This window comes from Archangium lipolyticum (assembly GCF_024623785.1).
Classification (GTDB): Bacteria; Myxococcota; Myxococcia; order Myxococcales; family Myxococcaceae; genus Archangium; species Archangium lipolyticum.
The window spans coordinates 55,368-773,449 of record NZ_JANKBZ010000003.1 but is presented as its reverse complement, the minus strand read 5'-3'; the positions used below and the strand labels follow the sequence as shown (position 1 = coordinate 773,449).

Sequence of the window (718,082 nt, the reverse complement as noted above, 5' to 3'; positions counted from 1 at the left end):
AGCGCAGCGTGTGCACCAGGCCTTCGAGTTTCTCGTCCTCGGGCACCAGCACCACGGGCCTGCCTGCGGCCAGGGGAGCCAGGAGGCTGGTGACGGTGAGGTCGAAGGAGACGGAGGAGTGGACGGGGGAGCCGGTGCCACCCTCGACGGCATACGCCTCGAGAGCCCACGTCAGGTAGTTGAGGACGCCACGGTGCTCGACGAGGACGCCCTTGGGACGGCCGGTGGAGCCGGAGGTGTAGATGACGTAGGCCAGGTGGTCGGCCAGGACGCCGGAGTCGACGCGACCCGAGGGCAGGCGCGAGAGCGTCTCGGCCTGGGAGTCCAGGCAGACGGTGGAGGCGGAGTGTGAGAGGCGGCCAGCCAGGGAGGAGTGGGTGACGAGGGCCTTGGCGCGGCTGTCCTCGAGCATGAAGGACAGACGCTGGGCGGGGTAGGCGGGGTCGAGGGGGAGGTAGGCGGCGCCGGCCTTGAGGATGCCGAGCAGGCCCACGACGAGGTCGGCGTTGCGCTCGAGGAAGAGGCCGACGAGGCAGTCGGGGCCGACGCCCAGGGAGCGCAGGTGGAAGGCGAGCTGATTGGAGCGGCGCTCCAGCTCGGCGAAGGTGAGCTTCGCCTCCTGGGAGACGACGGCCAGGGCCTCGGGAGAGCGGGAGGCCTGGGCCTCGAGCAGGTGGTGGACGCACAACTCGCGAGGGAAGTCTGCGCGGGTGTCGTTCCACTGCACCAGCAACTGGTGGCGCTCGGAATCGGTGAGCAGGGGCAGCTCGCCCACGTGCTGGACCGTGTTGGAGGCGAGCCCCTCGAGTGCGATGCGCCAGTGCTCCAGCAACCGGGCGATGCCGGCCGCGTCGAAGCGCTCGGCGTCCCACGTCAGTCTCAGCTCGAGCGCCTCGCCAGGAACGGCGCAGGCGGTGAGCGCGTAGTTCGTCTGCTCCTGCGTGCGGGCCTCACGCACCTCCAGGCGTCCGACTCCCTGCTGGATGGAGGCGTCGATGGGGTAGTTCTCGAAGACGAACAGGCTCTCGAAGAGCGGCGTGCCGTGGGGCACTCCGCTCCAGGATTGCACCTGGACGAGAGGGCTGTGCTCGTGCTGGCGCAGCTCGAGCTGCCAGTCCTGGAGCTGTTGCAGCCAGGGCACCAGAGAGGCCTGGGGCGGCACCCGCACCCGCGCCGGGAGGGTGTTGATGAAGAGGCCCACCATGGACTCGATGCCGGGGAGCGTCGGGGGACGGCCGGAGACGGTGGTGCCGAAGACCACGTCCTGCTCGCCGCTGTAGCGCGAGAGGACGAAGGCCCAGGCGGCCTGAGTCAGGATGTTGAGGGTGAGCTGGTGCTTGCGGGCGAAGGCCTGAAGCGCCGAGGTGGCTTGCGCGGAGAGGTGGAGCGAGCGCTCGTCCACGCGCATGACGGTGGAGCCCACGCGGGCACCCGGCACCTGCGCGGGCAGGGGCGTGGGTGAGGAGAAGTCCTGGAGGGCACGGCGCCAGAAGGGCTCGACGTTGGCCACGTCCTGGCGCTGCAGCCAGGAGATGTAGTCGCGCCACGCGGGAGCGGGCTCCAGTTGGGCCGTCTGGCCCTGGAGCGCGGCGTCGTAAAGGGCGAAGAGCTCCTTGAGGAGCACCGCGACGCTCCAGCCATCCAGCAGCAGGTGGTGTTGGTTCCAGAGGATGCGGACGGAGTCATCCGAGGTGCGGATGATCACCAGGCGCATGAGCGGAGCCTGGGTGAAGTCGAAGCCGCGGGCGCGATCCTCTTTCAGCAGGGAATCGAAGTGGGCGCGCTGCTGCTCGGGGGAGAGCTGGCGCCAATCCAGCTCCTGCCAGGGCGTGGCCACATGGGAGCGGACGACCTGGAGAGGCTGGGACAGGCCCTCCCAGACGAAGGAGGTGCGCAACACGGCATGACGCTGGATCAACTGCTCCCAGGCGTGGCGCAGGGCGGCCAGGTCCAGCGACGAGTGGATGGACCAGGTGTGTTGCTCGACGTAGACGCCGGAGGAAGGCGCGAGCAGGGCATGGAAGAGCATGCCCTGCTGCACGTGCGAGAGCGGGAAGAGGTCCTCGATGTCCGGGTTGGCCTGGAGCAGGCGCTCGAGAGCGGAGTCGTCGAGGCGGGCCAGGGGGAAGTCGGCGGCGATGGGGCGCGAGGACTCGGGGGCATGGCGCGCGGCGATGAGGGTGCGCAGGGCCTCCAGGTGGCGGCGGGCGAGGGTCTCCACGGTGGAGCGCTCGTGGAGGTTGTCGCTGTAGATCCACTGCAGCTCCAGACGGCCACCGAGCACCATGCCCTCCACCTCCAACTGGTGGGGCCGAGGGTTGCGGGCGTCGCTCGCGGGGCCGCTGGACTCCGAGGAGGGAGCGAAGGCGGAGTCAGCCGGGGCGGTGGCATCGAACTGGCCGAGGTAGTTGAAGACCACCGGGGCCTGGGGCCGGGTGCGCAGTTGCCGCGAGAGCTCATCCCCGCGCAGGTAGCGCAGCAGGCCATAGCCAATGCCGCGCTGGGGAACCTGCCGGAGCGTGCGGCGCACCGAGCGCACCGCCTCGGAGGGGGAGGCGGACGCGGGTACCTCCAGCATCACCGGATAGAGCGCGGTGAACCAGCCCACGGTGCGCGAGAGGTCCACGCCCTGGAAGAGCTCCTCGCGGCCGTGGCCCTCGAGATCCACCAGAAGACGGGACTGTCCCGTCCACGGCGCGAGCGACTGGACGAGCGTGGCCAACAGCACGTCATTGATGTGAGCGCGGTAGGCCGTGGGCACCTGCTGCAACAGCAGCCGGGTCTCCTCGGCGTCGAGCGACACGGTGACGGTGCGCGTGGAGGCGGAAGTGTTCTCTCCCGAGGCCTTGTCCTGGGGCAGGGGCGTGGCCTGAATCGGTTGGCTCAGCCACCAGGAGGCCTCCTGGGTGAGGGTCTCGGAGCGGGCGTACTCCACCAGGCGCTCGGCCCAGGCCTTGAACGAGGTGGACTTGGAGGGCAGGGACACCGGCTGGCCACGACGCAGCTGGGCGTAGGCGGTGGCCAGGTCCTCGAGCAGCACACGCCAGGAGACGCCGTCCACCACCAGGTGGTGCACCACCAGCATCAGGCGGGCCGGGCGCTGGGCGCCGAGGTCGAAGAGGGAGGCGCGCAGCAGCGGGGGCCTGCCCAGGTCGAGGCTGGCCTGGACGCTGGTGGCCTCGGCCTCCAGGGCCGCGGGTAGCTCGGCGTCAGGTGTGGCGGAGAGGTCCACCCGCACGAGCGAGGCGGTGGGACCCAGGGGCAGGTTTTCCTGCAGCCATGCACCGGACTCGCCGCGCACGAGGCTCATGCGCAGCGCGTCGTGGTGCTCCACCACGTGCTGGAGCGCCTTCTCCAACGAGGAGACCTCCACGGTCTCGCGGGCCTGGAGCAGCACGGCCTGGTTGAAGTGACCGGGCCGGGGCAGCTCCATCTCCGTCATCCAGTGTTGGATGGGAGTGAGGGGCACGGGGCCGGAGACGGGACCCTGCTCGGCCTGTACTCCCTGTCCCACGGAGATGACACTGGCCAGCTCGGCCAGGGTGGGGCGCTCGAAGAGGTGCTTGGGGGTGAGATGGAAGCCCGCCTGGCGGGCACGCGCGACGATCTGCAGGCTGAGGATGGAGTCACCACCCAGAGCGAAGAAGTCATCGTGCAGGCTGACGCGGGGCAGGCCGAGCACCTGGGCCCAGATGCCGGCGAGGCGCTGCTCCACGGCGGTGCGAGGAGCCACGTACTCGGTGAGGGGTTGCACCACGTCGGGAACCGGCAGGGCGCGCCTGTCGAGCTTGCCGTTGGTGGTGATGGGCATCGCCTCCAGCGAGACGAAGGCCGAGGGCACCATGTACTCGGGCAGGCTGGCCTTGATCACGGTGCGCAAGGCCTCGGCATCCATCGTGTGCCCGGCGGTGGGGACGACATAGGCCACCAGGCGCTTGTTGCCGGGCGAGTCCTCGCGGGCGATCACCACCACCTGGCTCACCGAGGGGTGGCGGGCCAGGGTGGCTTCGATCTCCCCTGGCTCGATGCGGAAGCCGCGCAGCTTGAGCTGGAAGTCGGTGCGGCCCTGGTACTCGATGCTGCCATCGGGCAGGTAGCGAGCCAGGTCGCCCGTCTTGTAGAGGCGCGCGCCCGGGGTGTCGCCGAAGGGGTCGGGGATGAAACGGTCGGCCGTCAGCGAGGGCCGGCCCACGTAGCCGCGCGCCAGGGCGATGCCGCCGATGTGCAGCTCGCCGGTGACGCCCGGAGGCACCAACTCCAGGCGCTCATCGAGGATGCGCATGTACACGTTGGCGATGGGGTAGCCAATCGGCACGGTGGAACGCCGGTCTCCGCGCACGCACGTCCAGGCGGTGACCTCGACGGAGGCCTCGGTGGGGCCGTAGAGGTTGTGCAGCTCGGCGCCCAGGCGCTCCAGGCAGCGCACCTGCAACTCGGCGGGCAGGGCCTCGCCGCTGCAGACGACGCGCCGCACGCTGGTGCACTTCTCCAGCCCCTGCTCCTCCAGGAAGACACCCAGCATGGAGGGGACGAAGTGCACCGTGGTGAGCTGCTTCTCGACGATCAGCCGCACCAGGTAGGCGCTGTCCTGGTGACCGCCGGGCTTCGCCACCACCAGCCGCGCGCCCACCAACAGGGGGTTGAAGAACTCCCACACGGACACATCGAAGCTGTAGGGCGTCTTCTGCAGGAAGCGGTCGTCGGACGTCAGGCCGTACGTCTCCTGCATCCACTGCAGGCGGTTGCAGATGCCCTCGTGGCTGTTCATCGCGCCCTTGGGCTGACCGGTGGAGCCCGAGGTGTAGATGACGTAGGCCAGGTTGGCGCCGCCCACCTCGACGTTCGGGCGGGCCTGGCTGTGATGGCTGGTGAGTGCTTCCCAGTCCGTGTCCAGGCAGAGGACCTCGGCGTTCTCCCGGGGCAGCTTGTCGGCGTGCCGCTGCTGGGTGAGGACGATGCGTGCGCCGCAGTCCTCCATGAGGAAGCTCAAGCGCTGCGGAGGGAGCGTGGGGTCCAGGGGCACGTAGGCGCCGCCGGCCTTGAGCACGCCGACCAGGGCGACGACGAGCTCCACCGAGCGCTCCATGCAGAGGGCGACGCGGACCTCGGGACCCACGCCGCGCGAGCGCAGGGCATGGGCGAGCTGGTTGGCGCGCGTGTCGAGCTCCCGGTAGGTGAGGCACTGGCCCTCGAAGTCCACCGCGATGGAACCCGGGGTGCGATCCACCTGGGCTTCGATGAGGCGGTGGAGCGCCGGGTTTGGCTCTCGCTCCCGGCGGGTGTCGTTCCACTCGGCCAGGAGAAGGTTGCGGTCCTGCTCCGACAGCAGGGAGATGTCGCTCAGGCGCTGGTCGGCGTGGGCCACCAGTCCCTTGAGCGCGGTGTGCCAGTGCCCCATCAGCCGGGTGATGCCGCCCGCATCGAAACGTTCGGTGTCGAAGGCGAGCCGCAGTTGCAGCGATTCGCCGGGCACCAGCATGGCGGTGAGCGGGTAGTTCGTATGCTCCAGCGTTTGCGCGACGCGCACCTCCAGTTGGTGGGCGCCCTGCTGGACGGAGGCGTCGATGGGGTGGTTCTCGAAGACGAGCAGGCTCTCGAAGAGAGGCGTGCCGCGGGGCACCTCGCTCCACGCCTGCACCTGCACCAGCGGGCTGTACTCGTGCTGGCGCAGCTCGAGCTGCCGGGCCTGGAGCTGCCGCAGCCAGGGCATCACGTCGGCGTCGGGCCGCATCTGCACGCGTGCCGGCAGGGTGTTGATGAAGAGGCCCACCATGGACTCGATGCCGGAGAGCTCCGGGGGACGGCCGGAGACGGTGGTGCCGAAGACGACGTCCTGCTCACCCGTGTAGCGCCAGAGGAGGAGGGCCCAGGCGGCCTGTGAGAGGGTGTTGAGGGTGAGCTGGTGCTTGCGGGCGAAGGCCTGCAGCGCCGCGGTGTCGGACGGGGACAGCGAGAGCTGCCGCTCCTGCACCTGTTGCACGGCCGCCCCGAGCCGCTTGGGCGCGAGATCGGCCGGCAGCGGCGTGGGCGTGGTGAATCCCTCGAGGGTGCCGCGCCAGAAGGACTCGGAGCGCGAGGTGTCCTGGCGCTGCAGCCAGGCGATGTACTCGCTGTAGGCGGGGCTGGGCTCCAGACGCGCCGGCTGGCCGCTCAGCTCGGCCTCGTAGAGGCTGAACAGATCCCTGAAGAAGATGCCGATGGCCCAGCCATCCAACTGCAGGTGATGGGAGGTCCAGAGGAACTGGTGGGTGTTCTCCCCCAACTGGATGCAGGTGACCCGCATGAGCGGGGCGCGGGTGAGATCGAAGCCGCGGGTGCGATCCTCGCGCATCAGCGTTTCGAACCGGGCCTGCTGCTGTCCTTCCGGCAGGTCACGCCAGTCCAGCTCCTGCCAGGGCAGCTCCACGCGCGGGCGGACCACCTGCAGGGGCTGGGACAGACCCTCCCAGAAGAAGGCGGTACGCAGGCTGGAGTGGCGCTGCACGGCCTGCTCCCAGGCGCGGCGCATGGCGCCCAGGTCCAGCCGCGAGTGGATGGACCAGGCGAACTGTTCCACGTAGACGCCAGAGGTGGGGGCGAGTATCGCGTGGAAGAGCATGCCCTGCTGCACCAGGGTGAGCGGGTAGATGTCCTCGATGGCCGGATTGGTCCGCAGCAGGGACTCGAGCGTGGAGTCCTCGAGGCGGGCCAGGGGGAAGTCGGCGGCGATGGGGCGCGAGGCCTCGGGGGCGGAGCGGCCCGCGATGAGGGCTCGCAGGGCCTCGCGCATGGCCTGGGCGAGCCGCTCGATGGTGGCGCGCGCGTGGAGGTGGTCGCTGTAGGTCCACTTCAGCTCCAGGCGGCCCTCGCGCACGAGGCCGTCGATCTCCAGCAGGTGCGAGCGCGGGCCCTGCTCGTCGCGAGGGGCCCCGGTGGACTCGCGGGCCGGCTCGAAGGGCGAGTCCGAGGTGGCCGCCGCGTCGAGCTGACCGGAGGAGCTGAAGCGGACGGACGCCTGGGGCAGGGCGCGCAGACGCCGGGAGGTCTCATCCTCGCGCAGGTAGCGCAGCAGGCCGTAGCCGAGGCCGTGCCGGGGCACCTGCCGCAGAGCACGGCGCACGGCACGCACCGCCTCGGCGCCCGAGCCCTCCGTGGGGGACTCCAACAGCACCGGGTAGAGCGCGTTGATGCAGCCCACGGTGCGCGACAGCTTCACGTCGTTGAAGAGCTCCGCGTCGCGGCCATGGCCCTCGAGGTCCACGAGCAGGCGCGACTGGCCGCTCCACGGGGTGACGGCGCGCTGCAGGGCCGCCAGCAGCACGTCGTCGAGGCGGGCCCGGTAGGCCGCGGGCACCTGCTGGAGCAGCAGCCGGGTCTCCTCGGCGTCGAGCGACACGGTGACGCACCGCGCGGAGGCCACGGTGTTGGGCCCCGAGGCCTTGTCGGTGGGCAGGGGCGCCACGTCCTGGCGCGCCTCGGCGAGCCAGTAGGACTGCTCGGAGGCGAGGGCCTCGGAGCGGGCGTACTCCACCAGGCGCTCGGCCCAGGTCTTGAACGAGGTGGACTTGGGCGGCAGGCCCACGGGCTGGCCGAGGCGCAGCTGGGCATAGGCGGTGGCCAGGTCCTCGAGCAGCACGCGCCAGGAGACGCCGTCCATCACCAGGTGGTGCGCCACGAGCAGCAGCCGTGCCGGACGCTGGGCGCCGAGGTCGAAGAGGGCGGCGCACAGCAGCGGGGGCGTGCCCAGGTCGAAGCTGGCCTGGAGGCGGGTGGACTCGGTCTCGATGCGGGCAGGCAGCTCGGCATCGGGCGTGGCGGAGAGGTCCACTCGCACGAGCGAGGCGGTGGGTCCGAGCGGGAGGTTCTCCTGCAGCCACGCGCCGGACTCACCGCGCACGAAGCTCAGGCGCAGGGCGTCGTGGTGATCCACGACGTGCTGGAGCGCCTTCTGGAGGGACGCGGCATCCACGGCCTCGCGGGCCTGGAGGAGCACGGCCTGGTTGAAGTGGCCGGGCCGGGGCAGCTCCTGCTCCAACATCCAGCGCTGGATGGGGGTGAGGGGCACGGTGCCGGACACGGGGCCCTGCACGCCCTGCTCCTCGGAGACGGCGGTGGCCAGCTCGGCCAGCGTCTGGTGCTGGAAGAGGTGCTTGGGCGTGAGGTGCAGTCCGGCCCGGCGGGCGCGGGCGACGATCTGCAGGCTGAGGATGGAGTCGCCACCCAGGTCGAAGAAGCCGTCGTGCAGACCCACGCGCTCCACGCGCAGCACCTGCTGCCAGATGGCGGCGAGCTGCTTCTCCACGGGCGTGCGGGGCGCGACGTAGGTGTCCTCCGCGGCCGAGAGCTCCGGGGCGGGGAGGGCCTTGCGGTCCACCTTGCCGACGGAGGTGAGGGGCATGGCGTCCAGCACCATGACGACCGCGGGCACCATGTACTCGGGCAGGCGCTCGCGGATGAAGCGGCGCACCTCCTCGGTGTCCACCGTCTGCTCGGGTTTGGCCACGCCGTAGGCCACCAGGCGCTTGTGGCCCGGGGAGTCCTCGCGTGCCAGCACCACGGCCTGCTTGAGGGCGGGGTGCTGAACGAGCACGGATTCGATCTCACCCAGCTCGATGCGGAAGCCGCGCACCTTGACCTGATGGTCGATGCGGCCGAGGTACTCGATGTTGCCGTCGGCCAACCAGCGGACCAGGTCACCGGTGCGGTAGAGCCGGGCGCCGGGCTGGGAGGAGAAGGGGTCGGGGAGGAAGACCTCGGCGGTGCGAGCGGGGTCTCTCAGGTAGCCACGGCCGACGCCGAGGCCACCGATGCACAGCTCACCGGAGACGCCGGTGGGGACGGGCTGCAACGAGGCGTCGAGGACGTAGACGCTCAGGTTGTCCAGGGGCTTGCCGATGGGGACGTTGATGGAGGCGGGCGGCTGGCGCAGCACGCACAGGGTGACGTCGTCGGAGCACTCGGTGGGGCCGTAGGCGTTGAGCAGGGGGACGGAGGGATGGGACTCCAGCCAGTGACGGCACACCTCGGGAGGAAGGGCCTCGCCGGTGGGCACCATCCACCGCAGGGAGGACAGCGCCGGCCGCTGTGCGCCCAGCGAGTCACCCTCCTCCAACACCACGCGGATGAGCGAGGGCACGAGCTGGACGATGGAGAGCCGCTCGTCCTCGATGGCGCGCAGCAGGCGGGTGCCGTTCTGCACCAGCTCGGTGGGCAGCACGTGGACGCGGCCGCCGACGAGGGCGGCCGTCACCATCTGCCAGATGGAGATGTCGAAGGACTGGGAGGCGGTCTGGGCAACGGTGTCGCGCTCGGAGATGCCCATGGCGCGGATGAAGGCCCAGGAGTGGTTGAGCATGCCCCGGTGCTCGAGCATGGCGCCCTTGGGCAGGCCGGTGGAGCCGGAGGTGAAGAGCACGTAGGCCAGGTGCTCGGGGCCGGTGCGGCGGGGCGGATTGGAGTCGGGGCCGGAGGAGGCGAGCACCTGCTCCAGGACGAGCACGCGGGGGCGCTGTCCGGCGGGGAGCTTGTCCAGCGCCGCGGCCAGAGCGGGTTGCATGGCCTCGGCGACGAGGACGTGGCCCGCGCGGCTCTGCTCGAGCACCTGGGCCATGCGCTGCGCGGGGTGGTGCACGTCCAGGGGCATGTAGGCGCCGCCGGACTTGAAGGTGCCGAAGAGGGCGGAGAGGAAGTCCAGGCCGCGCTCGGCGAGCAGGGCCACCACGCCCTCGAGGGCGACGCCTTCGGAGAGCAGCCGGTGGGCGACGCGGTTGGAGCGCTGGTTGAGCTCACGGTAGGTGAGCGACTGGCCCTCGCACGAGGCGGCGATGGCGTCGGGGCGGCGTTCGGCCTGGGCCTCGAGGAGCTCGTGCACGCAGGCGTGCAGCGGAGAGTCGGGCGTGTGGGTGGCGTTCCACTCCACGAGCATGCGCTGGCGCTCGCCGGCCGTGAGCAGGGGGAGGGTGCCGATGCGCTGCTCGGGGTGGGCAACGGCGGCCTCGAGCAGGAGGCGGTAGTGGTCGGCCAGACGGGCGGCGGTGGAGGCGTCGAAGAGGTCGGTGCTGTATGAGAGCCAGCCGGTGAGCCCGTTCTCCTCCTCTATGAGGGAGAGGGACAGGTCGAACTGAGAGGTGCGGCTGTCGATCTGCATCCGCCGCAACGCCAGCCCCGGAAGGGAGATGGTGGGCAGGGGATTCTGCTGCAGGACGAACATCACCTGGAAGAGAGGCGAGTAGCTGAGGCTGCGAGCGGGCTTGAGCTCCTCGACGAGCTTCTCGAAGGGGACGTCCTGGTGGGCGTAGGCACCGATGGCCACCTCGCGCACACGGGCCAGCAGCTCGCGGAAGGTGAGGTGGGGCGGGAGCTGGGTACGCATGACCAGCGTGTTGACGAAGAAGCCGATGAGCTCCTCGAGCTCGGGGCGGGTGCGGCCGGCGATGGGGGTGCCCACGCTCAGGTCCTGCTGGCCCGAGTAGCGGCTGATCAGCAGCTGGAAGGTGGCCATCAGCACCATGAAGGGCGTGACGCCCTCGCCGAGGGCGAGTGCCCTCACGGCCCGGGTCAGCTCCTGCCCGAGCAACAGCGGGTGTTGGGCACCGCGGTAGGATTGCGTATGGGGGCGGGGCCTGTCGGTGGGCAGCTCCAGCAGTTCCGGTGCTCCGGCGAGCTGTTGGCGCCAGTAGCCGAGATGGGCCTGAAGCGTCTCTCCTCGCAGCCACTGGCGCTGCCAGGCGGCGAAGTCGGCGTATTGCACCGCCAGCTCTGGCAATGGCGAGGGCTTCTCCTGGGAGAATGCCGTGTAGAGGGCCGCCACCTCCCGCACGAGGACACCCAACGACCAGCCGTCGGAGACGGTGTGGTGCATGGTGACGAGCAGCACGTGCTCGGAGTCGGACAGGCGCAGCAGGACGCCGCGCAGCAGCGCGCCCTGTTTCAGATCGAAGAGGCGGCGGGACTCCTCCTCGGCCATGCGCAGCACCTGGGATTCACGCTCGGTGGTGGGCAGGTGGCTCAGGTCCACGAGGGACCACGGCATCGGCTCCGAGCCGGGCACGAGCTGGGGCGTGCTCTGCTCATCGGTGCGGAAGGTGATGCGCAGCACCTCGTGCCGGCGCCGCACCTCCAGGAGGCTCCGCTCCAGGGCCTTCACATCCAACGGGCCCGACAGCCGCAGGGCGGCGGGCACGTTGTAGAAGGGGCTGTCCGGCTCGAGCTGTTGGAGGAACCACAGGCGCTCCTGGCCGAAGGAGAGCGGCAATACCTCGCCCGTGCGTGGCAGGGCGCGCAGGGGCGGGGCCTGGAGACCGGGCTCACCGCGGATGGCCTCCACCCGGGCGGCCAGTTTGGCCACGGTGGAGTCCTCGAACAGGGTGCGCAGCGGCAGCTCCACCTGGAGCGCCGAGCGCAGGCGCGCGAACACCTGGGTGGCCAGCAGGGAGTGTCCGCCCAGCTCGAAGAAGCCGTCGTGGATGCCCACGCGCTCCACACCCAGCAGGCCGCTCCACATCTGCGCCAGCAGCTCCTCCACGGGCGTGCGAGGGGCCACGTAGGCCACCTCCAGCCTGGGGCGGGCCGCGTCGGGCTCGGGCAGGGCCTTCCTGTCCACCTTGCCGTTGGGGGTGAGGGGCAGGGCCTCTAGCACCATGAAGACCGAGGGCACCATGTACTCGGGCAGCCTGGCCTTGAGCGGAGCGCGCAGGGCCTCGGGCTCCAGCGAGTGCCCGGGCTTGGGGACGACGTAGGCGACCAGCCTCTTGTCGCCGGAGCCATCCTCGCGGGCCACCACCACGCCGGTCTGCACGGAGGGATGCTGGCCGAGCACCGCTTCGATTTCCCCCAGCTCGATGCGGAAGCCGCGCACCTTGACCTGGTGGTCCAGGCGTCCGAGGAACTCGACGGTGCCATCGGCGCGCCAGCGGGCCAGGTCGCCGGTGCGGTACATGCGGGCGCCGGGCTCGGGCCAGAAGGGGTCGGGGATGAAGCGCTCGGCGCTCAGCTCGGGGCGCTCGAGGTAGCCGCGCACCACGCCGGTGCCGCCGATGAAGAGCTCGCCCGCGACGCCCACGGGCTGGGGCTGTAGCCAGGCGTCCAGGACGTAGAGGGCGGTGTTGGCGATGGGCGTGCCGATGGGGACCGGACCGGGCTGGGCGCTCACCTGGTGGGTGGAGGACCAGATGGTGGTCTCGGTGGGGCCGTACATGTTCATCAGCCCGTGGGGCACGGCCCGGCGCAGTTGCGAGGCGAGACTCTCGGGCAGGGCCTCACCGCCCACCATGAGCCGCTGGAGGGTGGAGAGGGCCTCCAGGCCCTGGGGCTCGAGCGCGAGCGCCCGGGCGAAGGAGGGCGTGCACTGCAGGTGGGTGATGGACTGCTGGCGCAGCTGGGAGGGGACGTTCTCGCCCCGCAGCACGACGCGGAAGCCACGGCAGAGCGTCCAGAGCAACTCCAGCACGGAGATGTCGAAGGAGATGCTGGTGATGGCCAGCCAGGTGCCGGGCGTGGTGCCCAGGCGCTCGTCCATGCCGGTGAAGAAGTTGGCGACGGTGCGGTGGGGCACCATGACGCCCTTGGGGCGGCCCGTGGAGCCGGAGGTGTAGATGGTGTAGGCGACGTTGTCGGGGTGGGCGCCGCTGGCAGGAGGCGCCTCGGCGTGGGCCGCGGACGGCGGGAGCTCCTCGATGAAGATGGACCGGACACCCTGGGAGGGAATGCCGCCGGACAGGTGGCGCTGGGTGAGGAGCACGCGGGCGCGCGAGTCCTCGAGCATGTAGGCCAGGCGGTCCTGGGGATAGGAGGGATCGAGCGGGACGTAGGCGCCGCCGGCCTGGAGCACGCCGAGCAGGGCCACCACCATGTCGATGGAGCGCTCGACGCTGACGCCTACGCGCGAATCAGGGCCCACGCCCAATGAGCGCAGGTGCCAGGCGAGCTGACGCGAGCGCGCGGCGAGCTCGCGGTAGGTGAGGGACCGGTCCTCGAAGGTGAGGGCGACGGCGTCGGGAGTGCGCTGGACCTGGGCCTCGAACAGCTCGTGGACGCAGGCCTGGGCGTAGTCACGGCGGGTGTCGTTCCACTCGACGAGGAGCTGGCGGCGCTCCTCGGGGGTGAGCAGGGGCAGGGCGAAGGCGTGCTGTCCGGGGTGGACGGTGGCCGCTTCCAGCAGGGTGCGGTAGTGGCCCGCCAGGCGCGCGATGGAGGAGGCGTCGAAGAGGTCGGTGTTGTACTCGAACCAACCGGACAGGCCGTGCTCGTCCTCGCCCAGGGAGAGGGTGAGGTCGAACTGCGAGGCGCCGATGTCCATCTCCAGCGGGTGCAGGGACAGCCCCGGCAGGGAGACGCTGGAGAGCGGATCCAGGCGGAGGATGAACATCACCTGGAAGAGGGGCGAGTAGCTGAGGCTGCGGGTGGGCTGCAGCTCCTCGACGAGCTTCTCGAAGGGGACGTCCTGGTGGGCGTAGGCGCCGAGGGCGGCCTCGCGCACCTGGGCCAGCAGCTCACGGAAGGTGGCCTGGGGCGAGAGCTGGGTGCGGAGGACGAGATTGTTGGGGAAGAAGCCGATGAGGCCGTCGACCTCGGGACGGTTGCGGCCGGCGATGGGCGTGCCGACGCTCAGGTCGCGCTGGCCGGAGTGGCGGGCGAGCAGGAGCTTGAAGGTGGCCAGCAGCACCATGTAGGGCGTGACGCCCTCGGCGCGAGCCAGCGAGTGGACGGCGCGGGCGAGCTCCGGCCCGAGCGAGAGGGGGAACTGGGTGCCGCGGTGGGTCTGCTCGGGAGGGCGGGGCCTGTCGGTGGGCAGCTCGAGGAGAGCGGGGGCACCGGCGAGCTGCTTGCGCCAGTAGTCGAGCTGGGACCGGAGGGATTCGCCCTGGAGCCACTGACGCTGCCAGGCGGCGAAGTCCGTGTACTGCACCGGAAGAGGAGGCAGGGGCGAGGGCTGTCCCTGGCGGTAGGCCTCGTAGAGGGAGACCAGCTCCCGCACGAGCACACCCAATGACCAACCGTCGGAGACGGTGTGGTGCATGGTGAAGAGGAGCACGTGCTCGGAGTCGGACAGGCGCAGCAGGGTGCAGCGCACCAGCGGGCCCGTCGCGAGGGCGAAGGGAGCGCGGGCCGCCTCGGAGGCGAGCCGCAGGGCGCGCTGCTCACGCTCGGCGGGAGGCAGCGAGCCGAGGTCCACGTGGGCGAGTGGCACCACGTGAGAGGAGACGACGGGGTGGGGAGTGCCCTGGGCGTCGGTGCGGAAGGTGGTGCGCAGGGCCTCGTGCCGGAGCTGGATGTCCTGGAGGCCGCGCTCCAGGGCCCGCACGTCGAGCTGGCCCTTGAGCCGCAGGGCGGCGGGGATGTTGTGGAAGGAGGTGTCGGGGTCGAGCTGGTGGAGGAACCACAGCCGCTCCTGGCCGAAGGAGAGGACCCTCGGGGCCTCTGGGGGCTGGGGCACCAGCGGGGGCTGGGCGGAGGGCGGCGCGGAAGGGGTGGCCTGCTCGGGCTGGGGCTCGGGGAGGAGCGTCAACAGCCGGGCCAGGAGCTGCGAGACGCTGGGACCCTGCACCAGCTCGGTAAGGGGGAGGCTGAGCCCCAGGTGGGACTGCACCCGGTTGCGCAGCTCGATGGACATGATGGAGTCGAAGCCCAGGCTGTTGAGGGGCGCCTGGGAGGGCAGGGCCGAGGGGGCCATGCCCAGGACGGTGGCGGCCTGCGCGTGCAGCCACTCCTGCAGGTGTGCGCGGCGGGCCGCGGGCTCCAGCGGCAGTTGGACACGCGCGGAGGTGACGGGCGCGGAGGGGGCCGCGGGCGAGGCGGGGCGGGAGTCGGGAACGCGGGAGAGGAAGGGCTGCTCACCGCGAGTATCGAGCAGCGCCACGAGGGCGCGCAGGCGGGGCCAGTCCACGTCCATGACGGCGGCCTGGGGAAGGCCGGAGGAGAGCAGCGGGCCGATGGCGGCGAAGGCGCGCTCGGGGGACATGCCCCGCATGCCGTGCTGCTCCAGGCGCTCGCCCTGGCCGCGGGTGGCCATACCGGCCTCGGCGAAGGTGCCGTAGTCGAGGCTCAGGGCGGGCAGGCCGCGCGAGCGGCGGGCATGGGCCAGGGCATCGAGGAAGGCGTTGGCGGCGGAGTAGTGGCCCTGGCCGGGGTTGCCCAGGAGGGTGGAGGAGGAGGAGAAGCAGACGAAGAGCTCGAGGCTCTCCCCCAGCAGGCGGTGAAGAAGCCAGGCGCCGAGGGCCTTGGGGCGCAGGACGGAGTGAAGGGAGGAGGACTGGAGCTGAAGCAGGGGCTCGTTGTCGCTGCCGAGGACACCGGCGGCGTGCACGACGCCAACGAGGGAGGGGTGCTCCTCGTCACGGTACTGCTGGAGCCAGGAGGAGAAGGCGGCCTCGTCGGCCACGTCCACGAAGGCCAGGTGGACGGAGGCGCCGAGGGACTCCAACTCCCGCACGGCGCGCACCTGGCGGCCCTGGGGAGAGTCGGAAGGCAGGTGCTTCCACTGAGAGCGCGAAGGGAGGGGCGTGCGCCCCAGGAGCACCAGACGGCGGGCGCCCTGGGAGACGAGCCAACGCGCCATGCGCAGGCCCAGGCCGCCGAGACCGCCGGTGATGAGGTAGGCGCCGCCGGTGCGCAGCGAGAGCGCGGAAGGAGCGGAGGCCAGCTCGGGACGGGGCACGAGGCGGGCCACCAGGGGCTGGCCACGGCGCAGGGCGAGCTGGTCCTCGCGGCCGCCGAGGCGGAGGGCGGAGGCGAGCTGAGAGGCGGACTCAGCGGAGGGAACACCGGGCTCGAGGTCGACCATGCCGCCCCAGCGCTCGGGAAGCTCGGCGGCGAGGGTCCGGCCGAAGCCCCAGAGGGTGGACTGGGGCAGGGAGGCCTCGTGCACGGAAGCGCCAGCGGACTGAGCGCCGCGAGTCACCAGCCAGAGGCGGCCGGAGCCGCCCGAGCGGGAGAGGGCCTGGAGCAGGTGCAACACGGGCTCGGCGCACAGGGAGAGGGCGGTGTGCAGCTCGGCGGTGGAGGACTGGGACGACAGCTCGGCCTCGAGACTCCAGAGGTAGGCCACGTGGAGGGGCGAGTCGCCGAGGGGAGCACGGGCCTGTTGGAGCAGGCGCACCAGGGCCTCGGTGTCACCCGAGGGAACGGTGGAGCGGGAGGCGAGGGTGACGTGAGCACCCTGGGCGCGCAGTTGCCCTGCGAGTGCCTCACCCACGCCCTGGGAATCGGCGAGCACGAGCCAGCCGCCCGGAGGCTGCGAGGCGGAGGCGGAAGGAGCGGGCTCCCAGCGCACGTCGTACAGCCACTCGGCGGGCACCGTCTGGGAGGAGGCCGGCGGTTGCTCCTGGCGGGGCGCGGCGGGGCGTACCGGGTCGTCCACCCAGCAGCGCTCGCGCTGCCAGGCATAGGTGGGTAGGTCCACCGTGGACGCGGCGCCGTCGGGATGAAGTGCTCGCCACTCCACGGGCAGGCCCTGACAGTAGAGGGCCCCCAGCGAGGAGAGCAGCACGCCGTGATCGTCCTCCTTGCGGCGCAGCGACGGCAGCACCTGGGCCTCGCGCCCGCGGGCGCGCAGCACCTGCTGGATGTCCACCGAGAGCACCGGGTGTGGCCCCACCTCGACGAAGAGCGAGTGGCCGGTGTCGGCCAGCTGCTCGATCGCGGGGGCGAAGAGCACGGGCATGCGCATCTGCCCCGCCCAGTAGTCGGCTCCCAGCTCCAGGCCCGTCAACGGCCGGCCGAGCGCCGTGGACACCAGCGTCAGCGAGGCGCGCGCGGGTTGCAGCTCCTCCAGCTCATAGGCCAGGTCGGGCTGCAGCTCCTCCATCTGGGGGCTGTGGAAGGCGTAGTCCACGGGCAGCCGCCGCGTGGGCACCTGGCGCTGGGCGAGCTGCTCCAGCACCTGGTCCAGGGCGGCGGCCTCACCGGAGAGCACCGAGGACGCGGGGCCGTTGTGGGCGGCCAGCGACAGCCGGTCCTCGTAGCCGCGGAGCAGCGCGGAGGCCTCACGCGGCGGCAGCTCCACCAGCGCCATCTTCCCCTGGCCGGTGGCGCTCTGCATGAGGCGGCCGCGGTGGTACACGAGGTGGATGGCCTGGGGGAGCGTGAGGGCTCCGGCCACGTGGGCCGCGGCCACCTCGCCGATGCTGTGGCCGACGACGGCATCCGGCTCCACGCCCAGCGAGCGCCACAGCGCGGCCAGGCCCACCTGCAGGGCGAAGAGGGCGGGCTGGGCGTACTCGGTCTGCGTCAGGAGGGAGGTGCCCTCGTCCGCGTTCAACACCTCCAGCAGGGACCAGCCGGCCAGGGGCCGCAGCAGCTCGTCACACTGTTCCACCACCTGGCGGAAGACGGGCTCGTGGGCCAGCAGCCCGCGTCCCATGGCCCACCACTGGGGGCCCTGGCCGCTGAAGACGAAGGCCACCTTGGGCCGCGAGCCGGCGTGACCGGCATGCACTCCGGGCCGGGGCTGGTCCGCGAGGAATGCGCGCAGGCCCTCGGCGAGCTCCTCGGCGGTGCGCGCCCGCACGGCCAGGCGCTGCGCGTGGTGGGTGCGGTGCAGGGCGGCACTGGCGAAGAGCGCCTCCAGCCGCTCGGGGTTCGAGCCCTCGCGCTCCACGGTCTCCAGGTAGCGCGCGGCCAGGGCCTTGAGCGCGTCCGGGTTGCGCGCCGACACGGGCAGCAGTTGCGCCTTGTCCTTGCCACCACCGCCACCGCCACCACCCGGGCCGCCGCGGCGCTTCCCGCTCCACTTGGGAGCGCTCGCCAGCACCACGTGCGCGTTGGTGCCGCCGAAGCCGAAGCCGCTCACTCCGGCCACGGCGATGCCCATCTGCGCTTCCGGCCACGGCTCCAGCGCGCCGTGCACCACGCGCAGCGGCAGCTCGGAGAAGGGGATATGCGGGTTGGGCGCGCGGTAGTGCAGCGTGGGCGGGAGAGCGGCGCGGTGCAGGCTCAGCGCCGTCTTGATGATGCCGCCGATGCCCGCCGCCGCCTCCATGTGGCCGACGTTGCTCTTCAGCGAGCCGAGCGCGCACTTGCTGCCCGGTGCGCGCCCCTCGGCGAGCACCGTGCCCAGCGCCATGGCCTCGATGGGATCTCCCAGCGCGGTGCCGGTGCCGTGGGCCTCGGTGTAGCTCACCTGGGCGGGGGCCACGCCCGCGTCACGGTAGGCCTCGCGCAGCACGGCCTCCTGGGCCTGGCGGTTGGGGGCCGTCAGCCCGTTGGAGCGCCCGTCCTGGTTGACGGCGCTGCCGCGGATGACGGCGTAGATGCGGTTGCCGTCCGCCTTCGCCTGCGAGAGCGGCTTGAGCACGATCATGCCCACGCCCTCGCTGCGCACGTAGCCATTGGCGCTCGCGTCGAAGGGCTTGCACCGCCCGTCCGGGGCCATGAAGCCGGCCTTGCTGAAGTTGACGGTGAGCTCCGGCGACAGCAACACGTTGGCGCCGGCCACCAGCGCCACGGTGGACTCACCCGAGCGCAGGCTGCGGCAGGCCAGGTGCAGGGCCACCAACGAGGAGGAGCACGCGGTGTCCACCGCGAGGCTCGGGCCCTTCAAGTCCAGCAGGTACGAGAGCCGGTTGGCGGCGATGCTCAGGGCATTGCCCGTGCCGGCGTAGGCATCCGTCAGGTCCGTCTGGGCGAGCTGCTGGACGCCGTAGTCGCTGTGGGAGATGCCCACGAAGACGCCGGTGGGCGTGCGCGCCAGCTTCTCGGGCACGATGCCCGCGTTCTCCAGCGCCTCCCAGGCGACCTCCAGCAGCAGCCGCTGCTGGGGATCCATGCGCGCGGCCTCGCGAGGGGAGATGCCGAAGAAGGACCGGTCGAAGCGCTCCAGTCCCTCCAGGAAGCCGCCCCAGCGCGTGTTCATCTTCCCGGGCGTGGTGGGATCCGGATCGTAGTACGCGTCCACGTCCCAACGGTCGCGCGGCACCTCGCGGATGGCATCCACGCCCTCGGACAGCAGCTTCCAGAAGGCCTCCAGTCCGTCGGCGCCGGGGAAGCGGCAGCCCATGCCCACGATGGCGATGGGCTCGGCCTGGGAGGGCTGCTCCCGCGGGGTGGGTGCCGGGGCCGCGGCCTGGGGCTGGCCCTCGGCCAGGTGACGCGCGAGCGCCTCGATGTTGGGGTGCTCCCAGACGAGGGTCGCGGGCAGCTTGCGGCCCAGCCGCGACTCCAGCTCGCCGACCAGCCGCACGCTGGCCACCGAGTCCAACCCGTACTGGACGAAGGGCTGGTGCACGTCGATGTTCGCGGCCGGCTGGCTCACGGTCTCGGCCATCAACTCCACCAGCAGGGCCTGCATCTGGCGCTCGGTGGCCGAGGTGGCGGCGGGCTGTGCCGGGGGCTGGGGCGCGGGGGCCGGGGTGGGAGCCGGAGCGGGCTTGGGCGCCGCGGGCAGCTCGGAGGGGGCGGCGCGCCAGACGTGCACGGCCTCCAGGCTGTTGTCGAGCCAGGCCATCTTGCTCGCCCGGCGTTGGATCTTCCCGCTCGTCGTCTTGTGGATGCTGCCCGTGGCGATCAGGGACACGGCGTACACCTGCACGTCATGGCGCAGGGCCACCTCGCGGCGGATGGCGGCGATCGCCTCGTCGGGCTCGAAGGCCTGGCGCGCATCCACCTCCTGCACCACCACCAGGCGCTCCTCGCCCTCGGCCTCCACGGAGAAGCACGCGGTGCACCCGGGCCGCAGCGCCGGGTGGCTGCGCTCCACCGTCAGCTCCAGGTCCTGCGGGTAGTGGTTGCGCCCGCGCAGGATGATCAGATCCTTGATGCGGCTGGCGAGGAACAGCTCCCCATCGGCCATGAAGCCCAGGTCTCCGGTACGCAGGAAGGGGCCCTCGCCGGTGGTGGCCAGGCGGGCGTGGAGGGTGCGCTCGGACTCCTCGGGCCGGTTCCAGTAGCCCCGGGCCACGTTGGGGCCCTTCACCCAGACCTCGCCGATGCGGTGGGGAGGGCAGGGCACGCACGTGTCCGGATCGACGATGAGCACCTGCTGTCCGGTGGGCGCCAGACCCGAGCTCACCAGCTCCACGGCGCCGGGCTTGCCCGGCTCGGCCGGATGGACCTCCAGCCGCTCCAGGCGGGCCGCGTCCACCGTGCGCCGCACGGGCAGCTCGCCCTTGCGGTCGCCGGTGACGAGCAGCGTGGCCTCGGCCAGGCCGTAGCAGCCATAGAGTCCCCGCGGGTTGAACTTCGAGGGGGCGAAGGCCTGGATGAAGCGGTCCAGCGTCTCGGCGCGGATGTGCTCGGCGCCGCTGAAGGCCACCGTCCAGCAGCTCAGGTCCAACTCCTCGCGCTGCTCGGGAGTCGTCTTCCTCACGCACAGGTCGTAGGCGAAGTTGGGCGCTCCGCTCAGGGTGACGCGGAATCGGCTGATCGCCTCCAGCCACCGCACGGGATGCTTGAGGAAGGTCATGGGCGCCATCAGCACCGTGGCCTCCTCGCAGCCGGCGTTGAGCGGCGAGAGGATGCCGCCGATGAGGCCCATGTCATGGTAGGGCGGCAGCCAGAAGGCGCAGCGCGTCTTCGGGCTCTGCTCCATGCGCTCCTTGATGTGTTGCAGGTTGCTCAGCAGGTTGCCATGGCTGAGCATGACGCCCTTGGGCGTTCCGGTGGAGCCCGAGGTGTACTGGAGGAAGGCGAGTGAGTCGGCGCCCAGGCCGGGATCTCGCCAGGAGCTCTCCACTCCGGCCTCGAGCTCGTCGGTGGCCACCCACTTGAGGGCCTTCAATTCAGGAGCCTGCTCGCACAGGCCCTCGGCCATGCCGGCGATGAAGCCGGTGGTGAGCACCACCGAGGCCTGCGAATCGCGGATGATGGCCATCAGGCGCGGCAGGGTGCGCTCCAGCCGCGAGGGATCCGGCGGATAGGCGGGCACCGCCACCGCGCCGCCGTACAGGCACCCGAAGAAGCCGGCGATGTACTCCAACCCCGGCGGGTAGAGCAGCACCACGCGCTCCCCGGCCGCGCCCAATTCCTGCAACATGGCGCCGATCGCCCGCGACCGGCGATCCAACTCCCCGTAGGTCCACTGCGCTTCTTCTCCGGCTTCCAGGAAGATGTAGGCGCCTCGGTCCTTCGCCTCCCGCGTCCGGTGCTGAAGCAGTTCGATCAACGTACTCGGCTGCTGCGCGGACATACCGGTCGACATTCGCTCTCCTCGCGTCACGGGGCGCTCGTCTTCACGCCTGTTGCGTGGGGTGGGGTGCTCTCTGCTCCGCTTCCCTACTGGTGGTGTCAGTCGAGAAGTGAACTGAGAGTGTATCTCACGTGAAGGTCTGGATTGTGTAGTTTTGGCGGACGAGCGGGCCCGAGCCTTGACGAAAGAGGAGCTTGCAGGGGCTCGGGCGTTGGTTGGGCTTGAGAGGGGGAGGGGGGCTTGACACGCGCTCCCGTCTGGCCTGGATGTCTAGCGGAAGTGGGTAGAAGCAGCTGTCTGCTTCAGGTAGCGGACAGTTATGCTGGCCAACACTCCCAAGGGCGCGCTGTTCCTGCGCCCCGCCGGAAAGCCCCTCCTCTCCGCCGGATAGAGCCATGGCCACCATCATCATTTCGCCGCTCGCTCAACAGGGACATGTCAATCCCACGCTGAGGATCGCCAGGACCCTGCGTGCGCGCGGTCACCGGGTGGTCTACTGCGGGCTGCAGGACGTGGAGGACTTCCTCCGGGGTGAAGGCTTCGAGTTCATGCCCGTGCTCGAGGACCTGTGCCCCAGGGGCTTCCAGGATCGGATCCTCGCGCGCATGAAGGAGCTGAGCGGGCTGCGGCTCCTCCAGTTCTCGCTGGAGATGGATCGCGTCCAGAATCGCATCCATGCGGCGGTCCTGGAGGGGGCGCTGGACGTGCCCTTCACCCGGCTGAAGCCCGACCTGCTGCTGTGCGACGTGCAGTTGCCGGAGCCGCCGATGGTGGCCCATGGGCACGAGGTTCCGTGCCTGCTGCTCAATACGACGTTGTCCTTACGCCGGGAGGAGCGCCTGCCGCCGCTGAGTTCCCCTCTCGTGCCGGATGGGAGACTGACGACATCTCTTCTCATCCGTGCGGCCTGGCTGCGCGACACCTATCGTCATCGGCTCGGCGTGCTCTTCCGGACCCGCGATGTGAGTCACCTGCGGCGAGTGGCCCGGCGCTACGGCTTTCCTCCCGAGCGGCTCGACTTCTCGGGCAGCACCCTGTGCGCCCGGGCTCCGGAGCTGGTGCTCTGTCCGCGCGAGTTCGCCGACATGGGGGCCGCCTCGTCACGCGGGCAGTACCTCTACACCGGCCCCTCCGTGGACCTGGAGCGGCAGGAGTCGGACTTCCCCTGGGAGCGCCTGCGGGAGGAGCGTCCCCTCGTGCTGGTCTACCTGGGGACCCTGGCCTTCCGCACGGATTTGGATGTACGGCTCTTCCGGCAGGTGCTCGAGGTGGCCGCGCGGCGTCCGGACTGGCAGTTCGTGCTCTCCCTGGGCCGCAAGCTCGATGTGGCGGCCTTCGACGGGGTCGTCCCCAACGTCATCGCTGTCCGGCACGCGCCGCAGATCGCCATGTTGCGCCGGGCCATGGTGATGATCACCCACGGCGGGTTCAACAGCGTCAAGGAGTGCATCTCCATGGGGGTGCCCATGGTCGTCATTCCCTTCCTGTTCGATCAGCCCGGCGTCTCGGCGCGCGTGGTCCATCATGGACTCGGGGTCCGGGGCTTCGCGTCCCAACTGACCGCCGAGCGTCTGCTGGGTCTGCTGGACGAGGTGGTCCACAATCCCTCCTATCGGACCGCCGTTCGGACGTTCAGGGACGTCTTCCGCAAGGCCGAGCAGGACATGCCCGCAGCGGACGTCGTCGAGCGGTTCCTGCAGCGGGGTGCTCCCGCCGCCGCTCTCGGGTGATGCGTCTCCAGCCTTGCCCTCCACGCCCACATCAGGCCCGCGCCGTCTACACGCTGGCGATACGCACGCTCTTCCGCCGAGCGTGCGCTACGAGACGACTGGAAGTGAACAGTGGTATGGTAGGGCTTCACCGATGACGCTGGCGTGTCGCGCACCCACGTCGCCCGTCATGCACGAAGCATGGAGAAGGCAGGTTTCTACATGTACCTTGACCCGCGTGATTATCCGTTCACCGCCATGCTGGAGAAGAACTGGCGGGTGATTCGCCAGGAGCTGGAGAATCTGCACGCGCAGAACTTCATGGCGTGGCCGGAGCGGGATCTGTACGAGAAGGGTTGGGATGTCTTCGGGCTGTATGCCTTTGGCAACCGGCTGGAGGAGAACTGCCAGCGGTGCCCGCGCACGGCGGAGCTGGTGGCGCAGATTCCGGGCCTGACGACGGCGGGTTTCTCCAGCCTGCAGCCGGGCACTCACATCACGCCGCACGAGGGTTACACCAACGCGGTGCTTCGCTGCCACCTGGGGTTGGTGGTGCCGGAAGGCTGCTCGATGCGCGTGGGGACGGAGACGCGGAGCTGGGAGGAGGGCCGCTGCCTGGTGTTCGACGACACGATCGAGCACGAGGTCTGGCATCGCGGCACGAAGCCCCGGATCGTCCTGCTGCTGGATTTCAAGCGCAATCCGGAGGATCCGGACTCGGTCGTCGAGGTCCCGGACAGCGTGCGTGACGTCATCGATGCCGAGAATCAGCGCAAGCGGGCCTGAGCCCCGGTGAGCCTGACGCTGTCGTGGTTCGCGAGCGCGGAGCTGTCAGAAGACCGCTGCACGCGCACCCGGCCGTGAGGAGGGCCCTCGCCCGGTTCGGGGCGGAGGGCCTGGTCCGGGCGGTGCGCCATTACACGCGGGCACTCGTCACCTGGAGGGTGGGTCACCCCTCGGTGCCGGTGCCGCGGTCCGGTTCCTGATCCGACTTCATGGGTGCTCCTGCCCGTGATGCGGGCATTCCAGCGCTTCGCCTTCAGACACACAACCTCGCACAGATCCCCTGATTGTAGTCAAATCAGGATTCTCGGTTTTTCACGCCATGTGTGGACTTTCGATGAAAACAAAACTACTGTGGAGCAGTACAGGAAAAGTGCAGCGAAGCCATCTTGGCGAGGTCCCTGGCCATGCCCTCTCAAACTCCCCCCCTGTCTGAGCGACTCAATCAACTCCAGAAAAGCCTGCGGGAAACGCCCGTGGTGGAGTTGAACGAGGAGGGGATCAGGCTGTTCGCCAAGCTCGAGTACAACAACCCGTTTGGTAGCTTGAAGGATCGCCCCGCGTTCTGGATGCTGAAGATGGCGGTGGAGCGCGGTGAGGTGACACAGGACGCGACGCTGGTCGAGTCGTCCTCGGGGAACTTCGCCAACGCGATGGCGAGCTACTGCCGGTTGCTGGGGCTGAAGTTCATTCCGGTGATCGATCCGAACATCGCCGGAGCGAACGAGGCCTACCTGCGGCGGATGTGCGAGACGGTGGCGAAGGTGGAGGAGCGGGACGAGACGGGCGGCTTCCTGAAGACGCGGCTGAGGAAGGTGCAGGAGCTGCTCAGCTCGCTGCCGGTCTCGTACTGGCCCAACCAGTATGGCAACCCGCTGGTGGCGGAGGCGCACTACCGCTTCACGGGCGAGGAGATCTGCCGGGCCTTCAAACAGGTGGACTACGTCTTCGTGGGCGTGAGCACGGGCGGGACGATCGCCGGTGTGTCGACCCGGGTGAAGGAGCAGTTCCCCCACGCGAAGGTGATCGCCGTGGACGCGGAGGGCTCGGTCATCTTCGGAGGGGCGCCGAAGAAGCGCTACATCCCAGGGATCGGCGCGAGCGTGAGGGCGGAGCTGGTGGATCGGGCGCTCATCGACGACGTGGTGATGGTGCCGGAGATCGAGACGGTGCGGGCGTGCCGCGAGCTGCTGTTCCGGCACGGGCTGCTGGTCGGAGGCTCCTCGGGCTCGTGCTACGCGGCGGTGAAGCGCTACCTGCCGGCGATGCGGTCTATGTCTCCGCCCAACGTCGTCTTCCTGTGCGCGGACAAGGGCGGGGCCTATCTGGACACGGTCTTCAATGACTCGTGGTGCTCCCGGCTCGAGCAGTAGCGGGGGTGGAATGCCTTCCAGCGGGCGAGGGGACGAGAGCTCCTTTGACTCCGTGTCCCATCTTGTGGGAAGGGACGCCCACACCTCCCCCGTTGGAACCATGACGATGTTGCCCGAGTCCACCCAGCTCCCCGCCGATACCGCCCCCGTGCCCGCGCCGGCCCCCGCGCCCGCGAAGCTCGTGGAGGTCTCCAGCCTCACGCTGGAGGGCCTCACCCGTTTCCTCACCGAGGAGCTGGGCGAGCGCTCCTTCCGCGCCGGGCAGGTGTACCGGTGGATCCACCAGCGCGGCGCCACCTCCTTCGAGGAGATGACGGACCTCTCCAAGGCCCTGCGCGAGAAGCTCAAGGCGCGGGCGGAGATCGTCCCCCTGGTGAAGGACGCCGAGCAGCGCTCGGTGGATGGCACCATCAAGTACCGCTGGAAGACGCGTGACGGCCGCTACATCGAGTCCGTCTACATGCCCTCGGAGGACCGCAAGACGCTGTGCGTGTCCACGCAGGTGGGCTGCGCCATGGCGTGCAGCTTCTGCATGACGGGCACGCTGGGCCTCAAGCGCAACCTCACCCCGGGGGAGATCGTCGCCCAGGTGCACGCGGTCAACCGCGAGGTGCGCAAGCTGGAGAAGCTGGAGACGTTGCGCCCGCTCTCCAACCTGGTCTTCATGGGCATGGGCGAGCCCCTGCACAACTTCGAGAACCTGAAGACGGCGCTCTCCATCCTCCAGTCCGAGGACGGGCCCAACTTCAGCCACCGCCACATCACCGTCTCCACGGTGGGCCTGGTGCCGATGATCGAGCGCTTCGGCCAGGAGACGGACGTGAAGCTGGCCATCTCGCTCAACGCGAGCACCGACGAGCAGCGCTCCAAGACGATGCCCGTCAACCGCAAGTGGAACATCGCGGCGCTGCTGGACGCCTGCCGCAAGTTCCCCCTGCGCCAGGGCCGGCGCATCACCTTCGAGTACGTCCTGCTGCAGGGCTTCAACGACAGCGATGAGGATGCCTACCGCCTCATCGAGCTGTTGAAGGACATCCCCGCCAAGGTCAACCTGATTCCCTACAACGAGAACCCGGGGCTCGGCTTCAAGACCACCATGGACGAGCGGGCCGAGCGCTTCCGGGAGATCCTCTGTGAGGGCCACGTGGCGGCCTTCATCCGGCAGAACCGGGGCCGGGACATCGCCGGTGCCTGTGGCCAGCTGGCCAACCGGGGTGGGGAAAACGCGTCAGAAACGACGCAAGAGCCCGAGCTTCCTTGACAATCCGCTTGGCGCGGCGTTAAGAGCGCCCCCCTCCAAGCTGATCACCTTCGTTTCACCTTCAGTTTTCACCTGGAGCATCAGAAATGGCCGTTGTTCTCCGTCTTGCCCGCGCGGGCGCCAAGAAGAAGCCGTACTACCACGTGGTGGCCACCGACTCCCGGAACCCCCGGGACGGCAAGTTCATCGAGGCCGTGGGCGCCTACGACCCGAACCTCAACCCGGCCAAGGTGGAGTTCGACGCTGAGCGCCTCGAGTACTGGCTGAAGTCCGGCGCGACGCCCTCCGAGACGGTGTTCGAGCTCATCAAGCGTCACAAGCGCGCCGCCGCCGCCGCCACGCCCAAGGCCTAGTTCCCTCGCAGGGCTGAGCGGACAGCGTGGAGCAGCTCATCATCTATCTCGCGCGGGCCCTGGTCGATCGACCCGACCAGGTCAGCCTGCGTGCATCCGAGGCGGAAGGGGCCCGGCTCTTCGAGCTGAAGGTCGCCCCCGAGGATGTGGGCAAGGTCATCGGCCGTGATGGGCGCACCGTTGGCGCCCTCCGGACGCTGCTCGGTGCCGCGGCCCAGAAGCAGGGCCAGAAGGTCCGCCTGGAAATCCAGGATGACCGGCGCCAGACCCCCGCTCCCGCGTCCGCCGCCTCTCCTGAAGGCCAGTGACGCTCAAACCCCACCTCGAGCTGGGCTACGTGGCCCGCGCCCATGGTCTTCGGGGAGAGGTGGCCGTGCGCACCTTCGACCCGGAGTCCGAGACGCTCGATTTCGTCGAGCGGGTGCTCGTGCGTCCGCGCACCGGCCCCGAGCGCGTGCTGCGCATCGAGTCCGTGCGTCCCACCCCCAAGGAGATGCTCGTCGTCTTCGAGGAGGTGGAGGGCCGCAAGGACGCCGAGGCGCTGGTGGGTGCCACCGTGCTCGCGTTCCGGGAGGATCTCGAGCCCCCCGCCGAGGACGAGTACTTCCAGGGTGACCTGGTGGGACTGACCGCCGTGGACGAGGCGGGCAACGTGCTCGGCCGGGTGGAGGAGCTGTGGAGCACCGGCGAGGTGCCCAACCTCGTCATCCGCGCGGAGGGCAAGGAGGAGTTGGTGGTGCCCTTCGCCGACGACTTCGTCTCCACGGTGGACGTCCCGGGCGGACGGCTCGTGGTGAAGCCCCCGGAGTACCTGGAGGTCGGTGGGTCCGAGGGTGAAGGGGGCGAGGACTGATGTACCCCGTGGAGGTGCTGACCCTCTTTCCGGACAGCGTGTCCGGCTACCTGGGCGCGAGCATCCTCGGGAAGGCTCGCGAGAAGGGGCTGCTCTGCGTCACGGTCACCTACGTGCGGGACTTCGCCGAGGGCAAGCACCGCGTCACCGACGACACGCCCTATGGGGGCGGGGCGGGCATGGTGATGAAGCCCGAGCCGCTGGTGGCCGCCATCGAGGCCGCCCGGGCCCGTGCTCCCGGGGCCAGGGTGCTGCTGATGAGCCCGCGAGGCCCCATCTTCACCCAGGCGAAGGCGCGCGAGCTGGCGAAGGAGCCCGGGCTGATCCTCGTCTGCGGCCGGTACGAGGGCGTGGACGAGCGCGTCATGCCCTATCTGGACGGGGAGGTGTCCCTGGGGGACTTCATCCTCACCGGGGGCGAGGTGGCGGCCCTGGCGGTGGTGGACGCGGTGGCGCGGCTGCTACCGGGGGTGTTGGGCAACGAGACCTCCAGCGTCACCGAGAGCTTCGAGGAGGGGCTGCTGGAGCACCCGCACTACACCCGGCCGCCCGTCTTCCGTGGTGCCGAGGTGCCCGCCGTGCTGCAGTCGGGCGACCATGCGCGGATTGCCCGGTGGCGGCGCTGGAAGGCCCTGCAGCTGACCCGGGAGCGGCGTCCGGACCTGTTCGCCCGGCTGGAGCTCGGCAAGGCGGACATGAAGCTGCTGGCGAAGAAAGAGGAGGAGCTGTAGCCCCTCCGATGGTTTTTGGGCCTATGGTCGGTGTTCTGCGGGCTTGTCCGACCCCCGGCTCTCTGGTAGTACGGCCCGCTCTCAAGTTTCGTACCCCGAGTCCGAGCATCAGGGGATTACTGGAGTCAAGTCATGCGTCGCAGCGCTATCGAGTACGTGGAGGCCAAGAATCTCCGCCAGGACGTTACCCCGTTCCGCACGGGTGACTCCGTTCGCGTCCACTGGAAGATCAAGGAAGGCGACAAGGAGCGCGTGCAGGCCTTCGAGGGTGTCGTCATCCGCAAGACGAAGGGCAACAACCGCGCCACCTTCACCGTGCGCAAGGTCTCCTTCGGCGTCGGCGTGGAGCGCATCTTCCCGGTGCACAGCCCGCGCTACGAGAAGATCGAGGTCCTGAGCCGCGGCAACGTGAACCGCAACCGCCTCTTCTACCTCCGCGCCCTCAAGGGCAAGGCCTCCCGCGTGGAGACCCAGGAGGACGCGGAGATGCGCCGCGCCACCTCGTCTGGCAAGGCCGCCGAGCAGGCGAGGGCCTGAGCCCCTCCCGGCCCTCGTGGCCGGTTTCTCAAAAAGGGAGTGTCCCTTTACGAGGGCACTCCCTTTTTTCATGTGCATGCGGGCTAGAATGGGCGGCGCATGAACTTCGTCGAGGTCGCCGTCCAGAACGTCCGGGGTTTCTCTCCCACGGGCCGTTTCGCCTTCAAGTCCGGGTATCTGGTGCTCAAGCCGCCCGCGGAATCGAGCCCGCTGGCCGGACTCGCGCTCGCGCTGCTGTACGCGGACGGGAGGGGTGGAGATGCAGCCCTCGCGGCCTCTTCGCAGAAGCCGGGCAAGGCCGCGCTCTCCTTCGTGGGCCAGGACAACGTCACCTACCGCGTGCTGCGCGAGCTGGGTGGAGGTGGCTCGCTGCACCGGCTCAACCCCACCACGAAGCAGCCGGAGCTGGTGACGCAGGACACCACCGACGCGAACCAGTTCCTCCGCGGCCAGGCGGGGCTCCCGCCGCGCACCTCCTTCGAGCAGCTCTTCTGTCTCCAGGCGGTGCAGCTGCCCTCGCGCCGGCCTCGGGGCGCGGGCCGGGCGGCCTCCACGTCGGGCCTGCGCGCGATGTCGACTCCGGGCATGCCCGCCCTGCGCACGCAGTCGTCGCCGGGCATGCCGGGTCTCCACTCGCCCTCGTCGCCGGGCATGCCCGCGGTGATGCCCGCGTCGGACGTTCCCGCGGCCGAGGCGAAGCTGAAGGAGCTCGAGAGGGAGTACGTGCTCTGCAAGGAGGTGGACAACCTCCAGTTCGAGGTGGACGGGCTCAACTCGCAGGTCTTCGATCTCGAGTCGAAGCTGCGGAGCACCGAGGGGTTGAAGGAGAAGCTGCGTCAGGTGGAGGCGGCGTGGGCCGCCGAGCCCACGCCCGAGTCACTGGGGTTGCCGCAGGACATCGTGGCCCGGGCGGAGCGTTACCCGAAGCTCATCGCCCGGAAGGACGATGCGCTCGCGCGGCTCGAGTCCGAGCGCGAGGCGGCCGAGGAGGAGTCGCGGCGTCTGCCGGACGTGGAGCCCCTCACCCGCAACCGCAACTTCTGGATCGCCGTGGGAGCGGGGGTGGCGTGCTTCCTGGCGGGCCTCGCCCTGGAGGGCATGGGCCGGTACGTGGGGCTGCTGGACATTCCGGCCTTCGGCTTCGCCGCGGTGCTGGCGCTGCGCCACGTGGACGAGCTGCAGTACACCGACAAGGTGCGCCGCAAGGGCGAGATGTTCGCCGTGCGCGAGAAGAAGATCCTCGAGGAGTTCGAGGCGGATGCGGCGGCGGTGCGCAAGGCCATGGAGGTGTTCGACGTGGACACGCCGGCGGACATTCCTCCGCGGCTCCAGCGACGCGAGGAGCTCGGCGCCGAGGTGGCCCAGCTGCGCGCGCAGCTCGTGTCCATGGAGAGGCACCCGGAGTTCGTCGAGGCCGCGAACCAGCTGCCGGTGATCCGCCAGCAGATCGAGCTGCTCAACGCGCAGGTGACCGAGAAGGGCTCGTTCGTCCGGGACGTGCGCGAGGTGGAGCGCGAGATGGCGCGGCTCAAGGAGTCCATCGCGCTCGCGCGCAATCCGCAGATGCTGATGGGCGCGATCATGCCGGGCATGGAGATGTCGGGCCTGGAGCCGCTGGAGGATCCGGCGCCCATGTTGATCAGCCTGACGGCGGACATCCTGGCCACGGACATGCACGCGGTGATGGGGATGCTCCGGGAGCGGTGCGTGCAGTACTTTGGCGCGCTCACGGATCGCCGTTATGTCGGGGTGGAGTGGGACAAGGACGGGAGGACGGTGGTGGCGGGCGCCTCGGGCCGGCGGATGCCGCTGGGCGAGCTGCCTCCGCGCGAGGTGGACCTGTTCTTCCTGAGCCTGCGGCTGACGGTGGTGGAGAAGGTGAGCGCGCGGGTGAAGCTGCCGCTGCTGGTGGAGGACGCGCTGATCGGCGTGGACGAGGCGAAGCTGCCGCTGCTGGGGCGGATGCTCAAGCACCTGGGGACGATGACGCAGGTGCTGCACGTGACGGCGCACCCGGGCTTCACGCAGTTGGCGGACGGGACGGTCAATCTGTAGTGCGAGGGCCCCGGGATGGGGCCTCTGGGAGGGGTGGATGGGAAGGGGAGGGGCGGAGGTGGATCGGAAGGGGTATGGGGACGAGGGCGAGGAGGCGGCGGTGCGCTTCCTGGAGGGGCAGGGCTACCGGGTGAGGGCGCGCAACTATGCGTGCCGCCACGGGGAGCTGGACGTGGTGGCCGAGCACGGGGAGACGGTGTGCTTCGTGGAGGTGCGGATGCGCTCCACGGCGGTGTGGGGAGATCCGTCCCACACCGTGTCGTTCGCGAAGCAGCGCAGGGTGGTGAAGGCGGCGCTGCACTACCTGCAGACGCAGAGGCTGCGGGAGAAGATGATCCGCTTCGACGTCATCTCGGTGGTGGGCCGCGGCGAGCGCGCGACGGTGGAGCACCTGCCGGGCGCGTTCGACGCGGGCATGTGAGGCACGGATGGCAGGGACGCTCTATCTGGTGGCCACGCCCATCGGGAACCTGGGGGACATCTCCGCGCGCGCGCTGGAGACGTTGAAGCAGGTGTCCTTCGTGGCGTGCGAGGACACGCGGCGCTCGCGCGTGCTGTTGGACCACTTCGGAATCTCGGCGGACACGGTGAGCCTGCCGGCCTTCGCGGAGGGCCAGCGGGCCGGGCGCATCCTGGATCGGCTCGAGGCGGGGGAGGACTGCGCGCTGGTGACGGACGCGGGCAGCCCGGCGATCAGCGATCCCGGGGAGAAGCTGGTGGCGGAGGCGCTCGAGCGAGGGGTGAAGGTGGTGCCGGTACCGGGGCCCGCGGCGCTGATCGCGGCGCTGAGCGCCTCGGGGCTACCGACGGGCCGCTTCCACTTCCTGGGCTTCCTGCCGCGCAAGGGGCCGGAGCGCCAGAGCATGTTGGAGGAGGTGGCGCCGCTCTCGGCGACGCTGGCCCTGTACGAGTCCCCGCGGAGGCTGGCCGAGACGCTGGCGGACCTGAAGGAGGCGTTGGGGGAGCGGCGGGGGGTGGTGGCGCGGGAGCTGACGAAGGTGCACGAGGAATTCGTGCGAGGAACGCTGTCGGAGCTGGTGGGGCGCTACGCGAAGGAGGAGCCGCGGGGCGAGGTGGTGGTGCTGGTGGAGGGACGCACGGGAGAGCACCGCTGGTCCGAGGAGGAGCTGCGGCGTGCGTTGGAGGAGGGGCTGGGACGAGGGGAGAAGCTGAAGGGACTGAGCACGGAGCTGGCGAAGCGGGCCGGATGGCCGGGGCAGGACGTGTACCGGCTGGGGCTCGGGCTCAAGAAGAGGTGAAGACCCTCACCCCAGCCCTCTCCCAGGGGGAGAGGGGGCATACACGGTGAGGAACCAGGTTGGACCCTCTCCCTCTGGGAGAGGGACGGGGTGAGGGTCTACCGTCGCCCCGTCCTGCTCCGTGACGCCTAGAAACTGAAGGTAGCGCTCAGCTCCAGCCGGAAGTCCTTGCTCTCGGTGGCGTAGAAGCGGCGCGAGACGAAGTCCGTGCGGTAGTCGAAGTTGGGGTTGATCTCCGCGGGGTTGGTCGTGATGTCCACCGTTCCGCTCTTGTCGATATCCTTGCCGATCTGTTCGTCGGTCAGGACGTGGTCCGTGTTGTACAGGAGCATGGCGGAGCCGCGGAGGGTCAGCACGTCGTTGACGTGGGCCTTGAGGGCGAGCTGTCCACCCACCTGCATGTAATCGCCGGTGTAGAGCAGCTTGCGGAGGGCGCCGCTCAGCTCGTTGTAGTAGCGGCCCTCGGAGACGTAGTTGGTGATGGCGCGCAGGTCCAGCCACACCTTGCGGTTGGGCTGGTTGTAGACGTGGAACTCGGAGCCGAACGTGAGACCGCCGGTGTGGGGGGCCTGGATGCCCGTGGTCTTGCGATCCCACTCATCGATGCCGCAGTTCTGGGGGCGGCCGAGGTTCTGCGGATCCAGGTTCTTCTGGTCGCAGTTGGAGTAGAAGCCGGGGCCACGCACGGGGACGGTGTAGTGCATCCGGAAGTAGGGGTCGGCGATGCCGATCTTCCGGGAGAGCGCGGTGTACATCGTGTACTTGTGCACGCGGTCGCCGATGTTGCGCGCGTTTTCCGCCTCCGAATCCGTCGGCACGCTGGGATCCAGCTTGGCGGCGGTGGGGGCCTCGTAGTCGAGCCCCACGACCCACATGGGCTTGGTGTCGTCCTTGCGCTGGTTGAAGATGGCCCAGGCCAGACCGAAGCGCATGTTGCCCACGCCGCCGCGCAACGTCTCCAGGGGGACGTTGAAGAGCGGCTGAGCGCTCGGGAGCGTGCAGGGCTCACCATCCGCGCAGTTGTTGCCGATGGTGTTGTTGAGGATGGTGGAGTTGCTGTCCGAGACGAAGTCCCACTTCTCGGTGCGCACGAAGACGATGGGCACGCCGAAGGAGAGCTCGACATCTCGGGAGATGCCGATGGCCAGGTCGAAGTTCAGCCGTGGGTCGGCGCCCCTGTACCAGAGCGCGTTGGCGTACCGCTTCCCCTCGGCCGTGGTGGGGAGCGACTCGCGGACGATCTTCGTACGCCGTTGGGTGGTCTCGACGCCCACGTCGATGAACATCCCGAACGGATCATCGTCCTCGAAGGAGGAAGCGACGCGGGTGATATCCGCTGCGGTGGCGACGAACGGCGCACCCAGCGTCAGCGCGGCGACAACAGCGCGAAGCCTGGACATCCGACCTCCGGAACCACTCCCCGGGCGCCCAGCCCCACTCGCCTAACCCCCGGGAAATGTTGAGAAATTGTCCGGGGACGCTAGCCGTCACAAGCAGGGGTGTCAAGAAACGGATGGCTTCAGCCGCCGGCCACGGTGGTGCCGAACAGCCCATCCAGCCGGCGAATCTCGGCCTCGAGGGTGGGGCGCTGGGCGGCCGGCAGCGAGCGCCGGTAGGTGCGATGGGTCTCGTAGGGATCCAACACGCGATCCTCGCCGACCTCGAGCTGGTAGTGCAGGTGGGGTGCGAAGGAGCGGCCACTGTTGCCGCTGCGGCCCAGCACGGCGCCCGTGGCGAAGCGGTCGCCCACCTTCACCGTGCGGGGCAGCTCGTCCATGTGCAGGAAGATGGCGCGGCGGTGCTTGCCGCCCGTCTCCTCGAGCTCGAGGCAGTTGCCGTTGTAGCGGAAGCTCCAGTTCTTGCGGCGGATGACGCCGGTGAAGGGAGCCTTCACGGGGGTGCCCACGGGGGTCTTGAAGTCCACGCCCTTGTGGCGGCGGCCATCGCGCAGCAGGGACGTCACCTGCTCGTAGTCGTCCAGGGGCGAGTTCTCCAGGCGCAGCTCCAGCTCCTCGCCGCTGGGCAGGTAGTAGCGGGGGTTCTTGTCGCTCTCGGCCTGGAAGCGGTAGGTGCGGTGCGTCTGGCCCGTCTTGTTGCTGGTGAAGCGCACCGCGTGCACGAGGGGCTCCTCGTTGGGGCGCGTCTCGTAGAGGATGTCCAGGGTGTCACCGCGGCGCAGGTCGCCCGGCACATCCACCCACCACACCAGCGTGCGCGTCACCACCTGGGCGAGCGCGGGGCCGATCTCGGGGCCGGCGGCGACGACCATGGCCGTCTCCAGCGGGCCGTCGATGCGGACGGACGCATGGGAGATTCCAGTGGCCTTGGTCGAATCCGGGACCAGGGGAGCGGCCGCCGGAGCGGGGTTGGGGGAGGTGGGATTGGGAGCGGCGCCCGTGTCCCCGGGGCCCGTGGCCACGGGCGGGCTGAGGGGCTGCTCGGTCGCGGCGGTGGCCGGCTTCTCCGAGGTGAGTCGCTGCTTCCACCACCAGACGCCTCCGGCGCCCAGGCCGAGCAGCAAGGAGACGACCATCACCGGCCCCACAGGGCTCTTTTTCGGCTGTGGTCCGAGGGTGGGAAGAGGCGGCCGCATTCAGGCTCCCGAGAGAGGAAAGGGGTTTGCGCCGGGACCGAACCGATGGTTTCGCGGCGATATTTCGCCAGCGTGATTCAGTCGTCGATGCCTTCGTCCCGCCCGTCCTGGGCGGTGGTGTCACGCAGTCCGAACTCCTTCATCTTCGTCTGGAGCGACTTGCGGCTGATCTGCAGCAGCTTGGCGGCTCGCGTGACATTGCCGCCGGTCTCCTCGAGGGCCTTGGTGATGAGGTCCTTCTCGAGCTCGGCCGCCTTCATGCGGACGATGTCCTTGAGCCCTCCCTCGCCGGGAGGAGACTCGAGTGGAGCGGCCGAGGGAGCGGGCGCTGGGGTGCTGGAGCCCTGACGGATGGGGTCCGGCAGATCCTTCGCGGTGATGTGCGGCCCGTCGGCGAAGAGGAGCACGCGCTCGATGAGGTTCTCCAGCTCGCGGATGTTGCCGGGCCAGTTGTAGGCCCGCAGCAGGGCCATCGCGTCGTCGTCGATGGCCTCGATCTTCTTGTTGAGCTTGCGGTTGTACTTCTCCACGAAGTGCCCCGCGAGCATGGGGATGTCGCCGCGGCGCTCGCGCAGGGGCGGGAGCACGATGGGCACCACCGCCAGGCGGTAGTACAGGTCCTTGCGGAAGCGCCCGGCTTCGATCTCGGCCTGCAAGTCCCGGTTGGTGGCGGCGATGAGCCGCACGTCCACGCGGGTCGTCTTGATGCCGCCCACGCGCTCGAACTCGCCCTCCTGGAGGGCGCGCAGCAGCTTCACCTGCATCTCGACGGGGATTTCACCGATCTCGTCGAGGAAGAGAGTGCCACCGTCGGCCAGCTCGAAGCGGCCGGGCTTGGAGGTGACGGCGCCGGTGAAGGCGCCGCGCTCGTAGCCGAAGAGCTCGGACTCGAGGAGGTTGTGGGGGATGGCGGCGCAGTTGATCTTGATGAACGGCTTGTCGCGGCGGCTGGAGGCGCCGTGGAGGGCGGAGGCGATGAGCTCCTTGCCGGTGCCGCTCTCGCCGGTGATGAGGACGGTGGAGGGGGTGTCCGCCACCTTGTCGATGATCTTGAAGACGTCCTGGAGCTGGGTGGACTCGCCGATGATGGCGGCGCGGGCCTTGGCGTCGGCGCGCACGGAGCGCTGGGCGACGTCGTGCGCCTTGGAGGCCTTGGCGATGGCGGCGGACAGCTCGGCCTGGTCGAAGGGCTTGGTGACGTAGTCGAAGGCGCCGGCCTTGATGGCCTCGACGGCGGAGTCGACGGTGCCGTGCGCGGTGATGATGATGACGGGGACGTCGGGGTTGGCGGCGTTGACGGCGCGCAGCACCTCCATGCCGCCAGCCTTGGGCATGACGAGGTCGGTGACGACGATATCCGCGCCGTTTTTGTGGAATTCGGCGAGGCCCTGCTCGCCATCGGCGGCGACCGTGACGTCGAAGCCGTCACGGCGCAGCATGGCGGCGAGCACCTTGCGCAGGTTCGCCTCGTCGTCGATGACCAGAACTTTCGCCATGGGGGCTGGCGGAGGGGCGCGCCGGACTAACCGCGGACCGGCGAGGACTCGAGGGTGCAGATGGAGTCGGGGTGCTTGATGCGAAGGATGAGCGACTCGAGGACGCGGAAGGGGTGATTCATCCGGGAGGCGCCCAGGTAGGCGGCGACCATGTCCATGGCGACGGCGAGGTCCATGTTCTCGCGGCCGGTGGAGACGACGACGCCCGAGTCACCGCGCAGACGGTTGGACTGGAAGACGCCATCGGCGGCGAGCTGCCGGATGGTCTCGATCTCCAGCACGCCCGTCTTCTCGAAGATGCGGTGCAGCAGGGAGAAGAGGCGGGGGGAGAGGACGACGGCATAGGGGCCGTAGTGACCGGACTCGTTGAGCTTGCGGGTGGCCTCGACGATGGCGAGGTAGCCGGCGCCGGGCGTGGCCCAGTCGCCGAGCGGCACGGTGAGGCGGCCGGCGGCGTTCATCAGGCCCTCGTGGCCGAGCTTGGGGTCACCGTAGAAGATGAGCTCGTCTTCCTGCTGGGCGCACAGGGCGGCGGCACCGGCGGCGGCGGACACGTCCAGGGGCATGTTGTGGAGGCGGGCGGCCTCGATGTCGCGCCAGTGGAGCAGGAAGTCCTTGTAGATGATGGGGATCGTCTTGAACTTGCGCGCGTCGGTGAAGACGGAGGCCGTCTCCTGCTCGCCGACGATGTCCACGGCGCCGGGGCTGACGCCGGTGTACTCGTCATGGGGGACGGTCTGCACACCGGCACCCAGCGGACCGTAGATGTCCAGGATGCGACGGCCCACGAGGGAGCGCCGGGCGACCTGGATGACGGTCTCGTTGAGGCGCGCCCACTCGTCCTCGCGCAGCGGGTTCTCGGCATGTCCAAGGAAGTCAGGCATGGGGGAGCTCCAAGGAGGTACGTGCTCAGCGGCTGCGCCGCAGCGAGCCGACGGTCAGGGGTTGGGTGCCCGGGCTGGGCGGCGGTGCCGGCACGCCGTAGACGACGCGCTGGGGAGGAAGCAGGGAAGGAGGCGGCTCGGGGGCGGCGCCGCGCCCGTTGCGGGGCGGGGGAGCCGTGGGAGCCGGGGCGGGAGTGGCCGGGGCGGGAGCCTGGGGAGGCTGGCCCTGGATGGCGCCCTGGAAGTGGCCCTCGACGACGGGCCTGGTGAAGTGGGCCTCCTGGCCGGCGTCGAGGAGGCGAAGCATGTGGACGGCCTCGGCGACGTGCTCCTTCTCCTCGGCGGCGAGGTGCATGAAGAAGTCGCGGAGCTCCGGACTGGAGGAAGCACGAGCGAAGGCCTCGTACTCGTTGATGGTCTCCAGTTCGCGCGCCAACACACGGCGGACGAGCGCGACATCGGTCGAGAGGTCGTTGTCTGGGGGACCGGCCATGAGAGCGCTGACCATTGCGGCCCGCAGGGGGGACCGTCAAGGGAAACCATTGGGGAGGGAGTTCATGCTTCAAGCAGGTGAACGCTCCGCATAGAGTGCGAGCCCCTTGACCGTTTCGTCCGCGCGTTCCGAGACCCCCGCCGCCCCCGAGAAGCCTCCCGCGCCTCCGCGCACGCCCGCGAGGAGTGGAGGAGCGCTGTTCGTGGCGGCGGGCATCCTGGCCTCGAGGTTGATGGGGCTGGTGCGCGAGCGTGTCCTGGCGCACTACCTGGGCAACTCGGGGATGGCGGCCGTGTTCAAGGCGGCGCTGCGCATCCCCAACTTCCTGCAGAACCTCTTTGGGGAGGGGGTGCTCTCGGGGTCGTTCATCCCGGTGTACGCGGGGCTGTTGGGGAAGGGGGACTCGAAGGAAGCGGATCGGGTGGCGGGGGCGGTGTTCGGGCTGCTCGCGCTGGCCACGGGCGTGCTGGTGGCGGTGGGAATGTTGGCCACTCCGCTCTTCGTGGACACGGTGGCCCCGGGCTTCGAGGGCGAGGAGCGCGCGATAGCCATCCGGCTGGTGCGCATCCTCTTTCCGGGCACGGGGATGCTGGTGCTGTCCGCGTGGTGCCTGGGAGTGCTCAACAGCCACCGGAAGTTCTTCCTGTCGTACCTGGCGCCGGTGGTGTGGAACCTGGCGATCATCGCGGCGCTGCTGGTGGCGGGAGGGCGGGGGCTGGGCGAGGAGCGGCTGGTGGTGGTGCTCTCCTACGCGGTGGTGGTGGGCAGCGTCCTGCAGTTCCTGGTGCAGGTGCCGTCGGTGCTGAAGCTGCTGGGACACTTCCGGCCCAGCCTGTCGATGGCCAACGAGTCGGTGCGCCAGGTGCTGCGCAGCTTCGGGACGGTGGTGCTCGGGCGCGGGGTGGTGCAGATCAGCGCCTACATCGACACGTCCTACGCATCGCTCATCGCGACGAGGGCGCTGTCGACACTGACGTACGCGCAGACGATCTACCTCATCCCGGTGAGCCTCTTCGGCATGTCGATCTCCGCGGCGGAGCTGCCGGAGATGTCGCGCACGGCGGGGGCGGGGGAGGAGGTGGCGGGCAAGCTGCGAGCGCGCATCGAGGCGGGCTCACGCCGTATCGCCTTCTTCGTGGTGCCCTCGTCGGCGGCGCTGCTGTTCATCGGGGACGTGGTAGCGGGGGCGCTGCTGCAGACGGGCAAGTTCACCGGGGCGGACACGCGCTTCATCTGGTACGTGCTGATGGGAGCGTCGGTGGGCCTGGTGGCGGCGGCGCTGGGACGGCTGTACGCCTCGACCTTCTACGCGCTGAAGGACACGCGCACACCGCTGCGCTTCGCGGCGCTGAGGGTGGCGCTGGACGCGGCACTGGCCTGGTTCCTGGCGTTCAAGGTGCCAGGGCTGCTGGGACTGCCGGCGCACATGGGAACGGCCTTCTTCCCGCTGTCGGGCGGACTGATGGCCTGGTTCGAGTCGACGATGCTGCGGCGGATGCTCACCCGGCAGCTGGGGTCGGTAAAGCTGCCTCGAGGCATGTCGAAGCTCTGGGGAGCGGCGATCGCGGCGGGGCTGACGGGGCTGGGAATCAAGGTGGCGCTGACGAGGGTGCTGGGGCCGATGCCGGGGGTAGCGCAGGAATGGGGAGGACACCTCCTCCCGACGCCGGCGCTGCACCCCCTCCTCCTCTTCGTGGCGGTGGTCCTGCCTTTCGGGGCGATCTACTTCGGCCTCACGTGGGCGTTCGGGGTGCCCGAGTCGAAATCGGTCCTCCAAAAGGTCCTGGGCCGGAGATTCATCCGCCAATAACCCCAAGGGTAGGATCATGCGCTCCCTCCCTCTCCCGCCGGGAGAGGGTCGGGGTGAGGGTATCTCGCTCCCCGGGCCGACTCCGTGGCAAGCCCCCTCTCCCTCTGGGAGAGGGCTGGGGTGAGGGTCTTCCCTCCGGGAGGAACGTTGCCACTGTGAACGAGGGGCAGAACCTGGGGGGGCAGGCGGGCAGACCGGCTTGGTTCCAAGGGGGATGGCCCATCCGACGGGTCGCGTTATGGAGGGGTTGCGGGCGGAGCAGGCGGAAAGAAGACGACATGCGGCTTCCGTCCGAGCACGGCGCGTGTGTAGAGTGCGCCGCCTTTTTCCCCAGCCGGGGGCATGGTGTCCCAGGGGCTGGATTTCGTTCAGGAAGGTCCTGGCAGTGAGCGACGAGAAGAACGGTTCCGTGGGTTCTGGCGGCGGCGGCGGGGCGGGAGGCTTCGGTCCCAAGAAGCCGAAGGCCACTTTTGGCGACGTGATGCTGGGCATCCCGGCGGGCCGTGGCGGCGAGCGCGAGGAGCGCGGTAGCCGTGATCGGGACCGCCGCTCGGATCGCCCGCGCGGAGAAGGAGAGCGTGGAGGCGAGCGCGAGGCCCGTCCGGCGAAGCCGGAAGGCGAGGCGGGAGGCCAGCCACGAGCGGCTTCGGGCGAGGGAGCACCTCGCGGGGAGCGCCGTGAGCGCGGTGGAGACCGCGGCGGCCGGGGTGGCGAGCGTGGGGGAGGTGGCCGGGGTGGCGAGCGCCGGCCGCAGGGCCCGATGGTGGTGGTGAAGCGCGCCTCGGGCGCGGTGGAGACGCGGGGTCCGGTGACGCCGGCGCCGTCGTCGACCGCTCCGGCCGAGCCGGCGGCGACGACCGAGGCCCCTGTGGCCGCGGCGGAGACCGCTCCGGTCGCGTCGGCGGCGCCTGCGCCGAAGGCTCCGGTGGTTCCGACCCCGAGCAGCGCGCTCTACGAGGAGGTCCCCGAGTCGGAGTCCTTCGCGGAGATGTTCGCGGCGCAGCAGAAGGACGGCGGCATGCCGGGCCGGCGCGCGGTGCGCATCGGCGAGAAGGTGACGGGCACGATCTTCCAGCTCGGCGCGGACACGGCCTTCGTGACGCTGTCCAACGCCAAGAGCGAGGCGATGATCGAGCTGCGCGAGCTCAAGGACGACGAGGGCGTGCTGCGCTACGGCGTGGGTGACACCATCGAGGCGCACGTCATCGAGGCGGGTGCCCGGGGCATCCTGCTGAGCCGCGCGCTGGCCAAGGGCAGCGCCAACATGGCGATGCTGGTCGAGGCCCGCGCCTCGGGCATGCCGGTGGAGGGCATGGTCCTCTCGGTGAACAAGGGCGGGGTCGAGGTGGCGATTGGCGACGTGCGCGCCTTCTGCCCGATCAGCCAGCTGGACATCCGCTTCGTGGAGAAGCCGGACCAGTTCATCGGCGAGAAGCTCACGTTCCGCGTGACCGAGGTGAGGGATCGCAACGTGGTGCTGTCGCGCCGCTCGCTGCTCGAGGACGAGCAGAAGAAGCTGGCGGCCAAGACGCGCGAGTCTCTGGCCGAGGGCAAGGTGGTCAAGGGCAAGGTCACCGGCGTGCGTGACTTCGGCGCGTTCGTGGACCTGGGCGGAGTGGAGGGGATGATCCCCGTCTCCGAGATGTCCTACATGCGCGTGGCCCACCCGAGCGACGTGGTGAAGCAGGGCGACGAGGTGGAGGTGGAGATCCTCCGCATGGAGCCCGCGCAGCCGAACTCGCCGGACAAGGCGAAGCAGAAGGAGCGGATCACGCTCTCGATGCGCGCGCGCCAGGAGGATCCCTTCAAGACGGCGCTCGCGGAGATCAAGGAAGGCGACCGGCTGCAGGGCAAGGTGGTGCGGTTGCAGCCCTTCGGCGCGTTCGTGGAGCTGCGTCCGGGCGTGGACGGCCTGGTGCACATCTCCGCGCTGTCCGAGCGCCGCATCGCGCACCCGCGCGACGTGGTGCAGGTGGGCGAGAGCATCTGGGTGCAGGTGGAGAAGATCGACGCGAACGACAAGCGCATCGGTCTGCGCCGGATCACCGAGGAGGAGGCCCAGCGCCCCGCCGAGGAGCGTCCGGTGGCCGCCGCCGAGGAGAAGAAGCCGGCCGAGCCCGCGGCGCCTCGCCCGAAGGTGGGCCAGGTGGTGGTGGGCAAGGTGGATCGCATCGAGCCCTACGGCGTGTTCCTCGTGTTCCCGGGCGGCAAGGGGCTGATCCCCGCGTCCGAGACGGGCACGGAGCGCGGCACGGATCTGCGCAAGAAGTTCTCGCTGGGCCAGGAGCTGAAGGTGGCCCTGGTGGACATCGACGCGTCCGGGAAGATCCGGCTCTCCATCACCGCCGCCGAGCGGGCCGAGGAGCGCGCGGAGGTCGAGGCGTGGACGAAGAGCCAGCAGCCGGTCGGTGGTGGCAAGAAGGGACTGGGCACCCTGGCCGATCTGTTCAAGCAGAAGCTGGGTAAGTAGTGCGCGCACGGGAGGCGCGGGGAATGGAGAACGCGCCTCCCGGCGTTTGAGGAAAACAGTTGACGCTCCGGGGGGAGGGCGATACTAACCCCCCCACATCGCCGCGGGGTGGAGCAGCCTGGTAGCTCGTCGGGCTCATAACCCGAAGGTCGCAGGTTCAAATCCTGCCCCCGCAACTCAACAGGCCAGAGACCCTGCCTGGAAATGATAGACAGGGTCTCTGGTGTTTGACATAGAGCAGCAAACGGTATCGCGGGGTGGAGCAGCCTGGTAGCTCGTCGGGCTCATAACCCGAAGGTCGCAGGTTCAAATCCTGCCCCCGCAACTCGTGGATGAGGCCCTGCTGGTGAAGAGCCAGCGGGGCTTTATCGTTGCAAGGCTGGTTGTTGTGCTGGGTGTAGGAACGGTATCGCGGGGTGGAGCAGCCTGGTAGCTCGTCGGGCTCATAACCCGAAGGTCGCAGGTTCAAATCCTGCCCCCGCAACTCGCGAATGAAGCCCCGCTGACGATGAGTCAGCGGGGCTTTGTCGTTTCCGGGCTCGCCGCGTGTTCGCGAAGGAACGGACACCACTTGCTGGCGGCCTACGTCGCGGACGAGTACGGCCGCTTCGCGGAAGTGCCCGAGTTGCTGGTGGAGGCGGAACTGCCGGTGGACGTGAGGCGGGAGGTGGCAGCGGTGGCCGAGGCGCTCGCCAGCAAGGTGACACGGAGGGACAGCCACAAGTCACGCGAGCTGGGCTCGCTGGCGGCCCGGTTGCGGTAGGGGTCAGTGCACGGGCAGCTCGCGGATGTCGACTTCGTCCAGCTTCAGGCGCCGGACGGCGTCCACGAAGCGCTCGGTGCCGATGAAGATCGTCTCGAAGTCACTCAGCCGGAACAGGTCGGTATGCGTTGGGAGTGAAGCCGCGTCCAGGATGGGCTCGTCCGGGAAGGGGAAGTAGTCCCGGCTGCATCTGGGGCAGGGTGGAGGTCGCTCCGGCGTGCAATCTGGATGCAGTCGCCCATGGGCAAGGATTTCGAGCTGCAGCAGCTCCGGATGGTTTTTTTGTCGGAAGCGCAGTGCTGTCCGGTAGCCGTGCAAGCCTTGTACTCCCTCGGCCTGCAACTGCTCCAATGCCTCTCGGCGGATCAGGGGGCCACGTAACAATTGGAAGATGAGCGGGCTGAAGGTTCCGGTGGCAGTGCCCGTCAGTGGACCGAAAGCGGCCCCCGGAAGCAGTTGGCCCCCACGTGGCACGAGTGGCTGCACCCGTTCACGCAGCCGCGCGAACTCGTCGAACGACTCCGGTCTGGACTTCTCGTATTCGCCGTGCTCCGGCAGGGAAGACAGGTCCACGCCTGGGTACGCGGAGAAGCCCCCAGCCCAGGTGGTCTTGCACTCAGGACAGCGAAGTCCAGGGAGGGACCACCTGTGCTCGGCGTTGAGGTTGCCGGTGTACCGTGACTGTCTTGGCGCCCGGAGTTCGTAGAACTTCATCATCTCGTTACCTCGCTCTTCCTCCGCGGTGATACGGCACGATGGGCCCCGTCAGCTCGAAGCGAAAAATCAATGCCCCCGCATGGCGGTAGATTTCTTCTGGTGGCACATTGGGATGGGTCTTGATGAAGTCCCTCCACGCTTGGTTCCACAGGCCACCACTGGGCCCCCCACTGTGAATGCGGATGTGGACATGCTCGGGGATGAGGAGGGTGAACAGGTGGATGTCTGGCACTGGCACTCCCTGTCGATGGAACCACTCCTGGAGATCCCGCGCTTGGGGGAAGATGTGGTGCCGGACCCAGCGGCCGGGAGGAAGGGCGGGGACCGGAGGCTTGGGGTCGAAGTGATGGTTGAAGCGGAAGGTGAGTACGGGCTCGGTGTTTCGCGGCCATCCGCCGGAAGGGCCCCACCATCGGCGCGGGGTGGGTGATGCGCCTGGGAGGTAGATGGGTCCGCCTCCCCTGTACGCCAGCAGGACCCCGCGAGGCGCCACCTCCCGGCAGCGGAAGAAGCCGCACTCCTCGCCGTCCTCACGGCAGAGCAGGACGACGCTGCGCTCGTCTTCGCAACCCTCCTCCCAGGAGTCCACGAACTCCGGTGCCGCATTGTCTTCAGGGAGGGGAGGACTCGAGGTCGCGCACGCGGCCAGCAACCCGGCCAGCAACAACCAGAGCCTTGAGGAGATTCGCATGGCGCACGGAGTCTAGATTTCCGTGGAAGCTATCCGGTGAAGCCCTCCGAGCGCTTCGTACGGAACCACACACCGTGCCCGTTACGTGCCGCGCTCGCGGTGCTCCTCAAGATACGCCGCGAAACCGGCCTTGGACTGGATGCGGAACTCGGGCAGTCGCGCGAGCGCCTCGGGCTCGAACGCGTACTGCTCGCACACGAGGCTCGCTCGCAAGGCGCCTTCTCCGCCTCCCGTGAAGGGCTGTACCTCGTGCGTCAGGTCGCCTCGGAAGTGCACCACCAACCCCGGCTTCGGATGCACCTCGCCCAGCGGCTCACTGTCGCGCGAGAGCACCAGCGCGCCTCCCTTCGCGCCCTCGGGCACGTTCAGGTAGAGCACGCTCACGTGTTCGGGTGTCGCTCCCGGCACTCCACTCGGCTCCTGTAGCGTCGCGTCGATGTGCCGGCCCACGCCCCGCCCGGGCTCCACCAGCAGCAGGTTCAGGTAGAAGGCGTTCGGCCTCCGCCGCTCCTTTCGCGGGCCGAAGAGCCGCTCCCGCCAGGGCAGCAGTCCCCGCCAGCTCGCCGGGTCCATCACCAGCTCCAGGTAGTCCCGGATGAAAGGGAAGCGCTCCTCCAGCTTCGCCCGCCCCGTCTCCGTGAAGATGAACGCGAAGCCCCGGCTGCTCTGGAACGTCCCCATCAACGGGCTCCGCGCCACGAAGCGTGACGAGAGCAGGGCCTTGCGTAGGGACTCCAGGCCCGCTCCCGGCATGGCATTGCGGTGGGTGACGTACTCGCTCACGTGCCGGAGCTTAGCGGTTTCTGTCCGCGGCTCCTGGGCTCGCGTCACCCCCGCAACCGCCGCCTCCTCTTTCGGTATTCGAGGAGGGAGGTGGCCATATGTCTGGTGGAGCGTTGGATTCCCAGGGAGTGCGCCCGGGAGACGGGCAGGTGCGGTGGGATGTGGGCAAGTCGCTCTGGTTCACCCTCATGAGCCTGGGGGCGCTGGTGGGGGCGGTACCGACCTTCACGCCGTCGGCGTTCGTGCTCTTCGCGGTGACCACGTCGCTGACGCTGTGCGCGGGGCACTCGGTGGGAATCCACCGGTTGCTCATCCACAAGGCCTTCCGGGCACCGAGGTGGTTGGAGTACGCGCTCGTCTACCTGGGCGTGCTGGTGGGCCTGGGCGGGCCGCGCGGACTGGTGCGCATGCACCAGACCCGGGACTTCCATCAGAACGAGCCCTGGTGCCATGACTACTTCGCGCACCGGCAGCCCGCCTGGCGCGACTACTTCTGGAACCTGCACTGCCGCTTCGAGTTCGCCCAACCCTTCGAGCCCCAAGGGGACGCGCGAGTGGATGCGGACGCCTTCCATGGCTTCCTCGAGCGCACGTGGAGATGGCAGCAGCTTCCCTGGGCCCTGCTCCTGGTGGCGCTCGGAGGGTTGCCCTGGCTGGTATGGGGCGTCTTCGTGCGCGTGACCGTGAGCACCTTCGGTCATTGGTTCGTGGGCTACGTCGCACACCGGAGCGGCTACCGTGGCTGGCACAACGCGGGCGCGGCGGTGCAGGGCTTCAACAGCCTGCTGCTCGGTGCGGTGAGCATGGGGGAGGGCTGGCACAACAACCACCATGCCTTCCCACGCTCGGCGCGGCTGGGCATCCAGTGGTGGGAGCTCGACCTGGGATGGGGGTTCATCGCGCTGCTGCGCGCGGTGGGGCTGGCCACGGACATCCATCTGCCGGGCGAGCGCTCTCGCGCCCACCACGCACAACCGCTGCCGCATGGGTGAGGCCCCTACACCGCGGGCCTCTTTCCGTCTTCCAGCATCTCCAGCAGCGCCTTCTCCGCGCAGTGCAGGGCGGGCTTCTCGTGCTGGGCCAGCTCCGTCACCGACTCGAAGTAGCGCTCCACCACGCGCCCCTTCTCGAACATGGCCAGCACCGACGGGTAGATGTACGAGTCCCTCGCCACCGCTGGCGTGTTCCCCAGGTGCTCGGCCACCTCCTTCACCGCCGCCACCATCGTCTTCTTCGCCACCTTCGGCCCGTCCTTGGCGACCTCGCGGCGCACCCGCTCCCTGGCTCGTGCCAGCGCGCAGGCGCAGATGAGCGTCCCTCCCCACGTGCGGAAGTCCTTCGCGCTGTACCGCGCCCCCATCACCTCCTGGATGTACTCGTTGATGTGGCGCCGCCGCACGTCCACCACGAACCCGTCATCCAGCACGAACTTGAAGACGTCCCGCCCCGGGAGCTTCAGGCACTCGCGCACCACGCGCGCCACCTGCCGATCCTTCAACTCGTGATGCTGTTGCTTCCCGCTCTTGCCCGGGAAGTCGAAGATGACCGTGTCCCCCTTCACCTTCACGTGCCGGGCCCGCAGCGTGGCCAGCCCGAAGCTCTTGTTCTCGTCCGCGTACTGCTGGCTCCCGGGCCGGATGAAGCACGTGCCCAGGATCCGCAGCAGGCACGCCATCACCTTGTCCCGTCCCAGCCCCGGCTTGCGCAGATCCGCCGCCACCCGCCGCCGCAGCTTCGGCAAGGCCCTCGCGAAGTCCACGACCCGCTTGAACTTCTCCGTCTCCCGCTTCCGGGTGAAGGACTCGTGGTAGCGGTACTGCCACCGTCCCGCGCCATCCTTCCCCATGGCCTGGAGCTTCGAGGTCGCCGACGGGCTGATCAGCACGTCCGTCCACGCGGGCGGTATCTTCAGCGCTTCGATGCGCTCGCGCTCCTGCGCGGGCAGCGGCTTGCCGTTGGGCTGCTGGTAGCGGAAGCCACGCTTGGGACTGCCGGCCCGGCGGATTCCCTGCTGCCGCAGTGTCTCGATGTGCGTCATGCCCGTGCTCGGCTCCCGGTCGTGCGCGCCGCGCGCCCGCCATCTGGAATGCCTGTGCAGCCCCGCCCACCCCGTCAACTTGGCCCCACCTCGACCCCCTGGAGGGCAGGCGGGCGGGAAATCGTCCGGAGGGACTGTCATGGGACTGTGAGCCTGGAATAAACTCCGAGTCCTCGATCCACTTGCAGGGCCGATGACCGAATTCCTCGACGCCATCCTCGCCTTCCCGACCGTCCTCTTCACCATCCCCCTGGGCGTGGTGGTGGGCTACTGGCTCACCGTCATGGTGGGCGCCGTGGGGATCGATCTCCTGGATGGGGACCTCGGTGACATGGCCCTGGGTGCCCAGGACGGTGCGATCGAAGGGGGCGTCAAGGCGGCGGTGGAGGGCGGCGCGAAGGCGGCCCTCGAAGGAGGCGCCAAGGCCGCGGTGGAGGGGGGCGTCAAGGGCGGGGCCAGCTTCCTGGAGGTGCTCGGCTTCGGTGGCGTCCCGGTGACGGTGTCCGTCAGCTTCGTGGTGTTCCTCTCCTGGCTGCTGTCGCTGGCCTTCGCCCGGCCCCTGAAGGAGGCCCTGGGGGCGCTCCCCGGCGCGCTCGTCACCGGAGGGCTCGCCGCCCTGTGCCTCGCGGTGGGCCTGATGCTCGCGGGACTGGCGGTGCGGCCCCTGCGGCCCCTGTTCGCCGTCCAACAGGCGCCCCGCCGCTCCGAGCTGATGGGCCGTGTCTGCGTCATCGCCAGCGGACGGGTGGATGGCAGGTTCGGCCACGCCACCTTCGAGGACGGGGGCGCCGGCCTCCTGCTCAACGTGGTGTGTGACAAGGCCAACGAGCTCAAGCGCGGCGAGAAGGCGCTGATCCTCGGCTACGACGCCGCGCGAGATGCCTACGAGGTGGAGCCCGTCGACTGGCTGCTCCCCGAGGAGGTGCAACACCTGAAGGATCCGCTCTCCGCCGCGGCGCTCGCGCGAGACAGGGCGCGCACGCGGTAGACGGCTTCATTTGACTCTCAGTGCCGCGCCGGGGGCTGTTCGTGGGGGAGCCCTGGCGCGTGATAGAAAACAGCCCTCCGATTCACTCGCTCGGGAAACGACACCGACATGGAATTGCCAATCGTCGCCTCCGGAATCGTCGGCGGACTCTTCTTCCTCTTCTGTTCCGCGTTCATCGTCTCCAGGTTCTACCGGCAGGTGGATCAGGGACGCGCGCTGATCATCAACCCGTTCAAGGGCGAGCCGATCGTCACCTTCACCGGCGCCATCGTGTGGCCGATCATCAACCGGGCCGAGGTGATGGACATCGCCCTGAAGACGATCGAGATCGATCGCCGCGGCAAGGAAGGGCTGATCTGCCAGGACAACATCCGCGCGGACATCAAGGTCACCTTCTTCGTCCGGGTGAACAAGACGCGCGAGGACGTGCTCAAGGTGGCCCAGTCCATCGGCTGCGCCCGCGCGAGCGACCAGGAGACGCTGGAGCACCTCTTCGAGGCCAAGTTCTCCGAGGCCCTCAAGACGGTGGGCAAGAGCTTCGACTTCGAGGAGCTCTACACCAAGCGTGACGCCATCAAGGACCAGGTCATCCAGGTGATCGGCAAGGACCTCAACGGCTACATGCTCGAGGACTGCGCCATCGACTTCCTGGAGCAGACTCCGGTCGAGATGCTGGACAAGGACAACATCCTCGACGCGCAGGGCATCCGGAAGATCACCGAGCTCACCTCCGTCCAGAACATCCACACCAACGAGTTCCGCCAGAGCGAGCGCATGGCCATCACCAAGCGCAACGTCGAGGCGGACGAGGCCATCTTCGCCCTCGAGCGCCAGCGCGCCGAGGCGGCCGCCAGGCAGAAGCGCGAGATCGAGTCCATCCAGGCCCGTGAGACCGCGGAGGCCGAGCGCGTGAAGGCCGAGGAGAACGCCAAGCAGCAGCTGGCGCGCATCAAGGCCGAGGAAGAGATCCTCATCAACGATCAGAACAAGCACCGCCAGGTGGAAGTGGCGCAGAAGAACCGCGAGCGCGTGGTGGGTGTCGAGTCCGAGCGCGTGGAGAAGGATCGCGCGCTGGAGGCCATCAACCGCGAGCGCGAGGTGGAGCTGTCGCGCATCGGCAAGGAGAAGCAGCTGGAGGCCGAGAAGAAGGCCATCGCCGACGTGGTGCGCGCCCGCATCGCCGTGGAGAAGACGGTGGCGGAGGAGGAGGAGCGCATCAAGGATCTGCGCGTGAAGGCCGAGGCCACGCGCCGCAAGGACGCGCTGCTCATCACCGCCGAGGCCCAGGCGCAGGAGAAGCTGGTCAAGGACATCAAGGCCGCCGAGGCGAGCAACGAGGTGTCCAAGTACGCGGCGAAGGAGAAGCTCACGCTGGCCGAGGCCGAGCTGCAGGCGTCGGACATGACGGCCAAGGCGAAGATGCGGCTGTCGGAGGGCATCCAGGCCGAGGAGGCCGCGCACGGCCTGGCCGAGGTGCGCGTGAAGGAGGCGGACGCGCTGGCCATCGAGAAGCAGGGCATGGCCACGGTGCGCGTGAAGGAGGCCGAGGCCGCCGTCATCGAGAAGCAGGGCATGGCGCAGGCCACGGTGCTCAAGGAGAAGGGCCTGGCCGAGGCCGCCGCCGCCCGCGAGAAGCTGATCGCGGAGGCCGCCGGTGAGAAGGAGAAGGGGCTGGCGCGCGCGAGCATCGGCGAGGCCGAGGCCCTGGCGATCCAGAAGCGCGGCGAGGCCGAGGCCGTCGCCATCCGCGAGAAGCTGCTCGCCGAGGCCAAGGCCATCGAGGAGAAGCTGCTCGCCGAGGCCCGGGGTCTGGCCGAGAAGGCCGAGTCCATGAAGCTGCTCCAGGGCGCCACCCGCGAGCACGAGGAGTTCCGCCTGCGCCTTCAGAAGGAGCGCGACGTGGAGCTGGCCTCCATCCAGGTCCGCAAGGACATCGCCGAGTCTCAGTCCAAGGTGCTCGCCGAGACGATGGGGCACGCGAAGATCAACATCGTGGGCGGAGACGGCCAGTTCTTCGAGCGCTTCATCAGGGCCATTTCGGTGGGCCAGTCGGTGGACGGCGTGCTCGATCAGAGCGAGACGCTGCGCAAGGCCTTCAGCGGCTACCTGAACGGCGAGAAGGATCTGCCGGCGGACCTCAAGGAGATCCTCTCCAAGCCGGGCCTGACCAGCGACGCGCAGAACCTGGCGATGGCGGCGCTGCTGCACCGCATGGCGCCGAACCCGGCCGCGGCCGCGGCCTCGAACCTCAAGTCGCTCGTGGAGGCCGAGCCCGCGGTCCGGGCGTCGGCTCCCGAGAAGACCCAGGGCTGATCAGCGCGGCAGCGACACGGAGCTCCATACCCTCACCCTCACCCTCTCCCAGGGGGAGAGGGGATCCCGTGTTCGTCCCTCTCCCTCTGGGAGAGGGTCGGGGTGAGGGTATGCGCAACCCGGGTTCCCCCCTTGGTACCCCTCCTTTACCGGTGAACTGACGATGGCAACTGAAAGCACCCCTCCCGCGTCGGGCGAGGCCACGCTGGAGGGCGGTAGCTACGAGGTCATCCGTACGCGCCTGCTGTCCCAGGCGGAGGCTCTCGGCGCGAGGGCCGAGGACCTCAACGAGCGGCGCAAGAAGCTCTTCGGCGGAACCGAGCTCACCGTCATCGGGAACGAGCGCGTCCGCACGGAGAACAACTGCGTCCCGCGCGACATCGTCGGAGTCGGGAAGTACCTGCTCTTCGGCTACACCGTCTTCATCGGCCTGAAGAAGGAGACGTCGGTCGCGGACGTCTTCTCGCTGCACAAGTTCGAGCAGACGGCGGAGGGCTTCGACTTCACGCAGGTTCCGCCGTCCGAGGCGGGCGGGTTCCTGCAGGATCCGCGCTTCGTCAAGGACTTCGGCGAACTCTACAAGTACTACAAGGACACGAAGCTCCTCCAGCTGCGCCGCAGCGAGACGAAGCTGCTGGCCATCTTCCAGACGGGCCAGTCGGCGCGGGACATCAAGGTGTTCCGCTTCGCGTTGGATGTGGAGGGCAAGGCCACCTACATCGACAACCAGGGCGAGCGCGATCACGTCTTCCCGCCGTCGCACGACTTCGAGTGGATGGTGGCGAGGCGGGAAAACTACGTGCTGGGCCAGCACCCCCACGTCAACGTGCTCGACCAGGTGTTCGTGGAGACGGTGAAGGGCGACCTCACGGTCAAGGTGGAGAACAACACGGCGGACGGTCTGGGCATCTACCGCGAGCCGGTGGACGATCCGGACCAGTCGCTCGACGACGCCGAGGTCGCGTATGCGCAGGTGGGCGGCCTCATCCTGCTGCGCGTGCTGCCGTTCCGCGAGCAGGCATACCGCTACCTCGTCTTCAATACGCGCACCCAGCACGTGGTGCGCATCGACGCCATCGGGCAGGCCTGCGTGCGCCTGCCCGAGGAGCAGGGCATCGTCTTCCCCGGCGGCTACTACCTGCAGACGGGGGGCTTCAAGGTCTTCGAGGGCATTGGCGAGGGCCTCCAGTTCAAGCGCGCCATCCGCTCGCCCAACGGCGAGGACGTCCTCTACGTCTTCTTCCGCCGGGACGAGGGCGCGTACGTGCTCTTCCCGTACAACCTCGTGCGCAAGGAGGTGCAGAACCCGCTGCTGGGGCACGGCTTCAGCCTCTTCGCGGACGGGCGCATGGCGCTCTTCCGAGCCACCTCCAACGAGCCCACCCGCGTGCACCCCATGCAGGTGTGGCAGACGCCCTTCGTCTCCGCCGAGCACGCGGCGAAGATGCCGCCCGCGCCCGGCTACCTGGGCAAGGTGGGCAACGCCGAGCTGGTGCGAGGCATCTCCGACGCGCTGACGCTCGTGCGCATGGCTCGCACGGACAAGCCCTCCCGCCGCACCTACGAGGACCTGGCGGCCGCGGCCACGCGCATGCTCGATGCCTTCTATTGGCTCGGGCACCAGGAGACGGTGCTGCAGGAGGGCATCGAGGCCCTGCGGCGCACCTCCGAGCTCATCATCGACGAGTTCGAGAAGGTGCTCGCCCTGCGCAAGCGCGCGACGGACGCCCTCTCCGGGGCCCAGACGGCCCAGGAGCAGGTGCTGCTGCGCGTGCGTCCCGAGGAGCTCCAGAGCGCCGAGGGCTTCATGCATGCCCTCTCGGACCTGCGCAAGCAGCGCGGCCAGCTCATCACGCTCAAGGAGATCCGCTACATCGACGTGACGCGGCTCGAGGCCCTCGAGAAGCAGGTCATCGAGGAGACCGACCGCGTCAGCGCCGACGCCGTGCAGTTCCTCCAGCGAGGCGAGGCGCTTCATCCCCTGGCCGAGCGCCTGGACGTGCTGTTGCAGAAGCTGGAGCCCATCCAGACGACGATGGAGCTGGCCCCGCTCGGTGAGGACATCGAGCAGGTGGCCAAGGGGCTGGAGGTGCTGAGCGAGACGGTGGGCGGCCTGCAGGTGGGAGATCCACTGGCGCGCGCGAAGATCCTCGAGGGCATCTCCGAGCTGTTCTCCCGACTCAACCGCGTGCGCGCGGGCCTGAACGTCAAGCGCAAGGAGCTGGTGGGCCGCGAGAAGCGGGCCGAGTTCGGCGCCCAGTTCAAGCTGCTCGGGCAGGCGGTGGAGAGCGCGCTGTCCGTGGCGGACTCGCCGGAGAAGTGCGACGAGGGCCTGTCACGCCTCACCGTGCAACTGGAGGAGATGGAGGGGCGCTTCGGCGAGTTCGACGAGTTCCTCGGCCCGCTCACCCAGAAGCGCGAGGAGTTGCTCGAGGCCTTCGGGCAGAAGAAGCAGGCGCTGGTGGACGAGCGCCAGCGCCGGGCACAGAACCTCTTCGGCGCGGCCGAGCGCATCCTCACCGGCGTCAACCGCCGGGCGAAGTCCTTCAAGGACGAGGACGAGCTCAACACGTACTTCGCGTCCGACTCGATGGTGCAGAAGCTGCGGCAGCTCGCCGAGCAGCTCCTGGAGCTCCAGGACAGCGTGCGCTCGGACGAGGTGCTCAGCCGCGTGAAGACGGCGCGTCAGGACGCCCTGCGCGCGCTGCGGGACCGGAACGACCTCTACGAAGAGGGCTCGGGCGCGCCGGTCATCAAGTTCGGCAAGCACCGCTTCAACGTCAACACCCAGCCGTTGGACCTGACGCTGGTGCCGCGCGACGGCGCGCTCTACCTGCAGCTCACCGGCACGGACTACGCCCAGAAGCTGGAGGAGCCGGAGCTGGGGAAGTACCGCGAACTCTGGGATCAGCACCTCGTCTCCGAGACGCCCCAGGTGTACCGTGCTGAATTCCTCGCCGCGCAGGTGCTGCTGGACGCGGAGGAGGGGAAGGGGAGCGTGACGCTCGCGGCGCTACACCAGGCGTTGCTGGAGCCGAACGGGCTGCTGGAGAAGGTGCGCGCGTACTCGGCGGACAGGTACGACGAGGGCTACGAGCGCGGCATCCACGACGCGGACGCGGCGGCCATCCTGGAGAAGCTGCTCGCGATGCACACGGGGGCGGGGCTCCTGCGCTTCGCGCCCACGCCGCGCGCCTGGGCGGCCCTGTTCTGGGTCTTCGGAGGCGAGGGCGACGAGAAGTCGCTCTTCCACCGCCGCGCGCGCAGCCTGCACCGGCTCCGGACGGCCTTTGGCGAGTCGGCGGAGCTGGTGGTTCTCGGCAACGAGGCGGGTGAGCGCATTGGCGCCTTCCTGAAGTCGGTGGGCGTGGAGTGTGGCCCCGCGGAGGCCCGGCTCGCCGGACGCTACCTGGTGGAGGAGCTGGGCGTGGATCGGCCCCGCTTCACCACCAGCGGCGAGGCGGTGGCGCTCAAGGACGCGCTGTTGTCCCAGCTGGACAGGGCGGGGACACGCTCGGCGTTCGAGGATGACCTGCGTGGCCTGGAGAAGAACCTGCCCGAGCGCCTGCGCGTGGTACGAGCGTGGGTGGACGCTTATCTGGCGCGGCGCGAGGGAGGCCCGGGTGCGGCGGCCCATGTGGCGGTGGAGGCGGCGGTGCTGCTGCTCACTGATCGCAAGGTGGATCGCGAGGTGGCCGGAGCCCTCACCTCGGCCGAGGTAACGGGGATGCTGGGCCAGCACCCGCGCATCCATGACCGGAAGCTGGCGCTGCGGCTGGACGAGTTCCTCGCCCGGCTGAGCGACTTCCGGCAGGTGCGCGTACCGGCCTACCACGCCTACCGCGCCCTGCTGCGGGACATCCTGGATCGCGAGCGCCGCCGGCTGCGCCTGGAGGAGTTCACGCCGAAGGTACTGTCGTCGTTCGTGCGCAACAGGCTCATCGACGAGGTGTACCTGCCGCTCATCGGAGCCAACCTGGCCAAGCAGCTCGGCTCGGCGGGGGAGAACAAGCGCACGGACCGGATGGGCATGCTGCTGCTCATGTCTCCGCCGGGTTACGGCAAGACGACGCTGATGGAGTACGTGGCGAGCCGGCTCGGGCTCACCTTCGTGAAGGTGAACGGTCCGGCGCTGGGCCACTCGGTGAAGTCGTTGGATCCGGCCGAGGCGCCCAACGCCACGGCCCGCCAGGAGGTGGAGCGCATCAACCTGTCCTTCGAGATGGGCAACAACGTGATGCTCTACCTCGACGACATCCAGCATACGGATCCGGAGCTGCTGCAGAAGTTCATCTCGCTGTGCGACGGCCAGCGGCGCGTCGAGGGCGTGTGGAACGGGAAGACGCGCACGTACGATTTGCGCGGCAAGAAGTTCTGCGTGGTGATGGCGGGCAACCCGTACACGGAGACGGGCGATCGCTTCCGCATTCCGGACATGCTGGCCAACCGCGCGGACACCTACAACCTGGGCGACATCCTGGATGGCAAGGAGGAGCTGTTCGCGCTGAGCTACATCGAGAACGCGCTCACGTCGAACGGCGTGCTGGCGCCGCTGGCCACGCGCGAGCCGGGTGACATCCACAAGCTCATCCGCATGGCGAAGGGCGAGGAGGTGCCCAGCGGCGAGCTGTCGTATGGGTACGCGGCGGCGGAGCTGCAGGAGATCGTCGCGGTGTTGCAGCGGCTGTTCCGGGTGCAGCAGGTGCTATTGAAGGTGAACCTGGAATACATCGCCTCGGCGGCGCAGGACGAGCGCTTCCGGACGGAGCCGGCGTTCAAGCTGCAGGGCAGCTACCGCAACATGGGGAAGATCGCCGAGAAGGTGGTGTCGGCGATGACGGACGAAGAGCTGGAGCGGTTGCTGGACGACCACTACCAGGGCGAGTCGCAGACGCTCACCACGGCGGCGGAGCAGAACCTGCTCAAGCTGCAGGAGTTGCGTGGGAGGCTGAAGCCGGAACAGGCGAAGCGCTGGGAGGAGATCAAGCAGGGCTTCGCGCGGGTGAAGAGGATGGGGGGGAAGGAGGACGATCCGGTGGCCCGGGTGACGGGGCAGCTGAGCGCGATCGAGGAGCAGCTCGGCTCGGTGGCTGGGGCGGTGGTGAGGGCGGCGGACCTGGCGCGCCAGCCGTCGGGACCGAGCCCGGTGGCCGAGGTGCTGCCGCGGGTGGAGTCGCTGCGCGAGGCGCTGCTGGAGCTGGCGAGGAGGGAGGTGCCGGCGCCGGTGGTGCAGGTTGCGCCTGGGACGGACCTGACGCCGTACCTGCAGCACCTGGCGAAGGTGCTGAGGGCGCTGGCGGAGCGCTCGGTGGCGGCACCGGCGCAGACGGCGGACCTTGGGCCGGTGATGGAGCAACTGACGCAGGCGGTGAAGACGATGGCGGAGCGCCAGCCGGTGGCGGCGCCAGCGTCCGGGCCACCCGCGGACCTGGGGCGGTACATGGAGCAGATGTCCCAGGCGGTGAAGGTGATGGCGGAACGGGCGCCCGCGCAGTCACTGCAACGGGCGGCCTCGGCGCCGCTGCCCGCGGACGTGGGCCGGCAGCTCGCGCTGGTGGAGAGCGCGCTGGCGCCGCTGGAGCGGATGGCGAAGAGGACGCTGCAGGGGGGAGAAGAAAGCCTCAAGGCGATGCAGGTCTGGCAGGCCGTCACGGAGGCCCTGGAGCTGATCCAGGCGATGCAGCGCTGAGCGCCCTCTCCCTTTGGGAGAGGGCCGGGGTGAGGGTATCGGGGACCCCAGGTTGTGACGGGTCTCCCTTCTCGGGAGCTATTCGTCCAGCTCTTCCAACGAAGGCAAACGAACCAGCACGCGGAGCCCGCAGTCGCGCGAGTACCCAATGGAGTACCTCTGGCCCGCGATCCCCAACTGCGCACCGTGAGGTGGCCTGGGGTGGGCACTCAGCCAGGTATCGGCCTGCTCTCGCGTGGCGAAGGAGCGGAGGGGGAAGAAGGAAGCCTTCGAATCAAAACTCTCGACAAAGTGCTCGAAGGCGGCCAACTGCCCGCTCTCCACGATGAAATGGAGCGCGAGCAAGGTGGAGTCGATGCTCTCCATGTCCGTGGGAGCATGGGCATACTGACGTGCTTGGTGGAGAACGCCGATGGCCTCATTCATGAGTGGGTTTGAGACCTGCCTGGGTGTGTCCAACTCGGTCTTGTCAGGAACACGGACCAGAAACCGGGTACCGCGTTCGAGCGAATAACCGACGGAGTACAGGTGACCTGCGATGGCCACCTTGTGCGCATGGCGAGGATCCATGGGCTGCTGCAACCACGCCTCTGCCTGTTCCCGTGTGTCAAAGGATGGGGACAAGGTGGTAGATGCGCCCTCGCCGAGACAAGCGAGGTAGTCCTCGAAGTTGTGCAGGTGCCCGCTGCCCCAGATGAAATGGAGCGCGATCGCAGCGGTCCTGAGCGGCTCCGATCCTGAGGGGGAGCCCATGTTCTTCTGGAGCAGCCCCAGTATGGCCACGTGGCCGATACTCCGATTGGAGCGCCTGTACACACGGTCGCGTTCAACGGATGGTTTGCCCATCAACGCAGGTGGTCATGGGGCTTCCCTTCACACCAGTTAAAAAACCTACATGGCGGCATCACCGTCCGACTGCGGGGCAGTCCTTGTTCCATCGACAAGGGGGCGGATAAGACGGGGCCTCGGAGAGGGCAAGACGATGAACGTGCTCGTAACGGGGGCCACGGGCCTCATTGGGAACGCGATTGTCCGGCGGTTGAAGGAGCGGGGAGGCCGGGTGCGAGTGCTGGTGCGCGATCCGGAGCGGGCCGCGCGCGTCCTACCGGCGGGCGTGGAACCGGTACGCGGTGACGTGACGGTGCCGGACTCGCTGCCAGCGGCCATGAAGGACGTGGAGTGGCTGTTCCACGCCGCGGGCATGCCCGAGCAGTGGCAGCCGGATGCATCCATCTTCGACCGGGTGAACCGCCAGGGAACGGTGAACGTGCTCCGGGCCGCACTGGCGGCGCGGGTGAAGCGGGTGGTGTACACCTCGACGATGGACGTCTTCGCCGCGCCACGTGGGGGCACGCTGGTGGAGACGAACATCGACACCGAGCCGAAGCCCACCGCCTACGAGCGCTCCAAGCAGGACGCGGAGCGGGAGGCCGAGGCCATCCGGCGCGAGGGGCTCGAGCTCGTCTACGTCAATCCAGGCGCGGTCTACGGGCCGAGCCCCGTCCACGTGGGCCTCAACTCGTTCTTCATCCAGGTGCTCGACCGGAAGGTGCCGGCCCTGCCTCCCGGGGGGATGCCGGTGGCGTACGTGGACGGGGTGGCGGATGCGCACCTCGCGGCGGCCGAGCGCGGCATTCCGGGGGAGCGCTACCTCCTCGCCGATACCCATGTGAGCAACGCGGAGCTGGCGCGGGAGATCCTCCGCGTGGAGGGGGCGGGAGGGCGCGTGCCTCCCACCGCGCCCGAGGCGCTGATGAAGCTGCTCTCCGCGGTGTCCGCGCCCCTGGCGAGGACCTTCGGCTTCACGCCGCTCATCGCGCCGGGGCAGCTCTCGTTCCTGCTCTGGGACGCGCGCGTGGACGCGAGCAAGGCGCGGCGCGAGCTCGGCTTCACCCCCAGTCCGCTCGCCGAGGGCGTGGAGCGGACCGTGACCTTCCTGCGTGAGGAAGGGCTCGTCCGCTCCGTGCGCCAGTAGGCGCCCCCGCGCGCGAACTCCTTCCCCGGGCCACCAGCCCGGGGGTACGGTGCGTCCCCGAGCGCTCCCTGGCGGGCCCGCTCCTCGCGTCCCCCCATCCCGTTGTGCCCGCCCGTGCTTCCGAGGCCCCGTATGTCCCGCGCCACCCCTGACTTCGATCCCGCGTCCGTGGACGTGGAGGGCTTCCTGAACGATCTCCGCGCGCTGCGCGCCGAGATCGACGCCTCCGTCAGTGAGGCGGACCATGCGCACCTGCGGCGCATCGAGCGTTGGGGCCGCACGGCCACGGTGCTCGGACTGGCCACGTGCTGGCTGATGCCCAACCCGCTGAGCGCGGTGTCCCTGAGCCTCGGCCGCTCCACGCGCTGGCTGCTGATGCACCACGTGGGACACCGCGGCTACGACCGTGTCCCGGGCGCTCCCGTCGAGCGCACCAGCAAGGGCTTCGCCAAGGGAGGGCGCCGCTACCTCGACTGGCTCGACTGGATGCTCCCCGATGCCTGGGTGTTCGAGCACAACGTGCTCCACCACTCGCACACCGGAGAGGACGCGGATCCGGACCTGCTCGAGCGCAACGCCGAGGGCACCCTGCGCAACCCGGAGCGTCCCCTCGCGCTGCGCTACCTCCAACTCGGGCTGCTCGCGATCACCTGGCGGGCCAGCTACTACGCCCCGGAGACGCTGGCCTCGCTCCGGCGCAAGCGCCGTCCGGACGGCCCGCTCACCCGTGAGGAGTGGCGCGAGGTGTTGCTGCGCGGCTACGCGCCCTACATCGCCTGGAACTTCGTCCTGTTGCCCTCGCTCTTCCTGCCGCTGGGCGCCTGGGCCGGCTTCAGCGCCCTGTGCAACTCGCTCATGGCAGAGGCGCTCACCAACCTGCACACCTTCCTCGTGGTGGGGCCCAACCACACCGGCGAGGATCTGTACCGCTTCGACTCCGCGCCGGAGGGCCGCGGCGAGCGCTACCTCCAGCAGGTGCTCGGTAGCGCCAACTACCGCACCGGTGGCGACCTGAACGACTACCTCCACCTGTGGCTCAACTACCAGATCGAGCACCACCTCTTCCCGGACCTGTCGATGCTCCAGTACCAGCGCGTGCAGCCGAAGGTGCGCGCGCTGTGCGAGAAGTACGGCATCCCCTACGTGCAGGAGAGCGTCTGGACGCGCGCGCGGAAGATGGTGGACATCGTGGTGGGCAAGAGCTCCATGAAGCGGCTCGCGCGCCGTGAGGAAGCCTCGGCTCCCGGTCCGATTCCCGACGTGGCGTGATAGGGTGCGCTCCCGTGCACACCATCTTCGTCATGATCAAGTGTGAGCTGGGGCAGACCTACAAGACCGCGGCGATGATCGTCGACCAGGTCGACGAGGCCGCGGAGGTCTACTCCACCTCGGGCGGGTACGACCTGCTGGCCAAGTTCCACCTCGACAAGGAACAGGACATCGGCCGCTTCGTCACCGAGCGCATCCAGACGCTCCCCGGCATCAAGGACACCTACACCATCACCACGTTCAGCGCCTTCTGAACGGACGGGACAGCTGGGTAAGCCCGGTTCTCTGGGAACAATACGCAGTGTGTGAGAGTCTGCGGTTTCCAGTGAAACCGGAAAAGTGTGCAATAGAATAAAACTTGTGCTTTATAGTGGTCGCTATCGACTTGGAGTCGGCCCGGAGCTCTGGGAGGACGTCCAGGAGGACATGTGACCACATCTACCGCCCCCATCCGTTTCATGCTCTTCCCCTCGCTGGGGGAGGTGCGCGAGCACGTTCGGGTCGATCTGTTCGGACGTGCGCTGTCCGAGCGGTTGGGCCGCCCGGTGGTGGTGGAGCTGGCGCCCACGTACGAGGCGCTGGAGGCTGAGCTGGCGGCGGGCCGGGTGGACATGGCCTGGGGCACGTCGGAGCAGTGCACGGCCTTCGAGCCGCGGGCGCGGGCGGTGCTGCGCGCGGTGCGCTCGGGGAGCTGGCACTACCACTCGGCGCTGGTGTGCCGCGCGGACGCGCCCCTCACGCTGGAGACGCTCGAGGGCAAGCGCGCCGCGTGGGTGGCTCCGCGCTCGACGGGCGGACACCTGCTGCCCATGCGCTTCCTGGAGTCGCGGGGGCTGCGGCCGGAAGAGGTCCTCTCGGAGCAGCGCTTCCTGGGCACGTACCGCAAGGCGCTGCAGGCGGTGCTCTCCGGCGAGTCGGACGTGGCCGCCATCTTCTCCAACCACCCGGACGAGCATGCCATGCGGGCCACCCTGGCCTCCTACCTGGGGGCCGATGCGCCCAGGCTCGTCCCGTTCGTCTTCACCGAGGCCACGCTGTCCGACGGCATCATCCTCACCCGGCGCCTGTCCGAGGAGGACGCCGCCGCGCTGGTGTCCGTGCTCACGCGGATGAACACCGATGGCTCGGGCCTGGAGATGCTGATGGGGCCCTTCCGGGTGGAGGGCTTCGTGCTCCCGTCGTCGGAGGCCCGGGTGGGGACTCCGGCGCGGCGGGCGTCGCGGAGCGCGGAGTACGTGGCGGCGGAGCTGGATGGGGAGCTGCGGTGCCTGCGGCTGTTCTCGCCCTCGGGCAGGGTGTTTGGCCGGGACGTGAGGGGGGCCGAGGGCCGGACGCTGACGGAGGTACTTGGGGCGGAGGCGGCGGAGCCGCTGATGGCGCTGGTGCGCGCGGTGCGCCACGGAGGCGAGGGAGGCCGGCTGGAGTATTGCCTGGAGATCGAAGGCGAGACGCGCTGCTACGCGGCGGAGATCACCCCGTGCACGCCGGCTCCCGGAGATGCTGGGGAGCGCCTGGGCCTGCTGGTGCGAGACGTGTCGGGCATGCGCGCGCTGGAGGAGCCGCTGTACCGGCTGGCCTCCTTCCCGTTGCTGCACCCCGAGCCGCTGCTGGAGCTGGGCATGGACGGGGCGCTGCGCTATGCCAACCCGGCCTCGCACAAGGCCTTCCCGGATCTGGTGATGCGGGGCGCGGAGCACCCGTTGATGGAGGCGGCGCTGGCGTGGGCCTGGCGTGGCGCGGCCTCGGGCGAGCCCGCGCCCACGGTGCACCTCGATGGCCGGTACTGGGAGCTGACGGTGGCGCAGCTGTGGGATCCGCCGGGCCTGCGGGTATTCGCCAAGGACGTGACGCTGCGCAAGCAGATGGAGGCACGGCTCATCCAGGCGGATCGCCTGTCGGCACTGGGCTCGCTGGCTGCGGCGGTGGGGCACGAGATGAACAACCCGCTGGCCTTCATGCTGGCCAACCTGACCTTCGTACGCGAGGAGCTGGAGCGGCTGGGGGAGTTGCTGCGCGAGCGGGGCGATGCCCAGGCGAAGGAGCTGGATGATGTGCTGGAGGCCCTGGCCGAGACGTCGGAGGGGGCGAGCCGGCTGAAGCACATCGTGAGGGATCTGCGGACGCTCTCGCGCAAGCCGCCGGAGCACCAGGCGCGGGTGCAGGTGCAGCCGGTGCTGGAGAACGCGCTGAAGCTCATCCGCGGCGAGCTGCACCACCGGGCGCGGTTGGAGAAGGACTTCCACGACGTGCCGGCGGTGGACGGGGACGAGGCGCGGCTGAGCCAGCTCTTCCTCAATCTGCTGCTCAACGCGGTGCAGTCGATGGATGCGGGGGCGGCCGCGGACAACGTGCTGCGGGTGGCCGCCTACACGGGGCCGGACGGGGAGGTGGTGGTGGAGGTCCAGGACACGGGCAAGGGCCTGCGGCCCGAGTTGCTCTCACGCATCTTCGAGCCCTTCGTCACGGCGCGGCCGAGCAGCACGGGCCTGGGGCTGTCGGTGAGCCACGCCATCGTGACGAGCCTGGGCGGCACGCTTCGCGCGGAGAGCCGCGAGGGGCGGGGCACCCTGCTCACCGTCACGCTGCCTCCGGCGGCCGAGCTGGCCTCGCCGTACCCGGCCCCGGCCCTGCTCGCGGGGTAGGGTTTCCTACTCCCAGGCGAACTCCACCTCGTTATCCAGGGGCCCGACCTGACGGCCGCGCACCCAGGCGCCCTGGATCTTCAAGGTGCGGAACAGGCTCATCAACCCGGCCTCGTGGCTCACGTAGAGCAGGAAGTCGCGCTTCGTGGAGAGGACGCCGCTCTTCGGGCTCGTCCACCGCACCGTGCCCTCCCCGAAGGTCGTCACCGCCCGGAAGGCCATCGGTACGTGATCGATCAGTTGCTTCGGCCCCTGCCGGGTCAGCGCCAGGAACGCTCTGCCCACGACGGAGGACAGGAACTCCGGAGCCAGCCCCCGCCCGATGCGTCGCACCGCGGCATCGAAGCCGCCGTACTTCTCGCTCAGCATCCACGCCGTGGTGTACAGCACCCGGAGGTGGTTGCCGACGGGGTAGTAGAAGAAGCTGTGGATGCTCTTCTCCGCGATCTGCTGGAGGCAGTGCTTCACCGCCTCGTCACCCAGCTCCTGCCGCAGTGCCCCCAGCATGTTGTTGATGGCGAACCCGCGCACGGTGTCCGCGGGAGTCGCCAGCGACAGCCGCCGCTGCAACTCCTCTTTCGTGCCGAGGCCAGAGTCTTCGTCGCAGGAGGCTTGACCGCCGATCATCTGCTCACGTTCCCGTTAGAGACGGAAGACTGTAGCTTGTCTGGAATACCCGAACCATGCCCCCCCACGGCCAACGCCTGGAGAGGGAGCGGGCAGGTGGGAGCGGCCGTGGCTCAGCCCCGGAGGGCGTCGCGCACCTCGTCGAGATCGCCGAACACGAAGCGCTTGCGCCGCCCGTCATGACCCAGCCACCGCTGCAACAGCGCGATGTAGGCACGCCCACCTTGGGAAGCACGGCCGTGCCCACGTCGAGGCTCAGTGCCATGCGCTCCACCTGGCCGGCCACCCGGGCGAGCATGGCCTCCAGACCGCGGGCGGGAGGGGCTCTCCCCAGAGCAGTGCCAGGGACTCCCTCCAGGTGGTGCGAGTCCCGCTGGTCGTACTCGATGAAGAAGGAGGCATGCCGGGGCCGCCGGTGCTCGGTAATTCCTCTCACCGGCGACGATTGAGAATGTAAAAAGTGGCCCGAATGGGTGTCAAATCATTCGGAGCGATCGTCATGCGAGGGATGGATGTGATGGCTCCAGCGCGCCCCATCCGGACCGGTTCTCCTCCCGCCCGCGCCAGGGCCTCTCCCACATAGGCTGTCACCCATTGGGAGCTGATGACGTCCCGGTTCCCCACCACGAAGCGGAAGCGGAAATCCAGCCATCGTCCGTCTCTTGACGACAGGAAGCACGAGATCGCCGAGCTGCGGATCGGTTGAGGGGAGGGGACGGGAAAACAGCCTCATGGCGAAAAACCCGACAGACTGAAAATGTTTGATTGATCAAACAGATCAGATCATTTTCAGGGAATACTCGCACCCGGGGATGCCATGAAGAGAAGACTCTTGTCGGCGGTCCTGTTCACGATGTCGTTTCTTGTTTCACCCGGTTGCGCGGAGGACAGTGCTTCCGCGCCACAGGAACTGGAGCTGGACACTTCGGATTCGGGCACACCGGTCGGGAGCTCCACGGACGCGGAGACGGATGCGGGGTCGGATGCGGGCAGCACGCTGTCTCCCTTTGGCCTGGATGCCCGCCCCTCGAACACCACCTGCATCGCTCCGGCGCGTCCCGTGGAGAGCACGGGCGTCACCACGCAGCCCGCGTTCTCCAGGCTGACCTTCAACCAGCCGCTCTTCGTCCTGCAGGCACCCGGTGACGCGTCCCGCGTCTTCGTGGTGCAGCGCGGGGGCATCGTCCGGGTCTTCGCCAACAACGACACGGTGAGCACGGCTTCGACCTTCATCAACATCACCAGCCGGGTGAACTCCGGCGCGGGTGGCGAGGCCGGGCTGTTGGGCATGGCCTTCCATCCCCGGTTCGCCACCAACCGGGAGGTGTTCCTCTCGTATACGGGCTATGGCGGGACGACCAACCTGCGCTCCGTCATCTCCCGCTTCAAGAGCCTCGACAATGGCGCGACGCTGGATCCCAACAGTGAGCAGGTGCTCCTCACGGTCGAGCAGCCCTACAACAACCACAACGGCGGTGGCATCGCCTTCGGGCCGGATGGCTACCTCTACATCGGCCTGGGGGATGGGGGCTCCGGTGGCGACCCGCAGAACAACGCGCAGAACCTCAACAGCCTGCTCGGCAAGTTCCTGCGCATCGACGTGAACGGCGCCGCTCCTTACGCCATCCCTCCCACCAACCCCTTCAGCCGGGGCGGTGGCAAGCCGGAGATCTACGCCTGGGGTCTGCGCAATCCGTGGCGCTGGAGCTTCGACCGGGCCACCGGTGAGCTCTGGGTGGGAGACGTGGGGCAGAACGCTCTCGAGGAGGTGGACCGCGTCGTCCTCGGTGGCAACTACGGCTGGCGCATCATGGAGGCGGACCAGTGCTACAACCCGAAGCCGTGCAGCAGCGCCGGACTGATTGGTCCCATCGTCCAATACCCGCGCAGTGAGGGCGCTTCCATCACTGGCGGCTACGTCTACCGTGGCACCGCCATCCCCGCCCTGGTGGGGCGCTTCATCTACGGCGACTACGTCTCCGGCAGGATCTGGGCGGTGAAGAACGACCCCACCACCGGCACGGCCTCGCCGCAGCTCCTGGTGGACACCACCTTCGGCATCTCCTCCTTCGGGGAGCTGGCCAATGGAGAGGTGCTGCTGACGGACATCAACAGCGGCAAGCTCCACAAGCTGGTGCCGTCCGGCACGCTCCCTCCCGACACCTTCCCCAAGAAGCTGTCGGAGACGGGCTGCGTCAATCCGGCCAACCCCCAGCAGCCCGCCTCCGGGCTCATCCCGTATGATCTCAACTCCCCGCTCTGGTCGGATGGCGCGGACAAGCAGCGCTTCCTCGCCATCCCGGACGGGACGCGGATCCACGTGAACGCGGACGGGGACTTCGAGCTGCCGGTGGGGACCGTGTTGATGAAGACGTTCTCCCTGGGAGGCCGGCGCGTGGAGACGCGGCTCTTCATGCGCCACCCGGACGGGAGCTGGGGCGGCTACAGCTACGAGTGGAACGAAGCGCAGACGGACGCCACGCTGCTGCCCTCGAACAAGACGGTGCGGGTCGGCACCCAGGACTGGTACATCCCCAGCCGCGCCGAGTGCGTCCGGTGTCACACCAGCGCGGCGGGGTTCTCGCTGGGGCTCGAGCTGGGACAGCAGAACCGGGACTTCACCTATCCCTCCACGGGCCGCACCGCCAACCAGCTCGTGACGCTGGCGCACATCGGCATGTTCGATGCCGCGCTCCCGGGCGAGCCCTCGGCCCTGCCGCGCTACCCGCCTCCGAGCGGGAGCGATGCCGTGGAGAGCCGGGCCCGCTCCTATCTGCACGCCAACTGCTCGGGGTGTCACCGCCCGGGTGGGTCGGGCCGGGGCAACGCGGACCTGCGCTTCGGCACGCCGCTGGCCCAGGCTGGCCTGTGCAACGTGACGCCCGAGCAGGGCTCCCTGGGCATCACCAACGCGAAGCTGGTGGCTCCCGGTGATGCCTCGCGCTCCATCGTGTCGGTGCGGATGCACGCGCTGGATGCCTACCGGATGCCACCGCTGGCCAGCCGCGTGGTGGACACGGCGGGCACCGGCGTGATCGATGCCTGGATTGGCTCGCTCACCGGCTGTCCGTGAAGCGCGGCGAGGGCAGGTGTGACCGGGGCGTAGAGGGGGTTGACCCGAAGTGACCGGCTTTCCCCTCTACCCACCCGAATCCCGGAAGTCCTCGGAGCCCCATCGTGAAACGCCTCCCCGCTTCGCTGTCCTTCGTGTTGCCCTTGCTCTTCGCTACCCCCGTCCTGGCACAGAACGCGCCCGCGACCTGGACGGAGCACTGGTTCGAGCACAACCAGACCGTCACCCGCGTCTATCAGGACAATGACGTGGCCATCTATTTCGACTCGGCGGTGAACCCGTCCATCACGTGGCCCAACACCTTTGTCCGCGACGCGTGGAAGTACACCAAGAAGACCTACGGGCACTTCGGCACGAACCCGCAGCTCTACGCCATCTTCCACGCGGGCAAGTACGGCGGTGGGCACCCCTCCACGTACTTCGACGCGAGCCATGACTACCGCAACGTGATCGACGTGGGGCACGGCTCCGCCACGGCCTGGACGAGTGGCTCCGGCTGGGACCTGGATATCGTCGCCCACGAGATTTCCCACATCGTGGAATTGGGGAGCAAGGGCGTGCACGGCTCGCCCGCCTTTCCCCGGTGGGGCGACAGCAAGTGGGCGGAGATCTTCGTCTATGACCTCTACGTGGGGATGGGCCGCACCAGTGATGCGAATCGCGCGTACAACGAGAACATCAACAAGGTGGACAGCTTCCCTCGGGCCAACACCCGCTGGTTCAGGGATTGGTTCTATCCCATCTACTCGAATTACGGCGGCTCCTCGGTGCTCAACCGGTTCTTCGTCCTGCTCGCGCAGTACTTCCCGAAGAGCAACAACAACTATCCGCGGGACATGAACTGGGGCGAGTTCGTCCACTTCTGGAGCGGCGCGGCGGGTGTCAATCTCAAGACCCTGGCCACCTCCGCCTTCGGATGGCCCGCCGAGTGGGAGACGCAGTTCGTCCAGGCGCAGCGTGACTTCCCTTTCACCTACACCAACCCGGGCCCCACGGCCGTCTCCGTGTTCCAGGACCAGAACCACGGCGGTTATGGCGCGGCCCTGCCCGTGGGCCGCTACACCCTGTCGGCCCTGAATGCCTGGGGCGTGCGCAATGACGACATCACCTCCCTGAAGGTCGCCAGCGGCTACCAGGTCACCCTGTACGCCGATGACAACTTCGGCGGGGCCAGCCTCACCAAGACGGCGGACGATGCGTCGCTCGTCGATGACGGGTGGAACGACCTGGTGTCCTCGCTCGTGGTGAGCGCGTCGGGGACGTCGAACCCCGGAGTCCTCATCCAGGCGGAGGCCTACAGCGCGATGAGTGGAGTCAGCATCGAGGCCAACTCCGATTCGGATCGTGGCTCGAACGTGGGCTACATCGATACGGCCGATTGGATGGCGTACAACGGCATCCAGTTCCCGTCCTCTGGCGCGTACAAGGTCGAGTACCGCGTCGCCAGCCCGTCCGGTGGCAGCCTGTCGCTGGACCTGAACGCGGGCACCACGATCCTCGGGACGGTGAGCATTCCGGCGACGGGTGACTGGCAGAGCTGGACCACCGTCTCGCATACCGTCAACGTGACGGCCGGCACCTACAACGTCGGCATCTACGCCCAGGCGGGCGGCTGGAACTTCAACTGGTTCCGCATCACGAAGCTCTGAGTGCCTGACGGAGTCCGGGCTCGCCCTTCCATCGAGCCCGGATGTCCTCCCGGTCTATGATGCGAGGCGTGATGCGCTCCTCGCGAAGATGGTCTCTTCTCCCGGCTCCCTCCCGGCTTCGTGGGGGAGGGCTCTTGCTTCTGGTGTTCGTGCTGCTCGGAGCCGCACCCGGAGGAGCGGCTCCCGGCGAGGAAGTGTGCGCGACGGTCGAGGCCTGTGTCGCGAGGCTGGTGGAGCTCGGCTCCGCGCGGGGACCCCAGGGTGGCATCACGAATGAGGATGAAGCCCTGGGCCGGGCGTTGGCGAAGCTGGGGCCGGACGCATTGCCTCGGCTGACGGCGCTGCTCGAGCACCGCCATCCTCAGGTGCGTGAGAGCGCGGCATACGCGCTCGGCTTCTTCGACGAAGCCGCGAAGCCGGCGATCCCGGCGCTCACCCGGGCCGTGAAGAACAAGGTGCTCTGGGCGGCCTGGGCGCTGGGTCGCACGAAGGACGCATCGGTCATCCCCACGCTCAGGCAGATGTTGCTCCGAGGTGACATGGGGGTCGTCCAGTTACTGGAGGACTTCGGTGAAGCGGGCGTGGCCGTTCTCGTCGAGGCGCTCGAGGACAGGAAGACCTCCACCAAGGTGCTGCGAGTCATGCTGGACGAGCTCGACAGCCGCCGCGGGGCCCCACCTGTCACGGCTCCGGTGGTGCCCCGTCTGGCCGCCGTGCTCGCCGATGCCAGGCGTCCGCCATTGGCCAGGAGGGTGGCGATCCTCTGGCTGGCGCACATCGGTCCGGCGGCGAGCGAGGCCATTCCCGAGCTCCGGAAGGTACGCGATGCATCTGGCGACGAGCAGCTGCGTGACGCCGCGTCCGATGCGCTGACGGCGATGGGGGAGGGCGACGTGGTGGCCAACCTCATCCGCGCGCTGGACAACCCGGATGGAGTCGAGCGCGGGGGGGTGTTCGCCAACCTGGGGCGGCTGGGCCCGGCGGCGACGCCCGCGATCCCCCGGCTCTCCGAGCTGCTGCGAACCGCCAGGGATTGGGAGGCTCGGGAGCGGGCGGCTGAGGCGTTGGGGTGGACGCGCTCGCCCGATGCGGTGCCCGTGCTGCTCGAGGCCGCCCTGGGGGAGCTCTCCTGGCGTGTCCAATACGAGGCCGTGACGGCCTTGGGGCGTGTCGGCTCGGCGGAGGCACTCCCGATGCTCGCCGCCTTGCGGCGGGAGCACTGGTTCGGTCCGGTCCGCCGTGCCGCGGAGAGAGCCATGGAGGCCATCGAGCTCGCGAGCCGGGCTCCCCGTCCGATGCACCACTCCCAGGGGTTCTGGAAGGAGCGCTGGGCGGCGTGGGATGAGCGAAGGGCGTCTCCCGAGGAGCGGTGCTGGGACGAGGAAGCCAGGCAGTGGCGGGTTCGCAAGGGGGAGCGCTGGCTGACCCTGAAGCCGGTGGATCGGCCGCGGCGGCCCGACACGTTCCAGAACTTCCCATACCCCGAGCTGCGCAGTGCCCAGACGAGCTTCCACCGTGTGGAGGGAGGGTGGCTCATGGGGGTGGACAAGGGAGAGTTTGGCGGCGCGCTGTGGTTCCTCGCGGAGGACGGGAGCAAGACGCCCATCCTGGAGACGGAGGAGGAGTCCTTTCTGGGTTTCGCGGAGCTTCCCGGCAGACTCCTGGCGTTCACGGGGATGGCGCACATGGGGCTCAATGAGGGCTTTGCCCACACGCTCACCCGCGAGGGTGATGGCACCTGGACGCTCCACCATCTGGCACAACTGCCCGGGTTCCCGAAGGCCTGGCGGATCGACGCGGATATCACCCTGGTGGTGGCGACGGGGAGCGGGGTGGTGGAGCTCGCCTACACCGGGGTGCAGCGGATGCTGCCCTGCCCGTGAACGAGGGCGGCAACCCGTTCGGCCTCGACGGGTTGCCGCTCCCGCCTGTCAGTGGGGCCTACTCGGCGAGGATGCGGCGGCAGATACCGCCCGGTCCACCGTCACAGTAGTAACCCTTGGGGCACAGGCCCTCGGTCCAGGCGCATCATTCCCGAATGCGGTCACGCCCCGAGCCCGAGTCCGCCCGTAGCCTCGTGTCCGGCCTCCTTCTCGGAGGCGCATTGCTCCTGGGCCTGGCCTTCCTGGTGATGTGGCCGTTCAGCTACTGGCGCTACACCTCGTTTGGCGTCGACGTGGATCGTGCCGAGGGCGCCGCGATCCTTCAGACCCATTATCGCCTCCGGTGGCCGGGAAACGGCGCTTTCCTGATGGGGGCCGACGTGTTCCGGCGTCTCGGGCCGGGGCCTCTGGATCGTTTCGATCTTGGGGGCGCCTTCTTTCGAGCGCCCCGGAAGCCGCCGGAGCGGTCTGTCTGGAACCGGATGGGGTTCTGGCTCATCAGTGACGAGAGCCAGGGTGGAGCGGACACCGCCCGGGACGCGGTGAAGGTGCGGTCGTTCTGGGTGGGCGTCCCGAGCTGGGTGCCTCCGTTGCTGCTGGGGCTGCTGCCTGCTCGATGGTGGATTCGAAGGAGGCGGCACATGATGCCGCCACGCTCGACATGGCGAGGAATGACTACGCACACCGTCGTGGGCTTCTTGCGGATGAAATCCGGTCAATGATCTCCTGCTCGGGTTGATTTTACGACATCTCGAATCGCCGTGCATACATACGCAACAGACTGGCTGTTGAGTTCGTCTTCACCTCGAAGCAGTAGATGTCCGACAGGTCCACTCCCAATACGGCCCACTTCTGCTGCAACTCGCGCAACGCTGGCGAGTCCTCGATGCATTGGCCTTCGCGAATACTTTCAGGCGCCCGCACGCCAAAGTTCATCAAGGCCTCGAAAGCGTAGCAGTCCAGAAAGCGAACCGATTGAATCCGCCCATTCGGCCACTGAATGTGCAAGGCTACCTCGTCACAGTCGCCGGGGTTTCTCCTGTCGACGAAGACGTCCAACAGAACGGCATCGTGCCAGTCCAGTAAATCGAAAGACTCTTTCATGTCGATCTTCATGGATTGAAGCCTGGGTCCTTGTCACTTGATCTCGGGCTGTGATGCGTGCCTTTCCCGTTGAGATGATAGTGACTGTAGTTGGGTCCTTTTTTGCCGGGAGGCGTAGCCGGGTCGATCCGCAATCGCTCGGTGAACTTCCCATCAACGATCTCGCCATAGCTGCCGGAGCGGTGAGGATTTATGGGGCCTTTGGGAACAGCCATCCTTATGCGGGACCGAACTCGCCATCTCGTCCTCCTTATCGATTCACCGGCCAGTGCGCCGCTGGCGAGTCATAGGGAACCACATTGCCTTGAAGGTCGAGGCTACGGAAGGGTGTCTGACACCTCCGAACATGGGACAGGCCGAAAGTACATCCAGCAGTCTGCAGGCTGCTGCGCAGTCTGAGCACGCAATTGCTCGACGAACTCCAACCAAGACCTGACTACAGGCAGGTTACGATGGTCATCACCAGCCCAGCAGATGAAATCTACTCCCTTCTGAATTAACAATCTAGCAAATCGAGAAAACTCGATACCCTCGACATCTTCGCCCCTGCGCTGGGCATCCCAGGCAGCATTCATGAAGGATTCTGCGGCTCCTTCCAGATCCACGACAAGGCGGCAATTATCAGTCGAGCCAAAGTACTCCCGCGCAACACGAGACAAAAAATCCTCGCTGGTATCAATCTTACGGAGACGAATGCCTCTGGGACATGGAATTCCGTCAACCGCTCGAACCATCACAAACTGTGACATTCTACTACCCCCCTCGGTCGGAACGGTCAGTGCGTAGCCTGAGACTGCCGTCCTTCAGGCCTTTATCCAGTCGCCGCATGGTTTTCATCCTTCTGCGGGACCGAACTCGAATGCTTTGGCCTCGAACTTCACCTTCACCATGAAGGCATCCGGATCCGTTCCTCCGGTGAGATCGAGGTAGAACTCGATGTACTCGCGATCTGCACTGGCCACCGCTCCGAAATCCACTACGGTGGAGTTCAGCTGGTAGCGGCCGCCTTCGCAGGTGATCGACCGTACCCCTTGAAGGCGGAGCAGGGCCGGCGCGAACCTTGCTTCGGCATCGAAGATGCTGGCTCCCTCGGCCCTGAGCACCTTGCCTGCGTTGAACTTCAGCAGGCATTCTGCTTCGCCGATCTTCAGCTCTACCTGTTGAAGCAGCGAGTCGCCAAGGTACAGCGTATTGAAGCGGCTTATGATCTTGGTTCGCTCCATCGCGTCCTCCTTATCGATTCACCGGCCAGTGCGCCGCCGGCGAGTCATAGGGAACCACATTGCCTTGAAGGTCGAGGCTGGGTCCGCGTTCGTTCACACCAGGGCCGGGTTGGAACCCGTGACCGTGTGACTTTGAGTAGTTTCGATGTGGACCGTGGAGTTGTTGCGCGGGCGAGCCATTGGGAAACCGCGTCTCGACGAACGTTCCCGACGGATTGCCTACGGTCACCCCGCCGGCCGGCTCAATCATCGTATTGCCTTTCGGATCAACGATGAACCGACCCACTGGATGCCCCGTGTGGGAATCAACTGTGGGGCCCGGTGCGCTCTCTCTCCAACCAGTGGGGAGAAGCTCCGGTCCTGGATTCGTTATGTCCCTTACGGCATCACTGGCGGCGTCGCCCATTTTAGCAGCGTCGCTCGTTGCATCTATTGCCTTGTCGGCAGCACGGACGGCGTCGACCGTCTTGTCCGCCCCTCTGACGGCGTCCACGGTCTTGTCGATCGCGCGTACGCCCTTGATGGCCGCGCCGGCGCCGCCCGGAACGAAGGGCACCACCACCGCAGCGGTGTCCGCCACGACACCGACGACGTCCATTACCTTGGCGAAGGTCGAGGTGTTCTCATCCCACGTGGAGATGCTGTGGATGCCCATGGCCAGGCTGGCCACGTCCCACGCCGTTTCGACGACGGTGCCCGTCGGGTCGACGAAGGTGACGGGGTTGCCCACCGCGTATCCGTACAGGTTGCACTCCACCGGTCGGCCAACGCACAGCTTTGGTTGTTCGAGGAAGAGCGGGTCCGGCGTCATGAAGCGGTTGAGCCCGGAGTCGTAGTCGCGCACGCCCATGCGGATGAGGCCCAGGTCCGCGTCGTATCCCTTCTCCACGTAGTCGATGGCGGCGGCGTGCGATGGGTGGATGTCGCGATCACCGAAAGGGGATGCCAGGCGGGGGGTTCCATCCACATCCGCGATGACCGAGCCCCGGGTATCCGCTGCCAGCATCTCGAAGGAGCCGTTCTTCACCAGGCCCACCACGTGGCCGGCGAACTTGAACGGCTGCGTGAGCCCCGTCTCGTCGAGGTACATGCCCCCTTCGAGGTAGGCCGCCACCGGGGTGTTGCCGGCGAGCTTCATCAGCCGCTGGCCGGCCTCGTCATGGATGAATCGCCACTCGAGGACACCCTTGCGCGCGGTCTCGAGGTGGCCGTGGGGGCCGTAGGTGAAGGTGAGGTTGCCCCGGGTGATGGTCCGGCCGAGCGCGTCGAAGGTATAGGAGATGTCGCCCGCTGTGAGGGTGGAACCCTGCTGGTCGAGCGTGCGGGTCACCCCGTTGTGGGTGATGGACGTGGGCAGGCCGAAGGTGTCGAAGCCATACACATAGGCCGCATCCGCGTCCGTCGATTGTGTCAGGAATCCCTGGGGCGAGTACTGGTAGGCGCGTTGGAGCGGCCGGCCGTTGATGACGATGTCCTCGGTGTCGAGGAAGCCACGGCCGTTCAGCTTGATGCTGGTCGAGGCCGTCCAGCGATTCGAGCTCAGGAAGAGGCCGGTGCGCTTGCGGCTGAGGCCATCGTAGGTCAGCGTCGCCGTCTCACCCGTGGCGAAGGTGGCCTGCCTGGGCTGGCCATTCGCGTTGTAGGTGAACGTCGCCAGCGGCTGGCCGTCGAGGTGGAGGGTGTGCAGGCGGCCAAAGGTGTCCCAGCCTTGTTTCTGCGTGGAGACGGACAGGACGAGGCCGGCCGCGTCTCTCACCGTGGTGGTGGCCTGGGCGACGTCACCATTGTCGGCGTAGGTCCACGTCGTCTCCACCGTGCGCCAGCCGTTGAGCTGGACGGTGCGGTGCCACGTCTTTCCATCGGGGTAGTACGAGAACGTCTTGACGAAGCCTTCTCCCTCCACCGCCGTCAACAGGCCCACGTCCGTGCGACGCGTGGGGTCGGCTGGGGTGGCCCCGTCATGATGGAAGCGATAGGCCAGTGAGGTGCCCGTGGTCAGGTCGGTGTGGGTCTCCACCGTCCTGCGACCGATGCCGTCGTAGGCGTAGGCCTCCGCTCGCACGGGCTGGCCCGCCGGAGAGAGGAAGCGCTTGCCCTCCAATTGCCCCGTTCCGGGGGTGTAGGTGTACTCGACGGTGGCGATGTCCTCGCGCCAGATGCGCGAGACGCGGCCGTGCCCGTCATAGGAGGCCAGGTGTCGCTTCCCACCGGGCAGCAGCACGGTGCGCACGCGGCCCAGGGCGTCGTACCCGTAGGTGTAACGGGTGCCCACCTCGTCCTCGTAGGCCACCACGCGCTCGGCGGCATCCACGAAGTGCGTCCGTCGATGCATCCCGTTCTCCAGCACCTGGCGCTGGAGGAGCCCGTCCTGGAAGGTGACCGAGCCGGTCGTATGGCGCTCCACGTCGACATGCAGCCGTGAGAGTGCGTCCACCTCGTGGCCGAAGCCCGCCGTCCGCGACCGGTGCAGGAGCTGCCCTCCGCGCAGCAGGTCCGCGTATGTGACGGAGGTGGTGTCCAGGGTGGGTGGCTCGGTAGCGCGCTGATAGGTGCTCGTCTCGCGTTGGGTGCGGCTGCGCGTGGTGACGCCGTTGAAGGCCCAGCCCTCGGGGATCTTCTCCGCGGCCGCCACGTCCTCTCCGGCCGCCGTCAGCCACTCCACCGACTCGGAGTGGGCGCCGGACCCGGCGTCCACCAGCGAGGCCACACGGATGGAGCCGGGCCGCTGGGCCTGCGCGAACTCGTAGGCCAGCACCATGTTGGGGTCGGTCTCGGTGGCCCGGCCCGTGTTGTCCCACTGTTTCTTCAGCCGCTCCTGCTCGTCGTAGCGGAAGTGCTGCGCGTACGACTTGCCGCCTCGTTGCTTCACCAGCGTGAGCAGGTTGTCAGTAAGCGGATCCCTTTGCGCCACCTCCACCCAGGTGCCGTCCGGCGAGGTCACCTTGCTCAACAGCAGGGTGAGCGGATCCATGTCAAAGGTGGTCGTCCCCCGGCCTGGCTCGGAGACGCTCTGCACGGTGTGGTCGGCCCGGTAGCCCACCTCCTGCAGCACCAGCGTCTGGCCATCACCGACGCTCTCCACCCGCTCCACCAGGCCCACCACATTGCGCCTGAGGCGGCTTTCATGCCGGAAGTCCAGCGTGCTGTCGGCGTGGGTGCCAGACAGGATGATGCGATCCTCCAGACAGTGCAGGTGGTTGGCGAGGCCCGAGACCAGGGCGCGCCGCTTCTCCGTGGTAAGGGTGCCATGCCTCAGGTGCTGCACCACCGTGGCCGGGCACACGTCGGCCTCGTATACGGGGTACTCCGTCCACTCCTCCAGGCGCTCGCCCTGGGGACCGAGCCAGCCGGACCGTACCTCCTTCAGGCGCTTCCACGGGATACCCCGGAAGCTCGCGTCCTCGTACTGCCGGGAGGTGAAGCTGTGCAGGCCAGGGGTGCGTGCGTCTTTCTGGGAGGAGGATGCCGGCAGGCCGGCGTAGGTGTCTCCGTTGAGGAAGTCTTCTGTCTGGGTGACGGTGCCGTCCTGGCGCTCCACCGTGCCGTAGCCCACCAGGAACTTGCCCACCGAGTGGTGAACGGGGTGGGTGTACGCGTAGTCGTAGCGGAGGGCGTCATAACCGCTGGACTCCACCACGAGGGTGGACAGCACCGCCGGAAGTTGGTGCACCTCGGGGCCGGAGGGGCCGCGTCCGTACTGGAAGCGCAGCACGGTGCCTCGGCCGTCGTCGGCGGATGCCATCAGGCCCGTTTCGGGGCCGTCCAGCGCCACGCCATGGGTGATGCCGTAGGAGGCGAAGGCCACCTCGGTGTTGCCGCTGCCGCGGAAGTCCGCCACCACCGGCAGGGTGGAGACGTAGCCCAGGTAATAGAAGGAGGGGATGTCCAGCTCCTGGAAGGCCAGGCCCGTGTTCATGAAGAGGCGCACATCGCCCTGCGCCACCAGCAGCACGTCCGTGAGGCCGTCACGGTTGCCGTCCATGAAGTGGAAGGCGTACCCCGCCGGAGACACGTAGTAACCGTAGAGGTTGATGAGGGGGTACTCCTGCGCGATGGGCTCGAACTCGAATTGCCCCTTGGCCCACCACACCGCCAGCCCGCCCGAGTGGCGCACCACGAGGTCAGGCAGGCTGTCTCCATTCATGTCCTGCGCCCAGGTGGCCAGGGGCTGGTAGGAGTTGCCGCTCTGCGAGAGCAGGGCACCCTGTCGCGCCGGACCGAAGGCGAGCTGCCCGGAGGTGCTGTTGTTGGGTAGTACCTCGACGACTCCTGCGGCCACGCGCAGCAGCTCTGGCTTTCGGTCCCGGTTCAGGTCGACGAGGCGGGTGTTGGCATCCAGCTCCCACTGTCCCTCCAGAGCGGCGAAGTGCAGCAACCGGCCCTCGCGGTTGCACAACACCAGACCGGTGGTGCGGCGCGAGGCATCGAACTCGAGAGACACCACCTGATAGGCGCTGTCCTCGGGGAACATCTGCGCCAGGTGTCGCGGGAGGTTGTAGTACGAGGCCCCGGAGCGGCAGCCGTAGAAGGTATCGGCGGAGGGAGCCGGCAGGGGCTCGATGACGAAGCCGGTCGCGGTCTGCCGTATCAGCGCGCCATCATAGGCGTGCTCGAAGTCGATGCGGCCGTCGGAGTCAATATCGAGGAAGGTGGCTTTCTCCGGTTGGAAGACGTCCTCTCCCATGAGGGCCAGCGTCTGATCCATCCGGGGGTTGAAGAACCACTCTGGCTGTCGCAGGCGCTCGCGAGCGTGGTGATAGGTGTAGCGGGTGGGCGGAGGCTGCTCGCCGGAGGGGAAGCGCTGCGCCACCTGCTCCAGGTAGAAGGCGGGCCCCAAGCCATCGCTGGCGTGCGTCAGAACGTAGCGCCAGCGCTCGGCGTCGACGTCAGTGCCGGCTCCGCGCGCGTACACCGTCACGGTGGACACACGCCGGTCTAGCGCCAGGCCCACGCCGGAGCGGTAATCCACGAAGGGAATGACGACGGGCTGGTATCCCAGCTCGATGCGGTACTGGAAGTCCTCCCCCGAGCCACCATGGAAGGCACGCTGGAGGAAGAGGCGGCCCGAGGCATTGGGCTGCCACTCCAGGCGGGTGCGGCGGCCGAGCACCGTCACCACGTCAGTGAGGTACCAGGCGAAGGTGCCACGAGGGGTGTCGATGCGCGCCTGCCCGCCGAAATGCCAGGTGCTGCCGTCCGGCAGCCAGGCGGTGGCGCTCGTGCCGTTCATCCGCACGCGCACCGGCGTGGAAACTCCCTGCGGGTACCAGTCCCCATCACGGCCTTGCACCAGCCGGCCCCAGGGACTCGTCAGCTCGTCGGTGACGTAGTCGAGATCACCCTGGGTCCGCCAGCGCTCGAGGGACAGGGAATTGTTCCAGCCGACCCCCCATTCCGAAGCGCCCGAGTCCGGCGAGTACGTGGGGAAGAGGGGAGCCAGCAGAGCTCCCCGGTCCTCCGGCACGCTGAAGGGGGAAGGCAGGGAGAAGGCTCCCCGGCTGACGTCGGCGGGCCCGAAGGCGGTGTTGACGAGCTGCCCCGTCAGGCTTCCTCGCTGCGGCGCGGAGAGCTGGGGCGCCTGCATGAGCATGTCCCGCAGGGGGCCATCGAATGCCAGGGCCGGGGAGGCAGAGGCCAGGCACACCCATACCAGCACAGTGCTCACGACGAGAGGACGCTTCACGTTTCTTCACCCCCACCACACGCGGCACCGAGCCGCGATTACTGGAAAGAAAAGACTGTCAGTTGCACTGCCTTGTCCCCCGGGCGGACGTATCGAGGTGCGCCCTCCCGGGGGGCCGCGGAGGCTCAGAGGCTCGGAGCCTGGGCCTCCGTGAACGACGACGAGGTGGACGTCGACTTGCAGGACTCGATCCAGGGGAAGCGCGGAGGCTGCCCGGAGCGCGTCTCCACCTCGAACGCCACCACCATCTCCGTCACCAGGTGCAGCAGGTTGAGCGACTTGATCGAGCGCAGGTTGATGTCGAAGCGGGTGAAGGGTGACAGCCCGTTTGCCACCGAGGCGAGCTGCCCTGCGGGGGTGTTCCGCCAGTTGAGGTAGGTGGTCTCCGCCTCGTTGATGCGCCCGAACAGCGGACGCCCAAAGGACTGGTGGAGCCACTCAGCATTCTCCATGCGGTAGCGCTGCGGCCCGAGCACCATCGGGAACACCAGCTCTTCATTCACGCTGAGCGGCAGGTCTATCACCTGCTTGCGAGCATACTCCACGTCGGACACCTGCGGCAGAGTGAAGAAGACCATCATGTTGCGGATGATGGGCACGTCCTTCTTGCACGCCAGCCGTTTCTCCCCATCCGCGTGGAAGAAGTCCTTGGGGTCCACGGGGATGGAGGCAATGGAGGTCCGGTTGATTTTGTCCCACACAGCCTCGGACATAGAGGAATCCAGCTTGTAGTACACCGTGTCCGGCGGTTGGGGCGCGGGCGGCGGCGGAGGCTGCTGGAACCACTGCTCCCGTGGGCGCGGGATGCTCAGGTACATGTAACTGACGGTGGGGTTGCCCTTCTGGTCCAGCCCCATCAGGTTCGTCTTCGTCTCCACCTGAGAAGCCACGAGGGCCAGTCTGGGCGCCAGCGATGCGTAGGACTCGGTGAAGTCCGCGTTGATGAAGCTGTCGAGCGTCGTCATCGTCCCGGTCGTCCCCGTGCTCGCCCGCAGGTCCTGAAGGACCACCGTGCTCTGGGCGGTCCGGGCGCTGGGGCTCACGAAGGATGCATCGGTCCTCCCCACGCTCAGGCGGGTGTTGCTCCGAGGTGACATGGGGGTCGTCCAGGTCCTGGAGGACTTCGGTGAAGCGGGCGTGGCCGTTCTCGTCGAGGTGCTCGAGGACAGGAAGACCTCCACCAAGACGCTGAGGGCCATGCTGGACGAGCTCGACAGCCGCCGCGGGGCCCCACCTGTCACGGCTCCGGTGGTGCCCCGTCTGGCCGCCGTGCTCGCCGATGCCAGGCGTCCGCCATTGGCCAGGAGGGTGGCGATCCTCTGGCTGGCGCACATCGGTCCGGCGGCGAGCGAGGCCATTCCCGAGCTCCGGAAGGTACGCGATGCATCTGGCGACGAGCAGCTGCGTGACGCCGCGTCCGATGCGCTGACGGCGATGGGGGAGGGCGACGTGGTGGCCAACCTCATCCGCGCGCTGGACAACCCGGATGGAGTCGAGCGCGGGGGGGTGTTCGCCAACCTGGGGCGGCTGGGCCCGGCGGCGACGCCCGCGATCCCCCGGCTCTCCGAGCTGCTGCGAACCGCCAGGGATTGGGAGGCTCGGGAGCGGGCGGCTGAGGCGTTGGGGTGGACGCGCTCGCCCGATGCGGTGCCCGTGCTGCTCGAGGCCGCCCTGGGGGAGCTCTCCTGGCGTGTCCAATACGAGGCCGTGACGGCCTTGGGGCGTGTCGGCTCGGCGGAGGCACTCCCGATGCTCGCCGCCTTGCGGCGGGAGCACTGGTTCGGTCCGGTCCGCCGTGCCGCGGAGAGAGCCATGGAGGCCATCGAGCTCGCGAGCCGGGCTCCCCGTCCGATGCACCACTCCCAGGGGTTCTGGAAGGAGCGCTGGGCGGCGTGGGATGAGCGAAGGGCGTCTCCCGAGGAGCGGTGCTGGGACGAGGAAGCCAGGCAGTGGCGGGTTCGCAAGGGGGAGCGCTGGCTGACCCTGAAGCCGGTGGATCGGCCGCGGCGGCCCGACACGTTCCAGAACTTCCCATACCCCGAGCTGCGCAGTGCCCAGACGAGCTTCCACCGTGTGGAGGGAGGGTGGCTCATGGGGGTGGACAAGGGAGAGTTTGGCGGCGCGCTGTGGTTCCTCGCGGAGGACGGGAGCAAGACGCCCATCCTGGAGACGGAGGAGGAGTCCTTTCTGGGTTTCGCGGAGCTTCCCGGCAGACTCCTGGCGTTCACGGGGATGGCGCACATGGGGCTCAATGAGGGCTTTGCCCACACGCTCACCCGCGAGGGTGATGGCACCTGGACGCTCCACCATCTGGCACAACTGCCCGGGTTCCCGAAGGCCTGGCGGATCGACGCGGATATCACCCTGGTGGTGGCGACGGGGAGCGGGGTGGTGGAGCTCGCCTACACCGGGGTGCAGCGGATGCTGCCCTGCCCGTGAACGAGGGCGGCAACCCGTTCGGCCTCGACGGGTTGCCGCTCCCGCCTGTCAGTGGGGCCTACTCGGCGAGGATGCGGCGGCAGATACCGCCCGGTCCACCGTCACAGTAGTAACCCTTGGGGCACAGGCCCTCGGTGGTGCACTGATACGGCATCGCCTCGACGGCACCCCGGCGGCAGGCATTCCCGTCGCAGTAGTACCCGGAGGGGCATCGTCCGTCGTCGGTGCACGGATACAGCTGCGCCTCGGCGTTACCCTGCTCCTGTGCCGTCTCTTCCGGAGCCTCCTGCGTACCACCACAAGCGCTCACTGCCAGTGCCACCGCGAGGACCACCGCGCTCATCCACGAGTTCTTCATGTCCGGCTCCAGGGTTGGGTGAGACGCACGTCATTCTAGCGTCAGGGGTTTTGCTTTTCCGTTGCCGGACGGAAATCCACCGATGCTGGTTTTTTTCGGGCTCAGTCCGTGCGCGCGTCGTAGCGCTGCTGGGCGCGGGTGACGTGGGCGCCAGCGGCTGTGCGGTATACACGCAAGGGTGCCGATCGAGTCCATGCCCACCCGTCGCCTCGTGTCCGGCCTCCTCCTCGGAGGCTCGGGGCTCCTGAGCCTGGCCTTCCTGGTGATGTGGCCGTTCAGCTATTGGCGCTACACCTCGTTTGGCGTCGACGTGGATCGTGCCGAGGGCGCCGCGGTCCTTCAGACCCATTACCGCCTCCGGTGGCCGGGGAACGGTGCCTTCCTGATCGGCGCCGACGTGTTCCGGCGTCTCGAGTCGGGGCCCCTGGATCCTTTCGATCTCGGGGGCGCTTTCTTTCGAGCGCCACGGAAGCCGCCGGAGCGGTCTTTCTGGAACCGGATGGGGTTCTGGCTCATCAGCGACGAGCACCCGGGGGTGGCGGACACCGCCCGGGACACGGTGAAGGTGCGGTCTTTCTGGGTGGGCGTCCCGAGCTGGGTGCCTCCGTTGCTGCTGGGCCTTCTGCCTGTTCGATGGTGGATTCGAAGGAGGCGGCGGGGCGGGTCCGGCATCTGACGGGAACCGCGGGGTCTTCGCCCCGAGAGTGCTCGGGGCGAAGGCTGCTCCAACTAGGGAGGGGGAAGCTGTATGTTCAGCTCATTATTCGCATACGTTTGAGTGTTCCACCTCTGGAGCGCTCCTACTTGTTGTTTTGGGAGACCGTTCTTGCTGGCCAACGACGGACCAGTCAGCTCCAGATTTCCGTTGGCATCGACCTTGTAGCCCCACCTGATGGCGCCCAGGTACTGCCCGTGCTCCATGTCAAGCGCGACTGTCACGAACGTGCCCTGGGCCGCATGATTCATCCGCGCCTTCTCCCGTGGAGTATCAATGAGCATCGCGTGCGTGTTGTTGCCATTCTCACGGGCGCCGTACCCGGCGACGAAGCTCTCCAAGTTGAAGACATCCGCGTCCCTGATGGTGTCACTGAAGGGATTGGGATTGTCGTGTTCGTCCATACCGTAGACGGGATTTTTGCTGCTGTTGGACCTGTCGACAGACCAACCTTTGCCGTTGGCCGGGTAGCTACCCATGGCCGGGTCGATCCTCGCGCGGTCTGTCTCCTGCCAATCGATGGGGCTCTTGAACTGGACCAGCCCGATCTTGTTGCTTTTGCCTTGTGAGGCAAAGGTAATCTTGATGTTGGCTCCCACCATGTAGTGGGGCTCGTTTTGGCTTGGCTTGGCTGACTGGTAGGACTTAAAGACATGCACATTGAACGTGCCAGTAATGTTGCCAGCTTCGTTCTTGGTGTTGATTGACGTCACGAAAGTCTTTGCGAGCCCCGACTCATCGGAGAAGTTGATCGGATCGTGTCCGGCATAGGTGTAGAGATGGCACTCGAGTGGGCTCCCGACACAGAACTCCGGTTCCGAGAACACATAGGGATCTGGAGTGGTGAAGCTCGCGAGTCCCGGCGCGTACTCACGCGCCCCCATCTGGATGAGGCCGGTGTCGGGGTCCGTGAGCCGTCCGGTGAAGCTGAAGACGAGCTCGGTGCTCTCGAGCAGATCCTGGGCTCCCGACACGCTGGCCAGACCGAAAGGTGTGTATTCGGCCTGGAGCGGGAGTTGTCCGGACTCGTCCACCAGGGCCTGCACCACTCCGCGTGGGTCGTCCAGCAGGGTGAAGACTCGCTGCTCGTCAACGATGAGGGCCAATCGTCTGCCCCCGATGCGGACCAGGCTCTGCCGCTCCCTCCCGTTGTCGCGTGTGAAGCGCGTGGGATAGACGACGACCTCGGAGACCCTCTCCTGTGCTCCCTCCTTCACGCGCACCTGCCTGGAGACGCGATCACCAGACACCGAATAACCGTAGATGAGGGTCTTTCCGTCGAGCTCGACACGCCGGATGCGGCCGAACGGGTCATAGATGATCTCCCGCATCGCTCCGCCCGCCACCATACGGCCGAACACGTCGAGACGGAAGTTGCCGCCCTTGGGCAGGGGAATGGCGTTCGTGCCCGGCGCACGCTCGAAGAGGTGGTCCACTCCTTCGCTCAGCCTGCTCGGTTCTCCCGAGGGTCCATAGTCGTAGGAATGGGTTTGCTCTCCCTCCTGGGCCAGGAGCAACTCTCCGCGAGGGCTGTAGGTGTATGAGATGGTGCGTGAGCCGTCCTGGATGGCCGCGATGCGCCCATCCGCATGGTACGTGAGCACCTTGTCCTGGACGGGGACGCAGCCTGCCTCACGCGTGATGCATGCCTGGATGTGGACGAGACGCCCGGACGCGGTCTCATGACCATATTGGCGCTCGAGCCCCATCCGAGGCGCTGTATACGCGGTCAACTGTCCCCGTCCGTTGTATTGGATGCCCGCGATGAGCGGAGCCTCCGCGCGCCCTGGCGCCGACCAGTGGAGCGCGGCGAGTGCTCCCGAGCCATGCCGCTCGAACGTGAAGGTATTCCCGAACGGATCGTCATAGGATGCCAGCTTGCCGTCGAGCGCGTAGGCCCATGCTTCCTCGTAGGTGCGTTCCACGCCGCCGCCTGAATACGAAAGTACGTGGCGGGTCCTCTGTCCGCTCCGGTCGTAGGTGTAGTGCTCCGTCACGTGCTGCGCCGCGAGCAGGTCGTGCGCGCTGGCTTCGACAAGACGGCCCAGTGTCTCGGGCGTGGCGGGTTGTCCCTCCCGCTTGTCGTAGACGAATGACAGGTCATCGGTACCATCGGGGTACGCCGAAGAAGAGGCCCGCAGGTGCTTCAGCCGGTTGAGGGAGTCGTAGGTTCGTTCGACGCGCTCCCACGCCGACCCGCTGGCGCTCCATGTCATTCCCTCCGTCACGCGTCCTCGCTCATCGCGCGTCCAGAGTCGCGTCATGATTCCGGAGGCCTGACTGAGGACGAGGTCGCCATCGGCGTCGAAGAGCATTCGCCGGGGCGTCTCCTCTCCAGGCAGTTGGATTCTGTACAACATTCCACGCGCGTCCCGCGAGTAGCGATAGGTCTGACCCGTCTCATCGATCAGCGCGTACACCTTCCCGGAACGTTCGACGGAGGTTCTCGTGCGAACGACGGCACCGTCACTCCCCGTGAGGTGCTCCTCGAGCCGCATCCCCCAGGGCTCGTGCACCGTGCGCACGATGTACTTGCCCGAGGAATCCGTCTCCTCCACCGGACGCCCCAGTGCGTCGTAGGAGGTACATGTCCCCAGGCCGAGCCCGCAGCCGGGTGTGCTCGCGGGAGCCGGGAACCGCCCCTCCTCGAAGAGCGCAACCGGTCCCTGGGCCACCAGGTAGGGCACGGCCGAGAAGACGGGAGCGCCCGCCGCGTTGTAGGTTGCGTACGCCAGCGCCCGGGTTCCCGTGGATTCACTCTCGATGGCCTCGCCCAGGGTGCGACCATCGGCCCGGAAGGCGAACAGCCGCTCCGTCGTCATCCGGGGACCCGTGGCCGTGCGGCGCTCGGTCACGCGCACGAGCCGTGGCTGTGTGCCCTTCGCGTCACGGTAGGCGTAGGAAACCTCGCGTCCGTTCGAGTCCGTCACCCGCACCGGGCGGTGTAGGGCGTCGAACCTGGACACCGTGAGCTCTCCCTGTGGAGTCAGGACGTGGGTTCGGGTCAGGCTCCGTGCGGGGATTTCCTCGCCCGTACCGCCGAGCGTGCATTCCGCCGAGCCGTAGCAATACCGGGTCCGGTGCCCGAGTGAATTCCGAGACTCCACGATGCGCAGACCCGTCGGGTCGTAGATGAAGCGCTCCGTGATTCCCAGCCCGTCCCCGGCTTCGACGACGTTGCCGAAGTCGTCATGGGTCTGTGTGAGGGTGCGCGCGACGCTCTTCTGGATTGCCTGGGTGAACCGGATGTCGAGCCCCGAGAGCGCCTCCGGATCCATCTCGCCTTGAACCGTCACGCGCACCGGCAGGGGCCACTGTTCCGCATACACGGTGGTGGTCGTGGAGAGCACGGCGCCGGAAGGCAGTGTCTTCACGACCTCCCCGGCCATGGCCGTCAGGATTCCCCGCTCCTCCCAGACAGGGTCGTACGTGAAGGTGCGCTCGGAGGAACGCGAGGGGATCTGCAGGCCATCGGGGCCCACGATGGCGTTCTGGGTTTGCTGCTCACGCTCGAGGCGATTGAGCGCGTCGTACTCGAGCGTGCGGGTGCTCGTCGCGGGGGCCGCGCAGCCCGAGCTCTCGCCGCAGATTCGCGAACGGGTGCTCAGGAGGCGCATGAACACGGGGGGCGTGCGGGCCTCCGCTTCCGGAAGGGGCTCGACAGCCCAGTCGGACTCCTGCAGGGAGAGGACCGCCGCGGCCGTGAGTGGCTCCTCGCTCCAGGTCTCCGAGGTGAAGGACACCGCGCTTGCCGTCTCCAGCTGGCCGGGCACGGCGGGACGGACCGCGACCGGGGCGGGGCGGAAGATTTCCTCCAAGCGGGCCCTGCTCGCCAGGAAGCGGTCCGTGCGCGTTCCCTGCACGGCGTACGTCCGGCGGAGTCCCAGGTCCGGTTGGGTGCTGTCTCCCAGAAGGAGCGTGTCGCTCCGGGCGAAGCCGACGAAGCTTCGCGCTTCGCCCTCGAAGTGGGGCGCGTGGTACTGGAAGGCCGTGAGTTGAGGAGGCTCGCCCCCCACCAGGAGGGCGTGCCGCTTCACCACGGGGCGCGCGTAGGGAAGACCGCGCAGGCTTGCATCGTCCATGCCGAGCCGCCGGCGATCGCGCACGAGCTCATCGGTGGTGGTGCCATAGACGAACGCGTGCTGGAGCCCGCTCCCCTCGGACGTCCCGATGAGCAGATCCGGTCCAACGACGTTCTTCTGCCCCGTGCGATTGAAGTCGATGACGCGCAGCCGTCCTCCCTGGGGAGTGGGCTCGTAGACGAGGATTTCTCCGACACCATCCCCGTCGATATCGATGACGCGCGTGTTCCAGATGTTCTGCGGGTCGACACTCAACGTCGTGTTCAGCGGGAGGTTCTCCGCACGGGAGAATCCATCACGACCCTGCCCGAACCAGACCTTGAGTGCGTTCGCCGTCGTCGTGAGATGGGCGAGGTCGATGTTCCCATCCCCGTTGACGTCCGCGAGCCACATCGCGTTGAGGTTGACACCGGACTCGATGCCCTGGGCCGGGAGGAAGAAGCCCTGCTCGCAGACCGGGTCGCCCGCGTCGAAGCCGAACACCAGCGCGCCCGCCGCCATCCGCCCGCGCGGCACGTCTCGCCCCTGCGAGTCCGTCCCCAGGTCCGTATAGCTATAGGCCCACACCCCGCCCTGGTTCTCGTAGATGCACAGGCCCTTGTCGCCCGCGCCAGTCACTTTCAGCACGGCGAGGTCCTGGAGCCCGTCCCCACTGACGTCCAGGAAGCGGTACGCGGGATTGTCGAGCTCCCACCCCGCGCCGGCCGTGAAGGGGAAGCGGAGGTTGGAGAGGGTCTGGAAGGACAGGGCCCTGTCCTCCGGCGAGGTGACGTTCACATGAGCGGTCCACGTCGCCGTCACTCCGTCAGTGGTGGCGATGAGGATGTCGTCCTTCCCGTCCGCGTTGAGGTCGAGGACGCGGCTGCGCCCGTGCATGAGCTGACCGACATACGCATCGAGCATGCTGGAGCGCGTGGCGGCCACGAACGGCTTGCCGGGGACGCCCTGCTGTCCGCGGAAGAAGAAGAGCTCGGACTGACCGCCCGAGGCCGTGATGTGCACCACGTCCGTCAGGCCATCGCCGTTGAAGTCTCCCGTCCAGAACAGGCTGTCGGAACCAGGGCGCTCGTCGAAACGCAGCATCTCCGGCTGCTCGATGCCGCCCAGCACCTTCTGGAGCACCACCCCGTCGCGCTGCACGAATGGGTTCTGCCTGGCGAGATCTCCGAGGTTGTACGACGCGAAGCTCCGGTTGTCGGAGAGAGAGGCGCGCAGGACGTCCGCCAGGCCGTCGGCGTTCAGGTCCAGGAACTCCGAGCCCCCCTCGGGACCAAAGCCATGCACATCCGGGACCTCGATGTCATAGACGAGCGAGTGGTCACGAATGTCCGAGACCGTCCAACCCGAGTACTGGAATCGCACGAGCGGCTCCTGAGGCGTGTCGCGTGTCAGGGGCGCCGCACTCCGCCCGAAACGGTAGATACCCAGGAGCTTGTCCTGCCGGCTCAGAGACGCCGAGAGCTTCGTGAGCTCCGCGGCGAAGTCCTCTTGTGCGACGGTCTCGCAGTCCGGGTGGGTGAGGAGCTTCGCTCCATCCCGCGCGTACACACCGTAGACGAAGCACCACTGGTACATCGGCTCGCCGTCGAATTGCGCCGTCATCTTCGTGTAGAGGTGGCCCGCCTTCTGGGGGTACCCCATCATGTAATCCGTGGGGGCCCGCGGACGCTCCGCGCGCTCGAAGACGTAGGCCGACCGGCCACCCGCGAAGCTGACGGAGCTGAGGTACGAGCGTTGATCCGCCGTGGGCTTGTCGTACTGGTAGGAGACGACTTCGCCCGTGGGGCTCACGGCGGCCACCAGGGGCCAGCGCGTGGCGAAGAAGCGCTTGAGCATCAGCCCCTCGGCGACCTCTGGCGCTTCGCTGTAATACTCCTGCCGTCCATCCGGGTAGACGACGCGGAAGCCAGCGAGGGCGAGCGTGCCGCCCTGTCCGTCCGGCACGGCCATCTCCGCGCCGGGCATGTGGCGGAACACCCGGACGAGCGAATCCGCGCCATCGAGTCGGTACTCGATGATGCTCAGGGCGCCGTTCTCCTTCTCCGTCCGGATGCGCTCCAGGCGCGCGCCATTGAGCGCTAGCCGTGCGGTGAGGTCCCCGTTGGCGGTGACGTACCGGTACGGCACACCCCAGTCGTTGATGATACCCACCGAGGACGAGCCGAGGCTGAAGCCGATGCCGAAGCCGTCCCGGGCATCGGCGGGGGAGGAACTGTACGTGAGGGCCAGACCCGGTCCGAAGCCCGCGCGTGCGGGCAGGGCCGGGAGTGGGAGCATGACACTGGCTTCGCCACGGTTCTCCGTGACGCTCACGCCCATCGTGGGCCCTCGCAGCGCCCCCGCGGATGCGAGTGCGCCAGAACCCATGGCCTGGGGCATCTCCAACTCATCCGGCTTTTGGGCCGGTGTTTCGCTTTTCGTCTCTTCCGTCCGGGTGGGTCCACACGAAAGGGCTGGGAGCAGCCCCAGGACGGCCAGCGACAATCGCAGCCGATTCATCCACGCATCTCCTTGAAATGGCATTCCGCCTCCGGCGGAGGACATGGCTGTGCCGCCGCGCCGGAGGCGAGCCGGCGACACGTGCTGTGCGCAACGACCTGAGGGCGCGGGTTCGCCCTCTCAGTTCTGGACGGGGGTCGAGACGGCGGCGACCAGGGCGCGGGCGGCGCCCTCGGCGCTCAACCGCCCGGTGGCGAACTGTTCCCAGATGGGAGCCAGTGCGGCCTCCGCCGCGCGCACGCGCGCTTCGGGAACTTCCACTGCGTCCACGGAAGCCGCCGCCAGGGCGAGCTCTTCCGCCGACGCCGATGCGGCCACGGGCTGGAGCGCCGCCTTGCCGAGCGTCGCCATGAGACGCGAGGCGCTCTCCTTCTCGACGAAGCGCAGGAGCGCATCGGCGGCCTCCAGCTCACGCTTCGGGGCCTCACCCGCCCGGAAGAGCGCGTACACCCGCTGTACGGGCCTGACCCTGGCTCCGCTTCCGGGCAGGGCGGGAATCACCGTCAGTCCGAGCCTCCCTCCGAGTGCGCTCCGCAGCTCTGGCAGCCGCCATTCTCCAATCACCGCGAACGGCGCACGGCCCTCCTTGAAGACCTGGACCACGCACTCCGACAGGCAGGCGCCCGGCGTGAGGCCGTACTTGAACCGGAGATCGGAGAGCAGAGCGAACGCCTCACGCGTCGCGTCGCCCGGGCCCCCGGCCTGGAAGAGATCGCCGAAGAAGGGGAGGAGGCTGTGCATCTCCTCCGCGAGCACGATTCCATACGGGACCGTGCCCTTCTCCTTGAGGGTGTAGCCGTGGGCGATGATGTCGCGCCACGTCTTCGGTGCTTCGGGAACGAGCTCCCGGTTGTAGGCGAGGACGACGTAGTCCGAGGCGAACAAGGGAACGCCTCCGGGCGTGGCGGACCCGTTCGACACTCGCAGCGCCAGGTGGGGGCCACGGGCCGCGCCGTCGCTCCCCTCCCGGGCATGCGCGTCGTACCGCACCGACAGCCGCACCTCGGGGTGTTGCTCGAGGAAGGGGCGCAGGAGCTCCTCGAGAGGTCCGTTGAAGTCCGCGCCCACGCTCTGGACGATGCTGAGCTCGACCGGCGACGTTGAGGGAGGGGGCGGGGCCGGGTCGCGCCGGGACAGCCAGTACCCGAGCACGGTGGCAAGCACCACACAGCTCCCGACGACGGCGTATGCCCACCGGTTCTTTCGCCATCCCATGTCCATTCTCCTCACCTAGGGAGCCCCCAACCACGGCGCCTGGACCTGGCATGCCCCGGGACTGGCGGTCAGGTAACGGATGTCTGTCATGGGCTGGGGCACGACGAACTGCACCAGGGCCTGTTCCCCGGACGCCTGGGCCGGACACCGCACCACGTAGGCGAAGTTGCTGACGCTCGCGGCGTCGAACACGAGCCGGCCCGCGGTACGCACGCGCAGCATGGTGGCCTCGGTCCGGAAGAGGGTGGACGTCGAGGGCAGCCCCTTGGAGAACGTCGTCCGCTTGGACCACAGGGCGTCCTCTCCTCCGGGCCGCGGAATCCCGGACCACAGGATTCCCACGGGACCCTGGAGGGTCGCCCCTCCGATGAAGGCCTGGGCGCCCGGCTTGAGCGTCAGGGCCCGGAAGCGATCCACGGTTCCCGAGAGCGAACGTCCATCCAGGTCGATGAGGATGCCGGAGCTCGGGTTGGCGTGGGCGAGCGACACCAGCTTGAGCTGCCCCGTCTGCGGCCACGAGACGATGGACACCGTGCCTTGCTCGGCCTCCACGGCGCTCGTGAAGGCGAGGACGTCGGAGTTGTAGAGCACCAGGCTCCCTCCCGCGATGTCCACGCCCGCGTAGAACGGATATGCCCGCGTGACATCGCCGATATCGGCGTCACGAAGGCGGAGCATCAGCTTCTGTCCGGTTCCACCCCTTGCCCTGACAGCCACACGCGCGAGCGCCGGCCGGGACGCCACGGGGGTGGTGGGGGGGATCGGACGCATGTCCAGGTACCGGAGCTCCACTTCGAGATCTCCCTCGACCTGGATGGCGGGGACAGCCGCCGTGCAGGGGGTTGCTCCCGTTCCGCATCGTGGCTCACTGACGAGGAGCGCCGTCCGTGCACCTGCCTCTCCGCCGAGCCGGAGGGTCTTGAGGCTGGAGGGAAGGGTACTGGCGTCCACCCGGAACGGAGCATCACTCAGGATGGCCTCCGGTCCGAGGACGACCTCCAGGGCCTCGGGTCCACTCGCGCACTGGCGCGCGCGGATCGCGCGTTCCAGCTCGCGTGAGAGCTCGATCTCCGAGAGATCGATTCCATCGAGAATCACTTGGGACAGATCGATGCGGCACGTCTTCTGCTCCTGGAGACAGGGGAGCGCGAGCTGGGGAGTGGAAGGCGAGGAGGGTGTTCCGGTGCCGTACGCGGCTTTCAGCTGCCCCAGCCAGGAGGACGTGACGGCGGTGTCGTGCGTGAATCCGAGGTGCTTCTGCCAGGTCTCCGTGGCTCCGCCACAGGAGGGAAACACGAGCTCTCCGGTCGGGAGCTGCGCGCCCCGGCGAATCGTTCCATCGAGCTGCTGGCGCTCCTCATACGTAAAGGGAGTCGCGTAGGTGCAGGACTCCCCCGCGCCGAGCTCACCCTGCAGGCAGGAGATCGCACCATCGACGACCTTCTTGTGCGCGGGCTTGAAGTCCGCTCCACAGTGGTCCACGCAGAAGTCGAAGAGCGGCCGTCCCGCCACGTCCTGGTACTCCAGCTCTCCAGCCCAGCTACTGGGGACCGACTCCGGAATCATGAACAGCGCGCGCAGCCTGTCCTGCACCTCCGCGAGCTTCGCGTCGTCCCACTGGAGGTCCGTGACCGGCAGTCCATCCACCGCGTCCAGGAGGACGGTGCTCGCCCCTCGCGTCAGCACATAGACATACCGGCCACCCCAGCCGAGACTCCGCACGTAGGCGGTGTCGAGCTCCCAACCGGAGTACTCGACCGGCCGGTCCCTCTTGCAGGACAGGTAGATGCGCTCCCCGGTGGCCGGGGGCGGCTCCCGAGACGTCTCCTGCTGGGCCGCGCGCTGCGGAACCTGGAAGTGGAAGATCAGCTCTCCACACCGGTTGGGGATGACCAGGAACGACGAGGGCTGACCCGCATCCGTGCCCGAGCCCTGCAGGTACTCGAGGTAGGAGGAGCCCAGGGTGAGCGATTCGACGAAGACCCGCGCACCCGATGCGGTCGTATCCGGGCAGGACAGGACGAGTGTGCTCGGGTAGTCGAGCTGGTTTTTCCACGGACTCTCATCGAGCGGTGTGATGGGGTCCGCGTAGATGCGGAAGAGGCGGCGCGCGTTCGCCTCGGTGCACCCGTTCAGCCTCGCGAACCGGGATGCACGTCCTTCTCCCTGGGGGAGCTCCACGGCATACGCCGTGGCGCCGCTCGTCGTCTCGTAGGAGAAGAGACTGGGAACCAGTGGCGCTTGGGCGAGGGCTCGCGCCTCGCTGACCGTGGTATGGCTTTCAGCCTCTCCCTGGAGGCCACACCCCGCCAGGAGGAACGGGACGACTCCGTACATCCAAAAGCGTCTCATCGGTGGGTTCTCACTGATTCACGTAGAACGTGTTCATGCAGGTCAGGATGTCCTTGCGCCCATCCGCGATGTACGCACCGAGCCCGACGTTGCGGCACAGCGCGGCGGCGGTGGTCTGGCCATCTCCGGAGACGTAGGTCGTCTCCACATTGGAGGAGCAGAGCTTGTTGAGCTCGCTGCGAGGCTTCAACAGGATGGGATCGACCTGGGCACAGGTCTTCCGGAAGGTCTCCCGGTTCCCGCCGCGGATCTCGCAGAAGTACAGGCTGCAGAGCTTCCGCAAGACGGTGTCCTCGGCCTCCGCGCCTCGAGCGAGCACCGACATGTCCCGCTTGACGAGGCGGATCTTGTCGAGGAACGCCTCCTGGCCCTGGAGCGTCGCGAGTGTGTCGGTCAGGTCCGTCTTGCTCCTGGCCAGCTCCGTGCGGACGTCACGCCCGGCGCTGTCCTGGTAGAGACCGTTGACCCACCTGTCCACGAAGCCGAGCAGGTTCTGCACCTTCAGCGTCACCGCCTGGTACTTCGTGCTCATGGCCTGGACGCGCGAGGGAATCGGCCCATTGCACTCGCCGGTGGGCGAGCAATACAGCTCCGCCAGGCCCGTGTACGAACCCCGGAGCCGCTCGTTGCGCTGCTTCAATTCCGAGAAGAGCTGAGCAGAGCCCGCGACGGCCCCGTCGACCATCTCGAACTTCCTCGCGAGCATGGCCGTGAGGGGACCGACCCCGGTCGCCGTCGAGCTCGTCTGGTCCGTCACGTTCCCCAGGTAGCGCGAGAGCTCCGTGGTCCCCACCTGGGTCCCGATGCTCTTCACCTGCTCTTCCGGGAGCGACGTGACGATGCCACAGGTCGCATCGGTGCCAGCGCTCAGATGGCTGCTGTAGCACGCGCCCATGGACTCGATGTGCTTCCCGACGGAGAAGGCCGTCGAGTCCGGGTAGTCGAGCGCCATGTTCGCCCAGTTGACGCTCGTGAAGCTCGCCTTCGCCATCCCCCGGTGCACGCAGAAGAGCTCACGCGAGGTCAGCTTCGTCTCCACCTCCGGCGCGAGCTGCTTCATCCGCTCACAATGGAGCAGTCCCTCCATGAGCGCGGCCACGTGCCTCTGCGACCGCAGGAGCCCGGAGGTCTGTGCGCGCTGGAGCTCGTCGATGCCCCGGTCGAGCTGCTCCCGGGCCTTCTTGGAGTCCATGTAGCGCCGGTCCTGGTGGAACGCGCAGATCCCGTTCAGGAAGTTCACCTGCGCCCGCTTGCTCGTCACGAGCTGGCCGTTCTCCATGGGGAAGTACACGGCGCTGAGGTGCTTCCAGGTGCCAGTCAGGCACGCGCTGCTCCAGAGCTGCGCGCGAAGTGTCGTCTTCCGCTCCTGGAAGTCGCACGACGCGGCATTGCTGTTGCAGTCACTTTGCGCCGCCGCCGGCCCGCTCGCACAGAGTCCGGCGAGCAGGCACGCGACCCAGAGGGGTGCCTTTCTCTCGAGCACCAACCGATGCATGACGAAATCCCTTCTCATCCGAGACATGCGATTACTTGACGACGTAGATGAATCCGAGCTTCAGCTTGGACGTGCTGCTTCCGGAGAGGCATCCCACGAAGCTCGGTGTCGCGATGAGCTCATAGGTTCCAATCAGGGGCAGGCCCACGAGCGGGTACTCGAGCTTGCCGACCCGGTCGGACTGGAGCACGGTCTCGAGCCCCGCCGCCGTGAAGGAGCCGGAGCGGAATGTGTCGCTTCGCGCGGTCCACAGGCCCAGCTCCGCGTTCGTCCAGACGGGCAGCTCGAGGTCCGTGGGCTTGCGGACGACGAGGCTCGCCTGCGGAGCGGCGTTGTCACGCGACATGGGCGAGAACAGGGTGCCCGAGCCGAGGTGCCGGACAACCGCCTTGCTTCCACAGCTCGAACCGTCGGCGAGGGCCATGGCGTGGACGAGCAGCATCGGCGACTCGGTGTTCATCAGGTTCTCGTGCCAGAGCACGAGGTTGCCGAGCCGCTGGCTGTTCGCCAGGGACTGCCCGTAGGGGGAGATCTCGAAGCGTACGCGTCCTTCGGCCAGGAGCAGCTGGAGCAGGGTGCTCGTGTTCTCCAAGGTGAACTCCGCCACCGTGCCCGTCATGTTCTTGCTGTCCCACACGAGAGAGCGAGGCTTGCAGATCTCGTTGGTGTCCAGCCCGGAGCAATCCGCGAGGACCCTCTCGAGCTCCATCGCGTTGCTGATGAACGCGTACTCCTCGGAGATCGGAGCCACGTCGCCCGCGAACTGGGCGAGCACGTTGTAGCGGCTGCGGTAGAGGTTGTAGGTGAAGTTCGCGTTCTCGAGCAGCCTTCGCTTGTAGTCGAGCATGTCGCCGGCACCGCGCGACAGCTCCGCCGCCAGGTTCTCGAAGTCCCAGAACAGCGTGTTGGCGGTCTCCGACTGGCCGCCGCCCGCCTCGATGTTCTTCCGGACGATGGCGAGGATGTTCTTGTAGGAGCCCTCGACCTCCACGGCCAGCTTCTGCTCGAGGGCGTGGACCTGCGCGACCAGCTGGTCGGCATCATCGAGCTGCGCGAGCTTGCTCTTCAGGTCCGCGATCTCACTGAAGGCGACCTTGCCGGACTGCGCCAGGACCGCCGAGACGAACTCCCGCTCCTTCTGCTCGCGCAGGACGATGCTGTCCTTGAGCTTCTCGTTGATGGCCTTCAGCAGGGTCTTCGTGTCGGAGTATTCGCCCTGCAGGGACTTGACGCTGGCCTGGTAACCCCGGGCCATGGAGATCTGCCGGTCGATCGCCGCCTTCATGCCCGTGAGCTTCTGCTGGTCCAGGCGGACCTTCTCCTGCTGCCGGTTGTATTCGAGCATCTCGAGATTCAGCCGCTCGATCTCCGTCTGCGCCTGCGCCCGGCCGTTCTCCTGCTCGTGGATGTCGAACTGGACCAGCGCGGACTCATCCGCGTTCTGCTGCAGCTGCCCGACGAGGCCGGCACGCGACCTGAGGAGCTTCGCCTCCGTGGCCACTCGATTGGCCTTCTCTCCGTCGCACTCGATCCGCTGGACTTCCTGCTCGTTCTTCACATTGGCGTACTCACCGTCGAGCTCGGCGAGTCGGACGGAGATCTCCGCGAGCTCTCGCTCGTTGCTCCATTTCTCGACGTTGAGCTCGTGCTGGATCGCCTCGAGCTGGTTGGCGATGTCCAACAATTCCTGTTTGTTGAAGAGTTTCTCGGATTCGAGCTGATGATGGAACTGGGCCATCTGGTAGGCGAAGCTGGTCACGTTCGAGACCCCCTGGGCCGCGACTTGAGCTGCCTGCGCCGCGGACTCCGCGATCCTGAACGTCTTCACGGGGAAGATCCCGACCATTCCGGTTTCTCCGTCTGGAACGGCGGCGGCGATGGCGGCGGCGGCCCACGCCAGCTCGATCGAGCCCTTGATGGCCTCGATTCCGATCGCCGCGTTTTCCGCCTTGCGGAGCTCCGCCGTTTTCTCCGCGATGGCGCACGCCATCTTCCCCAGCGCGGCTTTCCGTTGGTTGATGACCGCCTGGTTCGCCGCGCTGAGATTCTTGACGGCATCGAAGACAGACTTCTCGGTCCCGGTCATGGTGCTGCAACTCTCGTTCCCGGTGGCGGTCCCGGTGTCGGGCACGGTGTCGGTCACGGTTACGGTGCCTGTCACGGTCCTGGCCCCGATCACGATCCCGTTGCCGCAATCCACGATTCCGGTGTCGGTGCCGGTCCCGGTGGCGGTCCCGGGACCGGTCCCGGCCTTGATGCAGGCGCGGATCTTCTTGATGTTGGCGAGCTGGTCCTTCTTCAGCAGATCGCGGGCCGCGCAGATCTTCTCCAGATTGAGCTCCTGGTTCGTGCCCGGAGTCGGGACCGTGCAGGAGTGTCCGGAGACGGGATCGCTGTAGCCGCTGTGCGCCTGGCTATTGCTGTAGAAGGCGAGCTCCGCATCGACGGCGCAGATCTGCTCGACGATGGGAATACGGGCCGACTTGAATGACGTCTCCTGCGCGGTCTTGTATTTGTTGATGACGAGCTCAGTGAGGGCGATCCGCCACTGCGCGGCCTCGATGCTCTTCTGGACCTGTCCCTTGCGTGCTTCGAGGATGTCGAGCTCCGCGTTGCCCGCCAGGTACTGCCGGTCGAGCTCCTCCTTCTGCGCGAGCAGGGCCTCGACCTGCATGGCGAAGTTGTATTCCGCCATGGTCATGTCGATGCTGAAGCGGAGATCATCCAGCCTGGAGTTGATGGCCTCCTTCTCCAGTCCGAGGAGATCCTGCTCCGTCTGTGTCTTGATGCGCTGGAGTTGGTGGGAGAGCTCCAGTTGCTCCCGGGCGAGCGTCGCCTCGATGGCCTTGATGCGTTGCTCGAGCTGGAACTTCGGCATGCTCCGGTCGATGAGCTCCACCTGGGCCCGGAGCTCCTGGGTGAGCCGGCCCGCGGTCGCCTGCATCTGCGCGAGCTTGTACACCTCGAGGTCCAGGACGCGCGAGTTCTGCTGATTGGCGAGATCCAACTGCTGATTGGTGTGGGTGGTGAACTTGGCCGCCCAGGTGTCCATCTGCTGGCGGAGCTCCCCCTCCTGGCGGCGGATGGCTTCCCGCTGGCCGACGAGCTGCCGGGACAGAGCGGCCAGGCTGTTGCCCGTGAGCTGTTCCGGATCGATGTTGAGGTACAGGTAGCCCTTGCGGACCGAGTCGAGCCGCGTGTTGACGTCGGACTCGAGCGAGGTGAGCGTGGAGAGCTCGGAGCCGAAGAGGTCCGCGTTCGCCGCGGGAAGGCTGCTCCTCGCCTCGAGGATGACCCAGAACGCCTGGTCGTAATACGTCGCCGCGTTGTAGTACTCGGTCCCCTTCTTCTTCGCGCGGTCATCCTCTCCCAGCGTCTCCGCCACCTGGTACTGAAGGTTGTCGAGGCGGGAGAACGAGGCCTTGCGATACCAGATGTCTCCCGCCGCCACGAAGAGCCGGGCCTTGAGCGAGTTGAGGCGCGCATGCGCCTTGAGGAAGCGGTTGAGCGGGAGGTCCATCGGATTGCTGGTGGAGCCTGCGGCCTGCTGCTGGCGTGCGAGGTTCTTCAGGGCCTGCTCGACCCGCTGGACACCCTGCATGGCCTGCGCCTCGTACGGATCGCGCACCTCCCCATTGCCACCGGGAGGATCGGACGGGAACCAGGCATTGCTCGTCTCCCGCATCAGGGGATAGCCGGTCGCGCGGAAGAGCTGGACGTTGGCGAGCTGGTAGGCGCACTCCGCGTCACACAGCAGGGGCGCCATGCTGGCGCAGCCCGTGCTCTGGAGGAGCCCATCGAGCTCCTTGAAGCTCTTCTCCATCAGGAGCACGTCCGCGCGGTAGTTGGCGATCCGAAGCGCGGAGACGAGCTGGGTGATGTGGCCCTTGAGCGCGACCTCGTTGCCCGGAGCGCACGAGGAGCCCTGAGCCCAGGCGGCGGAGGGGAGGAGTGCCAGCCACAGCACGAAAAGGCATGCAGAACGTTTCATTGATTGAACCCCGTCTCGCCGTTCACTGGCCGCGCGTGGCGATGTCGACATACGCGGACGACAGGTCATCCAACTTCTGGGCGAAATCGCCGTACCCCGGCCGTGTGCCGCTCTGTGCCTTGAGCTCCGTGTAGACCGTCGCGAGCTGCGCCAGACACGTGTTGAGCTGCGCGGCGAGGCTCTCGAGGTTCTGCGGCGTCACCTCCGCCGGAAGCGTCACGCAGACCTTGACCCGATCCCGGGCACTGGTGCTCAGCCCGGGGGTCACCGCCATCTCCCGGAGCAGGGTCACGGTGTCCGACAGGAACTGCGTGTGCGCGTCGCGTGTGGCGCGTGCGCTGGTGACTTCCGCGCTGAGCTCGGCGGCTCCCGTGGCGCTGATGATGGCGCTGATGCGTTTCTGTCTGTCCTCGAGGTCGGTCACCAGGGGTTGCTTCTGGCTTCCCTGTGGGACGCTGTAGAGCATCAGCTTGTCCTGCACGACGAAGTCGTGGACGGGCCGCGTGTCGCTGACGGACTTCTTCAGGGCGAAGATCTCGCGTGTGGGCACCTCCACGTGGGAAGTCTGACCGGCGCTCGCGTAGTCCTCCAACTTGCGCTCGGCGATCTTGAGGGCGGCATCCATCTCCTTGCCGACCTTCACCGCGATGGCCTGGTCCACCGCCCCCCTGACGGTCTTCTCTACCTCGCTCTTGCGGATGGCGCGCTGGAGCGAGCAGATGCCGTCGGGAATGTGGCGCACGAAGCTGTTGGAGAAGAAGCTGCTGGCCGCGGTGCGCAGGGACTCCCAACCGGTCGGCACCCGGGCCTGGACGGGGCCGCCCGTGGGGCTCTGCCGGGTCCATCCGAGGAAGCGGGCATGATCGGCCGCGCGCTCGTACGAGAGGCACTTCTGCTCGCGCGTCTGTCCCTCGAGGAACACGGAGGTGTTCGTGAGGAAGAGCTCGAGGTGCGCGGCGTTCGACCACGTCTCGATGGCGATGCTGCGATCCATCGGGTCCGCCTCCGCGCGGTAGCCCTGAACGGCGCCGAGCAGCAGGTCGAGCCGGGCGCTCCGCTCGTGGACGGTCCGTGCCAGGTTCGCCTCCAGGCTGACGATGGGCAGGATGGGACCCGTCGTCGTGGCGCTCGCGCGTGGCGCGGCTGCCGCGAAGTCGTATTCGATGCCACCCCCCCCACCGCCGCCTCCAGAGGAGGTCTGGCCCAGGTGGGTGGTCAGGACGGTGATGAGGCTCGCATCCAGGGGGCGTCCCCCGGTTGCCGCCTGCCACAGGCTCTCCACCTGGGGGAAGCCGTAGGTGGGGACCACGATCTCCTCCCCGGGCTGGGCGGCCCAGAGGGAGAGCGGGAACAGGGACGTCGTCAGGAAGAGCGTGACGGAAAGCGCCACGCGGCGCGGCGATGTCATGGATTGGTTCCCCCCGTGCAGTACCAGGCGGGATTCGAGGCGCTGCAGTGGACCTTCATCTTGGTGCGCCAATCGGTGTCGATCCGGGTGGCGTGCGTGAAGAGCATGGAGTTGCCCTCGGCCGCCGCCGCGGTCTTGAGCTTCGCGAACCCCTTCTCCTCGGAGGCCCAGAATCGGGTCCACAGATTCACGCCCAGCAGGAGCTCCGCCGAGAGCTTCTTCACCTGGAGGATGGTCTGCTCCTTCTTCTGGAGGTAGTCGTCCATCGATTGGGCCGCGAGGGCACCCAGGAGCTGGGTCTCCAGGGCCGTGACCCGGGTCTCGACCTGGAGGAGTCCCTGGTAGCGCGCATCCAGGCCCGTCAGGATGGCCTGCTTCTTGTTCTGGTCGTAGCGGAAGAGCGGGAAGGTGGTGTCACTGGAGTCATCGGTGATGACCGTTCCCGCGCCGAACTGCGCATTGATGTCGTCCCGGATGGAGAACAGTTGGGTCCGCCCGGCGTCGAGCTCGATCGATGCCGCGCGGTAGCGGGTTTCGACCTGGGACGCGGTGGTCACCAGGCTCTGCATCATCTGCTGGAAGGAACCCATCTTCTCCCGGAAGAGGGGCCCCAGGGCTCCATCCGTCTCGGTGTTGTAGACCAGCCCTTGAATGCGCTCGATGGCGTAGCGCCGGGCATAGCGCTCCAGGCTCGTCGCGGTGTGCGAGGACTCCTCGCAGCCGGTGATGCTCTTGAGCGCGTCCATCGTCTTGGTCGCGTGATAGACGTACCGCATCTCATCGGACGTCCCGAACGTCTGCTGCGTCTCGAACTTGTGGTTGCGCTCGGTGAGGAAGGCCTCGAGCAGATCCTTCGCGCGGAGGGTGTGGAAGCAGCGGAGGCTGTGGGCGGCCGTCCGATTGGACAGCCCGAAGTGCGCCCTGCCGAGGAAGTACTTCTCGATGGGCTCGTAGCCGATGACGTTCAGGCTGATCCGGTCGATGATGCCCTGGTAATCCCCATGGGCCGCGAGGGTCTCGTAGCAGATGCGCTTGTCATCCCCCTGACAGGCACTGTCCGAGCTGGCCGTGGGTTCCGCCGCGGCACCAGCCGCGGGACACACGAGGAGCGTGGCGAGCAGCAATCGCAGTCGCTTGTTCATGGCGTCGATGTCTCTGGCTGGAGGGCTACTGGCGGATGTAGGTGAAATTACAACCCGTCGTGGCCTTCGTCCGCACGTAGCACTCGATGGACGGATAGTTCGCCTTCAAGGTGCCCTTCTTGATGTGGCCGCGGATGGTGGTGGTCTTCGATTCGATGGTCGAGCTCGAGCACGTGAGGTTGTTGCGCTTACAGGCCCGCTCGACGATCTTCGGGATTTCATAGGCGCAAGCGCCGTCCGCGGGGGTGCACTCGTCCTGGAGGTAGAACTCGTGGCTCTCGCGCAGCATGGCGAGAGAGAAGTCCGGATTGGGGATCTGCGGGGAGTAGACCTCGGGCCGATAGAAAGACCCCGTCCACCAGGTGATGCCTTCATCCGCGGCGCACTCGGAGGCCTCGTCGTTCGTATGGACGCAGCCGAACACGTCGTCGTAGGACTGGACGAGGTCACGCCGCCAGGGGGCATGCGACTTCTGCACCAGGTCGTAGACCCACCGATAGATGCCTTTCTCGAAGGCAGCGGTCTTGTTGTTGGCGACGTCGGTCTTGAGGAAGGCCAGGTCATGCGACTTGGCCACGGAGTTGTCGAACTTGGGACGGAAGGTGTTGTCGCGCTTTCCGTCGCTCACCGCGTTGCCGAGGACCGTCGGGAGGATGATCGAATCCGCCCAGAGCTTCTCGCCGACCTTGCGCTGCAGCGCCAGGAAGGCCTGGGCGTCATCCGGGTTCTCCATGAGCCCCCGGTTGAAGCCCTTCTCCTTGCCTGCACCGGCCGTGCTCCCATAGGTCAGCAGGGCGTGCTCGCGCATGCGGACCGCGAGCCGCGGCGCACGCTCCTTGATGAAGTCCCGGATGAGCGTGAAGTTCGCACGCAGCGGAGCCCCGAATACGCCGCCCGTGACCTTCCCCTTCAGGTAGTCGGTGATGTGATGGCCGTCGCAGTCGCTTTCGATATTCGGTGCCGGGCTCGCGGCCGCCAGGGCGCGGTCCACGACGGCGGCCAGCTCGGAAGACCGTACCTTGGACTCGAACTCCGCGGTCATGGCCTCCTGGATCCGGGTGGTGTCCCCCTGGAGCTCGTTCCAGAAGTGAACATACGTTGCCTTGTAACCGGTGCGCTCTCCCTCCGTGATGGGACGGCCGAAGACAGCCGCGAACCAGGCATCAATCACAGCCAGGTTCGCCTCTGGCCCGCAGTTGATGTCGTAGAGATGGGTCTTCTCATCCGGCTGGTTGCGGTCGATCAGGAGGTACTCCACGGCCGAGCGCAGGACCATGAGGTTCTGGTAGGTTGTCCCGGGTGGGGTGCTGGTGGTGAAGTAGTTCCCAGCTGTCTCGCACGAGAAGCGGAAGAGTGCGTTCCTGCTCTTGTTGAACCGGTAGTAGGTGCTGGTCGGATACTCCAGGACCGAGAAGACCGTGAGGTCATCATTGCGGCAGTGGAGGACCGGCTGCTCGCCGGGGCGCGACGCGAGGAAACGCGGGTCATCCTGCGCGATGAGCTCGGGGGTGGTGCTCCCGAAGCCGAGCGCCTGCTGAATCTGCGCCCGATTGGAGCCACAGTCGATTGCATAGCCCCGGCCGCCGGAGATGAGATACAGCGGCCTGGACGTCCGGACTCCCTCGAAGGGGTAGTCGCTGACGAAGAGTTGGGGCTTATCGAATGGGATGGCGGGGCGAGGAAGGAGGGGGGGCGAGACCACCGCGGTGGGGAGAGGCTGTGCGGTGGCTGAATAGCAGTTGATGTCGATCTCCGTGAGCCCGTGGTCCGTCGGATCCAGCCAGAAGCTGCGAAGGGTGGTGAGGATGGGGATGCTGTCCCTCGCCAGGTCGAAATCAAAATCACTCGAGCTCTTCATGGCGAGCGCCGTGAAGAAATTCATGCAACTGGCGGAGAAGAGGTAGTCGGGCGCACCGCGGAGGCGCAGGTAGTATTGGGGCCGTCCCTGCGGCTGTGAGCCGATCACCCGGAAGACCTGTAGAACCTGCTGCCGGGTCTCCTCCTCGGTCTTCCCACAACGGAGCGTGATGATGGGAACGTCGACATCCCCGTTCGCCCGCTTCAGGTCGTCCGGAAGATTCGACAAATCTCCCCAGTGCTCCATCTCGCCGAGGGTGAGGTTCCTGCTGTACCCGAATGCCTCCAGCATCGTTCCATAGTTGCTGCCACAGCCGATGCGGAATGCGACCGTGGGCGTCTGCCCCGTGTAACTGACGACGACGGGAAGCTCGCTCGGAAGACCGTCCAGGAGGTCCGGGTTCGAGTATGCATAGGCCTGGATCTCCCAATCGGTGATGATCTCGGATGAGTGCTCGGAGGTTGGCTGGGCCTCGGCGTGTTCTCCGTCCTGGTTACACGCGGCGATGACACACAAGCAGCTGGCCCAAAGACACAAACGCATCCAATGCATGAGGAAACCCTCTGCATGCCGCCCTGAAGACCAGGGGCATGGCCGCAATTGAAATTCTGGCAGACGAGCTACGAACCCGGAGAAGGCTGCGCGTACAGCGAATTCTCGCTTTGCGCGAATGCCGTACTGCCAGGGGAATGCGGGCTGTACGGATTGTGAAGCTGTACACAATCCGTACTATGATTGCACGCGCAAAAAATTGCGGTTACCGAGAAGCTATTGACTACATCGGATTTAGTGGATTGCGAGAAATCGGAAGCCGGCGCTGAGCCTGCCCCGAGCTCGTGGACACACCCGATGAGTCCTCAACGCTTGAGGCGCTTCGTCCACTCGAGGCAGGGCGCCTCCACCCAGGTGTACAGCACGTGGGCGGCGGCGATGCTCGCGGCGTAGCAGACCCCGAGGAAGGCCAGGGACACCAGATCCGAGGGGGGGGCGATGCGCACCTTCACGGCCAGCAGCAGCATGCACAGGGGCACGTGCACGAGATAGATGCTGTACGAGATGCGACCCAGGTACTGCAGAGGACGTGCGGCGAGCCAGGTGTAGAGCCGGTGGCTCCGTCCGGCCGCATAGAGGATCGAGCTCGTGGCCGCCGTCACGAACACGCGGCTGTCGAGCTTCCACAGGAACAAGCCCCACAACCCGAGCACGAAGGCGTACCAGACCGCACGGGGCAGGCGGCCCTCGAGCGTCCACCACGTCAGCGCGCCCGCCAGGAAGATGAACACGTGGGAGGGCAGGTACATCATGTGCGGCTGGTGGGACCGCATCTCCACCAGGCCCATGGGCCAGGCCAGCGACACCACGAACAGGACCGAGAAGAACATCGTCAGTACGCCATCGCGGCCCGACCAGCGGGAGAGCGCCTGGGCGCACCCCAGCAGCACCGCGAACGCCAGGTAGAACTGGAACTCGATGCAGAGGGTCCAGAAGGCGATGTTGAGCTGCCCGTACCCCAGGACATCCTGCAGGTAGAGCAGGTGGGACAGCAGGTGAGGTGCCGAGGGCAGCTCCGCTGGCTTGCCCGTCATCGCCGCGCGCAGGAGCAGGTAACCACAGAACAGGCCGAGTGCCACCCAGTAGGGCGGATCCAGGCGCAGCGAGCGGCGGAGGATGAACTGGCCGATGCCCCGGGGGGACAGGCGAGTGTGGCGCAGCGAGAAGGCGATGACGAAGCCACTGAGCGCGAAGAACACCTCGACGCCCCGGTGTCCGAAGTCCGCCACGCGGACCATCCACTCGGACAACGCTCCCGAGCCGGCGAAGATGAAGAGGCCCACGGCGTGCGGCAGCACCACGGCCAGCGCGGCGAATCCGCGCAACCCATCCACCAGGGTCATCCGGCGAGCGATCGACCCCACCTCACGGGGAGAATTGGACGCCAGGCGGACGGACGAGGGCTCGGCGTCAACCGGGCGAGGCGCTTCGAGGAGCGGAATCGGCAGGGGGGAAGACATGCGGAGCGCGAACAATCGAGGAGGGCTCAGACATCCACTGTCGTCGCCACCGGAGGTAGGGAGCCCGCGGGGGAGAGCAGCTCTCCCATGCCGTGGGCGGTGAGGAGCTGCTCATGGACGTTCGCGGACACCTCGTTGAGGGTCTTCAGGGCGTCGCCCAGGTGGTGATCCACGATGGTGCGCAGGGGGCGTGAGCCCACGGGCGTCTCGATGAGGCGGGCGATGACGTCGGCCACCTCCTGCGGGTTGGGCGCGTCCGGCCCCCGCAGCGAGGCCGCGAGGCCGCCGAACATCTTTTGCGGCAGCTCCGCGAGCGGGCCGTAGGAGTCGACGCGGGCCGTGTCCTCGGGGGTGACGATCTTGGTGAAGAGCGCGGTGGGGTAGCCCCCCGGCTCCACGATGACCGAGTCGATGCCGAGCGGGGCGAGCTGGTAGCGGTAGGACTCGGCGAGCCCCTCCACCGCTCGCTTGCTGGCGCAGTAGATCCCCAGGAAGGGGAAGGTGATGCGCGCCATGTTGCTGGACACGGTGAGGAGCAGGCCCGAGCGGCGCTCGCGCATGTGCGGCAGGACGGCGCGGATGACGCGCTGGACGCCGAACACGTTGGTGTCGAACAGCGCCTGGAGCTGATCGTCCGTGAAGCCCTCGTCCAGGCCCGTGGCCATCATTCCCGCGTTGTTGACTGCGGCGTCCACCCGGCCCGCGGTCTCGAGCACGCGATCCACCGCGGTCCGCACGGAGGCATCATCCGTCACGTCCAGCTCCAGCACGTGCAGGCGGAGGTTCTCGCGGCGGGCCAGCTCGTTCAGCTCCCGGGCCGCGCTCTCGTTGCGTCGATGGATGCCGCGCATCCCGGCGAAGACGATGTGCCCCTTGCGCGCCAGTGTCTCGGCCGCCAGACGCCCGAAGCCAGTGCTCGAGCCCGTGATGAGGATGGACTGCTGCTGCATGGTGTGACCCCCTGGGGTGTGGCTCATCCGTTTCGGAGCGTAGACAGGATCCACACCCGGGGTCTGGCCAATTCGACGCGGGGCGCGCGCGTCACGGACGACGCGGCGCCCCTGTCCGTTCCCGCGTTCCTAGTAGCGGTAGTGGTCGTTCTTGTACGGGCCCTCGAGGGGCACGCCGATGTACTTGGCCTGATCCGGGGTGAGCTCGGTCAGCATCGCGCCCAGCTTGGTGAGCTGCAGGCGCGCCACCTTCTCATCCAGGTGCCGCGGCAGCATGTACACGCCCGGCTTGTACTTGCCCGGGTTGGTGAAGATCTCCACCTGCGCCAGCACCTGGTTGGCGAACGAGGAGCTCATCACGTAGCTGGGGTGGCCGGTGCCGCAGCCCAGGTTCACCAGACGCCCCTGGGCCAGCAGGATGATGCGCTTGTTGTCCGGGAAGATGATGTGGTCGACCTGCGGCTTGATGTTCTCCCACTTGTACTGCTTGAGGCTCGCCACATCGATCTCGTTGTCGAAGTGGCCGATGTTGCACACGATCGCGTTGTTCTTCATCCGCTTCATGTGCTCGTGGGTGATGACCTGGTAGTTGCCCGTCGCGGTCACGAAGATGTCGGCCTTGTCCGCCGCGTACTCCATGGTCACGACCCGGTAACCCTCCATCGCCGCCTGGAGCGCGCAGATGGGATCGATCTCGGTCACCCACACCTGGGCCTGCAGGCCGCGCAGCGCCTGCGCCGAGCCCTTGCCCACCTCACCGTAGCCGGCGACCACGGCCACCTTGCCGGCGATCATCACGTCCGTGGCGCGCTTGATGCCGTCCACCAGGGACTCGCGGCAGCCATAGATGTTGTCGAACTTGGACTTGGTCACCGAGTCGTTGACGTTGATGGCCGGGAACGCCAGCTTGCCCTCCTTGGCCATCTGGTACAGGCGGTGCACGCCCGTGGTGGTCTCCTCGGTGACGCCGCGGATGTTCGCGAGGATCTTCGAGTACCAGCCCGGCTTGGCCGCCAGCTGCTTCTTGATGGCGGCGAAGAGCACCGTCTCCTCCTCGCTGCCCGGGTTGGACAGGACGGAGAGGTCCTTCTCGGCGCGGGTGCCCAGGTGGATGAGCAGCGTGGCGTCGCCACCGTCATCGAGGATCATGTTGGGCGTGCCGCCGTCGGCCCACTCGAAGATGCGGTGGGTGTACTCCCAGTACTCCTCGAGCGTCTCGCCCTTGTAGGCGAACACGGGGGTCCCGCCCGCGGCGATGGCGGCCGCGGCGTGGTCCTGCGTGGAGAAGATGTTGCAGGACGCCCAGCGGACCTCCGCCCCGAGCGCCTCCAGGGTCTGGATGAGCACCGCGGTCTGGATCGTCATGTGGAGCGACCCGGCGATGCGAGCACCCTTGAGGGGCTGGCTCTTGGCGAACTCGTCGCGGATCGCCATGAGGCCCGGCATCTCGGTCTCGGCGATGGCGATTTCCTTGCGGCCCCAGTCGGCCAGCTTGATGTCGGCGACGCGGTAGTCGGTGAACTTGGTCAGATCGATTGCAGCCCGCATGCATTGCTCCTGATTGGCAGGGGGCTGGATGTGGCAGACGGTTGCTGCTCGCCTCCCGGGCATCCAGCCACGAGTCAGCGAGCGCCGTTGCACGAACCTGAGCCTGGCGAGGGGAAACCCCCCGTTGCAGCGCTCCTCAGGGTGCGCGGAACCTAACCCATGAGGGCCGCCCTTCGCAAAGAGAGAAGCAACGGACGGCCGGTCCCGGGCATGGAGGCCCACCGAGCCCTACCTCGCGGTACGGGAATGCACCGGAGGGAGGGGCGGTGGGCGAGGGTGGGCAGAGGCCAGGGGGCGGGCGGGGGTCCGGCCGCGTGGGGGCTCGTGGCCGGAAGTTCCGGACGTGGAGTTAGCGCAACGAAGTCTGGCCAACATGCCGCCGTGCGCATGGCTGATGCGTCGTGGGAAGAGTGCGTAACCTCGCTCGCTCACGACCCTCAGGAGAGATGAAGACATGACTCCCAACTCCTTGGAATCCACTGGGCCCGGCACGTTCTCCTGGTGGAGCTCAGCCCTCGCGGTGCTCCTGCTGCTGGGCGGATGCGACGACCCTCCCGAACCGACGCCCCGGAGCCGATGCGAGGGCTTCCGTGGACGGACCCTGGAAGGGGCAAGCATCACCGGTGCCGAGCTCGTCGCCGCGTCCGGCCAGTTGCCGGAATATTGCAAGGTCTCTGGAGCGCTTCCCCCTTCGCTCGAATTCGAGGTGCGTCTGCCCTCCTCGTGGAACGGAAAGACGGTTCATGCCGGTGGCGGCGGCTTCGACGGCTTCATTCCCAGTGGAGATGTCTATACACAGAAGGGGTACGCCTCCATTGCCTCGAATGGTGGGCATACGGGTGATGTCCTGGACGGCTCTTTCGCCCTGGATCCCCAGAAGCTCGATGACTTCGCCTATCTCTCCATCCACCGGGTGCAGCCCGTCGCGAAGGCGATCATCCAGGAGAGATACGGCACGAGCTCCACGAAGACCTATTTCGAGGGGTGCTCCAATGGAGGCCGGGAGGCGCTGATCGAAGCGCAGCGGTGGCCGGAGGACTTCGATGGAATCATCGCCCGGGCTCCCGCCTACAACTTCGTGGAGTTATTGCTTGCGTTCAACCGGAACACCCGGCAGCTGTCGAAGCCCGGCGCCAATCTCTCCTCCGCGAAGCTCGTGGCCCTGGGCAAGGCGGTGCTCGATGCGTGTGACGCGAAGGATGGTGTCGCCGACGGCATGATTTCCCTGCCCTCGGCCTGCCAGTTCGATCCCGCGGTGCTCCGGTGCCTCGGGGCCGAGCGGGATGATTGTCTGACGTCCGAGCAGGAGACGTCGGTCAGGACGATCTACTCTCCGTTCGTTCTCAATGGCGCGACCCTCAATCAGGGGTGGCCGCCGGGAGGGGAGGCGGACCCGGATGGCTGGGCCGCGTGGATCACGGGCAATGGGAACGCCACACTCTCGCTGAGCGGCCTCTTCGGGAGCGGTCTGATCAAGTTCTTCATCACCCGCGACCCTGACTTCGACCCGTTGACCTTCGAGCCCAACGACTGGCTCCCCCGGATCGACGAGGTGTCGGACCTGGTGTCTGCCAACAGCACGGACCTCACGCGGTTCCGGGCGCGTGGCGGCAAGTTGATTCTCTGGCACGGCGGCACCGATGCGGCCATCAGCCAGAAGGGGACGGATGTGTATTACGAGAACCTGGTCCAGGCCGCGGGCGGTCTGGCCGAGGCGGATACGTTCGTCGAGTACTTTCCCGCCCCAGGCGTCAACCACTGCGCTGGTGGAGCCGGAGCGGATTCCGTGGATCTGCTCACGGCGTTGGAGAACTGGGTCGAGAAGGGTGTTGCGCCTTCACAGGCGGGGCTGGTGGCGGCGAAGCTGAATCCGCAGACGGGCGAGACCGTTCTTTCCAGGCCCCTGTGCAAGTATCCGCAGTACCCCAGGTACAATGGTTCGGGGGACGTCAACTCGGCTGGGAGCTTTACCTGCGTCAACCCCTGATCGCTTCGAGGACAGAACCATGACCAGAAGATTGGAAGGCAAGGCGGCGCTCGTGACGGGCTCCGGTTCGGGCATCGGTCGTGCGGTGGCGATGGCGTTCGCTCGCGAGGGGGCGCGGGTCATCGTCTCCGACATCAACGTCGCTGGCGGAGAGGAGACCGTGGCGGCCATCCAGAAGCAGGGCGGAGAGACGCGCTTCATCCGCTGCGACATCTCGAGGTCCTCCGAGGTGGAGGCGCTCGTTCGCGGTACGGTGGAGGCCTTCGGGCGGCTGGACTGCGCCGTGAACAACGCCGGCATCGCCGGGCTCATGGCTCCCACGGGTGATTATCCCGAGGACGCCTGGGACCAGGTCATCGCCACCAATCTCAAGGGCGCGTGGCTGTGCATGAAGCAGGAGATCCAGCAGATGCTGAAGCAGGGGGGCGGCAGCATCGTCAGCACCGCCTCGGTGGCGGGGTTGGTAGGCGTCCAGATGGCGCCCGCGTACGTGGCCGCCAAGCACGGGCTCGTCGGTCTCACGAAGGCGGCCGCGCTGGATTACGCCAAGGCGAACATCCGCATCAACGCGGTGTGTCCGGGTGTCGTCCGCACGCCCATGGTCACGGTCTTCACCGACCAGAACAAGGAGCTGGAAGCCGCGGCGATAGCCTCGGAGCCGGTGGGCCGGATGGCGCTGCCGGAGGAGATCGCCGAGGCCGTGGTGTGGTTGTCCTCGGGCGCGGCGTCCTTCATCACGGGCGCGGCGATGCCCGTGGATGGCGGCTACGTCGCGCAGTAGGGACCCTCCCTACGAGAGGGGCAGCTCGAGGATGGCCGTGGCGCCCTTGCCCGGCCCTTCGCTCTCCAGGGAGAGGCTGCCGCCGAGCATCTTCGCCGCGAGCGCGCTGGAGTGCAGGCCCAGGCCATGTCCTCCCTCCCGGGTCGTGAAGCCCTGGGAGAAGAGCCGCTCGCGGAGCTCCGGAGCGATGCCCATGCCGTTGTCCACGACCCGGATCCGGGCCATGTTGTCCTCCGCCCCGAGCTGGACGTGCAGGTGGCGCTGGTCCGTGGGAAGGGCGAGCATGGCGTTCTTGGCGTTGCTGATGAGGTTGACGAGGATCTGCACCACCTTGTGCTTGTCGAGCCGCGTCCTGGGCAGGGGAGGGAGCTCCCGGGTGACGCTGATGCCGTGGCGCTCGAGGGAGGGCAGCTGGATGCTCAGCGCATCGTCGATGAGGAGCGGGAGATCGCACTCCTCGACGACGAGCGTGTTGCGCGCATAGGTCTGTTGGATCTGGACGATGGCGCGGATGTGCTCGATGTGCTTGCCCATGGCCCCCATGCTGTCCTGGAGCATCTTCTGCTCGCGGAGCAGCTCGTCCCCGAGCGCGGACAGGTAGACCGGCAGTTGAGTACCGCGTGGATCGCGGGTGAGGAAGTCCGCCAGCTCACCGTGGTGCGACTCGAGCAGGGTGCTGACCTGCTTGAGCCGGCCCACGCGCGAGGCATTCACCATCTCGGTCATGCTCTGGAGGTTGATGACGGCACTGGTGAGGACATTGCCGACGTTGTGCAGCACGTTGGCGGCCACTTCGGCCATGCCGGCCCCTCTCGCGGAGTCCACCAGGCGGGCCTGGGTCTGCTTGAGCTCGCGCGTGCGCTCCTCCACGCGCTTCTCCAGGTCGTCATTGGCGCTGCGCAGCGCGGCCTCCGCGCGCTGGACCTCGGCATACAGCTGGGCGTTCTCGATGGAGATGGCGGCCTGGCAGGCGAGGTGTCCGAGCAGGGAGAGGCGGGAGGGAGTGAAGGCGTTGGTGGTGAGGCCGTTCTCCAGGTACAGCACGCCGCGGAAATCCTCCTGGCGCAGAAGGGGAAGGCAGAGCACCGAGCGGGCGCGGCCCAGTGTGAGCCAGGCATCGGACGAGAAGGGGTGGGGCTGGGAGGCATCTCCAATCAGCACGTGCTCTCGGGTCCGCCTGACGTAGGAGATGAGGGTCCATGGCAGCCGGGACTCGTCCGGCGGGGTGGCGGAGTCCTCCGGCGAAGTGCCCACGACGGCGACCACCGGGAGCTTGTCGCCGCGAGGCAGTAGCAGGGCGCCGCGCTGGGCTCCGGCGTTCTCGATGGCGGCGCGGAGCAGCGTGGCCGCCAGCCGCTCGAGGACGATCTCCCCGGAGATGGCCTGCTGGGCCTTGACGACGGTGAGCGCGTCGATCTGCGTGGAGTCCGTATCGGTGGAGTCCTCCCCGGCCGCCATGGAGGAGACCAGGTGCGGCCACTCGGAGTCCAGGTGCTTCACCTTGCCCCGGGCGCCCCAGCGCAGCCAGGCCTCCCGGGCCTTGCGGGCGTAGGTGTCGGCGAGGGTCGGCACCTTCCGCTCGTACCAGAAGCGGGCGGCGAGCTCACTGGCCAGGGCGACGTGCTGGATGAAGCCGTGCTCACGGGCCGACTGGTGTGCTTCCTCGTAGGCGCGGAGGGCCTCGCCTTCCCGGTCCGTGAGGCGGGCCAGCTCCGCGGACACCATCCGCTCGGGGGCGCGGAAGGTCGCGGGCTGGTGGCTGGCCCACTCGGCGAGCTGTTGCTGGTGCTCGCGGAGGGCCGCCAGGGCCTGGGGCCGTTCCTCGGGTGCCATCGTCCCATGGCAGGCGGCCAGGGTCAGGGCTCGGAAGAGGTGGAAGTCCAGGAGCTGGATCTGTCCGAGCGAGGACCAGGCCAGCTCGGCGGCCCGGGCCCCCGCCTCGCGCGCCTCGGCGTAGGCGCCACTCAGGAAGCGCGCCTGCATCTTGAAGAGCCAATACCAGCACCGCATGGTGCTCATCCGGGCGGGGGTCAGCCCGGCCTCGAAGGACTGCTCGTCGAAGTCCTCCCCGTTCAGCGAGCCGAATGCCGGGGAGAGGCCGCGCAGCTGCTGCACGTAGCGCTGCATGTGGATGAGGACGGACTGCATGTCCGGGAAGCTCGTCTTGCGCAGGAAGGCCAGTCGTGCGACCGACTCCTGGTAGACCTCCTCCAGGTCGTGCCCCAGCGCGAGCTGGAGCGTGACGATGTGGCCGCAGCAGAAGCTGGCGATCTGGAGATCACTGGCCTGGAGCGAGTGGTGGAAGCCCCGGCGGACGAGCTCCAGGCCGCCTGGGAGCGGCTGGGTCCAGTTGTTGATGACCTCCTGGATGTAGAGGATCTTGCCGCGGATGGAGGAGAGGTCGTAGCGCTCGACGAGGGCCCAGGCGAGCTGGCCGAAGGCGTAGGCTTCCCGGTACCGCTTGAAGGAGGGGCCCAGCATCACGCCGTACCAGGCATACCCGTGCGCGGACGAGGCGGTGTTGCCGTGGCGGATGCTGAGGGAGACCATCCGGCACAGGACGACGATGAGCAGGTGGTGATTGGTGAAGTACGCTGGCGCGGTCAGGGCGCCGAGCACGTTCATCACCGCCTCCATGTCCGGATCCGTCATGCGAGGCAGGTCGACGAGCCTCTCGATGGGGCGATCGCCCAGCAGGGCCCACACCTCCTCGTTGGCGGCCACGACCTCCTCCCAGGAGGGGCGCAGGGACATGGGCAGGCCCATCTGGGCAAGGCACTCCACGAGGCTGGCGATGGCCGTCTGGATCTCACTGGCGGCGACGTGGATGTTGCTCTTCAAGCGGTAGACGGCCGCCGTGTCCGCGCGGGTGCTGGCCCGGGGCCGGAGCTCCTCCACCAGGCGGCGGGCCTCGGCGGCGTCTCCGCTCATGAACTCACAGGTGGCCCGGTCGAGCTGGATCTTGAAGGCCAGCTCGGGCTCGTTCTCCCAGGGGTCTCCCGGGAGCAACTGGAAGGCCGTGGTGAGATAGGCAACGGCGGAGCGGAACGCGGTGGAGGCCTTGGCCTTCCGTCCGGCCTCGGCGTTCAGGATCGCCACACGGAGCCGCTCCTCGGGGTGATCGATCAGCTCCGCTCCGGCGCTGAGATGGCTCACGACGTCGAAGAGCTTCTCCCGCACCGCTTCCGGCGACAGGCTCTCCAACAGCAACCGGCCGATGCGCAGGTGGACGGCCTTGCGCTCCGCCTCGGGGATGAGGGCGCGGGCCGCCTGCTGGATGCGGTCGTGGAGGAAGCGGTACTGCTCCGGACTGGCACGTACCAGCATGCCTTCCTGGAGCGCGGGCTCGAGGCCCTGCTCCACCTCGGAGGGCTCCGGCATGTGGGAGATGAGGCCGAGCATCTGGAGCGTGAACGCGTTGCCGACACAGGCCGCGAGCCGCAGCAGGTGCTGGGTACTCATGGGCAGCTGGCGCAGCTTGCCAGCCATGAAGTCGACGACGTTGTCGGAGTAGCCCCTGGCTCGGGTGGCTTCGGCGTCCCAGCTCCAGGCGCCCTCGGGCGTACGGCGCAAGAGCCTGTCCTGGTTGAGCGTGCGCAGGAACCGCAACAGGAAGAAGGGATTGCCTCCCGTCTTGTCGCGAGCCAGGGCCGCGAGGGGTTCGACGATCCCTGGCCCCGCTCCTGGCAGCGTGTCGGCGACGAGCTGCCTCACCTCGTCGAGGCTCAGCGGCTCGAGCTGGAGATCGGTCATCCGCGCGCCGGCCTTGCGCAGTCCCTCCAACGTATGCGCCAACGGGTGGGTGGGGCCGACCTCGTTGTCGCGATAGGCCCCGATGAGCAGGACCGGAGGTGTCTCCGGATGGGTGAGCAGGTGGTGGATGAACTGGAGGCTGGCGAGATCCGCCCACTGGAGGTCATCCAGGAAGACGACGAGGGGGTGCTCGGGAGTGGCGAAGACACCGAGGAGCTTGCGGAAGACGCGGTGGAAGCGGTGCTGGGCCTCGGTGGGAGGCAGCTCCTGGACCGGGGGCTGCTTGCCGGCGACGAGTCCGAGCTGGGGCACCACGTCCACGAGGACCTGACCCTGTCCCTCCCAGGCCTCGTTCAGATGCGCGCTCCAACGGGCCAGCTCCTCGTCGGTGCTGGCGAGCAGTTGTTGCGTCAGGTCGCGGATGGCCTGGGCCAGGGTGGCGTAGGGGATGTCCCGCTGGAACTGTTCGAACTTGCCGCCGAGGAAGAAGCCACGCTGGCGCACCACGGGCTTGTGCAGCTCGTTGACCACGGTGGATTTGCCGATGCCGGAGTACCCGTGGACCAGGATCAGCTCGGGCCGTCCGCTCTGCGCCACGCGCTCGAAGCCCTGGTGCAGGACCGCGGCCTCCGAGCCCCGCCCGTAGAGGCGCTGGGGGAGCTGGAAATGGGTGGGGGCGTCGTGCACTCCGAGGGGAAAGTCCTCGTGCACGCCCCGGAGCAGGTCGTTCCGGCACCGCTCGAGGTCCGCCTGGAGCCCGTCGGCGCTCTGGTAGCGCTCCTCGGCGACCTTGGCCAGCAGCTTGAGGACGATGGCGGAGAGGACGGGCGGCAGGCCCGGTACCCGCTCCAGCGGTGACTGGGGCGCCTGGGCCATGTGCGCATGGAACCACTCGAGTGCGTCACGCCCATGGAAGGGGCGGCTGCCGGTCAGGAGTTCATAGAGGGTGACACCCAGCGAGTACAGGTCGGTGCGGGAGTCCACCGGGCGGTTCATGCGCCCGGTCTGCTCGGGGGACATGTAGGCCAGGGTGCCCTCGATGAGGGCGGCGGGGGCCGCGTCCACGTGCTCGACGAGCTGAAGGGTGGCGGTGCCGAAGTCGATGAGCCGGGTGTCCCCCGAGGGGGTGACGATGATGTTGGAAGGTTTGAGGTCCTTGTGGATGACACCGTGGCGGTGGAGCTCGGCCAGGGTGGAGGCCAGGGAGAGGGCCAGGTCCAGGGCGCGGATCACCTCGAAGGGGCGGCCGGTGAGCTCGGACAGGGGCTCACCCTCCACTTCCTCCAACAGGAGCACCGGGCGCTCCTGGTGATGCTCGCAGGCATGGACGCGGGTGACGCCGCGCACGTCCTGGAGGCGCTGGAGGATGCCGAACTCACGGCGATAGCGCTCGAGCTCTCGTTGGTTCGGGAAGTGGGCCGCGGGCGTCTTGAGGATGAGGGGGAGGCCATCGGCATCACGCACCGCATGGAAGATGAGGTTGGTGCTGGTGGCCTTGATGGCCCCTCGGAGGGTGTAGCCAGGGAGGTGCAACATGCCGTGAGGGAACGACTCGGGACCGGGGGTGGGGGCGTCGGCCGGGGGGGGGACCGACCATCCGCCATCTTCGCCGCAAACGCGATCGAATGCAGGCCCGGAGTGTGCCCCCCGCCTCATTCTCCGCGTCGGCCGGGGAGCTGGCGGAAACTCACGGGGTCTCCTGGGCCGGAGCATGGGGGAGCTCCAGCGTGAAGGTGGCTCCATGCCCCGGGCCGTTGCTGTGGACGCTCAGTGAGCCTCCGAGCTCCTGGGCAGCCAGGGCGCTGGAATGCAGGCCGAAGCCATGCCCCTCCTCACGGGTGGTGAAGCCGTACTGGAAGATGCGGGTGAGCATCTCCGGCGCGATGCCCATGCCGTTGTCGTGCACCTGGATGCGGACGCGGTCGGTGCCGGCGCGCTCCATCTTCACGGACAGGAGTCGTTCGGCCGGGGGCAACCCATCCATGGCGTACTTGGCGTTGCTCACCAGGTTGACCAGGATCATCAGCGTCTTGTGCTTGTCGGTGAGCATCGGAGGCAGGGACGCCAGGTGGCGCACCACCTTCACCTGGTGGCGGGTGAGTCCGGCCGCGTTGATGCGCAGCGCGTCCTCCACCAGGTCGGCCAGTTGGACGGCTTCCTGGAGCCGGGGCGTGCGCGCGTAGTTCTGTTGCACCTTGACGATGTCGCCGATGTGCTCGGTGTAGCGCCCCACGTCATCGAGCAGCGCGAGGATCTCCTGGCGCTCGTCCAGCAGGTTCTGTCCCAGCTTGCCCAGGAAGGGCATCACGTTGCGTCCGCGCTCGTCCTGGGTGAGGAAGGTGCCGATGTCGGACTGGCGCTCCTGGAGCATTTGAGCGACGCGGCCCACGTGCTCCAGGCGCATGCCGGCTACCCGCTCCTTGGCGACCTGGGCGGAGGTGTAGACGCTGTTGAGCACGTTGCCCACGTTGTGCAGCACGTTGGTGGCGATCTCCGCCATGCCGGCGCGGCGGGCGGTCTGCACCAACTGCATGTGGACGTCCTTGAGCTCGCGGGTGCGCTCCTCGACGCGCTGCTCGAGTCCCTCGTTGGCGAGATGGAGCTCCTTCTCGCGCCGTTGCACCTGGTCGGCCATGAGCCGGAAGGCGCGAGCCAGGAGACCCAGCTCGTCGCCCCGTGAGGTGTCCAGCTCGACGTGGAACTCACCGGAGGCCACCCGGTCGGAGGCCTGGGTGAAGGCGAGCAGCGGACGGGTGATCTGCCGCTGGAGCACCCAGTACAGGATGGCCAGCTCGAGACAGAGCGAGAGCAGGCCGAGAATCAGCACGGTGCGGGCCGCACGGAAGGCGGGCCGGGTCACCACGCTCTCGGGCAGCACGGTGACGAGGTTCCATCCGGGGCCCTGGAGCCGGGCCGTGGCGAGGTACTCGTCGTACTGGGGGAGCGCCTGCATGGTTTCCCCGGGTGGACGGTTCTTCACCCGCTCGACGATGTCCCGCAGGTGGGCCGCCGGGTCCGTGGTGCCTTTCAGCTCGGGATGGGCGATGAGCTGTCCATCGTCGCGGAAGAGCACGTTGTACGCGCCAGGCAGGTGATCGTTGATGGTGCGGGCCATCAACTCCTCGAGGAGCACATCATGGCTGAGGGTGGCGACGTGGCGGCCCTGCTCGTCCAACGGTGTGGCGACCGAGGCCATCGGCTTGTTGCTGACCGGATCCTGGTAGACACCGGACCAGATCGTCTTCCGCTGGGGATCGTTCTGGGGGACGCTGATGGTGAAGTGCGTGAAGTCGGTGATCCGGAAGTCCGGCGGGATGTCCAGGCACCAGCTGGAGTTGTTGGGCCAGTAGAGGACGAAGGGCCCCTCGGGCAGCGTGACGGCGGTGTTGGTGAACCGGACGTAGAAGGCGGGTCCGAACCAGGAGATCACGTCGTACGAGGCGAGAATCCTCCGGCGCATCTCCGCGTCGACCTCCACGTTCCGGGGAATGAAGACGCACGGCGCCGTCGTGGTATCGATGTTCTCGGTACGGTTGCGGATGGTGCCATCGGGCAGATGGATGAAGAGGCGATTGAAACGGGTGCTCACCTCTTGCGGAGGGAGGGCCCGGATCCTCTCCTCCAGGGTCTTCTTGAGCAGGGCGTGGTTGTCCTCGGCCAGGACGAAGATGGCCTGCTCCCGTTGACCGCGCTCCGCCACATGCTGCTCCAACTGCGCGAGCGCTTCGGTGCGCAGCGTGCTGTACATGTGGAGGTAGCTGAAGAAGGTCGTCAGCGCGATGATGACCGCGATGCGCACACCCATGTGGAGGAGCGTCGAACGGGCCAGGGGCGCGCGGAGTCTGGTGGGCTGCGGCATGAGGTCGACCGTGAAGATTCCGACACGGAACCCACCTCGGCAATTTCCCGTTGGGACATGCGAGCGGGGGCTCGTCTGATGGGTCGGCCTCGAGGCGGTCCTCTCCTCGTGGTACGGCAACTCGCCGTGGCCCCTTACCTGCTTCTCGAGCTGAAAAGCAAGAATCGAGCGACGTTCCGTTGTCTCACAATGCCAGGCCTTCCTTGAGCAGGGCGAGACCGAACCACCAGTGGCCATCCGCCGTGCCAAGCTTCAGCGCTCCGGCCATCATCCGTTGATAGAACTCACCGAGCGAGGGGGTGGAGTCGAGCGTCTCCGCGCCGGTGGCCCCCGCGTGCTTCATCTGGCGGGCGAGGTACAGCTGCATCGTGCCGGCGAGCGTCGCCGCCAGGCGGCGGGTGTAGATGAAGCGGTTGGGGAGCTCGACGAACCGCCTGTCGTCGTAGGCCGAGAGCAGCCGCAGGGTGGTGCCCTCGTCCATGCGCAGGAAGACGGAGATCACCGCGAGATCGTAGAAGGCGTCCGTCGGCCCGGCGGTGGCCCAGTCGAGGATCTGGATCGCCTCGCCGTCGTAGACGAAGTTGGTGGGGTTGAGGTCGTTGTGGCCGAGGACCAGGGCGCGTTCGCTGGCCGGTGGATTCCCTGCGAGCACGCGCTGGACCGTGTCGCCGACGAAGACCGGGAGGGCGAAGCCGGTCAGGAAGCCGTTCCAGATCTGGGAGAGGAACTCGCGGGGATCGCGCATGCGCGCGTCGGCGGGGAGGGGGAGCGCGTGGATGCGGCGCACGGTGCGGCCGAGGAGGGTGAGCGCGGCTTCGTGGGTGCTCGGGTCCCGGTAGAAGGCCGCGAACGAACGGTCGGTGACGAAGGCGGTCAAGACCGCGCGCCGCGCCTCGTCGACGTGGACGATGCGAGGCGCGAGGCCCGCATCGGCGGCGAGCCGCTGGATGTGGAGCTCGCGGCGCCAGTCCGCGTCGTTCTCGGACTCGCCAGCGATCTTGAGCACGAACGGCTGGCCGGTGGCCTCGACACGGTAGACGCCGGCGCCCGAGAGCCCTGCGGCGATCCGGGTGATGGCGGTGGTGGGCCCTCTGAGGTCCGCGGGCAAGCAGTCTTCGACGGTCATGTTCGACTCCGGCGCAGGAAGGACGGTTCAGTAGCGAGGCGGAGTCTAGATCGGCGTCTCTGGCCTACAGGTAAAGGTACAAAGTAACATCCGGTCCTCCATGCATTGGGAACCGCTCGCAATGGCCGTCCTCCTTCTGGTGCTCTGCGTCTGGGTGGCCATGGCGCTCATCAGGCCGACGACCGGGCCGAGGCGGCGCGGAGGGCGCAGCGCCATCGCCGAGTTCACCTGGAAGAACTTCCCGACCCTGTACGCCGTCTACGAGAAGTCGCTGCTGCTCCTGGGCTGCATCGCGCTGCTCGCAGGCGCGGCCTACTGCGTGAAACTCGCTCTGACGCCTTAGAGAATGCGGCGGGACGCTGGCTGGAGTGGGCCCTTCTGAGCCGCAGTCGGTGTTCCGCGCTGGGGGCGGGGAGATAGGTCCCTCCTATGCGCCACTTGCGGCCATGCGGCGCAGGAAGGTGGGGGCGACGAGGAAGACGAAGAGGAGGCGCCCCACCTGCACGGCGAGCACCAGGGAGAGGCTGGCGCGGGTCTCGAGGGCGATGGCGAGCACGGAGTCGGCTCCACCCGGCGAGGTGGCGAAATAGGTGGTGAGCAGATCCACCCCGCTCACGGCCGACCAGCCCCAGGCGAGGAGGAGACAGCCCCCCACCATTGCCACCGCGGCCACGAGGGCGCCGAGGGCGACACGCTTCAGCTCATGCACGGCCGCTTCGTCGAAGTGGCTGCCCACGCGCACCCCGAGCGCCCACAGAGAGAGGGGCAGCACCCCCGGAGGCCAGGCCCCTATCGGAAGGCCCAGGGCCGAGAGGGGGATTCCCAGCACCAGGGGCCCGAGGAAGGCGCCGGCCGGAAGCTTCAGCCAGAGGCCCACCGCTCCACCGATGACGGCGACGAACGCCGTCACGCCCCACGCCAGCCAGGGAGACGGGTCCCCGGGTAGCGCCGCGACAGCGGCCACCCGCGAATCCGGAGCACCACCCGCCCACCTGCCCACCGCCGCCGCCACGAGGATGACGATGCCCAGACGCAGGTACTGGAAGAGCGTCACCAGCCGGGCGTCGGCGCCGAGCTCCTCGCTCAGGGCCACCATCGCCGAGGCGCCCCCCGGCATCAGGCCGAGGGTGGCGGTGCGGACATCCACGCCGCCCAGCCGGCTGAAGACGAGCGCCACCCCCAGGCCGATGGCCACCACCCCCACCACGTTGACGAGCGCGACGGGCCAGTGCTCCGCGAGCGCGCTCCACGCGGAGGGGTTGAAGGAGGAGCAGATGGCCGCGCCCAACACGGCCTGCGCCCCCAGCAGCAGAAGTCGCGGCACGGGGACGTGCACCGACAACGAGAGGGCCGCCACGAGCGACACCAGCATCGCGCCGAGGAGCGCGCCCGCGGGCACATGGAGCCACTCGCCCAGGGCGGCGCCCAGCAGGGTCGCCGCCATCACCGCCCATGAACGGGGGCGTACCCGCTCACCAGTCCCGGAGTCCTTCGACATGCGGCGCGCAAGGTAGCGCACGCGGTCACCTCCGGCGAGCACCGTGCAGGTGGCCCATCGGCCGGGACGTCGGCGCTTACGGGGTCGTGCAGGAGCGGTTGATGAGCGTGCCTGACTGGGTCTGCCAGAACGTCACGCGGTAGTATGCGTACGGCCCCCACAGCACCGGGCTGGTGTCGCCGTAGCAGGTCGTGATGTAGACCGACTGCTTCCAGGGCGCCGTGTTCGCCTGGTACAGCACGTTATCGACGTAGATTTGCGTGTCCGCGCCCTGGAACAACGCGAACAACGAGCCCCCCCAGGTCGTAGCCCGCGAGTACGGATCCGAGCACACCGCGCGATACTTCTGGTCACTGCAAAGGAAGTACTCAGTCACTTCGGCGGGACCGAAGCCGAACAGATCCTGCACCACCTTGCCGTCCACGAAGGTCACGGTGCGCTGTGTGCCCTGGTTGGCCGCGTCGTAGTTCTTGATCTCCTGGATCGAGGAGAACGGGCCGCTCCCCTGCATAATGGAGCTCACCCCTTCATCGGCCTCGGTTCCCGCCAGGGCGGCTCCCGCCAGCAAGGATGACAAGGAAATGCCTGCGATAATCATTGATCTCATCAGATTGATTCCTTCCAAGGGCCTTCTGTCAGGCGCTCTGTCTGGTTGTTCAGCGCTCAAGTTTGACTCTTGGAGTGTATGGGACTTCACCCGCAGAACAAAGACACAAGATGCGGGCTACGCAGGAAAATCCCGTCTTTCGGTCAAGGCGGAAGTTTGCGCATCGGGCGGATGTGAGCATCACTCGTCATCGTGGTCCTCCACGCCGCTCCAGTAGCCGGTCACGCTCATCCATGATGTCCCTTGCCGCGCCCCTGCTGGGAGGACGGCTTTGGGGGGGGATGCCTGTACTCGAGCCGGGTCTCCAACTTCCTGCACGACTCGCCCACGCAGTACTACCGCTCCCCGCGCGAGCTGATGCCGCACGGGATGGCGGGTGCATGGATGGCGAAGCTGTAGCAGGTGGGCTGCGAGGGTCCGGCCAAGGGCGAGGGTTATGGCCCCTCACCCTCGGGAAGAGGACCGGGATAAACCAGGGAACGCCTTGGCCTCACTCCCTTGTTCAAATTATACTTGCCGAGGCAATGCCCTGGTGGCTCTTCTCTCAAAATGCTTCAGACAGGGACGGTCCATGCCCACCTATACGGTCAAGAAGAACGACACCCTCAGCGGCATTGCGGCGAAGCATGGCGTGACGCTTTCTGCCTTATTGAAGGCGAACCCCAAGCTCAATAAAGCCAACCTCATCCGTATCGGACAGCAAATCAACATCCCTGCTGGCGGCAAGGTGGTGAAGCCCAAGGTGGTGGAGTCCTCTGGAGGCACGCAGAAGACGCCGGACCAGAAAGCGGCGTGGGTGAAGATGAAGTTCGATGGGAAGACCCTGTCGATTCTTTCCTACAAGACAGACAGACTCGTCCTGGCGGTGCCCTCCATCTCTGGCCTTCCCGCCCACTCGAAGCGCCTGCGCGACTTGATCACAAAGGAGAAGCGGACGGACCTGGATCTCAACAAGGACTACACTGGGCCGGACAGCCAGGACGTCAAGGACGCGGGACCGATCCCGGAAGACGACTACAGCCTGAAGCTGACCAAGACCATGAGCTTCCAGAAGACGTCTGCCGACGGGCAGGGGTGGGGCGTCGGCGGCTGGCGGCTGAACGAGGACCTGTCGGGGAGATGGGACAATCTCTTTGGCGGCCGCTCAGGCTTCTTCCTGCACCATGATGGTGGACAGCGGGGAACGAGCGGGTGCATCGGCGTGAAGTCCGGGACAGACATCGAGCGGATCAAGAAGCTCCTGATCGAGGCGCACAAGAATGGCCAGGAATCGGTGAATGTCGAGGTTGACTATGACTAAGGTCATCGCGGGCCTCGCTGCGGTGCTCCTCTATGTAGGTTGGTCCTCCTACAGGATCCATCAACTCAGCGGGGACCTGGAGAAGGAAAAGACGCGGTTCTACAAGCTGGCGGACGGGTTCGAGCTCCTCCAGTCCGTCAGCAAGAACGACTGCTCTTTTGATGTCAGTGCCTTGCCCAAGTCGAGACTCCTCTATGTGGAAGAAGTGAAGGAGCCGGAGTCACTCTCGGCCCTTCCGCGGGGGGCCCGGCTGTTCCTGTACTCGCTGACGCTGGACGACAAGAAGAAGGAGGAGTTCGACAAGAAGTACCGAGGAGAAGGCCTCCTGCGGTACGAGCCGAGCATCCTCGTGGACAAACAGGGAAGAGTGCTCTCCCTGGAGTGGAGCAAACCGTAGGATTCGTCCGTCACTCGGATTTGAGCTTCTGCAGCTGCTGGTTGAGGCTCTCCGCCCCGTCCTCCGTCGGGTACCAGAGCAGGAGTTCGCCCCTACGGTCGACGGCGAAGGCCACCTTGTCCCTCCTGGCAATGTCGATGAGCTTGCGCGCCTTGCTCAGGTACTCCGGCTCATTCCTCCAGTGGACTCCGCTCAAGCGGCCAGTCACCGGTCCCTGGTACGAGTCCAGCAAGACAATGCCGTCATCGCTGACCTCCACCAGCAGGGCGGGATTATCCTGGAAATCGATACTCTTGTTGCAGCCGAGGAGGACGGTGAGGGCGGCGCCAAGCCGCAAGAGCACGTTGCGCATGAGGGGGTTCAGCGGCTGTAGAGGACCTTGTCCGACTGGTTGTACCACTGCTTCCAACGGCTCAAGGTGAAGGTGCCGGTCGCGAACTTCCTGGCCAGATTCCGGGCCTTGGATTCCGAGACATCGAAGGCATTCTGCAGCTCGGAGCCACGAGTCCCCCAGGCCAGGTCCACCGAGTCATACCCCACGGACTGGATGCCCTGCACGCGCCTAGCCTGCCTCTTGGCCTCGTCGCCGACCTCAACGAAGAAGCTGGTGACGTCGGACAGGGTCTCCCCTACGTTGGTTGCCACCTGTGCACCCGCGAAGAAGTGCATGACGGCATCCATCCGCCCGTCAAACTTCTTGGTGACGTTGGTCGGGGTAGAGGCTCGCACGAGCCGGGTCCTATCCGGTCCCCCGTACTGCACGCTCTCCACCCAGTTTCTCACCTTCCGGAACCGCTTGGCATCTTCGGTCTCGGACGCGCTGCCGGGCGTCTGGCCCCGGAAGTTTTCGGCCAGGATGGAGCCGAAAGCGTCGAACAGCTCCTCCGTGTCATCCTGGCAGTCCCAGAAGAGGTCGTCTTCCGGGTCATTGGTGAAGTAGTATTGCACCGTCTGCTTGAACAGCTCATCCGGATCCAGGACGCCGCGATCGATCAGTGCCCGGATTTTGTTGAGGTACTGATTCTTGGAGAGCTCAGACATGGCCAGTGGTTCCGGTGGCTCAGAGGACTGTGTCACCAAGCGTAACCAGGTCCCTCCACCGCTGTCCAACCGCGACGCCACGAAGCGAGGCGCTACTTTCCTCTTCCCTACACCCGGCCCAGATGATGTCGGTTTAGCGGGAGCCCAGCTCGGCACTCATGCCCAGCCGTTTCAAGTGTCCGAGTACTTCCCCGCCTTCACCACCACCCAGCGCCGGGCCACGCTGCATGGAAGCGGCGGGAAGCGAACCCGCCGCCGCAGGTCGTTTCCCCGAGACTCAGCGGCCGTCGCGAGCCATGGCGTTGCCCATGAGGCCGCGCGTCTTCACCACCAGCTTCGCGAACTCCTCGCGGTCCGCCTGGCCCTCGGTGGCGCCCTCGGCGAGCTTCTGCACGGTGGCCAGGTTCCAACCCTGGGCGTTCGGGCTGCCGCGCAGCACGTCCGCGGTGGCCGCCACCGACAGCGCGAAGCGGAAGTCCGCCGAGGCCGTGTCCAGCGAGGCCCGCATCATCTTCTGCTCGAAGGGGAAGGCCTGCTCGGCGGCCTCGGTGCCGTTGGGCGCCTTGGCGCGGATGCGCACCGTGCCCAGCGGCGCCTTCTCGCCCGTCAGCTCCACCTCGTACATCGCCGTCACGCTGTGGCCCGCGCCAATCTCTCCCGCGTCCACCTTGTCGTTGCGGAAGTCCTTGTCGGCGATGTCCCGGTTCTCGTAGCCCACCAGCCGGTACCGGCTCACCACCTTGGGGTCGAACTCCACCTGGATCTTCACGTCCTTGGCGATGACCTCCAGCGTGCCCGTGAGCTGCTGCTCGAAGACCTTCTTCGCCTCCTTGTAGCTGTCGATGTAGAAGCAGTTGCCGTTGCCCTTGTCGGCCAGCTTCTCCATCAAGTCGTCACGGTAGTTGCCCATGCCGAAGCCGATGGCGGACAGGGTGACGCCCTCCTTCACGTAGCCCTGGATGCTGTTGAGCATGGCGTCCGCGGACAGGTTGGGGCCGATGTTGGCGTCACCGTCCGTGAGCACGACGACGCGCGACACCACGTTGCCCGACACCTTCTTCACCGCGTGCTTGTACGCCAGCTCCATGCCCGTGCCCATGGACGTGCCACCGCCGGACTCCAGCGAGTCGATGGCCTTGTAGATGCGCTCCAGGTCGGTGGCCGCGGTGGGCGAGAGCACGTCCCGGGTGCTCCCCGCGTAGGTGACGATGGCCACCGTGTCGTTCTCGTTGAGGTTCTTCACCGCGATCTTCATCGCCTCCTTGGCCAGCGGCAGCTTGTCCGGCTGGCTCATGGAGCCGCTGGTGTCCACCAGGAAGACCAGGTGCGCGGGCTTGCGCTGCGAGCGCGAGACGACCTTGCCCTGTACACCCACGCGCACGAAGTGGCGGTTGGCGTTGAACGGAGAGGGCGCGCCCTCCAGGTGCACCGTGAAGGCCCCCTGCTCGGGCGGGGCGTAGCGGTATTTGAAGTAGTTGACGAACTCCTCGACCCGGACGGCCGGACGCGGTGGCAGGGCTCCCTGGTTCAGGTAGCGGCGCGATACCGCGTACGACGCCGTGTCCACGTCCACCGCGAAGGTGGAGAAGCGATCCACGGCGGTCTCGGTGAAGGCGTTGGGGGCGTGCTCGGCGAAGGTGTTGCCCGGGGACGGCGGCTCCGGCTGTGAGAGGGGGCTCGCCGGCGGCACCCTCTTCGCCGCCGGAGGTGGAGGCGGCGGGGTGGGGGCACCGGCGGCTACCGCGCCTGACGGTCCGGCGCGAATCGCCATCTCCCGGGCCACCACGACGCCCCCAGCGGTGGACGGGGCCGGCATCGACTTCGCCGGAGCGGCCTCGGCCTTCCTCTTGGCGGCCCCGAACCGCTGTGCATCATCGGCATCCTGCTCCGGAGCGGCCTCGGGCGGCGCGGACGCGACGGCCTCGGCCACAACAGGGGCCTCGGCCTGCTCCTGGGGCGAGCTCGATTCGGACTGCCACTCCATGGACTGTGTGAGGCTTCCTCCGGTGGACCTGTGCTGGGACGTGCTGCAGCCGGGGACGAGGCCCAGGGCGAGGGCGGCACTTCCCCAGCGGGTCAGGCGGTTCAGCTTGGACGAGGGCATGGACGCTCCGGTGTGTTTCCGTGGGAACGGACGCTCGGAACGCACCAGCCTCGATTCGGGTCTAACGGGGCCTGGCGAATTTTTCCCCAACGCTCCCGGGGAGGTTCTCCAGCAGGAGGCGCACTCCCTGTCGCACGGCGTTCCGCACCCGGTCCAGCGCGAGGCACAGCCCGTACGTCAGGCAGATGAGCACCCCCGTCAGCAGCGCGTACCGCGCCCAGCCACTTTGGTTTCCCCACACCTTCTCGAAGCTGAAGCCGAAGATGCGGAAGTAGAGCAGCGCCTCGTGGAAGAAGTACGCGGACATGGACGAGGTGCCGAACGTCTCCACGAAGCGGCGCACGCGGGAGGGCGGGGCGCTCGAGGCCGTCCGCCACTCCAGCCCCACCAGCCCGAGCAGCACGATGCACACCCAGAGCCACCGTTCGGCCGCGTTGGAGGGGTTGGTGACGAAGAATTTGTGCGGCGGGTACAAGTCGCGCAGGGGCTCGGCCGCCAGCGAGCCCACGAGCCCGAGCCCGATGAGGAAGAGCAGCGCCCGGACGAGCCCGGCGCGGCCCCGCTCACCGGCCACCGCCCCGGCATACGCCCCGAGCCAGGTGAAGCCGAGCCATGGCAGGAGGGGGAACACGGCCCCGGTGGTCTTGTTGAGCAGGTAGGCCCACGGTCCTCGCGCGGCCTCGCCGAGCGGCGAGAGGAAGAAGGTGACGAGCGCCAGTGCGAGGGCCACACCCTGTAGCACCCGGGGCCGCGAGGCCAGCGCGGCGGCGATGGGCAGGACGATCAGCAGCGACAGCCCCACGCAGTGGAGGATGTCCATGCGCACGAGCCACCGGGGCTCGCGGAAGAGGGGGAACCACATCCAGTTGACGAGCGTGGCCACGCCGAGCACCTGGAGGGCTCGGCGGAAGTTTCGCCCGAGCCGCTCGCCGTGCTTGCCACTCGGTGCGCTGCGGACCAGCAGCAGCGCGAGCGCGAAGCCCGCCGAGAAGAGGAACGCCGGGGCGACCAGTCCGTCCATCTTGAGGAGGAACTTCGTCGTCCCGCTCTGGCGCAGATCCGGGCGCAGCAGCACCAGCGCGTGGCACTGGATCATGAACAGCACCGCGATGCCACGCAGCCAGTCGATGGCGCGGACGCGCTCGGTGGTGGGTAAGGGGTTCATGGGAGGCATGCCAGCCCGGCCTCGGGGGCCTCTTCGTCCTGGAGCTCCAGCAGGCATTGCAGGGCCTCCGGGTCCGGCGTGTCCGAAACCCAGGCCCGCCGCCACAGCAGGGCGGCCACACGCGTGGGGATGCGCGAGTCCGGGGCGACCAGGGCGCGGATGGCCCCGTTGCTTCCGACCCTGGCCTGCTGCCGGGCCGACTCCAGGGCGGCCACGATGTCGGGGCAGCCCTCGGGGCAGTTGTAGAGGAAGACCGCGTGCCCGTGCTCCAGGTTGTGCAGCCACAGGCACCGGCTCTGCTCCGTGTCGTGGACCCGGCAGCGCAGGGTGTCCGCGCAGTGGGGGCCACTGGTGGGCGGGTTCTGGCCGTCCCCGCACGCCGTGCTCGTGCAGGCGACGTGGCTCGTGGATGACGGGGGCGGCGAGAGGGGAATCTCGAAGCGGGAGCAGTCGGGCTTGCTCGGGCCGCAGGCGAGCAGGGGACTCAAGAGGAGGACGGGAAGGGTGCGTTGGAGCGGGGACATCGGTTGCTTTCTCTTATCGCATTCGTGGGTGGATACGTCAGCAGGTCGCCTACACTGCCCGTGAGATCCCATGTCCGACCTGCTTCGCCGCGCCTCCTCCGCCCTCTTCGAGCACACACCCGACGGCGTGCTGGTGCTCGATTCACAGCACCGGATCCTGGAGGCCAACGGTGCCGCGCAGCGGTTGCTTGGCGAGTCTCGCGACGCGCTCCTGGGCAGGCTCATCGCGGAGCTGTTGCCGGAGTGGACTCCTCCCGGGCCCCTGGCTCCGGAGGACACTCCCCGGGAGGGGGAGCTCGTCTGGTACGGGTCCGCGGGGTCGCCGCGTCAGGCGCGCGTGCTGCGCGTCCGGTGCGTGTCCCTTCCGGAAGGGTTGATGCTGCTGCTGCGCGACCTGACGGCACACGCGGAGATCGAGGCCTCGCTGCGCCAGCAGAAGGAGTATTACGAGTCGCTGGTCCTCAACAGCCCGGTGGCCATCATCACCATCAATCTCCGGTTCACCGTGGTGTCCTGGAACCCGGCGGCGGAGCGGTTGTTCGGCTACGCGCGGCAGGAGGCGGTCGGACGCAACCTCTTGAGGCTGGTGGCCGGAGAGGGGCCGATCCGGGAGGAGGCCGAGACCACCGCGCGCGAGGCCATCCAACAGGGCAAGGTCCACACCTTCACCCGGCGCCTGCGCAGGGATGGGACGCTGCTGGACGTCGAGCTCCTGGCGCTGCCGGTGACGGTGGAGGGGGAGCACGTGGGGTTCGTGGCCATCTACCACGACATCACCGAGCTCCGCCGGCTGCACGAGCAGGAGGTGGCGCACCTGCGCACCATCCAGCGCGAGCGCGAGCGGGTGGATCAGCTCCTGCTCAACATCCTGCCCAAGCCCGTGGCCGACCGGCTCAAGCAGGGCCAGCGGATCATCGTGGAGAACTTCCCGGACGTCACCGTGCTGTTCGCCGACCTGGTGGACTTCACCCATTTCTCCACCCAGCACACGCCGCCGGACGTGTTGCAGGTGCTGAACATGGTCTTCTCGGTGTTCGACCAGCTCACGGACGAGCTCGGGGTGGAGAAGGTGAAGACGATTGGCGACGCGTACATGGCGGTGGGCGGGCTGTCGCTGCCCCGGAGCGACCATGCCGAGGCCATGGCGAGCCTGGCGCTGGCCATGCGCGCCGAGCTCCTGAAGCTGGGCGCGCAGTTGCAGATCCCCCTGCATCTGCGCATCGGCATCCACTCGGGCCCGGTGATCGCCGGGGTCATCGGTGACAAGAAGTTCGCCTATGATCTCTGGGGAGACACGGTCAACACGGCGAGCCGGATGGAGTCCCACGGCGTGGTGGATGGCATCCATGTCACCGAGGCGGTCCACGAGCGGTTGAGAGGCCGCTACCGCTTCCAGGACCAGGGTGTGACGCACGTGAAGGGGAAGGGGCCCATGCGTACCTGGTTGCTGCTCGGCGCGGAGTGAGCGGGGACGAGGCTTCTCCGGCTGCCCTGGCTGGCCGCCCTCCCGTCGGGCTCAGCGGGCCTGTGCGACGTTCCTCCCAGGACGAATCCTAGGAGGGTGCGAGAAGGACTCTCTTCATATCGGCTCGGCTACGTCGCCAACTGTCTCTCGCTCGAGGTGGGGGCGAGCCATACGTGCCGGCTCGCGGGCGCCACTCCCGAGCGGCTCGAGGCGCTCATCGAGCAGAACCTCTCCGAGCTCGAGCAGATCCTCCTGTTCAACGAGGCGCGAGGCATCGAGCTGTTCCGCATCGGCTCCTCGCTCATCCCGTTCGGCTCACACCCCGTCAACACGTTGAAGTGGTGGCGCAAGTACGCCCGTGAGTTCGATCGCCTGGGGCACATCGCCCGGCGCTCGCGCCAGCGGCTCTCGATGCATCCCTCGCCGGCGGGGGCGTCGCTGACGTCCGTGCACCAGCGGGTGCGCGATGCGGCGATCGCCGAGCTGCGCTACAGCGCCCGCGTGTTGGACCTGCTCGGCCAGGGGCCCGAGGCGCGCGTGGTGCTCCACCTCGGGGGCGCGGCGCCGAGCCGGCCCGAGGCGCTGGACAACGCGCACCGCATGCTGGACGCCATGCCCGAGGAGTTGCGCAACCGGATCGTCATCGAGCACGACGACAAGGTCTGGTCGGCGCGCGAGGTGGCCCCGCTGGCCCGGGCACACGGGCTGCCCTGGCTGGCGGACAACCTGCACAACGCCATCAAACCCTCGGAGCCGGAGATGCCGCTGGCGGAGCTGCTGCGCGAGTCGGCGGCCTCATGGCGGGCGTTGGACCTGCGGCCCAAGTTCCACCTGGCGAGCCAGAAGCCGGACGGCAGACCGGGAGCGCACGCGGACCGGATCGATCCCCGGGACTTCCGGGCGGTGGTGGCGGCGCTGGATGGCCCGGCGGACCTGATGCTGGAGGCCAAGGACAAGGACCTGGCCCTCTTCGCACTGCGTCAAGAAGCGGAGTCGGTGCTCCAACCCGTCTCCGTGTAGGCCCCCTCTCCCTCTGGGAGAGGGCTGGGGTGAGGGTCTGCCTCCAACCGTGAACACCCCGTCACTTTAGAAGTGTGCTTCACGCGGGCGTTCTTCTAGGTTCCGCCCCGTCATGAAACACACCTCTCCCGTCAAGCAGCTCCTTCGCGCTGCCCTCGCGGTCGTCCCGCTCGTCGCCAACCCGGCCTGTACGCCCTCGGCGCACGGTCCCAACGCGGTCACGCCCGAGGGCGCGCGCGCCCCGATGCCGCCCGCGGAGGCGGCGCGGAGGTCCGCCGAGTCCCAGCCCGCGGCCACCGCCCCGGCCACCGCCGAGGGGGCGCGCCAGTTCACCCAGCGCGTGAACGAGGATCTCCGGCGTTTGTGGACGAGGCAGGCCACAGCCGAGTGGATCAAGTCCACGTACATCACCGACGACACCGAGCGGAACGCGGCCACGATCAACGAGGAGGTGATGGCCTACCTCAACCAGGCCATCAAGGAGGCGGCGCGCTTCAAGGACGTGCAGGGGCTGGACGCGGACAGCGCGCGCATGCTGCACCTGTTGCGCGTGTCCTCGGCGCTGCCGGCGCCGAGCGACGCGCAGAAGCGCGCGGAGCTGGCCTCCATCGCCGCGAAGCTCGAGGGCCTCTACGGCAAGGGCAAGTACTGCGGCAAGGACGGCAAGGGCCAGTGCAAGGATCTGGGTGAGCTGTCGGACGTGATGGCCAAGAGCCGCAAGTACGACGAGCTGCTCGAGGCCTGGGTGGGCTGGCACGCCATCTCGCGGGAGATGCGCCCGCTCTACCAGCGCCAGGTGGACATCTCCAACGAGGGGGCCCGGGAGATCGGCTTCGCGGACCTGGGCTCGCTCTGGCGCTCCAACTACGACATGCCGCCCGAGGCCTTCGAGCAGGAGGCCCAGCGGCTGTGGGGGCAGGTGAAGCCCCTCTATGACGAGCTGCACTGCTACGTGCGCGCCCGCCTCGCGAAGCAGTACGGCGAGGACAAGGTGCCCGCGGGCAAGGCCATTCCCGCGCACCTGCTCGGCAACATGTGGGCGCAGGAGTGGAACAACATCTACAACCTGGTGGAGCCCTACAAGGGGCAGCCCAGCCTGGACGTGGACGCCGAGCTGAAGCGGCAGAACTACGATGCCATCCGCATGGTGAAGACGGGCGAGGGCTTCTTCACCTCGCTGGGGCTGCAGCAGCTCCCGGAGACGTTCTGGCAGCGCTCGCAGTTCACCAAGCCGCGCGACCGCGACGTGGTGTGCCACGCCAGCGCCTGGGACGTCACCTACGACAACGACCTGCGCATCAAGATGTGCATCAAGCCCACCGAGGAGGATCTGGTCACCATCCACCACGAGCTGGGCCACAACTACTACTACACGAACTACTACAAGCTCCCGGTGCTCTATCAGCAGGGCGCGCATGACGGCTTCCACGAGGCCATCGGCGATGCGATCACCCTCTCCATCACCCCGGGCTACCTCAAGCAGATGGGCCTCTTGAAGGAGGTGCCGCAGGGCGACAAGGGCCTCATCAACCTGCAGATGAAGGACGCGATGGAGAAGGTGGCCTTCCTGCCCTTCGGCCTGCTGGTGGACCAGTGGCGCTGGGAGGTCTTCTCCGGGCGGGTGAAGCCGGAGGACTACAACAAGTCCTGGTGGGCGCTGCGCGAGAAGTACCAGGGCGTGCGCGCGCCGGTGGAGCGCACGGAGCAGGACTTCGATCCGGGCGCCAAGTACCACGTCCCCGCCAACGTCCCCTACACGCGCTACTTCCTGGCGCGCATCCTCCAGTTCCAGTTCCACCGCGCGCTCTGCCAGGCCGCCGGCCACCAGGGGGCACTCCACGAGTGCTCCATCTACGGCAACAAGGAGGCCGGGAAGCGGCTCCAGGCCATGCTGGCGATGGGCTCGAGCAAGCCCTGGCCGGATGCGCTCCAGGCCCTCACCGGCCAGCGCGAGATGGATGCCTCGGCCCTCCTCGAGTACTTCACCCCGCTGCGCCGTTGGCTGCAGGAGCAGAACAAGGGACAAAAGTGCGGTTGGTAGGGGTTCCCGGGTAGACAGGGCTCGAGAGCCCGCCTAGATTTCCCACCCGCGCCTGGTCGGGCTTCATCCGGCCAGGCTCGGGCGGCGGATTTTCGCGGTCCGTCTTGAAAGAAGAAGAGAGCAAATGGCGACTGGTATTGTGAAGTGGTTCAACGATGCGAAGGGGTTCGGATTCATCACGCAGGACGGCGGTGGCGAGGACGTGTTCTGCCACCACTCCGCCATCAACATGGATGGCTTCCGCACCCTGGCCGAGGGCCAGCGGGTCGAGTTCGAGGTGACCCGGGGTCCCAAGGGACTGCAGGCGCAGAACGTGCGTCCCGCCTAGTCCGGCTCTCTTCGTAAGGTTGTTCCAAAAAGGGTCCGGCCTTCGGTGGTCGGGCCCTTTTCCATGTCTGGAGTCCTCGAGTGCCCCTCCTCTCCAAGTTCCGCTTCCTCCTTCGCGGTGCCCCGGTGTTTCCCCTGCTGGCCGCGCTCGGCTGCGCGTCCGGTTCATCCCATGTCCAGGCGGGCGCTCCGTCCGCGGAGGTCCGTCCCATGAAGCCCGCGGAGCTCTCCGCCCTGAAGGCCGAGCTCGTCGCCCGACACGGCGAGGCCTCGCGCGCCCGAATCGAGCGCGGTGTGGACCAGGTGGCCACGTTGTGGCGCGGGGAGGACGGTGACCTGGCCGCCTTCGCGCGCGAGCACTTCGTCACCGACGAGAAACAGCTGGAGGCGACCCTGGCCCGGCTGGAGACGGCCTTCGAGCAGCTCGATGGGCACCTGAACGAGATCGGCCGGGAGCTGCGCCGTCCCACGGATCTGGATCTGGGGCCGCTGCTGCCGGTGGATCCGCTGCTGGCGGCGTTCGATCCGGGCGCGCATGCCACCGAGGATCTCTTCAAGGCGAAGGTGGGCTTCGTGGCGCTGCTCAACTTCCCGCTCACCACGCTGGCCGAGCGGATGGAGCAGGGCCCCCGGTATACCCGCCGCCAGTGGGCCGAGGCGCGGCTCACGGGCCGCTTCAACCGCCGCGTGCCCGGCGAGGTGCGGCAGGCGTTGACGCGGGCGACCTCGAGCGCGGACCTCTACATCGCCGAGTACAACGTCTGGATGCACCACCTGGTGGACGAGCAGGGGCGCCGGCCCTTCCCCAAGGGGATGAGGCTGATCAGCCACTGGAACCTGCGGGACGAGCTGAAGTCCCGGTACGCGGATCCGGAGGGGGTGGCGAAGCAGCGGATGATCGTCAAGCTGATGGAGCGCATCGTCACGCAGACGATTCCGGCGGCGGTCATCGACAACCCGCGCGTGGACTGGAATCCGTTCACCAACGAGGTGAAGGCGGCTCCAGCCGAGGAGGTGGAGGCGGACGCGCCCCAGCGCCCGGTGGTGGTGGACGGCAAGCGCGAGGACGACGTGCGTTACGCGAAGCTGCTGGCGGTGTTCCAGGCGGCGCGGCAGGAGGATCCGTACGTGCCGGTGGCGCCCACGGTGATCGCCCGGAGCTTCGAGCTGGGGCGTGAGCTGCCCGAGGCCCGGGTGAAGGCGCTGCTGGAGCAGGTGTTGACGTCACCGCTGGTGCCGAAGGTGGCCCAGGTCATCGAGCAGAGGCTGGGGCGCAAGCTGGAGCCGCAGGACCTGTGGTACGCGGGCTTCAAGGCGAACGCGAAGCTGTCGGAGGCGGAGCTGGACAAGCTGACGCGCCAGCGCTACCCGACGGCCGAGGCCTTCGCGAAGGACATGCCGCGCATCCTCCAGGGGCTGGGCTTCTCGAAGGAGAAGGCGGCCTTCCTGGCGGAGCACATCCGGGTGGATCCGGCGCGAGGGGCGGGGCACGCGCTGCAGGCGGCGCGGCGGGGAGACTTCCCTCGCCTGCGCACGCGGGTGGGCCCCAACGGCATGGACTACAAGGGCTACAACATCGCGGTGCACGAGCTGGGGCACAACGTGGAGCAGGTGTTCTCGCTCTACCGGGTGGACCACACGCTGCTGGCGGGAGTGCCCAACAACGCCTTCACCGAGGCGCTGGCCTTCGTCTTCCAGGCGAGGGACCTGGAGCTGTTGGGACAGGCGAAGCCGGACGCGGCCCGGGAGCGCGAGCGGGTGCTCAACGACTTCTGGCAGACGTGGGAGATCGCCGGGGTGGCGCTGGTGGACGTGGCGGTGTGGCACTGGATGTACGAGCACCCGGACGCCACGCCCGCGCAGCTGCGTGAGGCGGTGGTGCGGATTTCCCAGGAGACGTGGGACCGCTACTACGCGCCGGTACTGGGAGGGCAGGGGACGCCGCTGCTGGGCATCTACAGCCACATGATCTCCTACCCGCTGTACCTGGCGGACTATCCGCTGGGGCACCTGATCGCGTTCCAGATCGAGGAGCACCTGCACAAGGCGGGCAACCTGGGGGCGGAGTTCGAGCGGATGACGAGCCAGGGGGCGCTGACGCCGGACGTGTGGATGACGAACGCCACGGGAGCGCCGGTGAGCGCCGAGCCGTTGCTGCGGGCCACGGAAGCGGCGCTCGCTCGCTGAGCTCCCTCTCCCTCTGGGAGAGGGCCGGGGTGAGGGTCTACCGGCTGTCCGCCCCTCGCCCCGGCTCCAAACCGACTACTTCTTCGGCTGCGCGGGCTGGGCGCGCGGGACGTCCGCGCCCTGGCCGCCGATGCCGAGCAGCTCGACCTCGAACACGAGGGTGGCGCCGGGCGGGATGGTGGGAGGCTGGCCGCTCTCACCGTAGGCCGTCGAGGCGGGGCACACGAGCTGGGCCTTGCCGCCGACCTTCAGCTTCTGCACGCCCTCGGTCCAGCAGGGGATGACGCCGTTGAGGGGGAACTCGGCCGGCTCGCCGCGCTTGTAGGAGCTGTCGAACTCGCTGCCGTTGGTGAGCGTACCGCGGTAGTTCACCTTCACCGTGTCGGTGGCCTTGGGGCTCTGGCCGGTGCCGGCCTTCAGCTCCTTGTAGATGACGCCGGAGGGCAGCTTGGTGGCGCCCTTCTCCTTGGCGGCGGTCTCCAGGAACTTCTGGCCCGCCTTCTCCTGCCGCCCCTTGGCGAGCCCCTGCAGCTTGGGCCCGTACGTCTCCAGCTCCACCGCCGGCTTGGCGCCGGAGAGGGAGTCCGTCATGCCCTTCTTGACGAGCTCGAGCTCGGCCGGACTCAGATCGAAGAGCTTGATGCTCCGGCCGATCGACAGGCCGAGCGCGTAGACCGTCTTCTCATCCTCGGTCTTGAGCTGAACCTGGCTCTGTGCCTGAGGGGCAGGGGACTGGGCCTGGGCCTGCATCCCGGCGAAGCCGAGCAGTGCCGCCGCCATCATTGCGAATCGCATGTGTGTACAACCGCCTTTCTCTGAGACGGTGGAAGGATAGGGCGGACCGGGCCTTCCGGCTGGTCGTTTTCTTGCCACCTGTCCGGATGTCCCTACCCTCGCGACACCCTGCTCCAACGCGGGAGCAGCCTGTAGCACTCACGGCCATCGGGAGAGCGAGAGATGAGCGAGAAGCGGAAGAACACGCGGGTCCCCCTCGACATCTACCTGAACAAGTACATGGGGGGCGTGCCGTACATGGCGCGCGCCGCCGACATCAGCCAGGAGGGCGTGAGCCTGGCGCGGCTCATCGAGCCCGAGCACGACGCCCGGCGGGTGGGGCTCCAGTTCCAGCTCCCCGGCTCGGAAGAGGTCATCTACGCCGAGGGCGAGGTGGTGCGCGAGTGGGTGGAGGCCCATCCGCGCCGGCACGAGCGCTCGGGCGTGCGCTTCACGCTGCTGACCGAGCGGCACCGCCGGATGATTGATGACTACGTGACACGCAGCTCGGATGGGCACTGATCCGCGCCCCTTTGGAGGGCGGGCTTGCGGGCATGCCTTGACCCGGGTCGGAGCGGGCCGATTGAATCCGGTCATCCGATGAGAGTGGGGAGGATTCACTTGAGGCGTGCACTGTGGGCGCTCGTGCTGGCGGCTCCGTTGTCGGCGCTGGCGCAGGGCAACGGGGTGGATTGGCAGCGGCAGGTTCTCCGGGTGACGGGGGATGGTCCTCCGGATGTGAAGGCCTCCAATCCGTCCCAGGCGAGGTTGGGCGCGGAGCGCTCGGCGAAGGAGGATGCGCTCGCGGATCTGCTGGAGCAGGTGAAGGGTCTCCGCCTTCGCGCCGACCGGACGGTGGGTGAGGAGCTGGCCCGAGAGGAGACCCGCCGCAAGGTCGAGGACGTCCTCCGCGGCTACAAGGTCATCCAGAAGCGCTACTACTCCGACAGCGGCGTGCAACTGGACGTGGAGGTGCCACTCGGGGCGCTCACCGCGGTGCTGGTGACCGCCGCTCCCGCTCCCGTCGAGGCCGCGGCTCCCGCCGAGACGAAGCCCGCCGAGACCAAGCCGGCCGGGGCGAAGAAGGAGGCCAAGGCGAAGTTCACCGGGCTGGTGGTGGACGCGCGGAAGCTGGGCATGACGCCCGTGCTGGCGCCCCGGCTGCTCGATGACGCGGGCCAGCCGCTCTACGGCGAGGAGACGTTGTCTCCGGAGGCCCGGAAGCTCACGGGCGTGGCCGGATTCTTCAGGAGCCTCGAGCAGGCCCGGAAGTCGGAGCTGGTGGGCGCGCGGCCGCTGGTGCTCGAGGCGGCCCGGCTCCAGGGTTCGGATCTCCAGCTGGGGCCGGACGCGGCGAAGACGCTCGCCGGGTTCGACTCGCGTCTCCTGGCCGAGGGCCGGGTGGCGATCCTCATCAAGTAGAAGGGTGCACATGGCCTCGGTGATGACGGCACGGCGTGGGCGGCGGCTCGGGCGCCTGGGGGTGATGGGCCTCGCGGGGTTGTGGCTCGGCTGTGCCTCGGGCCCGGAGCAGGTGGACTCGCCCGCGGCGGAGCGGGCGCGCGAGATGATGCGCGCGGTGAAGTCCCGCCACGGCAACCTGTTGCTGAAGTGCGAGCCCTCGGACTCCGAGGTGTACCTGGACGGGGTGATTCAGGGGGTGTGCACCGACTTCGGTGGCGGTCCGAGAGGGCTCCAGGTGGGGGGAGGGCTGCACCGCATCGACGTGAAGAAGGACGGCTACTGGCCGTACACCACGTATTACGAACCCAGCAAGGCCCGGGCGGGGCTGACCATCCGGCTGAAGCCGATGGAGCCGGATCGCGGCGGCGCTCCCTGACCTGAGTCGAGGGACGCGCTTCCGGTATACCCTCGGGGCCGTACGGAGGTTGGTCATCGGACGCAACAAGAGAGGCAAGGCGGGCGCGGTGAAGGCACCAGTGGCGAAGGGGGCTCTGGTGCCGGAGGCGTCCCTGCACCTGGTCGGTCCTGGCGGGGCGTCGCAGCGGGCCCCCGAGCCCCAGGCGCGGTCCGTTCCGGCGGAGCCCGTGCTCTCGGAGGGAGAGCTCTCCGAGGCCGAGGCCCGGCGGGTGGACTTCGCCTGGTCGCTGGGCATGGTGGGCTCGTTGGCGCTGGTGTTCGCGCTGCTGTCGGTGTTCGGCGGCGTGGCGGTGCCGGTGCTGCTGGCGCTCGCGACCGCGTACGTGCTCAACCCGATCGTCACCGTGCTGGAGCGCCGGGGCCTCAACCGCACCCTGGGGACGGGCGTGGTGTTCACCGGGAGCGTGCTCCTGATGGTCGGAGCGGTGCTGTACCTCATCCCCGTGTTCCGGGAGGAGGCGGCCAAGCTGCCGGACTTCTTCGTCCGGGCGAGTGAGCAGGTGGTGCCGCAGGTGGAGACCCTGCTGGGGCGTCCGTTGCCGGACCTGCTGCGGCAGCGCATGGCGGAGCTGGGAGGGCGGGCCTCGGAGCTGCTACAGAGCGCGGGCCCCACGGCGGCGCGGCTGGTGGCGAGCTTCGCGGGCAACACCGCCCGCTTCGTGGCCACGCTGCTGGGCCTGATGGTGGTGCCGGTGCTGGCCTTCTTCTTCGTGCAGGACTACCCGCACCTGGTGGGGCTGGTGAAGGGGCTGGTGCCGCGCCGGGCGGTAGGGCTGGTCAGCCGCCGCTTCTCCGAGGTGGACGACGTCCTGTCCGCCTTCGTGCGGGGCCAGGTCACGGTGGGCGCCATCCTCTCGGTGCTCTACAGCACGGGCCTGGGGTTCGCGCGCATCGACATGGCGATCGTCATCGGCGTCATCGCCGGGTTCGGCAACATGGTGCCCTACCTGGGGACGGCCCTGGGCGTGGTGCTGGCGCTGCTGGGGCTGATGTTGTCCTGGCAGGGGGCGTGGCAGATCGCGGTGGTGGCCGGCACGTTCCTGGTGGCCCAGATGGCCGAGGGGCTCGTCATCACCCCCAAGGTGGTGGGGGACAAGGTGGGCCTCTCGTCGGTGTCCGTCATCATCGCCATCCTGGCCTTTGGCGAGCTGTTCGGCTTCACGGGCATCCTGCTCGCGGTGCCCACGACGGCCATCCTCAAGGTGGTGCTGCGCGTGGTGGTGGAGCGCTACCAGCGCACGGCGCTCTATACGGGCGAGGGACGCGGCCCCTGAGGCGTCGACAAGCCCCTGGCCGTCCAGCGGAGCGGACGGTGGCGCAGGGGCGGGGAGCGGCGCTAGGGAAGGGGCCGTGGCCAAGAGCAATGAAGTGGGAAAGGGCGCCGCGGAGCTCGCGCGCCTCCAGGAGGAGATCGTCACCTGCCGGGCCTGCCCCCGGCTGGTGGAGTGGCGGGAGCAGGTGGCCCGTGAGAAGCGCCGGGCCTTCCGCGACTGGACGTACTGGGGACGGCCGGTGCCCGGCTTCGGGGACCCGAGGGCGGAACTGGTCATCATCGGGCTGGCGCCGGCGGCGCATGGGGCTAACCGGACCGGACGCATGTTCACCGGGGATCGCTCGGGGGACTTCCTCTTCGCCGGGCTGCACCGGGCGGGTTTCGCCAACCAGCCCCGGAGCGAGCACCGGGAGGATGGTCTCGCGCTGACGGGGGCCTACATCGTCGCGCCGTGCAAGTGCGCCCCGCCGGACAACAAGCCCCTGCCGGAGGAGCTGGCCCGGTGCGCCCCCTTCCTGGACCGCGAGATGGCCCTGCTGCCCACCCGGGTGGTCCTGACGTTGGGGGCCATTGCCTGGAACGCGACGCTCGCCTGGCTGGAGAGGGCAGGGGGGTCCATCCCCACGCCCCGGCCCGCGTTCGGCCATGGGGCGGAGCTGGCCCTGCCCGGGGGACCGGTGCTCCTGGGCTGCTACCACGTGAGTCAGCAGAACACCCAGACGGGCAGGCTCACCCCGGCCATGTTCGATGCCGTGATGGCCCGGGCCCGGGTGCTGATCGAAAATCGTCAGGGAACATGAGTCACCGCTGTCGCTGTTTCCTTGACAGTCGCGGGGCGCCCGCTGTATTTCCCGCCCGCCTTCGACGACGGAAGTCCCGGCGGCGAACGGGTCGTTAGCTCAGCGGTAGAGCACTACCTTGACACGGTAGGGGTCAGTGGTTCGATCCCACTACGACCCACTTCAGCACAGCGGTTCACCAGCGGGCGGCAAGGCTGATCAGCCTGCCGCCCGCGTCTTTTTCCGAGGTCTCGCATGGCGGATCAGATCACGGTGACTCTCCCCGATGGCAGCCAGAAGCAGGCGCCTCGGGGGACGACCATCGCGGACTTCGTTCGCGAGAGCATCGGGGCGGGCCTGGCCAAGGCCGCGCTCTTCGCGCGCGTGAATGGCCAGGACATGGATCTGGCGCGTCCGCTCGACGAGGACGTGAAGCTGCAGATCTTCACCTCCAAGAGCCCCGAGGGCCTGGAGCTCATCCGGCACGACGCCGCCCACGTGGTGGCCAGCGCGGTGCAGCGCCTCTTCCCGGGCACCCAGGTGACCATCGGCCCGGCGACGGAGGAGGGCTTCTACTACGACTTCTTCCGCGAGAAGCCCTTCACGCCCGAGGACCTCGAGAAGATCGAGGAGGAGGCCAACAAGGAGATCGCCAAGAACCTCCCCTTCGTCCGGACCGAGGTGTCCATGGACGACGCCATCAAGCTCTTCGAGGAGAAGGGGGAGAAGTTCAAGGTCGAGATCGTCAAGGACATCGCGGCCAAGGGCGCCAAGACGCTGACGCTCTACACCCACGGCGAGTGGGTGGACTTCTGCCTGGGGCCCCATGCGCCCAGCACCGGGAAGATCGGCGTCATCAAGCTGCTGTCCACCAGCGGGGCCTACTGGCGCGGAGACCATCGCAACCCGATGCTCCAGCGCATCTACGGCACGGCCTTCTTCGACAAGAAGGCGCTCCAGGAGTACCTCACCCGGATGGAGGAGGCCCGCAAGCGCGATCACCGCAAGCTGGGCAAGGAGCTGGATCTCTTCCACTTCCACCAGTTCTCGCCGGGCGCCGCCTTCTGGACCCCCAAGGGCACCACGCTCTACAACACCCTGGCCACCTTCATGCGCCGGCTGACGAACGAGACCGGCTACGTGGAGATCAAGACCCCACTGCTCTTCAACAAGGGCCTGTGGGAGATCAGCGGCCACTGGGGCAAGTACAAGGAGAACATGTTCCTCGTGCTCGACAGCGAGTCCGGGGAGCATGACTTCTCGCTGAAGCCGATGAACTGCCCCAGTCATCACATCTACTACGGCTTCAAGAAGCACAGCTACCGCGACCTGCCCCTGCGCCTGCACACCCAGGACGTGCTCCACCGCAACGAGGCGGCGGGCTCGCTGGGCGGCCTCACCCGCGTGCGCCAGTTCTGCCAGGACGACGCGCACATCTACTGCATGGAGAGCCAGATCGCCGACGAGGTCCGGCGCTTCGTGCAGCTGCTGGATCGCGTCTACAGCGCGGTGGGCCTCAAGTACGCGGTGAAGCTGTCCACCCGTCCCGAGAACCGCCTGGGCACCGACGAGCAGTGGGACCGCGCCGAGGGCGGCCTCAAGAGCGCCCTGGAGAGCCTGGGCCTGCAGTACGAGCTCAAGCCGGGCGACGGCGCCTTCTACGGCCCGAAGATCGACTTCGACGTGTCCGACAGCATCGGCCGCAAGTGGCAGCTCGGCACCATGCAGCTGGACTACCAGGCCCCCGAGCGGTTCGACCTCACCTACGTGGGCGACGACAACGCCGAGCACCGCCCGGTGGTGCTGCACCGCGCCATCTACGGCTCCTTCGAGCGCTTCATCGCCATCCTCATCGAGCACTACGCCGGTGCCTTCCCGGCCTGGCTGGCCCCGGTGCAGGGCATGCTCGTCACCGTGGCGGACCGCCAGATGGACTACGCCCGCAAGGTGCGCGACCAGCTCCGGGCCAAGGGCTACCGGATCGAGCTGGATGAGCGCGGCCTCACACTCAACGCGAAGATCCGCGACGCCCAGATGCAGAAGATCCCCTTCACCCTCGTCATCGGGGACAACGAGGTGGAGGGTGGGGCGGTGTCCCCCCGGCGTTACGGCGGCGAGGACCTCAAGACCATGAAGCTCGAGGCCTTCGAGGCTCTCCTGGAGAAGGAAGCCGCCTGGCCGTCGTGATGTCACTGGGAGTCACGGACCTCTGAGGGCTCTTGACTCCCTGGGGCTGGCAAGTATCTTGCCCCTCTTCCGAGGGGGGTACCTACTCCCACTACTGGAGGGCTTTCACATCGCTCGCGACCAAAGAACGAATCGCCGTATCCGTGCTCGGGAGGTCCGTGTCGTAGGACCGGAAGGCGAGCAGCTCGGTGTCCTTTCGATCGAACAGGCTCTGGATCGTGCTCAGCAAGCGGGTATGGACCTCGTCGAGGTCAACCCGATGGCCAAGCCGCCGGTCTGCAAGATCATGGACTACGGCAAGTTCAAGTACGAGGAGAAGAAGCGGGCCTCGGAAGCCAAGAAGAAGCAGGTCGTCGTCCACCTGAAGGAAGTCAAGCTCCGCCCCAAGACGGAGGAGCACGACTACGAGTTCAAGGTCCGCAACGTGCGGCGCTTCCTCGAGGACGGGGACAAGGCGAAGATCACCATCATGTTCCGCGGCCGTGAGATCACGCACAAGGAACTGGGCTCCGCCATCCTGGACGACGTCATCAAGGATTTGAAGGACGTGGCGGTGGTGGAGCAGATGCCGCGCATGGAAGGGCGGCAGATGTTCATGATCATCGCCCCCAACCCGAAGGTGGCGCAGCGGGCGCGAGATCTGGCCCGGCAGCAGGCGGCGGCGGCGGAGGCGGCGGCGAAGGAGGGTGGCAAGAAGCCCGAGGGCAAGTCCGAGGCGAAGCCCGAGGGGGCTCCGGCTGCTGCCCGGCCCGAGGGGCAGGCGGCCACTCCTGCTCCGGCGGCTGCTCCCGCGACGGGCGCTCCGGCGGCACAGTCTGGCGGGACGAAATAGTTGGACCTGGCTGTCGGCTTCCAAGCCGTCGGCCCTTGACACACGCTGACGGCGATTCGCTGCGGCGGATTGGTAGTGAAGGAAGGAATCGGCACCATGCCCAAGTTGAAGACCCGTAGCGGCGCCAAGAAGCGCTTCCATGTGAAGAAGTCCGGCCAGGTGAAGTTCGCCAAGGCCTTCGGCAAGCACCTCTTCACCCATGCCAAGTCCCAGAAGCTCAAGCGGGAGCACCGCGGCACCGGGCACCTGAAGGACATGGATGCCAAGAAGGTGATCAAGGAGCTCTTCCCCTTCGGGGCGAACTAGCAGCACGCAGTAAAGAGGGCCCTGGCGGTGCGGCCATGTGCTAGTGCCGGGGGTTCGAACACCTCGCAGCAGTCAGGAGTCAGCAATGCGCGTCAAGAAGGGTTTCAAGGCTCGTCGCCGTCGTAATCGGATTCTGAAGCTGGCCAAGGGTTACCGTGGCCGCCGCAAGAACTGCTACAAGCGGGCCAACCAGGCCGTGGAGCGCGCGCTGGATTACGCCAGCCGTGACCGCGCCACGCGGAAGCGCAACTTCCGCTCCCTGTGGATCGTCCGCATCAACGCGGCCGCCCGCACCGTCGGTCTTTCCTACTCCCGGCTGATCGCCGGTCTGGCCAAGAACAAGGTCGCCCTGGATCGCAAGGTCCTCGCCGACATGGCCGTGGCCGATCCCGCCGGTTTTGCCGCCGTCGCCAACATCGCGAAGGCGGCCTGAGAATGAGGGCCGGCCCGAGGGGCCGGCTCCGAGAGCGAGCGGTCGCGGTCTCCCTGGGAGGCCGCTTCCGTTCGCGGGTTTGAAACGGGCTGCCCCTGAGGGCGGCCCTTTTTTTTGCCCCGGCCCGGCCGGGGAAGGGAGGCGAAGTCCCATGCGAGACCGCTTGCAGGCGCTCGCGGACGCGGCGCGGCGGGAGATCTCCGTCGCCTCGGATCCGTCCGCGGTGGAAGCACTCCGAATCCGCTACCTCGGCAAGAAGGGTGAGCTGTCCGGTGTCCTCGGGGGCATGGGCAAGCTGCCCCCCGACGAGCGCCGTGCCCTCGGCGAGGTGGCCAACCAGGTGAAGGCCGAGATCGAGAAGCTCCTGGCCGACGCCATCCAGCGCGTGGAGGAGGCGGCGCTCGAGGCCGAGCTGCGTGGCCCCAGGCTGGACGTGACGCTGCCCGGCCGCGCCGTTGCCCCCGGCAGCCGCCATCCGGTGTCCCGGACGATGGAGGAGATCGTCCGCACCTTCCAGCGGCTGGGCTTCGAGGTGGCCCACGGGCCGGAGATCGAGCTCGACTACTTCAACTTCGAGGCGCTCAACCTCCCGAAGGACCACCCCGCGCGCGACATGCAGGACACCTTCTACGTGGACGAGGCCTCGCTGGGCCACGCGAAGAAGGCGGACAGCCCGGTGCTGCTGCGCACGCACACGTCCCCGGTTCAGGTGCGCTTCATGCTCAACCGCAAGCCGCCGTTCCGCGCCGTCATGCCCGGCCGCGTCTACCGGCGCGACTCGGACATCACCCACACGCCCATGTTCCACCAGGTGGAGGGCCTGCTGGTGGACAAGGACGTCAGCTTCGCCGAGCTCAAGGGCACCCTGGACGCCTTCGTGAAGGCCTTCTTCGGCTCGGACACGCGCACGCGCTTCCGCCCGTCCTTCTTCCCCTTCACCGAGCCCTCGGCCGAGGTGGACATCTCCTGCACCTCGTGTGGCGGCAAGGGCTGCCGCGTGTGCAAGCAGACCGGCTGGCTGGAGGTGCTCGGCAGCGGCATGGTGCACCCCAACGTCTTCAAGTACAGCGGTTATGACCCCACCGAGGTCACCGGGTACGCGTTCGGCATGGGCGTGGAGCGCATCGCCATGCTGCGCTACCGCATCGACGACCTGCGGATGATGTTCGAGAACGACGCGCGCTTCCTGGAGCAGTTCTGATGAAGATCTCGGTCAAGTGGCTCGGAGACTACGTGGCGCTGCCGGCGTCCGTGGAGGAGCTGGCGCGCAAGCTGACCGCCGTGGGGCTGGAGATCGAAGGTCTCGAGCGTCCCGGCGAGGGTCTGCGCGGCGTGGTGGTGGCGCAGATCCAGGAGTCCGTCCAGCACCCCAACGCGGACAAGCTGTCCGTCACCAGGATTGACGCGGGCGGCCCGGAGCCGCTCCAGGTGGTGTGCGGCGCCAAGAACTACAAGGTCGGCGACAAGGTGCCGCTGGCCACCATCGGCACGAAGCTGCCCAACGGCGTGGAGATCAAGCAGGCGCCCCTGCGCGGCGTGGACAGCTTCGGCATGCTCTGCTCCGCCAAGGAGCTGGGCCTGTCCGAGGACGCCGCCGGCCTGCTCATCCTCCCGCCGGAGCTGAAGCCCGGGACGCCCATCGCCGAGGCGCTCGGGCTGGATGACGTGGTGCTGGAGGTGAACGTCACCCCCAACCGGCCGGATGCCCTGTCGCACCTGGGCGTGGCCCGGGAGGTGGCGGTGGCCACCGGGGGCACGCTGCGTCCGCCCCAGCCCAAGCTGGCCGAGTCCGGTGCGCCCACCTCCGAGAAGGTGAAGATCCGCATCGAGGATCCGGTGCGCTGCCCGCGCTACGCGGCCCGCGTCATCGAGAACGTGAAGATCGGTCCTTCGCCCCAGTGGCTGCAGGACCGGCTGAAGGCTTGTGGGGTGCGCCCCATCAGCAACGTGGTGGACGTCACCAACTTCGTCCTCCTCGAGTACGGCCAACCGCTGCACGCCTTCGACCTGGACCGGGTGGCGGGCCAGGAGATCATCGTCCGCGCCGCGAAGCCGGGCGAGAAGATGACCACGCTCGATGGCAAGGAGCGGGCGCTGGAGCCCGAGGACCTGCTCATCTGCGACCGGGACCGGGCCCAGGCCCTGGCCGGCGTGATGGGAGGCTCGGACAGTGAGGTGAGCGCGGGCACCACGCGCGTGCTGCTCGAGTCCGCCCACTTCCAGCCCTCGAGCATCCGCCGCACGTCCAAGCGCCACGGTCTGCACACCGAGGCCTCCCACCGCTTCGAGCGTGGGGTGGACATCGACGCCACCATCGCCGCCGCCGACCGGGCCGCGGCCCTCATCGCCGAGCTGGCCGGTGGCACGGTGGCTCCGGGCCGGGTGGACGTGTATCCGAAGCCCCAGCCGCCGCGCCGGGTGACGCTGCGCTACGCCCGCGTGGAGAAGGTGCTGGGCGTGGCCATCTCCGAGCCCGACTGCCGCCGCATCCTCGGCACCCTGGGCTTCCAGGCGGTGGAGGAGGGGAGTGGGCAGACCACCTTCGAGGTGCCCCGGGCCCGTGTGGACGTGGAGCGCGAGGAGGACCTGTTGGAGGAGCTCGCCCGCGTCCACGGCTACGACAACATCCCCGCCCGGCTGCCGCGGGGGCTCGCCGAGCTGGCTCCCGAGCCGGCCGCCTCCGAGGCCGAGCGCCGCACCCGCCAGGCCCTGTCCGGAGCCGGGCTGAGCGAGGTGGTGAACTACTCCTTCGTCGCGCCGCGCACCCTGGAGGTGCTGGGCGGGAAGGAGCAGCCGGTGGCGCTCCTCAACCCGCTGAGCGTGGAGCAGTCGGTGATGCGCACCAGCCTGCTGCCGGGCCTGCTGGAGAACCTCTCCCGCAGCGTGCGGCACCAGGTGGACAGGGTGGCCCTGTACGAGACGGGCCGGGCCTACTTCCGCGACCCCGAGGGCGGGCAGGGCCAGCGCCCGGCCACCCGCGAGGTGCACCGGCTCGCCGGCCTCGTGTGGGGCCTGCGCGGTGGGCGCACGTGGACGCAGAAGGACGCGCGGGCGGACTTCTATGACGCCAAGGGCGCGCTGGAGTCCGTGCTGCACGCGCTCCACGTGGAGGGGGTCCGCTTCGTCCCCGCCGAGGCCCCGGCCTTCCATCCCCGCGCCTGCGCCCGGGTGGAGCTGGCCGACGGCACGGTGCTGGGCCACGTGGGGGAGCTGCACCCCCGGGTGATCAAGGGCCTGGAGCTGCCTCGGGACGTCTTCGTCTTCGAGGTGGATACCGCGCCCCTGTACTCGGCGGCCCGGCTGGTGCCGGCCTGGGGAGGACTGCCCCGCTTCCCCGCCGTGCTCCGGGACCTGGCCGTGGTGGTGCCGGTGGAGCTCCAGAACGACGAGGTCCGCCGCGTCATCCTGGAGGTCGGTGGTGCCCTGGTGGAGGACGCCCTCATCTTCGACGTCTACACCGGCAAGCCCATCCCCGAGGGCCGGAAGAACCTGGCCTACGCCATCCGCTACCGCTCGCCCGAGCGCACCCTCACCGATGCCGAGGTGAGTGCCGCGCACCAGCGGATCATCACCGAGGTCAACCAGCGCCTGGGTGGCGCACTGCGCGCCTGAAGGTTGGGTGACTGCGGGAAAACCTGAGTGAAACCGGTGGGTTGACAGCTGTCGGGGAAGGCTGTCACAGTCCGCCGGGTTCACGGCACAGAGGGGCGCGAAGGTACTCGCATGACCAAGGCGGACATCATCGAAGGGGTCTACGAGAAGGTCGGCTTCTCCAAGAAGGAGTCGGCGGAGATCGTCGAGCTCGTCTTCGACACCTTCAAGGAGACGCTCGAGCGCGGGGACAAGATCAAGATCTCGGGTTTCGGGAACTTCCAGGTGCGTCAGAAGAAGGCGCGCGTGGGTCGCAATCCCCAGACCGGCAAGGAGATCGAGATCTCGGCCCGCCGGGTGCTGACCTTCCGGCCGAGCGCGGTGCTGAAGGCCGCCCTCAACGGCGAGCAGATTCCGGAGAACCACTCCGAGCTGGATGCCGCGGAGGACGCGGCGGCCGACGCGGCCGAGGCCGCCGGGCTGGATCCCGAGGATCTGGACGAGGCCCTGGAGGAGATGGAGGAGATCGAGCCCATGAAGGCCTCGGTGGGCGGAATGAAGGCGAAGGCCGAGTGAGTTTTTGAAGGGCCGCCCGATCTCGTACTTGACCTGAGAAACGGGTAGGGGCATAAGGCAGCCCATCTCGACGGCGCCGAACGGCACCGGCGGGAAGCAAATCTCGGGGCGTAGCGCAGCCTGGTAGCGCACTTGCTTGGGGTGCAAGTGGTCGCTGGTTCAAATCCAGTCGCCCCGACCATCGAAGGCCCTGGAGTTTCACTTCACGGTGGGCTCCAGGGCTTTCATCTTCTCCCGAGTGGGGAAGTGCTGTGGGGAGTTAGTTCAGTTGGTTAGAACGCCGGCCTGTCACGCCGGAGGCCACGGGTTCAAGTCCCGTACTCCTCGCCAAGAAGAAGGGCCTGGAATCCAGAGGGAAACCTCGAAGATTCCAGGCCCTTCGCCTTTTCTACCCACCTGTTCTTTCCCCGCGTCGTGGAGGGGCCCCCCGGCCCCCCCGGGAGACCTCAGCGTCCGAGCTGGATGTTCTCCAGGACTCCGAGCGCATCCGGGATGAGGACGGCCGCGGAGTAGTAGGTGCTCACGAGGTAGGAAGCGATGGCCTTCTCGTTCACGCCCATGTGGCGCACGGAGAGGCCCGGCTCCACCTCGTCCGGGATGCCGGTCTGGCGCAGGCCGACGACTCCCTGATCGTCCTTCCCGGTGCGCATCACGATGATGGAGGTGGTGTTCTCCCGGGTGATGGGGATCTTGTCGCACGGCAGGAGGGGGACGTTGCGCCAGCTCATGAACTTCCGGCCCTCCACCTCGACGGTGGACGGGTAGAGCCCGCGGCGGGTGCACTCCTGTCCGAACGCGGCGATGGTGCGCGGGTGGGCCAGGAAGAAGCGGTTCTTCTTGCGCCGGCTGAGCAGGTCGTCCAGGTCATCGGGCGTGGGCGGCCCGCTGCGCGCATGGAGGCGGTGTTTGAGGTCCGCGTTGTACAGCAGCCCAAAGTCGCGGTTGTTGATCATCTCGTTCTCCTGCGCCTCGCGCAGGGCCTCGATGACCAACCGCACCTGCTCCTGGACCTGATTCATCGGGCCGTTGAACACGTCCGCGACACGGGTGTGCACCCGGAGCAGGGTCTGCGCCAGGCTCAGCTCATACTCGCGGGGCTTGAGGTCGTAGTTGACGAAGGTCCCCGGCAACGCCGGCTCGCCATGATGGCCCGCGGCGAGCTGGATGGCTGCCTGCCCCGCCTTGTCCTGGGGCTTGCTCATCCGCTCCTTGAAGCGTTCGACGTGCGCGGCCAGCCCCGGGTTCTGCTGGATGATGTTCCCGAACACCCGCTCCGGCATCATCATCGCCGTGACGGGGGTGATGGCCTTGACCGTGAACTTCCACTGGTCGTTGGCCTCCACCACCGCCTGGTCCCCGAAGTGGTCGCCGTCGGCGAGCACATCGAGGATGACGTCGTCGCCGTACTGGCCCTTGCCCAGCTTGTTGGCCTTGCCGTGGGCGATGAGCACCACGTGCTCGGCGGGCTTGCCCGCCTCGACAATGAGCTCGCCCGCCTTGAACTCCCGCTGGATGAACTGGCCCGCCAGCGTGGACAGCACGGTGACGTCGGTGAAGCCGCGCAGCAGCGGCAGCTCGGTCAGCTCCTGGGGAATGATCTCCACCCGGGCCCCGACGTTGCTGAAGCTCAGGCGGCCGTCACCGGGAGTGTAGGTCAGGCGCCGGTTGACGCGGAACGTGCCACCCGGTACCTCGACCCACGGCAGCATGCGCAGCAGCCACCGGGGGGTGATTCCATGCATCTGCGGCCGCGACTTGGTCGTGGTCGCCAACTGACGGGCAGCGAGCGTGCTCAAGCTCAGCTGCTGCTTCTCGTTCTCTTCGCTGCCCGTCTTCATCGTATTGGCCATGAGGTGTGCCTCGGCTCCATCCGGACCGGTTCAGACCGCCCCGGTGCTAGGTGCGACCAATCTCCACGCTCTCGAGGATGCCGAGCGCGTCGGGGATGAGCACTGCCGCGGAGAAGTAGGTGCTGACGAGGTAGGAGATGACGGCCTGATCGTTGATGCCCATGTAGCGCACGTTCAGGCTGGGCTCGATCTCGTCGGGGATGCCCGCCTGGTGCAGGCCGATGACGCCCTGGTTCTCCGCGCCCGTGCGCATCAGGAGGATGGAGCTGGTGCGCGTGTCGCTGATGGGAATCTTGTTGCTGGGGAAGATGGGGATGCCGCGCCAGGCGGTGACCTGGTGGCCGCCCACGTCCACGCTGCCCGGATACACCCCGCGGCGGCTGCACTCCTGACCGAACGCGGCGATGGCGCGCGGGTGGGCCAGGAAGAAGGAGGGATCCTTCCACACCGTGGCCAGCAGCTCGTCCATGTCATCCGGCGTGGGAGGACCGCTGCGGGTGTGCAGGCGCTGCTTGAGATCCGCGTTGTGCAGCAGGCCAAACTCGCGGTTGTTGAGCAGCTCGTGCTCCTTGAGTTCCTTGAGCGCCTCGACGGTCAGACGCAGCTGCTCCTCGGTCTGGTTCATCGGATCATTGAAGAGGTCGGCCACGCGGGTGTGGATCCGCAGCACCGTCTGGGCCACGCTCAGCTCATACTCGCGGGGCGAGGTCTCGTAGTCCACGAAGGTGCCCGGCAGCACGGGCTCGCCATGGTGGCCCGCCGCCAGCTCGATGTCCGCCTGGCCCGACGTGTCCTGCTTCTTGCTGGCCAGCAACTTGAACTCGGCGATGTGCTTCTGCAGCGACGGGGACTGCTCGACCACCGTCTCGAAGTCGGACTGCTTGAGCATCAGCACCGTGACGGGGGTGATGGCCTTGACGGTGTACTGCCAGTAGTCCTGCGACTCGAGCAGGGCCTGGTAGCTGTAGTGGTCGCCGTCGGCGAGCACCTCGAGCACGGTGTCATCGCCGTACTTGCCCTTGCCAATCTTGTTCACCTTGCCATAGGCGATGAGATAGATGGCGTCGGCCTCCTGGCCGGCCTGGGTGATGACGTCTCCGGGCTTGAACTCCCGCTGCACGAAGCGGTCCGCCAGGGTGGTCAGCACGGTCACGTCGTCGAAGCCGCGGAGGATCGGCAGCTCGGTCAGCTCCTGGGGGATGACCTGCACCTTGGCGCCCGTGTTGTAGAAGGTCACCCGGCCGTCGCCAATGGCATACGTCAGGCGCCGGTTGAGGCGGAACACGCCGCCGTTGACCTGCACCCAGGGCAGCAGCTTGAGCAGCCACCGGGACGAAATGCCCTGCATCTGGGGCACCGACTTGGTCGTCGTCGCCAGCTGGCGTGCCGCGGCCGTCCCCAGGCTCATCTGCTGCTTGTTGGCTTCCTCGACCAGCTTCTGGATATTCGCCATGACCTACCTCTTTCCTTCCGTCTGAAGACCGTAACCCGCTGCATGACCCGTCGATGAGGGCCGGTGACCGCTGAAGAGTGACGCGAGACGCGCCGCCGAGGTGCCCCGTCCCAGGGGCCCCTTGAGGTGTCGCAGGTACCGCCCGGGCGTCCGGCTCTGGCGCAGCTCGGCTTCCTTGTAGCGGTCCACCGTCTGGTGCCAGATGAGCACGCCCGCCATCCACTGCTGGAGCTTCTCCACGTAGCCGTGGAGCTTCTTCTTCGCCTCCTCGCTCAGGCTCATGCCCTCGCAGAGCCTGGGCAGGTCGTTGGCGACGATGTGCTCGAACTGCTCCATGCGAGCCGTCATCAGGTTGTTGACGACCTCCACCGCCCCCGGCTTGTCGAGCTCGAGGAAGTGCTGGACGACGAGCACGATGTTGTGGAGCTCCCCCTCGTACTCGATCTCCTTCTGGTACGAGAAGACGTCGTTGGTGAAGCAGGCGTAGTCCGCGGCCGAGTTCTCGAGCGCGCGCATCGGCGTGGTCTTGAAGATGTCCGCCGGGAGCCCGTGGCCCTCGGCCAGCCGCGACAGGCTCATGGTGAGGTCCGAGCCGAACGTCTTGCGGCGCATCTCGACATAGTCGACCGGATCCGGGACGCGGTTCTGGATCTGGTTGGCCAGCTCCCACAACCAGCTCTCGGTCATGTCCAGGATGGCCTTGCGGAACTGGTTGCGCGCCTCGGGCTCCATGGGGCCAGCGGTGCGGGCCCAGATGTCCGCCAGGCCGGCCTCCACCGGGTTGGTGGGGAGGGTGGGGAGGGTGCCGGGCTCATCCGGCATGAACAGGAGCAGCCGGGCGTTGAAGACCTTGGCCCCCGCCATGTCGCGGCTGTATCCGTAGAGCGCCGGAAAGTAGTCGTCCGCGTAGGTTCCCCAGACGAGCCAGCAGGCCGTCAGGTCGAGCTCGGGGCCGGTCGCCGCCGGGTGGATGAGCGCACCGCACAGGGCCACGTCGGCGACATCGAAGATGTGGTCATTCCAGATGCAGACGCCCGGCAGGCCCGGCAGCGACTCCAACATCCCCATCCGGCGCGCCCAGTCCTTGGAGTGGCGCCGCGCGGCATCCAGGTGGGCGTTCTGCCGGGTCGAGTACGGCATGTAGAACGAGGGCAACTTGACCGGGCCCACGTGCTGGTAGGGCAGGTGGGTGTAGTTCTTGAACCGGGTCAGTCCCAGGGCGTCGGGGGACAGGCGGAAGCCCGAGGTGCCCAGGCCCGAGGGTCCCAGGGACAGGCCCCCGAAGAGCCCCCCCGAGGTCTCCGAACCCTTGTTCATGTAGCGGCTCGAGCGCATGTGCCACTCGTGGCCGCCAGACTGCCAGTCCTGGAGTCCCCGGATGTAGGTGAGGACGTTGGCCTGCTCGACCGGAGTGATGCCGTGCTCCTGGAAGAGCGAGGGGAGTTCGGTGAGGGCGGTGTTCTCAAACTGCTGCAGCCGCGACGTGAGCAGCTCATTGGTGAGATCCGCGGCGCGCTGCGTGTCGATGTTCAGGAAGCGCTCGAGCACCAGGACGCAGTTGGACAGCTCACCCTCCTCGAGGATCTCGCGCTCGTAGGAGAACAGGTCATTGCGCAGGTGCACGCCATCGGAGAAGGCGTCCTTGAGGACGCGCATGGGACGCGACTCGGCGATGCGGGCCGGGACCTCGGCGAAGACGGCATGCTCCACGAGGTTCGCCGACCAGGGCGCCCCACCCACCTTGCGGCGCATCTCGATGTACTCGATGGGGTTGGCGACCCGTTGCTCGCTGATATTGGCCAGCTCCCACATGGACTCGTCGAGCAGCGCCTGGGTGTTCGCGAAGAACCGGCGCCGCCAGTCCACGGACTTGGAAGGGACCGTGCGCATCCACAGGTCGATCAGCCCCCGCTCCACCGGATTGGTCGGCTTGGGCGGGGTGGCGGACAGCTCGATCGGCATGAATAACGGCAGCCGGTCGAGGTACTCCTTGGCTCCCTTCAGGTCCTTGGAGCGCTTGTAGAGCTCGAGGAAGTGATCGTCGAAGTAGAAGACCCAGACGTACCAATCGGTCACCAGGTCGAGCTCCGGACCGGGCGCCTCGGGATGGGTGTACGCGCACAGCAGCGCGTAATCCATGGCATCGAACTTCGCCTCACTCCAGACGTCCGGCGTCTTGTCTTCCTTGGGCGGGTCGAGGATCCCCATCTCCCGCGCCCACGCCTTGGAGTGCACCCGGGCGCCTTCGAGGTTCGGGTTCAGGCGTGCCGGCCAGGGGACGTAGAAATCTGGCAGTCGAAAAGGTTGTTTTCCTTGCGCCGCAGCCATTCATACACCTCGTCGAGTTCTCAACGCTTTTAGAGGTGGTGTCGCGGACCAACAAGTTTTTGCCCTCCGCCGAGAGCGGATTGCACGCTGTAGGTTCGAGCTTCGCGGCGATCAAGCCACCGCCCTCGAGAGGAGCCGGGCAGGAGCAGGAGAAGATTCTGTCGACCCTGCTCGGCATGAAGATTCGCAGAAATCGCGGTACGCAGACAGATGCCAAGAATTCGCTTGATTCACTTGGGGTGAAGAATTTACATTTTCAAGCTCAAGCGCGTCGAGGTGAGCGCCAAGGGGGCGAAGAGCCGACGTTACGAGGCAATCCCATCAGGAACCACAATGACGATCCAAAAGACCCAACCGACTCCCGCCGACGTCGGCCGCTACTACGACCAGATGGGGCCGTTCCTCGCGACGCTGCTCGGTGAAAACATCCACGTCGGTTACTGGTCCGGCCCGGAAGACCAGAGCTCGGGTGCCGAGGCGCAGGATCGGCTCACCGACATGATGATCCAGAGATCCCGGCTCGGTGCTGGCCAGCGGCTGCTCGACATCGGGTGCGGCACGGGCCGGCCCACGATTCGGCTGGCGCAAGCAACGGGGTGCTCGGTCACGGGGATCAGCGTCAGCGCCATGCAGATCGAACAGGCGAACGAGCGGGCGCGGAAGGAAGGGGTCTCCGACCGGGTGGGCTTCCAGGTCGCCGACGCCATGGAGCTGCCATTTCAGGATGCCTCCTTCGACGCCGTGTGGGCTTTCGAGTCGCTGCTTCACATGCCCGACCGGGCGCAGGTCCTCCGCCACGCGTTTCGTGTGCTTCGCCCCGGTGGCGTCCTGGTGTTGACGGATATGACAGAGCAGCACCCGCTGACCGATGACGAGCGGACGCTGGTGTACAGCGGGCTCATGCTCACCTCGCTGCTGCGGTTCCAGGAGTACCCACCGCTGGTCGAGGCCGCGGGGCTCTCCGTCACGGAGTCCCTCGACATCACTTCCAATACCCGCAAGGCGATGGTTGGGACCGACAAGCTCATCTCCAAGGAGCAGGACCAGCTCAGCGCGGCGTACGGAAAGGATTTCCAAGCGATGACGCTCGACCTCTGGCTGAAGATCGCGGCCATCTACACCGACAAGCTGGGTTATCTTCTGCTCGCGGCCGTCAAGCCGGCGTGACAGGTATCTCCAACAGGAGTCTCGAAATCCATGAACATGAAAGTTTTCAGCGGTCAGTTCGTCATCAGGGGCGTCGCAGTCCTCTTTCTCGGTGCCTGTGGTGGCACGGAGCCCATGTCGGCAGCGCTCTCCCAGGCCACCACGGCCGGACTCACCGAGGCACCCACCGTCACCACGCTCTCCTGTAGGCGCGACCGCCACATCACGGATACCTATTCTTGCCTGGCCAGTGGCAGTGGTGGCTCTGGCGCACTGACGCCGCTTTGGCAGTACTCGGTGACTGCTCCGGATGGCCGCGTGTGGACGGACAGCTGGCGCGAGGGGCCGTGGTTGGAGCTCTTCCCCTGCAACTACATCGCGAACGACGACACCACCTCACCGAGCGAAGTGGTGCGCATCGATTTCAAGGTCCGTGACAGCGCGGGCGTGGAATCAGGGGTCGAGAGCACCACGTTCCGTTGCTATCACTACCCCTGGTAGCTCGGGAGCCATCAGGCCCGCTGGGGATGAGGGGACGATGATGAAGAAGGCATGGGCCTTGGGGCCCTGGGTGCTGGCGGGACTCTGGCTCTCGCTGGCCACGAGCGCGGGGGCCGCGACCGAGCGCAGCACCGTGTTGCTCCTGGGCAACGTCGCGGGGCACCAGCAGGTGGAGTACCTCCCCGAAGGAGAGGTGAGGGTCCACTACGAGTTCAACGATCGCGGGCGGGGACCGGTGCTCGATTCGACGTTCCACGTGAGCGCGAATGGCACGCTGGTTTCCGCCGAGAGCCGTGGCGTCGACTATCTCAAGGCGCCCGTCGACGAGCGCTACTCCGCCACCGGCGCATCCCACCACTGGAAGAGTTCGGCCGGGGAGGTGCGGCGCGAGGTCTCCGGGCCCGTCTTCTACCTGAGCCTCGAGTCCCCGCCCGAGGAGGCCGTACTGCTCATCCGCGCGGCGCTCCGGGCGCCCGGGCAACGGATGGCCCTGCTGCCCTCGGGCGAGGCCCGGGTCGCCGCTGTCGGTTCCCTGACCGTCAAGGGCAAGGCCGGCAGCCGGCGCGTGCGGCTCTACTCCCTGAGCGGGCTGGACCTCACTCCGAGCTATGTGTGGCTCGATGAGCAGCAGCGTTTCTTCGCCAGCGTCTCGAGCTGGATGAAGGTCGTCCGCGAGGGCTTCGAGGATACCCTGGAGCAGCTGGATGGATACCAGGAGGCCGAGCAGCGCCGTCTCGCGCGGGCGCGGGCGCGCGCCCTCACGACGAAGCTCGACCGTCCGCTCGCCATCACGCATGCCCGCGTCTTCGACCCGGGAACGCTCACGGTGGCAGAGGACCAGACCGTGCTCGTCACCCAGGGCCGCATCTCGGCCGTGGGCCCCTCGGCGAAGCTGGTGGTGCCTCGCGACGCGCGGATCCTCGATGCTCAGGGCCGCTTCCTCATGCCGGGCCTCTGGGACATGCACGTTCACATCACGGAGGGGGCCGATGGTCCGCTCGCCCTCGCGGGGGGGGTGACCACGGTGCGCGATCTCGCCAACGAGGACCGCACTTTGACGGCGCTCATCCAGGAGATCGAGGCCGGTCACGACATCGGACCACGGGTGATCAAGGCCGGTTTCATGGATGGCCGTAGTCCGTACTCGGGGCCGACCCGGGTCTTCGTGGACAACGAGGAGGAGGCGCGCACCGCCATCGACAACTACGCGGCCGGGGGTTACGAGCAGATCAAGATCTACAGCTCCATCAAGCCGGAGCTCGTCCCGACGCTCGTGCGCCTGGCCCATGCGAAGGGCCTCCGGCTCAGTGGTCATGTGCCGGCCTTCATGACGGCGCGGCAGTTCGTCGAGGCTGGCGCCGATGAGATCCAGCACATCAACTTCCTGGCGCTCAACTTCCTGTTCGACCGGGTGCAGGATACGCGCACGCCCGCGCGTTTCATCGCCGTGGGAGAGCATGCCGCCACGTTGGATCTCGGCTCGCCCGAGGTGCGTGCCTTCCTCGCGCTGCTGCGCGAGCGGGGCGTGGTGGTGGACCCGACGGTGTCCATCTTCGATGACATGTTCCACGACCAGCCCGGCCACTGGAACGCGGGTCTGAGCCCGATTCTCGGCCGCCTGCCGCCCACCCTGCAGCGGCGGCTGGGCTCGGGCGGCGGCGGGCTCCCGGATGTGGCGAAGCAGCCCGAGCGCTACCGCGACTCCTTCCTTCGCCTCGTCGAGCTCGTGGGGCTCCTGCATCGAAGCGGCGTGCGCATCGTCTCGGGCACGGACAACCTCTCCGGCCTGTTCCTGCCGCGGGAACTCGAGCTCTACGTCGCCGCCGGCATTCCGCCCAGGGAGGTGCTGCGCATCGCCACGCTGGGCAATGCCGAGGTCGTGAAGCGCGACAAGGAGTACGGGCGCGTGCTGCCCGGCTATGTCGCCGACCTCATCCTGGTGGACGGCGACCCGACCCTGCTCATCAGCGACCTGCGCAAGGTGCGCCACGTCATCCGTGGCGATCGCCTGTACGAGAGCGCGGCCCTGTTCCGCTCGGTGGGCATCGCGCCCTGAGTGGAGGAGTCGCCTGGCTCAGTGGCGCGGGCCCATGGGCCCGCGCGCCACTCCGCGGGCGGGCGGAAGCCCCCGGCGCGTCCGCCAATGGCGTTTACTTCTTGAGCACATCCACGCGCAGATTGCAGGCATAGGAGTTGCTCATACCTTCGACCATGACGTAGGTCTTGCCCGCCACGGGGTTGATGATGGTGCAGACCGCCGGCAGCGTGGAACTGTCCCGTGTGCAGTCCACCGCGCTCGGCACCGCGGGCGCGTCACCCTGGCGCACGTAGAGCTTGAACTGGCCTGTCGGTCCGAACGGCTGGGTGGCCGTCACCTGCAGTCGGCCATAGCCGGCTGGCACGTCCACCTCGTACACCGTCCGCGACAGCTGGTTGCCCTGGATGGGCACCTGCGTCGCAAGCGCCAGCGGGTTGCTGTAGTAGGCGTGCAGCGTGACGTTGGAAAACGGCTCGTAGCCGTAGACAAGGACGTAGTAGGGCTGATCGCCCTCAACGTCGGTGGTGTACACGCAGTTCTCCGTGGTACCCGCCGCATCGCTCGAGCAGTCGTAGTCGGTGAACGTGGGCTCGGCGAACCGCTTCACGTAGAGGTCCGCGTCTCCGCTGCCACCGCGGAGCGTGAAGCTCAGCTTCGCCGCAGGCGCCGGATTCACCACGCGGAAGCTCTGCACCGAGCCCAGCCCGCCCGATACCGTCACCGCATAGCCGTTGTAGATTTCCGTGCTGAGCGCGCTCGACCGGGACAACAGTTCCGGAGCCACCTGCGGTGCCACCTTGCCCTCAGCCCCTGGAAGTGACTCGCCACAACCGATGCCGAACATCGAGACCAGGGCCACTGCCGAGACCGCGCGCGTGAGGTGCATGAGCGCTCCGTTTTGGATGAAGCGCGCAGGGTAGAGAGTGGCTGGTGCCGCGTGTATGCCAAATTTCTGCAACGCAATCATTCGTCACATATCTGTGACCCGCAGCCTCCGGAAGTCCTCGCCCGTTCCATCGCCTCATTCGTCGCGGTGGTGCGCGGGTCCCACAGACTGACATTCACCGCGAACATCCTGCACCAGCAGCTCGGCACCCCTCGCGGCCTCACAAATGGAGCAGGCAGGCTCTACCTTGATGCCCACTCGAGGGCACCAAAGGAGAAAGCCATGAGCAGCAAGGAAATGATCATCCGAGCCTGGAAGGATCCGCAGTACCGGGCGAGCTTGTCCACGGAGGCGCGTGCGACGATACCGGAGAACCCCGCGGGCCCGTCGTGGGCGGAGCTCGGAGATGCGGAGCTGGGCATGGCCACGGGAGGGAACATGCTCCTCCTCTTCTGGCTTTTGGAAAAATCCGCTCACTGAGGCCGCACCGCTCCGTGAGGCCACGACACCATCGACCACCCGGCCGCCCTGGCCGCGCTCCGTGCCTTGTTCCCTGTCCCGGACAAGTAGGGGCGTCGGTCTGGCGTGGGCGTTGCACCATGCTGGGGCCCATGACCCTTCCGACTTCCAGGTGGTGCGTGTCGCTGTTGCTGTGCATGGGGCTCGTGTTTCCCGGTGTGAGCCGGGCCGCCCAGGAGGAGTCCGCTTTCCCCATCGTGGCGGAGGAGCGCGAGCTTCCCGGGGCCCAGGATGATGCACCGCGACGCTTGATGACGGAGGAGGGGGACGAGGACGACTCGGGCGAGCCCGTGCGTTCGGGAGCCCCCCGGGGCGTGCGCATCCTCGCGGAGGTGGGTGGAGGACTGGTCACCTCGGCGGCCCTGGGGATCGCCGGTGGGCTCACGGGCGGTCTGCTCTGCGTAGGCTCCGCCAATGACGACATCGACAGGCTCGTCTGCCTCATTCCCGCCGGCCTGGGTGCCCTCTTGGGCGTGTCGATTGGCCTCCCCCTGGGCGTGTGGTGGGCGGGGGAGGTCGTGGGCGGCAATGGCTCTCTGCTCGCCACGTTCGCGGGCGGCCTGGTGGGAACGATCGCGGGCGGGGTGGTGCTGGGCGTCGCCGCGGCTCGGGCCTCGAATCAGGGAGGGGAGCTCTCACCTCTGGCCGTGGCCAGCCTGCCGATGTTGGGCATGGCGGGCTGCGTCGTCGGGTACGAGCTGTCCCAGCAGGAGCCGCGCCGGTGGGCGGCGCGCGGGGGAAGGCTCCAGCCGCTGCTGGCCGTCACTCCGAGCGGCGCGGTGCTGGGGCTGAGCGGCCTGTTCTGAGTGGCGCGGGTGTGCACGCCCTGGCGCATCGGTGTGCACGTTGCAGTTCACGCTGGTGCCGAAGGCACGGGGCGTCTCCTCCCGCCCGCCTATGCTTCGAGGTCGGCGAGCACGTCGGCCAACACCCGCACCCGGCCGAAGTAGCGCCCCATGTTCCGCAGGCTCATGGCGTGGGCGTCCGGGTCGGTGGAGGCGCAGAGCTCGGGGACGGTGACCATGTCGAAATCACGCATGAACCCATCCCGAACCGTCGTCTCGACACAGACCTGGGTGAGCACGCCTCCCACCAGGAGGGTCTGAACCCCCTGAGCCCGTAGGATCAGCTCCAGGCTCGTCTGGTAGAAGGCGCTGTACCGATGCTTGGTCACAAAGCGATCCTCGGGGGCTGGCGTGACTGCGTACAGCTCCGCTCCCCAGGTGCCCGCATGACAGTTCGGCGCCTTCCCCTTGCTGCGCGAGCGCCAGGCAAGGGAGTCCGTCCAAGGTCCATGCTCGGTCACGACCCACAGGACCGGTATCGCTGCCTTGCGGCAGGCCTCAGCCAGGCACTGGATTGCGTGAGCGGTCGCTTCCATTCCCACGGGTACACCGTGCCGCCGAACGCTGTCGCCCTCCGGGTGGCAGAAGTCGTTCTGCAGATCGACGATCACCAGGGCACTGTGCTGTGAGTGAATCGGGCCGTTCACGATGACGCCCCCTAGCAGGTGGGCAGGAACAGGCGCTGGTAGAGGGCCATCGCGGAGCGGTCGGTCATCCCCGAGATGTAGTCGGCGACGGCCTTGGGTGTCTCTTCGGCCAGGATGGCGCGTCCGAGGCCCGCCTCCAGGCCCGCACGGTCCTGGCAGAAGTGACGGTAGAGGCGGGCGACAACCTCCATCGCCTTGTCCTCCTCGACCCTGGCCCGCGAGCCCGTGTAGACGCGCTTGACCACGAAGGCTCGCAGCTCGAGGAAGGGCTCGTGGATCGCCTCGCTCATGCGGATGAACTCGTAATCCGCCGAGCTGGTCGTGACCAGGTCACGGATGATCGTGGCGATCCGGTCTCCCTTCTCCGGGCCGAAGACCCGGGAGATGAAGGGCGGCAGCTCGTCCTCGCGCAGGATGCCCGCCCGAACGGCGTCTTCGAGGTCGTGGTTGAGGCACGCGACGCTGTCGCAGATCTTCACGATCTGCCCCTCGAGCGTCGTTGGCGTGCCGCTGCTCGTGTGGTGGAAGATGCCGTCACGCACTTCCCAGGTGAGGTTCATGAGCTCGAGCGTCTGCGCGACGCGCAAGCTCTGCTCGTTGTGCCGGAAGCCGCCGGGCTGACACAGCTCGTCGAGCACGTGCTCGCCCGCATTCCCGAAAGGCGTGTGGCCAAGGTCGTGCCCGAGCCCGATCGCCTCCACCAGGTCCTCGTTCAGCCCCAGCGCGCGGGCCACGGTACGGGAGATCTGCGTGACTTCCAGCGTGTGGGTGAGCCGCGTGCGGTAGTGGTCGCCCTCGGGGGCGATGAAGACCTGGGTCTTGTGCTTGAGCCGGCGGAAGGCCTTGCTGTGCAGCATCCGGTCCCGGTCGCGCTGGAACTCCGTACGCACCGGACACGCGGGCTCGCTCTCATCCCGCCCCCGCGACTCGACCGACCGAGCAGCCCGCGGATGCAGGATTGCGGCCTCGATGGCCTCCTGGCGCTCGCGCATGGCTTGGGTCGGGGAAGTTCTGATCTCGATGCCGGGCATGGCTCTCCTGGGTGTCATGATTCGATGGATGCGGCGGCGCCGCTCTGCGGCGGCCCCGGGGTGATGGGCAGTTCGTTGGTCAAGAACCAGTCGGTGTACACCTTGCCTGAAGGGGTCAAGATCAGATCCAGCACCATGCGGTTGTGCTGATAGACCGAATCCAAGACATCCCGGATGGCGGTGTCGTCATTTTCCTTGAGCACCACGGTCGTCGGTCCGTTCTGCAGAATCCGGACAACATACCCAAAGCCAGTCATCTCGCGGATCTTGTGGTACCCCTGGCGGCACAGGTTGTGCTCAACGTCATCAAAGAAGCCATCATCGAGCCGGTGGGCCGTGGTGAATGCCTCCATCTCCGCCTGGTATTGTCCCTCGGGGAGCTTGTTCAGGTTCGCGAACATGAACTGCTGAATGCCCTGGTCGTTGAACGCCTGGATGAACTCCCACATGGACGACCACTGGTGGATGCCCTTGTCCGTATGACACGTGGTGTTCATCCGGATCTTCTGCTTCAGGGACGGGGGCAGCGCCCCGATGTCGGCCAGGGTGAGCAGCTTGCCGGTGCGAAAGATCTGCTCGTTGTGCGCATCGGCGACGGCATGGCGGCTGATGTTCACATGCTCGAACTCGCCCAGGAAGTCCAGGCTTGCCAGAAACGGTTGGCGCAGTCCGTTGGTGGTGATGATCTTCTTGCGGTTGGCCCGAAACACCTCGAACAGCTCTTTCAGACCGTTGTTGATGTACACCAGGGGTTCGCCGCCCACGAATTCCACGCTGTAGCAATACTCGCGGATGGCGGCGGAGCTCTCCAGCATCCGGGAGAGGTTGCGGATGCGGTGCGTCTGGTCCCGGGTCTTGGCGACGCAAAACCCGCAGTCCGCGTTACAGTGCGGTCCGATGTCGATGTACAGGTTCAGCCGCTTGTGAACCCGCCAATCATTGATGGGCACCAGTTCCCTGGCAATCCGCTTCAGTCCTTTGCGTGTCAGCTCATCCATGTCATCGCCCTTGCTCGAGGAGAGTGAGGGGGCTCGCAACGTTCTGCTGGCTCATCGGCTGCACCTCGGAAAGGTGTGGACCTACGTCGAAGTCCCAAGTAAGTTAATCTCACTTACTTTACAACGGAATTTGTTTCCTTTCAAGCTGGTGACACACAATGACCCGAAAGACGCGAACGCGTCCCTACCACCACGGAGACCTCAAGCGCGCACTCGTGGAGGCGAGCATCGAGCTCATCCAGGAGGAAGGCGTGGACGCGCTCACCGTGGCCGAGGTCGGCCGCCGCATCGGCGTGTCCTCCGCCGCTCCCTACAAACACTTCGCGGACCGGCAGGCGCTGTTGCGTGCGATCGCCGAGGAGGGGACACGGCGGCTCGTTGAGGCGCTCGTGGCGGTCGCGGGGAAGAGCGCCGACCCGCGCGAGGCGTTCCGTCGCTCGGGAGTGGCCTACATCTGCTGGGCGGCGGAGAATCCGGCCCTTCACCGCATCGCGACGGATCCCGCGTACATCAACTACACGTCGACGTCGTCGGATGCCGATGCACCGGAGGCGCTCAAGCGCTCGATGGAGACGTTCTGGCCGGATCTGGCGGCGCTGGTCCGCTCGGGCGAGGCGCTCCCCGCCTCACATCCGCTGATGGAGCAGCTGCGAGGCCGTGCCCTGGCGCAGGGCGTGGCCAGCCTCTTCGTCAGCGGCGTCTTCGCCTCGCTCGGCATCACCACCGCGGACGCGGAGCGGATTGCCCGGGCGGTGACGGGGGAGGACGTCCCGGCCATGTCGCGCCGGAGCAAATCCTCGCGCGCCGGCTGAGCCTGGGGCACGCGCTGGCCGGGTTGTGCCTGGGTGTCGCGGGGTGGGAGGCCGAGGCCTCCGTTTCCACGCATCTTCGGACTGAATATCGGCGTGGGTAACAATCCCGAGGTTTCGCGTCTTCTTCATGCGAACGCCAGAGGGGCTGCACGGCAAGCCCTCGCGGCGCTCGTGTTCCCACGAAACACCACACGAGGAGTTCGTCATGAAGAAGACTTGTATCACCTCGCTTCTGTCGGGAGTCGTCGCCCTCACCTTCACCGGTGCCACGTACGCGGCCCCCGTGAGCTCCGCCGCGCAGCCCCACATGAGCGGGAGCTGCCCGGCGGCCATCGCGGATGCGCACGATCATGACGGGGATGGCCTTGCCGATGCCTGCGATGTGACCGTGTTCCTGGTCAAGAACGATGAGCGGGGAGGCCTGTCCCTGGAGCTGGCGCCCGGGGCTCGCGTGGACTCCATGATGATCGCGGACATCTCCAACCAGACGTCGGAGTCTGTGCCCTGGTCGCTCGAGCTGGAGGGGCTGAAGGGGGTGACAGCCCGGCTGCAGGAGGGCTGGGTCACCCCGCATGAGAGCCAGTCGATCGCTCTCGACATCGACCTCTCCTCGGTGGAGCCCGGCGCGTTCCTCGACCAGGTCGTCACCCTGAAGGTGGACGGTGAGGTCCAGCAGATCCCGCTCACCATCGCCGTCAAGAACTCCGATGCCTCCGTGAGCACCCTCGCCGGCATGTGCACCTACAACATCTATCTCGTATCCATCAAGGTGGTGGCGGGCCAGGGTGGCACCGAGGGGGATCTCGAAGTCGAGCTCTTCACCAACCTGCAGACGTCTTCCGGCAACATCGTCAACGACTGGCCCACTTCAGGCGGGTACATGAGGATCGCCGTGGGCGAGACGAAGTACCCGAGCGTCTACATGTACTCGGCCTCCGTCCCGACCTCGTCGTACAACAGACTGCCAGCGTACTTCCAGGTTCGCGAGGATGACGACTCGAGCGCGGATGATTGGGGCTCCGCTTCCAATACCCTCTCGTTCTCTTGCAACTACGGGACAGGCACCACCGACATCGTGACGCGCATCCAGGACGACTCGGGCGGCAAGTACGACGTGACCCTGCGGAGCTCCTGGACGGGCAACTAGTCCTGCAAGGGCCGCCTCGCCCTGCATCGGTGCCGGGGCGAGTCATTTCGCGGTCCGGTGCGGGGGCCGCCCCCCTGTCTGATTGGATTTCCTGCATCCTATCCTCCTGGATTGTTGCACCTGGGGGCCGGAGTCTCGCGCCTATTGGTGGCTCGGCTGGGTGGATTGTGCCCTGCTGTTTTCTTCGGGTGCGCTTGCCCGAAAAAAAAGGGCCATGGGTCCAAGGGTGCAGAAACCCAGCACCCACCCTGGAGCGCAACCCATGCTGAAGAAGACGATGACGCTGTTCGCCTCGATGACCATGTTGGCCGGCTGCGGAGACGTGATGACCGGCACCATGGAGGAGCGGAACGTGGGCAGCGGCGACTCGCCTCGGCAGGAGGAGCCCCTCGGCAGCGAGCAGCAGGAGCTCAACAACGGCACCTATACGACGAGCCTCTTCCCCGAGGTCGTGCGCATCCTGACGTACTACGCGTCCACCGGGAACTACTACACCTGTACCGCCACGGCGATCTCCGACGACACGCTCCTCACCGCGTCGCACTGCGTGAAGGTGGGCAACGAGGTCGCGCAGTGGGTCAAGATCGACAACGCCGACGGTGACAACAACGGCACCGAAGGGTCGTACTCGAGCTACATCGTGATGTCGAAGGACCTGTACTCGAACGTCTACTACGGCACCTCCCAGGGCGAGAGCACGTACAAGCGGGATCTCGCGCTCGTGAAGTTCGGCGAGCGGACGTTCAGCAAGTACCTGCCGTTCGTCTACAAGACCGACCAGGCCACGGTCGGCACCACCGTGACGATGGTCGGGTTCGGCGGGGAGACGACGAAGGCGTACGGCACGCGCCCCATCAGCGCCACGACGAACACCAACAACGGCTCGGACTACGGGTACTTCAACATCATCTCCGACACCTCGACGCAGCCCTACACCGAGGGCGGCGACTCGGGCGGTCCACTGCTCATCCAACAAAACGGCCAGTACTACGTCATCGGCGTCTTGATGGGCGGTAGCACCTCGGGCTCGACGAAGTATCACGTCTATCCCGCGCTGACGCAGGCCGTTTACAACCACATGTCCACGTTCCTGACCCTGCGCGACAAGTACTGCATCGAGGCCTACCGGCACTCGTACACCACTGCTTGGGGCGGGAGCTGGGCCTTCTGTGTCAACGGCTCCATCAACGGCAATCTCGACGCCTCGGGCTTCTCGGATGCCTACAACCTCTACAACCACGGCAACGACTCGACCTGGAACGATGAGATCAGCGCGTTCACCATCCCCAACGTGATGGCGGGCACCTTCTACCAGCACAGCAACTTCGGCGGCAGCGCGGTCACGTTCGTCAACGTGTTCCCGTTCCTCGACAACTCGGTCGTCAGCAACCTGAAGGACTTCAGCTTCAACGACATGATCTCCTCGTGGGGCCTCCTGGCCACGTCGTCCGCCTCCATCGTGAAGGTCCAGCTCCAGAACGCGAAGACCGGCAAGTGCATCGACGTCGTCAACGGCAACCCGGCCAACGGCACGAACGCGCAGATCTGGGACTGCACGAGCGGGAACAACAACGAGTACTTCACCCTGCGGGAGACCTCGACGCCGAACGTCTACCTGGTGAAGAGCTCGCAGGCGGGGACGTGCCTCGACGTCGCGGGCGGTGGCACGACGAACGGCACCAACATCCAGCTCTGGGAGTGCGACGCGACGAACCCCAACCAGACCTTCCGCTTCGAGCAGTTTCCCGGGCAGAACAAGTTCCACATGATCAACACGCGCACCGGGAAGTGCATCGACGTCGCGGGTGGCGGCACGACGAACGGCACCAACATCCAGCAGTGGGAGTGCCTGGACTCGAGCAACGCGTCCGTCAACAACCAGGTGTTCTCGTTCAAGATGTACTGAGGAATCTGTCTCAAGCCGGCCTCCATTCGGGGGCCGGCACATTCCCGTGAGCCTCCCACCCGGCGCTACCGGACGTGAAGGACTGCCTTCAACTAGGCACCGGGCAGCACGAAGATCCGCACGCGCCCGTAGTTGTCGGTGTAGGGCTTGTCGACGAGGCGCACCTGCAGCGCGTTGCCGTCCCCCATCAGTTCATAGGTGTATTTGTGGTCCGTCGCGTTGAAGGACGCCGTGCTGGACGGGTGCTTCCACGTCTTCCCCCCGTCCAGGCTGACCTCGAGGGTGGTAGCTCTCAGGGGAGCAGGCTCCGGGCTCTTCTCCAAGCCGGAGCCCTTTGGCCACGCGAAGACGAACTCGGGGTCGATGCCCACCTGCTGGTTCGCTCCCTTCGGGCTCGGGAACATGGGCGTGGGCTCCGCCTTGCCTGACTTCGCGCCGGGGTTGGCCATGCCCCCCCACGCGCTATAGGTCCCCTGCATCGTGAGGCGATAGGGCTTGCCCCGCTCGAGCACCCTCTCGCCGCGGATGGGGGTGCTGCTCCGGGAGTCGAGCCACAGCTCCTCGGCGGGCAGCACGGAGATCTGCACGCGCCCGTAGTTATCGGCGTAGGGACTGTCGACGAGGCGTACCTGCAGCGCGTTGTCGTCTCCAGCCAGCTCGTAGTTGTACGCGTGGTCCGTCGCATTGAAGGACGCCGTGCTGGACGGGTGCTTCCACGTCTTCCCCCCGTCCAGGCTGACCTCGATGAGGCTCCCTCTCCGGGGCGCGGGCTCCGGGCTCTTCTCCAGGCTGGAGCCCTTTGGCCACGCGAAGACGAACTCGGGGTCAAGGCCCACCTGCTGGTTCGCTCCCTTCGGGCTGGGGAACATGGGCGCGGGATCCGCCTTGCCCGAATTCGCGCCAGGGTTGGCCATGCCCCCCCACGCGCTATAGGTCCCCTTCATCGTGACGAGATACGGCGTGCCCCGCTTGAGCACCATCTCGCTACGGATGGGGGTGCCGCTCTGGGAGTCGAGCCAGAGTTCTTCCTTCTGCGCCCACGCGGGGGCCGCCGCCAGCATCAGCATGCCGGTGCAAAGCGTGAGGGAAGCCGAAAAACGCCTCGTGTTCTTCATGGTCATCTCCATGGGTGTGGACGAGGGTTCAGCAACAACCATGCCTGCTCGCGGCAAGGTGCTTTTTCCTTCGTGGCCAGAGGGAAACACCCGTTCGGGCCATGGTCCCCATGGACGGCTTCGACGTGTCAGCCAGCACCGCTGACACGTCGGTCGAGCTTGTCGCGCCAGATCGTGGCTTCACCCTCGAGCAGGGGGCATTCCGCGCCCCAGGTCGATCATCAGGTCGATGAGCTCGGTGACGACGAAGGAGGGCACATGCTGCGCGTCTCGATCCACCGCAGGAACTTCGCCAGGTCCTCCACATGGAACGACGCAGCTGCCGCAGCCTGCTTCCGCCCCCGCAGGATTTGTACGGTCGGTATTCCCAGTTTGTTCCCGGCGTCTATCTCCGAATTGGGGTTGTCTCCCAGAACGACGACCTCCTCTGGTCTCAATTGATATGCTTCGAGGAGCTCGCGGAAAATCGTCTGCTTCCCTCTGCGCCCGGGTTCATCGAGGGCATCGACGATGATGCGGTCGAAGTAATGTGCAATCCCAAGACGCTCTATCTTGCTCTCTTGCAGGCGCCGGAATCCCGTCGTGACGAGGAAGCGCAACCCGGGAATCTGCCTGATGACTTGAATGTCAGGATAGGGCATCAGCTCGCAGTCCAAACGAAATCCCGCGAACACACCTCCGACCCTGATCTGGACTTCCGCTGAGAGACCATGGAGCCTGGCGATCTCGTCGAGCGGTCGCTCCCATACCATGTTCATGATATCGGCGATCTGCGCTGCCTTCAATTCACCGCTGTCCTCGAGAACTTCCCGCAGCGCGGCGAGCAGCGATCTGGCCGCTTCTTCGGGAACGCTCCGCGGCGGAAACAGCGTATCGTCGAGATCATAGATCACTGCTTTCAACATATCATCCCTTTGAGAATGCCTGAGGGGTGGGGTGGAGTGGACTGAGCGCGTCTCGGCCACGGCGGTTCTACCCCCCTCCGGACGAAGCTGGAAGTCGAGATGGCACAGAACTGTCCTCGGGCAGGATTCTAGAAAGACAGCACCGAAGTCGCAGTCGCGCAGGGTCGCAAAGCCGGCCCTCCTCGCGGGCGGCAACCCCCAGATTGCGAAGGCCGACGGCGACGCCCCTGTGCAGGCCTACATCGCGGCCATGCCGGGCTGGAAACGCGACGTCGGGCGCCGCTGGCGCGGCTGGAGGGCACCATCGCGCTCCAGCACCTGGTGCGGCGCTTCCCCCAGATGAAGCTCGCCGTGCCCGAGGAGCAGCTGCGCTGGCGTGGCTCCATCGGACTGCGGGTCCTCAAGGCCCTGCCGCTGCTCCTGTCGCCGTCCGGAGCCCGGGCTGCCGTGCGCAAGGCCGCCTGGCCGCATTCCCACCCTGGAGCGGTGTTCCTCGACAGCGTTGGAGTATCTTCCCGCCGTCGCGGCGCCGCGAGTCGGCCTGCGCGTGCGCCGCACCCGCCTCATGCTGCGCGAAGCGTTGCTCGCGCTGCTGCGGGAGAAGGACGTAGACACCCTCTCCGTGCAGAGCGGCGGGTTCGATTCCCGCCGCTTCCACCCCCCCCTCGGGAACGTCACCTTCCCGGTGAGCCAGCAGGCGGCGCCCTGAGCACGGCCACCGCGAGCCGTGCCGAGCCTCAACGGGTGGAGCGCCCGCCAATCTCCGGGAAGCGCTCGTAGGCCCGTTTGAGCGCGTCCAGGTGCGCGGGGTTGTCCAGGTCGAGCGGCGCATCGGTGAGCTGCACGACCCACCCACCCGTCGCGGTACGCAGTGAGCGTGGCAGCAGCTCAGCGTCGCGGGCAGGGTCCGGAAAGCCGATGGCTTCTGCGGCAGCGGGTGACCAGTAGTTCAGCCACCCAAGGAACCAGGGAATCTCAGGCGCGGGGAGCTTTTCTGGCAGGTTGAGCATGGGAAGCCCACGGGGTGAACACTCTGGTCCATGAGGCGAGCGGCGAAACTGCTGCGCGACTTCCGAGCCGTGACCATACGGCGACGCGTGCCCCCAGAACGAGCGCACCCCCACCGCCACACCCTCAAGCAAAGCCGCCGCTGCCGCGATCACGGGCTCGTCCAGTGGCAGTTCTGCATGCACTTCAGACAGGGACTGACCGCCTGGGCTGAGGAGTCCAGGTCTTCCCCTCCCGTTAACCGTCACGGGGTAACTCTCGTCCCCGTTGCACAGAAGAGGGAATCTCCCGTCCTGCGTCCTTTCCGCGAGCCACGCATCGCGCTGCGGCAATGCGATGGGGCGCCCGCCGTCTGAGAGCCGCCACTCCAGGCGCAAGCCGGGGAGCGCCTTTTCCATTCCATGGACGCTATCGAGCGCGCGGCGGTCGTTGCCCACAAGCGCAGGCGCGTAGACGATGAGGGTGAGGGCTTTACGCCTGGTCATCGTTTGCACCCCGTGACGACGACGTTAAGCGAGGAATCCGCTTCGAGCAGCGCGTCTTTGTGCGCTTGGGTGCTCACCCCAACGACGAAGTCGTATCCACATGCCGCCGCAGCAGTTCGCTCCCTTAGCATTTGCTCCAATTCCTTCTCAATTTCCCGCCTCCGGATAAAGTCAGGGTACGTGTCAAATTGATGGGTCTTGATTTCCCACAGCACACGCACGCCGACTTGCAGCGCATCGAAGCTCACGCCGCCCACTAGTACATCCATTCCGGGATAACGGTTGGGCGGAAACTGATCGGCGCACTTGTTATGCGCGTCATCCTTGCCCTCGTGCGGCACTGGGACGGGCTCGCACCTGGGGCGATCTCGCTCCGTGACTTCGGTTGGCCCCACGGGAGGGAAGTCCGGCCCTTTTGGCTCGGGCTTGGGCCTTTTTTTCGGCGAGGGTTTCTGCGGGGCGGGAGCTGTTTCAGGCACGGGCCTTACCTCGGGGCGGCCCATATCCAGCGCATACGCATCCAGGGCCTCTTTGATGGCGAATCCCACCACCACCACGCCCGCGACAATTACCGCTCCCACGACGATCTCCGGCCCCGCCAAGACACAGAGTCCGACGCCCACCGCCGCACCTGCGGAGGCGACGGCGCATCTGCCCGTGATGTCCCGAAACCGAACCCGGTCATGGTCGAGGACATAAAAGCACCGCTCCGCCAACACGGGCCAGGGCTCGGAAGCCTCCTGAACGGCACACCGCCCCCCATCCGTCCAGGGCAGTGTCGCCGCTCGCTGGAGGTTGGCGAGCCTCGGGTCCCGGGCCGCTGGCTCTTTCGGGCTGGGCGCTGACGTAGCGCAGGCTGAGACATAGAGCAGAAGTGCGATGCACGCTCGGAGACGAATAGCCGGGTCCTCCGTTGTGGATAGTACCTAATGGGTCCTGGTGAGGATTTTCGGAGTATGGCGGCGCGCCCCGACAGCCACGAACGAGCGCCGGGGCACGGCAGGGGGCCAGGGTGCAGCAGTCGCAGCTCGGGCCATGGTGAGCACCAACGCAGCGCGCAGCCCATGCTCGGACACGGTGCAGGCCCCAGGCGCGAGACGGGAGGTGGGCAGCCCCCGCCATGTTGCACGTATGTCGCCGGAGCGTGCGGAATGGGCTGGAACGGGGTGGGACAGGAGGGGACGCGGCGGGATATCGACTCCCAGGCATTCCGGGCGCTTGCGAGATAAGGGCGCGATTCTGCTGGGAGTTTCGCACCGCCCGGCGCGGGTTCGATTCCCGCCGCCTCCACTGGATGCTGCAAAACCCCGGGTGCCATCAGGCGAGCCGGGGTTTTCTTCTGGACCGGCCCGGGCCATGAGGTCCGGGGCCCTCTTCCGCCAGTTCTTCAGGGGAAGAGTGACGCCGCGAGCTTCGCGGTGCGCGCGCGCTGCGGGTGGTCACCGACGGGGATGCGGGCAACCTCCTGCTCGGTCTCGTAGGAGAGGACCGACACCGTGTCGTCGCCAGCCACCGAGACATAGCAGTAGTGTCCGTCGGCGCTGGTTGTCGCCCAGTAGGTCCGCGCGCCGAGCGGGTGGATGCGGTAGCGGAGCGTCTCGCGTGAGACGATCGCCGCGTAGTTGGACATCGTTCCCGCCACGCAGAGCTTCGTCCCATCGCCGCTCATCGCGAGTCCGTGGTGGGCGGAGTCGAGGATGTACTGGTCGCGGCGCAGCGCTTGAGCCTCCTCGGAGACCGGCAGGTGGGCAAGCCGCGTCACACGATCCTCCTGCAGGTCGTACTCCACGAAGCCGTGGAAGAACGACACCTGGAAGTAGAGGAACCGCTCGTCGGGGGACAGCGCCATCGGCCGGACCGCCGGGCTCATGTCGGGCATCCCGAGCTCGGCGAGCTTCTGGCGCATGTTCAGCCTCTTGAGGACCTGCAGCGTGTTCGCATCGACGATCTGGAAGATGCGATTACCCTTGGTGCCGTCCAGCTCCGGGGTATCGAACGGCGTGTAGACGAAGCCGATGCTGGCATTGAAGATCTTGCTGCCGTCGCGGGAGTAGTTGTTCTCGTGCGGGCTGTCCCCCGCGGAGAAGGAGCCGACGATGTTCCCAGTGGCGGTGTCGATGATGTTCACGCGATTCGCCGTCGAGGCCGAGACGGCGAGCCGGGTACCATCCGGCGAGATGGCCATGTGGTCGGCGCGCTGACCGTCGACCCGCGTCCGCCAGCGGATCTTCCCGGTGCTCAGATTGATGGCAACGACGTCCGCGAAGCTGGGTCGCGAGACGTAGATGACCTGCCCGTCCTTCGAGGCGAACATGTCATCCACGAACTGATCGTGGCCCTCGCCCACTTGCTCGCGGATGAGCAGGAAGTACGTCAGGCGCGCGGGATCGAGCATGATTTCCGTCATCCGCTCGCTGTGGTCCGGAATGACGTTGATGCGCTTCAGCCGCTGGTAGGTCCGCACGTCAATGACGTCGGCGGTCCCGTCCCAGTTGTTGCCGACCAGCAGGACGTCGCGCATCGGCGTCTGGGCGGCGGCACTGAACGAGACCCACATCGATACGGCGGCGAACAACGAAACGGATCGAGCGCACCATTGGCTCAGGCTCGCGCCCACTTGCAGGGTACCCATGGTTGGACCTCCTCAGGAGAAATCAGCGTTGCAGTCCGAACCGCAACGGACGGGAACTACCAAGCCACGCCGCGGCATCGCCCCCGCCGAAGGGAGGGGAAACGCCCCCAACCGGCCCGTCCGGGAGGGGGTCTCGGGGTGGAAGGGGCGCCCCGGTGGCCCCGAGGTCCCGGGCGGGATACCGCCTCAGCTCACCCGAGCCCAGCGCCACCCGGAGATGGAGTAGCGGCGGGCGGCGGGCTGGTCGCGTCACAGGGGAGTGAATCCGCTGTCTTCGCGGGGATGTGAGGAGGGGAACACGCCGGGTTCAGGATTCTGATATGGTCGCGCCCGATCATGCACGCAAATGCGACATCCGTGTCGCGGATCTCTGGTCCTGGATCGCACAGCTCGCCTCGTTCTCCCTCTGAAGGGCGTCGGCGCAACAGTTGCACGAGGCCGCCGACCTCATGATGAGCCGTGCTGTGAAATTCAGGCGCAATGCGAGTGACGCGGGCCGGGTGCTGCTGTTGGGCGCGCTGCTCTCCGGCTGCGTCACCGTCTACCAGCCGCTCAGCTCATTGCAGCGCCCGGCGATCGTCGATCCGCAGCTCGCGAACCTCGAGGGCATGCGCCTGCTCGTGCGCTGCGTCCCGGGGGACTACATCAAGGCGAGAGACGCCGAGCTCCTCTGCCGCAGGGTCGGCGCGCTGTTCCGAAACCAGGGCGCGAAGGTCGAAACCGACGTGCCTCGCAATGGCAGATCGTCGCGGAACCTCGAAGAGGGCACCCAGCCCGACCTGGTCGTCGATCTCTCGTCGCGGCTCCTCCACAAGGAGGGCAGCGGCCCTCTGTGGGCCCTCACGGCCCTCTCCCTCACGATCGTGCCGGCCTTCACGGAGTACAGCGTCGCGCAGGACGTGACCATTCGCGACGCGAGCGGGTTCCTGCTCGCATCCGACAGCCTGAAGGCGCGCTTCATCGAGTACTTCGGCGCCGGAATATGGGGCGTGAACTGGGTGCTCGACGCCCTCGTGCGCCCAACGGAGGAGGAGCTCACGGGCCAGGCGCCGGCGCGGGACTTTTCGCGCGACTTCTACGCACAGCTGAGCCAGCTCGCCTTCAACGCGCGGGTCCGATCCGACGTGCTGCGCTCGTTCGAGCCCCGTCCCCAGGCCGGGGGCGAACAGCGCCAGACGGGCACGGAGCCATAATGGAAACCCTGCTGGTTTTCCTCCTGGTGCAACTCTCGATGTCCTCGGGGCGCCCGTACGACCCCGCGCCCGGCATCTGGCACGACAAGTCAGAGGCGCGTAACCTCGACTGCTCGCGCGTGAGCCAGCAGCGGGCGCATGAGCTCCACCCGGGCGAGATCCCCGCGCCGCTCGCGCGCATGGCGAACCAGGAGTCCGAGGCGCTCATCTGCACCCGGCGCATCATGCGCAATGGAGAGCGGCCGGAGCGCGACGAAGTCATCCTCGCTTCGTTGCGCGAGTCGGTGGGAGAGATCGCCGAGGTCGCCAGCGCGCTGGGGCAGGGCGAGCTCAACTGGCACGTCGACGCCTTCTATCCCCAGCCCGAGGTGGCGGCGAAGATCTCGGTGGCGGCGCGCACCGAGCTCGCCGAGCAGGGACGCAGGGTCTCCGACAAGGTTCCGATCCTCGCCGCTGGCGACATCGCGGTGCTCGGCCGCATGGCGCCGAAGGATGCCTATCCGCTGGCGTGCAAGCGCTACTTCGCTCAACGCGCGCTCGGCGAGAACGACGCGTTCCTGGGGATCATGCTGATCGACGAACGGGAGACGCAGCTCCACGCCGGACTGTGTCTGAATGGAGAGTGGAGATGGCTGCGATGAGGCCGGCGCTTCTCGCACTCACGCTCGCGCTGGTCTCCTCGTCGTCGTGGGCGGCGGTGGCCCCGGAGATCGCCGAGGCGCAGCGGGCGCAGATGGAGAAGCTCCGCGCGGAGGTGGCAGGGCAGATCCAGCTGCAGGCGTACGACCTGCTCGACGAGCTCGTCTACGGCTGGACGCAGCAGCCGGTCTTCGAGCTGGAGACACCGGTGGTGCTCGCCGACGTCACCGTACCGGTGGGCTTCGGCAGTGGACTGGCGGCCCTGATCGAGAACCACTTCGCCAACCTGGTGGTGAAGAACCCGCGCACCCGGCTGACCCTGGCGCACTGCCCGCAGTGCACCGCAGTGGTGGTGCACTCGGGCGCGAAGGGGACGATCGTCTCCCGCGGCGTGGACCAGCCGGAAACGCTGGCCGCCGCGGGCGCGCTCTCCGGTGCGCGCCATGCGATCTTCCTCGACTTCGAGGCGGAGGGCAGCGCGCTGGTGCTGCGCGCCCGCATCACCTCGCTGGAGCCGGCGCTTCCGATCATCCACGCGCGGACCCTCACGACCTCCACGTCGTCGCCGGCGCTGCTGCGCTCGGGCGACCAGCTCAAGAGCGCGGCCGAGGCACGCAAGGAGTACCTCGACGCCCTCCAGGGCCGCGGCGTGTTCACCGTGCCGATGCGCATCGCGGTGCGGAGCTACGCCCCGCCATCCAACGGAACCGCGGTCGCGGCGATGCCCTTCATCTGGCTGCAGGTCGGGACCGAGGTGGCGCTCACCCAGGCGCGGGCCTGGACCGGCACCCTCTCGGCGGGCGTCACCTGGATGCCCCAGCTGCACACGGGCTTCATGGCGCAGGCGCGCATCTCCCGCCTGCTCACCGGCTCGGTCGCATCGCTCACCCGGCCGGATCTCTACGTCTTCGTGGGCGGCTCCGTGATCTCCATCCACGGGCAGGGCGCGCGGGTGTTCCAGAACCAGGTGCTGAACCTGGAGGATGTCCTCTCCAACATCCCGCAGCTGCTCGTCCAGCCCCACGCCACCTTCGCCGCGTTTCCGATCGGGCTCGAGCTGCGTGTCGGGAATCGCATCGGGGCTTCGGTGTTCCTCGAGTCCGCGCCGGCGCTCGACAATGCGCCCTCGGTCGGTGCCCACCTGAACCTGCTCGATCTCCTGAAGTTCCACACGGTGGGCGCGGAGGTGACGTTTTGCTTCTGAAGCACCTCGCACTCCTCGCCGTGTTGCTGCCGGCCGTGGCCCTCGCCCAGCGTGACACCTCGCGCGAGGCGCTCGCCCGGGTGGAGGAGACCCTCACACTGCGCCTGGAGCAGGGCGGGATCGCGTTGAAGGACGTGACTCCCGCCATCGTGGTGAGCGTCTCGCCGGCTTTCGAGGAGTCGAAAGCCTGGTACCCGACCGCCGCGTTGCAGTCCCTGGTTCGCGTGTTCGGCTCCGCCTCGCTCCGTTCCTGCGAGGCGTGCATGGCGTCGCGCCTGTTCGTGGAGGAGGGCCGGCTCGAGCAGTTCACGACCTCGCTGGGAACAGAGGAGATCATCCGGCTGGACGAGAACGCACGTGGAAGGGCCCCGTCGGCCCGGGTGGCGATCTGGCTCGACGAGACGCTGGAGGGCGTTTCGTTGCGCATCATCGATCTGCACAACAGCCGCATCGTGTTCGTGCAGAACTTCGACCCGGGGCTCACCGAGCTGGCCCGCACCCGCCGCAACTTCACCCTCACTGAAGAGCTGGAGCGGCGTGCGCGGGGAGACAGCCTCACCCACACGTTCCTCGACGTGACGATGTACCCCGGCCAGCACATCTCCCTGGATTGGGCGGAGCAGTGGGGCGACACCAACGCGAACCTCGCCGGCCTGTCCCTCTCCGCCTACGACCCGTTGATTGGGGTGGGCGGCGCCTACTACCGCGTCATCCCCAGCGCGCTGAACATCATGGTCGGCGCGAAGGTCCTGCTGAGCGTGCCCACGGCCGTCGCCAGCGGCATCAGCGGCGGGTCGGTCGAGGTCATCGACCCGCTGCTGACCGGTGTCTTCGTGGTGCGCATGCCGATCGCCAGCTCGAACTACGGCGTCACGTTCACCGCATCCACCAACGGGAGAATCGGCTTCGGGATCTCCCTCATGAACATCACCGCGCTGCCCTTCCTGCCATGAACCGAATCCTGCTCATCCTGCTGCCGCTCCTGGCCTCCGCCTGCGCGACGCGGAACTACACCTATTACCTGGTCGAGCCGGCGCCGAAGAAGCCCGAGGCGCTCAAGGAGGAGGGGACACTGGTGCGGCCCTTCGGCTTCGGATCGACCACGGTGATGAAGGTCCGCTGGAACGACGGCAACCTGATGACCGAGGTCGACGTGCCCATGCTGGCCACGGGTCAGCGCATCGTCATCGAGCACGGCGCGGGCAACGGCGACGTGAAGACCATCCCCGCCAGCCGGTTGGTGCCACCGCCGCCCTCCGCGGCGGACAAGGCGCTCATCGAGGCCTACCGGGCGCGCGGCCTGCGCATCGACGAAGAGGCGCCGGAGGTGAGCATCACCCGCGCGCGCACCTTGATGGAGCAGGCCACCCGCGAGGGCAACTACCACCTGGCCCTCGAGTGGTGTGAGACCGTGTTGGCACGCTACAAGTCGCACCCCGAGTTCCTTCGGGCCAAGGGCTCGCTGCTCCTGATGATGGGGGAGCGCGAGAAGGCCATCGAAATCTACGAGCAGGTCGAAGCCATCGAGAGTGAGCCTGGCGTCCGCAAGAAGCTCGAAGAGCTCCAGCGCCAGCAGTAACAGGAGAAGCATCTCGTGCAGATCATCGGGTTTGTGTTGTTGGGCTTCATCATCTGGTACGGGTTCAAGGATCGCAGCGACGCGGTCATCTCCGCGTTCGACGCCCACGCGCTGGTGATGGTGCTGGTCGGGTCGTGCTCGGCGGTGCTGGTGAGCTCCAGCCACACCACCGCGTGGCGCACCATCCTGTGCCTGCGTGAGCTGATCCCCGGCCTGGCGCTGTTCAGTCGGACCACCCGGGCGATGGAGGCCGAGCGCGATCAGCTGTCCGCACTGTGGCGCGATGGCAAGCGCAGCCAGGCGGTCGATCTGGCCGCGAACAGCCGCTTCCCCGCGGTGAAGCAGATGCTGGAGTTGATCCTGAACCGGGCGACCGAAGCCTCCAGCAACAAGACCTTCACCGAGCTGCGGCATGAGGAGATCAGCCGGTGGCAGCCGGCGATCCACAACTGGGAGATGCTCTCCAAGCTGGGGCCGGCGTTCGGCATGGTCGGCACCATCACCGGCATGATCCAGCTCTTCCGCAACATGAGCTCGGAGAACCTCAACATCGGCGCGGCGATGTCGCTGGCACTGCTCGCGACCCTGTACGGCGTGGCGTTCGGCGCCGGCGTGGCCGGGCCGATCGGGCACTACCTCAACGGGTTGCTCGACGACCGCCTGGGGTTGATCGAGCGGTGCGAGAAGAGCGTCAACGAGATCGTCTCCCGTGGCGAGCGGTGAAGGTGAGCCATGCAAAGACGGAAAGCGGGGCATGAGGAGAGCTGGCTACTCAGCTATGCCGATCTGATCACCAACCTGCTGCTGTTCTTCGTGGTGCTGTTGACCGCGGCGAACTTCAGCAAGCTGAAGATGCAGCAGATCGCCCAGAGCATCTCCGGCAAGCAGAGCCCGGAGAGCCTGGAGTCGATCCGCAAGGAGATCGAGGCGCAGATCGCCGCCAAGAACCTGCAGGATCTCGTGACCACCACGGTGACCGACGCGGGGCTGGAGGTGTCCCTCAACTCCGGGCTCGTGTTCGACTCGGGGAAGGCGAAGATCCGGCCGGAGTTCGAGGAGACCGTGGCGTCGATGCTGAAGGAGCTCTCGCCGTACTCGTCGAAGTACAACTTCGCGGTCGAGGGGCACACCGACTCGACACCGATCGTGAGTGGTGGACTGTTCGCGAGCAACTGGGAGCTCTCCAGCGCGCGCGCCATCATGGTGCGGCAGCGGCTGGAGGAGGTCGGGATCGACCGCTCGCGCATCCGCGTCGAGGGCTACGCCGAGACGAAGCCGCTCCCCGAGCAACTGCTGAAGGGCCTGAGCGAAGACGAGCGCCTGGCCCGGCACCGCCGTGTCGTCGTGAGGATCTACTGATGAGACGTTTCGCCGTCCTCGTCGCCTGGGTCGCGTTGAGCGCCGTGGCGGAGGCCCAGACCCAACCCCCGACCGGCACCAGCCTCCCTGACGCGCCGGCGCCGGTGCCGCAGAGCCATGTCCCCGCGCCCGTCCTCCTGGAGCTGCGCACGCTCGAGAGTCAGTTCGATCTCGCGCTGGCACAGGACTGCGCCCCCGAGCGCTGCTTCTCCAAGGGCTGTGTCTACCGCGACCACGTCACCGTCGACATGCCGCGCACCAGCTCCCTGCCCGGGCTCGGCCAGACCGAAGGCCCCGGCAGCGTGCCGTCGCAGGAGTACCTGACGCAGGCTCAGTGCGAGTTCACCCACGAGAAGTCGGTCCCCACCCAGGACGTCCAGGCCCTGGTCCGGCGCCTCGAGCAGCGGCTGTCGAAGGGGTGGCTCAAGGTGAAGGTCGGCCGGCAGATCCTCCAGCCGATCTCTCCGGGACTGCGCGAGTCTCCGCCTCCGCCCGAGCCCCCGAAGCCGCCAGCGCCGGTGGTCGAGGAGAAGCCGGTGGAGCCGCCGGCGCCGACGACGTGGGAAGCGAACGTCGCGCTGCGGGAGCTCTGGGTCAGCCTGCTTCCGCACTTCTCGTGGATGATCGCGCTGGTCATGTTGACGATGGCGGCGCTGACCGTCATCTGGGCCCTGCGTCGCCTTGGGCGAGAGACGCTCGAGGAGAAGGCGCTGGCGGCGCAGCTCGCGGCGGGTTCGTTCGACAAGGCGGCGGAGGCCAAGACGCCCCCGGACGCCGAGGAGCCGTCTCCAGACGGGGCGGACCCGGCGCCTTCAGAAGGGGATGCGGAGACCGCGTTCGTCACGGCCCAGCAGCAGTTGTGGAACGACCGGATCGCCCAGGCCGAGCTGGCCAAGGGCGACAGCATGGTGGTGGAGCTGCTGCGCGACTGGCTGAAGGCCGGCGAGTTCGAGCTGCTGGCCAAGGCCATCTTCGTCTTCGGCGATCGGCTGTCCCTGGCCTTCACCTCGGACGGTGAGCTCGCCGTGCGCAAGGTGGAGTTCGCCGGGTATCTGAAGACGGTGGACGAGAAGGCGCTGCTCTCGGATGCGGAGTTCTTCCGCTTGCTGAACCAGCACGCCATCTCCTCCACGCTGATGGCCCAGGCGGACGCCGAGGTGTACCGCAGCCTCCGCGAGGAGTTCGGCTCCAACGGCGTGGCGAACCTGATCGACAGCCTGTCGCCACGTCATGGGGCGCTGCTGTTCGGGCACGTGCCCACCGATTGCCAGCAGGACGTGGCGCGGATCATGTCGCCCGAGCTGCGGGTGCGGATCGCCAACGAGCTGCTCGCGTCCAACCGCATCTCGAAGGAGGAGACGGTCCACCTGTTCGAGGTGCTCGACGCCGCGCGCGCGGGGAAGCCGCTTCCCCCGGCTCCTCCGGCCCAGGGCATCCTGGACCGGGGTCGCCAGTTCGACGCCGCCGGCGCGCTCTCGGTGCTGTTGCCGCTGATCGAGTCCTCCGCGCGCGGTGAGCTGTTCGCGCGCGCGCTGGGGCGCTCCGGCGGGACGCTGCCGCTCTGGTACCAGGACATCCTCTACGGCGACATGCTGCTCAAGCTGCCCGACGAGCTCCAGAGGGACCTGCTGCTCGACGTCGACGTCCGGGGGCTCGCCGGCTGGTCCTCGGTGCAGCAGCCAGCGTGGCAGGAGAGCTTCATCGCGCGGCTCGCGCCGACGATGCAGAACGCCATCCGCGCCAACATGTCGTTCGTCTCGCGCGAGGAGCAGCTCAGGGCCGCGCGGCGCGGCCAGAACGAGTTGATCTCGGCCGTGAAGAAGCAGGTCGCGCGAGGGAAGGTCTCCTTCGCGGAGATCATCGCCTAGGTGAGGTGGACGGGATGGACCGCGCGCGCCTGCTGCTCATCGGGATCATCGCCATCGCGGTCGCCGCCTGCGAGAAGGTGCCGATCGTCGACATCAACGCGGGCTTCGCGCTCGCGGACGTGGCCTGGTTCGAGGAGGAGGACACGCTCTTCGTCTTCTACCAGGCCAACGCCGAGCAGGGGCTGGGGCCCGAGAGCCAGATCGAGCTCACGGTCCGCACCGATCACTTCGAGCTGCCCTGGACGCCGCTGTCACAGCTCCGCACGGTTCACACCCACGTTCCGGTCGACTGCGGCCCCAAGAGCGTGTGCGGCAGCACCAGCCTGGCGCTTGGCGAGCCGCCGCGCGACGTGAGGTTGCGGCTGCGCTACCACCGTGACGGCGAGATGGCGCTGAACGCGCGCGTGGTCCTCAACGTCATCGGCAGGGGGCCGGCGCACACGAACCGGAGCCTGCTGGTGTACGGCGTGTTCGACGAGACCAACACGCACGTGCAATGGCGCGCCCGGCACCAGTTCCCGACGCTGCGGAACCACGACGTGCAGAAGTACGGACTGCGGCGCCACTTCTCCATCTCCGACCGGCGGCACGGCGCCATCGCCGCGAACTTCGGCCAGAACCCGTACGGCTACGGTTCGGTTCCGGGCTGTCCGGGAGCGCTGCCGCCGCTGGACTTCGGACCGGTGGAGACCACCGATCGGGCCGTGTTCGACGTGGGCACGCTTCCGCTGTCGGCGTCCGAGTCCCCGGTCGTCTGTGCGCGCTCGACCGTCACCGATGCACAGGGGGGCACCTTCGAGGCGGTGACGCTGGCGCGAAAGAACCCGCAGGTCCGCCCGGCCTTCCCGGTCCTGCGCAGCCCGATCACCGAGAACATCCCGGTCAAGTTCATGTTGAGCCCGTGCCGACGGACGATCTCCTCGCCGCATTACAAGATGCAGGAGCAGCGCCTCTTTCTCGAGGACGCTCCGGAGATCTGCATCGACGACTGGAACGTTCGCGGGTTCGCCGACGAGCTCGCCTCCCAGTTCCGCACGCGGATCGATCAGGTGCGGATGCAGGGGCGGGACATGGTCCTCGTGCTGGGTCTCCATCACGACGACACGACGGGCCGGTTGGGCACCGTGCTCGAGGAGGCGCTCCAGAAAGTGCTGCCCTTCGAGCGGGACAAGAGCTCGCCGCGAGTCACCGGTGCCTTCGTCTACGACAGCGTGGTGCACGTCGTCGGGCGCCCGGAGCTCCGGCGACTGGTGTTGTGGTGCCCACCCAACCACCCGGTCGACGACCTCGGCGAGGTCCCAGCGGACGCGTCGAGCAATTGCCCCGCGGTGTCGGAGATCCCCGACCTCCAGCTCGGGCCGTTCCGCTTCAATCAGATCCCGATCCTGACGACCCGTGCGCAGTACCTCCGGTTCATCGGGAAGTACTCGGAGGCCCAGGCGGGGAGGATGACCTCGATGTCGTTCCGGGCTCCCGAGCACACGCCGCTCTCCGACAACGTACCGATCGGAGAGTTCGGGACCGCGACCTTCTACAACAACGAGCTCATCACGGCGGAGCCGGGCGATGCGTTCTCCTATTGCCCGGAGGCGGACAAGAGGAGGATTGTGTTCCGCACTCCGAGCACGCCGGAGCCGGTAGGGCTCGAGCTGCTTCCCGAACTGCACCAGTCGGCCCCGCAGCCCGCGTATGCGCTCGGGCTGTTCTGGGACTTCCCGTTCCTGTTGAAGGCGAAATACGAGAGCTATCTCGCCGGAGCCGCGACGGCCTACTCGTTCTCCGTGCCGTTCGGAATTGTCAGCTCCCGCGAGGAGACCTGGGCAAGCCAGACGTGGACGACGGGCGAGTTCCCCGTGGGCGACATCCTGGCGCAATGCACGCGCTTCTGCGCTCACCCGACGTTCGATACGAGCGTCACCTACAACGTACAGGCGCTGTTCCGGGACGCCTACCGCATGCAGTGCTATCGCCCGATGTTCCCGCGGCCGGGTGACGGAGGCTTCCCGCATGATCCGTAGCCTCCTCGTCCTCTTCGTCCTCCTGTCGTTGCCGCGCGCCGTGCTGGCCGCGGAAGCGCAGGCCCCGGAACCGCCCCCCGCCGACCCCGAGAAGGTCGACGACGCGCTGGAGGGCTTCCGCACGCCGATCGACGCGCTCACCGAGCGGATGATCGGCGCGGCCTCGAAGTCGGTGCGTTTCGACTGGCGGAAGTCCACCCTCGGGTTCGGGCTGATCGGCAGCGAGCTCCTCGAGCGGAACAACTTCGGCAGCACCCGCCTTGGACTCATGGCGCGCAAGCCGTTCGGGAGCTTCGTGGGGGAGGTGGCCATTACCCGCGCGTTCACGTGGGGAACCGACAGCACCGAGAAGCTGGCGCTCACGCCGTACCGCCAACACGGCCGCCCCAGCCGCTTCGAGCTCGACATCAACGTCGGGTACCCGTTGGCGGAGGGCGTGGTGACCGCGCTGCCCGGTTTCTTCCCCGCGACCCAGCTGGTGTTCTCGGCCAACGCTGGCTTCCGCTATCTCTTCTACCCGGGGTCGATGGGCGGCATGAAGTTCCAGCAGGTCGCCACCTCGATCCTCGCGCCGCGCCTCACCGACCATGAGCTGGGGCAGCTCGAGTCCTCGCGGCCGGGTGGCATGCAGATCGACCCTGCCCGGTATGGCCTCCTCGCGGGGCTCTCCGTGGACGTGTACTTCGGGTCCGGAGGCTTCCTTTCGCCGCGGGCGATGATGGCGGTGCCGCTGTTGGGCGGCGTCACCGGAACGGGCCTGGGGCTCTGGTGGGAGCTCTCGCTCGGCTTGGGCTGGACACTCTGATGCGCTGGGTCGTCGCCATCGTCGCTGGCCTCTTGTCGAGCGCCGTGGCCGCGGAGGCGACGGCGTCCAAGCAGACCGTGGTCTTCTACAACGCGCGCCTCGCGCTCCGGGACCATCGTCCGGAGGACGTGCTCAAGCTGTGGCTGCTTCGCAACAGCCTTCTCCAGCAGGGCGAGCGCCCGCGAGAGGATCCTGAATTCCGCTCCGTGGTGTGGGCCGCGCTCGGGAGCCTCGGGCTGTGCCAGGACGGGTTCGAGGATGACGAGCGGGAGGGCGCGGGCCTTTGGCCGCTGGGGCTGCACAACATGATCGTCCACGGGCTCAGCAGAGGCCCGCCGCCCTCGACGCCCGCTCCGTGGGACGTCTTCGAGGTCGGGCGCCAGCAGCGGTTCATCTCGCTGCAGGACGTGCTCTCGGCGGAGGAGCTGCGTTCCGTGACCTTCTTCCGTACCAACTGCCTGCTGCCGGCCACCACGGCGCTGCGGTTCGGACGGACCCCGTTCCTCGACCTCAAGGATCGACTGAACGCGGGCTGGCTCCTGCGCGATCTGCTGGTGAAGTCGCGCGCCACCCTGGTGCGGGAGAAGGTCCGGAACCTGTCGGTGGTGGAGGCGCGCATCTTCGATCTCGATCTGGTGATCGCGGACCTGGAGGCGCGCAAGGCGCGTCGCGACGCTCGGAATATCGCGCAGCAGGCCCGGGGGGTCGGCGTCTCCGCGGCCGGCGCGGCGGAGCTCCGGCGCAAGCTGGAGACCTTCCCCGAGGACTCGCCGCAGGCGGCGTTCCTTCGACGAAGCCTGACCTGGACCCCTCAGGAGTGGCTGGCGCTGAACCGGGAGCGGCGGCTGTTCCTGTTCGCTCGGGCGCAGCCGCTGTCGAAGGAGCCGGACGCGCTCCAGAAGCTCATGCTCGGGATCATCGACGAGCTGATCCGCCGCAAGGACGGGAAGGAGCTCGAGGCCTGGATCGGTTTCATGGGAGCGAGCGACTCGACGGAGCTGCGCGGCGCGCTGACCTCGGGCGAACGTGGCAAGCGCCTCCTCGAGCTCGATGAGAGCACCGGGTTCCGCGAGCGATCCGTCGTCGCGCTGCACCGGGGCGTGGGCTTCCTGGAAGTGGGAGAGCTGCAGGAGTCCCTGCGCTCCTTCGCGTACGCCATGCAGCAGGCCGAGACCTCGCGCGAGGCGGCCGTCACCCTGGGGCTCGCACGGCGATGGCTGTCATACGTGCTCTCCCGCTACGAGACCAACGACGAGGTCGTCGCCACGCTGAAGGCGCTGGTTCCGCGGCAGGAGTACAACCAGGTCATCGAGGATCTGGTCTGGCGCGCCGCGCTGCGCGCCGACGAGCGTTCCTTCGAGCGGATTACCCGGACCGCCCGGCGCGGTGGCTCCTTCGATGCGACGCTCGAGCGGCTCCGGCCGCTGTCGCAGGGAAAGCCGGGAGAGATGGCGACGCGGCTGCGCGACGCGCTCCCCGAGGAGCCCTCGTCGGTGCTGAGGTTCGTGCGACAGCTCCTCGAGAACATCGAAGCGGAGGATGCGGACGTCCGCCGGGCCAACGTTCCGACGCTCAAGCACGTGCTCGTGGTGCTCCGGCCCCTGACCGTCGAATCCACAACGGTGAAGTCGCAGAGCCGGACGGCCGAAGAGCTCATGGAGCGGACCCAGTCGATCCTCGACGGCCTGAGCCACCTCGATGACTCGGTGAGCGGGAACGCGCGGGCGCTGTCACCCACGCGCTCGACCTTTGCCGGGAGCATCCGCCTCGCGCCGGCCGATCCGCTGCCATGGCCCTTCAGGCCGCCCGAGCCCGAGGCGCCATCCGTATTCACGCCGATCGTGCTCGAGCCGGTGGAGTGGCGGGACGCGAAGGGCGCACTCGTTTTCGGGTGGAGGCTCACCGAATGACCCCCAGGGAGCTTCGGCAAGAGCTGCGCCGGCGCAAGAAGGAACTGCGCCGCTCGGCGGAGCTCATGAGGCGGGCGGCACGCGAGCGGGTGGAGCAGGTCCCATCCGTTCGACGCGAGAAGAGGCGGAGACGTATTCGTCGAGCGGTGACGATCGCCGCGCTGCTGCTCCTGGCGATGTTGGTGCGCTGTGAGTGCGCGCCGTCGCCGTCCGCGCCGCCACCGGAGCCGGTGGTGAACCCCGCGCCGGAGGTGAAGCCGAAGAAGCCCGCGCCGCCCGCGAGCAAGCCGAAGGCCTTCAGCGATCGGATGGAGCGTCAGCGGCGGGGGAGCTACCAGAACGAGGCGCAGATCTCGCCGAGCTGGCTGGACGACTTCCGCCTTCAGGTCGCGGCGCGCAGCCCGCGCCTGGCCCAGTGCTTCAGTGGGACCGATCGACCCGGCGCCTTGCGCTGGACGGCCGCGGTGAACGCCGCGAGCGGCTCCGTCTCCGACCATGCGCTCGAGCTCGTGGGAACGGGCGGCGATCTGAGCGGGAAGCAACGCGACTGCGTCCTGGGCGTCCTCTCCAGCCCGGGCTACCGGCTGAAGCCCGAGCAGAAGCAGGACCTGCCTGGCCGGGTCAGCATCGTCATCGAGTTCTGACGAGGGGCTCGAACCGCGCCGCCGGCTCCGTGCGTGGAGCCGGCGGTATGTATTACTTGGACAGACGTCTGCCTAGTGGCAGAGCCCGTCCCAGCGCACGTAGCCGAAGGTTCCGCCCTGGGTCGTGTACCCGCTTACCCAGTAATAACCATTGGCCGGGAAGGGGTCGCTGGTCGTATCGAAGTTGTTGCCGCTGCCGCTGTGCAGCGTGGTCAGGAGCGTGTAGTGGGTCCCCGGCCCCGCGTAAACGCCGAGCGCGGGCCAGCACACCGAACGGACAACCGCCGCCTTGCTGACGCCGAGCTGCTCCGCGGACTCCTCGCCACCCACCTGCTCGGGCCCGCCACATCCCGTGGTGAGCAGCATCGACATTCCCACCGCACCACAAAGCATCCGCACGTTCATCATGAGGGTGTCTCCTCTTGGGGTTGGACGGCTGGACGCTAATAAGCAGGAAACGGCTCAAACGCAAACATGCTTGAATATACGGTATTCGGGTGGCTGCGCTGTAATGTGTATCGGTTTCAATGTCTCGGGAGTGTGAAGTCGAATCGCAACGATTGATAAATTGAGTTGAGATGTGTTTTAAATCCAACGAGGGAGGACAGGATGCGTGCGATCAGGCTGAGGAAACCTGGCGGGCTCGAGCGGTTGGAGCTCGGAACGGCGGAGCTACCGCCAGTGGGCAAAGGCGAGATCAGGGTGCGGCTGCACGCCAGCTCACTCAACTACCACGACTACTTCGTCGTGACTGGCAGGGGTCCGACGCCCGACGGCCGCATTCCGATGTCAGACGGTGCCGGCGAGGTAGTCGAGGTGGGGGAGGGGGTCACCGGGTTCGCGCCCGGCGACCGCGTCGTCAGCACCTTCTTCCCGCGCTGGCTGGGCGGTGAGCCGACGCTCGAAAGTCTGTCCTCGGTGCCTGGCGACGCGGACGACGGCTATGCGCGCGAGGAGGTGGTGGCGCCCGCGACCGCCTTCACCCGCGCGCCAGCCGGCTACAGCCACGCCGAGGCCGCGACGCTCACCTGCGCCGGGCTCACCGCCTGGCGCGCACTGTTCGTGGAAGCAACGCTCATGCCCGGTGAGACAGTGCTCGTCCAAGGCACGGGCGGTGTGTCGATCTTCGCGCTGCAGTTCGCCAAGGCCGCTGGCGCGCGCGTCATCGCCACCTCGTCCTCCGACGAGAAGCTCGAGCGGCTGACCGCACTGGGTGCGGACCATGTCATCAACTACAAGCGAGACGAAGCCTGGGGTGCCACCGCGAGGCGGCTGACCGGCGGGCGCGGAGTCGATCATGTCGTCGAGATTGGCGGCGCCGGTACGCTCACGCAGTCGATCGCGGCCTGCCGCCTGCGGGGCCACATCGGGCTCATCGGCGTGTTGGCGGGCTTTGTCGGCGAGGTGCCGACGGCCGCCATCATGTCGGGCAACGTGCGGATCAGCGGACTGACCGTTGGCTCTCGCGAGCATCAGCTCGCGATGATCCGCGCCATCGAGGCGAACGGCATCAAACCGGTGATTGACTCGAGCTTCCCGCTCGAAGGCATCGCCGACGCCTTCCGCCGCCAGGAGTCGGGTCGCCACTTCGGCAAGATCTGCCTCGAGTGGTGAACGGACCCCTTCTCTCGCCGCCGCTCACTGCTTCGGAGCGATGGACACCTCGAGGCCGTCGCGCCAGACCTTGTGATTGTCCGCGTAGTACAGGTACGCGCGGCTCGCCGGACCCGTGTAGGTGCCCGGCACCGCCGCGATCAGCGACAAGGGCACCTCCAGCTTCTTGCGCGGCTCCATGCCCCGCCAGTAGAGGACGACGTCGCGGCCGATCACCTCGTAGGCATCCACCGTGTGCTTCTTCACCAGCTCCTTGAGCTGGTCATGCCGGACCTCGAGACCGCCCGGCACACCGAAGATCGCCACCGTGGTGGACAGCTTCTGGTCGCTCCGGTTCGTCACCCGGACGCGTGCCTCGGTCGGCTCGCCCTCGGTCAGGGCCGTCTTCGCCAGCGCCACTTCCAGGTCCACCCGGGTGTCTGGCGAGCTGGCCGGCACGAGGGCGTTGTAGGTGACCTCGATCGAGTAGGGCAGCTCCGAGCCGCCTTCCATCCGCAGCTCGATCTTCCGCTCGCCCACCGTGAGCAGCTCGGACACGTCCGGAAGCTTGAGCGCCTCCTGCGCCCCGCCATCGAACTTCACGGCGCCGCCCACGGGCCGGCCGTCGACGTAGACGCGGACCGAGCCTGGAGCCCGCTTCGCCGAGCGCGCCTGATCGTAGGCGACGATGGCTCGCAGCGCGAGCACCGTGCTCTGGGTCGAGCCGTAGCGGCCTCCCTCGCACGAGTCCGCCAGGAACCGCATCGAGCGCTCCACGTTCACCAGGTGGGAGGGCTCCCTCAGCCAGGCCAGCACCGCCAGCGCGGTGGTCTCGATCTGGAGCGTCCCGCCCGAGCTGCCGACGATCGACTGCGTGCCTCCCTCCACCACCCCTGTCTTCCCCTGCTTCGCGGCGAGCCGCTCCATGAGCTTGCGGGCCTCGGCCCCGTCCCCCGCGAGCGCCATCACGTTCGCGGCGAGTGCGAGCACGTAGCTGTTCTGGCTCTCGAGGGCGGCCGCCTTCAGCGCGCCCACCTCCTTGGACAGCTCACGGGCCTGCTCCGCCGGCTTGTCCGTGCTCTCCAGCAGGGCCCAGAGAATGTAGGCATTGGACGTGTCGGAGTCCTCGACCCAGGTGTGGAGCGCGCGCCGCTTCCGCTCGAAGCCTCCCTTTCCATCGCGCTGCTTGAGCAGCCAGGCCCGCGTGCGCTCGAGCATGGCGGCGTCCACGTCCCGCACCTGCTTCATGTCGCTGAAGTGCATCAACCCGAACGCCGTGAGGGCTTCGTGGCCCGGATTCTCACCGAACCACTCGTAGCCCTTCTCCGGGCACTCGAAGCCCACCAGCCGCTTGTAGCCCGTCTCCAGCTTCTCGCGCGCCGACGCCACCAGCTCGGGGCTCACTCCGCTGTGCGTCTGGAAGTACTGCTGCGCCATCGTCATCGGGTAGGTGGTCGAGCTCGTCTGTTCGAAGCAGCCGGAGGGCTCCTGGATGAGCCGGGCCAGCGACTCGGTCATGTTGGCCAGGGGCGAGGGGTACACCGCGATGGAGGTCTTCACGCTGCCGCGCACATGGTTGGCGGGCAGCGTCACCGGGTGCACCACCGGCTGCCGTGACGACAGCAGCCCGCCGAACGAGGCACGGAGGGGGAAGCCATTGGGCTTGATGCTCAGCGTGCGCTTCACCGTATCCACGTAGCTGCCCGCGGTCGCCGTGAGCGTCACGTCCACGGGTCTGGACTGGGAACCGACCTTCAGCTCCAGGATGCGCCGGGCCCGCTCGTTCGCGGCCAGGTTCATCCCGCTGAGGGAGGACGCCTTCACGTCACCGCTCAGGCCCACCTTCACCGCCGCTCCCTGGAGCGTCGTGGACGTGCCATTCACCAGCGCCAGCGGCAGTTGGATCACATCCCCGGACGTCACCTCGAGCGGCAGCTTGGGCTCGACATAGAAGGGCTGCACCGACTCGAGCGTGGCCACCGCCGAGCCGAGCGCGCCGTCATCCCCCACGGCCCCCGCGAACGCCTTGAAGCTGGTGACCGAGTCGTTCAGGCCAAACGAGACGCGGACCTCCCCCGTCTTCGGGTCGGTGCGCACGCCCACGTTCCAGAAGAGCGTCTCCGTGAAGTCCACGCGGTCCCCCGGCTTGCGCCCGGGCCGCACCGTGTGGGCGTACTCGCGGAAATAGACCACGGGCTCCACCTCCACCCCCGCCATCATCTTGTCCGCCAGTGGCCTCCGCGCGGCGATGCCCGGTTGCCGTGGGGCCTCCTTCTTGGCCCTGCGCTCCGCCTCCGCCATGCCCCTGGGCGCCACGGGCTTCTTGGCGGATGGGACTGGGGGGGCGGCGGGCGGCGCGGCCTGGGGGACCGGCACCTCCTGGGGGACATGCGCGGCCTGGGGAACCAGCGCCCCCGCGGAGGCGGGGACCCCGTCGAACCGCTCGTCCAGGAGCTGGATCCGCACGGCGAGCGCGCGCCGGGCGGGATCGCCATGCTGGGCCACGAACCGCTCGGTGTCCGCCAATGCGAACCGCCGCCAGCCCTGGGTGCCCAGCAACAGGTCCACCGCCAGCTTCGCCTTGGGGTTCTTCTCGTCGAAGTAGACCTGGGCGTCGGCCAGCTCCTTCACCTCGGGCTCGAGCAGCACCATCACCGGCAACTGGGGCGCCTGATCCCGCTTCTCGATGAGCTCCAGCACCGCGTCGTCCGTCACGGTGAGCATCACCAGCGCCGAGACCGGTTTGCCTCCGCGCGTCGTCCGGGCGGTGAGCTCCACCTGGTCGCCCGGCACATAGCGCGGCTTGTTCGCCTTCAGCTCGATGGACAGAGTCTTCGCGGGCTGGCGGAACACCAGCCGCTCCGCGAGCGGACGGCCGTCGGCGTCCCACACGGTGGCGATGAGCACTCCGTCCGCGTCCTTCGGGTCGAGGATGACCTTCTCGTTCGGGTCCACCCGCGACGAGTCGAGCTCCACCTCACGTTGGCTCAGGGTCAGCTTCGCCTGCTTCACCCCCGACAGCCCCACGGTGAGCACCACGGGCTGTCCGGCGGGGATGACGTCCTCGCTCGCGCGGAGGACCGCGCCCCGGGCCTTCACCTCGGGCAGTGGGAAGGGCTTGCGGATGCCCGAGGGCTCGTCGATGCGCAGCGCGTACTTCACACCGGCCTTCGGGGTCAGCTCGAAGCGGCCCCGGCCCTCGTGCTCCGAGCGCACCGGTGCCACCACCTGGCCCGTGGACAGATCGATCACCGCGCCGGACAGGTCCGCGGGCTTCTGCTCGGGCGTCAGCGCCTGGAAATAGACGCGCGAGGGCAGTCCCGCCACCAGGTCGCCGCCCTCCGGATACAGGGTGAGATCGAGGGTCTGCAGCAGGATGGGGATCGTCTTGGCCGCCGTCTCGACCACCCCACCGTCCTCGATGGCGAAGGCGAGAGAGCCCTCGCCCCGCTCGATCCGGGTGGGCAGCTTGAAGCTGACGGTGCACAACCCCCGCGCGTCGACCACGCCCGTCACCTGCGCCGCGGTGACACCATCCACGAGCGCGGTGGCGGTGACCCGGGCGCCCGAGGGAACACCGCCCTCGGCACGCTTCACGTCGAGCGTGGCGGTGACCGTGTCCCCCGGTCCGTAACCATCGCGGAGGAACTCGATCTGCGACTTGAGCCGGGGAGCGCGGTAGGCACGCACGTCGAACTTGCGCTCGGCGGGGGCATCACCCGTCCAGGACGAGGAGACGCGGAGCGTGTACTCGCCCCCGGGCATGTCCTGCGGAATGGTCCACGAGTAGCCCCAGACCGAGTGCTGGCTCACCACGCTCGCGGAGGTGACGACGTCTCCCTTGGGACCCCGGATCTCCACGGTGGCCCCCACCGCGTTCGCCAGGGGGGTATGGCCGCGGGCGTCGAGCAAGAGGCCTCTTGCCATCACCTGCTCACCGGGCCGGTAGAGGGGCTTGTCGGTGCTGATGAAGGTCAGAGAGCGGCCGGGCCCGCCGAGTGAGGCCGTGTCCGCCCGGGCAGCCAGTACCTGCTGATGGAGGGGCAGGGGAAGGACGAGGCCAACGGTGGCGAGCGCGAGGAGGACGCGCGGGACGACGTGTTCGAGCATGAAATTCCCTGGGACAGAGAATAGGTGCTTGAGAACGGATGGGTGTATCGAAAGGTCTGCCTGGATATTCTTCCTGATTTACGGGCGACTGCCGCCGTGCCCTGGAGTCTTCCCCATTCGCTTGGGTAGCTTGGGTGCCGCTCCGCACCAACGCGGGCCCCCAACAAACAGGTCTACTCCATGGAATTCAGACTACTCGGCGCTTCGGGCTTCAAGGTTCCCGTCCTCAGTCTCGGCACGGGGACATTCGGAGGCAGCAACGAGTTCTTCAAGGGCTTTGGCAGCAGCGACGTGAAGGAGGCCACCCGGCTCGTCGACATCTCCCTCGACTCCGGGCTGAACATGTTCGACTCGGCCGACGTGTACTCGGGCGGAATGGCCGAGGAGATCCTCGGCCAGGCGATCAAGGGCCGCCGTGAGCGGGTGATCATCTCCACCAAGGCCACCCTCCGCGCGGGCCCCGGTCCCAACGACGTGGGCTCGTCGCGCTACCACCTGAACCGCGCGGTCGAGGGAAGCCTGCGCCGCCTGGGCACCGACTACATCGATCTCTTCCAACTCCACGGCTTCGATCCCATCACCCCCGTCGAGGAGACACTCAACACGCTCGACGACCTCGTGCGCGCCGGGAAGATCCGCTACATCGGCTGCTCGAACTTCCCGGGCTGGCACCTCATGAAGTCGCTGGCCGTGTCGGAGCACCACAACCTCGCGCGCTACGTGGCCCACCAGGCGTACTACTCGCTCGTCGGGCGCGACTACGAGTGGGAGCTGATGCCTCTGGGGCTCGACCAGAAGGTCAGCGCGATCGCCTGGAGCCCGCTGGGTTGGGGCCGGTTGACGGGCAGGATCCGCCGCGGCCAGCCCCTACCCGAGGGCACCCGGCTCCAGAACTCCCAGACGGCCGCGGGCGGCCCCCAGATCCCCGAGGAGTACCTCTACCGGGTCGTGGATGCGCTCGACGAGGTGGCGGCGGAGACCGGCAAGACGGTGCCGCAGGTGGCCATCAACTGGCTGCTGCAGCGGCCGACGGTCGCCAACGTCATCATCGGCGCACGCAACGAGGAGCAACTGCGCCAGAACCTGGGCGCGATCGGCTGGAATCTCACCCCGAAGCAGGTGGCGAAGCTCGACGCGGCGAGCACCACGCCCCCCGCCTACCCCTACTGGCACCATCAGCGGTTCAGCGAGAACAATACCTTCCTGAATTCTTGAAGCGGGTCAGGCCCTTCTCATCTTCACCACCGGCCCCCCTTCGCCGGGGGTCCATGGAGACTGTCGGAGTGGTGGTCTAGCGTCGCTCCTCCCTACAAGGAGGATGATCTGCAGACGTACGACCTGTTCGCCCCTACCACGACTTCCGAGCGCAATGCCATGTTCGCCAAGATGCGGAGCGAGCCTGGGCTCTGCCGCGTCGAGCCCTTTGGCGCCTATGCGGCGTCTCGCTACGAGGACGTCCTCGCCGTCCAGAAGGACGCACAGCGCTTCTCCTCCGAGGCCCTCGCGGTGACCTCCGAGCCGTCCTGGCTCGGGAGCAACCCGGTTGCCCACTCGCTGCTGTCGCAGGATCCACCCCGCCATACCCAGCTGCGCGCGTTGGTGAGCCGCGCCTTCGGCCCCACGGGGCTGGCCCGGCTGGAGGCGGTGGTTCGCCGGGAGGCCGAGTCGCTCGCCGAGGCCGCCGTCCGCCAGCGCGAGGTGGATCTCGTGGACGCCTTCTCCTTCCTCCTGCCCCGCAACGTCATCGGCTACATGCTCGGTCTGGAGCCGAGCACCTTCTCGGAGTTCAAGCGGTGGTCGGTCTCCATGGGCCTCATCTCCTCCGCGGCCCCCGAGCATTACGAGGGCATCCGCTCCACGGTGAGGGAGATGAAGGAGTACCTGGGGGCCGTCATCGCCGAGCGCCGGCGCAAGCCAGGGGAGGACATGGTGAGCGATCTCGTCCGCGCGGAGGTGGAGGGACGGAAGCTCACCGATGACGAGATCCTGTCCTTCCTCTTCCTGCTGCTGCCCGCGGGAATGGAGACGACGACGCAGCTCATCGGCAACGCGGCCATCCTCCTCGCCCGCTTCCCGGAGCAGCTCGAGCGGGCGCGGGCGGACAAGGCGCACATCCCTCGTTTCCTCGAGGAGGTGCTGCGGTACGAGTCTCCCGTCCAGCTCACCTTCCGCATGAACCTGTCGGACGTGGAGCTGGCTGGCACGAAGATACCGGCGGGGAACCTGGTGCTGGGCCTCATCGTATCCGCCAACCGCGACGAGCGGGTGTTCGAGCAGCCGGAGCAGTTCCTCCCCGGCCGCGAGAAGGGCACCCAGCACCTCACCTTCGGGCAGGGCGGCCACTTCTGCCTGGGCGCGCAGCTGGCCCGGATGGAGGCGCGGCTCGCGCTGGAGGCGCTCGTTTCGAGGATCCGCGAGCTGAAGCTCCGCTCGCCAGAGGTTGAATGGCTCCCCGGCTACGCCATTCACGGGCCGCGGGTGCTGCCGGTGGAGCTCATCCCGGCCTGACCCGGCTACACTCCGCCCATGGCCAACGAACTTCGTGACTACTTGAGCCGGCAGTTCGAAACGGCGTGGGCGCTCACCAGCTACCACTTCAACGGACTCACCACCGAGGAGTGTTTGTGGCGTCCCGCCCAGAAGGGATTGCACGTGCATCGAATCCCCGATGGGCGGTGGCGCGCCGATTGGCCGGATCGCGAGGACTACGACATCGGCCCGTCGAGTATCGCGTGGCTGACGTGGCACCTCGGCTTCTGGTGGTCCATGGTGCTCGATCACTCATCCGGCGACGGGACGCTCTCCCGCGAGAGCGTTCCGTGGCCTGGCACCGCCGACGGCGTACGCGAGTGGATCGGCCAGCTCCAGACTCAGTGGCGAGCCGTGCTCGAGCAGGTCACCGACGATGACCTGCGATCGGCACAGCGGACGCGATGGCCCTTGCAGGACCGTCCGTTCGGCGATGTCGTCGCGTGGGTCAATATCGAGCTCACGAAGAACGCCGCCGAGATCGGCTACGCACGCTTCCTCTACGCCGTCCGCGCCTCGGGCAACTCGTCTACAGTGAGCGCGTGACGCACCCCTCCGAACAGAGTCCTCCCGCTGGAGCCCGCGCCCGGCTACATGAGGTCATCTTCGAGTCGCACACCCCGGCGGGGAAGGCGTTCGACGTGGCCCTGCTGTGTGCCATCCTCCTCAGCGTCCTGGCGGTGATGTTGGAGAGCGTGGCGCCCATCCGCGAGCGGTACGGGGAGGCCATCCGCTTCGTGGAGTGGGTCTTCACCATCCTCTTCACCGTGGAGTACGGGCTGCGGCTCCTGTCCGTGAGGCGCCCGCTGCTCTACGTGTCCAGCTTCTTCGGTCTGGTGGATCTGCTGGCCATCCTGCCCACCTACCTGAGCCTGCTGCTGCCCGGGGCCCAGTCGCTGCTGGTGGTCCGCGTGCTCCGCCTGTTGCGCGTCTTCCGCGTGCTCAAGCTGGTGAGCTTCCTCGGGCAGGCGGAGGTGCTCCTCACCGCCCTGCGCGCGAGCCGTCCGAAGATCACCGTCTTCCTCGGCGCGGTGCTGAGCACGGTCGTCATCATGGGCTCGGTGATGTACATGGTGGAGGGCGAGAAGAACGGCTTCGACAGCATCCCGCGCGGGATGTACTGGGCCATCGTCACCATGACGACGGTGGGTTTCGGCGACATCACTCCCAAGACCGTCCCCGGGCAATTCATCGCGTCGGTGCTGATGATCCTGGGCTACGGAGTCCTCGCGGTCCCCACGGGCATCGTGTCGGTGGAGCTCGCGGCGGCCAGCCGGAAGGGCCTCAACCCCGAGGCCTGTCCCGGTTGTGGCGCCGAGGGCCATGACGTGGACGCGGTGCACTGCAAGTACTGCGGCACCCGCCTCTGACGGATCATGGGTGGTCCGCGGCGAGGCGTCCCGCCTCGCGGAGGTGACTCCTTTTAGTCTTGGAAAACTGCTATAGCGGCTTTTCCAAAGACAAGGAGCCCCGCATGGTCCCACCCGTCCGTACCTGGCCCCCTCCGCGCTCGCTGTCGCGCTTCCTCGTGCCCCTGCTCGGGCTCGTCCTGTCCGCGACGGAGGCCGCCGCGGCGACGCGGCCCTCGCTGGTGAATACGCGCATCTCGACGCCCTTCGGCTCCAACGGCCACGCCTCGACCATTGATGGCCGGATCTTCATCGGCAACGTGGGGGAGGATCACGCGACGACGACCACCACCTGGAGGGCCCGGGTGTTCCGGCCCGAGGCGGTGACCTACGACGCCGAGGGGAAGCCGGGCTTCTCGAGCGCCTTCTCCCCCGGAAAGACCCTCCAGGTGAAGAACGGGGAGAACGCGCTGACCTTCTGCTTCACGAACCCGGCGCAGCCCTACACGCTCAGCAGCGGCGTCGCCGTCTACCAGCCCTTCATCTTCGACTCGATGATGTTCAACGGCCCGAACCGCTTCCGCCGCCGCACCGCGGATGTCCGGGTCAGCCAGCCCTTCACCGCCCAGGCGGAGATCGCCTCGTTCTCCACGGGGACGCTGGAAGAGCTGAAGACCGTCTCGGGTGCCCCCATCATGGGCATCGAGCCGACGATGACCTCCGACGGGCGGCTGTTCCTCTTCCAGGGCGGCCCCCGCAACGACGGCGCCATCGATCACCTGATGTACAGCTACAACCCCACCCCCTGCGCCGCCACGGGTTGGAGCGATCCCCGGCCCCTGTCCATGATGTTCAACGACCCCAACCCGGGCCTCAAGCGCTACCCGATGGCCTGGCAGCGGATGAAGGCGGCCACGGGCGAGGACTTCGGTGACACCGTGGCGGGCGGCAACCTGATCCGTGCCGCCTATCCCTGGGTGGACCACGAGGGCCGCAACGTCCTCTATGCCGCCGTCGGCTTCACCGGGGCCGCGGGCGGGCGTCGCGAGGCGATGAGCCTGATTGGCGCGGACACGGGGTGGATCGCCCATCACATCGACGGGAGCATCAACACCGACCGGCAGGACATCGCGCACCTCTTCTACTCGGGCCCCATGTGGAACTTCGAGCAGGAGCGCGCTCCCGCCCAGAACTTCCCGCCGGGCTCGAGCAACGAGACCCGCTTCCTCCCCGTCACCAAGACGCACGACGTGCTCGCGCTCTTCGGCAGCAACACGGCGGACTACAACGAGGTCGACCTGGGCGAGCTGCTCAATCCCTACCAGCTGCTCTTCCTGCCCATGAATGAGATGGTCACCCGGGGAGGAACGTATGACCTGACGCGCACGCCCGATGGCTCGGGCCGCTTCTACACGGGCTCGCTCGTGGGCGCGGCGCAGATCTCCGAGAAGAACGACGTGACGCAGCCGCCCTCGGGCTCCTTGTGGGAGCCGCACGGCAAGGGCAAGGCCCTGGTGCTCGCCGGCGGAGGCGCCGCCACCGTGAACCTGACCGACCCCTCCAGCACCGTTCCCGGTGTCGGGGCGCTCGTGCGGGGCTTCACCGTGCAACTCGCCATCCGCCCGGACGCCGCCATCAACCAGGGTTGCACGGGCAATCCCTACCGCTACCTCCTGGCGAAGCCCGGCGGTCTGGACCTCATCTACGAGGCGAACGGCGCGGTGCACATGTCGTTCGTGATCAACGGGCAGCGCGTCCGCCTGGGGTTCAGTCAGCCTCTTCCCAAGGGCGTGTGGACGCACCTGGCCTATACCTGGGATGGCGTCACCGGACAGTTCGGCGAGTACATCAACGGCAAGGCCACGGGGCGCGCGCTGCCCACCGCTCCCGGCTCCTTCCGGCTGGGCACGGGCTCCCTCTTCATCGGCGCGGGCTCGAACCTGGACACCCAGAGCTGCCCGGCGACAGGGGAGGGCTCGTTCAAGGGCGCCATCGACGAGGTGCGCTTCTTCACCAACGCGCGCTCCAACCGCAGCATCTGCCTGACGACGATGGGTGCGGACTGCAAGGAGGCCGCCATCCAGGAGGAGCCCACCGGAGGCCAGTTCGTCATGAATCAGCAGCACCCCGCGTGCAACAGTGTCTCGGCGCTGGGCTCGCAGGCATGCGCCGTGTCCATGCACCGCGTCTGCGCCCAGCGCGGAGCCGATGACGCGCTGAGCAGCGCCTCGAACTTCTACGAGACCCTCCAGCAGGTCATCGGCAACCGCCCGCCCATCTCCCTGCTGGGCGTTCCCGCCTCCGCCACCAGCACGGAGGTCAACGTGGCCTGCGCTCCCATCCAGCACCAGAGCCTGGGGGTGACCTTCGAGGAGCTGGCGCGCCGTCACTCGGGATGCACGGATGAGCGGTTCTCACAGTCCACCGACTGCTCCGCCGCCGCCCACCGGTGGTGCCAGGGCCTGGGTTGGACGACCGGGCAGATCTTCGAGATGACCTCCCGGCCCTGGGTGGGCTGCTTCAACTCGGGGCTCATGCAGGACGTTCCCCGGTCGGTGCTCGGGCCCGCCTCCAACGCGGGCAACCTCACCTCCGCGGAGTCGCGGCTGGAGGTCAGCAAGTGGTGCCAGTCGCGTGGCTACGGGGCGGGAGTCCTCCAGGAGGTGCCCAGCACCACCACCGTCCACGTCCACTGCTTCAAGCCCGCGGTGACCCAGACGTGGAAGTTCGTTCCCTGATTGCACCGGCTCCCTTGCCCCGCGCAGCGCGCATGTCCGGGGCAGGGGAGCCAGATGAGCCAGGTTGAGCTCAACAATGTGCCGGCCTCGGGCACCACGCCCGAGCAGGGGGTGGTCAAGACGGTCAAGATGAAGGTCACGGACTGTTCGCGCGCACAGACCGCGACCCTCGACTTCTGATTCTCAGCCGCCGAACGCCTCGCGCAGCCGCTCGCCCATCAGCCGTCGGGCGTCGTGCGCGGCGTCGATGAGACCGGCCAGCAGGACGAACGGATGGACCTGGCCCGCGAAGCACCGGTACTCGGCCGGGACGCCCGCTGCGCGCAGCGCCACCGCGTAGGCCTTCAGGAAATACTCGATGTGGCGGCGGGTCATGAGGTGACCCTCGCTGAACTCCGCGTAGCTGGGCGTCCGGCCCACGCGCGCATCGGTGAGGGGATAGATGAGCACCTGATGGACGAGTCCCGGGGACGTGCCCCGCAGGCCCTGGGCCACGGTCGCCGCGAGGTTGCCGCCCGCACTGTCACCCGCGACGGCGACCCGCGTCCGGTCCGTGCCGAGCCTCGCGCCGCCGTCCAGCAGGGCACGCGTGACGGCCAGTCAGTCCTCGTAGGCCGCCAGGAAGGGGTGTTCTGGGGAACGGCGGTAGTCGACCGACACCACCACCGCCCCCGAATGGCGGGCAATGTCCCGTCCCGGTCAACGGCGCGACCATTGCCAACTGCGCCCGGTTCTCCTCGACGGTGCGGGTATCGAGCGGGGCATGTCGGCGACCGTGGCGAGGAAGTTCCGGGCCTGCGGATCGAGTGGCATACGGAATGATTTTGGCGTGAATGGCAATGTCAAAGCCATGCAACTGTTCGTCAAAAAAGACGGAGCAGGCGCGACACAAGTGCTGTACCTGAAGTTCCAATCCGGTGAGAAAGAACAGCTCCGTGCCTGCGAGAAGAGTTGCGAGGATATGGGGTGGCTGGGAAGAAAATCACGCTACGAATGGAACATGGTTGCATCAGTTGACAGGCATATAATAGCTGCTTTAGAAATCCTTCTCGCTTAGCACCGGATTGTTGGACTCTTCCGAGATCAAAGTGTGCGGTAGCACGAAGAGCGCAACGGGTTGCTCGCGAGCGCTGGCTCGACGGTAGTGGTTGCCAGTGTCACGAGTGCGGTAGGGCGGCGCATCGTCGACGGACGCGCACTGGCACTCAACATCAGGAGCACCGACACATGCGAAAGTCGTCCACGTGGCCTGCAGGCAGAGTGCGCCCAATGGGGGCGCTGGTGGTGGGCTGTGCCCTTGTTGCCCCTCTGTCCGCCGTCGCGGGCCCGTCCGACGCGAAGAAGCCGCCCGCCTCCGTGCGCGGCGTCTCGCTGCCTCCGGCGGTGCTCGTCACGGGTTCGCGGGATGTCGCCGCGGGTGGCGCCAGGGGTTACTCGCTCGTTACACCGGCCGGGCTCGTGTTCCACCACACCGACAGGCCTGTCTTGGCGCTGCGCTCCCGCCAGGTTCCCGACACAGCCATCCAACTGCATACGTGGCAGGAATTGCAAACGAACGGGACACACCAGGCCTACACGGCCTATACGCGTGGCGGGACGGAGACGCTCGGCCGTGTCAGGGATACAAGCTACCTGGTACGTCTGGACGCGGCGCAGTTCGATCCGCTCCAGGGCTCGCAGCCGCTGGCCACCGGTCTCCTCGCCGCGGATCCAGATAACACGTTGCACCTGGTGCAGTTTCTCGGGACGCCGCTGCCGGAGTTTCGTGAGGCCATCCAGCGCCAGGGCGGCAAGGTGCTGCGCTTTCTCACGGACCACACCTTCGTGGTGGACATGGACGCGGACGCGCGGAAGCGCGTGGCGGAACTACCCTACGTGCGCTGGGTAGGGCCCTACCACCCCGAGTACCGGCTGGAGCGCGAGCTGCGGGACTCCCTGATGGGGCTGGCGCCGGAATTGGCACCGCAGCGCTACTCCATCATGCTGGGTGAGGGCGGCACCGGGCGGCAGGGGCAGGTGGCCGCCCTGGTTCGGCGGCTCGGTGGCACGGTGGACCTCGTCGAGCCGGGCGGCCTGCGCGTGGAGGCCACGCTCAACGCGGACCAGCTACGCCAGGTGGCTCGCTCCAACGCGGTGCAGTTCATCGACCGGTGGGGTGGCCCCGGTGGCGTGGACATGGACATCGTCCGCAACCTGGGCGGCGCCAACTACCTGGAGGGGCTCAAGGGCTGGACGGGGCAGGGCGTGCGCGGGGAAATCTTCGACACCGAGCTACTCACCACCCACCAGGAGTGGGCCACCGCACCCATCATCCACAGCGCTGGCACCACGAGCAGCAGCTATCACGGCACCAGTTGCTACAGTAACAACTTCGCCCGGGGCGTGAACCAGGCTGCGCGTGGCATGCTTCCCAGCGGTCAGGGCATCTTCTTCCGCTACAGCGAGTCCACTCAGTTCGGTGGCACCAGGTCCCGCTACGACATCAACAAGGAGCTCATCGATCCGGCCGGGCCCTACCGTGCCGTGTTCCAGACCTCCAGCGTGGGGAGCGCCCAGGGCACCGCCTACACCACCCTCTCCGCCGAGGTGGACGACTACCTCTTCAAGCATCCCATCCTCAGCACGCAGTCGCAGAGCAATCTGGGCAGCCGGAACTCACGCCCGCAGGCGTGGGCGAAGAACATCGTCTCCGTGGGCGCGTTCCAGCACCAGAACACCTCCAACCGCGCGGATGACCGCTGGGGCTACACCGGCAGCATCGGCCCCGCGGCGGACGGCCGCATCAAGCCGGACCTGTCCTACTTCTACGACTCCATCGAGTCGGCGACTGGCAGCGGCAACACCAACTACACCCAGTTCGGCGGTACCAGCTCCGCTACACCGCAAACGGCGGGCCACTTCGGCCTGCTCTTCCAGATGTGGCACGAGAGCGTCTGGAGTGGCTTCGGCGGCAAGGCGGACGTGTTCGCCAGCCGCCCGCAGATGGCCACCGCCAAGGCGCTGATGATCAACAACGCCTGGCGCTACAACTGGCTGGCCGGCGGCTCCAACTCGGACATCGACCGTTATAAACAGGGTTGGGGCACCGCCGACATCCGGCGCCTCTACGATCGCGCCCCGAAGACGAGCGTCATCGACGAGACGGACCTCCTCACTCCGCTGGGTGTCAAGACGTACGACGTCACCGTCCTGTCCGGTGAGACGGAACTGAACGTCACGCTCGTCTTCACCGACCCGATGGGCACCGTCGGCGCGGCCCAGGCGCGCATCAACGATCTGTCGCTCCGCGTGACGGCTCCCAACGGCACCGTCTACTGGGGCAACCACGGCCTGACGGCGGGCAACTTCTCCACCCAGGGGGGAACGTCCAACACCATCGACACGGTGGAGAACGTGTTCATCCAGAACCCCGTGGCCGGTAAGTGGAAGGTGGAGGTGCTGGGCGACGAAATCGTCCAGGACGCCCATGTGGAGACGGCCGCGCTGGATGCGGACTACGGCCTGGTGGTCAGCGGCGGCGTCATCGTGGTGGGCGATGTCGACGGTAACGGCTGCGTGAATACCGACGACATCAACCTCATCACCGCGGCCATGGGCCAGACGGTGCCCCCCGCCGCCCCCGCGCTCGACCTCAACGGCGACGCCGTCATCAACGTTTTCGACCGCAACATTGCCCTGCAGAACTACGGCAAGGGCTGCACCACCCCGCTGAAGTAGCCCCCACTGCTCCCACCGCCCAGACGGGCTCCTGTGGTGCCGGCACCGGAGTCCGGAAAGGTTCGTGTCATGTTGCCCCCAGGCTGGTCGCGAGTACCGGGTTGTCTCCTGGTCGCGATGCTCGTCGCGTGTGCCGGGGATGCGCCGGGCGTTCCGCCCAGTGACGCGTCCACCCAGGATGCGGGAGCGGTGGACGCCGGACAGCCCGATGCCGGGGAGCCGGACGGCGGTCCCTCGCAACCCGATGCCGGAGCGTGCCATGACGACGACCCGTGTACGGTGGAGCAGCTCGACGAGTCGGGCCACTGCGTCTACCCCGCCGCACCAGACGGCACCGGCTGTGATGACGGCGAGCAGTGCACGTCGGGGGATCGCTGCGTGGGCGGAGCGTGCCGGGGCGAGCCTCTCTCTCGTCCCGCGGCGACGTTCGGCACCCTGTGGAGCCACGGAGCGGCTCCGGTGGAGCAGGGCGGTCCACCGCTGGCGGGCCTGGCGGAGTCCGTGTCGGATGACCGCATCCTGTTCGGCGAGCGTCTGGGTGGAAGCGGATTGTCGGTGTCCCTGGTGCGCGTGAGCCCAGAAGGGCTGGTGCGGCTGGACCAGCGCACCCTGGACCTGTACGTCGAGCGCTTCCTCGGAAGCTGGGACTGGTCGGATCGCTTCACTACCTTCTTCGTCCCCCTGGGACCGGACCGCGTCGTCGTCGTGGGGACGCGGCAACGCCTGGAGTTGCTGGGGCTGGAGGGGGACCGCCTCACGACGCTGTCGCGGTACGCGCTCCCCTCCAACAGCGACAGCATCCTCTCCGGTGCCGGGCGGGGAGACCGCTTCTGGACATGTGCCGGTTACGTGGTGACGGCCTGGCGCGTCGGAGCGGATCACTCCCTGAGCCAGGACGCCGTCCACAACTTCCAGCTTCCCGGGGGTACCTGCCGCTCGCTGGCCCTCTCCCCGGACGGCAATACGCTGTGGGCCGCGACCTCGCTGGGACTCGTGCCGGTGGATGTGTCCTCGCCGTCGGGCCCGGTCGTCGGGACCGCCCTCTTCACGACCCAGGCCTTCTTCCACGTGCAGGCCCGGGGCGCGTTCGTCGTGGCGCACGAATTGCTCCGCTATGGGGAACTGGGCCGCATCTTCGTGTACCGCGCGGCGGACCTGGCCAGAACGGGGACGCCCTCACCCGTGAAGACCTTCGCGCCCATGGAGGGCGTCGGGCGCTGGGAGCGTCCCCTGGGCTTCGTGCTGCTGGACGGCGAGCTGCTGATCGAGTGGTTTCGTCTGGGGGGCTCCCTGCGCTCGTACACGGTGGAGCGGCACACCCTGACGGCGGAGGGCGTCTCCCCGGTGGTGGGCAGCATCCTCCTGCGGGAGGGCGAGGAGGTGGGGCTGCACCTGTCCCCGCTGGTGCTCACCGGCGCGGGACGGCACGCCGTGCTGCAGCCCTGGCGCCGCGTGCTCACGCTGGGGGACTCCGGCGCGATGCACTTCCAGACCGGCGTCCACCATGGCGCCCTGGTGCGCGTGCGCGCCGCCGCGGATGGCACCGTCCAAGCCGTGGGGCCCTTTGAATCCCACCGCGTAGACCTCTCGAACCCCGAGCAACCCCTGCTCGCCGCGGGTGGCATGCTACTGCCCGCGGACACTCGGCGGCTGCGGCTCGCGCCGCCCGTTTCGGGGCCGGGCCCCCTGGAGCTGGTGACGGTGCCCACGAGCGGCTCCAACGTGCACCAGGAAGAGGGAACCGCGGTGCTGAGCTGCCTGCGCTCCGGTGCTGGAGCGCTGCTGGAGACGGCCGGTCACGTGAGCGTCGTGGGAGGCCCGGCGGCCCTGGCCTCCGCGGAGGGGCAGCTCTTCCAGATGTCGCCCACGTCGCAGGGCGGCTACTGGCTGCGGCGCTTCACGCTGCCCGCGACCTGCACGGGAGCCGTGCTGGTACCCGCGGCCGAGCGTACCTTCACGTTGGACGGCGGCGCGGGCACGCGCACGGACTGGGCCTTCGCGGTGGATGGGAAGCGCTCGGAGGTGCTGATGGGCGAGGTCCGCTTCGAAGAGCCCGCGAAGCCCTCGCGGCTGGCCCTGCACTGGTCCTCCTGGACGGGAGGGGATGTGGCCACCGGAGTGCTGTCCGGGACGACGGACCGATTCACTGCCCTCGCGCTCGCGAAGGGGCTCGCCCTGATCATCGAGAACGGTCGCCAGGTCCACCTGCTGGAGCGCCAGGGCACGCGCATCGTCACCCGGAAGCACGTGGACCTGTCCCAGCTTCCGGTCCCGCTGGACGTGCGGAGCATCCTTGCCTTCGACGGCGCGGTGGCCTACCTCGCCCTCGCGGCACCTCCTTTCGGAGTCATCGCCCTGGGTACGGGCGACCTCTCCGTGCTCGCGCGCTATCCCACCCCCAGCGACGTGCGCTCACTCGTGTTCTCCGGCGAGTGGCTCGTGCTGGGCATGAACGACGCACTCACCGTGGCCACGCCGGTTTGTGGAGAGAATCGGTGGGCAGTGAACGAAGCGAAGTCGAAGCAGTGAATGAACATCCAACGCATGGGGGGTTCCACATGAAGACTGTGTTTCAGCGAGTATTTTCCCGGGTCACGATGGGTGTGGCCTGCGCGGCGGCATTGACCTCCGGTGTGGCGAGCGCGGACGAGCACGTGCTCGTCCTGCTCGACCGGACCGGTAGCATGTCGCTCCAGTCCGTGCCCGGGAAGACGCGCTTCCAGGTCGCCAAGGAGCGCATCAACGCCTTCCTGGACATCGTTCCGCCCCAGCCGACGAAGTATGCCTTCTGGACCTTCGAGGGCACGGGCTACGTCAAGGTTTTCAATTTCAGCCAGAACAAGACGGCGGCGGAGGTCAAGGCGGCGGTGAACGCGGCCACCCTGGGTGGTAACACCCCGCTGGCCTACTCCGTGTGCGCCGCGGTGGACGAGCTCATCAACTATCTGCCCAACGAGTTCCACGCCAAGCGCATCTACATGGCGACGGACGGTGAGGAGAACGCCACGCCGACCACGGACCAGTGCTATGGTCTCAGTAGCCCGACGGCCTACCCGACACTGGCGACGAACAGCTGGCAGTGGAAGGTGCGCAACAAGGCGTGCACGGGCAGCGCGACCGCCCCGGGCCCCTGCTCCGGTGGCATCCCTCCCATGGGCCTGACGCTCATCGTGGACATCGACCACCTCTATGATTTCGTCCCGTTCCAGGCCAACGCGTTCACCGAGGAACTGGAGGATCCCCGCGCCCGGAGTGGCTTCGCCGCGGCCATGGCAGCGAACAACGACGCCGCGTTCTTCGGCGGGCTGAGCGGCGAGACGAATGGCCGCTACGCGAGCATCACCCCGGCGACGCCGCCGGCCCAGGCCACCCCGGTGCCGGGTGATGCCACCGGCGACGGCTGTGTCAACGTCACGGACCGCACGGCCGTGCTCGCGCAGTATGGCCAGCAGGTGCCCGCGGGGACGCCGACGGACTTCAACCGCGACCTCATTGTGAACATCTACGACCACAACACGGTGCTCCAGAACTTCGGCCGCGGCTGCACGACGACCACGAAGTAGGCTGAAGTGTTGCACCGCGGCCCGGGCATGGCTGCCCTTGCCTGGGCCGCGGGTGTGCTCGCCTGAAGGGCGATTGGATCCATGAACATGTCCGACGTGGTGACGCCCGGGGGGTCATGGCGCCGAGTGCTCCTCCTGGGCATGTTGTCCTGCGTGTGCTTGGCGGGCGCGCCTCCTTCCACCAACGAAGCTCCACGGGCGCGGGGCATCGCCCGGCACGCGGGAGCGGCCGACGTGCCCGTCCCGGCGTCCTGGGCATCCGGCACCGTCCTCAGCTATGGGGCGGACCCCGCCGAGGGAGGACGCCCCCCGCTGGAAGGATTGGCGGAGCTCGTCTCGGACGACCGCATCCTCTTTGGCGAGCGGCTGGAGGGGGCCGGCATGTCCGTCTCCCTGGTCCGCGCGGGCCCGGACGGGCTGCGCACGCTGGACCAGCGGGTGCTGGACCTGTACGTGGAACGCTTCTTCGGGAGTTGGGACTGGTCGGACCGGTTCACCACCTTCTTCATTCCCCTGGGGGAGGAGCGCGCCGTCATCGTCGGAAGCCGGCAGCGGCTGGAGTTGCTGGGGCTGGGGGCGGACCGCCTCACGACGCTATCGCGGTACGCGCTGTCCCCCGTCAGCGACAGCATCCTTTCCGGTACTGGCCGGGGGGACCTCTTCTGGACGTGCTCCAGCTACTGGGTGACGGCCTGGCGCGTGGGGCCCGGCAACGAGCTGAGCACGGACACCTCGCGGAGCTTCGCGCTGCCGGCGGTGTGTCGCTCGCTGGCCCTCTCGCCGGACGGCACCCGGCTGCTCGTCGGCACCCAGCGGGGCTTCGTGTCGGTGGACGTGTCCCAGTCCCCGCCCGTCATGGGCCGCCAGCACTTCCCGCGGCAGCCGTTCTTCCAGGTGCGGGCCTACGGCACGCTCGTGCTGGCCCAGGAGTTGGTCCCCTATGGCGGCATGGGCCGCATCCACGTCTTCCGTGCGGCGGAGCTGAACGGCGCGGCGGACCCCGTGCCCGTGGCGACCTTCGCGCCGCGGAGCACGCTGGAGGTCTGGGAGAGCCCTGTGGGGTTCGTGGTGAACGACGCCGGGTTGCTGGTGGAGTGGTTCCGCGTGCGAGGCTCCACGCGTGCCTACGAGCTCGATTTCCATGAGCTGATGGATGCGGGCGTCTCGCCGGTGCGGAGCACGCGGCTGCTCCGGGAGAGCGATGAGGTGGGACTCCACGTCTCGCCGCTGGCAATGACGGGGCGCGGGCGCCACGCCGTCGTGCAGCCGTGGCGCCGCGTGCTGGGGGTGGAGCCATCCGGGGCGATGCACTTCCTCACGGGCGTGGGGCATGGCTCCCTGGATTGCCTGTGGGTGGGAGCGGGCGGGGGTGTCACCGCGCTGGGCCCCTTTTCCGTGCACCGCCTTGCCATCGAGCCCTCGGATGGGCCGGTGGTCGTCAGCGGGGGCATGGCGCTCGCGCCTGGGGCGCAGCGGCTCCGGTTGCTCCCCAGGTCCGGAGAGGACGACACGTGGGAACTGGCGACGGTGACCGTGGGAGAGCCAGGTGTGTCGCAGGAGCCGGGCACCGCGCGGCTGAGCTGCCTGCGGCCGGGCCTCACCGGCTTCCTGGAGGAACGCGGGAGCGTGCGCGTGGAGGATGGGCCGGCGGCGCTGGCCACCGCGCGGGGTCGGCTCTTCCAGGTGGCCCTGCTGCCCTCGGGCTCGTACCGCGTGCGGCGCTTCGAACTGCCCCGCGAGTGTGACGGGGCACTGCTGTCCCCGGAGCGCGAGGACCTCGTCCGGGGTGGACATCCGGACGGCGTGACGCCCTCGGGCTGGACGCTCGCGGCGGATGCCGACCGGGGCGACCTGCTGCTGGGCGAGGCCTTCTATGACCTCTCGGCGGGCGGCGCCCGGTTCATGCTCTCGTGGTTCTCCGGCGAGTCCATCGACTCCGTTGCCCGGGGCGAGCTACCCGGCACCACCGACCAGTTCACCGCGATGGCGCTCGCCCGGGACAGGGCCCTGGTCATCGAGAACGGCCGGCAGGTCTACGTGCTGGGACGCGAGGGGGAGCGCATCGTCATCCTCGCGCACAAGGACCTGTCGCGGAGCGCGGACCCGTTCGACGTCTCGCACATCCTCGCCTTCGACGGGAGCGTGGCCTGGTTGGCCCTCGACTCGCCCCCGGTCGGAGTCGCCGCCTTGAGTGCCGACGACCTGTCCATGCTCGCGCGCCACGAGACGCCCTCCACCGTACGCTCCATCGCCTTCATCGGTGGGCGGTGGGTGATGGGGATGAACAACGCCGTCACAGTTGCCACCGAGGTGCCTTCACTCCAACCCAGGAAATGAGGTGGCTTCCTGGGTGGACCGTATGTTCTTGAACACCTTCACCGGATGGTGTCAGGTTCCGCGCCGTCACGGGTGAGGGGGGATGTGATCGGGCCGGACAACCCTCGGAATCGCCATGGTGACGCGAGGCGCGAGGGACGTCATGAAGAAGGCCTGGTGCTTGATGGCGATGTTGGTGTTGGCGGCGTGCGAGCCGGGAGGCGGCTCGCCGGATGGCGGCGCGGGTGTTCCGGATGCTGGAACGAAGCCTGGAGAGCCCGACGCGGGTTCCGGGGATGGGGGACAGCATGAGGGGGAGGCAGACCACTGGCGCGCCCTGTCCATGGCGGGGGTGGGGACGCTGAACGCCGTGTGGGGGAGTGGGCCCAGGGATGTCTGGGCGGTGGGAGAGTCAGGCTCCATCGTCCACTGGGACGGCGAGCGGTGGGAGAAGGAGACGCGCGTGCCCCCCGGCTTCGCCTTCACGCTCCATGACATCTGGGGCAGCGGTGCTCGAGATGTGTGGGCGGTGGGAACGGCGGGCGTCATCCTCCACTTCGACGGTCAGGCCTGGCAGTACGCCGAGATTCCAGAGGCGCCGTTCTGTTCCCCAGACCCGATGCATCCGGGTGACCAGAGATGTATGGGCAACCTGAGCGCGTTGTGGGGCTCGAGCGCCACCGATGTGTGGGCGGTGGGCAGGTCCGACAACGCCAAGGGCGTGGTGTCGCACTGGGACGGGACGCGGTGGAGCCACACGGTGCTCGAGGACGTGAGCAGGTTCGAGAATGTCTGGGGAAGCAGCGCGAAGGATGTGTGGGCCAGCTCCCTTGGCAAGCTTCTGCACTGGGATGGTGCGGCATGGCGCGAGCATTCCACCGGCACATGGAGCTCCTCCGTGCCTGGCCGCATGTGGGGTCCTGCCGCCAATGACGTGTGGGGCGTGAACTTCGCGGGAGAGGTTGCCCACTGGGATGGAGTCCAGTGGGAGGTTGTTCTCGATGACGCGGACGTGGGGCCCCTTCGCGCCATCGCGGGGACGGGGGCCGGGCAGATGTGGGCCATCGGGGGAGTCAGCGGTTCCGCGCGCACCCTGCTGTACTGGGAGGGAAAGACGAGGCAGCTGGTGCGTCTGGATGCAGGACCCACGCCGATGGATCTCTGGGTCCTGCCGGATGGAGAGGCCTGGGCCGTGGGAGGACAGGGCAGCTTGCTGCACCGCCTCCCCTGAACAGTCATTCCCGTGGTGCGAATAAACGAGAATCCCTTGCAGAGGCTCTCGTCTCCTCGATTCCAAGATTCTGCAATTGAAACCCTCAACAGCATCCGCTTCTTCTTCTTCGATTACATTGCGTACACGTCGCGCGCGCTTCGCGTGTGACTTATCGAAAGGGGAAATTCATGTATCAAAGGGGGTTCATACCGCTACCCTGGCTGGCGGCGGCGTGGATGGTGATTGTCTCGGGTTGTGGGCCGCGGCATTCCGCCGACCCGGGTGGTTCGATTCAGTCGGGCGACGGGCGCGGCGAGGTGGTGGGTTCTTCCCTCCAATCCATCTCCGCGCCCTCCAACTCGTGGAGCGTCATCGGCGGGTTGAGCTGGGCCCGGGAGTCCCATACGGCGACGCTGCTGCCCTCGGGCAAGGTGCTCCTGATTGGCGGGACGCCCCGGCCTGGCGAGGGCAGTGCAACGGAGATCTTCGACCCGGAGACGAAGCTCTCCCTCCTCGGCGGTCCGCTGGTGGAGATGGTGGGGGATCGCGCGTTCCACACCGCCACGCTGCTGCCCTCGGGCAAGGTGTTGGTGGCGGGGGGCGCAACGGCCTCGGCGGAGCTGTATGACCCGGAGACGAGAACGTCGACCCGGACGGGCTCCATGGCCGAGGTCCGTTCCGCGCATACGGCGACGCTGCTGCCCTCGGGCAAGGTGCTGGTGGTGGGCGGTTACGGACTCGGAGGCGCGGGTTCGGCGACGGCGGAGCTGTACGACCCGGTGACGGGCACGTGGAGCCCGGCGGGCACCCTGGCCGCCCCGCACCGGGCCCACACGGCGACGCTGCTGCCCTCGGGCAAGGTGCTGGTGGCGGGGGGCGCGACGACGGCGGTGGAGCTGTACGAGCCCCAGACGGGAGCGTGGACCTCCACCTCGGCCCTGGACGTCGCCCGCTCCTGGCACGCGTCGGTGCTATTGCCTTCGGGCTCGGTGCTGGTGGTGGGAGGGGAGGTCGCCGGTGAGGCACTGGCGACGGCGCGGGTGTATGACCCGGCGGCGGGCACGTGGACCTCGACGGGGGCCATGGCCAGTCCTCGCGCTCACATCTCGGCCACGACGCTGGTGCTGCCCTCGGGGCTGGTGATGGTCGCCGGAGGACGCGATTACCGGTACACGGGTTCCGAAAGGGGAGAGCTGTACGACCCGGCGACGGGAACCTGGATGCTCAATGGCTCGGCCGCTAGCCGAGGCACGGCGACGCTGCTGCCCTCGAACAAGGTGCTGGTCGCCGGAGGCGAGGCCGACAGCTTCGGCGTGCGGATGTATGACCTGGCGACGGGGGAATGGAGCAGCTCCACCGTCGCCTGGACCAGCAGCCGCTACACCTATACGGCGACGCGACTGTCTTCGGGCCAGGTCCTGCTGGTCGGAGGCCTCGATGCCAGGGGGATGCTGTACGACCCCGTGACGAGGACCTGGATGTCCGCGGGTTACACGGTCGAGCGCCAGGGGCATACGTCGACGCTGTTGTCCTCGGGCAAGGTGCTGGTGGCGGGGGGTGAATCCTATTTCTACACCCCCCCGCAGCAGCTGTTCGATCCGGTAACGGGACGGTGGACCTACCTGGCCGGGATGACCATGGTTCGTTCCAGGCATACAGCGACGCTGCTGCCCTCGGGCAAGGTGTTGGTGGCCGGAGGTCTCACCGGGGACTATTTCGGGCAGGTGACGAACACGGCGGAGCTGTACGACCCGGAGACGAACACGTGGACCCCCACGGGCTCCATGGCCCTGGCCCGCTCCAGTCACTCGGCGACGCTGCTTCCCACGGGCAAGGTGCTGGTCACCGGAGATGGGCAGAACACGCCGGAGTTGTACGACCCGGAGACGGGGACATGGACCCCGACAGCCAACACGCTCGAGTCGTTCTTCATCTACGAGGCGACGGTGCTGCCCTCGGGCAAGGTCCTGGCCACCGGCTCACAGCATGCGGAGCTGTACGATCCAGAGACGGATACGTGGGCTCCGACAGGCTCCATGGTCGCATCCCACGGCGGCGCATACACGACGACGGTGCTGCCCTCGGGCAAGGTGCTGCTGGTGGGAGGCGGTTCATCCCTCGCCCATAGCGTGGAGTTGTATGACCCGGAGACGGGCACGTGGACTCCCGCTGCGAATGCGGGGTTCATCCACTCGCAGCACACCGCGACGCTGCTTCCCACCGGAGAGGTGCTGGTGGCGGGGAGCCTCGCCTCCTCGGTGGCCACGATCATGCTCTACACGCCCTGACATCACCTGAGCATCGGGACAGGGGGCGGCTGATGCGGTGTTTCCCACAGCGGAAAAAATGTCAGTAATTTTGTTGGTCAGGGTCTATAGGCCCCTACCCATCCAAGAGGGGAACCCAAAGTGATCCGCCGCCTGTTCTTGATGTTCGGCCTGACCGTGCTTGCCGGGTGCGCCGAAGAGACGCCCGAAACGCCCATCGAGCCCCCCATGGGGACTGCCCATTCGGCGCTGACAGCAACCTACAACTCGACGCTGCGAGTCCCGTGGTGCGGCTCGATCTCGAGCTCCTGTTCCTCTGGCTCGCTCCTCAACGGCCGGGGTTCGATTGGCCCGGAGCGCAACGCGCCGAACACGATCAACGGCTCCTGCATCGACGGCAACGCAGGCACCTACACGACCAGCGAGTCGTTGGAATCCCTGTCGGTCGGCACCCTCGACGGGACCCCAATGGCCACGAACAAACCGGTCCAGATCATCGCGGAATTCTACGTGTCGAGCGCCTACTGGGACAGCCTCGACCTGTACTACGCCACCAACGCGAACAGCCCGACCTGGACCTATCTCACCACGCTCTACGGTTCGCGCACGGGCTACCAGAGCGTGAGCACGATCTACACGCTGCCCGAGGGCTCGCTTCAGGCCATTCGTGGCCGGTTCTCCTACCGTTCCAGTGACCCGTCACCCTGTTCGGGCGGTTCGAGCTCATATACCGACCACGATGACCTCGTGTTCGCGGTGAGCTCCGCACCTTCCGATACCACCCCCCCTTCGGTCTCGCTCACGTCTCCAGTGGCGGGTGCCACCGTGCCGCAGGCCATCTCGATGACCGCGAACGCCACCGACGACATGGGCGTGGCCCGGGTCGAGTTCTTCGGAGACGGCGTGTGGGTCGGAACGGACGCGACGGCGCCGTACTCGTTCGTCTGGAACACGAGCCCCGGACCGCACACCTTGTACGCCAAGGCGTACGACACGGCGGAAAACGTCAGCACCTCGGCGTCGGTCTCCATCCAGTCGAACATCGCGCCTTCCGTCTGGTTCATCTCGCCCGAACCCAACGCGTTCTTCGTCGACACCTTCCACGTGGTCGCCGGCGCCAGCGATGACGCGGCGGTGACCCAGGTGCAGTTCCTCGTTGGCGGGGTGGTTCGCGCCACGGATACGACCGCACCGTACGAAGCGGACCTGTCCACCAATGGTGTCCACACCGTCACCGCGCGCGCGTTCGACGCCGTCGGCAACACCTCGGATGCGAACATCACCATCCGCAACGACACGGCGGCGCCGCAGGTGGCCATCACCCACCCGGTCTCCTCGCAGCTCGTTTCCAAGACCGTGAACATCACCGTGAACGCGATCGACGACGTGGAGACGCAGCGGGTGGAGTTCTTCGCCGACGAGGTGCCTCTTGGGACGGATTCGACCGCCCCGTACAGTCTCACGTGGGATACGCGGCCGCTGCAGAGTGGCCCCCATGCGCGGACGGTCAAGTTGAGGGCACGTGTGTATGATCTCGCCGGCCGGTTCGCCGACTCGGCCCTTTCCGTCAGCGTTCTCAACGACAACACCCCGCCCACGGTGAGTCTGACCGCACCGGTGGAGGGGCAGGTGGTCGCGGAGTCGGTGGCAATCTCGGCCACCGCTTTCGACGACATGAAACTGCAGTCAGTCCAGTTCTCGGTGGATGGCTCGGCCATCGCGCTCGACTCTTTTGCTCCGTACGGGGCCAGCTGGAATTCGCGTTCGATCGCCAATGGCGTGCATACGTTGACCGCGACCGCGACCGACAGCCAGGGCAACACCGCCACCCACAGCATTCAGATCGTGGTGGACAACGATGTGAGCCCTCCGGTCGTCGAGATCAGCGCTCCCGCCGCGGGCTCCCTCGTCGAGGGGACCGTCACCGTGACCGCCAACGCTTCCGACAACCGCGCAGTCACGAAGGTCGAGTTCCTGTTGAACGGGAAGCCTCTCGGGACGGACACGACCGAGCCGTGGAGCATCGCCTGGAACACGCGCTCGTCGGGTTCCAACGGTCCGATGAGCCTGAGCGCGCGGGCCCATGACGCGGCAGGGAACGTCACCACCTCCGCGCTGACGAACGTCACCGTCGACAACGACTGGTCGGCGCCGGTGCTCTCCCTGACCGCCCCGGCCGCGAACGCGATCGTCAGTGGGACGATCCAGGTCACCGCGACAGCCACGGACAATCGCGCGGTGACCCGGGTCGAGTTCTTCGTCAATAGCGTGCCGATCCTGACCCAGACCTCGGGGCCGTACGGATTCGCCTGGGATACCACCTTGTTCGAGGAGGGGACGAAACTGCTGGAGGCGCGGGCCTACGACGCGGCCGGGTACATTGCGTGGGCGTCGGTGGTGGTGACCGTCCGGAACGACTCGACTCCGCCGGAGGTCTCGCTGACCGGGCCGGCGGCAGGTGCGTCCCTCTCTGGGATTGTCTCCCTGAGCGCGACCGCCACCGACAATTTCAGGGTCTCCCGGGTCGAGTTCCTCGTGGATGGAGTCGTCGTCGGAAGCGACACCTCGAGCCCCTATTCGATCAATTGGAACTCCGCGAGCGTCGCGAATGGAACGCACTCCGTCATGGCCCGGGCCTGGGACGCAAGGCTCAGCAGTACGACGCCTGGGGTGAGCGTCGAGGTCTCCAACAGCGGTCCGGTGGGCGAGGCGAGCACGATGCGGTAATCGCCTGGGGATCGGGCGACTACCTCGCGCCAGCTTCCGCTCGTCTTCACCGTGGCGCCGTGATGGCGACGGCCTCGGGTCAGGGGCTGATTCCCTGGCCCGAGGCTGACACTTCATTCGGTTGTGGATTTCGACGGTGTCGACATCCGCGCTCCGGGTGACACCTCGCCCACGACAGCGACTGTCTCACCCGGGCGGACGGGCGGCGTCCCGAAGAGGACGAGGACGACACCCCCGTGTGGTGCCCGGTGCTCGGCGATGCGGTTGCCGAAGAAGTCGGTCACGTAGCCCAGGAGTGTGCCTGCTTTCACCCGTTGCCCGGCTTCGACGGTGGGGTAGAAGAGTCCTTCCACCTCGCTCTTCAGGTTCGCGCGTCGCTCAATGAAGATCGGATTCTTCGCCGGGGCTGGTGGGCCGTCGAGCATTCTCAGGTGCCTCAGCAGACCGAGGACGCCACGCTCGACGAGGGCGAGCTGCTCCGGGGTCGTCCGTCCGAGCCCGCCCACCTCCACGTCGAATGAGGGCTTGCCGAGCGCCACCGCCGCCGCGCCCGTGTAGAGGGCCTGGTCGATGTTCAGGTTCTCCATCGGAAACATCACGATGTGCTCCACTCCGAAGGCGATCGCCATCTGCCGCGAGCGGGCGATCACCTCGGGTGTCCCGTGTTTCGCGTAGTAGCCGGTCCAGGGGTGGAGCGCCTCGTTCGCGTCTCCGGCGTGCAGGTCCACCACGAAGTCGGCGCGGCGGAGGATCTGCTCCGTCAGCGCATGCGCGATGCGTTCGGTGATGGTGCCCTCCGGCTTCCCCGGGAAGCTCCGGTTCAGGTTCTTCCCGTCCACCGGGCCGATGTAGACGGTCCGCCCGAAGAACGCCGGGACATTGGCGGCGTGCACCAGGATGACCGTCCCCGCGAGCCGGCTGGGATCGATCCGGGGCCGTACGCGCTGGAGCGCCAGGATGGGCGTGTACTCGGAGCCATGCACACCCGCGATCAGCGCCAGCACGGGACCCGGCCGCGCGCCGTGGAGGAGGGTGATGGGAATGAAGGTTCCCGGGTCCACGCCATCCGGGATGGGCAGCTGGCCGGATGCCGCGGTGCCCGGCCTGGCCACGATGGGCCCGAGGGCGAAATCACCGCGAGGGGCCTGGGCGGAAGCGGCACCCGCCAGGGGCAGCATCATCATCAGTATCAGTCCATACCAGCGGGCCGCGTATGGCACCCATCCTCGAGGCGTTCGTCTCATGGCATCACTCCCGGCGTTGCTGTCCGGCCGGGAGGATAGGGGCGGTCCTCGTTCATTGCATATGAATTGTAGATGCAACTCGGAGAGGGGACACTTCTTCGAGCCCGCGCGCTTCGCTCAACCGTCAAGGAAGCGTCTTGAATACGTCGGCTGCGTACCTTCCCTTCATCTCGTAGACCGCATCCGAGGGATGGAGACCATCCGGACAGATGTCATAGGGGCTTCGACCGTTCAGGTAGTCGAGCAGGTATTGGTACTGGTCGATGACGGAGAGCTGTTGCTGTGCCGCGACCTCCTTCATCGCCGCCACATACGTCTCCAGTCCGCCGCCACTGTCACGCGTGGGATTAGGCGTCTCGAAGATCACCCTCTTCCCGCGGCTCTTCGCTCCCTGAGCCAGGCTCGTCAGGCACGACTTGTAGGTGGCGAGGCTGTAGGTCCACTGGTCATTGATGGCGTGGTTGATGATGACGGTCGTGGCATTGCTGTTGGACATCTGTGTGCTCCAGGCGGGATGGACGCCATCGGTGCCATTGAGCAATCCACAGGCGGTCGTGCCACTGACCCCTTCGTTGCGCACCTGTACCTGGGGCAGGGCTTCCGCGAACGCCGCGGGGGCCGGCTTCGAGACGCGGGTTCCCACGCCGGTCTTGTAGCCCCATACCGTCGAATCCCCGTAGTAATCGACGACCTCCGACGTGGACGTGACGGTGAGCGTCCCGACGATGTAGCGGCCCTCGCCATCCGCCGTGACACCGCTCCCGGGTGTCAGCGGGATGCGGTTGTTGGGGGCGGCCATGGAATAGAGCCCCACGCGGAGGGTGTACGTCCCTGACGTGAGCTGGATGGGGAGGGTCTTGCTGATGTTGTAGGCAATGGCACCGCTCCACTGGGAGGTGCCCACGGGCGGCAGGTGGTCGGCATTGAGCGTGGAGTGCTGCACGCCGTTCTGATCCACGAAGTGGACGAAGACATAGTAGTCCTCGGCCATCGGCACGGCGTTGAACCGCATGGCCAGCGTCACGGCCTGTCCGGGCCGCGAGGACAGGCTCGGGCTGCCCAAGCGCAGCACCGTGGAGGTGGTGGAAGGCTGGCTGCCCACGGTGAGCGTCCCCACGGTATAGCGGAGCTGATCGTCCACGGTGACGCCGGTTCCCCTCGTCAGCGCGGCGCGGCCCCACGGCGAGTGGTTCTGGAAGAGCCCGACCCGGATGGAGTAGGTGCCATGCGGCATGGAGGCCGGGAGCGTCACGGTGTGGTTGTACGCAACGGCGCCACTCCACCTCGAGGTGCCCACCGGCGGCAGGTGGTCGGCGTCAGGCCCGGAGTGGTTCGTCCCGTTCGAATCCACGAAGTGGACGAAGACGGAGTAGTCCTCGGCCATTGGCACGGCGTTGAACCGCATCGCCAGCGTCACGTTCTGCCCGGGCGAGGCGGACAGGCTCGGCGTTCCGAGCTGCAGCACGGTGGACGTCTGCTGAGCAGCGGCCGACAGCGGGAGCAGCACCAGGGACAGCAATGCGAGCAGCGACGCGTATCCCGCGTGCGGACGGTGTCTACCTGACCTCATGCAACCTCCTGGGGGGACGTAGGTGAAGCGGTGAGGGTGGCATGAACCTGGATTGTATGGAAGTGAAGAATATATGGTTTAAGATTGAAAACTTGGAGGTGCGGCGACGGCGGAGACTGCCCCTGACCGCGCCGGGGATTACCCGGCGCGACGCGCCCTCATGGCTCAACATCGCGATTTAGCGATACACCTCGATCTCCCACCAGGACACCCAGGAGGGGCTCATGGTGGTGAGCACGCGCAGGTAGCGGATGCCTCCGACGCCGCTGTTCAGCTCGATCCACTGGCCCGTTGAGGTCGTCCCACTCAGGGTGCCAAGCAGGGTAGTGGGGTTGGGCGAGGCGCCTCCGCGAATCTCATGCACGGTGTATCCGCTCGGCGTCTGATCGGGGAGCAGGCGGATCTTCCGGGCGGTGATGACCTGGCCCAGGTCCAACTCCACCCATCGCGCGGGGAAGCCTCCACCCTGCCAGAGGGTCTGGAGGTTCGCGTCCGCCAGATCGAGCAGGGTCAGGTTGTCATTGTGGGAGGCCGTTACGGGCAGGGCATACACCCGGGACGGCGGCACCGCGCGGTAGACCTCGATCTCCCGCCAGGACACCCACGACGGACTGTCCACCGTCACGATTCGCACGTAGCGGATGTCATGCAGTGTTCCCGTCAGCTCCAGCCATTGCAGTGCCTGGGTGGACTGTTGGAAGCGCCCGATCTCCGCCTGGGGATTGGGCGTGGGACCGCCATAGATGATGTGGTGGGTGGGTCCGGCGGGAGCCTGCTCGACCTGAAGCCGCAGCCGGGTCACCGTCGTGCGATCCCCGAGGTCCAGTTCGATCCACTGCCGCTGTCCTGCCCCGGAGTTGGCGCCCGCCCCCGCGTTCCAGACGGTATTGGAGTCCCCATCGACGACGTTCTCGGGCACCGAGCCCGCGTATGTCTGGGATGCGGACACCGCGCAGGGATGGGCGCGCAGGGGCGTGCCGGAACGGACGTGATTGCCAATGCGGGCATACTGGCGACGGACGAGCGGAAGGTGCTCCGGGCCAATCCAGTCCTCGCGGATGCCGCCACCGTAGTCGAGGTGCTGCGACTGGTAGGTGAACGGAAAGATGCCGATGAAGCGGGGATCCCCCAGGGCCATGGCGACTTCCTTCTCGATGCGGCACAGCAGGGTCGCCTGGGCGGCGAGGGCGGTGGGCTGCTGGTTCTGGGTCCCGAAGTACGCGGCCTGGGGCACGAGGATGAGCCGCTGCGAGGCCGTCATCTTCTGCTTGAGCCGATTCGTGTACCAGACGAGTGAGCGGCCACCGCACGACTCGAATGAGGAGCCGGTGTAGTAGCAGTCCACGCCGAGCCAATCGATCTCCGAGGGAAGGCCCGCGGCCTCGAAGGACGGATACGTGGTGCCATCGTCCTGGATGGAGGCGTAGTCGAAGATGGTAGCGACGGGCTTGCCGGGGAACCGGTCCTTGATGGCCCGGGCCACCGTGTTGATGGCGTCGCGGATACCGGCCTTGTCACCGCGGACATGCAGATAGGGCTCGTCGAGCAGGTAGAAAGCCGTCACGGACCCGAGGTAGGGGGCGATCTGGTTGGCGTAGTTCTGCCAGCGCGTCAGGTGGTCGGAGCGGAGATAGCGGGGGGCTCTGGTCGTGTTGCCCAGGTCGAAGAAGAGGCCGGTGACGTCGAGCACACCGCCCATGCCGAAGCCCTGGGCTTCCCGCAGGCGTTCGAGGTGCCAGTTCACGGCCACGGTGTTGTCGCCCAGGCCAGGGTACGCGATCCAGGTGACGTTGGCATGGTCGCTGGTGGCCGCCGTGTAATTGCCGGTGCCCACCCAGCTCGCGGCACTGGCGTAGTAGCCAAAGTATCGCGGACCGGTGCTCCCGCTCTGAGCCGCCGAGAGCCCGGGCATCATGCCCGTGAGCATCACTCCCAGAATCCCGAGCACCAAACGCCAGCGTTCATGGAACCACATAGGTCTCCTCTCGTGTGTGTGTCTTCAGTTGTCCACCGCGATCGCTTCGCGGTGAGACACGCTCTATCACGCGGGGTGCCAATGACCCGATTCCTCTCGCTCACTCGCATGAATGCTCGCTCCTCCATGAGCCCCCGCTCGTCGAGCTGGCGTCCGTTCACAGGGGGACGTCCGCCGCCCGTCCTCGGTGCGGTATCCGGCATTTGGGGCCCCGCCCCTTCCACTACGACGACCGTTCGCGTTCCTCGCAGCTACCTTGTCGCGTGCTCATGCGAACCCGATTTGAGAAGAATCTGGATGGAGCGGGGAGGGTGGTTTCATGAATCCTTCCTCGAGAGACCTGGGCGCCGGACCGGTGCCGGCTGGATCTCCCTCGGGCGTGGAGATCACGCTCGAGGTCAACGGCGTGGAAAAGCGGATGCAGGTCGCGCCGTGGACCACCTTGCTCGACCTGCTGCGCGAGTACCTCGCGCTGACCGGTACGAAGAAGGGCTGTGATCATGGCCAATGCGGGGCGTGCACTGTCCTCGTCAATGGCACGCGCATCAATTCCTGTCTGACCCTGGCGGTCATGAAGGACGGTGCGAAGGTGACCACGATCGAAGGGCTCGCCTCGGGTGAGACACTTCACCCGCTGCAACAGGCCTTCCTCGAGCACGACGCCTTCCAGTGTGGCTACTGCACGCCAGGGCAGATCTGCTCCGCCCAGGGATTGATCAACGAAGGCAAGGCCCGGACCCTGGACGACATCCGCGAGCTGATGAGCGGCAATCTCTGCCGCTGCGGCGCCTACACCAACATCCTCGCGGCCATCGAGCAGGCGATGCGTGCGAGCGGAAAGGGCCCGGCGCGATGAACAGGTTCTCCTACGAACGCGCCCCGGACGTCGCCAGTGCCGTGCGGGCGGGCGCGGGGAATGACTCGGCCCGGTTCATCGCGGGTGGCACCAATCTCCTCGATTTGATGAAGGAGAACGTCTTTCGCCCCAGCCACCTGATCGACATCACGCGGCTGCCGCTGAACAAGATCGAGGAGACCGGAGACGGCGGCCTGCGGATCGGCGCGCTCGTCACGAACGCGGACACCGCCTACAACGAGCACGTCGAGCGGCGTTACCCGCTGCTCTCGAAGGCCATCCTCGCTGGCGCTACGTCTCAGCTGCGCAATATGGCCACCACGGGCGGAAACCTGCTCCAGCGCACGCGCTGCTATTACTTCTATGATACGGGCGCGCCCTGCAACAAACGTGAGCCCGGCACCGGCTGTGGCGCGCTCCATGGCTTCAATCGCATCCACGCCATCCTGGGCACCAGCGACGCGTGCATCGCCACCCATCCGTCCGACATGTGCGTGGCACTCGCGGCACTCGACGCCACCGTTCGGGTGACCGGGCCGGATGGTGAGCGCACGATTCCGTTCTCCGAGTTCCACCGGTTGCCGGGCGCCACGCCGCACCTGGACACGAACCTGCGGCAAGGCGAGCTCATCACCGCCGTGGACCTGCCCGCCAAGGGCTTCGCCAGCCACCATACCTATCTGAAGCTTCGGGACCGGGCATCGTATGCCTTCGCGCTCGTGTCCGTGGCCGCCGCACTGGAGCTGGATGGCGAGCGGATCCTGGAGGCCCGGCTCGCGCTCGGTGGGGTGGCCCACAAGCCCTGGCGTGACACGGCCGCTGAATCGATGCTGAACGGCCAGCGTGCCTCGGTGGAGCTCTTCCGCTCCGTGGGGGAGGCGATCGTCCACGAAGCCAGAGGTTTCGGTCACAACACCTTCAAGATCGAGCTGGCGAAGCGGGCCGTGGTCCGCGCCCTGGCCCAGGCCGCCGGCATGGAGCAGCCGTCATGACGAAGCCATCCACTCCACTCGGAGTGCCCCTCAGCCGCGTCGACGGGCGCGCCAAGGTGACGGGTCAGGCGAAGTATGCCGCGGAGTTCAGCGAGCCCGGTCTCCTGCATGGCGTCGTGGTGTCGGGCACGGTCGCCCGGGGACGGATCAAGAAGATCGACGCGAGCGAGGCCCTCGCGCTCCCGGGTGTGCTGCACGTCTTCACGCACGAGAACCGGCCACACGTGGCCTGGTTCGACCGCAGCTACCGTGACGAGGACTCGCCCTCCGGCTCGCCGTTCCGGCCCCTCTACGATGACGAGATCCAGTTCAGCGGGCAGCCCATCGCCCTCGTCGTCGCCCAGACGCTCGAGCTCGCCCTCCACGCGGCGTCACTCGTCCGGGTCGAGTACAAGACCCAGCCCCACGAGACGGATCTGCGCTCGCGGCGTCACGAGGCCTACCCGCCCGGCAAGGACAAGGGTGGCTTCGAACCGCCTCCGAAGCCGCGAGGCCATCCGGACAAGGCCTTCGAGCGCGCCGCCGTGAAGGTCGACGCGGAGTACTCGACGCCCGTCGAGCACCACAATCCCATGGAGATGCATGCGTCGACGGTCCTCTACGGGAGCGATGGGACGCTCATCGTCCATGACAAGACCCAGGGCGTCCAGAACTGCCAGAAGTACCTCTCCCGGGTGTTCAACCTCTCCAAGGACAAGCTGCGCGTGCTGTCGCCCTTCGTCGGCGGGGCGTTCGGCTCGGGGTTGCGGCCGCAGTATCAGTTGTTCCTGGCGGTCATGGCGGCGCGTGAGTTGAAGCGCTCGGTCCGGGTGACGCTGACACGCCAGCAGATGTTCACCTTCGGCCACCGGCCCGAGACGGTGCAGCGGGTCGCGCTCGGCGCGTCGTCCGACGGCACCCTCCAGGCCATCATCCATGAGACCGTTTCCGAAACCTCCCGCTTCGAGGACTACGTCGAGATCATCGTCAACTGGTCGGGTCTGCTCTACCAGTGCGACAACGTCAGGCTCGATTACAAGCTCGTGGCGTTGGACAACTACACGCCCCTGGACATGCGCGCGCCCGGGGCCGCCGTCGGTGTCTACGCGCTGGAGTGCGCCATGGACGAGCTGGCGCACAAGGCGGGCATCGATCCGCTCGAGCTGCGCCTCAAGAACTACGCCGAGCGGGACCAGAACGAGGACAAGCCTTTCTCGAGCAAGGAGCTGCGTGCCTGTTACCGGCAGGGCGCCGAGCGGTTCGGCTGGGCCGGGCGGAATTCCACCCCACGCTCCATGCGCGACGGCAAGCAGCTCATCGGTTGGGGTCTGGCCACCGGCATCTGGGAGGCGATGCAGCAGCAGGCGAGCGCCAGGGCGTCGTTGAGCATCGACGGCCGGCTCACCGTCGGCAGCGCCACCGCGGACATCGGCACCGGCACCTACACGGTCATGACGCAGATCGCCGCGGACTCGCTCGGCGTGCCCGTCGAGGACGTGACGTTCTCCCTCGGGGACTCCCACCTGCCCACCGCGCCCGTCGAGGGGGGCTCGTGGACCGTGTCCTCCGTCGGCTCGGCGGTGAAGCAGGCCTGTGAGAAGGTGCGCGCGCGGGTGTTCGAGCTCGCCCGGAAGGTGGAGGGCTCGCCGCTCGCGAAGGCGAGCCTGGAGGAGGTGACGTTCGCCGGAGGGCGGATCCACTTGTCCGCTGAGCCATCGCGGTCCGTGTCCTTCACCGATGCCATGCGGCACGGTGGAGTCCTCAGCATCGACGAGGAGGCGCTGGCCATTCCCAATCTGGCGAAGCAGAACCAGTACACGCGCTGCGCGCACTCCGCCGTGTTCGTGGAGGTGAAGGTCGACGAGGAGCTTGGCACCGTGAAGGTGACCCGCGTCGTCAGTGCCATCGCGGGCGGGCGCGTCCTCAACCCGAAGACGGCTCGAAGCCAGATCCTCGGTGGAGTCGTCTGGGGCCTGGGCATGGCGCTTCAGGAGGAGTCGGCCATGGACCTGAAGCTCGGCCGCTTCATGAACCACAACCTGGCCGAGTACCACGTGCCCGTGAACGCCGACGTGCGGGACATCGATGTGCTCTTCGTCGAAGAGCACGATGACGTCGTCAACCCTTTGGGCGCCAAGGGGTTGGGGGAGATCGGCATCGTCGGCGTCGCGGCGGCCATCGCCAACGCCATCTTCCACGCGACCGGAAGGCGCGTCCGCGACCTGCCCATCACACTGGACAAGTTGCTCTAGACGATTACCGCGTAATCCAGGACTAAGGGGTATGCTTCGAATGAGCTCCGTCGCGGCTCATTCCTCAACGAAGAGGCATCGATGCATACCCCCCTCCAAACCGTCCTCGGGACCCTGCGGGTCCCGCTCCTCACCGCCATGCTGCTGCTGGCGGGCTCGTCCTCCGCGCAGACGTTCTACAACCCCATCGTCGCGGCGGGGCAGGACCCGTCCATCGTCCAGTACAACGGCTATTACTACCTGGTGCAGAGCATCAATGGTGACACCGCCATCGCGGTCACCAGGTCCCGCACGCTGACGGGGCTCGCCTCGGGCTCGAAGGTCACCGTCTGGACCCGGCCCTCCACCACCGGCCCGCTCTGCTGCGAGGTCTGGGCTTCGGAAATCCAGTTCATCAACGGCCGCTTCTACATCTACTTCGCGGCGGACGACGGCAACAACGACAACCATCGCATGTACGTGCTGGAGAGCAACGGCGCCGATCCCCAGGGCGGCTATACCTTCAAGGGCAAGATCGCCGCGCCCACGGACCGCTGGGCCATCGACGGCACCGTCCTGCAGCAGGGCTCCTCGCTGTACTTCCTCTGGTCCGGCTGGGAGGGCACGACGAACATCCAGCAGAACCTCTACATCGCGCCGATGAGCAACCCGTACACCATCAGCGGCGAGCGCGTGCAGATCTCCTCGCCCCTGGGAACCTGGGAGCGCCTCGGTGGCCCGCCCTACATCAACGAGGGCCCCGAGATCCTCCAGCGCAACGGGAAGATCTTCGTCATCTACTCGGCGAGCGGGAGCTGGACGGATGATTACTGCCTCGGGATGTTGACGGCCTCCAGCACCGCCAACCTCCTGCAGCCCTCCTCGTGGACGAAGTCGAACGGCTGCGTCTTCTCGAAGGCCGCCACGGCGTATGGCCCCGGTCACAACACCTTCGTCAAGTCGCCGGACGGGACGCAGGACTGGCTCGTCTACCACGCCAACCTGGTGTCGGGCAGCAGCTGGGGCGGCCGGAGCCTCCGCGCGCAGCGCTTCACCTGGAACGCCGATGGCAGCCCGAACTTCGGCTCCCCCGCCTCCAGCAGCACGGCGCTGGCTCCGCCCTCGGGGGAGAAGCTCGGCTCGAGCCGGTACGAGGCCGAGCTGGCCGCCATCAACCACGCCACGGCCCGCGCCGCCGTGGGGGGCGCCTCCAATGGTCAGGTCGTCGGCTACATCGATTACTCGGACTCCTGGGTGGAGTTCCGCCAGCTCTGGGCACCGTCCGCCGGCTCGTATGCGCTGACCGTCCGGTTCGCCAACGGCATGGGCACCACCAGCACCCACAACGTCTCGGTCAACGGGGGCGCCTCCACGGCCATCTCCTATCCCCATACGGGCTGGGACAACTGGACCAGCGCCACCGTGTTCGTCACCCTGCGGGCCGGTGACAACACCGTCCGGTTCTCCAAGGGCACCAACTACGCCGAGCTCGATTACGTGGAGCTCAACCGGTACGAGGCCGAGAACGCCATCCTCAACCGCGCCTCCGTGCGCTTCGCCGCGGGCGGTGCTTCGAGCGAGCGTGTCGTGGGCTACATCGACTACTCGGACTCCTGGGTCGAGTTCCGCAACGTGACCGTGCCCTCGGCGGGCACCTACAAGCTCCGGGTGCGCTTCGCCAATGGCAGCAACGGGACGAGCTCCCACTACGTGTCCGTCAATGGCGGGGCGGGCACTTCGCTCTCGTATGCGAAGACAGGCTGGGACACGTGGACGGTGACGTCCCTCGACGTCAACCTGAACGCTGGCGCCAACACGCTCCGCTTCACCAAGGGCATCGATTACGCGGAGCTCGATTCCGTCGAGGTCCACAAGTAGCGACGTGCCTGTAGCGGGCCCGGAGCCGCGAGCCGGTTCCGGGCCCGTCGTCTTTTTCAGCCAACTCGAATTGATCCGTTTGCACTCAAGTCATATTTCTCAATCTAAACGGGTATATGAATGAAGCCATTCATTGTGCTATAAGCCAGTTTTACCGGGGTGGCCTCGTGGCCGCCGGTCCTGATCCAGAAAGGGAGTCCTGCGTGAGCAAGAACCTTCGCGGTAACTTCAAGTGGCTGGTTGGCGGAATCGTCGGTGTGTCCCTGCTGGGCGCGTGCGGCGCTCCGGCGGAGGGCGAGGACGGTTCGGTGATCCAGGACCAGGCCGCTGGCGAGGTGTCGGTGAGCCTCTCCGTGGCGAAGTCCGCGCTGAGCGCTCGCGAGGACGTGGCGGTGTCGGTCACCTTCACCAACACCTCGTCCCAGCCGGTTCAGCTGCTTAAGTTCTACGTCCCGGACGGGCACCTCAAGGAGGGCCTGTTCGAGGTCACCCGCAACGGCGAGCCGGTGGAGTACATCGGTCCCGAGATCAAGCGCGCGGCGCCCACCGCCCAGGACTACATCACCCTGGCTCCCGGCGAGAGCCTGACGGGCTCGGCGCCCGTGTCGGGCATGTATGATCTGTCCGAGTCCGGCAGCTACACCATCCGCTACGCCGCGCGCGCGCTGGATCAGCACAGCGCGGTGCTCACCAAGGCCGCCCAGCTCGACTCCAACCTCGTGAACCTGTGGATCGAGGGCCGTGACAGCGGCCTGCCCGACCTCCAGGCGCAGGGCACCGTGTCGGCCCAGGGCCTGTCGTACTCGGGCGCCTGCACCACCTCGGAGCAGTCGTCGATCAGCTCCGCGCTGACCTCCGCCCGGACGTACGCGAACAACGCGTCCACCTACCTCAACGGCATCTCCTCGGGCACCACGCGCTACACCACCTGGTTCGGCGCCTACTCGTCCACCAACCTGACCACGGCTCGCAACCACTTCACCAACATCAAGAACGCCCTGGCCAACGCGGCGATCGTGGTCGATTGCAGCTGCAGCGACAGCTACTACGCCTACGTGTACCCGGCCCAGCCGTACAAGATCTACGTGTGCAACGCCTTCTGGAGCGCCCCCACCACGGGCACGGACTCCAAGGCGGGCACCCTGGTCCACGAGATGAGCCACTTCAACGTGGTGGCCGGCACGGATGACCACGCCTACGGCCAGAGCGCGGCCAAGAGCCTGGCCAAGTCCAGCGCCACCCGCGCCCTGGACAACGCGGACAACCACGAGTACTTCGCGGAGAACACCCCCTCGCTGCCGTAAGCTCGGCTAAGGTGGGTTGAAGGGAAACGGGAGCGGAGACGCTCCCGTTTTTCTTTTCCGCGTGTGCCCCTTCCGGGCACCGCCTGGAGGCGAGGGCATCCGTCTATGATTCGTGGACACGTTGGTTGGGTCGCGCTGTGCTGTCTGGCGCTCGGTGGGAGCGCGTGTACGACGACGCCTCGGAGCACGACTCCGCCGGAGCAGACGCCGGCTCCCGAGCAGAAGGAGAACCCGGCCATGACGACGAGCCTGGAGTGCTCGCTGAGCGTGCCGTCCACCCTGAAGTCGGGTCAGCCGGTGGAGGCGCACTTCCAGCTCACCAACCGTACGTCCCAGCCGCTGTACGTGCTCAAGTGGCGGACGCCGCTCGAGGGGCGGCTGCTCGGCAATGACTTCGAGATCACCCGCGACGGCACCGAGATTCCCTACCAGGGGCCCATGGTCAAGCGCGCCAATCCGGGTGCGGACAGCTACGTGGCCATCGCGCCCGGCGCGTCGGTGGATGCGAAGGTCGAGCTGTCGCTGGCCTACGAGCTGACGCAGCCAGGGCGCTACCGGATCGCCTTCCGCAACGAGTTGTTCGACGTGATCGACAAGCAGGCGGACGTGCCGCGCACGATGGACCAGTTCCGGCCCATGCCCGTGCAGTGCCCGGCGGTCGAGACGACGATCACCGCCCCCTGAGCGCGGCGCGCGCTACCGGGAGAGCGAGCTGACGAGCCGTCGGGGAGGGAGCGCCTCGATGGCCTGGCCGATGGCCTTGGCCGCCTGGGGGAAGGGTCCCCGGGCGAGCTCCCGGCCCGAGGGGCTCACCGCCTGGACGAGCACCTGGCGGAAGCCCTTCTCCAGTCCGAGCGCGCGGTGCGGCGCGCCGTTGGAGTCGGCCACCATGTAGAGCGAGTCCTCCAGGTCGGCCGGCGGCTGCTGGCCCTGGTCGCGGAAGAGCTGGCGGATCCGCTCGAGCGAGTCGTGGTGGATCTTCCGGATCTCCCTGCTCGCGGCGCCCATGAAGAAGCCGGGGATGCCGCGCAGGTCCACGTGCACCACCACGATGGGGTTCTCCCGGCGCAGCTCGTAGGCGAAGCGCAGGGCGTTCTCGCGGAGCACGTCGCGCGTGTCCCGGTTGGCGTACAGGACCACCGCCGGCCGGCCCTGGCCCAGGGGGATCTCCCGGCCGAACACGTCCGCGGCCGCGGAGGCCTGGGCGGGGAGGGCTCCCAACAGCCCCATCAAGCAGGTGAGTACCACCAGGATTCGCATGGACAAGGTCTCCTCTCCGGGCAATGGGGACGTTCCGCAGTGTACGGTCCGTCCCTGACGGTCCCCGCCGAACAGCCGCGCTCCGCCGCCTCTGCCCGTCATCCTCCCGGCTGTGACTCCCTCCGGCTCGGCCGCCCGCCCTCCGGAGCGGTTCCCGCGACGAGGGGCGATCGGCCGATCGGAGCCGCTCGTGCCCCCCTGGTCCACCCGAGGGCGAGCGCGTCCCGCTGGCGGAGCCCCGCCGTTTCCTCCATAAAGCGGGCCGGCTCCCGGCCTCCACGGCCTCGAGCCCATCGTTTCCGCCGTACGGAAGGAGAAGGCATGAGTCGTGTCCTGGAGGATCTGCTGGAGCTCCTGAAGCTGGAGCCCATCGAGGAGAACCTGTTCCGCGGAAGGAGTCAGGACCTCGGTTACCACCAGCTCTTCGGAGGACAGGTGCTGGGCCAGTCCCTGTCGGCGGCCAGCCAGACGGTGACGCACGCCGAGCGCCACGTGCACTCGATGCACGGCTACTTCCTGCGCCCCGGTGATGCCAGCCTCCCCGTGGTCTACACGGTGACGCGCGTGCGCGATGGCGGCAGCTTCACCACCCGCAGCGTGACGGCCATCCAGAGGGGCCAGCCCATCTTCACGATGATGGCCTCCTTCCAGGGGGACGAGCCCGGCTTCGAACACCAGACGAAGATGCCCGAGGTGCCCGGACCCGAGGGCTTCCCCAGCGATCTCGAGCTGCTGCGCCGCAAGGCCGACCTCATCCCCGAGCGGGTGCGCGACAAGTTGCTGTGCCCCAAGCCCATCGAGATCCGCCCGGTGACGCAGTACGATCCGTTCGATCCCAAGCCGGGCGAGCCTCTCAAGTACGTGTGGTTCCGCGCCGACGGACCGCTCCCGGACGATACGCAGGTGCACAAGTACGTGCTCGCCTACGCCTCGGACTTCAACCTCATCACCACCGCGCTCCATCCGCACGGCGCCAGCTTCATGCGGCGCAACATGCAGATGGCGAGCCTGGATCACGCCCTGTGGTTCCACGGCAACGTGCGCGTGAACGACTGGCTGCTGTACGTCATGGACAGCCCCTGGGCGGGCAGCGCTCGAGGCCTGGCGCGCGGGCAGATCTTCTCCCGTGACGGCCGGCTGGTGGCGTCCGTGGCCCAGGAGGGCCTCATCCGCCTGCGCAAGGACGGGCGTTGAGCGCTGCCTCCGCGCACGGCGTGCTTGCGTCCCGCGCGGTCCGTTTCTAGAGTCACACCCGTTTCAGCCACTCGGCGTCTCGATGGCGGCCCGCGCTTCCCGCTGGCCGTAGGACGCTCCGGGTGGCTTTTGTTCGCGGCCCAGGCCTCCCGGCAACTCCACCGGTCGCTTTGGCCGTGAACGGCATGCCTCCCCTGAAAGCAGAGCTGCTTCGGGACACCATCGAGCACATCGACATCAAGGTCCATGGCGCCGGTTGGTGGACGCTTGCCTGTAGGCGATCGTGCGATGAGTCCCAAACGTTGAGATGCTTGCCGCCGTCCTCGCTCCAGGACGGCTCGGAGGAGTCCATGGACGTGCTGGTGGTGTCGCTGTTGGGCATTCTGGTGTTTGGCGGCGTCTTCTTGCTTCTGGCCCCGGAGTGGTGGAGCTCGAGCCTGGGCACGCTCAAGGACAAGCCGAAGAAGCAGGACAAGGAGAACGCCAACGCTCCCAAGGACGGCAAGTAGACGGCTTTGCTCAGGGGGAGGGCAGGCCACCAGGCGGTCATGAGGGCGTTGAGCTGAAAAGCGCCCTCCCGCTTGCCTGCCATCATGCTCCATCCAGGTCGGCCATGATGATTTCAGGTAGGCCTATGTAGGTATATCGTGCCTACATTTCTGGATGTTTGGACACCTCCGAGGTGCGTGTGTGTGGTCGGCGTTTGGTGTGGGCGCGTGTGGCCTTGGTGTGCCACTGTGCTCACACCGTGTGCGAGGCTGACTGTCGAGAGTGTCGCGCGCTCATCACTTGATTCGAGAGCTGCTGCCTCGGATATAATGCCTACATTTCACGACCTTTGCAGATGCGAGGCGTGGGTGTATTGCGCCTACATTTCGGTATCATGCCTACATTTCACGACCCTGGCGGCGGGTGGGTGTTGTGCCTACGTTTGGTTGGATCTGAGGTGAATGTGCGCTGGGTTTGATTTGTTTTTTTGTATTTGATTGCATTGTCTGTTTGATTGTCTGTTTGTTTATTTGTTTTTTGATTGTGTTTTTTGTTTGTCTTTGCGTGTCTTGGTTGTGCTTGTGTGTTGATTGTCTTTGTTTTTTTGTTTTGGTTTATGTTTTTGTTTGTCTTTGTTTTGTGGTTTTGTTGTTTGTTGTTGGGGAAGATAGGTTTTGGGCGGAGGGGACACGAGACACGCGTGCACGTCCCTCCGCCCTTCGCGTCACGGAGAGGTCTTGGGGCTCGGCCCCGTGAACTCCGGCAGCAGGAACTCGTCCACGGCCGGCGCCTTCTCGATGAGGCCCAGGTCCACCAACTGCTGCCCCAGCGTCTCCCAGCGCTCGCGGCTCATCGTCCCCAGTCCCCGGGCCTTCGTCTCCTCCGTCTCGATGAGAGGCTTCTGCGCCTGCGCCGCCGCCGCGAAGGTCTCCGCGTCCAGGGTGGTGTTCAGCTTCCCCATCACCGCGTTGGCCGGCGCCGGGTCCTCCAGGTAGGCGCGCCAGCCCTCGCGCACCGCCGCCACGAAGGACTTCACCCGCTCCGGCTGCTGCTTCCACAGCTCCCGGCGGGTGATGACCACGGCCACGTAGGGGTTGAAGCCCTCGTCGGCCACCAGGAACACCGAGGGCTCCGCGCCCTGCCTCTTCGCGGCGATGGGCTCCGAGGTGATGAAGCACTGCTGGGCGAAGTCCTTGTCCGCCACGAAGCGCGCCACACCACCGTCGTAGGGCACCACCTTCACCTTGTCGAAGCCGTACTTCTTCTTCAGGTAGGCGGCGTAGGGCAGGCCGGGCTCCAGGGCCACCGTGCCCGAGGAGAGCACGTCCTTGATGCCCTTCGCCCCGCGCGAGGCGTGGGTCATGATGGCCAGAGGCGACGTCTGGTACACCGCGAACAGCGGAAGCACATCCACGCCCCGCGTCCGGGCGGTGAGGATCTCATCCGCGCCGGCGATGCCGAACTCCACCTGCCCCGAGGCCACCATCTGCATCACGGGCACGCCGGCCCCGCCCCCGAGGATCTCCACCTCCATGCCGTGCCGGGTGAACTCGCCCTTCTCGCGCGCGGCGTAGAAGCCACCGAACTCGGGCTCGGGCACCCAGTTGAGCGCCAGCTTCACCTTGACGGGCGCGGCGGGCGCGGTGGCCGCTGCCTGTGCGTTCCCTCCCGCGTCCTTGCCCTCCGCCTGCTTCGTGCCTTCCTTCGAGCGCGAGCACGCCCCCACCACCGCGAGCAGCGCCACACATCCCAGCAATCCAACGAGCTGTCTTCTCACTTGCGGTTCCCTCCACGCGAAACGGGTATGGCCCTCACGAGCCCGAGGCCGACGGGTGCCAGCGCCTCAGCAGCCGGGAGCCCGTCAGGCTCACCGCGCCGAACAGCACCAGGCCCAGCACCGAGGCCGCCAGCACGGCGGCGAAGAGCAGATCCGTGCGCAGCTGCCGGTAGGCCGACAGCACCAGGATGCCCAGCCCGGCGGCGTCCTCGGAGAAGCCGGCGACGAACTCGCCCACGATGGCGCCGATGACGGCCAGCCCCGAGGCGATGCGCAGGCCGGTGAACAGGTGCGGCAGCGACGCGGGCAGCTCCAGCTTCCACAGTCTGGCCACCCGGCGCGCGCCATAGAGGCGGAACAGATCCCTCAGCGGCGGCTCCACCGAGCGCAGCCCGCTGAGCGTGTTGGCGATGACGGGGAAGAGCGAGACGATGAAGGACGAGATGGCCACCGCGCGCGCCCCCGGGCCGAACCACAGCACCAGCAGCGGGGCGACGGCGACGATGGGCACCGTCTGCAGGAAGAGGGTGTATGGGTAGAGCGCCCGCTCCAGCAGCCGCGAGGAGGCGAGGATGATGGCGGCCAGCACGCCCACCACCGTGCTCAGCCCGAAGCCCACCAGCGCCGAGCGGCCCGTGGTGATCGCCGCGCCCAGCAGGGTGGACGCATCGCGGGCTCCCGCGGCGGCGATGGCCGAGGGGGGTGGCAGCAGCCAGAGAGGGATGGCGAGCAGGCGCGTCAGGGACTCCCACAGCACCAGGAGGATGGCGAGCGCGGCCAGCGGCGCCAGGGCCGAGCGGAGGGCCTCGGTCTTCATAGGGACTCTCCTCGCTCCAGGGCCTGGTGCAGCAGGCCCATCTCCCGGGCGAACTCGGGCGTGGCGCGCAGGGCGGCGTTGCGCTCCGCGGGGAGGGCGAGCCGATGATCCAGCATCACCCGCGCTGGCCGCCGGGACAGCACCACGGCGCGCTCGGCCAGATAGGCCGCCTCGGAGAGCGAGTGGGTGACGAAGAGGACGGTCATCCCCAGCTCCCGCCACAGCACGCGGAGCTGGTCGTCCAGCCGGTTGCGCGTCAGCTCGTCGAGCGCCGCGAAGGGCTCGTCCAGCAGCAGTAGCCGGGGCCGGGTGACGAGCGCGCGGGCCAGGGAGACGCGCATGCGCATGCCGCCGGAGAGCTCGGCCGGGTAGCGCGAGGTGGCATCACCGAGCCCCACGTGCTCCAGCATCGCTCGCGCCGCCTCCCGGCGCTCCATGGCCGCTACCCCGGTCAGCTCCAGCGGCAGGGCCGCGTTGTCCAGCACGGAGCGCCAGGGCAGCAGGTGCGCGTCCTGGAAGACGTAGGCGATGGGCGCGCGCGTATCCCGGGTGCGCTCGAGGGCGGGGGAGAAGGAGAGGGTGCCCGCGTCCGGCCTGTCCAGCCCGGCCACCAGGCGCAGCAGGGTGGACTTGCCGCAGCCGGAAGGGCCCACCAGGGCCACGAAGGAGCCCGCGGCGATGTCCAGCGTCATCCCGTCCAGAACCGGGATGCCTCCCGGGAAGGTGCGCCGCAGGTTGGCGATCCGCACGTGCACGCCTCCCTTGCCGTCATCGATCGGGGGAGGTGTGGAAGGGGACGGGCCGGGAGAAGCCATGTGGGGAATGGGTTTCTAACCGCCCGCTTCCGGGCGGCCAACCCCCATGTACGGGAAACCCTCCTGCCCGCCCCTGCGCAGATGTGAACCCCGGTGCACAGGGAACGCGAAGCCCTTGGCCAGGGCCGGGCTCGCGCCGTCGCTTCCCAGCGGAGATTTCCCTCTTTGCTCGAAAGTTGGCACGAAGCACGCAGGGGGAGCCGGGTGCCCCACGCCTGGGGCGCCTGGCCCCGGCACGTCGGGTCACCCAGAGGTCATGATGAGGCTCCCGTTCCTCCTCCTGTTGCTGCTGTCCGCTCCCGCGCTCGCGGCGACGCGTCCGGCCTACGTCCTGCGCATCGAGGGCGCGGACGCATTCGTCGACCTCGGGCGCGCGGATGCCACGCGCTCCGGTGAGCGGCTGCGCGTCTACCGCGTCGTCGAGGCGCGCCACCCGGCCACGGGTAAGGTGATGCGCGACCGGTTCCTCCTGGGCGAGGTGGAGGTGCTGGAGGCCGGCGAGACACTCTCGCGCATCTCCGCCCCGGAGGAGCTCCTCTCCCGCCTGGAGGTGGGGGACGAGGTGGAGCCGGTGAATCCACCCGCGCCGCGCGAGCGTCCCGCCGCGCCCGCTCCCACGCAGGCGCCCCTGGCCTCCGCGCCCTCCACCGCGGGCCCCTCCGACGCCGAGCGCACCGCCCTGCGCACCGCGTGGAACGCCGCCCTGAAGCTCCCGCCCGCCGAGCGTGCGAAGGTCTGGGAGGACTTCCTCGCCGCCTGGCCCCAGACGGACCTGGCCGGCCCCATCCGCTCGGAGATCGCGCTCCTGCATGAGGCCCCCGCGTCGGCCTCGGCCGCCGGAGTGCCCGCCGCCGCGGTGGCGCCCGTCCTCAAGGTGAGCGCCCCCACCAGCGCGCTCACCGATGAGAGCCTCACCATCGGCCTCTCGAGCCTCGCCGGGCCCACGCCTCGCGCGGCGATGGTGCACTGGCGCGAGCAGGGCTCGCCCACCTTCCGCACCGTCCACATGACCGCGGAGCCCCATGGACACTTCCGCGCCACGCTGCCCGAGGGCGCGGCGGTGATGCCGGCCGTCGAGTACTACGTCGAGGCCGTGGACCCCGAGGGCACCACGCTCGCCGCCGCCGGCAGCGCCACCCGCCCGCAGCACATCGACATCCGCCGCCCGCCGCGCGACGAGCGCATCGTGCTCCGCGGCCGCAGCCGGGTGCGCGTCAGCGACGAGTACGTCGACTTCAACCGCTTCAAGGGCAACGACGTCTACAACCTCTTCGAGGCGGACTTCCTCTACCGCGTCCAGACGGCGCTGCACGCGGTGCGCGTGGGCTTCGGCAGCTACCGGGGCACCGGCACTCGCCGCGAGCTGCTCGACACGGGCGGCCCCAGCCAGCTGGTGGGCTACACCTATGGCTTCACCGAGCTGGAGCTGCGTCTCCATCCCTCGCTCTCCATGCTGGTGAAGGGCAGCGCCGGTGTGAACCGCGAGGGCCTCAAGGGCGGGTTGGATCTCGGCCTGCGCATCGGCAGCGAGATGGGCACGTCCCTGCTCGTCCGCGGCGCCACCATCGCGGGCATCGGCCAGCGCGCCAGCCTCGCGCTCGCCTGGGACGCCGTGCGCGGCTGGCCCATGAGCGCCGAGGTCGTCGTCACCAACGAGCCCATCGGCGAGGACCTCGGCGTGCGCCTCATCTACACGGTGGGCCGCTCCGTGACGCCCTGGCTCGATGTGACCGGCCGCGTGGGCTACCAGCTGCGCGACATCAACCACTCCGGCCTCACCCTCGGGGTGGGCTCCACCTTCCACTGGTAGCGGACTCCGGGAGAACGCCTTCCATGATGACCCTTTCCACCGCCACCTGTCTTCTCCTGCTGCTCGCCGCCCAGACGCCGGCGGCTGCCACCCCGCCTCCACCTCCGGAGCCCCTCGAGGTGCGGCACGTCCCGGCCGCCCAGGTGACCGCCGGTACCTCGCTCGTGCTCCGCGCCGAGGTGGCTCCCGCCTGGCGGCTCGGGGCGCTCGTCGCCCACCACCGCTCCGCCGAGGAGAAGGACTTCCGCGAGACGGCCTTCGAGCTCAGCTCCGACGGCACCTACGCGGCCGTCATCCCCATCACCGCCGAGCAGCGCGTGTCCGTGGAGTACTACCTCACCGCCCGGGACACCGAGGGGGTGGAGTCGGTGCGCTTCGCCAGTGCCGGAGCGCCCTATCCGGTGCTCGTCGACGTGCCCCAGTCCTCGCTGGAGCGCGAGGCCCTGCTGGCCGTGTACGGGCAGCGGCGCTCGCGCGTGCGCGCCTCCGCCGAGTACGTCGACTATGGCTCGCAGACGATCAACGGCATGCGCTACCAGGACCAGTACTACCGCCTGGAGGCGGACTACCTCTACAGGTTGCTCACCCAGGTGGGCGGCCTGCGGATCGACTCCATCCGCATCGGCGTGGGCCACCTGCGCGCGCACACGCCGGCCTTCGGACTGACGGCCCCGGGGGAGCCCCCCCGGCCGGAGCAGCGACCGGGCCTCGACTATGGCTTCTCCGAGGTGGACGTGGGCTTCAACCCCTTCTTCGGCCTCGGACTGCGCCTGACGCTGGGAGGCAACGTGACCGGCTTCTCGGCGGGGTTCGGCGGGAAGATCCGCATCGGCCGGCCCCACGGCTCGCATGCGGAGATCGGCGGCGAGTACACGGCGGGTCTCGGCGGTACGGGAACCGTCCGGCTCGTCTGGGACACCGTGCCGCGCTTCCCCATGAACGCCGCGGTGCAGGTGACGAATGTCCCCTCGGGACCCACGGGCGTGCGGCTGCTCTACGGCGTGGACTACCAGCTCACCGAGGCCATCCTCATCGGCGCCCAGGCCGGTTACCAGGCTCGCGCCTCCGTGGGCGGTGGGCCGACGCTGGGACTCTCCGCGAGCTATGGTTGGTAGGAGAGGGTGCTCCGATGATGCTCACCGCGCTCACGCTGCTCCTGCTCTCCGCGGAGCCGGGTCCGTCCCAGCCCGCTCCGTCCTCCGCTGATTCCTCCCTGGCCGTGGTGTCCACCTCGGCGCCCGGTCTGGAGAAGCTGGCCTCCGACGCGGGGCGCACGCTCGGCACCCGGCTCGAGGCGCCCTTCGTGGACCTCGGTGGCTACCTCAAGTCCCGGGGTGAAGGCTGTCAGGCGGATGTGCGCTGCCTGGTGGCGGCCCCCGGGCTCTCCGGTACCTCGCGCCTGTTGCACCTGCGTCTGCGCCCGCTCTCCACCGGGCGGGTCGCCGCCGATCTGCGCCTCATCGAGGTCCGAACCTGGAAGGTCATCGGCCGGAGCGCCTCGGTGGTGGAGACGGGTGCGCTGGCGTCCTGGGCGGAGAGCTCCTCCACCCGGATGCTCACGCGGGCCGACCCGTACGCGCGCCACCCGCCCCCGAGCCCCTTCTCGCTGAAGCCACCCGCCGAGACGTCACCCGCCCCCGAGGCGAAGTAACCCAGCGATAGGACTCGGGTTTCTTCCAAGGTGCCCGCTCCCCGGCTCCACGGGCGAGCGGGCTTCTTTTCGTGACCATTTGACTGAAAATACGAATCTGGTCATGTTGTTCGTATGGCCGTTTCCACCAAACCGTCCGAGCCCGCTGGCCGCTCGTCCGCCGAGGCCCGGCGCCAGCGCATCCTCCAGGTGGCCAAGAGCCACTTCGAGCGGTTCGGCTTCCGGCGCACCCGCATCGAGGACATCGCCCGCGAGGCCGGTATCGCCAAGGGCGCCGTGTACCTGGAGTTCGAGAGCAAGGAGGTCCTGCTCCACGCGGTCATCGAGTCCCTGTTCGAGGAGATAGGGCGCCGGTACGTCGCGGAGGTGATGCCGCTGGAGTCGCCCCGCGAGCGGCTGCGCGCCACGCTGCGCTTCTCCTACCGCGAGCTCGCCCGTGACGCCTTGTTCGAGCGGCTCTTGCGCGAGGATTCCGACGTGGCGGTGCTGCGCTCCCTGGCGGAGAGCGGAGACAATCCGCGCAAGGCGGATGCCCAGCTGGAGATGCTGCGCGGCTGGGTGCGCGAGGGCATCGAGCGGGGCGAGCTGCGCGCCGACCTGGACATCGAGGCGGTGCCCTTCGTCTTCGGCGTGCTGCGCTTCCTGCACTACCACACCGCGCTCGCCACGATGGGAGACCGCATCTCCCGCGAGCGGCTGCTCGACGCCGTCATCGACATCTTCATCGCGGGTCTCTCCGCGCCGGGTGTTTCCAACAAGGGGTGATGCCATGCATGCCATCGAGATTGATCGGCTGACCCGCGTCTACGGCTCCGTGCGAGCCGTGGACGGGGTGAGCTTCCACGTGGAGCCCGGGGAGATCTTCGGCTTCATGGGGCACAACGGCGCGGGGAAGACGACCACGCTCCGGATGCTGCTCGGGTTGACGCGCCCCACCTCGGGCAGCGCGCGGGTGCTCGGCCATGACGTGGTGCGCGAGAGCCTCGAGGTGCGCCGCCAATGTGGCTTCCTCCCCGCCAGCTACGCGCTCCCGGCCCACATGACGCCGCGCCAGTTCCTCGCCTACGTGGCCGCCATGTTCGGCCTCGAGCCCGAGGTCTCCGAGCCGCGCATCCAGTCGCTGCTCCAGCTCTTCGGGTTGGAGGCGGCGGCGGACCGGAAGCTCGGGGGCTTCTCCACCGGCATGACGCAGAAGGTGGGGCTCGCCCAGGCGCTCATCAACGAGCCCCGCCTGCTGCTGCTGGACGAGCCGACCTCGGGGTTGGATCCGCTCGGCCGCTACGAGCTGCTGGAGCACCTGCGCCGGCTCTCCGGTGAGCGCGGCGTCACCGTGCTCTTCTCCAGCCACATCCTGTCGGACATCGAGACGCTGTGCCGGCGCGTGGCGGTGCTGCACCGGGGTCAGCTCGTCGCCTTCGGACCCATCGAGGCGCTCAAGAGCGAGCACCGCTCCACGAACATGGACGAGCTCTACCTGTCGCTCGCGCGGAGGGCGGCATGAAGGCGCGCCTGCTCTGGCTCGACATGTGTGCCTCGCTCCGCGAGCGGAAGACGCTGCTGGCGGCGGCCATGATGGTCTATGCGGCGTTCTCCATACCCTTCATCGCCGCGAAGCCGCCCGCTCACGTGCTGTCGGCCTTGAATGGGTGGTTCGGGACGTCCGACCCCTTCATGATCTTCCTCTTCGTGTGGACCGACCTGGCGATGAACAAGACCATCGTCATACTGGGCGTGGTGCTCGCGGGAGGCCTGGTCATCCGCGAGCGCGAGACGGGCGTGCTCCAGGTGCTGCTGTCCAAGCCCGTGTCACCCGTCGCGTACTTCCTGGTGCGCACGCTCTCCGCCTGCGGCGTCATGGCGCTGCTCTACGTCGGTGGCCACCTGCTGGCCGCGCCCATCGTCGCCCGCACCCTGCCGGGCTTTCGTCCGGGGCTGTTCTTCGCCTCGATGGCGGTGCACCTCTTCGCCGCGTTCTTCGCCGTCTGCCTCAGCGCCCTCGTGGCCGTGCTCGTCCAGAGGCGCTCGCTGGCGGCCCTGGTGAGCCTGCTGGTGCTCTTCCTGCTCGTGGGCCTGGCGTTCATCGGCTTCTACAACCCCGCCTGGCGCGAGGCCTCCCTCTTCAACCCCATCACCCAGGGCATCTCCGTGCTCGGTCACGTGGATGACCTGAGCCCCGGGCACGTGCTGGGACCCATCGCCATCCTGCTCGGCATGAACGTGGCCTTGCTCGCTCTCGGCGCCCTGCGCGTGCGCCACCTGGAGGTGTGACTCCCATGCAGGCCTCCCTCCTTCGCTACCGTGCCCTCGAGGCCCGCCACGCCATCGGGTGGGCGCTCTTCGTGTCCCTGGTCGTGGGCGTCGGCGTGGTCGTGCTGACGGGCGTGCTCATTCCGCTCCTGCCCGCTCCGGTCAATGCGTTCATGGAGCGCGCGTTCCTGATCCGCGGCCTCGGTGCCGTCATCCTGGTGAACGAGTACGTCGGCATCTACCTCCTGACCTTCTTCGCCGGGGCCTCGGCGCTGATGCGGGCCCTCGTCGAGCCTCGGGAGAACCGGGCGCTCGAGATGCTGCTCAGCAAGCCCATCTCCCGCCGCGCCTTCCTGGAGGCACGGGTGGGACCGATCCTGATTGCCTCCGCGCTCGTGGGGCTCGTGATGACCCTGACCACGGCGCTCGTCGTGCGGCCCTACACCGGCGAGGGCTCCTCCGTGAGCGTGGCGGGGACGATCGGGGCCGGGCTGGTCCTCACGTCCCTGGCGGTGCTGCTGCTCGCCGTGCTCGTCATCCCGCTGCTCGTGGTGCGCGACGCGTTCCAGGGGCTCCTCATCGCGTTCATGCTTTGGATGGTGCCGATGATCCCGACCGCGGTGCTGCTCTACCGCCCCGATCTGTTCGAGGGCCACGAGCGGCTGCGGGACCTGATCACCCTGGGGCCGAACCTCCTCTGGTTCGACGCGGCGATGCCCCGCCTCGGGCTGATCTCGGTGGGGGTGGCGCTCGTGGCCTCGTGGGGCGCGCTCGTGCTCGGTGCCCGCGTGTTCGAGCGCACGGAGCTGCGCTGAGCACGCGGCCATCCGGGAGGTTCAGGGGCTGAGCGTGGTGGAGCGGGCGAGGTTCTTCAGCACCTGCTCCGGGGCTCCGGCCGAGGTGGGGTCCACGCCATCCAGCCACTGGTCATAGGCCAGGTGGATGGTGCGGCTCGCCTCCGGTGCGTTCGGGGTGAGGGAGAGCCCCTCCAACGAGACCTCGGCGCTGGCGAGACCATGGGTCTCCAGGCGGAAGGGGCGCGCGGCTCCTCCGCCGGTGGGGAGGACCTGGCCTTCCAGCAGCAGGGTCTTGCCTTCCATGCTCGCCCCGGTGGGCAGGCCCTCGGCGTCCGCGTCCGCCGGAGAGAAGACGAGGCGCGCGCGGCAGTAGCTGCCCGGGGGCGGTTGCAGGGTGCCGAGCACCAGCGCTTCTCCGTCCGGGCGCTCCAGGCCTCTCACGTGCGGGACACCCAGCTTGCGGGGGCTGCTGGTCTCGTGCGCCTCGGCCGTCCCGATGGGAGAGAGCAGACGCAGCCACCGCCACGCACTGGTGGTCGGGCAGGGGAAGATCTCCACGCTGCTGAGGGTGACGTAGGCGCGGCTCAGGGTGATGCGATCGCCCTGGGCGTTGGTGAACGAGCGGGTGGCGTTCTCGGAGAGCGCGTTCCCGGCGGGACGGAGGGCGAGGTTGAGGTGGAGCTGGATGCCTTCCTCGCGCGAGCCGCACGCGCAGAGGGCCAGGAGGAGCAGGGTGGGGGAGAGGTGGAGCTTCATAGGTCGTAGGCGATGGAGGCCTGGAGGATGGGCGTCTGGTGGACGTTGCCGCGCAGGCGGTTGAAGAAGGGAACGCGCACGCCGAGCTGCACCACCACGTCGGTGGTCGGGCTGAGCAGTACGTCCGGGGAGAGGAAGGCGACGAAGCCGCTGCCCACGGGATCCTTCACGCCGAGGGTGTCACTGGGGCCCTCGAGTCGGCTGTCCACGGCGAGACGCAGGGCCCAGCGTGGGCTCGGCTGGAATTGGGTGGCCAGTGTGGTGCGGAGGGAGGCTCCGGCGCGGAAGCCCTCGCGTCCTCGGGTGGGGAGATAGCCAGTGGCACTGGCGAGGAAGGACCAGTCGGAGCGGAAGCCGGACCAGGCCAGCCCGAGGAACGGGTCCACGGAGGCCGTGCCGAGCTGCGCATCGAGCGATAGGGGGCGCCCCGCCGCATCGCGCTGCGTGGGCGAGGTAGGGAGGCGGGTGCCCACGAGGATTCCGAAGAGGTTGTCCGGCGAGAAATCGCGATCGCGGAAGACGAAGACCTTGGCGCCGACCTCCACGTCCCCGAGCCCCCAGGCCGTCTCGCGCGCGAGGCTGACGTCCTGCACGGTCCGGGCCTGGAGGGGCAGGGTGGCGGACAGGAAGAGCCAGGGGACGGGGGCGTAGGCCACGGAGACGTCCATGCGCAGCTCGCGCAAGGAGACGGCGTCAATGGCCTGCTGGCCGGTCGTCTGGCTCCAGGCGCGCAGCTGGGTGGCGAGCCGAAGGCGGCCGGCGAAGGGCTGCTCGGTGCCCATGGAGGTGAGGGTCGGATCGCCACAGGAGCAGGTGGCGCAGGCGAGCCCCGCGGTGGGAACGAGGAGGCCGGCCACGAGCGGGAGGGCGAGGGAGAGGGACTTCCACATGGTGGGTGCCACGTTAACGGGACGGGGCACGCGGGCACCTGCGGCGAGTTGTCGCAGCTCACTCTCTCGAAGCTCACCGGGGAGGTGCTACTCACCGACAGGCGAGCTGGTTCACTGCAGCCGGACATCGTCGTCCACTTCACTCGCAACATCACCCGGATTCAGTGCATCTATGACCTCAAGTTCCCCTGCGGCTACGCGGTGGGTAGCAATCCGTGGTCGAATGAGGTTGTCGAGCAGATGAAGTCCTATGGCAACCTCGGCGGTAAGTGCCTCCCGGCCCTCGTCACCCCGCAACGGGGCGTCGTTCGCCAGTAGGAAAGCAGATGACTTCGACCCATCCACGAGTGCGAATCCCAGGGCCTGTCAGATACACGTCCTGGACACCGGAGTCAGGGGACGTCGAGCATCTCTGGGCACGTCTCGTGGCACGAGACATCGTGCGCATCGTCTTTTTCGTGCCACACGACCACTTCGACATCGCGGCGGGGGTGTCTCATGCCCTCGACAGTTACTTGCGCGCCGTGAAGGGTGGCCCGAGCGCCTTGGTTGAATACACCTGCTGCGACTGGGAGCCGTCCAAGCTCGGTGACAGGGGGTGGGAGCTCATTCGGGACACCCTGAACCCGAAAGAGCGCAGGTACTTCGACGACTACGACGAGGATGAGGCTTCTCAGCCAGAGAAGGCCGGGGCGGAGCCCTACTTTGGCATCTACGGTGAACAGGACAGTGGCTTCTCGTTCACCTACCACGCTCGAATTCCCTGGCGCGAAGCCCCTGCCAGCAGCGCAAGCGTCCTACGCGCCACCCTGCCAACGGAGTACCTCGAGGAGAAGGGGGCCGGGGTCGTGCATACGCTCGCTCTCGACATGGCCTCCCGGCTCCCTTTCGCCTCCGGCCATGCGGGGCTTGCCCTCGATGTCGCGTACCCCAGTCTGGACCGGCTCGACATCCTGCGCCCGCTACTGGTCCGTCATCCCGGCTTCGATATTCGCGACGCCGGCATTCGCGACGAGCTGGGCACCCAGGTGGATGGCGTCCACTGGATGAATTTCTTCGGCCTGCCGGTGCTCAGCGCTCTGGGGGGCGCAGCGGGCCTTCGCGCGAGGCTCCAGTTCCCGTCCACTGAAGTGCGGGAACTGGATGGCGAGCGCGTTCTGGTGACCCTGGGACCAGAGCCCGAGGCGGGAGACCTGACGCACGGCCAGCTCCTTCCCGCGTATCGCGAGCTCGCGAAGGTACTGGAGCCCTGGCTGGAGCCATTCCCTTGGGGGTTTCTCCGCAGCCAGGGCCGGGCCAACGACGAGGAGGAGCTACGTCGTTGGTGGAGGCGTTTCCTCGACTGACCTCAGGCCTCGGTGGGCTCCGGGGCCTTCTCCTTTTCCGCGGCCGGTGCCAGCTCGAAGTCCACGATCTCGAAGGTGTTGTCGGCGAGGTCCGCCTTCTCCACCAGCTCCGCGCTCTGGCAACGGGTCGCGGACAGCACGTCCTCCCGCACCCGCTCGAAGCCCGCGAGCGTGGCGGCATTGGCCGCGAGCTTCATGCGCGTGATGCCCCGACCCACGCCCGCGCCCGACTCGCTCTTGCGCTTGTTGATCGCCTGCTGCGCACCCTCCGCGAGCTGGAAGGAGGCCGCGTGGGCCGGCTTCGCGATGCCCTCGAAGGTGCGGGCGTCGGGCCAGGGGGCACGGTGGATGCTCTTGTGTCCCGTGTCCTCCGCGAAGGCCCAGCCCCACACCTCCTCGGTGATGTAGGGCAGCACGGGGGCGAACAGCCGCAGCAGCACGTTCAGCCCCAGCCGCAGCGCCGCCACCGCCGAGCCGCGCGCCTCCTCGCCACCCGAGGACTCACCGCGCGCCCGCGCCTTCACCAGCTCCAGGTACGTGTCCGTGAAGCTCGACCAGAAGAAGCTCTCCGTGTTCGCCAGCGCCGGCGCGAACTCGAAATCCTTGTAGGACGCCGTCGCTGTCTCGACGAGGCTCGCGAGCTTCCACACGAAGGCCCGGTCCAGCTCGTGGGTGATGGGGTGCTCCTGGGCCGTCTGGGCGAGCACGTACTTGCCCGCGTTGAAGATCTTCGTGACCAGCCGCTTGCCCACCTTGAAGACCTTCTCGTCGAAGGCCGTATCCGTACCCAGGCGCGCCGAGGCCGCCCAGTAGCGCACCGCGTCCGCCCCGTAGTTCTCGATGAGGTGCATGGGCGTGATGACGTTGCCCTTGCTCTTGGACATCTTCTTGCGGTCCGGATCGAGGATCCACCCGGAGATGAGCACGTGCTTCCAGGGGATGGTGTCCTCGTGCAGCATCGCCTTGGCGATGGTGTAGAAGGCCCACGTCCGGATGATCTCATGGCTCTGCGGCCGGATGTCCGAGGGGAACACCCTCCGGTGCCGTTCCGGATCCTTCACCCAGCCCGAGGCGATCTGCGGCGTCAGCGAGCTGGTGAACCAGGTGTCGAACACGTCCGACTCGGCCGTGAAGCCGTTGGGCTGGTCCCGCTGCGCGGCCTCGTAGCCCGGCGGCACGTCCACCGTCGGATCCACTGGCAGCCGCTCGCGAGGCGCCAGGATGGGCTTGTCGTGCAGCGGGTTGCCCTCCGCGTCCAGCGGGTACCACACGGGGAACTGCACGCCGAAGTAGCGCTGGCGGCTGATGCACCAATCGAGCTGAAGGTTCTCCGTCCAGTTGCGGTAGCGCGAGCCCATGTGCTCGGGGTGCCACTGCACCCGCTCGCCGAAGCGCAGCAACTGCTCCTTCTTGTCCATCAGCCGCACGAACCACTGGCGCGTGGAGATGAACTCGAGCGGCTGGTCGCCCTTCTCGAAGAACTTCACGTCGCGCTGGATGGGCTTCGGCTCGCCGATGAGCGGGGCACCCATGCCCGGCTTCGCCGCGCCGTCCTCGCGCCGCAGCAGCTCCACGATGGCCGTGCGCGCCTGCTTCACCGACTTGCCCTGCAGGCCCGCGTAGAAGCCCTGCGCGGCCGTGGCGTCGAGGCTCTCCCAGCCCGGCGCCCCGAAGGTGAGGGGGAGCAGCCGCCCGTTGCGTCCGATGATCTGCCGCAGCGGCAGCTTCTGCTGGCGCCACCAGAGCACGTCCGTGGCATCACCGAAGGTGCACACCATGAGGATGCCGGTGCCCTTGGTGGGATCCGCCAGCTCGCTGGGGAAGATGGGCACCGGGACGCGGAACAGCGGGGTGATGGCGCGCTTGCCGAAGAGGCCCTTGTAGCGCTCGTCGTCGGGGTGCGCGGTGACGCCGACGCAGGCGGCCAGCAGCTCCGGCCGCGTGGTGGCGATGGTGAAGTGCGCGTCCGAGCCCTCCACCGCGAACGCGATGTCGTGGAACGCGCCCGCCTGGGGCCGATCCTCCACCTCCGCCTGGGCCACCGCCGTCTGGAAGTCCACGTCCCACATCGTGGGCGCAGTCACCGAGTAGGCATGGCCCTTCTCGTACAGGTCCAGGAAGGAGAACTGCGCCAGCTCGCGGCTGTGGTCGTCGATGGTGGCGTACTCCTCCTCCCAGTCCACCGACAGGCCGATGCGCCGCCACAGCGCCTTGAAGACCTGCTCGTCCTGCTTGGTCACCTGGTGGCACAGCTCGATGAAGTTGGGGCGGGACACCGTGCGCGGCGGCTGCTTCGAGGACTCGGCCGTGGCCTGCTCCATGCGCAGGCCGGGCTCGTACGGGGTGCGCACGTCGGCGCGGACGTTGAAGTAGTTCTGCACCCGGCGCTCGGTGGGCAGACCGTTGTCGTCCCAGCCCATGGGGTAGAAGATGTTGCGCCCGAGCATCCGCTGCTGCCGGACGATGACGTCCGCGTGCGTGTAGCTGAAGATGTGTCCCACGTGCAGCGAGCCCGACACCGTGGGGGGCGGCGTGTCGACGACGAACGTCTCCTCCCGCGGGCGCGAGGGGTCGTAGCGGTGGAGCCCCTCCGACTCCCAGCGGGCATCGAGGCGCTTCTCGACGCTCTCGGCTTCGAAGTGCTTGGGGAGGAGCTCGGGGTTGATGGAACGGAACGTCTTCATCGTCGGGTTCGCCTGGGGTACGCGGCCGTCGCTCGGCCTGTGGAGGGCGCGCAGATTACGGCAGCGGAAAAGGGCCTGCACTGGTTTCTCGGATGATGGCCTCCTCCCGTGACGGCCCCCAGGAAGCGGACCTTACTTGTCCGTGCTCGTCACCTCCGCTCAAGATGCGGGCATGAAATGGCTTCACACCTTGTCGACCACGTCATCCCACGCGCAAAGGGCGGCGAAGGCGATCCAGACAACGGCCAGGTTCTCTGCAGGGATTGTAATCTCAAGAAGAGCGACAAGGCTCCGTGAGCCTCATTCGTCATGACAGGGACATCCTCTGATCAATACGTCAAGATACTGTTCCACCTCGAGCAGGATGAGGATGGGTATCCTCCCGCCAGCGCGGAAACGCTTTGGGCTATCGAAGTGGGTGAGGGGCTCTACAAGATCGATAACATCCCTTTCTTCGCCACGGGCATTGCCTTGGATGACGTCGTCTCGGCGGAGCCGGAGGAGGGCATGCTCCTCTACAAGGACGTCGTCCATCCCTCGGGACACAGCACGTTCCGTGTCGTCGTGTACGAACCTGACGAAGCTCCCGAGGTGCATGGAATCTTCAAACGGCTGGGCTGCTCGACGGAACAGAGCCACCTGCGAGGCCTGATTGCGATCGATGTGCCTCCATCCGTTTCATGGGATGAGCTGAGACGGGTACTGGATTCAGGCCGCGAGCAGGACCGGTGGGACTACGAAGAGGCCTGTCTGGCACGCTCCTGACGGCCGCTCAGTGTGTCCGTTGCAGCCAGCGAGGCAGCCGGAAACGGCCACCGGGCGGCTGCGCCAGGGCCTGCGAGGGTTCGTTCGGCCTCAGGCGGATCCGCGCCAGGAGGATGTCGTAGAGCTCCTGGTAGCTGTCGGCCTGGCGCAGCTCCTCGAGGGTCCCCGTCCACTCCAGGGACATCGCGTGCAGTTCCTGCGCGAGCCGGTCCTTGAATCGCTTCTGGACCTCGGGATCGTCCAACTGCCGGGCATCGAAGGAGCCTCCTGGAATTCCATCCATGTCGGGCTCGCCCTGCGGCGTCATCCCCGCGTCCTCGAGCGCGCGGCCGATGGCCTCGACCAGCGTCCTCAGCGGCCAGGACTGGCTGCGGCGGTTGCGCAGGTACGCCAGGAAGTCCACCTGGTAGTCCTCCGCCAGCCTCGCCCCGATATTGTAGATCGCCTGCGGCGGCAGGCCGCTCCGGGTGGCCAGGTCCTGCAGCAGGGTCCTCGCCCGCTCGGTCGCGTCCAGCAGATCCGTCCGGGTTCGATCCTCCGGGTCCGTGCGCTGCCGCGCCTCCAGGAAGAGCTCTCGCATGTCGACGGCCCCGCGCACGCCCAGCTGCCGCGCCACGCCGATCTTGTCCCGCAGGTAGGTGATGAGGATCGCCTGATCCACCCAGTCGACCGCGCGCGCGAGCGGGTAGAGCGTTCGCAGCGTCAGCTCCCCTGGATCCGACGAGGCCAGGTGCTGGATGTCCGAGATGCCCAGCTCCTCCAGCCGCTCGGTGATGCGATCATTGACGCCGTCCACGTACTCCAGGGACAGGGCCTCCTGGCTGGGCACGGTGGGCTGGAAGATCGACACCACGCGCCGCCGCAGCGCCTGAAGCGCCCAGGTCGGGAAGGCTCCCAGGGTGAAATAGAGGAAGCGGCTCTGGTTGTCCGTGCCGGCCGCCTGGATGAGCTGCGTCTGCCCGGCGACGAATCCCAGCACCAGGGTGATGAGGGCGCGCAGGGTGGCGCCCAGGAGGAACTCGGAGGAGAGCGCCGCCGACTGCATGCGGTGGATGATGAGCAGCAGCGTGTACACGTAGACGCCGAACCCGGCGAACATCAGCCCGCGCAGTCCCTCCTCGAAGTCGCCGGTGACGGCCGCATACTGGGTCAGGTCGTCGATGAGGTCCGGGAACATGTAGGCCGCCGAGAGGGTGGCCACCAGCAAGAAGGGGATGGAGAGTGCCGCCGCGCCCCCCAGCAGCATGAGGACGCCGGGCCGGTTCTGTTCCATCGCCTCCTTGCCCAACCCCGCGGTGAAGATCCGGGCCGTCTCGGCTCGGCCCCGGGTGCTCGCGTAATGACGCGCCGCGACGAGGTAGCAGCGCAGCACCTCCATCCGGGCTCCCACATAGCGCCTGTTGCTGCGCACCCGGTGGGCGAAGGCCAGCACGCTCGGCAGGAGCGCGCAGATCCCCAGCCACGTGAAGAAGAAGAAGTGCTCCCAGGAGTAGCGCAGCCCCCGCACGAGCTTGTCGCGCACCTGGGGCACGACGAGCACTACTCCCACTGCAACGAGCCCGAGCAACGTCCACAGCAGCCGCAGAGTGCGCTCGCGAGCGGCGGCGGATCGGGTCGAACGGCGGACTTTCTGATCCTCGCCAGCCATGGGGCACCTCCAGCGGAGCGGTGCGGCCGGGGAAAGATGTGCACGGAGCCGAGCGATCGGAGGCCCGCCCGGAGTGCGAGATGCGCGCATGGGAGTGGCCCCTGACACCGATGTCCTGCCAGCCGTGGCCCGGGTGTCAGGATTTCCAGGCCCTGATGCGGCGTAAGTCCGCGATATCACTGGGTGTGCAAATGGCACCCGAAGTGCTACTGCCCTGTCCGCTGATCCTCTCCCAAGGGAAGCCGCGATGCCACGTGCACTCTGCTGGATGACACTGACCCTGCTGGCGCTCGGAGCCGCCGGCTGCGCCTCTTCCGCCGATTACGGGGAGAGTCCCTCCCCGGGCGACGGGAGTGGAGGCGCCCCCAACGAGCCCGGTGGAGCGCCGGTCTGCAACACGGCGGCGGACTGCCCGGCCGGCTACACCTGCACCCGGTCCGCCTGCGTCCCTCCGGAGGACGAGAAGGACGCCTCGGACGCGCCCCCTCCGCTGGCCAGCAAGAGCTTCGTCTACGTCCTCTCCCCGAGCGCCAACAGCCTCACGCGCATCGATCCGCGCACGCTCACGCTGGAGGCCATCCCGGTGGGGGCCTCGCCGGTGGACGTGGCCGTGGTGCCCGGCGAGGACGCGGCGGTGACGCTGTCCTCCCTGGAGGCCTCGTTGTCCGTGGTGGATTCCGCCACGCTGCCCTCGCACGTGTTGCGCGTCCCGCTCGGCCGCCGCTACGGGCGCGTGTCCGTCTCTCCGGATGGGGCGTATGCGCTGGCGTGGCCGGATCCGTCCTCTCCGCCCGGCTCTGGTGCCGAGGGCGTGGTGTCGCTGGTGGATCTGCGCGCGGCGCGACGGGGTGAGCCCGCCGAGCGCACGGTCCTCGAGCGCTCCGCCGGGTTCCGCGTGACGGACGTCCTCTTCCGTCAGGAGGAAGGCGTGGCCACGCACGCCTACGTCTTCGCCAAGAGCACGGTGACGGTGCTCGACCTGTCCGCCCCGCGCCAGCAGCCGCTGCCGGTGCGCATCTCGCTGCCGGCGGCCATGGCGGCGGACATCAACTCGCGCGAGGTGGTGGCCACGCCCGATGGGCAGCGCGTCCTGCTGCGCGCCACCAGCGCGGCGATGCTGGCGTCCTTCGACGGGGCTGCCTTCCGCACCGTGACGCTCCCCGAGGTGGCCACGGACGTGGATCTGCTCCCGGATGGATCGGGGGCCGTGGCGGCGCTGCGCACCGCGGGCCAGCTCGCCTTCATCGAGCTGCCGGGCGATCTCGTGGACCCCTCGGGCATCCAGCTCATCGACGTGCCGGAGACCTCGGTGGGCCAGGTGGTGCTGCCGCCGGACGGCGGGGGCCACTTCGCGCTCGTCTACACCACCGTCCTCAATGACGAGTCGCTCACCCGGGTGGAGCTCCCCTCGGGCACCGTCACCCGCTACCCGCTGGAGAAGCGCGTGGACCGCGTAGCCCTCTCGGCGGACGGCCGCGCGGCGGTCATCATCCACAAGCCCGAGCCCGCCTCCACCGCGACCGACCCGTACGAGCGTGCCGTGGACGCGGACCGGGGGTACTCGGTGCTCGATCTCCCCTCGGGCTACCTGCAACTGCGCCGCACCGGGAAGCTGGAGCCGGCGCAGCTGGCCTTCTCCTCCGGCGGAGGCTTCGTCGGGGTGACGCTGCGCAGTGACACGGAGCGCCGCTACGCCGTGGACGCGGTGGACCTCTCGACGCTCGTATCCCACTCCGTCTCGCTGGCTTCTCCCCCGGCCTACGCCGGTGGGTTCGCCGGGGCGACCGAGGAGACCCGCCACCGTGTCTTCGTGTCCCAGCTCCATCCGGCCGGCCGCATCAGCTTCGTCAACCTGGACGACAGTCAGATCCGGACCGTCACCGGCTTCACCCTCAACTCGCGGATCGAGTGAACCCATGAGAATCGTTCGACGACTGCTGCCCGCGGTGTTGTTGCTCGCGGGGGCCTGTGGTGGCCGCGGAGATCTCTACACCCAGAGGCTCGCGCCCCTGCCGTTGCTCACCACGGGGGATGCGCTCGTGTCGGTGGTGCCGCAGACGCAGCGGGTGGTGCGGGTGCGCAAGGGCGAGAAGCCCCAGGGCTTCCCCATCGCCCAGGGGGCGCGCAAGGCGGCGAGGCTCCAGGAGGACCTGGTGGCCGTGCTGGCAGGAGATCAACGCCGTCCGCTGTTGCAGCTCGTGTCGGTGGACAGCGGGGACGTGCGGACGCTGGAGCTGCCGGGCGCGTACGACACCCTCGCGTTCAGCGCCGACAACCGCTTCGGCGTCCTCACCTACAGCACCGCGAGCCTGGGCCCGGACGTGGTGGCGCGCAACCTCAACGAGGTGTCGGTGGTGGACGTGGAGACCCGCGAGGTGACGCGCCTGGCGCTGGGGACGGAGAGCCTCGCGCCGCGCTCGGTCGTCTTCGCCCCGCCGAAGGAGGATCGGCAGTACGTGGCCATCACCCTGGACCGGGGCGTGGTGGTCCTCGATGCGAAGGCCCCCCGGCGGGCGCCGCGGCGCATCCCCACGCGCCTGTCGGAGACGCAGCCCGAGGTGGCCGTGCAGGAGGCGCTCTTCTCCCCGAGCGGGGACGTGCTCTTCCTGCGGCTCACCGGCATGGACGACGTCTTCGCGGTGGAGCTGGGCAGGGAAGGGGACGAGCTGACGGCGTCCGTGAACTTCCTCGCCGGGGGCACGGGGCTCAGCGACATCGAGCTCCCGCCGGCCTCGGCACCGGCCGCGGAGCGCTCGGTGCTGGCCGTCTACGCGGGCAGCCAGGAGGCCCTGGTGCTCGACGCGCGGGGACTTCAGGACGTGCCCCGGCTCCCCCTGGGCGCGCCCCTGACGAGCACCCATGTGCTCGCGGATGGACGCGCGCTCTTCTACGACGGGAAGCTGCGCACGGTGGTGGCGTGGGACGTGGTCACCGGGAAGAGCGGCACGGTGCTGTTGAGCGCCGGCTTCGACGCGGTCCGCTTCAGCGACGCGCTCGGCGCGGCCGTGTTCCGTCACCCCAGCGTGGGCAATGGCGGCGCGGCGCTCTCCGTGGTGACGGTGCGCGAGGAGGACACCCGCCTGCGCGTGCGCATCAACCCCATCCCCGTGTCGCGCACGGTGGGCGCCGACGTCATGGACGCGGCTCGGGGCCGGTTCTACTTCGCGCCCCAAGGGCAGCCCACCCTGGCCCGCCTGGACGTGGAGACGCTCGCCATCGACCAGGTCACCCTGGATGCCCCCATCACCGTGCTGCACTACCTGCCAGCGCAGGACGTGCTGGCCGCGCAGCACGCGGAGCCGTTGCTGGGTGACGTCACCCTGATTCCCGCGGACCGCTTCGAGCGCGGCGCCGCGGAGCGCGTGCGGTACTTCACCCTCGCGGATGAGCTCGACCGCGCCCCGGAGGGCCCCTGACCATGAGACACCTTCCCGTCACCTGCGCCGTCCTCCTGCTGGCCGCCGTCCTCTCTTCCCCGGAGGCCTCCGCCCGGGCGCCGTTGAGCTTCCGTCTGGGCTATGCCGGCCAGGTCAGCACTCCGCGCGCGTATGATCTCGTGGACGAGAACGATCACCTGCCGCTGTTCCGCGTGGGGGCCGCCTACGCGCTGCCCCTGACGGGCGGCCGGCTGGAAGTGGAGGGCGGCTTCCTCACTGGGGGCACCTCCGCGTCGCTCCACCATGCCACCGAGGCGAAGCTGGGGCTCACGGGCGTGGAGCTCGGGGCCGCGTACCGCGCGTCCCTGGGTTCCTTCGTCGAGCCCTATGCCCAGGCGCTGATCGGCTACGACTGGCTGGGTCTGCGGGTAGGCCAGCTGCGCCAGGACGTGGGGCAGGTCTCCGCCACGGGCCTGCTGGGCGTCTCGTTCGTCCTCCCCCTCCACCGGGGCCGCGCGGGCACCCCCGCCTTCCTCTTCGACGTGGGGGCGGGGTACGGCTTCCGGCCCAGGGCCCGCTTCGACGCGCTCACTCCGGAGCCTCCGGCCAGGAGCGACCAGGAACCCATCCCCTCGACCGCCCTCCAGGCCGGCTCGCTCCCTTTGTCCGGGGTGGCGTACCGCTTCCAGGTCGGCCTGCGGCTGTGATGTGACACGGGGTGTGGGAGCGATGCTCACCCCCCGTCCCGATTCCAGGGGGAGTCAATGAGTGTGCTAAACAACGTACGGCTCTACACTCCCCCCCATGCTGGAATCACTCTCCGTACCCAAGCGACGCGTGGCGGCCCAGTTGATCCTGCCGGGTGGTGCCTCGCGCAACGTGGCCGTGTTCCTCTCCGAGGCCGCTCCCGGATACACCGGGGGTGAGCGGCTCTCGGATCTCCTCAACGCCAGTGGCCCCCAGTTCATCCCCGCGCTCGACGCGGAGACGAACGTCATGACGTTCGTGCACTGCGAGAACCTCGCCCTGGCACGCGTGGCCGCCGAGCACGAGCCCAACATCATCGACCAGTTCACCATCCCCACCGAGCACGAGGTGGAGGTGACGATGGTGGATGGGCAGAAGCTGCGCGGGCTCATCACCTACGTGCTGCCCGACGCGCACTCGCGCCTCACGGACTACCTCAACAACGCGCCCGCGTTCTTCCCCGTGTTGGAGGGGGAGCGCGTCGCACTCGTCAACAAGCGCCACGTCGCGTACGTGGAAACCCTTCGTCGCTGAGAAGCCATGGCCCGGTTCGACGCCTTCATCGAGAAGCTCTACAAGGAATCTGGTGTCGCTGTGATGCTGGAGACCGGCAGCGGTATCACCCTGCGGACCGCCTCGGGCAACGTGCCCATGGTGAAAGCCGGGTTGAGCTCGCAGCAGATCATCGGCGCCCTGTCGGAGATCGTCCCCGCGGATCTGCGGGCCAACTTCCCCACCGAGGGGGTCTCCTCCTTCCCGTACAGCGCCCCCGCCGGCTCCGTGCAGGTGAAGGTGCAGAACGTCGCGGGACACCTGAAGGTGGCGCTGGTCCCCTACAAGCCCCCCGCCAACGCCGTGGCCGCCGTCCCGCTGCCGCCGCCCACCCTGGCTCCGGCCCCGGCCGCCCTGGACCTGCCGCCCGCGTCCGAGGAGGACAAGCTCGAGCTGGCCTCGCCGGCCGACATGATGGACCTGGCGGCCCGTGGCGCCGGTGGGGCCTTCACGGCCGCTCCCGCCCCGGCGGCGCGCACGCCTTCCCCCGCGGCTCCGGCGGCCCAGGCCCGCGCGGTGCCGGGCGCCGCCGCTCCCTCCGCCGTCGAGGCCAGGTCGAGCATCCAGGTGCTGCCGCCCCAGGACGGACCGGATCCGGACGCCGCCAAGGCCATGGCCGCGCTGCTGGATCGCATGCTCGACAAGAAGGCCTCGGACCTCCACCTGTCGAGCACCGTGGTGCCCATGCTGCGCATCGACGGTGACATGGTGCCCCAGGAGGACTACCGCCCCCTGTCTCCCGAGCGCCTCAAGGCCATGCTCTGGACCATGGCTCCGGAGAAGAACAAGAAGCAGTGGGAGGAGACCAAGGACACCGACTTCGCCCACGAGACCGATCGCGCCCGCTTCCGCGTCAACGTCTTCGAGGATCGCAAGGGCATCGGCTCGGTCATGCGGCAGATCCCCAACAAGATCATGACCGCCGAGGACATGGGGCTGTCCAAGCACATCCTCGACCTGTGCTTCCTCAGCAAGGGTCTGGTCCTCGTCACCGGCCCCACCGGCTCGGGCAAGTCCACGACGCTCGCCGCGATGATCGACTTCATCAATCGCAACCGCGAGGACCACATCATCACGATCGAGGACCCGATCGAGTTCGTCCACCCGAACAAGAAGTGTCTGGTCAACCAGCGCGAGGTCCACGTCCACACCCAGGGCTTCAAGAACGCCCTGCGCGCCGCACTCCGCGAAGACCCCGACATCGTGCTCGTCGGCGAAATGCGAGACCTCGAGACGATCGCCATCGCCATCGAAACGGCCGAAACGGGCCACCTCGTCTTCGGGACGCTCCACACCAACACCGCTCCCTCGACCGTCGACCGCATCATCGACCAGTTCCCCGCCGACCGGCAGGAGCAGATCCGCATGATGCTCTCCGAGTCCCTCAAGGGCGTCATCTCGCAGATGCTCGTGAAGAAGATCGGTGGCGGCCGCGTGCCCGCTCAGGAAGTCCTCCTGTGCACCAGCTCCGTCGCCAACCTCATCCGCGAGGGCAAGACGTTCCAGATCCCCTCCATCATGCAGACCTCTCGCGGCATCGGCATGCAGACGCTCAACGACGCCCTGCTCGATCTCGTGAAGAAGAAGCTCTGCGAGCCCAACGACGCCTACATCAAGGCCATCGCCAAGGCCGAGTTCAAACAGATGCTCGAGCGCTCGGGCTTCAAGGTTGATCTCCCCACCTCCTGAGTCTCGGAGGTGGCGCGCCGCCACCCTCGTGGCGGCGCTCACCCTCGGCGCGTTCCTCGTCCGGCTCGCGCGGCTCCTCGAGAGCCCCGAGCCTCCCGGGACCGACGGGTATTACTACGTCGTCCAGATGCAGCACTGGCTCGCCGAGGGCCGCTTTCATGTCCGCGACGCCAGCTGGGTGCTGCGCGCTCTTGGACTGGGCTCCGCCTTGTTCGGTGGACCCGTGGTCGGCGTGAAGGTCGGCAGTGCCCTTCTGGCCTCGCTGTGTGTTCCCGCCGCCTGGTTCGCGGGTTGGGTCCTGGATGGGGAGGTCGGGGGTCGACATACCCTCAGGGCTCTCGGATTGGCCTCATGGGCCGCTTTTTCTCCGACGCTGACTCACCTCGCCGGGGACTTTCCGAAGACCCTCGGGATCGTCGCTCCGCTCTTCTTCGTGCTCGGATGGGCTGTTTCTGGCCGGCGCTCCTGGGGCATGCTCCTGGGGGCGGTTGGGGCGGCCCTGCTCGCCGCCACCGCCCACCGGCTCGGCGCTTCTCTGCTCGGATTGGGTGCGTTGGGGGCCGTGCTCGGCCTCGTGCTTCGCGGGCGCACGGATTCGCCCGAGCGCAAGTGGCCCCTCGTCCTCGTCGGCCTGGTGGGCCTGGCTTCCTTCGCGCTCCTCACCTCCGTCCTCCCCAATCTGCTCCACCCCAAGGACCTGGAGCGCGTCTCCTCCCAGCTCGACCTGTCCCCCGGCTGGCCTCCTCCTTTTCCGTACTTCGCGCTCCGACGGACCCATTGGCTTCAACAGGTGGAGCTGGGCTCGGCCTGGCTCGGACTCGCCTGGGGGGCCGTGCTCCTCTGGCGGCGCCGGGAGCTGCGCCCGCTCGTCATGGGGCTCGTCCTCCCGCTCGCGGTGTGCCTGTTCCCCCTCTGGCGCGGCGATGTGCTCGACATGGGCTACCGCACCTCGCTCCTCGCGCCGCTGCTCGCCGTCCCCCTCGTGCTGCTCGCCGTCCCCTCGGTGCGTCCGGGTCTCCGCCCGCTGCCCTGGGCCGCCGCCCTCGTGGCGCTGGCCCTGGTCCCCCTGGCGCGATTCGGCTTCGACCCCCATGCGACTCCGCCCTATGGCCGCTACCGGGCGCTCATCTCCCGCATTCCCCAGCCCCTGCCCGAGCTGCTCATCGCGCACCAGGGCGTGAACTTCCTCTACGACCACGTCACCGGCCACGAGGCCATGGCCTGGGCTCCCGAGCCCGGATTGGATCGCACCCGCATCGGACGGCTCGTCTGGGGCGTGCTCGATGGGGAGTGGATGGCCTACGCGCCCACCCGGGAGGAATTCCCCCCGCCCGTGCGGCTGGATCATGACTACGTCTATGTGCGCGAGGACTTCTTCGAGGCCTTCCTCGCCCGCGTCCGGGAGGAGGGGGACGAGGAGCTGCTGGAGCGGCTCGTCGATTGGCACAATCCTTCCGCCGTTCGTCCCGCTTCACTCCTGCGCAACCGGGACTGAGACGTATTAGCCTGGGCTCCATGAAGGACCCCGAGGAGAAGATGGCCGCCGTCATCGAGTTGTCCGATCGCCGGCCGACCCCGAAGGAGGTTCCCGTCTTCGTGCCCGACGGGCCACCGTCCGCGGAGGCTTCCTCCAAGAACGAGTTCTGGACCGTGATGGAGCCCATGCTCGAGGGGCTCCAGGGGATGCAGGGGCAGATCCTCACCCGGCTCATCCATCTGGCGCTCCCGGAGCTGAGGCGCTTCCAGCGGACCTCCATCCGAGAGATCATCCGCAACTCGAATGGGCTGCCCGAGGAGATGCTGAGGGAGCTGGAGGCACGGCTCGGGACGCACCCGGCGCGAGTCCGCAGGATGAAGTGGCTGGAGGCGAGCGGCTACATCATCGGGAGGGACTACGCCGTCCGGGGCGCGGAGAACGCACGGCCGGGCGAGTCCGGGATGATCCAGGGGCGCTGCCTGGTCCTGCTCGAGGATGGCCGGTTGGGGCTCATCGAGGTGGTGGGGACCTGGGTGTGGAGGATGGGGCTCTCCCACTACGACACCCTGACCACCGTGGGGGACGCGGAGCTCATCGACCCCGTGCGAGCGGTGCGGGAGTTCCCCCTGGCGGGCCTCATCACGAGCCTGCGCAGCATCCTGTTCTACGACGACTCCACGCCGCTCGGCCCGCCCGGTCCGGAGCTCCTGGCGCGGCGGGAGCGCTTCATGGCCACGGTGAAGGAGCTCTCCAAGGCCACGGCCGCCTACGTCGAGCGGAGCCGCCGGGCGGGGAGCGGCCCCGCCTGAGCGGGACCGGCCCCATGCGGACTCAGTCCAACGAGGCCTGAGCCGCGAGGAAGACCACGCGTCCACCGGTCGCCGGGTTGGTGGAGCCGTTGTAGCCCTCGGTGACCGTCCACAGGTTGGTGCCGCTGCCGGTGGCGTGCATGCCCTCGGGCATCCGCGCCCACTGGCCGCTCCCCGACAGGTACGCCGTGCGCGAGGCGCTCGTGGACACCTTGAAGAGGGCCCCGGAGTAGCGCGTGGAGCTCAGCCAGTACGACGTGGTCGAGGTCGTGGTCATGATGGGGGCCACGCCCTGCACGTTGGGCTCGTTCATGATGTAGGCGCGCTCGGGCTTCACCACGCCGCTCACCGTCTTCAGGCGGTAGGTGGTGGAGTCCACCGGCCAGCGGTAGAGCCGCCCGCCGAGCCCCGGGGTGGAGCCGTCATAGGGGCAGGGCGTGTCGCCGTTGTTGCAGTACTCGCCGGAGAGCACCACGTCGGTGGTGCCGCGCGTGTCCTTGCCGAGGAAGGAGAACTTGGTCCGGCACGGGCTGGTGATGGTCGAGGGCTGAACGTAGGCGCTCACCTGCGGCAGCACGTACTTGTAGCCGTAGGCGCACCACACCGAGCCGACCTTGCCGATGGCGGTGTCACAGGTGGTGCTGGTGTCCACCTGGCGGATCTGCGTGAGGTCGAACACGCGCATGCCGTCGGAGGTGTCGGCCATGTAGAGGTAGTTGCCGAACCAGGCGAGGCCGCCGCCGTGCTCGGGCACCACGGTGAAGTTGCCGGAGCTGGTGGGCCGCACCAGGAGGATGTGCCGGTAGTTCACCGCGCTCAGGGACATGTCCGAGATGTCCGCCACCGAGATGCGCACGCCCTTCTCCGGGGCGGTGCTGGGCGCGTAGTGCCAGGAGACGATGGCGACGTTGGTGCTACCGGACACGCCCGCGGTCAGCGCCTGGGGAATCCAGTCCGTGGTGCTCATGTCGCCGTCGTTCCACCGGAAGCCGCCCTTGTAGCCCACGGCCGGCGGGTGGGTGGTGGAGGTGAGCATGGGGCCCGCGCGGTTCAGGTCCTGCACGATGCTCGACAGCCCGAGCGCCGGGCCCACGGGCGTCATGTACGAGGCGTACGTGCTCCACGTGTTCTGGTCCTGCAACTGGAGGCAGCTCGCGTCGTGCGTCGTCAGCGGCGCCCCTTCCGTCAGTGCCTGTGCCCCGGTGACGGGGGACTCGTCCGCCAGGACCGGCTCCTGCTCGGGGCCACACCCCGAGAGCCCGACTCCGGCGAAACACGTCGCGATGAAGAGATTCCGGTATCCCGGGTATGACCTGAACATTCCTGCCTCCTTGAAATATGGGGGAAGCAGGGAGTATCCGACACGCAACCGTGACACAAGCGGTGCCGCACGAGACACTCCGGTACACGCCTACTCGGCGGAGAAGATGTCCGTCACCGCCGTGCCGCGCACGACGAAGGCGTCCGCCTTCACCAGGTCGTCGTAGGTGTTTCCCTGCTCACCCAGGCAAAGCACCTTGTCGGCCTGGGGGCCCTTGCTCCACTGGGCCACGAGCTTCTCGAACTCCTGCTTGCCCAGGTCCACCACCCGCGCCACCTCCAGCTTGCCGCCAGCGATGCGCACGCTGTCCTTCGTCGTGGTGTCCGCGTACGGATCCCAGTTCGTTTCGCTCCGGTGCCGCCGGCCGAACAGCTCCACCGCCGCCCATGGGCCGCTCGCGTTCTTCACCACCCAGGCCCCATCGAGCACCTCGGACACGGTCGTCTCTTCGGATGCGTTGTTGTCGTAGTAGACGAAGGTGTTGTTGGTGCGCAGCTTGAATCGCCGGGGATCGTAGATGTCGTTGTTGGTGATGCAGCGTCCGCGCCAGCGGTGATTGGCCACCTTCTCCAGCGGCGAGCCCGCCAGTCCAGCCTCCAACGCGCGCTGGCGCTCGGCCGCGTCCGAGGTGCGCACTCCCAGCGGCCCCTGGGCGTCCACCAGCCGCAGCTCGCTGAGCACCATGTCCGGGTAGCGCTTGCCGGGGTACACCTCCACCACCGCCAGCTTCCACTCGCGGCCCTTCATCGGGGCCGGCAGCTTCAGCGTCTGCACGCCGTTCGCGTCCTTCACGTTCAGCGGCACCGGCTCGCCGCCGTCCACCGAGAGCGTCACCTTCTTCGCCCGCGCGTTCTTCTGGAAGTGGTCCGCCGAGCGCTGGTAGCCGTTCCAGAGCTCCAGGGCCACCACCTCCATCGGCGACTCCAGCGTGAGCGTGAAGGACTCACCCGTGCCGGGGCCCTTGGAGCCCTCCGCCCAGCCGAAGTCCAGGCGCCCGTCGAAGAGGAAGCCCGGGTGGTACGCGTCCGCGGGGCTCAGCACCGACGAAGCCTCGATGCGCCCCGCCACCGTGCGCGGCGCGTTCACCGCCAGCGGCTTGCCGCCCTGGAGCAGCGTCACCTCGCCCAGGCACGCCTTCGCGCTCCCGGTCGATTGCAGGCGCACGAAGAGAGAGCGCAGCTCCTTCCTGGCGAACTTCAGCGTCGTCTCCTCGGCGCCGACCTTCTGATTGGACATCGCCTCGGAGCCATTCAGGTACAGCGCCGCCTGGAGCTCCGGGGCGCCCGTGCAGGTGCGCAGCACCACGCCGTCCAGCGGTACGGGTTTCTCGAAGCGCAGCAGCACGCCTTCCTCGGAGGGATCTCCCTCGGGAGTCCATCCGGTGGCAGGGTGGCCGTCGAGCAGCGACTCGGCGCCGGTCCCCGAGGTGGGGGTCAGCGTCTGAAGGGTGATGGGATTGGCGGCGAGGGCGGCGCTGCCCAGGCCCAGCATCGTGAGGAAGGCGAGACGGCGGCTCATGCGATACCTCCATCGACAGCGGATTCCGGGAGCTCGAGCTGGTGCTCGGGGACGACGTAGGCGACGCGGGCGTGGTTCTCGCTCAGCGGCTCGTCACGGAAGGAACCCCCGGCATGCGTGCGGCGCACGAGGTGGTTCTCCCTCCAGACGGAGCCATCGCGGCGCACGAAGCGGTGCGCCACCTCGAGCACCTCGCAGCGGAAGCCGGGAGCCTCGGGCATCCGCACCGCGCCGTGCACGTGCGTGGCGTCCACGCGCACCTCCAGCATCACGGGCCACGGGTGCGGGTTGCGGAAGCGCAGATCCTTGAAGGGGAAGAAGACGGTGGCCCCGCAGCCGAAGGGCGCGGTGCGCTCGTGGTCGGGGAAGAGATCCAGGTCGTGCCGGTGGCGCTCTACGACATCCAATCCCGCGTGGATGGCCAGCCAGTAGAGCAGGTTGGCCACCTGGCACAGCCCGCCTCCGGGGCCCTCGGAGAGGCTGCCGTCATGCAGCTCGGGCCCCGGGCGGAAGCCGCGCAGCCGGATGGGCGGCCCCACCACCGTGTGCCACGAGAAGGTCTCCCCGGGCGCGAGCACCAGGCCGTGGATGCGCGAGGCCCCCAGCCGCACGTTGTGCTCCTTGGCTCGCTGGAGGGCCTCTTCGTAGATCGTGGTCTCCCGGCGCAGCGGGCTGGAGCGTTCGCAGTGCGCGTGCGGGAAACGGGTGGTGTCTCCGCGCTCGGGTGGCGGCGGGGGACGGAGGAGTGCCGTCGCGACAGCGGGCAGCCGGCGCAGGCCCGCGCGGATGGAGAATGGCACGAGCCTCCGGGCCAGGGCTCGCAGGGTGGGAGACGGCATGGGGCTCCTCGAAATCGGGAGCCTCAGCCTCGCCCATGCACGGACCACGCGTCCAGCCGGGGGGTCAGGGCTCCGCGTTGGCGGATCGGGGATCGGCGAGCACCGGGGCCGTGGCGGGCACGGGCCTCGAGCGGGCCTGGAGCCGCTGGCTCATCAGGGACACCAGCGCGCCCAGGGAGCATACCGGCCTCGCGTCCGGCTCGATGATGCGCGTGGCCAGGAAGGCCGCGGCCACCCGCGTCACCGCGGACAGCAGGAAGAGCACGTGCAGGTTCACCCAGAGGTGGCCTCCGAGGGTGAACTCGGTGGGCAGCAGGCTCGCGAGTCCTCCGCCCAGCGCCGAGGCCCCCGCATAGGCCAGCCCGCCCGCCGTGGAGAACGCCGCGAGATAGAAGGGCCGCCCCTTGCGCGGCGCCACCGACAGCGGCAGCGCGAAGATGGCCAGTCCATGTCCGCCCCAGAGCACGCCGGCCACCAGCACGTCCAGCAACAGCGGCCAGAGGAACGTGGCCGTCGGGAAGAGCCAGAAGAGGGGGATGACGCCGATCCCCAGCGAGCACCCGAGCAGCACCGGCTGTGCCCCCACCCGATCGAGGATCTTCCCCCACAGGGGCGCGGCGAGCATGCGCATCCCGGCCACGGCCGCCAGGTACAGGGCCATGGTGAGGAAGCTCATCTTCAGGTTCTTCAGCATGTGGAACGAGTAGAAGGGCGCCGACAGGCCCACCGCCGCGTTCCAGGCCATCTGGTACACGAGCACCCGGCGCGCCCGCTCGTCACGGAGCGGTAACAGCGCGACCTGGAAGTCCAGCTTCGCCTTCTCCCTGTGCGGAGCCGGGTCGTGCTGGCGCATCATCAGCGCCGTGGTCACAGCGCCGGCCACGCAGGCCAGTCCGGCCAGCAGCGGCAGGCCCAGGCCGATGCCCTCGGGTGGGCGCAGCTTGTCCATCATCACGCCCGCCACCAGCGAGGCCAACGTGCCCCCCAGCGTGCACAGCGCCGTGCGCCGGCCGAAGAAGCGCCCCCGGATGGACTCGGGGACGAGCTCGCCCATCCACGCCACCCAGGCGTTGTTGCCGATGACGCCCAGTACCGCCGAGAGCGCCGCCACCGCCACCAGCAACCGCTGCTGGCCGGCGAGCGTCAGCGGCAGCCAGGGCAACACGCACAGCGGCAACATCACCTGCCGGGACAGGAAGACGGCCGCCAGCGCCACCCGCCGGTAGCCAAAGGTGGACGTCAGCCACGCGGCCGGGAACTGGATGAACTGGGCGAAGAAGGGCAGGGCCGTCATCACCCCCACCAGGAAGGGCCCCAGCTTCAGCGCCAGCGCCCAGGCGGTGAGCACCGTGGCACCCGCACACGCGGTGAACACCTCCGCGACGATGCCCTCGGACACCGAGGCCTTCAGGGAGCGGCGCAGGGCCCGCCGTGCCTCGTTGCCGGGAGCGGCCGTCGGGGTGGTGCTCGCGGGGGGCGCTCCCATGAGCGGGGCGGCGGAGCCCGGTAGCGAGTTTCCCGGACGGAACAGCGGGACGGCGGAAGCCAGGGCAGCGAAGCTGCGGAGGACGTTGCGGCGCAGGACAGCGAGTGACACACGACCCCGGGGGCGATGGAGCCCGGTCTCTGTCTCACGACGCACCGCGCCTACTCAAACCGACCCCCCGCGCCCGCCTGCCCCCCTTCCAGGCCCCTCCGCTCGCCCGGCCATGCAGGAAGCAGGTGCAGTTCACGCGGTCTTGAACTATATGAACGGCCGCAGAGGGAGAAGAGGGGTACATGGAACTCGCGCGTGAACTGGCGGACTTTCTGGGGAGCGTGGAGCAGCGGCTGGGCACCATGCTGGCGGACGGGAATGCGGGCCCGGGAGTGAAGGGCGACACGCTGATGGAGGCCGCGCGCCACCTGTGCATCGGCACCGGCGGCAAGCGCGCCCGTCCCATGCTGGTACGCCTGTTCGGCGGCGCAGTGGGCATCGCTCCCGAGAAGCTGGTGGACGTGGCGGTGGCCGCGGAGATGATCCACTCCTCCAGCCTCCTGCACGACGACGTGGTGGACGCCGGCATGTACCGCCGCGCCAAGCCCACGGTGAACGCCCGCTGGGGCAACATCGTCGCGGTGATGAGTGGAGACCTCATCCTCTCCACCGCGCTGCACCGCCTGGCCAACCTGGACGCGCGCCTGACGCAGAGCGCCCTGGCCGTGGTGATGGAGATGTCGCGCGCCGCCATCACCGAGGTGGAGGCCCGCGGCAACCTGGACCTGCCCCTGGAGCGCCTGCGCTACATCGCCGAGGGAAAGACGGGCTCGCTCTTCGGCTGGTGTGGCAGCGCCGCCGCCACGCTCGCCGGCATGCCCGAGGCCGCCCAGCGCTTCGACCTGTTCGGCCGCCGCTTCGGCGTGGCCTTCCAGATCGCCGACGACATCCGGGACGTGCTCGGCACGGATCCGGGCAAGCCGCGCTACGCGGACGTGCTGTCGGGGACGCCCTCGCTGCCCATCCTCCTGGCGGTGGCGCGGGATGGCACCCTGAAGAGCAAGCTGAAGGACGCCTGGGCCTTCACCACGGTGAACCCCGAGCGCACCCGCGCCATCGGTGATGCCATCGAGGCCACGGGCGCCGTCGAGCTGGCCCTGGAGCGGATGAACCGGGAACTGGACGCGGCGGTGGATGCGCTGGGGCCGTACGCGCACCAGGGGACGGGGACGGAACTGGTGGACTGGGCGCGCAAGCTGTCGGTGGGCATGTCCACCCAGGCGCAAGAGCGGAGCCGCGCTGCATGAAGGGCTACCTGTGGACGGGCGGTCTCGAAGCGGCCCGGGGGGAGGGCTCCAGCAACGGTCGTCTCGCTCCCTGGGAAGCCATCGCGATTGACGCGGTAGGCAATGTCATTGAGTTCTGGGGCTTCAAGCGCAACCAGGGCCGGGTCTGGGCCCTGCTGTACCTGCGCGGCGAGCCCCTCACCGCCGGAGAGCTCGAGCGCGAGCTGGAGCTGTCCAAGGGCGGGGTGTCCATGCTGTTGAGGGACCTGGAGCGCTGGGGCGTCATCCGGCGCGTGCGTTCGCCGCAGGACAGCGCCTGGCGCTACGGGGCGGAGACGGACCTCATCCGCATGGTGTCGCACGTGATTGAAGAGCGGGAGGCGGGCTTCATCGAGCGCATCCGGGCGGACCTGTCCGAGGCCCGACGGCTGGCGGGTGAGGCGGGGAATGTTCCCCGGGAGCACCTGTCGCGCCTGGAGAAGATGGCCACGCTTGCCGAGCACGTGGAGCGCGCGTTACGGCTGTTCATCAAGACGGCGCGCCTGGACGTGGGTGGAATTCTGGGAGTGCTGCGCGACGAGGAGCCGGGCCGGCGGTGAGTCGGCCGTCGGACCGAGGGAGGCACGGATGGACTCGCATTACGATCAGGTGATGAAGGCGCGGAACCAGGCGGATACGGCTGCGTCGAAGCTGTACTTCGCGTACTCGACGATCCTGGACCGTGCGGCGTTCGAGGAGTGGCGGGCGCAGCACAGCTACGAGTTCTTCGAGCTACCCGAGGGCAAGCTGGCCGAGGCGCTGGACGTGGACCTGGTCTACGACTTTCCCTCGAGGTGGTGGGGAGGGCGTGTGGCGGGGCTGAAGGACGAGCCGGGGAAGAGCGTGTACGGGAGGCTCTTCGAGATTGGCGGGAAGGACTGGCCGATCATCCAGCACAAGGAGGGTGCGGTGACGGGGATGTGCGTGGAGCGCATCGTCCGTGTCCGCGTGGAGGGTCAGGAACTGCAGGCGACGGCATTCGTGACGTCGCCGAGGCGGGCGGCCACCGAGGGTCCCGTGAGCCAGCGGTTCATCGAGGCGCTGGTGCGAGGCGCACAGAGCGCGGGACTGCCGGCGGAGTACATCGAGCGGCTGCGCCGGGGAGAGTAGGGGGGACGGCGCCCCTTGGTTCGGGACCAAGGGGTCGCAGGTTCAAATCTGAGGCACCCGGCTCCCCGTGGGCTCAGATGTTGATGCTCTGGGGAATGGCCGAGGGCAGGAGCGTCGTGTAGAGCGTGCGCCCCCCCACGGTGTTGGCCGCCTGGATGTGCTTCTCGATGGACTGCAGCGTGCGCTGGAACTTGCCCAGCACCAGGAGCGCCCGGGGGTCGGACAGCTGGCCCCCGTACTGGCCCAGCACCGTGTAGTAGACATTGCCCAGGCCCGCCAACACCGCCTGCTGGAGGATGGACTGGTTGAGCGGGGGCAGCAGATCCAACAACTGCGTCGCCTCGGCCCCCGAGGTGGTCGGACCCGGGAAGGCCGCGAAGCCGGCGAGCGGAATGGCCGGCGTATAGCTCATCGCGGTGCGCTGCGGGAAGTTCACCGCCGCGTGCTCCACGCTCGCGGTGAAGATGACCTGGGTGAGCAGCTTGCACAGGTAGTCGAGCGTGGAGATGCACGGCGTCTGGCCGGGAGCAGCCTCGCCGATGTCCTGCAGATGCCCGGCGCTCACCAGCTCCTGCACCCAGGCCTGCAACTCGTAGTCGCCCACCACGTCCATGTCCCCGGAGTAGTAGAGCGCGGTGTAATCGGATACCCAACCGTGGATGGCCTTCCAGAGGGCCAGCGCGTCATCGCGGTAGGGGTAGTCGGGCAGCGCCTCCAGCGAGTCGATGCCCTGGCGTGCGAGCTTCTCGGGGAAGAACGACTCGTTGTAGCGTACCGCCTTCACGGCGTTGGCCGCCACCTGGTTGGACGAGTCGATGGTGCCCGCCAGGAGCATGTCCACCGGCCCCCCTTGGGTGATGAGCGAGGTCTGCGCGCTGTAGTTGATGAACAGCGTGCCCGCGAAGTGCGGGGTGAGCAGCACGTAGAGCGGATGCTGAGGGTCGAGCTGCCGCTCGGTGGCGAGCACGAACGGCTCGGTGAGCAGGTGTGTGAGTCCCAGGTGGCTGATGAGCTCGTGGTAGTTGCCATCCGCGATGTTGACGCACGTCTTGGCGAGCATCCACGCGAGCCCTCCGTCCGGGTAGAAGATGGGGCTGCTCGCGTCCTGCCCGATCTGGATGGACACGGGGCGCAGCGAGCCCCGGCCCTCACCCAGGCGCGGCACATAGAAGAGGGCCTTGGGGGCGAACACGTACTTCTGCTGGGGCGTGGTGCCCGGCACCAGCTCCGCGAGCGCCTTGTAGTCCACGAGGTACAGGTGCCCGGCTTCCACGGCCTGCTGGCGCGTCCACCCCGTCTCGCCCGTGATGCGCTGGAACTGCTCATCCGAGGGCAGCAGGCGCGAGAGATCCTCGAGGGTCGCCCGCTGAAGGATGCCCGCGTTGGGGCCGGCGACACGCAGCGCGGCGAACGCCTCGTCCGTGAGGTACACGCCCGCGGTCCACGGCAGCGCCACCTTGCGAAACTGCGCGTCGTAGTCCTGGAGATCCGTGGCGCGCCCGTAGAGGCCCGCCTTCGTCAGCACGAAGTCGAGCACGGACCTGGCCAGCTGGGACAGCCAGGACTCGATGCTCTTGGCATCCTGCCCGATGGCCTTGTCAATCATCGACTTCCCCTCTTGCGCGAGCGTGTCGAGCCCCCCGTGGCCGCCCGGAGAGCCTGTCGGCGGACGCGTGACCTTGCGTGCATGCGCGTTCTGGGCGAGCCCCGCCAGATCCTTGCGCGCATTGCTCAGCAGGGACTGGAAGGCCAGGACGTCGCGCTTTTCGAGCTCCGGGTGCTTCAGCGAGGCGTCGAACACGCTCGCCTCCGGGGGAGCGGCCTCGGTGTAGACGGCGGTCGTGGTCGCGCCCGAGTTCCCCTGGCCGAGCTTGATGGGGATCTGCACGTCGAAGCTGAAGAGGTTGGGCAACAGCGCATCCACGAAGTTCTCTCCCAGCAGGATGACCGTCTCGGCGAGCTTGAGGGCCCAGTCGAGCGAGATGTCCACGGGGATGGGCGCCGCCGCCATGGGCAGCCCGGCGACGATGGCTGGATAGTCATACACGTACTGGGTCTGCTTCTGGGCCAGCGTCTGCGCCCGGCTCGCGCGGTTCTCCGGGGTATCGTTCTGCGGCAGGATGGGCGGGGTGAACAGGCTCATGGACGGCTCCCTGATGGGGTGGCGGGTGGCAGGTCCCTTCTAGCCCCATCTTCACTGGATGTGAACCCGTTCGCACTCTGGGCATCATCCAGCGTGCAGGATGCATGGAGGCCCTGAGTGGCTCTCATTGACTCGGAGTGAGTCTTCTTCCGGGCCTTTCCTTGTGGCGCTCGGTGCCGACTCGCGTTAGGCCGAGCCCCTCGCGGTCAAGGCCGCCACACGGAGGGGCACGATGGAGTACCGCAAGCTGGGCCACAGCGGCCTGAAGGTATCGAGCCTGTGTCTGGGCACCATGACGTTCGGTGAGGCGGACGAGAACTCGTTCCTGCATCAGGTGGGGTCCGACGAGAAGACGTCCTTCGCCATCATGGACCGCGCCCTGGAGGCGGGCATCAACTTCTGGGACACGGCCGATGTGTACGGCAACGACGGGCTCACCGAGCGCGTCATCGGCAACTGGTTCGCCCAATCCCAGAAGCGAAATCAGGTGGTGCTGGCCACCAAGTTCCGCTTCCGCATGGCCAAGGGGCCCAATGGCGCAGGGGCCTCGCGCTACCGCATCCGCACCACCGTGGAGGAGAGCCTGCGCCGGCTGAAGACGGACCGGATTGATCTCTACCAGGTGCACATGCAGGACAACGACACGCCAGAGGAGGAGACGCTCCGGGCGCTGGATGACCTGGTGCACCAGGGCAAGGTGCTCTACCTGGGCGCGAGCAACTACGCGGCGTACCGGCTGGTGGACAGCCTCTGGATGAGCCGCTCGCAGCACCTCTCGCGCTTCGTGACGCTGCAGGCCCAGTACAGCCTGGTGTCGCGCGAGTTGGAGCGCGAGCACGTGCCGCTGTGCGAACAGTTCGGCCTGGGCATCCTGCCGTACTCGCCGCTGGCCAGCGGGTTCCTGTCCGGCAAGTACCGCAAGGGGCAGCCGCCGCCGGAGGCCTCGCGGCTGGCGAAGTGGAAGGACCGGCTCTCGCAGTTCGACACGCCGCGCCATTGGCGGGTGCTGGAGGCCGTGGACGCGGTGGCCGCCGAGCTGAAGTCCACCCCGGCCCAGGTGTCCCTGGCATGGGTACTGCGCAAGCGCGCCATCACCTCCGTCATCTTCGGAGCGCGCAGCGTGCAGCAGCTCGAGGACAACCTGAAGGCCGCCGAGCTGAAGCTGGATGACGCCCAGCTCAAGCGCCTGGACGAGGCGAGCGCCACGGAGCTCGGCTACCCGTACGATTTCCTCCACCGCATCATGGGCCGCTGGTAACAGCCGCCCCTACCTTGAACTCAACTTCGCTTTCTTCGAAGGTTTCGACTTGCCAGCACTGTTGAGGCTCCGTCCTGGCGGCCTCATCGGTTGCAGTCGTCAACACGGCCAGTTTCATATCCACCCTCCTCTAGTTCCAGGCGCATGCGTCAATAATTGTTCCAAGCCATCGCTCGAACGCGCGCCCTCCACGTTCGAGGGTCCTGATTGCGGCGCTGCCAATGATCACGCCGTCGCACATCGCGGCGCGAATCTCGGCAACGTCCCCCGCGTTGCTGATCCCAAAGGCCGCACATACCGGAAGTGTGCAACCCATTGCGCGGATCGCCGACACCTTCGTCCGCATCATTTCGGTGCTACTGCTCCGCTCACCTGTCCTCGCTCCGAGACTCATGTAGACGAATCCCTGGGCGATTGTAAGCATTCTGCGCTCGGTGGGACTGCACTCCGGTTGCCGGCCATCCACCGTGGTGATCAACGGCTTGCCCCATGCAATTGCCTGCTCGGCGCGCTCATGCAACTCACCGACATCCGGTTCGAGCAGGAGTGCGCTGGCACGTTCAAGGAAGTGGGCATCCGCGCTCCACCGCATCGGCTCAGGCCACGCGCCGTCATAGACGACGCCGACCCCAACGGAAATAGGCTCGAGCCACCTCCGCATCGGGTCATCCAACCGGATCAACCTCCCGTGATTCCGCGCGAGCACCTTCGCGATTGTATCTCCCGTACGCGCGGACCATTGACCCGCTCCAAGGATGGGGAACTCAATGAAGTCGACCCCCATTGCCTCGGCCAGCTCGACCGCTTCCCGGCTCGCCTCCCACGTGGGAAAACCGGGGATCAAATAGATGCCGAGCGCCAGACGACCAACATTCTTCGCCCGGGTGAACTTCTCGTCAAGCAAGCTCGACATCCTTGAATCCTTTCTCGGCGGTGATCCTGTCTGCATTCACGCAACAGTATGTATGTCAGAGCTGCGAGCCGGCCTCATCGCCGTATCCACCATCCTCCTTCTCGAAGTTACGAATGGCGCTCGCTACATCCGACCAGGCAACCTCAGCTCCAGCAATCGATGCAGCGCGGAGCCCCCAGTAAAACGTGGCTGGCGAGACCTTCGCACCAGATGGATCCCAATACACTTGACCACCGATGATGCATGACGAAACCCACTTCGCGTGCTTCTCCGGATCGTGGAGGTGACCGAGCGTCTGGAGCATGTGCAGGCAACAGTAGGTTCTCTCGATGTCCGCTGGAGCTCCGGGAGACAAGCCAAAGCCACCAGCAGGAGAGCAGCAGCGCTTGATGTAGCGCACTACGGTGTCGATCCTCGAATGGTCGAGCTCCGGAGCGGCCATCAACTGCAATGCCCTCGCCGCGTAATAAAGCTCATCCACATTGACCGACTCCGCAATCCCGGCCCCATCAAACAGCTGCCCGATAATCCATTCACTGGTCCGGTGGCGATCGGGCAACCCACCGTCGACTCGCTTGAGCTCGAACAACCTCACTGCGTAATAGGTAGATGACAGCTTCGACTGTGTGCTACGGGCACTGATGGCGAAGCCCCCATCCGGGAGCAGGCATTCCAACAGATAGGCAGCGGAGCTCCGGCGCACACTTTCGTCAACCTCCTTGTCGATGCTCGCCATCGTGTCAAGGCCAAATCGAATGGACTCTACAGTGGGAGCGCTCTCGCCAACTTCTACAAACAGGCCGTTCCGCGTCAGCCTCTTCTCGAGGAACGAAAGCACCTTCTCGTCATGATTCATTTCACACCTCATCCTGAAATGGTGCCGAAAATTTCGTCTTGGGGGGGAATGCCATTCAGCCGCAGATAATCAGTGTTCTTGGGAATGGCCTTCGGCGTGGGCGATGTGAAAAGGAGACCGTCCCTCTTCCTCGGATCAGACTCGGCGAGCGAGACGATTTCCCAGAGTTGAATCGCCGTTCGTTGCACCTCGTCTCGCTCGCCAGGAAGTCCAGAAGACGCGGAGACGAATGCATCGAGCTCGGTCAGCAAAACACAAGCAAGGACGAATGAAAGCAGGTCCTGCGGGAGAATACTCGGCTCGCCGTCCTCTCCGAGCCCATCGACACGATACGCCTTTGGAAGCGCCTCCAGCATATCTCCTGCGTAGATGACGAAATCAAAGAGCGATCTGGTCATTCCCGCGTGGCGATGCAGCGCTTGCGTCCGAAGGCTCTCCCATGCCATCAGGTAGTTCATGTATCCAAAAATATTTGGATTTCTACTATAGAAGAAGAAGACCGCTGGGTGATGACCCGTCCCTCGCTCCTTTGCCAGGTCCACGAGTTTCGGAACAAGGGAGCCGTAACATCCGGTATCAATGAGGGCCATGGCTCGCCCTGAGGGGAAGCTCCGCGAGAAATGCGTGGAGAAGTGGGGGCTCCGGACCATCGCTCTCGACGCATGTAGCAACCGGAGCGATGTCGACACGTTTCCTCCGGAGACTCTTCCGGTGTCGAGCATCCTGCGTGCCATCCCGTACAACGGAAGCGCGTCTCGGCACAGGAATCCAATCTCGGAATACCCATGTGAGGCGCACCAGTGCATCGCCCAGGAGACATACGCCTTCCACATGGGGAACCATGGCCGGACGCGATGCAGAAAGCGCAGCACCGCCAATCGGAGCCACTCCGACATATCCATGAATGATCTGGCCGGTACGATCCGGTCAACAAGCTCGCAAACCTGCGAATCAGAGAGGTCTCCTTCAGCGACAAGCGTCCGGACGAACTCGGCTCGAGCGAGTTCTGGAGCGGGGAGAGGTCGCCTCGTCCACTTTCTCCACATATCCAGCCATTGCCGCAGATCGCCTTTGAAGCTCGTGTTCGCACCACCATCGCTCTTGTCTTTACCTAGAATCTGCTCGACTAGAGCGGAGACTTGTTCAACGGTATGGACGCTTGGACCTCGCTCAACGCAGTGGAGCGCCTGCTCGAGCATCTTCGGTGATGTATCATTCATAGAATCAAACGGATGGCGCGGAGCAATACCAATCGTCCATCTCCATCCGCCTCCTCTTCAAAGTGCAGTGGTATCATTGTGTGGGTCTCCGATGATGGTCTGCCCCTGCGCGCCGCGCAGCGGGTCGAACGCGAGCTACGGCTTCACCTTGTTGTCGCCCCCGGGGGCCGCGGGGAAGAAGTTGGGCGCTCAGAACTTCATGACGCTCAGAACTTCATGAGTGGACGGCATCGGATTTCCTCCTCATCGGATTCCCTCATCGTCCTCGTCCCATTGAGACAGACTGCGCTCGACGCGTTTGTGAGTACGGGCATGCGCTAGTCGGGAAACTCGATGGCCAGGCAGCCATGAGGCTCAACGCGGCCAGCGGACTGCAAGGGACGAAAGGGTCCCATGGGAAGAATGGCGAAAACGCCAATGGCTTGCCCTCAAAACCGCCAGGTGCCGACGATATAGTTCATCCAACTACCGCACGAGGACGTCGCGATGGGTTGGAAAACGTATCTGTTGTTCGTGACCACCACCTGGGTGGTCTGTCTGGTCCCCGGCCCGGCCGCGCTGCTGGTCACCGTGCAGGCGGCGGGGCGCGGGCTGCGCGGCGCTTACTGGGCGATCGTCGGCATCGCGCTGGCCAACGCCGTCTACTTCGCCTTGTCGGCCACCGGCCTCGCCACCCTGGTGGTCGCCAGCGCTACCCTGTTCAACCTGATCAAGTGGGGGGGCGTCGCCTATCTGTTCTACCTGGGCCTGTTGGCGCTGAGCAGCCGGGCCGGCGCGGTCACTCTCAGCAGCGAGCGCCCGCCGGCAGGCAGTGGGCTGGCCGCCTTCCGCCAGGCGCTGATCGTGGAGCTGGGCAATCCCAAGGCGTTGCTGTACTTCGTGGCCCTGCTGCCGCAGTTCGTGGACGTGCAGCGGCCGATCGTGCCGCAGATGCTGCTCTACGGCCTCACCACCATCCTGCTCGATCTGTCCGCTTACAGCGTCTACGCTTGGCTGGGCTCGCGCACCCAGCGCTTCCTGTCCAGCCCGCGCTTCGTGAAGGTCACCAACCGCGCCGCCGGCAGCCTGCTGGTGGTCGCCGGGGTGATGATGGCAGCGGTGCGGCAGGGCTGAGCGTCGTTCGCTGGTGACACCGGAAAACCCCGCTTAATCAACGATTATCCGCTCGGCGCCGAGCTGCCTGGCGGCCAGGACGCCCATCAGCCCGACCGCGCCGTCACCGACGACCGCGACCGTCTTGCCGGGGCCGGCCTCAGCGGCGACAGCGGCGAACCAGCCCGAAGATGCAGGTCGCCGTGAGCCGGATGATCGCGTCGGTCGGCTTGATGATCTTCGGGTCCTCGCGCTCCTCGACGCGAACGTCGCCGGGGGCTGCCATCACAACTCCACGCATGGGCGGCGTCTCCTTGTTTCGTATGCTTTCCCCGGCGACGCCTGGGTCACTTCAGATTGTTCTGGAAGAACGTGGTCAACTTGTCGAAAGGAATGAGGTTGACACGATCGTAAAGATCCACGTGACCAGCACCAGGCACAATGACCAGTTCCTTGGGGTCACCGGCAAGCCGGTAGGCCTCGTCGCTGAACTCTCTGGAATGAGCGTTCTCGCCCGTGATGAAGAGCATCGGACGAGGAGAGATCGTCTCGATGTCCGTGAACGGGTAGAAGTTCATGAACCTGGTGTTGCTGCTGAGCGTCGGATGCGTCGTGGTGTTCGGGCGATGACCCCGCGAAGTCCGGTAGAAGTCGTAGAACTCGCGATCAATCGCAGTTGACTTGTCACTCAGCTCTTCGGGCGTCCCGCTCGTATATCTGGTTTCACCACCCGCGAACTCCACATCGCGCTGAAGCGCTGCCTCCTCGAGGAACTTCTTTCTCTGCTCGAGGGTCACCGAATGCCTGAGCCCGTTGCGGTTGGCAGCGCCCATGTCGTACATGCTGACTGTTGCGATGGCCTTGATGCGCGGATCGATCTTGGCCGCACTGATGACGAAGCTCCCGCTGCCGCAAATTCCGAGGGCGCCAATCCGCTCCCTGTTGACAAACGGCTGGGTGCGCAGGAAGTCCACAGCGGCGCTGAAGTCCTCGGCATAGATGTCCGGCGCAACAGCATTGCGGGGTTGGCCGTCACTCTCGCCCCAAAAAGACAGGTCCAAGGACAGGGTGACGAATCCCCGCTCTGCCATCTTCGTGGCGTACAGGTTCGCGCTCTGCTCCTTGACCGCACCCATGGGATGTCCGACGACGATCGCCGGATTCTTCGCGCCGCGATTCAGGTCCTTGGGAACGAACAGGTTCCCTACGACATTCATCTTGTATTGGTTCTTGAAGACGACCTTCTGAACGGTGACCCTGTCGCTCGTGTAGAAGTTGGCCGCACCGTTGGTCGTATCCCCAGACGGGAGGCCCGGCGTTGGACGCGCCACCGATGCCGAGGGCGATGCGCAGGCCACCAGTGCGGAGAATGAACTGAGCAGAAGTGCACCGAGCAAGGAACGTCGGTGGGTCGCGAGGGGCGGTTTCATTTTCTTCATCGTCTTCATCCTCGTGGGTGTGAGGTTCGGCAGGGGCCGAGCGGGTGGCGGCAGCCGGGCGGCTCACGGGCCCGGCTGCGTCCGTGTCCAAGTGGTACCGCCCGGCTCCGCCGGGGGCTATGCGTTGAACGTGAACGGGCCGTTCAGCGCTCATTGACGGTGGGCCTTCACGCCTTCTTCCAGGCGGCGCTCTTCAGCGATGCCATGCGGACCTCGGCATCGCCAACGCAGGCATCCCTCGACGCCCGGATGGCCAAGAGGGCCGCTCCCCCGAGCAGTGCGGCGCTCACCACGTACGTGCTCTGGTAGCCGCTACGGTCGAACAGCAGCCCTCCGAGCGAGGCGCCAACCGTGATGGCGAGCTGAATGGCTGCGACCATGAGGCCGCCTCCAGCCTCCGCGTCGCGCGGCAGCGTGCGGCTGAGCCACGTCCACCATGCGACCGGCGCCGCCGTGCCGATGAGCCCCCACCCCACAAGGAGGACGGCCGTTGCCGCGAGGGACCGGCCGAAGACGACGAGCGCAACGGCGATGACGGCCATCGCCACCGGCGCGGCGATGAGCACCGCGGACAGCCGCCTGGCCACGAGGAACCCGATGAGATACGTGCCCAGGAGCCCAGCGGTGCCCATCCCCAACAGGACCAGCGAGAGGGTGGACACCCCGACCCGCGTGACCGTCTCCAGGAAGGGACGCAGGTACGTGAAGAGAGCGAACTGGCCCATGAAGAAGAGCGTGACCGCCAGAATGCCCCACAGCGCCTTGGGGCGTCGAAGGACGGCGAACGTGCTCGGAGGCGGAGCGGCGCGCTCCGTGGGCATTGGGGGCAAGGTGAAGAACTGCCACACGAGGGTGATGGCCGCGAGAGGAACGACCGCGAAGAACGCACCACGCCACCCGATGTACTGGCCCAGGAAGCTGCCGAGCGGCGCCGCGATGGTGGTGGCCAGCGCGTTGCCACCGTTCAGCACGGCGAGCGCACGCGGCACGTCGCCCTCGGGGACCAGCCGCATGACGGTGGCCGCCGACAACGACCAGAAGCCGCCGATGACGATGCCGATGAGCGCACGGCCCAGCATGAGCACGGTGAAGCTCGGCGCCAGGGCGGTCACGAGGCCCGAAGCCAGCATCACGCCGGTGAGGCTGAGGAGCAGCTTCCGGCGGTCGACGGACCTGGCCGCGGACGCGATGAAGAGGCTCGTCAGCACGGCGAAGAGGCCGGACACGGCAATCGCCTGGCCGGCGCGGCCTTCGCTCAGGTGGAGGTCCGACGCGATGGGCGTCAGGAGGCTCACCGGCATGAACTCGGACGCGACGAGCGTCGAGACGCACAGGGTGAGCGCGAACACGGCGCCCCATGACGCGGAGCGCGGGGCCGGCGCCTGGGCACGCACCAGCTCGACGTCCGCCTTGATGCCAAGGGCCTTGGTAGGGAGGGGCCCCTCGGGGGCTCGCCCCCCCTTCGGCACGGCGCCCGCCTTGAGGATGGTCCTCCGGGCGTGGGCAGAAGCCCTCTCGATGTGGGAGGAGTCATCGCAGTGGGTGCACATGCGTCGAGAACCTTTCGTGGTTGGGCAAGTGCCCTGCGCGTCGTGCTCGCTGGAGCAGCAGGGCCCGGTGAAAGGACTACGCGGCGCGCCCTCCGGGGACTAGACGGCGAGGAGCGAACGGGCCGTTAAGCAGGGGTTGATGGTGGCCCGGCTATTTGCCGAAAGTGGCCATACTCGTTCGCAGGGCCGTCACGGCACTCCACACCGGCACTTCAGAGGAACCACTGCAATGAAGACTGTCCTCTTCCAGCAGCTCCACGTGTTCCTTGCCGTCGCGCGTCTCCAGAGCTTTCGTGGCGCGGCGCGCGAGCTCGGCGTCTCCACGGCCGCCGTGAGCCAGTCGGTGCGGCAGCTGGAGGAGCAACTGCGCGTGGTCCTGCTCAACCGCACCTCGCGCAGCGTGGCCCTGACGGACGCGGGACGGCGGCTGGTGGAGGAGGCCGGTCCGGGCCTTGCCCAAGCGGCTGCCGCCCTCCACGGGGCCTCGGCCCAGCCCGGGGAAGCCGTCGGACGGCTGAAGCTGTCCGTGCCACGAGCGGCGGTGCCCCTCCTCATCGAGCCCGTGCTGCCAGCATTCCGGGCGCGATTCCCCCGCGTGGAGGTGGACGTCGTCGTCGAACAGCGCCTCGTCGACATCGTCGCGGAGGGCTACGACGCCGGCGTGCGCCTGAGCGAGACCATCGAGCGCGACATGGTGCAGGTGCGCCTGACCGACGCGTTCCGCTTCGTGGTGGTGGGTGCACCGGCCTACTTCGAGAAGCACGGCCCCCCGGAGCGCCCCGAGGACCTGCTCCGGCACGAATGCATTGTCCTGCGCTCACAGACGACCGGGACTCCCTATGCCTGGGAGCTGGAGCGCGGAAGCAGGACCTGGCGCGTCCCGGTGCACGGCGGTGTCGCCACCAACGACGAGATGACCGGCGTGGCGCTCGCCGCCAAGGGGGTGGGGTTGGCGTACGCCCTGGAGCCAGCCATCCAGGAGCATCTGCATTCCGGACGCCTCGTGCGGGTGCTGGAGGACTACGCGCCCACCGTGCCTGGCTTCTTCCTCTACTACCCCAGCCGCGCACAGCGCTCGAAGCCCCTGCGCCTCTTCATCGAGGTAGCCAAGGAGCTGGCCGGCAGGACGAGCTGACGCGCTCGCAATCCCACCATGGAGGGGGAGGGCTGGAGCAAAGGGGGAGGGAAGGGCCGCTGGAGGGTGAAGCGCGGGCTTGCAGGTGACTCCAGGTAGGGTACGGCGGTTGAGAGGGATTGCGTCAGGGGGAGGGAGGCGCGGGCGGCGGCGGCACTTCGGCCGAAGGCGGTCCGGACTCCCCGGGAGCGGGCCCGGTGGGCTGGTAGGCCTGGAGGAGGACCTGGAGCGCCTCGCCCCAGCCCTCGAGCAGAACGACTGACTGGCGGTAGGCGAGCACCACGTCCGCCGCCTCCATGTCCTCGCTCAAGTGGTCCACCGGGAGGTCCGGCTTGGGAGGAATCTCCCTCGCGGGTGGGGGCGCCGGGCAGACGGGCACCTCCACCTTCTCCGCGGTGACGAGCGTCACCGTGCGCACGGGCAGGCACCCGGCGAGCGGGAGCAGGGCCAGCAGCCAAAGTCTTTTCATTGGAGCTTCCCCCGGCGTGCCTGGATCTCCTGCTGCACCGCCCACTTGAAGGCCTTGTCGCACTCGCGCGGCACCTGCTGCCGCGTCATCTCCGCGGCCTTCTGCCGGGCCGTGTCCAGCAGCGTGCTGGCGGTGGTCTCCGCCTGGGCGAGGCGGACCTGGGAGGCGTCGTAGTCCTGCTTGAGCTTCTGGACGGCCTCGTTCTGCTCGGCGATGAGCTGGGACTGCGTCCGGTTCACCTCCAGCGCCTGGGCGAGTTGCAGTTCGAGGGTGCTCACCTGCTCCTGGGTGGTGCGCAGCCGCTGCGTCTGCACACCCACGCCGCCGGACAGGCCGAGCACCGTCAGCCCGACCCACGTCCACCTGTTCGTCACCAGGTACACGAGGAGCGTAATCACTTCACACTCCGGAGCGCCGATCCGTCCCCAGACACCTGCGGGGCGCGCTGGTAGTGGGAATCCCGGTCCGCCTTGCCGTTGTAGCCACCGTTGATGCGGTGGCGCGAGAAGCCCCCCATCCCGGGTGTGGATTCCTTCATCATGATGATGCCCTCTTTCGTCCAGCACTCCCCTTCAGTGACAACCCATGCTGGCAGCCGCGCGGATGACGCGGTTGCCTGGGAACGCTGTGCCCATAAGGACGTAGGAAGGGGTCTGGCCGTGACACCACAGCCAAGAGAGCCAGGCCCCTGCCGCGCACCTCATGGGAGCGTGGCTAGGGCCGGCGTGTACCCAAGGGGGCTGCGCGGCCTCTCCACCGGCCGGGCTCACTGCTCGGGCGGCCCCTGTCAGCGGCCCTCCTCGGCCCCTCCGCTCCAGCCCTCACCCTCAACATGGCTTCTATCCCGCCTATCGTGCTCCAGCCGGCCCTCCGCGGCGCCGCGTCCAGCCGGACGGCCTGACCGTACGGGTGGTTCACAGCGGCTGTATCGAGTCGAGGATCGCCAGGTTGCGCGCCAGGGTCTGCTCGAGATGAGCCAGCGGCGACCTGGTGTCCATGCACAGGAGAGTCGTGCCGTAGGTGCGCACCTCGCGAATGCGCACGGTCGGGTAGGTTTCCTGGGTGCCGTAACGCATGGCCCGCGACCCGGCGTAGCGGGCCATGTCTGGGTGATCGATGGTCGTTTCGACGCCGAAGCCCTCAAGGTTGAGCTCGGCCAGCTCCTCCAACTCCGCCGGGTCCACATCGCGGACTACCTGCAGGAGAAACTGGTTGCGACAGGGATTCTTCGATTGCTCCAGCCAATCGATAGCCGGCGCCGAGAACGTCACCGCATCGGCCACTTCGCGAGTGAGCTGCCAGGTCTCCGGAAGCTGGAAGCGAAACCCCTTCGCCTCGACTGCTCGCATCGGCACCTCGTAGGACGCTGCCAGCGCACGCAATGCCAGCAAGCCCGGCTCGGCGATCCGGGTGATGGAGGCGTTCCGGGTTCTGGCCAGTTTGTCGTCGAGCCGTTGCAGGGTCGCCGCGTCCAGCGGGGCCTGGTTGAGGAAGAAGCGCATGCAGTCGTACTCGACCCAGTCGAAGCCGTCATCCAGATGCCGTAGCGCCAGCGGCGCCGCGTCGGCGTACCAGCGATGCGCGATGGCCTCCAGCGCCAGGCTGCCCAGGCGCCGCATGTGCGGCGAAGCCTGATCGAACAACTGGCGGATCACGGCGAAATCCTGCTCGTCCTCCACCATGCCGGCCAGCCCCTGGCCGACACGCAACTGCTCGGCGAAATCGACAATGCCGTCGCCTTCCGCCAGCTTCTCCTCGAACCAGCCGATGCGGCCGTTCATGCCCTCGAGTTGACTCGACATCACCCTCTCTGTGTCAGCGACCCACCCATTGAAAAAAAGCCGCATGCGCGGCCACCACCTCGGGTGGCACGTTGCCGAGCGACAGCTGCAGGCGGAAATAGTCCCTCAGCTGGTGCTCGCCCTCCTTCGACAATGGCGCACCCAGCAGCGTCAGTGGCTGGGCCTGGAGGATCTCGTATTCGCGGCCCGTCAGTGGCCGAACGCCGCGCCGGGGACCGGGATTGATGACCTGTTGCAACAGCTCCAGGCGCGACTCGCCGCTATCCAGCACATGGCGAATCCTGGCCCAGACCGGGCCGGAGAGCTCACCCGACGTGGGCTGGGCGAGATTCAGGGCGCGGGCGTACGCATAGAACACCAGCACACCACCGCGCGCCGGCCAGCTCTCGGGGACGGGATCGGTCAGGGCGTATTGCCAGGCGAGATCGTCGCCCCGCGGGCAGATCTTTTTCCAGACCGGGCGAACGAGGTCATCAATGAGGGTGAGGCGTTGCGGGTCCGTCAGCATCGTGGGTCAATCCGAGCTCTGATCGTCGCTGCAGCATGTAGCGCCGACTGCTTGTGCTGTCGTGGTGGTCTACCACGGAGAGAGCCCACCCGAGCATAGGACGAACAGGCGCGCTGCCGCGCATGTGCGGCGCCTCGCGTCCATCTGCACCGGCGCCTTCCTCCTCGCCGAGGCGGGGCTGCTCTCCGGCAAGCGCGTCACCACGCACTGCCGTCACCCTCGGTTCATCCGCGCCGATCTGCTCGAGCAGGGGCGGGGAGGGAGGGGGCCAGGCCTCAGCGATACTCGACAGCGCTCGGCTGCACGAGTCCCTCTCGTGTCAGGCGCTCGAAGCGAGCATCCAGGATGACCTTGGATGGGTCGTCGGCTCGCACGAGCACGGGCACGCGCTGACCACCGTCCGCGATCGCGAGCACCGTGCCAATGTCTATGTCGAGGAAACAGCGGGTGTTCGCGCGATAGGGGGCTTCGCCAGCCGGGAAGACCGTCAACTGGATGAGCACGAGTCGTTGCCCGCCAAAGCGCATGGAGGTGCGTTCCACCACGTCGACCTTGCCCCACCCCTCGAGTGGATTCGCATGCACGTGCGCATAGAGGGTTGTCACCGACAAGAGGCGGGAGAACAGCCAGATGAGCACGGCCAGGAGAGCCAACAGGGGCAATCCCAACATGAGGACTACGGGCCACAACGAGAGATCCATCGAAACTCACTCCTCCGGCAGGGGGTCGAACCCGGCTTTCGCCATCCGGGGTTGGTCGAGAGTCGCGGCTCCTACGAACTTCGGCGAGGTGGTGGGGTGGAGTCTCGCAAGTTGGCGAGAAGAAGACGAGGGTGGGAGGGCCCCACCCTGGCGGAGCTTCTCGGCCAGCGGGGCTGTTCCGTGTGGCTTGCTTCCGATGTACAGCCGCGCTTCATATCGGGCACCCCAAGTCTGGTGGACACCCGTCCCCAAGTCCCTGGCGGCGTGAAGGAGATGCGGATGAGCAGGAGTGACCTGGAAGCACGTTTCGCCGAGCGGGCCCGGAGCAGGGGGCTCGTGGTGCGAGAGCTGAGGTCGGACGCAACCTGGGCTCTCGAGGTGGATGGGAGCGAGCTCAGCGTGTCGCTCGACAACCTGCGCCGCAACGTCGAGCGCGACGGCGACGACGAAGCCATTGACTGCTTCATCGACGGGCTACTCGCCACCAGACGGCCCCTGCCGGGATGGGAGGAGGCGCGTGCGGGCATCCGGTACGCCGCCGAGGAATCGGAGAGCGTGGCCGGTCACCCGGAGGTGCTGGCCGAACCCGTCACCCGCAAGGTGTCCCGTCTCCTCGTCTACACGCCCGAGGACGAGCGCACCATCCGCTGGTTGACCCGTGAGGACCTGACCCGGTGGGGCGTGGGCGAGCCGGAGCTGCATGCGGCCGCGCGGGAAAACATGAGCGCACTGCAGGCGCGCACCGCCATCGAGGTCGAGGAGGTCGAGGGAACACCGCTCGCGATGTTGAGCACGGACTCGGTCTTCAAGGCTTCACTGTTGCTCGGCCCCGGATTCCGGGCGGCGATGAAGGCCACGCTCGGCTGGCCCGTGATCGTGGTGATTCCGTGCCGGGACTTCTTCTATGCCTTGCGCTCGAGCGACACCGGCCTGTTGGGGCGGCTCGGAGGCGTGGTGGTGCGCGAGTACACGGGCTCCGGGTACCCGCTCACCAACGAGGTTCTCCTGGTATCGGACGAGGGCATCCGGGCGATTGGCGAGTTCCCCGTATCACCGCGACCCACGGCCTGATGCGCTCATCGTCAGCTCGCTGTCGGCTGAACGGGGGCGAGCTCCTGGTCAGCATCCCCGCGGTCCGGCCTGGAGACGAGTGGCAGGGAGAAGGTGAAGGTCGTGCCTCGGCCATCCGCCGGCTCCAGACGCAGCTGTCCTCCCTGGAGCTCGGCGAGCTGGCGGGAAATGTAGAGACCCAGTCCGAGCCCCGGAGAGTCCTGTCCCACTTCCCTCAGGCGCCCGAAGGGCGTGAAGAGCAGGGCGCGTTGATCCTCGGGGATGACCGGCCCCTGGTCGCTCACCCACACGCGAGCCATCCCTTCCATCCTCTCGAGACGGACCTCGACGGGAGCTCCTTCGCGTGAGTACTTGTCAGCGTTCTCCAGGAGATTCGAGAGCACCTGCACGACGCGGGTGGTGTCCGCCTCGACGTACGCTGGTTCCGAAGGCAGTCGAAGACTGAAATGCCGGTCGGGCGCACGGGTGCGGAAGTCCGCCACCACATCGGCCACGAGCGCTCGCAGATCGATGTGCGTGGGCCTCATGACGATCTGATCGTGCTCCAGGCGGGAGACCTCGAGCAGATCCTCGACCAGGACGGCGAGCCGGCGGGCCAGGCGGAGCATCCGGTTGAACAGCTCGCCTCCACGGGCCTCCTGCCCGGTCCGCCGGGCCCCCTGCTGCAGCAGGAGCATCAGGGAAGTGAGGGGAGTACGCAACTCATGGGACGCGATGCCGAGGAACTGCGCCTTCGCTCGAGCCGCCGCCTCCGCCTCCTCCTTCGCCGCACGGAGCGCCTGCTCGATTCTCATCCGCTCCGTGACATCGCGGGCGATGATGACCAGGTATTGGCGCTGGCCGAACGTATCCTGGCGGATGGAGAGCTCGAGCACCCGCTCCTCGCCCTCTCGCTGGAGCGACAGCAGTCCCGGGCCCGGTCTGGGCTCCCTCCCGCTCGGGTGGACGCACGCCTCGAGCATGCGCCACTCGTGCGAAGCGAAGAAGGATTCGAGCGGCTGGCAGAGCTGAGCGGTGCTGGAAGCACCGAGCATCCACAGCCCCTTCCGGTTGGCGTCCACGACCCGGAGGGTGGGCAACTCCGTGACGATGATGGCCTCCTGGGTCTCGTCGAGCAGCGTCCGGAAGCGAGCAAGCTCCGTGATGCGCTCCTGCAGCGCGCCGTAGTAGCTCTTGCGAATCGAGCGCTCGCCAAGCCCGATGATGGCGTCTCGCAGCGCCTCCCAGGTCACGGGCTCTTCAGGCGCTTCATCAAAAGGCTTGTTCATACAGCACCTCCACGTCGCGGAGTGTCATGCGACGTGGGTTCGTTGCCATGCACGGGTCCGCGAGGGCATTCCGGGCGAGGAAGGGAATATCGGAGCGTGAGATTCCCTTGTCCCGCAGCCTCGGAGCCAGGCCCGAGCTGTGCTTGAGTTGCCGGATCGCGGTGAGAAGCGCCTCCTTGCGCCTGCCCGGCGCGAGTCTGGCGGGCTCGAGCCCCAGCTTCTCCGCGATGAGGTCGAAGCGCTCGGGTGCCGCCTCGTAGTTGAAGGCCACGACGTGGTCGACGAGGAGGGTGTTTGCTTCCCCGTGAGGGTTGTCGACGAGCCCTCCCATGGCATGGGCCATGGCATGCACGGCACCGAGCGAGGTGTTCGAAAAAGCGAGCCCGGCCTCGAGGCTGCCTTCCATCAAATGACGGCGAGCGGCCTCATCGAGAGGGTTCTCCATGGCCGCTGGCAGGTTGTTCCAGATGAGCGAGATCGCCGCGAGCGCATACACATCCGTGAGTGTCGAGTGGGCATTCGAGACAAAGGCCTCGATTCCGTGCACGAAGGCGTCCATGCCGCTGCAGGCGATGAGAAAGGGCGTGAGCGTCCTCGTGGTATCGCAGTCGACGAGCGAGATATCGGGGACGATCGCCTTGCTGATGATGGAGACCTTCAGACGGCGCTCGGTGTCCGTGATGATCGCGAACTGGGAGACATCCGCCGAGCTCCCCGCGGTTGTCGGGACGCAGACGAGCGGAGGGATGGGCCTGGCGATCCGATCCACGCCCTCGAACGTGAGGATGTTCTCCTTGTTGGCCAGGACGATGCCAATCCCCTTCGCACAGTCCATGGGGCTTCCGCCCCCGACGGCCACCAGGGCATCACAGTGCTCTTGCTGGTAGACCTCGACTCCCCGATGTACCTCCTGGGCCCGGGGGTTGGGGCTCACGTCCGCGAAGAGGTGATAGAGCACCCCCTCTCGCTCCAGTGACGCAAAGGCATCCCGAAGCCAGCCCGCCAGGACCACGCCGGGATCGGACACGACGAGGACCCGGGTCGCGCCAAGGTTACGCGCATAGCGGCCGACCAGACTCCTCGAACCCGGGCCGTAGACGATCTCGGGCGCGACGAACTTTCGGAGCTCTGTACTCGGCGTCGTCATGAGACGAATGAATGGTTGCCCGGACCGGCATCGAGTAGGCAACCCCCTTCCCGTAAATGTAGAGTCGGCGGTTACCCCTGGGTAGGACCTGTCAGGGGGGCGAGTGGACCCAAGAAAGAGCGATGCGCAAGGCCTCATGCCTCGCGGCCCATCCCCCGTGCATGCCTCGGCAGGGGAGGTGGGGAGAATCCCGGTAGGGACGCTGTCCTCTAATTTTAAGAATCCGACAATTTTCTGGTAGGCTGAGCTCCAGGTCATCAACGAGCGAGCCGACGACACACGCCTCCCGACGGTCTCCATGGTGAACGTTCCTGGCTACACCCTCCTCGACACGCTCAAGTCGACGGGGGCAAGCATCCTCTACAACGCGAGGCGGGACGCCGATCGCCTGCCTGTCATCGTCAAGATGCCGGTGGCGCAGCACTCCGGTGCTCGGGAGGCCGAGCGCTACCGGCGGGAACACGCCATCCTGCACAAGCTCCGGGACGTGCGCGGCGTCGCCAGGACCCTGGGGTGCGAGCAGAGCCAGGGACGCCCGGTGCTCCTGCTGGAGGGCGCTGGTGGCAAGGCCCTGTCCGAGGGCGTTGGCCGTCCGCTGGGGGTGGAGCGGTTCCTGGAGCTGGCCATCTCCCTGTCGGAGACCCTGGCGGAGATCCACCGTCACGGCGTCATCCACAAGGACCTCAAGCCCTCCAACCTCATCCTCCTGCCCTCGGGCGAGGCGCGCATCATCGACTTCGGGACGGCCATCCTCCAGACGGTGGAGCACGTGGACGCGGTGTCCACCACGCTCATCGAGGGGACGCCGGCCTACATGTCCCCGGAGCAGACCGGGCGGATGAACCGCTCGGTGGATCACCGCAGCGACCTCTACTCCCTGGGGGTGACGTTCTACGAGCTCCTCACGGGCACGCTGCCCTTCCACGGCCGCGACGCGCTCGAGTGGTTCCACGCGCACATGGCCCAGCTCCCGAGGCCTCCGCACGAGCGTGTTCCGGGCCTCCCTCCCGTCCTGTCCGCCATCGTGATGAAGCTCCTGGCCAAGGTGGCCGAGGAGCGCTACCAGAGCGCGGAGGGGCTGAAGGCGGACCTCGAGCGGTGCCGGGACGACCTGCGCCGGGGCGTGCGCGAGGAGTTCCCGCTGGGCGCGCACGACATCTCCCCCCACTTCCAGATGCCCCAGCGGCTCTACGGGCGCGACACGCAGGTCGCCACCCTGGTGAGCGCCTTCGAGCGGATCTCCCAGGGAGGGAGCCCGGAGCTGCTCCTCATCAGCGGCTACTCGGGCATCGGGAAGTCCGCGGTGGTCCATGAGCTGTACCGGCCGGTCGCGCAGCGGCGCGGCATCTTCCTCCAGGGCAAGTTCGACCAGTTCCAGCGGGGCATTCCCTACGCCACCCTGGCCCAGGCCATCCGCGGTCTGGTGCAGCAACTGCTGGCCGGTACCGACGCGGAGCTCGAGGTCTGGCGCGAGCGCCTGCGGGAGGCCTGGGAGGGACATGGACAGCTCCTCGTGGAGCTGGTTCCGCAGTTGGAGCTCGTCGTGGGCAAGCAGCCCCCGCTCCCGGAGCTTCCACCCACCGAGGCGCAGGCCCGCTTCAACCGCGTCTTCCAGCGGTTCCTCGGCGCCGTCTCCACGTCCGAGCACCCCCTCGTCGTGTTCCTGGACGACCTGCAGTGGGCGGACCCGGCCAGCCTCCGGCTCATCCAGCACCTCATCTCCCATCCGGACACCCCACCGCTGTTGCTGGTGGGGGCCTACCGGGACAACGAGGTCTCCCCGTCCCACCCGCTGATGCTGGCACGCCAGGAGATGCTCAAGGAGCGTGTCCGGGTGACCGACATCCGGCTCGAACCGTTGAGCCTGGAGCAGCTCCAGCGGCTCATCGCCGACGCACTCCCGGGCGCGGGCCAGGAGCTCATCGAGCCCCTCTCCGCCCAGGTGCACGAGAAGACCGGCGGCAACCCGTTCTTCTTCATCCAGCTGATGCGGACGCTGAACCAGGACGGGCTGCTGACCCGCACGCCCGAGGGCTCCTGGCGGTGGGATGCCGAAGGCGTCCGGGCGCGGGGCTACTCCGACAACGTCGTCGACTTCATGGCGGGCAAGCTGCGCCAGCTCCCCGAGGTGACGCAGCACCTGCTGAGCCTGTCGGCCTGCGCGGGCAATGTCTTCCCCCTCCAGACGCTCTCCATCATCTCCGACCTGCCGGTGGGGGAGGTGGAGCGGGGGCTCGAGTCCGCGCTCCAGGATGGCCAGTTGATGCGCAGCGGCTCGGAGCAGTACCGCTTCCTCCACGACCGCATCCAGCAGGCCGCCCATGCCCTCATCCCCGAGGAGCAGCGCAAGGCCGTCCACCTGCGCATCGGCCGCCTGCTGCGGGCGAGCCTGTCCCCGGAGGAGATGCGGGAGCGGGTCTTCGACGTCGTGAACCAGCTCAACGCCGGAGCGGAGCTGATCCTCGCACCCGAGGAGCGCCACGACGTGGCACGTCTGAACGCCGAGGCGGGCAGGAAGGCCCAGGCCTCGACCGCGCACCGCTCGGCCGTCTCCTATTTCACGGCGGCCCTCCAGCTCCTCCCGGGGGACTCCTGGGAGCGGGAGCACGCCTTCACCTTCGAGCTGCACCTCCAGCGGGCCATCAGCGAGTTCATGAGTGGCAACCCGGCCGGGGCACGCCAGCTCTCGTTGACACTCCGTCCCAGGGCTCGTACCCCCGCGGAGATCGCCGCGGTCACCTGTTTGCGCGGTGACATCCACGTCGCCGCCAACGAGAGTGAGGAGGCCGTCGCCTGTCTGTTGGATGGACTGGCCGCGCTGGGCATGCCCATGTCGCCCCATCCCTCATGGGACGAGGTGTTGGCGGCCAACGAGGAGGTGTGGGCCCTGATGGGGGAGCGCTCCATCGAGAGCCTCGTCGACCTGCCCCTGATGACGGATCCGGACACGAAGGCGGCGATGAACATCCTCTCCGCCCTGTTCGCGCCAGCGCTCTTCACCGACCTCAACCTGCTCATCCTCCACCTCTCCCGGATGGTCCTCCTGTGCCTGCGTCACGGCAACACCGAGTCCGCCGTGAACGGGTATGCCTGGTACGGGCTGATGCAGGGACATTGCTTCAAGAAGTACCGGGAGGGGCATGCTTTCGCATCGCTCGCCTGTGCGATCGTCGAGTGCCACGACTTCTCCGTCTCCAGGGGCAAGGCGCTCTACGGCATGGAGCTGGTCAACCACTGGACGCGGCCCCTCTCCATTTCGGTGGAGCTCATCCGCGAGGCCTTCCAGCACGCGGTCCCGGCCGGTGACTTCCAGACCGCCTGCTATTGCTGCAACCACACCGTCACCGACCTGCTGGCCCTGGGGCACTCGCTGGAAGAGGTCTACCAGGAGTCGGTCGCACGCCTCGACTTCGTGCGCAAGGCCGGCCTCCAGGCCTCGCAGGACGTCATCGTCTTCTCCCAGCGCTACGTGCAGCAGCTGCGCGGCCTCTCGCCCTCGTTCGGTTCGTTGAGCGGTGAGGATTTCCAGGAGGAGTCCTTCGAGGCCCTCATGGTCTCGGCCCCCGTGTCCACCGTGATGTGCTGGTACTTGATCCTCAAGCTCCAGGCGCGCTTCATGAGCGGCGCGTACGAGGAGGCACGCCAGGCCTTGGTCAGAGCCGGGAAGATCCTCTGGTCCTCGGTCGGCCACATCCAACTGTTCGACTACCACCTCTACAGCGCGCTGACCCTGGCCGCCTGCTACGAGGACGCGACCCCGGAGACGCGGCGGGAGTACCTCGAGGCCCTGCGGCGGCACCACGCGCAGCTCGAGGAGTGGGCGAGCCACTGCCCCGAGAACTTCCGCGCGGCCGAACGGCTGGTCTCGGCGGAGCTGGCCCGCTGCCTGGGCATGCAGGACGAGGCGATGTACGCCTACGATGCGGCGCTCCAAGCCGCCCGCGAGCATGGCTTCCTCCAGAACGCGGGCCTCGCCGCCGAGCTCGCGGCGCGGTTCTGGCGCGAGCGGCGCGTCCCCACCATCGCCCTGCCGTATGCCCGCGAGGCCCGCGATGCGTACCGGAAGTGGGGTGCCGAAGGAAAGGTCCGGCACCTGGAGGAGCGGTGGCCCCTGCTCGTGGCCTCGGTGGAGGGCTTGGACTCTACCTCCCACGACACGAGCTCGACGCAGCTCGACGCGCTCTCCGTGGTGAAGGCCCAGCAGGCCATCTCCGGAGAGATCGTCCTGGAGCGGCTGGTGACCACGTTGATGGAGGTCGCCATCGAGAACGCCGGCGCCCAGCGCGGTGCCCTCCTGCTGCCGCATGGCAACTCGCTCCGGATCGCCGCCATCTCCAACGACTCGGAGGATGGCGTCCAGGTGTTCCCGGAAGAGGAGGCCCACCCCGAGTGCCTGCCCCTGACCCTGCTCGCCTACGTGCGGCGCACGTGCGAGCACGTGCTCATCGGCGATGCCTCGCGGCCCCATTCCTTCTCGTCCGATGCGTACCTCGAGCGGGGCCTGGCCCGCGCGGTGCTCTGCCTGCCCCTGATGCGCAAGGAGGGGCTCGCCGGCGTGCTGTACCTGGAGAACCGCCTGGCCGCCGAGGCCTTCACTCCGTCCCGTCTCACGCTGCTCGGGCACATCGCCTCCCAGGCCGCCATCTCCATCGAGAACGCGCGGCTCTATGACGAGGTCCAGCGCGCCGAGACCGCCCTGCGTCATGCCAAGGACGAGCTCGAGCGGCGGGTGGACGAGCGCACGCAGGAGCTCAAGCAGACCCAGGTCCGGCTCGTGGAGACGGCGCGCGCGGTGGGCATGACGGAGATCGCCTCCAACGTGTTGCACAACGTGGGCAACGTCCTCACCAGCGCCGTCGTCAACATGGAGATGACCCGTCAGGCCGTGGGCGCCTCACGGATCGTCCGGGTGAGACAGGTGGCCACGTTGCTGGAGGAGCACCGCGGGCAGCTGGCGGACTTCTTCACGAAGGATCCGCGTGGCGAGCGGCTGATCGAATACCTCTCCGCCCTCGCGGATGAGCTCCTGACCGAGCAGACGGACCTGCAGGAGAACCTGGAGGCGATGAACCGGCACATCGAGCACATCCGCGCCATCGTCCAGGTGCAGCAGACCTACGCGAAGACCTCGCTCCTGCTGGAGGAGTGTGACCTCGCGCAGCTCGTCGACGATGCCCTGCGCATCCAGCAGGAGGCGCTCAAGCGCCATGGCGTCGACGTCACCCTCCAGATCGATCGCGTCCCCCGGGTGCGGTTGGACAAACACAAGGTGTTGCAAATCCTCATCAACCTCATCAGCAACGCCAGGTTCGCCCTGGATGGGATGCCCGAGGGACAGCGGCGGATGACCGTGCGGCTCACCGCCGGGAATGGGCATGCGTGCCTCCAGGTGGTGGACAATGGCATCGGCATCGAGCCGGAGGTCCAGGCGAAGCTCTTCTCGCACGGCTTCACCACCCGCAAGGACGGTCACGGCTTCGGCCTGCACTCGAGCGCGCTGGCGGCGCAGATGCTGGGTGGAAGCCTGACACTCGAGAGCGAGGGGCCGTACCGGGGGGCCACGGCCACCCTGGAGATTCCCCTCACTCCAGACACGGTATGAGCCAGGGGGCTCCTAACGCTTCTCCGGCAGCAGGGTGTAGTCGGGGAAGTTGCCGAAGAGCCGCTCGCCAGGGGGGCCCTGGGTCACGGCCTGCACCAGGTAGGTGCCTCCCACGAAGCAGCCCTGCCAGGACTGGCCGATGCCACCAAAGGTCTCCTCCCGGTCTCCGCGCGAGCGCACGGCGTTGATGCCCACCTTGAAGGCGCGCAGCTCGGAGGCGATGCGCCGGGCCGTCCCGGGCTCATCACAGGCGATGGAGGCCACGAGCGCACCGTTGGAGACGTTCATCTCCGTGATGAGCTCCTCCTCCGTGTCCACGACCACGATGGAGTCCACCGGGCCGAACGGCTCGTTGTGGTAGAGGCGGCAGTTCCTCGGCACGTGGAGGAAGGCGCAGGGCCCGAGGTAGGCCGACACGTCCTGGCCCGGCAGGAACATGTCCGACTCCAGCCGGCACTTGTACAGGGGGATGGCTCCCTTGGATTCGGCCTCACTCATCATGCCGTGCAACTCCTCGACCTTCTGGCTGTTGATGAGGGGTCCGAAATCGACCGCGGGGGGCGCCGCCTCCGGTTTGTCCCCCAGCAACGGGTGGCCCACCTTCAGCGACGCGAGCAGGGGCAGGTACATCTCGAGGAAGTGGGGCACCAGGCCGCGTTCCACCACGAACCGCGGGTAGGCCGTGCAGCGCTGCTTTCCATACTCGAAGCCCTTCTTGAGTTGCTTCGCCAGCCCGTTCCAATCGCTGAAGCGCCAGAGGCCGTAGGTGTTGACCCCCTCCATCTCCAGCATGTACCGCTTCTTGCGGTCATAGAGGCTCGCGGCGATGTCGCGCCCGTTGGCCTTGCCGCCAACGAAGGACAGGCACGCGATGTGCGGGTTCCTCACCAGGGCCTCGCTGAGCTTTCCTCCAGAGCCGCTCACCAGTGACACCGGGAGCCCGCAGCGGCGCGCGAAGGCCATCGAGAGGGTGAGCGTCAGCAGCCCTCCATCGGTGGGAGACTTGGCGATGACGGCATTGCCGGCGAGCACCTGCACCAGCACGGCATGCATCAGCACCGACATGGGGTAGTTCCACGAAGCAATATTGGAGATGAGCCCCAGCGGTCCACGGCCCTCCAGCATGGAGTCGATGTTCTCCACGTACCACTTCACGCCGGAGATGCACCGCTCCACGCTGAGCCGCGATTGCGGCACGGGCTTACCAATTTCCCAGGTGAGGAGAAATGCGAGCAGCTCGTGGTTCTCGCGCAGGAGGTCCAGGCAGGCGCTGACCCGCTCCTTGCGCGTGTCGAGGTCCACCCGGGCCCATTCCTCGGCCTCGGCGGCCGCGGAGGTCACCGCGTACGTGGCGGTCGCCAGGTCGAGCATGGGCAGCGAGGCCAGCTGGGAGCCATCCACCGGAGAGAGGTAGGGCTTTCCGTGACCCGGATAGCCCCATTCGCGTGCAACCAGGTTGAGCACCCGGCCCTGGCTGTCGAAGGCCTCGGGTGCGAGAGCACGCACGCGTGACAGGAGGAGGTTCCATTGAGCGGAAGCAATCAAGACCTTGGACACAGGGCACCTCGCAGGAAGCGGCGCCATCAAGATGGATGGCCTCACGCTTCGGTTCGACGTCGTGCGTCAGAGGTGTGCCACGTGGCAGCCCGTCGCAAGCAGTCCCTCCGGGTCGGGCGGCCGGGCGACGGGCCTGCCCCGGTAGACGTGGATGCGAATGTAAGGGGCCGTGTGAGTCGTCTTTCCGCTCCAGGGTACGAGCCTCGTCACGGTGGAAGACAGACACGCCGTCACGCGAAAAATAATCAGGTCCTACAGCTTGTCCGATGAACGGCGATTCCTACTTCTCCTGTGCGCTCGTGGAAATTCCACGGGCGCCCCCCCTACCCGGAGAAGTGACATGAAGACGTTCAAGTTGTCCGTATTGCTGATGATGAGTGTATTCGTCGCCGCAGGCTGCGGGGAGGAGGCTCCCGGCCAGTCGCCAGTTTCCCCGCGGGAGCCGCGCGGCGCCGCCCTCGAGGGGGCGTCGCCGTGGTTCATCAACTCCTCGATGGAGATGGCGCGCCAGCTCCATACCGCCACCGTGCTGGGCTCGGGCGAGGTGCTCGTGGCGGGTGGCAACAACGACGACCAGTACGCCCTCCAGGAGGCGGAGCTGTACAACCCCTACGCGGACTCCTGGTATCCCACGGGCTCTCTGGGCCTCGCGCGCTGGGGCCACACCGCGGTGGAGCTCGGCTCGGGCGAGGTGCTCGTGGCCGGAGGCTACTCCCCCCAGGGATGGACCGCGACCGCCGAGTCGTATGATCCACGGACGGGCACGTGGAGCTGGACGGGCTCCATGAACGAGCCACGCCTCTTCCACACCATGACGCGGCTCGAGTCGGGCCATGTGCTGGTGACGGGGGGGTTCAGCGGCAGTGGCATCCTGGCGAGCGCGGAGCTGTACGATCCGAGCACGGGCACGTGGAGCAAGACGGGCGCCATGAACGTGCCGCGCGCGGAGCACATGGCCACGCTGCTCTACACGGGTGAGGTGCTGGTGACGGGCGGTTGGAACGCGCAGGGCTCCGTGCTCAACTCGGCGGAGCTGTACGACCCTCGCACGGGCAGGTGGACGCGGCTGGGCTCCATGTTGGCGCCGCGCATGGGCCACTCCGCCACCATGCTGTACTCGGGCAAGGTGCTCGTCGCTGGCGGGGTAGAGGGCTACGCGGACGGCTCCGCGGAGTTGTACGACCCGTACAACAAGAGGTGGTCCGCGCTGCCCCCCATGAACGTGCCGCGCGTGGGTCATCTCGCCACCCAGCTCTACTCGGGAGAGATCCTGGTGACGGGCGGCGTCGGCGACTTGGACTATGAGTCGCGCGCGGAACTGTACGACCCCGTGAGCAATGCCTGGCTTCCCGCGGGCTCCGTGAGCCGGGCCCACACCTTCCATACCGCGACGCGGCTCCACACCGGAGAGGTGTTGGTGACAGGTGGCCAGGACTACGATGGGGTGCACGCGGGAGTGGAGCGCTACCGCCGCTGACGGTGACAGGGGCCTCAGCGCCGGGTGAGCTTCACCCAGACGCCTGACTTCGCGCGCAGGGTGGTGCTGAGCAGGAGCTCGGCCACGCGGCCGGGCACTGCTTCCACGTGGAAGCGCTGCGCGAGGCGGGTGAGGATGAGCTGCGCCTCCATCAGCGCGAACTCCTTGCCGATGCACTGCCGCTGGCCCGCGCCGAAGGGCACCCAGGCGTGTTTGTGGCGGCCCGCCGAGCGCTCCGGCGTGAAGCGGTCCGGGTCGAAGCGCTCCGGTGCCTCCCATGCCTCCGGGTGGCGGTGGATGTGGTGCAGCATCAGGCCCATGGACGTGCCGGCGGGGATGCGGAAGCCATCGATGACGTCCTCCTCCACGGTCTTACGTGCCAGCCAGAACACCGGCGGGTAGAGCCGCAGCGCCTCCTGCGCCACGTTGCGGCACCAGGCGAGCGGCGTCAGGTCCGCGAACCCGGGCACGCGCGTGCCCACCGCGCGCTCCACCTCGGCCTGGAGCCGCTGGAAGAGGTGCGGCTGCTGGGTGAGGGAGTGGATGGCCCAGGCCATGGCCACCGACGTCGTCTCGTAGCCGGCGAGGAAGAGCGTCACCGCCTCGTCGCGCAGCTCCCGCTGGTTCATCCGCTCGCCGGACTCCTCGTCCACCATGTCCAGCAGCAGGGAGAGCAGGGTGGCCTCTCCGTCCGTGTTCCGGCGCGCCCGCTCGATGACGCTGAACACCGTTTCGTCGATGGTGCGCAAGGCCTCCCGGTAGCGGGCGCGGCCGGGCACGGGCACCCAGGCGGGCAGGGCCTGGGTCGCGAAGCCGAGCAGGATGAAGTCGATGACGTAGACGAGCGCGCTCGCCACGCGCTCCGTCTCGCCGGGCTCCAGCCCCGTGCCGAACATGGTGCGCACCATCACGTTCATCGTCACGCGGTTGAAGGCCCGGGCGATGTCGAAGGGCTCGCCCCGCGCGGCGGCGGCCTCCCAGCCCGCCAGGCACTCGTCGATGGCCTCCACCATCTTCTGCGTCAGGGCCGCGAGACGCTGGTGATGGAAGGCCGGCTGCATCATCCTCCGCTGGCGCATCCAGAAGTCCCCCTCGCTCATGGCCAGCCCGTTGCCCAGCAGGGTGCGCAGGGAGTCGAACACGGGACCGCTCTTGCCGTAGCTGCGCGCCCGGTCCACGAAGACGTGCTGGGCGTGGCGCGGGTGGCAGAGCAACACCACCTCACCGACCTTCAGGTCGAGCGTGAAGATGTCTCCGTGCCGCTCGCGCAGCTCGGAGACGTAATCGAGCTTCCGGATCAGCAGCTCCGGCAGGGTCCCCAGCAGAGGGAGGCCTGGGACGCGGGGTGGTGTCTGCATGTCGGCGGCATGGTGCAAGCGTGCTCTCCTGGTTGGACGAAGAGAGCATAGACCCATACCCTCAGTCTGGTCTTCAGCTCCGGGCCCCCCATCCCATGGGAATGGAGGCTCGTGATACTTTCACTCGCCAGGCTGTTCGCGAAGGAGCGCTTCATGACATTGGCCGCGAGTGCATCGTCTCCCCGTCATTACAATCTCTTCGACCCGGGAATGTTCGACAATCCGTTCCGTCTCTACAATGAGATGCGTGAGGCGGATCCCGTCTATTGGTGTGAGCCATTGCAGGGCTGGATGATCTCCCGTTACGCGGACTGCGTGACGGCGCTGCGAGACGGGGCGCGCTTCTCGGCCGCGCGCATGGCGCACCTGGTGGCGGCGCAGGCGCCGGATGTCAGACCGGACGACATGCCGTTCTCCTTCCGCCTCAACACCTTGGGGATCATCTTCCAGGACGGGGCCGCGCACGTCCGCCTGCGCAGCCATGCCAACCGGGCCTTCACGCCTCGCGCGCTCGAGGCCTATCACTCCCTGGTGCGCGACACGGTGGACCAGCTCGTGGCCGAGGCGCTGGCCCGGGGCAGCATGGATTATCAGAAGGACTTCGCCGAGCCGCTGCCGGCCATCGTCATCGCTCGCATGTTCGGTGTGCCCGTGCAGGACCGGCACCGCTTCAAGCAGTGGACCGAGGATCTGACACTCTTCTTCAGCCAGGGCGTTTCGGACCGCGCTGGCGCCCAGCGCGCGGAGGCGGGCGCCCGGGACTTCGGTGCCTACCTGCAGGATCTGATCGACAAGCGCCGCAGCGAGCCCGGCGAGGACATGCTCAGCTACCTCATCGGGGGCGAGAGCGAGGGCCGCATCACCGCCGAGGAGCTCGTGGTCCAGGCGGTGATGCTGATCGCCGCCGGCCACCTCACCACGCTGGACATGCTCGGTACGAGCATGCTCGCGCTCCTGGAGCACCCGGCCGAGCTGCGCCGCATCCAGGAGTCGCCCGAGTTGCTGACCAATGCCATCGAGGAGTTGCTGCGCTTCCAGAGCCCCGTGCAGATCATGCACCGGTTGCTGACGGAGGACGTGGAGATGGGTGGCCAGCGGATGCGCAAGGGCCAGCTCGTCTACATCAACTTCGCGGCGGCCAACCGGGATCCCCGGGTGTTCTCGGAGCCGGACCGCCTGGACGTGGGCCGGGCCAACGCGAAGCAGCACCTGGCCTTCGGTGGTGGCGCCCACTACTGCGTGGGAGCCAACCTCTCGCGCATGGAGGCGGAGCGGGCCTTCGGAGAGCTCTTCCGGCGCATGCCGGGTCTCCGCGTGGCGGCCGAGCCCGTCTGGCGCCGGCATGGGCTGGTGTACCGCGGACTGGCCTCGCTGCCCGTCACCTGGTGAGGGGGTAGGGCCGACCATTGAAAGCCCTGGAGTTCCGCGGATTTCCGCGAAACTCCAGGGCTGCGGAGAAACAGACCAGTCCGGCTGCAAGCCGGTTTCGCATGGAGGTCACGACGAGTTCCTCCTCTGGGTAAGACTCTGTCGCCGTCCACGCGACGCGTCTTTCCGGTCGTTGGCGCCTATTGCCGGATCTTGCGCTTATCGGTACGCGCGGCGATACCGGGCGGGCGTGAGTCCGGTCGCGCGGCGGATGGCGTGAGTGAGCTTGCTCTGCGAGCTGTAGCCACACACCACGGCGATGCGCCCGAGCGGCAGGTCGGTCTCGCGCAGGCGCTGCTGGGCCTTCCCCACCCGGAGCCGCTGCACGAAGCCGTACGGCGTCTCACCGGTAGAGGTACGGAACGCCCGCGCGAAGTGGAAGCGGCTGACCCCGGCACGAGCGGCGAGATCCTCGAGCGTGATGCGCCCGTCGAGATGGGCCAGCGCGCAGAGCTGGACGCGCCGCAGCGCCGCAGGTGAGAGCCCGAATGGCGCGCGGCCGGTTGGAGGCGGGGAACTCGGCAAGCGCCCGGATGCGTGCGGCGTGTCGCTCCTGCAGCGTGCTCCCCACCTTCAGGAACCGTGCGAACGCCGCGAGGTCACGCGTGGAGAACTGCTCCAGCAGGCGCGCGCCGTCGTCCCGAATGGGGCCCCACAGGCTCTCGATCCACTCGCGGGCGTGCTCGGTCAGCGCACGCTGTCGACCTGCGCCGCGGTCCGCCGAGGCGATGGGCCGCACGTAGCCGGCCGCCTCGAGCCGCGCCAGCATCGCGGATACCTCGCGCGTGGGGCGCGCGTCTCTTCGAGCCCAAGCCTCACCTCACCTCGCCAGGCGCAACGACATGAGGGCGCAGCGCCCACGATCGGCGAAAAGTATAGCGGGGATGAAGCGGCTGGCCGGTCTCGAGCGCTGCGAATGACACGGCTATGGCAGTCGGTCGAGGGCATCGTCCCGGGCGGGCTCGGGCGCAGTGTCCTCCAGCGGCCGGACGCCGCAGGCCAGCAGCAGTTCGGCAATAACATCCATCTCCGCCGCGTCCCGTGTGGCGTCGTGCCAGGGATCGTGGCGCCGGCTGCCACGCGGCACCCAGATCACCGTCTCGTAGCGGGCGCGGGTCAGCAGCACACGGTAAGTGTTGATGATGTGGCGCCGTTCCTCGGCGCTGCGCACGATTTGCCAGCGGTCGCCGACGAAGCGGCGCGGCAGCCAGCCGCCCTCGTGCCACACCAGGTCGCCGCCCCAGGCAAGGCCGACTAGGTCCAGTTCCAGCCCCTGGCAGTCGTACTCCGTGGCAAAGCTCTCAAGCGCATCGGAGGCGCGAACATCCGGCCAGCGCCTCAAGAACCAGTCTGCCACGTCCTCGGCCTGCACACCAAGTCCTTCGGCGCGCAGCCGCTTCGCCCCCGCTGCCGCAATCAACCCGGCGCGGCGCTGCCCCCGCGCGAGCCGCCGCAGCGCCGCTCGCACCATATCGAGATCACGCGCGAGCAGGAAGGGTAGGGCACCGGCGCTGTCCGCGATCTCGCGCGCCTCCCTCACCGCGCCGCGCAGCAGCGCATCCACCCAGGAGGCGCCAGCGACATCGCGCACGCTGCGAACGGGTACCGTCAGGTCGAGGTCGTCGTCACGGTCGAGCCAGCCCGGCCAGCCCTCAGCCAAGCGCTGCACGGGGTCAGTGGTCTGCACCGCGCGAGGAGCCGCGACGGCGCGCCAGGTGCCGTTCGAGGCAGCGACGACGCGACCCCACTCCGCGAGGCCGGCCTCGCCAGTGTTGATCTCCTGTCCGTTGCCGATGAGTGCGACGATCACGGCCCATCCTTCATGCCGGCCCATGATCTCCAGCGTGTGCGCCGGCTCGCTCATGGTGAGGCGCGAGGGCTTGTTGCGCGTGCCGATGCGCGCCTTGTCCTCGTCCCAGGCGCGCTGCGCCTCGTCGAAGACGATCAGTCGGTCGGACGGTGCGCGGCGTTCCTGGTTAGTTGCGTTGTCCTCAAGGAAGCGGTGCACGTTCTGCAGCCGGCCCTTCACGCGCCGATCCGCCTCAGCGCGGTTACACTCGCCGCGGGCCACCGCATCGGCGGCGAGTGCCGCTCGGAGAACAGAGACGAGTGGCACATTTCCGGTGAGGAAGGCGCTATGTGCGCCGGCCTCGTTCGCGAAGACCGCGTTGAGACCACAGAGCGTCTTGCCCGCGCCGGGGATGCCAGTGACGAAGACCACGCGCTTGTCTCCTGCCTTCTGCGCGGCGGCGACGTTCCGGGCAATGGCGAGCGCGGTACGGGTCAGGTTGGTGGTGTCGGCGCGCGCCGTGGCGATCTCGGCCACCCCGTTGCGGGCGTAGAGCATCGTCGCAGCCTCCACGATGGTCGGCACTGGCCGATAGGGCGCATTGAGCCAGGCGGTGCCGTCGAGCGGCGCCGGAGCGACCGGTGCTGCGGACTGCACCCAGCGCAGCAGCGCACCGAGCCCGCGATGGCCGCAAGCTATGGTCGGTAGCACGCCATGCCAGCGCAGCGGCGGCTGGGCCGGCGGCACGAAGCCGCCATCGCCTGCGACCAGTACGGGCAGGACCGGATGGTCGCGGCTGCCGGCGTGGAAGTCGCGCAGGTCGAGCGCGTAATCCTCCGCCTCTGCCATGGTGGCGCGGCTCGGCGCGCCCGTCTTGAACTCGAGCACGAGGATAGAGCGGTCGGTCAGCACCACTGCATCCACGCGCTTCTCGAGGCGCAGCAACTCGTATTCCAGCGCGATGGTCCACCCTGCGCCGCCGGCCTCAGCGACGGCGGCCCTCAGTGCGGCGAGCTCCGTCTGCCAAGCGAAGTCCTGGTCCTGTGAGCCAGAGTGGCCACGCGCCTGTTGAGCGGCAGCGAGGCGGCCGAGTGTATCTTCCGGCGCGCGAGTCAAAAGCTCCGCACCCGTGCAGGAGAACCAAGCCTTCATGGACGGCGATCCTAGCCGTTCCGGCGTCGTTCCGGCCAGGTGGCGAGTAGCACGCTGCCGGTCAGCAGGAGGAAATCCGTGACGTGCACCGCGGCGAAGATGCCCGCTATCCTCCTCGAGCTCGTAGTCATGGCCCGGAGCATAAGAAAAATGGCTGCTCGAGCACGAGCAGCGATTCGCGTCGAGGGCTCCTCTCGAAGCGATGTGAGGCGGACGTGAATCTGTCCCTGGATCTTCCTCCGTGGAACCCCGAGGATGCGTGCCCCTCGCGGAGGAGCAAGGCATGTCACGGTTCTGGGGATTCTTCCTGGCGGTCACTGCGCTGGTGTTGGGAGGATGTGGGGACGCGCGTCCGGTCTCGGATGTATCTCGGGGAGAGGCTCGTCAGGAGTTGGCCGCTCCGACCCTCACGAGCTTCAGCCCGACGAGTGGTAGGGCCTGGTTGAGCACCATCACCCTGACCGGTACCGGCCTCGCCGGGACGCGGGTGGTGCGCTTCAACGGCGTGGCCGCCGAATTCGAGGTCGACAGCGACACGAGGGTGTCGGCGGAAGTGCCCTATGGGGCTTCCTCCGGACCCATCACCCTCGTCACGGACGCGGGCTCGGTGAGCTCCTCGACCTCCTTCACGGTAATTCAAGAGCCGGAGCTCACCGGTTTCTCGCCGCGGTATGGCGCCGCCGGCACCCTGGTCACCCTCACCGGCAACAACCTGACGGGCGCGACGGAGGTCAGCTTCGATGGGGTCGATGCCACCTCCTTCACGGTGGTCGACAGCACCCGCATCACCGCCACGGTTCCACCAGGCGCGACGACCGGAGAGGTGCGGGTGTACACGCCGGGCGGGTACTCTTCTCTCGGTGTCTTCACCGTGCTCAGCAGCGCCGTGCCCACCCTCACGTCCTTCAGCCCGACCTCCGCGGGTGAGGGGAAGCGCGTCACCCTCACCGGGACGGGCTTCACGGGGGCCACCTCGGTGAGCTTCAACGGGACCGATGTCTCCTCGGTCTCCGTGGAGAGCGACACCAGCCTCTACGTCTACGTCCCCACGGGCGCGTCCACCGGCCGTCTCCGCGTGTACAACACGCAGGGCGTGGGGGTCTCGTCGTCCGACTTCACCGTCCTGCCCGCCCCTCGCATCACCGGCTTCAGTCCCACGTCCGGCCCCGTCGGTACGGTCGTCACCCTGAACGGCAGTGGCTTCACGGGTGTCACGGATGTCCGCCTGGGGAACACGACGCTGACCGTCACCCCCAAGAGCGATACCCAGCTCACCGTCACCGTTCGGGCCGGAACCCTGAGCGGAACCTTCCGCGTCGACGCTCCGGGCGGACGGGCCACCTCCGACTCGACCTTCTCCGTGCAGAGCAGCGGCAGCCCCACCCTGAGCAGCCTCTCTCCGAATGCCGGCTGGGTCGGCACCAGCGTCACCCTCGACGGCACGAACTTCACCGGAACCACGGAGGTCAGCTTCAACGGCACTCCCGCGACGGACTTCTCGCTCAGTGGCGACGGTCGCCTCTATGTCGACGTTCCGAGTGGTGCCACCAGCGGCTCCATCCGCGTGGTGAACACGAAGGGGCAACTGGGCACGCCCCCTTTCACCGTCAGGCCGTCACCCACGCTCACCGGGTTCAGTCCCAAGAGCGGCGCGGTGGGGACCGTGGTGACGCTCACCGGCAGCGACTTCGCGGGGTCCCCGTCCGTGCGGTTCGGGGGAGAGTACGTGGACGCCACCGTGGTGAGTGCCACGCAGTTGACCGCCATCGTTCCGGCAGGAGCGGAGTCGGGGCAATTGGTGGTCTCCGTGGCGGAGCATTCGCTCACCTCCACGGAGAGCTTCACGGTGCTCGGCGGCGCCGTGCCCACCCTCGCTCGCTTCTCCCCGACGAGCGGTGACGTGGGCACCCAGGTGACCATCGATGGGGCGAACTTCACCGGGGTGAGCCGGGTCGAGTTCAACGGAGTCCCGGCGTCGTACGTCTCCCTCACGAGCGATGGGCGGCTGAGTGCGTCCGTGCCGACCGGTGCCAGCACAGGCCCCATCCGGGTCGTCACCAGCGCGGGGGCGGTCACCTCGAGCACGTCCTTCACCGTGCTCTCGACGCCGGTCGTCACTGGCTTCACTCCCGCGCGCGGCACCATCGGCACCACGGTGACGCTCACCGGCACCGGTTTCACCCGGGTCCGCCTGGCGAGGTTCGGGTCGGTGGACGCCACCTTCATGGTGGTCAGCGACACCGAGCTGAAGCTCATCGTCCCCCTCGGGGCGAGCACCGGGCGAATCACGCTCCTCGCCGGGTCCACCAGCTACTCGAATGGCGAGTTCGTCGTGGATGCCAACAGCGCGCCCTCCCTCACGCGCATCAGCCCTTCGGCGGGCGGTGTCGACACGATCGTCTACCTCTACGGCTCGGGGTTCACCGGCACCACGCGGGTGAGCTTCAACGGCATCCCGGCGAGGTACGTCTCCCCCTCCAGCGATGGCGCGTTGACCGTCCAGGTGCCGCCCGGAGCCACGAGCGGGCCCGTCCAGGTCACCAACTCCGTGGGCAGCACCACGTCCAGCACCTCCTTCACGGTCCTCCCACTGCCGGCCGTGACAGGCCTCTCACCGACGAGTGGCCCGGTCGGGACCCGGGTGACGCTCACCGGCACGGGCTTCACCGGCACCAGCACCGTGCGCTTCGGAGGCGCCTCCTCCTCCCGGTTCGAGGTGCTGAGCGATACCCAGATGACCGCCGAGGTGCCGGGCGGAGCGGTCTCCGGGCCCGTGACGCTCTACGGAGTGGCGGGCTACTCCCTGGCTTCCGTGGACTTCTCCGTGGTGAGCGGCTGTGCGCCCTTCATCACCGAATTCTCTCCGGAATCCGGTGGGCCGAATGGCGTGACCGTCACGGTGCGGGGTGACTGCTTCACCGGGACCACCCAGGTGCGCATCAATGGCATACCGGCCCGGTTCTCGATGGGCTCCGACGAGTCCCTCTATCTCTGGATACCCGAGGGAGCGACCTCGGGTCCCATCTCGGTGCGGAACCCGCTGGGCACCGCCACGTCGAGTCGGCCGTTCACGGTGGTGCCGGGACCGGCCATCTCCCGCATCTCGCCCACGAGTGGCCCGCCCGGCACCCAGGTGACGATCACCGGTACGGGGCTCGCCGATACGTATTGGGTGAGCGTGCCGGGGGGGAGCTCGGGCTCCTATGAGGTCCTCGGCGACACGCAGGTCGTCGTCACCATCCCCTGGGGTGGGCGCTCGGGTCCCATTTCGCTCATGACGCGCGGTGGCAGCGCGGTCTCCACGGAGAGCTTCACCGTCCAGGCCGTGAATGCTCCCACCCTCACCGGCTTCGCCCCGGCCCGGGCCGGCCCCGGTACGGAGGTGTTGATCGAAGGCTCCGGCTTCACCGGGCTCACCGAGGTCCGTTTCAACGGAGTGAAGGCGGAGCTCTTCTCGTACACCGGGAGTGACACGCGGCTGTTCGTCGTGGTGCCTCCGGGAGCCACCACCGGTCCCATCACCGTGGTGAACACCCGGGGCAGCGCGACCTCCTCGGCCAGCCTCATCGTCGACTCCGGGAGCGCCGTATCGCTCTCCGGCATCAGCCCCGCCAGGGCAGCGGTGGGCGCCACCGTCGAGCTGTCCGGCACGAACCTGTCCGGGTGTCAGGCCCTCTTCCCCGGCCTCTCCAGTGGAGCCAGGGTCCTCTCCAATACGGGGACGCGGATGCAGGTCGTCGTGCCGGAGTCTTCGGCGTCCGGGTACCTCCAGGTGCGCTGTGTCACGGGAGCGGCGTGGATCCACTTCGAACTGGCGCCGCCGCCGCGCATCACGGGCATCAGCCCGTCGTCCGGCCCCTCCACCGGAGGGACGCGGGTGAGCCTCACCGGCTCGGGCTTCGAGCCGGGGGCCACGGTGTCCTTCGGTGGGGTGGCGGCGAGCGGGGTCACCGTGGCGGATGGCGAGCACCTCAGCGCCACGACTCCGGCGCACGCGGTGGGAGTGGTGGACGTGGTGGTCTCCAACCCGAGCGGGAGCCGCGCCACCCTGGGCGGGGGCTTCACGTATGAGAAGGCCCCCGCGCCGGTGCTCACGGGCGTCGCTCCGAGCTCCGGCTCAACGCGGGGAGGGAGTGCGCTCACGCTCACGGGCTCGCATTTCGTGGCGGGGGTCCGGGTGACCCTGGGCACCGTCGAGGCCACCGATGTGACCGTCGTCAGTGCCAACACCCTCACCGCCACCGCTCCGGCGCGCGCGGCGGGAGTCGTGGACGTGGCGGTCATCAACCCGGACGGGCAGTCCGCGGTGCTCGCCAGGGGGTTCACCTATCTGGCGCCGCCCGCGATCTCCTCCATCACCCCGGATTCGGGCGAGAGCAACGGGGGCCAACGGGTGACGATCTCCGGCTCGGGCTTCCGGACGGGAGTGAAGGTGCGCTTCGGTGGGGTGGAGGCCGAGGGCGTGTCCCTCCTCGGTGACACCTCGCTCTCGGCCTTCACGCCGGTGCATGCCCCGGGCGTCGTGGACGTGCAGGTGGAGAACGCGGACGGGCAGTCGGCCACGCGGGGAGGTGGCTTCACGTACGTTGCCTCGCGTGGGCCGTACCTCACGTCCGTGAGCCCGAACACCGGCGTGTCCTCGGGTGGAGAGTCCTTCACCCTGCGCGGCGGATACTTCGCGCCCGGAGCCACCGTGAGCATGGGCGGCGCCAACGCGACGAGCGTCACCGTGGTCGATTCCACCACCCTCACCGGGCTCACGCCCGCGCATGCGCCGGGGACGGTGGACGTGGTGGTGCGCAACCCGGATGGGCAGACGGCCACGCTCGGTGCCTCCTTCACCTACAGCCTGTCCCCGGCGCCGGTGGTGGCGGGGCTCGGCCCCAGCCAGGGCTCCTCCAACGGTGGCACGCGGATCTTCCTCACCGGCAGGTACTTCGTCCCGGGCATCACGGTGCACGTCGGCGGAGTGCCGGCCACGGAGGTCTACGTGAACGACGCCACGTCGCTCGCCGCGACCACGCCCGCGCATGCGCCGGGGACGGTGGACGTGGTGGTGAGGAACCCCGACGGGCAGACCGGCACCCTGGCGAACGGGTTCATGTACGTCGTGGCTCCCGCGCCGGGCGTCTCGGGCATCAGTCCCGGAAGGGGTCCGAGCACCGGCGGGACGCGCGTCACGCTCACGGGGAGCCACTTCGCACCGGGTGCCACGGTGCTGATCGGCGGTGCGAGCGCCACCGAGGTGACGTGGGGGGCCTCCAACTCCCTCACCGCGACCACGAGCGCTCGGGCGGCGGGCACGGTGGACGTGGTGGTGAGGAACCCCGATGGGCAACAGGCCACGCTGCCCGGGTCCTACACGTACGAGCCCGCGCCGGCGCCGACCCTGGCCGCCATCAACCCGGGGCACGGTCCCGCCACGGGAGGTACGCGCGTCACCCTCACCGGTGCCCACTTCGCGCCGGGGGCCCAGGTGCTCCTCGGGGATGTCGCGGCCACGGAGGTGAGCGTGACCAGCGCGACGTCCCTCTCCGCGACCACGCCCGCGCACGCGCAGGGCAAGGTGGACGTGGTGGTGCGCAACGCGGACGGGCAGGGCGCCATCCTGGCGGGGGCCTTCACCTACGACATGCCGCCTCCGCCCACGGTCGTCTCGGTGGCTCCGGGCAGTGGCATCTCGACGGGAGGGGCGCGGGTGACCGTCACGGGAACGGGCTTCGGCCCGGGGGCCTCGGTGCGCTTCGGCGGTGAGGCCGCCAGCGGCGTCACCGTCACCAGTGACACCTCTCTCTCCGCGATCCTCCCGCCGCACGCGCCGGGCAGGGTGGATGTGGTGGTGCGCAACACGGATGGGCAGGAGGGCGCCCTGCTCGGGGGCTTCACGTACGAGGCGGCTCCGGCCCCCACGCTCGTGGGGCTCTCTCCGAGGAGCGGCTCGGGCAATGGCGGGACGATGGTGACGCTCAGCGGCAGCGATTTCGCGCCGGGGGCCCGCGTGACGTTCGGGGGTGTGGCGGCCCCGGTGGTGGAGGTGGCGAGCTCGAGCTCCCTCACGGCCACCACGCCGGCTCACACGGTGGGACGGGTGGACGTCACCGTCACCCATCCGGATGGGCAGAGGGCGACGTTGTTTGGGGCGTTCACCTATGAGGCGGCGCCTCCTCCGGTCCTCTCCTCCGTCTCTCCGGCCGCGGGCCCGTCCAGGGGCGGCATCTCGGTCACCCTGCGGGGCTCGGGCTTCGTGCCGGGCGCCTCCGTGCGCTTCGGAGGCGTGGCGGCCTCCTCGGTGCTCGTGGTGAGCGGCACCTCCATCAGTACCCTCTCGCCGGCCCACGAGCCGGGTCGGGTGGACGTGGAGGTCATCAACCCGGACGGGGGTCGGGCAGTCCTGGCGGGAGGTTTCCTCTACGAGGTGGACGGGCCTCCGACGGTCTCCTCCGTCAGCCCCAACACCGGCTCCACGAAGGGGGGCACCGTCATCACCGTTCGAGGCCGCAACTTCGCCCCCAACGCCCGGGTGACGCTCGGAGGGGCGGATGCCACGAACGTCGTCGTGGCCAGCTCGACCTCCCTCACGGCCACCACACCTCTCCGCGCCACGCCGGGGACGGTGGATGTGTTCGTCCTCAACCCGGATGGGGCCAACGGCCATCTGGCGGGGGGCTTCACCTATACGGAGGAGCCGCGGCCGGGCGAGGGGGAGGGCGAGGGCGGAGGGTGTGGAGGTTGCGCGGGAGTCCCTGGCCTGCCGGGGGTCGCGCCATTCCTCCTGCTCGGCCTGGCGCTGCGGCTGCGTCGGAGGGCTTCGCGGCGGTAGGCCCACGGCCGTCGATGCGAAGGGCCTGGAACCGGCTCGCGGCTCCAGGCCCTCGTCGTAGTCGGAGAACCTCACCGTAGGCGGTCCTGGCCCTGGTTCACATCTCGACTACTGGAAGTCCTCGTCGGAATAGAAGATGCGTTGACCTGCCCATTCGCCGCCGGATTTTCGGATGATCTCGATCATCTCCTCGACCGTTTCATCGTCAAAACGGCGGCCGTCGATCTTGGATTGGATGGAGTAACGGTGTGGGCTCGTTTCCGAGGGTCGGTGCTTGAGGACCAGACCGCTGACGGATGTTTGACCCAGCTCCGCGAGAAGCAGCTCTCGATTGGCGTCTGGCGGGAGCGTGAAGAAGAGGATGTAGGCTGAGTCTTCCATGTCGGGTCAGCCAAGAGGCATGGGGGCCTTGTTGAGGGGCTGAGGAGGGCTGCTGACGGGTGGGCCCGGCGCGAGGACTCCGCGCCGGGCCGCTTGCGTCACCCCGAAGGACGGGGTGGAGCGCGACTCAGTTGTACGTGGCCGTGTACGTGCCGGCCTGCGCGCCGTTGATGAACGCGAAGCCCACGCCCTTGATGGTCTGCGGCACCGTCGTCACCGGCGTGCCGTTGACGCTCACGGACACGAGCGTGCGGCCCGTCGCCGTCCGCGTGGGAATCATGAGCGACAGGTTGCGCGCCGGGGTGGCCACGGTGAAGGTGAGCGAGGTGCCGGTGAAAGCCACGGAGGACACCCGGGTGGCCTCGCGCGCGTCGAGCCAGGCGAGCAGCTGCTTCGCGGTGATGACGGACACGCCCTCGCGCCGGGCCGAGGCGATGATGGCCGCCGAGCCCGAGGAGCCCGCCGACGGGTCCGCGTCCACGTGCATGTTGGCGTTGAACGAGCCGTAGTACCCCTTGGGGCCGAGCGCATTGGCCAGCAGCGTGTCGATGTGCAGCGGGTACGACTGGCCGGACTCGTCCGTCATCTGCGTGGCGAGCTGGTAGACGTTGATGGGCGTGCCGTCCACGTCCGCGAAGCGCATGGCCATTCCCGAGCCGGTGAACAGGCCCGGGCGATCCTGCACCCAGTAGTCCGGCCAGTAGTAGTAGTTCGTGTCCAGCCGGATACCGTGGCGCAGCGACACCTTCGGCTGCGTGGCCCAGTCGCTGAAGGCGATGCAGTGCGTGCGGTTGGTGGTGGGCGCGGAGATGCCCGGGTACGACGCGGCGAAGTTCGCCAGCTGCGGCGTGAAGAAGTTCGGGTCCAGCGTGGCGGCCGTGTAGTCCGCGCAGCCGGTGTTGACGTGGAGGGCGTACTCGAAGCCCTGGGCCTCGTAGGCCGCGGCCTGCGCCGCCGTCAGCCCGCCGATGAAGTCATAGACGGTGCCGCGCACGCACTCCCAGTCGTCCACGTTGCAGCTCGCGGGGCTGGCGTCGAGGTACTGCTGCCAGCGTTGCACGGTAGCGCCACCCGGGTGCCCGTCACCCGTCATCACCACCACGGCCTTCTTCGCGCTGGGGAAGTACCAGAGGCGCGGCAGCGGGACGGCGCTGGTCAGGTGGAGCATGTTCGCCAGCAGGCGCTGCTGCTCGTCCGCCTGGGGAATCTGCACCTTGCTCATGTCCACCCAGTCCGGCTTCGGGTCGAAGGACGCGTTGCCGTAGAACATGTCGTTGGAGCGCGCCCCCGGGCCGATGCCGGAGCCGTCGCGGTTCTGGCCCTGCCACGCCGGGTTGCCCTGGCGCGTGAGGATGACGGACTTCGCCAGGTCGTACGCGAAGGCGATGGCCGTGCCGCTGCCCACCGGACGCAGGCTGACCGCCGCGTAGGACGTGGGCGTGGTGGCGTTGGAGTAGAGCGTGGCGACGGCGCGCGTGCCGGTGGCCAGCGTGTGCAGGTCCGCGGTGCCGTGGTACTGCATCGTCTCCGCGGTGAGGCCCGCGCCCGGCGCCTGGGTGGTGTCGAGCAGCAGGTAGCCCTCGGACAGCGTGCCCGTGGACGGGTTGAGGCCGAGCAGCGCGTCGAGGTTGGCGGAGGGCCGCAGGGCGATGAGGCTGCCGCCCGCGTTCACCCAATTGGTGACGAGCGTCACCTGGGCGGCGCTCAGCGTCGTCTCGCCGAGGATGAGCACCCGGTAGTCATCGAGCGACACCGACACGCCGATGTTGCCGGCGTCGGTGGTGGCGAACGAGGCGATGCCCTCGGCCTCGAGAATCTCCTTCAAGTAGTCGGTGAAATGGTTGGCCGGGTCGGTGGCCAGCAGCACCGGGCCGGAGCCGGTGACGCCCGGGCGCGGCGGCGGGCCGTTCGACTCGAAGAGGACGTCCACCCAGTAGTTAGCGTTCTGGTAGCTGCTGGTGGGGAAGCTGGACACCGCGCCGTAGGCATACACGCCGTTGCCGCCGCTGGTGGTGCTGCCCGGCAGCGCGTGCAGGGGCGGCGCGTCCACGCCGTTGGCCAGCCCGCCCAGGTCGGCGGAGTAGCCGCCGGCCGGCGCGAAGTACGAGGCCACGTACGGGGTGCCGGCGGTGATGGACACCGGCGAGGCGAACGTCACCTGCTGCCAGCCCGTGGCCGTCTCGTTGACGAAGGTGGCCGAGGCGAGCAGCTGGCCGGAGGCGCTCCACAGGTTGCCCACGTGGGTGCCGGTGTTGCCCGCGCCCTTGTAGAAGCGGATGCCCTTCACCCGGCCGTCCACGTCCGAGCGGAACTTCACGCCCACCTCGCTGGAGGACGTGTCATTGGCCGTGGGGGTGCCGGGCGTCGCGCTCACGGGGAAGAGGCTGAAGGTGTTGCCCGGCGGGGGCGGCTCCGGCGGCGGCGCGCCCGTGGCCTGGAACAGGACGTCCACCCAGTAGTTGGAGTCGCGGAAGCTGCCGGTGGGGAAGGTGCCCGAGGGCCCGTATGCGTAGACGCCATTGCCGCCGCTGGTGGGGCCGGGAAGCGCGGACACGGGCGGGGCATTCACGCCGTTGACGAGGCCCGCGTCGTCGAAGGCATAGGCCCCGTTGGGCGCGTGGTACGAGGCCACGTACGTCGTGTTGGCGGCGATGGGCACCGGGTTGGAGAACGTCACCTGCTGCCAGCCCGTGGCCGTCTCGTTGACGAAGGTGGCCGAGGCGAGCAGCTGGCCGGAGGCGCTCCACAGGTGGCCCACGTGGGTGCCCGTGTTGCCCGCGCCCTTGTAGAAGCGCACGCCCACCACGTTGCCAGTCACGGAGGTCTGGAACTTCACGCCCATTTCGACGGGGCGGGAGTCATTGCTCACCGAGGCGATGGTCGGCGTGGCGGTGGACGGCCAGATGCTCACCGGCGCCGCGGGCCGGAAGACCACGTCCACCCAGTAGTTGGAGTTGCGGAAGCTGTCGGTGGGGAAGGTGCCGGAGGGGCCGTACTTGAAGACGCCGTTGCCGCCGCTGGTGGTGCTGCCCGGCAGCGCGTGCAGGGGAGGGCTGTCCACGCCCGTGATGAGGCCCGAGTCCGTGAAGCCATAGGCCCCGTTGGGCGCATGGTACGAGGCCACGTACGGGGTGCCCGCGGTGACGGGCACCGGCGTGGCGAACGTCACCTGTTGCCAGCCCGTGGCCGTCTCGTTGACGAAGGTGGCCGAGGCGAGCAACTGCCCGGTGGCGCTCCACAGGTGGCCCACGTGGGTGCCGGTGTTGCCCGCGCCCTTGTAGAAGCGGATGCCGACGATGTCGCCCGCGACGTCGGACGTGAACTTCACGCCCAGCTCCACCGCGGTGGAGTCATTCGTCACCGAGGGCACGGCGGGCGTGCTGTTGGGCGCGAAGAGGGAGAAGGTCGTCTGCGCGTGCGCGCTCCCGGGGGGGAGGGCCAGGAGTGTCAACGCGAGCGCCGTGGTAACGCACCGGAGCAGGTGCTGGACGGCCCGGGGGGGCCGTTGGGGATGGGATGTCATTGGGATGTTCCTGTTCATGGGCTTCGATGCTCTATCAGGAGCTTCGCGCTGCCGGGATTCACCTCAGCGCGTGAACCGCTCCACGGTGCGCCCACCGCTGCTGTCGCCGCCCACCATCAGCACCTGTCCGGTGTGGAGCAGCGTGGCCGTGTGGTCGAAGCGGTGCTGGTTCATGTTCGGAGCGGGGAGCCACGTGTTCGTCGTGGGGTCATACAGCGCCGCCTGTCCGCTGGCGTCCGTCACCAGGACCTCGCCCGAGTAGAGCATCGTCGCGGAGAAGAGGGGCGTCCAGTCGAAGGGGAAGGGGGGCGCCAGGGACCACGTCCCGTTGTACGGGTCGTACAGCTCCACCGTGTTGCCGCCGCCGATGCCACCGACGATGAGGACGTTGCCCGAGTACAGACGGATGGCGAAGTGGCCGTGGCGGGCCCTGGCGAGGCTGCCCGCGGGCGACCAGCTGTTCGTGGCCGGGTCGTAGATGTTCGCCTCGGCGGAGGTGTCATTCGAGCTCGAGGTCCACCACAGGTAGCCGCCCGTCACCAGCACCTTGCCCGAGTAGAGCACCGTCGCGGAGACGCGGGCACGAGGGGTGAATGCGCCCGAGACGCCGCTCCAGGTGCCCGTCTCCGGGTCATACACCTCCGCTTGCGGTGCCTGCCCGCGTACGGGCGTGTTGCCGCCCACCACCAGCACCTTGCCCGAGTCGAGCAGCGTGGAGGAGTGGCCGGCACGGGGCGTGGCCATGGAGCCCGTGGGGCTCCACGTCTCCGTGGCCGGGTCATACAATTCCGCGCTCGAGAACAGGGTCGACCAGTCACTGGTACGGCCACCGGACACCAGGATCTTGCCCGAGGCGAGCTCCGTCGCGGGGCGGTAGTAACGCGCGGTGCCGAGGGACGCCGTGCGCCGCCACACGTTGGTGTACGGGTTGTACACCTCCGCTCCGCTGCCATCCGTCACCAGGACATCGCCGGTGCCGCGCATCAGCGTGGCGGTGTGGTTACGGTGTGCGGACAGCGAGGAGGCATCGCGCGTCCAGGTGCCGACGGGGGTGGCCAGCGCCGCCTCGTGGGACCCCAGCATTGCGGTGGGGGCCTGCTCGGGCGTCTCGGTCTCGGGTTGGCATCCAGCCGCCATGGATGCGAATCCCGCCAGCAACAGCGACAATCGGGTCGTCTTCATCGTACCCCTCCCTATGGGTGACGGACGGCCAGAGTGCCGCCGCACCGCCAGTCTAACTGGGTGCGCGGACTGTGTAGTTGGTAATACACGTTGAGCAACGACCGGCACGGCGCGCCGGCCCCTTCGTGCACGCCGCACTGCGAAGCGCCGCATGGCATGTCCGCTGCTAAGGGGACTCCTTGGGAGGCAGCGGGAATGACGAACAGTGGCTTGCGACTTCTGGCACTCGGCGCGGCGCTCGTGGGAGCGGCGGGCTGTGGGCCGGCCCTGCGGGATCTGGGAGACGTGGAGGTGTACCTCAATCCTTCACCCTCCAGCTCCAATCCCGCTCCGTCCACGCTGTCCTATGACGCCAACGCCCATGGCTGCGTGAATTGGCCGGAGGATTGGACCGCCACCCAGAACGGCAAGCCCCTCACCTTCGTCTCCCGGGGAGGCAACACCCTGGTGTGGTCCTCCTCGTACACCCCGCAGGGCGTGATTTGTAGCATGCCGACGTTCGAGTCCTTCGCGCCGGACATCACCGAGGAGGTGACGACCTTCATCTTCTCCGACGGGCATGACGAGATCGTCGCCGAATTCTTGAACCTGAACACGCCGCTGTCACTCCGGCTGGTGAGTCCCCAGGATGGGTTGCTGCGGCCCGGCCAGACAGCGGTGGTGGCATACGCCCCGGAGACGGATCGGCTCGGCGAACCTGGTCTGGAGCTCGGCCGGAATGACGGGAGCGGAATCAATTGGCTGAGGGGCACGACCCGCCCGCGACAGGAGGGCGCGACCTTCACGTTCACGGTGCCCCTTTCGGTACCTCCCGGAGAGGCGGAGCTCTCCCTGCGTGCCACCGCCGTCTCGGGGGTGTCTCGCTGCTCCTCCACGTGCATTGCCCAGACGCTCAAGCACGCCAGGCTGACCGTCCGCATTGCCCCATTCGCGCAGCCGTGAGGGAGGGACGCACCATGAAGTGGAACCACTCGATAGCCACACTCTGCTGCGCCGCGGTACTCGGCCTCGGGCCGGGTTGTGACGTCCCCCCCGAGACCTCACCGGCCCTCACCTTCGTGCCAGAGTACAAGGACGAGCCCATCGCGCTCGGGCTGGAGTCCTATGTCGATATTCCCGCCAGGGTGTACAACGACGGCGGCTGGATGACCCAGACCCATGATCTCGAGAGGACCACGCTCGAAATCCAGGCCAAGGGAGGGGTCGAGGTCCTCTGGACGGAATCGATGCCGACCTCGCTGCGTGGGAACACCTTCCACCGCATCCACTACCGTTGCGGTGAGGACGCATCCGCCGCGCAGCGCCTCGACGTGAAGGTCGTCTCCCAGGGAGAGACGCGATACGAGGGCTCCTACGCTCTTCCCTGCGAAGCGGCGACGTCATTCCAACTCGAGGCTGGCGGCTTGAGGGGCACCTACGTCACGGGGATACTGCTGAATGCCATGCCGCGGCTCACCGCCGGAACGCGGCAACTGAGGGGTCGAGGCATCCGGCAGGTCGATGTCGATGGTCCGGTGATGACCTTGCCAGTCAGTGCGAACGAGTTCCTCCATGCCCGTACGGTTCGGCCGGGGAGGGGAGCCCGCTTCCGCGCCGGGCCGCTCGAGCTGGAGGTACCCATCACGGTCGTCTCGGATGACCAGTACTCCCTCCAGATCGAGACTGTCGATGTGTTCCATGACGGCGTCCACGTCATCGGGTTCTCGGGTAGGGGAATCGCCCAGGACGGGAGCCCGGTCTGGGGCCTCAATGGCTGTGAGATGACCGTCTCCCCCGCGAGTGCGCTGTATGTCCAGCCAGACACCCGCTACGAATGCAGACTCCTCACGCGCCCGGACGTGGCAGCGCAGGTCTGCATGACCTACCGTGGCAAGCACGCGTGCGCGACCTACAGCCCTTGAGCTGCGCCGACCGCCTGGAGGGCCGCCGGGAGGGCGGACCCTGGGCGAAGCGTGCTTGACTCGGCGTCTCCCTTACGGGAAGCATCGACCGTTCGGAGTTCCGCCCCCTCCATATGCCCGAAGCCGTCGACTACTTCTCCAATCACCGGCTCAAGCTCAGGCTCCCGTGGCGCCTGTACCATGGCCCCATCGTGCAGGCGGCGGCACGGGTGGTCCGCGAGTCCGGCGCGGTTGACGTGCTGAACGTCGGCTCCGGTCCCTTCTTCGAGTTCCCCTCGCTCCCCCAGGAGGGCCGCCGCTACACCCTCTGCGACATCGACCCGCGCGCCATGTCGCTCGCCCGCTCGCTCCACGGGGAGAAGCTGGCGGGGGCGGACGTGATCCAGCCAGACGCGCCGCTGCCCTACCCGGGTGGCCGCTTCGACCTGGTCCTGTCGATGGACGTCATCGAGCACCTGCACCGGCCCGGACCGTGGCTCGCGGACCTGATGCGCGTGGTGCGCCCGGGCGGGCAGGTCTTCCTCACCACGCCCAACTACGGCTCCCTCTCACTCCTGCCGCTGATCGAGAAGACGGTGCTCGAGGCCATCGCCCGGGTGCAGGGCTTCACGCGCCGCGGTCTTCATCCCACTCCTTTCGACAAGCCGTCCCTGGTGTCCTCCTTGCGCGAGGCGGGTGCCGTCGACGTCCGGGTCGAAACCATCTCCTTCGGTTGGGTGCTCGCCGCCACGGCGCGCCGGCCACATGCCTCATGAGCGACGAAATCACGCTCCGCGACTTCCAGAGTTACTACCCCTACGCCCCCACCGCGCTGGCCATCAAGGAGTGCGTGCGCCTCCACGCGATGCGCGGCCTGCGGTGCGACGGCCCCATCCTCGACGTCGGCTGTGGTGACGGCCTGTTCGCCCGGCTCGCCTTCCAGGACGCCGAGGTGTGGGGCATCGACATCGACGGCAACGAGGGCCGGCGTGCCCAGGCGTCGCGGGCCTACTCGCAGGTGATGCTCGCCGACATCACCCGCGCGCGGCTGCCGGAGGGCTTCTTCGGGAGCTGCGTCGCCAACTGCTCGCTCGAGCACATCCCCGATCTCGGCGCCGCGCTTCGCACCATCTACAAGTCCCTGAAGCCGGGCGGCGTCGTCTATGCGTTCCTGCCCAACCGCGAGTGGGCCTCGTACATGGCCACGCCGCGCGCCCTCAAGCGCCTGGGGTTGGAGTCGCTCTCTCATACGGTGTGCGAGGCCATCGACCAGCAGTTCCGGCACGAGCACCTCGAGGACGCCGAGGGCTGGGCGCGCTGGTTCCGCGAGGCGGGCTTCGAGGTGCCGCGCGTGGACCCCATCGGCTCCACCGCGTCCACCGTCACCTTCGAGATGTTCCTCCTGCCGTCGCTGCTCGGGCTGATGAGCAAGAAGCTGACGGGGCGCTGGACGCTCTTCCCCCGGCTGCGCAGCCTGGAGGCGGTGCCCGTCTACGCGCTCGTGCGTGGGCTGCTGACGCTCCACGGGGACTCCGCGCCCTCGGCGGAATTTCTCGTCGAGGGCCGTAAGCCTCTATGAGCGGGCGCCGCCTGCGCGCGCTCGGGCCACTGCTCGTTCCGGCGGCCGTCGCGCTCTTCGTCTTCCGGGGGCTCCTCTTCCTGGGCGAGCTGCCCTTCCGGCGCGACATGGGGCGGCTGTTCGTGCCCCTCAAGCGCGTGCTCGGTGAATCGCTGCGCTCGGGTCACCTGCCGCAGTGGTGGCCGTGGGATGGCCTGGGCATGCCGTTCGTCTCCGTGCCCGTCATCAGCGCGTTCCACCCGAGCACGCTCCTCTTCCTGGCGCTGCCCTTCCAGGTGGCCTTCGTGTCGCAGATGCTGCTGCCGGTGCCGCTCGCCTTGCTGGGCACGTGGCGGCTCGGACGCGCGCTCGGCCTGCGCCCGGTGTTCGCGGCGATGGCGGCCACCGCGTACGTGCTCGGCCCCTACTTCCTGGGCCTCACCGAGTTCACCTCCATGTCCCTCGCGGCCGCGGCGCTGCCGTGGATGTGGTGGGGCGCCGTGCGGTGCCGGAGCGGCGGGAGGTTGCGTCCGCTGGTGCTCGCGCTGTCGCTCGCATGGATGCTGCTCGCGGGAGACCCGCACCTGTCCATCATGGGCCTGCTCGGGGCCGCGGCGCTGATGGTGCGGCGCACCCGGCCCCAGCGGCTGTTGCGCCCGGCCCTGTCGCTCGCGCTCGGGACGGTGCTCGCGGTGGCCCTGGCGGCGGTGCAGCTCGTGCCGTCGCTCCTCCTGTTTCGCGAGTCCCCACGCTCGAGCGGGGCCGGAATCGTCAGCCCGGACTACTGGCGGTTCGACCTCCACCAGCTGTTCGGCCTGGTGAACCCCGAGGCGCTCGCGGGCCGCGACGTCATGTTCGAGACGACGTACGTGGGGCTCGGCGTGGTGGCGCTCGTGCTGCTGGGGGCCGCGGCGCGGGGCCGACTGCGCTCGCAGTTGGTGGGCATCGCCGCCGTCTCGCTGGTGCTCGCCACGGGCTCGGCCACGCCGCTGTGGTCGCTCTTCTCGGCCGTCGTCCCGTTCTGGAAGTCCTTCCAGTTCCCCGTGAAGGCCATGGGACCGGCCATGCTGGTGCTCCCGCTGCTCGCCGCGCGGGGGGCCCAGCAGGTGCTGCGCCGGGACTCCCTCCGTTTCCTCCCGGGGGCGCTGGGTGTGCTCGCGGCCGTGGCCGGTGCCGCGGTGGGGGCCTGGGAGCCCGCCCTGCTGGCCCTGCTGCTCGCGGGGGCGCTGGGCGCGGCGGCGTGGCGCCGGGCGCTCGTGCCGCTGCTGTCGCACGTGGCGCTCGCGGTGCTGGCGCTGGACCTGGGGCTCGCCAACTCCCGGCTGGTGCTCACCGCCCCGACGGACTTCTACGAACCGCCGCCGCTCGCGGAGGCGCTCCGGCGCGGCGGCGTGTCGGGCGAGGGCTTCTCCTACTTCTTCCTGTGGAAGCCGGAGCGCCCCTACGAGTCCGGCACGGAGCTGGACCTGGTGCAGAACGCGGCGCTCGCGCCCCTGCGCGGCTCGTTGCACGGGCTGCCCACGTCCAACGTGTACCTGCAGGGCTTCTCCGCCCGGTACAACGAGCTGGTGCTCGGGCACCAGGAACTCTGGGTGGGGAAGCTCGCGGGCGTTTTCGGCACGCGCCTGTTCATCGCCTCGCCGGCCGTGTTGAGGCCGGACCAGCGCCAGCAGGCGGTGGGGTATGACGAGCGCGCCGATGCCATGGCGGTGCCCTTCCGGCGTTTCCTGCCGCGCGCCTACGTCACCCAGGGCGTGAGGGTGTTGCCGCGCGCGCAGGTGGTGGACTACCTGGGCTCCTCGAGCTTCCGCCCCGGTGGCGAGGTGGTGCTGGAGGCCGAGGCGGAGGGAGTCGGCCCGGGCCTCGCGCACGAGCCCACGGGCCCGGCCCAACCGGTGGAGCGCATCCGCCGTGACGGAGACGCCGTCGAGGTGGAGGCCGTGCTCGAGGCGCCGGGCATGCTGGTGCTCAACGAGTCCTATTATGCGGGCGTGGAGGCCACCGAGGGGGGGAAGCCGCTGCCGGTGTACCCGGCCAACCATGCCGTGCGTGCGGTGCCCCTGTCCGCGGGCCGGCACGTGGTGCGCTTCGAGTACCGGACGCCGGGGCTCGTGGCCGGTGCCCTCACGAGCGCCGCGGCGGTGGTTCTGCTCGCCGTCGCGGGCGTGCTCCAGGCGAGGACCCGGAGGCGGGTGGGGCCGGCTCGGTAGAGCCAGACGCGGCGGCCCGCAGGAGGCGGCGGAAGGTGGGGCATTCCATGTGGCTCGGCGCGGGGCAGGCGGCGGCGTGCCGTAGGCCGTCGCGCATGGCGCTCAGTTGGCGGATCGTCCTGTCCAGCTCCTCCGCCTTGCCCGCGAGCATCTGTCGGTCGATGCGCAGCCGCCCGTCCGGCGCGAACATCAGCGCGATCTCATCGAGCGAGAAGCCGGCGGCGCGCCCCAGCGCGATCAGCGCCAGCCGTTCCAGCACCCCGGGCTCGAACAGACGGCGCAGGCCCCGCCTGCCGATAGAGGCGATCAGCCCCTTTTCCTCATAGAACCGCAGCGTCGAGGCAGGAACGCCGGACCGCCGCGCCACTTCGGTGATGTCCAGGTCTTTCACCCTCTTGACCTCAAGTCGACTTGAACTGGCACAGTACGGCTTTCGATTCTTGAAGGCACGCAAAAGGAGACGCTCATGAATGCCACCCGCCAGACCGATGACGGGCAGACGACGCTTTGGAATGGCCCCGCCGGACGCGCCTGGGTCGAGGCGCAGGAGTTGCTCGACCAGATGTTCAAGCCGCTGGAAGACCTGCTCGTCGAAGCGGTCTTCGCCGGCTCCGGGAGCCGGGTGCTCGACGTCGGCTGCGGTACGGGCAGCACGACGCTCGCCGTCGCGCGGCTGCTCGGCGCGAAGGGCCACTGCAGCGGCATCGACATTTCGGAGCCGATGATCACCGCCGCCCAGGCCCGCGCCGAACGGGAAGGCACGCCGGCAAGCTTCATCCGCGCCAACGCGCAAAACCACGCCTTCGAGCCCGCGAGCTTCGACATGATCATTTCGCGCTTCGGCGTCATGTTCTTCGACGACTCCGTCCGGGCCTTCGCGAACCTGAGGCGTGCCGCGAAGGACGACGCCGAATTGCGGTTCGTCGCCTGGCGGAGTCCTTCGGAAAATCCGTTCATGACGACGGCCGAGCGCGCCGCGGCACCGCTCCTGCCGAACCTGCCCGCCCGCAAGCCGGACGCGCCGGGGCAGTTCGCCTTCGCGGACCAGCGCCGGGTCTACCGCATCCTGGAGGAAAGCGGCTGGGCCGGGATCGACATCCGGCCGATCGACGTTGCCTGCACCCTGCCCGAGAAGGAGTTGGTCCGTTACCTGACCCGGCTCGGTCCCCTCGGCCTGATTCTTCACGAGGCGGACGACCGGACTCGCACCCGGGTCATCGAAACGGTCCGCGCCGCTTTTGAGCCCTATGTGCACGGAGCGGAAGTCCGCTTCACCGCTGCCTGCTGGATGGTCGGCGCCCGAGCACTGTCCGTTTGAGGTGGAGGGGGCTCTGACAATGCGTCCACCAGATGGGACGCCCCCAGCGCTGGAGGGACGGGCCGCGTCGCTCCTGCCACCCTGGTCCACTCGGAGCGGCGCGCCTGTGTTTCATGGTCCACCGCTTGCTCACGGGCAGAGCGGGGACGATTGACCGGGCCCGCTGCTCGCCGCACCCTGACGGGCATGGCACGGGACGAAGAAGGACGAGAGGACGCCTACCCCCGGGCGCCCTCTCGGGAAGAGTGGGCGAGGATGAGCGAGGCGGAGAGGGCCCGGGTGGTGGAAGAGCTGCCCGGGGAGGTGACGTGGGACGAGATGGCGATGCCCGAGGGGGACCTGCACTCCCAGGCGAAGATGGGAGCGTTGCAGGCGCTCAAGGGGTACTTCTCGCGGCAACGGCGGCGGGTGTACCTGGGCACCGAGCTGCCGGTGTATTACCCGGCCGAGCGACGCTTCGCGCCGGACCTGGTGGCGGTGCTGGATGCGGATCCCCACCCGCGTCAGAAGTGGGTGGTGAGCCAGGAGGGCAAGGGGTTGGACTGGGTGATGGAGGTCCACGTGGGCGGCGACCGGAAGAAGGACGCCGAGTACAACGTGAGGCGCTACGCCCGGGTGGGCATCCCCGAGTACTTCATCTACGACCGGGCGCGGCAGCGTCTGGAGGCCTACCGGCTGCCCTCAGCGGACGCGAAGGCGTATGTGCCCATCGCCCCGGCGCAGGGCCGCTACGCCTCGCAGGTGCTGGGACTGGAGCTGCAGGTGGAGGAGGGGCGGCTGCGCTTCTGGGCGGGGCACGCGATGTTGCTGGAGTACGAGGAGCTCATCGACCGGATGGAGACGCTGGTGGCGGGGCTGCAGCAGCGCGCGGACGAAGAGGCCCGGCAGTTGGAGGACACGGAGAGGCGGCTGGCGGAAGAGACGCGGCGACGGGAGGAGTTGGAGCGCCGTCTCGCGGACTCCCAGGCCGAATTGGAACGCCTCCGGCAGCACGAGGGGTGAGCGGAAGCCCGGAGGTCCCGATGTTCTCTTGATACGGCGTGAGAGAAGTGTCTCTCAGTCTGTGTTGACAGGATGAGACGAGAGAGATATCTATCTCTCGTATCGACTCATCACGCCATGCCACTGACCGAGAACATCATTGAAGCCGCCGCCCGCCTGGTCGCCCTCCATGGGCCCGACGGGTTCACCATGGATGACCTGGCGCGGGAGTCCGGGCTGTCTCGCGCCACGCTGTACCGGCAGGCCGGCAGCCGCGAAGCCGTGCTCGCCACGCTCTCCGAGCAGGGGATCGAGGTCGGCAGGCGAGCCGATGTGCGGGAGCGCATCCTGGCGGCGTGCCGGGTGGTGTTCACCCGGGCCGGCTTCGAGGCGGCCACGCTCGAGGATGTCGCACGCGAAGCCGGCGTGGGCCCCGCCACGGTCTACCGCCAGTTCGGAGACAAGCAGGGGCTGATCACCACGTTCGCCAGTCACATCGGCCCGCGCCGGGCGATGCAGGAGGCGGCCCTGAATCCCACCGGTGACCTGCGCGCCGATCTGGAGCGCGTCGCCGCGACCCTGCTGCGTTACATGGCGCAGGATCTCGATCTGCTCAAGCTCGCGCTCCTGGAGAAGATGCGCGGTGGGCAATGGGCGGAACTCCTGGACGCCTCCCCGATACGTGTCCGGACGACCCTCACCCAGCTTCTGGAGTCCTACGCGGCCAGCGGTGCGCTCGGGCCCGATGACCCCGGGCGCATGGCCATGGCGTTCGTCGGGATGCTCTTCGCCTCCTTCATGGGCACGGTGCTCGAGGGCCAGCCCCCACCAGAGCCCGGGGAGGCCGCCCGGTTCGTCACCCATGTGTTCCTGGACGGCGTCGCGTCCAAGAAGGCCCGGAGAACCCCATGAGCACGAATATGGAGCCGCTGATCCTCCCCTTCGAACGCATCTCCGCGGTGGATCTCCCCCGCGTGGGTGGCAAGGGGGCCAACCTGGGTGAGATGGCCCGCGCCGGGTTCCCGGTGCCTCCCGGCTTCTGTGTCACGACGGCCGCCTTCGATGCCTTCCTGGCTGGCTGCGGGGAGCTCCCGGCGCTGTACGCGCGGCTGGAGGCGCTGGATGGAAAGGATGTGGAGGCGGCCCGCCGTGCCGCCGAATCCACTCGCGCCGCGCTCGGCCGCGCGCCCATTCCCCCGGCCGTGGCCGACGCGGTGCTCGCCACCTGGAGGGAGCTGGGGACCGAGGCCTGCTGGGCGGTGCGCTCCAGCGCCACGGCGGAGGATCTCCCGGACGCCAGCTTCGCGGGCCAGCAGGACACCTATCTCAACATCCGCGGGGCCGAGGCCCTCCTCGACGCGGTCCGGCGGTGCTGGGTGTCGCTGTTCACCGAGCGCGCCGTGCTGTACCGGGCCCGGAGCGGCTTCGGGCACCGCGGCGTCAAGCTGAGCGTCGTCATCCAGCGCATGGTGCTGCCCGAGGTGTCCGGAATCCTCTTCACCGCCGATCCCATCTCCGGGCGGCGGGGCACCGTCTCCATCGATGCCGGCTTCGGCCTGGGCGAGGCGCTCGTCAGCGGGCTCATCAACGCCGACCTCTACAAGGTGGACAAGGAGACGGGAGGGATTCTGGAGGTCCGGGTTGGCGACAAGGCCCTCGCCATCCGTCCCAGGCCCGAGGGCGGAACCTGGGAGGAGCGCCTGCCCGAAGCCACTCGCCGAGCCCGGGCCCTGGATGACGCGGCCCTGCGGGAGCTGGTCGCGTTGGGTGTGCGGATCGAGACGCACTACGGCAAGCCGCAGGACATCGAGTGGTGCATCGAGGCCGGAAGGCTCTACGTGGTCCAGACCCGGCCCATCACGAGCCTCTACCCGCTGCCCGAGCCCGCCCCCGACGACGAGGGCCTGCACGTCTACGCCAGCTTCGGCCACGTGCAGATGATGACGGACCCCATGCCGCCGCTCGCCGCCCAGGTGTGGCAGTTGATGATCCCGTTCGGCAGACCACCGGCGGGCCCGGGGGATGCTCCCATCGAGACACGGGCCCTTGCCCTCGCGGGCAGCCGGCTCTTCGTGGACCTGACGTCCGTGCTGCGCCATCCCACCCTGCGGCGGGTGATCGGGGGCGTTCTCGGTCACGTCTACGAGAACGTGGGCCAGGGCCTGGAGACGTTGGCCAGCCGGCCCGCCTTCCAGCGCGGCGCGAGCAGGGGACGGGCGTCGATGAAAGCCTTCGGCCGCTTCTTCTTCCCCATCATGGCCCGGGTCCTGGCCCGGCTGATCGTCTTGAATCCCGCCCGGCTCCTGCCCGGGGTCGAGGCCTTCGGCGAAGCGAGGCTCGCCGAGGCGCGTGCCCGGCTCGCGGCGGTGGCCCCAGGAGCGGCACGGCTGCGCGAGGCGCGGCGCGTGCTCTCCGAGCTCTTCTCCCGCGTCATCTCCATCCTGGCCCCGAACATCGCCGTGGGGGTCATCGGGAACCGTCTCCTCCACCGGCTGGTCCAACGAGGGGTGCTCGCCGGTACGCAGGAGGACCTCTCCGCGTTGGAGCGGGGCCTGCCGGGCAACATCACCACCGAGATGGACCTGGCCGTGGGCGACCTGATGGACCGGGTGCGTCCTCATCCGGCACTGGCGGAGTTGCTGCGAAGCCGTCCCGCCACCGAGGCCCTGGCCGCCGTTCGCGACGTGGAGGGCGGACCCGAGTTCCTCGAGGCCTGGGGGGCCTTCATCGCGCGCTATGGCATGCGCGGACCCGGGGAGATCGATCTGTCCCGGCCCCGCTACAAGGACGAGCCCGCGCCGCTCATCGCGGCCATCGTCGGAGGCATCGGGCCCTCCACGGCCCACCGTTCCGCGGGCGAGCACCGGGCCCACCACGCGGCGCTGGCCGCCAAGGCCGAAGCCACCTGCGAGCGCCTGTGCGCCGCATCGCGGCGCGGGCCGACCGGGTGGCTGCGAGCGGCGCTGGCTCGCCGGTTGGTGCGCGTCACCCGCGCGGGCATGGGGCTGAGAGAGCATCCCAAGTTCCTGCTCGTCCGCGTCCTGGATCTCGTGCGTGACTCGGTGCGCGAGGCCGGAGCCCTGCTGGTACAGCGCGGGGCACTCGCGACGGCGGACGACGTGTACCTGTTCCGCTTCGAGGAGTTGATCGCCGCGCTCGAGGCCTCCCCGGCGCCGGATCTGCGTCCCCTCGCCGAGGAGCGGCGGGCGACGCTCCGGCGCGACGCCAGGCGCTCGCCGCCGTTCGTGATGGCGAGCGATGGAGAGATTCCCTCGCTGGCGGCCCGCGTGGACCTGCCCCCGGGTGCCTTGTCCGGGACGGCGGCCTCCGCCGGAGTGGTGGAAGGAGTGGCCCGCGTGGTGCTCGATCCGGCGAGCGAGGTGCTCCACGCGGGTGAGATCCTCGTGGCACCCCATACGGACCCCGGCTGGACGCCCCTGTTCGTGCATGCGGCCGGACTGGTGACGGAAGTGGGAGGGCTCATGACGCACGGCTCGGTCGTGGCCCGCGAGTACGGCATCCCGGCCGTGGTCAGCGTGACGGGCGCCACGCAGCGCATCCGCACCGGCCAGCGCATCCGCGTGGAGGGGACTCGCGGCTTCGTGGAGCTGCTGGACGGAGGTGCTCCGTGAAGGCCGCGCTGATCTTCATGGGCGTGCTGCTGCTGGGCGTGGTGGGGCTGGCGGCATGGCGAGGTGGCTGGCCGTTGGTGTCCGAGGGACTGAAGCGGGGAGGGCAGGAGAGCGTGACGCTGCTGCCCCTGCTGGTGGTGGTCTTCGTGCTCACCGGCTTCGTGCAGGTGCTGCTGCCACGCGAGCTGGTGGCGCACTGGCTGTCCGACGAAGCGGGTTGGCGGGGGATCGGGGTGGCGTGGGTGGCGGGCGCGCTCACCCCCGGAGGTGGCCCCATCGGCATGCCCCTGGCCGCGGCCCTAGTGCGCTCCGGGGCGGGGCTCGGCGTCGTCGTCACCTACCTGACCTCGCTCTCCCTGCTGTCCTTCATCCGCCTGCCGATGGAGGTCGCCATCTATGGCGGCCGGCTGACCGGACTGCGGCTGCTGATCTCGCTCCTGCTTCCCCCCGTGGCCGGGCTGCTGGCCCATGCGTTCGGGCCAGCCCTCATGGGCCGCACCTGAATGCTGACTGATTCGCCGCGATCCAGCCACCACTCGGCGATGAGCAGCGGAATCACCCAGCCCAGCGAGGTGGACAGGCCCGCGATGGTCCAGGTGAGCATCTTCTCGCTGCCCTCGAAGGTCGTGTCCAGCTGCGGCGAAAGGATGATGAATCCGATCACCGCCCAGAGCCGGTTGGTGATGATCGATGCGGTGAGCGCGAAGCTGCGGATCATCCACCGGCGGTGCTCGACATATTGGTGCCGCCGCGCCATGCGGTAACCGGTGACCGTGAAGAGCAGCCAGAGCGAAGCCATCAGGACGTTGTTCACCCGGGCCAGCGGGCCGAAGGGACTGAACGCGCCGATGATCAGGCCGGTGATTCCGGCGGGGAGCACACCCCCCAGGACGTACACCCGGCCGATGAGCCGGTGGGCAACCGGGTAACGCTGGCGGAACCAGGGCCACACCTGAGGACTGGCGGTCAGCAACGCCACCGAGCCGAAGACCACGTGCGCGATCAAGAGCGGGTAATGCGCCGCGAAGTTGTCCGGCTGCGGTACCCGGGACCGTTCTGGATTCAGTGACAGATAGGGTGGCAGCGAGAACGCGACGAAGATGATGGAGATGAGCGCCAGCGGGGCGATCCAGGGCCGTTGCCACCAGCGTGGCCGTCCAGGAGGCCAGGCGGCCGGAGCGGTGTGCTGGGCGGGAGGCGTCCTTGCGTCCGTCGTTTCTGTCTTCGTGATCATGAGTGGCTCCTGTCTGGCCATGGCACCGGGAAAAGCGCGTGGCTCTCGTCTGGCATCAGAGCGGATCGACGCCTGTCTGCGTATAGCATACGCCTTGCGTATGTCGTACGCAATGCGTAGGGTGTACGTTGGCGTGTGATGCTGTCGCCGTGCGCAGGGAACAGGAGTGACGATGGGAAGAGAGACCGACGACGAACTTCCGCGCAGTCTGGCGGTGCTCTGGGGAAGGACCGACCGGCGCCCGCGTGGACCCTCACAGGCGCTCAGCCTGGAGCGCATCGTCGCCGCGGCCATCGAGATCGCCGACGCTGAAGGCCTTCAGGCGCTCTCCATGGCCCACCTCGCCGAGCGGCTGGGGTGCGCCACCATGTCCCTCTACCGGCATGTCGCGAGCAAGGAGGATCTCCTGGTCTTCATGATAGATGCCGCGCCAGGGAAGCCGCCCGTCATTGATGTTGCGGCCGACGGCTGGCGCGGCGGGCTGGAGCGCTGGGCCTGGGCGCTGCGGTCGGTCTACTACCGGCGCCCCTGGACTCTGGAGGTCACCATCGGCCGGCCACCGTTGGAACCGGGCCAGCTCGCCTGGCTCGACTGTGGCCTGCGCACCCTGGCCGGTACCGGCCTGAGCCCGAACGAGAAGCTGGGGGTGATACTCCTGGTCCTCAACTACGTGCGCGGTGAGGCGCAGCTCCATGCGGGGCTGCCGCGGACGAACGGGCATTCCTCCTGGGGTAGCCGGGAGGCGAAGGCCTGGTACGGTCGGACGCTGGCCAGATTGATCGACGCCGAGCGCTTTCCCGCGCTGGCTGAGCTTTCCGCTGCTGGCTCCTTCGAGCCGAGCGCTGACGGTGACGACGGAGCCGCTGACTTCGACTTCGGGTTGGCGCGTATCCTCGACGGCGTCGGGATGCGCGTTCGCGTCCGCTAACGAAGCGGGTTGGCGGGCAGGCCCGAGAACCTGTCCTGTCGAGTGTGACCGGTGCGTCAGCGCTTCAGCTTGTAGCGCAGCCAGAGCAGGTCACCCCTGCGCTTCTCGAAGGACACCAGCTTCAGGTGGCGAGCGGGCCCCTTTCCCTCTCTCGCATCGAAGAGCGCCGGGGTACCGATGGCACCGTCCGCGATGGGCGCCACCAGCACGCTCAGCTCGTCGATGAGATCCGCGGCCAGGAAGGAGCCGTTGATCTTCCCGCCGCCTTCGAGAAGCAGCTTCTTGATGCCGAACTCCTTCCTGAGCTTTTCGAGCACCCTCTTCAGGTTCAAGTCCGTCTTGCCGCCAAACAGGTAGGAGACGCCCTTGGATTGAAGGAAGGCCAGGTAGTCGTCCGAGACCGCCTCGGTGAGGACCGTAATCACGTGCTCCTCGTCGATGGAGCTCGACTTCCAGGTGAGCTTCCCGGAGGGGTCCAGGGCGATGGCGTAGGACTCCGCATCGCGCCTGGCGATGAAGTCCGTCCTCGGAATCGGGTGCTGCACCTTGCGCGCCGGAACCCTTGCCTTCCCGGCGTAGGGCTCCATCGAAATCCGGCCGATCATCCACGCATCGGCGTCGAAGGTCCGGGCCGTACGCTCGTACTCGGCATGGGCGCTGGATGGGAGCTTCCAGCTCGTGGTGACGATCCGCCCATCGACGGAGGGAATCATGTGACAAATCACGTACGGCCGCTTCGCTCCATTCATCTGTCAGTTCCTCATGACGAACCGGTACGCCAGTCAAGCAGTGAGACTCGAACTCCCATGAAGCATCACGGCAGGTAGCGCCCGGGGGCGAGGATGCCGTGGGGGTCCAGCGCGGCCTTGAGCGTCCGCAACACCCTCGGCGAGTCATCCTCCGGCACGAAGGGGAGCACGGGCGACTGGATGCCCAACCGCGCCGGGTAGTAGCCCGCTTCTCCCAGGACCTGCTGCAACGCCTGGTGGCAGGCCAGCGCACGAGCGTCCTCTCCTTCCACCTCCCGGTCATAGATGATCGCCACCACCAGGTAGGCACAGCGCGCCGAGACGCCCAGCACGCACAGGTTGGGCTCGAAGCCGAACCGGAGCGGCAGGGGCTCGGCGAGCGCCAGCGCCGTCTCCAGGTGGGGGCCCGTCATCGGCACGGCGCATGACAGCCAGATGAAGCCGCACCCGTCGCGCTCCGGCTCCGGCACCTCGGGTGGGGGCGAGCGCTTGCGCCAGTACATCATCCGAAGGTTGCGCGCCGAGGGCACCTGCCGGAGTGAGCCCGGCCCCACCTCGTCCTCCCGCATGCAGGAGAGGGTGGGCACGGCCCCCTCCAGCACGCGCTCCACCCGCTCCTGCGCCGCCCGTGCCTGTGTTTCGCTCGGGGCCTCGAGCACGAAGCTCAGGTGCCAGGGCGAGACGTTCAGCTCGGCGCGCAGCCTCGCGCGGTGCGACTCCGGCAGCGGCGTGAGCCCCCGGGTCGCCTCCCACGGATACTGGCCGAGCACGGACATCACCTTGTAGTCGTTCCACAGCGAGAAGGCCTCGCGCAGGGTGCCCTCCATCCGCAGCAGCCGCAGCCGCTCCACCACCGGGCCCAGCTGCGAGGGATCCTCGAGCACGCCCGACACCAGCCTCAGGCAGTCCGCTCGCGGCGCCAGCCAGAAGGTCATCCGCGTCACGACCCCCAGGTTCGACTGGCTGAAGAGCCCATCCAGGCCGGGGCCCGCGCCCCAGCGCAGCACGGACGCCGCCTGGGCATGGGGATAGCGCCCGGGCCCGGTGCGAAGGCATTCGCCCGTGGGCAGCACCACCTCCAGGCCACACACGTACTGGAAGATGTCCCCGTGAGGCCCCGTTCCGTCCCCCCGCTCGAGCGCGTTGCCGATGAGGCTCGACTGGGGCGGCCCGCCGATGGTGGCCAGCTGCAGCCGCGAGCCTCGCTCCTCCAGGAAGGCATGCGCTTGTTCGAACGAGACGCCCGGCTCCACCGTGAGGTACGCCAGCTCCTCGTCGAATTCGAGCACGCGATTCATCCGGCCCAGGTCCAGCAGCACGCCGCTGCGCGCCGGCACTCGCGAGCCATAGCCCTGGTTGCGCCCGGCGCTCACCGGGGTGACGGGGATGCGCATCTCCTGGGCGATGCGCAGGCAGGCGCGCACCTCCTCGGTGTTTCCGGGACGCAGCACCGCACCGACATCCTGGGTGGTCGCGAAGGTCGCCGTGCGCGCCCGGACGAGCGTCGACTCGTCGGTGAGCACGTTGTCCCCGCCCAGCTCCCGACGCCACGCCTCGAGCGCCTCCCGCAGCCGATCCATGTCTCCTCCTTCTTCCGCGGTGCTGGAGCGCGACCGCCTCGCCCCGCCGAGTCTACCGGCCCGGCTCCTCACCGGAAGCTCCACCCGCGGGCCGGGGGGTGATGACAACTGTCACCACCTTCGAACGGCAGTCACCAGGTGGAAGAGGGGAGGGCTCGGGTCTTCATCGTGGGGCTCCCGAGGGAAACCGGGTGTTCCTCCTCCTCGGAAGAGGCTGGCACGAGACCTGCTCTGGTTCGTGTCCGACTCCTCTTCTCCAAATCCTTCTCTCCGAGACGCCCATGACCGCCCCCATTTCCGGATCCCTTCGCCCCCAGATCCTCCCCCAGTCCCAGACGCTGCCTTCGGAGGGCGTCGTCAAGAAGTCCGACCTCGGGGCGAAGGAGCTGGCGCCGGCCCAGAAGATGTTCACCCCGCAGGACACCTCGGCGTTCGAGCAGGTGTCCGCGCGCCGCGCCATGCCCGCCCTGATCGGAGGCGCTGGCGACAACCTCCAGAAGAGCCTGGGGAAGCAGGCCCTCATCGGCAACAACCTCGAGATCGCCGGTAACGCGCTGGCCACCGCCCAGGCGGGTCTCGAGCTCGCGGCGGGACTCGCCTCGCGTCCGCAGTTCGCCGGACTGAGGAACGAGGCCACCAGCGCTCTCTCGGGCGCCACGGCCCGGATGCCCCTGGACATCGCCAACAGGGTCGCTGGCGCCATCAACGGCGGCACGGATCTGCGCCAGCTCGATGCCCTCCAGGGTATCGCTCATACCCAGGGTCCCCTGGCCGCGGGCAACCTCGAAGCAGGCCCGTACAGCGCCGAGCAGTTGGGGGAGTACGGCGCCTACGATGATTACGGCGCCTACGATGATTACGGCGCCTACGGTGACACCACCGCCCTCCCGGGTCAGGTCCTCGGCGGCGTGAGCGACCTGGCCGGTGGCCTGAGCGACCTGGGCGGCCTGGGTGACATGTTCAGGAAGCCGGCCTCCAAGCCTTCCGCTCCGGAGCTCAAGCCCTCCGCCCCGGAGTCCAGGCCCACGGCGAAGCCCTCCGCTCCGGACACCAGGCCCTCTGCCTCGGCCCCGGACATCAAGCCCTCCTCCGTGACCGGCAAGGCCGATGACTTCGCCAAGGGCCTGGCCAAGGCGGGAGGGAAGGCCGCTGGCAGGTTCGTCCCGGGCCTCAACGTCGCCATGGCGGGCCTCGACGTCGCCAACGCCGTCACCACCATCAAGGACCCCAAGGCGAGCCTCGGCGACAAGATCACCTCGGGCATCGTCGCCGGAGGCTCGGTGATCGCCGCGACCAACATCCCCGTCATCTCCCAGATCGGTGGGGCCATCTCGACGGGCGCCTCCATCGCGGGTGAGGTGGTCAAGAACTTCGGGGACGACATCAAGAAGGGCGCCAAGAAGGTCGGAGAGGGCATCAAGGACACCGCCGAGAAGGTCGGCAAGGGCATCAAGGACACCGCCGAAAAGGTCGGAGAGGGCATCAAGGACACCGCCGAGAAGGTCGGCAAGGGCATCAAGGACTTCTTCAAGGGCTGGTAGTTCCGCCTCCGTGTTCCCAAGGGTGACGCCATGAGCTCCATCGTGATTCCGCAGTTGGCCGCGTCGTACGAGCAGGACGATCTCTCGCTGTCGATGTCCCTGCCCCAGGTGGAGGCGCCCTCGCTCGAGGGGCTCTCCATCACGCTCTCCCCCCCGGCGGCGTTCACCCCGGAGCAGGTCCAGGAGCGCTTCCTGGAGCTGGCGCGCCCCCTGGCCACCGAGCGCTACCGCTATCCCAGCGAGAAGCTGGCGTGGGGGGACGAGATCCTGTTCGACATCGTGGGCTACAGCCGCGGCGAGCTCATCCCCTTCAGCCTGCGCACCGACGTGTGGATGACCCTGGCGCCCGAGCCCCTGCTGCCCGGGCTCTACGAAGCGCTCGTGGGCCGTTCGCCCCGGGAGAATCTCGCCGTGGATATCACCCTGCCCGGCGACTACCCGGTCGAGTCCCTGCGGGGGGCTCCCGCGCGCTTCTCCCTGCAACTCAAGGGGGCACGTGAGGTGACCTATCCCGAGCTGAGCAGCCCCGCCTTCCTGCGGGCCTTCGGCTACGGCGACACACTCGCGCAGGCCACGCGTGCCGTCCTGCGGCAGATGGAGGCGGAGGCCACGCAGTTGCTGCTGTGCCAGGTCCAGCGGCAGGTGCTGGCCACGGTGGCCGCGCGCACCCGGGTGAAGGTCCCCGCCGAGCTCATCGACGAGGAGATCCGCCGCCGTTGGAGCACCAGCGAGGGCCGCGCGATGAGCAGGCTTGGCTTCGATGAGGCGCTCCGGGAGGCGTCGCTCCGCGCGTGGCTGCGGGACGAGTCGACGCGGGCCGAGGTGGAGCTGCGGCTGCGCATCGCCCTGGCCCTGGGCGCCATCTGCAAGCGGGACGGGGTGACCCCGAGCCGGGAGAAGGTGGAGAAGCTCATCCGGGACGAGGCGAACGCCGCCGGACTGCCGGTGGAACAGGTGGTCGCCGCCCTGGGCGCCGAGCCCCAGAACCTGGCCCGGATCGATCAGGTGGCCTGGCACCTCACGGCCGTGGAGCACGTCATGAGCCGGGCCAGCGTCCGCATGGCGGCCTGACTTCGACTCGAGGGCCGCTCCGCTCCATGAAGTAGACGCGGCCCACCTCGTGGTCCCCGGAATGGGGTATGAGTACCCTGAATCGGCAGCGGGTCATGGAAGTTGGCACTTCATCAATGATCCGGAAGTGACAGGGAGTGGATCATGAGCCAGGCCAGACCCGTGGATGAGGGGATGGGTGTACCCACCGACCCCGACCGCGCTCAGGACGCCTCCGGCATCGGGGATGCGCCCACGCTGCGGGCGTCCTCTTCCTCGTGTCTGGAGCCACCTCCGCCAGGTCACCTGCTGCCCGTGGTGGACCCCGCGCACTACGCCATCGAGGGGGAGCTCGCGCACGGCGGCATCGGCCGCATCCTCCGCGCCAGGGATCTGCGGCTCGGCCGGCCCGTGGCCCTCAAGCAGATGCTCTCGCCCTCGCCGGAGGCCGAGTCCCGCTTCATGACCGAGGCGTTCGTCACCGCCCGTCTGCAACACCCCGCCATCGTGCCGGTGCACGAGGCGGGACGCTGGCCGGACGGCGAGCTCTTCTACTCGATGAAGCTCGTCTCCGGACGCTCGCTGGCGGACGTCGTCTCCGAGTGCAAGACGTTGGAGGCGCGGCTGGCCCTGTTGCCCCACGTGCTCGCGGTGGCCGAGGCCATCGCCTACGCGCACTCCGAGCGCATCATCCACCGGGACCTCAAGCCGGCCAACATCCTGGTGGGAGGGTTCGGCGAGACGGTGGTCATCGACTGGGGTCTGGCCAAGGATCTCTCGCGCGCGGAGCACACGGCGTCCACGGATGCCCCCGTCCCCGTGGGGGCCGCCATGGACGGCGCCATGACCCGGGTCGGCACGGTGATGGGGACACCCGCGTACATGCCTCCGGAGCAGGCCGCGGGCCAGCCCGTGGACGAGCGCGCCGACGTCTACGCCCTGGGGGCCATCCTCTACCACCTGCTCGCGGGCTCCCGTCCCTACGATGGGACGACCTCGGATCAGGTGCTGGCGCGGGTGATGAAGGGCCCACCGCCACCCCTGGCCAGCATCCAGGACTGCATCCCGGGGGATCTGCTGGCCATCGTGACCAAGGCGATGGCGCGCAACCCCGCCGATCGCTACGCCACCGCGCGCGAGATGGCGGAGGATCTGCGGCGCTTCCAGACGGGACAGATCGTCGGAGCCTACCAGTACTCGCGGATGGAGCTGCTGCGCCGCTTCGTGCGGCGCTACCGGGCCACGGTGATGGTCACGGCGGTGGCCCTGGTGCTGCTCGCCGCCCTGGGCGCGGAGAGCTTCCGCCAGGTCAGGGCCGAGCGGGATGACGCCCAGGAGGCCCGGCGGCAGGCGCAGGCCCAGTCCGACGAGCTCCTGTTGACCCAGGCGCGGGACATGGTGGATGAGGCGCCCAACGATTCTCTCGACTCGCTGCGGCAGCTCTCGCCCGGCTTCGAGAAGTGGTCGGTGGCGCGGACGATCGCGGCCAATGCCCAGGCCCAGGGTTTCGCCCGGGTGCTGCGCGGCCACACCCAGCACGTCAACGACATCGCCTTCACGGCCGATGGCAGGTATCTCGTCTCCGCCAGCGACGATCGCACGCTGCGTGTCTGGGACCTCGAGCTGGGCAGGGAACACCGGGTCCTGCACGGTCACTCCGACGAGGTGTGGAGGATCCGGATGCTCCCGGAGGGCCAGGGCTTCATCTCCAGCGACAAGGATGGAGTCCTGCTCCAGTGGAACCCCAACGCCAGGGACGGCAAGGTCGCGGTCAAGGTCTTCCCATCCCTCCCGGGTCCCGTCTCGGCGCTCACGGTAGGTTGTCAGGGCCGGTGCCTGCTCGCCGCCTCCCAGAGTGATGACGTGCTGCACCGCTGGGACCTGGCCACGGGTGAGACCCGCACGTTCCACACGGGTGTCCAGGGCATCGAGGAGCTGTTGGTCTCGCCGTCCGGCTCCTGGGTGTTCGTGCGAGGCCATCGCAACGCCCTCTCGGCCCTGGGAGACGTGGAGACGGGTTCCTTCCAGGTGTTGAAGCAGGCCCGCCCCATCGTGGGGGGGTTCTCCGCGGATGGCCGCCTCTTCACGGTGGACATGCGGGGAGAGCTCCACGCCTGGAAGCCGGGAACCACCGAGGGACAGCTGCTCGCACGCAACCTCGGCATCGGGACGGCGCTCGCCTTCATCCCGGGTACCTCCTGGGTGGCGATCGGTACCCAGGAGGGGGTGATCCGGCTGCTCGACTCCGCCACCGGCCAGACGCGGGAGCTCCACCACCACGAGGGGCTCGTCAACAGCCTGGACGTCACCTCGGATGGCCGCTACCTGGCCTCGGCCAGCGCCGACCGGACCGCGGTCCTCTGGGAACTGGCGACCGGAGAGCCCCGCGTGCTGCGCGGGCCCCGGCAACAAGCCCACCTCGTCCTGTTCTCCCCGGATGACCGGCGGCTGGCCGTTGCCAGCTACACCGGGCAGGTGCGCGTGTTCTCCATGGAGGCGAAGCTCCACCGTGTGCTCACGGCGGGTTCCGACCCCCAGGTCTCGCTACTGCTCTCCTCCGAAGGCCAGCGGATGGCTTCGCTGTCCGAGCAGGGAGTCCTGCGGCTCCTCGAGGCCTCCTCGGGGAAACCCCTGCTGGAGGCGCCCGGCTTCGCCCCGGGCGCGATGAGCTTCTCCCAGGATGGCCAGTGGCTGGCCGCCGGTGGACTCGATGGACGGCTCCACCTGTTCGCCTCCGCCACCGGGAAGGAGTGGCCACTCCCGCCAAGACATGAGGCCCGCGTCACGGCGGTTGCCTTCTCGCGGGATGGACAGCGGCTCGCCACGGCGGATGAGAACGGAGAGGTGCGGCTGTGGGAGCCCGCCTCGGGGAAGGAACACCGTCTCGGAGCACACGGAGGGAAGGTGTGGCAGCTCGCGTTCTCACCCGACGGCGAGCACCTTGCCTCCGCGGGCGAGGACAAGGAAGTGGGGCTGTGGGACGTGACCACGGGCGGGTTCCGGAGTCTGCTCGGTCATCAGGACGCCGTGCGCGCCGTGGCCTTCTCCCCGAAGGGCGATCTGCTCGTCACGGGCGGAATGGATCAGCTCGTGATCTTCTGGGAGGTGCGAAGTGGCCAACGCCGCCGCCAGGAGTCGAGTGGGGGAGGCGTGCTGGAGCTGAGCTACTCGCCGCTGGGGGATGTGGTGGCCAGCCGCAACCAGAAGGATGGCCGCGTCATGCTCTGGGACGGACGAACGGGAGAGCCGCGCCCCTTGCCGCGAGGGCACCAGGGCGATGTCCTGGACCTCGCCTTCTCGCCGGATGGAACGCGCCTGGCCTCGGCGAGCCTGGACAAGACCGTGCGGCTGTGGGACCTGGCCACCGGGGAGAGCCGTGCACTGCGAGGCCACATGGGGCAGGTGGAGGCGGTGGCCTTCTTCCCGGACGGCAAGACGCTCGCGTCCACGGGGCAGGACGGTAGCATCCGGCTCTGGCCGGACGAGCTGCCCTGGACGCCGGAGGAGCTGCGCGCCTGGCTGATGTCCTTCACGAGCGACGAGCCGCCAGCGGGTTCCTGGCATTGACCTACGGAGTTGCTCAAGAGGGGAGGGGGGTGCCCCTCGCGGGGCGGGCGAGCGTGGTCGCCGTGAGTGCGAGCAGGAAGACGGGCGCGGTGAAGGTCCCGGGCAGGCGCGCGAACTTCTCCCAGAGGCCCACCACCATGGCGGCCCAGAAGACGTCCTGGAGGATCGTCACCCCCAGCGCCACGGTGCGCAGCACGGGGAGCACGTGCCCATGGTGGATCCTCAGCAGGTGGAAGATCCCCGTGAAGAGCAGCGTCGTGCCTCCATTGAACCACCAGAAGGCCGGCTCCTGAATCACGGGGAAGAACACGGGCGTGGAGGCCCACTGCATGACGCCCAGGACCAGGAGGCCCCAGGCGAGCACTCGATCGACGCGGTGGAGCATGTCACGCCCCAGCTTATGGCCTCCCGATGCCGGTGTACCAGAAGCCGAGCGCGCGCAGCTCCTGGGGACTCCAGATGTTGCGGCCGTCGAGCAGCGCGGGGGTCTTCATGAGGCGTTTGACGCGTTCGAAGTCCGGCTGCCGGTACTCCCGCCACTCGGTGACGAGCGCGAGGGCGTCGGCACCCTCGGCCGCCTGGTACATGTCCTCGCAATACGTGATGCGGTCCCCGAGCAGCGCCCGCACGTTGTCCATGGCCTCCGGATCGTGCGCGCGCACCCTGGCCCCGGCCTCGAGCAGCTCGTGGATCAGCACCAGCGCGGGCGCCTCGCGGATGTCGTCGGTCTGCGGCTTGAAGGCGAGCCCCCACACCGCCACCGTCCGGCCCTCGAGCGCTCCATCCAGGTGACGGCGGAGCTTCTCGAACAGCAGCCGCTTCTGCCGCTTGTTCACGGACTCGACCGCGCGCACCACCTCGAGCTCGTGTCCCACGCTCCGCCCGATGTGCTGCAGCGCCGAGATGTCCTTGGGGAAGCATGAGCCGCCGAAGCCCACTCCCGGGTACAGGAACTTCGGGCCCACGCGCGGATCCGCCCCCACCGCCTTGCGCACCCGCTCGATGTCCGCGCCCAGCTTCTCGCTGAGCACCGCCAGGTCGTTCATGAACGAGATGCGCGTGGCGAGCATCGCGTTGGCCGCGTACTTCGTCAGCTCGGCCGAGCGCGCGTCCATCGTGTGGATGTCCTCGCTCGTGCGCACGAGCGGGGTGTACAGGCTCCGCAGCACCTCGAGCGCTCGCGCGTTGTTCGAGCCGATCACCACGCGATCGGGCTTCATGAAGTCCTCGATCGCCGCTCCCTCCTTCAAGAACTCCGGATTCGACGCGACGCCGAAGGGCTGCTCCGCATAGCGGCGGATGATCTCCTCGATGCGATCGGCGGTGCCCACCGGCACGGTGCTCTTGGTGACCACCACCTTGAAGCCGTTCAGGTTCTTGCCGATCGTCTCGGCCACCGCGAACACCGCGGACAGATCGGCGGAACCGTCCGCCGCGGGCGGCGTGCCCACGGCGATGATGACGACCTCGGCGGCGCGGATCGCCGCGGCGATGTCGGTCGAGAACGTCAGGCGTCCGGCCTTCGCGTTGGCGGCCAGGAGGGTGTCGAGCCCGGGCTCGTAGATGGGGACCTCACCGCGCTTCAGGCGCTCGATCTTGGACGCATCCACGTCCACGCAGGTGACGTCGTTCCCGATGTCGGCGAATCCCACGCCGGCCACGAGGCCGACATAACCCGTTCCAATGACAGCAAGATGCATGTGGCTTCCTATGGTGCTGAAGAATGAGGCGAGGTTTTTCTATTCGCTCACGATGGGAGGCTCCGGACGGTTCGCCTTGCGCAGGGGGATCTCCCGGGTGAACAGGGCGAGCAGCAGCGCGCACAGCCCCAGCGGCAGCGCCCAGTCATAGACGCGCGTCACCGCCTTGACGAACGAGCGGCTCACCGCCTCCTGACCAGCGCGGACGAGCACGCGCGCCTTCGTTTCCTCCACCGCGAGCGCACGCACCTCCTCCATGAGGCGTTCGCCGCCCGTGCCGTGGTCCTCACCCGGGCCCTCCCGCACCATCCCGCCCTTCTGGAGACGGACCGGATCGAACCAGTGATCGAACCGCTCGCGCATGGCCACGGGCACTTCCGTGCGCACGGGCTCGAGCTCGTTCGTGAGCGCATGTGCCAGCGCGCTGGTGAGGATGATGCCGAAGACCGCGCTGCCCATGGCCTGCCCGAGCTGCTGGAAGAACTGCCGCCCCGCCGTGGCGCTGCCCACCTGGTCGGGTGGCACGGCGTTCTGGATGGACAGGGTGAGCATCGGCAGCACGGGACCCATGCCGCAGCCGAAGACGAACGTCCGCATGCCGATGTCCCAGAGCGTGCTCTCCACCGAGAGCGTGCTCAGCAGGAACAACCCCAGGCACAGCATCACGAGGCCGCCCACGATGACCACCTTGTAGCGTCCGGTGCGGGCCACCCAGCGCGCCGTCACCAGCGACGTCAGCACCACGGCGGCGGTGAGCGGCATCATCGCCACTCCCGCATTCCGGGCCGTGGCGCCGAGCCCGTTGACGGCGAGGACCGGCAGGAAGAGCAGGGCGGCGAAGAACGCCGCGCCGGTGCACACCGATGTCAGGCAGATCTGTACGAACACCCGGCTCCGGAACAGCGCGAACGGGATGATCGCATGCGGGGTGCGCCGCTCGACGAGGATGAACAGCACCAGCCCCACCAGCGACAGGGCCAGCATCCCGAGCACCTCGGGCGACAGCCACGCCTCGAGCGGCCGATCCCCCCTCAGCGTGAGCAGGAAGGGCACCGTCGCGACGATCAGCAGGAAGGCCCCGAGCCAGTCCACCTTGCTGGAGACGCCGCTGTGCAGGCGCGGCATCTTGCCCACGATGAACGCGACCGCGATGGCGCCGAGCGGCAGGTTGATGAAGAACACCCAGCGCCAGCCCACCGTGTCGGTGAGCGTGCCGCCCAGGATGGGGCCGATGATGCTGGAGGCGGCGAACACCGTGCCGAAGATGCCCTGGTAGCGCGCCCGCTCGGCGGGGACGAACAGGTCCGCCGGGACGGCGAAGGCGGTGGAGGTGATCGCCGCCGCCCCCATCCCCTGGATGCCCCGGAAGATGACCAGCGCGAGCATGGAGCCCGCCAGGCCGCACAGCACCGAGCCCAGCAGGAAGATGCCGATCCCCGCGAGGATGACCGCCTTGCGGCCGAAGCTGTCCGACAGCTTGCCGTAGATGGGCACCAGGGTGGTGCTGGCGAGCAGGTAGGACGTCGAGGTCCACGCGAAGAGCTCCATGCCCTGGAGCTCGGCGACGATGCGCGGCAGGGCCGTGGCGACGATCGTCTGATCGAGCGCGGCCAGGAACAGGCCCATCATCACGCCCGCGAGGACGAGCGCCTTCGTGCGCGGCGAGAGCGTACTCGCGTAATCGATGCGCTCGCCGGGCGTCGTCACGGGGGTGGTAGCGGTCAGATTCATGGATGATACCCTGGGCGGTCGCTAGGCCGCGGAGGCCCGGGCCGTGGCGCCCGCTTTTCCCTCGATGGCGAGCCGTTCGAGTGCCTGGGCGGCGACCTGCTCTTCCTTCAGCTGTTTGATCTCGGCGGCGGAGCGCCGTGCGCGGGCGCGGATGCTCTCGTCCGCCAGGAGCGTCTGCAACTCGGCGCGGATCCTCTCGGGCGTCGCCTGGTCCAGGGGCAGGTGGCGCCCGAGTCCCGCGCGCTCGACCATCGCCGCGTTCAGATGCTGGTCGCCGAAGAGGGGGATGACCAGCATGGGCAGCCCGTAGGTCAGGGCACGCCCCACCGCGCCCCAGCCACCGTGGGTGATCAGCGCCCGCGCCTGGGGGAACACCGTGTCGTGCGGGACGTACCGCTCGATGCGGACATGGGCACCGAGTCCGACCGGAATGTCCTGGGCGCCCGCGGCCGTGGCGAGGACGGGGACGTTCATCGGCGCGACGGCCTCCAGCACCCTCCGGAACAAGCCGTCATCCTTGGGCGTCGTCGTCGTGCTGATGACCACGGTCCCGGGATCGATGCGCGGCACCTCCTGGTGCGCCTTGGTGGGCACGTTGAAGGTCGTCGGCCCGGCGAAGACCTGGTTGTCGCGCAGCGGGACGTCTCCGGCCAGACCCCGGTGGGCCATGATGATGTGGAGCCTGGGCGAGACCATCGCCCGGATGAGGTCCGCCGTGCGGCCGGTATAGGGCGGCAGGCCGAGCCGGACCCGCGGCTCGCGCAGGGGCAGGAACTGGTTGAGGAACCCGTGCGCCACCGCGGGCACCTTGCTGAAATGCCGCATCGGCGGCTGCACGCTGAACATCAGCGGCAGCTCATCGCGCGTGAGGATGGTGCCCAGGTTCCCCGCGCTCGCCCAGGGAATGCCGGCGCGCTCCGCCGCCCAGGCCGCCCCCACCTCGAAGAAGTCGTAGAGCACGCAGTCCACCTGCTCGCGCCGCAGCACGGGCTCGAGCTCTCGCGCCAGCTGGACGTTGTTCGCCTGGGCGATGAAGCGGAATTGCGCGAGGAAGAAGGGAAACTTCGGCATCCATCGCGGCAGCTCGGCGTTCTTCGCCAGCACCGTGAGGTCCTGCAGATCCATCTGGTGCTCGTAGGGGAGGTGCTCCGCGCCGGAGGCCTTCACCTCGGCCGCGGCGGCGGCCTTCGCCTTGACCAGCACCCGGTGGCCCCGGGAGGTGAGCTGCTGCGCCAGGTCGAGGATGCGCAGGAAGTGTCCTGGCGCGGTCGAGCTCGTCAGCAGGAACGTCGCGGGCTTGCGTGAAGCGTTGGTGGTCGAGGTCATGTTCGCTCTGATCGTGGGGCGGGGGAGGGCTCTCGGACCCCGCGCGATGAACCGCAACTGAAAGTTGCGATGCTGTATAGCCACGTAATTCCCGCATCGCAACGAAGAGTTGCGGTCGCGAATGTTGAGATTGCGCGAGACGGAATGTGTGTGATGCAGTGGGCGCCGAGCGAGCGGCCCATGGGAGCGAAGCGGAAGACCTCGAGGAAGAAGCGTGCGCTGGTGCGCGGCGAGCCGGTGGTGAGAGGTGTGCTCGAGGCCACGCTCGAGGAGCTCGCCGTCGTTGGCTACGGCGCGCTCCGGATCGACGACGTGGCCGCGCGCGCCGGGGTCAACAAGACCACCATCTACCGGCGGTGGCCGACGAAGCAGGAGCTCGTGGAGGCGGCCCTCCACTGCGTCGTCGTCGCGCGGGTGGTGCCGCCGGACACGGGTTCGCTCCGGGGCGATCTGCTCGAGACCGGGCGCCACATGGCCTCGCTCATGCGCTCAGCGGAAGGCCAGGCGCTCAGGCGCATCCTCATCGCCGAGGAGCGCAACCCGGAGTTCACGGCCATCGCGAGTCTGCTCCGTGGAGCCATGGACGCCCTGCCGCTCCCCGTCATCGAGGCGGCCAGGACACGAGGCGAGCTGGCCCCGGGCCTCGAGTCCGTGCTGCCCTTCCGTGTCCTGGCGGCCTCCATTCAGCATCGGCTCTTCATGGAAGGCCGGGACATCGACGAGGGCTATCTCGCGCAGCTGGTCGATCTGATCCTCCTGGGCGCGCTGGCACCGGACAAGCGGAAGTAGGGCAGGGCGGGCCCTGTCCCATCCGCATGGGCTGTTGGCGTGCCCGTCATGTCAGACCCGGATTGCAGATTCCCCGCGGTGCAGACGCACTGAAAAGAGGGGATGAACATGGAAGGCAAGGGAATCCGTTCGGGCATCCGCTGGATGCCGTTGATGCTGACGCTCGTGGGAATCGGCCAGGCCGCCGCCGAGCCCCTGCAGGAGGGCAACGTGCTGATCAGCACGGAGAACTCCATCTACGAGTACACCCGGGAGGGCACGTGGGTGCGCACGCTCCCCGTTCCCCATCCCACGGGAACGCGGCCGACGACGGAGTACGTCCGGGACCTGGTGGTGGATGGCAATGGCAACCTCCAGGTCTACAACGGCACGTTCGATCCGTACCTGAGCCGGTACGACGTGGCCGTGGGAGGCTGGGATCACTCGACGTACGCGGGTTGGAGCACGGTCAGCAACGTGAGCTACGGCGGCATCGCCCGCCACGGCGACTCCATCTTCGTCACGGACATGACGACCTACGGGACCGGGGACACACCGAAGGGCCTGGTGCGCTTCGATCTCCTCACGGGTGCGGCCCAGCGCTTCGCCGACACCCTCGACTTCATCGACGTCACCGTCGGCCTGGACGGGCTGGTGTACGGTCTGGCCCATGACGAGTACCACATCTACGTCTACGATCCGGTCACCCTGGCGCAGGTGCGCACGATCTCGCTGCCCTTCAACCAGGGCATCCGCGGCATCGCCGTCAGCAAGACGGGGGAGATCTACGGCGCCTCGTGGAATGACTCCATCTACTGGTTCAGCTCCACCGGAGGAACGCCGCTCGGGATCGTCTCCAGCGGGGTCTCCGATCTGACCGACATCGATCTCTCGGAGGACGGGACGCTGGTCGTGGGCTCGCGCTTCGGAACGGTCATCCTCACGGACCTGTCGCTGAGCGGTATGCGTTCCTTCAACGTGGGCAACTCGGGGGCGTTCGTCACGTTCGTTCCGCCCACTGGTCCCTCCCTGGGCACCGACAGCCTGCTGGTCTCCTCGGGGAACTCCCTCACCGAGTACACCCTGGCCGGGAGCCCGGTCCGGAGCGTTCCCATCTCCTCGAATGACCGGGCGAGGGATCTCATCGTCAGCTCCAGGAACCGTGTCGAGATCTACAACGGCACGTTCGATCCGTACCTGAGCCGGTACGACGTGGCCTCGGAGGGCTGGGCCCACTGGACGTACGCGGGCTGGAGCACGGCCAACAACGTGAGCTACGGCGGCATCGCCAGCTACCGCGATTCCGTCTTCGTCACGGACATGACGACCTACGGGACCGGGGACACACCGAAGGGCCTGGTGCGTTTCGATCTCCTCACGGGCGCGGCGCAGCGCTTCGCGGACACCCTCGACTTCATCGACGTCACCCAGGGACTGGATGGGCTGCTGTACGGTCTGGCGTATGACGAGTACCGCATCTACGTCTACGATCCGGTCACCCTGGCGCAGGTGCGCACGGTCTCGCTGCCCTTCAACCTGGGCATCCGCGGCATCGCCGTCAGCAAGACGGGGGAGATCTACGGCGCCTCGTGGAATGGCCCCATCTACCGGTTCAGTTCCACCGGTGCGCAGCTCGGGAGCGTCCCCAGCGGGGTGGGCAGCCTGGTCGACATCGACATCTCGCCCTCCAGTACCCAGGTGGCGGTGGGCTCGTGGTCCGGGAAGGTCGTCCTCACGGACCTGACGCTGGGCAACCTCCGGTCCTTCCCGGCGGGAAGCTCGGAGGCGTTCGTCTCCTTCACCGTCCCGGTGTTCCCCTCGCACTGAGGTCAGGACTCGGCCTCGCGGCCCTCGCGCTCCGTCATTCCCTCCACTCCTGGAGTATGAGGGGGCGCCTTTGTGCCGCGAGGCCCGTTGGATATGATCTGGCGCTCCGCGCCCCCATGCCGTCTCCCGCCCGCGTCCCCCGGACCTCGGAAGCCGAGGTCCCTCCGTCTCCCGCCGTCGCTTCCCTCCGTGGCCCTTCGCGCGTGGTGGTCTGGCTGCGCCGCGCACGCCCGCTCCATCGCTGGGTGGGCGTCCCGCTCACGCTGCTCGTGCTGATCAGCAGCCTCACCGGCATCCTGCTGGGCTGGAAGAAGCAGTTCGCGGTGCTCCAGCCGCCCCTGCGTACCGGTGCCTCGCTCGAGGCCCGCGACTGGCAGCCGCTCCACCTCATCTCCTCGGCCGCGGAAGCGGGGCTGCGCGATCACCTGGGCGCGCCTCCCGGTCCCATCGACCGGCTCGACGTGCGTCCCTCCAAGGGCGTGGCCAAGGTCCTCTTCCGCGAGGGCTTCTGGGAGGTGCAGGTCGACCTGACCACCGCCCGGGTGCTCTCCGTGGACCGTCGGGCCTCTGACTTCATCGAGGCCCTCCATGACGGCTCCATCCTCCAGGGCGAGGGCTCCCGGGTCACCTGGAGCACCGTGCTGGGGCTCGGCCTGTTGGTGCTCTCCCTCTCGGGGCTCTGGCTCTGGTGGGGGCCCCGGCTGACCCGGCGCTCCGCTTCTTCCTCTCGCGGCTCATGACCATGCTTCGACTTCCTCGCGCCAGACGGGCCCTCCTCTGGTCGTGCTCGCTCTCCCTGCTGTGCCACGCCCTCCCCGTGGGAGCCCAGGAGCGGACCGGGGAGGGTGCTCCCGCCGGCCCGGACTCCCAGGGCGAGACGTTGGTGACGTCCTCCAGCGTTCCCAAGCCCCTGCTGCCCGCCTCGCGCGTGGGCTCGGAGGTGACGGCGGAGGAGCTGTCCCGCCGCCCCGCGCGCTCCACGCCGGAGGCGCTCCTGGAGGAGGAGGGCATCTTCGTCCAGCGCACCAACCACGCGGGCGGCCATCCCATCATCCGCGGCCTGCTCGGGCACCAGGTGCTCATCCTCGTGGACGGCGTGCGCCTCAACAACGCCGTCACGCGCGCGGGCCCCAACCAGTACCTCAACACCGTCGACCCGTTCCTCGTCGATCGCCTGGAAGTGGTGCGCGGCCCGTCCTCGGTGCTCTACGGCTCGGACGCGCTGGGGGGCGTCGTCAACGTCCTCACCCTGACGCCGCGCTTCGCCTCCGAAGGGGAGAAGCGCTTTCCCGCCAGCGCGAGGTTTCAGGCCGGGAGCGCGGACCTGAGCCTCCAGGGCAGCCTGCGGCTGGGCGTGGAGCTGCCGGACACCGCGGCGCTCGGCGTGGTGACGGGGCGTGACTTCAATGATCTGCGGGGCGGGGCGGCCATCGGCGTCCAGCGCTACACGGGCTACTCCGAGTACGACGCGGCGGTGAAGGTGCGCCAGCGGCTGGCCCCCGGCGCCATCCTCCTGGTGCAGTACCAGGCCGCGCGCCAGAGCGATGCTCCGCGCACGGATCGCTCGGTGCCCGGCGACTTCCGCGTCTTCTCCCTCCAGGAGCGGGACTTCCTCCACGGCCAGCTCACCGTGAGCGGGGCCGGGCCCTTCCACCGCCTCCGCGTGGACGCGAGCGCGTTGCGGCAGGGCGAGCGCACGGACCGCTTCCGCGTCTCGCGGGACCGCATCGAGCGCGAGGACTCGAACGTGTGGACGCTCGGCCTGCGCGCCGAGGGCGAGCGGGGCTTCGCGTGGAACGGCGCGAGCCTGCGCGTGGGCGCCGACGTCTTCCACGACAAGGTGACGGGCGGGGCCACCCGGGGAGCCATCCTCGTGCCGGGGGACTTCTCTCCGCGTCCGGAGCTGGCGCGCTACCCCGGCTCGCCCACCTCGCTGGCCGCGGGCCTCTTCGGCCTCTTCCAGATGGACCTCGGCTCGAACGCGACGGGGCACGTGGGCGCGAGGGCGCAGCTCAACCGCACCCATCTCCCCGAGGACGACCGGCTGGCCCTGCAGTTCCCCGGCAGCCCCGTGCTGGCGGCCTCCACCGCGCAGGCGCTGGGCGTGGCGGGCGAGCTGGGCCTTCAACAGCGGGTGAGCGAGGATCTCACGCTCTTCACCAACCTCGGCACGGGCTTCCGCGCTCCCAACGTGGACGACTACCTGCGCCTGGGCGCGGAGGGTCCGGGCTACGTGTTGCCCAGCCGCGAGCTGTCCCCCGAGAACTCGTACACCGCCGAGGTGGGCGGGCGCTTCCAGCGGGGCGAGGTGGCGCGGGTGCAGGCCGTGTATGCCTATACCTTCATCGACGGGCTGGTGACGGCGGTGCCCGGGGCGCTCAACGGCGAGACGCATACCCCGGACGGGCTGGCCTACCTGGCGCGGACGAACGCGGACAACGCGCAGGTGCACGCGGTGGAGCTCTCCGGACAGGTGCGGCCCGTGCGCTCGGTGACGCTGCTCGCGCAGGCCGCGTGGGTCCTCTCCACGCAGAAGCGGTTGGATCCGCTGCGTCCCGAGGCGCCGGCCGAGACCGAGCCGTATTCCAAGTCCCCACCGCTCAACGGGCTGGTGCGGGCCACCTGGGAGCCGGTGGACTTCGCCTTCGTCGAGGGGGTGTTCCAGTGGGCGGCGAAGCAGGATCGGCTGAGCGCGGCGGACCGCGAGGACATCCGCATCTGCCCGGAGTCGCCCGGCTGCGAGGGCACCCCGGGGTGGGCGGCGGTGCACCTGCGGGCCGGCGCGAGCTGGCGCTGGCTCACCGCGACGCTGGAGCTGCGCAACCTCACCGATGCCTCGTACCGCTCGCACGCCTCGGGCGTGGACGCGCCGGGCCGCTCGGTGACGCTCGCGCTGGAGGGCCGCCTGTGAGGAAGGGTTTGCTGTGGGCCGTGATGCTCGGAGCCCTGGGTTGCCACTCGGGCCTGGGGACTGCGTGCGACGCGGAGACGACGTGTCCCGAGGGACTGGTGTGTTCCTTCCCGCCACCGCCGAAGGAGGGAGGGGAGGGCCTGAAGGGACTGTGTGACTACCCGCCGCGGGGCCTGGACGAGCCCTGCTCCCAGGCCGCCGAGTGCGAGACGGCCCTGACGTGCTCCAACCACTTCGAGCCGAACACCCGCTACGGCCGCTGCGTGCCCAGGCGGGCCTCGGGCGAGGCGTGCTTCCAGGATCGCGACTGCGCCACGGGCAGGTGCGAGGGCGCGAGTGGCTCCGCGCTCGACGGCACCTGCGCGGGCTGAGGGGCGTGTGAAGCAGAAGGGGCCCGGGCCCCGTGGCCCGGACCCCCGGTGACGTCAGCTCTGACTGCTCTGGATCAAGGCGTCAGCTCCCAGACCGAGCGGCCGAAGGTGCCGACGCGCACGAGGCTGGAGTCCTGGAGGATCTCCAGGTCGGTCACGTTCACCAGCGGCATGCCGGTGCCGAAGCGGCTCCACGTGGCGCCCGCGTCGGTGGAGCGGTACACGCCCAGGTGCGTGGCGGCGTACACCGTGGTGCTGCTGCCCGGATCCACGGTGATGCTGTTGACCGGGACGCCGGCGGGCAGACCGGTCTCGCTCACCGTCCAGGCGGCGCCAAAGTTCGTGGACTTCCAGGTGTGGGCCTTGGTCCCGTCCGGCGCGACCGAGGAGACGTAGAGGGTGTTGGGGTTGGCCGGATCGAACTCCACGTCGCTCAGGCTCAGGCCGTTGTTGGGCAGCGCCGCGGCCTGGGTCCAGCTCGTGCCGCCGTTGTTGGTGAGGAACACGCGGCCGGCGTTGGCGACGATGCCGAGGACGCTGCCGTTGCTCTTCGCCGTGCCGATGCCACGGATGAAGATGTCGGTGGGCAGGCCGGTGGTGCCGAGCGCGGTCCACGACGTGGCGTAGTTGGTGGACTTGTACACCTTGGTGTTCACGAAGGTGTAGACGGTGTTGCCCGTCGCGTCGCCCTTCCAGGTCGTCAGCACGGTGTTGAACGGCGCCGTGCTGCTGTTGTTGCTCTCGGTGATGCCGGTGCTGGCGGAGGCGAAGTTCAGGCCGCCGTCGGTGCTCTTGTAGATGCGGGCGTAGTACAGCGTGCCGAGCATCTGCTTGCCATTGGTGGCGTGGATGTCGCAGCCGAAGCCGTCGCCGCCGAGCTCCTGGTTGTAGACGCTGGTGGCGCCCACGCGCACGCGGGTGCCGTTGTCCTGCATGCCCGCGATGACGGCGTTGCGGTCACCCGCCGACGAGCCGATGTCATAGATGAGGTGCGAGGCGATACCCACGTTGAGGGCGTCGCTGAAGCTGGTGCCCCCGTTGGCCGTCATGAAGACGCCGCCGTCGTTGCCCACGTACAGCTTGCCGCCCGTCGGGTCGAAGGCCGCGGCGTGGAAGTCCGCGTGCACGTACGGCAGGCTGAACTGGCCGAGCCAGTTGGTGACCTGGGAGTAGGTCGAGCCACCATCGGTGGTCTTCGCCATGTGCAGCGCGCCGCCGAAGTAGACCAGGTTGGGGTTGGTCGGGTGGACGACGATCATCTGATCGTACCAACCCTGGGTGTTGAAGAGGGCGCTGACCTGGCGCGCCTCGGTGTTGCCGTTGGAGTAGCGCTTGCCGGCCGCGCCGAGCGCCGTGAAGCTGGTGCCGCCGTTGGTGGACTTGAAGATGTCCGCCAGGTTGCCGCTGGGGTTGGAGGCCAGCACGTACACGGTGGTGGGGCTGGAGGGCGCCGTGGCGACGGTCATGCGCTCCAGGCCGGCCGTGGAGGTGACGCCCGTGGCGCGCGTCCACGTGGCCCCGTTGTCCGCCGTCACCCACACCTGGCCCTGGGTGTTGCCGCTGGCGGCGGAGGGCTGGGCCTCGAGGGTGATGACGAACTTCGAGCCGCCCGCGTGGGCGATGGACCAGCCGGAGGGCGTCTCCGTGTAGCCGGTGGACAGGCTCACCTGGGACCAGGTGGCGCCCGCGTCCACGGAGCGGAAGATGCCCGCGTTGGTGGTGGCCAGCACGATGTTGCCGTTGCCCGGTACCACCTGGATGTCGGTGATGGAGGAGGCGTTGCCCAGGTACACCGGGGCGAACCAGGTGTTGCCGCCATCGGTGGACTTCACCAGGCCGATGCCGGTGCCGTCGAACGGATCTCCCAGGCCCAGGTACAGCACCTGGCTGTTGTTGGGATCCATCTCCAGCGAGCCGACGGACAGGCTGCCCAGCGTCTCCGTCTTGGGCGTCCACGTGGTGCCGCCATCGGTGGACTTCCAGACGCCGCCGCCCGAGAAGGCGATGTAGAGGGTATTGGGGTTGGTCGGGTCGACGATGATGTTGCGCACCCGGCCCGCGTCCGTCTTGTTGAGCGAGTAGCTGCCGTTCTGCAGGTAGTCGGCCTTGGTGGGACCGATGTTCACCCACGTGGTGCCCGTAGCCGCGATGGTCGCGGTCGGATCCGTCACCGGGGCGATGGCCGAGGAGATGCCCGGGAGCTGCGAGGCATACTTCTCACGCTCCTTGCGCGCCGCCTCGTTCATGAACTTGCGGAACTCGAGCGACCACGGCCCGCCCTTCTTCGCCTTCTTCGCCTTGCCGTAGGCCTCGTTGTACCACTGGTCCCGGAACTCACGCCGGGCGTTGGCGTCGTCACGGTCATGGTCCCGCTCCTCGGCCAGCGAGGACAGGGGGGCGAGGGTCACGGCGATGGCGGCGGCGAACAACCGGCGCCAGCTCTTCTGCGAACGCATCTCACGGCTCCTTGAGGTCCCGAACTTCTTATGGAGGACCCCCAGGAACAGTTATCGCTCACAAAACTTGAGAATTCTACAATTATAAGAATCCGAGTTTCGGGGCGTTGAGGGCCGCCATCCGCGTGCCGACCGTGTGCAGGCGGTGGCGGAGGGCCAGGGGTTCGATCACCTCGACGCCATCGCCCAGGCCGGTGAGCTGGTCGACGGCGACGTCCTCGCTCTCCAACTGGAGGTCCACCGTGCGCCAGCCGTCCGCGTCCGGTGGCCCGGCGTCGTCGAGCATCCGGCGGACGGCATCATGTGGGACGAGGTGGGGGAGGCGCTTGTACGCGCGGGGCGAGAGGCGGACGCGGCAGGGCCAGGTGAGCAGGGATCTGTCGAACTCCGCGGAGGAGCGGGCCCACCAGGCGGCGAGGTCGAAGTCCTCCGGACGGACGAAGGTCTCGGGCCGGACCTCGGCCCGGTGGATCCGGCTGAGCCGGTACGTCTTGGGGGCTCCGCGGTGCCGGGCGATCAGGTACCAGGTGCCCGATTTGAGGATGAGCCCGAGCGGGTCCACGCGGCGGCTGGCGGCTCCATCGCCGTAGCGGATGTCGAGCCGGTGGCCCGTCCAGACGGCCTCGGCGGTGGCCGGCAGTGCGTCGAGCGGCTCGGGGCGGGAGAACCAGCCGGGCGCGTCGAGCAGGAACCGCTCCCGGATCCGGCTGGCCCGGCCTCGCAGCTCCACCGGGAGGGTGGCATCCACCTTGGCCCTGGCGCTCACGGCGACCGTGGCCAGGCCGAGGTCGGTGAGGGCTTGAGGCGCCCCGGAGAGGAAGAGGGCGGTGGCCTCGTCGGCGGTCAGCCCGTCGAGGCGCGTGCGCCAGCCCTCGACCAGACGGATTCCGCCGTTCGGACCCGGCTCGGTCCACACGGGGACGCCGGCCGCCATCAGCGCCGCCACGTCGCGGTAGAGCGTGCGGACGGAGACCTCCAGCTCGGTGGCGAGCTCCGTCGCGGTGGCACGTCCGCGCCGCTGGAGGGTGAGGAGGAGGGCGAGCAACCGGCTGGATTTCATCGCCCGCGACACTGCCAGAAAATCCCTGACAGGAGTTGTCAGGGATACCCTGGCAGGCTGGGACCATGACACGAACCCAATACTACGTAGCGGCCAGTCTCGATGGTTACATCGCCGACGCGGAGGGCCGTCTGGACTGGCTCTTCCAGTTCAATGACGTCGAGGGAGTGACGGAGCACTATCAGAAGTTCCTCGCGGGCGTGGGCGCGCTGGCGATGGGCGCGGCGACCTACGAGTTCGTCCTGGGCGAGAAGCTGGAGAGCTGGCCCTACGCCGGCATCCCGACGTGGGTGTTCACCCATCGCGAGCTGCCCCGCTTCCCGGGTGCGGACATCCGCTTCACCGCCGAGGACGTGGGGGCCGTCCACGAGCAGATGGTCCGGGCGGCGGGGGGGAAGAACATCTGGCTGGTGGGGGGCGGCAACCTCGTGGCCCAGTTCGCGCGGCGGGGCCTCCTGGACGAGCTGCTGCTCGGAGTCATGCCCGTCGTGCTCGGAGGCGGGATTCCGCTGCTGCCCACCCGTCTTTCGGGGGTGCTCGAGCTCAAGGACCTCACCCGCTTCGGCCGTGGGGCGCTCGAGCTGCGGTACGAGCTGCCTCGCGGCGCTGGCGGCTCCTCCGTGTAACCCTACCCGAAAAGTCACAATCCGGTGTAGACTGCGGAGGAGCCGTGGAAGCGGGAGGCCGCTTCGCGGGTCCTGACCACGAAGGTAGGAGGAGCGGGCATGGGGAAGGGGAAGAAGCCGGCAACCTATGAGGACATCGAGGCGCTGCCGGTCGGGTGGGTGGGGGAGATTCTGGGGGATGAGCTGGTGGCCTCGCCGCGACCGGCCCTGCCTCATGCCCGGGTGGCATCGGCACTCAATGCCTTGTTGAGCACGGCTTTCGATCTGGGCCACCCGGAGATCCGGGGCGGGTGGTGGATTCTTTCCGAGCCAGAGCTTCATCTCGGTCGGGACATCGTGGTGCCGGACCTCGCGGGCTGGCGACGCGAACGGATGCCAGACCCCTCCTTCATGGACGAGCCTTTCTCGACGGTGGCTCCCGATTGGGTGTGCGAGGTGCTCTCGCCGTCCACCGTCCACGTCGACAGGGAGCGCAAGCTGCCGCTCTACCACCGTGAGGGTGTGAGCCATGTCTGGCTCATCGATCCGCCGACGCGCACCCTGGAGATCCACCGCCGCCGGGAGCGGGACTGGTTGCTCGCCGCCAGCCACCGCGGCGACGGGGAGGTGCGCGCCGAACCGTTCGACGCGGTCCCGTTGAGGCTCGGCGCCCTGTGGTTGCCCCGTTCCGGAGCAACGCCGACTCCCATTGCTCCTGCCTGAGCCGGGTCCTGGCTGACATGTCAGGGCACGGTGCCGACATGTGGACCGGCACGCGAGACCACATGCAACCCCCTGTTTTTTCTCGGGTCTTCCCTCATTCGAGATTGGCCAGGGATTTGAAAGGTGCCGGAGCGGCAGTGCAGGGACTCCTGCCTGCTTCAACTTCTCACCACCTTTCGAAGAACCCACCATGTCATTCGCGTTCCGTCCGCTGTCTCGCCTCACCCGGGGGCTGATGCTCGCTTCCTGTCTCGGGCTCGCCGCCTGCAACAACAAGCCCCCGGCGCAGGAGGAGCCGGACGACAAACCCGATGTCTCCAAGATCGTCCGGCCGGCTGACGCCATCGCGGGCCAGTACCTCTTCGTCTTCGACGACGCGCTCGTCACGCCGGACATGGTCCGGGCCACGGCCCAGGAGCTGCTCGGCAAGCGCGGCGGCTACCTGCTGGAAGTCTACGACGGCGCCCTGCTGGGCTTCTCGGCCAACGGGCTCGATGACAACAAGGCGCTCGCCATCGCCTCGGATTCGCGCGTGAAGTCGGTGGGCCAGGATGGCTGGGTCAAGCTGGAGGGCATCCAGGACAGCGCCACCTGGGGCCTGGATCGCATCGATACGCGTCCCCGGGAGCTCGACCAGCGCTACGTGCAGAGCACCACGGGCAAGGGCGTTCACGTCTACGTCCTCGATACGGGCATCCGCTCGTCCCACGCCGAATTCGGCGGGCGCGTCGGCAAGAGCGCGACGGCCATCCTCGACGGGCGGGGCGCGGAGGACTGCAATGGGCACGGCACCCACGTGGCCGGCACCATCGGAGGCTCCAGCTGGGGCGTGGCCAAGGACGTCACCCTCCACTCCGTGCGCGTGCTGGGCTGCACTGGCGCGGGGAGCATCAGCGGAATCCTCGCGGGCATCGACTGGGTGACCAAGAACCACCAGAAGCCCGCGGTGGCCAACATGAGCCTGGGTGGCGGTGCCTACGCGCTCATGGATGACGCCGTCCGCAAGTCCATCGCGGCGGGCGTGACGTACGTCCTCGCGGCGGGCAACAGCGACGCGGATTCCTGCGGCTTCAGCCCGGCGCGCACCCCCGAGGCCCTCACCGTGGGCGCCACGAACCGCGAGGACAAGCGCGCCTGGTTCTCCAACTGGGGCTCCTGCGTGGACCTCTTCGCGCCCGGCCAGGACATCACGTCCACCTGGTACACGGCCAACGATGCGACCCACACCATCAGTGGCACCTCCATGGCCGCGCCCCACGTGGCGGGCGTGGCGGCGCTCTACCTGGAGAAGAACCCCACGGCCCCCCCCGCCAACGTGGCGCGGGCCATCCTCGACGGCAGCACCCCGGACGCAGTGCAGGACGTGAAGGGCTCTCCCAACCGGCTGCTCTACTCGCTCGTCATCCCCTTCGAGGGGGATTGGGTCGAGGTGGCGGGGACGGGCGGCACCACGATGCAGCTCTCCGTTGGCAGTGCGAGCTCCATCTGGGCGCTCGACACCGATAGCAAGCACTACAAGTGGAACGGGTCGGCCTGGGACTATCAGCTGTGCTGCGTCTCCACGCTCTCCGCCGCCGCGGATGGCACGCTGTGGGCCACCAATCCTCCGGACCAGATGCGCGTCCTCCGGTGGGCTGGCACCGAATGGGACGCGTTCAGCATCACCCCGGGGATGAAGCAGGTCGCGGTCGTCAACGCGAACACCGTGTGGGGGTTGGACGACGAGGGCTTCCTGTTCCTGTGGAACGAGGCCAACTCGAACTGGGACAAGAAGATCTGCTGCGTCACCCAGATCTCCGCTGGCTCCGATGGTGAGCTGTGGGGCGTCAACCCGGCGGACTCCCTGCGTGTCCTGAGGTGGGATGGCACCCAGTGGGCGTACGGTGGCATCCCCACGGGGATGACCTCCGTGTCCGTCGGCAACGCCGCCAACATCTGGGCCCTCGACGACGCCAACAACGTCTACAAGTGGAGCGGCTCCGCCTGGACCCGGATGCCCGGCGCGCTGAAGCAGATCTCCGCGGCGGCCGACGGAACGGTGTGGGGTGTCACCCCGAAGGGCGGCATCGTCCGGTACGTCAAGCGCTGAATTCCAGGTAACGGCGGAACGGGGTGCCCCCCCGAGGGGGGCGTCCCGGATCCGCGATGCAGCGGACAGGCTCCGGGCGTTGTGGGTCGCCCCGCGCGTCCGGGCGTGATAGCCCCTCGTTCGTGAGCAACTCCTTCAAGTCCCTCGGTCTGTCCGCTGAATCCCTCGATGCGGTGCGGCGCGCCCGCTTCGCCTCGCCCACCCCCATCCAGGCCCAGGCCATCCCTCCGGCGCTCGCCGGACGGGACGTCATCGGCTGCGCGGCCACGGGGACGGGCAAGACCGCGGCCTACCTGCTGCCCCTGGTTGAGCGTCTGGCCGGTGAGCCGGGCCCGGCCGGGCTGGTGCTCGCCCCCACGCGCGAGTTGGTGCAGCAGATCGCCGACGAGGCCGCCTTCTTCGGCGAGCCGCGCGGTGTCACCCGGGCGGTGGTCATCGGCGGCACGGACATGGGCGCCCAGGTGGAGGCGCTCCGCCAGCGTCCCTCGCTGATCCTCGCCACCCCGGGCCGCCTGGCCGACCTGCTGAAGGCGGGCGCGGTGAACCTCTCGACGGTGCGCATGCTCGTGCTGGACGAGGCGGACCGGATGCTGGAGATGGGCTTCATGCCCGAGCTGTCACAGGTGCTCGCCGCGCTGCCCCGCGGGCGCCAGACGCTCCTGTTCTCCGCCACCCTGGGCCACAACGTGACGCGCTTCGCCCAGGAGGTGCTGCGCCGGCCCGTCCGGGTGGAGGTCACTCCGAGCGGGACTCCCGCCGCGCGCGCCGTGCAGCGGGCGTACGAGGTGGATCCGTCGGAGAAGTACCCGCTGCTGCTCAGCCTGCTCGCGAGGGATCAGCTGAGCGCGATCGTCTTCACCCGCACCCGGGAGCGCGCGGAGAAGGTGCAGGAGGTCCTCAAGCGGGCGGGCCACAAGAGCGCCCTCATCCACTCGGACCGCACGCAGGGACAGCGCCGCCAGGCGCTCGAGGGCTTCCGGCGGGGGCAGTACCGCTGCCTGGTGGCCACCGACATCGCGTCGCGCGGGCTGGACGTGGATGACATCGGCCACGTCATCAACTTCGACCTGCCGCACTCCCCGGAGGACTACGTCCACCGGATCGGCCGCACGGCGCGAGCGGGCGCCAGCGGGCGTGCCTCGACCTTCGTCACCGAGCGGGACGAGGAGACGGTGCGCGCCATCGAGCGCATCATCCGCATGGAGCTGCCGCGCGCCGAGGTGCCGCGGGAGGACTCCGTCTTCCTCGAGGAGCTGGAGGCGTTCCGGTCCGGGCGGGAGGACGACGACCTGTTGAAGTCCCTGGAGGACGCACGCCCCCGCGCCCCGGAGAAGGCCCGTGCACGCCCCGTCCGCGCGAGCGAGGGCCGGGAGCGCCGCGGCGGGGACGACAGCCGCCGTGAGGCTCCGGGCCGTGGCAGGGCGTCCACTCGCGGGACGGAGCGCCCGTCCGCTCCGCGCAAGGAGCGCGCGGCGGGCCGGGACACCGCCCGTGGAGCGAAGGAGACGCGGGGAAGGAGCGCCGGGCAGGGGCGGAGCAGCGCCCGTGGCACGGCGCGCCCGGGAGGCACGGGAGGAGGGCGCAAGGGGGGTCCTTCGCGCGGAGCGGGCCCGTCCCCTCGTGGCCGCGGCGGCGGGGGACGGCGGGGCCGGTAGCCTACAGCTCCACCTGCGTGCCCATCTCCACCACGCGGTTGGGCGGGATGCGGAAGAAGGCGGTGGCCGAGCGGGCGTTGTGGCTCATCCACACGAAGATCGCCTCGCGCCACCGGGCCATGCCCGGCTTCTTGGTGACGATGAGCGTCTCACGGCCCAGGAAGAAGCTGGTGCCCATGAGATTGAACTGCAGCCCGGCTTCCCGCATGCGCTTGAGGATGTCGGGGACGCTCGGATCGTCCATGAAGCCGTAGCGCGCGTACACGCGCTTGAGGCCGAGATCCAATGACTCGATCTCCACGCGCTCGCTGGCCGGCACGTGGGGCACGTCCAGCGTCTGGATGGTGAGCAGCACCGTCTGCTCGTGCAGGACCTTGTTGTGCTTGAGGTTGTGGAGGAGCGCGGAGGGCGCGATCTCCGAGTTGCCCGTCATGAAGACGGCCGTGCCGGGCACTCGCGTGGGCGGATGATCCCCGAAGCTCTCCAACAGGGCCTCGATGGTGAGCGCCGCGGCGCGCATCCGCTCGGCCAGCAGCTCGCGGCCGCGCTTCCACGTCGTCATCAGGGTGAAGATGATCAACCCGAGCGTGAGCGGGAACCAGCCGCCATCGGGCACCTTCACCACGTTGGCGCCCAGGAACGACAGGTCGATGGCCAGGAACACCGCCGACACCGGCAGCACCACCGCGCGGCTCATCTTCCAGCGCTCACGGGCCACCACATACGCCAGCACCGTGGTGATGGACATGGCGGCCGTGGTCGCCATGCCGTAGGCGGCCGCCAGCGCGCTCGAGGAGCGGAAGGTGAGCACCAGCAACACCACGCCCACGAGCATCGCGAGGTTGAGGCCGGGCAGGTAGATCTGCCCTTCCTCCTGCTCGGAGGTGTGCACCACCTCCATGCGTGGGCTGTAGCCGAGCTGGATGGCCTGGCGCGTGAGGCTGAACGCCCCCGAGATGAGCGCCTGGCTGGCGATGCTCGCCGCCAGCGTGGCGAGCGCCACCAGCGGGTAGAGCAGCGGCTGCGGGGCGAGCTGGTAGAACGGGTTCTCCGCCGTGGGGTCGCGCAGCAGGAGCGCGCCCTGCCCGAAGTAGTTGAGCAGCAGTGAGGGCAGTGCCACCGCGAACCACGCCAGCCGGATGGGCCTGCGGCCGAAGTGGCCCATGTCCGCGTACAGCGCCTCGCCACCAGTGATGACCAGGATGACCACCGCCAGGAGCAGGAAGCCGTGCACGCCGTTGTGGAGGAAGAACTCCACCGCGTGGCCGGGCCACACCGCCCTCAGCACGTCCGGGTAGGCCAGGATGGAGCGCGCGCCCAGCACGGCCAGGGTGCCGAACCACAGCAGCATCATCGGCCCGAAGATCTTCCCGATGCCGGCCGTGCCCCGGCTCTGCACCAGGAACAGGCCGATCAGGATGACCAGCGTGAGGGGCACCACATAGGGCTCGAACACGTGCGTGGCCACGTTGAGGCCCTCGGTGGCCGACAGGACCGAGACGGCCGGGGTGATGACCCCGTCACCGTAGATGAGGCCCGCGCCAAACAGCGCCATCCACACCAGCACCCGGCGCTTGCGGTCCGGGGTTCCACCGGGCGTGCGGTGCATCACCAGCGCCATCAGCGCCAGCATTCCGCCCTCGCCGCGGTTGTCCGCGCGCATGACGAAGGCCAGGTACTTCATCGAGATGACGATGATGAGGGCCCAGAAGAACAGGCTGAGCACCCCCAGCACGTTGGCCGCCGAGGGCTCGATGGCGTGCGGCCCGTGGAAGCACTCGCGCAGTGCGTACAGGGGGGAGGTGCCGATGTCCCCGTAGACCACGCCCAGTGCTCCCAGCGCCGTCAGCGCGATACTACGAGGGGAGTCGGGTTCGGAGCCGGTAGGGGAGGGAGAGGAGTGCATGGACGCATTCACCGTGGAAGACCGCCAGCCTTAGCGCACACCCCGCCCCATGGCACCCAATTCCGTGAGTTGGGGGTCCAGGGAGGAGGAAAAAAACACTGGGGGTGAACAGGTGCGCCCTCCACCCGGGCCCCGGGCCGGGTCCTTGGGGGGGGGTGTAGGGAGCACTGGTACTGTCCCCCCCGTCGTGAAGGCCACACAACATGCAGAGGAGAGGCTCATGGGCGCGCTGGATGGAAAGACCGCGATCATCACGGGAGGCGGTTCGGGAATCGGCTTCGCAATCGCCGAGCGCTTCGTCAACGAGGGGGCGAACGTCGTCATCGCCGGGCGGAGCCAGAAGCGGCTCGACGAGGCGGTGGAGAAGCTCGGACGCAATGCCCGGGGCATGGTCACGGACGTCGCCGATGAGGCCCAGGTGCGGCGGCTCATCGACTCCGAGTCTCGCATCGACCTGTTGGTGACCTGTGCCGGAGGGGCGGTGTTCGGCCCGGTCGAGCAGGTCCCCACGAAGTCCTGGCGTGAGCTGTTCGATGGCCGCTTCTTCGGGCAGCTCTCCGCCTGCCACTACGCCGTCCCGAAGATGCCTCCGGGCAGCTCCATCATGTTCTGCTCGGGCATCGCCGGCCATGCCGCCCTGGTGAACTACGCCGGGGGCGCGGGCCTGTGCGGCGCGGTCAACGCCATGGGCCGCTCACTCGCGGTCGAGCTGGCCCCGAAGGGCATCCGGGTGAACGTCCTCTCGCCCGGGCTGACCCGCGGCACGGCGATCGACTGGCAGGTCCCTCCCGAGAAGCTGGACGAGTTCATGGCCGGCCTGATGAGCAACATCCCGATGAAGCGCGCGGCTTCCGCGAGCGAGATGGCGGACGCGGCCTTCTTCCTGGCCACGTGCACGTATGCCACCGGAATGGTGCTCGACATCGACGGTGGCTGGACCGCCGTCTGAACCGGGGTCCGTCAGCGCCAGGCACCGTGTCTGGCGCTGTTGATGTAAAGTTGCAGGAGCAACCCCATTATCATTCGCGCCACGTTCGTCAGGTATTGACGGATGGTGGATATTTCATTAGAAACTCTTTCTCGGATTCCAGCTCTGTCCTGGCGCGCTGATCCAATCACATACAGCCAAGGAGTTACCGAGATGCGAAGCGTGTTCTCACGATCCGCGGGCATGTGGCGTCCTCTTGCCCTGGCCCTGGGTTGCTCTCTCGTCACGCCGTTGCCGGTGCTCGCGGCACCGGGACAGGGTGATGCCCAGCGGGAGGCCGCCCGTTCGCCCGCGCGGGTCGTGGATCTCGAAGGGACCCGGACGGCCATCACCGCCATCCAGTCGCTGCAGGGCGCGTCCCTGGCGTCCGAGGGCCGCTACCTGCTGGTGACCGGGTCCGGGCTCGCCTTCCATCGCACCTCCCAGCCCGTTCACGGCCTGCGGACGGTTCCCGTGTCCGGCTCGGCGGTCGAGCTCTACACGTGGGAGGAGGAGCTGCCCATCGGAGGCCGTCAGCCCCACTACGCCTACAGCCGGGAGGGAGTCGCCGCCATCGGGCGCGTGCGTCCCACGAGCTATGTGGTGCGCCTGCAGGATGCCTCGTTCGATCCGCTCCAGAACGCCGGGCTCGTCGCGAACGCGGAGCTCGCGGCCAGCGCGGACAACACCCTGCACCTGGTGCAGTTCCTGGCGACGCCGCTGCCCGAGTTCCGTCAGGCCATCGAGGCCCAGGGCGGCAAGGTGCTGCGCTTCCTCGCCGATCACACCTTCCTGGTGGAGATGAGCGCGCGCTCGCGGGCGAGCGTGGCGGAGCTGCCCTACGTGCGGTGGATTGGCCCCTACCACCCGGAGTACCGGCTGGAGCGTGAGCTGCGCGAGTCGCTCGTGGGCCTGAAGGCGGCCCAGCCGGAGCAGCGCTACTCCATCATGCTCGGCGAGGGCGGGGAGCGGCGGCAGGCGGACGTGGCCCGGCAGGTGCGGCGCCTGGGCGGCAAGGTGGAGCTGATCGAGCCGGGAGGCCTGCGCGTCGAGGCGACGCTCACCCAGGCCCAGCTCCAGGCGCTGGCGCGCTCCAACGACGTGCAGTTCATCGACCGGTGGGGTGGCCCCGGCGAGGTGGACATGGACATCGTCCGCGAGACGGGCGGCGCCAACTACGTCGAGACGCTGAAGGGCTGGACGGGGCAGGGCGTGCGCGGGGAGATCTTCGACACCGAGCTGCTCACCACGCACCAGGAGTGGTCCACCGCCCCCCTCATCCACAGCACGAGCTCCTCGAGCAGCAGCTATCACGGCACCAGCTGCTACAGCCACAACTTCGCCAAGGGCGTGAACGCGGGCGCGCGCGGCCTGATTCCGAGCGGCCAGGGCATCTTCTTCCTCTACAGCGAGTCCTCCCAGTTCGGTGGCTCCAAGTCCCGCTACACCATCAACCAGGAGCTGACGGATCCGGCCGGGCGCTACCGCGCCGTCTTCCAGACGTCCAGCGTGGGCAGCGCGCTGACGACCTCGTACACCACCATCTCGGCCGAGGTGGACGACTACCTCTTCAAGCACCCCATCCTCAGCACTCAGTCGCAGAGCAACTCCGGCACCCGGAACTCGCGCCCGCAGGCGTGGGCGAAGAACATCGTCTCGGTGGGCGGCGTGCGCCACAGGAACACCCTGGCGCGCACGGATGACTACTGGGGCTCCGGTGGCAGCATCGGCCCGGCGGCGGATGGGCGCATCAAGCCGGACCTGTCCTTCTACTACGACTCCGTCCGGGGCGCTTCGGGCACCAGCAACACCAGCTACACCGAGTTCAGCGGCACCAGCTCCGCCACCCCGCAGACGGCGGGCCACTTCGGCCTGCTCTTCCAGATGTGGCACGAGGGCGTCTGGGCCGGCCACGGCCTCAAGACCGACGTCTTCACCAGCCGCCCGCAGATGGCCACGGCCAAGGCGCTGATGATCAACAACGCGTGGCGCTACAACTGGGTGGCGGGCGGAACCAACGCCGACCTCGACCGCTACAAGCAGGGCTGGGGTACGTCCGACCTCAAGCGCCTGCTCTCCCGCGCTCCGGTGACGAGCGTCATCGACGAGACCGACGTCATCACCCCCCTGGGCGTCAAGAGCTACACCGTCGACGTCACCGCCGGTCAGACCGAGCTGAACGTCACGCTCGTCTACACGGACCCCATGGGCACGGTGGGCGCGGCCCATGCGCGCGTGAACGACCTGTCGCTGCGGGTCACCTCTCCCTCGGGGGTGGTGTACTGGGGCAACAACGGTCTCACCGCGGGCAACTTCTCCACGCCGGGCGGCAGCTCCAACACCGTCGACACGGTCGAGAACGTCTTCCTCCAGAACCCCGCGGCCGGTGCGTGGAAGGTCGAGGTGCTGGGTGACGAGATCGTCCAGGACGCGCGTCTCGAGACGGCGGCGGTGGACGCCGATTACGGCCTGGTGGTGAGCGGCGGGCTCATCCGGAAGTAGCGGCACGAGGTCTTTCCCCGGGGCGGGCGCTCCTGCTACAGGGTCGCCCGTCCCGTTTGGAAGGACACATGGGGCGGCTTGTGTGGAGGTCGGGGCTTGTGGCACTCACCGGCCCGTGCTCCGTACCGACACCGAGGAACCCGTGAACCCGATGACCCACGCTGGCGAGCGCAAGCCCCTCGCGGCGTGGGTCGTCGTGTCGATCGGGGTGTTCGCCCTGGCGCTCCACGCGGTCGTGTTCCAGGTGCAGGCGGACTGGGCCGTCTTCTACAAGGCGGGTGCGAACGCGCTCGCCGGCCAGCCGCTCTACCGCTACGAGGACCTCCCCTGGGTCTACAAGTACGCGCCCGTGACCGCGTACCTCTTCGCGCCCTTCGCGGCCCTGCCGGAGACGGTGGCCCGGTGGTCCTGGGTGCTCCTCAACGCGGCCGTGCTCGTGCGCGCCTTCCACGTCTGGGCCTCGATGATGCCGCGCACGCTTCCCCGGTGGGCGCACGCGCTCGTCGTGGTGCTGGCGCTCCCGTTCATCAAACAGGTGTTCCTCTACGGCAATTGCGACACGCTGCTCCTGTGGCTGGCGCTCGAGAGCGAGGCCCTGCGGGGCGCACGGCCCATCGCGTCCGGTGCCCTCCTGGCGGTGGCGTGTCTCTTCAAGCCGCCGCTCGCCCTGCTCGCGCTCGTGGCGGTCTTCTCGCGGGAGTGGCGGCGGGTGGCCGCCGTGGGGGTGTTCGGGCTCGCGCTGCTGTTGCTCCCGGTGTTCTTCCTGGGGCCCTCGTTCGCCTGGAGTGAGATCCTCGCCTGGCGGAAGATGCTCGAGGACTCGACCGGCCCGCTCATCTGCGCCAACCAGAACCAGGGCGTCTTCGGCATCGCCTGCTGGTTCCTCTCTCCCGCGGATGGTGCCCGCTACACGCTGCTCGCGGCGGGCCTCGGCCTCGCGCTCGCCACCGTGCTGTCGGCGCTCCTCGCCGCCCTGGCCCGGACCGACGCCGCTCTCGGCCGGCTCGCCGTGACCGCGGTCGCGGTGTACTGCACGGCCGTCCTGTCACCGCTCGGCTGGCGCAACAACCTCGTGATGCTCGTGCCGCTGCTCTTCCTGCTGCTCGACGCGGCCCTGCTGCTGCGCTCCCGGGCCACCTTCGCCTGGGCCCTGGCCGCTCCGGGGCTCGGGACGCTCATGGGGTTGCTCGCCTATGAGATCCTCGGCCGCGCGCGCTTCCAGCACTTCCTCGAGCTCCGCCCCTTCGGTCTCTGTGCGGCCGTGACGGCGGTCACGGCGCTGGTGCTCCAACTCCGTGTCGCGCGCAAGGGGTTCGTGAAAGCTCCCGCCGAGCAACACTGAGTCTGTACGTCGCGCGACAGTTCGCCGGGGCTCCGGGGCCCGGGACCGGACTCCCCTGGCTCTTGTGGTTGTAGGGGAGGGCGCTCGTGGTATGGCGGATCCCCGTGGAGAGCCCAGCCCCAGAGACAGTGGCAGGTCCCGGACAGGTGGGTGACGCCTTCTCCGTCACGGAGGCCGAGGTGCTGGCGTCCCGGATGGCGGAAGTCCTCGAGTCCATGGGCGACGCCTTCCTCGCTCTCGACAAGGACTGGCGCATCACGCTCGTCAACCCGAGCCTGACGCGGGTGTCCCGCAGGAGCCCAGGCGAGTTGCTGGGCCGCGTGCTCTGGGAGGTCTGGCCGGAAGTGACGGCCCCGGGCACGAAGTCCTGGACGGAGCTCCACCGGTGCATGGAGGAGGACGTGCCGGTGCTGTTCGTCGAGCGCCACGCCCTCTTGGACGTATGGACGGAGGTCCGGGCCTATCCCACCCGCAGTGGGGGCCTGTCCGTGTTCTTCCGGGACGTGAGCGAGCAGAAGCGTGTCGAGGCCGAGCGGGCCGAAGCGCTTCGCCGTATGGAGGAGACGCGCCTGAGCGCCGAGTTCGAGCAGCAGCTCATCGGCATCGTCAGCCACGATCTGCGCAATCCCCTCCAGGCCATCCGCCTCTCGGCGACGCACGGCCTCAAGGCGGCGGGGCTCGAGGCGCGGCAGCGCCGCTCGTTCGAGCGCATCCTCTCTTCCTCGGACCGGGCGCTCCGGATGATCAACGACCTGCTCGACTTCACCCGTGTCCGCCTGGGCGGCGGCATCGCGGTGGAGCGCGGCCAGGCCGTGGACCTCCATCTCCTCGTCGCCCAGGTGGTGGACGAGGTGCGCGTCACCCGGCCCGAGCGTCACGTGGCGGTGGAGCGCTCCGGCGACGGGCGGGGAGCCTGGGACGCGGACCGCCTCTCCCAGGTGGTGCAGAACCTCGTCCTCAATGCGCTACAGCACACCCCCGAGGAGGCTCCCGTCCGGGTGCGGACATGGGGAGAAGGAAGGGACGTGGTGCTCGAGGTGCACAACGGGGGTGCTCCCATCCCCGCGGAGGATCTGCCCCGGCTGTTCGAGCCCTTTCAGCGGGGCCGCAATGCGCGGCCCGATGGAGGCCGCAGCATGGGCCTGGGCCTTCACATCACCTACCACCTCGTGCAGGCGCACGGCGGCAAGATCAGCGTGCGGTCGAGCGTCAACGAGGGTACGACCTTCACGGTGAGACTTCCGCGTGATGGATAGTTTGAGCGGAACGGAAGGAGGAAAGGCGGGATGCGCGAGCCGATGACGGAGCGGCCCCAAGACAGGGTTCCCACGGGGATACCAGGCCTGGACCTCGTGCTGCACGGCGGCTTCCTGCGCCGGGGCGTGTACATGTTCCAGGGCCGCCCCGGGGCGGGGAAGACCATCCTCGCCAACCAGATGTGCTTCCATCATGCCGCGCAAGGAGGCCGCGTCCTCTACACCACGCTGCTGGCGGAGACGCACGAGCGCCTGCTCTTCAACCTCGAGCCGCTCTCCTTCTACGATGCGTCACGCATCCCCGAGCAGATCTCCTACCTGAGCGCCTTCTCGACGCTGGAAGGGGGCGGTTTGAAGGGGCTCGTGGAGGTGCTCCGGCGCGAGGTACGTGCGCGCAAGGCCACCCTGCTCGTGGTGGACGGCCTGGTGACGGTGGAGGAGAGCGCCGAGACGAAGAAGGACTTCAAGAAGTTCATCCACGAGCTGCAGATCCACGCCAGCTTCGCCGGCTGCACCATCCTGCTGCTCACCAGCGCGAGCTCGGAGCCGGTGGGGCCAGAGCACACCATGGTGGACGGCGTGCTCGAGCTCACCGACAACCGGCTGGGCCGGCGCGCGGAGCGCGAGCTGGAGGTGAAGAAGTTCCGGGGCAGCAGCTACCTGCGCGGCGGCCACGCCTTTCAAATCACCCGCGACGGCATCGTGGTGCTCCCGCGCATCGAGGCGCTCTTGCAGGAGCCGTCCCGCGAGGACCCCTGCAAGACGGAGCGGGTGTCGACGGGAATCGCCCAGCTGGACCGGATGCTCAAGGGGGGCCTTCCGTGCGCGTCCTCCTCCGTCCTCTTCGGTCCCACCGGGGCGGGCAAGACGACGTTCGGATTGCAGTTCCTCGACGAGTCGAGCAAGTCGGAGCCGGGCCTCCTCTTCGGCTTCTACGAGACGCCGCCGCGCATCTTCCTCAAGGCCCGGGCGCTGGGGCTCGATCTGGCGAAGAAGCAGGCCCAGGGTGTCTTCGACATGCTGTGGTATCCACCCACCGAGCGCATCCTCGATGGGCTCGGCAACAAGCTCCTCGCGGCGGTGCACGAGCGGGGCGTGAAGAGGCTCTTCATCGACGGGGTGGACGGCTTCATGCAGTCGGCCGCCCATCCCGAGCGCATCAGCCACTTCCTGGCCGCGCTCACCAATGAGCTGCGGGTGTTGGGCGTCACCACGGTGTACACCAGCGAGCTGCAAGACATGTTCACCTCCGAGGTGAGGCTGCCGATCAGTGGTGTCTCGAGCCTCGTCGAGAACATCCTCTTCCTGCGCTTCGTGGAGCTGCGCTCGCAGCTCTACCGGATGCTGTCCATCGTCAAGGTGCGTGATAGCGACTACGACTCCTCCCTCCGGGAGTTCCGCATCACCTCCCAGGGGATCGAGCTCGCCGACACCTTCCACAGTGCCCAGTCCATCCTGACGGGTAATGCGAAGGTGGAGGACCCGCCACGGTCCAAGCGCAAGGGCCTGCTCAAGAAGCGGAGCCGGTAGCCGTGAAGATCCTCCTCGTGGTGGACGACGAGGTTGGCATCACCGATGCGCTCACGGATCTGTTGAGCGAAGAGGGCTATCTCGTCCTGGTTGCTCGCAACGGCAAGGACGGCCTCAAGCGCATCGCCGAGAAACGGCCCGACCTCGTCCTGCTCGACTACATGATGCCGGTGATGGATGGGCGGGAGATGCTGCTGGCCCTCCGGGCGGACCCCGCGTACCAGGACCTGCCGGTGCTCCTGATGAGTGCCATGCCCCGCTCCAGCATCCCCCCGGACTGCAAGCCCTCCGCCTTCCTGCGCAAGCCCTTCGAGCTCGACCAACTCCTCATGGAAGTGGGCCGTTTGCTCGCCGGGTAGTCCTTCAGAAGGCGAGTGCCAGCTCCATCAGCCCCACCTGGATGGAGGGGCCCGCGGTGGCGAAGTCCGTCCCATACCCCGCGCCCAGCTCCAACACCGACACGCAGCTGCCCGCGTCCGAGCAGAAGCGCAGCGGTGCCAGCACCACCCCGAGCGCTCCGGCCGGCCCTCGGGGTGTTCGTGGAATGTCCACGGTGCGCGTGGTCAGGGCATCCCCCATCAGCACCGACACCGTGGCGAGCGCCGCGGGCGACCAGGTGCCGCCTCGCTGCACACCCGCTCCCAGGCGCACCTCGCCCACGTGTCCGAGCAGCGTGAGGTAGCTCACGTCCGCCTGGAGGATGAACCGGTCCTTCAGCACGTCGCGCACGCCCACGCCAACGCCCAGTCCTCCCATGGCGCGCGAGGGGGCGAGCACGGCCGAGACGCCACCCCGGAGATAGACCGAGAGCCGATGGGCCTCGGGCTCCTGTGCATGGGCGCGGAAGGGGAGGAGGTACAGCGCACCGAGCAGCGACCCCAGCGCAAGCGCCTTCATCGGACACCTCCCGCCCAGTAGGCGAGCGACACGGCCGACAGCCTCACCACCTCGGCGACGAAGGCGGTGTCGAGGGTGTCGGGCGTATCCGTGGGCCGGTGGTAGTGGGGGCTTCGCAGATCGGCCGTGTCTCCGAGGAAGATCGCCGGCTTGCCGGCCAGCCAGAAGGGAGCGTGATCGCTGCGCATGAGGTCTCCCGTCGCCGGTCCGTTGCCCTGGCCCGGCGCGCCGAGCGTCATCATCCGGGTGAGTCCCAGACGCTGGTTGAGGGCCCACATCTCGTCGGCCTGCCGCGAGGAGTGCGCGTTGGTGGTGGCGAGGATGAAGTCCGCCGCCGAGGGGAAGGAGAGCGGTGGGACTCCCTGTTGCGAGCCGGGCGTGGTGTCGCGGTAGCCGATGCTGTCGAGGATGAGGGCGGCCACCACGTTCTCGTCCTTCACCTGCTCGTTCACGTACCGGGTGCTCCCCACCAGGCCGAGCTCCTCCAGGTCGAACCCCACGAAGCGCACGGTCCGCTCGAAGGAGTGGGACGACAGGATGCGCGCCAGCTCCAGCACCGCGGCCACCCCGGTGGAGTTGTCATCGGCCCCCGCGTAGAAGGCGTCGTAGTGCGCGCCCACCAGCACGATCTCGTCCGGGTAGCGCGTGCCCCGCTTCTCCGCGACCACGTTGGCGATGTCGAGCTCACCGTCTCGCGACACCTGGTCGTTCACGGTGTAGCCCATCTCCTGGAGCTCGCGGTGCATGTACTCACGCGCCTTCTCCCGCGTGTGGTGGCAGAAGAGGTGGTCGGGAGTGGCGTTGGGAATGCCGAGCCGCGTGCAGTCCAGGGGCCTGTCGCTCCGGTGCGCGGCCACCAGCTCGTCCACCACGCGCTTCAGCCGCGCCTCGTCCACGGCGGCGGAGAGCTCGGGCAGTCCGGACAGGCGTGCCTCGTCGAGGGGGATGGACTCGGTGGCACAGCCCGCCGACAGGGCCATGGCCGTCACCAGAGGGGAAAGGTATCTCGCGGTGCGCATCAGAGGGTTCCTCCCAGGTGCAGCAGGCCGAACTGGAGGCGGACGGCCGAGCCAACGTCCTTCAGGGGAGTCGCCGCCTGCAGCTCCGCGGCGCTGACGGTGAAACGCCCGAGCTGGAAGCGCAGGGGCGCGAGCGCGAGGCCGGCATAGACGTACCCCTGGTGCTCCTGCACCACCCCGAGAACGCCTCGGGGATAGACGGGGCTCTCGCTGTAGCGGTCCAGGTGGGTGAAGCCGCTCACCCCTACCTCGGGGCCCAGGGCTGGCACCCAGGACCCCACTCGCGCCACCAGCTCCACGCGTCCGTAGCCCTCCAGCGGCAGCTCGGCGCTACCCGGAGTGCTCGCGCGGACTCCCGCGGTCAGCCGCACGCCCTCCGGCCGCTCCCCCAGGCCCAGCGTGTGGTGCCAGGCGACATCCAGGGTGAGGCGCGTCGCCGTGGAGCTCAGCGAGGCGAGAGAGAGGAACGAGGTTGCTCCCACGGTGAGCTCGTTCGCGCGTGCTTCTCCTCCCGCCAGCAGCATCAGGGATGTGACAAAGAGGTGACCTGCTCGTCTCATGGCCTTCGTGTCGATGGGGCTCATGAGTCGGGGCGATATACACCAGTGCACGGCGGGACCGGGCCCGTTCTTCTCGGGGGCTTCGGATTTTCTAACGGCCGGGGAACGGCGGACTGATTAATCAGCCGCTTCCGAAACGTGTAGCCCCCGGAGTTCCCCCCCATGTCCGTAGATGCCCTGTTCCGCCCCTTCTCCCACAAGTCGCTGAAGCTGAAGAACCGCATCGTCATGGCTCCCATGACGCGCTCCTTCTCTCCCGACGGTGTTCCGACCCCCGAGGTCGCCGCGTACTACCGCCGCCGCGCCGAGGCGGAGGTGGGTCTCATCCTCTCGGAGGGCACGGTGGTGAACCGGCCCTCCGCCAAGAACGATCCCAACGTGCCCGACTTCCACGGGGAGCAGGCGCTCGCGGGGTGGAAGCGCGTCATCGACGAGGTGCACGCCGTGGGCGGGGTGATGGCTCCCCAGCTCTGGCACGTGGGCTCCGCGCGCAATCCCCAGACCACCTGGGTCGCGCCGCCTCCGGTGGACAGCCCCTCGGGCCTGTCCTCGCCGGGCAAGCGCTTCACCGAGCCCATGACCGACGAGGCCATCGCCGACACCATCGCCGCTTTCGGCAAGGCGGCGGCGGACGCGCAGCGGCTGGGCTTCGACGCGGTGGAGATTCACGGCGCGCACGGCTACCTGATCGACCAGTTCTTCTGGTCCGGCACCAACGAGCGGACCGATGCCTTCGGTGGCGCCACCCTCGCCGAGCGCGCCCGCTTCGCCTCCGAGGTGGTGAAGGCCATCCGCGCCTCCGTCCGCAAGGACTTCGTCATCATCCTGCGCCTGTCCCAGTGGAAGCAGCAGGACTTCACCGTCCGGCTGGCCCAGACGCCCAAGGAGATGGAGGCCTGGCTCACGCCGCTCGTCGAGGCCGGAACGGACATCCTGCACTGCTCGCAGCGCCGCTTCTGGGAGCCGGAGTTCGAGGGCTCGGAGCTCAACTTCGCCGGCTGGGCCAAGAAGCTCACCGGCAAGCCCACCATCACCGTCGGCTCGGTGGGGTTGAGCGGCGAGTTCATCGCCGCGTTCCGTGGCGAGAGCTCCAAGCCCGCGTCCCTGGAGAACCTGCTGGTCCGTCTGGAGCGCGAGGAGTTCGACCTGGTGGCCGTCGGCCGCGCGCTGCTCGCCGATGCGCAGTGGGCCCGTAAGGTGCGCGAGGGCCGCCATGGCGAGCTGCAGGACTTCTCCAAGGAGGCGCTCGCCCAGCTGGCGTGAGCCCTGGAGCCGGCAACTGGAGGAAGCCTCGCCTCGAAGTGGTTGCCATGACGCCAGGGGGAGGGGAGTTCACTGCGAGTCGCAACAGGCGTTTCGCAGACTTGACACCCTCTCACTCGCTGTGCGTGTCGTGGTAGCGTGTGCCGCTCGGTACGAGCAAGGGGCCATCAGGTGCACGGTCTTTCGAGCCAAGAGCGTTCCACGGTGTTCATCGTGGATGACGATCCCTCCGTGCTGCGCAGCCTCTCACGCATGTTCCAGTTGGAAGGGTACACGGTCGAGAGCTTCGACCACCCGCGACAGATGCTGGAGCGGGAGCCCGGACGGCGTCCGGGGTGCGTGGTGATGGACCTGCGCATGCCGGAGCTGAACGGGCTGGAGCTTCAGGAGGAGCTGCGGCGCGCGGGGTGGAAGCAGCCCATCATCTTCATCAGCGGACACGGGGATGTGCCGGCGGCGGTGAAGGCCATGAAGGCTGGAGCCGTGGACTTCCTGTCCAAGCCGGTCGGCACGGCGGAACTGCTGGAGGCGGTGGAACGGGCGCAGGCGCAGGACCGGGCGGCGATCGCCTCCGAGCAGGAGCGCGAGGCGCTCCGGGTCCGTTTCTCCAAGCTGACACCCCGCGAGTGGGATGTCTGCCAGCGGGTGGCGCGGGGGCTGCTCAACAAGCAGATCGCAGCCGAGCTGGGCACCGCCGAGCAGACCGTGCGCCTGCAGCGCGGCCGTGCCATGGAGAAGCTGGCGGTGGACTCGGTGCCAGAGCTGGTGCGGCTGTTGGAGCGGCTGGGCTCATCTCCGTGAAGCCAACCACTGGGACACTTCGGCCAGCCGGGGGGCATTGCCGCGGCGCTGCCAGTCACTCCGGGCTCGGGCGGCCAGCTCGAGGGCGCGAGGGCGATCCTGCTTCGACTCCCAGAGGGCCCGGGCCAGCACGAACCGCGTCTCCGTGGCCGCCTCCTCCGGCGCGAGCCGCAAGGCCCGCTCGAGCAACGGCACGGCGGCCGCGGGCCTGCCGCGCGCCAGTTGGAGCAACCCCAGCGCGGTGAGTGGCTCCATCAGCCCGGCGTGCTCTTCCGGCTGTTGTTGCAGGACCAGAGCGCGATCCAGCCGGCGCTGCGCCTCCTCATACCGGCCCAGACCCGTGAGGGCCCGGCCCAACAGGGTGAGCGGGATGGAGAGCACCGGGTGCTGGGGACCCAGCGCTTTCTCCAGCACCGTCAGCGCGCGCTCCAGCCGGACCCTGGCCTCCTCATACCGGCCCAGGTCCGCGAGCACTCCCCCCACGTTGATGAGCACGGCCGCCACATCCGGGTGCTCTGGCCCGAAGGTCTTCTCGTGAATGGCCAGCGCGCGCTCGAACCGCAGCCGCGCGTCTTCACGAAGTCCGTGACGCGCACCCGGCCGTCCTCGCCGACCAGGACATTGTCTGGTTTGAAGTCGCGGTGAACGAGGCCCGCCGCGTGCGCGGCCGCCAGTCCGCGCCCCGCGGCCAGATAGGCCGCGATCACCTCCCGCCAGGAGCGGGGCGGGGTGTGCTGGCACCAGCTCCGCAACGTCTGTCCCTGGACGTACTCCATGGCGATGAAGACGGAGCCATCCTCGAGCGTCCCCGCGTCATAGACCGCCACCACGTGGGGGTGATTGAGGCGGGCCATGCTCTGCGCCTCACGCACCATGCGGACCTGGGCCAACCCATCATCGCCGTCAGCCTCGCGCGAGCGCACCAGCTTCAGGGCCACGCGCCGATCCAGCCTCGCGTCATAGGCGGCCAACACCACGCCCATGCCGCCCTGACCCAGGACGTCCAGCACGGTGTAGCGGCCCGCCAGGGCGCGCCCGGGAGCCACGTGGATGCCATCCCCCCCTGAAGCAGGGAGCGTGGGCCCCGTGGAGGGCTCGACCCCGGCGGGGGCGGAGCCTGGCCGTGGGCTGATGACCGTGCGGGCCTCCCCGAGGTCCGCCGCGCTCTCTTCCTGCTTGGGCTCACTCATCCACGCAGCCGATCCACACCTCCGCGTGCCTGTCAAATCGACCTGGAGCGCACGAGATGGAATGATGGGCGCGATGGCAGGAGGCAGGTGTGCGGCCAGCATGGAGAATGGGGATGCGTGCCCTGGGCGTTTCGATGCTGTGGCTGATGGCCACCCCGCTCGCGGCCGCCGAGCTTCGCGAGCTCGAGCTCTGGGAGCGCTACCGCTGGGGGGTGATCGCGGTGGTGGCGGCGGGCCTGCTCCAGGCGGCGCTCATCGTCGTGCTGTTGCTGGAGCGGCGCAGGCGCATGGGGGCCCAGCGGCTGAACCTGGCCGTGCTGGATTCGCTCCCGGGCGCGGTGGCCATTCTGGACAGGCAGGGCGCGGTGCTTCGGGCCAGCGCCCCCTCGGCCCAGCGCGAGGGGCTGGGCGCGTTGTCCACCCAGAGGCTCCTCTTTCCGGGCGGCTCCTACCTCCAGTCCCTCCAGAAGCTGGCGCACGCGGGAGAGTTCGAGACGGCGGGGGTGGCCACGCTGCTGGAGGACGTGCTCTCGGGCCGGGTGGATGAGGGCATGGTTGAGTTCCGTGGCCCCCGGGCGGACACCTGGTTCGAGCTGCGCGCCCGGCGGCTGGAGCTGCCAGGTGGCGGCGCCGTGGTCACGGTGGTGGACGCGACTCCGCGCAGGCGCGCCGAGCTGGAGGCACGCCGGGCCCGGGACGAGCGGGCCCACATGGAGCGGGTCGCCGCGGTGGGCGAGCTGGGGGCCTCCATCGCCCATGAGCTGAACCAGCCCCTGTCGGCCATTCTCACCAACGCCGAGATGGCGAAGCGGTTGCTGCAGCGCACGCCGCCGGATCTCACCCTGCTGGGGGAGGTGATCGATGACATCGTCGCCGACAACAAGCGGGCCGGAGAGATCATCCGCCGCACGCGGGCGCTGCTGAAGAAGGACCAGGGGCCCTTCGCCTCCCATGACTTCAATGCGCTGGTCCGCCAGGTGGCGCAACTGGCGGGCAATGACGCGCAGCTTCGGGGCGCCACCCTCTCACTGCAGTTGGCGGACACCCCGCTGCCCGTGAAGGGAGATGGGGTTCAGCTCCAGCAGGTGGTGCTCAACCTGATCATCAACGCGCTGGATGCGGTGAGCCCGTGCCCGTCCGGGGAGCGGCAGGTGTGGGTGCGCACCCAGCGGACGGAGGGGCGCGTGGAGCTGGTGGTGGAGGACACGGGCGTGGGCTTGAGCCCGGAGGCGCACAAGCGCCTCTTCGAGCCGTTCTTCACCACCAAGCCGGCGGGACTGGGCATGGGCTTGTCCATCAGCCGCTCCATCCTCGAGGTGCACCAGGGCCGGTTGCAGGCGGAGCCTCGGCCGGGCCGTGGCACCCTGTTCCGGTGCTTCCTTCCGTCCGCCTGAAAAAGGCGGCTCGTCCAGTGCGAGCCGCCTGTGTCCAGACGAAGTTCGGCTCACTTCGTGAGGATGCCCTGCCAGAGCTGGCGCTCCTCGCCCCTCGGATCGTTCTCGAGCGTGGAGGGGAGGTTGAAGAGGAGCGTGGGGCGCTGCTCGGTGGTGTAGGCCGGCCACTCGGGCAGGCCCGGGTTGTTCGGGTTGCCGGTGCGGGCGAAGGTCACCCACGTCGTGCTCATCTGCTCGGCCAGCTTGAAGCGCTCGGGATCCTTGCCGGTGAGGCCGGGAACCAGGTCGGTGTTGTCGAGCACGAAGGGGATCTCGACCGCGTGGGCGGACTTGAGCTTGCCCTCGAGCACCGGCGTCTCCCAGGTGAACAGGTACACGTAGACGGGGGCCTTGCCCTGGGCCACCTTGCGATCGGCGACCAGGAGCGACGGCGCCCGGAACATGTCACTGCCCGCGGCGATGATCAGGTCCGCGCCCGAGGCGTCGGGCATGCGCTTGCGGTAGTGCTCGAAGACCTGATCCTTCGCGTCGCCGGCGAGCCGCCCCAGGCCCATGCGCGCCATGCCATCGGTCATGGGCCCCAGCTTCCCGTAGAGGAACAGCGTCATCTCGTCCCTGTTGGAGCCGATCAACAACGGCACGTCCGCCGAGACGGCGGGGGCCTCCGGATCGAACGGATCCCGGGGCAGGACGGTCCCATCCGCCACGGGGGTGAACGGCGAGTTGAAGGTGAAGCCACCCTCGCGCTCCTTCTTCAGCACCACGCCCTGGGCATCCAGGAACTTCTCCAGGGGCACGTTCTGCAGGGCCTCGAGGTCTCCAGGCTTCACCCCGAGCTCGGACGTCAGCTCGCCGGTGATGGAGGCCGCCTGCTCCGGCTTCAACGCGCGCACCAGGGCGCCGCTCTGGCTGATGGCCTTGTGGAACAGCCCCTGGGCCGCGGGCATGGCGAGCATCAGGGTCACCTTCATGCCTCCGCCCGACTCGCCGAAGATGGTGACGTTGCCCGGATCCCCACCGAAGGCGGCGATGTTGTCGCGCACCCACTGGAGCGCCGCGACGATGTCGAGCATGCCGGCGTTGCCCGAGGCCGCGTTGGCGCCGCTGCCCGTGTACAGGTAGCCGAGCGCCCCGAGCCGGTGATTGAGCGTGATGACCACGGCGTCGCCGCGCCGGGCGAGCGCGTGCCCGTCATAGAGGGCGGAAGAGCCGGAGCCCTCCACGAAGCCACCGCCGTGCAGCCAGACCATGACCGGCCGCTTCCGGCCGTCTCCCACGCCCGGGGTCCAGACGTTGAGGAACAGGCAGTCCTCGCTCATGGCCTGGGTGTCGGGGGCGATGATCGCCGCCACGACCTCTCGATCCACCGCCGAGCCGATGGCACTGCGCTGGGCGCAGCGAGGGCCATACTCGAGCGCATCGCGAACGCCACTCCACGACTCGGGCTTCGTCGGGGGCATGAAGCGGTTGCGGCCCGAGGTGGGCCCACCGTACGGAATGCCCTTGAAGGTGTTGATGCCGTCGCGGATGGAGCCGCGAACCTGGCCCTGGGCGGTGTTCGCGAGCACCGGACCCTGGTCTTGCGACTCACGGCCCTTGTTCTCGGACACGATGGGTTTGTGGGCACAGCCGCTCGCCAGGATCAGCGCGAGAAGGCCAACGAGGATGGATGGGGGACGTACGGCGGACGTGCGAACAGGACTCATTTTTCGTTCCTCCTGGTGGCGAGCCATATCAGTCGACCAGCGCCTGGTACACGAGCTGTCGCAGCTGCGAGCGGAGCGGATGGGCGCTCGAGGGGAGCAGTTGGGTCATGAACACGACGCTCAACTGCTCGGCCGGATCGACCCAGAAGGCGGTGCTCGCCATGCCACCCCAGTGGTACTCGCCCACGCTCGTCGGCGAGCGGTAGGCCACCGGGTCGATGACCACGCCGAAGCCGAGCCCGAATCCGACCCCATCGAACCGCGTCTCGGCGAACAGCGGCCGGCCGAATGTCGCGAGATCGTCACCTCCGGGCAGGTGGTTCCGGGTCATGTAGCGGACCGTCCGGGGTGAGAGCAGCCGCGCGCCCTCGAGCTCGCCGCCGTTCAGGAGCATCCAGGTGAAGCGCGTGTAGTCGCGCGTCGTCGACACCAGCCCGCCGCCACCGGACAGCCAGGTCGGGGGCCTCGTCACGCGCTTGCCAGTCCCATCGGCCCGGACCGGCCGGGGCTGCCCGGGTGCCACCGCGTACAGCGCGGCCAGGCGGCCCTGCTGGTCCTCGGGGCACCAGAACCCGGTGTCCTTCATCCCCAGCGGGCCGAAGATGCGCTCGGCGAAGAAGGTATCGAGTGACTGTCCGGACACGGCCTCGACGAGCCGGCCGAGCACGTCCGTCGCCACCGAGTAGTTCCACTCCGCACCGGGTTGGAACATCAGGGGGAGCTCCGCCCAGGCGCGGACGATCGCGGCGAGATCGAAGCCGTCTGGCACGTCGAAGTCGAAGCCGAGCAGCCGGTAGAGCTCGTCGGTGACGTGCACCCGGTGGAAGCCGTACGTCAGCCCCGCGGTGTGCGTGAGCAGGTGCCATACGCGGATGGGCTCCGTCGCGGGCACCGTGACCGGCTTGCTCGCTGGCCCTCCGGTGTAGACGCGCGGCGCGGCGAATTCGGGCAGCCACCGGCTGACGGGATCCGAGAGCTCGAACGCGCCTTCCTCCCACAACATCATCGCCGCCACCGAGGTGATGGGCTTCGTCATGGAGTAGATGCGCCAGACGGTGTCCGTCTCGACGGCGCGGCCGGCCTCCCGGTCGGCGAGCCCGTACGACGTCAGGTGCGCCACCTTGCCCCGGCGCGACACCATCACCTGCCAGCCCGCGAGCCGCCCGTCGTCGACGTACCGCCGGAAGTGTGTGTCGATGCGCCGCAGCCGCTGCGTGTCCAGTCCGACCTCACCCGGGTCGACGTCGATGCCGAAGTCCGCCATGGGCTGGCTCTCCTAGCGGGCCGATGATCCAAGGGCAAGGCCAGAGGCGGCTTCTCGTAGCCACGTGAGCCACTCACGCGCGCCCGCCTTGTGGCTCCTCCGTCAACAGGTTCTCCGCGCGCGGCGTGACCCGTCTCTCGGAGGAGAGGGTGGGGGACGCACCCGCCCGTGCTGGTACGCGCCGTGCAGCCCCTCCGGTCTCCCTACCCCGGAGAACGACGATGATGAAGATGATGAGGCGCTCCGCGTTTCTACTCCTCCCGGCGCTGCTCGGCCTCGGTTGTGGCGAGAGCGGTGGGATCCCCTCCACCCTCGAGGAGCGGCAGCTCGAGTCCGCCGCGGTGTCAGCGGTGTTCTCGGGCACGGTCCTGGACGCCAACCGCAGGCCCGTCCCGAACGCGCGCGTGACGGTGAATGGGATCGTCCGTCTCACCAACAGCGCCGGTGCGTATTCCCTCTCGGTGGAGTCATCGGCGGCGGGCTACCGGCTCGACATCCGCAAGGACGGCCATGGACCGGTGAACCAGTTCAAGCTGTCGGGTGAGCTCAACCAGGTGCACGTGCTCGGGAGGGCCTACGTGCGCCAGATCAACCCCGCGGTCAACAACCTGATCGTGGACACGGCCTCCGGCATCCGCGTGGAGGTGCTCGCCAACAGCCTCGGCACCGCCACGGGTGCTCCCGCGACCGGCACCGTGGTGTTCTCCATCGTGCCGCACGACCCGGCCACGATGCCCGGTGACTTCACTGCCCGCAATTCCCTGGGACAGACGGTGGCGCTCGAATCGGTGGGCGCGGTGACGCTGTCGGCCGTGGACGGCCGGGGCAACACGCTCACGCTGGTTCCCGGGGCGACGATGAACGTGAGCCTGCCGGTACCGGCCTCCGTTGGAGGCACCATGCCGGCCTGCGTGCTCAACGCGACCTGCCGGACCGCGATGTGGCGGTTCACTCCGGCGACGGGCCTGTGGAACGAACAGAGCGCGAACGCCCAGTTCAACACCCAGGGCACGTCGTTCCGCATCACGGGCCTCCGCAATAGCACCATCGATCCCTCCGATGGTCTGGGGACCTGGAACGCCGACATCGAGCACACCAGCCCGTCCTGCTCGATCATCGAGTTCGTCAACATCCCGCTCGATTGCTACAACCCTCCGCCCGGTACCACTCCCGAGCCGGGAATCGAGCTGGCCTTCCAGCAGACGCTCACGAGCGGGGCACCCTGGTCGAAGAGCGCGGCGGTGCGCTCCAGCGCCTCGTTCATCGTGCTCTACAACATGAGGGGCAACACCCCGCTGGATCTGTCCATGGAGTTCCCGACGGGCGCGCCCGCCTACTGCGCTGGCAACCTGTCCATCACCTCGACCCCGGCGCCCAGCTCCGGCTTCCCGGTGTACTGGGCCACGGGCGGGGCCACGCGATACAACACGGGCGCGCCGGCCGCCGTGGCGGGCTACCCGAAGGACTCGGGCGGCAACCCGATCGACTTCGCCGACGTGGTGGCCGGGGATCACCCGTGCAGCTCACACATCTACCTCCAGACGCACCCGTGAGCTGATCACCTCGCCGCGGTGGTGGCCGCGTCCCTCGCGGGGGCCACGGGCGCGGTGATGGGAGGCTCGGGGGACTGGGTCCGCGCCCAGTCCTCCGCCGTGCGCCCGCTGGCGTCCCGCTTCTGGGCCGAGGCGCCGTGCTGGCGCAGCCGCTCCGCCACGTCCTTGCGGCCGAAGAGGCTGGCGAACATCAGCGCCGTCTGGCCGACTCCGTTGGACTGGTCCACCGCGCAGGGTTGCTGGAGGAGCAGCTCGACGATGTCCGCGTGGCCCTTGAAGGCCGCGCCCATCAGCGCGGTGTTGCCGCGTGAGTCGCCGGAGCATGCGTTCGCCCCCGCCGCGAGCAGCACCCGGGCCACCTCCGTGTGGCCGTGGTACGCCGCGAGGATGAGCGGGGAGAAGCCCCGCTCATTCTGGACGTCCACGGGCGTTCCGGCCTTCACCAGGCCCGCGACCACCTCCACATCCCCCTCGCGCGCGGCCGCGAGCAGGTAGCGCTCCGCGTCGTTCACGGCGAGCACGCGCCCCTGGGAAGGGCGATCCCAGACGAACAGGTAGCCGGCCATCAGCGCCGAGCTCACCAGCAGCACCAGCGCCACCGAACCCAGGAGCACCATCATCTTGCGCAGCATCGATTCACTCCATGCGAGGACTTCGAGGGGGAGGGGAGGAGGGAGGGGCTCGTGGAGTGTCCACAAAGTCTTTGGACATGGTCCGAGGGCCCGTGGATGTCCCCTCTCCCTCTGGGAGAGGGCTAGGGTGAGGGTCTTCCCCCTGGAGCGCATGACCCCATGGGAGTTCACAGAGGACGGCGAGGGGGCGGTTGCGTGCCGTGATGCAAGCCGGGGCGAGGAACACGCGGGTGACGACCCTCACCCCCCGCCCTCTCCCAGAGGGAGAGGGAGCATGCGCAACACGACTATGTCCACGAACTTCGTGGACACTCCACTAGCGGGCGGCGAGCGGCGCGATGGCGGCCTTGGCGTCGTCCACCTTGATGCCCACCGCCTTGGCCAGCCGCGTGCCGTAGTCCGCGTTCGCGCTGAAGAAGAAGCCGACCATGCGCGCCTTCACCCGGGCGTCACGCACCTGGCCCAGGTCCGCGGCGAGGTTCTTCACCAGCCGCTCCTTCTCCGCCGCGGACAGCGCCGCGTAGAAGGCGCCCGCCTGCGAGAAGTTGTCCGTCTTGGCGATCGGCGCCTGCTGCGTCGTCCCGCTCAGCGGCGCGCGCGACAGCAGGTACGCCGGCGCGTCCTCGGTCTCCCGGGTGATGCTGGGCTCGTAGTTGACGTCCGACTTCGTGTTGGCGGCGTTCATGTTGCCGCCCTGGTTGTTGTTGTTCACCTGGGCGCGGGCGCGGTTGATGGGCAGCTGCTGGTAGTTGGCGCCCACCCGGTAGCGCTGCGTGTCCGCGTAGGAGAACAGCCGGCCCTGCAGCAGCCGATCCTCGGACGGCTCGATGCCCGGCGGCTGGACGCCCGGGGAGAACGCGGCCTGCTCCGTCTCCTCGAAGAAGTTGTCCGGCATCCGGTCCAGCGTGAACTTCCCCAGCTTGATGGAGGGCACCTTGTCCTCCGGCCACACCTTGGTGGCATCCAGCGGATCGAACGGGAACGCGTCCAGATCCTTCGGATCGAGCACCTGCGCGCTCATCTCCCACGACGGGAACTGCCCCTTGCCGATGGCCGTGTACAGGTCATGCGTGGCGTGCTGGAAGTCCTCGCCCTGGATGCGCGTGGCCTCCTCGGCCGTGAGCGTCTTCACGCCCTGCAACGACTTCCAGTTGAACTTGACGTAGCGCACCTCGCCCTGGGCGTTGACGAACTTGAAGGCGTGCACGCCGTGGCCGTTCATCTGCCGGTAGTTCGCCGGAATCCCCAGGTCCGAGTACACCTGCGTCAGCATGTGCGTGGACTCGGGGACGTGGGAGAAGAAGTCGAAGTAGCGGTTCGGATCCTGCCGGTTGGTGATGGGCGACGGCTTGAGCGAGTGCACCATGTCCGGGAACTTGATGGCGTCCCGGATGAAGAACACCGGCAGGCTGTTGCCCACCAGGTCCCAGTTGCCCTGATCCGTGTAGAACTTGAGCGCGAAGCCGCGCGGATCCCTCACCGTCTCCGGAGAGCCCTGCGAAGGGATGACGGTGGAGAAGCGCACGAACATCGGCGTCTTCTTGCCCTTGGCGGAGAAGATCGACGCGCGCGTGAGCTGGGAGAAGTCACCGTAGCTCTCGAAGAAACCGTAGGCGCCCACGCCCCGGGCGTGCACCACGCGCTCCGGGATGCGCTCACGGTCGAAGCGCGCGAGCTTCTCGATCAGGTGGAAGTCCTCCAGCAGGATTCCGCCGCGCGGACCCGCCGTCTTCGAGCTCTGGTTGGAGCCGACCGGCGCTCCCGAGTCGGTGGTGAGCGGCGGAGGGTTTGCCAGGGCCGGACCGCCAGTGAGCAGCGCCATGAGGACCACGGACTTCAGGTTCATACGAGCCTCCGATGCGTGGGGGGTTAAGGCATGCAGCTCCTTGAGCAGGGGATGTGCCAGGGACCCGAACCTCGTGAAATCAAGCACTTGGAATTGATGGCCTCACCTGTCGCACCGATATTCCGGTGGTGACACCGAAATCCGGGTGGCGGGTGCCACCGGAATGTCGGTATGTTCAGGGGCACCGATATTTCGGTGAGGCGGGGACCCCGGCTTCCCTCCGGCATCGCCTCGACGAACGCGGCGCAGGCGTGGGCGGGGCGCTGGGGTTCAAGCCGTCCGAGCCCGAGAGCATCTGCCACGATTGGCACCGCAAGACCGACGCGGAGTGTGTCACCCGCTGCGGGGACTCGGGCGTCTGCGTGATGCCCAATACCTGCAACGGCATCTGTCTCCGCCGGTAGGCGGGACATCCGGGGCCCGCCACTGTCATCAAGGCGATGGAGTCCGGTGCCGGGGTCCCCTTGCCGGAGAATGCGGGCCCTGCATCGCGCCGCCCGCGTGCAAATGTTCCCGGAATGAACGTGACTCCCCCGTCTCCTCGTACCGCCGTCATCCTGATCCATGGGGAAGAAGCGGGTCCCGGGCAGCTCGGGCCCGCGTTGCGGCGCTCGGGCTTCTCCCTGGACATCCGCTCGCGAGCCCCCCAGCCCGAGGACACCGAGGCGGATCTGGTCGTGGTGATGGGGAAGTCCCTGGGACTTCAGGAGGCGGAGCCCCCGCCACTCCTGGAGGAGGAGCGCCGGCTGCTGGCGCGCCGGTTGGAAGCGGGCCGGCCGAGTCTGGGGATCGGACTGGGCGCGGGGCTGCTCGCCGCCGCGGCCGGCGCTCGCGTCCGCCCGGGGGAGAAGGGCCCGGTGCTGGGGGTGCATCCGGTGTCGCTGACGGCGGAAGGGCTGGCGGATCCCCTGTTCGCCGGCTTCGAGGAGTTCTTCGACGTCCTGCACTGGCAGGCGGACACCTTCGAGCCGATTCACGGCGCGCAGGAGCTCGTCTCGACCGCCCGCTACCCGCATCAGATCTTCCGCGTGGGCAATTCCTACGGGGTGCGCTTCCATCCCGAGGTGGATGGGGGAATGTTCGAGCGCTGGGTCCGCCATTCAGGGGAAGACGTGGCCCGCGTGGGCCTCACCATGGAGGAGCTGCTGAAGCGGGAGGGGCCGCGGGTGGCGCGGGTGCAGCAGCACTCGATGCTGATGATGGAGCGGCTGGCGGCCTTCTTCGCGCGGCAGGTGGGCGCGGGAGGAGGAGAGCGCTACCTCTTCACCGTGGAGGCCATCCAACGGTTGGCGGGGCGGGGTGTGCTGCTCTCACCGGGCATCCCGCGGCGCGCCCCCATCGTGCGCGTGGGGCAGACGCTCTCGCTCAAGCGGCCCGACGGCTCTCGCGTGGAGGGCACCGTGCGCGGCATGGCCAGCTTCGGGGATACCGGCTCGGCCATCCCCTTGCTGGTGCTGCTGGACTCGCCGGACGCGGAGGTACCGCCGGGCTCGGAGGCCCTCACCTCCGAGCCGCTGACGGTGTAGGCGCCCCCGGGGCGTCCGTCTTCCGGCGGCCCTCCAGGATCTTCAGGAACGAGCGGCTGCGCAGCTCCTCCAGCGTCAGCCCCGCCGCCCGGGCTTCCTCCTCGGTGAGGGCCCCGCAGGCGAGGCCGCGCAGGAAGTAGTTGAGCAGGCCCTGGCCCGTGGCCGCGTCGTCGAAGACGTCGCCGAGCAGCGTCGCCTGGGCCGCCTTCTCGATGAAGGACTTCAGACGGCGTGAGGCCGCGTCCAGGCCCTCCAGGAAGAACGCGTACACCGTCGCGTAGCGCACCGGGAGCTGGGCCGGGTGCAGGTCCCACCCCTGGTAGAAGGCCCGCTCCAGCGAGTGGCGCGTGTGCCCGTGCATCAGCCGCCACGCGCGGTGCACCACCTCGCGGTTCTCCTTCTTCTGGGCCTCCGTCAGCGGGCTCTGGCCCGGCTTGTGCGGGCCCACCGGCATCACGTTCGTCGCGCCATCCGAGAGCGCCACGCCCGTGCCCGCCAGCGACACCTGCATCATCTCCCGCGCGAAGTCGGCCGACGGGTGCGTCATGCTCTGGTACGCCGCGGTGATGTTGAAGGCGGCCGTGTAGTCGTACACCCCGAGGTGCGCTCCGACGCAGCGTCCCTCCGCCGCCGCCACCAGCGCGGGCAGCGCCAGCCGTCCCTCCCGGTCGAAGAGGGATTGCGGCGTCTCCACCATCAGCTCCAGCTTCAGCGCGCCGGACTCCAGGCCCCGGTCCTGCTCGAGCAGCTCCAGCATGCGCACCAGCGCCGTCACCTGCTCGGGGACGGTGATCTTCGGCAGCGTGACGACGAAGTCGTCCGGAAGCCTGCCGCCCGTGCGCTCCAGCAGCGTGCCGACGAAGAGCTCCAGCGTGCGCGCGCTCCGGTCGAACAGCTCCTCGGAGAGGGACTTGATGCGGATGCCGATGAAGGGCGGCAGCGAGCCCTGTTCCATGCCCCGGGCCACCTCCCCGGCGGTGGAGACCGCGTGCCCGTCCTCCTCCTCGGCCGGCCGGTGCCCGTAGCCGTCCTCGAAGTCGATGCGGAAGTCCTCCACCGGCTCGCGCTCGAGCTTGGCGAGGATGCGCTCGTGGACGCGCCGGGCGATGTCCGCGTCCAGCTCCAGGCACGTGGCGAGCGCCGTGGCATCCGGGGCGTACTCGTGCAGCGCGGCCAGGGCCATCTGTCCCATCTTCCGGGCCGTCTCCGCCTTGAAGAGCTGGGCGCCGCCGTACACCGTGTGCACGGGCTGGCGGCGGGCGGACTCGCCCGGGAAGGTCCGGGCATACTCCTGGTTGGCCTTCTTCAACGCCGCGCGCGCGGCGGCGAGGCGATTGGGCGTCAGGGTCGTCTTCATGGGAGGGGAGGGGGGCGTCAGCTGCCCCGGTAGGTGGAGTAGCCGAAGGGGCTCAGCAGCAGGGGCACGTGGTAGTGCTCGTCCGGGGAGGCGAGCTCGAACACCACCGAGACGTACGGGTAGAAGCCGCGGACGGCGTTCGCGCGGAAGTACTCCGCCGTGTGGAACGTCATCCGGTAGGTGCCGGGCTCCAGTCGCGTGCCGGCGGGCAGGAAGTCGCGCACGCGGCCATCCGCGTTGGTCGTTCCGCGCGCCAGCTCCCGCCAGCCGTCACCGGCCTGGTGCTCCAGGGTGATGGGGACGCCAGCCGCCGGGCGGCCCCACTGCGTGTCGAGGACGTGCGTGGACAGGGTGCTCATGGGGACGCGAGGAGCTTCTCCAGCCGGATGCGGGTGATCTTCGCCTGCTCGTCCGCCGCGACCCGAAGCTCCTGATCCGGCGCGTTGTTCATGCGCTCGCGCAGCAGGGCCAGCATCTCCGCCGCGCTCTTCCCCGTGGCGCACACGAGGAAGATGAAGCCGAAGCGCTCCTCGTACGCGCGGTTGCCGTCGGCGAGCGCCTGGATGACGTCCTCGCCAGCGCCCTCGATGCCGCGCTGCTCCTGCTCGGACCAGGCGCCGGTGCCCGCGTACTTCTCGCGCAGCTTGGAGACGTCGCCGATGCGCGGGTGGTGCAGCATGGCCTCGCGCCAGTCATCCGGCCCCGTCTGGGACCAGAGCCACGAGGCCTCCGCGAACAGGGCGTCCTGGCTCGGGAAGGGGCGCGCGCGGGCCATGGCCTCGGCCCAGCGGCCGGAGCCGCAGCAGCGCAGGAACTCCGCCTGGGCGTCCTCGACGGGCAGGCGGTTGAGCCAGTCGAGCCGGGTCACGTGGCCCGCCCGTGCACCCGGAGCCGGCTGATGCCTCCGTCCGGGAAGATGTTGAGCCGCACGTGCGTGAAGGGCCCCGCGGCGCGCAGCTCGGTTTCGAAGAAGTGGCGGTGGTGCGCCTGAAGCTTCGTGCGCGGGAGGATCTCCTGCCACGCGATGTCCTTGGCGTTGGCGAAGTCGAGGATGTCCTCCTTCAGGGTGCAGCCCTCCAGGGAGCACATGTCCGGGAAGTTGCCCTTGAAGTGGTTGGTGTCCACCTCCACGCGGTGCACGGTGCCGGGCGCGGCCAGCTTCACGACGATCCAATCGAAGCCCGGCACGCGCTTGCGGCGCGTCTCCCAGCCCTCGCCCATGGTGCTGGCGCGGCCGGGGAGGATGAGGTTGTCCTTGGGGCCGAAGAAGGCGTCGTTGCAGGTGACGACGAGGCCGCCGTTCTCCGCCGCGGCCAGGTCCACCAGCTCCCCGGAGCGCAGCTTCGCCAGGTCCGGCGTCACCACCCCGTGCACGCGCAAGCGCGCCACGCCCCCGTCCGGGTAGATGTGCAGGCGCAGGTGCGTCCAGCGCCGCTCGCTCGCGACGGGCAGATAGTTCTGCGTCCCGCCGGCCAGCTTCGTCTTCGGGACGATCTCCGTCCACGCCGCGTCCACCAGGGACTCGCCCGAGGGCTGGCCTTGAATCTCCAGGCCGTCCACCGAGGCGTACTCGGGGAAGTTGCCGATGAAGTGGTTGGTGTCCACGTTCACCCCGCGGATGACCCCCGGCAGGCCCAGCTGGATGATGCAGAAGTCATGGCCCGGCACGCGCTTGCGGCGCGTCTCCCAGCCATCCATCCACTTGCCGAACTCCGTGTACTTGTCCGGGATGAAGACGCCGCGCCCCGGCTTGAGCAGGTTCTCCTTGGGGGCGAAGAACTCGTCGTTGGCGTAGAGGGCGCGTCCGCCCACCTTCTCGGCTGCCAGGTCGATGAGCTCGGCGAAGGCGACGCGGACCTTGCCTTCCTCGGGTGCGTTCATGCAGGGGTCTCCTCGCGGTTACCTTAGTCCACTGGCCGCCACTCCAGGGCGGCGAATCCACCGGCCCACCGTGCGGGACGAGGGCTCGTTCCGGTCGTGAACCTTCTCGCCCCGGACCCAGGTCTGCTCCACCACGCCCACCAGCGGGCGGCCCGCGTACGGGGTGAGCTTGTGGCGGTGCAGCACGCCCGAGGCCTCGGGGGTGAAGGTGGCCTCCGGATCGAAGACGATGAGGTCCGCGTCCGCGCCGGGCGTCAGCGAGCCCTTCACACCCGTCAGGCCGACGAGCCGGGCCGGGTTCTGGCACATCCACCGCACCAGGGACTCCAGCCCGTGGCCGCGCGCGCGCATGCCCGTCCACACGGCCGGCAGGCTGAACTGGAGCGACGCGATGCCGCCCCACGCCGCGCCGAAGTCTCCGCGGTCCAGGTGCTTGAGGGCGGGGGTGCACGGCGAGTGGTCCGACACCACCATGTCGATGTCACCGCGCGCCAGTCCCGCCCAGAGCGCCTCGCGGTTCTCCGCCTCGCGGATGGGCGGTGCGCACTTGAAGTGCGTGGCGCCGTCGGGGATGTGCTCCGCGTCGAAGGTGAGGTAGTGGGGGCACGTCTCCACGCTGAAGGGCAGGCCCTCGCGCTTCGCGGCGGCGATGTCCGGCAGCGCGTCCGAGGACGACAGGTGGACGATGTGCACCTGTCCGCGGTGCTTCCGGCACAGCTCCACCATCATCCGGATGGCGTCGTCCTCCCAGCGGCGGGGGCGCGACTCCAGATAGCTGCGGTAGGTGCGCGTGTCTCCCTGGGGCGGGGCCTCGTGGGGCGTCAGCTCCGCGTGGACGATGAGGGGCACGCCGCGCCGCGCCAGGATGGGCATGGCCCGCTCCAGGTCCTCCCGGGTGACGTGGGGGAACTCGTCCACCCCCGAGTGGATGAGGAAGCACTTGAAGCCGGTGACGCCCGCGTCGACCATGGCCTCCAGCTCGCCCGTGTTGCTGGGGATGACGCCGCCCCAGAAGCCATGGTCGATGGCGCAGTGGCCCTCGGCGGAGGCCGCCTTCTGCCGCAGTGCGTCCAGGGTGGTGGTGGCGGGGATGGAGTTGAGCGGCATGTCCACCACGGTGGTGATGCCGCCCGCGGCCGCCGCGCGCGTGGCCGTCTCGAAGCCCTCCCACTCGGTGCGGCCGGGCTCGTTGATGTGCGCGTGGCAGTCCACCACGCCCGGCATCACCACCTTGTCGCCCACGTCCGTCACCGGCAGGCCCGCCGGCACGTCCGCCGGTGACACCACCGCCGCCACCTTGCCCTCCCGGATCACCACCGCGGCCTCGCGCACGCCGCCCTCGGTGACGACCCGCTTGCTGCGCAGTACCTGGTTTCCGCTCACGGCTCGAACTCCTTCACGTCGTACTCCATCAGGGAGGAGAAGAACGCGTCCTTGTCCTCACAATACAGCTGCCGGGTGATGCTCGAGACCAGCTTGGGCAGGCTGTATTTCATGCCGGAGATGCTCGCCCCACCGAAGCCCAGCGAGAGCAGGCATCCGAAGGTGTAGTTGAAGACGGAGCCGAGGTAGGGCGCGCGGCCGGGCACCTTCTCCTGGAACTCGAAGCCCGGGCCCAGGTAGGGGTGACGCGCCAGGTCCGAATTGGCCTCGGCGGGCGGCGGCGTGTACCGGTCCTTCCAGAGCGCGATGTCCTCGATGAGGTGGGCCAGCTCCGGGCGCAGCGACAGGTCCGTCACGGTACCGCTGCCGACGATGAGCTTGTCGAAGGTGAACGTGCCATGCGGCGTGGTGACGCGGGCGGCTCCGTCCACCGCCTGTGCATCCAGCCACGGGCTGTCCCCGTGGAGGTGGAAGTGGGGGTAGGCGCGGGCGCGGTGATAGGTGTCGTGCGGCGGCAGCTGCCCCATCTCCAGGATGCGGCGGATGAAGCGCCAGCGATCCGCGTCCGGCAGATCCGCATGGTGCTTGAGGAAGCCGACGAACTCGGCCCAGCGGTAGGCGTTCACCGTGGGCAGGCTCTTGCGGCGGTAGAAGATGTGCACCTCGGCGGCGCCTCGCTCCAGTGCCACGGAGGCGTTGTCGAAGGCCGAGGCACCCGCCCCCAGTACGCCGATGCGCTTGCCGCGCAGGGCCTCGAAGTCGATGTCATCGCGGGTATGGGCCCACAGCTCTCGGGGCAGGCGGGCCACCATCGAGGGCGTCTCCCAACGCCCCGAGCCGTCGATTCCGGTGGCGAGCACCACCTTGCGCGCCAGGAGCGTCTCCCCGGGGCCGCTGCCGTCGGTGGGCTGGACGGGGATGACGAAGCAGGAGTCCTCGGCCCGCCAGGAGATGGCGCCCGCGCGGGTGTGGCTGCGCACGGGGATGCCGAGGAACTGGCGGTACCAGTTGAGGTAGTCCGCCCAGAGCTCCTTGGGGATGAGCCCCAGGGAGTGCCAGGCCTCCTCGCCGTACTGGGCCTCGTACCAGCTCTGGAAGCAGAGGTTGGGGAGGTTGTGGTCCGGCCCGGTGAGGTGCTTGGGCGTGCGCAGCGTGTGCATGCGCGCGAACGTCTTCCAGGGCCCGGCGAGCCCCGGGGGGCTGTCATCCACGACGAGCAGCCGGGTCACCTTCTCGCGCATCAGCCCGAAGGCCGCCGCGAGCCCGCTCTGACCCCCGCCGATGATGAGCACGTCCAGGATGGGCTGGCCATCCCGCGTGTGGCGGGGCAGGACCCAGGAGCGCTTCGGGTACTCGAGGCGGTCCAGGTCTCTGCGGAGCGAGGCTTCGAGCATGGGGAGGCCAGGCCCGTGTTTCGCGGCGGGGGACGGGATGCGCATACCCCTAGTCAAATCATGCTCGGGCCCTTCTCCGCCATGCGACACGACCCCAGACGTTGGATCTCCAGACAATGCCGGACGGGGGGAGGGGAGGGGGCCGGGCCTTCCGGCCTGTTCTTGGATGCTCTGTTGGTGGGTTGTCGACCGAGCAGATTCCACCCGAGATTGTCCACCAGCCTGTTACGACGCCTGTATGCGTCACGGGTATTGGCCCCTGCGAGCTAACGAAAAGCCCTGCCCTGGTGCATGAGCATGCGGCGCACGCAACGAGAGCGCGGACTGGAACATGGACAGGAGAAGGACCGGATCCTCGTGAAGCTGTTGAAGGACAAAGCCCCCTACGAGGAAGTCAAGCGTGCATTGCTGGAGTTGGAGAAACGGTGGCTGCGGGAGGCGAAAACCGAGGCTGAGCGCCAGCAGACCCGGCGCGGCATGGCGGAGGATCTCGTCACCCTCGCGTACTCGTTCAACAAGCCCTGGGTGGAGTTCGGCAAGTGGCTTCGCCGTGTTCAACGGCTCGGCTTCTCCAACCTCGCGCTGCGCGTCCACATCACCTGCCTCTACGTACAATCCCTTCACCTCTTCCCCCGGCAGGCTCGCGAGGCATGGGCCATGTTGGAGGATACGGAGCGAAGGGTGCGCCGACTCCGCCGAGAGCGCCCCCTGCGGCAGGAGCATCTGGAGTCGATCTCGCACGCGAAGAAGGTTGCCCGAGTGCTGCCGCCCCCTCCTCGCTGACGTGATAGACGTCAGGGCCGAGCCGGACCACAAGCCCCGGCCCTTCATAGGCGACCATCTCCGAGGAACACGATGGCATCGAGATAGTAGGGCGTGACCTCGGGACGGAAGGAGAGCTGGATAAATGAAGCAACGACATCTCGCGCGGGCAGCGCGGCGGTTCGCCCTGTGCGCCTGGAGCGCGCTCGTGTTCGCCGGGGCCGCTCGGGCGGCGGAGCCCGCCGCTCATGTGAATCCGTTCATCGGCACGACCAATGGGGGCAACGTCTTTCCCGGCGCGGTGCTGCCGTTCGGCATGGCGGCCTTCAGCCCCGAGCAGACGCCGCTGCCCGGCAGGCGTTTCCCCATCGCCGCGCCCGGTGGCTATGAGTGGCGGTCGATCGGCATCAAGGGCTTCAGCCTGACGCACGTGTCCGGCACCGGCTGCACCGGCGCCAGCGGCGACATCCCGCTCATGCCCATCACCACCGAGGTGTCCACCTCGCCGGCGCTCGACTACGCCTTCACGGCCTACTCAAGCCTGTTCTCCCACGCCGACGAAGAGGCCTCTCCGGGCTACTACGCGGTCAAGCTCGGCAACGGGGTCAAGGCGGAGCTGAGCGCCACCCTCCGCACCGCCGCGGGCCGCTTCACCTATCCGCCGGACCGTCCCGCGCACCTGCTGATCCGCACCTCCGATTCGCAGATCGGCAGCAGCGACGCACAGGTGAAGGTCGATCCCGAGCACCGGACCGTCTCGGGGCAGGTGACGAGCGGCAACTTCTGCGGCTACCTCGCCCCCGACCGGCACGAGAGCTACTACACCCTCTATTTCGTCGCCGAGTTCGACCAGCCGTTCACGGCCGGCGGCACCTGGGTCGATGGCGAGCTGAAGCCGGGCTCGACCGAGGCCCGGGGCGGCACGACGTACGGTGAGCGCGGCCACCCGCCCGGAGGCAAGGGCTCGGGCGCGTGGATCCGCTTCGATTCCAGCAAGACCCCGGTGGTGGGCGTGCGCGTCGGCATCTCCTACGTCAGCGAGGAGAATGCCCGCGCCAACCTGCGGGCCGAGAACCCCGCCGGTACCTCGTTCGACACGGTCCGGCAGGCCGCGCGCCGGGCGTGGAATGACAGGCTGGGGCAGATCCGGATCACCGGCGGAACCGAGGACGAGCGCACCGTCTTCTACACCGCGCTGTACCACTCCCTGCTGCACCCGAACGTCTACAGCGACGTCGACGGCCGTTACCGCGGCTTCGACCAGCAGGTGCACCAGGTCTCCGGGCAGCAGAAGGCGCAGTACGCGAACTTCTCGGGCTGGGATGTCTACCGCTCGCAGGTCCAACTGGTCACCTGGCTGGATCCCCGGATCGGCGCGGACATCGCCCAGTCCCTGCTCAACCAGGCCCAGCAGAACGGAGGCGTCTGGGACCGCTGGACGCACAACACCGGCGCGACCGGCGTCATGAATGGAGACCCGTCACCGCCGTCCGTGGCCGCCATCGCGGCGTTCGGCGGGACCGGGTTCGACCTGAAGGGCGCCTACGTCTCGCTGCTCAAGGCCGCCACCGTCCCCACCGCGAAGGACCTGAGCAAGAAGGGCTGTCCGGTGCTCTGCGTCGGACAGCGCCCGGGTCTCGATCAGTGGCTGAAGCTGCACTACATGCCCGTCGACGCGCCCGGCTGGGGCATGGCGTCCGACACGCTCGAAATGGTGGCGGCCGACTTCGGCGTGGCGGAGCTGGCCCGCCGCGCGGGTGACACCCGGAACTTCCGGCGCTTCCGCGAGCGCGCGGGCTGGTGGCGCAACCTGTTCAACCCCAAGGCCACCCCGGAGGGCGGCTACATCCAGCCGCGCAACGCCGACGGCACCTGGCCCGCCTTCAAGCCCGAGCAGGACGACGGCTTCGTCGAGGGCAGCGGAGCCCAGTACGTCTGGATGGTGCCGTTCGATGCCCAGGGCCTGTTCGACGCCATGGGCGGAACGGACAAGGCCGTGGCCCGGCTCGATCGGTTCTTCCGGAAGGAGGATGGCAGCTGGGCGGTGACCAAATCCGGCCCGCTGCACGCGGAGCTCGACAACGAGCCCTCGATCGCCGCGCCGTGGCTCTACGCCTTCGCCGGTCAGCCCTGGAAGACCCAGGCCGTGGTGCGCGAGGCCATGCGCCGGATCTGGACCAACAAGCCCGAGGGCATCTCCGGCAACGACGATCTCGGCCAGATGTCCTCCTGGTACGTCTGGTCCGCGCTGGGCATGTACCCCGTCATCCCGGGCCGGGCGGAGCTGGTGCTCGGCAGCCCCCTGTTCCCCGAGGCGGTGATCACCCGCCCCGGGGGAACCCTGACGATCCGCGCGCCAGGGGCCGCCATGGACTCGCCCTACGTCACGGCGCTGAAGGTGAACGGAAAGGCCAGCACCCGCCCGTGGCTGCCGGAGTCCTTCGCGCTCGCGGGCGGCACGTTGGACTTCACCCTGTCGAAGACGCCGGACGAACGCTGGGGCAGCGCCCGCGAGGACGCTCCCCCTTCGTTCGGACCGAAGTCCCGCTGAGGCCCGTCAGCCGCGGCTGGCGCGCCGCCGGCCGGAGGTCAGGGGCAGCAGCGAGAGCAGCAGCCACAGCCCGGTGACACCCGGAGCGCCCGAGGCGCAGCCCCACCCGTCGTGCTTGGAGGGGTCGTCCTTGGGGGGATCGTCCTGGGGAGGGAGGGCGCGCACGGTGACAGTGAAGGTACAGCTCTCGGGCTCGCGGCCCTCCTCGTGGAGCGTGACGGTGACGGTCGTCGAGCCCACGGGGAAGGTGGCACCGGAGGCATGGCTGTAGTCGATGCGAGCCTCCTGGGGGGCACCGTCCACGGGCTGGGCGGGAGGGTAGGAGACGGCGGCACCCTGGTCGCTGCGGGTCTCCACCACCTGGCCAGCGGGGCACGCGATGCGTGGCAGGGCGAGCACCCAGAGCTCACCGGTGCGGGTGTCGTCATCGGCGAGGAAGACGAGCCTGCCGGGCAGTTGCAACATGTTGCGGGGCGAGGAGCCCTGGGGGCCGGGGCGAATGTCGTCGACGAGGAGGGTGCCGGCCTCGGTGCCATCGCTCTGCCACAGCTCGGCGCCGTGGGTGCCGTCGTCGGCGGAGAAGAAGAGCATGCCCTCCACATCCGTCAGGGCGGAGGGCGAGGAGGACTCGGGACCCGGGCGCACGTCGCGGACGCGGAAGGTGCCGTCGGGGGTGCCGTCGGAGCGCCACAGCTCCCTGCCCGAGGTGCCGTCATCGGCGGAGAAGAAGAGGACGCCGCCGACCCGTGCGAGCGCCTGGGGCTCGGAGGAGCCCGAGCCGGGGTGGATGTCCTTGACGAGGACGGTGCCCTCTTCGGTGCCATCGCTCTTCCACAGCTCGCGCCCGGAGGTGCCATCATCGGCGGAGAAGAAGAGGGTGCCCTCGATGCTCAGGGCGTGCTGGGGCTCGGAGGAGCCAGCACCGGGGTGGATGTCCTTGATGCGGACGGTGCCCTCTTCGGTGGCATCGCTCTTCCATAGCTCGCGACCAGAGGTGCCATCATCGGCGGAGAAGAAAAGGTGGTGGCCCACCGCGGTCAGCTCCCGGGGCTCCGAGGACGCCCAGGAAGCGGGGTTGATGTCCTTCACGCGCTGGTAGCCCGCGGAGGGGCCGCCGTACCTCCACAGCTCCGTGCCGATCCCCCCGGACCAGAGGGTGAAGAAGAGGGTGTCACCCACTTCCGTCAGATTGCTCGGATCCGCGGAGATGGAGCGATGGATGAGCTTCATGACGATGGTGGTACCGGCCCTCGTGCCGTTGCTCTCCCACAGCACCTGTTTGTAGTTGCTGTCGAGACCGGTGAAGAAGAGGCGGTTGCCCACACGCGTCAGCTCTCCGGCTTGCACGGTGCCGTAGTCCCCGAGGTTCGCGAGGATGGCGGTGCCCTGGGGGGTGCCATCGCTCTTCCAGAGATCACCACCCGAACCCCCGTTCCGGCCGGATCTGAAGAAGAGCAGGCCGTTCATCTCCTCCATGCTCCCCGTGTTCAGGAGCGGCTCGAGAGAGGGGAACGAGAGGCGGGTGGGCGTGACCGAGCCGCGCTCGAGCTTCCACGGTCTGCTGCCGAAGGCGATGTCGTTGGCGGTGAAGAAGAGGGTGTCGCCCACCCGGGTCAGCTCCTGGGGATTCGAGGAGAGCTTCTGGACGGCGATGTCCCTGAGCAGGACGGTGTCCGTGAAGGTGCTGTCCGTCCTCCACAGCTCGCGACCCACCGAGGGATCCAGGACGGAGAAGAGCAGGGTGCCGTCGGAGTACGACAGCAACCGGGGAGCCGAGTCCTCCGGACCGGGCATCAAGTCCCTGACCAGGGTGGTCGCGGTGCCATCCGTCTTCCACGGCTCGCGTCCCGTCGCCTCGGTCCAGGCGGAGAAGAAGAGCGTCCCCTCCATGACCCGCAGCTCCGTGGGCTGCGAGCCCAGAGGACCGGGCTGGAGATCCTCGACGAGGCCCGTGCCGTCCGGCGTGCCATCGCTCTTCCACAGCTCGACGCCATGGGTGGCGTCTCTCGCGGTGAAGAAGAGGGTGCCGTTGACGTCCGTCAGGGCGCTGGGCCGCGCGAGCGTATCGCCGGAGTAGGCGTAGGCGAAGGCCTCGAGGAGGACGGTGCCGTCGGTGGTGCCATCCGTCTTCCACAGCCCGTAGCCGTCGGGCGTACCGGCGCCCGCGTCCCACAGGAAGAAGAGGGTGCCGTTCACGATGAGCGGGGAGTGCATCTTCACGTAGACCCAGCTGGTGGGCAGGTCCTTGACCTGGAGGGTGCCGTCGGCGGTGCCATCCGTCTTCCACAGCCCGTTACCCGAGCTGGCTCCGGTGGCGCCGAAGAAGACGGCGCCGTTGAAGTCGATCAGCGCGTGGGGCCACGAGCTCTCCGTGCCTGGCTGGAGGTCCTTGATGAGGGAGGTGCCGTCCGGCGTGCCATCGCTCTTCCACGGCTCGACGCCGTGAGTGCCGTCGTTGGCGGCGAAGAAGAGAGTCCCATTGATATTCGTCAGGTAGTCGGGATTCGCGTCTTCCGAGCCGGGCCGGATGTCCCGGACGAGGACGGTGCCCTCGGCGGTGCCATCCGTCTTCCACAGCTCGGAACCGTGGGTGCCGTCGTTGGCGGTGAAGAAGAGGGTCCCGTCGACGTTCGTCGGGTCATCGATCGATGAGCCATTCGGGCCGGGCCGGATGTCCCGGACGAGGACGGTGCCCTCGGCGGTGCCATCCGTCTTCCACAGCTCGGAGCCGTGGGTGCCGTCATCGGCGAGGAAGAACAGCACCCCGCCCACGGTCACCCGGAAGGAGGGCGAGGAGGAGCCGTCGCCGGGCCGGATGTCCTTGAGGAGGACGGTGCCGGCCGGAGTGCCATCCGTCTTCCACAGCTCGCGGCCGGAGACCCCATCGTCCGCCACGAAGAGCCACGTTCCATTCACCCTCACGGAGTCGGAGGGGTTGGAGGACGCATTGGCGGTGAGGACGCTCGGGATGGGCACGGGCTTGGAGCCCGGGAGCACGAGCGGCTGGGAGGTGCGGGTGGAGTGGGAGGTGGGCTCGGGTGCACTCGGCCCGCAGCCCGGCAGGGACAGGGCGCACGCGAGGAGGGCCGGGACCAGGTACTTCATGGCGTTCATCATTCCCCCAAGGGAAAGGGCCGGCCCCCTGCGAGCAAGGTAGTTCATCGCGGAGGGCGTGTCTCCGCTTTCCGAGGCCCGTCAGCTCCGGCTGGCGCGCCGCCGGCCGGAGCTCAGGGGCACCAGCGCGAGCAGGAGCCACAGCCCGGTGACACCCGGAGCGCCCGAGGCGCAGCCACACCCGTCGTGCTCGGAGGGTTCCTCCTTGGGGGGGTCTTCCTGGGGAGGGAGGGCGCGCACGGTGACGGTGAAGGTACAGCTCTCGGGCTCGCGGCCCTCCTCGTGGAGCGTGACGGTGACGGTCGTCGAGCCCACGGGGAAGGTGGCACCGGAGGCATGGCTGTAGTCGATGCGAGCCTCCTGGGGGGAACCGTCCACGGGCTGGGCGGGAGGGTAGGAGACGGCGGCGCCCTGGTCGCTACGGGTCTCCACCACCTGGCCAGCGGGGCACGCGATGCGTGGCAGGGCGAGCACCCAGAGCTCACCGGTGCGGGTGTCGTCATCGGCGAGGAAGACGAGCCTGCCGGGCAGATGCAACAGGCCGCGGGGCGAGGAGCCCTGGGGGCCGGGGCGAAGGTCGTCGACGAGGAGGGTGCCGGCCTCGGTGCCATCGCTCTGCCACAGCTCGGCACCGTGGACGCCGTCGTTGGCGGAGAAGAAGAGCGTACCCGCCACATCCGTCAGGGCTGTGGGCGAGGAGGACTCGGGGCCCGGGCGCACGTCCCGGACGCGGAAGGTGCCGTCAGGGGTGCCGTCGGAGCGCCACAGCTCCCTACCGGAGGTGCCGTCATCGGCGGAGAAGAAGAGGACGCCGCCGACACGCGCGAGCGCCTGGGGGGCGGAGGAGCCCCAGCCGGGGTAGATGTCCTTGACGAGGACGGTGCCGTCGGCGGTGCCATCGCTCTTCCACAGCTCGCGGCCGGAGGTGCCGTCATCCGCGGAGAAGAAGAGGGTGTCCTCGGCGCTCAGGAATTGCTGGGGCTCGGAGGGGCCCGAGCCGGGGTGGATGTCCTTGACGAGGACGGTGCCCTCTTCGGTGCCATCGCTCTTCCACAGCTCGCGACCGGAGGTGCCATCATCGGCGGAGAAGAAGAGGTGGTGGCCCACCACGGTCAGCTCCTGGGGCTCCGAGGACCCCCAGACGGCGGGGTTGATGTCCTTCACTCGCTGGTAGCTTTTGGGGAGGCCGTCGTACTTACACAGCTCCGTGCCAGAACCCGAGGCCTCGAGGTTGAAGAAGAGGGTGCCATCCAATTCCGTCAGATTGCTCGGCTGCAAGGAGTGGTTGATGCGCTGGTGAAACCACATGACGATGGTGGTACCGGCCTCCGTGCCGTCGCTCGTCCAGATCACCGGATCGAATCCGTAGTTGACACCGATGAAGAAGAGGCTGTTGCCCACACTCGTCAGCGGTCCGGACTGTGCGTAGCCGTAGTCCCCGAGGTTCTTGACGATGGCGGTGCCCTGGGGGGTGCCATCGCTCTTCCAGAGATCACCCCCCGGACCCCCGTTCCGGCCGGACGTGAAGAAGAGCAGGCCGTTCAGTTCCTTCAGGTTCCCCGTGTTCACGGGCAGATTGGGAGAGGATAAGGAGAGGCGGGTGGGAGTGAGCGAGCCGGGCTCGAGCTTCCACGGTCTCCTGCCGAAGGCGATGTCGTGGGCGGTGAAGAAGAGGGTGTCGCCCACCCGGGTCAGTTCCTGGGGACTCAAGGAGAGCTTCTGGACGGCGATGTCCTGGAGCAGGACGGTGTCCGTGAAGGAGCTGTCCGTCCTCCACAGCTCGCGGCCCACCGAGGCATCCAGGATGGAAAAGAGCAGGGTGCCGTCGGAGTACGACAGCAACCGGGGCTCCGAGCCCTCCGGACCGGGCGTGAGGTCCTTGACCAGGGTGGTTGTGGTGCCATCCGTCTTCCACGGTTCGCGTCCCGTCGCCCCGGTCCAGGCGGAGAAGAAGAGCGTCCCCTCCACGACCCGCAGCTCCGTGGGCTGCGAGCCCAGCGGACCGGGCTGGAGATCCTCGAAGAGGCTCGTGCCGTCCGGAGTGCCATCACTCTTCCACAGCTCGATGCCGTGGGCGTCGTCGCTCGCGGAGAAGAAGAGGGTGCCGTTGACGTCCGTCAGGAACCTGGGCTGCGCGAGCGTACTGTCGAATAGGGGGGAGGGGAAGGTCTTGAGGAGGACGGTGCCGGCCGGAGTGCCATCCGTCTTCCACAGCTCGTAGTCGGGCCTGGCGTAGTAGCCCGTGTCCCACAGGAAGAAGAGGCTGCCGTTCACGATGAGCGGGGAGTGCATGTCCACGTGGGCCGAGCTGGTGGGCAGATCCTTGACGAGGACGGTGCCGTCGGCGGTGCCATCCGTCTTCCACAGCCCGTTACCCGTGCTGAATCCGTTGGCGCCGAAGAAGACGGCGCCGTTGAAGTCGATCAGGGCATGGGGCCACGAGCTCGCCGCGCCTGGCTGGAGGTCCTTGACGAGGGAGGTGCCGTCCGGCGTGCCATCGCTCTTCCACAGCTCGACGCCGTGGGTGCCGTCGTTGGCGGCGAAGAAGAGAGTCCCATTGATGTTCGTCAGGTTCCCGAGATCCGAACTGTTCGAGCGGGGCCGGATGTCCCGGACGAGGACGGTGCCCTCGGCGGTGCCATCGCTCCTCCACAGTTCGCGGCCGTGGGTGCCGTCGTCGGCGCCGAAGAAGAGGGTCCCGTTGAGATTCGTCAGGTTTCCGAGAGCCGAACTGTTCGATCCGGGCAGGATGTCCCGGACGAGGACGGTGCCCTCGGCGGTGCCATCCGTCTTCCACAGCTCGAAGCCGTGGGTGCCGTCGTCGGCGAGGAAGAACAGCACCTCGTCCACGCTCACCTGGAAGGAGGGCGAGGAGGAGTTGGCGCCGGGCCGGATGTCCTTGAGGAGGACGGTGCCGGCGGGAGTGCCATCCGTCTTCCACAGCTCGCGGCCGGAGACCCCATCGTCCGCCACGAAGAGCCACGTTCCATTCACCCTCATGGGGACGGACGGGTCCGAGGACGCATTGGTGGTGGGGACGCTCGGGATGGGCACGGGCTTGGAGCCCGGGAGCACGAGCGGCTGGGAGGTGCGGGTGGCGTAGGAGGTGGGCTCGAGTTCACTCGGCCCGCAGCCTGGCAGGGACAGGGCGCAAGCGAGGAGGGCCGGAACCAGGTACTTCATGGCGTTCATCATTCCCCCAAGGCAAAGGGCCGGCCCCCCGCGAGCAGGGTAGTTCACGGTGGTGACGGGAGTCATCAGGGATGCCTCCTGTCACCAGGGGACATGGCTCCAAGGACTGACTGGAGTCACCAGGGCACGCCCGATCCACGGGTGTTTCCCTGCCGCGTGGGACTGGCACGGGTCGTGCTTTGGGTCAGGGCATGACGGCCTCGCGGGGCCGCATCGCCACCCGACTCCCAAAGGAATGACCGCCATGGCTCTCTCCCCCATCTCCCAGAATCCGGTTGCTTGCCGTATCCCGCAGCAGGACGTGGCCACCGCCCGTGTGGGCGGGGTTGTCCAGACGCCTTCCGAGGCCCTCTCCCCGCCGGGGCTGAAGGGGGGCCCGGGCGGAGCGCTGGGACTCCAGCAGGACGGTTTCAGCGCGGGTCCGCAGCGCGGGGCGCAGTGGGAGCAGTTCCTCCAGGGAGCCTCGGCCATCATCGAGACGTTGCAGGTGCTGCAGGCGCTCCAGGGCTCCGAGCTCGAGGGACTCGGGGAGTCCCTGGGCCTCGATTCGGAGTCCGGGTTGTCGCCCTTCGCGGACAGCTTCTCGGCCGACTCCAAGCTGGGGACGGAGTCACCCGGGGAGAGCGCCCCCATCTCGGGCGACGCGCGCCTGGGCGCCGGGATGCCGCCGGCCCTCGGGAAGTTCAAGGACTCCATCGAGTCCGCCGCGGCCAAGACGGGCGTGCCGGCGTCCATGCTGGCGGCGCAGATCTGGCAGGAGTCGCGTGGCAACCTGGAGGCCGTCTCCACCAACGGGGGCAACGGGCTGACGGACACCGGCCTGATGCAGGTGAACCCCAACACCTTCAAGGAGCTCCAGTCCAAGTACCCCGAGCTTCAGGGCAAGAACCTCTCCGATCCCCAGACCAACATCCTCGCGGGCGCCTACTACATGAAGGACATGAAGGAGCAGTTCGGGAACTGGGATCTCGCCCTGCGCGCCTACAACTCCGGCCCCAACGGCGTCGATCGCTCCAACCCGAACGCCATCCCCGCGGGCACGGGTGACGCCACGTATGTCCAGAAGGTGAAGCAGTTCGCGGACATCATCTCCACCGGTAACGGAACGCTGCCCGCGTAGCGCTGCTGTCTCGCCAAGGGCCTTCGAGTGGGTTATGGGCGGCGGATGCCTTCCGCATCGAAGGTCCTCTCGGTCCAGGAGCTGCGCAAGCAGTACGGTGACACCGTCGCCGTCGGCGGCATCTCGTTCGACGTGGGCCGCAATGAAATCGTCGGGCTCCTGGGGCCCAATGGCGCCGGGAAGACCACGACCATCAACATGGTCCTCGGTGTGCTCGAGCCGAGCTCGGGCACCATCCGCATCGAGGACGTGGATCTCTCGAAGCGCCGCTCCCAGGCGCTCGCGCGCACCAACTTCGCCGCCGTCTACGCGCCCCTGCCCGGCAATCTCACCGTGCAGCAGAACCTGCGCGTCTTCGGCCTCATCTACGGCGTGAAGGGGTTGTCGAAGCGCATCGAGGAGCTGCTCGTGCAGTTCGACCTCGTGCGCTTCCGTCACGTGAAGTGCGGCGTGCTCTCCTCGGGAGAGCAGACGCGGGTGGCCCTGGCCAAGGCCATGATCAACCATCCCCGGCTGCTGCTGCTCGACGAGCCGACGGCCTCGTTGGATCCCTCGACGGCGCGCGACATCCGCGCGCGGATCCGCGAGTTCGCCACGCAGGGGGAGGGCGGGGTGCTGTGGACCTCGCACAACATGTACGAGGTCGAGGAGGTCTGCGACCGCGTGCTCTTCGTCTCGCACGGGAAGATCCTGCTCGAGGGCGATCCCAGGAGTCTGCCTCGCGAGCACGGCAAGGCGACGCTGGAGGAGCTGTTCATCACCGTGGCGCGCGAGCCGCTCGCGCTGGAGCAGGCCTGAGTCATGTTCCTCAACCGCGCCGCCGCCATCATCCTCCGCCAGTTCTACCTGCTGCGTGGGAGCCCCTCGCGCGTCTTCCCACTCTTCGTCTGGGTGGCCATCGACATCGTGCTGTGGGGCTTCATCACCCGGTACCTCAATGCCGTGTCCGGCTCCGGCCTCGACTTCGTCCCGTCGCTCCTGGGAGCGGTGCTGCTCTGGGACTTCCTGACCCGGGTCATGCAGGGCGTGACGATGGCGTTCTTCGAGGACGTGTGGTCACGCAACTTCCTCAATGTCTTCGCCACGCCGCTGTCCATCTCGGAGTACGTCGGCGGGCTGGTGCTCACGAGCATCGCGACGAGCTCGGTCGGGCTCGTGGTGATGATCATCGTGGCGGGGACGGTGTTCGAGCTGTCCCTGTTCTCCTACGGCATCCTGCTCGTGCCGTTCCTGTTCGTGCTCTTCCTGTTCGGGATCGCCCTGGGCATCTTCGGCAGCGCCATCGTGCTGCGGCTCGGGCCGTCCGCGGAGTGGTTCGTCTGGCCCATTCCTGCGGTGGTCTCGCCGTTCGCGGGTGTGTTCTACCCGCTCGCGACGCTCCCGGAGTGGATGCAGGTCATCGCGCACCTGTTGCCGCCGTCCTACGTCTTCGAGGGCATGCGGACGATCGTCTCGGGTGGTGTGTTCTCGGGGACCACGCTGCTGTGGGGCGTGGGGCTCGCGGTGCTCTACATCCTGCTGGCGTGCTGGTTCTTCACACGTGTCTACCGGCACGCCGTGCGCACCGGCCTCATCGCCCGCTACAGCGCCGAGAGCGTGAGCTAACCGGTCTTCGCGAGGTGCTGGGTTGAGAGGGTAGTGGCATATCCTCGAGGGCTGTTGCACCTGGGAGAGAGGCCACCATCATGGTGAAGGAGTGCCGGAGCCGGGTAGGCGCCTTTGGGCTCATCGTTCTCTTCTTGCAGACGGCGTGCGCGACGGGCTTCCCGATGGGCGGGTACCTGGGGGGCGGGCGACAGCGGTGGCGGGTGCAGGGGGTCAGTCTCAGGTCACAGGAGGTCGAGAGCCACACCCTGGCGGCGTCGGCATCGGGGGCCCTCAGCGCTGACGAGGACCTGGAGGGTGCTGCCGTGGAGGTCGGGGGCCGCGAGGCCGGGGTTCCGGTGGTGGTTGCCGACGGTGCCGGGGCGCTTGGGCAGGTCCGGCATCGGGCGTGGCGCGTGAGCACGGCCGACGAGGAGGAGGACCTGGTGGGGAAGGGCGTTGGATGGCCCGATGGAGTAGGCGACGGACGGCCCTTCGAGGTGCCCATGACGCTCGACTACCATCAGGGCTTCCTCGCGCAGGCAGGTGTCCCCAGCACGGCGTTGCCTGAGGACGGGCGCACGCTCGCACCCCAGCAGGCGATGGAGTTGCTGCCCCATCTGCTCTCCACGCCGCTGACACTGGGCAACTTCGGGCTCCGGAGGATGGCGGCGCACCTGCTCCTGGAGGTGGCCGCTGGCGGCGAGGTTGTGACGCGGGATGAGCTCCACGCGCGAATGCGGCGCTTTTCGCGGCTGCTGGTGCTGCGTCCGGACGGATACCTGGTGAGGGCCACAACGGGGGTCGCGGTCCAGAAGGCCGGCCAAGTCGTGCTCGCGGAGGATGGCACGCTCCGGGCCGGGCGCTTCGAGGTGGGGCCGTTCTACGCCATCGAGGGCGAGCGCCTCTTCCCAGTGGACCAGGGGCTTGAGGTGCCGAAGGGGGCGCGTCCGGCGGGCCTCTACGAGCCCGACGACAACCCGGCGCTGTCGGTGGCCGAGGGGGCGGTGCTCGCCGTGGTGGACATGGTGGAAGGCCTCTATCGGCTCGTGTTCTACACGGGCGAGACGCTGGAGGGGCTCGCGCAGCTGCCGGGCGCGGTGAGGCAGCTCTACGAGCACTCGCCGCAGTTGTGGGAGGAGTTCCGTTACAAGCCCTACGCTGAGAAGGTGCGCACGGTGTCGCGGCTTGCCACGGGCGCGGTGCTGGCGGTGGGCACGGCCGGTGCTGGCACGGCGAAGGTAGCGGCCTGGGGCGGTAAGCTCGGGAGCCTCACGGTGCCCCTGCTGTCGCTCACGGGCGATGGGCTCCTGGCGGTGCGGTTGGTCGCGGTGCCCGTGGGGAGCGTTGTCACCGCGGCGGCGCCAGCGCTGAGTGCCACCTACGTCCTGCACATGGCCAATACCGGCGCCCAGGGCGCGGGAGGCGGTGGGTGGCCACCGGTTGGCGGGCCCGGGCAGTGGATTGAGGACACCTCCAGCATGTCGGAGCAGGCCCGGGACTACCAGGCCCAGGTGACCGGGGCCCCGAAAGGGTGGGCATACAGGGTCACGCGCGGGAACGACGTCGCGGACTTCGACGGATTTGATCCGAAGACGGGCACGCTGCTCGAGGGCAAGGCGCGCGGGTATCAGAAGTGGTTCGACGAGGACCTCAACCCCACGCACGATTTCTACGAGGGCATCGGGGATTTGGTGAAGCAGGCCCGGCGTCAGTTTCGGGTGGCTGCCGGGCGGCCAATCCGTTGGCACGTCGCCGAGCCGCGGATGGTGTCCGTGCTTCGGAAGCATTTCGACGCTGATGGTCTTCATTCCATCGAGGTGGTTTACACTCAACCGGTGAAGTGAGGCTGCCAAGCATGAGCGAGAGGTACGGAATCAAAGCGTATTGGGGGCACCGCCCAGAGTCGGCCGAGGAGTGCGCACGGCGGGCGGAGACGTTCTTCCGCCTCCTTGGGGAGTGCCATCCCGACTTCGCCCGCTGGTACGAGAAGAGCAACTCCGCTCGCAAGGCCCTTCAACTCGGCTTCGAGCCCACCCGCGACACCTTCGTGAGTTTCTTCGGCCGCGAGAAGTACCAGCTTGGTGATGACGGTTTTGCGTTCGACGCCTGGACCGGGCACGTGGAACAGGGCCGGGGCGGAATGGTCATGCTCGCCTGTGGGTCGAAGGCGGAGTTTTCACCGAACCGTCTCTGGATCTTCTTCCCCAAGGAGTCCCTGGGTCAGGAGCGCGTAGTCACGGAGCCTGTCGTCTCTGGTGCCATGCGTGCCGTTGCTGTGGCCTGGGAGCCAGAGTGGGCAGTGGCGACGGCGGACGGACTATGGGACGAGCTCTCCGGCGGCAGTCGGCTCGGCTGCTTCGTGGGCTGGATGACGTACTTCTCGCGGGAACGGGGCGAGGTGCCTGCCCTGCCTGCGCCCGTGCGCGTAGAGCCGGTGGAAGAGAAGGGAACGCTCGTTACCCTTACCCCCGAGCGGCTCACCCCGAGCAATCCCGAGCACGTTGCGCTCGCCTGGCGCACACAGAAGCTGCTGGAGAAGCGGGGGCTGTTCCATTTGATGGTCCACCCGTCTGCATCATCATGTGAGCACTAGCCGGTCTTCGCGAGGTGCTGCCACTCCCGCAGGATCTGCTGGTGCGCGGTGATGCCCAGGAACGAGCGCCGGAGCCCCTCGTCGTGGAGCCTCCGGGCCCAGTCCTGGAGGTGGCGGTGGGTCGTCTCCAGCACTCCCTTCGCGCGCGAGTCCTGATGGGCCTGGAGCACCCGGAAGCAGACCAGCCGGATCCAGAAGGGCTCCTCCGTTCCATCCAGCCTCCCGCCTCGCTCCAGGTGCGCGAGGATCTCCTCCACGTACGCCAGGGCCTCACGCACCTCGCCGGTGGTGAGCGCCAAGGCCGCCAGTCCCGCGACGGACTCCATTTCCAGGTGCGGCAGCCGCGCCGCCACCCGGATGCTCCGGGCCCGCAGGTAGGCCTCGCGGGCCTCCGGGGCTTGTTCCAGGGCGGCCAGCGCATGGCCCCGGGTCATCCACGCGAAGCCCTGGTACCGCGTGCTGCCGATCTCCTGGCCGATGCGCAAGGCCTGATCCGCCAGCTCCAGCGCGGTGGAGGCATGCCCCTGGAAATAGTGCAGCAGCGCCAGGTTGCAGCGGTCCACGCACTCCCAGAACCGGTAGCCAATCACCCGGCTGAACTGGAGCGTCTGCTCGAAGTCGACCTGGGCCTCGACGTACTGCCCCAGGCTCTTGCGCACGTACGCGAGGTGTCGCAGCGCCGAGAACTCCAGCCAGCGATCCTCCATCGCCCGGCAGAAGGGCAGCACCCGCTGGATGTAGGCGAGGCTCGTCGCCATGTCTCCCGTCTCGTGGATGACCGCGCTGAGGTTGAGCAGGTTCTCCACCTCCAGGTGCGCCAGCCTCGCCGACTCCGCCAGCACCAGGCTGCGCTCGAAGTGGTTGCGGGCGCCCACGAAGTCTCCCTGGTGGTGTCTCAACATCCGTCCCCACCGCAGGTGGCCGAGCGCCTCGCTGGCCACGTCTCCCGTCTCCTGGGACAGCCGGATGGCCTTGCGCACCGCCTCCACGCCCGACGCCAGCTCCCCGACTTCCGAGGCGTAGAGCGCCCGGCGCAGGGCGGCCTCGGCCTGCCGCCGCGGATCTCCGAGGATGTCGGCCAGCACCTCCATCATCTCCAGGTCCCGCCGCTGCGCCCGGCGCTCGCCCATGACGGCGTGGACCTTCTCGCGCGCCGCCACGATGGCGTAGCGCTCGGCCTGGTCCGTCTCGGGCGTCAGCGCCAGGGCCCGCTCCAGGAACGAGCGCGCCTCCGCGTTGGCGAACAGCACCAGCGCCTCCTCTCCCGCACGCCGCAGGTAGACCGCCGCCCGCACCGACTGTCCCGAGGCCTCCAGGTGATCCGCGATCAGCCCGAGGTGCTCCCGTGAGCGCTCGCCTCCGCGCGCCAGCAGCCACTCGGCGATGCGCCCGTGGAAGGCGCGCCGCTCGCGCTTGAGCACGGTCTCGTAAGCCACCTCGCGGACGATGGCGTGCTTGAAGATGTACTCGCGCGTGCCCGCGAAGGCGGGGCTCGACTGCTCGAAGATGAGCTCCCGCTCCTGCAGGGCGAGCAGGGCCTCGTGGACCGCGATGGGCGCGGCCCCCTCCCGTCCCATGCTCGCGAGCGCCTCGTCCCAGAAGATGCGGCCCACCACCGAGGCCCGTTGGAGGATCTCCCGCTCGTGGACGGGAAGGCTGTCCAGCCGGGCCTGGAGGACGCCGCTCAACGTCGAGGGCACCTTGAGCGAGGTGAGCCGTCCCGGCTCCACGCGCCAGCGCTCGCCCTCCTCGAGGATGACGCCCTCCTCGAGGAGCATCTGGATCAGCTCCTCCAGGTAGAACGGGTTGCCCTCGGCGCGGCTGACGACGAGCTCGTGGAGGGCGGGGGGGATGTCCTCCACCTTGCGCAGCAGCTCCGCCACCAGCCGGTGGCTGTCCGCCGGAGACAGGGGCCGCAGCTCGAGCCGGAGGTGGGCGGGATCCAGATCCCATTCGGGCCGCCGCTCGAAGAGCTCGGGCCTGGCCGTGCAGAGCACGAGGAGCCGCTCGGGCGCCAGCGTCTGGAGCAGGCGCTCCAGCAGATCCAGCGCGCTGTCATCGGCCCAGTGGATGTCCTCCAGGAAGAGGACCATGGGCTCGCGGCTCAGCAGGGCCCGGAAGTACTCGCTGAGGGCGGCGAGGCCCCGGGCCCGGCGGCTCTGCTCGTCCGTCGGGGTGCCCTTCACATGGGGGCTGTCGCTGAAGTCGAAGCCGAGCAGGGAGCCGGCGAGGTGGGCGCGGCTGCGGCTCGCGTCCTCGGGGCCGAGCGCCTCGCGGAAGGCATCCTCCATCCGGTCGCGCACCACGCTGGGGGGATCGCTCTCCTGGAGCTGCAGGTGGAAGGAGAAGAGATCCCGCAGCAGGGCGTTGGGGTGCCTGCGCATCTCCGGGCTGGCGCGCCCTCGCAGGCACCGGGGCGGCTGGGGCAGGGACTCGAGCCAGGTCTCGAACTCCCCGAGCAGCCGCGACTTGCCCATGCCGGCCTCGCCGGTGAGCGTCACCCGCTGACAACCGGCCCCGGAGAGCGCCGCGGACAGGGCGTCGCGCAGGCGGCGGGACTCCTCCTCGCGGCCCACCAGCCGGGACCAGATGCCCTCCAGGCCCCGGCCCTGCCGGCGGAAGGCGTGCGGCCGGGCCGCCGTCACCCGGTACACCAGGAGCGGCTCCTGCTTGCCCTTGACGCGCAAGGGAGGCTGGGGCTCGACGTCGAAGGCCCCGCTCACGTGGCGGTACGTGCCGTGCGAGATGAGGATGGTGCCCTCGGCCGCGGCCTGCTCCAGGCGGCTGGCCGTGTTGACGGTGTCGCCCATCACCGTGAGCTCCCCGAGCGTGCCCACCACGCCCAGGAGCACCGGGCCCGTATGGACGCCGATGCGCATGCGCAGGCCCTCGGGGGGACCGGCGAGGAAGGAGGAGAGCTGGGCCTGGATGTCCAGGGCGGCGTGGAGCGCCTGCTCCGGATCGTCCTCGCGCGCTCCGCCCGCGCCCCAGAGCGCCATCACCGCATCACCGATGTGCTTGTCGATCCGCCCCCCGTGCCGGACGATGGCCGCGTCCACGCGCTCCCAGAGGGCGTTCATCAGCTCGCTGACGTCCTCCGGGTCCATGCGCTCGCTCATGGCGGTGAAGCCACAGAGATCGCCGAAGAGCACCGTGACGTGGCGGCGCTCCAGGGGCACCTGGGAGGCCAACGCCGCGATCCGTGCGCGCAACGCCACCAGCGCGGCCTCGATGGCCTCGTCGCCCAGGGTGGGGCGCTGTTGCTCCAGCATGGCGATCGCCCGCAGGAGCAGGTCGCGTTCGTTTCTCATCGTCGTTTCGGCACCGCCATGCTTTCCATATTCTACGTTAGGGAAACGTTCGGGCGAGATTCAACCAACGGGGAGTAGTGACCCAACTGGTTGCGGACGCAGTGCAAGTGGACTCTAACGCTCCCCCATGCCCACCCTGAACGATTTCGAGGCCCTGCTCCGGCACACCGGTCTCCTGGCTGACGGGCAATCCCTTCCTGTCGTGACACGGGACCGGCTCGACAGCGAGGCCGAAGGCGCCAGTCGGCTCACCGCCTTCCCCACGAGCCTCGAGAGGACGCGCGCCGCAACCGGCTGTCGTCCCTTCCCGCGTGGCTCGAGCGACTCGAGCGGCGTGGATGTACGGTCTTCACGTGAGCCATACCCTGGCCGCCCATGCCGAGCCTCACCCGGGTGTCGTGAGAGCCCGGGGGCGCCCGTGTTGGAGCTGCTCGCCCGCGGGCCCGCAGAGGCGAGGGTGATTCGGCTGGGGTGCTCCGATCCTCAGCGCGAGAAGATGGGGTGCGTCTCCAGCCAGGAGACGAAGAGCGCGTCCGCGAAGGGCTTGCCGGGAATGGTGAGGCCATGGGAAGCCTCACCGCTCACGTGGAGCCCTCCACCGGGAACGTAGGTGAGGACGAGCTCTCCTCCCTCGGGGACGTCCCTCAGCGAGGCGAGCAGCTGCTCCAGGTGATCTCTCAGCGGCGTGTTCCGCAGCGCGGGGTTGGAGGCCAGTCCCTCGCGGAAGGCCTCCACGAGCTGATCCCTCCGCACGTCACGCAGGAAGCGGAACTGGAGCCGTTTGACGCAGTTGGCGGAGACGACCTCGGACTGCTTGGGCGAGACCTGCTCCAGGTACAGCGACCAGATGTAGACCTTGAAGAAGAGCTTCTCCTTGAGCTCCATGTGCGCCAGCGAGACGCGCCGTCCTTCCAGCGTCAGCGAGTCCGGCACCCGCACTCCCGCCAGCTCCCGGGCCTCCGCCACACCCGCCGTGAGGAGCAGCCCCACCACGAGTCCCCATCCCCCCGCCCACCACCCACTCCGTGCCATCCGTCTGGCCCTCCGCACCATCCCAACCCGATAACCGGGGAAAGGTGTGAATGGAGGCGCCACTCAGCCAGCACCTCCGTCGCTCGAGGCCTCCGCTCCTGTCAGATGCCGAGCAGCGCCTTCACGATCGCCATCCCTCGCCATTCCGAAACGAAGGATTCCGGTGAAAACATGGTAGCGGGAATCGCCAACATGTTTCAACACCAACTTCACGAAGGGTCTCTTCTCCTGGTGTGAGAAGTCGGGACTCATGGTCGCTCTTCGCGCTCCCGCCTTCTCCCTAGGATGGAGACGATGAGGAAGGCGCATGCCCTTCACCCTCGACGATTCGCTCTGGCCGCTGCTCGTCATCCATCTGTCGGGGACCTCGACGGATGTGGAATACGAGAAGTTCCTCGAGCAGCTGGCCGGCGTCCTGAATCGCAGGGAGCCCTACTTCAGCATCGTCGACACGAGCCAGTCCGGCTTGCCGAACAGCGCGCAGCGCCAGCGGCAGGTGGAGTGGAGCCGGACGCACGATGAGCTGGAACGGACGTGGGGGCGCGGAACGGTCTTCATCGTCACCTCGCCCTTCGTGCGGGTGGCCATGAGCCTCTATTTCCATGTCCGGCCCCAGCACGTCCCGCATGTCTCCGTCGCGGACATGGGCTCGGCGTTGGTGTGGATCGCGGAGCGGATGGAGAGCACCGGCTTCAAGGCCGAGGCCGAGCGCGTGCGGCAGCATCTCTCCTCGCTCTCCCAGCGCACCGCCTGAGCTCATCCCGGCGTGGAGCCTTCCTGCGCGTGGTGGCGCTCGTAGAGCTGCATCAGGGGCGTCACCGAGATGCCATGCACGACGATGGACACGGCCACCACGGTGAGCACGAGCGCGACGAGCTGGTGCGCCAGCGCGCCCCGCACGCCGTGGTTGAGGGCATAGAAGAGGTAGTAGAGCGAGCCGATGCCGCGGATGCCGAACCAGCCCATCAACCCGCGCTGGGCGGAGGAGGTGCTGGAGCCCAGGAGCGTGAGGAACACGGAGGCGGGGCGGATGGCGAGGAAGAGCAGGGGCGTGAACCAGAGCGCCTCCGGGGGCAGCGGGACGCTCGCGAGCAGGATGCCGAGGATGACCACGAGGCTCACCTCGCCCAGGCGCTCGATCTGCTCGTTGAAGTTGAGCACCGCGTTGGCCATGTAGGCGGGGGCGTGCTCCGGGTGGATGGCGGCTTCCGGGTGGATGCCGCCGCGCGCGGCCTGCTCCACGGCCTCGGGGGGCTTGCCGTGGTTGGACTTCTTCTCGATGCGCCGCAGCGCGAGCCCGGCGGCGAACACCGCGAGGAAGCCATAGGCGTGCAGCAGCAGCGCCACCCCGTAGGAGAGCGCGATGAGGCCCAGGGCGAGGAAGTCGTCGAGCCCCACGGCCTCGCGATGGGTGCGCCGCAGGTAGAGGACGAGCCGCCCGACGGCATTGCCCAGCGCGGTGCCCACGCCGAGCCCCGCCACCACCGCCCAGACGAGGTCCACCACCACCCAGCGCCACAGGTTCTCGCCCAGCGGGTGCAGCCCGAGCAGCCCCAGGCCGAGCATCACGAAGGGAAAGGCCGTGCCGTCATTGAAGCCCGCCTCGCCGGTGAGCCCGAAGCGGAGGGCATCCCGCTGGAAGGGGTGCTCCATCTGCACGTCCGAGGCGAGCACCGGATCCGTCGGGGCGAGCACCGCGCCCAGGAGGATGGCCGCGCCCAGGGGCAGGCCCAGCAGCCAGACGCCCGCGGCGGTCACGAGCCCGATGGTGAGCACCATGGCCAGCGAGGCGAGCCGCACGGCGATGCGCCACTGCGGGTCTCGCAGGGGCGCCCGCAGCTTCAGGCCCGCGGTGAAGAGGGAGACGATGACCGCCACCTCGGTGAGGTGCTCGAGGAACTTCGTCTGCACCTGGGCTTCCAGCCGCCCGAGGCCGAGCTTTCCCAGGACGAAGCCCACCACCAGGTAGAGCAGCGAGGTGGACAGGGGCAGGCGCTTGAGGACGGAGCTCCCGAGCGCCATGGCGATGAGCAGCACGCCGACCACGATGAACCAGATCACGATCTGCATGAGGCCAGCGGCTCTCCCCGCGGGGTGGACGTCCGGCTCAGTGCTCGTCGCCGGGGCCGTGCGCGTGGCCGTGCTCGAGCTCCTCCTCGGTGGCCTTGCGCACCTCGCGCACCGTCACCTCGAAGTGGAGCGTCTTGCCCGCCAGCGGGTGGTTGAAGTCCACCACCACCGTGTTGGGGCGCACCTCCTTCACGAGGAAGTCCACATCGTCGCCCTCGTCATCCGTGGCGCTCACGATGCCGCCCGCCTCCAGCTCCATGTCCGGCGGGAAGTCCTCGCGCGGAACCTCCTCCACGCCATCCGGATCGTACTCCCCGTAGCCCTCCTCGGGAGTGACCTGGACCTTCAGGGAATCGCCCACCTTCTTGCCCGCGAGCGCCTTCTCCAGCCCTGGGACGATCTGCTCGTGGCCATGCAGGTAGACGAGCGGATCGCCCTCGTCACTCTCGTCGATGGTCTTCCCGTCTCCCAGATGCAGCCGGTACTCGATGGAGACGACGCTGTCCTTCGCGATTTCCATGGATGCCCTCCTCGGGCGTGGCAGCGAGGGGGAAGGGGACTCCTGCCACACCTGGCTGATGATGGGGTTGCGCACGTGCTCTTGCATGCGGAGCGGACCTGCCCGCCCGGCGGTGACGACGTCTCCTGACGCTCACCTGCCTGCCTGGCGAGCGCGTGCCGGTGCCGTCTACCACAAGGGCTCGGCCGCCTGCTCACTGATTGCGGAGATCCCGTGTCCCCCCGCGCTCCTTCTGCGAGGATGCCCGGCCGCATGAAGATCTGGGTCGACGCCGATGCATGTCCGGGGCCGGTACGGGACATCCTCCTGAGGGCCTCTCAGCGCCTGGGGGTGTCCACCGTCTTCGTGGCCAACAAGCGCCTGTCGCTGCCCCGCTCGGAGCTCGTCTCCACGGTGCAGGTGGGCGCCGGGCTGGACGTGGCGGACGGCTACATCGCCTCCTCGGCCCAGGCCGGGGATCTCGCCGTCACCCAGGACATCCCCCTCGCCGCGCTGCTCGTCCCCAAGGGCGTGGTGGTGATCGATCCGCGCGGAGAGCTCTTCAGCGAGGAGAACATCGCCGAGCGCCTCTCCGTGCGGAACTTCATGCAGGAGCTGCGCGACAGCGGTGTGATGACCGGCGGCCCCGGTGGTTTCTCCGCCCAGGATCGCCAGCAGTTCGCCGCCACCCTGGACCGCGAGCTCACCCGGCTCCTGCGCTCCAGGCCGAAGCCCGCCTGAGCCTCGCGCTCCACCGTCTCGAATTCTGGACCGGGGTGCACCGGCCCTGGCCTCGGGATTGCTCTGATCGAGGGTCATGCTGAAATCTCCTCTCATGAGCACCCGTCGATCTCCCGAGAATGGGTCCACCGAGCGCAACGCCCCGTCCGTCGAGGCGGCCTTCCAGGCGGTTCCGCCAGAGATGGTGGCGGAGATCCTCGACGGGGAGTTGTACGTCAGCCCTCGACCGGCTCGCCCCCATGCCAACGTGGCGTCGAACCTGGGCGGCATCCTCCTGGCACCCTTCAAGTTCGGCAGGGGAGGTCCGGGTGGGTGGGTCATCATCGGTGAGCCAGAGCTGCACCTCGGTCCCCGCCCGGACAAGGTGGTGCCGGACCTCGCCGGGTGGAGGCGCGAGCGCCTGCCCCATGCGGTCGGAGGGGAGGATGCCCCGGCGCATTACGACCTCGCCCCGGACTGGGTCTGCGAGGTCCTCTCCGCGCGCACGCGCAACAGGGACAAGGGCCAGAAGATGCGCATCTTTGCCCGCGAAGGGGTGCGGCACGTGTGGCACGTGGACCCGCTCGCGCGCTCGCTCGACATCTTCCGGCTCACGGAGGGCCAGTGGGTCCTCGTCCATGCCTTCTCCGGAGAGGAGACGGTCCGCGCCGAACCCTTCGAGGCCATCGAGCTCGAGCTGGCGCTCGTCTGGTCCGGGTGAGTCAGGGGCCTATCTGCCCTTGCCCGGCGGGTTGGACGGCCGGGTCGTGCCAGGTGTGTTGGCCGGCTCCTGGGGGTTCTTGCGGCGCGAGTGCTCGTCGAGCGCGGACTGGTGCTTCGGATTGTTCGGATTGAGGGTGTCGGACCGCTCGTCGTTGGGCTTCCTCGTGTTGTCCTTGTCTGCCATGGCCTTCTCCTCGGGTTGGTCCGCCCATCATCGGGCGGCGGGTACAGCTCTCTACGGAATGGGTGGCTCGGTGGGGTCTTCAGGCTGACTCCGCATCCGGCAGGTTTCCGAAATGCATCTCCACCGGTGCGGTGGTGGGTGGCCGATTGAGGCTCGAGACGTAACGGTCGGTCTGCAGCCGACAGCCCTTGCCATAACGGAACAGCGTCCGGGCGAAGTCGACGAGGCCGGGGCGGTAATGGTGGTGGACGACCGCCTCCGGCCGGTAGTTCAGCACGAAGCCGCGCTCCAGGAGCTTGAAGCACAACCCAGGGTCTTCTCCGCCGGGCTCGCGAAGGTCCTCGTCGAACCCGCCTGCCTCTTCCAGGGCACTCCGCCGGAATGCACTGTTCGCCGTGACGACATACAGGTAGCGGCCCTGGTTCAGGTAGGGATCGAGCAGCTTGTGGTAGCTGTAATAGCGGCTGAACACGTCGTCGCCGACCGCGAGCGTCCGGCCCCCCACGCCCGCGACCTTGGGCGAGGCATCCTGAAGATGGGTCGCGAACTCCCTGGCCCACCCAGGCCGCACGACACAGTCGTTGTCCGTGAAGGCGATGAAGGGATGCCGGGCCGCCGCGATGCCGCGGTTCCTCGCCGCGGCGGGACCTTGCCTTCGTGGCTGGCGGAGACACTCGATGTCCAGATGGGAGTCGAAGCCGTCCAGGACCCGCGCGACAGGCTCGGGCGAGGCGTCGTCGACCAGGAGCACCTGGAAGTGTTCCGGCGCGGCCGCCAGGGAGGACAACAACCGCCGGGTGAGATCCAGCCGGCCGTAGCAGGGGACGACAACGGACAGGGGGAGCGTACGACCTCGTGTTGTCTGGCTCATGATGCCTCCTGCTTCCGGTGACAGTTCAGCATTCCGCAGTTCTTCCGGCACCCGGCCATCACGTCCCGGGCCTGGGCCGCGAGGTCCGATTCCCACAGCTCGCGCAGGCCCGACTGGCGGACGTTGCCAATCACCCGCCCGTCCAGGAGCTCGCGCATGAAGAAGCAGAGCTGCGCGTTTCCGTGCTGGTCCACCATCATGTTGCGCTCGGCGCTACCGCATACCTGCTCGCCGATGAAGTCCGGATCCCTGGCGTAGAGCTTCATCCAGCGCAGATCGTTCTCGGACGTGGCCACGGGGGCTCCGGACTCCTTCAGTCCGAGGAGCCGGTCGATCGCGGCGTCCACACGAGAGACCTCTCTCGGGAAATGCCGCTCGAAGAAGGTGTCCCGGCGGGAGGCCCTCATGAATGTCCGGGAGAGCATCTGGAACGTCATTCCATCCACGCCGAGCGCCCGCGCGAATTCCACGTATGCCTCCAACCTATCGACGTTCCCGTCGAAGAGGATGGTGTTGGTGAGGAGCCGCAGGTCCGAGTCCCGGAAGGACTCGCGACGCCGGGCGAGCAGCCGGCGGATCATCGAGACCGCCCGGTCGTAGGTCCCCGGCACCCCACGTATCCAGTCGTGCAGCTCCGGCCGATGGGAGTCGAGGGAGACAATCAGGTAGCGAGGCCCCTCGGCGAGGAGCCGGTCCAGGGTGACGTCATCCCAGAGGGTGCCATTGGTGTTCGCCGCCACGGGCAAGGCGCTCCGCCGGCAGGTGCGCGTGAGCGAGAAGAACTCGTCCTTCTTGTGCAGGGGCTCGCCTCCCGTGAGCACCACGGTGGCGCCGGGTGACCAGGTGGCGAACGGGTGGATCAGCGCCGTCTTCTCCTCCGTGCGCAGGGCCGTGGCTGGCTCCCGCGAGCGCCACATGTGGCACTGCCGGCACCGCAGGTTGCACTCGGTCGTCACCTCGATGAAGAGGGTGCGGGGCGGAGCGGATGGCATCGCGAGTGCCCGGTCCGGTGGGTGCTCAGTCCTTCCGGACATGGACGTCCTTCAGGTAGTAGCAGCCCCGGCAGTAGGGGTGGCATCGAGGGGTGTTGAGGTTCTCCCGGAAGAGCTGCGCGAAGGCCCCGCGCCAGATGTGCTCGAACGGGCGCAGCGACAGGTTCCCGTAGGTGTACGGGTTGAACATGTTGCAGACCTGCACATCGAGGTCCCAGCGGATGACGGCCTCCTTCCAGGGACGATCGCAACCCGAGCCCGCCGTGCGGGAAGCGGAGGCCAGCGGGACGCGGTGCCCCGCGAGGGTGTCCGGAAGGAAGAGCCGGACCCCCGAGCGCTGGGCCCGTGTCTCCGCCTCCGCGAAGACGGCGATGAGCTGTTCCATGCAGGGCTGGATCCAGGTGTCACTGCGCTGCTTCACCACGTTGACGAGGAGGTGGGGGATGCCCCACTCCGCTGCCCGATCCACGAGGGCGGGCAGCTCGGTGCGGTTGGCTCCCTGGAGCGTGAAGAGCAGGAAGAGCTGCCGTTCGCGGTGCGCGAGCCGGGCATGCTTCGCCACGGCCCGGAGGGTTGCCTCGAGCACGTCCCAGCGCGCGGGACGCCGCAACCGCTCGAACAGCGCGGGGTGGGCGGCATCCCAGGAGAAGAGCAGGGTGGCGCCCTCGTCCACCATGCGTGTGTAGAGCGGCACGGCTCCCGTCCCGTTGGTGATGAGCTCCACCTGGAGGGGATACTCCCCGAGCACGTCGAGGTACGCGCCGAAGTCCGGAATGAGCGTGCTCTCCCCCAGGCCGTTGAGCCGGACCTCCCGGACATGTGGAAAGAGCTGCGTGGCCAGCTCCCGGAAGGCGCCGAGGGGCATGACCCGCGCCAGATTCACCCCATTGGCGCCCACCCGGCACATGGGGCAGTCGAGGTTGCAGGTGTTGGCGAGCTCGATGATGACGCGCTCGGGCCAGGGGAGATCCTCCGGTGCACGCCGCACCTTCTGGAAACGGCTGCTCCAATGAACGCGTTCCGCCTCTGGCAGGGCCTCGAAGTTGCGCTGGGCGAGGACCAGGGCGTGGGACTCGGGGGGCAGTGCGCTCATCGCCGCCCTCCGAGGTGCCAACCCAGGTTGTAGGAGACGCGCTGTACGACCCGCAGCCCGAGGAACGCGAGCTGGTCGCGCAGGGGCAGTCCGTCCTCGGCGTAGAGCGCCCGGTGCCAGGACAGATCCCTCCACAGCTCGGTGAGCCCGAGCGGAGGGGGACGCAAGCCCTCCCAGACCTGACGGGAACGTCTCCTCCACCAACCATTCAAATCCACCAGCGACATGTCCGTGCCTTGGTTCGTTGTGAAAGTGTCAGACGGCGAGCCGCTCCATCACGTCGCGCATCGCCGGGCGTTGCGCGGGCTTCTTGCCCAACATTTCCGCGACGAGATCGCGGATGGTCGGGGGCACGCGGCCCTCGAGCAGGTCGAGCGGGGGTGGCTCCAGCAGGTGGAAGTACATCAGGTCCTTCTGCTGCTCTGCGGGGAAGGGCAGCTGGCCCGTCAGCATCTGGAACAGGAGCACCCCGAGCGCATAGACATCCGCCTTCGGGTCGACGCTCTTGGATTGGACCCACTGCTCCGGGGCCATGTAGTCCCACGTCCCCAGCAACGCGCCGCCGCCCGTCGAGACGGGGAGGGTGGGCTCTTCCGCGCGAGCCTCGACCTCGCTGGGAGGCATCTTGGCGAGGCCGAGGTCGGCCAGCTTGACCTCCAGCGCCGAGGGCTCCTCCCGCGCCAGCAGCACGTTGGCTGGCTTCAGATCGCGATGGACGATGCCGCGCTCGTGCAACGCGGTCAGCGCCTCGGCCAGCTGCGTGGTGACGCGGACCGCGTCCCGAGGGGGGAGCGGTCCGCCTGCTCGTGTGAGCACCCGGTGGAGGTCCACGGGCAGCCACTCCAGGACCATGAAGGGCGTTCCCCCGGGTAGGGTCCCATACTCGAAGGCTGTCACGATGCGTGCGTGCCGCAGGAGTTGGAGCGCACGCGCCTCGTTGAGGAAGCGGGCAACTACCTCCTCGTGGGCGCACCACTCGGGGAACAGGACCTTCACCGCGACCGGATGCCCAAGGGTCTCATGGCGGCCCTCGTACACCTCGCTCATGGCGCCAATCGCCACGCGGCGGACCAGCACGTGCTCTCCAATACGCAACCCGGGTGAAAGCATGGGCACCTCTCACTCCCGTCTTCCGGTTCACTTCCGTGGGGGGGTCGCCGGCCGCAGGGCCTGGAGACGTTCGATCCAATCGAGCATGTCGCGCAGCTCGTCCGCGCAGTCCGGGTGCTCGGCGAGGAACGAGGCCGGCTCCACCTTCTCTCTCGCATCGCGTCGCCGCAGATAGGTCAGCAGGGCGGCCGCCGCGTCATTCACCGTGTTGGTGACGGTGGACGGCTCCCCGGGCTTCAGGCCCAGGCTCTCCGCCCTGCGCGCGCGCAGCGCCTCCAATCCCCGCTGCTGGAGTCCCGCGACGGAGGGCTCCGTCCTTCCCATGTGCCGGGCGGCCTCTGCGACCGGGAGATCCTTGAGGTGGCAGAGCCAGATGGCCTGGCGCTGGTCATCCGGGAGTTGAAAGAGGAGCGCGAGGAGCATCCGCCAATCCTCTTGGACGGCGGCGGCCTGGCTCGGGCTCTGCTGCCGTGCGGCCGCAGTCAGGGCCTCGGGGCTGTCCAGGGGGACGGTGCTAGATGGGCCGCGCTTCTGTCGCCGCGCCTCCCGCACGGACTGCACCGCCCGGTTGCGGAGGATGCTCTTGAGCCAGCCGATCCACTCGGCCTCCGTGGCGCCCTTGAAGGAAGAGAAACGGCTGAACGCGCGCTCCACCGTGTCCTGCGTGATGTCCGAAGGGTGGGCAACGCCCGGCGGCACACGGGCAAGTGTCCCCATGGCCCATTTCCCGAGCATCGGCTCGTACCGTTTGAAGAGCGCCGCGCGCGCTCTCTCGTCCCCGGCACGCGCACGGCGGAGCAGCTCCTCGAAGGACACCTCCGGCATGGCTTCGTGGTCCATGTGCTGACGTCCGATGTCCTTATTTCGGGGGAAAGTGCCCACCAAAGGCCCGCTGAAGCGGTGCGACGGATTGGGTCCTCGCCGCCTCCTCCAGCCATCCGTGCAGTTTGTCGAGGCGCTCACGGAACTCCTTCATCTGCTGGTCGTTCATGCGTGCGAACACGTCATCCTGAGGCGCTCTGGGGAACTGGAGGGAGAGGCGCGAGCCGAAGCGTTGACGCATCGAACGCACTAGGACGGTGGTCGCCGCCAGGTCATCGTAGTCGGCGGGCTGCTGCCGGCCGTTCCTCACGGGCTGGAACCAGTGGTACGCGGCGACCGTGAGGCCGAGTCCCGTGGGGGCCGCTCGCCCCTCGCTGGGGAAGTGCACGTCCTTCCAGCGCTTCAGGTAGCGGATGACCCGGCAGAACTGCCCGGCGTCCTCACCCGTGAACCTGCGCTCGAGGGCTTCCATGAAGCCTTTGCGATCGTCGGGCTGCCACTTGCGCTGTTCCGGGAGCGCGTTCTGCTTGCCGAGCGCCAGGTACAACGTGCCGGTGGACGGCGCCCTCGCCAAGATGGCGAGGTCGATGTGGTAACGGATCTCGCGAGCCTCCTGGTAGTACACCGTGATGCACGGGCGGCGCCATTCCACCTTGGTGGTGTGCTCGCTCACGGCCTTGTAGACCCACTCCTTCACCTTGACGGGATCGTTCGTCCGAGGGTCCAGATCGAACTCGAGCCCGACGTCGAGGTCGTAATGGCCGTTGAGCGGCTTGATGCCCGTCCCCATGACGTAGCTGCCTTGGTAGAAGGGTCGGAAGGAGACGGGCAGGTTGTCCCGAAGCCGCTTGAAGATGCGTTCGCTCTTCTGGATGAGCTCCGCGGTCTCTCCGTGCCGCTTCAGTTGAATGGTCTCGTGGAACCGCCGGAACAGGGGTTGGAAGGACATGGGGGCTCCTCTCAACGCCGCACCGTCAGGTCGAAGGCCGATCGCAGGACCTCGAGAATCCCGTTCCCGTCGCGATTCCGCGCTCCCTCGAGCAGCGCGTGGAGCTCGAAGTCGGACCGGGCCCCGTGCCGATGGAGGCGCCCCTCGTGGTAGAGCCCGAGCTCGGGCACCTTCACCCGCGCGGTGTCGAGGGCGAAGTAGACGCGCTCGTCATGGGCGACCACGGTGGGGCCCGCCAGCTCGATGAGGGGGCGCTGCGCGAGGATCGACAGGAGGAACTCGAGCGTCGTCTTGTGTCCCCGTCCGGCGCCGCGCTCCAGGAGCAGGTACTGCCAGTACCAGATGAGATACCGGTTGAGGCGGCGGATCTGGATCTCCCGCAGCGGCGGACCGCCGTCATCGAAGGCCCACATGGTCTCGGTCGCGATCCGGACCAGATCCATGAAGAACCTTCGTGGATCGGCGACCTCGCCCGGGTCCCTTGCCCGCGCGAGCGCATACTCGTGCAACATCGCCCAGACGTCCGCGTGATAATCGATCTCCTCGAGCACCTTGGGGAAGCGCCCGATCTCCCTGCTCGATCTGCTGGTGAGTCCCTGAGGCCCACGATGCGCCAGCTCGTGCAATACGAGCATGCGCAGGGCGCGCTGTCTCCGCACCTCCTCGGGGATCCTCCGCGCGAGCCGCGCCAGCCAGTGCGCGTCCACCTGCCAGGCATTGCTGGAGGAGTCGAGAAGGAAGCTGTCCGTGACGGTCCGCCGCTCGACATCCACCGTCGTTTCGAACAACAGCGTGTCGCGCAGGGCCGGCAGGTGCAGCCAATGGCCGGAGAACTCCGGATGCCCTCCCGGGCTCGACAGGAGACCCGCGAGCCAGTTTCGCGCGGAGGGCTCGTGCTCCCGCCGGGTGAACTCCTTCATCCCTTCGAGGTCCCGCAGCAGGTTCCCGCGATCGCCATCAGCCAGGGCCCGCTCTTCCTCGGTCAGGGGCAGGGGCTCGGGGAGGCTCGGGGCGTTCACGAGCAAGGCCCGCTGGTGATACGGCTCGTTCTCCTCGTGCCGCGCGTACTGGTACGTCTGCACGGGTGGGTGCATCGTCCGGTTGATCTGGGCGCCGAGCAGGAGCGCCATTCCCGGTTGGACCGAGGCGAACAGGTGGACGCATTGGATGCCTGGGAACCGGGTGCCAATGATGTCCAGGGCTTCCCGGAACGCGTGGGCGACCTCCTGCATCTGCTCCATGCGGGTGAAGGCGTCCTCCGCCGGCGACTCCAGCGCGATGTCGATCTCCACCAGGGGCTGGGGAATCACCCGCTCCGTCATGTGCCGGTCGACGCGGTGCGACGTCGAGACCCGGATGACCGCATCACCCGAGGATCGCTCCCAGTGCTCCGGCAGGTGGACCCGCGCGAGGCGGGCAGGGGGTCTTCCGGGCTCGGGGAACCATCCCCAGGCCCGTCTCACGTGGTGGTGCGGGATGACCTCCACCTGCTGCCAGGTGGAGATCAGGGAGCCCAGGTAGATGGCGAGGGGGATGGGGGAGGAGCCGAAGTACACGAGCCGGTAGTCGGGGTGCTTCTCCCGGATCGGAGCGAGCTTCGCGCGGAACAGGTCCTCGAGCGCTCGCTGGGCCTCGCCCCAGTCGCGCGAACGGAGTGCGTGTGAGGCAAGCTCCGTCATGTCCAGCTCAACATCCAGCCGGGGTAGGGCCTTGTAGGATTCGGGCAGCGCGCCAGCCATGTCCCTCGGCGTGATGCCGAGCTGTGCGGGTTGTGACAGGAGGATGAGCCCGCTCGGGGGCATGTCGTTCGGCTCGATCATGGAGTTCCGGTCCAGGAGGAATCGGGTTCCTGATCTCCATGGACGCCATCCGCGAAAGGATCGAGCGCGGAGATTTCTTTTTATTTTTTCGGGCCCCGGTTCAATCGCAGGCCAGAGGCCGGAAGCGAACATCCTCCGGGTCCTTGCGCCGGAAGCCGACTATCAGCGCACATCGTTCATCGCGCAGGCGTGTGGCGAGACCGCAATCCCCACGAAAGTGCGCCAGATTCTCTTCTCCGAGCAGGCTCTCGCCCAGGACCAGCGCATAGCGCTTGTTGGGTTTTTCACCTTCGTGAAGCTCGCGTCCCAGTTCCTGGGCCTCCTGGTAGTGCTCGGCTGCGGCACCGTGCTCTCCACGGGCCATCTCGAACTCCGCCTTCTTGACGAGAATCCCTGCCAGTACCCAGAGGGAGTACGTGTTCTCTGGCTCGGCATTTTTGACGGAGCGTCCCAGGTCCAGCGCTCGAACGAAGAACGCCTTCGCATCCGGGGCTCCCGCCAGGTGGGCTGCCTTGGCGCGAGAGCCGAGCGTCTCCGCCAGGAGCGACTGGTCATAGACGCCCTTGTTCTTGTTCTTCTCCAGGAGCGGGAGGGCTCGATCGTACAGTTTCATGGCTATGTCAGGCCGGCCGGTCGCGAGCTCCAGATCGGCCAGCTCGGAGTAGCTCGTCGCTCGCGTTCGTCTGTCGTTGGGCTCATCCTTCGGGTGCTGTCGCTCGAAGAGCTTGATGGCCTGGGTGAAGTACAAGCGCGCCTCGGGGTGTCCAAGTGCCTGCACGATCTTTCCCCTCTTCGAATATTCCAGTCCGAGCAGGAACAGGAAGCCCGTGTTCTCCGGCTGCTCACGGAGGCCCTGCTGGAGCGACTTCAGCGAGGTGTCCAGGAAGGCAATGGCCTGGGCAAGCGTCCCGTCATGGAAGGCAAGATCGGCACGCCTTTGCCGTGTCTCGATGGTGGCCAAGCGTACCTCGGAAGTATCACGGTACTGCTCAGGGAGATTCGCGAGCCGTTCGTCGAGTTTCTCGAGGAGTTGCTGGCGCACCGGGAGCGTGAAGGAACGCCTGCTGAGCTCCCAGTCCGTATTCGAAACGAAACCATTCGTGAGGTCGAGGATCTCTTGGAGCGTGGCTTGGGCGAGCAGCCGCTCCCGGATGGCCTGGACGGCACTGAGGGTGATGGCCAACACCGCCGCGACGGAGGCGAAGAGGGCCGCTCTGCGGATCCAGGTGCGTCGCCGCTCGAGCCGCCGCGCGGCTTCGAGGAAGCGCATCGCTGTCTCGCTGGCCTTCCGGACGGCGAGCCCCGGTGAGGAGGAGCCAACTGTCTGGAGATAGTGCTCGAGCAGGGTGCCCGTGGGCAGTCCATACCCTGGCTCCTGTTCCCAGGTGTGCGCGGAGGCCTCCAGCTCCGCATGCCGTTCGAGCCGTGTGCGTTCCTTCTCGATCCAGCCAGCGATGGAGGGCACCAGCTGGAGCAGGGTTTCGTGGATCAGATCGACGCGCTGCTGGGACGGGTCCGCTTCCTCCGAGACCACGATGAGCCGCGGGGCCTGTTCCTCTGGGTTCACGGACCCGGAGCGCATTCCGGACAGCTGGCGCAACACCTCCTCGGCCAGCGCGTCGCCTCCCGCCGCCAGCAATACCTCCTGTCTCGAACGGGAACGGCGGATGACGGAGCTGCCACGGTTGACCTGTACCAGATCGAGCAGCAGCCACTTCGCGCGCTCCCGTTTCTCCACTCCGAGCCCATCGAGGAGCTGTTCGGCCTGGCGCACCAGCGCGCCGCCCACGCCGCCGAGCTGCTCGTAACGTTCATGGGTCAGGAGCGTGCCGCTGCGCTGCGCCCAGAGTCCCCGCAGCGTATGGCCGATCAGGGAGAGCCGGCTGCCTACGCTCGTGGCATCACGGACCATCCGCTCCGGGAGCCCCTCGGAGAGCCTCAGCCCGGCGCGCTGCGCCATGCCCTGGATCACCTGGGTCAGTGCCCCCTCGTCCATGCCTCGAAGGTAGTGGCGTACCGCCTCGTTGAGCTGTTGGGCGAGGCGGGGCCATTGCTCGAACTGGTGGATGAAGTCGCTGCGCAGGGTGGTGAGCAGCCGCAGCGGAGAGTCGGGGGCGGCGAGCGCGGCCGACACCAGCCCGTCCAGGTGCCGCCGCTCCGTCTCTCCGAGCGTGAACAGCTCCTCCAGTTGTTCGAGCACCAGCAGGAGACAGCACCCGGGGGGCGTATGGGCCGTCACCAGGGTTCGGAGCGCCTGGGGATCTCCGAGCAGCATCGCCTCGAGCTCCTCCGGGGAGCGCGCGAGGCCCTCGTCCGCGTACGTGGCGTGGAGCGCCAGCGCGAGGCCGCGCAGCGGAGCATGGGAGGGCCGCGGGTTGACGATGAGCCATCGCGGCGTGTCTCCGGTCCGCTGCTCCTTCAACCGCGGGAGGAGCCCTGCCTGGACCAGGGAGGACTTGCCGATGCCGCTGGGCCCTTCGAGCTGCACCCAGCGCCGCCGGCCCGTGTGCGATTCCTCGATCAGGCCGAGCACCTCGTCGATCTCCGTCCGCCGGCCGAAGAAGAGCTCGGCCTGCGCCTCCGTGAAGGGCGAGAGCCCGGGGAGGGGACACCTGTCCTGCATCTCCTCCCAGGAACGGCCCAGCATGTCCTGGCACCGGAGCATGGTGGGCCGCTCCGCCGGATTCTTCGCGAGCATGGAGGCGATGAAGGTGGAGAGCATCCCGGGGATTGCCGGCGCGAACTCCCGCAGCGGCGGAGGCTCCCCCTGGACGTGCATGGAGATCACCTCGATCAGATCGCTCGAATCGAAAGGCGGTCTCCCGGCCAGGAGCTCGAAGAGCAAGACCCCGAGTGCATAGACGTCCGCGGCGCCATCCACCGTCGCCGCGTTGCGGAACTGTTCGGGGGCCATGTACCTCGCGGTGCCGAGGAAGGCCGGCGCCAGGGTCTGGACCTGGGTGTCGACCAGGTTGCCACTCACGGCGGGTGGTACCTTGGCGATGCCGAAGTCCAGGAGCTTGAGCCGGTGCTCCGGAGCAAGGCTCGTGTCGGAACACAGGAAGACGTTCTCGGGCTTGAGATCGCGGTGGACGATCCCCTTCGTGTGGATGTCGGTCATCACCTCCGCGATCCGCCGTCCGATCGCCAGGGCCTCGTCGCGTGGCGCGGGTCCCGGGTGACTTCGCATCCACTCGCGCAAGGAGAGGCCCTGGAGCAGCTCCATGGCGAGGTACACCGTGCCATCGTCGCGCTGATCGCAATGGTGGATGCGCACGACCCCCGGGTGCTGGAGCCGTGCCAGGGCTCGCCCCTCCTGGAGGAAACGCGCGACGAGCTGGGGATCCCTCGCCGCCTCAGGGGAGAGGAGCTTGAGCGCGACCTCCTGCTCGATGCGCTCATTTACCGCGGCGAAGACCTGTCCCATCCCACCGCTGCCCACCAGATGTTTCAGCCGGTAGGGACCGATGCGTGTGCCTTCGAGCGTCATGGAGTCCACGTTCTACTCCTTGCCGGACTTCCGCTCACCTGCCAGCCTGGCGAGGCTCGCGCCCGAGCGCCATCGCCGAGCCGACGAAGGGGAGCACCTTCGTGTATCCGGACGGTGGAGGAATCTCCGTGGTGCTGGCCGTCCCCATCTGGGTGATTCCCTGGGGAATGAGGTTCGCCAGGTTCCAGGTCCTGCCCCCGAACGTGAAGTCGGCGCTGGAGCGCAGCGCCGCCGAGAACAGGTTGTTCACGACCGGTCCCACCGTCGTCCCCACCACGAGAGAGAGGCGCTCGAACGTGGCGATGGGCTCCCCCTGGGAGAACGTGTCCGGTTTCGAGAAGTCTCCGCGTGGCTCCCGGTTGAGGTACAGCGTGAAGCCGCCCCGGGCCTCGAGCGACACCGAGAGGTCTCCGTTCTGGAGCGTCTGGCTGGTGAAGGGCTCGGCCCGGAAGGTGAAGAAGGCCGTGGACTCGCCCGGCGGGCCCGCGAACAGGGGCTCGATGCCGCCGAGGTGGGCGAAGTAGCCCAGATCCCTCAACCTGCCGTCCTGGGATTCGTAGAAGCGTCCGATGGCGTACCAGACGACGCTGCCCGCGATGGGGGGGAGGTGCATGGGAGGGGAGCGTAGGGCGTTGCCCGCCCCACGGGGTGACCGATCCGTTCGCGATGCCTAGCTTTCCGGCGATGGCCGTCCGTTCCAAGACACGTGCCGGGGCGCGCCGGACCGCGTCCCTCCGTTCCCGCCGCAAGCCCCAGGTCGTGGTGCGCCATGACCTGACCGAGCCCGAGCCCGGCCCACCGCTCGTGCCCGAACACGTCCCCGATCGCGGGGAGCGCAAGCGCCAGGGCCGTGTCCTCCGGGACAAGACGCCGCGGGAGGCGCACGCCCGGTGGCAGCCACCGGCGGACCGGCCGGATCCCATCGCGCTGCTGGAGGCCAGCAACAGCGGACGGATCCCCTCGCTCGTGCCCATCCGCCACGCGCGCATGCTCGAGGATCCGTTCGCCTTCCTGCGCGGCTCGGCCGTCATCATGGCGAACGACCTGGCGCACACGCCCCATACGGGCATCAAGGTGCAGGCCTGCGGCGACGCGCACCTGGCCAACTTCGGCATGTACGCCACCCCCGAGCGCAACGTCGTCTTCGACGTCAACGACTTCGACGAGACGCTCCCCGCGCCCTGGGAGTGGGATCTCAAGCGGCTGGTGGCGAGCATCTGGGTCGCGGGCCGCTGCTCCTGTGGTGCCACGGATGCCGGGTGCGAGGAGGCCGTGGCCGCCTGCGTGCGCAGCTACCGCCGCTGGATGCGCCGGATGTCCCATTGGTCCTTCCTCGACGTGTGGTACGCGCGCGTGAACGCGGAGGACCTGTTGGAGATGATCGACCAGCAGGAGCGGGGGAGCGCGGAGAAGACGCTCGCCCAGGCGCGCCGGCGCACCCAGCTGGCCACCCTGCCCAAGCTCACCGAGCTGCGCGAGGGCCGCCGCTGCATCATCCACGAGCCGCCCCTCATCGTGCGCACCCCGCGCGATCACGCGGAGACGCTGGCCGAGGTGCTCCAGGTGATGGGCGGAGGTTACCTGTCCTCCCTGCAGGGGGACCGCGGCACGCTGGTGCGGCGCTACCAGACGGTGGACGTGGCCCACAAGGTCGTCGGCGTGGGCAGCGTGGGGACGCGTTGCTACATCGCGCTGCTGCTCGGCGCGCACGCGGAGGATCCGCTCTTCCTCCAGGTGAAGGAGGCGGGGCCGTCCGTGCTGGAGCCCTTCGCCGGCAAGAGTGCCTACGACCATCCCGGGCAGCGGGTGGTGGAGGGGCAGCGGTTGATGCAGGCCGCCAGCGACATCTTCCTCGGCTGGTGCCAGGTGGGCACGCGGTACTTCTACGTGCGCCAGTTGCGCGACATGAAGGGCTCCATCGACGTGGAGCGCCTGTCACCCCGCGGGCTGCGTGAGTACGCGTCGCTGTGTGGTTGGGCGCTGGCGCGGGCCCATGCGCGCGGGGGAGACGCGGCCATGCTGCGGGGCTATCTCGGCCGGGGAGAGGTGTTCGATCAGGCCCTGTGCCGCTTCGCGCGGGCCTACGCCGACCAGACCGAGCGGGACTTCGCCGCCTTCCAGAAGGCGGTGCGCGGCGGCCGGTTGCAGGCCCACGAGGACGCTTGAGCGCGCCCGCTCACGTCCGGAGCAGGCGCTCGACGTCCTCGGGAGTGTCCACGTCCAGCTCGCCTCCGGGCAGCGGCACCACGGCCACCCGGCCCGGATCCTTCGCGAGCAGCGGCCGTGCCCCCGCGCTGGCCGGGAGCGCCTCCAGCTCGGCGAAGAGGCTCCGGTCGAAGAGCGCGGGCACTCCCACCGTCCCCGCGTACCCCGAGGCGACGATGGGCTGGCCCCGCTCCTGGTGGGTCCGCCTCAGCGCCATCAGGTGCTCGGCCGTCACCGCGGGCTGATCGCACACCATCAGCACCACCGCCTCCAGCGACGGTGTTTCCCTCAGCGCCTCCATCCCCAGGCGCAGCGAGCCGCCCATGCCCTCCCGCCAGCGCGTGTTCTCCACGTCGCGCACGGACAGGCCCGCCAGCTCCGCGCGGTGGGCGTCGGCCTCGGCTCCCAGCACCACCACCACCGGGTGACAGCCCGAGGCCAGTGCCGTCTCGGCCGCGCGCCTCAGCAGGCTCCTGCCGTTCCAGCGCAGCAACTGCTTGGAGTGCCCCAGCCGCGTGGAGCCTCCAGCCGCCAGCAACACCAATCCCGTGGTGGCCATTGTCTCAGCTTCCCGAGGGCCCGCCGTGGATGGGGCCCTTGCGATCCTTGAGGAAGCCGCCACTCCGTCCCGCCATGATGGCGCGCACCTCGGCGATGATGGAGACGGCGATCTCCTCCGGGCCCTCGGCGCCCACGTCCAGCCCGGCCGGCCCGTACACCCGCGCTCGCTGGGCTTCGGTGCCCGCCCGTCCTTCGCGAGCCAGTTCCCCCAGCATGCGCTCGGTGCGGCTGCGCGGACCCAGCACGCCGATGTAGCGCACCGGCGAGTGCAGCAGCGCCTCCAGCAGCGTCCTATCCGTCTCGTAGCCGTGGCTCATGATGACGGCCGCCGTGCGCGGGCCCAGCTCCAGCGCCGAGAGCGCCGTCTCGGGAGGGCTGCCCACCACCGCGTCCGCCCGGCCCGACAGCCGCGCGCTCAGCTCCTGCGGCCGGCGCGACACCACCGTCACGTGCCAGCCCACCGCTCGCGCCGCCTCCACCAGCGGCACCACGTCATGCCCGCTCCCGAACACCACCAGCGGCTGCGGGGGCTGCACCACCTCGAGGAAGATCTCCAGCTTCCCTCCGTCCACTTCGTAGGTGCGCACGCGCGAGCCGCCCTCGGCCAGCACGGCCCTCGCGTCCGCCTCCAGTCCCGGCACGACCTCCCTCAGCCCCGGCGTGGCCCGGACCTGGCCCTCCGCGTCCAACAGCATCCGCGCCGCGAGCTCCACTGGGGAGGTGCCCTCGGTGTGCAGCACCGTGGCCATCAGTCCCGCCTGGCGCCGCCGCACGCAGCCGGAGACGAACTCCACCGGGTTGAGGGCGTCGTCCGGCCGCAGCCGCTCCAGCAGCAGCTCCACCCGGCCTCCACACCCGGTGCGCAGGAACACCGCCTCGTCCTCGGACAGCGAGTCGAAGACGAGGCGCGCCGGCCGTCCCTCGGAGGTGAGCCAGAAGGCCTTGCGCAGCAGCTCCCGCTCCAGGCAGCCGCCGCTGACACTGCCCGCGTGCCAGTGCTCCTCCGTCATCAACATGCGAGCCCCGGGGCGCCGGTACGCCGAGCCAGTGACTCCGACCACCGTGGCCAGCACACAGGGAGTGCCCTGCGTGCGCAGGGCCTCCCACGACTCCATCAGGGCTCGCGATTCCTTCACAGCAGCTTGTCCAGGGTGATGGGCAGATCCCGCACGCGCTTGCCAGTGGCATGGAAGACGGCGTTGGCCACCGCGCCGGCGACGCCCGTGGCGCCAATCTCTCCAATGCCCTTCACACCCATGGGGTTGATGTACGGATCCTTCTCGTCGACGAAGTGCACGTCGATGTCGGGCACGTCCGCTTGCACGGGCACGTGGTAGTCGGCCAGATCCGCCGTCATCACCCGTCCCATCTTCGGATCGCGCAGCGTCTCCTCGGTGAGCGCCATGCCCAGGCCGAAGATGACGCCGCCGATGATCTGGCTGCGCGCCGTCTTGGGGTTGAGGATGCGGCCCGCTCCCATCGCGGACACGATGCGGCTGACGCGCACGATGCCCAGCGCCTCGTCCACGCGCACCTCGACGAAGTGGGCGCCGAAGGCAAACGAGGAGTACTTGCGCTCCTCCGGAAGGGGCGCCGCGTCGGCCTTGGCCTCCACGTGGGGCAGGCCCTGGCGCGCGAGCAGCTGGGCGAACGTCTCGCCCCGGCCCTTGTCCTTGCGCGAGAAGAGGCGTCCGCCCGCGACCTCCACGTCCTTCTCGGCCAGCCCGTGCAGCGGCGAGGCCTTGTCCGCCACGGCCAGCTGCACCAGCTTGCGGCGCGCCTGGGTGGCGGCGTCGCGGACGGCGGGGGACACGGAGGCGGTGGTGGAGGAGCCACCCGCCAGCGGGCCGGGCGGCAGCACCGTGTCACCCATCTCCATGCGCACCTTCTCCGGCGGCAGCCCCAGCTCCTCGGCGGCCACCTGGGTGAAGACGGTGTAGGCGCCGGTGCCCAGGTCCGCGGCGCCGCACTGCACCACCGCGTTGCCATCCGCCATCACCCGCGCCAGCACGGAGGCCGGGCTGCGGTAGGCGGGGAAGGTGGCTGTGCCCATGCCCCAGCCGACGAGCACGTCCCCGTCGCGCATCGAGCGCGGCTGCAGCGGGCGCTTCTTCCAGCCGAAGCGCTCGGCACCCCAGCGGTAGCACTCCAGCAGCGACTTGCTGGACCAGGGGCGGCCGTCCTCGGGATTCTTGTCCGCGTGGTTGATGCGCCGCAGCTCCAGCGGATCCATCTTCAGCGCGTACGCCAGCTCGTCCATGGCGCTCTCGAGCGCATAGGTGCCCGGCGCCTCACCCGGGCCTCGCATGAAGGTGGGGGTGCTCGCGCTCAGCCGGACGATCTTCTGGGACGAGGTGACGTTGGGGCACGCGTACAGCATGCCGCTGGTGTTGGAGAAGGGCTCGTTGAAGCCGTCGTTCTCGGACGTCTCCGAGTAGCCCGTGTGGCGGATGGCGGTGAGCTTGCCCTTGGCGTCCGCGGCCAGCTCCAACTTCTGGAGCGTCTTGGGCCGGTAGCCCACGAGGGTGAACATCTGCCGGCGGCTGAGCACCAGCTTCACCGGCCGGCTCACGGCCTTGGCGGCCATGATGCTCAGGATGAGGTGGGACCAGGGCAGCGCCTTGCACCCGAAGCCTCCACCCACGTAGCGCGAGATGATGCGCACGTTCTCCTGCGGCAGTCCGATGAGGCCGGAGATGAACTGACGCGTGAAGAAGACACCCTGGTTGGAGTCGTACAGGGTGAGGTGCTCGGGGTCGTCCCACACCGCGATGGAGGCGTGGGGCTCCATGGGGTTGTGGTGCTCGGTGGGGGTGCTGTAGGAGGCCTCCACGCGCACGGCGGCCGCCTTCAGCGCGGCCTCCACGTCCCCTCGGGTGTGGCCCGGCGGCGGGCCGAACTGGGCCGGGGCCGGCTGCGCGTTCCCCAGCTCCGCCTCCATGTCCAGCTTCGCGGGCTTGTCCACGTAGGAGGTGCGCACCAGCGAGGCGGCGTGCGTGGCGCGCTCGAGCGTGTCGGCCACCACCAGGGCGATGGGCTGGCCGTTGTAGAGCACCTCGCTGTCCTGCATCACCGTGAGCCGGGGGAGGATGGGCACGGCGGAGAACTTGTCCAGGCCCGGCAGCTTGGGCGCGTTGCGCGGGGTGAGCACCGAGAGCACGCCCGGGGCCTTCTCCGCCTCCGCCGTCTGCATGCGCAGCACGCTGCCGCGCGGCACCGTGCTCTGCACGATGACGGCGTAGACCATGTTGGGCGGGTTGAACTCCGCGGCGTACTGCGCCTGGCCCATCACCTTCAGCCGGCCGTCCACCCGATCCAGGGGCTGGCCGATGACCTTGTCACTCATGAGCGACCTCCCAGCGTCGTCAGGGCGCGCACGACCAGCCGCCGCGCCAGCTCCACCTTGAAACCATTGTGCTCGCGGGGACGGGCGCCCTCGAGCGCCGCCTCCGCCGCCGCCTGGAACACCTCGGGCGAGGGGGCCTGGCCTTTCAGCTTCTGCTCGGCGCCCAGGGCGCGCCACGGCTTGGTGCCCACGCCGCCCAGCGCCAGCCGGGCCTCGCGGATGCGTCCCCCCTCCACGTCCAGCACCGCGGCCACCGAGGCCAGGGCGAAGGCGTAGGAGGCGCGATCACGCACCTTCATGTACAGCGAGCGGCGAGCGGCCGTCAGCGCCGGGAGATCCACCGAGAGCACCAGCTCGCCGTGCTCCAGGGCCGTCTCGCGGTGGGGCGTGTTGCCCGGCAGCAGGTGCAGCTCGGTGAAGGGGAGGGTGCGCTCGCCCTTGGGTCCCTTGACGCGCACGGTGGCGCCCAGGGCCGCCAGGGGCACGCACATGTCCGAGGGGTGGGTGGCGATGCACGCGTCACTGGTGCCCAGCACCGCGTGCCCGCGGTTGATGCCCCCGAGCGCGGAGCAGCCCGAGCCGGGCTCGCGCTTGTTGCAGGGGGTGGCCGTGTCGCGGAAGTAGGAGCAGCGCGTGCGCTGCAGGATGTTGCCGCCCACGGTGGCCATGTTGCGGATCTGCCCCGAGGCACCCGCGAGCAGGGCCTGGGAGAGCAACGGATAGCGCTCGCGGATGAGCGGGTGGTGGGCCACGTCACTGTTGCGCGCGAGGGCGCCGAGGCGGATGCCGCCATCGGGGAGCTCCTCGATCTTCGCCAGGGGCAGCTTGCGCACGTCCACCAGCGAGGCGGGGTTCTCCACCCCCAGCTTCATCAAGTCCAACAGGCCCGTTCCGCCGGCCAGGAAGGTGGCCTCGGGCGCACGGCTGACGCTGTCGACGCTGGAGTCCACCTCCAGCGACTGCACGTAGTTGAAGGGATTCATGCTCGGGACCTGGGGCTACAGCTTGGGCTTGGAGATCTGCCGCACCTGCTGGATGGCGGCGACGATGTTGGGGTAGGCGCTGCAGCGGCAGAGGTTGCCGCTCATGCACTCGCGCACGTCCGTGTCCGAGGGACCACAGGGCTCGGACATGAGGCCGACCGCGCTCATGAGCTGGCCGGGGGTGCAGTAACCACACTGGAAGGCATCGTTCTCGAGGAAGGCCTGTTGCAGAGGGTGCAGCGTGTCGCCCTTGGCCAGGCCCTCCACCGTGACGACCTCCGCGCCCTGCTGCATGACGGCGAGCGACAGACAGCTCAGCTCTCGCCGGCCATCCACCAGCACCGTGCAGGCACCGCACTGGCCGTGATCACAGCCCTTCTTGGTGCCGGTGAGCTGCATGCGCTCGCGCAGCGCGTCCAGCAGGCTGGTGCGCGGATCCACCTTCAGCGTGCGCTGCTGGCCGTTGATCTTCAGGGCCACCTCCACCTCGGAGGCCGGAGTGGCGGGGGCGCCGGCGGCGGGCGGGGTGGCGGCGGGCGCGGAGCCCTCCGTGGCGGGAGCCACGTGGCCGCAGGCCTCCAACAGGATGGCACTGCCGACCGTGGCCGCGGTGGCGGTGACGAGGAATTCACGGCGGGTGGCTCCCGGGGCCTCGTCCGCGAGAGCCTCCTGGGTTGCCAGCTCGTCCGGGGGGGTTTGCTTCGGGTCCGTCATGGCGTCTCCATCGAGGAAGACAACAGGGACGGCTTTATAACGTACTCAACGGGCGTTCGGGTGTTCTGAGCTTGCTCGGCGGAAGGGGGCGCAAGAGTAGGCGCCGCACGCACCTGACCTTCGTTGCCAGGTCGCTTCAGCGCGTGCGGTGGTTCACCGGAACGAGTTCACGATGTAGAGCCCCGCGCTGGAGAATTCGAGGATGGCTGTCCCCGGCTTGGACTCGGGTTTCTTCTTGAGTTGACCGCGTGCGAGCCGAGCCACGGCGCAAATGGGAATGGGTTCTTCGTCCGGTACGTGCGCCTCGTAATAACGGATGACGACCTGTGGGCCACCTGTCCAGACGCGTCCATAGAGACGGGTTACCGCCGGAAGAATCCCGAGGGGGCTGTTCAACATGCTCTCCACGGGACCGTCGTACAGGGTGACGGGGCTGGTGTCGGTCTGGTTCACGTCAAGCTCGACATCCGAAGCGTCCCCGACGGTCAATCCAAGACGCCGCATGGTTTCGAGCGCCTTTTCCGGGCACGTTTCCGGTCCGGGGGTGCCGTCCGGGCGAAGGGAGACGCCTCCAGTGGTCGTGCAACTGGAGGACACGCAAAACAGCAGGATGGAAGCGGGAATCAGTGAACGCATAGGAGCCATGAAGGGCGCGAGAGGTAGATGTTCCTTTCGTTGGGCTCACGGTCCGTGGCCATGGCCACGGACGACACGAGGAAAAGAAGCCAGGTAGACCGGCGAAGTAGGACAATCCACATAGCGCAGCACGACTTATCAGAGCGGGTCGACTGCGACCAGCTTTATGGTAGACGCCCTCTCCATGGACACGGACATTCAGCCAGCACTGGGCGAGGTGGCTCGTGAAGCCCGCGAGCGGCTGGGTCTTACGCAGACCCAGGTCGCCAACAAGGTGGGCCTCGTTCCAGGCGTCTACGGACGCATCGAGCGCGGGGACATGATGCCTAGTGTGCCGACCCTCCATCGGATCTGCCGCGTTCTCGGCATCTCCTCCGATGCACTGCTGGGGTTGGACCCTTCGCGAGTCGCCGCGAAGGTGGACGAAGCTCCTCCCGAGGAGAAGCTCCCCCCCGAGCTGCGGCGCGTCCTTCATCAACTTCGGGCCTGGCCGGTGAAGCGGTTGAAGGTGCTCAGCAGGGTCCTGACCTTGATCGCCGCCGAGTCCGAGGACTGAGCCAGACCGCGCGCTCCTCTCACTCGGAGGAGTCCTCTGGCCGTTGTCCCGTGTATTTCAACAAGGCGCTGGCCATGCTGCCCACCACCGAGAGCTGAGCGGCGTCCATCCGGCGAAGCGTCCGCATCACCCGGCGCAGCTCCGGGGTGTCCTCCTCTTCTCGAGCGGGCTCCTCCGGCCACGAGAAGGTCGTCTCGGCGTCGAGCCCCAACATGGCGTTGGCGTCCACGTGCAGCGTGCGGCACAGCTTGCGCAGGGTCGGCACGCTCGGGAGCATGTTCCCTCGCTCGATCCGGCCGAGGACCTCGGTCGCCAGCTCGACGCGCTCCGCGACATCGACCTGGGTCATCTCCGCCCTCTTGCGTGCCTCGCGGAGCGTCTCTCCCAGGTGCATGGCCAGCCGAGTCCTCTCTTTGTTTTCCGTCATGGGCATGTGTTCTCCTGTGCGCGGTAGCGCCCGTGAGAGGAGGAGGGCGCTCTCATTGGTTACCAGCGTTCCACTCCGACAGGTAACACAGAAGGGCGGAGGATTGGAAGCCGCCTTACCGGGTAGGTCATCCCTCCGGGCCAACCGGCCGGAGTAGGATGTGTCACGGGAGCCGGGACACCGGGACGCCGTAGCGCATCTCCACCGGGGTGACGCCCCGGCTGCTCTGATCCGCCTTCTTCATGAGCCGCAGCACCAGGCCGAGCAGGGTGAACATGATGTGCTCGACGAACATCGGCGCCATCACCATCCGGTGCACCCGCGTCTGCATGCCCTGGATCATGTCCGTCTCGGGCCGGCGCTCGTCCTCGATCTTCTGGAAGACCCGCTCATCGAGCGGCTGCTCCGCGCGGATCGCATCGAGCAGGTGATTGGCGGCCACGAGGCTGTCGCGGATCGCCAGGTTCAATCCCAGTCCTCCCGAGGGAGACATCGTGTGCGCGGCATCGCCCAGGAACAGGATTCCGGGTGCATGCCAGCGCTCGACGCGATCGACCACCACCCGAAGGAATTGGGACTCGGTGCGCTCGTCGAGCTTCGCCTCGATGTGGGGCCGCAGCTTCTCGGGCACCGTCGGCAGCAGCCGACGGCGCAGCTCGGGGACATCCTTTCGCAGGCCGCCGAGATCCCCGGGCGCGCTGTAGGCCACCTGCAGCCGAGACCGCGTCGTCGGGACGAAGACGACCACCACGCCCTTGCCGAACATGTGCACGTCGACGCTCTCCGGCAGCGCCTCGGGCGCGTCCGAGAGATCGAAGCGCAGCCACACCACGTCCGCGGGAACCTGCGTCGTCTGGACCTGGAGCCCCACGTCCCTGCGCAGCCCGCTGTTCCGGCCGCTACAGTCCACGAAGAGATCTCCCTCGACGCGGCCCTCGGCGCCTTCCCGCCGCGTCTTCAGCGCCACCACCCGGCCATTCTCGCGAATCGTCTGGAGGGCCGTGGTGCCGAAGTCCAACTGGTAATGGGGATGACGGCCGCACAGCTCGTGCAGGAGTTGGAGGAGCCCCGCCTGGGAGACCAGCGAGCCCCGCTCCTTGCCGCCCGGGACCATCACCCGCCGGGTCCGCCCGACGAACAGCCGCCGCTCGACGTTCGGGAGCGCCAGCTTCTTCTCCACGAGCAGCGGCAGGATACCGAGCTGCTCCAGTGGAGCGAGCGCCGAGGGTTGGAGCAGCTCGCCGCGGAACTCACGCTCGAAGTCGGGATGCCGCTCGAGCACCCGTACGGGGACGCCATTCGTCACCAGCTGGTAGGCGAGCAGCATTCCAGCGGGACCAGCACCAACGATGACGACCTGGGGGTTCGTTTTCCGAGACATTGAGCGGACTGTATCCAACCAGGCCGCACAGTCTCGTCTGTCAGGCGCTCAATCCCTGACTCACTGCGCCGGGTCGAACTCGGGGAAGAAGACCAGGCGCTGGTCCCCCATCAGCTGGAAGGACTTCTCCCAGACGTCCCCGTTCAAGGTGACGCGCAGATCGTACACACCCTCGAACAGCGTCATCTCGGCGAGCGGCGCCGTCCCCACGTCCCTCCCATCGAGGGTGATGCGGGCCCCCGCGGGCGCCTGGACCAGGACCGAGCCCATGCCCAGGCGGATGTGGAACGTCGACGTGCCGTCGTGGGTGATGTCGATCATCCGGGCCGTCCGCAGGTTCTTCGACGGATCGGTGAACGTCAGCGTGTGACGGCCGAGGGGGAGGGGAACCGTCAGCGGCGTGCGGCCGATCGCCCGGCCGTTGATGGACACCTCCACGTCGGGGTTCACGAAGAGCTCGGTCACCGAGGGGGTCGCGGGCGCGGGCGCCGGGGCCTTGCTCGGCACGCGCACCCCGGCATCCCTCGGGGCCTCGGGCTCCGCGGTGAGCATCACGGAGGGTTTGAGGTCCGGGATGTTCGCGTCCTCGAGCACCTCCGGCTTGTGCCGGGTGCTCCAGATGGCGCCAATTCCGCTCAGCAGCAGCAGGGCCCCGATGGCGATGGCGATGCGCCCCATCGCGCGCGGCGGGCGCACGGGCGCGGCGGTCCGCTCGGCCCGGGTCGCCGCGGCGGGCGGCACCGCTTCGGCGGGCTGCGTCACGCGCGAGGAGGTGGTGGCCGCCTCGGCCCCGGGCGCTCCTGGAGACGGCGGCGCTCCGGCCGCGATCGGGATGGCGCGCTCGGTCTCGACGAGGGACGTGTCCGCGACGGCCGGCGGAGGCTGGGCGGCGGCGATCGGGACGGCACGTTCGGTCTCGACGAGGGACGTGTCCGCGACGGCCGGCGTGGGCTGGGTGACGCGCTCGGCGGGGACGGCGCGCATCGGCTGGGTGACACGCTCGAGCACCGGAACGGGAACGGGAACGGGCTGGGTGATGCGCTCGCCCACCGGAACGGGAACGGGCTGGGTGATGCGCTCGCCCACCGGAACGGGAACGGGCTGGGTGATGCGCTCGCTCACCGGGACAGGCACGGGCTGGGTGATGCGCTCGGCCACAGGAACGGGCACGGGCTGGGTGATGGGTCCCCCCGCCAGTCCCTTCTCGAGCAGCTTCTTCCGGGCGAGCCGGGCCTCGCCGTCGGGAGGCAGCAGTTTCGCGAGCATCTCCGCGAACGCGGCGGGGGTGGGCAGCGCGCCGCTGGCGGCCACCAGGGCCTCGCGGAAGGCATGGGCGCTCGGGTAGCGCTGATCGGCGCGCTTCGCCGTGGCGCGGCGCACCACGTCATTGAGCACGGCCGGCACTTCCACCGGCAGGGGCGGCAGCGGGCGGTTGAGGATGGCCTTGTCCGGCTCCAGCGAGTCCTGGAACGGCCTGCGCCCCGAGAGGCACTCGTACAGCAGCAAGCCGAGCAGGAACACATCCGTCAGCACCGAGGAGGCCGCCCGGCCTCCCATGAGCTGCTCGGGGGCGCTGTAGAGGCGCTGGTTACGCTTGCGCAGGATGTTGCGCTCCTGCGGCGCCACGCTCAGCGCCCCATAGCCAGACACCTTGCACACGCCGCTGAAGGAGACCATCACCGTCTCCGGGCGCAAGTCTCCGTGGATCAGCGGGGTGCCGTCATCGCTCCCCGCGACGTGGGCGTAATGCACCCCCATCGCCACGTCGGCGACCACGAGCGCGGCGAAGGGGGCCGGCAGGCGATGGGCCACCTCCAACACCTTGCGAAGGGGCTCTCCGTCCGCGTACTCCGTCACCCGGGCGATCCGGCTCTCCAGCGTCACCAGCCCGTGCACCCGGAGGATGTTGGGGTGATCGAAGATCGTGGCGCGCTGCGTCTCCCGCTCGAGCTTGGTCAGCAGTACCGGATCCCGCGTGACCTCCGGTGGGGCCCAGACGAGGACGACGGGAAGGGGAGGTCTACCCTCCTCGAGGGCCAGCGCGAGGAACGGGCGGGAGCCTTCACCCGGGACGAGGGGACCGAGCAGATGATGACGAACCGGGGGCATGAGATGGCGCACATGCTAGGACGTTCACCCCTCCCGTCGCCAGTCGGGGGTCTCCAAAGAGGGACTTAATCCGTTGCCCGGGGTTCCGCTTCACTCTCAGGAAAAAACGGTTAGTATGTCCAACAGTGTTGTAGAGATTTGACGGGACTGTCCGAGACCGCTCGGGTGCGGGGCAGGACGAGTCCCAGCGCGGGAGTGGGGCATGCGGCGGACCGTCGAGGAGTCCCTGATGCGTCACGAGGATCAGACGGACCGGGACGAGGGCCCGTGCCGGCCGGTCTTCGTCTTCTCCGGCCAGGGCTCGCAGTGGACGGGCATGGGGCGGGCGCTGTGGGAGTCTCCCGTGTGCGCCCCGGTGCTGGAGGCCTGCGAGGCCGAGGTGCGGCGGCACATGGGCTGGTCCCTGCGGGAGGCGCTGACGGCGGAGGGAGCGCGCCTGGGCGACATCGAGGTGAGCTGCCCGGCCATCGTGGCGGTGGAGATCGCGCTGGCGGCGCTGTGGCGCTCGTGGGGCGTGGAGCCGGCGGCGGTGGTGGGGCACAGCATCGGCGAGGTGGCGGCGGCGCACGTGGCGGGGGTGCTCTCGTTGGAGGATGCGATGCGCGTCATCTGCCACCAGGGCCGCACCATCGGGCGCCTGCGGGGGCAGGGGGCCATGGCGGTGGTGGGCGTGCCGTGGGCGCGGGCCGGCGAGGCGCTGCCCGGGTTCGAGGGCCGGGTGTGGCGGGCCATCCACGCGAGCCCCGAGTGGACGGTGCTGGCCGCGGAGCCGGAGGTTTTGGAACAGGTGCTGGTGGTGCTGCGGCGCGAGGGCGTGCCCGCCCGGCGTGTCGACTCGGAGGTGGCGGCGCACTGGCCGAAGGTGGATCCGCTCCGGGGTGAGCTGCGCGGGCTGCTCGGGGAGCTGCGCCCCGGCCCGGGGCTGCTGCCGGTGATCTCGACGGTGACGGGCGGTGGGCTCCCGGGAGAGCGCTTCGATGCGGACTACTGGGTGCGCAACCTGGCCGAGCCGGTGCTGTTCCGCGAGGCGGTGGATGTGCTGCTCGGTGCGGGGCACGACGTCTTCCTGGAGGTCAGCCCGCACCCGCTGGTGAAGCACTCGCTGGAGTCGTGCATGGAGCGGGCGGGACGGCGCGGGACGACGCTCGTCTCGCTGCGGCGGGGCAGGGCGCCCGGCCAGGAGATGCCGGGCACGCTGCGCACGCTGTCCGAGCTGGGTTCACGGCGCCGGTGCTCGGCGCTGGCGAACGTGGCCTGAGCCCAGGTGCGCGGGCAGGGGAGCGGGCGCTCGGAGTCCCTCCCGTGGGAAGGGCGGTGAGGGGCCTCGCTCGGAGTGTGTCATCCGGGCCGGGGGTCCTCATCGTATTTCCCTGAGGGTGGCCATGACCCGGCACGACAAGGACAGCCAGGGGAGCCCGTTGGAGTCCGACTTCGAGGACCCCTTCCTGCGCGAGGTGAGCCGCTTCTCCCTGTCCCTGCCGGCTCCCCGGTCAGGAGAGCGCCTCGGAGGACGGGATGGCAGGCGGTTCGAGATCCTCGGGAAGCTCGGCAAGGGGGGCATGGGGCTGGTCTTCCGTGCCCGTGACGAGCTGCTGCAGCGCATCGTGGCGCTCAAGTTCATCTCCTCGGGCCGGGAGCTCACCCAGGAGTCGCTGGACCGGCTGATCCAGGAGGAGGCCCGGCTCGTCGCCCAGCTGGATCACGAGAACATCGTCCGCATCTTCGATGTCTCCGAGTGGAAGGGCACTCCCTTCCTCATCATGGAGTACCTGGAGGGACAGTCGCTCGACACACTGCTGCGGCGCGGCGCGCTGGAGCCTCGGCGGGCCCTGCACATCCTGAGCGACGTCACGGCCGGGCTGGCGCATGCCCACTCGCGTCAGGTCCTCCATCGGGATCTCAAGCCGAGCAATGTCTTCCTCCTGCCGGATGGGCGGGTGAAGCTCCTCGACTTCGGCCTGGGTGGGTTGGCCTCCTCGCTCGGGTTCGACCTGTTGAAATCGGGCACGCCCGCCTTCATGGCTCCGGAGCAATGGCGGGGGCAGCCGCAGGACATGCGCACCGACACCTGGGCGGCCGGGCTGTTGCTGTACCAGATGCTCACCGGGGAGCTGCCCTATTCCCCGGGGAACCTCCGGACGCTCCGCAAGGGCGTGCTCTCGGCCGAGCCCGTGCCGTCGGTGCGCATCCGCCGCCCGGATCTGCCCGAGACGGTGGACCGGTTCCTGGCACGGGCGCTGGCCAAGGCTCCCTCCCGGCGCTTCCAGAGCGCGCTGGAGATGCATGAGCGGCTGCGGGTGTTGGAGTGGAGCTTGGCCCCCTCGGACGAGGCGCCGCCTCCGCGCTTCACGCCCCACCGCCGGCAGCTGACGCTGGTGTGCGTCCGGCTCGTGGGGCACCTGGCGTCCCTGGATCCGGAGGACCTGAGCGACGTGCAGGCGGCGTTCCACCAGGTCTGCTCGCGCATCCTCGAGCGGCACGGGGGCTGGGTCGCGCTCCGCATGGGCGACGAGGTGCTGGGCTGCTTCGGCTATCCCCTGGTCCGGGAGGATGACGTCGTGTGCGCGGTGCGTGCCGCGCTCGCCCTCACGCGGATGGTGGAGGAGTTGCCGGGGGCCTTCCAGGCCGGGCTCGCGGTCCAGGTGGGCGTGCATACGGATCTGGTGGTGCTGGACGCGTCCGATCCCTCCACGCCGAGAGGACATCCGCCCTCCATCCGGAGCGAGGCGCCCCACCTGGCGAGATGGCTGGCGAGGCAGGCGGAACCCCACACGGTGGATCTCAGTGAGAATACCTGGCAGGGCGCGCGGGGAAACTTCGTGACGGAGCCCCTGGGCCAGCGGTTCTTCCAGTCGTCGCTGGGGCCGATGCGGGTGGGGGTCCACCGGTTGAGGGCCGAGAGGCCGGAGACCACCCGCTTCGAACGGGCGCTGGCCCGGGGCCTCACGCCGCTGGTGGGCCGGAGCACGGAGCTCCGCCAGCTCTTCGGCTGGTGGGAGGAGGCCCGGCGGGGACAGGGCACGGTGGTGCTGCTCAGCGGCGAGGCGGGAATCGGCAAGTCCCGGCTCATCCAGGAGCTGAGCGAGCACGTGGGCCGCGAGGGAGGCCACCTCGTGTCCAGCCAGTGCTGGCCGCAGCTCAGCCGCAGCGCCTTCCATCCGGTGCTCGAGTGGGTGACGCACCTGGCCGCGCTGGAGCCAGAGGCGTCTCCCGAGCGGCGGAGGGACCACCTGGAGGAGGTGCTGCGCTCCCTCGACATGCCCCTGCCGGAGAGCCTGCTGCTGCTCGGACAGCTCCTGGGCCTGCCTCCTCACGAGGAGCTGCCCCCGCTGTTGCTGTCTCCCGAGCAGCAACGGGTCCAGACCCTGGAGACGCTGACCACCTTGCTGCTGCGGCTGCCGGCGCGGCTCCCCGGGACGCGCGGACAGGGTCCACTGCTCCTCGTCCTCGAGGATCTGCACTGGGCGGATCCTTCCACGTTGCGGCTCCTCTCGCGCCTGGGAGAGCTCATCGATGGCACCGGGTTGTTCCTGCTGCTGAGCGCCCGCCCCGAGCTGCGGTTCTCCTGGCGTTCGCATCCCGGCTTCCACCTGCTCGTGCTCGACCGGCTCGGGGCGGACGAGACCGCCGAGATGGTGCGGCGGCTCACGGGGGGCCGGCTCCCTCTGCCGGCGGAGACGATCGAGCTCCTGGTGCGCAAGACGGAGGGCATCCCGCTCTTCGTCGAGGAGATGACGCGCATGGTGCTCACGCGCGGCACCTCCGGCACTCCGGCGGGCGCGCTTCCCATCACCTTGCAGGAGCTGCTCCTGGCCCGGTTGGATCCGCTCCCTCCCGAGCAGAAGGAGCTGGCGTGGAAGGGGGCCGTGATTGGCCGCGGCTTCACGGAGGAGCAGCTGGCGGCCCTCTCGGAGCGCGGTGGCCCCACCCTGAGGAGGGATCTCGAGGAGCTGGTCGAGGCGGGATTGCTCCTGCGCACCGGGGAGGAGCCGGAGCGCCGCTACGAGTTCAGGCATGCGCTCATCCAGGAGGCCGCCTACGAGTCCCTGGTGAAGCCTCGCAGGCGGCAGTACCACCACCAGGTCGCCACGCTCCTGGAGCACCCGCTGACGGGAGCCCCCAGCGCTCCGCCCGAGCTGATCGCCCACCACTACACCCGGGCCGGGGAGCTGCTCCCCGCCATCCGGTACTGGGCCCTGGCCGGGGAGCTGGCCCTGAATCGTTCGGCGTTCGAGGAGTCCATCAGCCACCTGGAGCAGGCCCTGCGGTTGTTCAAACGCCTGCCGGGAGTGGCCCGCCGGGTCGAGGAGGAGCTCCGGCTGCTGGTGCTCCTCGGCCAGGCCCTGATCGCCGCCCGGAACTACTCGGCTCCCGAGGTGGAGCAGCTCTACGAGCGCATCGCGCAGCTCTTCCATGACGTGAGGAACGAGCCCATCCTCGTCGCGGCCAGCATGGGGCTCTTCAACCGCAACCTGATGCGGTTGAACTTCCCGCTGGCCTGCGAGCTGGCCGGGCAGATCGTCTCCCTGGGCCAGCGCGTCCACGAGCCCCAACTGGTGGTGATCGGCCGGTTGATGGAGGGATCGATCCGCCTGATCCAGGGAGAGATCCTCGTGGCGGAGCCCCTGCTCCACGAGGCCGTGGCCCTGGGGGCTTCGGGCGTGGAGCGGGCACCACGACGGACGCTCGGCATGCTCGAGCCCGATCCGTTGGCCATGGCCCTGGCCTATTCGGCCCTGGCCCTGACCCTGCGTTGCGAGCAGCGGGAGGGGCAGCGGCTCAGTGATCGCGCGCTGCGCCGCGCCGAGCAGCTGGGCCACCCCTACACCTTCGTCCTGGTCAGCACCGTGACCAATGCGCTGTACCAGACACGGTTCGACGCGTGGCGGGTGCTCGCGGTGACGGAGCGGGAGAGCCTCGTCTACGAGCAGAACCCGTCGCTGCGCGTGGAGTCGTGGATGCCCGTCCTGCGGGGATGGGCGCTCGTGCTGCTGGGCCCGCGGCGGGACGAGGGTTACACCCTGATGCTCGAGGGACTTGATCATCTGCGGCAGATGCAAGCGGAGACGGGTTGGCCCTACCTGCTGAGCCTGCTCGCGGATGCGCGCGCGAGGCTGGGCTTGATCTCCGAGGGCCTGACGACGGTGGCGGAAGGGTTGGCCTGGGGCGCGCGGACGGGACAGCACCTCGAGGCGGCCGAGCTGTACCGGCTGCGGGGCGAGCTCCTGCTGCTCGGGGGCGAGACCGCCAGGGCGCTGAACGAATTCCAGGAGTCCCTCCAGTGCGCCCGGCGATCCGGCGCCCGGTGCATCGAGCTTCGGGCCTCCTTGCGGCTGTTCCAGCTACAGCGGGAGCAGGGCCGGCTCTGGAACGCGGAGCGGTTGCTGAGGGAGGTCCTCGACCCTCTGCCTCCCGGCCTCGAGTCGCCCGAGCTCCACGTCGCGAGGGCGCTGCTCGACGCACTCCAGCACGAGCACGTCGAGGAGCACGCGCTGGATCGGCTCCTGTCCGCCGCCCCCTGGGAGATCGGTCACATCCGCGAAGGGTCTTCTCCAACTTTCATGGAACCACTCTGAGGTGTGGGCCACCGCTGTTGCGGGGCTCGCCGCCTCGGGTGCTCGAGTCTTGTCCCGAGACTCGAGTCTTCGACCTGGAGCAAGCCCATGCCACCCCTGCGACAACATCCAGCACTCGAGACTTCTTCTGCAAGGGAGGTAGCCCCGTCCCGGGCCGAGGAGGCGAGGTGGCGGACCCTGAGGAAGCGGGCGAAGGTCTACGGCTGGCTGAGCCTGACGGGGTCGCTCGTGGGGAGCGTGTTCCTGTCACACCCTCGGCTCTTCGGCCGGGCGCGGACCACCCTGAGCCGGAGCAGGGGCGCGGCCTGGGCCCTGCACTTCATCGAGGTGCCCATGATGGGCTGCATCTGCTCCGTGGCGCTTTACGCGCTGCGCCGGCTCGACCGCACGACCGTCCACCGGTTCTCGGAGCTCGTCGGACTGTCCAACGCGGTGAAGCTGACGTTCTTCGGGTTCGAGAGCGCCGCCCTCATCGGCAGCTTCCCCCGGGGGGCGGGCACGGAGGAGAAGCTCACCTATGTCGCGGGCTCGCTGCTGCTGCTGACCGGCGTGGGCGTGGGCCTCTGGGTCCGGCTCGGGGTGCATGACTACTTCCACCCGGCACTGGATCCGAGGTTCGTCCATCCGCAGACGGAGGAGGAACTCGTCCAGCTCATCAAGCGCGCACGGGCCCAGGGCGTCCAGATCCGGACGCGCGGCGCGACCCACTGCGTGCCCGGGGGCATCTACACCGACGACAGCGGACAGCACATCAACGTGCAGCTCGACCGGTACACGCGGGTCGTCCACTGGGACGAGCGGGCGATGCGCGTCACCGTCCAGGCGGGTTGCCACCTGGGAGTGGATCCGACCGATCCCCTGTCCAACGAGGACAACAGCCTCCTGCACCAGCTGGAGGCGCGCGGCTGGGCGCTGCCGGACCTCGGCGGCATCACCCATCAGACAGTGGGCGGATTCCTGTCCACGGGCTCGATGGGGGGCACGACACGTCACGAGCTGGGCGCGTCCATCGTGGGCATCCGCCTCATCGATGGGACGGGCCGGGTGCACGAGCTCACACCCGGGAACGAGGACTTCTACGCCGCGGGCGTCTCCATGGGACTGCTGGGCATCATCTCCACGGTGACCTTCCAGTGCGAGCCGCGCTACGACGTCGTCGGCAAGCAGGTCTCCAGCCGCACCAGCCAGTGCGCCGTCGCGTTGTTCGAGCCTGGGGAGGGAGGCTTGCGGCATTTCCTCGAGACGGATGACGACACCTATGCCCGGCTGCTCTGGTGGCCCCAGCGGGGTGTCGACAAGGTGCAGCTCTGGCGGGCGCGCCGAGAGACGAGCCCGGAGTCGAAGACCTACCGCCGCGCGCTCACCCGCAGACCCTTCGTCGCGATCCCTCGCGTCTTCCAGATCTTCGTCAATCAGTTCTACAACTTCATCGCGCACGATGATCCGCCCTACGGTCCGCTGACCGAGAGGGTGGTGCGGCTCGTCCTGAATGCCTTCGTGCCCTCCAAGGAGACGAAGGAGTTCCGGGGCCCCTGGCACGAGATCCTGCCAATGGACGATGGCGTCTCGGACGAGCTGTTGCCCACGGACTTCACCGAGCTCTTCATCGACATCGCGCGGTCCGCGGAGGTGATGAAGCTCCTGGATGGCTATTTCAATCCCGACCCCTCGGACACGCAGGGGGCCGGGGAGGCGAGGGGAATGGGGCGCACCGGCGCGTATGCATTCGAGATCTACGCGGGCGCCGCGAGCCCCTTCTGGATGAGCCCCAGCCAGGGGCGGCACTCCATCCGGGTGGACGTGTTCTGGTTCCGCACGGACAAGGAGCACGTCCGGCAGAACTTCTACGAGCGGTTCTGGGAGCTGCTCGCGCCGTTCGGCTTCCGCCTGCACTGGGGCAAGTACCTGCCCAGACCGGACTCCCTGACGGGCACCGACTACCTGCGCCGGCAATACCCCATGTGGGACAGGTTCATGGAGGTGCGCCAGCGCATGGATCCGGATGGCGTCTTCCTGAGCGGGTATTGGAAGGAGCACCTTGGCATCGCGCCGTCCCTGGCGCGCACCACGCCCGTGGGTAGTATCGCCTCCTCTCGCTCTTGAGGAGTCCGCATGACACGGCCGTTCTCCTGGTTCCTCGCGCTGGTGGCCCTCACGGCCTGTTCCTGCCACTTCGCGAGGACCGACTTCATCCTCGAGACGCTGAACAAACCCGCGGAGAAGGGCGACCCCAGCCAGGCTCCCACGGTGACGGTGACCGAGAGGGTGGGACGGCTGACGCGCGATCACCTGGCCGACGCGTACCTCGCGCCGGCCACGGTCGCGGGCTGGATGTCCGAGCTGGGCAGGTCACCCGCGCCCCTCGTCACCCTGGTGGGCTGCCTGTCCAACGCGGCGGGCGCCGACACCGGCCCCTGCTACCAGGAGTTCCGTGACGCAGGGACGAAGTCGCCCTGGGGCCTGCCCAAGGCCCCCAGCACGGTGGATCCCTCCGCTCCCGATGCGACGGAGATCGACGCGGCCCGCTTCCTGGCGAACGCCATCTCGATCGCCCCCTCGCTGGCGGCGCTTCAGCTGGCCGTGGGCAAGCCGCTCGGCAAGGAGGAGCTCGAGAAGGGCATCCAGGAGGGCGCCGAGGCCGCCGCGCAGTACATCCATGCCCGCCGGTGGCACCGCGCGCTTCAGCGTCCCTCCACCGCGCTCGTGCTGAGTGGTGGAGCGGCCAACGGGGCCTTCACCGCCGGGGCGCTCTGGCGGCTGCTGGGCATCCTCGAGCAGTGCCGGGGAAAGGCCGCTCCCGAGGGCTGTGGCGACGCGGGGATCGATCTGGTGGCCGGGGCCAGCACGGGGACGCTCATCGGAGCGTTGATCGACAAGTTCCACACGCCGGGACAGGAGCGCGCCGCGCGCGAGCTGCTCGTGAGCAACTACACGTGCTCGGTGGAGTCGGACCTGTACTGCGTCAATTCCGCGTGGGATTGGGAGCTCGTGGACGATGTCCGCGGGCTGGTGCGCTTCGACGGCATCCAGAACAAGCTGAAGGACGCCATCACCCCCGCCATGCTCACCAACCACACGGAGCTCGTCTCCGTCTCGGTGGACTACGCCACGGGTGCCATCTACGGCATCAGCGATCAGGATCCCTCGGACTTCTCCGCCACCGCGAGCGAGTCGGAGCGCGTGGAGGGCCTCATCCAGGCGATCATGGCCTCCATCGTCGAGCCGGTGCTCGCGGAGCCGGTGGACTGGGTGCCCTCGAAGTCCGGCAGGACGCGGGGAACGTTCGTGGATGGAGGGGTGCGCTCGGGGCTGCCCCTGCTCCAGGCGGTGCAGCGTGGCGCCGAGCGCGTGCTGATCATCTCCACCGCGGGGCTGGAGCCGGAGCCGATCCCCAACCCGCCGCATGCCTTTGGCGTGCTGATGCGGACGCTCGACTTGTTCGTCGCGCAACCGAGGGTGGGAGAGGTCCAGCAGGGGGAGATGGCGGCCGTCGCGCGGCGCTTCACCGAGTACAACCTCTGCATGGATCGGCTGGCGGGGGTCGCCTCGCGGGCGAACGCGACGAAGTTCTGCAACCGCACGGGGGAGGGCTTCACGCCGCCCGCGCTGGCACCGGGCTTCGAGGTCGCCACCAGCCCCTGGGTGGGGCCGGCGCGTTTCGAGCAGGTGGCGTCGAGCTGGCGCAGCTCGTGGATGTACCGACCCGAGGCGACCCTGGCGACCGCCTCGGGGTATGCCTTCACGCCCGAGGTGATGCGGCCGCTCTTCCTCCAGGGGGTGAGCACCTTCCAGTCCCGGTGCCAGGAGATCCTCCGGCTCTTCGAGATCCGGGGGACCCTCGCCGTCAGCGAGTGCGCGAGGCCTGCCGAGGAGGTCCTGAAGCAGGCCGAGGAGACGTTCGCGCCCATGCGGCAGTGCGTGGCGAACAAGCCGGAGAAGCGCAAATGCCGGTGAGGAGAACGTTCGCCTGGGGCCCTACTGTGGTTGAGGAAGCGTTCGTACAGGAGGCCGCGAAGGTCGCCGAAGCGCTCAACCTCCTCTACGTGCTGGCTGCTCCGCGTCTCTATTCGCAATGGTGTACACAGGCGTCTCCGTCCGAGTTGCACTCGGTGTTGAGTTCGCGCTTGGAGACGCTCGCGGCTTTCTGCGAAAAAACCTGGGGAAGCGCGGACGCGGAGCGCTTCCGGAACGCGGCTCCTCGGGTGCGAGCCTTCGCCGAGATGGTTGCCCGGGCTGAGCCCACGCGGCCATTCGAGCCCGCCTGGACTTCGCTGGCTCGAGAGTGCCTGGAGGCTCTCGGAATCGCCGAGCCTCCAGGCGGATGGGCTGCCTTCGAGGGCTGGCCTACCCCGGGGTGAACCAGAGCACGGACAGCGGGGGCAGCGTCAGCACGGCCGAGGCATCCTGGCCGTCCCAGCCCTGGGGCTCGGTGTGGATGCGCCCCTTGTTGCCGATGCCGGAGCCGCCGTAGTCCTGGGCATCCGTGTTCAACAGCTCCACGTAGCTGCCGTGCCGGGGGAAGCCGACGCGGTAGTTCTCGCGGGGCACGGGCGACAGGTTGGCGATGCACACCACGTGGCCTCCCGGCTGTCTCGAACGCCGCACGAAGGCCAGCACGTTCGCCGCCGCCGAGTCCGGCTGCAACCACTGGAAGCCCACCGGCTCGCTGTCCGCGTCGTACAGCGCCGGGTGGCTCCGGTAGAGCCTGTTCAGGTCCGCCATCATCGCCTGGATGCCCGCATGGCCCGGATCCCCCAGCAGGTGCCAGTCCAGGCTCCGGTCATTGTTCCACTCGGCGGGCTGGCCGAACTCGCCGCCCATGAAGAGCAGCTTCTTGCCCGGGTGCGCCCACATCCACGCCAACAGCGCCCTCAGGTTCGCGCGCTTCTGCCACGCGTCTCCCGGCATCTTCCCGTACAGCGACCCCTTGCCGTGCACCACCTCGTCATGGCTCAGCGGCAGCATGAAGTGCTCGCTGAAGGCATACAGCAGACCGAAGGTGAGCTGGTTGTGGTGGTGCTGCCGGTAGATCGGATCCTTCGAGTAGTACGTCAGCGTGTCGTGCATCCAGCCCATGTTCCACTTGAAGTGGAAGCCGAGGCCCCCCTCGCTGGTGGGCTGGCTCACCTTGGGCCACGCGGTGGATTCCTCGGCGATCATCACCGCGCCCGGGAACTTGCGGTTCACGGTGTCGTTGAGCTCGCGCAGGAAGGAGATGGCCTCCTCGTTCTCCCGGCCGCCCCAGCGGTTGGGGACCCACTCGCCGTGCTTGCGGCTGTAGTCGAGGTAGAGCATCGACGCCACCGCGTCCACGCGCAGACCGTCGATGTGGTACTCCTCCAACCAGAAGAGGGCGTTGGCGATGAGGAAGTTGCGCACCTCGTTGCGGCCGAAGTTGAAGACGTAGGTGCCCCAATCCGGCTGCGTGCCCTGACGCGGGTCCGCGTGCTCGTAGAGGGCCGTGCCGTCGAACTGGCCCAGCGCGTGCGCGTCCCGGGGGAAGTGTCCCGGCACCCAGTCCAGGAGCACGCCGATGCCCTGCTCGTGCAGGTAGTTGACGAGGTACCGGAAGTCATCCGGGTGTCCGAAGCGCGCGGTGGGCGCGTAGTAGTTGCCCACCTGGTAGCCCCAGGAGCCTCCGAAGGGGTGCTCCGCCACCGGCATCAGCTCCACGTGCGTGAAGCCCATCCGCTTCACGTAGTCCGCGAGCGCGGGCGCCATCTCCCGGTACGACAGGGAGCGGTCTCCGTCCTCGATGACGCGCCGCCACGAGGCCAGGTGCACCTCGTAGACGCTCCACGGCTCGTGGTGCACGTTCTTGGTGGTGCGGCCCGTCATCCACTGCTCGTCCGTCCACTGGAAGTGGTTCAGGTCGTGCACCACCGACGCGGTGGCCGGAGGCACCTCCGTGCGGAAGGCGTACGGATCCGACTTCAAGAGGCGCCCACCGGCGCCCGGGCGGATCTCGAACTTGTAGCGCGTGCCCTCGCCGACCTCGGGGACGAAGAGCTCCCAGATGCCCGAGGCGCCCATGCGCCGCATCGCGTGCAGCCGGCCGTCCCAGCTGTTGAAGTCCCCCACCACGGACACGCCCGCGGCCGTGGGGGCCCACACCGCGAAGGCCACGCCGTTGATGCCGTGGTGGTGGATGGGGTGCGCCCCCATGCGCTTCCAGAGCTGCTCGTGCCGGCCCTCGCCCGCGAAGTACAGATCCATGTCTCCCAGCGTGGGCAGGAAGCTGTACGGGTCGCGCAGGGTGAACGTCTTGTTGCCGGGGTACTCCACCTCGAGCAGGTAGTTGAAGGCCTCCGTCTTGCCATTGAGCCGGGCCTCGAAGACACCCCCCTGCCGGTGCGTCATGGGGATGCGCCCGCCGAACTCCGGCACCACGTGGATGGAGACCGCGTCCGGGCGATAGGCCCGCACCACCATTCCATCCCCGTCAGGGTGGATGCCCAGCACGCGGTGGGGCTCGGGGTGCCGCAACTCCACCACCTGCTGCAACTCCGCGTCCACCTGCTGCCGATCCATCGGCTTCTTCACTTGCGAACCTCCATCCTCAAGAGCGCCTGGACGGGGATGCGCACCCAGTCCGGCCGGTTCTGTAGCTCGTAACGCACTTCGTAGAGCATCTTCTCCAGCTCGAAGGCGTCAAGCATCGTGTTGAAGGTCGCGTCGTCCTGCGGGAGGAACGCGGCCCCTCGTGTGACGCCGCGGTAACCGTCCAGGAAGGCCTGGCGCGCCGGTCCCACGCGCTCGCCGGCGGCCTGTCCCTCCAGCTGCACCGTGGCCTCCGCGTAGTCGAAGGAGCGCAACATCCCCGCCACGTCCCTCAGGGGCGAGTACTTCTCCCGCCGCTGGGTGAAGCTGCGTCCCGGCTCGCCCTCGAAGTCGAAGATGAGCCAGTCCCCCTCCGACCGGAGCACCTGTCCGAGGTGCAGATCTCCGTGAATGCGGATTTTCTGCCCTGAAGGGGATACGTGCGCCAGCCGCTTCGCGTGCTCGATGAGGCTCTCGCGTTTGCCCTCCAGCTCGGGGAACTGGCGCAGGGCCTCGTTGATGGTGACGCCCAGCTCGCCCACCATGGAGGCGCTCCAGCGTTGCAGATCCTCCGTCTGGATGGGCTCCGGGCTGAAGGCCGGCTCATCGGTGCTGGAGCCGAACGCGCGGTGCAGCTCGCCCAGCCGCTGGCCCAGCCCGCGCAGCTCCCCGAGGAAGTCCTGCGTCAGGCGGGGAGCGCGGCGGAAATGATCCAACGTGTAGCGCCAGCCGTCGGTGGCGTTGGGGACGTAGCGGTGCACCACGGCGAGGGTGGCGCCCGCGGGGCCCTCGGACTGGAGCGCTCCGAGCAGGGTGGGGGTGGCGCGGAAGGACGTCTTCGTCGCCAGGTAGCGGCCCACCTCGTACTCGGGGTTGATGCCGGCCTCCAGCTTGCGGATGACCTTGAGGATGACCTTCTCGGCCACCACCACGGAGGTGTTGCTCTGCTCCACCTGCAGCCGCCGCACGGGCAGGGGGGAGGGCAGGGCCATCAACCCCTCGGGGGTGTCCAGCCACTCGCCCACGAGCCTGCCCGAGGCGCTGGGGATCTCCCGCTTCTCGCGGATGAGCTGGAAGAAGGCGCGCAGCACCTCCACGTCCTCGAAGGCGTCCTGCACGCCCTCGTCCGAGGCGAGCACGGGGAGCAGGTAGCGGGTGGGGCTGCCCAGCTCGTAGTGGACCTCCACCACGGCGAGGGTGAAGGCGCGTCCGCCGGGCAGGTCCAGGCTGACGTGGTCCACCACGGAGACCGACTTGATGGGCCAGGCCTTGCCCGCGAACCAGCGCTGGTTGCGGAGGTAGTCGGGGAGCTTGGTCAGATCGATCGGCGTCGTCACGGCATTCCCCTCCCAGGGGCGAGCTTCTCGAGACGGAACCACAGGAACATGTAGGGACCCAGCGTGAGCTGGTACGGCATGCTCCCGGAGATGCGGGGGAAGGGTGTCTCGCCGATCAGCTCGACGGGCACCTGTCCCTCGAAGTCACGCAGGTCGATCACCGCCGGCTGCGCGAAGCGCGAGAGGTTGCAGACGATGAGGATCGTCTGGCCCTCGTACTCGCGCACGAAGGCGAGCACCTTGCGGTTGTCCGGGTTGAGCCAGCGCAGCCTTCCCATGGCGAAGGCGGGGTAGCGCTGGCGCACGCGGAGGATGCGCTTCATCCAGTTGAGCAGCGACGAGCGGACGCGATCCTGTGCCTCCACGTTGATGCTCTGGTAGCCGTAGACGGGGTCCGCGATGAGGGGGGCGTACAGGCGTGCCCCATCCGCGCGGGAGAAGCCCGCGTTGCGGTCGCTCGTCCACTGCATGGGGGTGCGCACGCCGTTGCGATCGCCCAGGTAGATGTTGTCCCCCATGCCGATCTCATCGCCGTAGTACATGACGGGAGTGCCCGGCAGGGTGAACAGCAGGCTGTGCATCAATTCAATGCGCCGCCGCCCGTTGTCCATGAGCGGAGCGAGCCGGCGCCGAATGCCCAGGTTGATGCGCATGCGCGGATCGGTGGCGTATTCCCGGTACATGTAGTCCCGGTCCTCGTCCGTCACCATCTCGAGCGTCAGCTCGTCATGGTTGCGCAGGAAGATGGCCCACTGGCACGTCTCGGGGATGTCGGGCGTCTGCTGGAGGATTTCGACGATGGGAGTGCGGTCCTCCCGGCGCAGCGCCATGAAGAGGCGGGGCATCACCGGGAAGTGGAAGCCCATGTGGAACTCGTCGCCGTCTCCGTAATAGACGCGCACGTCGGCGGGCCACTGGTTGGCCTCGGCGAGCAGCAGCTTGTCCGGGTACTCGGAGTCGATCGTCTTGCGCAGCCGCTTGAGGAAGGCGTGCGTCTCCGGGAGGTTCTCGCAGTTGGTGCCCTCGCGCTCGAAGAGGTAGGGCACGGCGTCGCAGCGGAAGCCGTCCACGCCCATGTTCAGCCAGAAGCGCATGACATCCAGCATGGCCTCCTGGACCTCGGGGTTGTCGTAGTTGAGGTCCGGCTGGTGGCTGAAGAAGCGGTGCCAGAAGTACTGCTTGGCCACCGGGTCCCACGTCCAGTTGGAGCGCTCGGTGTCCGTGAAGATGATGCGCGCGCCCTGGTACTTGTCGTCCGTATCGCTCCAGACGTAGTAGTCGCGCTTGGGGCTCTTCGGATCCCTCCGGGCTTCCTGGAACCAGGCGTGCTGGTCGCTGGTGTGGTTGACGACGAGCTCGCTGATGATGCGGATGTCGCGCTTGTGGGCCTCCTCCACCAGGCGCTGGAAGTCCGCGAGCGTGCCGTACTCGGGGTGCACCGCGTAGTAGTCCGCGATGTCGTAGCCGTCGTCCTTCAGCGGCGAGGGGTAGTGCGGCAGGATCCACAGGCAGGTGACGCCGAGATCCTGCAGGTAGGGCAGCTTCTCGATGAGCCCGGGGATGTCCCCGTGCCCATCCGCGTTCGAGTCGTAGAACGCGCGGATGTGCAATTCGTAGATGACGGCCTTCTTGTACCAGAGCGGATCCGACCGGGTCATAAAGGGCGAGGGTGTCTATTCGTAGTAGTCGAACGCCTGTTCACTGCGACGGAAGCGGTAGACCGCCCAGATGGCCGCGGGCTGTTCGGGCGTGAGGCGCACGTGCGCGGTGGGCCCTTGCCAGAGGCTCCGCTGGTCCGTCATCAGCTCGTGCACCTGGTAAGTCTCGTCGGGCTGGATGCCCAGCTCCGCCAGGGGCACGTGCAGCACGGACTCCTGGGGCTGGAAGGGATCGAAGCTCACCGCCACCAGCACCTGGCTGGAGCCGTCCGGCGTGCGCTTCAGGTAGAACATGACCTGCTCGTTCTCCGACTGGAAGAAGCGCAGGTTGCCGTAGAGCTGGAAGGCGCGGTGCTCGCGGCGGATGGCGTTGAGCCGCGAGATGTAGTCGCGGATGTTGCCCGGCCGGTCCAGGTCCCACGCCTTGAGCTCGTACTTCTCCGAGTCGAGGTACTCCTCCTTGCCGGGCTTGATGGGCGTGCCCTCGCACAGCTCGTAGCCGCAGTACATGCCCCAGGAGCTGGAGAGGGTGGCGGCCATGGCGGCGCGCAGGCGGAAGCCACCGGGCCCGCTGCGCTGGAGGAACTCGGGGAGGATGTCCGGCGTGTTGGGCCAGAGGTTGCCGCGCATGTAGTCGGACACGGGCGGGGAGGTGATCTCCTCCAGGTACTCCTCCATCTCCTGCTTGAAGTTGCGCCAGGTGAAGTAGGTGTACGACTGCTGGAAGCCCGCCTTGGCCAGGTGCTTCATCACCTTGGGCCGGGTGAAGGCCTCGGAGAGGAAGACGGTGTCCGGATGGACGGTCTGCACCTCGCGGATGAGCCAGGCCCAGAACTGGAGCGGCTTGGTGTGCGGGTTGTCCACGCGGAAGATGCGCACGCCCTGTTCCACCCAGTGGAGCACCACGGACTTGAGCTCGGGCCACAGCGTGGCGCGGCCGGGGCCCAGCCAGTCGAAGTTGACGATGTCCTCGTAGCGCTTGGGCGGGTTCTCGGCCGTCTTGATGGTGCCGTCCGGCCGGTGCTGGAACCACTCCGGGTGGTCCTTCACGTAGGGGTGGTCCGGCGAGCACTGGAAGGCGATGTCCAGGGCGATCTCGATGCCCAGCGCGTTGGCGGCCTTCACGAAGCCGCGGAAGTCCTCCAGCGTGCCGAGCAGGGGATTGACGGCCTTGTGACCGCCCTCGGGGCCGCCGATGGCCCACGGGCTGCCCACGTCCTCGGGGGTGGCGGTGAGGCTGTTGTTCTTGCCCTTGCGCGCCTTGCGGCCGATGGGGTGGATGGGCGGCAGGTAGATGATGTCGAAGCCCAGCGACTGCACGTAGGGCAGCCACTTCTCGGCGTCGCGGAAGGTGCCGTGCGTGCGGCCGTCGCGCAGCGCCGAGCGCGGGAAGAACTCGTACCAGGAGCCGAAGCGTGCCTTCTCCCGGTCCACGAAGACCTCGAGGACGCGGTCGTAGCGGGTGGCGATGGAGCGGTCCGCGTACTTGGAGGCCACCAGGGTGAGCCCCGGATCCATGGCCGCGGCGATGGCGTTGGCGCTCATGCCCTTCTCGAAGAGGGCGGCGGCCTCGACCATGCGCCGGGCCTCGTCGGCGCTGCCGGCCTTCTGGGCGCGCTCGGCATGGGCGCGGAGCATGGCGGCGCCCTCGAGCAGCTCGCTGCGCACGTCCCGGCCCACGTCCACCTTGCGTTTCACTTCCGTGACCCAGGTGGCGAAGAGGTCCGGCCAGGCCTCGACCGTGAACTCGTAACGGCCGTTGCGCGCCAGGAGGAACTCGCCCTCCCAGAGATCGTTCCCCTTGGAGACCATGGGCGTCTCGGTCCAGTCCGTCGCCTTGTCCTTCGGCGCGGACTGCCTCCAGCGCACCACGGCCACGAGGATGTCGTGGCCCTCCTTGAAGATGTCGGCCTGGACTTTGAGGGTCTCACCCTCGACCCGCTTCACGGCCCAACGGCCCGCGTCCAGTTCCGGCCGGACGTTCTCGATGACCGTGCTTCCGATTCGCTCGCTCATAAATGAAGGCGGCCCCTTATAGGTCGCGCGCCACGATGCCCCGGCGCTGTCTTTCACCGTGCGTTGATTCCGAACGCTCCAGGCGTCCGGTTTGTTGGCCCGACAACCTTAGGAATGGCTCCGCGCGGTGCACACCCGCCGGAAATGGCCGCTCCCTCGACCGGCTTCCATGCCGGGCAGACGGGCGGGCGGGGGAGGGGGCCAGGGGCTCGCGGGGGGTGGAGCCCGGAGCACAGGCTGCCTGCTGTCCGGTCGGGCGAGGAGGTACAGTGGGCCCGGACATGTCGGGAGATCCTCGGTGATGCAGAGGTGGACGTCGATGCTGGTCGCAGGGCTGCTCTTGAGCCCGACATGGGGACTGGCGGATGAGCCGAAGGAGAATCCGCCGGGCAGTGGACCTATCGAGATGAAGAACGTCTTCGAGTGCCTCAAGGCCTGCAATGCTCTCCCGCTCTGGGCGTGACATCGGAGTGCTCTTCGAAGAACCTCCGCACGAGCGTCATCGCATTCATGAGCGCATCAACAGGGCCGACCCCCATGACGCACTTGATGCCCGGGAGGTAGCCCTCGATGGAGAGCGGGCAGTACCAGGCTCTATCCGCTTCACCTGGAAGTGGCTGCGGTCGGCCAACGACGATCCTGGAGACCCTCGTTTCTCCCGCTTGGGTGGTGTGGGACCACCGATCGTCTGCGATCGGGTCATCGATGGTCGTGAGGCGAGGGCGCCAGTCTTGATTGCTCATGGCGATTGATAGGACTTCCGACATGCGGCTGCAGTGGGATCCCGACCATGGTCCCACGGGGGGTTCCCTGGAGCGGCGCGCCATCCAGCTCGGGCTGCAGGGTGAGGCGCTCCGGCGCTACTCGAAGGAGTGGCTCGTGGACATCAAGGACATCACGGCCCTTCGTCCGGGAGCAGCGCGAATACATCCGGGAGGGTCGGCTCGACCTGCCCCGGTCCCTCGAACCGTAGGGTGGGGGAGCGACTGTGCCGCTTCGTGAGGTCCGGCGGGCAAGAAGGCACGGACCCGCTCGACTGGCGGCAGTGGGTGCGGTGAAGGGAAAACAAGAAACACCCCTGGCGAAAATCGCGGCTCAGGGGAAAACGGCCTGGGGGCGACTCCAGCCCTCGGGGCCGGGGCGGAACCCGGCTCTACGGCTGCGACTTGTGCTTGTAGAAGAGGACCAGCGTGTAGCAGTGGAACTCGTTGTCGCTGGACTGGCACACCACCCGGTCGACGATCTCCAGATCCGAGTTGCTCTTCATCCAGCGGGTGACATTCTCACCCAGCTCCTCACGCTCCTTGGCCTTCGTCGCGGAGAACACCTTCACGCCCGTGAACATCGCCTTCCACTCCTTGCACTGAGTTTTTGTACTGAGTGTCTGGGGGAAGGTTATCGCGCGCTATTCGCAGGTGTCAAAAAACCTTACCTCCGGCCACCGGGTGGGGGCCCGCACTTCCCACCCGGGGGGACGTGCCTAGATTTCGGGGGTCGCTGGATCAGGAGCCCGGGGGAAGGGCCCCCGGCAATGGGGAAGGGTGAAGGGGGATGGCCGTGGACGTGAAGACCAAGAAGGACCTGGCGGTGGACTTCATCAACGAGATCCGCACGATGGATCCCGCCGCGCTCAACGCGCTGATCGTCAAGGAGGCCGGCGAGGACCTCGCCCAGTTCTTCCTCAACTACAGCGCCAACCTCATCTCCAAGGACCCCTCCCGGGTCCTCGAGAACACCTCCTCCCTGATGCTGATGGGCTACCTCATCCGCACCCACGAGGAGCGCAACTCCCAGACGAAGCAGACGGGCCTCCAGGGCTACGCTTTCGCCTGATTCCGGGCGGCAGGGTGCGCCGAGGCTCGACAGCTCCCACGGGAGCCTGTTAGGGAGCGGCGCCCATGCTCATCGATCTGCACGCGCATTCCTACCTGTCCAAGGGTTGCGACCTGGATCCGCGCGCGGTCCTCGACCGTGCCGCGCTGTTCGGTCTGGACGGCGTGGCCTTCACCGAGACCAACACCCAGGACGGCTGTGACGAGCTGTTCGAGATCGGCGCGAAGTCCAAGGTCAAGGTCTTCGTCGGTCTGGAGCTCATCACCGACCGGGGGCAGTACCTGTGCTTCTTCCCGAAGCCGGAGCTGGCTCCCGAGCCCGTGCAGATGTGGGGCAGCAACCGCGAGAAGCCGTGGAGCGCCGCCGAGTGTCTCCCGAAGGTCCGCTCGCTGGGCGCCGCCATCGTGGCCGCTCGGCCGTACGATCGGGACACTCCCAACCCGGCCATGGATTATGTCCGCTCCCTGGGGGGCCTGCTGTGCGCCGTCGAGGGCTACAACGCCCGCGTCAAGCAGACGTCCAATGACCTGGCCGTCGAGGCCGCCGAGGTGCTCAAGCTGCCCTGTACGGGTGGGAGTGACGCCCGGGGTTCGCTCGATGAGGTGGGTTATGGCGCCACCTTCTTCAAGAAGCCCATGCAGACCCAGGAGCAGCTGGTCGCCGCCCTGCTGGCCGGTGATTTTTTTCCGGTCATGGCCGGTGAGTTGCCCCGGCTCACGCGCCCCGGTGAGGCCCAGGCCTCCCGCGGGGGTGGCAAGCGCCGTGGCGGCGGGGGGGGCGGAGGCGGTGGGCGCCGCCGCCGCTAAGGGGTTTCCGCCCGTGTATGTCCCCTCTCCCTCTGGGAGAGGGCTAGGGTGAGGGTCATCCCAGGGTCCCGCGTTCCCATGTCCTCCACCGTCTCCCACGTCCTCCACTCGCTGTCCCTCGCGGCCGCCCTGGCGGCCACGGGCTGTGCTCACACGCCCGGGCCCAAGGAGGTGGCATCCGCCTACGCCCGGGCCCTGGAGGAGGAGCGCCTCGCGGAGGCCCGCGCCCTGACGAGCGTCCCACCGGAGGAGCAGCAGGCCTTCGCCGAGCACTACGCGGACGCATCGGTGCGCAAGGCACGGGCCGAGGAGGTGCGAGCGGCCCTCCCGGAGCTCCAGGCGAGGGCGCCAGCGCTCACGCTGCTTCAAACACCCGAGGGCTGGCGGGTCGTCGAGGAGAAACCGGCGGACGCGCCCCGGGCGGTACTGGGCCGCTTCCTGGACGCGGTGGAGGCGGGCGACTGGGCCACGGCCTGGTCGCTCCTGAGCGATCCGCTGCGAGCCCGCTACACGCCCGAGCGCCTGCGCGAGGACTTCAAGCGCGAGCCCCTGTCGGCCGAGCGCGTCCGCCGTGCGAGGCTGGCGCTGAAGGGGGAGGTGAAGGTGACGGGGGTGGGGGCGGAGTTCCCGCTGGGCAAGGAGCGGTCGGTGCGGCTCGTCCGGGAGGCGGGCGAGTACAAGGTGGCGGCCATCGAGTAGCGGGGTTAGAGGAGGTTGACACCAGGGGGGCCGCTGGCTATTCCGCGCCCTTCCGAGGGGGGGCCCCCAACCCCCCGGATTCAAAAGGATTCAGGTACTCCAAGATGAGCGTTTCCGAGCGCGACATCCTCGCGGCGATGTCGAAGGTGATGGATCCCGAGCTGCACATCGATCTGGTGAAGGCCGGGATGGTGAAGGACATCCGCGTGGACGGCGACAAGGCGAAGCTCAAGATCGAGCTGACGACGCCGGCCTGTCCGCTGAAGGGGAAGATCCAGGCGGACGCCGAGGCGGCGCTGAAGCAGGTGCCGGGGCTGAAGACGTTCGACATCGAGTGGGGCGCGCAGGTGCGCTCGGCGCCGGCGGGGATGGCCGGTCAGCAGGGGCAGGCGATCCTGCCGCAGGTGAAGAACGTGATCCTCGTCGGCGCCGGCAAGGGTGGCGTGGGCAAGAGCACGGTGTCGGTGAACCTGGCGGCGGCGCTGGCGCGCGAGGGCGCGAAGGTGGGCCTGCTGGACGCGGACTTCTACGGTCCCTCGGTGCCGCTGATGACGGGCATCACCGAGAAGCCGGTGAGCCCGGATGGCAAGACGCTGCTGCCGCTGGAGAAGCACGGGCTGAAGGTGATGTCGATCGGCTTCCTGGTGGAGGCGGATCAGGCGCTCATCTGGCGCGGGCCCATGCTGCACGGAGCGCTGATGCAGCTGGTGCGGGACGTGCGCTGGGGCGAGCTGGACTACCTCATCCTCGACCTGCCGCCCGGGACGGGTGACGTGGCGCTGTCGCTGTCGCAGTCGGTGAGGGCGGCGGGCTCGGTGCTGGTGACGACGCCGCAGGACGTGGCGCTGGCGGACGTGGTGCGCGCCAAGCAGATGTTCGACAAGGTGCACATCCCCGTGCTGGGCATCGTGGAGAACATGAGCCAGTTCGTGTGCCCGCACTGCTCGAAGGCCACGCCCATCTTCAACCGGGGCGGCGGCCACAAGGCGGCGGAGATGTTCAGCATCCCGTTCCTGGGCGAAATCCCCCTGGATCTGAAGATCCGCGAGTCGGGTGACGCGGGCGTGCCGGTGGTGCTGAGCGCGCCGGACAGCCCCGAGGCCCAGGCCTTCATGGCGATGGCGCGCAACATCGCGGGCCGCGTCTCCACCGAGAACATGCGGGTGGCGGTGAAGCTGCCGGTGGTACGCTAGCGGCCCCCGACACCCCCGAGGACCCCCATGGCGCATGGCAAGGACTCCGACAACGACTTCGATCCGCTGCTCGGAGAAGAGCCGGAGCGGGAGGGGGCTCGCCCGGGCTTCGTGCCGGAGTTCGTGCGCAAGGTGGCCGTGGCGGGGCTGGGCGCCCTCTTCATGACGGAGGAGGGCATCCGCTCGCTGGCCGGCCAGCTCAAGCTGCCCAAGGAGATGCTCGGCCACATCCTCGGGCAGGCGGAGAAGACGAAGGACGAGGTGGGCCGGGTCGTCTCCGAGGAGGTGCGGCGCTTCCTCCAGTCGGAGAAGCTGCGCGACGAGCTGCTCAAGCTGGTCTCGGGGATGACCATCGAGGTGAAGGCGCAGATCCGCCTGGTGCCTCATGCCGAGGACCGCGACGAGCAGGAGCAGGAGGAGGCCCCTCGGCGGACCAAGGTGGTGGTCACCGAGCTGAACACGCGCCGCGGCGGCAAGAAGGCTTCCGCGAAGAAGGAGTGACGGCGTGCAGGATGGCGAGCGGCGCAACTGGCGCCAGCATCCCCTGGCGAAGCGGCTGCCGATCCTGATGCTGGTGGCGATGGGTCTGTGGCTGTGGAAGGGCTCGGACGTGCCCGAGCGCGAGCTGGTGTGGCGGCTGGTGGGCCCCGGCTGGAGTGAGATCCGGACCGTCGAGTTCCAGGTGAAGAACGCGGACGGCGAGCTGGTGAAGCGTCAGGTGCACTCCTTCCAGAGGGGCGCGCCGGACTCCGTCACCGAGAAGACAGCCCTGCCCTCGGGGGTGTACGAGGTGTGGGTGTTCGCTCGGGGTGAAAGTGGACCTTCCCGGCCGCCGCGTGTGGAGCGGCTGACAGTGGGCGACGAAGACGTGCGCATCGAGCGCGGGCTCCGAGTACCCGAGGGACGTTGACCGGTAGGGGGGCCAGGGCTATAGCGCCGCCCGGTTCCTCGTTTACCGAGCAAGGGGTCTCGAACGCCATGGCAACGGAGCACATCATCGTCGTCGGCGCAGGGCAGATGGGGTCGGGCATCGCCCAGGTGGCGCTGCAGGCCGGCCTGCGGGTCACTCTGGTGGACGTCTCGAAGGAGGGTCTCGCCAAGGGCGCCGAGCGCATCAAGGCCGGCCTGAAGAAGCTGGTGGAGAAGGGCAAGCTGGACGAGGCCCGGCTGAAGGCCGCGGACACGAATCTGGCCACCGCCACGAGCGCCACCGAGGTGAAGGATGTCGACTTCGCCATCGAGGCCGTGACGGAGAACGAGGAGCTCAAGCGCCGCATCTTCGTGGAGCTGGACGGCGTGGTGAAGCCGGGAGGCATCCTCGCCACCAACACCTCGTCCATCCCCATCACGCGGATCGCCGCGGCGACGAAGCGCCCCGAGAACGTGATCGGCATGCACTTCATGAACCCGGTGCCGCTGATGCAGCTGGTGGAGCTGATCCGGGGCGCGGCGACGTCGGACGCGACCTACCAGACGACCCGGGCGCTCGCGGAGAAGATGGGGAAGACCACGGTGGTGTCCAAGGACTTCCCGGGCTTCATCGTGAACCGCATCCTGATTCCGATGCTCAACGAGGCCTGCTTCGCGCTGATGGAGGGCCTGGGGACGGCGGAGGACATCGACACGGCGATGAAGCTGGGAACGAACCAGCCCATGGGCCCGCTGCAGCTGGCGGACTTCATCGGCCTGGACACGGTGCTCTACATCGCCGAGGTGCTCCACAAGGGTCTGGGCGACGACAAGTACCGCCCGAGCCCGCTGCTGCGGCAGTACGTGGACGCCGGTTGGTACGGCAAGAAGAGCGGCCGCGGTTTCTACAAGTACTGAGCGCAGGCACACGTACCCTCACCCCGACCCTCTCCCAGTGGGAGAGGGAGGAGCTCACACACATGGCCTACGAGAACATCCGGCTCGAGATCGAGGAGGCAATCGCCGTCCTCACCATCGACCGTCCCAAGGCGCTCAACGCCCTCAACAGCAAGACGCTCCAGGAGCTCGAATCCGCGTTCAACTCCCTGCCCACCACCGTCCGGGCCCTCATCATCACGGGGGGTGGAGACAAGGCGTTCGTGGCGGGCGCGGACATCGCGGAGATGGCCTCCATCACCGCGTCCCAGGCGCGCGAGTTCGCCGCGCTCGGCCACCGCGCCTTCCACACGCTGGAGCAGCTCCCCATCCCGACCATCGCCGCGGTGAACGGCTTCGCGCTCGGTGGCGGGTGTGAGCTGGCCCTCGCGTGCGATCTCATCTACGCCTCCGAGAAGGCGAAGCTGGGCCTGCCCGAGGTGAGCCTGGGGGTCATCCCCGGCTTCGGCGGCACGCAGCGCCTCACCCGCGTGGTGGGCAAGATGCGCGCGAAGGAGCTCATCTTCACGGGCGAGCGCATCGACGCCGCCAAGGCGAAGGAGATCGGCCTGGTGCTCGAGGTCCTCCCGGCGGATCAGCTCCTGGCCCACTGCAAGGCGGTGGCGGCGAAGTTCCTCAAGAACGGGCCGCTGGCGGTATCGCAGGCCAAGCGGGTCATCGAGTTCGGCGCGGATCAGGATCTCCGGGCGGCCAACGAGCTGGAGCGCCAGGGCTTCGCGGTGCTCTTCGGCTCCGAGGACCAGAAGGAGGGCATGAAGGCCTTCCTCGAGAAGCGTCCGGCGGGTTTCACCGGCAAGTAGGCCGGGACACGAGGGGCGGGGCGAGCCCGTGCTGGCTAATGGGCGCGGCAACCAGCACTTGCCCGCCCCTCTTGCAACCGCTGTTCCCGACGATCCTGCCCCGTACTATGTACCTCTGCGCCCTTACCCCAGGAGTGCCATGAACTTCGAGCTGAGCGACATCCAGCGCGAGATCCAGCGGATGTGCCGCGAGTTCGCCTCGCGAGAGCTGACCCCCAACGCCCGCAAGTGGGACGAGACGCACCAGTGGCCCAGCGATGCGGTGAAGAAGCTGGCCGAGTTGTCGCTGCTCGGCGTGGCCGTGCCGGAGCAGTACGGCGGCGCGGGGCTGGACAACGTCTGTTATGCGCTCGCCATGGAGGAGATCAGCCGCGGCTGTGCCTCCACCGGCGTCATCATGAGCGTGAACAACTCGCTCTACTGCGATCCGGTGATGAAGTACGGCACCGAGGAGCAGAAGGCCGAGTTCCTCACGCCCTTCGCCCGGGGCGAGAAGCTGGGCTGCTTCGGCCTCACCGAGCCCGAGGCGGGCAGCGACGCGGCCTCCCAGAAGACCACCGCCGTGCGCAAGGGTGACGAGTACGTCATCAACGGCTCGAAGAACTGGATCACCAACGGCCCGAGGGCCGACGCCATCGTCCTGTTCACGATGACGAACAAGGAGGCGGGCAACAAGGGCATCTCCGCCTTCCTGGTGCCCACCAACACCCCGGGCTTCATCCGCGCCGAGCCGGACAAGAAGATGGGCATCAGCGCCGCGCACTCGTGCAGCATGTTCTTCGAGGACATGCGCGTGCCGGCGAAGAACCTCCTGGGTAAGGAGGGCGACGGCTTCAAGATCGCCATGAGCACGCTGGACGGTGGGCGCATCGGGATCGCCTCGCAGGCGCTGGGCATCGCCCGCGCGGCGTTCGAGGAGGCGGTGCGCTACTCGGGCGAGCGCAAGACGTTCGGCAAGGCCATCCGCGAGCACCAGGCCATCCAGTTCATGATCGCCGACATGGCCACGGAGATCGACGCGGCCCGGTTGCTGGTGCATCGCGCGGCGCTGCTCAAGGACAAGGGCGTCCGCCACTCCACCGAGAGTGCGATGGCCAAGGTGTACGCCAGCGAAATGGCCAGCCGTGTGGCCAACAAGGCCCTGCAGGTGCATGGTGGCATGGGCTACTCCAAGGAAATGGACGTCGAGCGCCACGTGCGCGACGCGCGCATCACGGAGATCTACGAGGGGACGAGCGAGATCCAACGCATCGTCATCTCGGCCAACCTGTTGAAGGATTGAAGGAGTAAGGCCGTATGAAGCGCTCCCTGTTCGCGGTGGTGGTGCTCGGGGCGGGCCTGGCGTTCGCGCAAGGCTCGTCCAACAAGCAAGGCTCGTCCGCCAAGAGCGGCTCGTCCGCCAAGGCAACGAATCCGGACCCCGGCGCCGCCCCCGCGCAGGAGAAGAAGACGGCCGCGCCGGCACGGCCTCCTCCTCCGGACATCAACCGCATGCCCTTCACCCCGGACACCATCCGCGAGGTGATGCAGTACTACTCGCGCGACATCCAGGAATGCTACGAGGAGATCCTCGCGACGAAGGGCAGCAACGTGGAGGAGGGCCGCATCCTGACGACCTTCACGATCACTCCGGACGGCTTCGTGCGCAACGCCAAGGTGGCCAAGTCGGGCACGACGCTGAAGAACACGCGCCTGCACGAGTGCGTGGTGAACGTGATCTCCAGCATCACGTTCCCGCCGACGCCGGACAAGCGCGAGTACCCCATCGAGTATCCGTTCAACCTCAAGGCCCTCAAGTAGGACCCGCTCCCGTGAACCTCGAGCTCACCGAGACGCAGACGCTCATCCGCGACACCGCGCGCAAGTTCGCCCGCGAGCGTGTCGCCCCCCAGGCCCGCCGCTTCGACAAGGAGGAGTATTTCCCCACCGAGCTCTTCAAGGAGCTGGCCTCCCTGGGCCTCATGGGAGTCAACATCCCCGCCCAGTACGGCGGCGCCGAGGCGGGCGTCGTCTCGTACTCGCTGGCGATGATGGAGATGGCGGCGGCGTGTGCCTCCACCTCGGTGGCCATGGCCGTGACGAACATGTGCGCCGAGCTCATCCAGAAGTTCGGCACCGACGCGCAGCGCGAGAAGTACGTGACGCGGCTGACGTCGGGTGAGGCGGTGGTGGGCTCGTTCGCGCTCTCCGAGGCGCATGCGGGCTCGGATCCGCGCGCCATGCGCACCACGGCCGTGCGGCGCGGGGACAAGTGGGTCCTCAACGGCAGCAAGCAGTGGATCACCTCCGGTGCCTATGCGGGGGTGATGGTGGTGTGGGCGCTGACGGGAGGGCAGGGGAACAAGGGCATCTCCGCCTTCATCGTGGAGGGCGGGACGCGGGGCCTCATCGTCGGCAAGCATGAGGACAAGATGGGCCTGCGCTCGTCCAACACCGTGGGCCTCACCTTCGAGGACATGGAGATCCCCGCGGAGAACCTCCTGGGCAAGGAGGGGGACGGCTTCAAGCTGGCGATGATCGCGCTGGACGGTGGACGCATCGGCATCGCCTCGCAGGCGTGCGGCGTGGCGCGGGCGGCGCTGGAGGCCTCCATCCGGTACGCGAAGGACCGCAAGGCGTTCGGCCAGCCCATCGGCGAGTTCCAGGCGCTGCGCTTCATGCTGGCCAACATGGCCACCGAGCTGCAGGCGGCGGAGCTGCTGACACTCCGGGCGGCGCACCTCAAGGAGCAGGGCCAGCCGTTCACCCGCGAGGCCTCGATGGCGAAGCTGTACGCCAGCGAGATGTCCAACCGCGCGGTGGACAAGGCGGTGCAGATCCATGGCGGGTACGGCTACATCGACGAGTTCCCGGTGGAGCGCTACTTCCGCGACGCCCGCGTGCAGACCATCTACGAGGGCACCAGCGAGGTGCAGCGCCTGGTGATCGCCCGCGAGACGTTCAAGCTGCTCGACTGACCGCCCGCCTCCCTGGCCGAGGTCCCACGGACCCGGGCGCCCCTCATGCTCCGGGGTGATGGCGCGGGCCGGGAGGGGTTATCAACTTTCCATCCGCGGCAGACCGACCCCCGGAACCCCGGAGCGCCTGCCTGCCGGACGAGGGCCCTGGACCATGGGGGGTGTTCTCCCACCTGGGGCCGCATTATCAGGACTGTGAACAAGGATCCCGCGCTCGCTTGACTGCCGGTGTAACCGGTGTCTAGGGTGCGCGGCTTCGATTCAGTTCCATTGTGGGACTGGATCGCGGGTCACTCGTAGCTCCCCGCGAGTGGCTGTCGTCAACAACCGGGGGCAGCTGTACCCAGTTAGGATTCCCAATCTCATGCAGCAGAATGTGAACCAGCAGATCGGAGATGTCGGCGACGAGGATTTTGCCGCGATGTTCGAGGCCTCGCTCAAGGAGCGTGGCGGTGAAGGCATCCTCAAGGAAGGCGAGATCGTCAAGGGCACCGTGGTGCAGGTGACCAAGGACTACGCCATCGTCGACATCGGCTACAAGTCCGAGGGCCAGGTTCCGATCTCCGAGTTCACCAGCCCTCGCGGCGAGGTCTCCGTCAAGGCGGGCGACCCTGTCGAGGTCCTCCTGGAGAGCCGCGAGAACGATACCGGCATGGTCGTCCTCTCCAAGGAGAAGGCCGACAAGATGCGCATCTGGGACGAGATCAGCGCCGCCTGCGAGCGCGATGAGATCGTCAAGGGCACCATCGTGGGCCGCGTGAAGGGTGGCCTCTCCGTCGACATCGGCGTGAAGGCGTTCCTCCCCGGCAGCCAGGTGGATATCCGCCCGGTGCGCAACCTCGACCAGTACATCTCGAAGGAATTCGAGTTCAAGGTCATCAAGTTCAACAAGAAGCGCGGCAACATCGTGCTCTCCCGCCGCGTGCTGCTCGAGAAGCAGCGCGAGGAGATGAAGAAGGAGACCCTCAAGAACCTCAAGGAGGGTGCGGTCCTCAAGGGCGTGGTCAAGAACCTCACCGACTACGGCGCCTTCATCGACCTCGGCGGTATCGACGGCCTGCTGCACATCACCGACATGTCGTGGGGCCGCATCGGTCACCCCTCCGAGATGTTCAACGTCGGTGACGAAGTGCGCGTGGTCGTCCTCAAGTTCGACCCGACGCAGGAGCGCGTCAGCCTGGGCCTCAAGCAGATCCAGGAGGATCCGTGGCACCGCGCCGACGAGAAGTACCCGGTCGGCACCCGCGTGCGCGGCAAGGTCGTCTCCATCACCGACTACGGCGCGTTCATCGAGATCGAGCAGGGCGTCGAGGGTCTGGTGCACGTGTCCGAGATGTCCTGGACCAAGCGCCTCAAGCACCCGAGCAAGATGCTGGAGGTGGGCCAGGAGGTCGAGGCGGTGGTGCTCGACATCGATCCGAAGGCCAAGCGCATCGCGCTGGGCATGAAGCAGATCGAGCAGAACCCCTGGACGCTGCTCGAGGACAAGTACCCGATCGGCTCGGTCATCAAGGGTCAGATCCGCAACGTCACCGACTTCGGCGTGTTCGTCGGCGTCGAGGAGGGCGTGGACGGCCTGGTGCACGTGTCCGACATCTCGTGGACCCAGCGCATCAAGCACCCGGGCGAGATGTTCAAGAAGGGCGACGAGGTCGAGGCGGTGGTGCTCAACATCGACGTCGAGAACGAGCGCTTCAGCCTGGGCATCAAGCAGCTCCAGCCGGATCCCTGGGACACCCTGTCCGAGCGCACGCCCGTGGGCAGCCGCGTGAAGGGCAAGGTCACCAAGGTGACGGACTTCGGCGCCTTCGTGGAGATCGAGCCGGGCATCGAGGGCCTCGTGCACGTCTCCGAGCTGAAGGAGGAGCGCGTCGAGAACCCGCGTGACGTGGTGAACGAGGGCCAGGATGTCGAGGTGAAGATCATCGACATCAACACGCAGGACCGGAAGGTGGCCCTGTCGATGAAGGCCCTGATCGGCGAGGGCGACGACTACCGCGAGTACCTGCGCCGCCAGGCGGAGGGCTCCAAGGCGCGCCTCGGCGACGTGATGGCGAGCAAGCTGAAGAAGTAAGCGGTTCGCCTCTCACGAGAGAGACACAAGGCGGCCGGGTTCCCGAGAGGGAATCCGGCCGTCTGTTTTTCGGGACAGAAGGGGTGGAACCCGAGTCCTTCCCATACCCTCACCCCGTCCCTCTCCCAGGGGGAGAGGGTCTGACCAGGTTCCTCACCGTGCGATGCCCCCTCTCCCTCTGGGAGAGGGCTGGGGTGAGGGTATCGAGCACCGGTGATCCGTGCCTACCGTGCGCGCGCATTGACTCCACATCCTTCCGGGTATTAGCCCTTGGGCCCCCAAACATCCGTGCGGAAGGACGTGCAGTGCACGAATCCAAGCGACGCCTCCACCCCCTCTCCGTCCACCTGCTCGTGGGCACGCTGTTGACCCTGAGCGCCTGTGAGAAGAATCCCTTCGAGCAGGTGGATCCACCCGGCAGGGCGAGCGTCGAGGCCGGGCAGGCGCAAGGCATCGCGGGAGAGCCCCTGCGCGTCGGGTGCATCGCGAGGGATCCGCGCCGCCTGGAGCTCACATACGCCTTCGACTGGGGAGACACGGGGGGGCCCATCAGCCCGAGCGAGCCCACCGAATGGACGGGGCCGCTGGCGGATGGGCAGGTGGGAGAACAGGAGCACGTCTTCGAGAAGACCGGCAGCTACGCGGTGCGCTGCGTGGCGCGCAACACGGGCAACGCGATGGGCGCCTGGTCCGAGCCCTTCACGGTCACCATCTCGCCGCGTCCCACGAAGCAGCACACGCTGACCCTGAGCGTGGAAGGGGAGGGCTCGGTGCGCAGCAACCCGGAGGGGCTCGACTGCGGGAAGCAGTGCGGCGCGACGTTCGACACGGGCACGCGCGTCACCCTGATCGCCCAGCCCGCCACGAACTGGTTCTTCGTGGGCTGGACGGGAAGCTGCGCGGGTGCGGAGCCGCAGACCGTGGTGGATCTCTCCGCCGATGCCACGTGCACGGCTCGCTTCTCGCTCACCCCGCCCACCTTCTTCTTCCACATGAAGAAGGAAGGGGAGGGCACGGTGACGAGCACGCCGGCCGGATTGAACTGCCCGGACACCTGCAGCGTGGCCTTCCCCTCGGGGAGCACCGTGAGCTTGAGCGCGCAGCCCGCGGCTGGTTGGAGTTTCGACAGGTGGAGCGGCATGTGCTCGGGGAAGGAGGGAACCGCCCAGGTCACCCTCACCCAGGCCAACCTCGAGTGCACGGCCCGCTTCGTCCCCGCCGTCCGCTTCGAGCAGGCCTGGCGCCGCGTGGGCACGAGCGGGCCCGTCTCCACGGTGTGGAGCCCGGATGGGACACGGATCGCGGCGGCGCTCGGAGATGGCGGCTCCGTGGCCATCTGGGACGCCAGCACGGGAGCGTTGCACAGCGTCCTCCCCGCCCACCCGGAAGCGGTGCTGTCGGTAACGTGGAGCCCGGACGGGACGCAGCTCGCCACCGGCGATGGGATGGGGAGCGTCCGCTTGTGGAACACCCACACGGGAGAGTTGGTGCGCACATTCCAGGCGCAGACCCGCAGTGGCGCGCGCTCCCTGGCCTGGAGCCCCGATGGCAGGACCCTGATCAGTGGTCTCTCCCTGGGAATGCGGATCTACGACCTCGCCACGGGAGAGTGGATCTCCGCGGGTTCCATCGATGCCGTCGATCGGCTGGCGTGGAGTCCCGACGGGACGATGTTCGCCGCCGAGAGTTGGTGGTCCGAGCCCATCTCGAGCACGTCCGCCATCTACAAGGCCAACGGCGAGCTGGCGCAGACGCTGGTCGGCCAGGGACTCGCGTGGAGCCCGAAGGGTGATGTCTACACGAGCGGAAGTGGATCCACCATCAACGTCAATCAGGCGGCGACGGGCGTGTACGTGCGCGGCCTGGAAGGCGGTAGGTTCGTGAACGCGATCTTCTCGACGGCCTGGAGCGCGGAGGGCCGGTACATCGCCGCGAGCGACATGGGCCGGCTGGTCGTCCTGGATGCCAGCACCGACAAGACCGTGGGTGGCCCGCTCACGCCCCTTCGCGCTCGCGACCTGGCCTTCCATCCGAGCCGCCCGACGCTGCTCTCCTCGGACCCCGAGTCCGGGACGATCTCGCTCCATGCCGCGGAAGGGCTCGTGTTGGAGCGCACGCTCGCCCCCTACCAGTCCAGGCCCGTGGCGGCGGCCTGGAGCCCGGACGGCACGAAGCTCGCCACGGCGAGCGGGGACGGACGCCTCTGGTTCTGGAGCGCGGAGGGACAATGGCTGCGCACGTTCCCCGGCAGTGGCGCGAAGCTGACCTCGGTGGCGTGGGATCCCACGGGCACCTGGCTCGTGGCCGGGGCCGAGGACGGCACCGTGCGCCGCTGGCGCGCCGAGACCGGCGAGGAGGCTTCCCCCGAGTGGCGCCTGAAGAGCCGGGTGAACCGGGTCGCCTGGGGACCGGATGGCCTGCTCGTCGCCGCGGGGGACGAGCAGGGACTCGTGACGGTGTGGAACGCCAGGACGGGTGACGTCCTGACCACGTTCCAGGCCCACCGGGGTGCCCTCCGGGGGCTCGCCTGGAACCGTGATGGCGTCCGTCTGCTCACGGGCGGTGAGGACAAGAGCGCCTCCATCTGGAACGTGACGACGGGCGCCCGGACCTGGACGATGCCCCAGGCCCAGACGGCGGCGGTGGGCGCCGTCGCCTGGAGTCCCGATGGCTCGATGCTGGCCACCGCCGGAGCGCCGGAGTTCGAGTCGGAGAACCTCCGGCTCTGGAACGCCACCACGGGGGCACTCCTGGCAGTGCTCCCCGGGCGGGCCGCCGCCCTCACGTCGCTCGCCTGGAACCCCGAGAGCTTCCTGCTCGCGGGCACCCGGCAGGATGGCTCCCTCGAGGTCTGGGACACGCGCTCGCGGACCCTCGTCTCCTCCCAGGCCACGGCGCACCAGGGCGCGGCACTCGGTGTGTCCTGGGCACCCCTGGCGGACTCCCTGAGCACCTGCGGCGCGGATACCGCGCTCCTGACGTGGCGCGTCATCCGCTGAGCGTCCCGCGTTGATTCCGCCTGATCCTCGGAGCAAGAAGCTCTTCTCTCGCTCCAGTGGACGCTCTGACCCCGGGAGCAGGCAAGGAGGCTTGACCCTCCCACAAGGCGTGGTGATAAGGGCGCTCCCGGGGGTTATCCAAGGTCATCCCCAGCACCCCAAGGAGGCAGTTCATGGCTCGTGAAGTGGTCATCGTGGGCGCGGCGCGTACCCCCATTGGGGCCTTCCAGGGAGCCCTGTCCAAGTTGACGGCGCCCCAGCTCGGCGCCATCGCCATCAAGGCGGCGCTGGAGCGCGCGGGCGTCTCCCCGGACAAGGTCAATGAGACCATCATGGGCTGCGTGCTGCAGGCGGGCGTGGGCCAGGCGCCGGCGCGGCAGGCCGCCATCTACGCCGGTGTTCCCGACAGCGTTCCGGCCGTCACCATCAACAAGGTCTGTGGCTCGGGCCTCAAGGCGGTCATCGCCGGTGCCCAGGCCATCGCGCTCGGTGACGCCGAGGTGGTGGTCGTCGGCGGCATGGAGTCCATGAGCAACGCGCCCTACGTCAGCCACGCCATGCGTGGCGGCGCCCGCATGGGCAACGTGGAGTTCAAGGACGCGATGATCCTCGACGGCCTGTGGGACCCCTACGGCAACGTCCACATGGGCAACTGCGCCGAGGAGTGCTCCACCAGCCAGGGCATCAGCCGCGCCAACCAGGACGAGTACGCGCTCGAGTCGACCAGGCGCGCCATCGAGGCGCAGAAGGCCGGCCTGTTCACCCGGGAGATCGTCCCGGTCACCGTGCCCGGCGGCAAGGGCGGGGACGTGGTGGTGAGCGAGGACGAGGGTCCCAAGAACGCCAAGCCGGACAAGATTCCGACGCTCAAGCCCGTGTTCAAGAAGGACGGCACGGTGACGGCGGCCAACGCGTCCTCCATCAACGACGGCGCCGCGGCGCTGGTGCTGATGAGCGCCGAGCGCGCCAAGGCCGAGGGCCGCACCATCCTGGGCCGCATCGCCGGCTACGCCGGGGCCGCCCGCAAGCCGGTGGAGTTCACCATCGCTCCGGCCGACTCCATCAACAACCTGCTCAAGAAGACCGGCCACAAGACCACCGACGTGGACCTCTGGGAGATCAACGAGGCCTTCGCCGTGGTGGCCCTGGCCAACAACAAGCTCCTCGGCCTGGAGGCCTCGAAGGTGAACGTGCGCGGCGGCGCGGTGGTGCTCGGCCACCCGATCGGCGCCTCGGGCGCGCGCCTGCTGGTGACGCTGCTGCACACGCTGCAGGACCAGAACAAGAAGCGCGGCGTGGCGTCGCTGTGCATCGGCGGCGGCGAGGGCATCGCGCTGATGGTGGAGCGCTAGTCCAGGCGCGGGTAACGAACACTCCCTCTCCCCCTGGGAGAGGGGCGGGGTGAGGGTCTTCTAGAGGGCCCTCGCCCCGTTCTCGTAGGAGGGGTTCATGAACAAGATCTTCGCGAGCGCGGACGAGGCCGTCCGCGACATCCCGGATGGCGCCACGCTGATGAGCGGCGGCTTCGGGCTGTGCGGTAACCCCGAGAACCTCATCGCGGCGCTGCACCGCAAGGGGACCAAGGGGCTGACCATCATCTCCAACAACTGCGGCACCACCGAGCTGGGCCTGGGGATTCTCCTCAAGGCCAACCAGGTGAAGAAGATCGTCGCCAGCTACGTGGGCGAGAACAAGGTCTTCGAGCAGCAGATGCTCTCCGGGCAGCTCGAGGTGGAGCTCAACCCGCAGGGCACGCTGGCCGAGCGCATCCGCGCGGGTGGCTGCGGCATCGCGGGCTTCTTCACGCCGTCGGGCGCGGGCACCGAGCTCACCAAGGGCAAGGAGACGCGCATGATCGACGGGCGGCTGCACGTGCTGGAGACGCCGCTCAAGGCGGACTTCACCATCGTGCGCGCCTGGAAGGCGGACACCTGGGGCAACCTGGTGTTCCGCAAGACGGCCCGCAACTTCTCGCCGATGATGTGCATGGCGGGAAGGATCACCATCGTCGAGGCCGAGCACATCGTGCCCGCCGGTGAGATCGACCCGGATCAGGTGCACCTGCCCGGCATCTTCGTGCAGCGCATCATCCAGGCGAAGGATCTCCAGAAGTGGATCGAGCGCCGCACCGTGCAGAAGAAGGCCTGAGAGGACGCCATGCCCCTGACCCGTGAGCAGATTGCCCAGCGCATCGCCCAGGAGCTGCGCGATGGCTATTACGTGAACCTCGGAATCGGCATCCCCACGCTGGTTGCCAACTACATTCCGAAGGGCATCGACATCATGTTGCAGTCGGAGAACGGCATCCTCGGCATGGGCCCCTGGCCCATGGAAGGCGAGGAGGATCCGGATCTCATCAACGCCGGCAAGGAGACGGTGACGGTGGTGAAGGGCGCCGCCTTCTTCGACTCGGCGCTGTCCTTCGGGATGATCCGCGGCGGCCATGTGGACCTGGCCGTGCTCGGCGCCATGGAGGTCAGCGAGGAGGGTGACCTGGCCAACTGGATGATCCCCGGCAAGATGGTGAAGGGGCCCGGTGGCGCCATGGACCTCGCGGTGGGCGCCAAGCGCGTCTTCGTGACCATGGAGCACGTCAACAAGGAGGGGAAGCCGAAGATCCTCAAGAAGTGCTCCCTGCCCATCACCGGCCTCAAGTGCGTCAACCACATCGTCACCGAGTACGCCCTGATGGACGTGACGCCCGAGGGCCTCGTGCTGCGCGAGCTGGCCCCCGGCGTGACCGTGGAGCAGGTGCAGGCCATCACCGAGCCCAAGCTCAAGATCGCCCCCAACGTGCGTGAGATGAGCATCTAGCCGCTCCGCCGGCTCTTCGTCGTACCCGCCGCGGTCTCGTCCCCCCGGGGCCGCGGCGGAATACCCACGCCGGAGCGGAGGTCGAATAAGGATCCCATGCTTCCGGATACCCCCATTGAATTGACCATCGAGCGCCTCGGGCAGCTCGGAGAGGGAGTGGCCTCCTTCGAGGGCCGCACCGTCTTCGTGCCCGGCACCTTCCCCGGCGAGCGCGTCCGCGTGCGTCTGGAGCAGGAGGGCAAGGTGGTGCGCGGCCACCTGCTGGGTGACGTGGTGACTCCGAGCCCCGATCGGAGGCCCTCACCCTGTGCCCTGAGTGCCCGGTGCGGCGGGTGCGACTGGCTGGAGCTGTCCGAGTCCGCCCAGCGCGCCGCGAAGCAGGAGATCGTCCTCTCCGCCCTGGAGCACCTGGGCCGGCTGAAGCGGGACACCTTCGCGGTGCGGCCCGTGCTGATCGCCCCGAGGAACTTCGGCTACCGGCGGCGCGCGGTGCTGCACTTCCTCAAGGACGAGCTGGTCTACTTCGGGCGGCGCAGCCATGACCGGGTGGCGGTGCTCGAGTGCCCCGCGCTGGTGGAGCCGCTCGCCGGGCTGCCCGGGAAGTTGGCGCCGCTGCTCAAGCCGGTGTCCCGGGACGCGGAGGAGCTGCACCTGCTCGCCGAGGGCGACAAGGCGGCCTTCGCGGTGATGCTCAAGGGCCAGGTGACACCCCGGCACGTGGAGGCGTGCGAGACGGCGGTGCGCAAGTTGCGGCTGGAGGGCGCGGTGCTGGTGCCGAAGGAGGGCTCGCCCCGGTTCATCGGCAAGCCGGTGCTGCGCTCGCTGTCACCGCTGCGCCCGGAGGTGCCGCTGTATCTGCGTCCCGATGCCTTCTCCCAGGCCCATGCCGAGGCCAACGTGGGGCTGGTGACGTCCGCCCTGTACGAGCTGGCCCCCCGTGAGACGGATTCGGTGCTGGAGCTGTACTCGGGCAACGGCAACTTCACGTTCCCGATCGCCGCGAGCGCCGCCTCGGTGCTGGGCGTGGAGTCCTCTCCGGCGTCGGTGGACTCGGCGCAGCGCGGTGCCCGCGAGGGTGGGGTGACCAACGTGCGCTTCGTCCAGGGCGATGCCCGGAAGGTGTGCGAGGGCCTCATCCGCGAGGGGAAGCGGTTCGACCTGGCGCTGGCGGATCCGCCGCGGACCGGGGCGCCGGGGCTCGCCCGGTGGCTGAAGACGCTGGGCGTGCGGCGGGTGGTGTATGTGGCGTGCGATCCGGGCTCGTTGGCCCGGGACGCGGCGGGGCTGGTGGAAGCTGGCTATAAGCCGCTGGCGCTCCAGGTGGTGGACATGTTCCCCCAGACGCACCACGTGGAATCCGTCATGTCTTTCGAGCTGCCCGCGTAAGCCGCTGGCGGCACACAGGAGTCTGTTTTGGAGATCTTCAAGGAGTTCACCTTCGAGGCGGCCCATCGCCTCCCGAACGTCCCCCCGGGGCACAAGTGCGCCCGGTTGCACGGCCACTCCTACCGCGTGACCCTCCATGTCCAGGGGCCCGTCGGCGCGGACTCGGGGTGGGTGATGGACTTCGCCGACCTCACCGAGGCCTTCAAGCCCATCCAGGCCCAGCTCGATCACTACTACCTCAATGAGATCGAAGGGCTGTCCAACCCCACCAGCGAGAACCTGGCCCGGTGGATCTGGCAGCGCGTGCGGCCTCGTCTTCCCCAGTTGAGCAAGGTGATGGTGCGCGAGACCTGCACCTCGGGCTGCATCTACCAGGGCGAGGACAGCTGACGCTCACTCCCGGAGCATCAGCCCGCCGTCGATGACCAGCTCGCTCCCGGTGGTCCACGGGGCCGACAGCAGGTGCACCACCGCCTCGGCCACCTCCTCGGCCTTCCCGAGCCGTCTCAGCGGGTGCAGTGCCCCCAGCGTGGACAGCTGGGCGGAGATCCTGCGTTCGAGCTCCTCTCCCGTGGGAGGCGTCTCACCGGGGCTCAATCGCGGGGCCCGGACCATCTCCGTGTCCACCACTCCCGGACAGACGGCGTTGGCCCGGATGCGCCGCGCGGCGCCGGCCAGGGCCAGAGAGCGCATGGCCGCCAGCATCCCCGCCTTGGCCGCGCTGTAGACCGCGCTGGTGGGCAGGGGCCGCAGGGCCAGGGTGGAGGAGATGAACACCATGCCCCCTCCGTCCTCCAGGACCGACAGGGCTTCCTCGCCCAGGCGCAGCGGGGCCACCAGGTTGATCTCGAGCTGGGCCCGCAGTGCGTCCTCGGAGATGTGGCCCACGGGTTGGTGCTCCACCACCCCCGCCGAGTGGACCAGTCCGTCCAGCCCGCCCAGCGCCGCTCGGGCCCGTGCGAGCAGCCCCTCGCGCTCGGAAGGGGAGGACAGATCGCAGGGCAGGGCCACTGCCTGACCGGGCCACGCGCGCACCACCGCCTCCAGCCGATCCGCCCGGCGCCCCGTCACCGCCACCCGGCCTCCCGCTCGCAGCAGCGCCTCGGCCACGGCGAGCCCCATGCCGCTTCCCCCTCCGGTCACCAGCACCTTCCGGGTTCCCATCGGGGGAGTGCTCACCATCGCTCGCCCTCGGCCTCGGGGGCGCTCGCCGCCGCCGGGTAGTAGGCGCGGCCCTCGATGGGCGCCAGCCCGCTCGTGGGCTCGGGGACCTCCACCTCGTCATGGGGCATGAAGGCCGGGCGGTCCACGCACAGCACCGTCTGCTCGATCGGCCGCGGGTTGTCGTAGCGGTGGGGGAAGTGTCTCGGCCACCGGAAGCCCGTTCCCGCCAGCACCGGCTTGCCCTGCAGCAGCAGCCCGTGACCCAGCACCAGCTCCGCCTCGTTCATCACCCGGTGCTCGTGCGTGGGGATGGTGCGGCCCGGGGCGACACGCAGCCGGTAGATGCCGACGTGCTGATCCTGGAAGACGATGTCCACCCGCCCGAAGGGCTTCTCCTCCATCTCGTACTGGTACTCGTCCGCGGAGCGGTGCACCCGCAGCGAGGCGAGCCCGGAGCGCCCCAGTGCCTCCGGCTTGGACAGCCGCAGGGTGACGGCCCGCACCTGGGCTCGCGCCATGTCCTCGGTGGGAGGGGCCAGGATGTAGCGGCAGAGGGCCTCGGCGGCCGTCTCCAGCACGCGGAAGTCGGCCGTCTCCAGGAGGAAGCGCAGCTCCCCGGACAGCCGCGCGTAGTCCACCGTGTCGCGGAGGCGGCCCTCCGTGGCGGCCTTCCGGGTGTCCAGGTAGAGGGCCACGTCGAGCTCCAGCGGTTGCGGCGTGCCGCGCTCGGCGGGGTACACCCCGACGATGCACTGGACGGGGAGCAGGCGCAGATCGATCACATCCAGCGGGCGGCCCCGGGCGTCTCGCGGAGTGATCGGGAAGTCGTCGGTGAGAGGGCGATTCATAGCTGGACGCTCCGGGCTCCATCCACGGCGATCACCTGTCCGGAGATATAGGGCGCCTCGCGCGCCAGGAAGACCACCACCCGGGCCACGTCCTCGGGGGAGCCCTCCCGGCCGAAGGGGATTCGGGAGAGGTAGGCCTGGCGGGCGGCCTCGTCGAAGTGCTCCGGGAAGATCACCGTCCCCGGCGAGACGGCATTGACCCGCACCTGGGGCGCGAGCTCCACGGCCAGCGCCCGGGTGAGCATGATCAGCCCCGCCTTGCTGGCGGAATAGTGGGCATAGTGGCTCTCGGCGCGCTCCCCTGCGATGTCGGTGAGGTTCACGACCAGGGGGCGGGGGGCCGCTCGCAGCGCCGGGAGCAGACCCTGGGTGAGGAAGAAGGGCGCCTCCAGGTTGATCCCCATCATCCGGTGGTACTGCTCCCGGGTGATGTCCTCGAAGGCCAGCCGCTCGAAGATGCCCGCGTTGTTCACGAGGACATCGATGGCCGGGTGGGCCTGGCGCAGGGTCGAGGCGAGCGAGTCCACCCCTTGGGGCGACCCCAGGTCGGCGCGGTACACCGTGGCGGCGCGTCCCAGGGCGCGGGCCTTCCGGGCGACCTCGTCGGCTCCCTCGGTCGACTGGTGGACATGCAGGGCCAGGTCGAAACCCGCCTCGGCCAGCGCCAGGGCGATGGCCTTTCCGAGCCGGATGCCCGCTCCGGTGACGACTGCTGTTGGCATGATGTCTCCTTCGGGTGTTCCCCGGGCCTGGGTATACAGGACGCCCGGCCCCCCGCAGGGAGAAGGATTGTGTGGCCACGGGTTGGGAGCATGGATAATGAGGGGCCTGGAACCACATGGACGCACGCATCGTCGAGTTCGCCGAGGTCCTCCGCCAGAACGGCGTGCGGGTGAGCACGTCCGAGGTCGCGGACGCGTCGCGGGCGGCCTCCGAGGTGGGGCTCCAGGACAAGGGCATCTTCCGCTCGGTGCTGCGGACCACGATGGTCAAGCGCGAGAAGGACGTGGACGTCTTCAACCGCGCCTTCGACTTCTACTTCTCGGGGGCGGCCAGGACGTTCGAGGCGCTCGACAAGTCGCTCGCGCAGCAGATCCAGGAGCAGGGGCTCATCGAGGGTGACAACCTCACGATGCTGCTGTTCCAGATGAACTCGCTCTTCCCCGAGCTGTCCCCGCTGGCGCAGGCGGCGCTCATGGGAGACAGGGCGCGGCTGGCGCAGATCTTCCGCTCGGCCACGCTGCAGTTGGATCTGTCGCAGATGCGCAGCTCGATGCAGACGGGCTTCTTCTCGCGGCGGCTGATGGTGGCGGCGGGGATCGATCGGGCGCGCTCGGAGCTCAAGGCGCTGGAGGAGGAGCTGCGCAAGCGGGGCCTGCCGGCGGAGGGCGTGGAGATCGTCTCGCGGCACGTGGCCGAGCAGCTGCGCAAGGTGGAGGAGGCGGCGCGGCGCGAGGTGAAGCGCCAGGCCGAGGCGCGCATCCGCAAGCCCACGGGCGGGGTGGTGGACAAGCCGCTGCACCAGCTCAGCCAGGCCGAGGTGAACCAGATGGAGTCGGCGGTGAAGACGCTGGCGGAGAAGCTGAAGGCCCGGCTCATCCGCAAGCAGCGCTCGAAGCGGCGGGGGACGCTGAACGTGCGCCGCACGCTGCGCCGCAACCTGCCGTGGGGTGGGGTGCCCATGGTGCCGGTGTTCCGCGCCCGCCGCCCCGAGCGCCCCGAGGTCGTCGTCCTCTGTGACGTGTCGGACTCGGTGCGCAACGCGTCGAGGATGATGCTGCTCTTCACCTACACGCTGCAGTCGCTCTTCGTGCGGGTGCGCTCGTTCGTCTTCGTGTCGGACGTGGGCGATGTGACGCAGTACTTCAAGGAGCAGGACGTGGACCGGGCCATCGACCTGGCCACCATGGGACAGGCCGTGTCGCTCACGGCCAACTCCAACTACGGCCGCGCGCTGGCCAGCTTCACGAGGGACCAGCTCGGCAGCATCACGCGCCGGACCACGGTGATGATCATCGGGGACGGCCGCAACAACTACAACCCGAACAACGCCTGGGCACTCAAGGACCTGAAGCAGAAGTGCAAGCGGCTCTTGTGGATCTGCCCCGAGGACCGCGCCAACTGGGGCTTCGGGGATAGCGAGATGCTCACCTATTCGAAGGAGTGCCACCAGACGGTGGTGGTGAACTCCGTGGCCGATCTGTCCCGCATCGCGGAGCAGCTCGTGCCCGCCTGAGAGACCTGAACCATGCCCCCTTCTTCCTTCTTCGATGATCTCGAGGCCACGCAGTCGCAGTCCGCCGGCATGGAGGCCGCCGACGCCAGGACACTGCGGCTGGCCTCCCATCCCCTCACCGAGGCCGAGCTCCAGTCACTCGTCCGCTACCAGGAGACCTTCCTCGCCCATGTCGAGCAGCCCTCGGCGGGGAAGGACGCGATCGTCGCCGCGCACCAGCTGGGCATGCAGGCGTCCGGCTTGAAGGAGACGAAGGTGGTGGAACTGGGCACCGCCATGCTGCGCGCCTACAGCGGCCAGCGCTGGACGGCGCGGAGGCTGCGGACCCGGCTGGCGGAGCTGGAGCAGCGGCTGGATGCCGCCTCGACCGAGAAAGCGGGGAAGATCCGGGACGAGCTGCGCCGCGTCGAGGATCTGGAGCCCCTGGCCCGGCGTTATGGGCAGGGGACGATTGATCTGCTGAACCAGCACGAGGAGCGGCTGGTCGACCTCCACGCCCGGATGCAGAAGGTCCTCAGCCGGGCGTGAGGCGCCCGCCTGGCCGCCCGCGGGGTTGTTGCATTCCGCCGGGGCCCATCGCATAAGAGCCCGTTCTCCGTACGGAAAGACCCATGAAGCGCTACTTCATCCACACCTTCGGCTGCCAGATGAACGTCAACGACTCGCTCCGGATGAGCGAGGTGCTCGGCAAGCTGGAATACCGGCCGACACCGGTCCCGGAGGAGGCGGACCTCATCATCCTCAACACCTGCTCCATCCGCGAGAAGGCCGAGGACAAGATGCTCTCGGCCCTGGGGCGCTACCGCACGGTGAAGCTGGCCCGTGGCACGCTGCTGGGCGTGGGCGGGTGCGTGGCGCAGCAGGAGAAGGACAAGCTCCTCAAGAAGGTGCCCTACCTGGACTTCGTCTTCGGCCCGGACTCCATCGCCAAGCTGCCGGAGATCATCGGCCGGGTGCGGGGCGAGCGCGAGCGCGTGGTGGAGACGGCCTGGGTGGACTCGGAGGAGTACGTGTTCCCCCGGGCGGATCCGGAGACGAGCCGCGGCAAGGTGACCGAGTTCGTCACGGTGATGAAGGGGTGCGACAACGTCTGCTCGTTCTGCGTGGTGCCGCACACGCGTGGCCGCGAGGTGAGCCGGCCGTTCCCGGACGTGCTGGCCGAGGTGGCGGATCTGGCGAAGGTGGGCGTGCGCGAGGTGACGCTCATCGGGCAGAACGTGAACTCGTACCAGGGCGGCGTGAGCTTCGCGCAGTTGCTGCTGCGCACGGCGGAGGTGCCGGGGATCGATCGCGTGCGCTTCACGACGAGCCATCCGCACGACCTGTCGGACGAGCTGATCGAGGCCTTCCGGGTGCAGCCGAAGATCTGCCCGCACTTCCACCTGCCGGTGCAGAGCGGGTCGAACCCGGTGCTCAAGCGGATGAGGCGCGACTACACGGTGGCCGAGTACATGGTGCGGCTGGAGAAGCTGCGCGCGGCGCGGCCGGGCATCGCGATGACGACGGACATCATCGTGGGCTTCCCGGGTGAGACGGAGGAGGACTTCGCGCTCACGATGGAGCTGACGGAGAAGGTCCGGTACGACAACCAGTTCTCGTTCATCTACAGCCCGCGGCCGAAGACGGGAGCGGCGCTGCGGGAGAACGAGTGGGGTCCGGTGCCGCACGAGGTGAAGATCGAGCGGCTGGAGCGGCTGCAGAAGCTGCAGAGGCGCATCAGCGGGGAGATCACCGCGGCGCTGGTGGGGCAGGAGGTGGAGGTGTTGGTGGAGGGCCCGTCGCGCTACAACCCGCTCAAGCGCTTCGGGCGTACGGCGGAGAACCGGACGGTGAACTTCGACGGAGATGCACCGGCGGGGGCGTTCGTGAAGGTGCTGGTGGAGAGCGCGACGCCGAACCAGCTGGCGGGCAAGCAGGTGGCGGTGCTGAGTCCGCCGACGGTGATGCCGGCAGCCGAGCTCCCCCAACCCGAGCCCACCTGCGTCGTGGCCTGAGTCAATCCCCCTCTCCCTCTGGGAGAGGGACAGGGTGAGGGTATCCCGCCCTGGAGTTCCCCTCCGTTCATCCACTCCTGGAGAACCCATGGCCCTGCGCCGATTCCGTGATCAAACCCCGCGAGTCCACCCGAGCTGCTTCATCGAGGACTCGGCGCAGGTCATCGGTGACGTGGAGGTAGGGGAGGACTCCTCGGTGTGGTTCAACTCGGTGCTGCGGGGTGACGTGAACGCCATCCGAATCGGCCAGAGGACGAACATCCAGGATCTCACGATGGTGCACGTGACGAGCAGCCGGTTCACGACCACGATCGGGGACGACGTGACGGTGGGGCACCACGTGGTGTTGCACGGGTGCAAGGTGGGGAACCGGGTCCTGGTGGGAATGGGGGCCATCGTCATGGACGACGTGGAGATCGGCGACGACTGCATCATCGGAGCCGGCACGTTGCTCACGCCGGGGACGAAGATTCCGGCGGGCTCGCTGGTGGTGGGCTCTCCGGGCAAGGTGAAGAGGGCGGTGACGGACGAGGAGCGGGCGTTCCTGCTCGAGTCCGCGAAGCACTACGTCCGGACGGCCGCGGATCACCGCGCGAGCCGTTAACGTGACGGGAGGGGGCGTGCGTGTTAGGACCACACCCCATGGAGGTCGCAGCCGTACTCAAGGCTTGCCCGCTCTTCAAGGATTTCACCGATGTCGGCATCCAGATCTTCGCCGCCATTGGGGTGCCGCGCGCCTTTCCCAAGGGGTCGGCCCTGTTCCTGGAGAACCGTCCCGGCGAGTCGCTCTTCATCCTCGGAGAAGGAACGGTGCGGCTGAGCGCGCGCAACACCGGGGGCGAGGAAGTGACGCTCGGGGATGTAGGCGCGGGTGAGCCCCTGGGCGAGCTGGCACTCATCCAGAAGGGCGAGCGGTTGTGCACCGCCACGGCGATGACGGATGTCACGGCCGTGGAGATCCGCCACGCGGACTTCCAGCGGCTGACGGCGCAGAAACCCCAGGCCTGCATGAAGCTGCTGATGGGGATCATCACCCACTTCAGCGGAAAGGTCCGCGAGAACCGCGAGTTCATGAAGTCGCTCGTGGGCAAGACGTAACCCTCCCCCCCTTGCGCCCCGTGCTACCTTCTTCGCCGACGATGCGAGGAACGTTCACGAGGAAGGCGCTGGGTGCATGTGCGTGGGAGCCCACCCATGCGTACCCACCTTCGGGAACCCCTCGCCACGAAGGGACCGCCGAGGAGCGGGCGGACGAGGGAGCGCTGGCCTGGAGGTCGGTTCTAGTTGCCGATGCCGAGGCAGCCAGCCATAGGGGATACTTTGGGTTGCGATGCGTGGCCCGGAGTTTTGATGATGCGCGCCCGGTTGATGCGTGGGCGCTGGAGACCCAGGCACGGCTAGCGCCGGACCGGCCTCCACGGCAGTGAAGAGAGAGACGAGACTCGCGTGCAAGAATTCCTCACCAACCTGCTGGGCAACACCCACGGCTTCCTCGCCTATGCGGCCGTCTTCGGCGTGCTGGTGGCCTGTGGGCTCGGCGTCCCCCTGCCGGAGGACATCTCGCTCATCCTGGGCGGATTCCTGGCGCACAAGGGAGCGGCGAGTCTTTCGATGATGATGTTGATCGGCTTCGCCGGCATCCTGGTGGGCGACAGCCTCATCTTCCTGGCGGGCCGCCGTCTGGGCTCGCAGGTGGGCCGGTCTCCCAGCGGCTTCTTCGCGCGGGTGGTCACGCCGGAGAAGAGGGCGCGGGTGGAGGGGATGTTCGCGCTGCACGGGCAGAAGATCGTGATGATCGCCCGTTTCCTGCCCGGGGTGCGCGCGGTGACGTACTTCACCGCGGGTTCGGCGGGCATGTCCTACTGGCGCTTCATCTTCTGGGACGGGCTGGCGGCGCTGCTGTCGGCGCCGTTCTTCGTGTGGCTCGGCTTCCACTTCGGCGACAAGCTCGACTACGGCATCGAGCTGCTGAAGGACGGCCAGCTGGTGGTGTTCGGGGGCCTCGCGGTGGTGGGCCTGGTGTTCTTCCTGTGGCGCAAGCGGATCGCCGCGGTGCGGGATGCGGCGCTGAAGGCGGCGGTGAAGGCCTCGCCGGTGCCGGCGCACCTGCTGACGGGCGCGTCCGAGACCTCGTCGGCTCCCGTCTTCGAGATGGCGGAGCAGTCGAAGGATCGCCTGCACGTGCGAGACTGAGGACAACCCCCCCACTCCCTCTCCCCTTGGGAGAGGGTCGGGGTGAGGGTATCCGTCCCCGTTCTCAAGTCCTTCCGAGCAACCGTTTCAACCAACCCACGACGCCGAGCGGAGCGGCTGCCTCGTTGGAGGCGGCGGCCATGGCGGCGGGGAGGGAAACGGGAGGAATCGTGGGCCGCTTGGGAGCCGCGGTGGGAACGGTGGGAATCCCCCCGAGGGAGGGCCGCCCCGGAGGAGACAGGGGAGGGCGCCCGGAGGGAATCGCGGGATGCGGTGGGTTCAACCCCATCTTCGCGCGCACCTCTTCCGGGGTGTCACGGGTGCTGAAGATGCTCATGACCTCGGCGCCGCTGGTCTGCTCGCGGGCGATGACCTTGAGGATGCACTCGTTGTTCACCTCGAAGGTGACGGACACCTTCACCGAGCCGCGAGGCCCCGGGGGCAGGCCGGAGATCTTCAGCGTACCGAGATACTCGTTCTCCATGGCGCGCTCCGAGTCGCCCTGGAGGATGATCACGTCGAGTTCCTGCTGATCATCCCGGCTGGTGGCGAGCTGGTAGCTCTTGGCGGCGGGCAGGGAGGCATTGCGCTCGAGGACGGGCTTGAAGCGGCCGCCGGGCAGGCCCACGCCGATGGACATGGGCAGCACGTCGATGAGCACGACGCCCTCGAGCTGACCCAGGCTGTGCGCGAGCAGCGCGGCGCCGAGGGCCACGGCCTCGTCCGGGTGGACGTTCTTGGCGGGCGCCTTGCCGAAGAACCAGGAGAGCTTCTCGTGGACGAGCGGGAAGCGGCTCTGACCGCCCACGAGGATGATCTCGTCGATGTCCTTGGGGGCGAGGCCCTTGGCGTCGAGCACCTCGGCGCAGACCTGGAGGGTGCGGTCGACGAGCTTCTCGGTGAGGTGGACGAGCATGTCCCGGGTGAGGGGCACGTCGAGATCGAACGGCTTGCCGCCGATCATCGTGATGAAGGCGACGTGGACGCGCACCTCGGAGCGCTCGGAGAGGGCGCACTTGGCGCGCTCGGCGGCGTCGTGGATGCGCTGCATGGCGACACGGTCACCCTGGAAGGTGTGACCGGTCTGCTGGTGGAACTGCTCGAGCAGGTACTCGATGATGGCGTTGTCGAAGTCGATGCCACCGAGGAAGGTGTCGCCGCCGGTGGAGACCACCTCGTAGATGGAGTCGTTGAGCTCCAGGACGGAGGCGTCGAAGGTGCCGCCGCCGAGGTCGTACACGAGCACGCGCTGGGTGAGCTTGCGGCCGTAGCCGTAGGCGAGCGCGGCGGCGGTGGGCTCGTTGAGGATGCGCTCCACGTAGAGCCCGGCGAGCCGGCCGGCCTCGCGCACGGCCTGGCGCTGGTTGTCGTTGTAGTAGGCGGGGACGGTGATGACCGCGCGGGAGATGGGCTGGCCGAGCTGGTTCTGGGCGACCTCCCGCACCTCGCGGAGGATGAGCGCGGAGATCTGCTGCAGCGAGTAGATGCGATCCCCGAGCTTGACGGCGGCCTCGCCGTTGTCGCCGGGGGCGATCTCGTAGGCGAAGCGGTCCTTGATCTCCCGGACGAGAGGGGACTCGTAGGGACGGCCGACGAGCCGCTTGGCACCGTAGACGGTGTGCCGGGGGTTGGTGAGCATCTGCCCCCTGGCGGGGTGGCCCACCACGAGCTTGCCGCGGGTGTTGAGGGCGAGGATGGAGGGGACGGTGTTGTGCCCCTCGCGGCTGGGGAGGACGCCGGGCTTGTTGTTGCGCACGTAGGCGGCGCAGGAGTTGGTCGTCCCCAGGTCGATGCCGATGACGGGCCCGGTCCGCTTGGGCTCCTCGGTGGGGGCCTCGAAGGCGGGGGCGCTCGGCACCACGGGCGTGGACGTGGAGATCCTCGGGGTGGGCACGGGGGGCGGAGCGGGACGGCTCGAGGCCACCGCCGGAGTGGGCACGGGCGCGGGCGTGGCGACAGGCGCGGAGGCAGCCACGGGGATGCTGTTGGGCCACGGAGTGAAGGTGGGCCCGATCGGCGCCTCCGTCGGGGGCGGAGCACCGGTGGGGACCGAGTAGTCAGCCGGTCCGACTCCCGCTGGGAGTGGAGGAAGGGATGACTGGGCGTGTGGAAGGGCGGCCACCGCGGAGTCGAGGAACCGCCGGGTTGGCGGGTCCATCTCAAGGAAGCGGAACCCCATGCCGGAGATGCCCTGGCCCCCCTGACCGGTGACGAAGTGGATGACCGCCGAGCCGTGGATGAGGCGGGAGCCATCGGCGAGCTTGAGATCCAGGGTGACCCGCGTGCCGGGAGGCTTCACCGACTTGGAGCGGAGGTAGAGACCTCCGAGGGTGATGTTGGCTCCGTACTTCGCCAGGAATTCCTCAGGGGTCGAGAAAGGCAACTTGACGACCAGGCCGTTGGCTTCTCCCGAGGCTGTGGTGTGTGGCTGCGTCAAAATGAAGGTCCCGTGACGACACCGAGGGGGGGCGGTGGGGGATCCTAGCATCATTCGCCTGTGTGCCAGGGGACCGGACGGCGCGGATGCCGTTTTGATCATTGCGCCCCTGGTTCACAGCCCTTATGGAAGCGGCTTTACCGCGGGTGACCCCGCGACTCCCCGGGAGCCCCCATGCTGACCTCTGACGTAAGGCTCGCGCTGACCTTCGATGACGTTCTCCTGCAGCCCGCCGAGAGCGCCGTCCTTCCCAAAGACGCCAACCTCACGACCCGGTTGACCCGCAACCTGCGGCTCAACATCCCGCTGCTGTCCGCGGCGATGGACACCGTCACCGAGGCGCGTACCGCCATCGCCATGGCGCAGGAAGGTGGCATCGGAGTCATCCACAAGAACATGACCCCCGAGCAGCAGGCGCTCGAGGTCATGAAGGTGAAGAAGTTCGAGAGCGGGATGGTGGTGGATCCCGTGACGATCGAGCCGCAGGCGCCGCTGTCGAAGGCGCTCGAGCTGATGCGGCAGCACAACATCTCGGGCATCCCCGTGGTGCAGGGCCGCAAGCTGGTGGGCATCGTCACCAGCCGCGACGTGCGCTTCGAGACGAACGTGCAGCAGAAGGTGGAGGCGGTGATGACGCGCAAGCTCATCACCGGCCGCGAGGGCATCAGCCAGGGCGAGGCCCAGAAGCTGCTGCACGAGCACCGCATCGAGAAGCTGCTGATCGTCGACGAGCAGTTCGAGCTCAAGGGCCTCATCACGATCAAGGACATCGAGAAGCACCGCACGCACCCGAACGCGGCCAAGGATGCCAAGGGTCGGCTGCTGTGCGCCGCCGCGGTGGGCACCTCGGCGGACCGCGAGGCCCGCGTCGACGCGCTGATCCGCGCCGGCGTGGACGTGATCATCGTCGACACGGCCCACGGCCACTCGCTCAACGTGATCGAGGCCGTGCGCGACACGCGCAAGAACTTCAAGGGCTTCGAGCTGATCGCCGGCAACGTGGCCACGGCGGCGGCGACCCGGGCGCTCATCGAGGCCGGCGTGGACGCGGTGAAGGTGGGCATCGGTCCCGGCTCCATCTGCACCACGCGCGTGGTGGCCGGCGTGGGCGTGCCCCAGCTCACGGCCATCGACGACTGCGCGCGCGAAGCGGACAAGCACGGCGTGCCCGTCATCGCCGACGGCGGCGTGAAGTACTCCGGCGACATCGTGAAGGCGCTGGCCGCCGGGGCCAGCTCGGTGATGATCGGCTCGCTCTTCGCGGGCACCGAGGAGGCGCCGGGCGAGGTCATCCTGTACCAGGGCCGCAGCTACAAGAGCTACCGCGGCATGGGCTCCATGGGCGCGATGAAGCAGGGCTCCAAGGACCGCTACTTCCAGTCGGAGGTGGACGCGGTGAAGCTGGTGCCCGAGGGCATCGAGGGCCGCGTGCCCTACAAGGGCAGCCTGGCCATGAACATCCACCAGATGCTGGGTGGGCTGCGCAGCGGCATGGGTTACGTGGGCTGCCCCACCATCGAGGATCTGCGCACCAAGGCGCAGTTCGTGCGGATCACCGCGGCCGGGCTCAAGGAGAGCCACGTGCACGACGTGATCATCACCGAGGAGGCGCCCAACTACCGGGTGGAGTAGGGCGCCTGGAGTGGGCCGGGGGCGCGGCGGACTACTTGCCGCGCTTGCGGCCGGCGTCCTCGCCCTCCGTCTTGACGACGCGCTTCTCCGCGTTGCTCACGCGGGAGACCAGCTGGTCCTTGTCGTCCAGGTTCAGCGTCTCGATGGCCTGGCGCAGGGTGGCGAAGTCCAGCCGGGCCACCGTGACGGTGTTGCCGCCCTTGATCTCCTGGACGGTGGGCACCTCCACCAGCTCGCGCACGTAGGTCTCGAACTCGACCTTCACGTCCGCGGTCTGCTGGATGCAGGCCTCCCGGGCGGCCACCAGCTTCTCGCTGCCCTCCATGTAGTGGAGATCCGGGTTGCGGGCCAACGCCTCCTCGAAGGTGGCGTTGCGCTTGAGCAGCGAGGTGTACAGCTCGATGTAGCGCAGCACCCGGTCCGTCTCGGGCATGTTGACGTTGCGGGCCTGGTTGAGCGCCTCGCCCGTGTCATCGCAGTGGACCTTGCCCAGCTCGGCGGCATCCGGGGTGTCGCTCATCTGCTTGAGCTGGGTCTCGCGATCCAGACGCTCCTCCGAGGAGATCTCCTTCACGCAACCGGTGGTGGACAGCAACAGGACGGTTGCAACGGCGGGCAGGCGCATCCAGGACCTCATCGAGCGGGACTTAATGGTTGATTTCCGAAAGTTTGTAGCGATAAGGCCCGCATCCGTCAACGCGCGCCCCCTTGGAGAGTGTGGTGGACATTCACGCCGAGAAGATCCTGATCCTCGATTTCGGGAGCCAGTACACGCAGCTGATCGCCCGCCGGGTGCGGGAGCTCGGCGTGTACTGCGAGATCCACCGTCCCGATCTGCCCGCGGAGGACATCCGCCGCTTCGCCCCTCGGGGCATCATCCTGTCGGGAGGGCCGGCCTCGGTGGAGGCGGAGGGCTCGCCGCGGTGCGATCCCCACGTCTTCGACGCGGGCCTGCCGGTGCTGGGCATCTGCTACGGACTCCAACTGATCTCCAAGCTGCTGGGAGGCCGGGTGGATCGGTCGGCGCACCGGGAGTACGGCGCCGCCGAGGTGGAAGTGCTGGCGGCCCGGGGCCCGCTCGCCGGATTCCCCATGGGCGAGCGGGTGAAGGTGTGGATGAGCCACGGAGACCGGGTGGACGCGCTGCCGCCGGACTTCGAGTCCATCGGCCGTAGCGGCAACTCGCCCTTCGCGGCGGCGGCGCACAAGAGCAAGCCCATCTACGGGCTGCAGTTCCACCCCGAGGTGGTGCACACCCCGCTGGGCAAGGAGATGCTGCGCGCCTTCCTGTTCACCGACTGCAAGGTGAGCGGGAGCTGGACGATGAAGGGCTTCATCCAGGAGGCCGAGGAGGCCATCCGGCGCCAGGTGGGCGATCACGGCCGCGTCATCTGCGGGCTGTCGGGCGGCGTGGACAGCTCGGTGGCGGCGCTGTTGCTGCACCGTGCGCTCGGCGCGCGGCTTCAGTGCATCTTCGTGGACAACGGTCTGCTCCGGCAGGGGGAGCGCGCGCAGGTGGAGGCGCTCTTCGTGGATCGCTTCCACGTGCCGCTGAAGACGGTGGATGCGCGGGCGCGCTTCCTGGAGAAGCTCGCCGGCGTCACGGATCCGGAGAAGAAGCGGAAGATCATCGGCCGCGAGTTCATCGCGGTGTTCGAGGAGGCCGCGCGCGAGGTGCAGGGCGCGGAGTTCCTGGCGCAGGGCACGCTGTACCCGGACGTGATCGAGTCCGTTTCGTACAAGGGTCCCTCGGTCACCATCAAGAGCCACCACAACGTGGGCGGGCTGCCGGAGAAGATGAACCTCAAGCTGGTGGAGCCGCTGCGCGAGCTCTTCAAGGACGAGGTCCGCGCGCTGGGCCGCGAGCTGGGGTTGCCGGACGAGATGGTGTCGCGGCAGCCGTTCCCGGGGCCGGGTCTGGCGATCCGGGTGCTGGGGGAGATCACCGAGGAGCGGCTGGAGCTGGTGCGCCGCGCGGACGCGATCGTCCAGCAGGAGATCCGGGACGCGGGGCTGTACAAGGATCTGTGGCAGGCGTTCGCGGTGCTGCTGCCGGTGCAGAGCGTGGGCGTGATGGGTGACGAGCGCACCTACGAGTCCACCTGCGTGCTGCGCGCGGTGACGAGCGTGGACGGCATGACGGCGGACTGGGCGCGGCTGCCGTACCCGGTGATGGAGCGCATCTCCACGCGCATCACCAACGAGGTGCGCGGCATCAACCGCGTCGTCTACGACATCTCGTCCAAGCCGCCCGCCACCATCGAGTGGGAGTAGGCGGAGCGGGAAGGGCGATCGAAAGAACAAAGGGGCTGCCCGGTTCATCGGGCAGCCCCTTCGTGTTTTCAGGGTGCTACAGGCAGGGGATTACCGGCCCGAGCTGGCCTTCACGGCGGGAGTCGAGCCGGGGCGCAGCTCCTCGAGGACGCGGTCGGCCTTGTAGATCTTCTTGAGGGCCTCGATGAGGGCCTCGCTGTGCACGCCGACGGCGCGGTTGGCGGTGCCGTCGTAGCCGTACTCGCCGCCCAGGGACTGGATGTTGCCGTCGAACACGAGTCCGACGACCTCCGCGTCCTTGTTGATGATGGGCGAGCCCGAGTTGCCGCCGATGATGTCGTTGGTGGTGACGAAGTTCATCGGGGTGTTGGCCGTCAGGTCCTTCTGCGCGGCGAGCCAGGACCTGGGCAGGGCGAAGGGATCCTCACCGGTGTGGCGGTCGAAGGTCGCGCCCATGAGGGTGAAGGGCTCCACCTTCTTGCCATCCTCCGTGTAGCCCTTCACGGCGCCGTAGGAGAGGCGCAGGGTGCCCGTGGCATCCGGGTAGATGCCGGTGCCGTAGACGTCGAAGCGGGCCTGGGCGATCAGCTCGCCGTTCTTGCGGATGACGGCCTCGACGTTCTCCTCGTACTGCTTGCGGATGGCGCGGCCATCCGGGTCCACCAGAGCCGCCAGGCGGATCATCGTGTCCTTGGAGGCGTCGATGGCCTTCTTGCCGCCGGTGAAGAGCGCCTCGCGGGCCTTGGGATCCATCAGCTTGGAGCCCTTGACCAGGCGGGTGGCCAGCGACTCCGGGGACTCCTTGCCGAGCACCTTCTTCACGAAGGGGTGATCCGGTCCGAGCTCCTCACGCATCTTGGTGAAGGAGAACGTCAGGTTGGCGATCTCCAGCTCGGGATAGATGGGCGCCTTGCTCATCAACTGGACCTTGAGGGCGGGCAGGTTGGCGTCGTTGAACCCGCGCAGCCGCTCCGCGTCCGCCTTGGGGAGCTCCTCGGCGGCGCGCACCAGCATCCGGGCCAGGCTGAAGAGCTGGCCGCCGATGCCGCCGGCCTCCATGGCCTCGTACTCCTTGCGCATGTCGCGGTAGGTGTTCTGGGCGCGGGCGATCTCGTCCCAGGCGGCGCCGTACTTCGCCTTCATCTTCGGATCCGCGTTGACCTTGTTGCGCAGCTCCTGCTCGGCGGCGACCTTCTGGGCGAAGAAGTTCTTGTCCACCAGCTGCTCGAGCCGGCCCTTGTTGGCCTTGAGGCCGTTCTCCACGCCGAAGAGCTGGTTGGTGGAGATGCGCTTCTGCTCGGCGCCGCGGTTCTGGAACTCGGTGAGCATCCCGCGGGCTTCCGACATCTTGAAGAGCTGCTTGGGCAGGCCCACGTCCCGCAGGTACTCGAGCTGGGCCACCGTCAGGCCGCGCGACGTCTTTCCGGGGTGGCCGGAAATGAAGGTGAGCTCGCCTTCCTTGGCGCCCTGGGCGGACCACTTGAAGTAGTGGTCGATCTTCGCGGGCTTGCCGTCCTTGCCGTAGACGCGCACGAACGTCACGTCCAGGTCGTACCGGGGGAACTCGAAGTTGTCCGGATCTCCGCCGAAGAAGGCGGCGGCGTGCTCGGGGGCGAACACGAGCCGCACGTCCTGGAAGCGCTTGTACTTGTAGAGGTTGTACTTGCCGCCCTGGTACAGCGTCACCACGTCACAGCGCACGTCATCGCTGGTGGAGCAGGCCTTCTCGAGCTTGGACATCTCCGCCTTGAGGCTGTCGGCGTACTGCTTGCCGGTGAGGCCCTGGGTGGCGGTGTTGAGCTGCGCGGTGACGTCGGTGATCTCGACGAGCTGGCTGATCTCCAGGGCCGGGCACTGGGTTTCCTCGGCCTGGGTCCGGGCGTAGAAGCCGTTGGCGATGTAGTCCTTCTTGGCCGTGGAGAGCTGCTGGATGCAGCCACGGGCGCAGTGGTGGTTCGTCATCACCAGACCGTCCGGGGAGACGAAGCTCGCCGAGCAGCCGTAGCCGAACTTGGCCGAGGCCAGGCGCGTCTTGTCGAGCCATTCCTGCGAGGGCTGGAAGCCGTACGCCTCCTTGACCTTGGAGGCGGGGAAGTTGTTGTACGTCCACATTCCCTCGTCGGCGAGCGCGGGGGCGGCGCCGAGGAAGGAAGCGAGGAGGAGCAGACGCTTCATGAGATTCCTTTCCGGGATCCGGAGGTGGTGCGGTTTGTCCCGGGAACAGCCGGTCCCGGTCAAGAGGCGGGAAAATTCCCGGCCCCTGAACTCATGGAGGGAACTTTGATTTCCGGGTCGAAGGAAGAAGTGCGGATGACGCGATTCGTCGTTCGCCAGGGGCCTGGAAGAGGCCTGGAGGGCACGGGGGAGGATGCGGTCCAGAGGCCCTGGGGAACCCCGTGGGCTTAGTTTACATAACGCATCTTATCAGACTCCATGTCAGAGGGAGACGGGGTGGCGCCGGGCGTCCCCGGGACTGTTTCCAGGCCCCCCTGGGACTCGGATCCAGGCCCCCGTTGGCGGCGTTCTCCATCATCCGGTACCCGGCTTTCACGCTTCTCGCACCGGGCGTTGAGACATAGGGTCTCCCGCCCCTATGCGACTCCTCCGTTTGAGCTTCGCCGTCTGCGCGGCCGCGCTCGTCGTGGCCGGATGTCCCAAGCCCTCCGCCCCCACTGACGACGCGGGCGTCACCACCCCCGGGTCCGAAGACGTGGGCGTCGACGCGGGTCCAGGTCCCGCGTCGTTCACGCTGCAGTCCATGCTCTCGGATGCCGGGTTGGAAACCATTCCCCTCGTTGGCGAGGAAGAAGGCCGTCCGCTCATCGATCCCACGTCGACGCTCGAGCTGCGCAGCACGCAGGTGCTCCGGAACTACCGCGTCCGCCTGTTCGACGAGGTCGATCGCGCCATGGTCTCGGACGACACCGTCGAGGAATCCCCGGCCGGGCTGCTGTACCGCATCTCCCTGCCCACGCCGCTCAAGACCGGCCACAAGTACACCCTGGTCATCGACGCGCAGACCGGCACGTCGATGACCGATTCCCAGGGCCGCGAGGTCGCCGACCTCCGGATTCCCTTCCAGGTCTCCGGCGAAAAGGAAAAGCCCCAGCCGCCGGCGAAGAAACAAAAACAGCGCCGGCGCTGACCTCTCAGTGCTCGGTCCGCCGAGGTGGCACCTCCGGGAATACATCCGGTTCGAGCACGTCCGCGGACTCGCGCAGCAACTCCGCCTCCTTCACGGCCAGGAGCACCTCCCGCGCCGCCTCTGGCCGCCCGTACGAGCGCCCCTGGACCACGAGGAACTCCCGGAGCGCGTCACGCAGTTCCAGGCCGGACTGGTAGCGCTCGGAAGGCTCCCGCCGGAGCGCCCGGTGCACCACGGCCCGCAGCGGCTCCGACACGCCCTGGACCGCCCGCTCCACGTCCTCCGGACCAAAACGCGCGATGCGCGCCGCCATCTCCGCGACCGGAACCCAGCTCGGCTCCTCGCAGTGCACCTCGGCCAGCGCGGCTGGAACCGGGCCGGCCTCCCGCGCCGATTGCTCCACGTCCTCCAGGTCATACAGGTGCCTGCCCGTGAGCAGCTCCAGCATCACCAGCCCCAGCGAGAACAGATCCGAGCGGTGATCCACCCTCTCCAGGCGCATGCGCTCCGGGGACGCATAGGCGATGTCCCCGCGCAGCACGGAGGCCGTGGTGGCCTCCCGCCCGGGCAGCAGCGAGTACGCCACGCCGAAGTCCACCAGCTTCACCTCGCCGTTGGTGCTCACCCGGATGTTCTCCGGGTTGATGTCCCGGTGGACGATGCCGAGGGGCCGCCCCAGCTCGTCCGCCAGCGTGTGCGCATGGTGGAGCGCGTCCGCGACCTCGGACACCACATGGCAGACGAAGGCCTCGGACATGGGGCGCTGCCGCATGGCCGACACGCTCAACACCGTCTCCAGGGAGCGGCCGTCCACGTACTCCATCACCACGTACGGCAGCCCTCCGTGCAGCACCAACTGGTACACCTTCGCGATGCCGGGATGGTCGAGCCGGTACGCCAACTGGACCTCTTCCTTCAGCCGCTGCTTCTGCTTCTCACTGACCGGCCGCGACAACCGCTTGATGATCACGGAGCCCGCGGGTCCCTGGGCATAACGGCGCCTGGCGAGCATCAGCTCCCCATTGTTCCGCCTTCCCAATCTACGAATGAGTTCGTAGCGGGTCCCATTCGAGGTGAAGAGAAGCCGGGGGTGGTTCGAGGACTCGGGCCTGTCGATGGACATCTCGGGCGCTCCTTCGCGACGCCGACGCCGCGCCAGTGGAATACCGGAGGTAGGGCCCAGACGCCGAACCTCCAGCGTCAGCCACCCTACCAGACCGGGCTGACACGCCCGCCCGACCTCTCCCCTCGGATGAAGGGAGGGCTCAGTCCTGGTGCAGATCGCGGTCCTGGGCGCGCACCCGCTCGAGCACCCTCAAGTCCCTCTCCGTGGGTCCCAGCTCCAGGATGAGCCGGCTCACGTCGTAGAGGAGCTCGCCCCGCTCGAAGACGGGCACGCGCGGTTCGGAGTCCATGTTCAGGTCGTCCAACGCGCGGTTGTACGCCTTGTCCATCAGCGACCGGAGCTGGAACGAGTCATAGAGGTTGTACTCCACCAGGAATCGCAGGGCCTCCACGTCTCCGCGCTCGCGGTACGCGCGCCACAGCAGCACCGCGTCCCAGCCGTTCACGCCCTTCATGTGCGGTGGCCGCGCCAGCCCCCACTTGTCCTCGATCTCCTTCAGCCCGCCGCCCATGCCCAACCGCCGGCACACGAACCGCAAGTCGATATGGGCATCCGGCGTCGGGAAGCGCTTGCCGAAGTACTGGCGCAGCACCGGCACGTCGAAGCACGAGCCATTGAACGTCACCCACAGCCGCCGCTCCGCCATGGCCTCCGGCAGATCGTCCATGTTGCGGCCCTGGATGAAGACCCGCAGGCCGCCTTCGTCGAACAGGGCCACCACCGTGGGAACCTGGTCCTGCGCGCCGTCCGTTTCGATATCGAAGTAGACCGCGTCGCGCGCGAACTCGGGGTACAGCCGCCAGTGCTCGCGCTGCGGCACCATGGCCGCCAGGCCCTTCAGGTCACGCCGCTCCAGGGCCTCGCGCGCCAGTTCCAGCCGCCGGCGAGCCGCCTCGTCCAGCTTCTGGCCCAGCACCACCCCGTTGCCCGGAAAGTCGTCCCAGGTCTGGATGCCCCGGGCCCACAGATCCTTCTCCTTCCAGGGACCCACACCCGGAATCAGCTGGAATGTGCGCCGCAGCATCAGCCCAGCAGGTCCAACCGGCCCGCCACCAGGTCCTCCAAGGGGGGGATGTCCGCTTCGCAGAAGGGCAACGCCCTCATCTCCGCCGGCGTCAGGAACGCCAACGCGTTCGCGCCCAGCGTCTTCGGCTCCCCCGACTCCAGCCGGGCCAGATACAGCACCAGCTCCACCGTCAGGTCCGAATACTCGTGTCTCCCCGCCCATAGCCGCCTCCCCACTTGGAGCCGCACGTCCAGCTCCTCCCGGCACTCCCGAGCCAGCGCCTCCGGCTCGCTCTCCCCGGGCTCCACCTTCCCGCCCGGGAACTCCCACAGCAACCCCCGGCTCCCACCTGGCAGCCGCTGCTGCACCAGGAACCGCGAGCCATCCCCGGGCTGGGGGATGAGGGCGGCCACCACGCGGACCGTCCTCTTCGCCGCCTGCGTCAACCGCTCCTCCCATCCAGCCGGAGGGCGTACAGGTACCCATTGTTGGACAGCACGTACGCCTTCGCCCCCACCACCCGCGGCGTCGCCGACACGCCCTCGCCCGGATCCCACGCCATGCGCGCCCGTCCCGTCCGCGGGTCCACGAAGAGCAGCGAGCGCTGTACCGGCACCAGGAGCATCCCCTTCACCAACACCGGCTCCAGCCCCGCGCGTTCCTGAAGGGGGTTCGACCAGAGGAGCTTCCCACTCTCCGCCAGGTAGGCATCCAGGCGGGCATCTCCAACGGCCATGACCACCCCGCCGTGCACCAGCAGCGAGGTGATTCCCTCCGCCACCGAGGTCCACAGCACGTCGCCCGATTCGGCATCCAGCGCGTAGAGGCCGCCCGAGTACGACGCCGCGTAGACACGGCCCGCCTCGTCCAGCACCGGCGTGGTGTCCACGTCCACGAACTGCCCGCTCTTGGGGGCCAGCGACCTCTCCCACCTCACGCCGCCGTCCGTCAGATCCAGCGACACCAGCGTGCCGTCGGAGAACCCCACCCAGGCCGTCTGTCCGCGCACCGCCGGCGTCGACGCCCGGTGGATGGTGAAGCCCGAGGGCGGATCCCTCCGGTACAACCACGCCAGCTCACCCGTGGCCCGCTTCACCGCGAACAGGGTGTCGCTCTGCGAGGCCACCAGCACCAGCTCGTTCGTGAGCACCGGCTCCGTGGCCAGGGCCTCGCCCGCCGCGTACTTCCATCGGGGCTCGCCCGTCTTCGCGTCCAGCGCGTACAGCACACCGTCCGTGCTCGGCACGTAGACGATGCCGTCGTCCACCGTCGCGCCCGCGTAGAAGCGGTTGCCCACCTTGAACCGCCAGGCTTCCTGGCCCTCGGCACCGAGGCTGCGCACGAGCCCGTCCCGGGTGAGCACGATGACGCGCTCGTTCTTCTCGTCGTACGCCGGCCGCGCGTCCTCGCGCGGCGCGTACTCGAGCAGCGAGGGACTGACGAGCTGCGTCCACCAATCCACCGAGAAGTAGTGGTGTGGCGGCTGCTTCGGAGCGGAGGTGACCGGGTTGCCGTACACCGGCACCGCGCTGCATGCACCGAGCAGACTCGCCGCCGCGAGCCCACCCACCCAACGCTTCCAGCCGCTGGAGATCCGCATAGGTGGGCGTCTTACCCCGCGTCCTGCGTCTGGGCGGCCGCCGGAGGCGTCTTCGGCTCGGGCACCTTCACGCCCTGCGCCGCGAGCACCGCCAGCCGCTCGGTGGCCAGCCGTCCCGCCGCCGTGGTGGCCTGCGAGGCCTTCAGATCCGCCAGGATCTGCGCCGCCTCGTCCTTCTTGCCCTGCGCCACGAGGATGCGCGCCTGGTGGTACTGGCCCATCCCCTGGAGGAACTCACCCGACTCCACCTTCGCCATGCCCTTGAAGGACTCGAGCGCCTGGTCCAGCTGTCCCTTGGCCTCGTGGGCGTAGCCCTGGCCCTCGTAGGCCGAGGCCAGCAGGGGCTCGTCCTTCGGGGCCTCCTTGATGTACTCGCCGAAGGCCGCCAGCGCGCCGTCGTGGTTGCCCAGCCGGTACTCGGCCTTGCCCAGCGGCAGCGCCGCCGTCACCGCGGCCTCCGTGCCCTTGTTCGCCGCACGGAAGTCCGTGAGCGACTTGACGATGGCCTCGTCCTTCTCCTTGTCGGACTTGAACGGAGGCTGCTCGCCCTCGGGGGCCTGCAGCTGCTCGTTCGTCACGATCACCGGACGCGTCATCACTTCCAGCGCCTGGCCGAGCTGCTTGGAGGCACGCTCCTCGCTCCGGTTGCTGAAGTACTGCACCAGCGCGGCGACCAGCCCGCCTACGATCAGCACGGCCACCGCGGTGCCGATGAGCTGCCGCCGCTTCATCAGCCAGTCGCTCGCCTCGGCGCCATACAGCTGGAAGGCATCCGGAGCACGCAGCTCCTGCTTCGTCATCTTCTCTGACTTCTGGGCCACGGTGGTTCGCACCTCTCTACAGGGTCGAAGGGCGCGCAATCTACGGAGCGCGCACCAGCAGTGTCAACGCGGACTGCCCTCAATGCTTCCCGGCCTGCTTCTTGGGTCTCTTCCGCGCCTCCCGCTTCGCCTTGCCAGGCCTCTCGCGGAACAGCAGCCGGAGGGGCACTCTCAAGTCGAACGTCTTGCGCAGCTGGTTGGTGATGTACCGCTTGTACATGTCCGGCACCGCGTCCGGCCGGTTCGTCGTGATCGCGAAGGTCGGGGGTGCCGTCCCTACCTGGGCCATGTAGTACACCCGGAGTGGACCTCGGCCCACGATGGGGGCCGGGTGGCTCTCCTCGATGTGCGACAACAGCCGGTTGAGCTGCGGCGTGGGCGCCCGGTAGCGGAACTGGTCCGCCAGCTCCACCGCCAGCTCCAGCACCTTCTCCACCTTCGAGCCGGTGAGCGCCGAGGTGAACACGATGGGCGCGTACCCCACGAACTTCAGCGCGTGCTTGAGATCCTCACGGAAGATCTCCTGCTTGCGCTTGTCCTCGCTGATGAGATCCCACTTGTTCACCACGATGACCAGCGCGCGGCCCTTCTCCTCGGCGATGCCGGCCAGCTTCGCGTCCTGGTCCACCGCGGGCTCCGTGGCGTCCATCAACAGCACCGCCACGTCGCTGCGCTCCATCGCCTTGAGCGCCGCCACCACCGAGAACTGCTCCACCCGGTGCGCGATCGTCTTCTTGCGCCGGATGCCCGCCGTGTCCGTGAGGATGACCTGGCGCTTCTTGTACGTCAGCTCGGAGTCGATCGGATCCCGCGTGGTGCCCGGAATCTCGCTGGCCACCACCCGCTTCTCCTTCAGCAGCGCGTTGACCAGGGTGCTCTTGCCCACGTTCGGCCGGCCGATGATGGCCACCCGGATGGGACGCTCCTCCTCCGGCTCGGCGGGGGCCTCCTCCTCGCCCTCCTCCCCTTCCCGCTCGCCCCACTCCTCCTCGGCCTCCTCGCGCTCCCGGGCCTTCTTCCGGGCCTCGAGCTCCTCCGGAGTCAGCGGAGGCAGCTTGCCCACCACCGTCTCCATCATCGTGCCCACGCCCAGGCCGTGCTCGGCCGAGATGGGGAACACGTCGCCCAGCCCCAGCTTGAAGAACTCGGCGGCGTGCGCCTGGACGGACTGCGACTCGCTGTCCAGCTTGTTGGCGGCCACCACCACCGGCTTGCCGCTCTGGCGCAGGTAGGTGGCGACCTCCTGGTCCGCCGCCGTCAGGCCGGCGCGCGCGTCCGTCACGAAGACGATGACGTCACATTCCTCCACCGCCAGCTGCGCCTGCTCGCGCACCTGCTGCAGCAGGGAGTCCTTCTCCCCGGGCACGAATCCGCCCGTGTCGATGATGGTGAGCTCCCGGTCGTCGTACTCCACGTCCCAGTAATGGCGGTCGCGGGTGACTCCGGGGATGTCCTCCACCAGGGCGATGCGGCGCCTGGCGAGGCGATTGAAGAGCGTGGATTTGCCCACGTTGGGGCGTCCCACGATGGCGACCAGAGGCTTCATGGCTTCCTACTCGTAACCCAACTTCTTGAGGCCCTCGGGACGCTCGCTCCAGCGAGGCTCCACCCGGACCCGTAGCGAGAGGTACACGTGCGCCCCCAGCAACCGCTGGATGGATTTGCGCGCGTCCGTCCCGATCGTCTTCAGCATCTGCCCCTGTTTCCCGATGATGATGGCCTTCTGGCTGTCGCGCTCCACGTAGATGGAGGCGGCGATCCGGATGAGGCCCGCCAACTTGCCGGGGGGCGTTCCAGGCGGTGGCTCGCGCTCGGACTCGTCGAAGAAGTCCACCAGGACCGCCGTCGAGTACGGAATCTCCTGCCGGCAGTGCCGGAGCACCTGCTCGCGGATGTACTCCGCCACCAGGGTCTTCTCCGCCTGATCCGTGAGCACGTCCTCGGGGAAGAGCGGCTCTCCCTCGGGCAGGTGCTGGAGCACCGCCTGGAAGAGATTCTCCACCCCGTCGTCCTCCTTCGCGGAGATGGGCACCACCTCGGCGAAGGGGAACTCGTTGCGGTATAGGTCGATGAGCGGCAGCAGCACCGGCTTGGGCACCGTGTCGATCTTGTTGATGACCAGGAAGGTGGGCTTGCCCGCCTTCTGCAGCCGCTCGAGGATGAACCGGTTGCCCGGGCTCACCTCGGGTTTGTCCGAGCCCGTCGGCTCGACGACGAAGAGGACCAGGTCCACCTCGTCGGCCGCCTGCAGGGCCACGTCCACCATGTAACGGTTGAGCTCACCCTTGGCCTGGTGGATGCCGGGCGTGTCGAGGAAGGCCACCTGCCCCTCCGGCCGCGTCACCACGCCCAGAATCCGGTTCCGGGTCGTCTGCGGCTTGGGAGAGACGATGGCGAGCTTCTCGCCAGTCAGTTGATTGAGCAGCGTGCTCTTGCCCACGTTGGGACGGCCAATGAGCGCGGCGAACCCGCTGCGGTGTGTCTGCTGTGGAGCCATCTAAAAGCTTCGAAGGTCGAAGGTGATCAGGAAGCCCCCACCTCGGCGGAGGATCCCCAGGAACCGCACGGAACGACATACAACAACAGCGGAGGCTGCCTCCCAGGTCGAAAACACACGAATGGGGGCGGGACCTTATTCCTCGACCCCGGGGCGGCCAAGCAGTTTCAGCCCTGGGTGTCGTCCTTCGGACCCGGGGAGGGTGCCTGCTGGGGGGCCGGGGGGGCGGGCGCCGGCTGCTGCCCGGTGACCTGCCCCGCCTGCCACCGCTGCTCGAACAGCTCCAGGGCGAGGTGGGCCGCCGACTGCTCCGCGTCCCGCTTGCTGTGCCCGGAGGCCCGGGCGTACGGGTCCGGACCGATGCTCACCTCCACCTCGAAGGTCTTCTGGTGCTCGGGCCCCGACTCGGAGACCACCTGGTAGCGGGGCGGCACCTTGAGGCGCTCCTGGACGATCTCCTGCAACTGCGTCTTGAAGTCCCGGACGAGCGACAGCGTCACCTCGTCCAGGAGCTCGGAGAAGTGCAGCTCCACCAGTTCCCGGACCTTGTCCAGGCCGGAGCAGAGGTACACCGCGGCCATGATGGCCTCGACCGCGTCGGCGAGGATGGAGCTCTTGTCCCGGCCCCCGTGGCGGTCCTCGCCCCGCCCGAGCAGCAGCAGCTCGCCCAGCTCCAGCCGGCGCGCCACCCGGGTCAGCCCCTTCTCGTCGACGACGCGGGCCCGCAGCCTCGACAGCTCGCCCTCGTCGGCGTTGGGGAAGCGATCCATCAGACGGTGGGCGATGACCAGGTTCACCACCGCGTCACCGAGGAACTCCAACCGCTGGTTGTCCTGCAATCCCTCGTTGGGACGCTCGTTGACGTAGGTCTTGTGGGTCAACGCGGTGCGAGCCAGCTCGGGACGGCAGAACGTCGTCCCGAGCCGCTGTTCCAGCACCCGCACGCACTCTTCGGGTTGCATCGCCACGGCCTACTCCGAGAGCTGGCTCGCGAGCTCCTCGGCGAGCGCGTAGGGATCCGCCTGGCGCTCGGCGATGCGCCCGGCCACCTCGTCCAACTGACCACGCTCGCGCTCGAGCCGCGCCAGCGCGCTGCTCAGCAGCCGCTCGCGCAGCAGGGCCACGAACTGCGCCGCCGCCCGGTTGCGCTCCTTCTGCTTGCGCTGGCCCGTCTCCTCCAGGAAGGCCCGGTGCTCCTCGATGCCCTTCACCAGCTCGGCCACGCCCTGATCCCTCGCGGCCATCACCTTGAGGATGGGCGGCTCCCACTCGCGAGGCCCCGCCGGCTCCTCCACGTGCGTCCCCTGGGCCTTGGCAATCACCATGCGGTGGTGGGCGTCATGGTCCATGGGCGGCGCCTTCACCGCGTGGCGCAGCTCCAGCATCATCCGCAGTTCGCGCACCACCCGGTCCGCCCCGTCCAGGTCGGCCTTGTTCACCGCGAAGAGATCCGCCACCTCGAGGATGCCCGCCTTGATGGCCTGGATGTCGTCGCCCATGCCCGGCACCGTCACCACGATGGTGGTGTGCGCCATCTGGGCGATGTCGATCTCATCCTGCCCCACGCCCACCGTCTCCACGATGATGACGTCGCGTCCCATGGCGTCCATCACCCGGATGCAGTCGCCCGTGGCGCGCGACAGGCCGCCCAGGTTCCCACGCGTGGCCAGCGAGCGGATGAAGACGCCCGGATCCGTGGCGTGATCCTGCATGCGGATGCGATCGCCCAGGATGGCGCCACCCGTGAAGGGGCTGGTGGGATCCACCGCGATGACGCCCACCGTCTTCCCCGCCTTGCGCAGGTGGGCGATGAGCCGATCCGTCAGCGTGGACTTGCCCGCGCCCGGCGAGCCGGTGATGCCGATGATGTAGGCCTTCCCCGTCTTCGGGAACAACTCGCGCAGGGACTCGGTGGCCTCCGGCTCGCCATCATCGATGTTGCGCATCAGACGCGACGCGGCCCGCACATCGCCCTGCAGAACCCTCTGGGAGAGACTCGCACTCGCCTTTGCCAAAACCCTTACTCCTGTGGAGCGCCCGAGCCGACCAGCTTCACGGCCTCGGCGGAGACCTTCAGCAGCTCCGCCACCAGCGGGACGACTCCGGGGAAATCATCCAGTTCGAAACGTTCCGCCCATACCTTGCCCTGCCCCCCGGCCAGCAGCCCCCGGAAGGTGCGTCCGGCCACGCGCGCCACCGCGAAACGGTAGGGTCGGCCCTCTACTTCGAGCAGCACCAGCAGCTCCAGCCCGCTCCTCGGGGGCACGACCGCCCCCTCGCCAAAGGCCCGGAGGATCTCCGAGAAGCGGACCAGGCCCTCCCCCGCCGCCCCGGGCCGCTGCGTCCGCGACGCCTCCGCGGGGCCCTGCTCCCCGAAGAGGGCGGCCAGGTAACCCACCAGCGCGCCCCGCTCACGGAACTCGGACAGCTCGAAGCCGTGCCCGGGGGGGACCGGCAGGGGCTGCCCGTTCCGCGCCGCGCTCGACACCTGGAAGTTGCCCTGACGATCCGCCATCAGCGTCACCGCCAGCCCGTGCTCCTCCAACCGCGCGGAGAGGACCAGCGACACCGGATCCACCTGGGGGGCCAATCCCAGCGCCCGCAACTCCACCGTACGCCGCTGCACGTGGAAGAGGTGCTCGTTGAAGGCGTCGGCCACTTCCGCCTCCACCTCTCGTGCCTCCCGCACCGCGCCGAGCACGATGGGACGCAGCCCCACCACCTCCGGCGGCGACACGGGGACCAGACGCTCCTCCCGCACCTGGAAGGCCACCCGCTCCACCTCGCGGGAGCCCTCCGGATGGGACAGGGGCTCGGTCAGGACGAGGGTCGCCTCCAGGCCTTCTCCCTCGCCCCGTACCTCCAGTCCGAGCTGTCGCAGCCGGTCCGTCACCATCACGCCTTCTTGAAGACCTCTCGGGCGATGATGGAGCGCTGGATCTCGCTGGTGCCCTCGCCGATCTCGCACAGTTTGGCATCGCGCAGGTAGCGCTCGACGGGGAACTCGCGGGTGTAGCCGTAGCCGCCGTGGATCTGCACCGCCTTGTTGCAGGCCCGCGTGGCCGCCTCGGAGGCGAACAGCTTGGCCATCGAGGCCTCCTGGCTGTACGGCTGGCCCGCGTCGGCCAGGTACGCCGCGCGGTGCACCAGCAGCCGCGCCGCGTCCGTCTCCGTCTTCATGTCCGCGAACATCCAGCGCAGGCCCTGGAACTCGGAGATGGGCTGGCCGAAGGCCGTGCGCTCCCTCGCGTAGCGCACTGACTCCTCCAGCGCCCCTCGCGCCAGCCCCACCGCCAGCGCGCCGATGGTGATGCGGCCCTTGTCGAGGATCTTCATCGTGTCGATGAAGCCATGGTCCACCTCGCCCAGCCGCTGCGAGTCGGGGACCTCCACGTTCTCCAGCACCAGCTCCGCCGTGTCCGAGGAGCGCATGCCCAGCTTGCCGTGGATGGAGCGCTGGCTGAAGCCGGGCATCCCCTTCTCGAGGATGAAGGCGGTGACACCCTTCTGCTTCTTCTCCGGCGAGGTGACCGCCAGCACCACGAAGACGTTGCCCACGGTGCCCTGGGTGATGAACATCTTCGTCCCGTTGAGCACCCACTTGTCGCCCTTGCGGACGGCCGTCGTCTTCATGCCCGCGGCGTCCGAGCCGCTGCCGGGCTCGGTCAGGCCCCAGGCGCCGAGGTGCTCGCCGGTGGCCAGCTTCGGCAGGTACTTGCGCCGCTGCGCGTCATTCCCGAAGACGCGCAGGTGGCTGGTGCCCAGGCCGTTGTGGGAGGCCACGGTGAGGGCCAGCGAGCCGTCGTAGCGGGCGATCTCCTCGACCGCCACCGCCACCGCCAGGGAGTCCATGGCGGCGCCGCCGTACTCCTCCGCCACCAGCATGCCCATCACGCCCAGCTCACCCAGCTCCCGCACCACTTCCATCGGGAACTTCTCCTCCTTGTCCCACTCGCGCGCGTAGGGTCTGACCTTGCGCTCGCAGAAGTCACGGAGGGAGGCCTGAAGGGCTCGATGGCTTTCGGGAAGTTCGAAGTCCATGGTGGGGATGTATAGCAGAGGGTGGAGGGGGGACCATCAAACCGGGTAGACGCCGTGCTTCTTCGTCTCCCGGGGCTGGAAGCGCCGGGAATACAGCTCATAACGCTGCAAGAGCTCGTTGCGCAGACGGTCGCCGGGGACGATCTCGTCCACCACCAGCTCGCTCGCCAGCTTGTAGATGTCCACGTCCTGACGGTACTCGTCGCGGAGCTGCTGGACGTAGGCGGCGCGCTCGGCCTCGGGCTTCTCCTGGATCTTGTTGAAGTAGACGGCATTCACCGCCGCCTCGGGGCCCATCACGGCGATCATCGCCTGGGGCAGCGCCAGGGTCGCATCCGGAGCGAAACCCGGTCCACTCATGGCGTAGAGGCCCGCGCCGTACGCCTTGCGCACCACCACGCAGATCCTCGGCACGCTGGCCTCGGACACCGCGGAGATCATCTTCGCGCCGGCGCGGATGATGCCCGCGCGCTCCACCTTGGTGCCGATCATGAAGCCCGGCACGTCCGCCAGGTACAGCAGCGGGATGTTGAAGGCGTCACACAGCCAGATGAACCGCGCCGCCTTGTCCGCCGAGTCCACGAACAGCACGCCGCCCTTGTACTTGGGCTGGTTCGCGACGATGCCCACCGGCCGGCCGCCGATGCGCGCCAGGCCCGTGATGATCTCCTGGGCGAACAGCTTCTTCACCTCGAACCAGCTCCCCTCGTCGATCAGCTCGGCGATGAGCGCGTGCATGTCGAAGGGCTTGTTCTGATCCGCGGGGATGATCTCGTCCACCCGCTTGCCGCTGGCCTTGGGCGCCTTGACCTCCGCCTGGGGCGGGGCCTGGGTGAAGTTCTCCGGGAAGAAGGAGATGTACTTCTTCGCCGCCTCGATGGCCTCCTGCTCCGTCTTCACCAGCACGTCGCCGACGCCGGACACCGAGCAGTGCATCTTCGCCCCGCCCATCTCCTCGAGCGTCACCTTCTCGCCAATGACCATCTCGGCCATGCGCGGGCTGCCCAGGTACATGGAGGCGTTGCCGTCCACCATGATGACCAGATCGCAGAAGGCGGGGATGTACGCGCCGCCGGCCGCCGAGGGCCCGAAGAGCAGGCACACCTGCGGCACCTCGCCGGACATGTGCACCTCATTATAGAAGATGCGGCCCGCGCCCCGCCGGCCGGGGAACATCTCCACCTGGTCCGTGATGCGCGCGCCCGCCGAGTCCACCAGGTACATCAGCGGACAGCGCAGCTGCTTCGCCGTCTCCTGGATGCGGAGGATCTTCTCCACCGTCCGGGCGCCCCAGCTGCCCGCCTTCACCGTGGAGTCGTTGGCCATGATCGCCACGGGACGCCCCGCCACCCTGCCCAGACCGATGACCACGCCGTCCGAGGGCAGCTCCGGGTCCACGTTGTTGGCGAGCTTCGCGTCCTCGACGAACGAGCCCTCGTCCACCAGCAGCCGGATGCGCTCGCGGGCGAACAGCTTGCCCGTCTCCCGGTTCTTCGCGTGGTACTTCTCGGCCCCGCCCTTCTCCACCTGGGCGATCTTCTCGAGCAGATTCTGATCGAATGACATGGCGGCCGGGGGCATAGCAGAAAGGTGCTCGGCTGGCTGCCCTCTCCGTTCACAGGACGTCTTGGGCACGGCGCGTCATGACTCCACTCTGACCAACAGCCGACGCCTGCCCCCCGCCGAGCCTCCTCAATCCCCCTCCAGGGGTGCCACTCCGCCTACCCCTCCCTAGCTTCTGGACCCATGGGGATGGGCGGCCTTGGGGGAAGCCCACCCCTCGCATGGCCTCTGGCCAGGAGGAGAATGGAATGCTGTTCGCGAAGAAGGCCAAACTGGCGGTGAAGAGCGACGTGTACCGCAAGCTCATCGCCCGGAAGATCATGAAGGACCTCCCGAAGTACGCCCGCACCCAGTGGGACGACTTCGACCCGGATGACGTGCTGCGCTACGTGGGCCTCACCACCTACAAGCCCGCCCGCAGCTCGTTCGCTGGCATCGGCGCCTTCGTCATCGGCTGCGCCGTCGGTGGCATCGCCGCCCTCATGCTCGCGCCCAAGACCGGCACCGAGCTGCGCACCGACGTGAAGGACAAGGCCATGGGCTACCTCGGCAAGCAGGGCATCGGCACCAGCGCGGGCGAGAAGACCGCCAGCGCCTAGTAGTTCCCTGGTTGCCCAGCGGGCAGGTGGGGGAGCGCCAGGTTGTGCTCCCCTGCCCCCGCGCCTTCCAAGGGCCTGAAATCACTCGGAGTGGGTCGTCCCGCCGCTAGTACACGCGCAGCAGCTGGGCGCGGATGTCGAAGTGCGGCCGCCGGAAGTCGGGGACGATCACCTCGCCGCGCGTCTCCTCGAACTTGCCCGACAGCAGCCCCAGCGGCATCAGCGCCGACAGGTACGCCGCGTCCCCGGCGTTGAGCTCGTCGAGCTTCGTCACCTTGAGCGTGCGCGAGAAGCTCACGTGCCCCTCGATGGCCCAGACGCTGCGTACGTTCCCCTTCGCTCTCGCGGCGAAGTGCTCGGACGCCGGTGGGAGCGCCGCCAGCGACGTGGGGACCTTCTCGAGGACGTACGCGTCGAAGAGCGGATTGCCGGAGCTCTCCACCAGCTTCACCGACAGCATCTGCCCCGTGGGGGTCTGCTCGAGCTCGATCTTCGCGCTCAGCGCGCCCGCGGCCTTGTTGTACGTCTCCAACATGTCGAAGGTCGAAGGCCTCGACCGGGCCCGTGCGCCCGCCGTCCCCGAGCGCGCCACGTCCTCCAGCCGATCCGTGCCCGAGGGCTCTCCGACCGCGTCCGGGCTGCCCGTCGCGCCGTAGCGCTCGACGCTCTTGAGCAGCTCGCGCAGGCCCTGGCCGCGTTCGGGCGTGGCCTTGAAGAAGTGTTTGAACACCCCCTCGTAGGCGAAGAGCGGCGCGCCCGAGAGCCCCTTCTCCAGCGCGTTGTCCATGTCCCCGAAGAAGGAGTCGACGAGCCCGTTCTCCACGCGCAGCCTCGCCATGCCGTCGTCGAGGAAGCCCTGGACGCGGCCCTGGACCCGCGCGCCTTCCTCGGCGAGGAGCTGCTCCCGGGAGGGTCCATCACCGGGCCGCAGCGTGCGTCCTCCTCCGGTGGAGCCCCCCTGGGTGTCGCCCGTCGAGGGGGCCACGGGCAGTCCTCCGGGTCCCGGGAACAGCCGCACGGCACGCGGCGCGTCCGGCACGGCTCCGGAAGGCGCCTCCGGCCCGGCGGAGGCCGGAGGCGGCGCGGCGGCCGTGGCACCGCTCGGAGGTGGAGGGGCAGCACTCGGAGGAGACGGAGCGGGAGTGCGCTGGGGCCGGGTGGTGGCGCGCGGCGGCCGGGGTGGCGGCGCGGCTTCCGGCGCCGGGGAGGTGGATCGCGGCGGCTCCTCGGGCGGCGGAGGCGTGCGCACGACGATCTCGACCTGTAGCGGTTGCCGGCTCTCGGTGGACGGCGCCTGCTCCGATGGGGGCGCCAGGAACAACAGGATTCCCAGGCCCAGGTGGAGGGCCAGCGAGAGGATCAGTGCCTGTGCCAGGCGCGAGCGCCGCATCGGCCCCCCACGCTGGCAGAGATGCCCCCGCCACACAAAGGATGATGCGGAGTCACGTGTATGGAACCGGGCGGGGGGACTGGCGCCTCTCCGTCGGATCGAAGTGCTCGCGGCCCCCAGGGGGGTGGTCCATGATGCCCACCCCCGCAGTCCCGAGGTGCCCATGGACTCCGCCTTCAAGCCTCGCGCGTGGCCGCTCGTCGCGGCGCTGCTCTCCACCGTGACGGCTCCGGCGCTCGCCGCCGATCCCAAGCCGGCTCCCCCTCCCCCCTCCTCCCCTGCCCCGGCGGCTCCCGAGGCCTCACCCGCCACCCCTCCGGCCCCGAAACCGGAGGACGTGGCCACCCCGGAGGCGCTCGTGGCGGCGCTCTATGACGTCATCTCCGGGCCGAAGGGACAGGCCCGCGACTGGGATCGCTTCCGTTCGTTCTTCGCCCCCGGTGCGCGGATGATCCCCTCCGGCAAGCGCAAGGACGGCACCTCCGGCTTCCGCATGCTCTCGCCCGAGGACTACATCTCCACGTCCGGGAAGGTGCTCCTCGCGGAGGGCTTCCGCGAGCGCGAGGTGCACCGCGTGGTGGAGCGCTTCGGCTCGCTCGTGCACGTCTTCAGCACCTACGAGGCCTTCCGCGAGGGGGAGACGAAACCCTTCATGCGCGGCGTCAACAGCATCCAGCTCGTCCACGACGGCAAGCGCTGGTGGCTGCTGACGGTGGCCTGGACTCCGGAGTCGCCGGAGCAGCCGCTGCCCGCGAAGTACCTCCCTCCGTCGAAGGGCTGAGGCCGGAGGGCCGGGCTCAGAAGAGGAGCAGGAGCGCGTTCAACCCCAGACCCACCGAGGCATGGAGGGGACTGGCCCGCGAGGAGCCAACGGCGAACTCCAGGTGCCCGAGCGGTCCCGCGCACAGCTTCAGTCCGAGCTCCCCGCCATAGTTGAGCCCCTGTCCCAGAGGGGCTCCGGGAATCCCGCCGAGCATCACCCGCGCATACGGCACCGCCCAGGAGGAGGCGAAGTGCTGGTAGCCGATGAAACCGTTGAGCTCCGTCGGCCCGGTGCCGAAAGCGGCGTGAAAGCCGAGATCCAACCGGCGTGACAGGAGGGCCATCGGCTGCACGTTCAACGTCAGCGCGCCCCCGAGGCTCCCCGGGTAGCCCATCCGGTAGTGGTAGACGACCTCCACGGCGGGCTTGTCGATGGCGGGCGCGTCGAAGCGCAGCTCCCTGGAGATCTCCCGCTCCTGGGGGCCACCCCGTGCCTGGTAGAGATCCGCCAGGGCCTCGTAGGCCTCCGGGAACTCCTCCAGGTACGCCTTGCGGAGTGGATGCTCGGCGCCCTCCAGCTCGCCACGCTCCATCATCAGCCGGCCCTGCGTGATGCAGCTGGTGGAGATGCCTCCCTCGCAGGCCTGCCCGTAGGCGGCCTCGGCTTCCTGCTTCGCGCCCCGTTGGACCAGCTCGTCACCCCAGTCGACGCACGCGCCCGTGCTGCCCGCCGCACAGTCCTTCTGGGGGTGGTAGGCCGCCGGGGTCGCACAGGCCACCGTGACGAGCGGCAGCAGCGCGGCGAGACACTCGAGGGAGGAGCGTTCCATGTGGACGGGAGATTACTCCCTCGCCATCACACGCGACGCGAGCTGACTCCATCCTCCTGGGAGTCTCTCCAACGAGAGCCCCCGCGAGGAGGAAGACCATGAACCCAGAGACCATCATCCGTGCGTGGAAGGACCCGGCGTTCCGCGCGCGCCTCAGCTCGGAGCAGCTCCACACACTCCCCGAGAACCCCTCCGGTAGACCCATGACCGAGCTCGGTGATGAGGACCTGTCGGACGTCGTGGGTGGCGGCGAGCCCGTCATCACCCGCCCCCCCACCACCGTCCTCACCCGTCCCACCCTGACCATTCTCACTACGAAGGGAAGCGCCATCGACGCCTGTCCCAGTGCCCTCGGCTGCACCAAGACCATCTTGCAGCCGACCATCGTGGAGCTCGGCTGACATGTCCCACGGCTTGGCGGTCCCACCTCGAGGCCCGCCAGGCCCACGGGCACCTCCTACTTCAGCGAATCCAGGTACGGACGGTGGCTGTTGGTGAACTCGAAGTTGGCGAACGCGTCCCAGTTCACCGACCAGGACATCAGTCCCCGGAGGCTCTTGTTGTTCGCCGGATTGCTGCGCACGGAGTAGGAGCCGATCGGGATGCCCTTGACCAGGGCGTCCACGGCCTTTTGTACCTCGGCGGGCGCCGTGTAGCCGCCACCGGCATTGTCGCCGACAGCCCCGTCACCGTGACGCTCGTCCCCGTGGCCGTCGCCGCCGCGGTCGTCCCGGCGCCGATGAACACCTCGAGGAGCGTTCCATGTGGACGGGAGATTACTCCTTCGCCGTCACACGCGACGCGAGGGGACTCCATCCTCCTGGGAGTCTCTCCAACGAGAGCCCCCGCGAGGAGGAAGACCATGAACCCAGAGACCATCATCCGTGCGTGGAAGGATCCGGCGTTCCGCGCGCGCCTCACCTCGGAGCAGCTTCACACACTCCCCGAGAACCCCTCCGGCAGACCCATGACCGAGCTGGGGGATGACGACTTGTCGGACGTCGTGGGTGGCGGCGTGCCCCTCATCCCCATCGTCATCGTCCTGGCGGCCACCCTTCTCTATCCTGAACCTGCATCCTGACCATTCTCTGAAGTAGAGGGGTCCGAAGCCTGGCGGGCTCCGAGGAGGGACCGCCAGGCCGTGGGACATGTCAGCCGAGCTCCACGATGGTCGGCTGCAAGATGGTCTTGGTGCAGCCGAGGGCACTAGGGCAGGCGTCGATGGCGCTTCCCTTCGTTCAGCGAATCCAGGTACGGACGGTGGCTGTTGGTGAACTCGAAGTTGGCGAACGCGTCCCAGTTCACCGACCAGGACATCAGTCCCCGGAGGCTCTTGTTGTTCGCCGGATTGCTGCGCACGGAGTAGGAGCCGATCGGGATGCCCTTGACCAGGGCGTCCACGGCCTTCTGTACCTCGGCGGGCGCCGTGTAGCCGCCACCGGCATTGACGTTGGCCGGCAGCCCGATGACCACCTGATCCGGACGGAGCGCGGGGAAGAAGTTGTTCGGGTTCTTCGCCACGGGGAACCCGGTCAGCAGCATGTCGGTCATCGCGACGTGGAAGTCCGCGTTGCCCATGGTGTGGTACTGGTCGTCGAGCCCCGTGATGGGTCCGGAGTTGTAGTCCTGGACCTGGAGCCAGTCGAGGATGTCCCGGACCGCGTAGATCACCGGCAGGTAGGCGCCGGCCCGGTTGTCACACGAGGTGCAGGTCCCGCCGTAGAACGAATAGCCGAGCTGCACGAAGAACGTCTCCGGCGCCATCGTGAGCACGAACTTCGGGCCCACCCGGTCATGGATGGAGCGGATGGCGGAGATCAGGTTCTTGATGACGGGCGTCGTCGGATTCTTGAGGTCTCCATCCCCGCCGTTGAGCGACAGGGAGTGGCCCTCGAAGTCGATGTCCATTCCATCGAACCCGTACTTCTCGATGATGGCGTTCATCGAGCTCACGAACGCATCCCGGGCCGCGGTGGTCTCCAGTCGGACCTGGCCGTTGGCGCCGCCGATGGAGATCAGCACCTTCTTGCCCCGGCTCTTCAGGTAGGCCACGTCCGCCTTGAAGTCGGCCTCGGTGGAGTTGTACGGCGTGAAGCCGATCGTCCCACCCGTGGAGCCATTCGTCGGCTCGGCGAAGGAGACGTTGATCACATCCCACTTGGGCGACACGTCACGCAGGCGGATGAAGCCCGAGCCGTTGTCGAAGTTGTGCCAGTAGCCCACGAGGATCTTGCTCGGGATGTCGCTCGAGGGCGCTTCCAGCGTCTTCACGCTCACCGCGGTGCTGGCCGCGGACCGGTTGCCCGCCGCGTCCTTCGCCTTCACCGTGAAGCTGTACGTCGTGTTCGCCGCCAGGCCCGTCACCGTCACGCTCGTCCCGCTGGCCGTCGCCGCCGGAGTCGGCGAGCCGCCGGTGAACACCTCGTAGCCGGCGACGCCCACGTTGTCGATCGAGGCCGTCCAGGCCAGCGAGACGCTGTTGCTGGTCGCCCCCGTCGAGCGCACGGACGTCGGGGCGGTCGGCGCCTGGGTGTCGTTGCTCTGCGGATCGGTCGTCACGCTGTACGCGCTGCTGGCCGAGGACCGGTTGCCGGCCGCGTCCTTCGCCTTCACCGTGAAGGTGTACGTCATGTTCGCCGACAGCCCCGTCACCGTGACGCTCGTCCCCGTGGCCGTCGCCGCCGCGGTCGTCCCGGCGCCGATGAACACCTCGTAGCCGGTGACGCCCACGTTGTCCGTCGAGGCCGTCCAGGACAGTGAGACGCTGTTGGACGTCTTGCTCGTGGCGGTCAGCCCGGTCGGGGCGGTCGGCGCCTGGACATCCACGGAGCCGGTCTTCTCCAGCCACAAGGCGGGAACATTGGGCGGCTCCCATCCGGGCAGCGATTGATGTGGCTGGCGGCAGTCGTACGCCTTGCCTCCATAGGTGACCGAATCGCCAGCGACGTAGTTGATGTACGCCGCCCATGCGCCGCGATCGGCGGCGGAGGCCATGGTGGGAACCAGGCCCGTCATCAGAGCGGCCATGACCGCCAGGACGAGCACCTTCTGTCCCAAGCTTCTGTTCAGCTGACAAACGTTCACTGACAGCCCTCCCGTGGAAGACGGCGGCGTAGAGCGCCCGATCCATGGGAGGGCTGGGCCCGATTTTTCGGGTCAGCGCCGGCTCACTCTTCTTCGGCTTCGATCTTCCGCCACACGGGGCGCACCTCGCGGGTCAGCGTGCCCTGGGAGGAAATCTCCAGCTCCTCCATGTGGAACGGTGGCCCCTCCGCATCCGCCAGGATGAAGAGCGTGGCACGGCCTGGCGGGACATGGTGGAGCACCCACCACTCGTCCGACTCCCCTTCTCTACGGGCGGTCATGCTTCCACTGAGCGCCCGCTCCAGGTCGAAGTCTTTCGTGATGGGCGGAGCGCCGCCGGGCCGGATCCACACACTGCGGATGTCCTTGTGCTTCACCGTCAGCCTCACGGTGCCTCCGCCCTGCTCTCCCTCGAAGGTGAGGGACATCCGGCCGCTGGCCGGCACCTGCACACGCCGCGGGCGGAAGAAGAGGGAGTCGCCTTCCTTGAGGGGGCGCAGCCTCACCGTGTAGTTGCCCGGCTTCAGGCCCGTCAGGACGTCGGTGCCTTCGGGGGCGTAGATGCCCCTGCCTTCGCCCTCGTCCCCTTCGAAGTCGAGATCGGCTCCCACGGGACGGCCTCGGGTGTCGAGCACGCGCACCTCGATCCGAGCCCCCGCTTCCAGCCGCACGGTCACCTCCTCCGTCCGGGCATCCAGGGTCAGGCGCCGCGGCCAGTGCCCTTCATCCTCCACCAGGAGGATGAGGGGCCGGGCCTCCACGGAGGGCAGCTCGAAGGTGCCATCCTCCTTCACCTCGACGGCCTCCCAGACGCTCGGGGTGGGCTTCGTGGACTCCAGGGCCGCGTCGGTGAACCGGAGGCTCGCACTCACGGGTTCGGACGTCTCGGCGTCCAGGACACGGCCCCTCACCCTCCGGCCCGGGCCCATCCGGATCTCGCCCAGGTCCACGTCGATGCCCTCGCGCACCGGCACCGGGCGCCGCACCTGCGCCATGTCCGGCGCGGTGAGGAGGAGCGTCTCGACACCGGATGCGGAGAAGGGCACGGCGAAGACTCCGCCCGGGTCCGTCCGGAACTCGCGGTTCACCTGGAACCGGGTGATGGGGGCGCCCGTCGGGCCGACGAGCCTTCCGCGGATGTGCCCCAGGCGCTCCAGGACGAGGCGGACCTCCTGAGTGCCCGCGCTCACGCGGGTGGCTTCATCCCGCGGCCGATGGCCCTCCTTTCTGGCGGACACGTCGTACGCATCGGCCACCAGGTGGCGAAGCGTGAAGCGTCCATCGGGGCCCGAGCGCACGTCCGCTGGCGCATCGGTCGAGATCTCGATGTACCCATCATCCTGGCGCCAGGGGGGCTGTGAGGACGCGAGCGCATGGATGACGGCTCCGGCGATGGGTTGGCCCGCGCCATCCACGACCACTCCGGACAAGGTCCGCCCCGTCTCGAGCTGAAGGGAGACCTCCACCTTCCCCCCCTCCTTCACCTCGATGGGACGCGCCGCCGAGCACTCGACGCCAGCCACTCGGAGCGTCGCCTCCAGCATGTAGCGGCCCGGCTGGACCGCCTGGAACAGGAAGCGCCCCTCCTCGTTCACCGCCACCCTCCCCACGGCACCGTTCTCCCCTTCCAGGTCCCACAGCGTCACCGAGCCCCGGGCGAGCGGGATGCCTTGGGGATCCGTGAAGGTTCCCGACACCGAGCCGCCCCGGCGCACGACCCACCGGATGCCCTCGGCGGGCACCTGGACGAGGAGCTCCTCGTCCAGTACGGACTCGTCGCTGGTCGTGAGCAGGTAGGCGCCCGGAGCGGCGGAGTCGATCACGAAGCGGCCGTCCGCGCCGGACGTGGCATGAGCCGCCATGTCGCCGTGCCTCGGGTTCCGGCGCCCGGGGTGCCGGAGGGAGAGCGCGATGTGCGGAAGGGGCTGCCCACCGGTATCGACCACCGTCCCCGACAAGGAGGTGGCCCGCTCGAGCGTGAAGTCCAACGGCCCCATGCCCGGCTTCAAATCGTGATTCTCCAGGTCGTACAGCCGCCGGTACCGCTCCGCTTCGATGCGGAGCTCGTGGAGGCCGGGTGCCAGGGGGCCGGCCCGGTAGCGCCCATCCGGGCCCGTCCGTGTCGTCTGTTCCCAGCCGAGCGTGTCCTCATGGATCACGCTCACGCGAGCGCCGGGCACCGGGAGCCCCGCTTCCCCGCGGATTGTGCCCTCCAGGAAGAACGCCTCGCCCAGGTGGAGCACGACCTCGCCGGGCCAGGGGGAGTCCTCCTCCAACACGAGCTGCACGAGGGCGAAGCGCTCCCCCTGCTCCGCGGTGAGCCTGTACTCGCCGGTGGGGGGCAGGGGCTCGAAGAGGAAACGGCCCTGCCCGTCCGTCCGCACGCTCCCGGCGCCGCCCTGGATCGGGAACCGGGATTCCAGACGCACCTCGACGCCCGGCACGGGGGCTCCACCGGACAGCACGCGGCCCGTGAGGCGGCGCGGGCGGAGGAGCTCCAGCCGTGACTCCGGCCCGTACAGCATTCCCGAATCGGCGAGCCGGGGCATCCAGCCCTCCGCGCTGATGGCGAGCAGATAGCTGGACGCCGGGAGCGGGCCGATGCGGAACTGGCCGTCGGCACCGGTGCGCGTTTCGAAGTACCGGGTGTGTCCCGCGTGGATCACGAGCACCCGCGCATCGGCCAGGGGGGCCTGCTCGCCGACGACGGTGCCCTCGAACGTGACGCCCTCCTCGAGCCGCAGCTCCACGCCGTCCACCCCCGCGGGCACGCCGGTGCGCACGACCGCGCCGTGCTCCGTCAGGACCCAGAGCGCGAAAGCACCCGGCGACAGCCCTTCGAGGACGAAGGTGCCGTCCCCCGCCGTGACGGCCTCCGCGTGAACGGGCGCCTCGCCCTCGTACATGTCCACGAGCTCCAGGATCCGCGGATTGGATCGAGGCATGCACGCGATGATCCGACTGACTCCGGCTGCTCCCGGGTCGAGGTCCTCGTGCGGCAGGCACGTCAGCTCCGAGAGGGTCCGTCCCGCCTCGGGCCGCGACGCGGAGACACGCACGCCAGAGACCGGGCCCCGGTCATCGAGCACCACGCCACGGATGCGCAGAGCACCGCTCGAAGGGAGCACGGGGGCGGTGCCGAGGCGTCCCGGCCGCACACCGGGCGAGCTGGGGCCTGACGGAGACACCGCACGCGAGGGCTCGGAACGAGGGCCCTGGTGAAAGACGAGTCCCACCACGAACAGGAACCCCGCGACCGCCACGACCCCCAGTACCCATCCGCGCATGTGTGTCTTTTCCGGCACGGTGGCGAGGATAGCATTGGCCCTCCGCTCGTGTTCTCTCGAAGGGGGCCGTCATGAAACTCTACGAAGAGCTGGCCGATTGGTGGCCGCTGGTCTCGCCTCCGTCCGACTACGCGGAGGAAGCCGCCGAGTACATCCGGCTCCTGCGGGCCGCTGCGTCCGGGCCGCTGAAGGAGGTGCTCGAGCTGGGCAGTGGTGGTGGCAACAACGCCAGCCATCTCAAGAAGGAGCTCTCGCTCACCCTGGTCGATCCGTCCGAGCGGATGCTCGAGGTGAGCCGCGCGCTCAACCCCGAATGCGTGCATCATTCCGGCGACATGCGGACCGTGCGCCTGGGCCGCGTTTTCGACGCCGTGTTCGTGCACGACGCGGTCGACTACATGATCACGGAGGCCGATCTGCGTGCGGCGCTGGAGACGGTCGCCACGCATCTGCGGCCCGGAGGGGTCGCGCTGGTCGCACCGGATGCCACGCTGGAGACCTTCGAGCCCGGCACGACCCTGGAGGGAGGAGACGAACCAGCGGCTCCGGACGGGCGCTTCCGCTCGTTGCGCTACATGGAGTGGACGCTGCCGCTGGAGCCAGGCGTGACCTTCGTGGACGTCCACTACGCGCTGCTGCTGCGTGAGCGGGATGGAAGTGTCCGCGTCGAGCACGACGCGCACCGCGGCGGCGTGTTTCCGCGGGCGACCTGGCTGCGGCTCTTCGACGAGGTGGGGCTCGACGCGCGGCTCGAGCCCCGGATGATCGAAGACACCGAGTACGACACCTTCGTCGCGGTCAGGCGCCGCTAGCCTCAGTTCACCTTGACGGAGATGGGCGCCGAGGTGGTGACGTTGCCGGCCGCGTCATGGGCCCTGGCCGTCAGGGTGTGCGTCCCCTTGGACGCCAGCAGGACGTTCCAGCTCACGCTGTAGGGCGCCGTGGTGTCCGTGCCGATGACGGTGCCACCGTCGTAGAACACCACCTGGGTAACGCCCACGTTGTCACTGGCACTGGCCTGGAGGGTGGTGCTCAGTGACAGCGAGGAGATCGTGGCCCCATTGGCCGGAGAAGTGATGGCCACGGTGGGCGCGGCGTTGTCCACCGTGACGGTGCGGCCTGCGGACACGGTGACGTTGCCCGCCGCGTCGTAGGCCCTCGTGGTGAGGGTGACGACACCGCCATTGGCCACGGCCGTCGTGTCCCAGCTCACCGCGTACGGCGCCGTGGTGGCCGTGCCGAGCAGCGTCGAGCCCGCGTAGAACTCGACTCGCTCCACCCCCAGGTTGTCACTGGCGGTGGCGCTGACCGGGACGGTTCCCCGGACGGAGGCGTTCTGCGCCGGAGCGCCGAGGGCCGTCGCCGGCGCGGTGTTGTCGATGGTCACCCCCACCCCGGCCGAGGTGCGGATGTTGCCGGCTTTGTCATAGGCCTTCACCGTGAGCGTCTGGGCCCCATCCGCCACGGTGGTGCTGTTCCAACCCACCGAATAAGGCGAGGTGGTGTCGGAGTTGATCAGCGTCGTGCCCCGGTAGAACTCGACCTTGGAGACCGCATGGTTGTCGCTGGCGGTGGCCGTGAGCACGACAGAGCCTCGGAGGAACATCCCCTGGGTGGGTGAGGTGAGCGCCGCATCCGGCAGGACGTTGTCGGTGGTCACCGCGACCGTATTGGAGGTGCCGACGTTGCCCGCGCGGTCGTAGCCCTTCGCGGTGAGCGTGTGGGCCCCGTCCGCCACGGCGGTGCTGTTCCAGCTCACCTCATAGGGCGCGCTGGTGTCCGTGCCGATCAACGTCCCGTCCGCGTAGAACTCGACCCTGTCCACCCCCGAGATGCTGTCGCTGGCGGTGGCGCTGATCCGCACGGCGGCCCCACCGACCAGGGCGTTCTGCATCGGTGAGGAGATGTACGGCCCCGGCCCGGCGTAATCGACGATCACCCCTACCCCAGCGGAAGTGCGGACGTTGCCGGCGATGTCATAGGCCTTCACCGAGACCGTATGGGGCCCCTCTCCCTCGACCATGGTGAACCACTCCACCGAGTAGGGCGCGCTGGAGTCGGACCGGATCAGCTTCCCATCCACGTAGAACTCGACCCTGGAGACCGCCTGGTTGTCACTGGCGGACGCCTCGAGCACGGCGTACATCGGGAGGAACATCCCCTGCGTGGGGGAAGTGAGCGCCACGTCCGGCGGGGTGTTGTCGACGTTCACCACGACCGCGGGAGAGGTCCCGGCGTGGCCACCGATGTCGTAGGCCTTCGCGGTGAGCGTGTGGGCCCCATCCGCCACGGTGGTGCTGTCCCAGCTCATGTCGTAGGGCGCGCTGGTGTCCGTGCCGATCAGCGTCCCATTGTCGTAGAGCTCGACCCGCTCCACCGCCTGGTCGCTGGTGACCGTCGTGGCCAGAGAGACCATTCCCCTCACCCGCGCATTGTTGGCGGGAGCGGTGAGCATCACCTCTGGGTTCACGTCCACCGCGAAGGCCACGTCGTCATGGTCGTCCAGGGGATCGAAGCTGCACGCCGAATTGCTGGAGCCACCCGAACGCAACTGGGCGCGCACCGCCTGCAGGAAGCCCGCGGGCAGGACGTATTCCGTCGAGAGCACCTGGGTCCCCGTCGTGCCCGGCCGCAACGTGGTCAGGTAGGTCCACGAGGGATTGTTGGCATCGCTCGCGGAGTACAAATCGAGCGCATCCCTGGATGTGTCGAGGATGCCGGCCTGGACCTCGATCCGGACGCGCCGGCCCCGGGCGAAGAGCGCTCCATCGACGACGGTCACCTTGATCCGCTGGATCTGATGTCCGGTGCCGCTGTTTCCCGCACCGTCGGCACAGGTCCCGTTGATCGTGTTGGGCCCGTTGGACTCCAGGGAGGACCGGCCACTCACGAGGGTCGTGGTGTCGCAGACGTTGTTCGGCGTGGCGCACTTCGGCACGCGGAGCACGGGATCGTACACGGCCGCGCCGGACTGGTTCGTGGTCACCGTCACCCCGGCGCTCGTCGCCAGGTTGTCCAGACGGTCATGAGCCCTGGCGGTCAGGGTGTGACTCCCGTTCGCCCACGCGCTGGTGTCCCAGTCCACGGAGAAGGGAGCCGTCGTGTCGCTCGCCAGCAACAGCCCGTCCACGAAGAACTCCACCCGGGCCACCCCGGAGGCATCGGTGGCGTTCGCCGAGATCGTCACCGGCCCGACGATCACCGCACCACTGGTGGGCGCGGTGATCGAAACGGAGGGCGGCGTGAGCTCGGGCACGGACGTCACCTGCACCGGCGCCGAGGTCCCCATGTTTCCCGCCGCGTCATAGGCCCTGGCGGTCAGGACGTGGTTCCCACTCGCCATCGAGCCGCTGCTCCAGGACACGGCGAAGGGAGCCGTCGTGTCGCTCCCGATGAGCGCGCCGTCCACGAAGAACTCCACCCGGGCCACTCCCAGATTGTCCGTGGCGTTCGCGGAGACGCGCACGGACCCGGTCACCTTGATTCCAGGGGCGGGCTCGCTGATGGCGACCACGGGTGCCGTGAGGTCGTTGTCCGTCGTCACCGTCACCGGCTGCGAGGCCGTCACGTTTCCAGCCAGGTCTCGTGCCCGGGCCGTCAGCGTGTGGCCACCGTTGGCGACACTCCGGGTGTCCCACTGCACGCCATACGGCTCCGTGCCATCCGTCCCGATCAGGGTCTGTCCGGCATGGAAGTCCACGGCCACCACGCCGAAGTTGTCGCTCGCCGTGGCCGACAACGTGACGGTGCCGGTCAGCGTCGCTCCATTGGAGGGCGCGGTGAGTGAGACCTGCCCCGGGGGAACCGGGTCCGTCTCCTGGGCGACCACGAAGGCCAGATCGTCGCGATCGTTGAACGAGGCTTCCGTCGGGGACTCGGCACAGGCTCCGGGGCCATTGACCAGGTTGAAGGCCGCGCGCACCGCCTGCAGGTTGCCCGCGGGCAGGACGTACTCCGTGGACAGCGTCTGCGGGCCCGTCACCCTGGGCCAGAGCGTGGTGATGTACGTCCACGAGGGGTGGGTCGCATCCGTCGCGGCGTACAGATCCAACCTGTCATAGGCCAGGGACAGGGAGTTATCGACCACCACATCGACGTCGATCCGGACCCGCTTTCCAGCGGCCAGGGCCGTCCCATCCTCCCGGCTCACCCGGATCCGGGAGACGGACTCGGCTTGCGATTCGGTGCGCGCACCATCGATACACTCGTCCAGGGTGTTGGGCGCATTGAGCTCGGGGCCGTAGTAATACCCTCGTCCCTTGATCAGGCCGCGGGTGTCGCAGAACGGCATCACGGTGTCACACAGGGGCGCCGTCAAGACGGGATCGTAGCGTGCGTTGCCCGCGTTGCTCGCCTCGATCGTGATGGGCGCGCCCACCGCCGACTGGCCCGCCCCGTCATACGACCTGACGCTCAGCGTGTGGCCGCTGTTGGACACGCTCACCGAGTCCCAGGCCAGGGCGAACGGAGCCGTCGTATCCGTCCCCACGAGCGCACCGTCCACGAAGAACTCCACCCGCGTCACCTGCCGGTCGTCGCTGGCGGCCACCTCGATGGGAACGATGCCGCTCACGGTGGACCCGGCGGCGGGCGCGGTGATGACGGGCGTGGACGGTGGAGTGAAGTCATTGTCCACGAGCACGTTCACGGTGCTCACCGAGACATTGCCGGCCACGTCGTAGGCCCTGGCGGTGAGAGGATGGGGACCGTTGGACGACGTCCGGGTCGCCCAGGTCCACGCGTAGGGGGCCTGGGTGTCCGTCGTGAGCAGGGTCGAGCCCGCGTACAGCTCCACGCGCTGCACGGCGAAGTCGTCGCTCGCCTCCATCCGCACGGTGACGGAGCCGTTCACCGTGGAGCCCTCCACCGGCGAGGTGATGGCCACGGTGGGCGGCTCGGCGTCCGGCTCCTGGCCCACCGCGAACACGAGGTCGTCATGATCGGTGCTCCAGCCGCTGCGGACGCAGGGCTTGGTGGAGGAGCTCATGTCCTCGGTGAGCACGCCCCGGATGACCTGCATCCCGCCCAGGGGAAGCAGGTACCTGGCCGAGAGGATTTGACGACCGTTCCCCGGCCACAGGGTCGCGACATGGGTCCAGACGGGATTGCTCGCGTCGGCCGCGGCGAAGAGCTCCAGGTGCTCGTAGGTCGCGTAATAGGGACTCTTCTTCACATGGATCGTGGCCTGGATCGTCACCTCCTTGCCTTGCTGGAAGGTGGTGCCATCACTCGGGAAGACGAGGAGCCGCTCCAATGAAGGGCTCTCGAGGTACGTGCCGCCCTGCCCGTCCGCGCAGAGGCCGCCCAGGGTGTTGGGATGGTGGAGCTCGGGGCCGGTGCTCCCCCGTCCCTCCAGGAGCCGTCCCGAGTCGCACCTGCTGCCCACGGCCGTACAGACAGGCGCTCCCGTCGCGGGCTCGAACAACGCCTCCCCGGCGTTGGCGAGCGTCACCTCGACCGGGGCCCCCACTCCCTGGTTGTAGTGGATGTCATGGGCCCGGGCGGAGAGCACCACCGGACCATTGAGGGTGGTGAGGCTGTTCCACGCCAGCTCATAGGGCGCCGTGTCATCCGAGCCGATCCGTTTGTCGCCGAGAAAAAACTCGACCCTGGCGATGCCCGATTCATCCGTGGCGGTGGCGGACAAGGCCACCGTGCCATTCACCGTCGCACCGGCAGCGGGCGCGGTGAGGAGGACTTGCGGCGCGGTCTGATCCGGCCCGTTGCCGCGGGCGTACAGGAGCCGGTACGAGGAGGAGTTGGAGGAGCCCGGGTACATCACATCAGGCATGGCGCGGGTCGCGAGCTCGGTGGAGACTTCCGCGGGCGTGGCCTGGGGGTGGGCCTCCAGGTAGAGCGCCGCCACACCCGCCACATGCGCGGCCGCCATCGACGTGCCGTCGAGCGTGTTCGTGCTGGTATCGTTGGTGATCCAGGCCGAGGGGATGTCCGTGCCGGGCGCGTAGAGGTCCACGCAGTCGCCACTGTTGGAGATGGAGGCCACGGAGTCGCTGGAGTTGCTCGCCCCGACCGCCAGCGCGGCGGGAACCCGGCCAGGGGACATGAGGCACGAGTTCAGCGAGCCCGTCTTGCCAGCCGAGACCGCATAGGTGACTCCGGCGTTGATGGAGCGGATGACCGCGTCGTCCAGCGACGTCGTCGTGGAGGTGGCCAGGCTGATGTTGGCCACCGCCGGCTTCACATGGTTCGCGGTGACCCAGTCGATGCCGGCGATCAGATCGGACACATAGCCCGCGTTCTCGCAGTCCATCACCCGTACGGAGTGCAGGGTCACCCCCTTGGCCACGCCATACGTCGCACCGCCGATGATGCCCGCCACGTGCGTGCCGTGGCCGTGGCAATCGTTGGAGCCGTTGCCGTCATTGAAGGCGGTGAAGCCAGGGACCGCACGCCCACCGAATTCGGAGTGGGAGAAGCGTATGCCCGAGTCGAGGACGTAGACATGCACCCCGCTGCCGGTCTCGTCGTACTGGTACGTCCCGTCCAGGGGCCGTTCCCTCTGATCGATACGGTCGAGTCCCCAGGGAGCATTGGACTGCGTCCCCATGGGGGTGACTCTGGAGTCCTCCTCCACGTAGCGCACGCGAGGGTCGTTGCTCAGCTTCAGGGCGGCGGACTCCGTCATGGTCACGGCGAAGCCCTGGAGGGCCCGGGAGTACACGTGCTGGACGGAAGCCCCGTGGAGCGCGGACAGCTGGGTGGCCACCTGCCCCACCACCTGGGCCTGGACCCCGGTCTTCTCTTCGAGGACGACGATGTAGCGGCCGGGCACGGCCTTGTCGGTCTTCAGCAGTCGGCTGCCCGCGACGAAGGCCCGGGTCGCCCGGGCCGTCTCCGTCTTGCTCGAGGTCTCGGCCTCGTTCGTGCGGTCTTTGGATGTGGGCTCACAGGACGCGAGCACGAGTGCCGCCGCGAGCAGTGTCACCAGGCGCTGCATGGTTCCCCCTCGAAGGATCAAAACTTCTTTCCTGGGTTATTGAATAAATCCAGGAAAATTGGATCGCTCCCAGTGTGGAAAACCATGCCCGAGGGGTCAGTTCACCTTGACGGAGATGGGAGCGGAGATGGTGACGTTGCCCGCCGCGTCATAGGCCCTGGCCGTCAACGTGTGCGTCCCCTTCGAGGCGCTCAGCAGGTTCCAGCTCACGCTGTAGGGGGCCGTGGTGTCCGTGCCCATGACGCTGCCTCCGTCGTAGAACACCACCTGGGTGACGCCCACGTTGTCACTGGCACTGGCCTGAATCGTGGTGCTCAGTGACAGCGACAAGAGCGTGGCTCCGTTGGCCGGCGAGGTGATGGCCACGGTGGGCGCGCTGTTGTCCACCGTGACGGTGCGGCCGGCGGACACGGTGACGTTGCCCACCGTGTCATAGGCCCGCGTCGTGAGGGTGACGGCACCATTGGCTCCGGCCGTCGTGTCCCAGCTCACCGCGTACGGCGCCGTGGTGGCCGTGCCGAGCAGTGTCGAGCCCGCGTAGAGCTCGACCCGCGCCACCCCCAGGTTGTCACTGGCGGTGGCACTGACCTGGACGGTTCCCCGGATCAGGGCATTCGCCGCCGGAGCACTGAGGGCAGTCGTCGGCGCGGTGTTGTCGACCATCACCCCTACCCCGCCCGACGTGCGGACGTTGCCGACACTGTCATGGGCCTTCACCGTGAGCGTATGGGCACCGTCCGCCAGATATCCGCTCATCGCGTAGGGCGGAGCGTAGGACGTGCCGAGCAGCGTCGCCCCATCGTAGAACTCGACCCTGGAGACCGTCTGGTTGTCGCTGGCGGTGGCCTCAAGAGCGACAGAGCCCCGGAGGACCATGCCCTGCGCGGGCGAAGTGAGGGCCGCGTCCGGCGGGGTGTTGTCAGTGTTCACCACGCGCCCACTCGAGGTGCGGACGTTGCCCGCCGTGTCGTAGGCCTTCGCGGTGAGCGTGTGGGAACCGTCCGCCACGGCGGTGCTGTTCCAGCTCACGGCGTAGGGCGTGCTGGTGTCGGTGCCGATCAGCGTCCCGTCCGCGTAGAGCTCGACCTTCGCCACCGCATGGGTGTCGCTGGCGGTGGCGCTGACCTGGACCGTTCCCCCGACCAGGGCATTCGCCGCCGGAGCGCTGATGGACGTCGTCGGCGCGTTGTTGTCGATGATCACTCCTACCCCGCCCGAGGTGCGGGCGTTGCCGGCGCCATCGAAGGCCTTCACGGTGAAGGTGTGGGCGCCGTCCGTCGCATACAGCGAGTACCAGCTCAGCGTGTAGGGTGCGCTGGTGTCGGTGCCGAGCAGTGAGCCATCCAGGTAGAACTCGACCTTGGAAATCGCCAGGTTGTCACTGGCGGAGGCCGCGAGCACGACCGTTCCCTTGAGGAAGCTCTCTGGCGCGGGTGAAGTGAGGGCCGCGTCCGGCGGGGTGGTGTCGACGTTCACCACGACCGCGGCCGAGGTCCCGACACGGCCACCGCTGTCGTAGGCCTTCGCGGTGAGCGCGTGGGCCCCGTCCGCCACGCCCGCGGGGTTCCAGCTCGTCTCGTAGGGAGCGCTGGTGTCGGTGCCGAGCAGCGTGCCGTCCGCGTAGAACTCGACCCGCTCCACCGCCTGGTCGTCGGCGGCCGTCGCGGTCACGGAGAGCATGCCCACCGCGTACACATTGTTGGAGGGAGCGGTGATCGCCACTGTCGGGTCTCCGTCCACCGCGAAGACCACGTCATCCCGGTCGTTGTAGTCACCGCTGCCGCAGGCCGAGCTGGAGTCACCCCCGCGCCTGAACTGGGCACGCACGGCCTGCAGGAAGCCCGTGGGCAGGACGTACTCCGTCGAGAGCACCTGCGCTCCGGTGGCGCTCGGCCGCAGCGTGGTCAGGTACGTCCACGAGGGGCTGTTGGCGTTGCTCGCATGGAACAGGTCGAGCGCATCCGTGGAGGTGTCGAAGACGTTGACGTGGACCTCGATCCGGGCGAGCCGGCCCGGCGCGAAGACCGCTCCATCGACGCTGGACAGCTTGATCCGGTTGATATTCTCGAACCCGCCAATCCAGTAGTTGACCGCTCCGTCGTAACAGGTCCTGTTGATCGTATTCTGTGCGTTGGGCTCCAGGGAGTACCGGCCCTTCACGAGGCCCGTGGTGTCACAGACGCTGGTCGGCGTGGCGCACTTCGGCACGCGCAGAACGGAGTCGTACACGGCGCCGCCGGGCTGGTCCGTGGTCACCACCACCCCGGTGCTCGTGGCCTCGTTGTTCGCCACGTCATAGGCCTTGGCGGACAGGGTGTGGCTCCCGTTCGTCCAGAGGCCGCTGTCCCAGTCCACGCGGAAGGGAGCTGTCGTGTCGCTCGCCAGCAGCGCGCCGTCCACGAAGAAGTCGACCCGGGAGAGCTCCACGTTGTCCGTGGCATCCACCTGGAAGGACGTCAGCCCCGCCACGGTGGCCCCGCTGGCCGGTGAGGTGACGGACACGGCCGGGGCCACGGAATCGATGAGCACGGGCACTCCGGCCGAGGTGGCGATGTTGCCGTGGATATCGGTGGCGCGCGCGGTCAGCACGAGCCGGCCGTTCACGGCCGTCTGGGTGTTCCAGGAGAAGCTGTAGGGCCAGGAGGTGTCGGTCGCGAGCGGCGTTCCATCCACGAGGAACTCGACCCTGGACACTCCGGACGTATCCGAGGCATCCGCCGAGAGCGTCACGGTCCCGACGAGCCGCGTACCGCTCCGGGGCTCGGTGAGCACGACGGTGGGGGGCGTGAGCTCGGGCACGAGGGTCACCACCACCTGCTGCGATATCCCCACGTTGCCGGCCGCGTCGTAGGCCCTGGCGGTCAGGACGTGTGGACCAGTGGAGGAGGCGCGCGTATTCCAGTACCCACCGAAGGGCGCGGAGTAGGAGGTGTCGCGCAGATTGAGGCCGTCGTAGAACTCGACCCGGGTGACGCCCAGGTTGTCCGAGGCGTTCACGGTGAGCCTCACGTCCTCACCCACTTTCACTCGCACGCCAGGGGCGGGAGCGGTGAAGGAGATCACCGGCGCCGTGAAGTCGTTGTCCGTCGTCACCGTCACCGGCTGCGAGGCCACCACGTGTCCGGCCACGTCGCGCGCCCGAGCCGTCAGCGTGTGGCTACCGTTGGCGACCCCCCGGGTGTTCCACATCACTCCAAAGGGTTCCGCGCCATCCGTCCCGATCAGGGTCTCCCCATCGAAGAAGTCCACGGCCCTCACGCCGAAGTCGTCGCTCGCCGTGGCCGATAGCGTGACGGTTCCAACCAACGTCGCTCCAGGGGCGGGCGCGGTGAGCGTCACCTCTGGGGGGACGGAGTCCGTCTCCTGGGCGACCGGGAAGACCAGGTCGTCGCGATCCCTCCACGAGTCCGCGGGCGTGCTCGACTTGCAGAGCCCGTCGCCCCCGCCCACGCCGAAGGCCGCGCGTACCGCCTGCAGGCCGCCAGCGGGGAGGATGTACTCCGCCGACAGTGTCTGCGAGCCCGTCTTCAAGGGCTGGAGGGTGGCGATATGGATCCACGAGGGCTGGGTCGCATCCGCCGCGAAGTACAGCTCCAGCTTGTCGACGGGCACGGAGTCACGGTTGTCGGTCACCACGTCGACGTCGATCCGGGCCCGCTTCCCAGCGGTCAGGGCCGTGCCATCCACCCGGCTCACCCGGATCCGGGAGAGGGACTCGGCGAGACCGGTGCGCGTGCCGTCGGGGCACCCGTCCAGGGTGTTGGGCGCGTTCTGCTCGTTGACCCTTCCCCTGACCAGGGACCGGGTGTCGCAGCGTTCCGTCACGGTGTCACACCGGGGCGCCTTCAAGACCGGATCGTAGCGCGCGTTACCCGCGTTGTTCGCCTCGACCGTGATGGGGGCGCTCTCCGCCGACTGGCCCGCACCGTCATACGATTTGACGCTCAGCATGTGGCCGCTGTTGGACACGCTCACCGAGTCCCAGGCGAGCGCGAACGGAGCCGTCGTATCGGTCCCGACGAGCGAGCCGTCCACGAAGAACTCCACCCGCGTCACCTGCCGGTCGTCGCTGGCGGCCGCCTCGATGGAGACCGTACCGCTCACGGTGGCCCCGGCGGCGGGCGCGGTGATGACGGGCTCGGACGGTGGGGTGAAGTCGTTGTCCACCGTCACGTTCACCGTGCTGCTCGACGAGACGTGGCCGGCCACGTCGTAGGCGCGCGCGGTGAGGGTGTAGGGCCCGTTGGGCAGCGTCCGGGTCGACCAGGTCCACGCGTAGGGAGCCTGGGTGTCCGTCGTGAGCAGGGTCGAGCCGTTGTACAGCTCCACGCGCTGCACGGCGAAGTCGTCGCTCGCCTCCATCTGGACGGTGACGGAGTTGGCCACCGTGGCCCCCTCCCCCGGGGAGGTGATGGCCACGCCGGGCGGCTTGGAGTCCGGCACCTGGTCCACCGCGAAGACCAGGTCGTCATGGTCGATTCGCCAGCTCTGCTGGGGACAGGCGGCGGGAGGGTTGGCGCTGCTGAGGATCATGCCTCGGAGGACCTGCATTCCGCCCGCTGGAAGCAGATACCTGGCCGTGAGGACCTGGAGGCCTTTCTTGTTCGGCCACAGGGTCGCGACGGGGAGCCAGACGGGGTTGCTCGCGTCGGCCGCGGCGAGGAGATCCAGATGCTCATAGCCCAAGTAGGAGGTCCACTCCGCGTAGACCGTGGCCTGGACCGTCACCTCCTTGCCTACCTGGAACGTGGTGCCATCGCTCGGGAAGACGAGCAGCCGCTCCAGCGAAGGGGACTCGAGGTACGTGCCGCCCTGCCCGTCCGGGCAGAGGCCGCCCAGGGTGTTGGGCTGGTGGGGTTCGGGGCCAGCGCTCCCCCGTCCCTCCAGGAGCCGCTCCGAGTCGCACCTGCCGCCCACGTCCGCGCAGACGGGTGTTCCCCACGCGGGATCGAACGTCGCCTGCCCGGCGTTGGCGAGTGTCACCTCGACCGGAGGACTCACGCCCGGGTTGTAGTGGACGTCATGGGCCCGGGCCATGAGCACCACCGGGCCGTTGAGGGTGGTGAGGCTGTTCCACTTCAGCTCGTAGGGCGCCGTGTCATCCGAGCCGATCAGACTGTCACCCTGGAAGAAGTCGACCCTGGCGATGTCCGACTCATCCGTGACGGTGGCGGAGAGGGTCACCGTGCCGCTCACCGTCGCACCGGCGGCGGGCGCGGTGAGGAGGACCTGGGGCGCGGTCTGATCCTCCCCGTTGCCGCCGGCGTACAGGAGTTGGTTCAGGGAGTAACCCGTGGTGTAGATCATCACGGGCATCGCGCGGCTGGTGAGCTCGGTGGCGACTTCCCCGGGAGTGGCCAGGGCATGGCCTTCCAGGTAGAGCGCCGCCGCACCCGCCACGTGCGCGGCCGCCATCGACGTGCCGGTGAGCGTGTCCGTGCTGGTGTCGTTGGTGCTCCAGGCCGAGGGGATGTCGACGCCCGGCGCGTGGAGGTCCACGCATTCGTCGAAGTTGGAGAACATGTACCGGCCGTCGCCGGAGTCGGACGCTCCGACCGTCAGCGCGGCGGGAACCCGGCCAGGAGAGCGGTGGCACGCGGTGGATTGATGGTCGCCCGACGAGACCACATAGGTGACTCCGGCGTTGATGGAGCGGGTGACCGCCTCGTCCAGCGACGCCGTCACGTTGTTGCTCAGGCTCAAGCTGATGTTGGCCACCGCCGGCCTGGTGTGGTTGGCGGTGACCCAGTCGATGCCCGCGATCAGCCCGGACACGTAGCCCGACCCCTCGCAGTCCATCACCCGCACGGAGTGCAGGGTCACCCCCTTGGCCACGCCGTACGTCGCCCCGCCGATGATGCCCGCCACGTGCGTGCCGTGGCCGTGGCAGTCGTAGGAGCCGTTACCGTCCTCGATGGCGGTGAAGCCAGGAACGGCGCGCCCACCGAACTCCGAATGGGAGAAGCGGATGCCCGAGTCGATGACGTAGGCGTGCACCCCGCTGCCGGTCTGGTCGTAGTGGTACGTCCCGTCCAGAGGCCGTTCCCGCTGATCGATGCGGTCGAGTCCCCAGGGCGCATGGGACTGGGTGCCCGAGAGGTGGACCTCGCTGTCCTCCTCCACGTAGCGCACGCGAGGGTCGTTGCTCAGCTTCAGGGCGGCGGACTCCGTCATGGTCACGGCGAAGCCCTGGAGGGCCCGGGAGTACACGTGTTTGACGGAAGCCCCATGGAGCGCGGACAGCTGGGTGGCCACCTGCCCCACCACCTGGGCCTGGACCCCGGTCTTCTCGTCGAGCACGACGATGTAGCGGCCAGGCACGGCCTTCTCGGCCTTCAGCAGTCGGCTGCCCGCGACGAAGGCCCGGGCCGCTCGGGCCGTCCTCGTGGTCTCGGCCGCCACGCGGTCTTCGGATGTGGGCTCACACGAAGTGAGCACGAGTCCAACCGCGAGCAGTGTCACCAGGATCCGCATGAATCTCCCCCAGGGGCCGAAACCTCTTTCCTGGATTGTTGAACAAATCCAGGAAAACTGGATCGCGGTGGGGCGAAAAAAATGACCCCCTTCCTCCGTATCGACCTGCGACGCTGGGACCATGGAACGCTTCGTCGAGGTCGCCGAGGGAGTCTCGCTCTGGGTCGAGTCACGGGGTCCGGAGGATGCACCCGCCGTTCTGCTCATCATGGGAGCCAACGCCTCGGGGCTGGCCTGGCCCGACGAGCTCGTGGACGTCCTGGCCCGGAAGCACCGGGTCATCCGCTATGACCACCGGGACACCGGAGCGTCCACCTGGGCCTTCGACAAGGCCCCCTATCCCCTGACCCGGCTGGCCGAGGACGCGCTGGCCATCCTCGATGCGTTCGGCATCGGCCGCGCGCACGTGGTGGGCTTTTCGTTGGGGGGCTTTCTCGTGCAGTGGCTCCTGGTCGCCCGTCCCGAGCGGCTGCTCAGCGCGACGGTCATCTCGGCGGCCGCCCTCCAGGGCACTCCCCCGCTCGCCGATGGAACGGCCCAGGCCCCCATCGCTCCCGAGCTGCTCGAGTTCTGGAGCCACATGTTCGAGCCGCGCGATCCCGAGGCGGAGATCGAATGGCGGATCGAGAACTGGCGCAGGCTCAACGGCAAGGTGATTCCCTTCGATGCCGAGGAGTTCCGTGCGCTCGAACGGCGCATCATCGCCCACGCCGGCCGTTCCGATAACCCGGGGGCCCACGCGCGGGCCGACTACTCCGCACTGGCTCGCGGGGCGGAGTTCGTTCACGTCACCGTGCCCACGCTCGTCATCGCCACCCCGGAGGATCCCACCAGTCCCGCGTCCAACGCGCGGCACCTGGCGGAGAGCCTGCCGCGCTCGACCCTGGTGACGATCGACGGGATGGGGCACGCGATTCCGCGCGCCGTCGTGCCCCGGCTCGCGGCGGCGCTCCTGAACCACTTCGAGACGGTAGGTTGATGCCATGGAACGCTTCGTCGAGGTCGCCGAGGGAGTCTCGCTCTGGGTCGAGTCTCGGGGCCCGGAGGATGCGCCCGCCGTTCTGCTCATCATGGGCTCCACCGTTTCGGGACTGGTCTGGCCCGACGAGCTCGTGGACGTCCTGGCCCGGAAGCACCGGGTCATCCGCTATGACCACCGGGACACCGGAGCGTCCACCTGGGCCTTCGACAGGGTCCCCTACTCCGCGACCCGGATGGCCGAGGACGCGCTGGCCATCCTCGATGCGTTCGGCATCGAGCGCGCGCACGTCGTGGGACTGTCGTTGGGGGGGCTCCTCGTGCAGTGGCTCCTGGTCGCCCATCCCGAGCGGCTGCTCAGCGCGACGGTCATCGGGGCGCCCGCGCTCGAAGGTGCTCCCGCCCGCGCCAATGGAGCGGCACGAGCCGCCATCGATCCCGGCCTGTACGAGTTCTGGAGCCACATGTTCGAGCCGCGCGACCGCGAGGCGCAGATCGAATGGCGGGTCGAGAACTGGCGCAGGCTCAACGGCAAGGTGATTCCCTTCGACGCCGAGGAGTTCCGTGCACTCGAGCGGCGCATCATCGCCCACGCCGGCCGTCACGACACCTCGGCTGCCCATGCGCGAGCCGACCCCTCCGGATTGGCTCGTGGGGCGGAGCTCGCTCACGTCACCGTGCCCACGCTCGTCATCGCCACCCCGGAGGATCCCACCAATCCCGAGTCCAACGCGCGGCACCTGGCGGAGAGCCTGCCGCGCTCGACCCTGGTGACGATCGACGGGATGGGGCACGCGATTCCACGCGCCGTCGTGCCCCCGCTCGCGGCGGCGCTCCAGAACCACTTCGAGGCTGTGGGCCACCGTTGAGCACGGCCGAGCCAGCGGCGAGCTGAGCTCCTCCCAGGGAACTGACAAGGGAACGACCCTCGGGGCAGGCGTGTATCCCGAGGTACGCCTGTCTGCTCGGCTCCTTCTGGTTGACCCGGGTATCCCTGGAACCGTACCCTGGTTCAACAAATGAACCCGCGTTCAACAACTCGAAGCAAGCCCCAACCGCTGCGGCTCCGGATGAAGGAGGAGGCGCGGACCGCCATCCTCAACGCGGCGGAGCAGGTGCTGGCCGAGCAGGGCATCCACGCCGCGCGCATGGACGACATCGCCGCGCGCGTCGGGGTCTCCGTCGGGACGCTCTACAACTACTTCGAGGACCGGAAGCAGCTGATGGCGGCCCTGCTCGACGTGCGCGGGCGGGAGCTGCGGGACATGCTCGACACGGAGCTGGAGCGCAGCCAGGGCGCGCCCTTCCGCGTGCGGATGCATGGCTTCCTGCGCTGCATCCTGGAGCACTCGCGCACGCACTTCCAGCTGTTCACCCTCTCCCTGGAGGATGTGCTCGAGCACGGCATCTCCTCGGGCGAGGACGTGAGCCGCGAGCGGACGCAGTCCCTGGAGCTCACCCGCCGCATCGAGCACCTCACCCGGCAAGGAGTGGAGGAAGGCGCCCTGCGGCCCGAGGACACCCGCCATTACCCCACGTTGTTGTTGAGCATGCTGCGCGGCGTCCTCGTCCGGCAGTTCCTCGAGAAGCAGCCCGTGCCGGTCGACGAGCTGATCTCCCTGCTGTTGCGCTGCTTCCTGGATGGGGCCGCCCCACGCCCCCGATGAACCCCGTTGTTCCACCGCCGTTGTTCCACCCATGGAGAACCGTATGAGCCTCTTGGACCGCTTCGACTTCTTCGACCCCGAGGTGATGAACAACCCCTACCCCTACTTCGCGGAGATGCGCGAGAAGGCCCCGCTCTTCTGGAACGAGCGCCTGCAGGCCCATGTCCTCAGCCGCTACGAGGACGTGACGTACGTCCTGAAGAACCCGGCCCTGTTCTCGTCCGTGGACATCCGCGTCGCCGGCAAGCTGCCCAAGGAGCGCACCCAGATCACCGAGCTCAGCTCGGTGTCCAACCTCGTCACCTCGGATCCGCCCAACCACACGCGGCTGCGCGGACTGGTGAGCCGCGCCTTCATCCCCAAGCGCATCTCCGAGATGGAGCCCCGGGTGCGCGAGCTGTCCCGGGGGCTCGTCGCGGAGATGACCGCCCGTGACGAGTTCGACTTCATGGACGGGCTGGCCTCTCCCCTGCCCGTGACCATCATCGCGGAGATGCTCGGCATCGAGGCCTCCCGGCGCCGGGACTTCAAGCACTGGAGCGACTCGCTCATCACCGCTGGCTCCGAGTCCCTGCGGACCGGGAAGCAGTCGGAGGAGAGCATCCGGAGCGGGCGGGAGATGCTCGCCTACATGACGGAGATCGCCGAGAAGCGCCGTCAGGAGCCCAAGGGTGATCTCATCTCCACGCTCGTCCAGGAGAGCGACGGCGTGGCCGCGCTGACGCCCCAGGAGGTGAACTCCTTCGCCATCGTGCTGCTGATCGCCGGCAACGAGACCACCACCAACCTGCTCGGCAACGCGCTCGTCTCCCTCATCCGCAACCCGGAGCAGTACGAGTGGCTGCGGCGCAACCCCACGCTCCAGGCCTGCGCCGCCGTGACCGAGGAGACCCTGCGCTACGACTCGCCCGTGCTGGGGCTGATGCGCCGGGTGACCCAGGACGTGGAGCTGGCCGGCGGGAAGGTCGCCGCGGGCTCGACGGTGATGGCGCTGCTGGCGTCCGCCAACCATGATCCGCGCAAGTTCCCGAACCCGGAGCGCTTCGATCTGCAGCGCGACACGACGGGGCTGCTCTCGTTCGGCCACGGCATCCACTTCTGCCTGGGAGCCCCCCTGTCGCGGCTGGAGGCCCCGGTGGCGCTCCAGGAGTTGTTGGAGCGCGCCCCGAAGCTGGGCTTCGCGCCCCAGCAGCCCGAGCGCATCAACTACGGCAGCTCGTTCTTCCTGCGCGGGCCCCGCTCGCTCTGGCTGAGCAAGAACTGAGCGGACGCGAGAACCACGAACTCCGGAGGACACCATGACGACGAACAGGATGGATGAGCAGAAGGAAGCAGCGCCCGCCGCGGGCGGAACCTGCCCCGTGATGGGACGGCGGGAAGCTCCGGCCATGAGCTCCGTGGTCCTGGACAGGGAGAACCCGGAGTTCCTGGCCACCGCCTACGACACCTATGCCGAGCTGCGCGCCACGGCGCCCGTGGTGCGCTGCCCCTTCGGCCGCGGCCTCGCGGACGGGGCTCATCCGGAGGGCTCGAAGGCTCGCGGGCCGGGCAAGGTCCCTGGACGCGACAGGCTCTTCGTGACCCGGTACGACGAGGCGGTGTCCGCGCTCCTGGATGATCGCCTCTCGTCCGACTTCCGCTCGGCGATGACGCCGGAGCAGCGGGCGCGGCTGGAGGCGACCATGCCGGAGGAGTTCCGGCCCGTCGCGCACAGCATCATCATGCTCGATCCGCCGGATCACACCCGGCTGCGCAAGCTGGTCCAGCCCAACTTCACCGCTCGTGCCATGGAGCTGCTCCGGCCGCGCATCCAGCGCATCGTCGATGAGCTGCTCGACGGGGTCGAACGCAAGGCGGCCGGGCGCGGCGAGGCCGTCTCGGAGCGCCGGATGGACCTGGTGGAGGCCTTCGCCTATCCGCTGCCCGTCACGGTCATCAGCGACATGCTCGGCATCCCGGTGGAGGATCGCGAGAAGGTCCATGGCTGGGCGGAGGGCCTTCTGCACGCCGAGCGTCAGGACGCCGTGAGGGACGAGAAGCTGCGGGCCGGCATGCGGGCGTTCAGGCAGTACCTGGACGGCCTGTTCGAGCGGAAGCGGCGTGAGCCGGCGGAGGACATGATCAGCCAGATGGTTCACGTCCAGGAGGACGGCGACACCCTCAGCCACCAGGAGATGGTGTCGATGGTGTTCATCCTGTTCTTCGCCGGGCACGTGACGACGGTCAATCTGATCGGCAACGGCGTCGTCGCGCTGCTGACGCACCCCGACCAGCATGCGCGCTTCCTGGCGGATCCCACCGGACTGTCCAAGGGGCTGGTCGAGGAGACGCTGCGCTTCTGGGGGCCGGTCGACTACATGAGCACGCCGCGCATCGTCAGAGAGGACCTCGAGCTGGGAGGAACGCACATCCCCAAGGGGGAGAACCTGTCGGTGGGTCTGGCCTCGGCGAATCGGGATCCCTCGCGCTTCGCCAACCCGGACGTGTTCGACATCACGCGCCCCGACGCCCACCGGAACATCGCCTTTGGCAAGGGCATCCACGTCTGCATCGGGGCGCCGCTAGCCCGGCTCGAGGGACAGCTCGCCTTCGAGTCCCTCTTCAAGCGCTTCCCGAAGCTGCGGCTGGCGCTCCCCGCCGAGGAGATGCGGTGGGGCAGTGTCGCCAGCCTGCGCGGGTTCAGCCGGATCCCGGTCCTGTTCTAAAGGCAATGCTGGAAGTGCGGCAGGTGCGGCCCCCCGCGTAAAGGGCGGGGGCCGCGGCCACGTTGGAGATCCCTCTTTTGAACAGTGAATGATGCAAGCCCGCGTGTCGCACGGCTTTGTTCACCAGAGAAGCATGCCAACGCGAGCCTCCCGGTGCTGCTTTATTTTTATTCATTGATGCCTCAAGAATACGGAATCCCAGCAGCAGCCCTGAAGTCGTGGAGAAAGCCAGGAATCAGAAGGTCGCACTGAGTTTCCTTCTCTCGAAAACCCTGTGATTTCAGCGACATGAGGGGGAAGGGGTGGTTTCCATCCGTCCGTTGTCATGACGAAAACAGGTCCACATCAAGCGAGAACCGGACATGAACACAGTTCGCGTTGCAGGTGCCGGCGCTTTCATTCCCTCTCGGACCATCAGCAACGAGCGCATCGCCGCCGCCTTCCCGGGCTGGTCCGCTGAACGCATCCTCGAGAAGACAGGCATCGTCGAACGGCGCTTTCTCTGGGACATCGACGCGCGGGGCCGGGCCATCGCTCCACCCGAGGATGATCTGCCCATCTACCCGGCCTCCAACACAGACATGTGCGAGGTCGCCCTGCGCCGGGCCCTGAAGCAGTCAGGTGTGGACGCCCGGGAGCTGGATGCGCTCTTCCTCATCACCTGCACGCCGGACGAGCTGAACTTCAACCACGACGCCATGGTGCTGCACCATCGGCTGGGCTGCCGCGCCGATACCTTCGCGCTGGTGATCGACGATGGCTGTGGCGGCACGCCCTACATCCTCGACATGGCGTGCAAGATGATGCGGGGCGGCCGCTTCAAGACGGTGGCGGTGGTGGCCTCCTCGCTGCTCTCGCCCCAGCTGAACCCGGACGTCTACACCGGAGAGATTGTCCCGGCTCCAGGGCTCAAGCCGATCAATGCCTACCTTTCCGCCTATGTCTTCGGGGATGGGGCGGGCGCGGTGGTGCTGCGCGCGGACGGCGAGGAGGGAGAAGGCATCCTGACGACCATGTCCGGCAACGCCCACACGGACCTGGTGATTCGCCGGGGCGGAGGTGTGCTGCGGCTGCCGTACCAGGGCCGGACGCGGCCGGTGGACATGGCCTTCGTGGTGGATGGGCCACGGGTCGCCGAGAGCTACCCCTTCTACATGCGCCAATGCATCGAGGAGGTGCTCTCCGAGCGGCCCGAGCTGCGCTCCGAGGTGAAGCGCTACTACTTGCACCAGCCCAACAAGCGGCTGATGGAGCACTTCATCGGGACGATGGGCCTGCCTCATGAACGCGTGGCCATCAACGTGGACCGTTATGGCAACACCTCCGCGGCCGGGAAGCTCATCCTGCTGGCCGAGGACCTGGAGTCAGGCCGGGTGCGTCTGGGCAGTGGAGACCTGGTGCTGATTGCCGCTGTAGGCGCGAACGTCCATTACGGGGCGCAGCTCATCCGGTTGTAGGCAGGGGTTTTGCTCCTTCTCTTCTTACGAACACAGGACTTCCCGATGATGATTGAACAATACGAGACATCCCTGTTTGCGAAGGATCTCAACACGAAGGCGCACGTGGAGCGGAACCTGGGGCTCGCGTCGCCAAGAGACACGGCACGAGGGATGTTCTTCAACGGCGCGCTGGAGGTGGTGCGCAAGCTGGGGGGAGAGGCTGTGGCCCAGCGTTGCCGCAAGGCCACGGGAGAGAGCAAGCACCTCGACTTCTTCAACTATCCGGTGGCCACCTTCCTGATGCTGTGTTTGACGGCGGCGAAGGAAGTGGGCTCGCAGCTCGGCGGCTGCGAGCAGACGCTGCGTCTGATTGGTGAGCAGTCCGCGAAGGACTTCCTGTCCTCCACGGCGGGCAAGACCCTCTTGCTGCTGGCGGGACAGGATGTGAAGCGCATCCTCAAGCAGGTCCCCTCCGCCTACTCCACGGCGGTGAGCTACGGGACGCGGACCATGACGTGCACCCCCTACGAGAAGAGTGGCCACTTCGTCATCCACCACGACTTCCTGCCGCAGGCCTACCATGAGGGCATCCTGCGGGGGGTGCTGTTGACGGCGGGGGTCGACCATCTCAGGATCAAGGGGTACACCACCGGGCCGCTGGACAGCGAGTATGAGTTCTTCTGGAAATAGCCGGGAGGGCTCTCCACCATGTCGAGGATGGCACTCTCCGTACTCGCGCTGGGCCTGCCCACCGTCGCGTTGGCCCGGGAGCAGGTGTTGCTGTTCCGGACCGAGGAGCACCCCGGTGCGGTGGATCCGAGCGGCTGCCAGGCCGCTCCGTTCGAGGTGAACGTCCGGCTGCCCGCGAATGTCCTCGGCACGGATGACGGGCGGCCCAGCGGGAAGGCCCTGGCGTGCGCGCGCATCACGGACCCGACCTTCGCCGAGGGCTCGACGGCGGACTTCTACGTGCACTTCATGCTGCCCGAAGGGAACTTCACGGGGCTGGGCAGGTGCACCATGGTGAGCAACGGGGTACCGCGTCCCGGTGTGGTGCTCACCAGCTGCGCGCTGAAGCTGACGGAGCTCCCCGCTGGCTACGTGGGTGGCTTCGCGACGAGCTCGAGCGTCTTCAACCCGAAGGGCCTGCCCGGCTACAACACCGGCTCCTTCTGGACGTTGCGTGTGTTCGGGCCCGAGCCCACGAAAGACACGGGCGGCGGCAAGGTTTCCGCCGCGGGGCCTCGGCGCTCCCCTCCTCCCTGAAACCTCAGGGCAGCGTGAAGACCCGCACCGCCTCGTCCTTGCCGCGGACGCGCATGGCGGGCAGCTCCCGCAGCGCCGGATTCTGGAGCCGGGCAACGGTCTCCGCCGAGATGAGCACGGGCACGCCGGCCTCCTTGGTGAGCCCCTCCAGCCGCGCGGCGGTGTTGACGGCGTCGCCAATCACCGTGAACTCCAACCGGACGCCGGGCACGCCGATGTTGCCCGCCACCACCGGGCCTGTGTGCAGGCCCATCCCCATCCGCAGCGGCGGCAGGCCCGCCCGGGCGCGCTCCCCATTGAGGCGCTCGAGCCCGTCCAGCATGTCGCGAGCACAGGCCAGTGCCGCTGCGGCGCCATGGTCCGCCTCGGGAGCGTCCTGTGCGCCGAAGCCGAACACCACCAGCGCGCCGTCGCCGATGAACTTGTCGAGCGTGCCACCGTGCCGCTCGACCTGCTCGAGCAGCGTGGCGTGGTAGGCGTTGAGCTGGCGCACCACCTCCTCGGGTGAGAGCTTCTCGCTCATCGAGGTGAAGCCGCGCAGATCCGTGGCCAGCAAGGTCACCGTGACGGAGCGGCCGCCCAGGGCCATGCCCGCGCGAGGATCCTCCAGCACGCGCTCCACGGCGACCTTGGGCAGGTACCGGCGCAAGAGGCGCAGCCGGGCGAAGGTATCCAGGTTCTGCCGGGCGCGCGCGCCACTGCTGGCGGCGATGAAGCCGGAGAGCAGGAGGATGGCCGCGGTGGAGATCTGCCCCGGGTGGAAGTTGCCTTGAGAGATCATCACCGCCAGGAACATCACCGCGGCCACCGCGCTGCTGGCGATGGCGAACCGGCCCGAGTACCGCAGGAAGTTGCCGAGCAGGGTGACCATCATCAACGACGGCAGGATGTTCAGGGTCCAGCGCGGAGACTCGCCAGCTCCATCGAAGCGCCCGAGCACCATGTAGAAGACGGCCATGGAGACGAGATCGACCATCAGGGTGACCTCACCCAACCAGCGCGGCGTCCGGTGGCGCAACCAGGCGAGCACCCCCAGCGAGTACGCGAAGTAGACGCTGGAGACGATGAACGAGAAGGCCGAGCCTCCAGAGAGGAACGGCCAGGCCGCGAGCAGTCCGACGGCGCCGACGACCCAGACGCGATAGAGCGCGATGCGCCGCTCGGCGGAGGCCCGGCTCTGGGCGAGCGTCTGCTCGATCTCCTGGGCCGTGGTGTCGGCTCCGGAGTCCATGGGCGAAGAGGAGCCTTCCCGGGGGGAGCGGGACTTCATGCGCGTGTTGAGGGTATCAAGTGTTCGAGGAAGGTAGCAGACCCCGGAGGAGGCACCCATGAGTCGGCTCGATGGCAAGGTGGCACTGGTGATCGGCGGCAGTGGCGGTATCGGCAAGGCGGCGGCCCTGGCGCTCGGGCAGGCCGGAGCCCGGGTTGTCGTGGCCGCACGGCGAGTGGCCGAGGGCTCGGCGGTGGTCCAGGAGATCGTCGCCCAGGGGGGCACGGCGCGCTTCGTCGAGACGGATGTCACCCAGCTGGCCCACGTGACCCGGGCCGTGGAGACGACGGTGGCCGCTTTTGGCCGCCTCGACTGCGCCGTGAACGTGCCTGGAATCACCGGCCAGCCAGGCCCCATCTCCGACTGCACCGACGACAACTGGGCGCAGGTCCTCCACACCAACCTGACGGCCTTCTTCTGGTGCCTGCGCGCCGAGCTCCAGCAGATGAAGGCCCAGGGCGGAGGCGGCCGCATCGTCAATGTCTCCTCGGCCATCGGCAAACGAGCGTTCCGGGGACTGGGCCCGTATGGAGCCACCAAGCGCGCGATGGAGAGTCTCACGGAGACCGCCGCGCTCGAGGCCGCCTCGGACGGCATCACCGTCAACGCGGTGGCCCCGGGCTCCATCGCGACGGAGACCTTTCTCGACTTCACGAAGGGCGACCCGGCCACCGTGCGGATGATGGCCGAGACCTACCACCCGATGGCCCGCGTCGGGCAGCCCGATGAGGTGGCCCGTGCCATCCTCTTCCTCTGCGCCGATGCCACCTTCACCACCGGCACCACCCTGTCCGTGGATGGGGGATGGGCCTTCCGCAGCTGATCAGTCCACGATAGCTCCGGCGGAGATGTTGACCTCGGTCGAGGTGATGGTGCGGGCCTGATCCGAAGCCACGAAGGCCGCGACATTGCCGACGTCGGCGAGCGTCGCCGCACGCTTGAGCAGGGTCGCCTGCTCGATGCTGGCGGCGATCTCCTTCCATCCAGGGACCGTGTGGGGAAGGGTCTCCGGGATTCCTCCCGTCTTCAGCGTCACCACGCGGATGCCGTGGGCGCCGAGCTCGCAGGCCCACTGCCGGCGGAGGCCCTCGAGGGCATCGAGGGCGATCTTGAAGCCCCCCAGGCCGGGCAGTGTCTGCGGCCCCGAACCCCCGAACGCGAGGATCACGCCCGAGCCGCGCGCGCGCATGTGCCGGGCGGCCGCCCTCGTCGTCACGAATTGTGTCCGCATCGCATGGGTGATCGGCTGCAGGAAGTCGTCGACGGAGAGCTCCATGAGCGGCTTCTGGACGTCGTCGTACCCGATGACGTTGAACGAGATGTCGACGTACCCGGCCCGCGCGGCCACCGCATCCACGAACGCGTCGACGGCCTTCTCGTCGAGTGCGTCGAGGACGGCGGTGTCCGCCTGGCCGCCACGCGAACGGATGTCGTCCGCGACCAGCTCGAGCTTCGCCTTCGTACGGCCCGCGAGGAAGACCCTCGCTCCTTCACGGGCGAAGGCACGGGCCACGGCACCACCGATCGAGCCGCCCGCGCCGTAGATGACTGCGACCTTGTTCTCCAGCAGCATCATTGCACCTCGTCCATGGCGCGGACCCAGTGTTTCACGAGCCGCACGAGCCCGGCCTTGTTCGCCCGCACATCCGCCATGTCGCGGAACCGCGCCATGCGCCGGTCCACATAGTCGCCTTCCAGGAAGCCGAACCGATCAGTCGGCATCGTGCCCTTCGGGAAGACGAAGACGACGTGAACACAGTCCTGTGCGCGGGGATTGAAGGCCGCGATGTCCTGCTTGTAGTAGAAGCTCGGCGCGTTCCACTTCACGCGCTCGGCGACCTTCTTGTTCGCCCCGAGGATGATCGCCCGCACGGCTTCGATCTCGGCTTTCAGCGGGTGCTCCAGACGCTTCATGTACGCGTCCACCTCGTCCGTGCCGTTCGTTCCCTGGGACGAAGACTTCGTTTTCGCCGCGGGCCTCTTGACCACTGACTTCTTGACCGCGGGCTTCTTCGCTTGCGCCTTCCGTGTGGCCACGACGAGCTCTCCTGTTTCGCGATGCCGCGACGCTACTTGAGAGGAGACCTGGCGAGCACGCTGGGAATGCATGACAGGTGCCTGCCTGTCTGACACCATCCTGGCCCATGTCGCCCTCCTCCCCCACCCCACGTTCCGTCCCCTGGTGGGTCGAGCGCGCCGAGACCCTCCTGTCCTCGAAAGATGCACGTACCCTGGAACTGGGGGCGCTGTGGGAGCTCTTCGAGCGGTTCTCCTTCGTTCGGGAGAACGTGGAGCCGGACCTGCTCCTCATCGACGTTCAAGGACGCCCGGAGCTCCGTGCCCTCTGGGATGCACTGGAGGCGCGTGCACTCACGGTGACCGACGCACTGGATGCGGCCGGAGATGATGTCGCCCAGCAGCTTCGCACGGGAGAGCTCGCACCGACCCGCTTCCGGGAGCAGTGGGAGGGGCTCGGCTTTGCCGAGGCCGCTGGCCGCGCGAGCACGGCGGCGGATGACTGGCTCGAGGGCCTGCTGCGCATCTCACGCATCACCACCGGGCAGAACCGTCCCCCGTTCGGTCAGGTGAACATGGCCTCGCGGGCCCAGCGCATCTCCGACTTCCTCTCCATCACGAGCCCCGGCCAGCACGACACGGTCTACGACCTGGGCTGCGGCAACGGGAAGTTCGCCATCACCGTGGCCGCGAGCTCCTCGGCGCGGGTGAAGGGCGTGGAGTACGGCCAGGAGTACGTCGAGTCGGCGCGCCGCAACGGCGAGCGTTTCGCGCTGCCGAACCTGGAGTTCATCCACGCGGATGTCCGCGATGTGGACCTGTCGGACGGCACCGCGTTCTATCTGTACTTCCCCTTCTGGGGAGAGGTGGCGCACGCGGTGGCGCGGATGCTCGGGGACGTCGCGCGGGCCCGGGACATCACCGTGTATGCATCGGGTCCCCGCCACGACTACGGCGAGTATTTCCTCGAGCAGGTGTCGCAGGGGGCGCTGTGTCTCGCGCCGCTGCGCCAGGACTTCGCGGACGTGATGGTCCTGCGCAGCTCCGCCTTCGCGTGAGCGGCGCCAGAGGAGCCGGTCCCTTCCGGCGGGCGCTACGATGTCACCTGGACGTCGACCTGCTGATGGTACCGGAAGGTGCTGACCACGGCCGACACGGTCGCGACGCAAGCACCGAGCCCCAGGGCCACCGTGGACCCATGGTTCGAGGACGCCCTGAAGCACAGGGCGACCAGGGTGGCACCGCACGTCTGCCCCAGCAGGCGGGCCGTGGCCTGCATGCCACCCGCGCCGCCACTGCGCGCCTTCGGAGCGGCGGACAACATCGCGCGGTTGTTCGGCGACTGGAAGAACCCGAAGCCCACGCCACAGAGAGCCATGCCGCAGACGATGAAACCGCTCGCCGCGTGCGTGGGCAGGAGCGCGAGCAGCGCCAATCCCGACGCCATCACGACCGCCCCCACGCCGCACAGGATGGCCGCCGAGAAGCGATCCGCCAGCCGCCCCGCGATGGGCGCCATGATGGCCACCGCGACCGGCCAGGGCGTCATCAACAGCCCGACCTCCACCTGGCCGCGCCCCAGGACGTTCTGGAAGTAGAACGGCAGGGAAACGAAAGCGAGCATCTGCGCCGAGAAGCAGCAGATGGAAGCCGTCACGGAGAAGGCGAAGACGGGGATGCGCAGCAGGTCCACCGGTACGAGCGGTGAGGTCCGCGAGAGCTGCCGCCGCACCAGCACGGCGCCCGCGGCGAGACTCCCGGCGAGCAGGAGGGCACTCGGCATCACACCGGACGTCAGGGTCTCGATGCCGATGATCAGCAACCCGAACGTCAGGGCATTGAGCAGCGCACTCGTCCAATCGAACGGGAGCCCCGAGCGCCGGGTGTGCGGTAGCGCCTGGCGCGCGATGAGCAGCGCGGCGGTCCCCACGGGCAGGTTGATGGCGAAGAGCCAGGGCCACGACGAGAGCGACAGGATGGCCGAGGCGATCGTCGGGCCGAGCGCGGAGCAGGTCGCGACCACCATGGCGTTGATGCCAATGGCCCGTCCCAGGAGCCGATTCGGGTAGGTGAAGCGGACGAGGGCGGCATTGACACTCATGAGCGCGGCCGCGCCGAAGCCCTGGAGGACGCGTGCGAGCGTCAGTCCCACGAGGGAGCCCGACAGCGCGCAGGCCAGCGAGGCCCCCGTGAACACCAGGAGGCCGGCCTGGAAGACGCGGCGGTAGCCCACGATGTCTCCCAGCGAGGCGAACGGGAGCAGCGAGACGACGATGGCGAGCTGGTAGGCGTTGACGATCCAGATCGACGCGGCGGGCGAGGCGTTCAGGTCCCGTGCGATGGAGGGCAGCGCCACGTTGGCGATCGCCCCATCCAGGACGGCCATGGAGATCGCGAGCACGATGGCGGCGATCGCCCAATACCGGCGCGGCGTGGGGAGACCATCGGAAGCTTCCAGCTCGGCTTTGACACCATCCATACCGCTCTTCGTTTAAATGGGCTGGGCCGTGACTTCCATCATCTTCTTCACGATGCCCGTCCGGTCGGCGTGGGACGCGCCCTGCATCTCCCAGTCACCGATCTGGATCGAGCTCTCGACGATGAACTTGCAGCGCTCGTAACGCCGCTGCATGAAGCGGGACAGGAGCGCCTCCACCGGTGCGTCCTCCGCGAGCAGCTCCGCGAGCACCACGGCGTCCTCGATGGCCATGCCCGCCCCCTGCCCCAGGTGCGGCGTCGTCGCATGGACGGCATCGCCGATCAGCACCACCCTCCCCCGGTACCAGGGCTCGGGGACGAAGATCACCTCCATGGGCTTGTAGACGACCTGCTTCGGGTCGGCGATCTGTTCCCGCAGCCGGCCGATGATCCCGCCGAACTCCTTCAGGCGGTCCCTCATGAGCTCCGCGAGCTGGTCCTCCGGCATCCACGGGTTCCCAGGCTCCGAGGAGGTCACGAACAGGTACATCAGCTCCTGCGACAGGGGGCAGAGCCCGGCGTTGTGATGACGCCCGTAGAAGGCGGCCAGATGGTCGATCTCGGGCGGGCGCTTGAAGTTGTGACGGAAGACCGCCTGTCCCGTGAAGCGCGGCTTCAGCTCCTTCCCGAAGACCATGGACCGGACCTTGGAGAAGAGCCCGTCGGCCCCCACGACGAGGTCATACCGGCCCCGCGAGCCGTCGGTGAACGTGACCGACACGCCGTCGGGGTCCTGCTCCAGGTGCTCGACCGTGAGGCCCAGACGGATGGAGGTCCCCCGCTCCTCCGCCGTGGAGCTGAGCACGCGATGGAGGGCGAGCCGGGAGATGCCCAGGTTGGCCGGGTACTGCGGCCCCGCCGCGCGCACCCCGGGCAGCATCCGCTGAAGCGCCCCCTCCGCCGAGTAGAACCCGACGTTCTCGTAGGCGAACCCCGCGCCGAGGAAGCGGTCGGCCAGCCCCAGCTGCGCCATGGCCCGGATGACGTTGCATTGTTGGATGATGCCAACGCCGTAGACGGTCCACTCCTTCTTGACCTCGACGAGGTCGACCTCGATGCCACGGTTGCGCAGGCCGGAGGCCAACGAGAGTCCGCCGATCCCACCACCGACGATCAACACCTTGCGTACACGGGCCATCTTGAATGTCTCCTTGGTTCTTCAGGTTCGTTGCGTTTCGACCGCGTTCAGGCCCAGCAGCTCGGCCGCGTTGAGGCCCAGGATCCGCGCGCGTTCCGCGTCGCTCAGACCCGGCACGGCGTCCACCAATGCCTGGACGTCGTATGCGCCCATGTCGAAGGGATAGTCGGTACCGATCACCACCTGCGAGGCTCCGACGACCTCGATGAGGCGCCGCAGGACATCGGGGTCGTGGACGACGCGGCGAGGATGGCCACCCGCCAGGGCGGCGATGTGCTCGTTCTGGACCCGCACGACCTCGCGGGCGAGCTCCTCGTCCGCCCAGTAGTAGTACTGGTTGGGTGAAGGGCTGACCACCTGGATGTCCACGCCCATGGCGTCCATGTCGCGCAGGCGCAGCTCGATGTCCGTCAGCTTGGGCATCGCCTTCGGGAGCATGACGGTGGCGTTGTGCACCGTGGACGCTTCACCCTGGGCGCGGAGTTGCAGCTGCGGCTCCGCCTTCTTCTCCGGCCGGTCCGCGACCAGGCGCTCCACGTCGAGGCTCAGGGCGTGGCAGTGGAGGTCCACCACGAGCCGTCGGTCCGTCGCCATGGCTCAGTCCTCCTCCACGATGCAGGGATTGCGCTGGGTGCCGAGCCCGGTGATGGAGCCCTCCAGGACATCGCCCGGGCGCAGGAAGCGGTTGTAGTGGGTGCCATTGCCAGCGGGTGAACCGGTGCAGAGCACGTCTCCCGGCAGCAGCTGGACGTGGGACGAGATGAACTCGATGAGGCGCGCGACGTCGAAGATCATGTCGGCCGTGCTCTCGTCCTGCATGGTCTCGCCGTTGAGCTTGAGCGTGACGCGCAGGTCCTGCGGGTTGTCCACGAAGGTGGCGGGCACCAGGTAGGGACCCATGGGAAGGAAGGTCGGCGAGCTCTTGCTGGCCATCCAATCCATGCCCATCTGCGGAACGTCCGGGCGGTAGACGAGCTCGCGGCTGGTGAGGTCGTTCACGACCACGTAGCCGGCGACGTACTCGAGCGCCTCCGCGCGGGACACGCGCCGGGCGGGCCGGCCGATCACCACGCCCAGCTCGAGCTCCCAGTCGGCCTGGCTCACGTCCCGGGGCAGCACGACGGAGTCGTAGGGGCCCACCACCGCGGACGAGGCCTTGAAGAAGACGAACGGCTTGCCCTTCGCCGCGCGCTCGTCCATGAGCTTCTCGCCGTAGGCCTGGCGCTCCTCGGCGGACATCTTCTCCGTGAGGTGGCTCTTCTGGTCGATGATGAGATCGATGACGTGCTTGCGGTAGTTCGCCCCGGAGCAATAGATCTGCCGGGGCTGCGGGAGCGGTGCCCGGACCTGGAGCCTGCTGACCGGAACCAGGAGCGAGGCCACCCGGGGCGCCCCACCCGTGCGGATCAGCTCCGCGACCCGGCTCAACGTCGCGAAGTTGCGCGGCCACTCCTGGAGGAGCTCCTGGACGGAGGCGGTGCCAACGAGCGGCTGGCCGAGACTGGCGGCGAGTGGCGCGAGCGCCTCGAGCGCGACGACCTGTTCGTCGATGACGAGGCCGGGAAAGGACGGGCTTCCCGCGACCGCGAAGGTACCGATTGAAAAGCGGGCTTGCTCGCCCATGGTCACTCCTCCTCGAGTGTGGCGTAGACGTGATCAGCGGAATCCAGCAGCAGGGGCACACGGGTCAGTGCCTGCCCCAGACAAGGTCCGAGCGTGCAGATGCCGGTGGCGATGTCGAACCGCGCGCCGTGGGCATGGCAGACGATGCGGCTGCCGTCGCGGCTGAGGTAGGCGTCCTTGCGCCAGGCCATGGGCGCGCCGGGCTGGTGGGGACAATCATCGCGCCAGGCGTGCAGGTCGCGGCCCCGGCGCACCACCAGCAGGGTGTCGCGGCCGGTGCCCAGCGGATCGAAGCCGCGCGACTGCCCGTCGGGCAGCTCGTCGAGCCGGCACAGGAAGACCCCGCGACTCATGGCCGGATGGATCAGTGCTTGCCGGGGGCGCCAGGCGGCGGCGGACCACCCGGTGCCCATTTGGCACGGTGCTGGAACAGGAACAGCTGCGAGGCGTCGGCGCTCATCGGCGCTTCGCGTGCGGACCATCGCTGATCGTGCTGGTCCATGTCGGCGTCGTATTCCACATGGCAGCCGAGCGGGCTGTTGAAGTACCAGAACCAGTTGGAGCCGAAGCGGTGCCGGCCCGGTCCCCAGAACGACTGATAGCCCTTCTCGACGAAGCGAGTGCCGGCCAGCATCACCTCCGTCGGTCCGCCCATGTGGAAGGTGAAGTGCTCGACGCCCTTCATCTGCGGCGGGGTCTGGATCATGAACAGCGTGTGGTGGTCGTTCGTGCCGGCCGGGCGCAGGAAGGGGCCCACGCCGGTGAAGCGGTCCGTGCAGACGAAGCCGAGGCGCTTGACGTAGAAGGCCTCCGCCTTGGCGGAGTCGGGCACGAAATACACCACGTGCGACAACGTGCGCGGCAGCGCCTCGCGGGTTGGGTCCACGCCGATCACGTTCACCGGGCGTTGCGCGGGGTTGCCGGGGGCGTTGACGGTCTCGCCAGCCAGCGTCAGCGGCCGCCGCACGGTGACCTGGAAGGCCAGCGCGAAGCCCATGTCGTCCACCGTGTGCAGGCGGCCATGGGCATCGCGGCGCACCTCGCGGTCGCGGCCGAGCTCCGTGGCGATGAGCTCCAGGGTCGCGTTGTCGGCCACGCCGTAGACGGTTTCGCGCAGTTGGCTGGCGGTGCCCATGGCGGGCGGCAGACTGGGGTCGGAGTGGTGCTTGATGACGATGTGCGTGCCATCGAGGGCCTCGAAGCGGCCGCCCTGCGCGTTCACGTCCACGCCGCGCAGGCCGTAGTCCAGCAGGTACTGGCAGCAGGCGGCCACGTCGTCGACGCCGAAGACCAGTGCGTCGGGTCCGATGATGTTCATGAGGGCTTCCTTGTCGATGGGGTGATCAGGCAGTACGGCCGCCCAGGGTTTCGGCGACCCAGTCGGCGATGAAGGCGCCAGCGTTGGCGCTGTTGTCGAAGCTGCTGTGCTGCACGCCGCCTTCGCGCGCGGTGAACACCTTGAGCTCGCGCTTCGGGCTGTTGACCAGCTGCTCGTAGGTGCGCTCGGCCCACTTCAGGGGGATCTGCGAGTCCTTCTCGCCATGGGTGACGAGGAAGGGCACCCGGATGCGGTCGAGCACACCGTCGAGGTGCACGTTCTCGGCGATGCGCAGGAAGTCATCCATGTCCTTCGCGCCCCAGACCCAACGCACATGTTCCCAGTAGTGCGGCACCGGGAAGCTGCCCTCCTTCTGCAGCCGCTTCTTCTGCACGTCACGCCAGTCGTGGTTGGCGCCCCAGACCACGCCCATCGCGAACCGCGGCTCGAAGGCCACCGCCCGCGGGCAGAAGTAGCCGCCGAGCGACACGCCTTCGAGACCGATGCGCCTGGCATCGATGTCCTCGCGGGTCTCCAGCCAGTCGACCACCTTGCTGGCCCAGCGCTCGCTGTCGTACACGGCCTTCAGGCCGTGCAGGCGCAGCGCCTCGCCGGTGCCGGGCTGGTCGATCACCAGCGAGGCCACGCCGCGTTGCGCCAACCAGCGTGGCAGGCCCACGAAGTATTTCATCTCCTTGGTGCTGTCCAAGCCGTTCACCTGCACCAGGAGCGGCTGGCGGCCGCTCACGCCTTCGGCGCGGGTGTAGAGGCCCGCCAGGTGCGTCCCCTCATACGGGATCTCCACCCGCTCGCAGTTGGCATGCGACAACGCCGTGCCCTTCTTGAAGGTCTCGAGCACGCGGGCGTACAGCGCCTTGCGCTCGGGGTTGCCATGGGCCTGCATGCGCTCGGCGGTGAGGTAGTACATCGAGGCGCGCTGCAACTTGTCGCCGGCCGAAATCAACCGGCCGGCGCGCTCGTCGTCCTCCGCCAGCGCGCACAGCTTGTCGCCCATCGCGACCCAGGTGCGCATGAAGGCGCGCGTGCCCTCGGCATCGGGCTGTTCCGAAGCGGCGAGCAGCGGCGCGCACATCTCCTCGATCTCTCCGATGCGCGCGCCCATCTCGATCGCGAGGTCGACCGACAGATTCCAGACGTAGTTCTTGGGGAAGTAGCGAAACATGGGGGGCGGCCCTCGCTGGATGCGTCCGGTGCATTACTTAAGAATCCCCGAGGTATCGGAGAAGCCGTATTTCCCGATACGAAGTATCGGCCCCGCCGATGCATGATGGGGCCATGCGGTTCCAGAACCTGGACCTGAACCTGCTGGTGGCCCTGGATGTCCTGCTCGAGGAGCGGAATGTCTCTCGGGCGGCCGCCCGGCTGCATTTGAGTCAGTCAGCCATGAGCGGCGCGCTCGGGCGGCTGCGGGAGTTCTTCGGTGACGAGCTCCTGGTGCAGGTCGGGCGCCAGATGGTTCCGACGCCCCGGGCGGAGAGCCTCGCCCAGAAGATCCGGGACATCTTGTTGCGCATCCAGTCCGCGGTCGAGGCGATGCCCAGCTTCGACCCGGCGTCGGCCCGGCGCACGTTCAGGATCGTCACGTCCGATTACGTCACCGAGGTATTGCTCGCGGACGTGTTGCGCCAGCTCAAGCACGTGGCACCAGGAATCTCGCTGGAGCTCATTCCCCCTGGAGTCGCCACGGGCGAGTCCCTTCAACGGGGGGAGATCGACTTCGTCATCACGCCAGACACGTACCTGCTGGACCTCCATCCCAAGGAGGTCCTCTTCGAGGAGACCTACTGCTGCGTCGTCTGGACGGGCAACACCCGGGTGGGCGACGCCCTCTCGCTCGAGCAGTACCTGGAGTCGGGACACATCGGCGTCAGTCTCGCCAAACAGTCGCCGTCCGCCGAACAGGGGTTCCTGGAGCGGTTCGGGCATGAGCGCCGGATCGAGGTGACCGTCCCCAGCTTCTGCACCGTGCCCCACCTGCTCGTCGGTACGGACCTGATCGCGACGATGCATTCCCGCCTGGCCAGGCTCTATGCGCGATTCCTGCCGCTCCGCCTCCTGACGTCGCCGATCGACTTCCCTCCCCTCGTCGAGATGGTTCAGTGGAGCCGCTACTTCGAGTCCGACCCGGGCCTGACCTGGATGCGCGGGCTCTTCCAGACGTGTGTGGCCGAACAGGAATCCCGCCAGGGCCCCTGAGACATCCCGCTCAGGGCAGCGCGGGGACCACCTTCTGGTCGATCGCGCCAAAGACACTGCGGCCCTCGGAGTCGAAGACTTCCATGCGCACGGTGTCCCCGAAACGCATGAAGCCGGAGACCGGCTTCCCGTGCGCGAGCATCTCCAGGGCCCGGCGCTCCGCGATGCAGGCGGAGCCCGCGCTGGAATCGGCGTTCGAGACCGTCCCCGAGCCAATCACCGTCCCGGCCCGGAGCCTGCGGGTCGCCGCCGCATGCGCGATGAGCTGGTGGAAGCTGAAGTTCATCTCCCCGCCGTTCGGGTGTCCGAACCACTCGCCGTTCCAGCACACGTTCAAGGGCAGGTGCACGCGCCCATCCTTCCAGGCACCGCCGAGCTCATCGGGCGTGACGGCGACGGGCGCGAAGCTGGACGAGGGCTTGGCCTGGAGGAAGCCGAAGCCCTTCTTCATCTCGATGGGCGTGAAGGCGCGGAGGCTGACGTCGTTCACCTGGAGCAGCAGCTTGATGTGACCCGCGGCCTGTCCGGCCGTGCAGCCCATGGGCACATCGTCCACCATGATGGCGAACTCGCCCTCGAAGTCGATGCCATGGGTCTCGCTCGGAAGCGGGACATCGGCCCGGGGCCCGAGGAAGTCGTCCGACGCGCCCTGGTACATCAAGGGAACGGTCTCGAAGTCGGGGACGGGGGCGATGCCAAAGGCCCTCTCCATGAGCCGGCCATGGTTGAGGAAGGCCGAGCCGTCGCACCACTGGTAGGCCCGAGGCAGGGGTGCCATCGCGGCGGCCGGGTCGAAGTCGAACGCGTGGGGCGCGGTCCCGGCGTTCAGCGCGTCGGAGAGCGCTCTCAGGGCGGGCTCGACCTCCGCCCAGTTCTCGATGGCATCCTGCATCGTGGACACGATGGGACGGGCATGCACCGCCCGGCGCAGGTCGCGCGAAACGACGACCAACATCCCGTCCCGGGTTCCATTCTCGAGCGTTCCCAGCTTCATGACGGAGTTCCATAAACCGTCACCCGGAGCCCGGGAAGCCGGTTGTATCGATGCCACCCATCGGTGGCGCCGATGGTTGGTATCGCGAGAACCGCGTTCCCCCGTGCGCTAGCAGTGCGTGATCCTCCAGGCCGGACACGGCTCGGAATGCGAGCCACATGCGGGAAGGGCCACGACATGAACACCAAGGGGCTGCGCTTCGTCGATCTCTCCGTCACGCTCGAGAACAGTGCCTACACGGATCCGCCCTCGCTCCTGCCGCACATCGAGTACTCGGATCACGCGGCGGGCGCGGAGGAGATGGCCACGATGTTCCCTGGCCTCACCCCCGACCACCTGCCCGGACGCGAGGGGTGGGCGGGCGAGCGGATGAAGCTCACCGCCCACAACGGTACGCACATGGACGCGCCCTGGCACTACGCCTCGACCACGGACGGCGGCAAGCCGGCCTACGGCATCGAAGCGCTGCCGCTCGACTGGTGCTTCCGCCCGGGGGTGAAGCTCGACTTCCGGGACCGGCCCAACGGCCATGTCGTCACGGCCGCGGAGGTCGAGGCGGAGCTGAAGCGCATCGGCCATACGCTCCAGCCTTTCGACATCGTGCTCGTGAACACCTCCGCGGCCGCGCTCTATGGCAAGCCCGGCTATCTGGACGCGGGCTGCGGCATGGGCCGCGAGGCGACCCTCTACTTGCTGGAGCGGGGCGTGCGCGTGGTCGGCACGGACGCGTGGAGCTGGGATGCGCCCTTCAAGTACACGCGCGAGAGGTTCGCGAAGACCGGCGACGCGTCGATCATCTGGGAGGGCCACAAGGCCGGCCGTGACATGGGTTACGGACAGATGGAGAAGCTCACCAACCTCGACCTGCTGCCGCCCGTTGGCTACACGGTCGCGTGCTTCCCCTATAAGATCAAGAACGGCTCGGCCGGCTTCACGCGCGCCGTCGCCATCTTCTCGAACTAGCTGCGCCCTCCATCAGGCCGGGATGAACCGGAGAGGCAGCGTGTGAGGCCCGCGAACCGTGATGGCCTGGCTCCAGGTCAGCTCGGCGGAGGTCCGCTTGAAGCCGCTGAAGCGGGAGAGCAGTGCTTCCAGGCCGCAGCGGGCCTCCATCCGGGCCAGCTGCGCGCCGATGCAGTAGTGGGCGCCATACCCGAAGGAGATGCTGGTCTGCTCGCGGTGGAGATCGAAGCGATCGGGCTCGGGGTAGTGGCGCTCGTCCCGGTTGGCCGAGGCGATGAGGGCGAGCACCACCTCCCCTTTGGGAATCGTCACCCCGGAGATCGTCACGTCGGAGGTGACGATGCGCACCACGGACTGGACGGGAGAGTCGTAGCGCAGCATCTCCTCGATGAACCTGGGCACCAGCATGGGCTCCGCGCGCAGCCGTGCCTGCTCCTCGGGGCGCTCGGCCAGGAAGAGCAGGGAGTTGGCCAGCAGGTGCACCGTCGTCTCCAGGCCCGCGATGAGCAGCAGCACCAGGAAGTCGATGATCTCCCGATCCGTCAAGCGCTGTCCGTCCGCCTCCGCGCGCACCAGATCGCTGACCAGATCATCCGCGGGCACGCGGCGGCGGGCCTCGAGGACCTCGGTGATGTAGCGCGTGAGGTCCGCGATCGCGGCGAGCGTGCGCTGGGTGTGCTCGGGGCTCAGGGGCTCGGGGGTGACGCTGGCGATGTCGTCCGACCAGTCCTTGAACCGGTGATGGAGGGAGACGTCCAGCCCGAGCAGCTCGCCGATGACGAACGTCGGCAGCGGCATGGCGAACGTGGAGACGAAGTCCGCTTCGCCCTTCTCCACCAGCTCATCCGCGAGCCGGTTGGCGAGCTTCCGGATGCGCGTCTCCAGCCGGCTGATGGCGCTGGCGTTGAAGGCCCGGCTCACCAGCGTGCGCAGCCGGGTGTGGCTCGTCCCATCCAGCGCGAGCATCGAGTTGGCGAGCGGGTTGTACCCCACCCACGCGGGCTGCCACGCCGCCTTGAACCCCTCGGAGGAGAACAGCTGGGGGTTCTTGATGACGAAGGCCACGTCGTCATACCGGGAGATGGCCCAGAACCCAGCGGGCTCCACCCGGGTGACGGGGGTGTTGCGGCGCAGCTCGGCGTAGCCGGGATGGGGGTTGGCCCGGAACTCGGGCGCCAGGATGTTCACGCGTTGGGTGGTCACGAGGGTCTCCAGACAGCGCTCAGTACAACCGGGAGCGGATGGGAACAGCGGATCTTCCGGCGGGTCCATGGCCCAGCTGGCCGTGGTAGTTGCTTCCCCAGGACCACAGGGAGCCGTCGGAGCGTAACGCCAACGAGTGGAGAGTGCCTCCGGAGACGGCCACCACCCCACCCTGCCCCAGCACCGGCACCGGCGTGGAGTGGCTGGTCGTGGTGCCATCTCCCAACTGGCCGTAGTTGTTGAGGCCCCAGGCCCACGCGATACCGTCGGTGCCCACCGCCAGCGAGTGGCCGTAGACAGCTGCCGCGCCCACCACCCCGCTCAGCCCCTTGATCTGCATGGGCACGAGGAGATCGGTCGTGGTGCCATCCCCCAACTGGCCGAAGGTGTTGGCGCCCCAGGTCCACACGGTACCGTCGGTGCGCACCGCCAACGAGTGGGAGGAGCCCGCGGACACGGCCACCATTCCGTCCGGCACCAGTGCCCGCGTCGGCAAGAGGCTGTCGGTCGCGGTGCCATCGCCCAGCTGCCCCTGTCTGTTGCTACCCCAGGTCCACACGGAGCCATCGGACAGCACCGCCAGCGAGTGGAACCAGCCCGCGGACACGGCCACCGCCCCGCTCAGTCCTTGCACCCGCACCGGCACGAAGCTGCTGCTCGTGGTGCCATCCCCCAGCTGGCCATTTCTATTGAAACCCCAGGTCCACACGGAGCCATCGGACAGCACCGCCACCGAGTGCGCCGCGCCCGCGGCCACGGCCACCACCCCGCTCAGCCCCTTCACCTGCACCGGCACGAAGCTTCTGTTCGTGGTGCCCTCGCCCAGCTGGCCATTGGAGTTGAGGCCCCAGGCCCACACGGTGCCGTCGGAGAGCACCGCCAGCGAGTGGCCATCACCCGTGGACACGGCCACCACCCCGCTCAGCCCCTGCACCTGCACCGGCGCGTTGCGGTCCTTCCGGGTCCCATCCCCCAACTGACCGTAGTAGTTGGCGCCCCAGGCCCAGAGGGAGCCGTCGGTGCGCACCGCCAGAGAATGGGCGGAGCCCGCGGACACGGCCACCACCCCGCTCAGCCCCTGTACCCGCACCGGCGAGGAGAGATGAATCGAGGAACCATCTCCCCTCTGGCCGTATTCGTTGTTGCCCCAGGCCCAGAGGGAGCCATCGGCTCGCAGCGCCAGCGAGTAGAGACCACCCGCGGCCACAGCCGTGACTCCGCTCACCCCTTGCACCTGCCCCGGCAAGGTCGCGTATTCCACCGAGATGCCATTGCCCAACTGGCCGGAGGTGTTGTTTCCCCAGGCCCAGACAGTGCCGTCGGTGCGCACCGCCATCGAGTGGGCCCAACCCGCGGACACGGACACCACGTCCGTCAGCCCCTTCACCGGCCTCGGCAGCCAGCGGGTGCTCATGGCGTTGCCATCCCCCAGTTGGCCGGCGAAGTTGTCGCCCCATCCCCACACGGTGCCATCGGAGCGCAGCGCCAGCGAGTGGTTGCCGCCAGCGTCCAGGGCCACCACTCCGCTCAGCTCTTCCACCTGCCAGGGCGTGGGGTAGCTGCCCTCCCCGGGAGCGCCCGCCAGTTGCTGGGAGGAGTTGTCACCCCAGGCCCAGACGGTGCCGTCATGGAGCAGCGCCAGCGAGTGGTTGTTTCCAGCGGCCACGGCCACCACCCTGCTCAGCCCGGGAACCCGCGCGGGCGTGGAGTGACCATCCCAGGTTCCATCCCCCAGCTGGCCGACGGAGTTGTCACCCCAGGCCCACACGGTGCCGTCGTAGCGCAGGGCCAGCGAGTGGCCGTCTCCCGCCGCCACGGCCACCACCCCGCTCAGCCCGGGCACGCGCGCTGGCGTGGAGTGCCCTTCCGAGGTCCCATCCCCCAGCTGGCCGGCGGAGTTGTCACCCCAGGCCCACACGGTGCCATCGGCTCGCAGTGCCAGCGAGTGGTTGCCTCCCACGGCCACGGCCACCACTGCGCGCAGCCCCTGCACCCGCACCGGCACACGGCGCGAGGTCGTGGTCCCATCTCCCAATTGACCGTGGGAGTTGGCGCCCGCGGCCCAGACCGTTCCATCCAGGCGCACCGCCAGGGAGTGATCGAATCCCGCCGCGAACCGGGCTCGTGCCCGCGATCCCAGCAGAGAAGAGTCCAGCACCTCCGGCTCTTCTGAAACGCCGCCGGGCTGACCACAGCCCACCACCAGGATGACGCCGAGCCAGACTCCCAAGAGTCCGTGCATCCACCGCCCTTCGATGCTTCGCATTTCGCGACTCCGTGAGCTACGGGTTTTCAAAGGAATTCCCGTATAGATGACTCAAGGAGTGGCGGAAGACAAACGTCACCACGTTCATCATTTTCCAAGCAATCAATGCGGGAAGAACATTCCGAAGGGCTCGGATCGAGCGGAGGGGGAGTCCTGGCTCCCCCAAGCGAGGGATTCGAGCGCGGCTCTCATCGGGTAGGTGTCAACAGAGACGGCATCCAAAAGAGAGGAACTCCATGCTACGTAGCTCAATGCTCTCGTTTTCTGTGGTCGTCGGGTTGTCCTTCTCGTGGGCACGACCCGCGCTGGCGCAGGACCCATCGGTCAGCCTCGGGAGCCTCGAATGCGAGGCCATTCGTGAGCAGAAGGCGCTGGTCGACACGCAACAGTCCATCCTGGCGCGGAATAGTGCCTACGCGGTCAATCTGACGGATGTGATCGCGGCGGGGTTCATGCCGGCCGCATGCCCGGATGGCTCGCGTGTGCGCGTGTCGGGGTCGCAGCAGGTGGGGGGCTGTCACTTCACCTATGGGCTGGTATCCGTGGTGAACAGCCCACAAACCGGTGACTTCTCCTTCGAAACCGTGGCCCTGGGTGTCAAGGGGACGCCGTCCGCGGGACTCGAATTGTATGTCTTCCGGGTCGTGAACCGTTACTACGAGTACATCGAATCCTATATGTATCGCAATGGCGTGTACAGCGATGTGGATTTGGATGCGTGCCCAGCCGAGTGAGGGCCTCCCGGCTCGAAGGTGTCTGGCTCCAAGTCAGGCCAGCCCTTCCAGGTGGATCGCCCCCGGCGGAGGTAGCGCGGTGGTTGGTTTCTGATCCAGGGTGATGTGTTGATCGGGGCAGAGGATCCGTTCCCAGGTCGAGCCGTCGAAGCGGGCGAGTTCGGTCAACCCGATACACCACATCACGCCGTCACACGCGTGCAGCCGGCCACCGCCAAAAGAGGGCGTCAGCCCGGTCTCGACGGGCTTCAACGTGTCGCCCGCGAGCTCGAGGATGTCGAGCCGGGAAGCAACGAAGAGTCGTTCACCGAGCACCGCGACGCCGACCAGCGGTGCCTTGTCTCCGGTCTGGAATGTCCTCCAGCGGCCCTCCGCTCCGCGAACGAGGAGCGTCCCCTGGTCGCCGACGACGGCAATCCCTTCCCTCGTGGTCGCCACCGCGTGCAGCTCGACCTGGGTCGGAGCCTCCAGCGAGTGCCACGACTCTCCATCGAAGTGCATCACCCGCCCGCCGGTTCCCACGGCGGTCAGGTCACGGAGGGAGTGGCCAGCAATGTCCCTGAAGGCTCCCGTGGCCCCCTGGGGCAGCCCCTTCTCCAAGCGGTTCCAGGTCTTGCCCGACGAGGCATGGACGACGAGGTCATCGCCACACACGACGAGACCATCAGTCACCGAGCGGATGCGGTGCAGGGGCGCGGGAGCGTTGAGCACATCGAGCCGAACGAGCGCTCCGCCACTGACCACGACGACGACACCGTCGTTGAGCAGAATGCGCCACGAGCGCTGGTTCTCGGCGTCGATGAAGTAGCACAGGGAAATCGGAGCCCCGCCTGGCGTCGACGTCGCCCCCCACCCTTTCGTGGTCGAGTACCCGTAGAGACGGCCGAACTCCGCGTCACGCCACCGTGGGGTGTGGCACACCGCGAAGCCCGCGAGGTCGGCTCGCACGCAGACGCCGTCGAGGAAGTGCATGTTCGCACGCCAGTGGCCGGTGGGTGTCCGCGTCTTCCGCGGAGGTGCCTTGAAGGCCCGCTTTCCTCGCACCAGCGGACGGCCCTCGGCAATGGCCTCGAGAATGAGCTCCCGCTCGAGCTGGATGAAGGCGAGCTCTGATTCACCCTCGGCTTTCGACGATCTCTGGCCGGCGGGCCCGAGGCCCACCCACGAGGACCAGTCGAACAGCTCCGGGGCGAGCAGCCGGAGCGCCAGCGGGTCCTCGGGCACGGTCTTGCCCGACACCTCGAGGAAGTTCCCCCCGCGGACGACGGGCGAGACGAGCCCTCCCTCGAGGCGAATCACGTGCTCCTCCGTCAGCACGCACGCCGCCCGCGTCGGCCCCTCCACGACGATGGACCCGTGGTTGTAGAAGCCGAACAGCGCGCCCGACAGCGTCAGCGCACCTTCCACCCGCACCTGGCTGCCGCCGCAGGCGACATCGCGCGCATGGAGATCGCCTCGCACGAGCAGAAAGGGGCCGAAGTCCATCTCGGCATTCACGACCGCGCCCTTCACCGTCACGTCGCCGTCGATGATCAGCCCGATCAGCGCGTCCATGGTGTTGCCGCCTTTGTCACGGCGCGGAATGCCCAGGAACCGATCGAGCTGTCGGAAGTCGAGCGGAAGGTGATCGAGCTCGATGGGGCCGCGAAGGACGGCCACCCGTTCGTTCGAGCGCTTCTTCAGGTCGAAGCGCTTCTTCAGCTGGAACTCGCGGTCGAGCTCGCGGACGGAGGCAACGGTGACGGAGGGCTTCTTCATCGCTGATCGGGCCTGCATATCGCACCTCCTTGCCAACGCAACACGTGAGCGTTCGCTCCCTCTTCAGGGTGAAGCGTTTCATATACTTTCAAGTGATTTCCGCCAAGGCCTGACGCTCTAACCTGAGCGCATGATCGGGACATCAGAGGCAATCCCTGGCAACGGCGGTGTGATGTCCGTTCGCGAGTCCATCGCCGACCTGGTGGCGAGGTACGCGTTGGCCTACGACACTCGCGACTGGGACGCGCTCGTCGAGTGCTTCACCCCGGACGCGTCGCTGACCCTGCGCGTCGCCGGTGGCGACCTGGCCGGTCCGTTCCGGGGACACTCGGAGATCATGCGCCTGATGCGGGACTCCGCCGCGGCGCAGGACGACCGCAGGCGGCACGTGTGCACGAACCTGGTGGTCGACCCCTCCGGTCCCGGCACGGCCACCGCGCGCTCGTACCTGACGCTGATCTCGGTTCGGGACGGGCGCCTCGAGGTGCTGTCCACCGGGACCTACACCGACGAGGTGGTCCAGGCCGGGGAGTCCTGGCGGTTGCGCGCCCGGCACATCGAGCTCGACCTCCCCACTGATGGCCGGGGCCCTCGATGAACCTCGGGCTGATCCCCGCCAGGTGGGCGGCCCTCACTCCCCGGCGAACCGCGCTGGTCGACATCACCCACCAGCGGCGCATCGACTGGGCCACCTTGGACACCCGGGTGCGCAGGCTGGCCAACGGCCTGCGGGCACTGGGTCTGCGCTCCGGTGACCGGGTGGCCGTGCTCAGCCGCAACAGCATCGAGTACCAGGAGCTCTACTTCGCGGTGGGCCGCGCGGGCCTGGTGCTGTTGCCGCTGAACTGGAGGCTGTCCACCGAGGCGCTGCGCACACTCGTCGCCAACGCTGAACCCGCCGTCCTGGTCGCCTCGGCCGAGTTCCGGCACGTGGCCGAGGACCTGGGCCGGGCGGTCGACCTGGTGCGCCTGCTCCACTATGGACCCAGCGGGGATGGCGGCTATGAGGAGCTCATCGCCTCGGCGCCGGATACCGAGCCGCCCTGGTGCGAGCAGGTCCAGGATACCGATCCCTGTTTCATCCTCTACACCGGCGGCACGACCGGAACGGCCAAAGGCGTGGTGCACTCCCATCGCAGTGTGGCCGCCGGGATGCTCAACCAGACGGTGGCGGAGCGGATAGTGCCCTCGGACGTCTACCTGCTCACCGGGCAGATGTTCCACATCCCCGTGGTGCTCTCGATGAACTATCTGGCCCACGGCTGCCCCGTGGTGCTGATGAACTTCGATGCCCGGCAGGCGCTGGAGGTCATCGAACAGGAGCGGGTCTCGGCGTTCCTCGGCATCACCACGATGCTCAACTGGATGCTGGAGGTGCCGGGGTTCGGCACCTACGACCTGTCGAGTCTGCGCAACATCCAATACGGCGGTGGCCCGATGCCCAGCGCGATCGTGCGCGCGGTGGCGGAGGCCTTCCCGTGCGATTTGATCCAGGGATACGGGCAGACCGAAGGGGTGACCATGTCGTTCCTGTCCCAGGAGGACCACCGCAATGCGCTGCGGGGGATCCACCCGCACCGGCTGCGCTCCTGTGGCCGCGAGGGCTTCGGCACCCGGATCCGGGTCGTCGACGCGGACGGCCACGACGTGCCGCGCGACGGAAGGACTCCCGGTGAGATCGTGGTCCGCGGCGAGGCCAACATGCTCGGCTACTTCCGGCGGCCGGACCTGACCGCGGCCACCTTCCGGGACGGGTGGATGCGGACCGGCGATGTGGCCACCTGGGATGACGAGCGCTACCTGTACATCGTCGACCGGCTGAAGGACATGATCATCTCGGGTGGGGAGAAGATCTACAGCGTCGAGGTGGAGGAGGCGATCGGCAGGCACCCGGCCGTGCTGGAGTGCGCCGTGATCGGGGTGCCCGACGAGCAGTGGGGAGAGTCGGTGAAGGCCTTCGTGGTGCTCAAGCCGAACCGGACGGCGACAGCGGAGGACATCATCGACGTCGCCCGCAGGCACCTGGCCTCCTACCAGAAACCACGTTCGGTGGAGTTCGTCGCCGAGTTGCCGAAGGCGCCCACCGGCAAGCTGCTCAAGCGGGAGCTGCGCGCACCCTACTGGGCGGACAGGAACATCTCATGAAGACACCAGGCGTGTTCATCAGCGCGACCGGGACCTACCTCCCCGACCGGGTGCCGGTCGAGTGGGCCGTCGCCCAGGGACATCTGGGCGAGGCCGAGGCCAGACGGTACGGCATCACGGGCGTCTCGGTCGCGGGCGACCTGCCCGCGCCGGAGATGGCGCTCCGCGCGAGCAGGCAGGCGATGCATCGCGCCGGACAGGATCCGGCGGCGCTGAGCCTCCTCCTGTATGTCAGCACCTGGTACCAGGGACCCCACGGCTGGTGTCCCCAGTACTACGTCCAGCGGCACACCGGCTCCGGACAGGCGACCGCGGCGGAGATCCGGCAGGCCTGCATGGGCATGTTCAGCGCCTGCGAGCTGGCCGCGGCTCACCTGCTCGCGGCACCGGAGCACACGGCCGCCCTGATCACCTCGGCGGACAACTACAACACCCCGAGGATCGACCGCTGGCGGTCCACCCCGCACGCCCCGCTCGGCGACGGTGCGTGCGCGCTGCTGCTCACCCGGAAGCCCGGTTTCGCGCGCCTGGAGTCGATCAACGCGGTGACACTGCCCCAGTACGAGGAGCGGCACCGGGGCTCGACTCCCCTGTTCCCGCCGGAGGCGACCCTGGGCACGACAAAGCTCGACCTGGAGAGGGCCAAGGAGCAGTGGTTCTCGACCACGGGCACGGACCCGCGGGAACTGGCGGCGACGATGTCCAGAACCCTGCTGGAGATCGTCGACAAGACCCTCCGGGAGGCGAGCCTGGACATGTCCGAGATCACCCGGGTCGCCTTCGTCAACTGGTCCGAGGAGCGCGTGCGGGAACGCGCCGCGGTCCCGCTTGGACTGCCCATGTCCAGGTTGACCTGGGAGTACGGCCGCACCATCGGACACGTCGGCGCCAGCGACCAGGTGCTCTCGCTGGACCACCTCCTCGTCTCCGGCGAGCTGAACGCGGGAGACAACCTCCTGCTGCTCGGTACCGGGACGGGGGCGAACATCGCGTGCATGGCCGTGCGGATCCTGCACCGGCCGCGTTGGGCGGAAGTCGAGAACGTGAGGTGAAGGCATCGTAGAGTTCCAACGCACTGGCCCCGAAACCGGCGGATGGAGCAACGCGATGACGGAAATGAGAGTCGCTCAGGTGGTCGCCCAGCTTCGAGCACTGGGCGTACGCCCCGGCGGTGTGCTGCTCGTCCACACGTCGTTCAGGGCGGTGAGGCCCATCGAAGGCGGCCCGCTGGGGCTGATTGACGCATTGAGGTCCGCGCTCGGGGAGGCTGGCACGCTGGTCATGCCGACGATGACCGACGGAGAGACGGTCTTCGATCCCGCGTCGACGCCGACGTGCGACATGGGCATCACCGCCGAGCTGTTCTGGAGACAGCCGGGTGTACGGCGCAGCACGCATCCGGGTGGCTCGTTCGCGGCCGTGGGTCCCATGGCCGAGCGCATCTGCGCACCCCAGCCCCTGTCGCCCCCGCATGGCCCGGACAGTCCGGTGGGCCGCGTGCACGACCTCGCCGGACAGGTGTTGCTCCTCGGCGTGGGTCACAGCGAGAACACGACGTTGCACCTGGCGGAGGCCATCGCGGGTGTCCCCTACTCCGTCGAGCATCCCTGCATCGTCGAGGTGGACGGAGCCGTACGAACCGTGATGATCCCCGAGACCGACCATTGCTGCCGGGGCTTCAACCTGCTCGACGAGCCGCTGCGCGCACGCGCGTTGCAGCACGAGGGCCTCGTGGGCCACGCCCGGGCACGGCTGTGCGACTCACGGGATATCGTCGCCACGGCGGTCGGGCTGCTCGCGTCGGATCCTCTCGTGTTCCTGTGTGCGCCGGAGGCGCACTGCGAGGAGTGTGACACGGCGCGCGCCAGCGTCGGCCCGCCCTCGAAAGCGGCGAAGTGAGCTGGCGCCTGAAACGGTGAATGTTCCGGGCTAGACTGGCGGCCATGAGCCACGCGCGTGTCAGCATCTGCCACGTCTTTGTATTCGTCGAGCCCGGCGCTCCGGAGGCCGCCTGGCTGGAACGAGCGGGTCTACGAGAGAGCTTCCGGCGCGTCCATCCAGGCCAGGGCACCACCAATGTCTGCTATTGCTTCGACAACGCGTACCTGGAGCTGATGTGGGCTGTAGACTGGACGGAGCTGGCGAGTCCCGCCGTCACCCCGACCCGGCTGGCCGAGCGTGCTGCCTGGCGAAGTACCGGCGCCTCTCCCTTCGGCATCGCCTTGCGTACCGAGCCGCCCGAAGCTCCATTGCCCTTCGGCACCTGGGACTACCAGGCCCCCTTTCTCCCCTCGGGACGGACGATTCCCGTCGCTCATTCGAGCAGGGAGCCACGCCAGCCCTTCCTGTTCCGCTCCCCCGGCAGTGTCCGGCCCGATCAGTGGACGGATGGCCGGGCTGGCGAGCGGCAGCGCGGTGCCGGATTGTCTGAGATTGCCGCCTTGCACCTCATGCTTCCACCCGGCCTGGAGTCCGCGGCGGAACTGCGACAGTTGGAGCAGGCGGGGCTTCTCACCCTGGGAACCGGGGAGGATGGGCCACGCATGGTCCTGACGCTCTCCCTCCTCTCGGGCGGCCCACCGAAGCGCTTGTCCCTGCCGGACTTCGGCTGGTCTGACTGACCACTCGCGGCAGCAACGGAGCCGGTCACGGCCCCGTCACACCCCTTGTGAGAGAACGCGTGCGCCCAGGCCGGTGGAGCAACGACACGCGTATTCGCGATGACAGGGGCGTACAACATCATGAAGAAGATTCAATGGAGGGGAAGCCTGGAGTTGCTGCTGGCGGCGCAGGTGCTGGCGGTGGGCTGCGGACCCGCGCAGGCGCTCCACGAGCCGCCGGCCCTCGCCAGCCTGACCCGGGAGATCCGGATTGCCAACGGGCTCTCCACCAACGGGCTTTCCACCAACGGACTCTCCACCAACGGGCTTTCCACCAACGGACTCTCCACCAACGGGGTGAACACGGCCGATTTCGCGACGTGGTTCCAGAGCGGCCCGGAGCGGAACGACACGCTGATGCAGTACGTGGTGCGCTGCGGCGTGCGGAAGGGCCAGAGCATCTCCTACACGGACCCGACCACGGCGCGCGTCTACACCTGGGAGGGGCTGCTGGGCCTCACGCCGGGGTGGGCGGGGGGCGCGGCGGTGACGGAGGCGGAGCAGCAGTTGATGACGGCGTGCCTGCTGGCGCACGTGAACAACTACGGGATGAACATTCCGCTGTCCGTGCTGGGACGGAACACGGAGGGGGCGGAGCTCGACTACAGCCAGGAGGAGCTGGGGACGTACTCACGGACCGAGGGGTGCTTCTTCGGCAATCTCTTCACGGGCGAGGGCCTCTTCGTGGGGTCGGACGGAAGCGGCCTGGATGACACGGAGAGCTCGCCGCGCGCCTGCGCCCTGATGTCCAGCACCACCGGATCCGCGTGCGCGCCGCTGGCGTACGTCGGAACGTGCGAGAGCCTGTGCACGCGAGACGGCACCCAGCCGTACTACACGAGCTGCACGCTGAACGGACGCCAGTACCTGCCCATCACCACGAGGCTGCGGCCCGAGGAGGTGTACCAGTGCGGGGACGGGGTGTGCCAGTGGACCGAGCAGTGCGGCAGTGGGACGACGCCTGACAGCTGCGCGGCGGACTGCGGCACCTGCTCCTGAAGAGAGCCCCCTCGGCGGACGGCTCCTGCCGTCCGCCGTCCGGTTCTCGCCGGGAGTGAAGCCGCTTCGAGGACAGACCAACATGATGAAACGCATGACCACCTCCGTTGTGGGCAAGTAGGCTTAGGCTTACCCTCGCGCGCCCTGGGCCCGGCGGCAACGATCGGAGACAGACAGATGAAAAAACACGACCCGCGACAAGGGCACCTGGCCGAGGTCTGGGGCGATACGGTCGATCTGCGGCATCTGGCGTGGTCCATGGGGATCGGACTCGTCGTCAGCCTGGCCTGCTTCCTTCTGGCCAGCCATCTCCTGGCGGCCCGGGTCGGTAGTGTCACGCTCGCACGTGCCTACGCGATGCTGGCGGGTCTGGTCGGCTGCGTTCTGTCCGGCGTCATCTGCGGGGCACTGTTTCCTCCCAAGCGTGAGGTGGTGGAGGACGGGGCGGCCGATCCGTCGTGGCGCCAGCAGGTGCTGAACGAGCTCGCCGCGCAGTCCGGCGAACTCGGATCGGTCGCCGAGCTTCCGCCTTCGGTGGTGGATGAGATGAAGGCGCTGAACATCTACGAGCTGTTCGCGAACGCCCAGCCGGTCGTGTCCGACACGGCCTCGGCCTCTTCCGGAACCACCCCATCGGCACGCGCCGAGGTGCCGATACCCCAGGCGGCACTTCCGGCGACGAAGGAGTGATAGTGCAAGCGGACCTCTTGAATGAGATCCTGGTCGCCGCGGGCATGGGGCTGCTCGGAGCGGTGGTGTTCGCCGCCATCGGATTGATCTCCGGGACTGACGAGACGACGACGCTCGCACCGCCTACCCTGCTGGTCGCACTGCTGGGCGTGCCGCCGGCGGGCGTCTTCACCTTCTTTCTCGCCGGGGCCGTCGCCAAGCACATGACGCATGCGGTCCCCACCGCACTGCTCGGCATCCCCGGCGACACCACCGCCATTCCACTGCTGCAGGACGCCAACACCCTGCGCAACCTCGGCGTACCGCACATCGCGCTGCGCAAGATGGTGTCCGGAGGAATCGTCGCCGCCTTCCTGGCGGTGCCGCTGGCGGTGTTGTTCGCCGTCCTGCTCGCGCCCTTCAGCGACATCATCTCGAAGTCGGCGCCGTGGCTCTTCGTGACGGCCGCGGTGCTGATCGCCTACCTGTCTGGCGGCCGTTGGGCGTCCGTGGCCACGCTGGTGCCCTTCGTCCTCGTCATCGTGGCGCTGCAGGCGTTCACGGCCAGCCGTGGCGTCAAGCTCAGTGTGAGCTACTTCCTCGGAATCGCCATCGGCCCGCTGGTGGCCGACCTGTTCTCGGTGCTCTCTCCGCTCGAGGGGCCGCGCATGCGACGCGACCGCGTCCGGACGTTCTCGCTGGCTCCGGATGTGAAGGGCTGGTCGGGTTATTTCCCCAACCCGTTCAAGGTGCTCGACGCCACCCAGACCCGCTGGACGCTCGCCGCCGCGGCGGTGTCGAGCGCCACGTTCGTCTTCAGCCCGGTGGCGATGACGGTGGTGATGGGCGAGGCCGTGGGCTCGCGCATCAAGCATGCGTATCACCGGCTGACCACCGTGCTGGCCGCGCGCAACGGGGTGACCGAGTCCACCTACATCGCTGAAGTGCTGATTCCGCTGATCGCTTTCGGTCTGCCCTTGAGTCCGGTGGCGGCCGGTCCGGCCGCGCCGCTGTTCAACGCGCCTCCACGGTTCACGGTGGATACCGCCACCGGGCAGACGCACAACCTGCACGATCTGCTCAGTCACTGGGAGTTTCTTGGCTACGGCATGTTGTCCGTGGTGCTGGCGTCGCTGGTGTCCTACCCGTTCGCCATGAACCATGCGCGGCGGGCGGCGCTGTTCGTCTCGCGCAAGGTGAGCCACGAGGCCATCATCGCCACCTTCATCGGACTGATCATCGTCATCAGCGTCTGGGAAGGCCAGGTCCTGGGGCTGCTGGTGATCCTGACGATGGGACTGCTCGGTGGGCTGTTGTCGCGCACCCTCGGATTCAACACGGGCGTGCAGTTCATGGGTTACTACACCGCGGTGCTCACCGTGCCCGCGTTGCTCAAGCTGTTCACGTGACGGAGAAGGCGCCAGTGCGAAGACGGTGATGGACGCGGCTCCGGGCTGCGTGCTGCTCGATGAGCTGCTCGGGGCAGGCTCACGCGTCCAGGTGGGCAGGAGCGCCCGGGTGGAGCTCTTCCTGGCGGAGCCGGTCGGAGGCTCGGCGGGTGGTGGTCCGGAAAGGAAACCTCTTCGGGAGCTCCATGAGGATCATCGCAATCACCAACAGCACGCCTCCCAGGTAGCCCATCGGCGAGATCCGCTCAGCCGCGAGCAGATAGGCGAACACCGCGCCCCAAAGCGGCTCGGTCGAGAAGATCAGCGCCGTCTTGATGGGGGAGATCTTCTGTTGCGCCTTCATCTGCACCAGGTAGGCGAGCGCACTGCCCAACACGCCGGTGAACAACAGGGCCCACCATGAATCCAGCCCCCGAGGGAGCGTCGACCGAGGCTCCGCGAAGCCGCTCGCGATGGCAGCGAGCACCGCCACCGTCGCCATCTGCACGGCGGTGAGGACCAGGGGATCCTGCCGGCTCCCCACCCTGGGAACGAACAGGATGTGGAGCCCGAAGAAGACCGCGCAGCCGATCTCCATCAAGTCGCCGAGATTCAACCCGATCGTCCCCGCTCCACTGAGGCACCAGAGCCCTGCGGTGGCCAGTCCCGTGGCGGCCACGATCTTGCGCGTGAGTTTCACCCGGAAGAAGAGCCTTCCGAATACCGGCACGAAAATGACCGAGAGCCCGGTCAGGAACGCCGCGTTCGTCGAGCTGGTGTGCACGAGACCGAGGGTCTGCAGGACATAGCCCCCGAAGAGCAGGGTGCCAAGGATGGCACCGGACCCGAGGGTGGTCCCCGAGACCTTCCGCCTCCAGACCGCGGCGACCGCGATGAGCAGGAGCGAGGCCAGGCCGTAGCGGAGCGCGACGAATTGCAGGGGCGGGATGTCCGCCGTGGCGCCCTTGATGATGGGAAAGGTAGCGCCCCAGATGCACGCCACCCCGAGCAGGAGTGCCACCCAGATTCGTTCAGCTTTCAAGTGGGCCTCCGCCTTCGATCCACGGAGAGCTGAGCGACTTGCGGAGGGAGGATGACTTCCGCAGGTCCGCCGTGACGAAGATCCGCTTCAGCCAACGGTCATTGCCGTCGAACCGCGCGCGGAATGGTTTGCGGCCATGGACCGCGCGGTAGTTGTCGATGAGGCAGAGATCGCCGGGCATCAGGACCCATTGGAACTGCGAGCGCTCGATCACCTGGAAGAATGCATTCAGCGCCTCCCACGCCTCGACATCCCCCTCGCGGGGCTGGGTGTAGAGGGGGTCCGCTCTCAGGAAGGGGTGCTTGCGATTCCCGAAGAGAACCGAGACGAGCTCGCGTGGGAAGTCGACCTCCTCCCCTTCCACGGTTTCGTCGGGAAGAATGTAGAACCGCTTCTCGAAGAGGACTCCGCGCTGGGCTTCGGTCAGCTCCTCGAACGCGGGAACCGCGAGCGTCGTAGGCGTCGATGTCGGATTGCGCAGGCAGAGCAGCCCGAGGAAGTCACAGCAGAACGCATGAAAGGCGTCTTCGGTATGCCAGAACAACTCGCCGCGGCTGCTGGACGCCAGTTGCTGAGTCTCGCTCCCCTGGAGCGGCATGATGTCGTGCACCATTCGCGCGCCCTGGATGTGCTTGCGAAAGGTGAACGGCTCCCCGATGGCGGAGGCGATCAGGGCAAGCCACGTCGTCTCCCGGAGCGTGGGGGAAGCGAGCACGGAGGGGTACTGCTCCGGGGTCGGGCCAATCCCCTCCTGGTCGATGGGCAAACCAGACACCACCCACACGGGCTCCGCCTCGCCGCGTCGATAACGGCTCAAGGACTGGAGCAGCGGCAGGGGGAGCAGGTGGTGGAGCTCTCGGCAGGCATCGAGCCAGGCTCGCTCGCCATCCCGTGCGGTGCGAGCGACCTCGTCGATCAGCCACTCGACAGCTTCGAGCTCCGCCTCGGAAAGGCGGTAGCGCGAAACGGGTGGACCCTGGAGGCTGCTGGGCGAGCATGCACGATGGTATTTTTCGAGCAGAATCATGATTCCCAGCTAGATGTACGCTGGGGCTGTTGTGACGCTCGCATCTCGAGACGTGGGAGCCTGCTCGGTTGATGCAGTACCGGGCGAGAATGCGCCGGCTACCCCACTCGAGGCAGTGCGAGCGGCAAGAGCTCAGAGGGCGGGTCCACCATGTGGAGCACGCGCATGGCGCGCTGGTGCGCGTCCGGATCGAAGGTGGCCCGGAGCATCACCCGATCCCCCAGGGCGGTGTTGAGCATCATGGCCAGGCGCCGGGTCGCGCTCACGTTCTCCAGGGTGCATCCGGGCACGCGGAGATCCTCGCCGGCCGCCGTGAGCCAGGGGCCCATGACGAGCTCGTTGAACCGCTTCTGCGAGGTCCTCCCCTCCCGGGCCAGTTGCCTCCCGAGCTCGAGCGCCGACAGCAGGCTCACCGTCATTCCCTGCCCATAGATGGGATTGAAGGAGCACAGCGCATCACCCATCATCACGAAGTTGTCGGCCTGGAACGCGGGCCGCAGCACGCGTGTGCCCGCCATCCTCCGAAAGGAGCGGATGGGCCCCACGAACTCGGCGTCGGACAGCACCTGGGCCACACAGGGGTCGCGCAGGGAGCGCGCATACTCCAGGAAGCCCTCCCGGTCTCCCGGAGGCAATTCGCGACCGGCGCCGATCAGCATCGCCAGGTGGAGTCCGTCCTCGATGGGGTTGATGCCACCTCCGCGCAGGAAATGGGGCGCGCACACCTGCACGTAGGCCTGCCGGAATGGCAGACGCTCCGCGTGGGGGAGGCGCACCACACACGTGGAGTAGCTCGCCCGAGCATCCACCTTCTCGAGCACCGCCCGCGAGCGGAAGGGACCGTTGCGCCCCGAGGCATCCACGAAGAGCGAGGCCTCCACCTCCCGTCCATCCCGCGCCTTCACCGCCAGGATGCGGCGTCGCGAGGAATCCCACCGGAACGTCTCGGCCTCGAAGCGCTCGACGAGCTCGATTCCCGGGTTGCTCACCAGCCGCGCGCGGACCGTCTTCTCCAGGAGCCTGCGGCTGCACAGGCGCGAGGTGATGTCCGAGGGCGGACGCGGGAAGGCTCCGAAGCGGCCCACCCAATAGCTGTTCGTGCCCCAGTCGATCTCCACTGCCCCGGCCCGGGTGAGGTCCTCGTCGATGCCCGGGAAGAGCTCCCCGAGCGCCAACCAACCGCGCCGCATCAACACGTGGAGGTGATCCACCTGCGGCACGCCCTGGCGCTCGTGCGCCACGTCCTGGCCATCCCTATCCACGAGCAGGACGCGCTCGAAGTGCTGGGACAACACGTTCGCCGCCGACAACCCGGCGATCCCACCGCCAATCACGACTGCTCTCGACATGAAGAGGCTCCTTGGGTGCTCTCGTCTACGCAGCCCCGTCGCCTCCGTCATCACCCAGAAGGGGGAGCCCCCTCTTCGGCCAGCCTCCCATGCCGCCGGCCCAGCCAATCTTCGATCGCCCGTAGCACCTCCTCCGCCGGGCCCGGCGGCAGGGCTTCATACTCCGCCATGGAGCCCGTCCGCGTCGCTTGAAACAGATGGTTCATGTCCTCGAACAGGAGCGTTTCAGCCCATGGGTTGTCCGCCGCCGCCTGTTGAAAGGCGGCGAGGTTCTCCGGACCCGGTACCTGGCAGTCCCTCCCGCCAAAGACCGCCAGCATGGGCTTCCGAACCGAACCCAGGATGTCTCGGGGACTCTGACGAAGCAGTGACCGGTACGCAGGCGCACAGACGATCCTCGCCATTTCCCGTGCGTTGAGAGCAACCGTGTCTGGCTCCGCCGGCGGCAGGTCGGGCCAGGTCCGCAGGAACTCGCCGATGATCCGGGTGATCTCCCGCAGGGCGACATGCTCTTGCGCCGGGCCACGAGCCATCTCGAAGACGGCTTCGTTCATCCGTCTCTCGTGGGTGAGCTGGCGCTCCGTCGCTCCTGCTTCGAGCGAAAGCGCACGCGCCTGGGCATGCAGCAAGGGTTCGATCGGCACGGCCGGACTGGCCAGCATGACCACGGACTGTATCCGCAGCCCGTCAGCAGCCGAGGCCGCGACGAGACCGCCCTCGCTGTGTCCGCAAAAGGAGATCCGGCTGCCATCGATGCCGGCTGTGGATGCAAGCGAACGGAACGCCGCCTTCGCATCCGCCACGCTGTCGGAGAACTCCGTCCGCTCCGACTCTCCCGAGGAGCCGCCTACACCCCGGTCGTCGTAGCGCAGCACCGCGTACCCCCGCCGGGAGAAGAAATCGGCAATGATCTTGAACGGCTTGTGTCCGCAGACAGTCTCGTCCCGATCGTGCGCGCCCGAGCCCGAGATCAGGATCAGCGCGGGTAATGGCCGTGTCCCGGGTGTGCGAGACAAGGTGCCAGCGAGCCGGACGCCTTCTCCGGAAAAGAAGAAGTCGTGTTCGTGGACAGGAGTCGCCATACCGTCGGAGCTAGGACGGCTCCTCCACCCCGACGTTGCTGGAGGCCCGGTCGTACACGGCCACGTCGAGCAATCCTTCCTCCCTGGCCACCAGGACCGGCACCAGCATCTGGCCGGTGACGTTGGTCAGAGTGCGCATCATGTCCAGGATGCGATCGATGGCGAGCAGGTAGCCCAGCCCCTCCAGGGGCAGCCCGGCGGAGCTGAGCACCACCGTGGCCATCACCACCGCCGTCCCCGGCACGCCCGCGGTGCCGAAGCTGCCGAGCACCGAGGCCAGCAGGATGATGAAGTACTGCGACGCCGACAACTCCAGGCCGAAGTACTGCGCGACGAAGAGGGAGGCGAGGGCCGGGTAGATGGCGCCGCAGCCGTCCATCTTGATGCTGGCGCCCAGCGGCACCGCGAAGGCCGCGTAGTCGCGGTTCACCCCGAGGTTGTGCGTGACGCTGCGCAGGGCCACGGGCATGGACGCGAAGCTGGACGAGCTGACGAAGGCCACCTGCATCCCGGGCGCCGCGCCCCGGAAGAAGCGCAGCGGATTGAGCCCGTGCGCCAGCAGCAGGCCTCCATAGACGAACACGATGTGCAGCGCGCAGGCCACGTACAACGCGAGCACGAACCGGCCCAGCGGCAGCAGGCGCTCGAAGCCATAGGTGCCCACCAGGGCGGCGATGAGCCCGAAGGTCCCGAGCGGGGTCAGCTCCAGCACGAAGCGGGTGACCTGGATCATCGCCTCGCTGGCCTCGCCCACCAGCGAGCGCAGCCTCGCCGTCTTCTCGCCCAGCTTGACCAGCGCGAAGCCCAGCAGGCCGGCGAAGAAAATGACCTGGAGGATCTTCCCTTCCGCCAGGGCGGCGAAGGGATTGGTCGGTACCACGCCCAGCAGCACCTGTATCGCCCCCGGTACCTCGCGCGGCTTGTAGCCCTCGGCCATCATCAGCGTGCCCACGCCGAGCCCCGGGCGAAGCAAGGCGGCGGTGCCCAGACCCACGCCCACCGCCAGGGCCGCGGTCACGGCGAACCACAGGAACGTCTTGCCGCCCAGCGCCGCCACGCTCTTCTGCCCGTGCAGCGCCGACACCGCATGGATGACCGCGAAGAACACCAGCGGCGTGGCGATCATCCGGATGAGGTTGACGTACAGCGTGCCCAGCGGCTGCAACCAGGGCCCCGCCGCTTCGCCCATTCCCCAGCCGGCCAGCGCGCCGAGCACGAAACCGCCCAACACGCGCTGCCAGAACGGAATGCGGAACCACCAGGACAGCAGTCTCATGGGCGCTGTCTAAAGTCGCCATCACCCGTTGTCAATGCACGCTCTCCAACAGCGCCAGGAGCCGCGCGTGGGTCCCGCGCCCGCGCCTGAGGCATCCTCCTGCTCTGTCCTGAACTGGGGGAGCCATGCCGGAGCCGAGGGACACGTCTGCTCACGAGCCAGGGCGTTTCTTCCGCTCGCCCGTGGCCGTGTTCTCGCTCTGCGCGCTGACCTTCATGGGCTCGGCCCTCTCCGTGACAGGCCTACAGTCCATCCCCATGGAGGCAGGCAGGTTGCGGCTCCTTCATGTGCTCTTCGCGATGTCGCCCACGCTCTGGGTGGCCTCTGTCCTCGTCGTGTCCAAGGACTGGCGGCATGGCCTCACGCTCTGGTCGGGCCCGTGGAGACAGCGGCTGGCGGCCGGACTCGCGCTCCTCCTCGCCGCGCTCCTGTTCCTGGTACCGGCGACCCTCGGTGTGCTCAGCCAGCGGCCGATGACCCCGGCCATGCTCGAGCGGATGGAGACCGTGTTCGCCCTGCAAGACTTCCGCACCCGGTTCCTCATCCGGAGCGTGCTCGCGGGCACGGTCTTGATGCTGCACATCTCGGGCATGTTTGGCGTGCACCGCCAGCTCCTCCGCGAGCTCGAGCAGCTCCAGTCTCCACGGGAGCCACCCGAGGCGGAGACGCTCGCGGAAGCCATCCGGCGGTATCAAGAGCTCCGGTCCGGGTTGGAGCGCCTGCTGGGCTTCTGCGCGGCCGCTATCGGCATCGCCATCCTCATCTCAGGGGCCCTCCGCAGCGTGCTCAACGAGCTCGCCAGCCCCCAGGAGCTCATGCCCGCGGAAAGTGTCGTGGCCTTCGGCGTCATCTACACGTGGATGCTCGCCATGATCTACCTGCCCATCCGCAAGACGCTGGGCGACGTGGGCAATGCGCTCGGGGAGAGCATCCTCCAGCGGTCCCTCGGGCCCCACGTCACCTGGAAGCAGTGGTTCGAGGAGCGCCAGGCCATCCGGACCTGGCTCGGCCTGCAAGGCTCCGCGCTCCAGGAGCTCCAGCAAGGACTCTCCGTGCTGACCCCCCTGTTCGCCAGCGTCTCCTCGCTGGCGTTTGGAGTGACAGGCTGAGGTCCGCTTCAAGCCACTGACACGGGCCATCGCGAGCTGGCGCACGGTTTTCCCCCAACGCTTCGTTACAATCCCGTCAACCGATGATGCTCGCGCGCGTCCCCTGCCCTTCCCTCTTCGCCACGCACGAGCAGGCTCGTACGGCACTCTTCGAGTACATCGAGGTCTTCTACAACCGCCAGAGGCGGCACTCGTCGCTGGGCTATGTCAGCCCGGTGGATTTTGAGCTTGCGGCCTTACCGCAAAAGTTGGCAGCATAACCCTACTGTCCACGTAACCGGGGCAAGCACAGATTTCCCGAGGGACAGAACCCCTCCCATGGCCACGTAAACTGCGAGCAGGCCCTTACCGCGCCCTACCGCGCAAACCCACGGTCAGTACTCCTTCGGACAGAGCTCGACCATAAACCCCAAAGATGGGGTTTTTTTGTTGTCTCTCCCTGCTGAGAGCAGCCACCGTGGCCAGCGGTTCATGGCCTGCCGTGGCATCTTTCGGACTGACATTGGGCATGATGCAGCGAATGCAGTGACCTGAGAACTGGATCTCTGGAGCCCCCTCACTCCACCGCAAGCTGGAAAAGCCCTCTTCAGCGAATGGTGCAAGATCCGCGTGATCCACCACCAGATTGGGACGGAAACGCTCATATTCCACCGGAGCATGCCCCCGATCCGCGAGCCGCTGGTTGAGTTGCCTGAGTGAAGCCAGGGAAAGGACATGCAGGGGCATCAGGGCTTTGCGGGTCAGGCCATTCTGTCCGAGGCGAACCAGACGCAGGGGCTGACCCAGCACGGCTGTCAGCCATTCGCTGGCTTCATCTCCAGCATCCTGACCGGAGAATGTTTCATTGACCTTGTCGTCATCATTCCAGATCTTCACCTGACAAGGACTCTCTAGCAGATGACGAGGGACCTTCAGGACTCCGAACCCCGGGGACTGAAGCACCAGGTTTTCACCTTCGAACCCGGGTTGAACCAGTGCCATCCGGTGAATTTCACCCATCCAGACCTGCTGGTCTTCACGGTTGATGATGACCCACTCCCGGTCTCCAGCCAGACCGGACCGAGGGGTGACCTGAGCAGACGAGACCTGAATCCCCGCACAGGATTTGATGGGATGGATCCACAGGCTGACAAGTTGGAGGGCAGAGGAGAGGGCTGCTTCAGTCATGGGCATCCTTTACGTGGAGCGCGAGGCGGGCCGCGCGGGCATCACTGCCCCGCGGTGACGGTGACGCCCGTGCCCACGTTCCGCGAGGTGGCCACACCCGTCACCAGGTTGCCCGTGGACACGACGGTGAGCGAGGTGCCGCTGCCCTTCTCGTAGTTGAGGCCGGTGCTGCGCGTGGAGCCGATACCTCGGATGGCGTTGCCCGTCACCGAGACGAAGCCCGCTCCGTAGTTGACCTGGCTGATGGACAGGTAGTGGTAGCGCGAGGCGGTGTTCGGCTCGTCCCCGAAGTTGAAGATCTTGTTGTCGGAGATGACCGACGCCGCATCCCCTTGGACGGTGGCGCCGATGCCCGCCCACGTGCCGGCGGTGGCGCCCTCGCCGAAGCCCTCGATGTAGTTGTCGGAGATGGTGGTCCCGAACAGGCGCTGCGCGACGATGGCCGTCTGCCCCACGCCGTAGAGGTGATTGCCACGCACCTTCCAGCCCGCGGAGTTCTCCATGCGGATGGCGCTCGCGCCGGAGTCGGCAATCCAGTTGTCGATGAGGTCCCAGTCCGTGACGGAGTTGCCCGAGTCCTGGACGTACACCCCATGGAGACCCGAATCGCTGATGAAGTTGTGAACGATGCGCCCGTTCACCTGCGTGTTGACGATGGCCGTCCCCGCGCTGTTGGTGTTGGTGAGACGGATGCCCGAGCCGCGCATGAAGTTGATGCGGGTGTTCTCCACCGTCGAGTTCCACGACATCAGCACGATACCATCCGTGGCCCGGCCGGTGTTGTTGGACGCATTGCCGTCCAGCGTGAGGTTCCGGACGCTGACCGGGTTGCCCGTGTAGGTCTGCGCATCCAACCACGTATCATTCGCCATCAGCGCCGCGAGGTTGGCGCCATTCGCCTGGCGGATGACCGTGCCCGAGGGCTCTCCCCCCCGGTACGCCCGCTGCCCGCGAAGGCGAATGGTCGAGTTGATGAGGCACGGCCCGGAGATGACGAGCTCATCGCCGACGGAACTGGCCGCGACGGCGGCATTCAGCGTCTCGTCGTCGCTGACGGTGTTATTGCAGCTCACCGGCACCTGCGCCGCGAGGCCGGGAAGCGGGAGGAGCAGGACCGCCGCGAGCGATGGGACGAGCCTCGACAGCCGCGAACGAAGGGAACCACGGGCCAGGTGTGTGGACAGGGAGGATGTGTGCATGGTGTCTCCGGATATGCGCGTCCGAGAGGAGCCACATGCTCTTCTCACATCGACGTGCACGAGAATGGACACGCTCGACGCCCGGGTGGCGCACGCCCCCAGGACGTACGGCTCTCCATCACGGCAGCGCCTATGGCAGGGCGCCGTTGGTGATGACGATGTCGTCGATGTACCCCCGGTAGTCCCCCGTGCTGGCGGGCCGGTCGTAGCTCACGAGGATGCGGTCGAGGGTCTTCCCGCTCAGCCACTGGCCCACGTTGCTGCGAATCTGCGTCCAGGTGTTCAGCGGAATCGCCCCTCCGTGGCCCGCCTGGGCGTGCATGCTGAAGCCATCGAGGTCCGTGGCGCCGCTGTCCCGGAGCGTCGAGCCGTCGGTACAGACGAAGTCCACCGCGACATACCGGGCGTTGTCGTGCTGGGGGTGAATCCAGTAGCTCAGCTTCGTGGCGGCGGTGATGGGGATGTTCACGTCGAAGACGCGGGCATTGGCGTAGGACACCGTCGCGCTGGTGTCCTTGCCCGAGTACATGAGCGCGGCAAGGCCCGTGTGCGGCGACTCCTGGCGGGGCGAGCACTCCACCTGCGTCGCCCACGTATTGGCGGTGACGTTCTGGCTGGCCTCGATCGTGTCCAACCACGTCGGCTGGGTATCGGTGCTCTCGAAGCCGGACTGGAACAGCACGCCCCCTCCCGTGGCGGGGATGACCTCGAACGACACGACGTGGTACGGCGGCACGGTGTAGGTGAAGGCGGAGCCCGCGTACGGAACCGTCGTGTACGCCGTGGGGTTCGCCGTCGTCGCCGCGTTGACCGTGCGCACGTTCACGGTGCCCGTGGCGCTGGAGATTCCGGCGAGCGAGACGGTGACGTCATACGCATTCCCCGCCGTGTCCTTGTTCACCACGGTGACGAACGTCCTTCCCGTCGCCGTGGCCCGGCTGGCGAAGGCCTCGAGGTTCGCCGTTCCGCCCGTGGTGGTCAGCTTCTGGTCGCCCGTGTAGTTGCCGAAGAGGAACAGCGTGAAGTACGGCTTGTGCGGCGCGAAGTCCGTGGTGTTCAGCAGGCCCAGGTGGTTCTGTCCGGCCTCGGCGAGGTTGTAGAAGCTGAAGATGTCGATGTCCGCCTTCATCGCGTTGATGATGGCGCTGGCCGTCCACGTCGCGTTGACCTCGCTGTGGTACTTCGCGTTGAAGGCGGCGAAGTCCCCCTGGGCGATGTTGTACTCGGTGATGGCGGCGCCGAACTTCTTGCCCGAGGGGCCGGTGAGGACGCCGTCGAGGCCGCCGTTCTTCACCTTGATGACGTCGTCCCGGTAGTTCGGCGGCGTCCAGGCCATGCGCTGGGCATCCGTCGCCGTGTCGCTGGCATGGGGGCCGTAGTTGTGCCAGCTCAGGATGTCCAGGTCCGCTTCCAGGTTCTTCGCCGCGTTGGACAGCCAGCTATCGGCGGGCCCCTTGTCCAGATCTCCCGAGTGCGAGTCCGCCGGACCGATGAGCTTGAGCGTCGCATCCCTGGCGCGCATGGCCGAGGCGACGGTGGTGAAGAAGGTGTTGTAGTCCGCCTTCGACGCGAACTTCCCGTCCCACTCGTTGGTGGCCTCGTTCCACATCTCGAAGTACCGGACGCGCTTCGAGGCCCCCAGCGCCTGGTCGACGTTGTAGCGCTGCACGAGGCCCGCCATGAAGGTGCCGTACTCGGCCCAGTCGGCGGAGAGGATGACCTTGTCCGCGTCGAGCGTCTTGTTGACGCCTCCGGGAAAGCCGCACACGACGATGAGCGGCTCGGCCCCGGCGTCCCAGATGGTGTTCAGCAGCGCGTCGATGGTCGCCCAGTTCCACGTGTTATGGGCCGGGTAGACGTCCTGCCCGTTGTACAGGCCCCACTGCGTGACGCCCACGCGGACGAGCTTCACCTTCGCGTCCCTGATTCGCTGCTCGAGGACCGCGTTTCCGGGCCAGTGCCCCACGTACTTGTCCGGGGCGCCAACGGCCCAGGAGAACGGGTTGACGGCGCCCGCGTTCGACGCGGTATCGACCGTGATGGCCGTGGCCAGCGCCGCACGGGAGACTCCGGGAGCCTCGGGGCCGGACGCCCGTGGGTTGGCATCGGAGCCACCGCAGGCGCTCAGCAGGAGGAGCCCCACGGCTCCGATGAGGCGGCGGTAGCGATGTGGCGACGAGACTTCGAGGTCCGAGCGTGATGACACGGTGCTCCTCCCAGGTGTGGGTCGTGGTGGCCTGCTCAAAACACTGACACGGGCCATCGCGAGCTGGCGCACGGTTTTCCCACCAACGCTCCGTTACAATCCCGTCAACGGCCCTCCTCGGCCTCCGCGCACCAGCCCTCACCCTCCATGGGCTTCCCATGTGCCCTTTGCGTGACGCGGGCGGCTGACAACACACCCGCCAGCACCAGCACGAGCGAGCCCGCGAGCGGCACCACGAGCAGTCCCACGCGCAGACCCACGGCGTCGGCGACGAGCCCGACGACCGGGGGCGACGCGAGGAAGCCGAGGCGCATCAGCCAGCTGACGAGGGTGAGGCCGGTACCGGCTCTCAGGCCGGGCAGCTCGTCGGCGCCGTGCATCGCGGCGGGCACCAGCGTCGCGACGCCGAAGCCGGCGAGTGCGAAGCCCGCGATGGTGCCCGGCACCGAGGGGAACAGCAGGGCCGAGCCCATCCCCACCGCCGTGATCGCGCCTCCTGTCCGGGCGACCGCGCGCTGGCCGAACCTGTCGACGAGGCCATCGCCGAGCAGCCGCCCGATGAACTGCGAGCCCACCAGCGCGATGTAGCCGAACGAGGCGATGGCGACGTCGGCGCCGAGCGTGCCGGAAAGGTAGACGGCCGCCCAGGTACTGCCGGCGTCTTCGACGAGCGCGCCGCTGACGGCAATCAGGACGAGCGCCGCGATCATGAGCCAGATGCGACCGCGGCCCGTCGACCGCGCGGGGACGCCGTCCACCTGTGCGTCTGCTTCAGAGCGCTCGCCGGGCTCGATGGGCTCTGGGCCGGGGAGCGTGTAGCGCAGCGCCGTCTGCGCGACGACGGCGAAGAGCAGGGCCGACAAGCTCAGATGCACGCCACGTGGCACGTCGAGGCCCGCGGCGAGACCGCCCATGAGGCCGCCGCTCACCGCGCCGACACTCCAAATGGCGTGGAACGAGTTGAGGATGGACCGGCCGTAGAGCCGCTGCACGCGCAGGCCGTGCGAGTTCTGCGCCACGTCGGTGATGGCGTCCATGCAGCCAGCGAAGAAGAGCGCCCCGGCGAGCACACCCCAGGAGGGGGCGAGCCCCGCGAGCAGCACGCCCACGCTGGTGAGCAGCGTGCCAGCCACGGCGACCCGCGACGAGCGGAAGCGGCGGATGAGGGCTCCGGCGGCGAGCCCGGCCATCAGGGCCCCGCAGGGGAACGCCGCGATGGCGAGTCCGTACTCGGCATTGCTGAGCCCGAGGTCGGCCTTGATCTGCGGGTAGCGCGGCAACAGGTTGGCGAAGATCGCACCGTTCGTGAAGAACAGCGCCGCGACGGCGACGCGGGCCGCCCGGTACTGGCGGGGCTCTTGGGGAGGATGGGGGGTGGTCATGAGGGTCCAGGTTCAGAGCGAGAGGATGCGGCGCACGGCGTCACGCGTGACGTCGCGGCCGCGGGGGGTCGGGTCGAGGCTGATGTGGATGAAGAGCCCCTCGATCAGGGCGTCGAGCTCGTGCGCCGTCCTGGCGTCGACGAGTCGCTCGAGCGCCTGGCGGCTCCGGCGCATCCAGTCATGGGTGATCTGCCGGAAGGCGGGCTGGCGTGCGGCGAGCGTGTAGAGCTCGAGGGAGAGCACGAGGTCGTCCTGGCCAGCCGTGAGGTCATCGTGCACGAGGTGGACGACCGTCTCGGCCAGCGCGTCGAGGTCGGCCGCCGCCTCGATGCGCGCGGCGAAACGCTCGCTGAGGCGTGTGGCGAAGCGGGTGAACGCCTCGCGCAGCAACTCGTCCATGCTCGTGAAGTGGTAGGTCATCGAGCCAAGCGGAACCCCGGCGCGGTCGGCGACGCGGCGGTGCGAGGTGCCAGCGACGCCGCCCTCGGCGATGACGGCAAGTGCCGCGTCGATGATGCGAGCGCGGCGCTCGGGGTCGTGCCGGCGGGTCACCACTCACCTCTCCTGGTTCTCGGGCATGAGCGGGGCGCGCCCGTGAAGCAGGCTTCGATGCGTACGAACGTACATATCATGTGTACGAACGTACATATCGCCCGGCATCAGGGCAAGACCCCGTGTGGTGCATGCAGGGCGGCTGCTCGCTACCGCGCCGGGCAGCCGTGGACGAGGGGGCCAGCCGTCAGCGACGCTCTACAGTGGGCTCACATCTCGCGCCCGCGCAGGCCCAGCTTCTGCACGATGTACTCGGCACTCTTGCGGTGCACCCCGGCGATGCGCGCCGCCTCGGAAAGGTTGTGCTGGCACCGCTCGAGCAGCTGCGCCCAATAGCGCCGCTCGAAGTCATCCACCAGGGCCTGCTTCGCCTCCTTGAAGGGCTGCATCACGTCCACCCCGGCCGAGGTGACCCGCGACTCCTGGCCGCTCATCGGCTCGATGGGGCCGGCGCGCTCCAGATCTCCTCCCGCCACGGCTTGTGCCCGTTGCAGGAAGTTCTTCAGCTCGCGCACGTTGCCCGGCCAGTGGTGTTTGCGCAGCCGCTCCATGGCGGAATAGGACACCCTGGCGGCGTCCGGGCCCAGGATGGCCTCCACCAGCAGCGGCAGGTCCTCCATCCGCTCGCGCAGCGGAGGTAGCCGCACCCGCACCACCGCCAACCGGTAGTAGAGGTCCGCGCGAAAGCGCCCCTCCGCCACCTCGCGAGCCAGTGAGCGGTTGGTGGCCGCGATCACCCGCACCTTCACCGGCACCGGCCGGTCACTGCCCACTGGCCGCACCTCCTGCTTCTCCAGGGCGCGGAGCAGCTTGGGCTGGAGGGACTCCGGCAACTCGCCCATCTCATCCAGAAAGAGAGTGCCCCCATCAGCCGCTCGAAACGCCCCCAACCGCTCGCGCTCCGCCCCGGTATAGGCCCCCTTCACGTGCCCGAACAACTCGCTCTCCACCAACTCCCTCGCCACCGCCGAGCAGTCCAGCACCACCAGCGGCCCCTCCCGCCCGGAGAGTCGGTGCAGCGCCTCGGCCACCAATTCCTTGCCTGTCCCGGTCTCGCCCTCCACCAACACCGTGGCCTCCGACGGCGCCACCTTCTCCAGCAGGGAGAAGATCTCGCGCATGCCACGGCTGCGCCCCACCATGCCCCCACAACGCCAGGCCGTGCTCAACTCCACTTCCGCCTCGTCGCGCGACAACTCGAAGCGCACCCGGACCTGTCCCAGCGTCAGCACATCCCCCGGGGACAGGTAGGCCGAGACGATGCGACGGCCCTCCAGCACCGTTCCGTTCTTGGAGCCCACGTCGTCCACCCGGTAGCCGTGCACGTCCACTTCGATGATGGCGTGCGCCATCGACACCGTGGGATCTGACAGCGCGAGGGTCCCATCCGGGTCCGACCCGAGCCGCGCCACCCGCTGCGTCACCTGCACCACGGTGCCCTTCTCCGCCCCCTCCAACACCTTCAGCCGGTAGGTCCGGAACCGGAAGGCCACCGGCTCACCCTGTGCCAGGGTCGTCTCGACGTGCGCGCCTCGAGCCATGGGCGCCTTATACCCGATCCTGGAGTAACGCTACTCCACCCGCTGGCGGACGCTTCCTCCACCTCTTCCCCACTGCCATTGCCTTCCCCAATCATTCCGAAGCCTTGAGAGTCGGCACGCGTCCTGCTTTCGCGCTCCCGCGAGACACACCGCGCGGCACCGCCGCCCTGCTCGAGGACAAGACCCTTGGTAGTCCCCCGCTCCCGCTTCTCAGCACTCGGCGTCACCCTGTGCCTGCTCCCCCTGCTGGGCGCCCAGGCCTTCACCATCGAGTCTTCCGTGATGCCGGGGTGCCACGAGCGCATCACCACGGCGGCGCTGGCCCAGGTGGGCTGGCCGTTGGAAGCCCGGTCCCAGGCGGCGAAGGCGCCGAGCCAACCCCTCGTGCAAACCCTGCCCTTCCACTTGCCGCCGGGCGCGGATGGCTGGACGGTGGGGTTGTTGGTGGGAGTGCGGGACAATGACCTGCACGGAGCCTCCCTTCTCCAGCTGCCGGAGCTCGCGGCCGTCCACAACAGCAAGGAGTCGCAGCACGAGCACTGCTTGCGCGCGCCCGGCCATGACCATGGGCCAGGAGATGAGCAAGCACTCGCCGACTGCAAGGACTACATCCTGCGCGAGCTCGAGGCGGCACTGGGAGAGGGAGAGCACCTCGAGGTGAGCGCCCAGGAGGAGGTGCGGGTGAGCCTGGCCTACCAGGTGAAACGGCTGAAGTTGCCACGCTATGCCTACCACCTGGGACGTGCGCTCCATGCCCTGCAGGACAGCTACTCACACAGCCTGCGCGACAGGGAGGACCTGGGCGTCCGCCACGTCTTCAACTACGTGGAGTCGGCGCTGAGTCCGCGCTACGACGAGGAGCGGGATGGGCACCCCCACGTGGGTGGCTTCGACGGCTGTGATGCAGCCGACGAGGACAGCTACCGGCGCGCACAGGGCGCCATCGAGGCGTCCGCCAGGCTGCTGGCGGCCCTGAACGATCCACGTGATGGAAGGTCCGGGCGGCTGGCCCGGGCGCGGGCCGTGCTCGACGATACCCTGGCGTACACCGCGGGCTGCACGCAGGCGAATGCGTGGTGTGGCCTGGGCCCGGATGCGGAGAAGTACATGCGGGGCTGCGCATCCGCCCCCGGGAGCTCGAGCGCATCCGGCCTGCTGCTGCTGGGAGTGGGACTCTTCTTGTCGCGCCGCCGGAGCACCCGCCTCCCGCTCCGTGCCGCCGTGCGCGTGCTCTGCCTCGCCACGGTGTTGCTCGGCGCGCCCGTGGCCCTCGCGGCGCCCTCGGGTTCATCTCTCCGCGCCGCCGTGGGGGGCTCCGTGGATCGCGGGGCGGTGAACCTCACGCTCGGCTTCCGCCACGATGTGTCCCCACGTCTGCAACTCGGACTCTCCCTGGAGCTCAACCCCTGGGTGGATTTCGTCGCGTGGCGCAGTGCCCCTGGCGTGGCCAGCGCGTATGCCACCGCGGTGTGGAGATGGGTGCGGCTGGGCCAGGTGGAGCTCCGAACCTCCGCGCATCTCGGCGCCTGCATGCTGCTGTTCGAAGCCGAGGGCGCTCGCGCGGGCTCCGTCGGCCCGTATCTGGGCCTCGGCGCGCTCGGCGTGAGCTTCCCGCTGGGGCCCAACATCCGCATGGACATCACCCCCGCCGAGCTGACGCTGGCCGCACCGCAGCTCCAGGGAACACCCTTCGTGTATCCACAATACCGGTTGTCCATCGGGCTCGAACTCGGGATATGACGCGACACCTCTCCCCAGACATCATCGAGATGCTGAGTCCTCCACCTTCGAGCGTGCGCCTTCCTCACTTCGTTCACGGCCTGCTGTGGTTGTGCGCGACCCTCGCCTTCGTCATGCCCATGCGAGCACAGGCGGCAGTGGACGCGCGTCGGCGGGTAGCGGTGCTCAGCCAGGAGCCGTCGCTGCGGTCGCTGGTGTCCCCAGCGCAGGCCCCCCTTCTCCGACAGGGGGCCAGGGTGGTGTCGGAGGACACGTTGCGCCAGGCCGTGAGGCAGCGGGCGGAGACAGACGAGGCGTGGCAGCGCGCGCTACAGGACATCGACGCCGGACAGGCCGCCCAACGGGAACTGCGGCTGGAGGACGCCATGGCTCGCTACGCCTCCGCGCGCCAGGTGTTGGAGGCCCAACACGTCGAGTGGGCAGCACCCGGGTTGTACGCGCACCTGCTGCTGTTGCAGGCCTCCGCCCTCTACGAACACGGTGACGAAGCCGCGGCCCAGGAGGTGCTGACGCGGCGCGCGAGCCACGCGAGGGACGCGTTCGACGAACGCACCTACCCGCCACGCTTCGTCGCGCTGGCGGCCAAGGCTGGGCAGGCCGCCGCCGAAACGCCGGTGGAACCGCCGCTGGCGGCACTGTGGGAAACCCAGCAGGTGGACGAGCTCCTGTTGCTCGAATCGCTCCACCTTCCTGGCACCAGACTGGTGGTGCTGGCGCGCTATCTGAATGGGCACCTCCAACCCGAGCGGGTGGTCACCTTCGACTGGAGCGAGGACAGGGCCGTGCAGTCGCGCGAGATGACACGCGCCTGGGAAGCCCTGGTCTCCAGAGCAAACGAGGCTCCCGTGCTGCCCGGCCAGGACAGGAACGATGCGCCGGACATGATCTTCGATCTGGGTCTGGGCCTCGGGCCCCAACTTCTCTACATCGAAGACAATGAGCCCTTCTTCTTGTCCATGGAGATAGGGGCACGCATCCCGGTGGGCCGCTTCGAGCTGGGGGGGCGATTCTTGATAGGAGGGTCCCCCTTCGGGCGGCTGACCGCGGTGATCCGCAGGACCCTCTACCGAGACCGGCTCGGACTGTTCGGGGAGCTGGGTCTCTTCGGCATGACCCGCAGACTCAGTACTCCTCCTCCCGTTGGCGACCCTCAAGCCGTTGACATCACAAAGACATACCTCACCGCCGGACTCCAAGGCGTGGCGGGCGTCAGCTATCAGCTGAGCAACCGTTGGTTGCTGGAATCACGCCTTGCGATTGGAGCGATCATCTACACCCCACGACAGCTCGGAAACCTCCCTGTCTCGTTCCAGGTCTGTGTGGCATACGCGCTCTAGTGCCCCGGGTCGGCGGACAGGTTGATTTCCCGCACCACGCTCTCGCCCGCCGTGACGTTCAGTTCGAGGTGCTCCTCACGTCCCAGCGGGACATTGCGCACCACGATGCGGTGGAGACCCGCAGTCAGGGAATGCCTCACGAGCGCCGAGGTCTCGGCCACCTTCACCCCATCGATGTGGATTTCGCCCCAGGGCACCACACGCAGGCTGAGCGAACCCTGGCCCCGCTCGTGAGACTCGTCCGGGGCGGCCGTGCTCGCCACGGTCGAGGAAGGCGCTCGGGGGCGCGAAGCCGCCACCCTTTTGGGGACGCGGGGCGGAGTCGAGGCGGCAAGGACGGGGAGCTGCTCCCGGGGAGGCTCCTGGGACGCAGCCGGTAGGGGGGCCGAGCCTCCATCCGGCGAGAGGAGCTGCTGCGCCCTCACCGAGGCGTCCTCCCCCTCCTTCGGGGAGGGCTGAACCCTGGATGCGGACATGGAGGACGGAGGCGGTGGCTCGTCCTGGCGCGGTGTCCACGGGAGAGCTACGGCCAGAAACCCGGCCGCGGAGACGCCGAGGAGGCCGCCCAGAATCCACATGCGGGGAGTTGATCCGCGCGACAGCCCACGACCGGGAAGAGAAGCCGTCGCTCGGGCAGGAGGAGGTAGGGCCTCCGCGCCCTGCATCAGCAACGCCTCCAGTGAGCCAGGGTGTTCGCGGCCACGGGGAAAGAGCGCCAGAAGGTAGGCCGAGAGGTCGGCGGCACAGGCAGCACCATCCAGGAAGAGCAGGCGGCCCAACACCTTGGTGACCTCGGTCATCGTGGGGTAGCGAGCGCCAGGGTCACGCGCCAACATCCGCATCACCAGGGTGTCCAGCTCCGGGGGCACTTCCGGGCAGAGGCTGGAGGGCACGGCAATCGTGGCCTGCTGCACCTGACGGAGCAGCGCCAGGTCCGACTCACCATCGAAGAGCCGCCGGCCCGTGAGCATCTCGTGGAGCACGATGCCCAGCGCGAACTGGTCGGTGCGCCCATCCAGCGGCAACCCAGAGGCCTGCTCGGGAGACATATAGGCGAACTTGCCCACCAGGTTGCCGGTGGCGGTGTGCTGACGCCTGCCAGCGACACGGGCAATGCCAAAGTCCGTCAGCTTCACCTCACCGTCGAAGCCCACCAGGATGTTCTGCGGCGACACATCTCGATGGACGAGGCCCAGGGGACGGCCCTCCGGACCCACCTTCCGGTGGACATAGTCCAGCGCCTGGCAGACACACAGCGCGATGTAGAGCGCCAGGGGAACGGGGAGCCGCCGCCCTCCGGCATCCAGGTGCTGGAGCAACCGGCGCAGGTCCGTGCCGTCGATGCACTCCATCACGAGGAAGTACTCACGGCCCACGCGGCCGACCTCGAAGACAGGCACGATGTTTCCATGGGACAGGGTGACCGCGATGCGGGCCTCGTCGAGGAAACGCTCGACCAGGCCCCCGTCCTCGGCCACCGCGGGAAGAAGCCGCTTGATGGCGAGCCGCTTCTCCACTCCCTCGACTCCCGGGCCGAGCGCCAGGTGGACCTCGCCCATCCCTCCTTGCCCGAGCAGCTTCAAGAGCCGATAGCGGCCAAACGGATTCCCGCCCGCGAGTACCTGTTCCGTCATTTCGCGCGGGAATCTACCACTGCCCACCAAGGGAGGCGGCACTCCGCGTTGAACCTCCGCCTCTTCCTTCGTTCCATGGACACGACCTCCCGTGTAGCCGACTCATCAGGTGTGCCCACGAATCGGGGCAGGCTCATCAGCCCGGGTGGGACAGCCGGCGGAACAGCTCCGCGTGCCCGGGATGACGGGCCGCCAGCTCCTCGCCCCGGGGCATCTCCCAGTCCGCGAAGTCGAAGCCCGGGCCCACCGTGCAGCCGCACAGGGTGTAGTCCCCTCGCGGCTCCGCGGCCTGCAACACCCCGGCCGGAACGAGCACCTGCGGCCGCTCGCCCCGCGTGACGTCGCGCCCCAGCGTCACCGTCTCCAGCCGGCCCTGGCGCTCATCGAGCAGGTACATCGTCAGCGCCTGTCCATCGTAGAAGTGCCACAGCTCATCCGAAGTCACCTGGTGCCAGGCCGCGAACGTGCCTCGCGGCAGCAGGTAGTAGATGGCCGTCCCCACCGCCCGCCTTCCGCGCGGCGTCTCCACCGGAACCTCCGAGCGCCACGTCTCCCGGTAGAAGCCTCCCTCCGGGTGGGGCACGAGCTCCAGCGTCCTGACCAGTTCTTCGACCATGGACCCGTGCGGCAGGGGCTCGGTGGAGGGACCCTTCAGCCGCTCCGCCTGGATGCGCTTCTCCAGGAAGGGCGAGAAGTGCCCCGCGTACTTCTCCTGGAGATCCGCTCGCCGCCAGTCCTGCGCGCTCAAGACCTTCCGGCACCGAGGGCTGCCACACCGGCAGGCCCAGTTCTCGCAGTAGGACACCCCGGGCTCATAGTCGAACCAGGTGGCGAACTCCGTGGTGATCTCCTCGCCCGCGTGGATGTGGCGCCGGGCCACCACGGTCACTTCATCGATGAGCCAGGCCGTCGGATCGCACGAGTGGTTGAGGTAGACATCCAGGGCCTCGCTGGTGTCCGAGCGGGGGATGGCGAGGTACTCCGTCTCGCTGATGGCGACCACCGTTTCGCCGCGGTACCGGGAGTAGTCGATGGTCCGCCGCTCCACCACTTCACCCCCCCAGATCATGATCACGGTGCCCTCGGGGATGTCGCGGGTGGCGAAGAGCCCGTTCCCATCGATGGGCGAGGGCTTGACGCTCAAGCGCTCATCGGCCCAGGTGCGAGGCAGGTAGTTCTTCCGACTCATGGTTCTCCCGCGGAGAAGGCGCCCGTATCATTCGCTCCATGAAACTCTGCGTGCTGCTCCCCTCCTACGAGCAGTCCACCTCTCCGTTCAAGGGATTCGATCCGGTTCAGGATCCTTCCCGGCTGATGCCGGAGCATGACTGGGACCGGAGCCCGATCCACAAGGCCACCGCGGTGCAGACGGTCCGGCGGCTGGCCCTCCGCGGCTACGACGTCTTCATCAACATGTGCGATGCGGCGTGGGACGAGGATCTGCCGGGGCTGGAGGTGGTCATCGAGCTGGAGCGGCTCGGCGTAGCCTACACGGGCCCCACGCCCGAGTTCTACGAACCGACCCGCCAGTGGCTCAAGGGCGTCTGCCACCGCATCGGAGTGGATACGCCCCGGTACGCGTTCGTCACCCAGCACGCCGAGGCCGAGCGCGCCGCCAGGGCGCTGCGCTTCCCGTTGATCGTCAAGCACCCGAACGGCTACGGCAGCATCGGCCTGACCAAGGGCTCCCGTGTCGAGACACGCGAGGCGCTGCTCGACAGGGCCGAGCACATGGTGTCGCAGTTCGGGGGGGCGCTGATTGAAGAGTTCGTCGAGGGCCCCGAGTTCACCGTGCTGGTCGCGGAGCCCGGAACCCTGGAGCGGCTCCCCCGGGTCTACACCCCCATGGAGATCCGCTTCCCCGAGGGAGAGACCTTCAAGCACTTCGATCTCAAGTGGTCGGACTATGAGCAGATGGGCATGCGGCCCGTGACGGATCCGGCCCTGGAGGCGCGGTTGAGGCAGCTGGCCCAGCGCGTCTTCACCGCGTCGAAGGGGGTGGGATACGCGCGCCTCGATATTCGCATGGGGCCGGACGGGCGGCTGTTCCTGCTGGATGTGAACTCGGCCTGCGGCGTCTTCTACCCACCGGGCGAGTACGGCAGCGCGGACCTCATCCTCTCGCAAGATCCCACGGGGCAGCGCGGCTTCCTGGAGCACATCATCGCGTGCGCCCTGCGCCGTCAGGCGGCACGCCGCCCCCGGTTCCGGATCGAGTATGGCCAACCCGGCGGCCAGGGTCTGGTGGCCGCGATGAACCTGGCTCCCGGCGAGCGCATCCTGGCTGGCGAGGAGCGCGCCCACGTCCTGGCGAGCCATCAGCACCTCGAGAAGACCTGGGCCGATTGGCAGCGCGCGATGCTGCCCCGGTGGGCCTATCCGCTCCCGGACGGCGTCTTCGCTGTCGCGGGCGAGGCCCCTCTGGAGTGGTCGCTCCTCAACCACTCGTGCCATCCGAACGCCTGGCACGAGGGGCTCGACTGCGTGGCGCGCCGGCTCATCCAGGAGGGGGAGCCCATCACGATCGACTACGCCACCCTCTATGGACCGGGGATGGCGGAGTTCCAGTGCGAGTGCGGCAGTCCGCGGTGCCGTGGCGTCATCCGCGGCACGGATCACCTGGAGCCGTGGGTCGAGGAGCGGTACGGAGATCATGTCTCGCCGTACGTGAAGCAGGCACGGGCGCGCCGCTAGTCCTTCCGGGACCCTGTTCGACCCCGCCGGGGTCCGTTGACCCACCGGCTGCGCTGACCTCAACCGGAACACGATCGGGGTCATCGTCATTGCCACGTTCTTCCTGGCGTTCTTCTCGTGGCTCGCCCCCGCCACCATCGGCCCGCTCAATGACGTGGTGTCCCAACATGTCTGCGGTGTCGAGGGGCTCCAGTACTACAGTGAAGGCGTGCAATGTCCGGACGGGCGGGACGTGACCGGGTCCGCTCTCGCCGCCGGCGCATCCATCGGGCTCCTGCTGATCCTCTCGGTGCGGGTCCTGATGAACCTGGCGCGGGCACGCAACCCCGAAGAACGCCCGGAGGCCTAGCGCGCAGCTGTCAGGAAACCCGCCGGCGGCCACCCCCGCGTGTCCCCCGTGGTTAGCGCCGCTTCTGAGCCTCGAAGAACGCCCTCACCGCGTCATCCGCGAGCCCTTTGTCTCGCTTTCATGGAATTTTTCATTCACATTGTGTGAGAAAACGTGTAAATAGCGCGTTCCAAGTGAGGCCTGTTGAACAGGCAGGGGGTTGGAATGACGCGGCGCACGACGACGTGGATGAAGTGGGTGGGGGGAGCCGGGCTCGTGTTGGCCGTGGCCTGCGGCCCCCAGGAGGGGCCGCTCGCGCCGGAGGGCACGCGGCCGGACAGCCAGCTCATGGCACTCAGCGCGATGGCCAGCCCTGACGCCACGCTGCGCGTTCCCCGGTGCCAGGGAGGGGTCTCGGACTGTGATTCGGGCACCCTGCTCCAGGGCCGGGCGGGAGTAGGCCCGGAGCAGAATGCTCCGAACACCCTGGGCGGCACCTGCGCCGACGGCACCGCGGGCAGCTACCGCGCCGATGAATCCGTGGAGCAGGTGCGGGTGGCGACGGTGGACGGCTCCACCCTGGCGGCCGGCAAGCAGGTGCGGGTGGAGGTCGTCGTCTGGGCCTACTCCGGTTACAGCTCGGATGCGCTGGACATCTACTACACGGCGGATGCCACGCAGCCGTCGTGGACCTTCCTCACCACGATGGTGCCCACTGGCGCCGGCCTCCAGCGACTGAGCGCCACCTATACGCTGCCCTCCGGTGGCGCGACCCAGGCCGTCCGCGCGTCCTTCCGTTACGGCGGGAGCGCCGCCACCTGTACCCAGGGGTCGTTCGATGATCGGGATGACCTGGCCTTCGACGTCGGCGGGCAGGCTCCGCCGCCGCCTCCTCCTCCGGTCACACCTTCCCCGCGTCTGCTGAAGCTCGACGCCAGCGGCGGTCATGCGCTGCACGTGCGCGCGGACGGCACCGTGTGGGGATGGGGTTACAACCACCATGGCCAGCTCGGCCCGGCCACGAGCGAGCCGCGCGTTCGCAGCCCCGTGAAGGTGACGGGGCTGAGCGGTGTCACCTCCGTGGCCGCGGGTGGTGCGTATTCGCTGGCGCTGCGCCAGGATGGCACCGTGTGGAGCTGGGGGTACAACTCCAACGGCCAGTTGGGAGATGGCACCCTGGTGAACCGGAGCACCCCCGCGCAGGTGTCCGGCTTGAGTGGCGTGGTTTCCGTCACGGCTGGCAACGGCTTCGCTTTGGCGCTGCGCGACGACGGCACGGTGTGGAGCTGGGGCGAGGGCTACTCCGGTCAGCTGGGCAATGGCACCACGGGCCAGCGCTCCACGCCGGATCAGGTGCCTGGGCTGAGCCGCGTGGTGGCCGTGGCGGCTGGCTACGGCTACGCCCTGGCGCTGCGCGACGATGGCACGGTGTGGAGCTGGGGGGAGAACTTCGAGGGCCAACTGGGCGACGGCACGACGACCCAGCGCTCCACGCCGGCTCAGGTGGTGGGCCTGTCGGGCATCACCGCCCTGGCGGCGGGAGACGCCCATTCCCTGGCACTGCGCAACGACGGCACGGTGTGGAGCTGGGGGTACAACTACTCGGGCCAGTTGGGTGATGCCTCCAATACCCAGCGGCTCACCCCCGTTCAGGTGCAGGGGCTCACGGGGGCGACGGTCCTGACCGCCGGTGGCCAGTCCTCCCTGGCGCTGCGCGGTGACGGGAGCGTGTGGCTCTGGGGTAACAACACCTGCCGGGACGACAGCAGCGACTCGAAATCCCACACGGTGCCCGAGCAGGTGCCGGGTCTCACCGGAGGGGTGGACGTCTCCTCCGCCGATTGTAGCTCCCTGGTGCTGGATTCGAGCGGCCGGGTCTGGGTCTGGGGAGCGAACTACAACGGCCTCCTGGCGGACGGCTCGGACTTCGAGCCCGGGCCGGTGCAGGTGCTCGCGAGCGGCTTCAAGGACATTTCCGTGGGCAGGACGCATACCCTGGCGCTGCGCGACGACGGTACGGTGTGGAGCTGGGGGGACAACTATTCCGGGCAGCTGGGCGACGGCACCACGTCCAATCGGCTGGCGCCGGTGCAGGTGTTGGGTCTCACCGGTGTGACGGCCGTGTCCGCGGGCAACCACCACTCGCTGGCGCTGCGCCAGGATGGCACCGTGTGGAGCTGGGGTTACAAGGTGGGCGGCGGGAACTCGTCGTTCCCCACGCAGGTGCCGGGCCTCACCGGTATGACGGCCGTGTCCGCGGGCAGCGCCCATGCGCTGGCACTGCGCCAGGATGGCACCGTGTGGGCGTGGGGGTGGAACGCCGATGCCCAGTTGGGCGATGGCACCACCGTCGATCGTCCGGCGCCCGTCCAGGTGCCAGGCCTCACCGGTGTCATCTCGGTGTCCGCGGGCTACGCCCACAGTCTGGCCGTGCGCAACGACGGCTCGGTGTGGGGTTGGGGGTGGAGCAACCGGAACCAGCTCGGCATCGGTCCGACCTCCGCCCGCAACCAGCCGAGTCCTGTCCGCATGGCCGCCGTCACGAACGCCACCGCGGTGGCCGCGGGTCATGACTACTCGATCGTCGTGGCCGGCAGCAGCAACACCCTCTGGGCCTGCGGACAGAACAACTACGGCAATCTGGGCGATGGCACCACCAACAGTCGCGCCACCCCCGTCCAGGTGCCGGGCCTCTCCGGGGTGGCCTCGGTGACCGACCTCGATGAGGACCATACCCTGGCCGTAAGTGGCGACGGCACGCTGTGGGCCTGGGGAAGCAACTCCAGTGGCGCACTGGGCCTGGGCACCCTGACGCAGTCCAGGAGTCTCTCGCCGGTGCAGGTGGCCCTCACGGGCGTGCGCAGGGCGGGGACCGGTCTGGGCTTCTCCGTGGCCGTGAAGACCGATGGCTCCGTCTGGAGTTGGGGCAGCAACAGCTTCGAGGTGCTGGGCACCGGCCGCTCCATCCTCCGTCGCGCGCCCGGTCTCGTCCCGCTCCCGTAGGCGCATCCCCTGCGTCAGTGGATTCGCCGTGAGGCTGGCGGCTCGCTGGAGGACACGGCGGGCTGTCTACAAACCAGGCGTCGTGCCCGGTACCACGATCAGCGTGCGTCCGAGAAGCCTGCACGAGTGGAAGCTATTCCACTCGCCGCGCCCCGCATGGAACCGCATACCATCGGGGTGCTGGCGCCACGCATCCTCGAGGAGCGGCTCTGGCCCACGAGGACATTTCTTCATGTTGGATATCCCGGGCTACCGAATTCTGGGCACGCTCCGCGCGACGGGGTCGAGCGTGCTGTTCCAAGCGGTGCGCGAAGCCGATGGTGTCCCCCTCATCATCAAGACGCCGATGGCCTCCTCTCCGAGTGCCAGCGAGAACGAGCGGTACCGGCGGGAATTCGCCATCCTCCAACGGCTGCGGGACGTGCGCGGAGTGGCCAGGCCCTATGCCTGTGAGCGGCTGCAAGGACGGCCCCTGCTCCTGCTGGAGCGGGTGCACGGCGAGCCCTTGTCCGAGTCCACGGGCCAGCCGATGGAGGTCTCCCGCTTCTTGAGTCTGGCCCTCTCGCTGGTCTCCACCCTGGCCGAGGTCCACGGCCGCGACGTCATCCACAAGGACATCAAGCCGTCCAACATCATCCTGGAGCCGTCGGGAGAGGCGCGGCTCATCGACTTCGGCGTGGCGACGCTGCAGCAGGTGGAGCACCTGGAGGCGGCGCCGACGCATCTCATCGAGGGCACGCTGGCGTACATGTCGCCGGAGCAGACGGGGCGCATGAACCGCACGGTGGACTACCGCACGGACTTCTACTCGCTGGGCGTCACCTTCTACGAGCTGCTCACGGGGCGCAGGCCCTTCCAGGCCCAGGACGCGCTGGAGTGGTTTCACGCCCACATGGCGCAGCGCCCGAAGCCGCCCCAGGAGCTGAATCCCCAGGTGCCTCCGGCCTTGTCCGCCCTCGTCATGAAGCTGCTGGCCAAGGTGGCCGAGGAGCGCTACCAGAGCGCCGAGGGCTTGAAAGCCGACCTGGAGCGCTGCCGCGAAGCGCTCGGCCAGAGCGAGCAGGAGGTGTTCCCGCTGGGGACCCAGGACACGCCCCACCGCTTCCAACTGCCGCAACGGCTCTATGGGCGTGACACACAGGTGGCTACCCTGCTCGAGTGCTTCGAGCGCGTGACGCGCACGGGCCGGCCGGAGTTGCTGCTGCTCAGTGGCTACTCGGGCATCGGCAAGTCCTCGGTGGTGCACGAGTTGTACAAGCCGGTGGTGCGGCGGCGCGGTTTGTTCCTGAGCGGCAAGTTCGACCAGTTCCAGCGGGACATTCCCTACACCACCCTGGCCCAGACCCTGCGCGGACTGGTGCAGCAACTGCTCGCCGGGAGCGAGGAGGAACTCGCCCGGTGGCGCGATCAGGTGAACCAGGCCTGGGAGGGCCAGGGCCAGTTGCTCGTGGACCTGGTGCCCCAGCTCGAAGTACTCGTGGGCCGGCAACCCACACCCCAGGCGCTGCCCGCCAGCGAGGCGCAGCGGCGCTTCTTCCGGGTGGTCCGCCAGTTCGTGTCGGTGTTCTCCACCAAGGAGCACCCGGCGGTGGTGTTCCTGGATGACTTGCAGTGGGCGGACCCCTCCAGTCTGCGGCTGCTCGAGCAGATGCTGACCCATCCGGAGAGTCCCCCGGTGCTGTGGCTGGGGGCCTACCGGGACAACGAGGTGAGCCGCACGCACCCGCTGATGGCGGTGGTGGAGAAGGCGCGCGAGGCGGGCACGCGCCTCACCGACATCCGGCTGGAGCCGCTGCGCGTGGAGCAGGTGGAGGAGTTGGTGGGCGACACGCTCCCGGGAGCGAGCAGGGAGGTGGTCGCCCCCCTGGCGGCCCTGGTGCACGAGAAGACGGGAGGCAACCCCTTCTTCCTGCTGCAACTGCTGGTGACGCTCCATCAGGAGGGCCTGCTCGTGCGCCTGCCCAAGGACGGCTGGCGATGGGATGCCGAGGGGGTGCGCGCCCGGGACTACTCGGAGAACATCGTCGACTTCATGGTGGGCAAGCTGCGCCAGTTCCCCCCTGGCACCCAGCACCTGCTGCGGCTGGCGGCGTGCGCGGGTAATGTCTTCTCGCTCCAGATGTTGGGCACCCTCTCGGGACTGTCCGAGGTGGAGGAGGTGGAGCACGGCCTCGAGCCCGCGTTGCGCGAAGGCCTGCTGGGGCGCGCCGGCGCGGAGACGTACCGCTTCCTGCACGACCGCATCCAGCAGGCGGCCCATTCGCTCAGCTCCGAGACGGAGCGCCAGGAGGTGCACCTGCGCATCGGCCGCCTGCTGCTCCAGAGCCTGTCCCCGGAGCAGGTGCGCGAGTCCCTCTTCGAGGTGGTGAGCCAGCTCAACGCCGGAGTGGCGCTGATGGAGGACCCCACGGAGCGCCACCAGCTCGCGCGACTCAACGCCGAGACGGGGAACAAGGCCCAGGCCGCGCTCGCGCTGCGCCCCGCCCTCACCTACTTCACCACGGCCTTCGCGCTCATTCCCGGGGACCCCTGGGAGACGGACTACGCCCTGGCCTTCCAGGTGCGACTGGCCCAGGCGCGGACGGAGTTGATGAGCGGCGACCCCTCCGCGGCACAACGTCTCGCCGAGGAGCTTCGCCCCCGGGCACGCAGCCGCGCGGACACCGTGGCCATCTACTTCCTGACTCAGGACATCCACTTCGCCACGGGTGCGTTCCTGGAGGGAATGCGCTGCTTGTTGGAGAGCCTGTCGTTGCTGGGCATGCCGGTGTCGCCCCAACCCACCTGGGAGGAAGCGGTCGCCGCCCATGAGGAGGCCTGGGCCCTGTTGGGGCAGCGTCCCATCGAGAGCCTCATCGAGTTGCCCCTCATGACCGACCCGGACATGAAGATGGCCGTCGTCGCGCTCTTCAAGCTCTTCCCCGGCGCCTACTCCTCCGACCCCCACCTGCTCATCATCATCCTGAGCCGGATTGTCTCCCTCTCCCTGCGCCACGGCGTCGTGGACGCCGCCGTGCCCGGGTTCACCTGGTTCGGCGTCATCACCGGCTCGTTCTTCAAGCGCTACCGGGAAGGCTTTGCCTTCGCACGGCTCGCCCTCGCATTCGTCGAGCGCTACCATCTGTCCGCCTACCGAGGGGATGTGCTGCTCGGCATGCAGTTCAGCAGCTACTGGGTCCAGCCCCTCGCCCGAGCGCAGGAACTGCTCCTCAACGGCCTGCGGTATTCGCTTCAAGTGGGCGACATCGCGCCCGCCACCTATTGCAGCGTCTATCTCGTCACCAACCGCCTGGCCATGGGACACGCCCTGGACGAGGTCCACCAGGAGTCGCTCGTGCGCGACGAGTTCCTGCGCAAGACGGGCTTCGTGGATCCCCAGGAGGCGCTCCTCGTGAGTCAGCGCTACGTGCAACAGCTGCGTGGCCATTCCCTGTCGTTCTCCTCCCTGAGCGGGGAGGGCTTCGACGAACGGGCCTACGAGGCGCGGATGACGCCCGAGCGGCTCGGCGGCACGCGCTGCCATTACTGGATTTACAAGATGCAGTCGCGCTTCATGTGCGGCGCCTATGCGGAAGCCCGAGAAGCGGCGGACAAGACGGCCGGGTTGTTGTGGTCCTGCTTCGGCACCCTCAATGCCCGCGAAGGCCACTTCTACCGCGCCCTGACCCTGGCCGCGTGCTTCGAGGGGGCCACGCCCGAGCAGCAGCGGGAGTGGCTCGTGGCCATCGAGCATCACCACCAACAGCTCGCCGAATGGGCGGAGCTGTGCCCCGAGAACTTCCGCGCGCTCGAGCGGCTCGTCTTCGCGGAGCGGGCCCGGCTCCTGGGGCGCTCGGAGGACGCGACACGGGCCTACGAGCAGGCCATCCGCTCGGCCCGGGAGAACGGAGCCACCCAGTACCTGGGACTGGCCAGTGAGCTCGCGGCGAAGTTCTGGCGCACGCGCGAGGCGCCCATCGTCGCTCATGCCTTCGCGCGCGAAGCCCGGGCGGCCTACCAGCGGTGGGGAGCGCGGGCCAAGGTCCAGCACCTGGAGTCCCAGTGGCCAGAGCTCGCGTCCACCCAGTCTCCCCAGGACACGCTGACCACCAGCAGCACGGACTCCACCCACATCGACGCGCTCACGGTGGTCAAGGCGCAGCAGGCCGTCTCGGGTGAGATCGAGCTGGAGCGCCTGGTGACGGCACTGATGCGGGCGGCGATGGAGAACGCGGGCGCGCAGCGAGGCGCCCTGCTGCTGCCCGACGGGGACGCGCTCTCGGTGGCGGCCCTCTTCCAGCTCTCGCCGGAGGGCGCCCTGGTGGCCTCGGACGAGGCAGGCCACCACGCGCTGCCGTGGACACTCCTCTCCTATGTCCGGCGCACGCGGGAACACGTGCTCATCGGCGATGCCTCCCAGGCCCATGCGTTCTCCGCCGATGCCTGGCTGGCGCGCGGCGGAGCCCGCTCGGTGTTGTGCCTGCCCCTGATGAGGCAGGAGCAATTCTCCGGGGCCCTGTACCTGGAGAACGACCTGGCCACCAACGCCTTCAGCCCGGCGCGCCTGGCGCTGCTGGGACACCTCGCCTCCCAGGCGGCCATCTCCATCGAGAACGCGCGGCTGTACGCGGACGTGCAGCGCGCCCGGACGGAGCTGCGCCGGGCCAACGACGAGCTGGAGCGGCGGGTGGAGGAGCGCACGCGCGAGCTCAAACAGACCCAGGCGCGCCTGGTGGACACCGCGCGCGAGGTGGGCATGGCGGAGGTGGCCTCCAACGTGCTGCACAACGTGGGCAATGTGCTCACCAGCGCCGTCGTCAACATGGAGATGATGAGCAAGGCCGTGGGCGCCCTGCGAGTGGGCCGGGTGAGGCAGACCGGAGCCCTGCTGCTGGAGCATCGGGGGGCCTTGGCGGACTTCCTGACGAAGGATCCGCGGGGCGGCCAGCTGCCAGAATACCTGGTGGCGCTCGGCGACGAGATGATGCGCGAGCAGACGCGCCTGCTGGAGGACATGGCGGTGATGAACCAGCACATCGAGCACATCCGCGCCATCGTCCAGGTGCAGCAGACGTATGCGCGCAACGTGCTGATGACGGAGGAGTGCGAGCTGTCCCAGCTCGTCGACGACGCGCTGCGCATCCAGATGGAGTCGCTGCGACGTCACGGCGTCACCGTCCACCGGGAGCTGTCGGAGGTGCCCCCGGTGAAGGTGGACAAGCACAAGGTGCTGCAAATCCTCATCAACCTGCTGAGCAACGCCAGACACGCGCTGGACGAAGTGCCCGAGGGCCGGCGCAACCTCTGGGTGAGGCTGACGGCGGTGGGGAACGTGGCGCGCATCCAGGTGGCGGATGATGGGGTAGGCATCGCGCCGGAGCTGATGGACAGCCTGTTCGTCCACGGCTTCACCACGCGCAAGGACGGCCACGGCTTCGGGCTGCACTCGAGCGCACTGGTGGCGCAGATGCTCGAGGGTCGCCTCACCCTGGAGAGCGAGGGCCTCGGCCAGGGCGCCGTGGCCACGCTGGAGCTTCCGCTCACCTTTGCAAATAGGCCCTAGCTCGCAGCCGTGTGGTGTCAATGCTTCCCGGGGCCTGGCCAGCACGTCAGAGGATCTGCAGGTTGATCACGTGGTGCACGAGCACCATCGCCGCGCACGACTCGATTCCCTCACAGCTCGAGACGGAGACGCCGACGTCGCCATCCACGATGAGCACGCGGCTGACGTACTCGCCGCGGTAACCCATGACCCAGAGTGCGCCCTCGCGCGGTTCCATCCGGATCTCGTTGCGAAGGCTGGAGCCTCGCAGGAGTGACAGCGTGTCGTCCGCGTACGACCAGGGAATCAGCGCGCCCTGACCGGACTGCAGTTCCCAAGGGCCTGCCCCGGCAGGGCCATGCGGATTGAAGTAATGGTCCGAGACGAGGCTCACGCGCTCATCGCCCTCCTGCACGACGACCGTGGCCCGGCCTCCCTCCGCGAGCGCCTCTTCGCGAGACAACGCCACGCGGAACGCGGGCGCGAAGCAATTGGGGTTGTCCTGCATTCCGAAAAAGTCCTGCACCCCGAAAGGCCTCTGCACCCCCTCGACGGGGATCATGGGATGACCGTTGAAGGTCGCCACGATGTCCTCCGAAGCGAGGGCGCAATCTTCCTTGTCCCCCTCCGGTCGCGAGAAGGACACGAGGACGGAGAGCACCGGTGGCAGCGTGCCGCCCTCGATCCTCTGGTCGAGTTGGACCGACACGTTACTGAAGCGCGCCAGACCCGGATGGGCAGGGCCACATCCGGAGAGGGCGAGCGAGAGCGACAGCAGGAGGAGCGCGGAACGCAGGAAGGCCGTGTGCATGCGTCACAGCCTTGCAAGCACATGACCAGTCCCGCAGCCTCGGGGAGGCGGTGAGGCCCGTGCAGCGGGTTGCGCACCGCTGCAGGGTGTTGCACAGAGCGTCAGATACTCCCAGCCGCTGGCCATGTGCGCGATCGGCAGTTCCACTCTCCCCGAGAGGAGCATCTCCGGTGAACCTGTTCCTCCTCCTGACCCTGCTCACCGCCGCCCCCGCCGGGGCGACTGGCACGCCCTGCGAACCCGTGGAGGGTGCGCCCGGCGACCACGGCGTCTACTCCCAGCCCGCGCTCGTCCGCTGGGCCCGGAGTCACCTCGGCACGGAGGCCGCCCGCCTCGTCGGCACGCTCGACTGGGACGAGCTCTCGTGGTCTGGCTCGGAAGGGCGCTATCTCGCGCCGCCGCCCTCCCCCTCCGGTTGGAGCGTCCGCCTCGCGGCACCCGAGCCACTCCAGCTCACGGCGTCGTTCCACCTGGAGCCAGGTGCCTGCCTCACCCTCCGTCCGTACGGCGCGGACGCGCTCATCGGACTCAGGTCCGAGCGGAAGGACGGAGCGGATGCCCCCCTCCTCTTCGTTCCCTCTCTACCCGGCCGCTACACCTTCCGCTGGCATGGCCCCCACATCGACGGACGCTGGTCGCCCGGGTGCGACGGGCCCTGAGTCTCCGGCCTGGTGTCCCAAGGGAGCGTGGGCGAGCGCTCCCCCTGGTGACTACGATTCAAGGTGAAGGCTCTCATACAAGGAGAGACGCCATGAGCTACATCGATGGATTCGTCGTCCCGGTCCCCGTCGCCAACAAGGAGGCCTACCGGACGATGGCAGCCAAGGCCTTGCCCCTGTTCAAGGAATACGGTGCGACCCGTGTCGTCGAGTGCTGGGGCGACGATGTGCCCGACGGAAAGGTCACCGATTTCAAGGGCGCGGTGAAGGCCGAAGCCGGTGAGACGGTGGTCTTCTCGTGGATCGAGTGGCCGTCCAAGGCCGCCCGTGACGAGGCCAACAAGAAGATGATGGAAGACCCGCGCATGAAGGCGATGGAGGGCATGCCTTTCGACGGCAAGCGCATGATCTTCGGCGGGTTCGAACCGATACTCGACTCCTGACCCTCCCAAGTGGGCACTCCCCCAGGGTTGGCGTGAGGCACGTGTCGGCTTCGCCCGTGCGGCCCTGGGGTGCTGGGCCTCCCCGGCATTCCCTTGCTCGTGCTCTGCTCAGCGATAGCGCTTCAGCTCGAGTCCCTGGCCGACCACCGTCTCTTCCCGGAGGCGCCGTGCCCGGTACCACGACAAGCGGGCACTTCTTCATGTTGGCGAGGAGCGCTACCAGAGCGCCGAGGGCTTGAAGGCCGATCTGGAGCGCTGCCGAGAGGCGCTCGGACAGGACGTGCGGGAGGTATTCCCCCTGGGGACCCTTGGGCCGGCGTGCTACTCCATGCACCACGCCCGTGGAGACTGGCCCGTCCAGCGGCGGAAGGCGTGGTGGAAGGCGCTCGGCGCCGAGTAGCCGAGCCGCCACGCGACCTCGGCGATGGGGGTGCCCGCTTCGAGGAGCACGCGCGCCTGTTGCCGCCGGAAGGCTTCGCGCTCGGCCTCCAGTGACGTGCCCTCGTCACGAAGACGCCGCTGAAGCGTGCGGGGACTCATCCCCAGGTGGGCGGCCAGGTGCGCCAGCTCCGCGCCGGATTCGGGCAACAGTTCGGGAAGCAGGGCCCGGACCCGGTCCGCGGCGCGGGACGAGGCTGGAAGACCCGCCAGCATCCGGTCCGTGGCGCGCGCGAGCACTCCCGACAGGCCAGCGTCTCCTCCAGGTAACGGTCTGGCGAGAAGGGCCACGGGAAACACCAGCGCATCCTGAGGCGCGCGGAAGGAGACCGGCACGCCGAGCACGCGCATATACGCCGGGGCCTCCCCGGGGCGGGGTCCACGTAACCGGAGGCGGGCCCCTGGCAGACCTCCCACCAGCCGCCCACCATTCACGAGGAGATCCGCGAAGACGAGCTGGGCCATCAGGCGGTGGGCGGGACGCTCGGACCCATACGGGTGGTACGTCACCGTCACGCGCGCGGCGCCCCGCTCCAGCGCGAATCGCTCCCCTTCGCTCCACAGTCGCTGGTAGCGCAGCGCGTGCTCCAGCGCCTCACCGAACGTGCGGCTGCTCACCATGAGGAAACCCAGCGCGTCGAGGTCGTCCGCGCGGAGGGCCGCTCCCACGTGCAGTCCGAAACATCCGTCCCCCAGCCGGACCGCCGCCTCCTCCAGGAGCGTGTAGACGGAGAGCAGGGGCACCCGCGCCTCCGGCTCGGTGAGCCGCACGCGCTCGAGTCCAGAGGCCTTCAGCAGGCCACTCCGGGGAAGGCCCCTGGCCTCGGCGGAGTCGAGCACGCGCGGCACCAGTCCGGCCCAGGTGGTGGGGCCCGCCGGAACCGGGCCCGGTTGGCGCGTGGGAGCAGTCCTTCTGACGCGTGGCATCACTCACCTCCCTTGGGGTTTCTCTACGTTGGAGGCATGGGAACCCCTGGATGGATGAGGACAGATGAGAACAGACGGACGCGGGAACCGGAAGCGCGCGAGGCGTTCGTGCGCGACACGTGGTACCCGGTACTGGAAGCGAAACGGCTGGGCCGCCGGCCCGTGAAGGTTACCCGGCTCGGCCGCGAGCTCGTGCTCTGGCGGGATGCCCGGGGCCAGCCGGTGGCCCAGGAGACGGCGTGTCCCCACCGGGGTGCCGATCTCTCCCGGGGTCGGGTGGTGGGTGGGTGCCTGGAGTGTCCCTACCATGGCATGCGCTTCTCGGCGGATGGCGCGTGCGTGCACGTGCCCTGCGAGGGAAAGGCGCGCCCGATCCGAACCGGCCTGCGGGTGAAGGGATACGCGGTACGGGAGAGCCTCGGCCTGGTGTGGCTGTGGTGGGGTGAGCAACGGGAGGAGCTCCCTCCGCTGCCCTGGAGTCATGAAATTCCAGGGGAGGGAGCGGGCACGTGTACCGCCACGTTGACCTGGAATGTTCCCTTCGCCCGGGTGATGGAGGGGAACCTGGACCTGCACCACTTTCCCTTCGCCCACCGCCGGTGGGCTCCGGGCATGGGGACCTGGTTGGAGCCCTACACGGCGCGCCTCGAGGGCGACGTCATCCACACCCACTGCGTCCTGCGCCAGGACGATGGCAGGCCCTGGGACGGCCGGAGCGGTTTCGAGGCGGAAATCAGGGTGCTCTTTCCGCATCTGCTGCTCGCCCGCTTCGGCCGCTTCACCCAGACCCTCGCGGTGGCCACCCCCATCGACGAGGAGAACACCTGGGTGGTCTTCCGCTACCGCAGCCAGCTCCCGCTCGTGGGAGGGCTGGTGGCATGGTTCCTCGTCCAAGCGGAGGTGCGACTCATCCAACCCGAAGACCATGCGCTGTTGCGCGACGGCAGGCCCAGGCACCCCGTCCGGGAAGACTTCCACCTGGTCAGGGCCGACGCGGGCATCGCGCTCTGGTTCCGCATGTATGAGCGGCGGCTGGCGGCCCAGCGCGGGACTCGGATGCCTCCTCCCTAGGAGGTGCCCCGGGCCCTGGCGGGTCTCGCCCGGACGCTGGACTCAGGGAGACAGGATTTGAACCTGTCTCCCCCGCCCTGCTCAGCGCCCCTTGTAGGCGGGCTTGCGCTTCTCGGCGAAGGGTCGGCGGCCACCCCCGCGTGTCCTCCGGGAGGACGCGGGGCTCACTCCTCCGTGTAGCCTCCGAAGATGAAGCCGACACTACGTCGGCTCTGGCTTCTCGGGAGGGGGCTCCAGTTCCTCCGGCACGCGCGCCCGGAGGAACTTCCATCCCTTCGGAAGATGGTGCGCGGTGAAACCCTGGCCCGCGATGCTGACAAGCTCGCCATCCGTGGCCTTTCCACTGACGAGCCATTCATCTGCTTCTTCTCTCGTTGCGAACGTTTGAGAAACAATGATGGGCTTGCCCGTGACGAACTCCCGGAAATAGTCGCGGTACTCCTCCAGCTTCTGAATGTCTCGGACATAGAGCAACGCCACCGCGGCGATCCGGAGGGCCTCATCTTCCGGCGAGTCCTTCTGGTACTTGTCGCTGATGGTACCGAGCGTCTTCATCACGGCATCAACATCGAAGTCTGCATCATAAGCCATTGGCGCACCGGATTAGAGGGCAAGAGGAGCCAGAATCAGCGCACCAGAACCGCCTGTCGTGAGAACAAAGGCAACGCCAGCGATGACGACGACCGTCCCAAGCGCCACTTGGGCCTTGTGATTCCTGATCCACTCGATCGCCTCGTCAACACGCGAGAACTTCAGCTCCCGTGCCTTCTGTTCGTTTGCCTTTTCGCATTCCATATACACCTTGAGGCATTTACTGGTGCAATGCCTACGGAGCCATCCGTCCCGCTCCGTTTGAGGGTATGGCAAAGGCTCGGTGTTCCAGCAATCGTCATAACACTCATTCTGCTCCGCATCGCAGTTACGGAAGCCAGAGCCACCAGTTCCAAGGGCGGTGCCAACTCCCCGTGCGTCCTCGGAGATGACATAGATTCGGGGTTCCGGTCGCTGAGAATGGGCACATCCGATGCTGGCCACCACGACAGCAACCACCAGAACGGTCCATTTCATCTCTTTCCGCCTCGTGCTTGCCCAGCGGCCTCCCTGGCCAACTATGTCACTCGAGGCTCATTACCGCCGTGGCACCCGGCCCATGTGTCAGGAGCCAAACAGCTGGCAATGGCGGGGGCTCCGGCCAAGGACCACTTGACTGACCAGGGAGACAGGATTTGAACCCGTGGACGAGGGGTGCCCCAAACCCGCGACGGCACACGCCTTTCGCTGAATCGTGAGTGAATCCGGGCACTTCGAGTCCACGGGGCAGTCCTCGCCAGTCCCGCCTGTCGCCCGGAGTCCCCTCCAGCTTTGGAGACACTCTGGAGACAGAACCAGGGGCGCACGGTGCTCCAGGGAGGTTCGTGGGAGCCCATCGGTAGCGTGTGCCCTGGCGAGATGTGGCTGGGGAGGGGCAGGTGGAGGAGCGCGGGGGGGCGTACCGGCGGAGGCAGCCGGAGGGGACGGTGCTGTACGAGACGGACGCTGGTCGCCCGGGTGCGATGGGCCCTGACCGCACCACTCCGCCGGCGGCCACCCCCGCGTGTCCCCCGGGAGGACGTGGGGCTCACTCCTGCGTGTAGCCTCCGAAGATGAAGCCGACGCCCGCCTGGAGCATCACGTGCTCGAGAGGGGGCCTCGTGGGCTCCTGAAGCACCGAGACCTCGGGCATGACGTGGAACCACCGACCGATGGGCACGGCAACCCCCAGAGACGACCCCACCAGCAAGGGCTCTCGAGACGTGGTGTAGTCGAGCGCCTTGCCGAACAGATAGGCGACTCTTGGCCCCAGCACCAGTTGGTACCCCTCCAGGTTCACGCCGATGAGCAGCGGGAGTTGCACCATCCCCGCGCCGTCCCATGCACTGCTGAGATCGAAATTGGGGATGTACCGCACGCTGGGCGCCAGCGTGAGGTCCACCCCGTGCTTCAGCGAGAGCGCGCGCAGCAACCCGAACCGGGCATCCGCCTCGATGCCCGGGATGAACACCCTGGCGCCCACATCGATCCGCTCGGTCAGGCCATAGCGGACTCCCACCTCTCCTTGTGGATAGGCCGCGCCCGGGCCGTTGAGGCCCATGGCGCCCTGCACGCCAGGGGAAAGCGACACCTGGAGTCGCCCCGGGTCCACTGTACGGGCCATCCCCGTCGAGACACAGCCCGACGAGGCGAGCCCCAAGAGTCCTAGAAGAGCTACGGGCAGCAAGGAGGTTCGGGTCATCCCCGGCCCTGAAGCATGTCCCATGCCGGGTGCTCCTCCCCGAGAACCGTGCATCCGGATGCACGAAAGGCGCCGGTTTCGTGCACACGACTTCCAGGAACGTGCACCCGCTCCCCTCTCACGGGGCCGTGGAGGCATTGAAGGTCTCCACGCCGTGTCTGGATATTCCCGAGCCGGAGCGGGGAGACCGCGCCAGCGCATTGGCAATCTGCCAATATATCTTCCAGGCTGCTGATATATGGGTCGTGCGCTGGTAGAGCGGGGGCATGACCCAGAGCACTCCAGAAGGAATGAGCGTTCCCGATTTTCGGGAAGCGCTGGCACGGTGGGCGAGTGGCGTGGCGGTCGTCTCGGTCCGCGACGCGCAGGGGCTTGGGGCGACGACGGTGAGTTCCTTCAGCTCGCTCTCGTTGGAGCCACCGCTCGTACTGGTCGCCCTCTCGGAACGCTCTCGTACCCTGAAGCGGGTGCAGGTGGCCGGGCGATTCACCGTGAGCGTCCTCTCCTCCACCCAGCGAGACATCGCGGTGCGGTGCTCGAAGGGGGAGGCCGAGGACGCCGCGTTCGACGATGACGCTTTCGTTCGAGATTGCCTAGCGGGCTTCTCATGCACATTGCTCGACCTGCACCGCCATGGAGACCACCTCCTGCTCATCGGGCGGGTGGTCGGCGTTCGCCGCGAGGAGGAGCGGGAACCCCTCCTCTATTGGAACCGAGCGTATCGAGCCGTCACGACGCTGTAGGAACACCCTCCCATCACCCCCACGACGAAAGGACATATCCCGTGCCGTTCACGCTGCCCGACCCGCCCTACAAGAAGGACGCTCTCGCCCCCCACATCAGCGCGGAGACGCTCGAGTTCCACCACGGCAAGCACCACGCCGCGTACGCGAGCAACGCGGATCTGCTGCTCAAGCACGGACAGAAGGCCCTGCTGACCATCGACGTGTGGGAGCACGCGTCAGGCGCGCAACTGCGCCCTCAAGCGGGGGCGGAGCCGGGGCTGGAGGAGGAGAGCCCGGTCCAGGCTGCGACGGTGGAGTCGACGTCTGCGTACACATGGATTGCCTCGTCCACGACAGACACCCAGGAGTCGAAGTCGATGCGGTGATGTTCTCGGAGTGTCGCGGGAAGGCTCGCCACCACCAGAAGAAAGCCGTCAGGGCCCAGCACTCGCGAATTCCAGAGCGTCGCAAGAGCCCTCTGCGTCTCTCTACAAGCAATGGATACTCGCAGCACCCGGCCCAGCGCATACGCGTACCCGGCCAGGGGTTGGAGTTCCAACAAGGAGGACCCCACGAACCGTTCGCTGGTCAGAATCTCCCGCTCCACGCTGAGCGCAAGTTCCCGGGCCCGCTGCTTCGCGCCGAGCTGAAGGTAGGCCACTGCGGCATCCGCCAGGAGCAGGCACCTCAAGCCATGGAGCGGAATCAGCCAAGCCTGCTCCACTGCCTTCCGGCACCAAACGAGCTTGCGCGGCAGGGGATATCCGCCCGCGATCGGTGCGAAGCGCGACCAGAACAGGCTCTGCACAGCGGGTGGGAGCGACTCGATGAACGGGACACTCAACTCCTCCTCGGAACGCGAGCTCAGTTCCAGCAGCGTCAGAGCAAGGGGGAACTGCCCCCCAAACAGCCCGGCGAGGCGGTATTCGGAAACCCCGACTCCTGCGACGACCACCGTGCGTTTCCATTCCTCCCAGCCATTGCCCTCCGGTGATGTCGCGAAACGGACCAACTCCGAGAGCGATGCCCTTGGGCTCCCCTGTCGCAAATTCTCAAGCATGTTAATCTGACAATTCTGGTGCGGCATGGAACCGGACGGCCAGGTTTTGTCGAGCAGGGCAACAGCTCTCTTCCAAATTTCCGAGGCCCTCAACGCGTCAATATTCCACGCCTGACCGGCGACGAAGGCGAGTTGGACCGGCTCAAACAGAGGGGCGCTCCCGATGCCCTCCGGACTCGTAGCTGCCGAGTCGAGCCACTGTGCGCTCCTCGCAGGGTCTATGCTATGAAGGCACCGGGCCAGCGCTGCCTGGAGGAACCGCCGCTGGACGGGCCCCCGCACCGAGTCGAGCACATCTGGAAGTCGCCGGACGATCTGCTCCGGCCAGTTCGGGAGTGCGGCCGGGAGGTTCTGCACGAAGTCGATGTCCTGGCTGTCCCAGAGTTGGAGCGTTTCCGTAAGCCATTCCCACGCTTGGGAGGGCACGCGCGCATTCAGCTCCCCAAGTATCCCCAGCCGCCAGCACACGAGGCTGTCCTTGTCCAGCCCCCGCTGCTTGAGGAACGCCGCGTTGCGTCTCCGATCGTCGAGTCCCCCCGCGTGGACCAGTTCGAGCATGAGCGTGCCCCAGCACCAGAAGGATATGGTGGGACGCTCGGAAAGGCTTAGGGCCGCTTCGAGATAGTCTCGGGCCCGCCCTGGAGCGCTCACCGCGAGTTGCCTGGCGGCCTCCACCGAAACCTTCGATTTCAGCTCCCTGTCTGTCAGCGATTCGACATAGGGCTCAAGCAGGTCTGCATCCGTCTCGAGCTGCAGGCGCACCAGCGTAGGCAGCCCCGCCCTGAAGTCATCACTGTCTTCAAGATCCACGAAGTCATATGGCGGCTCTCGGTGCATCGCCAGAACTTCCCAGACCTGCTCAAGGGTCCGCTGGGCCCGCGCGGGGTCAATCTGGTAATCGATCTCCGCTGTCTCGAGCAGGATGTCCAGCTCCTCCGTGTTCTCGCGACCAAACCGGGCTCGAGCCTGCGTCACGCGCTCTAGCGTGCGCTCAACCAGCCTGGAAGCAGTCTCGTGGAAGCCCAACAAGTTCAGGTGCCGGGCCGCTATGATGGCAATTCGATACCGCCCCCGCCTGATGTAATTAGTCTCCTTGAGTTCCTCAACGCTGGTCGGCGCGGCATTCAGCCAGTGAAGCACCTGGAGCAGATGCCAAACGAGCCGGTCCTTCCCCTGCGCGGCGCCCACGGCCAGCAACCCAGAGATGACGTACGGATCCAGCGGCACCTGCCGGGTCTGCATGGCCTCGGCAGCTGCGGCCGGGTCGATTTCCGACCAGTAGCGAAGTAGGACACCCAGAATCCAGTACGAGAATGGATGGAGTCCAGAACCGTGGTCATAGATGAGGGCGAGCGCCCCTCGGAACCAGAGATCCGCCATCTTCGGATCGATGGTACTCCAGAGCCGGGCGCCCTCTACATAGATACCAGCCGGTGGCGGGGCGTCCATGGGAATGGGGGCGCGGAGAAGACTCCGGGCGACCCTCTCCAGAATGTCGGCCATGAAAGGGGCATGGGTTGGCGCACAAGCCTCCAGGAGCCGGGAGCTGTTAACGGCCAGTGTGTCGAGGTCGCGACTCACTTGCTCGATGCCCTCCTGCAATAGCTGCTCGAAGAGCTTCTGCCCTGGCGCACCAATACTCGCGAGGCCCCGCAGGACGGACGCGCGCCAGGTGGAACCAGCAGTCCCACGGGCGCGGACAGGCATGTACTCCAGGGCCCGCTCCGTCTGGTGGAGCTTCAGCATGACCTCCAGCGCCAGGGGGGAATTCTGGCGCTCCGCGTTCTCCACCAAGGCGCCCATCAGCCCGAATCGGCAGATCTCCCGGATTGCCTCCGCGAAGGGCAGCTTCCGCGCGCATCCGGCCGCAGCCTCCAGGTCTCGCAGGAAGGCACGGTTGGAGCCGAAGTGCTCCCGGCACGTCTTTCGCCAGCGGCTGCCGATGAGCCGCATGAGCTGAAGCTGCTCCGGCCACCCGCCCTGCGCCAGATGCGACGTGCCGAATCGAAGCCCGTAGTCGTCGAGGCCCACCTCTCCGCCGCTGAAGCAGCGCTCCGCCACGCGTGCATGAGCACGGGCTGGGTCGACGTGCCACACCTCCTCGCGCGTCTCTTCGCAGGTGAGGAAGTCCCGCAGAGATTTGTGATGAAACGTATAGAGCGATTCCTGCTCGTGCTCGTGCGTATCGAGAAAGGGCTTGAGCTCGGCAATCACTTCGGCGACGCGGTTGGGTGAGAGTCCGGTGAGGCGCACGAGTTGCTGGCCACCCAGCGCGTCGTAGGCCACAGCAAGGACCTCAAGCACAGGCTGGAAGAACTCCCCATAACGGTCCCCCTGCCTCCGGGCAAGTCCACCGAGGATGCGCTCGTAGATGCTCCCCAGGCCACTGGGAAGCCCTCCCGCGCGCAGCAGCGCTCCGTGGCCTGCGCGCAGGGACTCGAAGAACTGGCGCACATACAGAAAGTTCTGCTCGCTGCGCTCATGCAGTTCCCGGCGCAGTGTCGCTGGAGGCCAGTCAAGGGATTCCAACTCCCGGACCACATCCGCAGAGGCCAACCCCTGCTCGACGAACTCCGCAATCGCCTGCGCCGTGTCCCCCCTGTACTCCGGCGCGTCCATCTCCAGCACTGGAGCCCCATCCCGCAGGAAGCGGTCGAGATGTGGCCCTCGGCGGGACGTCACCACCAGGAGCGCGTTGCCCAGCTCCGCGAGCTCGGAGCCCAGCGGGAGGATGTCGACGATGCGCTGCTCGAAGCAGCCCTGGCCAGGCCCAGGCAGTGACGTGTCCTCGTCGAGGCCATCAATCCAGACGACAACGCGCTGGCCTGGAGCCAACTCACGAAGGCGACGCAAGGGCTCGAACCACGCCATCTGCCGGAAGGTCAGCAGCGGAATGTGGCGGTATTCTTCGACGAGTTCCCCGATGCGGATGCCTATCGCCTTGCCCTCGACCCAGCGCGCCTCAAGGTCCACGTGGAGATTTAGCTCCTCCCGCCGCCAGGGCACGGTGACGTAGCGCTCGACATCGATCCCCACCACGCGCCCCGTCTTCCCAACGTTATGGACGCTGCCCCGGACGCTCATAGCCATGACCTCGGGAAAGAGCCCACTTCCGAAGGCAGCCTTGAGCTGGAACCCCAGCGAGGTAAGGAATGCGTAGGGATCCCCCCAGAGAGATGACTCCGTGTGCCCCACCCGCAGGAAGTGGTGCAAGTAGCCCTCGCGCTGGATGAAGTGAGAGGCCAGCGAGGTCTTCCCACATCCCAGCTCCCCAACAATCAACTGGCAGGGGCAATCAGTCCTCTGGAGTCGCTGGCGAACCTCCTGCTCCAGCAGCGGACGGGGCACGTAGCTCTCCGTCGCCCAGTCTAGCACAGCTCGGAAGTCAAGCGCCCCCGGCGCGGCTGCTAGCATCATCAGCGCTCCTGCGGCTCGCTGCCCTCAATGCGGATGCCCGTCACCTCGCCGCCTACATCGCGGGCCTTGAGGCGGACCCTGTCCCGAGACGTCGTCCGGGCAGTACGCGTCCGCTCATCCACGCCCGACACAGTAGCGCCCTTCCGGATACGTGCAGCATCGAGCCGCACGTCCCGCCCCCCGGCCCTTCGCGACTCCCCTCGGTGCTGGAGGACTTCGCCCAATCCCCACGCGACGAGCGCCAGGGCAAAAACGACGACAGCGGCCGGCAAGAGCGGCTGCAGCGCCTCCAAGACGGATGTGGCCACGATTGCGAGCACCAGGATGACGCCCAAGGCCAGGAGCAGCGGCTGGGACTTAAGCCTAGTCGCAACCGTGTTGATGGCGTCCGGGATGTCCGCGTGCTCCTTCGGTGCCTTCTCACTCTCCGTCCCCATGAGGTACCTCCTTTCGTGGATGCGCTGGCGGACAGTGCTACCCACACAACAGTTGAGTGGCACATCCCAAGAATGTGACGGCATGCGCCCAGCGCCCGTCCTGCCACCTGCTCAAGCGCCAGGAGGAGCCACAGAACAGCACCACCCAGGACCTCGACTGAATGGAAGCTTCGACGCATAGAGCAGATGAAACAGCCGGGCAGCCACGGGCGTGGGGGCCCCACCGAGCCCTACATTGCGGCGGCACGAACGTGACTGAGCCTGCCCAGGTTTTGTGGACACACCCAATAATCACGGGAGATAGTGTCCATAGAGCGTAGGAATAGGCGGAGTTTCACCCCGGAGTTCAGATCCGGGGAGGTCCGCTGGCTAGATCTAGTGAAGACCATGAGATCAGGCCTGCTGTGGTCCGCGAAAGGCATCATGCACCCCCCGAGTAATGGTGTTCACAGGGGGCGGGTGGAGAAAGAGGGCTCCACGCAACGACCTTAAGAAGAATGCGGCCCGTCGAGTGCTGGAGAGCCGGCGGACCGGGCAGCCGCCGCTGCTCCGGGCGATCATCACGCAGCACGATGGAGCTCAGATCGACTTCTTCAATGATGAGGAGATCGCCCGCGAGCGTGCCATGGTGTTGACCGACCGGCGGACGCTCTACCAGCCACTCATGGAGTACGAGGAGGGCGAGAGCAATGGCTTGCCAACGATGCGGCTCCGATTCATCTCCCATCAAGGTGAGGAAATCGTTCTCTCGTACGAGGCCTTCTCCCCTCCAACGCCCGAGTTGGGCGGATTCATCAATCCCGGGGAGCACTCCGGAGGCGCCTCCCTTCCCGTGATGTGGGCGAACGTCAGCGCCTTCGCCAGCCCCAGGAGCAGCGTGACCGTCGACGGCGTGTCCTACCCAGCCCCTCGAGCCGCCCTGGACGAGGAGCCGCACGGTCCGAGCCTCCGTGTCCAGGCTCGGACCGTGGCACCTCATCGAGAACACGGTCGGAGCCGAGGACTGAGCGGATGCCGGACCCGGCCCCTAACGCTTCTCCGGCAGCAGGGTGTAGTCGGGGAAGTTACCGAAGAGCCGCTCGCCAGGGGGGCCCTGGGTCACGGCATGCACCAAGTAGGTGCCTCCCACGAAGCAACCCTGCCAGGACTGGCCGATGCCTCCAAAGGTCTCCTCCCGGTCTCTGCGGGAGCGCACGGCGTTGATGCCCACCTTGAAGGCGCGCAACTCGGAGGCGATGCGCCGGGCCGTCCCGGGCTCATCGCAGGCGATGGAGGCCACGAGCGCACCGTTGGAGACGTTCATCTCCGTGATGAGCTCCTCCTCCGTGTCCACGACCACGATGGAGTCCACCGTCCAGACAGGCTCGGAAGCAGACACTAGTTCTGAGTTAGAGTTGCTGGCCGGTGAAGGCCCGATAGGTACTTAGGTGGTGGAGACAGGATTTGAACCTGTCTCCCCCGCCCTGCTCAGCGCCCCTTGTAGGCGGGCTTGCGCTTCTCGGCGAAGGCCTTGAGGCCCTCCAGCCGGTCCTCCGTGGCGAGCACCTTCTCGTACTGGCGCAGCTCCAGCGCGAGTGCCTCGTCCAGCTCCAGCGACAGGCCCTCGTCGATGGCGTGCTTGGCCGTGGCCACCGCGATCGGCGCGTTCTCCACGATGCTCTCCGCCATCGCGTACGCCGTGTCCAGCAGGTGCCCCTCCGGCGCCAGCCGGTTCACCAGCCCGATGCTGAAGGCCTCCGCCGCGTTCACGCGCCTTCCGGTCAGGATCAGATCCTTCGCCCTCCCCGGCCCCACCAGCCGCGTCAACCGCTGCGTCCCTCCACCCCCGGGGATGATGCCCAGCTTCACCTCCGTCAGCCCCAGCTCCGCCGCCGGCGCCGCTACCCGCAGGTCGCACGACAACGCCAGCTCCGTCCCTCCCCCGAACGCCGCCCCGTTCACCGCCGCGATGAACACGCAGTCGCTCTTCTCGATGGCCCGGAACGTGCGCCGCAGCCCCTCCAGGAAGGCGCGCACCTCGGGCTCGCTCATCGTCGAGCGCTCCTTCAGATCCGCCCCCGCGCAGAACGCCTTGTCCCCCGCCCCCGTAATCACCACCGCCCGCGTGTCGTGACCGCGCGACACCCGCGTCACCATCTCCTCCAGCTCCTTCAGCATCGCCCGGCTGATGGCGTTGCGCCGCCCCTCTCCGTCGATGGTCCAGATCTCGATGGGTCCTCGCGCGTCGATCTTGAATTCCGCCATATACCCTCCCTTACCGGCCCCTACACCGGGCCACCATTCGAGCCCCCAGCCTGCGGCGACTCCTCGGGCCTGACAAGGCGGAAACGATTACTCTTGAGCGCGATGTGCACCGCCTCGAAACGCTCCCTCGCCCGTCTGCTCCCCTGGCTCCTCCCAGGCCTCGCCCTGCTCGTTCCCCTCGCGGCCCTCGCGCGCGGTGGGGGGGGTGAGCACTACAGCTCCCCCTCCTCCGATGACGACGGAGGGGGCGGCGGCATCCCGTTCTGGCTGATTTTCGAGCTCCTCGAGCTGCTGATCCGGCTCACCATCCGGTACCCCTACGTGATGCTGCCGTTGATCGGCGTCTGCGTGGCCGGCTGGTTCTTCTACCGGCGCAACGTCCACCCCACGGGCGCCACGCAGCGGGCCTTCCAGCAGCGCGAGGCCGAGCAGCGCACCACCGTCTCCACCCGGGACGTCCAGGGCTGGGTCAACGCGCTGCGTCTCAAGGATCCCCAGTTCGACCCCCAGGTCCTGCTCGACAAGACGCGCAAGCTCTTCCTGGAGCTGCAGGACGCCTGGTTCAAGCGGGACATGTCCCCCGTGCGGCCGTTCCTGTCGGACGCCACGTACCAGCGCTTCGACGTCCAGCTCCAGCTCATGGCCGCCCAGGGGGTGCGCGACGCCATCACCGACATCCACGTGCTGGACGTGCAGCTCATCGGGCTGGACCAGAGCCAGTGGTTCGACACGGTGCACCTGCGCGTGCGCGCCCGGATGCGGGACGCCGACGTGGCCGCCTCCGCCTCAGAGGCCGAGGCCCTCGCCGCCGCGAAGCGCGCCCCGCTGGAGGCCTTCACCGAGGTCTGGTCCTTCGTGCGCAAGCCCGGAGTCCAGACGCGCGTCGGTGAGGATCTCTTCCAGGGCAAGTGCCCCAACTGCGGCGCTCCGTACAAGGGCGGTGCCGCCAACCGTTGCGAGTACTGCGGCGCCATCGTGAACTCCGGTAACTACGACTGGACGCTCTCGGAGATCACCCAGGGCATCGAGCACGTGCGCCACCACGCCCAGGTGGACAACCTCCGCGAGGCCCGCGAGGCCGACCCGGCCCTCAACCTGGAGATCCTCGAGGACCGCACCTCCCTGCTGTTCTGGAAGTGGATCGACGCGCAGAGCCGGGGCACCACGCAGGCGCTGCACAAGGTGGCCAGCGCCGACGCCATCGGCCGGCTGGACGAGGAGCTGGGCTCGCTCGCCAGGCAGGGCCGGCGCAAGGTGTTCCTCGAGTGCGCCGTGGGCGGGGTCATCACCCGGGGCTTCGAGGTGGACCCCCAGGGCTTCGACAAGGCGCATGTGGAGGTGCGCTGGAGCGCCCGCATGGGCGTGGGTCCCGTCAACGAGCGTCCTCCCGCCCTGCCGACGGTCCCGCAGCGCTGGGTCTTCACGCTGCTGCGCAAGCACGGCGCTCGCACCAACACGGACAACGGCATGTCCACCAACCGGTGCCCTCAGTGCAACGCACCCCTCACCGACTCGGCCGCCATCACCTGCGACTACTGCGGCACCGGGCTCGGCAGCGGCGAGCGGGACTGGGTGCTCGCCTCCGCGGATCCGTTCGAGTCCTGGGATGCCCGTGAGCAGCGGCGCTTCGCCAGGGTCACCGCCCGGAGGACCGCCCAGCGAGGGCAGCCCATCGAGGTTCCGGGGCTCGCGCAGGGGCCGGTGGATGACGTCATCGCCGATCCCCAGGAGCGCCAGCGCCTGCTCTACATGATGGCCGCGCTCGCGTCGGCCGACGGCACCGTGGACTCCGCCGAGCGCAAGCTGCTCGAGCTGTGCGCGCGCCGCTGGAGCGTCCCCTGGAGCAACGTGGAGATGGCCCTCAACACCGGCCCGCAGCTCTTCACCCGGCTCGTCCAGCGCGGCACGCCCGAGGCCGAGGTCTTCCTGCGCAACCTCGTGGAGATGGCGCTCGTGGATGGGCGGATCGACCGCAAGGAGCGGCGCATGCTGGAGTTCGCCGCCGGCCACCTCGGTCTCGTGGACAAGCTGCCGGAGATGCTGGGCGGGCGATGAGCCTCGGCTGAGGTGCCACCATCGGCCGGGCAGCCTGGTTGCCCGGGTTCCACGCTGCCTCCCGGTGCTCTCCGCCGGGGTCATCCATTTTCACCACCGGTCCGTATCGAGAGTGGAAACCACCCACTCCGTGAGGACCGACCATGCTGAAACCGAACCCGCTGGCCACCATCACCGTCCTGATGGCGGCCATCCTGGCAGTCCCGTCCGGTGCCTTTGCCGCCAGCCACCGCGAGGCCCCCATCACCGCCCTGGACCACAAGGCGGACATCACCGACTTCTTCGCCTTCGTCAGCTACGACAAGCCAGACAAGGTCACGTTCATCCTGAGCGTGGATCCGCTGTTGGAGCCCGCGAACGGGCCCAACTACTTCCCGTTCGATCCCAACGTCCTCTACGCCATCAAGATCGACAACAACCACGACGCCGTCGAGGACGTCTGGTTCGAGTTCCGCTTCACCACGGAGATCCGCGCGCCCAACGTCTTCACGGGCTTCGTGGGAGCGGGCACGGGAATCCCCGCGCCGGGCAACTCGCCCCCGCCGGTCGCACCCGGTACACCCATCGTGCCGCCGGCCATCACCGCGCTGGACGGGCCCGGCTCGGAGGGGCTCAACCTGCGCCAGCGGTACACGGTGACCCTGGCGCGCCGCGGCCCTGGCAACTCCGTGAAGCGCACCCGCCTGGGCGGACACATGCCCCTGTTCGCGCTGCCGAGCAACGTCGGGCCGCGCACCATGCCCAACTACCCCTCCCTGTTCAAACAGGCGCTCTACCAGGTCGGTCATGACGTCCGCGTCTTCGCCGGCACCGTGGAGGATCCTTTCTGGATCGACCTGGGCGCGGCCTTCGATTCCCTGAACTTCCGCACCACCGGTTTCAATGTGCCCGGAGTGCTGTCGGACGCCCAGGACGCCGACGACACCCGCAACTTCGCCACGGATGCCGTCTCCGGCTTCAACGTGAACGCCATCGCCATCGAGGTCCCCGTCTCCCTGCTGACCAGCGACGGCAAGAAGCACGCGGCCTCCGACCCCAAGGCCACGATCGGCTCCTGGGGGACCACCTCACGCCAGCGAGTCTTCGTCCGCAGGCAGCCCACCACGGCACGGGAAGCCCAGGCGGACGATGCCTGGCGGCAGGTGCAGCGCATGGGCAATGCGCTCATCAACGAGCTCCTCGTGGGCACGGGCTCCAAGGACCGCTTCAGCATGGACCAGCCCCGGAATGACTCGCGGTTCGCGCCCTTCTTCCTCGATCCCCTGCTGGCGCGCGTGTTGAACGCCGTCTATGGGATCGACATCCCCGCCCCACCCCGTAACGATCTGCTGCCGCTGGTCACCTACGCGCCGCCCATCGCCGCCGCGGGCACCCCGGCCGGCCCGGTCGCCGATCTGCTCCGCCTGAACACGGGTGTCCCTCCCACGCCCGTGGGCAAGCAGAAGCGCCTCGGTCTGCTCGCGGGCGATCCCGCCGGCTTCCCCAACGGACGCCGCCTGGGCGACGACGTCACCGACATCTCCGCGCGCGTGGTGGCGGGCGTACTGAATCCCAGTTTCAACAAGGCCCCCAACAACCGCATCGGCGACGGCGTGAACGTCAACGACGCCCCCTACAAGAACACCTTCCCGTACCTCGGCCTCGCCTGGGACGGCCGCAACCGCCGCCACCTCGACCCGGGTGAAGTGGGAGGCGGTCCCGTCAACTAGTCAGCCAGACCGTGGGCGCGCTCACCGTGCGCCACGGTCCTTCTTCCCAGGAGATTCCCATGAAAGCGATTTGGAGTCTGACGGGGGTCCTGCTGTTCGCGTCGGTTGCCCTCGGCCAGGCAGACGTGAAGCCCACACCCGCGGAGGCGCGGATCACCCAGGCGCGCGGCGCCATCGAGAAGCACCCCGACTACTACCAGGCCTACAATGACCTCGCGCTGGCCCTGGCTCGCCGCGCGCGAGAGACGGGCGAGCCCTCTCATTATGATCAGGCAGAGGAGGCCCTGAAGAGCTCCTTCCGTCTCCAGCCCGACAACTTCGAGGGCCGCAAGGTCCAGTGCTGGTTGCTGTTGGGCAAGCATGAGTTCGAGAAGGCCCGCGAGCTCGCCCGCGAGCTCAACCGCCGTGCGCCCGACGATGTGCTCGTGTATGGCTTCCTCGCGGATGCCAACACCGAGCTCGGCGACTATCCGGAGGCGGAAGCCGCCGCGCAGTGGATGCTCGACCTTCGTCCGGGCAACATCCCCGGGCTGACGCGAGCCGCCTATCTGCGTGAGCTCCACGGTGATGTCGAGGGCGCGCTGGAGCTGATGCGCATGGCCCATGACCAGACCGACCCGGGTGAGCTCGAGGACCGCGCCTGGCTCCTGACCCAGATCGGTCACCTGCACCTCGTCAGTGGCAGGCAACGGGAGGCCGAGTCCGCACTGACCGAGGCCTTGCATCTGTTCCCCCGGTATCACTACGCGCTCGGGGCTCTCGGCACGCTACGCATGGAGCAGAAGCGCTGGGCGGAAGCCGTCGAGTTGCTCGAGACGCGCTACGCCGTCGCGCCCCACCCGGAGAACCTCTATCCGCTGGCGGAAGCGCTGGAGCGCGCTGGCCGCTCCCGCGAAGCACGAAAGGCCTTCCGCACCTTCGAACGGCAAGCCGTGCGCGAGAGCAAGGGCAACGACAACGCCAACCGCGAGTTGATCTTCTATTACATCGAACATGCCAACGAGCCCGTCCGGGCACTGCGCCTGGCGGAACGCGAGTCCGCTCGCCGTCAGGACGTCTACACCCTCGACGCGTACGCATGGGCGCTCCAGGCCAACGGCCGTTACCGCGAGGCGCAATCGCAAATCGAGCGGGTGTTGAAGGCCGGTGCCCGCCATCCCCTCTTCCAATCGCACGCCAGCGCGATCGCCGCCGGGCTCGCCCAGAGGGCGTCCAGATGAAACGGGTTCCTGGCGGGCTGGTGGGAGGACTCCTCCTTCTTCCTCCGTGGGCGGACGTGAGCCACCTGCCCATGCTCGGCCACGTCGCCGAGGTGCACCTGGAGGCGGGCTCGCGGGGCATGGGGAGGTGCCCGCCCGAGGCCGTCGTCACCCTGACGACGTTGGGGGACCCCCTGGTCCCCCGGCCCGAGGCCTACCTGCTGTCTTCGCACGGGCCGGCCGGTGGCACTCTCTCGATGACACTCTCGCCGTTGCGATCCTGCCCGGGCGGATATCAGGTGTCGATGTTCGACCTGGATTTGAGCTACGAGACGAACAGGGAGGGCTCGGGCACTGCCCTCCAGGTGGGAGTCCTCAAGGTAGGCTTCTCCTTCTGAGGCTCAAGCGACGTCAAGGCGAGCTCTGGGTCGCCACCCTCCCACGCTCGCCCGACTCTCCGAGCAGTTCGCGGATGACGTGGAGCAGCTGGCCGGGATCGATGGGCTTGACCAGGTGCACGTCGAACCCCGCCGCGTGCGCGCGACGGCGGTCGGAGTCCTGGCCATAACCGGTGATGGCCACCAGCTTGATGTCCCCCAGGGGGGGCTCCTGGCGGAGCCTCGAGGCGAGCTCGTAGCCATCCATCACCGGCAGGCCGACGTCCAACAGCGCGAGGTGCGGCCGGAACGCGCGGGCCGCCTCGAGCCCCGCGGGTCCGTCATGGGCCACCCTCATGACGTAGCCTTTCGCCTCCAGGAGCTCGGTGAGCAGCTCGGCCGCGTCGCGGTTGTCGTCCACGACGAGGAGCCGCACCGCGTGATCCTCGCCACGGGCGGACATCTCGGGTGAGCCGCTCCAGATCGCGTCGCAGGCGGAGACGTCCGGCGCGGCGAGCGGCAGGCGGACCACGAACTCGCTGCCACGGCCCAGCCCCTCGCTGTGCACCAAGACGGTCCCCCCATGGAGCTCGACCAGGCTGCGGACGATCGCCAGGCCCAGGCCGAGTCCCCCCTGGGAGCGATCGATCGACCGATCCTCCTGGACGAACATGTCGAAGACCCTCGGGAGCATCTCGGGCGCGATGCCCGCGCCGTTGTCCCGGACCCGGAACACCGCCTGCTCCCCTTCCGCGGCCGCGGTGACGACGATGCGTCCCCCGGGGTCGGTGTACTTCGCGGCGTTGTTGAGGAGGTTCGCCAGCACCTGGGCGAGCCGGGCAGGATCTCCATCGACGAAGAGCGGCTCGCCCGTGGCGGGCAACACCAGGTGGTGCGCCCGCTGCTCCAGCAGGGGGCTCGCCATCTCCACGGCCTTGGCCAGCACGGTCAGCAGATCGACGCGCCCGCGCTTCAATTGGATCTTGCCGCGCGTGATGCGCGAGACATCCAGCAGGTCATCCACCAGCCGGATGAGGTGCTCGACCTGCCGCCCGATGATCGTCCGCTCACGATCGAAGTCCCCGCCCTCCTTCATCCGCATCAGGTGAAGGGCCGTGACCATCGGCGAGAGCGGATTGCGGAGCTCGTGTCCGAGCATCGCGAGGAACTCGTCCTTGCGGCGGTCCGCCTCACGTGCCTCCTGGTAGAGGCGCACGTTGTCGAGCGCCACTCCGGCACGCAGGCCCAGCTCCGCGACGAGCTCCAGGGACTCGGTGTCGTACCGCCCCACCGCCTCGGACCCCACGACGATGGCACCGAGGGTCCGGCCCCTCGCCATGACTGGCGCGATGACCGAGTTGTTCGTGACGCACGTGCGCTGCTCGTTCCGCGTCGAGGAGAGCAACGAGAGGCCCAGCTCCCGCGCGCTCTCGACCTTCGCCGGGTCGCGGTGGACGACCACCGTCCGCGTCTCGTCGCCGCCGGAAGCCGTGCGCTCCGTCACCTGCAGCACGATCCAGTCGGCGAAGCGCGGCACCAACAGGTGCGCGACCCGGGAGAAGGTCTCCCCCAGATCCAACGAGCAGGCGAAGAGCGCGCTCGCCTCCGAGAGGAGATCCGCCCGCTGCTGCCTCGCTTCCGCCATGAGCCGGGCATGCCGCTCGGCCTCGAGGAGCCGGGCGCGATCACACGCCTGCGCCGCCTGCTGGGAGATGGCCAGGATGAACGCGCGCTCGTCCTCCGCGAACCGCCGCGCCGCGGGGAAGTTGAAGCCCATCCCGCCGAGGCACCGATCGCCAATCACCAGGGGAACGGAGGCGAAGACATCGGTATTGGGGGGCGGCCGGGGTGGCCCGTGCTCCTCCGTGAGGGAGGAGCCGTCACCCCAGGCGGAGAAGACGCCCCGCCGCTGGCGGAAGGCCTCCGCGATCGGCAGGGGGGAGTCCATCGGAATGCGGAGGTAGTTGCGCAGCAGCGTCTCGGGGTAGCCCACCGCCTTGACCAGGCACAGCTCGGTCCCGGTCTCGTCGACCAGGTACATGCTCCCCGCGTGCGCTCCCATGGCGGCCAGTCCCTGGGAGAGGATCACCTCCGCGACCTGAAGGCAGGTGTGCGTGCGGGAGAGTCCATCCGAGACGGCGTGGAGCTTGGAAAGCGCGGAGTTCATCCGCTCGAGGCGGCCCCGCTCCTCGGCGAGCCTGCGCTGCGCGAAGGCCTCCCGGCTGGACTGCACCGCGAGCGCGACCTGGTTGGCGATCGCCCGGAGCAGGTGCCGCTCGTGCGGGGTGGGGAAGTTCTCACGCCACGAGCCGACGATGACCATGCCGGGCTCACCCAGGGGCGGCACCTCGACGACGCGGACGGCGGTCCGGCCGAGGGGGTTCGGCCGGGACAGCTCGAAGGCCGCCGGCGAGTCCGGGCTCGTCCCTCGGCTCGCGGCCAGGAGCGCCTCGCGGTCCAGGTCCAGGGGGAAGCGCTGCTCGAGCTCCCCCTCCAGCCCCTGGATGCGCAGCAGGGCCACGTCGAGACGCAGCTGGGAGACCAGGAGGTCGATGACACTCTGGGCGATCTCCTCCGGTCTCATGCCCTGCCAGGCGGAAGACAGCTCGAGGAGCTCGAACAGATCGTTGACCTGCCGGCGGAGTGCGAGCGCACCCTGCTCGGCGAGATCCGGAAGACGAAAGGTCCGCTCGCGAGTCAAATGCGCGGCCTTCCTGCCTCAGGAGCGCTCGTTCTTCGGGGCGCGGCCCAGGAACACCTCGGGCGGGACATAGAATGGGTTCTCCTGGAGCACGCCCGAGACGATGGCGTACGGGTGGGTTCGCAGCACTTCGATGACGGTCGAGCCATTGAAACGGTTGAGGTCGTAGACGCAGATCGCGGGCTGCTCCAACCGGTTGAGCAGGTGGTTGACGCGCGCCTCGTACTCCAGGACCTGCTCCAGTCCCGGCCGCTCATCGATCGCCCACTCCATGTGCCCCATCATGCGAATGCGGGAGAAGCCCTCGGCGCGGCTCGTCATCACCAGCTCCTCGAGGAGCGCCATCATCGTTTCCGAGTCGAAGCGGCCGTTCTTGAGGTAGGCCTCGTTCCACCCCAGCACCTCGAGCTGCCCCGTCCGCGTGCAGTCGTCGGTGGGGATGCCCATCTGCTCGAGGTACTTCAGGTGCTCCTGTCTCCGGCAGGGATCGCAGATGTGGACCGTCTTCTCGCCCGCGTCGATCCCCTCTTTGATGTACGAGCGGAGCACCTCGTACTCTTCCTCGGGAGACCGGAAGAACGCGGCGATGTGAAAGTGGTGGAGCTTCCTTCCCGCGACGGTCACTTCCCTCATGGCGGACCTCCTACCAGCACAGCTTCAAAATACCCTGTTGCTGGAAGGCTTGGACCACGCGGGATGGAGGCCGTCCGGTAGAGGACAGCCCCAGTGTCAGATTGAAATACGAGCGGCGGGCCGGTACTCGTGGATCCACACGCGCTCGAAGCCCCAGGTGAAGAGCATCCGGTAGCTGGATAGGACGGGGAAGTCCTCGGACTCGATGGGCCGTGTCACCGTGATGATGCGGGTGCCGGGGCGGCAGTCACGGAAGCGCTCGACGAGCCGGGCCTTCGTCTCGGGGGTGAGCGCCAGCCAGTTGGTGAAGACGTGCGTGGCGTCACCCAGGTCCGCGCGCGTGGCGTCCCCCTCGACGAGGGTGATGCCCGCGGGCTGGAGCCACTTCGCCACGCTCGTCACGTGGTCGGCGAGGAGCTCCACGCCGCGCACCTCGGCCCCCAGCCACCGGGCCGCGATGAGCACCCTCCCCCGGCCCGCCCCGAGGTCCACCAGCCGGCAGCCCGGGCCGACTCCGGCGCGCCGGAAGGCCAGGAGCGCGGTCACCAGCGGTGTTTCACCGTAGATGAGCTCGCGGAACCGCTGGCCCGTGGCCTTCAGGGCCCGGACCACCTCGAAGGTGCGCCGGGCGCGATAGGGAGAGTGGAGGCGCTCGGCGAGCCAGATGCCGAAGTAGGGCCGCAGCAACCGCGGACGGAAGAGCAGCAACAGCACGTCCGTGAGCCGGGTGATGAAGCCGAGGAGCAGCGCCCAGAGCTGGATGACGAGCCGCTGGAAGAACGGGAGCTCGAAGTCCTCCAGATCATCGTGGGTCATGGGCACAGCATGGGCCAGCGGCCCGGCGACGGGAAGCCGTCAATCGAAGTCCCGGCCTCAGCCGTCCAGGGGTTGGGGCAGGGGAACGCGCGGAGCCCTGCCCCGGGGCGGTGGCATCGGAAGCGACTCCTCCTCGTCGAGCAGCGCGAGCAGGTTTCCCTCGATGGTCTCGCAGATGGAGTGCAGGGGCAGGTGGCTGAGGTTCCTCGGCGAGAAGGGATTCTCCAACTCGACGGCGATCTGATCGATGGCCAGGAGCGGATAGGCCACCAGGGCCGTCACCAGCCCGGGCACCCACCACGGAGGTCCCACCACGGCGATGGGCAACGCCAACAGGTAGAGCAGGATGAAGCGCCTCAGCTTGACGGTGTGGACGCGCGGCAGGGGCGTCTTGAGGATGCGCTCGCACCCTCCCACGTGGTCGATGAGCCGGGCCCGCTCCTGGTCGATGGCGAGCAGCGCGACGCGCTCCATCCCTCCGCGATCCATGGCCTCGCGCAGCAGGCCGGCGATTGCCTGGGCGACGAACGAGGGCATGTGCTGGGCCCGGGCGATGCGCTCGGCCGCCCCCCCGTCACGCAGCAGGGAGATCAACTCGGGTAGCTCCCGCTCGCCGCGCAGGCTGCGCCGGGACACGTGGCTGAAGGCGATCGTCCACCGCACGAACCGCTCCCGCCACTCCGTGTCTCGCGGCCCGTAGGAGAGCCCCGCGATGGCCAGGTTGCGCGACTGGTTGACGATACCGCCCCACAGCTTGCGTGCCTCCCACCAGCGCTCGTAGCCCGAGTTGGTGCGTAGCACGAGCAGCAGGGCCAGGAAGGCCGCGGTGAACTGCACCGGCCCGCTCTCCAGGCCCGTCCAGTCGTACAGCTCGTGAACGATTCCCACGAGCAGCCCGTAGAGCCCGAACAGGAGCACCTGCGGCATCACGAACGGGGTCACCGTGCCGTGCCAGCTGAGGGCGTCCCTCCAGAAATGCAGCAGCCAACGGCCCGAGGCCCTCTTTCCGCTCCACGACACAGGAAAACCATGGGACTCCCGCCCGGCCGTGACAAGGTAGGGGGAGCAGGCATACGGCCGTCCGGTGCGGAACCGGTCTGGAGACACCAACCATGAATGAGAGGAGCCCGGACATGAGACTCGTTGGCATTCCCCCGCCTCCCCTCCCCGCGGATCAGGCACTCCAACGTCTGCGCGAGGGCAACGCGCGCTTCTGCCATACCGCGCGCAACCTGCACGTCCCCGTGGGGCAGGCGGCACGTTCCGCCCTGGTGGCCGGGCAGCATCCGTTCGCCACCATCCTCTCGTGCTCCGACTCGCGCGTGCCCTCGGAGCTCGTCTTCGATCAAGGCCTGGGCGACCTCTTCGTCATCCGCGTGGCCGGCAACGTCGTGGCCCCCTCGCTGGTGGGAAGCGTGGAGTTCGCGGCCGCCACCTTCGGGACGCGGCTGGCGGTGGTGATGGGCCACTCGTCCTGTGGCGCCATCAAGGCCACGCTGGACTTCATCCAGCACCAGGTGAGGACGCCCTCGGACAACATCCGCGACCTCGTCGACCGGTGCCGCCCCGCGGTGGAGAGCGTGGTCCAGGCCGCCGGTCCGAACGCCGACAGGGAGTTCCTCATGCGCGAGGCCGTGCGCGCCAACGTCCGGCAGTCGTGCGCCCACCTGCGCCACGGCAGCCGCCTGCTCGAGCGGCTCATCCTGGAAGAAGGGATGTGGATCGTGGGGGCCGAGTACTCGCTGGAGACCGGCGAGGTCGACTTCTTCGAGCTCCAGGAGCACTGACCCCCCGCCGGAGGGAGCTCGAGACCCGAGTCCCTCCGGCGCCCTGCCCCGCTCCCGTCCTACGGCAACGTGACGGGGTTCGGCGTCGTGCGCCAACCCGGGACGCCCTGTGCGAGCTGCCCGTGGAGGTTGCTGCCCCAGACGGCGATGGAGTTGTCCTCGAGCTGCTGGGCCAGCGAGAAGTCGCCACCCGCCGAGACGGACTGCAGGCTCTGGGGCAGCAGGGTGGGCGAGCTCCGGATTTCATTGTTGTCGATGCCGAGCTCTCCGTACCAGTTGGTGCCCCAGCCGTAGGTGAGGCCGTACTCCGCCGCCATCACCACGTGGCTGGTTCCCGCGCTGAGGCTGGTGATGCGGTAGCCGGTGTACGACACCTGCACCGGGGAGGCACTCGAGACGTAGGTGTCCTCTCCGAGCTGGCCGAGCTCGTTGTTGCCCCAGGCCCACACCTCGTAGTTCGCCGCGGCCACGGCGAACCCTTCTCCCGCGGTGATGAGGGTGGCGGACGGCAGGCCCACCACCTGCACCGGGATCGAGGAGTCGGAGAAGGTGCCGTTGCCGAGCTGACCGAACTCGTTGTCGCCCCACGTCCACACGGTGCCATCGCTCTTCAAGGCCATGGAGTAGACGTTACCGGCGACGATGGCGGTGACACCCGTGAGGCCGGGCACCTGGGCGGGGGTGTGGCGCGAGGTGGTGGTGCCATCCCCGAGCTGGCCGGAGCTGTTGCCGCCCCAGGCCCACACGGTTCCATTGGAGGCCAGCGCCAGGGAGTGCTGGCCGCCAGCGGAGACGCGGGTGATGCCAGCGGGCAGTCCCGCCACCTGCCCCGGGGTGATGCGCGAGGCCGTGGTGGAGGGGATGCCGAGCTGGCCGGAGGTGTTGTCGCCCCAGCTCCAGACGGTGCCATCCTGCTTCACCGCGAGCGACAGGGCATTGCCCGCGGACACGTCGGCGACGCCCGTGAGGCCCGGCACCGTCTGCGGGACGCCGCTGGCGGCGGTGCTCGTCCCCAGTGCGCCGGAGAGGCCGCGGCCCCAGGCCAGGACGGTCCTGTCCGAGGCCACGGCCAGCGCGTGGCTCTTGCCCGCATCCCACGCCAGCGCGGTGGTCAGGGACGTGTTCACCGGGTACACGCGCGGGCCGGAGACGGAGTCTCCGAGCTGGCCGTACTCGTTGCTTCCCCACGTGCGCAGCGTGCCATCGGCCAGCAGGGCGGCGCTGTGGAAGGCACCGACGGCGATCGTCACGGCGCCGGAGAGGTTCACCACGGTCACCGCGCCGCGGCGCGTCGCTGTGGAGCCATCCCCGAGCTGGCCGTAGGAGTTGTAGCCCCAGGCCCGGAGGGAGCCATTGGCGAGCCGGACCAGCGAGTGGCTCGGGCCCGCCGCCACCTCGCGAGCACCCACCACCCCCGGCACCTGCACCGGGGAGGAGCGGGAGCTCGAGGTGCCATCACCGAGCTGTCCGGTGTCGTTCTTTCCCCAGGCCCACACGGTGCCGTCCTCGCGCACGGCCAACGAGTGGTTGGCACCCGCCGAGATGAACGCCACGCCCGTGAGCCCCGTCACCTGGATCGGAGAGGAGCGGTTCGTGGTGGTGCCATCCCCGAGCTGCCCGGAGTCGTTCTTCCCCCAGGCCCACACGGTGCCGTCCCCCTTGAGCGCCAGGACATGGTCGCCGCCGGTGGAGACGGCGATGACGCCCGTCAGGCCGGGAACCTGGAGCGCCGCGCTCCTGCCCGTGGTGGCGGCAACCCCGAGCTGGCTGTAGTCGTTGGCACCCCAGGCCCACACGGTGCCGTCGTTCTTCAGCGCGAGGGAGACGAAGCCGCCCGCGGCGACGGACTGGATGCCCGACAGGCCCGGTACCGTCTGCGGGGTCTCGCTCTGGTAGGCGGCATTGCCGACCTGGCCACTGCCGTTGTAGCCCCAGGCCTTGACGGTGCCATCACACAGCAGGGCCAGCGAGTGGTTGATACCGGCCGCGGTGGCGCGCACACACGTGAGGCCCGTCACCGCGCCGGGCGCGATGCGCAGCGTGGTGCTCCCCTCGCCGAGCTGTCCGGACCAGTTGCCGCCCCAGCTGCTCAACGTCTGATTGCCCCGGACGAACAGGGTGTGGCCGCTCCCCGCGGCGAGGCGGGGAACGGGCGTCGTGGCGGAGAAGCTGAACCCCGTCACGGGGTACGGCTCGTACGAGAGGTCGGAGATGCCCTGGCCGAGCTGGCCGTAGCCGTTGTAGCCCCAGGCGTGGACGGAGCCTCCCGGGGTCAGCGCCAGGGAGAACGAACCGCCCGAGGCGATGGCCGTCACGCCGGAGAGGCCGGACACCTGCACGGGGGTGGAACGGTCCGTGGTGGTGCCGTCACCGAGCTGCCCCTGGGCGTTGCGGCCCCAGGCCCAGACGGTGCCATCGCTCTTGAGCGCCAGCGAGTGCCTGCCGTCCGCGGAGACGGCCGTCACCCCGGAGAGGGCCTGCACCCGTACGGGCGTCTTGGACAGGAAGTCCGTGCTGTCGGTGCCGAGCTGGCCGAAGGTGTTGTCACCCCAGGCCCAGACGGTGCCATCGTTCTTGAGCGCCAGCACGTGGTCGGAACCCGTGGTGAGAGCGATCACCCCCGTGAGGCCCGGTACCTGCCCCGCGGTGAAGCGCCCCGTGGTGGTGCCATTGCCGAGCTGGCCGAAGGTGTTGTCACCCCAGGTCCAGACGGTGCCATCGTTCTTGAGCACCGACACGGAATACCAGCCCGCGCTGATGGCCGTCACCCCCGTGAGGCCCGGCACCTGACCCGGGGAGGAACGGCCCTGGGAGGTGCCATCGCCGAGCTGCCCGAAGCCGTTGCCGCCCCACGTCCAGACGGTGCCATCATTCTTGAGGGCCATGGAGTAGCGCTCACCCGCTGCGACGGCCGTCACCCCCGTGAGGCCCGGCACCTGAACGGGAGTGGGATCCCGGGTGGTCCCGGTGCCGAGCGTGTCGGCCAGGTCCTCACCCCACGTCCAGACGGTGCCATCGTTCTTGAGTGCCAACGCGTGGTACGAGCCAGCGCTGATGGCCGTCACTCCCGTGAGGCCCGGCACCTGCACCGGCTCATTGCGCAACGTCACGGCGGATCCGTCGCCGAGCTGGCGGAGGTTGTTGTTGCCCCACGTCCAGACGGTGCCGTCCTGCTTCAACGCCACCGTGAAGTGCTCGCCTCCGGAGAGGGCCGTTGCATCGGCGAATCCCGGCACCGGGACCGCATTGAGGGAGATGATCCTGGAGCCGACCCCGAGCTCGCCCGCCCTGTTGCTGCCCCAGGCCAGGAGGGAGCCGTTGGTGTGCAAGGCGAGGTTGTTGTCCTGGCCCGCGGCGATGGCGGCGATGCCCGTCAGGCCGGGCACTGGCACCGCGGTGGTGTGCTGGAGGGCGTCGTCGACGCCGAGCTGGCCGAAGGAGTTGTCACCCCAGGACCAGACGGTGCCGTCGCTCTCGAGCGCCAGCGAGTGAGTGTATCCCGCGGCGAGGGCGGTCACGCCAGCGAGGCCCTGCACCTGCACGGGAACGAGCTGCCGGGTGGTGGTTCCGTTGCCGAGCTGGCCGTTGGTGTTGTCACCCCAGGCCCAGACGGTGCCATCGCCCTTGAGCGCCAGCGAATGCCCATCCCCCGCGGAGATGGCCGTCACACCGGTGAGACCCTGCACCTGAACGGGAGTGGGGCTGCCCGTGGTGGTCCCATTGCCGAGCTGGCCTGAGCCGTTGTAACCCCAGGACCAGACGGTGCCGTCGCTCTTGAGCGCCAACGAGTGGTCACGCCCCCCGGAGATGGCCGTCACGCCGGTGAGCCCTTGCGCTCGCACCGGGGTGGAGCGGTGCATGGAGGTCCCGTCCCCGAGCTGGCCGGAGCCGTTGTAACCCCAGGCCCAGACGGTGCCGTCGCTCTTGAGCGCCAGCGAGTGGTAGGCGCCCGCGGAGAGGAACGTCACACCGGTGAGGCCCTGTGCCTGTACCGCCGTCTGGACGACGGAGTTACTTCCATCGCCGAGCTGACCGTAGGAGCCATCTCCCCAGGCCCAGACGGTGCCATCGGGCTTGAGCGCCAGGGAGTGCGCGGCGCCGGCCGAGGCGTCCACCACGCCCGAAATGGCGGTCACCAGCACGGGAGTGAAGCGCTGGGTGGTGGTTCCATCGCCGAGCTGGGAAGTGGTGTTCCGCCCCCAGGCCCAGAGCGTTCCCTCGGGCGAGAGATACAGGGCGTGACTCTGCCGGGTGGTCAGCCGGACCCGCGCGGTGAGGCTGGCGGCACGCACCGTCCCCGGTGCTGCCCCCTGCCCCTGCGTCGTCTCCCGGCTCTCACACCCCACCGCCAGCATGGCGCTCACGAGCGCCAACACCAGCGGGACACTGCTCGGACTGCTTCGGCGTTGCATGGAACTCCCCTTCGAGATGAGGAGCGCAACAAACCCAATGGCCGATCAGAAGTCGAGTCATCACGTCACGCTCTGGGTTGGAGGTTCAAGGGAAGGTGACGTCACGCAAGGTGACGGTGCGCGGTCCGCCGGCCTCCCCCAGCTTCAAGAGGAAGGTGCCACGGGCCTGCTCCTCCGTGGCCTCCGCCTCCACCACCACACGTCTCATTCCTCCTGGAGGAAGGGGCTCCGGTTGCCACACGCGCAGTACCCGCAGCCGTACACCTCCCCTACCCACCAGCGCCACGCCTTCCGCGTCCACCGCCCAGGGCTGCGCACTCGTGTTGTCCACCTCCAGCGCCACTGCCACCCGTCCCTCTGCGCGGTAGCTGAATGCCTTGCTGTTCTTGAGGGTCTCTCCGGGGGGCTGCCGGGTGGTGTCTGAAATGTCCAGGGCCATGACCCCCTCTCCACCCACCACCAGCCCGGAGTCGATGAGCCCGATGAGGCCCCCGGGACTCTTCTGCTCTGTCTGGGTTTGTGCCAGCCGCGCCTCGCACCGCTCGGCCCGCTCGTGCTCCTGTCTCGCCTCCAGTTGAAAGGACTCGGCCGAGCGCGGCTGGCGGTACACATTCACCTGCGGCTCGGCCCGGGTGGGGTGCACCATCAGCCGGAAGGTAACGCTCGCCGGTACCGCGCCATCCGCGAAGCGCACCTCCAGGCGCAGTTGCTGTCCCGGTGACAGCGTCCCCGAGGGCAGGAGCGCAACGAAGCCCGTGGCCTCGTCCACCGTTACCACCCGGAAGCGCTCGCGCGCCTCCAGCACCACCCCGCCGCGCAGCAGCGGCGCGTTGAACACCAGGTTGGTGGTGAGGCCAGGGCTGATACGCACCTCGTGCGCCTGCCCGGGGCTCTCCGCCGTCAGCTCGAGGTGGCGAGCGGCCACCGTGTCCCAGACTTCGGACGGGGGCTCGGCGAGGGCTGGTGTCGTGGCGAGGAGCGCGAGCAGCAGGGGGACGGTGGGTGGCAAGCCGGGCATGAGCCGTGCTACCTCCGGAGTGCGCGGGCGAACAAGTACCTGCTACGTCGCCCCTGGCTTTCATCCGCCCCTGCCCACCTGGCAGGGCCCGCTATTTGAAACGCTCCACCGGCATGACGCCCTCGGACCACGACATGAGCAGGGTGCCCGGCTTCTCGCCTGGCTTCACCTGCTTGCCGCCCACCCCAATGCGGTCGCTCCGGTCAACGAGCACCATGCAGATGGGGTACGTGTGCCCATTCGACGTGTGAAGCTGGGTGAAGCGACCGTGGATGCGGTCCGTGCCGAAGAAGAGCTCGCCCGAGACCACGGAGCCCCTGGGCACCTCCGCTGTGGGGTTTTCCAAGATGATTCTCATCGTGGTGCCCGGGCCCTCGCGCACGGGAACGAAGGGCTCGCTCTCGTCCTGTCGGGGGAGCAGGGCGGTTTCGCTCTTGCCGATGCGGAAGCCCAGCGCCTTCATGGTTTGCACCGCGTCGGCTGGGCACTCGGTGGGAGCGGGCAGGGACCGCACCTGGACGGCGGTGGTGGTGGGGCCGGGGCAACCGGTGGCGAGGGCGCAGCCGATGAGGGCCGCCCCCGCCTTCGTGGCCGTGGAGGTCGTGCTCTTGGGCTGCTGTGGGGTGTCCTGGGGCGCCTTGCGAAGTGTCCTCACGCGCGTGTCCTGGGAGTGCGTCGCGCTGGCGACGGGCGCGGGGGTTGCCGCCGCTTCGGGCGCCGCGCCGCCGTCACCTTCCAGCCGCCGCCACGGGGGCGCCACTTCCTGGCCACCTGGCTCGAGCGTGATGGGGTAGAACTCCGGCGGTAGGACGGCCAGGGGTGTCCCCACCGGTGAGGTCGTGGACACGGAGGGACGTGGTGGCAGGTGCACGGCGAGCCACACGCTCAGGCCCAGCGCCAGCACCGCTCCGGCCGCATGGAGCAGCCGAGGCGAGCGCACGGCGGACGCATCCGGGGCACGCGGTCTCGCTGGCTCTTCGGGTCCAGGCAGCACGTCTCCGGGCTCGCCCTGGGTAGACATCTCGTCCGGTGGACGCGGCTTGCCTCTCACCGGCCGCTGCGCGTAGGAGGCCCGGCGCTCGTAGAGCGCCAGCAGGTCCACGCATCCCCCCAGCTCCGGCTGCCACGAGGTGGTGGCGTTGTGGGGACCCCAGGCCTCGCACAGCGGCACCTTCCACGCCTCGTCCGCCTGCTTCAGCACCTCCTCCAGCGCCGCCTCCACCGCCCGCGCGTCCGCGTACCTCTCGCCGGGCTGTTTGCGCAGCATGCGCCAGCACACCTCTCCCAGTGCCCTGGGCACTCGCGGGTTGAGCTCGTGCGGTACCCGCGGCTCCTCATGCAGGATGGCGTGCACCAGCTTGCCCTCGCTTCCCCGGAAGGGCAGCCCGCCGGTGAGCAACTGGTAGAGCTCCACGCCCAGGGCCCAGAGGTCATCACCCGGGCTGGCGCGCGAGTCCTCCTCACCGCGCCAGGAGCGCCACACCCGGGGACTGAGATAGGGCCAGGTGCCCGGAGGCAGCGGCCCCGTCACCGTGGGAGCGCCCTCATAGGTGGCCACCCCGAAGTCCACCAGCACCAGCCGACGCTCGCCGGACACCAGCAGGTTGGACCCCTTCACGTCCCGGTGGACGACCCCGGCCGCGTGTACCACCCCCAACTGCCGCGCGGCCTGACACACCAGGTCCGCCACCTCGAGCGCGTTGGGGTTGTGCTCCCGGGCCCAGGCGTCCAGCGGAAGCCCGTGCACATAGGGCGTGACGAGGAAGAGGAAGCGGGGTTCGAGGGCGGGCCACTGGCCGTGTCCCACCAACGGCACCCCTCCCGCGAGCCCCAGCTTCACCATGACGTCCAGCTCACGCCGGGCCCAGGAGGCCGCATGGGGCCGGGGGATGAACTTCACCGCGAAGAGCAGGTTCTCGCGCCGGGCGCGGAACACGGTGCCCTGGCCGCCGCTGCCCAGCGTGGCCTCCAGCCGGTAGCCGGCCACCTCCATCCCCACCTGGGGCAGGTGCTGCTCCGGCGCGTCGTGCCGTCGAGGCGGATGCGGCAGCTGCCGCCGGGCTCCTTCATGTCCTGGCCGAGAAGGCTGGGCTCCGTTCATGCACTGCACCTCCGAAGTGGTGCAGCGTAACATGACCGCTGGCGACAGGCTGGTCCAACCATCGGACCAGTTGCTCGAATTCGCGCCTGGGCCGACGCCTTCTACAGTTCGTCACGGCGTGTACAGTTCCGCCCAGTACAAAGGTCACCAGGTCGCCCTAGAACCCTGAGGAGGAGGAGCCCGCCGATGATGCACCTGCTCAGCGAAGAGATGCGCCGCGACCCATATCCGCTCTACGAGCAGATGCGCGGTAGCTCACCGGTCCTGAACTTCCCCGGGACCGACATGTGGATGCTGTTCGACTACGAGAGCGTCAAGCGCGCGGTCACCGACCCCGAGGCCTTCAGCTCCGAGGTGACGCCCCCTACCGGCAAGGCGCCGGACTGGATGATCTTCTCGGATCCACCCCGCCACTCGAACCTGCGCACCATCGTGCTGCGCGCGTTCACCCCCCGGTCCATCTCCGCGCTCGAACCGCGCGTGCGCGAGCTCTCCCGGCAACTCCTCTCCCGCCACCTGGAGCGCGGTGAGCTGGACCTGGTCGGCGACTACTCGGACCTGCTCCCCACGCTGGTGATCGCGGAGATGCTCGGCATCCCGTCGGAGGATCTGGCGACCTTCCAGCGCTGGGCGGGGATCATCATGAAGCTCAGCTACGCGCTGACCGGCGGCGAGGAGGCACGCCGAGGCATCGCCGAGCACGCCGCGGCCAAGGAGGAGATGCGCCTGTACCTCACGGATCTGCTCGCCGCGCGCCGCCGCGTGCCTCGGGACGATCTCCTCACCCGGCTGGGCGAAGCAGAGGTCGACGGGCAGCGGCTCTCGCTGGAGGACATCCTCGGCTTCTTCCAGCTCCTGCTGCTCGCTGGAACCGAGACCACGACGAGCACCATCAGCAATGCGATGCTCTGCTTCCTCGACCACCCGGAGCAGCTCGCGCGCCTGCGCCACGAGCCCCAGCTCCTCCCCTCGGCGATCGAGGAGGTGCTCCGCTTCCGCTCGCCCACCCAGTTCGTGCTCCGCGAGTCGCGCCGCGAGGTGGAGCTCCACGGCCAGCGCATCCCGCCGGGCCAGATGGTGCTCCCGATGATCGGCGCGGCCAACCGGGACCCGGGCCACTTCCACGAGCCGGACCGCTTCGACATCGCGCGCAACCCGAACCCGCACATCGGGTTCGGGCATGGCATCCACTTCTGCCTGGGCGCGGCGCTGGCCCGTCTGGAGGCGCGCGTGGCCCTCTCGGAGCTGCTCGAGCACTTCGCCGACTTCCACCGCCCGGGCGACGAGACGTGGCAACCGCGCGAGGGGCTCCTGGTCCACGGCCCGGCCCGGCTGCCGCTGCGCTTCACCCGTCACGCGTCCAGCTGATTTATCCCGTAATACTGTACTCGCCGGGATTTCTGTTTGCTTCTGGACGGATGTTACAGGAGTCCAATTGCACCTCGTTTGCATTGGACACCGGACGCCTACTGTGCGCGCCGCTCTGACGGAGGCGCCGCATGCGGAGGATCCATCACATCCACGAGACCATCCTGTGTCTCGGTCTGTTGTTGAGCCTCGGTGCGGCGCGGGCCGACACCACGCTGACCATCGGCACCGTGAACAACGGGGACATGGTGCGGATGCAGGCCTTGTCGGGGGTCTACGAGCAGGCGCATCCCGGCGTGCGGCTGCGGTGGGTGGTGCTGGACGAGAACACCCTGCGCCAGCGCCTGACGACGGACATCACCACCGGAGGCGGTCAGTTCGACGTCATCACCATCGGGGCCTACGAGGCTCCCATGTGGGGCCGCCAGAACTGGCTGGTGCCGTTGGACCAGATGCCGGCCAGCTACGGCCTGGATGACCTCATGCCCAACGTGCGCAAGCAGTTGAGCGATGGGGATCACCTGTACGCCCTGCCCTTCTACTCGGAGGGCTCCATCACCTTCTACCGCAAGGATCTGTTCGCGGCGAAGGGCCTGAGCATGCCCGAGTCGCCCACGTGGGAGCAGATCCGCGGCTTCGCCAAGGCGCTGCATGACCCGGCCAGGGGCATCTATGGCATCTGCCTGCGAGGCAAGGCGGGCTGGGGCGAGAACATGGCGCTGGTGACCACCATCGTGAACAGCTTCGGCGGGCGCTGGTTCGACGAGAAGTGGGAGCCGCAGCTCGACAGCCCCGAGTGGCACAAGGCGGTGAACTTCTACGTGGACCTGCTCGGGACGTACGGTCCGCCCGGGCCGAGCAGCAACGGCTTCAACGAGAACCTGACGCTCTTCAACGCGGGCAAGTGCGGCATGTGGGTGGACGCGAGCGTGGCGGGCGCGTTCGTCACCGATCCTTCCCAGAGCCAGGTGCCGGACAAGGTCGGCTTCGCCAAGGCGCCGCACGCGGTGACGACGAAGGGCTCCTCCTGGTTGTGGACGTGGGCGCTGGCCATCCCGGCCAGCTCGAAGCAGAAGGAGGCGGCGCGCGACTTCATCGGCTGGGCCACGTCGCGCGAGTACGCCCAGCTCATCGCGCAGCGCCATGGTCTCCCGGCCATGCCCCCGGGCACGCGCCTGTCCACCTACGAGTCCGAGGCATACCTGAAGGCCACGCCCTTCGCGAGGGTCACCCTGGAGGCCATCCGCACGGCGGATCCCACGTCGCCCACGCTCAAGCCAGTGCCGTACACGGGCGTGCAGTTCGCCACCATCCCCGAGTTCCAGGCCGTCGCCACGCTGGTGGGCCGGCTCATCTCCGGGGCGCTGGCGGGCAACACCCAGGTGGACAAGGTCCTGAGCACTTCGCAATCGGCGGTGCGGCGCACCATGTCACGCGCGGGTTACTACGGCCGCTGAGCGCGGGCCCATCCAGCTTCATTCTCCTTCGATCAGGAGTGCGGTGATGAGCGTCTCCAGTCCTCCACGCCGTGTCGGAGTCCTCACGGCGTCACCAGCGGTCATCATGCTGTTCGCGTGGATGATCGTCCCGCTGGCCATGACGCTGTACTTCTCCACGCAGTACTACAACCTGCTGTACCCGGGCAGAACGGCCTTTGTGGGGCTGGAGAACTTCGCCTACTTCTTCACGTACCCGAGCTTCTGGACGAGCGTCTTCAACACGCTGCTGCTGGTGGGCAGCGTGCTGGTCATCACCGTGGTGGGAGGCGTGCTCATCAGCGTGCTGGTGGACGCGCGATTTCCCGGGCAGGGCATCGTGCGCATCCTGCTCATCTCGCCCTTCTTCATCATGCCCACCGTCAGCGCACTGGTGTGGAAGAACCTGCTGATGAACCCGGTGTCCGGCCTGTTCGCCTGGGTGTCCCAGCTGTTCGGCCTGACGCCCATCAACTGGTTCGCGGACTGGCCGCTGCTGTCCATCATCCTCATCGTTGCCTGGGAGTGGCTGCCCTTCGCCATCCTCATCTTCGTGACGGCGCTGCAGTCGATGAGCCAGGAGCAGAAGGAGGCCGCGCAGATGGACGGAGCCACGCCCGTGGCCATCTTCCGCTACCTCACCGTACCGCACCTGGCGCGGCCCATCGCCGTCGTGGTGATGGTGGAGACCATCTTCCTGCTCAACATCTTCGCGGAGATCTTCACCACCACCGGCGGCGGTCCCGGGGACGCCACCACCAACGTGCCCTACCTCATCTTCACCCAGGCCCTGCTCGAGTTCGACGTGGGCGCGGCCTCGGCGGGTGGCCTCTTCGCCGTACTGCTGGCCAACGTGGTCGCCTACTTCCTCATCCGCCTGATCGGCAAATCCCTCGACGCCTAGGAGCCTCCTCCATGCCGACCTTGAAACAACGACGCCGCGTGGCCGGGATCGCCCGGGCGGTGGGCGCCTGGCTCGTGGCCCTCATCATCTTCTTCCCCATCCTCTGGATGGTGCTCACCAGCTTCAAGACCGAGCTGCAGGCGTTCTCCATGCCCCCGGACTTCTTCTTCGGGCCCACGTTGGAGAACTACCGGGAGATCCTCGAGCGGACCAACTACCTGCACTACGCCTGGAACTCGCTCGCCATCAGCGGCGGCGCCACGCTGCTGGGCATGCTGGTGGCGGTGCCCGCGGCCTACAGCTTCTCCTTCCATCCCAGCGCACGCACCCGCGGCACCCTGATGTGGATGCTCTCCACCAAGATGATGCCCAGCGTGGGAGCGCTGGTGCCCATCTACCTGCTGTCGCGGAACCTGGGGCTGCTCGACTCGCGCGTCCTGCTCATCGTGGTGTTCGCGCTCATCAACCTGCCCATCATGGTGTGGATGATCTACACGTACTTCCGTGACATCCCGAAGGACATCCTCGAGGCGGCGCGCATGGACGGGGCCACCACCACGCAGGAGATGATCCGGGTCCTGCTGCCGGTGAGCCGGGGCGGACTGGCCTCCACGGCACTGCTGTCCCTCATCCTCGGCTGGAACGAGGCCTTCTGGTCCTTGAACCTGACCACCACCCAGGCCGCGCCCCTCAGCGCGCTGGTCGCCTCGTTCTCCAGCCCTCAGGGTCTGTTCTGGGCCAGGTTGTCCGCCATCTCCACCCTCGCCTGCGCGCCCATCCTGGTGCTCGGCTGGTTCTCCCAGAAGCAGCTCGTTCGCGGTCTGACCTTCGGCGCGGTCAAGTAAGCGGAGCCCCCATCCATGGCACGTCTCGACATCAAATCCCTGACCAAGTCCTTTGGAGAGACCCGCGTCATCAAGGGCGTGGATCTGCGCATCGAGGACCGTGAGTTCTGCGTCTTCCTCGGCCCCTCCGGCTGTGGCAAGTCCACGCTGCTGCGTCTGATCGCCGGACTGGAGGAAGCCACCACCGGCGAGATCATGCTCGATGGCCAGCCCATCACCGACCTGCCACCCGCCAAACGCAACCTGGCGATGGTGTTCCAATCCTACGCCCTCTATCCGCACATGACCGTGCGGCAGAACATGTCCTTCTCCCTGAACCTGGCCAAGGCGGATCCCAAGGTCATCGAGGAGAAGGTCCAGCGCGCCGCGCGCATCCTGGAGCTGGAGGCCCTGCTGGACAGGAAGCCGGCGGCGCTCTCCGGAGGCCAGCGCCAGCGCGTCGCCATCGGCCGCGCCATCGTCCGCGAGCCGCGCATCTTCCTGTTCGACGAGCCCCTGTCCAACCTGGATGCGTCCCTGCGCGTGCAAATGCGGCTGGAGATCGCCCGGCTGCACCAGTCCCTTCAGGCGACGATGATCTACGTCACCCACGACCAGGTGGAAGCCATGACCCTGGCCGACAAGGTGGTCATCTTCAGCGCCGGCAACATCGAGCAGAGCGGCTCGCCCCAGGAGCTCTACCGCCGCCCCGCCAACCGGTTCGTCGCGGGCTTCCTCGGCATGCCCCAGATGGCCTTCCTGGAGGCCACGTGGAAGGACGGGAAGCTCGTGCTGGCGAACGGTTCCCCGCTGCCGGCGCCCGAGGGACTGCCGCGCCTCGACGAGGGCGCCCGGGTGACGGTCGGCGTGCGCCCCGAGCAGCTCACGCTGGGCACCTCCGGGCAACCCGGGCAGGTCGCCCTGGACGGGAAGATCGAGGTCATCGAGCGGCTGGGCAGTGATGCCTACGCCTATCTGGCGGTGCCGGGCCTCGGCCGGATCACCGTGCGCTGCGCCGCGGACATCGGACGGGTGGAAGGCACGCAGGCCTCGGCGCTCATCCGGCCCGACGGTTTCCATGTCTTCGATGCCAACGGCATCGCCATCCACCACCCTCCCCACTCCTGAGCATCCCTCGCATGCATACCCTGGATCAGGCCCACCTCTCCGCGCTGCCGAAGTCTATCGTCCGCCCCGGCTATGACCGGAGCAAGCTGCGCGCCGGCATCGTGCACATCGGCGTGGGTGGCTTCCACCGCGCGCACCAGGCCATCTACCTCGACCGCGTCCTCTCCCGGCCAGGCCACGAGGCCTGGGGCATCTGCGGCGTCAACCTGCTGCCGCAGGACGCCGCCATGGCCGCGGCCATGAAGCGCCAGAACGGGCTCTACACCGTGAGCGAGATGGCTCCGGACGGCTCGCGCACCTCGCGCGTCGTCGAGGCCATGGTCGAGTACCTCTACGCGCCCGAGCAGCCCCAGGCCGTGCTCGACCGGCTGAGCCACCCGGACATCCGCATCGTCTCGTTGACCATCACCGAGGGCGGCTACCTCATCGACGAGCACGGCCGCTTCAACCTCCAGCACCCCTCGGTGGCGTATGACCTGGCGCACCCCCAGGAGCCCAAGGGGGTGTTCGGCTACCTCATCGAGGCGCTGGACCGCCGGCGCAAGGCGGGCGTGAAGCCCTTCACGGTGATGTCCTGCGACAACCTGCGCCACAACGGAGCCCAGGCCCGGCGCGCCTGCGTCGCCTTCGCGAAGGCGAGGGATCCGGAGCTGGCCGCGTGGATCGAGCGCGAGGTGGGCTTCCCCAACGCGATGGTGGACCGCATCACCCCGGCCACGGATGACGCCACCCGCCAGCGGCTGCGCGAGATGACGGACGTCGACGACGCCGCCCCCGTCATCTGCGAGGACTTCATCCAGTGGGTCCTGGAGGACGACTTCCGCAACGGCCGCCCGGAGTGGGAGGCCGGGGGCGTGATGATCACGAAGGACGTGTCTCCGTACGAGGAGGCGAAGATCCGCCTGCTCAACGCGAGCCACACCATGCTCTCCTACCCCGCCTACCTCTCGGGCTACCGCAAGGTGGACGACGCCCTGCACGATCCGCTCTTCTCCGGCTACCTGCGCGACTTCCTCGACCAGGATGCTGGCGTGTGGCTGCGCTCGCTGCCGGGGCTGGACCTCGAGGAGTACAAGGCCACGCTGCTGCGGCGCTTCTCCAACCGGGCCGTGGGCGATCAGCTGGCGCGGTTGTGCATCGATGGTGGCTCGAAGATTCCGGGCTTCCTGATGCCCACGGTGCACGCCATCCTGGACAATGGACGCCCCTATCACCGCATCGCGTTCTTCCTCGCGGCCTATGACCGCTACCTGCGCGGAGGCGCGGACGAGAAGGGCGAGCGCTACCCCATCAACGAGCCCAACGCGCGCCCCCTGCTGGAGAAGGTCATCCAGAGCGACTCGCCGATGACGCTGCTCGGCATCCCGGAGATCGTCGGCACCCAGCTGCCCGCGAACAAGGGCTTCGTCGACCTGTACCTCGACCTGCGCAAGCAGCTCGATACGCGGGGCGTGGTGGCGACGCTCAAGGCACTCGAGGCGAAGGCTGGCTGACGGGGTTCGCTTCGCGTGGACCCGGCGCGCTCACTCCCCCAACCAGTAGAGATTGCGCCGGGTACGAAGCACCTGCTCCAAGAACTCAGAGAAAGAACTGGCGACCTGCTTGCAGTAGGCCGGGTCTGGCCAGGCTTCATGATCGCCGTCGAAGAGAGGATGACGACCGCTCTCCTCTCGGCTCACGTCCACCAGCACATAGTTGCCGTCCTGCACATCGCAGAGGGCATACACCGAGGCTGGACCCCATTTGTCATCATCCTCCCCGTAGATGGCCACCCGTGCTCGGACGATCTTGGAGAGCGGGAGGATGCGGTAGGGGGTGTCCGGCAGCCGTTCAATCAGCTCCGCCCCGTTGCAATGCAGGTAGAAGGCCCGCAGGTCCTCATCCAACCGCCACCCTACCCGTCGCTCGAACTCCTCGATCTGCTCGGGCGTGGCGGGAGGATACGGGAAGTGGTCGCGCGAGACCTCTTCGAGCAAGCGGCTCATGGGCGTGGTCATCGTCAGTTGTCCGTGTAGTTCACTCCCTGAGCGCGGGGTACAGCCGGCGCCAGCGCGGGTACTCCTGGGCATAGTGGCGAACGAGCGCCGGGTCGGGCTCGACCGTCCGGGCCACGGGTGGCGGCACGGCGAGCGTGAACGGATCCTCGCCCGTCGCCGCGAGCCGGCCCAGGCGGGCGGCGCCGAACGCGCCTCCGAAGTCCCCCTCGGCGTGTACGTCCAGCGGACGGTCCAGCACGCTCGCGAGGATCTTCAGCCACAGGGGTGAGCGCGAGCCACCACCCACCACCGAGGCACGGGCCACCTGCGTGCCCGCCTCCGAGAGGACGCGCAGGCAGTCGGCGAAGGCATAGGCCACGCCCTCCAGCACCGCCTGTGTCAGTGCCGTACGTCCGTCTCCATGCGCCAGTCCCACGAAGGCGCCCCGGGCCGAGGCATCGTTGTGTGGCGTGCGCTCGCCGGAGAGGTAGGGCAGGAACTTCACCGGAGAGGGAGCCAGAACGCGCTCGCCCAGGGCCGCGACCAGCGAGGGCGCCGGTTCGCCGAGCAGCGAGGACAACCACTCGAGGCTCGCGGCGGCGGAGAGGATGACGCCCATCTGGTGCCAGGTGCCGGGCACGGCATGGCAGAAGGCATGCACCGCGCCCGAGGTGTTCGGCGAGAAGCGGGCGTTGGACACGAAGAGCACGCCCGAGGTGCCGAGCGACACGAAGGCCTCGCCGGGCCGCACCGCGCCGATGCCGATCGCGCTCGCCGCGTTGTCTCCTCCGCCCCCGGCCACCACCGGAGCGCGTGTCATGCCCCAGCGCCGGGCCAGCTCGGGCCGCAGCCGGCCGGAGGACTCCGAGCCCTCCACCAGCCGCGGCATGTGCGCGAGCGAGAGTCCCGTGGCCGCGAGCAGCTCCTCGGACCACGTGCGGCGGGCGACGTCCAGCCAGAGCGTCCCGGCGGCGTCGGACATGTCGGAGACGTGATCGCCGACGAGGAACAGCCGGAGATGGTCCTTGGGCAGCAGCACCTTGCGCGTCTTCGCGAAGATGTCCGGCTCGTGCCGGGCGACCCAGAGCAGCTTGGGCGCGGTGAAGCCCGGCATGGCGATGTTGCCCGAGATCTGCCGTGATTGCGGACAGCGCCGCTCCAGCTCATGGCACTCGGCCTCCGAGCGTCCGTCGTTCCAGAGGATGGCCGGACGCAGCGGCCGGTCATCGGCGCCGAGCAGGGTCGCGCCGTGCATCTGGCCGGACAGGCCAATGCCCTCGACGGCCGACAGCTCCGCCCCGTGGGAGGAGGCGAGCTCGTCCAGCACGCGCTCGCAGCCACGCACCCAGGCATCCGGATCCTGCTCCGACCAGCCCGCGTGAGGCCGGGAGACCTCCAGGGCCGCGCTGGCGCTCGCGACGATGCGCTCCCGGTCGTCCACGAGCACCGCCTTCACGGACGACGTTCCCACATCAATGCCGAGGTACATGCACTCTCCTCCCCTCCTCCGCGACCCGAGGCGCGCGGACTCAACGCGCGGCGGCCGCGAACCGCCTGGATAGCCTCTCGAGTCGCTCTCGCGCGAAGACCTTTTCGTAGTCCGAGGGGAACTTCACCTCGCCATGCAGGAAGGTGGACATCGTCGCGACGATGGAGCCGATGCTAAGGAGTTGGCGAGATGGCTACCCGTGCTCGAACAATCTTGGACAGCGGAAGGATGCGGTAAGGGGTGTCCGGCAGCCGTTCAATCAGCTCCGCCCCGTTGCAGTGCAAATAGAAGGCCCGCAGGTCCGGATCGAGTCGCCAGCCCACCCGCCGCTCGAACTCCTCGATCTGCTCGGGCGTGGCAGGCGGATAGGGAAAGTGGTCGCGCGGACGCCCAGCTACACGAAGCTGTCGCTCAGGAAGTCCTCCGCGGGGGAGCCCACCTTGACCTGCTGGAAGGCCTGTTGCAGCAGGGAGCGACCGATCGCGAGCCCATCCTGCGCGATCTCCAGCACCCGCAGCTGCTCCCACTCCCCCAGCTTGAGGAACTCCGTCTTGAACTTCTCCGGGAGATTGGGGCCCTTCCAGTTCTTCAAGGCCATGAGAAGGAGCTGCAGGTCGGGGATGACGGAGGTCTTCCTCTTCTTCTCCAACTGCACGTGGCGGCGGACCCTGGCGTCGAAGAGCGCATCCGCGGTCACGCTCGTCACCGTCAGCCCGGAAGAGTCCTTGTTGAAGAACACCTGATAGTTGAAGCGGCGGGGGAACCCGGCGGAGTCACGAAGCTTGTTCTCGGTGACGAAGTCCTTGAGCTTGTCGAGCGGGTAGCCGTTGCGCGTCCCGCTCACGCCTCCGATGGTGCTCTCCTCCTCGGCAATGGGGAACAACGACTCGGTTCCCACCTCCTTGGGCAGTTGGACACCCGCCGCGATGTGCAGGGCGTGGATGAGCTCGTGGCCGAGGATGATGCCTTCGGGAGTCTCCACCTCCTTCCCCAGCGAGATCGTCAGCTTCATCTTGCGGAAGAAGTTCGGGTCCAGCTCGATGAGCGTGCTGCCTCCCCTCGGGTTGATGCCCTCCTTGAGGAAGTACCCCTTCTCCTTCCGGGACACGTTCACCGCATAGATGATGCCACCGGGATTGACGTTGGCGGAGATGGCGTTGTGGCAGCCGGAATCCACCGGCCGGATGAGCACCTGATTCGAGCCCTTGGCGAGTGCATCCTCCAAGGACTGCAACAACTTGAGACCCTCGGGATACCCCGCGAGCTGCTTCAGCGCGCCCATGACGAGGGCCTTGAAGCCGGCGTACCGCTTGCCGCCGTCCAGCGCTGACTCATTGTGCTCCTCGTACCGCCGCACCTTGTGCGCGATCGACGTGCTCCAGAGCACATCGTCCATGTCGATGTGCGTGCACTCGGAGATGAGGATGTTGGACCTGCCCTGCTCGATCGAGATGGGAAACGTGTTCATGTCGGACCTCCGGCTCGATGACGAACCCGGAGGTCCTGTTGTGACCGCTGAGCGCTCCTCGGGCTCGCGGGGCTAATCCCGCTTCGCAGGGGTCACCCCCGGTAGGGGCGTGTCCACCTGGGTGGGATTCGAGGCCGCTCCATTGCCAACGGAGCCTCCAGCCTCAGCGGCGCGCTTGAGAGATGCGGCCTGGGTGGAGGGCTGGACAGGCTCGGAGGGCTGGGCGGGCTTCGAGTCCTGCTCGCCCGGTCCGCGAGCACGCATCTGCTGGCCAAAGATGTAGCCGCCCACCGTGCCCAGCAGTGTTCCCAGCACCGCGCGGTCGATCTTCTCGCCGGTCCCCAGGACGATGATGGTCAGCAGGAGAAAGGCCATGCCGATCATCTCCACCAGGGTGCGCTGCTGAAAGATGAGGGCCTGGATGTCTGGTGAGAACGTGCGTGTGGCGATGAAGAGCACGACGAGTGCCAGCACCATGAACCAGATCGTGTAGCTCAGGGTTGCATCCGTATCGCTCCGCTTCTTCTGCTGCTCGGCGACGTTGTCGAGCTCCACCATCGCCTTCTTGGATTGTTCGATCTGCTGCTCCCGGTCCTTGATGCCCAACTCGGCGCGATCGGCGATACGCCGCCAGACATCCAGCACCGACTCCTTGTCCTGTTCGTAGAGGCGGGTGAGCAGTGGCACCGATAGCGTGGTGTTCACGAAGGAAGTCGAGCCACTCACCACGGACCGGATCTGTGAAACGGCTGGCGTGACACCGTCCAGCCCGCGCTGGAGCTGGGAGAGGGGAAGAAGCGCGGCCCAGCTCGGCGGCTCCCTGGGCCAGGACGAGGTGTCGTACAGCGCGTCCAGAGCAGCGATGGTCCGCTGCCGCTCGCCGATGGTGGGGAGAAGGTTCTCTGGGAAGAGGCATTTTTGAAAGAGGTTGTTCAGGCTCTTCTCCATCTTCTGGTAGGCCGGCACGGTCTGAGCACTGTCCTTGACCATCACCTCACTCAGCGCCTGGAAGTCGTTGCGGAACTGCTCCAGGGCAGTGGCGACGGCGGTTGCATCCAACTGCCGCGCCTCGATGCCCACGATGTTGTTCCTGGCCTTCTGGAGTTCGGTCTTCAAGGCATGGATCTCCGTCTCCGCCAGATCCATGCGCTTCTGCTCGCGCGCCAGGAGAATCCGCTGAAGTGCTCCCGAGGGCTTCTCCTCTATCTCCTCGTTCTGATTTGCCTTGGCTTGGTCGTCACTTCCGGGAATGGGCCCTTCGGCGTGGGCCACTTCCGCGAGCAAAAGGATGACGGCCATGGGTACGAACAAACCTCTCATGTAGAGCCCCCCTGTATTTGCTCGGGCGCGATGCTGGCGCCTTATTCAGCACAGCGGAATCCCACCACGCCCGACAGCGGTCCGGCTCGATGACGGGCCCGGAGGTCCTGTTGTGACGCGCGGCGCGGCTCAGTCCGCCTTCCTGGAGCCGAGGATCGCCACCCCCAGGCCCAGGCAGGCGATGAGGGTGAAGGAGCCGCGCAGGCTCACCACCTCCGCGATGAGGCCGATGAGCGGCGGGCCGATCAGGAAGCCCAGGAAGCCGATGGTGGACACCGCCGCCAGCGCCACCCCCGCCGGAATCGTCTTCGACCTGCCCGCCTCCCCGTAGACGAGCGGCACCACGGACGACACCCCGAAGCCCACCATCAGGAAGCCCAGCAGCGCCGTGGGCAGGCCCGGCAGGAGCACCGCCGTCATCAGCCCCACCGCGATGAGCCCGCCGCTCAGCTGGAACACCCGCCGCAGGCTCAGCCGCTGCACGAGCCCGTCCGCCAGGAAGCGCCCCGTGGCCATGGACGCCATGAACACCGCGTACCCCGAGCCCACCCAATCCGGCTCGGCGTGCACCACCCGCTGGAAGTACACCCCGCTCCAGTCGAACATCGCCCCCTCGCAGATCATGCAGCAGAAGGCCATCAGCCCCAGGCCCCACAGGGACCTGTCCGGCAGCGTGAGCAGCCGGCCACCGGTGTGCTGCCCGGGCCCGTCCGGGAGGATGAAGCTCGCGCTCGCCGCCAGCGCCGCCAGGATCAGCCCGAACGTGCCCACGAAGTGCGGCAGGGGCTCCACCCCCCAGCCCATCATCGCCGCGCCCACCCCCGCGGCGACGAACCCCGCCAGGCTCCACAGGCCATGGAAGGACGCCATCACCGAGCGGCCATAGAGCGCCTCCACCCCCACCGCCTGCGTGTTCACCGCGATGTTCACCTGGTTGCCCGCGAAGCCGAACAGGTAGAGCACCGCCATGAGCCCCGCGAGGCTGTCCACCGCGCCCAGTCCCGTGAGCACCACCCCGTAGAGCACGAGCGCCCCGAGCACCACCTGCCGGCTGCCCCGCTTCGCCACGAGCCAGCCCGCGAAGGGCAGACTCGTCATGGACCCCGCGGGCAGGGCCAGCAGGGCCACCCCCAGCGCCGCCTCGGACAGGCCCAGGCGCTGCTGGATGGTCGGGATGCGCGACGCCCAGCTCGCGAAGCACAACCCCTGCAGGAAGAACAACGCCCCGACCGCCGCGCGGTGCACGTGGCGGGGGTGCCCGGTAAGTCCGCCCTGGTGAATCATCTTGGACCCGCCGTGACATGGCTCGCCCGGGAATGCAACCGCTTCGTGCATCCACCGCTGGGGGGCTTCCGCTGGCGTCCACTGGACCCCAGGCCCTCGCCCGCCGGAGGCCTCTCCCCGCCCCCTGCCCCCCTCCCTGGCAACCGGCGGCCCGCGCTCCCCTGCCCTGGTGGCGAAGAAGCGTCTTGGGCGCAGGGGCGGGACGTTAGATATTGCTCCCATGAGCAAGCAGCCTGTGGACCTGATTCCCGCGCCCGAGGCCCGGCGTGTGGCCACCAACTTCATCACCGAGGTGATCGACGCGGACTTGAAGGCCGGGCGGCACGTCAGCGTCGTCACCCGCTTTCCTCCCGAGCCCAACGGCTACGCCCACCTCGGGCACGCGTTCGCCAGCTACCTGGATTTCATGACCGCGCTGGACTACGGCGGCGTCTGCCACCTGCGCATGGACGACACGAATCCGGAGGGCGAGACGCAGGAGTACGCGGACAGCATCATCCGCGACATGAAGTGGCTCGGCTGGGACACCTCCCGCCTCTTCTACGCCTCGGACTACTACGAGCAGCTGTACGGCTACGCGGAGCAGCTCATCCGCAAGGGCCTGGCCTACGTGGAGAGCGTCAGCGGCGAGGAGATGGCACGCCTGCGCGGCACGGTGGACAAGCCGGGCACGCCCAGCCCCTACCGCAGCCGGAGCGTCGAGGAGAACCTGGACATGTTCCGCCGCATGCGCGCCGGCGAGTTCAAGAACGGCGAGCACGCCCTGCGCGCGAAGATCGACCTGGCGAACGCGAACTTCAAGCTGCGCGACCCGGTGCTCTACCGCATCCTGCACGCGTCCCACTACCGCACGGGAAACAAGTGGTGCATCTACCCGATGTACGACTTCGCGCACCCCATCAGCGACGCCATCGAGGGCATCACGCACAGCATGTGCAGCCTCGAGTTCGTCGACAACCGCGCCATCTACGACTGGCTCATGGACAACCTGTTCCCCCAGTCGGAGACGGGCCGCACGCCGCCGCGCCAGTACGAGTTCGGGCGGCGCAGCCTGGAGTACACCGTCGTCAGCAAGCGCAAGCTGCGGCGCCTGGTGAGCGAGAAGATCGTGAAGGGCTGGGACGATCCGCGCATGCCCACCCTGAGCGCGCTGCGCCGGCGTGGAGCGACGCCCGAGGCGGCGAGGGCCTTCGCGGCGCAGATCGGCGTGAGCCGTACGAATCGCACGGTGGACCTCGTGGTGCTCGAGAACGCCATCCGCGATGACCTGAGCGCCCGTGCACCCCGCGTGATGGCCGTGACGCAGCCGCTGAAGGTGACGATCGTCAACCTGGAGGCGGAGCGCACCCTGAGCCTCGCCTACTGGCCGCAGGACGCCGTGCGCGAGGGGGGCGATGGACGGCTGCCGCTGCCCAACGGCGAGCGGGTGCCGCCCGAGCAGGCGGTGCGCGAGGTGCCGCTCACGCGGGAGATCGTCATCGAGCGCGAGGACTTCAGCGCCAACCCGCCCAAGGGCTTCAAGCGGCTCACGCCGGGCGGGACGGTGCGCCTGCGCGGCGCGGGCATCATCCGCTGCGACGAGGTCATCTCGGGCGCGGACGGCGAGCCGGCCGAGCTGCGCGTCACGATGCTGGACGAGGACGCGAAGGCGAGCGGCGTCATCCACTGGGTGAGCGCCACGCGCGGCGTGAGCGTGGAGCTCCGCCTCTTCGACCGGCTGTTCACCGTGCCCAACCCCGACGGAGAGGTGGCCCCTCCGCACGACCCCGAGCAGCCGAGCCACGAGGACGAGACGAAGCCGCTCGACACGGACTTCCTGCGCTTCGTGAACCCGAAGAGCCTGGTGGTGACGCGCGGCCTGGTGGAGCCCAGCGTCGCGCGCGATCCGGCGGACACCCGCTACCAGTTCGAGCGCGTCGGCTACTTCTGGAGGGATCCGGTGGACAGCCGCGCGGATGCCCTCGTCTTCAACCGCATCATCACGTTGAAGGACACCTGGGGCCGCAAGGAGGAAGGCGCGGAGCCCCGGGCGCAGAGCAAGCCGAAGTCCGAGAAGAAGGCGGACGCGGCGGCTCCCGTCCGTGCGCCGCTCACCGGCGAGCAGGAGCCCGTGTTCGCACGCCTGCGCGAGCGCGGCCTCACGGAGAACGACGCGTACCTGCTCGCGCGTGAGCCGCAGCTCACCGCGTACCTGGAGGGCGTGAGCGATGCACAGCTGGTGAGCCTCGCGCCGTGGGTGGTGAACGACCTGGCCAACGCCATCCGCGAGGGCTCGAACCGGGTGGCGCGGGAGGACCTCGCGGCGCTCGTCGCGCTGGTCTCGGAGGGCAGCATCAGCGCCCGCATCGCCAAGGACGTGCTCGCGGAGGCGCAGACCTCCGGCGAGGCGCCCGTGCGCATCGTGGAGCGCAAGGGCCTGCGCGTCGTCAGCGACGAGGGGCAGCTGCGCACGGCCATCCAGGGCGTCCTGGACACGAACCCCGCGAAGGTCGCGGAGTACCGCGGCGGGAAGAAGGGCCTGATGGGCTTCTTCACCGGCCAGGTCATGCGCGCCACCAACGGCCAGGCGGACCCGAAGGCCGTGGCGCGCCTGCTGGGCGAGCTGCTCGGCTGAGGCGCGGCGTCCGGCTCACGGAGAGCGGCCGGGCGGAGTCGCTCCGCCCGGCCCCACCCCGTCAGGGCTCCCTACCCGGGGCCCCACTGGAGCTGGAGATCCCTCATCAAGGCCTTGCTCGCCTTCGCATCCATCAGCGAGTCCGCGAACACGATGCGCAGCCTCTTGTCCTCGGTCCAATGCAGCTCCGCGGCGACATAGTGGCCGATGGTGCTCGCTTCCTGGATCTCCTCCATGTCCGAGAGATCCACCATCGCATTCGTGTTGATGACGACCTGGACCGTCTGCCTCTTGCGCCTGAGAAAACCGCAGAGCGCGAAGTCTCCGTCGTCGGTGATCAGCGTCTCGTCCTGGAGCAGTTGCTGGATGTGATCCAGGCTCCACACCAGGGCGATGTCCTTTCCGCCGGCTGAATCGAGGAACGCGCGAACCGCATCGTCGTGGACGTCGACGGGCATGTTTCCGAGCTCATGGAGCAGCTCATGGTTGGCCATGATCCGGGCTGCCTTGGCTCGATCATTGGGGCTGTATTTGAAGGCCAGCGCGTTGTGGGCCGCACGTTGTCCGCACGTGTTGCGATCCTGGCGCAAGCAGGCAAGGCGGATGATTCCCGGCCCCACGTTCTCTTGAGGCGTCAACAGGCCACGAGCGCCATCCGTGACCTGGCTCTTGGGCTGGGAGGAGGTCTTGGAAGACGGCGGCTGCTTCGCGGGGGGCGGCGGCTTCTTCACGCCACGTGAGGCCGAGCCGGAAGTATTGGCCGAACCGCGCAGATAATATGCCCGGACTCCGGCCCCTTCCAGCCTGGCCACCACCTTGCTGTCGAGCACGGGGATTCTGGGCCGAACCGATTTGCCGTCCAGCCACACGGACACGGGCCCGGGCAGGAGGCTCTCGTAGGCATCCGCGGTGTTCTTCGACGTCTCGTCGACGAACCCGATGGACATGAGAGGGTAGGTCTGAAGCAAGCGCAGGTACTGCTCGTCGTTCGGGCGGTTCTCATCCCAGCTGAAGACCTTCATGCCCATGAACGCGGCGATGTCCATGGAGCCACTCCGGCCTCCGATCAGGCCGTGGACCCCAGGGAGCTGGCTCACCTTCATCCAGAAGTACGCCGTCCTGCGTTTGTCCACGAACTCGTTCTTGTGCAGGGTCTGGGTGTCGAACAGGTCGATGTCCCCGGGCTTGTAGTCAGGTGTCGCGATCCCCAGGACGAACATGTTCCTCTTCGCGGCCAGCTCCTCGAGCTGCTTCTCGATTCCGTCCGTGGTGTTGTGCTGCTTGTTGACGTCACCCGAGCGGCGATTGAGGAGGACGACCTGCTTGCCGCCGTGTTTCTTGATGGCCTGCGCGATCTGCAGGACCTTCCGATCCATGTGCTGCATGTCCTGCACGGAGAGGTTCGCGGTGAACTTCTCCTGCAGGAACGTGATGACCGCTCTCTTTCCCACCCGGCGAACGTGGTCCATCAGGATGGTGGTCGAGATCTTCTGATCGATGACCTGCTGCCGGTCGTATTTGCCGAACTTCTTCGTCTTCCGGTCGTAGCGCTCCTCGATGCGCGTGTTGAGTGCCTTCTCGACGTGGCCCGCCGCCACCTGGGGCCTCGACTTGTTCGAAGGCACCTCCACCTGCTTCACCGGAAGCTCGAGCGCGCTCAGGAAATCCACGAGCGCCGGGCTTCGCTGCTCGTATTTGCCGTTCCCCTTCGTCGTCTTGACGACCCCGATGGCGGTCTTCAGCGTGTCGATGGCGGCATCGCTTCCGAAGTGCTCGGTCAGGCTCATGGCGGCGGCCAGGTGCCAGATGTCGCCCGTCATGTTGCCCGGCAGATTGAAGTAGTACTTCGCACTGGGGAGGACGGGCTCGGGAGGAGACTCCTTGAGCTTCTTGACCTGGGGACCCGGTGGCTGCTTGCCCGAGGACGACCTGGAAGCGGACTCCTCCAGGGGGCGCTTCTTGTCCTGGGATGGCGGAGGATTGGAGGGCGTCCTGGGCATGCGAGCTCCTTTCAGTTCCCCGCGCCCGCCGAGCCGAGTGGCTTGACCTCGGGCGCGGGAGACTCCGGCAGGTCCATCGCCAGCGCATCGAGCTCGTGGAAGCCCTTGCCGCGCACCTCGCCGTTGCGGAAGACGGCCCAGCCCCGCAGATCCTTGTGGAGCACGCGCGTCATGTGCCAGAGCTGCGTGCCGCTGTTGGCCACGTACAGGTAGAGGATGCGCTTCGGGTTCCAGGGGTTGGGCAGCGCCATGGCGATGCCGTCATCGGAACGGCCGTAGGTCGTCCCCTGCCACCGGAAGAAGCGGCGGCCGAGCTCCACCGGCAGCTTCTTCTCCGCGGCGAGCCGCGCCAGCAGCGCGTTGTCCTCGGTGTTGCCCAGGAGGATCAGATCCTTCTCGGCCAGCTCCTGGGCCGTCACCTCGGCGTCGGGCTTCACGGGGGCGAGCGTCTCGGTGAGGGCGTTGGCCAGGGTCTCGCGGAAGTTCAGGGTCAGCGTGCGCTGGGACTCCACCTCGCGGGCCGTGCCGTGGACGAAGAGCAGGCGGCGGAAGTCGTCGGACGTGTTGGAGAGGATCTGGTAGCGCTCGCGCGGCACGGGGATGTCGTTGGAGGGGTTGAACACCACGCGCACCGGCCGCTCCGCCACGCGGAAGTTGAAGGTGCTGCTCGCGCCCTTCACCTCCACCCGCTCCAGCGTCGAGCCCTTCGCGGTGAACAGCTCCACGGTGGTGACGAAGTGGTAGGGCTTGCCGGCCTGCTCCACCTTCAGCGTCACGTCGTAGCCGTCACGGGCCTTGGTGGAGCTGGCGAGGATGCGGGGCGAGGGCAGCCCCCCGCGCTCGATCCACTGGGACACGAAGGGCTGGAGATCCCTGCCCGCGGCCTGTGACGCGGTGCGGATGAAGTCCGCCGTGGTGATGTTCTTGTTGGCGTAGCGCTCGTGGACGGCGCCCATCACCCGGGAGAAGGACGCGTTGCCCAGCAACAGCCGGAGCTGGTGCAGCAGGAAGGTGCCCTTGATGCGGGGGATGGCGTAGGTGCCATAGCGGTTGTACGTGGTGCGCGCGGACACCGGCACGACATCATCCTCGCGCGCGGCGAGGTAGAGGTAGCGGGCGTTGAGATCCGCCAGCGAGTCACGCTGCTGCTCGTAGGCCTTGTCCTTGTCATCCGGCAGCGCCCGCAGCAGGGACCAGTAGGCGGCCGAGCCACTCACCAGCCAGTTCTCCCCGTCCGTGGTGGGGAACACGGTGTTGGACCAGAGGAGCTTCCTGTCGAAGCCCAGGGCCTCCTTCACCTTGTCGAGCTCCCGCTTGGACTCGGCGGCCTTGGCCTCCTTCGCGAGGGCGCGGGCGCGAGCCTCCTTCAGCTTGTCCGCCACGTAGATGGGGCTGAAGGCGGTGTAGCCCAGCGACAGGTGGGGAGTGACGCCGGGCAGGTCCTGCATGATGAACCCATTGCCCACGAACTTCTCGCGCAGGGTCGGCTTTCCGTAGTGCGCGAGGAACATGAGCTGGCGCGCCATCTCGGAGGTGGTGATCTTGGCATCACAGGCGTGGGAGAGCGTGATGGGGCTGGAGGCCAACAGACGGATGGCGTTGTCCAGGTCCATGCCGCCCTTGCCGTACTTGTCGTAGTACTCCTGGAAGGCGATGTCCCGGTTCCAGGTGTCGAAGGCCAGATCCACCGGGGCGTTGAGCGAGTTGGCGACGTACTCCTTGCGCAGCTCCAGCTCCCGGTTGTTGTTGTTGGACCAGATGAAGTCCTTGAGGTTGCCCGGGGTGTCCGCTCGCTTGCCAGGGCTGCCGGTGCGCCACAGCCGGCTCTTCTTCGTGGCCAGCGACAGGCAGGCGCCCTCGCCGCTCTTCGCGTCCGCCATCGTCCAGTCGTTGGTGTAGAGGCCGTTGTTGTTCGTCGACAGGATGCGGACCACGTCCTCGATCGACGAGGCGTACTGGATCGCCTTGCGGCTGCGGCTGCTCTGGGGCGTGCCCTCGGGCTCGAAGGGCGTCTGCTCCACCGTGGTCTCCCCGATGACGATGCCCGCATCGTTCATCAGCCAGTCCGCGCCGCTGTGGATGCCGCCCGGGAACGTCTGCAGCACGAAGCGGTGGCCCTTGGTGGGCTTCACGTCCAGCACCACGTCCCAGTGGACGCCGGTGTAGCCGTTCCACATGAAGATCTGCGCGATGATGGCCTGGCCATCCCGGGTCGCCGACTTCGTGGCCACGAAGGACGAGCAGTGGTCTCCCTCCCCTTCCCGGTTGATCTCATCCTCGGCCTTCAGGAAGGTGCGCCCCGTCAGCGCCGTGGGGGTCACCCGGTTCGCCTCCTCGAGCTGCCCCAGCTCCACCACCGAGTTGAGGGTCACGATGTCCAGCAGATCCAACTCGCGATCCTTGAACTTCGCGCCGGCCTTGAGGGCTCCGTCCGCGATGCCCTTCATCTCCTCGAGGAACTCGGGCTCGAACTTGCGCAGGAAGAGCGAGTCGGTGAGCAGCCGGAGCTGGGCCCAGCCGTTGGCCGAGTCCTGGCGGTTCTTCCGGTAGCCCTGCTTCTCCATGTAGACGACGATGTCCTCGGCCATCAGCTGGCCGTACTGGAAGCCACGCTCGTACGGCTCGCCCTCGATGTGGACGAACTTCCACCCGCCGTCGTCGTAGCGGAAGCCCTTGCCGGACCAGCGCACGGACTCCAGGGGGATGTAGGCGGTGATGTCGTCCACCTCCTCCAGGCGCACGTCATCGAACCACGCGGTGCCGGTGGCCTTGCCGTTGCGGCCCAGGTGCATCTGGACCTGGTCCGTGCCCTGCGTGGCGAAGAAGAGCACCGAGACGCGCCCGTCCTGGTCCGCGCCCAGCGTCGGGGAGCTGTTGGTGAAGGGGAAGCTCTTCATCGACAGGCAGGCACCGAGCGCCGTGGGATAGCGCGCCTGCGGATCCGCCCGCACGCCGCGAGTCCTCATCCACGCGCTGAGCCGGTAGAGGCGGCCCACCTGGAGCTTCACGGGCTGGGACAGGACGGTGGTCTCGGCGCCCGTGACCGGGTTCTCGATGACGAGCCCCTTGGAGCCCTCGGAGCGGCCCTCCGGGCTGGAGGCCACCCGGCCTTCGCCGCTCGCCGTCCAGCCCGCGGGCAATCCCGAGGTACCTGGCGACTCGAAGCCGGCGTTGGTCACGGGCACCTGCGCGGCGGCGGACGGCGTCGCGTGAAGCGCACCCAGGGTGAGGAGCACTGCGCCGAGGAGTGAGGTTTGTCGAAGCGGGGTCATGTCCTTCCCGAAATCGTAGGGGGAGCATCTACTTCCCCCGCCCCACCCCGGGCCGTCAACCCTCGCCGCACCTCGGGTGAACCCCACCCGCCCCTCGGGAAGGTACCCAAGTGCTTGATTTTATTCGGAAACCCACCCGAGGAAGGCACCGTCATGGGTCCAGCGGCCCCCGCCCCACGCGTCAAGTCCCCCCGGATGCCTGCCCGGAGTCCCAGGCGGCGTGAGCGCTTTACTTTGGCCCGGAACAATTTCGGTCCATCCTGCGCACCGAGTGCGTTCTACATCCTGGATCATCCTGTTGCTGTGCGCTGGCTGCGCGGCGCACGTGGTTCCCTCCGTCTCTCCGTCGAAGGCGACGGAACGGGAGGTGGAAGCGTCGTCGGCCGCGGCTCCTTCTGGAGGGGCGGAGAGCACCCCGGTGCCCTCCGAGAAGACCCTCGAGGCCGTGACACGGACCGTCGTCGAGAGCAGCGACGCGGCCCTCGCGGCGTCCGCCCCCTCCGCCGAGGGGGGTGAAGAGGCCGAGGACGACGAGGAGGCGGACGCCTCCGACACCGACGAGGGCGAGGCCCAGGAGGCCCCCACGGGTGCCGTGCCCACCGGTCCGCTCTACACCGCCGAGCTCTCGGACGAGCAGCTGACGGAGCTGTGGAAGAAGGATCCGAAGGCGCTCGGATCGATCTCGGTGGGCTTCGTCGAGAGCGGCCGCATGGTGAACGCGGTCCGCGTGCCCGAGGACCCCGATTGGATCGTGGTCTCGCCCGAGCTGGCCTGGGGCACCCAGGAGACGGTGGACTACCTCACCAAGGCCATCCGCGAGGTCCGGGCGCAGTACCCGAAGGCTCCCCCGCTCCGGGTGAACCAGCTCAGCTCCCGCGAGGGCGGCTACCTGCGGCCTCACAAGAGCCACCAGAACGGCCGGGACGTGGACCTGGGCTTCTACTACCCGACCGTGGATCCCATCCGCGTGAGGGAGCGCGAGAAGTACATCGACCTCGAGCTGAACTGGGCGCTGGTCAAGTCGCTCGCGATGAACTCGGACGTGCAGATGATCCTCGTGGACAAGCGCGTCATGAAGGTCCTGTACGAGCACGCGCTGCGCAAGGGCGAGAACAAGGAGTGGCTGGACTCGCTCTTCAACGCCGGGGCGAAGTCCCTCATCAAGCACGCCAGGCGCCACCGCGACCACTTCCACGTGCGCTTCTTCAACCCGCGCGCCCAGGAGCTGGGCCGCCGCGTCGCCCCGCTGCTCGCGATGCAGCCGGACCAGAACATCGTCATGCACCGGGTGCGCTCGGGTGACACGCTCGGAGCCATCGCCCTGCGCTACAACTCCGGCGTGGAGCGGATCAAGAAGGCCAACCGGATGCGCGGCACCTTCCTGCGTCTCGGCCAGGTGCTCGCGGTGCCCCTGCGCGGCCCCTGCACCCGCTGCCCCATCCCCCCGCCCGTCGTCGTTCCGCCGCGCCGGCTCCCGCCCGGGCTCGAGCAGCAGGCTCCGGCCGTGGCCACGCAGCAGGCCCCCGCCGCTCCCGCTCCGGCGGCGCCCGCGCCCGTGGAGCCGCAGCCGGCCGTGGTGGCGGCGCCCGCTGCACAGGCCCCCGCGCCCGTGGTGCCGCAGCCGGCCGTGGCCACGCAGCAGGCTCCCGTGACCGCCGAGTCTCCGCAGGTTCCGGCCGCTCAGCCGGAGCCCACGGGTGGGAGCGCTCCGGCGGGTTCGGACGGTCCGACCGAGCCCCCCGTGCCCGAGAGTGCTCCGTCGGAGCACTCGGGTGGGGGCTCGCCAGCGGGGACGGATACGTCCGCCGCGATCATGCCGGGAAGGACGACGGCGCTGCACTGAAACGGGGCGCGGGTGCACCGCGCTCCCCCGCCGCCGGATGACGCGGACTCAGGTCTGCGCCCGGCGGCTCGCCTTCTTCTCGCGCTCGCCCAGGGCCGCCTGGAGGAACTTGCCCGCCAGCTTCCGGCCGATGAGCTCCTGCGCCACCATGCCCGCCTCGACGAGCTTCTCGAGGTTGATGCCCGTCTGCACGCCCATGCCGTGGAGCATGTAGACGAGATCCTCCGTGGCCAGGTTGCCCGCCGCGCCCGGAGCGTAGGGGCAGCCGCCCAGTCCGCCGATGCTGGCGTCGAACGTCGTCACGCCCATCTGCAGGCCCACCAGCGCGTTGGCCAGCGCCGTGCCGCGCGTGTCGTGCAGGTGCAGCGCCAGCTTCTCCACCGGGATGTGCTCCAGCAGCGCGGAGAGGATCGTCTCCGTCTGCCTCGGCGTCCCCACCCCGATCGTGTCACCGAGGCTCAGCTGGTAGATGCCGCCGTCCACCAGCGCGCGGCTGATCTCCACCACACGCGACACGGGCACCTCGCCCTCATAGGGGCAGCCCCACACCGTGGACAGGTAGCCGCGCACCCGAAGGCCCGCCTCGAGCGCCGCCTCGGTGGTCTGCCTCGCCTCGGCCACCGCCTCGGCGATGCTCTTGTTGATGTTCTTCTTCGAGTGGGCCTCGGACGCGGAGATGAAGACCGCCGCCTCCTCCAGGCCCGCCTCCTTGGCGCGCGACAGGCCCCGGAGGTTGGGCACCAGCGCGGAGAACGTCACTCCCTCGCGCCGGCCCACCAGCCGCAGCAGCTCCTCGGCGTCCGCCAGCTGGGGGATCCACTTGGGTGACACGAACGACGTCACCTCGATGCGCTTCTCCCCCGCCGCGATCAGCGCCTCGACCAACCGCGCCTTGTCGCGCGTGGGCAGCGTGCGCAGCTCGTTCTGCAGGCCGTCACGAGGGCCCACCTCGTACACGTCCACCCGTTCCGGCAGTCCTGAGAGCCCGCTCAAGCGCGGGCGGCGATGTTGGTTCGGATCCACTGGACGATGTCCTGCGTCGAGCTTCCGGGGGTGAAGATCTCCGTCACGCCCAGGCCCTTGAGCTTGGGAATGTCGTCATCCGGGATGATGCCTCCGCCGAACACCGCGATGTCGAGCGCGTTGCTCTTCTTCAGCAGCTCGATCACCGCCGGGAACAGCGTCATGTGCGCTCCCGACATGATCGACATGCCGATCGCGTCCACGTCCTCCTGGATGGCGGCGTTGACGATCATCTCGGGCGTCTGGTGCAGCCCCGTGTAGATGACCTCCATGCCCGCATCGCGCAAGGCCCGGGCGATGATCTTCGCCCCTCGGTCGTGCCCGTCCAGGCCAGGCTTGGCCACCAGAATTCGCAGCTTCTTCTCAGCCATGTCGCAGCTCAGCTCCCACGATGAGGTCCGTCGATGCGGCGGATGGCTGCTCCCCCTCCAGCCCGCCATGCACCCAACGGATCGAAAATCCCGTGAATTCCAACAGTTGGATCAGATCCGCAAGAGGATAGTAACGGATGGCATATTGCCCGGAAAGGACACGTCCATCCGGCAATGTCAGTCGCCTGGAGCCCTTGTCCCTTCCACGTGCCGCGTCAAAGCGGCTCTCCTCCTCCAGCAGGCTACCGTCCGGTAGGTAGGTGGAGAAGGAAGCCTCGGGTTGTGACGCGAGCCGCTCGTAGGGCACCGTGTGCAACACCAGACGTCCTCCGGGCCGCAGGCACCGCGCCAGATCGCGCAGCAGCTCCACGTGCTCCTCGTCCGAGAAGACGAAGAGCGTCGAGTACCAGGCGTAGGCCCCCGCCAGTGAGGCCGCGCGGAACGGGAGCGAGCGGAGATCCGCTCGTACCACCGGGAAGCCTGGAAGCCGCTCCGCGAGTGAAAGGGCATCCAGCTCGAGGCCGATGATGCGCCCGGACAGTGGGCCCGAGGTGTTGAGCCGCGCCGCGTGCCGCCCGTGGCCACAGCCCAGGTCCACGATGGGCCCGGGGACCGTGAGGTCCTGGAAGCTTCTCGCGAGGTACGCCACCTCCTTCGCCGTCGTTTCCTCGGAGAGGAACGGCAGCGTGGAGCGGAGGTAGAGCTCGCCGAAGAAGCTCACGGTGGGAAGACCCTCACCCTAGCCCTCTCCCAGAGGGAGAGGGGACATACACGGTGGAACGTCGTTGGGCCCTCTCCCTCTGGGAGAGGGTCGGGGTGAGGGTCGTCACCCCGTACCTCAGAACGCGCCGCCCTCGCGATACGCGCCCCACACCTTGCGGAACACGTCGGAGATCTCGCCCAGCGTCGCGTACGCCTTCACCGCCTCCAGCACCGGCGGCATCAGGTTGTCCGTCCCCCTCGCCGCCGCCTCCACCTTCGCCAGCGCCGCGTCCACCGCCGCCTGGTCACGCTCCGACTTCACCTTCTGCAGCCGCGCGATCTGCGACTCCGCCACCTTCTCGTCGATGTGCAGCAGCTCGATCGGCGCGTCCCGGTCCGACTTGAACGCGTTCACGCCCACGATCAGGCGATCCCCCTGCTCCACCTCGCGCTGGAACCGGTACGCGCTCTCGCCGATCTCCTTCTGCGGGTACTGCTCCTCCACCGCCCGGATGATGCCGCCCATCTCGTCGATGCGGCGGATGTACTCGAGCGCCCGCTTCTCCATCTCGTCCGTGAGGTACTCCACGTAGTAGCTGCCCGCGAGCGGGTCCACCACGCGGTCCGCGCCGGACTCGTGGGCGATCAGCTGCTGGGTGCGCAGCGCGATCGTCACCGACTCCTCGGTGGGCAGCGCGTACGTCTCGTCCAACGAGTTGGTGTGCAGCGACTGCGTGCCGCCGAGCACCGCGGCGAAGGCCTGCAGCGCCGTGCGCACCACGTTGTTGTACGGCTGCTGCGCGGTGAGCGACACACCGGCCGTCTGCGCGTGCGTCTTGAGCTGCATCGAGCGCGGGTTCTTCGCGCCGAAGCGATCGCGCATCACGTGCGCCCAGATGCGGCGGGCGGCGCGGAACTTGGCGACCTCCTCGAAGAAGTCGTTGTGCACGTCCCAGAAGAAGGACAGCTGCGGGGCCACCTCGTCCACGTCCAGGCCGCGCTTCACGCACTCCTCGACGTAGCCGATGCCGTCGGCCAGCGTGAAGGCCAGCTCCTGCACCGCCGTCGCTCCGGCCTCGCGGATGTGGTAGCCGCTGACGGACACCGGGTACCACTTCGGCATGTTCTTCGTGCAGAACTCGATCATGTCCGTCACGATCCGCACCGCGGGCCGGGGACCGACGATCCACTCCTTCTGCGCGATGTACTCCTTGAGCATGTCGTTCTGGATGGTGCCCGCCAGCTTCGCCATCGGAACGCCCTGCTTCTCACCCACCGCGATGTACATGCACAGCGCCACGATGGCGCTCGCATTGATCGTCATCGAGGTGGTCACCTTGTCCAGCTGGATGCCGTCGAAGAGCACCTCGAAGTCGGCCAGCGAGGAGACGCTCACGCCCTCCTTGCCCACCTCGCCGCGGCTCATCGAGTGGTCGCAGTCGTAGCCCATGAGCGCGGGCATGTCGAAGGCCGTGGACAGGCCCGTCATGCCGTGGCTGATGAGGTACTTGAAGCGCTTGTTGGTGTCCTCGGGCGTGCCGAAGCCGGCGAACTGGCGCATCGTCCAGAGACGGCCGCGGTACATGGTCGGCTGCGGGCCGCGCGTGAACGGGAACTGGCCCGGCAGGCCGATGCGATCCGGGGACTCGGTCTTGCGGTCCGCCAGCGTCACCACGTCCGGGATGGGGATGCCCGAGTCGGTGACGAACGTCTTGCGGCGCAGCGGCATCTTCTGCGTCACCGCGGCCAGATCGCTCTTGGCCCACTTCTCGGTGGTCTTGCCCACCGCCTTCACCGTGGCCGCGTCGTAGGTGCGCAGCACCACGTTCTTCTTGGGGGCCACGGCCTTGGTGGCCTTCTTCGCGACCGCCTTCACGGCCTTCGTCGCGGCCTTCGCGGCCTTCTTCGCCACCTTGGCCGGCTTGCTGGCCTTCGAGGGCTTGGACGTGGACCGGCCCGCCTTCTTGGCGGACTGGGTCGTGCGGGGAGCGGAGAGCCTCTTGGACTCGGTCGGGGTTCGAGGGGAGGGCATGGTTGGCGCGGGGATGTAGCACCCGGGTGTGGGGGTCGCAAGCCGCCCGGCTCCCGGGTTCCAGGCGTCAACGGGCCCGAGCCAGCCCCACCTTCAACCGGCGCACCGCTTCATCCAATACCGCCTCTGTCTTGCAGAAGGCGAAGCGCGCCATCCCCTGCCCCAGGTGCTTGTGCTCGGGACCATAGAAAACACTCGGAGGGATGGCCGCTACTCCCACCTCCGTCACCAGGTGTCGGCAGAAGGCCACGTCGTCCGCGAAGCCCCGTCCGCCAATGTCCGCCATGATGAAGTAGCTGCCCTCGGGCACGTGCGCCTTCAGTCCCGCCTCGGCGAGCCCCGTCAGCAGCCGCTCCCTCTTGGAGAGGTACTGGGTGCCCAGCTCCTGGAAGTACGTGTCCGGCAGCCGCAGCGCCGCCGCCATCGCCGCCTGCAGAGGAGACGCCGTGGCGAACGTCACGAACTGGTGCGCCCGCTGCACCGCGTCACGCAGCGCCGGTGGCGCGATGATCCATCCAATCTTCCAACCCGTGAGGCTGAAGGACTTGCCCCCGCTGCTCACGGTTACCGTCCGGTCGGTCAGTGACGGCACGGTGGCGGCGCGGACATGACGCGCCGGGGCGAAGACGATGTGCTCGTACACCTCGTCCGCGAGCACCTTCACATCGAACTCGGCGCACAGCCCGCCAAGGAACTCGAGCTCCTCGCGGGTGAACACCTTGCCGGTGGGGTTGTGCGGGGTGTTGAGGATGAGCACCCGCGTGCGGGGACCGAAGGCGGCGCGCACCTCGTCCCGATCGAACCACCACGTGGCGTGCGAGGCGTCCGGCGGCCGCAGCGGCACGTGGCGCGCCTTCGCCCCGAGGAAGCCGATGTTGGCGTCGTACGAGTCGTAGACGGGCTCGAAGGCCACCACCTCGTCGCCCGGATCCACCAGGCCCAGCAGCACGCAGAAGATGGCCTCGGTGGCACCGCTGGTGACGGTCACCATGGTGTCCGGATCGATGCCCGTGTGCCCGTGGAAGCGCGCGCCGTGCTCGGCGATGGCCACGCGCAGGTCGCGCAGGCCGCTGCTGGGCGCGTACTGGTTCACCCCGTCGGTGATGGCCTTGCGAGCCGCCTCCTTCACGGCCTCGGGGCCGTCGAAGTCGGGGAAGCCCTGCCCCAGGTTCATGGCCCCGTGCTTCAGCGCCAACGCGCTGAACTCGGTGAAGACGGTGGTACCGAGGTGGGCCACCCGGCCCGCGAAGATCGGCCTGCTCATGCGTACGCTCCCTTGCTCAAGGGCGTACGATAGCGTCCATCCGCACCGGGCGCGTGACTTCGCGCCGCGCCGTGGCCCGGCTCCAGGCCACCGCGAGGCTCACCACCACCCCCATCAGCGGCACCGCGCACAGCAGGTCCGTCAGGTAGTGGAAGCGCCCCACCAGGGTGGCCAGGATGAGGCAGATGGCCGGCACCAGCATCACCCGGAAGAAGCGCGGCGCGAACCGGAAGGCGTACACCAGCACCAGCAGCGCCGTCCCCGTGTGCCCCGAGGGGAAGCAGTCCCGCGAGAACGGCGGCATGCGCATCACCGAGTCCAGGAAGGACGTCACCCACAGTCCATTCACGGGCCCGGAGAAGGCGTGGAAGAGGAAGTAGCGCGGGCCGATGGCGGGCACCAGCGCGTAGCAGACGTAGTTGGCCAGGAAGAAGAGGCTCAGCGCGATGAGGTACTCGTCGAAGGCCTCGCGGCGGTCGGTGAAGTACAGCACCAGGCCCAGCGCCAACGGCCAGACGAAGTGGCCGTAGTAGCAGATCATCAGGATGTCGGTGAGCCAGGGCGGCACCACCTGCCCGAGCACCACGGACGCCTGGGCCCCGAACAGCCGCTGATCCAGCATGGCGAGCTGGGCGTCGCGAAGTACCGGGGTGGCGGCCGTCACCAGGGGGTTGAGCAACCCGTGGCTGAGGCTCAACACCGGCAGCAGCCAGAAGGAGGCCATGAAGGCCAGCAGCCGGTTCCTGGGAAAGGAGGCCTCCAGGGTGCGCAGCACCAGGGGGCCGAGCGCGAAGATGGCGAAGTAGACAGCGGACTCCGTGGAGCCGGGGGCCCAGCGAGCTGGGCCCACGAGTGCCAGGGCGGCCAATGAGCAGGAGACGACGATGATGAGGTCGACTGCCTTGAAGCTCACTTCCTGGCCGACATCGCGGGTACGGCTATACGAAGTCCATTCGCTCACGCCGATTTACGCTCCCCCGGTTCCGTAGCGGCCTCGTCCTTCCTGGGCGCGCCAATCTCCAGGCTCCGAACCATGCCCCCCTCCCGCTTCCGGCCCTTCCAGCGCTCCATCAAGGCGAGCATGGCCGGGAAGAAGACGGTGGTGCCCAGGAAGGTGCACATGACGCCCAGAAGTGCAATCTGGCCGATCGACCTCAAGCCCGCGTGATGAGAGATCAACAAAGCGCCGTAGCCCGCGGCATTGGACAGGGTGGCGACCACGGCCGCCAGGCCCGTATGGCGCACCACGTGGCCCAGGGAGCCAGGGCCCTCCTCCTCGTACCGGTGGAAGAGGTGCACCGAGTTGTCCACGGCGATGGCGAGCAGGTTGGGCAGCACCACCGCGTTGATGAAGTTGAGCTGGACGTCGAACAGGTACATGCCGCCCGCCAGGCACAGCATGCCCAGGAACAGAGGCCCGGCCACCAGGCAGGCGCGCTTGAAGCTGCGCAGGCTGATGAGGATGGTCACGAAGACCACCGACGCGGCGGCCCAGAGGATGAACGGTCCGTCTCCGCGCACCATGGAGAAGATGCGCGCGGCGATCCGGTTGCTATCCAACACCGCGAGGTCCACGCCCCGGGCCTTGGAGCCGGCGATGACCTCGTCGAGCTGCGAGGCCCACGCCGACAGCTCCCGGGTGTCGTGGTTGGACACCGAGGGGAACAGCAGCAGGAACATGCCCTTGCCATCCAGCGCCTCGAAGCGGCGGCGCACCTCCACGGGCATCTGCTCCGGCCCGTAGGGTTGGGCCTCCAGCATCTTCTTCACCGTGGCCACGCGCGGATCCTCCTGCGCGTCCTGGGGCAGCCGCTCCAGCATCCCGCGCAGCGCGGAGATCTGCTCCTGGTGCGCCGGCACGTCCTGGGGCAGTAGATCATTGAGCGAGGCGGACCGCAGGAAGGTCGAGTCCGCGCCATGGCGCGCCTTCACCTCGTCGATGACCTGCTGCACCACCTGGGCCTGCTTCAGGTCCTCCACCAGGAGGATGGCCGGGTTGAGCGGCGTGCCGGTCTGCTCGATGATGTGGTCATCCAGGCGCATCGCGGGCGACTCGCCCTTGAGGTTGCGCATGTTCGTCTCGAAGCCCACGCGCGGCGACACGTAGAGGGAGTAGCCCGCGAAGCCGAGCACCGACAGCAGGATGACGGTGATGGCCGCCGTGGGCATGCGCTTGCCGGGCAGGCGCGGCGTCGCCTGGGCGGGGGCCTCGGGCGCGTGCGCGGTCTCCTGCTTGCGTGCGCCGGGGCGCAGGCGCTCGGCGAGCACCAGCAGCGCGGGGCCCAGGCCATAGGCCACCAGCACGGACGTGACGACGCCCACGCCCGCCAGCAGGCCGAACTGCTTGAAGGCCTCGAACTGGGCGAACAGCAGCACGAAGAAGGCCGCCGCGTTCGTCAGCGCCGAGGTGATGGCTCCCGCGAAGGTGCCGCGCACGGCCTCCGCCAGCGCCTGGGGCGCGGAGTGCTCGCGCCGCTCCTCCCAGTAGCGCATGGCCAGGTGGATGCCGTACTCCAGGCCCAGGCCGATGAGGATGGCCACCAGGAAGCCCGTGACGATGTTGAGGTGGCCGATCGCCAGCTCCGCCACGGCGAACGTCAGCGTCACGCCGAAGATGACGGGCACGCCCACCACCGCCAGCGCCCACAGCCGCCGCGTGGCCAGCAGGATGATGGCCACCGCCATCACCGCCGAGAGGACTCCGGCGCGCGTGAGATCCTTGCGCATCACCGCGTCTTCCTCGAGCCGGGCCTGGAAGGCGCCCGCGTAGTCGAGCTCCACCCCGGGCCAGCCCTGGGCCACCTCGGCCGCCGCGCGCTTCACGTCGTCCACCAGCTTCTGCGCGAAGACGATGTCACCGGCCGTCCCATCCGGCTTCACCATGAGGAATACCTCGGAGCCATCCGCGCTCCCGAGGTACTCGCGCATGGGCGCCTCCGGGCTGTACTTCTTGACGATGGCGTCGAAGTCCGGCGGCGCGTCCTGCTCGTCCAGCAGGTCCACCGCCAGGGCCTTCTGCTTCTCGTAGCGCAGCCGCGTCTCCACGTCCTTGCGCAGCGCCTTCAGCTGCTCCGTGGGGAGCAGCAGCAGCCCGCGCTCCTCGAAGAAGGCCACGTCGAAGTGGTGCTCGACGTAGCGCACCTCCGGTAGCGTTTCGAGCTTCCTGGCCAGGGCATCGGAGAAGGCGCGCAGCGCCTCGGGCTTCGCGCCCTGCGCGCGCACCACCAGGTAGCCGTCTCCGCCGGCCTTCTGCGCCACCCGCGTCAGATCCTGGACCTCGGGGGCCTCCTTGGGCAGCAGTTCCACGAAGGACCCGCGGAACTCCAGGCGTCCGGCCAGCAGGGCTCCACCCAGCGCCAGCAACGTGAAGGCCAGCACGACCCGCCACGGGCGGGCGAGCGTGCTCCGGATGAAGGCCTCGTACCAACGCCGTCGAAGAGACTCAGCCAAGCTTGACCCCAGTCGATTAGAGGCCCGCAGAAAGCAAACTTCCGCTCCCCTGTCACGGCCTCTGAGAATGACGGTTCCAACACCGCCGGTACCGGAAGCCTTCCTCCCGGGTCCGGAGCCCTCCCCGTCCGTCCCGGGTATGCCCCCCGGAACCCGGGCGTTCCTCCCAAAACAGGGCAGGCGTGTCCCGGCTGTGCAACCGGTTGCTCACTCGCCTGTCCGGGGAACATAAAGGAGACCCCTGTCAACCCCGTCCAGGGACCGGGAGTTCCCCGTGCCTGGGAGCACATCGCCGGACAGTCGGTGCCTTGACACTCGGAGGGTGACTCAATATTGACGGCCACGCCTGGACCCCCGAGGAGGACGCGCGCTGCGGTGCCCCGGGTCGGTATGAACACTGCAGGGAAGCGCGCCCCATTATTCGCGGAGCCCGGACCTCCCCCAAGAGAGAAGACCCCCCATGAGTGACGTGTTCGAGAAGTGCCGCAGCTGGAAGGACTACCGCATCGCCAAGGCCACCGGGCTCTACCCCTACTTCCGGGCCATCGAGGAGTCGTTCGGGGCGACGGAGGTCCAGATCGAGGGCCGCCGCGTCATCATGGTCGGGTCGAACAACTACCTGGGCCTGAGCGCGGATCCCCGGGTGAAGGAGGCGGCGATCAAGGCGGTGGAGCGCTACGGCACCACGTGCTCCGGCTCGCGCCTGCTCAACGGCACCCTGGCGCTGCACGAGGAGCTGGAGCAGCGCCTGGCGAAGTTCCTCAACCGCGAGGCCGCGCTGGTCATCTCCACCGGCTTCCAGACGAACCTGGCCATGGCCTCCATCCTGGGCCGCCACGACATCGTCTTCGCGGACCGGCAGAACCACGCCTCGCTGGTGGACGGCGTGCGGCTGTCCTTCGCCACCGAGCGCAAGTACCGGCACAACGACCTGGAGCACCTCGAGCAGCTGCTGCAGCAGTCGGCCGAGAAGGAGCCCAAGGCGGGGAAGATCATCGTCACCGACGGCGTGTTCTCGATGGAGGGCGACATCTGTGACCTGCCCCGCATCGTGGAGCTGTCCAAGAAGTACAACGCGCGGGTGATGACGGACGATGCCCACTCCATGGGCGTGCTGGGTGAGAAGGGCCGCGGCACCTCCGAGTACTTCGGGCTGGAGGCGGAGACGGACCTCGTCATGGGCACGTTCTCCAAGAGCTTCGCGTCGCTGGGCGGCGTGCTGGCCGGCCCGCACGACGTCATCAACTACATGCGCCACAAGTCGCGCTCGGTCATCTTCTCCGCGTCCATGACGCCGGCGTCCATCGCCTCGGCGCTCAAGGCGCTGGAGATCATCGAGGCCGAGCCGCAGCGGCGCGCGCGCCTGCTGGACATCGCCGAGAAGATGCACAACGGCTTCCGCGCCATGGGCTTCGACACGGGCGTGTCGGTGACGCCGGTGGTGCCGGTGCACATCGGCGACCAGGTGAAGTGCTTCCGCTTCTGGAAGGCGCTGCACGAGGCGGGTGTGTTCGCCAACCCCGTGATTCCTCCGGCGGTGGAGCCGGGCCACGCCCTCATCCGCACCAGCTACATGGCCACGCACACGGACGAGCAGCTGGACCGGGTGCTCGACATCTTCGAGCAGATTGGCAAGAAGATGGACGTCATCCCCCAGACGCGGCCGTCCACGTACACCCCGGTGCAGATCGCCCGCCCGGGCTCGCAGGTGCGCAACAACAAGGCCTCGGAGAAGTGGGCCGCGGCCAGCGTGGGTCAGAACGGCACGAACGGCTTCTCGCTGGATCAGCTCTCGCGCATGTCCTCGCGCGAGGTGGCCGGCAAGCTGTTCGACGCCATGGAGTCGCTCACCTGGAAGGCCGCCAACCTCCAGCCGGAGGACATCCGCAAGCTGGGCCAGGTGCCGATGAAGCTGTGGGAGAAGCGCGCGGACATCCCGGGCCTGCTGCTGGAGAAGGGCGCCAACCTCTTCATCCGCAACGGGCGCGAGGACCAGAACTAGGAGCAGGGAAACACCATGGCCGTCACCGCCGAGACGCAGACCTCCGAGTCGAAGTTGCCGCCCCTTCCCGCCAACGTGCAGGTGACTCCCGTCCGCACCTCGGCGGATCACACGGCCTTCATCCGCTTCCCGTACACCATCTACAAGGGCGACCCGAACTTCGTGCCGCACCTGGAGATGGAGCGCCGGGACTTCATGAACCCGAAGAAGCACCCCTTCTTCGAGTTCGGTGAGGTGGAGTTCTTCCTCGCCCGCCGCGAGGGCGAGGTGGTGGGGCGGATCGCGGCGGTGAACAACCCCCGCTACAACGAGTACCAGGGCACCAACGTCGGCTTCTTCGGCCTCTTCGAGTGCGTGAACGACGCCGGCGTGGCCCGGGCGCTGTTCGAGGCGGCGGCCGCCTGGCTGCGCGCCAAGGGCTTCGCTTCCGTGATCGGCCCGATGAGCTACTCCACCAATGGCGAGGTGGGCATGCTCATCGACGGGTTCAACACCCCGCCGGCCATCATGACGACGTACAACCCCACCTGGTACCCGGCGCTGGTCGAGGCCAACGGCTTCACCAAGGCCAAGGACCTGTTCGCGTGGGAGCTGTCCTCCTCCACCCCGCCGCCGGAGAAGGTGGCGCGCATCGCGGAGAAGATCCGCCAGCGCGAGGGCGTCACCGTGCGCCCGGTGAACCTGAAGGAGTTCGACGCCGAGGTGGCCCGGGTGAAGACGATGTACAACCAGGCCTGGGAGAAGAACTGGGGCTTCGTGCCGATGACGGAGGCCGAGTTCGATCACCTGGCGCGCGATCTGAAGCAGATGGTGCGTCCGGAGCTCGTGCTGGTGGCCGAGGTGAAGGGCCAGCCCGTGGGCTTCTCGCTCACCCTGCCGGACGCCAACGAGGCCATCAAGGCGGCCAATGGCCGGCTCACCACGTTCGGCCTGCCCATCGGTCTGGCGAAGCTGCTGCTGGCCTCGCGCCGCATCCGCCGGCTGCGCCTCATCCTGCTGGGCACCGTCGAGGGCTACCGGCGCCGCGGCCTGGACGCCATCCTCTACCTGGACACCCTGAACAAGGCGCGTGAGCTGGGCTACGAGGGCGGGGAGATCTCCTGGACGCTCGAGGACAACCACCTCGTCAACCGCGCCATCGAGTCCATGGGCGGCAAGCGCTCCAAGCTGTACCGCGTCTACGAGAAGCCGCTGTAGACGCGGTGCGGGGGAGTCCGTCACTGCACGGACTTCTCGAGCTGCGCCTTCTTGGCCTTCAGGGTGGCCAGCAGGCCGTCGAAGCCCTTGTCGGCGATCAGCTTGCGGAACTGGCCCTGGTACGTCTCCAGGAGCGACACGTCATCGGTGACGATGTCGTAGATGCGCCACTCACCCTTCCCCGCCGTCTTGTAGAGCTTGTACTCGACGGGGAACTTGTCCCGGTTCACGTTCACCGTGGTGCCCACGGTGGCCTCGTTCCCCTCGACGGTCTCCTTGCCGTACTCGACCTGCGCCTTGCCCTGGCCGAGCGCCTTCTGGGCGTAGGAGGCACGCAGCAGGCCCTCCATGGTGCTGGAGAAGTCCTTGCGCTGCGCGGCCGTCAGCTTGTCCCACTTGTCGCCGAGCGCGCGCTTGGACAGCTCACCAAAATCCACGAAGCGCTCTACCACCTTCGACAGCTGATCCGCGGTGGCCCCCTTGGCGGAAGCGACCTTCTGGACGTCGGTATTGCCCGACTTCACGACATCGAGGGGACCCGGGGCGGCGGTGAGCAGCACGGCTGCGAGCAGGGAGGCGAACATATCGGTGTGACTCCGTATCGCTGAAAGTGAAAGTTGGGAGAGAGGACAGCCCGCGGCCCGGAGTTATTCACGGCTCCCGGGGCGTGGTGCCGGTGACCCGTGCCAGCTCCGCCTGGGCGACCTGGAAGTCGTGCCAGCTCTGCGCCCGGTCGGCCGACGACTGGGCGAGCGCCGTGAAGGACTCGATCAGATCCCTGGTGCCGGTGGTGCCGAGATCGAACGCGGCCATGGCCGCGGTGACCCAGCGCCGCGCGTCCCGCTCCGCCTGGGTGAGCACCCTCGCCCGCTCCAGCGCCGCCACCACCTCTCCGTGCGCCTTCGTCACCTCCAGGCGGATGGCCGCCTGAAGCAGCCGCTGCTGCGCCTTCAGCTTGTCCAGCTCCGCTCGCGATTGGTCCAGCTGCGACTGCTTCACCGGAATGTCGAAGGTGCTGCGCGCCACCAGCCCCACGCCCGCTTCGCGCTGGTTGTACGGATCGAAGGCGAAGGGATCCCGCTGCGGCGTCGCGCTCGAGGTGTACCGGAGCGTCAGGAAGCCCGCGAGCCCGATGTCCGGATAGAACATGCGCTCGCGGATGAACACCTCCTGCTCGCGCGCGACGACCCCCGCGGCGATGCCCGCGAGCTCCGGCCGCTTCTGCTCCGCCGTCGCCAGCGCCTCCTCCAGCGTCGGTGGCTTCAGCTCCCCTTCCGGCTCCAGCTCCACCTCGACCACCTCCACCGACTCCCCGGGAGGAGTGCCCGCCAGCAGACGGATGGCGGCCAGCGCGAGCTGCCGGCCCTGCTCGGCCTGGGCCCGGCGCGCCTCGAGCTGGTTGCGGAAGAAGCCGACCTTGTACAGGTCCATCTTCGACACCTGCTCGGACTTCTCGTTCAGCATCTTCTGCAGCTGTTTCGCCGCGTCCTCCAGCCGCTTCGACGTCTCGTCGAGCTGCACCAGCCCCGAGCGCGCCAGCTGATAGCCGAAGAAGGCCTGTGCCGCCTGGAATCCCGCCTCGTCCTGCGCGCGCTCCTTCAGCGCATTGCCGATGACGGGCCCCTGCTCCGCCGCCTTCTCCAACGCTCGCAGCTTCCCGAACGTGTAGAGCGGCAGCACCGCGTTCGCCTCGATGAAGGCGGTGAACCCCATCCGGCCGAACCGCCAGTCGCCCTCGAGCGAGGCCTCCGTCGTCGGCGGTCCGCCCAGGCCGTCGTTGCGCGCCTCGGGGACCGGGCCTCCAAAACCCACCGTCGTCTCGAACTTGGGGAACCAGGCCCAGCGCGCCTGGCGCAGCAGCGCCTCCAACCGGCGCAGCTCCGCCCGGGCCTCCTCCACCCGCGCGTCCTGCTTGCGCGCGCGCTGGACGAGCTGCTCCAGCGTGAGCGGCTCCGCCTTCACCTTCCCGGGCGCCGAGGGCGGCCCCTGCTCCGGCACCGCCTCCTGGGCCGTCTCACCCACCTGGGGCGCCACGTCCGGGGCCTGGGGCGTGGGCGCCGGAGTCGGAGCCGGTGTAGCCGGTGCGATCTGCGCTCCCGCCAGCGTGGCGGCGAGCATCAACCCCACTCCCATGACACGTTGCGGATTTCTGCGGTTCACCACTCGCCATCTCCCAGGGCCCCACTCCCGGCGGGGCGTTTTCGAGCGGCGCAGCATCCACCTTCGTGACGCTCCCGTCATCGGGATCGTGAATCCCTCCTTCGCCCGAGCGTTCGCGCCGCGACGAAGAGTCGCATGATCTGCTTGGTCCTGGGCCGCCGCATGGGCAGAATCCGCGCCGCCAAGTCAAGGGGCCTCCCGCCCCCCATCGAGGAGCCATATGGCTTATACCGATCGCGTCAAGCAGATCCTCTCGTGGTACCCGTCCGACACTCCGGGCACGCTGACCAACCTGGCCCGCCTGCTCAACACCGGCACCCTCGCCGGCACTGGCAAGATGGTGATCCTCCCGGTGGATCAGGGCTTCGAGCACGGCCCGGCTCGTTCCTTCGCCCCCAACCCCGCCGGATATGATCCGGACTACCACATCCAGCTGGCCATCGAGACGGGCTGCAATGCCTACGCCGCGCCCCTGGGCTTCCTGGAGGCCGTGGCCGGCAAGTACCTGGGTGAGATCCCGCTGATCCTCAAGCTCAACAACTCGGACACCCTGGGCAAGCCCGAGCACCCCATGTCCGCCGTGACGGGCTCCGTGAAGGACGCGGTGCGCCTGGGCTGCTCGGCCATCGGCTACACCATCTACCCGGGCTCCGGCGCCCGCAACGAGCAGTACCAGGCCCTGCGCGAGCTGATCGCCGAGGCCAAGGAGTACGGCCTTCCCACGGTCCTGTGGGCCTACCCGCGCGGTAGCATCTCCAAGGAAGGCGAGCAGGCCATCGACGTGATCTCCTACGCGGCGCAGATCAGCGCCCAGCTCGGCGCCCACGTCATCAAGGTCAAGCCGCCCAAGGACTTCCTGGAGCAGCCCGAGGCCAAGAAGGTCTACGAGACGTACAAGATCCCCACCAAGACCATGGAGGAGCGGATCCGCGATGTCGTGAAATCCGCCTTCAACGGAAAGCGCATCGTGATCTTCTCCGGTGGCGAGAACAAGACGACCGAGGCCCTGCTCGAGGAGATCCGTCAGATCGCCGCCGGCGGCGGTTTCGGCTCCATCATGGGCCGTAATGCCTTCCAGCGGCCGCACGATGAGTCCGTGAAGCTGCTGAAGGACGTGATGAACATTTTCAAGAACGCCAAATAACTACACAAAACCACACACTCGTGCGTGGGGTTTCAGCGGCCGTTTTCCCTCGGGATCGGCCGCTTTTTCATTGCCGATGGAAAACATGCAGGCGGGTCAAAAAAGCCATATGGGTAGTTCATGACCCGTTACATCTTTTTCCCTCGGAGGCCCTTCCTTCTGTGCAGTGACGGCAGTATTTCTCTCTCTAAAAGCCATTTGCCTGTATAAAAATTTTCTGCTATTAAAATCGCAATAGAATCAGCGATGGGGCTTGACCGACCCCCCCCAAGCCGCCCAGCCCCGGAGGTCCGCCATGCTGACGTTGGTTGCCGCAGTGCAGGATACGATGCCGACGCGCGGAGCCTCGGGTGCGCAGAACCCCGTCATGAAAGAGCGGAAGCCCTCACCGGCCGGGACTCCGGCGGCAGAACAGTCTTCGTCCCCCCTGGACTTCGTGTCCTGGGCGAAGACGGTGCAGTACCAGACGCAGGTGGTGCTGCATCAGATCCTCGAGCTCGAGGATGAGAGGCACCTCGACACGTCCTGGAACAAGGTGCTGGAGCAGGTGCGCAGCTACAGTCTGCGTCCCTCCAAACGCATCCGACCGGGCCTGGTGCTCGTGGGGTACGCCCTGGGGCGGGGCGACACGCGGGCTCCCTCGGGGTTGTGGCGGTTCGCGGCGGCCACGGAGCTGCTGCACACGTTCATGCTGATCCACGACGATGTGGCGGATCAGGCGGACACGCGGCGCGGGGGTGCCGCGCTCCACAAGATGCTCGGCGAGGGGCGGCTCGGCGAGAACCTGGCGATCGTGATCGGTGACCACCTCTACGGCCGTTCGCTGGAGGTGATGCTGGGCTGCAACCTGCCGGACGCGGACGTGGCCACGCGCTACTTCCTCAAGGTGTGCCGCTACACCGCGGCCGGGCAGTACATGGACATCCGGCTGCCGCACCAACCGCTGGCCGAGCTGTCCATCTACCACGCGCTGCGCGTGGCCTACCTGAAGACGGCGCTGTACGGCTTCACCGCGCCGCTCGTGTGCGGCGCCATGCTGGCCGGCTCCGATCCGGAGCTGATCAACAAGCTGGAGCGCTTTGGCCGCTACGTGGGAACCGCCTACCAGCTTCGTGACGACCTCCTCGGTCTCTACGGGCAGTCCTCCGTGGTGGGCAAGCCGACCGACTCGGACCTGGCGCAGGGCAAGCGCACCTTCCCGCTGCTGGCCGCCTACCTCCGCGCGACGCCCGAGGCCCGTCAGGAGCTGGAGACGCTGTGCATCCCCGGCCCCAAGGACGAGATGATGCTGCAGCGCGCCCGGGAGCTGGTGGAGCAGCACGGGGGCCGTTCCGCCACCGAGCGCCTCATCGAGCGCTCCACCAACGCCGCCGCGCGCATCCTCAACACCCTGCCCGAGGCCGGGGGTCTCAAGCAGATGCTGCGCGATCTGCTGCAGATGCTGATGATCCGCGAGGCCTAGCCGCTTCCGCGAGGCCCCTGGTGCCTCGTGAGCCCCATCGGGTGGCTCCGGGTACCCCTGACGCCTCGCGGCCCGAGCACGGCCCTCTTCCGTCGACGCCAGGGCCATCCGCACGGGCATCAGCCGAGAGGGCGAAGCCGACGCGCACCAGATGGGGAAAATGAAAAGGCCCGTCAGGAGTGAACCTGACGGGCCTTCTTCATTGTGGAGCTAACCGGGATCGAACCGGTGACCTCTTGAATGCCATTCAAGCGCTCTCCCAGCTGAGCTATAGCCCCATATTCACTTGTGTCTTCGAGGGTGAAAGACGAGGCCCGTCAGCGATCCTGACGGGCCTCTTTTTTCGACTGTGGAGCTAACCGGGATCGAACCGGTGACCTCTTGAATGCCATTCAAGCGCTCTCCCAGCTGAGCTATAGCCCCGAAACCTCGCAACCACCTGGGCAGTGGCTGCCGTCCGTCAAAAGCGGCGCCCTTCTACAACGGCTTCTTGCGGGACGCTACTCCTGAATTCGTCGGCCCCGCTTTTTTTTCGTTCAGCCGCTGGGCCGCCTCCTCTCCTTCCTTGAGGAGGTCGCTGATCTCCCGGGCATGGGCCTCGGCCTTCTTCTGCGCGTGCTCCACGGCCTTCAGGAGGGGGCCAAAGCCCTCGGGCAGCTGCAGCTTCCCCTTCTGCACCTGCTTGAAGACCGACTCGCCCAGCTGGCGCAGCGCGCGATCCTTCTCCTTCTGGATGAAGTCGCTCTGCGTCTTCGCTCGAGCCAGCTCGGAATGCTTCTCCACCTGCTCGCGGAGCTCGGCCATCTGCGACTGGGCGGACTGGAACGCCTCCTGGAGCTGACGGAGGGTCTCGGACTGCTTCGGGTCGGCTGCCACCGGGTGCAACCTCTCGGAAAGAGGACTGCTTTCCTGCGTAGCGTGCGCCCGCGGGCACTGTCAACCCCGCCTACCCCTTGCGCAGCCGGGCGGCGAAGAAGCCACCCCCGGGCACCCGCGGAGGCAGGGCCCTCAGGAAGGGGCCATCGCACAGCACCGCCGCCCGCTCGGCGCCGAAGAGGGGCGCGAGGGGCTCCACCGTGAAGCCGGGCACCTTCGCGAGGAAGTCGCGCACCACCGCGTCGTTCTCCTCGGGCAGCAGCGAGCACGTGGCGTACACCACCAGTGCTCCCTGCCTCACCTGGGGTGCCAGCTCCTCCAGCAGCCCCAGCTGCGTGTCGTGGAACTCCGCCACCGCCTTCGCCGACAGCTTCCACTTCTGATCCGGCTCCCGCGCCAGCGAGCCCGTCCCGCTGCACGGCGCGTCCACCAGCACCACGTCCGCCTGCTCCAGCGGCAGCGGGTGCGGGAAGGACACGTGCCGCAGCGACAGCTCCCTCGCCCGCTCACGGGCCTGCGCCAGCCGCCGGCGCGAGCGGTCTCCCGCCAGCACCCGCCCCTTCGCCCCCACCTCGTCCGCCAGCGCGAGCGTCTTCCCGCCCGCCCCCGCGCACATGTCCGCCACCGTCCGCCCCGACAGCGAGCCCTCCAGGGGACGGCACGCCTCGACGATGAGCTGGCTGCCCACGTCCTGCACCTGCAACCGGCCCTCCTTCATCACCCGCGTCTCGAAGACGCGATGGCTCGCCTCGGCGATGCGCACCGCGTCCAGCGCCACCGCCACCGGCTCCGCCGCCACGCCCTCCTCGGACAGCCGCGCCAGCACCTCGGCCCGCGTCCCCGAGGGCCTCGCGCGGAAGTGCAGCGCCGGCTCCTCGTCCAGCGCCGCCAGCATCGCCTCCAGCACCGGCTCCGGGTGCAGCTCGGCCAGCCGCAGCACCAGCCAGTTGGGGAAGGAGTAGCGCGTCGCCAGGCGCTCGGGGACGGACTCGGGCACCGGCGGCTCCGGCAGCGGCGACTCCGCCACCTGACGCAGCAGATCATCCTTGATGGTGCGCGGACGCACCGGGCCGGGCAGCTTCACCTCGGGGCCGATGCGCGCCCAGCCCTCGCCACAGAAGAGCCGGCGCCAGAGCGCGTAGCGCACCAGCGTCTGATCCTCCAACAAGCCGATCTTGCTCGGGGGGTGCCCCAACGTGCGCGCCGCCAGATCCAACAGCCGCTGGTGCCGGGACATCTCCCGCACCGCCAGGGCCGTGAAGCGCCGCTCCTGACCGCCCAGGCTGCCCGCGTCCTTCAACGCATTGGCCAGCGCCAGCTTCAGGGGTTCGCCCTTCAACACCGACAGGTGCGCCTCCAGGGCCGCCGTCGCCGCACGTCGCGACGGCCGCCCCAGACGCTCCTCATCCAGGAAGCTCGTGGGCCAGAGTGTGCTCAAAGCTCGAACGATCCGCGCCCCGCTACCCGCGGAGCGCCAGCGAGACGGCCAGACACCCCTCGCGAGTCCGCACTTCGCGCGGTCCGGCCGACAGATAGAGATATTGGTGCCGCTCCCGGCGCTCGCCGTCCACCTCGAGCGAGCCCTCCAGCACCACCATGCCCGAGCGGCCCCGGTGCAGCGGCCGGGGCAGGCTCGTCCCCGCCTCCATCCGCACCCACAACCGCCCGCCCGGCTCCTCGACCGCCTGGACACCGGCGGCCGCCTCCTTCCACGCCCCCTCGGGCGCCGCCTGCCCCACCAGCCGCTCCACCTCGCTCCTGAGCGAGAGGAAGCGCTCCACCAACCCCAGCATGTCGTCGATCTGGAACGGCTTGGGCACCACCGCGTCCGGCTCGTGGGGCCTCATCACCCGCACCACCTCCTCGGCCGTCGCCGCGCTGACGATGGCCACCGGCTGCAGCCGCTGACGCGCCGCCTCCAGGATGATGCGCCCTCCCTCCCCCGTCTCACCGATGCGCAGATCCGTGACCACCAGGGAAAAGGTCTCCTCGCGCAACGCGCCCAGCGCCTGGGTCACGCTGCCCGCTTCACGCACCGGGGCCTGCTCGGAGATGAGCTCGACCATCCCCTCGCGGAGACTGGCGTCATCTTCCACCAGCAGAACCTTCATCGCGTCCTCCCACCCGGCACTCCGGAGTCGTACTGCCCGCGGGAGTGCCCAGCGGGCGGGTACTCCCCGGATTGGCCCTCCCCGGACTCGAACCGGGACGCGGGGTCAGCCGCAGCGGATTTTGAGTCCGCCTCGTCTACCAATTTCGACAGAGGGCCCCTTGGGGTTGGAACGAGCAGACGTATACCTCGATGTCCGCCCGGACGCATCCGAAGATTGCGGTCCCCCCCAACGATCGCTAAACGGGCGCCATGTACAACCTTCTCATCGCCCTGGGTGCGGGTCTGCTCGTCACCCTGGTGACCAAGTTCGCGGGCTTCAAGGTCTGGCAGGGCCTCATCCCGGGTACCCTCGTCTTCGTCGGAACCTACATCTGGCTCGGCCGCCGCATCGGCAACAAGCTCCAGGCGCTCATGACCTCCGTCCAGAAGGAACTCCAGGGGCAGCCCACCAGCCAGAAGGAAGCCCAGGCGCGTGTCGAGCGGTCCATCAAGATGCTCGAAGGTGGGCTCGTCTACGACAAGTGGCAGTTCCTCGTGGGCGCGGAGATCCACTCCCAGATTGGCATGCTGAAGTACATGTCCAAGGATCTGGACGGCGCCAAGGCGCACCTGTCCAAGGCCAGCCCGCGCAACTACATGGCCAAGGCCATGGAGGGCGCCCTCTTCTTCCAGCGCAAGGACTTCGCCGCCATGAAGAAGTCCTTCGAGGCCGCCGTCACCTCCGGCAAGAAGGAGCCCCTGATGTGGGCCGTCTACGCCTGGTGCCTCGTACAGAACAAGGAGAAGGACGAGGCCCTCAGGGTGCTGGGGCGCGGCGTGGAGGCCAACCCCTCCGACGAGAAGCTGAAGAGCAGCCTCTCGGCCCTCCAGAATGACAAGAAACTGAAGATGAAGCCCTACGAGCCCATGTGGTGGCAGTTCGGCCTCGAGCCGCCTCCGCCCCAGATGATCGGCGGTGGCGGTGGCAGGCGCTTTCAGTTCAGCCCCCGACGCTGATCCACCCGTCCCAGGAATTCCTACTGGCACGATACCCGGGAACGCTGCAACTCTTGCCTAGTAGGTGCGCCTCCTCCAAGGCGTTGGGTGCTGCAAGTCCCTGGAATCACTCCCGCCTCTCCGGACTTGAAGAGGGGCACGACGCTTGCTCCTCGGGTCGGCCACACCACTCGCCAGAGCGGGTCGGTGTGATGAGACATCGGACTTGGCAGCCGGGGGTCTCGGGTGAAGGAGGAGGAGGACGTGGGGTGCTCCCCTTGGGTGGCGGCGACGGACGGGCGGGAGGGAGATCCCTCCGGGCGTGGCACCCGAGACTTTCGGCCTGCCATTGAGAGGCAGGCGCAGGAAGTGGAGCGGATCATGGAACGGCACGACCGCCGCGGGGACAGGGCACTGATCCTGGTCGTGGAAGATGACGCGGGCACACGGGAAAGCCTGGTGGAGCTGCTCGCCGCCAAGTTCGACGTGCTGGGCGCGAGCGACGGCCAGTCGGGCCTGGTGCTCGCCCGGGAGCGCCAGCCGGATCTGGTCCTCCTGGATCGCTTCCTCGACCACGAGGACGGGTTGACCATTCTCGAGTCGCTGCAGCACGACAAGGCGACCGAGTCCGTCCCCGTCATCTTCCTCACCGGAGACTCGGACGAGGCCACGCTGGAGCGGTGCCTGGAGATGGGCGCCGTGGACTTCGTCCACAAGCCGGCGAGCGGCCGCGAGCTGATGGCCCGCATCGACCGGGCCCTGCGCCAGAGCGAGCAGCAACAGCGCCTGCAGGTGCTCGCCCAGACGGACGCGCTCACGGGCCTGGCCAACTTCCGCGCCCTGTCCATCCGGCTCGACGAGGAGTTCAAGCGCTCCAACCGCTACCAGTACCCCATGTCCGTGGTGGTCATCGACCTGGACCACCTCAAGGCCATCAACGACGGCATGGGGCATGACGTGGGCAACCGGGCAATCCTCGCCCTGGCCAGCCACCTGCGCACCAACCTGCGCGAGGTGGACTTCGCGGCCCGCTTCGGAGGCGACGAGTTCGTCGCGCTGCTGCCCCATCAGACGGCGGCCGAGGCGGCGGTCTTCGCCGAGCGGATCCGCGCCGGACTGCGCACCGTGAAGGTGACGCGAAGCGACGGGCGGCCGGCGCCCTTCGGCCTGAGCGTCAGCGTGGGGATCGCCGACCACTCGACCGCCAACCCGCGGGAGAGCACGGAGTCCCTGTTGAGGGCCGCCGATGCCGCTCTCTACGAGGCCAAGCGCGAGGGGCGCGATCGCGTGGTGGTGTACGGGGCTCAGGAGATGCCTCCCCCGAAGGCACAGCGGCACTGACAGACACCCATACCCCCAGAGGACCGGATGGAAGGCGGAGCGAGGGCGCGGATGAACGGGAGCAGGCTGGCGAGCGGGTCGAGGGTGGCCATCATCGGAGGCGGGATCGCCGGAGCGGGGCTGGCCGCCTCGCTGCTCTTCAACGGCAGGGCCCGGGGTTGCACGCTGGACGTCCGCGTGTACGAGAGCAGCGAGCCGGGCACCATCGCCCCTCCCGCCGTGCTGACGCCCGAGTGCCGCTCGCGGCTGGCCGCGCTCGGCTGCCGGGTGCCTCCCGAGTGGCGGGCGCACGAGCTGCGCGGCGTGGAGATCCTCTCCCACGGTCAGCGCGAGGTGCTGCCGTGTGCCCCGGGTGGCCTGTGGGTGGTGGATGGGTGGCCGCAGGGCCATGGCGGACTGGCGCTGGTGCGCGAGGTGCTCGCCGGCGCGGCCACGGCCCAGGGCGCCCGCTTCGTGCAGCGGCACGTGGAGCGCGTGGAGAACCAGCCCTCGGCGCCGGACGCTCCCGCCGCGGTGCGCAAGAGCGGCCCGCTCGTGGTGCGCGCCCAGGGCAGTGGCGATCGCTTCCACGCGGTGGTGCTGGCCACGGGGGCCGGTCCGTCCCTGGGCGATGCCTTCTTCCCGGGCTTCCAGCCCGCTCCCACCGTGGCGGCGGTGCAGGCCCGGTTGCGCCACGCCTCTCCGCGCCTCTCCGTGACGCCGCTGGCCCGGCTGTGGCTCTCTCCCCTGCCCACCGTGGACGGGCTGCTGCTGCTGCCCGGTGCGCACTCGGTGTACGCGCTCGCCTTCGGGCCGGCGGTGACGCCCGCGGACCTGTGCCAGGTGTTGATGATGGCCGCCCGTGACGGGCTGGTCGAGGAAGGCTTCGAGCTCGCCGCGCTGGAGACGACGCGGCTGCCGTACGGGCCGGGACGCACGATCGTCGCCCCCGGTCAGCTCGCGGTGGGCGCGGCCGCCTTCGGCCACCCGCTGCAGCTGGGACTGTCCGAGACACTGGCCTCGTGCAGCCGCGCGGCGGTGTCCCTGCTGGACGCGGGCCTGGAGGCTCCGGCCCTGGAGCGCCGGTATGTGCGCGAGGGCCTCGGCGAGCTGCTCGAGGACTCGGCGGCCGGGGCTCGCGCCGTCACCTGGCTGCGCCGGGCCGGACGGCGGGCGCCCCAGGCCTTCCTGACGGCGCGCAACCGTGGCTCGTCCGGTGGCATGGGCGCCGGGGGCATCCTGGGGCTCGCCTCCCCCACCCCGCAGGCCCTGCTGAGCACCGCCCGGTGGGCCGGCATCCGCGAGACGATGGCCTCCTGGGTGCGCACGACGGTGGAGCCCCTGCCGGCGACGATCCCCGCCCTGGAGCCGGACCTCTACTACATCGTGGACGATGATCCGGATCAGCGCGAGGCGATGACGCAGCTGCTCGAGTCCACGGGCGCGCGTGTGGTGGCCTTCGCGGACGAGCTGGCCCTGTTCTGCGCGGTGGCGCGCCGGCCTCCCACGGCGATCCTCCTGGACGTGGTGCTGCACTGGGTGGACGGACTGCGGCTGTGCGAGGGCCTCAAGCAGCACCCGCTCACGCGCGACACCCGCGTGGTGGTGATGAGCGGGTTGAACCGGCCGCACGTGCGCCAGCGCGCGCTCGACGCGGGCGCCGAGGCCTTCCTGCCCAAGCCCGTGGATCCCGAGCGGCTGCTGCGCCAGCTCATGGGCCAGCTCCCCGACGGCACGTCCGTGGCCTCGCACCGGCCCGAGCCGGAGGGCAGCGTGGCCGACGAGTCGGGACGCTACGCCTCCTGACGCGGGAGCCGGGCCTCACAGACCATAGTAGGACATGAGGATCCGCTCGAAGACGCGCGAGGGCAGGAACGCCTTGGTGGACGCGAGCAGGCGCTGCGAGACGTGGCCCACCGTGTAGCGCACCGCCAGCGGCTCGCGCTCCATCAGCTCCAGCACCCTCCGGGCCACGAGCTCGACGGGTGCCCCGGCCCGCTCCTCCTTCTCGATGATCCGGAGCGCGGCCTCGAAGAGGCTCCAGTACACCGAGCCCGAATCACAACCCCGGACCCGCACGCGGTTGTCGGTGATGGGCGTGCACACGTCGCCGGGCTGCAACAGGGTGACCCGGACACCGAACGGAGCCACCTCCTGGCGCAGGCTCTCCGTCAGCCCTTCCAACGCGAACTTGCTGGCGCTGTACAGGCCCTGGAACGGCAGGCCCACGACTCCACCCAGCGAGCTCACGTTGACGATGAGGCCCGAGCCCCGCGCCCGCATGGACGGCAGCACCGCCTTGCACACGCGCAGCACACCGAAGAAGTTGGTGTCGAGCTGGCGCCGCGCTTCTTCCAGCGAGGTGTCCTCGACCGGGCCCGCCAGGGCGTAACCCGCGTTGTTCACGACGGCATCGACGCGGCCCTGTTCCTGGAGCACGGCGTCCACCGCCTTCTGGACCGAGTCGTCCTCGGTGACATCCATCGCCAGCATCCGGTGGTGCGTCGGCGCGGGTGGCGGCTTGCGGCTCGTGCCATAGACAATGTGGCCCCGCTCGCTCAACAGCTCCGCGCAGGCCCGGCCGATGCCCGACGACGCTCCGGTGACGAGGACGACCTTTCCTTCGGCTTCACTCATGTTCCCCCTCCCTTCAAGAGTGACTCATACGGGGGCTCCACGAAGCTCGCCCCCGGCTCCTTGCGAAACCACGTGAGCTGCCGCTTGGCGTAGCGGCGCGTCTCCTGGGCCGCCTGCTGGATGGCTTCCTCCACCGAGAGCGTCCCGTCCACCACCGCCTTCGCCTGCACGTAGCCCACGCTGCGCATCGGCGCGGCCTCGGCCCAACCCCGGGCGATCAGCTCCCGCACCTCGTTCACCAGCCCGCGCTGGAACATGGCGGCCGTGCGCGCGTCGATCACCCGGTACAGCTCCTCGCGCGGCGGCGAGAGCACGTACATCCGGAAGGGATACCGATCCTCGGTGAAGGCGTGCTCCCGGCGGAACTCGGAGGCCGGCTTCCCCGTCTGCTTGTGGATCTCCAGCGCCCGGATGGTGCGCACCAGATCCTGGGGCGGCAGCTTCGCGGCGGTCTCCGGATCCACCTCGGCCAGCTTGCGGTGCACGGCCTCCCGGCCCTCGGCCGCCGCGAGCGCCTCCAGCTCGGCGCGCAGCTCGGGATCCGCTCCCGGGGCCTCCACCAGCCCGTGCAGCAGGATGCGCAGGTACATCCCCGTCCCGCCCACCACGAAGACGGGCCTGCCCCGGGACGTGATGTCCGCGATGGCCTCGTCGGCGCGACGCTGGTACTCGGCGGCGGAGAAGGCCTCGAGCGGCTCCACCACGGAGATGAGGTGGTGCGGCACGGTGGCCAGCTCCTCCGCCGAGGGCTTCGCCGTACCGATGTCGAAGTGCCGGTACACCTGCTGCGAGTCCGCGCTGACGATCTCGCCTCCATGCCGGCGGGCGAGCTCGATGGCGATCGCTGTCTTTCCCGACGCGGTGGGTCCGGCGATGACGGTGAGGAAGGGCTTCATCGGCGCTCCACCCCCGCTCGTATCACGTCCACGCCCAATCTCGGGGGCCCCTCCACGCCGAGCCCCCGGCCACTGGACACGTGCCCCCAGGGACGTGCCGTCCCTCGAAGTCGCGTGAGAAACTCCCTACCTCGGACATCCAGGGACTCGGACCACCGCTCTGGTAGCGTCCGCCACCGCTCTGGAGGTGGGCAGGATGCAAATGACGAACGATGGAGCATGTGAGAGCTCATGGCAGGACCTGTCTCGCGGTACGGAAGTGGCGGGCTTCATCCTCGAGGGGAAGCTTGCCTCTGGCAGCTTCGGCACCGTCTATCGCGCCAGGCGGCTCGGCCGTCCCTTCGCCATCAAGCTGATCCCCATGGATCCGCGAGGAGACCGGGAGGTGGACACCCTGCGCCGGGTGTGGCGTCACCCGAACGTGGTGGGCTTCCACGGGTATGGCTTCTGGCCGGACGAGGAGCCTCGCTTCCTGGTCCTGGCCCTGGAGCTCATCGAGGGCGACCCGCTGGATGTGTGGGCCCAGGGGAAGAACCCGTCCGCGGTCGAGCTGGTGGTCCAGGTGCTGCTGCCGCTCGCGCGCACCCTGGGGGACGTGCATGAGGCCGGAGTGGTGCACCGGGACCTCAAGGAAGCCAACATCCTCATGCGCGAGACGGATGGGCAGCCGGTGCTGGTGGACTTCGGCGCGGCCGGGTACGAGGGCGCGCCGCGCCTGACGATGCGGCTACCACCAGGGACGGCGGAGTACCGCAGCCCCGACGTGGTGCGCTTCGCGCGGGCGTGGGAGGGAGAGCACTACACGGCCGGGCCGGGAGACGATCTGTGGGCCCTGGGCGTCACGCTCTACGTCCTGCTGACGCGCCAGCTCCCTTTCGGGGACCGGACCCGTCCGGATCTGATGCTCGCCATCCTCCAGGAGAACCCGGTCCCCCCGCACGAGCGCAACCCGCGTGTCCCCCCGGCGCTGAGCGAGCTGTGCCTGCGCATGTTGGAGAAGGACGCCGAGGCCAGGTACGTGGACGCCAAGGCACTCGAGCGCGCGCTGGTGGAGGCGCTGGCCCTGGCGGATGTCTCCTGGAGCGTGCCGCTCTTTCCCGGTGGCGGACGCCCCGGCAAACGAGCCGCGGCGGCACCCGCGCGCCAGGACTCCAGGTGGAGATGGGCCTCGGGGCTTGTCCTCACCGCGGCCCTGGTGACGGCCAGCGTGCTCTCCACGCACACCGTCCAACTTCCCACGTCCCCTGCCCCTCCCCCTCCGCAACAGGCCATTCCTCGCCAGGAAATGGCGCCCCCAGAGGTGACGGGAGAAGTTGTGCACGGCGCGGAACCGCAGAAGTCATCCACCCCCGCGCCCGTCGCCAACGCGACGACCAGCGAGGAACCCGACATGAACAACAAGAGCTCCCTGGCCGCGACCATCATGATCTGCGTGGGCACCGCCTGCGCGGGTGGCCCGCAGCTCCGTCCACCTCCCCCGGCCCCGTGCCCGCCCGGATCGGACGAGACATTCGAACGATTCGATATCCGCACGGGGGAGTGGCACGGCGCGCTGTTCGCCCCCTTCCAAGGACCCGTCACCGTCATGTCCGCGAAACCGGGCCCCATCACCGCGAGAAACATCGGACCCTGGGGAGGACTGCCAGACAAAACGATGTTCTCCGGAGAGCTCTTCATCGGGAAGGAGCGGGTCTATGGCCGATTCACCGAAGCCCGGCTGCCCAGCGGAGAGGTCGTGCCGATCTGCCTGGAGATGTACGAGAACGCCGACCTGGGCGTACTGCCAGTGGCCGGCGGCACGGCCAGGAATCCCAACATCGTCACCAGCGTCAGCGTGGTGGTGGTGCCTAGCTTCAAGTAGACCAGGAGACCGCTCTCCGTGCTCCCTTCCCCCATGTCCATCCTGCTCATGGCGCTGCTTCAAAGCGCCCCCGTCGTGCAACCGGCTCCTACCGCGCCCATCTGCCAGAACGTGCAGCGCATCGAACTGTCACTGACACCTGGCACGTATGAGATCTGCGTCAGCCCGGGCCTACTGACGGGTTTCGTCTTCGACGCACCCGTCGTGGTGGATCTGCAAGACGAAGTGCGCTTCATGGAGGTGACGCGTAGCCGCACCAGCATCAGCATCATCCCCCCGGTGGATATGACGCCAGGAGAGCGGCTCCGGCTGACGGCACTCTTCGGGGACGGGAGCGTCCAGGGCAGAGTCACCTTCATCCTGGTGGGCCACTCGGGACGAGCAGCACACCAGGTGGAGGTGTACCGGGACAAGCGTTCCCGCGAGTCATTCCTGCATGAGGTGGAGCAGGAACGCGCCAGGAACCAACAACTGCGCAACGAGCTCGAGCGGCTCCAACATCGATTCGAGCAGTTGGGTATCGAGTGCGGAGACCCAGGTGGAATGCGGAGGCTCATCGCCAGCAGGGCCATGACCAACAATGGCATCAGTGCCCAGGAGTTCATCAAGGAACTGAGCGGGTACACCGAGAGCGGGCTCTCCGTGGTCAGAGGTGTGAGCTATCGCTCCAACTACCGGGTGGCGGTAGAGGTGTGGCTGGGGAATTCCAGTCCGGAACCCTGGATGGCGGCTGACGCGGCGCTGGTGGATGCCTCGGGGATGAAGTTGAAGGGCATACGGCTCTGGCAGGAGAGTGCCATCCCTGCGACGGAGTCGCGTCTGGTGGTGGTGGAGGCGGACGTCGGTCGTAAGGTGCCTCTCGGAGATATCACCGTGGTGCTCCGGGAGAATGGACCGCGGTCGATCAGCATCCCGAAGGTGGCGGTTCCCCAATGAAGGAACGCTCGAGTCCTGACAGCGGTGCCTGGACTCTCGTCAGACCTCCTCGTCGGGCAGGAGCGTGCGCAGCAACTCGTCGTCGGGATCAAGCGGGCGCCAGCCGGGCGGCGGCGGCGTGGCCATGAGCACATCGCCGACCTGCTCGACGCGCTCCTGATGGGTCTCTGGGGTGAAGGAACTCCAGAAGGCAAGTGCCTGCGCGACCTCGAACCGGTTGGCATCGTCCATGACGGCCGGCCAACCGTTGGGGAGGCTCTCGGAGAGTTCACGCACGAGCTGTCCGCGCACCAGACGTGTGACTTGATGGCTCCGCTCCGCCTCGGCCACCAACCCGCTGAACAACTGCACGGCGCTGATGTCGTCCTCTCCAAGCTCCTCGGCCAGCGACACCAGCGAGGCGGTGGGTCGCGCCTCAGCAAAGGCCATGAGTGAGTCATAACCGCGCTCGCGGACCCGCTCATACAGGCGGACCTTCCAGTTGCCCCGCCTGGAATGGCCTTCGTTCATCGCCCTCTTCCGGGGCTGAAGTTCATCGGGAGGTTATAGCGCTTCATGGTTTTTGCGACGAGCCTCAGGATCTCGCTCGGCGTCAACATCCGGCCAGCCCTCGTCTCGGCTCTGAACAAGATGCGCATGACAGCCTGGTTCCATTCGTCAGACCATGTACGACCCAGGCGCCAGTCGCCACCACCATGGATCGCCTCGTGGTGTGCCTGCTCCAGCTTGACGCAGAACTGGTCAATGTCCATCTCGCCGGTGAAGCCGCGCTTCTCGAACCACTCGCGGAACTCTCGCGGCAGGACGTGGTGCTCTGGAGGCTCGACCATGCCGGCCCCCGCTCTGCCCGTCACCCGCATGCCCCGCACCTCGGGCCCGTCGCCGAGCGCCTCGCGCACGCCCCGCGGCAACTCGTCGTGAGACTGCGCCATCATCACCTGGCCGGAATGAATCCGAACAGCGGCACTCACGACAGGAAGGGAGATGACGCCCGCCCGCACCAGTCGGCGCATCATCTCCACCCACTCGGCGGAGACCACCACCCGCGAGCCCATCATCACGCCATCGCCACCCACCACGAGGCCCACGCCGAGCGCAGTGGGCACGGTCGGCGGCATCCGTGGCAACGACATCTTCAGCGTCGACACCATGGTGACCATCTCGACGAGCTGCGCCAACAGCATCGCCTGTTCGCCGCGCTTCATCGCCACCCGCACGGTCTCACAAGTGGAATTGAACTCGCCGGAGAAATGGCCCATCAGCGCGGGGACGTCTTCCGCTGCTGCCTCCACCTGTCCTGGCTCCAGGGAAGACAGCGCCGTCATGGCGGGCTCGAGTAGCTTTCGCAAGCGGTCCAGGTGCACGAACAGCATCTCCACACGGTTGAAACCCTGCTTGAGCACGATGTCGACGAGATTGAGGAAGTCGAGCCATCCGGCGAGCAGAATGGAGCCCATCATGGCGGCCTCGAGCCGTGGGCCGGCGAGGCGCAGCAGGGCAAGCTGCATGTCCGGGTCGTCCACCTCCGAAGCGGCGTTGGCCAGCGTGTTGACGGCGGAGAGTTCGGCGTCAATCCACCGCAGTTGACGTTCGCCATAATCCACGTAGCGGACGAAGACGCCGGCGGCCCTGCCAGCAATGCCCAGGTTGCTGACCTTGAGTCTGGAGAATTGGCCGGAAATACGGCGGGTGGTGCCAGACACGTCACCAACGGCACCGAGAAACGCCAGGTGAGCCGCGAGGGCGCTCTGCCGAGCAACCCCCGATTCACCGTCGGGGTCTGCTGCCGTCGCGGCCTCATGGGAGACCCGGCGTCGGTGTAGCCGCTCCGGTGTCTCGGGCTCAGGCGGAGTAACAGGTGGAGAAGCGAAGATACGCGGAGACTCAACGACGGAACCTTCGGTCAACGCAGGCTCCGCGGATTCACGCGGCGTGTAGCGTAGGTTCATCGCCCGGCCAGGGGGTGGCGTCAGTGACGCGCAGCCGGCGGACAACAGGGCCATGAAGAGCAGCCCTGTCAGCAGCTTGGAAGTCATCAGCGCCTCCGATGGGTGATGCCCACTCTAGCGAGCGCTCCTGACAAATCCGGACAGCCCAGGCGCGTCCCCTCCGTCTTCAAGGAGACGCCCGAGTCACTCACAGATGTGGACTACCAGTTCTGAGGGCTACTTCCGGCGCGGAGGCGGGCTCCCACCGGAGCCCGCCCTCTCCCCTCTCAGGAGGAAACGAGCCGGGTGCGCAGGGTCTCGGCCAGCTCGGCGAGCCGCACGGGCGCGGGCTCTCCCCCGGCCATGGGCTTGAGCTGGGCCATGCCGCTCTGGCGCTCGGCCTCGCCGATCACCAGCGCGAAGATGGCGCCCAGCTTGTCGGCGAGCTTCATCTGGCTCTTGAGGCTGCCGCCGCGCGTGTCGAACTCCACGCGCAGGCCCTCGCGGCGCAGCCGGCTGGCCAGCGTGAAGGCCACGTCCGCCGACCCCTCGTCCGCCACGGCGATGAAGAGATCCGTCGGCCGGCCGAAGTGCTGACCGCTCTCCTTGAGCAGCAGGCAGAGCCGGTCCAACCCGAGGCCGAAACCCACCGCGGGCACGTCCGGCCCCCCGAGGCTCTTCACCAGCTTGTCGTAGCGGCCACCCCCGCCCACGGTGCTGGCGGTACCCAGCACCGGGTGCGCGGCGATGAACTCGAAGGTGGTGCGCGTGTAGTAGTCCAGGCCGCGCATGATGCGCGGGTTGACCACGTACTTGATCTCCACCGCGTCCAGCTTGCGCTTCACCTCGTCGAAGTGCGCGCGGCACGGCTCGCACAGCGACTGGAGGATGTCGGGCGCGGCGCTGGCGATCTGCTGGCAGCGCTCGTTCTTGCAGTCGAGCACCCGGAGCGGGTTGCGCTCCAGCCGCTTCTGGCAGTCGTCGCACAGCTCGCTGGCGTGCCCGCGCAGGTGCTCCACGAGCTTCGCCTGGTACACGGGCCGGCACGTGTCATCGCCCAGCGAGTTGATGTTGAGCGACACGTCCGAGAGCCCCAGCTGCCGCAGGAGCTGCACCACCATGTCCATCATCTCGACGTCCTGGACGGGATGCTTCGAGCCGTACGCCTCGGCGCCGATCTGATGGAACTGCCGGTAGCGGCCCGTCTTCATCCGCTCGTAGCGGAACATGGGGCCCATGTAGAACCAGCGCGTGAGCGGCTCCTGGCTCACCACCGAGTGCTCGATGTACGCGCGCGCGGCGGGAGCGGTACCCTCGGGACGCAGGGACAGGCTGCGGTTGCCCTTGTCATTGAAGGTGTACATCTCCTTGCCGACGATGTCCGTCTCCTCGCCCACGCTGCGCACGAAGAGCGCGGTGTCCTCGACGATGGGCGTGCGCACCTCGCCGTAGCCGAAGCGCGAGAAGATGTCCCGGGTGGTGCGCTCCACGTGCTGCCATACCTCCACGTCGCCGGGGAGGATGTCATTCATGCCCTTGACGCCACTGATCTTCTGACTCACGGAATCTCTCCAATGCGCCGGCCCATGCGCACCACGGCCTCGGGCTGGAAGGACTCGTCCCACTTCACGCGGCCCGGCTCGAAGACGAGGATGACGGTGGAGCCCATCTCGAAGCGGCCCAGCTCCCCACCCTTCTCCACGGGGATGGCGGTGTCGTAGCGATGCACCTTGCCCGGCTTGCCGTCGTGGGTGAGGATCTCATCGTAGGCGGCCTTGATGCGCGACACGCACGTGGCGCCCACCTTCACCACGGCGCACTTGCCGGCCACGGTGTCCAGGTAGGTGACGAGCCGCTCGTTGACGCAGAAGAGCGCCTGCTTGTTCTTCACCGAGGCCGGGTTGACGGGCCAGAACTCGCCGGGGATGTAGGCATACCCGGTGATCTTCCCGCCCAGCGGGGCGTGGATGCGGTGGTAGTCGCGCGGGGACAGGTAGATGGTGGTCCAGGCGCCGCCGTGGAAGGGCTCCGCGGCCTTCTCGTCGCCGAGCAGCTCGCCCACCGTGTAGTGGATGCCCTTGGCCTGCATCACGCGGCCGTGCTCGGCGTAGCCCACCTGGGACACCGCGCCGTCCACCGGGGACACCACCACCTTCTCCCCCGGGTCGACCGGGCGGGAGCCGACCTTGAGCCCCCGGGTGAAGAACTGGGCGAACGTGGGGTAGTGCTCCAGGGCGTGCTCCGCCTCGGCCACGTCGACGTTGTAGGCCTTGGCGAAGGTCTTGATGGCCGCCCGGTGCAAGGGCGCCGGCACGGGCAGGCGCGTGGCCATCCCCACCGCGGTGGACAGCGCGGACTTGGGGAGGATCTGCATCAACTTCATGAAGGTCTGTTCGTTCATGAGACCGGTACCGGGTAATGGGATGTCTGAAGTGGAATGGAGATGCGCGAGCGCGCTTCAACGACCAGGGGGAGGCGTACCGCCGTCCACGGGAATGACCTGGATCGCGCTCTTGGAGACCAGGGCGAGCACCTTGCCCTCTTCGATGATCAGCACCTGCCCCTGGAGCGCGCCATACTGCTGGCGACACGCCGCGCGGTCCTGCAATTCCCAGCGATCGCGCAAACCGCGTCCCTTCACGTCGATCTGCTCCCCCTTCTGGAAGCAGCCGGAGAAGCCGCTCGCCAGCTGGGTCACCGGGGTGCCGATCCCTGGCCCGCCGCCCGTGCCGGCATCGGGGGGCTCGGCCTGGGCCTCGGGAGCCTCCTCGGTGGGAGCGGAAGGAGCCGGTTCCGGGGCGGAGCCGAATCCGGAGGGCATCGCCTCTGGCGTGCGCGCGTCGGCGAGGGCGTCGTTCCGGGCCTTCTCCCGCGCCTGCGCCTGCTGCTTGCCGGTCTGGATGCGGGCACGCAGGTCATTGGCGGCCTGTGCGTCGAGGCTGTCCGGAGGCACCTGGGAGAGCAGCGCCTCCACCTGGTCCATCTGGGGATCCAGGAAGGCCTCGTCGCCCCTGGCGCCGTACAGCTTGCCGAAGAGCGTATGCGCCTGGGTGTACGCCTCGGAGGGCTGGGCGGGTTTGCGGCAGGCCACGGGGGCCGCCATCACCAGGAGCGCCGTCAGGAGGCCGGTGAGCATCCGGCCAGAAACAGGGGTGTAGGTCCGCACGGGGCCGGTTTTCTACGACATTTCCAGGCCGCCGCGCCCCTTTTTCGCGCGGGGGGCTCGAATCCTCAGTCAAGGAAGCGACGCCACCATCGGAGGGTCTCCTCGTGGGAGGCGTCGTCGAAGTCGTAGTAGCTGGGACACTCGTACAGCCAGGGCTCCAGGACACGCGCGAGCTCACGGTACGCGGGGAGGTCCTGGCCCCGGGTCAGGTCTCCGGCCTCCGGCCACTGCCCCAGCGTCACCACCGCCTTCTCCCCTTCCAACGCCTGGACGGTGGTTCCGGGCGAATGCAGCTGGGCACGCAGGCCCGCCGCACCGCCCATTTCCCCGAGCACCGGCTGGCCCAGGAAGTTGAGCCAGTGCACTCCGTCGACCCGGGAGCCGAGTTTCCGGATGCCATGGGACACATCCATCCCCGGGTAGCGGAAGGATTCCTCGTGAATCCCCTTCATGGAGCCACAAAAGGTGTTGGGTGAATAGAAGGCCAGGCCTGCATGACCAGAGGAGAATGGGAGCAGCGAGGCCAGCGCCATGGCCAACTCGCGCATTTTCCCAGGGCCGTGCTCCTCGAGGTACTCCGTGGGCCAGGAGAAGCTCACCAGGCTGACCTCATCCTCGACACGAGCCCGCGAACGCCAAGGCAGGCGAGACAAGTAGAAGAAGCCATAGCCGCTGACGTCCTTGTCGCCGCCCGACAACTCGACCATACGCTCGAACTGCCTCTTCACATACGGATAGACATCCTCGTTACTGAGATCATCGAGAAAGCGTTCCCCGACAGGTGGAGAGAGTGTCGAGCGGATCCGTGCCCAGGCGCCCTCGTGCAGCGAGTTGGGCTCGTATCCAAGATTGTATTCGGAGAAGACTTCTGCCCCGGTGCCGACAGCACGAAGGTACACCTCGAGCGCGCGACTCACCGGGTTCGCGAGATCATGGTGGTCGAACGGCAGATGCAGGACGAGGCGAAACACTTCCCTCATCCAGAGGCGGTCTCCGTCTGGCTGGGAGGAGTAGAGACGAACTCGGGGAGGGTGTCGGGTCATCGGCTGATACGAGTGAACACACCGCACCTCCCCGAGCACGTCGCGTGGGCCAGGAACCGAGACCCAGGGGACTACAGGGAGTTGCCAGCGCGGCCGTCAAGCCGTTGGACGCATGGCCGCGCGAGGCGGCTACACCCCGAGGAACAGGCGCTTGCCGAAGTTGAGCGCCAGCGAGGCATCGAAGATCTTCTGCGCGGCCGACTCGATGTCGTACTCCACCCGGAGGTACTCCACCGTGCGCGCCCCGGTGTCGCAGATGACGAAGCACGCCCGGTTGTCGTAGTCCCGCGGCTGCCCCACGCTTCCCACCGAGATGATGTACTTGTAGCCCCGCCGGATGCCGAACTTCTGGGCCACCACGTCGTGCACCTCGCCATTGCCGATGGCGAACGCCTTGCACAGGTGGCTGTGCCCGATGAACGTCACCTCCGGCAGGTGCTCCACGTACGGCGCCAGCTCCCGCGCCTGCTCCAGCGCGAAGATGTACTCGTACGCCTTGGGCTCCACCGGCGAGCCATGGCTGAAGCCCACGTCACCGATCCGGTACGTGTACGGCAGGCTCTTGAGCCAATCCATGTTCTCGTCCGACAGCACCCCGGCGGACCAGTCCAGCGCGTGGCGGGCGGCGTCGTAGTAGTACGAGTAGTCCATCCGCCCGGCCACCGCCGCGTCGTGGTTGCCCAGCAGCGTCACCTCGGTCACCGAGCGCACCAGGTCGCAGCAGGCGTTGGGCGAGGCCCCGTAGCCCACCACGTCTCCCAACGACACGATCCGATCCACCTTCTGCTCTTCCGCGACCCGCAGCACCTCCGTCAGCGCCTCGATGTTGGAGTGGATGTCGGAGATGATCGCGATGCGCATGTAGAGTTCCCGTGGGCCCCGGGCCCGCTCGTCAGGTGCCGAGCGCGAACCCTCGCTGCTCTTCGGAGATGATGCGCTGTAGGAGGGTCAGCGCGCCAGCATCCAGTCCTTCGAACTTCAACCCCATGCCGGGTGGGCCCAGCTGCTCCCGCTGTGGACGCCGCCACACCACGGTCGCCTCGGCCATCACCTCCCGCGCGGTCCCCCCCGCCAGCTTCAGCAACGTCCGCCGGCCCTGGGCCAACGGTGTGTTCGTCTGCAAGAACAACCCACCCTCGCTCAGGTTCGCCACCCGAGCGTAGAGCGTAATGTTCTCCGCCTCACACCAGCAGCGCAGGCGCGAGGTGAAACGAGCGTGCTTTCGGTTCTCCGTCCGCAACCCCTTCTCCTCCGGTGCGCGGCCGTGACGCGCGTCCCCCACATCCCTCCGCGCTTTCCCAGGAATCGGGATTCGCAAGTGCGGAGATTAGGGACAGCATAAAAATCCGTCAAGCAGCCCTCCTCACCCCACGGGAAATCGGTTACCCCTCAAGAGGCCCCAAATCCTCGAAATGCGTGAGTCGCTTGAAATCCGTGAATCTGGCGCGGATGTCGGCGCGGTTCACCTCGCGCAGGCGCTCGAGGCTGAACTTCTCCACGGTGAAGGAGGCCATGACGCTGCCCATCACCATGGCGCGGCGCAGCACCTCGGAGTCCACGCGGCCGGCGGTGGCCAGGGTGCCCATGAAGCCACCGGCGAAGGTGTCCCCGGCGCCGGTGGGATCGAACACGTCGGCCAGGGGCAGCGCCGGGCAGGCGAAGATGTGCTCGTGGTCGAAGAGGAGCGCGCCGTACTCGCCGCGCTTGACCACGATGCGCTGGGGGCCCATGCCGAGGATGGCCCGGGCGGCGCGCACGATGTTGTGCTCACCGGAGAGCTGGCGGGCCTCGGCGTCGTTGACGAAGAGCAGGTTGACGCGCTTGAGCGTCTTGAGGAGCGAGGCCCGGCTGCCGTTGATCCAGAAGTTCATGGTGTCGGCGGCCACCAGCTTGGGGCCCTTCACCTGATCCACCACCTGGGACTGGAGCTCCGGGTGGATGTTGCCCAGGAAGACGAACTGGGCGTCGCGGTAGCTCTCGGGGAGCTTGGGCGAGAAGGACTGGAAGACGTTGAGCTGGGTGTCGAGCGTCTCGGCCTCGTTGAGCTGCCAGCCGTAGCGGCCCTTCCAGCGGAAGGTGCGGCCCTTCTCCCGGGTGATGCCCTCGAGGTCCACACCCCGACCGTGCAGGAAGTCCAGGTGCGCCTGGGGGAAGTCCTCGCCCACCACGGCCACCATCTTCACGGGGGTGAAGAAGGAGGCGGAGGTGGAGAAATAGGTGGCGGAGCCGCCGAGGATGTCCTCCTTCAATCCGAAGGGGGTTTCCACCGAGTCCAGCGCGACCGAGCCAACGACGAGAAGAGACATGGGCGTTCCAGGGAGTAGAGGCCGTGACGACAGGCACGGGGCTCCTGGGGGACCGCCCGTGCCCGTGCGAGGTACGACTTTTCGGCCGGTCAGGTCAAGATATCCAGGACTCCGGCCCTCACGGCGTGGGCACGGCCGGCAGGATGGCCTTCAAATCATCATCCGTGAAGTAGATGCCGCCACCAAAGAAGAAGTCGCGGCCGCCGAGCATGCGCCGGTTGTTGTCGCGCACGGGGTTGTTGAAGATGTCGTCCAGGCCGGCGGTGATGAAGAGCCGGTCGAACGCCTGGGCCCTCAGCGAGGCCCTCAGGCGCGGGTAGCGCAGCTCGTCCACCGAGAAGTTGAAGGCATCCAGCTTCAACATCAGGTGGTCCTTGAAGAAGTGGAAGTCGGCGCCCACGCCACCCGTGGACTCGATGATGCCGAAGCGCAGCGTGGTGAAGTAGTAGCGCTTGGCGAACTGGGCGCTGAACTTGAAGCCCTCGCGGGTGATCTTCTGCTTCTGCAGGACCGGATCCCCCGAGGACGGCGGGTTGGTCTGCACGTACTGCGTCTCGGTGGTGCCGCGCGGATCGTCCACCAGCTCCAGCAGGTAGTACTTGTCCGGCTTGGGGGCCAGCCGCACCGACAGGCTGTTCTTCGAGGCCCCATGCCCCAACATGTAGGTGGCCTGCAGGCCCACTTCCGTCTGGAGCCCGGTGAGCTTCGAGGAGAAGTCGGACAGGTCCTCCACGGACTCGGAGATCTTCTGGCCCAGGCGCTTGTCGGCCACCAGCGCGCCCACGGCGCCCTCGCCCCGGTTCACCCGGGAGGTGATCTCCTCCAGGTTGGCCAGCGTCTTGTCCAGCCGGTTCATCGTCTGCTTCAGGCTGGACACGCTCTCCTTCAGGTCCCCTTCCGCGCTGCCGCCGACGATCTTCTGCACCGTGGAGAGCACCTCGCGCGTGTCGCGGGTGATGATCTCGATGTTGTGCACGATGTGGCCGACGCTCTCCTCGTTGTCGGCGGTGATGCCGCGCACGTCGGCGCTCACGCCCTCGAAGTTGCGCAGGATGGCGTCCAGCCGCTCGGCGCTGCTGCGCACCGTCAGGTCCACCGACTCGGACACGCGCACCAGGCTGGCGATGATGCGCTCGAGCGAGCCGGTGCCCTTGTCCCCGCCGAGCACGTCGCGCAGCGCCCCCGTCACCTGCTGGATGTCGGAGGTGATCTGCGAGAGCGAGGCGAACACGGCCTCCATGCCCTGCACGTCGATCACCTTGCGGATCTCCCCGCCCTCCTCCATGGGAGGCATCACCTCGGAGCCCGGGTTCAGGTCCAACAGGTAGTCGCCCAGCAGGGACTCCGAGCGTTTGATGAGGGCGGCGTCCTGGTGCAGCGCCACGTCCCGGCGCACGCGCACGGTGACGCGGGCGCGCGTGCCCTCCAGCTTCACATCCTCCACCTCGCCCACGGGGATGCCGGCGATCTGGATGCGGCTCTTGGGACCCAGGCCCGAGGCGTCCCGGAAGTAGGCGTACACCTGGATGGACTCGTCCTTGCCCAGCCCCCCCTTGCGGGTGAAGAGGATGAAGCCGAACAGGAATCCTCCGGCGACGAGCACCAGCAGACCTACACGGAAAGGCGTGACGAGCTTCTTCACCGGGTCTGACTCCTAATCATTCTTTCCGAACCAGGTCTCCATGAAGACCTGCACGGTGGGGTGGCGCGAGGCGCGCACCTGCTCCGGCGGTCCCTGCTCCAGGATGACGCCCTTGCTGAGGAAGGCGATCTGGTCCGCGATGTTGAAGGCCGAGGCGATGTCGTGGCTGATGACCACGCTGGTGACGTGCAGCTCCCGCTGGGCCGCGAGGATCATCTCGTCCACGTAGTCGGTGGTGATGGGATCCAACCCCGTGGTGGGCTCGTCGTAGAGGACGATCTTCGGATTCATCACGATGGCGCGGGCCAGCCCCACGCGCTTGCGCATGCCGCCGGACAGGTCCGCCGGGAACTTGTCCTCCACCGTCTTCGGCAGGCCCATCAGGTCCAGCTTCTCCCGGACCAGCTTGCGGATCTCCTGCTCGGACAGCTTGCTGTGCTCGCGCAGGGGGAAGGCCACGTTCTCGTAGACGTCCATCGAGTCGAACAGGGCGGCGGCCTGGAACACCATGCCGAACTTGTGCCGCACCCGCTCCAGATCCTCGGCGCCCATGGGGACGACGTCCTCCCCGTCGATGACCACCCGCCCATTGTCCGGCTTGAGCAGGCCGATCATGTGCTTCATCAGCACCGTCTTGCCCGAGCCGCTTCCTCCGAGGATGACGCAGGTGTTCCCCGCGGGCACGGAGAGGTTGATGCCCTTGAGGACCTGGTAATCGCCGAAGGACTTGTGCAGGTCGACGATCTCGATCATCGACCGGGAGCTCGTGTCGGCCATCAGTGCAGGAGCACCCCGACGATGAAGTCGAGGATGAAGATGGAGAGGGCGCTGGTCACCATGGCCTCGGTGGTCGCCTTGCCCACACCCTTGGCGCCACCCGAGGCGTTGTAGCCCTTGAAGCAACAGATGAGGGCCACCCCCAGGCCGAAGACGGCGCCCTTGATGAGCCCCTCGAAGACGTCCGAGGGATCCAACCACTGCTGGGTGCGGGAGATGAAGGTACCGGCCGACACGCCCTGCGTCCCCACGGAGACGGCATAGGCCCCGAGGATGCCGGCGGTGTCGAAGAGCAGCGTGAGCAGGGGCACCATGAACAGGCCCGCCAGCACCCGGGGCACCAGCAGGTACTGGATGGGGTTGACGGCCATGGTCTCCAGGGCGTCCACCTGCTCGGTGACGCGCATGGTGCCCAGCTCGGTGCACATGGCGGAGCCGGCGCGCATGGTGACCATCAGCGCGGAGAAGACGGGGGCCAGCTCGCGCGTGAGCACCAGCGCCACCGTGGGGCCCACCAGGCTCTGCGCGTCGAACATGGCGAAGGCGCGCGAGGACTGGTTGGCGAACACCATGCCGGTGAACAGGCCGGTGAGCAGGACGATGAAGACGCTGCCCACCCCCACGAAGTCCAGCTGGAAGAAGAGGTTCTGCAGCCGGAAGGGCCGGCGCACGCTCCAGCGGGCCACGTTGGCCCCGAGCGTGACCAGATTGCCCAGCTCCTCGACATTGGCGATGGCGCCCCGGCCCACGTCCTCCACGGCCCGGACGATCAGGGAGGGGGGCTTGGGCTGTTCCGCCTTCTGTGCGTTCTCGGAGGCCACGGGAGGGCCCTACTCTACGTGGCCCCCTTCCCGGCACAAGCAAAGGCTACGCCTCCCTGCCCCCCTCCGCCCCCAGGCAGCCCAGGCATCCAGGCTCCTACTCCCCGGCCAATAAAGGGAGTTTGCCCCGCCCCGCGTTGCCGTTATGTTCCGCCCCCCTTTTTCAACCCCCTCACAGAGAGAAGCGAGAAGCACACCCCATGGCGACCAACCAAAAGGTCGGCGGCGAGGTCGACGCGTTCTGTACCCGGTGCAAGCTCACGCTGGCCCACACCATCCTCGCGATGGTGGGAACGAAGATCGCCCGAGTCCGCTGCAACACCTGCGGCGGAGACCACGCCTACCGGTCCGCGCCGGGCACCACCGACAGGCCGAGCCCCGCGTCGCGTGCCAGCAGCAGCAGCGGCTCGTCCACGCGTGCCCCCCGGGCGAGCAAGTCCTCCGAGGAGAAGGTGATCATCACCTTCGAGGAGCAGCTGGCGGGCAAGGACATCGCCAACGCGCCGAAGTACAGCCCCAAGGACACCTACCGGGTGGATCAGGTCATCCATCACCCCACCTTCGGGCTGGGATTGGTGACGGCGGTGCGCGGCGACAAGGTGGACATCACCTTCAAGTCCGAGACGAAGACGCTGGTGCACGGCCGCGGCGGCGCCCCCGCCGAGAAGCCCGCCTTCCAGCCGCCCAGCGCGAAAGCTACGGGCCCAGCGGACAAGCCACAGCCACAGCCGACGGATGAGGCCGCTCCCTCGCCGGGTAGCTCCGCCGAGGGTTGACAGAGGCGCCGGAGAGGCTGGACGGTACGTCTCCTACCCATGCGTGCGCCGCTCCTCACCCTGCTGCTGCTCGCCCTGTCGCCCGTCGCGGCGGCGGCTCCGTTCCCGGTGACGGCCACTCCTTCCCAGGTGGTGCTCGGCCGGGACATGGCGGTGAGCGTGCAGGTGGCGGTGCCGCGCGGCACCTCCCGGCTCCGGGCCTCGGCCTCCACGGGCAGCCTCCTGCCGCTGCCCGCCACCGCCCGCGGTGTGCACTCCTACCGCTGGGTTCCTCCGGACATCCGCTATCCGCTCCTGGCGGTGCTCGCCTTCTGGGTGGACACGCCCGAGGGCCCGCCGGAAGTCACCACCGTGCACATCCCCCTGCTGGGGCGCACGGTGCTGGACGTGGCCACCGACGCGGGCGCGGGCGCCGAGGTGGTGGTGCAGATCGCCGACACGCGCTTCGGCCCCGTGCGCACCAACCGCAAGGGCCAGGCCCAGGTGCACGTGGAGGTGCCCCCCGGGGTGCGCGAGGCGCGCGTGCTGGCCACCGCCAAGGGCCAGCAGACCAACCGCACCACCCGGCTCGACGTGCCTCCCGAGCGGCCCATGCTCGCGCTCCTCAGCCCCGACGTGCTCCCTCCGGACAAGAGCGGGTGGTTGGTGGTGCTGGGCGAGCAGCCCATCCCGGGCTCGGAGCTGTCCCTGCGGGTGCGGGGGGGCGGCGTGGAGGAGCACTCTCCGGGCGTGTTCCGCGTGAAGCCGGAGCCCGGGGCGAGCTCCGTCGTGGTGGAGGCCCACCGGCAGGACGGCACCGCCGGGGCACGCGTCACCGCCCCGGTGCTGGCCCCCATCGTGGCCCATGTCTCCCCCACCCCGGAGCCACCGGTGGTGAAGAGCCCGCCCCCCGTGGAGGCTCCGCCCCAGCCTCCCTTCTGGGAGCCGTGGTTGGACAGGAAGAACGTGTCCTTCACCCTGCTGGCCGGAGGCTTCTTCGCGGGCGGCGACAACCTCGGGCCGCTGGTGTCGGTGGGCGCGGCGTACCGCCTGCCTCCGCTGGGCGGCCGCTTCTCGCTGGAGGCGGAGGTGGGGCTGCGTCAGTCCAGGACTCGACCCTCCGTGTCGCCGCTGGGCGAGTTGGACTCGCGGGTGGTGGCCCTTCCGCTCATGCTGTCCGCGCGCGTCCTGGCCTTCGAACGCGGACCCCTCTCCATCTCCGGACGCGCGGGGGGCGGAACGATGTACTTCGACCACCGCACGACGACTCCGTACTCGCAGAAGGAGTCCTATCAGCGGGGACGGACCTTCATGGGCTTCCTGGCCGCCCAGGCGGCCTGGCGCTTCGGCCCGGTGAGCGCCCTGCTCGAGCTGCGCGGCAGCCACGCTCCCGCACGAACGGATCAGATCGAGGCACAGCTCGGCGGCCTGTCCGCGTCCCTCGGGGTGAGGTACTCGTTATGAAGAAGCTCCTGCCCATGCTGCTGGCCCTGCTGTGTGCGTGCGAGGCCGAGCCACCCGCGCCTCCCCCCTCCTTCCACATCCTCTCCATCTCCCCCACCGAGCAGAGCGCCCTCGAGGCCAAGGACGTCATCGTGGAGCTCGACGTGGAGCCCCGCTTCCTCGTGGACTTCAACACGCGCTCGGCGCGGATGCTCGAGAAGCCCGAGTTGCGGATCGGCACGTGGACGGTGCCGCTCGCCCGCTACCTGGGCCGCGGCCAGTTCCAGGGCACCGTGCCCCCGGGGTTGGACGTCGATACCTATGATGTCCAGGTCTCCCTGGGGGATGGGCGCGAGGCCACTCTCACCCAGGCCTACACCGTCACCCCCTATCTCAGCTACTGGATCGAATCGATTGGCGATCAGCTCCAGGGCAAGCCCTTCGCCGTCACGATTCATGCCGGGGGTCCGAGCGCCGAGCGCTTCACGGGGACCGTGACGATCGTCATCTACCAGGATGGCTCCCCCATCCTCTCCATCCCGAGCAACCCGTTCTCCGAAGGCCTTGTCCGGCAGGAAATCACCATCGACGCTGTTGGTAATACCTTCAACGTCGGAATGGTGGATGAAAAGGGCAGCACGGCCTCGTCGAACTCCTTCCGGGTCCTCTCGAAGAAACTGAAACTCGAATCACATGAGCACTGAATCTTCTCCCTTCACCTGGCAGTTCAACCTCGGCCGGATCCCCGTGGTGGTCGAGCCGAGCTTCTGGCTGGTGACGGCCATGTTCGGCCTGTTCGGAGCGGGCCGGGACTGGCGGATCCTCGTGTCCTGGGTGGGCGTCGTCTTCATCTCCATCCTGGTGCACGAGCTGGGACACGCGCTCATGGCCATGAGCCTGGGCTGCGAGGTGGCGGCCATCCAGCTCTACTCCATGGGCGGGCTCACCTACCCCGATCGGGCGCTCAGCCGCTGGCGTGACGTGGCCGTCTCCGCGGCCGGGCCCTTCACGGGCTTCCTCTTCGGCGGGCTGATGCTCGGCATCAACATCCTCGTCCCCCCGCGCAGCGACATGGGGATGATCATCCTCCAGCAGTTGATGTGGGTGAACTTCGGGTGGGGCATCATCAACCTGATGCCCGTGCCTCCGCTCGATGGAGGCCACATCGTGCGCGGCGTGCTCGGGCCCACGCGGCAGCGGATCTCCCTGTGGGTGGGCATCATCGCCGCGGGTGCGATCACCGCCCTGGCGCTGCGCCTGGGCTCCTTCTACCTGGCCTTCATGTTCGGCTGGATGGGCTACGGCTGCTGGCAGGCCCTGTCGGTGACGAGGGACATCAAGCCGCTGGAGCCCACGAAGGTGGCGGAGGTCGAGCCGGACGCGCTCGCGCGCGCCTGGAAGGCCCTGCGCGCGGGCAACGAGAGCGAGGCGGCACGGCTGGGGCACCTGGCCCTGTCCGCGGCGAAGCCCGGCCCGGAGAGCAACGCGGCGAGAGATCTGCTCGCCTGGGTGGCGCTGGCCGAGGGCAATGGCCGCGCCGCGGTGTCGCACCTGGAGAAGGTGGATCCGCCCCAGGCCGCGCGGCCCTTCAGCCTCGCCATGGCGTACGAGGCCATGGGCCTGGCCGATCGCGCCCTGACCCACGCGCTCGCCGCGCTGGAGAAGGAGCCCACGGAGGCGGTGGCCGCGCTCGCGGTGCGCCTGCTGGTGGGGGCGCGGAGGCTGGACGAGGCCGAGCGCATCGCCCGGGAGTTCGCCTGGAAGACGCCGGCCACGCGGGACGCGCGGCGGGCGGACGTGGCGGTGGCCCGGGGTGACTTCGGCGCGGCGGCGGCGCTCTACGCGAGCGCCTTCGAGGCCGGGGGCCGCGCGGAGGACGCCTACCAGGCGGCCCGCTACCACGCGCACGATGGCCGGCTGCAGCTGGCCACCGAGTGGCTCGAGCGCGCGCTGCGGGCGGGGTACGACGACTTCGAGACGCTCGGCCAGGAGCCCGTGCTGGCCCAGGTCCGTTCCGATCCGAGGATCGCCGAGCAGCTCCGCAGCCGGGGCGCCGCCTGAATCGCGGTGCCCGTGGACGCCCCCTCTCCCTCTGGGAGAGGGTTGGGGTGAGGGTCTTTCCTCCCCTCGCACCGTGAGCGACATGGGAGGGAAGACACGCGGGGACGACCCTCACCCCCCGCCCTCTCCCAGAGGGAGAGGGAGCATGCGCAACCCAGTTTTCCCTAGAGCGCGGGGACGGGCCAGCCGGCCGGGTAGATGAGGTAGGCCGTGCCCGCCGAGGCCTTGAGCCACAAGGGCTCGAGCTCGGAGCGCAGGTAGGTACGGCGCACCGTGGAGTCACTCGCGGCCGCGGGGTCGTTCACCACCGCGTTGCCCGCGGCGTCGAAGCCCACCAGGACGATCAGGTGGCCCGCGGTCGATGCGATGGGCGCCCCGGTCAGCTCCCCGCTCCCCCAGGCGACGCTCAGGATGACGGGCACGCCCGCGGCGATCCACGGCTCGAGCTGGGCGAAGCTGGTGAAGCGCGTCACGTGCGCCTCGAACCCCTTGGAGGCGGCGTACGCGGTGTTGAAGGGCCAGTTGCCGTGGCCGCGGTAGATCCAGTCGTACACGCCGCCGACCGCCGCGCGCACCCGGGGCTCGCAGGCCCCCGTGTCACCCGTCCAGTAGGCGAGCACCATGGACGTGGAGGTCGGGCTGCACCAGACCTCGCCGCCATCCGGGTAGACCATCTGCGAGCACCCGGGCACCGCGTTCACCCTGTTCCAATAGGCGGAGTTGCCCGGGGGAACGGCCGGGTTGCGCTCGGCCGAGGTGGACAGCGTGACGGAGCTGGCGCGCACGCGCGGCAGGGCGACACCGTCCGCGCTGAAGAGCCGCAGCTTCACCTGGAACGCGGTCGCCGCCGCCTTCTTGTTCGTGATGACCAGGGTGTCGGTGCCCACGTACCCGTTCGTGTCCGACTGCCCAGTCACCGAGTGGCGCCGCACCGTCGAGCCATCCGCGGCCCACACGCCCAGGTTGTACCACTTCGTCCAGACGCCGGAGACCTGCGCCCGCATCTGCGTCTCCACCCAGGTGCCGGTGGGCGTCTCGGCCTCCCACGAAGCGATGGCCTCGCGGAAGCCGAAGCCGGCCAGCATCACGGGGCTGAGGGCCTCGCCCACGCGGAAGCTCCCGCCGTTGTAGAAGTTGCCTCCGCTGTAGGCGCCGGCCGCGTACGGATCCGTCCCGGCCGCCGCCGTCTGAGCATCCACCTGGAGCGCGCCGTCCGCCGCGAGGCCCACCCCGCTGCGCTGCCACGAGGAGAAATCACCCTGGCTCCCCCGCCAGCGCACGAAGGCACTCTGGCCCGCGAGCGCCTCCGGCACCCACATGAGGGTGACGAACAGCGCGATCACCACCGTCCTGAAGCTCCGCATGAGAACCACCTCCTGATTGTCTGGAGGAACCTCGACTACCCGTTTTCCAAGGAATCAACAATGCGATTTCCGGACAAGGCGTGCGGCTCGTTGGAAACAGAGCTTCCGTCAATCAACAGAAGAGGGATGATCCGTGCCGTGGATCCATTGTCCGGCTCGCGCGCTCGCTGAGAAGATGGAATCCCTTCCCCCCTTCAGGACATATGGACGCCGCCCGCAAGCTTCCCTCGCCCGAAGTCCCCGAGTCCGAACAGGCCTCCGCCTCGGAAGCCCGCAGCGTGCTCGTGGTGGACGACTACGATGACGCACGGGAGATGTACGCCGAGTACCTCGAGTTCCTCGGGTACCAGGTCCAGACGGCCCGCAACGGACAGGAGGCACTCGAGTCCGCGCGGGAGCACCACCCGGACGTCATCCTCATGGATCTCTCACTGCCCGTGGTCAGCGGATGGGATGCCACCCGCCAGCTCAAGGACGACGAGAGCACCCGGGACATCCCCGTGATGGCACTCACCGGCCATGTCTTCCCCTCGCATACGGAGCGGGCCCGGCAAGCGGGTTGTGATGCCTTCGTCTCCAAGCCCGCGCTCCCGGACACGGTGGCCGATCAGATCCGCGCCCTGCTCCAGAAGACGGGAGGCAAGTCGCGTCTCCGGTGAGCGGCCCCCCTCCCCCCTCCAGGGCCGACGCTCCCCGCGAGCGCTGGCAACCCCCTCGGGAGTTCGACGAGTACCGGCTGCTGCGTCCCCTGGGTCGGGGGCGCACCGGGCTCGTCTACCTCGCCCAGGACACGCTGCTGGATCGCACCGTCGCGGTGAAGTTCATCCCCGCGCTCGATGACGAGACCCTGGCGCGCTTCCTCGTCGAGGCGCGCGCCACCGCCCGCATCCAGCACCCCAACGTCGCCACCCTCTACCGCGCCAGTCAGTTCGAGGGCCACCCGTACCTCGTCTCCGAGTACGTGCGCGGCATCTCCCTGGATCGGCTGCCCAGGCCCCAGCCCTGGGAGCGCGTCCTGGACATCGGGATCGATCTGACGCGCGGGCTCGCCGCCGCCCACCGCCGCAACGTCCTCCACCGCGATCTCAAGCCCGGCAACGCCATCCTCGATGAGTCCGGCGAGGTGAAGCTGCTCGACTTCGGCTTGGCCAAGCTCGTCGACGAGCCGGCCGCGGAGGCCTCGCCCACGCCGGACGCGCCCCCCGGCGAGGAGCTCCCTCCGGACGTCGAGCTGCCCTCCCTCACCCATGGCTCCCTGGTGGGCACGCCCTACTTCATGTCCCCCGAGGCCTGGCGCGGAGAGCCCGCCTCGGTGCACTCGGACCTCTACTCGCTGGCGGCGGTGCTGTACGAGCTCGCCGCGGGCCAGGGCCCCTTCCGCCACGTGCCCCTCCAGGTGCTGGCCCAGGCCGTCCAGGAGAGGGAGGCGCGCCCGCTGCGCGAGGCCGCTCCCGAGGTGGAGCCCCGCTTCGCGGCGGTGGTGGACCGATGCCTGCGCCGCGAGCCCACCGAGCGCTTCGCCTCCGCCGATGAGCTGCTGGAAGCGCTGGAGGACCTGAAGGCCGGCGACACCGCCGCGCGCGTCCCCGAGGGCAACCCCTACCGCGGCCTCCAGGCCTTCCAGGAGGAGCACCGCGCCCTCTTCTTCGGCCGCCGCCAGGAGATCCGCGCCGTGGTGGAGCGGCTGCGCGCCAGCCCCTTCGTCCTCGTCACCGGCGACTCGGGCGTGGGCAAGTCCTCCCTGTGCTCGGCCGGCGTGCTGCCCCGCGTGGTGGAGGGCGCGCTGGAGGACGGCTTCCAGTGGAGCGTGGCGCGCATGGTGCCCGGCCGACGCCCCGTGTCCGGCCTCGCCGCCGCGCTCGCCCCCCACGTGTCCCTGGACGAGGTCCGCATCGATCAGCTCGCCCGCGCCGAGCCCGCCACCCTGATGCGGGCCCTGCGCGCCGCCCTCGGAGGCAGCTCGCGCCGGGGGGTGATCCTCCACGTGGATCAGCTCGAGGAGCTCACCACCCTGAGCGAGCCGACGGAGGCGGCACAGGTGGCGGAGCTGCTGGGACAGCTCGCCTCGGGAGTGCCGGGGCTGCGCCTGCTGGCCACGGCCCGGAGCGACTTCCTCACCCGGCTCGGCGCGCTGCCCGGACTGGGCGAGGCCCTCGCTCGCGCCCTCTACCTGCTGCGCCCGCTGGGCCGCGCCGAGGTGCGCGAGGTGGTGACGGGCCCCGCCCGCGTCAAGGGCGCGCGCTTCGAGTCCGAGGCCCTCATCGGCTCGCTGGTGGAGTCCACCCTGCGCGCCGAGGGCAGCCTGCCGCTCCTCCAGTTCACCCTCGCGGAGCTGTGGGAGGCGAGAGATCGGGCCCGGGGCATCATCCCCGCCGCGGCCCTGGAGGCGCTCGGCGGAGTCAATGGCTCGCTCGCCCGGTACGCGGATGGCGTCATCGACCAGTTGCTGCCGGATCAACAGGTGGCGGCACGGCGGCTGCTCATGCGGCTCGTCACGGTGGATGGCACGCGCGCCCGCCGCTCCGAGGCCGAGCTGCTCGGCAATGATCCAGCCTCGCGTGGCGCGCTGGAAGCGCTCATCCGCGCGCGACTGGTGGTGGCCCGGCGCTCGGAGGAAGGCACCACCTTCGACATCGCCCACGAGGCGCTCCTCACGGGGTGGACCCGGCTGGCCCAGTGGCTGGCCGAGGCCAACGAGGCGCGCCAGCTGCACGCGCGGCTGGAGCGGGCCGCCGCCGAGTGGGAGCGGCTGGGGCGCTCGCGCGAGGCGCTATGGGGGACCCGGCACCTGGCCGAGGTCCACGCGCTCGCCCCCGAGGGGCTCTCGGTGCGGGAGAGCACCTTCCTCGAGGCCTCGCGCCAGGCGGTGCGCCGGGGGAAGGTGCTCACGCGAGTGCTCGCCGCGGGATTCCTCGCCTCGCTGGCGCTGGTGTACGCGGGCGAGCGGGTGAATGACTGGTACACGCTGGAGAAGCAGGTGCGCGCGCAGCTGGGCGAGGCCCGGGGCCGCCTGGAACATGCCCGCGAACGGAACCGCGCGCTGACGCGGGCGCGCACGGAGTCCTTCGCCCTGTTCGATACCGGCAAGCAGGAGGAGGCCCGGCCGCGTTGGGCCGAGGCACTCCGGCTTCAGGTGGAAACGGATCGGGCCTACGCCCGCGCCAGCGACGCGCTGGAGCGGGTGCTGGTGCTCGAACCTGGCCGCGAGGAGTCGCGGAGGGCCTTCGCGGAGGTGCTCTCCGAACGCGCCGGGCTCGCCGAGCGCATCTTCCACCCCGACGCTCGTGACGAGCTGCTGGGACGCCTGCGGCTCTATGACACCACGGGCGAGCAACTGGCGCGGTGGGAGGCGCCCATGCGGCTGAACCTGCGCACCCGGCCCGCTGGAGCCACGGTGTCGCTGGCGCGCTACGAGTCCACGCACGATGGGAAGCGGGTGCTGTCCCCGGCCCGCCAGCCGGGCCCCACTCCGCAAGAGGGGCTCTCGCTGGAGCGCGGCACCTGGGTGGTGGAGCTGAGCGCGCCCGGACGCGCCCCGGTGCGCCACGTGTTGCGAGCCGAGCCCGGCGCCGAGCGCACCCTGGAGCTGGAGCTGCCCGAGGCCACCCGGGTTCCCGAGGGCTTCGTCTACGTGCCGCGAGGCACCTTCCTCTTCGGCACGGCGGCGGACGAGAACATCCGGCAGTTCTTCGACACGGTGCCGCTGCACGAGGTGGAGACGGGGCCGTACCTCATCTCCCGTACCGAGGTGACGTACGGCGAGTACGTGGCCTGGCTGGAGACGCTCACCCCGGAGGAACTGGCGATGCGTACGCCCCATGGCGCGTCGGTGGCCTCGGTGGACGCCGAGGTGGCGTTGAAGCGGCAGCCGGACGGACGCTGGCACCTGCGCTTCAAGCCCCGGACGGTGACGTATGAGGCGCGCCAGGGCGAGCCCATCCGCTACACCCAGCGCCCGCGCGACGCGGAGCAGGACTGGTGGCGGATGCCGGTGGGGGCCATCAACTACGAGGATGCCCGTGCGTACGCGGCGTGGCTGGCGAGCACCGGCCGGGTCCCCGGGGCGAGGCTGTGCAACGAGTTGGAGTGGGAGCGGGCGGCCCGGGGCGCGGACGAGCGGGAGTTCCCCCACGGCGACACGCTGTTGCCCTCGCAGGCCAACTTCGACGAGACCTACGGCAAGGTGGGCGCCAACTTCGGCCCGGACGAGGTGGGCCGCCACCCCGAGTCGCGCAGCCCCTTCGGACTGGACGACATGGTGGGCAACGTCTTCGAGTGGACCGACTCCGTCCTCCAGCCGGGCCGCCCGGTGGCCCGAGGCGGCAGCTACTACTTCGGAGCCAGCACCGCCCGCGCACCCAACCGCGAGACGCCCGAGCCCGACTTCAGGGATCTCAGCGTTGGCCTGCGGCTGTGCGCGGCTGCACCTTCCGCGCCCTGAGTGGGCTCAGGGACGCTCGGGTGGAATCAGACCATCCGTCACCGCCAGGTCCCTGGCGAAGCGCAACTCATGGCCGATGCGCTCGGAATCCGGGAAGAGCTTCTCCGCGGTCTCGCCGAGTTGGAGCGCCTTGGTCAGCGACTCCCGGGTCCTCTTCGAGGACCAGAAACTGATCAACCCCGCCCAGGCCTCCTCGACTGTACTCAGAGCCTTCCGAGCACCTTCCTCGAAGAGAGTCTCGGCCTCGGGTGGCGAGTCATGGAAGATGTCGAGAAAGTAGGCGAGCTCCACCAGGGCTGGGGCACTTCGGCCCGAAGCCCGCACAGCCTGCTCCAACAGACGCCGGATCTCCGAAAGGGTCTCCTCGCCACTCGACCCAGGTAATGGCTCATCGTCGAGCCGCAAGAGACGAGCGAGCTCCAGCAGGTTGGGCGTGAACGCGGGGCATGCCTCGACCAGCTCACGATGCAGCCTCAATTGTTCCTGGCTGGGACGGTTGCCGCTGCCCTCCGCGCGAGCAGCCCGCATTCTCGCCACCAGTTCGTCGAGACTGGGATGCTTCATAGATCCCCTCCCCTCTCCATCAACCGTGGGGATTCGAGGACCGGCGTTGCATGGTCGTGGCTCCCCCTCTATAGGATGGGCGGCGCGCCCGCTCATGGGGCGAGAGGTTATCTCATCACCGTCATGCGTTCCGCGACCCTGTCCGAAGTAGCCCCCAGGAAGACCGGTCCGGCCCCTGTGCCATGGGGGTCCATCGCCGGGGTTTTGATCGGCGCGTTCATCCTCCAGACGTTCCTCACGCTGTTGGGGATGAACAACCTGTTTCAGGTGTTCATCGGTCCAACCGAGCTGCTGGAGCTCGCGTCAGCGAAACCATCGCTCGAGCAGGCCAGTTGGGTGATCCTGCTCCGGGGTCGGCTCCTCGTGTTCGCGGGTCTGGTCCTGGCGAACTTCTTCGCCCTCCTCCTCCTCATCGCGGCGACGGTCGGCCGACAGCTCGCCTGGCGCCAGCTGGCCCGATGGGCCTTCTTCATCATCGCGGCGTTGGGGGCGCTGTGGGGAGTGGGGCAGCTTTACATGGGCGCCCTCATGATGACGGTGGCCACCTGCGTCTCGATCGCTGGCTCGCTGAGGGCCGGATGGCTCATCAGGGAGTCCACACCATGAACTCGGAAGGAACCGCCATGCTGACCACGCCCCTCGGACGTTTCCGCCTCGTCGCCTTCTGGGAGGGGCTGTCCTTCCTCCTCCTCCTGTTCATCGCCATGCCGCTGAAGTACGCGCTGGGCCTGCCCCAGATGGTGCGCGTGGTGGGGATGGCTCACGGCGTGCTGTTCATCGCCTACCTGTACACGCTGATGATGGCGGCGATCGAGCACCGCTGGGGCTTCAAGCGGGTGACGCTGGCCTTCGTCGCGTCACTGGTGCCTGGCGGGACGTTCTGGCTCGATGCGCAGTTGCGCCGGGAGACACAAGCCCCTCCCACCGTGGACGCCAGGTAGGCGCTTACCCTCCTACTCTGACTTCGGAGGATGGTTCTTCATCAGTTCTTCCGGCAGGGGCATCCTGACGAACCGCAAGCCCGTTCCCTTGCGCTCGGGCATGACCTGGAATCCCTGGCCAGCGATCCGGACGAGATCGCCATCCCTTGCCCTTCCACTTCCGAGCCACTCGTCCGCTTCTTCTCTCGTGGCGAACGTCTGGGACACGATGATGTAATCGATGGCGGGCGTGTAGAACGAGCGGAAGAACTCGCGATAGTCGTCCAGCTTCTGGATTTCACGGACGTAGAACAGCGCCACCGAGGCGATTCGGAGTGCTTCGTCCTCTGGCGAGCCTTCTGGGTACTTTTCGTTGATGGTGCGCAGGATGTCGAAGACAGAATCGACGTCGAAGTTGTGGTTGTAGATCATCTTGGTCTCCGGACTAGAGGGCAAGCGGAGCCAGGAGCAGCGCACCAGAACCGCCCGTCGTGATGAAGAAGGCCACGCCACCGACAACGACGATGGTTCCCAGCGCCACCTCGGTCTTGTGCTCCCTGAGCCATGCGAGTGCTTCGTCCATGCGTGAGAACTCGAGCTTCTTTTCCCTCTGGCGCGCGGCCTCTTCGTGTTCCTCTTCGCAAGCAGTGAATTCCCGATTGCAGTCGGCGGTGCAGCGTTTGTAGTACCAGCCAGCCTGTTCTTTGCTGTGGGGGTACGGCCACTGCTTTTTCTCCCAGCAGGACTTCATGCATTTTTCGAGTTCATTCTGGCAGATGTCGTCTCCAGCGCCGCCAGTTCCGGACCCGGTGCCGATTCCCTCCGCATTCTCGGAAATGACATGGACTCGGGGCTCTGGCCGTTGGGTGTGGGCGCATCCCGCGTAGACCATTGTCGTGGCCGCCATCACTGCGAGCAGTCTCATTTCTACATGATGCCTTCGCGCCCTGCCGCCTTGATGCGATTCCTGCTTGTCAATGTTTATTGCCTGCCAGTCGCATGCGGAAGCCACACCGTCGGGCTCCCGCATCATGAGTTCGCATGGCGTGCTTATTACATCACCATCGCCGCAGTCATCCCCTCGGCGAGACGCTCCGCGCCCTTTTCCGCGTCCCGCAGTTTGGATTCCAGTTCCGCACAGAGAGCCATGAGCTGGTTGACCTTGGCGACGATGCGCTTTTGTTCAGCCAGAGAGGGGATTGCAAGAGGGAACTGTTCCAGGTCCTTGGACTCAAGGCGGCACGTACCGTGGGTTGAGCGAACAACCTTTTGGAGTATTCTTGTCCGTGCTGCTTGACAAGAGCGGAGCAAGAACTCCCCAAGGTCAGGTCGTGCCAGGACTAGAGCCTTCATGTCCTGATTGATCGTCACTTCTCGCGTAGTAATGGCTGTCGGGAATGAATGCGCAAGGATCATTCCTCTGACGACAAACAACAGGGAGCCCTTGGGGATCCGCTTGACTGCTGAGTTTGCGACCGCGGCTTCGGAAATATGATCTTGCGCGTCATCAATCCAACCCAGTTCCACAGAGCCCTCATCTCACGGAGAGGGGGGCCTTGCGCAGGAGCTCCACCGTCCTCGCCATGTCCGCGGGCAGCGGGGACTCCAGCACTCGCGCTTCCACCCCCGGCATCGCGGGCCACTCCAGCCTCGCCGCGTGCAGAGGCGTCCGCGCCAGCACCTCCTCCTCCCCCTCCCCGCCCAGCTCCTTCGCCTTCAGCGGCTCGGCCCGCCCGTACTGGTGATCCACCAGCAGCGGGTGCCCCTCCGACAACAAGTGCACGCGGATCTGGTGCGTCCGCCCCGTCTCCGGCTCGGCCTCCACCAGCGAGGCCGCCGCGAACACCTCCACCGGCCTCACCCGCGTGCGCGAGGGCTTCCCCTCCTCACCCGGCCTCGCCACCCGCATGCGCCCCTTGCGCGCGGGCGCCAGCGCCGCGTCCACCACCCGCGGCGCCTCCACCCAGCCCTCCACCAGCGCCAGGTAGCGCTTGCGCACCTTCCCCGCCTCGAAGGCCATCGACAGCGTCCGGTGCTTGTCCGGCTCCAGGGCGAACACCACCACCCCCGAGGTGTCCCGATCCAACCGGTGCACCACGTACACCTTGCGCTTCAGCCGCTCCTCCAGCACCTCGCGCAGTGACGGCCCGCTCCCCTCGGCGCGGCCGGGGATGACCAGCATCCCCGCCGGCTTGTCCACCGCGAGCAGCCCCGCGCCCTCGAAGAGAACGCGGAGATCGCTCACTCGTACTCCGAGGCCGGCACCACGGTCACCGGCCCCAGCCCCTTGAGCTGCTTGCCAATCGCATCCGCGCGGCCCAGCACGACGATCAGCGGCGGCTTGGAGAACAGGTACTTCGCCGCTACCTCCACCGTCTGCTTCGGCTTCACCGCGAGCAGCCGATCCCGGAACTTCTCCACCCAGTCATCCCCGAGCCCGTGCACCCGGATGTCGCTGATGACCGCCGCCACGGACTCGTTCGTCTCCGTGCGCAGCGGGTACAGCCCCGCCAGGTAGCGCTGGGCCTTCTTCAGCTCGCCCCCGGGAATGCCTCCCTCGCGCACCTTCGTCACCTCGGCCAGCGAGACGTCGATGATCTCCCGCGTCGTCTCCGTCTTGGTGAACGTGGAGATGCCGAACACGCCTCCCGCGCTCATCGCGTCGAAGTAGCTGTGGATGCCGTACGTCAGGCCGCGCTCCACGCGCACCTCGTTCACCAGCCGCGAGGTGAAGCCACCACCCAGCGCGATGTTCATCGCCGTGGCCGGGAAGTAGTCCGGGTGCCCGAGCCGGTAGCCCGGTCCGCCGATGCGCACCTGCGACTGCGTCTGGTCCGGCTTGTCGACCACGATCACCCGGCCCGTGGCCACCGAGTCGCCCGACGAGAGCTCCACCGGCGCCTCCGGCCCGCCCTCCCAGCCAGCGAAGGCCTTCTCCGCCTCCTCCGCCACCCGCTCGGGGCTCACCGCGCCCACCACCGTCAGCAGCGACACCCGAGGCCCCATCCGCTCCCGGTGGAAGCGCACCACGTCGTCACGCGTGAAGGTCCGCACATGCGCCGTGCTGCCTCCCACGTCGTGGCCGTACGGGTGGTTGCCCCACAGCGCCCGCGTGAAGGCCCGGTCGGCGATCACCGAGGGATCGTCCAGGTCGTTGGAGAACCCCGCCAGCGTCCGCTCGCGGGACTGCTCCACCTCGCGCTCCGGGAAGGAGGGCTCGCGCACCAGCTGCCCGAGGATGGACAGCATGTCCGGGAAGTACTCGGCCGGCGTGGTGATGAAGAGCGAGAGGATGTCCTCGTTGCTGCCCACGGAGAAGCTCGCGCCGACGAACTCGATCGCCTCGTCGAGCTCGTCCGCGCTCATCTTCGCGGTGCCCCGGCGCAGCAGGCGCGCGGTGAAGTCCGCCAGGCCGTGCTTGTCCGCGGGGTCCGCCGCGCTGCCGGCCCGGACGACGAGCCGCATGGCCACCAGCGGCAGCGGTCCGCGCTCGGCGGCCAGCACCTTCAGTCCGCTGGAGGTGGTGCTCTCGTGGATGGTGGGCAGCGTCAGGGTGCCCGTGGTGGTGGTGGTGGGAGCCGCCTTCCTGGCCGGGGCCGCCTTCTTCGCGGGGGCCGCCTTCCTGGCCGGGGCTGCCTTCTTCTTCAGGGTCTTGGCTCGGGTGGCCATCTACTCGGCGTCCTTTCCATCTTCGATTTCCCCAGCGGCCTCGCCCGGCGCGGGGAGGAGCGTCACCACGGAGCGGCGCTCGGGGACGAAGTACTTCGCCGCCACGGCCTTCACCTGCTCGTTCGTGGTGGCCGAGTACACCGAGGGCAGCGTCAGCCCGCTCCGCCACGAGCCGAGCAGCGCCTCGTAGTGGCCCATGGCGTGCGCGCGCCCGCTGTTCGTCGCCAGCTCCCGCAGGTGGTCCGCCCGCAGGTTGTTCTTGGCCTTCTGCAGCTCGCGCTCCGTGAGCCCCTCGCGGGCCACGCGCGCCAGCTCCTCGTAGACGACCTCCTCCACCTTGCGCGGATCCGAGTCCGGCTTGAGCTCCAGGAAGACGAGGATGGCGCCGGGATCGATCCGCCAGCCCCAGTCCACTCCCACGGAGATGGCCAGCTGCGTGTCGTAGACGAGCTTCTTCACCAGCCGGCTGCCCTCGCCCTTCGTCAGCGCGTACTGGATGATGTCCAGGATGAGCGTGTCCTCGTCACGCCCCGCGGGGCCCCGGTAGGCGATCATCACCGACGGGGACTGGGCGGGGTGGCGCAGCTCGGCGCGGCGCTCGCCCTTCTGGGGGGGCTCGGCGTCGAGCACGGGGGCGGGCGCGGGGCCCTTGGGGATGTCCCCGTAGTAGCGGCGCACCAGCGCCAGCGTCTTCTTCGGGTCGATGTCCCCGCAGATGTAGAGCACCGCGTTGTTGGGCGCGTAGTACGTGCGGAAGTACTGCTCGCAGTCCTGGCGGGTGATGTTCTCGATGTCCTTCATCCACCCGATGACGGGCCAGCGGTACGGGTGGGCCTTCCAGACGAGCGTGCCCAGCTCCTCGTCCATCATCCCGGTGATGTCGTTGTCCACCCGGGCGCGGCGCTCCTCCATCACCACCTGGCGCTCGCTGGCGAGCGACTCGTCGTTGATGCGCAGCGCGCGCATCCGGTCCGACTCCAGATCCAACACCGTCTCCAGCGCGTCCGAGGCGAAGTCCTCGTAGTACACGGTCATGTCCGTGGACGTGTAGGCGTTGGAGCGGCCGCCGTTGGACTCGAGCACCTTGTCGAACTGCTTGGGGCCGTACTTCTTCGCCCCGTTGAACATCATGTGCTCGAAGAGGTGGCTGATGCCGGTGATGCCGGGCCGCTCGTTGCGGCTGCCCACCTGGAAGAAGGTGTAGAGGCTCACCACGGGCGTTTGATTATTGGCGAGCAGACGAACCTTGAGGCCATTGGACAGCGTGGCCTCCTGAACGTCGAACAGGGATTGGAGGACGGGGTCCGCCGTGCGCTCGGCGGGTTTCGCGGGTGCCTTCGGCATGAGGACACCCTATACACGGCTTCCCTCGGAGCAAGCAGGTGTTTCGAGGCGGGAGTGTCTCGCGGCCGAAAGCCGACCCCACGACACGGAGAGCCGATGAATTCCACCAACCCCATGTTGACGTCCGAGGTGCTGGCCAACCCCTACCCCCTCTATCGGACGCTGAGGGAGTCCAGCAGGCCGGTCCAGAAGGTCGAGGCCCTGATGGGCTGCTACGTCGTCACCCGCCACGAGGACGTCTTTCCCGCCCTCAAGAACCCCGCCCTGTTCTCCTCGCGGACGACCCCCGGCGGGCTGCCGCCGGAGGCGCTCGGCGGGGAGCTGCTCCAGTACTTCCAGCCCGGCAACAACCTGATCTTCAACGACCCGCCCGTGCATACGCGCCTGCGCACCCTGGTGAGCCGCGCCTTCACGCCCCGCCGGATCGCCGACCTGGAGCCGCGCATCCGGGAGATCGCCAGCGGGCTGCTCGACGCCATGCTCTCCCGGGAGGAGCCCGACTTCGTGGCGGACCTGGCCGAGCCCCTGCCGGTCATCGTCATCGCCGAGATGCTGGGCATCGAGCCCGAGCGCCGCGAGGACTTCAAGCGCTGGTCGGATGCCGTCGTCCAGAGCACCGACTTCTCCACCGACAGGCGGGAGATGCCGCGGATGCTCTCCGAGCTCCGGGCCCTCAACGAGTACCTGGAGGCCGCCATCGCGCGGCGCCGCCAGGAGCCGCGCGGGGATCTCATCAGCGCCCTGCTGGAATCGGGTGAGCAGGAGGGGCTGCTGTCTCCCGCCGAGGTCATCGCCTTCACCCGGTTGCTGCTCGTGGCCGGGAACGAGACCACCACCAGCCTGCTCGGCAATGGGCTGGTGGCGCTGATGCGGCACCCCTCCGAGTGGGAGAAGCTGGCGGCGGACCCCTCGCTCATCCCCAACGCCATCGAGGAGGTGCTGCGCTACGAGCCGCCGGCCCATGCCGTCTTCCGGGTGACCACGGCGGACACGGAGCTCGGCGACCAGGCGCTGCCGAAGGGCTCGCGCGTCATGTTCCTGCTCGCCTCGGCCAACCGGGATCCGCGGAAGTTCCCCGAGCCGGACCGGTTCGACATCACCCGGGACACCCACGGACACATCGCCTTCGGCCATGGCATCCACTTCTGCCTGGGCGCGCCGCTGGCCCGGCTCGAGACGAAGGTGGCCCTCGAGGAGATCCTCCGCCGGGTGCGCCGCCTGGCCTTCGCCCCTGGCCAGGAGGATCACATCGACTGGGGCGGCAGCTTCCTGCTGCGGGGCCCCCGGAGCCTCCGGCTGAGGGCCGAGCGGCGCTGAGGCCTACGAGGCGGCCTGCTCCGGCCCCCGCTGCTCCGAGCAGGCGGCCACCGGCAGGAAGACCCGGAAGGTGGTGCCCTGGCCCGGTGCGCTCTGCACGGTGATGCGTCCGCCCAGCGCGGTGATGATGCCGTGGCAGATGGAGAGCCCCAGTCCGGTGCCCACCCCAATGGGCTTGGTGGTGAAGAAGGGATCGAACAGCCGGCCGAGGTTCTCCTTGGGGATGCCCACGCCGGTGTCGCGCACCGCCACCACCACCTGCCCCTCCTCGTGGGTGGTGGAGAGGCGGATCTCGTTGGCCTGGAGATCCCCATGGGGGATGGCCTGGGCGGCGTTGACGAGCAGGTTGAGGAAGAGCTGGGCGAGCCGGGACTCGTTGGCGCCCACGGGCGGCACGTCGCCGTAGTCCTTCACCAGCCGCGCGCGGTGGCGGATCTCGCTCCAGGCCATGTTCACGCACGAGTCGAGCACGGTCCGCACGTCCACCGCCCCGCCCTGCTGCTCGTCGTTGCCGCGCGAGAAGGTCTTCAAGTCCCGCACGATGTCGCGCACGCGGGTGCTGCCCGAGAGCGCCTCCCGCAGCGCGTCCCGGACCTCCTGTCCCCGCTCGCCCGAGAGCGTCTCGCCCGCCTCGGCCAGCGCGGCCAGCTCGTCGTCCACGAAGCGCAGGTTGCTCAGCATGTACGACAGGGGGTTGTTGATCTCATGGGCCACGCCGGCGGCCAGCGTGCCCAGCGACACCATGCGCTCGGAGGCCAGCAGCTTCTCCTGCACCTGCCGGCGCTCGGTGATGTCGCGGGCGATGGAGACCACCGTCGGCTGGCCGTCGAAAGGCAGGGAGACGGTCACCACCTCGCCCAGCACCCGCCGGCCCTCGCGGTGCCGGAACTTCACCTCGTGGGGAGTGCCGACACTGGAGAGCTCGGCGAACGCGAACTCGTTGCCGGGCTGGACGAGCTCCTCGACCGGACGGCCCCGGAGCATCTCCTCGCTCTCATGGCCCAGCAGACAGGCGGCGGCGGGGTTGGCGAAGAGCACCTTGCCATCCCGGTGCAGGACGATGGCATCCGGCGAGCGCTCGATGAGGGTGCGGAAGCTCGCCGCGGAGCGCCGGACCTCCTCCTCGGCCTGCTGTCGCCGCTGCTCGCTGCGCAGGCCCTGGAGGATGGCGCAGCACGTGGCCAGGAAGGGCTGGACGAAGGAGATGACCTCGTCGTCATAGCCTCCGGGGCGGTTGGCGATGCCCACCATGCCCACCAGCTCCGTGGCCGAGTGGAAGGGCAGTCCCAGGAAGCAGCGCAACGGGGGGTGCCCATCGGGCAGCCCGCCCCGGCGCGGATCCACCGCCGGCATGTTGGCCACCACCGGCTTGCCCGTCGTCATCACCGTGCCGAAGAGCGTCTTGAGGTTGCGGAACTCCATGCCCTGGGGGGCCTGGCGATCGTGGAAGGCCCGAAGCTCCGGCGTCCAACCGATGTTGGTGATGGCATTGGTCCGCAGGTAGGGCGTGCCATCCGGGTTGTGCCTCACCTCGCCGATGAAGCCGTACTCGCTGCTCGTCAGCCGCAGCAGAACTGATAGGAGTTTGTCGAACAACCGATGGGGCTCATGGCCCTGGATGAACTCCGTCTGGGCCTCGGTGAGGGCCTTGAGTAGCAGGTTGCTGGCACGCAGGGCCTGCTCCGCCGTGGTCTCACCACTCATCCGCGCCTCTCGCACTTCGAATGCCGGGGCCCCCATCCCGGCGAGACTGGGGTGGCTGGGCAGCTCCATCCGTCCGCTCACCTGTTCGTCTTTCGATGAATCCGATTCTCGGAACCTACTTGAGAACTTTGCGGTCAGGCGCCCCGCCATTCCCCGGGCCGCTCCAACCGTTCTGGATTTCTCATTGTCAGAGAGAGTCTCCGGTGGATCAACCCCGAGCCTCGAAGAGGAAGGTGCGCAGTGGGCCTACACCTCTGACGGCTGTCAGGCGACCGGGCACTGGACGTCAGGGGGCGTGAAGTCACGGACCACACCGGAGGGGAGCAGGCTTGCAGGTACCCACTCGCGCCGCGCTGCTGGAGGAGTTGGACTCACGGGGCTACAGGGCACGCTTCGAGCGCGTGGCCACGATCGGGCGGGAGGCCCGGGGGCTCCAGTCCCTCTCGGCGCTGATGGACGAGTTGGTGGCCGGAGAGGCCTACGAGGCGACCCTGGCGCTGGTGATGGCCCGCGCCGCCCGGAACGAGGCCGTGCTGCTCCGCGGCCTCACCCACCCCTCGCGAGCGGTGCGGGGACGCGCCGCCGCCTTCGCCGGACAAGGCATCCGGGACGACACGGCGCTCGAGCGAATCCTCCCCGAGCTGTCCGCCCTGAGCCGGCGGCGGGTGCTCAAGGGCGTGGCGCTCGCCCGGAGGAAACGGCTCGCGGCCCGGCTGCTGCCAGTCGTCCGCGCGAACCATGGCGATGGCGAGGCGGCCCTGCTGCTCCCCGCGCTGGACACCGAGGACATGCGGCGCTTCCTGCCGGAGCTCGCACATGCCGTGCGGGCCTGGCGCACGCTGGTGCACCGCCACCCGGACGCGGTGCTCGCCTTCCTCCAGGCCCGGTTCTCCGAGGCCTCCGCCTCGGCGCGCGAGGAGCTCTTCCACACCTGGCAGGTGCCCCTGGGGGAGCTGCTCGGCCTCCGGACCGAGGCGGTGCTCGCCCTCGTGCGCGAGTACCTCTCCACCTCCGTGCCCGAATTCGTGGTGAGGGGCCTGCCCCGGCTCGTGCGCGAGTACCCGGAACAGGTCCTCCAGCTCCTCGGCCGGCCCTCGCTTCAGAAGAGCCTGAACGAAAGGATCCTGTCACCGGGCATGCTGCGGGAGGTGGCGAAGTGCTTCTCGTCCGAGCAGCGCCTGGGCCTCGCACGCCTGCTGGCGGACCGCCAGGGGCTCCTCACCCGGCTGCTCCAGAGGGTGCCCCCCTCCGAGCGGACCGCCCTCTTCACGCATGCCTTCGACGGTGTCCCTCCTCCCCAGCTGGAGACGCATCTCATCTGCGCCCTGCCCACCGCCACGCGGGACGCCGAGGCGGCACGTCAGCTCGAGCGGCCCGAGCTCCGGGAGGATCGCCATCAGCGGCTCCGCCTGCTGACCTTCCGCGCCATCGAGCACTCGCGCGAGCCCCTCCAGGAGGCCGCCTTCGCCAGCGACCCCCATGACCGGGCGATGGCGCTCTCGATGCTCGTGGCCAGCACCGCCCTGTCGGGCCGGGGAGTGACGGAGACGCTCACCTACCTCTCCCGGCTGAAGAACGAGCAGGATCCGGTCCGCCGCGAGGTCCTGCGGGCGCTCGAGATCATGGCCCCCCTCTACACCTCCGAGCACATTGCGCTCCTGGAGACGTTGGTGACGGACGCGCTCGAGGCGCGCGACACCTCGGAGGCCACCCTGACGGCGCTGCGGAGCCTGATCCTCGAGCTCATCCGGGCCCACCTGATGGAGCACCGGGGAGACCTCTTCCAGTTCGCCTTGAGGACGCTGGAGCGGCTCGTCGGGCTGGACGACTCCATCGAGATCATCCGGCTCAAGGGGCTGGCCCGAGGCGCCGAGCACCACCTGGTGGCCGCCCTGCTGCCGCGGATCCGTGCCGTCGGCCAGCACGAGCGGCCCAAGCTCGTCTTCGCCCTGTGCGAGACGCTCGGCCGGCGCGCCTGGAACGTGGACATGCTCCAGGCGCTGCTGGAGCCCATCACCGAGTCGGAGATCGACTGGCACGCCCACCGGGCGATCCAGTACTGGCTGGAGCCGCCCCGGACGAGGGATCAGCGCGTGCGCAAGCTGCTGGCGCGGGACGCCTCGGCCATCACCTTCCCCCAGGTGCTCGAGCACCTCCACCGGCACCGGCCGGAGGCGCTGGAGCCCTACCTCGACGGCCGCCCCCTGGAGGGCCGCTTCGCCGTGGACGGCCGGGGTTGGATTCCCATCCTGCGCGAGGGCTTCCAGCGCTGGCTGCCCCGGCACCAGGAGCGCTACCGGGAGCTGCTCCTGCGGATCGCCAACGACGAGGTGCGCTGTGACTGGGAGCGGACGGACGTGCTGCACACCCTGGCGCGGCTGCCGGTGGTGACGGAGAAGCACCTCCAACCCTTCCTCGAGTGGCATGACGTGCCCACGGTGGAGGCCGCGCTCGGCGCGCTCGCGAAGCTGGACCGGCCCGAGTTCGCGCTCCCCCTGCTGCTGGAGCACCTGGACGGGGATCGCGCGCGGGTGGCCATGTACGCGCTGCCCGAAATCCTGAAGCAGCTGCCTCCCGCCCGCCGCACGGGCACGCTGGCCGTGCTGCTCTCGCGCGGCAAGATGAAGGTGACGGTGCACAAGGAGCTGGTGCGGCAGCTCGCCACCGCCCGTGATGCCAGCTCCCTGGCCCTGCTGCGCCAGCAATGGAACGAGCCCCACGTGCACCGGGACGTGTGCATCGCGATGAGCCACGCCGCGCGCCGGCTGCTGGAGACGGAGGAGTCCGCCTGGGAGATGCTGGCGACCCTCGTGCGCAACCCGGATCCGTACGTGGCCCGGAGTGTCCTCGAGCAGTCTCCCGAGGCCCTCCCCGACCGGCTCCGTCCCCGCTACGCCGAGCTCCTCTTCCAACTGGCGGACCACCCGGAATACGAGGTGCGCCAGCGGACCTTCCACGCGCTGTTTGACTGGTCGTCGGGAATCGAGGAGCGGGTGGCGCGGCTCGCGGCGGCGCGCATCGTGGATCTCTCCAGCGGAGAGGAATGGAATGGCGCCACCGTGTTGCTGACGCTGGTGACACGGGATGGGCGCGCCTTCGAGCAGGTGGTGGACTGCGCGGCGGCGCTCGTCTCCGCCTCCATGAAGGAGGAGCAGGACGCCGGGCCCCGGGGGGATCTGCCCGCGTACAACCGGCTGAAGCTCCTCGTCGAAGGACTGCTGGTCAAGCCGCGCCCGGTGTTGCTGGGCCTGCGTCAGCGGCTGAACGAGGTGGCGCGCGTGCTCGACAGGGACGCCTGCCTGTGGCCCCTGTCGGCCCGGCTCCGGGTGCATGCCCTGGTCTGGAAGGAGGCGGGCCCGGTCGCCGACGCGCTGCTCGGGCTCGCGGCGGAGATCCGCGACGAGCCCCTCTTCGCCCAGGCGCTCGAGACCATGGTGGCGTCGGTGATGAAGTTCGCCAGGGAGGAGTGCTCGCAAGAGGTGCTGCTGGACGTGGCGGCCCGGGTGCGAGCCGAGGCCCCGCTCGTGTCACTGGCGCTCGTGCGCGAGGTGGGCAACCGGCAGGATTGGCGGGGGGACGAGGCCCGGCGGCTCCTGCGCGAGCTGCGCCAGCATCCACGCCCCGCGGTCCGCGCCGCCGCCCGGGCCGTCACCGTCACGACGGGATGACCCAGAGGAACAAGCGAACGGCCGGGAGGTATCTCACGCGGCGATGCGGGCACCGCGCTTCTTCCGGGAACGACCGCTGCCGCCCTGGTCGCGCGGAGGTCCGAGCACGCTGTCGGCGGGGAGGCCCGCATCGAGCGCCTCGCGCAGCTCGGGAGACAAGCCATCCAGCAGCAGCAGCACCGAGGCGTTCGTCCAGGCGAAGCCCAGCGTGCGCTCGGACCTGGGCGCCAGCAGCGGCCCGCGATCCGCGCCCTGGTTGCCGTACTCCACGGCCACCTCGGCGGACCTGCTCACCACGTCGTACTTCTCCTTCACCAGGCCGTTGTGGCTCCCCGCGATGTCCAGAATCATGGACACCCAGCGGTAGGCCACCGCGTCGGCCTCGGCGTGGAAGCCGTAGCGGCGCAGCCCCTCCACCGCGATGATCTGGTGCGGCGCCCAGCCGAAGGGCCAGTCCCACTGCAGGGCCTCTCCACCCGCGGCCTCGCGCGACGCGCGGGTGCTGGAGGTCAGGCCTCCATCATGGAGGAAGCGCGGGAGCGCGGCGGCCACGGCGGCGGCCTCCTCCCGCGATGCCCAGCCCGTCCACAGCGGATAGAAGGTGGCCAGGGACTCGTAGCGCGAGCGGCGTCCGGCCACGAAGTCGTGGTCGAAGAACATCCCCCGCCCGGCGTCCCAGAAGCGCGTGCGCATGGTGCGCGCCCGGGCCCGGGCCGCCTTCGCGTACCGGGCCGCCTTCAGCGAGTCCGCCCCTTCCACCAGGCGGAGGATCTCCGCGAGATCCATCTCGTACTGGAACAGCAGCGAGTTGAGGCACACCGGCTCGTGGTGGTGCGTGGCCGTGCCGAAGCGGTGGCACATGTCCCAGCCACTCTCGCGGATGGCGCGATCGTGACGGTGGAACTCGGCGTCGTCCGGCCGCGAGGCATAGAACGCGGACAGGTCCTCGGCGTCGGGCCCCTCGGCGTCGTCCTTGTAGCGGGAGAGCCCGCTCGGCGTGGCGCGCGGACCCGTGCGGAAGACGTTCTCGAGCTCCTGCTCGGCCACCTTCGCCACCCGCTTCAACAGACGCAGGTCCGGGCGCACCGCGTGGAGCTCCAGCGCCAGCCGGGGCATGAGCGGCGGCTGGGTCCGCGACAGGTGGTAGCTGAGGTTCGAGTTGGGGATCTTCCCGTAGTACTCGATCTCGTAGAGCTGGTTCTCGAGCAGATCCCTCGCGAGCTCGTAGCGGCCGGAGGCCAGGGCCCCCCGGGCGTTGAAGTAGCTGTCCCAGCCGAACATCTGCACGAAGCGGCCACCCGGGACGATGTAGGGGCGCGGGAGGTAGAGCATCCCCGGCGCGCGCATGAGCGCCCGCCAGTCCTCGGCCCCACGAGGCTTCTGGAGCGGCACCATCTCCAGGCCGCCGGAGCGCCGGGCCTCGGCGCGGAGCTTCTTGAGAGCCTTGCGATCGCGCGCGGGGACGTACACGCGCAGCCGGCCCTCGGGGTCCTTCACCGGCATCACCGCGAGCGCCTTCTTGAGATCCTCGGCCCGGTCGGAGCGGCGGACGAGCCCGTCCCAACCCTGGTCGATCAACCGCCGCAACGTCTCCGTGCGCGGGGCGAGCATCCGCTCCACGGGCAGCCCCGGCTCATCACCCCGCCCCTCGAGCAGCTCCTCGGAGAGGACGTCCGCGGCGTGCGCGAGCCGCTCCGCCCCGGTCAGCTCCAGACGCGCTCCCGGGCCGAGCACCAGCTCCACCGCGAAGCGCTGCCCACGCTCACGGGCGCGCTCGGCGTCGCGAGCGGTGAGGCGGCCATCGCCGTCGAGATCCAGGGTCATCAGCACCTCGTAGGCGAGGCGCGCGGTGGCCGTGGTGGCGGACAGGGAACCCGGAGTCGCGGGCCGTGCGGCGGGAGCCGTTGGCGCGGCGATCGGAAGCGGATTCTTCGGGGAGGAAGCAGAGCGGAGAAGACGGGGAGACTGCGTCCGGATGGGCACGTTCGACCTTCTGCGTGAATGCGCGCGCTCAAGGTACACGAGTCCGCCGCGCGGCCAATCCACATTCACACGGCTCGTCCGCTCACCTGCTGATGCCGGATCCGCATCGCACTCCATGAGAGTTGTTTGTCTTCAAAATATATAGTTTGTCTTCAAACCAATCTGCGACCATCCACCGGAAACCATTTGGAACACCGCGCGAGGTGACTACGGTGCGCGCCGCTCCACCCCGTTCCCCCCTACCGCAGGAGAAGAGACCCCGTGGAGATTCAAGAGCCGCCGTTCCGCCCCGTCGCCACCGCCGCGCTGCTGCTGGCCGTCCTGGGGCTGGCGTCCCCCGCCCACGCCGACGCGGAGCCCACCCCGTTGCAGGACAACCGCCGCATCACCCTGGGTTACATCGAGATCGCCTACGAGTTGGGCGCCCTGCTCGACCCGAGCCTCCAGCCCGGCGGCAGCAGCAACGTCCGCCCCAACTGGTTCACCTTCGCGCCCCACGCCTCGCAGACCGGTGGCCAGGGCATGCTCGGCACCGCCATCGCACGGCAGGCGATCGCCGCCGCCCGGGGACGGCCGGTGCTCTCCGTGAGCAACTTCCTCGACGGGCTGGGCCTCACCGGCGAGCTGCGGCTCACCGTCGAGAGCCTCTCCCTGCAGCTCGTCCTGCACGGCCTGCCCCTCGACGCGGCCACGTCCATCGCCTCGCTCACCACGGCCATGAACTGGGAGGCGCTGGCGGACCCGCGCACCTTCACCACCACCGTCCTGCGCTTCGCCTCGCTCTACTGGAGCGCGCCGGGCTTCTTCCCGCTCGACAAGGCGGAGTCCATCGTCATCACCTTCGAGCGCACCCTGCACGAGGGCAACGTCGCCATCTTCACGGACATTGGTGGCGCGGGGCGCCTGTTCCTCGACTGGCGCCGGACCGCCACCGGTGAGATGACGCCCGAGCGCGTGCTGACGGAGTTCTCCCTCCCGGAGGCCGTGCCGCAGCAGGCGCGGGTGGCCTACGAGTACGCGCTCGCCCACGCCAACGACACGCCCCGGCCGCACCAGTTCGAGGGCCTCTTCTCGGGCATGCACTGGAAAAGTCTGCTGGTGGCGGCCTTCGCGCTCTATGAGAAGGCCCGCCTGGCACCCACACCAGCCGAGCGTGACGCACTCATCGCCATGGGCAACAACTACGTGGCCTGGCGCGAGCAGCACGACATGGCACAGCCCGTCTTCACGCCGGCCGTGCGCCGCCCGGACGAGGTGTCCCGCTCGGCGCTGCTGGAGGTCATCACTCCGCTGCTCAGGACGTACTTCGGCACCGTGGAGTGGAGGTACGCCGACTACGCGTACAGCCGGCCGGATCGCGACGGCAACCCCTTCACCGCCCCGCCCACCGAGTATAACTGGGGCACCTTCTGGGATCGCTGGACGGGCATCCTCTATGCATTCGACCAGGCCTATGGAGACCCGGCGGGATTGTGGGTGATGCCGGAGCCGATCGTCGGCCCCTCAACCTAGGGCGTACGCGAGGAGTGCAAACCCCTCGGACTGCTGGCAAACTGGAGAGACTCTCCATCTCTGCTACCGTTCGCTCCATGCCGGTGTTCATTCCCCCCCGCTTCCGGACGTTGCTCTCGGGTCTCGTCGGTGCCGTGCTCCTGTGCGGCGCCGCCGGCTCCCTCCGGATGAGCCCCACCCTGCTCACCCTCGTCGTGCTGATGGCGCTGGCGCTCGAGTGGATGCGCCGGGAGAGGGGTCTGGCGTGGGCGCTGCCATCCGGGCCTCGCGAGTGGAGGGAAGAGGTTCCCGCGTTCGTACTGGCCCGGAGCGCATCGAGGGAGAAGGAGCAGTCTCCCTCCTCCGGGTCGTATCCCGTGCCGAGAAAGATCGTGGACTTCCCCGTGCGGCGTTCCTTCGGCTCGAGGGTGAAGCTGTGGGTCGGGAGCGTGGGCCTGGCGCTGCTCGGGGTGTGGTGGATGCTGCTGGTCACCATCCTCTTCTTCCCGGATCCCGGAGCGCGCGACTCGCTGTACCTCAACACCAACCTGACGCTCATCACCGTCACCCTGCTGCTGACGGTGCTCTTCCTGGTGATCCTCCGCTCGGGCCTGCGCGGGCCGGCGGATCCGCTCGCGCCGGAGAACCACCACGGCGAGGAGCTGAGGGATCTCCCGCTGGGTGATGGCCAGGGACCGGCTCCCCGGACCCCGAGTGGCTCCGGCCGCAAGTCCCACCTGCGGCTGGTGCGGCCCTCGCTGTAGTCCCCTTCCCCGCTGCCTCAGCGCGCCTCGATGCGCATCCACAGGCCGTTGCGCACCCCCAGCGTGCCGGCGGTGTCGATGTGCGGCGTGTGACCGGGCTCGAGTCGCACCTTGAACCGGCGCGCCAGCATGGCGGTGATGAGGTGCGTCTCGAACAGGGAGAAGTTGTTGCCCAGGCAGATGCGCTGGCCGGCCGCGAACGGGTGGTAGGCGTGCGAGTCACGCGCCGCCTCGCGCTCGGGCAACCAGCGATCGGGATCGAAGCGCTCGGGGTCCTCCCAGAAGGCCGGGTGGCGGTGGGTGGCGAACGAGAAGAGCAGCATCCGTGAACCGGCGGGGATCGTCACCCCGTCGAGCGAGTCCTCGGCGATGGAATCGCGCGCGTAGAACGGCGCGGCCGGATAGAGCCGGAGCACCTCCTTCACGACCCGGAGGGTGTACGGGAGCTTCTTCAGATCATCGAGCGTCGGCGGCGCGTCCCCCAGCACCGAGTCCAACTCGGCGTGCAGGCGTGCCTCCACCTCGGGGTTCTGGGAGAGCGCGTACCAGAGGAAGGACAGCGTGCGGGCGGTGGTCTCGTGCCCGGCGAAGAACAGGGTGATGCCGTTGTCGAGCAGGAGCTGGTCCGCCATGGTGGCGCCCGTCTCCTCGTCGCGCGTGGTCATCAGCTTCGTGAGGAGATCCTCCGGCCACTGGGACTCGGGGATGGCGCGGCGCTGCGCGAGGAGCTGGCGAATATAGGCATTCACGAGCCGCTGGGCCCGCTTGAAGCGCAGGTTGCCGGGGGTGGGCAGCCACAGCGGCGTCCGGAACGGCAGGTTGTTCCGGTCCGACACGAACGCGATCATCGTCTCCACCGCGCCCTTGAAGCGCAGCAGGGTCTCGTCCGAGTCCGTGCTGAAGACGGAGTGCAGGATGACGCGGGCGGTGATGAGCATCATCTCGGTGAGCATCTCGACGGGCTGGCCAGAGCCCTGGCGCGCGCGCCAGCGTTCGATGAAGTGCTGGGTGTCGGAGATGAAGATGGGGAGGAACTTCTCCGCGCCGCGAGGGGTGAAGAACGGGGCCATGAGCTTGCGCTGCTGGCGCCAGGGCTCGGCGGTGGCGGTGAGCACCCCACCGCCGAGCAACAGCTTGCGGACTTCGTCGTAGCTCTGGAGCTTGTCGTAGTTCTGGCGGTGGGTGACGGAGATGTGGCGCACGTGCTCGGGGTGGACCACCAGGAAGAACGGGCGCTTGCCGATCCGCAGGCGGGTCAGGTCCCCGTGGTTGCGCCAGACGTCCATCATCATCCCGAGACGGCCCCGGCTCCGAGCCGTCTTGATCAGCTCGAGGCGGGAGGGAGCGTATTCGCCGGTGGTGGGAGGAGCGGTGGGGGAAGTCTCGGGGACGGCTGGCATGACGCCAGTGAAGCACGTCTCATGGAGTGAGAAACAACGCCCCCCGGTCCATGCGCGCCTACTCGGATTTCACCACGAGAAACACCCGGGCCTGATCGAAACGGAGGTAGGTCCGCAGGTAGTCGAGCATCACCTGATCGGAGAGGCTCTCGATCTGTTGCTTGCGAAGGTTGAGGTAGTCCGCCCTGCCCGTGGTGTGCCAGAGACGGGTCGCCTCCATGAGGGGGAATTGCTCCGCCTGCTGGACGAGCATGGCTCGGGCGAGTTGTTGGGTCATGGGAGTCAACCGGCGCACGTAGTAAGGCGTGACCAACTTGTTGATCGCGGACGAAGCGGAATCCAAGACGGTCTCCACGTCCCCCCTTTCGTGCAACCCCAACTCCGCGATAATCAGAGACACTCCATCCAGGCGATAGCGGAACACGCGAATGCCGGGGGCCACGGAGTGGTATCGCAGGACCGCACCGAGGAGGAACTCAGCGAAGTCTCCTTCGAGGTTCTTCCCGGAGGAATAGCCAGGCGCCACCCAGACCAGGTACAGCAGTGGGCTGACGACCGGACCTGATATCACCGGCAGGCCCTTGTCCTTGGGGGGAACCTTGGGAAAGGACGGGGGTTGGCTCTGGACGGGAGAGAGACGTTCGGTCCGGCTCGTGTCCCTCAAGCCCGGAAAGAGCCGCTCTACCTCGGACCTGACTTCCCCCAGCGGTCGTGGACCGGCCACCGCCACCACGGCCGCCGCGGGTGTGTAGTGCTGCTTCACGAAGGCGCGCACGTCGTCCAGCGTCAGGCGCCCGATGGATTCGGGAGTACCCTCTGTGGGCCGGCCATAGGGGTGGCCCGGCAGTAATTGCCGTTGAATCATCCCTACCGCCAATCTCTCCAGCTCCGCATTCTGTGACTGGCGCAGTTCCTCCACCAGCTCATCGCGCACATCGAGGAAGGTCGCCTCGGAGAGGTTCGCCAGTGGATCGCGCATCCGCCAGGCCTCCACCTCCATCAACGGGGAGAGCTGCTCACTGGGGGTGGAGAACATGAAACTGGTCGTATCGTGGTCGCGCCTGCTCTCGGCACGGACCCCCTTGGCCTCCAGTTCCCTCAGGGGATGTGGAGAGTGTCCGGTGGCGAAGGCCGCGGCCTGGGTGAATCTCGCCGCCAGGTACGCGAGCCCCTCCTTGCCAGGGGGGTCGTCCACGGCGCCCACGCGATAGGAGACGAGCAGCGTGGTCTGGGAAGCGTTCGGATCCTCGTGCACCAGCAATCGCAGTCCGTTGGCGTACTCCGTGGAGGAACCCCGGTAGGCCCTGGAAGTGGCGCGTGGCGCGGGCGTGGTGGCACAGCCCGTCAGGGCGGAGAACGGTAGGGCCGCGTAGAGCGCGAGCAGGATGGAGAGGCGACGAGGCATGGCGATGGATTCCCTTGAAAGGTCCACCGCTCCATGAAGATCGCGCCCTCCCGAGGATACGGCCGCGATCGTAGAAAGTACGTCACGCCACCGTGGCTCACAGCTCCACGAGCCCCGCGCGCAGGGCCATCACCACCGCGTCCACGTGCGAGTTGACGCCCATCTTCCGGTAGATGTGCGTCAGGTGGGTGCGCACCGTGCGCCGCTCCAGCGTCATCACCCGCCCCACCTCGGCGTTGGACAGGCCCTTGGCCACGTAGCGCAGCACGTCGAACTCGGTGGGCGTCAGGCCCCACGGGTTCTGCTTCTCAGGCTCGGGCGGCTTCGCCTGGATGGACTGGAAGTAGTTCCAGAAGCGCCGCGCGATGAGGGGCTCGAGCACCGTGCCGCCCTCCATCACCTCGCGGATGCCCGAGCGGATCTTCTCCGGCCCCACCCTCTTCACCAGGTAGCCCGAGGCCCCCGCCTGGATCGCCTCGTACACCTTCTGCTCGTCCTCGAAGGACGTGAGGATGAGCACCTCCACCTCGGGGGCCCGGCGCTTCACCCGCCGCGTCACCTCGATGCCGTTGAGGCCCGGCAGCTCCAGGTCCAACAGCACCAGCTGCGGCCGGGCCTGGACCACGTCCTCCACGGCCTGCTCACCGTCCTGCGAGCTGCCCACCACCTCGAGCTCGGGGAACGTCCCGAGCACCTTGAGGAGGTTGCGCAGCAGGGTCGGCTGATCCTCGACGACGAAGATGCGGGTCCGGTCCATGGCGTCAGGGGTTGGGGGTGTGCTGGAAGAGCTGCTCCAACTTCTTGTGCTCGCCGCGCTCCAGGCGCACCTGGAACGCCTCGCGCTGCCGCGGCGTGCCGATCGTCTCCACGATGATCTCCCGGGTTCCCGACCGCACCGGGTAGCGCGCCAGCGGCAGGTTGCGCTTCACGCGGACGCCATCGACGTAGGCACGGGCCGGGAGGTTGGCGGAGATCGACAGATACGCGATGCCCGTCTTGTGGGAGTCCTCGGACACACCGGACCCGGAGACCACCACGGGATCCGGCGGCGTCCGGGACTTCGAGGGCGAGGAAGGCGGCGAGGGCTGCTGCTGGAGGTACTGCTCCACGGCGCCGCTGACCGCGGACACCTTGGGGTCCGTGTCGAGCTGCGGCTTCTGCATGAACCGCCACAACCCGAAGACGAAGCACACCGTCGCCACCAGCGCGATGACTCCCGCCACGGCCAGCATCTGGCGCCGGCGCCGTGCGTCCGCCAGGAGGTTGCGCTCCTCGGTGAACAGGCGCTGCTGGGACACCGCCGCCTTCACCTCCGGCGACGTGGGCGGGGGCATGGGGATGTACGAGCGATCCGGCTCGGCTGGCGGCTTCTCGGAGTGGCCTCGCACCAGGGACGGAGGGATGCGCGCCCGCGTCACCGTGCCCTCGGACACCCGCGAGCGGCTCACCGTGTGCTCGGGCTCCATCTTCGCGGTGTCGATCCGGTCCTCCGCATCACCCTCCTCGGGCTTGGGCTCGGGACGGGTGAGATCCTCCACCACGCGCAGGCGGGGGTTCTTCACAATCCGAGTCCCCTCCTTCGCGGCGCCCTGGGGCAGCACCGGCCCCCGGCGAGGCTTGGGCGGCGCCGCTCCCGGAGGCGCCACCCACGTCTGCTCGTCGTCTCCTGGCGGGCCATGACGCACCGCCTCACTCCCCTCCTTCGGCCCCACCCGGGTGGCCTCGGGCTCCTTCACCGGGACACGGGTCACCTCGAGCTCCGTCACCGGGGCACCACGGTCCGTCTCGGACTTCGGCGGGAAGTGGGTCACCTCGGCGGCGCCCTCCTTCGACAGCCCGAAGATGTGGGTGGAGTCGAGGACGCCGCGAGCCATCACGGGCCCCGGCGCCACGGTGGGCTCGGGCTGGTACTCCTCGAAGGCGGGCGGGGCCTCCATGGTGTCGACCTCGCTGAGGGCCGGACTGAAGGAGGGCCGCACCACCACGGACTTCTCCAGCGCGTCCGCGTTCACCTGCGCCAGCGACACGCCGGAGATGGGTGTCAGCGTGAAGCGCTCGGAGAACGGTACCGGGCCGAGCGCCCCGACGGACACCTCGTTGGGGAAGAGCTCGGAGACGAAGCGGCGCAGCTCCTCGGGGCCGGGCACGCCTCCGTTGGTGGAGAGGAAGTTGCGCAGCGCGTTGGCGAACTCGCCGCACGAGTGGAACCGCCGCGAGGACATGCCCTCCAGCGCGCGCAGGATGATCGGATCCAACCGCGCGTGGATGCGGCGATCCAGCCGGCTGGGCGGGGGCAGGCCGGCGCGGCGGGTGCTGACGCCCCCATCCGGCACGATGGCCTCGCGCAGGGTGAGCAGCTCGTAGGCGATGGCGCCGATGGAATAGATGTCGGCCAGGACGTCGGGGTGATCGCCCCGGCCCACCTCGGGGGCGCGGTAGGCGCCGCGGCCCCGGTGGGCGAAGACGCGCTTGAGCTGGGGCACCTCCAGCAGCGCCCGGAGCGCCCCGAAGTCGGCCACCCGGGGCTGGCCCGCGCGCGACAGCAGGACGTTGCCCGGGGTGATGGCGCCGTGGATGACCCCCACGGAGTGGGCGCGCTCCACGGCCTCGAGGATCTGGATGATCAGATGGAGCGCGATGGCCGGAGGGAGGAGGACCTCCTTGGTGTTGAGCCGCTGCAGCGCGGTGCCGAGCGTGTAGCCATCCACCGCCTCGCGCACCACGGCGAGCCGATCCTTCACGAAGCCCATGTCGACGACATGGACGACGCCCTCGGAGCCCAGCGGGTTGAGGACGCTGTACGTCTGGGCCAGCACGGTGGCGTAGCGGGGATCCGACGTCTTGGGGTGGAAGAGCTTGATGACGAACTTGAAGCCACCCGGCTCCAGGACGGCCTCGTACAGATCGGCGAGCTCTCCGGCCTCGATGCGGCCGGTCAACCGGTAGCTGCTGCTCATCCCTTCCTCTTCCGGGGCCGGACGGCGTCGAATTGGAACCCGCACCAGACGCACGCCTCGCCCCGGCGACCAGGGGGCAGCTCCAGTGTACACCCGGGGCAGCGAGGCCGGGCCCGGCCGGCCACCCGGGGAGCGGCCGCCTTGCGGCGCACCTGGCCCGAGGCACGCGCACGCCCGGCGGCGGCGGCGCCACGCACCAGGGCCTCGAGCCGGCGGACACGGTCCTCCAAGGCCTCGATCCGGGCGGACAGCCGCGCGTGGAGGTCGGCGTCGGACGAGGGGCGTCTGGCGGACGTGCGCATGGGGACCCGCGAGCGTGCCACGCCGGCTCGTCCCCCCGCAAGGAGGACGGTCCGGGAGGATGGTGCCGCATGGGGAGCGCGTGTTATCTCTGTCCTTCCCGTGTCTCCGAAACTCTCCCCGACCGGCCCCATCCCTGGAAGCCCGACCACCGCGGATCCCCTCCACGGCAGCTTCCGCTCCTCCCTCAACCGCGCCCACGCCGAGGAAGCCGAGCACCGCGCCCAGAGCCTCTTCGAGGACGGGGAGCTCGCCCGCCTGCTGAGCGTGCCCCGGGTGAGCACCCGCCAGGTGCCGCGCGCGCGGGACATCTTCGTCAACCGCAACCTGCGCATGTCCAGCGTCGACCTCATCGGCTTCGACATGGACTACACGCTGGCCATCTACCACATGCGGCGGCTGGAGCAGCTGGCGTACGACATGACGCTCGCGAAGCTGGTCAGCGAGCGCGGCTACCCGTCCGTCATCGGCCAGCTGCAGTACGACCACCACTTCGTGATGCGCGGGCTGGCCGTGGACAAGGCCAACGGCAACCTGCTGAAGATGGACCGGTTCGGCTACGTGGGGCGGGCCTGGCACGGGCTGCGGCCGTTGGATCGCGAGCTGTGGAAGAAGCTGTACCGCAACCAGCGGGTGCAGCTGAAGAACCCGCGCTTCGCGTGGATCGACACGCTCTTCGCCCTGCCCGAGGCGTGGCTGTTCGCGGCCATCATCGAGCTGCTCGAGTCGCTGGGCCAGCGCGTGGACTACGGCAAGCTGTACGACGACATCCGCGAGGCCATCGACACGGTGCACCGGGACAACTCGCTCAAGCGCGAGGTGCGCAAGGAGCTGGGGCGCTACATCTTCCAGGATCCGGAGCTGGGCCCCGCGCTGCACAAGCTGCGCTCGGGAGGCAAGCGGCTGTTCCTGCTGACGAACTCGGCGTGGGACTACACGGACGCGGTGATGCGCTACCTGCTGGACGGCCAGGTGGCCGAGTACCCGAGCTGGCGCAACTACTTCGATTACGTGGTGACGCTGGCGTCCAAGCCGGCGTTCTTCTCCGAGCAGCGGCCCTTCCTGGAGCTGGAGACGGCGGGGCCCGGCGAGGAGGCGCGCGTGGTGGGCGAGGCCACCTCGTTGGAGCGCGGCAAGGTGTACCAGGGCGGCAACCTGGTGCAGTTCGAGCAGCACACCGGCCACTCGGGTGAGCGCGTGCTGTACGTGGGAGACCACATCTACGGGGACATCCTCAAGTCGAAGAAGTCCTCGCTGTGGCGCACGTGCATGATCGTCCAGGAGATCGAGGACGAGATCACCTACACGGACGGGCAACAGGAGCGGATCGAACGGCTGTCCGAGGTGGAGCTGACGCGCGAGCGGCTGGACGACGAGGTGGCGCACCACAAGGGGGTGCTCAACACGTTGGACCGGAAGCTGGAGCGAGGGGGGCTGGAGCCCGCGGAGGCGACGCGGATGGAGGAGGAGCGGCGGCGGACGAAGGTGGAGCTGGACAAGCTGCGCTGGGCGCTGCGCGAGGCCACGGACATCGCGGACATCCTCGAGCGCGAGGTGGAGGAAGGCTTCAACCCGTACTGGGGGCTGCTCTTCAAGGAGGGCAACGAGAACAGCCGGTTCGGCGAGCAGGTGGAGCGCTACGCGTGCCTGTACACGAGCCGGGTGTCGAACTTCCTGCACGACTCGCCGATGCAGTACTACCGTTCGCCGCGCGACTTGATGTCGCACGAACAGGCCGGGGCGTGGTCGGCGAAGCTGTCGCAGGTGGGCAGCGAAGGCCCTCCCAAGGGCGCGAGATAGGACCCCTCCGGCGGAACATTGTGCCCCAATGGTCACATTGCCCTGCCCTACTTGAAGATTGGTGATGCACGCCGGGCCAGACCCGATTATTCAAAGAGCGTGCAGCCAGGGTTTTCCCCCTCTCCCTGGAGTGCTCCGGCCTCGGTCCCCGAGAATTCTCGTCTCGGGTTCCGAGGTCTGTTTTTTCAGGGCCTGAGAACGGCGAGCGGAGATCGCGCCCGTCTCACCGGCACGTGTCGGAGTGGACGGGCTTGAGGGTGAGCGTGCCGGTCTGGTCGATCTGGATCGTGGTGCCCGCGATGAGGCCGGACACGGCGCGCGCCGTGGCGGTGAAGCTGAACGGCCCCGTCACCTCGACGCGGTAGATGAAGCGGCACCCACCGAGCCACGAGCTGTCCGGGACCGGGGGGCGCGTGCCATCCGTGCAGCTCAGGGGCAGGAAGCCCACCTCCGCGAGGTTGCTCGAGTACCGGTCCTTCTCCTGGAGGAAGGACCGCTCCGTGGTGAAGAGGGCGCGGATGCCCTCGAGGCCCTCGCGCTCCTGGGCGGCGCACGTGAAGGACCCGGCCGGCAGACACTCGTCCCAGGAGACGTGGCGGCGCACGCCGGAGCGCTCCAGCCAGAAGACGACGTTCTGGAGCGAGGGCGAGCCGATCCCCAGCGTGATGCCCTCGGCCGGAGTGCCCGCGGCCCCCTGGGCGATGGCGGTGAAGGACGAATCCGGCAGCCCCGTCACGGACGTCACCCGATAGGCGAAGTGGCAGCCCGCCACCCAGCCCGGTCCCGGCACGGGCGCTCGCGAGCCATCCGCGCACGCCGCGGGCGAGAACCCCACCGCCGCCAGGTTCTGTGAGTACAGGTCCCTCTCCGCGAAGTAGGAACCCTCCGCCTGGAACAGCGCCTTCATCTCGCGGATGCCCTCGCACTCCACACCGCCGCAGTCGACGGGCGTGCCCTCCGCCATCGCCGCCGGAGCCCACGAGAAGCACAACCCTCCCACCACGGACAGCCACCGCATCGTGTGACGCATCGTGTGAACCTCCTCTTGTTCGCGCGAGCGTAGGAGACAGCCGCGAGCGCGAGGAGTTCCAAATCCGTGCCGGATCCGGCGGAGGTGCACGTCTACCGTGCGGGTGCCGCCGGAACGCGCCCCCAGACGACGGAGGTGTAGCGCGAGCCGGGTTCGGCCTCGAGCCCCAGCTTCTCGAGGTCCTCCGAGTACTTCGCCCCCTTCACCACCACCCACCGCCGCGCCACCCGTCTCGCCTCCTCCAGCGTCTCCGGCGTGAGCGGCGCGTGCTCGGCGAACCGGCGGAGCATCTCGAACGCCGGCTGGGACTTCTTGGGCTTCTCGAACATCGGATCGAAGAAGACGACGTCGAATGAGCCCGAAGGCAGCGCGCGCAGGTACTCGTGGGAGTCCGCTCGCACCGTCTCCACCCGGTATGAGTCCGGGCCGTAGTCGTAGGTCTCGAGGCCCTCGGAGACGACCGCGTACAGCGCGAGGCTCTTCTCCAGGCCCACGACCCGCCCCGACGGCCCCACCACCAGTGCCGCCACCAGCGCGTCCTGCCCGAGCCCCAGCGTGCAATCGAGGAAGTGGTCTCCCGCGCGCAGCTCGGCTACTCGCACGAGCGCATCATCCCCGCCCTTCTGCCCCGAGAGGATCCGCAGCCGGCGCAGGTGCGCCATCCCAGGATTGAAGCTGAAGGAGCCTTCCTTGTCCCAGAGGGATACGCCCTCTCGCTCGAAGACGATGAAGGCGTCCGCCGCGGATTCGAGCAGCGGACCCATGGGCTGCTTCTTCCTCCTCGGGATGAAGGGCAGATTCCACTCGCGCGCCGCTTCCCTCGCCCGGGCCACCAGCGCGTCTTCCGGCTTGCCGCTCGTCGTCACCGCCAGCGGGACTCGTTTTTGTATCAACCCTCGACCGCCTGGAGCTTTCTTCCTCCCTGCGCCTCGGCCACCGTCACCGACTGGTTCCGGCCGTGCCTCTTCGCGTAGTACAGGCACTGGTCCGCCTGCTCCACCAGCACCAGCTTGTCCGTTCCGTGATCCGGCGCCGTCGCGATTCCCAACGACAGCGTCACCTTCAGCGGGCCCATCTCCGTCTGGAACACCTCGGCCTTGATCGCCTCGCGGATACGTTCCGCGATCACCTTCGCCCCCTTCGCCTCCGTCTCCGGCATCAGGATCGCGAACTCCTCACCGCCGTAACGCGCCACGATGTCCGTGTCCCGCGCCTGCTGCTTGAGGATGCGCGCCACGCCCTTGAGCACCTGGTCTCCCGTCAGGTGGCCATACGTGTCGTTCACGCTCTTGAAGTGGTCCACGTCCGTGAGGATCAGCGAGCACTTGCGCCCGTACCGCCGCGAGTGCGCCAGCATCTCGTCCGCCTTCGTCTGGAAGGTGCGGTTGTTGTACAGGCCCGTCATGCCGTCCGTCGTCGCCATCCGCTCCATCGCCTCGTAGAGCTGCGCACGCAGCACCGCCTGCGCCGCCTGGATCGCGATCACCTCCAGCATCCGCAGCACGTCGTGGTCCAGCGCCGCCTTGCGGCGCGAGCCCGCCACCAGCGTCCCGAGGATCCTGTCGCCCGCCGTGAGCGGGAAGATCTTCAGCGCCGCCAGGCCGCGCAGCTGCGTCTCCTCGTCGAAGATGACCTGCCGGTCCATGGCCTTGATGTCGCGCCCGGGCAGCGGCGCGCCGTAGCGCACCACGTTGGCCACCAGCCCATTGTTGTCCGGGAAGCTGCGGCCCTCGAGCGCCTTGCTGCCCTGCGCCGTCACGCCCAGCATCCGCGCCACCTTGTGCATCCGCTTGCCTTCCACCTCGTTCACGATGGTGACGGCGCAGAAGTCCAGGCCCGCCAGCTGCCGCGCGCTCTCCAGCACCGCCAGGAACACCTGCTCCGGGCTCCCCGCCCGGTTGAGCTCCTCGATCGCCCGGAAGAACCGATCCTTTTCGTCGCGCGTCTTGCGGATGTACGTCATCACCCGCTCCACCTCGATCGACCGCAGCACCTCGGCGGCGATCGTGGTGAAGAGCTTCTCGTCGTCGTCCGAGAACGGGTTGTGCGTCAGCCGATCCGCCACCAGCACGCCGCGCACCAGCCCGCTGCCCTCGATGATCGGCACGGCCAGCACGGCCTTCAGCTCGGGGGCACCCCCGTCGTACCAGGTGATGCCCTTGAGCCCATGTGCCGAGTGCATCCGCACCGGCGCCCGGCGCTTGAGCACCCCGCCCAGCATCCCCTCCCCCGCGTTGAAGCTCTCGCGCTGCACGCGGTCCGACATGCTGCGGCAGTCGTACAGCTTCAGCCCCTTGTCGTCCGACGTCAGCAGGAAGGCCGCGCAGGTGTTCGTCTTGAGCGCCGTCTCGGCGATCTCCAGCGCGGCGCCCACCGCGCCCTCGATCTCCTTCACCGAGGCCAGCAGCCACTTCTCCTCGTCCTTCACGTCCGGCGGGTTGTCGTGGGAGCCGGAGCTGACGAGGCGGAAGGTGCGGGCGCGCTCCTCGACCTCCTTGATGCGCTTCTCCACCGCGGAGCTCTCGGCGCGGCGGGCGGCGGCGATGCGCGAGGCGAGCACCAGCTGGTACAGGCCGGCGAAGAGCGACAGGAACAGCGAGTGGGTGAGGAAGGAGGTGATGCTGCGCTCCGGGCCCTGCAACGAGACGAGCGCGTCGAAGGCCAGCGCCACGCCCAGCAGCGTCAGTCCCGCGTTGCGCGGCAGGAAGGCCACCAGGAAGGCCATGAGCAGGTAGACGATGGGGAACACCGCCCCACCGGCGATGGCCACCACGATGAAGGCCACGGCGATGAGCACCGCCCCCAGCTCCAGATCATCCCGCAGGTAGAGCGGAGCGCCCACGGCGCCACGGGTGAAGCGCCTCCAGGCCATGAGCCCCAGTCCGGCCAGCAGGAACAGGACGATGGAGGCCTCCGTCCAGCCCAGCGTCTGCAGGCCCCGGAACCCACCCCGGGCGATGTGGACGAAGGCGGACAGCACGGCCGCCGCGGGAACGGCGCGCACCAGGGGGCGCAGGAGCTTGGAGGCTGGAGGGATGGCCGAAAGGGCGGACATGGTTACTCCAGGTGGAAGACGATCTCGCCCGGCTTGATGTAGCCGAGCTCTTCGCGCGCGGCGCGCTCGAGGGCGTTGGGGTCGTTGCGCAGCGCGTTGATTTCACGCCGGAGGGCGTCGTTCTGCTC

General features: G+C 68.3%; 542 protein-coding genes, 9 tRNA genes, 6 pseudogenes and 1 riboswitch (1 of these 558 only partly in view). Of the genes and pseudogenes, 284 read left to right on the top strand and 273 right to left on the bottom strand.

Annotated elements, in window-relative coordinates; translation table 11 throughout:
• The coding region (locus NR810_RS10130) for a non-ribosomal peptide synthase/polyketide synthase (RefSeq protein WP_257450671.1) at window positions 1–21,112 on the bottom strand (21,112 nt) is incomplete at its 3' end.
• 383 nt (window positions 21,113–21,495) lie between these two features.
• Here NR810_RS10130 and NR810_RS10125 point away from each other — a divergent pair.
• The 12 genes from NR810_RS10125 (at window position 21,496) to rsmI (ending at window position 32,014) form a co-directional block, all read left to right on the top strand.
• Window positions 21,496–22,830: a glycosyltransferase gene (locus tag NR810_RS10125; RefSeq protein ID WP_257450669.1), complete on the top strand. Its 1,335-nt coding sequence runs from the start codon at window positions 21,496–21,498 to the stop codon at window positions 22,828–22,830.
• Between the two features lie 201 nt (window positions 22,831–23,031).
• On the top strand, window positions 23,032–23,595 hold the full coding sequence (locus NR810_RS10120) for an aspartyl/asparaginyl beta-hydroxylase domain-containing protein (protein ID WP_257450667.1): 564 nt from the start codon (window positions 23,032–23,034) through the stop codon (window positions 23,593–23,595).
• A 404-nt stretch (window positions 23,596–23,999) separates the two neighbouring features.
• Window positions 24,000–24,965, top strand: a complete 966-nt coding sequence (sbnA, locus tag NR810_RS10115) for a 2,3-diaminopropionate biosynthesis protein SbnA (RefSeq protein ID WP_257450664.1) — start codon at window positions 24,000–24,002, stop codon at window positions 24,963–24,965.
• Window positions 24,966–25,071: 106 nt separating this feature from the next.
• Window positions 25,072–26,226 (top strand): 23S rRNA (adenine(2503)-C(2))-methyltransferase RlmN, encoded by a 1,155-nt coding sequence (rlmN, locus tag NR810_RS10110; RefSeq protein WP_257450726.1) that lies wholly within the window; start codon window positions 25,072–25,074, stop codon window positions 26,224–26,226.
• 86 nt (window positions 26,227–26,312) lie between these two features.
• Window positions 26,313–26,579, top strand: coding sequence for a 30S ribosomal protein S16 (rpsP, locus tag NR810_RS10105; protein ID WP_257450662.1), 267 nt, complete (start codon window positions 26,313–26,315; stop codon window positions 26,577–26,579).
• A gap of 26 nt (window positions 26,580–26,605) precedes the next feature.
• Window positions 26,606–26,887 carry a KH domain-containing protein gene (locus tag NR810_RS10100; protein WP_257450659.1) on the top strand — a complete coding sequence of 94 codons (282 nt, stop codon included), beginning with the start codon at window positions 26,606–26,608 and terminating at the stop codon, window positions 26,885–26,887.
• Entirely contained in the window at window positions 26,884–27,432 is a 549-nt protein-coding gene (gene rimM / locus NR810_RS10095; protein WP_257450656.1) for a ribosome maturation factor RimM, read from the top strand. The genes NR810_RS10100 and rimM overlap by 4 nt, the downstream gene beginning before the upstream one ends.
• On the top strand, window positions 27,432–28,163 hold the full coding sequence (gene trmD / locus NR810_RS10090; protein ID WP_257450654.1) for a tRNA (guanosine(37)-N1)-methyltransferase TrmD: 732 nt from the start codon (window positions 27,432–27,434) through the stop codon (window positions 28,161–28,163). The genes rimM and trmD overlap by 1 nt, the downstream gene beginning before the upstream one ends.
• Before the next feature lie 132 nt (window positions 28,164–28,295).
• Window positions 28,296–28,700, top strand: a complete 405-nt coding sequence (gene rplS / locus NR810_RS10085; protein WP_204228342.1) for a 50S ribosomal protein L19 — start codon at window positions 28,296–28,298, stop codon at window positions 28,698–28,700.
• Between the two features lie 99 nt (window positions 28,701–28,799).
• Window positions 28,800–30,755: an ATP-binding protein gene (locus tag NR810_RS10080; protein WP_257450651.1), complete on the top strand. Its 1,956-nt coding sequence runs from the start codon at window positions 28,800–28,802 to the stop codon at window positions 30,753–30,755.
• 37 nt (window positions 30,756–30,792) lie between these two features.
• A complete protein-coding gene (locus NR810_RS10075) occupies window positions 30,793–31,176 on the top strand; it encodes a YraN family protein (protein WP_257450649.1) in 384 nt (127 codons plus the stop codon).
• Window positions 31,177–31,183: 7 nt separating this feature from the next.
• Window positions 31,184–32,014 carry a 16S rRNA (cytidine(1402)-2'-O)-methyltransferase gene (rsmI, locus tag NR810_RS10070; RefSeq protein ID WP_257450647.1) on the top strand — a complete coding sequence of 277 codons (831 nt, stop codon included), beginning with the start codon at window positions 31,184–31,186 and terminating at the stop codon, window positions 32,012–32,014.
• Window positions 32,015–32,142: 128 nt separating this feature from the next.
• Here the strand turns inward: rsmI and NR810_RS10065 are convergent, their stop codons facing one another.
• The 5 genes from NR810_RS10065 to NR810_RS10045 form a co-directional block, all read right to left on the bottom strand.
• Window positions 32,143–33,414, bottom strand: a complete 1,272-nt coding sequence (locus NR810_RS10065; RefSeq protein WP_257450645.1) for a hypothetical protein — start codon at window positions 33,412–33,414, stop codon at window positions 32,143–32,145.
• A 119-nt stretch (window positions 33,415–33,533) separates the two neighbouring features.
• Complete coding sequence (locus NR810_RS10060) at window positions 33,534–34,547, bottom strand: M23 family metallopeptidase (RefSeq protein WP_257450643.1); 1,014 nt, start codon at window positions 34,545–34,547, stop codon at window positions 33,534–33,536.
• A gap of 137 nt (window positions 34,548–34,684) precedes the next feature.
• On the bottom strand, window positions 34,685–36,103 hold the full coding sequence (locus NR810_RS10055) for a sigma-54-dependent transcriptional regulator (protein WP_257450641.1): 1,419 nt from the start codon (window positions 36,101–36,103) through the stop codon (window positions 34,685–34,687).
• Window positions 36,104–36,129: 26 nt separating this feature from the next.
• Window positions 36,130–36,987, bottom strand: coding sequence for a family 1 encapsulin nanocompartment shell protein (locus NR810_RS10050; RefSeq protein ID WP_257450638.1), 858 nt, complete (start codon window positions 36,985–36,987; stop codon window positions 36,130–36,132).
• 25 nt (window positions 36,988–37,012) lie between these two features.
• Complete coding sequence (locus tag NR810_RS10045) at window positions 37,013–37,480, bottom strand: ferritin family protein (RefSeq protein WP_257450637.1); 468 nt, start codon at window positions 37,478–37,480, stop codon at window positions 37,013–37,015.
• Between the two features lie 106 nt (window positions 37,481–37,586).
• Between NR810_RS10045 and murJ the strand changes: the two genes are divergently transcribed.
• From murJ to NR810_RS10015, 6 genes are all read left to right on the top strand, one after another.
• Window positions 37,587–39,290 (top strand): murein biosynthesis integral membrane protein MurJ, encoded by a 1,704-nt coding sequence (gene murJ, locus NR810_RS10040; protein WP_407653765.1) that lies wholly within the window; start codon window positions 37,587–37,589, stop codon window positions 39,288–39,290.
• 385 nt (window positions 39,291–39,675) lie between these two features.
• A complete protein-coding gene (locus NR810_RS10035; RefSeq protein ID WP_257450635.1) occupies window positions 39,676–41,760 on the top strand; it encodes a S1 RNA-binding domain-containing protein in 2,085 nt (694 codons plus the stop codon).
• Between the two features lie 102 nt (window positions 41,761–41,862).
• A tRNA-Met gene (locus NR810_RS10030) sits at window positions 41,863–41,936 on the top strand.
• Window positions 41,937–42,011: 75 nt separating this feature from the next.
• Window positions 42,012–42,085 (top strand) — tRNA-Met (locus tag NR810_RS10025).
• 85 nt (window positions 42,086–42,170) lie between these two features.
• Window positions 42,171–42,244, top strand: a tRNA-Met gene (locus tag NR810_RS10020).
• Window positions 42,245–42,331: 87 nt separating this feature from the next.
• Window positions 42,332–42,523: a hypothetical protein gene (locus NR810_RS10015; protein WP_257450633.1), complete on the top strand. Its 192-nt coding sequence runs from the start codon at window positions 42,332–42,334 to the stop codon at window positions 42,521–42,523.
• Window positions 42,524–42,526: 3 nt separating this feature from the next.
• On the opposite strand, the gene sitI6 is transcribed toward NR810_RS10015, so the two are convergent.
• The 3 genes from sitI6 to NR810_RS10000 form a co-directional block, all read right to left on the bottom strand.
• A complete protein-coding gene (gene sitI6 / locus NR810_RS10010) occupies window positions 42,527–43,240 on the bottom strand; it encodes a SitI6 family double-CXXCG motif immunity protein (RefSeq protein WP_257450632.1) in 714 nt (237 codons plus the stop codon).
• A gap of 4 nt (window positions 43,241–43,244) precedes the next feature.
• Window positions 43,245–43,931 (bottom strand): SitA6 family polymorphic toxin lipoprotein, encoded by a 687-nt coding sequence (sitA6, locus tag NR810_RS10005; RefSeq protein ID WP_257450630.1) that lies wholly within the window; start codon window positions 43,929–43,931, stop codon window positions 43,245–43,247.
• A gap of 81 nt (window positions 43,932–44,012) precedes the next feature.
• Window positions 44,013–44,714: a 2OG-Fe(II) oxygenase gene (locus NR810_RS10000; RefSeq protein WP_257450628.1), complete on the bottom strand. Its 702-nt coding sequence runs from the start codon at window positions 44,712–44,714 to the stop codon at window positions 44,013–44,015.
• 98 nt (window positions 44,715–44,812) lie between these two features.
• On the opposite strand from NR810_RS10000, the gene NR810_RS09995 reads away from it, so the two are divergent.
• Window positions 44,813–45,706 (top strand): acyl-CoA desaturase, encoded by an 894-nt coding sequence (locus NR810_RS09995; protein ID WP_257450626.1) that lies wholly within the window; start codon window positions 44,813–44,815, stop codon window positions 45,704–45,706.
• A gap of 5 nt (window positions 45,707–45,711) precedes the next feature.
• On the opposite strand, the gene NR810_RS09990 is transcribed toward NR810_RS09995, so the two are convergent.
• A complete protein-coding gene (locus NR810_RS09990) occupies window positions 45,712–46,752 on the bottom strand; it encodes a DNA topoisomerase IB (RefSeq protein ID WP_257450624.1) in 1,041 nt (346 codons plus the stop codon).
• A 193-nt stretch (window positions 46,753–46,945) separates the two neighbouring features.
• On the opposite strand from NR810_RS09990, the gene NR810_RS09985 reads away from it, so the two are divergent.
• From NR810_RS09985 to NR810_RS09975, 3 genes are all read left to right on the top strand, one after another.
• A complete protein-coding gene (locus tag NR810_RS09985) occupies window positions 46,946–47,740 on the top strand; it encodes a hypothetical protein (RefSeq protein WP_257450622.1) in 795 nt (264 codons plus the stop codon).
• Between the two features lie 108 nt (window positions 47,741–47,848).
• Window positions 47,849–50,053 (top strand): SPFH domain-containing protein, encoded by a 2,205-nt coding sequence (locus tag NR810_RS09980; RefSeq protein WP_257450620.1) that lies wholly within the window; start codon window positions 47,849–47,851, stop codon window positions 50,051–50,053.
• Between the two features lie 163 nt (window positions 50,054–50,216).
• A complete protein-coding gene (locus tag NR810_RS09975) occupies window positions 50,217–55,742 on the top strand; it encodes a DNA repair ATPase (RefSeq protein ID WP_257450618.1) in 5,526 nt (1,841 codons plus the stop codon).
• Between the two features lie 78 nt (window positions 55,743–55,820).
• Here the strand turns inward: NR810_RS09975 and NR810_RS09970 are convergent, their stop codons facing one another.
• Window positions 55,821–56,525 carry a hypothetical protein gene (locus NR810_RS09970; RefSeq protein WP_257450617.1) on the bottom strand — a complete coding sequence of 235 codons (705 nt, stop codon included), beginning with the start codon at window positions 56,523–56,525 and terminating at the stop codon, window positions 55,821–55,823.
• Between the two features lie 199 nt (window positions 56,526–56,724).
• On the opposite strand from NR810_RS09970, the gene NR810_RS09965 reads away from it, so the two are divergent.
• The 4 genes from NR810_RS09965 to NR810_RS09950 all read left to right on the top strand — a co-directional run bounded on the left by NR810_RS09965 (window position 56,725) and on the right by NR810_RS09950 (window position 61,628).
• Window positions 56,725–57,717 (top strand): NAD-dependent epimerase/dehydratase family protein, encoded by a 993-nt coding sequence (locus NR810_RS09965; protein ID WP_257450616.1) that lies wholly within the window; start codon window positions 56,725–56,727, stop codon window positions 57,715–57,717.
• Window positions 57,718–57,849: 132 nt separating this feature from the next.
• Window positions 57,850–58,986, top strand: a complete 1,137-nt coding sequence (locus tag NR810_RS09960; RefSeq protein ID WP_257450614.1) for a fatty acid desaturase family protein — start codon at window positions 57,850–57,852, stop codon at window positions 58,984–58,986.
• A 14-nt stretch (window positions 58,987–59,000) separates the two neighbouring features.
• Window positions 59,001–59,240: an Lrp/AsnC family transcriptional regulator gene (locus NR810_RS09955; protein ID WP_204228363.1), complete on the top strand. Its 240-nt coding sequence runs from the start codon at window positions 59,001–59,003 to the stop codon at window positions 59,238–59,240.
• A gap of 174 nt (window positions 59,241–59,414) precedes the next feature.
• A complete protein-coding gene (locus tag NR810_RS09950; RefSeq protein WP_257450609.1) occupies window positions 59,415–61,628 on the top strand; it encodes a PhnD/SsuA/transferrin family substrate-binding protein in 2,214 nt (737 codons plus the stop codon).
• A 6-nt stretch (window positions 61,629–61,634) separates the two neighbouring features.
• Here NR810_RS09950 and NR810_RS09945 read toward each other — a convergent pair whose 3' ends face one another.
• On the bottom strand, window positions 61,635–62,255 hold the full coding sequence (locus tag NR810_RS09945; RefSeq protein ID WP_257450607.1) for a DUF2378 family protein: 621 nt from the start codon (window positions 62,253–62,255) through the stop codon (window positions 61,635–61,637).
• An 817-nt stretch (window positions 62,256–63,072) separates the two neighbouring features.
• Between NR810_RS09945 and NR810_RS09940 the strand changes: the two genes are divergently transcribed.
• The 4 genes from NR810_RS09940 to NR810_RS09925 all read left to right on the top strand — a co-directional run bounded on the left by NR810_RS09940 (window position 63,073) and on the right by NR810_RS09925 (window position 69,582).
• Entirely contained in the window at window positions 63,073–65,328 is a 2,256-nt protein-coding gene (locus NR810_RS09940; protein WP_257450605.1) for a PQQ-dependent sugar dehydrogenase, read from the top strand.
• Between the two features lie 104 nt (window positions 65,329–65,432).
• On the top strand, window positions 65,433–66,977 hold the full coding sequence (locus NR810_RS09935) for a carbohydrate-binding protein (RefSeq protein WP_257450603.1): 1,545 nt from the start codon (window positions 65,433–65,435) through the stop codon (window positions 66,975–66,977).
• Between the two features lie 143 nt (window positions 66,978–67,120).
• The gene (locus NR810_RS09930) at window positions 67,121–68,860 is read left to right on the top strand and encodes a HEAT repeat domain-containing protein (RefSeq protein WP_257450722.1); all 1,740 of its coding nucleotides are present in this window, start codon (window positions 67,121–67,123) and stop codon (window positions 68,858–68,860) included.
• Between the two features lie 194 nt (window positions 68,861–69,054).
• Complete coding sequence (locus tag NR810_RS09925; RefSeq protein WP_257450602.1) at window positions 69,055–69,582, top strand: hypothetical protein; 528 nt, start codon at window positions 69,055–69,057, stop codon at window positions 69,580–69,582.
• Window positions 69,583–69,601: 19 nt separating this feature from the next.
• Here the strand turns inward: NR810_RS09925 and NR810_RS09920 are convergent, their stop codons facing one another.
• The 4 genes from NR810_RS09920 to NR810_RS09905 all read right to left on the bottom strand — a co-directional run bounded on the left by NR810_RS09920 (window position 69,602) and on the right by NR810_RS09905 (window position 77,967).
• Complete coding sequence (locus NR810_RS09920) at window positions 69,602–69,976, bottom strand: hypothetical protein (RefSeq protein WP_257450600.1); 375 nt, start codon at window positions 69,974–69,976, stop codon at window positions 69,602–69,604.
• Between the two features lie 821 nt (window positions 69,977–70,797).
• The gene (locus NR810_RS09915; RefSeq protein WP_257450598.1) at window positions 70,798–71,187 is read right to left on the bottom strand and encodes a hypothetical protein; all 390 of its coding nucleotides are present in this window, start codon (window positions 71,185–71,187) and stop codon (window positions 70,798–70,800) included.
• Window positions 71,188–71,197: 10 nt separating this feature from the next.
• Window positions 71,198–76,870, bottom strand: a complete 5,673-nt coding sequence (locus NR810_RS09910; protein ID WP_257450596.1) for an RHS repeat-associated core domain-containing protein — start codon at window positions 76,868–76,870, stop codon at window positions 71,198–71,200.
• Between the two features lie 125 nt (window positions 76,871–76,995).
• Window positions 76,996–77,967 carry a hypothetical protein gene (locus NR810_RS09905; RefSeq protein WP_257450594.1) on the bottom strand — a complete coding sequence of 324 codons (972 nt, stop codon included), beginning with the start codon at window positions 77,965–77,967 and terminating at the stop codon, window positions 76,996–76,998.
• Between NR810_RS09905 and NR810_RS09900 the strand changes: the two genes are divergently transcribed.
• Window positions 77,966–79,309 (top strand): HEAT repeat domain-containing protein, encoded by a 1,344-nt coding sequence (locus tag NR810_RS09900; protein ID WP_257450592.1) that lies wholly within the window; start codon window positions 77,966–77,968, stop codon window positions 79,307–79,309. The two genes, NR810_RS09905 and NR810_RS09900, sit on opposite strands and share 2 nt — an antisense overlap.
• Window positions 79,310–79,367: 58 nt before the next feature.
• Here NR810_RS09900 and NR810_RS09895 read toward each other — a convergent pair whose 3' ends face one another.
• Window positions 79,368–79,667, bottom strand: a complete 300-nt coding sequence (locus NR810_RS09895; protein ID WP_257450591.1) for a hypothetical protein — start codon at window positions 79,665–79,667, stop codon at window positions 79,368–79,370.
• Window positions 79,668–79,860: 193 nt separating this feature from the next.
• Between NR810_RS09895 and NR810_RS09890 the strand changes: the two genes are divergently transcribed.
• Window positions 79,861–80,343, top strand: coding sequence for a hypothetical protein (locus NR810_RS09890; protein ID WP_257450589.1), 483 nt, complete (start codon window positions 79,861–79,863; stop codon window positions 80,341–80,343).
• Between the two features lie 53 nt (window positions 80,344–80,396).
• Here NR810_RS09890 and NR810_RS09885 read toward each other — a convergent pair whose 3' ends face one another.
• The 11 genes from NR810_RS09885 to ahcY form a co-directional block, all read right to left on the bottom strand.
• Window positions 80,397–86,963 (bottom strand): FG-GAP-like repeat-containing protein, encoded by a 6,567-nt coding sequence (locus NR810_RS09885; protein ID WP_257450587.1) that lies wholly within the window; start codon window positions 86,961–86,963, stop codon window positions 80,397–80,399.
• Between the two features lie 120 nt (window positions 86,964–87,083).
• A complete protein-coding gene (locus NR810_RS09880) occupies window positions 87,084–88,178 on the bottom strand; it encodes an extracellular solute-binding protein (RefSeq protein WP_257450585.1) in 1,095 nt (364 codons plus the stop codon).
• Between the two features lie 15 nt (window positions 88,179–88,193).
• Complete coding sequence (locus NR810_RS09875; RefSeq protein WP_257450583.1) at window positions 88,194–90,515, bottom strand: hypothetical protein; 2,322 nt, start codon at window positions 90,513–90,515, stop codon at window positions 88,194–88,196.
• 25 nt (window positions 90,516–90,540) lie between these two features.
• Complete coding sequence (locus NR810_RS09870; protein WP_257450581.1) at window positions 90,541–92,025, bottom strand: hypothetical protein; 1,485 nt, start codon at window positions 92,023–92,025, stop codon at window positions 90,541–90,543.
• 31 nt (window positions 92,026–92,056) lie between these two features.
• On the bottom strand, window positions 92,057–96,016 hold the full coding sequence (locus NR810_RS09865; protein ID WP_257450579.1) for a coiled-coil domain-containing protein: 3,960 nt from the start codon (window positions 96,014–96,016) through the stop codon (window positions 92,057–92,059).
• 22 nt (window positions 96,017–96,038) lie between these two features.
• Window positions 96,039–97,424, bottom strand: coding sequence for a hypothetical protein (locus NR810_RS09860; protein WP_257450577.1), 1,386 nt, complete (start codon window positions 97,422–97,424; stop codon window positions 96,039–96,041).
• Entirely contained in the window at window positions 97,421–98,566 is a 1,146-nt protein-coding gene (locus NR810_RS09855) for a hypothetical protein (RefSeq protein WP_257450575.1), read from the bottom strand. The genes NR810_RS09860 and NR810_RS09855 overlap by 4 nt, the downstream gene beginning before the upstream one ends.
• Before the next feature lie 25 nt (window positions 98,567–98,591).
• Window positions 98,592–100,967: a hypothetical protein gene (locus tag NR810_RS09850; protein ID WP_257450573.1), complete on the bottom strand. Its 2,376-nt coding sequence runs from the start codon at window positions 100,965–100,967 to the stop codon at window positions 98,592–98,594.
• A 314-nt stretch (window positions 100,968–101,281) separates the two neighbouring features.
• Window positions 101,282–102,436 (bottom strand): acyltransferase family protein, encoded by a 1,155-nt coding sequence (locus NR810_RS09845; protein ID WP_257450571.1) that lies wholly within the window; start codon window positions 102,434–102,436, stop codon window positions 101,282–101,284.
• Between the two features lie 26 nt (window positions 102,437–102,462).
• Window positions 102,463–103,386: an SDR family oxidoreductase gene (locus NR810_RS09840; RefSeq protein ID WP_257450569.1), complete on the bottom strand. Its 924-nt coding sequence runs from the start codon at window positions 103,384–103,386 to the stop codon at window positions 102,463–102,465.
• A gap of 129 nt (window positions 103,387–103,515) precedes the next feature.
• The gene (ahcY, locus tag NR810_RS09835; protein ID WP_257450567.1) at window positions 103,516–104,934 is read right to left on the bottom strand and encodes an adenosylhomocysteinase; all 1,419 of its coding nucleotides are present in this window, start codon (window positions 104,932–104,934) and stop codon (window positions 103,516–103,518) included.
• 72 nt (window positions 104,935–105,006) lie between these two features.
• Window positions 105,007–105,078, bottom strand: a riboswitch (S-adenosyl-L-homocysteine riboswitch).
• A gap of 310 nt (window positions 105,079–105,388) precedes the next feature.
• Between ahcY and NR810_RS09830 the strand changes: the two genes are divergently transcribed.
• On the top strand, window positions 105,389–106,921 hold the full coding sequence (locus tag NR810_RS09830) for a tannase/feruloyl esterase family alpha/beta hydrolase (protein ID WP_257450565.1): 1,533 nt from the start codon (window positions 105,389–105,391) through the stop codon (window positions 106,919–106,921).
• 19 nt (window positions 106,922–106,940) lie between these two features.
• Complete coding sequence (locus tag NR810_RS09825) at window positions 106,941–107,702, top strand: SDR family oxidoreductase (protein ID WP_257450563.1); 762 nt, start codon at window positions 106,941–106,943, stop codon at window positions 107,700–107,702.
• Window positions 107,703–107,711: 9 nt separating this feature from the next.
• On the opposite strand, the gene NR810_RS09820 is transcribed toward NR810_RS09825, so the two are convergent.
• The 3 genes from NR810_RS09820 to NR810_RS09810 form a co-directional block, all read right to left on the bottom strand.
• Window positions 107,712–112,991: a trifunctional serine/threonine-protein kinase/ATP-binding protein/sensor histidine kinase gene (locus tag NR810_RS09820; protein WP_257450560.1), complete on the bottom strand. Its 5,280-nt coding sequence runs from the start codon at window positions 112,989–112,991 to the stop codon at window positions 107,712–107,714.
• Between the two features lie 151 nt (window positions 112,992–113,142).
• The gene (locus NR810_RS09815; RefSeq protein ID WP_257450558.1) at window positions 113,143–115,314 is read right to left on the bottom strand and encodes an ATP-binding protein; all 2,172 of its coding nucleotides are present in this window, start codon (window positions 115,312–115,314) and stop codon (window positions 113,143–113,145) included.
• Window positions 115,315–115,498: 184 nt separating this feature from the next.
• Complete coding sequence (locus tag NR810_RS09810; RefSeq protein WP_257450556.1) at window positions 115,499–116,440, bottom strand: phosphotransferase; 942 nt, start codon at window positions 116,438–116,440, stop codon at window positions 115,499–115,501.
• 121 nt (window positions 116,441–116,561) lie between these two features.
• On the opposite strand from NR810_RS09810, the gene NR810_RS09805 reads away from it, so the two are divergent.
• The gene (locus tag NR810_RS09805; protein ID WP_257450554.1) at window positions 116,562–116,783 is read left to right on the top strand and encodes a hypothetical protein; all 222 of its coding nucleotides are present in this window, start codon (window positions 116,562–116,564) and stop codon (window positions 116,781–116,783) included.
• An 84-nt stretch (window positions 116,784–116,867) separates the two neighbouring features.
• Here the strand turns inward: NR810_RS09805 and NR810_RS09800 are convergent, their stop codons facing one another.
• Both NR810_RS09800 and NR810_RS09795 read right to left on the bottom strand, forming a co-directional pair.
• Window positions 116,868–117,959 (bottom strand): AbrB family transcriptional regulator, encoded by a 1,092-nt coding sequence (locus tag NR810_RS09800; RefSeq protein ID WP_257450552.1) that lies wholly within the window; start codon window positions 117,957–117,959, stop codon window positions 116,868–116,870.
• Window positions 117,960–118,014: 55 nt separating this feature from the next.
• Complete coding sequence (locus NR810_RS09795) at window positions 118,015–118,515, bottom strand: hypothetical protein (protein WP_257450550.1); 501 nt, start codon at window positions 118,513–118,515, stop codon at window positions 118,015–118,017.
• Between the two features lie 273 nt (window positions 118,516–118,788).
• On the opposite strand from NR810_RS09795, the gene NR810_RS09790 reads away from it, so the two are divergent.
• The 3 genes from NR810_RS09790 to NR810_RS09780 all read left to right on the top strand — a co-directional run bounded on the left by NR810_RS09790 (window position 118,789) and on the right by NR810_RS09780 (window position 120,242).
• The gene (locus tag NR810_RS09790; protein ID WP_257450548.1) at window positions 118,789–118,944 is read left to right on the top strand and encodes an HAD-IG family 5'-nucleotidase; all 156 of its coding nucleotides are present in this window, start codon (window positions 118,789–118,791) and stop codon (window positions 118,942–118,944) included.
• Window positions 118,945–119,116: 172 nt separating this feature from the next.
• Complete coding sequence (locus tag NR810_RS09785) at window positions 119,117–119,845, top strand: LysM peptidoglycan-binding domain-containing protein (RefSeq protein ID WP_257450546.1); 729 nt, start codon at window positions 119,117–119,119, stop codon at window positions 119,843–119,845.
• Window positions 119,823–120,242: a hypothetical protein gene (locus NR810_RS09780; protein WP_257450544.1), complete on the top strand. Its 420-nt coding sequence runs from the start codon at window positions 119,823–119,825 to the stop codon at window positions 120,240–120,242. Before NR810_RS09785 ends, NR810_RS09780 begins: the two co-directional genes overlap by 23 nt.
• A gap of 10 nt (window positions 120,243–120,252) precedes the next feature.
• Here NR810_RS09780 and NR810_RS09775 read toward each other — a convergent pair whose 3' ends face one another.
• The 5 genes from NR810_RS09775 to NR810_RS09755 form a co-directional block, all read right to left on the bottom strand.
• Window positions 120,253–120,594, bottom strand: a complete 342-nt coding sequence (locus tag NR810_RS09775; protein ID WP_257450542.1) for a hypothetical protein — start codon at window positions 120,592–120,594, stop codon at window positions 120,253–120,255.
• 8 nt (window positions 120,595–120,602) lie between these two features.
• The gene (locus NR810_RS09770; RefSeq protein WP_257450540.1) at window positions 120,603–121,283 is read right to left on the bottom strand and encodes a hypothetical protein; all 681 of its coding nucleotides are present in this window, start codon (window positions 121,281–121,283) and stop codon (window positions 120,603–120,605) included.
• 277 nt (window positions 121,284–121,560) lie between these two features.
• Window positions 121,561–123,387, bottom strand: coding sequence for a vWA domain-containing protein (locus NR810_RS09765; RefSeq protein ID WP_257450538.1), 1,827 nt, complete (start codon window positions 123,385–123,387; stop codon window positions 121,561–121,563).
• Between the two features lie 61 nt (window positions 123,388–123,448).
• Complete coding sequence (locus NR810_RS09760; RefSeq protein WP_257450535.1) at window positions 123,449–124,552, bottom strand: DUF1624 domain-containing protein; 1,104 nt, start codon at window positions 124,550–124,552, stop codon at window positions 123,449–123,451.
• Window positions 124,549–125,076 (bottom strand): DUF3105 domain-containing protein, encoded by a 528-nt coding sequence (locus NR810_RS09755; RefSeq protein ID WP_257450533.1) that lies wholly within the window; start codon window positions 125,074–125,076, stop codon window positions 124,549–124,551. The genes NR810_RS09760 and NR810_RS09755 overlap by 4 nt, the downstream gene beginning before the upstream one ends.
• Window positions 125,077–125,146: 70 nt before the next feature.
• On the opposite strand from NR810_RS09755, the gene NR810_RS09750 reads away from it, so the two are divergent.
• From NR810_RS09750 to NR810_RS09730, 5 genes are all read left to right on the top strand, one after another.
• Window positions 125,147–126,541 (top strand): adenylate/guanylate cyclase domain-containing protein, encoded by a 1,395-nt coding sequence (locus NR810_RS09750; RefSeq protein WP_257450531.1) that lies wholly within the window; start codon window positions 125,147–125,149, stop codon window positions 126,539–126,541.
• A gap of 96 nt (window positions 126,542–126,637) precedes the next feature.
• A complete protein-coding gene (gene uvsE / locus NR810_RS09745) occupies window positions 126,638–127,561 on the top strand; it encodes a UV DNA damage repair endonuclease UvsE (protein WP_257450528.1) in 924 nt (307 codons plus the stop codon).
• Between the two features lie 244 nt (window positions 127,562–127,805).
• Complete coding sequence (locus tag NR810_RS09740; RefSeq protein WP_257450720.1) at window positions 127,806–129,602, top strand: M2 family metallopeptidase; 1,797 nt, start codon at window positions 127,806–127,808, stop codon at window positions 129,600–129,602.
• 124 nt (window positions 129,603–129,726) lie between these two features.
• Window positions 129,727–129,930 carry a cold-shock protein gene (locus tag NR810_RS09735; RefSeq protein ID WP_204228396.1) on the top strand — a complete coding sequence of 68 codons (204 nt, stop codon included), beginning with the start codon at window positions 129,727–129,729 and terminating at the stop codon, window positions 129,928–129,930.
• A gap of 209 nt (window positions 129,931–130,139) precedes the next feature.
• A complete protein-coding gene (locus tag NR810_RS09730; protein ID WP_257450717.1) occupies window positions 130,140–132,116 on the top strand; it encodes a hypothetical protein in 1,977 nt (658 codons plus the stop codon).
• A 75-nt stretch (window positions 132,117–132,191) separates the two neighbouring features.
• Here NR810_RS09730 and NR810_RS09725 read toward each other — a convergent pair whose 3' ends face one another.
• Window positions 132,192–132,911 carry an FKBP-type peptidyl-prolyl cis-trans isomerase gene (locus tag NR810_RS09725; RefSeq protein WP_257450525.1) on the bottom strand — a complete coding sequence of 240 codons (720 nt, stop codon included), beginning with the start codon at window positions 132,909–132,911 and terminating at the stop codon, window positions 132,192–132,194.
• A gap of 162 nt (window positions 132,912–133,073) precedes the next feature.
• Between NR810_RS09725 and NR810_RS09720 the strand changes: the two genes are divergently transcribed.
• The 15 genes from NR810_RS09720 to NR810_RS09650 all read left to right on the top strand — a co-directional run bounded on the left by NR810_RS09720 (window position 133,074) and on the right by NR810_RS09650 (window position 145,078).
• Window positions 133,074–133,412 (top strand): PilZ domain-containing protein, encoded by a 339-nt coding sequence (locus NR810_RS09720; RefSeq protein ID WP_257450523.1) that lies wholly within the window; start codon window positions 133,074–133,076, stop codon window positions 133,410–133,412.
• 99 nt (window positions 133,413–133,511) lie between these two features.
• Window positions 133,512–134,312, top strand: a complete 801-nt coding sequence (locus NR810_RS09715; RefSeq protein ID WP_257450521.1) for an LPP20 family lipoprotein — start codon at window positions 133,512–133,514, stop codon at window positions 134,310–134,312.
• A gap of 10 nt (window positions 134,313–134,322) precedes the next feature.
• Complete coding sequence (locus NR810_RS09710; RefSeq protein ID WP_257450518.1) at window positions 134,323–134,730, top strand: PEGA domain-containing protein; 408 nt, start codon at window positions 134,323–134,325, stop codon at window positions 134,728–134,730.
• A 208-nt stretch (window positions 134,731–134,938) separates the two neighbouring features.
• Window positions 134,939–136,045 carry an AI-2E family transporter gene (locus NR810_RS09705; RefSeq protein WP_257450715.1) on the top strand — a complete coding sequence of 369 codons (1,107 nt, stop codon included), beginning with the start codon at window positions 134,939–134,941 and terminating at the stop codon, window positions 136,043–136,045.
• Window positions 136,046–136,121: 76 nt separating this feature from the next.
• Window positions 136,122–136,844 (top strand): uracil-DNA glycosylase, encoded by a 723-nt coding sequence (locus tag NR810_RS09700; RefSeq protein ID WP_326522494.1) that lies wholly within the window; start codon window positions 136,122–136,124, stop codon window positions 136,842–136,844.
• Between the two features lie 88 nt (window positions 136,845–136,932).
• Window positions 136,933–137,004 (top strand) — tRNA-Val (locus NR810_RS09695).
• Window positions 137,005–137,078: 74 nt separating this feature from the next.
• A complete protein-coding gene (thrS, locus tag NR810_RS09690) occupies window positions 137,079–139,010 on the top strand; it encodes a threonine--tRNA ligase (protein WP_257450515.1) in 1,932 nt (643 codons plus the stop codon).
• 58 nt (window positions 139,011–139,068) lie between these two features.
• Complete coding sequence (infC, locus tag NR810_RS09685; RefSeq protein ID WP_257450513.1) at window positions 139,069–139,842, top strand: translation initiation factor IF-3; 774 nt, start codon at window positions 139,069–139,071, stop codon at window positions 139,840–139,842.
• 96 nt (window positions 139,843–139,938) lie between these two features.
• Window positions 139,939–140,148: a 50S ribosomal protein L35 gene (gene rpmI / locus NR810_RS09680; protein WP_257450511.1), complete on the top strand. Its 210-nt coding sequence runs from the start codon at window positions 139,939–139,941 to the stop codon at window positions 140,146–140,148.
• Between the two features lie 85 nt (window positions 140,149–140,233).
• Window positions 140,234–140,581: a 50S ribosomal protein L20 gene (gene rplT, locus NR810_RS09675; protein WP_257450509.1), complete on the top strand. Its 348-nt coding sequence runs from the start codon at window positions 140,234–140,236 to the stop codon at window positions 140,579–140,581.
• A gap of 151 nt (window positions 140,582–140,732) precedes the next feature.
• Entirely contained in the window at window positions 140,733–141,782 is a 1,050-nt protein-coding gene (gene pheS / locus NR810_RS09670; protein ID WP_257450507.1) for a phenylalanine--tRNA ligase subunit alpha, read from the top strand.
• Window positions 141,782–144,193 (top strand): phenylalanine--tRNA ligase subunit beta, encoded by a 2,412-nt coding sequence (gene pheT, locus NR810_RS09665; RefSeq protein WP_257450505.1) that lies wholly within the window; start codon window positions 141,782–141,784, stop codon window positions 144,191–144,193. The genes pheS and pheT overlap by 1 nt, the downstream gene beginning before the upstream one ends.
• 111 nt (window positions 144,194–144,304) lie before the next feature.
• Window positions 144,305–144,748, top strand: a complete 444-nt coding sequence (locus tag NR810_RS09660; RefSeq protein ID WP_257450502.1) for an integration host factor subunit alpha — start codon at window positions 144,305–144,307, stop codon at window positions 144,746–144,748.
• 104 nt (window positions 144,749–144,852) lie between these two features.
• Window positions 144,853–144,929: transfer RNA gene (locus tag NR810_RS09655), tRNA-Pro, on the top strand.
• A 72-nt stretch (window positions 144,930–145,001) separates the two neighbouring features.
• Window positions 145,002–145,078, top strand: a tRNA-Asp gene (locus NR810_RS09650).
• A 116-nt stretch (window positions 145,079–145,194) separates the two neighbouring features.
• Here NR810_RS09650 and NR810_RS09645 read toward each other — a convergent pair.
• Genes NR810_RS09645 through NR810_RS09635 form a run of 3 tightly spaced genes read right to left on the bottom strand, consistent with a single transcriptional unit; the run spans window position 145,195 to window position 150,379 of the window.
• Window positions 145,195–146,598 carry a family 2B encapsulin nanocompartment shell protein gene (locus NR810_RS09645; RefSeq protein WP_257450500.1) on the bottom strand — a complete coding sequence of 468 codons (1,404 nt, stop codon included), beginning with the start codon at window positions 146,596–146,598 and terminating at the stop codon, window positions 145,195–145,197.
• Window positions 146,599–146,644: 46 nt separating this feature from the next.
• On the bottom strand, window positions 146,645–148,051 hold the full coding sequence (locus NR810_RS09640) for a family 2B encapsulin nanocompartment shell protein (RefSeq protein ID WP_257450498.1): 1,407 nt from the start codon (window positions 148,049–148,051) through the stop codon (window positions 146,645–146,647).
• A 3-nt stretch (window positions 148,052–148,054) separates the two neighbouring features.
• Window positions 148,055–150,379 carry a family 2 encapsulin nanocompartment cargo protein terpene cyclase gene (locus NR810_RS09635; protein WP_257450496.1) on the bottom strand — a complete coding sequence of 775 codons (2,325 nt, stop codon included), beginning with the start codon at window positions 150,377–150,379 and terminating at the stop codon, window positions 148,055–148,057.
• Between the two features lie 333 nt (window positions 150,380–150,712).
• Between NR810_RS09635 and NR810_RS09630 the strand changes: the two genes are divergently transcribed.
• Genes NR810_RS09630 through NR810_RS09620 form a run of 3 tightly spaced genes read left to right on the top strand, consistent with a single transcriptional unit; the run spans window position 150,713 to window position 154,082 of the window.
• Complete coding sequence (locus tag NR810_RS09630; RefSeq protein WP_257450494.1) at window positions 150,713–151,546, top strand: SAM-dependent methyltransferase; 834 nt, start codon at window positions 150,713–150,715, stop codon at window positions 151,544–151,546.
• A 30-nt stretch (window positions 151,547–151,576) separates the two neighbouring features.
• Window positions 151,577–152,026 (top strand): hypothetical protein, encoded by a 450-nt coding sequence (locus NR810_RS09625; RefSeq protein ID WP_257450492.1) that lies wholly within the window; start codon window positions 151,577–151,579, stop codon window positions 152,024–152,026.
• 37 nt (window positions 152,027–152,063) lie between these two features.
• Window positions 152,064–154,082, top strand: coding sequence for an amidohydrolase family protein (locus NR810_RS09620; RefSeq protein ID WP_257450489.1), 2,019 nt, complete (start codon window positions 152,064–152,066; stop codon window positions 154,080–154,082).
• 94 nt (window positions 154,083–154,176) lie between these two features.
• On the opposite strand, the gene NR810_RS09615 is transcribed toward NR810_RS09620, so the two are convergent.
• Window positions 154,177–154,950, bottom strand: coding sequence for a PPC domain-containing protein (locus NR810_RS09615; RefSeq protein WP_257450475.1), 774 nt, complete (start codon window positions 154,948–154,950; stop codon window positions 154,177–154,179).
• A gap of 282 nt (window positions 154,951–155,232) precedes the next feature.
• On the opposite strand from NR810_RS09615, the gene NR810_RS09610 reads away from it, so the two are divergent.
• Complete coding sequence (locus tag NR810_RS09610; RefSeq protein ID WP_257450473.1) at window positions 155,233–155,430, top strand: mersacidin/lichenicidin family type 2 lantibiotic; 198 nt, start codon at window positions 155,233–155,235, stop codon at window positions 155,428–155,430.
• Between the two features lie 131 nt (window positions 155,431–155,561).
• Window positions 155,562–156,275, top strand: a complete 714-nt coding sequence (locus NR810_RS09605; protein WP_257450471.1) for a hypothetical protein — start codon at window positions 155,562–155,564, stop codon at window positions 156,273–156,275.
• A gap of 89 nt (window positions 156,276–156,364) precedes the next feature.
• Here NR810_RS09605 and NR810_RS09600 read toward each other — a convergent pair whose 3' ends face one another.
• From NR810_RS09600 to NR810_RS09590, 3 genes are read right to left on the bottom strand one after another with little or no spacing between them, the layout of a single operon-like run.
• Entirely contained in the window at window positions 156,365–156,925 is a 561-nt protein-coding gene (locus tag NR810_RS09600; RefSeq protein ID WP_257450711.1) for a cysteine hydrolase family protein, read from the bottom strand.
• 47 nt (window positions 156,926–156,972) lie between these two features.
• Window positions 156,973–157,992, bottom strand: a complete 1,020-nt coding sequence (locus NR810_RS09595; protein WP_257450468.1) for a deoxyguanosinetriphosphate triphosphohydrolase — start codon at window positions 157,990–157,992, stop codon at window positions 156,973–156,975.
• Between the two features lie 14 nt (window positions 157,993–158,006).
• Entirely contained in the window at window positions 158,007–158,990 is a 984-nt protein-coding gene (locus NR810_RS09590) for a radical SAM protein (protein ID WP_257450466.1), read from the bottom strand.
• Between the two features lie 158 nt (window positions 158,991–159,148).
• On the opposite strand from NR810_RS09590, the gene NR810_RS09585 reads away from it, so the two are divergent.
• The 3 genes from NR810_RS09585 to NR810_RS09575 all read left to right on the top strand — a co-directional run bounded on the left by NR810_RS09585 (window position 159,149) and on the right by NR810_RS09575 (window position 162,855).
• Window positions 159,149–159,802 carry a TetR/AcrR family transcriptional regulator gene (locus NR810_RS09585; protein WP_257450464.1) on the top strand — a complete coding sequence of 218 codons (654 nt, stop codon included), beginning with the start codon at window positions 159,149–159,151 and terminating at the stop codon, window positions 159,800–159,802.
• 205 nt (window positions 159,803–160,007) lie between these two features.
• Complete coding sequence (locus NR810_RS09580; protein WP_257450462.1) at window positions 160,008–160,949, top strand: hypothetical protein; 942 nt, start codon at window positions 160,008–160,010, stop codon at window positions 160,947–160,949.
• A gap of 262 nt (window positions 160,950–161,211) precedes the next feature.
• Window positions 161,212–162,855, top strand: coding sequence for an RICIN domain-containing protein (locus NR810_RS09575; protein ID WP_257450460.1), 1,644 nt, complete (start codon window positions 161,212–161,214; stop codon window positions 162,853–162,855).
• A gap of 92 nt (window positions 162,856–162,947) precedes the next feature.
• On the opposite strand, the gene NR810_RS09570 is transcribed toward NR810_RS09575, so the two are convergent.
• From NR810_RS09570 to NR810_RS09560, 3 genes are all read right to left on the bottom strand, one after another.
• Window positions 162,948–163,970: a hypothetical protein gene (locus NR810_RS09570; protein WP_257450458.1), complete on the bottom strand. Its 1,023-nt coding sequence runs from the start codon at window positions 163,968–163,970 to the stop codon at window positions 162,948–162,950.
• Between the two features lie 221 nt (window positions 163,971–164,191).
• On the bottom strand, window positions 164,192–164,875 hold the full coding sequence (locus NR810_RS09565) for an HAD family hydrolase (RefSeq protein ID WP_257450456.1): 684 nt from the start codon (window positions 164,873–164,875) through the stop codon (window positions 164,192–164,194).
• 237 nt (window positions 164,876–165,112) lie between these two features.
• Entirely contained in the window at window positions 165,113–165,352 is a 240-nt protein-coding gene (locus NR810_RS09560; RefSeq protein ID WP_257450454.1) for a hypothetical protein, read from the bottom strand.
• A gap of 25 nt (window positions 165,353–165,377) precedes the next feature.
• On the opposite strand from NR810_RS09560, the gene NR810_RS09555 reads away from it, so the two are divergent.
• Entirely contained in the window at window positions 165,378–165,584 is a 207-nt protein-coding gene (locus NR810_RS09555) for a hypothetical protein (protein WP_257450452.1), read from the top strand.
• 28 nt (window positions 165,585–165,612) lie between these two features.
• Here NR810_RS09555 and NR810_RS09550 read toward each other — a convergent pair whose 3' ends face one another.
• The 3 genes from NR810_RS09550 to NR810_RS09540 form a co-directional block, all read right to left on the bottom strand.
• Entirely contained in the window at window positions 165,613–166,368 is a 756-nt protein-coding gene (locus tag NR810_RS09550) for a DUF5953 family protein (protein ID WP_257450451.1), read from the bottom strand.
• Window positions 166,365–167,267 (bottom strand): DUF6310 domain-containing protein, encoded by a 903-nt coding sequence (locus NR810_RS09545; protein ID WP_257450709.1) that lies wholly within the window; start codon window positions 167,265–167,267, stop codon window positions 166,365–166,367. The genes NR810_RS09550 and NR810_RS09545 overlap by 4 nt, the downstream gene beginning before the upstream one ends.
• A gap of 488 nt (window positions 167,268–167,755) precedes the next feature.
• On the bottom strand, window positions 167,756–169,000 hold the full coding sequence (locus tag NR810_RS09540; protein WP_257450450.1) for a YncE family protein: 1,245 nt from the start codon (window positions 168,998–169,000) through the stop codon (window positions 167,756–167,758).
• Window positions 169,001–169,449: 449 nt separating this feature from the next.
• Between NR810_RS09540 and NR810_RS09535 the strand changes: the two genes are divergently transcribed.
• Genes NR810_RS09535 through NR810_RS09480 form a run of 12 tightly spaced genes read left to right on the top strand, consistent with a single transcriptional unit; the run spans window position 169,450 to window position 182,219 of the window.
• Window positions 169,450–170,193, top strand: coding sequence for a hypothetical protein (locus NR810_RS09535; protein WP_257450449.1), 744 nt, complete (start codon window positions 169,450–169,452; stop codon window positions 170,191–170,193).
• Window positions 170,193–170,834, top strand: coding sequence for a hypothetical protein (locus NR810_RS09530; protein WP_257450447.1), 642 nt, complete (start codon window positions 170,193–170,195; stop codon window positions 170,832–170,834). The genes NR810_RS09535 and NR810_RS09530 overlap by 1 nt, the downstream gene beginning before the upstream one ends.
• Entirely contained in the window at window positions 170,831–172,036 is a 1,206-nt protein-coding gene (locus tag NR810_RS09525) for a hypothetical protein (RefSeq protein WP_257450445.1), read from the top strand. Before NR810_RS09530 ends, NR810_RS09525 begins: the two co-directional genes overlap by 4 nt.
• The gene (locus NR810_RS09520; protein WP_257450443.1) at window positions 172,027–172,989 is read left to right on the top strand and encodes a hypothetical protein; all 963 of its coding nucleotides are present in this window, start codon (window positions 172,027–172,029) and stop codon (window positions 172,987–172,989) included. Before NR810_RS09525 ends, NR810_RS09520 begins: the two co-directional genes overlap by 10 nt.
• Complete coding sequence (locus tag NR810_RS09515; RefSeq protein ID WP_257450441.1) at window positions 172,986–173,615, top strand: tetratricopeptide repeat protein; 630 nt, start codon at window positions 172,986–172,988, stop codon at window positions 173,613–173,615. Before NR810_RS09520 ends, NR810_RS09515 begins: the two co-directional genes overlap by 4 nt.
• Before the next feature lie 15 nt (window positions 173,616–173,630).
• Window positions 173,631–174,338, top strand: coding sequence for a MotA/TolQ/ExbB proton channel family protein (locus NR810_RS09510; protein ID WP_257450439.1), 708 nt, complete (start codon window positions 173,631–173,633; stop codon window positions 174,336–174,338).
• A gap of 9 nt (window positions 174,339–174,347) precedes the next feature.
• Window positions 174,348–174,974 carry an OmpA/MotB family protein gene (locus NR810_RS09505; RefSeq protein ID WP_257450437.1) on the top strand — a complete coding sequence of 209 codons (627 nt, stop codon included), beginning with the start codon at window positions 174,348–174,350 and terminating at the stop codon, window positions 174,972–174,974.
• Window positions 174,974–176,842 carry a hypothetical protein gene (locus NR810_RS09500; protein WP_257450436.1) on the top strand — a complete coding sequence of 623 codons (1,869 nt, stop codon included), beginning with the start codon at window positions 174,974–174,976 and terminating at the stop codon, window positions 176,840–176,842. The genes NR810_RS09505 and NR810_RS09500 overlap by 1 nt, the downstream gene beginning before the upstream one ends.
• A 14-nt stretch (window positions 176,843–176,856) precedes the next feature.
• Complete coding sequence (locus NR810_RS09495) at window positions 176,857–178,860, top strand: hypothetical protein (protein WP_257450433.1); 2,004 nt, start codon at window positions 176,857–176,859, stop codon at window positions 178,858–178,860.
• A complete protein-coding gene (locus NR810_RS09490; protein ID WP_257450431.1) occupies window positions 178,850–179,665 on the top strand; it encodes a hypothetical protein in 816 nt (271 codons plus the stop codon). Before NR810_RS09495 ends, NR810_RS09490 begins: the two co-directional genes overlap by 11 nt.
• Window positions 179,665–181,575 carry a hypothetical protein gene (locus NR810_RS09485; RefSeq protein ID WP_257450428.1) on the top strand — a complete coding sequence of 637 codons (1,911 nt, stop codon included), beginning with the start codon at window positions 179,665–179,667 and terminating at the stop codon, window positions 181,573–181,575. Before NR810_RS09490 ends, NR810_RS09485 begins: the two co-directional genes overlap by 1 nt.
• Entirely contained in the window at window positions 181,572–182,219 is a 648-nt protein-coding gene (locus NR810_RS09480) for a hypothetical protein (protein WP_257450426.1), read from the top strand. Before NR810_RS09485 ends, NR810_RS09480 begins: the two co-directional genes overlap by 4 nt.
• Before the next feature lie 72 nt (window positions 182,220–182,291).
• Here the strand turns inward: NR810_RS09480 and NR810_RS09475 are convergent, their stop codons facing one another.
• Window positions 182,292–182,627, bottom strand: a complete 336-nt coding sequence (locus NR810_RS09475; protein ID WP_257450424.1) for a hypothetical protein — start codon at window positions 182,625–182,627, stop codon at window positions 182,292–182,294.
• Between the two features lie 201 nt (window positions 182,628–182,828).
• On the opposite strand from NR810_RS09475, the gene NR810_RS09470 reads away from it, so the two are divergent.
• Window positions 182,829–183,833: a zinc-dependent alcohol dehydrogenase family protein gene (locus NR810_RS09470; RefSeq protein WP_257450421.1), complete on the top strand. Its 1,005-nt coding sequence runs from the start codon at window positions 182,829–182,831 to the stop codon at window positions 183,831–183,833.
• Between the two features lie 24 nt (window positions 183,834–183,857).
• Here the strand turns inward: NR810_RS09470 and NR810_RS09465 are convergent, their stop codons facing one another.
• A complete protein-coding gene (locus tag NR810_RS09465) occupies window positions 183,858–187,922 on the bottom strand; it encodes an MG2 domain-containing protein (protein ID WP_257450418.1) in 4,065 nt (1,354 codons plus the stop codon).
• A gap of 180 nt (window positions 187,923–188,102) precedes the next feature.
• On the opposite strand from NR810_RS09465, the gene NR810_RS09460 reads away from it, so the two are divergent.
• From NR810_RS09460 to NR810_RS09435, 6 genes are all read left to right on the top strand, one after another.
• Window positions 188,103–189,137, top strand: a complete 1,035-nt coding sequence (locus NR810_RS09460) for an aldo/keto reductase (protein ID WP_257450415.1) — start codon at window positions 188,103–188,105, stop codon at window positions 189,135–189,137.
• A gap of 159 nt (window positions 189,138–189,296) precedes the next feature.
• Window positions 189,297–190,430, top strand: coding sequence for a cytochrome P450 (locus tag NR810_RS09455; protein WP_257450412.1), 1,134 nt, complete (start codon window positions 189,297–189,299; stop codon window positions 190,428–190,430).
• Between the two features lie 18 nt (window positions 190,431–190,448).
• Window positions 190,449–190,997, top strand: coding sequence for a DinB family protein (locus NR810_RS09450; RefSeq protein ID WP_257450409.1), 549 nt, complete (start codon window positions 190,449–190,451; stop codon window positions 190,995–190,997).
• A complete protein-coding gene (locus NR810_RS09445; protein WP_257450405.1) occupies window positions 190,994–191,821 on the top strand; it encodes an ion transporter in 828 nt (275 codons plus the stop codon). Before NR810_RS09450 ends, NR810_RS09445 begins: the two co-directional genes overlap by 4 nt.
• A gap of 104 nt (window positions 191,822–191,925) precedes the next feature.
• A complete protein-coding gene (locus tag NR810_RS09440) occupies window positions 191,926–194,538 on the top strand; it encodes a LamG domain-containing protein (protein ID WP_257450403.1) in 2,613 nt (870 codons plus the stop codon).
• A gap of 54 nt (window positions 194,539–194,592) precedes the next feature.
• On the top strand, window positions 194,593–194,718 hold the full coding sequence (locus NR810_RS09435; protein ID WP_257450401.1) for a hypothetical protein: 126 nt from the start codon (window positions 194,593–194,595) through the stop codon (window positions 194,716–194,718).
• A 3-nt stretch (window positions 194,719–194,721) separates the two neighbouring features.
• On the opposite strand, the pseudogene NR810_RS09430 reads toward NR810_RS09435, so the two are convergent.
• A pseudogene (locus NR810_RS09430) lies at window positions 194,722–195,225 on the bottom strand (alpha/beta hydrolase fold domain-containing protein).
• Window positions 195,226–195,301: 76 nt separating this feature from the next.
• Between NR810_RS09430 and NR810_RS09425 the strand changes: the two are divergent.
• From NR810_RS09425 to NR810_RS09390, 8 genes are all read left to right on the top strand, one after another.
• On the top strand, window positions 195,302–195,595 hold the full coding sequence (locus NR810_RS09425; RefSeq protein ID WP_257450398.1) for a hypothetical protein: 294 nt from the start codon (window positions 195,302–195,304) through the stop codon (window positions 195,593–195,595).
• A 212-nt stretch (window positions 195,596–195,807) separates the two neighbouring features.
• Entirely contained in the window at window positions 195,808–198,255 is a 2,448-nt protein-coding gene (locus tag NR810_RS09420) for a S8 family serine peptidase (RefSeq protein WP_257450707.1), read from the top strand.
• Between the two features lie 69 nt (window positions 198,256–198,324).
• Entirely contained in the window at window positions 198,325–200,784 is a 2,460-nt protein-coding gene (locus NR810_RS09415; protein ID WP_257450396.1) for a hypothetical protein, read from the top strand.
• A 68-nt stretch (window positions 200,785–200,852) separates the two neighbouring features.
• Window positions 200,853–201,818, top strand: coding sequence for a VWA domain-containing protein (locus NR810_RS09410; protein ID WP_257450394.1), 966 nt, complete (start codon window positions 200,853–200,855; stop codon window positions 201,816–201,818).
• 81 nt (window positions 201,819–201,899) lie between these two features.
• Window positions 201,900–204,155 carry a hypothetical protein gene (locus tag NR810_RS09405; RefSeq protein ID WP_257450392.1) on the top strand — a complete coding sequence of 752 codons (2,256 nt, stop codon included), beginning with the start codon at window positions 201,900–201,902 and terminating at the stop codon, window positions 204,153–204,155.
• A gap of 142 nt (window positions 204,156–204,297) precedes the next feature.
• Entirely contained in the window at window positions 204,298–205,365 is a 1,068-nt protein-coding gene (locus NR810_RS09400; RefSeq protein ID WP_257450390.1) for a hypothetical protein, read from the top strand.
• 170 nt (window positions 205,366–205,535) lie between these two features.
• Window positions 205,536–207,635, top strand: coding sequence for a Kelch repeat-containing protein (locus NR810_RS09395; protein ID WP_257450388.1), 2,100 nt, complete (start codon window positions 205,536–205,538; stop codon window positions 207,633–207,635).
• Window positions 207,636–207,755: 120 nt separating this feature from the next.
• Window positions 207,756–210,341, top strand: coding sequence for an Ig-like domain-containing protein (locus tag NR810_RS09390; RefSeq protein ID WP_257450385.1), 2,586 nt, complete (start codon window positions 207,756–207,758; stop codon window positions 210,339–210,341).
• 113 nt (window positions 210,342–210,454) lie between these two features.
• On the opposite strand, the gene NR810_RS09385 is transcribed toward NR810_RS09390, so the two are convergent.
• The 3 genes from NR810_RS09385 to NR810_RS09375 form a co-directional block, all read right to left on the bottom strand.
• Window positions 210,455–211,585 carry a succinylglutamate desuccinylase/aspartoacylase family protein gene (locus tag NR810_RS09385; protein WP_257450382.1) on the bottom strand — a complete coding sequence of 377 codons (1,131 nt, stop codon included), beginning with the start codon at window positions 211,583–211,585 and terminating at the stop codon, window positions 210,455–210,457.
• Between the two features lie 124 nt (window positions 211,586–211,709).
• Window positions 211,710–213,155: an SGNH/GDSL hydrolase family protein gene (locus tag NR810_RS09380; RefSeq protein WP_257450380.1), complete on the bottom strand. Its 1,446-nt coding sequence runs from the start codon at window positions 213,153–213,155 to the stop codon at window positions 211,710–211,712.
• A 178-nt stretch (window positions 213,156–213,333) separates the two neighbouring features.
• Entirely contained in the window at window positions 213,334–215,103 is a 1,770-nt protein-coding gene (locus tag NR810_RS09375) for a discoidin domain-containing protein (protein ID WP_257450705.1), read from the bottom strand.
• Between the two features lie 346 nt (window positions 215,104–215,449).
• Between NR810_RS09375 and NR810_RS09370 the strand changes: the two genes are divergently transcribed.
• From NR810_RS09370 to NR810_RS09345, 6 genes are all read left to right on the top strand, one after another.
• Window positions 215,450–215,986, top strand: a complete 537-nt coding sequence (locus NR810_RS09370; protein ID WP_257450377.1) for a (2Fe-2S)-binding protein — start codon at window positions 215,450–215,452, stop codon at window positions 215,984–215,986.
• Entirely contained in the window at window positions 215,983–216,978 is a 996-nt protein-coding gene (locus NR810_RS09365; RefSeq protein ID WP_257450374.1) for an FAD binding domain-containing protein, read from the top strand. Before NR810_RS09370 ends, NR810_RS09365 begins: the two co-directional genes overlap by 4 nt.
• A complete protein-coding gene (locus NR810_RS09360; protein ID WP_257450372.1) occupies window positions 216,975–219,209 on the top strand; it encodes a xanthine dehydrogenase family protein molybdopterin-binding subunit in 2,235 nt (744 codons plus the stop codon). The genes NR810_RS09365 and NR810_RS09360 overlap by 4 nt, the downstream gene beginning before the upstream one ends.
• Window positions 219,210–219,290: 81 nt before the next feature.
• A complete protein-coding gene (locus NR810_RS09355) occupies window positions 219,291–221,066 on the top strand; it encodes a family 43 glycosylhydrolase (protein ID WP_257450370.1) in 1,776 nt (591 codons plus the stop codon).
• A gap of 203 nt (window positions 221,067–221,269) precedes the next feature.
• Entirely contained in the window at window positions 221,270–222,370 is a 1,101-nt protein-coding gene (locus NR810_RS09350; protein ID WP_257450369.1) for a M35 family metallo-endopeptidase, read from the top strand.
• A 105-nt stretch (window positions 222,371–222,475) separates the two neighbouring features.
• Window positions 222,476–223,054 (top strand): protease, encoded by a 579-nt coding sequence (locus tag NR810_RS09345; protein ID WP_257450355.1) that lies wholly within the window; start codon window positions 222,476–222,478, stop codon window positions 223,052–223,054.
• Window positions 223,055–223,066: 12 nt separating this feature from the next.
• On the opposite strand, the gene NR810_RS09340 is transcribed toward NR810_RS09345, so the two are convergent.
• Window positions 223,067–223,630 carry a hypothetical protein gene (locus NR810_RS09340; RefSeq protein WP_257450352.1) on the bottom strand — a complete coding sequence of 188 codons (564 nt, stop codon included), beginning with the start codon at window positions 223,628–223,630 and terminating at the stop codon, window positions 223,067–223,069.
• Between the two features lie 321 nt (window positions 223,631–223,951).
• Here NR810_RS09340 and tesB point away from each other — a divergent pair, with 321 nt between their 5' ends.
• Together tesB and NR810_RS09330 are read left to right on the top strand one after the other, a co-directional pair.
• Window positions 223,952–224,824 carry an acyl-CoA thioesterase II gene (gene tesB, locus NR810_RS09335; RefSeq protein WP_257450349.1) on the top strand — a complete coding sequence of 291 codons (873 nt, stop codon included), beginning with the start codon at window positions 223,952–223,954 and terminating at the stop codon, window positions 224,822–224,824.
• A 302-nt stretch (window positions 224,825–225,126) separates the two neighbouring features.
• A complete protein-coding gene (locus tag NR810_RS09330; RefSeq protein WP_257450346.1) occupies window positions 225,127–225,333 on the top strand; it encodes a hypothetical protein in 207 nt (68 codons plus the stop codon).
• Window positions 225,334–226,037: 704 nt separating this feature from the next.
• On the opposite strand, the gene NR810_RS09325 is transcribed toward NR810_RS09330, so the two are convergent.
• From NR810_RS09325 to NR810_RS09315, 3 genes are read right to left on the bottom strand one after another with little or no spacing between them, the layout of a single operon-like run.
• A complete protein-coding gene (locus NR810_RS09325; protein WP_257450344.1) occupies window positions 226,038–227,090 on the bottom strand; it encodes an ABC transporter substrate-binding protein in 1,053 nt (350 codons plus the stop codon).
• A gap of 34 nt (window positions 227,091–227,124) precedes the next feature.
• A complete protein-coding gene (locus tag NR810_RS09320) occupies window positions 227,125–227,907 on the bottom strand; it encodes an ABC transporter permease (protein WP_257450342.1) in 783 nt (260 codons plus the stop codon).
• Window positions 227,904–228,656, bottom strand: coding sequence for an ABC transporter ATP-binding protein (locus NR810_RS09315; RefSeq protein WP_257450339.1), 753 nt, complete (start codon window positions 228,654–228,656; stop codon window positions 227,904–227,906). The genes NR810_RS09320 and NR810_RS09315 overlap by 4 nt, the downstream gene beginning before the upstream one ends.
• A gap of 322 nt (window positions 228,657–228,978) precedes the next feature.
• On the opposite strand from NR810_RS09315, the gene NR810_RS09310 reads away from it, so the two are divergent.
• From NR810_RS09310 to NR810_RS09280, 7 genes are all read left to right on the top strand, one after another.
• On the top strand, window positions 228,979–230,532 hold the full coding sequence (locus NR810_RS09310) for a hypothetical protein (RefSeq protein ID WP_257450338.1): 1,554 nt from the start codon (window positions 228,979–228,981) through the stop codon (window positions 230,530–230,532).
• Between the two features lie 23 nt (window positions 230,533–230,555).
• Entirely contained in the window at window positions 230,556–231,647 is a 1,092-nt protein-coding gene (locus NR810_RS09305; RefSeq protein ID WP_257450336.1) for a hypothetical protein, read from the top strand.
• 14 nt (window positions 231,648–231,661) lie between these two features.
• The gene (locus NR810_RS09300; protein WP_257450334.1) at window positions 231,662–232,183 is read left to right on the top strand and encodes a hypothetical protein; all 522 of its coding nucleotides are present in this window, start codon (window positions 231,662–231,664) and stop codon (window positions 232,181–232,183) included.
• 114 nt (window positions 232,184–232,297) lie between these two features.
• Window positions 232,298–232,948: a TetR/AcrR family transcriptional regulator gene (locus NR810_RS09295; RefSeq protein WP_257450331.1), complete on the top strand. Its 651-nt coding sequence runs from the start codon at window positions 232,298–232,300 to the stop codon at window positions 232,946–232,948.
• Window positions 232,949–232,952: 4 nt separating this feature from the next.
• Complete coding sequence (locus NR810_RS09290; protein ID WP_257450329.1) at window positions 232,953–233,684, top strand: ABC transporter ATP-binding protein; 732 nt, start codon at window positions 232,953–232,955, stop codon at window positions 233,682–233,684.
• Window positions 233,681–234,451 (top strand): ABC transporter permease, encoded by a 771-nt coding sequence (locus NR810_RS09285; RefSeq protein WP_257450327.1) that lies wholly within the window; start codon window positions 233,681–233,683, stop codon window positions 234,449–234,451. Before NR810_RS09290 ends, NR810_RS09285 begins: the two co-directional genes overlap by 4 nt.
• A gap of 5 nt (window positions 234,452–234,456) precedes the next feature.
• Window positions 234,457–235,245 carry an ABC transporter permease gene (locus NR810_RS09280; protein WP_257450325.1) on the top strand — a complete coding sequence of 263 codons (789 nt, stop codon included), beginning with the start codon at window positions 234,457–234,459 and terminating at the stop codon, window positions 235,243–235,245.
• Between the two features lie 21 nt (window positions 235,246–235,266).
• Here NR810_RS09280 and NR810_RS09275 read toward each other — a convergent pair whose 3' ends face one another.
• Together NR810_RS09275 and NR810_RS09270 are read right to left on the bottom strand one after the other, a co-directional pair.
• Window positions 235,267–235,983: a hypothetical protein gene (locus NR810_RS09275; RefSeq protein WP_257450323.1), complete on the bottom strand. Its 717-nt coding sequence runs from the start codon at window positions 235,981–235,983 to the stop codon at window positions 235,267–235,269.
• Window positions 235,980–236,873 carry a transporter gene (locus NR810_RS09270; RefSeq protein WP_257450321.1) on the bottom strand — a complete coding sequence of 298 codons (894 nt, stop codon included), beginning with the start codon at window positions 236,871–236,873 and terminating at the stop codon, window positions 235,980–235,982. The genes NR810_RS09275 and NR810_RS09270 overlap by 4 nt, the downstream gene beginning before the upstream one ends.
• 48 nt (window positions 236,874–236,921) lie before the next feature.
• Here NR810_RS09270 and NR810_RS09265 point away from each other — a divergent pair, with 48 nt between their 5' ends.
• A complete protein-coding gene (locus NR810_RS09265; RefSeq protein ID WP_257450319.1) occupies window positions 236,922–237,191 on the top strand; it encodes a hypothetical protein in 270 nt (89 codons plus the stop codon).
• A 122-nt stretch (window positions 237,192–237,313) separates the two neighbouring features.
• Window positions 237,314–238,219 (top strand): DUF3396 domain-containing protein, encoded by a 906-nt coding sequence (locus NR810_RS09260; RefSeq protein WP_257450317.1) that lies wholly within the window; start codon window positions 237,314–237,316, stop codon window positions 238,217–238,219.
• A 2-nt stretch (window positions 238,220–238,221) separates the two neighbouring features.
• Here the strand turns inward: NR810_RS09260 and valS are convergent.
• A pseudogene (valS, locus tag NR810_RS09255) lies at window positions 238,222–240,903 on the bottom strand (valine--tRNA ligase); the annotation flags it as partial.
• A 108-nt stretch (window positions 240,904–241,011) separates the two neighbouring features.
• On the opposite strand from valS, the gene NR810_RS52795 reads away from it, so the two are divergent.
• Window positions 241,012–241,200: an HNH endonuclease gene (locus NR810_RS52795; RefSeq protein ID WP_407653764.1), complete on the top strand. Its 189-nt coding sequence runs from the start codon at window positions 241,012–241,014 to the stop codon at window positions 241,198–241,200.
• Between the two features lie 12 nt (window positions 241,201–241,212).
• A complete protein-coding gene (locus NR810_RS09250) occupies window positions 241,213–241,668 on the top strand; it encodes a DUF4265 domain-containing protein (RefSeq protein WP_257450313.1) in 456 nt (151 codons plus the stop codon).
• 7 nt (window positions 241,669–241,675) lie between these two features.
• Here the strand turns inward: NR810_RS09250 and NR810_RS09245 are convergent, their stop codons facing one another.
• Window positions 241,676–243,316: a hypothetical protein gene (locus NR810_RS09245; RefSeq protein WP_257450311.1), complete on the bottom strand. Its 1,641-nt coding sequence runs from the start codon at window positions 243,314–243,316 to the stop codon at window positions 241,676–241,678.
• A 247-nt stretch (window positions 243,317–243,563) separates the two neighbouring features.
• Between NR810_RS09245 and NR810_RS09240 the strand changes: the two genes are divergently transcribed.
• The 7 genes from NR810_RS09240 (at window position 243,564) to NR810_RS09210 (ending at window position 251,967) form a co-directional block, all read left to right on the top strand.
• Window positions 243,564–245,228, top strand: coding sequence for a YncE family protein (locus tag NR810_RS09240; RefSeq protein WP_257450309.1), 1,665 nt, complete (start codon window positions 243,564–243,566; stop codon window positions 245,226–245,228).
• A gap of 4 nt (window positions 245,229–245,232) precedes the next feature.
• On the top strand, window positions 245,233–246,732 hold the full coding sequence (locus NR810_RS09235) for a hypothetical protein (RefSeq protein ID WP_257450307.1): 1,500 nt from the start codon (window positions 245,233–245,235) through the stop codon (window positions 246,730–246,732).
• Window positions 246,733–246,734: 2 nt separating this feature from the next.
• Entirely contained in the window at window positions 246,735–247,400 is a 666-nt protein-coding gene (locus tag NR810_RS09230) for a porin family protein (RefSeq protein ID WP_257450305.1), read from the top strand.
• A gap of 130 nt (window positions 247,401–247,530) precedes the next feature.
• A complete protein-coding gene (locus tag NR810_RS09225; RefSeq protein WP_257450303.1) occupies window positions 247,531–247,974 on the top strand; it encodes a hypothetical protein in 444 nt (147 codons plus the stop codon).
• 6 nt (window positions 247,975–247,980) lie between these two features.
• Window positions 247,981–249,681, top strand: coding sequence for a type IV pilus twitching motility protein PilT (locus NR810_RS52060; protein WP_306817992.1), 1,701 nt, complete (start codon window positions 247,981–247,983; stop codon window positions 249,679–249,681).
• Window positions 249,682–249,709: 28 nt separating this feature from the next.
• Window positions 249,710–251,176 (top strand): hypothetical protein, encoded by a 1,467-nt coding sequence (locus tag NR810_RS09215; protein WP_257450301.1) that lies wholly within the window; start codon window positions 249,710–249,712, stop codon window positions 251,174–251,176.
• A gap of 20 nt (window positions 251,177–251,196) precedes the next feature.
• A complete protein-coding gene (locus NR810_RS09210; RefSeq protein ID WP_257450299.1) occupies window positions 251,197–251,967 on the top strand; it encodes a hypothetical protein in 771 nt (256 codons plus the stop codon).
• Window positions 251,968–251,989: 22 nt separating this feature from the next.
• Here the strand turns inward: NR810_RS09210 and NR810_RS09205 are convergent, their stop codons facing one another.
• The 4 genes from NR810_RS09205 to NR810_RS09190 all read right to left on the bottom strand — a co-directional run bounded on the left by NR810_RS09205 (window position 251,990) and on the right by NR810_RS09190 (window position 257,242).
• Complete coding sequence (locus NR810_RS09205; RefSeq protein WP_257450297.1) at window positions 251,990–253,288, bottom strand: hypothetical protein; 1,299 nt, start codon at window positions 253,286–253,288, stop codon at window positions 251,990–251,992.
• A gap of 90 nt (window positions 253,289–253,378) precedes the next feature.
• Window positions 253,379–254,806 (bottom strand): NADase-type glycan-binding domain-containing protein, encoded by a 1,428-nt coding sequence (locus NR810_RS09200; RefSeq protein WP_257450295.1) that lies wholly within the window; start codon window positions 254,804–254,806, stop codon window positions 253,379–253,381.
• Window positions 254,803–255,645, bottom strand: coding sequence for a VanW family protein (locus NR810_RS09195; RefSeq protein ID WP_257450293.1), 843 nt, complete (start codon window positions 255,643–255,645; stop codon window positions 254,803–254,805). Before NR810_RS09195 ends, NR810_RS09200 begins: the two co-directional genes overlap by 4 nt.
• 64 nt (window positions 255,646–255,709) lie before the next feature.
• On the bottom strand, window positions 255,710–257,242 hold the full coding sequence (locus NR810_RS09190) for an MFS transporter (protein WP_257450291.1): 1,533 nt from the start codon (window positions 257,240–257,242) through the stop codon (window positions 255,710–255,712).
• Between the two features lie 182 nt (window positions 257,243–257,424).
• Between NR810_RS09190 and NR810_RS09185 the strand changes: the two genes are divergently transcribed.
• The 3 genes from NR810_RS09185 to NR810_RS09175 are packed head-to-tail and all read left to right on the top strand — an operon-like array spanning window position 257,425 to window position 259,557.
• Complete coding sequence (locus NR810_RS09185) at window positions 257,425–258,429, top strand: polyprenyl synthetase family protein (RefSeq protein WP_257450289.1); 1,005 nt, start codon at window positions 257,425–257,427, stop codon at window positions 258,427–258,429.
• Window positions 258,426–259,007: a GbsR/MarR family transcriptional regulator gene (locus NR810_RS09180; RefSeq protein ID WP_257450286.1), complete on the top strand. Its 582-nt coding sequence runs from the start codon at window positions 258,426–258,428 to the stop codon at window positions 259,005–259,007. Before NR810_RS09185 ends, NR810_RS09180 begins: the two co-directional genes overlap by 4 nt.
• A 28-nt stretch (window positions 259,008–259,035) precedes the next feature.
• Window positions 259,036–259,557 (top strand): gamma-glutamylcyclotransferase, encoded by a 522-nt coding sequence (locus NR810_RS09175; protein ID WP_257450284.1) that lies wholly within the window; start codon window positions 259,036–259,038, stop codon window positions 259,555–259,557.
• A 73-nt stretch (window positions 259,558–259,630) separates the two neighbouring features.
• Here NR810_RS09175 and NR810_RS09170 read toward each other — a convergent pair whose 3' ends face one another.
• Complete coding sequence (locus NR810_RS09170) at window positions 259,631–261,700, bottom strand: lipoxygenase family protein (protein ID WP_257450282.1); 2,070 nt, start codon at window positions 261,698–261,700, stop codon at window positions 259,631–259,633.
• A gap of 232 nt (window positions 261,701–261,932) precedes the next feature.
• Here NR810_RS09170 and NR810_RS09165 point away from each other — a divergent pair, with 232 nt between their 5' ends.
• Window positions 261,933–262,958 carry an aldo/keto reductase gene (locus NR810_RS09165; protein ID WP_257450280.1) on the top strand — a complete coding sequence of 342 codons (1,026 nt, stop codon included), beginning with the start codon at window positions 261,933–261,935 and terminating at the stop codon, window positions 262,956–262,958.
• A 130-nt stretch (window positions 262,959–263,088) separates the two neighbouring features.
• On the opposite strand, the gene NR810_RS09160 is transcribed toward NR810_RS09165, so the two are convergent.
• The 3 genes from NR810_RS09160 to NR810_RS09150 all read right to left on the bottom strand — a co-directional run bounded on the left by NR810_RS09160 (window position 263,089) and on the right by NR810_RS09150 (window position 265,185).
• A complete protein-coding gene (locus NR810_RS09160) occupies window positions 263,089–263,862 on the bottom strand; it encodes a tryptophan synthase subunit alpha (RefSeq protein WP_257450278.1) in 774 nt (257 codons plus the stop codon).
• A gap of 64 nt (window positions 263,863–263,926) precedes the next feature.
• Entirely contained in the window at window positions 263,927–264,727 is an 801-nt protein-coding gene (locus NR810_RS09155; RefSeq protein ID WP_257450266.1) for a prenyltransferase/squalene oxidase repeat-containing protein, read from the bottom strand.
• 8 nt (window positions 264,728–264,735) lie between these two features.
• A complete protein-coding gene (locus NR810_RS09150) occupies window positions 264,736–265,185 on the bottom strand; it encodes a hypothetical protein (protein ID WP_257450264.1) in 450 nt (149 codons plus the stop codon).
• Between the two features lie 1,248 nt (window positions 265,186–266,433).
• Here NR810_RS09150 and NR810_RS09145 point away from each other — a divergent pair.
• Complete coding sequence (locus NR810_RS09145; protein ID WP_257450262.1) at window positions 266,434–267,060, top strand: LysE family translocator; 627 nt, start codon at window positions 266,434–266,436, stop codon at window positions 267,058–267,060.
• Window positions 267,061–267,199: 139 nt separating this feature from the next.
• On the opposite strand, the gene NR810_RS09140 is transcribed toward NR810_RS09145, so the two are convergent.
• The 3 genes from NR810_RS09140 to NR810_RS09130 form a co-directional block, all read right to left on the bottom strand.
• On the bottom strand, window positions 267,200–267,340 hold the full coding sequence (locus NR810_RS09140) for a hypothetical protein (protein ID WP_257450260.1): 141 nt from the start codon (window positions 267,338–267,340) through the stop codon (window positions 267,200–267,202).
• A 46-nt stretch (window positions 267,341–267,386) separates the two neighbouring features.
• A complete protein-coding gene (locus NR810_RS09135) occupies window positions 267,387–268,487 on the bottom strand; it encodes an alpha/beta hydrolase (protein WP_257450258.1) in 1,101 nt (366 codons plus the stop codon).
• Between the two features lie 158 nt (window positions 268,488–268,645).
• On the bottom strand, window positions 268,646–269,947 hold the full coding sequence (locus tag NR810_RS09130; protein WP_257450256.1) for an MFS transporter: 1,302 nt from the start codon (window positions 269,945–269,947) through the stop codon (window positions 268,646–268,648).
• Between the two features lie 310 nt (window positions 269,948–270,257).
• Between NR810_RS09130 and NR810_RS09125 the strand changes: the two genes are divergently transcribed.
• The gene (locus NR810_RS09125) at window positions 270,258–271,163 is read left to right on the top strand and encodes a LysR family transcriptional regulator (protein WP_257450254.1); all 906 of its coding nucleotides are present in this window, start codon (window positions 270,258–270,260) and stop codon (window positions 271,161–271,163) included.
• Window positions 271,164–271,287: 124 nt separating this feature from the next.
• Here the strand turns inward: NR810_RS09125 and NR810_RS09120 are convergent, their stop codons facing one another.
• From NR810_RS09120 to NR810_RS09100, 5 genes are all read right to left on the bottom strand, one after another.
• The gene (locus NR810_RS09120) at window positions 271,288–271,632 is read right to left on the bottom strand and encodes a hypothetical protein (RefSeq protein ID WP_257450252.1); all 345 of its coding nucleotides are present in this window, start codon (window positions 271,630–271,632) and stop codon (window positions 271,288–271,290) included.
• A complete protein-coding gene (locus NR810_RS09115; RefSeq protein WP_257450250.1) occupies window positions 271,629–272,030 on the bottom strand; it encodes a hypothetical protein in 402 nt (133 codons plus the stop codon). Before NR810_RS09115 ends, NR810_RS09120 begins: the two co-directional genes overlap by 4 nt.
• Complete coding sequence (locus tag NR810_RS09110) at window positions 272,027–272,173, bottom strand: hypothetical protein (protein WP_257450248.1); 147 nt, start codon at window positions 272,171–272,173, stop codon at window positions 272,027–272,029. The genes NR810_RS09115 and NR810_RS09110 overlap by 4 nt, the downstream gene beginning before the upstream one ends.
• Window positions 272,174–272,546: 373 nt before the next feature.
• Complete coding sequence (locus tag NR810_RS09105) at window positions 272,547–273,413, bottom strand: hypothetical protein (protein WP_257450246.1); 867 nt, start codon at window positions 273,411–273,413, stop codon at window positions 272,547–272,549.
• 34 nt (window positions 273,414–273,447) lie between these two features.
• Entirely contained in the window at window positions 273,448–273,942 is a 495-nt protein-coding gene (locus tag NR810_RS09100; protein WP_257450244.1) for a hypothetical protein, read from the bottom strand.
• 28 nt (window positions 273,943–273,970) lie between these two features.
• On the opposite strand from NR810_RS09100, the gene NR810_RS52055 reads away from it, so the two are divergent.
• Complete coding sequence (locus NR810_RS52055) at window positions 273,971–274,291, top strand: DJ-1/PfpI family protein (RefSeq protein ID WP_306818032.1); 321 nt, start codon at window positions 273,971–273,973, stop codon at window positions 274,289–274,291.
• Here NR810_RS52055 and NR810_RS09090 read toward each other — a convergent pair.
• A complete protein-coding gene (locus NR810_RS09090) occupies window positions 274,218–274,643 on the bottom strand; it encodes a hypothetical protein (protein WP_257450242.1) in 426 nt (141 codons plus the stop codon). The two genes, NR810_RS52055 and NR810_RS09090, sit on opposite strands and share 74 nt — an antisense overlap.
• A 279-nt stretch (window positions 274,644–274,922) precedes the next feature.
• Between NR810_RS09090 and NR810_RS09085 the strand changes: the two genes are divergently transcribed.
• Window positions 274,923–275,714: a hypothetical protein gene (locus NR810_RS09085; RefSeq protein WP_257450240.1), complete on the top strand. Its 792-nt coding sequence runs from the start codon at window positions 274,923–274,925 to the stop codon at window positions 275,712–275,714.
• Window positions 275,715–275,725: 11 nt separating this feature from the next.
• Here the strand turns inward: NR810_RS09085 and NR810_RS09080 are convergent, their stop codons facing one another.
• The gene (locus NR810_RS09080) at window positions 275,726–276,982 is read right to left on the bottom strand and encodes a sensor histidine kinase (protein ID WP_257450238.1); all 1,257 of its coding nucleotides are present in this window, start codon (window positions 276,980–276,982) and stop codon (window positions 275,726–275,728) included.
• Window positions 276,966–278,129, bottom strand: a complete 1,164-nt coding sequence (gene ercA, locus NR810_RS09075; RefSeq protein WP_257450236.1) for an alcohol dehydrogenase-like regulatory protein ErcA — start codon at window positions 278,127–278,129, stop codon at window positions 276,966–276,968. Before ercA ends, NR810_RS09080 begins: the two co-directional genes overlap by 17 nt.
• Before the next feature lie 298 nt (window positions 278,130–278,427).
• On the opposite strand from ercA, the gene NR810_RS09070 reads away from it, so the two are divergent.
• A complete protein-coding gene (locus NR810_RS09070; RefSeq protein WP_257450234.1) occupies window positions 278,428–283,731 on the top strand; it encodes a trifunctional serine/threonine-protein kinase/ATP-binding protein/sensor histidine kinase in 5,304 nt (1,767 codons plus the stop codon).
• Between the two features lie 12 nt (window positions 283,732–283,743).
• On the opposite strand, the gene NR810_RS09065 is transcribed toward NR810_RS09070, so the two are convergent.
• Window positions 283,744–285,315: an aldehyde dehydrogenase family protein gene (locus NR810_RS09065; protein WP_306817990.1), complete on the bottom strand. Its 1,572-nt coding sequence runs from the start codon at window positions 285,313–285,315 to the stop codon at window positions 283,744–283,746.
• 313 nt (window positions 285,316–285,628) lie between these two features.
• Here NR810_RS09065 and NR810_RS09060 point away from each other — a divergent pair, with 313 nt between their 5' ends.
• On the top strand, window positions 285,629–286,765 hold the full coding sequence (locus tag NR810_RS09060; RefSeq protein WP_257450228.1) for a Kelch repeat-containing protein: 1,137 nt from the start codon (window positions 285,629–285,631) through the stop codon (window positions 286,763–286,765).
• 14 nt (window positions 286,766–286,779) lie between these two features.
• On the opposite strand, the gene NR810_RS09055 is transcribed toward NR810_RS09060, so the two are convergent.
• Complete coding sequence (locus NR810_RS09055; RefSeq protein WP_257450226.1) at window positions 286,780–288,141, bottom strand: cytochrome P450; 1,362 nt, start codon at window positions 288,139–288,141, stop codon at window positions 286,780–286,782.
• Between the two features lie 135 nt (window positions 288,142–288,276).
• Between NR810_RS09055 and NR810_RS09050 the strand changes: the two genes are divergently transcribed.
• Window positions 288,277–289,512, top strand: coding sequence for a cytochrome P450 (locus tag NR810_RS09050; RefSeq protein ID WP_257450224.1), 1,236 nt, complete (start codon window positions 288,277–288,279; stop codon window positions 289,510–289,512).
• 198 nt (window positions 289,513–289,710) lie between these two features.
• Here NR810_RS09050 and NR810_RS09045 read toward each other — a convergent pair whose 3' ends face one another.
• A complete protein-coding gene (locus NR810_RS09045; protein WP_257450222.1) occupies window positions 289,711–290,076 on the bottom strand; it encodes a helix-turn-helix domain-containing protein in 366 nt (121 codons plus the stop codon).
• 400 nt (window positions 290,077–290,476) lie between these two features.
• Window positions 290,477–292,492, bottom strand: coding sequence for a DUF2075 domain-containing protein (locus tag NR810_RS09040; protein ID WP_257450220.1), 2,016 nt, complete (start codon window positions 292,490–292,492; stop codon window positions 290,477–290,479).
• A gap of 283 nt (window positions 292,493–292,775) precedes the next feature.
• Here NR810_RS09040 and NR810_RS09035 point away from each other — a divergent pair, with 283 nt between their 5' ends.
• Complete coding sequence (locus NR810_RS09035) at window positions 292,776–299,312, top strand: IPT/TIG domain-containing protein (protein WP_257450218.1); 6,537 nt, start codon at window positions 292,776–292,778, stop codon at window positions 299,310–299,312.
• 108 nt (window positions 299,313–299,420) lie between these two features.
• Here the strand turns inward: NR810_RS09035 and NR810_RS09030 are convergent, their stop codons facing one another.
• The 3 genes from NR810_RS09030 to NR810_RS09020 all read right to left on the bottom strand — a co-directional run bounded on the left by NR810_RS09030 (window position 299,421) and on the right by NR810_RS09020 (window position 304,398).
• Window positions 299,421–299,693 (bottom strand): hypothetical protein, encoded by a 273-nt coding sequence (locus tag NR810_RS09030; protein ID WP_257450207.1) that lies wholly within the window; start codon window positions 299,691–299,693, stop codon window positions 299,421–299,423.
• 127 nt (window positions 299,694–299,820) lie between these two features.
• Entirely contained in the window at window positions 299,821–303,216 is a 3,396-nt protein-coding gene (locus NR810_RS09025; RefSeq protein ID WP_257450205.1) for a DUF4082 domain-containing protein, read from the bottom strand.
• A gap of 63 nt (window positions 303,217–303,279) precedes the next feature.
• Window positions 303,280–304,398, bottom strand: a complete 1,119-nt coding sequence (locus tag NR810_RS09020) for a Kelch repeat-containing protein (protein WP_257450201.1) — start codon at window positions 304,396–304,398, stop codon at window positions 303,280–303,282.
• A gap of 195 nt (window positions 304,399–304,593) precedes the next feature.
• Between NR810_RS09020 and NR810_RS09015 the strand changes: the two genes are divergently transcribed.
• From NR810_RS09015 to NR810_RS08995, 5 genes are all read left to right on the top strand, one after another.
• Window positions 304,594–305,340, top strand: a complete 747-nt coding sequence (locus tag NR810_RS09015) for a hypothetical protein (protein WP_257450199.1) — start codon at window positions 304,594–304,596, stop codon at window positions 305,338–305,340.
• Between the two features lie 14 nt (window positions 305,341–305,354).
• The gene (locus tag NR810_RS09010; RefSeq protein WP_257450197.1) at window positions 305,355–306,299 is read left to right on the top strand and encodes a vacuolar protein sorting-associated family 26 protein; all 945 of its coding nucleotides are present in this window, start codon (window positions 305,355–305,357) and stop codon (window positions 306,297–306,299) included.
• Window positions 306,300–306,412: 113 nt separating this feature from the next.
• A complete protein-coding gene (locus tag NR810_RS09005; RefSeq protein ID WP_257450195.1) occupies window positions 306,413–307,054 on the top strand; it encodes a class I SAM-dependent methyltransferase in 642 nt (213 codons plus the stop codon).
• Entirely contained in the window at window positions 307,051–307,857 is an 807-nt protein-coding gene (locus tag NR810_RS09000) for a class I SAM-dependent methyltransferase (protein ID WP_257450193.1), read from the top strand. Before NR810_RS09005 ends, NR810_RS09000 begins: the two co-directional genes overlap by 4 nt.
• A complete protein-coding gene (locus NR810_RS08995) occupies window positions 307,854–310,046 on the top strand; it encodes a glycosyltransferase family protein (protein WP_257450192.1) in 2,193 nt (730 codons plus the stop codon). The genes NR810_RS09000 and NR810_RS08995 overlap by 4 nt, the downstream gene beginning before the upstream one ends.
• On the opposite strand, the gene NR810_RS08990 is transcribed toward NR810_RS08995, so the two are convergent.
• The gene (locus tag NR810_RS08990; RefSeq protein WP_257450189.1) at window positions 309,961–310,437 is read right to left on the bottom strand and encodes a helix-turn-helix domain-containing protein; all 477 of its coding nucleotides are present in this window, start codon (window positions 310,435–310,437) and stop codon (window positions 309,961–309,963) included. The genes NR810_RS08995 and NR810_RS08990 overlap by 86 nt on opposite strands.
• A gap of 75 nt (window positions 310,438–310,512) precedes the next feature.
• On the opposite strand from NR810_RS08990, the gene NR810_RS08985 reads away from it, so the two are divergent.
• From NR810_RS08985 to NR810_RS08965, 5 genes are all read left to right on the top strand, one after another.
• Window positions 310,513–311,364: a class I SAM-dependent methyltransferase gene (locus NR810_RS08985; RefSeq protein ID WP_257450187.1), complete on the top strand. Its 852-nt coding sequence runs from the start codon at window positions 310,513–310,515 to the stop codon at window positions 311,362–311,364.
• 186 nt (window positions 311,365–311,550) lie between these two features.
• Window positions 311,551–312,366 (top strand): Uma2 family endonuclease, encoded by an 816-nt coding sequence (locus tag NR810_RS08980; protein WP_407653766.1) that lies wholly within the window; start codon window positions 311,551–311,553, stop codon window positions 312,364–312,366.
• A gap of 117 nt (window positions 312,367–312,483) precedes the next feature.
• Complete coding sequence (locus tag NR810_RS08975; protein ID WP_257450184.1) at window positions 312,484–313,257, top strand: TetR/AcrR family transcriptional regulator; 774 nt, start codon at window positions 312,484–312,486, stop codon at window positions 313,255–313,257.
• Entirely contained in the window at window positions 313,254–315,977 is a 2,724-nt protein-coding gene (locus NR810_RS08970) for a phosphoenolpyruvate synthase (RefSeq protein ID WP_257450182.1), read from the top strand. The genes NR810_RS08975 and NR810_RS08970 overlap by 4 nt, the downstream gene beginning before the upstream one ends.
• A complete protein-coding gene (locus NR810_RS08965; RefSeq protein ID WP_257450180.1) occupies window positions 315,974–316,480 on the top strand; it encodes a hypothetical protein in 507 nt (168 codons plus the stop codon). Before NR810_RS08970 ends, NR810_RS08965 begins: the two co-directional genes overlap by 4 nt.
• On the opposite strand, the gene NR810_RS08960 is transcribed toward NR810_RS08965, so the two are convergent.
• Window positions 316,372–317,211, bottom strand: coding sequence for a DUF2306 domain-containing protein (locus NR810_RS08960; RefSeq protein WP_257450178.1), 840 nt, complete (start codon window positions 317,209–317,211; stop codon window positions 316,372–316,374). The genes NR810_RS08965 and NR810_RS08960 overlap by 109 nt on opposite strands.
• A 172-nt stretch (window positions 317,212–317,383) precedes the next feature.
• On the opposite strand from NR810_RS08960, the gene NR810_RS08955 reads away from it, so the two are divergent.
• Window positions 317,384–318,139 (top strand): TetR/AcrR family transcriptional regulator, encoded by a 756-nt coding sequence (locus tag NR810_RS08955; protein WP_257450176.1) that lies wholly within the window; start codon window positions 317,384–317,386, stop codon window positions 318,137–318,139.
• A gap of 56 nt (window positions 318,140–318,195) precedes the next feature.
• Here the strand turns inward: NR810_RS08955 and NR810_RS08950 are convergent, their stop codons facing one another.
• A complete protein-coding gene (locus NR810_RS08950; RefSeq protein ID WP_257450174.1) occupies window positions 318,196–318,888 on the bottom strand; it encodes a RibD family protein in 693 nt (230 codons plus the stop codon).
• A 65-nt stretch (window positions 318,889–318,953) separates the two neighbouring features.
• Window positions 318,954–320,468 (bottom strand): FAD-binding oxidoreductase, encoded by a 1,515-nt coding sequence (locus NR810_RS08945; protein WP_257450172.1) that lies wholly within the window; start codon window positions 320,466–320,468, stop codon window positions 318,954–318,956.
• 281 nt (window positions 320,469–320,749) lie between these two features.
• Between NR810_RS08945 and NR810_RS08940 the strand changes: the two genes are divergently transcribed.
• From NR810_RS08940 to NR810_RS08930, 3 genes are all read left to right on the top strand, one after another.
• On the top strand, window positions 320,750–322,009 hold the full coding sequence (locus NR810_RS08940; RefSeq protein WP_257450169.1) for a hypothetical protein: 1,260 nt from the start codon (window positions 320,750–320,752) through the stop codon (window positions 322,007–322,009).
• Window positions 322,010–322,039: 30 nt separating this feature from the next.
• On the top strand, window positions 322,040–323,080 hold the full coding sequence (locus tag NR810_RS08935; protein ID WP_257450166.1) for a trigger factor: 1,041 nt from the start codon (window positions 322,040–322,042) through the stop codon (window positions 323,078–323,080).
• Window positions 323,081–323,224: 144 nt separating this feature from the next.
• The gene (locus tag NR810_RS08930; RefSeq protein ID WP_257450164.1) at window positions 323,225–326,626 is read left to right on the top strand and encodes a serine/threonine-protein kinase; all 3,402 of its coding nucleotides are present in this window, start codon (window positions 323,225–323,227) and stop codon (window positions 326,624–326,626) included.
• Between the two features lie 13 nt (window positions 326,627–326,639).
• Here NR810_RS08930 and NR810_RS08925 read toward each other — a convergent pair whose 3' ends face one another.
• The 4 genes from NR810_RS08925 to NR810_RS08910 are packed head-to-tail and all read right to left on the bottom strand — an operon-like array spanning window position 326,640 to window position 331,383.
• On the bottom strand, window positions 326,640–327,011 hold the full coding sequence (locus tag NR810_RS08925) for a hypothetical protein (RefSeq protein WP_257450161.1): 372 nt from the start codon (window positions 327,009–327,011) through the stop codon (window positions 326,640–326,642).
• Between the two features lie 13 nt (window positions 327,012–327,024).
• A complete protein-coding gene (locus tag NR810_RS08920; protein ID WP_257450160.1) occupies window positions 327,025–328,326 on the bottom strand; it encodes a UDP-glucose dehydrogenase family protein in 1,302 nt (433 codons plus the stop codon).
• A 39-nt stretch (window positions 328,327–328,365) separates the two neighbouring features.
• A complete protein-coding gene (locus NR810_RS08915) occupies window positions 328,366–330,057 on the bottom strand; it encodes an MDR family MFS transporter (protein ID WP_257450158.1) in 1,692 nt (563 codons plus the stop codon).
• A gap of 21 nt (window positions 330,058–330,078) precedes the next feature.
• Window positions 330,079–331,383, bottom strand: coding sequence for a glycosyltransferase (locus tag NR810_RS08910; protein WP_257450156.1), 1,305 nt, complete (start codon window positions 331,381–331,383; stop codon window positions 330,079–330,081).
• Between the two features lie 180 nt (window positions 331,384–331,563).
• Between NR810_RS08910 and NR810_RS08905 the strand changes: the two genes are divergently transcribed.
• The 5 genes from NR810_RS08905 to NR810_RS08885 all read left to right on the top strand — a co-directional run bounded on the left by NR810_RS08905 (window position 331,564) and on the right by NR810_RS08885 (window position 337,260).
• A complete protein-coding gene (locus tag NR810_RS08905; protein ID WP_257450154.1) occupies window positions 331,564–332,172 on the top strand; it encodes a TetR/AcrR family transcriptional regulator in 609 nt (202 codons plus the stop codon).
• Between the two features lie 108 nt (window positions 332,173–332,280).
• On the top strand, window positions 332,281–333,978 hold the full coding sequence (locus tag NR810_RS08900) for a hypothetical protein (protein ID WP_257450152.1): 1,698 nt from the start codon (window positions 332,281–332,283) through the stop codon (window positions 333,976–333,978).
• A gap of 116 nt (window positions 333,979–334,094) precedes the next feature.
• Window positions 334,095–334,718 (top strand): PepSY-associated TM helix domain-containing protein, encoded by a 624-nt coding sequence (locus NR810_RS08895; RefSeq protein WP_257450150.1) that lies wholly within the window; start codon window positions 334,095–334,097, stop codon window positions 334,716–334,718.
• A gap of 2 nt (window positions 334,719–334,720) precedes the next feature.
• On the top strand, window positions 334,721–336,889 hold the full coding sequence (locus NR810_RS08890) for a TonB-dependent receptor (protein ID WP_257450148.1): 2,169 nt from the start codon (window positions 334,721–334,723) through the stop codon (window positions 336,887–336,889).
• A complete protein-coding gene (locus NR810_RS08885; protein WP_257450146.1) occupies window positions 336,886–337,260 on the top strand; it encodes a P2X purinoceptor in 375 nt (124 codons plus the stop codon). The genes NR810_RS08890 and NR810_RS08885 overlap by 4 nt, the downstream gene beginning before the upstream one ends.
• 74 nt (window positions 337,261–337,334) lie before the next feature.
• Here NR810_RS08885 and NR810_RS08880 read toward each other — a convergent pair whose 3' ends face one another.
• On the bottom strand, window positions 337,335–339,716 hold the full coding sequence (locus tag NR810_RS08880; RefSeq protein ID WP_257450144.1) for a WD40/YVTN/BNR-like repeat-containing protein: 2,382 nt from the start codon (window positions 339,714–339,716) through the stop codon (window positions 337,335–337,337).
• An 82-nt stretch (window positions 339,717–339,798) separates the two neighbouring features.
• Entirely contained in the window at window positions 339,799–340,761 is a 963-nt protein-coding gene (locus tag NR810_RS08875) for a helix-turn-helix transcriptional regulator (RefSeq protein ID WP_257450142.1), read from the bottom strand.
• Between the two features lie 80 nt (window positions 340,762–340,841).
• On the opposite strand from NR810_RS08875, the gene NR810_RS08870 reads away from it, so the two are divergent.
• The 4 genes from NR810_RS08870 to NR810_RS08855 all read left to right on the top strand — a co-directional run bounded on the left by NR810_RS08870 (window position 340,842) and on the right by NR810_RS08855 (window position 345,848).
• Window positions 340,842–341,402 (top strand): dihydrofolate reductase family protein, encoded by a 561-nt coding sequence (locus NR810_RS08870; protein WP_257450140.1) that lies wholly within the window; start codon window positions 340,842–340,844, stop codon window positions 341,400–341,402.
• A 99-nt stretch (window positions 341,403–341,501) separates the two neighbouring features.
• Complete coding sequence (locus tag NR810_RS08865; RefSeq protein ID WP_257450138.1) at window positions 341,502–342,104, top strand: Uma2 family endonuclease; 603 nt, start codon at window positions 341,502–341,504, stop codon at window positions 342,102–342,104.
• Window positions 342,105–342,294: 190 nt separating this feature from the next.
• Complete coding sequence (locus tag NR810_RS08860; RefSeq protein WP_257450136.1) at window positions 342,295–344,193, top strand: S8 family serine peptidase; 1,899 nt, start codon at window positions 342,295–342,297, stop codon at window positions 344,191–344,193.
• A gap of 122 nt (window positions 344,194–344,315) precedes the next feature.
• Window positions 344,316–345,848, top strand: coding sequence for a DEAD/DEAH box helicase (locus NR810_RS08855; RefSeq protein ID WP_257450134.1), 1,533 nt, complete (start codon window positions 344,316–344,318; stop codon window positions 345,846–345,848).
• Between the two features lies 1 nt (window position 345,849).
• On the opposite strand, the gene NR810_RS08850 is transcribed toward NR810_RS08855, so the two are convergent.
• Window positions 345,850–347,754, bottom strand: a complete 1,905-nt coding sequence (locus NR810_RS08850; protein ID WP_257450132.1) for a potassium transporter Kup — start codon at window positions 347,752–347,754, stop codon at window positions 345,850–345,852.
• Between the two features lie 220 nt (window positions 347,755–347,974).
• Here NR810_RS08850 and NR810_RS08845 point away from each other — a divergent pair, with 220 nt between their 5' ends.
• From NR810_RS08845 to NR810_RS08820, 6 genes are all read left to right on the top strand, one after another.
• Window positions 347,975–348,703, top strand: coding sequence for an SDR family NAD(P)-dependent oxidoreductase (locus tag NR810_RS08845; protein ID WP_257450130.1), 729 nt, complete (start codon window positions 347,975–347,977; stop codon window positions 348,701–348,703).
• Window positions 348,704–348,925: 222 nt separating this feature from the next.
• Entirely contained in the window at window positions 348,926–351,223 is a 2,298-nt protein-coding gene (locus tag NR810_RS08840; protein WP_257450128.1) for a S8 family serine peptidase, read from the top strand.
• A 151-nt stretch (window positions 351,224–351,374) separates the two neighbouring features.
• Window positions 351,375–352,565 (top strand): glycosyltransferase family 87 protein, encoded by a 1,191-nt coding sequence (locus tag NR810_RS08835; RefSeq protein ID WP_257450700.1) that lies wholly within the window; start codon window positions 351,375–351,377, stop codon window positions 352,563–352,565.
• 128 nt (window positions 352,566–352,693) lie between these two features.
• Entirely contained in the window at window positions 352,694–353,821 is a 1,128-nt protein-coding gene (locus tag NR810_RS08830) for a PAS domain-containing sensor histidine kinase (RefSeq protein WP_257450125.1), read from the top strand.
• A 30-nt stretch (window positions 353,822–353,851) separates the two neighbouring features.
• On the top strand, window positions 353,852–355,351 hold the full coding sequence (locus tag NR810_RS08825) for an ATPase domain-containing protein (protein WP_257450123.1): 1,500 nt from the start codon (window positions 353,852–353,854) through the stop codon (window positions 355,349–355,351).
• A gap of 2 nt (window positions 355,352–355,353) precedes the next feature.
• Window positions 355,354–355,710, top strand: coding sequence for a response regulator (locus NR810_RS08820; RefSeq protein WP_257450121.1), 357 nt, complete (start codon window positions 355,354–355,356; stop codon window positions 355,708–355,710).
• A 4-nt stretch (window positions 355,711–355,714) separates the two neighbouring features.
• Here the strand turns inward: NR810_RS08820 and NR810_RS08815 are convergent, their stop codons facing one another.
• From NR810_RS08815 to NR810_RS08805, 3 genes are read right to left on the bottom strand one after another with little or no spacing between them, the layout of a single operon-like run.
• Window positions 355,715–356,248 (bottom strand): hypothetical protein, encoded by a 534-nt coding sequence (locus tag NR810_RS08815; RefSeq protein ID WP_257450119.1) that lies wholly within the window; start codon window positions 356,246–356,248, stop codon window positions 355,715–355,717.
• A complete protein-coding gene (locus NR810_RS08810; RefSeq protein WP_257450115.1) occupies window positions 356,245–357,267 on the bottom strand; it encodes a M28 family peptidase in 1,023 nt (340 codons plus the stop codon). Before NR810_RS08810 ends, NR810_RS08815 begins: the two co-directional genes overlap by 4 nt.
• Complete coding sequence (locus tag NR810_RS08805) at window positions 357,267–357,827, bottom strand: hypothetical protein (protein ID WP_257450112.1); 561 nt, start codon at window positions 357,825–357,827, stop codon at window positions 357,267–357,269. Before NR810_RS08805 ends, NR810_RS08810 begins: the two co-directional genes overlap by 1 nt.
• A 162-nt stretch (window positions 357,828–357,989) precedes the next feature.
• Between NR810_RS08805 and NR810_RS08800 the strand changes: the two genes are divergently transcribed.
• Together NR810_RS08800 and NR810_RS52580 are read left to right on the top strand one after the other, a co-directional pair.
• Window positions 357,990–359,090 (top strand): NADH:flavin oxidoreductase, encoded by a 1,101-nt coding sequence (locus tag NR810_RS08800; protein ID WP_257450109.1) that lies wholly within the window; start codon window positions 357,990–357,992, stop codon window positions 359,088–359,090.
• Between the two features lie 204 nt (window positions 359,091–359,294).
• Entirely contained in the window at window positions 359,295–359,891 is a 597-nt protein-coding gene (locus tag NR810_RS52580; RefSeq protein WP_257450107.1) for a response regulator transcription factor, read from the top strand.
• On the opposite strand, the gene NR810_RS08790 is transcribed toward NR810_RS52580, so the two are convergent.
• Window positions 359,880–360,455, bottom strand: a complete 576-nt coding sequence (locus NR810_RS08790; RefSeq protein WP_456062027.1) for a tetratricopeptide repeat protein — start codon at window positions 360,453–360,455, stop codon at window positions 359,880–359,882. The two genes, NR810_RS52580 and NR810_RS08790, sit on opposite strands and share 12 nt — an antisense overlap.
• Window positions 360,456–360,469: 14 nt before the next feature.
• Window positions 360,470–361,081: pseudogene (locus NR810_RS53020) on the bottom strand (serine/threonine-protein kinase); the annotation flags it as partial.
• A gap of 113 nt (window positions 361,082–361,194) precedes the next feature.
• On the opposite strand from NR810_RS53020, the gene NR810_RS08780 reads away from it, so the two are divergent.
• Window positions 361,195–362,475 (top strand): PAS domain-containing sensor histidine kinase, encoded by a 1,281-nt coding sequence (locus NR810_RS08780; RefSeq protein ID WP_257450106.1) that lies wholly within the window; start codon window positions 361,195–361,197, stop codon window positions 362,473–362,475.
• Window positions 362,476–362,525: 50 nt separating this feature from the next.
• On the opposite strand, the gene NR810_RS08775 is transcribed toward NR810_RS08780, so the two are convergent.
• Entirely contained in the window at window positions 362,526–364,181 is a 1,656-nt protein-coding gene (locus NR810_RS08775) for a carboxylesterase/lipase family protein (RefSeq protein WP_257450104.1), read from the bottom strand.
• Window positions 364,182–364,209: 28 nt separating this feature from the next.
• Window positions 364,210–365,445 carry a serine hydrolase domain-containing protein gene (locus NR810_RS08770; RefSeq protein ID WP_257450102.1) on the bottom strand — a complete coding sequence of 412 codons (1,236 nt, stop codon included), beginning with the start codon at window positions 365,443–365,445 and terminating at the stop codon, window positions 364,210–364,212.
• A 221-nt stretch (window positions 365,446–365,666) separates the two neighbouring features.
• Between NR810_RS08770 and NR810_RS08765 the strand changes: the two genes are divergently transcribed.
• Entirely contained in the window at window positions 365,667–366,998 is a 1,332-nt protein-coding gene (locus NR810_RS08765; protein WP_257450100.1) for a carboxypeptidase-like regulatory domain-containing protein, read from the top strand.
• 5 nt (window positions 366,999–367,003) lie between these two features.
• Here NR810_RS08765 and NR810_RS08760 read toward each other — a convergent pair whose 3' ends face one another.
• Window positions 367,004–367,630: an ankyrin repeat domain-containing protein gene (locus tag NR810_RS08760; RefSeq protein ID WP_257450097.1), complete on the bottom strand. Its 627-nt coding sequence runs from the start codon at window positions 367,628–367,630 to the stop codon at window positions 367,004–367,006.
• Between the two features lie 316 nt (window positions 367,631–367,946).
• The gene (locus NR810_RS08755; RefSeq protein WP_306817988.1) at window positions 367,947–369,476 is read right to left on the bottom strand and encodes a catalase; all 1,530 of its coding nucleotides are present in this window, start codon (window positions 369,474–369,476) and stop codon (window positions 367,947–367,949) included.
• A 518-nt stretch (window positions 369,477–369,994) separates the two neighbouring features.
• Here NR810_RS08755 and NR810_RS08750 point away from each other — a divergent pair.
• Window positions 369,995–371,002, top strand: a complete 1,008-nt coding sequence (locus NR810_RS08750) for a glutamine amidotransferase-related protein (RefSeq protein WP_257450094.1) — start codon at window positions 369,995–369,997, stop codon at window positions 371,000–371,002.
• Here the strand turns inward: NR810_RS08750 and NR810_RS08745 are convergent.
• From NR810_RS08745 to NR810_RS08720, 6 genes are read right to left on the bottom strand one after another with little or no spacing between them, the layout of a single operon-like run.
• Window positions 370,977–372,359, bottom strand: a complete 1,383-nt coding sequence (locus NR810_RS08745; RefSeq protein WP_257450092.1) for a DUF6986 family protein — start codon at window positions 372,357–372,359, stop codon at window positions 370,977–370,979. The genes NR810_RS08750 and NR810_RS08745 overlap by 26 nt on opposite strands.
• 17 nt (window positions 372,360–372,376) lie before the next feature.
• The gene (gene uraH, locus NR810_RS08740; protein WP_257450090.1) at window positions 372,377–372,718 is read right to left on the bottom strand and encodes a hydroxyisourate hydrolase; all 342 of its coding nucleotides are present in this window, start codon (window positions 372,716–372,718) and stop codon (window positions 372,377–372,379) included.
• Window positions 372,715–373,227: a 2-oxo-4-hydroxy-4-carboxy-5-ureidoimidazoline decarboxylase gene (uraD, locus tag NR810_RS08735; RefSeq protein ID WP_257450088.1), complete on the bottom strand. Its 513-nt coding sequence runs from the start codon at window positions 373,225–373,227 to the stop codon at window positions 372,715–372,717. Before uraD ends, uraH begins: the two co-directional genes overlap by 4 nt.
• Entirely contained in the window at window positions 373,224–374,240 is a 1,017-nt protein-coding gene (alc, locus tag NR810_RS08730; RefSeq protein WP_257450086.1) for an allantoicase, read from the bottom strand. The genes uraD and alc overlap by 4 nt, the downstream gene beginning before the upstream one ends.
• Before the next feature lie 18 nt (window positions 374,241–374,258).
• Window positions 374,259–375,623 (bottom strand): allantoinase AllB, encoded by a 1,365-nt coding sequence (allB, locus tag NR810_RS08725; protein ID WP_257450084.1) that lies wholly within the window; start codon window positions 375,621–375,623, stop codon window positions 374,259–374,261.
• Window positions 375,620–377,017: an FAD/NAD(P)-binding protein gene (locus NR810_RS08720; RefSeq protein WP_306817987.1), complete on the bottom strand. Its 1,398-nt coding sequence runs from the start codon at window positions 377,015–377,017 to the stop codon at window positions 375,620–375,622. The genes allB and NR810_RS08720 overlap by 4 nt, the downstream gene beginning before the upstream one ends.
• A 357-nt stretch (window positions 377,018–377,374) precedes the next feature.
• Here NR810_RS08720 and NR810_RS08715 point away from each other — a divergent pair, with 357 nt between their 5' ends.
• Window positions 377,375–377,800, top strand: coding sequence for a hypothetical protein (locus NR810_RS08715; protein WP_257450080.1), 426 nt, complete (start codon window positions 377,375–377,377; stop codon window positions 377,798–377,800).
• Between the two features lie 124 nt (window positions 377,801–377,924).
• On the top strand, window positions 377,925–380,330 hold the full coding sequence (locus NR810_RS08710; RefSeq protein WP_257450078.1) for a GH92 family glycosyl hydrolase: 2,406 nt from the start codon (window positions 377,925–377,927) through the stop codon (window positions 380,328–380,330).
• Between the two features lie 6 nt (window positions 380,331–380,336).
• Here NR810_RS08710 and NR810_RS08705 read toward each other — a convergent pair whose 3' ends face one another.
• Together NR810_RS08705 and NR810_RS08700 are read right to left on the bottom strand one after the other, a co-directional pair.
• Entirely contained in the window at window positions 380,337–383,435 is a 3,099-nt protein-coding gene (locus NR810_RS08705; protein WP_257450076.1) for an ELWxxDGT repeat protein, read from the bottom strand.
• A 90-nt stretch (window positions 383,436–383,525) separates the two neighbouring features.
• Window positions 383,526–386,627 (bottom strand): ELWxxDGT repeat protein, encoded by a 3,102-nt coding sequence (locus NR810_RS08700; RefSeq protein ID WP_257450075.1) that lies wholly within the window; start codon window positions 386,625–386,627, stop codon window positions 383,526–383,528.
• A 253-nt stretch (window positions 386,628–386,880) separates the two neighbouring features.
• On the opposite strand from NR810_RS08700, the gene NR810_RS08695 reads away from it, so the two are divergent.
• The 5 genes from NR810_RS08695 (at window position 386,881) to NR810_RS08675 (ending at window position 391,936) form a co-directional block, all read left to right on the top strand.
• Window positions 386,881–387,756: a lytic transglycosylase domain-containing protein gene (locus NR810_RS08695; RefSeq protein WP_257450074.1), complete on the top strand. Its 876-nt coding sequence runs from the start codon at window positions 386,881–386,883 to the stop codon at window positions 387,754–387,756.
• 45 nt (window positions 387,757–387,801) lie between these two features.
• Entirely contained in the window at window positions 387,802–388,554 is a 753-nt protein-coding gene (locus NR810_RS08690; RefSeq protein ID WP_257450072.1) for an ABC transporter ATP-binding protein, read from the top strand.
• Between the two features lie 3 nt (window positions 388,555–388,557).
• Window positions 388,558–389,361 carry an ABC transporter permease gene (locus NR810_RS08685; RefSeq protein ID WP_257450070.1) on the top strand — a complete coding sequence of 268 codons (804 nt, stop codon included), beginning with the start codon at window positions 388,558–388,560 and terminating at the stop codon, window positions 389,359–389,361.
• Between the two features lie 80 nt (window positions 389,362–389,441).
• Window positions 389,442–391,187, top strand: a complete 1,746-nt coding sequence (locus tag NR810_RS08680) for a restriction endonuclease fold toxin 5 domain-containing protein (protein WP_257450067.1) — start codon at window positions 389,442–389,444, stop codon at window positions 391,185–391,187.
• Between the two features lie 11 nt (window positions 391,188–391,198).
• Window positions 391,199–391,936 carry an immunity 52 family protein gene (locus tag NR810_RS08675; RefSeq protein ID WP_257450065.1) on the top strand — a complete coding sequence of 246 codons (738 nt, stop codon included), beginning with the start codon at window positions 391,199–391,201 and terminating at the stop codon, window positions 391,934–391,936.
• On the opposite strand, the gene NR810_RS08670 is transcribed toward NR810_RS08675, so the two are convergent.
• Together NR810_RS08670 and NR810_RS08665 are read right to left on the bottom strand one after the other, a co-directional pair.
• Window positions 391,933–395,247, bottom strand: a complete 3,315-nt coding sequence (locus tag NR810_RS08670; RefSeq protein WP_257450063.1) for an ATP-binding protein — start codon at window positions 395,245–395,247, stop codon at window positions 391,933–391,935. The genes NR810_RS08675 and NR810_RS08670 overlap by 4 nt on opposite strands.
• Window positions 395,248–395,730: 483 nt before the next feature.
• A complete protein-coding gene (locus NR810_RS08665; RefSeq protein WP_257450061.1) occupies window positions 395,731–396,279 on the bottom strand; it encodes a chalcone isomerase family protein in 549 nt (182 codons plus the stop codon).
• A gap of 307 nt (window positions 396,280–396,586) precedes the next feature.
• Here NR810_RS08665 and NR810_RS08660 point away from each other — a divergent pair, with 307 nt between their 5' ends.
• Window positions 396,587–397,033 (top strand): hypothetical protein, encoded by a 447-nt coding sequence (locus NR810_RS08660; RefSeq protein WP_257450059.1) that lies wholly within the window; start codon window positions 396,587–396,589, stop codon window positions 397,031–397,033.
• Between the two features lie 2 nt (window positions 397,034–397,035).
• On the opposite strand, the gene NR810_RS08655 is transcribed toward NR810_RS08660, so the two are convergent.
• Together NR810_RS08655 and NR810_RS08650 are read right to left on the bottom strand one after the other, a co-directional pair.
• Window positions 397,036–398,349, bottom strand: a complete 1,314-nt coding sequence (locus NR810_RS08655; protein ID WP_257450057.1) for a cation:proton antiporter — start codon at window positions 398,347–398,349, stop codon at window positions 397,036–397,038.
• Between the two features lie 37 nt (window positions 398,350–398,386).
• A complete protein-coding gene (locus NR810_RS08650; protein ID WP_257450055.1) occupies window positions 398,387–398,869 on the bottom strand; it encodes an FKBP-type peptidyl-prolyl cis-trans isomerase in 483 nt (160 codons plus the stop codon).
• Window positions 398,870–399,121: 252 nt separating this feature from the next.
• Here NR810_RS08650 and NR810_RS08645 point away from each other — a divergent pair, with 252 nt between their 5' ends.
• Both NR810_RS08645 and NR810_RS08640 read left to right on the top strand, forming a co-directional pair.
• Window positions 399,122–399,589 carry a YaiI/YqxD family protein gene (locus NR810_RS08645; RefSeq protein ID WP_257450053.1) on the top strand — a complete coding sequence of 156 codons (468 nt, stop codon included), beginning with the start codon at window positions 399,122–399,124 and terminating at the stop codon, window positions 399,587–399,589.
• Window positions 399,590–399,683: 94 nt separating this feature from the next.
• Window positions 399,684–400,289: a Uma2 family endonuclease gene (locus NR810_RS08640; RefSeq protein WP_257450051.1), complete on the top strand. Its 606-nt coding sequence runs from the start codon at window positions 399,684–399,686 to the stop codon at window positions 400,287–400,289.
• A gap of 9 nt (window positions 400,290–400,298) precedes the next feature.
• On the opposite strand, the gene NR810_RS08635 is transcribed toward NR810_RS08640, so the two are convergent.
• The 11 genes from NR810_RS08635 to NR810_RS08585 all read right to left on the bottom strand — a co-directional run bounded on the left by NR810_RS08635 (window position 400,299) and on the right by NR810_RS08585 (window position 412,235).
• On the bottom strand, window positions 400,299–400,475 hold the full coding sequence (locus NR810_RS08635; RefSeq protein ID WP_257450048.1) for a hypothetical protein: 177 nt from the start codon (window positions 400,473–400,475) through the stop codon (window positions 400,299–400,301).
• A 79-nt stretch (window positions 400,476–400,554) separates the two neighbouring features.
• On the bottom strand, window positions 400,555–401,346 hold the full coding sequence (locus NR810_RS08630; protein WP_257450046.1) for a glycosyltransferase: 792 nt from the start codon (window positions 401,344–401,346) through the stop codon (window positions 400,555–400,557).
• Window positions 401,343–402,380 (bottom strand): radical SAM protein, encoded by a 1,038-nt coding sequence (locus tag NR810_RS08625; RefSeq protein ID WP_257450044.1) that lies wholly within the window; start codon window positions 402,378–402,380, stop codon window positions 401,343–401,345. The genes NR810_RS08630 and NR810_RS08625 overlap by 4 nt, the downstream gene beginning before the upstream one ends.
• Window positions 402,364–403,431: an SPASM domain-containing protein gene (locus NR810_RS08620; RefSeq protein ID WP_257450042.1), complete on the bottom strand. Its 1,068-nt coding sequence runs from the start codon at window positions 403,429–403,431 to the stop codon at window positions 402,364–402,366. The genes NR810_RS08625 and NR810_RS08620 overlap by 17 nt, the downstream gene beginning before the upstream one ends.
• The gene (locus NR810_RS08615; protein ID WP_257450038.1) at window positions 403,428–403,598 is read right to left on the bottom strand and encodes a hypothetical protein; all 171 of its coding nucleotides are present in this window, start codon (window positions 403,596–403,598) and stop codon (window positions 403,428–403,430) included. The genes NR810_RS08620 and NR810_RS08615 overlap by 4 nt, the downstream gene beginning before the upstream one ends.
• Window positions 403,599–403,686: 88 nt before the next feature.
• Entirely contained in the window at window positions 403,687–404,541 is an 855-nt protein-coding gene (locus NR810_RS08610) for a serine/threonine-protein kinase (RefSeq protein WP_257450694.1), read from the bottom strand.
• 27 nt (window positions 404,542–404,568) lie between these two features.
• Complete coding sequence (locus NR810_RS08605) at window positions 404,569–405,381, bottom strand: sigma-70 family RNA polymerase sigma factor (RefSeq protein ID WP_257450036.1); 813 nt, start codon at window positions 405,379–405,381, stop codon at window positions 404,569–404,571.
• A gap of 19 nt (window positions 405,382–405,400) precedes the next feature.
• Complete coding sequence (locus NR810_RS08600; protein WP_257450034.1) at window positions 405,401–406,312, bottom strand: cyclic GMP-AMP synthase DncV-like nucleotidyltransferase; 912 nt, start codon at window positions 406,310–406,312, stop codon at window positions 405,401–405,403.
• Window positions 406,313–406,323: 11 nt separating this feature from the next.
• The gene (locus NR810_RS08595) at window positions 406,324–408,132 is read right to left on the bottom strand and encodes an SAVED domain-containing protein (RefSeq protein ID WP_257450032.1); all 1,809 of its coding nucleotides are present in this window, start codon (window positions 408,130–408,132) and stop codon (window positions 406,324–406,326) included.
• Between the two features lie 100 nt (window positions 408,133–408,232).
• Window positions 408,233–411,622 carry a serine/threonine-protein kinase gene (locus NR810_RS08590; protein ID WP_257450030.1) on the bottom strand — a complete coding sequence of 1,130 codons (3,390 nt, stop codon included), beginning with the start codon at window positions 411,620–411,622 and terminating at the stop codon, window positions 408,233–408,235.
• Window positions 411,623–411,656: 34 nt separating this feature from the next.
• Window positions 411,657–412,235 carry a hypothetical protein gene (locus NR810_RS08585; RefSeq protein WP_257450027.1) on the bottom strand — a complete coding sequence of 193 codons (579 nt, stop codon included), beginning with the start codon at window positions 412,233–412,235 and terminating at the stop codon, window positions 411,657–411,659.
• A 71-nt stretch (window positions 412,236–412,306) separates the two neighbouring features.
• Between NR810_RS08585 and NR810_RS08580 the strand changes: the two genes are divergently transcribed.
• On the top strand, window positions 412,307–413,788 hold the full coding sequence (locus NR810_RS08580; protein WP_257450025.1) for a DUF2252 domain-containing protein: 1,482 nt from the start codon (window positions 412,307–412,309) through the stop codon (window positions 413,786–413,788).
• A 10-nt stretch (window positions 413,789–413,798) separates the two neighbouring features.
• Here NR810_RS08580 and NR810_RS08575 read toward each other — a convergent pair whose 3' ends face one another.
• The 6 genes from NR810_RS08575 to NR810_RS08545 form a co-directional block, all read right to left on the bottom strand.
• Complete coding sequence (locus tag NR810_RS08575) at window positions 413,799–414,386, bottom strand: nucleotidyltransferase family protein (protein WP_257450023.1); 588 nt, start codon at window positions 414,384–414,386, stop codon at window positions 413,799–413,801.
• 4 nt (window positions 414,387–414,390) lie between these two features.
• Window positions 414,391–415,524: an XdhC family protein gene (locus NR810_RS52040; RefSeq protein WP_326522491.1), complete on the bottom strand. Its 1,134-nt coding sequence runs from the start codon at window positions 415,522–415,524 to the stop codon at window positions 414,391–414,393.
• Complete coding sequence (locus tag NR810_RS08560) at window positions 415,521–417,734, bottom strand: xanthine dehydrogenase family protein molybdopterin-binding subunit (protein WP_257450021.1); 2,214 nt, start codon at window positions 417,732–417,734, stop codon at window positions 415,521–415,523. Before NR810_RS08560 ends, NR810_RS52040 begins: the two co-directional genes overlap by 4 nt.
• A complete protein-coding gene (locus tag NR810_RS08555; protein WP_257450019.1) occupies window positions 417,731–418,717 on the bottom strand; it encodes an FAD binding domain-containing protein in 987 nt (328 codons plus the stop codon). The genes NR810_RS08560 and NR810_RS08555 overlap by 4 nt, the downstream gene beginning before the upstream one ends.
• Window positions 418,718–418,732: 15 nt before the next feature.
• On the bottom strand, window positions 418,733–419,431 hold the full coding sequence (locus NR810_RS08550) for a (2Fe-2S)-binding protein (RefSeq protein WP_257450017.1): 699 nt from the start codon (window positions 419,429–419,431) through the stop codon (window positions 418,733–418,735).
• A gap of 153 nt (window positions 419,432–419,584) precedes the next feature.
• Complete coding sequence (locus NR810_RS08545) at window positions 419,585–420,076, bottom strand: serine/threonine protein kinase (RefSeq protein ID WP_257450015.1); 492 nt, start codon at window positions 420,074–420,076, stop codon at window positions 419,585–419,587.
• 175 nt (window positions 420,077–420,251) lie between these two features.
• On the opposite strand from NR810_RS08545, the gene NR810_RS08540 reads away from it, so the two are divergent.
• Window positions 420,252–420,623, top strand: coding sequence for a helix-turn-helix domain-containing protein (locus tag NR810_RS08540; RefSeq protein ID WP_257450012.1), 372 nt, complete (start codon window positions 420,252–420,254; stop codon window positions 420,621–420,623).
• A gap of 19 nt (window positions 420,624–420,642) precedes the next feature.
• Here the strand turns inward: NR810_RS08540 and NR810_RS08535 are convergent, their stop codons facing one another.
• From NR810_RS08535 to NR810_RS08525, 3 genes are all read right to left on the bottom strand, one after another.
• Window positions 420,643–421,050, bottom strand: a complete 408-nt coding sequence (locus NR810_RS08535; RefSeq protein ID WP_257450010.1) for a helix-turn-helix transcriptional regulator — start codon at window positions 421,048–421,050, stop codon at window positions 420,643–420,645.
• 163 nt (window positions 421,051–421,213) lie between these two features.
• Window positions 421,214–422,431: an FAD-dependent monooxygenase gene (locus NR810_RS08530; protein WP_257450007.1), complete on the bottom strand. Its 1,218-nt coding sequence runs from the start codon at window positions 422,429–422,431 to the stop codon at window positions 421,214–421,216.
• Window positions 422,432–422,491: 60 nt separating this feature from the next.
• Entirely contained in the window at window positions 422,492–424,540 is a 2,049-nt protein-coding gene (locus NR810_RS08525; RefSeq protein WP_257450005.1) for a protein kinase domain-containing protein, read from the bottom strand.
• Window positions 424,541–424,742: 202 nt separating this feature from the next.
• Between NR810_RS08525 and NR810_RS08520 the strand changes: the two genes are divergently transcribed.
• From NR810_RS08520 to NR810_RS08505, 4 genes are all read left to right on the top strand, one after another.
• Complete coding sequence (locus NR810_RS08520) at window positions 424,743–425,798, top strand: acyltransferase domain-containing protein (protein ID WP_257450002.1); 1,056 nt, start codon at window positions 424,743–424,745, stop codon at window positions 425,796–425,798.
• 124 nt (window positions 425,799–425,922) lie between these two features.
• Window positions 425,923–430,116, top strand: coding sequence for a protein kinase domain-containing protein (locus NR810_RS08515; RefSeq protein WP_257450000.1), 4,194 nt, complete (start codon window positions 425,923–425,925; stop codon window positions 430,114–430,116).
• An 87-nt stretch (window positions 430,117–430,203) separates the two neighbouring features.
• Entirely contained in the window at window positions 430,204–432,219 is a 2,016-nt protein-coding gene (locus NR810_RS08510) for an FAD-binding protein (RefSeq protein ID WP_257449998.1), read from the top strand.
• Between the two features lie 9 nt (window positions 432,220–432,228).
• A complete protein-coding gene (locus NR810_RS08505) occupies window positions 432,229–434,070 on the top strand; it encodes a patatin-like phospholipase family protein (protein ID WP_257449996.1) in 1,842 nt (613 codons plus the stop codon).
• Window positions 434,071–434,460: 390 nt separating this feature from the next.
• Here NR810_RS08505 and glgB read toward each other — a convergent pair whose 3' ends face one another.
• Genes glgB through NR810_RS08485 form a run of 4 tightly spaced genes read right to left on the bottom strand, consistent with a single transcriptional unit; the run spans window position 434,461 to window position 441,667 of the window.
• Window positions 434,461–436,659, bottom strand: a complete 2,199-nt coding sequence (glgB, locus tag NR810_RS08500) for a 1,4-alpha-glucan branching protein GlgB (protein ID WP_257449994.1) — start codon at window positions 436,657–436,659, stop codon at window positions 434,461–434,463.
• The gene (locus NR810_RS08495) at window positions 436,656–437,993 is read right to left on the bottom strand and encodes a phosphotransferase (RefSeq protein ID WP_257449991.1); all 1,338 of its coding nucleotides are present in this window, start codon (window positions 437,991–437,993) and stop codon (window positions 436,656–436,658) included. Before NR810_RS08495 ends, glgB begins: the two co-directional genes overlap by 4 nt.
• Window positions 437,990–439,651, bottom strand: coding sequence for a maltose alpha-D-glucosyltransferase (gene treS, locus NR810_RS08490; protein ID WP_257449988.1), 1,662 nt, complete (start codon window positions 439,649–439,651; stop codon window positions 437,990–437,992). The genes NR810_RS08495 and treS overlap by 4 nt, the downstream gene beginning before the upstream one ends.
• 15 nt (window positions 439,652–439,666) lie before the next feature.
• Window positions 439,667–441,667 (bottom strand): alpha-1,4-glucan--maltose-1-phosphate maltosyltransferase, encoded by a 2,001-nt coding sequence (locus NR810_RS08485; protein ID WP_257449986.1) that lies wholly within the window; start codon window positions 441,665–441,667, stop codon window positions 439,667–439,669.
• A gap of 298 nt (window positions 441,668–441,965) precedes the next feature.
• Between NR810_RS08485 and NR810_RS08480 the strand changes: the two genes are divergently transcribed.
• Complete coding sequence (locus tag NR810_RS08480) at window positions 441,966–442,130, top strand: hypothetical protein (protein WP_257449983.1); 165 nt, start codon at window positions 441,966–441,968, stop codon at window positions 442,128–442,130.
• A 278-nt stretch (window positions 442,131–442,408) separates the two neighbouring features.
• Window positions 442,409–442,669, top strand: coding sequence for a DUF4291 family protein (locus tag NR810_RS52785; protein WP_407653762.1), 261 nt, complete (start codon window positions 442,409–442,411; stop codon window positions 442,667–442,669).
• A gap of 151 nt (window positions 442,670–442,820) precedes the next feature.
• Here the strand turns inward: NR810_RS52785 and NR810_RS08470 are convergent, their stop codons facing one another.
• On the bottom strand, window positions 442,821–443,012 hold the full coding sequence (locus tag NR810_RS08470) for a hypothetical protein (protein ID WP_204228579.1): 192 nt from the start codon (window positions 443,010–443,012) through the stop codon (window positions 442,821–442,823).
• Between the two features lie 212 nt (window positions 443,013–443,224).
• On the opposite strand from NR810_RS08470, the gene NR810_RS08465 reads away from it, so the two are divergent.
• From NR810_RS08465 to queD, 18 genes are all read left to right on the top strand, one after another.
• Window positions 443,225–443,500 carry a hypothetical protein gene (locus tag NR810_RS08465; protein ID WP_204228580.1) on the top strand — a complete coding sequence of 92 codons (276 nt, stop codon included), beginning with the start codon at window positions 443,225–443,227 and terminating at the stop codon, window positions 443,498–443,500.
• Window positions 443,501–443,565: 65 nt separating this feature from the next.
• The gene (locus NR810_RS08460; protein WP_257449976.1) at window positions 443,566–444,306 is read left to right on the top strand and encodes a PHP domain-containing protein; all 741 of its coding nucleotides are present in this window, start codon (window positions 443,566–443,568) and stop codon (window positions 444,304–444,306) included.
• Window positions 444,307–444,384: 78 nt separating this feature from the next.
• On the top strand, window positions 444,385–445,005 hold the full coding sequence (locus NR810_RS08455; RefSeq protein WP_257449974.1) for a hypothetical protein: 621 nt from the start codon (window positions 444,385–444,387) through the stop codon (window positions 445,003–445,005).
• A 104-nt stretch (window positions 445,006–445,109) separates the two neighbouring features.
• A complete protein-coding gene (locus NR810_RS08450; RefSeq protein ID WP_257449972.1) occupies window positions 445,110–446,198 on the top strand; it encodes an Mrp/NBP35 family ATP-binding protein in 1,089 nt (362 codons plus the stop codon).
• A 27-nt stretch (window positions 446,199–446,225) separates the two neighbouring features.
• On the top strand, window positions 446,226–446,699 hold the full coding sequence (locus NR810_RS08445; protein WP_257449970.1) for a hypothetical protein: 474 nt from the start codon (window positions 446,226–446,228) through the stop codon (window positions 446,697–446,699).
• Between the two features lie 4 nt (window positions 446,700–446,703).
• Complete coding sequence (locus NR810_RS08440) at window positions 446,704–447,108, top strand: hypothetical protein (protein WP_257449968.1); 405 nt, start codon at window positions 446,704–446,706, stop codon at window positions 447,106–447,108.
• Window positions 447,109–447,176: 68 nt separating this feature from the next.
• Window positions 447,177–448,025 carry a 3-hydroxyacyl-CoA dehydrogenase family protein gene (locus NR810_RS08435; protein ID WP_257449965.1) on the top strand — a complete coding sequence of 283 codons (849 nt, stop codon included), beginning with the start codon at window positions 447,177–447,179 and terminating at the stop codon, window positions 448,023–448,025.
• A 62-nt stretch (window positions 448,026–448,087) separates the two neighbouring features.
• Window positions 448,088–448,864, top strand: coding sequence for an enoyl-CoA hydratase/isomerase family protein (locus NR810_RS08430; protein WP_257449962.1), 777 nt, complete (start codon window positions 448,088–448,090; stop codon window positions 448,862–448,864).
• A 139-nt stretch (window positions 448,865–449,003) separates the two neighbouring features.
• Window positions 449,004–450,146 (top strand): acyl-CoA dehydrogenase, encoded by a 1,143-nt coding sequence (locus NR810_RS08425; protein ID WP_257449959.1) that lies wholly within the window; start codon window positions 449,004–449,006, stop codon window positions 450,144–450,146.
• 14 nt (window positions 450,147–450,160) lie between these two features.
• Window positions 450,161–450,664 carry an AgmX/PglI C-terminal domain-containing protein gene (locus NR810_RS08420; RefSeq protein WP_257449957.1) on the top strand — a complete coding sequence of 168 codons (504 nt, stop codon included), beginning with the start codon at window positions 450,161–450,163 and terminating at the stop codon, window positions 450,662–450,664.
• 11 nt (window positions 450,665–450,675) lie between these two features.
• Window positions 450,676–451,821, top strand: a complete 1,146-nt coding sequence (locus NR810_RS08415; RefSeq protein ID WP_257449954.1) for an acyl-CoA dehydrogenase family protein — start codon at window positions 450,676–450,678, stop codon at window positions 451,819–451,821.
• Window positions 451,822–452,185: 364 nt separating this feature from the next.
• The gene (locus NR810_RS08410; RefSeq protein ID WP_204218767.1) at window positions 452,186–453,895 is read left to right on the top strand and encodes a 30S ribosomal protein S1; all 1,710 of its coding nucleotides are present in this window, start codon (window positions 452,186–452,188) and stop codon (window positions 453,893–453,895) included.
• Between the two features lie 305 nt (window positions 453,896–454,200).
• Window positions 454,201–456,894, top strand: coding sequence for a WD40 domain-containing protein (locus NR810_RS08405; protein WP_257449949.1), 2,694 nt, complete (start codon window positions 454,201–454,203; stop codon window positions 456,892–456,894).
• A gap of 173 nt (window positions 456,895–457,067) precedes the next feature.
• Window positions 457,068–458,246 (top strand): thiolase family protein, encoded by a 1,179-nt coding sequence (locus NR810_RS08400; protein ID WP_257449947.1) that lies wholly within the window; start codon window positions 457,068–457,070, stop codon window positions 458,244–458,246.
• Between the two features lie 97 nt (window positions 458,247–458,343).
• The gene (locus NR810_RS08395; RefSeq protein ID WP_257449944.1) at window positions 458,344–459,042 is read left to right on the top strand and encodes a CoA transferase subunit A; all 699 of its coding nucleotides are present in this window, start codon (window positions 458,344–458,346) and stop codon (window positions 459,040–459,042) included.
• 9 nt (window positions 459,043–459,051) lie between these two features.
• A complete protein-coding gene (locus tag NR810_RS08390; RefSeq protein WP_257449940.1) occupies window positions 459,052–459,708 on the top strand; it encodes a CoA transferase subunit B in 657 nt (218 codons plus the stop codon).
• 96 nt (window positions 459,709–459,804) lie between these two features.
• Entirely contained in the window at window positions 459,805–461,094 is a 1,290-nt protein-coding gene (locus tag NR810_RS08385; protein ID WP_257449938.1) for a class I SAM-dependent RNA methyltransferase, read from the top strand.
• Between the two features lie 27 nt (window positions 461,095–461,121).
• Complete coding sequence (queD, locus tag NR810_RS08380) at window positions 461,122–461,484, top strand: 6-carboxytetrahydropterin synthase QueD (protein ID WP_257449935.1); 363 nt, start codon at window positions 461,122–461,124, stop codon at window positions 461,482–461,484.
• Window positions 461,485–461,487: 3 nt separating this feature from the next.
• Here queD and NR810_RS08375 read toward each other — a convergent pair whose 3' ends face one another.
• The 3 genes from NR810_RS08375 to NR810_RS08365 are packed head-to-tail and all read right to left on the bottom strand — an operon-like array spanning window position 461,488 to window position 463,828.
• A complete protein-coding gene (locus tag NR810_RS08375; RefSeq protein WP_257449932.1) occupies window positions 461,488–462,258 on the bottom strand; it encodes an SDR family NAD(P)-dependent oxidoreductase in 771 nt (256 codons plus the stop codon).
• An 11-nt stretch (window positions 462,259–462,269) separates the two neighbouring features.
• Window positions 462,270–463,106, bottom strand: a complete 837-nt coding sequence (locus NR810_RS08370) for a dihydroneopterin aldolase (RefSeq protein WP_257449930.1) — start codon at window positions 463,104–463,106, stop codon at window positions 462,270–462,272.
• Window positions 463,103–463,828, bottom strand: a complete 726-nt coding sequence (locus NR810_RS08365; protein ID WP_257449928.1) for an SDR family NAD(P)-dependent oxidoreductase — start codon at window positions 463,826–463,828, stop codon at window positions 463,103–463,105. The genes NR810_RS08370 and NR810_RS08365 overlap by 4 nt, the downstream gene beginning before the upstream one ends.
• Before the next feature lie 116 nt (window positions 463,829–463,944).
• On the opposite strand from NR810_RS08365, the gene NR810_RS08360 reads away from it, so the two are divergent.
• From NR810_RS08360 to NR810_RS08335, 6 genes are all read left to right on the top strand, one after another.
• Entirely contained in the window at window positions 463,945–465,342 is a 1,398-nt protein-coding gene (locus tag NR810_RS08360; RefSeq protein ID WP_257449926.1) for a VWA domain-containing protein, read from the top strand.
• A 12-nt stretch (window positions 465,343–465,354) separates the two neighbouring features.
• Window positions 465,355–465,870, top strand: coding sequence for a hypothetical protein (locus NR810_RS08355; RefSeq protein WP_257449924.1), 516 nt, complete (start codon window positions 465,355–465,357; stop codon window positions 465,868–465,870).
• 83 nt (window positions 465,871–465,953) lie between these two features.
• Entirely contained in the window at window positions 465,954–467,336 is a 1,383-nt protein-coding gene (gene miaB / locus NR810_RS08350) for a tRNA (N6-isopentenyl adenosine(37)-C2)-methylthiotransferase MiaB (protein WP_306817984.1), read from the top strand.
• 88 nt (window positions 467,337–467,424) lie between these two features.
• Window positions 467,425–467,940, top strand: coding sequence for a gamma carbonic anhydrase family protein (locus NR810_RS08345; RefSeq protein ID WP_257449921.1), 516 nt, complete (start codon window positions 467,425–467,427; stop codon window positions 467,938–467,940).
• Between the two features lie 38 nt (window positions 467,941–467,978).
• Window positions 467,979–468,434 carry a cyclic nucleotide-binding domain-containing protein gene (locus NR810_RS08340; RefSeq protein WP_257449919.1) on the top strand — a complete coding sequence of 152 codons (456 nt, stop codon included), beginning with the start codon at window positions 467,979–467,981 and terminating at the stop codon, window positions 468,432–468,434.
• A 348-nt stretch (window positions 468,435–468,782) separates the two neighbouring features.
• Window positions 468,783–469,529 (top strand): DedA family protein, encoded by a 747-nt coding sequence (locus NR810_RS08335; RefSeq protein WP_257449915.1) that lies wholly within the window; start codon window positions 468,783–468,785, stop codon window positions 469,527–469,529.
• Window positions 469,530–469,593: 64 nt separating this feature from the next.
• On the opposite strand, the gene NR810_RS08330 is transcribed toward NR810_RS08335, so the two are convergent.
• Complete coding sequence (locus NR810_RS08330) at window positions 469,594–471,912, bottom strand: TIGR02266 family protein (RefSeq protein WP_257449913.1); 2,319 nt, start codon at window positions 471,910–471,912, stop codon at window positions 469,594–469,596.
• Window positions 471,913–472,140: 228 nt separating this feature from the next.
• Here NR810_RS08330 and guaB point away from each other — a divergent pair, with 228 nt between their 5' ends.
• Complete coding sequence (gene guaB, locus NR810_RS08325; protein WP_257449911.1) at window positions 472,141–473,598, top strand: IMP dehydrogenase; 1,458 nt, start codon at window positions 472,141–472,143, stop codon at window positions 473,596–473,598.
• 31 nt (window positions 473,599–473,629) lie between these two features.
• On the opposite strand, the gene NR810_RS08320 is transcribed toward guaB, so the two are convergent.
• The gene (locus NR810_RS08320; protein ID WP_257449909.1) at window positions 473,630–474,223 is read right to left on the bottom strand and encodes a hypothetical protein; all 594 of its coding nucleotides are present in this window, start codon (window positions 474,221–474,223) and stop codon (window positions 473,630–473,632) included.
• A 95-nt stretch (window positions 474,224–474,318) separates the two neighbouring features.
• Between NR810_RS08320 and guaA the strand changes: the two genes are divergently transcribed.
• Window positions 474,319–475,872: a glutamine-hydrolyzing GMP synthase gene (gene guaA / locus NR810_RS08315; protein ID WP_257449907.1), complete on the top strand. Its 1,554-nt coding sequence runs from the start codon at window positions 474,319–474,321 to the stop codon at window positions 475,870–475,872.
• A gap of 90 nt (window positions 475,873–475,962) precedes the next feature.
• Here guaA and NR810_RS08310 read toward each other — a convergent pair whose 3' ends face one another.
• A complete protein-coding gene (locus tag NR810_RS08310; protein ID WP_257449905.1) occupies window positions 475,963–478,047 on the bottom strand; it encodes a S46 family peptidase in 2,085 nt (694 codons plus the stop codon).
• Window positions 478,048–478,465: 418 nt separating this feature from the next.
• On the opposite strand from NR810_RS08310, the gene NR810_RS08305 reads away from it, so the two are divergent.
• Window positions 478,466–479,017 (top strand): hypothetical protein, encoded by a 552-nt coding sequence (locus NR810_RS08305; RefSeq protein WP_257449903.1) that lies wholly within the window; start codon window positions 478,466–478,468, stop codon window positions 479,015–479,017.
• Between the two features lie 4 nt (window positions 479,018–479,021).
• Here the strand turns inward: NR810_RS08305 and NR810_RS08300 are convergent, their stop codons facing one another.
• The 12 genes from NR810_RS08300 to NR810_RS08245 form a co-directional block, all read right to left on the bottom strand.
• Entirely contained in the window at window positions 479,022–480,140 is a 1,119-nt protein-coding gene (locus tag NR810_RS08300) for a serine/threonine-protein kinase (protein WP_257449901.1), read from the bottom strand.
• Between the two features lie 142 nt (window positions 480,141–480,282).
• Window positions 480,283–481,167 carry a ribonuclease H-like domain-containing protein gene (locus tag NR810_RS08295; RefSeq protein ID WP_257449899.1) on the bottom strand — a complete coding sequence of 295 codons (885 nt, stop codon included), beginning with the start codon at window positions 481,165–481,167 and terminating at the stop codon, window positions 480,283–480,285.
• Window positions 481,167–481,595 (bottom strand): (deoxy)nucleoside triphosphate pyrophosphohydrolase, encoded by a 429-nt coding sequence (locus tag NR810_RS08290; RefSeq protein WP_257449897.1) that lies wholly within the window; start codon window positions 481,593–481,595, stop codon window positions 481,167–481,169. The genes NR810_RS08295 and NR810_RS08290 overlap by 1 nt, the downstream gene beginning before the upstream one ends.
• Window positions 481,592–482,749 (bottom strand): outer membrane protein assembly factor BamB family protein, encoded by a 1,158-nt coding sequence (locus tag NR810_RS08285; protein ID WP_257449895.1) that lies wholly within the window; start codon window positions 482,747–482,749, stop codon window positions 481,592–481,594. Before NR810_RS08285 ends, NR810_RS08290 begins: the two co-directional genes overlap by 4 nt.
• A gap of 11 nt (window positions 482,750–482,760) precedes the next feature.
• Window positions 482,761–483,570 carry a tetratricopeptide repeat protein gene (locus NR810_RS08280; RefSeq protein WP_326522490.1) on the bottom strand — a complete coding sequence of 270 codons (810 nt, stop codon included), beginning with the start codon at window positions 483,568–483,570 and terminating at the stop codon, window positions 482,761–482,763.
• A 79-nt stretch (window positions 483,571–483,649) separates the two neighbouring features.
• Window positions 483,650–485,116, bottom strand: coding sequence for a ribosome biogenesis GTPase Der (gene der / locus NR810_RS08275; protein WP_257449892.1), 1,467 nt, complete (start codon window positions 485,114–485,116; stop codon window positions 483,650–483,652).
• A 6-nt stretch (window positions 485,117–485,122) separates the two neighbouring features.
• Complete coding sequence (gene era / locus NR810_RS08270; RefSeq protein ID WP_257449889.1) at window positions 485,123–486,067, bottom strand: GTPase Era; 945 nt, start codon at window positions 486,065–486,067, stop codon at window positions 485,123–485,125.
• 167 nt (window positions 486,068–486,234) lie between these two features.
• Window positions 486,235–487,029, bottom strand: coding sequence for a ribonuclease III (gene rnc / locus NR810_RS08265; protein ID WP_257449887.1), 795 nt, complete (start codon window positions 487,027–487,029; stop codon window positions 486,235–486,237).
• 9 nt (window positions 487,030–487,038) lie between these two features.
• A complete protein-coding gene (gene meaB, locus NR810_RS08260) occupies window positions 487,039–488,034 on the bottom strand; it encodes a methylmalonyl Co-A mutase-associated GTPase MeaB (protein WP_257449875.1) in 996 nt (331 codons plus the stop codon).
• A gap of 53 nt (window positions 488,035–488,087) precedes the next feature.
• Window positions 488,088–488,963: a hypothetical protein gene (locus NR810_RS08255; protein ID WP_257449863.1), complete on the bottom strand. Its 876-nt coding sequence runs from the start codon at window positions 488,961–488,963 to the stop codon at window positions 488,088–488,090.
• Window positions 488,963–490,108: an acyl-CoA dehydrogenase family protein gene (locus NR810_RS08250; RefSeq protein WP_257449861.1), complete on the bottom strand. Its 1,146-nt coding sequence runs from the start codon at window positions 490,106–490,108 to the stop codon at window positions 488,963–488,965. Before NR810_RS08250 ends, NR810_RS08255 begins: the two co-directional genes overlap by 1 nt.
• A gap of 36 nt (window positions 490,109–490,144) precedes the next feature.
• Window positions 490,145–491,674 carry an acyl-CoA carboxylase subunit beta gene (locus NR810_RS08245; RefSeq protein WP_257449850.1) on the bottom strand — a complete coding sequence of 510 codons (1,530 nt, stop codon included), beginning with the start codon at window positions 491,672–491,674 and terminating at the stop codon, window positions 490,145–490,147.
• A gap of 245 nt (window positions 491,675–491,919) precedes the next feature.
• Between NR810_RS08245 and NR810_RS08240 the strand changes: the two genes are divergently transcribed.
• Entirely contained in the window at window positions 491,920–492,270 is a 351-nt protein-coding gene (locus NR810_RS08240; RefSeq protein ID WP_257449847.1) for a YtxH domain-containing protein, read from the top strand.
• Between the two features lie 106 nt (window positions 492,271–492,376).
• Here NR810_RS08240 and NR810_RS08235 read toward each other — a convergent pair whose 3' ends face one another.
• On the bottom strand, window positions 492,377–493,660 hold the full coding sequence (locus NR810_RS08235) for a TonB C-terminal domain-containing protein (protein WP_257449844.1): 1,284 nt from the start codon (window positions 493,658–493,660) through the stop codon (window positions 492,377–492,379).
• A gap of 163 nt (window positions 493,661–493,823) precedes the next feature.
• Between NR810_RS08235 and NR810_RS08230 the strand changes: the two genes are divergently transcribed.
• Window positions 493,824–494,441 (top strand): nuclear transport factor 2 family protein, encoded by a 618-nt coding sequence (locus NR810_RS08230; RefSeq protein WP_257449842.1) that lies wholly within the window; start codon window positions 493,824–493,826, stop codon window positions 494,439–494,441.
• Between the two features lie 16 nt (window positions 494,442–494,457).
• Here NR810_RS08230 and NR810_RS08225 read toward each other — a convergent pair whose 3' ends face one another.
• Window positions 494,458–495,252: a hypothetical protein gene (locus NR810_RS08225; protein WP_257449840.1), complete on the bottom strand. Its 795-nt coding sequence runs from the start codon at window positions 495,250–495,252 to the stop codon at window positions 494,458–494,460.
• A 98-nt stretch (window positions 495,253–495,350) separates the two neighbouring features.
• Between NR810_RS08225 and NR810_RS08220 the strand changes: the two genes are divergently transcribed.
• Window positions 495,351–495,653, top strand: a complete 303-nt coding sequence (locus NR810_RS08220; RefSeq protein WP_257449837.1) for a mersacidin/lichenicidin family type 2 lantibiotic — start codon at window positions 495,351–495,353, stop codon at window positions 495,651–495,653.
• A 56-nt stretch (window positions 495,654–495,709) separates the two neighbouring features.
• On the opposite strand, the gene NR810_RS08215 is transcribed toward NR810_RS08220, so the two are convergent.
• Entirely contained in the window at window positions 495,710–495,877 is a 168-nt protein-coding gene (locus NR810_RS08215; protein ID WP_257449835.1) for a hypothetical protein, read from the bottom strand.
• A 237-nt stretch (window positions 495,878–496,114) separates the two neighbouring features.
• Here NR810_RS08215 and NR810_RS08210 point away from each other — a divergent pair, with 237 nt between their 5' ends.
• A complete protein-coding gene (locus NR810_RS08210; RefSeq protein WP_257449833.1) occupies window positions 496,115–496,333 on the top strand; it encodes a mersacidin/lichenicidin family type 2 lantibiotic in 219 nt (72 codons plus the stop codon).
• A gap of 125 nt (window positions 496,334–496,458) precedes the next feature.
• Here NR810_RS08210 and NR810_RS08205 read toward each other — a convergent pair whose 3' ends face one another.
• Window positions 496,459–498,279, bottom strand: coding sequence for a fibronectin type III domain-containing protein (locus NR810_RS08205; protein WP_257449830.1), 1,821 nt, complete (start codon window positions 498,277–498,279; stop codon window positions 496,459–496,461).
• Between the two features lie 140 nt (window positions 498,280–498,419).
• Window positions 498,420–501,623: an MSCRAMM family protein gene (locus NR810_RS08200; RefSeq protein WP_257449828.1), complete on the bottom strand. Its 3,204-nt coding sequence runs from the start codon at window positions 501,621–501,623 to the stop codon at window positions 498,420–498,422.
• 71 nt (window positions 501,624–501,694) lie between these two features.
• On the opposite strand from NR810_RS08200, the gene NR810_RS08195 reads away from it, so the two are divergent.
• Entirely contained in the window at window positions 501,695–502,435 is a 741-nt protein-coding gene (locus NR810_RS08195; protein WP_257449826.1) for a class I SAM-dependent methyltransferase, read from the top strand.
• Window positions 502,436–502,437: 2 nt separating this feature from the next.
• On the opposite strand, the gene NR810_RS08190 is transcribed toward NR810_RS08195, so the two are convergent.
• Together NR810_RS08190 and NR810_RS08185 are read right to left on the bottom strand one after the other, a co-directional pair.
• Window positions 502,438–508,581 carry an Ig-like domain-containing protein gene (locus NR810_RS08190; RefSeq protein WP_257449824.1) on the bottom strand — a complete coding sequence of 2,048 codons (6,144 nt, stop codon included), beginning with the start codon at window positions 508,579–508,581 and terminating at the stop codon, window positions 502,438–502,440.
• 96 nt (window positions 508,582–508,677) lie between these two features.
• Window positions 508,678–515,055, bottom strand: coding sequence for an Ig-like domain-containing protein (locus NR810_RS08185; protein ID WP_257449822.1), 6,378 nt, complete (start codon window positions 515,053–515,055; stop codon window positions 508,678–508,680).
• Between the two features lie 121 nt (window positions 515,056–515,176).
• Between NR810_RS08185 and NR810_RS08180 the strand changes: the two genes are divergently transcribed.
• The 8 genes from NR810_RS08180 (at window position 515,177) to NR810_RS08145 (ending at window position 523,110) form a co-directional block, all read left to right on the top strand.
• Window positions 515,177–516,034, top strand: a complete 858-nt coding sequence (locus NR810_RS08180; protein WP_257449820.1) for an alpha/beta fold hydrolase — start codon at window positions 515,177–515,179, stop codon at window positions 516,032–516,034.
• Between the two features lie 4 nt (window positions 516,035–516,038).
• Complete coding sequence (locus NR810_RS08175; protein ID WP_257449818.1) at window positions 516,039–516,902, top strand: alpha/beta fold hydrolase; 864 nt, start codon at window positions 516,039–516,041, stop codon at window positions 516,900–516,902.
• A gap of 150 nt (window positions 516,903–517,052) precedes the next feature.
• Window positions 517,053–517,700 (top strand): TetR/AcrR family transcriptional regulator, encoded by a 648-nt coding sequence (locus tag NR810_RS08170; RefSeq protein ID WP_257449816.1) that lies wholly within the window; start codon window positions 517,053–517,055, stop codon window positions 517,698–517,700.
• A gap of 43 nt (window positions 517,701–517,743) precedes the next feature.
• Complete coding sequence (locus tag NR810_RS08165) at window positions 517,744–518,964, top strand: cytochrome P450 (RefSeq protein ID WP_257449813.1); 1,221 nt, start codon at window positions 517,744–517,746, stop codon at window positions 518,962–518,964.
• A 34-nt stretch (window positions 518,965–518,998) separates the two neighbouring features.
• Complete coding sequence (locus tag NR810_RS08160; protein WP_257449802.1) at window positions 518,999–520,405, top strand: cytochrome P450 family protein; 1,407 nt, start codon at window positions 518,999–519,001, stop codon at window positions 520,403–520,405.
• A gap of 362 nt (window positions 520,406–520,767) precedes the next feature.
• Window positions 520,768–521,862 carry a 3-oxoacyl-ACP synthase III family protein gene (locus NR810_RS08155; RefSeq protein ID WP_257449799.1) on the top strand — a complete coding sequence of 365 codons (1,095 nt, stop codon included), beginning with the start codon at window positions 520,768–520,770 and terminating at the stop codon, window positions 521,860–521,862.
• Between the two features lie 45 nt (window positions 521,863–521,907).
• Window positions 521,908–522,534, top strand: coding sequence for a DUF2378 family protein (locus NR810_RS08150; protein WP_257449796.1), 627 nt, complete (start codon window positions 521,908–521,910; stop codon window positions 522,532–522,534).
• Between the two features lie 18 nt (window positions 522,535–522,552).
• Window positions 522,553–523,110, top strand: a complete 558-nt coding sequence (locus NR810_RS08145) for a hypothetical protein (protein WP_257449793.1) — start codon at window positions 522,553–522,555, stop codon at window positions 523,108–523,110.
• 4 nt (window positions 523,111–523,114) lie between these two features.
• On the opposite strand, the gene NR810_RS08140 is transcribed toward NR810_RS08145, so the two are convergent.
• Window positions 523,115–524,341 carry an adenylate/guanylate cyclase domain-containing protein gene (locus NR810_RS08140; protein ID WP_257449791.1) on the bottom strand — a complete coding sequence of 409 codons (1,227 nt, stop codon included), beginning with the start codon at window positions 524,339–524,341 and terminating at the stop codon, window positions 523,115–523,117.
• 97 nt (window positions 524,342–524,438) lie between these two features.
• Here NR810_RS08140 and NR810_RS08135 point away from each other — a divergent pair, with 97 nt between their 5' ends.
• Window positions 524,439–525,203, top strand: a complete 765-nt coding sequence (locus NR810_RS08135; protein WP_257449789.1) for an SDR family NAD(P)-dependent oxidoreductase — start codon at window positions 524,439–524,441, stop codon at window positions 525,201–525,203.
• Here NR810_RS08135 and NR810_RS08130 read toward each other — a convergent pair whose 3' ends face one another.
• Together NR810_RS08130 and NR810_RS08125 are read right to left on the bottom strand one after the other, a co-directional pair.
• On the bottom strand, window positions 525,204–525,956 hold the full coding sequence (locus NR810_RS08130) for an SDR family NAD(P)-dependent oxidoreductase (RefSeq protein WP_257449787.1): 753 nt from the start codon (window positions 525,954–525,956) through the stop codon (window positions 525,204–525,206).
• Complete coding sequence (locus tag NR810_RS08125; protein ID WP_257449785.1) at window positions 525,953–526,417, bottom strand: DUF1801 domain-containing protein; 465 nt, start codon at window positions 526,415–526,417, stop codon at window positions 525,953–525,955. Before NR810_RS08125 ends, NR810_RS08130 begins: the two co-directional genes overlap by 4 nt.
• Window positions 526,418–526,524: 107 nt before the next feature.
• Here NR810_RS08125 and NR810_RS08120 point away from each other — a divergent pair, with 107 nt between their 5' ends.
• A complete protein-coding gene (locus NR810_RS08120; RefSeq protein WP_257449783.1) occupies window positions 526,525–527,454 on the top strand; it encodes a methyltransferase domain-containing protein in 930 nt (309 codons plus the stop codon).
• A gap of 35 nt (window positions 527,455–527,489) precedes the next feature.
• On the opposite strand, the gene NR810_RS08115 is transcribed toward NR810_RS08120, so the two are convergent.
• Genes NR810_RS08115 through NR810_RS08085 form a run of 7 tightly spaced genes read right to left on the bottom strand, consistent with a single transcriptional unit; the run spans window position 527,490 to window position 534,136 of the window.
• The gene (locus NR810_RS08115) at window positions 527,490–528,875 is read right to left on the bottom strand and encodes an MFS transporter (protein ID WP_257449782.1); all 1,386 of its coding nucleotides are present in this window, start codon (window positions 528,873–528,875) and stop codon (window positions 527,490–527,492) included.
• A gap of 12 nt (window positions 528,876–528,887) precedes the next feature.
• Window positions 528,888–530,012 carry an FAD-dependent oxidoreductase gene (locus NR810_RS08110; protein WP_257449780.1) on the bottom strand — a complete coding sequence of 375 codons (1,125 nt, stop codon included), beginning with the start codon at window positions 530,010–530,012 and terminating at the stop codon, window positions 528,888–528,890.
• 21 nt (window positions 530,013–530,033) lie between these two features.
• Window positions 530,034–530,606 carry an amidohydrolase family protein gene (locus NR810_RS08105; RefSeq protein ID WP_257449778.1) on the bottom strand — a complete coding sequence of 191 codons (573 nt, stop codon included), beginning with the start codon at window positions 530,604–530,606 and terminating at the stop codon, window positions 530,034–530,036.
• Window positions 530,607–530,609: 3 nt separating this feature from the next.
• A complete protein-coding gene (locus tag NR810_RS08100; protein ID WP_257449776.1) occupies window positions 530,610–531,635 on the bottom strand; it encodes a fumarylacetoacetate hydrolase family protein in 1,026 nt (341 codons plus the stop codon).
• Window positions 531,636–531,637: 2 nt separating this feature from the next.
• Window positions 531,638–531,988 carry a Rieske (2Fe-2S) protein gene (locus NR810_RS08095; protein WP_257449774.1) on the bottom strand — a complete coding sequence of 117 codons (351 nt, stop codon included), beginning with the start codon at window positions 531,986–531,988 and terminating at the stop codon, window positions 531,638–531,640.
• Window positions 531,989–531,999: 11 nt separating this feature from the next.
• On the bottom strand, window positions 532,000–532,953 hold the full coding sequence (locus NR810_RS08090) for a VOC family protein (RefSeq protein ID WP_257449771.1): 954 nt from the start codon (window positions 532,951–532,953) through the stop codon (window positions 532,000–532,002).
• Between the two features lie 25 nt (window positions 532,954–532,978).
• Window positions 532,979–534,136: an alpha/beta hydrolase family protein gene (locus NR810_RS08085; RefSeq protein WP_257449769.1), complete on the bottom strand. Its 1,158-nt coding sequence runs from the start codon at window positions 534,134–534,136 to the stop codon at window positions 532,979–532,981.
• 113 nt (window positions 534,137–534,249) lie between these two features.
• On the opposite strand from NR810_RS08085, the gene NR810_RS08080 reads away from it, so the two are divergent.
• Window positions 534,250–535,170, top strand: a complete 921-nt coding sequence (locus NR810_RS08080; RefSeq protein ID WP_257449766.1) for a LysR family transcriptional regulator — start codon at window positions 534,250–534,252, stop codon at window positions 535,168–535,170.
• 10 nt (window positions 535,171–535,180) lie between these two features.
• Here the strand turns inward: NR810_RS08080 and NR810_RS08075 are convergent, their stop codons facing one another.
• Entirely contained in the window at window positions 535,181–536,164 is a 984-nt protein-coding gene (locus NR810_RS08075; protein WP_257449763.1) for a fumarylacetoacetate hydrolase family protein, read from the bottom strand.
• Between the two features lie 177 nt (window positions 536,165–536,341).
• Here NR810_RS08075 and NR810_RS08070 point away from each other — a divergent pair, with 177 nt between their 5' ends.
• Window positions 536,342–537,127: a cyclase family protein gene (locus NR810_RS08070; RefSeq protein ID WP_257449761.1), complete on the top strand. Its 786-nt coding sequence runs from the start codon at window positions 536,342–536,344 to the stop codon at window positions 537,125–537,127.
• 12 nt (window positions 537,128–537,139) lie between these two features.
• Here the strand turns inward: NR810_RS08070 and NR810_RS08065 are convergent, their stop codons facing one another.
• Window positions 537,140–538,330 carry a cytochrome P450 gene (locus tag NR810_RS08065; protein WP_257449759.1) on the bottom strand — a complete coding sequence of 397 codons (1,191 nt, stop codon included), beginning with the start codon at window positions 538,328–538,330 and terminating at the stop codon, window positions 537,140–537,142.
• A 19-nt stretch (window positions 538,331–538,349) separates the two neighbouring features.
• Window positions 538,350–540,596 (bottom strand): RCC1 domain-containing protein, encoded by a 2,247-nt coding sequence (locus NR810_RS08060; RefSeq protein WP_257449757.1) that lies wholly within the window; start codon window positions 540,594–540,596, stop codon window positions 538,350–538,352.
• A gap of 236 nt (window positions 540,597–540,832) precedes the next feature.
• Between NR810_RS08060 and NR810_RS08055 the strand changes: the two genes are divergently transcribed.
• Window positions 540,833–541,330 carry a hypothetical protein gene (locus NR810_RS08055; RefSeq protein ID WP_257449756.1) on the top strand — a complete coding sequence of 166 codons (498 nt, stop codon included), beginning with the start codon at window positions 540,833–540,835 and terminating at the stop codon, window positions 541,328–541,330.
• Between the two features lie 33 nt (window positions 541,331–541,363).
• Here the strand turns inward: NR810_RS08055 and NR810_RS08050 are convergent, their stop codons facing one another.
• The gene (locus tag NR810_RS08050; RefSeq protein WP_257449754.1) at window positions 541,364–543,106 is read right to left on the bottom strand and encodes a WD40/YVTN/BNR-like repeat-containing protein; all 1,743 of its coding nucleotides are present in this window, start codon (window positions 543,104–543,106) and stop codon (window positions 541,364–541,366) included.
• Window positions 543,107–543,218: 112 nt separating this feature from the next.
• Between NR810_RS08050 and NR810_RS08045 the strand changes: the two genes are divergently transcribed.
• From NR810_RS08045 to NR810_RS08010, 8 genes are all read left to right on the top strand, one after another.
• Window positions 543,219–543,686, top strand: a complete 468-nt coding sequence (locus tag NR810_RS08045; RefSeq protein WP_257449752.1) for a nuclear transport factor 2 family protein — start codon at window positions 543,219–543,221, stop codon at window positions 543,684–543,686.
• Window positions 543,683–545,233, top strand: coding sequence for an AMP-binding protein (locus NR810_RS08040; RefSeq protein ID WP_257449750.1), 1,551 nt, complete (start codon window positions 543,683–543,685; stop codon window positions 545,231–545,233). Before NR810_RS08045 ends, NR810_RS08040 begins: the two co-directional genes overlap by 4 nt.
• Window positions 545,230–546,285 (top strand): ketoacyl-ACP synthase III family protein, encoded by a 1,056-nt coding sequence (locus NR810_RS08035; protein WP_257449748.1) that lies wholly within the window; start codon window positions 545,230–545,232, stop codon window positions 546,283–546,285. Before NR810_RS08040 ends, NR810_RS08035 begins: the two co-directional genes overlap by 4 nt.
• 55 nt (window positions 546,286–546,340) lie before the next feature.
• A complete protein-coding gene (locus NR810_RS08030) occupies window positions 546,341–547,132 on the top strand; it encodes an AAC(3) family N-acetyltransferase (RefSeq protein WP_257449746.1) in 792 nt (263 codons plus the stop codon).
• A gap of 44 nt (window positions 547,133–547,176) precedes the next feature.
• On the top strand, window positions 547,177–547,854 hold the full coding sequence (locus NR810_RS08025; RefSeq protein ID WP_257449744.1) for a VOC family protein: 678 nt from the start codon (window positions 547,177–547,179) through the stop codon (window positions 547,852–547,854).
• 120 nt (window positions 547,855–547,974) lie between these two features.
• Complete coding sequence (locus NR810_RS08020) at window positions 547,975–548,892, top strand: hypothetical protein (protein WP_257449741.1); 918 nt, start codon at window positions 547,975–547,977, stop codon at window positions 548,890–548,892.
• Window positions 548,893–549,069: 177 nt separating this feature from the next.
• Entirely contained in the window at window positions 549,070–549,582 is a 513-nt protein-coding gene (locus NR810_RS08015; RefSeq protein WP_257449740.1) for a hypothetical protein, read from the top strand.
• Between the two features lie 2 nt (window positions 549,583–549,584).
• A complete protein-coding gene (locus tag NR810_RS08010) occupies window positions 549,585–550,970 on the top strand; it encodes a tripartite tricarboxylate transporter permease (RefSeq protein WP_257449738.1) in 1,386 nt (461 codons plus the stop codon).
• A gap of 79 nt (window positions 550,971–551,049) precedes the next feature.
• On the opposite strand, the gene NR810_RS08005 is transcribed toward NR810_RS08010, so the two are convergent.
• From NR810_RS08005 to NR810_RS07985, 5 genes are all read right to left on the bottom strand, one after another.
• The gene (locus tag NR810_RS08005; protein ID WP_257449736.1) at window positions 551,050–551,991 is read right to left on the bottom strand and encodes a DMT family transporter; all 942 of its coding nucleotides are present in this window, start codon (window positions 551,989–551,991) and stop codon (window positions 551,050–551,052) included.
• Window positions 551,981–553,018, bottom strand: a complete 1,038-nt coding sequence (locus NR810_RS08000) for a TauD/TfdA family dioxygenase (RefSeq protein ID WP_257449735.1) — start codon at window positions 553,016–553,018, stop codon at window positions 551,981–551,983. Before NR810_RS08000 ends, NR810_RS08005 begins: the two co-directional genes overlap by 11 nt.
• Window positions 553,019–553,116: 98 nt before the next feature.
• Entirely contained in the window at window positions 553,117–554,367 is a 1,251-nt protein-coding gene (locus NR810_RS07995) for an NAD(P)/FAD-dependent oxidoreductase (protein WP_257449733.1), read from the bottom strand.
• Window positions 554,368–554,417: 50 nt separating this feature from the next.
• On the bottom strand, window positions 554,418–555,449 hold the full coding sequence (locus NR810_RS07990; RefSeq protein WP_257449730.1) for an alpha/beta hydrolase family protein: 1,032 nt from the start codon (window positions 555,447–555,449) through the stop codon (window positions 554,418–554,420).
• Between the two features lie 10 nt (window positions 555,450–555,459).
• Complete coding sequence (locus NR810_RS07985; RefSeq protein WP_257449728.1) at window positions 555,460–556,725, bottom strand: dicarboxylate/amino acid:cation symporter; 1,266 nt, start codon at window positions 556,723–556,725, stop codon at window positions 555,460–555,462.
• A gap of 125 nt (window positions 556,726–556,850) precedes the next feature.
• Here NR810_RS07985 and NR810_RS07980 point away from each other — a divergent pair, with 125 nt between their 5' ends.
• Window positions 556,851–557,834, top strand: a complete 984-nt coding sequence (locus tag NR810_RS07980; protein ID WP_257449725.1) for a hypothetical protein — start codon at window positions 556,851–556,853, stop codon at window positions 557,832–557,834.
• A 116-nt stretch (window positions 557,835–557,950) separates the two neighbouring features.
• Window positions 557,951–558,094: pseudogene (locus tag NR810_RS07975) on the top strand (IS3 family transposase); the annotation flags it as partial.
• Between the two features lie 85 nt (window positions 558,095–558,179).
• On the opposite strand, the gene NR810_RS07970 reads toward NR810_RS07975, so the two are convergent.
• The 6 genes from NR810_RS07970 to NR810_RS07945 all read right to left on the bottom strand — a co-directional run bounded on the left by NR810_RS07970 (window position 558,180) and on the right by NR810_RS07945 (window position 565,881).
• Complete coding sequence (locus NR810_RS07970; protein WP_257449721.1) at window positions 558,180–559,001, bottom strand: MOSC domain-containing protein; 822 nt, start codon at window positions 558,999–559,001, stop codon at window positions 558,180–558,182.
• A 41-nt stretch (window positions 559,002–559,042) separates the two neighbouring features.
• A complete protein-coding gene (locus NR810_RS07965) occupies window positions 559,043–560,200 on the bottom strand; it encodes a right-handed parallel beta-helix repeat-containing protein (protein ID WP_257449718.1) in 1,158 nt (385 codons plus the stop codon).
• Between the two features lie 130 nt (window positions 560,201–560,330).
• Window positions 560,331–562,406, bottom strand: coding sequence for a GH39 family glycosyl hydrolase (locus NR810_RS07960; RefSeq protein WP_257449716.1), 2,076 nt, complete (start codon window positions 562,404–562,406; stop codon window positions 560,331–560,333).
• 104 nt (window positions 562,407–562,510) lie between these two features.
• Window positions 562,511–563,788 carry an MFS transporter gene (locus NR810_RS07955; RefSeq protein WP_257449714.1) on the bottom strand — a complete coding sequence of 426 codons (1,278 nt, stop codon included), beginning with the start codon at window positions 563,786–563,788 and terminating at the stop codon, window positions 562,511–562,513.
• Window positions 563,789–563,800: 12 nt separating this feature from the next.
• Window positions 563,801–564,340 (bottom strand): TetR/AcrR family transcriptional regulator, encoded by a 540-nt coding sequence (locus tag NR810_RS07950; RefSeq protein WP_257449712.1) that lies wholly within the window; start codon window positions 564,338–564,340, stop codon window positions 563,801–563,803.
• Between the two features lie 209 nt (window positions 564,341–564,549).
• Window positions 564,550–565,881, bottom strand: a complete 1,332-nt coding sequence (locus NR810_RS07945) for a sigma 54-interacting transcriptional regulator (RefSeq protein ID WP_257449710.1) — start codon at window positions 565,879–565,881, stop codon at window positions 564,550–564,552.
• Between the two features lie 186 nt (window positions 565,882–566,067).
• Here NR810_RS07945 and NR810_RS07940 point away from each other — a divergent pair, with 186 nt between their 5' ends.
• Both NR810_RS07940 and NR810_RS07935 read left to right on the top strand, forming a co-directional pair.
• Entirely contained in the window at window positions 566,068–567,621 is a 1,554-nt protein-coding gene (locus NR810_RS07940; protein WP_257449708.1) for a hypothetical protein, read from the top strand.
• Window positions 567,618–568,958: a hypothetical protein gene (locus NR810_RS07935; protein WP_257449706.1), complete on the top strand. Its 1,341-nt coding sequence runs from the start codon at window positions 567,618–567,620 to the stop codon at window positions 568,956–568,958. Before NR810_RS07940 ends, NR810_RS07935 begins: the two co-directional genes overlap by 4 nt.
• Here the strand turns inward: NR810_RS07935 and NR810_RS07930 are convergent.
• Both NR810_RS07930 and NR810_RS07925 read right to left on the bottom strand, forming a co-directional pair.
• Window positions 568,955–570,592: a serine/threonine protein kinase gene (locus tag NR810_RS07930; RefSeq protein ID WP_257449704.1), complete on the bottom strand. Its 1,638-nt coding sequence runs from the start codon at window positions 570,590–570,592 to the stop codon at window positions 568,955–568,957. The genes NR810_RS07935 and NR810_RS07930 overlap by 4 nt on opposite strands.
• 136 nt (window positions 570,593–570,728) lie before the next feature.
• Entirely contained in the window at window positions 570,729–571,781 is a 1,053-nt protein-coding gene (locus tag NR810_RS07925; RefSeq protein WP_257449702.1) for a cupin domain-containing protein, read from the bottom strand.
• A 38-nt stretch (window positions 571,782–571,819) separates the two neighbouring features.
• On the opposite strand from NR810_RS07925, the gene NR810_RS07920 reads away from it, so the two are divergent.
• The 3 genes from NR810_RS07920 to NR810_RS07910 all read left to right on the top strand — a co-directional run bounded on the left by NR810_RS07920 (window position 571,820) and on the right by NR810_RS07910 (window position 582,159).
• On the top strand, window positions 571,820–573,286 hold the full coding sequence (locus tag NR810_RS07920) for an SET domain-containing protein-lysine N-methyltransferase (protein WP_257449699.1): 1,467 nt from the start codon (window positions 571,820–571,822) through the stop codon (window positions 573,284–573,286).
• A 553-nt stretch (window positions 573,287–573,839) separates the two neighbouring features.
• Window positions 573,840–576,617 carry an RCC1-like domain-containing protein gene (locus NR810_RS07915; protein WP_257449697.1) on the top strand — a complete coding sequence of 926 codons (2,778 nt, stop codon included), beginning with the start codon at window positions 573,840–573,842 and terminating at the stop codon, window positions 576,615–576,617.
• 232 nt (window positions 576,618–576,849) lie between these two features.
• Window positions 576,850–582,159, top strand: a complete 5,310-nt coding sequence (locus NR810_RS07910; RefSeq protein WP_257449695.1) for a trifunctional serine/threonine-protein kinase/ATP-binding protein/sensor histidine kinase — start codon at window positions 576,850–576,852, stop codon at window positions 582,157–582,159.
• A 46-nt stretch (window positions 582,160–582,205) separates the two neighbouring features.
• On the opposite strand, the gene NR810_RS07905 is transcribed toward NR810_RS07910, so the two are convergent.
• Window positions 582,206–582,949, bottom strand: coding sequence for a hypothetical protein (locus NR810_RS07905; protein WP_257449694.1), 744 nt, complete (start codon window positions 582,947–582,949; stop codon window positions 582,206–582,208).
• 170 nt (window positions 582,950–583,119) lie between these two features.
• Here NR810_RS07905 and NR810_RS07900 point away from each other — a divergent pair, with 170 nt between their 5' ends.
• Together NR810_RS07900 and NR810_RS07895 are read left to right on the top strand one after the other, a co-directional pair.
• Window positions 583,120–583,608, top strand: coding sequence for a hypothetical protein (locus NR810_RS07900; protein ID WP_257449692.1), 489 nt, complete (start codon window positions 583,120–583,122; stop codon window positions 583,606–583,608).
• A 92-nt stretch (window positions 583,609–583,700) separates the two neighbouring features.
• A complete protein-coding gene (locus NR810_RS07895; protein ID WP_257449690.1) occupies window positions 583,701–584,051 on the top strand; it encodes a DUF1428 domain-containing protein in 351 nt (116 codons plus the stop codon).
• Window positions 584,052–584,372: 321 nt separating this feature from the next.
• Here NR810_RS07895 and NR810_RS07890 read toward each other — a convergent pair whose 3' ends face one another.
• Window positions 584,373–585,416, bottom strand: coding sequence for an AraC family transcriptional regulator (locus tag NR810_RS07890; RefSeq protein WP_257449688.1), 1,044 nt, complete (start codon window positions 585,414–585,416; stop codon window positions 584,373–584,375).
• Between the two features lie 108 nt (window positions 585,417–585,524).
• Here NR810_RS07890 and NR810_RS07885 point away from each other — a divergent pair, with 108 nt between their 5' ends.
• The gene (locus NR810_RS07885) at window positions 585,525–586,487 is read left to right on the top strand and encodes a Rieske 2Fe-2S domain-containing protein (protein WP_257449686.1); all 963 of its coding nucleotides are present in this window, start codon (window positions 585,525–585,527) and stop codon (window positions 586,485–586,487) included.
• 201 nt (window positions 586,488–586,688) lie between these two features.
• On the opposite strand, the gene NR810_RS07880 is transcribed toward NR810_RS07885, so the two are convergent.
• The 3 genes from NR810_RS07880 to NR810_RS07870 form a co-directional block, all read right to left on the bottom strand.
• Complete coding sequence (locus NR810_RS07880; protein ID WP_257450688.1) at window positions 586,689–587,042, bottom strand: hypothetical protein; 354 nt, start codon at window positions 587,040–587,042, stop codon at window positions 586,689–586,691.
• 48 nt (window positions 587,043–587,090) lie between these two features.
• Window positions 587,091–587,555 (bottom strand): hypothetical protein, encoded by a 465-nt coding sequence (locus NR810_RS07875; RefSeq protein WP_257449684.1) that lies wholly within the window; start codon window positions 587,553–587,555, stop codon window positions 587,091–587,093.
• 550 nt (window positions 587,556–588,105) lie between these two features.
• On the bottom strand, window positions 588,106–588,648 hold the full coding sequence (locus NR810_RS07870) for a hypothetical protein (protein ID WP_257449682.1): 543 nt from the start codon (window positions 588,646–588,648) through the stop codon (window positions 588,106–588,108).
• A 401-nt stretch (window positions 588,649–589,049) separates the two neighbouring features.
• On the opposite strand from NR810_RS07870, the gene NR810_RS07865 reads away from it, so the two are divergent.
• Both NR810_RS07865 and NR810_RS07860 read left to right on the top strand, forming a co-directional pair.
• Window positions 589,050–589,502, top strand: a complete 453-nt coding sequence (locus NR810_RS07865; protein ID WP_257449681.1) for a flavin reductase family protein — start codon at window positions 589,050–589,052, stop codon at window positions 589,500–589,502.
• A 41-nt stretch (window positions 589,503–589,543) separates the two neighbouring features.
• Window positions 589,544–589,699 (top strand): annotated as a pseudogene (locus NR810_RS07860) (hypothetical protein); the annotation flags it as partial.
• 41 nt (window positions 589,700–589,740) lie between these two features.
• Here NR810_RS07860 and NR810_RS07855 read toward each other — a convergent pair.
• From NR810_RS07855 to NR810_RS07840, 4 genes are all read right to left on the bottom strand, one after another.
• The gene (locus tag NR810_RS07855; RefSeq protein WP_257449679.1) at window positions 589,741–593,961 is read right to left on the bottom strand and encodes a hypothetical protein; all 4,221 of its coding nucleotides are present in this window, start codon (window positions 593,959–593,961) and stop codon (window positions 589,741–589,743) included.
• The gene (locus NR810_RS07850) at window positions 593,961–594,398 is read right to left on the bottom strand and encodes a hypothetical protein (RefSeq protein ID WP_257449677.1); all 438 of its coding nucleotides are present in this window, start codon (window positions 594,396–594,398) and stop codon (window positions 593,961–593,963) included. Before NR810_RS07850 ends, NR810_RS07855 begins: the two co-directional genes overlap by 1 nt.
• A gap of 1,027 nt (window positions 594,399–595,425) precedes the next feature.
• Window positions 595,426–595,749 carry an aldehyde dehydrogenase family protein gene (locus tag NR810_RS07845; RefSeq protein ID WP_257449675.1) on the bottom strand — a complete coding sequence of 108 codons (324 nt, stop codon included), beginning with the start codon at window positions 595,747–595,749 and terminating at the stop codon, window positions 595,426–595,428.
• A gap of 116 nt (window positions 595,750–595,865) precedes the next feature.
• Window positions 595,866–596,642 carry an enoyl-CoA hydratase-related protein gene (locus tag NR810_RS07840; protein ID WP_257449673.1) on the bottom strand — a complete coding sequence of 259 codons (777 nt, stop codon included), beginning with the start codon at window positions 596,640–596,642 and terminating at the stop codon, window positions 595,866–595,868.
• A 102-nt stretch (window positions 596,643–596,744) separates the two neighbouring features.
• On the opposite strand from NR810_RS07840, the gene NR810_RS07835 reads away from it, so the two are divergent.
• The 4 genes from NR810_RS07835 to NR810_RS07820 all read left to right on the top strand — a co-directional run bounded on the left by NR810_RS07835 (window position 596,745) and on the right by NR810_RS07820 (window position 602,003).
• The gene (locus tag NR810_RS07835) at window positions 596,745–598,697 is read left to right on the top strand and encodes a TIM44-like domain-containing protein (protein ID WP_257450686.1); all 1,953 of its coding nucleotides are present in this window, start codon (window positions 596,745–596,747) and stop codon (window positions 598,695–598,697) included.
• 143 nt (window positions 598,698–598,840) lie between these two features.
• On the top strand, window positions 598,841–600,406 hold the full coding sequence (locus NR810_RS07830; RefSeq protein WP_257449671.1) for a DUF4331 domain-containing protein: 1,566 nt from the start codon (window positions 598,841–598,843) through the stop codon (window positions 600,404–600,406).
• A gap of 59 nt (window positions 600,407–600,465) precedes the next feature.
• Entirely contained in the window at window positions 600,466–601,626 is a 1,161-nt protein-coding gene (locus tag NR810_RS07825; protein ID WP_257449670.1) for a tetratricopeptide repeat protein, read from the top strand.
• A complete protein-coding gene (locus NR810_RS07820; RefSeq protein WP_257449668.1) occupies window positions 601,623–602,003 on the top strand; it encodes a hypothetical protein in 381 nt (126 codons plus the stop codon). The genes NR810_RS07825 and NR810_RS07820 overlap by 4 nt, the downstream gene beginning before the upstream one ends.
• Before the next feature lie 13 nt (window positions 602,004–602,016).
• Here the strand turns inward: NR810_RS07820 and NR810_RS07815 are convergent, their stop codons facing one another.
• From NR810_RS07815 to NR810_RS07800, 4 genes are all read right to left on the bottom strand, one after another.
• Window positions 602,017–604,683, bottom strand: a complete 2,667-nt coding sequence (locus NR810_RS07815) for a hybrid sensor histidine kinase/response regulator (RefSeq protein ID WP_257449666.1) — start codon at window positions 604,681–604,683, stop codon at window positions 602,017–602,019.
• Between the two features lie 18 nt (window positions 604,684–604,701).
• The gene (locus tag NR810_RS07810; RefSeq protein WP_257449664.1) at window positions 604,702–605,316 is read right to left on the bottom strand and encodes an MEDS domain-containing protein; all 615 of its coding nucleotides are present in this window, start codon (window positions 605,314–605,316) and stop codon (window positions 604,702–604,704) included.
• 96 nt (window positions 605,317–605,412) lie between these two features.
• Entirely contained in the window at window positions 605,413–606,132 is a 720-nt protein-coding gene (locus tag NR810_RS07805) for a class I SAM-dependent methyltransferase (protein WP_257449663.1), read from the bottom strand.
• Window positions 606,133–606,189: 57 nt separating this feature from the next.
• Window positions 606,190–607,152 (bottom strand): bestrophin family protein, encoded by a 963-nt coding sequence (locus tag NR810_RS07800; protein WP_257449661.1) that lies wholly within the window; start codon window positions 607,150–607,152, stop codon window positions 606,190–606,192.
• Window positions 607,153–607,265: 113 nt separating this feature from the next.
• Between NR810_RS07800 and NR810_RS07795 the strand changes: the two genes are divergently transcribed.
• Window positions 607,266–607,919, top strand: a complete 654-nt coding sequence (locus tag NR810_RS07795; RefSeq protein ID WP_257449659.1) for a carbonic anhydrase — start codon at window positions 607,266–607,268, stop codon at window positions 607,917–607,919.
• A 59-nt stretch (window positions 607,920–607,978) separates the two neighbouring features.
• Here NR810_RS07795 and NR810_RS07790 read toward each other — a convergent pair whose 3' ends face one another.
• From NR810_RS07790 to NR810_RS07780, 3 genes are all read right to left on the bottom strand, one after another.
• Window positions 607,979–612,331: an RCC1 domain-containing protein gene (locus NR810_RS07790; RefSeq protein ID WP_257449658.1), complete on the bottom strand. Its 4,353-nt coding sequence runs from the start codon at window positions 612,329–612,331 to the stop codon at window positions 607,979–607,981.
• Window positions 612,332–612,416: 85 nt separating this feature from the next.
• Entirely contained in the window at window positions 612,417–613,349 is a 933-nt protein-coding gene (locus NR810_RS07785) for a DUF2381 family protein (RefSeq protein WP_257449657.1), read from the bottom strand.
• Between the two features lie 91 nt (window positions 613,350–613,440).
• Complete coding sequence (locus tag NR810_RS07780; protein ID WP_257449656.1) at window positions 613,441–615,450, bottom strand: serine/threonine protein kinase; 2,010 nt, start codon at window positions 615,448–615,450, stop codon at window positions 613,441–613,443.
• Between the two features lie 186 nt (window positions 615,451–615,636).
• On the opposite strand from NR810_RS07780, the gene NR810_RS07775 reads away from it, so the two are divergent.
• The 6 genes from NR810_RS07775 to NR810_RS07750 all read left to right on the top strand — a co-directional run bounded on the left by NR810_RS07775 (window position 615,637) and on the right by NR810_RS07750 (window position 622,642).
• Window positions 615,637–616,818, top strand: a complete 1,182-nt coding sequence (locus NR810_RS07775) for a cytochrome P450 (RefSeq protein ID WP_257449654.1) — start codon at window positions 615,637–615,639, stop codon at window positions 616,816–616,818.
• A gap of 131 nt (window positions 616,819–616,949) precedes the next feature.
• Window positions 616,950–618,275 carry an ABC transporter substrate-binding protein gene (locus NR810_RS07770; protein WP_257449641.1) on the top strand — a complete coding sequence of 442 codons (1,326 nt, stop codon included), beginning with the start codon at window positions 616,950–616,952 and terminating at the stop codon, window positions 618,273–618,275.
• 46 nt (window positions 618,276–618,321) lie between these two features.
• Window positions 618,322–619,197, top strand: coding sequence for a carbohydrate ABC transporter permease (locus NR810_RS07765; RefSeq protein WP_257449638.1), 876 nt, complete (start codon window positions 618,322–618,324; stop codon window positions 619,195–619,197).
• Window positions 619,198–619,208: 11 nt separating this feature from the next.
• A complete protein-coding gene (locus NR810_RS07760; protein ID WP_257449636.1) occupies window positions 619,209–620,042 on the top strand; it encodes a carbohydrate ABC transporter permease in 834 nt (277 codons plus the stop codon).
• A 15-nt stretch (window positions 620,043–620,057) separates the two neighbouring features.
• Window positions 620,058–621,149 (top strand): ABC transporter ATP-binding protein, encoded by a 1,092-nt coding sequence (locus NR810_RS07755; protein ID WP_257449634.1) that lies wholly within the window; start codon window positions 620,058–620,060, stop codon window positions 621,147–621,149.
• 11 nt (window positions 621,150–621,160) lie between these two features.
• Window positions 621,161–622,642, top strand: coding sequence for a mannitol dehydrogenase family protein (locus NR810_RS07750; RefSeq protein ID WP_257449632.1), 1,482 nt, complete (start codon window positions 621,161–621,163; stop codon window positions 622,640–622,642).
• Window positions 622,643–622,672: 30 nt separating this feature from the next.
• Here the strand turns inward: NR810_RS07750 and NR810_RS07745 are convergent, their stop codons facing one another.
• From NR810_RS07745 to NR810_RS07720, 6 genes and pseudogenes are all read right to left on the bottom strand, one after another.
• Window positions 622,673–623,146, bottom strand: a complete 474-nt coding sequence (locus tag NR810_RS07745) for an SMI1/KNR4 family protein (RefSeq protein ID WP_257449630.1) — start codon at window positions 623,144–623,146, stop codon at window positions 622,673–622,675.
• 19 nt (window positions 623,147–623,165) lie between these two features.
• Complete coding sequence (gene xylB / locus NR810_RS07740) at window positions 623,166–624,614, bottom strand: xylulokinase (RefSeq protein ID WP_257449628.1); 1,449 nt, start codon at window positions 624,612–624,614, stop codon at window positions 623,166–623,168.
• A gap of 188 nt (window positions 624,615–624,802) precedes the next feature.
• Window positions 624,803–624,997, bottom strand: a pseudogene (locus NR810_RS07735) (SMI1/KNR4 family protein); the annotation flags it as partial.
• Between the two features lie 11 nt (window positions 624,998–625,008).
• Window positions 625,009–626,082: a type III secretion system effector protein gene (locus tag NR810_RS07730; protein ID WP_257449626.1), complete on the bottom strand. Its 1,074-nt coding sequence runs from the start codon at window positions 626,080–626,082 to the stop codon at window positions 625,009–625,011.
• A gap of 72 nt (window positions 626,083–626,154) precedes the next feature.
• Window positions 626,155–627,381, bottom strand: coding sequence for a hypothetical protein (locus NR810_RS07725; protein ID WP_257449624.1), 1,227 nt, complete (start codon window positions 627,379–627,381; stop codon window positions 626,155–626,157).
• 150 nt (window positions 627,382–627,531) lie between these two features.
• Entirely contained in the window at window positions 627,532–628,686 is a 1,155-nt protein-coding gene (locus NR810_RS07720) for an MFS transporter (protein ID WP_257449622.1), read from the bottom strand.
• 220 nt (window positions 628,687–628,906) lie between these two features.
• On the opposite strand from NR810_RS07720, the gene NR810_RS07715 reads away from it, so the two are divergent.
• Window positions 628,907–631,300: a glutamine--tRNA ligase/YqeY domain fusion protein gene (locus tag NR810_RS07715; RefSeq protein WP_257449619.1), complete on the top strand. Its 2,394-nt coding sequence runs from the start codon at window positions 628,907–628,909 to the stop codon at window positions 631,298–631,300.
• 71 nt (window positions 631,301–631,371) lie between these two features.
• Here NR810_RS07715 and NR810_RS07710 read toward each other — a convergent pair whose 3' ends face one another.
• Window positions 631,372–633,300, bottom strand: coding sequence for a hypothetical protein (locus NR810_RS07710; RefSeq protein WP_257449616.1), 1,929 nt, complete (start codon window positions 633,298–633,300; stop codon window positions 631,372–631,374).
• 11 nt (window positions 633,301–633,311) lie between these two features.
• Entirely contained in the window at window positions 633,312–636,572 is a 3,261-nt protein-coding gene (locus NR810_RS07705; RefSeq protein WP_257449614.1) for a C45 family autoproteolytic acyltransferase/hydolase, read from the bottom strand.
• A gap of 418 nt (window positions 636,573–636,990) precedes the next feature.
• Here NR810_RS07705 and NR810_RS07700 point away from each other — a divergent pair, with 418 nt between their 5' ends.
• On the top strand, window positions 636,991–638,415 hold the full coding sequence (locus NR810_RS07700) for a LysM peptidoglycan-binding domain-containing protein (protein WP_257449597.1): 1,425 nt from the start codon (window positions 636,991–636,993) through the stop codon (window positions 638,413–638,415).
• Between the two features lie 48 nt (window positions 638,416–638,463).
• Here NR810_RS07700 and NR810_RS07695 read toward each other — a convergent pair whose 3' ends face one another.
• The 7 genes from NR810_RS07695 to NR810_RS07665 all read right to left on the bottom strand — a co-directional run bounded on the left by NR810_RS07695 (window position 638,464) and on the right by NR810_RS07665 (window position 647,257).
• Window positions 638,464–639,438, bottom strand: coding sequence for a hydroxymethylglutaryl-CoA lyase (locus NR810_RS07695; RefSeq protein ID WP_257449595.1), 975 nt, complete (start codon window positions 639,436–639,438; stop codon window positions 638,464–638,466).
• Complete coding sequence (locus NR810_RS07690) at window positions 639,405–639,809, bottom strand: cobalamin B12-binding domain-containing protein (protein WP_257449593.1); 405 nt, start codon at window positions 639,807–639,809, stop codon at window positions 639,405–639,407. Before NR810_RS07690 ends, NR810_RS07695 begins: the two co-directional genes overlap by 34 nt.
• Window positions 639,802–640,530, bottom strand: a complete 729-nt coding sequence (locus NR810_RS07685) for a class I SAM-dependent methyltransferase (protein ID WP_257449560.1) — start codon at window positions 640,528–640,530, stop codon at window positions 639,802–639,804. Before NR810_RS07685 ends, NR810_RS07690 begins: the two co-directional genes overlap by 8 nt.
• A 117-nt stretch (window positions 640,531–640,647) precedes the next feature.
• Window positions 640,648–642,543 (bottom strand): acyl-CoA mutase large subunit family protein, encoded by a 1,896-nt coding sequence (locus tag NR810_RS07680; RefSeq protein WP_306817979.1) that lies wholly within the window; start codon window positions 642,541–642,543, stop codon window positions 640,648–640,650.
• A gap of 67 nt (window positions 642,544–642,610) precedes the next feature.
• Window positions 642,611–643,807 (bottom strand): aminotransferase class I/II-fold pyridoxal phosphate-dependent enzyme, encoded by a 1,197-nt coding sequence (locus tag NR810_RS07675; RefSeq protein WP_257449557.1) that lies wholly within the window; start codon window positions 643,805–643,807, stop codon window positions 642,611–642,613.
• A gap of 16 nt (window positions 643,808–643,823) precedes the next feature.
• A complete protein-coding gene (locus NR810_RS07670) occupies window positions 643,824–644,768 on the bottom strand; it encodes a phosphatase PAP2 family protein (protein WP_257449555.1) in 945 nt (314 codons plus the stop codon).
• Window positions 644,765–647,257: an efflux RND transporter permease subunit gene (locus NR810_RS07665; RefSeq protein ID WP_257449553.1), complete on the bottom strand. Its 2,493-nt coding sequence runs from the start codon at window positions 647,255–647,257 to the stop codon at window positions 644,765–644,767. Before NR810_RS07665 ends, NR810_RS07670 begins: the two co-directional genes overlap by 4 nt.
• A gap of 460 nt (window positions 647,258–647,717) precedes the next feature.
• On the opposite strand from NR810_RS07665, the gene NR810_RS07660 reads away from it, so the two are divergent.
• Entirely contained in the window at window positions 647,718–649,259 is a 1,542-nt protein-coding gene (locus tag NR810_RS07660; RefSeq protein WP_257449551.1) for an aminotransferase class I/II-fold pyridoxal phosphate-dependent enzyme, read from the top strand.
• Between the two features lie 15 nt (window positions 649,260–649,274).
• On the top strand, window positions 649,275–650,456 hold the full coding sequence (locus NR810_RS07655) for a GNAT family N-acetyltransferase (RefSeq protein ID WP_257449548.1): 1,182 nt from the start codon (window positions 649,275–649,277) through the stop codon (window positions 650,454–650,456).
• Window positions 650,457–650,476: 20 nt separating this feature from the next.
• On the opposite strand, the gene NR810_RS07650 is transcribed toward NR810_RS07655, so the two are convergent.
• Together NR810_RS07650 and NR810_RS07645 are read right to left on the bottom strand one after the other, a co-directional pair.
• The gene (locus tag NR810_RS07650; protein ID WP_257449545.1) at window positions 650,477–651,040 is read right to left on the bottom strand and encodes an MlaC/ttg2D family ABC transporter substrate-binding protein; all 564 of its coding nucleotides are present in this window, start codon (window positions 651,038–651,040) and stop codon (window positions 650,477–650,479) included.
• Window positions 651,041–651,107: 67 nt separating this feature from the next.
• A complete protein-coding gene (locus NR810_RS07645) occupies window positions 651,108–652,616 on the bottom strand; it encodes a TolC family protein (RefSeq protein WP_407653761.1) in 1,509 nt (502 codons plus the stop codon).
• 220 nt (window positions 652,617–652,836) lie between these two features.
• Between NR810_RS07645 and NR810_RS07640 the strand changes: the two genes are divergently transcribed.
• Window positions 652,837–653,760, top strand: coding sequence for a class I fructose-bisphosphate aldolase (locus NR810_RS07640; protein WP_257449542.1), 924 nt, complete (start codon window positions 652,837–652,839; stop codon window positions 653,758–653,760).
• Window positions 653,761–654,055: 295 nt separating this feature from the next.
• Window positions 654,056–655,222, top strand: a complete 1,167-nt coding sequence (locus NR810_RS07635) for a polyprenyl synthetase family protein (RefSeq protein ID WP_204228639.1) — start codon at window positions 654,056–654,058, stop codon at window positions 655,220–655,222.
• A 205-nt stretch (window positions 655,223–655,427) separates the two neighbouring features.
• On the opposite strand, the gene NR810_RS07630 is transcribed toward NR810_RS07635, so the two are convergent.
• The 6 genes from NR810_RS07630 to NR810_RS07605 form a co-directional block, all read right to left on the bottom strand.
• Window positions 655,428–655,500, bottom strand: a tRNA-Ala gene (locus NR810_RS07630).
• Window positions 655,501–655,572: 72 nt separating this feature from the next.
• Window positions 655,573–655,645: transfer RNA gene (locus NR810_RS07625), tRNA-Ala, on the bottom strand.
• Between the two features lie 54 nt (window positions 655,646–655,699).
• Window positions 655,700–656,098, bottom strand: coding sequence for a hypothetical protein (locus NR810_RS07620; RefSeq protein ID WP_257449540.1), 399 nt, complete (start codon window positions 656,096–656,098; stop codon window positions 655,700–655,702).
• A gap of 70 nt (window positions 656,099–656,168) precedes the next feature.
• Window positions 656,169–657,536, bottom strand: coding sequence for an RsmB/NOP family class I SAM-dependent RNA methyltransferase (locus NR810_RS07615; RefSeq protein ID WP_257449538.1), 1,368 nt, complete (start codon window positions 657,534–657,536; stop codon window positions 656,169–656,171).
• 22 nt (window positions 657,537–657,558) lie between these two features.
• The gene (locus NR810_RS07610) at window positions 657,559–658,209 is read right to left on the bottom strand and encodes a response regulator (protein ID WP_257449536.1); all 651 of its coding nucleotides are present in this window, start codon (window positions 658,207–658,209) and stop codon (window positions 657,559–657,561) included.
• Between the two features lie 72 nt (window positions 658,210–658,281).
• Window positions 658,282–658,367 (bottom strand) — tRNA-Leu (locus NR810_RS07605).
• A gap of 93 nt (window positions 658,368–658,460) precedes the next feature.
• Here NR810_RS07605 and NR810_RS07600 point away from each other — a divergent pair.
• The 3 genes from NR810_RS07600 to NR810_RS07590 all read left to right on the top strand — a co-directional run bounded on the left by NR810_RS07600 (window position 658,461) and on the right by NR810_RS07590 (window position 662,312).
• On the top strand, window positions 658,461–659,207 hold the full coding sequence (locus tag NR810_RS07600; protein WP_257449535.1) for a tetratricopeptide repeat protein: 747 nt from the start codon (window positions 658,461–658,463) through the stop codon (window positions 659,205–659,207).
• 360 nt (window positions 659,208–659,567) lie between these two features.
• Window positions 659,568–660,527, top strand: coding sequence for a diguanylate cyclase (locus tag NR810_RS07595; RefSeq protein ID WP_257449534.1), 960 nt, complete (start codon window positions 659,568–659,570; stop codon window positions 660,525–660,527).
• Between the two features lie 51 nt (window positions 660,528–660,578).
• Window positions 660,579–662,312: a response regulator gene (locus tag NR810_RS07590; protein WP_257449532.1), complete on the top strand. Its 1,734-nt coding sequence runs from the start codon at window positions 660,579–660,581 to the stop codon at window positions 662,310–662,312.
• A gap of 15 nt (window positions 662,313–662,327) precedes the next feature.
• Here the strand turns inward: NR810_RS07590 and NR810_RS07585 are convergent, their stop codons facing one another.
• Both NR810_RS07585 and miaA read right to left on the bottom strand, forming a co-directional pair.
• Entirely contained in the window at window positions 662,328–663,143 is an 816-nt protein-coding gene (locus tag NR810_RS07585; RefSeq protein ID WP_257449531.1) for an SDR family oxidoreductase, read from the bottom strand.
• Window positions 663,140–664,039: a tRNA (adenosine(37)-N6)-dimethylallyltransferase MiaA gene (gene miaA / locus NR810_RS07580; protein WP_257449529.1), complete on the bottom strand. Its 900-nt coding sequence runs from the start codon at window positions 664,037–664,039 to the stop codon at window positions 663,140–663,142. The genes NR810_RS07585 and miaA overlap by 4 nt, the downstream gene beginning before the upstream one ends.
• Before the next feature lie 196 nt (window positions 664,040–664,235).
• Here miaA and NR810_RS07575 point away from each other — a divergent pair, with 196 nt between their 5' ends.
• Window positions 664,236–665,900 carry a serine/threonine protein kinase gene (locus NR810_RS07575; protein WP_257449527.1) on the top strand — a complete coding sequence of 555 codons (1,665 nt, stop codon included), beginning with the start codon at window positions 664,236–664,238 and terminating at the stop codon, window positions 665,898–665,900.
• A gap of 18 nt (window positions 665,901–665,918) precedes the next feature.
• A complete protein-coding gene (locus NR810_RS07570; protein WP_257449524.1) occupies window positions 665,919–666,836 on the top strand; it encodes a DUF2381 family protein in 918 nt (305 codons plus the stop codon).
• A gap of 39 nt (window positions 666,837–666,875) precedes the next feature.
• On the opposite strand, the gene NR810_RS07565 is transcribed toward NR810_RS07570, so the two are convergent.
• The 12 genes from NR810_RS07565 to NR810_RS07510 all read right to left on the bottom strand — a co-directional run bounded on the left by NR810_RS07565 (window position 666,876) and on the right by NR810_RS07510 (window position 678,519).
• Complete coding sequence (locus tag NR810_RS07565) at window positions 666,876–667,346, bottom strand: NUDIX hydrolase (RefSeq protein WP_257449522.1); 471 nt, start codon at window positions 667,344–667,346, stop codon at window positions 666,876–666,878.
• Window positions 667,343–668,872, bottom strand: coding sequence for a DUF2380 domain-containing protein (locus NR810_RS07560; protein WP_257449520.1), 1,530 nt, complete (start codon window positions 668,870–668,872; stop codon window positions 667,343–667,345). The genes NR810_RS07565 and NR810_RS07560 overlap by 4 nt, the downstream gene beginning before the upstream one ends.
• A 179-nt stretch (window positions 668,873–669,051) precedes the next feature.
• Window positions 669,052–670,296 (bottom strand): histidine--tRNA ligase, encoded by a 1,245-nt coding sequence (hisS, locus tag NR810_RS07555; protein ID WP_257450679.1) that lies wholly within the window; start codon window positions 670,294–670,296, stop codon window positions 669,052–669,054.
• Window positions 670,297–670,322: 26 nt separating this feature from the next.
• Window positions 670,323–671,165 (bottom strand): archaetidylserine decarboxylase, encoded by an 843-nt coding sequence (asd, locus tag NR810_RS07550; RefSeq protein ID WP_257449518.1) that lies wholly within the window; start codon window positions 671,163–671,165, stop codon window positions 670,323–670,325.
• Window positions 671,166–671,222: 57 nt separating this feature from the next.
• Window positions 671,223–671,930 (bottom strand): hypothetical protein, encoded by a 708-nt coding sequence (locus NR810_RS07545; protein ID WP_257449516.1) that lies wholly within the window; start codon window positions 671,928–671,930, stop codon window positions 671,223–671,225.
• A gap of 65 nt (window positions 671,931–671,995) precedes the next feature.
• Window positions 671,996–672,910, bottom strand: coding sequence for a DUF3396 domain-containing protein (locus NR810_RS07540; protein ID WP_257449514.1), 915 nt, complete (start codon window positions 672,908–672,910; stop codon window positions 671,996–671,998).
• A gap of 192 nt (window positions 672,911–673,102) precedes the next feature.
• On the bottom strand, window positions 673,103–673,834 hold the full coding sequence (locus NR810_RS07535; protein ID WP_257449511.1) for a metallophosphoesterase family protein: 732 nt from the start codon (window positions 673,832–673,834) through the stop codon (window positions 673,103–673,105).
• Window positions 673,835–673,865: 31 nt separating this feature from the next.
• The gene (locus NR810_RS07530) at window positions 673,866–674,213 is read right to left on the bottom strand and encodes a TIGR02266 family protein (protein WP_257449509.1); all 348 of its coding nucleotides are present in this window, start codon (window positions 674,211–674,213) and stop codon (window positions 673,866–673,868) included.
• Window positions 674,214–674,355: 142 nt separating this feature from the next.
• Window positions 674,356–675,279 (bottom strand): PfkB family carbohydrate kinase, encoded by a 924-nt coding sequence (locus NR810_RS07525; protein WP_257449507.1) that lies wholly within the window; start codon window positions 675,277–675,279, stop codon window positions 674,356–674,358.
• 118 nt (window positions 675,280–675,397) lie between these two features.
• Window positions 675,398–676,921, bottom strand: a complete 1,524-nt coding sequence (locus NR810_RS07520) for an MlaD family protein (protein ID WP_257449505.1) — start codon at window positions 676,919–676,921, stop codon at window positions 675,398–675,400.
• 12 nt (window positions 676,922–676,933) lie between these two features.
• The gene (locus NR810_RS07515) at window positions 676,934–677,674 is read right to left on the bottom strand and encodes an ABC transporter ATP-binding protein (RefSeq protein ID WP_257450677.1); all 741 of its coding nucleotides are present in this window, start codon (window positions 677,672–677,674) and stop codon (window positions 676,934–676,936) included.
• 23 nt (window positions 677,675–677,697) lie between these two features.
• Window positions 677,698–678,519 (bottom strand): MlaE family ABC transporter permease, encoded by an 822-nt coding sequence (locus NR810_RS07510; RefSeq protein WP_257449503.1) that lies wholly within the window; start codon window positions 678,517–678,519, stop codon window positions 677,698–677,700.
• A 200-nt stretch (window positions 678,520–678,719) separates the two neighbouring features.
• On the opposite strand from NR810_RS07510, the gene NR810_RS07505 reads away from it, so the two are divergent.
• Genes NR810_RS07505 through NR810_RS07490 form a run of 4 tightly spaced genes read left to right on the top strand, consistent with a single transcriptional unit; the run spans window position 678,720 to window position 682,778 of the window.
• Window positions 678,720–679,295 carry a Sec-independent protein translocase family protein gene (locus tag NR810_RS07505; RefSeq protein WP_257449501.1) on the top strand — a complete coding sequence of 192 codons (576 nt, stop codon included), beginning with the start codon at window positions 678,720–678,722 and terminating at the stop codon, window positions 679,293–679,295.
• Between the two features lie 39 nt (window positions 679,296–679,334).
• On the top strand, window positions 679,335–680,738 hold the full coding sequence (locus NR810_RS07500; protein WP_257449498.1) for a hypothetical protein: 1,404 nt from the start codon (window positions 679,335–679,337) through the stop codon (window positions 680,736–680,738).
• Entirely contained in the window at window positions 680,735–681,421 is a 687-nt protein-coding gene (locus tag NR810_RS07495; RefSeq protein WP_257449495.1) for a hypothetical protein, read from the top strand. The genes NR810_RS07500 and NR810_RS07495 overlap by 4 nt, the downstream gene beginning before the upstream one ends.
• Complete coding sequence (locus NR810_RS07490; RefSeq protein WP_257449492.1) at window positions 681,411–682,778, top strand: metalloprotease; 1,368 nt, start codon at window positions 681,411–681,413, stop codon at window positions 682,776–682,778. The genes NR810_RS07495 and NR810_RS07490 overlap by 11 nt, the downstream gene beginning before the upstream one ends.
• Before the next feature lie 164 nt (window positions 682,779–682,942).
• Here the strand turns inward: NR810_RS07490 and NR810_RS07485 are convergent, their stop codons facing one another.
• Complete coding sequence (locus NR810_RS07485; protein ID WP_257449490.1) at window positions 682,943–684,142, bottom strand: peptidase C39 family protein; 1,200 nt, start codon at window positions 684,140–684,142, stop codon at window positions 682,943–682,945.
• A gap of 203 nt (window positions 684,143–684,345) precedes the next feature.
• Here NR810_RS07485 and NR810_RS07480 point away from each other — a divergent pair, with 203 nt between their 5' ends.
• Both NR810_RS07480 and NR810_RS07475 read left to right on the top strand, forming a co-directional pair.
• Window positions 684,346–684,801 (top strand): response regulator, encoded by a 456-nt coding sequence (locus NR810_RS07480; RefSeq protein ID WP_257449488.1) that lies wholly within the window; start codon window positions 684,346–684,348, stop codon window positions 684,799–684,801.
• Entirely contained in the window at window positions 684,798–688,583 is a 3,786-nt protein-coding gene (locus tag NR810_RS07475; RefSeq protein WP_257449485.1) for an nSTAND1 domain-containing NTPase, read from the top strand. The genes NR810_RS07480 and NR810_RS07475 overlap by 4 nt, the downstream gene beginning before the upstream one ends.
• A 6-nt stretch (window positions 688,584–688,589) precedes the next feature.
• Here the strand turns inward: NR810_RS07475 and NR810_RS07470 are convergent, their stop codons facing one another.
• On the bottom strand, window positions 688,590–689,147 hold the full coding sequence (locus NR810_RS07470) for a hypothetical protein (RefSeq protein WP_257449474.1): 558 nt from the start codon (window positions 689,145–689,147) through the stop codon (window positions 688,590–688,592).
• A 123-nt stretch (window positions 689,148–689,270) separates the two neighbouring features.
• Between NR810_RS07470 and NR810_RS07465 the strand changes: the two genes are divergently transcribed.
• Together NR810_RS07465 and NR810_RS07460 are read left to right on the top strand one after the other, a co-directional pair.
• Entirely contained in the window at window positions 689,271–689,753 is a 483-nt protein-coding gene (locus tag NR810_RS07465; RefSeq protein WP_257449472.1) for a hypothetical protein, read from the top strand.
• A 17-nt stretch (window positions 689,754–689,770) separates the two neighbouring features.
• Window positions 689,771–690,088, top strand: coding sequence for a DUF3817 domain-containing protein (locus NR810_RS07460; RefSeq protein ID WP_257450675.1), 318 nt, complete (start codon window positions 689,771–689,773; stop codon window positions 690,086–690,088).
• 12 nt (window positions 690,089–690,100) lie between these two features.
• On the opposite strand, the gene NR810_RS07455 is transcribed toward NR810_RS07460, so the two are convergent.
• The 6 genes from NR810_RS07455 to NR810_RS07430 form a co-directional block, all read right to left on the bottom strand.
• On the bottom strand, window positions 690,101–690,499 hold the full coding sequence (locus NR810_RS07455) for a hypothetical protein (RefSeq protein ID WP_257449470.1): 399 nt from the start codon (window positions 690,497–690,499) through the stop codon (window positions 690,101–690,103).
• Window positions 690,500–690,512: 13 nt separating this feature from the next.
• The gene (locus NR810_RS07450; RefSeq protein ID WP_257449468.1) at window positions 690,513–690,992 is read right to left on the bottom strand and encodes a hypothetical protein; all 480 of its coding nucleotides are present in this window, start codon (window positions 690,990–690,992) and stop codon (window positions 690,513–690,515) included.
• 128 nt (window positions 690,993–691,120) lie between these two features.
• Window positions 691,121–691,594, bottom strand: coding sequence for a restriction endonuclease subunit S (locus tag NR810_RS07445; RefSeq protein WP_257449466.1), 474 nt, complete (start codon window positions 691,592–691,594; stop codon window positions 691,121–691,123).
• Between the two features lie 7 nt (window positions 691,595–691,601).
• Window positions 691,602–692,312, bottom strand: coding sequence for an RluA family pseudouridine synthase (locus NR810_RS07440; RefSeq protein ID WP_257449465.1), 711 nt, complete (start codon window positions 692,310–692,312; stop codon window positions 691,602–691,604).
• On the bottom strand, window positions 692,309–693,736 hold the full coding sequence (locus tag NR810_RS07435; RefSeq protein ID WP_257449463.1) for a M16 family metallopeptidase: 1,428 nt from the start codon (window positions 693,734–693,736) through the stop codon (window positions 692,309–692,311). Before NR810_RS07435 ends, NR810_RS07440 begins: the two co-directional genes overlap by 4 nt.
• Complete coding sequence (locus tag NR810_RS07430) at window positions 693,737–695,080, bottom strand: M16 family metallopeptidase (protein ID WP_257449462.1); 1,344 nt, start codon at window positions 695,078–695,080, stop codon at window positions 693,737–693,739. It lies immediately after the preceding gene.
• Between the two features lie 96 nt (window positions 695,081–695,176).
• Between NR810_RS07430 and NR810_RS07425 the strand changes: the two genes are divergently transcribed.
• Window positions 695,177–696,397, top strand: a complete 1,221-nt coding sequence (locus NR810_RS07425) for a cytochrome P450 (protein ID WP_257449460.1) — start codon at window positions 695,177–695,179, stop codon at window positions 696,395–696,397.
• A 3-nt stretch (window positions 696,398–696,400) separates the two neighbouring features.
• Here the strand turns inward: NR810_RS07425 and NR810_RS07420 are convergent, their stop codons facing one another.
• Window positions 696,401–698,101 (bottom strand): ATP-binding protein, encoded by a 1,701-nt coding sequence (locus tag NR810_RS07420; protein WP_257449458.1) that lies wholly within the window; start codon window positions 698,099–698,101, stop codon window positions 696,401–696,403.
• 329 nt (window positions 698,102–698,430) lie between these two features.
• Between NR810_RS07420 and NR810_RS07415 the strand changes: the two genes are divergently transcribed.
• Window positions 698,431–701,769, top strand: coding sequence for a hypothetical protein (locus NR810_RS07415; RefSeq protein WP_257449456.1), 3,339 nt, complete (start codon window positions 698,431–698,433; stop codon window positions 701,767–701,769).
• Between the two features lie 33 nt (window positions 701,770–701,802).
• On the opposite strand, the gene NR810_RS07410 is transcribed toward NR810_RS07415, so the two are convergent.
• Entirely contained in the window at window positions 701,803–703,752 is a 1,950-nt protein-coding gene (locus NR810_RS07410; protein WP_257449454.1) for an alpha,alpha-trehalase, read from the bottom strand.
• Window positions 703,753–704,013: 261 nt separating this feature from the next.
• On the opposite strand from NR810_RS07410, the gene NR810_RS07405 reads away from it, so the two are divergent.
• Entirely contained in the window at window positions 704,014–705,264 is a 1,251-nt protein-coding gene (locus tag NR810_RS07405; protein WP_257449452.1) for a hypothetical protein, read from the top strand.
• A 77-nt stretch (window positions 705,265–705,341) separates the two neighbouring features.
• Window positions 705,342–706,007, top strand: coding sequence for a hypothetical protein (locus NR810_RS07400; RefSeq protein WP_257449450.1), 666 nt, complete (start codon window positions 705,342–705,344; stop codon window positions 706,005–706,007).
• Window positions 706,008–706,024: 17 nt separating this feature from the next.
• Here the strand turns inward: NR810_RS07400 and NR810_RS07395 are convergent, their stop codons facing one another.
• From NR810_RS07395 to NR810_RS07375, 5 genes are all read right to left on the bottom strand, one after another.
• Window positions 706,025–707,407: a cytochrome P450 gene (locus NR810_RS07395; RefSeq protein WP_257449448.1), complete on the bottom strand. Its 1,383-nt coding sequence runs from the start codon at window positions 707,405–707,407 to the stop codon at window positions 706,025–706,027.
• 58 nt (window positions 707,408–707,465) lie between these two features.
• Window positions 707,466–708,812 carry a M16 family metallopeptidase gene (locus tag NR810_RS07390; protein ID WP_257449446.1) on the bottom strand — a complete coding sequence of 449 codons (1,347 nt, stop codon included), beginning with the start codon at window positions 708,810–708,812 and terminating at the stop codon, window positions 707,466–707,468.
• A 97-nt stretch (window positions 708,813–708,909) separates the two neighbouring features.
• A complete protein-coding gene (locus NR810_RS07385; protein ID WP_257449444.1) occupies window positions 708,910–709,569 on the bottom strand; it encodes a response regulator in 660 nt (219 codons plus the stop codon).
• A gap of 4 nt (window positions 709,570–709,573) precedes the next feature.
• The gene (locus NR810_RS07380; protein WP_257449442.1) at window positions 709,574–711,769 is read right to left on the bottom strand and encodes a serine/threonine protein kinase; all 2,196 of its coding nucleotides are present in this window, start codon (window positions 711,767–711,769) and stop codon (window positions 709,574–709,576) included.
• On the bottom strand, window positions 711,766–712,092 hold the full coding sequence (locus tag NR810_RS07375) for a hypothetical protein (RefSeq protein ID WP_257449441.1): 327 nt from the start codon (window positions 712,090–712,092) through the stop codon (window positions 711,766–711,768). Before NR810_RS07375 ends, NR810_RS07380 begins: the two co-directional genes overlap by 4 nt.
• A gap of 79 nt (window positions 712,093–712,171) precedes the next feature.
• Here NR810_RS07375 and NR810_RS07370 point away from each other — a divergent pair, with 79 nt between their 5' ends.
• Window positions 712,172–713,869, top strand: coding sequence for an HAD-IG family 5'-nucleotidase (locus tag NR810_RS07370; protein WP_257449439.1), 1,698 nt, complete (start codon window positions 712,172–712,174; stop codon window positions 713,867–713,869).
• A 223-nt stretch (window positions 713,870–714,092) separates the two neighbouring features.
• Here NR810_RS07370 and NR810_RS07365 read toward each other — a convergent pair whose 3' ends face one another.
• The 4 genes from NR810_RS07365 to NR810_RS07350 form a co-directional block, all read right to left on the bottom strand.
• Entirely contained in the window at window positions 714,093–714,899 is an 807-nt protein-coding gene (locus NR810_RS07365; protein WP_257449437.1) for a hypothetical protein, read from the bottom strand.
• 92 nt (window positions 714,900–714,991) lie between these two features.
• The gene (locus NR810_RS07360) at window positions 714,992–715,792 is read right to left on the bottom strand and encodes a class I SAM-dependent methyltransferase (RefSeq protein ID WP_257449435.1); all 801 of its coding nucleotides are present in this window, start codon (window positions 715,790–715,792) and stop codon (window positions 714,992–714,994) included.
• Window positions 715,789–717,954: a sensor domain-containing diguanylate cyclase gene (locus NR810_RS07355; protein WP_257449433.1), complete on the bottom strand. Its 2,166-nt coding sequence runs from the start codon at window positions 717,952–717,954 to the stop codon at window positions 715,789–715,791. Before NR810_RS07355 ends, NR810_RS07360 begins: the two co-directional genes overlap by 4 nt.
• Before the next feature lie 2 nt (window positions 717,955–717,956).
• Window positions 717,957–718,082, bottom strand: the end of a protein-coding gene (locus NR810_RS07350) for an FtsB family cell division protein (protein WP_257449430.1). The gene runs 150 nt beyond the window's last position; the window shows 126 of its 276 coding nt (coding positions 151–276); its start codon lies beyond the right edge, outside the window — the gene reads right to left on this strand; the stop codon is at window positions 717,957–717,959.

Coding starts and splice junctions, on each gene's coding strand:
- NR810_RS08535 (WP_257450010.1), bottom strand. CDS start 421,050: ATGACGGAAAACAAAGAGAGGACTCGGCTGGCCATGCACCTGGGAGAG.
- sbnA (WP_257450664.1), top strand. CDS start 24,000: ATGCCCTCTCAAACTCCCCCCCTGTCTGAGCGACTCAATCAACTCCAG.
- NR810_RS09820 (WP_257450560.1), bottom strand. CDS start 112,991: ATGTTGCACCTCCCTGGCTACACCCTCCGAGGGGCCATCAAGGCCACC.
- alc (WP_257450086.1), bottom strand. CDS start 374,240: ATGAACGCACCCGAGGAAGGCAAGGTCCGCGTCGCCTTCGCCGAGCTC.
- NR810_RS09100 (WP_257450244.1), bottom strand. CDS start 273,942: ATGCTGACGGACCCGCAACGCCTCACCCTCATTGATGACCTCGTTCGC.
- NR810_RS08120 (WP_257449783.1), top strand. CDS start 526,525: ATGTCGCCCTCCTCCCCCACCCCACGTTCCGTCCCCTGGTGGGTCGAG.
- NR810_RS07920 (WP_257449699.1), top strand. CDS start 571,820: ATGAAACTCTGCGTGCTGCTCCCCTCCTACGAGCAGTCCACCTCTCCG.
- NR810_RS07850 (WP_257449677.1), bottom strand. CDS start 594,398: ATGGGGACGGAGAGTGAGAAGGCACCGAAGGAGCACGCGGACATCCCG.
- NR810_RS08960 (WP_257450178.1), bottom strand. CDS start 317,211: ATGATCACGAAGACAGAAACGACGGACGCAAGGACGCCTCCCGCCCAG.
- NR810_RS08755 (WP_306817988.1), bottom strand. CDS start 369,476: ATGAACCTGAAGTCCGTGGTCCTCATGGCGCTGCTCACTGGCGGTCCG.
- NR810_RS07985 (WP_257449728.1), bottom strand. CDS start 556,725: ATGAGACTGCTGTCCTGGTGGTTCCGCATTCCGTTCTGGCAGCGCGTG.
- NR810_RS08840 (WP_257450128.1), top strand. CDS start 348,926: ATGTGGCGTCCTCTTGCCCTGGCCCTGGGTTGCTCTCTCGTCACGCCG.
- NR810_RS08135 (WP_257449789.1), top strand. CDS start 524,439: ATGAGTCGGCTCGATGGCAAGGTGGCACTGGTGATCGGCGGCAGTGGC.
- NR810_RS08640 (WP_257450051.1), top strand. CDS start 399,684: ATGAGCACCCGTCGATCTCCCGAGAATGGGTCCACCGAGCGCAACGCC.
- sitA6 (WP_257450630.1), bottom strand. CDS start 43,931: ATGCGAATCTCCTCAAGGCTCTGGTTGTTGCTGGCCGGGTTGCTGGCC.
- NR810_RS09620 (WP_257450489.1), top strand. CDS start 152,064: ATGATGAAGAAGGCATGGGCCTTGGGGCCCTGGGTGCTGGCGGGACTC.
- NR810_RS09825 (WP_257450563.1), top strand. CDS start 106,941: ATGACCAGAAGATTGGAAGGCAAGGCGGCGCTCGTGACGGGCTCCGGT.
- NR810_RS07825 (WP_257449670.1), top strand. CDS start 600,466: ATGAAAGCGATTTGGAGTCTGACGGGGGTCCTGCTGTTCGCGTCGGTT.
- NR810_RS08985 (WP_257450187.1), top strand. CDS start 310,513: ATGAATGCCACCCGCCAGACCGATGACGGGCAGACGACGCTTTGGAAT.
- NR810_RS08090 (WP_257449771.1), bottom strand. CDS start 532,953: ATGAACATCATCGGACCCGACGCACTGGTCTTCGGCGTCGACGACGTG.
- NR810_RS08780 (WP_257450106.1), top strand. CDS start 361,195: ATGCGTGCCCTGGGCGTTTCGATGCTGTGGCTGATGGCCACCCCGCTC.
- NR810_RS08190 (WP_257449824.1), bottom strand. CDS start 508,581: ATGCAGCGCCTGGTGACACTGCTCGCGGCGGCACTCGTGCTCGCGTCC.
- NR810_RS08285 (WP_257449895.1), bottom strand. CDS start 482,749: ATGCGGATCTCCAGCGGCTGGAAGCGTTGGGTGGGTGGGCTCGCGGCG.
- NR810_RS07420 (WP_257449458.1), bottom strand. CDS start 698,101: ATGAGTGGTGAGACCACGGCGGAGCAGGCCCTGCGTGCCAGCAACCTG.
- miaA (WP_257449529.1), bottom strand. CDS start 664,039: ATGAAGCCCTTCCTCACCGTCATCGCCGGACCCACCGCGTCGGGAAAG.
- NR810_RS09030 (WP_257450207.1), bottom strand. CDS start 299,693: ATGGAAGACTCAGCCTACATCCTCTTCTTCACGCTCCCGCCAGACGCC.
- NR810_RS08675 (WP_257450065.1), top strand. CDS start 391,199: ATGAGCGAGAGGTACGGAATCAAAGCGTATTGGGGGCACCGCCCAGAG.
- era (WP_257449889.1), bottom strand. CDS start 486,067: ATGGCTCCACAGCAGACACACCGCAGCGGGTTCGCCGCGCTCATTGGC.
- NR810_RS07820 (WP_257449668.1), top strand. CDS start 601,623: ATGAAACGGGTTCCTGGCGGGCTGGTGGGAGGACTCCTCCTTCTTCCT.
- NR810_RS07835 (WP_257450686.1), top strand. CDS start 596,745: ATGTGCACCGCCTCGAAACGCTCCCTCGCCCGTCTGCTCCCCTGGCTC.
- sitI6 (WP_257450632.1), bottom strand. CDS start 43,240: ATGATGAAGTTCTACGAACTCCGGGCGCCAAGACAGTCACGGTACACC.
- uraH (WP_257450090.1), bottom strand. CDS start 372,718: ATGAGCACCCTGTCCACGCACGTCCTCGACACGCAGTGGGGCCGCCCG.
- NR810_RS09370 (WP_257450377.1), top strand. CDS start 215,450: ATGAATCCTTCCTCGAGAGACCTGGGCGCCGGACCGGTGCCGGCTGGA.
- NR810_RS08445 (WP_257449970.1), top strand. CDS start 446,226: ATGGCGCATGGCAAGGACTCCGACAACGACTTCGATCCGCTGCTCGGA.
- NR810_RS08395 (WP_257449944.1), top strand. CDS start 458,344: ATGAACAAGATCTTCGCGAGCGCGGACGAGGCCGTCCGCGACATCCCG.
- NR810_RS09010 (WP_257450197.1), top strand. CDS start 305,355: ATGAAGTGGAACCACTCGATAGCCACACTCTGCTGCGCCGCGGTACTC.
- NR810_RS08025 (WP_257449744.1), top strand. CDS start 547,177: ATGAGCCACGCGCGTGTCAGCATCTGCCACGTCTTTGTATTCGTCGAG.
- NR810_RS07590 (WP_257449532.1), top strand. CDS start 660,579: ATGAACGGGAGCAGGCTGGCGAGCGGGTCGAGGGTGGCCATCATCGGA.
- NR810_RS07810 (WP_257449664.1), bottom strand. CDS start 605,316: ATGAGGGAAGTGACCGTCGCGGGAAGGAAGCTCCACCACTTTCACATC.
- NR810_RS09815 (WP_257450558.1), bottom strand. CDS start 115,314: ATGCCGCAGCCCACCAGACTCCGCGCGCCCCTGGCCCGTTCGACGCTC.
- NR810_RS09870 (WP_257450581.1), bottom strand. CDS start 92,025: ATGCATCGGTTGGTGCTCGAGAGAAAGGCACCCCTCTGGGTCGCGTGC.
- NR810_RS08760 (WP_257450097.1), bottom strand. CDS start 367,630: ATGCTGCGCAAGATGATGGTGCTCCTGGGTTCGGTGGCGCTGGTGCTG.
- NR810_RS07865 (WP_257449681.1), top strand. CDS start 589,050: ATGAGCGTTCCCGATTTTCGGGAAGCGCTGGCACGGTGGGCGAGTGGC.
- NR810_RS08815 (WP_257450119.1), bottom strand. CDS start 356,248: ATGAAGGCGCTTGCGCTGGGGTCGCTGCTCGGTGCGCTGTACCTCCTC.
- NR810_RS07355 (WP_257449433.1), bottom strand. CDS start 717,954: ATGTCCGCCCTTTCGGCCATCCCTCCAGCCTCCAAGCTCCTGCGCCCC.
- NR810_RS08040 (WP_257449750.1), top strand. CDS start 543,683: ATGAACCTCGGGCTGATCCCCGCCAGGTGGGCGGCCCTCACTCCCCGG.
- NR810_RS08970 (WP_257450182.1), top strand. CDS start 313,254: ATGAGCACGAATATGGAGCCGCTGATCCTCCCCTTCGAACGCATCTCC.
- NR810_RS09550 (WP_257450451.1), bottom strand. CDS start 166,368: ATGACCAGGCGTAAAGCCCTCACCCTCATCGTCTACGCGCCTGCGCTT.
- NR810_RS09785 (WP_257450546.1), top strand. CDS start 119,117: ATGCCCACCTATACGGTCAAGAAGAACGACACCCTCAGCGGCATTGCG.
- NR810_RS09625 (WP_257450492.1), top strand. CDS start 151,577: ATGAACATGAAAGTTTTCAGCGGTCAGTTCGTCATCAGGGGCGTCGCA.
- NR810_RS08210 (WP_257449833.1), top strand. CDS start 496,115: ATGAACCCAGAGACCATCATCCGTGCGTGGAAGGATCCGGCGTTCCGC.
- NR810_RS08485 (WP_257449986.1), bottom strand. CDS start 441,667: ATGAGCGAGCGAATCGGAAGCACGGTCATCGAGAACGTCCGGCCGGAA.
- NR810_RS07655 (WP_257449548.1), top strand. CDS start 649,275: ATGGCCGTCACCGCCGAGACGCAGACCTCCGAGTCGAAGTTGCCGCCC.
- NR810_RS10045 (WP_257450637.1), bottom strand. CDS start 37,480: ATGGCCGGTCCCCCAGACAACGACCTCTCGACCGATGTCGCGCTCGTC.
- NR810_RS09960 (WP_257450614.1), top strand. CDS start 57,850: ATGTCCCGCGCCACCCCTGACTTCGATCCCGCGTCCGTGGACGTGGAG.
- guaB (WP_257449911.1), top strand. CDS start 472,141: ATGCTGACCTCTGACGTAAGGCTCGCGCTGACCTTCGATGACGTTCTC.
- NR810_RS07635 (WP_204228639.1), top strand. CDS start 654,056: ATGCTGACGTTGGTTGCCGCAGTGCAGGATACGATGCCGACGCGCGGA.
- NR810_RS07785 (WP_257449657.1), bottom strand. CDS start 613,349: ATGCCCGGCTTGCCACCCACCGTCCCCCTGCTGCTCGCGCTCCTCGCC.
- NR810_RS08155 (WP_257449799.1), top strand. CDS start 520,768: ATGAACACAGTTCGCGTTGCAGGTGCCGGCGCTTTCATTCCCTCTCGG.
- NR810_RS07505 (WP_257449501.1), top strand. CDS start 678,720: ATGGCGACCAACCAAAAGGTCGGCGGCGAGGTCGACGCGTTCTGTACC.
- NR810_RS07745 (WP_257449630.1), bottom strand. CDS start 623,146: ATGACCACGCCCATGAGCCGCTTGCTCGAAGAGGTCTCGCGCGACCAC.
- NR810_RS09415 (WP_257450396.1), top strand. CDS start 198,325: ATGTTGCCCCCAGGCTGGTCGCGAGTACCGGGTTGTCTCCTGGTCGCG.
- NR810_RS07935 (WP_257449706.1), top strand. CDS start 567,618: ATGACGCGACACCTCTCCCCAGACATCATCGAGATGCTGAGTCCTCCA.
- NR810_RS09630 (WP_257450494.1), top strand. CDS start 150,713: ATGACGATCCAAAAGACCCAACCGACTCCCGCCGACGTCGGCCGCTAC.
- NR810_RS09755 (WP_257450533.1), bottom strand. CDS start 125,076: ATGTCCCCGCTCCAACGCACCCTTCCCGTCCTCCTCTTGAGTCCCCTG.
- NR810_RS08300 (WP_257449901.1), bottom strand. CDS start 480,140: ATGTCCATCGACAGGCCCGAGTCCTCGAACCACCCCCGGCTTCTCTTC.
- NR810_RS09070 (WP_257450234.1), top strand. CDS start 278,428: ATGGTGAACGTTCCTGGCTACACCCTCCTCGACACGCTCAAGTCGACG.
- NR810_RS09020 (WP_257450201.1), bottom strand. CDS start 304,398: ATGAAGACGACCCGATTGTCGCTGTTGCTGGCGGGATTCGCATCCATG.
- NR810_RS09725 (WP_257450525.1), bottom strand. CDS start 132,911: ATGCGATTCGCAATGATGGCGGCGGCACTGCTCGGCTTCGCCGGGATG.
- NR810_RS08915 (WP_257450158.1), bottom strand. CDS start 330,057: ATGAATCTGACCGCTACCACCCCCGTGACGACGCCCGGCGAGCGCATC.
- NR810_RS10080 (WP_257450651.1), top strand. CDS start 28,800: ATGAACTTCGTCGAGGTCGCCGTCCAGAACGTCCGGGGTTTCTCTCCC.
- NR810_RS08295 (WP_257449899.1), bottom strand. CDS start 481,167: ATGCTGCGGCGCACATTCCAGCTGATTCCGGGTGTGGGTCCCTGGAAG.
- NR810_RS09135 (WP_257450258.1), bottom strand. CDS start 268,487: ATGAAGACGATGAAGAAAATGAAACCGCCCCTCGCGACCCACCGACGT.
- NR810_RS08995 (WP_257450192.1), top strand. CDS start 307,854: ATGAGCGGGCGCCGCCTGCGCGCGCTCGGGCCACTGCTCGTTCCGGCG.
- NR810_RS09005 (WP_257450195.1), top strand. CDS start 306,413: ATGCCCGAAGCCGTCGACTACTTCTCCAATCACCGGCTCAAGCTCAGG.
- NR810_RS09460 (WP_257450415.1), top strand. CDS start 188,103: ATGGAATTCAGACTACTCGGCGCTTCGGGCTTCAAGGTTCCCGTCCTC.
- NR810_RS07595 (WP_257449534.1), top strand. CDS start 659,568: ATGGAACGGCACGACCGCCGCGGGGACAGGGCACTGATCCTGGTCGTG.
- NR810_RS09290 (WP_257450329.1), top strand. CDS start 232,953: ATGCATGCCATCGAGATTGATCGGCTGACCCGCGTCTACGGCTCCGTG.
- NR810_RS09155 (WP_257450266.1), bottom strand. CDS start 264,727: ATGAATCATGACGAGAAGGTGCTTTCGTTCCTCGAGAAGAGGCTGACG.
- NR810_RS09210 (WP_257450299.1), top strand. CDS start 251,197: ATGAAGGACCCCGAGGAGAAGATGGCCGCCGTCATCGAGTTGTCCGAT.
- NR810_RS07805 (WP_257449663.1), bottom strand. CDS start 606,132: ATGACCCACGATGATCTGGAGGACTTCGAGCTCCCGTTCTTCCAGCGG.
- NR810_RS07640 (WP_257449542.1), top strand. CDS start 652,837: ATGGCTTATACCGATCGCGTCAAGCAGATCCTCTCGTGGTACCCGTCC.
- NR810_RS08645 (WP_257450053.1), top strand. CDS start 399,122: ATGAAGATCTGGGTCGACGCCGATGCATGTCCGGGGCCGGTACGGGAC.
- NR810_RS08750 (WP_257450094.1), top strand. CDS start 369,995: ATGAACGTGACTCCCCCGTCTCCTCGTACCGCCGTCATCCTGATCCAT.
- NR810_RS07755 (WP_257449634.1), top strand. CDS start 620,058: ATGGCACGTCTCGACATCAAATCCCTGACCAAGTCCTTTGGAGAGACC.
- NR810_RS08665 (WP_257450061.1), bottom strand. CDS start 396,279: ATGGCACGGAGTGGGTGGTGGGCGGGGGGATGGGGACTCGTGGTGGGG.
- NR810_RS08920 (WP_257450160.1), bottom strand. CDS start 328,326: ATGCATCTTGCTGTCATTGGAACGGGTTATGTCGGCCTCGTGGCCGGC.
- NR810_RS08030 (WP_257449746.1), top strand. CDS start 546,341: ATGACGGAAATGAGAGTCGCTCAGGTGGTCGCCCAGCTTCGAGCACTG.
- NR810_RS09875 (WP_257450583.1), bottom strand. CDS start 90,515: ATGTACGGAGTCGTCCCGTTCCTCCTGGCGGGGTGTGGCCTCCAGGGA.
- NR810_RS08200 (WP_257449828.1), bottom strand. CDS start 501,623: ATGCGCGGATGGGTACTGGGGGTCGTGGCGGTCGCGGGGTTCCTGTTC.
- NR810_RS07425 (WP_257449460.1), top strand. CDS start 695,177: ATGAATTCCACCAACCCCATGTTGACGTCCGAGGTGCTGGCCAACCCC.
- NR810_RS07485 (WP_257449490.1), bottom strand. CDS start 684,142: ATGCGGAGCTTCAGGACGGTGGTGATCGCGCTGTTCGTCACCCTCATG.
- NR810_RS09590 (WP_257450466.1), bottom strand. CDS start 158,990: ATGGATGAGCTGACACGCAAAGGACTGAAGCGGATTGCCAGGGAACTG.
- NR810_RS07680 (WP_306817979.1), bottom strand. CDS start 642,543: ATGCCCTCCCCTCGAACCCCGACCGAGTCCAAGAGGCTCTCCGCTCCC.
- NR810_RS09570 (WP_257450458.1), bottom strand. CDS start 163,970: ATGAAGAACACGAGGCGTTTTTCGGCTTCCCTCACGCTTTGCACCGGC.
- treS (WP_257449988.1), bottom strand. CDS start 439,651: ATGACCCGGTCGGATCCGCTCTGGTACAAGAAGGCCGTCATCTACGAA.
- NR810_RS07460 (WP_257450675.1), top strand. CDS start 689,771: ATGCTGACCACGCCCCTCGGACGTTTCCGCCTCGTCGCCTTCTGGGAG.
- NR810_RS09420 (WP_257450707.1), top strand. CDS start 195,808: ATGGGGGCGCTGGTGGTGGGCTGTGCCCTTGTTGCCCCTCTGTCCGCC.
- NR810_RS08880 (WP_257450144.1), bottom strand. CDS start 339,716: ATGCGTTCGCAGAAGAGCTGGCGCCGGTTGTTCGCCGCCGCCATCGCC.
- NR810_RS08575 (WP_257450023.1), bottom strand. CDS start 414,386: ATGGCCACCACGGGATTGGTGTTGCTGGCGGCTGGAGGCTCCACGCGG.
- NR810_RS09885 (WP_257450587.1), bottom strand. CDS start 86,963: ATGAATCGGCTGCGATTGTCGCTGGCCGTCCTGGGGCTGCTCCCAGCC.
- NR810_RS09295 (WP_257450331.1), top strand. CDS start 232,298: ATGGCCGTTTCCACCAAACCGTCCGAGCCCGCTGGCCGCTCGTCCGCC.
- NR810_RS08775 (WP_257450104.1), bottom strand. CDS start 364,181: ATGAGTCCTGTTCGCACGTCCGCCGTACGTCCCCCATCCATCCTCGTT.
- NR810_RS07525 (WP_257449507.1), bottom strand. CDS start 675,279: ATGTCTCTTCTCGTCGTTGGCTCGGTCGCGCTGGACTCGGTGGAAACC.
- NR810_RS09940 (WP_257450605.1), top strand. CDS start 63,073: ATGAAGAGAAGACTCTTGTCGGCGGTCCTGTTCACGATGTCGTTTCTT.
- NR810_RS09110 (WP_257450248.1), bottom strand. CDS start 272,173: ATGATGAAGGAATCCACACCCGGGATGGGGGGCTTCTCGCGCCACCGC.
- NR810_RS08225 (WP_257449840.1), bottom strand. CDS start 495,252: ATGGAACGCTCCTCCCTCGAGTGTCTCGCCGCGCTGCTGCCGCTCGTC.
- NR810_RS09300 (WP_257450334.1), top strand. CDS start 231,662: ATGATGCTCACCGCGCTCACGCTGCTCCTGCTCTCCGCGGAGCCGGGT.
- NR810_RS07515 (WP_257450677.1), bottom strand. CDS start 677,674: ATGATCGAGATCGTCGACCTGCACAAGTCCTTCGGCGATTACCAGGTC.
- NR810_RS08195 (WP_257449826.1), top strand. CDS start 501,695: ATGAAACTCTACGAAGAGCTGGCCGATTGGTGGCCGCTGGTCTCGCCT.
- NR810_RS08955 (WP_257450176.1), top strand. CDS start 317,384: ATGGGAAGAGAGACCGACGACGAACTTCCGCGCAGTCTGGCGGTGCTC.
- NR810_RS07470 (WP_257449474.1), bottom strand. CDS start 689,147: ATGAAGCATCCCAGTCTCGACGAACTGGTGGCGAGAATGCGGGCTGCT.
- NR810_RS08895 (WP_257450150.1), top strand. CDS start 334,095: ATGCCGTCTCCCGCCCGCGTCCCCCGGACCTCGGAAGCCGAGGTCCCT.
- NR810_RS07930 (WP_257449704.1), bottom strand. CDS start 570,592: ATGACGGAACAGGTACTCGCGGGCGGGAATCCGTTTGGCCGCTATCGG.
- NR810_RS07770 (WP_257449641.1), top strand. CDS start 616,950: ATGCGGAGGATCCATCACATCCACGAGACCATCCTGTGTCTCGGTCTG.
- NR810_RS09770 (WP_257450540.1), bottom strand. CDS start 121,283: ATGTCTGAGCTCTCCAAGAATCAGTACCTCAACAAAATCCGGGCACTG.
- NR810_RS08745 (WP_257450092.1), bottom strand. CDS start 372,359: ATGAAGACGACCCTGACGCCCAATCGCCTCGCCGCCGCGCGCGCGGCG.
- NR810_RS08980 (WP_407653766.1), top strand. CDS start 311,551: ATGGCACGGGACGAAGAAGGACGAGAGGACGCCTACCCCCGGGCGCCC.
- NR810_RS07395 (WP_257449448.1), bottom strand. CDS start 707,407: ATGCCAGCCGTCCCCGAGACTTCCCCCACCGCTCCTCCCACCACCGGC.
- NR810_RS09395 (WP_257450388.1), top strand. CDS start 205,536: ATGTATCAAAGGGGGTTCATACCGCTACCCTGGCTGGCGGCGGCGTGG.
- NR810_RS09945 (WP_257450607.1), bottom strand. CDS start 62,255: ATGATCGGCGGTCAAGCCTCCTGCGACGAAGACTCTGGCCTCGGCACG.
- NR810_RS07710 (WP_257449616.1), bottom strand. CDS start 633,300: ATGCCCAGGACGCCCTCCAATCCTCCGCCATCCCAGGACAAGAAGCGC.
- NR810_RS09975 (WP_257450618.1), top strand. CDS start 50,217: ATGGCAACTGAAAGCACCCCTCCCGCGTCGGGCGAGGCCACGCTGGAG.
- NR810_RS08000 (WP_257449735.1), bottom strand. CDS start 553,018: ATGATTCTGCTCGAAAAATACCATCGTGCATGCTCGCCCAGCAGCCTC.
- NR810_RS07915 (WP_257449697.1), top strand. CDS start 573,840: ATGACGCGGCGCACGACGACGTGGATGAAGTGGGTGGGGGGAGCCGGG.
- NR810_RS08020 (WP_257449741.1), top strand. CDS start 547,975: ATGAAGAAGATTCAATGGAGGGGAAGCCTGGAGTTGCTGCTGGCGGCG.
- NR810_RS09525 (WP_257450445.1), top strand. CDS start 170,831: ATGAGGCCGGCGCTTCTCGCACTCACGCTCGCGCTGGTCTCCTCGTCG.
- NR810_RS08305 (WP_257449903.1), top strand. CDS start 478,466: ATGCGACTCCTCCGTTTGAGCTTCGCCGTCTGCGCGGCCGCGCTCGTC.
- NR810_RS08825 (WP_257450123.1), top strand. CDS start 353,852: ATGCGCGAGCCGATGACGGAGCGGCCCCAAGACAGGGTTCCCACGGGG.
- NR810_RS09730 (WP_257450717.1), top strand. CDS start 130,140: ATGAAGCCCGCGGAGCTCTCCGCCCTGAAGGCCGAGCTCGTCGCCCGA.
- NR810_RS07390 (WP_257449446.1), bottom strand. CDS start 708,812: ATGCCTCGTCGCCTCTCCATCCTGCTCGCGCTCTACGCGGCCCTACCG.
- rnc (WP_257449887.1), bottom strand. CDS start 487,029: ATGCAACCCGAAGAGTGCGTGCGGGTGCTGGAACAGCGGCTCGGGACG.
- NR810_RS09050 (WP_257450224.1), top strand. CDS start 288,277: ATGACATTGGCCGCGAGTGCATCGTCTCCCCGTCATTACAATCTCTTC.
- NR810_RS08240 (WP_257449847.1), top strand. CDS start 491,920: ATGCTGTTCGCGAAGAAGGCCAAACTGGCGGTGAAGAGCGACGTGTAC.
- NR810_RS08145 (WP_257449793.1), top strand. CDS start 522,553: ATGTCGAGGATGGCACTCTCCGTACTCGCGCTGGGCCTGCCCACCGTC.
- NR810_RS09285 (WP_257450327.1), top strand. CDS start 233,681: ATGAAGGCGCGCCTGCTCTGGCTCGACATGTGTGCCTCGCTCCGCGAG.
- NR810_RS08585 (WP_257450027.1), bottom strand. CDS start 412,235: ATGCACCTCCCCCCCATCGCGGGCAGCGTCGTCTGGTACGCCATCGGA.
- NR810_RS09470 (WP_257450421.1), top strand. CDS start 182,829: ATGCGTGCGATCAGGCTGAGGAAACCTGGCGGGCTCGAGCGGTTGGAG.
- NR810_RS08045 (WP_257449752.1), top strand. CDS start 543,219: ATGATCGGGACATCAGAGGCAATCCCTGGCAACGGCGGTGTGATGTCC.
- NR810_RS09900 (WP_257450592.1), top strand. CDS start 77,966: ATGGGGGTCGTCCAGGTCCTGGAGGACTTCGGTGAAGCGGGCGTGGCC.
- NR810_RS08805 (WP_257450112.1), bottom strand. CDS start 357,827: ATGAGACGAGCAGGTCACCTCTTTGTCACATCCCTGATGCTGCTGGCG.
- NR810_RS08160 (WP_257449802.1), top strand. CDS start 518,999: ATGACGACGAACAGGATGGATGAGCAGAAGGAAGCAGCGCCCGCCGCG.
- NR810_RS07565 (WP_257449522.1), bottom strand. CDS start 667,346: ATGAACGAAGGCCATTCCAGGCGGGGCAACTGGAAGGTCCGCCTGTAT.
- NR810_RS07990 (WP_257449730.1), bottom strand. CDS start 555,449: ATGGCGACTCCTGTCCACGAACACGACTTCTTCTTTTCCGGAGAAGGC.
- NR810_RS07610 (WP_257449536.1), bottom strand. CDS start 658,209: ATGAAGGTTCTGCTGGTGGAAGATGACGCCAGTCTCCGCGAGGGGATG.
- NR810_RS07535 (WP_257449511.1), bottom strand. CDS start 673,834: ATGCGCATCGCGATCATCTCCGACATCCACTCCAACATCGAGGCGCTG.
- rplS (WP_204228342.1), top strand. CDS start 28,296: ATGCGTCGCAGCGCTATCGAGTACGTGGAGGCCAAGAATCTCCGCCAG.
- NR810_RS08220 (WP_257449837.1), top strand. CDS start 495,351: ATGAACCCAGAGACCATCATCCGTGCGTGGAAGGACCCGGCGTTCCGC.
- NR810_RS09200 (WP_257450295.1), bottom strand. CDS start 254,806: ATGAGCCGCCGTCTCGCCTTCCTCACGATGCTGGGCCTGGGCAGCGCC.
- NR810_RS09140 (WP_257450260.1), bottom strand. CDS start 267,340: ATGCGTGGAGTTGTGATGGCAGCCCCCGGCGACGTTCGCGTCGAGGAG.
- NR810_RS08800 (WP_257450109.1), top strand. CDS start 357,990: ATGTCCGTAGATGCCCTGTTCCGCCCCTTCTCCCACAAGTCGCTGAAG.
- NR810_RS09490 (WP_257450431.1), top strand. CDS start 178,850: ATGATCCGTAGCCTCCTCGTCCTCTTCGTCCTCCTGTCGTTGCCGCGC.
- NR810_RS08770 (WP_257450102.1), bottom strand. CDS start 365,445: ATGGCGGACTTCGGCATCGACGTCGACCCGGGTGAGGTCGGACTGGAC.
- NR810_RS08105 (WP_257449778.1), bottom strand. CDS start 530,606: ATGGCGACGGACCGACGGCTCGTGGTGGACCTCCACTGCCACGCCCTG.
- NR810_RS07895 (WP_257449690.1), top strand. CDS start 583,701: ATGAGCTACATCGATGGATTCGTCGTCCCGGTCCCCGTCGCCAACAAG.
- NR810_RS08110 (WP_257449780.1), bottom strand. CDS start 530,012: ATGGCCCGTGTACGCAAGGTGTTGATCGTCGGTGGTGGGATCGGCGGA.
- NR810_RS07690 (WP_257449593.1), bottom strand. CDS start 639,809: ATGGCTGAGAAGAAGCTGCGAATTCTGGTGGCCAAGCCTGGCCTGGAC.
- NR810_RS10050 (WP_257450638.1), bottom strand. CDS start 36,987: ATGCCTGACTTCCTTGGACATGCCGAGAACCCGCTGCGCGAGGACGAG.
- NR810_RS07790 (WP_257449658.1), bottom strand. CDS start 612,331: ATGCAACGCCGAAGCAGTCCGAGCAGTGTCCCGCTGGTGTTGGCGCTC.
- pheT (WP_257450505.1), top strand. CDS start 141,782: ATGAAGATCTCGGTCAAGTGGCTCGGAGACTACGTGGCGCTGCCGGCG.
- NR810_RS08205 (WP_257449830.1), bottom strand. CDS start 498,279: ATGGCCGCTCTGATGACGGGCCTGGTTCCCACCATGGCCTCCGCCGCC.
- NR810_RS09040 (WP_257450220.1), bottom strand. CDS start 292,492: ATGAAGGCTTGGTTCTCCTGCACGGGTGCGGAGCTTTTGACTCGCGCG.
- NR810_RS09345 (WP_257450355.1), top strand. CDS start 222,476: ATGATTCGTGGACACGTTGGTTGGGTCGCGCTGTGCTGTCTGGCGCTC.
- NR810_RS08655 (WP_257450057.1), bottom strand. CDS start 398,349: ATGCAGATCGTGATCTGGTTCATCGTGGTCGGCGTGCTGCTCATCGCC.
- NR810_RS09425 (WP_257450398.1), top strand. CDS start 195,302: ATGTCGGCGACCGTGGCGAGGAAGTTCCGGGCCTGCGGATCGAGTGGC.
- tesB (WP_257450349.1), top strand. CDS start 223,952: ATGAGTCGTGTCCTGGAGGATCTGCTGGAGCTCCTGAAGCTGGAGCCC.
- NR810_RS08345 (WP_257449921.1), top strand. CDS start 467,425: ATGGCCCTGCGCCGATTCCGTGATCAAACCCCGCGAGTCCACCCGAGC.
- NR810_RS07540 (WP_257449514.1), bottom strand. CDS start 672,910: ATGAGGGAAGTGTTTCGCCTCGTCCTGCATCTGCCGTTCGACCACCAT.
- NR810_RS09845 (WP_257450571.1), bottom strand. CDS start 102,436: ATGTCTTCCCCCCTGCCGATTCCGCTCCTCGAAGCGCCTCGCCCGGTT.
- NR810_RS09340 (WP_257450352.1), bottom strand. CDS start 223,630: ATGCGAATCCTGGTGGTACTCACCTGCTTGATGGGGCTGTTGGGAGCC.
- NR810_RS09860 (WP_257450577.1), bottom strand. CDS start 97,424: ATGACATCGCCGCGCCGCGTGGCGCTTTCCGTCACGCTCTTCCTGACG.
- NR810_RS07720 (WP_257449622.1), bottom strand. CDS start 628,686: ATGATTCACCAGGGCGGACTTACCGGGCACCCCCGCCACGTGCACCGC.
- NR810_RS09965 (WP_257450616.1), top strand. CDS start 56,725: ATGAACGTGCTCGTAACGGGGGCCACGGGCCTCATTGGGAACGCGATT.
- NR810_RS08140 (WP_257449791.1), bottom strand. CDS start 524,341: ATGGACTCCGGAGCCGACACCACGGCCCAGGAGATCGAGCAGACGCTC.
- NR810_RS08710 (WP_257450078.1), top strand. CDS start 377,925: ATGAAGCAACGACATCTCGCGCGGGCAGCGCGGCGGTTCGCCCTGTGC.
- NR810_RS08890 (WP_257450148.1), top strand. CDS start 334,721: ATGCTTCGACTTCCTCGCGCCAGACGGGCCCTCCTCTGGTCGTGCTCG.
- NR810_RS08670 (WP_257450063.1), bottom strand. CDS start 395,247: ATGAGAAACGAACGCGACCTGCTCCTGCGGGCGATCGCCATGCTGGAG.
- NR810_RS09565 (WP_257450456.1), bottom strand. CDS start 164,875: ATGTTGAAAGCAGTGATCTATGATCTCGACGATACGCTGTTTCCGCCG.
- NR810_RS07750 (WP_257449632.1), top strand. CDS start 621,161: ATGCATACCCTGGATCAGGCCCACCTCTCCGCGCTGCCGAAGTCTATC.
- NR810_RS07650 (WP_257449545.1), bottom strand. CDS start 651,040: ATGTTCGCCTCCCTGCTCGCAGCCGTGCTGCTCACCGCCGCCCCGGGT.
- NR810_RS09500 (WP_257450436.1), top strand. CDS start 174,974: ATGAGACGTTTCGCCGTCCTCGTCGCCTGGGTCGCGTTGAGCGCCGTG.
- NR810_RS09230 (WP_257450305.1), top strand. CDS start 246,735: ATGAGACACCTTCCCGTCACCTGCGCCGTCCTCCTGCTGGCCGCCGTC.
- NR810_RS08060 (WP_257449757.1), bottom strand. CDS start 540,596: ATGCGAAGCATCGAAGGGCGGTGGATGCACGGACTCTTGGGAGTCTGG.
- NR810_RS08925 (WP_257450161.1), bottom strand. CDS start 327,011: ATGCTCCACCGCGTCGATCGAGTGCTCGCCTGGGGCCTCCTGGTCCTG.
- NR810_RS52785 (WP_407653762.1), top strand. CDS start 442,409: ATGGCGATTGATAGGACTTCCGACATGCGGCTGCAGTGGGATCCCGAC.
- NR810_RS09270 (WP_257450321.1), bottom strand. CDS start 236,873: ATGTGGAAGTCCCTCTCCCTCGCCCTCCCGCTCGTGGCCGGCCTCCTC.
- NR810_RS07560 (WP_257449520.1), bottom strand. CDS start 668,872: ATGACTTCCAAGCTGCTGACAGGGCTGCTCTTCATGGCCCTGTTGTCC.
- NR810_RS07890 (WP_257449688.1), bottom strand. CDS start 585,416: ATGCCACGCGTCAGAAGGACTGCTCCCACGCGCCAACCGGGCCCGGTT.
- NR810_RS09240 (WP_257450309.1), top strand. CDS start 243,564: ATGCCACGTGCACTCTGCTGGATGACACTGACCCTGCTGGCGCTCGGA.
- NR810_RS08050 (WP_257449754.1), bottom strand. CDS start 543,106: ATGCAGGCCCGATCAGCGATGAAGAAGCCCTCCGTCACCGTTGCCTCC.
- NR810_RS07450 (WP_257449468.1), bottom strand. CDS start 690,992: ATGAGACTGCTCGCAGTGATGGCGGCCACGACAATGGTCTACGCGGGA.
- NR810_RS07600 (WP_257449535.1), top strand. CDS start 658,461: ATGTACAACCTTCTCATCGCCCTGGGTGCGGGTCTGCTCGTCACCCTG.
- NR810_RS07980 (WP_257449725.1), top strand. CDS start 556,851: ATGCCGGAGCCGAGGGACACGTCTGCTCACGAGCCAGGGCGTTTCTTC.
- NR810_RS09985 (WP_257450622.1), top strand. CDS start 46,946: ATGACCGAATTCCTCGACGCCATCCTCGCCTTCCCGACCGTCCTCTTC.
- NR810_RS09595 (WP_257450468.1), bottom strand. CDS start 157,992: ATGCCCGGCATCGAGATCAGAACTTCCCCGACCCAAGCCATGCGCGAG.
- NR810_RS08975 (WP_257450184.1), top strand. CDS start 312,484: ATGCCACTGACCGAGAACATCATTGAAGCCGCCGCCCGCCTGGTCGCC.
- NR810_RS07840 (WP_257449673.1), bottom strand. CDS start 596,642: ATGGCGGAATTCAAGATCGACGCGCGAGGACCCATCGAGATCTGGACC.
- NR810_RS08900 (WP_257450152.1), top strand. CDS start 332,281: ATGGAAGGCAAGGGAATCCGTTCGGGCATCCGCTGGATGCCGTTGATG.
- NR810_RS10060 (WP_257450643.1), bottom strand. CDS start 34,547: ATGGTCGTCTCCTTGCTGCTCGGCCTGGGCGCCGGAGGCGTCTGGTGG.
- NR810_RS08365 (WP_257449928.1), bottom strand. CDS start 463,828: ATGCCAACAGCAGTCGTCACCGGAGCGGGCATCCGGCTCGGAAAGGCC.
- NR810_RS09405 (WP_257450392.1), top strand. CDS start 201,900: ATGAACATGTCCGACGTGGTGACGCCCGGGGGGTCATGGCGCCGAGTG.
- NR810_RS07795 (WP_257449659.1), top strand. CDS start 607,266: ATGAGACTCGTTGGCATTCCCCCGCCTCCCCTCCCCGCGGATCAGGCA.
- NR810_RS08130 (WP_257449787.1), bottom strand. CDS start 525,956: ATGATGCTGCTGGAGAACAAGGTCGCAGTCATCTACGGCGCGGGCGGC.
- NR810_RS08115 (WP_257449782.1), bottom strand. CDS start 528,875: ATGGATGGTGTCAAAGCCGAGCTGGAAGCTTCCGATGGTCTCCCCACG.
- NR810_RS09280 (WP_257450325.1), top strand. CDS start 234,457: ATGCAGGCCTCCCTCCTTCGCTACCGTGCCCTCGAGGCCCGCCACGCC.
- NR810_RS10075 (WP_257450649.1), top strand. CDS start 30,793: ATGGGAAGGGGAGGGGCGGAGGTGGATCGGAAGGGGTATGGGGACGAG.
- NR810_RS09830 (WP_257450565.1), top strand. CDS start 105,389: ATGACTCCCAACTCCTTGGAATCCACTGGGCCCGGCACGTTCTCCTGG.
- NR810_RS08600 (WP_257450034.1), bottom strand. CDS start 406,312: ATGTCCTTCCAACCCCTGTTCCGGCGGTTCCACGAGACCATTCAACTG.
- NR810_RS08320 (WP_257449909.1), bottom strand. CDS start 474,223: ATGCGCCTGCCCGCCGTTGCAACCGTCCTGTTGCTGTCCACCACCGGT.
- asd (WP_257449518.1), bottom strand. CDS start 671,165: ATGAACGAACAGACCTTCATGAAGTTGATGCAGATCCTCCCCAAGTCC.
- NR810_RS07725 (WP_257449624.1), bottom strand. CDS start 627,381: ATGGCCGTCATCCTTTTGCTCGCGGAAGTGGCCCACGCCGAAGGGCCC.
- miaB (WP_306817984.1), top strand. CDS start 465,954: ATGAAGCGCTACTTCATCCACACCTTCGGCTGCCAGATGAACGTCAAC.
- NR810_RS08865 (WP_257450138.1), top strand. CDS start 341,502: ATGGGGAAGGGGAAGAAGCCGGCAACCTATGAGGACATCGAGGCGCTG.
- NR810_RS09170 (WP_257450282.1), bottom strand. CDS start 261,700: ATGAGCCTGTTCACCCCGCCCATCCTGCCGCAGAACGATACCCCGGAG.
- NR810_RS09475 (WP_257450424.1), bottom strand. CDS start 182,627: ATGATGAACGTGCGGATGCTTTGTGGTGCGGTGGGAATGTCGATGCTG.
- NR810_RS07380 (WP_257449442.1), bottom strand. CDS start 711,769: ATGAGCAGCAGCTACCGGTTGACCGGCCGCATCGAGGCCGGAGAGCTC.
- NR810_RS08255 (WP_257449863.1), bottom strand. CDS start 488,963: ATGGTGACGGACCGGCTGCGACAGCTCGGACTGGAGGTACGGGGCGAG.
- rlmN (WP_257450726.1), top strand. CDS start 25,072: ATGTTGCCCGAGTCCACCCAGCTCCCCGCCGATACCGCCCCCGTGCCC.
- NR810_RS09150 (WP_257450264.1), bottom strand. CDS start 265,185: ATGAACTACCTGATGGCATGGGAGAGCCTTCGGACGCAAGCGCTGCAT.
- NR810_RS08590 (WP_257450030.1), bottom strand. CDS start 411,622: ATGACGCTCGAAGGCACACGCATCGGTCCCTACCGGCTGAAACATCTG.
- NR810_RS09780 (WP_257450544.1), top strand. CDS start 119,823: ATGTCGAGGTTGACTATGACTAAGGTCATCGCGGGCCTCGCTGCGGTG.
- NR810_RS09980 (WP_257450620.1), top strand. CDS start 47,849: ATGGAATTGCCAATCGTCGCCTCCGGAATCGTCGGCGGACTCTTCTTC.
- NR810_RS09165 (WP_257450280.1), top strand. CDS start 261,933: ATGGAGTACCGCAAGCTGGGCCACAGCGGCCTGAAGGTATCGAGCCTG.
- NR810_RS09485 (WP_257450428.1), top strand. CDS start 179,665: ATGCGCTGGGTCGTCGCCATCGTCGCTGGCCTCTTGTCGAGCGCCGTG.
- NR810_RS08930 (WP_257450164.1), top strand. CDS start 323,225: ATGAGCCAGGCCAGACCCGTGGATGAGGGGATGGGTGTACCCACCGAC.
- NR810_RS09065 (WP_306817990.1), bottom strand. CDS start 285,315: ATGGCGCCGCTTCCTGCGAGGTGCCCTGTGTCCAAGGTCTTGATTGCT.
- NR810_RS10125 (WP_257450669.1), top strand. CDS start 21,496: ATGGCCACCATCATCATTTCGCCGCTCGCTCAACAGGGACATGTCAAT.
- NR810_RS09740 (WP_257450720.1), top strand. CDS start 127,806: ATGCCGCCCGCGGAGGCGGCGCGGAGGTCCGCCGAGTCCCAGCCCGCG.
- NR810_RS08700 (WP_257450075.1), bottom strand. CDS start 386,627: ATGAAGTACCTGGTTCCGGCCCTCCTCGCTTGCGCCCTGTCCCTGCCA.
- NR810_RS09360 (WP_257450372.1), top strand. CDS start 216,975: ATGACGAAGCCATCCACTCCACTCGGAGTGCCCCTCAGCCGCGTCGAC.
- NR810_RS09305 (WP_257450336.1), top strand. CDS start 230,556: ATGATGACCCTTTCCACCGCCACCTGTCTTCTCCTGCTGCTCGCCGCC.
- NR810_RS07575 (WP_257449527.1), top strand. CDS start 664,236: ATGCAAATGACGAACGATGGAGCATGTGAGAGCTCATGGCAGGACCTG.
- NR810_RS09765 (WP_257450538.1), bottom strand. CDS start 123,387: ATGCCCTCGTCCAAGCTGAACCGCCTGACCCGCTGGGGAAGTGCCGCC.
- NR810_RS08340 (WP_257449919.1), top strand. CDS start 467,979: ATGGAGGTCGCAGCCGTACTCAAGGCTTGCCCGCTCTTCAAGGATTTC.
- NR810_RS09775 (WP_257450542.1), bottom strand. CDS start 120,594: ATGCGCAACGTGCTCTTGCGGCTTGGCGCCGCCCTCACCGTCCTCCTC.
- NR810_RS08055 (WP_257449756.1), top strand. CDS start 540,833: ATGCTACGTAGCTCAATGCTCTCGTTTTCTGTGGTCGTCGGGTTGTCC.
- NR810_RS09720 (WP_257450523.1), top strand. CDS start 133,074: ATGAGCGAGAAGCGGAAGAACACGCGGGTCCCCCTCGACATCTACCTG.
- NR810_RS07465 (WP_257449472.1), top strand. CDS start 689,271: ATGCGTTCCGCGACCCTGTCCGAAGTAGCCCCCAGGAAGACCGGTCCG.
- NR810_RS08230 (WP_257449842.1), top strand. CDS start 493,824: ATGGACTCCGCCTTCAAGCCTCGCGCGTGGCCGCTCGTCGCGGCGCTG.
- NR810_RS09635 (WP_257450496.1), bottom strand. CDS start 150,379: ATGGCTGCGGCGCAAGGAAAACAACCTTTTCGACTGCCAGATTTCTAC.
- NR810_RS07435 (WP_257449463.1), bottom strand. CDS start 693,736: ATGGCCACCCGAGCCAAGACCCTGAAGAAGAAGGCAGCCCCGGCCAGG.
- NR810_RS09035 (WP_257450218.1), top strand. CDS start 292,776: ATGTCACGGTTCTGGGGATTCTTCCTGGCGGTCACTGCGCTGGTGTTG.
- NR810_RS08355 (WP_257449924.1), top strand. CDS start 465,355: ATGCCCCCTTCTTCCTTCTTCGATGATCTCGAGGCCACGCAGTCGCAG.
- NR810_RS08540 (WP_257450012.1), top strand. CDS start 420,252: ATGGACACGGACATTCAGCCAGCACTGGGCGAGGTGGCTCGTGAAGCC.
- NR810_RS08765 (WP_257450100.1), top strand. CDS start 365,667: ATGATGAAGATGATGAGGCGCTCCGCGTTTCTACTCCTCCCGGCGCTG.
- NR810_RS09465 (WP_257450418.1), bottom strand. CDS start 187,922: ATGCTCGAACACGTCGTCCCGCGCGTCCTCCTCGCGCTCGCCACCGTT.
- NR810_RS08860 (WP_257450136.1), top strand. CDS start 342,295: ATGTCATTCGCGTTCCGTCCGCTGTCTCGCCTCACCCGGGGGCTGATG.
- NR810_RS08705 (WP_257450076.1), bottom strand. CDS start 383,435: ATGAAGTACCTGGTCCCGGCCCTCCTCGCGTGCGCCCTGTCCCTGCCG.
- NR810_RS08085 (WP_257449769.1), bottom strand. CDS start 534,136: ATGTTTCGCTACTTCCCCAAGAACTACGTCTGGAATCTGTCGGTCGAC.
- NR810_RS09400 (WP_257450390.1), top strand. CDS start 204,298: ATGAAGAAGGCCTGGTGCTTGATGGCGATGTTGGTGTTGGCGGCGTGC.
- NR810_RS09250 (WP_257450313.1), top strand. CDS start 241,213: ATGACAGGGACATCCTCTGATCAATACGTCAAGATACTGTTCCACCTC.
- NR810_RS07500 (WP_257449498.1), top strand. CDS start 679,335: ATGCGTGCGCCGCTCCTCACCCTGCTGCTGCTCGCCCTGTCGCCCGTC.
- NR810_RS08310 (WP_257449905.1), bottom strand. CDS start 478,047: ATGAAGCGTCTGCTCCTCCTCGCTTCCTTCCTCGGCGCCGCCCCCGCG.
- NR810_RS08035 (WP_257449748.1), top strand. CDS start 545,230: ATGAAGACACCAGGCGTGTTCATCAGCGCGACCGGGACCTACCTCCCC.
- NR810_RS08375 (WP_257449932.1), bottom strand. CDS start 462,258: ATGGGAACCCGGAAGGTGCTGGTGACCGGAGGGGGAAGCGGCATGGGG.
- NR810_RS07970 (WP_257449721.1), bottom strand. CDS start 559,001: ATGACTGAAGCAGCCCTCTCCTCTGCCCTCCAACTTGTCAGCCTGTGG.
- NR810_RS08080 (WP_257449766.1), top strand. CDS start 534,250: ATGCGGTTCCAGAACCTGGACCTGAACCTGCTGGTGGCCCTGGATGTC.
- NR810_RS07905 (WP_257449694.1), bottom strand. CDS start 582,949: ATGCACACGGCCTTCCTGCGTTCCGCGCTCCTCCTGCTGTCGCTCTCG.
- NR810_RS09380 (WP_257450380.1), bottom strand. CDS start 213,155: ATGAGGTCAGGTAGACACCGTCCGCACGCGGGATACGCGTCGCTGCTC.
- NR810_RS09105 (WP_257450246.1), bottom strand. CDS start 273,413: ATGAACGGCCGCATCGGCTGGTTCGAGGAGAAGCTGGCGGAAGGCGAC.
- NR810_RS07875 (WP_257449684.1), bottom strand. CDS start 587,555: ATGAAATGGACCGTTCTGGTGGTTGCTGTCGTGGTGGCCAGCATCGGA.
- NR810_RS08185 (WP_257449822.1), bottom strand. CDS start 515,055: ATGCGGATCCTGGTGACACTGCTCGCGGTTGGACTCGTGCTCACTTCG.
- der (WP_257449892.1), bottom strand. CDS start 485,116: ATGAAGCCTCTGGTCGCCATCGTGGGACGCCCCAACGTGGGCAAATCC.
- NR810_RS08560 (WP_257450021.1), bottom strand. CDS start 417,734: ATGAGTGACAAGGTCATCGGCCAGCCCCTGGATCGGGTGGACGGCCGG.
- NR810_RS07780 (WP_257449656.1), bottom strand. CDS start 615,450: ATGAACGGAGCCCAGCCTTCTCGGCCAGGACATGAAGGAGCCCGGCGG.
- NR810_RS08635 (WP_257450048.1), bottom strand. CDS start 400,475: ATGGCAGACAAGGACAACACGAGGAAGCCCAACGACGAGCGGTCCGAC.
- NR810_RS09480 (WP_257450426.1), top strand. CDS start 181,572: ATGACCCCCAGGGAGCTTCGGCAAGAGCTGCGCCGGCGCAAGAAGGAA.
- NR810_RS08460 (WP_257449976.1), top strand. CDS start 443,566: ATGCTCATCGATCTGCACGCGCATTCCTACCTGTCCAAGGGTTGCGAC.
- NR810_RS07660 (WP_257449551.1), top strand. CDS start 647,718: ATGAGTGACGTGTTCGAGAAGTGCCGCAGCTGGAAGGACTACCGCATC.
- NR810_RS08410 (WP_204218767.1), top strand. CDS start 452,186: ATGCAGCAGAATGTGAACCAGCAGATCGGAGATGTCGGCGACGAGGAT.
- NR810_RS09015 (WP_257450199.1), top strand. CDS start 304,594: ATGACGAACAGTGGCTTGCGACTTCTGGCACTCGGCGCGGCGCTCGTG.
- NR810_RS09455 (WP_257450412.1), top strand. CDS start 189,297: ATGTTCGCCAAGATGCGGAGCGAGCCTGGGCTCTGCCGCGTCGAGCCC.
- NR810_RS07585 (WP_257449531.1), bottom strand. CDS start 663,143: ATGAGTGAAGCCGAAGGAAAGGTCGTCCTCGTCACCGGAGCGTCGTCG.
- NR810_RS09120 (WP_257450252.1), bottom strand. CDS start 271,632: ATGAAAAGACTTTGGCTGCTGGCCCTGCTCCCGCTCGCCGGGTGCCTG.
- NR810_RS08810 (WP_257450115.1), bottom strand. CDS start 357,267: ATGCGCACCGCGAGATACCTTTCCCCTCTGGTGACGGCCATGGCCCTG.
- NR810_RS07760 (WP_257449636.1), top strand. CDS start 619,209: ATGCCGACCTTGAAACAACGACGCCGCGTGGCCGGGATCGCCCGGGCG.
- NR810_RS08430 (WP_257449962.1), top strand. CDS start 448,088: ATGGCCTACGAGAACATCCGGCTCGAGATCGAGGAGGCAATCGCCGTC.
- NR810_RS07765 (WP_257449638.1), top strand. CDS start 618,322: ATGAGCGTCTCCAGTCCTCCACGCCGTGTCGGAGTCCTCACGGCGTCA.
- NR810_RS09440 (WP_257450403.1), top strand. CDS start 191,926: ATGGTCCCACCCGTCCGTACCTGGCCCCCTCCGCGCTCGCTGTCGCGC.
- NR810_RS52060 (WP_306817992.1), top strand. CDS start 247,981: ATGGCCCGGTTCGACGCCTTCATCGAGAAGCTCTACAAGGAATCTGGT.
- NR810_RS08100 (WP_257449776.1), bottom strand. CDS start 531,635: ATGGGCGAGCAAGCCCGCTTTTCAATCGGTACCTTCGCGGTCGCGGGA.
- NR810_RS10055 (WP_257450641.1), bottom strand. CDS start 36,103: ATGGCGAAAGTTCTGGTCATCGACGACGAGGCGAACCTGCGCAAGGTG.
- thrS (WP_257450515.1), top strand. CDS start 137,079: ATGGCGGATCAGATCACGGTGACTCTCCCCGATGGCAGCCAGAAGCAG.
- ercA (WP_257450236.1), bottom strand. CDS start 278,129: ATGACGACGCCGAGTACAGAGCTCCGAAAGTTCGTCGCGCCCGAGATC.
- NR810_RS09205 (WP_257450297.1), bottom strand. CDS start 253,288: ATGTTCAGGTCATACCCGGGATACCGGAATCTCTTCATCGCGACGTGT.
- NR810_RS09195 (WP_257450293.1), bottom strand. CDS start 255,645: ATGCCGTCTCCCACCCTGCGAGCCCTGGCCCGGAGGCTCGTGCCATTC.
- NR810_RS08250 (WP_257449861.1), bottom strand. CDS start 490,108: ATGGACTTCGAACTTCCCGAAAGCCATCGAGCCCTTCAGGCCTCCCTC.
- NR810_RS09805 (WP_257450554.1), top strand. CDS start 116,562: ATGGCCGTCCTCCTTCTGGTGCTCTGCGTCTGGGTGGCCATGGCGCTC.
- NR810_RS08690 (WP_257450072.1), top strand. CDS start 387,802: ATGCCTTCCGCATCGAAGGTCCTCTCGGTCCAGGAGCTGCGCAAGCAG.
- NR810_RS08245 (WP_257449850.1), bottom strand. CDS start 491,674: ATGTCATTCGATCAGAATCTGCTCGAGAAGATCGCCCAGGTGGAGAAG.
- NR810_RS08150 (WP_257449796.1), top strand. CDS start 521,908: ATGATGATTGAACAATACGAGACATCCCTGTTTGCGAAGGATCTCAAC.
- NR810_RS10120 (WP_257450667.1), top strand. CDS start 23,032: ATGTACCTTGACCCGCGTGATTATCCGTTCACCGCCATGCTGGAGAAG.
- NR810_RS09660 (WP_257450502.1), top strand. CDS start 144,305: ATGACCAAGGCGGACATCATCGAAGGGGTCTACGAGAAGGTCGGCTTC.
- NR810_RS09535 (WP_257450449.1), top strand. CDS start 169,450: ATGATGAGCCGTGCTGTGAAATTCAGGCGCAATGCGAGTGACGCGGGC.
- NR810_RS07480 (WP_257449488.1), top strand. CDS start 684,346: ATGGACGCCGCCCGCAAGCTTCCCTCGCCCGAAGTCCCCGAGTCCGAA.
- NR810_RS08845 (WP_257450130.1), top strand. CDS start 347,975: ATGGGCGCGCTGGATGGAAAGACCGCGATCATCACGGGAGGCGGTTCG.
- NR810_RS09310 (WP_257450338.1), top strand. CDS start 228,979: ATGATGAGGCTCCCGTTCCTCCTCCTGTTGCTGCTGTCCGCTCCCGCG.
- NR810_RS09995 (WP_257450626.1), top strand. CDS start 44,813: ATGTCTGGTGGAGCGTTGGATTCCCAGGGAGTGCGCCCGGGAGACGGG.
- NR810_RS08165 (WP_257449813.1), top strand. CDS start 517,744: ATGAGCCTCTTGGACCGCTTCGACTTCTTCGACCCCGAGGTGATGAAC.
- NR810_RS09920 (WP_257450600.1), bottom strand. CDS start 69,976: ATGAAGATCGACATGAAAGAGTCTTTCGATTTACTGGACTGGCACGAT.
- NR810_RS09905 (WP_257450594.1), bottom strand. CDS start 77,967: ATGTCACCTCGGAGCAACACCCGCCTGAGCGTGGGGAGGACCGATGCA.
- NR810_RS08360 (WP_257449926.1), top strand. CDS start 463,945: ATGGACGCACGCATCGTCGAGTTCGCCGAGGTCCTCCGCCAGAACGGC.
- NR810_RS09125 (WP_257450254.1), top strand. CDS start 270,258: ATGAAGACTGTCCTCTTCCAGCAGCTCCACGTGTTCCTTGCCGTCGCG.
- NR810_RS10065 (WP_257450645.1), bottom strand. CDS start 33,414: ATGTCCAGGCTTCGCGCTGTTGTCGCCGCGCTGACGCTGGGTGCGCCG.
- NR810_RS08950 (WP_257450174.1), bottom strand. CDS start 318,888: ATGAATGGAGCGAAGCGGCCGTACGTGATTTGTCACATGATTCCCTCC.
- NR810_RS07925 (WP_257449702.1), bottom strand. CDS start 571,781: ATGAGTCGGAAGAACTACCTGCCTCGCACCTGGGCCGATGAGCGCTTG.
- NR810_RS09585 (WP_257450464.1), top strand. CDS start 159,149: ATGACCCGAAAGACGCGAACGCGTCCCTACCACCACGGAGACCTCAAG.
- NR810_RS09735 (WP_204228396.1), top strand. CDS start 129,727: ATGGCGACTGGTATTGTGAAGTGGTTCAACGATGCGAAGGGGTTCGGA.
- NR810_RS08595 (WP_257450032.1), bottom strand. CDS start 408,132: ATGATCGAGCCGAACGACATGCCCCCGAGCGGGCTCATCCTCCTGTCA.
- NR810_RS08545 (WP_257450015.1), bottom strand. CDS start 420,076: ATGGCTCCTATGCGTTCACTGATTCCCGCTTCCATCCTGCTGTTTTGC.
- NR810_RS09855 (WP_257450575.1), bottom strand. CDS start 98,566: ATGAACAAGCGACTGCGATTGCTGCTCGCCACGCTCCTCGTGTGTCCC.
- NR810_RS08530 (WP_257450007.1), bottom strand. CDS start 422,431: ATGTCTCGGAAAACGAACCCCCAGGTCGTCATCGTTGGTGCTGGTCCC.
- NR810_RS09175 (WP_257450284.1), top strand. CDS start 259,036: ATGGACTCGCATTACGATCAGGTGATGAAGGCGCGGAACCAGGCGGAT.
- NR810_RS08680 (WP_257450067.1), top strand. CDS start 389,442: ATGGTGAAGGAGTGCCGGAGCCGGGTAGGCGCCTTTGGGCTCATCGTT.
- NR810_RS07945 (WP_257449710.1), bottom strand. CDS start 565,881: ATGGCTCGAGGCGCGCACGTCGAGACGACCCTGGCACAGGGTGAGCCG.
- NR810_RS08435 (WP_257449965.1), top strand. CDS start 447,177: ATGGCAACGGAGCACATCATCGTCGTCGGCGCAGGGCAGATGGGGTCG.
- NR810_RS09615 (WP_257450475.1), bottom strand. CDS start 154,950: ATGCACCTCACGCGCGCGGTCTCGGCAGTGGCCCTGGTCTCGATGTTC.
- NR810_RS09750 (WP_257450531.1), top strand. CDS start 125,147: ATGTCCGACCTGCTTCGCCGCGCCTCCTCCGCCCTCTTCGAGCACACA.
- NR810_RS08620 (WP_257450042.1), bottom strand. CDS start 403,431: ATGAGCGCACTGCCCCCCGAGTCCCACGCCCTGGTCCTCGCCCAGCGC.
- NR810_RS08555 (WP_257450019.1), bottom strand. CDS start 418,717: ATGAATCCCTTCAACTACGTGCAGTCGCTGGAGGTGGACTCCAGCGTC.
- NR810_RS09355 (WP_257450370.1), top strand. CDS start 219,291: ATGCATACCCCCCTCCAAACCGTCCTCGGGACCCTGCGGGTCCCGCTC.
- NR810_RS09495 (WP_257450433.1), top strand. CDS start 176,857: ATGGACCGCGCGCGCCTGCTGCTCATCGGGATCATCGCCATCGCGGTC.
- NR810_RS09540 (WP_257450450.1), bottom strand. CDS start 169,000: ATGGGTACCCTGCAAGTGGGCGCGAGCCTGAGCCAATGGTGCGCTCGA.
- NR810_RS08660 (WP_257450059.1), top strand. CDS start 396,587: ATGCCCTTCACCCTCGACGATTCGCTCTGGCCGCTGCTCGTCATCCAT.
- NR810_RS08390 (WP_257449940.1), top strand. CDS start 459,052: ATGCCCCTGACCCGTGAGCAGATTGCCCAGCGCATCGCCCAGGAGCTG.
- NR810_RS08505 (WP_257449996.1), top strand. CDS start 432,229: ATGACACGGCCGTTCTCCTGGTTCCTCGCGCTGGTGGCCCTCACGGCC.
- NR810_RS09435 (WP_257450401.1), top strand. CDS start 194,593: ATGAGCCAGGTTGAGCTCAACAATGTGCCGGCCTCGGGCACCACGCCC.
- NR810_RS09365 (WP_257450374.1), top strand. CDS start 215,983: ATGAACAGGTTCTCCTACGAACGCGCCCCGGACGTCGCCAGTGCCGTG.
- NR810_RS07430 (WP_257449462.1), bottom strand. CDS start 695,080: ATGCCGAAGGCACCCGCGAAACCCGCCGAGCGCACGGCGGACCCCGTC.
- NR810_RS08095 (WP_257449774.1), bottom strand. CDS start 531,988: ATGAGTCGCGGGGTCTTCCTGTGCCGGCTCGACGAGCTGCCCGACGGG.
- NR810_RS09450 (WP_257450409.1), top strand. CDS start 190,449: ATGGCCAACGAACTTCGTGACTACTTGAGCCGGCAGTTCGAAACGGCG.
- NR810_RS09575 (WP_257450460.1), top strand. CDS start 161,212: ATGCTGAAGAAGACGATGACGCTGTTCGCCTCGATGACCATGTTGGCC.
- NR810_RS08720 (WP_306817987.1), bottom strand. CDS start 377,017: ATGCTCGAAGCCTCGCTCCGCAGAGACCTGGACCGCCTCGAGTACCCG.
- NR810_RS09610 (WP_257450473.1), top strand. CDS start 155,233: ATGAGCAGCAAGGAAATGATCATCCGAGCCTGGAAGGATCCGCAGTAC.
- NR810_RS09850 (WP_257450573.1), bottom strand. CDS start 100,967: ATGCGTTTGTGTCTTTGGGCCAGCTGCTTGTGTGTCATCGCCGCGTGT.
- NR810_RS08400 (WP_257449947.1), top strand. CDS start 457,068: ATGGCTCGTGAAGTGGTCATCGTGGGCGCGGCGCGTACCCCCATTGGG.
- NR810_RS08075 (WP_257449763.1), bottom strand. CDS start 536,164: ATGAAGCTGGGAACGCTCGAGAATGGAACCCGGGACGGGATGTTGGTC.
- NR810_RS07880 (WP_257450688.1), bottom strand. CDS start 587,042: ATGAAGACGCTCGGTACCATCAGCGACAAGTACCAGAAGGACTCGCCG.
- NR810_RS08450 (WP_257449972.1), top strand. CDS start 445,110: ATGAGCGTTTCCGAGCGCGACATCCTCGCGGCGATGTCGAAGGTGATG.
- NR810_RS09865 (WP_257450579.1), bottom strand. CDS start 96,016: ATGAAACGTTCTGCATGCCTTTTCGTGCTGTGGCTGGCACTCCTCCCC.
- NR810_RS09890 (WP_257450589.1), top strand. CDS start 79,861: ATGCCCACCCGTCGCCTCGTGTCCGGCCTCCTCCTCGGAGGCTCGGGG.
- NR810_RS09145 (WP_257450262.1), top strand. CDS start 266,434: ATGGGTTGGAAAACGTATCTGTTGTTCGTGACCACCACCTGGGTGGTC.
- NR810_RS08470 (WP_204228579.1), bottom strand. CDS start 443,012: ATGTTCACGGGCGTGAAGGTGTTCTCCGCGACGAAGGCCAAGGAGCGT.
- NR810_RS08935 (WP_257450166.1), top strand. CDS start 322,040: ATGAGCTCCATCGTGATTCCGCAGTTGGCCGCGTCGTACGAGCAGGAC.
- NR810_RS07490 (WP_257449492.1), top strand. CDS start 681,411: ATGAGCACTGAATCTTCTCCCTTCACCTGGCAGTTCAACCTCGGCCGG.
- xylB (WP_257449628.1), bottom strand. CDS start 624,614: ATGTACCTCGGCATTGATGTGGGAACGTCGTCCGTGAAGGCGGTGCTC.
- NR810_RS09080 (WP_257450238.1), bottom strand. CDS start 276,982: ATGAACAAGCCTTTTGATGAAGCGCCTGAAGAGCCCGTGACCTGGGAG.
- NR810_RS07385 (WP_257449444.1), bottom strand. CDS start 709,569: ATGGACCGGACCCGCATCTTCGTCGTCGAGGATCAGCCGACCCTGCTG.
- NR810_RS09710 (WP_257450518.1), top strand. CDS start 134,323: ATGGCCTCGGTGATGACGGCACGGCGTGGGCGGCGGCTCGGGCGCCTG.
- NR810_RS08070 (WP_257449761.1), top strand. CDS start 536,342: ATGAACACCAAGGGGCTGCGCTTCGTCGATCTCTCCGTCACGCTCGAG.
- NR810_RS09185 (WP_257450289.1), top strand. CDS start 257,425: ATGGAACTCGCGCGTGAACTGGCGGACTTTCTGGGGAGCGTGGAGCAG.
- NR810_RS09085 (WP_257450240.1), top strand. CDS start 274,923: ATGAGCAGGAGTGACCTGGAAGCACGTTTCGCCGAGCGGGCCCGGAGC.
- NR810_RS09840 (WP_257450569.1), bottom strand. CDS start 103,386: ATGCAGCAGCAGTCCATCCTCATCACGGGCTCGAGCACTGGCTTCGGG.
- NR810_RS09895 (WP_257450591.1), bottom strand. CDS start 79,667: ATGAAGAACTCGTGGATGAGCGCGGTGGTCCTCGCGGTGGCACTGGCA.
- trmD (WP_257450654.1), top strand. CDS start 27,432: ATGTACCCCGTGGAGGTGCTGACCCTCTTTCCGGACAGCGTGTCCGGC.
- NR810_RS08940 (WP_257450169.1), top strand. CDS start 320,750: ATGACCGCCCCCATTTCCGGATCCCTTCGCCCCCAGATCCTCCCCCAG.
- NR810_RS07830 (WP_257449671.1), top strand. CDS start 598,841: ATGCTGAAACCGAACCCGCTGGCCACCATCACCGTCCTGATGGCGGCC.
- NR810_RS09275 (WP_257450323.1), bottom strand. CDS start 235,983: ATGAAGCTCCACCTCTCCCCCACCCTGCTCCTCCTGGCCCTCTGCGCG.
- NR810_RS07365 (WP_257449437.1), bottom strand. CDS start 714,899: ATGCGTCACACGATGCGGTGGCTGTCCGTGGTGGGAGGGTTGTGCTTC.
- NR810_RS08175 (WP_257449818.1), top strand. CDS start 516,039: ATGGAACGCTTCGTCGAGGTCGCCGAGGGAGTCTCGCTCTGGGTCGAG.
- NR810_RS08905 (WP_257450154.1), top strand. CDS start 331,564: ATGGGAGCGAAGCGGAAGACCTCGAGGAAGAAGCGTGCGCTGGTGCGC.
- NR810_RS09515 (WP_257450441.1), top strand. CDS start 172,986: ATGAACCGAATCCTGCTCATCCTGCTGCCGCTCCTGGCCTCCGCCTGC.
- NR810_RS09245 (WP_257450311.1), bottom strand. CDS start 243,316: ATGGCTGGCGAGGATCAGAAAGTCCGCCGTTCGACCCGATCCGCCGCC.
- NR810_RS09810 (WP_257450556.1), bottom strand. CDS start 116,440: ATGACCGTCGAAGACTGCTTGCCCGCGGACCTCAGAGGGCCCACCACC.
- NR810_RS08650 (WP_257450055.1), bottom strand. CDS start 398,869: ATGGAAATCGCGAAGGACAGCGTCGTCTCCATCGAGTACCGGCTGCAT.
- NR810_RS09505 (WP_257450437.1), top strand. CDS start 174,348: ATGCAAAGACGGAAAGCGGGGCATGAGGAGAGCTGGCTACTCAGCTAT.
- NR810_RS08625 (WP_257450044.1), bottom strand. CDS start 402,380: ATGTCCGGAAGGACTGAGCACCCACCGGACCGGGCACTCGCGATGCCA.
- NR810_RS08520 (WP_257450002.1), top strand. CDS start 424,743: ATGCGGCGGACCGTCGAGGAGTCCCTGATGCGTCACGAGGATCAGACG.
- NR810_RS08630 (WP_257450046.1), bottom strand. CDS start 401,346: ATGAGCCAGACAACACGAGGTCGTACGCTCCCCCTGTCCGTTGTCGTC.
- NR810_RS08870 (WP_257450140.1), top strand. CDS start 340,842: ATGACACGAACCCAATACTACGTAGCGGCCAGTCTCGATGGTTACATC.
- NR810_RS08170 (WP_257449816.1), top strand. CDS start 517,053: ATGAACCCGCGTTCAACAACTCGAAGCAAGCCCCAACCGCTGCGGCTC.
- NR810_RS09645 (WP_257450500.1), bottom strand. CDS start 146,598: ATGGCCAATACGATGAAGACGGGCAGCGAAGAGAACGAGAAGCAGCAG.
- NR810_RS07965 (WP_257449718.1), bottom strand. CDS start 560,200: ATGCACACATCCTCCCTGTCCACACACCTGGCCCGTGGTTCCCTTCGT.
- rpmI (WP_257450511.1), top strand. CDS start 139,939: ATGCCCAAGTTGAAGACCCGTAGCGGCGCCAAGAAGCGCTTCCATGTG.
- NR810_RS07675 (WP_257449557.1), bottom strand. CDS start 643,807: ATGAGCAGGCCGATCTTCGCGGGCCGGGTGGCCCACCTCGGTACCACC.
- NR810_RS09530 (WP_257450447.1), top strand. CDS start 170,193: ATGGAAACCCTGCTGGTTTTCCTCCTGGTGCAACTCTCGATGTCCTCG.
- NR810_RS08510 (WP_257449998.1), top strand. CDS start 430,204: ATGCCACCCCTGCGACAACATCCAGCACTCGAGACTTCTTCTGCAAGG.
- rplT (WP_257450509.1), top strand. CDS start 140,234: ATGCGCGTCAAGAAGGGTTTCAAGGCTCGTCGCCGTCGTAATCGGATT.
- NR810_RS08850 (WP_257450132.1), bottom strand. CDS start 347,754: ATGCACTCCTCTCCCTCCCCTACCGGCTCCGAACCCGACTCCCCTCGT.
- NR810_RS08235 (WP_257449844.1), bottom strand. CDS start 493,660: ATGCGGCGCTCGCGCCTGGCACAGGCACTGATCCTCTCGCTGGCCCTC.
- NR810_RS09915 (WP_257450598.1), bottom strand. CDS start 71,187: ATGGAGCGAACCAAGATCATAAGCCGCTTCAATACGCTGTACCTTGGC.
- NR810_RS09180 (WP_257450286.1), top strand. CDS start 258,426: ATGAAGGGCTACCTGTGGACGGGCGGTCTCGAAGCGGCCCGGGGGGAG.
- NR810_RS07705 (WP_257449614.1), bottom strand. CDS start 636,572: ATGACCCCGCTTCGACAAACCTCACTCCTCGGCGCAGTGCTCCTCACC.
- NR810_RS08605 (WP_257450036.1), bottom strand. CDS start 405,381: ATGGACCACGAAGCCATGCCGGAGGTGTCCTTCGAGGAGCTGCTCCGC.
- NR810_RS08455 (WP_257449974.1), top strand. CDS start 444,385: ATGTCCTCCACCGTCTCCCACGTCCTCCACTCGCTGTCCCTCGCGGCC.
- rpsP (WP_257450662.1), top strand. CDS start 26,313: ATGGCCGTTGTTCTCCGTCTTGCCCGCGCGGGCGCCAAGAAGAAGCCG.
- NR810_RS08910 (WP_257450156.1), bottom strand. CDS start 331,383: ATGACCTCGACCACCAACGCTTCACGCAAGCCCGCGACGTTCCTGCTG.
- NR810_RS09090 (WP_257450242.1), bottom strand. CDS start 274,643: ATGGATCTCTCGTTGTGGCCCGTAGTCCTCATGTTGGGATTGCCCCTG.
- NR810_RS07455 (WP_257449470.1), bottom strand. CDS start 690,499: ATGATCTACAACCACAACTTCGACGTCGATTCTGTCTTCGACATCCTG.
- pheS (WP_257450507.1), top strand. CDS start 140,733: ATGCGAGACCGCTTGCAGGCGCTCGCGGACGCGGCGCGGCGGGAGATC.
- NR810_RS08610 (WP_257450694.1), bottom strand. CDS start 404,541: ATGCTTTCACCCGGGTTGCGTATTGGAGAGCACGTGCTGGTCCGCCGC.
- NR810_RS07910 (WP_257449695.1), top strand. CDS start 576,850: ATGTTGGATATCCCGGGCTACCGAATTCTGGGCACGCTCCGCGCGACG.
- hisS (WP_257450679.1), bottom strand. CDS start 670,296: ATGAATGACATCCTCCCCGGCGACGTGGAGGTATGGCAGCACGTGGAG.
- NR810_RS08425 (WP_257449959.1), top strand. CDS start 449,004: ATGAACTTCGAGCTGAGCGACATCCAGCGCGAGATCCAGCGGATGTGC.
- NR810_RS09385 (WP_257450382.1), bottom strand. CDS start 211,585: ATGAGACGAACGCCTCGAGGATGGGTGCCATACGCGGCCCGCTGGTAT.
- NR810_RS09990 (WP_257450624.1), bottom strand. CDS start 46,752: ATGACGCACATCGAGACACTGCGGCAGCAGGGAATCCGCCGGGCCGGC.
- NR810_RS07400 (WP_257449450.1), top strand. CDS start 705,342: ATGCCGGTGTTCATTCCCCCCCGCTTCCGGACGTTGCTCTCGGGTCTC.
- NR810_RS09410 (WP_257450394.1), top strand. CDS start 200,853: ATGGGTGTGGCCTGCGCGGCGGCATTGACCTCCGGTGTGGCGAGCGCG.
- NR810_RS09320 (WP_257450342.1), bottom strand. CDS start 227,907: ATGAAGACCGAGGCCCTCCGCTCGGCCCTGGCGCCGCTGGCCGCGCTC.
- NR810_RS09580 (WP_257450462.1), top strand. CDS start 160,008: ATGAAGAAGACTTGTATCACCTCGCTTCTGTCGGGAGTCGTCGCCCTC.
- NR810_RS08420 (WP_257449957.1), top strand. CDS start 450,161: ATGAAGCGCTCCCTGTTCGCGGTGGTGGTGCTCGGGGCGGGCCTGGCG.
- NR810_RS08695 (WP_257450074.1), top strand. CDS start 386,881: ATGGCTCTCTCCCCCATCTCCCAGAATCCGGTTGCTTGCCGTATCCCG.
- NR810_RS08385 (WP_257449938.1), top strand. CDS start 459,805: ATGCTTCCGGATACCCCCATTGAATTGACCATCGAGCGCCTCGGGCAG.
- NR810_RS07855 (WP_257449679.1), bottom strand. CDS start 593,961: ATGATGCTAGCAGCCGCGCCGGGGGCGCTTGACTTCCGAGCTGTGCTA.
- NR810_RS08835 (WP_257450700.1), top strand. CDS start 351,375: ATGACCCACGCTGGCGAGCGCAAGCCCCTCGCGGCGTGGGTCGTCGTG.
- NR810_RS08945 (WP_257450172.1), bottom strand. CDS start 320,468: ATGGATCGGCTGCGGGAGGCGCTCGAGGCGTGGCGTCGGGAGCTGGGC.
- NR810_RS08550 (WP_257450017.1), bottom strand. CDS start 419,431: ATGACGGACCCGAAGCAAACCCCCCCGGACGAGCTGGCAACCCAGGAG.
- NR810_RS08515 (WP_257450000.1), top strand. CDS start 425,923: ATGACCCGGCACGACAAGGACAGCCAGGGGAGCCCGTTGGAGTCCGAC.
- NR810_RS09880 (WP_257450585.1), bottom strand. CDS start 88,178: ATGGGATGGCGAAAGAACCGGTGGGCATACGCCGTCGTCGGGAGCTGT.
- NR810_RS09640 (WP_257450498.1), bottom strand. CDS start 148,051: ATGGCGAATATCCAGAAGCTGGTCGAGGAAGCCAACAAGCAGCAGATG.
- NR810_RS08180 (WP_257449820.1), top strand. CDS start 515,177: ATGGAACGCTTCGTCGAGGTCGCCGAGGGAGTCTCGCTCTGGGTCGAG.
- NR810_RS07715 (WP_257449619.1), top strand. CDS start 628,907: ATGAGCAAGCAGCCTGTGGACCTGATTCCCGCGCCCGAGGCCCGGCGT.
- NR810_RS08370 (WP_257449930.1), bottom strand. CDS start 463,106: ATGAATCGCCCTCTCACCGACGACTTCCCGATCACTCCGCGAGACGCC.
- NR810_RS08580 (WP_257450025.1), top strand. CDS start 412,307: ATGGCCGTCCGTTCCAAGACACGTGCCGGGGCGCGCCGGACCGCGTCC.
- NR810_RS07995 (WP_257449733.1), bottom strand. CDS start 554,367: ATGTCGAGAGCAGTCGTGATTGGCGGTGGGATCGCCGGGTTGTCGGCG.
- NR810_RS09025 (WP_257450205.1), bottom strand. CDS start 303,216: ATGACATCCCATCCCCAACGGCCCCCCCGGGCCGTCCAGCACCTGCTC.
- NR810_RS09060 (WP_257450228.1), top strand. CDS start 285,629: ATGAAGACGTTCAAGTTGTCCGTATTGCTGATGATGAGTGTATTCGTC.
- NR810_RS09235 (WP_257450307.1), top strand. CDS start 245,233: ATGAGAATCGTTCGACGACTGCTGCCCGCGGTGTTGTTGCTCGCGGGG.
- ahcY (WP_257450567.1), bottom strand. CDS start 104,934: ATGCGGGCTGCAATCGATCTGACCAAGTTCACCGACTACCGCGTCGCC.
- rsmI (WP_257450647.1), top strand. CDS start 31,184: ATGGCAGGGACGCTCTATCTGGTGGCCACGCCCATCGGGAACCTGGGG.
- NR810_RS07775 (WP_257449654.1), top strand. CDS start 615,637: ATGATGCACCTGCTCAGCGAAGAGATGCGCCGCGACCCATATCCGCTC.
- NR810_RS08685 (WP_257450070.1), top strand. CDS start 388,558: ATGTTCCTCAACCGCGCCGCCGCCATCATCCTCCGCCAGTTCTACCTG.
- NR810_RS09000 (WP_257450193.1), top strand. CDS start 307,051: ATGAGCGACGAAATCACGCTCCGCGACTTCCAGAGTTACTACCCCTAC.
- NR810_RS08015 (WP_257449740.1), top strand. CDS start 549,070: ATGAAAAAACACGACCCGCGACAAGGGCACCTGGCCGAGGTCTGGGGC.
- NR810_RS07730 (WP_257449626.1), bottom strand. CDS start 626,082: ATGAACACGTTTCCCATCTCGATCGAGCAGGGCAGGTCCAACATCCTC.
- NR810_RS08525 (WP_257450005.1), bottom strand. CDS start 424,540: ATGCCCCCGGTTCGTCATCATCTGCTCGGTCCCCTCGTCCCGGGTGAA.
- NR810_RS07495 (WP_257449495.1), top strand. CDS start 680,735: ATGAAGAAGCTCCTGCCCATGCTGCTGGCCCTGCTGTGTGCGTGCGAG.
- NR810_RS09760 (WP_257450535.1), bottom strand. CDS start 124,552: ATGAACCCCTTACCCACCACCGAGCGCGTCCGCGCCATCGACTGGCTG.
- NR810_RS09605 (WP_257450471.1), top strand. CDS start 155,562: ATGACCCTTCCGACTTCCAGGTGGTGCGTGTCGCTGTTGCTGTGCATG.
- NR810_RS07955 (WP_257449714.1), bottom strand. CDS start 563,788: ATGACCACCCCCCATCCTCCCCAAGAGCCCCGCCAGTACCGGGCGGCC.